We start from the raw sequence: 915,552 nt of genomic DNA, 5'->3' as shown, positions 1-915,552 counted from the left end.
GCCGCCTGGATCGAAATCGCCGTCCCCGGCAGTCCGTCGGCGCGGCAGGCCGAACAGACGATACGGCCCGACAGAGCGGACAGCGGCGTATTCCCCGTCACCCCGAACCGCTTCAGCTGATCGGGTCGCCACCACCTGTTGCGGCCGCAATCGGCGCACTCGACCGAGATCGAGGCGACATGCGCGATCGTTGGTTCCTTGCCCGGCAATGCCATCGCCCCTGCCTCGTCTTTGTTCCTGATTTGTTCGCATATTCCTGTGTTTTACGCCGGGAGTCGAGTCGCAGTTTTCAAACTTTCCCAGAAGTTTTTCTTCTAGCGTAAATTGAGTTATACTTTCATAAATGTATGAAAATGTGAGTCGGGCACGAACCTGCCCACTGCATCAGACTCGGGAGCGATAATGGACGCTTTTGCCGCCGATTTTGCCCGTTCCTGCGGCTACGCCGGCGACAGCCTGGCCTTGCTTGAAGCCTTCGAAGCGATCCGTCGCAGCGGCACCGCCCACGCCCGTCACGATCACGTCAGGCGCAAGGCGGTGATCGACGAGTTGAAACCGTCGGAGGCGCTGTTCCTGGCCGCTATCGGTCCGGCACTCTCGGCGCAGGAGGCAATCGAGGACGCCGCCCGCTTCATAGCCTGCTGGCGCAACATACCGCGCTGGCGCCAGGAGCGGCGCCTGCCCGACCTGATCAGGGCCAAGCAGCAGCGCCTGGTGGCGCGCTATTTCCGCCGCCATGGCCACAGGCTCTGGGCAAGGGAAGCGGTGTGAGGACTGGACCAGCCATTTGCGGGTTCCATCAGCCATTTTTTCTTTCTAGACTGCGCAGGGGTGGCTGACCGTTCGACGTGCATAGTTTGGAATGTTCAAGACTGCCCGCTCAAAATTTCAAACCTGGATAACGGCCGGCGCGGGAACCATCGCCGCCCTGCTCGTCGCCGGCCTGATGGGCGCGTTCGGCGCCCTGCCCGCCCACGCCCCGCCGCAATTGCCGCCCGATGCCGCCATCGATGCCGGGCGCTGGCGGGTCCAGCCCGCGCGCGCCTATGTCAGCCGCGCCAAGGTCTATGGCGTAGCGCTGAAACCAGGCCAGAAGGCGCTGGTGTTGGAGGCCGATCTGACCAATCGCACGGCGCAATCCGACAAGGCTTATTTCAACGTCTTCAAGCCGGACGGGATCGACCTGCCCGATTCCACGCCGATGATCGCGCTGGCCCGCGATTCGACGCTGACGCCGGAACTGCATCCCGGCATGACCGAACGCATGGCCTATGTCTGGCCGCTTGCCGGTAACGCCGCCGTGCCGGCAAATCTCAGCTTCGGCGTCACCGCCGAGATCTTCAAGCCGCGCGACAATCTTTACGGCACGCCGGGCTGGTTCAATTCCTATCGGCTCGGCACCGTCACCATGCCGGTCGCCGACCTGCCCGAGAGCGGCTCATGAGGATCCGCGCCATCGGCAATCTCCTGATCGTCGCCGCCACCGTGGTGCTCAGCTACGGCATGCAGGTGTCGAAGCCGCATTATGCCGAACTCACCGCGCCTATCCCCATTGATGGCGCCATGCACGACACGGTGCGGGCGCGCAGCTTCGATGTCCGCCTCGACAGAATGGTCTTTGCGCGCACGCTGAAGACCAACCAGTTCGGCCAGGAAAGGCTGCTGACCACCAGCGGCCTGTGGGCGGTGGCAGCGACCAATCTCACCGCCACCAGCACCTCCACCACGGTCGCCGACGGCACCTGGCAAGGCCCGACCGGCCTGCGCTACCGCCAGACGGAGCGGCTCAGCTATCGCCAGGATATGCCGCCACATGCCGTCGATCCAGGGCTGGAGAGAAGCGGCCTGTTCGTCTTCGAGTTGCCGGCCGACCAGATCCGAGGCGCCAGCCTGCTTATCGCCGCACGTCAGTTCGGCCCGCTCGACGCCCAGGCTCGCATCAGCCTCGATGCCGTTCCGACCGGTGCCGATGGTCAACCGGCGGATGTCTTGCCGCTATACGATCTCGACGCTCCTGCACCGCCGCAGGGCCAGACACGGCAGGGCCAGACACGGCAGGGCAAGACATGAGCGCGGTTTCAACCGACATCGACCCAGCCGGCGGTGGCGAGAAAAAATGGCGACGGCGCGGTCTTGCCGCGCTCGCTATCCTGCTGCCGCTGACGCTGGCCGAAACCAGCTATGAGAGCATCCGTGAATGGCTGCATGGCGAGGACCTCGTCGCCAGGGATGTCGAGTTTGGCCAAGGCGCGCCGTTAGGCGGCAGCGAATGGCGGCTGGCCGATTTGCGCGGCGGCAAGGCCGGCCGCTTGCCCGAGCATGCCTTGGCCGTCATCGCCACCTTCGCCGTCACGGTCGGCGATCCCGATCTGCAAAAGCAGTGGCTGGGCTGCAAGGTGATGCTGACCGACGCCGCCGGCCGCCGCTGGCTGCCCGACTTCATCTCCGGCGTCAGCCTGCCGGACGGCGTGATGAACTGCACCTCGGCGATCTTCTCCGGCGCCCAAAAGGGCGAAATCATCAGCGTCGGCGAGACCTTCATCGTGCCCGAGGATGCCATCGAGACCATCCGCCCGGCCGTTGGCCTGGGCAGCGAGCGCCCCTGGTTCCTGCGTTTTCAGCGGCCGCCGAAGTGACAGCATCCTTCTCCCCGTAAAGAAAGCTCACTTCCCCGCCCGCTTCGCCATCGAAAACGCCGTCTCCAGCACGGCGGCGAGAAAGCATATGCGCAGCGGCTCGATCAGGATGCCGGTGGAGGAATCCTGGAACGGGCTGCCGAAGAGTAGCGTCACGGCATGCGAAAAAATCTGCCAGATATCGAGCTCGTGTGGGCCGATCAGCCGCGTCGCGCCGAGCCACAGCCAGGCCGCGCCCCAGTCGAGCAACCGGTAGCCGACCACCAGCGTGCACAACAGCACCAGGCTGGCGCTGACCGTCAGCCGCACGCCGTTGGCGATCGGCAGATAGCGCGAGCGGTAGCCGGCGATGAAATGCTCGACGAAATCGCGCAGGAATTTCGGCAGGCCGGCATAGCGCCGGCCGGCACGCTCCAGCCGGCCGTGCACGCGCATCAGGGCAGCATCGTCGCGCACGTCATAGCCGTAGATCAGCGCCGCCATCACCAGCCAGATCAGCGGCAGGAGCATGAAGAAGAACAGGTTGATCGCAGCCGTCGACGGCGCGATCGAGGAGATCTCGACCGGCACCATGGGTGCGGCCGAGACCATCGGCACCGGGTTTGCCAGCCCGTCCACCGATGCCTGCAGGACCGACCAGAAATTGCGGCTCATCAGCCATTGCAGCGCCGAGTCCTTCCAGCGGCTGATCACGTAGAGACCGACGAAAATCCAGTTGGTCTCGCAGATCACCACCACGATCTGCCAGAACGACTCCGCACCTGTCTTAGCCTGCATGAATTTGGCCAGCCGGCGGATCAGCCAGGACACCGCCACGGAGACCAGCAGCCAGCGCGAGTCGAGCACGTCGAGCACATCAGCGCTCTGGCCGAAATCGGCCTGGTCGAGTGTTTCGCGCGAATACTGCCGCACGATGTCGCCCAGAAATCCCCAGGCGGCATAATAGGCGAAGAACGGCAGAAGCGCGATGGTGATCATCCGCACCAGCCGCGAGCCGCGCCGGTCAGCCTCGGCACCCGGCTTCGTTTGCGTCTCGGTGGTTGCGGCCTTGTCGGCGCCGCGCTGCGCGGCCACCACATGCGGCAGGCCGGGGCGCAGCACGTGGAACATTGCCACCGTCATCACCAGCTGCGCCAGCGCCACCAGCGTCAGCATCGCCAACCCGGCGAAGTGATTGGCCAGCGCCACCTTCGCCGCCAGCAGCATGAGGAGATCGCCGACCAGCACGCCGGCCAGCACGAGTGCCATGAGCTGCGGCCAGAACCGCCGCAGCAGCGAAAAACCCAGGGTGATCGGTCTGATGATATCGGCAAACATGAGGTTCTCTCACGATGCCACCCGCCAAAACCTTTCTAGCAAAGCATGATTGTTTTGCAAGGAATGGGGCTCCCTTCTCCCACAGTGGGAGAAGGGAGAACCGTCCCCCTCACCTTCTTACCCTCGACTTCAGCCACCGATCAAACGCCACCGCCAGGATCAGGATGAGCCCGATGACGATGCTTTGCGTGTAGGACGAGACATTGTTGAACTGCAGCCCGTTCTGCAGCACGCCGATCAGCGCCGCGCCCACCACCGTGCCGCCGACCGAGCCGATGCCGCCGAACAGCGAGGTCCCGCCGATGACGACGGCCGAAATGACGGTTAGTTCGTAGCCGATGCCCGCCACCGCTTCCGAGGAGTTCAGCCTGGCCGACAGCACGAAGGCCGCGAGCCCGGCGAAGAAGCCGACAATGACGTAGACCGAGACCAGGATGCGGTCGACGCGCAGGCCCGACAGCCGCGCTGCTTCCGCATTACCGCCGACGGCATAGACGGCGCGGCCATAGCGCGTGTAGCGCAGCACGATGTGGCACAGGATGGCGGCCGCCGCGAAGATCAGCGCCGGCACCGGCACCGGGCCGATCAGCCCGGTGCCGAACCAGCGCATCGAGGCGTCGAAGCCCGAGATCGGGCCGCCATTGGAGATGGTCAGCGTCAGCCCGCGAAACACCGTCAGCCCGCCCAGCGTGACGACGAAGGGCGGCACTTTCAGCCGGGTGATGACAAGCCCCTGCACGCCGCCGGCAGCGGCTCCGACGATGATGGCGGCCAGCAGCGCGGCGAACCAGCCGAACCCTTGCGTGCCGCTCGTCGACAGCGACAGCGTGTTGGCCGTGCCGCCCTTGGCGACCACGGCGGCGACCATGCCGCAGAAGGCGAGCAGCGAGCCGACCGACAGGTCGATGCCGGCGGTAAGGATGACGAAGGTCATGCCGAGCGCGATCAGCCCGGTGATCGAGATCTGCCTTGTGATGTTGAACAGGTTGATCGGGTCCATGAAGCTCGGCTTCAGCACCGTGAAGACGATGATCAGCGCCACCAGGAACAGCAGCGGCCCGAAGCTCATCAAAAGCCGCGCGAAGTTGATGCCGCCGCGCTGATCCTGCTCCCCCGCCACGCTCATAGTGTCTCCTTGCGGTCGAGTGCCATCAGTTCCATCAGTCTTTCCTCGTTTGCTTCGACGCCCGGCATCTGGCCGGTGATGCGTCCGCGGCGCATGGTGACGATGCGGTCCGACACCGCCAGCACCTCGGGCAGCTCGGACGAGATCATCATCACCGCAATGCCGCGCGCCGCAAGCTGCACCAGGATCTGGTGCACCTCGGTCTTGGCGCCGACATCGACGCCGCGCGTCGGCTCGTCGACGATCAGCACTTTCGGATCGCGCGCGAGCCAGCGCGCCAGGATCACCTTTTGCTGGTTGCCGCCCGACAGGCCCTCGATCGCCTGCTCGGCCGAAGCCATGCGGATCGACAGCATCTTTCGAAACCCGGACAGCGCATCGCGCTCGCGCCGCTCGGCCATGAAGCCGAAACCGTTGCTGAAGCTGCCCAGCGAAGCGATGGAGAAATTCGGCAGGATGCCCAGCGCGGCAAAGATCGCCTGGTGCTTGCGGTCCTCCGGCACCAGGCCGATGCCGAGCGCAATGGCGTCCGCGGGCGATGCCGGGGCGATCGGCTCGCCGTCGAGCGTGATGGTGCCGGCCGCGATGCGGTCGGCGCCGAAGATGGCGCGCGCCAATTCGGTGCGGCCTGAGCCGACAAGCCCGGCAACGCCGAGGATTTCACCGGCCTTGAGGTCTATGTCGACGCCGTCGAGCACGATGGCGTGCGGCGCCTCGGGGTCGCGCACGGTGCGCAGGCCGCGCACCGACAGCACGACATCGCCGGCCACCGCGCGTTGCGCCGGCCGGGCGTAGAGCTCGGACGCCGCGCGGCCGACCATCTTCTCGATGATTTTGGGCAGCGCGATCGGCCCGCCTTCACGGTTAAGGTGGCCGGCAAGCCTGCCGTCGCGCAGCACCGTCATGCGATCGCATATGGCGGACGCTTCCTCCAGCCGGTGGGTGACGAACATGATGGCGACCTTGTCCTTGCGCAGCCGGTCCATGATCGACAGCAGCCGCTGCACCTCGGTCTCGGTCAGCGCCGAGGTCGGCTCGTCCATGATGATCAGCCGGCTTTCCAGCGACAGCGCCCGAGCAATCTCGACCAGTTGCTGCTCGGCCACCGACAATGCCGAGACCGGCGTCATCGGGTCTATGGAGAGACCGACGCGGGCGATGATCGTGCGGGAATCTTCCTCCATCTTGCGCCAACTCACCAGCCCGAGCGGGCCGATCGGCGCGCGGCCGATGAAAATGTTCTCCGCCACAGTCAGCGTCGGGATCAGGCTCAGTTCCTGATAGATGGTGACGATGCCAAGCCGCTTGGCATCCTGCGGGCTGGAGGGATGATAATCGGCACCGTCGAAAGTGATGCGGCCGCCCGATGGCGGCATCACACCCGACAGGATTTTCAAGAGCGTCGATTTGCCGGCGCCGTTTTCGCCCAGCAGGCCGAGGATCTCGCCGGGGCGGATATCGAGCGAGACATCGCTGAGCGCCGTGACGCCCGAGAAATGCTTGGTGATGCCTTCGACGGCAAGCAGGATGGGTTCGGGCGAGGCGGCTTCAGCGGCTGGCGGCAAGGGTGGCTCCTTCCATGCAGTTGATGTCGCCTGTCAGCGCTTGAACGCCCCCCTCTGTCCTGCCGGACATCTCCCCCTCAAGGGAGATTGGCTGTGTCACCGGCGACACCTTTTCTTTCAACATTTGGGAACTGGCGAAAGCAGGAGGAACAGTCGATCTCCCCCCTTGAGGGGGAGATGTCCGGCAGGACAGAGGGGGGCGCTGTCCCGCCGGCTTTGCCAATCGGCCGATCCCCGCCAAACCCCTACTTCGTCTCGCCAATCCGCTCCGCCTTGTCGAGATTGTCCTTGCCGATGACGATTGGCGTCAGCAGCACCAGCTTCTCCTTCGGCTCGGTCTTGTCCTTGGCAAAGGCCACCGCGATGCGCACCGCAGTGCGCGACTGCTCGCCGGGGAATTGCTCGACGGTGCCCGCAAGCTTGCCGTCGCGCACGGCGACCAGCGCTTCGGGCAGTGCATCGAAGCCGTAGATCTTGACGTCGGTGAAGTTGCGCGCGGCACAAGCCTCCATGGCGCCCAGCGCCATGTCGTCATTGGCGCAGACGATGGCGTCGGGTTTGCCGTTGGCGGCAAGGCCAGCCTCGGTCACCGACAGCGCCTCGGCGCGGGCGAAGTTGGCGGTCTGCTCGAAGACGATCTGATACTTGTCCTTCAGAGGATCGAGCACATTGTGCACGCCCTTGTTGCGGTCGATCGCCGGGCCGGCGCCGGGCTGGCCCTGCAGATGGAACAGCTTGGCACCGTTGGGAAACGCCGCCACCACGGCGTTGGCTTCCGCCTCGCCGCCCTTCACATTGTCGGCGCCAACATGGGCGAGGATGCCCTCGACGCCGTCTACGCGGCGGTCGATCGTCACCACGGGAACGCCGGCCTTGACCGCTTCTTCGATGGCCGGCGCCAGGGCGTTGACGTCGAGCGGCGAGATGACGATGGCGTTGACCTTCTGCACCAGGGCGGCCTCGATGTCGGCGGTCTGCTTGGTGGCCGAGTTCTGGCCGTCGCTTTCGGTCAGATTGACGCCTTGCGTGGCGGCTTCCGCCTTGATCTCGTTCAGCATGTGCACGAAGAACGGAAAACCGAGACTGGGCACCGAGCCAAGGATAGTGAGCTTGTCCTGCGCAAACACAGAAGGCGCGGCAACCATCATGGCGCCGAAAGCCGCGGACGACAGCAGGAATTCACGTCTGTTCATGGGATCCTCCTCCACAAGAACGCACGACCCGAAAACCGGGATCGGTTTCAGGAAGGATCATGCGTCGGTTCAAAGTGTGGAGCATCCTCCCTGCGCCCGAAAACGCATGCCGCTCCAGCTGGCCGCCGCTGTAAAAAGAGCCTCCCACCGACGCCTGCGCAGGGATGCTAACCCAGGGCCAACCATTTGTGCAACATCGATATAACAGCGGTGCCAGGCAAATTATCGGAATTGTCGGATTTTGGATTTCCGGCGTGGGGCCGCTTTGTCGGAAGACCTCCAATGCAAGGCCGCCCCTCTGCTTCTCAATCCAGGAACGCCAGAACACGCTGCCAAAGCAGCGCCGCGGCTGTGTCGTTGTAGTCGGGCAGAGCTGGATCCGAGAAATAATGTCCCGAGTTTGGATAGCGGAAGATCCGCACATCGGTTTGCGCGGCCTCGGCGGCGTGCTGCCAGGCGCGGACATCCGGCTCGGGGAAGAACGGATCGGTGTCGGCGACATGCAATTGAACCGGCAGGCCGGGCCGGATGTTCGCAGGCACGGTTGCCAGCCCATGCAACAGCAGCACCTTGGCCGTCAGCGGCCGCAAGGCCCAGACTGACGCGACCACGCCTGCACCCATCGAAATCCCCGCCAGCACCGTATCGCCGGGCGTCGAGGCCAGGCCATCGCGCGCCCTTTGGCAAATGACCTCCCAGCCGATCCGCGCCTTGATCGCGAAGCCTTGCTCGAGATCGTCCGTCGCCACGCCCGCATAGAGGTCCGGCAGCGAAACGGCGTGACCGGCGGCGCCCAGCTTTCCCGCAAGATGCCGCTCGTGCTCGCGCAGCCCCAGAACCGAATGAAACAGGATTATGTTCGCGGACATCCGGTCATGATACCTGCCGGCACATGCCGTCTCAACGGCTGGGTACGTCATGAGGCGTGCGGCTTCCATTCTCCCCGCGTGGCACTACTTTGGACTGAACCCAAAGCACTCGACTGGAGAACAACATGAAGCCGCAAATCATCTGCCATATGCTGGCATCCCTTGACGGCAGCCTCCACCCCAGCCGCTATACCTCGAGCCCCGATGGCACCCGGGCCGAGTGGTCGAGCCTCTACGAGCATATCCATAATGATCTCGCGGCTGATGCCTGGATCGTCGGGCGCGTCACCATGGCCGAGATGAGCAAGGCCGGCGCGCATCCGCCGGCCAATGCCGGCAAGGTCGACCGGCCCTATCATTTCGCGCAAATAGGTGCGGGCAGTTATGCCGTGGCGCTCGATGCCTCGGGCAAGCTTCACTTTTCCAAACCCGACATCGGTGGCGACCATGTCGTGGTGCTGCTTGGGCGCGACGTTGCCGACAGCCATTTGGCAGAGCTTGCCGCCGACGGCGTGTCCTATATCGTCGCGGAAACCGCCGATGTCGATCTCGCCGCGATGCTTGAGGTCCTCGGACGCGAACTCGGCATAAGCCGGCTGCTGCTCGAGGGCGGCGCCAGCATCAACGGTTCCTTCCTCGCCGCCGGGCTCGTCGATGAATTGAGCCTTCTCGTTGCACCCGCGATCGACGGGCCGGCCGCCAATCAGGGTTTCGTCGAGTTCGGCGAGAGCGGCCTGGCGGGCAAGACGCAGCTGTCCCTGAAGAGCTGCGAGGCGCTGGCGCATGGGCTCGTCCATCTGCGCTACGCGGTCAGCCCTGGAGCATAATCCCGAAAGGTCGCGGCGTGGCCCAGGGTCTCCGCGACGGAGCTGCGCTCCTGCTTCGTCCAGGGATGACGAAGTCAGAGACTTCGGCTCACCTCGAGCGTTGCTAAGCGCATCAATACCGCATGGCGTCGAGATCGGCGATCAGCGTCGGGCCGGTGGGGTGCCAGCCGAGCCGTGCCTGGGTCAGAGCGCTGGAGGCCGGCAGATCCATCGGCGCGAACATCGCCATCCAGCCGAAATGCTCCGCCGCCTTTTCCGGCGCAATGGAAACCACCGGCAATTTCAAACCCCGGCCGAGCGCCTCGGCGATAGCGCGCACTTCGACACCTTCCTCGCCGACCGCGTGATAGCGCGCGCCCGGCTGCCGCTTTTCCACGGCGAGCCGGTAAAGCCGCGCCGCATCGAGGAGGTGGCCCGCGGAGTAGCGATTGCGGCCTTCGCCGACATAGGCCGAGACGCCCCTTTCACGCGCGATCTCGATGAGCGGCGTGATAAGGCCTTGCTTGACCGGATTGTGGACCTGCGGCAGCCGCACCACCGACACATTGATGCCGGCGTCCAGCAAGGCATTGCCGGCCAGCTCCGAGGCGATGCGCGGATTGGGATGGCTGGCGTTGAAGACGTCCTCGATCGCCAACTGGCCATGCCCGGGGCTGCCCATGCCGACGCCGGAGGTGATCACCAGCGGCCGGTCGGAGCCGGCGAGCGCGGTGCCCAGTGCCGCGATGACGCGTTTGTCCTTTTCGCAATTCTCGGCAAACCGCGAAAAGTCGTGGTCGAATGCCGTGTGGATCACGCCGTCCGCCTTGGCCGCGCCATCGCACAGCCCTTCGGGCTCCTCGAGCGTTCCGCGATGCACTTCAGCACCGGCGGCGGCCAGCGCCTCGGCGCCGGCGTCGGAGCGGGTCACGCCGACCACCTGGTGGCCTGCCTTGATGAGTTCGGGAACGATCGCCGAACCGATGAAACCGGTCGCGCCGGTGAGAAAGATACGCATGCAAAATCTCCTGTACAGTTGCCTGCGTAATATTGCCGGTCTATTATTCTATTAAAGTAGTGATCTTATCGTGGTATAATGGCTAACAGGATGCCTTCCAATTCCGGCTCACTAGCAGCGTTCCTCAAAGACCGGCGCACCCGGCTTGATCCCGCATCATTCGGGTTTTCCGGACGCAGACGCACGCCGGGGCTGCGCCGCGAAGAGGTCGCACAGCGCGCCAACATCAGCCCGACCTGGTACACATGGCTGGAACAGGGCCGCGGCGGCGCACCCTCGGCCGATGTCCTCAACCGCATCGCCAAGGGGCTGCTGCTGACCGAGGCGGAGCGCGAACATCTTTTCATGCTCGGGCTGGGGCGCCCGCCCGAGGTCCGCTACAGGGGCGTCGAAGGCGTCAGCCCCCGGCTGCAGCGCCTCATCGACACACTCGATGCCAGCCCCGCCATAGTCAGGACCGCTACCTGGGACGTCGTTGCCTGGAACCGTGCCGCGAGGGTCGTGCTGACCGACTACAGCACCCTGCCCGAGGGCGAGCGCAACATTCTGCGCTTCATGTTCCTCAGTCCCCATATCCGCGCTAGACAGCACGACTGGCAAAACCTCGCCCGTTTCGTGGTGGGCGCGTTCCGGGCCGATGCGGCACGCGCCGGTGCTGTCTCCGAGGTGCGTGAACTCGTCGACGAACTCTGCAGCGCCAGCCCCGAGTTTGCCGCCCTGTGGCGGGAAAACGGCGTGCTCAGCCATGGCGACGGGACAAAGCGCCTGAAGCACCCGGAACTTGGCGATATCGAACTGGAATATTCGGGCTTCGCGGTCGACGGCCGGCCGGATTTGAGCCTGACCGTCTACAACCCGGTCGACAGCGCCGTCGCCGACCGTATTCGCACGCTGGCCCTCACCCGACACCCCAAAGAGTAAGGGCGGGACGACCTATCCGCTGCGATGACTCCCGCCCGCTCTCAAGCGCGCTCGCAGACCGCCTTCAGGATCTGCAAGGTCGGTCCCCAGTAGAGATTGGCGTGCGGACGGATCGCCGGTTCGGCGAAGTCGCTGAGCGTCAGTGTCAACAGTGTTCCCCCATCCGCCGGCGCCAGGTCGAAGCTGACCACGGTGTGATTTTCGGGCACGTCCGCCAGACGCGAGGCCGACAGTGTGCTCCAATAGCTGTAGGCGAAGCTTATTCCCGGCTCAAAAGTGCGGATGGTGCCGTGGTTTTCGAACGGTATTCCGTGCAGCAGTCCGCGCATGACGATCGCGCCGCCGGCCTGCCCTTGCAGGCTGACGGTCAACGCCTCGTCGGACATCCATTGCGGGATCATTTCTGGCGTCGTTAGTATCCGCCAGACCTTGGCCGGCTCGGCACCGATGACGACGGTCTTGGTTATCGGCGCAGCGGACTCACTCATGGGGTGCAGATTATAGCGGATGCGGCGGCGACAATATCGCTGTTCCAGGCGGTACGGATGCCGCCATTGCCCCTTGCCCTGTATAGGGAGACAGCACCACGCTTGCGAAGCCATTGCAGCCCGTGGCATCTGTCGGCTCCACCAGCGCAGACGGCACCATGACACCACGGCAGACACGGCAGAGCGGCAGGCAGGGGGCGCCCGGCGTCAGTCTCAACCGGGCGCTGTCGAAGCTCGGCCTGTGCTCGCGCACACAGGCCGAGGTGCTGATCGCCGAAGGCCGCGTGCGTGTAGGCGGCAAGGTGGTGCGCGATGCGGCGCTGCGCGTCGACCTCGACCGCGACCGCATCGTCGTCGACGACAGGCCGGTGGTTGCCGAGCGCAAGGTCTACCTCATGCTCAACAAGCCGCGCGGGCTGGTCACCACCCGCGAGGACCCGCAGCAGCGCGACACCGTCTATGCCTGCCTGGAAGGGCTCGACCTGCCCTTCGTCTCCCCGGTCGGCCGCCTCGACAAGGCGAGCGAAGGCCTGCTGCTGATGACCAACGACACCCGGTTTGCCAACCGGCTGATGGACCCGGCTTCGCATCTGCCGAAAACCTATCACGTGCAGATCGGCACGGTACCGGATGCTCCGATGCTGGAGACGTTGCGCGCCGGCGTGATCGTCGACGGCGAGGTGCTCACCGCGAACGCGATCGAACTTTTGCGCAGTGGCGGCCGCACCGCCTGGCTGGAGATCATGCTCGACGAAGGCCGTAACCGCCACATCCGTCGCCTGCTCGCCGCGCACGGCGTCGAGGTCCTGCGCCTCATCCGCATCGCCATCGGCCGCCTGCCGCTCGGCGACCTCGCCAAGGGTACGGCACGGCATTTGACAGCAGAAGAGTTGTCGCTGCTGAGGGGGTAAGCAGGGCGTGCCGCTGGTGCAGGCGCACGGCGATCCCTCCTGACGGAAAGCTGTCAGCAGGCCTGGCCTATAGGTCGGATGGGAGCCGGCCACGGCTTCAACGATCAGGGAGCCAATGCAATGAATTTCGTCTCCGTCCGCATCATCACGTCGGACGTCCAGCGTCTCGTTCACTTCTACGGTGAGATCACCGGCATGCCCGTGACGGTGTACACGGAAGACTTCGCCGAACTGGCGACGCCGACCTGCACGCTGGCGATCGGCAGCACACGCACCTTGATGCTGTTCGGCGGCGACATCGCCCGCCCCGCCGACAACCACACCGCCATCATCGAGTTCCGCGTCGGCGACGTCGATGCTGAATTCGCCAGGCTCTCGGACCTCCTCAGGAATATCACTGTGCAGAAGCCGACCACCATGCCCTGGGGCAACCGCTCGCTGTTGTTTCGCGACCCTGACGGCAATCTGGTGAATTTCTTCACGCCGGTAACCGCTGAGGCGATCAGGAAATTCGACAGATAGGCGTAAGCGGCGCCGCTGGCCGAAGCTGCTCTATTTCTGGTTCCATTTCCGGATGACCGGCTCGCTCAAATCATGCTCGTAGCCGAGCACGCTGATGCTGGCCGTATCGAGCACCAGCAGCGCGCCGCCCTCCGGCGGCAGCCCGATCCAGCGCGCCGCCAGCACGCGCAGAAAATGTGCGCTGGAAAACACCAATATGCTGGCATTGGCCTCGCGCAGCCCAGCGATAATCCTGTCGGCCCGCGCGCCGACATCGGCCGCCATCTCGCCCTTTGGACACCCATCGCGAAACACATTCCAGCCGCGGCGCTCGGCCAGGATCTGTTTTGTCGTCAGCCCCTCATAGGCGCCATAGTCCCACTCCTGCAGATCGTCCTTCTTGACGCTCTGCGCGCCGAAGCCGGCCAGTACGCTGGTGTTGTAGGCGCGCTGCGACGGGCTCGACCATACGGCCGAAAAAGACAGGCCCTCGAGCCTGTCCGCGACACCCCGCGCGGCGGCCTCGCCAACCGGGGTCAACGGCATGTCGGTGCGGCCGGTATGCTGCCCCGAAAGGCTCCATGCCGTTTCACCATGCCGGACCAGATGGATTTGCGGATACGGGTTGCTCATGGACTGCCTTTCAATGTCACCGGCACCTTAGGCGACGATGCGGCAAAGGGGAATCCGCTTGGTACAAGACGGCGTGGTCGCCTGGCCTTGATCCGCGGCGGGGCCGGCCCGGTGATCGGCCCGAGGCCGCAACTATATCAAGGCCAGCCCTCCACAAGGCTCCCGCCACCTCAAGGGCATCGGCCCTTGCGCAACAGGTCATGTCATCATGTACAAACATTTGCTCATCGCCACGGACGGATCGGAACTGGCCGACAAGGGCGTTACCCACGGCCTGACATTGGCCAAGGGCCTCGGCGCCTCTGTTACTTTCATCACCGTCTCCGAACAATTCCCGATCTTCGCCTGGGGCGGCGCCATGGCCGGCTACGCCGCCGGCGATGAACTGGCCGCCTATCAGGAAGAGGCGCGCAAATACGCCAAGGAAGTTCTTGACAAGTGCAAGGCATCGGCCGACGCCGCCGGCGTCTCGGCGGAGGTCGTGCATGTCGAGGACAAGCGGCCCGCCGAAGCCATTCTGGAACTGTCGCAGGCCCTGGGCTGCGACCTGATCGTCATGGCTTCGCACGGCCGCCGCGGACTAGGCAAGCTGCTCCTCGGCAGCCAGACGGCGGAAGTGCTGTCCTACACGGAGATCCCGGTGCTGGTCGTGCGGTAGGGCTACTACGGATCGCATGCTCCATCGAACCGGGTAATGACAATGTCGTTACGCTGTGCTAGATATGCGCGACGAAGGAGCCGTCCATGCCAACGTCACATCATCCGGTGCCGAAGAGCGTTCCGCTCAACATCCGCGTCAAGCCGGAAGTTCGCAATCTGATCGACCGCGCAGCCGAATTGCTCGGTAAGAATCGCACCGACTTCATGCTTGAAGCCTCGCAACGCGCCGCTGAGGAAGCGTTGCTCAACCGTCTCGTGTTTACCGTCGAACCGGATGTCTACGCTGCGTTTCTGGCACGCCTCGACGCGCCGCCGCAGCCCAACGACCGATTGCGCCGCACGATGACGACAAAGGCTCCGTGGGAAGCTGCGTGACGCTGTCGGTCCCGGTTCCACTCGCGGATCATCACGAACTCGGGGAATTTTCGTCGGGCATTACAGCGCTCGACGATTGGTTGAAAAAACGTGCTCGCACCAATCAAGCGGGCGGTGCATCCCGGACCTATGTGACTTGCAAAGGCAACCGTGTGATTGGCTACTATGCCGTTGCCAGCGGCGCCGTGAAAATGGTCGAAGCTTCCAGCCGTTTCCGGCGCAACATGCCCGATCCGATCCCCGTCGCAGTGCTAGGCAGGTTAGCCGTAGACCAAGCCTATCACGGTCGGGGCATCGGTCGGGCGCTGGTAAGGGATGCCGGTCTACGAATTCTCCAGGCTGCTGAAATACTGGGCATCAAAGGCATAGTGGTGCATGCGATTTCCGACGATGCCCGAGCTTTCTACATCACCATCGGGTTCGAGCCCTCGCCGGTCGAGCCGTTGACACTCATGGTCACGCTCGCTGATCTCAGCGAAAGCATTGGCTGACGACTTCCTGCCAGTGCTCTGGGGAAGTCCGGCGCCTAGAACACCAACTCCCCCACGAGATAGAACCCAAGCGCCAGCAACCCCGCGAAGAACACTTTGCGGAAGGTCTCGACGCTCATCTTCTGGCGCAGCGCCTGGCCGGCGAACATGCCGGCCAGCGCCGGCACAAGGGCTGCGACCGACCCCACCAGTTGCGCACTCGGCGACGCCAGGGCGCCGGTCCTGAACAACCCGATGGCAAGAGCCGCCGTCGACACGGTGAAGGACAGGCCGAGCGCCTGGATCAGGTCTTCTTTCTCCAGCCGCAGCGACTGCAGATAGGGCACCGCCGGGATGACGAAGACGCCGGTGGCGCCGGTGACCAGCCCGGTCGCCACCCCGACCAGCGGTGACATCAAGGCTTCGCCGCGCGCCGGCGTGGTGAAGCCAAGCTTGAGCAGGCCGAGAATGGCGTAAAGCACCAGCGCCGCACCGAGCCCGGCCGAGGCAACGCCAGAGTGCGTGCCGGTCAGCAGGCCGGCGCCGGCAACGGTGCCGAGCATCACGCCGGCCATCATCGTCCACAGCCGCTTGCACAGCCGGCCGAAGGACGGGCCGGTCAGCAATTGCCAGAGGTTGGTAACCAGCGACGGGATCAGCAGCAGTGCCGCGGCCTGTGCTGGCGGCATCGTTACCGCCAGCAGCCCCATCGCCACGGTCGGCAGCCCCATGCCGACGACGCCCTTGACGAAGCCGGCGGCGAGGAACACGGCGCCGATCCAGGCGAGGATGCCGGCGCTCAGCATGATCGTATCTTCAGGGCCGGATCAGTCATGCAGCAGCATATCGGTTGCGTCGGCATCCGGGCTGGCGGCCTTTGCCGGCGCCGCATCGCGGCTGGTGGATACGACCGTCGCCGCGCATCCCCGCAGGCCTGATCCCGCTCGCGCCATGGCAAGGCCGGCCACGGCAATGGCCAGCACGATCGCCGTGCTTTCAAGAATGCCGAGCCGCCCTGATGTTCGTTCGTTCATCGCAATTCTCCTTCGAAACTGTTTGACGAAAATCCTGGCCGATCACAATGTGGAAGTTGCGCTGCCAGCCTTCGGCCACGACGAAGGCTGGTTGGCCGACCGACTTCCCGGCGCTGAATATTCGCAGGAGCAAGAGAATGCGCTTCGATCTGGTCGATCTCCGCCTGTTCCTGCTGGTGGCCGAACGCGGCAGCATCACCCATGGCGCCGAGCTTGCCGGACTGGCCCTGGCGTCGGCCAGCGCCCGCATCAAGGGCATGGAGGAGCGGCTCGGCGCGCCGCTGCTGGAGCGCCGGCGCCGTGGGGTGGTGCCGACGGCGGCCGGACAGGCGCTGCTGCATCATGCGCGCGCGGTGCAGAACCAGATCGAGGCGATGGCCGGCGACCTCGCCGCCTATGCCACCGGCCTGCGCGCCCGCGTCCGGCTGATGGCCAACACCGCCGCCACAGCCGAGTTGCTGCGCGAGATCCTGCCCACCTTCCTTGTCGCGCATCCCGGCATCGACATCGAGCTCGACGAGCGCCCCAGCCATGAGATCGCGCAAGCCGTGGCCAGTGGTGCGGCCGATCTCGGCATCGCCGCCACCTGGGCCGGCCTTGCGCACCTCGAGCAGAAACCGTTCTTCATCGACCGGCTGGTGGTGATCGCCGCGCGAAACCGGCCCGGCCTTGAAGGCCGCACCGTCAACCTCACTGAGCTTCTCGGCGAATCTTTCGTCGGCCTCAGCACCGGCCATGCGCTGCAGGAGCACATCGCCCGCCAGGCGGCCCGCCTTGGCGGCCATCTGCATGTCCGCATCCGCGTTCCCGGCCTCGACAATGTCTGCCGGCTGGTCGCGCAAGGTGCCGGCATCGCCATCGTGCCGGAAAGTGCCGCGCGCCGCTCGGCGCGGACGCTGCGCACACTGCGGCTGACCGACGACTGGGCGACGCGCCAGCTCAATCTCTGCGCCCGCCGCTTCGACGATTTGACACCGCAGGCAAAATTGCTGGCGGCAGCGCTGGCGTGAGCCGGACAGCGAGCACCTATCCCCATCAGCGCTGAATCATTGCCTTGCTTTTCAAATATTCGTGACGTAGCTTGTTTGCACATTGGCAAAAAAATCGCCAAACTTTTTTCCTTTTGTGAAAGACGGGGACTTTGCGGGAACATCTCGATCTGACCGATCGGCGGCTGGTCAAACAGCTGTCGCAGGACGCCCAGCCGGGCATCAACCGGATCGCCGAGATATTGGCGATTTCGGTGCCGACGGTGCGCTCGCGGCTGCGCAACCTGCTCGACCGCAACCTGCTCAAGATCGTCGGGCTGCTGAACCTGACCGAGCGCCCCGAGCTGATCTCCGCCATTGTCGGCATCAATGCCCAAGGGCGCGGCCGGGCCCGCGAACTGGCGCAGCGCATTGCCGAACTGCCCTTCGTCAACTCGGCTTCGGTGGTCACCGGGCGCTTCGATATCATCGTCGACGTGACGGTGGCCGGTGACGTCGCCGATCTCTACCGCGTCACCAGCGAGCTGATCCCCGGCGCCGGCGAGCCAGGCGAAGTCGTGCGCAGCGAGACATTCGTCGTCATGGCGTCCTGCAACAAATGGGTCAGCCTGCCGGAAGGCTGCTGGTCGGACGACCGCAAGGAGCCGGCATGAAGATCGCGGTTCTCGGCGGCCTCGGCCTGCAAGGCCGGGCGGCAATCGCCGACCTCGTCGCCAGCGACGGCGTCGAGGAAATCGTCTGCGTCGACACCGCGCCGGACGGCCCGGCCCGGCTTGCCGGCCTGACCGATCTTGCCCGCGTGCGCTTCGTGGTGCCTGAGGGCGCGATCGGCCAGGCCCTGGCCACTGTGCTTGATGATGTCGACGCCGTCATCGACCTGTTGCCGCAGCCGCTGATGCGCGAGGCGGTAAAGGCCGCGATTGCCACGCGCACGCCGCTGGTCACCACCAACTACGCCAAGTCGATCGCCGACCTGGCGCCGGCCGCCGAACAGGCCGGTGTCTCGATCATGACCGAATGCGGGCTCGACCCCGGCATCGACCTCGTGCTCTACGCGCGCGCCGCCAGGCAGTTCGACTCGATTTCTTCGATCGATTCCTATTGCGGCGGCATCCCCGAGCCGAAGGCGATGGCCAAGCCGCTGTGCTACAAGGTGAGCTGGAATTTCGACATGGTCCTGGTCAGCCAGAACCGCGACAGCGTGATGATCGAGGACGGGAACCGTGTCGCAGTGCCTGCCGGCCAGCAGCACGACAATCCGTTCATCCATGAAATCGAGGTTGCCGGCCTCGGCAGGCTCGAAGCCTTCCCCAATGGCGACGCGCTGCACTATGTCGAGATGCTGGACGCCGCAAAAGGGCTGCGCCGCTCCGGCCGCTACACACTGCGCTGGCCGGGATGGTCGGCCTTCTGGGCGCCGTTGAAGGAACTCGGTTTCCTCTCTGAGGACAAGGTGCCCGGCACCTCCAACAGCCCGCGCGAATTCCTTGGCCGGCTGCTCGGCCCGCAATTGCAATACGGCCCCGGCGAAAAGGATCTTTGCGTGATGCGCAATGTCTTTTCCGGCCTCGAAGGCGGCCGCGCCAAGACGGTGACGTCGGACCTGATCATCGAACGCGATCTCGTTTCCGGCCTGTTCGGCATGAGCCTCGGCGTCGGCTATCCCGCCAGCATCGTGGCGCAGATGCTGGCGAGGGGCGAGATCACCAGACCCGGCTTTTTGAACCCGCTGCTGGATGTGCCCGACATCAGGTTCTTCGATGAATTGGCCAGGCGTGGCATCACGGTTTCCGAGACGGTGGCACGGGACTGAGGCGAAAGATTTTCGAACGGTGGCTGCCGCCGGCAACGGCGCTGCCGCTCAAAAAGGGGCCCAAGGAGAACCGCGGGCACACATTAACGACAACAGGGAGGAATACCGAAATGAAGATTGCCAGACTTTTCATCGCCGGAAGACTTTTCATCGCCGGGCTTGCGCTCGCCGGGCTCACCGCTGCGGCCAGTGCGGGTACGCTCGACGACATCACCAAGCGCGGCGAATTGCGCGTCGCCGTGCAGACCCAGGGACCGCCCTTCTCGCTGGTCGGCGCCAATGGCGAACGCACCGGCAGTTCGGTCGAACTGGCCGAACTGATGGCCAAGGAAATGGGCGTGAAAATCACCTTCCTCGACTTCGACTGGGATGGTTTGATCCCGGCGCTGCTGTCGGGCAAGGCCGACCTGCTGGTTGCCGACATGACACCGACGCTGGCGCGCGGCATGAAGGTCGCCTTCACCACGCCTTACATGTACACGGGCAGCACCGTCTTCACCAAGGCCGACAGCAAGTTCAAGACCACCGAGGACTGCAAGGCCAAGGGCACCAAGATCGCCGTGCTGCTCGGCGCCACCGGCGAGAAGGAAGCCAAGAAAGCCTTCCCCGATGCCGACATCAAGAGCTACAAGGGTGGCGGTCCGCTGCTGCTTGACGCCGTCAACAACGGCCAGGCCGACTGCGGCGTCAACGACGTCTCGGCGGTCAAAGGCCAGTCGACCGCCTATCCGGCCGGCACCTTCACCATCATGCCGGACCTTCTGTCGAAGGAGCCGCTTGCCTTCGCCACCCGCTATGATGAGCCGGACCTGTTGATCTGGATGAACCTGTTCCTCAACCAGGTCACTATCGACGGCCGCCTGCAGAAGAACCTCGACTACTGGGTCAATTCCGACGCCTGGAAGAAGGATCACTAAGCAGCGATAAATCCAGGCGGTTTCGCGCGCATCTTAAACGCCGCGAAGCCGCCCGGAATTTCGTTTCATCTGTCGTTTCCTGCGCTCTGGGGATTTCACCCAACGATGCTCGAAAATTTCAGTTTCCGCACCATCGTCGAATACCTGCCGTTGTTCGGACAGGGCCTGGTCACGACCGTTTGGCTGTCGGCGCTGTCCTTTGTCGGCGCGCTCATCGTCGGCATCGTGCTGTGCGCCATGAATCTGCAGCGCGGCTGGCTGTTTCGCGCCCCAGCCAAGGCCTATATCGATGCGGTGCGTGCCACGCCCTTGCTGGCGCAGCTCTATTTTCTTTATTTCGGCCTGCCCCGGCTCGGCTTCGTTCTGCCGGAACTCGTCGTCGGCATCCTCGCGTTGTCGCTGAACAGCGGCGCCTATATCGCTGAAATCATTCGCGCCGGCATCCTGTCGATCCCGCGCGGCCAGGTCGAGGCCAGCGTCGCTTCGGGCATGACCTATGTCCAGCGCATGCGCCTTGTCGTCCTGCCGCAAGCCTTCAAGGTGACGATCCCGCCGCTGCTCGGCCAAGCGATCGTGCTGGTCAAGGATTCCGCCCTTTTGTCGCTGATCTCGGTTTCGGAACTGACGCGCGCCGGTCAATTGCTCGCCTCCGACCGCTTCATGCCGGCGGAAGGTTTCCTCACCATCGCCGCCTTCTATCTGCTGCTCTATTACGGCCTGAAAGGACTGGCTGGGCTCTCCAGCCGCTGGCTCGGCACAGCGGGGGCGCGGACATGATCTGGCAACAACTGCAAAGCCTCGCCGGCTCCTATCCACTGGCCCTGCGCGGCCTCGGCATGACCGTGTTGCTGTCGCTGATCAGCCTGGTGCTCGGCACCATGCTCGGCTTCGGCCTCGGCATCTTGCGCACCGGCGGCAACCGGCTGATCTCGGGCTTGATCGGCGCCTGGGTCGACCTGATCCGCGGCACGCCGTTCCTGGTGCAGATCTTCCTGATCTTCTTCATCCTGCCGGAGTTCGGCATCGAGCTCGACGCCTTCACCGCCGGCATCATCGCGCTGACCAATCTGGCTGCCTGCTTCATCTGCGAGATCGTCGTCGCCGGCATCCGCTCGGTGCCGACAGGCCAGGTCGAGGCGGCACTGGCGTCCGGCCTGTCGCGCTGGCAGCGCATGCGCCAGGTGGTGCTGCCGCAGGCGATGCGCATCGTGCTGCCGCCATTGGTCGGGCAATATGTGCTGCTGATCAAGGATTCTTCTGTCGTCTCGGCCATCGGATTAACCGACCTCACTCGCGTCGGCTGGCTGGTGGTGCAGCGTGTGCCCAACGGCCTGCTGGTGTTCTTCCTCGTCGGCGTCGGCTATTTCATCGTCTGCTATCCGCTGATCATGCTGGCCCGCCGGCTGGAGCAGCGCATGGGCGCGGCGCATGGCGAGGTGCAGTTGTGACTTCCAACCCCAAAGGTCCAGAAAACATGACCAAAACGGGCCTTGCCAAAACCGGCATGATCGACTTTCGCGGCGTCAACAAATGGTTCGGCTCGCTCAACGTGCTCAAGGACATCACGCTCAGCGTCGAACCGCGCGAAGTGGTCGTCGTCTGCGGCCCGAGCGGCTCGGGCAAAAGCACTCTGATCCGCTGCGTCAACGGCCTGGAGGCGATCAAGAACGGCGACCTCGTCGTCGACGGCCAGCGCCTGGGCGACCCCGCCACCAACATGACCCAGCTGCGCACCGAGATCGGCTTCGTCTTCCAGTCGTTCAACCTCTACCCGCATAAGACGGCACTCGAAAACGTCACGCTCGCCCCCATCCATGTCCGCAAGATCCCGCGTGCCGAAGCCGAAAAGGCCGGCCGCGAATTGCTGGCCAAGGTAGGCCTCGCCGACAAGGTCAATGCCTATCCAGCACAGCTCTCCGGCGGCCAGCAGCAGCGCGTGGCGATCGCGCGTTGCCTCGGCATGCGGCCCAAAATCATGCTGTTCGACGAGCCGACCTCGGCGCTCGATCCCGAGATGATTTCCGAAGTGCTCGACGTCATGGTCGCGGTCGCCGAGGAAGGCATGACCATGATGGTGGTGACGCACGAGATGGGCTTTGCCCGCAAGGTCGCCCAGCGCGTGGTGTTCATGGACGCCGGCGCCATCGTCGAAAGCGGCACGCCCGACGAGTTCTTCTCACACCCCAAGACCGACCGCAGCCGCGCTTTCCTGAGCAAGATTCTGCGGCACTGACGGCGGGCGGTCAGGTCGCCTCTTCCGCGCTGCCGCCAATCGCAAACGCCGCCGGGCCGCCGCGCCGCCTGAGCAGCGCGATGGCGAGGAAGGCGATGACCCCGCTCGCGGCGACGACTACCAGCACCCACAAGGAATTGGCGACGGATGTCCGCGCCATCATGAAGGCGAGCGCGAACGGCGCGAAGGCCGAAGTGAACTGGCGGGCAGCGCTCGCCCATCCCAGCCGCGCGCCATAGCCTTCGCGGCCGAAGAGTTCGAGCGGCAAGGTGCCGCCGACGATGCTGGTGAGGCCGGAGCCGAGGCCGAACAGGAACACGAACACGAAGGCGCCGGGCAGCCATGGCGTGGTCAGCAACAGCGCACACAGCCCGGCCGTGAGCAGTGACGCGGCAATGACGGCAAGGTGCGTCTGCTGCAGCCGCCCGCCAAACAGCATGTTGATCAACCGGCTGGCGACCTGCGCCGGCCCGAACAGGGTCGAGACGAACAGGCCTGCGGTGCCGAGCCCAAGGGCCGCCGTCAGCGGCACCATGTGGATGAGGATCGCCGACAGCACGAAACCCTCGGTGGCGAACCCCGCCAGCATCAGCAGGAATGCGGCCCGGCCGCGCCGCGCATCGAGCGGCATTCCCGCTTCATCGGGAGCGGAACCGCGCTCATGCGGCGTGACCGTTGCGTGGCGACGCGACAGGCGCATCAGCCAGGCGTGGATCGGCAGGCATAGGCCGAGATTGAGAGCGGCGAACAAAAGGTAGACCTCGCGCCATGTGAGATGCGCATGCAGCGCCGAGGTCAGCGGCCAGAACAGGGTAGAGGCAAACCCGGCGATCAGCGTCAGATGGGTGATGCTGCGTTGCGGCCGGGGAACCCCGACCTGCACGATCGCCACGAAGGCAGCGCTGTAGAGGACGAAGCTGGAGGCCAGTTCCATCGCCAGCAATCCCAGAACGAAGCTCACGCGGCCGGGTGCGACGGCGCACAGCGCCAGCGCCACAGCCGCCGCGACCGAGCCGACGGTCATGATGCGGCCGGCGCCGAAGCGGTCGGCCCACCGCCCGGCAGTCGGCGCGAACAGGCTGCCGGCAAACAGCGAGGCCGACAGGGCTGCGAATACCCAGCCTTCCGTGAGCCCGAACTCGCGTGCCATTGCCGGCGCCAGGATCGAGAAGCTGTAATAGAGCGTGCCGTAGCCGATGATCTGGGTCAGCCCAAGCGCCCAGATTGCCTTGCGCAGGACGGATCGTTCAGGCATCGACGCCGGCCGCCATATTCTCTCGCGTCTCGGTGGCCGGCGCGGTTGCGCAGCCGCAACCCGACGCGCCCGTTGCCTTGGCGGCCGCATCCCTGACGCAGCAGGCATCGACAGCGGCGGGAGCAGGCCCGCCACAGCAGCCGGCGCTTTCCGATACCGTCGCGACACCGACGGCACTGCACACGCCGGTCTCCGGCAGCACCAGCCGCACCTCGCGGGCCGCGGCATGGTCTCCGGCAATATCGGCCACCACCGAGCGGACCTGCTCGTAGCCGGTCGCCATCAGGAAAGTCGGGGCACGGCCGTAGGATTTCGAGCCGACGATGGTGAAACCGGGTTCGGGATGCGCGAGTTCCGCAATGCCATGCGCGGGAACCGTGCCGCATGAGTGGAAGTTCGGATCGATCAGCGGCGCCAGTGCCGGCGGCGCTTCGACGACGGGATCGAGCGCGATGCGGATTTCGCCGAGGAACGACAGGTCTGGCCTGAAGCCGGTGGTGACGACGATGCGGTCCACGGCCAGGCTGAACGGCTTGCCGGCGAGGTGGGCGTCGACGGCAAGCTTCTCGCCTTGCGTCTCGATGCGGTCGACGGCGAAGCCCGTCAGCATGTTCAGCCTGCCGTCCGCCATCGCCTGCCTAGCGGCCAGCCCGAGCGCGCCGCGTTCCGGCAACTGGTCGTTCAGCCCGCCGCCGAGCAATCTCTCGATGCTGGCGTGCCGCAGCGCCCAGAAGATCTCGGTGCCAGGCGCGCCATCCTGCAGTTCCATCAGCGCCAGGGCGACGTTGATGGCCGAGTGCCCGCCGCCGATGACCAGGACGCGCTTGCCCGCATAATCTTCTCTCGCCTTGCCGACCACGTCGGGAATGCCATAGGCGATGCGCGCCGACGCCGCGCCTTCGCCGGCAACCGGCAGCCCGTCGACGCCAATCGGATTTGGCCGCCACCATGTTCCGGACGCGTCGATGACGGCGCGGGCGAGAAAGCGGTGCTCGCCGCCGCCATCGCGATAGCGGATGACGAAGGGCGCATCCTTGCGGCCGTCATTGGCGACCTTGTCATGTCCCTGACGGGTGATCGCGGTGACTTCGGCGCCCAGCTTCAAATTGGCGGCGATCGCCGGAAGCCGGCCAAGCGGCGCCAGATAGTCGCGCACGATCTCGCCGCCGGTCGGTAGGCCCTGGCTGTCCGGCGCCGTCCAGCCGGAGCGGTCGAGCAGCGCCCGCCCCGCCGCGTCGATGTTGTATTCCCAAGGCGAGAACACCCGCACATGGCCCCATTCGAGCAGTGCGGCCCCAACACTTTCGCCGCGCTCCAGGATGAGTGGACGGATGCCGCGCTCGACCAGATGCGCCGCGGCGGCAAGGCCGACCGGGCCGGCGCCAATTACCGCGACGGGAAGATCTGTCATCATGTCCATAGGTTCGATCCTTCCGGTATCTTCGAATTATACGCGCAGAAAAATCAGGCCAGTGCTTTGCCGACGGCGGGCGCGCAGGCAGCATCCGCGCAGCACTCGTCGGCGAGATAGCCGATCAGCGCATTCATGCCGGGATAGTTGGCGCGGCAGATCAGCGTCGTCGCTTGCCGTTCCTGCGTGACAAGCCCGGTATCGACCAGCCGTTTGAGGTGATGCGACAGCGTGGAGGACGGAATGTCGAGCCTGCCCTGGACGCTGCCGACGGCAAGCCCGTCATCACCGGCCCGCACCAGGATGCGATAGAGCTGAAGCCGCGTCGGATTGCCGAGCGCTTCAAGCTGCGCGGCTGCTTTTTCGAGTTTCATAGAAATAAGCTACGCGGCACTTTTCGCGCCGTCAACCCAATTTCGAAAATTATGGAAATAGCATCAGCCGGCGCGCTTGCCCGAGGCGTAAATGACCACCTCACCATCCTCCTTGGTGAACGCGCCGATCTCCGGGTTGGGCAGGATGTCCAGCACCTTTTCCGACGGCCGCGCCAGCACGACGCCGAGCGGACTGACGACGATCGGCCGGTTGATCAGGATCGGATGTGCCAGCATGAAATCGAGGATCTGCTGGTCGGACCATTTCGGGTCGGCAAGGCCGAGTTCGGCATAGGGTGTGCCCTTCTCGCGCAGCAGGGCGCGCGGTGTAATGCCCATCGCCGCGATCAGTTCGACCAACCTTTCGCGCGATGGCGGCGTCTTCAGATATTCGATCACCTCCGGCTCCTCGCCCGACTGGCGGATCATGGCCAACGTGTTGCGCGACGTGCCGCAATCGGGATTGTGGTAGATGGTGATGGTCATTTCGAGGTCCTCTCAGCCGACATGGTATTCCGGACGGCGCCGCCCATCTCGTACCAGCCCTTGCTGCGGTTCACGATCCACACCACCGACAGCATGACCGGAACCTCGATGAGCACCCCGACCACGGTGGCAAGGGCCGCGCCAGAATTCAGCCCGAACAGCGCGATCGCGGCGGCCACCGCCAGCTCGAAGAAGTTCGACGCGCCGATCAGCGCCGATGGTCCAGCCACGCAGTGTCGTTCGCCGCTGAGGCGGTTGAGCAGATAGGCAAGACCGGAATTGAAATAGACCTGGATCAGGATCGGCACCGCCAGCAGCACGATCACCAATGGCTGCGCGATGATCTGCTCGCCCTGAAAGCCGAACAGCAGCACCAACGTCGCCAGCAAGGCAACCAGCGACAGGGGCTGCAGCGTGGCAAGCAGGGCCTCAAGCCCGGCCTGTCCCCTCGCTGCCAGCAGCCGGCCACGAACCAACTGCGCGACGATCACCGGCGCGACGATGTAGAGTGCGACCGACAGCATCAGCGCGCCCCATGGCACGGTGATCGCCGACAGGCCGAGCAGCAGGCCGACGATTGGCGCGAAAGCAACGATCATGATAGCGTCGTTGAGCGCTACCTGCGACAGCGTGAAATTCGGCTCGCCGCGCGTCAGGTTCGACCAGACGAAAACCATCGCCGTGCAGGGCGCCGCGGCAAGGATGATCAGCCCGGCAATGTAGGAATCGATCTGCACGGCGGGCAGCCACGGCCGGAACAACCAGCCGATGAAGAGCCAGCCCAGCAGCGCCATCGAGAACGGCTTCACCGCCCAGTTGATGAACAGCGTCACGCCGATGCCGCGCCAATAAGTGCCGACCTTGGCCAGCGAGGCGAAATCGACGCGCAAGAGCATCGGCACGATCATCAGCCAGATCAGCACCGCGATGGGAATGTTGACCCTAGCGATCTCGGCCGACGCGATGGCGCCGAACACGCCCGGCAGCAGATGGCCAAGCGCGATGCCCGCGACGATGCACAGTGCCACCCACACCGTCAGATATTTCTCGACGAAGCCGATGTCGGGCCGCACCGCCTCAGCTGCGTTCAGAGCATGATCGGTCATGATGGCTTCCTTGTTCGAACGGCGCGCGGCGGACAGTCACAAGCCCCTCAGCAGTCACAGGTCACGGCATTGATGACCGGGCGGCAGAGCTCCGGCGCGCCATTGCAGCAATCTTCCATCAGATAGGCCAGCAGGTCGCGCAAGCCGGTCATGTCGGCGACATAGCGCACGGTCCTTCCGTCGCGTTCGGGACGGATCAGCCCGGCATGGGCGAGCACCTTCAGATGCGCCGACATGGTGTTCTGGACCGTGTCCAGCCTCGTTGCGATCTCGCCGGCTGGAATGCCTTCCGGGCCGGCACGCACGAGCAGCCGGAAGACATCCAGCCGCGTCTCCTGGCCAAGTGCGGCCAGCGCGTTCAAAGTACCCTTCCTATTCATATATCCGAATCCTTGGATTTATGAATTCGTGAATACCGACTCCCCCACGATCTGTAAAGGGTCCGCCCACCATCACGTGACGGCCAGCACCTTTCCCGTATCGTGCTGGCGCACGAAGTCGACGCGGGCGCCGTCCCAGTGGTAGCTGTAGTGGCGGCCCTGCACTGGAATGGCAATGACATCGGGCCAGAAGATGCCGATGCAGCCGCCGCCCGGCATGCGCACGCTGTTCCACACCAGCCCGTCGCTGCCGGCTGCCCGCAGCGCCCGCCCTTCCGCCTGCGAGGCGGAATAGTCGTCCGGGTCGAGCACGCCGGGCACGGCGTTGACGTCATCGAGGTCGCGGTCGACGTTGCCGATCAGCACGCGGAAATCCGCCGTCCAGCCTGGCCCCTCGTTGGTGGCGCCCATGAATTTCTGATGGTGGTGGATGGTCTCGGCCAGCGCCACCTCCTCGCTGTCGCCGGCATAATAGATCCCGTAGCTGCCATCCGAGAAGCGGCCTGGTCTGAGCGTCGAGCAATGCACGAAGGGCGCCATCACGAAGCTGGCGCCGGGGCCGGAAACCCGCCTTGCGGCCGAAACCTTGCCGAGATCGCCAATCTCGAACCTTATGCGTGGGTTTGTCTTCGCCTCGACGGCGGCAAGCGCCTCCCAGTCGCGCGGGTCGGCAATGTCTTCGAACAGGTCGATCGGTGGGTGGATGGAACGGATGATGCGGAAGGTCTGGTGCCAGTCGACGCGGCGACGGACCGCAAGCCCACTCACCATGCACCACGCTCCGCATCGAGCCATTCGCGCATCGCCGAGAGATCGGAGATTTCGCCGCGCAGCATCAGGTCGAGCGCCGACTGGCCGCCAAAGGTGACATTGGGCTTGCGGATCCAGGCATAGCCGCGCGCCGGTTCCGTGAAGAGGTAACGCAGACCCTTGTGTATGCCCATCAGATGCGCCATGCGGGTGCGCAGGTCGCGGTCGATCCTGCCGATGCCACCTTCCTTCGCCCCAGTCTTCCAGCGTGCCCAGGTGCGCGCCGACATACCGCCAAGCAGGATGCAGGCCTCCAGGTCGGTGAGGTTCCAGGCCTTGAACAGATTTACCGTGGTGCGCGCCAGCGCGCCCGCTTCTTCATCCGAGATAGCGGCTCCGAACGTGGCCGGCGTGGTGACGATGGATTGAAGCTGCATTGCGTTCACCTTGCTGATTGGCAGATATATAGCATGTATTTGCCAATTGGCAAGAATGCGGAGATGGCAAGGCTTGGCTGCAAAATGAAAAGGCGCGGCCCACACCGCAGGCCGCGCCCTTTATTGCATCACACTGTACGGTGCCTACTCAGCCGCTTCATATCCCGCGATGCCCTTGATCTCGAGGAAATCCTCAAGTCCGTATTCGGCATATTCGCGGCCATTGCCCGACTGCTTGTAGCCGCCGAACGGCAGGCCGGCGTCCCACTGGGGATAGTTGATGTAGACATTGCCGGTGCGCATGCGCGCCGCGACTTCGCGCGCCTTCTTCATGTCCTTGGCCTGGATGTAGGAGGCGAGGCCATAGACGGTGTTGTTGGCGGTCTCGACCACCTCGTCGACGCTGTCATAGGGCATGATCGCCAGTACCGGCCCAAAGATCTCCTCGCGCGCGATGCGCATGTCGTGGGTAACGTCGGCGAACACTGTCGGCCTGACATAGTAGCCGCGGTTGAGTTCGGCCGGACGGCCGGGGCCGCCGGCGACCAACGTCGCACCCTCGTCGATGCCGGCCTGGATCAGGTCCTGGATCTTGTCGAACTGAACCTGGCTGACGACCGGGCCGAGCTTGGTGCCGGCAGCATCGGCCGGACCGACGGTGAATTTTTCCGCCGCAACCTTGGCATAGCCGGCCGCCTCGTCATGGCGCTCGCGCGGCACGAACATGCGCGTTGGCGCGTTGCAGGACTGGCCGCTGTTGCTGAAGCAACCGGCCACGCCCTTGCTGACCGCGCTTGCGAGGTCGACGTCGGGGAACAGAATGTTGGCCGACTTGCCACCAAGCTCCTGATGCACGCGCTTGACCGTGTCGGCGGCGGCCTTGGCCACCAGGATGCCGGCGCGGGTCGAACCGGTGAACGACATCATGTCGATGTCAGGATGGCTGGACAACGCCTGGCCGACGCCCGGTCCGTCGCCATTGACGAGGTTGAAGACGCCCTTCGGCACGCCGGCCTCGTCGAGGATCTCGGCGAAGATGATGGCGTCGAGCGGCGCGATCTCGGATGGCTTGAGCACCATGGTGCAGCCGGCGGCGAGCGCCGGACCCACCTTGCAGGTGATCTGGTTGAGCGGCCAGTTCCACGGCGTGATCAGCCCGACGACACCGATCGGCTCCTTGACCACGAGATGATTGCCCTTCACGTGGCGGAATTCGAAAGCCTTCAGTGTCTCGGCCATTTTGGTCAGATGCGCCAGCCCAATGCCGACCTGGCTGTCCAACGCCATCTGGCGCGGCGCGCCCATCTCGCGCGACACGGCAACCGCAAGATCGCCACTGCGCTTCTTGTAAACCGTGATGATGCGGTTCAACAGGTCGAGCCGCTCGCCGACCTCGGTGAAACCAAAGCTGTTGAAGGCGCGCTTGGCGGCAGCCACCGCCTTGTCGACATCGGCCTTTGAGCCGAGCGAAATCTGCGCAAAAGCGTCCTCATTCGAGGGATCGATGACGTCCAATGTGTTGGGCACAACAGGATCGACCCACGCGCCATCGATGTAGAACTGCAGATTGTGTGACATCGTTTTCTCCATGGCCGCATGGCCGCGCCGGGCCGTCATATCTGGCTGGAGATAACGATGCACAAACGCCGCTGTCAAACGCAACCCCCGAAGTGGTTGAGCCAGTGCGGCAGTGATTGAGCCAGAGCGGTTGGACAGCAACCGGCTTGGTGAGGATGGACTACAGCAAGGTATGCCCGGCCTCGACCAGAAACCGCCTCGCCGCGGCCTGATCCGTGGCTTTCACCAGGAGATGGTCGCCATCGAAAGTGGACACCACGAAGATGCCCAACCCGTTTTCCGACAACGGTCTGATGACCGACAGCACGATACCGGTTTCGTCGAAGGCGAACGGGCCCAGGAGCTTGAAGGCCACCCAGTCGATATCCTGCTTGATGGCATGCGGCACGCGGTCCTGCAGGCAAACGATCGAAAGCTCGTCGTCGGTCCTTGTGATGCTGACGAAGCCTGGTCCGTCCGCCCAACCGGGAATGGTTTCGCCCGCCGCCAGCCGGGAAACCGCGTAAGACCCCGGGAGTTGCTTAAGCCTGACCTTGGCAGCCATTATCGAAATCCTTCCTCAGATCGCCGGTGATCCCGCTAGCCTCTTGCTCATATAGACCGTCATGCCGCCCATGAACGGCTCGTCCCGATCCACTATGTAGCCCTGCCTCTTGTAGAGCGATACGTTCGCCTCGAACGCGCCATTGGTCAGCAGGCGAAGCTCGTCGCGGCCCGACTCGATCGCCTTGCGCTCGGCCCACTCCAGCAACAGCCGGCCAATCCCCCTGCCCTGCGCATCCGGTGCGACACAGACATTCTCGATCCACAGGTGATCCTCGGCCAGCATGGTTTCAATCATTCCCACGATCCGATCATCCTCGACGGCGAGATCGAACGGATGCTCGGCAACAGCCTTCTCGTAGTCGGCGCGCATCGGCAGAGGCTCGCGGCCGATCACCGCTACCCATTTGGCATAGGCGGCGCGCACGATATCCCGGATCGCGGCGGCGTCAGCGGGCGCGGCCGGCCGAAGCCGGATGGAAGAATTGTTTGTCATCAAACTGCTCCAGACATGAAAAATCCCGCCGGCGGTTTCGCGGGCGGGGCTGGAAACGAAAGAACCGGGTCTATCTTGCCGGTCTTTGTCGTCGCGCAGTCAGCTTGCCGCTCCGCACTGTGCAGGGGCGACGTCGCTTGGTGTTGGCAGGCGCGAAAACGAACATGGCGCCAAGTTGGAACAAGGAAGCGCAGCGATGTCAAGGCGACCGCTCGATCGACAGTGTCTCGCATGGCGACAAGGTTCTGGTCCTCGCGCCGCAGGGCATAGAATCGCTATATGCTTTGTGCCAACGGCAGCTAATCGATGGGCGAACTATGACCGGGACGCTGAACAAAGCGGTGCGGATGGTGGCCATCCTGAACCTGGCCTATTTCGGGATCGAATTTGCCGTAGCCGTTTGGATCGGATCGGTATCGCTGTTCGCGGACAGCATCGATTTTCTGGAGGACGCATCCGTCAATCTCCTGATCATGGTCGCGTTGGGCTGGACCGTCCGCAATCGAGCGCGGCTCGGAATGGCGCTGGCCGGGATACTTCTGATCCCCGCATTGGCGACCCTTTGGACAGCCTGGGAGAAATTCAACATTCCAATTCCGCCAGCTCCCGTTCCGCTAACGCTCACGGCGGCTGGCGCGATGCTCGTCAACCTGTCGTGCGCGCTCATGCTCGCTCGCTATCGCCATCACAGCGGCAGCCTCACCCGCGCCGCCTTCCTGTCGGCGCGCAACGACGTCCTGGCCAATGTGGCAATCATTGCCGCCGGCCTGGTCACGGCATTTGTGTGGAATTCGGCTTGGCCCGATATTGTCATTGGGCTGGCAATCGCCGTCATGAATGCGGATGCTGCCCGCGAGGTTTTCACGGCCGCAAGACGCGAGTTCGCAGAAGGCCAAATTTCAAACTGAAACGCTGCCGCCCGATCCGCGCACGATCCCCTCAACTCCTGCGCCGTCGGCCGGAACGGCTACCCGGTCGTCGAGTGCCCTCAGCCTGCGCCTGGCTCTAGCGATCGATCCTTGCTTCCTGTTGCGGAGAATAGCGCGCTCCCTGTACGGCGATCACCGAGACCGCGTCCTCGGTGTCGGCAAGATCGTTCGCCGTCAGCGCGACAGTGACCGATCCGATGTTCTCTTCGAGGCGATTGAGCTTGGTGGTGCCGGGATCGGAACGATCCAGGGCTGTATCTGCCAAGCGCGGGAGCGATATCGGAGAATGGGCTTTTCAGCCTTGGAACATCGGTCATGGTGGTCTCCTTCGTAGAGTTCGGGCGTTGAACTCGGCGCCACGCGCCGATACCTGGTCAAATCCCGTATTGTTCGTCGCTGACATGCTCCAACCAGTCGACGACCTTGCCGTCGAGCGCTTCGGCGATAGCGATGTGGCTCATCGCCGTGGTCGGCGCGGCGCCATGCCAATGCTTCTCTCCGGGCGCGAACCAGACGATGTCGCCGGGCTGGATCGATTCGATCGGGCCGCCCTCGCGCTGCGCCAGGCCGGCGCCCGACAGGACGATCAGCGTCTGGCCGAGCGGATGCGTGTGCCAGGCGGTGCGCGCGCCGGGCTCGAAAGTCACGGTGGCGCCGCCGACCCAGGCGGGCTCGCTGCCCTTGAACGGCGCGTCGATGCGCACCGCACCGGTGAAATAGTCGGCCGATCCCTTGGCCGAGGCCTGAGAGCCGTTTCGCGTGATGTCCATGGTTTTGTCCCTTCCTGGCAACAGCCATGACACGACCCGCCCGGCTTTAGAGACGGCCGGAGGTGCCCGGTGTGATAACGCCTATCTAGGGTCTGCGATTGGTGCCGATTAGGTGCTATATCCAGCATGATCTTATGAAGGGGGCTCATGAATGCCACGTGACAACCTGAACGAGCTAACCGCCTTCCTCGCTGTGGCGCGCGAGGAAAGCTTCACCAGGGCGGCGGCCAAGCTCGGGGTTTCCCAATCGGCGCTCAGCCACACGGTGCGGGCGCTGGAGGAGCGGCTGGGTGTACGGCTCCTGACCCGCACCACGCGCAGCGTGTCGCCCACCGAAGCCGGGGAGCGGCTGCTTCGCACCGTCGGGCCGCGGCTGGACGAGATCGAGACCGAGCTCATTGCCTTGAGCGCATTGCGGGAAAAACCCGCCGGCGCCATCCGCATCACCGCCGGTGAGCACGCCGCCGATGCGGTCCTGTGGCCGGCGATCGCCCCGCTGCTGCCCGACTATCCCGACATCAAGGTCGAGATCATCGTCGACTATGGACTGACCGACATCGTCGCCGAGCGCTTCGACGCCGGCGTGCGGCTGGGCGAACAGGTGGCGCGCGACATGATCGCGGTGCGCATCGGCCCCGACATGCGCATGGCGGTGGTCGGCTCGCCAGCCTATTTCGCTACCCGACCAAAGCCGCGCACGCCGCAGGACCTGACCACCCACAATTGCATCAATCTGCGGCTGCCCACCTATGGCGGGCTCTATGCCTGGGAGTTCGAGAAGGCCGGACGCGAGCTGAAGGTTCGGGTCGAAGGCCAGCTTGTGTTCAACACGGCCGCGCTGCGCATGAACGCGGTGCTCGCCGGCCTCGGCCTTGCCTATCTGCCTGAGGAGCAGGTGACGGCCCATCTGGCCAACGGCCGGCTGGTGCGTGTGCTCGCCGACTGGTGCGGGCCCTTCCCCGGCTACCATCTCTATTACCCCAGCCGCCGGCAAGCCACGCCGGCCTTCTCGCTGCTGGTCGAAGCGCTGCGCTACCGGGGCAAGGAGTAAGTCGGTGAGCAGCTTCCACCCGGCTTTGACTCGCCGCCGCCTGCGGTGACTATCCCCGGAAATGGTCGCGGAACCATTTCCGCGGCACCGCGTTCACTGCGGTTAACTGGAACTCCTATACGTGACGCAAGTGACGAAAACCTCGAGCTCGACCTTTGATCTGCCCCACCAAATCCTCGATAATCTTCCCGTAGCAATCTACACCACCGACACCGAAGGCAAGATCACCTATTTCAATCGGGCCGCGGCAGATTTCGCTGGGCGCGAACCCGAGCTCGGAAAAGACCAATGGTGTGTGACGCACAAGCTGTTCACGACCGACGGTGAAGTGTTGCCGCATGACCAATGCCCGATGGCTGTCGCGCTAAAGGAGAACCGGCCGGTCAGAAACCAGTCGGCTATCTCCCAACGGCCGGACGGCACGCGTGTGCCGTTCCTTCCCTATCCCACACCGCTTCATGACGAGCAGGGCAGACTGGTCGGCGCCGTCAATATGCTGTTCGATCTCACTGACCGCCATCATGCCGACGAGGCCAGGCATCATCTGTCAGCCATCGTGGAGTCTTCCTTCGATGCCATCGTCAGCAAGGATTTGAACGGGGTCATCAGGAGCTGGAACTCAGCCGCCCAACGTCTGTTCGGTTACACCGCCGACGAAGCAATCGGAAGGTCGGTAACTATGCTGATACCGGACGACCATTTGGACGAAGAGCCGCGCATACTGGAGCGCATCCGCAAAGGCGAGCAGGTCGAGACCTACGAAACCATCCGCCGCCGCAAGGACGGCAGCCTTGTGCCCGTATCCCTGACAATCTCGCCGGTGCGCAACGCCGTCGGGCAGATCGTCGGCGCCTCGAAGATCGCCCGCGACATATCAGTAGCCAAGGAGAACGAATATCGCATCCGCATGCTGATGCGCGAGGTCAACCACCGGGTGAAGAACCAGTATTCCGTCATCATCTCGATGATCCGGGAGACCAGCAAGCGGTCATCGACGCCGGCCCAGTTCGAACGTCAGGTGCGCGAGCGCATCATGGCGTTGTCGCTCTCCCATGACCTTCTGGTTTCCGGCGACTGGAAGGGCGCCACGATCTTCGAACTGCTGCTTGCGCAGGCCAAACCGTTCGGCAACGAGGAGCGGATCTCAATGTCGGGCCCTTCCCTGACGCTGAGCCCCAATGCCGTCCAGTACCTCGGTATAGCGTTTCATGAACTCGCGACCAATTCCGCTAAATACGGCGTCCTTTCGGCCGCAGAGGGAACGATAACGGTGCAATGGAAGGTAACCGGACTGGTCGGCCAGAAACAGTTCCAGCTGATCTGGAAAGAGAGAGATGGTCCTGAAGTACAGACGATCGGCCATGGTGGTTTCGGCAGCGTGGTGCTGCGGCGCGTCGCTCCAGCCGCGGTGAGCGGCACCGGTGTTCTCGAGCATGATAGCCACGGTGTCACCTGGACGCTGCAAGCACCGTTGACCCAACTTGAGGCTTCGGTTGACAGCGAGCACGTTGATCAGCGTGCATTGGACCAGGTGATGAGCGGACACGAATTCGGAATTGTTCCCTGAACTTGGGCACTGGCAACAGGACTACGGCCCGCTATGTGTTGCTTTTATTGTACGTCCTGGCCTTCAGCCCTGTCGCAATATGGCGGGCATCAGCACCGGAGCCATCGCCGTGACCGTGACCGACCTCTATCGAGGCTACATCGCCTGCCTCAACAATCAGGACTGGCAGAAGCTGCATCGTTTCGTTCATGACGAGGTGCACTACAATGGCGACCGCGTCGGACTGTCGGGTTACCAGGACATGCTGGAGCGCGATTTTCGGGAAATCCCAGACCTCTATTTCGATATCCAGTTGCTGATCGCCGAACCGCCGTTCCTAGCCAGCCGGCTTCAGTTCAACTGCACGCCGAAGGGAACCTTCTTCGGGCTCCCTATAAACGGCAGGAAGGTGTCCTTCAGCGAGAACGTCTTCTATGAATTCCTCGACGACCGGATCAGGAACGTCTGGTCGGTGATCGACAAGGCCGCGATCGAGGCGCAGCTTTAGTCAGGTCGCCCAGAAAGCGACGTCTGCGCGGCAGCGCCCGTGATCGTTCGTAAAAATCGATCATTCTAACGAAAATAATTCGTTGGAAAGATTGGTTTAGGAATGGCATTCTCCCGGCATACTCGCCTGGAGCATTGCATTGTCTTCCGTTTCCCACTTCGCGAACGATATTCCAAAAAACGCGTTTCCTGCCGATGTCGCGCAAGGGCGAAAATCCCTTAGCTGGAATGGCATCGTCCCCGGCATCGTGCTGGTCACGATGATCACTGCCGTCGCCTTCTCGGCGCGCAATGTTTCCGGCTTCGCGCTGTTCAGTCCAATGATCCTCGCCGTCGTCGCCGGCATGATCTACTCCAACGTGCTCGGCACGCCCGTGCACGCCAAAGCCGGTATCGCATTCTCGCAAAAGCGCCTGTTGCGCTTCGCCATCGTGCTGCTCGGCTTCCAGCTGACGCTCGGCCAGGTGGTCTCGATCGGCGCTGGCGGCGTCGGCATTGTCGCGGCGACGCTTGGCGCCACCTTCGTTTTCACCATCACGCTTGGCCGGCTGATCGGCGTCGACGCCAAGCTGGCGCAGTTGATCGCCGCCGGCACCTCGATCTGCGGCGCTTCGGCCATCGTCGCCACCAACATCGTCACCGATGCGCGCGACGAGGACGTCACCTACGCCGTCGCCTCGATCACCTTGTTCGGCACCGTCGCCATGCTCGGCTTCCCACTCATGGCGCCCATGCTCGGCCTCGACCAGCACGCTTTCGGCCTGTGGGCCGGCGCCTCGATCCACGAGGTGGCGCAAGTCATCGGCGCCGGCTTTCAGAACGGCACCCAGTCCGGCGAGATCGCCACCGTCGCCAAGCTGACCCGCGTCGCCATGCTGGCGCCGACGGTCGTCGCGCTCGGCCTGATGGCGCGCGGCAGGAGCAGCAGTGAGGTGGCGGCGCGGCCGCCCATGCCGTGGTTCGTCGCCGCCTTCGTCGCTGTCGTGGCGTTGAACAGCTTGGTCACGGTGCCCACCGAGGTGAAATCGGCAATGGCGCTCGCCACCACCATCATGCTGACCATGGGACTGGCCGCCATGGGCCTGCAGGCCGACATCTCTCAGTTGCGCTCGCGCGGCCTGCGCCCGCTGGCGCTCGCCTTCTCGGCCTTCCTGTTCATCGGCTGCTTCAGCCTGATGCTGGTGAAGTTCGCCTGAGCTTGATCGCCGGCACGCAGACGGCACAAGCGAGTTTGGGAATCAAATCACATCGGCTACGGTCTGCCGCGCATCAACACGCGAGCCCGCACCCGATCCATGCCGTTTGTTCCCTTACCCTTCGTCGTCGCCCTGTCGCTGTTCATCCTGCTTTGGGTCGTCGCCAGCCGCCAGGATGAGGCAGCACCGAACCTGCCGTTTCTCGCCCTGATCCTTGTTGCAGCGTTGCAATCGGTGCTCACCGGACTGCGCTGGGGCTATGGCATCAGCGAAGTCGGCTATATCGCCCCCGTATCCGCCGCGATCATGCCGTCTCTGCTCTACGCCGGCGTATCGAGCCTGGTTCGCACCAGCGACCGCCGGTGGCCGGCCCTGCTGGGGCTCCACGCGACACCCGCGGTCATCATCATCATGCTGATAATCTTTTGGCGCGAGGCGATCGACGTGGCGCTGACATCAATCGATTTCACCTACGCCGCCGCCATTCTCTGGCTGCTTCGCTCCGGCGCCGACGGGCTTCGCCTTGCGCCCTTCGACGGCGCGGTCCCGGTCTACAGGGCCATCCTTTTCGCGGCAGCTACGCTGTGCCTGTCGGGAGCCGTCGACATGCTGGTGTCCTTCGATCTGGCGTCGGGACATGGCGCTCGCGCGGCAACCGTGATCGGCATCGGCAATCTTTTCATGCTCGTCATTGTCGGCATGGCGGCGGCTGCGGCCAGCCAAAGCCATGTCCCGCTCAATGCCGCCGAGCCCGTCGAGACTCCGTCCCCACCCGACGCCGGCGAGAACGCCGATGCGATCGCCAGGGTCAACGAGTTGATGCAGGAGAAAAAACTATATCGCGACGCCAATCTCAACCTCAACCGGCTTGCCCGGCGCGCCGGAATTCCAGCACGGCAGATCTCAATGGCGATCAACCGGGCCACGGCCAGGAACGTCTCGCAATATGTCAACGGACACCGCATCACCGAGGCCTGCCGGCTGCTGAGCGAGACCGATCAGTCCGTGACGGAGATCATGTTTGCGGTCGGCTTCCAGACCAAGTCGAACTTCAACCGCGAATTCCGCCGCGTCACCGATATGACCCCGCTCGCCTGGCGGGACCGGAACGCGCCTGACGCGGCGCCCTCGCTTGCGAACCGGCGGGCGGCTGAAATCGGCAGCGCCGTTCCGCACTGAACGGTACTCAATCGCGATAAAGCACGTCCTTGATCGCGATCAAGGTCGCGGACTTCGCTCCGATCCGCTGACATTGGGTCGCTAACACTGCAATCGAACATGACCGCCAGCTTGCCCGGACGCTGTAGCCTCCGGCCTTGCCACCTATAGGGCGCGTTCGACAACGGAGATTTCAATGAAATTCTGGACTATGCTCTGCGCCGTCGCTGTTTCCACGGCGCTCATGCAACACCCCGCAGACGCCGGCGACAATGTCGGCGTTCGTCAGTTCCCTGCCCCATCCAAGGAGCGCGGCATCGATCTCGATGTGACGGTCTGGTATCCCGCGCAACCGGGCGGCGAGATGGTTATATCAGGCGACACCGCGCTTTTCGCCGGAACGGCCGCCATGCGCGATGCGCCTATCGCTGGCGGAAAATTCCCGCTTATCCTGCTTTCGCATGGCGCTGGCCTGGCGGGAACCCCACACGCCCTGAGCTGGATTGCAACGCCTCTGGCCAGGCAGGGATTCGTCGTCGCCGCTCCCACACACCCGGGAAATACGGGGAAAAACAGATCCGCCGCCGAGACGATGAAACTCTGGTTGCGGCCCGCCGATCTCACGGCTGCCCTGACCGCGACGGCGAAGGACGCTTTCTTCGCAGGGCACCTCGAACAAGGCAAAGTAGGCGTCCTCGGTCTTTCCATGGGCGGCAACACGGCGCTGGCGATAGCCGGTGCCCGCATCGATCCGAAATTGCTGGCGGCCTATTGCGATACGGACCTGCTCAATGCCTCGCTCTGCGACTGGGTCAGGCAAAGCGGCGTCGATCTTCACGCCATGGATTTGCAGGCCGCCGGTCGGGACAACCGGGATGAGCGCATTCATTTCGCCATGGCGATCGATCCTGCCCCATCCGATGTCTTCGATGTCAAAAGCTTTGCCGGTATCAAAATTCCGGTCGCTATCGTCAATCTTGGCCGACCAGGAAAGATTCCCGTGACCGCCGACGCATCCGAGATCGCAAAAGCAATTTCAAAGGCGAGCTATGCGACGATCGCGGATGCGAGCCACTACAGCATGTTCGGCGAATGTAAGCCCGGCGCTGCCGGCATCATTGCGGCCGAACAGATCGGCGACCCGGTTTGCGATGACGGTGGAGCACGATCGCGCGGTGATATTCACGCGCAACTGATCGACATGACGATTGCAGCTTTCAATCGCGCGCTGAAGACCGAGCCGTAGGACGCAGCTCAGTCCTCGAACGAACTCGCCGCGGCATAGATCGCCGCCAGCGTCTCGATGCCGGCCTGGTCGGCCTTGTCGAAGCGGCCGGGCAGCGGGCTGTCGAGATCGAGCACGCCGAAGACGCCTTCATCGTCCTCGAGCAGCACCACCAGTTCCGAGCGCGAATCGGCATCGCAGGCGATGTGGCCGGGAAAATCATGCACGTCCTTGATCAGCATCGAGGTGCCGAGTTCGACCGCCGTTCCGCACACGCCCTTGCCGACGGCGATGCGCACACAGGCCGGCTTGCCCTGGAACGGCCCGAGCACCATTTCCTCGTCCGACTGCAGGAAATAGAAACCGGCCCAGTTGAGGTCCGGCACCATCTGGAAGATGAGTGCTGCGGTGTTGGCGGCGTTGGCGATCGAATCGCGCTCACCCTCGAGCAGCGCCTTCAATTGGGTGGCGAGGTCGCGGTAGAACGTGGGCTTGTCTGAGGTGTCGATGGCCTTGGCCGCAAACATGAACGTGTCTCCGTGTCGGGGATGGCGGTTCGTCCGATCGCTTGCCAAAGTCCGGCGAGCTCCGCAACCAGACGGCCGCCTGGACAGTCTAGCGTGGATTGCGTCCCCTTCGAAAGCCGCAAGATCATGATTGCCTCCCGGCACTGAGCCGGGCGACTGCGTAACTTTGCGATGATCATCTTGAGAATCGTGGCGGCCCCGATCGGGGCCGCCATTCACATCTCCAACAGATCGGACAAGTCCTGGGTTTTAGTAGCCGCCCATGCCGCCACCGCCGCCACCCGCAGGTGCTGCATCCTTGGCCGGAATGTCGGTAATCATCGCTTCGGCGGTGATCAGAAGGGCTGCGATCGAACCGGCATCCTGGAGTGCGGTGCGCACCACTTTCGCCGGATCGACGATGCCTGCCTTGATCATGTCGACATAGACCTCGTTCTGGGCGTCAAAACCCTGATTGTGGTCCTTGCTGTCGGTGAGCTTGCCGACGACGATTGAGCCTTCGACGCCGGAATTCTCGGCGATCTGGCGGATCGGCGCTTCGAGCGCCCGCAGCACGATCGTGATGCCGGCCGTGACATCGGCATTGGCGCCGGTCAGGCCGCCAAGCGCCGAGCGGGCACGCAGCAGAGCCACGCCGCCGCCGGGCACGATGCCTTCCTCGACCGCCGCGCGGGTGGCGTTCAGCGCATCGTCGATGCGGTCCTTCTTTTCCTTGACTTCCGACTCGGTGACGCCGCCGACGCGGATGACGGCAACGCCGCCGGCGAGCTTGGCCAGCCGCTCCTGCAGCTTTTCCTTGTCGTAGTCTGACGTCGTCTCCTCGATCTGGCCCTTGATCTGAGCGACGCGCGCCTGGATGGTCGCCTTGGTGCCGGCACCGTCGATGATCGTGGTGGTGTCCTTCTCGATCAGCACGCGCTTGGCGCGGCCGAGCATCTCGATGGTGACGTTTTCAAGCTTGATGCCGAGATCTTCCGAGATCATCTGGCCTGATGTCAGCACGGCGATGTCTTCCAGCATCGCCTTGCGGCGATCGCCGAAGCCAGGCGCCTTGACGGCCGCGACCTTGAGGCCGCCGCGCAGCTTGTTGACGACCAGCGTCGCCAGAGCCTCGCCCTCGACGTCCTCGGAGATGATCAGCAGCGGCCTGCCGCTCTGCACCACCGCTTCGAGGATCGGCAGCATCGCCTGCAGATTGCCGAGCTTCTTCTCGTGGATGAGGATGTAGGGTTCTTCCAGCTCGACGCGCATCTTGTCGGCATTGGTGACGAAATAGGGCGAGAGATAGCCGCGGTCGAACTGCATGCCTTCGACGACGTCGAGTTCGGTCTCTGCGGTCTTGGCTTCCTCGACGGTGATGACGCCGTCATTGCCGACCTTGTCCATAGCCTTGGCGATCATCTCGCCGACGCTGGCATCGCCATTGGCGGCGATGGTGCCGACCTGCGCGATCTCGGCCGACGACTTGACCTTCTTGGCGCGCGCCTGGATTTCCTTGACCACGGCGGAAACCGCCTGGTCGATGCCGCGCTTCAAATCCATGGGATTCATGCCGGCGGCGACCAGCTTGGCGCCTTCGCGCAGGATCGAGGCGGCCAGCACCGTGGCGGTGGTGGTGCCGTCACCGGCGAGGTCGTTGGTCTTCGAGGCCACTTCGCGCACCATCTGGGCGCCCATGTTCTCGAACTTGTCGGCAAGCTCGATTTCCTTGGCGACGGTGACGCCGTCCTTGGTGATGCGCGGCGCGCCGTAGGCCTTGTCGATGATGACGTTGCGGCCCTTGGGGCCGAGCGTGACCTTCACCGCATTGGTGAGGATCTCGACGCCGCGCAGCATGCGGTCGCGCGCGTCGGTGGAGAATTTGATTTCCTTGGCAGACATGATTTTTATCCAGTTCGTTCGGAGAAAATGAGGTCAGGCAGCTTTCTTGACGGCCACGGTCTTGTCGGTTGCAGCGCCCTTGTCGATGATGCCAGTCTCGCTCTTGTCGATGACGCCCATGATATCGGCTTCCTTCATGATCAGAAGGTCCTCGCCGTCGATCTTGACCTCGGTGCCCGACCATTTGCCGAACAGGATGAAGTCGCCGGCCTTGACGTCGAGCGGAACAAGCGCGCCGTTTTCGTCGCGTGCGCCAGGGCCGACAGCGATGACTTCGCCCTCCTGCGGCTTTTCCTTGGCAGTGTCGGGGATGATGATCCCGCCCTTGGATTTGATATCGCCTTCGGCGCGACGAATGACGACGCGGTCGTGGAGTGGCCGAAATTTCATGGGAACTTTCTTTCTGGGGGCCGGCACAGGCGGCCACGCCCCTCCTCTATAGACGCGTTGGCACTCGATAGATAGGAGTGCCAAAAATTATTCGCGTACCAAATTAAATATTCAAAAGTATTATTTCAGCTGGCCGTTTCGTGATATCCGCAGAATGTCAAATAATTCAGAAGATTGAATTTTGCCGATCGAGTGCCTATTTATCGGACAAGTTCACTTTCACGATTTCAGGCGCAAGGGAGATTTCTTCGATGGCCGAAGGCAATCAGACGATCATGGAAAAAGCTGAAGCCCGCTTTGTCGACAAGCAGAAGAAGACAGCGGAGAAAAACAAGGCGACCGCCGAATATATGTCCGAGGCAAGAGCCAGGGAGATCAAGACGGCAAGGCTGAGGGAGCTTCGGCTGGCCAAGGAAGAGGCCGATCGTGTCGCCGAGGCCCTCAATCCGACGCCGAAGAAGAAGCGGGTGACCAAGAAAGTCACGGAGGCCAAGACATGAGCCTCACCTTCCCCAACCGCAGCCGCAGCTATGACGAGGCGGGCCAGCGCATTCGTTTCGTCGGCCATGACGGCATGTTCCAGATCTCGTTCTCCGTCGCCGCCGACGCCATGGCCAAGATGCGGCCGGGAACCGCGGCCGATGAAGCCGGTTATCTCCAGACATTCGACACCGAGAGCAGCGCCATCCGCGAAGTGGCGTCGAAGGCCTACGACCGCACCCACAAGAGCATGTATGTGCTGACGGCGTCCGATTTCGGCTGATCAGTCCATTGCATGTCGCTCAAAACGACGATTAAAGATCCATCTCCTCGACCATCGCGCGTATCTTCGCAGCCTTTTCGAAATGGTCGAGGCGGTGGGTTCTGATCCACCATTCGGCGGCTTCCATCAGGAGTTCGGGGTTGTCGTTTCTGTTGGCGAAAAACGCATAGAACGACACGCCGACGCCGGCCCCCTTCTCGGAGATCTTGCGGTCGCAAATCTCCAGTATCTTCTGCTTCAGGCTGGCTCTCACGGGAATCCCTTGATCTGCGGTGCGGCAGGCTTCCGCCGGCGGGCCGCTACGGATCAGGCCTTGCGCTCGGCCCGTTCGCGGCGTTTGACATCGCGGACATTCATCTGCACGACCATGTCCTCGGCCTCGCGCGGCCCCATCCCGACCATCACCTTTTGCCGGACCACCGCAGGCTGGCCGGTGAAGACATCGATGATGCTCCAGCTCTGGGGAAGCTCCATACGCAGCGTGTAGCGGTTGGCCATGCCGGTCAGCCTTGCATCGTGAAAAACACGGCGCCCAGGATCAGCACCGTCCAGGCGACGACCGACAGTTTCAGCACCATGCCGCCATGCACGGCCAGAAGCTTCCGCAGGTGCGACACACCTGCCGACGAGGCCGGTGCCGCCGCCAGGGCGGCAGGAGCCTTGAGGCCAAGTTTTCCAAAGACGGGCAGCAGCGACGGTTCACGCACGAAAGGCCTCGAATGTCAGGGAAAAGCGAAGCAAGAACGCTCGGCTCCCTTCCATACCACTCTTTTCGCGCGTGCCGGCATGCCAAATGCAAGACAGGACTGCTTTAACGTCCGGTCCGCACCGCCTTCGTAACGCACAAATCTATTCGTGGGGACTGACTGCCCTTGGGGCAGATTGGGACTGCTGTTCGACGCGAAATTTTGGAGGCCTCGCCTCGGAATCGAACCGAGGCTTCAGAGATTTGCCGTCTCCAGCGTAGCCGCTCCGCCACGAGGCCATGGCTGTTGAAGTAGCGGCCAAATATTTACGGAAAGGTTAATCCCGAGGGACTGTTCAGAATTTTCGGCACGATCTTCAGAACGTCCGCCAGCACATATTGCGGCCAGGTTTGCTGCCCGGCAGCGCCAACCCTTTGCCGGACCTCGCATCCCGCGCACGCTGCGATCCTTCACGCCTCAAGCGGCAGCCCGCTGCGTCTCGACCGAGGGACTCCAGCACTGCGACTGGCGCTCTTCCCCGGAGCTAAGTGCTGCCGGCGCTGCTTTAACCCGCGTTTGCATTCGAAGGAAGAGAGCCGAGGCCCAACCAGCTTTTCCCTTGAACGGCGATCCAATCTGGTCTAGTCTCAGCTGAGAAAAGGTTTTCTCAAACAATTTCAGTCGGGCTCGGCCACCTGCCGGGCCTCTTTCAGATCGGTAAGAGAAAACCTTTTTCCAACTAAGGACTCTCGGCGCGATGCCATCGGACGATCTGCCTGTTCCGGTCTTTTCCAAGCCAGTCACCTTGCGTGACGTGGCCGCGCAGGCCGGAGTCAGCGTCGCTACCGCATCCAAGGCGCTCAACAGCCAGGGCCGGATGACAGCCGAGACGCGCGAACGCATTCGCGAGACCGCCCGGCGGCTTGGCTTCCGGCCCAACAGCCTGGCGCAAAGCCTGCTCCGACGCCGCAGCTTCACCGTCGGCCTGCTCACCAACGATACCTATGGCCGCTTCTCGCTGCCGCTGATGTCGGGCATTTCGGACGCGCTGGTCGACAATGGCGTCTCGGTGTTCCTGTGCAATGTCGAGGAGGATCCGCGGCTGGGCCAGATGCATGTCGACGCCATGCTCGACAAGCGCGTTGACGGCATCATCGCCACTGGCAAGCGCATCGATCGCCATCTGCCCGTCGACCTCTCCAATCTGCGCGTCCCGGTGATCTATGCCTTCACGCAGCCTGACCCCGACGCCGTCGCCTTCGTCTCGGACGATGTTGGCGGCGCCCGGCTGGCCGTCGAGCATTTTTGCCGGCTTGGCCGCAAGCGCATCGCCCACGTCACCGGGCCGGCGAGCTTTGCCGTGGTACACGCGCGCGTTCAGGCTTACCGCGACGTGCTCGCCGAAAACGGCCTGACGGTCAGCGAGCCGCTGCTCGGCTCCTGGTCGGAAGCCTGGGGTCACCAGGCGGTTGCGCAACTGTTCGACGGCAAAAGCGAAAGGCCCGACGCGGTCTTCTGCGGCAACGACCAGATCGCGCGCGGCGTCATCGATGCTCTGCGCGAACGCGGCCTCGACGTACCCAGGGATGTCGGCGTCATCGGTTTCGACAATTGGGAGATCGTGGCCGAGGCGACGCGCCCGCCGCTGACCTCTGTCGACATGAACCTGGTCGCGCTCGGGCGTGAGGCCGGGTTGACCCTGCTTTCGCTGGTCGGCGGCAAGCCCGCCGCGCCCGGCATTCGAAAACTGCCGTGCCGGCTGGTGGTGCGGCAGTCATGCGGCCATCCGCCGGGTGGCTGAAAACGAAGCGCCGCGCAATCGGCGCCAAGCCGCGGACCGCGGCCAACCTTGGAGGAGGAGAACATGAGGAACCTGATTGCCAAACTGGCCCTGGCCGCTGCCGTTCTGGGCGGCGGTCTCGGCACTGCCGCCGCCGAGACGGCCAACATATGGGTGCGCGCCGACGGTTCGAATTTCATGCCGAGGATCGTCGATGCCTACAACAAGGCGCACACCAACCAGGTCAAGCTCGATATCATCCCCAATGCCGAGATCATCCCCAAATACGGTGCCGCGGCCGCCGGCGGCACAGCGCCCGACGCGCTGTCGCTCGACCTGATCTACACGCCCTCCTTCGCCGCAGCCGGCCAATTGGAGGACATCACCGACTGGGCAAAGTCCCTGCCCTATTTTGCCAGCCTGTCGCCGGCGCATGTGAAGACCGGCACCTACAAGGACCACATTTACGGCCTGCCCTTCTCCGCCGACGCCTCGGTGCTGATCTGGAACAAGAAGCTGTTCAAGCAGGCCGGCCTCGATCCCGAAAAAGGCCCGGCCAACTGGGCCGAGATCGCGGCCGATGCCGAGAAGGTCAACGCGCTCGGCGGCAACATCAAGGGCTTCTACTTCTCCGGCAATTGCGGCGGCTGCAACATCTTCACCTTCACGCCCCTGATCTGGGCGTCTGGTGGCGACATCCTGAGCGAAGACGGCTCGAAGGCGACGCTGGACAGCCCGCAGCTGCGCGGCGCCATCGATCTCTACCGCTCGATGGTCAAGAAGGATCTGGTACCGGCAGGCGCACAGACCGACACCGGCGCCAATTTCTTTGCCGCCTTCGCCGCCGGCAATATCGGCATCTCGCCGTCCGGCGCCTTTGCCATCGGCGCGCTCAACACCCAGTATCCCGACATCGATTACGGCGTCACCTTCCTGCCGGGCAAGGACAGCGGCTGGTCGTCCTTTGCGGGCGGCGACAATTTCGTCGTCACCAAGGGCACCACGAAACTGCCCGTGGTGAAGGAGTTCCTCGACTTCGCCTATTCCCTCGAGGGCCAGACCATCCTTGCCAAATACGGAAGCCTGCCGGTGCGCGGCGACATCGCCAAGGACGCGTTGAAGGATCTCGATCCGCGCTACCAGATCGCCGCCGAAGCCATGGCCAAGGGCAAGACGCCCTATTCGGTGGTGTTCAACGACCTGATCAACTCCGCCAACGGCCCGTGGACGCAGATGATCAACGAGGTCTTCTTCGGCGACGATGTCGATGGCGCGATAGCCAATGCGCAGGAAACGATGCAGTCGATCATCGACCAGGCGCCGCAGAAGTAGCGGACGCCTGCCGGCCGCCCGCCTGTCTCCCTGGGCGGGTGGCCGGATACCGCATCGCCAACGGCAGGGCTATCGCGTTGAGAAAAGACCCCCTTATCCGGCCGCTTCGCGGCCACCTTCTCCCCGCCGGGGAGAAGAGGCTGGCACCATCCCCGGCAACCTCCTCTCCCCTCGGGGAGAGGTCGGATTGCCCCGAATTGCTCTCTTCAATTGGTTTGGCAATCCGGGTGAGGGGGTTCTTTGCCAATGTCCCAATAGCATCGAGCGCGCAGCCATGACCGTCATCACCGCAGCAACCCCTGCCCCGCCCCGCGCCCGCAAGGTCGCCAGCCGCCACCAATGGATCGGCCTGCTCTATGTCGCGCCGGCTGTCGCGCTGGTCGTCGTCTTTTTCCTGATCCCGCTCGGCATGACGGCGTGGATGTCGCTGCACAACTGGCCCCTGATGGGCGAGCACAGCTTTATCGGCCTCGGCAACTATGTCGCCATCCTGCGCGACACCCGGTTCTGGAACGCGCTGCGCTTCACCGCCTACTACACCGTGATCGTCACCATCGCGATCTTCGTGGTGGCGTTTCCGCTGGCGCTGTTCGTCGAGCGGCCGCGGCCGCTGACCAATCTTTACCGGACGATGTTCTTCATGCCGGCGGTTGTCGGCTTTGCCTCGGCCAGCCTGCTCTGGTCATGGCTGTTGAACGTCGATTCCGGCCTGTTCAGCCCGGCCGCCTACGACCTTGGCCTGATCGACAGGAAGTTCAACCTTTTGGCCACCTTCCAGCCGGCCTTCTGGTCGATCATCGCCATGGTCGTCTGGAAGGTCGCCGGCTTCACCATGATCATTCTGATGGCCGGCCTGCAATCGATGCCGCAGGATCTGCAGGAGGCGGCCGTCATCGACGGCGCCGGTCCGTTCGCCAGGTTCAGGGCGATCACTTTGCCGCTGATGCGCCGCACGCTGGCGCTGGCCCTGATCCTGTCGGTCGCCGGCTCGATCCTCGCCTTCGACCAGTTCTACATCATCCTGCGCGGCGGCCCACGCAACCAGACGCTGACGGCGGTCTACTGGATCTTCAACCAGTCCTTCGTGTCGTTCAAGCTCGGCTACGGCGCGGCTTTGTCGATGGTGCTGCTGGTGATCCTGGTGGCGCTCAGCCTCGTCCAGCTGTGGCTGCTGCGCAAGCCGGAGGGGCTCGACTGATGGCGCAGGCCGCTTCCCGCAACCGCCGGCTCTTGAGCCGCATCGGCGAGCATTCGACCGGCATCGTCGCCTCGGTGCTGTTTGCCGCGCCGATCGTGTGGGCGGTGCTGTCGGCGTTCAAGCCGGCGGCCGAAGCGCGCCTGCCGCCGCTGCCGCCCTGGCCGACATCAGGCTTCTCGCTGGAGAACTACGCCACGCTCAACAGCTTCGGCGACGGGCTGTGGGTCTCGGCGCAAAACAGCATCTACGTCTCGGTGATGACCGTCGTGCTGTCGGTCGCCGTCAGCGTGCTGGCCGGCTACGGCTTTTCGCGGTTCCGGTTTCCGTTCAAGGACCTGTTCTTCATCCTCATCCTGTCGACGATCATGATCCCGTTCCAGTCGATCCTGACGCCGATCTTCCTGGTGCTGACCAAGCTTGGCCTGCACAACACGCTGACCGGCCTGGTCGGCGTTTATGTGACGCTGCAACTGCCGTTCTCGATCTTCATGATGCGCAACGCCTTCGACGCGGTGCCGCGCGAGATCGAGGAAGCCGCCCGCATGGACGGTGCCGGCAATCTCACCATGCTTTGGAAGGTGATGCTGCCGCTGGTCTGGCCGGGCGTCGTCACCATCGCCCTGTTTGCCTTCCTCGGCGCCTGGAACGAATTCCTCGCCGCCCTCGTGCTGATGACCGATCAATCCAAATTCACGCTGCCCGTGATGATGACCGCACTGCAGTCGGGCCGCTTCGGCGCCATCGACTGGGGCGCGGTGCAGGCGGGCGTCACCGTGATGATGGTGCCGTGCCTCATCCTGTTCCTGGCGCTGCAGCGCTTCTACATCCGCGGCCTGATGGCCGGGGCCGTCAAATAGAATGGAGTAAATTCATGACCGCATCGCCATCCGCAAAAACCGGGAAACCGAAGCTCGCCTTCCGCCCGCTGCCGGTGCCGCAGGTCGACGTGCACGGCTTCTGGGGCGATCGCGCCGACGCTGTCGCCGCCCGCACCGCCGATATCCTTTACGAGCGCTGCGTGGAGGCCCGCATGCTGGAGCAGATCGATCCGGACCGTCCCTCGCCCGGCATAGTCATCCCCTTCCACTCGCCCTCTCCCGACGAAGCCGACCGCCAGGGCGCGGAATTCACCGGATCGACGGTGACCACGCAGATGTTCTGGGATTCCGATCTCGGCAAGACGATCGAGACCGCGGCCTATTCGCTTTACCGGCGCAAGAATCCCGAACTGGAGAAGAAGATCGACGCCGTCATCGACATGTATGGCAGGCTGCAGCAGGAGGACGGCTATCTCTCCAGCTGGTACCAACGCATCCAGCCCGGCAAGCGCTGGACCAATCTGCGCGACTGCCACGAGCTCTATTGCGCCGGCCATCTGATCGAGGGCGCGGTCGCCTACTACCAGGCGACGGGAAAACGCAAGCTGCTCGATATCATGTGCCGCTATGCCGACCACATCGCGTCGGTACTCGGCCCGGAGCCCGGCAAGAAGAAGGGCTATTGCGGCCACGAGGAGATCGAGCTGGCGCTGGTCAAGCTGGCCCGGGTGACCGGCGAGCGGAAATATATGGAGTTGGCCAGATACTTCATCGACCAGCGCGGTCAGCAGCCGCATTATTTCGACGAGGAGGCCCGCGCCCGCGGCGCCGACCCGAAGGCCTATCATTTCAAGACCTATGAATACAGCCAGTCGCATATCCCGGTGCGAGAACAGAACAAGGTCGTCGGCCATGCTGTCAGGGCGATGTACCTCTATTCCGGCATGGCCGATATCGCGACTGAATATGGCGATGATACGCTGCGAGCAGCACTCGACCTTCTGTGGGACGATCTCACCACCAAGAGTCTCTACATCACTGGCGGACTGGGGCCGTCGGCGCACAATGAGGGCTTCACCAGCGACTACGACCTGCCCAACGAAAGCGCCTATGCCGAGACCTGTGCGGCGGTCGGCTTGGTGTTCTGGGCCAGCCGCATGCTCGGCATGGGGCCGAACGCGCGCTACGCCGACATGATGGAACGCGCCCTCTACAACGGTTCGATCTCGGGCCTGTCGCTCGACGGCTCGCTGTTTTTCTACGAGAATCCATTGGAAAGCCGGGGCAAGCACAACAGGTGGAAGTGGCACCGCTGCCCGTGCTGCCCGCCCAATATCGGACGCATGGTCGCCTCGATCGGCAGCTATTTCTACAGTCTGGCCGACGATGCGCTGGCCGTCCACCTCTATGGCGACTCGACCGCGCGCTTCGATATATCGGGCGTCCCGGTGAGCCTGACGCAGGTCAGCAGCTATCCCTGGGACGGCGCCGTCGACATCATGCTCGAACCGCGGGCGCCGGTCGAATTCACTTTGCACCTGCGCATTCCCGCCTGGAGCGCCAGTGCCGGGTTGAAGATAAACGGCGAAGCCATCAGGCTGGCGGATATCACCAGCGACGGCTACGCCGCGATCAAGCGGACATGGAAAAAGGGCGACAATGTCCGGCTCGATCTCGAAATGCCGATCGAGCGGCTTTATGCCAACCCGCAGGTGCGCCAGGATGCTGGCCGCGTCGCGCTGTCACGCGGCCCGCTGATCTATTGCGTCGAGGCATCAGACAATGACAGCCAGCCGCATCGCCTGACGCTGCCGCGGACGGCCACCATCGAAGCGCAGCACCGGCCGGAACTTCTCGGCGGCGTGGTGACGCTGTCGACCGCGGCACTTGCCGATGTCTCCGACGGCTGGCAGGACGGGCTCTACAGGCCCGAGCCGCCGGCCACCGCCGAGACGCGCCTGACCGCCATTCCCTATTTCGCCTGGGACAACCGCGAGCCCGGCGAGATGCTGGTATGGCTCAGGGACGGCTGAACGAGGTCGGTGTATCGGCGATGACCGATCCAAGTTCAGCCGCGGTCGATGCCGCGGTTTCGGACTTTTGGTCCATATAGCGCAGACGCAGGCGCAGGAATGGCGCCTCGACGCAGGTATAGCTGAGATAGCCGATCGGGATCGTCGCCACGAAGCACAATGCGGACCAGAGGCATGCGACGTAGAAATTGCTGATGCTCATGACATTCGTGTCTATGAACGCTGCCAATTGCATGACGAAGAACAGGTGCAGAAGATAGATCGAATAGCTGTAGGCCCCAGCCTTCTCCAGTACCCTGAATGGCGGGCTTGTTCGCTTTCTCGAAAAGCTCGTGTCGTAGTAGGCGATGCCGAATGAATAGGCTGCCGCCTCCAGGGTCGGCAGGATGATCCATATCCAATGAGGCGACGGATAGCGGCCCAGTTGGTAAAATCCGCCGGCTGCATCGAACCACCAGAAGAACCCCGAAAAAGCCATGAGAACGGCCAGCGCCAGCCAGTGTTGGTTCTTCGCGTGGGCACGCAGGTGAAAGGCAAGAATGCCGGCCAGGAACTGATCCGCATGGCCTATGATGGTTGCGGACGCCGCCGACTGCACTTCGCCGATCTGCACATACAGGACGGACCTCAGCACAATGGCTGCCGCGATGAACAGCAAGGCGCGAACACAAACCGCCTGGATACCATCAGCAAGAACGGCAGCAACAGGTAGAAGTGCGCTTCGATCGTTATCGACCAGCCGCCATTCGGGAGGGTGGGAAAAAGAAACCCAATCCGACGCCCGTGAAATACCCGTCGAGGGACTGGCCGGCCACGTACCTGCGGCAGGCCTCGATGCATAGCATGGCCAGGAGAAGCGGAAGCAGCCTGAGGGCCCTGTTGGCAAAGAAGGGCAGATAGTTGATCTGCTTTCCACCGAGCAGCTTGGCGAACAGGTAGCCGGAAAGCGCCATAAACAGGGAAACGCCAGTATGCCCTTCATCCAGAACGCTGAAGATAGGAAGAGCCGGCACGAAGTCATAAGGCACGGGGCCTTCAGGAGAAGCATGAAGGAAATGCCAGGTAAAGACAAGAAAGGCCGCCAGGCCACGAACATGATCCAGCGCTGGGTAGTGCTCTCCGGTCGAGGATTTCATGATTGGCCCACGCGCACCGTGTCCTGCGCCGGTGTTCAGGTCATCGTTGGCCCAGAACTGTTTTCAATTCATTAAACCTTCACTGCGGAGACTTTCGAAATCAGAGATTTGCTTCGCAAGGTGCTGTGGCCTGCAAGCATCCGGAGCCAAACACGACTGAAGCGTGCCGCGTCTGAGCGGATCACTTCTGGGCGGATCACTTCTGGGCGACGGTCAGCCCGATCTCTTCCGCCACCAATTCCTGCAGCCGCCACAGATTGCGGTCGCGGATGCCGCAGGCTTCGAGGTGGCGGATCGTCTCGAATAGATATTGCGCGCCCGAGCCCCAATGACCGACGGCTGTCACCAGCGTCGCCGCGATCGCCTGCTTGTCGAGCTTGCCGGCATAACGCGGATTGGCGGGATCGACGACGAAGCCAAGCGCGCGACATGGGCCGCCTTCGGTCCTGACCTGCAGCCAGCGCGGCACGTTGACGGCGGGCAGGATGGTCATTTCGCGGCGCAGCAGCGCTTCGAGGTTGGCCGCCACCGGTTCCGCGATCTCGAACACCACGCCCTGGCACTGGCCGCCGCGATCGAGCGCCATCATCAAGCCGGGCTGCTCGACCGTGCCGCGAAAACGCTGCACCGTGAAGCAGAACGAACGATGCCAGCCGCTGGCCACCGCGCGTTCTCCGCCCCTCACCTCGCCGGCGGGCTTCCACAGCAGCGAGCCATAGGCAAATAGTTTCAGCGGCCCGGCCGGAGCGCCGGCCAGCACCTCGTCGCGGATGCGCGCATAGTCGGCATCGGTCATGTGAACCATGCCCGGCGTCGGCCCGGCATCCTCGACAGCACGCATAGTGCGCGCGACCAACGCCTCGGTCAGCGCCATCGGCGTGTTGCGCGGCACGGACTTGCGCGGCGATATGGCAGAAATCGGCTGGTTCATTTCATACCCTCTACCGTCGCCGTCATGTTGCCGAAGGCAGAGGGATTCTCAAGGGTCCATGTGACCGGCGCAAAATTCAACGGCCGATGCCGGGCGGGTGACCCTCCCGCCCGGCATCCAATCATTCTAGTGCTTGGTGCTCTTGCCGCCGATGGGGATGCGCCTCATCTTGTTCTGTGCCTTCTCGGATTTCGGCAAGGTGACGAACAGCACGCCGTTGCGGAAATCGGCAGCGACCTTGTCTTCTTCGACTTCGAAGCCGATCGGAATGCGACGTTCGAAGCGGCCGTAGAATCGCTCGGAGAACTGACGTTCCTTGTCGTCGGTTTCGGCGTGTTTTTCACCGCGCAACGTCAGGACGCCGTCATCGAGCAACACCTCGATGTCCTTTTCCTCCATGCCGGGTATCTCGGCGGTCACGCGGATTTCCTTGTCCGTTTCCGAGATTTCCACGCTAGGCCAGCCACCGCCCGCCGAAGAGAGCCTGCCCAAGGATGGAAGACGTGAACCGAAACCGCGGAACATGTCGTCAACAAGGCGGTTCATCTCGCGATGCAGGCTCATGAATGGGTCCTGATCGCGGTCGCCTGAGAGGGTCTGAACCTGGTTCGGATCGCGACCCCATGGCATCAGATCACGAATGGTCATTGCATTTGCTCCTTTCTTGATCCTGTCTATCGTTCGTTTGCATGCTCTGGTTGCCATGCTCGGACGATGCGCGTCTGCGCCATTGGCGCTCCGGTCCAGTTGGAAACGCCTGGATCAGTGGCGGGGGCTCGCGCACCTGAGCCTGCCCGAGGGCCACCGCCCCTGACCCGCGCGGCGCCCGTGAAGCCGGCGCCTCGTCGGCACTGGTGCGGAGGATTTTGGACTCCGTCGCGGGTGGGTCAAGACCTCGTAATGTAATGTGATTGGTGCATGCAGGTGCCTGCGTCACCGGTGCTGTCCACATCAGTCGTGCCCTTCGATCGGCACTTCGCGAAACAGTGGTCAACCGCCAGCTTGATGTCTGCTGGACCGGAGCCGCCTCGGCCTCAACGCGCGGCTGGTCGGCTGGATCGGCGGTCTCGAGGACAGGGAACAATGCCGCTGGCCGGCCGTTCTGTTCCTTGCCGGAGGATGCCATGAACGACGCGTCGGCAAAGCCCGCTGGCCCCGTCCTTTCATCGGCGGAGCGCGTCAACACGCTGTCGCATTTTCACCGCGCCGAGATCGCTCGCATGGCGGGATGGCGCGACCGGCTGGACAGGACAACCAACTGGGCAATCACGGTGGTGGCGGCGCTGCTTTCGGTATCGCTGTCGACGGCCAGTGCGCATCACGGCGTGCTGCTTTTCGCCATGCTGCTGATCTTGCTGCTGCTATGGATCGAGGCGCGCCGCTATCGGTTCTTCGATTTCTATAGGGCGCGCGTACGCCAGTTCGAGCGCCACTATTTCGCGCAGATCTTTTCCCCACAGCCCGACTTTGCCTCGGACTGGCTGCTCATCGTCGGGGAAGGCCTACGCGCGCCGAAGTTCCTGCTGTCGCAGCGCGTCGCGCTAGCCCGTCGGCTGCGGCGAAATTACATCTACCTGTTCCTGATCCTCTTGCTGGCCTGGGTGCTCAAGATATCCACGCCCAGCCTTCAAACCGTGGGCGTCAGGACCGGCTTTGCCGGTTCGCTTCGCGAAGCCGTAGACAGCGCCGCCCTTGGCCCCGTTCCCGGTGTGGCGATCGTGGTTGTCGTGGCCGCATTCTATGTCGGGTTGCTTGCCATCGTCTTTTTCACGGCCGATAACGACGGCGAACTGTCCTTTGGCGACGTGCATGTTTGACGTTGATGCCCGGCAACACGCCGCTGCAACGCAAACGGCGGCCCGCGCGCTGAGATGGTCGGTCCGCCGAGACGTTTGAGGGAACGGAACTTCGCGCCTAGATGCCGAAGAACTGCTTGCCAACCATGTAACCCAGTGCCGCCACGACCAGCGGAAACAGCGCCGGCGCGGCTTTGCCTAGAAGGGAGACCTGCGGGTCCTTCGCCGGCGTATGACGTGCATTGCCGAGATTCTTGGTCATTGCTTGCCTCAGGTTCGAAAGACTCATTAGCAAATGCTGATTAACAGCATGGCCGCATTAACGGCTTGATAGGAAATCAACTCTGATCAGATGCAAATTCTAATGATCGGCACATGGACGGCAAAGACGCGCTGCCCTATTTGGCGGCGTTCGAAGCATTGACGGGGACGCGCGGCCGTTCGCGGCAATCGACAAAAACACGCCCGAACAACAAGATGGCTCAGGAACTCGATTTAGCAGGTGAGCGCCAGCTCCGAAGCCGGTGCAGTTCATCCGCCGCCTCGCCGAGCTTCGTGTTGATAGCTCGGGGTCGAACGCATGTCCGCGGCGTAGGCAGGCCGCCTCCCGTCAAAAAATTCGCAAACCAATGTCGGACTGGCTAGGCTTCGTCCGTCCTTGGGGTATCGAACAGGCATTCATGAAAGGATCCAGCAATGCCCGGCACCGTACGTTTGCACCGCGTTCTGACGACCAGCCCGGAAAAGGTCTATCGCGCCTTCGTTGAAGCGGACGCACTGGCCAAGTGGCTTCCGCCAAATGGCTTCACCTGCACGGTCCATAATTTCGAGGCAAAGGTCGGAGGCACGTTCAAGATGTCGTTCCGCAATTTCACCACCGGCGACAGCCACGCCTTCGGCGGCGAATACCTTGAACTCGTTCCGGGCGAGCGCCTCCTCTACACCGACAGGTTCGACGATCCCAACCTGCCCGGCGAGATCCGGGTGACCGTGGTCTTGAAAAAAGTGTCGGTCGGCACTGAAATCGACATTACCCAGGCCGGCATTCCGGACGTCATTCCGGTCGAGGCCTGCTATCTCGGCTGGCAGGAATCGCTCAGAAATCTGGCAAAGCTCGTCGAGCCCGAGATCAATCAATAGGCTGCGGATGGCCGGGAGAACGGCCGTTTCTGGCCTGCCGAAGCCTGAAACTTGGACTGTGGCGGGAACTGCCCTTTGTCGCTAGCAATTCATCATTGCGGCACCCCTGTGCCTGGACGTGTCGATGAAGAATGCAGCGGAGGTTGAAAAAGCATGACTCTGACCAACCGAGACATCGTCGAGTTGACGGCGTGGCGGCGCCAGCTGCACCAGTATCCGGAAATCTCGAATGAAGAGGAGAAGACGGCAAAGGAGGTCGTCGCCTTCCTCGCCGATACGGGGCCGGACAAGGTGCTGACACAGCTCGGCGGGCACGGCGTCGCGGTCACATATGACAGCGGCAAAGCAGGGCCGACGGTGCTGTTCCGTTCGGAACTCGATGCCTTGCCTATCGAAGAACTTTCAGGCGTGCCGCATGCGTCGCGCGTGCCGGGCAAGTCGCATATGTGCGGCCATGACGGACACACCGCCATCCTGGCATCCCTCGGCCGGCAGTTGGGGCGCGAGCGGCCTGCAAGTGGCCGCGTCGTGCTGATGTTCCAGCCGGCGGAGGAAACCGGCAATGGCGCAGCCGGCGTCGTTGCCGATCCCCGCTTCGGCGAGATCGCGCCGGATTTCGCTTTCTCGCTGCACAACCTGCCTGGCGTGCCGTTCGGCGAGGTGCGGCTCAAGCCCGGCGTGGTCAACTGTGCGTCACGCGGCATGCGCATCGTGCTGGAGGGCAAGACCGCCCATTCATCCATGCCGGAGACCGGCACCTCGCCGATGCTGGCGATCAGTGAGCTGATGCCGGCGCTGCCGGCGCTCGGGCGCGGAACCTTCGCCGACGACGACTTCTCCATGCTGACCGTCACCCATGCCGCGATGGGCGAAGCCGTGTTCGGCATCGCGCCTGCTCATGCGCAGGTGTGGGCAACGCTGCGCACCCGGCGTGACGAGCGCATGGCGAACCTTTGTGCTGCTGCCGAAGCACTGGTCGCCAGGATCGCGGGCGAGCATCGCCTTACCGCCCGCTGGGACTATCACGAGATCTTCGTCGCCAGCGTCAACGCGCCGGACGCGGTGGAGCATCTGCGGCGCGCGCTCGATGAAGAGGGCGTATCGCACGGCGAAGAGGCCCTGCCGATGCGCGCCTCGGAAGATTTCGGCCTGTTCGGCCATAGTGCCAAGTCGGCGATGTTCTTCCTCGGTGCGGGCGAGCGGCACCCCGCCTTGCACAATCCCGACTATGACTTTCCCGACGACCTGATCCCGATCGGGTCGAGGATCTTCATGCGCACGGCACGCAATCTCCTGGGTTGACCTCCGCCAACTCCAACGCCGAAAGGAACATGCAATGCCAAAGATACCGAAGAACACGATTTGCCTTTGGTTCGACAAGGACGCCGAGGCTGCGGCGCGCTTCTACGCAGAGACCTTTCCCGACACCAGCGTGGGCGCCGTTCACCGTGCGCCGAGCGATTTTCCGTCCGGCAAGAAAGGCGACGTGTTGACGGTCGAATTTACCGTCGCCGGCATTCCCTGCATCGGATTGAACGGCGGCTCCACATTCAAGCAGAACGAGGCCTTCTCGTTCCAGATCGCCACCGACGATCAGCAGGAAACCGACCGCTACTGGAATGCCATCGTCGGCAATGGCGGCCAGGAGAGCGTGTGCGGCTGGTGCAAGGACAAATGGGGCGTGTCTTGGCAAATCACGCCGCGCACGCTGACCGAGGCCATGGCGGCCGGCGGCGAGGAAGCCAAACGCGCCTTTGATGCGATGATGGAGATGACAAAGATCGACGTCGCGGCGATCGACGCAGCCCGGCGCGGCTGACCTCGATCGGGGCTGAGTTGCTATCTGACCTTGATGACGACCTTGCCCTTGGCGCGTCCTGTTTCGACATAGGCCAGCGCCTCATTGGTCGCCTCGAAGGGAAATATCCGGTCGACGACCGGGCGGATCGCGCCGGATTCGATGAGCGATGCGATCTTGCTCAGCTGCTCGCCCTGCGCCCACATGAAAAGGAACGAGAACGTCACGCCACGGCGCTTGGCTTTCGCTCGAATACCGCGGCTCAGCAGGCGAAGCACCAGCCTCAGCACCACGTTCAGTCCCTTTTCCCTGGCAAATTCCGGATCCGGTGGGCCGGAGATGGAGATGAGCTTGCCACCCGGTTTCAGCACATTCAGTGATTTTTCAAGTGTCTTGGCGTCCTGGCTGTTCAAGACGACGTCGTAGCCCGAAAGGACTTTCTCGAAATCGTCTTTCCTGTAGTCGACGACGATATCGGCGCCGAGCCCCTTGACCAGACCGGCACTCGCCGCGCTGGCGGTGGTCGCAATGGTCGCGCCGAGATGCTTTGCCAGTTGGATGGCGAATGTCCCCACGCCGCCGGAACCAGCTTGAATGAAGACCTTCTGTCCCTTCTTCAGCTTGGCCCTTTCGACGAGCGCCTGCCAGGCGGTCAGGCCGACCAGCGGGATCGAGGCCGCCTCCTCCATGCTGAGGTTCCCGGGTTTCAGGGCCACGTCGGCTTCATCCATGGCTATGAACTCGGCGAACGTCCCGATCCGGCCATCGCGCGGCCGCGCATAGACGTCGTCGCCCAGTTTGAATTTGCGGACTTTCGATCCCACGCGCACAACCCTCCCGGCCACGTCGTGACCCAGGATGAAGGGCCGACGATAGGGCAGGATCAGCTTGAACTCTCCGGTTTTGACCTTGGAATCGAGCAGGTTCACCGCCGCGGCGTGGACCTCGACCAGGACATCGCTGTCCCCGAGTTTCGGCTCCGGCATTTCGGCTAGCCGCAGAGTGCCGTTCTTGCTGTACTTGTCGACGACGAATGCCTTCATGGCAGTGACTTTCTGAGAGTGATTTTGGTGTGTCGCATGTGCGTGAAATCCTCTGCTCGCTGCGTTCAAACGGGCAGGCGGAATTGTTTCCGCAGGCTCTTGTCGAATATCCCCGCGGGAGCAAAGCGACGCAGCAGGCTGACCTGGCGCGCAGCCTTGCCGGCGGTGTAGCGCCGTTGCGGACGGGCATCGGTCGCTGCCTTGACGACCACTTGCGCCACCATTTCCGGCCGGTCGGCGACAGGCATCACGTCGCGAAGCAGCGCTTCCAGCGTAGCGCGGGCCTGATCGTATTCCTGCAACGGCGAATCCGGCTGGATCCCGTTCTGGTCGAAGACAGTACGAACGAATGCCGGCTCGATGACCGAAACGCGGATGTTGAAGGCGCGAACCTCGTGGTCGAGCGATTCCGAATAGCCCTCGAGCGCGTGCTTGACCGCCGAATAATGCGCTGAATACGGCGCCGGCACCAGTCCCAGCACAGAGCCGATATTGATGATGCGCCCCTCGCCACGCTGCCGCATCGACGGCAGCACCGCATTGGTCATGCGGATGACGCCGAACAGATTGACGTCGAACAGGGCCTGCACCTGGGCAATCGAGAATTCCTCGGCGCCTCCAAGCTGGCCGACGCCGGCATTGTTGACCAAGAGGTCGATCCGGCCGGTCTGCGAGAGCACCGTCGAAACGAGTGCGGCAACGGCCTCACTGTCGGTCACGTCGCAGATCAGCATGGTCACCCCGTCCGGATCGTTGCCGGCCTTGCGCCGGCTGGTTCCGAAGACGGTGAACCCGGCCCGCGCAAGGGCTTCGGCACTGGCGCGGCCGATGCCCGAAGAGGCCCCGGTCACAACGGCGGTTTTTCCGGCATTCGTTTTCATTTCGTGCTCCAAACTCATGGGGGGCTAGCTTTTTTTCATCCGTTAAATTACAGTCGTAATATCAGATTATGACCATAATGCAATAGCAGAAAGGAATAGCAGCCATGCGCTACGAAAAGGGCAGGAAGGACGCGTCGCGCGGCCGGATCCTGGAGGTCGCCGCGGAACGCTTTCGGAAAAACGGCATAGCGGCGTCCGGACTGGCAACCATCATGGGCGACGCCGGGCTGACGAACGGGGCTTTCTATCCCCACTTTCAATCAAAGGCGGCGCTTGTCCGTGAAACGGTCGCTGCAGCTCTCGAGGATCAGTCCGACGAGATACGGCAAGCATTGGCCTCCGGCGGCTTGGCAATGGCCATAGACACATATCTGTCGGCGGCGCATCGGGATAACCCCGGGAAGGGCTGCGCCTCTGCCGCCTTGCTGGCGGAAATCGCCCGTGAGCCACCCGAAACGCGTCAGCTTTATACCGAGCGTTTGCTGACCCAGGTGCACCAGGTGTCGGTAGAGCTGCCGCCGCAAACTCCTGATCCGGAGGGCGTTGCGTTCGCTATCTTTGCGACCCTCATTGGCACGCTTCAGCTGGCCCGTGCCGTGGAGGGAACGGAATTGTCGGATCGTATCCTTGCGGCAGGGAAAGCTGCGGCGCGCGCGCTGATCGAGCAGAGTTAAGGGCGTACCACGCGTGGGCACGTCAAAGTCATTCTCATGCGGTATGACGCCCAGCCCCGCATCGGCCCCTTGGCAGGAACAGCACCGCCCGTATGATGGTCAGATGCGCGCCCGCTCTTCAGTGCCCGGTGCCGCGACCGAAGGACCTGGCGTCCTTGGCCAGCACCAGCTCGGCATCGTCGGTAACATAGCTGACATAGCGATAGTCGCGGATGAAGCTGATCTGACCTTCTCGCCACTCCAGCCACATGAAATGACGCGGTTTCTGGTCGGCATGGCTTTCGAACACAGCGATCACCTCGCGGCCGTCGAGCCAGGCCGGCGTCAGCCACACGCGGTCGCTTTTGGCGTAGATCGTGAAGAACACGCCGACATCCGCCGCACCCGAGCGCGGCGCATGCAGGGACTGATGAAGCCTGACGTCGTCGGCAAGCAGGGCGCGCAAGCCGTCCCAATCGCGCTGGTTGAACAGGGTCGCATAACGGACCACGGCGGCCGACGCGATACGCGCATCGGGAGCCGAGCTGGCCTGCGCACTGACTTCCCTAAGCCGGGCGCGGCCGCGCGCCAAGTGCCCTTTCACCGCATCGACCGTGATGCCGAGCAAAGCAGCGATCTCGGCCAGCGGCTCGTCGAGCACATCTCTGAGGATGACGACGCTGCGCTGGAGCAGCGGAAGCTCCGCGAAGCGCGACACTGCGGTCTGTATAGCTTGCCTGCGCATCAGCGTCTCCACCGGGTCGGCTTTGGTGTCGTCGGCAATTTCAAGCGCCGCCTCGATAGGCTCCGCCGCGCGGATCGCGCGGCTGCGCAGCAGGTCAAGCGCACGGTTGTGGGCGACGCGGAACAGCCAGGGCCTGAGCTGCGGCACCTCGCCCAGCTCATTCAGCGCAACGAAGGCCCGCGCAAACGTGTCCTGCACGACATCCTCGCCGTCGATGACCGAGCCCATCAGGCGCGCGCAATAGCGGTGCAGCTCTGGCCGCATGGCGGCGGCAAGGGCAAGCAGCCCTTCCCGTCGGTCGCGGTCCACGGCAGGATCTCGTTCGCTCAAGCCGCAGCCCCCTCCATCACGGTTACGCCCGCGTCGCCATTGAGGCCGAAGACGATGCCCTCGGCATATTGCGGGTCTTCCAGCACGGAAACCACCCTGTCGCCGAAGGTTCGGGGCGGCATCGGCGCACCGAAGCGGGTGACGAATTGTTCGGGCGTGATGCCCATGGATCCGGAATAGGCGCCGGCCGCCGCATCGCCTGTTCCGGTGCCGAGGATCATCTGCCGCGGCACGATCGCCTGAAAGCGGATGCCGAGCTTCTTCTCCTGCGAAACGCCGTTGGCGTACTTCGCCATGAACCACAGCATGCGCTTGGCGCCGCCATAGCCCCCCGACATCTGCGACCCGGTGACGGCGGCACCGCTCGATCCCACCAGAACACGGCTGCCCGGCTTGAGCGGCAGGTTGAGCGCCGCCTGCAGCCAGTATAGCCCGGCCTTGACGTCGGTTTCCCAGGCGATTGAAAAATCTTCCCAGCTCAGTTGGTCCAACCGGCCCATCCGGGGCGTGGCACCAGCATTCAGGACCACGACGTCAGGACGAACCTCGCTAAGAATGCGATAGGCCGCGCCCTCCTCCGCAACGTCGGCGCGGATAGTGGCGACCCCAAGCCGCGCACCGACCGCATCCAGCGCCTCGACGCCACGGGCAACGACGGTCACGCTGGCGCCCTGTTCGACCAGCGCCTCGACCAATCCGAGGCCAAGCCCACAGCTGCCACCGGTGACCACGATTTTTTTATTCCTGAGGCTCATCGACCCTGCTCCTTAGCTTCACTGTAGCTAAGACGTTTGAGGGTCGGAAAAAGAGCCAAGGTCCGGCGAGGCGCGCTGTCGCGGCGACGATCCGCGACATGCCGGCAATGTTGGCGATAGGGCGGAAGAAGCATGATGCCGCGCCGCGTGGGCAGTGGAGCGATTAGGGGCTGCATTGCATTAAATGTGAAGCCCAATTGCGCTCATGTCACCCCCAGCCAAACAGCCGCGCCAGCCGCTTCTTGAGCGGTCGCAGGGACAGGCGCCGACGCCGGGAGAATCCCGCAATCCTCTGCCGCACCGCATGCATGGCATCGGCGTGGATGGCATCGACGCTCATGGTACCGTTGCCGAGTAAAAGGTCGGGGCCCGAGACCGGGCGCATGATGCCACGCAGAGCCCGCTCGTGCATCTCGGCGTAGCGGCTGTAATCCACCGCCGCGTCCCAGCCAGGCGGCCGCGTCAGAACGGACGGGTTATTATTGATTTCGAAGGTCTGGACCTGGCCGTCGACGATGCCGTAATCGATGCGCCCATAGTCGATGCCGGCCAGTGCGAAGACATGCCCGATCTGATCGGCATGCGGATTGTCGTCCACGTAGGCGCGGCTTTCGGCCCTGTCGGCCTCGGTGAAGCGGGTGCTCGGAAACTTGATGTACCAGTTCTCATTGATGAAGCAGTGCTGCGGATAGACGGTTGGACCGACCTTGTAAGCCGAGTATTTGCGGAACCGCCCATCGGCCGAGGGAGCCGCGCCATATTCGACGATCATCAGGTCCGGGTCTTGACGGACATGGCCCGGCAGACGGGCAATCGCTGCTTCCAGCGCATCCGTGCCGTCGATCAGCCCGGTCAGCGGCGGCTCATGCTGGCTTTCCCAGCGCACGAAAACCGGAAACCGGCGTACCGACTTGCGCTCACCCAGCCGATGCACATCGAAATGGTTGAGGCCCGCGGCCTCCAGGCGTTTCAGCAAGTCAAAGCGGCGTGGCACGATTGCCGGATCGTTGAGCAGCAACAGGCCTGGATTGAGCGAGGCGATGCGCTCATGGAGGGCGACCGCCGCCTGCAATTGAGCCGGCGCCAGCCTTTCAAAATCCGTAAAGATGAAGGTGCCGGGAGCGAGGGGGCCGAGCCTCGCGGCCAGCTCGTAGGGAATGATCCGGACAAGATCACCAAGCCCATGCTGGTAATAGCCAAGCAGTACGCCCATCGTGTAAGCGTGTTGGCGCGTGCAGAAATAATAGATCGGCCCCTGATTGTTGGTCATGGCCGGGTGTCGATATCCGGGCGTGCACGACACACGACTGTCTTAGCTGACAAGATTGGACTTTCCGCAAGGCAATGCATACCGAATCCCCCTCCAATGCTCTGTTCAAATCCGGCCGGCATCCCTGGCAAGGGATTCGCGCCGGTGCTTTCGCAGGTGCCGCGGACACCTATGCTATCCACGATGAAATGCGACGGCGCGCTCCGGTCTGGCAGGCGCCGTGGGGCGATGTCTATCTCACCGGCTACGATCTCGTTTCGGGCAGCCTCGCCACTCGCAAGCTTTCGCACGTGCCGCCGGCCGATGTAATGGCGGATTCGGATTCCGCGATCCGCGACTGGCTGATCTATCAGGAGGGCAGCGCTCACGCCGCCCTGCGCCAGGCCCTGCAGCAGCCCTTTGTCGGCAAGGGCATGCCGGCTTTGCGTCTCATTGTAGCTGAAACGATCGAAGACCTCATGGGCGATTCCGGCTTGTCCGGGACGACCGAAGTCGTGGCCGCCTTCACGCGCGCCGTGCCCGAACGTGTCATCTGCCGCCTGCTTGGCGTACCGGACCAGGACATGCCGATGGTCCGGGCATGGTCGGGTTCGATCCGCGCCCTTCTCGATACTGGTTTCGATGATGCCTTCGGCGGCGCCAACTCCGCCGACGAGATGTCCTGCTACTTCGTCGAGCATCTGCGCCATCTGCTTGCCGCTGGGCGAATGCCGCCGCTGCTGACCGGGCTGGCCGGCCTCGTCGATGCGTTGGGGCTGACGGCTGCCGGTCGCAACATCGCCTTCCTGGCCTTCGCCGGCCACGAGACCACGGTGCACCTCATCGGCAACATGCTGTTCCATCTTGCTCACCAGCCCGCCCAGTGGGCGGCCCTGCGGGCCGACCGCCGGCTTGCTGCCAGTGCCGTTGCCGAAACTCTGCGGCTGGAAAGCCCGGTGCAGAAGATCTGCCGCTGGCCGCTCGAGCCTGTAATCATCGGCGGCCAGGAAATCGAAAAGAACCGGCTGATGGTGCTGCTTGTCGGCGCTGCCAACCGCGACCCGGCCCAGTTTGCCGACGCATCGCGTTTCGACCTCGGCCGGGCCGGCAGGCAGAACCTGGCCTTCGGCCGGGGCGCGCATGTCTGCATCGGCAGGGCGCTGGCCGAAATGGAAGGTGTCGCGGTGCTGGAAGCCGCACTCACCCAATGGAGAACCATCGAGCCTGTTGCTGCACGTTGGATGGACAATTCCTCGATCCGCGGCCTGGATGCGCTGGCGTTGCGGCTGACAGCCTGACCGGATGGTCGCTTGTCCGGTTTTCATGCCTTTGCGCGACCCATTTCCGCGACACGGGATGCCGTATCATCCTAAGCGTCCTCCTTGTCCGCCCCGAGCGCCGCGAGAAGCGCTGCGTCCGATCGAGTGAGCAGAACCGGCGCCTTCATTCCGGCAATGCTCGTGCCGCCCTTCATGCGGTGGCGCTTCAGCCGGCCATAGAGGTCGTCCACGCCGGTCGTCCGCAGCGGCCCCAACTGGCCGATGCGGCGGGCATACTCATATTGCGGGTTGGCCTTGAGCGCATGGTCGAGGCCACCGCCAAGCACCTCAACGGCCGGCCCCGGACCGGTCTCGACGAAAAGCCGGTAGTGCGGGTGCGGCGTCGCGACCGCCACCAGCAGCGAATAGGTATGATGATCGAGACCGGCCTCGGCCAGCGACCGCACGACAAAGGCTTCCGTGAGCTTTTCGCCACAGAGATCGGACACCATGCCGATACGCCCGCTGAAACGCAGGCGCGGCGTGTCGCCGGTGAACCCGGTGACTTCGACCATGTCTTGCGTATCGTAGCGATAGAGGCCGGAGCCGGTGGTCACGATAAGCCGGTAGGTCAGGCCTGCCTCCAACTGCCACGCGAAATAGTTGGCACCGCTGTCATCGACAAATTCAAAAAACCCGCTTTGCGATGCCAGGATGCACCCGGACCCGTCGCCATAGGGAAATGAAACGGCAGCTTCGGTAGACATCAGCCCTTTGGACTGGATGAAGACATGCCGAAATTGCGCCTGCAATGCGGCGGCAAAGCCACTGCTGGAAGCGTCTGTCCAGCAGCTGATCGTGTCGAGGCGAGGCCAGATCGCCGACAGCTGCGAACTTCCAAGCGCGCCCTCCAGCGCAGCAATGCGGCGGCGCACCACGTCCGCCGGCCGCACGGCGCCCAGCCTGTCCGCGAGCTCCGGCAACAGGCTCTCGGCATCGCGCTGCATCGCGCGCAGGATTTCGGTGAGATAGGTCGGGCTCCAGACCCAGATCAGGCTCAGATCCTCGGCCGCCAGCAGGTGCAGGCAGGTCTGCCTTTGCCACTCGGCGAAATCGCTGAGCAGCCTCAAATCCATCGGCACCGCCGAAACTTGGATCAGGCTATCGCGCAAGGCGCCGAAATAAGCAAAAGGAACGGGACTGCCCAACCTGCGCGCACCGACGCGCTCGCTTGCGCCGCGGCCTACCGGGCTTAGCGCGAAATAGCTGTGCCCTTGCGCAACGCCCGGCCGGCGCCGTATCAGTTCCGACATCCAGGGATAGAGACAATCGGTGTAGGCCTGCAGGCCCGTGTCGGTATAAGGGATGTATTTCGCGCCACCGGAACTGCCGCCGGTTTGCTCGATAAACCGGACCGGCTCGGCAGTCAGCACATTCTCCTCCCCAGCGACGACACGATTGATGTATGGCGACAAGGCTTCGTAGTCACAGATCGGCACGAGATCGCGAAAGGACTCGGCCGAAGCGATGTTGGCGAAGTTGTGGTCACCACCAAACACAGTCGCAGGATTGGCTTCTACGAGCCGCCGCAAGAGGGAGCGCTGCGTGGCCTCGAGCTGATCGAGCCGCGCCCGAAAACCGGCGTCCCCGGCCGCGGTCGCGCCGGCAATCCGTGCCCAGGCTTCAGCGCCCATCTTGCAGCCCTTCGGCAAAACTCGCGGCGGCATAGCGCTTCAGATTGCCGAGTTCGAATTCCGCGAGGCAGGCAAGTTCGACGCCTCGGAAGTAGAAGGGATTGGCCCGGAGAAAGAAGGCGGCAAAACGGTTGCGGAATGCTGTTTCCTCGACGTCCGCCCACTGTTCCCGCAAGTGGCCTTGCGACAGGCCGAAGTCTATCAGTCCGGTCGACGGCTCGAATTGACGCCCGTATCGGGCAGTTGCGATGGCATCGCGGATCGTCTGCAGGCGGGCCGAAACCGGACCATCGACGGCCGGAACGAAGTCGCAGAAAAAATTGGGGAGAATGCGGAACGTCCTATGCCCTCCGATGATGGAGAACCAGAACAACCGGCTCGCCACCGCGGCCTTGGCGGCGCCGGCCGCGCGAAAGAAACCGCGCAGCAACACGGGGTCGCCCCAACGCGCGGAATGGAGAACAGTATCGCCGGAGAAGAGATAGTGAACAGTCTCCCCGCCGACGGTCTGTGGTCTGACAAGGTAAGTCGAAAAGCCGATTATCTCCCGGTCGCACCGGATGATCACGACAGCATCCTTTTCAGCGAGATCACGTTCGAAGACATTGCGATCGACTGCCTCGTAGTAGGTCTCATACAAGGCAAACATCCGGTCGCGCTCGGCAGGCGTCAATTCCCGCACCGGCGTCGTTGTCGAGCCAATGGAACCGATTTCATCCGCAGTACTTCGCACGCAATCTTGTCGCCCATGTCAGACCCCAACAATCGAATATCAGTCATGGGCTCAGTAGTTCAACCCGCACCAACCCGAATCTTTACGAGCGTTTGTCTCGGCATTCGGGGTGATGGTCCACCCGACCCTGTCGGTCAAAGCGGCCGCATTGGCCGCCATGGCATAGTGCATTGGACGGCGCACGGCGATCACACTGCCGGTCGCCCGCGAAATTGTTCGACCGCTACTCTCGGCTTTGGTCAGCTATCTTCATCGGAAGTCCAAAGCTGCCTGTCCGCTTTCGGCCTAAAATGCCCGATATTGGACGCAGCAAGGTTAGAGGCTGCCGGCGATGAAAGCGCTGCCGGTGCATGCAGCGGCATCCCAGCCGGATATGTTCAGAAGTCGAGAGCGACCATCATGCCGCGGACTTCGGCCATTTCCAGCAGCAGGTCTTGGAGTCTTTCGTCCAGTGCGGCACCGGTCAGCGCCAGAAGCTCGGTGACGCTCTCTCTCATCGATATGACGGCGGCGCCTGTCTTCTCGGCGAGCAGCCGTCCGATGGCAGCTCGGATCAGGTCGTCCTGATCAGACATTGCTTCACCTCCCAACGCACTGCAACCTCCCCTTGCTTTCCATGCCTCACCGCCGCTTTCGACAACAGGGCGTGATTTCCCATACCGTATGATTTTTGATGCGACATCGGGCAGCTTTGCTCATGCCAGCAGATCGTCTCGATGAGCCCGCCAGTCGTTCAACACCGACAATGAGGGCAGCAGCGAAAAATGGCCGGGCTGGACCGTTTCAACCGCTGCAAGCAGTGCCAGCGGCACTTCGTGCCGATAAAGCCCAATGCACACGCCCCCTTTGGCCGTTGCCGGCAATTCCGTGACGGTGTCGAAAATCGAAAACGTACCCGTTGGCTCTTCCACGATTTCGAAACGCCCCACCCCAAACCTCCCTCTGCACAAAAGTAGCGACCAACGCGGACATCCCCCTAGTGGTTCCCTAGGCCGGCAGTTTTTTCGCGCCTTGGTTGTAGCGCATGCCGGCAGGACAGTCATGCCCGCAGGGCGCGCAATCAAAAATCGCTATACACATTTTGAATCTTGACGCGTGTCAATTTTTTATAAACATGCGCAAATTCCGGCATGGGCGTGTACGACGTGTCGCCCAGCCTGGTGGCGCTGTGCACCTCGCAAGATTCGACGGCAAGAACCTTCGAGACGGCCGAGGCGCTAATAGCGTCACCCGACATCGACGCGGTGTTCGTGCTGTCATCCGACGACACCCACAGCCGCTTCGTGCACGCGGCGATTGCCGCCAACAAGCACATCCTGCTGGAAAAGCCCGCCTGTCTGACGGTGCGCGAGATCGACGATCTGCTGGCGCTGATGCCGGACTACGACAAGACCCTGTTCGTCGGCTATATGCGCCGCTACGCGCCGGCATATCTGGCCGCCAGGGACGAGCTGCCGGCCTTCGCCGACATCACCCATGTCCGCATCTTCGACCTGATCTCGGAGGGCCGGCATTTCCTCAAGAAGAGCCAGAACGTCCTCTATCCCAACGACATAGACCCGGCCCTGCTGGCGCGTGGCGCCAAGGAGCGCGACGCGCTGATCCGCGAAGTCGTCGGTGCCGACGCGCCGGCCGACCTGGTGCGCGCCTATCGCGGGCTGACGGCGCTTTCCTCGCACCACATTTCAGCGATGCGCGGGCTGATCGGCGAGCCGGCGCGCGTGCTGGCCGCGCACCGCACCAATGGCGGCGCCAACACATCGGTCACCTTCGACTACGGCCATTTCGCTTGTCTCTACGACGCGGTGGTCGACGATCTCGGCCTGTTCGACGCAATGATCGAGGTGCGCTCCAACACCAGGCGCGTGCGCATCATCTACGACACGCCCTACATCCGCAGCCTGCCGACGCGGCTGGAGGTCACCGATGCCGGCCCGCTCGGCCCGGTGACGAAGGCCTTCGGCCCTCTCTACGGCGATGCTTTCTCGAATGAACTCGAGATTTTCCACCGCCACATCACCGAAGGAACAAAGCCGCTGACCGACCTCGCCGATTCCCGCCGCGACCTGGCGCTGATGGCCGAAATCATCGAGCGTATGAAGGAGAGCGGCCAGCGTTGAGGCGCTCCCTACTGCCCTACTGCCCTACTGCCCTACTGCCCTACTGCCTTATTTCCCGCAGTGATGATCGTTGATCTTGTTCAATGCATTCGCGTCGGGTCCAACGCGATGGTAGGAGCACGCGCCAGCCGCCGTCGTCACCAACTGCTGATCGTAGTAGTGCGGGCCGCCGAACAGGATATCGATGAGATCGCCTTCGGCGGGAACGTAGCGTTCGGAGTGGACCCGGCGGTCGTAATGCCGGTCGCCAGCCAAGGCCGGGGCGCAAAGACTCGCGCCCGTAGCAACCGCGAGAGCTAGGATCGCAACGCATTTCGTGGTCATCGGCACACCCTTCTGGCCATTCCGGAATCGCACCATACATCCAAAACCGCCAGCCGGACAAAAGTTCCGAGAAGACCGCGATAGGCTCTTGCCGAAGCCTGCGGCCTCGCTCATCCATGGTGCGTGGAAATGTGGGATCCGTGATGACCGACGCCAGCCTTCACCTCGTCGAAGCGACGATCGACCAACTGCGCCGCGCGCTCGATGACGGCACCGTCACCAGCGTCGAACTGGTCGGGGCGTATCTCAGGCGCATCGCGCATTTCGACCGGCACGGCATCAGCCTCAATGCCGTCCCAGTGCTCAACCCTGACATGTTTGAGCAGGCGGCGGCCTCCGACCAGCGCCGCCGCAACGGCGCCGTGCTCGGACCGCTCGACGGCATCCCCTACACCGCCAAGGACAGCTACAAGGTTGCAGGCCTGACGGTGGCCGCCGGCTCGCCGGCCTTCGAGCATCTCATTGCCAATGAGGATGCCTTCACCATAGCCCGGCTGCGCGCCGGCGGCGCGGTGCTGATCGGGCTGACCAACATGCCGCCAATGGCCAATGGCGGCATGCAGCGCGGCGTCTATGGCCGCGCCGAAAGTCCGTACAATGGCGATTATCTCACCGCCGCCTTCGCATCGGGTTCGTCCAATGGCTCCGGCACGGCGACAGCGGCCAGCTTCTGCGCCTTCGGGCTTGGCGAGGAAACCTGGTCGTCCGGCCGCGCGCCGGCCACCAACAATGCGCTGGTCGCCTACACGCCGTCGCGCGGCGTCATTTCTGTGCGCGGCAACTGGCCCCTGGTGCCGACCATGGATGTCGTCGTGCCGCATACGCGCAGAGTGCCCGACATGCTCGAACTGCTCGATGTGATCGTCGCCGACGATCCCGAGGCGCGAGGCGATTTCTGGCGCGCGCAGCCCTGGGTCAAGCTGCCGAAAAGCTCCGATGTGCGGCCGCCCCGCTATACCGATCTCGCACTGGCGGGGTCGTTGAAAGGCAAGCGCCTGGGCGTGCCCAGAATGTATATCGGCCGCGACAGCGAGGCCGATGCGCCGATCGAAACCCGCGCCTCGGTGCTTGCCCTGTGGGAGCAGGCAGCGGCCGATCTCGCGCGGCTTGGCGCCGAGGTGATCGAGGTCGATTTCCCCGTCGTCTCCAACTACGAGCGCGACCGCCCCGGGGCGCGCACCATGGTCGAGCGCGGGCTGGTGCCGCAGGACTTCGCCGAGCGCGAACTCTGGGATCTCAGCATCTGGGGCTGGGACGACTTTTTGCGCGCCAATGCCGACCCGGCCGTGCCCGATCTCGTCTCCGTCGACGGCCCAAAGATCTTCCCGCAGCCGCCCGGCACGCTGCCCGACCGCTATGAGGGCGGCTTCGATCTGAGAGAATATGTGGAACGGGCGCGGTCCGGCGTCACGCCGTTCGCAGACATTCCAACGCTGGAAGACGGACTGAAGGGCCTCGAAGCAACAAGGCGGATCGATTTCGAGGCCTGGCTGGACGGCCAAGACATCGACGCCGTGGTGCTGCCCGCCGCCGCCGATGTCGGACCGGCCGATGCAGACATCGACGAGGCATCTGCCGCCCTTGCCTGGCGCAATGGCACCTGGGTCGCCAACGGCAATCTGGTCTGGCGCCATTTCGGCATCCCGACCGTCACCGTGCCGATGGGAACCATGGCCGATATCGGCATGCCGGTCGGCCTGACCTTCGCCGGTAAGGCCTATGACGACGAAAGGCTGCTGCGCATGGCCGGCGACTACGAACTGTCGACCCGGCGCCGCACCCTGCCCCCACGCACGCCGGAACTGACTGAAGATGTATTTTCCCGCCGGCCCACGCAAACCGGTAACGGCAAGGCACCTCCGCTCGTCATCGCGCTTGCCGCCGAGACGCGCACGACCGGCGATCAGGACGAGATCACCATCACCCTCGACCTGCCGATCGACGCCGAGGCGGAAAACGCCAGCGTCAAGGTGCATGTCAACGGCGAGCCTGTCGCCATGCAGCGAAGCGGAGCGCGCTGCTGTGGACAGGCATTGGTTCCGGCCGCAGAGCACCAGCGGTTCCACAGCGTCTGGCGTGGCTCGTATGGCTCGATCGTGACGGCTATTGTGCGGCTGGAGGATGGGCGCAGCGCCGGCGCCTATCTGGTTACGGGCGGGATTGGATGAACGCCAGCAGCTAGGAAGGCAGCGAAGTCAGCCATTCTTCCCAAAATTCCTGCTGCATATGGACGAAAACCGGAACCACGTCGACGCCATCATCAAATATGTCGACCAGATCGCTCTCTTGCGGAAATTGCCCCGTCTTCACCTTGCAGGCTATCAATCCGCGACTTTTCTCCATCACGGTATTTTCCGGATAAACATTGGCGCTTGCTCCGTAACAGAAGGGTAGCAGGCCATCGACTTCGAGTGCCTGACGGATTTGGAACAGAGCCTCGAAAAAGTCTTCCTCTTCTGCCTCGATCACCTTGTCCCGATAACTGCATTTCAGATTGCAGGCAGCGCCGTTCACGTGCAGCGTGAACACGGCTTGCTCGTCGTCACCAACGGAACCTGCTCCGATCAGAAAAACAGTACGCTGATGGTCCATCTCATCCCCCTCGCCATGTGACGGGATGGTAGTACGACAACGGCCGCTTTCCAGCATGGCAGGGATTGGGACGCGGCCGCACTCCCTGCCGTCGTCATCCGCTGGCCAGGCGTCCCGCCGCAAAGGCAAGGTCCCGCCGAATGACATCCCGCTTGTCTTGCGACAGACCGGCAAGCAGCTTTTCATCGAGGCAGCCTGCTCGGATGAGATGAGTGAAGACATAAAGGAGCTGCGAATAGCGGTAGTCGAACGTCCGATCGATATCCCGCCGCTGTTCACGCAAATAGGCTTCCAGCTCCCACATCTGGGAGGGAACCGTCACCGCACTGGCCTTGCTCTTGAATTCGGCCATCGTCTTTGCGAGGGCCGCCTCAAGAGCCTTATCGAAGGCGTGGCGGGCGAGCTTCTTTTCGGAAGCGGACCAACTGAAATCGTTCATTGGATATCTCCGTAGATGTCCTGTGAATTCCATCAGATTTTCACGAACTTCGCCTGCTTCTACCCCCGCGCCGCCCAAAGCAAACCCCGCTCCACCATCAGCGCCATTTCCGGCACCGCGAACTCATCCGCCGTGTGACCAAGGGAACTGTAGAAAACCTTCCCCGCCCCATAGCGCCGTTTCCAGACGACCGGCATGACAACGCCGCCTATCCCCGGAAAATGCGCGTCGGTGAAGGTGGTGGTCGCCAGCACCTCATTGCTTGGGTCGACATGCATGTAATATTGCTCCGACCGGTAGGCGAAATCGCTGATGCCTTTTGTGATCGGATCGTCCGGCCGGGTGATCGCGACGTGATAGTCGATGATGTTGCCGGGATGCGCCACCCATTGGCCGCCGGTCATGAACTGATAGTCGGGCTCGTTGCGAAAACTGTCCCCCATCGTCCCGTGGAAACCGCCGAGCCCGCTTCCCCCGCGAACCGCAAGCGTCAGGTTCTGCAACTCGGCCTTTTCGATCGTCGACATCGTGATGACGGGCACGATGAGATCGAAGGAAGCAAGCTCCGGACCAGCGAACATCGCCGTGCCCTCACCCAGCGTGACGTCGAAGCCGTTTCGCTCAAGCAAAGTGCGAACGATCTTCGCGCTCTGCTCCGGCGTATGGCCCTCCCAGCCGCCCCAGGCGATCAAGGCCTTCTTTGGCATTGTGTACCTCCCTGGAAAACTCGGCCCTGATCGATCCGGCGTCAGCGCCAGCCCAGCGCTGGAGCGACATGGGTCAGGATCGCCTCGATGACATGCGCGTTGTAGTCGACGCCGAGCTGGTTCGGAACGGTGAGCAACAGCGTATCCGCCTCGGCGATCGCCTCGTCCTGCGCCAATTCCTTGATCAGCACATCCGGCTCGGCCGCGTAGCTGCGCCCGAAAATCGCCTTGGTGTTCTCCTCGATGAAGCCGATCTGGTCGCGGCTCTCATTGCCGCGGCCGAAATAAGCACGGTCGCGATCGTCGACCAGCGCGAAGATGCTGCGGCTGACCGAGACGCGCGGCTCGCGCTTGTGGCCGGCTGCCTTCCAGGCCTCGCGATAGATGCGGATCTGCTCGGCCTGCTGGATGTGGAACGGCTTGCCGCTCTCGTCGAATTTGAGCGTCGAACTCTGCAGGTTCATGCCGAGCCTGGCCGCCCATTCCGAGGTGGCGTTGGTGGCCGCGCCCCACCAGATCCGCTCGTGCAAACCCTCCGAATGCGGCTCGAGGCGCAAGAGGCCGGGCGGATTGGGGAACATCGGCCGCGGATTGGGTTGGGCGAACCCCTCGCCCCGCAGCGTCTCGAGGAAGACCTCGGCATGATGCCGCGCCATGTCGGCGTCGCTTTTGCCTTCCGGCGGCGCGTAGCCGAAATGGCGCCAGCCATCGATCACCTGCTCGGGCGAGCCACGGCTGATGCCGAGCTGCAGGCGCCCGCCGGCGATGATGTCGGCAGCACCGGCATCCTCGGCCATGTAGAGCGGATTCTCATAGCGCATGTCGATGACGGCGGTGCCGATCTCGATACGGCTGGTCCTGGCGCCGACCGCCGCCAGCAGCGGGAACGGCGACGCGAGCTGGCGGGCGAAGTGATGCACGCGAAAATACGCGCCGTCCGCGCCCAGTTGCTCGGCGGCGACGGCGAGGTCGATGGATTGCAAAAGCGCGTCCGAAGCCGAGCGCACTTGCGATTGCGACGAGGGCGTCCAGTGCCCGAACGACAGGAAACCGATTTTCTTCATAGTCATGCGATATAAGGATGCGCGTCAGGCTTCAATGCAAAAGAGATTTTTGGCGCCCGGATCAAGGCTCATGCATCGCTATTCTCGAAGGCGCCAATGCCTTGTGCGATCAGGTTGGTCGCCATCACCAGCGAGACGATTGCCCCGGAATTGAAGACGACGACCCACCATTTTCCGCCGGTCAGGAAGCCATAGCCGTCGGCGACGGCCAGTCCCCAGTCGGCCGATGGCGGCTGGATGCCGAGGCCGAGAAAGCTCAGCGTCGCGATCGAGAAGAACGCGTAGCCCAGCCTTGTGACGAGCTCGATGAGGATCGTTTCCCTGATGTTGGGCAGTATCTCCAGGAACATGATGGCGAGCGCGCCCTCGCCGCCGAGGCGCGCGGCGCTGACATAGTCGCGCTGCTTCTGCTCACGCGCGGCGGCGCGAACGGTGCGCGCCACCAGCGGCGCGTAGGCGATGCCGATCACCAGGATGACGGTCAGGTTCGACGGGCCGATCGCCACCAGCGTCATGGTGACGAGAACGATGAACGGAAACGCCATCAGCGTATCGAGCAGCCGCGCGCCGATGGCATCGGTGAGGCCCTCGAAATAGCCGAGCACCAGGCCGATGATGCTGCCGGCGGCAACCCCGGCCAGCGTCGCCAGCGGCGCAACCAGCAGGATGTCGCGCGAACCGACGATGATGCGGGACAGCACATCGCGGCCGAGCTGATCGGTCCCGAACCAGTGCAGCGCATCGGGCGGCGTCAGCGTCGCCAGGAAATCCTCGGCATAGGGATCGTAGGGAACGAAGAGGTTGCCTGCTATGGCGCAAGCGACCCAGAACAAAAGCAGCAGCAATCCGACCACGACCGACGGCGGCAATCCGGCGAAAGCACTGCGAATCCGGCGCATTGTCGAAAAGCCCGCCACGGCGCGCTGCGGTGCGGGAAACTCGGCCAGATCCGTCATGGCGAGGTCCGGCGGCGTTGCCGCGGATCGAGCAGCGCCAGCAAGAGGTCGCCGGCCGCCGCCGACAGCACGAAGATGGCCGCCATCACCAATACGCCTGCCTCCAGCATCGGGAAATCACGGGCCTTGGCCGCGTTCAGGACCAGATTGCCAAGTCCCTGGATGCCGAACAACGCCTCGATCACCACCAGCCCACCCAGCATGTATCCGGTCTGCGTCGCCAGCACCGCGACGGTCGGCGTCAGCGCATTGCGCAGCACGTGCCGAAAGATGATCTCGCGCCGCTCGAGCCCTTTCAGGACGGCGGTGCGCGTGTAATCGGCGGCGATCGCCTCGATCACGCCTGCTCGCGTCATCCGGGCGATATAGCCGGAAAGGTTCAGCACCAGCGGCAGCGCCGGCAGGATCAGATAATAGCCATGCGTCCAGAAGCCCGCGCCATCGGGCGCAACGCCGGAGATCGGGAACCAGTTCAGCCACAGGCCGAAAACGATGAGCAGCATCAGGCCGGAAACGAAATCAGGCACAATGCCGAAGGAGACGCCCGCCATCACGATCAGCCGGTCGATGAGGCGGCCGGCATTGAGACCGGCGATGACGCCGGCACCAACGCCGAGCGGAACGAGGAAGAGCAAAATAATCCCGGCAAGCGCCGCGGAGCGCTTGAGGCTTTCCAGCACGAACGGCGCCACCGGCCCGCGCATCGACAGCGAGGTGCCGAAGTCACCGGTGACCGCTTTGCTGAACCAGAGCCAATACTGGACGAGAACCGGCTGGTCGGCGCCTACCCGCTTGTTCAGTTCCGCCACCGCTTGCGCGTCGGCAAAAGGCCCGAGCATGACACGGCCGACATCGCCGGGCAGGACCTGCCCGGCGAAGAACACCAGAATGCTGACCAGCCACAGCGTGAGGACAAGTGTGCCCACACGCGCTGACAGAATGCGACCGGTCAGCATGTCGCGATCATGCCTGGACGAAGGAAACGCGGTCGAGCAGGAGATGCGAAATCGCGGTGAAGCGCACGCCCTCGACCTTGGAGCTGACGATGCGGCTGTATTGCGAGAAGTAGCTGATGATCGCCGGCGTCTCGTCGAGCAGCAAGGTCTGGATCTTGCGGGCAACAAGGCGCTGTGCCTGCAGGTCGCGCGCCTTCGAGTAGTCAAGCAGCAGCGCGTCATAGGCCGGGTTGTTGAAATGTGCCGCGTTCCAGGCTCCCGAACTCTTTAGCGTGGCGTTGAGGAAGATGTCGGGCGTGCCGCGGTGGCCATAGTCGGTGATGCCGAGCACCGAATCCAGCCATGGCGAACTGCCGAACGTCGCCGAGCCGTAATAGGCGTCCTGCGGCAGGACATTGAGTTTGACGTCGATGCCGGCCTTCTTGGCGAAGTTCTGAATGATCACCGCATAGTCGGGAATGTCATAGGCGCGTTCGGTGGTCAGCGTCACCTCGAAGCCGTTGGGCACGCCCGCCTCGCCAAGCAGCCGCTTGGCCTCGGCAATGTCCTGCTTGCGCTGCGGCACCGATGGATCGGCCGAGGGGAAGATCGGCGCGAACGGCGTGTCGTTGCCGACGATGGCGCGGCCCTTGAGCAGGCCCTTGACCACAGCCTCTCGGTCGATCGTGAGCGCCAGCGCGCGGCGGATGCGCTTGTCGGTAAACGGCGCCTGGTCGGTCCTGAGATGCACCTGGTCGTGCGAGCTCGCCTGCACGCTCAGCAGCTTGAAGTTGGGATTGCCCTCGATCGCCAGCTCCAGCCGCGTCGTGCTCGGGATGACGTCGAGCTGGCCGGCCTGCAAAGCCAGCACCTGTGCCTGCTCGTCGTCGAAGAACTTGATCTCGATCCGGTCGGGCAGCGCCTTGTCGCCCCAGTAATTCTCATTGCGCACGAAGCTGGCGCCTTGCTTGGGGCGGAAGGATTCGAGCTTGAACGGACCGGTGCCGTTGAAAGTCTTCTCGAAATCACCGGCATAGTCGGCAGGCAGGATGACGGCATTGTAGACGTCGGAGGAGACATAGAACGGGAAGTTGCTGTTCGGACCGTCGAGATCGAAGGCGACGGTTTCGTCGTCGACCAGCTTGGCGCCGCCCTTGGACAGGATGCCCTTGTAGGCGGACAACGCCGACGAGCCGCTGGCCGGATCGACCAGCCGCTCGAAGCTCGCCACAACGTCTTTGGCGGTGACCGCGCGGCCATCGTGGAATTTTACCCCTTGCCGCAATTTGAAGGTCCAGCGGCTGGCCGTCTCGTTGGCCTCCCAGGACAGAGCCAGCTTCGGCTGCAGACCATCCTTCGGATCGTCGAGGATCAGATACTCGCCGACCTGGCTGATCACCCCGATGCTGGCCGGATCGGTGACCGAAACCGGATCGATCGCCTTGGTCGGCTGGCCGAGCCCGACGCGAACCGTGCCGCCGCCGGCAGCCGCGGCGCGCGCGCCCCCCAATCCCTGCGAGGCGGCAAAGCCGGTCAGGCCGAGCAGTGCGGCATATCTGAGGAGATCGCGGCGCTTGAGAAAGCCGCCCTGATGTTCGTCGACGGCGACATTCCAGATGTCCCCCGACAGATTGCGAACTGCGTCGATATCTCTGCGTCTGGTCATTTTGAAACCCCTGCTTTGAAATGAAGATTGAAAATCTATGCGACGGGCTCGCCGTCGAGATGGATGCGGTCGACGGCCTGCGGATAGAAGGCGATGAGGCCCTTGATCTTCGGCATTTCCTCAATGGGATCCCGGTAGCTCCAGGCGATATGAGGGCGCACCGAACCGTCGCTCAGCAGGCCGGACCAGTAAGAGGCGATGCCCTTGTAGGGACATCGCGTCGTGGTGACGGACGCCGTCAGCCGCTCCAGCCGGATGTCTTCCGCGGGCAGATAAAAACGCGTCGGCAGATGCGTCTCGAACAGCAGCACCGGGCGGTGGCTGTCGGCGATCGGCTCGCCGTCGAACCAGATCTGCAAATGGCTCGAGCTTTGCAGAACATCGATGCGTGCATAGGGATCGCGGGCGTGGACGAAGACTTCCTCTTCCTCCTCGAACCACTGGTCGACGGCCTTCCAGGTGAATGCAATGCGGCCGGCCAGCGGCGCCAGGTTTTCATCCGGCGGCGACACGAACGACCACGCCGCGTTGGCGCTGCGCCTGTCGCCGCTGTCGATATCCCAATAGGCGGTCTCGCCACCGACCGGATGCGGCTCGCGATGCAGCGAAGGTTTCAGCACCGATGGGTCGACCGCTGACGGCGGGAAGAAATAGATCGGCAGGAAATGGTTGGAGCGCAGCACCAGCACGTTGCGGCTGTCGGCGATGGTGCGGCCGCCGAATTTGACGCGCACACGCTTGGGGCTGTGCAGGACATTGACGAGCTGCGGCGCGGTCGCTTCGCGTGGCTGCAATCTTGGTGCGACGGTCATGATCGTTCTTCCGGTCAGGACACGGCACGCGCATTGTCGCGCTGCTCGGCGAAGCGGTTGGCGGGCCGCGCCAGGCCGAAACGGTCGCGCAGCGTTCCCGGCCCGTATTCGGTCGGGAAGACGCCGCGCCGCTGCAGCTCCGGCACCACCTGTTCGGCAAAATTCACCCAGTCTTCTGGCAGCAGCGGGAACATCAGGTTGAAGCCGTCAGCGGCACCCGAAACGAACCAGTCCTGCAACTGGTCCGCGATCTGTACCGGCGTGCCGGCAACCGTCGGCACCGAACCGCTGTTGGCGAGCTTGCGAGCGATCTCGCGCAGGCTGAGATTCTGCTTCGCCCACTGCTTGACCCGGTTGAGCGATGTGCGCCCGCCATTGAACGTGCTTTCGTCCGGCAGCGGCGGCAGCGGCCCGTCCGGCGGGAACAGCGACAGGTCCAACCCGCTCCAGCTCGACAGAAGGTCGATGCCGACCTGATCCGGCAGCAAGGTCTGCAGGTATTCCTGCTTTTCCCGACCTTCCGCTTCGGAGGCGGCGACGATCGGCAGGATGCCGGGCAGGATCTTGAAGCTCTCCGGCCGCCTGCCGTGGCGGGCCAGCCGCTCGTTGATGTCCTGACGGTATTTGATGCCATCCTCCTTGGTGCTGTAGATGGCGAAGTGCGCATCGGCCTGGGCGGTGGCGAAGTTCTTGCCATCTTCGGACGAGCCGGCCTGGACGATTAGCGGATGGCCTTGCGGCGGCCGCGAGACGTTGAGCGGCCCACGCACCTTGAAGTGCTTGCCCTTGTGATCGATAGGATGGACCTTGTCGGGGTCGGCGAAATGGCCTGACGCCTTGTCGATCAGCAGCGCCTCGTCTTCCCAGCTGTCCCACAGCGCCTTGACGATATCGAGGAATTCGGCCGCGCGCTCATAGCGGAAAGCATGTTCGATATTGCCGTCGCGGCCGAAATTGCGCGCCTCCTCATCCATGGCCGAGGTGACGACGTTCCACGACGCCCTGCCCTTGCTGATATGGTCGAGCGAGGCGAACATGCGCGCCACATTGTACGGCTCGCTGTAGGAACTCGACGCCGTGGTGATCAGGCCGATATGCTTGGTCACGCTAGCCAGCGCCGATAGCAGCGTCAGCGGTTCGAGGCGGGCATTGGCGTAATGGGCGACGCCGCTCTTGACTGAATCCCAGATCGACACGTGGTCGGCGACGAAGATGGTGTCGATCCTGGCGCGTTCGGCCGCCTGCACGAGATCGCGGTAGAATTCGAAATCCAGTACCTCCCGCCCCGGCGCCCTCGGGTGGCGCCACGACATCCGATGATCGCCCTGCGGGTTGAAGAAGAATGCGCTGAGGATCATGTGGTCTCGAGCCATGCCGGGCCTCCTTCCAGATCTGCTCCGGAGACCGTCGCGCTGCCTCGGCAGACGGCGACAATCTCTGCTGATGCGAGAAAGGTAGATTGCGCTCCGGCTTAATTCGAGTAATTTTATAAAGATAATGTATTGCGAAAGCGGAAGCGATTGCCCTCGATGGCGGCGCTGGAAGAAAGTGGTTTCAAGTCCCCATGTCCTCCTCGGTTCTGAACGTAGACCAGCTGTCCGTGGCCTATGACGGGCGCAAGGGATCGCATCCCGCCGTCAGCGGCGTGTCACTGCACATCGGCGAAGGCGAAGCGCTCGGCCTGGTTGGCGAGTCGGGATCGGGCAAAAGCTCGGTGGCGCTCGCCATATTGCGCTATCTGCCGAAAAACGCCCGCATCACTGCGTCGGCGCTGGAATTCCAGGGCCGCGAAATCCGCGACCTTTCCGCCGAGCAACTGCGCCGGCTCAGGGGAAATCATATCGCCGCCGTCTACCAGCATCCCGGTGCTGCCCTCAATCCAAGCATGACGATCGGCCGCCAGATCACCGAGACGGTCATGCGGCATCGCCCGGTTCGCCTCGAAGAGGCGCGCGGGCGCGCCGCCGAACTGCTCGGCCGCGTCCGGGTCAGCCATCCGGAGCGGGTGCTGGATCTCTATCCGCACGAACTCTCCGGCGGCATGCAGCAGCGCGCCAACATCGCCATTGCCATTGCGCTCGACCCGTCGCTGCTGGTGCTGGATGAGCCGACGACGGCGCTCGACGCCAGCGTCCAGTCCGAGATCATCGCCATCCTCTCCGACTTACGCAAGGATCACAAAACCAGCATCCTGCTGATCAGCCACGACATCAATATGATCCGCCGCTCCTGCGACCGGGTGGCGGTGATGCAGGCGGGAACCGTGGTCGAAAGCGGCGTTGCGAGCGATGTCTTCGACAACCCCTCTCACGCCTACACCAAGGCGCTCATCGCCTCGATCCCGGCGCTCAACTACACCAAGCGGGACGGAAGACTGGCGGAGACGGACGGCGTGCCAGCGCACCCAACAGCCCAAGGCGAAGACGCCGGCCTGCCAAAAGAACGCGGCATCGCGATCGCCTGCAAAGGCATCAGTCATGCCTTCGGCAGCCAGCCAGTGCTGCACCACGTCGATCTCGACATCGGCCAGGGCGAGACCTTCGGGCTGATCGGCGAGTCCGGTTCTGGCAAGTCGACCCTGGCACGGATCGTCACCGGCCTGCAGACGCCAAGCGCCGGATCGGTCGAACTGTTCGGCAGGACGGTCGCGCCGCGCGTCGAGAAGAGAAACCTTGCTGAACGCCGCGACGTGCAGATGGTCTTCCAGTCGCCGGATCGCACGCTCAATCCGCGCCAGCGGATCGGCACGATCCTCGGCCGCCCGCTGCGCAGGCTCGCCGGCCTGCGCCGCAGCGAAGTGAGAGCCCGCGTCGGCGACCTGCTGCAATCGGTTCGCCTCGCCGGCGCCACGGCCGAGCAGAAGTCGCGTTCGCTGTCCGGCGGCCAGCGGCAGCGGGCGGCAATCGCGCGCGCCTTCGCCGGCGTGCCGAAGGTCGTCGTGCTCGATGAACCGACCTCCGCGCTCGACGTCTCCGTCCAGGCGACCGTTCTCAACCTGCTCAACGACCTGCAGCGCGACAAGGACACGACCTATCTGTTCATCAGCCACGACCTCAGGGTGGTGCGCTACATGGCCGACAGGATCGGCGTGCTCTATCGCGGACGCCTGGTCGAAACCGGCTCCTCCGACCAGATTTTTCGCGGCCCCAACCACCCCTATACGGCCCTGCTTTTGGCTGCGTCCTCCGACGAAGCTGCGCCGAGACTATCCGCTCCAATCGAGATCGAGGCAGCCGGCGTCCCGAATACGGGGTGCTCCTTCGCCGACCGCTGCCCGCTGGTCCTGCCCGACTGCCGAAAGGCGGAGCCGCCGGCCCGAGAGACCGCGGCAGGGCATCTGATCGCCTGCTGGCGGCACGGCAAGGGTGTCTGAGCGCCCGAAGGTCCGCAGCAGTGGCAGGGTTTTAGCGGCAAGCAGATCGTCGATGTCTGGAACCTCTCCGACGGCTGCTGCGGAGTTCCTGCCGCCGTGGGCCGCTTCCTCGCATACAAGTACATTCATTTGTGCTAATATATAACTGTCATGCACATTCGTTCGTGACGAAGACGTGGGAGGATGCAATGAAAACCATGAATCGCAGGTCTGCAATTGCTCTCGGTGTGACGGCTGCCGCGATAACGCCTCTGTTCACCCTGGCGGCATCAGCGAAGAAATACGGCCCGAAGGAAGGCAAGGAGATTGCGCCCGGTGTCAGGGTGGTTGAGGTCAGCACCGGCAACTCCGACATTCCCGCCTACAAGAGCATCGCAATTGTCGACGTGGTATTTCAGCCCGGCGCACACGCGCCTCAGATGGTGATGGACAACGATATGGTCTGCACCATTGCTTCAGGTGCGTTCACGATCAAGAAGGCCGACAAGGAATTCAAGCTCAAGACGGGTGACATGTACACCTGCGCCAAAGGCAAGACCGACGAGGCGACAAATACAAGCAAGGAGGTCGGCGTGCATCGGATCGCCGTCCTGATACCTGCCTAGCAAACCGGATTCCGGCCGGATGGAAGGTCGCATGCCGTCCGGCCGGCGCTTGCGTACAGCCGGGCGCTGGCCTCGTCCGGCCAACGCCCTTCGGCAAGATCGGCAGGATTCCGCCGCTGGTGCCAGCCGGGTCACAGCCGCATGTTCGCTTTCCTTCAGGCACAGTGCGATGCCGGCATTGGCTCTTGAAGGGCCAAGCCAGACCCGCGTAACATAGCGCCAAGTCAACCGCTCACATTGAGTCTGCTTTATTAGTCCGGACTAACGTCCGGATTGGTTTGGATATTTTCCTTGAACACGCAAGCAACCAGCAGCGCGCCGGAGCGCGGCAAATCGTTTGCTCACGTTGCGGAAGCGTCCTGGGGCAAGGGCCTCAGCACCTTGCTTCGCATCGTGCGCATGACACTGCGCCATCCCTGGCAGGTCGCCATCACCATCGTCTCGACCTTCATTGCCGCGACGCTGCAGCTTTTCATTCCACGCCTGCTGGGACGCGCCATCGACCAGGCGCAAGGTGTGATGGCCGCGGGTGCCGGAGCTGCGGCGGAACAGGCGCTGTGGAACACGGCGCTGACGCTGCTCGTCGTCTCGATCCTGCGCGGCCTCTTCACCATGGCGCAGAACTACTATGGCGAGGCCGTAGGCCACCGCACCGGCTATGAACTGCGCCTGGCTTTCTACGAGAAGATCCAGCGCCTGAGCTTCGCCTACCACGACAGGGTCCACACCGGCGATTTGATCACGCTCGGCCTGCTCGATCTCGACGGCGTGCGCATGTTCTTTTCAACCGGCATCCTGCGCGTCGTCCTGCTCGGCGTGCTGATCGGCGTCGGCGCCTATCTCCTGATCAGCACCGATCTCATGCTCGGGCTGCTCAGCCTGAGCTTCGTGCCGTTCGTTGCCTGGCGGTCCTCGGTCACCCAGCTCAAACTGCGCAGCACCTGGCTGACGTTGCAGGAGCGGCTGTCTGTGCTGAGCCGGGTGATGGATGAGAACCTCGGCGGCATCCGCGTCGTGCGGGCCTTTGCGGCACAGCGGCATGAGCTGGAAAAATTCGACCGCGCCAAGCTGTCGGCGCTGGAGCTTGCCAATCAGCGCGTCGACATCCGCGTTTCGAACACCAGCGCCATGAATTTTTCCTTCCTCGCCGCCATGGGGCTGGTGCTCTGGTTCGGCGGCCAGAAGGTGATCGCGGGTCAGATCAGCGTCGGCACGCTGGCCCAGTTCCTCACCTTCATGACCATCCTGCAGATGCCGGTGCGTCAGCTCGGGCTGATGGTCAATTCCTTCGCGCGCGCCTCGACCTGCGGCAGCCGGCTATTCGAACTGCTCGACGCCGAACTCGACATCGAGGACGCGCCCGGCGCCAAGGATCTCGTCGTCACCGATGGCGTGCTGCGCTTCGACAATGTCGGCTTCCGCTACGAGGGCGCGGGCGACCGGCCGACTCTGTCGGGCATCTCCTTCGAGGCGAGGTCCGGCGAGACCATCGGCATCGTCGGCCCGCCAGGCAGCGGCAAGTCGACCATCGCGCACCTGATCCCGCGCTTCTACGACGTCACCTCAGGCGCGATAACCATCGACGGCCAGGACATCCGCAAGGTGGCGCTGCAATCGTTGCGCAAGGCGGTCGGCGTCGTGCAGCAGGACGCGTTCCTGTTCACCACCTCGATCGAGAACAACATCGCCTACGGCAATCCCTGGGCGCGCGAGACCCGCATCGGGCAGGCAGCCGAGTACGCCCAATTGCACAATTACATCATGGGCCTCCCAGCCGGTTACACCACAGTCGTCGGCGAGCGCGGCGCGTCGCTTTCCGGTGGCCAGCGGCAGCGCCTGACCATCGCCCGCAGCCTGATGCTGCGGCCGTCCGTGCTGGTCTTCGATGATTCCACCGCGGCCATCGACGCCGGCACCGAACAGCGTATCCGGGCAGCGATGAAACGCTTCGCCAAAGACCGCGTGACGCTCATCATCTCGCACCGGCTGAGTTCGCTGATGCATGCCGACCAGATCCTGTTCGTCGAGGGCGGCCGGATCGTCGAGCGCGGCACGCATGAGGAGTTGCTGGCGCTCGGTGGACGCTACCGCGCGCTCCATGACCTGCAGTTGCGGCCGGACGATGAGCGGCCCGTGGCGGGAGCCGCGTGATGCAGACACCGGCCGACGACGAGAAGGAAGACACCAGCGGGCCACCGACAAAGGCGGTCGTGGGCTCGCACCGCGACGACGAAGAGGTCTTCGGCAAAGCTTATGACCCGCGCATCGTGCGGCGTATCTGGAGCTTCGTGAGGCCTTATCAGAACCGGATTTTCATCTCAGTCGCCGCGGTGCTGGTGTTCACGCTGACGCAACTGGCGATCCCGCTGGTCATCCGCTACGCCATCGACCACGGCATGACGGCTGGCAAGCTCGACCAATCGGTGATGATCGCCGCGATCAGCGCTTTCGCCGTGATCATCCTGATCAACTATGCCGCCAGCTATGTGCAGGAAAGCGTCGTCGGCAAGGTGGCCGAAAACGTGCTGTCGGACCTGCGCCGCGCCATGTTCAGCCATCTGCAACGGGTCTCGCTGAGCTTCATGGACAAGACCGAGGTCGGGCGGCTGATGTCGCGCCTGCAGGGCGACGTCAATTCGATGCAGGAATTCCTCGAAACATCGGTGATGTCGGTAGGCGACATCGTGCTGTTGTTCGGCATTGTCAGCGTGCTTTTGTGGCTCGATTTCCGACTGGGCCTGCTGACGCTGTCGACCATGCCGGTGCTGTTCATCGTGCGCCTTTTCTGGCTGCCGCGCGCCAAGGTCGCCTTCATGGCCGCGCACGAAACCAACTCGATCGCCAACGGCGCACTGGCCGAAGGCATCCATGGCGTGCGCACGGTGCAGAGCCTCGAGCGCCAGCACGTCAATTTCGACCTCTACGACGAAAAGGTGCTGGCCAACCTCAATGCCCATTTGAGGTCGGCGAAATACGCGCAGGTAATGGTGCCGATCGTCGACACGCTGACCGGCATCGCCATGGCAACTGTCATCGTCGTCGGCGGGTCTATGGTGCTCTCGCACAGCCTCGACATCGGCGTCATGGTGGCGTTCCTGTTCTACATCCAGCGCTTCTTCGACCCGATCCGCTCGCTGACCATGCAATACAGCGTCATGCAGCGAGCCATGGCTTCGGGCCAGCGCATCTCCGAAGTGCTCGACGTGCCGGTCGACGTCAGCGACAGGCACGGTGCCGTGGCGCTGTCGCGCGACATGGACGGCTCGGTCGAGTTCAGGAACGTCACTTTCGGCTATAGGCCGAACCAGCCGGTGCTGAAGAACATCTCCTTCCGCGTCAACCCGGGCGAGACCGTAGCCCTTGTCGGCCCGACCGGGTCGGGCAAGTCGAGCTCGATGGCGCTGGTGCACCGCTTCTACGATGTCTGGTCGGGTGAGGTTCTGGTCGGCGGCCATGATGTGCGTGACCTGACCCAGGATTCGCTCGGCGATCAGGTGGCGATGGTGCTGCAGGAGCCGTTCCTGTTCTCCGGCTCGGTGCTGGAAAACATCCGCTACCACAAGACATCAGCCAGCCGCGAGGAGGTGGTCCGCGCCGCACAAGCCGTCGGCGCGCACGATTTCATCGAGAACCTGCCAGATGGCTACGATACCGAACTCGAGCAGCGCGGCGGCAATCTCTCGCTGGGCCAGCGCCAGCTGATCAGCTTCGCGCGCGCGCTGGTGGCGGATGCAAAGATCCTGGTGCTCGACGAAGCCACGGCCAGCATCGATTCCTACACCGAGATGCTGATCCAGAAGGCGCTGATCACGCTGCTGGAAGGCCGCACCGGGCTGGTCATCGCCCACCGTCTGGCCACTATCCGCGGCGCCGACCGCATCATCGTGCTGCAGAACGGCGAGATCGTCGAAAGCGGCAACCACGAACAGCTGATGGCAAGAAAAGGCCTCTACGCCCGCCTCTACAACATGAACTACGCCTCGTTCGACGACATTTCCGAAGGCGAGCTGGAACTGGACGCGGCAGTCGGCAAGGCGACGTGATTGGGCCTGCAAACGACCGCAGGCGCCTAGGCCATTTCCGGGCGTTTTGAACCCTCGCGGATGGCCTTGTGCACGCCGCGTTGCAGATCCATGAATGCAGGGCTTTCCATCACCTCTTCGCGGCGCGGGCGCTCGATATCCACGTTGAATGTCTGCGTGATACGTCCCGGGCCGATGCCCATGACGACGATGCGGTCCGACAGATAGACGGCCTCCTCCACATCATGGGTGACAAACAGGACGGTCAACCTGTGTTCCTCCCAGATCTGGGTCAGCAGTTCCTGCATCTGATGCCGGGTCAAGGCATCGAGCGCGCCGAAGGGCTCGTCCATCAACAGCATCTTGGGCCGGTAGGAAAGCGCGCGCGCAATGGCGACGCGTTGTTTCATGCCGCCCGAGAGTTCGGCCGGATAGCGGTCCGCACTACCAGACAGCTTGACGAGTTCGAGATGCTCCAGCGCGATCCTGCGGCAGGTCGGGCGATCGTAGCCAGCGGCCTTGAGGGCAAACTCGATGTTCTGCCGCGCCGTCAGCCAGGGAAGCAGCGTGTAGGACTGAAAGACGACGCCACGGTCGAGACCAGGCTGCAGGATCGGCGCGCCATCGATGCTGAGATCGCCCGCGTCGAAGTCCTGCAGTCCGGCCACGATCGACAGCAGCGTGCTCTTGCCGCAACCCGACGTGCCGACCAGGGAGACGAACTCGTTGTCGGCAAGATCGAGGTTGATACCGCGCAGCACTTCCGTGCGCCGCTCGCCCGTGCCGAAGCTCTTGTGGAGACCGGCGATCCGCAATTTGGGGCTCATCGGCTGGACCTCATTGCGAGCGGCCCTCTTGCTTGAACAGCACCTTTTCCAGCGCCTTCATCACCTGGTCGGTGATGAGGCCAAGCAGGCCGAGCAGCAGGATGTAGCCGATGATGGTGTTGGTCTGGAAATAGCGCTGCGACACGGTGATGCGATAACCGAGCCCCGAAGTGGCGGCGACGAGTTCGGCCAGCACCAGCCAGGTCCATGCCCAGCCCAAGCTGATGCGCAGCGTATCCCAGATCCCGGGCAAGGCGCTGGGCACGACGATGCGCGTCAGAATCTTGCGGTCCGGCAGGCCGAGCGTGCGCCCAAGACCGATGAAATCGGCGGGAACGCGTTTCACATTGTCCATGATCATCAGCACCTGCTGGAAGAAGGTGCCGATGAAGATGATCAGGAATTTCTGCGTATCGCCGGTGCCCGCCCACAGGATGGAGAGCGGCACGAAGGCGACGACCGGCATGTAGCGGATGAAATCCACCAGCGGCTCGATGGCCGCTTCCCAGGAGCGGAAACTGCCGATCAGCACACCGATCGGTATCGACAGCGCCGAGGCGATGAGGAAGCCGATGGAAATACGGTACATCGAGGCTTTGAGGTCCAGCCACAACGTGCCATCGGCCACGAGCTTGGCGATCTGCGTCGCGACGCTGCCCGGCGACGGCAGGAAGATCGGCTTTACCAACCCCAGTCCGGTCGCCGCCCACCAGGCAAGGCCGAGCCCGACGAACACGGCCACCGCGATCACCAGGAAGCGCGACTTGGCGATGGGCACGCCGATGCCGGAGGATCGGCGACGCCTCGCCTGTTTCGTGGGACGAGCCGGATCCGTTTGAGCGGGACGCTCCCCGGGCATCTGCGTCACCACCGCGATCCGGCCTTGGTCATTCCGCCGCCTTGACGAATGACGGGTCGATCATCTGCTCCGGCGTCACATCGGCCTGCAGCAGCTTGGCGTTCTTGGCGGCGGCTTCGACATCGGCGAAGGTCTTGGTGGTGAAATCACCGGTCAGCGCCGCCTTGTTTTCGGCGAGTGAGTAGTAACGCACGCCGTCAAAGGCGGTGTTGAGGTCCTTGACGTCCGAACCGACAGCCTTGGCGATGATGGCGCGCCCACCGGGCGTATCGGCATTGTAGTCCTTGAGCGCTGCGTCCCAGCTCTTGATCATGGCCAGCACTTGGCCGGGCCGCGATTTGATCACCTCGTCACGCACCACCAGCACGTCGCTGATCAGGCCGGGATCCTCGCCGGCGGTGAACAGCAGCTTGAGGTCCTTGTTCTGCGCCATGGCGACGGTGAGGTACGGTTCATAGGTCACCGCGACCGGCACCTGGCCGGCGATCAAGGCGCTGCCGGCGTCGGACGCAGGCATCGGAACCGGTTTCACATCGTCGATCGACATGCCGTTCCTGGTGAGCGCGTATTTGAGCAGGATGTCGCTCGTCGTGCCTTCCTCGAAGGCCACCTGCTTGCCCTTGAGGTCCGCGATGGAGGTGACGTCCTTGCCAGCGATGATCGCGTCGGCGGTCATGGAGACGTCGAGCAGCAGCACGATCTTCACCGGCAGGCCGGCCGCAACCATGCCCATCGCCGTGTGGGTGGCGATGTTGGCGGCGTCGAGCTGGCCGCTTGCAAGTGCTGCATTGATGTCCTTGTCCTCGGCGAAGTTGACGATCTGGACGTCGCTCAGCCCGTTCGTCTTGAACAGGCCCTTGGCCTCGGCGACATGCCACTGGCCATAGCCGAGCCAGGGCTCGATGCCGATCTTGAACGCTCCTGCCTCGGGCGTGGTGGGAATGGCCGCATCGGCCGCGTAGGCCGCCGGGGCGGCGGCGAGCCCGATGGCGGCGGCCATCACGAGCGCGCGAAATTGTCCTGTTAGGTTACGCATCATCCTTGTTCCCCTTGATGATCGGACCGCTTTTTCTGACTGAGGTAGCCAGTCCGGTGAGACTGCGGGTTTCTGCTCTTGCGGCACTGTGCCTCGGCGTCTTACCTGCCACTTCATGGTGAAGTGCGCGGATATTTCAGCGTCAGCGGGAGCGGATGTCAAGGCTAAAATACATACATGCATATACAAGTTGGAAAGACTCAATTTTTACGCTCTCCGGGATCGATCCGGTCTAGAAAATCGGTCACCCGATCGGTTCCGGCAACAGGTTCGCTGCCGACCATGACCGCCACCGAAAAGGCAATAAGGGAAGAAACCGGCGTGTGGCTGCGCACGCCGGTGCGCAGGTTCATGACCAGCGTCGGCGACAGGAAGAGACCGGCCCGGAGCACCGCGCGCCAATCGGCCGGCAGCATGCCGCGCCGTTTGAGCTCAAGCAGCAATGGCCGCCACAGCGCTGTGGCCTTGACCTCCAGCAGGTCGCGGCGGACGGGGCTCAGGTCCCAGTCCGTGTCGACATGGAGCAGGTTTCCTTCCAGCCGCGCATGGGCGCGAAAAGCCTCGGTCGCGGTCGCCGGATCATAGAGCCAGAACGGGTGGGCGAAGATGTTGTGGAACGTCGCCTTCACCTCCGCCAGCAGCGTGGGGATATGCGAGCCGGCAAAGGCGGGATCGAAGAAGGACAGCTCCGCCCTCCCCGCCTTCGCCGTGTACCAGACATTGGCGTTGTGGGCGTCACCATGCGCGACCACGCCGCCTGCATCGGCAAGCCGGTCCGGCCGCAAGCGCACTGCGGCGGCATCGAAAAGCTCACCGACGCTGTCGGTGTACTGCTCGCCATTGATGACGAATTTCAGCCGGGAAAACCGATCCCAATCCAGCTCGGCACCGGGAAAGACGAACGGCTTGCCGACATAGAAATCGGCCAGCCGGCCGCCTGGCGGCAAGCGCGTATCGGCATCGATCAGCCGCTCATGAAACAGCCTGTGGATCGGTTCCGCCGCCACGTCCTCGACGGTTACCGGATGCAGCGTTTCGAGATAGACCTTGAGCAGCCTGGCCGACAGATCGCGCTCGGCAAGAACGGCTTCTCGCCGTTTGCCGGCATCGTCCTGCGCATCCAGCGCGAACAGCACATCCGAAAACCTCGGATCCGTGCGCCGCCGATAGACAAGGATCTGCTCGCCCGGTTGGGCCGACATATGCACGGGTTGGTCGACCGGCAGGCCGGCGCGCGACAGAATCTCGGCGCGGTAATACTCGCCCGTCATCGCCTCTTCCCGCTCCTCCTGATGGAACTTGAAGAAGTAGGGCTTGCCGTCGTCCTCGAAGAAGCCGTTCAACGAATTGAGGCTGTATTTGTCGAAGTTGATGCGGACATTGCGGGGGCGCATCGCGAACAGGTCGCCCAGCAATGCCGCCAGCGCGCTTTGTGCTTCGGCAACATCATGCTGCGCGAGTGCCCGGATCCGCGCCGTGCGGCTCGGCGCCGGCGTCATCTGTCGCTCTTGCATTCGACCTGCTTCCGTCAGCTGCTTTTTGAAGGGGAATAGCGGCTGCCGAGCGAGTAGCGGCTGCCGGCATAAGTCAGCTTGCTGATCGTCGCCACCACCGCGCCCGTCCATGTCCGGCGGTGCAGGAAAAGGCAGCAGGCGCCGACATCGATGCCCAGATGCCGCGCCGTCTGGGCATCCGCCGGGATGGCGGAAATGATATGCTCGACCTCGGTCACCGGGGTTTTCTGCATGAGGTAGTCATAGGTCGCCGTCTTCGAAAAATCCTGCTTGTCATAGTCGGGGATGAGGCTCGGATTGACAAAGCGCTCTTCGAGCTGCACCGGCAGATCGTTCTCGAAATTGACGACGACGGAATGATAGATCGAGACGCGCTTTGGAAATTCGAACGACAGCGCCAGCTCTTTTGTCGGCATGATGGTTTCGAGGACGAGGACTTCGGAACGATGCCTGTTGCCGCGCTCGACGATCTCGGCTGCGATGTTGTTGATCTCGATCAGCGTCGATTGCGGCCGCGGTGGCGCGATGAAGGTTCCCACACCTTGCAGGCGGATCAGGAACCCCGCCGAGGTCAATTCTCTGAGCGCCCGGTGAACCGTCATCCGCGACACGCCGAGTGAAGCCACCAACTCGTTCTCCGACGGCAGCTTGCGATCTTTGCCCCACCGGCCCGTTCCGATGTTTGCCAGGATGTAGTCCTTCACCTTCTCGTAAAGAGGGCTGGCGGTGTCGGGCAAAGTGATCATTTCAAAAGTCCTTTCCGGCGATTCATCGGAAATCACGACTCGACAGGTTGCCGCATGCGAATGATTGTTTTCAAGCCGTCGCTGCGCCCCGCCAACAGCCGCTCATAGGCAGCCGGAATGTCATCCAGGCCGATCTCCTGGTCGATCAGCGCCAGCAGCGGTTCGCTCAATTCACCCAGCATCCGCACGGCCTCGGGCAGTTCGTCGGCAAAGGCATGGCATCCCAGCAACCCGATTTCGCGTTCGACCAGCGTATTGGGATCAATGTCGAGGCGGCCGTGGAAGATGCCGACCATGGCGATCGTACCGCCGGGATCGAGAACGCCGAGCAGCTGATTGAGCGCCGCGACGCTGCCGGTCGCCTCGATGGCCGCGAGCAGCGGGGCATTGGCAGTTGCGGCGGCAACGGCGTCCCGGCTCAGATCGACGATCCGGGCACCCGTCACCCGCGCCACCCGGGCGCAGCGGCTCTGGTTGCGGTCGGCGATCAGCACGGTGCCGGCGAAGGTCCGCGACAACAGCAGGGCGGCAAGACCGCCGATCGGTCCGCAACCGACGACCAGCACGGAGCCTGTCGTTTTCGGCAGGCGCCGCACCGCGTGCAGCGCCACCGCCAGCGGCTCGGCCATTGCCGCGACCCGCTCGTCGAGCCCGGCATCGATGATATGCAAAAGCCGTGCGGGCAGCACGGCCTGTTCGGCAAAACCGCCGTCGCAGACCTCTCCGACGAAGCCCAGTGACGCGCAGAGATGACGCCTGCCGGCTTGGCATTGCGCGCAGTCTCCGCACCAGAAGCGGGAATCGGCGACAACCCTGTCACCGATAGCGAAGGCGTCGACGCCCGCGCCGGTGGCGGTCACCGTGCCGGTGAGTTCATGGCCGGCCGTCGAAGGCGACCGGCTTATCCACTGTCCCGTGCGGAAATTGTGCAGGTCCGAACCGCAGATGCCGGCGGCATCGACCCTGAGCTTCACCCAGCCTGCATCCGGCGCGCCCGGCGTCGCGATGTCCTCGACGCGCAGATCGCCGGGCCCGTAAAGTCGTGCCGCCTTCATCGCGATCGGTTCCGCTCAGCCGGCAAGATAGCGGTCGCGGATCTCCGAGACCGCGTTCTCATGCGAGCTGAAGCCCTCGTAGCGGGCGAGCCTGCGGGCGTGCAGAGCGAGTTCCGGATAGGCCACCGAGGTGACATAGCCGACCGACGAGCGCTTGAGGAAATCCGTCACCGAAAGCGGCCCGTAGGTCCGCGCCCAACGGCTGGTCGGCAGCACCGCATTGGGTCCAAGCACGAAATTGGCCAGTGTCACCGGCGTGTGCGGCCCCATCAGGATTTCAGCCGCCTCGGTGATGCGCCCGAGATGCGCGAACGGCTCCTTCGACAGGATCTCGAGATGTTCGGGCGCATAGTCGTTGATGAAGCGGTAGCTGTCCTCCAGCGACGTCGTCAGCACGATGCCGCCGCGCTTGCCGGTCAGCACCGCGCGTGAAAACTCGACACGCTGCTCGGTCATCCGCGACCAGTGCTCCGGGATTGCAGCCAATGCGGCTTCGGCGATCTTGCGGCTGTGCGTCACCAGATAGGCCGAAGAATCCGGCCCGTGTTCGGCTTCGATCAACAGGTCGAGCGCAGCAAGCCCGCCGTCGACGCTGTCATCGGCAAAGATGATTGCTTCGGACGGCCCGGCCGGAAGGCCTGTGTTGATGACCGAAGACAGCACGCTCTTGGCCGCCACCACCCAGGGGCTGCCGGGGCCGACGATCTTGAGCGCGGGCTTCACCGTCTCCGTGCCGTAGGCGACGGCGGCAACTGCCTGAGCGCCGCCGCATTTGTAGACGGTTCCGACGCCGGCGAGGCGTGCGGCGACCAACGTTGCCGCGTCCACCGAACCATCCGATGTCGGCGGCGTCACGATGGCGATTTGCGGCACGCCGGCAATCACCGCCGGCACCGACGTCATCATCGTCACCGATGGGAAAGCACCCTTGCCGCGCGGCACGTAGAGCGCAACGGAAGCGATCGGCGTGTACCGGTCGCCGGCATAGGCGCCCGGCCGGACTTCCTTGAGCCACATCGTTTCCGGCTTCTGCTCCTCATGGAAATGCCTGATGTTGTCGATGCCGAACTGGATGCTCTCGACGACGTCCTTTTCCACCTTGTCGAACGCCGCGTCGAACTCGGCTTCCGACACCTGCAGCTCGCCCTCGGCGACATTGGCCTTGTCGAGTTCCCTGGCGAAGCGGATCAAGGCGGCGTCGCCTTCGTCCTTGACGGCCTGGATGATCGGCCGGACCTTTTCGACGAAGACCGTCAGATCGGCCTCGGCGCGCTTCAGCAGACTGGCGCGCTGGTCGGCATCGATGGATGACAAATCGTGGAAGCTGATGTCGGACATGGCTGCTCGTTCTCCTGGAACTCTTGGAACGCAATGACGGCTGGCGCAGGCCGGCCATATGCTGCGGGCCGACAGGTCGACCCTGGACAAGGATCAAAGCCGTCGAGAGGCTTCACTCGGGCAAAAGTATATACATGTCTATGTGACGGTCGCCAGCGATTTTTCCATCATCCTTCCCGTCGAAACTACCGAGATAAACCTGCCTCATCAGATCGAGGCGAGAAAGCCGCCATCGACCGGAATGGACTGGCCGGTTATGTAGGCCGCCGCATCCGAAGCGAGGAACACGGCGATGCCATGCAGGTCGGAGAGATCACCGAAACGCCGCTGCGGGATCTTGGCCAGCATGGAGTGCTGCCATGCCTCGTTGTTGTAAAAAACGTCCGTCATCGCCGTCCTGAAATAGCCCGGCGCGATGGCGTTGACCCTTATGCCAAGCTCCGCCCACTCGGCCGCAAGCGCCCGCGTCATGCCGAGCAGGCCGGACTTCGACGAGCCATACGGCACCGCGGTTGGGATTCCGACTTCCGACGTCAGCGAGCACAGGTTGATGATGGTGCCGGGACGGCCGGCGTCGCGCATCTGCCGCGCGGCGGCCTGGGCGCAGAAGAACGCTCCCTTCAGATTCGTGTCGACGATCCTGTCCCACAGCGCCTCGTCGACATCGAGCGAGGGCCGCACCTCCTCCATCCCGGCATTGTTGACGAGAATGTCGAGACCACCAAGCAGGCTGGCAGCCTCGTTGGTGGCTGCGCGGCAGCGGCCGACATCGGTGACGTCGAGAGCGACGGCATGCGCCACCCCACCGGCCGCGCGGATGGCGACCGTCGTGTGCTCCAGCGCGGCCAGGCTGCGCGCCGTGACCGCGACGTCGGCGCCGGCAGCGCTCAGCGCTTCGGCGATGCTGCGCCCGATGCCACGGCTGGCGCCGGTGACAAGCGCCTTCCTGCCGGAGAGATCGAAGAGAGAAGCGTTGCGCATGTGATCCTCCTGGTCGGTGTCGGTTTCCGCTTCGGCGTAGAGACTATCAGGTCAGCTTACATATACAAGCATATACAAAGCATTTCAGCTGCGGTACGGATGACGAAATCCACCGCAGAGGAGCCAGCCCGTGTCGAAAGCCTCGGATATGGTCCGCACCGAAGTCAACTGCCTGTCGCCCTACAATTCCGGACTGACCATTGACGAGGTGCGGAAACGATACGCACCGGCCAGAATCGCCAAACTGGGCTCGAACGAAAACCCGCTCGGGCCCAGCCCGACCCTCGCCGCGACGATGCATGCCGGCTCCGAGATGTTCCGCCTCTATCCGGACCCTGCCGGGCGCAAGCTGCGCCAGGCGATCGGCGACAAATATGCCGTCGCCGAGGACCAGATTATCCTCGGCAACGGTTCCGAAGATCTTCTCTCCGTCATCAGCCGCGCCGTGTTGCGGCCGGGCGACGCCGTCGTCACGCTCTATCCGTCGTTTCCGCTGCATGAGGACTACACGACGTTGATGGGCGCTACCGTCAAGCGCGTTGTCGTCAACGACGATCTGACCATCAATGTCGATGCGCTGGTCGAGGCGGTGCGCGAACGGCCGCGCATGCTGCTGTTCTCGAACCCGATGAACCCGGTCGGCAGCTGGCTCTCCGGCGGCGATCTGTCGAGGGTTCTGGATGCGACGAGCGACGAGACGCTGATCGTCATCGACGAAGCCTATGCCGAATATGCCAAGGGCGACGACTATGCGTCATCCCTGCCCTACCTGGGAAAGCTCGACCGGCCCTGGATCGTGCTTCGGACCTTTTCCAAGGCGTTCGGCCTGGCCGGATTGCGGATCGGCTTCGGCATCGTCGGCGACCCGGAGCTGCGCGCGCTGCTGGACCGCGTCCGCACGCCTTTCAACGCCAACGGCATGGCCCAGGCCGCAGCATTCGCGGCGCTGGCCGATGACGAACACCTCGCCAGGGTCGTAGCTCTGGCCAGGGCGGAGAGAAAACGCGTCGAGACTTTCCCGGCGAGCAAGGGCCTCGACGTCGCCGCCTCCAGAGGCAATTTCCTGTTCTTCAACTGCCGGCAAGATGCCTCCGTCTTCGTCGAAGGCCTGCTGCGGCAAGGGGTCATCGTCAAACCGTGGAAGCAGCAGGGCTTTGACACCTATGTGCGTGTCAGCATCGGCTCGACTTCGGAAAACGACCACTTCATGGCCGCTCTGTCGGCGCTGTTGTGAATGCACGTCTGGGCGGATCGCTCCGCGCTTGGGAGCCGATCGCTGCCGCCCTATTTCGCCCAAGGCCTTGACCGACGCTTGGCTTGGCTGCCGTGCGGATCGTCGATGACCACAGCGTATTTATTTGGCTTCGGACCAGCCGCAGGCCTTAACTTTCGCAGCGTGGGTTTTTACATCCGAGGGGTCTGCAAACGATCGACGCTTGAGGAGGCTCCCTTGCAGCAGCCAGATGACATAGCCGCCCGCCGATTGGGCATTCTCATCGAGCAATATGTGGAAGCGCGTAAAAAGCGCTATGACTATGTGTCGACCGAGCAGGCCTATCGGGCCATCCGGCAGGTCCTCAAACCCGCCATTCCCGATCGCGAGCTCGACGACATGGTCGCCTCACTTGCCGTCAAGAACGGCCTGGCGGTCGTCTTCGATCGTCAAACCAAAGCATCGGCCGATGATGTTCCGAGGCCAAGCCCCTAGATCGACGCACATCTGCCGGCGCCGGGCGCCATATCAATGCGGGGCCAAAAGCATCGTTCGGCCCCGCATCGATGTGCATCGCCGGAGGAACCTGCGACACACCTGCGCCGTGAGCCTGTGTGCCGCAAGCCGACGGGCGTGGCGGCTTCAAGCGGCGGTGCTGACCTGGCCCGGCTCGAGGATCGACTTGACCTTGTCGGCGACGGCGCGTCCCAGATCGGCGTTGTTTGCGGCGGTGAAATGAATTCCGTCGACACCGTCCGTGGTGAGGTAATCGCCGGCATTGAGGAAATCGATCTTCATGAAATCCGCCATCGCCTTATACTGCCTGGCCAGGTCCCTGGATTTTTCGTGCCCGCCGCCGAACATGCCCTCGAACCATGGATCGGGCATCGGGGTCAGCGGCGGCGGCGCAATGACCAGCGCCTTGGGGGCCGGATAAGGGGTGCCGATGCCGCCGGCACTGGTCAGGATTTGCCCGACCAGTTTCGCCATTCCATTGGCGATCTCATAAGGCGTCCGGCGGAAATAGGACTTGGTGTCGTTGGTGCCGAGCATGACGATGACCAGGTCCAGCGGCAGATGGCTGGCGATGGCCGAGGGCAGGTAATTGGCGCCGTTCAGGCGCGGATCGTTGGGGTCGTCGAGACATGTCGTGCGCGCGCTCAGGCCTTCCTCGATGATGTGGTAGCCCCCTCCCAGCGCCGCCGCCATCACACCGGTCCAGCGCTGGTCATAGGGGTAGCGGTAGGTCGGCGACCCCTCCTTGACCGGAACCCAGCCCCAGGTCAGCGAGTCGCCGTAGCACATGATGTTTTTTGGCGGTGACATCCATGTTTCTCCATCTGTTTGCAATTGTCTGAACGCGTGGATTTGTCGGTCCCGGCGAACACCGGTCGGCTTGCTTTCGCCGTCTCAGGTCAGGGGTTTCGCACGCGCACTCCGTAGAAGATCGCCGCGCCGAGAATGATGACGCCCTGCGCGATAAGCTTGCCGGGCTCGTCGATGCCGAGCACGGTCATCACCACGAACAGCAGCGCAAAGCACAACGCCCCGAAGAAAGGTCCCCAGACGCCACCGTCGCCGCGACCGAAGACGACGCCGCCGAGGATCGTCGCTGCGACCGCCAGGATCGGCAGGTCGAGGCCGACACGGACGCTGCCGACGGCGATCGAACCGGTCTGCACCAGGGCCGCGATCGCCGCGATCAGGCCGGCGAGCGTGTGCGCAAGGATCACCGTGCGCTGGACCGGCACGCCGGAAAAATGCGCGGCTTCGGCATTCTCCCCGACCGAGGCGACGTAGCGGCCAAAGACGGTCCGCGACAGCAGCAGCCACACCAAAGCGGTCAGCAGGACCCAGAACAGCACCGGCGTCGGAACCGACAGGAATTTCGTGTTGTAGAGGTCGTTGAACAGCTTCGGCACATCGCCGGGCGGATTGCCGCTCGACAGGAACTGCACCAGCCCGACCAGGATGATGCTGACCGCCAGCGTGACGATGACCGCCGACACCCGCCGGCTCCCTATCATGAAGCCGTTGAACAGGCCGATGACGAGGCCGGTACCGAGCGCCAGCACGACGAAGAAAGGCATCGACGCGCCGGGGAAAGTGCCTGACGAAATGAAATAGTTGATGAGCAGGATGATGCCGCCGCCGGAAAGGTCGATCGACTTCACCCGCATGACGACGAGCTGCCCCAGAACCAGGATGCCGAGCGGGACGATCTGCCTGACGAAGATACCCATGATGTTGAGGTTGAGCATGTTCGGTCGTGCGATCCACAGCGTGGCCAGCAGCACGAGGAAGACAAAATAGGACGGCGGTATGCGCAGCAGGCGCCGGGCGATCGGATTTGCGAGAACGGCAGCCATCTTTCAGAGCCCCATCTTCTTGCGGGATTGCAGCCCGACCACCGCCAGCAGGATGCCGCCCTTGATCGCGGTCTGGACGAACGGCGAGACGTTGGCGAGGTTCATGCCATTGGCCAGCAGCGCCATGACCAGCGCGCCGATCACGGTGCCGTGTAGGCTGCCTATGCCACCGGAAAGCTGGGTGCCTCCAAGCGCCACGGCGGTGACGGTATCGAGTTCGAAAAGCAGCCCGACATTCGGATCGCCCGACACGATGCGCCCGGCCAGGAAGACACCGGCAACGGCTGCGAAACAGGAACAGATCACATAGGCGAGGATGATGTTGCGGCGGTCGGAGACGCCGAAATTGCGGGCAGCACTCTCGGCGCCGGACGCGATGCCGCCGCCGATCGCAAACAGATGCAGCCCATACCGGGATCCGTAGAGCAGTTTCCACGCTGCCAGGATCACGACGATGCCCCAGAAAACCGGATAGGGAATGCCGAGGAAACTGCCCGAGACGGCATCGATGACGATCTCCGGCACCGTGCCGCCGGAGACGGGCCGCAGGATGCGCGTGATGCCGAGCACGATGTACTGCGTCGACAGCGTCGCGATGATCGGATGGACGTTGAAACGGGTGATCGCCAGACCGTTGATCAGCCCGATGACTGCCGCCAGCACGAAGACCGCCGGGATCAACACAATCGCTGGCTGGTCGAGCGCCAGCACCGCGGTGGTGAAGCTGATGACCGAGCCGACCGACAGGTCGAGCCCGCCGATGAGCACGACGACGAGCTGTCCGATCGCCGCGATGATCAGCGGCATCGCCTGGGCAACCAGGTTGAAGAGGTTTTCGGCAGTGGCGAACTGCGTCGTCTCGACGGTCAGCCACAGCGAAATGAGCAAGGCGACCAGCAGCGGCAGGCCCCACAGGCCCTGCCGCGTGTTCCGGCCATTCAGGATATTGAAAACCGAACGAACCATGGCAGGCCCCTAATGCTGGCGCGTGGAGCCGCCCATGAGGGCCGCGTCGAGAATCTTGTGTTCGCTCGCTTGCGCTGCCGGCATTTCGGCCACGATCGTGTCGTGATGGACGACGTAGATGCGGTCGCAGAGCCCGATTAGCTCGATCGTCTCGCGCGACAGCACCAGCACCGCGCCGCCCTTCGCGGTGAAGTCCCGCAGAAGATGGTAGATCTCGGACTTGGCGCCGATGTCGACGCCGCGCGTCGGCTCTTCGACCAGCAGAAGATCGAGATCGGCGGCAAGGTAGCGGCCGAGCAGAACCTTTTGCTGGTTGCCGCCCGACAGCGAACCGACCGCAGCCGACAGGCCCGCCGCCTTTATGTTCATGACCTCCATCATGCGGGCGATGACGTTTCGATATGGCCGCGCCGGCGCAAGTTCAGGGCGCCTCGAATGCAATCCGATGGCGATGTTGTGGGCGATCGGCAAAGCGAGGAAGAGCCCCTCTTCCTTGCGGTCCTCGGGAACGAAGCCGACCTTCAGCTGCTGCAAATACCGAACGCCCGCCGACGCCGGGAGCGGCATCTTCAGCGCCTTGCCGTTGATGGAAATCGTCCCGGCGAAGGGATGGTAGCGGCCAATCAGCGATCGCAGGAAGCGCTGCTGGCCCTGCCCTTCCAGCCCGGCCAGGGCGACGATCTCGCCCTTGTGCAAAGTCAGCGACAGCGGCTGCGATGTCTCGGTGATCTTGAGGTTTTCGACGCGCAGTATCTCATCGCCTACATCGCCCGTACGATCGGGAAAAAGGTCCTGGAGTTCGCGTCCGACCATCATGGCGATGAGTTCGTCGGTGGTGATCTCGGACACCGTCCTTGTGCCGACCAGTGCGCCATCCTTCAGCACCGTCACCGTGTCGCACAACTCGAAGATCTCCTCCATGCGATGCGAGATGTAGACGATGGCTTTTCCCTTGTCGCGCAGCCGGCGGATGTTGCGGTTGAGCACATCGACATCGGCCGCGTTGAGCGCCGCCGTCGGCTCATCGAGGATGAGCACGCTGGCGTCGGCCTGGATGCAATGCGCGATCTCGACGAATTGCCGCTCGGCGATCGTCAGGCTGGAAACGAGTTGCGACGGGTCGAGCGTGAGGCCGAGTTCGCCAAGCGCCCTGGCGGTCTGGCTTTTCATCGCGGGATAGTCGATCGAGCCGAACCGGGTCGTCGGCTCCCGGCCGAGGAACATGTTCTCGGCGATCGACAGATTGGGCAGCAGCGAATGCTCCTGGAAAACGGTCGAAATGCCGGCATCGAGCGCAGCGCGCGGCGACTTCAGATCGAGCTTCTCGCCGCTCATGAAGATCTCGCCGGAATCGGGCTGATGCACGCCCGCCAGAATCTTCATCAACGTCGATTTGCCGGCACCGTTCTCGCCCATCAGGGCGTGGACGCTGCCCGCCTTGAGGTCCAGGGAAACGGAGTGGAGCGCCTTGCTTCCTCCGAATGCCTTCGAAATGTGGGACATCTCGACAAGATTGGTCACGAAACCCTCGAACGAACCGGATTCAACACATGGAACGGCCTGCGGGGAATGTTTGTCCACTCCCCGCCAGCCACGGCGCCGTCACTTCTTGCCGTAGTATTCCTTGAGCTTGTCTTCCGGCAGTTCGCTTGGCCACCAGACATTGGCGGTCAGGTCGTCGCGATAGTATTTCTTGGCCTTGTCCTGGTCCCATCCGTCGGGATTGTAGACATAGCGCTTGTAGAGCTGCTTGCCTTCCAGAAGGGCAACGGCAGCGCGCACGCCGGCAGCGCCCTGGGCGGGACTGTATTCCGGAGAGATCGACTTGAACCCATCCGTAATCCACTGGCCGAAATAGCCATTGTTGCCCTCGCCCGAAATCGGCGGAATGGGTGTGCCGAACTGCTTGAAGACATCGACGCAGGCGCGCGTCATGTCGGCACCGGACGACCAGATGCCGTCGACCTGCGGATTGTTCAGATAGAGCGTCTCGCACAGCTTCTTGGCCTTGTCGTACTGCCAGTCGCCATGCTCCTCGGCAATGATCTGCACATGCGTGCCCTTGAGCGATTCCAGGAGGCCGTTGTAGCGGTTGGTGTCTTCCGGATGGCCGGCCAGGCCACGCAGGACCCAGATCTTGCCGTTGTCGCCGACGGTCTTCACCAGCCAGTCGCCCATGACCTTGCCGAAGTGCTCGGCGCCGCCCTGGATTTCGGTGGTGTAGGCGTCGGAATCGATACGCCCTGTGTGAAGGATGACCGGGATGCCGGCGGCGACCGCCTTGGCGATGCTGGCATTGGCCGACGTGCTGGTCACCGGTTGAACGATGATGGCGTCGACATGCTGTGCGATCAGGTCCTCGATATCGGCCACCTGCTTCTTCTGGTCGAAGCCGGCATCGAGCAGGATGAATTTCGAGATGCGCTTGTCCTTGGCCGCGGCGTTCTCCGCCTCATGCGCCACCTGCACCGTCCAGGTGTTTGCGTTGACACCGAAGTCGCTCATGCCGATGACCCAGGGCGGGTCCTTCTTGAACGCACCGGCGGCGGTCATGCGCGTGTCGTCGGGGCGCGGCGCCACGCCGTCCATCAGCTTGACGTCTTGCGCATGCGCCAGGGACGTCACGGCAAGCGTGGACGCAACGAGCATCCCCAGGCCGACGGTTTTCAGCAATCCTAACATTGAACACTCCTCCTTGTGGTTGCTCCGGCCTACAAATTCGTATGGCCACGAGACGCTCTCCCAATGCATGCCCCCGTCACAAACCGACCGATGCGCGCAATTCTCCCGCCCCCGAACACATGCGTGTCGAAGCCCAACTTCTGCTGGACGATGATGACGGTCGAGAACTCCTCCGGGCACTTTAGAAGCACAGCGGATTCGCCCTGTCAATAGTTAGTCAGGTTGAATGACTATTCCCTTGCTTGCCTTTCACCGCTCCACTATCCATCATGAATGGCGCTCGCCGGCTTCGGCGCGCAGTCTGTCCCGGCGGGAAAAACATGCGATCAGTCTTGTGCTACGGCGACTCCAACACGCACGGCCAGATCCCCGGCAGGGGGCCGCTCGAGCGCTATGGTCCGGGTGAACGCTGGCCGGGCATATTGCGTTCTCAGCTGGGCCCTGACTGGTATGTCATCGAGGAAGGATTGAGCGGCCGAACCACTGTCCATGACGACCCGATCGAGGGCGCCCACAAGAACGGCCGAACCTATCTTCGTCCTTGCCTGCAGAGCCATGCGACGCTCGACCTCGTCATCATCATGCTCGGCACCAACGATCTGAAGATCCGCTTCAACAAGCCGCCGTCGGAAGTGGCGATGGGCATCGGCTGCCTCGTCTACGACATCAAGGAGCTGGCGCCAGGTCCGGGCGGCTCGACGCCCGAGATCATGATCGTGGCGCCGCCGCCGATGCAGGACGACGTCAAGGAATGGAAGTCCATCTTCGCCGGCGCACCCGAGAAATCGCGCCTGCTGGCGCTCGAATTCGAAGTTCTGGCGGACTCGCTCGAACTGCACTTTTTCGATGCCGGCTCGGTGGTGTCGTGCAGCGAGGCGGACGGCTTTCACATCGATGCCGAGGCGCACAGATTGCTGGGCGCCGCGCTCGCCCGCGCGGTCGATGCCATCGGCTGGAGCCGCTCGACATGAGCAACCATACCGCCGCCAGGCAACGCGCTCTTACCGACGGGGCGACCTTTGCCTGACATGAGATTCGCACCACCCAATCCCTTGCGCATCGCCGATCGTGCGAGCGGGCTGAATGCATTGAGCGTCCGCAGCTACAACGAGCGGCTGGTGTTATCCCTGCTGCTTCAGAACGAAGGCATTTCGCGGATGGAAATCGGCGAGAAGACCGGCCTGTCGGCGCAGACGGCTTCGGTCATCGTTCGCTCGCTCGAGCAGGAAGGCCTGGTCTCGCAGGGCGAGGCGCAGCGCGGCCGCGTCGGGCCGCCGACGATCCCGCTTTCGCTCAACCCGGAGGGCGCCTATGCGGTTGGCGTCGGCTTCAGCCGGCGCAGGATCGACATCGCGCTTATCGACTTTATCGGCACGGTGCGCTTCCACACGCAGTTGCCGGCGGATGAAGCCAATCCGTTTCCGCAAAGCAGCGATCTGTTCGGCGCGATCGGGCAAGCCATGACCAGCCTGCCGGTCGAGGCGCGCAGCCGGGTTGCCGGCATCGGCCTGGCGGTTCCCGACGATGTCGACACGATGGCTGCAACCCGCAACGGATCGAGCACCTCGCTCAAGGCCTTGCAGGCTGAAATCGAGGAACAGATCAAGCTGCCGGTTTTCGTGCAGAACGACATCACCGCTGCGGCCGGCGGCGAGAGCATGTTCGGCGTCGCAAAGCCGCTCAACGATTATCTGTTCTTCTATCTCGGAGCACGGCTGCAGAGCAGGCTCATCCTCAACCACCAGATCTACAAGGGAAGCTCCAGCGCCAGCTTCGATCACGGCCTGATGCGCCTGGAGAGCGAATTGGCCATGCGCGGGCGCCCGTCCGAAATCATCTGGAGCAGCAGCCCTGAGTGGCCCGATCTGGGCGAGGCCTACAGCGCATGGCTGGGCGAGTGTTCCGACCGCCTGAAAGCGTCGATCTCCGCGCTGACCCAGTTTGTCGAGTTCAGGACGGTCGTCCTGTCCAGCTATGCGCCGCAAAAGATTGCCGAGGCCTTGTGCGACGACATCGGCCGGGAATTCCCCGGCATCGAAGCGCTGCCGGCGCGCGTCACCATCAGCCCGAAGGCCGTCGGCGCGGCAAGCCTGCCATTCAGTTCGCGCTTCATGATCCAGTGATCGAGCTGAACCGGGTTGCCGGTCGGCCGATCATGCCCTCTGCAGGTCCATCGATGATTTTCAGGTGACCAGGCGAATCCGCTTGCCAGGACGCCCCACTTAATAGCATGTTAAGTGAACCCTGAGATCGCCATGAAAATCGCTGCGGATCACGCACTCAACGACAATGCCGCGACCAGCGCCGAAGCGCGCCGCTCGACGGTATTGGGCGATCGGATCAAGGCCTATCGCACGACGCGGCGCCTGACGCTGCGCCAGCTCGGCGACATGATCGGCACCACCGCCAGTTTCCTAAGCCAGCTCGAGCGCGGCCTTTCCGGCGCCAACACCAGCACGCTGATGCTGATTGCCAATGCGCTCGGCATCAGCCTCGCCGATCTTTTCGACGAATGCGAAGTGTCGCCGCACGCGGTGCTGACACGCAGCGAGCGGCCGGCGCTGCCGACCAGCGAAGGCTACCGCAAGACGCTGCTGTCGCGCCGGCCGATCCGCGAGATGGAAGTCTATTGCGGCGAGTTCGCCGTCGGCGGCTCGACCGGCGACGTGCCCTACACGCACGGCAACGCGAGCGAGATGTTCCTCGTGCTGCGCGGACGCGTGCAACTGACGCTCGGCGAGGAGAGCTTCACCCTCGAAGAGGGCGATAGCATCGAATATTCGACCTCGACGCCCCACCGGACGATCAATGTCGGCGATACGGTGGCCGAAGTGCTGTGGATCATTGCGCCGCCGACCAGCGGCGCCGTCGACCTCGACCAATATGTAGCCCGGAAAACGCTCGCGCCCGGCCTACCAAAATCAAACAGCGAGCCATCGGAGGGTTAGAAAATGGGAAGCAGATCAAGATTGGCCGGGTTCGTCGGCGCCGCCGCACTGGCCTTGCTTGCGGCCGCCGCTCACGCGCAGAACGCGCCGCCGGCCGGGACCGTGGTGGACGGCTCGCTGAAGGGAAAGACGCTGACCTTCGTCTCCTATGGCGGCATCTACCAGGACGGCCAGGTCGCCGCCCTCAAGGAATTCGTCGACAAGAGCGGCGTCAAGCTTTTGAATGATGGGCCGACCGAAATCGCCAAGCTCCAGGCGCAGGTCGAATCAGGCAATGTGACCTGGGATGTCGTCGATACGGACGATTTTCCGCCCTTCGTGCATTGCGGAAAACTGTTCCAGAAGCTGGATTTGACCAAGCTCGACATCTCGCACATCCCGCCCGGACAGGTCGGCGAGTGCAGCGTGCCGGCGATGAACTACGGCATGGTCCTGATGTACAAGAACGACACGTACAAGGACAATCCGCCGAAGGACTGGAAGGACTTCTTCGACACCGCGAAATTTCCCGGCACCCGCGCCATCGACGGCAGCGGCAGCCCGCTCGGCGGCCTGATCGAACAGGCCATCCTGGCAGACGGCGGCAAGGTCGACGCCATGACGCCGGCCGACATCGACAAGGGCATCGCCAAGATCAAGGCGATCGGTCCCGACACCATCTTCTGGAAGACCGGCGCAGAATCCCAGCAGCTCGCCGAATCCGGCGAGGCCGACATGATCATCATGTGGACCGGCCGCGCCATGACGGCGGTCAAGAACGGCGCTGCCTACACGCCGGTGTGGAAGGACTGGCTGGTCGTCATGGACCAGCTGACCATCCCGGTCGGCGCCAAGGATACCGACGCTTCCTACGCGCTGATCAACGCCTATCTCGGCAAGAAGTCGCAGGAGATCCTGACCGAGCAGACCTCCTACTCGCCGATCAACAACGAGGCACAGCCGAAGGTCGACGCATCCGTCGCCGCCTTTCTGACCAACACGCCGGACCACGCCAAGCTCGGCTATCAGCAGAACATCAAGTTCTGGGTCGCCAACTTCGCCGCCGCGTCCGACAAGTGGACAGCGCTGATGGCCGGCAACTGAGCCGGCTACCGCTAAGGTGACGGCGTGAGCCAGACATCGCATACGCCGACGGCCGGGGGTGATCATCCTCGGCCGCCAGGTGCCGTGCGGGCGCCGCAGCGGCGCCCGCGCCTTGCTGCCTATCCTTCGCTGCTGGCGATGCCCGCCTTGGCTTTGCTCATCGCCGCGATGGGCTATCCCTTGCTGACCGTCACGCTGCGCAGCTTCTCGGACCCATCTTGGGGCTTGCAGAACTATGTCTGGTTCTTTTCCACCCCGGTGAACGTCACCGTCCTGTGGCGCACCTTTTCCATCGCAGCCTGGGTCACCATCGTTTGCGTCATCGCCGCCTACCCCTATGCCTATCTCATGACGGCGGTCGGACCGCGCCTGCGGCTGGTCCTCATCCTGTGCGTTTTGGTGCCGTTCTGGGTCAGCGGCGTGGTGCGCACCCTGGCCTGGGTCATCCTGCTGCAGGATTCCGGCATCATCAATTCGGTCATCAGGCTGCTCGGCTTTGACGGCGTGAAGCTGATCCGCACGCAGACCGGCGTCGTCATCGGCATGGCGCAGGTGCTGCTGCCGTTCATGATCCTGCCGCTCTATTCGGTCATGCGCGGCATCGATCTGCGCCTCGTGCAGGCGGCGCGCAGCCTTGGTGCGCGCCCGGCACGCGCCTTCCTGCAAATCTATCTGCCGCTGTCGCTGCCCGGCGTTTTCGCCGGCGCCATCATCGTCTTCATCCTGTCGCTCGGCTTCTACATCACGCCTGCCCTGCTCGGCGGCCCGCGCAGCACCATGCTGTCGACGCTGGTGCAGAGCCAGGTGCTCAGCCTGCTCAACTGGGGCCGCGGCGGCGCCATGGGCGTCGTGCTGCTGGTCGCGACCTTCGTGCTTCTGGCGCTCGCCGCCCCGCTGATGCGCCAGCGCCACAAGCAGGCGTCCAGATCATGAGACTGGCACCATCCCGCCTTCTGCTCGGTCTGTTCTGCCTGCTGGTCGCCGTCTGGCTGGTGATGCCGACGCTGGTCATCATCCCGATGTCATTCAACGAGAAGAAGTCGCTCGCTTTCCCGCCGTCCGGTTTCTCCTGGCAATGGTACGAGAATTTCTTCACCAACCCCGATTGGCTGTCGAGCTTCTTCAATTCGCTGAGGGTCGCGGGCCTCGTCGCCGTCGCCGCCACGCTGATCGGCACGCTGGCGTCGCTCGGCCTCAGCCGCATGAAACATTCCGGCGCCGGCCTGCTGCGCGCCATCCTGATCACGCCGATGATCGTGCCCGGCGTGGTGCTGGCCATCGGCATCTATGCCGTTTATCTTGATTACCAGCTCGTCGGCACCACCACCGGCTTCGTCATCGCACATACGATGCTGGCGATCCCCTTCGTCATCATCGCCGTGTCGGCAAGCCTCGAAGTCTTCGACGCGCGGCTGGAGACGGCGGCGGCAAGTCTCGGCGCCAACCGCTTCACCACATTCCGCACCGTGACCTTGCCGCTGATCGCGCCCGGCATCCTGTCCGGGCTTTTGTTTGCCTTCGTCACCTCCTTCGATGAGATCATCGTCGCGCTGTTCATCACCAGTCCCTACCTGAAGACCTTGCCGGTGCAGATCTTCACCAGCATCACCCGCGACGCCGATCCGACGGTGACGGCCGTCGGAACCATCATCTTCATTGCCACGACGCTGATCATCAGCGCCGGGCTGATCATCAGCTCGAAATCGACGAGGAGTTGAGATGACTGCGAGGAAACGCGGCGCGGCCATCGACATCAAGGGCGCAACCAAGCGCTACGGCAATTTCACCGCACTCGACGATGTCAGCCTGCATATCGAGCCGGGCGAGTTCATGACGCTGCTCGGCCCCAGCGGCTCGGGCAAGACCACGACGCTCAACGTCGTGGCGGGCTTCACCGACCTCACCTCCGGCGACCTCGCCGTTGGCGGCAAAAGCATCGTCGCCCTGCCGGCGCACAAGCGCAACATCGGCGTTGTCTTCCAGCACTACGCGCTGTTTCCGCATATGACGGTCGGCAAGAACGTCGCCTATCCCCTCACCTTGCGCGGCATGGACAAGCAGGCGCGCGACCGTCTCGTCGTGCGCGCGCTGGACATGGTCAAGATGTCCGACTTCGCGCATCGCTATCCCTCCGAACTTTCCGGCGGCCAGCAGCAGCGCGTGGCGCTGGCGCGCGCCATCGTCTTCGATCCGCCGCTGCTGTTGATGGACGAACCGCTCGGCGCGCTCGACAAGAAACTGCGCGAATGGCTGCAGCTGGAGATCAAGCGCATCCACCGCGAACTCGGCACCACCTTCGTCTATGTGACGCACGACCAGGAAGAGGCGCTGGTCCTGTCCGACCGCATCGCCGTCTTCAATCAGGGCCGCATCGAACAGGTCGGAACCGGCCGCCAGCTCTACGACGAGCCAACGACCCTGTTCGTGGCCAAGTTCATCGGCGAATCGACCAGTTTGCGTGGCACCGCCCAGACGTCCGGAAGCGAGACCAGCCTGACGATCGCCGGCCAGAAGATCGTGGCCAACGGCAAGCTCGCCAGCGGCCGCAAACCGGTGGTCCTGCTGCGGCCGGAGAAGCTTTTGCTTGCTGGCACCAACACGCCTCCCGCCGCCGGGCAGAACAGCCTCACCGGTCAAGTCAGCGAGGCGATCTATCTGGGCTCCGGCTCGAAATACCAGGTGACGTTGCGCGACGGCTCGGTCGCCATCGTACGCTCGTCGCTGGAAGCCACACCGTTCTCGATTGGTGACACGGTCGATCTGCGCTGGTCGGTCGTCGATGCAAAACTTCTTGCCGACGACGATCGCGCCGACATGACGATGACCTGATCGCTCTTTCCCCGCAGGATTTTTAGACATGGACGCCAAAGTCAACGGCAACGTCTCGTTCTGGTATGCCGACATCGGCCTGCCGGCCTATCGCGCGCCGCTTCCGGGCGATCTCGAAGCCGATGTCTGCATCGTCGGCGCCGGCTACACCGGCCTGTGGACGGCTTATTACCTGAAGAAGGCCGATCCATCGATCCGCATCGCCATCGTCGAGCGGGAGTTCGCCGGCTTCGGCGCGTCGGGCCGCAATGGCGGCTGGCTGTCCGGCGGCTTCAGCTGGTCGCGCGAGAAATATCTGCAGACCTCGACGCGCGGCGCTGTCATCGACATGGAAACGGCCATGCATGGCACGGTCGACGAAGTGATCAAGGTGACCGAAGCCGAAGGCATCGATGCCGACATCCGCCGCGTCGACAATCTGACGGTGGCGACCAACCCGCCGCAGCTCGAACGGATCAACGCCGCCTATGCCGATGCGATCGGCTGGAGCGTGCCGAGCGAGCGTGTCAGCCTGATCGGCCAGGCAGAGGCCAAGGCCCGCATCAACATCAGGAATGTGCTTGGCGGTTATATCCACCACGGCACCGCGCGTGTGCAGCCGGCCAAGCTGGTGCGCGGCCTGTCCGAAGCCGTCGAGCGGCTCGGTGTGCCGATCTACGAGCAGACCACCGTGACCGGCATCGAGAAGGGCAAGGTCACGACGAACCGCGGCACCGTGCGCGCGCCGATCATCATCCGTGCCACGGAAGGGTTCACGGCCGGCATACCAGGCAATGAACGGCTCTGGCTGCCGCTCAACAGCGCGCAGATCATCACCGAGCCGCTGCCGCAATCACTGTGGGACGAGATCGGCTGGGAGGGCCATGAGCTTCTGGGCGACTCCGCGCACGCCTATTGCTATGCGCAGCGCACCAGGGAAGGCCGCATCACCATGGGCGGACGCGGCGTACCCTATCGTTACGGCTCGCAAACGGATGTGCGCGGCCAAACGCAGCAGGCCACGATCGAAAGCCTGCACGCGATCCTCACACGGCTGCTGCCGCAGACTGCGAAGCTTCGCATCGACCACGCCTGGTGCGGCGTGCTGGGCGTGCCGCGCGACTGGTGCACGACGGCGGGGCTCGATCCGCAAACCGGCATCGGCTGGGCCGGCGGCTATGTCGGGCTCGGCGTCTCGAGTTCCAACCTTTCAGGCCGAACGCTGCGCGATCTCATCCTGCGCCGCGACACCGAACTGACCCGCCTGCCCTGGGTCAACCGAAAGGTCAGCAAATGGGAACCCGAGCCAATGCGCTGGCTCGGCGTCCATTCGATGTATCAGCTCTATCGCGTTGCCGACGAGCGCGAGGAAGCCGGCCTCCAGCACACGTCGAAACTGGCCGCGATCGCCGACCGCATCACAGGACATTGAGAGACTGCCATGACCGACTTCCAGACCTTCGCCCACCTCGCCTCCATCGACCTCGGCGAGGCTGAGCCCAAGCCGACCTCGATCAGCGGCGATCAGTTCGAAGCCTCGACGACGCTGTGGACCTCGCCGGATGGCGCACTGGAAGTCGGCGTCTGGGAGTGCACGCCGGGCCGCTTCACCGCCTCGCGCGAGACCAATTCCGAAACCTGCCACATCGTGTCAGGCCGGGTCTCGCTGCATGGTCCCGATGGCCGCAGCGAGGACGTTGGTCCGGGCGAAATGCTGGTGCTGCCGAAAGGCTGGAAAGGCGAATGGACGATCCACGAGAAGACGCGGAAGCTCTACATCCTGCACTTCGAAGCGTGAGCCGGCTGGAACAGCCGCTACTCGTCGTCTGAACGATCACCCCCGGTAACGATCGGCTTGCCTTCTATCACACGCCGCAAGGCGTCGTTGATGCGGTCCTGCCAGCCGGGTCCATCCTCCTGGAAATGGTCCAGCACGGCGCGGTCGATTCGGATCGAAACAAGCTCCCTGACGCCTGGAGCGGCCGTGGGCTCTCGGACCGGGGCAGCCGGCTTCTTCACCGGCTTGAAAGCCGCCTCGGCGGCCGCCATCGGATTTGTCGGTCGGCGCGGAGGATTTGCCATTGGATGACCCTGACTGAGGATGATTCGTGCGCGACGTAGCACGCCTGAGCCACCATAGCCCAACCAGCACCGTCGCGCAGGCCCCTTTGGTCAGGACGATCACTCGGCTGCTTGGAGGCTCTGTGCGTCGATGATGACCCTGATCTCGGCGCGGCAGGAGCCGCAATTCGTGCCGGCATTCAGGGCCGCGCCGATTGCCGCGACGCTGCCGCAGCCGCGGCGTACCGCTTCCGTGATCTGGTTGGCGCCAACGCCGAAGCAGGAGCAGACGATGGCGCCGCGATCGACGTCGATCCCGCCCGGCCGCCCGGCCACGATCGCCAGCCTGCTGCGCCGATCAACATGATCGGCGCTCAGTTGTTCCGCCGCCCAGCCGCGCGACACGGCGACCGGGCCGGGCGCGACGAACAAGGCGCCTGACAGTTGGTCGTCGTCGAAGGCGGCGATGCGGTGCTGGCCGGCGTCGCGGTCGTGATAAGCTGATATTTCGGCACCCAATGACGTACCGAACAGCGACCCGGCAAAGCCCGCCCAGTCGATGTCGTCATCGGCAAAGGCAAGCTCGACCCGCCAGCCGCCCTTGCACTTGGCCACGGCCCAGTAGGGCGCAGTATTAGGCTCCGGCCGCTGCCGGGCCACCGCAAAGCCAAAGGCCTTTGCCGCGAATTTCTCGATGCGGACGGCGACATGTTTCAGCGCCGGCTGACCGGAAATGGGATCGGTCAGCGGCGCGGTCAGCGTGTCGAGCCGGCCCTTTGCCGAGAACTGATCGGTCCAGTGCATCGGCGCAAACAGGCTGCCCTGGCGCTGGCGCGCCGTCACCAGCGCGCGCACCAGCACATCACCGCGCGGGCTGGAAACGCGCGCTATGTCGGCGTCACCGATGCCGAAGCGCTGCGCATCCGCCGGGTGGATCTCGACGAAGGGCTCGGCGATATGCTGCGACAAACGCGGGCTTTTCCCCGTCCGCGTCATGGTGTGCCAATGGTCGCGGATGCGGCCGGTGTTGAGGATCAGCGGATAATCGGGGCTGGTGCGGACTTCCGTGGCCGGGCGGATGGCGATGAAGCGCGCCTTGCGGTCGGGTGTGAAGAAGTTGCCGTTGGCGAAGAAGCGAGCCTGGAGCCCAGTCGTGCCGACCCCTTCTGGCCAACCTCCAGCTTGAGCGCCCCCCTCTGGCCTGCCGGCCATCTCCCCCTCAAGGGGGGAGATTGGCAGCTTCGCCGACTGCTTTCGCTTTGCGACGTTGTGAATTGGCGAAGACGGCCATGACAGCCGATCTCCCCCCTTGAGGGGGAGATGGCCGGCAGGCCAGAGGGGGGCGCCTTGGCTCGGCGCTGGCCATTGGAACGGCTCAAGCGCCTCATATCCCTCCCCATCAACCCCGGCATAAGCCCCGATGTCGAAATCCCGCGCACCATCATTCTCGAACCCCGACAGCGCGGCATGCTCGGCAAACACCTCCGCCGGCGACGCGTAGGAAAACGCCTCACCAAACCCCATCCGTTTGCCCACCTCGGCAACAATCCGCCAGTCAGGCAGCGCATCTCCGGGCACGCGCAAAAACGCGCGCTGGCGCGACACACGGCGTTCGGAATTGGTGACGGTGCCATCCTTCTCGCCCCAGGCGGCGGCGGGCAGCCGGACATGGGCGTGGCGGACGGTATCGGTCCGGGCCAGCACGTCCGACACCACCACGAACGGGCACGCCCTGATCGCCGCTTCGACGGCATCGGCGTCCGGCATCGAATCGACCGGGTTGGTGGCCATGATCCACAGCGCTTTGATGTGCCCGTCGGCAACCGCCTTGAACATCTCGACTGCCTTCAGGCCGGGCTTTCCGGCAACGGCCGGCGCGCTCCAGAAGCGCTGCACGCGGTCGCGATGATCGGGGTTTTCGATCTCCATATGGGCGGCCAGCATGTTGGCCATGCCGCCGACCTCGCGCCCGCCCATGGCATTGGGCTGGCCGGTCACCGAAAACGGCCCTGCGCCGGGTTTGCCGATGCGGCCGGTGGCGAGATGACAGTTGATGATGGCGTTGACCTTGTCGGTGCCTGAAGACGATTGGTTCACCCCCTGGCTGTAGACGGTTACCGTCTTGGAGGTCGCCGCGAACAGGCTGTAGAACCGGCCAAGCTCGTCCTCGCTCAGGCCCGTGGCAACGGCGAGGCCGGCCAGGTCCAGCGCGGAGGCGGCGAAAAGCGCTTGCCCGAAGCCCGTCGTGTGCGTCGTGATATAGGTGCGGTCGAGCGCGTTGTGCTGGCCGAGATAGGCGAGCAGGCCAGTGAACAAAGCGACGTCGCCATCGGGCGCGATCGCCAGATGCATATCGGCAATGTCAGCGGTCATGGTGCGACGCGGGTCGACCAGCACGATCTTCATCTCCGGCCGCTTTTCCCGGGCCGCGGCGATGCGCTGGTAGAGCACCGGATGGCACCAGGCGAGATTGGAGCCGACCAGCACGATCAGGTCGGCAAGCTCCAGATCGTCATAGGTTCCGGGCACGGTGTCGGAGCCGAAAGCGCGGCGGTGGCCGGCGACCGAAGAGGCCATGCACAGGCGCGAATTGGTGTCGATGTTGGCGGAGCCGACAAAGCCCTTCATCAGCTTGTTGGCGACGTAGTAGTCCTCGGTCAGCAACTGGCCGGAGACATAGAAGGCGACCGCATCGGGCCCGTGCTCGGCGATGGTTTGCGAGAAGGTCGAGGCGACGAGGTCGAGCGCCTCGTCCCAGCCGGCGCGGCGGCCGTGGATCTCCGGATGAAGCAGCCTGCCGTCGAGATCGATGGTCTCGGCCAGTGCCGAGCCCTTGGAGCAGAGCCGGCCGAAATTGGCCGGGTGGTCGGGGTCGCCGCGCACGGACACTTGCCCGTCCGCGGCGACCTTCGCCAGCACGCCGCAGCCCACCCCGCAATAGGGGCAGGTGGTCCTCACCTCGCGCGCTTCATCGATCTCCATGGGGTCAGGCCGCGCGGCTGGCCAGCGCTTCCAGCGCAATGAACAGACGTTCGCCTTCGATCCGCACCGGAATGGTGCGCACCGCGCCCTCGTCGGCGCCGAGCGCCTTGCCCGTTTCCAGCGAAATCACCCAATTGTGCAAGGGACAGGTCACCGCCGTGCCGTGCACGATGCCCTGGCTGAGCGGTCCGCCTCTGTGCGGGCAATGATCGTCGATAGCGTAGACCTGATCGTCCTGGGTGCGGAAGACCGCGATTTTTCCTTCCGGCGTGGCGACGCAGCGCGCGCCGCGGCGAGGGATGTCGGAGAGAGAGCCTATCGATATCCAGTTCATGACGCTCACTCCGCCGCCTGCGCAAAACCGACCGAGGCCATTGGCCGGAATTCGTGCTTGTCCTTGCCGGAAACGCGTTCCGACCACGGGTCGACCTGGGCGAATTTCTGGCTGAAGACGAAGCGCTCGTAATAGGCCTTGCGCTTGTCGCCATCGTCCATGATCTGGCGCTTGATCTCGGGGATGCCGATGCGCTTGGCCCATTTGTAGATGCGCTCGAGATAGCGGCCCTGCTCGCGGTACATCTGCGTCAGCGCCACGATATGCTCCAGCGCCTCGTCCTCGGTTCTGACCAGGCCGAGTACTTCGGTGCCCTTGATGTCGAGGCCGGCCGCGCCGGCAAAATGGATCTCGTAACCGGAGTCGACGCAGATCACGCCGACATCCTTGCAGGTCGCCTCGGCGCAATTCCTGGGGCAACCCGACACCGCCATCTTGACCTTGGCCGGCGTCCACGAGCCCCACATGAATTTTTCGATGCGGATGCCGAGGCCCGTCGAATCCTGCGTGCCGAAGCGGCACCAGTCCGAGCCGACGCAGGTCTTCACCGTGCGCAACCCCTTGGCATAGGCGTGGCCGGAGACGAAGCCGGCCTGGCCGAGATCGGCCCACACCGCCGGCAGGTCTTCCTTGCGGATGCCGAGCATGTCGATGCGCTGGCCGCCGGTGACCTTGACCATCGGGATTTCAAACTTGTCGACAACGTCGGCGATGGCGCGCAGTTCAGTGGCATTGGTCACCCCGCCCCACATGCGCGGCACCACCGAATAGGTGCCATCCTTCTGGATGTTGGCGTGGACGCGCTCGTTGATGAAGCGCGACTGGTAGTCGTCGGCGTAGTCGTCCGGCCAGTCGCAGACGAGATAGTAATTGAGCGCCGGCCGGCATTTGGCGCAGCCGCAGGAGGTCGTCCATTCCAGTTCCTGCATGACGGCGGGAATGGTCTTCAGGCGCTTGGCGATGATCAGCCGGCGGACCTCGTCATGACCGAGCGTCGTGCAGCCGCACATCGGCTGCACCGCCGCTGGATTGTATTTGTCGCCGATGGTCAGCACCATCAGCTTCTCGACCAGCCCGGTGCAGGAGCCGCAGGAGGCCGACGCCTTGGTGTGGGCGCGCACGTCGTCGAGCGAGGTCAGGCCCTTGGCCGTGATCGCGCCGGTGATCTTCCCCTTGCAAACGCCGTTGCAGCCGCAGATCTCCGCATCATCCGGCAAGGCTGCAACGGCCGCCATAGGGTCCAGCGGGGCACCCCCCTGGTAGGACTGGCCGAAGATGAGCGTATCGCGCATCTCGGATATGTCGGTCTGCTTTTTCTTGAGATCGTTGAACCAGGCGCCGTCCGCCGTCTCGCCATAGAGCACGGTGCCGATGATGCGGTCGTCCTTCAGCACAAGTCGCTTGTAGACGCCGGCCGCCGCATCGCGCAGCACGATCTCCTGGCGGTCCTCGCCCTCGGCGAAGTCGCCGAGCGAGAACAGGTCGATGCCGGTGACCTTGAGCTTGGTCGGCGTGTCCATATGGACGAAGGCCGCCGCTTCGTTGCCGGCAAGCTGGCTGGCTGTAACGCGCGCCATCTCGTAGAGCGGCGCGACGAGGCCATAGACCTGGCCGTTGACCTCGGCACATTCGCCGAGCGCGTAGATGTCGGGATCGTTGCTGCGCATGCCGGCGTCTACGACGATGCCCCTGTTGACGGCGATGCCGGCCTGTTTGGCCAGCGCCGAATTCGGCCGGATGCCGACGGCCATCACCACAAGCGTTGCTGGGATAATGGTGCCGTCAGCAAGTTCCACCTGCCCGACCTTGCCGTTGCCTGTGATCGCCTGGGTGTTGGCCTTGGTGATGACCTTGATGCCGCGCTGCTCCACCGCGCGCTGCAAGAGATAGCCGGCGGCCGGATCGAGCTGGCGCTCCATCAAAGTCGGCATGACATGCAGCACGGTGACGTCCATGCCTTGCGCGTTGAGGCCCGCCGCCGCCTCCAGACCCAGCAGGCCGCCGCCGATGACCACCGCCTTGGCCCGCGACTGGGCAGCGAGCATCATCGCCTGCACGTCGTCGAGATCGCGATAGGTCAGCACGCCCGGCAGGTCATGGCCCGGCACCGGAATGATGAACGGTACCGAGCCGGTGGCGATGACGAGCTTGTCGTAGGGCTCGGTGACGCCGTGATCCGAGGTGACGGTCTTCGCCGTCCGGTCGATGGCAACGATCTTATGGCCCTTGTAGAGGGTGATGTTGTTGGCGATGTACCAGCCGTCGCCATGGATGATGATCTCCTCATAGGCCTTCTCGCCCGACAGCACCGGCGACAGCATGATGCGGTCGTAATTGACGCGCGGCTCGGCGTTGAAGATGGTGACGGTGTAGCGGCCCGGAGCCTGTTCCAGCAGGTGCTCCAGCATGCGCCCTGGGGCCATGCCATTGCCGATGATGACAAGTCTCTCGCTCATGGTGCTACTCCGCGGCTTCGACGAAGCGGTGGCGTTCGTAGAGGAACTTCAGCACCGCCTCGCGGCAGCGCAGGAAGGTCCGGTCGGAAGAGAGTTCGACGCGCCGGCGCGGCCGCGCCAGCGGCACGGCAAGCACTTCGCCGATGGTTGCCGCCGGGCCATTGGTCATCATGACGATGCGGTCGGAGAGCAGCACCGCCTCGTCAACGTCATGGGTGATCATGATCGTCGTCGAGCCGAGCCTGGAATGGATGTCCATCACCGCGTCCTGCAGATGGGCCCGCGTCAGCGCATCGAGCGCGCCGAACGGCTCGTCGAGCAGCAGGATCTTCGGCTCCATCGCCAACGCCCGGGCGATGCCGACGCGCTGCTTCATGCCCCCGGAGATTTCCGCCGGGCGCTTGTCCTTGGCATGCGCCATCTGCACGAGGTCGAGATTGCGCATGATCCAGTCATGCCGCTCGACTTTGCTCTTCGAACGGCCGAAGACCTTCGACACCGCCAGGTTGATGTTTTCGTAGACGGTCAGCCACGGCAGCAGCGAGTGGTTCTGGAACACCACGGCGCGTTCCGGTCCAGGGCTGTCGACCTCCTTGTCCTCGAGCAGCACGGCGCCGGCCGACACCTTGGTCAGCCCGGCGATCAGATTGAGCAGGGTCGACTTGCCGCAGCCGGAATGGCCGATGATGGAGACGAATTCGCCCTTGTCGATGGTCAGCCTGATGTCCTTCAACACCTCGCTGACCTGGGCACCACGCGTGAAGGATTTGTCGATATGGTCGAGCTTCAGATAGGCCGTCATCGCCCCTCTCCTCACTTTGCCGTTGTGCCGCGGGTGACGAAGGCGCCGACCGCCGCGACCAGCCGGTCGAGGCAGAAGCCGGTGACGCCGATATAGGCGAGCGCGACGATGATGTCGGGCAGCCGCGACGAGTTCCACGCATCCCAGATGAAGAAGCCGATGCCGACGCCGCCAGTCAGCATTTCGGCGGCGACGATGGCGAGCCAGGACAGGCCGATGCCGATCCTCAAGCCGGTGAAGATGTAAGGCGCGGCGGCCGGCACCATGATCTTGACGAAGAATTCGAACTGGTTGAGCCGCAGGATGCGCGAGACGTTGCGGTAGTCCTCGGGAATGTTGCGCACGCCGACCGCGGTGTTGATGATGATTGGCCAGATCGAGGTGATGAAGATGACGAAGATCGCCGACGGGCTGGAATCACGGAACGCCGCCAGCGACAGCGGCAGCCAGGCCAGCGGCGGCACCGTGCGCAGGATCTGGAACACCGGGTCGAGGCCGCGCATCGCCCAGATCGACTGGCCGACCAGCGCACCGAGCGCGACGCCGACGACCGCCGCCAGGCCGAAGCCGACGGCGACGCGCTGCAGCGAGATCAGCACGCGCCAGGCCAGACCTATATCCTGCGGGCCATTGTCGAAGAACGGATGCGCTATCAGGTCGTAAGCCTCGTTCCACACCTGGGTCGGCGGCGGCAGGCTCGATGTCGGCGACGAACAGGCGATCTGCCAGACGACCAGCATCAGCGCGATGACGATGATGGGCGGCACCAGCGCGCTCGCCAGTTTGCCGGCGATGGCGAGCGGCTCGAAGCGGCGCCGTGCCTTGGCAGTGAAGGCGATGACCTCCGCCGGCTTGGCGGGAAAGGCCTTCACCTTGGTGTCCTCGATAGTCTGGATCGACATGTCTGGGGAAAACTCCTTGGGGCAGGTAGTGATCGCAAGCGGCGCATGCACCGCTTGCGATCAGGCTACGCCGATGCCTTGATCTTCAGGCTGTCGAGATAGGCGGACGGGTTGGCCGGATCGAAAATCTTGCCGTCGAAGAAGGTCTCGACGCCGCGCGACGACGACGCCGGAACGTCGGCTGCCGCGACGCCGAGATCCTTGGCCGCCTCGCGCCACAGATCCTCGCGGTTGACCTGGTCGACCAGCGCGTTGATGTCGGTGGTCGGCGCGAACTTGCCCCAGCGGATGTTCTCGGCAAGGAACCACGCATCATGGCTCTTGAACGGATAGGAGACGCCGCCCTTCCAGAACTTCATGGAGAGATCGGTGCCGTTGGCGACGCGGCCATTGCCATAGTTGATGTCGCCCTTGAGACGGCCGATGATGTCGGCGACGGGCACGTTCATCCATTGCCGCTTGCCGATGATGGCGGCCATCTCGTCCTTGTTCTCGGTGGCCTCGCACCATTGCTGGGCTTCCATGACGGCCATCAGGATCGCCTTGGTGGCCTTCGGATATTTCTCGATGAATTCGGCGCGCAGGCCGAGCGCCTTTTCGGGATGGCCCTTCCACAATTCGCCTGTCGTGGCGGCGGTGAAGCCGACGCCCTGATGGACGAGTTGCTCGTTCCACGGCTCGCCGACGCAGAACACGTCCATATTGCCGACCTTCATGTTGGCCACCATCTGCGGCGGCGGCACGACGATGGTCGAGACGTCCTTGTCGGGATCGATGCCGCCGGCGGCCAGCCAATAGCGCAGCCACAGATCATGCGTACCGCCCGGGAAGGTCATGGCGGCCTTGATTTCCTTGCCGGTCGCCTTCTTGGCAGCGAACGCGTCTTTCAGCTTCGAGGCGTCGAGGCCGACACCGGTGCCGGCATATTCCTGGGCGACCGAAATGCCCTGGCAGTCGTAGTTGAGCCGAGCCACGATCGCCATCGGCATCGGCTGGTTGTTCTGCGTCACCTTGCCGGTGTGCATGAGGTAAGGCAGCGGTGTCAGGATATGAGCGCCGTCGATGCCGTTGGCCGCGCCGCCGAGCATCAGATTGTCGCGTGTCGCACCCCAGGAGGCCTGCTTGAGCACCTCGACATCGGGCATGCCGAACTTGGCGAACAGCCCCTTCTCCTTGGCGATCATCAGCGGGGCCGCATCGGTGAGGGCAATGAAGCCGAGCTTGGCGCCGGTGACCTCCGGAGTGGCGGTCGCGGCATAGGCGCCGGAAGGGAAGAGCTTGCGGGCCGCCACGAACAGGCCGGCCGTCATCGCGCTGCTGACCAGAAAATCGCGGCGCGTCATGTCTTTGAGGGTCGTTCCAGTCCTGATCCGTTTCGTCATCGTCGTCTCCGGTTGGGCGCGGCTTGGGATCCGCGTCGTCGATTGCGTGTTGATCAAAACAAAAAAGCCGCCAGCCAGGTCTTCGCGTCCGGGTGACCGGGAGCGCGCTTTAACCTGAGCGGCAGCTTTGCCTGTGGCGCCCGCCATTGGACGCCTGTTCCGTGACCCGCGAAGGGCCTGTCTATTTCAAAGCAGGAACCGTGCCAGTTTTGAGAGAGGTGAAAAAGGCTAATGAAATCAGCATGCTGCGCTGATCGCCGGCGCATCGAACCCTATGGCCGGAAGGCCAAAGATTGTTCATTAGGGCAATCGCGCGCACAATTTTTGTGCAATGCACAAGGATGGCGCGGAAATGATCAGGCCTGAATCTCGGCAGATTTCTGGCCGGTAATGTACGCATCGATCTCGTCAGGATCGAAGATCTGACCGTCGAAGAAACCGTCCGGACCGAGCACAAGGCCGGCGCCTGTCGCGCCGACCGCGGTGGCAATTTGGAGCGCACCCTCGACTTTCGAATTGGCGCCGGGAAGCGCGACGCCGAGCGGCTTCAGCGCCGAACGGTAGAGGTCGGGACGGTAGCAGTCGCGGGCGATGGCAAGGCTTTCAGGCGTGTGCGCCACGTGCCCCCAGCGCACCATCTGCGTGTAGAACCACAGCGCATGGCTCTTCCACGGAAAGTTCGCCGCCTTATCGAAGGGGAGGAAGAAGTCGTCGATGGTCCGCTCCGCACCGCCGCCCAGTTGGAGATGGCCGGTCAGGATCGGCATCTGCACGGTCGGCGGCAGGCCGAGGAAGCCGGCCTGCGCCATCACCCCGGCCAGTTCGCCATGGTTGGCCGGATCCTGGCACCAGCGCGCCGAGTGATGCAGCGCGCGCAGCAGCGCCGCCAAGGCCTCGGGGTTTTCATCTGCCCAAGCCTTGCGCACGCCGATCACCTTCTCCGGGCTGTTGCGCCATATCCGCGCCTTGACGGTGACGATGTGGCCGGTGCCGGCGGCCACCGCAGCGCTGTTCCAGGGTTCGCCGACGCAGTAGCCGTCGATGCGGCCGGCGGCCAGCGCATCGGCCATGAAGGGCGGCGGCACGATGACGATCTCAATCTCTTGGCTCGGATCGATGCCGCAGGCGGCGAGCCAATAGCGCAATTCGTAATTGTGCCCGGAATGCGGATGCACCACGGCAAAGCGCAGCGGATCGCCACCGGCCGCAGCGCGCTCGCGAATGAGCGCGCCAAGTGCGGCACCGGCGCGCGCCGGGTCTAGGTCGGCCTCGGCGCCGTGTGCCGCCATACCGGCCCAAACGGCATTGGAGATGGTGACGCAATTGCCGCCGAGGCCGAGCGAGAACGGCACGATGGTTTCCGAGGCCAGCGGCGTCAGCCCGAGATTGCAGGCGAGCGGCATCGGTCCCAGCATATGCGCGAGATGGAAGTGGCCGATGGCGATGCGGTCGCGGATGTTGGCCCAGGATGTCTCGCGGTGCAGCTTCAGATCGATGCCTTCTTGCGCGGCGAAGCCAAGCTCGCCGGCCGCGACCAGCACGGCGCTGTCGAAAAGCGGCATGAAGCCGGCGGTGATCTGGTGCTCGGCAGTCATGCTCATTCGTCCTCCGCCGGTCCCAGCAGCCCCGCGGCAGTCACCAGGCTTTGGGCGATGTCGCCGATCTTGCGGTTCTGGTTCATCGCCGTCTTGCGCAGCAGCGTGTAGGCCGCCTCTTCGGAGAGGCCGCGCGATTTCATCAGGATGCCCTTGGCACGGTCGATCACCTTGCGGCTCTCGAGCTCGCCGCGAACCTCTTCCAGTTCGCGTGCCATGCGCGAAAAGGCGTTGAAGCGGCTGACCGCCATGTCGAGGATCGGCTTGACGCGCTCTTGCCGCAGACCGTCGACGACATAGGCCGAAACGCCGGCATCGACCGCCGCCTCGATCGAGGCCTGGTCGGAGCGGTCGACGAACATGGCGATCGGCCGTTTTACGGCACGCGACAGCTGGAACATGTTTTCCAGCATGTCGCGATTCGGGTTTTCGAGATCGATGACGATGATATCGGGTTCGATCTCGGCGATCCGCCGCGCAATGCCGGTCACATCATGGATGACGGTGACCCGCTCATGGCCGGCCTCGCGCAACCCCGCCTCGATGATCGCGGCGCGGATGCGGTTTTCATCGATCACCAGGACGGCGAGTGCGGTTCGAACCATGCCTGCATTGTGACCAAGCGAAGGAATTGTGCAATGCGGTATGGTTGAACAATCCGATATTCGCTGACCGCGCCGCAGGCGCCCTATTCCGCGGCCAACGCTGTGACCTCGCGGCGGAAGGGCAGTGCGTCGCCGATATCGGCTTCATCCAGCTCGCGCGCGAAGCGGTGGCCGGCATAGGTTGCCCAGGCGATCGGACCCGGCGCCTCGGCGTCGCCGATGATTTTGACCGAGCGGATGCCGCTATCGGCCCATTCGTCCCGCCGCGCCTTCAATTCCTGCCAGACACTATCGTCCTGCTGGCGCGATGTCACCAGCACCACCGCGTCGGCAATGATGTCGCTCCGGGCGCCCGTATAGGCGCACGCCGTGGCAACACCGCCCGGCACGATGCGCGTCACAGTCCGGTTCAGCACGATCTCGACGCCGAGCTCGGCCAGCCGGCGATGGACGGCGCCCTGCTCCAGCGTGTTGCGGGTCCAGTCGGATACATAGGCCGACGGCGTCACCAGCGTCACCTTCGCGCCCTGGCGCGCCATCAGCTCGGCCAGAACGCCACCCATGTAGTAGTGGTCGTCGTCGAACAGCACGACACTGCCGGTCGGCACAGTGCCGGCCATCAGATCGTCCGGCGTGTAGACCGGCATGGCCGGGTCGATCGGCATCGGCACGACATGCGCGCGCGCCACGCCGTCTCGGCGCCATGTCGAGCCGGTGGCAAGCGCAATGTTCTGAAAGCCGAAGTCCAGTATCTCCTGCGCCGACAATCGGCTTTCGAAATAGACGTCGACATTGGACATCTGGCTGATCTGGTACTGGCGGTAGTCGCGCACGCGCCCCCATGCCGAGAGACCAGGCAAGCGGCACTCGCGCGCCACGCGGCCACCAAGTTCGGTGCCGGCTTCGGCGATGGCCACCTGATAGCCGCGCAGGCCGAGCGCACGCGCCGCCTCCAGCCCGGCCGGGCCGGCGCCGACGATCAGCACGCTGTCGCTATCACCCTTGGCCTGCATGCGTTCGGGATGCCAGCCCTTGCGCCATTCCTCCATGAAGGTCGGGTTCTGCGTGCAGCGCGAGATCGACATGGTCATGTCGCCGGTGATGCAGATGTTGCAGCCGATGCATTCGCGAATGTCCTCGATGCGCCCCTCCTCCACCTTCTTCGGCAGGAAGGGATCGGCAATCGATGGGCGCGCGCAGCCGATGAAATCCAGCGTGCCGGACTTGATCATCTTCACCATCACATCCGGCGAGGTGAAGCGACCGACGCCTACGACCGGCTTCGAGGTCAGTTTCTTGATGCCGGACACCAGGCTCTCCTGCGCGCCCTCCTCCTTGAACCGCGACGGCCCGGAGCAGTCCTCCCAGGCGCCATGCGCCAGGTCCCAGAGGTCGGGCAGATCGGCATGCATCTCGATCATGTCGCGCACTTCGGAATTGGCAAAGCCGAGTTCACCGATCATCTCGTCCAGCGACAGCCGCAGCGTCAGGCCGCACGTGTCGCCGATAGCGTCCCTGCCCTCTTCGATCAGCTCACGCATCAGCCGGGAGCGGTTCTCCAGCGAGCCGCCATATTCGTCGCTGCGCTGGTTGGTGGCCGTGGACAGGAAGTGCTGGATGATGCCGAAGCCATGCGCGCCGTAGAGGCACACCAAATCGAAGCCCGCGAGCCTCGCCCGTTTGAAGGCATTGCGATGCCAGCGGCGCAGGTCGCGAATATCCTGCTTGTCCATGGCGCGCGCCTGCACCGGATCGTTGGTGAAGGTGCGGATCGGCAGGGCCGACGGCCCGCGCGGCACTTCCTTGGTGTAGAGGTTCGGCCCGTTGATGCCTGAGTAGGCCAGCTGGATGCCGGCCAGCGCGCCATGCTGGTGCATTGCCTTGGCCATCTTCGCCAGCGCCGGAATATCGGCATCGTCCCACAGCCTGAGCTCGATGAAGGGCGTGATCTCCGATGTGTGGTGCATCTCGGTTTGCTCGGTGAAGATGACGCCCCAGCCGCCTTCCGACTTGATGCGGCGCATCTCGGCCGCGGCCGAAGGGTCGCGATAGCCGCCGCCATTGCAATGCGGCACCTGATAGAAGCGGTTCTTGGCGGTCACCGGACCGATCTTCACGGGCTCAAACAGAATATCATAGCGCGGATTGCGCATGGAACGTGCCTTCCTGCCAGCGTCGCCCTGCAGCACGCCCGATCATGGTTTCGAGGCGTGACGCAAGCCGGCCAGCCCAGTGGGTTGATGCCGTGAGACCATTCATAAGTTGCGGCAAGCGCCGGAAAACAACAGATTTCTTCTGTGCCGGTTAGGCCGCGCCTAATCGCACACATCCGGATTAGCATCCGCTGAATCCCGACTGAGCCAAATGCGACTTCAAGGCCCCGGCCACGCGATGCTAGAAGTACCGACGGCCAATGAGGCACAAGACGCATGGACAGCACCCAGATCCTTGAAAAGCTGCTCGCATTCCCGACGGTGAGCCGCGACTCGAACCTCGCCCTCGTCAACTACGTGGCGGACCTGCTAGACGCGCACGGCACTGCCAGCCAGATCATCCACAGCGAGGACGGCCACAAGGCCAACCTCTTTGCCACCATCGGACCGACTGATGCTTCCGGCATCATGCTGTCCGGTCACACCGACGTCGTTCCCGTCGACGGCCAGGCCTGGACGCTGCCGCCCTTCGAGATGACGAACCGTGACGGCAAGCTTTACGGACGCGGCGCGGCCGACATGAAGGGTTTTGTGGCCTGCGCGCTCGCCGCGTGCCTCAAGGCCGCGAAAATGACGCTGAAGACGCCTCTGCACCTGGCACTCTCCTACGACGAGGAGATCGGCTGCATCGGTGTGCGCAGCCTGGTCGACATGCTGCAAGCGGCCCCGCATCGGCCGCTGCTATGCATTGTCGGCGAGCCGACCGATATGCAGGTGGCGACGGGGCACAAGGGCAAGCTTGCCGCACGCGCGCTTTGCAAGGGGCGCGAAGGCCATTCGGCGCTGGCCCCGCTGGCGCTCAACGCCATCCATCTCGGCTGCGACTTCGTCGCCGCCTTGCGCCGCGAACAGGACCGGCTGGTGCGCGATGGCGCCCGCGACGGCGACTACGACATATCATACACGACCGTCCATGTCGGCAAGATCAACGCCGGCGTGGCGCTGAACATCGTGCCGAACCTTTGCCAGGTCGACTTCGAGATCCGCAATGTCGCGGCCGACGACCCGCACGAGATTCTCGACCGCCTGCGCAAGGAGGCTGCTCATATTGCTTCCGAAGCCTCGACTATCGCGCCCGAGGCAGCAATCGACATCGACATCACCAACACCTATCCCGGCCTGGACACGCCAGCCAGTTCGCAAGCCGTCGCCTTCGTCAAATCGCTGACCGGCGCCAACAATACCATCAAGATGGCCTTCGGCACGGAAGGCGGCCTGTTCAGCCGCGATCTCGGCACGCCGACGGTCGTGTGCGGACCGGGGTCGATGGCGCAAGGGCACAAGCCGGACGAATTCGTCAGCGTCGAGCAGATGCGCCGCTGCGACGACATGCTGGAAAAATTGCTTAAGCGGCTTGCCGACCAGCAACTGCCGTAACCGGGCGCTACTTCTGCGGAAGCGCTGCCTGGCCGACGGCCCGCTCGGCGCCGAACACACCTTGCTCGACGACAAAATGCCGGCAGTGGTCGATGAACGCCTGGGCGGATTGCGTACGATGTTCGGAATTGGGCAAGGCGACGCCCATGGTCAGCGGCCGGAGGTCACCGTCCAACGGCACGAAGACCAGCGGCTTGCCGTCCGGCGCCAGCGTGTTGAGCGGCCGCATGTTGGCGATGCCGTAGCCGAAGCCGTTGGCCACCATGGAGCGCATGACCGCAATGTCGCCGGTGCGCTCGGCAATATTGGGCCGGATCCCTCGCTGGTGGAATGCCGACAGGAAATATTCGCGGCTGTACGGCAGGTCGAGCAGCACCATCGGCTCGTCGGCCAGTTCCTCCGTCGTGATCGACGCCTTGGCCGCGAAACGATGGCCCGCCGGCAGCATGACATAGGCCGGCACCAACATCAGCGGCTCGAAGGTCATATCCTGCGACAGTTCGAGATCGTAGGTCAGGGCGAGGTCGATTTCACCGCGCTGCAGCATCTCAAGCAATTGCCCCTGATTGCGCTCGAACTGGCGCACGCGCACATCGGGATAAGCGCGCTCGAACCGCATGCGCAGCGCCGGCAGCACGATCTGCGCAAAGGTCAGCAGGCATCCCACCGCCAGCGGGCCGCGCACCTTCTCGGCAAAATCGCCGGCGACGTCATGCAAGGCATCGGCATCGTTGAGCAGCCGGGCGGCTTCCTTGAGGAAGATGCGGCCACCGGCGGTGAGCGAGAGGCCGTGCGAATGCTTGCGGACAAAAAGCTGGACGCCGAACTCGGTTTCCAACTGCGCGATCGAGGCCGAAATCGATGGCGGCGACACATTGACCTGCTCGGCCGCCTTGGCGATGGAGCCGGCTTCGCCCACGGCAACGAAATATTCCAGCTGTCTGAGCGTGAAGCGTAGCGGCATGGCTGGCTATGTTGCCGGTTTGAGGGCTTCGATCAAGCCTAATGCATGTCGCGCAAAAGTGGCCCCGGTTTTGCGCAAACGACATGCATGGAGCAAAGGCCTAAAGCGCATCACTTGAATCCGTTCGATCGCGATGCGCTTTAGGCGCCCATCAATATTTGATCCATGTCGTTTTGAGCGCGCTGTACTTGTCGAGCGCATGCAGCGACAGGTCGCGGCCGAAGCCGGATTGCTTGAAACCACCGAACGGCGTCATCGGGCTCAGAGCGTCGACCTTGTTGACGGAAACTGTGCCGGCCTGCAGCCGCCCGGCGATGCGGTGCGCGCGCGACAGGCTGTCGGTCCACAGCGATGCGGCGAGCCCGTAGGGGCTGTCATTAGCGATGCGGATCGCGTCGGCCTCGTCATCGAAGGCAATGACCGAAAGCACCGGCCCGAAGATCTCGTCGCGGGCAATCGGATCGGCAGGCGTGACATCGTCGAAAATGGTGGGCTGGACAAAGCTGCCGCGCCCATTGACCGTGACCATGTCGCCGCCCGCGACCAGGCGCGCGGTCTTTTTACCGGCCTCGACGAAGCGCATGACATTGGCGGCGTGGCGACTATCGACCATCGCGCCCATTTTCGAAGTCGGATCGAGCGGATCGCCGGGCTGCGTGGCCGCCGCACGCTGCACCAGTTTCTCCACCAGGGCATCCTTGATGCCGCGCTGGACGAGCAGGCGTGAATTGGCGGAACAGACCTCGCCCTGGTTGAAGAAGATGCCGAAGGCCGCCATATCGGCCACCACATCGAGATCCCCGCAGTCGGCAAAGACGAGGTTGGGGCTCTTGCCGCCGGTCTCCAGCCAGACCTGCTTCATGTTCGACTGCCCGGAGTACTGCAGGAACATCTTGCCCACCGCGGTCGAACCGGTGAAGGCGAGGCAATCCACATCCATATGGCGGCCAAGCGCCTGGCCGGCGGTTTCGCCAAGGCCGGGCACAACATTGAGCACGCCGGCAGGCAGGCCCGCCTCCATCGCCAGCTCCGCCAGGAGCAGGGCCGACAGAGGTGACTGTTCGGCGGGTTTCAGCACCACCGAATTGCCCGCCGCCAGCGCCGGTGCGCATTTCCAGGTTGCCATGTCGAGCGGGAAGTTCCACGGCACCACCGCGCCGACCACGCCAAGCGGCTCGCGCCGCACCAGCACCAGATCGCCTTCGCCGGTCGGCGCCACCTCGCCATAGATCTTGTCGATGGCCTCGCCATACCATTGGAAGATCGCCGCCGAACCGGGGACGTCGACCGAGGCCGCATCCCTGACCAGTTTGCCCATGTCCAGCGATTCAAGCAGGGCCAGTTCATGCAGGTTGTCGCGCAGCAGCTGCGCCAGCCGCAGCAACACCTCCTTGCGGTGCGCCGGGCTGGTGCGCGACCAGACGCCGGCGTTGAAGCTGCGCCTAGCGGCGGCAACCGCCAGATCGATGTCTTCCTCGCCGCAGGACGCCACTTCGGCCAGCACCTCGCCCGTTGCCGGATTGACGCTGGCAAAGGTCCGGCCCGAACGCGCCGCGACCGTCTTGCCGTCGATGAACGCCTTGTCACGAAAACGGATCGCGGACGCCTTGCCGATCCAGTCCTTGTGGCTGAGTTCACTCATCGCAGGTGACCCCTGTCTTGACTATTCGTCGCCCGGCACGCCGTAGCTCGGCGCATCGGATGGGTTGATCGCGCGGGTCACATAGGCATCGAGCTGTGGCTTGTAGAGTTGCCACAGCGCCGCCAGTTGCTCGATAGGACAATCGTCGGTCCAGTCGCAGCGCAGGTCGGCGACCGGCCACGCCACCTCACGCACCAGCTTCATGCCGGCGGAATGGACAGGGCCAGCCTCGCCGCCGGCTGTCAGCGCCGCGCGCATAGTCGCGATGAGGCGGTCGCCGAGATGCCCCTCCGACGCCAGGAAGGCCTCGACCATCGCTTGCGGCACGCCATCATGGGCCAGCATGTTGCCGCCGCAGGCGACATTTTCCGCACGCGCCTCCGCCCAGATGCCAAGAGCTTTGGGACCCGAATGGATCGCGGTCGCTCCAGCGGCGTCGACAGCCAGCACCTGCCGGTATTCGGGATAAGCACCGGTGCGCTTCAATATGGCAATCGCCTCCGCCGCGGACGCGCCGCGCGCCAGCAATTCGAGACCGCGCAGTCCAAGCGTAGGATCGGTGACGTTCTGGCTGGCAATGGCCCCGGCGCCCGCCTGCGCATAGGCGCAGCGCGCCGCAACAGCAGGCGACGAGGAGGACACCGCGACCCCGAACATGCCGGTGCGGCCGCACCGCGCGACAATGGAAAAGGTCATCGCAATCAGTCCGGAATGACGGCGGTGCCGTCGATCTCGACCAGCCAGTCCGGCCGCGCCAGGGCCTGCACGACAAGGCCGGTCGAGACGGGATGCACGCCTCTGATATACTCGCCCATGGTACGGTAGACCGCCTCACGATGGCGCACATCGGTGATGTAGACCACCACCTTGACCAGGTGCTCCATGGTGCCGCCGCACTCCTCGATCAGCTGGCGGATGTTCTGCATGACCTTGTGCGTCTGCTCGACCGGATCATGGCTGTCGATGTTCTTGGCCGTGTCGAGGTCCTGCGGACACTGGCCGCGCAGATAGACGGTCCTGCCGCCCCGCGTAACGACCGCCTGGCACAGATCATTGTCGAGCTTCTGCTCGGGATAAGTGTCCTTGGTGTTGAACTTTCGAATTCTTGTATGCGCCATCTTGGTCTCCGTCGGATCAGGCTCGAGGTCGGGGCATCCCGTTTGAGGTGCCGTGTCTATGCCACCTTGGTCTCGCGCTTCGCGGACGCATGGTAGGCCAGGTATTTGCGCTGCGTGGAAATATGGTCGGCCACATGCTGCGCGTCGTGCCAGACGCCCCAGATGAAGCTCGACCCCCTGCGCGATTGCCAAGGCAGTCCGAGGAAATAGATGCCGGGCTCGGTCGACACACCGCGCTGGTGCTTCGGCTTGCCCCTTTCGTCGAACACATCGACCTTCAGCCAGTTGTAGTCGACGGTGAATCCCGTCGCCCAGATGATCGAACCTATCCCGGCTTCCGACAGGTTCAGCTCGAGAATGGGATCGGTCATGCATCGCGGGTCCGGGCCGATCTTGCGGGCCTCGGGCTCCGGGGGAAGGTCGAGGCCGTTGCGGGCGACATAGGCATCTGCCTCGTCCAGAACCGACATGTAATTCGCATCGCCGCGCGCGATATTCTTGGCCAGATCGGGTGCGAAAGTCATCACACCGTGCCTGTAGGATTCGGTCCGGCCAACCAGCGTCATCCCTTGCGCGGCAAGGCGCCGGAAGTCGATCGTCTGGCCGCCACGCGCGCCGCTGACCGCGATGGTGACATGTTCGGTGCCGGGCGCAGGCGCCTGCGCGTCCCACTTGCCCAAAACCCCCAGCCACCAGCAGAAGTCACGTTCGCGATAGGCCCGCGGCGGCCGATCGTGCGGCCCGACCGAGAGATAAACCCGCCGTCCCGCACGCTGGAGTTCGTCGGCGATCTGCACCCCCGAAGACCCGGAGCCGACCACCAGCACCGCGCCTGCGGGCAGTTGGCCGGGATTGCGATAGGCGCTGGAATGTATCTGCATAGGTCCGGCGTCCCCGGGAACGACGGCCGGGATGACCGGATGCTGGAAAGCGCCGGTGGCGGCAACCACGCTCCTGGCTTCGATCACGCCATCCGAGGTTTCGATCCGGAAGCCGGGACGGCCGACAAGCCTTTCCACTTTCCTGACCTCCACGCCGCAACGGATGGGGGCAGCGATCATGTCGGCGTAAGCGACAAAATAGTCGGCGACCTTCTCCTTGCCAATAAAGGCATCCGGACCGGCATTGGGAAATTCCATGCCGGGAAAACGGTCATGCCAGGCGGGACCATTGGCAACCAGCGAGTCCCATCTTTCGCTGCGCCAGCGTTCGGCGATGCGGTCCCGCTCCAGCACGAGATGGGGCACGCCGCACTTGCTCAGATGCTCGCTCATCGCCAGCCCCGCCTGGCCGCCGCCAACAACAAGCGTGTCTACTGTTTCGACTGGCATTCAGCGGCCCTTTCTGGCTCCCCCCGAGAGTTTCTGCGCATGCGGCGGAGGTCTGATCGTTGGTTTACTGGAGGGACCGGGCAGCGAAAATTACGATTTCATGTGGCAGTGGTTAGCTTGTTCCTAAATGCTGAATTGGCCGCGCGCAGACGGTTACGCCAGTATTGCCATAGCCGCCTTTTCGCCAATCATCATAGATGGCGCATTGGTGTTGCCACCGATCAATGTCGGCATGACGGAGGCATCAGCGACGCGCAGATTGTCGAAGCCGTGCACCTTGAGACCGGCGGGATCAACCACCGCCATGGCGTCGTTGCCCATCCTGGCCGTGCCAACCGGATGATAGACGGTAAGAGCCTCGGCACGCAGATAGGCGAGAATCTCGTCATCGGTGTTCACGTCGGGCCCAGGCAGGATTTCCGGTCCGCGGATGCCGCCGAAAACCGGCGAAGCCAGGATCGAACGCGCGACCTTTATGCCCTCGACGAGGGTCAGGGCATCCTGTTCGTCACTGAAGAAGCGATGGTCTATGAGCATATTGCGGCGGGTGCCGTCGCGTTGAAGCGTGATTTCGCCGACGCTCCCCGGTCTCAACACACAGGTGTGCACGGCATAGCCGTGGCCATATTCGACGAGCCGACCGCGATGGCTGCGATAGCCCGGCACGAAGTGGAACTGAATGTCGGGTATGCTCCCGGCATACTTCGTCCTGGCAAAGCCGCCGGCTTCGACATAGTTGGTCGTCAGCATGCCTTTGCGCCGGGCGAAATACTGGAACGGCGCCGCCAGCATCGCCGGAAGATTGGCAAGTGAAAGGCCGAGCGTCTTGCGGCTGTTCGATCGCACTGTGACCATGCCATCGACATGGTCGCGCAAGTTCTTACCGACGCCTGGCAGGTTCGCGACCGGTTCAATCCCCGCTGCTTTCAGCTCCCCGGCCGGGCCGACGCCGGAAGCAAGCAGAATGCGCGGCGATCCGATCGCACCCGCGCTGAGGACGACCTCCGCTCGGCACCCCAACCGTTGGGTTGCGCCTGCCCTGATCACGTTGACGCCGGTGACGCGCTCGCGTTCAATCGCCAGATCAAGAACCTCGACGCCTGACAATATCCGCAGATTCGATCGGCCGAGAATCGGCCGGACAAAGGCGCTGTAGGCCGAGAAGCGCTCGCCTCTGTTCTGGGTGACGTTGTAGATGCCGAGGCCGAGTTGGCCACCGGCATTGAAGTCGCGGTTCTCGGGCAGGCCTACGCCTCTGCCCGCCTCAACCCACAGGCTTGATACCACGTTGGGATCGCGCGGATTGTCGACCAGCAATTCGCCGTCGAATCCGTGATAGGCGGGGCTCTGCAACAAGCAGTTCCGCTCCAATTTCTTGAAGACCGGCAGGACATCGGCATAGGACCACCCGGTGCAGCCAAGCGCTGCCCATTCATCGTAGTCCTGCGCGGCGCCACGAATATAGACCATCGAGTTGATCGAACTCGACCCCCCAAGAACCTTGCCCCGGTTGACGGGTATGCGGCGGTTGTTGAGCAGCGGCTGCGGCACGCCCTTGTAGCCGTAGTCGAAGTTCGGATTGCCGTAGAGCGAGAGAATGCCGGCCGGCACGCGCACCCTGGTGCGGTCGTCGCTGCCGCCCGCCTCGATCAGGCAGACACGAACTGCCGGGTCTGCGCTCAGCCTGTTTGCCAAGACACAGCCGGCCGAGCCCGCGCCAATGACGATATAGTCAAATTCCGCCGCCTCGATGCCCATGCCTTACCCGTTTCGTCATCCACACCGAAGACTGCTGATGTCTGTTTCATGCATGTCGTCCGCCCAAAACCGAGGTCACTTTTGAGCGACATGCATTAGTGCTCGTCGTCTTCGTCATTCTTCAGGAGCTCGAGGATCTCCCGCTTCATGGCGATGAAGTTCGGCTCCATGACCAGATCCATGCTGCGTGGACGCGGGAGGCCTACGCGGATTTCCTTCTTGATCTGACCGGGCCGGCCGGACATGACGAGCACCCTGTCCGCCAGCAGGATCGCTTCGTCGATGTCATGGGTAACGAACAGGACCGTCTTCTTGGAATGATCCCAGATCCTCAGCAAAAGCTTCTGCATGCTGTGACGGGTTTGGCTGTCGAGCGCTCCAAAAGGCTCATCCATCAGCAGCACGTCCGGATCATTGGCGAGCGCGCGCGCAATCGCAACGCGCTGCTTCATGCCGCCCGACAGCTGAGACGGGTAATGGTTGGCGAACTTTGCCAGACCGACCTCGTGGAGAAAATGCTCGACAATGACCCTGCGCTCGGCCGGCGCAATGCCCTTCCGCTTCGGGCCATATTCGACGTTCTGCGCCACCGTAAGCCAGGGAAACAGCGTATATGCCTGAAACACCATGCCGCGATCCGGGCCCGGCTCGGTAACAGGCTTGCCGCCGACTACGATCATGCCGCCGGTGCGCTCCTCAAGACCGGCGACGAGATAAAGCAGGCTCGACTTGCCGCAGCCGGATGGGCCGACGATCACACAGAATTCGTTGGGCACGACGTGAAAGGAAATGCCATCCAGCGCCAGCACCGCATTGTCACCCTTGCCGTAGCGCAGGACCACATTGTCGATGCCTATGTCGGAACTCTTTGGTTTCGTCGTAAGATTCAGGGCGTCCATGTGTGCGTGTTCCTCAATTGGCCCAGGGAGCGACGAGGCGGCGGATGCCCCGGAACAATTGGTCGGTGCAAAGACCAAGGATGCCGATCATGGCGATGGCCATGAAGATCACGTCGACCTGAAAGCCGCGCATGGCTTTGAGCGAGATGTAGCCAAGTCCGCTGCGGGCGGCGACGAGTTCGGCCACGACGAGATAGGTCCAGGCCCAGCCCATGGTGACGCGCAGCACATCCAGCACGCTCGGAAGCGTGGCCGGAAAGACGATGTGGAAGACCGTGTCGCCTCGTTTCGTGCCGAGCGTATAGGCTGCGTTGACGAGGTCGCGCTGGACACTGCGAGCGCTGTCGGCGATCATGACGAGTTGCTGGAAGAAGACGCCGAAGACGATGACGGCAACGCGCTGCTCGATGCCGATGCCGATCCACAGGATGAAAAGCGGCACGAAGGACGTCACCGGCAGATAGCGTATGAAATTGACCAACGGTTCGAGAACGGCCTGGACGATGCGATAGGTGCCCATCGTCAATCCAAGCGGCACCGCAACGATGCTCGAAAGGACGAAGCCGATCAACACCACCTGGACGCTGGCGAAAACATGCTCCCACAACGACCCGTCAAGCGCCATGCTGATGGTGGTGGACAACACGGATTCGGGGCGAGGCAGGAACATTTCCTTGACCGCTCCGGAATAGGTCAGCGCGAACCAGCCGCCGATGACGGCGATCCAGACCATGAAGCCGAGCGTAATGGAGAGAGAGCGCGGCACAGCCCGAAACGGTGTGGCGATGACTTTCAGGACGGATCGACCGGCCTGACCTTCTTCAACTCTCGCGGTCACGCCATTGCTGACCAGAGAGCTCGTGTTCGGTGCTAGTGTCACGGGATACCCTTTTGGGCCGCTTGGACCGGAGGCGCGAGGTCCGCCTCCGGTTCAGCCAAATCACTTTGCAAGGTCAAATTACTTCGCAGGCCAAGCTACTTTGCAAGGCCAAGCTACTTCCAAGGCCAAGCTACTTTCCAAGGCCAAGCTACTTTCCAAGGCCAAGCTACTTTCCAAGGAAGGATGTATCGACGAGGTCGTCATACTTGACGTCCATTTTGAGCTTGCCGAAGCCGCCCCAGATATCGCCGCCCAGCTTGATCAGCTTGCCGGCTTCGCCAGTCTCGCCACCGGCGAAGAATTCGGCATTGCGCTGCTTACCGTAGAAGTTCACGCCAGCGGCCGAGGAAGCAAAGTCCTTCGGATCCTTCAGCCAGCCGCCGACGCCTTTGGCCATCACCTCATACGCCTTCTCAGGATTCTCCTTGATGAACTCGTTGGCCTTGTAGAGGCCCTTCACCAGCGCCTCGACATCTCCGGGGTTCTTCGTGATGTAGTCGCAGTTGAGCGCCACCACATCGACGATCAAGCCGGGTGTCTTGGAGGAGTCGATCAGCACCTGTCCCTTGTTTTCCTTCTTGGCCAGCGTCAGATGCGGTTCCCAGGTGACGGCAACGGGAATGCGGTCGGCCATGAAGGCGGCGGCGGCATCGTCTGCCGTCATGTTGGTGATCTTCACATCGGCCTGGGTGAGACCGGCCTGCTTGAGCAGGATATTGAACCAGAACTGCGACACTGAACCCTCGTTCAGCGCTACGTCCATGCCTTTGAGGTCGGCGATGCTCTTGACCCCGCTGGGCGCGAGCACGCCATCGCCGCCATGGCTGTCATCCAGCGCATAGACCGACTTGAAGCAAACATCCTTCGAACGATACTTCATGATCTCGTCGACGGTCGAGGCGCTGCCGTCGAGCTCGCCGGCGGCAACAGCCGCCATATACAGCGATGCTTCCTCGATGATTTCAAGCGAGACATCGAGCCCACCTTCCTTGAAGTAGCCCATGTCGCGGGCAAGGAAGAGCGGTCCGTACCCCACCCAGGTCGTCATGCCCAGTTTCAAGCTGCCAGCTTCGGCGTGGAGGCTCACCGATATGGCGCTGAGCGCAATGCCGGCCACCAGCGCGGCCCGGCGAAACTTCGAGATTATTGTCGTCATCACGTTCCCCTGTTTTTCTGAAGTCGGGCGTTATCCCGGCCCGAACGAAACCCGCTCCGGAGGCATCGCCGAAGCCTGTCGCCTGACGTTCTTTTCTTGTTTTCTTTCAGCCGATGGCGGAGCAAAGCACGTTGGGTGCGCTGCACAAATTATGATTTTCAGTAGTTCGGCTTAGGCTGGACCTAACCAGACTGCGTTGCGTCTGCGCCATCGCGATTTCGCCATCAGCAAGCTGCACCATTTCTTCCTTCCTCGGCCAGCCCGAGGCCACACCATTTTACGCGCCATCTATTGGCCGGGGCTGAGAGAGGGGGAACTGGAGCCGAGCCATTGCGGGCTGCGGCCTAAAACGAACGGGTTGCAGTTCGGCGATTTCGACATTCTGGCAGATCCGTCCGGACGGCTGATCCGTCTTTTCGGAATCGAGTCACCTGGCCTGACAAGTGCGCTGGCGCTGTCGGATTGGGTTGTCCAATTTGTCGGAAAGACGAACTTCTTCTTGCTTTAGCCCTTGACCGCCCCAGCGGTCATGGATCCCGATATCTGCCGATACATCACAAGACCCAGCAATGCCGGCGGCAAGGCGCCCAGCATCATGACGGCGGAAGCGGTTCCCCATTTTACGCCACCGCCGCTCGCGGCGAAGAAGAAGGATGCGCCGACCGCCATCGGCACGGCACGACTGGTTGTCAGCATGAGGCCGAAGAGGAATTCGTTCCAGGCGGTGATGAAGCCGAAGATGAAGGTTGTGACGAGCGCCGGTCGGATGACGGGCCGGACGATCATCATCATCACCTGCAAGGAACTTGCGCCATCGACTTTCGCCGCCTCGTCGAGTTCGACTGGTACATCTGAAATCGCGTTTACCAGGATGACGAGTGCAAGCGGCGCGTTGACGATGGTCAGGATGAGCCCGAGCCCGATCCGCGTATCGAGCAGGCCCAGCCACTGGTACATCATGTAAAGCGGGATCGCGAAGATGATCAGCGGCACGGCGCGAAGATTGATGACGATCGGCAGGACCAAGCGCTTTCCCGCCTCGCTGCGCGCGATCGCATAGGCAGCCGGGAACGCGAGCACGATCGCAAGGCCGGTTCCGATCAGCGCCGCCACGGTGCTGTTCAGCAGATAGGCATAGATGTTGAAGCGGCTGGTCTGCGTCAGGACCTCCAGATAGTTGTCGAGCGTCGGCTGGCTGATCCACAAACCGGGGTTCGTCGAAAGCTCGCGCTGGCTTTTGAGCGATGTGATCAGCGTCACGATAATGGGGAAATTCATCGCCAGCACGGCGATGGCAAAAACGATCCAGCGCAGTGCCCCGGCCATCGTCAACGCTTCCTGCGGCCGGCAAGCCGGTTAAGGCAGTGGAGAACGATGAACGACGCCATGAACAGGACAACCGAGGCGGCGACCGCCTTGCCAATAGCCCCTTCCTTGAAGAAGGCTTGGTAGATGTAGATCGACAAGGACGTCGTTGAACCTCCTGCACCACTGCCGGTCAATGCATAGACATTGTCGAACACCCGGAAACCGTCGATGAAACGGATGAAAAACGCGATGACCAGCGTCGGCTTCATCAATGGCAGGTCGATCCACCGGACGATCTCAAACGGCGATGCGCCATCGAGCGAGGAGGCTTCGCGCACGTCGAGCGGTATGGCCGAATAGGCCGTGTAGAAGAGCAGGAAGGCGAAAGGCGTCCATTGCAGCGTCTCCACGACGACAAGGGTGCGGAAGGCATTGTTGATGTCGAGGAAGGCCGGGCTGTCACCGAACCATTCGAAGAGATAGTAGGGGACGGGGCCCGCAAATTCATGCAGCACCAGCCGGTACATGAGACCGACCATGGCCGGCGCGACCATCAGCGGCAGCATCAACGGCGCCATCAGGACTGGTCGCTTGCTCAGAAGCGGTGCCAGGAAGATGGCAAGGAAAAGACCGATCAGACATTCCGCTGATGCGGTAAGAATACCGAAGCGCAGAGAGAACCAGGCCGAGCTCCAGAATTCGCGGTCGTTCAACACCGCGACATAGTTGCTGAAACCGCTCAACACCGGACTGCGCAGCGTCTCGAATGTGACGGCCGAAATGGAATAAATCAGATTGACGATCGCCGGAAAGCCGAGGAACAGCAGCAGGAAGCCGACCAGCGGCGTCAGATACATCCTGCCTTCGGCACGTGTCACAAGGGCCATGTCGATCCGCCAAACGCGCCGGACACCGAGCTCGACCCGGCGTCCGGCAAATGGTTCATTTCTTGAGAAGGTCCTGCATGCCCGCCTTGGTGTGGGCGAGCGCATCCTCGAGGCTCTGCTGGCCGGACCAGTAGCCGGTAAACTCCTTTGCCTGCAGCTCATAGACCGGGAGCGCACTCGCGGACGTCGCTCCGGTCATGACATAGCCGTACTTGCTGGCGAATTCGCCGAGCTTGACGAGATCGGGACGTTCCTTCGCAACCTTGGCGACGACATCGGGAGACAATGCCGGCGAACCGCCGCTGCGCGCATAGAGCAAGGCCGCATCCTCGGTGGCGAGCCACTTCAGGAACTTGACGGCGCCTTCCTTGTTCTTGGCGTTCTTGTTGAGGCCCAAACCAAGGCCGTGGATATGATCGGCGCGTCCGTCGGGACCTGCCGGCGGCGCGACGATCCCGGTCACCTCGGCGACCGCCGGAGATTTTTCGGTGCTGGTCAGATCCGCCGCCGCGGCATTCCACTGCAGTGCCGTCGCGGCCTGACCGGATGCGAAGGCCGCGTTGGTTTCCGCATATTCGTAGCTCAGCGAATCCTTGGGCGATGACCCGGCATCATAGAGTTTCTTGTAGAGCTCGAGGCCGGTCTTGTAGGCATCGGAATCCACCGTGACATTGCCGTTCTTGTCCATCCAGTCGCCGCCGTAGGAGCGCGGCAGGGACTGGAAGACCATCATGTTGAACAGCAGGTTCTTCATCTGCAGGACCGTGCCGTAGCGCACCGGGCTGTCGGGGTTCACCTGCTTGGTGAAATAGAGGGCGGTGGCCGCCCAGTCGTCCCAGGTCCAGCTGTCCGGGTCCTTCGGCTGCAGCGGCTTGCCGAGATATTTCTGGGCGATTTCACCATAGGTCTTCTTGGCGGCGTCATCCCTGCTCAAGGCGTCGACGAGATCCTTGCGGTAGTACATGAAGTGCAGCGAAAGGTCTGTCGGCACGCCGTATTGCTTGCCGTCGAACTGCATCGTCTTGAGAACGGATTCGCCGAAAACCTTGGCCGCATCCGCGCCAAGATCGACCGGCTCCATATAGGGCGCGTAGCGACCGAGCGAGTAGGTGGCGACGAGGTTCACGTCGAAGGCGTTGGATCCGGCCGCCATGTCGGCCTGCAGCTTGTCGTAAAAGCCTTCGCGGTTGAAGAACAGCAGCTCCACCTTGTCGGCATCGCTTGCCTGCTTGTTGTAGGTTTCCACGGTTGCCCGCAGTGCGGTTTCCTCGGACCCGCCAGGCCAGCCGAGCACGGTCACGGTTGCGTTGGCAAAGGTCGGCAAAGCTGTCCCCGCGAGGAGGGTGGCCATAAGCGCAAAAGACGTCCTGCTCAATTTCATGATCGTTCCCTTCTTTTTTGATGATTTTTGCATGGCATGACCGGCGGCGCCGCTACCTTGCCCATTCGGCAAGATCGGCAACACCGATGACGCCGGCGTGGCCCGCGAGCTTCGCCGCAACGAGATTGGAGGAAAGGCGCGGTGGAACCTCGCCCAGATGCGCGCGCACCCGGTCGAGATAGCCATCGGCAAGACCGATGCTGCCGCCGATGACGATCGATTTCGGATCGAACATCATCTGAATGTCCCGGCACAGCGTCGCGACCCGCGAGGCGCTCCGCGAGACGATGGCGTCGGCCCAGGCCTCGCCCTTCAGCGCAAGCCCGAACACATCGGCGGCATCGGCCTTGAAGCCGGCCTTGAGGGCCTGCGAAGCGATCCAGCGGCCGGAGGTGCTGTCTTCGAGCGGGGCCTGGTCTGCAGACAAACCACGGATCAGACCGAAGTGACCGGCAAGACCGGACAGCAATCGGCCGTTGCAAACGATGCCGCCGCCAATTCCGGTCGAGATGGTCAGAAAGACGATGTCGCGACCTTGCCCGGCGCCGAATTTGTATTCGCCCCAGGCGGCTGCCTGGGCATCGTTGAACGCACAGACGGGCTTGCCGAAAACAGCGGATGCCCTTTCGACCAGCGGGTAGCCGTCGGGAATGCCAAGCGTCGCCGGATTCAACGCCGACCAGCGTCCATCGTGCACCAGTCCCGTCACCGCAATACCGATACGACTGAAGCGGCTCGACCAGGCCGACGTGCTTTGCGCAAGGGATGCCAGCCAGGCGTCGGGTCCAGCCTCTCGCGCCGTCGGCACGATCATGTCCTCGATCACCTTGCCGCCGCTGACCAGCGCGGCCATGGTCTTGGTTCCGCCGATGTCGATGCCCAGCACGGTTGGGCCAAGCACGGTTTGCGTGCCCCTTGCCGCATAGGCCTCGGAAATCGCCTGGTGGAACCACGAGGTGACGTGCTCGGTACGGGTGATCGCCGATCCGACAACCACGGCACAGGCGCCGGCGCGCGCGGCGGCGGCCGCCTGCTCCGGCGACCGGATACGCCCTTCGGCGATGACGTAGGGGGTCAGGGTTCGCATTTGAGCGATGAGGGCGATGTCCGGATCCTCCGGCTCCGGCCCGCCGACATAGCCGGAAAGCGTCGTGCCGACGAAATCGACACCCGCGGCAAGGGCCCGGCGCGCATCGTCAAGGCAAGAGCAATCGGCCATGGTCAGCTTGTTCCTGGCCTTGACGGCTTTCACAAGCGCTTCGACAGGAACGGGACGGACACGATCCGTCGCATCGAAAGCGATGATATCGGCGCCCGCCTCGGCCAGCGCCTCGACATCGGCCAGATAGGGCGTGATGCGCACGGGGCTGTCGGTGAGATCGCGCTTGACGATACCGATGATCGGCACGCGGACTGCCAGGCGGGCGGCCGCGACATAAGGCACGGATTCGATGCGCAGGGCCTTGGCTCCGGCTTCAAGAGCGGCCCTGGCAAAGCCCGTAACGAATTGCGCACTGTCCATCGGGCCGCCGGGAACCGGCTGGCAGGACACGATGAGACAGTTGGCGATGTCTTCCCGCTGCACGTCGGCACTCCCCTGTCGCCATCACGATAAATGGAAAATACCAGATTACAACCAGTTCATGACTGGTATTATCTTTGCAGCTCGAAGACGAAGTCGTAGACGTCTCCCTTGTAGCGTGTCTCGCAGTATTCCACGATCTGTCCGTCCGCGAGAAAGCAGCGGCGCTCGGTCATCAGCAGCGGTGCGCCCATCTCGCAATGAAGGTGTCTTGCATCCTCCAGCGACGCGCCGCGCGAGCGCATGCGCTGGATTGCCCTCTGAGGCAGGAAGCCGCGTGCATCTAGCGCTTCATAGAGGGAGTCCTGAACCATCTCGGGCGAAGGAAGGAAGCGAACCGGCACGGCCGAGACCTCGACGGCGATCGGCGCGCCATCGGCCGTCCGCACACGGCGCATGCGGATTACATTGGTGTTTGCGGCAATACCAAGAGCCATCATTTCGGCTGGCGATGGACGGCTTATCTGCTTGGAAAGCCATAGACATCCAGGCCTCAGGCCGCGCGCCAGAATATCCTCCGAAAAGCTCGTCAGCGTCGAAAGCGATTTTTCGACCCGCGACCCGATCTCGGTTTTGGAACCATGCCGGCGATTGAGCTGCCCTTCCTCTTCGAGCAACGCCAGAGCTTTTCTCACAGTGACACGCGAGATCGACAGGGCTTCCGCCAGAACCCGCTCGCCCGGCAGAACCGCGCCGGCCTTCAACGCATTGGAGCGGATCGCTGCCTCGATCGCCGATTTCAACCGTCTGTAAAGCGGCACATCGGAGGCTGTCGCTTCCATCTCCCGACTGACAAGCCCGATCAGGTTCACGGTTGTCATTGCTCTTCCTCCCGCGCGAGAAGCACCCAGGATCAAAACATTCCTGACTGGACCCATACTGGTATTATCAATCCGGTGCAAACGTCCCGCGGGCGGTGCCTCGTCCGCGCCGTCAGCGCACCACGACCCCTCAGCGAACCTTCGGTGACAGCTTCATGGAGATGCGATCGCAGGCAGCACGCAGGACCTCCAGAGTAAAGGCATGGCGGCTTTCACGCGTATGGCGATTGATATAGGCGACGATAATGGAGGCGACGGCGCTGCCGTCCGGTCCGATGACCGGACAGCAGATATCGGTGATGCCGACGAAATCACGGCTCTCGCGCATCCAGTAACCGTCCGCGCGGATGGTACGAAGCTGCTTTTCCAGCGCCTCTCGATCCAGCGGCGCCGGCGAATGTGCCGCACATTCGTCGATCATCCGCGTCGCGACCTTTGGCGGTTGGAAGGCAAGGATCACATGGCCGGAGGTCGCGTCGGTGGCCAGGCGGCCGTAGCCGAGGCGCAGCGTGAACGCCATGTCCTCGCCGCCGGGAACGGCCGCGGTCACGACGGTCAAGCCATGATTGAAGACGACCAGGTGCGGCGACTGATTTGAGTCCCCGGCAATCCGCGTCAGCTCGGGCATTGCGGCGGACATGAGATCCTGAGCGCTCGGCGTGTGCAGCCCCAGCTTGAAAAGCTTGTCGGTCAACGAATAGGCGTCGGTCTCGGCGTTGCGCTCGATATATTGACGCTCCTGGAGCGCGATCAGCATCCGGAAAATCTCATTCTTCGAACGACCGAGGCCTTCCGCGATCTCCTTCATCGTCAAGGGCGCCCGCGCCTCCGCCAGCAGTTCCAGGACATCCAGACCCTTCGTCAGCGCCGGGGCCGAATAGGTCGGTTTGCCACTCTCTTTTGCGTCATCTGCCATTCGAAGAATCCCCGGTGGTCCACGCACGATAGAGACAAGAAATCGGAATTGCCATTGGTTTTATATCCAAACTTGACACCATATATAAAACTGACATGATGACGGGGACAATGAATTTCGAGGCCGAGCCGATGACCGTCCAGAGACCAGCAAACACTGTCCGCGCGACCATCACGCCCCGAAACAACAGTGTTTACACGTCGGTCGATTTCGATCGCGAGGGCAAGCAGATCGGCTTCTTCCATGTGCCCCAATCGCCACACGACGATGCCTGGGGCACGGTCCGCGTTCCGCTCGCCGTCATCAAGAACGGCGACGGTCCGACGGTCCTGATCGAGGGTGGCAACCACGGCGACGAATATGAGGGGCCGATCGCGCTCGGCGAACTTCTGCGCGAGATCGATCCACGGGATATTGCCGGTCGCATCATCGCGATTCCGGCCATCAACATTCGGGCTGTCGAGGCCGGTACCCGCACCTCCCCGGTCGACGGGTTGAATTTCAACCGCAGTTTTCCGGGCGATTTCAACGGCACGCTGACCAGCCAGATAGCGGCCTATGTGCATGACATCCTGTTTCCGAAGGCCGACTACTTCCTGGATCTCCACTCCGGCGGTTCGTCCCTGATGATCCTGCCGAGCGCGATCATCGAGCCCTCCCCGACCGCGCAGGGGCATCGCAAGAACATCAAGGCGACGCTCGCCTTCGGGGCGCCGACCGTTGTCATGGTCGACAATCTCGGCGAAACCCGGACCTCGACCGCGTCCGCCAATCACCAGGGGCTGATCGTCATCGGCAGCGAGATGGCCGGCGGCGGCCTTGTCAGTCCGGATGCGTTGGCCATCTGCCGCAGGGGCATCCGCAATGTGCTGAAACATGCAGGCGTCCTGAAGGGCGCGCCTGACATTGCCCCTGGCGCCAACGCACGCGTGCTCAAGGTGCCCGGAAGCGAAGGCTATCTGCTTTCCGAGGAGGACGGTGTCTTCGAACCCTTGAGCCCCCTCGGCAGTGCCGTCAGCAAAGGCGACCTTGCCGGACGCATTCACTTCCTCCACACGCCGTCGCGCGCGCCCATCGATCTCCTTCACCCCATCGACGGCATCGTTTTCGCCAAGCGTCAACCCGGCCGCGTGCGCCCGGGGAATTGCTGTTTCGTGCTGGCCAACGAATATCCGGAGGCACTGACCGATGAGCCATGAAGACATCATGGCGGCTGCCCGGCGCATTGCCCCCTTCATACGGCGCACCCCGGTCGTCAAGCTCGACCATGCCACGGGCGCGAACCTCCAAAATGATGTCTATTTGAAACTCGAATGCCTCCAGGTGAGCGGCTCCTTCAAGATCCGGGGCGCCACGAACCGGGTGAAAACGCTCGAGCCGGGCCGGATCGAAAACGGACTGGTCGCCGCATCCGGCGGCAATCACGGCCTGGCCACCGCCTATGTGGCTGCCCGGGCCGGCGCTCCCGCCACCATCTACCTGCCGAACAATGCAAGCCCGCTGAAGGCGGAAAAGCTGCGCAAATGGGGCGCTGACGTTCGCTTCGAAGGCAAGGTCTGGGATGAAGCGCATGAGGCTGCATTGGCCGAGGCAAAAGCGCGCGGCGCCTTCTACATGCATCCCTTCGCCGATGCGCAGATCGTGTCCGGCCAGGGAACCGTGGCGCTGGAGATGGTCGACCAGATTCCCGATGCCGACATCTACATCGTCGCGATCGGCGGAGGCGGCCTCATCAGTGGCATGTCCGAAGTCCTGAAGCACGTCAAACCCGACGCCAGGATCGTTGGTGTCGAGCCGACCGGTTCACCGACCCTTCACGCCTCCCTGACTGCCGGCCGTGTCGTTCGCTTGCCCGAGATAACGACGAAGGTTGCGACCATGGCCTGCGGCCGCACGGACGAAAGTATCTACGAGATCGTCGCCAAGCACGTCGACGACATCGTCCTTGTCGAGGATGCGGACATGCAGAAAGCCGCTGAATTGCTCTGGTTCGAATTCGGCATCGCCGCCGACCTCAGCGGCGCGGCATCGCTGGCCGCGTTGATGAGCGGAGCTTTCAAGCCACCGCGCGGCGCCCGCATCGCCGGGCTTGTCTGCGGCGCCGGTGTCGAAGGCCTGAACGGCTGAGGTCGAGAAAGGCCGGTCCACGCAGGACGCGGCCCGACATGGATACGGCACGAGTGCCGCGGAATACCGCCGGAATGCCTGTCGCTGGGACGGTCGTCGTGCGGGACATGAAAAAGAGGCGAAGAATCGTCCTGTCGCAACAAGAGGAGAACTGAAACATGCGCATTTCCCTGAAAGCATCCATTACTCTGCTTGCACTCGCCATCGCAACGCCCTCGCTTGCCGCGGAAAAGGTTCTTGGACTTGCGGCAATCGACTTGCAGAACTCCTTCTTTGTCCGCATGAAGGAAGCCGGCGACGTGGCTGCCGCCGACTATGGGGTGAAATCCACCTGGCAGAGCGCCGAGGGTAGCCTGGAAAAACAGGTCAGCATCATCGAGAATTTCATCAATCAGGGCGTCAGCGCGATCCTGATCGATCCGATCGACAAGAACGCGGTCATTCCGGTGATCCAGAAAGCCACCGCCGCCGGCATTCCGGTGATCACCATGGGCAACAAGGTCGAGGCAGGCTCGAACTATTCGACGCTCTATCCGGACTACGACAACATGTCGATGGTTGCCCGCGCGCTCGGCAAGTCGCTTGGCGGCAAGGGCGAAGTCGCCCTGCTCGTCGGTTCGCGTGGCAACTTCGTGTCCGACACGCGCGAAAAAGGCTTTGTCGAAACCCTGAAAAAGGAGTTTCCGGACATCAAGGTCGTCGGCATCGAGCCGACCGGCTGGGACGCAGCCAAGGCAACGAATGCCGCCCAGACATGGCTCACCACCTATCCGGACCTGAAGGCCATCGGCTGCATCTCAGACAGCCTTTGCCTGGCAGCCGATTCCGTTGCCAGTTCGATGGGAACCCAGCTGCTCTACGGCGGCTATGACGGCGACGCCGAGATGAAGCCGCTGATCGACGACGGCAAGATGGTGATGGACGTGCTGACCGGCGCCTATCGTGTCGGCTACTGGAACATCGCCGTTGCCGCTCGCCTGGCCAACGGCGAAAAGCTGCCGCAGGATCTCTACATGCCGACCTATTTCGTGACCTCGGATGCGACGGCGGCGAAGCTCAAGGCGGATGGCCTCACCTTCGAATACATCAACACCGACAAGGAGGCGGTGGAAGCCAAGAACTATACCGAGCAACTCGGTCCCAAGGTTCCGGCGACCGCCATGACCCTGGCAAAGTAACAGCCTAAAGCGGCTCAAGCGCCGGATGACATGTCATCCGGCGTCCCCTTTTCCTGACGATCGCCGTCGCCGCTCCGTGGTGACCGCGCATGATGCTCGATAAGAGGACCGACCCATGTTCCAGTCCTGGACCTCTCTGTTACTGCGGCGCAACGAACCGGTTCTCATCGCGGTGCTGCTGGTCGCCATCGCCGTCTTCGGCTGGATCGATCCGCGTTTTCTGTCGACCGGCAATCTTGTCAGCATCGCGCAGCAGAGTGCGGTCATCGCCCTCATCTCTTTTGCCATGACGGCCGTGATCATCGCGCGCGGCATTGATATTTCCGTCGGCAGCAATCTCGCCTGTTCCGGCATCGCCGCGGGTCTTGCCTACACGGCAACCGGGTCGGCGAGCCTGAGCCTTCTCGCCGCGATCGGTGGCGGTGCCGCGATAGGTCTGCTCAATGGAGCGCTGATCGGCTTTGCCGGCATCTCTCCCTTCATCGCAACGCTCGCCACCATGGCGTTCGCGCGCGGCCTGGCGCTCAGTCTCTCCGGCGCATCCAGCATCGCGGTCGCCGATCCGGTCCTGCTTTTCGCCGGACGCGAGACAATCGGCCTGCTGCCGGTCTCCGTCATCATCGCCGCCATCTGCCTGAGCCTCTGGTGGTTCGTGCTCAATCGAACGGTATACGGGCGCTGGATCTATGCGATCGGCGGCAATGCGGGGGCGGCGCGGGCCTCTCTGGTTCCCGTCGACCTCGTGCGCATCTCCGTCTACGTGATTGCCGGTGCGACAGCCGGGCTCGGCGCGATCCTCACCATCGGCCGCCTTGGTTCGGCACAGCCGCTTGCCGGCACCGGCCTTGAATTTACAGCCATCACAGCCGCGATCATCGGCGGCACGAAACTCTCCGGCGGCCAGGGCTCGATCTGGGGAACGGCGATCGGGGCGCTGCTGCTGGGCGTCATCAACACCGGCCTGTCCTTCCTGCAGGTGCCGCAGATCCTGATCTATTTCGTGACCGCGAGCCTCATTCTGGTGGCCGTTCTCACCAGCCAGCCGGAGAGTGTCGCCGCCTTGTTCAAGACCGGTGGCCGCAAGTCCACCCCGTCGCCCCGCAACACCGCCGCAACACCGGTCGGCAAACACAGCATCGCCTTGCGCGGGCTTGGCAAGTCTTTTCCGGGCGTCAAGGCACTCGACGGTGTCAGCTTTGCCGTCTCGGCTGGCGAGGTGGTGGGACTTGCCGGCGAGAACGGGGCCGGGAAATCGACGCTGGTGAAGTGCATTTCTGGTCTGCATCGCCCGAACGAGGGTGAGATCGTCATCGACGGCAACGCCGTCCAGTTCCACTCCCCCAGCGATGCCAAGGGCATCAGCGTCATCCATCAGCATTTCAGCCTTTCGCCGGACCTGACGGTGGCGGAGAATCTCTTCATCGGCCGCGAACCGCACACCCGCCTGGGATTTCTCGACCGGGCCCGGATGCGGCGCGATGCGAAGGCCATCATGGACGAGCTGTCGCTCGATATCGACATTGCCGCGGAGCTGCGAACGCTTTCCGTCGGGCACCGGCAGATGGTGGAAATTGCCCGTGCCGTTCTGTCCGATGCCTGGTTCTTCATCATGGACGAGCCGACCAGCGCGCTCTCCAACCGCGAGCGCGACCAGCTCTACGACCTGATCGACAGGCTGAGAGCTCGCGGCGCCGGCATCCTCTACATCTCGCACAAGATGGAAGAGATCTTCAGCCAGTGCGACCGCGTCGTCGTTCTGCGTGACGGACGCTTCATCGGCGAGCGCCAGACCAGCCAGACCAGCGAGGCCGAGATCGTCGCCATGATGGTCGGGCGCGATGTCGGCGACATCTTCCCCTATCTCGAAGCGCAAGTCGGCGAAACCGCGGTCGAGATCAGCAACATTTCCGATGGCAAGCTCTTGAAGTCGGCCACGCTCAGCGTGTGCAGGGGCGAAATCGTCGCGCTCGCCGGCCTGATGGGCAGCGGCCGCTCCGAAGTGCTCAGGCTGATTGCCGGCCTCGATCCCATGCATGGCGGCACCCTCAGAATTTTCGGCGGGCAGCAGACCGGCGGCGACACCAAGACCGCCAATCGCGCCGGCATCGTCTACATACCGGAAGACCGGCATCTGGAAGGCTTTGTCGGCACGATGTCGATCAGGGATAACCTGTCCCTCGCCTGGATTCGCGACAACAGTCACTTCGGCCTGCTGAGACCTCGCCACATCCTGGCTCTCGCGCGCGATCTCATCGGCTCACTCGGCGTGCGGCCGGCCCAGCCCGACAAGATGGCCATCGAACTCTCGGGCGGCAATCAGCAGAAGGTCGTCATCGGCAAATGGCTTGCCACCAAGCCGAAGATCATCCTGCTCGACGAGCCGACACGCGGCGTCGACGTCGGCGCAAAGTCCGAACTCCATCACCTGATCGCAAGATTGAAGGCCGAGGGCGCGGCGATCCTCATGGTGTCGAGCGAGTTGCCCGAGGTCCTCGGCGTTGCCGACCGCATCGTCGTCATGCGCGAAGGCCACTCTGTCGGCACGCTGGCGCGTGGGGCGACGGAAGAAGATGTGATGACGCTGGCCTTCGGTGATCGCACGATCACACCACCAGCCTGCGCACCCCGGCCAGCATCCAACCTTGCACCATGCCTGTAAGGAGGACCCTTTGAGCAAATTGAAGATCGCCATCGTCGGTGCCGGCTACATGGGTCTCCTGCATGCGCAGGTGGTTGCCGAGAGCCCTGTCGCGGAACTATCGGCATTCGTTGATCCGAACGCTGCCTCGGGAAGCAAGGCCGCGTCCGATTTCGGCGTCCGGCATTTCACCGATGCCGCCGCCGCGCTGACTGCCAATGCCGCCGACGCCTACATAGTGGCGGCACCCGATACGCTGCATGAAGACGTCTGCCGCACTCTGCTCGATGCCGGCAAGCCGGTGCTGCTCGAAAAACCGATGGCTCATGATCTTTCCGCTGCCAAGGCGATTGCGAAAGCGGCGGAGAGAAACGGCGCGCGTCTGTTGGTCGGCCACATCCTGCGGTTCGACCCGCGCTATTGCGAAGCCGCGGCAGCGGTGAAATCCGGGCGGATCGGCGAGCCGATCCACGGCAGCAGCGGCCGTTTCACCAATCGCGAAGTCGGTCTTCGCATGAACGGAAACTCGAGCGTCTGCTTCTACGTCGGCGTGCACGACGTGGATGCGCTGCAATGGATCTCAGGTTCAGACATCATCGCCGTCTACTCCCGATCGGTCGCCAAGCTCATGCCTTCGCTCGGAGTTCGCTCCGAAGACGCGATCTTCTCCACCGTCGAGCTGTCGAACGGAATGAGCGGACAGCTCTACTTCGGCTGGACGCTGCCACCGACCGTTCCGACCGGCATCTGGGCGCGCACCGAAATCATCGGCACTGAAGGCATGATCGACCTCGACGTGCGCGACCACGGTCTACGTATCCTATCGCATGGACAGTGGTCGCAGCCCGACGCCTTGCACTGGCCGACCGTCAATGGCCGCATCACGGGGGATCTCTTCGAGGAGGTCCACCATTTCATTTCCGCGGTTCGCGACGAAACCCCTTTCGTGATGCCGCTCGACGACGCCCTGCGCGCCGTCGCCGTCAATGATGCAATCCTGCGCAGCGTCAAATCAGGCCTGCGCGAACCGGTCGAAGATTGGCACATCCGATGAGAGAACCCTCATGACCCGCCAACAGAACATTTGGTGCAGGCGCTTTCTCGACCTCTCGCCGTTGATCCTGCTGGTCATCCTGCTGGCGATCTTCGCGCTCATCGACGCCCGCATCGTTTCAACCGCCAGCCTCATCAACATCGTCGCCCAGGCGACCCCGATCGCCATACTGGCGCTTGGCGCCCTGATCGTTCTGCTGACGGCAGGCATCGACCTGTCCGCCGGCGTCGGCGTCGCCTTCTGTGCCGTCTTCATCGCCAGCCTGATCGACGGCGGCGCCAGCCTGCCGCTTGCCTTGCTCGTCGGCTTTGCCGTGATGGTGGTGATCGGCCTCGCGAACGGCGCCGTTATCGCACTGTTGAAGATACCGCCCTTCGTGACGACATTGGCCACAATGGTCGCGCTGCAGGGCGCAACGCTTGCCGTTGCCTCCAAAGGCGTCCTGATGCTGAAGGATCCGACGCTTCGCGCGGTCGGCATCGAACGCAGCTTCGGCATTCCCAATGTCATTTTCGCAACGCTGCTGATCGTCGCCGTAGCAGCAATCCTGATGCGGCACAGCCGTTTCGGGCTGCGTACCTATGCGCTCGGATCGGATGCCGGAGCCGCGGAACTTGCCGGCATCCCGGTGACGAAACACACGATCCTCGTCTATTGCGCCTCCAGTATCTTCGTCTTCCTGACAGCCGTGATCATGATCAGCCGGGTGCCGGTCGTGACGCCCAACATCGGCGGGACCTCGCTGCTTCTGGACGCGATCGCCGCGGCCGTACTTGGCGGCACCAGTATTTTCGGCGGCAGGGGAACGGTGTGGGGCGCGGTCGTCGGCGCGCTGATCGTCAGCCTGCTGACGACGGCGCTTCGGGTGTTCGGCACGGACCCGTCCAGCCTCGAACTCTACAAGGGAGCAATCATCATGGTCGCTCTCCTGGCCGATTCCGGCATGACCTACGCCAAGGCCCGGCTTGTCGAGGCAGCACGATGAACGAGCCAGCTCCGGCCTTGCCGATCCCGCCTGGATCCAGCTTTGCGCTGATGACCTCCCCGGATACGGAAAGACACGCGACAGCCGGCGTGCATAAACCCGTCGTCATTCTACCGCTCGGCGCTGTCGAGCAACATGGCCCGCATCTGCCGCTCGGCGTCGATTGCTGGCTTTCGGAAGCGGTTGCGCTCGCCGCGGCGGAAGGACAGGCCTCCATCCGTGTCGCCGAACCTTTCGCCTATGGCTCGTCCGAGCATCATCGCTCCTTCTCCGGCACCATGAGCCTCAGCCCGCAGATCTTCATCGCCGTTCTCGTCGATCTCTGCACCTGCCTTGCCGAAGACGGCTTCCTGCCGGTCATGCTGAACGGCCATGGCGGAAACCGCGCCGCCATCCAGGTGGCGATCACCACCCTTGGCAAGCGTGGCATCGTCACCGCGGGTTTCTCGTATTTCGATCTCATCGCCGACGTGGCGGCGCAGGCCCTGCCCGATGCCGCCACAGGCACCGGTCACGCTTGCGCGCTTGAAACGTCGTTGATGATGCATGTGCTTGGCGACAGCGTTCGCCGCGATCTCATCCCGCCAGGCGGCACTCCGCCATCCTGGCCGGATCCTCACCTTTACGCCGCGCCGGCCGTCACCGTCTGGCGCCGTTTCGAAGCCATCCGCGACAACGGCGTCATCGGCACGCCATCGCAGGCAAGCGCGGAGGCCGGCAGCAGACTTTTCATCGCAGCCGTGGAACGCAGCCGCGCCGCCATTTTGAACATCCAATCCGAATTCGGCCAAAGGAACGCATGATGACAGTCCATTTCAAATCTTCTCTCGAAGGCCCCAACCTGCGTGGCATGGCGATCGTCTCGGAGCCGGAAGCAGCCGCCCGCATCGGCATCAACCGCATCGGCGGCGAGTGGATTGCCGGCAGCTCGGGCAAATTCCTGAAAATCGATAGTCCTTCGACGGGCGAGCATCTCGGCTATCTCTCCCTTTCCACCCGCGCCGATGTCGGTCGCGCGGTGAAAGCCGCCGAAGGCGCACGCGAGACCATGCGCAAGATGGGAACCTTCGCACGCGCTCAATTGTGCATGCGCATCGCCGACGCGATCGACAGGCGCGCCGAAGAGCTTGCCCACCTGCTCTGCCTGGAACAGGGTAAGCCCTTCCACAGCGAGGCAAAGGCCGAAGCATCGGCGGCAGCTCTCGGTTTCCGCAATGCGGCAGAGCAGATGAAGTGGCTGGAGACGGCGGCGTTTCCCCTGGCCGATGCCAACAAGCGCGCCTTCAGCTTCCTGCAGCCGAAGGGCATCTTTGCCATCATCACGCCGTGGAATTTCCCGCTCGCCCTGCCCTGCCTCTACTATCTCGGACCGGCCGTCGCAACGGGCAACACCGTTGTCTGGGTGCCGGCGCCGACGACATCGCTGATTGCCACGGCACTTGTCGAATGCTTCATCGAGGCGGGCTTGCCGGACGGCGCCATCAATCTCGTTCTGGGAGATGGTGCGGAGGTGGGCGACGAGGCCGTCGTTCATCCGGGCACCCATGCCATCGGCTTCACCGGCAGTTCCGCCACCGGCGCGTTGATCGCCCGGCGTGGCGCGGGCAAGCCGCTTCTGCTCGAAATGGGCGGCAACGGTCCGACCATCGTCCTGGCCGATGCCGATATCGACATGGCCGCCGCCCAGGTGGGGGCCGGCTGCTTTGCCAATGCCGGGCAGATCTGCACGGCCACCGAACGTGTGCTGGTGCATAAATCCATCCATGACCAGTTTATCGAAGGTCTGGTGAAAGCGGCCGCGAAGGTGAAAATGGGCGACCCTTTCGATCCCGCGACGACGATGGGGCCGATCAACAATGCGGTCGCCGTCGACAAGGTGCTCAGCCACATTGCGGACGCCCGCGCTCGTGGCGCCGAGATCGTCACCGGCGGCAATGTGGCGTCGGGTTTTGCTACCAATCTCTATTTCGAGCCGTCGATCGTCACAGGACTGACCCGGGAAAGCCTGCTCAACGTCGAGGAATCCTTCGGGCCGGTTGCACCCGTCCTGACCTTCGAGACCGACGAGGAGGCGATGGAACTTGCGGCGTCCAGCCCCTACGGCCTGTCGGCCGCGGTCTTCACCAGCACCATCAAGAACGCCTTTGCCTTTGCTGAAAGCCTGAGGGTCGGCATCGTCAACATCAATGAGATGAGCTGCTATTGGGAGCCGCATATTCCTGCCGGCGGCGCCGCCGGGACGCAGAGCGGCCTCGGCCGCACCGGGGGTCGGCACACGCTGATGGAAATGTGCGACCTGAAGACGATTACCGTGGACGTCACTCGCTGACATTCAAGGCCCGCGCCTTTAGCGCGGGCCTCCCGTGCGACCGTATGCCGTTCGGCAGCAAGCTGTCAGATGGACCGGCGCAGGCTGTCGGCCATTTTCTCGCCAATCATGATCGAGGTCAGGTTGGTGTTTGCCTGGCAATCGAGCGGCATGATCGACGCATCGATAACCCGCAGCCCTTCAAAACCGTAGACCCGGCATTCCGGATCGACCACGGCCTCGCCGGGCCTCCCCATGCAACAGCCGCCGATCCCATGCTGCGCATCGGAAGACTGCGCCAGCAGGAAATTGTCGACCTCCTCGTCGCTTGCCGTTTCGAGCCATGACAAAGGCAGATCGGAATCCCCCAGCAGGACGCGCTCGGCGATCGCCTGGATCGGCACCTGCCGGGCAATCTCGCCAAGGTGGCGATAGGCGATACGCATGCGCTGAAGATCCATTGGATCGTCCAGCATGTTCTCTTCCACGATCGGCTGGTCGAAGGGATTGGCGGAGCGCAACTGCACGGTGCCCCGGCTCTTGGCCTCCATCAGGATCAGATTGACCATGGCCTCGCCGAACTGGGCGCTGTCGGACTCCACGCCGATACCGCCATGGTTCATGGCGACGTAGAGGATGTCGTCGCGCTCGGCACCCGGCACGCCGGAACTCATCCGCACACAGCAGTTGGTATGCCGCGCGTCGACATCGGTCGCCTTGAATTCCGGCTTCAGCTTCAGTTCGATGCGGCAATAAGGGTGGTCGAAGAAACCTTCGCCGACCGGCAGGTCGGCAAGCACCTCGATGTCCTTTCGATTCAGGAGAGCCGCCGGACCGATGCCCGAGCGCTGCAGGATGACTGGAGAGTGGATGGCGCCGGCCGAGACGATGACCAGTGGCGCCTCGAATTTGCGAACCTGACCGGCCACGATGGCCAAAACGCCGATCGCTTTCTTGCCATCGAAAAGCACCTTGTCCACCGTCGCCTGCCCGATGATGGTGAGGTTCGGCCGGTCGCGGGCAGCTTCCAGATAGCCGTCATTGACCGACACGCGCTTGCCGGCTCGACTGTTGATGGGATAGGTGCAAGCCCCTTCGGCATCCGGAGCATTGAGATCGTCATGCCAGGGATGGCCGAGAGCCATCGCGCTTTGGCGCATGGCCTTGTCGACGCTTCCCCAGCTTTCGACAGGCGCGCGGTAGATCGGAATCGGACCATCGCTGCCGTGAAAATTGGCCGCGATCGGGTCATCCTCCAGGCGGCAGAAGAAGGGCAGCACGTCGGCTCCCGACCAGCCCTTGCATCCGATTTCCTCCCAGCGGTCGAAGGCATGGAGCACGCCGCGAATGGCAATCTGCCCATTGACGGCCGTCGAACCGCCAAGCCCCTTGCCGCGCCAGTAGACCCGATGCTCCTGCCGCTTGGTGCGGCGAGCCATCAGGTCGGGGTACATATATTGTTGCTGAAAATGATCGGGAAGCAGCAGGTTGAAGGGATTTGGACTCGCCATCTCGGCAGGTTGCTCGCCGCTCCGGTAGTCCGGCCCCGCTTCCAGCAAAAGCACGTTCGTGGCCGCATCTTCGGTGAGCCGGGCGGCAAGGACAGCCCCGGCTGCGCCGGCTCCGACAACGATGACATCAAAGGGCATGCCGCACTCCCTACATCCGACCAATGCACGGCTCACTCGACCGCGACATCATCTTTGATTTCATTGTGCACGATCATCTGCTGGCATTCAGGCTCGGCGACGGACGCCGGAACCGACCACCTTAGCCGCCGTTGCACGACAGCAAGATCATCATGATTTGTTTTATATGTAAATATGATTTCGTATATGAACCCATCGGAAGAATCTCTTTTCACCATCTACTCCATACGGCGCGACGAACCCCGGTGCTTTCCGTCCCCCCTGCCGGCGGTTCTCACACCGTCATCGTCCATCGCCTTTTGATGTCGATCGGCCCTCGATAAAAGCGGTGTTCGACGCGCTGCCCTTCCACGTCGCCCCCAGGGAACAACTGCTTCCATGGAAAGTTAGTCCATGGCTACACCGCCGGTGAGCTTTCACGACGATCCAAGGGAGACAAATCATGGCGACTGCAAAAAGAGCGACGACCAAGGGACTGGAGGCTTTGTTCCTCGATGGGCTGAAGGACATCTACTACGCTGAAAAGAAGATACTCAAGGCCTTGCCGAAGATGGCAAAGGGCGCCGAATCCGAGGAGGTGGCTGCGGCCTTCGAGAAACATCGCATGGAAACCGAAGGCCAGGTTGATCGGCTCGAGCAAGTGTTCGAACTTATGGACAAACCGGCTCGCGGCAAGACCTGTCCGGCGATCGACGGCATTCTTGAGGAAGGGTCGGAAATTCTCGACGAATACAAGGGCGACCCAGCCCTGGATGCTGGGCTGGTCGGCGCGGCACAGGCCGTCGAACATTATGAAATCGCGCGCTACGGCACGTTGGTCGCGTGGGCTGAACAGCTTGGCAAGAGCGACGTGGTCAAGCTCCTCAACGAGACATTGAAAGAGGAGGTCGCGACCGACGAAGCGCTTTCCGGGCTGGGCGAAGGCGGTGTCAATGAGCGCGCCCTGGAGCAAGCTGCCTGACTGAGCGTCCTGACTGATGTCGCCCCGGCGAAGCCGCCGGGGCGACTTCGCGACCCCAACCGCGGCGTCGTCGATAGCACCTCTTTCAGATGCAATCAGACCCACCCCGATACTTCGGGGTGGGTCTGCTGAAATCACCCGCGATCAGCGGTTTTTGTGACTTTGTTCGCCAGCTTTCACGTGCTGTTCGTGGGTTCCACCACGCATGCCGGATCCATCGCCCTGCTGCCGTTGACCACCACCAGCGGCCTGCTGTTGCTGACGGTTTTTATTGTCGGCATTCTTGTGGCTCTGCTGGCCTGCCTTCACATGCTGTTCGTGGCTACCACCTTGATTGGGCATTCTTCTTCTCCTTCACAATGCACGAGGCGACAACCGCCTCGATTGCCTAAGAAGAGTCAGGCGCGAACGTTCCCTTACGTAACATTTTGTGAAGACCCTCAGACAAGCCGGGCGTTCGAAGGAGCTTGAGATGGATGCCGACCCGGCGAGCATTGCGCCAACCTCGGGAGTAAGGTGCGTTGCACTGTCCCGCTGAATTGAAATGGGTGGTCTCGAAAGCTTGCTGGATAGCGAGATGCGCACCTTGCCACGCCGTTTATGCATTTGCGCGGAACGGTGGTGCTGTTCGCGTAGGCCGCATTGGGAGTCATCAGAGGTGCCATGAGAACCGCGATTGTCGAGATGGCGGTGAATGTTTTCGTCAAGCTGCGTAGCATGATCGAATTCCATCCTTGGATTCAGTTGAGGTTCAGGTTCGACCGCTCAGCCTTTTTGCGGATGTCAGTCTGGCGTTGCGGCTGTGATGTTGGGCAACTCAGCGTAATTCAGCGTGAAATAACGATCATCGTTCCCCGGTGTCTTCGCATGACCGTCGAGAGATGATTTCCGGTCTTCGCGGCCCGTGCATCCGGATGGCTGTCAATGGAGGCTCGGCAGGCGACCCGCTTAGACAATGTCGTCGGCCAGGGCTGCAAGGCCCCGCCGACACAGAAGCTCGCCGCGGGATAAGGCTGGCCGAGGCAATTGAGAGAAGTAGATCAACCGTCACCTTGCAGGGACCGCCAATGCGATCTGCCTGTTAGCCTGGACGGACCCATTCCAGCGCAATTCACGTTGAGATCACGCGGAGCACTGCAAAGCGTGCGTCATAAGGGAGGAACCCGACATGACGCTCAACATCAATAAGCCGCTGCGTGTAGCCCCAGTCGAGATTTCAGCTCGCGAAACAGCCTCATCCTTCACGGTCCGGTCTCCGCGCCTCCTTGCTTGGCGCAGCGCGTTAACGGCACGGATGTCTGGCCCTGGGGGAGCCTACAATGTCGGCAACCTCATTGGTCTTTGTCAGGGGATTACGGCGCAGATTCTCGTATCCGGCGATCTGAACCAACTCCTCTGGACAAGCGCGCCGGCCGCCATCAGCCATTATTTGACGGGCAATTTCGCTGCGATCGCAATGACCTCGGCGACGGCGATCTTCTTCGCCAGCGGCGAGATCTACCATCGCGCCTGGAACGGGCGTCTCAAGCCTAGGGAAAATCTCAACCGCCTGGGTGATTTCCTGTCCGGCGTTGGTGCCGTTTGCCTTGGCCTGGCCCTGTTTGAACTTGGCCATCCGTTGCTGGCGTTGACATCGGGCCTGCTTCATTCCGTTGGAAAATTCGGCAGTGCTTGCCACCGACCCGGTGTCCGGATCCTCAACTTGTCGGAATACGGCCCCGACCCGTTTCGCGTCATGGTCCTTCTCAGCCGGCTGCCGGCCCTCATCGCAGCCGAGACAGGACTCTGTGCATCGCTGTTCAAATTCGAAGTCGAACAGCCACAGCATTGGTCCACGCCCGCCAGCCTTCTCGTTTGTTACCTGCTCTGGTCCTGGGCTGACCTGCTTCTGTTCCGATCGAGCCAACCTCGCGCAGCCCGCGATCATTCCGCCGGCTGATCAAGCTTCGCTATTCCAACCTCATTTGGAGAGACACCATGTTTGGATCATCATCCGACAATTCCGCAGAACAGATCGGCCGCTCCTATCCCTTGCAGCGACGCATCCGCACGATCTGCGTTTTCGGCGGCGCCATGCTTGGCAACGATCCCGACCACGCCCGTTGCGCCACCATCCTTGGCGAGACGATAGCCGCAGCAGGTATTCGCCTGGTCTATGGCGGTGGCTGTGATGGCCTGATGGGCCAAGTGGCTATTGCCGCAGCAGAAGGGGGTGGAACCGTGATCGCGATCACCCCGCAGTTCCTGATCGAGCGGATGAGAATGCTATTATCGGGATGCCAGACGATTTCAGTTCCCGACATGAGTATCCGCAAACAGCTCATGTTTGACTACGCGGATGCATTTGTAGCCTTGCCTGGCGGCATCGGAACCGTTGAGGAACTGACCGAGGTCATGACGCTTCGCAAGCTGGAAAGGCACTGCAAGCCGCTGGTCCTGGCGAATTTCAAAGGCTTCTGGTCACCACTTCTCGGCGTCTTCGAGAGCATGTCCGAGGCTGGCTTCATGAACTCGTCAACCCGATGCACGCAAATGGTTTCGGCAACCCCGGAGGCCATCCTTCCGCTTCTTCAGCGCAGCGTCAGTTTCGAGCAGAACGAACCGCCAAAGCCCGTCCTGCTGCCCACCATCCCCGTCTTGCGCAGATCACATATATCGAGTGCTGGCCCCGGATAGATCGCGAACCAAAAGACGCGTTCTTCCGCGCAACACCAGCCACCTCGACAATGACGGGGTCCGTCGGCCCCGATCATCGCTTTCAAACCCGATCACAAACCGTTGGAGCCATTGCCCGCTGTGGTGATGCGATCAATCATGTCCAGATTCAAGGCAAATTCCTTGCTAATGCTTGCTGCGCTCATTTGGGGAGTGGGCAATGTGTCCCACAAGACCATACTGGCCCACCTCGATCCCATGGCGGTTGTTTTCCTGACCAGCGTGATCGCCGGACTGGTGACGTTGCCATTCGCGGTGCGGGAGCGCGACCCCGAAACCAACACCGGCTGGTTTCCAAGTGTGGCGAGAGTGGTTCTGCTTTTTGCCCTCGGCTGTGTGGTCCAGCAATTGTCCTATGTCAGCACGACGGTGACGAACTCGAGCCTCCTTATCAGCGCTTCCACTGTTATCACGCCGATCGCCGCGTGGCTGATCATGAGGGAGCGTCCAAGTGCACTGATCCTATTCGTCGCAATTCTGACGGTCGTCGGATCGGCTCTCCTGGCGGGCGGCTTCAATGGTTCGGCAACCGCCGGCGACGCTTTCGCCGTCCTGACTGCAATCTGTTTTGCAGTATGGACGGTCGAACTCGGGCGGCATGTGCAGGCACATGGCCATCCCTTCGCGACGGCGGCCGCACAGTTCATCGGCACGGCCGTTGCCACGCTACCTTTCGCCCTGCAGGGCACAATGACATTTCAGGCAATTATGGCAGCATGGCCAGAACTCATCATGCTTGGTGTGTTCTCGACCGCTGTCGGCTTTTGCCTGCAGACTTCTGCACAGCGCTACACCACTTCGTCCCATGCGGCGGTGATTTGCAGCGGAGAGGGTGTGTTCGCCGCCATTTCCGCTGCCGCTCTGCTTGGTGAACGGCTTTCGCCCGACGGGCTTCTGGGTGCGGGCGTCATCCTGTCCTGTGTGCTGTTCACCGCCGTCTCGGCGGGCCCGAAGCTCGATCCGTCAGTGTCATGATCGCCTCGGCAATGTCGCTCTGCTCTGGGGCCGCGCCATTCAGACCACCGACGGGCAAGTCTGTTTCTACTCCCGGATTCATGCCAAGCTACTCGCCTGGCCGCATTCATCCTTCTGGAAAACGAGGTCTACTTCGATGCTCCACGGCGAAACGTCCTCCTTCGAAGCCGCCAACATACCGAACCGGTCAAACCAGAATTCAGACGACGGCCTCAACGACAAGCCGACCTTGCGAGGCATCAGGCTCTTCCCGTCCCTGGCGGACGTGCCGATCGCCTTGTTTGACGCAACCGAAGACGAGAGCGCCATCGACCGCACCAAGGCGGGCTTGCTGGACATCACGGCGGAAATGGTCGGCCCGACCGATGGACTTGAAGGCAGTGATCTCAGCCCTACACCAGCCGGCTTTACCTATTTCGGTCAATTCGTGTTCCATGACATCGTCTTCAGCCAAATATTCGGATTGCCCAAGCCGACAGGCAAAACCCATCATTTGAAGAACGCGTCCTCGCAAGGCCTTGACCTTTCGGGGCTCTATGGGCGGGGGCCAATCGTCGACGCCCATCTCTACGATGTTGCGGATGGGGCGGACCTGTCGGCTTGCCGCTTTCCGATCGGCTTGCCTTGCATGAAAGGCAGTATGCTTCCGGTCGACGGTAAGACCATGCAAGGCCGTGATTTGCCGCGCATCGACTTCTCGGGCAAGTTTATCAGTGTCGAGGGTCGGCGATCGCCTTATCGGCCCTTGGTGGCGGATCCGCGAAACGACGACAATCTTGTCCTGTCGCAACTGCTCTGCACACTCATGGGCATCCACAACAGGATCGTGGATCTACTGCTTGGCATCGGCACCGACCCAGCAGAAGCTTACAAGCGTGCCAGGATCTATCTGACCTCGGTTTACCGCACTGTGATCATCAACGACTATCTGAGAAAAGTTCTGGCTCCGGAAATATGGGGCCATTTTTTCGCCAGTGACGATTTTCTTGGCGCCGGAGTCTCGGCACTTGAAACTTTCAATGCGCTGCCTTTGGAATTCACCTTCGGTGCGTCGCGCTTTGCCCACGCCATGGTCCGGCAGTTCTATGTCGTGAACGACAGGTCGGTCGAAGAACCAGCCAATCTGCGCAAAATGCTGTCCTTTTCCAGCCTGCGCCCGGGTGGGGAGATTCCAATACCCGAGAACTGGATTGTCGACTGGAACCGGTTTGCCTCAGCCGACACCCCGTCGAAAGCTCAAAGTGCCCGGCGCATAGGACCATTCCTGTCGAAAGAACTGACGATTGCCGGCCTGAGTGCGGAATTGAACGGGACAGTCCGGCCGGTTGCCTTCATGGATTGCTGGCGCTGTTACGACCTTGGTTTGCCATCCGGGCAGGACGTGGCCGGTGCGGTGAAGACCGCCCTGGGCGACAACAGTATCGATGTGCCGGTCCTGACGGGCAATGACATGCTTCCCACGGCCGCCTGCGCCAAACGTTACGTCTACAACGCCGGCCGACTTCGGGCCGCTTTGCAACGGTACCCGGAGTTCCTGAGGCAAACACCTCTCTCCTACTATATCATCCAGGAGGCGTCCGTTCTTGGTAATGACGGCAGCCATCTTGGCCCAGTTGGCTCCTATGTGGTGGCCGCCACGATCGCATCCGCACTGTTCAAGGCTGCCGATACGGATATCACCTCTCGCAGGCTCATTCCGGACGTAGAGCCAAAAACGCTGGCAGGACTGCTCGATCTCAATGATACTGCGAAGGTATCGGATGAAGTGCTTAGCGGCCTGATCAACAGCCAGGACTTTCAACAGCGTTGATAGCGGCAGCGCTACAGCATTCAATTTGGCTACAGGGGGAGATGAACATGGTAAAATTCAAGGACGTGCAGTTTGAGGCGCTTGGCGAATTCATCCAGGATCTGATCAAAGACCCGGGCAAACAGGCGGTCTTCAGGAACAAAGATCAGACGCAGATGAAAGAGCTGCTGCGTGGGTTCATGACCCCGAGGGACAAGACTTGGGAGGAGATCACCATCGTCGCGCATTTCGACCAAGACCTGATCGTGAACATCGCCTTTCCTTTCACCGGCGACGTCGAGCAAACGATCGCCACCATTGCACCGGCGGATGGACCCGGTGAGGACTATACATTTCCCGATCACTACAATCTCGACCCGAACGCCGGCCCGCCCGATCAAATAAAGAAAAACCGTTTGAGCGCATATCATAAGCGCCTCGGCGACTACGTGATGTCACGCTGCAAGTGAAACCCGGCGCAATTGCGAGCAACGGTTCGGCCGTGTCAGCCCGACTGGGCTGCCAATTCGATGCCACGGGCCAGCTTCTCCTGATCGACTGGTAACCGGATCGGAAAAGCGGTCTTGAACCACTCCACGGCGACAGCGCGGTCAAGCCTACCCGGCCCTTGCCACGCCGCCGTTAGGTTGCGTAGAAAACGTCTGAACTCATCCCCGGCCTCGCGGTTGCGTTTCAGCAACGCAAGTGCCGCCGCCGACCAGCCGTGGATGTCGGCGAACAGTTGATCGCTCTTGACCGCAGCGGCCACGCACCCCTCCAGATCATTGGCGAGAAAGGCAATGGTCGCCTGGTAGCCATGATAGTGAGCGTCGGGCATGGGATTGAGGTCGAAACTGCGCTTCGAAAGCTCCGATGCCCGTTGATGATCACCCATGAAGGAGCTGGCCAGCGCGTAGGCAATCAACGTCGCGGGGTTCCCGGCATTTTGCTCATGTGCAAGGCTGAAGTGAAAATCGGCCAGCTCCCAGCGTCGCGCCAGAAGGTGGCTCCAGGCCAGATTTACCTGGTTGCGGTGGTCGAATGGGTCGAGCAGGACCGAACGCTTGGCCAGTTCGAATGCGCGCTTTAGATCCTGCTCGATCGACGATGCACCCGGAACGACGATCCAACGCGAGTTGAGCACCGCAGCGAGGCTGGAATAGGCGCAGGACAGATCGGGATCAAGCCGGATGGCTTCCTCGTAGCGGGCGATGGCAGCTTCTTCGGTGTCCTTTCGCCACATGATCGAAAGCCGCTGTCCGTCCAGCCAGCAATCATAGGCCGAGAAATGGTTCGGGGAAGCTTGCGATATGCGATGCAGCCTGGCACTGGACAAGGCAATCTGCAGGCGCGCGGAAAAGCGTGCGCAAACTTCATTGAAGGCCGAGCGCCAGGAAGACGGATCCGACGGAACGGTGAGAACGAAGGCTTCTCCTTCTTGCAGGAAGTCATAGCAGGTAATTTGGAACACTGCTGGTCCATCCGTGTCGATCAGACGGATGAGGACGCCGATATCCACGTGTTCGCCTGCCGCCTGATGCATCTGATCCAGTGAGAATTCACCGGCTTGCAACTCCGTTGACACGGCTGTCCAATGCCTAAATCGGGAAATCGAAGCCAGAAGCTCTGTCGCCAAGGCAAATTGCAGGTGTTCGTTCTCTGCTTCGCGCCTGGCAATGATGATGGCGATTGTCGGCTTCCCTGGGATGCGGCTGTCGTGATCGCTTTGCGCAAGGTCGGGGTCAGCCGCCCGCTTTTCACCGTCGTTGCCCGGCTTGAGCGCCTCTAGAAGGTGGAGGATTTCTGCCGGTGGTCGCAGATCCATGTCCGCTTTGAGTTCGGCCGCGTAGCGGTCGAAGAACGCTAGGGCGCGGGCATAACCGCTTTCCTCACAGACCCTCCGAATGGTCTCCACCACGGCATCGTCGAAAAACGGATCAAGTTGCAGGATGCACGCAGCGATGGATTTGCGCTGTCTCGGGTCTGTCTCGGCCGCCAGCCAGGCTGCGAGCCGTGTCACCAGCCTGTCGGTTATCATCGTCGACTGCATTCTCAGCCAGTTGTCGAAGACAGGATCGCAATCGTCCAACCCGGCGCAAAGTCCATCCCTGGCTTTGGCCAGCAGGAGCAGCGCACCGTCATAATTGCGGTCGTCGAGCGCACGTTCAAGCTCATCGATGTCGGAACGGATTGCAGTCGGATCGATTCCCAGGACGAGCTTGTCGACCGCGAGGTAATTAAGCCTGGTCTCGCTTGCCAGGCGTCGGAGATCCCTTATACACTGGCGCAGTGATCCGCGCGCATGCTCCTCGTCCTGCTCGCTCCAAAGCAATGCCGCCAGTCGCCCGCGCGTCTCGCGTGACCTGCCGCTCAGTAACAGATAGGCGAGAATCGCGCAGGCCTTCCGCTTGCCCAACGAGAACGTCTCCGAGCCCTTGCGAAGCTCGAAACCGCCGATTAGCCTAATCGCCAGACCGTCTGTGGAAATTGTCAACTCCGCCGGCTATCGTCTCGGTCGCCAACGGGCGCCCACCGCTTACCCTACGTAAACAGCAGAAGCCAAGATATTGAAAGAGCCAACATGCTGTTGCGCGGGCCGCATTGGATAACGCTTGCTCTGCTGATGCATCACGACCGGCCGATGACGGTGAACCAAGACGACCCGACCTGGGACCGCCAGTCGAGTGAAGATGATTTGGATGTTTTGAAGAATCTGGCTGCGACCCTTGTCGCTGCGCCCGAGAATGGGCTGCCTCTTTTGCACTTCGCGACACGCTACGACATTGGCGTTGAAGTGTTCGATGTTCCGGGTGGTTTCCTGGCTATGTCCAACATTGCTCCATTCGAAGGGAATGAGAAACGATTCACGGCAAGTGGCAAAGGCTTTGATGCCGGCACGGCCGTGCTGTCTTGCCTCGGAGAGGCCGCGGAGATTTCCAGCTGGGCCTGCAGAGCCGAAGACGTCACGGCGTCAGCACGCATCGGCTCTCCAGGCGATGGAATGAGGATCGATGCGATTCAGGTATTGGGCTTTTCGCTGGAACAGATCCGACATCGCGATCGGCTCAACAGAGTGTGGCGTGGCTGGGACAGTATCCCTTCAACGGATCATCTGAACAATCCCCAGCTATGGGCGTCCGTTCGCAGCTTCCATGACGATAGGGTCGCGCTTTGTCCGGCGTTTCTCTGCTATGGCCGCTTTGGTGACGTCGCATATGGCGATTGCAGCTTGAACGTCGACACCAATGGTTGCGCCGCTGGCACAACGCGGGCCGATGCAAGAACCCGCGCCTTGCTTGAACTCGTCGAGCGAGACGCCACAGGGATATGGTGGCACCGAGGCTCCCTGAGAAAGCGGCTGGATATCGCGCGGCTTGATGACCAAGGCTTGGCGTCTCACATCCAGCAGCATCGCCAAGAAACGGGACGCAGGCTCTGGCTTCTCGATATCTCGTCCTTCCGCACGGCCATCGTGACGGCGGCGATCAGCTGCGAAGACAGTGGCGAGCATATGGCGGTGGGTTTCGGGTGCAGCTTCGATATGGTTGCTGCCGCCCGGTCCGCGTTTTTGGAATTGATACAATCCGAAGCTGCGATGCAGGCCCATGCCGAAAGGGCAGAACGGCCCCGTAATAAAACGATGAGCGATGACGATCGTCGGATGACCCGCTGGAAGCGTTTCGCTGACGTGCGCAACTTTCGTTTCGCCATCGGCAAGCCTGCCGACGGCCTGGAAAGCGCTGGCGAAAGCAACGTCACCGACCTGCTGAATGAAATCGGCGAAGTTTGTGGTTCGCAGGTCTGGTTCGCCGATCTTTCGCGATCCGAGATTGGTATCCCCGTTGCAAAGGCGATCTGCGAGGGATTATCCCATTTCAAAGCGCGCTGGGGCTGCCACCGAAACGCCGCACCTTCCATCGCAAGTGATTCGAGCAAAACAGCAGGCCGCCTCTCGCAGGCCAGAAAACTTTTGATCTAATTGTTACAGGCAATGACGACACGGGCACGTTGGAGACCCGTCGCCGGTTACAGGACGCTGATGAGGAAGCCGGCGTTACGATTGTGGGCGGGGCCAGGACTTCGTGTACGTCGGGATTTGCTCAAGCAGGGGCTCCGAGTTCGCCGGGATCTCGTACAGCAGGGAAGTTGAGTGAACCCCTGTTGACTTGAGGGCGCGAACGCTGCTGTTTTGGGTCGCAAAGCCGCCCGACGGCTAGCGGTGCAAGAAGGGCGAAAAAAGCGGACTTTTGTCGAGATATCTAGGGCAAACCGAAGCAATCCGTGGGACCGCACACCGCCGACCAATGTCTGGATCTCTTAAGACGCTGGTGCGCGCGAACTCGGCAGATGCAAACTTGTGTCTCCAGATCGGTGTTCGACTATCCGGCTAAGGTTGCGCCCAGTCGCTTGGAAATCGAAACAATCCAGGCTCGCAGCTCAGGACCAAAAGGCTTCTCAAGAATGGCCCGATCCCAAGCCAAAAAATAAGGTTCCGGCAGCCTGATCCGCTTGTCGAACGGGGCGACGAGCCTGCCCGACGCGATATCGTCGGCAGCCATCGACAGTTGCGCCAGCACAAAGCCCCTTCCGTTGGCCGCCGCATCGATCGCCGCGCTCGACAGGGAAAAGGCCACTTCGCCGGATGTTCTGCGGTGCACCACGCCGATGCTTGCGGCCCATTCCGCCCATGTCGGCGGCGAGCGGTGATCGCGGGCCCATTCGATGCTGAGAAGCGGCAGATCGAGAATATCGGCGGGCTTGCCGACCGGATGTTTCGCCAGCAGCGTCGGCGAGCAGGCCGGCACCACCCAGTCGGTGAACAGTTCGGTGTAGTGCTCGAAATCACGATATTTCGTGCCGTACGAAATACGGAAGTCAACTTGTTCCGCGCCCAGCCTTGGCTCCGTCTCGGCGCCCACCAGCCGCACGGTCGCGCCGGGGTGGTCGACCTGCCAATCCAGGAGCTGCGGGCCGATCCATTTGCTGGCCAACGACGGCAGGCAGGAGATGGTCAAAGTGTCCGCGGACCGGGCCTGTTCGATGAGATCCTGGGCGTCGCGAATGTGTTCGAAGCCGACGGCAACCGCTGCGTGGTAAACGCGGCCCAGCGCGGTGAGGGCGACACTCCTGCCGCGCCGTTCCAAAAGCCGCGCCTCCAGCGCGTCTTCGGCCTTGCGGATCTGCTGGCTGACCGCGCCGACGGAGACGCCGAGTTCGTTGGCGGCCGCCGTCACACTGCCACGCCTCCCGAAAGCCTCGAAGGCCTGTATCGCACGCAGTGGGGGCGTCTTCTTCACCTGGGCAACGATCCTGGGGGCAGCTTGATTTAGTTTTTCTAAAATAGAACGCAGATGCAAGCCCTATGTCGTCCCAGGCCCGCAAGATATTCGTTTAGGCGTCACAAGCTCGGGAGGACGCCATGTTTCTTCGAAACTGCTGGTACGTTGCCGCATGGGACCATGAGGTCGCCGACAGGCTGGTGCCGACCCGGATACTTGGCGAGGATATTGTCCTCTACCGCCGGACCGATGGCGTGGTGGCGGCGCTCGAGGATGCCTGTCCCCACCGCAAGCTGCCGCTGTCCATGGGCCGCATCAAGGGCGACACTGTCGAATGCGGCTATCACGGGCTGACCTTCGACAGCACCGGAACCTGTACGCGCGTGCCCGGTGCTGAAAAGATACCGCATGTGGCATGCGTTCGTTCCTATCCGATCGCCGAACGTTACGGGCTGCTGTGGATATGGATGGGCGAAGCGGCAAAGGCCGACCCCGCGCTGATTTTCGCGGTCGACCACTGGGGCGATCCGGCATGGGGCGTCAATCGCGGCGAGTCCATGGCGCTCGATTGCAACTACCTCTACATGACCGACAACCTGCTCGACCCCTCGCATGTGTCTTGGGTCCACCAGTCCTCCTTCGGCGGCGTTCAGGCGATGGAGGATGCGCCACTCGAAACCACCGTAGGCGCGGACGGCGTGACCGTGTGGCGCTGGGTGGTCGATGCCGCGCCGGCGCCCTTCTATGCGCCTTTCCTCAAATTCTCAGGCAATTGCGACCGCAAGCAGCACTATGAAGTGCGCTACCCCTCCAACGCCATCATCAAGGCGATCTTCGTGCCGGCCCGCACGGGCGGCGAGGGCAAGCCGCTGCACGAGGACGTGTTCCTCATGGACTCCTACAACTTCATGACGCCGGTCGATGAGAACCAGACGAAATATTACTGGTTCCAGATGCGCAATTTCGCCCCCGACGATTTGGAGGTTTCCCGCCAGTTCGCCACCTCTGTGCGCGGCGCCTTCGACGAGGACCGCACCGTGCTCAATGCCGTGCACAAGGGCATGGCAAACAAGCGCACGCCCAATCTCGATCTGAAGATAGATGTCGGACCGCTGCGCTTTCGCCGGAACCTGGCCAAGCTGATCGCCAGCGAGAGCCAGCAATTGGCAGCTGCCGAATGAATGCATTCACCGCTCGCGACACCATCGCAAGAAGCGGATTTCGCGACCTGAAAGTGGTCGCGAAGGTGCGCGAAAGCGCCCTCATCACTTCATTCCATATCGAGCCGGTCGATCCACAGGACTGGCGCGACTTCCAGCCGGGCCAGTTCCTGGTGTTCCGGATTCCGGTAGCGCGGGAGGCCGCCGGCGAAAGGGGATATGTGCTGCGCAACTACAGTATCTCCTGTTCCCCAGACAGCGCTTCCTATCGGATCAGCGTGAAGCGTGAGGCAGCACCCGGGCCGGGGCTTCCCGATGGGATAAGCTCGTGCTTCCTGCATGACCGTATCGACGTCGGTGATGTGCTTCAGGCGGAAGGGCCGCGCGGCGATTTCGTGCTCGACAAGGCCAGCAACCGTCCAGTCGTGCTGCTCAGCGGCGGCGTCGGGCTGACGCCGATGGTGTCGATGCTGCATGCGTTGGCTTCGTTGCCGGACCGCCGTGCCGTCTTCATTCACGCCTGCGACAACGGCGATGTGCATGCCTTGCGCGATGAGGTGACCGACCTGGTCTCGACCCGTCCCGGCCTGACCGCACACTTCTGCTACCGGCTCCCGTCCGAGCGCGACAAGGCCGAGCAGCGCTTTCATAGCGAAGGCATGATTTCGCGGGACGTGCTGCAGCGTTTGCTGCCGATCGATGACTATGATTTCTACCTCTGTGGCCCGCCGCCGTTCATGCAGGCGATCTACGTCATGCTGCGCGAGCTTGGCGCGCCAAGGTATCGCATTGCCTACGAATTCTTCGGCCCGGCGACGGTGCTTGAGCCCGATGCAGTGCGAGTTCCCGCGGTTCCAGCGCAGCCGGCAAGGATCGAGCCGGCCGGGGAAGCGACAACCGTGGAATTTCGGAAGTCGGGCCTGACGGCCGTCTGGGATGGCTCGGCCGTATCGTTGCTCGACTTCGCCGAGAACCAAGGTCTGTTGCCGGAATTCAGCTGCCGGGCCGGCATCTGCGGCACATGCAAGTCGCGGCTGATCTCGGGCGACATCGCCTATTTCGAAGAACCGCTGGACGAGCTTGGAAGCGGCGAAGTGCTGTTGTGCTGCTCCAAGCCGCGCGGATCAGTCGTCCTCGATATTTGACAAGATTGCCGCGCGTGGGCGCGGGGAAACGGAAGTCGGGATTTGGAACAGTCGGTCAAACCAGCGTCGAGCCTGCCGCTCAATCCGCATATCGCCGCATTGCCGCCCTACAATGCCGGCATGAACATCTCGATGGCGCGGGCGCTGAGTGGCCGCAACGATGTCGCCCGGCTGGCCAGCAACGAGAACCCGGACGGGTGTTCTCCCGCCGTCATGGCCGCATTGGCCTCCTCATCCTTCGAGCCATGGCGCTATGCCGATCCGGCCTGCACGGCGCTGCGGGCGGCGCTTGGCGAAAAACTGGCGATCGATCCTGGCATGATCGTTGCCGGCAATGGTTCCGAGGAGATGATCGCCGCCATCTCGCGCGCCGTCCTGGTGCCGGGCGCCTCGGTCGTCACCACGGTGCCGAGCTTCGGGCTGCATGAGATAGAGCCGCTGGCTGCCGGTGCCGATGTCGTCAAGATTGCGATGACACCCGAGATGGGGTTCGATCTTGCCGCGCTCGAAGCGGCGATCGCCGTCGGGCCACGGATCGTTTTCATATCCTCGCCGTGGAATCCGGTCGGGCCCGGTCTCGACCACGCTGGCCTGCGACGGCTGATCGGCGCCGTGCGGCCCGGCACGCTTCTTGTCCTGGACGAGGCCTATTTCGAATTCGCCGATCCCGGCGCGCCCGACGGCATCGAGGTCCTGCGCAACAGCAGCATCGACCATGTCGTGCTGCGCACATTTTCGAAGGCTTATGGCCTGGCGGGGCTGCGCGTTGGCTATGCCGTTTGTTCGGGCTTCGAACTGGCAAGAGTGATCGCGGCCGCCAAGACGCCGTTCAACGTCAATGCGGCAGCACAGGTCGCCGCTATTGCGGCACTGGCCGACGAAAGCTGGATGAAGGCGTCGGCGGGCCGCGTCAGAGCCGAGCGTGTGCGCACCGCCGCCGCACTTAAGGGCCTTGGTTTCCGGGTTGCCCAGTCGCAGACAAACTTCCTGTTCTTCGACTGCAAGGGCGACAGCTCCAGCGTTGCCGCCGGTCTCCTGAAGCAGGGGATCATCGTCAAGGCGTGGCGCGAAACCGGCTACGAGCACTATCTGCGCGCCACCATCGGCTTGCCGGCCGACAACGACCGGCTGATCACGGCGCTTCAGGGATTGGCGGGGCGATGAGCGGCCACGCGTCTCCCAGGCAAACGAACTGGATCGAGCAAGCGGTGCCATTGTCGGTTGTCGACGCGATCCGCCGTGTCGTTGGCGCCTCGAATGTGCGGACCAGTGATGATGCCGGGGCGATCGACCTTGGTTCGAACGGGACGGATTGCGCCGCCGGCATCGTCGTTGCGCCTTCATCGACCGGCGAGGTCGCCGCGGTGGTGCGCATCTGCAGTCAAAATGAGATTCCGATCGTGCCGCAGGGCGGGCGGACCGGCCTGGTCGGCGGAAGTGTCTCGCGGCCGGGCGAGATCGTTCTTTCCCTGGCACGCATGAACCGGATCGAGCGGCTCGATCCCGTCGAGCGCGTGGCGATCGTCGGTGCCGGTGTTACGCTCGAAGCTTTGCAGTCTGCCGCATTTGAGCACCGCCTGGAGCCCGGTATCGATCTTGCCGCGCGCGGTTCGGCGACGATCGGCGGCATGGTGTCCACGAATGCGGGTGGCGTGATGGCCTTTCGCAACGGGGTCATGCGCCACCGCGTCCTTGGCCTGGAGGCCGTGCTGGCCGACGGATCGGTCTATTCCGATCTGACGCGGGTGGTGAAGAATTCCGCCGGCTACGATCTGAAGCATCTCTTCATCGGTGCGGAGGGCACGCTTGGCATCGTGACCCGCGTGGTCGTCAAGCTCGACCCTTCGCCCCGAGCCACCGCCACCGCGCTTTTCGGGCTGCCGTCTGTCGAAGCGGCGCTGCAAGTCATTCATCTGGCGCTTGAATCGGATACCGGAGTTTTGCGCGCGGCGGAGGCGATGTGGACCTCGTATTTCAGCCTGGCCGCAGCCGCGCATGAATGGTCCGAACCGAGCGTGCCGCTCGACCAGACACTGTTCCTGCTGCTGTCGCTTGGCGGCGCGCGCGAAGAGGCGCTGCGCGAAGATTTCGAGCGTATCTATTCGGAAGTGATGGAGCGCTATCCTGAAGCCACCGCCATCATTGCCGGCTCGCGGCGGCAAGAGGAAGACTTGTGGCGGTTGCGCGAGGACACCGGCGTGCTCTATCGCGCCCATCCCCAAGCGCCTTCCTTCGACGTGTCGGTGCCTCTGTCGGAAATTCCGGCCTATCTCAACAGAATCCTGCCCCGGCTCGCAGCGATCGAACCGGGTCTGGCGCCCTATGTATTCGGTCACCTGGCCGATGGAAACCTGCATATCATCCTCAACCGTCAGGGTCCGCTGGCGCCTGACGTAGCGGAGGCTGCCGAGAGCGTCCTGTACCAACAACTGCGGGAGATTGGCGGTTCTTTTTCCGCCGAGCACGGTGTTGGGTCCAAGCGCATCCATTCGCTGCTGGCGACGGTTGACCCGACGAAGCTCGCCGCGATGGAGCGGGTGAAACGAGCGCTGGACGATCAGTCGATCATGAACCCCGACAAGGTGCTTCCCTCCGACGCCTGGTTTGTCCGGTCCTCCAGGCCGCTCCTTTCCGGCAATGAGCGCCGATTGCCACCTCAGAACACGAGCGATCACAACGATGAATAGCCCCACGGTGGAACGACAGGGAATGAACGGATTGACCGCAACCGCCAGCGATCCGGTGGGATCGACCATGCGCCATGATGAGCCAGCCCCCGCCTATGCCCGTGATTTCGCCGTCCTTCGCAGGAGATTTCGCGAAGCCGCCGAGCGGGCCGGCGCGGAACTGTCTGAATATGTTCATCCGCTGAACGGCCCGGATGGCGAGACGCTGGCGACGGATGTGGCGCTGCTTGGCCGCCGCGATGCGCGCAAACTGATCGTGCTCATCTCCGGTACGCATGGTGTCGAGGGCCCGTTCGGCTCGACTTGCCAGACCGCCTGGCTCGGCCAGAAGCACCTGCGGCGCCTGCCCGGCGACACAGCCATCCTTGCCATTCACCTCATCAATCCCTGGGGTACGGCTTGGTCGCGGCGCGTCAACGAGGACAATGTCGACCTCAACCGCAACTTCATCGACTGGTCTTCAAGTGCTCCCGTCAACAACGGTTATGCCGGCCTGCACGACGCCATGGCGTATCGCGAGTGGGAGGGACCGGACCGCATAGCGGCCGACGAGAAGCTCGCCGTGGCGCGCAAAAGGCTTGGGCATGCCGGGCTGGCGGCGATCGTCGAAGCCGGCCAGTATGAGTTCGCCGACGGCATGTTCTACGGCGGTGGCGGCCCGGTCTGGTCGAACCGCACCTTGAACGAAATTCTGAAGACCTTTGCCGGCGCGGCGCGCCAGGCCATCGTCTTCGACCTGCATACCGGCGCCGGGCCTTACGGTTATCCGGCTCTGCTTTCTGTGGCGAGTTCCGAGCATGACGGCCTTGCCTGGGGCAAATCCATCTTCGGGCCGGCGCTGGCGACAGTCCTGACAGGCCAGGGCGCCAAGACCGATACCGGCATCGCGGCGACGGCGACCGGCTATGTCTCCGATGCCGTCCGCAAGGCAATGCCGAACGCGCGCGTGCTGCCGCTTGTCGTTGAATGCGGCACGTTGGACGGGCCGGCTGTCATGGAAGCGGTCCAGGCCGACAACTGGCTGCATCTGTTCGGCAAGCTCGATTCGCCGTTGGGCAAGCGGATCCGCGACACCCTGCGTTGCGCCTTCATCCCGGATGACCCAGACTGGCAACGCACCTGCCTGTCCAGCAGCCTGCGCTATTTCGATCGTGCGCTGGCGGACCTGCGAACCGTCGAGATAACCCAGGACACCAGCAGCGAACAGACGCCGCCAACCCTTCCTGCCGTCGCGGCCGATCCGGCGCCCGCTGACAAGGCAAAGATCACCACGCCGGCCGTGCAGATCGACGAGCTTCACAAGAGCTTCGGCTCGCTTTTGGTGTTGAAGGGCGTCAATCTCACCGCCCATGCCGGTGAGGTCATTTCCATGATCGGCTCGTCGGGCTCGGGCAAGAGCACGTTCCTGCGTTGCATCAATCTTCTGGAGCAGCCGGATGGCGGCAAGGTCGCCATCGATGGCGAGGTGATCAAGATGAAGCCGCTGTCGAGCGGCCGTCTTGGGCCAGCCGACATGGCGCAGGTCGAACGCATCCGCGCCCGCGTCGGCATGGTGTTCCAGAACTTCAATTTGTGGCCGCACATGACTGTGGCGGAGAACATCATCGAAGCGCCCCGGCACGTCTTGAAGGAGCCCCGCGAGAAGGCCATCGAACATGCACACGCCTTGTTGAAGAAGGTCGGGCTCGCCGACAAGCACGCTCATTATCCGGGCCAGTTATCAGGCGGCCAGCAGCAACGCGCCGCGATCGCCCGAACGCTCGCGATGCGTCCCAAAGTCATCCTCTTCGACGAACCGACATCGGCGCTCGATCCCGAGTTGGTCGGCGAGGTGCTGCGCGTGATCCGTCAACTGGCGGAGGAAGGCAACACCATGATCCTCGTAACGCACGAGATGCAGTTCGCGCGCGAGGTCTCCCACAAGGTTCTGTTTCTCCACCAGGGAAAGGTGGAGGAAGAGGGTGCGCCCGCGGAGCTGTTCGGCAACCCGCGCTCGGAGCGTCTGCGCCAATTCCTGGCACGGACACTGTGAGGGAAGCATCCTCGAAGCGTCCGGTTCGCACCGGACAACGGCAATGAAGACCAACAACAAGGGGAACTGATATGAAGCTGAAAGTCTTGACGCTGCTCGCATGTCTCGCGGGAAGCATGGGAAACGCATTGGCGGCCGAAGGCGAGTTGTCCATCGGAACGGAAGGCGCCTACCCGCCATGGAGCATGTCCGACGCCAGTGGCAACGTCACCGGTTTCGACGCCGATGTCGGCGCGTTGCTGTGCACCAAACTCGCGGTGACCTGCCATTTTGTCGTGCAGGCGTTCGACGGGTTGATCCCGGCGCTGAAGGCCAAGCGCTTCGACGTCATCATCTCGGGCATGTCGATCACCGCCGATCGCAAGAAGGAGATCAATTTCAGCGTCGGCTATGCCGAACTGGCCAACATGTTCGTAGCGGCCAAGGGTTCTGATCTGGCCGCGATCACCGACGTCGACACGCTGCTGAAGTCGCTCGACGGCAAGAAGGTCGGCGTGCAGGCTGGCACGACCCACGCGCATTTCCTCGAGAAGCGTGCACCGAATGCCGACCTGAAAACCTACGACACGCTTGACCAGATGCAGATCGACCTGGCGAGCGGCCGTATCGACACGGCTTTCGCCGATCAATCCGCCTTGCAGGATTTTCTGGACAAGCCTGACGGCAAGAACTTCCAACTGGTCGGTGTTGAGATCAAGAGCACATACGACCCGACGCTTGGCGAAGGCATCGGCGTCGGTATCGCGCAGGACAACATCGAACTCAAGGCCAAGATCGACAAGGCGCTTTGCGAGCTGATCGCGGACGGCTCGGTCGGCAAGGCAAGCGAGAAATGGTTCAAGACGGACATTTCCCGGCCCTGCAAATAACGCCTTGGAACCCTCGCATGCGCCCGGAGCGCCGGGCGCATGCGCTTCGCTGGCACGACAAGACTAGGGCAACTCAGATGGAATTCGGTCTCTGGCAGGTTTGGGAAGCGGGTTGGGTGACCGCCATCCTGCGTGGCGCGTCGATAACGATCCTGGTGGGTCTCGTCAGCATGGCGGCCGGGCTGGTGATCGGCATTGTCTGCGGCTTGATCAAATGGGCCCGGATATTTCCGCTCTCGCTGCTCGTTGATGCCTATACCTCGCTGGTGCGCGGCGTGCCCGAGCTGCTCATCATCTACCTCCTGTTTTTCAGTTCGGTTGAATTCGTGACCAAGGTCGTGACCGCTTTCGGCTATGCCGGGGTCGCGGAGAGCGGCTATGCGTTCGTCATCGCGGTCATCGCCATCGGCGCGATCTCCGGCGCCTATTCGACCGAGGTCGTGCGCGGGGCCCTGGGGGCGATCCCCAATGGGCATATCGAGGCCGCTCGCGCGCTCGGGCTATCGGGCGGCCGGATCTTTCGCCGCATCATCGCGCCGCAGATGCTGCGCATCGCGGTTCCCGGAATCAACAACGTCTGGCAGACCACGATCAAGGACACGGCCCTGGTCTCGGTGGTCGGCCTTCAGGAGCTGATGCGCATTTCTTTCATTGGCGCCAATTCCACCCGCCACCCGTTCATCTTCTACCTGATCGCGGCTGTGGTTTATCTGGCCATTACGCTCGTCAGCCAGGCCGGGTTCGACGGCATCGAACGCCTGCTCAGGGTGAGGACGAGAAAGTAGTTATGATGGATCTCATCCAGCTAGCGGTTCCCGTCCTGCTCAAGGGCCTGTGGGTCACAGCGGCACTAACGTTCGTCTCGGTGCTGATCGGCTTCAATCTGGGCCTCGGTTTGGCGCTGATGCGGCTGTCGTCGAACCGCTTCCTGTCAGGCTTTGCCAAATATTATTCCAATGTCTTTCGCGGGACGCCACTGCTGGTGCAGATTTTCCTGTTCTATTACGGGCTTGGCCAACTTTCCCTGATCAAGGACAACGCAGCTTTGTGGTGGTTGATCAGCGACGGCGCGCGCTGCGCCGTGCTGGCGCTTGCGCTGAACACGGCTGCCTACACGTCGGAGATCCTGCGCGGCGGATTGATGTCGGTTCCGGTTGGCCTCGTCGAAGCGGCGCAGGCATGCGGCATGTCGCGCATGCTCCGGTTCCGGCGCATCGAGTTTCCGCTCGCCATCCGCCAGGCGCTGCCGGCCTATGGCAATGAGCTCATCCTGGTCGTCAAGGGGACCAGCCTTGCCTCGACGATCACGGTGCTCGAGATCACCGGCTACGCCAAGCGGCTGATGAGCCAGACCTTCGCAATCTTCGAGATCTTCGCCATTGCCGGCGTGCTCTATCTTGTGATCAATCTGCTGTTGATCGCGATCATCCGCGCCATAGAGCGTTTTCTCATGCGCCACGAGGCCTCCTCTGGCCGAGATCTGGCAGCGCCGCAACCAAATCGATCGACCGTGGGTTCGTGACGCTCCTGCTAAGATAGAGCGATCCGAGCGAGTAGTTTTCACGACGTCTCTGACTAAAATGCAATTTCATTGGACGCTGAATGCCCGAGATAAAATGGGTGACCGATCGTCTCGCTTTAGATCACTGCTTCCTCGAGAAACGGCTCGTTGCGATCTATGCGCTCGTAACAGAACGGCGAAAGATCGAGCGTCTGGAAAGCCCCGTGAACGATAAGTTCTGAAACGGCCCGACCCACGGCTGGCGACTGTTGCAGCCCGTGCCCCGAGAAACCGTTGGCAAACATGAAATTGGTCACCTGCGGGTGGAAGCCGACGATGCCGTTGTGGTCGAGCATGTTGTACTCGTAGTGGCCGGTCCAACTGGTCTGGACCTTGAGTGCGTCGAAAGACGGAATGCGGTGCCAGAGTGCCGGCCAGATGTAGTCGTCGAACTCTTCATGGTGCATTTCAAAGTCGTCGTAGCCGGCCGGTCCGTCGCCTTGCGGCGTGTTGCCGGTGAGAAAAAGCTCGCCTTCGGGACGCACGAATGTTCCGGAAAGGTCGATGACATTGGGCATCCGGCCGGGGATCGGGTTGGCGCTGGCGAAGACGAAGCTGTAGCGCTTGTAGGGCGCGACCGGGATCGACAGGCCGGCCATGGCGGCCACCTGCTGAGCGCGCGGGCCCGCGGCGTTGACCAATGTTCCGCAGGCAACCGTCTGGCCGGTCGCGAGGCGCACCGAGATGACCCGCCCATCGGCGATATCCAGCCCTGTCACGGCATTGTCGATATACTCGACGCCGCTGGCGCGGGCTGCGCGGCGGAAACCGTTCATCAGCCCCACGGAATCGAACCAGCCCTCTTCCCTGGCCCCCCAGGAACCGCCACCGAGATCCTCCACATTGAGCCAGGGGAAGCGATCCTTCAGCGGGCCCGGCTCAAGAAACACCGTGTGGGCCCCAAAACTGCGTTGCAGATCGACGCGCTCGCGGGCCGCTTTGACGCCGTCGGGTGAACAGCAGTAAAGATACCCATGCTCCTTGAAGCCGAGGTCGGGCGCCGGTTCGTCCTTGTAGAAAGGTGCCATACGCTCCTGAAATCCGCGGATGATCTCGATGCCGAACTGGCTGATCTTCACATTGATCGGATTGGAATATTGCTGCCGGATCGCACTGGTGGAGAGCGCCGTCGACGAGAATTCGTAGCTCGAGTCGCGTTCGACGACGAGGATCGAGGCGCCGCTGCCCAGCGCCTGGCTCAGCCAGTAGGCCGTGGACGAACCGATGACGGCGCCGCCGACGATGACGATGTCGTAGGCGGTGCGTGACGGCGCTTTGTACCGGGGGATCGGCATGGCTGTATCTCCGGTCTACTGAGTGAACGAAGCGACCAAGGCATCCGAGCCCCGCGCCAGCAGGCCGAGGTCGGAACCAACGGCAACCATGGTGAAGCCGTCGGCGATGTAGCGGTCGGCATCGGTCTTTGCGGGAGCCAGGATCCCGCTGGCCTTGCCTGCCGCCGTTGCTGCCTTGCGCACCGAGGCGATCGCTTCTTGAACGTGTGCGGCCCCGGGATTGCCCATCGCACCCATGTTGGTGGAAAGGTCGCCGGGCCCGACGAACAGAACGTCGACGCCGTCCACTGCCGCAATTTCCGCGGCATTGGCGACGCCCAATTCATCCTCGATCTGTACGGCGAGAAGCTGCTGCTCACGCGCCTTGGCGTGGTAACCGGCGATGCGACCGAAGCCGTTGGCACGGTGACCGACCGAGAAGCCGCGAAATCCACCAGGCGCATATGTCATGGCCGCGACAATGGCGCGGGCCTGATCGGCCGTCCGCACATTGGGGATCATCAGGCTGCGCGCACCGATATCCAGGGCCTGCTTGATCAGATTGGGATCGTCGGAAGGCAGCCTGACGACGGCCTCGCTGTCAAAGCCGCCCATGACCTGCAACTGGGCCATGATGCTGCGCAGATGATTGGGGCTATGCTCGCCATCGATCAGCAGCCAGCCGGCGCCGGAGCCCGCGACAATTTCCGTCGTCAGGGCCGAAGCCAGCGAGCACCAGATGCCGATATGGGCCCGGCCGGCCGACACGGCAGCCTTCAGCGTGTTGAGGCGCTCTTGCATTTTGCGGTCGGTCTCCGATGAGCGAAAGGACGTTGAAATTTGTATGATGTCCTATATCATACGGCAATAATTTGCTGCAAGATGCAATACGCACCAACCTTCGTACAGGGGTTCAAGAATGAAGATCGGGTTCATCGGGCTCGGTGTGATGGGAGCACCGATGGCGCACCATCTCGTCGACGCGGGACATGAGATCTTCACGGTCCTGAACCGCTCCCCTCTGCCGAAGGACCTTAGGGCATCGGTCGTCGCCTCTCCTGGCGATGTGGCGCGGATGTCCGAGATCATCGTGACCATGCTGCCCGACACGCCAGATGTGGAGCGTGTCCTGCTTGGAGGAAACGGCGTCCTGGAGGGGCTGTCGGCCGATAAGCTGGTCATCGACATGAGCTCGATCAGCCCTATCGCCACTGCGGAATTCGCAGCGAAACTGCGGCAAGCGGGAGCCGGCTACCTCGACGCCCCGGTCTCGGGCGGTGAGGTCGGCGCCAAGGCGGCGAGCCTCACCATCATGGTCGGCGGGCCGACCGCAGAGTTCGAGCGCGCGCTGCCGATCTTTCGGACGCTGGGCAAGAACATCACCTTGATCGGCGAGCACAATGGCGCCGGCCAGACCTGCAAGATCGCAAATCAGATCATCGTCGCGCTCAACATAGAGGCCGTGGCGGAAGCGCTCGTCTTTGCCAGCAAGGCCGGTTGCGACCCGGCAAAGGTGCGCGCCGCGCTGATGGGCGGCTTTGCCTCGTCCCGCGTGCTGGAGGTGCATGGCGAGCGCATGATCGCCCGGACCTTCGCCCCGGGCTTTCGCATGCGGCTTCACCAGAAGGATCTCAACCTCGCGCTCGAAAGCGCCCGCGCGCTTGGCGTCTCGCTGCCGAACACCGCGATGGCGCAACAACTGATGAGCGCCTGCTCAGCCCGACCAGGCGGCGCGGAGGCCGACCACTCGTCCCTCGTCCAGGCGCTGGAGATCCTCAGCGGCCACGAACTGTCAAAAGAAAAGGAGTAAAACCGATGCGCGGAACCGGCAAGGCCGAGATCTTCGTGATGCTGGCCCATCCCGTGGCCCATGCCAAGAGCCCCGGCATATTCAACGAGATCTTCGAGCAGAAGGGCCTCGACAGCCTCATGGTGCCCTTGAGCTGCCGCCCGGAGGATTTCGAGGCCTTCTGGGCCGGCATTACGGCAGCCGAGAATATCAGGGGCGTGATCATCTCGGTGCCGTACAAGGTTGCGGTCTATCACAAATGCACCGCCGCTCACGACCGCGCCGCGAGGGTGCAGAGCGCCAATTCCGTGCGCCGGCTGCCCGATGGCAGCTGGTACGCCGATAATTTCGACGGCGTCGGCTTTATCGATGGCCTCAAGGCAGGCGGACATGAGATTGCCGGCCGCCGCATCCTTCAGGTCGGCGCCGGCGGCGCCGGCGCGTCCCTGGCCTATTGTCTCGCCGAAGCCGGTGCCGAGGAAATCCGCTTGGCCGACATCGATACCGGTCGCGCCGAAAAACTGGCGGCGCTGGTCGCGCAGGTCTTCCCGAAATGCCGCATCCAGGTTGGAGAGGCCGAGCCTTCCGGCATGCATATGGCGATCAACGCCACGCCGGTTGGCATGCACGCCGGCGACCCGCTGCCGCTGGATGTGAGCCGGCTGACCCCGGACATGACGGTCGTCGACATCATCATGGAGCCCGCCGAGACCCCCCTGCTAAAGGCAGCGAAAGAGATTGGCTGCCGCATTCAGCCGGGGCGCCCGATGATGGATTTCCAGGTCCGGGCCATGTCCGAATTCTTCGACATCGAAGGCAAAGGTCGCGGCAATGGCTGAGACATTGACGGCCGTCGTCATCGGCGGCACTTCCGGCATCGGACGCGCGATAGCGCTGCGCTTCGCCGAGGACGGCTACCATCTGGTGGTCGCCGGCAGGGATGCGGCACGGGGCGATGAGGCGGTTGGCGCCTGCGCGGCGGTCGGCGCACCGCGCGCGCTGTTTGTCCAGACCGATGTCTCCGAATCCGGCTCGGTGGAAGCGCTGGCGCAGGCCGTCTGCGACGCGTTCGGTGCCCCGCACGTCGTCGTCAATTGCGCCGGCATCCTGCAGAGTGGCAAGCACGTCCTCGACCAGGATCTGGACGAAGACGAGAGGATGTGGCGAGTGAACTATCGCGGCACCTTGCTGGGTTGCCAGGTGTTCGGTCGGCTGATGTCGGCTGCCGGGCGAGGCGCGATCCTGAACGTCGGCTCGCTTGCCTCCTTCGCGCCGCTGTCCCTGCCCGCCTACACGCCCGGAAAGCATGCCGTCCTGGCCTTGACCCAGATCCTGGCCGCCGAGCTCGGTCCGCACGGCGTACGCGTCAATGCGGTGGCCCCCGGCTACACGCTTTCGGACGGGCTGAAAGCCAGGATCGCCAAGGGTGAGCGCAATCCCGAAGCCATCCAGGCGACCACCGCGCTGCGCCGCTTCGTCGAGCCGCGCGACGTTGCCGAGGCCGCACTGTTCCTCTGCTCCGACCGGGCCGCATCGATAACCGGCGTCACGCTGCCCGTCGACGCCGGCTGGCTCGTTCAGGCGCCCTACGCACAATATCTGCAGGGAAACCCCATCCGCCAGACGCCGGCAATCTGACCCCATCCGGCGGAGGCCGGAAATCTGACCCATCCGGCGGAGGCCGGAAATTTGACCCAAGGACAATCCAATGAGTGACATCAAGCGCTTCGACTTCGACACCCGCATCCACCACGGGGTCATCCACAATGGCACCCTCTACCTCACCGGCCAGGTCGCAAAGCCGGGTCAGTCCGCAGCCGACCAGATGCGCGAGGCGCTTGGCAAGGTCGACGTCCTGCTTGCCAAGGCCGGTACGGACAAGACACGTATCCTTCACGTGCAGATGTGGCTGGACGACGTCAGGGATTTCGACGAGGTCAACACGGTCTGGGACGGATGGATGCCGAAGGAGCATGCACCCGCGCGCTCTTCCGGCGAAGGACGGATGGCCAAGCCTGGAATGCTGGTCGAGCTGATCGTCACCGCGGCGGTTTGAATGGCCTTGCCGGTTCAGGCATCATCGCGAATCTGGCTAAGGGGAGACTGATGACGAAGCGCAAACCGCTTTCCACTGTCGTGGCGGAGAGTCTGTCCGAAAAGATCCGTTCCGGATCTCTGCTTCCCGGCGCGCAATTGCCGACCGAGGCGGAGCTTTGTGCCGAGTACGACGTCAGCCGGACGGTGGTGCGGGAAGCGGTGGCGCGATTGCGCTCCGAAGGGATGGTGGTGCCGCAGCAGGGCCGCGGCATGTTCGTCAGCGAAACGCCGGCGCCGCGCAATTTCTCGATACCGGACGAGGCGCTGAGGACCTTGCCGGAAACCATTGCCCTGCTCGAACTGAGATTGAGTGTCGAGGTGGAGTCCGCCGGGCTATGCGCGGAACGGCGCACCGATGCGGAGGCGAACGGAATCCGAGCCCTGATGGAAAAGGTCGACGCCCAGCAAGCGGATCCCGCTGTCGTCCAGATCCACTACGACTATGATTTCCATCTGGCGATCGCCAAAGCCGCGCGCAACGAATTCATCCACGGCTTCCTGAGCTATCTCAGGCCGATGATCGTTCCACGCTTTCAACTGGGCTACGTGGTCACGCCGGCGCTCAAGGACAGCTATTACGCACGCATTCACAACGAGCACAAAACCATCGTGGATGCCATCGAAAGGCAGGACGGTCGTGCTGCTCGCCAGGCCATGCGCAAGCATCTGCACAACAGCCTCGGGCGTGTGCGCGCTTTGGCACGGGCTTCGGGCGTCGCGGCGACAGAGGCAGAGCAGCAGGCGGCTGCGGCCTCGCTCTTTACCGATATGAAGAGGCCTGCTCCGACAGGCGGGTAAGGCCCCCGGCTTCGATCACCTAAGGCATTCGCACTCACCCAGATTAGCCACCGCATTGCGAAAGCCATGTTTTGGCTCCGCCAGCTGACCTGAACCGTTTCCCGCAGGTTGAGAACATCGTTTTCCCATCGTTTCCTTCGATTTTCAGCCTCGGCGCCGTGGTGACCACCTGCCCGGTTTTCGGGCGGGAAAAGAGAATTCGAAAGTTTATCTTTCCTTTTTGCTGGTTTTCTTGGTTTCGCGGCATCGGCCCAGGCCGCAGACTGAATCAGGCAATCAGGGAAGCCAACGTGACGACAGCCTTCATCACAGGTGCAACAAGCGGCATAGGGCGGGCCATGGCGATCGCACTGAGCGACGCCGGCTACAATGTCTATGCGGTCGGGCGCAGCCAAGCCGCGCTCAAGGCGTTGCAGGCCGAGCGATCCGGCATCGTGCCCATCGCCGTCGACGTGACCGATCGCGAGGCGCTGGAAGCTGTTCTGGCGGATCTGACCATCGACGTGCTGATCAATAATGCCGGGATCATGCCACCATTGGGCAATTTCGCCGACATGAAAATCTCCGACATCGACACCACGCTGGAGGTCAACCTCAGCGCGGCAATCCTGCTTACCCGCCTCGTCGTTCCGCAGATGCGCGAGCGGCAGGCTGGCCACATCCTGTTCACCGGCTCCACCGCGGGCCACGCGGCATATTCCAACATTGCCGTCTATTCGGCCACCAAGGCGGCGATATCAGGCTTTGCCGCCGCGTTGCGCGCCGACCTCTCCCCATCAGGCGTCCGTGTCACCGAGATCGTCGCCGGCCGTGTCGAGACGCAGCTCTACCAGGACATCCTCGACGCAAAGGCGCGCGCGGCCATGTACGCCAGCAAAGTGGTGCAGCCGGATGACGTGGCCAGAATGGTGGTCGCGGTACTCGGCCTGCCCGCATGGGCCGACGTTACCCGTTTCGACATCATGCCGACATGGCCAACCTCGCCAAGCGGCACCAAGTAAGGAAAAACTGGAATGAAGGATCTTTCCGTTCTGATCGTAGGCGGCGGCGCTGGCCTCGGCGCGCTTTTGGCCAGGATGGCTGTAGAGGCCGGGGCTGCAAAGATCGGCATCATCGACATCAACCAGGACGCCGCCGAAGCCGCTCTCGCACCGGCAAAGGCCAACGGCCTGCCGACCGCGGCCGCCCTGTGCGACATCCAGGTCGGCCCTCAGTGCCACGCCGCCTTCGACGCCATCGTTTCGAAGCTCGGGCGTATCGACACGCTGATCAATTGCGCCGCGATCTACCCTCGCCGCCCGCTCCTCGAGATCAGCGACGCCGATTGGGATGCCTCCAATGGCATCAACATCAAGGGCACTTATCACATGATGGTGGCAGCCGTTCGCCACATGCAATCGCAGGAGCCGAAGAGCCATGTGCGTGGCCGGATCGTCAACCTGACCTCTGTCGATGCCTTCAAGGCGCATCCGCAGAACGCCCACTATGCGGCAACCAAGGCCGCCGTGGTCAGCCTGACGCGCTCCTTTGCCCATGACGTCGCAAAACACGGGATCCTGGTCAATTCGGTGGCCCCCGCAGGGATGGCCACGGAGCGGGCCAAGGCCCTCGGCTTCCTCGAGGAACTGGCCAAGGCGAGCCCGCTGGGTCGTGGCGCCGAGCCTGCGGAGATTGCCGAGTGGGTTCTCATGACCGGCGGCCCCAAGAATACCTACATGACGGGAGAAAATGTAATTGTTTCAGGTGGTTATATATACGCCTGAGCTATTTTCGCGGCGCCGGCGGCGCTGAATTGTCCAACAGGAACGCAAGCGAAAGGAGGTGGAATAGACGATGACCGGCAAGCTTCGCCTTCCCTCGCTGAATGCGCTTCGCGTCTTCCACGCCGTCGCGCAGCACAAGAGCTTTCGGCAGGCGGCGGATGAATTGCTGGTCACGCCGCAGGCCGTCGGACAGCAGATCAAGCTACTGGAGGACACGCTTCAGGTGACACTGTTCGAACGCAAGGGGCGGTCGGTCGAATTGACCGAGTCTGCCATCCTTCTCTCGCACTATGTCAAAGCTGGGTTCGATGAATTTTCCGAAGGTGTTCGCCGCGTCACCAAGTCGAATTACCGGGACCGCATCAACCTGAATGCGAGCCCCTATTTCGCGACCCACTATTTGCTGCCTCGCCTATCTCTGTTCCGGGAGATATTGCCCGGTGCGGATCTGCGCCTGACGACGATGGTCGATCTGCCCGATTTCGGACGCGACGACATCGATATGACCGTCCAGTGGGGCTACGGCAATTGGCCGGACTACGAGACCATACTGCTGGTGCCTGATCCGAAGGTCATCTGCTGCACTCCGGCCATCGGCGAGAGCATCAAGTCGGCGCAGGACCTGACGTTGTTCACGTTGCTGGACACCGTCAAGTCGAAGCGCCTTTGGCCAGACATTTTACGCCACCTTGCCATCGAGCAGACGGACGGCAACCGAAGCATCAGCTTCGACGATGCCGCGACCATGCGCCGTGCAACCCTGCAAGGCATCGGCGTCGGTCTCGTCTCCGTCATCGACGCCGAGGAAGATTTGAGGTCGGGCGCGCTGGTCGCTCCGGTCGGGCGCGACGCCCTTGCCGATATGCGGCCGGAAGAAGTTCCTGGATTCTACCTGATCGTCCCGCGCGGGCACCTGCGCGTGAAGGCGGTCGCCGCCCTTCATCGATGGCTCGCCCAGCAGGACTGGGGCAGCGATCTGAAGATTTCCTCCGTGCCGAAACCGACCCCGCTTTCCGATTAGGAGCGGCTTTGAGACAGAGCTCCGAAAGAGAACTTTTGGGCCTCCAACAACAAGAAACCAAACAACCTCAACAGTGGAGACGGAACATGAAGACGATGAAATGGGGGGCCGCAGCCATGGCCCTTGGACTTGTGCATTTTGCAGCGCCGGCAGAAGCCGCCGGCGGCAAGACGCTGGAAGCCGTCAAGGCGCGCGGCGTGCTCAACTGCACCGGCCATGACGGGTCTTATCTCGGCTTCGCCGAAGTCGACGACAAGGGCAACTGGAAGGGCATGGACATCGATCTCTGCCGGGCGGTGGCCACGGCCGTGCTCGGCGACCCGGCAAAACTGAAGGTCGTTCCGATCAGCTGGGCGCAGCGCTGGCCGTCCCTGCAATCGGGCGATGTCGACATCATCATCAAGGCGTCGGGCGGCACGCTCAGCCGCGACACCGAGCTCGGGCTGCAATTTTCCATGTCCTATTACCTCGGAACGACCAAGGTGATGGCGCACAAGGAGCTAAACCTCAAGTCGCTCAAGGATGCGGCCGGCGGCACGATCTGCATTCCCGCCGGCACGTCGCAGGAACAGCAGGTCGCGGCCTATACGGCCAAGCTTGGCATCAAGCTCGAACCCGTGCTCATCGAAAAGACCGAGGAGCTCGAGCAGGCCTATTTCTCCGGACGCTGCGATCTCTATGCGCAGTGGGGCCCGACGCTCGCCATTGCGCGCATCGCCAAGAGCAAGGTCGACGACCATGTCATCCTGCCCGACGTGCTCGCCGTCGAGCCTGAAGTCATGATCATGCGCCAAGGCGACGACAATTGGGTTGACATCGCCAACTGGACGCTGAGCACGCTGATCTTCGCCGAGCAGGAAGGCATCACCTCCAAGAACGTCGACGAGGTCAAGGCCAAGCCGACCTCGCCGCAAGTCGCCAAGTTCCTCGGCGTCACGCCAGGCATGGGCAAGGGTCTCGGTCTCGATGATGACTGGGCCTACAAGGTGATCAAGAACGTCGGCAATTACGGCGAAATCTTCGAGCGCGACCTCGGCAAGGACTCGCCCTACAAGATGGACCGCGAGTTGACCAACCTTTGGAACAATGGCGGTGTCCTGTTCCCGCTGGTGATCGACTGATCCGTCCTTAACTCACCCGCTCCAGGCCCCGCCCGGCACAGCCGGGCGGGGTCGGCGACAATTCGGCAAGGATCTTTGGATGGTCAGCCTGCTGAGAAATCAAAAGGTCCGCAACGCGCTGTTGCAGGTCCTCTATGTCGGCTCGATCGCCGCGATGGTGCTTGCCGGCATCGTGATCGCCCGCCGCAACCTGGCTGATCAGGGGATCACCTCCGGATTCGACTTTCTGTTCAAGTCGACGGGTTGGGATGTGAATTTCTCGCTGCTGCCCGCCACGGCCAATGATCCCTATTGGTGGTACTTCCTCATCGGCATCATCAACACGCTGTTCCTGGGGAGCGTCGGCCTGATACTGGCGACGATCGTGGGAACGATCGTCGGTCTGGCGCGGACGTCTTCGAACGATTTGGCGCGGCTGCTCGGCCGTACCTATGTGGACATCTTCCGCAACATTCCGCTGATCCTCCAGGTTTTCTTCTGGTATGCGATCATCACGCACCTGCCGACGCCGCGCAGCGCGCACGAAGCCTGGGGCTTCCTGCTCACCAGCCGAGGACTCTACATCCCATTCCCGAACGTCGGCAGTGCCGCGTTTGCCGCAGCCACAGTGGCTGTGATCGCGGCCATCGTGCTGCCGGCCTGGCTGGGCAGGACGTCGCTCCTTGCCCAGCCGATCGGCCAGCGGCGCACCATCCAGTTTGCCGCCGCCGCAGCGGCACTGGCCTGCGCGACCATCATTCTGGCTCTCGGACGTCTGCCGGATACGCCGCTGCTGGACTTCCCTGCCCTGCAAGGCCTCAATCTGAGAGGCGGCCTGCGTATCCCTCCGGAGTTCGCCACCCTCGCCATCGCCATCGCCATCTATGGCGGCTCCTACATTGCGGAGATCGTGCGCGGAGGCTTCAAATCTGTCGGCACCGGCCAGGTCGAGGCAGCTCTTTCCTTGGGCCTTAGTCCCTGGCGGGTCTTCACGCTGGTGCGGCTGCCGCTGGCGCTGCGTGCCATGCTGCCGATCCTTGCCAATCAGTATGTCTGGCTGATGAAGGCGACGACGATGGGCATCGCCGTGGGCTTCACCGACTTCTTCATGATTGTGGCGCTGACGATCAACCATTCCGGGCAAACCCTCGAAGCGATCGGCATCCTGATGGCAGGCTTCCTCGCCATCAACCTCAGCCTTGCCGCCGTCTTCAACCGCATCAACAAGGCAATTGCCCTCAAGGGCAATCAACTGAGGGGCTGAGAGATGGAGATGGTCATTGTCGCTCCACCCGCTCCCGGCAGGCTTGAGGATCTGAGGCGACGCTTCTTCGCGACGCCGCTTCAGGCGGTGGTGTCGCTGGCCTGTCTGACGATCATGGTCTTCCTGGTCTGGAAGCTGCTGAATTGGGCGGTTTTCTCGGCTGTCTTCACCACCAGCGGCGGGCCGGAAGCCTGCCAGGCGGCAGCGGGAGCCTGCTGGTCGGTCATCGCAGCGAGATGGCGGATCATCTTCTTCGGCCTCTATCCCTACGAGGAACAATGGCGCTCGGCGCTGGCCTGCGTCGCCGTTGTGGTGATGACGGTGCTGAGCTGTATCCCGGCGTTCTGGACGGGCCGCCGGATCGCGCTGGTATGGGGAGCCGGAACAGGCCTTTTCTACGTATTGATGAAAGGCGGCGTGCTTGGCCTTGCCCATGTCGGCGAGGAAGCCTGGGGCGGGCTGGCGCTGACCCTGTTCATCTTCGTGACCACCTGCCTGATCGGTTTCCCCTTGGCGATCTGCCTGGCCTTGCTGCGCCGGTCGGAGCTGCCCTGGATTTCGCGGACCACCGGCCTCATCATCGACGGGGTCCGGTCGCTTCCGCTGATATCGATCCTCTTCACCTTTGCAGTGGTTCTGCCGTTCGCGCTGCCGCAATGGCTGCAGGGCGACAAGCTTTACCGCGTGATCCTAGGCTCCGCTCTGTTCTTCTCCGCCTATCAGGCTGAGATCGTGAGAGGCGGCATGCAGGGCGTTGCGACAGGACAGGAGGAGGCTGCCATGGCGCTCGGCATGCGCTACTGGCAACGCATCAGCCGCATCCTCCTGCCTCAGGCAATGCGCAACGCGATGCCGGCCACGATCAACCAGTTCGTCATCTCGTTCAAGGAGACCTCGCTGGTGGTCATCGTCGGTTTCTTCGAGATCCTGGCTTCCGGCAATGCCGCCTATGGCACCGGCGAATGGCGCTTCGCCTATGTCGAAGTCTATGCCTTCATCGCCTTCATCTACTTCATCTTCGTCTTCAGCCTATCCCGCTATGGCGCCTTTCTCGAGCGCCGCATGTCGGTCAGCGAACGGTAAGGAGGCGTGCAGGTGATCTCAACCAATTCGACCGGTGAGCCAGCGCTCCGCATCGAAAACCTCGACAAATACTACGGCACGTTCCAAGCACTGCGCGGGATAAACCTTTCCGTACAACGGGGCGAAAAAATCGTCGTCTGCGGACCCTCCGGCTCCGGCAAATCGACGATGATCCGCTGCATCAACCGCCTCGAACAGCACAATGGCGGCCGCATCGCGGTGCTCGGGACCGAGCTCAACGACGATGTCGGCAATATCGACGAGATCAGGCGTGAAGTCGGCATGGTGTTCCAGCACTTCAACCTGTTCCCGCACATGACGGTGCTGGAGAACTGCATGATCTCCCCGATGATCGTGCGCAAGCAGCCGCGGGCGCAAGCCGAGGCAACCGCCCGCCACTACCTGGAGAAGGTGCGCATTCCCGAGCAGGCCATGAAATATCCCAGCCAATTGTCCGGCGGTCAGCAGCAGCGCGTCGCCATTGCACGCGCTCTTTGCATGCAGCCGCAGATCATGCTGTTCGACGAACCGACCTCGGCGCTCGATCCGGAAATGGTTTCCGAAGTGCTTGACGTCATGGTCACGCTTGCCTCGGAAGGCATGACGATGATCTGCGTGACGCATGAGATGGGCTTTGCGCGTCGCGTGGCGGACCGGGTGCTTTTCATGGACGGCGGCGAGATCCTCGAAGAAGCGCCTCCGGACGAGTTCTTCACCTCTTCCCGCAACGAGCGCACTCGACAATTCCTGTCGCAGGTGCTGGGTCATTGATTGGAAGCAACGATCCGGGACGTGTCGGACGGCACGCCCTCAGCTAACTCGGGTAAATCAATGACCGATCCCGCCACCGCGCTGCACGAGGTTCTCGGGCCGAAAGGCTGGCTTTCGGGCCGGGATGCCGAGCCCTACCGGCGCGATTGGCTCAATCGCTACGGCGTCGCACCTCTGGGCGTTGCCAGGCCCGCGAATACGCCGGAGGTTGCCAGTGTCGTCAAGCTATGTCGCGAGGCAGGGCTGGCGGTGGTGCCACAGGGCGGGAACACCGGGCTTTGCGGCGCCGCCGTCGCCGAGCAGCCGAATGCGGTGATCGTCTCGCTGTCACGCATGACGGCGATCGGGAAGCCGGATCTGGACAGCGGATCGATCGTCGTCGAGGCGGGTGTCGTGCTGGCAACGCTGCACGAGGCGCTGGAACCGAATGGCCTGATGTTTCCAATGCGTCTGGGCGCAGAAGGCAGCGCCAGGATCGGCGGCCTGATCGGCACCAATGCGGGCGGCAGCCAGGCTTTCCGATACGGCATGATGCAGGATCTCGCCCTGGGTCTCGAAGTCGTGACGCCTGATGGCGGGATTTGGGACGGACTGCGCGCGGTGCAGAAGGACAATGCCGGCTATCAACTGCGCAAGCTGTTCTGTGGCGCTGAGGGCACGCTCGGCATCGTCACGCGCGCGATCCTGCGGCTCTACCCCAAGCCTCGGCAGCAAGCGAGCGCCCTTCTGGTCCTGCCCGGCTTTGCAGCCGCCGTTTCGTTCGGCGCCTTCCTGCGCGGCGAGGCCGGGGAATTCCTGACTGGCCTCGAGTTCTTCTCCGATGTGGGCCTGCGATTGGCGCTCAAGCACGTGCCCGACCTTGCCTACCAACTGGAGACACGGGGCGACGTCTATCTGCTGGTCGAACTGGCATCGGGGTCGTCACGCGTTCCCCTGGACGAGATCCTGGCTTCGGCTCTGGAATGGGGCATGGAACAGAGCCTGGTTAGCGACGGCGCGCTGGCGGCGACAGGTGCGCATCGGGCACAATTCTGGCGGCTGCGCGAGGAGCAACCGGAGGGACAAAGGCTGGAAGGCGAGCAACTCAAGCACGACATCTCCGTCCCTCCAGGTGCAATCGCCCGTTTCGTCGAGGCTGGCGCGAAGATCTGCGGCGGCATTCTTCCCGGTGTGCGGATAAACCCGTTCGGGCACCTCGGCGACGGAAACATCCATTACAATTTGTCTCCGCCGGAAGGTCGTGCCGATTTCGACGGCAAGGCCGAGCTGTTCGCAGAGGCGCTGTCATCTCTTGCCACTCAGATGGGCGGCAGCTTTGCCGCCGAGCATGGGCTTGGCCGGGCAAAGGTGGTCATGGCCGACCGCAATCGCGGCCTGGTGGAGCGAGAGCTCATGGCGCGGCTCAAAGGCGCGTTCGATCCGCTGGGCACGATGAACCCGGACGTCCTGGTGCGCGCCTCTCGGGAAAGAAAAACTTTCGAATAGACGGCATTTCTTGGTTTCGTCTCGATGCGCCAGCGTGCACGTATGAATCCGAAAGGCAGGCTCGATCCGCTTGCCGCCTGAATGAAGGATGTCGCAGCATGATCCGCAATGGCGGTCGCCTTCTTGTCGAATGCCTGATCGCGCTCGGCGCGACCAAGAGTTTCGGTGTGCCGGGCGAAAGCTATCTGGCCGTGCTGGACGCGCTGCACGACACTCGTGGAAAGCTGGACTACGTGCTGTGCCGCAACGAGGGCGGCGCGGCATTCATGGCCTCGGCCTATGGCAAGCTGACGGGTTCGCCGGGCATCTGCTTCGTGACGCGCGGACCGGGTGTCGCCAATGCGTCCATCGGCGTGCACACGGCGATGCAGGACAGTTCGCCGATGATCCTGTTCGTCGGCCAGGTCGGCACCGACATGCGCGGCCGCGAAGCGTTTCAGGAAATCGACTACCGCGCGGTGTTCGGCACGATGGCGAAATGGGCGGTGGAGATCGACGCTGTCGAGCGCCTGCCGGAAATCATTGCCCGGGCCTGGACCACGGCGCTCACCGGGCGGCCCGGCCCGGTGGTGATCGCCCTGCCCGAGAACATGCTGACCACGCCGACCGATGTCGCGGCGCTCAGCGGGCCTGCCAGGGTGTTCGAGGCCGCGGCCGATGCCGATGCGCTGGCCGAGGCCCGGTCCATGCTGGCCGCCTCCAGCAGACCGGTCATCCTGATCGGCGGTGCCAACTGGTCAGCTGACGGGCGTGCCGTGCTCCAGGCTTTCGCCGAAACCTCCGACATTCCGGTGGTCGCGGCGTTCCGTTTCCAGGATCAGTTCGACAATGGCTCACCGGTCTTCGTCGGCGAGGCCGGTGTCGGCATGGTCCCGCATGTCAAGAAGCTGATCCGGGACGCCGATGTGATCCTGGCGATCAATGTGCGCTTCGGCGAGATGACCACGGATGGCTACACGCTGCTGTCCGTGCCCGAGCCGAAGCAGAAGCTGATCCATGTCCATGCTTCGGATCGCGAGATCGGCAAGATCTATGTGCCGGCGCTTGGCATCCATGCCGGGCCGAACGCCTTCGCCAAGGCGCTCTCGCCGGTCAAGGGCGACTGGGCCGCGTGGCGGTCGCAGGCACGCCAAAGCTATGAGGGCACGTTCACCGCGCCTGCCCAGCCGGGCCCGGTCGACATGGTCGAAGTCAGCCACTGGCTGCGCGAAACGCTGCCCGACGACGTCATCCTGACCAACGGCGCCGGCAATTTCACCGTGTGGCCAAACAAGTTCTTCAGGTTCGGGCAGAAGGCGCGGCTGCTTGCACCGCAATCCGGCGCCATGGGCTACGGCCTGCCGGCGGCCATCGCGGCCAAAGTGGCCTTTCCCTCACGCACGGTGGTCTGCTTTGCCGGTGACGGCGATTTCCAGATGAACTGCCAGGAGTTGGGGACGGCGATGCAGGCCGGGGCGCAGCCGATCGTCCTCATCCTGAACAACGGCATCTACGGGACCATCCGCGCGCATCAGGAGCGGCACTATCCGGCGCGCGTGTCGGGAACGAACATCGAGAACCCGGATTTTGTCGGCATCGCCCGGGCCTATGGCTTCCACGCCGAGCGGGTCGGCGCGACGGGGGAGTTCGCCGGCGCTTTCGGCAGGGCGCTGGCATCCCCGACCGGCGCGGTCCTGGAGCTGGATATTTCCCCGGAGGCGATCACGCCGCGTCAAACCCTTTCCCAAATGCGCGACGCAGCGCTCGCTTCGCATAAGGCCAACGCATGACCAGTACGGCAAATGACATCCGTCTCGGCGCGGATATCGGCGGCACGTTCACCGATATTGTGGTCGATGTGCGCGGCACGATCTTTTCCACCAAGATCCTGACCAACTATGCCGCCCCCGAACAGGCTATCCTCGACGGGATCGAGATCGTCGTGCGCGACGCCGGCATTACGCTGGCGGACCTCGACATCGTCATTCACGGCACCACGCTGGCGACCAACGCGCTCATCGAACGGCGTGGCGCCAAGACGGCATTGGTCACCACCGAAGGGTTTCGCGATGTCATCGAGATGCGCACGGAAAACCGGTTCGAACAGTATGATCTGAACCTGAAGCTGCCGCCGCCGCTGATCCCGCGCGAGCATCGCTATACGGTCAAGGGGCGCATCGGCGCGGACGGAAAGGAATTGCAGCCGCTGGACGAAGCAGCGCTCGACGAGATCGCCGACAGCATCGCCGCGGGCGGCTTCGGCGCCGTCGCCATCGGCTTCATCCATTCCTACATGAACCCGGTGCATGAGCAGCGGGCACGCGCGATCCTCGCCAGAAAGCTGGACATACCGATTTCCATCAGCGCTGAGGTCTCGCCGCAGATGCGCGAGTTCGAACGCTTCAACACGGTTTGCGCCAATGCCTATGTCCGGCCGCAGATGGCCGACTATCTGGTGCGCCTCCAGGTGCGGCTGAAGGAGATGGGGGCGAACTGTCCGGTGTTCATGATCCACTCGGGCGGCGGACTGATCTCGGTGGAAACCGCGTCCGAATTTCCGGTGCGCCTGGTCGAGTCCGGTCCGGCCGGCGGTGCCATTTTTGCGGCCGACGTGGCGCGGCGCTTCGACCTGGACTCCGTCGTCTCCTACGACATGGGCGGAACGACCGCGAAGATCTGCCTGATCGAGGACTATTCGCCGCGCACGGCGCGGACCTTCGAGGTCGCCCGCACCTATCGCTTCTGCAAAGGCTCCGGCATGCCGATCTCGATCCCGGTCATCGAGATGATCGAGATCGGCGCCGGCGGCGGCTCGATCGCCTGGGTCGACGCCATGGGCCGCATCCAGACCGGCCCGGAAAGTGCCGGGTCCGAACCCGGTCCCGCCTGCTACGGGCGTGGCGGCAGCCGCCCAGCCATCACCGATGCCGACCTGGTGCTGGGCAAGCTCGATCCCGACAATTTCGCCGGCGGCGCCATCAGGCTCGACACGCAGGCTTCCGAGCAGGCGATCACCCGCGATGTCGGCACCCGGCTTTCGCTCAATTCCGTTTCCGCCGCTTTCGGCATCTGCGAGGTCGTCGACGAGAATATGGCCAATGCCGCCCGCGTCCACGCGGTGGAAAACGGCAAGAACATCTCCGACAATGTCATGATCGCCTTTGGCGGTGCAGCGCCCCTGCATGCGGCGCGGCTGTGCGAGAAGCTTGGCGTCGAACAGTGCCTTGTCCCGCAAGGCGCCGGCGTCGGCTCGGCCATCGGTTTCCTCAAGGCGCCGTTCGGCTACGAGGCGCTGGCTTCCAAGCTGATGCGGCTGTCGCGCTTCGATGCATGCGAGGTGAATGCGCTGCTCGACGGGCTGAAGACGACCGCCCAGAGCTTCGTGCGAGCCGGCACGAACAATGCCATCACCCGCGAGATCACCGCCTTCATGCGCTATGCCGGCCAGGGATGGGAAATCCCGGTGCCGCTGCCCGACAGGGCGTTCAAGCCCGGCGACGAGGTGAGCCTCAAGGACGCCTTCCGGGACAATTATGCGCGCTTCTTCGGCCGTGCCATTGATGGCCTCGACGGATTGGAAATCGAGATCGTCACCTGGTCGGTCAAGGCGCAGGACGTGCGGCCGGCGCCCGCAAGGCACGAGATCACCATGGGGACCAGGACCGTCGCCGCTTCGCAAACGCGCGAGGTTTTCGATCCGGCGACCGGAACCGTGCAGGTTTCAGCCATCATCGAACGCGCCGACCTTTCGCCAGGGGATCGCATCAGCGGTCCGGCGGTGATCGTCGAGCGTGAGACGTCGACGGTCGTCACCACTCTCTTCGATGCCGCGCTACAGAGCGACGGTTCGATCCTCCTGATCCGCAAAGGGGTCCAGGCATGAGCGACATCTTGGAAATCCGCATGCAGGTGATGTGGAATCGCCTGATTTCGGTGGTCGAGGAGCAGGCGCTGACCCTGTTGCGTACGGCCTTCTCCACGTCGGTGCGTGAATCGGGCGACCTGTCGGCCGGCGTGTTCAATCCGCGCGGCGAGATGCTGGCGCAGGCCGTGACCGGTACGCCCGGGCATGTGAACACCATGGCCGAGGCCGTGCTGCAGTTCATGAACGAGATCCCGCGCGAGGAGATGTACGAGGGCGACACCTATGTCACCAACGATCCCTGGAAAGGCACCGGCCATCTCCATGACATCACCATGGTCTCGCCCTCGTTCCTGAACGGCGAACTGGTGGCATTCTTCGCCTGCACCGCGCACGTGGTCGATGTTGGCGGACGTGGCTTCGGCGCCGATGGCAAGTCAGTCTACGAGGAAGGGATCCAGATCCCGATCATGAAGTTCGCCGAGCGCGGCAAGGTGAACCTCGATCTGGTGAAGATCCTGCGCGCCAATGTGCGCGAGCCGAACCAGGTCGTCGGCGACTTCTATTCGCTGGCCGCCTGCAACGAGGTCGGCCATCGCCGCCTGGTCGACATGATGAAGGAGATCGGCCTGGCATCGCTGGACAGGCTGGGAGAGTTCATCTTCACGCGCACGCATGACGCGACGCTGGAGCGCATCAAGGCGCTGCCGAAAGGCACCTGGTCGAACGAGTTGGTGACCGACGGCTACGATACGCCGGTCAAGCTGGTGGCAGCTGTCTCGATTGACGACGACCATTTGAATGTCGATTTCTCCGGCACCGATCCGACAAGCCGATGGGGCATCAACGTTCCGATCATCTACAGCAAGGCCTATGCCTGCTACGCCCTGAAATGCGTCGTGGCGCCGGAGATCCCGAACAATGCGGCCTCGCTTGCTCTGTTCACTATATCGTCGCCGACCAACATCCTGGACGCCCCGCGGCCGGCGCCGGTCTCCCTGCGGCACGTCATCGGCCATATGGTGCCCGATCTGGTGCTGGGCGCGCTGGCCAAGGCGCTGCCGGGCCAGATCCTTGCCGAAGGGGCGGCGGCACTGTGGAACATCCACATCTCGGTCAGGCCGGTCGCCGGGAGCGATGGACGCCGCGCCGAGGTGCTGATGTTCAATTCCGGCGGCATGGGGGCCCGCCCGACGTTGGACGGGCTGTCCGCCACCGCCTTTCCGTCCGGTGTCCATACCATGCCGATCGAGGCGACCGAGCACACCGGGCCGATCGTCATCTGGCGCAAGGAACTGCGTCCCGATTCCGGGGGCGACGGGGAATTTCGCGGCGGCCTCGGCCAGATCCTCGAAATCGCGGCCACTGAAGGCCACGAGTTCGATTTTTCCGCCATGTTCGACCGGGTCAGGCATCCAGCCAAGGGGCGCGATGGCGGCAAGGACGGGATAGCCGGCATCGTCAGGCTCGACGATGGCACGCTGATGCGCCCCAAGGGCTGGCAGCACGTTCCGGAAGGGCGTCGCCTGGTGCTGGAACTTCCTGGCGGTGGCGGCTATGGCGATCCCTCCAGGCGCAGTACGGAGGCGCGGGCACAGGACGTGTCCAGGGGCTATATTTCGGAGAAAAGCCGATGAGCTACATTTCCTCGCGCCTGTCCGTGGTCAAGCCGTCGGCTTCGATGGCCGCCTCGCAGGCGGCCAAGGCGCTACGGGCCAAAGGCGTCGACGTCATCGACCTTGGCCTTGGCGAACCTGATTTTCCGACGCCTGCCCACATCATCGAAGCGGCCTATGCAGCCGCCAAAGCGGGCCAGACCCTCTACACCGCCGCAGCCGGCTCGCCGGAAGTGCGCGAGGCCGTGGCCGGGAAGTTCAGGCGCGAGAACGGACTGGACTACACGGCCGACGACATCGTCGTGGCCAACGGCGCCAAGCAGATCATCTTCAACGCGCTGATGGCGACGCTGGAACCCGGTGACGAGGCCATCCTGCCCGCGCCCTATTTCGTCTCCTATCCTGAGATGGTGAAGCTGCTAGGCGGCACGCCCGTCACGGTCGAATGCAGGGAAAGCGGCGGCTTCAGGCTGACGCCCGAACTCTTGGAAAAGGCGATCGGGCCGAGAACCAAGTGGCTGTTCCTGAACATGCCCGGCAATCCATCCGGAGCGGTCTACTCGGCCGACGATCTCAAGGCGCTTGGCGCTGTCCTTGCCAGGCATCCGCAGGCGCTCATCCTGTCGGACGAGATCTATGAGCACATCATTTTCGATAACCGCGAATTCGTATCCTTCGGCAAGGCCTGCCCTGACCTCAAGGACCGAAGCCTCATCGTCAACGGCGTGGCCAAGGCCTATGCGATGACCGGCTGGCGTGTCGGTTATGCAGCCGGCCCGGCACCACTCGTCAAGGCGATGTCGATCATCCAGAGCCAGTCGGTCACTTCGGTCTGCTCGATTGCCCAGGCGGCGACGGTCGCCGCACTGAACGGCCCGCAGGACGAGGTGGCTCGTTTCCGCGATGCATTCGAGGCGCGCAGGAACCTGGTCGTCGATGGCATAAGGCGCATAAACGGCCTGACGCTGCCGCCGCCGGAAGGCGCATTCTATGCCTATATCGGTTGCGCCAGCCTGATCGGCCGCAGGACCCCAAAAGGCGTCATGCTGGAGGACGATACGGCGGTGGCGACCTATCTTCTGAACGAAGGCCGCGTGGCCTCGGTGCCGGGCACTGCCTACGGACTTTCACCCTATTTTCGTATCTCCACCGCCACCAGCGAGGAGGTGCTTGCCGAGGCTATCGCGCGGATCAACGCCGCCGTCGCGCAAGTGGAGTAGACCATGCCGCATTACGAACGCATCCTGATCACCGGCGCCGCCGGCCGGCTTGGCTCGGAACTGCGAAAGGGGCTGGTGCCGCTGGCAAAAACGATCCGCCTGGCAGGTCGCGAACCGTTCGGCGATCTTGCTCCTCACGAGGAAGAAGCGGTCTTCGATCTCGCCGACATGGAGGCTACACTTGCGGCCACCAAGGACTGCGACGCGATCGTGCATTTCGGCGGTGCGCCGCTTGAATGCGAATGGCAAACGATCCTGGATTCCAGCATTCGCGGATCCTACCACATCTACGAAGGCGCCCGGAAGCACGGCGTGAAGCGGGTTATCTATGCTTCCTCGGTGCATGCCATCGGCTATCATGAAGTCGAAGCCCATATCGGCGTCGATGCGCCGGTGCGCCCCGACAGCCTCTACGGCGTGTCGAAGAATTTCGTCGAAAGCCTGAGCCGGCTCTACTGGGACAAGTTCGGCATTGAGACGGCTTGCCTGCGTATCTTCTCGTCCTTTCCCGAACCGGCCGACCGACGCATGCTGTGGTCGTATCTTTCCTTCGCCGACTGCGTTCGTCTGGTCGAAGCAGCACTGACGGCGCCGCGCGTCGGGCACACAATCTCGTTCGGCATATCCGACAACAAGCTGAAAATGGTCGACAACAGCGGCGCCAACCATCTGGGGTTCATCCCGCAAGACAGCGCCGAGCCATTCCGCGCAGCGGTCGAGGCGAAGACGCAGATTCCGGATCCCAAGGCGCCATCGGTGAAGTATCTGGGCGGGTGGTTCTGCGAGCTTGGCCATCCGGACGACAAGCGGGCGTAACTATCAAAAACCAATCCGCTAGATGGCGAAGACGAAACATCCACCAACACCCCTACGGCTCCCTGCAATTCACGACCACAGCCGAATAATGATCATGAAGCGCTTCCGGGACGTTCAGGCCAGGGCGACACCGGCGATCGTGCAAGACCGTAGGCTCCGGCGATCACCCCCATGCCTCCGGTGTGCTTCTGGGGTTCGGTGCCGTCTGCCATGTATGTAGGCTTACGCGATCACCTGTTCTGGTGCAGGATCGTCTCGGCCGCAATGAAGCCCCAGGTTCCCGGCAGGGATTCGCATCTGGAAGAAGAATCCCGAGTCTTTGCGCCATAGATACGTCGCCCGCTCCAGGTGTGCGTTTCTGGATAAAGGGCGATAATTACACAATCTAATAAAAGACTTAGGTAATGGTGGGCCCGGAGGGTCAGCGTTTTCTATACAAAATCAATATGTTAGCGGTTGGTTCGCCAACCCATATCTCTCGTATGATCTCGTATGGTCTGGCGAACCGAAGGATCAAGTGGAGGACTAATTTTCCATGCACGCGGTGTTTCTTTCATTTCACAAAAGGGTCGAGAACCCGTGTTGACCATAGGGTGGGAGCGCGGCTGTTTTTGGGCCGGGAGCGGACTGTCCGGTGTCAGGGCGAAAGTTCCTGGAGCAGCCATCGCAAACAACCTCAAAGTTGGCTGGATGATGATCGTTGCTGTCGCAAGATCTGAACGGTGAAGACCTCCGCGATCTGCGGTGGAACGTCGCCACCCGCACCGTCCCCTCACAACCCAGCGCAAGGAGTGGCTTGGCTGGGTCAGACGCGATGGCGGAGCGCCTCGACGAGCACCGCCATCGCAGGCGAGAGCTGCCGTCTGCTCGGGTAATAAAGGTGATAGCCCGCAAATGGCGGACTCCAATCGTCAAGCACGAGCCTAAGCCGTCCCTTGGCAATGTGCTGGCTCACCAGATTTTCCGGAACATAGGCGATCCCGCAGCCGCGCATCGCAGCCTCGATCATGGGTATGGACGAATTGAAGGTGAGTTGTCCTTCCACCCGCACACGAAGGTCGCGGCCATCCCTGGCGAATTCCCAGGCATACAATCCGCCGAACGTCGTCTGCCGCATGTTTATGCAGTCGTGATCGACCAGATCCTGAGGCGCGGTCGGAACCGGATGGCGGGAAAAGTACTCCGGCGAAGCCACGGCCACGAGCCTCCAGTCCGGACCGATTCTCACTGCGATCATATCCCTGTCGATGCTCTCGCCGAGCCGCACGCCTGCGTCGAAGCGCTCCTCCACAATGTTCCTCATGCCGTTGTCGCTATAGAGCTCGACGCGCACGTCGGGATAGTCGCTGAGCACGGGCTGCAGCTTCGGCCAGACGGTTGTCTGAAGCGCATGGTCGGACAGCGTGATGCGGACCGTTCCGGAGGGTTTGTCGCGAAAGGCCACCAGGCTTGCAAGGTCGGCTTCGATTTCCTCGAAGCGAGGAACAAGGGATTGGAAAAGCCGCTCGCCGGCCTCCGTCGGGGCGACGCTCCGTGTCGTGCGAGTCAGCAGGCGGACGCCAAGACGAGCTTCCAGCTCCTTGATCGTCGAGCTCAGGGTCGACTGCGAGGTTCCGAGTTTGGCTGCCGCCTTGGTGAAGCTGCGCTCCCGGGCGACCGCCACGAACCATAGCAGATCCTTCATGCCATCGCGCTGCATAGGTCACCTCTCCTGACGAGCATTTATATCATGAATGGATAAGTTCATGCGAATTACTCAGTCTAATAGAATGGGTTCCGCATCGATATATTCCGGCATGGCGACGGGGGTGGCGGCTGATCCGCCCCGGTCGCCTTGCAAGGATGCCAATTATGGAAACGACCTACGACACGAGATTCGTCGAAGCCCGCTCCGCATGGGGCGCGGTGCTTTCGATGTCGCTGTGCGTCTTCGTGCTTATCGCGTCGGAATTCATGCCAGTCAGCCTGCTCTCCCCGATCGCGGCCGGTCTCGGTATCACCGCGGGCCGCGCCGGACAGGCGATCTCGATCTCGGGTGCTTTCGCCGTCGTGACCAGCTTGCTGGTCGCCGGCCTCACGCGCCGGACCGATCGCCGGCTAGAGCGGTTCGCATTTAGGTTGACTTATAGCCAGCGCTTTCGATGTAGTTGTTGCATTCGTTTGGGCTGACCTGGTCGAGGGTGTGGGCGATGGCGTTGTGTACGGCCTCGATGCTTCGTTTGGCGGCACGTCGCATGCAGTGCTTGAGCTTGGCGAACAGTTTCTCGATTGGGTTGAGATCTGGACTGTAGGGCGGCAGGAAGAAGAGCCGCGCCCCAGCAGCTCTGACGATGTCGCGGACGGCTTGGCCCTTGTGGGAACCGAGATTGTCGAGAATGACGATGTCCCCCGGCTTCAGGGTTTTGATGAGTTCGGTTTCGACATAGGCACGGAAGGCTTGCGCATTGATGGGACCGTCAATGACCCACGGCGCCTCTACCCGGTCATGGCGAAGTGCTGCGATGAAGGTCATCGTCTTCCAATGGCCATGTGGCGTGTGGGCCATCAGCCGCTTGCCACGCACACCCCAGCCGCGCGATGGCGCCATGTTGGTCTTGACCCATGTCTCATCCAGGAAGACCAGGCGCGTAGGGTCAATGCGGGTCTGGTAGCGCATCCATTGCGCTCGCCGGCGCATCAGCTTTGGCTTGAGCTGCTCGGCCGGCAGAATGGTTTTTTTTAAAACTCTTGCCCTCGCGATGCAGGAAGCGCCCGACGCTCGCAGGGTGGATGGTAAGACCACGTTCAGCCAGTGCCGCCGTCAATTGATGAAGCGTCACGTTGGCATCTCGCTCAACCTCGCCCAGAACGAAAGCACGGTGCTCCCCATCGATCAGATAGGGCCGGTGACCGCCCATCTTGCCGGGTGCCGCACTGCCAAGGCGACGCTTGCGCGCCGCCCACTTGATTACGCTCGACACCGCCACCTTCAGCGCCGCAGCCACCTCGCGGCTCGTTTCACCCTCTTCAAGGCGGGCAAGCGCCCGCTCCCGAAGATCCATCGAATAAGGCTTCGCCATATTTTCCGACCTCCAACGGTCAGAACATCGAATCTGATTTGCTCAACCTTGGGAATCCCGATTCAGCCATAACGCGAACCGCTCTAGTCGTCACCGGCTTTACCCTTCTCCTCATCATCTCAGGGCTAGCTGTCACCTTTGCGCCGAATTACGCGTTTCTCATGGTTGGCCGTGCGCTGCTCGGAATCGCGATCGGCGGCTTCTGGTCGATGTCGACCGCGATCGTCATGCGCCTGATGCCGCAAGACATGGTTCCAAAGGGCCTCGCCATGCTGAACGCTGGCAATGCCATTGCCGCCACGATTGCCGCACCGGTGGGTAGCTTTCTTGGAGCCTATATCGGCTGGCGCGGCGCTTTCTTTCTCGTCGTGCCGCTCGGGCTGCTGGCTTTGGTCTGGCAGTGGACCAGCCTGCCGGCGCTGCCCCCGCGCCGGAGGAAGCGTCCAGGCAATCCGCTGGCGCTGCTGGGACGTCTTCCAGTCGCCATCGGCATGGCGTCGATCATGATGCTGTTCATGGGCCAGTTCGCGCTTTTCACCTATCTGCGCCCCGTCCTCGAGAGCGTCACCCGACTCGACATCGCCTCGCTTTCGGCGATCCTGCTGGGGATGGGGCTGGCGGGGGTCCTCGGTACCTGGTGCGTCGGCCGGCTTTTGCGGACACGCCTGTTCGGCATTCTCATAGTCATCCCACTGGTCATGGCCGCGTTGGCAGTTGCGCTGATCGCGTTCGGCACGCTGCCGGTTCCTACAGGGCTGCTGCTCGTTGCCTGGGGCTTTTTCGGCACCGCCGCGCCCGTTGGCTGGGGCACGTGGCTCAGCCGCACGTTGCCGGACGACGCGGAGGCCGGCGGCGGGCTGCAGGTCGCCGTCATCCAGCTTGCCATCACCGGAGGCGCCGCCATCGGCGGCACGCTCTTCGATACGGTCGGCTGGTGGGGAGCGTTCACTTTTGGCTCGGTGTTGCTCTGTGGATCGGGGCTCGCCGCCTTCGCCGCTTCGCATACGGCCCGGAGATCCTCGCAATGACCATCGAGCATGCGACGCTCAGCCGCCGGACATTGCTCGGCGCCGCGCTCGCGGTGGCGGCCCTGCCGCGCGCAGCCGCCAGCCAAGAGGGCAAGGCCCCAGCCAGCCAGGAGCCCACCGACATGAAGATAAGGATGACTTTTAACGGCCGCACCATGACTGCCACGCTCTACGACAATCCGTCGGCGCGCGACTTCTTCTCCATGCTGCCGCTGGACCTCAACATTGAGGACTATGCGCATAACGAGAAGATCGCCTATCTGCCGCGCAAGCTGACGGAGGATGGCAGCGGTCCGTTCGCCAACGAGCAGCCCTATGACCTCTGCTATTTCATGCCCTGGGGCAACCTGGCCATGTTCTACGAGGACTACCGCCATCCAGGGCTGATCAGGCTCGGCCGCTTCGACGGGGGCGAGCAGGCCCTGCATGTGCGCGGCGAGTTCTCGCTCCACATCGAACGCATCTGAGGACACAAGGGAGATCAGTTATGGACATTCTTCGCGCAGGCACGAGGCCTTCCGGCAAAGGCCCGGAGGACTGGTTCACCGGCACGGTGCGGATCGATCCGCTCTTCAACCCCTTCGACGCCGCGCGAGTCCAAGGCGCTCAGGTGACCTTCGAGCCGGGCGCCCGCACGGCCTGGCACACGCATCCGCTGGGGCAGACGCTGATCGTCGCCTCCGGCCGAGGCCGCACTCAGCGCGAGGGAGGTCCGGTCGAGGAGATTAGGCCCGGCGACGTCGTCTGGTTCGCACCGGGAGAGAAGCACTGGCATGGGGCGGCGCCCGAGACAGCTATGAGCCATATCGCGCTCCAAGAGGTTAAGGACGGCAAGGTCGTCGACTGAATGGAGCATGTGACGGACGCACAATACGGCGCCTGAGAAACCAAACCCTCAACTTTGGAGAACTGCCATGATCAAGGACAAGGTCGTAATCATCACCGGAGCATCGTCAGGCATCGGCGAGGCAACCGCGAAGCTGCTCGCGAGCAAAGGCGCCAAGGTCGTCCTTGGCGCGCGGCGCGCCGATAGGCTGAAGCAGATCGCCGACGAGATCGCTAAGGACGGCGGTCAGGCGACCTACATGGAACTGGATGTTACGAAGCAGTCGGACAATGACGCTATCGTCGAGTTGGCCCGGGAGGCGTTCGGCCGCGTCGATGTCATGTTCCTCAACGCCGGCCTCATGCCGATCTCGCCACTATCGGCACTGAAGACAAAGGACTGGCACCAGATGGTCGACGTGAACGTCAAGGGCGTCCTGAACGGCGTCGCCGCGGTGCTGCCGGAGTTCCTCGCACGCAAATCCGGACACATCATCGCCACCTCTTCGGTCGCCGGGCTCAAGGCCTACCCGAACGGCGCGGTCTACGGAGGCACGAAATGGTTCGTGCGCGACTTCATGGAAGTGCTGCGCATGGAGTCCGCCATGGAAGGGACTAACATCCGCACCGCGACCATCTATCCGGCCGCGATCAACACGGAACTGCTTGAAACAATCAGCGACGAAGGCACGGCCACCGCGATGCAGAATACCTATGACAAATACGGAATCTCGCCCAATCGGATCGCTGACGTGGTTGCGTTCGCCATCGACGCACCGGAAGACACCACGATCAACGAGTTCACGGTCGGGCCCGCCAACCAACCTTGGTGATCCGAACCGAAGCCCCGCAAGTAACGGCATCAGATTGCTTCCGACGAATGACACACCTGCCGACATCGTCAACACCATCGCGTTCGGTCGCGGTTACCCTGCTGCCAACCATGGCGGCGGTGTTGGCCGGGTTTGTTGTCATCGGCGCAGCGTTGCCTGTGCTTCCACTGCACGTCAGCCACAATCTGGGTTTCGGTAGCGCCGTTGTCGGCATGGTGGCGGGAGCGCAGTTCGCGGCGTCCCTGGTTTCACGCGTGTGGTCGGGTTCCTTTGCGGACGGGAACGGAGGGAAACGAGCCGTTCTCGTGGGCCTGGTTACGGCAGCGGCTGCCGGGCTGCTCTATCTCCTGTCCGTTGCCGTCACGCGTTCGCCCGTTCTCTCCGTCTCGATCCTCCTCGTCGGACGCGCGGTGCTCGGCGGTGCCGAGAGCTTTATCATCACAGGTGGCGTGGCCTGGGGCCTGGCGCTCGTGGATGCCGGGCATTCGGGGAAAGTCATTGCTTGGGTCGGCACTGCGATGTTTGCGGCATTGGCCTTCAGCGGAGCTTTCGGAACCATGCTGTTCACCGCCTACGGTTTCGCGGCGATAGGGCTGCTGACCACATTATTGCCGTTGCTTGTATTGGGATCGCTGATGCGAGCGCCGAACCCTCGGATACAGTTGCGGCAGAGAAAATCCGATTTGAGAGCGGTTTTTGACGCGGTATGGCTGCCAGGACTTGGTGCGGCACTCGCCAGCGTCGGCTACTGCTCAATCCTTGCCTTCAGCTCCCTTCTCTATGCCGACAATCATTGGCGACCCGTCTGGGTTGGATTTACAGCGTTTGGAGCTGCGCTAATCGTAGCGCGTGTGGTCTGCGGTCATTTGCCTGACAGGTACGGCGGTGCAAAGATCGCCCTGCTGTTCGTGCTGGTGCAGTCAGCGGGGCTTCTGCTCATCGGGTTGGCACATAGCAGTGTGCTTGCTTCTTTTGGAGCCGCGCTGGCGGGGTTAGGTTACTCGCTGGTCTACCCCGGGCTTGGCGCGGAGGCGGTTGGTGGCACATTGCCGCAAAACCGCGGTTTGGCGATGGGCATCTACACTGGCCTTTCTGGATGTAGCGATGGCTCTAGGAAGCCCAGCATTGGGGTGGGCTGCCGATCGAGCAGGTTTGAGCGTCGTGTTCTTTATCAGCGCCGGTGTCACCTTTTGTACAACCGCCATTGCTTTGCATTTAGCCTACAACGCCCATCAGGCCATCAGGCGCACGGCTAACCACCTCCGCTGAACCGGCCAAAGTATCCACAATCGCAAGTATAATACCTGCTTGCGGCGTCGCCGCGACCTCCGGAGAGTTCGCCTGAACGTCGGCTTTCAGGACATGCAACGCTGATCTCTAAGGTCCGATTTGCGGCGCAATTGTTCACGGCTCCACTCGAAGTGGAGCCGCTCTTGATCAAACCTCAGTTGCCTCGGCGAGTTCGAGAGCATCCTCTACATCGACTCCCAGATAGCGGACCGTGTTCTCGATCTTCGTATGACCAAGCAAAATCTGGATCGCTCGCAGATTTCCCGTCGCTTTGTAGATAATCGAGGCCTTGGTGCGACGCAGGGAATGGGTTCCGTATTCCTCTGGTCGAAGCCCGATCGCCTTGACCCATTCGTCGACGAGTCGGGCATACTGCCTTGTGCTCATGTGAGCCCTCGGATAGATCCTGCTCGGAAACGCGTAATCATCGACTGTCCCGCCGCGTCTTTCCAGCCATGCAAGAAGGCTGGAGCGTACGTCGCTCATCAACTCGAACTGAACAGGTCGGCCGGTTTTCTGTTGGATGACCATCGCGCGAGTTCGGATTTCCGGCCCTACAACGAGGTTGCCGATTTTGATCTTGACGAGGTCGCAGCCGCGCAACTTGCTGTCGATCGCCAAATCGAAGAGCGCTCTGTCTCGTAGACGCCGTTCCCGATCTAGAAAGAAGCGTATCGCCCATATTTGTCGAGGTTTCAGTGGGCGTTTCGTTCCGACCTTCTTGCCAGCATTCCATGCCCGGCGATCCGAGGCGGTGAGGTCGTAGCACGAGTGTCCCATTTCGTTTCTCCTTCGGCCATGATTGGCCACCGGAGAAACGCCGGTAGACGGTTGTGGGCCGGAAGCGGACTTGCGGCTTCGAGGCCTGGAATGTGCGAAGCGGACATTCAGGCACCGCGACGTGAACTGCCAATGCTGACGTTTGCTTCCTGGGCCAGGGCTCTGGCAGGAGTTGACCGACAAAGATTCCTGGTTTTGCAACCAGCGTTTCACGCTGTCTTCCTAATGTAGGCCATGCTAATGATTTAGCCGGCTTGGGGATCAGATCGATTTCAAATTTGATCGCCGGAGCTGTGCGCCGAGCTACCAAACCTCCAGTAAATGGGGCGATCCTCGCCGCCTCGGGGCGACGACGAAGCAATTGAGGGATCGGTAACACCATTGGGCCACGATAGCGGCAGGGGCACAAATGACATTTCTGGTGCGCGTTTGGCTGGCGTTGACGGTTGTACTGGGAATTGTAGTTACCATCTTGGCGGTGCTGGTTAAGCTACAGCACGAGGCGGTGTATTCGCAGCTTGTGCGGCAACGACTTTCGGTCATTGCAGCGGCGACTGCCGCCCCCTTCCGGTCCGTCTCGGAACTCGGTCTCTCGGTGGAGACGGTGCGCAATGCCCAAGAACTGCTGAACCGGGCTTGGCAGACCGACCCCGCGATTTCCAACATAGTTCTACTTGATGGAGCCGGCGGAGTTATCCTTTCTGTGCCGGATGCTGCTATTCCATTTAGCGGCCGCCAAATGGACCGCGCAATGGAAGAAGGCTCCAACAGCCAGTGGGGTCTTGAGACTGCAACCGCGCTTATCAGCGGTGCCACCATAGTGGACGAGAACGACGAGCGGGCCGCTGCGTTGGCTGTTATCTACCCGATAAACGAATTGCGGAACCACAATCGCCTTATCAGTTCGCAAATTTGGCTGTCCGCTTTGGCGCTTCTGACCGGATTCTCGGCCCTAGCTTATGCCGCACTGCGCTACCGGCTGCGCCCGGCCATCCGCAGCCTCGATGACATTGCCAGCCACGCCGAAGACGTTGCCGAAGACGACAGCACTTGGACTGCCGGCGACTTTGTCGATTTTCGAGCGACGCTCGCCGCAGGTACCGCAAAGTATCGTTTGGCAATGACAAAACTTGCTGCGCTTATTGGGACAGATCGCGCGGTAGCTCCACCTGCGGGGCCTCAGGGTGCCGACGTCATCTCGGTCCCCGATAGTCCCATGGCTGTCACGGTGTCTCGACGGCTTACAGCGCTCATTGCCCTCCTCGTGCTGGGGATAACCGTGTCGCTCGGCGCTGTCGCCTACCGCAGCATCGATGAGTCCTTTGCTCCAGAACTCGACAAGCGCACAAGGCTTATTGGCAGCATTGCCAATGATGCTATCGCCCGAACGCTTAAGGCGGGTGTGCCGCTCGACATGATGGTCGGTGGACGGGATTTCTTCACGTCCCTCCTTCGCGACTTTCCGGAAATCTCCTACTTCGCCCTGGTTACCAACCGACCCATTCTGGAGATGGGCACCCGCCCGCCCATCACCACGTCGGCGATGCTTCAGGCAGGGACTGTCGTGCCGATCGTCGTCGATAACAAGCTGGTAGCCAATGTCGTCGTCATCAAGAACGCTGGCTACCTGTCGCGTGAATTTCGCGACCTCATCCTCGACCTTCTGGTCGTCACATTGGTCACAATCCTGTTGGCAGTCGAACTGGTCTCCGTAATGACCAATCATTCCTTAACGGGGCCGTTGACCCGCCTCGACTACATCCTAAAGCTTCAGGCGGCCGGCGATTTCTCCCACCGAATCCTGGTGAGCGGGATTAGCGCCGTCGACAGGCTGGGCCAGGCCCTTTCCTTGCGTGCCGAACGGCTTGGGGCAATGATGGCAGCCGCCCGGGAGCTGCCCAACAGGACCCGTGCTGCGCAACTGGAACCGGACTTTATTATCCCGGCCGGCCGACCGCTCATCATGAGATTTTGCAGCCTAAGCGATGTGCGACTTCCGCTTTTCCTCATCGCCGCGGCGGACTCATTTTCACTATCGTTCTTTTCGCTTTATGTCCGCGATGCCGACAATCCGCTGACCTGGGTCAACCCGGGCATCGTCATCAGTTTGCCGCTCGCCGCCTATCTTACAGCCATCGTCCTTGGTTCGCCGTATGCGCGGCCGCTGTCGAAACGCTTCGGGCACCGGAATCTGTTCTTGTTTGCTTCGATCCCAGCAGCCCTCTCCAATTTTGGGTTCTTCATTTCCACCAATGTGCTGCAAATCATCTTTTTTTGTGTGTTCAGCGGCATTGGCTATGCCTTTGCTTCGCTCTCCTGCCAGGACTACGTGATCGATGCTGCGCCAAAGGAACAGCGGGCCCAAGCGCTAGGGCTTTTCCACGTGGCTATGTTCGGGGGCTTCTACGCAGGAACCGCGCTTGGGGGCGTGGTTGCCGACCGTCTCGGCGAGCGCAGCGTATTTCTGGTTTGCGCCAGCCTGATCCTGATATCAGCGGCGATGATCTTACGCATGCTGCCTCGATCTACTCGCGTTTCGGCGGTTACCGATCAGGGCGCCCGCCCCAATCTGCGGCAACTGCTTAGAGCAATGGTTGATGGTCAGTTCGCAACCCTCTTGTTTGGTATCATTTTACCCCAAACGATCCTCGACCAGGTCTTTATCTCCTATCTGCTATCGCTGCAGATGAACGCGCTAGGCGCCTCCACCGCCGATACCGGACGTCTAATGATGATCTACTTTCTCATGGTGATCCTGTCGGGGTCACTTTATGGGCGACTGCCTGCGGGCAGGATTTCGGCGGTGAGCATCACTGTTATCGGAGCATTGCTTGGCGGAGTGACCCTGCTCGCAGCGGCGGCGGTTACCAACGGCTGGACCATGGTCGTTGCCGCGATCGGCACGGGCCTTGGCTACGGCCTGGTCAGCGGGCCACAGACAGCCACCGTCATGGAACTTGCGGAAGGAAGGCTGGCCCATATCGGTTCGGAACGGGTGCTTGGCACCGTCAGAGTTATGGACCGAATTGGCAGCGTTGTGGGCCTCATCGCGATTGCCGGCGTCGCTGGGAATTTTGGCTATTCCGCCGGAATGGGCTTCATCGCCATCTTGGTGCTGGCCGGTGTTGGCACGTATTTCATCTATCACATGGCAAGCCACCGCTTGCCGACCATCGCAGGGAGGAACGCATGAAATTGGCATATCTTATATTGGCGGGGGCCTGGCTGGCTTCTTGCCTCGTTCTTCAGCCTCGGGCCGAGGCGGCGGATAAGACCGTTGTGATGATAACGTGGCTGGGGTGCGAGGATGTCTGCAAGGGCCTCAAGGACTCGCTTGAGGAAAAGAAAATTGATGTCAACTTTGTCGTCGACGATGCGGCGCAGGACAAAAGCAAACTGCCCGGCTTCGTCAAGGACGCACGCGACCGCAAGGCTGACGCGGTGGTCACGTGGGGCACCAAGACTACTCTAGGCATGGTCGGCACGTTGAAAGATCAGCAGAACAGCGACCTTCTCAATGACATCCCCGTGGTGTTCACTGTGGTGGCCGATCCGATCGGAGCGGGTATCATCGAAAGCTACGAAATGACCGGCCGCGCCAATGTGACCGGAACCCGAAACCGAGTTCCCGAAAGCGTCAACATCAAGAGCATCAGGCGCTACCTACCGGGCTTCAATCATCTGGGTCTCCTGTTCGATCGCAGCGAGCCCAATTCGGTGAAAAAGATGGAGGAGCTAAAGGCGTTATCGGAAAAGATGAAGTTTAAGTTCGACGCCTTGCCGCTGCCAGCACTTGCCGACGGCACCCCGGATCCAGCCAAGATTGCCGAGGCCACCGTCCAACTGAAGGCGGCTGGCGTCCAGTTCGTCTACTTGGGATCGAGCACCTTCCTTGAGAAAAACGCGGACGTCTTTACTGGAGCTGCCGTGGCCAATGGTCTACCGGTGCTCAGCCCATATGAGCATCTGGTCAGCGAGTCCCATGCTCTGATGTCGGTGGCCGCCCGAGACTACGACGTCGGCAAGCTTGCCGGCGAGCAGGTGGCCAAAATCCTCACGGAGGGAGGGAAGCCTGGTGACATGCCGGTCGTTGCCATTGAAAAGTTCGCCTATCTGGTGAACATGAAGGTCGCTAAGGACCTCAATCTATTTCCACCTGTCGAGTTCCTGCAATTCGTGGAGAAGGTGGAGTAAACCTTACAAACGAAGGCAATCAGCGGGCGAAGGGAACTGGGTGGCTTTGGTAGGCGCGATTCTGTAGCACGATGAAACGTCGGCAATGGCGACCCGCGAGCCGAGCGCGGCACCGGTAATGTCCGCTTCAAAGACAGTGGCACAGTCAACTTAAATGGCCGGGATGAGGCGCATAGCTGTCGCTCGAAGCTCGCCCCTATACCTGGAGAGCCGCGTTGCACGCGTGCATCATGAGCAGTGTTTTTCTATTCAGATGCATATCCACGACGTTGCAGGTGCAGTACGGATCCAGCACCACGGCCCCCAAAATTTGTAGGGCCTTGGCTTTCGGTTGGAGCGGCTCAAACAGGGGCTGCGCGTTCTAAGGCAACCACTTGCCGGCCGTGCGGCCGTCTCAATCGAGGATGCCGGCCTTTCGCAGATTCGCCAGGAGTCTGGCAGCGGCATCGTTGCAGCTGATAGATGACTGCTCGGCCATGCTCAGCGAGCACCAGGCCGCTATTTCGGCAATCGAGGCCTCGCCTAGGTCAATGGGCGCCGACACTAGGTGTCCATCTTTGCCCATGGCAATTGCAACCGCGCCGTCCGCGCCATATCCGATCGCCGCTATTCTTTGAAATCGCCGGTCGCCATCGACACGGACGTCGAACAGCACCGAGCCGGCGGTCTTTTCGGCAGCGTCTTCCACCCGATCGGAAAACGGGCGATTCATACTGCCCAGATTTGAGAGCGAGTGTTCAAACAAGACGAGTTCAACGTACTGCGCATTCATGAAGCGACTATGAGCGCGCGGTAGCCGCCGGCAATCCTGCGGTCGCCATTTCACACAGGAAACCCAAGTTTGGAGGGCAACCGCATCTGACACCCGGCTGCTCGGCAACCGCGGCTATGGTATCCGAGCATGGGAACCTGCCAATATCACCGGAAACGAACCGAGTTGATCAGGTGGAACGGCACAGGCCGGCGCAGCAAGTCTGACGCCGTGGGGATCAGGTCGACTTTTCGAGGCGGGCTCCGTCCTGCAAAGGCATGAAGCTTTGCCACTCGGCGTGTGGTGAAGTGGCGCAGTTTGCCTGAGCTTTATTTCTCGCGAAAGGGAGATTGTCGGGATGGCCGAATCGAATCTCTACGTGCGCGCCAGTGAGTCATCCAATCATTCACGAGCACTGAAAGACAAGCTGCATCCCTACGCAGCCGAACATTCAGAAGAGGGAGCATATAGCGATTACCGCACGAGCCACCAGGATCCTGGCTATGGCACGCTATATTCCGAAACTTTCTCTTCGGGCTACTATGCCGCCCTTTGGTCGCGCATCGAAAAACCGCTGATCGAAAGCATGCTCCAGCCTCTCGGCGGGCCGGAGCGAAGCTGCCTCGACTTTGCACGCGGCACAGGCCGCATCACAAATGTCGCTGCTCCATTATTTGGACAAGTCGTGGGCGTCGACGTCTCTCAATCCATGCTTGCCTGCGCGCGGGTGCCAGAACACGTGAAGCTAATCAAAGCAGATCTGACCCTTGCCCCGCTTCCTCGAAAGTTCGACGCGGTGACCGCTTTTCGGTTTTTTCTGAATGCTGAAAACGCTCTCAGGCATGACGCGCTGTTGGCCATTCATGCGCATTTGAACGAAGGCGGGCTGCTGATCTCGAACATACAAATGAACGCAACCTCCCCAATGGGACGGGTCTGCCGCTTTTTGAACCGGCGAGCGGGGCGGACAATTCATAGCACCTTGAGCATCGACGCATATCGGCAAATGCTTGTTGCCAATGGTTTCGCCGTCGAGCGGATCATTGGTTATGGTTTTTTGCCTCGGCCTGGCTGGTTGCTGCCGAGGCTTTGTGAAATGTTAGTCGGACCCTTCGAGACGATGTGCAGGAGAGCGGGACTTCCGGCGAGTCTTGCGCAGAATTTCGTCGTGGTTGCCAGAAAGGCATGAGATGCCGCACCGCTGCAGCCGATCAACTTCGTCAGTGGGTCTCAGCTCATCCCAATGAAGGACGACGCGACCGAGCATCCGTAGGATACCTTGTCGCATGGAAAGAGCTGTAGGCCTTTACAGGTGCCCAGGAATTCCGCCGTTTGCCTGCATCATGGAGCGGGGCAAAGCCAGCTTCATCACGCGCGAGGCTTACCAAGCCGGCGGCTACAAGCCCAACTTTGACGCGTTGCCGTGGGATGCAGAATACAGAGCCGCCAAACAAACGGCCTAAAGGTTCGAAATTCGCCGCCGCTGTATGATACCGGTGGCCGCGCGGCATGGCACCGCGGATGAAAGTTCGGCCGGGGCTATGAACTCGTATCGGGTTGAAGAGATTGAAAACGATGTGGTCCAGGCGACGCATCAAGTCGATGCGCTCACCCCGTTTCAAGCAGCGGCCAAGGCAGTCCACCGAGCGATTACCTTGCGGAGCGGCGAAGCCAATTGGATCAGAGTCACACAAGTTGCGATGCGGAGTGGCCGCAACAAACGGCGGGATACGGTCTTCGAATATCGGGCGATCGGGCCGAGGCGCCGTTAGGGCAGCGTGTGGCGGGGAGTTCCTATTCCTGCTGCCAGAAAAATCCAGCAGCCTTTCATGGGCAGTTTTACCGCGCTCCCGTTTGCGAAGTAAAACGTCCCGCCGCCCGATGGTCTAGAAGGGCGGCGGGGCTACGACCGACGATGAGGGACGTCAATCGACGGTCGATATCAGTCCGTTAAAGCCGTTTGAATTGGGTAAGCCCCAAGCGCATTCGCTGGCCTTCCGCAAAGGAGAAGGCGAACCATTTCAGATCGAATGAGCGGGTAATTTCCTGGTCTGCCTCAATGACGCGAACGACCCATTCGTCATGGGTTTCGGCCACTTCAACCCGAGGCGAGGCCTTGCGGATCGGCACCACGTTATCCATCGCAACCCTTCTACGAAAGCAATGGGCGACACCCGATCTGATTCCCCCACGACTGAGCTTTCAATAGCTAATGCTTGTACGGAATCGTACGAAACATCTGATCCAAGGGTTCGGCAGCAAGTTCTTAGCGGCGCGCCAACTTCCATACGGTGCACTGAAGGCGATCCACGACAGGCCCGCACGATCAGAGTGAAACATATCTGATGGTTCGCGATTAGGGCCACATGGCCCGCTTCTTCTTCGACCTAGCCGACAAAGGGAACCACCGCAATCGTGCGAGGCCGGGTCACACCCGATCGCATCAGCGTGACGATCCCCTCCTACGCCCACTCCCGCATCCGGCGGTACAGACAAGCATTGAAACATGCCTGCCGTGCGGCAGACCTGTTCCGTCTGGCCGGCGCCTATTCAGGCAACCTCCAGCGAACGCGCCGCCAGCTTCTTCCGCGAGCGCATCGATGCTATTTCAGTGTCCGCTAAATTTCTCAACTATCTGAACGCCAGAGTTTGACGCATCCCGTGCATTGATGGCGACCGCCTCTGCCATCTTCCAAGGATGCGATTTTCACGCGAAATTCCAAGGCTTCCGTAGCCTTCGAGTTCCTAATTGAAATCCGGGCTAGCATATCCAACCTCACGCAGAAAAAACTTTAGGGGCAACTCAAATGCCAGCCGTGCGTGATGACCTCGCCCAAACCCGGATTAGCATCCCGTGACCGGCCCTTCGGACCTATAGCCGGCTCTCTCACCGCCGGTACTGCCTTCAGCTCGATCGCGAAATCCTCGACTACCCGCGCTTTGCTGAGCGGGTTGGGGTGGAACATTACGAGTCTCTGCAAATTAGGGAACACTAATGTTCTGGAGCGCGGGAATGAGGTTCGTGCTGATTATGGATCCAGCCGACCAATGGCTGGTCTATGACGAGGTCGCGGGACTGCCGGCCGAAAGAGATGGAGAAGTTCTCATCGGGCTTTCGCGGGAGGCTGCGGAACGTCTGGCTTTAAACGCCAACTACGACTGTTCGGAGAACGGTCCGCCAATCGGAAACCCTCAAAGTTCTAGGTTTTGAACGTTGATCAACGCGGCAGCGCGTGATGGTTTTGAAGTCATGTCTGCAGGGGTGCAGCGCATAGACAGTCCCGAGAAAACAGTGCTTCGCTCAAGGAGCTTACGGCCAATGGACGGTGCCTATCGTCGAAGCCGGCGTGGCGGTCCAGCACCTTGCGACATGGATGAAACGCTGGAAATTTGGCGCGGGTCAGTGGTTGAGGCTTAACACAAAACCGCTTCTTGCTAGGCGCCGGCCACGGCGCCAGTTCCAGCATCTGCGGAGTCTCCGGTGCTGGGCGGGGATGGCGGAACGGGTTGTCAGCAGCCGCGTTCCTCCAGCGTCAATTTGGAGAACACACATGGACGACGACCTGCGCCTGAAGTTGAAAGAACTTAGCCAAAGCATGCAAACGCGAGCGGCCGAACTTTCGGACCAAGGCGGCAACACAGACATATCCGCGCTGATGTCGGGGATCGCTGTGGCTCTGGAGGCGCTATTGGTGATTGCGGAAGAGACGAAAACGCCTCGTTCCGGCCCCTCGGCCCTGCCCGAAGCTCAATGAACATCCTCGGGCCGCGAAGCACGCGCGGCCTCAACCTGATGCGGTCGAATGCGGCTTCATTATCACGCTTGGTGAGTTTCGTAAACAGCGTGCGGCAACACCTCTCGCACGCCGAAACTTGGATTGGCATGGGCCGCGAAATCGGTTTCCGAACTGCGGATGAGTTGATGATTGTGCCCAACAAACTGGCACGCGCCGCCCATCCTAGGAAAACGGCAACCGGCCGAGGAGCGGGCGAACTTTACCCGTGCCCGAGCTGCGGGCAGTAGGTGGACATGGGCGACGCGCGGCAGGTATTTTACCATGAAAGACTTGGCCACGAGCCGCTAGCGCCAGAAGACGGCGACAACATCATCAAGGTCCCGGACCGCCGCCGGTCCTAATGCTGCCGTAGCTTCACCATCAAAAAAGCCCGCGCCTGTATGTCCGAAGGCCGACTAAGGCTGGTACGCAGGCCGGCAGTGCAATCCGCGGCTGGATCATTGGCGGACATCGCCGAAATGAGGCGTCGCGGCCTTCGCGGGGCGGTCCTCTACATCTGTCTCGTCGTGCTTGCTGTCGCGCCGAGGAGCTTCCGGTGTCGAAATCTTTTGTCGGCTGGAACACAGCACTCCGCAGGAAGTTCGGCGGATATCAAGGAACACCGCCATGAACAGTGTCATCTATCTCATAGGTCTCATCGTCGTCGTGCTCGCGGTGCTCTCCTTCCTCGGCTTGCACTAGGAGGATCCCATGCAGGGCAAGAATGATCAGGGCCGGGAGCCGGCCGACTTCGCTGAGGTTAAGGACGAAGTTGCCGATCGGCTCCAGCAAGAGAAGCAAAGCGCCGCCGAAGCACTCCACGACGCGCGTGACGAGGTCGCCCGAAGGACGTCCGACTATGCCTCGGAAGCACGGGAGGCCCTCTCCGAAAGGGCTGACGAAATGCAGCGCGACATCGGATCGAGTGCGGCGGCACTCGGCGGAGCCTTGCGAGCCGCAAGCGACCATCTGGCTGACAAAGAGCAAAGCGCCGCCGCGAAATTCATGCTGGACGCAGCGGGCGGCTTGGAAAGACTTTCGTCCTCGCTGAAGGAGAAACCGTTCGGCCAGGTGCTTGAGGAAGTCCAGTCCTTCGGCCGCCAGAACCCGGGCGTGCTGCTTGCCGGTTCGGTGTTGGCGGGACTGGCGCTCGGTCGGTTCATGAAGGCAGCCCCACCCGAGGCACACGGCTCGGCGCAGGCTCAAGTTGGGCACGGCGAAACCCAAAAAACCGGTGTGAAAAGAAGCCACTCCCGAGAGAAAGCGACATCCAGTTCGGGCTCTGATGGCGGGACTCCCGCGCGGGCAGAGGAGCTGAAAGGATGAGCACTCAGCATAATCCAGGCCTAGCTACTCTGGTCAGTGATTTGGCACAACAGGTGAGCGAGCTGGTGCAAACGGAAGCCCGGCTCCTGCGCGCGGAAATCTTCGAGAGCGCCAGCAAGGCCGGGGCCGGTGCCGTCGAGGTTCTGGGCGGTGCGATATGCCTGCTCGCCGGACTATTAGTTCTGTTGCAGGCACTCGTCATCGCGTTGGCGCGTTTGGGCCTTGGCGCCGGATGGTCCGCTTTGCTGGTCGGAGTGGTCGTGGCTGCGCTGGGTGTCATCTTGTTGCGCGCCGGGACGGCAAGCATGGCGCCCTCTGAACTGGCGCCGGACCGCACGCAGGAGCAGCTGAAGCGCGACGCCAATGTTATCAAGGAACAAGTGCGATGACCGACAAATCCGCAGCCGAACTCGAACGCGAGGCCGAAGCCACGCGGGCAAGGGTGGTCGCCACCGCCGAGTCCATTCGCGGCAAGATGACGCCTGGCCAGCTGTTCGACGAGTTCACCGGCCATTTCAGTGGCGGCACAGGCTCCGAGATGCTCAACAACCTGAAGGCTCAGGTGCGGGATAACCCTCTGCCATTGACTATGATCGGTGCCGGCTTTGCCTGGCTGATGCTGGGTCGCGGCGCTTCGCCAGGAACCGCTGATTTCGGCCATGCAACGCCTCGCGGTTGGGGCGAGCGTGACGGTGCATCCGGTACTGGGTTGGCGGCAATGACGTCGGACACAGCGGCCTCCGTTACAGAGGCAGCTGGCGGGGCAGCTGAAACTCTCTCCGAAATGGCAAGCAGGGTAGCCGGCACTGCGTCGGGCGTGGCGAGCAGCGCGGCCGCGACTGCGTCGGACATGGCAAACAGCGCGGCCGCTACTGCATCGGACATGGCAAATACCGCTTCCGACACACTAACGCAGTCGGCGGCAACCGCGGCGGACATAGCTACAAAAGCCCGCCGCTCCGCGCAGCAGCTGATGGAGGATCAGCCCTTTGTCTTGGCAGCTGTCGGCCTAGCTGTGGGGGCGGCGATCGGGGCGATGCTGCCTCACACGCAAATCGAAGACGAGCGGCTCGGCGGCTACGGCGAAAAGCTTCGCGACAAAGCCGAGGACGCGGTTGAAAAGGGTGTCGACCAAGCGAAGCAGGTTGCAGTTGAAGCCTACCATACAGCCACCGACGAAGCGGGGCGGCAGGCGTCGGGCGAAGGTACGCTGGCCGACAAAGTTAGCAAAGTCGTCAAGTCGGGGGCCGAAAGGACGGAAAATACGATCCGACAACGGCTCGCGCGCCCTGAAGAGTCCGGGGAAGCAGGCGTCGGGCAGAAATCTCGCGGCGGCAAGCCCAAAGCCTAGACTATGCCCTTCTGGCCTGTGAGGAGCGCTGGTCGAGGATCACGCATGAACTTGAGGCCGCTAGCGAGGAAATCCATGCTTCAGGTGTGGCGTATTACAAAGGCGAGTGTGGCCGGATTTATTGCTGACAGTGCACTCAGCCACGGCGCCGCTATGGCATTTTTTTCGGTCACGTCTCTCGGGCCGATCTTGTTGTTGGTCGTGGCTGTCGCTGGCCTGGTGTTTGGACATGACGCCGCACGCAATGCAGTAGCCGGTCAGCTTTCCGGATTGATGGGGCCAAAAAGCGCTGAAGTGTTACAAAGTGCGCTGCAAAGCGCCTCAAACCCGAAGTCGGGAATAATCGCGACCGTCGTTGGCGTAAGCGCTCTGCTTCTTACCGCATCAGGCGTATTTGGCGAAATGCAATCGTCCTTGAACATAATTTGGAAGGCCCAACCCGAAGGAAGCTCGATTGCTCGGCTGATCCGGGCGCGGACGGCCAGCTTGGGATTGGTCATTGCACTCGGCTTTTTGTTGATTGTCTCGCTGGCTGCGAGCGCGGCAATTAGCGCACTCGGCGGCTGGATAAACCAGCTGCTGCCGTTCGGATCAGTCGTCGTTCAAGGGCTGAACATCTTGTTCTCCTTCTTCCTCATCGCGCTGCTATTCGCAGCAATCTTCAAAGTCCTGCCGGATAGGGAGTTGCAGTGGCGCGACGTATGGTTCGGAGCATTCGTGACCTCTGCGCTGTTCACCATCGGCAAGAGTTTGATCGGACTTTACATTGGCAGCAGCGCCGTGGCGTCCTCGTTCGGCGCGGCCAGTGCGCTGATCGTTGTGTTGCTGTGGATCTACTACTCGTCATTGATATTTCTTCTGGGGGCCGAGTTCACTCGCGCATATTCCGTGGAACACGGCAGCCAACGCGGAGGCGAACTATCCTTCGAGGATAATAAATAGCCTCCTCCCTGCGGTCACGGATGCTGCCCCAAATGCCTTCACGGAGCCTTTCCGCGGCATCCTTCAATCGCAAAGTCGCCGCGCCTACGAAGACTCCCTGGCCGCAGTCTTGAGCCGGCGTTTGGTCAAGCGTCTGGTGTTCTGGGGCATTGCCGACTTCGATAATTGGGTTGTCCGCCGTCAGACCCGCGAGAAGCGCCGCTCCGGCAAGGCTCGCCCCCGCTCGAGAATGCAAGTTTATCGCATTTGAATGCTGAAACTGCCGACGGATGATAGCATCGACTGGCCCGGTCTCCAGAGCCATTTTTAAAGCTTGAGCTTCGCCCTTAGCGCATCAATTCGCTTCGAAGCCTCGGCTTTGTTGAGATCTCTTCCGCGTAGCTTTTATCGTCTCAGCCTCCTCGGATAAAGTTTTGAGGTAGGAAGCTTGGGACGGAGTCATTGGGTCCTCCCCGGTCGTCCAGTCGTCAGGATCCTTGTTGGTATTATCGCCTTTTGCACCCGTCGAAGGTTGCATGTCGCTCTCCATTGGCAGAACGCAACCGAACGCGTTTGATCTGCTTTTGTTCCCGTTTGTTCGGTGACTTCTGACAGGACCAGGAGGCGAGAGCAGCCCAAGAGAATTATGGATTGTCGGTTTCGTACCAAATCCTGCTTTGTACGTTCCTTACCTAACATCTCGAGCAGGTCTTTTGTAATCACGGCGGCGGGGGCTCGCCGTGCATCGAATCGCATTTTCCTATGATTGCCGCGCCATCAGGCGTAGGTTGCTTGCATCGTCTGCACGTTTTTACGGGCGCGGACGGCAGGGAGATTGGAAAGCTCTTGCCCCAAGTGGGATTGAGCTATGACCAATCCAGACAACGATTCCTACAAAAATGAATTGCTGCGTCGGCTTAACCGCGATGATCTAGCGCTTCTGCAGCCACATCTTGAGCCGTGTGTCCTCAATTTGAGAATGAATCTGGAGAAGGCCGGATCAGATGTCGCGATGGTTTACTTCCTACAGGACGGGATCGCGTCCGTAGTCGCCACAGCGTCAGAAAAGGAAGCTGAGGTTGGGCTCGTCGGATTTGAGGGTATGACTGGCGCTGCACTTGTGATGGGCGCTGACTATGCCGCGCATGAATGTTACGTGCAGTTGCCCGGCAACGCCTTCAGGATCGAAGCCGAGCGGTTCAAGGTTGCTCTCGCGAAGAGCCCGACGCTGCGCCTCTTCCTTTTGCGCTATGCGTACTATTTCCACATCCAGACCAGCTATACAGCGCTAATCAACGCACGGGCAAACCTTGAAGAGCGCTTGGCGCGATGGCTTCTCATGTGTGATGATCGGGTCGAGGGTCACCGCCTTGCGATCACCCACGAATTCCTTGCAATTATGCTGGGCACAAGGCGCCCAGGAGTCACCGTTGGGCTGCAGGTCCTGGAAGGACGCGGGCTGATCTATTCCCGGCGTGGCGAGGTGCATATCCGGGACCGCAGCGGCCTTAAGGCGTCTGCAAATGGCACCTACGGTCAGCTGGAGACGCACTACGCACGGCTGCTTGGAGACTCGCCTGCCTGACTTAGCCCGAGGGGGAGAACATGCTTTGCCCTCACGAGGTCATCTCAGGCCATCCGTCGTTCCAGCAGGCGAACACCCATCTGTACCTGCTTTGTACGTTTCCGGCTCTTGATTTCGCAAGAAGGTGATCGCCAGAATAGTTGATTGAGGTTCTATCTCTCTGGGAGGGCGGGATGGACATTCAATCACCTGTCTGGCCTGCGCAGCAATCAGCCAAGGAGCTGGTTCGCGAGGTCCTGTTGGGCTCTCAACCGGGCGACATAATTTCCGTGAAGACGACCATTGCAGCGGTGCGCGGGCGCGGCCGCCACCTGTTTGAGACTGACTGCCAGTTGGTCGGACTGATCGTTGATGCAGCCCCCATTTGGCAGCTTCTCATCGCCTTCGACGTTCGAGAGGTGTGATGCCCCAGCGTTGGTTCAACCCTCCGGTTTATGTCAAGACCGACCGCCCGGGGCTCCGCCTGATAGACCGCCGCCGAGGAGCTCCTGAGATGGCCCAATCGTGGCCCGAAGTGGCGGCTCGCAGCCGAGGCATGGCTGAATGCGATGGATGGCAAAATGCCCGGTGACGAGTTCCGGCTGCTGTTCGAAGCTGCGGCCGGTGAAGAGGAGATGCTGCTGCCAGATAACAACTGTTAAGGCGCTGAGCGCTCGCTGGGACCACATCATCGCAGTTTTCTCCGGGTTGTGAACGCGTTCATGGGGCCAGCGGGTGCGGCAGCGCTGCCGCGGGACATTTTACGCATCCATCACTCGGGACCGGCGACCACTTTTCGGGAGCGCACTGTTTTTGCCAGAGTCGAGATGGCACTATCATAGTTGATTGTGGCTGCCGGTGACCTTGCGTAAGGGACTGCTATCATAACTGTCCAACAAGGAAACGGTATGTTGTATCCGGGTAGGGTTTTGGAGCCGAGCGATGTTGAAATGCTGGCCCGAGTTTGTCGCACGGTCTGCAAAGAGCGCGGGGTACCTCTTGGTTCGCAGAACGGAGAGCGCATAGCTGCGCACGTACTCCGGCTGTTTATGAATGGCCTGACTGGGGCGAGTGAACTGCTCGACGCTCAGAGGAACTGGGCTACGCGGCCTTCGGTCCACAACCACATTAGTGGCCACTACGCAGACGTGAGAGAGGCCGCGTGATCCAGTTTGGTCGTTGCAGCCGAACACCGCCACCTGAGGCTTTGCCGCGAGTGATTCGATGCAGAATTATCGCAAGCTCGTTCGCAACGCTTGCGACCGCGTGAACGGGAACAAAGTTCACTTTTGGGCGTTCGTAGAGCCGATTCATCGGGCGACTAACCGAAATGCTTCTTGCCGTGAATGATGCAATATCGACAGCCGTTTTGGCTGGCAGGAGCGCCAATGCAGAAGTGTTTGGTGTGGTCGACCTCACCAACAAAGCTGAGGTCGAACTTGGTGCCACCAGCTTGGGACGAGCCATCCAATTCGTGGCCAACGCCTCGGTGCTTGGATACGACATTCGCGGCGCCATGGTGTTCTATGGCGAGCCCGGTACCCCGAGCCTGAGGCCGAGAGAGTGCGAACGCTTGTGGGCGCTGTTTGGCGGCGCGCTTCTACAACCGTAGGCCCATCAGTCGCATCGAACGTCCGCAATCTTCAAACGCTAAAAGCCGGCGTCGGCCTCCAAGTCCCCCGATCAGCGAGGCACGCACGCGGCGGGTGCCGCGCCCTTGTCCGTCAAATTGGCAGGCGGCTATTGCCCTTCGGTTTCGATCCGTCCATGTTCCGTCGTCACCGTGACGAAATTGTCGCCCGCGATCTGCTTAGCGTATTCGAAGCGCTCTAACTTCTCTTCTGCCGACATGCCTTTGAACATCGCGATGGCCGAGTTCGTGATTTTGAAGTCGCCGCAACTCGGACAGCGAAACTCCCGGATGTCGCCAACTGTCTCCGAATTCGCCAGTGCGTGCTCATCTGTAATCGGGCATGTCGCGGCATTCCAAGACATCTGTCCTCCGTCCTAGCCGCAGCCCTCGTTCGTCAGAGTGTTTTCGGCTCACTTTAGGCGCGGTCTCGCTCTCGAAGCTCTAAAATCTTGACCACTTTTTGTTGCTTCGTTTGGGTTGCGGTCCCTTGGTGTGAGTAACCGTCACCGGTCTCATTGGTTCCTGCCGATTAGTTTGTCGCACCGTGCGACGACAAGCACCTGCAAGCGGCTAATGTTCTCCGTGCCGGCAGCCCCAACTTGGCGCCCAATCGACGGGTTGAAGCTCCAATGCCTCGTGCTACTTGAGTTTGCTCGGCCCGTCCGGCCACTGCGGCCCACGCCAAAGCAGGACCGTTCAGAGCGTTGCGCACAACGCGCCCTGGTCGCGGATGCCAATGCTCCTGGGATGACCGAAGCGGTAAACGTGTCGAACGGGATCAGATCGGCTGCCGGCACTAGTGGCCTCCTCCGGAAGTCACTTCACGGGCGTCAGCCGAACCAGCCCGCCCTGCGAGCTGTCCTCGATCACCCAAACCGCTCCGTCAGGCGCTACCGCGACATCACGGATACGCGCGCCCATGTCCCAGCGTTCGACCTCATCGGGCTGTCCACCAGCGCGAAACCCCACGCGCACCAAGGACTGAACGCGCAGACCCCCTATCAGGGCCGATCCGCGCCACTCCGGGAACAGCGCGCCTTCGTAGAAGGCGAGCCCAGCCGGCGCGATCACCGGCGTCCAATAGACAGCGGGCGCCGCAAATTCCGGCCGTGTAGCGTGACGCGGAATCGCAGTGCCATTGTAGTTGTCGCCGTTAGAAACGACGGGCCAGCCATAGTTGCGATCCGGCTCGATCAGGTTGAACTCGTCGCCCCCGCGTGGGCCCATCTCGTGGAGCCATAGCCGGCCGTCCGGCGCGAAGGCCAGTCCATATGGATTACGGTGGCCGGTAGTCCAGGTTTGCGCGCGAACGCCACCCTCGGTCGCATGCGGGTTGTCTGATGGGGTCGAGCCGTCGAGATTCAGCCGCAACAGCTTGCCGCGCGCCTGGCCAGGGTCCTGCGCACCGGTAGGCTGCATTCTGTCCCCGACCGTCAGGAACAGATGGTTTCCCGCCGGATCGAAGGCGATGATCCCACCGGGCTGCCCACCGCCACCGGCTGGCATCTGCCGCCAGATTGCGGTGCAATCCACGAGGGTCGCGCCGCTGGCTGATGCGGACAGCGTCGCCCGGGACAGCACAAGGCGGCCGCCGGCACCGGGTTCGACATAGGTGAAATAGACGTGCGAACTCGTCGCGAAATCCGGCTCGACGGCGATGTCAAGAAGGCCGTTCTGGCCAGAGGCAAGCACTTCGGGCACATTGGCCACCGGCATCTTTTGGCCGCTCTGGGTCACGAGAAAGATCTGACCTGGCTTCTCGGTAATTAGCATTCTGCCATCTGGAAGAAAGGCAAGCGCCCATGGTGTATTAAACTCGGCGATGTGCTGCGTGCGGAAGGGCTGCGAGGATGTCGCAATACGGTCGCCGGCGTTGATGCTCTCGGAATGAGCCGCGACGTTAGCGACAAAGGCGACTGCCGCCAATGCGAGGAGCGTCTTGGACTGGAACGTCTTGAATCGCACCATTTGCGTATCCGATGGATAGGCCCCCCTCAGCCCGGGGCAGGATGTCACCAATGACTTTCCGGTCGGTCGGTCCGTGCGCTCGGTTTCTGCGTCTTGCCGAGGTTCTTAGAAAACCGGTCGCCGCTCCGAGAGTGCGGGCTATTCGAGGAGTATTGGCCGCCTGGCGTACTGCCGAGCGAAGAGATGGTCAACGGGCTTTATGGCCCGGGATTGGTTCACGAGGCGGAAGCGCTGGCGACGGCGATCATAGCCACCATCGATAAGGTTCAGTTGCAAGCCATAGCTAAACCGCCCTCGCCGAGCATAAAGTCTTAGCCCCAGTGAGAACGCAAAGCTTCGGTCTTCTTTTGCCGCCCTGATGCTCGCCAGCGGTCTGCCGCTTCGAGCGCGAAATGGTGGGCACTGGCCGCTTGCCTTTGATGGCTGCCCTTGCCGCCGTGGCCCTATTGCTTCGAGGGACGGGTGGGGTGAAAAAAAGCGAGGTCCATCAGAAGTCACCTCGGGCGACCCTACGTTTCAGGTCTTCCGCATTCATGATCGCTACCAAATCCTCGGCGTAAGGCTGGTCGAGGTGTTCAGCCGGCCACCCCCATGCATCAGCAGGCTGCCCGGTGAACACGTCGTACACCGTCCATCCCCCCTCTGGGTCTGGCTTTAACTCGTACCTCAAAGGCTCATGAGAGGTAATTTAGGGTTCCCTTATAGGCCCCTTCAATGGCGTCGAACAGTAAGGCCAGAGTAGGTGGCAGCTCAGGTTGGCGTGAGAGAATGAAGCAGTGCTATCCCTCGCAGCCCACCCCTGTAATGGGCAATCAGCCTTTGAGCGGTCGCTTCAGCTTCTTGGCTTTGGCGGTTGATCCCGCGAATTGAACAGAGTTGATCCAACATCGCCTGGAGATGGGATAATTCTTCAGGCTCAAAGACGCTGTCTCCAGCGAGGCGTGCTATCGGCATAGTGATCCCCAACCCAACTCGGCCGGATCATTCGAGCGGGTGTGGTAAATGTCAATTCGGACCAAAGCCCCATGCGTTCGTGAGCCCAGTGGGCTAATCGTGCAGGTCGAAGAGGACGGCCTTGCCAGTCCGGGCAGCCATTCGGACCACCATTTCACACAGTGGGTTGTCCTGGCCCAATTCGTCCAGCTCGTCCTTTAGGTCAGGGCGCTTGGTTCGGATAAACGCGACAGCTTTTTTAAGGGAGACGACGTTGCCCTGAATGGCCTCGTCTATCGCTTTTTGAATAAGGTCGGTGGATTTCAGCAGGCGTTCCATGCCGGGTGGGCTCCCACGTCCCTCTCCGGGCATCTTGGGAGAAGCTCGGAAAAAAGCAAATCAACATTAGGGGGGCGGAATATTTGTGACAGGAGTGCCGTCTGCAAGGTCACTGGCAGCGTCGGTCGGACCGCGAGCGCTCATTCGGCAGTCAGGATGATAGTGGACGGTGGCATCGAGGATCGTGCGATGGAGGCTGTCGGCCTCCTCATCAATTTCGCTGCGCTTGATCCCGATCGACCTAGCATCTGCGATGAGCTTGTGCGTTAGTTCGTCAACGGAGATGGCGCCGGCTCTCGCCGTCTTCGGAACGTTGTTCCTAATCCATCGATCAAGGAAGTTCAGACCGCGCGTGCTCATGCAAACACCTAAAATGGACACTTTAAACACGCCCGTCTCACTCGCATTTCCGAGCCAGGAGACGGGCTGCGTACGATGCCTCCGTCCACCAACCTAGGGCGCTTAAGATTGTTCCATTAGTCCATGCTGAAATGACGGCAGGATCGAACCCTGCCCGGAACATTTTAGAGGAATTGAAAGTTGGATAGCCATGACAAAGCTATCCGACCTCGGTCCGCCCATCCTCGCCAAACGGCACGGCGACGAACCGGCCGATGAACGGCCGAACTTTTACCCCTGCCCGACCTGCGGGCAGTTGGTGGACATGCGCGACGCGCGGCAGGTATTTTACCATGAAAGACCTGGCCATGAGCCGTTAGAGCCGGAAGACGGCGACAACATCATCAAGTTTCCGGACCGCCGCCGGTCCTAATGCAGCAGCTGAACCACCGTAGGAAGTCGAGTTTTCCGGTGGAATACCACAGGGCCGGTGCTGCCGCGCGGGAGAAGCCTTCAAGCTAAATCAGACCCGCCGGCACGGTGCTGCATGGCATCGAAGATCACGTCGAACACACTGCCGACTTCTTCGCTCATTTCTTCGAGGCTGATGCCTGCTTGCTCCGCCGCCCTAATAGCCTGATCGGCAAGATCCGTGATCGCAGCCGGGTCATCGGTAAAGGCGTTTGGCAGATGTTCCGCCATCCATTTTTCGAGGAAATCGACGCCGCGCTTGCTCATGAACCAATAAGCGCGCGGCGTATATTAGGTTCCGCTTATCTTGACACTGCAGCCGCCCGCGCCAGACTCTTGGGAATGGCTAGGGGTATCAAAGTAGGCGATGAGGTCGCCGTCACCGCAATCGTGCGCGGTCGCGTCACACCAGATCGCATCAGCGTGACGATCCCAAGCTACGACTTCCCACATTCGGTCGTCGATTCGACGTCAAAGGTCGTGGCCGGACAACACATGGATCTGATCGGCCCGGTCGCACGCATCGACGGCGACAAGGTGACCGTCAGCCTCCGGCCGTTGGTCACTCTCGATATCGAGCATGTCCACCTAGTGGAGAGCTACGTGGCGCCAAAGCGAAAGAAGCCGCTTACCGACGAGGCTTAGCTCATCGCGCCAGATCCCGGAACATTTCCGACCCCGCTAGGTTTGTTCCTGATGCCGCGCTACTTTTTCGATTTCTGGGAAGATGGAAACCTGATCGCAGACAAAGAGGGCACGGACTTGCCAGACTTTGAGGCCGCAAGAGACGAGGGTTTTCTTGATCTGATGGAACTTGCAAATGACATCCTGCCACGCAACGGCGCCCATGAGTTGAAGCTTGTGGTGCGCGACGAAGCTGGCCGCGACGTCATTGCTCTTTCATTGAACTATCGCGAGGAAGGGCTATGACGAGAATCGCGGACCTCGGGCCACCTAAGCCCGGCAAGCCACACGAGCCGAACGGCCATGACCGTTTCCACGAATGCCCACTCTGCGGCCAGCAGGTCGACCGTCGAGACTTCCGCCAGGTCATGTGGCACGAGCAGCCTGATCATGAGCCGCTGGAGTTCGATCGATAGACGGCAGCACCCTCGACAAGCGCTGGCCAACTAGGTGGCCGTAAACCTAGGTCCGATTTTCCTTCTCCCGCAGCTTCAAGAGAAGGACGAGCAGCACGGTACGCATCGCCTCATGCTGGCGGCTGTCAGTCTCCACTGTCCAGTCATCAGGAGGCTCGTGCCACGGGAAATCTGAATCGCGCAAACCCTCGCGAAACGTCTCCGGATCAATGCCCACGGCGTTCGCCATTTCTGCGGCGTTAGTCAGTTCTGCCATGCCAACCCCAATGCCTCCTCGCCAGCGCCTACGGCTACTAGAGAAGGGGCAAACGGGCGGCCTTAAAGGCGGTTCCGCGAAGGTTGTCGAGATGCGGTAGGTGCTGCATATTAGCAACACGGGGTCGAAAGGCTGGAGCGATGCGGGCCTGGCCGAGGCTTGGCGGGTGACCAATTAGGTGATCGCGATCTAGACGTGCTACATGGGGGATGCAAATGCCCCCCCCAGTGGCTTCGATGAAATCACACGTGCGATTTTCCTACGTGGCTGCGTAGCGCACCAGCGGGCGCGAATGGGTGCCCTGCTTGCCGAACTCGCTCAAGTCCGAATGGAAGTTAGAGACGCCTCTGCAATCCGCTACCATGTGCGGGCTACCTTTCTCGGCAGCTTAGCTACTCGGATTTAGGCGCTACCCAGCGGCAGGTTTCCGAGCGACCCGTTATAAGTTGCCGATGCGGCCCGGGGCTTCATCGGGGGTACAGGCCGCATCGGCACTGCGGGTTTTGCTTGGGTTCCCTCCCCGCATGCGCAAAGTATGAGCATATTAGGGAACGCGCAACTACGCATTTGGGGGCTACGTAGGGAAGCTACTCCGGATTGTCCGGGATAGCTGGCCGCGCATTTAGCAGCGTGGCCAGAGCCGTTATGATCTGAGGCAGGAAGAAAGGCTTCGTTATCATCACCCTTCGGGGACGCCCTCTGAGCCCCGCTGATAGCGCTAGCGCCACTCATGTAGACCACGGGCAGAGTAAATGCTTCGCGACTTCCCACCCAGTCTGCCCTTCGCCTACGGGTAACACGATGCCGTCGACCTCGATAAGCAAGTTCGACTATGACCAAAAACCAGAGTTCTCTCGGTCTGGTTTGTGGCCAGTGGGAAGCACTACGAGTTCCTGGAGGTACCATCAGAGGCCTTGACGCCTTTCGATCTGCATTTGCCAAGGGCCGCTAGTTCAACACCCACATCCGCGATCAGTACGAATTCCGGCTCGCGCAGGGCAGTTCCGAAGCCTCCTCGCGTGATTGAAATGCCTCCCACGGAAACCAGAATGCGCGGGCCTGACCATTGCCGACGGTCGACAGCGTCCCCGCATTGCGAGCACTACCGGCAGACACGAATCCTGACGAGGAGGTGCTGCTGCAGACCGTGCGGCAAGTCACCGGCAAGGAAGTTGGATTCATCCAGTGGAACGGAACAGGACCGGCGCAGCCGCGAGAGAAGCCTTCAGACTAAATCCTGGCAGCCGCCTTCGCGGTGCTGCATCGCATCGAAGATCACGTAGAACACGCTGCCGACTTCTTCGCTGATCTCTTCCAGGCTGATGCCTGCTTGTCCCGCCGCCCTAATAGCCTGATCGGCAAGATCCGCGATCGCAGCCGGGTCATCGGTAAAGGCGTTTGGCAGATGCTCCGCCATCCATTTTTCTAGGAAATCGATGCCGCGCTTGCTCATATCGCCTTAAGCACTGCAGACGAAATAAGTTCCGATCAGGGCTCGATCGTGGGGAACATGTTGCCTTCCAGCGCCAGGGCGCGGGCCTCAGCAGCGTCTTCCTCCGTCAAGGTAATCTGCTCAGCGACGGACTTTTCGTCTTCGACCAGAAACTCGGTAGGGGAGATATCGTGCATCAGGCTGTGGGGTCGCATGGCAGCCTGCTTTGCGTCATTAGCTCGACGAACGTGGATACGCGGTAATGGGTCATGGTGCGTTCTCCGGCTTGTTCACCGCGGAGTCGTTCAGCTCCGCCTCGATGTTGTCGCTGACTGTCGGCAGTGGTTCGCCCACCCGCACGTCGTCAAGCCATGAAGCCACGCATCGGCGTGTTCCTGCCAGTAAGGCGGCACCACACGCTCTTCACCATCCTTCTGGGCTTGGGCGCCGCACATCCACGCATCGCTGACGCGCTCCTGGTCTTTTTTAGCTACGGCCATCCGTCTCATCCTCGCGAAAATCCTGTAGCGAAGCGTGCCGCAAATCCTCTTCTCCACGCAAGTGCTTCACGCGAGATCAGGCCGGGCTTGAGCCATTGCGTCGCCTGATCAAACCCTTGGTTCCCGAGAAGAAGGGTCGGCAACCAACCTAGACTCACGTTGGCCCGCTCGCGGCGGGAGCCGGAGCGGGCCAAGGCACTACATCGTACCTAAAACTGCAGGACTACCGATGGACCACGCCTGCGATAGCACCTGACGCGACGGCGCCCATGTCGCCAATATCTACGGCACACCCTTCTCCAGCCCCGTCGGCGATGGTGGCGGCGGCGATGCCAGTCCCGATGATTGACTGGCTGCACATCTGCCTGCGCATCTTCGTCAAAGGGTTCCGCTTGTGGCGTCTCAAGTTCGTCGAGAATGCCGTTTCGGGCACTTGGAACACCGGCCACTGCTTCGAATGGGCGGACAGTGCCCGCAAGGGCCGCAGCCCCGGCAATACCAAACATTGCGGTTAAGAATGATCGCCGATCCATAGTAAACCTCCCAAGGTTGCATGAGCTAAAAGCGAACTCCCGCCTGCCGATGATCTGGCCAGCGAGCGCGAATTAGAGGATTGGCAAGCTGTCGAGGCAGCTCGCAGATCCTATTAGCGCAGGAGGGACTTTGCTGCGCCAATCGACGATATGTCAGCCGAAGACGACCGCCATCGCCAGCAAGGTGACGGCTGTTGCAAAAATCGGCGCGAGCAGCCATCGAGCCTGCCCAACACTTCTATCCATCTGGCTTTCTCCCAACACTCCGGGAGACAATGACTGTAGCCGTCGGGTGTTCCGCCGACTGAGGCCGATAGGACTATTGCCTGCTGCATAGGACTTTGGTCCCTTTCATTTCGGACTGAAGCCCCCGATGAAGAAGCAGCCATGGGAGACCGCCGCCACCTCGCGAAATATTAGGGGAACATAATGTATATATCCGTGTTTGGTGCGCGATTCGGAGGCGCGCAGTGCTGCAACAAGAAATGGCTATTGCTTCGGGCGGAGGGGGCGAACCTCTAGCTACCTTTGGCGCAACCTCTCCTAGACATCTGCTCCCTTCCAATGACAATGCTCCGACCGCCGCGTGCGTTCCGTGGTCTGGAACCGAAGCCGTCGTAAGTCCCGCCGCCACCAAGGTTGTGGCCGCAACGCCCTATCCTCGACTCATTGTGATCCTGTTCGCGATCTATGTGTCGATGGTCTTGGCCGCAACGTTGCTTTAGCGGTTGCGGTTGCAGCCTGATGTCGCTCTCCAAAGCCCTATCTTCGACCGAGATGGCACCCGAATGCCCGGTATGCGGAAGCGGTCCGTCGAGGCGATGCTGGCCCGGCCGCGGTTGGGCACTCGACCAGCAGCGAGGCGCCCGCTCCCTGCCAGCGAAACAGGACCAGAACCTTCCGCTTAGCGGTCAGGACAGCAGAAGCCGACCCTTCTAAGGACGTTTTCCTTTGGAACCAAACCCGGTTGAAACCGTAAGGATGCAAACTGAGGGCATTAACATATGTTAGTTGGGGTGGTGTTGGTCGTCGAGGACGAACCGCTGATCCTGCTGGACGTCGAGACGGCGTTGCAGGAGGCTGGTTTCGAAGTGGTCGCGGCTACAAGCGCGGAAGAAGCGATTGCTGCTTTCGACGCTGAGCCTGAAAAGGTCAAGGGTCTCGTCACAGACATTCGCCTAGGGGAAGAGAAAACCGGATGGGAAGTCGCGAAGCATTTGCGGCAGGCCAACCCAACCCTGCCAGTGGTTTACATGAGCGGCGACAGCGCTATCGATTGGGGCTTTGAGGGTGTCCCCGAAAGCGTGATGGTAACCAAACCCTTTTTCCTGCCACAGATCATAACGGCTTTATCCACGCTGCTGAATGCGCAGCCGGTGAACCAAGACCCTTTGGGGGTGGCAACCAAGCATGGAGATGCGCCGGATTGAACCGTAGCTCAACGAGCGGCCGAACGGTTGGTTGGTTTCGGTGGCGCCGCGCGCAAATCGAAACCGGTGGGCAGATTGGGCGTTGCCGCCTTGATGGACGCGGTGGTCATCTGGGCGGGCGGGAAGATAGTCATTCGCACGTGCTGTTCCGGCCATAGTGGCTTTCCGAAAAGCAGGAGGATGATCGCCAACAAGCAGATCGCGAAGCAAGCCGCGAGCGCATCAGCTATTATCTCACCCGGTTCCATGCACTCTCCGTGAACGACCACCCGCCACGCTGGCTTGGCGCCGCGGGTGGTACTCAAACCGACGATGAGGGACTGAATCGGCGGTCGTTTCAAAATGCATGACGACCCCGGATGTTTCTGACATAAGACTGTTGAGCACCGCAAAGGGACTTAAGCCGGAGTTGCGAGGCACGTCGTAGGTAGTAGTTTGCCGAATCCGCCCCCAAAATCGGGCACTCCATGTGTCGCATCGCTGCCAAAGCTGGCCGGGCTACCGCAATCTGTGTGCCTTTGCCGCCTTGCAATGCACGTCGAAAAGCAGGCGGACGTTGCACGCAACAGCGCGGGTCTCTCCCCCAGTGGCCGGCGTGGGTTTCACTGTCGTCCCGCCCGCAGCATTGCGCCGGCCATTTCGGGTTTGAGAAGCATCAGATGATGGATACGATTGAATTAGTCGGCTCGCCCAAGCCGTTTAGGCCCGACGGTCAACCCTCCCCCAACGTACTGTCGGATCGCCTGGACTCTCAACGCGCCGAGGGGTTCATGCTTTTCATTTTTTGCTCGAAAAGTGCCACCTTTGCCAAATAGCCAATTCTGACCCTCGAACCGCATCGTTCGCAGGTGAAGTTCGATGTTGTCTTCACCCACGAGCCTTTTTTAAGAGTCACCGTGGAACAGTTCGGGCACATAATTTCCAGGTACTCGTCTCTCAACGCATTCGAAATTGCCATTTAAGACACTCCCCCACAACGCCAACAGCACCGAACGTGGCTATTTGGCGAATGTTCCGTGATCCGACCTCTGCACGACGGGGTCGTATGGTTGAGGAAAGGAGTGGGGCACAAAAATGCCGGCCACCTTTCCGCAGCCGGCACGGGGAATGCACTGGATTGGGCAGTGCAGCCTTCGAAGCTCGTGAGAGTCGCATTGTTCCAGAGTGCTTCGGAAAAATAATCGAAACGTCAATTGGGAGAATGCCGGCAGGCCGTGCTATAGGGGGATGCAATTCCCCCCCACTGGCTTCGATGAAATCACGCTGGCTCGCCCTACGTTCCAGCGTAGCGCACCAGCGAGTACGGATGCGCGCCTTGCATCAGGAGCTAGCTCAAGTCCGCATGGAAGTTAGAGACGCCTCTGCAATCCGCTATCATCTGCGGGCAGGATTTCTCATAGACTTGGCTTCGACCCAGGGACGACCAATTGAACCCAAGGAACGATATTAGTTCGCGGGCTTAATTCTCGGCAATCCCGGTCTCTTTGACCAGCCGCTCAATCAATGCAATCTCCGGGCTGGTTGCCGGCTTCTTCTCAGTCACTTCCATATAAGCTATCCCCGTGGGCCTACCTAACCATAGAAGGTCAAGGACGTTCCGCCGTTCCCATTCACGGTCTGAAAGCGCACTGAAGCAGGCGACTACCCAGTCGTAGGGGCGGTTGGCTAAACGAGTCCCATTGCTAATGACGATGATGGCGCCAAGCTATCAATAGAAAGACGGCGAGCGCCACGACGTCGAAAGGGCTTCCGCCGTTGCCGATGGTGTGGTGGGACACTGCTATGGCCGTCTTATAAGTTGCCGATGCGGCCCGGGGCTTCATCGGGGGTACAGGCCGCATCGGCACTGCGGGTCCTGCTTGGGTTTCCCCTCGCAAGCCCAAGTATGGTGGTGAAGCCCCGGCATCGCATTTGAGACCCAGGACTGGTGCACAAGGATCATGACAATGAATTCCGCTCTATAGAGGAACAAGTGCTTTTCCGCGGGATTAGGGGGCGACGCCACAAGGGCGCCGCCCACTAATGGAGACTCACATGAAACGTAAGATTTTGACAGCTACAGCGATCTCTCTCTGTCTCGCCACCGCGGCCTTCGCGCAGTCCTCGGGAACTTCCAGCGGCACGAACGGAACTTCCGGCTCATCGACCGGGTCGGGTATGAGTTCCGGCTCCGGCCAAAGCGGTATCCCGAGCGGTTGGGATAGCAAGCTCTCCGGCTCATTCTTCAGCGACACCAATTCGGGAAGACTTCTGTCGCAGGATGAGATCCGCCGGAACTGGTCCTCCCTGACCTCTGAACAGCAGGCGCAGGTTCGCTCCGACTGCTCGAGAATGACGGCCAGCAACGGCACTGGCTCTGGCACAACGACCGGCACATCAGGCAGCTCTGGTTCGACCAGCAGCAATACCACGGCCAGTACCGGCACCGGCTCTGGCACAGCGACCGGCACGTCAGGCAGTTCGGGTTCGACCGGCAGTGATGCCACCGCTAGCAACAGCACTGGTACGGGTACAACCACCGGGACGTCGGGATCTTCGGACACAGCTGGTGATAAGACTGCCAGCACCAGCACGGGTTCGGGCGCGAACTCGGCTGCTCAAATGGCCTCGATGCAGCAGCTCTGCACCCAAGTCCAAGGGATGTGACTGAATGCGGCTCCGGGCCGGCTTGGCTGAACAGGCTTTGAAGGCCCGGACATCCACTCGTTGGTAGCCGTTTCGGCGCTGAAGTCAGCCCGGTGGCGGGCTCAGAGATTTGCCTTATCCCTGCCGTTGATGCTGGTTGCGGCATGGAGGGATCCGGGCTGGGCTCGGACGGAACGCTTGCCCTCGGTGCCAGCTCGAAATTGGCGTTCCGCGTCATCGTCGCGCCCCTCAGTCGCAGCAGTTCCACCCGTTGCGTCGAGAGCTTGGCGTTGCGGTCGCAGGTCCGTCGCCCTGTTCGATTCGGATCAGCATGCGCGTCCGGGTCGATGTCGTCGAGTTGAGGCGCGTGGCCCTCGCAGACAGGCAGAGCACTCCTATTCCTGGCCCCTGCTTTGTACGTTTCCGGCACTTGCCAATCTCCGGAAGTGCACCACAGAATAGCTGATTGAGGTTCTATCTCTCTGGGAGGATGGGATGGACATTCAAGCACCTGTCTGGCCTGCGCAGCAAACGGCCAAGGAACTGGTTCGCGAGGTCCTGCAGGGCTCTCAACCGGGCGACATAATTTCCGTGAAGACGACCATTGCAGCGGTGCGCGGGCGCGGCCGCCACCTGTTTGAGACTGACTGCCAATTGGTCGGACTGATCGTTGATGCAGCCCCCATTTGGCAGCTTCTCATCGCCTTCGTCGTTCGAGAGGTGTGATGCCCCAGGGTTGGTTCAACCCTCCGGTTTATGTCAAGACCGACCGCCCGCGGCTCCGCCTTGGTATACCGCCGGCGAGGAGCTCCTGAGATGGCCCAATCGTGGCCCGAAGTGGCGGCTCGCAGCCGAGGCATGCCTGAATGCGATGGATGGCAAAATGCCCGGTGACGAGTTCCGGCTGCTGTTCGAAGCTGCGGCCGGTGAAGAGGAGATGCTGCTGCCTGACTAACAACGTCATACAGACCGGAACATTCGGGTCTGGTAGCGTTGGCAGTCGGCGAATTCACCAACGCAGCGGGCATCTATCATCCGCACCGTTGAGGCAGGTTTTGGTGACCTCAATGGTTCTTGACCACAGCGGCCTTTGATCGTGACCTGGAGTGCATTGCCCGAAGCTATGGTCGTTCGAGAACAGTGTTGGGCAGATCCTGCCCCGTTGGCGATGTCCGCTTTTGGTGAATGGACCCGTGGGAATGAATGTCATGGCGTGCGTTGCAGACTGGCGGCTATGGGGCCGGATTCGGAAGGTCGGCTTATGGCGTCCGAAGTACGATAGCGGACTTTCGGCGCGTGCGACCGAGTTGGGAAATCTAGCCCAATAGCGGTCTAGAGGCGTGATAGACTCCACACCCGAGGGCCCATACAATCCCCACGATTTCCTTCGCTCTAGGTTGCCGCATTGCCAATGGCCGAAGAACGCAATCAGCGTCGCCTTGCCGCCATCCTCGCGGCCGACGTGGTCGGCTACTCCAGGCTCATGGGTCGCGACGAGAGCGGAACCCTGTCGGCGTTCAAGGCGCATCGCCACGAACTGGTGGACGCTAAGATCGCCGAGCATCAGGGCAGGATCGTCAAGCTGACCGGCGATGGCTTGCTGGCAGAGTTCGCCAGTGTGGTAAATGCCGTTGCCTGCGCCACCGACATCCAGCACAAGATGCGTGAGCGCAATGCCGACGTGCCGGCGGACAGGCGCATCGAGTTCCGCATTGGGATCAACCTCGGAGATATCATTATAGAGGACGACGACATCTTCGGCGACGGCGTCAACATCGCGGCGCGGATCGAGAGCATCGCCAGGCCGGGCGGCGTTGCCGTATCCGGCTCTGTCCGGGACAGTCTCGGCAACAGGCTCGCACTCACCTTTGAAGATACGGGCGAGCAGGCGCTCAAGAACATCGAACGGCCGGTGCGCGTCTACAACGTCAACCCCTTTCCCGACGTGCCGTTGCTGCAACCGGTTCGAGTAGTTCCGGTCGCCAATGAGAAACCGTCGATTGCCGTGCTCCCCTTCAACAATATGAGTGGCGATGCGGAACAGGAGTATTTCTCGGACGGCATCACCGAGGACATCATCACGGAACTGGCGCGCAATCATGGCCTGTTCGTCATCGCACGGAACTCGTCCTTCACGTTCAAGGGAACCGCCATCGACATCGCAGAGGCGGGGCGAAAGCTTGGCGTGCATTACTTGGTGGAGGGCAGCGTTCGCAAGGTCGGCAAACGCGTGCGCATCACCGCGCAGCTGGTTGAGGCAGCGACCGGAAGTCACGTCTGGGCGGAACGCTATGATCGTGACCTAGAAGATATCTTCGCAGTTCAGGACGAAGTGACTCGAAGCATCGTGGCCGCAGTTCCGGGGTATGTTGAATCCGACGTCGTGAAAGCATCGCGGCGCAAACCGACTGAGAGTTTGGGCGCCTATGACCATTATTTGCGCGGTATGGAGATCGTCAATCGCTGGCGCAACGACGATATTCCGGATGCCATGGCGGAATTTGAAAGTGCGGTGAAGCTTGATCCAAAGTTTGCTCGCGCTCATGCGGCGATGGGCCATATGCACGTTCGCGTCTATTGGCAAACGCTTGCCCCACGTGCGTTGAAAAAAGCAAACACAGAAACAGAACTCGCCGTGCGGCTCGACGGGGAGGACAGCAGGTGCTTGGGTGTTCGTGGGATGTGCCTTATGCTCGACAAGAACTTCGACGCAGCGTCAGAAACGTTCCAGCGCGCCCTCAAGCTGACACCTGATGACGCCGATCTCAATGACATGATGGCGTACTACCTGCTTTGCACGGGACAGGCGAGCGACGCTATTGAGAGATCGCTCAAAACTATCCGCGCCAGTCCACTGTTCCTTCCCGCCTCTCTTCGTGAGACTATGGGCATGGCTTTCATGATGACGCGACAGTACGAGGAGGCGATAAAGTGTTTCGCCACTATCAGCAGCCCTTATTACTATATCCACGTTTATTCGGCCGGATGTCTGGCGAAGCTCGGACGTCTCGATGACGCGCGGGCGCAAGCCCGTTTGGCAAACAAGATCAAACCAGATTGGCCTAGCGTGGATTGGGGCTATCAGTACACAAAAGAAGAATATAGGGAGCACGAGCGCGAACTGGCCCATCTGGCTATGGATGCTTTTGCGGACGAACGTTGAGCGTCGGTCTGACTCTCGATCGGGCCAATCCTTGTTTTGCGCCGGCCTTCCTTTCGGACTTCTTGAGGTTGCCCACATCAGCGTGCCGCTGCTGGTGCTGCGGCCGACAAGCTCGGCTTCGACCTTCTGGTTCGGCGTGCTGCTCGGCGTCAGCATGCAGAGCAATTTCATGCATCCGCCCTTCCGCTTTGCGATTTTCTGTCTTAGCTCGGTCGCTGCCCTCGCGCCTTATTTCGACCGCCTCATCGGGAGCCAGATCGCGCCGGTAACCACGTGCGCCACTTCCGGACACCGAGAATAGCTCGTACAGTCTAACATTCCTCAGCCCATCGACTCTGGGACCGGTATGGTGGAACAGCAGACGACGCGCCGGCTTTCAGCTATTCTTGCAGCCGACGTTGTCGGTTACTCCAGCATGATGGGAATCGACGAGGCAGGTACTGTTGCGGCGCTGCGGGACGTTTGGCAGGAGACCTTCAACCCTGCTGTCGCCGCGCGTCATGGCCGCATCGTAAAGATGATGGGCGACGGAGCGCTGGTCGAATTTCCAAGTGTTGTAGGCGCTGTGGAATGCGCAGCGGCGATCCAGCGTGCGATGGGGCAGCGCAATCTCGTCGCTGGCGCCCTAATTCAGTTCCGCATGGGTATCAATCTTGGCGACATCATCGTTGAGGGCGATGACATTTTCGGTGAGGGGGTGAACATCGCAGCGCGAATCGAGGCCATCGCCAAGCCCGGTGGCGTGTCGGTATCCGCTTCTGTTCGTGAAAATGTCGGCAACAAGCTCGAGCTGGCTTTCGACGATACCGGCGAGCACAACCTTAAGAACATCGAGCAGCCGATACGGGTGTACAATGTCCTTTTGGACGCGATACCCAAGACTGCCATGGCGCGCGCTTCGGGGACGCCGACCAAGGGCAGCGTAGCTGTACTGCCCTTCGCCAACATGGGAGGAGATCCGGAGCAGGATTATTTCGCTGAAGGCATCGCGGAAGACATTCTTACTGAGCTCTCGCGCTTCCGAAGCCTGTTCGTGATTGCCCGAAATTCATCTTTCTCATTCAAAGGGAAGGGCCTTGGTACGCAGGAAATCGCAAAGGCACTGAATGTCGAATATATCGTAGCTGGTGGCGTGAGGCGCATCGGCAAACGCGTCCGCGTGGCGGCACAACTTATCCATAGCTCTACTGGTCAGGAACTCTGGGCCGAACGCTATGATCGCGAACTTGAAGATATCTTCGTCGTCCAAGACGAAGTTGTCCGGACCATCGTTGTCACGCTCGAATCGCGCCTTCAATTGGCCATTGCCAATGATGCGAGCAAGCGGAACCTCCCGAGCCTGGCGGCCTATGAATGCGTTCAATTGGCAAAAAAGTATGTTGCCCTGCATGATGCTGCACGAGCAATGCCATTTGTAGAGAGGGCTCTCCAGCTAGATGCTGAATACGCCGTTGCTTATGCTATGCGAGCCGCGACGTACTACGTGCAGTACCTCGAAAACGCGCAAGCGAATACGCTCGACGAAATGGCGGCGGCTTCTCGAACCGCCATCGCTTTGGATGAAGGTGATTCCATAGGGCATGCGCTACTCGGAATGGCCCTGATTCTCAAAGGGCAATACGAGTTGGCAGCGTCTCATCTGGAACGGGCCATCAGCCTAAATCCGGCCAATTCTGTCGCCGTCGCGTATCAGGCAGAGTTGCTCTTGCGAAACGGTGACTTCGCCATAGCGCTCAAGACGATGGATGAGTTGCTTCAGCGCGATCCAATTCCGGCTACATGGCATTGGGAAATCAGGGGCATGGCTCTGCTAATGCTGCGACGATATCAAGAAGCGATCTTGGCATTTTCTCGCCAGATCCATCCATTTTGGTACATTCATGGCGACCTAGCGATGTGCCATGCGCGACTTGGTCACCTAGGTGAGGCGAAGGCGGAGATTGAGAAGCTCATATCGGCAATGCCCGATATAACGATCAGCCGCTATGTCGAAATCGACCCATATAGAAATCAGCAGGATCGCGACTTCATCGTAGAGAGCCTTCGGCTGGCTGGGCTGCCCGAGTAGCGATGCCAGATTAGCGCTCACGACGTCGTCCAGGGGTCAAGTTTACCGATGCTCTGGCCTCGGGAAAGGTCTGCGTATGGGTGTCTCTTTTTGGCTTCTAGGGCATCCCTTGCTGATCGGCAGATTGGGCCGAAAGAGAAGTGTCCGCTCCGAGGATTTCGACCTTGTTTAACCGACGTTCCAACCCTCGAACCCGCTTCTGCTATGTGTGGGAGGCCGTCGCTTCGTCCTTACAAACAATATGATCGCGAGGACCGACTCAAACTTATCCGTGAAGCACAGGCGTTCCCGCCGACCCGCGCTCCTGACCGCCATGATAGGGACGATGCTAAAACACCTAATCACGACAGCGTTTTTCTTTATGTGGCGTTGCCCAAGCTGAGCGGCCATCATCGGTTGCCGTTACCTTTTGGAAGAAGAGCCCAACGCGACTCCAGCAGGGTGGCTCCGTCGAGAGTCATTCCGGAAAGCCAGCCTTACGAAGGCCTTCGAGGTACATGTCTCGCAAGGCCAGGTCGCGATAGGGCTGGGATTCGACCCAATGGCTAATCCTGAAATGGGGGGTTGTTGCCAGATATAGCGTGGCCTCTTCACGCGCTTCTTCTAACTGGCCGAGCAGCGCGAGGATCGACGCCAATTTAACCCTGGATTCGGTTCGATATGTTGCATCATTCCTCAGAGTCTTCACTGCTTCCTCATAATTTCCGGCCGCGGATTGGGCACCTCCGAGTAACCAGAAATACCAGCTCGGCGGGCGCGGATTCAGGCGCAATGCCTTCTCCATGCAGGCGATGGCCTCTACTCCGCGACCTTCATAGATCTTCAGATTCCCGAAGTTTGCCCAAGCATCGGCATCGTTCGGATTGAGGCGGAGCGAAATCTCGCACTCCTTAGCAGACTCATCCCATTGGCGCTCGATGAGGAGTATGAACGCAAGCACCCAATGCGTGCCAGAATTTTCGGGATCGAGTTCAACCGCCTTTCTTGCCGACGCCATAGACTGTTGACGAAGAGGGTTCATCGGATAGTTCCTAAAGACCCAGGCCTCGCACTGACTGATCGCCAACCACCGATAAGCATCCGCGTAGTTAGGATCTAGCGCGATGGCCCGCTCGAACAATGGAATGGCCCCAACGCCCGCCTCCGTGGAGTGTGCCCATTCAGCCCGCCCCCGTAGGTAGAGATCATGGGCCTTCAGGTTCGTTGGCCGATAGTGCTCCTTCAGGTTTGCCGTGGCCAACTTGCCGGCGAGCGCCTCCACAATTTTGCCGACGACTTCGTCTTGTGCCGCGAAGATATCGGCAAGGTCCCTGTCGAAGCGATCCGCCCAGATGTGCCCACCGGCGGGTGCATCGATGAGCTGGGCATTGATCCGAACGCGGTCCGCCACCCGTCGGGCGCTACCCTCCAGTACATATTTCACGCCCAGTTCGCGAGCGATCTGGCGGGTGTCTACCGATCTGCCCTTATACGCAAAGGATGAGTTCCGGGCGATGACGAAGAGCTCGGGCACTTTGGAGAGGTCGGTAATCAGATCCTCCGTCAATCCATCGACGAAATACGCCTGCTCGGCGTCAGCGCTCATATTCACAAAGGGGAGGACGACTATTGACGGCTTGTCGGGCAGCGCGAGCTGCGGCGAAGGCTTCTCCGGAATGAGGGCCTCCTCCGGTGGCGCGCGTCCGGCCTTCGCGGGAATGCCGACCTGCAGCGAATAAACCCGGACCGGATCGGCGATGTTCTTCAACTGGACCGCGCCGCGATCGTAGATTGCGATATCGAGCCTTGACTTTACCTGCCAATAGGCCTGCTCGGAAAGACAGATATTGCCAGGTTCGCAGATGCCTTCTAGGCGTGCGGCGATATTGACGCCGTCTCCCATCAGGTCGCCGTCGTTCTCTTGCACGACGTCGCCCAGGTGAATGCCTATCCGGAACTCGATGCGGCGATCATCCGGCACCCCGGCATTGCGCTCAAGCATGGCGTTCTGCACTTCGATCGCGCATCGCACTGCTTCTACCACGCTGCTGAACTCGACGAGGCTCCCGTCGCCTGTGCGCTTGACGACGCGACCACGATGAACAGCGATGGTGGGATCGATGAGATCGCTGCGCAGCGCGCGCAGCCGTGCCAAGATGCGATCTTCATCTGCGCCGGCTAGCCTGCTGTAACCGACCACATCCGAGACCAGGATCGCTGCTATTTTGCGGGTCTCACTCATGTCGTGCTCCCTCCATCCACTCTGGCACTACTGCCGAGCCAAAGGAAGATAGCTCCGAGCCATTGGTCGGATGGTCCGCGTAGGATCGACTCCAGTCGTTCGAGACAAATGTCGGGTGCACAACTGCCTGTGGCCTGTCCATTGGCGATGTCCGCTCTTGGTGAACGGACGGTACCGCAGGAATGACTGCCATTGGGCGCAAAGCTGCCATTCGGTAGAAGATGAATGCGGTCAGCGAGTGGCTGGATCAGCTTCATGAATCAATTTGGGCGAACCGCTTCGTAACCCATTGACAAATAACGATTATGTTAGTCGCTGAGGGACACCGTCTTCTCAACAAAATCAACCAGTTAGCGGGTGGTTCGCCCGGCCATATCCTTCGTATGTTCTCGTATTCGGTGGCGAACCGGGTAAGAGTTCCAAATGAGCACCCTCACCCTCTGCCGCTACGACAACGAGCGGCAGCCTCGACGCCTTTTGGGAAATCGATCTGTTCGGCAAGACGCGCTGGCTGCCTGGCTGGCGGGGGATCTCAGCGCGTAAGCCGCGCCAACAGGAGAAGGCTGACATGCTCAGGACGATCTATCACGTCAAGGACGGCGCCAAGGAGATGTATGACATCGACGCGCGCGCCGCCGTCGCGCAGTTCCCGAAGGAGTGGTCCGAGACCGCATGGCCGGAAAAGGGCTCGAAGCCCTCGAAAGCCGACCAGGAACTGCAGGCCGCGTCCGACGCGCTCGCCGACGCCGAAAAGGCACTGGCCGACGCCAAGTCGGACGACGACAAGAAGGCGGCGACCGCAGCGCGCGACAGGCCAAGGCCGATCTCGACGCGCTGCAGGCCAAGGCCAAGAGCTGACGCACGCCGCTCACCATCGCGACCGGCGCTGCTGATGGAAGCCCAGGGCCTCGGTCCCGGGCTTTTTGCTATTGTGGCGCTAGCACCCGCCTTCGTAACCACCGGGTTTATAACCCTGTGCCCATCCTCCTTCTATCAGGTCTATGTTATTGTTCGGGGTGGGAAATTCGAAGCGGAAAGGCTCTTCCCCACGGTAGCTACAATGTCCGCGCGTCAAATAGAATTGGAAGCGATCAAGTTCGACTCCTTGGGCATTCCGAAGCGAGATAGTCCAAGTAGTTGACGAGTAGTGCTTATCGTCCTCTGTCTGATTAAAATAGGTACCTGTTGCAATATAGCGCGTCGATATGTGCGGCGAAGTTTGCTCAACGATCGTAACGATAAGGTTAGAGACTCTGGTGGAAAACTTCCAAGGGCCGCCGATTCCTGGCGGTATAGCGATTGGGTCCCAGTACAAGGACTTTTCGCGAGCGGTGTCTGTTGCTGCAACTTTGGGCTCGGCAAGTGATTGAGCCCTGTCGGTTTCTGCACTGCCGGTTCGAACAGACTCCATTTCTTCCTCCTCTAGCGAGATGACTCTATCAGCACTTTCTAACGTAGCATGACTTTGTATTGCGAAATAGAGACAAAGTTTTTGGGCGAATACCTATTTGGCGAGACATGACCAGCGCTAGGTCGTGGATCTCTAATTTGCAGAGCCTGAGCGGTGTGATCCCTTAAGGGTCTCAAGGATCTGTCCGCACTGAAGGACTGGATTGGCAGTCGCCGTGCTTTGTCGGGTTTCACGAGGCGGGACGTTGCATTGACTCGAAGCGGGCTTATTGGCCCATCTGCCTATTTTTTTATGGTTCATTGTGCTCGACCTCTCCAGGCCGTACGCGAAACCGGCCAAGCCACGCAAAAAGACAAGACGCAAATCTGGCTCCGCTTAGCTACCCATCCGCGCGCTAAACGGGCTTTGAACAGATCGGAAGCGCAACGCGGTCCTGCGACACGTGAGCGAACTGTCAGGGAGGCGCGCAGGAGGCCTCGTATTGCCTACTTTTCGAATTTCCCGCCGGCAACGTAACCTCTGGACCAAATCTGAAATTCGTGCGCATTGTAGGAGTGAACGGGGGGACGTTCGTGACAATACTCAGGTTTACTTCACTCAGGTTTACTTCGCTGTCCGCGCTGACGGTTCTTTTCGGATGCGGATCCGTACCAAAACCACACTCTGACTACCTCGTTAGCGTCAGAGACATCGTGAACAACATAAGCTGTGAGCTCCAAACAGCAGCAAAAGGCGTTCCATTTATCAAGAAGAGCCCGAATGGCTGGCTTGCCGGCGTTGATATGACACTGCAGGTTATTAACGAGGCTGGTGCTACTGCCGACGCCAATCTTGGCGTGCCTCTGATGCCACAGGCATTACTTGTTACCGCGTCTAGCACTCACTCTGGTAAAGCCGATCGCCAAAGCACCTTTTCATTCAATGTTGACCTCGGGCATCCCGACAAAATTCAGTGTGACAGCGCAGCCGCTGAAGCCTTGCATGGGCAACGTTTGCGAGGGAACCTCGGCATTCAATCGTGGCTCACAAACATGGATAGTACGATCGCCAGCACAGGCATCAAGCCTGACAAGGTCGGATACGTTTTGGAATTCACAATAGTCGATAGCGGGACAGGCGGCCCGGCGATTTCTCTGGTTCCGGTCGGTGAGTCTGTGCTTGGTTCAGGCCTTTCCCTGACGGCCAGCCGCAACGATGTTCAGACTATGACAATAGCTTACACAGAGAATTCGCCGCCAACGAAACCGCCGAGCGGGGAGAAGCCTAGGAGAGCTGGCCCCACCCCCCAAGACAAAGCGAAGAACGATCTGTATTTAGATAACCTGATCAACAGAGGGAAGGTGATTCAGAAATTCTAGCCTTATCGGAGCTGCATCACGGCCCATTCCGGAAGCCGATTGGCGATCTCATCTTCCTTCGTCGATACGTTGTGTAATAAATATAAGTCGTCTGCGGAGCGCTCGTCGACGTGCAGCCTCGGAGGTCCGGATCATGAGCAATAACTCCAGAATTTTTGGCCTGACTGCAGGAGATCTAGGCGTCCAGTTGTTCGAGGTTGCACCAGGCGAGCTTGATCCGAAGCTAGCTTCCGAACGAGAGGCTCCGCGACTTGGTTGGTTTCCGCCAGCAGGGCCCGAAGTATCGGCAGAATATCGGGCGTTCTGGACCGACAGTCTCTCCTTCGGGTCGACCTATGTCACCCCTCGTTTCTCCAGCCGAAGCGCCGGGACTGCAATCGCTGTTCAGCGCCGCAAAGCGCCTTCCGTTCAATATGACAATTGGGCAGGGATAGGGGCGTCCAGCGGTGACGCGCGCTACGCGCTGCACAATTTAGGACGGGCGTACCGCCGCCTGGGAGATAGACCGCGCGCCGTGGCCTATTATCGGCAGGCGCTTGAGGTCCGCGAGTTGCGATGCGGACAGCGGCATCCTCTCTATGAACTAACGCTGGCTCATCTCGCGGGACAGACGCAGACGATATGATCGCATCATGAATTTGGTCTTCGCGCAGTTGCTAAGGCCGTCGAGATGCGATTCTTGCAAATTGATGCGCCAAGCCATCCGCCGTTGACTCGGCAAAGACGCCAGCGATCGAGGATTCATTCACGCAGCGCTAGCGACGAATTAAGGCAGAAAAGGCACGGACAGATCGTCTTCTTGGTGAGGCAGCCGCCCTCAGGCAAGCCAATAATATCCGGGGCTATGTTCAATCCGGACGCGAGGCCAATGCCGCTTCCTGCAATGCCTCTCCGATACCGACTTGGGAACCCGGGCCTTGCGGGCTCTGGCCCAGGCAGACAGAATTGACCCGGGTTTGTCGAAACGTTTTTTGAAGGACGATCCAGAAAAGGCAGTTACTGATCAGGAGCATCTCTCGACTGCTGAACATCATCGATCGGCATAGACGGCAATTGCGCACTATGTTCGCTTTCGGTCGTAGCATTCAAGGGACGTATCAGTGTCTCGTTCTACCGCGAGCTGGACAATGACAGTATTCGGGAGAATGATGCGTTTCGACAATTGTGCGCAGTGGATATCGCTGAAACCTGATGGAATGCGAGGAAATCATGCGTATTTGTGTAGCAGCTGCAATTCTTGGATCTCTCCTGCCGGCACCCGCGGCAGCACGTGACATAACCGTTGCCACTTGGAATCTGGGTTGGCACGTAGACAAGGCCACGGCGGCGACGTGGATCGCCAAATGCGATGGTCTGTTTGAAAAGGACACCACCACCGGTGTCTGGAAGCCTTCGACTGGCGGAACGGGCATCCCTGGCTGGCAGGTCAATTTTCGTGAGAAGGTCGAATGGGACTGGACTAAATTCCCGGTGTGCGATGTCTACAAGGATCGCTCCTTCGATACTGTGCCAGTGACTGTTGGCGCGTATGACAAGCGGCTGCAGCAGCTCAATGATTTCATACAGAACACCATCCCCGCCGACATCTACGCTTTTGAAGAGGTAAGTGGCGAGCAGGCCGTTCGAGAGGCCCTGCCTGACGGGGGGAACGGTTACAACGTCTGCACTTTCTCCGACTTCAAAATTCAGCGCCTTGCCGTCGCGTGGAAGGCGGAGCTTGGTGAGGCGGTTGCCTGCACGGTCGAACCGCAGCTGAGCCTTCCTGATAATCCGGAAGAAGACCAGCCCCGTCCCGGATTGTCTGTTGATCTGAAGATCGACGGAGAGCTGCTTCGTGTACTGGTCGTGCACCTGAAATCGTCCTGCGTATCACCGCTCGAGGCCAGCGGGGACCTGACGGACGGCAACGACCGCGACTGCAGGATCCTGCAGCAGCAGATCGTTCCAATTGAAAACTGGGTTGAGGACCGGTTCAGCAGTACGGATAAAGTCATTCTGCTTGGGGACTTCAACCGGAACTTCTGGCACGAAGTGCACGAAACAGGTCCGGTCCGGACGGATGGCAGCTCACCGTACACGCCTCTGCCGGCCGGTGTACTGGTAAAGGACCTGTTCGGAGAAGTGTTCGATGATGACCCGGCTGCGACAACGGTGACTCTGCTTCCTGAAGAATGTGCGGAAAACGCGACGACAATGGCGCTTTGCCACAAGGGCGAAACGGAAATTCTGAGCTCAGACGAGAGGAAGCAGCTCAGTCAATCCGCGAACCTTGGATGTCGAAACCCGCTGGGGCTCGATCATATCCTGATCAGCCGTGGCATAGCGAGCGCTCAGGCAGCCGAACATGTCGCGATAGGCGTTTTTGGTGGAACCAAGCCTGCCAGCGACGCGCATCCGGACCCCCTGCTCGCAATCTCCGACCATTGTCCCATGGTGGCGAGACTCTCACTGTGAGTGCATGAACCCTGCCGGGCCGGTAATTGGATCATTTAGGGAGACTGCGCAGCATTTTCGCATCATCGGCGCTCAGATCAGGCAACAAGGGATGGAAGCCGTATTTGTCGAAGTACGCGAACGTGCATTTTGTTTGGCCCGGCCACCCTGTTGCCAGAAGCTAGAACGTTGGCCGGTGCACAAACATTCCAGCGGTGGCAGGCAATAGTGTCAACGGTCATAATATGGAGGGTCTCGTGGTCGAAGACGGTGGTCGCAAAATCATTCCGCCCGAACCTTCCGATGGTCGAGCTTTGGGGCGAACACTCGCCGAAAGCGCGGCCGAGCTCGTTCCAGGAGGGAGCCTCCTTACCGGCTTGCTGCGGGTGACGCACCCGCCCAAGGCGGAGCAGGAGCAGGGCCGCTGGCGACGGGATGTTTCAAGTCGCACAAACGAGAATTCAGCTCAGCTAGCCAGCCTGACCAATCAGATGAAGCTCGTGATCAGCGCCTTCGTTAAAATGAAGACATATCACAAGCATGCCAGTGATGCCGGAGAACTCACGTTCTTTCGGTCGGGAATGCTGGCAACACTGGCAAAAATTGCTTCCGGCCAAGGAACCCCAGAAGATCAGCAGCGGCTTCGGGATCAGCTTGCCGAGACCAGGGCGGAAGTCGACGACATTATCAACGGCCTGAACATTGCCCTGCAGAGCCTTGAATGTGACGATGTGTTCGCAATGCACCTTCACGCGGTCATCTATGGCCGTGTCGGGAAGCTGACCGTTCGTCAGAGCATTCAGGAAATTATCGACGGGGACTTGGCGAACCCGGCGCTGCCCGGGATCGCCGACCAGGTCTGCAATGATATCGACGAATTCAACCGAGCGGTGATCGACCTTGGGCGTGCCGCTTCGGGAGCATGGGCGGCATAAGGTTTCCAGCCAGCCACCAGGGTCCGGATCGGCACTTCATCATATGTTCCAGTTGAACACGCATTCCAGAAGACGGCCCCCGGCATGCGAGGCTGCCCGCCGGCGCAATCCAGATCTCGATGACCAGTATGTGGCCCGCCTACCGCCCCTAACATCATGTGCGGCTTGGGTATCGGCAGGTGCTGCCAACACTGGTGACAGGCCTGATGTCGGCCGCCTGGGAAGACGGCTCTAGCCGTCAACCAGAGGCTGAGCCAGTACCCTTCAAGACTGCCCTGAGTGTGCAGCAGGCCGCCCTTCTGGCTGGATTCTGCTGAAGGTGTCGAGGGGTTGATCGTGGCACTTTTTTGAATCATCAGCAAACGGAGTGTGCATAATGGCAATAAAGTTCTATGAATTCTCCTTTACCAATGAGTCCAATCGGAGCGGGAGGCTCTCTCTGGAAGCACCAGCGGGTCAAAGTGTTCTGGATTTACCCTTTAATCCTGGATCCTTGTTGAAATTGGATCCTTTTGTTGAGGACGCCGATTCCGCTCGATTAATTTTCTCTGTCAGAAACGGAGATAATTTCTCCGAACTGACTTTCGATACACAAATCAACGCAACACACGACAGCAACCCACTTCTAAACTACCTAACCGCGCTGAGGTTTCAGTTCGTCGACGATAAAGGAATAATGTCCGTAGATACCGAATGCGAACCTAAGTAGCGCCGCGCGCCCATGCTAGCGCTGCACAGAGAGCCGGACCCACAGGATCGGGCCGTTGGTGCTTCTGGCCGTCAAAGTTTTGGGGCACGATTGATCCTGCAGACACGTTCGGCTTCAGCCTGCCTCGGCAGGTCTTTTTCGGACATCATGCAAATGAGAAACTAAAGATCGTCAAGGGTGACCATATAGCCGGGGCTGAGGTTGCTCCTCCAGCTACGAAGTCGCTATCGCGTGCCACAGATTAGGGCAACGTACGTCAAGGGAATAATTCCCAAAGATTTAAAGCCGATCGGCGGTCGTGATAGGTTAGAAGCCTATTTCGGGCAGAACACTGCAAGTTTGCCAAAAATCGACCTGGTCTCTAGGTTCGCTGGTTCCCCCTTACACACCGGGGCAACAAAAAAACCGGTGCACCTGTGCTGCTTTAGCTCTTTTCTGGTAGCTACAGCAGTTGCCTTAACGTAACATTTGTACTTGTTCTTGCAAGTCTTTTCGACATATCTGTAGAAATTTCCGATGTTACTGTCAGACGATTCGCAATATATCCCCGCATCTCCAAAATCTTTCATACGCTCCTTTGCATTCACCTCTCCTCCGGATAGAAAAACAAACGCTACGGCTATGACGACGTTTGCGACGCCTTTACAATATTCTTTCGTCAGCATGGATTCTCTCCGCAAATAGCTTCATAAGCATTTCATCTATACTTATTTAACTACCTCCCGCCAGTCCCATTCGCGCAAGAGACCCACTGCCGACGAGGCGCTGCGCCCGCTCTGGCATAAAAAAGGCCTCTATCTAATTTGATCGCCATTTGTGTCTTGACACACCGTGGCTCCAGACAAGGCGCATTGCCGTGGTGCAATGGCACCATCCTTGCAAGATACGACGGCCGCTGCCTGAGCTCTTTTTTTGGTAGGTCCGATGGCATAACCGAAGTCACCATTACGCCCCTGTGCGGCGGCCAGACATGTCGCCTTTCGATAACCCGACGGGGCCTTAATTACGATGGCGTACAGTTCGCATCCCTGCTGCCCGCCGGCCTTCCTGCAAGCTGCTATTGCAGCAGCGCTGGCGTCTGCAGCCGACTTTGCATATGCAACGCCAACGTGCGGAGACTCCTCCAATGAATTTGCTACTGCCATCGCAGCATTCGCTGGGACTGGCTGTATCAACCCGAAAGCGAATGGAATTGACATAATAAACGCGGTCGCGAGTTTCATCGAGAACCTCCACGTGTGAGTAGTTGTCCTGGTCGAAATTTTTGCAAATGACCAACTGTGAAGCTAAATCGAGTGTGAGGCCAGATGGAGCCAATATCAAGACCCGGTGAGTAATATGGCAGGCGCAGGCCCCGCATGAGGTGGACAAGTATGCGTCAAGGCGGATTTCGAGTCTCTTGAAATTCGATCTCGCGTGACCTTACGGCGGCAATATACTGGAGCAACACTCGATGCGCCTCGCCGTCATCAACCAAAGCGCTTGAGTGGGGAGAATCCTGTCGGGTGAGTACGGCCTGGACCGGGAGTAGCCTGGCCTCGAATTCGGATGTAATCAGCGGAGCCTTGTGGATCCGCTCAGCGATGTACCAATCCAGATCCACCGCTATCTGAGCAGTTCCCAGAACATTGCCGCTCGGCGATCCTTCGGCTGAAATCTCTTCCAGACTGGGAGGGCGTGCGTCAAACTGCGGTGCCATCACCTCGGGCAATTCTACAGAAAGGGCTCTTGGCTTCTCCAGCAACACCTGGTTCCAGTCCGGCGACGCCAGATCACGTAAAGTAAGTTCTGCTCCCAGACTGAATGTCGATCTTAGGGCCCGAACGACTGACGAATGATCGAATGCGGTGTTTGGACCAAAGACACGAGATCCGAGTCCAGCCGGGAGCCAGGGCGAAATCAGCAACGTCGGGACACGCACGCCGAAACGGTCGAACCTGCAATTGCGAGGCTTCTTCGCTCTCAAATGATTTAGCGGCGAGTCACCGGGCGGCGTCGCCGGGGGCGGGACTACATGGTCAAAGAACCCGCCATGTTCGTCCCAAGTGACAACCAGAACACTACTTTTTCCGGCATTTTGCTTGAAAATCGCGTTGTAAATGTATGCAATAAATGTTTCGCCCGTGCTTATTTTTCCTAGCGGGTGATGAGAGTTTCCATAACGGTAACTTCTAAAAAGGTCATAGTCTGGTTCGATGAATGTGTAAGCGACTGTGTCACCCCGCGCCATATCGGAAGCAAAATCAGACGCGGGACGAAAGAACGTGGCATCGCTTTTCTTGGCAACCATACCTTTGAGTGAAAGTACCTGTGGGAAGCTGTCCCCATGATAAATTCTCCAAGGTACTCCTCGCCCAGACAGCCGATCAAAGACATGACCATACTGAAATCGCAGGCAAAAACCAGGATTGGTGACAGCCTTTATAACATCGAACGTGCCCATGCTGTTGTCCAGCCCCCCGGAGGAAGCCGCGTGAACAAAAAAACGATTGGGCCAAGTAGGGCCGGGCATGGAAGAGAACCAGTTGTCCATCAACAGACTGTCATTCGCAAGCTTGACCAGGACCGGAATGTCAGCTTGGCTAAATCCTTTCAGCACGTCCGGTCCGCCACTTTTGCCAAATCCATCCATGGCGCCGCTGTCGATCTGTACGGCGACATCATCGAATTCGTGCGGAGGATCACTTGTCAGCTGATCAGGCGCTCCTGGTTTGAAGCCAAACTTTGCTGGAGGCTTCGGTACTCCGGGCAGTCCAGAGAGTCCAAATAGATGGTCGAAAGATCGATTCTCGAGCATCAACACAAAGACATGGTTGATTTTCGCCATGAGCTTATTCCTCCGGAAAATGTTCGATCAAGCGCTTGCCGGCCCAGTCAGATTCGGCCGGGGAAATCATCCGCAAGCCTATTTCGAAACAGCTCTGCAAATTTTTTGAAGGTCGCCTCCGTGGGGTGCAGTTCATTTGCCCACTCCGATGCCTTCTTTATCGTTCCCTGTGTATCGATCAGGTGAAACCTGTTCCTGGCCTCGCGGGCCAGTTCCTTCAGAAGATCCTTGAGAAGAGTCAGCGCTTTGACGACAGCTTTCTTGTTTGCGGCGAAATTCGTCTGTCCGCTGAAGTAAAGCGAGGGCTGCAGCCAGGGTCCGACACCCGGAAGCGGCGGGTGCCTGCCGTCCGGAATGGCGAAATCATAACAATGGCCATAGATCGGAACATTGGGCGCATATTTGTCGCGGAAGTCGAAAAGCTCCTGATAGGAAGCCTCGATGCCGCCCATCGCGAGCTTGAGCCGCGCCTCGTTCAGGGGCTTTCCCATCGACGCGTCATTGACGAAGATCACGAACTGATCGCCGGCAATGTCGTTACCGCCGCCCGAGAAGAGCATTGCATCCGGCTTGCCCTGCGCTCCCCAGTTCGCCCCGTTCTTGAGCAGATTGATCATCCGTTGCTGCTTTGGCAGAACGAGTTCGTCGACCGATGTCTCCCCGTGATGCGCAACCGAGTGGATGATCGGTCGCGGATTTCCCATGCGGCGCAGCTGGACGATTATGTCGGTTGCCACGCAGACCGCGGTGTTGTTTGTCAGCGGATAGTCGAACCAGGAGTCGCCATCGGCGAGAAGCCGCAGCGGCGACGGTGGCCCGGCCTTGCCCGAGGTGATCGCCCTTGCCCTCTTGGTTTCGAACGCCGCGATCTTTGCCCGGTTGCGTTTGGCCTCGGCCTCCGTTTCTTCGTCTATCGCTTCTCTGAGCCGTTGCTGAAGCTCCAGAACTCGAAGCGCAAGCGCATTGCTCCGTTTCATATGGTCCCCCCTTTGCCTATTCGTCCTGTCCGATGCTCGTCATCCCACTTTGCCTTTCAGCCGACCCTGCCGACGAGGTGCCGCGATGATTGCATTGCCATGCGGCCTCCTCTCACAGCTCCGGCGGAAGCGAGCGCGACTGCACGATCGCGTGAATCAACGACGGACCGCCAGCATACGCCTTTGCCCTTGCCAGGGCGGCTCGCAGTGACGCCACCGAATCGACTTTTGCGGTCATCCCGACCCCCATTGCTGAGGCGAGATCGCCGTAGGCCCAGCGTGAAAGCTCGGCGTAGGGCAGCGGCGGCTTGGTCGCTCCGGATCGATAGTAGCTCTTGTCGAGAAGCCATTGCTCATATCCGTAGAGACCGTTGTCGACCACGATGACGATGGCGTTCATGTTCATCCTTGCCATGGTCGACAGTGCCTGCGCCGTCATCTGGAAACCGCCGTCGCCGCAGATGACCAGTGGTCGTTTTTCCTTGGGGATGGCAGCGCCGACGGCAGCGCCCACCGAATGCCCGATCGACGCCCAGAGTGCGCTGCTGATGAAGCAGTTCTGGCTCGGCATGCGTAGGGCGGCAGAGGCGGCAGAATAGATTCCGAGGAACGTGTCCGGAATTATGGTGAACGATGGGTCGAGGAACGCCACTTCATTGATGGTGTCGAAGAGTTCCTTGTAGGTCAGCCCCACAGGAACCGGCGTCGGCACAGTTTTCGGCGTCGGGGAAACCGCCAGTTGCACGATCGCGGTTCCGCGGTCGCCGTCCCACGCACTCTCGCCATCTTCCTCGACACGGACGCTGTCGTCCTGTTCGTCTCGCGCTTGGCCGTCGTCAGCCTGAGAGGAAGGCCTCTGAAAAGCCTGCTGGTCGAGCGCGCGGACATATTGCGGGAAACCAGCCGGCTGCTCTGGCATCTTGGGGAAGACGACTTTCCCATCCCAGGTTCTGATGGTCTGGTCGAACTTGCTCAGCATGATGCGCGCGTGGCCGGACCCGAACACGGCGCCCAGCGCAACCACCAGGTCGGCGTCCTCGATCGCTTTCGTGACGGATGGGGGCGCTTTGTCCCCGTTGAACACGCCGAGAAAACGCGGGAGTTGCTCCGAAAGGGTCGAACGCGCGAGCAGCGTCGTGGTCCATGGCAGCTGGAGCTTGTTTATGATCGAACTCACCTGCGCAGCCAGCCCGTAACGTTGCACTTCGACGCCGACGATCAGCACCGGATTGCGTGCGGCCTTGATGCGGGCGACCGTACTCTGCGCCGCTTGGGCCGCCGTGCCGGGGGGAATGAAAGGGGCGAGCGTTCCGACCGGTTTCGGGCAATTGGGATCCCCGAGTAGGTCCTGCGGCATTTCAAGATAGACCGGGTGTTGCCGGCTCAAGGCGGTGACGATTGCCTGGTCGACCTTGGCCGGTACGTTCGCCAGTTCGGTCACTCTTTCGCAGAATGCCGTGAAAGGGGCAAACGCCTCGAGGTCGCTGTGCGGCCGGCCCATGGAATGGGAAAACAGGATGCCCTTTTCGGTCTGGGTCTTTATGTTGCCGTTCGAAGGACCGCCATTGATCACGACGACCGGGCTACGCTCGATATAGGCGCCGGCCATAGCGTTGATCAGGCTCAGCGTGCCGACGCCATAGGCGACGGATACGATCGACAGCCCGCGCACGCGCGCATAGGCGTCGGCGGCATATCCCGCCTCGAGATCGCTGCTGGTGACGACTGTACGGAAATCAGGCCGGCCGGGCATTCTAGGTGCTTGCTCCGCCGCCTGGAACAACGGCGCGCAATAGACCGCGGGCACACCGAACAGGGCTTCGACCTTGTGCTGGCGCAGCCGCTCGATGATGTAGTCCGAACTGGTTGCCATACCCGTCCCTATTTGTCTCTGAGCATCCAGGCTTTGTGCACAAGCGGCCGCACCTGGCGGCCGCTGAACAGGTCATCCGCCGTCTTGAGGATTTCGAGGCAGCGCTTGGGAACGGGCGTTGGATCGGAGCTGTTCTCCTGCGAGCCGCCCACCACCACGTGATCGGCACGCGGAAACACATAGGTGGTGCCCGTGCTGTAGAGATAATCCAGTCCCGGCTGCGGCTTGAGCAGGACAAGCTGGCCCTTGACGGCCTTCAGCTTTGAATCCTTGAACAGCTTTTTCGAGCCGAGCCCAGTGCAGTTGATCACGATCGGCTCGGCAAGCCCCCAAACCTGCTGCTGTGATTTGAATGTCTTCTGGATGAAGGGAACATGCTGCTGCTGGAGTTCGTAGCGCAGTCTGCCCAGGAAGATCGGGGGCTCTACCAGCAGCGTCTCATAGGCCAGCCCGGGCTTGCTGAGATGCTCGAAAGGCAGGTCGAGTCCCTTTGGTGGGGGAATGACCCCTGCCTTCACGGCCTTTTCGAGCCCCGGCGCCGGCTCGAGGCAATAGTTCAGCCGTTCCGAAACGCCATACACGCTGCCGAGTCTCGTCTTGTGCATGTCGAACGCCCTTTTCAACAGGGCAAAGAACTGCGCCTCCTTGCTCGATTCATGCATGACGATGGAGGGTGCCCACTGCCCGCCTGCCACGTCGGAGGTCGTGCGTGAAAACTTCTCCGCATAGATTTTCACCTGGAACCCTGCTTCGTGGAGCAGTGTCGCCGCTGTGAGTCCCATCACCCCTGCACCGAGCACGGCCACTGGAGATGCCGGCCCTGGCGCGTGGGCCTGCAGCACGATCGTGCGCACCGCGTCGGCGCACCCCCAGCTCATGCTGATGCCGGCGCCGCCGTGCCCGTAATTATGGACCAGCAGCTTGCCGTTCATCTGCACCGGCTCGAGCCGATAGGTGTCCTGCCGCCACGGGCGCAGGCCTGCGTCGTATAAGCATCCGTCGTGCAGGTCACAGGTGAAATCTGGGCTCGGCTTGAATGCCGGTGCTACGCTAGTCATGCCACGCTCTCCTCCACTGCCGGACCGAATCAAGCCGGCCGCACGCTCTGGCCGTGCCGAAACAGATTGCCAGGATCGTATTTGCGCTTGATCTGTTTCAGCCGCGCCAAATTGGCTCCCCAGTAGGCATGCTGGTAGTCGGCCAGATCCGCATCGCAATAGTTGACGTAGGCGCCGCCGCTCACATGCGGCCGCATCGGCGCGAAGACCGAGGCGCTTTCGCGCAACCGCGAGCTCGTGTACCGTTTCAATTCCCATTCGGAATAATAGTGGATGCAGAAACCCGTGCCTTTGCGATGAGCAAACGCAGTGTCGCCGGCGGCAACGTCATTGATGGCTCCGCCATAGGCATTGAGGAGCGCAACCACATGGCCTGTCGGAATGCCCATGAGGCGATCAAGCAGCATGTCTATGCCTGCGTCGGAAAGCGATGCGACATAGTCGGACCGCTCCTTGCTGTATTTGCTCATGTAGGCCCAGCCGCCACTGAACCCGTCAACGGCCGCAAAGAAAGTCTTGTGCTGGATGACGACCCCGGTCGGCTCGACCGCTGTGAGCACGGCAAGCTCCCGCCGCAATTGCGCTTCCGTGCCGATGCTCTGGCCGATGCAGCGCATACCATACACGCCGGTGTCCGTCTTTCCGACCTTGAGCAGCGGGGTGATGGCGCTGTGTGTCGCCGGCGCCCAGGCCTGCCAGGCCTTGATCAGGCGTTTCGCCCGCGCCTTTGGCAAAGACCAGACGAGTTTAAAGACGTAGACGCCGTCGACCCGGCGGGTCTGGAAGGTGAAATCGGTGGCGATGCCGAACGATCCGCCTCCCCCGCCCCGGCAAGCCCAGAACAGATCCGCGTTTGCCGTCGCGCTGGCCTGGATGCGCAGCCCATTTGCGTCCACCAGGCCGACCGACAGGAGGTTGTCGCAGGCAAGGCCGTAGGCGCGCGCCAGAAATCCATATCCGCCCCCCAGCACATGCCCGGCGACGCCGACAGTGGGACACGTGCCGGCGACGAAGCCAATGTTGTCTCCCCTGTCGCGCAGCGCCTTGTAGATCGCGCCGAGCGTGACGCCGGCGCCGACCGAGACTGTCTTCTCCCGGGGATCGAAATCAATGCTGTCCAAGCCCTGCACGTCAATCACGACGTCCGGGCTGCAACAATAACCCTCATAGGAATGCCCGCCGCTCCTGGTGGCGAAGGGCACGCCGTTGCGCCTCGCCCAGTCGACTACCCCAGCGACGGCCTCCGGCGTGCTGCACAGAGCGCGAAGCGCCGGGCGGGCCTCTGTACGCCGGTTGTAGACCGGCAGCCCTTTCTCATATGCCTCGTTGTCGGTCGGCCGAAGCGCACTACAGCCAGGAATGTCCTGCATCGGCGGCAGGACACCAGGCAACACGCCGCCGGGTGCCCTGCCCGTGGGCGTGCTACGGTTTCGGGTGCGGCCACGCACGGGAAAGTAATACGGACTTTCCATTGAAGCACAATTTCCCAACGTCAGCCGGCGGCCCTAACACGTTACCGGTATCACTTGTCCCTTGCCGTTCGGAGAGATCCGCGGTTCTTCACTTCACCCCCGCATGTCGACGCAATGCCTCGACGGAGTCCGGCCGATAGCCCTTGTCCGGCGGACAGCTATCGTCCGCACACAGGCTCATACGCCTCGATCGTAGCCAAGTCTTATCGAAAGCCGCAGACCAATCCGCCGCCGACGCAAAATTTCAGGTTTACTGAGCGGCACAAAATAGTGCCCAGTATTCATATCGCGGGCACATTACCTGCGCACTTCGAGGACCTGCGCACTTCGAAGATTCGCGATGTAAGCCGCATCCCGTCAGGCAATGCCTGACCCCATGCGTAGCACGCATGGTCTATCGTCATGAATACTGATCCCCACCTAGTCCCACCGGAGATGCAAATTTGCATATATTACTACGGCGCGCAAGTATCTCAGGGAAAATTGTTTAAGTGACAGCTAATACGACTTGCGTTCGAATTTTGAACGCCGCATGATGCCTGCCGACCTGGGGGAGCGGGACGCATGGACGAAGATAGGATTCCGGGGGAAGAGCATCCGGTCGACAAACCCGAAGTCGATTCTCACCATTCAGGTTCCATAAAGTTTACGCGCCGGGCTGTACTGATTGGCGCTGCATCAACACTGGCCGTCAGCCAGGTCACCGCAGCAGAAAACGGGCACCTGGACGTCTATTACGGGGACGCCAAGCGAAAAAGCCTGGTGATCGTCTGGGTCGACGGGCAGAAGCAGTCCTACGAGTGGCGACTGCAGGCCTCGACCTTCACGGAAGAGACGGGGGGTAGCGGCGGTCGGTTCACGCTACGGCGCCTGTCCGACGGCTGGCGTGCCGATCTGCCAGGATGCTCGTTTCCCGGAGGTTACGCCTTCGATCTCGGCATCAATGCGCTTTGGCAGCCGGGCAACAACCAACAACCCAAGCTCATCCTCACGCTGACTGTCAGCGGCAAGAGCATCGTGCTCAGGCAGGACGAGCTGGCCACCTTCCTCAAGACCGGCACGCCCAAAGAAGTGGCTCAAGTCGACGAGATCGCCGGCCGGCTCGACAAGGACCAGCTCGCCAGACTGGCCGACCGCCTCTTCGGCGCCAGCTTCGATGTTAGCAAGGCGAAGGATGTAGCACTCGTCTTCCACCACGGCGGCTACTGGATCCTGCGGGCAGGCCCCCGGCCCATTCCGAAGACCCCGATGGTGGCCAGCACCAGTGGTTTCTCGGCGCTCTCTTCCGAGGGAGTAAATCTGCCTTTCAGGCTGATGGCCTTCAATATTTTCTCCGGCATCGCCGGTGGCGGCACTGCTTTCACGCTCAGGACGGACCTCGACAAGGACGATGTCAGATCGCTGTTTTCAGGTGACGGTGCGCCGGTCGGCCAGTCCGATGCGAACGTGGAGACCATACGCGTCCTCTACGGCCTGGCCATTCATGGCAAGGCTGCACCCGAGCCGACCGACGATCTCTGGTCCGGGTCAGTCGCGCTGGGAACGGCACCAGCCGGCGAGACCGCCGCGCTGGATCTCATCGACCCCCGGCAGGCTGGCAAAGATCAATCTGCCTACCTTGCCTGGCGGAACGAAGGCGACGCCAATCCGATCCTCGCTCTCGACATTCCGGCGACACTTGTCATCCAGCGCGGAGGCGGCGCTCCACGCAGCGAATTTTCGGATACACGGGCACGCCTCTGGCGTCTGCTGGATAGCAAGAAGGCGCCAAAAATCGTCGCGTCGCTGACGCCGCAGAGGGCACCGATGCGGATAAGGACGCGCTGGGGGGAGTTCTCCACCGCGCCATTGCCGAGCCTGCCGCCGCGTCCCGGCGTGAAGGCGCATGGTGCGACGGTTCGCGTCGGCGGCGTCGGTGCGAAGGCCAAGCGCAAGCTGAGCCATTTCGCGGCGTCGGTGGCGCTCGAATCTGCGCCGGTCAATGTCGGCAGCCAGAGCCTTGACCGTATGCTGCTGGATAAAACGAAGCTCGATCCACAGCAGACGGCGCTGAGAAACGCGTCATACCTGTTCAGCCAGATGCTGTTCAACGAGGCCGAATGCCTGTTCGTCATCAAGGATGTGCCGCGCGTCCACGCCTGGCACGGACTGCCGCCGCCGGTCACCGAACCGCCACAGGCAGAAGCCGTGATCCATCTGGGCGAAATCGGGGGCGTGCCCTATCCGGTGCGGATCTCGCTGAACCGGGCGACACTGATGGTGCGGCGCCCGGTCGACTTGCTGGCGCTGACTTACCGGTTCCAGGATCTCGTGCTCGAGCGCGAAGCAACCGGCTGGTTCGTCAAGCCCGACCGAAGGCTTGCCGCTTTCCTGCCGGCCGGCGAACCGACGCCGCCGCCCAGCGCTCCGTTGATCTGCGGCGACAAATCGCCCGAGGCCGATGAACCGCAACGTTACCAGGAACGTACCGACCCGCGCCCGCTTCTGGCGGTGGATTTTCCGGCTCAGCATGTCGCCGAACAGGCGTTCTTCCGGCGCCTGAAGCCTGAACCGAAGCTTGCCGTTCCGCCAGCCGGTTTTGAGCCCAGCCCCGAACAGGTGGAAATACTGCGAACCGGCAGCACCGTTAAGGAGCGTAGCGCGGTGCGGGTTACAGTCAGCTCCGAGCAGGACAAGGTTGCACCAAAAGCACCGAACATGGGAGAACGTGAAACACAAGAATTCAAGGACTGGACGCGGTTCGTCCAACTACGGCTTAAGATGAAGGACATCCCCGGTCCGGACGACCAGAAGATCTATATCGGGCCGGCCTTCCTCGACCTCGAGACAGCCAGGTGGGCGCGGAAGTTCCAGCGCGACATTGACGCCGGAGTTTCGGTCGCGAGCGTCGAGGACGAAATCGCGCGCCTGCTGGAAGATGTGCCCGAGGTCGAATTGCAGCCGAGCGTTGTCATGGACCTCCGCAAGAAATTCGGGATAGCGGACAGTGTCAACGAGGACTACCCGGCGCTTGCCACGTCACCTGCCGAGATTATCGCCTGGCTGGATGCCCGCAACGAGATCAAGGCCAGTCGCGATTTTACATACGCGGCATTTGCGGAATACTACAAGCCTGACAAGAAAAAAGTCGGCCCATTCTATGGTCGCCGTACTGTCCTCGCTCAGGTGTTAAGGCTCGGCGGGCAGGCGCTGGACGAGGCCAAGAAGATTGCCGCGACATTCGCGGCTTTCGATCTCGAGCAAAACCAGGAGCCGCTGCAGATTCCCGCGGAGGCACGCGTCTCCGGCGGTTCCCGCCTGGTGTTTCGCATTCCGGCCGACGACTTCGAAGGCGGTCGTCCCGACAATCTGGACGGGGCCCCGGCAGGGGCGTTTCCGCTCACAATCGAGGCACTGACCAACTGGGGCGCGTTCGACCTTGCCGTGGTACGCCGCGCCGAGAAGGTTTTCGAACCGCTGGCTGGATGGGAATCGACAGATCCCGACGTGGCCAAGGACTGGTCAGCTCGGCCACTCGGAGGCCAGCGACCGCGCTGGGCCCGAGACGAGACGCGCGACGAAGCAGCAAAGCTTCTGCATCAGGGCATCACGCGCGGTGATGCCTGGACGGTACGGCACGACGAGCAGCGCAATCTCGGCGGCATGAGCGGCTGCCCGGTTCCTCCGCCGTTGCGCGAAGGCGGCATCACGGCGGTGCAGCGCATGAGCGAAGTTGTCGCGGGTGTTCACGAGCCCACCTCGTTCGAGACCTCGATCGAGATTCCGTTCCGGTTGATGCTATCACCCGCCCAGGACGCGAACTGGCGGACGCAGCTGGTGCTCCCGCCGGAACTGAACCTGCTTCCTCCTGTCCGGCGCATCGCGCCCTTGTGGTTTGCGCAGCTTGACGAGACACCGGGCACGTCGAGCGTCCGCGCAGTCTGGTCTCCGGATTTCCGGCCCGAGGCGCTCCTTGATCCTGACGTGGGCGGGCCTCCGCACGGCCCCTGGGCGCCATGGGCGCTCTCGCGCGACGTCACTTCGCGCTTTCCCTATGACGAGTACGACAAGGACATTTTCGGCAAGGAAAAGGAGACACAGCCTGAAAGGTTCCGCACCGGGCTCGATGCGGCGGACCGGCATGAACTGGTGGCGCTGACCTCCCTGCACGGTCTTCCCGCACGCGGTCGCCGCAAGACAGACGGCACGCTCGCCGACGGAAGCCAGATTGACCCACCTCCCGGTTTCCGGTTGCGGCATGCGGAGAACGAACATCTCGATCAGGAAGGCAAGGACACCGCGAAAGACTACTCGGCGATCTACCGGCCGCAGGCGCTCGGCGTCAGCGAGTTGACACTGACGGCGCTCGGCGGTTCCTTCGATGCCGACACGAATTTTGTACCGCCGGCGTCCGCGAGAATCGTTCCCACCAGACTGTGGAAACGCGACTACAACGATACCGAGCCTGGCCAGCCATTGTTCGACGCCTTCTCTATCGAGCGCTGGCGCCAGTCCACACGGCTCGGCCGCGATATCCGCAGCGAGGTGGTCTACAAGGGTTTTCTGTTTCCGCTCGGGCATCGCTGTTCCCTGGTCAAGCTGACAGAGCGGCTTTTCGTTTCCGCACCGACCTCCGATGGCCTCGTAGGTCCCCCGGTGGCGTTTTTGATCCAGAGGATGTTCCTGCGGATCGGCATCCCCGTCAAAAAATACCCGGCGGTCGGCCAGCCCAATGGGGGCCGCCGTTGGCCGACGCAACAACTGGAGATCCTCACCCGCGTCACACCGGACATTCTCGATCCCGCGGACATTGACAGTTCCGGCAGCGAGACGGAGGCTCCGACCGGGCGCCTGCTGCTGAGAACGGAAACGGGTGCGCTGCGACCGGGCCTGGTTTTCTGGCCGCGCGTCCGGCCACGTAAAGGCGGCGAGATCAAGTTCGAGATGCAGATCGACGGGCGCGGCGCACGCACCCGCATGCCCCTTGTCTTTGTCGACAACACCGCCGCCAACGACGAGAACACGATGAAGGCGCTGAACAACTACTATAACGCGCTCTTCGAAACCTCCGATGGAACGCCCGACGTGCGGCGCGTTCTGCAACTCGGCGGCGACAAGCGCCGCTACGCCCAGGAAACGGAGCCGGACGGCACGAGTTTCGAGACGCGATACTGGACGGTCGAGGCCGAGGGGCAGGAAAAAGGCATTGCAAAGGTCAACGACGACCGGAGCTTCACGTTCGACAACACAAAATTCGAGTTCGGTTCGCTGCTGCAAGGCGTGGATCAGCCGCCTTTCTTCCCGGTGATGGCGCAGGCCAAGGTGCGGATAGCGCAGGTCGACCGGCTGGTCGGAAAGCGATCGGACGATATCGACGTCCATTTCGATGACGAATATCAGGCCTTCGGCTTCCCGGTTGACGACAGCCTGGTCACCTACAAGAACGACGGCAATGCCGCCCGGCGGGCCAAGACGGACGTCTATCTCGATTTCAAGCCTCTAGTGCTGGACCCCGGCAGCGATGGCGACAGGACAGGCGGCCCTGCCCGACCGAACACCCAGCTCGTCGCCATGTCGCGCTCGCGCGGCCCTGTGGGAAACAACAATGTTCCAAAGAGTGCTGATGGCAAGGTCTTGTCCCTTGCTGGAGGCGTTCCGCATTCGACGGGCCTCGACAAACTGAAGCCCGGGGATTTTTTCGACGGCGCAAAGCTCCTTGGTATCGTCGATTTCAAGGATGTGTTGGTGTTTGTCGGCGACGGGATTTCCAGAACGCCGCAGTTTCGCGAGGTTACACAGTATACTTCGGCACTGCTGGCGGAGCCCGGGCAGGACACCGCCGAGACGGTCGCCAAGGTCCGTGATCAGCTGCTGGTGCCGCTACGCAGCGCATTGTCGGATCTCGCCAGGCAATTTTTTGCGAAGGTCGCGAACACCGAATTCAGCGAAGACGAAGCCCTGAACCGGCTGGCACGTCTCTATCCGGATGTGGCGAGCGCCTATCGCGAGATGCGCGACGCTCTCGACGAGGCGATCCAGCTCACCGCGACAGTGAAGGAAGTCGATGCGCTGATCGAGTACTTTGCCGCTATCTACGCGGCCGGTCGCCGCTTCATCGCGGCCATCGATCGGGTTGCCAACGATCCGCTGGCGCCGGTGCGCGAAGCCTTGCGGGAGGCATTCAATACCCAGATCGCCGATCTCATCAGCGCGGCCGAGAAGCTGATCGGCCTGCCCACTCTGGACAATGATATCAAGGCCGGCGTGACAGCGATCGTGGCGGATATCCGCAAGCTGTTTACCGAGGCGCTCACCAGTGCGGCCTTGCGAGCCTGGAAGCACCTGGTGCTGGCATTGCCCGGTGCGCATTCGCTCCCAACCGGACTGGTTCAATATGCAAAGTTCGTTGAAGACGCCGTGGACGCGGCGCTGGCAGCGGTTCCGAAGGACAAATTTGTCCTCTGGCTCGAAAACGACGAGCTGGACGTGCTGGCAACAGACCTGGAAACCGCTTTTTACAAGGAGTTCACGAACCAGATCGGCGCCGCACCCGGGGTTGCAGAAAAAAATGCCCTCATGGCCGCCGAGGCGGCTTGGAGAGTGGGCACCGGAGGGATAGCTGGAGCGGCCATCCGGGGCCTCCAGTTCGACAGTGATGTCACGCTCGGCAAGGTCCGTGCGTTGCTTGTTTCCGCTACCGATCTGAGCAAAGCCGCCGACATTGCCGGCTTCTCCGGCGCGCTTAAGGCAATGGTCGATGCGGTCGCGGCGATGGTCCTGCCGGTCATCGAACTCGGCCAGGACGCCACCAAGCTGTGCGACGGTGCGGTGCAGCCATTCGTAACGATTTTCAATGAAACCCTGTATCCCCCTGCCGACTTCCCGCAGCTGAAGAGGGCCAGAGACACGATCCTTCCCGCTATGGACGTGGCAATCGGGGAAATCAGGAATCTCGGCCTCGGGCTGGAAGGCATCGCGGAGTCCATCAGGGATGATATCGACACACTTTTCACCACGCTGGAGGGCCTTCGCCAGGTACTGAAGGATGGCGCCGGCAATCTGGCAACCCTGACAGCCGATATCTGTACCGCCAGCCCGACGCGCCTGCAGCTCGACGCCCTGTCGATGGTGAAGCGGACGCGCAGGGCTTTCATCGATGCTGTCAACAGGTTCCAGAAATCGATCAAAGATACCGGCTCGGCCGATATCGGCGGCAAGCTTGTCATGTTGATGGAACAGCTCGTCGCAACCGGCAGCGGCGGCGCGACCGCGCGTGCGACGCTCGTGGACGCCGTGAAGACGATGGTCGCGGCAGAGGCGGCCTTCTGCGAACTGACAGTTGACGCCACGTCATTGCACGGCGTGGCAGGCGGGCAGAAGGCACTCAATCTAACCCTCTCAGCGCTTTTTTCGCTCAGGACCAATCTGCCGCCAAAAACCCAGGCGCGGATCGATCAGTTGATCGCCATGATTGTGGGTGCGACTGGCACTGCAGCCACTCTCTATCAAGAGATCCATACGGTTGAGCAGGCCCTGGATAAGAAGGCCATGGAGACCGTGGCTGATTTGGCCGAATTGCAATATTTCCAGAGTGTTCGCGATCTCGCCCAACTGATGTCGGACAAGGTCGATAAAATCGTAAACGACCTGGTTGAGGCTATTGAGCAGAAGCTGATCGGCAAGATTGCCGAATTTCTGCTCGGGGGTGGCCCATATCTGGACGCACTTATCTCGGCGGGTATCGCCTCCCTTAAGCCGGTGTTCGAAGTACTGGCAAAGGTTCAGGGCGGCCTGGTCGTAACCCGAAATAAGGTCTGGGGCGATCTCGGATGTCAGCCGATCAGCGCGAATGTTGCGCTTGGCACGAAAACCGATAGCTCTTTCGGCGACGACCTGAGCAACATCACACTGAAGAAGGTGTGCGATCTGCTTCTGGTTCCGATGCCAGATGACCTAAGGTATGGCCTCGTAAAGCCAGCCGATGACGAGCCTGAAAACGATTATCTCGCTGCGGAACGCAACCAACTGCAAAACATCAGGGACGCATTCGGCACAAAGCCGACTGAAGTCCTGGCCCAGTTGCCAGATCTGTTCAAGGAGTGGGGCGAAGGGAAATCTTCTGTCAGGGAGCTTGCCGACCGGCTTATCGCCGCCGCCACGGCCGTGCTCGCTGGCGACCTCAAGCGGATCGTCGACCTCGAAGGGATACGCCGCCGGATAGAAGAGAAGCTGCGGGAACTCGTACCCTCGCGTATTGCTCTCAACTACGACATGCATTGCGACCTGACGAAGGTATCCGACTTTTTCCAGCCTGACCCGGGCAGTCAGATCACGCTCGCCGCTCGTGCCACATACGATCTGCTGAAAAACGAGGCGCCGCAATTCTCGGCAACCTGCAAGGTCGATGCGTTCAGCATCAATCTGTTCAACGTCGTAAACCTGGCCTTCGACGGAGCCTCTTTCGTCAATGACAGTGCCAAGGGCTCCGACTTCCACGTCGCCTACCGGGATTTCACGCTCGGCCCCAGCGCCGAATTTCTGAAGCCGCTCGAAAGCCTGATGAATCCGGGGGTCGGCGGTCCATTCGTCCGTCCGGCCAGCGGCTCGCCCGGCATAGAAGTCGGCTATGTCCTCGATCTCGGCATCATCTCGATAGGTGTAATGGCGTTCATCAACGTCTCGATCACCGCATCATGCCTGCTGCCGTTCGACAACAAGCAGGCCGTGTTCACCGCCTCCATCGGCCGGGAAGACCGTCCCGTGCTGCTGTCGTGCCTGCCTTATGTGGGCGGCGGCTTCCTGACACTCTACGCCACCGCCGAAAAGATGATCGGGTTCGCCGCGTCGTTCGAATTCGGCGGAGGCGGCGCTTTCGCTTTCGGGCCGCTGTCCGGACAGGGGCGGATCAGCACCGGCATTTACCTGCGCAAGCTGGACAGGGACGTCCTTATCGAAGGCTTCTTTTATGTCGGCGGCGAAGCGCGCATCGCCTGCTTCGCAATCGCAGCGTCGCTGGTCGTCCGGGTCTCGCACCAGTCCGGCGGCAAGATGCAGGGGTCCGCAGTCTTCACCTATTCCTTCAAGATCGGGTTTGCGAAGCTGCGTTATTCGGTCGGCGTGCACCGCACGATCGGCAAAGGCTTCTCGGGCAGCGCGATGATCGCGGCAGACCTTGTTGCTGCAAGCAAAACGGTCAGTTCGGCGACGATCGAAACACTTGCCTACGGCCTCGAGCAGGATTGGCGCGCCTACCAGACATATTTCTCCGACATCAACGGGTTTCCGCAATGGCCTCATTGACTTACATCGAAGTGGCCGCTCACGTGGTGGCTGCGGGCATCTTCGACGACAAGGTCCGCCTCACGGTTGTCTTCACGCCCGTCATACCCGAAGTAGCTCCGGACCAAAACCCGAAATATCTGGAGAACTGGCCAGAGGTGATTGATGGTCTGCTGAGCTCCGACAGCGCACCGCGACTGCTTATCCAGCCACTTCAGGACGGGGAAAGCTGGCGCAAGTATGCCGCCAACCCAAAATTTCTGAAGCTGACAAGGGTCGGCAATTCCGGCAACACCGCCGCCATCGCTGATTATTGGCGCAAGATCATGGGTATCTCTGACGGCACAGCCAAACTGAAAGAAGCTCTCGATCCCGAGGACGATCCGCTGGACCAGATGATGCGCCCGTCGGAGACCAAAGAAATCAGCACGAAAACCCCAGACATTCACGGGACCGCGCGCAGCAAAACCGCCATCGAGCATTCTTTTGAGCGCATCCGCTCCCTTATCGGGCGTCTCAACAACAAGGTTGAGAAGACTCGCGAGCCGACGGACGCCGGTGAATCTCTGTCGGTCAAGGTGGCGGCACTTCTGTCCCAATATCCCGAGTTGAAGACTGGCGACAGCGGGGGGATCAAAGACGGCGCCGACATGCTGGAGGATCTGAAGGCCTGGGATGCCTTGAAGGGCAGTCGCCAGCGTGCCGATTACTTCGCCGAAGCGCGCCGGGTCTTCGCAGATGTGAATACCACGCCTGAGGACGCTCTCAAGGCGTTGAAGGCTGGGGCAATGCACAACGTATGGCGACCTCCCTTGGAAGCGGCAATGCGTGCCGGCGCCCTGGAACGCGTTACCGACGAAAAGGGCAATGTGCAGGAAAAAGCGCTTGGGATCGAATTCGCAGAAGCTTCCGCGGCTTATCGGCTGGCATCGAGAACACCTCCCCACGCAGATGCTGCTCCATTGCGCCTGGCGGATGAAGATCCTGGGGTCGAATATACGCGCCGGCGCCTGTTCACGATCCAGAGCAACCCCTCACTCGCACGCCTTTTTCGCTTCGTCGTAGACTTCACGTGCGAGTTGAATGGCAAGACCGTGAACGGCACGGAGGTTCCCGGCCTCAGTGACGTGGTCAAAGGCGGGAACGCCTACATGGAGGAGAGCAAGGTCCTCGACCGGGACGAAAGCGAGGATGTCCTGATAGACGGACACGCGAAGGCTCTTGTCGACGGTGCTCAGCTTACTTCGTATTTCCTGCTCCTGTCGCTCGCCGACACCTTCGATGGGCGGCGCATCCTGACCACGGCCAAGTGCCGCCTGCCTGGAGATTCGGAGGACCGGAAGGGACACTTTTATCCATGCACGCGCGAGGAAATCGACGCATATGCCACAAAGTGCCCGGAAGAACAAACCGAACCGGCTGCATGCTCGGAATACTTCCGCGACGTTGCACTTGCCGAGCAGATCGACACCATTGTTGATCTCGGCCAGAAGATCGAAAGCGAAGGCATCGTCGAGCGCCGTTACGATGTCATGACGCTCGACCCGGTCACCGCGACCGGCGCTGAATACAGTCGGCAATATTCGTTGAAGGAGATTCATAAATCCGTCGATGAATACACCGGCCAGTTGCCGCCAGGGTCTATGGCAAACCTCGAGAGCCTCAGCGCCCCCGCCAATGCAACGCAGCGTGGCGGCGGGCTTGCGGTTGGTGACCGGTGGCGCCAATGGTATAATGTCCTGCGCCACATCGATTCAGCCGACCAGCGCGATACGTACAAAACATCCGGCGAAACTATCCTCGACGCGTCCGACCTGACGACGGGATACAAGCTGGATGTTGGTGTGCGCCTGCAGGGCGACAGTGCCAACCGGAACCGCTGGCACACCCTGATGCATCGCTATGTCGCCTATTCGCCCGTCGGCGGGACGCTGTCGTTCGCACCTTCTGGCCTCGATCGATATCTGGACGGTCTCTATCCCGACGCCTCGGCTCGCCGCGAGGCTGACGATGGCCAGGTGCAGTTGCCAACGGCAATGCGCAACTGGGAAGAGCAGTCGCGGAAGATTCATTTTGCCGAACTGCCCTACGACCTGACCAGCGGCTTCGCGGAGGAAATCGTCGGCGCATGGCAAGGGGATCCTATCGGGCTGTCTGCGGGTATCGAGAAGCAGACCCTGGATCCTAAAGCGGCCCTGCAGATCAACATGAGCTACCGTCTGCCGTCGCTCAACGATCCCGGGAAGGACCCGGGCGCTCTGACGCCCCCATCCCTCCGCTTCGGATGGCGCTATCATTTTGGAGCGCGGTCGGTCTACAGCGGCGGCGTGTCGATGCCACTGAACCGCGCCTTCGGTCACTATGAAAAGCGCTACGGAGGCGACCTGATCCTGCCCGCCGCCCCGCTGGCGGGACACGCCTTCCGACGGCATGAGCGCATCGACGCCCCCGCGATCACCGTGCCCGACTGGCTGTTCGGCAAGTCCATCAAGGACACGTTCTACACCAGGGTGCAACTGCAGGGCCGGTTTGCTGTACCTCAATCGGGGCGGATGATGGTCCGCAGCTACGACTACCTTGAAAACCTCGAGCTTGTGAAACTGCCGAAGGAGTCTGGCAAACAGGTTGTGATGCCCGGCGTCGGCTTTGACCGGCGTATCCTGGTCGCGCCGGCGGTCTCGCTTGAATTCGCCACCATGCACGACGCATTCCGGACCAAGAAGGGCGACTCGGATTTTGATCTGAACGTCAAGATGTGCGAGCCGCGCGTTCCGGACGAAGGGTCAGCCCAAGGCGACGACGAAGCAGCCTTGTCGGAACTGGTGCCGACATCGCAGGGTGGCGAGGGTAGACAGGTCTGGAAATCGATCAAGGTCTTCTGGCGATCATTCAAGATACGGTCGCGGCCGAAGGGAGGTCTTCGGAATATCGATTACCGAGCCAGTTGGGGTGGGTTCCCCATCTATCGGCCTGCCTCGTCGGCGGGCGCTGCCGAACCCAGGGTAGACACAGACGTGCAGGCCACCCCCGCGCCGGTCGACGATGCCGGCCAGATTCTACACCGTACCAAGAGCTCCGGCCTGTTCATTTTCAGGGACAACGCGAATATGCGCCGGGAAATCCTGTTCGGCGCGGTTGGCGTCCTGGCCAACGAAAAGGAACTGCCGGAACGCAGCGGGACAGCGGTTTTTCGGCCGTTGCCCCCGGACCGGGCGAATGATCCCGAACGCATCCCGTACTATCCGGATCCGGCAGCCATATCGATGATGGTGTCGGTAGAGGTCCGCGGCGATCCGGAAGCGGCCCAGCTGAAAGAGGTCAAGCTCTACGAGGGGACGACAGAATGGATACCCGCAGCGGCCGGGTACCCCAATGTCAAGCCGGTGGTAATTGATATCGTTCGCGGCGATCGCAAGAAAAACCCTGTGCAGATTGTCTACAAGACGTATGCCCAGCTGCCGTACACGCCAGCTGAATACAAGGGATCGCAGCAGATAAAGGTCGCGCACGTGACCATCACGCTGTTGCCGGGCGAGGAAGCCGACATCCGATGCTGGTGTGTGCCCAGCGTCGCTCACCTGGCGTTCATGTCGGCCCTGATCGAGACATTCGGTATCGCGGCGATCGCCAAGGCGCGCGACAAGGAGAAGGGTTTGGCATTGACCGATGCCTTCATGGCGGGCGCTGCAGAATTGGTGCCGGCCTTCGCGCAAGAGCTCCAGCGAGGCGTCGCGTCAAGCAGGAGTGACGACGCAAGGCCGCCGGTTGTCGGGCTTGGTGGTCTCCCGGCTCCGGGCGACGCGACCAATGTCTGGCTCGCCACGCTCATTCGGGCGGTGCTGTTGAAATGGCCGCTTCCCGAGATTGCCGCTGTCACCGAAATCGAAGCTGTACACGCTGTCGACCGTCCGCAAGAGGACGCGAAGGGTGCACAGTCTGGCAAGCCATGGGCGCTTCTGCGTGCGAGCGCTGATCGGATCGATGAAGTCCTCAAGCGTCCGCCGGACGAACCTGTCAACTGGCCCCTTCAGGACCAGATGGCCGGCGCCGTCGACGTGCTGATCGATGGCTCGATCACAATCCACGGACCTAGCACAGGAGCAGTCGAGATCCGTGCCTACGGTGCCGCCGCCGCCCGTGGCAGTTTCGATGATCCCGATCGCGGCCGCACACGCGACGAGCAGGCGCGCGGCCTCTGGCCAAGGCCTGATGATGTCAACTACATGAACCCGAAGCGGTTGTTCGGCTTTGACGTCCAGGCTGATGGTTCGGTAGCGTTTGACCAGGAATCGGTCACGCTGCTGAGGATCGAAGGCTTCTCACCACTGACCCGGCAGATAGACCTACTGAAAACTCAGCGCGAAGCCGCGACACCGGCCGCGCTTCCGCTACGAGCCCAGAGACCAGCTGCGTTTCCCGATGCCAGGTCACGCTACATCAGGCTGTTTGCAGTCGCCGTTTCGCGTCATGCGGGATCGCTGCGTACCCGCTATGACGAGGTGCCGGAAAAGTTGGATCGCATCGCTACGGAGGACAACAAGCCGTCGGGCAAACCCATTGCTCTGAAGGAATTCTGGCTGCCGGCGACGATTGGTCCGCCGCGCATCGTGCCAAGGAGCGCAATTCCCTCATTCGTATGGCAGGACCACACTCTCATTGCCACCGGCGAAGCCGCACCGGCAGCGAAAGTGCCTCTGGTCTACGCAACGCGATCGACCCGTGTCCGGATACGATTGAAGCGGCCCTGGTTCGTGACTGGCCAAGGCGAGCGTCTCGGTATCGTAATCTGGCCGCCGAACCTGTTTGACCTGGACAGCGCCAGGGTCCGGAATGATCTCATCAAGCCACCCCCACAGGATCGCGAGGAGATCGATCTACGCAAACTGCCTGACGATGGTTCAGGACTGCGCTATCTCCAGGACGCCGATCTGGGGCCAGGCGGGCAATGGGTGACGCGCTGGGGCGCCGATCCCATCCGCAGTCTCAGCCAGGTCGACGGCTGGTTTCTGTCGAAGGACAATTTTCCAGTCGAAAAGGTCGACGGCACGCAAGACTACTTTGCCCAGGCTCCGGACAAGATTTCCCCTGATGCGGTGCTGGTAACCAACGTCCTGATGCCGGTTCCCCTCGATGACGATGCCCGCAATACCGCCGATGCAACCCCCGCTGGCGGCTTCATGGCAGTGTCACTTATCACCTTCGCGCCGCGCTTCGATCCCGAGCAGGAAGAGTGGTACGTCGATGTCGAAATCGATCCATGCGACGCAATCTTTCCATTCGTGCGGCTTGGACTGGTGCGCTATCAGCCTAACGCGCCCCGCCCGCTGCAGGTTTCCGAACCGGTGGTCGAGTGGATTCAGCTCATGCCGGATCGCAAGGTCAGCGCCAGGGCAATACGCAAGAGAATCCACGGCGTGGACAAGGTATTCATCACGGCCACTGTCGAGGGCGCTTTTTCACAACCGGATCCGAAAGGCCAGAATACCGACAAGTCGACGGAGCGTGCGCCGCTGATGCGCCTGGCACTCCTGCGGCGGCAAGCCCCCCTGTCAGGCGAATTGCTTGGGTCGGAGGTCAGGTTTGGAGAGGAGCAAACCCCCACCCCGACCTGCTCAGGCGCGTGTATGTCATGGACTGCTCCATTTGTCGTTCCGCTTGCGGACTACGGTCAGAAGGGAGAGGCCTGGACGGTCTATGCCGAGGAGGTCGATCGCCTGCGTCCGGCACGCTACGGCGACGAGCCTCGCTACCAGACGCGTCTGGACGACGCGTTTGCCGAGACTGGACCGCGCTTTACGGCCCGGCTGCCGCTCGAGAGCCTGGAGGTCGTCAAGGGATAGGAGGTCGGTCATTGCCGCGGCGCCTGTCGTCTCGGTAACCACCAGTCGCCCTCACACGTCCGGTTCTGCGATCAGATTTGCAGCCGGACGGTTCGCTACAGCACGATGATGCTACGCGTCGGCATTTCACGAACGGTCGCAGAGACCTTGCGCGCTCGCCTCCGGGTTTCTGGGGCCGCGCCACGCCAAGGCCGCCGGCAAAGCTTCGCATCGCCGATGCAGTTGGCAGCCTCGGCAGACAGGATTCAATGGAACGTATCTCCTTGAGAGATGCGGGCGAGCTCCTCCTCGACACCCTGTCAGTCAATATTCATCGAACGCCGCAATACTTGATGACGTAGATATTCTCTCGTTTCAGCTCTGGGACCCTATAGGGACCCCAGCTGCCCTTGATCTTGTCGGCCTGCTCGTAGGGCCATTTGCCCTCGATCTCCTTCGGCGATTTCGAGGGTGTTTTGCCTTTGTCGTCCGAATACCAGATGACGAAGTGCCTGCAGTTTCCCACGTCGTCGTCGAGGGCATCCTTCGCGGCCTGCTCGCAGCGATCCCATGCTCTCTTGATAAATGGCTGTTTGAGTTCCTCCGGAGTCGGATATCTGGGCTTGGCGACCCCCTCTCCGTCACGCTTGTAAGCGACCCCGGCGATGAAACGCCGCGCCTGGGTGAGGCTCTCGAGATCGCCTTGATCAATAAGTTCGATGGTTGCAGTCTCGGCGAAGACTATGGCCTGGCACTTCGACTGGTCGATCCGCTCGATGCTGGTCTGTTTGTCCAGGAGCCGCCGGTCTGCTACCCTCTGCAATCCGGCGAGAGAGTGAATGACCCCTTCGGAATTGGGGAAATCCAGCTCAATCATGCCAATCGGGCCGGAATACCAACCCGCGTTGAAAGACTGGTCCGGATTAATCACCGGGATGACCGCCTGAAGAAGGCCGCCCTTGGGATCGATGAAACGGACCGTGGGAGCGTTTGCGCCCGCTCCGCCACGCAGTTCGACGCTTTCCAGCGGGACCTTGGGCACGAGCCACACCTTTGTCTCGATCCTTACGCCGAGACCCGATTGGGCAAGCACCAGCACGGAAGGTGCGGGCAAGACCACCTGCAGCCCCTGTATGGTGAAGACGGGAGGCACGACTGTCCCAGGTGCAGAAAACCCGAAGTCAACGAGAACAAGAGTCGCCATCCAGATCCCCCCTGCAACTAGCCGTGTCTTGTCTTCAGCTTGAACTTTAAAGGACACTATTGGCGCAAAAAATGCAAGTCGCCTCGGCTCCACTTATGCCCGTTGCGAATGACTGCAGAGCGTCAAAAGCAACCAAAAATTGCGGCAGGCGGGTGCCTCTCTCGCAAAACGCGCCTCCTCGGCAGGATGCACTCGTCTACCACCCCCCGCGGCGAGAAATGCATACCTATGGCGGGTGATGAACCGACCTAATTCCCTCGGATGCCCTCACCGCCTGCCAAACCAGAAGAAACAATGGAGAATCGATACTATTATCGAAGCGCTGAGGCAGCGCCTAAGGCGCCAGGCTGGATCAAAATGACCTCAAAGCCAAGTAGTTAGGCAATTTAGATACTGATCGTCGCAAGTTATTAATTCACGAGAACAAACGCATCGCGAGCATGACCCGCATCCGAACAATTTGCGCTATGGCGAATCCGAATTTGTATCATCAGGAGATTTTGTCGCAGTCTGTTTCAACTCACGCTTGAATGCACCCAAGCCTTTTCCTAAATCGCCCATGAGGCCTGAAATGCGCCCCTTGCCAAACAGTATCACCACAATGGCAAGGACAATCACCCAGTGCCAAACGCTTATCGCTCCCATGTCCCCCTCCCCTCTCGGCCTTCGCTCGCTTTGTTGGCTTCACCAGATTTCCGCCGGACGTTCCCAGCGCGGGACGGACTCTACTACACGCTCATTCGCATGGATATCTGCCAAGAGCTGTGCTGGTCCAACAGAATTGGTTCGACCGTTTCGACCTCAGCACCCTCGGACAAAGGTATCGGACATAGCCCCACTATTGGGCCAGCTCTGTTGTTCGTGCCCGCACGCCGGGAAAGCCTGCTCCGGCATTCCCGCCTTTTTATACGCCGCATCATCCCATTTTTACGATGGCAAACCTGGATGGCTTTTCAAGGCATGCTTCCTTTGCATTCATGCTTCCCACGCCCGGATCACAATTTTCCCCTGAAGCAACATCGGAGACCGCGATGAATATCGCCCACTTACTGGATATGGATGGTGTTCTCGTGCGCGGTGGAGAGCCTATCGAAGGTTCCGTCGACTTTGTCAGGATCCTGGTTGAGGATATGCGAGCCTTTCAGATCTTTACAAACAATTCCAGGTACACCCCGGAGGATCATGCGCACCGTCTCCGCCGGATGGGATTTCCTGTTGAGCCTCACCACATATACACCTCCGCCCAGGCAACCGGGCGGTTCGTCAGCAAGCAGCTTCCCGGGGCCTCAGCCTATGCCATCGGCGACCAGGGGCTGCTTTCGGCCCTGCAGGCAGCGGGCTGCCGCTTTACGGTATTTTCCCCCGACTTTGTCGTGCTCGGTGACGCTGACTCGTATCACTATGAGGAGATCGTGACAGGCGCGCAGCTCGTTTCTGCAGGATCGCGGTTCCTCGCGACCAGTCCGGACCCCGCCGTGCCAGCCGAAAAGGGACTGCTTCCAGCCTGCGGAGCGGTTGCTGCCCTGATCGCTGAAGCAACCGGCATGAAACCCTACTTCATCGGCAAGCCGAATTCCTTCATGACCAGATGCGCCCTTGAAAAACTGGGCGTCAAGGCAGAGCAGACAGTGCTGGTAGGTGACAGAATGGACACCGATGTCCTGGCCGGCCTCGAATCCGGGATGCGATCCGCACTTGTCCTTACCGGTGCGACGGCACCGGCAGACGTGGCTCGTTTTCCTTACAAGCCCGACGTGATCGTCGCTCGCCTGTCCGATCTTGCCGACCATACATGGTCCTGACGCACCGATCCTTGGCCTGCGCATTGACCCACCTCGTGTCGGCCTGTTCTTGATGCATCATCCGCTTGCCGCAACGAGGAAATGTGGCGAGCGCGGTCCTCTACTTCTGCTGCGACGAACCTCCCACGATGACCCTCCGAACGGACAAACCATTGGTCTGTGTGTTGTTGCCGACGTTCACTAGGGCCCAGCTAGTCAGTCCCCAAGATCCCCAGGATCGCTGATTCCCATGGGGCAAGCTGAACTTCCGAAGACAAGACCTTGCCTTGACGTCCCGACAGGTTGGTGAGGAGGAGATCCCATGAGGCACCCATGGCAGGAAGTTCAAGCAATTGTGGTTCCCGGCTGAAATTAATGGCTACAAGCAACCGGTCGGCTCCGAGCGTACGCATATAGACAAACAGCTTTTTATGCGCAGGATCCAGATCAACGTAGTCGCCATAGGTCAAGGCGAGCTTCGATCGACGGAGCGCAATCAGTCTCTGGAAATAGCGATAGATCGAATTCTCATTGGCAAGATCAGCCTCGGCATTGATTTCGGTATAATTCGGATTGACGGCGAACCACGGTTTCTCAGCCGCGGTGAAGCCTGCGTTGGTGTTGCCATTCCACTGCATTGGAGTACGCGCATGATCGCGGCTCGTTTGTCTGAGATGCGCTATGAAGCACTCGGGGGAAACTTTGCCGCCGAGGACATGCTCCGCCCACTGCCCTTTGACCTCGATGTCATCGAACTCCTCGACATGCTGGAAAGGAAAGTTGGTCATACCGAGCTCTTCGCCCTGATAGATGAAAGGAGTACCGCGCAGGGTGAGGACCAATGTTGCAAGAGCTTTGGCTGACGCTACGCGGAACTCCGGTGTGTCGTCGCCGAAATGGCTTACTGCCCGTGGATTGTCGTGATTGCTCAGGAATATTGCGTTCCAGCCGGACGCGCCGATTGTTCTGTCGAGCCTGGAGTAAACAGCCTTGAAGGCTGGTAAGCTCCAGTCAGTTTTTCGCCAGCCATTCCGGTCGAGGCGAACGACGTCGAAACTTATCAGCATGTCAAGTTCATGTCGGTCCTCATCAACAAACAGCGGCGCCTTAACGTCCGTCACGCCATATGCCTCGCCTACGGTCATGGCATCATAGTGCGCCAGTACCTCGCGGTTCATTTCCTGCAGATAGTCGTGCACAAGCGGGCCGTCGCTGTAGGCGAACTGTGGAGCTTCCAGCTGTTCCGGAGTCAGATCGGGGAACGTCTGATCCTTTGATATGAACGGAATGACGTCCAGCCGAAAGCCGGCGACACCCTTGTCGAGCCAAAAGCGCATTATGTCGAAAACGTCAGCGCGTACGTGCGGGTTGTCCCAGTTGAGATCCGGCTGTTCCTTGGCAAAATAGTGGAGGTAGTAGTCTCCCGAGGCATCGTCCTTCTGCCATGCGGAACCGCCGAAGAATGAAGGAAAATTGTTGGGCACACCCCCGCTTCCGTCCCGCCAGACGTAGTAATTTCGTTTCGGACTGTCTCGCCCGCTCCTGCTTTCTACGAACCACTCGTGCTGGTCACTCGTGTGGTTGAGAACAAGATCGATTATCAGGCGAATGTTTCTTGATCGGGCTGCCTCGAGCAGGCGATCAAAGTCGTCCATCGTGCCGAACTCTCGAAGAACCTTGCGATAGTCGCGAATGTCGTAGCCGTTGTCGACATTGGGCGAATCGAAATGAGGGCAAAGCCAGATAGCGTCAACACCCAGGCCGGCGATGTAGTCGAGTTTTCCGATGATACCTGGAAGATCACCGATGCCGTCGGCGTCCGAGTCAGCGAAAGAAAGCGGGTAGATCTGGTAGACTACGGCTTCTTTCCACCAATGCCGCTCTAAACTGTTCTGCCTGTCGAAATCCAGTTCGGTGCCCTTCGACATGTGTCCTCCTGTCAGGCTTTGGCCTGGTCAAAAACGCCTGCATGTGCCCTGGTGCAGATTTGACGCGTTTGCCGCGTCGACCATCCCATCAGACAACGCGCCGTTCGACGTCATCGGCCGGATATTTTGATCAATGAAATGCGGCTGGCCGGCCAGTCGTCGGCCAGCCAGCCGCGTGCCGAGCATGAGGGAGGCCACACATCGGCAAGACGATATACAAACAGGAGTACGCTTATGTCTACAAGATTTTTTTCATAATGTCGACATTCTCCCTTGAAGGCATTCCATCGATGCTGCATTCTTGGCGACATCGAATGCCCGCAGGCCACAATCCGAGGATGGAAGATGAACGACAGGACCGCACCCGTTTCAAAGCCTTCGCTTTGCCTCAGGATTGTCGAGATCGCTGCCGTCCCCCTGTTCGGAGAAAGTCCAAAGGGAGGCTGGTCGGTTGAAATTCGGCCTGAGGACTCAATCCATGCGCTGATCGCGGTCCATACAGACGCTGGCATTACCGGATACGGCAGTGTCTTCACCGACGGCCGTCTGGCGAAGGCAGGACTGGAGGTGCTCAGACCTCTGCTCATCGGCGAAAATGCGCTGGAGCCCGAGCGCATCTGCGAGAGGCTGCATCAGAACACCTTCTGGATGGGACGGGGCGGAACGCTGACCCATGTGGCCGGCGGCGTGGACATCGCGCTGTGGGACATTCTGGGCAAGGCATTGGGGCAGCCAGTAGGCCGCCTGCTGGGCGGCACTTACCGGAACAGGGTCCAGCCCTATTGCTCGCTGCTCATGGAAGAGCCTTCCCGCATGCGCGACGCAATTGCTCGGCACAAGGAGCGGGGATTCCGCGCGTTCAAGATCGGCTGGGGTCCATTCGGCAGGGCACTCGATCACCATCTCGACGAGACAATCGTGGCTGCCGCCCGCGACGCGATCGGTCCAGGGTCGAAACTGTTCGTCGACGCCGGGGCGAGTGACGCCCACTGGCCCCATGGCCTGAAATGGGCAATGCGGACGGCGCAGATGCTGGCCGCCTACAACGTCGGCTGGTTTGAGGAGCCACTCAGGCCGGATGCAATCGAGGACTATATCGCGCTGCGCAAGACGAGCCCCGTTCCGGTTGCCGGTGGCGAGGTGCTCACGCGCCGGCAGACATTCCTGCCCTGGCTGGCTGGCGGTGCGCTGGACATTGTCCAGCCGGACGTCACCAAGGTCGGCGGCTTGAGTGAACAGCGCCGGATCGCCTGGATGGCAGATGATTTCGGGGTCAGGTATGTGGGACACGGCTGGAACACGGCGCTCGGACTTGCAGCCGACCTGCAGCTGGCGTCGGCCCTGCCGCTGTGCGATCTGGTCGAATTCATCGGCGGCAGCGCGTATGTCGACGGGCTTCTCGAAGAACCGTTTTCGGTGGATGCTGACGGCTATGTGACCATTTCCGACAGACCCGGACTGGGCATCACATTGAGCCGCGAAAAGATCGCACGCTACACGCCAGACCCGGAACCACTGTTTCGCATTTGCTGAGCACCGCATGGTGGCGCGAGATACAGCTCGTACAGACAGTCCCGATCAGGGGAGCAGCCCGTCAATGGAAGCACAACGTCTTGTTGCACGCAGCGCCATCGTAACGGGCGCTGCCCGGGGGATCGGTGAAGCCATCGCCCGCCGTCTGGCCATGGAGGGGGCGAACGTTGTCATTGCCGACATAGACATGGACGAGGCGGAGAACGTCGCCGCATCCCTGCGTGCATCGGGCTTTGGCGCGAGAGCATGCAGGGTGGATATCGGGCAGACATCCGCAATGGAAGAGTTCGCCCGCGCCATTGTGGACGAAGTCGGATCCTGCGACATCCTCGTCAACAATGCGGCTGTCCTCGATGCAACCAGGACCGACGAACTGACCATCGAGCGCTACCGCGACGTGATGCGCGTCAATCTGGACGGCGCGCTCGATCTGACGCTGAAACTTCTGCCACTGCTGAAGCAGTCGTCCTGTGCCCGCGTGCTCAACGTTGCCTCGATCATGGGGGTGCGCGGCAGCCGGGATTCCGTCGCCTATTCGACCGCCAAAGGGGGGTTGATAAACCTCACACGATGCCTCGCCTGCGATCTTGCCGACCATGGAATCCTGGTCAACGCCATTGCGCCCGGCTTCGTCGATACGAGAATGGCCCTGCTTCCGGATGGTTCGGGCCATGAGCATGAGACCGACTGGTTCAGGGATGTCTACATCAGGCACGGCCGCATTCCCATGCGGCGCGCGGGAACCGCAACCGAGATCGCGAATGCGGCCTATTTCCTGTGCTCCGACGACGCAAGCTACGTCACGGGCCAGGTGCTGCTCGTGGATGGCGGCGCGTCGGCAACGTTCTGAAATGACCAACCCCGCTGGAACAGATCCCTGGCAGCTCGACTGGAAGCATGGATCGCTGACAGTCCTTCCAGTCGGCGCCATTCTCTGGAACTGCCACTTCCGCCTGCCGGACGGAAGCGATTTCGCGCCGTTCGCAGCCGCGTTCTGGGCCGGCGATCGGACCTATGAGAACCTGCCAGGCCACATGCAATGGCTCGGCGGAGAATTCGTCTGCGCGCCGTTCGGCGTCGGCGGCGCTGTCGAGGGACAGGCCGAAACCGGATGGCGTGACCTTCTCGGGGGCTCAACCAATTCGCCACCCCATGGGTTCGCGGCAAACGGGCGCTGGTCCGTTCTTGCCAGGGACGAAAGCAGACTGATGCTGGCCCAGGATTATCCTGCATCCTCTCCGGTGGCGCGCGTCATGCGATCGATCGAGGCGGACCCGGATGCTCCCGCGCTCGATCTCACCTTCACCGTCGAGAGCCGGCGAGCCTGTCGCATCCCGCTCGGCCTGCATCCCATTTTCGATCTCGATCGCCCCGCGGGACAACTCAGGCTGGCTGCCGATTTCGATTTCGGGCTCACTTACCCTGCGACAGTGCCACCGGACGCCATGCTGACGATGCCGGGACACGAATTCAGTCAGCTGAGCAGTGTTCCGGCGCGCGCCGGCGGATTGGTCGACCTCACCCGGCTGCCGAAGGCACAGCCGGTGGAGGACGTCGTGCAGCTGTGCGGCGTTCGAGCGCCGGTCTGCGTCGACTTTCTTGATACCGGAGCGCGGCTCACGATAGACTGGGACACCAGCGTCCTGCCGTCCTGCCTGATCTGGATAGGAGATCGTGCCCTCCAGGACGCGCCCTGGAATGGCCGGTTCCGCGGCCTCGGGATCGAACCGGTTGCTGCGGCGTTCGACTTCGCGGAAGACGTATCGCTGGCCGACAACCCGATCGCCCGGCGCGGCATCAGGACGGCGGTGGATATTTCACCCGGTGCGCCCTGCGTCATCCGCTATCGCATCGAGGCCAGCCTGATCCAGCCGTAGATCCGTTGGTCAGTTCCTGTCGCGCGCGGCGCGACGGGCGGAAATGATGCCCTCATAGTCGACACTGACGTTGTCGGTCACGATGTGGTCCCTGAGAGCCAGATTGAGCTTTTTCGATGGTGTGCCGCTGAGCGCCTCAAGCAGTTGCCTGTGCTCCTCGCACAGGCCGCCGAGGTCGCGTTCCAGGCACGCAATGGAGAAGATGATCTCCAGCCGCGGCCGCAGTGTGGTCCACAGACTTTGCAGGATCCGGTTGTTGGAAGCGAATATGATGGCGGTATGGAACTGCGCGTCGAGCCTGGCCGCCTCGCGCCTCAGGCCCTGCCGGGCAGCACCCTCCATCGCCCGCACGACCTCCGCCAGCTCCGGGATCAGCCGTTTCATTGTGCCGTTCGAAACGGCCTCGGTGATCGCCAGCGCTTCAAGCTCGCGCCGCACCACATTGAGCTCGCGCACGAGGCTCGCCGTTACGTCAAAGATACGCATCCCGCGATAGGGAATGCTCTCGATCAGACCCTGCGTCTCAAGGATGCGCAGGGCTTCGCGAATTGGCGCCCGGCTTACCCCGAGCTGGGCCGCCAGTTCAACCTCCAGGACGCGGTCTCCCGGAAGAAGAATGCCCGAGGCAGCCTGTTCGAACACTGCATCGACGACCTGATCGGCAAAGGTCTTGGCCTGGAAATTCGGATCCCGCTTGCTCAAATCCTGCGCTGACATAAGGACCTTTCGACTATACCGCCGCGGAGCACTACCATTGGCGCCCGGCATCGACTCCTGTTCTAATTCTGATTGTCGACAGGCACAACGTCTGACGAAAGACTGTGACCAGGCAGTGCTCGACCGTCTCCCCCGAAAAGGTGACAGTGCTCCGGGTCAAAGACCATCTGGACCGGGTTCCCAAGCCGCCATTTCGCCTTGCCTTCGCCGCGAACCGTCAGGGCCTGATCGCCGAAGCGGACATAGATGTGATGACAGTCGCCGAGTTCCTCGACGAATTCGACTGCACCGTCCTGCGCTGCCGGGCCTGGTCTCAGCAAAATGTGCTCGGGCCGGATTCCGAGTGTCACCTTTTCGTTCGGTGACAGGGTGGACTTCCCTGCCTGCAGGACGATCTGCTTCCCGCCAGGCAGGCGCAGCCCAACCGAGGCGTCCCCACGTTCAATGACCTCCGCATCAATGAAGTTCATCTTCGGGGAGCCGATGAAGGCTGCAACAAACATGTTGGCCGGCGAGTCATAAAGCTCGAGCGGCGCCCCCACCTGCTCGACCCGTCCGCCGTTGAGGACGACTATCTTGGAGGCAAGCGTCATCGCCTCGACCTGATCGTGCGTAACATAGATGGTTGTGGCGCCAAGGCGCGCATGAAGCTTGGCGATCTCGATGCGCATCTGGACGCGCAGGGCCGCGTCGAGATTGGACAGGGGTTCGTCGAAAAGAAAGACCTTTGGTTCGCGCACGATCGCCCTGCCGATCGCCACGCGCTGGCGCTGCCCACCCGACAGCTGTTTGGGTAGCCGGTCCATGAGCGGCGCAAGATCGAGGATCCCGGCGGCCCTGTTCACGCGCGCCTCGATCGTTGCCTTGTCGGTCCCGGCGAGCTCCAGTCCAAACGCCATGTTCTTCGATACGGTCATGTGGGGGTAGAGCGCATAGGACTGGAACACCATCGCGATCCCCCGCTCGCGCGGCAGCCTGTCGTTCACTCGATCTCCCGCAATGAGAATATCACCGCCGGATGGATCATCGAGGCCGGCGATGAGGCGCAGCAGTGTCGACTTGCCACAGCCGGAGGGCCCGACAAAGACGACGAACTCACCGTCCTCGACCGTAAAACTCACATCGTCGATGACGCGCGCGGCTCCATAGGCTTTTCCGATGTTGTTCAGCTCAACCCTGGCCATCAGTCAGATCTCCTTGTCGACCAACGCGCAGATAGGTCGCGTCATACCCGTCGAGCTGTACCCGACCCTGCTCGAAATGCCCTGAAAAGCCGTGTCCCGCCGCCGCCTTCGCGCCAGCCAGACCGGCCAGCGTCAGTTCGACCCCCGCAGGACCGAGATTGAATATGCCGATCAGCGAACCGTGCTCGGTCTCGCGTGCCACCGCCAACAGCGGAGCCGGAACATCCAGGAACCTCATTGATCCCACATGAAATTCCGGTTGCGCCTGCCGCCAGGACAGGAAACGCCGCAACCTGTTCAGGCTCGAACCTGCAGATTCTCCCTGGCGCTCGACCGAGCGGGCGATATGGCGCGGATCGACGGGCAGCCAGGGACTATGCTTCGAGAAGCCTCCGAATGGCGCCTGCGAAGTCCAGGCCATCGGGGTCCGGCAGCCGTCCCGTCCCGTGTAGACCGGCCAGAATTCCAGACCGTACGCATCCTGCAGATCCTCGAATGCAACGGGTGCATCCTCGAAACCGAGTTCCTCGCCCTGATACAGGCAGGTCGTGCCCCGGAAGGTGGCAAGAAGCGCGATGAAGAGCGGCGCGGCCCGGTCGGGACAGTCTTCGGCATGCCAGCGCGAAACAACGCGCGGATTGTCGAGATTGGAGAGCGACCATGCTGTCCAGCCATCACCCATGCCGCGATCCATCGCCGAGACCACCTGGCGGATATGGACGGGATCGGCCTCCTTCGCTGCCAGAAGTTCAAAGGTATAGGCCGTGTGGAGCCGCTCGCCGGCTTGCGTGTAGCGCCGCGTCCATTCGGGAACATCCTCGTCCACGCCGAGTTCGCCGAGCAGGAACGCGTCACCGTAGCGACGCATCAGTGCCCGCAGCCGCGACAGGAAAACCAGGTTTTCGGGCTGGTTCTTGTCGTGGAGATGAAGCTGGTGGCCATAGGGATTGCTGACCGGAACCGTCGAGAGATCGGCATCGGCCGGAACCGGCGGATTGTCCCGCAGATGACGGTCATGAACATAGAAATTCACGACATCGAGGCGGAAGCCGTCGACGCCACGCCTGAGCCAGAACTCGAAGACATCCAGCACCGCCTGCTGGACGTCTTCTGTGTGGTAGTTAAGGTCGGGCTGCGAGCGCAGGAAATTGTGCAGATAGTACTGTCCGCGCTGTGGCTCCCACTGCCAGGCCGAGCCGCCGAAAAGCGACAACCAGTTCGAGGGTGGCGATCCGTCGGGCCTGGGGTCGGCCCACACATACCAGTCCGCCCTCGGGCTGGAACGGCTGACGCGGCTTTCCCGGAACCAGTCATGCTGGTCCGACGTATGGCTGACGACAAGATCAAGCAGAACCCTGATGTTGCGCGCATGAAACGCGGCCAGCACTGCGTCGAAGTCGGCCATGGTTCCGAAGATCGGATCGACGTCGCGATAGTCTGCGACGTCGTAGCCAAAATCCTTCATCGGAGATCTGAAGAAGGGCGAGATCCAGACCGCGTCGACACCCAGTGACGCGATGTAGTCGACCCCCCCGAGAAGGCCCGGCAGATCGCCTATGCCGTCGCCGTTGCCGTCCCTGAAGCTGCGGATATAGACCATGTAGATGACGGCCGAACGCCACCATTCATCATCGTGAACTGTCATTTGCACTGCCTTCCTTGCAGGGGTCTGGACGGGCGCCGCGAGCTCGCGGCCTATGCCTGGGCGGCGGGAGCGAGGCTCAGGAACACGGCGTCAAGTGCACCCAGACGGATTCGTCCCCTGTTGGCAGAGCCGGTGAAACCGTGGCCGGCAAGGAGACTGGAAACCGCCAGTTCCGGAGCATCGAACTCGACTGGTTCACTGCCGAGATTGAACACCGCGGCCACGACATCGTCGCCGGCCTCCCGGATCAGTGAGAGCACAGCCTGTGGTGCGTCGAGGAAGCGGACACTTCCCCATCGCAGAGCCGGGTGTTCTTTCCTCCAGGCAAGAAACTGCCTCACCCGGTTGAGACTCGACTCCGGATCGCCTTCCTGGCTTTCCACCGAACGCGCGACCTGCGCCGCGTCGACAGGCAGCCATGGCCTGACCTCCGAGAAGCCTCCGAACTGTCCCCTGGACGTCCAGGCAATCGGCGTCCGGCAGCCGTCACGTCCCTTGAAAGTCGGCCAGAACTCGATGCCATAAGGATCCTGCAGCTGGTCGAAGGCGATTTCCGATTCAGAAAACCCGAGCTCCTCGCCCTGATAGTAGAGAGCGGTCCCGCGCAGGCAGGCCAGCAATGCCATCAGCAGTGGCGCTGCACGGTCGGGGTCACCGATCTGCCAGCGCGAGAGAACACGCCTGACATCGAGGCTCGAAAGAGCCCACGCGTGCCAGCCGTCGCCGATACCCTCTTCCATCTTCGAGACAATGTTCCGGACCTCATCGGGCGAGGTCGTGGCAACCAGCCTGAACGTATAGGCGGTGTGAAGCCGGTCCTGGCTCGTATAGGACCGGGTCCACTGGGGTTCATCCTGATCGACAGGCAGTTCACCGATCAGGACTGCGTCCCCGTACAGCTTCATCAGCGCACGCAGCTGTTCCAGAAAACCAAGGTTTTCCGGCCGCATTTTCTGATAGCTGTGAAGCTGCATCGCATAGGGATTGCTGCGCGGTGCGGTCGAACCGGAAAACCCGTCCGGAATCGCCGGATTGTCCCGCAGCTCCCTGTCATGAAAATAGTAGTCGGCCGTGTCGAGGCGAAACCCGTCGACACCGCGCCTGAGCCAGAACTCGAAAGCGGCGAGCGTTGCCTTGGGGACGCTCGGGTTGTGGTAGTTCAGATCGGGCTGCGAGCGCAGGAAGTTGTGCAGGTAGTATTGCCCCCGACGGGGATCCCACTGCCACGCCGAACCCCCGAAAACGGACAGCCAGTTGTTCGGTGGCGAGCCATCCGGCTTCGCGTCGGCCCAGACATACCAGTCCGCTCTCGGGTTGGTTCGATCGGCCCTGCTCTCGCCGAACCAGGGATGCTGGTCCGAGGTGTGGCTGACGACCATATCGAGCAGGACCTTCACGCCGAGCCTGTGGAAGCGGGCGACGACGGCGTCAAAATCAGCCAGCGTCCCGAAGACAGGATCCACATCGGTGAAGTGCGCGACGTCGTAGCCAAAATCCTTCATCGGAGAGACGAAGAAGGGGGAAATCCAGACCGCGTCCACACCCAGCGACGCGATGTAGTCCGCCTGTTCCAGCAGCCCCGGCAGGTCGCCAACGCCGTCGCCGTTTCCATCCATGAAGCTGCGGATATAGACCATGTAGATGGTGGCGCCCCTCCACCAGTCCCGGACGACTACGTCACGCCCCGGAGCCAAGCCGTTCTTTGTCATTTCAGATTTCCTTTCAGATCAGCCTTTTACGGCGCCCGCCACGAGGCCGGACACGATGCGCCTTTGAAAAACGAGCACGAGGAGGACCACCGGAGCCGTCACCACCACCGAAGCCGCCATGATTTTCCCCCATGGCAGTTCGTAGTGGCTGTTGGCGTTCATGGTGGCGATTGCGACAGGCACGGTGCGGACATCGTCCGTCAGCGTGAATGTCAGTGCGAACAGGAATTCATTCCAGGACGCAATGAAGGTCAGCAGGCCCGTCGTCACCAGCGCCGGCGTCATTAACGGCAGCAGGACGCGCGTGAGAACGATGAACGGCGTAGCGCCGTCGACATAGGCTGCTTCTTCGAGCTCAACCGGCAGTTCGCGCATGAAGGACGTCAGGACCCAGACCGTGAACGGGAGGGTCAGGATGAGGTTCGACATCACAAGCCCGCCCAGAGAATTGTAGAGGCCGAGCCCTCGGATGAGCTCGAACAGACCGGCCAGCACCGCGACCTGCGGGAACATTGATACAGACAGGATTGCCAGCATCACCGTATCGCGCCCGCGGAACCGGATGCGGCCCAGAGCGAAGGCCGCGCCGAGTGCGACAAAGAGGGACACCGCAGTCACAGCAGATGCTACGATGAACGAATTCAGGATGTTGCGCAGGAACTGGCCATCCGCGAGCACTGCGACAAAGTTCGACAGTCCAACATGGCTCGGCCAGAGCTCGGCTACGAACAGGTCGGCGCCGGATTTCAGCGACGACACGATCGCGTAGTAGAACGGGAACAGTACATAGAATGCCGCGAGGAGCACGAGCGCATAGAGGCCTGTCTTGCGTAGAACCGCCCTCATGACAGTCTCCCCACAGTGCTCGACCTGGTCGCGGTCAGGAACATGACCGTCATTGCCGCAATCGTCAGGAACAGGAGGGTTGCAGCAGCCGAACCGTAGCCTGCCAGCTGAAAATCAATCAGCTCGCGGCGTGCGAACATCGACATCGACATGACGCGCTTGTTGTTTGAGGTGAGGACGTAGATGACGTCGAACACGCGCAATGCATCGAGTGCCCGAAACGTGACGGCGACGATCAGGGCTGGCCAGATCAATGGAAGGGTGATCCGCGTGAAGATTGTCCACGGCCCGGCGCCGTCGATGCGTGCTGCCTCAAAGCAGTCCCTCGGCAGCATCTGCAGTCCTGCCAGTATGAGCAGCGTCATGTAAGGCGTTTCCTTCCAGACATCGGCGATGATCACGGTCCAGTAGGCGATGGCGGGATTGGCAATCCAGGCGACAGGTTCATGAATGGCGCCGGACATCAGAAGCACGTGATTGACGACGCCGTACTGGTCGTTGAGCATCCAGCCCCACAGCCTGGCCGCGACAATCGTCGGGATTGCCCACGGGATCAGGATCGCGGCCCTCAGCAGTCCGCGTCCCGGAAACTCGCGATCGATGAGCAGCGCCAGCGCGAATCCGATAACGGTCTCAAGCACAACCGAAATGCCCGCAAAGGTCACCGTGTTGTACACGGCGCGCCACCAGTCACGATCCACAAGCAGTCCCGACCAGCCGCTCCCGTCATGCGCAAGAAAGTTCGAGAAGCCGACAAACTGGCCGCTTGTTTCCGCTCCAAGGCCGGCGTCCGTCAGGCCGAGCCAGATCGTGCGGAACAGCGGCCACGCTGCTACCGCCGCAAAGACGGCGATAGCAGGCGACAGGAATATCCACGCGGTCCGGACACGTCGTCTCTCCAGCGAGACTGCGCCTGCCGACATCACCACCCTCCCCGGCCTATCTTCGAAAGCGTTGCCTCCAGTTCCGGCAGCGCGTCCTCGGGAGTCTCGCTTCCCTCCAGGACTGCATGGACGCTCTCCCAGAAAGCCGCCGACACCTGGTTGTACTTCGCGCCTGTAACAGTCGAGGGCAACGCCACACCGTTCTGGACGATCGGGCCAATGCTCGCGAACAGGGGAACGGCCTTCAGGATATCCGCATCCTCGAACAGGGCAGGTCGCGTAGGCAGGAAGGAATTGGAGATCGCGCGGCGTTTCTGCTCGGCGGCGCCGGTCAGATAGAGGACGAGATCGACCGCGAGTTCCCTGTTGCCGGAGTACTCGGACACACCGAGGCCCCAGCCTCCGATATTGCCAGTGGGCTTGCCACCCTCGACGTCTCCACGCGGCAGAGCTGCAACCCCGAACTTGCCCTTGACCGGACTGTCATCGCTGCTGGCCAGCGCCCAGACGTAGGGCCAGTTGCGCAGGAACACGGCGTTGCCAGTCTGGAAGATGCCGCGCGTCTCCTCCTCCGCGTAGCCAAGCACACCTTCGGGCGAGATCTTGCCGACCCAGCTCGCAGCGAGCGAAAGCGCCTTTGCGGCGTTCGCGTTGTTGATGGTGATCTTTCCCTTGCGGTCGATGACGGTGCCGCCGCCGAAAGCATCGATCCATTCGATCGCGTTGCAGGAGAGGCCTTCATATGCCTTGGCCTGGAAAACGAAACCCCAGAGCTTGTCATTGCCGGCGGCATGTTCGGCATCCATGATGGACTGCGCCGTCTGCGTCAGCTCCTCCCAGGTTTTTGGAACCTCTTTGCCGTATTTTTCGAGCAGATCCTTGCGGTAGTAGAGGACGCCCACATCATTATACCAGGGAAGCCCGACGAGTTTGCCGCCGACCAGATAGTCGGCCAGGACATTGGGATAGTGCTCGGCCTCGCTTCCCTTCGTGTATGGCTTCAGGTCGATGAAGTGTCTGGCCAGCGCTCCCGGCCATATGTTGTTGAGCATATACACATCGACCTCGCCTGACCGGGAGGTCAGCTGCTGCTGAAAAAGCCCGTACAGTTCGCTGGCATCCTCGACGTTTCGAAGTGCGCGGATTGTATTGCCGGTTTTCTTTGCCCATGCCTCGGCGCCGCTCTTGCACAGGTCAAATTCCGTCCCGGCCACGCCGCACGTAATCGTGATTTCCGCTGCCGCTGCACCCCCGGTTCCAGCCATCATCAAGGCACCGAGTATCAGGCCGACCAAACTGCGCTTCTCCATGGCATTCCCCTTTTCCTGAATGAACCGTCGCTCTTGTGGCGTCGGTGTATGAAAATCATAATGTCGACATTTGTCAATCATGAATCGACCTATTCGAATGTCGACATTCATAATATCCTACACTACACTCGATCGTCGGGGAGCGTTTTGACGCCTGTGAGGGATGGGACAATGCTGCCAAGCCGCTCGAGACCAGCCTGGTCGAACGGCACAACAAGAAACTGGCGGCGCACGCTCGATGAAACCTATGCTTTCATGCTGGACATCCAGCGCAGCAAGACGGCGAAGGACGTCGGCGCGGCGCTTCTCTCGTTCGCCGGACGTTTCGGCACGACCAGTATCCTTGCCGGCATCATCCCGCCCCCCAGCGCCTCACGCCGTGAGCAGCTGTCCCATGTGCTGCTGGATCACTGGCCGGCTGAATGGACGGATCGCTACTTCTCGAAAGGCTATCTCTATCGTGATCCGACCATCCGGCTCGTCGCGCAGGGAAGTCAGCCATTTTCGTGGCGCGAAATCGGCAGCCTTGGCGACTGGCCCGGCGGCCGCCGCATCATGGACGAGGCAGCCGAATTCGGACTGCGTGAAGGTCTGACGTTTTCTTTCCTGACTCTCGAGCGGCAGCGGGTCGGGCTATCCATTGCCGGCGAAAGACTTGAACTGCCGCCCGGCGAACAGGACGCGTTCCTCCTCATCGCTGCATATGCTTTTGGAAAAGCAGTAATTCTGGCCGAAGAAAACGGGCAGACAAGGAGGATCGGCCTTTCACCTCGCCAGAACGACGTCCTGCAATGGGCTTCCCTGGGACTGTCTGTCGAGGCCATTGCCGATCGCCTCGGGATCAGCAGCCATACCGCCGACAGTCATCTGCGCGCCGCACGAGAGAGACTGGGCGTACAGAACACCGTGCACGCCGTGGCCGAAGCATTCAGGCTCGGTCTCATAGCCTGACCCACGGAATCGCGTGATGCCCGAACGGGAATGAGGCCGGCAGACTGCAGGTTGACCTCAATCCCGAAGGACAACCGATGCTGCACATCGTGACAAACGAAAATGTCGACCTCTATCGCGAGGAAATGCAACAGGCCTTCCGCCTTCGCCACAAGGTGTTTGTGGAGGAGAGAGGCTGGTCGGAACTGCGACGTGAGGACGGTCAGGAGATCGACCGGTTCGACAACGAATACGCCGTTCACATGCTCTTCATCGAGGACGATAATCATGTCATCGGCTACCAGCGGCTGCTGCCGTCGACACGGCCACATCTGCTGTCCGAGGTGCTCTCCTCCCTCTGCGAAGGTGAGCGGCCGGTTGGTCCGAATATCTGGGAGTGGACACGCTACTGCGTCGAGGCCGGCCATCGCGAGCGCGGCCGCATGCTGAGCCCGGTGGCGAACGCGCTGCTTGGTGGTATCGTCGAGTGGGGCCTCCACAACGGCGTGGATACAATCATCATCGAGATGAATCCGCTCTGGCTCCTTCGGCTTGTGCAGTTTCATTTCAGGGTGACGCCCCTTGGGCTGCCTCAGGTAATCAGCGGCGAAGAGGCGGTCGCAGTCACCGCGAAGTTCGACGAGCGGACGCTCGCCAGATTATACGAAATGCGGAAAGCGACTCCCTAGGGGAAGCGTGATGCGGCGACGCGTCCAGCTCGTCACGCTTGACTGCGCACTTGTCATCGCTGAGGAAGGCAGCTTTCTCGCCGCTTCCCGACGCTTGGGGATCCACCATTCCGCTCTCAGCCGACGCATCCGAGACCTTGAGCACTCGCTTGGCACCGCTCTTTTCGAACGTCATTCCGGCGGTGTCCGGCCAACCCTGGCCGGCGCGGGACTCCTGCGCAACCTCCGTCGCGTTCTGGCCGACCTCGACGGGACACTCACCATGGTCCGGACGGCCCGGGACGTGCAAGGCGGCAGCCCGGCGACCGGTCTGGAGGCGCCCCTGCATGCCACCGAGATTCTGGATGCAGTTACTGATGTCATTCGAAGCAGGCCGGATGTCAGCCTCCGCCTTGTGGAGACGAAACGCGGCGCGGCGCGCTCACCTTGACCTGGTATTGCGCCGGGCCGTGCTGAACGCCCTGTCCGTCATCATGAACCGGGCCAGCATCGGAGCGATCAGTTTTGCCGGATCGGCGACCGTCTGTCCCGTCTCGCGGCCCAGCACTTCGGCGTAGGCGACAAGATCGCGATGAACGGCGGCGGGAAGTTCGACCGTGATCTTGACTGGCCGATCATCGGGAATTGCAGAGAGCTTCAGCTTCGTCACGACGGGTCCCTTCCGTACGGCGCCAGCACAAGGTCGCGATTGACGATCACGCGAACCGGAAATCCAGGGCGTATCGTCAGCGTTGGCTGGACATCGAGCTGGCGGCCGACGATCTGCTGGCCAACATTGCCCATCGAATTCTGTGTGCTTTCGCGGATCGCCTTGGCGATGTCACTCTCGCCGTCGCTGGAACCGAGGCTGCTGCCGACACCCAGCAACGTCGAAAGCGCAGCGGCGCGAAACAGCTGACCCCAGTGATGGTCGACCTCGTCTTCAAGTCCGGAAAAACCCTGGGAATCTGCGCCCTGCTGGCGCTCGAGCACGATGGAGGTGCCATCAGGCAAGATCAGCCTGTTCCAGACCAGCAGCACACGGGACTGGCCGAAGGCGACCTGGCTGTCGTACTGGCCGATGAGCTTCGCGCCCTGCGGTATCAGGAGGTACGATCCTGTCGGGCTATCGTAGACATTTTCGGTGACCTGAGCGGTGATCTGACCGGGAAGGTCGGAACGGATCCCGGTGATGAGAGCAGCCGGAATGACCGTGCCGGCCTGCACGACATAGGGCGAGGCCTTTTCGGCGAGCCGATCGGGGCTGACGGTGCGGCGATCCGGTTCGGCACTGACGAAGGCGAGCTTGTGGTCCACGGCCGACGGAAGCCCGGACGGCGAAGTCAGGCCGGACGCAGGGCCCGCCGCGCTGTCGCCTGCGGCGACACCCTGTCGCCCCGGATCTGTCCGCGCACTGGTGTCGGCAAAGAGTTTTGCCATGCGCGCAGCCTCGATCTCTGCGAGGCGGCGCTGTTCTTCCGGATCAGCGCGGGGCGAGCTGATCGCGGGAGCAATGACAGGCCTGCCCTGCTCCTGCGCACGCAGGATCGGCCGGCCGAGATCGCCAGGCAGCGCGGGCCCGAGTTTCGGAACGCCGGTGTAGTCCTTCGGCAGTGTCTGCAGCCCGTCGGCGGTCGAGCGGTTTTCAGTGGTGAAGAGTTCGGACGGCTGCCCGTTGCCGCGCCGGCTGGTATCGAGTGCCCACACCAGTGTGCCGAGGATGGCGACACCAGCGACCCCGCCAAGACCGATCAGCACCTTGCGCGAAAGGCGCGTCACTCTGGCAGGCTCCGGGCGCAGACGCAGTTCAGCCCGGATGTCCCGGCTCGAGCCAGTCACAGCGTCGCTCATCGAAACAGTCCCGCGCTACGCTGCGGCCGGGTCCCGTCGGTGCGCACGATGCGGACGCGCTTCTCGCTCGTCCTGTCGCCGAGCCTCAGCTCGGCCGCAGCGAACAGGCGGTCGACGACATAATAGTTCTGCCGGGCGCGGTAGTTGACCAGTTCGGAGCCCCCTGACGGGCTGATGACGAACAGCGGCGGCATGTCTCCCTGGCCAATGCCCGACGGGAACTCGATATAGACCTTTGCGCCATCGTCGAACGCACGCAGCGGCTTCCAGGGTGCCGCGTCACCCTCGATGCGATAGCGGAAGTTGAGCTTCTGGATGTCGACGCCGGCAGCGACCGGCTGCGCTGCGGAAGCCTGCGCGTTCTGGCGCCGCAGCGCGATGAGCTGGTCCTGCGGATACTGCCAGGACACCGACGCCATGTAGGTTTTTTCGGTCGACCGCAGCTCCAGATGATAGGTGCGCCGGTCGCTGTTGATGACAAGGTTGGTCTGAAGGTCGGGCCGTGTCGGCTTGACGAGGATGTGGACCTGCAGCCGTTCCCCTGACCCGCTCTGCGTGTCGCCGATGATCCAGCGCACGGTGTCGCCGGCGGCAACTGGTCCGGAGCCGACGAGCTGTTCACCCGGCTGCAGCGCGATGTCGGTGACCTGACCGGGCGCGGTATAGATCTGGTAGAGCGCGCCATCGCTCCAGGGATAGAGCTGGATCGCGTTGATAAAGCCGTCGCGGACCGGCTGCATGCGTGCGGCCTCATTGGCCTGGCTGATCCGCTGTCTGGGATCGGCCGGCTCGGGCTTGGCCCTGCTGATCCCGACCGGCTTCAGCTGACCCGGGAGCGGAAGCGGTTTCGGCAGTTCCACCACCTTCACCGGACCGGGCGGGTCGAGTTTCTGCACGGCGGGGACCGCATCGTCATACCGGATCTCTGGCGGGATGTATTTTTTCGAGGCACAGCCGGGGAGCGCCGTCGCCGACAGCAATACCAGCCCAAGCAAACGTACCCTTGTGATGCCGCGGGTGGTCTGTCTCGTCGTCTTGCGCGTTCGTGCCGCAGACATCATGAAAGCTCCTTCGACCAGTTGATGGCATTGACGTAGACGCCGAGCGGATTGGCCTTCAGCCGGTCGGCGTCGCGGGGCTGCTGAATGACGATGGTGAGGATGGCGGTCCAGCGCTCGGTGCTGGCCAGGCTGCCGTTCTCGTAACGGCGCTCGGTCCAGGCAACACGGAACGAGTCCGGCGAAGCCCGGATGACGCTGGAGACCTCGACCGCGATCTGGATCTTCCCGACCCTGGCAAAAGGGTCATTCAGCCGGGCGTAGTCGTTCAGGGAGACGGCGCCGCGGTCGGTCGTGTAGTCGTAGGCGCGCAGCCAGTTCTGGCGGACGATGACCGGATCGTCCGGGATGCTTCTCACCTGCTCGATGAAGCGGGCGAGATGCCATGCGATCTGCGGATCTGTCGGCCTGTAACCGGCCACGGCGGAGGCGACAACCTGCGCTTCGCCGAGCCTGTCAACCTGAACGACCCATGGAACCACGGAGCCACGCGTCGACTGCCAGACCAAAGCGGATGCGAAACCGCCTGCCAGCATGAGGGAACCGAAGGCCATCAGCCGCCAGTTTTTCGCCTGGACGCGCGCCGAGCCGATGCGCTCGTCCCAGACCTGCGCAGCACGCTGGTAGGGCGTTTCTGGCTGCGGTGCCTTGCCATAACGGACGGAAGGACGTCTGAAGAGGTTCATCGGCGATCATCCTGACTGAGGGAAACATTCATCGAGCCGCCGCCATGGTCGCCGGAGCGGACGGAATGCGCGGCCATGCTGGCGCCATGGCTCATGGTCTGGCCGCGCTTCATGCGGTTGGCCCATTCCGGCGGAGATCCCGCACTGGCTTCGCCGCCAGAACTACGCCCTGAAGCAGCCACTCCCGATGGCTGCTCCCCACCGGTCGCAGTCCATGCGGCCGAGCGGCCGGCCTGCTGGCTGGAAGACAGGGCTGACGCCGCCCGCGACATCGCCTGCTTCACCGGCTGGACAGCGGCACCAGCGCCGGCCCTTGCAACACCCGCCATGCCGGCGGCAATCGAGCCTGCGCCGCTCTGTCCGGATGTTGCAGCGGCAAGTCCCCAGGCGGTCGAGGTACTGCTGGCAAGATGCGCGCCGCCACGGGCAGCGGCTGCTGACATGCGCCCTCCGGCACTGATCGCACTCGCGCCGCCACCCAATCCGGCGCGGACGCCCATGGCACCGGCAGCACCCAGGCCGATGGCTCCAAGACTGGTGCCCACGGCAGCGCCTGCACCGAGCTGCGGTGCTCCGGAAACGAGGCCCGTCGCGATGCCGGGACCGAAGATCGACAGGCCCATCAGCGAGAGGGCGCCCAGCACAAGCGACAGCGCATCCGTGATCGTGGGCTGTTCGGCGCCGAAGCCGCGGGTGAACTCGCCAAACAGACCCGAGCCGATGCCGACGATGACGGCGAGCACGAGGATCTTCACGCCGGAGGCGACGATGTTGCCGAGCACTTTCTCGGCGAGGAAGGCAGTCCTGCTGAACAGTGCGAAGGGGATCAGCACGAAGCCGGCAAGTGTCGTCAGCTTGAACTCGATCAATGTGACGAAGATCTGGACGGCGAGGATGAAGAAGGCGATCAGCACGATTGCCCAGGCGATCATCAGCACTGCGATCTGGACAAAATTCTCGAAGAAGGAGACGTAGCCCATCAGCTGGCTGGCGGCTTCGAGGATCGGATTGCCGGCGTCGATGCCGACCTGCGCAACACGTCCCGGCTGCAGGAGTGCCGAGCCCGAAAGTGCGGATCCTCCTGCCTTCAGGCCCAGCCCCGAGAAACTCTCGAAGATAATGCCCGCGAGACGGTTGAAGTTGCCGATGATGAAGGCGAAGAAGCCGATATAGAGGGTTTTCTTCACCAGCCTGTGCAGCAGGTCCTCGTCCGCCCCCCAGGCCCAGAACAGTCCGGCGAGCGTGATGTCGATGACGATCAGGGTGGAGGTGAGGAACGCGACTTCCCCACCAAGCAGGCCAAAGCCGGAATCGATGTAGCGGGTAAAGGTCTCCAGGAAGCGGTCGATGACGCCGGTGTCGTTCATGGCGCCACCGTGCTCTGTCGGTGTTGGTCTTCCGTACCCGGTGAGGTCGATGGCTGAACAGGCAGAAGCCGGCTCTGGTCCTTGCCAACCGGGGGATCCGCATAAACGTGCTGTGGCGACTGCAGGAAACGCCGGCGGCTTTCCGCCCAGGCCTTCCTGCAGGCCTCGTCAGCAATCGCGGCCACTCCGATGTCCCGGCATCGCGCAAGTTCGACCGTTGCCGGCTCGCCGCCCGGATGTGCGGAGCGCGGGGGGGACGCGTCCTGCGAGCCGTCGCCGCGCAGCACCATGAAGGCGGCGGTCATGGCGGCGCCAAGGGCGAGAACGGCTGTCATCCGGGCGGCGATTCTAAAATCCATGATGACCAGCCTCAGTCGTGAAACATCTTCACGGATGACGGGCTGTAGCCACTGCCCGTCATGAAGCGGCTGAACTGTTCACGCGCCTGCTCCTGTGCGGCGGCCGTCCTTGCCTGTTCCAGAGCGGCAGCCCGTCCCTGCGCCGCCAGCATTGCGGTGAGATCGGCGACCTGTTTTGCCTGCACCGCGAGAAGCTGGTTGCCGGCCTGAGTCGCCTGCAGCACACCGACGGCCGACTGGCTGACGCCGACCAGCGCGCTCGTCTGTTGTTGCGTCCCCTCGATATTGTCGACAGCGACGGCTCCTGCTTTCACCGAATGCTCGAACGCCGACACCGAGGTCTGCCAGCGTTCACGCGCGCCATCGACAAGCTGCTGGCTGGAAAGGTCCGAACCAATATTCTCGTAGGTCGAAGTGAATTGGCTCTCGATATCCTGGACGCTGTAGGCGAGCCTGTCGGCCTCGCCGAGCAGGGTTTTCATCTGCGAGAAATTCCCTTCGATCTGGCCAAGCAGCGAGGTTGGCAGCGAGGTCAGGTTTTTCGCCTGGTTGATCAGCATCTGGGCCTCGTTCTGAAGCGAGGTGATCTGGTTCCGGATCTGCTCCAGCGCGCGTGCTGCCTGCAGCAGATTCTGGCTGTAGTTGGTCGGGTCAAAAACGATGAACGCCGATGCCGGCTGCGACGACAGGCTGACTGCCATGGCGATGACGCTCGCAGCTGTCATGTGGCGGAGGCGAAGATTCTTTGGGAGGCAATTCATGACAAGATCTCCTTGGCGGATTGGTCGATGATATTGGTGAGATCGGGAATGAGATCGGCCGCCCAGGAGAGACCGCGGTTCGCAAGCCAGGACTCCAGGAAATGTTCTCGGCCGGACTCAGCAACAATCCGGTCGATCGCTGTCTGATCGGACCTCGACGACGCGGCGCACAGTGCCAGCGCAACCGGACCGAGCCCCAGCTCAAACAGGCGGTTGCCGCGGCGCGACTGACAGTAATAGTCGCGCTTCGGCGTCGCGCGGGCGACGATCTCGATCTGGCGGTCGTTGAGCCCGAACCGGCGATAGATCGCTGTGATCTGTGGCTCGATCGCGCGCTCGTTGGGCAGGAACAGCCGTGTCGGGCAGCTTTCAACGATGGCCGGCGCGATCCTGCTGCCGTCGATGTCGGAGAGCGACTGCGTGGCGAAGATGACGGAAGCGTTCTTCTTCCTCAGCGTCTTCAGCCATTCACGCAACTGATCGGCAAAGCCGCCGTCATCGAGCGCCAGCCAGCCCTCGTCGATGATCAGCAGTGTCGGCCGGCCATCCATTCGCTGTTCGATGCGGTGAAAGAGATAGGCAAGCACGGCCGGTGCCGCACCGGTGCCGATCAGCCCTTCGGTCTCGAACGCCTGTACGGATGTGTCACCAAGACGTTCGTGCTCGGCATCGAGGAGCCGTCCATAGGGACCGCCGATGCAGTAGGGCCGCAGCGCCTGCTTCAGCGGCGAGGACTGGAGCAGCACGGTCAGGCCGGTCAGCGTCCGCTCCTGAACCGGAGCGCTGGCCAGTGATGTCAGTGCTGACCAGAGATGTTCCTTCACCTCCGGCGTCACGGGGACGCCTTCGCGCAGAAGAATGTCGACAAGCCAGTCGGCTGCCCAGGCACGCTCCGGAACGTGGTGGATGCGGCCAAGCGGCTGCAGCGAAATTGCGTCGATGTCGTCCGGCAGATCCGCCAGGGTCAAAAGGGCAAGCGGATCGTCCGCTCCGTGCCCGTTCGGCGCACTGCTGCCGAGATTGTGCCAGTCGCCCTCCATAGCGAGCATAGCCGCGCGGATCGAGCCACCAAAGTCGAATGCAAAAATCTGGCTGTTCCCGTAGCGCCGGAACTGCAGGGCCATAAGTGCCAGCAGGACCGACTTGCCCGCACCCGTCGGACCCACGACAAGGGTGTGACCGACATCGCCGACATGCAGGCTGAAGCGGAACGGCGTCGCGCCTTCTGTCCTGGCGAAGAACAGCGGCGGTGCACGAAAATGGTCATCCTCGACGGGTCCCGCCCAGACTGCCGATAGCGGGATCATATGAGCCAGATTCAGCGTCGATAGTGGCGGCTGGCGGACATTCGCATAGACGTGACCGGGAATGCTGCCGAGCCAGGCTTCGATGGCGTTGACCCTCTCGGCGATGCACGTGAAATCGCGCCCCTGGATCACTTTCTCGACCAGCCGAAGTTTCTCGTCTGCGATCGACGGATCGGCATCCCACACCGTCAGTGTCGCCGTGACGTAAGCCTGGCCGATCTGGTCGGAGCCGAGGTCCTGCAGGGCCGCGTCCGCATCGGCTGCCTTGTTGGCCGCGTCGGTGTCGACGAGCAGGGATGCCTCATTGGTCATCACCTCCTTGAGGATCGCGGCGACGGACTTCCGTTTTGCGAACCACTGGCGGCGGATCTTCGTCAGCAGCCTGGTCGCATCGGTCTTGTCGAGCAGGATCGCCCGCGTCGACCAGCGGTAGGGGAAAGCAAGCGGATTGAGATCGTCGAGGATCCCCGGAAAGGTTGTGGTCGGAAACCCGATGATGGTCAGCGTGCGCAGATGGATGTCGCCCAGTCGCGGCTCCAGTCCACCGGCAAGCGGCTGGTCGACCAGAAGTGCATCGAGATGCATCGGTGTTTCCGGAACACGGACACGATGACGCCTGGTCGAGACTGTCGAGTGCAGGTAGGTCAGTGTCTCGCCGTCATCGAGCCATGCAGCTTCCGGAACAAAGCCTTCGAACAGATCCAGCACACGATCGGTACGGTCGACGAAGCTTTTCAGCAGTTCCCGGGGATCGACGCCGCTCTTTTCCCGGCCTTCGTAAAGCCAGTTCTCCATCCGCGAGACGTCCTCTGCCGGCGGCAGCCAGACGAAGGTGAGAAAATAGCTGCTCTCGAACAGCTCTCCGTCCGGCTGGCGACCGCTCCACTGCAACGATCCCTGACCGACCTCATTCTCGAACTGCTCGCGCCGCTCGATGTCGAGAAGCGCAGATGCAGAATCCGGGAACCGGCTGTCGGGATAGCTGGTGGCGGGATTGCGCTGCGCTTCGACGAAGATCGCCCAGCCCGAGCCGAGACGGCGGAGCGCGCCGTTCAGCCGGGCGGTTGTGCCGACCAGTTCCGCCGGCGTGGCGGAATCCAGATCGGGACCGCGGAAGCGGGCAGTTCTCTGGAAGCTGCCATCCTTGTTGAGCACCACGCCCGGTGCAACAAGGGCTGCCCAGGGCAGGTAGTCGGCGAGGCTGGACGGTCGTTTGCGATATTCGGCGAGGTTCATCATCCACAAACCCTCAGCAGCCGAAATGCGCGGGATAGCGAAGGTGCCGGCGAGCGACGTCGACGAACTGTGCATCGCGTTTCGCCGCCCAGACGGCGGCGAAATGCCCGATCGCCCAGATGACAAGGCCGACGATCCAGAGCCTCAAGCCCAGACCGACCGCGCCAGCCAGCGTGCCATTGGCGATGGCGACCGCGCGTGGCGCGCCGCCGAGCAGGATTGGTTCGGTCAGGGCACGATGCACGGGTGCGAAAAAGCCGCGGACTTCCTCCTCCATCAGATCAGCGCTCCGCCGCCGAAAGAGAAAAACGACAGGAAGAACGAGCTCGCCGCGAAAGCGATCGACAGTCCGAACACGATCTGGATCAGGCGCCTGAAGCCTCCGGACGTATCGCCGAAGGCGAGCGACAGCCCGGTGACAATGATGATGATCACCGCGACGATCTTGGCGACCGGTCCCTCGACAGATTCGAGGATCTGCTGAAGAGGTTCTTCCCACGGCATGGACGAGCCTGCGGCGCGGGCAGGCACAATCATCATGGCCACGACTGCAGCAGTCACTGCGGCACGCATGACCAGAGCATCAGGGCTGGGGATAGACGAAGAAGTGAAGCGGATCGGATTCATTCTTGGGGCTCCATGGAGGACTGGGGATCTGTGGCTGGGGCAGTCTCGAGCCTGGCTTCGAGCGTGCGGTAATCACCGGTGGCGGGATCGAGCCCTTCGACCCATGCGATCTCGGCGAGACGGCGCGCGGCACCCCTGCCGGCGAGAACTACGATGAGGTCGATGGTATCGGCAATGAGCGCGCGCGGGACCGTGACGACGGCCTCCTGCACGAGCTGCTCGAGCCGCAGCAGTGCGCCAGCGGCGGAACCTGCGTGGATGGTGCCGATGCCGCCTGGATGACCGGTGCCCCAGGCCTTCAGGAGATCGAGCGCTTCGGCGCCTCGCACTTCACCGATCGGGATGCGGTCGGGGCGAAGCCGCAGTGAAGACTTCACCAGATCGGAAAGCGAGGCGACGCCGTCCCTGGTGCGCAGTGCCACGAGGTTCGGTGCAGCACATTGCAGTTCACGCGTGTCCTCGATCAGCACGACGCGGTCGGCGGTTCTGGCGACCTCGGCCAGCAGCGCATTGACCAGCGTCGTCTTGCCAGTCGACGTACCGCCGGCAACCAGAACGTTTTTCCTTCTTTCGACGGCAAGCCGCAGCACGTCGGCCTGGCCAGCGGTCATGATGCCGGCGCTGACGTAATCCTCGAGGGTAAATACTGCGACCGCCGGCTTCCTGATGGCGAAGGCTGGTGCCATGACGACAGGCGGCAGCAGGCCCTCGAAACGTTCGCCTGTCTCCGGTAGTTCGGCCGAGACGCGCGGCGAGGCCAGATGCACTTCCGCGCCGACGTGGTGGGCGACCAGGCGGATGATGCGCTCGCCGTCGGCCGGGACCAGCATTTCATCGGTGGCGCAGAGCCCTTCCCTCAGCCGGTCGACCCAGAGGCGCCCGTCCGGGTTGAGCATCACCTCGACGATATCAGGATCTTCAAGGAAGCGGGCTATGGCCGGCCCAAGCGCCGTGCGCAGCATGCGCGCGCCGCGCGACACCGCTTCCCTGCCAGAATGATGATTGCCTGCCACGATGATCCCCATTCACTGCGGCGAGCCTGTTCGTGCCGCGGTCGGGGATAATTAGAAGAGGCATGAATAGCAGCCTTGCAACAGGCAAAACGGGCGATCGCAACGCGGCGTGCAGAGACCTGCAAAATGCGGTGCGACGATCTTGCCGGCTTGCCGACGCCCGTCATCGCGACGGGGAATCATCCGCGTCGGCTGGCAACGCCGGCGGGACGTCATCAGCGATTTCCTGTCTGAGCTTTGGTCCTTTGCTCAGCCTGCGGCCAAGCGCGTCAACGAACGCGTCATACCGCTGCAGACCTTTTGCGCGGGCTTCGGCTTGCGCGGATTCCGGCAATGCCGGGGTCGAGTTGAGCCAGAAGCGGACGAACAGCGCCAGTGTCTCGATGGCGATACCGACATCACGCTCGACACGCTGCACGCGCCGGTCGATCTGGTCGAGGCGCCTTGTGATCGCCGCCTCCTTCCGCTCCTCGGCGTCCGGCGACAGGAACGAGGCAATCGCGGCCTCGGCTATCAGCGACAGCGACACGTCGCGCCGTGCCGAATAGTCGGCAAGCGCGTTCATGACGTCAGGATCGAGATAGGCCGAGAGCCGTCTTTTCTTCGCGTTCTTCACGGGTCAGAGCCCGATGCCGTCGTCGGGATCGAGGGTGGCCTGCCGTGCAGCGCGCCGCATGGCCTGATCGACCGCGCGTCGACGCAGCGCATGATCGTCGGATTCGTCCCGGTCCAGATCGAACTCGTCGCTGCGCTGCACCGCCCGTTCCGGCGCGACATCCTCGTGTTCCAGGAGCTCAGGCTGGCGGCGGATGCCGCCATTTGCAGAATCCTCGTTCTGCGCATCCTCAGAAGTCCTGGATTGCAGAGAATTGCCTTCCGGCACCGCAGGGACTGTAGCGCCGGTCCAGTCATCCGGGCGCAATGGTCCTGAGGCCGTTTCAGGCTTCGGTGGCAGAAGGACGCGCGCGGCAAGGCGTGGATCGGAAAAATAGCGTGCCTTCCTGGCCCGAATTGGGAACAGGCCCGAAACCATGACGATTGCATCGGTCGGTGGTAGCTGCATGATCTCGCCAGGCGTCATCAGCGCACGCGCTGTTTCCTGCCGTGAGACCATCAGATGGCCGAGCCAGGGCGACAGTCTGTGGCCGGCATAGTTTTTCATGGCGCGCATCTCGGTTCCGGTTCCAAGCGAGTCGGACACGCGCCTGGCTGTGCGCTCGTCATTGGTGGCAAAGCTCACCCGCACATGACAGTTGTCGAGGATGGAATTGTTCGGCCCGTAGGCCTTCTCAATCTGGTTGAGCGACTGGGCAATCAGGAAAGACTTGATGCCGTAGCCCGCCATGAAAGCCAGCGCCGACTCGAAGAAATCGAGCCGGCCGAGAGCCGGAAACTCGTCGAGCATCATAAGCAGACGATGTCGGTGATCCTTTGCATGGAGATCCTCCGTTAATCTACGGCCTATCTGGTTGAGGACGAGCCGGATCAGCGGCTTGGTACGGCTGATGTCGGAGGGCGGCACGACAAGATAGAGTGTCGCTGGCCGCCCGTCCTCGACCAGATCGGCGATCCGCCAGTCGCAGCGGGACGTCACCTTGGCCACCACCGGATCGCGGTAGAGGCCCAGAAAACTCATGGCCGTCGAAAGCACGCCTGACCGCTCGTTCTCCGATTTGTTGAGCAGTTCGCGCGCGGCCGACGCCACGACCGGATGCGGTCCGCCATCGCCGAGATGGCGCGTCAGCATCATGGTGCGCAATGTCGTCTCGATCGGCCTTTGCGGGTCGGAAAGGAAATTCGCAACTCCGGCAAGCGTCTTGTCCGTTTCGGAATGAAGGACATGCAGGATGGCGCCGACCAGCAGAGCGTGGCTGGTCTTCTCCCAGTGGTTCCTGCGTTCCAGCGAGCCCTCGGGATCAACCAGCACGTCGGCGACGTTCTGCACGTCGCGGACCTCCCATTCGCCACGTCTCACTTCCAGCAGAGGGTTGTAGGCGGCAGATGACGCATTGGTTGGATCGAAGAGCAGGATGCGGCCAAAGCGCGCGCGCCATCCGGCCGTCAGTTCCCAGTTCTCACCCTTGATGTCGTGGACAATCGCCGAACCCGGCCAGGTAAGCAGCGACGGAATGACAAGGCCAACGCCCTTGCCGCTTCGCGTCGGCGCGAAACACAGCACGTGTTCGGGACCATCATGGCGCAGATATTCCCGCTCGAGCCTGCCGAGTACCACGCCGTCCGGGCCAATCAGGCCTCCCGCCACGATTTCGTCCCGCGTTGCCCAGCGTGCCGAACCATACGTGGCCGCGTTCTTCGCCTCGCGTGCCCGCCATACCGACATGCCGATTGCCACAGCGATCGCCACGAAGCTGCCGCTTGCCGCTATTAGCGCACCCTCGAGAAAAACCTCTGGTGCATAGGCATCGTAAAAGAACCACCACCAGAACAGAGCGGGCGGTGAATAGAACGGGTAGCCCGCGAGTTCGAACCAGGGCGGACCCAGCTGCGCCTGGAAACCCAGTCGCCACGCCGTCCATTGCGTTCCACACCAGGTGGTGGCGAGTACGATCAGAAGGACCGACAGAACTTGGCCCCACAGTATTCTGGTTGCCGGCACGTTTCGTCTCATTTGGCTAATCGATCGGAGCGATCAGAAAATGTCGAATTCACAGGTACGCAAGGACGCAGGTCCCGCCAGGTCAGCCCGACGTGCAAAGACTTGCCTGGTGCGACTGACTGTTAACAAGATAGGTAGAGGTGGTAAGCAAGGAATATTCTTGCAAAGCAGTTGGACCTTTGAAGAAGTACCAGCGATTTTCCAGCGAGGTGACATGCCCGAAATCACGATCAAGAATTTTGACAGGTCATTGCCTGACCACTTCGTTGTGAAGCTGGAGGAAGCAGCAGAGAAGGGCTGGTGGCGTGACGTCCTCGAAGACCGCGAACTCGTGATCGCGCTTCGCGGCAAATCCCTGAATGTCTACTGGAAAGGTCAGTCAATCTTCAAGGTCGAGGCAGGGCCTCTCGCACTAAGGGCAAGCACGCACGAGAAATTCCTGCTCGACCCGAAGCTCAGCGGTCAGATCGCCTTCGATGGTGAAAGATTCGATGTCACCGCGCTCGGGACCAAGGCCTTCCTCAAAAGCTACGAAGGACCCAAGTCGATTGCCCTGATGAAGCGGGCAGCGGGCATCTATTCCGGCAAGGAAAAAAGCGGTTGCCACTCAATCGCGATCGCAAATCCGCAAGTGGTCGACGTAGAGATCGCGTTGCCTGGAACGGTCGAGCGGAATGAACCAGGCGACGAAATCACTTCGCCACGTATCGACCTGCTCGCACTGGAGCCGCAGGGAACGGACAAAGCCCGCCTTGTGTTCTGGGAGGCCAAAGACTTCAAGAATCCGGAACTCGGCAGCATCCGATCCAGACTTCCGGCGCCGGTTCTGGCGCAGATCGCAACATATCGCGCCATCCTGGAAGCCTATAGGCCCGACCTGGAGAAAAGCTACACGAGGTTGTGCAGCAATCTGCGCAGGATCCGTGGTGCGGGCGGTCAAGCTGTTCACCCGCTGGTCGACGAGGTCGCTATCGGCGCCCGGAAAATCACTCTGGGAGATACGCCGCAGGTCAACCTTGTTGTCTTTGGCTTCGACGCCGGTCAGAAGCAATATGCGAATTGGCAGGCGCACCGGGCCGCTCTCGAGCAGGCACTCGCTTCAGATGGCGGTCGCCTTCATGCGGTAGGCGATCCCAAAGGCATACGACTTTGACACCGCCCCAATGTCCACGAGTCAAAGAAAGGAATCGCTCGATATCGAGGACGCGCGATGATGGTTTGAAGCTGCAGCGGTTCGTACGACAGGTACAGTATGCAAGCAGCGCTATTGCTGCAGTTGTTCGGCATCTTTTTCAGTGGCCTTCAGCTCTGCAACAATTTGTAGTGCGCGTGGAGCAACACGGTGGTCGTCGACAGCTTCCGTCAGAAGTCGCCTGTCTGATACCGCATAAAGGTTCTCGATCAGCCCGTCTGGCGGCATCTTCATGTAGGGGTAGTTGGCCTTTGCACCCTTTAGTGCCCATTTTTGTAGCTGTATGCCATGGCTCCGGTCATGAGCCGTTCCGTCCCGGTTGACTGCGGCGATCTTCTTCCCGTTTACGACGAAATGCAGGTGATCCTGCCCGTCCGGAATATGAGCGGTATGGTACATAATGCGCCTGCCCTTTCCGAGATCGACGTAGGGCTTGGCTTCCATCAACAGTAGTATAGTCTGCTGAGCCTCCAAATCGTCTTCGCTGAGATGGTAGAAGACGTAGCCAATTTTTCCTCCGGACGGCCTTTTGAGCGACCTGAGAAAATCCCTGAATGATATGACCAACCTTTCCTCCATGCCTGAGAGCAATACATTGCAAACGTTCCCGCAATTAGCTCGGGAAAGGGCTTCACCTTATTTGGTTCCGGATGTCAGCCGGGCCCCCATCAGGGGTGTAACAGCCAGTGGCCTTTGTGTAATCTGACAGCGCCATTCGCCACCCTTGAAGGCGAAGATGTGAAGGCGTCCGCCTTCCTCGAGGGCACTTGTCACGACGCCAATCCGGTATTTCGAAGCCCACGATATTTCAGCTTCCGCTTTCAGCATCGCGAGGTACTCGTTTGGCGTCATTTCAACGAGCAATTCATTTGCCCGCCGACCCTTGACCTCGATCTTTAGGCCGTCATCGGTCTCCAGATCCCAACCTTTGTTCTCGGTTTCGACAGATCTCACGACGCAGCCACGGCACTCGTAGTAGTTCCAGACTGCGTCGATCGCGGCGTCTTCGATCTCGCGACGCAGGATCGGGTCGACGTTTCGCAATCGGCCACGCTTCCGGCGTTCTTCAGGCGCCCTTTCCCGCACAATCCCGACCGGCCGCAGTCCACTGCGCTTCAGCCGATCGAGATACCGGCAGATCTCGGCGTCGAAAGACGGGTTCAATCGCGAAATGTAGCAAACCGGGCTCTGCCCCTGGTGGCTTTTGGCCCCCTTGTACATGTCAAAGGTCCGCTCGGCAGGCGGGATCAGATAGCATAGGTCGGCTGGTGCTTCGGCAGAAAATGTGGGACGCGACCGCTTCAATCCTTTCCGTCGATATCGATGGAGACTCGCATCTTCGTACCAGCCGATCATACGCGTCCGCTTGGTTGCCGGCGTAGCCGTGAAGATCACTGTTACTCCGTCGATCACGTCCTTGTCCTCCGCGCCCGGATCCAGCACGGCGAGATCTATATGATCGGAGTGAACCTGTACGTAGCCGCGGCATCTGTCGTTCTCAACGAGAAAGTTCTCACGTTCACCACCTATGTCGCCGTCGTTCTCACGCAGCCAACGGAAATGAGGACGGGGAAGATTGTCCTCGGGACCGGCATATTCGCTCATCCAGCGCGTGTTGAAGATGATCGTCTTTCCGCTTCTTGGCATGTCGTATCCCATTGAAGTTTTCCTCGGCGATCCAAACTCCGAACGATACTTAAAATACATCTCGCTTATATCCGTAGACGAATATTTTCGCTAGTTATATTCAATCTTCAAGCTAAAAGTATAATTTCAAAATCCGGTCTGCCAATGGCGCCGAGTTGTATTCCGCCAACGTCCGATTCTGATCCCGGCAGTCGTCCTCCGCAATAGACCGGAAAGCCTTGAAAAGATCGAGGACCGGTAGCTGAATTGGCTCTGCTCGTTTCTTCTGAATCTGTACCAGCAGTCTGTCGAAAACCTGCAGATCCTAATCAAAGGCGTCCTTGCTATCAGCATAGTCCACCACGCCCCGCAATTTGCGCGGCTCGGGTTTTTCAGCGATCGAAAATTCGCTGGGAAGGCCTATCTCAGGTCCTTCGCCGAACGGGAACGACAAGCCGTAACCGATGGCGAACCGGTTGAAGTCGCTGCTGACGGCTCCGTCCATCGAGAAGTCTTTGGGGACGGGAACCTGCAGCAACTTGTAGGGAGGAATACCTGCCCGGTCATGCTGGAAGGCTTTGTAGGTAGACGAGATGGCTTCCGTGTACCAGCTCGATCTTGAGCCGCCACCGCCGAGAAACGCGATCAAGGGTTTCATGCGGGATGGTGCGAGCTGGCCAATGAACTTGCGCTCGTAGTCGCGGTTCTGGATTGCGTCGACCTGCCAGTCTCGCCCGTCTTTGAACTTGGCAGTCATAATCACTTCCGCCACCAGCCGCCGAACCTTGAGGGTCGCGTCAGATCCCTTTTCAGGGCCGCATGAGGTCATGAGACGCTCGAAACTCGTGGCGTCGATCGGACCGTCGGCTCCTCCTATCGCGGCGGCGATCGCCGCGAGTCCCAACGACGCGACCTTGCCCGAGTAGAAATTGATCCGCCGTTCACCCTTCCGATTGATGTAGTTGAAGGCCACTCCATCAACGGTGCCCCCTCCGATATCGAAGTAGACGTAGATACCTTCCAGTGCTTCGCGAGACATTACAAACGACTGAACCGCCGCAGCGATTTCAGGCACAGCGTGAAAGTCGCTCACTTCGGCATCGAGACGGGGAAGCGTGGCGGCGTAGGCCGCAAGGGCCTCGCGCAGGGTTGCCGGGATCGCGCCGCCCCTGACCCACAGCCAGGCGACGCCAAGCACCTCCTGGAATGTTTTCAGCACGATAGAGTCGTAGTGTTCGACAGGAACACCGACGTTTGCGGACCACACGGCAGAACGGCCTTTCAGCCGATCGGCTTGGTTCCCGGCTATCCATGACTGGCTCCTCGCGATAACCGAGGCAAGGAACCAGGATGAAAGGGCTTTCACTGACTCAGGCGCGTTTGGATCGACGCCCTTGACCTCGGGAAGCAAGTCCCCGATCGGCACGCCGGCGAGACGCATTTTCAGGTAGGGGATGTGAACCGGCGATCTGACAGACCTTGCGGCATCACCAAGGTACAGGCGGCCCGTCTGCGAGATGACAACGACAGACGGCACCAGAGCTTCGGCAGCGCCGGCCGATACGACACCGGATTCCTCGGTCCCCACATCGCGATAACACACCTTCGTGAAGCTCGTGCCGAAATCGATGCCCAGGTTGATTGCCACGGGACGCAAGGCCCGCGGCGGCGCCGGCTTTTCCACCTTCGCAGGCGAACGGCTGGCCCTGGATGTCGGTGAAAGTCTGGCGGTCTTCGGCGCCTTGGTTTCTGTTCTGGCGGTGGCCGGCGCCAGCCTTGCCGGGCGCACGGGTGACGGTGCAGCGAGAGGTAGGGGAGCGGCCTGCTGATGCGGCGGTTCCGGCGCCCGCGCGCCTTCCGTACCGGCAGCCGCGCTGTCGTCCTTTCGGTCCTTCACTGGCGTCATCGGCGCTTCGCGGGTAGCTGATGTCCGCATGCCGCCCAGGACGCGCTCGCGCAGGACCTTCAATCTTTCGCGCCAGCCGGTCATCGCGCCACCACGCGGATCACCCCGGCGGCCAGAGGTATCATGGTCGGATCGACGACGCGTCTTTTGCTTACCCGGTCAAGCTTGGTCTTGAGCTGTTCCTCTTCCTTTCGGATCAGGCCTTCGGTCATGGCGACGGGCCGAAGGTTTCCCTCGTTTCTGAAGCGCTGGATGCGCGCCTTCAGTCCTTCCAGGCGCCGGCTTGCCAGCTTCTCGGCGCTTGTCCTCTGCTGATCGCAGCGAACGGCGTTTTCCGCCTCGAAATCGGCCAGCCTCTCTCCGAAAACCTCGCCCAAAGCGTCCTCGCAGGCGAGCGCAGCTTCGGAAATGACGTGCATGTCGGGCAGAACGTTGACGGCGTTTGGGAGTGACTGCCCTATACGGGCGGCAATGGATACAAGTTGTTCCGACTGGGCTGTGCTCAGCGCATCGCCGGCACCGACCCGGATCGCCCGGAATGTCAGCGACTGTTCCGATCTCAGCCCGACAAAAGACCAGCGATGTGCGCAGAATACATAGTCGCCCGGCGGCACGCCGACCTCGTCGGCGACGACTTTCATGGCGCTAACCGGGTGGAGCTGATCGAGCTCGGATTCATACTGCGCCCTGATCCAACGAACCAGCGGGTGGCTTGGCTCGATGAACTCCGCATCGGCGGGCGTCTCGTCAGACTTACGGGGGTCGAAGACGCACAGAACCGGCCGGTTGCTTCTGTGGAGGGCCGTCCGCGTGGACGGTCGCCGCTCGGAGATGAAATAGCCAAGCGAAGCGCGCGCTTCCTCGGAAAGAACGATTCTCGCCCCGTGTTCGATCGCGTCGACAGGCTCGATTTTCGTGCGTGGGAATTTGCGGGCGAAGAAATCCTCGACAAGGGAACGAAGTTCCTCGGCGCTAAGCCATCGCCCTTTTTCGCGACTATCTTTCACATGGTCCAGAATGTAGTCCGAAAAGCCGACGAGGTTTACAGCTTCCTCCTCGAGTCTCTCCTGTTCCTTTCGTGTATTGCGGATGGCGAGCTCTGCCTGTGCCGACCGGCCTTCGCGTTCGGCGTCCGTGAGGTTCGGATTGAACAGAGCGACGACCAGTTGCTCGGTCACTTGGCCAAGAATGTCTTCAAGGTCACCGATGCTTTCGCGAAACACATTGATCCGCTCGTAGAGCCGCAGCAGGATTCGATCCTCGATCGTGTTCTCGACCGAGAGGTTGACGATCGAAATCCTCTCCGCTTTTTGCCCCAGACGATCCAGGCGGCCTATGCGCTGCTCAACTTTCATAGGGTTCCACGGCAGATCATAGTTTACGAGAAACCGACAAAACTGAAGATCGATGCCTTCGCTGCCCACTTCGGAGGACAGAAGAACCGACGGCCCGGTCGCAGTCGCAAAATTGCGAATGATATCGTCCTTGGCCGCGCCCATGTCACCCATGATTAGCCCAATCCTGATCCCGTCGGCTGCGAGACGGCGCCGCAGGTATTTGAGCGTTCCGCGGAAGAAGGCAAAGATGACGAATTTCTCCGCCTGGTTCTTTGCCAGCTCCGCCGTGAGGAAGGCCTTCAGAGCGCTGTACTTCTGATCGCCTTCTTCGAGCGCCGCGAGGTCGCAGACCACAGCAAACGGCTCGCTTCCGGCATCAGGCCCACGGCCTGTGTCATCAACAATACCCGCCGCGTCGGCCATTAGTTCGGGCGACAGCCCGAAATCTTCCCAGAGGAGATCGGCAAGCTGCCCGCTGTCGCGCCAGCTTTCCAGCGCCCCGACGATGGAGCTTGCCATCTGCCGCTGGCGCGCAACGAGCGAGAACAGAGAAACACCGCTTCTACCCACCGCCTCGTCGCGGATCCGTTGCGTGACGTGGTTGTACAACGACAGCTCCGGCTCGCTGAACCGGACGCTAAGCGTCTGCGGAGCACGCTCGACGTGCCTCTCCAGCACTTCGCGTTTGCGACTGCGTGTCATGTATTGCGAAAGCAGGGAACGGCTTTCGAGGAGACGCAGAATCTCCACCCGGCGCTCCGTGTCGAGCTGGCCGTCATGGAGCGATTGCTGGATACGGATGAGAACCGGATCGGTCCTGAAATAATCGGATTCTCGTGCGTCCACCAGGGCTTCAAGGGCTCCGCCCAGATCGGCGGGCTGCTGCCATAGGCAGCGTTGCGCGCGTACGATGCAGGAATTGGCGCTCAAGATCTCCTGGAAAAGGAACGAGTCATAGAACTGGTCGGGATCGATGAGCCGGAGCAGCTGGAAAAGGTTGTCGCTCCCAATCTGTATGGGGGTCGCGGTAAGCAGAATGAGGTGGTGACCGGCCTCGCGCAGAAGCCGGGCAAGCCGGTTGTTGCCCGTTGACGGATTGCGAAGGTAATGCGCCTCGTCAATGATGACGAGATCGAAGATGGCGAAGTCTTCGGTCGCAGTGTTCTCATCGAGCAGTCGAGCGAAGCGGGCTTTCACACCGCCGGACTTCTCATCTTCGTAGTTCGCCGGCGGACGAAGGCCTTCCAGACTCGTGATGTAGACGAAGGAGTCAGATGTCCTGTGATCGGCGACGTCCTTCACGCGATCGAGCAGATCGTGGGCAGAGATTATTTCGCCGGTAATGTTGAAACGCTTCCGAAGATCGCTGCGCCATTTTTCGCGTAGCATCGCTGGACAGACGATCAGCAACCTGCGCGCCGATTCCCGCGCCTGTAGTTCTTTCCAGATGTAAGTCGCCTCAATCGTCTTGCCGAGGCCGACCTCGTCGGCGATCAGCATCCGGCCGACTGGCGACTCGATGAACCGCATAACGGGCTTGAACTGGTGGGGATAGAAGTCGGTATTGCTCGCTTCCATCGAGTAGAAGATGTTTGTCAGCTCGCCTTTGATTTTCTCGAAAGTTAGAACGCGGCGAAGGTCGCTAGGGCCACCGAAGACGCCGCGCTCGAGCAGGTCGATGAAATCTTTCGTCTCGTTGACCGGTTCCAGCAGGTCGTAGCGCTTGAACTGCTTCTCATTGGGGCCGAAATCCACTTCCACCATGAGAAAGCTGCCGGCGCGTTTGATCCTGCCGGTGGTCGTCCCCTGACGACCGGGATTGTCTCGGAGCCGCACACGGGTTCCTGAGGACTCCGCGTCCCAGTCAGATTCAATGTTTTCGGGATTCACCCCCGCCATGCCCCCCCTCCCTTGGGCCAGCCGTTTACGCCAATGAAAATCTACGGACGCAGGGGCGGCTATACAAGGAATTTGTTCTGCCGGCGCGGACCACACACGAAGAGTGTCTGGAGGGCGGTGGCGGGTGGCTCCGATCGGGGTGCTCAAATCTGGTTGGTGAATGGTGCACCGGCGGGACCGGAACCGCGTGCCCGGGAGTCCCGTTGACGCCAGTTTTCGTCTATCGAGCCAGAGATTTATGCTCGATCACAACAGTCAAATGACCGTTTCTGGCGCGTTGCGAGCATCCGCCGCAGATTCTCGAGGCTCGGGCCTGGCTATAGCCGGTGCAGGCAAGCGTCTGGTTTGCGCCACTTCCACGACGTTTAGGCAGCCGCCAGCCGATCCCACAAGCGGACAATTGTTCAGCTAGCTCGGCACCGCTTACCGCCCGGGATGGAACGGCTGGATATGGCCCGGCCCACGCCTGCTCGCTCCCCGAGCGATCGACCTGTGATGCGCGCGACGGCATTCCGCCCATACATCGATCTTGTCTTTCCGTCCATGAAGCTGATGACCGGCGGCCGGCGGCCGAACTGCGTCAATCGTCATCCTCTTCGCCGGCCTCCAACTCTCGGACGGAAGTGGCGAAGATGCTCGGAACCGATCTTGCTGGCGCGACTAGCACGGGCCACCAGAACGGCGCACCGCGCCAGCCGTCCTCCTCGCTGCCTTCCTGTTGCAACAAGGCCAGTATGGGTAATGACCCTGGCAGCGAGCGGAACGCAGTGCGCTCTTGGTAGGATAGCGGAGAGTCTGAAAATCTGCCTCCCGTACGCTTGCGGCTCATTGTGCGGCCCGTGACGGCATAAAGCCAGCATCCACCGCGAGACGCAGGCGGTGACGCGATCTTGGAATAATACTCAATCGCCGCTCGTGCTGCTTCCCAATCGAAATTGTAGCCGCCCTCGAACGTCACTGAGGGTTCTATCCCGCTTAGGAGGGCGACAGCTTCCTCGCATGTGACCTCCACAGGATCACCCGACTCCAAAGCCGCTGTAGGGATCAGTTTCGATAGATTTGCGCCGATACGGCTAAGCTCTGTGCGTGACTTCGTTTGAAAGCCGAAGGGCACTAGCGCCGCGTTGGGCCTCAACGATACTATATTGGAAACAAGTATCTTGCTCGGCGCGCACGGTACGACACGGTTGCTTTCATCCTTCATCACAAACGCCACCCCTCGGTCATGTGCGCCCGTTAGGAACGCATGGCGCAGCGCTGAGTCAAACTCATGAATGCGCTTTAAGGTACCGTAGTTAGACGGGGTCGTGTAGAAACGGCTTACAGCCAAATCGGCCCTCGGCCTCGCGCCGTACATCCGCGCGTGTTGCAACACCGTATCCTGCTGCATCTTCTTCGGGGAACGTCCGTAGAAGAAGGCGAGCAAATTTGGAACCGTTATGCCGCGATCAAGAATCTGGCCGCCAATAAAAACATTGAACGGCGTTCTTAGACGAAGCTCCGCGTTTTCGTCAAGCAGTGCTTGAACGTCGTTATCCGAGTTAACGCGTTCGGTGACAACACCGCCCTTCACAAAGGCTTCGCGAACTTCCCGCAACAGCTGAGCACGGTCCGGCATGTTCCATCCGCCCGCCGTTACCGATCGCGCCAGGTCGTCGATCGACCTTTCGACAAGTTGGTCGAAAATTACGTCGTTCGCCCGTGCTGCGGCGGCCATGCCGTCGATAATTTCCTTTGCCACGGTATGCTGCCAAGCGTGCGATGCTCGTGCCGTTTCTACATGGACGATCATCGAATAGCGCTTAGGCGGGGCGCCTTCCATTTTCTGTTGCAGGCGTCGGAGTGCAGCGGCAGTCACGAATGTCACCAGAGCATGGCGCAATGCCTCGGTGCGAGGCGATGAGAGCGCCTCGTCGGTGCGGACGCGGCGGCGATCTTCCTTCTTGAGCGCAGTTAGCTCGTCTTCCGACACAGGATGCCAAAGATAGTACTCGGGCGCCTCCTCGTCGTGTTCGCCGAAATACTCATCGCCACCGACGTAGCCCCCGTGGATCGGCACAATCTGTGTAAAGACCGGCCGCTTCGGCTCGAACGTGAAGTTCTCACCTTCAGGCCGCTCATACTCGTCGGGCTGTAAGTAAAGCGAGTACGGCGTTGCCGTCACCTGTAACACCGCTGGATTACTCAGCTCGCGCCGCAATTCGTCAATTCGGTCGGCAATCCGACCTTGTTCGATGTCGTCAGAGCCCTTCTTCTTAGTGAAGCGGATTGACGCAAAATCGGCCTCGTCATCGACGATCAGAACGCGTTTGGCCCGCAGCCGCGGATGCGTCTCGGCAAACAGCTTAACTAGCCGCCGCATATTGTTCGCTTCCTTCTTCGCGACGAAGATCAACTTGTGGCCGTCGATTTCCCAATCGGTCAGGTTGGGTACGTTCATGATATCGAATACCGCGAGTTCCTCGGCATCGCGGAATACGCTGTACTCTCTGGAAATGCGGTTGACAGTTTGCTGGGCGAGCGTCTTCGTGCCCTTAGTCAGGACGACTGCAACATCGAAACCATTGTCAAATGCGGACGCGATTATCCCGAGGAACGCGCGCGTCTTGCCCGATTGGATTTTGCCAAGCAACATTCCGGGACGTCGCGCGTCGGTCTCGGATGACAGCAGCGCCTCGACGGTAGCTTCGACGCAGGCCTCCAGCTCTGCTCCTTCCGCCGAACCGCCTTCTGCTCGATATGCTTTAAGCCGGTCGTAAAATCCCCCCAGTATCATACCTAACCCCTTGGTTTTGCGACGCTATAGACCTTCATCACCTCGTCACCGTAGTGATTGATAACCTTCACAGCAATCTTGCCCGTTGAAGGCGCTGGGAAGGGCCGTGAGACGGTGCTGTTGAGCACGCGCCAGGCGTCCTCATCGAGCTCGGCCTTGAGCGCGGCCTTGAGCTTTTCGTATGGATCTTTGCCGCCAAGAAAATAGGCCTGCCTGACAAAGAAGCTGGTCTCGTCGTAATCGTCGTCGAGGAACCAACAGGCCACATCATCCTCGACCTTCCCCGACGATTTCTGCTCGCCGGTGTTGGGGTTGAAGATGTCGACCCCCTTGATCTCAACCTCGTATTCCCCGTCCGCCCGCGCGCGAAAATTGACGTCGGGTTCGCCGAAGACGACGAACAGATTGCCTTGGTCAGCAGTCTTGAGCCGATCGCCCATCCGCAGGTCCTGGTTCATGTTGACCTTGAGCACGGTCAGCCGGCCAAGCGTCATCGTCTCGGCCGACGCGTGCGCCTCGAACGCGAAGCCGCAAACGATCAGCGTGTCGAACGTATCGACCGCTTCGCGCGCGGCGGCGACGATCATGGCGCGGGTTACCGTGTCATATTCGGGCCCGATGAAAATCGCCGCGCGACGCTCTGGGGCGCCCTCGCTTTCTCCTTCGGTGTAACGCCCCTCGGCGTTGAGGTAGCGTCCGGCGAAGGGGCGGATCGCGGTGAAACGCAGCCGTTCGCCTTTCTTGGTGTTGCCGACGCCCGCGACCTTCAGGTTGTCGAGCACGACGCGCATAAAATCGTCGCTGGTCTCGCCCGAGCGCTGGCGGATTGCGAGTCGGTTGGGCGTCGGAGCATCCTCGTCCAGCGCCGCGAGCAACATCGGATCGTCTTCGTCGGCCGGAAGAACCCGGTGCGGGGAGAGGCTGTCGACGGTGAATGGTCCCGCGACGCGCACCGTGCCTTTCAGCTCGACGGGCTTGTCGACCAGATATTCTGTCTCGGCGTTGGCGGCGATCGAATCGTCGATTTCCTTCTGGCGGTAGATGCGCGCTTCCCACCAATCCGCATGGGGGCCGAGCGCGGCGGCGGGAAGCGGATCGCCGGCATGGTCGGGAATGTTGTCGACGGTGAAGTTTCGGCCGAGCAACTTGTTCAGTTCCCCGATAGCCTTGCCGATCTTCTTGTCATGCCTGGCGATGTCGGTTTCGTCGATCTCGTTGTCGCCGCGATCGAAATTGCTTCGCATTCGCTCGCATTCGGCGAGCAGCGCCTTCGCCTTGGCGTGCGCCTTTACCGGCTTTTCATCCCAAGGGTAAATCGGCGAGCGGGGGATCTCCCATTCCTCCCACGCGGTATCGGCAGCGTTGTTGAGCGCGGCGCGCAACGGCTCGAGTCGCTCCTGCCATTGGTCCCAAATGATGTCGATCGCCTTATTGTTGGCGATTGATTTCAGCGTGATGTGCGGCACGCGGTTGAGAACGATGCCGTGGGCGATGTCGCCCGTGAACGGTCCGCCATTTCGTGCCTCAGCGGACTCCGCCTCGGTCGGCTTGCGCGCCAGCCGCAGCGCCAGTTCCTCCACCGCGCCAGCCTCGCTATCCTTGAGCGCGTACCAGGGATAACGCGCGCCCATCAGCCGTGTGCGCGCCAGGGTCAGTGCTACCCGGCTGGTATCGATAGTGATCCAGCGGCGGCCCCATTGCTCGGAGACGTAGGCAGTGGTGCCGGAGCCGCAGGTAGGATCAAGCACAAGGTCGCCTGGGTCGGTTGCCATGAGAATGCAACGCTCAATAACGCGTGGAGAGGTCTGAACGACGTAAAGCTTGTCGCCTGCGCCGGCCACGTCGGTCCAAACGTTATTGATTTGATAGGCGGCGAAATCCTGAAGGTATCGGATAAATCTTACAGTCTTTGGCCCGGCCTCTATGCGCGCAGCCATTTTGAGCCGCAACATCCCCGTCTCCCCAGTCGTCCAAAAGCGTTGACCCGGACCAAAGGTTCTACCTTGAAAATTAAATGCAGCGCTGCCAGGAGGTTTAGCCGAAGTTAGGCTAGTGGTCTGAAAAAATCGGCCGTTCTCGTCGACTCTATCATATCTCTCACCGGTTCCGCCTCCCTCACCAGCGGATTTCGTATAATATGTCTGTCGAAATTTGACCACCGACGCATCTTTTGCAAACCACAAAATAAAATCTGAGGTGTTTGACAGTAGATCACTTGGCTGACCACCGGTCTTCTGAATTGTGATCTGGGAGATCAGATTTCTACTGCCGAATACCTCATCCATCACCGCTCTAACTCGATGAACGTTTTCATCACCAATTTGGAAAAATATTGAGCCGCTTTCGGTCAGCAGGTCACGCATAACCGTTAGACGATCGCGCAAATAGCTCAGATAGGAGTGGATACCGTCAGCCCATGTGTCTCGAAAAGCCCGTACCTGCTCGGGTTCGCGGCTGACCTCATGCTTCTTCCCGTCTTCAACCTTCCTAGAGCGCGTTGAAACCTGCCAATTCGAACCAAATTTGATCCCATACGGCGGGTCGAAGTAAATGCATTGAACCTTGCCGCGCAGGTCTTCCTTCTGTGCCAGGCTGGCCATCACCTGAAGGCTGTCACCGAGAATCAGGCGATTGGTCCATTTCTGCGTGTGCTGGTAGAAGTCGAGCCGATCCTCGTCGTCGATGCCGTTGAAGTCGGCGAAGAGGTCCGGCGCATTCGGCTCCGGTACGCTTGCCGCCGCGCGGCGGCGGATGTCGTCGATGATCGCTTTCGGATGTATCTTCTCCGCCGTGTAGATCGGCACCGCGTCCACGCTCAGCGGTTCCGCGTCCTGCTCGTCCTTGCCCCGCCACACCAATTGCACCGCCCCTTGTCCATCTTCGCTGTCCGCCCACACCAGTTGCGGGTCGAGCGCCGTGTTCCTGTCGTATAGCTCCGGCTGCGCCGTCGGGCTGAACGCCCGTGCGAGCGTAACCTTCTCGGGCGCGGCTTCCGCGTCGGTGAGGAAGCTTTGCAGTTCCATCGTCGGGTTGTTGCGCCGCCGCTCACGCCGGTGCTGTACCGTCGCGATCGCCAGCGGATTCTTCGACCCCCGCGCCACCGTTAAGCCGCCATCGCCGCTGAGGGCGGCAAGGCCGCCTCGAACGCAGTCACGATCGTCTCGAATGCATGTTCCATGTCGAACGGCCTAACAATCTCGATGGGCGGCCCCCATCGCCCGAAGCGCCCGTCATTGTTTACAGCCTCGAGCCAATAGGACCTTAGGGTATCGGCCTTTGCCTCATCCTCGGCGTCACGCCGACCTTTGATCTCAACGACGAGTTGCAGCGGATCGAGCCGGCCATCATCCCAATGGACGACAAAGTCAGGCCGGTAGCTTCGCTCCGTACCCATGAAGAGGTAGGGCACTTCGAAGCCAAGCCCGTGGTTCTTCACATAGCCGCGCACTCGTGGGATGCGCTCCAGTCGTTCAGCAAAGGCGGCTTCCCAGTCGCTGTCGTACACGACGTAGTTGACTTGGCATTTCGCTGGATCGGTCGCGAGCAAAGTGGTCTTGGCGGTGTGAAGATCGACGAAGCGGCTCGATCCTTCCGGTTCAAACGGCTGCATGACGGGCAAGATTTCCTCCTTGCCCGCGCGGTCGAGCGCCTTGGCACAGGCGCGCACGATCCGATCGACCGCCTCATCGCGATAGCCGGCAAGGCTCAGCCAACCCGCCGTGCGACCATCGGCCAAGTGTAGGCATTCATTTAGCCAGCGCCGAGCGACGCTCAGGAATTGCGGGAACAGAAACAGGGGCTCGCCACCCATATTTTCGGCCATCAACGCCCAGCGCTCCAACGCGCGCTTGGCCAGCATGTAAGCCACGGTCTGCGGCCGGATCGCATCAAGCTCGCCCAAGTCGAGCTTGATGCCTGCGCCGACCAGCGGGTCGATCTCGGTTTCCTTAGGGATCGGGGTGTCTGCGCCAATCCGCATCCGGCTTTCATCGACAAATGTGGCGTTGACCCGTCCCTTCGGAAACTGGACGCGATAGCCGACCACGCGCGGAAATCGGATTTCCGGTGCGGCGCGGCTCTCGTCCGCGAACACTCGCGTCCGTGGCTTGGGCGGCGAAAAGTCCTTCGCCGAATTGGCGGGCATGAAGTCAAATGGGACGCCGAGCACTTCGGCATATTCGGGCCGGAACATGCCTTGGTCGTCGGGTTCATAGGACACGCGGCGCAGCGCGCGGCCGACGACCTGCTCGCACAGCAGGCGCGTTCCGAACGCGCGGCAGCCCAAGATATGGGTGACGGTGTTCGCGTCCCAGCCCTCGGTCAACATCGACACCGAAACCACGCAGCGAACCAATGCGCCTAGCTTGCCCTTCTGCCCCACGGTGTTCATCACCTCGCGGAGCAAGTCGGCATCGGTCATCGCGTCGGCATCGCGTCCGGTAGTGCGGCGTACCTCGCGCCGGAACGCTTCAATTTCGTCAGCCGCGACCTCCTTGAAGGCGTCCGAAATGGCGTCGCCGCTGTCCAGCTCGTGGCTATCGATCAGGATCGTGCGTCGCCGGTTGAGCTGTTTGCTGTCTTGAACGTTGTTGAACAGAGGCAGATTGCCGGCCCGCCAGCGACGCTTGGTCACGTCCTCCTCGTCGGGATTCTCGCACCAGCCGGCGATCCAGTCGTGGATCAGCTTGGACGTGGACGTGTTGTTCGCGACGACGATGAACACAGGCGGCGTCTCGGCACCCTTCGTGGTCCATTCCTCATATCGCGCGGCGTAATCGCGGTAGAGCGCCTTCAACGCCGCTTCGAGCTGCGCCGGCAACTCGTCGGGCGAAAAGGCCGTAGATTTGCGACGACCCTTTCGCGGCAGGCTGTCGCGAACGTGCTTGTAGATGTGGCGAAAAATCGGCTCGTCGCGCTTCACAACGTCGTCGTGTGTTGGCACCCGTGGCACCTTGACAATTCCAGCCTCGATTGCGTCCATCAGCGAGAAGTCTGACGCGACCCAAGGGAATAGCTTGCCTTCTTCCTGTCCCGAACCGCGCAGGAAGAACGGCGTCGCCGAAAGATCGTAAACCGTTTTCACACCGATCACGCGATCGATGGCGCGAATGCCGTTGATCCAGACGCGCGCCTCATTGCGCGCCTGTTCAGCTTCCGCCTCCGCCTCGGCCTGGCTCTCTTCCTCCGACCGCGCCACCGGCCCCGACGCGCTCGCCGGCGGCGCTTCGTAGCAATGATGCGCCTCGTCATTTATCACGACGATCCCGCGCCTTCCCATAAGCGGGGCCATGACACGCTTGACCATGTCCGCCTCGGTTTCGCGAAAGCGGACGTCGAACTCGTCGGGGTCTTCGCGCGCGCGGAGGACGCCAAGAGTGCCCTTGCTGATCTCGGTCTTCACCTTGAGCTGGAAGGCGTGGAAGTTAGTGACGACAATCCGGGCCTTCTTCAAATCGTCCATCATGTCGCGCGGAACGATCGACAGCCTCTCGTAGATTGAATTGGTCGACTCGGGCATCAGTACCCGCAATCGGTCTTTGATGGTGATGCCGGGCGCAACGAGAAGAAAGGCGTCGGTAAACGTCTTCGATTGCGGTCGGCGGGCTTTGTTGATGGCTTGCCACGCGATCAGCATCGCCATAACCGTTGTTTTGCCAGCACCGGTCGCCAGTTTCATCGCCAGCCGGGATAGGCCGGGATTGGCGGCTTCGCTCATGCCGCGAAAATATTCGACGTGCTTGGCGTGTACAGGGCTGCGCGGGGCGACCTCGGTCAACCAGATCATCGTTTCGGCCGCCTCGGCCTGGCAGAAAAATAGTGGACGCTCTCGATCGGTCGCGCGCCAATGCTTAAGAAGCCGCGCCGTCTCGTAGGTAACGCCCCAGCTGGCTTCGGGCGAAATACGCCACTGATCAACTTCCGCGCGGATCGCGTTTATGCGGTCGTTCGCTAGCCTCTCGGTTGTTGTCTCCTCGTCGAAGATAAGCTCTTCTTGCCCGCCGCGTTTGCGTTTAGGCGTGGCGACGGCGACGATATATTCGGAACGTCGCCTTTCCTCGACAGTCTCTCCGGTCGGCTTGCCGGTATTGTCCAACAGCCAGTGTTTTGCGGGTGCGGCGAAGGGCGTATTGAGGATCGGATTGTCGAGGACGGCCATGCGCCAAGCTTGTGCATGCGAAAGACCGGACCGGCAATAGCGAGAAGGTCAGTGTGAAGAACTATTTCGGTTGACAAGACAGTCTTTTCGAAGCGCGGAGTATTCGGCCCATCGGTGCATGCGTCGGTTACGCGTGCCACGTTCCAGCGGCGGCTCTCGTTTCCGCGCGCGCTGAGGGCATACACCAGCGATTCTCTGGCCCAAAACGGCGGGTGCTGGGTCCAACATTAAATGGCAGCTAGGAGGCCTTTCAATCCTAAAGCTGCCGGGCGGCAATCCGCCTCATTAGGCCCGTTTGCACCGCATTGATCTTCGCCTGGAACCGGTCGTTCGATCTGCGGGCGGAGATCAACAGCTCCGCACTCCATTTGAGATGTACAGCTGGACGCTGAATGCACCCGAAAGCCGCCCGTTGTGGCAGGTGGATCAACGTCGTCTCATTGTGAAACCATCCGATTTCGGCCGAGCCCACACTCAGATCGGGGCCGCCCGGCGTCAAAACCCAAGCCTACGAAATCCTTGCGTCATCACCTTGTGATGAAGGCCCGCAACTTGCTGAGCAGGCGGAGCACCGCCGTTTTGGCCCTTTGCCACCGTGAGGCTGGCTTAGCGTCGCGCGCAACATGCCGAGCGATCTGCGAATGCATGATCTTGGCCGCCTGGGCGCCGGTAAAGGCGGGGAGCCAATGAACGTGGCCAGCGCTGATAACGTAGTGCGACTTGCACGGCGCATCGAAGACGCCAATGGACGGCCGAATTGTCGCGTAACCGCCTTCGTCCCATACCTCGTGACTATCGGGCACCAGGAGGGTGATGCGATGGCCGCAGCCGCAGGCGCACAGCAGCCCGGCGAGTTCAAATTCCTCGGTGTGGTAGACGACGCCCTCCCTCATGTCAGGGGGGATGCGGTCCACCAGTTGATAGCGATAGCTCATTTCGCAATCACCGGCCGGTCGATCTCGAAGGATGATGTCTCGAAAATGATCGACGCAGCGTCATCCAGACGGTCATAGATCGCAAAGTGCTGCTTGAACCGAACCACCGCCAAAGCAGCGTTGAGAGCGTTCAATTCTGCAATCTGGCCCTGCCGGCGATATTCGCCTCCCTCCGGATCGCCGCCAGGCAGGAAGACCGTTCGCGCGGTTGCTTCATAAGCCGCCCGATCTACACCGGTGACCCTGACGACGCCATTCAAACCAACCGGTGCCCGGTTAAGCCCCATTCCGCAGTCTACGAAGGGAATCCCATTGGCGCTCAGCCAATCAGCGATGAAGATGCGGGAGGGACCGTGGTCGATTGCTAGGAACACAAAATCAAAGCCTCGAAGCCGCTCTATATTTGCCTCGGTCACCCGCTCCGGGACAGCTGTGATGTTGGCGTGCCATTGTCCGTATTGCTGCCCAAGGGCCTCGACCTTTCGCGACCCGATCGCTCGCGGAATAAACCCTGGAAAGCGGAAGATGGTGTGCACGTGCACCTTGTCATCGTCGAACAAGGCAATTTCGGCCAGATGCGTGCGGGCGATGAAGTCCAAAATATACGAGCCCGTACCGCCGAGCCCGACGATGGCGGCTCTCTTGCCCTCAAGCAGCCTCGACACGTCGTTCATATGATACCTTGAAGACAGGGTATCAGGGAAACGCAGCGGTGTGCCCTGCTCTGCCGCCTTGACCTCGATGGCTCGCAACGGGGTCGCGTCCGGAAAAACTGCCAATGCGGGGCCCGTGATCGTATCGATATATGTGTGCACCTTCTCTTCGAACGAGTTGTAGGAACGCATCTGACCCGCCGAGTCGAGGAGCTTGTACGAGAACGAACTGTCCGTCTCAAAGCCCTCGGCAACCTTGACCTTGTCTGCCCCTCCGCCAAGGCGAAGTTGGCGACCGTTCTGATCGTGCGGACGCGCGCCTCGGAACCAAGCCTGGTGATTGCTTGGTGGATCAAGAACTCCTTCCGCCGACAGATCGACAGGACTTGCCAAATCTCCATGCGCAAGCTCGCCCCGCTCATTCAAATAGGGCAGGCCGTAAATGAGAAAGTAGCCGCCCACGAAATCGAGTAGGTAACCTTGCTCTTCAAGGTCTTGGACGAACCGATTACGATTCGCCAGTTCCCGAAACTCTGAACCGCATGCCATCTTTTACCATCACCTCGTTGCCTGGCGCGAGCGTCCCGCTCACATTGTTGGAGTGGCCGCGCGAGTACTTGATCAGGTATTCGTTGGAGCCAGCCCCTCCATCCGAAAGATAGAGTGCGACGACCTCGTCGTACGAGATCTTCTCCTTCGCCACCTCATGATCGTCTTGATTGACGGTGATGGTGACAGTCTTCTCGGGTTTTCCGGCCATACCTTGGTACCTCGCAGAGAATGTTAGGCTTGTGAGCCTGGCCCGCGAACCTGCTTGGCTCGCGTCCCAGTTGGTGCTACTCGTTCCACTACTGGGAACGATGAGTCTTGGTATGCCATAGCTGAAGGCTCGGCGCAAGTGATCGTTCCATATTTGGGAACCGTTTGGATCGTCAAATGCGGCTGATGGGTATCGCGAAGCTGGAGGGCCTCGCCAGATGCGGGATCGACGGCATGGCCGGCGCCGTTTCGGCGCTGCTTTCGGAGCTTGCTGTCATGCAGTGGCGAACCGAAGCGGAGTTCGTAGCCCGGTTTCCTTTCGCGAGCTGCGGCACGGAAGGGGTGCGCATTCCCATAGGGGAGGCTCACTGTGTCGAGCTCATCATCAAATACGACACCGGTATGGTTCTGGTTGCCTTTGCGGGGGCGACGGCTGGGCGCAAGACCGGCACAACAGGGAGACGAGAGTCATGACGATACGACCGATCAGGACGAAGGGCGACTACGACAAGGCTATGGCGCGCGCGCGCGTACTCATAGTGCGCGACGACCAGAATTCCATCGACGAGCTCGATGTGCTCCAGGTGCTCGTCGAAAACTGGGAGAGGACACATAATGCTATCGTGGCCGTCACACCGGCCGATGCCATTCGCTTCCGCATGGGGCAGACGGGGCTTAAGCCACGCGACCTCGTTGCCTATCTGGGGACAAAATCGCGTGTCTCCGAGGTCCTGAACGGCCAGAGGCAACTGACCGTCGACCAGATACGGGCATTGAGCCAGCATCTGTCGATTCCAGTGGAGTCACTGATCGGGCCGACACGCCATGAGCCGAAGTCTCGACCTTCCGCTACCTCGGTTGCGGCGGTCGAAAAGCTTCGGAAACTCGGGGTGATGAAGGCGAGGGAGGAACTCTCGGCCTTTCTTTCGCGCGCCGGTAATCTCGGGCCGACTGTTGCTATGCTTCGGAAGACACGTACCGAGCGCACAAACGCCAAAACCGATTTTGGTGCGGTCGAAGCGTGGTGTGCCGCTGTACTGGTGATGGCAGACAAGGTGTCGGTGAAGCCCCGCAAGACACTCAACGCTGCAGCTGCCCGCCAGTTGGCTAAGGTGAGCGCCGAGCACAACTGGCCGTCGCTAGTGAGAAGCAAGCTAGCGGGTCTGGGGGTTGCCTTCGTCGTTCTCGAACATCTACCTGGAACCTATCTTGACGGGGCTGCCATGTGTCGCCGCGACGGAACGCCTGTCATTGCAGTTACCCTACGCCACGATAGGATCGACAATTTCTGGTTCACCCTGCTGCACGAGTTCGCCCATGTCTGCTGCCATTTGAGTGAAGATCGAAAAGTCATTCTGGACGACCTTGAAGTCAGCGCTGTCGATGGGATCGAAGCGCAGGCTGACGCCTTTGCTAGCAACGCTCTAATTCCGGAAAAGTACTGGAACAAGCATATCTCGGAGCATAGCACTGCGGACGATCTGCAGCTGGTAGCCAACAGGGCAGGCGTACATCCCGCCATTGCAGCCGGCCGCTGGCAGTATCGCTATGGCGACTACCGGCGCTTTAGCAAATTACTCGGACGGAGCGAAGTGCGGGAAGCGTTGAGTGAGCAGCAGCCGGTGTAACCAGGCGCCATCGCCGCCGGGTCCCTGCTTAACTCCGATTCAGTACTCAAGATGGTGATTGCCAGGTTCATCGTCGGCTTTTGGCGCGAAGCAGCCGCTCGCTAAAGGCAGCTTATGGCCCGAAGCGGTTCTCGACACGCGAGCAGTGGCTTTGAGCACCTTTTGCCTCCGGCGGGCTTTTACGTGACAATACCGAAATGCGATAAGCCGCCGTGGTCGCCGACATGACTTTCGTCGCTTAGCTTCTGCCGGGCCAGTTCGGCGAGTTCAATCACTAGGACTTCAAGGACAATGGCCACCGCCGGCGACGCACATGGCAGCCCAATAGGCCGTCGACCGACCTGAAACTGAGTGCGCTTCATTCGCGAGAGCGGCGCTATGACCCCTTCTTGACGTCTGGAAGGCTCGTCACGCCATCCGCGAGCGCGCGCGCAAACGCCCGCAGTGTTGCCGTGTAATTGGTGAAGCGCTTCTTATCGAGCTTGATCGGATCGGCTTCCTTGAGCGCGATATTGCGCCCTGCCGCCCCCGCTATTCGGTTGATCGCCTTGCGGTTGAACACCGGGATACCGTGGGCGCAGAGATTACGTACCGTCACTGCTTCGACGACCGCGCGCTTGCCGCCTTTAATCCCCGACCAGTCGCGACCGCCTGCTTTCAAGATGGCATCGCCCCAGACTTCCGTTGCTACGTCGCTTATATAGCGCTCGGCCGCCTCGGTGACGTTGCCAGCCTTCATGCCTGCGAAGCTGGTACGAGCGATCCCCTTGTCGATCACGAGCCGTTCTACGAGTTCGCGCGCGAGGTCCTCCGTCAGCGCGACATACGTGGGATAGAGTGTCCGGTACAGCACCTCCCCGTCGTTGAGCACCTGCTTGAAATCGTCAAGAACGCATTTGAAGCCGGAATCACCGGAGGGATCATGCACGATAAGCGGCGATGGAGACGATACCGGAAAGCCGTTCACATAGGTCTTGTAAGAATCGAGCGCCATCTCGCAGGCTAGCCGGAACCGCGTTAGATCGCGCCAGCGATCCCACATCGAATATCGCACCCAGCCGGCCATGCTTGCCCCAAATCCCGCTGGAACAATGTGACGCTCGATTCGGACGCGCACAAGGGGGCGCCGCTGCCTCGCGATCGGTCAAAGCGGCCGCACTCCAGCGTCGAAACCGCGCCTGCTTCTATACTGGATGTCGCGTTCTTGGGATCGAAAGACTGTCGCCCGGGTGTCGGCACCAAGCAACCCAGTGTCATCTGGATCAGAGCTGACGCGACCACTGTGCGCCGCATGTCAATCGCTGAGCGGGCGCCAACCGCATTCCGATCGCGGACACCCAAGCTAGCTGGCGGGGCTCCATGTTCACTTCGAAGTGTGGGGCATATGTCGGCGGCTCTCCACTTACCCGCCAAACAGACGGGCGAAGTAGCCGGGCCTTGGCTGGTTCCTCTGCTACATGCTCTGGTGGGACCTAGCTGTTTTGCGTGACCGGAAATGACGCCAAGGATCATGCCGTTGGTTCACCTCCTGCTTTCGGGTTGACGGAGGCGGTCGTGCGAGGGTGTTCAGGTTCAATGCGGGGGCAGGACAGGCACGATTTCACCGGTGGTCATATATACAATCGCGCCGCGTGGCGCCGAGGTTGCTCGTAGGTAGCGCTGCAACTGGTGGACATACGCAGTGCGATGCCGGGTTGTGTCGCGATCGCTCTTCCAGTCCAGGACTTCCGCGACTTTGCCATCCTCTACAGCGATTGCATCGACGCGGCCGGCGAGAAGAGTGCCGGCCTCCATCTCGCCCCAGATAGACAGTTCCGGCACAAGCACAGGCAAGAGACCTTGCACATACGGCAGCCGGTAGGTCTGCAGTGCGGTCGCCGCGAGTTCGCCTGGAGCCGGGAGCGGTCCCTCCGCGGGGTCGATGGCAAGAAGCTCGTTGAGAAGACGTCCAGCGCGCGCGGCAACGTCATCCTGGGGTGAGAGTTCGCCCGTCAGAAGTTCCTCCATAAGCTTATGAAGAACCAGCCCGCGTGTCCTGCCGGCGCCAATGGGCTCTACGTATTCGAACGCGCCGCTCGGTCCGGCCGCCGTGGCCGGTGCCAGGATTTCGGCTCGATCCGCATCGTGGGCGCTGGGATTGACCCAGCGCAAAGTCGGTGAGGCTGCCTGAACAATGGCGGCTTGCCGCACGAACGTATCTGCGTCCTGAGGTAGCGCGGCTGTGTCGAGATCGACGGTCGTGGGTGGCTCGAGCTGGTTGAACCGCAATTCCTCAAGCAGGTCGAATCTGAGATTGAGCAGTTTCGACCACGCACCTGGCTTCGCTGACGAAAGGTTGGGAACGACCAGCAGGTCGCGCGCGCGCGTGGACGCAACATACCACATGCGTTGATTTTCCAGGCCCTGACGCTGTGCTTGCTCCTCGCGTGCACGCTTGAGCGCAGAGGAACACACGCCGCCGATGATCCAGTGCAGCGTGTTGTCGGATTGACGATGCACGAAACGTTCTGAGGGTCTTGGAAGCGTGCCCATGTTGATGGGGATCACCACAGGCCACTCAAGCCCTTTGGCGCTGTGAATGGTCACGATTTCCACCGCGTCCTTCGTCGCATCGATCCGGCCCTCCTGCCGGGAGGCGCGACGATCCCAATCGAACTGGAGATGGCGGACGAAAGACCGAAGCCCCCGGACATCAAATGGCCGCGCCAGTTCGACGATCCGGTCAAGATTGGCAAGTGAGCGCGCGGCCCGGTTGTTGCCGCTGCGCGAAGACAGTACGACGCGCAGTTGAAGCTGCTCGATGGCCTCAGCCAACAGAATGCGCGGCGTCGTGACGTTCACCCGCGCGCGAAGCTTTTGCAGGATCCCGAGGATGGAGGCGGCGATGCGATGGGACACCAGAGCCGGTGGTGTTGTGATGTCAAAAAGGCCCGTCGGTGAAGCGTCTGGTCCTGCCTGATGGACCTCTTCGGCGATGTCGAGCAGCTCTTCATCGGTTAGGCCGACCATGGGTCCGCGCATGAAGGCACCGAAGGCAAGCCGGTCGCGCGAATCCGCCAGCGTACGCAGCAGCGCTAGTACGTCCTGAGTCTCCTGCTGGAGTATCAGAGTCTTGCCGGCCTGCGACGCAACGGCAAGCCCGAGTGTCTCGAGCGCCCGTTCGTAGCGCCATAGGTCAGTGCCGGTTGGAGCAAGCAGGGCGATGTCACCCGCCCGAAGGAGGCGGCGCTTGCCATCGTGCTCGTCTTCGATTTCGATTGCGCCAACCAGTTTGTAACATACCCGCGCAATGTCAGCCGCCTCGACGTCGCGCTGCTCGGCCATGCTAGCCGTTCGACCGTCGCCAATGGTGACATGGGACGCGGAAGGCAGCCCATGGAAGGCACCCTCGCGTGTGGCGGTGAGCGCGCCATAGTTTGGCTGCCCGCTGGCATCAAGAACCGGTTGGAACACGGCGTTCACGTAGTCAATGATGCCTGGCTGGCAGCGAAAGTTGGCGCCGATGTGGACAACGCGGTCGCCCCCCAGGCGTGCAATCGTACGCTTCGCCTGATTGTAGCTGTCGATGTCGGCACCACGGAAGGCATAGATAGATTGCTTTGGATCGCCGACCACGAACAGCGCCCCGTCGCGAAGATCGGCATCCTGCCAGCGGTCGGGCATGGTGCGCGCGGCGATACAAAACAGGATGCTGGCCTGGATGGGATCGGTGTCCTGAAATTCATCGACCAGGATATGCGCAAAGCGTCGACCGACAGCCTCGCGCACGACATCGTTCTTGGTCACAAGGGCATGGGCGCGCAGCAGAAGATCGTCGAAATCAAGGACAGCAGCGTCGCCCTTGCGCTCAACATAGAGGTCGGTGACGGGGTCGAGGGCACGTGACATCCGATCGACCATGGCATCACCGATCTGGCCGAGGAGCTCTGCGAATTGCGTCTCACAGTTATGGGAATGCGCCTCGGCCTGCTGATCGAGCTCTGGTCCTTTGTCCTTGCCATACGCCGATTTCCAAAGGCCAAGATTGCGCTGCTTCTTGAAAGCGAGCTCGTTCCATTTCATCGAGGCAGTGCGCGGTGGGTCGGCAAGCTCCCATAGCCGAGCAAAGGTCGGCTGTGCCTCGAAGCAGTTTTCGTAGAATGCGGCGAGAGTTTCGAACTCCTCGATCAGCGACCCGGTGCTGCGTTCCTCGGGATAGTCCGTTTGCCAGCGCCGGTACGCACGGACGCTCTCCACAAATTCGATATCCTTGCGCAGCGAGAAGTCGACCGAAACCGTGCCGGCCCCGGGGTGCTCAAGCTTGAGCTTGGCTAGGTCGAAGCTATCCTTGACGACCTTCAGGGGCTCGAACTTGGAGAGGACCGCGACCGGATCCTCGCCCGCCCTTGCTTGAAGGGAAAGAAGCTCGAACAGCCATTTGGAGATGACGCTCTCGAACATCGCATCGGCCGCCGGCCCATCCATCATTCGCGATCCGGGATCGAGCCCCGTTTCGACGGCATAGGCCATGATAATCTGCTGACAGAACGCGTGAATCGTGCATGCGGTTATCTCGTCGAAGGCATCGATTGCCGACTTGAGGGCAGCCTTCCTTTCGTTGAGCAGCTCAAGGGTTATAGCGCCGCGCAGGACCTTCGGGATTTCTCCTGCCAGCAGCTGAGTTGCGTATTCGCGAATGCGCAGCGACAGCTCGCTCGCAGCCAGTTCCGTAAACGTAATCGCGGCTATGTTGCGGGGCGGGGCACCGTGCAACATCAGCATGACGACGCGGCCGGCAATCAGTGACGTCTTGCCCGTGCCCGCGGCCGCTTCGACCAGCAATGTTCTGTCGAGTTCGGTGAGAACGCGACTGCGCTCAAGGGCATCGCTCAGCATCACGGCTCCCTCCAAAGGGGCGCGAGCTTGTGCTGCGCGGCATTGAAACCTTCGTCCTTGCGCCGCTGATAGCGGTCGAGCGTTGCCGGCAGCGCGATCCTGAGTTGGTTGTAACCAGCGAACGCATCTGGTCCCGGATGGGCGATCCCAGCTCTGAGCCCGTCGACCGCGATATCGATGTAGCCTAGCAGCGTCTCTTCCGCTCGCTCCAGCACGTCCCCTTCAAGACGCGCCGGAGGTTCCTTGGTGTCGAGGTAGACGAGGCGGGAGATGATCGTACTTGCCTCGGGGATGAGTTGCTTGATGGCGGCGGCGTAGAGTGCTCGCTGAACTTCAGCTCCACCGCCTAGGATGACATCGCGCAGATTGCGCGGCGACTTGCCGGTCTTGTAGTCGGACATTCGCACGCCACGGCGGTCGGGCTTCACGTCCACGCGGTCGATGCGGCCCTTCAAGGGGATTCTGAAACGGCCGATCAGGACCGGTTGGTCTTCGCGCCAGGGATCGGAACGCTTTGCCTGCGATTCGGGCGTGCCGAACGGCACCTCGCTGAAGCTGAGGGTACCAGGACCGAAGCGGTCATCGACCGTCAATCCGCGGCGGGCCCGTCGCCGTGCCTCTTCGATCGTGTCGAGCCAGAGCAACCGCGGCGGCACTGCCCGCGTCAGCGGCCAGTGCTCCGCGATGCTGTTGGCAGCTGCCTCAAGCGCGCTATCGATTTCTACTGATGTTGCGCTGACAAGGTTAGGCATGCGCTCGACCGCGAGACGCAGCAATTCATGCACCAGTTCACCGAAGGTCATTGCATCGAGCTGTAGAGGCTGGACCGCGAGTTCAGGTGAGGTCATCCCCAACACTCTTAGCCACACATAGCCCAAGGGATCCCGCAACAGCCGCCGGAGCGAGGTGGCGGATTGCGGCGAGCTCAGAGCGCGCAGAACAGCTGGATGGTCCTCCCGGAACCCGCCGTCATGTGGGGTTATCTCAAGTCTGCGCGTCCAGTTGGCCCAGCAGGAAATGACGCTCTGTATGCGCGGCAAAGCGAGCGCATCCTTGGAACGAGCCAGCAGACGATCACCCTCGCTGAATGCATGCTCCGGCGTTCTGGTCCGGGAAAAGAAACGCTCGGCAACCCGATGCTGCAGCAATCCGCTCTTGGCGAGGAAAGCGCCTTCGGCCGATCGCCTGCTGCGCGACAGCGTAACCTTCGAATCGGGGTGGCTGGTCAGGATCTCGAAGGCCAGCCGATCGCGCTCAAGCCTGGGCAAGTCCACCAACGCGCGCTCGTTAAGCACATGCTCGGGCAGGAGCGGGTCCGCATTTTCGCCACGTGGCCAGCTTCGACTCGAAAGGCCAAGCAGACGCATATGCTTGCGTGGCGCACCAACCAGGTCCCCCGCCCGTGCCCAAACCACATTGTTGGCAGGGTCACTCTCATCCGCGACGCGCAACGACGTCAGTGTCATCTCCATTGCTGCCGCCGGTGCCAAACGAAGGGCCTCCTGCCAGAGCCCAAGGCTGCTGCCGCGCAGGAGCAACTTTCCAAGTTTGACCGCAGCTTTTGCGCCGTCCACGAGGTCATAAAGCACCGGCATCACGATCGTTGCGATCGGGGGACCATCGGTACGGGAGAGTTTTTCCAGACTACGCGCCCAATGTTCCGGCTCAAAGAGGCCCGCCTCGGTAGGGATTCCTTTCATCCAATCAGCTGGAAGTGCCTCCGACAGGTAAGGAGAGAGCAGGGACAGACGGCGAATGCGATCCTGCGAAAGTCCGCTGATCATCACATCGGCGAGCGCCGCACAGGTCTGGCCGGCGCGCGTGCTAAGGGCCGAAACGCCGCTGGCGAAATGGATCGGGAGATCAGCGTCCGCCGCCAGGACCAGCATGTGATCATCCCACACCGTCAAGTCAGCACTGGCGATTGCGATGTCGCAGGCCTGTGTCACACCGTCGCTCAACAACGCGCGCGCCCAGCGAAGCGCTTCAACTACCTCCGTGCGTGGGTCGGCGCAAACCTCACAGATCAAATGTTCAGGGCGTTGCAGGGTCCTCGCCAGAATCGTACCAGGGAACCAACTCCGGTCGCGCGTGCCTGGCGCGTCCCACGTGATTTCAACGACCGAGGCAAGGGCTTTGATGAGCGGCCGCCAGAGCGGGTCGACGGAAACAAGCCGATGAAGATGAAGAGGGCCGACGACAGCGGGGGCATGAGCGATACGCGCAAGCGCCCGATCGCTCAGATCCCCGGGCAACAGCGCGCCGATTGGAAGATGCACGCGCAGAAAGGCTTCGATGTGACCAAGGTCGCTCAGCCGGGCACTCGCATTGAGCGGATCGTCGAGACGAAGGTCAGCGGCCCACACACGCTCCAGGCTTGAGAGAACAGCGCGCGCCATACCAGGCCTTGCCTTGACCTTTTCGAGCTCTTCAAAAGTAATCTCTGCAAGTGCTCGAGCAACGATTGGCACAAGGGTTGCGTGATCCGCTGGTCGGCTGAAACCACCCGCAAGGCGCGCCGCGAGCAGTGGAACCGTGGCGACATCGAGACCGTGGTCACCCGTTCGCGCGGCGGCGACAAGCTGCATGCGAAAGGCTAACGTGCCCTCAACGACGACGGTGTGACGTTTCATGATAACAAGGACATTTGTTGCGGTGCTGCAAGCCGCTCATGCGAGCGAAGATCCGACGTAGCGTAGAGAAGGGATCATGAACTGCAAGGCCGCCGCAATAAAAACACTGACAGCCCTTTTGAGATTGCTTGCGCGGGACCATTGCTCGGCAACGCTGCCAATTAAGGCGCGGGTTTGCCAAGCTCGGTCGCCATCGGCGTACTGATGATTGGCGGCATCCAGCGGCGATTGGAGGCTCCTCCACCGGGCACCTATCTCACCTTTCGGCTCTGGCATGCGAGCAGAGACGGTTGACGTCTGGATGATCATCCTAAGGGCGGCAGCTTAGTAATGGTTCTGACTCAATAGCGGACTAGTGGCTTTTGGCCCAATTCCATTGCTGCCCCGGCGGTGGTTCAGTCAACGGGGCCAAGTCCGTCTGCCTCGGCCATTTTCTGCAGTTCGTTCATCGAATACCTCTCGATGCGATTCTCGTTGTGGCGACGAGGATGACGATCGGTTCGTGCAGTCCGGGCGTGTCCTTTGGCAGTTCGCCCAACGCGAAGGTCTCGAAGGGACCTTGGTAGAGGCTTGCCATCACGGAGAGGAGCCTGGTGCCGTCATCGCGAGACTTCGCTGGCGCGATGCAGAAGATGTGGATGTCGGGTAGTCCTCCGGCCGGCAGCAGCCGGTTGGACGGATGTTTCTCGGCGTTGATTTTGAGAATGTGTCCCCTGCCAGTGCGCATAATTTCCTTGTCGCCGCAAACTCCGGCCGCCGCACGAAGTCGGCTCCAAACAGCTTGGCGGCCAGATTGATTCCGATCTTCGTCATGACTCGGTCGTGCATGTCGATCCCCATTTCGAACCCTATGTGCACATCGTTGGCGAGGAGGATTTCGGCGGGCGCGGCATCGTCGGATATGGCGAAGACGTCGCGTTCTGTCGCAGCAGCGTCAGGAAGCGTGGAGCATGAATGGCTTGGCCTCAGCGCAGTAGATGCAGGTTCCCATGAGCCATGTAGGTGATGGAAAATCCTTGCTCTTTCAAGTATCGGGCGATGGAACGCTCAGTCGATCGACCCCGGATTTCTGTCGATTTTGGCGACATCGGCTAGCTCCACAAGCGGATTATCGGAAAGTCCGCGACGTGTCAGAAGCGGAGTGGCCGCCTATCAACTCTGATTTCCGAAAGCGGGCCGTCAGCTTACGGCCCCCCTGCCGTCAATCGAGAACTGGTGGCAGGTAACCGCTTTGGCGAAATCAGACCAAGTGATTTTTCCAAGCTTACGATCAAACTCCGAGTGATCGTTTTCGCCCGACGCTCCACTCAATACCCTTGGTGCCCCGCACCACTCCAGAAACATGCCTGCTGAGCTCCCTATCGAGCGACGGCGACCAAGGCACGAGCCGAAAGCCGAGCCCGTCATCGATCATCGCGAAGCGGCCGGACGCGAGGGAGAACCGTTGCCGATAGATGCCAGCCACATGACTTCCAGCTTCGGCCTTCGTGAACACAAGGCCAGTCTCAGCGGCGAGTTGCGTGCCGAGGGCCTCGACCTCCCGGCTGCGTAGAGTGTCGACAAGGTTGCGCGCGAGGATGATTTGCTGTCCCTCGCGTCGTGCGAAGCCCTGCTCGACAAGACGATCGGTGCGGTCCTGTAGCGCCTGCTTCACTTCCCTGCCGAAACCACCCTCCCCGACTTCGACGGGTTCACGCGCGACGAGCTGACGGTCGAGCCAAGTCGCGCCGGCAGCTTGGACCTGATCCTCGATGGAAAGATCCGAGCGGACGGCGAGTGCGACGCGGGCACGTCCCTTCGCATTCTCGTAGCGGCGCAACTCGACGGTCGAACCGGGCAAGGAATCGCCCGTGGCGTCGATATCTTGAAACCGGATGTGATGGACACGACCGTCTATGCCATCCACGATGGCATAAGCCGAGCCCCGTAACTCATCGTCCAGGCCGCGCTCCAACAGCCGACCGATGATAGGTTTGTCCATCTGCTCAGCTGCAAAGACAAAATCGGCCGCGCTTCTGTCGATGCCATGACCAGTTAGGCTGCGATGCATGCGTTTGATGATGTCGCCGCGCTCGGCGAGCGCACGCAAGGTCGTCTCAGCCTCCTCGGCCATGGTCCACTGGCCAGGACGGATCTCGTTTGCGAGGCTGAGGCTTTCCAACTTGCGGAGCCGTCCGACCTTCTGCGTCAGAAACTCGTCCGGCTGGCCATCAGGATGTGGCGCGAGATCGATAGTGCCATGGCGATCGGCATCACGAACAAGCTGGCGGTCGAGCTGTGTCCAACGTTCGCTGTCAATCTGCCTCTCGATTGTTTGGCGAATGTCGTGATCGGTGCGTAGCCCAAGTGTCTGGGTGAGGATGTCGCTCGCCCGGTCGCGCATGCCCTGGCTGATGTAGTCTCGTGAAATGACGAGGTTCTCGCCGTCATCGGCGACACCGCGAACGAGAATATGGACGTGCGGATGTTCGGTGTTCCAATGGTCAACGCCCACCCAATCGAGTTTGGTGCCGAGATCGCGCCGCATATCGACCATCAGGTCTCGGGCGAAGCCTTTGAGGTCGCCCAACTCGTGAGCATCGTCCGGTGAGACGATGAAGCGGAAATGATGCCGGTCCTCCTTGCAGCGCTCGGCAAAGACGCCGTGATCGGCCTCGTCGGTGTCCGGTCCAAACATCTTCGCCTTCTCGCCGTCACGGGTTACCCCCTCGCGGCGGAGATACTTGAGATGGGCGGCGAGCGGCGTCGATCCATTGAACTGACGAACGACGCGCGCCTTTACGACGGCACCGCGAGAGCGGCCGGTGATGAGGCGATTTGCGCGGATGCTTGCCGATCTGCCGCGACCGAACGTCGAGGCGCTTGGGGATGTGATGCGGCCTTTTCGCGAGATATGACCGCCCGCACGCTGTGCCGCTGCGAGCGCCTGGAATATGAACGGGCGAGCGCGCTGGCCGGCGCGGGAGCGGATACGGCCAGGGCGCACTCGAAAACTATTGTCACGATTCATAGGCGCTGAGCCCGCGAGGTGCGATTTCCATTGTAAATCTTGCGAAAACAGCGAGCGTGCACATCGCCAACTACGCGAGCACATCGCAAAGCGAGACAAAAACCACAAGAAAAACAACCAACCGACCGAGCCGCACATCGCGGCCCTTTATCCTGCCATCCCTCTTCGTCCTCTCTCACCGCCAACCCTCCTGCCGCAATTTCCGCGACGGAACAGGTCGGGATGCGGTTGACCAGGAATGCTCAGATCGTTGTGGAGTCGCGGCGTAGGTCTGCACAAACGGACTACGAATAGCAGGGTTCGGAACTGATACGCCTAAACTGCGCGCCCCGTCCGGTGGGGTTACGAGCGCGGTAAGATCGGTGACCGCTTTAACCTCTGGTGATCGCACGCTGGATGAGCGGATCGCCGTGAACACAGTCTCGACGGGAACATTGGTCTCGCGATCGTTTTGCGAAGCCGAGCTATTCCGTGTGTTCCCGACGCGCGCGAAAATCGCCCCTTCGAGTGCGCTCGCCCTGCCCGCTCCTTGACGTGCGCTCATCGGTATGGGAACCGAACTATTGATAAGAGGCGCCAGTTTCCTGACGTAGTCGATCGTCTCGCGCGGCAGCGGCCGGCCGGTAACGAGATGCTCTTCGTATCGCCCAGGACCGGCATTGTAAGCAGCGAGGAAACCGTTGCGGCCGAAGCGGTCGAGCATCTCGCGGAGATAGGCTGCACCCGCAAAAATGTTGTCGCGCGGCTGATAAGGATCATCACCGAGGTGGTACCTGGTGCACAGTTCTTCCCACGTCGGCGGCATGATCTGCATCAAGCCCATCGCGCCCTTGCTCGATATCGCATGAACGTTACCAACGCTCTCGACATGCATCACAGCGCGAAGCAGCCGCTCGGGAATGGCAAAGCGTCTGGCAGCCTCCCGGATATGCGCCGACCAGGGATCAGCAGACGAGATGGTGCTGCTGGAGTGCGCCAGCCGCTCACGATTGGCGGAAGGCTCTGCACAGACAATAGACGCTGGAAGAGCGAGCATGACGCTTGCAGACAGTACTGCAATCCACCGGCAGACAAAAGCACATGCGCCACCATCCCGACGCGCCTGCAGCGTGCCACCGTGCTCGCTTGCCGCAAACTGCAGCGCCATGAACGACCTGCACGACGGGCAAGCGTCCGGCCGCCCTTGACCTTCGCTGCGCGCGGTGGCCGCCTGACAGGCGATCGGGTCGAAGGGTTTGACCGGCGCCCAATTGATCAAAGGGTTTGACGCAGAAAGGCCGCTGCAGCGCAATCGGAGCATCCGATCAGCCTCGCTCGTCGCGCTTCGACTGCCGGCTCCAGTGTAAGGTCCAGACACTTTGCTCGGCATCGGACTGGAATAGATTGGCGCGGATCGGCTGCGTGAAGGACGGATCATCGATGGAGACCGAGAGATAGTTGCCGGCCTTCTCGCCGGTGCGATCCCATGCCGCGCCGATCTCCATGCCTTCGCAGAAGACGCGATGGTCTGGTGCGTTTTCGGCGTCCGATTTCTCGGCGGGGAGGATGGCGAGTTTCGCGTCGAGCGTCAGCGTAGAGACGTTGCCGAAGAAGCCATCATCGTTGCAGGTGAAGGTGCCGATCTGGGCCATTGCGTTGCTCCTTTCATGAGCCTTGACGAAGGTTGGTCCGACCCGTCACGGCTCGTCGCGATCCGCTTCCCAGAATCATCCGGTACCGGCGAAATGCGGTCGTTGGTCCAGACCGGGACTCCGCGACCGATGATCGAAGCCAGCGGGAGTGGGCCGAAATACCTGCCGTCGAAACTGTCAGCCACGAGCCAGTTCATGAGAAAGACTTCGTCACTGGCGACGACGTGGCAGCCCTGCCAGACGGGCAGTGGCCGGCCGCGACTGTCACGCTCACGCGCATGTCCAAAGGTCGCGCCGCGAACGATGATGGCGTAGCCTTGCCGACAGACAGTCGCGCCTCCGAGTGCCAACACGTGCTTCAGCAGCGGCACGCCGTTCGGCAGATATCCGCGTTCAGCCAGGAAGTCCGCCAGCCATTCGGGCGGCATGACGACGGCGATATCGGAAACGCCGATCCGGTCGACCGGCTCGACGCGGTAGAGCCCGACCGGGACGCTCACTGACGCGTTCCAGATCAACTTCGGTCGATGGTCGATCCATGCCGGCTCGGCGACGAGGGCCGCGGCTCCGAACATCGCGACGATGATCGTTGCGCGCATGCTCATGGCTTAACTCGGCGACGGAGGAGCCATGCCTCATGGCGCTGGCGAGTGTAGGGCCTGGGCGTCTCGCGCGCGGCGAGCCGGCTTTGGGCATGCCGCCAGTAGTCTGGCGAAACGTCGGCAGGATCGATGTCGATCGCTTCGATAGCGTCGATGATCTTCAGCACCTTTTCGACGTCCGGCCATCCGATTGCTGTAAGCAGGATGTCGGCGCCAGGCCGCACATAGGCGACAGTCGAGCAGCGCTCGCCGGTGGCAACAACGCGTAGGATATCGATGCGGGAAGCGACAGTGCCGAAGTCGTTGGCGGTCCAGCGAACGAAGGCGAAGATGCTGCCTGGCGTAAAGGATACGACACGACGGCTACTGTCGATGTTACTGTTGGAAGCAACCTTGCCGAACCGGATGTAGTTCTCGATCCGCTTCTTCAGCCACACCAGTTCCACGTGAGTAAGATTGCTCATTCTGGCCCTCGTAACCGGAGGTCAGCCGTCAGCGTGGCGAAACGAGGGGCGACGAAAACAGTCGTGCTCCACGAGGAACAACGGACATCAATTATTCTCGGCCTGGCCGAAAGATCATGGCTCCGTCTACAGCGTCGTGGATGAGCGCTTTCCGTTAGAAACAATCCGAAGGATTCACAGTTAGAAACGTTAGAGGAGCGAGTTCGGCATTCGCCGCAATGACTTAAGCCCGATTCCGGTTCCTGATAGCACGGGAATCCGGTTCCCGATGGCACGGGAATTGCGGTTCCTGATAGCACGGGCCTGTCCACAGTCATTTCACAACCTTGGTGGTGCGGCCACGTGGCGAGCGCGGCGTTGCGCTGGCGCTCGCGAATGGATCGGCCGGGTGGAGTTGGAAGTTCAGGCGTGACCGACCGTCGGGATCGACGGAGAGTGCCAGCCGGTAGCCAGGCAGCGGCTGGCGACGGACGATCTCGCGCAGGTCGAAGGTAAAGCGCTTGAAGGGTGACAGGCTGCCGGACTTCGTATGGAGATGGCGGAGATCAAAACTCCAGCCATGGGTCTGGCGGCCACCGTGCTTGCGAACGAGACGATAGAGCCAGCGCTCCAGGCCGCCCGTCAACCCGAAATACTGGCGGTCAATGGTGAGGATCAGGGCATCGTCGAGAACGCCCGCATAGAACCAGTCGGGCAGGATGAGCTCGATACCGAGCGGGCGCCCGCTGGCGTCCATCCGCTCCTTCCATTCGTTGATCCAGGAGAAGCGATGCCGCCGCCGTTCCGAAGACTGGCGGATGGATGTGGCAACCGTCGTCGATTGCAGGCGGTCAAGCGCGGCTTTCAGCCTGTCGTAGGAGTGAGCGGAGTCGCCCCGCTCGATGAACGCAAGGATCTCGTACGGCGTGGCCGCCATCAGACGCGACGTACGAAGGCCTTTGTCACGTGCATCGACAATCTGACTGGCTGCCCAGATTAGGATGTCGGCGTCCCAGATCGTCGCCATGCCATGTTCGATCGTCGCCTCGACCCGGATCGAAACCTCGCCCATGCGAAAGTCGATCGGTGTCACGCGGCGGGATTTGGCAAGCGAGAAGAACGGCCACGACATCAGGTCTTGGGCATCGCGTGGCGTGATCACACTGGCGCGCGCGTGGAACAGATCAAGGTGTCCCTGATCGGTCGAGCGAAGCTGCATTTTCTTTGCACCGCAGAATCAGGAGACGCGATCGCGCCGGCCGGCATAGGCCGGCGCGCGGGCGGCATGCGGCTTGGCAGGCGGAACAAATGTCGCGTTGGCATCGCTGGTGGAAGTGCGCGCACCAAGCTCGATCCAGGCGTGCAGATCGTCGATGTCATAGAGGACGCGACCGCCGACCTTTCGGTATTTTGGGCCTGTGCCATAGGTCCGGTGCTTTTCCAAGGTGCGAGCGCAGAGACCGACAATGGGCGCTGCTTCCTTCGTTCGCAGGTATTTTTGGGGCGCGTCCGCGGGACCCTTCGACATCGCTCGATCTCCATTCGGTTCTGCTGTCGCCCTGGCCTGCCGGGACGCGCGAAACGGACGATGGTCGAATTGAGGAGAAGCGAGGGAGGGCAAACATCGGGGGATGTGTTTTCGCTACCCATGCGAAAAGGGCTTCAGCGATGGGATTTTCGGCTGCGGCTGTGAGGATAGAAGAGAAGGTCGCGGTAGCCGCCGGCCACGAGGCGATCTGCCCTTCGCAGGATCGCCCGAACCTTGTGCCGGAGATGATGATCGCGCCAGTCTCGAGGCGCGATCGACTCTCGTGACAACAGCACCTCCGCGATCTCGCGGTAGGTGGCCCCTGCGCGACGGGCGTCATGTACGCGCAGATTGAGAATGTGCCTCGCCTTCGTTTGCTTCGGCAGCGCGCCGTAGACCGGGCCAGATGGTCGGCGGTCGAGCTCGCGCCAGAACTGGCGCGCTGCGTCGAGCCGTGTCTCGAATGCCGCATCGATTGGCAGGACGATCGCGTTGAATTCGGTCGCACCGCCGCGGATGTCAGCCACGAGATTATTTGTTCCGGTCGATGCCGGCCAAAGAATATGAAGCTCGTCGGCTTTCCAAACGGCGGCGCCGCCAAGTCTGGAAAGTTGGGCAGGCTGATGCGAAGGGCTGACTGACGATCGTATTTGCGTGACTCGCAACACACGCGGCGAAGCCTGTTCCGTCCAGACGATATTCCGGGCTAACGGAAGTCCGTCACCGGTGGCTGTGAAATCGCGCGCCCCAACGGATGATGAAGTCGGGCGGACCAACTGGTTCTGCGAAACCTGGGAGATGTGACGACAGCTGGCGGCACTCAGCGACAAAGTCGTCGTTCCGGATCAGATACTCGGCAGCGAACTCTTCAGGCATGTAGCCTTGCATGTGCGCGTAGGCTGCCGCATCGGTCCAATCGCCTCGCAATGTGCCAAGTCCTCTCCCGGTACCCGCATCAGGCTGCGGGCTTTGGAATGAGCATCCCGGCCGTTACGCAAATCGGGTAGTTGGAGAGTCGGCAAACCGCTGTGCTGATTCAGCAAACCATGGGCTGGGGCGCTCAGTGTGGCGCACCGCCTGCCAGGAGATATCGATAGCCGTTGGTCGTCATCCAGCGGGCGCGGGCAAGATGCGTCTCCCATGACCGGAACGCCCGCTCTGGTTCCTCAGCCGGGTCTATGTGCAGGACGATCCTGGCCACCTCGCGCCAGTCCGCATCTTCAGCCGCCGCGTCGAGGAGGCGAATGTAGGTGAGCAGCCGCTCCTCGTCATAGCCGGTCAGGATTTCGGCATCCGGCGCAACGTCGGCGACATCGGGATCGAGGAGTGGTTTAAGCACGGCACACCAAAAGTCGTGGAAGCACAAGTGGCTGCATTCACCAGATAACCAGATTTTCTGGTTATCTGGATTTCCATTTAATTGATCTGCCGGCTTCGTCAAGGGACCGGCAGCGAATGCAAAAGACACTTCGGTCGCCGAGACATTTGCGACTTATCCAATTGATCGTGGACAAGCGCAAAGCTGCAGGCTTGAGCCAAGCCGACTTGGCAAAAGCAATCGATCGATACCAATCAGTAGTCGCAGCTATCGAGTCGGGAGGGCGGCGCTTGGACGTGATCGAATTCCTCGATCTGGCTGAAACGATCGGATTCGATCCCCATGATGTTCTAGATGAGGTGACAACAGTTCCGAGTATGCCCGTCAGAAAGCGTTAGCAGTCGGTCTGCCCAAGGGCGAATTCAGAGCTCTGAAATCAAAACGAATTTCTTGTGGCTGGGCTCAAAATGGCAGCAGTCGCATCGCGAGCCGGGCGGGGCCCGGCGAGCGGCCGCCGTGTTCAAAAAACCGCCGCACGCGCCGACCCCGATGATCTGGTCGCTAGATATTCTTATGATATGACAACCCGGTTGATACGGCGGACCTGATAGGCCGCGCGGCGAGACGTTCGCTGCGCGGCCTTTCGTTTGCTCATGCCGCCCGTTCCAACAGAGCCTTCGCCCTGCCTTCAAGTTCCAGTCGGCTATCCTGATGCACCTTGGTGCGGGCACGCGCGGTCATGCCTTGTACGAAATCGAAGATGCTTTCCGGCCGCCGGCCCTCTTCTTGGAACACCGCTTCGATAATCTTGCCCGTTTCGCCTTTGGAGAAACCGCGCTTGCGCAGGAAGGTTTCGCGGTCTTCGTCGCTACGGGCGACGATCTTCTCGCGCGCGGCCTTGATGCCGGCGATGAACGGCGCGGGACTTGAGTTCGCAAAGCTCGTCAACGCGGGCGCTGCCTCATGAGCAAAACGAAGTGCTGCAAACTTCGAATGCCGGATGCTGATTTCTTCAAAGCCTTCCACGCCCCACAGATTGCGGTTCATGCAAACGGCGCGGAGATAGAAACTCGCAATGCCCAGCGTCTTGCTGCCGACTTCCGAATTCCAGCAAAAGAAGCCGCGAAAATACAAATCCGGGTCTCCATTCGGAAGGCGCCCGGCTTCGATCGGATGCGTGTCATCCACCAGAAACAGGAACACGTCGCGGTCGCTGGCGTAAAGCGTGGTGGTATTCTTGCTGATGTCCACGAACGGATTGTGCCTCATGGTCGCCCAATCAAGAACGCCCGGCACCTTCCACATGGTGTCGCCGGTTCCATTACGCGCGATCTTCATGACGGCTGCGACGAGCTCGTGATCCCAGATGCGGCCATAATCCGGGCCGGTCACCGCGCGAAGTTCAACGCGTCCGTCTTCCGTCTCAAGGGTCTTCATCAATTCCGCTCGATGGCTCAAAAGGCCGTGCTGCAGATTGATACCGGCGAGCGGTGCGGGAAGCTGGCGCATGTAGTTGGCCGGTGCGCTGGCAAGACTGCAAAGCTGGCCAAAACTCCAATGCGTGGGCGCAATCGGTTGCTCCTGTCCGGGGACGATAAGCGAAAGCCGCTCTGCATTGTCGCGGGTAGCTTCGACGCGAACCGCACGGGTCTCGACAGTGCGGGCTGTAGCGCGGTCCGCTCTCTGCTTCACGGCATCAAAAAGCTGGGTGAGACTCAGAAAACGCTCGTCATCGGGGCGCGAAAACCATTCCGAGGAAACCCGCCCGATCCGCTCGCCACGCGAGATGTCCACTCGAAAGCCACTTGAAGCCCGCTGGTGCTGGCGGTTGCTCTCGCCGTCGATGATGTTGGTCATGTTCATTGTGCTCACTCCTTTTCGCTTCAATGCGGAAGGCATGTCCCCCGGCATGCCTTCCGGGGGCGCGTGAGCGCGCGGGAGTGATGGGGGCCAATGCCGGCGCGCGGAGCCGGGTTGCGTGGTCGAGCGGAGCGGAATGGAAGTTGATGACCACTGTTGCTGCAGTCGGCCGCTTTGCTAGCCAGCGGCCCTGCTCTGCACAGGCGGCACTGGCGGGGAAGCGAGGGGAAGTTCCTCGCTTCCTGACGACCCGACAAGGGTCTCCGCAGTCGAATAGAACGATGAAGGCGAAGCTTACTCTTATAATGTTGGGCAAGAGATTTGGATTTTACAAAGAAACGCACTATTTGCTCGTTGGCAGACGGGGAAATCAAATTCGTCAATCCATCCGATACAATAAGAGGAAAACTGTATGACCACTGCTCCCGGGCAAGACGACCAATTGGATACCGTGTCGATAGCGGCCGACATTGTCGCCGCCTATGTGTCGAACAATCCAGTGCCGGTCAGCGAGTTACCGAAGCTGATCGGCGATATCCATGCCGCACTGAGAGGGATCGGCACGCCGGCGACGGAACCTGTGGTCAAGCAGGAACCGGCAGTATCGATTAAGAAGTCAGTGACGGCGGACTTCATTATCTGCCTAGAAGACGGAAAACCATTCAAATCGCTAAAACGGCATATCGGAGTCCACTACAATCTGAGCCCAGACGAATACCGGCAGAAATGGAAACTGCCCTCCGACTATCCGATGGTGGCCCCGAATTACGCGGCCACCCGTTCGGCCCTGGCGAAATCAATAGGGCTCGGGCGCAAAGCGGCTGCACCCACTCCTGCCGCATCGGAAAAACCAAAACGTGCTGCTCGTGCGGCAGCAGCAACGACGACCGCGACAGCCATCCAGTCGCCGCTGAAGAAGACGCGCAAGGCGTCCACAAAAGGCTAGTGGGCGGTGCCTGACAAAGGCGCCAGGCCGCGACGGCCGTGAGAACATGACGAAGCCCCGCCTTGCGGCGGGGCTTCGTGTTTTTTGGGATCACTCTGCGGTGCGGCGAGACCAGATGAGCGAGAAGTCGCCTTCGGTCTCGGTCTCGACCAGGCTCGCATAGATCGGAGCGGGGAAGCTTGGATCGTCGAGCTTGACGGAGTGGTAGTCGCGGCCCTCGCGCGAGGTCTTCTTCCATGCCGCCCCGAACTCGGTGTCGCCGGCGAAGATGCGGTAGTCGGGGCCCTTTTCATTTTCGCCATCGGCCGGAGAGAACGTCACCGTCTTCACGTTGAGGTTGAGGGTCTTGACCGAACCGGAGAAGCCGTTCGCGGTGCGGGAGAAAGTGCCGATCGTAGCCATTGTGGTGGTTCCTTCTGTTTTTCTCGAGCCGCGCCCATCGCGGCCTCGATGGTGGTCGTGAGACCTGAGACGATCGGTCCGCACCCCGAAGGGGCTGAACAAAGTGGAGGACGATGGCGCGAGGCTTTCTTGAACCGCGAGGAATGGACGCGCAGCGGCCAAGGGAAGAAAACGCAGCGACGTCGTTGCGGGAAGACGATCGAGACTGAGTGCAGCGAAGACGGTCTTCGGTCAGACCCAATCCATTCGAGGACGAGGTGGACGTGGCCTGGAACGAACGAAAGATCACAGCCACAGCGGCGACGAGTATCATTGGCCACGCGTATCGGCATAGGAAACGTTTTTATGAGCCTACATTTGACGGCGAGAGCAACATCCACTGCCTGCACAGGCGCCGGGTAAATGAGCTCTTCGCAACCATTTGCCAACGGCATCACTGCAGTTTGAGCGACCATGCCTTATCGGGCCGGCACCCGCGGACCACATTCGGCGCTTGCTCGGGAAACACCAATTGACCGGAAGGTTGACTCCACCGGGGAACACGGTCCGGGCATTTCCCTGGAGCATGATGTGTTCTGGTGCAGAATTCCAACAAGGCTGTGCGCCCTGAAAGTGACCTGCCCTGCGGGACACGATCCGGCATGTAAACGCAAAATCTGTGTGGCCTTCGACACCGTCCATTCGTGTGTTCAATTCTTCCCATTTCCAGGAATGCTCCATACAGGAAGAGCAGCGCATAAAGTGAAGCTGCTGAGATGTCCGGAACGGGGACAATGCCAGATCAGCAGCGGAGCAAATTCGCGGCCGCGAACTCGGTTCAACAAGGTGGCCATAGGAGGTTCAGCATCGCGGCGACGAAGGCGCGAACCGGGACTGACCACCTCCGATGAGCGGTCAATTTTCAGGAAAGTTGGGCGTTGCCCAACAATTGCGTTTGGGCCGTTTTCGGTTTTGTGCGCTAGTTCGTGCCGCCGGAGGCCCAAAAAGCAGCATTTGTGCCTTGCCACCTGACATCATGGGGTATTAGCGAAGATCACGCTATCTACACATCGTTGCATGAATCAAATACAGCTCCTCCAGTCAACCTGAAGGGACTGCATGGACTGTCACCATCCACATTGCCCGATGCGGCCATCGCCGGGCCAATGGCTCGATGTCGTGAATCTCCCATCCATGAAGGTCCGACCCAAGGACAAGGTGCCACTGCTTGCCGCCCTGAATGCGAATTTCAACAGGGGACCGGTCAACCCGGCCGTTGATCTGGGCGTCCCCACATTGAACGGTGGACTGCTCAAGCGCCTACTGAGGCATTGTCCGTGCCTCCACAACCAGATTGCTATCGGTTCGACGGCCCGGGCCGTGGTCCATTTCTGCGAGCTGACGCTCGGGTGCCGTATCGATGCAACGAATGTTCATCAGGCATTCCTCATTCAGCACCCCAAGAAGGGCCCTCCCCTTGATCCGCCTCCCCTGAAACGGCGCGGTGACGGAGGCACCATAATGGAGTTTCTTTGCAGCGAGGTACTGCGATCGGCCGGAATACCTCCGATGGATCTGGATTCACAGAACTGGCCCGAGTGGAAAATGCCGGGCCACATGCTGCTCAATGAAGGTAAAATGAATGCGCTGCGCGCTTTCGGCGACATTCTGATCCCGTGTGCTCCCACCAATCTGGTCATATCGGTGAAGAGCGAAGCGGCGCGGGAACGCCTGTTGTACTCGTCCAACGCGATCGAAGGAATTGGATTCGGGTTCTTCAGGGAGCCGGACGAGTTCTGGACCGAAAGCCGCATGGCGCTGTACAAACGGATGGGTTTCACGGCCATCTACATGCCCGACCACACCCATGAAGAGGTCATCCGGCACATAAGGACAGAAGGCACCGAGCGACATGCGGTGAACATCAACGGAACCGACCTGTACCGACCGCTCAGCATTTTCGGCACGGATATGCGAACTGTCGTAGGACGCTCCAGCATGCTCCTCTAGCTGGTTATTCCCCTTGCCTTCCGGCTACCAGCCCGATGAAGCCGGAGACATCCATCAACCATTCCTGCTGGTTTGGCCTGTAGGTCTGGTGGAGTTTGCGGGGGATGACCAGCTGAAGCAGCTTTGTCCGCATCTCGTCCGTCTGGTTTTCGGAGATACCAGGTTCCAGCGTCAGAAGGTGTTTCTGGTCGATCCTCGTAGCCTCCGACAAGACCTGGCGCCAACGGTCTTTGAGAGTGGACTTTGACCCAAGCATGGTCAGCCTGGCAGTAGGGAAAGCTGCGTCCCGGTATTCCGCCTGACCCGGGAACAGGAAGTCCGGCCTGTTTCTGTTTTCCGTCTCGACACCGTGAGCGAACCTGATCCTGTGGGCGTCGAAGACCGCAGCCAAGTGGTTCTCCAATGCGGCGCCGGCGCGCGCCTTCCGGCGGTTCTGGACGCTCAGTGAAAAGGCGAGGAAGCCGTCCACGTCAGCCCCATCATCCAATGCGAAGCCCCCTCCGATCCGCTCGGCGACAATGCGCCGTTCCAGTCGACGGAAGAGCTGCTCCTCACGCTCCATCCACAGGAGCAATGCCTCGTCCGGAGCGTCCTGCGCGTTCACTTCCGGAAGCGAGGATCGGGCAAGCCCTGAGAATACGACGGTGGTCGGGAACTTCAGCCCGAACTTCTCTATCAGGCGGTCCAGCTTGTCCGCTTCCCGTTCCTCCGGCTCGATCCCCAACTCGTCCAGGACATAGCGGGCAGCGAAGTCGAGCTCGGCATCATTGTTCCCGCCAATCTCCTGCGACTCAAATTTCATGCCGATCTGCTCGTCCAGTCCGAACAGCCACAGCAACTGGTTCCGGATCGTGCCTCCGTCAGGCGTAACGATAAAGAGAAGATGACCATCCAGCTTCCTGGCAAGGAACAGGATGTCACCCGGTTTCATCATCTGCGTGACGGCGTTGCCCTGATAATACAGCCGCCATTCTGCGCTACGCTTCGGCCGGTTCCGGCGCGAGTCATACCAGGAGAGCCAGCCCTCTTCAGAAAGCGCCTCCTGTTCTCCGCCCAGCCAGATGTAGGTCGCCGGGAAGCGGTGGTCCGCGCCGCCTTTCGGGAACTTCCGGTCGTCGTGACCGAGAATTCTGACCAAAGGTTCCGATCCCGTGACCTCGTGCTGATTTGACGACTCAGGATTTGCATCGACCAGAGCGAGGCACTTGACCGCTACGCCTTCGAAGTGATCGGAAAGCAGCCCCCGTCGGATCGTCATTTCCTCCCCCTGACCTCCAGCCTTGGTGTATCTGACCGCAGCCACGCCGCGCAGTTGCCGATAACCTCATCAAGGCTGCGGCGACTGCGGCCTTTAAGGCTGCATTCCCAAACGATGCCTTGTCGCCAACCGAGACGGGACAGCGCTTCGTCTGTCCTCGCATCAACGTCGCGGTTCCTCGCAATCTTCGCCGACCAGAATTCGGGTCGGGTCGACGGAAAACGAAACAGCGGGCAGTCGTGGCCGTGCCAGAAGCAGCCATGGGCAAATAGAACCGCCCGATACCGGGGAAAGACCATGTCGGGCTTTCCGGGCAGCGAGCGATCGTGCAGCCGAAAGCGGAATCCGATGGCGTGGAGCCCGCGGCGTAGTGTCAGCTCCGGCTTCGTGTCGGTCCCCCGTATGCCAGACATCATGCGGCTGCGGACTTCGGGGGCGACGATGTCAGCCATAAGCAGCTATCGGTTTTGTGTCAGGCCGGGTGATGACGGGCACAATATGCGGTTTCGCAGGGGTCTGTTCAGCCCTGGCAATTGCCTTTCGGATATGAGGTTCGATCGCCCTGGCTACAAACTCGACGACTGGAACAACGACGGCATTGCCGAATTGCCGGTATGCCTGCGTGTCGGAAACCTCGATCCGCCAGCGGCGGTCACCACGATCAAAGCCCATCAGCCGCGCGCATTCGAGCGGCGTAAGACGGCGTGGCCTCTTGCCGGGCTGGTCGATCAAAACCTCTGACCCATCCTTGTAGTACCGGGCGGAAAGAGTGCGCGACACATCCTCTGGTCCGAACAGACTGTAGCCGAAGCCATTGCCCTTGGCCTGATGCTTGGCCTTGTAGTCCTGAAGGTACTGCCAGAGACGCGGTGTCAGCGTGTACTTCGGGTCAACCTCGTCATGCGGCTGGAGGATGCTCTTCAGCTTGGGACCCGCCTTGGCATCCGGAAGTTTCAGTGCCTGGAAATCGAAATCTGTCGGCTCGCGGAAACCGACAATGAATATGCGCTCCCGCTTCTGCGGCACCCAGGGCTCCGAGCTGATGACGCGGTGCTGGACATGGTACTTCAGCTCGTTCTTCAGGACGTTCATGATCGTCCCGAAGGTCTGCCCACCGTTGTGGCCCTCGAGATTCTTGACATTCTCAAGCACGAAAGCGGCCGGACGGTGATGGGCTATGATCTGCGCGGTATCGAAGAACAGTGTTCCTTGGGTGTCGCACAAAAACCCATGCGGACGATTCAGAGAATTCTTCTTGGATACGCCCGCGATCGAGAAGGGCTGGCAGGGAAATCCGGCTAAAAGCAGATCATGTTCCGGCACCTTTCCGGGGTTAGCGGAATACTCGCAGATGTCGCCGCCGATCGGGTGATTGTCCCGGAAGTTCAACGCGTAGGTGGTTTGCGCGCCGGGATCCCATTCGGAAGTAAACACGCAGTGGCCGCCGACCGCCTGAAAACCAAGACGGAGTCCGCCGATACCGGCGAACAGGTCAATAAAACGGAACTTTGCATCAACGGAGCTGTCTACCTGCTTTTCGGTGTGTTCGCGCAAAGTCCTGAGTGCCAATCTGGGAATCCTTCCGCCGTCCTCATACCGATATGCGCTACGGCTGGAGACTTCTAGGAAGTCGGCTGTCTCATCTATGGTCATCCCGGCTTTCTGCCGAAGACTGGAGAATTCCGATTGTTTTCTGCTGCGCATGCGTTCCTGCCGAATCATCCACTGTGTCGATTTGTGCCAAACTGACATCAAATGTCCTAAGGGGCAATAAATGTTCTGCTTCCGTTCCATGTCTGCTGACAGGGATTCACAAGATAATGGCAGGCCCAGAATCAGGAGACCTGGCCACTCTGGCCAGGATGTAAGGCGAAGCACGGCAAGGGGCCGGTCGCTGATGCGACCATCAAGGCCAATCGCGGCCGCCCAACCTGAGGGTGGCAACCACCAAACCGGTCATTCCAGACGGACACCCACGCCAAGCGCTTAAAGCGAATCTGGGTCGGCCCCACAGACAGTGCGCCCGCTTTGAAGTGCCGTCATGCAGCCTGAAGGTGCTTTGTCTTCGTGAAACTGGCCCAGCGCGGAGCAAGCGCCGCCAATGATGGTCGTGCCTTGAGCGTCAGCACACGACCTTCCAGGGCCTCATATTCGCTTCCCCCAAGCTCTGCTGACACACTGACCCGAAGGTTTTCGTCGATACCGATGAGATCAAGATCATAGAGCGTGTGAAGATCGGCGCGCAGCAAAAAGGCCGTTTTCGGGGTGATTATCCTCCTGGCCTCGATACGGCCAAACGTGGGCCGCCTCAACGATCGCCATCACGGTGCAACCGGAAATTGCACAGGCAGCGCCATAACGGCGGATCAGATCGCGCCGGAATTTTGCCTGACCACGCCGGGCGCAAATTGCCGCCAGAACCCGGTCGCGCCGATCCGCCATTCGCGGCTGATATCCATCTCCGGGGCCACTATCGTTGTCGACACTGTCAGGCAGACGGCGCTGGAAAAACGGCTCGAGCAGGCTGCGCGTAGCCGGTACAGCCTTCACCACCACGTCAGCGATGCTACCAGCGTTGATTCCTTCGATCGACATCTGATCATTGGTCTTCACCGCGGCCCTCCGTAGTTCCGCTCGTGTGAGTACGCCCTCCGCGCTCACGAATGTACCACCGTAGCGTGCCTCATATTAGGTTACGGCATTTACCTGACGGACGGGTTCATCAAACTCGTGACCGTCATTGCACCGGTAAAGCGGCAGACGCATCTGCCGCGGGTGTATGCCGGTTGTAGAGCAGACCGGACCCCGCAAGAGTTCTTTGGTGCCCTCACTCGAATGGATCTCTTCAATCAGCGCGACGCCGACAAGACCATCGCGGTTACGAATGAACGCGATATCACCCGCATTCACATGCCGACCATTTGCAACGCCGCTGTCGAAGCGGTATGCCGACGTGGGGGAGTCTTCGTAGCCAGCATTTCCGCCGTACTGACGCCTGCCTTCAACGGAGAGCAGCGTCCACGAGCGACTGGATGTGTCCGGCATGATCTTCCCCCCAAGAAAACCGCCTTCGGTTGTCAAAGCGATATACTTCGAATAGCAAATACAGCATACATCATTTTCAACAATGCTATTCGACGCTGTATTTATTGGATTGCCGAGGGGCTTCGGTGCAGTCGACGTTTCCCGGGGGGTATCAGTGGAGTCAACGTTCGCGGGGGAGATAGAGGTTATTGTCCTCAAGTCGGGTCGTGAAGTCACGCGCGTGACCAGGCCGCTTCGCAATACCCCGCTCGGACCCGTCATCAAGTTCAAGCGTCGTCTGTGGCGTCTCTCCGGGTTGACGATTGACCTAGATCACCAGCCTGTCGAAGACGAAGAACAGCAGATCGAAGAGGCCGCCGAGGAGCCCTCAGAAATGGTCGCAGACGCAGACGACGGTCTTCAGGATGCGGTCATTCATGCAGGCAGGGACGAGCGCCTCTTCGTGGATGCCGGGCCCGGCACAGGCAAGACCTTTGTAGCGTGTTCCCGCGTCGCAGGATTGATCAACGACGGACTGCCCGCCAGCCGCATCTGGATCATCAGCTTTACCCGCACTGCGGTGCAGGAAATCCGTAACCGCATCGCGACCTACCTCAACGATCCCTCTGATGCCTCGGCCGTGCGGATCGCTACTCTCGATTCGCACGCATGGGCGATCCAGTCGGGCTTTTCTGCCGATGCCAAACTGACCGGCAGTCACGAAGACAGTATCGAAGCGACCCTCAGGCAGGTCTCCAGCGACGAGGGAGTGCTGGAATACCTGCAGCGGGTCCGCCATCTGATCGTCGATGAAGGGCAGGACATTGTAGGCAAACGGGCGACCCTTGTTCTGGCAATCATCGATCGCCTCGACGACGAATGCGGCGTCACGGTCTTCGCTGACGAGGCTCAGGCCATCTACGGATTTACCGAGGATTCCGACGTTATCGAGGGTGCCGGCACTGTCTTTATCGATGAACTTCGCTCACGCAGCTTCGCCGAGCGGCAACTCAAACAGATCCACCGCACCTCTGATCCTGGCCTGCTTGAGATTTTCACCAAGGTCCGAAGGCGCGTTCTCGACCGCAGAGTGGCGACCGCCAAGCGCAGCAGCGACGTACGCAGCGAAATTCAACGTCTCGCGTCGGCGCAGATCGGACCGACGAAGAACCTCGACCTTGGTGCCCTTCCGGATGGCTCCCTGGTTCTTCTCCGGCAGCGCTTCGATGTCCTGCAGACCTCGAGTTTCAACACGGGAGTCCCACACAGACTTCGCATGTCGGGTCTTCCACCACGTATCTATCCCTGGATTGGCAGGCTGCTCTGGGATCATGTCGATCGTCGCCTGGTGCGAAGCGCTTTCAACCAACTCTGGAGCGAACGCCTGGTGCCCCTGTCGCCGATCATTTCCGCAGATGCGGCATGGGAACTGCTTTTTGAAGCCGCCGGAGACAGCCAGAACGTCATCGACCTGCACCGCCTCCGGTCAGTCCTCGGGCGCTCCAGTCCGCCAACGCTGTTCACATCGCCGGAATACGGTGATGCGGGCCCCATCATCGGCACCATCCACGCCAGCAAAGGACGGGAAGCAGAGGACGTCTGCCTGTTCCTGCCGCCGGTGCCCGAAGAGACCAATGGCCAGAGCGACGAGGAAATCCGCGTGATGTTTGTCGGCGCCACGCGCGCAAAACGCAGCCTCTCTGTCGGGGACTCCCCTTCGAGGCAGTCCGGAAACTCTGACGGCCGCGCATGGAAACGCCTTGCTGGAGGGAAACTCCAGGTCGAGATCGGACGGACCGGTGATCTGGAGCCTGAGGGTCTGGTCGGCACTGCCGCTTTTTCCGAGGCGGGCGCACTTGCAGCCCAGAACATCATCCTGACGAGCCCCGTCATGACGGGGATGTTCGCAGCCGCAATTGGCGATCTTGACTGGAAGCTGGCTCTCAGAACAGAGGAGAAGGTTCGCATCGCAGTCTTCAGCGAGAAAGTGAAATCCGACCTCGGTGACATCGCGACCCGCTGCCAGAGCTTCCCGCCACCAAATTATCTATCCCATGTGAGGTCGACCGGCCTGCGTACAATGGTCATCAGGCCCGACGACCCTGATCTGGACGGACTTCACGAGCCATGGCGAAGCAGCGGTATTCTTTTCGCACCCATGCTGACGGGATTTGGCTGGACCAAGTTCAGGGGGGCCGCAAATGACTGAAACCATTCAGCCGCGGGAATCCGTCCTTTTGCGGCTGCGCGAGGATCTGATAGGTCCGCGTGCCGCGGACGAGACGCTCCTCTCCAAACCTTCGGACGTCTATCTCACCGGCATTCTCTGGCCAAAAAATACGGCTCTCGCGCCCGAAGAGGACGAGCATCTTTCCGTAGCGCCCGGTGGTGAAGAACAGGGGGAGGACTCTCCCGAACAGGCACAGGCCCAGTCCGTTGCAATGCGCCGGCCTTCGGCTGCAGGCCTTTCCTTTGCGGCCTCGACGACACACAAGGGCGCGAATGCTCGGGTCATCGTCAATGTCCGCTTCGCAACCTACGAGCCTGTTGAATCCGGGCGATCCAGTCACTGGAAACGCGTCCAGCATGACAGCGGGCCGCTTGAGTTTGAGCTGAAGCCAGGCAACTCGGATGTTCCTGTCCTCACCGGAACGGCAAAAGGTATTAGGCTGAATCTCCGCACGGTTCCTTTTGAACGCGGCACACTTTCAACCGTTACCCTAGTCAACGATGCAACACCCGCCGAACCCACGAGGCCAGCGGTCGAGCAAGTCACCATCTTCCAGGTGGGTCTCGAAATCGGAGCCGCAGCCGGTACCTCGCTTATATCGCGACCGAGCCGCAGACGGCCTGTGGACCTTGAGGACTGGTCATCCGAACTTCTGTACCGCCACGCGCGGGAATTTGCCTCCGGACATACATGTTCGGCTGACTGGACCGCTGCGGATTCAAACGAAACAGCGACACTTCTGCGCATGGAGTGGATTCCGGAAGCCATTGTGCCGGCCGTCAGCCCGGATGGACATGGTGTTTTTGCTACACTCGCCGACGGGCCGCTGAAAACCCTCTCGGCCACGTGGCTTTCCCGGGCTTCCGACGCGGACCTCGCAGCAGCGCTGAGCCGACTGTGTGATGCCTATTCCGACTGGATCGATCTGCAGAGCGCTCCAGGCGGTGATCTCAAGGGCGACTTTCGCGACGCCGCCGATCGGCATCTGGAGGAAGCGAAAACCGTTCTCGGGCGGATGCGGGGCGGGATCGCGCTGTTGAAAAGCGACCCGGTGGCCGCGCGCGCCTTCCGGCTTTCAAACCTTGCGATGACAACGCAGCGCGAATGGTCGGGCAAAGGTTCGCTAATATGGCGTCCCTTCCAGCTGGGCTTTCTTCTGCTAACGCTGGAAAGTGCGGCAAAGGGAGACCACCCGCATCGTGAGACCATGGACCTGCTCTGGTTCCCCACGGGCGGCGGCAAAACCGAAGCCTATCTCGGCCTGATAGCGTTCGTTGCTTTTCATCGGCGTATGTCGCGCTCTACTCCCGACAACGGCGCTGGTGTAGCCGTCATCATGCGATACACGCTGCGCCTCCTGACCACGCAGCAGTTTGTGCGGGCAGCCGCCATGATCTGCGCATGTGAAGTCATACGGCGCGGGTCGATCGCATCGAAAGACGCGACCGGGCTTGGTGTGGTACCCTTCTCGATCGGTCTATGGGTCGGAGACAAGGCGACTCCCAACACAAGGCAGGCTGCCTTTGACAGCCGGACGGATTCTTCCCGCTCCTCGCCAAAGCAGCTGCTGTCATGTCCGTGCTGCCGGCGGCCGCCAGCCTATCGCCAGCCACGCCCGTCCGACTCCGTTCAGATCTTCTGTACCTCGGAAGGTTGCCTGCTTTCGGGATCGAATCCGCTTCCGGTCTGGACAGTGGACGAGGATGTTTATGCCGCACGCCCGACGCTCCTGATCGGTACGGTCGACAAGTTTGCGCAGATTGTTCGAAACCCCGATACCGCAATCCTCTTTGGCGTTGGCTCCGACGCCCAGCCGCAGCTCATCCTCCAGGATGAACTTCATCTGATATCGGGCCCGTTGGGAACACTGGCCGGCCTTTATGAATCCGCGCTGGACCTCATCCTCTCGGCTGACGGGTCACGCCCGAAAATCATCGGTTCAACCGCAACAATCCGGCGCGCACCCGAGCAGGTCCTTGCCCTGTTCGATCGCAAGACCTGCCAGTTTCCTCCGCCGGGACTTTCTGCGAATGACTCCGGATTCACTGTCGTCGATCAGGAACTGCCCGGACGTCGTTATGTCGGCATCACCACTGCCGGCCGCTCCGCAAAATTCACCCTGCAGGCAGTCGCCGCTTCCCTGCTGCAGACGGCAGCCGAGGGGCTTCCACCTGCGCAGCGCGATCACTACTGGACCCTCGTCGCGTATTTCAACTCCCTACGTGAACTGGGCGGCGCCCTTGTCCTGATGCAGGACGACGTTCATGACAGCATCCGTCTGTTCGCTGACGCGCGGAGTGAAACCGCCCGCGATCTGCACTCGGTCGAGGAACTGACCTCACGCCGCTCCCAGGCAGAAATCACCGGGATGCTTGACCTGCTCGAACACCCGGCCGGGCATGAGGCTGCTGTCGACGTCGTGCTGGCAACCAACATGGTCAGTGTTGGCGTGGATATCGCTCGCCTTGGTCTCATGCTGGTCAACGGTCAGCCAAAAACAATGGCCGAATACATCCAGGCAACCAGCCGTGTTGGCCGCGGGGATATCTCTGGCCTTGTGGTGCCGGTCCTCAATAATGCGAAGCCCCGCGACCGCTCGCATTTCGAGACGTTCCGCACATGGCATGCGACGCTCTATCGCGAAGTCGAGGCCACCAGCGTCACACCATTCGCATCCCGCGCACGGGATCGCGCGCTTCATGCTGTCCTCGTGGCCATTGTCCGCCACCTCGTGCCGGGCATGCTTCAGCTGCCCGTAATGAACGACCCCGCCATCGACAAAGCGCGCGACCTCATAGCGCTTGTCGCCGCCCGGGCTGCCCGCGTTGATCCGCTGGAGACCGATGTCGGGAAAGAATTGAACGACCGCCTGTCGCGCTGGCTCCGGCGTGATCCGCAGCAGTACTGGAATCGTTTCTCGCGTGACTCCCTGCTGCAGAGTGCCGAAGAAGCCGCCGCCAAGCGTGCTGCCGGAAGAATCATCGGTCAGGCTTGGCCTACACCAAACTCAATGCGCGGGGTTGAGCCAGCGACGCACTACCGCCTCGCCGAAGTCCTCAAGAGGAGGGATGATGCCAAAACTCCCGGCGAATGAACTCGGCGAGCTGCGGCGCAGCGCAGCTGTTGCCACCTTTGGACCGGGCGCTATCATCGACTTCAGGGCCGGTGATGCGACCATCTCTGCCGTAGCTGCAGGACTCGAAGAATGGGATTCCAGCTTCCCGCCGGCAGGCATGCTCAATGAGCAGGCGATCCGCGAAGAACGGCTTCAGAAAAAACTCGGGGTCAAAGGCTTCCGCCTTCCGCCCGTGCGCGATCCAACGCGTGAAAGCGATGCTGCACGCGCCCTTCCCGCGGTTCGCTTTCCCCAATGGCTTCAGTGCCCAAGCTGCGACCGGGTTGGTCGCGAGGATCTGTGGGGCGAGGAGCCGGGACGAGCAGGGCGCATCTGCCAGGAATGCACCCGCAAGGCGCCCGGCAAACGTAATGTGTTCGTCATCCCTGTCCGCTTTGTTCTGGCGTGTGAGTCTGGACATCTCGACGAGTTCCCGTGGCATTGGTGGGTCGGTCACCGGGAGGATTGCAAGAACAGGAAATTCCTCCACCTCAAGTCGGAGCAGGCGGGCCTTGCCGGCCTCATTCTGACCTGCCCCGAGTGCAAGGCGTCCCACTCCATGGATGGTATCTTTGCGGCCGACACATGGAAGAAATTCTCCGTCTGCCGCGGCCGGCGCCCCTGGCTTGCCTGTCCGGACGAGCAATGCCAGCATCACCCGCGCGCGGTGCAGCGTGGTGCATCCAACCTCTACTTCCCCGTCATAGAATCGGCGCTCAGCATTCCTCCATGGTCCGACCGGCTGCAGGAAGCGCTCGGCGTCTACTGGGAACCCATCGTCAACACGTTCCCCGAGGACCGGACGAAGCAGATCGAATTCCTCGCACACGGTCCCCTTGCAGCTGTCCTCGCTGAACTCGGCATGACACCCGCGCAGCTGGCGGCGGAAGTTGAACGACGTGTCGGTCAGCAGGAGAAAATCAACGTCAGCAACCTCCGGCTGGAAGAATACCGGCAGTTCACGGGTGGAACCCATGTGCACGGCCTTGATCGCGAGTTCGAAATCCGCCCGCAGACGGTTCCTCCGGTGTTAAAGCCGTGGTTCTCCCGTCTGGTAAAGGCCACCCGCCTCCGTGAAGTCCGGGCGATGACCGGATTCACCCGTATCCAGCCTCCGGGCGATGGTGCAACCAACATTGCCCGGCTCTCGGTTGCTGATAATCTCGGCTGGCTACCGGCGATCGAAGTACGCGGCGAAGGTATATTCCTCGAAATGGATGCCGGCCGTCTCGCAGCGTGGGAGATGCTACCGTCGGTCATAGCGCGCGCGGCTCACATCAACGGCCACTGGATCGAGGAATGGCGACTGCGCAATGCCGGCACTTCCATGCCGCCAAGGTCGATTACGCCGCGATCCCTTCTGATCCACACATTTGCCCATGCGCTCATGCGCCAGCTCACGCTCGAATGCGGATATTCGTCGACCGCCCTGCGCGAGAGACTGTACGTCGCCGACGAGAACGAGCCCATGGCAGGCGTGCTTGTCTACACGGCAACCACTGATGATGACGGCACGCTGGGAGGCTTGCAGCGTCAGGGTGACCCGCAGCGAATTGAACGGACAGTCATCGCAGCAATTCAGGCGCAGATGTGGTGTTCGTCCGACCCGCTTTGTATCGAAGACATGCTGGCGCCTGGCGATGGACTCTCCCTGGCGGCATGCCATTCGTGTGTTTTGGCGCCCGAGACCTCCTGCGAAGAGTTCAATCGCTTCCTCGACCGCGCCATGCTGGTAGGCACGCCAAAGACTCCAGAAGCTGGATTCTTCCGCGGTATCGCCGAAAGCGAAGGATCATGACCGGCGCAAAAATGTGGCCGCATACGCTGCCCCAACAGGTCCGCGATGATCCCCTGAGATCGGCCGAAGTCAAAGTCTTCGATCTTCTGGAAAATCAGCTGGGCGACGACTGGACGGTTTTCTACAGCCGTCCCTGGCTTGGCATCACGCCGTACGGCGAGGAAAAAGATGGCGAAGCCGACTTCGTGGTCGTCCATCCCGACCGCGGACTTCTGACAATTGAAGTCAAGGGCGGAGAAATCACTCGGGATCCGGCTGCGATGAAATGGGTGAGCCGGGACCGGCATGGCGTCCGGCACTACATCAAGGATCCCGTCAGGCAAGCGACATCTGCCGAGCATAACCTGTTCAAAAAAGTGCAGGTGATGCCTGGCTGGCCAGGCAACGCTTTCCTTCGCACGCGCCACGGAATCGTGTTTACCGACACCGAAGACCCACCAGGCAACCTCGGCGCCGAAATGCCACGTGAGATTTTCTGTTGCCGCCGCGAGCTGCCCAGGATCGGGGGGTGGGTTCGAGCCAGACTATCTGGCGGCAAGGGGGATCCGATCGGTGCAGCCGGCATAAAGTTGTTTGAGGACCTGCTGGCTCTTCCGTTCACACTCCGCGTTCCACTCGGAAACTACCTCAGTGATGACGATCAGACGATCGAGAGTCTCACGCCACAGCAGTTCTATGTCCTGGATGCGGTCGCCCATATGAGCCGCGTTGCAGCTGGTGGTGGAGCCGGGACCGGCAAGACCATCGTGGCGCTTGAGGATGCCCGCCGTCTTGCTGAGGCGGGACTTAAAACGGTGCTCCTCTGTCTTGGCGACCGGTTGGCGGTTCACCTGCGGGAGCGGTTGAAGGGCACTCCCGTTCAGGTGTGGACCTTTGCCGAGCTATGCCGCCACTACGCGGCAAGCGCAGGTCTGGTCGCCGATCTGCCGGCATCGGACGCTATTGAAAAGGGTCCCGATCTGCTGATCCGCGCGGTGAAGAAGGACAAGACGCTTCGCCTCGATGCCATCGTTGTCGACGAAGCGCAGGACTTCCGGACTCAGTGGTGGATCGCGCTGGAAGACATTCTGGTCGACCCGAAATCCTCTCGCCTTCACGCCTTCTACGACACGAACCAGAGTGTCTACGGCGACCTCACAGGAGAACTCGCCGCATTTGCCATCGTCCCCATACGCCTGACACGCAACCTTCGGAACACGAAGGCTATCCACACGGCCGCGTCACGGTTTTACCGAGGAAATCCCATCACCGCCGATGGACCGCAGGGTTACGCCGTTGCATGGAAAACCTGCACGCCGGCCACGATGGATAAGCAGGTAGTCGATACCGTGCGCGAGCTGACCATTGAAGGAGAAGTCGCTCCTGAAAATATCGTCGTTCTCGCCATGAGCGAGAAGGTGATTCTGCTTTTGCAGCAGCGCCTGGCTGCCTTCGAGGGCGTCACGATAACACATGTCCGGGACTTCAAGGGGCTGGAACGGCAAGCGGTGGTTCTGGTAGCCACTCGCGAAATCGCGGATGAGCGCGAACTGGCCTATGTCGCGCTATCCCGCCCCCGCGCACATCTGACCGTGGTCGGTGAAGCAGATATCCTGTCATGGCTTGAGGGCAGGTGAGTGCAGATGCCGAAGCCATACCGACCCGCGGACTCCTCAAGTTCTGCGGTCCAACATCTTACGCGCTCGAGAACCTGAGGAACGGGGTTCTCTATTGCCAGCACTACGAAGGTTTCAATGATCCCTTCGAATTCTGGGCGGATATTGAAACGGGCATCCCCGATCCCGTGACCGCACGGGATCGGTTCATTGCAGCCGCGACCGCCTGGGGGTTTGAGCGGTTTGAGGATGCCGTGTCGGAGAATGCCACGGAATATTTTGAGGGACTGGACGGATCGGAACCGCCATTCGAGCGGATGCTCGACAAGATGAGAATCGCGTGTTTCGCATCCGAAACCGACAACCTGCCTATGTGGTCTCACTATGCAGATGGTTTGCGCGGTTTCTGCATTGTGTTCGATGAAGCAGCCGTCATCAACGTCAAGCCGGAAGCCTTCATTCTCGACGTAGCGTACCAGGATGTCCCGCCGCGTGTTGATACGTTTGTTTATGCAGTCGCCTATGATCAGGAGGACTATCACGCCATGGCGATTGAGGAGACCGAAAGCGAAATCAAACGTGGCGATACGTCAAGTGAAGTGTGGCTAGAACCCTACAAGGGCGCGCTCGAAGAGGCTCTCGTGACCATGAGAGGTATGTGGAAGGATGTGTTCGCCACAAAGCCTTCCGAATGGAAATACGAGAACGAGCGGCGCCTCCTCACGGACGCTCTGCGTGAAGGCAAGGAACCGGTTCTTCGCCCCTATCCCCCCGAGGCCGTAAAAGAAATCATCATCGGCGAAAGAATGCCTGCAGGCTACCGCGACCGGCTTCTTGAGATTATTCGTGCAAGGCTTGGTGACAGACCGGTCCGGACGGCGCGCCGCTCAACCGATCGATACGCCATCTTCATAGACGACCCCATCGTGAAGTGACGTCAGATCGCGTCCCGATCGAGCAAGATATCGCATAAATCCTCACAGCGCGCGTTCACCTCGTCCTTGGTGCGACGCGATCAGCGTGACCGGTGGATGGCATACCCTTTGGCGATACCAATTTGTCCCGCCTGCAGCGGGTTCTTGTCAATCGTGATAGGTCCAGTCGTTGATCTCTCCGATCCGCCTGAAGATACCGTCGACGCCCTCGGTTGTGGGATCAGCGCGTGTAAGCCAATCCTCAGCCCACGCTATCCATTCTTCAATGCTCCGTCCGTCAATTTCGACAGACGGGTCAACATTCATTGAGCGAAGCGCCACGAGAAAATCGCGGACTGTGGCAAGCTCGTGCCAGTCTTGTGCCATCTCCTTGAAGCGGCGCCAGCGGTTCGCGTCGCGCTTGCGCCGTCGCTGCTCTTCATATCGGCGTTGTTCCGCGATCTGACGCTCGCGCTCTGCGGCTTCCCGATCCTTTCGCTGTTGAACCAGCAACGGCCCAGCGGCCACGAAGGTGGTGAGGATGTCAGGCAACATAGCTTCCATTGCCTGTTTGTCGCTCTCGACCCATTGGCGCCGTAAACCGCCAGGCCACTGCCACGTCTTGATCTCGAAGACGAGACGTCCGGTTGCAACCAGCTCCTGCTTCCAGTGATTGTCGTCGGGCGACCGCCATCGCTTCTCATCTGCCGTTAGCGGTCGACGTTCCTGCTTTTGCTTCTCACGAACCTGGAACTCGACCTTTTCTCCCGAGACCTCCGCAAAGAGTTCGCGCCGGTCTCCCTGTTTGATCCTACCGCCATGACGTTCGATGGCCTTGAACAGAGCGTCCAGAATCCGGTGCTTCCGGCGATTGTTTTGTGTGAACTCGCCCGGATCGTACAGACTGCGACTCCACGGATCTCGCTCCCTGCGCGCTCGCTGCTTCTTCTCCTCGTGCTCGGCGAGCCAGGCCGCGATAACCGCATGAGGTCGCAGAAGACGCTCGCTCACGGCTATTGCAGGTTCGCTGGCGCGAGCCTTGTCTACCTGCTGTTGCACCTCCGGCGGCAGGTCAATTGGCGGTGGCGGCAACGGTGTCGGGCGAATGGTGATCGCATGGGAACCACCAGATTCCGGCAACGGAGACTGTGCCGGCGCCCTGCCCACGGCCAGCATCGCCCAATAGCCGCGCGGCGGACATGGGATATTTTCCCGATCACAAATCTTGGCGAGACCATTGCCGCTGATGCCAAACTGCTCCGCCAGTCGAATCATCGGCGTTGTCCAGACCGATCTATATAGCTCGTCGCGCGTTATCGTCGTCGGCTGTGTCGGACGTGGCTTGATCGGCGCCGGCACGGGCACTTCGACCGGTTGTGCCTGGATGTCGGGCTCTGGAACCGGATCCACTTTTGGTGTTGCAGTCCCTTCTGTCAGCCTAGGCCGGCGCGTTGCGCGCGACCTCCCGGTATCCAGAAGCAGGGGCTCCGTGCAGGCTGCTGGCGCCGGCGGCAACGGCTGCTGAACGACAGGTTTCCCGAAGTCCTTTCGCATCCAATGGCCAGCAGGCGGAGTGGGTATGTCCGCACGACGCAACAGGGTGCCCAATACTCCCGTGGTCGTCCCAAGCTCTGAAACAAGGTGCGACATCGGCTTTGACCAAACCCGGTCATAGAGTTCTTGGCGGGTGAAGCGGTGTTCCATAGGCCAGGCAGGTCTTCGAGAGAGGTCTGAAATACAGTGACTGCGGGCATTCCCTCACAGAACATAACGGAGCACACCAGATCTGGGGAAGCTTGCGACTGAGATTGGGTCGCGAAATTGGACAAAAGGCTTGTCGGGCTACAGATCCCCAATCACCATGTCCGGCCGGAAGTGGCAGGACAGATCGTTGGACCACGACCCGCTTCCGCTTCGGGCGCATGTGAGCGCTCTCTTCGCTCAGCCGCGACAACGAAGCCTGAACCGGCGGTTCGATGGGTGTGGGGAAGGTGGTAGCGCTCGAGCGCTGCCATCATGAACCGGATGAGCCGATGCATCCTGTCTACAGGCCGCGACCGCAATTTGCCGCACAGCCCAATCACACCTCTTCCCCCCGGGATAACGCCAGTTTACGGCATTTCTGATTTCTCAACTGGGGACCGGAGGTGAAGCCGTGAGAAGCGACCCGCTCTCTTATCCTCCACGAGGCCTGTCACGCGAGGAAGCTGCGAGATACGTCGGCGTCGGGATCACCAAGTTCGACCAGATGGTTTCGGACCGCCGCATGCCGAAGCCAAAAAAGGTGGACGGTCGAGTGATCTGGGACCGTATCAGACTTGAGGCGGCGTTTGCCGACCTGCCTGGCGACGATGAAGAGAATATCGTCGACTTCCTGTTGCAGGGGAATCATCGAAAGGAATAGATTCGTTTGCGATGACGGAAAAATATCCTGGCCTCTCCTCTTACACCGATCGCCACGGCAAGGTTCGCTGGCGCTATCGGACGAAGGAGCGTGTGGTTAGTCTGCCAGCCCCCAATCAACCCGGATTCAAGGACGCGTACCAAGCAGCTGTCGAGGGTCGGAAAGCCCCCAAGGCTCCTGTCGTCCGGATGCCTGGAGCTGCCCTGCCCGGCACGTTCGGCGCAGCCACCCAGAGGCTAAAAGTATCGGTCAAATGGCTGGCCCACGACGAAGCGACAAGACGAAAGAACACTCGCCTGATCGATGAGTTCCTAGACCTGCGGGTAGTGCCTGACCATTCGCTTACCTGGCGCGACGTGCCAGTCAAGAATCTCAGGCGTGCCCATGTCGAAGAGCTTCTGGGCCGTTTCATTGCCACGCCTCACAAGGCGAAGCACCTGTTGGTCGCAATTCGCAAACTGGTCTATGTCGGGCTGCGCCAGGATTGGATCGAGACAGACCCCACCGCCTCGGTTGAATGGCGGCCTGCCTATACCGGCTGGAAGGCGTGGCCTCGCGAGGCAATGGAGCAATTTGAACGGCGCTGGCCAGTCGGTACTTCCGCGCGCACGTGCTACGGGCTTGCTCTTTGGCTTGGCAATCGTCGAGGCGATGTCGCCGGCCTGCGATGGGACCAGCGCGTAACCCACCGCGTCCTGATCGATGGTGTCGAGCGTCAATTCGACGGATTTGATATTATTCAGGCCAAGAACAAGGGAAGGACCGGCGGCAAGCGGCTTTTCGTTCCGGTAACTCCCATGCTCGCCGAGATCCTCGACGCCGCGGACCGGCGCGGCGAAACCGTTCTGGTAACCGGATATGGCCAGCCTTTCTCGGCGAAATCGCTGACCGGTGCCATGGCACACTGGTGCGCCCTCGCCGGATTGCCGAAGGGCCTTACGCTGCACGGTCTTAGGAAGTCACTCGGGGTCTATCTCGCCGAAGCGGAAGCATCCACCAGACAGATGATGGATGTTCTCGGCCACGACGACATCGACCATGCCGAGCTCTATTCCCGGGAAGCGTCGCAGGTGCGTTTGGCTGTGCAGGGCATGGACCGAGTCGTCCGGCTGGTAACGCGCAAGCCGCTGCTTGGCGAACCTGTTGGCGAACCTCATGGCGAACCGGTCAATAAACCATTGATAAATAACGATAATGGTGGGCCCGGAGGGCGTCTTAAGATCGTTGATTGTATTGAGTTTTTCGTGGGCCAGAAACGGAAAGCTTCCCATATCGTTCCGTATGCTCCCGTGACGCCATTTGGTCCGTTCCAACTAAGTTTGCGAAAGTTTCAGAGCCATGCTTCAGAATCAGCACATTAGGCGTGAAAGCAGCTCTTCTGGAGAATCGCTCGCAGAAGAGCTGCAGTGCCTACCCCTCTCCTGGAACCATGGGGTCTTGTCGAACACGGAGTGCAGTATGCATGGGCTTATCGAAACTCGCGATGGCGCCTCCATGGTTAGATAGAGGCCCGTCACCATGCGAGAAGAGATGTCCAACGCCAATTTCAGCCAAGGCCAAGGCCGTCCGAGCGGTAGACGCGTTTCTTCGTCGACAACGAATACGTCAACTATGATCGGTTGCACAAGTTCAAGCCGCCGCGGCACCGAAAGGGCACCTGGCGTGGTTGTAGCTTTGATGACCTCGCTCTCGCGCTTACACCCCTCACCCGTAGATCGACATCTTCAACCCGGGATTTGATGGAGAGCCAGTTTGGTGGAGCAAGGCCGGCCGCTTGCGCAAGCGATTTGGACTTGGCGAACCAACTGCGCGAAAGGGGGGGTGTCGGCTTGAGATAAAAGCCTTCCATCGTTCGACGCACGAGGGCTTCTCGATCTTTGTCGAGGGCGCGATGTCCCTGGCGTCGACCGCGCTTGCGGTGACCGGGCTGAGGTCCAGTTCCTGACCGCCCAAACTTTGTAGATACCGCTCCAGGAATTCGCGGATTGCCTCTTCGCGCCGGCACGCCTCGGTCCACCGCCCTCGCTCCCCGTAATCATTGCTGTCGTCGCCCATGCTGCCTGCGAAGAATTCAAGCTAACCGAGTGCATCCGCTTTGTTGTCGGCCTTCAGACATGAACGTCTTCAACCGGACACTTTTGAACGCCACGGCGGATGGTCCCATAAGAAACCGCGATCCCGCAATCCAGCAGCATTTCTCCGACCACACGCCTGAAGCGACCGATGGCGCATGTGGCCGACAATCGCGGTGTTAATGCCGCAAACCCACCGATTCTGCGACAAGTCCTAAGCTGGCGTCTGACGAGGACAGCGAATCGCAAGTCCCACCATCCGGATCAGGGCCGCTTGACGACATCCCGATCGTCGGGCGCGTAGACGATGTGGCGCATCGTCAGGCGTGCCTTCAAGACCTTGGCACGAGCCTTGCGTAAGTGGAAACAAACCACGAGCTCGCGCTGAGCCGCATTGAAGGAAAAGTCGGATGTCCGGTATTGCGGGCGCATTTGTGTTGCCTTCAAGTCATTCACAGCAGACGGTTTATAATCGGCTCAAGCACATGGTTCCGAAGCTTGACAATCGTGGACAAGCTGGGTTCGGTCTTGCAGCGTTCATGCACGCAAAAGGAATTCGACATATAAGGTCGTGTCGGCCACCACGCGAATTGGTAACCATCGATTGCGATGGGCAGGACGCGAATTTCAGGCCTCATGTAGCGATTGCACATATTCGAAGTCCATCTTCCCTGGAAAACGATGGCAACGTCGCCCAGCCTGTTGATAACCATAAAGCAGGCTGCCGCCATTTGGCCCTTTCGTTGAATGGGGCTTTAGTCAACGCTAATGAACTTCGGAAAGAATTGCACGCGCGAGGGCATAGCTTCGACGGCCAAACGGATGCAGAGCTTCTGCTCAAGCTTATTGAGCACATTTGCCAAAGAGCTTTTTGGCAGCATGCTCTCCCGGTCAACTACGAAAATGTCTTTCGTGATATCGATGATCGGATTGATGGAGCCGTGAGTGCACTTGTATTAGATGGCGAAGGAAATCTGATCGCTTTCCGCAATAGTAGCGGTTTACGTCCGCTGGAATTTATGCAAACGGAAGATGGTGATATACTTTTTGCTTCTGAAAATTCAGCTTTTGCCGGATTACAAGGCACCACGGAGGAAGTTTCGCCAGGCCACATCAAGTATTTGGATGGAAAAACAGGAGAATGCATTGACAGCTTCGTTGGCCATACCCGATACAGCCCTAAGCTTTGCGTCTACGAAACGCTTTACATCGGAAATCTCGAAACGTCCATACGAGGTCAATCTCACCTGGCCACGCGGCACAATATAGGCGCGAGTCTCGGTGGAACTATTTCGCCGAAAGTGGCGGCACAGATGGGCTCTGCCCCTATTGTCGTTTCCTCCATGCCGCATACCGGGGGCCCGTACGCCGACGGCTTGTTCGCGTCTCTGGCCGAGAAACACGGCGCTTTCGTCCAGCGACGTGAAGTAATCGCAACACAACTTCAGCAGCGGACGCTTATAGGTATCGTTGGCACTCGCAACTCGCTTATCGCGCAGAAATACTGTGTCAATGCAGAGAGCGATGTTAGGGGCAGAGTTGTCATGATGGTGGACGAAGCACTAATTCGGGGGGATACAAGCCGGGCTGTAACAGCAATGCTCCATGCTGCCGGAGCGAAGGCTGTGCATTGGGCGATCGGTTCGCCGCCTATCGTCGCACCGAATTACTACGGCATGGGCATCGAGACGATCGACGAGCTGGCGTTCTGGAAGGTATGGAAAACACTGCCATCCAAAAAGCGGAAAGAAAGCCTTAGCTTTCATAAAACCGAACCGCAAATCCTCAGGATGATCGAAAGCAAAATAGCCCTATCAATCAACGCTGCGTCCATCACCTTTCTGCCCTTTAAGGCTCTGATATCGTTGCTGCCTGGAGGGTCCGATGGGATTGATCTATCTCCGTTTACGTTCGACATGCCAACTCCAGAAGGAGAAAAACGCGCGAATAAGAATTTGAATAGATCGACTATCAATCTCGCCTTAACCTGACTATGCCTGCCTGAGGTCACATAATGAAACCTACTCTTGTATTCGATTGGAACGGGACCCTGCTTGACGATGCCGAGGCATTTCTACAAACAACCAACGCTATTCTGAGCCGCTTCGGTCGCGCTGCCATCGATATGCATACTCTTCGGGAACAGTGCGAGGTTCCACTTTCTATCCTTTACCGCAATCTTGGAATGTCGGAGCGCGAGGTCGCAGAAGTGGAAAACGATGACAGCGCTTTTTTTCACGACATGTACGAACCGCTGGCGAGCAAAGCCGATCTACGCGAAGGCGCGCGCCTCATTTTGGAAACGGCGCGTCAACAAGCTGTCTCAACCATCATTCTCAGCAACCATATAGTCGAGCCCCTTCGTACCCAACTGCGAAGGCTCCGAATCGACGATTGTGTTACCGAGGTTCTGGCATTTGAAAGCCGCGCCACTCAATATAAATCTATGAGTAAGGGCGACCGGCTTGGCGTGTACATGCAAACGAACAATCTGAGTGCCGAGTCGACCTTCATCATTGGCGACATGCCGATCGAAACTGATATTGCACGTAACCTCGGGCTGATCAGCATATCTATTACAGGCGGATTTGTTTCCGAATCACGTTTGCAGGCGGCGCAGCCAGACTACATCATCGATGACCATCACAAGCTGCTGCCCATTCTGAGAAAGTACGGCTTCTTTCGGAATGCGTAAATGAGTTATGCAATAGACCTGACCGGAGATCCGGCATCACCCGCAACGCGTACGACACAGGACAAAAGATCGGCCTGGTCGGCGCAGGAGACATGGGGAACTGGTATGACCCAGTCTTTTACGTCCTGGTACCGAACTGCATATCAAAGCCCGCGCAATGCGCTGTCGCGGATGAACTTGATCGCGCGGAATGCGAACACAATCCCAGGGCCGATTGTGATGCCCGCGCCGGGATAGACCCCTCGCATGACTGAAGTCGCGTCATTGCCGCAGGCGTATAACCCATCGATCGGCTTTCCCCACTGGTCGAGCACCCGGCTATAGGTGTCTGTCGCAAGACCGGTAGCCGTCCCCAAGGTGGCTGGAACGATCCGCAAGGCAACAAAAGGACGGGTCTTGATTTGACCGAGGTTTGAATTCGGCTTGCCAACGGAAGGATCACCGAGCGTTTGGTTGAACGCGGATTCACCTCGCTGGAAATACGGGTCGACACCCGTTCGGGCATGCTCGTTATGCTCCTGAATCGTCTGTGCGAGCGCCTTGGGATCGAGGCCGATCTTCACGGCCAGCGCCGCGAGGGTATCCGCCACCTGGATGTACCCGGCACGCTCATAGGATTTCGTGCTGAGGGTCCACGGCCACGGAAGAACTTGGCCCATTCCGCGCTTTTTGAGAAATTCATGATCGCAGATGAAGTAGAAGTGCTTATCCTTCGGGTAGCCGTTCTCGAACATCGCCATGCAGATGTCGTGATACGGGTTCGACTCGTTGACGAAACGCCGCGCGTCCGGGCCGACGGCGATCACGCCAGGGCGGCCGCGGTCCAGCCAGCCGTAAGGAACCGTCTGCATTCGCCCGCCTTTCTCGCGCAGCAGCGACACGGGTGTCCAGAAGCCGGCACTCGCGACCTCGTTGTCGATCTTGCCGCCCGCTTGCAGTCCAATCTTGATGCCGTCGCCCGTGGCGTCCGCATGGGCCAGGCTTTGGTCATGCTGGTGATCGCCGCTGAGAGCACTGCGAAGTCCGGCATCATGGGGGAACCCCCCGGTTGCGAGCACAACGCCGTGAGTTGCCCGCACGCGCATGTCCCTGCCGTCCTTGCGTATGACCGCCCCAACCACCTTGCCCTGATCTATGATCAGTCCGGTGGCTGGCGCGCTGGTCCAGATATCCACCTGCAGCTGTCTCAGGCTCTTGATGAACCTCGCAATCAATGCGTTTCCGCCGCTGAACTCGGTGCCGCGCCTGTAGCGCATCCGGTCGCCGATGTAGCGCCCCAGGCGCCTCAGGACATGCTTCGTGGAATCCCCCGACTTGAAGGGATTGAGGAATCTTCCAACCTCGCCGGAAGAGATCATCATGCCTCCGAGAACCACGCGAATGGGATCGCCAACCAGATCGAAGTCCTTGTCCAGCAGGCGGCCATCGTACGGAGCGGGGCTCAACGCGCGGCCTGAGTTCATCCCGCCGGGCCGGCTTGAGTGGTAATCGGGAGCCGCGGCGAGCGTGAACCTGACCTCGGAGTGCTTCTGGATCTCGATGAGTGCCTCGGGTCCATCCGCCAGATAGGCTTCGACGAACTCCTTCCGGTAGTAATTCCCGAGTTCTCCCTTCAGATACGTGCGAGCATTGTCGATGCTGTCTTCGACCTTCGCAGCTAAGGCCTGCGGCGAGCAGGGTACCCATATCATTCCGTTCGACAGGGCGGTCGTGCCGCCCAGCTTTGGGGATTTTTCGGTCACCAGCACACTTAGTCCCGACTGGGAAGCATAAAGGGCCGCAGACAAGCCCGCCGCGCCGCTTCCAATCGCGACCATGTCGTAGGCCGCGTCCCAGTGTGTGGGGTCCTCCTGCTTGGTCACGAGTGGGGTTACAGTGTCGGCCATGGATTCCTCGGCAGTCGTGCTTAGGGTTTCTTGCGGTTCAGGGGGACGGCCTTGAAGGCTTCGGCAGCCGATTTCACGGCCCGCTCGATCGGAATGCGCTCGATCGAGGACGCGCCGACAAAGCCGATGCAATCGGTGGACCTGTAGACTTCTTCGGTGTCCTGCGGTTCGGCTATCGCGCCGCCATGGGCAAGAAGGATGACGTCGCCGCGGACAGTGCGCGCCGCGTTGTTGATCCGGTTAATCCGTTCGATCGCCTCGCCGATCGCCTGACCCTCGTCATGGCCGACCAGTCCGCCACGTGTGGCGCCGACATGAGGAACGATGCAGTCCGCGCCTGCTTTGGCCATGTCCGCCGCGTCGTTCGCTGAGGCGACATAGGCCATTGAGAAAATGTCCTTCTTCCGCGCCGTGGCGATCATCTCGACTTCGCGCGCGAAGCCAAGGCCTACGCGGCCACGGCGGTCGCGCCACTTGTCGCCCATCGTCGAAATCGTCGGGTAGTTGATCACGCCGGAGTAGCCAGCGGCCCAAAACTTGTCGAGAAGCCTGTCGAGATCGAGCCGGACCGGGTCCCACGCTTCAACGCCACCAATCACCGGAACGTCGGAGATGACATTGCGGATCTCGTCGGCCATTTCTATGGTCCGCGCGTTCGAATCCCCAATCCGGCTGGTCGGCAGGCCCATGAGCCGCGAGAGGCCCGTGCTGTAGACGACAAGCATGTCCGCACCGCCAAGCGCGGCACATTTGGCGACAAGGCCGCAGCTGCTACCGGCAGCCAGGATCGCGGCGCCTTTTACGGACTGCTCGGCGATCCGGGCCAGGATTTCGTTGCGGTCAAACATTCTCATCGGCGGTCTCCGTATCAATGTGGTCAAGTACCCATTCGACCGCGGCACTTGCGAATTCGGGATCGTTGATGTGGCAATTGAGTTCCCGGACGGGGATGTTCCCGGGAAGCGCGGCGCGCAGGCCTGAGAGCCATGCGCGGTTCGCCTCGGGGTCGTGAAACGGCCCGCCTTCGCGGTCGTAATCCGATACACCTTTCGAGGGCCACAGGACTTGCGCGGGTCCTCTCGACGCCGACAGCTTTTGCGCCGTAAGACGTCCGATCGCGTTCGTCTCTTCAGGCGTCGTGCGCAGCAGGGTCGTATACGGTGTGTGCGCGTACAGCCTGCGCTCGGCGAACTCGGGCGGCACCGAGGAGAGGACACCGAAGTTTACCATGTCCACGGCGCCGGGAGCGATCAATTGCGGAATCCCGCACCGCCCGGCTGCAGTCAGCCGATCCGGTCCGGCGCTGGCGGTGCCGCCCAGGAGCTCGTCGGCCAGCTCGGTCGTGGTGAGATCTATTACGGCATCGAATTCACCCGCGTCGACCAGCGATTCCATCTTTCGACCGCCAGCGCCATTCGCCGGAAAAACGATCGCCTCCATCTTCTTGTCCCCAAGAAGCCGGACGCATGCATTGGCCGCGGGGGTCGTCACGCCAAACGACGTGATGGCTACGATCTTTCGCCGTGATTTCGCTTTGGGAAGGTAATGCATGGCGGCGATTGCCCGCGCCGCGTTTTCAAGCACCCGCGAAGTGAACCCGTTCACGCCGAAGAGATCGACCAGCGTGGGATAGAGCAGGACATCCAGCTTCCCGGCCAGTTCGGCAAGCAGGGCCGGGCGTGCGCTGGAGACTAGCAGCTTGGGAAAACCGTATGGCAGGTCGGCGACGACTTCGCCGAACACGCCGCTCCCCTTGCCGCCGCCGATGCCAATCACGGCGGAGACCTTGCCGGTCTCGAAAAGTCCGTTCACCGACTTGCGGGCCTCGCGCGCGATTCCCGCAAGCAGAACCGCCGGATCATTGGACCGGAACCTTCCGTCCTTTGAGGTGCCCACATCGACGAATAAGACGCTGCGTCCCGCGCCCCTGACGATGTCGGCCACGAACGAAGCCTCGACTTGCTTCGTGTCCATCGTCGCGACAATGGCCACGGAGTTATCAACGGTTGTCTCTGCGATCACGATGTTCCGTACCTTCCTGCAGGGGATGGAGGGGACGTCGAACCTTGAGCTCCCATGTCTTCGCCCTCCAAGGCACCGCTCTTGCTTTGTTGCCCAGGACTAGTAAACGCTTCGGGCAGGCTGGATAATCGGCTGCCGAAGGAGAGATGGGTAAATATGGGTAGGTGGGTAATCGTAGACCGACCGATCTGGACCGATGCCCCGAGCGCCGATGACGCCTACGTGTTTGCGCCGAGCCTTCGCGCCTTGCCCGCTGGGTTTCCCCTTGTAATCGCGACGCTTCCCGTTTGCGACTGGAATGGCGAGTTGCTGCGCGGCCTCAACGAGATCGAGCCCGTTGCAGGCGCTCGTTGCTACGCAGCGATCTTGATGATCGACCCGTTCGCGCTTTGGGAGGACGTCGCGGATGCTCTGACGGAGAAAGGTTTCTGCGGCGTGGTGAACCTTCCGCCAGCCTCTCTCATACAAACCAGCTCGGAGGCGGGGGCCGAAGACCATCTGAATTCAATTGAGCTGGAGCGCATGAGATGGTTCGCGGAGAATGGCTTGGGCTTAGCTCTGACATCGACTAATCGAGACGCAGCCGCGGCAGGGAACCTGTTCGAGAAACAGCCGGAAGCCATGCTCTATCTACCGGCGACGGCCCTTTCCTGTCCGATAGCGCCGATCACGTCGCTTGTGCGTCTGGGCGAAACGGGTAGTGAACTGCCTGTTTGGTCGCTGCCGGCGCCCTCGCTCGCCAAGGCTGAGACGTCATTCTAGGATGCGGTGCTTCTTGATCTTGTTGTATAAGGTTTTGCGGGTAATGCCGAGCGCGGCGGCAGCTTTGCCGCGGTGAAGCTTGTTCCGGCGCAAGGCGTCGATGATCCATTCTCTCTCCGAAAGGGTAGTGGTCGCTTTGGTTGCCGGTTTGGCTCCAAGGACCGGAAGGACCCGTTCCGCCGTGATCGACGTGTTCGAGGGCAAGGTGGCCAGCTGTTCGACGACATGGCGAAGCTCCCTGACATTGCCTGGCCAGGCATGGCTGGCCAGCGCCAAAAAGGCGGAGTTTTCGATCGTCAGCGCCTTTGCATCCGCATCGCCCTTGGTCTCCACTGTGAAATGATGGATGAGCGCAGGAAGGTCTTCCAGACGGTCCCGCATGGGAGGAAGGATAATTTCCAGTCCGGCGAAGACGCTTCTCAATCGTGGCGATAGGGGCAGCGCTTCCAGGCTTGCTCCGGCCGGCACGGTGCAGGTGGCGATGATCTTTGCTTCCGATCGCGTCGCAACCGCGCCGTTTACGGCGCTGAAGGTGCCGCGCTCCAGATAATCGGCAAGCTGCTCCTGGCCGTCTTCAGAAAGTGTGTTGAGGTGAAGAATGACCAGGGAGGTCTCCGTTGACATCTCCAGCAGCGACAGCCGGCGCCGTGCGTCCTTTTCCGCTTCCATGCCGAAGAGCGCCATCTCGTTCTGGTTGCCGGGCGCCTTGCGGCAGGGGAAGGTAACCGGCTTGCGGTGCTTTCTCGCGCCGAAGGCATGCACCAGGGACGCGACGCGACGCTTCCCCGTGCCCGGTTCGCCGACGATCAGAACCGGGTTCGTGCCCGTCGAAAGACGCTTTGCCGCGTCAAGCGCCTGATTCATCAACGCCGATTGCGCGATCACGCCATGGCGGTAGCCGTTCAGCTGGAGCTGCCGCTCCATAAGATCGACCTTTTCCCGCAGAACGTTGATGGTCTTGAACCCCGAGGTCATCTCCAGCACCGACATTTCGAGCGGCACCCGGTCGAGGGAAGAACCGCCTATGAACCCCTGCGTTCCTGTCTCGCGGCAGACGTCCATCAACTCCTGGGGCTTCGTGATCGGGCCGCCTCCGAGCAGACAGACGACATTCCTGTTGATACCGTGAGCCGCCCGGGCGATGTCTCCCGTTCGGGCGGCGAGTTCCGCCAGGCCGATGGACGACGACGACACGGCAGTTTCAGCAGGGTTGAGATTAAAATTCATGCAGATCGCGCCCACGCCCGCTTCGACCATTCGGCGGGCCTCAGCCTGCGTGCGGGTGTAGGCGATCGTCATCAGCCCCCGCGCCGCGGCGTTGATGAGTAGTTCGACCTCGCGCGCATATCCGAGGCCGCAGCCCTCGAGAATCGACCTGCGCGCCTCGTCCACATGGATCACGGACGGAAAATTCGTGATCCCTGCAAACCCCCATCGGGTGATGTTGTCGAGGAAGCGATCGAGGTCGAGCCGAGGGTCGAACGTACAGGCGCCGAAGAACACCGGGAGTTTTGTGCTCCTGAGGATTTCGGAGCGGGCGAAACCGGCAACGAATTCGTTGCTGTTGCGGATGGGAAAGATCGACGCCGGAGACGACCCCCCCATCGCACGGAACCGGCCGGCGTTGAGCGCTAGCACGAAGTCCGCCCCCGCGCGCTCGGCGGCCCGCGCTGTCATGCCGGAGCCGATCGCGGCTCCCAGGATAAATGAACGCGAGTTGCCGAGGATTTGCTTGAAGTCCGTTATCTCAGGCTTTCCCATTGGAATGCCGCGATCCTAGCACGTTTGCGGATCCAATGTTCAATTCCAGCTCCCGGGCGCCTCCAGCCTCGTCAGTGCCTTCCCTTCGGGGTCGAAGAGGTGACAGTCGGCAGCGGAGACGGCGAGCGATACCCGCCCGGCGTTGCCGGCGGGAAAGTGGTGGTTGGGCGATCGGGCGACGACATGGTCGCCGAGAGCGGTCCCATAGAGATATGTCGCACTTCCCAGATGTTCAACGAAGTCGACGTCGATCTCGATGACGAGCTCGCCCGGCATGCCGGTTGGCGCCACGAAATCGTCGGGGCGGATGCCGAGTGTCAGCGCGCGGCCGCCTTTCGACGATGTCGTCTGTATCGGCAGCCAACGGGACATCTTATCGCTCAAGGTAATCTCGGTCCTTGCCTGGTCGGAGCCTTTCTCCTTGCAGGGCAGAAAGTTCATTCTTGGCGACCCTATGAAACCCGCCACGAACTTTGAGGCGGGCCGATGGTAGAGATCGTGCGGCGACCCGACCTGTTCTATGCGCCCGTCCTTTAGGATCACGATCTTGTCGGCCATGGTCATCGCCTCGACCTGATCATGCGTCACATAAATCATGGTGTTGCCCAGCTGCTTATGAAGCTTGGCTATCTGCACTCGCATCTGGACACGCAGCTCGGTATCCAGATTGGATAGCGGCTCGTCGAACAGGAACACCTTGGGCTCTCGGACGATTGCCCTTCCGATCGCCACGCGCTGACGTTGTCCGCCGGACAGCTGCCTTGGTTTTCGGTCGAGAAGGTGCTCGATCTGGAGCAGTGCGGCGGCGGCTTGGACGCGGTCGGCGATCTCGTCCTTCTTCATCTTTGCCATCTTAAGCGGGAACGCGAGATTGTTGCGGACGGACAGATGCGGGTAGAGCGCATAGGACTGGAAGACCATGCCTAGATTGCGGTCCGCGGCATCAATCTTGTTTACCACCTTGTCGTCGATCCTGAGCGTTCCACCGGTGATCTTCTCCAGTCCGCCGATCATGCGCAGCAATGTCGACTTGCCGGATCCGGAGGGACCCACAAAAACCACGAACTCGCCATGCCGAATGTCGAGGTCGATATCGCGCAGGATCTCAAGGTTGCCATAGGCCTTCCTGATCCCTTCGAGGCGAACCTCAGCCATGATTTCCTCCCAAGGTGCCGGCGCGCATCAGCGCTTCAAAAATATTTGTTTCAGGCTCGATACGGTAAAATCCGGCGCCAGCAGCGACGGATCGTCGATCGGCGGAACGCCCGTGGTCACCAGGACTGAGCATAGCCCGGCGCGTTTCCCGGCCTGTATGTCGGTTGGTATCTGGTCGCCGATCATCAGCGTCGAGGCTCGATCTGTGCCGAGCTGCGATAGTGCAGCTTCGATCATGTGCACTTCCGGCTTTCCCACGATGATGGGCTTCACACGTGCGGCAGCCGAGACTGCGGTCAGACAGGCACCTGCCCCGGGCTCGAAACCGGTCTGGGTGGGCAGCAGGAGGTCCGGATTGGTTCCAATCAGCACCGCGCCTTTGAGGATCGCGTCGACTGCGATCGTGAGCTTCTCGTACGTGATTTCCCGGTCGAGCCCCATGACCACGACGCACGGTTGCTTGTCGGTGATCTCGAGCTCCGCATCGGTGATGGCCTTCTTCAGCGAAGGCGCTCCGATGACATAGGTCCGCGTCCCCGCGGGATAGGTTTGCCGGATCATCTTCGCGGCGGTGACTGCGGATGTGACGACGTTCTCCTCCCCCGCCTCCAGGCCAAAGCCGCGCAGCTTCGAGACGACGTCGCCGGCCGTGTGGGTCGAGTTGTTGGTGACGAAGCAGAATGGGATCCGCTCGGCCTGCCAGGCCTTGAATGCCTCGACAGCATCTTCGATCGCATTCTTGCCACGATAGACGACGCCGTCGAGGTCGGAGACGATCCCCGTTATGCGCGGCCACGCAAGCGTTGAAACCATATCAGCCATTCATCAACATCCCGCCGTTTACATGAACGATCTGACCGGTAATGTAGGCGGCCGCGGGGCTCGCCAGGAACACCGCCAGTCCGGCGACGTCTTCCGGCGATCCGACCCGTCCCAGCGGGATGCGACCCGCATGCCTTGCTTCGGTCTCCTCCTTTGGGCGGCCATGCATGGGCGTATCAATTATGCCCGGCGCGACGGCATTCACGTTGACGCCCATGGGTGCGCATTCATAGGCGAGAAGTTTTGTGAGATCGTGGACTACGGCCTTGGAGAAACAGTAGTCGGCTCCGCCTGCCTGATAGTTGAATACGGCGCCCTGCGACGACAGGGATGATCCGATGTTGACGATGCGTCCGCCGCCGTCACGAAGAAATCGTTGCACGACCGACTTGGAGCAGAGGAGCACCGCGTCAGAATTAATCAGCATCGTGCGGTCGATCTTGGCCTTGTCGCCGCAAAGAAGCGACTCCGCCGATTTGATCCCGGCGTTGTTGACGAGAACATCCAGTCGTCCGAAGCGCTCGGCGACGATGTCGAGGACGCGGACGATGTCCTGTTCGCTCGTCACGTCCATGGCGAGCGTGAGCGGTTGGCCGTTGGCTTCAACCATGCCGTAGGTCCGGGTGAGCGCCTCACTGCTCGCATCGGTCGCCACGACATTGGCACCGCTCGCCAGAAAGGCGTTGACGATGGCGGCACCGATACCGCCGCCCGCGCCGGTGACGAGAACCGTCTTGCCGGACATCGTGAAAATTGGTGATGTCATCGTATCTCCAGTAATGTTCTGTGGTTCAGGAACTCGTCGACAGCTGCGGCGGTGGGCATTGACGGCTGTGCGCCCCTTCTCGTGACGCAGAGCGCCGCAACGGCCATGGCCTGGCGGACCGCTTCGCGGACAGGCACATTCCTGGCGAGCGCTGCCGCGAACCCTCCGTTGAAAGCATCGCCTGCCGCCGTGGCATCCACCACGACCACAGGGAACGAAGGAAGGAGAAAGCTTTCCTCGCCGTTCGAATAGAACGCCCCGCGCTCTCCCAGGGTAATGAGGGCTGCCCTGGCCCCCAGTTCGAGTAGAATCGTCGCAGCTCGGGCTGCGCTCTGTGGATCGACGACTTCCACTCCTGTGAGTTCGAAGGTCTCTGACTCGTTGGGGGTGACGAAATCGACCTGGGACCAGGCCTTGCGAGAGAGCCCGGTGCGCACGGGGGCCGGATTGAAGATAAGGCGAAAGCCGAGCCTGGGCTTCAGCGCGAAAAGCCGCTCCAGCGCATTCACGGGGAGGCCCATTTCGGCGACCACGATGGACCTGGGCTCTATGTGATGCGCGACTTCGTCGATCACGGCCGCGGTGACATTCGCGTTTGCGCCAGGATCGATGATGATCATGTTGCTACCGTCGTCTGCCACCATGACGAGCGCTGACCCCGAGGCCTCGCCCGACGCGATCTGGACCGCCTCGGTCAGGACCCCGGCGTCTGACAGGGCGCGCATTAAGACGTCTCCCGCCTCATCATCGCCGAGGCGCGTGAAGAACTTTGGCCGCATGCCAAGCTTCGCCGCGGCCACGGCTTGATTGGCACCCTTGCCTCCGGGGTGACGGACAAGAGAGCCGATCAAGCTTTCACCTATCGTGGGTAGCCGTTCCACATTGAAGCACAAGTCGAGATTCGTGGTGCCAAAGAAGATCAGGGGGCAAGGGTTCATTTAACAGCTCCGAAGGTCAGCCCGCGCTCAAGATGGCGCTGTCCTATGACGATCAGGATAACCGGCACGATCATGGTAACGACCAGCCCGGCGGCCATGACGGGATAGAATTGGATACCGGGATTGAGGAGTTTCAGCAGCGCGACGGTGACAGGCGCCTTGGTTGAACTCAGCATCAGTCCGAGCGCGAAGTTGTGCCAGGCAAGGAGGAATACCAGCAGGGACGCGCCGATGAGGCCGGGCTTCAGCAACGGAAGGACTATGTGCAGGACGACACGAAACGGTTTCGCGCCGTCGATTGCCGCAGCCTCCTCGATGTCTTTCGGGATGTCCTCGACATAGGATCGTGTCAGCCAGACGATCATCGGCAGCGTCACGACCTGGTAGACCCAGATCATGCCTATATAGGTGTCATAAAGGCCCAGGGACTGAAACAAGCTAAAGAGCGGGATCACCACCAAGAGAACGGGAGCGAAGCGAAACCCAAGGATGAAGAACGCGATGTCTTCCTTGTAGGGGATGTCGCGTCTGGCCAATACATAGCCGGCAGGGACTCCCGCGATCAGCGAAACCACAACTGCGCCGAGGGCGATGACGACGCTGTTTATCACGGGTTTGAGGAAGTCGACCTTGATGGTTCCATAGCTCGTGGCGCCCGCCTGGGCCGCATCGAACAGGACGCGGAAATTGTCCATTGTGGGAGTGAAGACGAAGCTCGGAGGCCAGGCCATGACGTCGCTCTGCTGCTTCAACGCCATCATGACGATCCACACGAGCGGAAATGCGAGCACGGCGACGCAGATCAGAACCATTGCGTTGAGCACGATCCTGGTCGTGAGGGAGCGCGTGAAATCCATGGGTCTGGCTCCTATTGCACGCGGCGGCGAACCGCCCGCCAGAGTTTCACGGTAAAGAACGCGCCGATCAACACGATGAGCCAGTTGACGACCATCAAGGCCGCGCCGCGGCCGAATGTAAGGTTCTGAAAAGCCGTGATGTAGGCTTGCACGGAAAGCGCCGAGGTCGAGTTTCCCGGACCGCCCTGCGTGGTTCCGAAGATGATGTCAAACTGGTTCAGGGACTCGATAAGCCGAAAGATCGCGGCGATCAGGATGTGGGGCGCGACCAGCGGCAGCTCGATGTTGACAAATGTGGCCCATGCCTTCCCGCCGTTGATGCGGGCGGCCTCGCGAATATCGTCCGTGATGCCCTGGAGCCCTGCGAAGATGATGAGCGCGAAGAATGGGGTGTAGGTCCAGACATCAATCATTATCACCGAAAGCAGTGCGGTCCTGGTATCCGAAATCCAGGCGAAAGGCGCCAGCCCGATCAGGGACAAAAGATAGTTCATGATGCCGCTCTGCGGGTTCATCATCGTCGTCCACATCAACGCGACACTCATGGGTGGAAGGACGAGGGGAAGTAGGATGACCGGACGCAAAGCCCTGGCCATGAACACGCCGGAGGCGAACAGTTTCGCGACTGCTAGGCCCAGCAGAGCCTCCATCACGACCGACGAGAGCGCGTAAGTTACGGTGACGCGAACACTGTTCCAGAAATCAGCCGTCCTGCCGAGCGCTATAAAGTTGGCGAAGCCGACGAACTTAGCGATCGGCCTGCCCAGGCGAAGGTCAGTCAGAGATTGGTAGACACCATAGAAGAACAGAAGAAGGAAGCCGAACAGGATAAGGACGGCAGGAAGAATGATTGCAAGGCTGAACCAGTCGATGGAACGCCCCTCCAGCGAATCCGAACCGGACGAAGCGCACGCGCCAGGTCCTTCGGCTGCCACCGGCACGATGGGTTTAAGTGCTTGGGATGACACGGCGTGGTCTCCGTCGTTGGCGGGAACAGGGCAGTGCAATAATACTGCCCTGTTCCTTTTGATCAGAGACCAGCGCGGATTTCTTCGGCAAGCGCCCTCAACGTTGTCTCGACGTCATCGCCGTTTACCATCTTCTGCATCGCCACAGCCCATGCGTTCATAGCTTCGCCGAAGCCGACACGCGGTGTGAAAGCCAGCGCGGCGTGGTCCTGTGTCTTTTTGAAGCTGTCAACGAAATTGTTGAACTCGGGCTGCGAAGCGTACTTAGTCCAGGTCTCGTCCTGCCAGGTCGACGTGCGCGGCGGATTGACGAGCTGGCCGGCAACGGCACCCTTGAGGGCCACCTGCTTGGAGGTGGCCCACTGCATGAACAGCCAGGCCGCGCCCTTCTTTTCGGAAGCCGCGTTCATGGCGAGAGCCCAGATCCAGATGTTGGAATCGAAGCTCGTGGCGTTCGGTGCGCGAAGCGGCGGAGCGAAGGCGATCTTGCCGGATGCCGGCTTTCCCGCAACATCGTTCCAGAAGCCGAACATGTTTGAGTCGATCGCCATCGCGGTGCGGCCAGACGAGATGCCGTCCACGACCTGGTACCAGTTATCATTGGCGAAGGAAGGAGCCGCGCACTTTTTGATCATGTCCACGTAATCCTTGTGGAACGCGATCGATTCCGGCGAATCCAGTCCCGTGTCGAGCTTGCCGTCCTTGACGACGAAATCGTGGACACCGTAAGAGCGGGCGATCGAGACTGCGGCGGTGTGGATACTGCTCCAGAAACGCACGCCTCGGACGCCCAACGGCGTGATGGAAGGATCGGCGGCTTTGAGTTCTTCGCACGCGTTTGCCATTTCCGGCGGAGTCGTCGGAACCGCGATGTTGTATTTGTCCAAGATATCCTTGCGGTAGAACAGCTGGATGTTCTCAAATGCGTGCGGGATTGCCCAGATTTGGCCACCATCCCCCGTTGCGACTTGGCCATCTTCCAGCTTCCAGGTAAGCGCCGAGCGTAGGCTCGGGAAGAAGTCGTTGAAGTCATATCCAGCATCGGTAAGCTTCGGATCGCCGAGGTATTTGTCCAGCGGCTCCAGAGCGCCACTCGGAGCGAGGTCCCACGCGGGCTGAATGCCAGTGCCGAACACATCCCATGCTGGCGACTTCGTCGTCAGTTGGATCGTCATCTTGCTCCAGTAGGAGTCGTCCGGGTACAGTTCCGGCGTGACCTTGATGCCGGTCAGCTTCTCAAACTCGGGAAGTTGCGCGGCCAGAGCATCGGCATACGGGTGGATGTCGTAGGCCCAAGTTATGCTGGTCCCTTCGAATTGGCGCCAGTTCATGGTTTCGGCAGCGGCCGAATTGGAGAGCGATGCCGAGACGGCAAAAAACGCTGAAGTCAAAAGCAAGCTGTTTGCGTAGCGACGGGCACCTGTAAAGAGTACGGCGAATGAGCGACCCATGTAATCCTCCCTGGGGCATTTTGCCAATTTCTGGGTCCACTCCTCCATCCCGAGTTCGCCCAAAGCCACCATAAGCGATTTCCAAATACCTCGCTCTGAATGCACCAGGCGAACTGGGTAAAAACGGGTAACCGGAATCTAAAGGTGTTGCAGTATCCCCATCAGGAATACTGCCTCCGTGGTGCTGGTCTTTGCCCGCGCCCTTCCGTGCGATCGGGACGCTGCCCGGTGACGACAACTACCAGCAGGCCGTAGGGAGGTACCCCATTGCCGCCGTTCATTCTTGCGGATCGGCGCGTAATAAACTGTCATTGAGGCTCGCGAAGTGGGTGTGCTCCTGAGCAAGACCTAGGCTTTTCGACCATCGCAAAGCTCGCCGGTTGGTCAAACGAGACGATGCGATCGTAGTTGAGAGCTATACTCAGATTGAAGCAGATGCGCGATCATTGGCCCGAAGGAGCCCTTGGTATGCAAATGGTCAAACGGGAGAAGCAAACTCAACACGAAAGCTGCCAAGGCATAGAGGCCGCGCCAGCGGATCGCTCCCTTCCGGTTCTACCTCACATTGCGGCGCGACAGGTCGTGCGAACTGTTCGCCGATCACAGTTGCGAGAAATCGTCCCGCTATCGGACACGACCATTTATGAAATGGAACAACGAGGCGAGTTCCCACGACGGTTCAATCTGACCCCCCGCTGCGTCGTTTGGGACCTGGGAGAAGTCGAAGCCTGGATTCAGGAACGGCGGAACGCGTCCTCTGCCGGTTCAATCGAACTGGCCCCAGGACCAGACGTGCGGTCACGGAAGAGAAGGCCCGTCAAATCGGATCGAGGATGACGGCTGCCCCGGAAATCGGCTGCAGTGTGGGTGCGTGTTTATTGCCAGCCGCCCACGCTTCAATCATGTCGGCCCATTCCTGCAGCATGTGGCGCCGCTGCGGTTCGTATTCAGCCTTGTTATAGACGCCCCGGGAGGAGCGACTGTCTTCGTGGGCAAGGCATTTTTCGATCCAATCGCGATTGAATCCGATCTCGTTTAGGAGCGTGGACCCGGTCCGCCGTAGATCGTGCACGGTAAAGGGAGCTAGCGGCAGATTTTGTTGTTTTGCGCGTTCCACAATCGCCATCGTAATCCGATTGAAGGTCGCGCGCGACATGGGTTCGTCGGCGTCGTAGCGAGATGGAAGCACGTATCGAGAGTTCGCGGCGCAAGTCTTAAGCGCAATCATGATGTCGAGGGATTGGCGGGACAGGTAGACGTTATGTGGCTTCTTCCGTTTCATTCGCTCTTTGGGAATGCTCCATAGCGCGTTCTCGAAGTCAACCTCATCCCACGTCGCGTCCAGAAGCTCACTTTTCCGAACCATCGTGAGCAGGATCAGCTTTACGCCCAGCCGAATGGTCGACAACGTCGGCACATTTTCCAACTCTTTCAGCATGAGTCGAATTTCTGCGGGTGACAACGCCCGGTCTTTCGCCTCGAAGGTGGCTATGGAAGCTGGCCCTACCTCGTCCGCCGGATTGGCGATCTTCTCGCCGTGCAGAATGGCATAACCATAGACCTGCTTAACGATATCCCGGACATGAATGGCCGTTGCCGGTGCGCCACGGTCCCTCACCTTTGCGCACAGCGCCCGCAAATCGTCCGATGTTATTTCTGCGAGGACCCTTTTGTCCCAAATCGGCAAGATGTCGCGATCAAAGACGGCTTTGCGCATCGAGCGCGTGCTGTCCGCCATCTTCGCCTCTTTAAACCATCTTCTGCCAGCATCGCCGAACGTGGCCGTCCCAGACAGGCGCCGCTTGTCACGCTGCTTTTCCTGGGCTGGCGATTTTCCGGCTGCAACCATTTTTCGTGCGGCAAGACAGCGGTCACGCGCCTCTGCAAGCGAGATGCCTCCCTCCCCATAGCGGCCAAGCGTCACTGTCTCTCGCCGACCATTTACTCGGTAGTCGTATCGGAATGATATCTGCCCTGTGGGAGCCACGGTCGCGTACATACCGTCACGATCAGTGACTTTGTATATTTTATCTTTTGGTTTCAGCTTCTTAAGTGCGATATCTGTGAGCATAGGAGGAGACGGACGGGCGCATCTAGGATTGTGAAACGCCTAATTTTACCGTCATTCGTTTTACCGTCAAGGCTCTGCGAGAGCCCATTGGATTCAATGCCTTACCTCGAAAGATGCCAACATGCTTGAGTCCGGCGCACTGACGGCATCAGTCTGCAGCGAAGATGACGCGAAAAGGAATGCCGTCAGATATACCGTCAAATGATTCCGCTTAGGGGCGATAGTCAGCGATAGACCTAGAGAGAAAAGAAGATAAGATTCAGAGGTTTAATGAAGTTTCTTCGATAGTCGCCGAATGCTGGCGAACGACCGACCTTTATTCCCACTCGATTGTTCCAGGCGGCTTCGACGTCACGTCGTAGACGACGCGGTTGATGCCGCGGACTTCGTTGATGATGCGGGTGGCAGCAGCCCCCAGGAAGGCCATGTCGTAGTGGTAGAAATCCGCCGTCATGCCGTCGACCGAGGTGACGGCGCGCAGCGCGCAGACGAACTCGTAGGTGCGGCCGTCGCCCATCACGCCGACCGTCTGCACCGGCAGCAGCACGGCGAATGCCTGCCAGATGGCATCGTAGAGGCCGGCCTTGCGGATCTCGTCGAGATAGATGGCGTCGGCTTCGCGCAGGATCTCCAGCTTTTCGCGGGTGATGCCGCCGGGGCAGCGGATGGCAAGACCCGGACCTGGGAACGGGTGCCGGCCGATGAAGCTTTCGGGCAGGCCAAGCTCCTTGCCCAGCGCCCTGACCTCGTCCTTGAACAGTTCGCGCAGCGGCTCGACCAGTTGCATGTTCATGCGCGCCGGCAGGCCGCCGACATTGTGGTGCGACTTGATCGTCACCGAGGGGCCGCCGGTGAAGGAGACACTTTCGATCACGTCGGGGTAGAGCGTGCCTTGCGCCAGGAATTCGGCGCCGCCGAGTTTCTTGGCCTCTTCCTCGAACACCTCGATGAACAGCCGGCCTATGGTCTTGCGTTTTTTCTCCGGGTCCGACTCGCCCTCGAGGGCGTCGATGAAACGGTCCGACGCGTTGACCAGAATGAGCGGCAGATTGTAGTGCTCGCGGAACATCGCCACCACGCCCGCGGCCTCGTCCTTGCGCATCAGGCCGTGGTCGACAAGGATGCAGGTCAGTTGGTCGCCGACCGCTTCGTGGATCAACAGCGCGGCAACGGAGGAATCGACGCCGCCCGACAGCGCGCAGATGACCTTGCCCTTGCCGACCTGCTTGCGGATCGCCTCGACCGCGTGCTCGCGGTAGGCGCGCATGGTCCAGTCGCCCTCGATGCCGGCGATGTTGTGGACGAAGTTCCTGAGCAGCCGGGCACCGTCGGGCGTATGCACCACCTCGGGGTGGAACATGATGCCGTACATCTTGCGCTCGATGTTGCCGAAGATGGCGAAGGGCGAGCCCTCCGATTTGCCGAACACCTCGAAGCCGTTGGGCAAGGAGATGACGCGGTCGCCATGGCTCATCCACACCTGGTGGCGCTGGCCGGGCGCCCACAGGCCCTCAAACAGCGGGCTGTCCTTCTGGATCTCGACGAAGGCGCGGCCGAATTCGCGATGGTCGGAGCTTTCGGCGACGCCGCCCATCTGCACGCACATGGCCATCTGGCCGTAACAGATGCCGAGCACCGGCACGCCGGCGTCGAAGACGATCTGCGGCGCGCGCGGACTGCCTATATCGCCGGTCGAAGCCGGGCCGCCGGACAGGATCACGGCTTTCGGATTGATGCGCTTGAATGCCGCTTCGGCCGACTGGAACGGCACGATCTCGGAAAACACGCCGGCCTCGCGGATGCGGCGGGCGATGAGCTGGGTGAACTGGCTGCCGAAATCGACAATCAGGACGGTATCGGGATGATTGGCTGTTTTCATGGCGAGCGTTTAGAGAAAGAAATGAGTCGACGCAATGGGTTGCGAGTTTCAGAGCGGTCTGGCGTCTTCATGCGGCGAATCTTTCAGAAGCGTGCCCAAACCGATGGCCTGTTCGAGCCGCATGACGGCCTCCGCCAGCTTCTCATCGATGACTTCAAGATATTCGGTCCAGTCGCCGACATGCCTGAGATCCGCCGCCCCGTCGGAAATGCCGCGCAGCCCGATCAGCGGAATGTCGAACAACTGGCAGGCGCGCAGGCAGGCGAAGGTCTCCATGTCGACCATGTCGGCGTTAACAGCATCATAGGCCGCACCGGTGATGATCGCGCCGCCGGTCGATAGCGTCGCCTGCTTGATATCAGGTATCTTGAAGGGCAATGGCACGATCACCGGCAGTTCGAGGAAGGGTGTGGCACCCTTCTCGAAGCCGAGCGGCGAAGCGTCGATGTCACGGTAGCTGACCGAAACCGCCTGGTAGATTCCCGTCTGCTCCAGCGTCCGGCTGCCGGCTGAGCCGAGCGACACGACGAGGTCGGGCAGGGTTTTTTGCGACTTCAGCCAGGAGAGTTCAGCGCCTAGCCTGACGCCGGCCTCGACCGGACCGACACCTGTCATCAATGGCGTGAACAGCTGCTTGAGATGCGGACCGTATTCGGCCTGCGCCGCCATGACGAAGAGGACGTCCTTGCCCGACAGGCGGCGAATTTTATCGGTCATGATGATTTGCTCCTCTCCGCCCGATCACCTGCTTATCTGCGCCGCCGCTCGCCGGGACCCGCTGCCTGCGGCAGCTCCCGGCGTCCGTGGCCTTTCATCGTGCCACTGGCACGATGAATTCGCCTGCGGCGAACCGGCCACTCACCCTTCTATGCCATCACGCCCGACCACCGTCATCATCGTTCCGGTCATGGTGGCGATCAGCTTGGCCTCGCCGTCGGCGGCAAAGGCGTAGGCCTGGCCGTCGGCGACGATGATGGTGCGGCCTGGCTTGGTCACCGAGCCGCGGAACAGGAAGCGCTCGCCCCTGCCCGGCGCCAGCAGGTTGACCTTGAACTCGATGGTCAGCACGCCGGAATTTTCCGGCATCAGCGAAAAGGCGGCATAGCCGCAGGCCGAGTCCAGCGCCGTCGAAATGACGCCGGCATGGAGGAAGCCGTGCTGCTGGGTGAGTGCCGCCGAATAGGGCATCTCGATCTCGATGATGCCGGGCGTCACCAGCGTCAGTTCGGCGCCGATCGTGGCCATCGCCTTCTGGCGCGCGAAGGAGGTCCTGACGCGATCCTCATAGTCCGGGGCGGGTACGATCTTTGCTGCCATGGCCGCTGCCTTCCTTTATGCGGATAAGCTTATTGCAGAGGCATGAACGGCAGGCAAATGCTTTTGCTGCACTGCACAATCGACCTGGCCTGCCGGCTGGCGCCACGCATCCGTCAGGAATTGGCGACATCCGATCGGATTCAGGCCGACCTGCGCAACGCACAGAAGTAAAACCCGTCGGTGCCGCTCAGCGCCGGCGACAGCGAGATGTCGCCTTTGGCGCCGATGCGCGCGGCTGCCGGATGGCCGGGAAAACGGCTGTCCCAGAGCTGGCGGTGGTCGACGGGAACAAAGCCGCTGTTACGGTCCCGAAAGGCTGCGATCTGCTCGCCATTCTCCTCATCAAACACCGAGCAGGTGATGTAGACCAGCAGGCCGCCCGGTTTGACATAGGCTTTGGCCGCATCGAGGATCGCCGACTGTTCGCCCTTGCGGGTATCGAGCTGCCTCTGCGTCAGCCGCCACTTGGCGTCGGGGCGGCGCCGCCACGTGCCGCTGCCGGTGCAGGGCGCGTCGACCAGCACGATGTCCATGTGGTTGCCGAGCGGCGCGAGTTCCGTGGGCTTGGTGACCACCTGCACATTGCGGTTTTCCGAACGACGGATGCGGTCGAAGATCGGCGCCAGCCGTGCTTTCTCCGCATCATGGGCAAAGATCTGGCCACGATTTTCCATCGAAGCCGACAGTGCCAGCGTCTTGCCACCGGCGCCGGCGCAGAAATCCAGCACCTGCATGCCGGCTTCGGCCCCGGCAAGGGCGGCCGCGATCTGCGAGCCTTCGTCCTGGACCTCGAACCAGCCCTTCTGGAAGGCCGGTTCGGCCTGCACATTCGGGTGCCGGCCATCGCCGTCGATCGGTGGAATGCGGATGCCGTGCGGGGCGATTGCCGCGGGTTTGGCGCCGGTTCCCGTCAGTTCGGCCAGCACCTTGTCGCGGTTGGCCTGCAAGGTGTTGACCCTGAGGTCGAGCGGCGGGCGCGTTGCCAGCGCGGCGCCCTCGTCGGCCCAGCTCGGGCCGAAGGCTCGCTCGAAAAGCGGCGCGCACCAGTCGGGAACATCCGCCCGCACCGCGTCCGGCGCATCGGCGAGCCGACCGTCGGCGATGGCCTGAAGCTCGGCGGCGGTCAGCAGCGGCGGTGCGAACTTGTCACCATCCAGCGCCTCGTTGAGCGACTGGGCCGTCTGCCCCCATTCGAGCAGCAGGGCGCCGAAGCCAATGGCGCGCGGCGTGTCCTGCCCCAGCAGCCAGCCCGCGGAACGCTTGTGGCGCAAGGCGTCATAGACGATGTTGCCGATGGCCGCACGGTCGCCGCCGCCGGCGAAGCGATGCGACAGGCCCCAATCCTTCAGCGCGTCCGCCACCGGCCGGTGGCGCCGGCCGATGTCTTCCAGCACTTCGATGGCCGCAGCCAGCCTTCCGCCCAGTCGCATTGTCTTGTTCCGTCACGCAGAAAATTATTCCGGCCCTGCTCTAGAGCGCGCAACCGGCGCGCACAAGCAGGTCGGCCGGCACAACCGCTCTGCTTTCCAACTTTTCTGGTTGCGAATACTCTTCCGATTGTGATTCGCGGCGCGAAAAGGTGAACCGGCGGATCGACACGAGGAGAGGGCAATGAAGACTTATCTGGCGGAAGTTCTAGGCACATTTCTATTGGTGTTCATCGGTACGGCTTCTGTGGTGACGGGCGGCTTCGGCGGCGCGCTGCCGCTTGGCCAGGAAGGCATCGGTCTGGCGTTCGGCATCGGCCTCATCGCCGCGGCCTATGCGATCGGCCCCATTTCGGGCGCGCATCTCAACCCGGCGGTGACGCTCGGCGTCTTCCTTGCCGGCCGCCTGCCGGCCAAGGACGTCATCCCCTACTGGATCGCGCAGGTCATCGGCGGCGTCCTTGCTTCACTGGCGTTGTGGATCATCGTCTCCGGCCAGGTTGGCGGACACACCACCGGCTTCGGCGCCAATGGCTGGGATGTGACGAAATGGGGTGTCAGTTCGGCCTTCCTGTGGGAAGTGATCGGCACCTTCACCTTCGTCACCGTGATCCTTGGCGTCACGGCCGAAAAGCACTCGACGGCGTTCGCCGGACTGGTCATCGGCCTGACGCTGGCAGGGCTGCACTTCGCCATCATCCCGGTGACCGGCACGTCGCTCAACCCGGCCCGCTCGATCGGTCCGGCGCTGTTTTCGGGAACTGCGGCGATCGGCCAGCTCTGGCTGTTCATCGTGGCACCGTTGATCGGCGGCGCCATTGCCGGCGTCGTCGCCAAGGCGCGCATCTTCGAGAAGGACTGAGCTCTTTGGAAGGCTGAATATGCGAAGGCGCGGGCCATGGCCCGCGCTTTTTTTGTGGATCTTCTCTTGGGTGGATTCTCTTGCCGTCAAAGCACCCGCGACAGGAACTCGCGGGTTCGGGGCGATACCGGATTGGCAATCATCTCGCGCGGAGCGCCGCGTTCGATGATCACACCGCCATCCATGAAAACCAGCTGATCGCCGATCTCGCGGGCGAAGCCTACCTCGTGGGTGACCACGACCATCGTCATGCCGCTTTCGGCCAGATCGCGCATGACCTGCAGCACCTCGCCAACGAGTTCGGGGTCGAGCGCCGATGTCGGCTCATCGAAGAGCAGGACTTTCGGCTTCATCGCCATCGCGCGCGCGATGGCGACACGCTGCTGCTGGCCGCCGGACAGTTCCCTCGGATACCGGTCGACCTTGTCCAGGAGACCGACGCGCCGAAGCAGAATCTCCGCTTCGGCCTTTGCCTCGTCCGGGGGGATGCGCCGAACCTGCGTCGGCGCCTCAATCAAATTCTCCATCACGGTCATGTGGGAGAACAGGTTGAACGACTGAAACAGCATGCCGGTCTCGGCGCGCCGCCGGCAAAGCAGGTCGTCCTTGACCTCGTAGAGCTTGTCGTCCCTAAGGTCGTAGCCGACGAACTGACTGTCGACGAGCAGGATGCCGGCGCTGAGCTTCTCGAGATGGTTGATGCAGCGCAGGAATGTGCTCTTGCCGGAACCCGAAGGGCCGATGATGCAGGCGACCGATCCGACGGGTACGTCGAGATCGACACCCTTGAGAACCTCGAGCGGCCCATAGGATTTGCGCACGCCGCGCGCGAAAACCATGGAGTCGGCTGGGACGCCGAAGCGGGCGCGATTTTCGTCCTTCACGTCACTCATCGGGAAATGCCACGCAGGCTGATGATTTTGCGCAGGAAGCGCATCGTCACGGCATCGCGGCGCGTATCGCTGCGACCGAAATGTCGCTCGAGGAAATGCTGTCCCACCGACATGATGCTGACTACCGCGAGATACCAGAAGGCGACCACGATCAGAAGCGGGATCGTCTCGAAGGTGCGCGCATAGATGCTCTGCGCCGAATAGAACAGGTCGTCGACGGCGATGAATGTCACCAGCGACGTCATCTTCAGGAGGTTAATGGCCTCATTGCCGGTTGGCGGCAGTACGAAGCGCATCGCCTGCGGCAGCGTGATGCGCTTCAGGATCATGCGGTACGGCATGCCAAGCGCGCTCGCCGCCTCAGCCTGGCCCGACGGCACCGACTTGATGCCGGCCCGGATGATCTCGGCCATGTAGCCCGCCTCGCACAGGGAAAGGGCGACGACGGCAGAGAAGAACGGAGTCATGAAATCATTGGTGCGCACGGAAAACAGCGTGCCGACAAAGGGGATGGTCAACGAGACTTCGCGCACCAGCAGCGACAGGTTGAACCAGAAGATCAGCTGTATCAGGGCCGGTACGCCACGGAAAAACCAGACGTACAGACCCGCGAAGGCACGCAGCACCGGGCTTGGCGACACGCGCATGATGGCGATGACCGTGCCGACAACGATCGCCAATATCATGATCACCGCGGTGAGCATCAAGGTGTTGCCAAGGCCGCGCATGACAGAGGGATGCAGGAGGTAACTCACCACCGTAGGCCAGGCAAAGGCAGGGTTGCTGGCGAAGGCCCGGATGATCAGGAATGCCACCAGCAGGGCCAGCGCCGTGCCGACCCAGATGCCGTAGCGGCGCTGCGGCATGACGGTCAGGCGCGAAACCGCCTCGGCGACGCCCGGCTCGATGCGTATCTCGTTTGGGTGGGCCGCGCCCATCGCTGCTTCTCCTGGTCTTGATCCGGAAGCGGCGCCCGGCACGAGACCGGACGCCGACAACCGCTATCGCATCAGCCCCAAATGATTTCGGAAAGCATGATCAAAGTTTTAGAACAAAGTGCGTCCGACTGGACAAAACTTTGTCAGTCGGCGCGCAACGCCTCCATGCTGCCGACGAAATAGGGCTCCTTGATCGCGTAGGCGCCCATGCCGTATTTGTCGAGAATAGCCTTGTAGGTGCCGTTCTTGAACAGCTCGGAGAGTGCGCCCACCATCATATCGGCGGTCTCCTTGTCGTCCTTGGCGATCGCCATGCCGAGCGGCGCGACTTCATAGAGGGTCGGCAGCACCACGAGCTGGCCCTTGCTGGTGACCTCGAAATAGCTCGAGGCGGTCGCATCGTCCATGCGGGCGTCGACGCGGTCGGACAGCACCGCCTGGACGATATCCGTCGACGAGTTGAAGACCGATTTTTCGATGGCTGCCTGGCCCTTGCCGGTGCAATCCGTGCTCAGCTTGTCGACCAGGAAATCCGATGCGCTGCCTGCCGAAACGCCGATCCGCTTGCCGCAGAGCGGGGTGTCGCCGCTGAAACTCGCCTTCTTGTCCGGCGACGTCGAAACAGCCAGGCCGGCCTTCAGGAACATGACGAAATCGACCTGCTTGAGCCGCTCCGGCGTGGCGGAGAAAGTCTCCCAAGCGACCTTGAAACGGCCGGCCGCCAGGCCCGGTATCATCGAGGGGAAAGGTGTGCGCGCCACGTCCAGCTTGGCGCCGACCAGCTTGGCCACCTCACCGGCCAGTTCTATGATAATCCCGGTCTGTTTGCCGTCGGCGTCGAGATACTCGAAAGGCGCATAGTCCAGCGTGTTGGCGACGGTCAGCATGCCGGTCTGCTGAACCTCGGCCGATTTCGTCACCTTGGCGGCGCCTGAAGGTCCGCTCCAGGCTATGGCAAGTGCGGCCAGCGCCAAACCTGCCATCTGTAAATGTGCTCTCATTTTCGTTCCCCTTTTTTGATTACAACGGTTCCTGCAGTCTGCTCTCCAATCAGGGCCTCGCGTCCTCATCGCCGCAGCCAAGCATTGATCCGTCTATGTACCGGCTGCTTCCGCAGCCTTTTTCTTGCGGTAATGGTAGTTCTTGTCGATGCGCTCCATCAGATAGTCGCCGTAGAGCACCGGCTCATATTTCGGCTGGCTACCGGCCGGCACGCAGACCGGCAGCGCCTCGATCGTTTCATCCATGGACGGGTCGAAGAAGAAGGGCTGGGAATAGCGCTCGCGCCCCGACCGGTTGATGACGCGATGCGGCGTCGAGACGAACTGGTCGTTCGACCAGCGCGCCAGGATGTCGCCGACATTCATCACGAAGGAGTCCGGGACCGGAGGCGCGGGAACCCATTCGCCCGCCTTGTTCTTGACTTCCAGGCCGCCGACATTGTCCTGCGCCAGCAGTGTAATGAAGCCGTAATCGGTGTGAGGGGCCGAACCGAATAGCCCCTCCTCATGCGGCTGCGTCGGGTAGTGCAGCAACCGCAGGAAGGTTGTCGGCTGATCGAAATAACGGTCGAGACTGTCGGTCGGAAGTCCAAGCGAAAGAGCGATGGCGCCGACCATTTTGCGGGCCAGTGTGCTCATCTCATCGACATAGCGTTCAATCGTTGGCCTGAAGCCAGCAAGCGTTGCCTCGTCCGGCCACTGGTTGGCACCCTGCAGCGGCTTGTCGGCCAATGTCCTGGGGTCGTCGGCCTCGACCTCGTGCATGAAGAAGATCGATTCGCTCTGGTTCGGCTTGCTTACTGTCGCCACCGACGACGTCACGATCGTCGAGCCGGCAAAGGGCAGGTAGCCGCGGAAATTCCTGTCGATCTTCAGCGCCAGTTTCTGCTCCTCGGGCAGAGCGAAGAAGCGCTTGCTGGCTTCGCGAACCGCTTCGACGTCGGCACGCGGGATCGGATGCCCGACGACATAGAGGAAGCCGATCGTCTCGAGATGGCGGCGCAGTGTCGCCGCCGTCGCGGCGATCGCTTCCTGGTCATCGCCATAGAGCGCCGACACATCGATGATCGGAATTTCGGAAAAGTCGCCGCGTGCGTCCATTCGAACACCTTCTCTTGAACATAAGATACAGTACTGTATTTCTACACATCCAAATCGCCTCAGCAATAGGCTTTCGAGCGCAACGGGAAAAACGCGGCACAATGGCACCACGCAAGATAATCATCGACACCGACCCAGGTCAGGATGACGCGTTCGCGATCCTTTTCGCGCTAGGCTCGCCAGCCGAACTCGAGGTAGTCGGCATCACGACAGTCGGCGGCAACGTGCCGCTTGCCCTAACGTCGAAGAATGCGCTCAAGGTCGTGGAACTTGCCGGACGACCCGATGTGCCGGTCTATGCCGGCTGCCCGGCGCCGATGGTGCGCAAGCTGATCACGGCCGAGTATGTTCACGGCGAAACGGGCCTCGACGGCGCCGATCTGCCCGAACCCGTCACACCGCTGCAGAGCGAGCACGCAGTCAATTACCTGGTGCGCACGATCATGGATGCGCCGGAAGGCGCGTTGACCGTCTGCACGCTCGGGCCGATGACCAACCTGGCCATGGCCATGACCATGGAACCGAAAATCGTCCCTCGGCTGCGCGAAGTCGTGCTGATGGGCGGGGGCTTTTTTCAAGGCGGCAATGCCACGCCTGCCGCGGAGTTCAACATCTTTGTCGATCCGCATGCCGCGCACAAAGTGTTCGACAGCGGCGTCCCGGTGACGATGGCCGGCATCGACTGCACCTACACTGCCCTGATGACGCCTGAATGGCTCGACGCCCTGCGCGCCACCGGCAGTCGCGCGGCGATCGAGGCCGCCAACATGGCCGACTTCTATCGCCAATACGGCACCCACAAATTCGCGACGGCGGCGCGTCCCATCCACGATGCGTGCGTCACCGGTTACCTTCTGGCCCCGGGGATCTACGAGCAGCGCCAGTGCGCCGTGACGGTCGATATCGTCTCGCCCGAAACCATAGGCATGACCGTCGTCGACTGGTGGCACGTCACCGGCCGCCGCAAGAACTGCAATGTCCTGCGCCGGATCGATCCGGCGCCGTTCTTCACGCTGATGCTGGAGCGAATCAGTGCACTGCCCTGAAAATGCGTATCCGGCGATAGACGGTGACACGGAGAATTGCGAAGCAGTCACGGGGCGGTTCGATAGGCGAATCGGCCATGCGCGTTGCGCGCGGCGACGAAGGTCTCGAATTTCATGAACGGGAAAGGCGTGCTGGCGAAAACGAAACGACCGCCTCGACCGGCGGTGCGATCAAAAGCGGCGCGGCAGACGCTCAGCCGTGAGGCCTGGATTGCGGCGGCGCGCAAGGTGCTGGAAAAGCGCGGCATCGGCGAGGTCAAGATCGACCGCCTGGCGCAGCAGTTGAAGGTCACGCGGGGCAGCTTCTATTTCCATTTTGCCAGCCTGGCGGACCTTCGCGGCGGCCTCTTGCAGGAATGGCGAAACAGCAATTGCGCGCCGTTCTGGGCGATGCGCGAGATCCACGACATAGACGGCCTGCAGTTCTTCACCGACATCGTGCATGTCTGGGTGGATGAAGCCCCTTTCAGCCCGCTGCTTGACCTGGCTGTTCGCGATTGGTCACGGACATCGAAAAAGCTCGCTCAGGAAGTCAAGGACATCGACGATCTGCGCATCGCGCTGCTCATCCGGGCGTTCCGCGCCATGGGCTATTCGGAAGACGAGAGCATCGTGCGGGCGCGCATCACCTATTTCCACCAGATCGGCCAGTACGCACTGTCCTTCAAGGAAGACCCGGCCGTGCGCCGCCGCTACCAGCCACTGTTCGGAGAAGTGCTGCTCGGACCGCTCGTTCAAGAACCCGGCACGGCGCCGAAGTCGACGGAGATGCGGGCCGATCGTCGTTAGGACCTCTGGCTGGAAACAGTCGTGCCATCTGGAACGGTCGGGCCGCGTTGTGGCGAGGAGCAGCACCTGTCGCAAAATCGCCATAGGCGGCAGTAAACTTCGAAGCCATTGTCCTTCAATCTCCGGAACCGTGCTAGAGAGCGCTACCGATTGAATAGCGCCTGCTGGTTCGAGGTCCCATTGACAAAACGGCTATCGGATTTCGACGTTGGCTTGCTGCTGACACTCGATGCGCTGTTGAAGCACCAGAACGTCACCCATGCGGCGTCGAGATTGAACATTACCCAATCGGCCTTGTCGGCCCGCCTGACGCGGCTGCGTCAATTGCTGAACGACCCTGGCACTTGAGCCCGAACTCGTCCGGCTGCTCGGTTGAGCGATTTCGTGAATACTGCTCATCTGTTCGACCCCGCCACAAGCAAACGTGTCTATCGCATTGCCGCAACGGACAATCCGGCAGCGATCCTGGCTCCGGACCTCATTCCGCGGTTCAAATCCCAAGCTCCCAACGCAAAGGTCGCCTTTACGGTGCCCGACAAGCCGAGGATCGTCGAGCACCTGGAGCAGGGCGACATCGATCTCTTCATCGGAGCCGCGGAAGACGTTCGAGTGGCCTGATCAGGCAGAAACTGTTCGAAGAGGAATTCGTCACCGCCCATGGGCACGGCCATCCGCGCGGCAAGGGACCGATCACCCTGGACGAATTCTGTGCCCTCGACCATCTGCTCATTTCGACGATGCAGCGCCATGGCGGCGTGGACGCCCCACCGATGTTGGATGCCAATCGGGGTTTACAGCCGACGTCGGCCATTGCCCAGCCGCAGCGCGAGCCAGCCCTCAAGCGCCAACCTGAGCCAGAGTTCATGGCACAAATATAAGAAATATATATGTAAGAAATACCACGATATGGACAGCGCCCGTCAAGAATGTTGTTCTTTCAGTACTAAAGCTCACATTGCATATGAAGAGCGCTAAAATCAAAAGCACTGTGTCAGTCGCTGGAAGCCCCAGGGTTAACCCTCTGCCCGTCAGCAGGCTGGCGGCTGCGACCGCCGGTATTGTCAAACCGATTGTGGCGCAAGCGGAACCCATCGCGACATTCAAACCGCGTTGCAGCTCATTGTTGAGTGAAGCGCGAACCGCCGAAATGGCCTCCGGCATCAACACCAGCCCGGCGATCATTGCCCCCACAATGCTGTCAGCCTGGGTCACCTGGTAGGCAACGAGCGTATCTTCGACGCTTGCCGCGACCTGCTCGGCGAGCATGACAATGCCGATCAGGCCGGCCATCAGCAACAGAGCGCTGGCAAAGACGCTTTCGTGCGGAGCAGTCCGCAGCGAAACGCCGTGGGCCTGCCCTTCGACAAAGTCTTCCCGGTGGCGGACGGTCTGCGCGAACACAAAACTTGCATAAAGCAGCACCGAAAGCACGCTCACAAAACCAAGTTGAGCTGCCGAAAATGTGCCCGGCCCCGTAGCTTGTGTGTAGGTTGGCAGAATAAGCGTCATGATGGTCAGCGCGATCAGAACCGCCAAATATGCGCTGGTCCCTTGTCGAACAATTGCCTGCTTGCGATGGCGCCAGCCGCCAAGCGCAAGACACGTGCCGACGACGCCGGTAGATGCAATCATCACCGTTGAAAAGACGGACTCACGCGCAAGCGTAGGGTTGTTCTCTCCATGCAGCATCATGGAAACGATGATCGACACCTCGATTGCCGTCACGGCAAAAGTCAGCACCAATGTGCCGTAGGGCTCTCCTACACGCCGAGCCACCGCCTCGGCGTGGTCGAGCACCACGAAAATGGTGGTGAACATGATCGCACTCGAAAGCGCTCCGACGAGTATCCTGACGCCCAGCGAACCTTCGTCCGCCGACACCCCGCCTGCCCTGACGGCGACAGCCATGACCAAGGCGGCCAGCGGCATCGCATATGAAGTCACCGAACGTCCGAAACCGCTCATGCAAGCCCCTGCGCGCTGCTGCGAACCGTGGCTGCATTCGCGCACCGACAGATCGAAGCGTTCACCCGTTCACGCCGTCTTCTGCGTCACCAAGCCCAGCTCCTCCACCATCGCCTCGCGCATCAAGAACTTCTGCGGCTTGCCGGTCACCGTCATCGGCAATTCGGTGCGGAAGCGGATGTGGCGGGGGATCTTGTAATGGGCGATCTGGCCGGCGCAGAAGTTTCTGACCTCCTGCTCGGTGGCGATCTGGCCGGGCTTGAGCACGATCCAGGCGCACAGCTCCTCGCCATATTTGGCGTCGGGAATGCCGAACACCTGCACCTCCTTGACCTTTGGATGGCGGTAGAGGAATTCCTCGACCTCCCTGGGATAGACGTTCTCGCCACCGCGGATGACCATGTCCTTCACCCGGCCGACGATGTTGCAATAGCCCTCGGCGTCGATGGTGGCGAGGTCGCCGGTGTGCATCCAGCCGTCGCTGTCGATCGCCTCGCGGGTCTTGTCGTCGTCGTCCCAGTAGCCCTTCATCACCGAATAGCCGCGCGTGCAAAGCTCGCCCGGTACGCCGACCGCAACTGTAGCGCCATCGGCAGCGACCGCCTTGACCTCGACATGGGGGTGGATGCGCCCGACGGTCGAGACGCGCTTTTCCAGGGGGTCGTCGACGCCGCTCTGGAACGACACCGGGCTGGTCTCGGTCATGCCGTAGGCGATGGTCACCTGTTCCATATGCATCAGCGACACCACCTTTTTCATCACCTCGATCGGGCATGGCGAACCGGCCATGATGCCGGTGCGCAGGCTGGAGAGATCGAAGGCGGAAAAATCCGGATGATCCAGCAGAGCAACGAACATGGTCGGTACGCCATAGAGCCCGGTGCAGCGTTCCTGAGCCACAGCCTTCAGCGTGGCGCCGGCGTCGAACCCTTCTCCCGGGAAAACCATGGTGGCGCCTTTCGAGACGCAACCCATCGTGCCCATCGACATGCCGAAGCAGTGGTAGAGCGGCACTGGTATGCAGAGCCGGTCGTCGGCGGTCAGCTTGATCGCCGAAGTGACGAAGTTGCCGTTGTTGACGATGTTGCCGTGGGTCAGCGTCGCGCCCTTGGGGGCTCCCGTGGTGCCTGAGGTGAACTGGATGTTGATGGCTTCGCCCGGCTTCAGCTTCTCCGAGATGCGGTCGAGGCTGTCATGCTCGTCACGCCCGGCCATGGCCAGCACATCACCGAAATTGAACATGCCGGGCGAGTTCTCGTCACCCATGCGGATGACGATCTTCAACGCCGGCAGTTTTTGTGCCTTGAGCTTGCCCGGCGTGGCCTTGGCGATCTCGGGTGCCAGCGTCTCGATCATGCCGAGATAATCTGACGTCTTGAACCTGGCAGCGGTGACCAGCGCCTTGCAGCCGACCTTGTTCAGCGCATAGTCGAGCTCGGTCAACCGATAGGCCGGGTTGATGTTGACCAGGATCAGGCCGATGCGGGCGGTGGCGAACTGCGTCACCAGCCATTCCCAGCGGTTGGGCGACCAGATGCCGACACGATCGCCCTTTGCCAGGCCCAGCGCCAGGAAGCCGGCAGCCAGCGCATCCACCGTGTCCGAAAGTTCGCTCCAGGTGAAGCGCTTGTTCTGGTCGACGAAGACGGCGGCGTCGAACGTGCCGTATTTGCTGACCGTCTCGGAAAACAGCGCGGGGATGGTCTTGTCGAGCAGCGGCACGCTGCGTTCGCCAGAGACATGCGCCCTACCATCGACGGGTTCGACGAAGACACCGCCCGCTCGCGCTCCGCGTCCACGCAGATTGCTGGCATTCTTCAGCTCGTCGAGATTGACCGGCATCGCTCTCTCCTCCCGGGATTGGCCGAGCCTATCAGCCTGAGGGGGTGGTGAAAATCCCGCCGATAGTCGTGGCAAGGCAACGATCCGGCCCACGACGCTTCGGGGCCTTCGTTGGTTGATGAACATCAACGCAAAAACCCGCCTGGGGCGGCGGGTCACTGGCGCAAATCAGCACCATGGGCAAAAATGTAGCATAGCTGCCCTCACCAGTCAAGGAAATAATTCCTATACAGGAAAACCCCGGCGCAAAGCTACCGACGCCGCGGGACGGCCGCCGTCAGGGTTTTCAAGCCGGGTTCGGAGCCCTGAGGGGCAGCGGGCGAAGGCCCGCCGCTATCCGACCGCAGTCGCCATCTTCGCCGCGATGTCGCGCAGGACCGCTTCATCGGCCGCCGCCCGTGTCTTCCTGGACGCCACGAGACAAGCCTGCGAGCGCAGGACGAGGCCATCGCCCAGCACCTTGAGATGATTGGCGCGTAGCGTCGAGCCGGTGGTTGTGATGTCGACGATGACATCGGCCAGACCCGCCGCCGGCGCACCTTCGGTGGCCCCCAGGCTCTCGACGATGCGGTAGACCTGGATGCCGTGCTTCTGCGAGAAGAATTGCTGGGTCAGCCGCCAGTATTTGGTGGCGATGCGCAGCCGCCGGCCATGGCGCTGGCGAAAATCGGCAGCGACGTCGTCGAGATCGGCCATGGTGTCGACGTCGAGCCAGATGTCCGGCACGGCCACCACGACATCGGCATGGCCAAAACCGAGACGGGCGACGATTTCGGCGCGGCTCTCCCAGTCGGCAAGGTTTTCACGCACCAGGTCCTCGCCGGTGATGCCGAGATCGACGGCACCCTGGCCGATCTCGCCTGATATCTCGGAAGCCGACAGGAACACCACTTCGACATCGTCCAGGCCCTCGACGCGGGCGTGGTATTTGCGCTCGTCGCCGGGCAGGCTGACGGCTAACCCGGCTTTGGCCAGCACGTCCAGCGCCTGCTCTTTCAGGCGGCCTTTCGACGGGATCGCCAGCGTGATCATGGCGCCGTCTCCCGCAATGCCTCGATGCGGTCGAGCCAGACCGAAAAGCCGACGCCGGGGATAGGCGTCTTGGCGCCAAGCAAGGTCAGCAGCCGGTCATAGCGGCCGCCGCCGACCAGCGGCCGGTCGCCATTGTCGGCCGCGATTTCGAAAACCAGGCCGGTGTAGTAGTCGAGCGGGCGGCCGAAGGCGGCGTCGTAGCGGATTTTATCAGCCGGCAAGCCATGCGCTTCGATCGCCTTGGCGCGGGCAGCGAACTTTTCCAGCGCGACATCGAGCGACAGACCGGCGTCGGTGGCGAAGGTCTCCAGCGCCTGGGCCGCGCGATCTAGCGGAACGTCGATCGCCAGAAAATCCTTCAGCGCGGAAAACGCCTCGCTCGACAGCCGAACGCTGCGCAATTCGGCTTTCTCGATCAGCCGCCGGGCAATGTCGGATGGCGAGCGTCCGGCGGACGCCGACAGGCCGGCCTCTTCCATGCCGCTGGCGATATGGGCGGAAAGACCGTCCAGATCACCGTCGAGGACCAGAGCGGCGACCGGACCTGAGAGCTGGCTGTTGCGCGGCGGGTTGGCGAGATCGGCGAGTGCCGCCTCAAGCATCGGCGACGAGCCGAACGCGCGGGCAAGACGCATGCGCCAGCCGCGCGGCAGGCCAAGGGCGGCCAGCACCGCCTCGAAAATGGTCTGGTCGCCAAGCGTGATCGCCAATGCCTGGCTAGGCAGCACCAGCGACAGCAGCGCATGCGCGTCGGCCACCGAGCGGGCATCCGCTTGCGCGGTATCGCGGTCGCCGAGATCCTCGATGCCGGCCTGGAAGAACTCGTTGCCGCCTTCGCGGCGCTGGCGAAACACCTCGCCCAGATAGGAATAACGGCGCGGCGTGCCGGCCTGCGAGCTGATGTGGTCGAGACAGACCGGGATGGTGAATTCCGGCCGCAGGCACAATGTCTGGCCGGTCTCGCTTTCAGTCAGGAAAATCCGGCGGCGCAGATCCTCGCCGGCCATGTCGAGGAACGGGTCGGCGGGTTGTAGTATGGCGACCTCGACCGCATGCGTGTTGCGCGTGGCGAAAAGGTTGGTGATGTCGGTGGAGATGGCGGGGGTGCGGGAGGTCAACTTGCTGACCTCAGTGCTGCACGACCCTCTGGTCCCAAACCAGAGGCGCCAACGCGGCCTCTACTTGCCACGCGCCCTCTCCTCAGCCTGCGCCGCCAATATCTTCCTCACCTCGACGACCAGCTCGCCCTCCGCCACCGTCACCTGCGCCGGGCGCGCCGCGCGCCATTCGGCGTTGTCTGATATTTCGGCAGACATGCGCGCGCCTTCGATCAAATCCTTGATCTGCAGCTCGCCCTTGGCGCGCTCGTCGCCGCCCTGGATGATGGCGACCGGACAGCCGCGGCGGTCGGCATATTTGAGCTGCGCCTTCATGCCGGCGCCGCCGAGATACATTTCGGACCGAATGCCGGCGGCGCGCAGCTCCGCCACCATCTTCTGGTAGCGGCCGAGGCTGTCGGTGTCCTTGTCCATCACCAGCACGACGACCGGCGCAATCACGTCCGAGGCATCAAGCTTGCCGAGGTTCTTCAGCGCGGTCATCAGCCTGGAGACGCCGATGGAAAAACCGGTCGCCGGCACCGGCTCGCCACGGAAGCGCGAGACGAGGCCATCATAGCGCCCGCCGCCACCGACCGAACCGAAGCGAACGATCTGGCCGTCTTCGTTGGGGATTTCGGCCAGAAGCTCGGCCTCGAAGACAGGGCCGGTGTAGTATTCGAGGCCGCGCACGACCGAGCGGTCCATGGCAATCCGGTCTTCGCCATATCCGGCCGCCCTGACCAGCGCTTCAATCGTGGCGAGTTCGCCGACGCCTTCCTGGTAGATCGCGTTCGAACTGACCATGGAATCCTGGCCGGCCTGTATAGTCCTCGCAGTCGCGAGAAGAACCGCCTCGGCTTGCCCGTTGTTCAATCCGGCGCCCTTGGCGAAGTCGCCTTCGCCCTCCTTGCCGCCGTCCCAGCGGCCCGGGCCAAGCAAAAGCTTCACGCCTTCCGGCCCGAGCTTGTCGAGCTTGTCGATCGCACGCAGCACCGTCAGCCGGCGGCCGGCATTCTCCTCGCCGCCAAGGCCGATCGCCTCCAGCACGCCATCCAGCACCTTGCGGTTGTTGACGCGGATGACGTAGTCGCCGCGCTTGATGCCCAGCGCTTCCATGACGTCGGCCATCATCATCGCCATTTCGGCGTCGGCGGCCACACCCGGCGTGCCGATCGTGTCGGCATCGAACTGCATGAACTGGCGGAAGCGGCCGGGGCCGGGCTTCTCGTTGCGGAACACCCAGCCTGAGCGATAGCTGCGGTAAGGTTTTGGCAGCCGCTCGTAATTCTCGGCGACATAACGCGCCGTCGGCGCGGTCAGGTCGTAGCGCAGCGACAGCCACTGATCGTCGTCATCCTGGAAGGAGAACACGCCTTCGTTCGGCCGGTCCTGGTCGGGGAGGAATTTTCCGAGCGCATCGGTGTATTCGATCAGTGGCTGGTCTGCCGGTTCGAAGCCGTAAAGCTCATAGACCGAGCGGATCGTCGCCATCATCTTCTCGACGGCGCGGATGTCCTCGGCGCTGCGGTCGGCAAAGCCGCGCGGCAGTCGCGCTTTCGTCTTTTCCGATTTATCGGCCATGGGGTGTTTGCTCGGCGTTTTATGATGCTTGCAGGTCGGCAATGTTGCGATTTTCGCAACGCGGGTGTCCTAACCGAAGAGGTCGGATGCGGCAAGGGTCAGACCTCTGGCGCTGCCGAGGAGAGAAGGCGACGCCGCACCTCCTTGAAACCAATCCGGACCGCAAATGAAACAATCCCGCCATGCGTGCGGCATCGTGCCGACACAATCGCCGCCGATAAAGCGCGGGAAATGAGGGGTTCGCGGCCATGACCAGCACAGCAAGATTCCATGCCATCGACAGCGATGCCGGATTGTCCGCACGCTTGCGCCCGGCCGACATCAACGTCCCGAAAATGGTCAGCCAGGCTGCCGGACCGTTCGAAGTACCCGCCGACACCGGCAAGGGACCATCCATGCGCGACGCGTTGATGACCGGCCTGCTGGTGATCTATCCGACCCTGGCCACGGTGGTGGCGATCGTCGCCGGCCTGGTGCTGGCCAGCGCCAACGGCACCTGAGCCTATTTCGGCCGCCTGAAAGCCTTCCGCTGCTTCTCGACCTCTTGGCGGCAGGCGCAGCCCTCGAGGTGGTCGTTGACCAGGCCCATGGCCTGCATGAAAGCGTAGACCGTGGTCGGGCCGACAAAGCTCCAGCCGCGCTTCTTCAGCTCCTTCGAGATCCGCACCGAGACGGCCGTTGTCGGGTTCGCGCGCAGATGGGCGAGGTCGACGATTTGCGGCCGCTCGTCCTTGCCGGGTTCGAACTTCCAGAACCAGGCGGCCAGTGAGCCGAATTCGTCCACCATTTCGCGGGCGCGCCTGGCGTTGTTGATGGTCGAGACGATCTTGCCGCGATGGCGGATGATGCCGGCATTGCCGAGCAGGCGCTCGACATCCTTGTCGGTGAAGCTTGCTACCTTGTCGAATTCGAAATTGGCGAAGGCTTCGCGAAAATTCTCCCGCTTGCGCAGTATGGTCAGCCACGACAGGCCCGACTGAAAGCCTTCCAGGCAGATCTTTTCGAACAGCCTGCGGTCGTCGGCCACAGGCCGGCCCCATTCATGATCGTGATAGTGCAGATAGTCGGGCAGATTGCCGTGCCAGAAGCAGCGCGCGACACCGTCGGGGCCGGCGAGCAGGCCGGTGTGTTCCTTGTCCATAGGCCAAAATCCGTTCGTTAACGCGCTTTGCGCGGCATTTACTGCGGCTTTACCAGATTCCTGAACCCGGCGGTAACCACACCAAAAGGTTTACTGACAAAGCCGCATTTTACGCATTCCGATTCATGTTTCGGTTGCTGCTTGCGCGCCAATGATCGCCGAACCGGGAGGACGTTTCCACCCGTTTGTATCAGACGATCAAGGTGCGTTACGATGAAGACAGTGTTGTTTCCCGTGCTCGGCGCCGTGGCTGTGTTTGCCGCCGGCGTCACACCCTCAACCGCCGGCGACCGCTATGCCGACAGGCCGCCGGTGATGGTGAGCCCCGACCTTTCCGCACCCTGGGTGCTGCAGCTTGGCCACGCGCCCGGCATCGTGCGCCAGAACCGGCAGGTGGTGCAGCAGCAGCGACGCCTGCGCCCGGCGCAGCCCGACCGGGTGCAGACGGCGGCGGTGCAGCCGCCGGCCAAGCGCATGGTCGCGCGTCCCCAGATCAACCCGATCTACCTGCCGCAGGAAGTCGACTATGACGGAGGCCAGAAGCCGGGCACGATCGTCATCGACACCACGCAGAATTTCCTCTTCCTGGTCGAGAAGAACGGCAAGGCAAGGCGCTATGGCGTCGGCACCGGCAAGCCGGGTTTCGAATGGTCGGGTACGCACAAGATCACCAACAAGCGCGAGTGGCCGGACTGGCGCCCGCCGGCGCAGATGATCAAGCGCGAAGCCGCCAAGGGCCGCTATTTGCCGACCTATCTTGCCGGCGGCATGGAGAACCCGCTTGGTGCCCGTGCGCTCTACCTCGGCACCACCGAATACCGCATCCATGGCACCAACCAGCCGTGGACGATCGGCGGCGCGGTGTCGTCGGGCTGCATCCGCATGCGCAACGAGGACGTCGTCGATCTCTATGAGCGGGTCAATGTCGGAACCACGGTCGAGGTGATATAATAGTCCTTGCGAATCACCTGGCCGGCAAAGCAGTCCGCGTTTCGAGGCCAGTTTAGGGATACGGGGGACGGGCCGTATGGGGATGCGGCCGGTCAGGAAGGGCAGCACGGGAAACCGCGCTGCCCTTTCCGTTTTGAGCAGAAATCGAGGGCAAAAGGCCACCCACGCGTCGCGCAACGGGCATAGCGGTTCGCTTTCATGCTGCCCTTTGCCGCGTTCTTTTGCTATCTGGGTGGCAAGTTCCACAAAAGAGTTCACCCATGCCTCTGTCCGAAGACAGCCGTTATCTCAAGGGCGGCCCGGTCGCCCAGCGCATCATCGCCGCCGTTGCCGAGGACGCAGCGATCGCCAAAGCCGAGGGTTTTCCGCCCAAGCTGATCTCGATCACCGTCGGCGACACCGATGCGGTGGACGTCTATGTGCGCAACCAGCGCGCCAAGGCTGAGCTCGCCGGCATCGATTTCGAGGAACGGCGCTTTCCCGCCACCATCACAGCAGGCGAGTTGGAAGCTGCGATCCACGGCCTGAATGCCGATCCGCGCGTTACCGGCATCATCATCCAGCGGCCCGTGCCAGCGCATATCCCCATCAAGACGCTGCAAGCGGCGGTGCATCCGCTGAAGGATGTCGAAGGCATGCATCCGGCCTCGATCGGCAACATCGTCTACAACCAGCTCGATCTCGCGCCTTGCACGGCGGCCGCCTCGGTCGAGCTGCTGAAGGAGACCGGCCTCGACCTCAAGGGACTGGAAGTCGTCATCGTCGGCCATTCGGAAATCGTCGGCAAGCCGATCGCCTTCCTGTTGATGAGCGAAGGCGCGACGGTGACGGTCTGCCACCACATGACGCGATCGGTCGCCGCCCATGCAAGGCGCGCCGATGCGCTGTTCGTCGCCGTCGGCAAGCCGCGGCTGATCAAGGCCGACATGGTCAAGCCGGGCGCTGCCGTCATCGACATCGGCATCAATTCCGAAATCGGCCCCGACGGCTCAAGCCGCATCGTCGGCGACGTCGACACTGAAAGCGTGCGCGAGGTCGCCTCCTGGATCACCCCGGTGCCGGGCGGCGTCGGCCCGATCACGGTCGCCATCCTGCTGCGCAACACCATGGTCGCGCTCAGCCGCCAGCGCGCGCTCTACGAGGCGACTTACGGCACGGCGGACAGGCTCGCGGCGGAGTAAGCGCCCGCCAAGGTCGTCCTATTCCGCCGCGATCAGGGTCTCTTCCAGAACACCTTCCGGCCTCGGCCCGCCATAAGCCCAGTCGAGTAGCTTGATCGTGTGCACCACCGGCATCTTCGCGGCGGAAGCGATTTGCGTGATGCAGCCTATGTTGCCGGTGGCAACGATCGAAGCCCCCGTCGCCTCGATGTTTTTCACCTTGCGGTCGCGCAGTTTGGCCGAGATCTCGGGCTGCAGGATGTTGTAGGTGCCGGCAGAGCCGCAGCAGAGATGCCCTTCGCGCGGCTCGCGCACGATGAAGCCGGCCTTGGCCAGCAGTTCTTTCGGCTGGCGGGTGATCTTCTGGCCGTGCTGCATCGAGCAGGCCGAGTGATAGGCAACGACAGTGCCCGACTTGCGAACCGGTTCGGGCAGGTCGAGGGTCGAGAGATATTCGGTAACGTCCTTGGCCAGTGCCGAGACGCGCGCGGCCTTGTCGGCATAGGCCGGGTCGAGCCGCAGCATGAAACCGTAGTCCTTGATCGTCGTGCCGCAGCCCGAGGCGGTGATGACGATGGCATCGAGCCCGCCCTGGTCGAGGGCGCGTGTCCATGCGTCGACATTCTGCCTCGCCGAGGCAAGCGCGGCCTGTTCGCGCCCCATATGATGGACCAGCGCACCGCAACAGCCTTCGCCCGGCGGCACCAAGACCTCGACGCCGAGCCGTGTCAGCAGCGAAATCGTCGCCTCCTTGATGGCGGGATCGAGCACCGATTGCGCACAGCCGGTGAGGATGGCGATGCGACCTCTTTTGGTCCCCTCCCCGGCATGGATGCCCGGCGAGCCTATCGGCGACGCTGCCGGGATCGACGCCGGCGCGAGCTTGAGCATCGCACTGAGCGGCTTCAGCGCCGGAACCTTGTCGAACAAGCCTATGAACGGCTTGCCCAGCTTCGCCAGCTTGAGCGCGGCGCGAAAGCGCTGGGGATAGGGCAGCACGAAGGCCAGCATGGCGCGGGTCAGGCGGTCGAGCAGTGGCCGCTTGTAGGTCTCCTGGATATGGGCGCGGGCATGGTCGACCAGATGCATGTAGTTGACGCCCGACGGGCAGGTGGTCATGCAGGCAAGGCACGACAGGCAGCGATCGATATGGGTGACGATCTGCTTGTCGGCCGGACGGCCGTTTTCCAGCATGTCCTTGATCAGGTAGATGCGCCCGCGCGGTGAATCGAGCTCGTTGCCGAGCGTCACATAGGTCGGGCACGTCGCAGTGCAGAAGCCGCAATGCACGCATTTGCGCAGGATCTTTTCCGATTCCGCGACATGCGGATCGGCAAGCTGGGCAAGCGAAAAATTGGTCTGCATCGCTGATGTCCTAGGCCATGCGGCCGGGATTGAAGATATTCTTGGGGTCGAATTCCTGTTTCAGGCGGACCGATAGTGCAGCAAGAGCGGGCGGCTGCGGCTCGAACACCGGTAGAGCGGCGCGATGCGAGGGTGCGGCGCGCACCAGCGTCGCATGGCCGCCGCCATGTTTCCTCAACAGCCCGCGCAGCAGAGCGGCTTCCGGATCGCCCTGTTCCATGCGCAGCCAAACCAGTCCGCCCTGCCAGTCATAAAAGGCGCTGACGGCGGCCTGCATGCGCAGCGTCAGGACCATCTGGTGGCTCTGAGAAGGCGTCATCGAGATGCGCCAGACCGGCTTCTCGCTGCCGTCGGCGAAAGGCCTGCAATCGCGAACGTCGCGCCAGATCAGCCGCGAAACCTCGCCGCCAATCTCCTGCAGCGGGCCGGCATTGCCGAGCAGCGTTTTCAGCGCGGCGATGCGGTAGGCGACCGACGGGCCGAAACCCTCGACGCGCAGCAGCGTGGCGGCCTCGCTGCCGAGACTGCCGCTGGCGACGCGCGCGGCGATCCGCTCCGGCAGGTGGGCGGCACTCGATACTTCAGCACTCGAGCCAAGCGCCAGGGCCATGGCGGCGGCCGCGGCATCGTCGAGCAGGCTACGGATGGCGAGCGTGACTTCGGTCTCGGCTGCCGGCAGCACCTTGAAGGTGACGTCGGTGAAGACGGCCAGCGTGCCCCAGCTGTTGGCCATCAGCTTCGACATGTCATAGCCGGTGACGTTCTTGACCACGCGACCGCCCGACTTGAAGGCCTCGCCACGACCGGACACCACATTGATGCCCAGGACATGGTCGCGCGCGGCCCCCGCCTTGAGCCGGCGCGGACCGGAGAGGTTAGCGCCGAGCACACCGCCGATCGTACCTTTGCCCGGTTCGCCACCAAGCAGCGGGCCGTAATCCATCGGCTCGAAAGCGAGCTGCTGGCCGTTTTCCGCCAGCAGTTTTTCGATCTCGGCCAACGGTGTGCCTGCCTTGGCCGACAGCACCAGTTCAGCCGGTTCATAGAGCGTGACGTCAGATAATTTCGACAGGTCGAGCGTGTGTTCGGTTTGCAGCGGCCGGCCGATGCCACGCTTGGAGCCATGGCCAAGGAGTTCGAGCGGCGCCTCTTCCGCCACGGCCCAGGCTATGGTGGAGAGGACTTCGGATGGGGTGGTCGGGGTGAAGGTGGTCATGAAGAGACCGCGCCAGATGCGAGTTCGGATATGCCGAGTTCCCTGGCGCCCCCCTCTGTCCTGCCGGACATCTCCCCCTCAAGGGGGGAGATCAGATGTCGCATATGGCTTCGCCAATCTTCAATGATGACGGAAGGGCGAGGCGCGCAAGCTGCCAATCTCCCCCCTTGAGGGGGAGATGTCCGGCAGGACAGAGGGGGGTGTTCACGCGCCGTCATCACCCTCAAAACCTCGGAATGTCCGGAAACGCCACCTGCCCGCGGTGCACATGCATCCGCCCAAGCTCGGCGCATCGCCGCAGCTGCGGGAACACCTTTCCCGGGTTGAGCAGATGGTTGGGATCGAAGGCGCATTTGACCCGCATCTGCTGGTCGAGATCGATCTGGGTGAACATCTCCGGCATCAGGTCGCGTTTCTCCACGCCCACACCGTGTTCGCCGGTCAAGACGCCGCCGACCTTGACGCAGAGCCGCAATATATCGGCGCCGAAGCTTTCGGCCTTGTCGAGTTCGCCCGGTACGTTGGCATCGTAGAGGATCAGCGGATGCAGATTGCCGTCACCGGCATGAAAGACATTGGCGACCCCGAGACCGTATTTTTCCGACAGCTCGCGCATGCCGGCGAGCACGCGCGGCAACTCCTTGCGCGGGATGGTGCCGTCCATGCAGTAGTAGTCGGGCGAGATGCGGCCGACGGCCGGAAACGCCGCCTTGCGGCCGGCCCAGAAGCTCAGCCGTTCCTGTTCGGACTGCGAAATGCGGCAGGTGGTCGAGCCGTTCTTGTAGGCGATCGCCTCGACAAGGCCGATCAGATGATCGACCTCGACGCCCGGCCCGTCGAGCTCGACGATCAGCAGCGCCTCGACATCGAGGGGATAGCCGGCATGAACGAAATCTTCCGCCGCATGGATCGCCGGCCGGTCCATCATCTCCATGCCGCCCGGGATGATGCCGGCGCCGATGATGTCGGCAACGCACTGGCCGCCCTGCTCGCTGGTCGGGAAGCCGATCAGCAGTGCACGTGCCGTCTCCGGCTTCTTCAGGATGCGCACGGTGACCTCGGTGACGACGCCGAGCAGCCCTTCGGACCCGGTCATGACGCCGAGCAGGTCGTAGCCTTCCGCATCGAGGTGACTGCCGCCCAGCCGCACCACCTCGCCATTCATCAGCACCATCTCGATGCCGAGCACATTGTTGGCTGTGAGGCCGTATTTCAGGCAGTGCACGCCGCCGGAATTCTCCGCGACATTGCCGCCGATCGAGCAGGCGATCTGGGAGGATGGATCGGGGGCGTAGTAAAAGCCCTCCTGCTCGACGGCGGTGGTGATGCCGAGATTGGTGACGCCCGGCTGGGCAACGACGACGCGATTGGGAAAATCGATCCCGAGGATACGGTTGAAACGGCTCATGACCAGCAGCACCGCGTCCTCGAGCGGCAGCGCCCCGCCCGACAGCGAGGTGCCGGAGCCGCGCGGCACGACGCGGATGTTGCGGTCGTTGCAGTATCTCAACACGCGCGAAACCTGCGCCACCGTTTGCGGCAGCACGACAACCAGCGGCAGCTGCCGATAGGCGGTCAGGCCGTCGCTCTCGAAAGCGCGCATGGAATTGGCGGCGTCGACAACGCCCTCACCCGGCACGATGATGCGCATGTCGGCGACGATCTCGTCGCGCCGGCGCATCGTGGCATCGTCTGGTTTCGGCATGGCCAGGCCGGACATCAGCAGCCTCATTTCGCTTGACTGGTCAAAATCTTTTACCAGTGAAGCGCGTTGGGTGCAAATCCTGTAATGGCGGCGAATCCAACTTCAAGGCGGAGACAGGCTTACGCAGCGGCAATCTGCCGCTGCTATTCGCCGGGCGGCTTGCCGGGTTCGGAGTGCATCCGACGCACGCGGCGCACGCCCCACCAGACCAGCAGGATGGCGACAGGCACCGAAGCAGCGGTAATGATCTCCGGCGCGAAGGCATGGCCGAAGATCGAGGCGCCCTTGGCGACATAGCCGACAAGGCCGACCACATAATAGGAGACGGCGGCGACCGAGAGCCCCTCGACGGTCTGCTGCAGGCGCAATTGCAGGCGGGCGCGGTTGTTCATCGAGGCAAGCAGGTCGCGGTTCTGCTTCTCGACCTCGACATCGACCCAGGTGCGCAGCAGCGTCGTGGCGCGGGTCAGTTTTCGCGATAGATTTTCCTGCCGCTCCTCGACCGAGCGGCAGGTGCGCATTGCGGGCGCCACACGGCGCTGCAGGAACCCGCGCCATGTGTCATAGCCGGGCACAGCCTCTTCCTCGAGTGCGTCCAGCCGTTCGCCGACGATGCCGTCATAGGCGCGGCTGGCGCCGAAACGGTAAAGGCTCGACGCCGCGTCCGCCTCCAGCTCCGCCGCAAGTTCGGTCAGATCGGCCAGCAAGGTCTGGCTGTCCCGTGTCCCGGCGACCTTCATCTCCAGCGTGGTCTGCGCCAGCCGGTCTTCGATGCGGCGGGCGCGGCCGGACAAGGTCAACGCCAGCGGCAGGCCGAGCATGGCCAGCGTCCGATAGGTTTCGATGTCGATAAGCCGCTGCGACAACGCGCCGGTGCGCGCCGGGGTCAAGCCGCGATCGAGCAGCAGCATGCGCGTCAAGCCATCGCCATCCTGGCGAAAATCGGTAACGATGGCGGCGTTTCCGCGCTCGACCAGCGAGTAGCACAGGCTGGTCGGATCGAAACCGGCTATCAGTTGCTCGCTTGCTTGCGTCCATTTGCGGATTTCGAGCCTGATGCCGGAGATGCAGGTTCCCGGCGGGGAAAACCCGTTGCCGAAGGGTGAGTCCTCCTGCGTCCTGCCGCTTTCGGAAGGCGGCCCTTCCCACAAATAGGTCGAGAATTCGGTGTGCCGCTCCCAGCGCAGCGAGCCCTTGCCCCATTTCATGGCATGGTGGCGGGCCTGGCGATCGGGCGCGGCGATGCCGAGGCGCCGCGACAGTTCGGAAAGCACCGCGTGGTCGACGCCGGAGCCGCCCTCCGTCATGAAGGCGAGTTGCATCAGGACGCGTGGCTTTTCGATCAGCGGATGCGGCCGGGCATGAACCTCGCCGAGTGCGCCGGGCCGGCCCTCATGCGCGGGAAAGCCCATGACGCTGCCCTTGGCGCGCGGCTGGAATTCGAGATCGGACGGGTCGTCTGACACGGCTTGTTCCCCGGGGGTTTCCTTGAACCCGCTTGCACTCGCGTCCCTCTAGTGCCAATGGCCTGACGACGCAAACGGCAAAGTTAGCCGAAGATCACGGGATCGGGCGGGAAATCGGCCTGCTTTTTGTCAATTGGATAAATAATTTGACCAGTTGGCGAGGCAGGCTCTATTCTGCGGCATCGGTTCACCTTCCAGGCATTCTGTTGAGCGACATTTTTTCCAGGATCGAGCATTCGCGCACCGCCGACGAGGTGGTGCAGCAGATCGAGAGCCTCATCCTCGAAGGCGTGCTGCGCACCGGCGACCGGCTGCCGGGCGAGCGCGAGCTTGCACGCCAGTTCGACGTATCCCGGCCGATCCTGCGTGACGCCCTGAAGGCACTGGAAGGACGCGGCCTTTTGACGACAAGGCCCGGCGGCGGCACGCATGTCGCCGATGTCATCGGCCAGCTCTTCACCAAACCGGTGACGGACCTGATCTCGATGCACCGCAAGGCAGTGACCGACTATCTGGAATACCGCCGCGAGATCGAAGGGGTTGCGGCTGAATATGCGGCACGGCGCGCCACCCCAGACGACATGGCGCTGCTCGATAAGATCATGGCACGCATGGACGATGCGCACCGGACCGGCGACTTCGACGACGAGGCCGAGATCGACGTCGAGTTCCACCACGCGATCTGCGAATGCGCGCACAACATCATCCTTTTGCACACGCTGCGCTCCTGTTATCGGCTGCTGTCGGAGGGCGTGTTCCAGAACCGGCTGCTGGTGTTCACCGTGCCCGGCGCGCGCGACGCCCTGCTCGCGCAGCACCGGGCGATCCATGCGGCGGTGAAGGCCGGCGACCCGGCCACCGCCCGCCAGGCGGCGATGGACCACATCACCTATGTCGAACGGTCGATGGCGGAGGCCGAGCGCAGCGGCGACTGGCAGCGCGTCTCGCGGCTGAGGTTGAAACAGCGCGTTGACGCCACCGATACAGAACCAGCACGCAAACGCTCCTAGCTATCGAAACGGGAAGCCCATGAGCCAGATCCTGACCATCGCCGACCTCAAGGACCTCGCACGCCGGCGTGTGCCGAAGATGTTCTTCGACTATGCCGATTCCGGTTCGTGGACCGAAAGCACGTACCGGGCCAACGAAGAGGATTTCCAGAAGATCAAGTTCCGCCAGCGCGTCCTCGTCGACATGGACAACCGTTCGCTGGCATCGACGATGATCGGCGAGAAAGTGTCTATGCCGGTGGCATTGGCGCCAACCGGCATGACCGGCATGCAGCACGCCAATGGCGAGATGCTGGCAGCGCAGGCGGCGGAGGAATTCGGCGTGCCGTTTACCTTGTCGACGATGAGCATCTGCTCGATCGAGGATGTCGCCTCGGTTACCACGAAGCCGTTCTGGTTTCAGCTCTATGTGCTGCGTGACAAGGATTTCGTGCTCAACCTGATCGACAGGGCAAAGGCGGCGAAATGCTCGGCGCTCGTGCTGACGCTCGACCTGCAGATTCTCGGTCAGCGCCACAAGGACATCCGTAACGGGCTTTCGGCGCCACCCAAGCTGACGCTGACGAACATCTTCGACATGGCCATCCGCCCGCGCTGGTGCGCCGCCATGGCCGGCACCAAGCGGCGGACCTTCCGCAACATTGTCGGCCACGCCAAGGGCGTCGGCAACATGGCCTCGCTGGCATCGTGGACGACGGAGCAGTTCGACCTGCATCTGTCGTGGAAGGACGTCGCCTGGATCAAGGAGCGCTGGGGCGGCAAGCTGATCCTCAAGGGCATTCTCGACAAGGAGGACGCGCTGATGGCGGCCAAGACCGGCGCCGACGCGATCATCGTTTCCAACCATGGCGGGCGCCAGCTCGATGGTGCGTCGTCGTCGATCGGCGTGCTGGAAGAGATTGCCGACGCGGTCGGCGACACGATCGAAGTGCATATGGATGGCGGCATCCGCTCCGGCCAGGATGTCCTGAAGGCGCTTTGCCTCGGTGCCAAGGGAACCTATATAGGCCGGCCGTTTCTTTACGGCCTGGGGGCGCTTGGCAAGGAAGGGGTTACCAAGGCGTTGGAAATCATCCGCAAGGAGATGGACATCACGCTGGCGCTGTGCGGAAAGCGTCTTGTCACCGACATGGGCAAGGACCAGCTCCGGCGCCAGGTCCCGTGACCGCCTGACCACGGAGACACCGAAAAGTTGGCAGAACCCGGCATCCATTTTCTCGACGCGCATGGGCCGGACGGCATGCGTCTCTATGCGATCGGCGACGTCCACGGCCGGCTCGACCTGCTGGCCGCCATGCATCTGCGCATCAGGGCCGAGATCGAGCAGGAGGCGCCTGCCGACTGGCGCGTCATCCATCTTGGCGACTATGTCGACCGCGGGCCGGACTCGAAGGGCGTCATCGACTTCCTGATCGAAGCGCAAGAGCGAGACCCTCGTCACCTGATGCTGGCTGGCAACCACGACATCGGCTTTCTCGATTTTCTCAAGACCCCTGACCCGGAAGGACTTTTCATCCGGTTCGGCGGCATCCAGACGGCACAGTCTTACGGCGTAACGATCAGTGAAGGCACAAGCGTGTGGTTCGGCAAGGCCGAATCGGCCGTGCGCAGAGGACATCAGGCACTGGTCGAGGCCGTGCCGCAAAGCCACATCGGTTTCCTGCGATCGCTGCCGTTTTCCGTGACTTTCGGGGACTTCTTCTTCTGCCATGCCGGCATCAGGCCGGGCATTCCTCTGGAGAAGCAAAACCCGCAGGATCTGATCTGGATCCGCGACGTCTTCCACAACCACCCCGACCTCTATCCGAAGATCGTGGTGCACGGCCACACGCCGGTGCCGGAGGCGGAAGTGATGGCCAACCGCGTCAATGTCGACACGCTTGCCTGGCAATCAGGCATGCTGAGCGCGCTCGTCGTCGACGGCGCGGACAAACGCATCCTGACAATGACGATCAAGGAAGCTTGAGCGCCGCGCGTCGGAGGACGCGAAAGACGCTTCCCGCTTTAGCGCAGCGAGGCGGTGACGCCGTAACCGTCGACGGCGTTGTGGTTGTTGGCTGCGTCGGCGGCATAGATGCCGAGACCGCACAGCACGATGGCGGACAACATGGCAAAGGACAGAAGCGCTGCTTTCACGGAGGTCATCTCTTGTTGAGCTTTCTGCATCTGTGCACCAGGCGGTTACCAATGCGTTGAAACGGAGAATTCGCTTCAAAGTTTCGACGATTTTGCGCTTCTAGGCATGTTCTGTATCAACGGTGTGTCGCGCGGGTCACACAAAAGGTTCATAGCCGTTGCACAGAAGATGCAGAGCGCGCGCCTTCTAGGATGGCGGGCGGACACAAGCCAAGAATGAAACCGTTTTCCCCAGGCGGTTTCACCGCCGCGTGCCAATTATGTCACGCTGGAGGGTACGGAGAGACCAACGCTCAGATGGTCGCTACCCAGGCCCGGGCAATGGCGAGGCCAGCGGCATCCGCATCGGGCCCGTTGCGGGCCATTTCGCCATCGAGCTTGCCGGCCCAGTCGGGATGGCGCGCAGCGATGGTCGGGGCAAAGGACGCGCTCCAGTCCTTGACCATCGGCCGGTCGGCCTCGAAGTGAAACTGGAAACCGTACACGGCGCGGCCGACGCGAAATGCCTGGTTCTCGGCGACATCGTTGCCGGCAAGCCGCACGGCGTTTTCGGGCAACACGAAGGTGTCGTCGTGCCATTGGAAGATCGGGAACTTTGCCGGCAGAGCGCCCAGCACCGGATCGGCCTTGGCGTCAGGCGTCAGCGACACGCCGTGCCAACCGAACTCATTGGCGCCGCCGATACGGTTCTCGCCACCAAAGGCACGAGCGACGAGCTGGCTGCCCAGGCAGATGCCGAGCACGGCGCGATCCTTGTCGGCAAAGTCGCGGGTCAGTTCGAGCAGTGCCGGGAAATAGGGGTACTCATCGTCGGCCAGCGCATTCTGGCCCCCGCCGAGCACCACCATGGCATCATGCCCGGCCGCGTCATCCGGCAGGGGATCGCCCCTGTAAGGGAGACGCAGGTCGAGATCGGCGCCCGCTTCCGCAAGTGCTGCGCCGACCTGGCCGAGGCCGGTATTGTCGTAGTTCTGGACCACCAGCACCCGCATCGCAAAACCCTGCTGACATGAAAAAGCTGCGACGAGCGATATCATGCCGCTCGCATTGCAGCCAAGATGCGTGTCCGGAGAGAAAACTATGCCACTGCAGAACCGGGTCGATCCGTTCGGTATCATCCACGCGGTGCCCGATCGCGGCATGTTCACCGGCAATCGCGGCATCATCCACGACCCAGAGACGAAGACGCTCAAGAAAAAGCGCTGGGCGCTTCAAGCCTGGATCGTCTGCGTCTGCCAATTCCGAAATGTGCGGCGCGAACCGATGGGCCGCAACAGGAAGGGCGGTAAAGCGGGCTGGACCGAGCTGTTCTTCCTCGACGAGGTGACCGCACTGGCGGCCGGGCATCGCCCCTGCTTCTTTTGCCAGCGCGAACGGGCCAGGGATTTCGTCGGCCGCTTCGGCGAAGCCTTCGGCATCGCCGAACCGCGCGCGCCGATGGTCGACAAGCGGCTGCACAAGGAGCGGCTGGCGTCAGGCGGCAAGCCGCCAGTGATTGCGGTTGAAGACCTTGCCGGCCTGCCGGACGGCGTCGTGGTTGCGGATGGCGGCACTGTTTATGCCTTGCGTGGCGGCAAGGCACTGCGCTGGTCCTTTGCGGGATATGAGCACCCCAACGATTTCGACATGCTCAAAAGCAAGACACTCTCGCTACTGACGCCGGCCACGACGCTCTGCGTGCTGCGGCACGGCTTTCGGCCGGTGTGGCATCCGACCGCCGAGGCTTGACGCCGGCGGCCGGCTCGCTCATTCCTCGGCGATGCGCGCCAATTACAAAATGCAACGTCTGTTCGTGACCGACGATCTCGCGCCGGACATCGAATTCGAGGCCGGCCAACAGCAGAGCCACTATCTCCTGCATGTGCTGCGGCTTGGCGAAGGCGCCGAAATCCTGGTGTTCAATGGCCGCGACGGCGAGTGGTCGGCGGCCATATCGGCGAAGACGAAAAGGGCGGTGCGGCTGAAGGTGTCGGCGCTGCAGCGGCCGCAGCCGCCTCTGCCCGATCTCGTCTACTGCTTTGCGCCGCTGAAGCAGGGCCGGCTCGATTATCTCGTGCAGAAGGCGGTCGAGATGGGCGCCGGTATCCTGCAGCCGGTCATTACCCAGCACACGCAAGTGGCCAAGCCGTCGATCGATCGCCTGCGCGCCAATGTCGTCGAAGCTGCCGAGCAATGCGGCATCCTGGCGGTGCCTCAGGTGCGCGAAGCCGAAAAATTCGACCGCCTGTTGACCGGCTGGGACACAGAGCGACGGCTGATCTTCTGCGACGAGGATGCTTCGACCAACAATCCGCTGGCCGCGCTGCAGGCGGTCAAGGACAAGAAGCTTGGGCTGCTGGTCGGGCCGGAGGGTGGCTTTTCCGACGATGAGCGTAAGATGCTGCGCGCCCTGCCCTTCGTCACCGCCATTCCGCTCGGCCCGCGTATCCTGCGCGCCGATACGGCGGCGGTGGCCGCGCTCGCGGTGATGCAGGCAACGGTCGGAGACTGGTGAGACGTCATCCCTTGCAAGGGACGCAGAGTTCCAGCAACGTTCAATTCCTGTTGACCTGTGGCTCAGGATTTTTCGCTTGATCGTCTGCTGACATTTCGTCCATTTACCGCCGGCGGTCATCCGGCCGCCTCTGAGGGTACCATCATGGCGCGCGATACGACCGATTTCCGCCCGATCGAAGGTGTCGACGAACTCGTCGAGCACCTGGCCGAAGGCAACAAGCCGCGCGACAAATGGCGCATCGGCACCGAGCACGAGAAATTCCCCTTCTATGTCGACGGCAATGCACCGGTCCCCTATGGCGGCGAGCGCGGCATCCGCGCCATCCTCGAAGGCATGCAGGAAAAGCTCGGCTGGGATCCGATCGTCGATGATGGCCGCATCATCGGCCTGGTCGAACCGACCGGCCAGGGTGCGATTTCGCTGGAACCCGGCGGCCAGTTCGAGCTTTCCGGCGCACCGCTGGAGACGATCCACCAGACCTGTCGCGAGGGCAATGCCCATCTGGCGCAGGTGCGCGAGATCGCCGAACCGATGGGCATCCGCTTCCTCGGCCTCGGCGGCAGCCCGAAATGGTCGCTTGCCGAGACGCCGAAAATGCCGAAATCGCGCTACGAGATCATGACGCGCTACATGCCCAAGGTCGGCACCAAGGGCCTCGACATGATGTACCGCACCTGCACGATCCAGGTGAATCTCGACTTCGAGAGCGAGGCCGACATGCGCCGCAAGATGCAGGTGTCGTTGAAGCTGCAGCCGCTTTCGACGGCCTTGTTCGCCAATTCGCCTTTCACCGAAAGCCATCCGAACGGCTTGCAGAGCTGGCGCGGCGACATATGGCGTGACACCGACAACCAGCGCTCGGGCCTGCTCGAATTCTGCTTCTCGCCCGATTTCGGTTTCGCCGACTATGTCGAATGGGCGCTCGACGTACCGATGTATTTCGTCATCCGCGACGACCGCTATCACGACATGACCCACATCACCTTCCGCCAGTTCATGGCCGGGGCCGCGCGCAATGAAGTGCCGGACGGGCTGCCGACAATGGGCGACTGGGCGAACCATCTGTCAACGCTGTTCCCGGATGTGCGGCTGAAGCGCTTCCTCGAGATGCGCGGCGCCGATGGCGGGCCATGGCGGCGCATCTGCGCGCTGCCGGCCTTCTGGGTCGGATTGCTTTATGATGAGGCCGCACTCGATGCCGCCGAGGCGCTGACCTCGAGCTGGACGTATGAAGAAACGCTGGCGATGCGCAATGCCGTGCCGGAACAAGGCATCTCCGCACCGTTCCGCAACACCACGCTGCGCGAGATCGCGCGTGACGTGATGGTCATTTCCCGCATGGGACTGAAGAACCGTGGCAAGAAGAACCGCGACGGCTACGACGAGACCTCCTTCCTCAACACGTTGGACGAAGTGGTGGCGCGGGGCACCACCAGCGCCGAGGAGATGCTGTCGGCCTACCACACGCGCTGGGGCGGCTCGATCGAGCCGGTTTTCATGGAATACGCCTATTAACCCTCGGATTTGGCAAAGCTGACCGGCCGGCAAAAGTCGCTTCAATCGGAAGTGGAAACAAACTAGGCTTCTTCGGCGAGGATTTCCGGAGGAGACGCCGATGCCCACCTTGTTCGACATGCTGACGCAGGCCCAGAACGGCAATGGCATGCAGGCCCTTGCCCAGCAATACGGGCTTTCAATGCAGCAGACGCAAGCGGCGGTTGCCGCATTGCTGCCGGCCTTTTCGCAGGGGCTGCAACGCAACACCGCCGACCCCTATGGGCTCGGCGCCTTCATGACGGCGATGGCCAGCGGCCAGCACGCCAAGTATTTCGAGGACGCAACCCGGGCCTTCTCGCCGCAAGGCGTCGATGAGGGCAACGGCATTCTCGGGCACCTGTTCGGTTCGAAGGATCTGTCTCGCGCCGTGGCCAGCCAGGCGGCGCAAGCCAGCGGCGTCAATCAGCAGATCCTGCAGCAGATGCTGCCGGCGATCGCCTCGATGGTCATGGGCGGGCTGTTCAAGCAGACGGCAAACCAGATGCAGGCCGCCGGTGGTTTTGGCGGCGGCGGCAACAATCCGCTCGGCGAGATCATCGAGCAGATGATGCGGCAAGGCGGCGGCATGCAGGCCCCGGCGCCGCAGCCGCGCCAGGCGCCGCCGCCCCAGAACCCGATGGACAACCCGCTCGGCAAGGTGTTGCAGGACATGTTCGGCGGCGGCGCGGCTCAGCCACAGCCGCAAAGCCAGACGCAGCCGGCACCCAATCCCTACGGCGACAATCCGCTCGGCAAGGTGCTGCAGGACATGTTCGGCGGTGGCGCGCCTCAGCCGCAGCCGCAGGGGCGGGCGCAGCCGCAGCCCCAGCAGACGCACAGCCCCTACGGAGACAATCCGCTGGGGAAAATCTTCGAGGAGATGCTGCGGCAAGGTGGCGGTGGCTTAGGCGGCATCCCCGGCGGACAGCCGGCGCCGCAACAGCCTCAAGCGCCCCCGCAACGTCAGGCACCGCAGCCACAGGCCAATCCGAGCGGCCGTCCGAAAAACCCGTTCGACGACCTGTTCGGCAAGATGTTCGAAACCGGCGCCCAGCAGCGTGATGACTACCAGAAGGGCGTGGAGACAATCTTCGACCAGTTTAAGCGGGACATGGACCGGCGGTAGGCGGTCTTCGCTGAGGTAGAAAGAGAAAAGCCCGGTCCTGGGAGGACCGGGCAGAGTGCAGGCGGGCCGGGGGGATCCGGCAGGGAGTGGGAGCCTGCATACTCGTCAGTCGCGTCGAACCCTGAAAAGGTTCACGGCAACCTAAACAACAAGCAACCGATCAGGCCACCTTGCGAGCGAAATCCTCGATCGTTTCGATGCGATCACTGGCGATCTCGCGCAGCATCGCCGTCGGGTCGCGGCCAAACGGCACGTCGATGGCGACATGCAGGTCGGCGCGCGTCAGGCCGATATCGGCGAGTTCGGCGTCCGACATCTCGCCAAGGCGATAGAAGGCGCGGCGGTTTTTCCAGGCGCGGTAGATGTTGGAGACGGTGTTGGCCACGCGCGTCGCAACGGCCGGACGCGAGGTGATGCGCGAGGTCTCGGTGGCGAAATCAAACGTGGTCATTGTCGGTCTCCTTCAGACTCGAACGGGCGAGACCAAGCAATCGGCGCTGGCGTCAGCGGCCGTTCCGGTCCCAATTCACATGCCTTCATGTGGACAATGCCAATTTGCCATCGGCCGATTGATTAATCCAACGAATGTTTCTAATCTTTACCATCAACACCAGTGATGGATCATGTCGATGAAATCGCCGCTCGATCTCGATCAATTGCAGACCTTCATCTCGATCGCCGATACCGGCAGCTTCACGCGGGCAGCCGAGGAGGTGCACCGGACCCAGTCGGCGGTGTCGATGCAGATGCGCCGGCTGGAGGAGCGGATCGGCAAACCGCTGTTCGAAAAGGACGGGCGCACCAACAGGCTGACCGAGGAAGGCGACAAGCTGCTCTCCTATGCGCGGCGGCTGCTCTATCTCAACCGCGAGACCCTGGCGGCCTTCGACGACCGGCGGCTCGAAGGCACGATCCGCATCGGCACGCCCGACGACTACGCCGATCGTTTCCTGCCCGAGATCATGGCACGGTTCACCCGCTCCAATCCGCGCGTCGAACTCACCGTCATCTGCGAGCCGACGCCGGGGCTGGTCGAGCATATCAAGCGCGGCAATCTCGACCTCGCGCTGGTGACGCACAACGACGTACGCGGCCAGTCGGAGGTGGTGCGGCGCGAACCGCTGCTGTGGGTCACCTCGGCCAATCATGCCACGCATGAGCAGGAAACGCTGCCGATGGCCTTCGGCCGGCCGAACTGCATCTGGCGGCGCGCCGCGGTCGATGTGCTCGACCAGCAGAACCGCGACTATCGCATCCTGTTCACCAGTTTCTCGGCCACCGTCATCACCGCAGCGGTGCTTTCCGGGCTGGCAATCTCGGTGCTGCCGGAATGCGCGCTCAGGCCCGGCATGCGGGTGCTGGGCGAAGCCGACGGCTTCGGCGCCCTGCCCGATTGCCGCATCGGCATCATGCGCGGCCAGACGTCGCGGCCGGAGATCGTCGATGCGCTCGCCCGCCATATTTCGGAAAGCCTGGACAATATCTCCGTGCCGGTCGGCGAAGACCCCGGAACGTTCGATTTCGCAGCGCTCGCCTTCACCAAGCTGCGGCGAACCAAGCCGAACCAGATCCTGCCCGGCTGGTAGGCAGGGCCAGGTGTGCGGGTTATGAACGGCTGGCCCGACGCAACCGCCTTGACGCGGGCGCCCAACCGTTCCCCAATCGGCCGATGAGCGAAGCAGCATCCGAATCACGCACCAACGCCGCCGAATATACGGTGAGCGAGATTTCCGGCGCGCTGAAGCGCACGGTCGAGGACGTTTTCGGCAATGTGCGGGTGCGTGGCGAGATATCAGGCTATCGCGGGCCGCATTCCTCAGGTCATGCCTATTTCGCGCTGAAGGACGACCGCGCGCGGCTCGACGCCGTGGTGTGGAAAGGCACGATGAGCCGGCTGAAGTTCCGTCCCGAAGAGGGCATGGAGGTGATCGCCACCGGCAAGCTCACCACCTATCCCGGCAAATCCAACTACCAGATCGTCATCGACAATCTGGAGCCTGCCGGCGCCGGCGCCCTGATGGCGCTGCTGGAAGAGCGCAAGCGGCGGCTACAGGCCGAGGGTCTGTTCGACACCGGCCGCAAGCGATTGCTGCCGTTCATGCCGCGCGTCATCGGCGTCGTCACCTCGCCGACAGGGTCCGTCATCCGCGACATCATCCACCGCATCAAGGACCGCTTTCCGCTGCACATCCTGGTCTGGCCGGTGCGTGTTCAGGGCGAGACGTCAGGCGCGGAAGTGACTGCCGCGGTCAACGGCTTCAACGCGCTGGCATGGGATGGCGCCATCCAGCGGCCCGATCTGCTGATCGTGGCGCGTGGCGGCGGCAGCCTCGAAGACCTCTGGGGGTTCAACGACGAGGCGCTCGCCCGCGCGGTTGCCGCTTCCGGCATTCCGGTGATCTCGGCTGTCGGCCACGAGACCGACTGGACGCTGATCGACCTCGTCGCCGACGTGCGGGCGCCGACACCGACAGGCGCGGCCGAAATCGCCGTGCCGGTGAAGGCCGACCTCGAAGCAACGCTTGCCAGCCTCGGTGCGCGGCTGAAAGCGGCGGTGCTGCGCAATTTCGAGCGCAAGCGGCAGGCCGCCCGTGCCGCCGCCCGGGCTCTGCCCTCGCCCGATCAATTGCTGGCGCTGCCGCGCCGGCGCCTCGATGAGGCGACATCCAGGCTCGGCCGGGGCCTGTTGGTCTCCACCGAACGCAAGCGTGCAAGGTTTTTTGCCGTGAAACTGACACCGGCAATGCTGTCGCAGCGCATTGCAGAGGCCCGGCGCACCAACGAACGCAATCTTTTGCGAGCACAAGGCGCGCTGCGTGCGATGGCAAGAGCCCGGCGTGCGGAGCTTAACCGGGCGGCGGATCAATTGCCAAAATGTGCCAGGGCATCGCTGCAGCGGCACAAGCAGCAATTGGCCATGCTGCAAGGCCGCATCACGATCGAGCCGACGGCACGGCGGCAACGCGTGCAGAGGGATTTGCTGACAGCTTTGACAAGACGCGGCACGCAAGCAGTGGTGCTCAGGCTGGAGCGCCTGCGCGGCCGCGTCGTCCAGGCCGACAGGTTGATGGCGTCGCTGTCGCACAAGGCCGTCCTGGCCCGCGGCTTTGCGCTGGTGAGAGATGCGGACGGCGCCGTCGTCAAGCAGGCTGCCGACGTGGCGTCGGGAATGGCGCTTTCGCTCGAGTTCGCCGACGGGACCGCTGATGCGGTGGCAATCAGCGGCACGGCAAAACCGAAAGCCGTAGCCAAGCCGGCGGCCAAGGCCAAAGAGCCTGGCAATCAGGGATCCCTATTCTGACACCATGACCGACAATCCGCATCATCTGGCAACGCCCTCAGGCAAACCGCGCGCGCGAAATTTCGGCATCGGCTTCGACGGACGGCCTGGACCGTTCAACGCGATCACCGATGTGCCCGGCGTCGCGGTCGGCTATGCGACGCTGATCTCGGGCGATGGCACACTTGTCGTCGGCGAGGGACCGGTTCGCACCGGCGTGACCGCGATCCTGCCCAGGCCGCTTGCCGACCTCGCCAACCCGGTCTTCGCCGGGATCTTCAGCCAGAACGGAAACGGCGAACTGACCGGCTCGCACATCGTCGAGGAAACCGGCGCTTTCAACTTCCCGATCACCATCACGAACACGCATTCCTGCGGTGTTTCCCGCGACGGCACGCTGCGCTGGATGCAAAGCGTGCTGCCGGCGGCGCTTGACAGCGGCTGGGGACTGCCGGTGGCGGCGGAGACCTATGACGGCTTCCTCAACGACATCAACGGCCACCATTTGACCTCGGAGCATGTTGCGCAGGCCCTCGACGGTGCCGCCGGCGGACCGATCGAGGAAGGCAGCGTCGGCGGCGGCACCGGCATGATCACGTTCGGCTTCAAGGCCGGCTCCGGCACGGCATCGCGCATCGTCGAATGGCACGGCCGTGCCTATACGGTCGGCGCCTTCGTGCAGTCCAATTTTGGCAAACGGCGCAACATAACCATTCGCGGCCTGCGCGCCGGGCCGCAACTCGTCGAACCGGCTGTCCGCGAAGGCACACCGCGCGCCGAAAAGGGTTCGATCATCGCCGTCATCGCCACCGACGCACCGTTCCTGCCGCATCAGATGAAGCGGCTGGCCCGACGGGTGCCGCTTGGCGTCGCCATGACCGGAGGCTTCGGGTATCACAGTTCAGGCGACATTTTCATCGCCTTCTCGACCGCCAATGCGAGCGCCGCGCGGGCGCCATCCGGCCGCATCGCCAGTGCCGATTTTATTCCCGATACCGACATCGATCCGTTTTTCGATGCGGTGATCCAGACCGTAGAGGAAGCAATCCTCAACGCGCTGGTTGCCAATGACGATATGACCGGACGCGACGGGAATTTCGTGCCGGCGCTGCCGAAGACGTGGCTGAAGGAGACGTTTGGCTGAAGACAAAAACGCGGGCCAGAAGCCCGCGCTGCAACAACGTCGCCGCTATGCGATCATTCGGCGGCTTTGATCATTCCGCGGCTTTTCTGGGGGCCTGCTGGTTTTCCTCGGCCTCGGCCGCTTCCTCAAGCCGGGATGCGATAAGTTCCTGGATATCGCCGACTTCTTCCTGGATATCCTCCAGCGGAATGCCGACCTCGGCCGCCTCGGCGGCGCACTCCTTGGCCAAGGTTTCGGCCTGCTTGTCGATCCTTGCCTGGGAGGACTGGCAATGGACCTTTTCGCCGATCCATCCCCGCAAGAATTCGATGGCGTGTTCGCTCATACTGCTGTTCCCTGGCGGCAAAGCCGGTTGGTAATCATAAACGTCGACATCCCGCAAAGGATGCATGTCCCCATTCCAGCCGAGTCGCGGTCAGCCGGCAAGCCAATGCCGTCCAAGGTCCACAGAGCCATAGGAAATCGAGGGGTCAAGGGCATTTTCTGATTCTGGAGGGGTCGGTACCATTGGCTGGGTCATACCCAGCGCTGCGCCACTGTTTCTATTTGCTTTTTTCCGGTTTCCGAGCCGATTTCCGTCACAATAGATGGCGCAAAACACTACACATTCACAGTTGCTTCGAGGTGCTGCCCTCGGGCGCGCGGGTCGAAGCCGCCGCTATATAGTGACATCCTCCTGCAATGTCGACTCCGCCCGCTATCCTGCTTCTTTCCGCCGCGCCGAAGGGCTCCGCGACGGACGCAGAACAAGTGACGATGAACCCGAACCGGGTGGAGCAGGCCCGGCGGAGCCGCTCAGACGTGCACAGCCACCACCGCCGCGCAGTCGCCGGCCTTAACCAGCCCGGGGAAATGCCGCGCCGCAAGCATGCCCGACATTTTTGCCCGGATCTCCTGCGGAGCGACGCCGGTGCGGCCGGTGGAATGAATGCGCGCCAGCACCGAGCCTTCTTTGACGGGCTCACCGAGATCGACCATGGTTTCGATCATGCCGTCGTCTTCGGCGAACGAGAAACAATCGCCCGACGGCATGTCGAGCCACTGGGTTCGAGTCTTCTCGACCGCACCATCTACAATGCCGGCATGACGCAGCACGTTGAGAATGCCGCGCCTCGCGATCCGCACGGTTTGCGCGCGCGACGTGCCGCCGCCGCCAAGTTCGGTGCTGACGAAGACCTTGCCCATCTCCTCGGCTGCCGTGTCGTACATGCCAACGGCGTCGATCTCGATCATGCGCATCGAGAACGGAGCGGCAAAGGCCGCGACCGCGTCAAAGGCTTTCTGTTCCAGCGCCTTGTCGGGCAAAGTGTGCGCCGCGCAGAACGGCACGAAGTCCAGCGTCTTGCCGCCGGAGTGGAAGTCGAACACGATGTCGGCGCGAGGCAGCAGTTCACGTTGAAAGTAATCGGCGATCTTTTCGGTCACCGTTCCGTCCGGCCGGCCGGGAAAGCTGCGGTTCATGTTGCCCTTGTCGATCGGCGAGGTGCGCGTGCCGGCGCGGAAGGCCGGATAGTTCATTGCCGGCACGATGATCACCGTGCCGCTGACTTGCCTGGGATCGAGGGTCCTGGCGAGATCGTAGAGGGCCAGCGGCCCCTCATATTCGTCGCCATGGTTGGCGCCGGACAGCAGAGCTGCCGGTCCGTTGCCGTTGCGGATGACGCAGATCGGTATCATCACCGAGCCCCACGCGGAATCGTCGCGGCTGTAGGGCAAGCGCAGGAAGCCGTGCTGGACGCCGTCGCGGTCGAAATCGACGGTCGGCGCGACCGGTGATGAGCGTAGATTCGACATCGGGCTCAATCCTTCACCACCAGCTTACGCGGCACATTGGCCAGGCACTCCACACCGGTTTCGGTGATCAGGATGGACTCGGTGATCTCCAGTCCCATCGTTTCCAGCCACAGGCCGGTCATGAAATGGAACGTCATGCCGGGCTTGAGTTCGGTGCGGTCGCCGGGACGCAAGCTCATCGTGCGCTCGCCCCAGTCCGGCGGATAGGACAGTCCGATCGAATAGCCGGTGCGGTTGTCCTTGACGATGCCATACTTCTTCAGCACGGCGAAGAAGGCGTTGGCGATGTCCTCACAGGCGTTGCCGGGTTTGGCCGCGGCCAGCCCCGCTTCCATACCTTCCAGCGTCGCCTTCTCGGCATCGAGGAATTCCTGCGTCGGCTTGCCGAGGAAGACGGTGCGCGACAGCGGGCAGTGATAGCGGTTGTAGCAGCCGGCGATCTCGAAGAAGGTGCCCTCGTCCCGCTTCATCGGTCTGTCGTCCCAAGTCAGATGCGGCGCCGAGGCATCGGCACCCGACGGCAGCAGCGGCACGATCGCCGGATAATCGCCGCCGATGCCGTCGACGCCGCGCGTGCCGGCATCATAGATTTCGGCAACGAGATCGCATTTGCGCATGCCGACCTCGATCTTGTCGAAGATGCGCTGGTGCATCGCCTCGACGATGCGAGCCGCCTTGCGCATATAGTCGATCTCGGTCGAGCTCTTCACCGCGCGCTGCCAGTTGACCAGCGCGGTGGCATCGACAAAGCGGGCATTGGGCAAATGCTTCTGCAGCGATGCGAAGGCGGCGGCCGAGAACCAGTAATTGTCCATCTCAACGCCGACTGTCAGCTTGCCCCAGCCGCGATCCGCAAGCACGCTGGCCAAAAAATCCATCGGGTGGCGCTCGGTCGACTGCACATAGTGATCGGCATAGCCGACGATGTTATCATGCGCGAGATAGGCAGTGCGCTTGGCACCGTTGGCGTCCTGGCCGCGGCCGTACCAGACCGGCTCGCCCGATGGCGGCACGATAACCGCCTGATGCACGTAGAACGACCAGCCGTCATAGCCGGTCAGCCAGGCCATGTTGGACGGGTCGCTGATAACAAGAAGATCGACGCCCTTCACCTCCATGGCTTTGCGTGTCTTGGCGAGGCGATCCGCATATTCGCCGCGCGAGAATCTCAGGTTCGGTTGCATTGTTCTTGGTCCTCGTTTGTTGGGCCTTGAGCCTGTTTCAACTTCGTTGAAACCGGCCCGTCGTTCTTGTTTGGGCGTGATCTTTCGGAAAACCGGTTCCCATTTTTCCGGATCACGCCTTGGCCAGCATCAGCTTTCGAAAATGGCCCCGGAACCGGCCACCCGCGCCCGATCGCGGGCGAACGTAGCTATCGCCGTATCCTGAACGCCGGTGCCGGTCAGATCGGCGATGGTGATGTCGCTGGCCGAGCGCCGACCATGCCGTTTACCGGCGATGATCTGGCCAAGTTCGGTCACCTCTTCCTCAGCGGCCATCACGCCCGCCGCGATGGCGTGATGCAGCTCACCCAGCCGCCGCGTCTGACGGGCGCTGTCGGCGACATAGAGGTCGGCCATGCGCAGGATTGCCGGCGCGATCTCGTTCTTGTGCTCGGCGTCGGAGCCCATCGCCGTGATGTGCTGGCCGGCGGAAACGAAACCCGCCTTGATCAGCGGCTCGGTCGAAGGCGTGGTGGTGACGATGATGTCGGCGCCGACAACTGCGTTTGCCGCGTCGGGCTCGGCATGCACGAGAATGCCGAGCTTTTCGCGCAGGGCTCCGGCGGTTGCCTCGGCCTTTGCCACATCGCGCGCCCAGATGCGCGCCTCGGAAATCGGCCGCACCAGCATCAGGGCTTCCAATTGCAACCCGGCCTGGACGCCGGCGCCGAAGATCGCGGCAACTGACGAGTCCTGCCGCGACAGATGTTTGGCGGCGACGGCGCCGGCAGCAGCGGTTCGGATATCCGTGAGATAGCCGTTGTCGAGCAGCAGTGCTTCGACCAGCCCGGTTTTGGACGACAGCAGCACCATCATGCCGTTGACGCTGGGCAGGCCGAGCTTCGGATTGTCGAAGAAGCCGGGGCTGATCTTGATGGCGAAACCGTCGATATCAGGCACGTAGGCGGTCTTCACGTCGACCTCGCCGCGATGCTCGGGAATGTCGAGCCGCAGGATCGGCGGCATCGCCACCGGCAGGGTGGCAAGCGCACGGAAGGCGTTTTCGACGCAGGCGACTGCATCGAGATCGAGTGTCACGATCGCGCGCAATTCTTGCTCGGTGAGGATCGTCATCCGGCTCATGCGGCGTGCTCCTTGAGCGATGGCGCCTCGCCGCAGACGATCCTGCGGTGCGCGTCCATATCGATGTTGCGGCCGGAGAGAAGCACGACCACCGGCCCGTCCGACCTGACCTTGCCGGCGAGCAGCGCGGCGATGCCGACCGCGCCGGCGCCCTCGACGATTTCGCGTTCGCGCGCATAGGCGTGACGGATGCCGGCGGCGATCTCGTCCTCGCTAAGCAGGACGATACCATCGAGCAGGTCGCGGCACATGGCGAAGGTCAGCCGGTTGTCGAGGCCGATGCCGCCGCCGAGCGAATCCGCCAGCGTCGGCAATTCTTCCACCAGCACCGGGCGGCCGGCATCGAGGCTGGCCTTCATCGCCGCGCCACGAGCCATCGAGACACCGATGATCTTTGTGCCGGGGCTGACGCCTTTGATGGCCGCGGCAACGCCTGAGGCGAGCCCGCCACCCGACAACTGCACCAGGACGAGGGCAGCATCCGGAGCCTGTTCGATCATCTCAAGCCCGAGCGTGCCTTGCCCGGCGACAATGTCGGGATGGTCGAAGGGCGGCAGCATAACCAGCCCCTCTTGCGCCACCAGCCGATCGACCTCCTGCTGGGCATCGTCCTGACTGTTGCCGATAATGCGAACCTCCGCGCCCAGCCGGCGGATCTCGTCGAGCTTGTTTTCAGGCACCAGCCGCGACATGCAGATCACCGCGCGCATGCCCTCAAGCTTCGCCGCATGCGCCAGCGCGCGGCCGTGGTTGCCGGTCGAGGCCGCGACCACGCCACGCGTCTTCTCCGCGGTGCTGAGCGAAGCGACGGCATTCGAGGCGCCGCGCAGCTTGAAGCTGCCGGTGGTCTGCCGGTGTTCGAGCTTGAGGTGGACGGGGACGCCCAGCTCTTCGGAAAGACTTTGGGACAGCACGGTCGGCGTGCGCTCGACCTTGCCGGCAATGCGCTCACGCGCGGCGCGAATGTGCTCAAGAGTGACCTGTGTCATGATCATCAATCAGGCGGCAAATGGCTGCGTCATCAGACGGCCGAATTCGGGATGCGGCGTGTCATCTCCGCACAGCCGCAGACAATTCCAGGCGGTCGCCTGGTTGCTGGTCACCACGGGACGTCCAATAGTTTTTTCCATGCCGGTGACGGCGAGGGCGCTACGCAGCGCCGTGCAGGAGACGAACAGCGCATCGGCGCTGGCGTCGGTCGCCTCACGCGCCAGTTCGACGAGGGCCGCCGGTGCGATGCGCGCCATCTCGCGGTCGTCCTCGAAACCGAGGCAGGTGAAGCTGGCGATCTCGAAGCCGTGCGCCGCGAAATAGGCGGCCATCGGCCTGGATGTCTCGACCGTGTAGGGAGTGAGGATGCTGATCTTGCTTGCGCCCAGCGCACGCAGCCCGCGCACGCCCGCCATCGGCGGGGTGATTACCGGCACGCCGGGCTTTGCGACCTGGATCGCCGCCTCGATCTCGGCATCGCCGATCACCACCGAGGCCGAAGTGCAGGAATAGCAGACGGCATCGAGTGGCTCATCCGGCAGGATCAGGGCCGCGCCCGCCGTCAGCGCCGGCTGCATCTTGCGCAGGTTTTCGGGCGTCGTCGGGTTGGCATAGGGAATGCGCGCGACATAGACGCCGACGCGTTCGCTCGCCACCATGCGGCGGAAATCCGGTTCGCTGGTGTGGTCGGTGGCCAGGATGATCAGGCCGACGCGCCGCTCCAGAGGACGCGCATCCAGTGCCGGCCGTTTCGGATACACCTTGATCTCGGGCAAGGGTTTCATCGGCTACCTCTCGATCTTGCCGTAGCGGCGTTCCAGCCAGCGCAGCAACACGACCGAAAACAGACTGATGACCAGGAAGAAAGCACCGACCAGGGTGATCGGCTCGATATAGCGATAGTAGGTGTTGGCGACGCTTTTGGCCTGGTTCATCAGTTCCAGCACGGTGATTGCCGACAGCAGCGGCGTTTCCTTGAACATGGCGATGAAGTAATTGGCGAGCGCCGGAATCATCGGTGGGATGGCCTGCGGAACGATGATGTGGGTCCAGGTCTGACTGGCGCTCAGATTGCACGCCTTGGCGGCCTCCCATTGGCCGCGCGGCACATTGTCGATGCCGGCACGATACACCTCAGCCGTGTAGGTGCCGTAGTGCAGCCCGAGCCCGATGACACCGGCGACCAGCGGCGGCAGCAGGATGCCGATGTCGGGCAGCACGTAGAAGATGAAATAGAGCTGCACCAGCAGCGGCGTGCCGCGGATGAATTCAGCCGCCCAGCCGACCGTGCGCGACAACGCCTTGTTGGGCGAGCGGCGCGCCAGCGCAATGCCCAGCCCGACGATCGCCGCCAGCACCGAGCCGAGCAGCGTCGCCAGGATGGTGATCTTCACGCCCTGGATCAGCGTTGGCATGATTTCCCAGACGAAATTCCAATCCCATTCCATCAGTAGGCCCAATTTATCAGAAGGGAGTTGGCCATCAGGCACGCACCCCGTCGAGGCCGCGCGCCATGCGTCGTTCCAGCGAGCGCACGCCCCACGAGATGAGCAGGGCGAGGATGAAATAGATGATCAGGATGGTGGTGAACGGCACCAGGGTGTTGCCGGTCTGGGCGCGCACCACCTGCGCCTGGAAGGTCAGGTCGGTGAGCGAGATCAGCGACACCACGGCGGTCGCCTTGAGCAATTCGATGGCATTGTTGCCAAAGGTCGGCAGCATCACCAGCAGCGCCTGTGGCAGGATGATGTGGCGCATGCCTTGCCAGCGGCCGAGATTGAGCGCTGTGCAGGCCTCATACTGTTCGCGGCCGATCGACTGGATGGCACCGCGCACCACTTCGGCGGCGTAGGCGCCGACATTGAGGCCGAGCGCCAGCACGCCGGCCTGCAACGGGGTCAGCGAAATGCCGATGAAGGGCAGCACGAAATAGGCCCAGAACAACTGCACGAAGATCGAGGTGCCGCGGAAGAACTCGATGTAGGCGGTGGCCAACCAACGCAGCGCAAAGAAGCGCGACACGCGCCCCATGCCGGCGAGGAAGGCCATGATCAGCGCCAGCACCGACCCCATCAGCGTCAGCTCGATGGTGACAAGCGCTCCCTGCAATATCAGGCCGAAATAGCCGGACCACTGGGTCATTCGGTTTCCAACGTTGGGTTTAGCATCTTCTCCCCGTTTACGGGGAGAAGATGCCGGCAGGCAGATGAGGGGCGGCGCGAACTTGCGAAGGTTTGGCGCCGCCCCTCATCCGTCACTTCGTGACACCTTCTCCGCGTTGAACGGGGAGAAGGAAGGATCACTTCGCCGCGCAGAGCTTGTCGCGGCTGGTCGACATCGCGGCTGCCGCCGAGAAGCCGTAGGGCTCGATGATCTTGGCGAACTCGCCCGATTTCTTCATCTTGGCCAGTTCCACATCGAAGGCGTCGCGCAGTGCCTCGTCGCCCTTCTTGAAAGCGGCGCCGTCGCAATAGACCGGTGCGCCCTGCACCGGAGCGATGACTTCGAGGTTCGGATCGTTGGCCTTCTTGACCAGATCATTGATCGACAGGACGGGTAGCGAATAAGCGTCGATGCGGCCATCCTGGAGCATCTTCACGCCACTCTGGCCATCCGGCACGACGATGACGCGATCGCGTGGCACGCCGGCATTGAGCGCGAGCTTCTCCTCGGTGCCGCCGCCCGGCGCGCCGATGGTCGCAGTCGTATCCTTGGCGACATCCTCATAGCTCTTGAAGCCCTTTGGATTGCCTTTCTTCACCAGCATCGCCTCGGCGTCGCACAGCACGGGTTCCGAATAGGCGACCGCAGCACAGCGCTCCGGCTTCATGAACAGGCCGGCGGTGACGACATCGAAGCGACCGGCCTGCAGGCCGGGGATCATGGCGCCATATTCGGAGATCGAAGCGGCAACGTCGGCGACGCCGAGCCGCTTGAATATCTCGCGGGCCACATCAGGCGCGGCACCCGAAACCTTGCCGTCGGCGGCGACCGCCGTATAGGGCGGCTCGTTGGCGATAGCGAGGCGGGCGAAACCTTGCGCCTTGAGCTGCTCGAGCTTGCTGTCATCGGCCGAACCGGGGATCGAGGCGGCCAGCACCGCCGTCAGTGCAAGACCGGCAACGCCGGCCAGAATGCCAAGTTTGTTCATTGTTCCCAACTCCTTGTTTCTTGTCTTGCTTTGTTGCATGGCGGCCCTCGCCGCCTCGGGACGACTTCGTCGCCCTGGGCATTGCGGTCAGACCCGATGTCCGGCCGCGATGATCTTCTTCAGGAAACCTTGCGTGCGCTCCTGCTTGGGATTGCGGAAAATCTCGTCCGGTTTGCCTTCTTCGACGATCCTGCCGCGATCGAAGAACAGCACCCGGTCGGCGAAATCATGGGCAAAGCCCATCTCGTGGGTGACCAGCAGCATGGTCATGTCGGTCTCGGCGGCGAGCTTGCGCATGACGTTCATCACCTCCTCGACCAGCTCTGGATCGAGCGCCGACGTCACCTCGTCGAACAGCATGATCTTCGGCGACAGCGCCAGCGCCCGAGCGATCGCCACGCGTTGCTTCTGTCCACCGGACAGCTGCGCCGGCATGTTCTTGGCCTTGTCGGCCATGCCGACCATTTCGAGCAGTTCCATCGCCCGCTTTTCGGCGGCGGCACGCGGCGTGCCCTTGGTCAGCATCGGCGCCAGCGTGACATTGTCCATGACGCACTTGTGCGGAAACAGGTTGAACAGCTGGAACACCATGCCGATCTTCTGGCGCATCCTTGTCAGATGCCGCTCATCGGCGGACAACAGCTGGCCATTGCGCTCCATGTGATAGAGCTGCTCGCCGTCGATCTGGATATGACCGCCATCGATGCGCTCCAGCGTCATCAGGATGCGCAGGATCGTCGTCTTGCCCGAACCCGATGGGCCAATCAGTGCCAGCTTCTCGCCGGGCATGACTTGCATCGACAGGCCGTCCAGCACCTTGAAGCTGCCGAAGCTTTTCGAGATGCTGTCGATCTTGATGATGGGCGCTGATGCGGACAAATGTATTTCCTCGTGCTGGAGAAGCCTGTGCCCCTTAACGATGCGGAACGCGCCAAATCATGTCAATTGGGAAAATAATATCATGACAATTATTCTGATTCCGCACAATTTCCGGGCAAACCGGGCTAGATTGCGAGCAGCAGATGCTCCGGATCGCCAAGCAGCAGCTTGGTGACAACGCCGAGGCCGGCGCGCAGTTCCCCCTCGGTGGTCGAACCCAGCGAGATACGCACCGCCGGATGCCAGGGCGCACCCGAAATACGGAAGGATGTTCCGGGCGCGATAGCCACGCCTTGCAGGCGGGCCTGGGCGACAAAGCTTTCCTCGGCACGGTCCGCGGGCAGTTGAAGCCAGACATGCAGCCCGTCTCGCCGGGCGCGATAGTCGACCCCCGCCAGCACCTGCGCTGCAATATCCTGCCGGCGCCGCAAAGCCGCGCGCTGCCAGTGGACAAGCTCCATCGCCGTGCCGTCGGTCACCCATTTGGTGGCGATCTCGGCCACCAGCGGCGTCGCCATCCAGTTCGAAACCAGATGCCGGTTGGCGACGGCGGCGACGTAGCGGTCGGGTGCGGCCAGATAGCCGATGCGCAGGCCGGGCACGGTGATCTTGGTGAAGGAGGTGACGTAGAGCGTGCGCTCCGGCGCGAACGCGGCAACCGGCGGCGGCCGGTCTTCGACCAGCGGACCCAGCACATCGTTCTCGATGATGGCGATATCGTGCTTGCGCGCGACCGCCGCGATCTCTTCTCGCCGCCGCGCATCCATCAGCGTCGCCGTCGGATTGATGACCGAGGGCTGAACGAAGACCGCGCGGATGTCGGAAAGCCGGCAGGCCTCGTCCAGCGCTTCCGGAATCAGGCCGTTGTCGTCGATCGGCAGGCCTTCCAGGTTGAAGCCGAGATAGCGTGCCAACGGCACCAGCGTATGGTGGCCGATCGCCTCCGTGGCGACCGTAGAGCCCGGCGGCGCGACGCTCATCAGCGCCACTGTCATGCCGGCGGTGGCGCCGTTAGTCAGGCTGACGTTCTGCGGCGAAGCATCGAGGCCGCACAGTCTCAACCATTCGACCGCCACCGCGCGGTGGCGGGGAAACACCATGTTGGGCCGGAACGAAAGTGCAGAACTCGACGGCAGGTTCTCAGCCAGCCATCCCAGTGCCTGCTTCAGCCGCTCAAGATGCATCGGCTCGCAGACCGGTTTCAGGATCGAAAGGTCGATGACTTCACCGAGCCGCTCCGGCAGATAGGGCGGCTCGGGCTCGCGGCGCTGCGTCTGGACGAAGCTGCCGCGGCCGATCTCGCCCGAAATCAGGCCGCGGCGGATCAGTTCCTCATAGGCGCGGCTAACCGTCTGCACCGAAAGCTTGAGGTCGTCGGCCAGCCTGCGATGGGTCGGCAACCGCGCGCCATTGGCAAGGCGTCCGTCATGGATGGCGCGCGCGAACTGGTCGGCCAGCGACTGATAGGCCGGCCGTCGGATAAGCGCGGGATCGGGTTGCCACAATGTCATGACTTATTAGAGATCGAAATCAGTGCAATTGACAATCGAAATAATGCGCCGTCATGGTATTCGGACGAAAAAGTGAGCCCTGATGACATCAGCGAAACTCGACCCGATCGACCTGAAAATCCTCGACGCCATCCAGCGCGACGGACGCATCACCAAGCTGGCGCTGGCCGAGCAGGTCGGCCTGTCTCCGACGCCGTGCTGGATGCGGTTGCGCAAGCTGGAAAAGGCCGGCATCGTCTCGGGCTATCACGCCAGGATCGCCATGCGCGTCGTGGCACCCGTTGCCACCGTGCTGATGGAGGTGACGCTGGCAAACCACCGCCAGGCCGATTTCGACCGCTTCGAGCGCGTTATACGCGATGTTCCCGAGATCGTCGCCTGCTGGTCTGTCGGCGGCGGCGTCGACTATCTGTTGAAGGTAATTGCGCGCGACATCGACGCCTATCAGCGGCTGGTCGATGGCTTGCTGGACCGCGAGATCGGCATCGATCGTTACTTCACCTACATCGTCATCAAGACCGTGAAGGACCAGGTGGCGCTGCCCATCGCAGAGCTTTTGCCGGCGTCGTCGTAGGAGCGGAGAGATTCTCTCGCCGGGCAACCCGATAGAGAGAGTCTCTCTACATCAGGACTTCCAAACAGCCTCTCTATCTGCATCGGGCGGATAGTCTTCCCTTATCAGTCCGAACCGGGAGGCTTTGACCATGTCCGCGCATTTCGCCCGCTCGCATCGCCATGAAGCGCTCGACGGCCTCGCCGACCGCCGGCTGCTGCGCGAACTCGCCTATGTCGATGGCCACTGGACCGCAAGCGAGGCTGCCGAAAGCTTCGAGGTCACCGATCCGGCCACCGGCACGACCGTCGCTTTCGTCGCCGCGCTCGATGGCCGGCAGACGACAAAGGCGATCGATGCCGCGGCGCGCGCCTTCCCGGCCTGGCGGGCGCTGTTGCCGCAGGAGCGCTCGACAATTTTACGAAAATGGTTCGAGCTGATCGTCGGCGCCAAGGATGATCTGGCTCTGCTGATGACGCTTGAACAGGGCAAGCCACTGCAGGAATCGCTGGGCGAGATCGACTACGCCGCCTCCTTCGTCGAATGGTATGCCGAAGAAGCAAAACGCCTGAACGCCGAGAGCGTCACCAGCCATCTGCCGAACGCCGAGATGATGGTGCGGCGCGAGCCGCTCGGCGTCGTCGGCGTCGTCACGCCGTGGAATTTTCCGGCGGCCATGCTGACCCGTAAGGCGGCCGCCGCCCTTGCCGCCGGCTGCACCATCGTCGCGCATCCGTCCTCGGAAACGCCGCTGTCGGCGCTGGCGCTGGCCGAACTCGGCGAACGCGCCGGCCTGCCCGTGGGCGTCTTCAACATCGTCACCGGCAAGGCTTCGACGATCGTCGGCCGGATGTGCGAAGATCCGCGCGTGCGTGCCATGAGCTTCACCGGCTCGACCGAGATCGGCCGGCTGATCGCCGCCCAGAGCGCGCCGACCATGAAGCGGCTGGTGATGGAGCTTGGCGGTCATGCCCCGCTGATCGTCTTTGCCGATGCAGATCTGGACAAAGCGGTTGATATCGCCATCGACGCCAAATTCGCCACGTCGGGCCAGGACTGCCTCGCCGCCAACCGCATCTACGTCCAGCGTCCGATCTACGATCGGTTCTGCGCCGCCTTCGCCAAGCGCATCGAGACGCTGCGGACCGGCAATGGCCTAGCCGAGAAGATCGACATCGGGCCGCTGATGCATGAGCGCGCCATCAAGAAGGTGGAGGAACAGGTCGCCGATGCCATCGCTCACGGCGCGCGCTGCCTCACCGGCGGCAAGCGGCACCAGGCCGGCCCGCTGTTCTACCAGCCGACGCTGCTGGCCGATGTCAGTGACGAAGCGCTGATCATGCGCGAGGAGACGTTTGGCCCGGTTGCCGCCGTGACGCCGTTCGACAGCGAGGATGACGTGATTGCCCGCGCCAACGCCACCGAGTATGGCCTCGTCGCCTATGTCGTGACCGAGAATGGTGGCCGGCAGCAGCGCATGGGCCGCGCGCTCGACTACGGCATGGTCGCCATCAACCGCGTCAAGATCACCGGCGCGCCGATCCCGTTCGGCGGCGTCAAGCAATCGGGCATCGGGCGCGAAGGCTCGCGCCACGGGCTCGAAGCCTTCACCGATCTGAAGTATCTCTGTCTGGACGTCGCCTAGGTTCGTCCTGCCATCCCTCAAGGAGTTAAAAAATGCTCGACCAGTCCAACGAACTCGCCGCCTGGGATCGCGACCACTTCTTCCATCCCTCGACCCATATGGGCACGCATGCGCGGGGCGAAAGCCCGACACGCATCATGGCCGGCGGTGAAGGCGTCACCGTGTGGGACAACAATGGCAGGAAGAGCCTCGATGCCTTCGCCGGGCTCTATTGCGTCAATGTCGGCTACGGCCGCCAGAAGATCGCTGACGCCATCGCCGCCCAGGCGAAGAACCTCGCCTATTACCACGCCTATGTCGGCCACGGTACCGAGGCCTCGATCACGCTGGCCAAGATGATCATCGATCGCGCGCCGCAGGGCATGTCGCGGGTCTATTTCGGCCTCTCCGGTTCGGATGCCAACGAAACCAACATCAAGCTGATCTGGTACTACAACAACGTGCTCGGCCGGCCGGAGAAGAAGAAGATCATTTCGCGCTGGCGCGGCTATCACGGCTCGGGCGTGATGACGGGATCGCTGACCGGGCTCGACCTGTTCCACAACGCCTTCGACCTGCCGCGCGCGCCGATCCTGCACACCGAGGCACCCTACTACTTCCGCCGCGCCGACCGCTCGATGAGCGAGGAGCAGTTTTCGCAGCATTGTGCCGACAAGCTCGAGGAGATGATCCTGGCCGAAGGCCCGGAAACCGTCGCTGCCTTCATCGGCGAGCCGATCCTCGGCACCGGCGGCATCGTGCCGCCGCCGGCCGGCTATTGGGAAAAGATCCAGGCGGTGTTGAAGAAGTACGACGTGCTTCTGGTCGCCGACGAAGTGGTGACGGGCTTCGGCCGACTGGGCACCATGTTCGGCTCCGACCATTACGGCATCAAGCCGGACCTGATCACCATCGCCAAGGGCCTGAGCTCGGCCTATGCGCCGCTGTCGGGCGTCATCGTCGCCGACAAGATGTGGCAGGTGCTGGTTGAGGGCTCCGACAAGCTCGGTTCGCTCGGCCATGGCTGGACCTATTCGGCACATCCGATCTGCGTTGCCGCCGGCGTCGCCAATCTCGAGCTGATCGACGAGATGGATCTTGTGACAAATGCCAAGGAGACCGGCGCCTATTTCCGCGCCGAGCTGGCCAAGGCGGTCGGCGGCCACAAGAATGTCGGTGACGTCCGCGGCGACGGCATGCTGGCAGCGGTGGAATTCGTTGCCGACAAGGACGACCGGGTGTTCTTCGACGCTTCGCAGAAGATCGGACCGCAGGTGGCGACAGCGCTTGCCGCAAGCGGCGTCATCGGCCGCGCCATGCCGCAGGGCGACATTCTTGGCTTCGCGCCGCCGCTCTGCCTGACCCGCGAGGAAGCCGACATCGTCGTGTCGAAGACCGCCGATGCGGTCAAGAGCGTGTTTGCCAATCTCTGAGATCGACTATGAATGCCATGACCAGAACCCTCCCCGCCACCATGGCCGCCGTGCTGCTTGTCGGGCACGGCGGGCCGGAAAAACTCGTCTACCGCAGCGATGTGAAAGTGCCCGCGCCTGCGCCAGGTGAAGTGCTGGTCAAGGTCAGCGCTTGCGGCATGAACAACACCGATGTCTGGGTGCGCCAGGGCGCCTATGGCACGGAGGAGGACGCTGCCGCCGTGTCGACATGGCGGCGCCAGGGCAACACGCTTGTTTTCCCGCGCATCCAGGGCACCGACACCGTCGGTACCATCGCCGCCGTCGGCGAAGGCGTGTCGCCGGAGCGTATCGGCGAACGGGTGATGGTCGATTTCTCCATCTACAATCGCGACGACGATTCGCTCGCCGACATCGACTATATGGGCCATGGCCGCGACGGCGGCTACGCCGAATACCAGGCCGTGCCGGCCGAGAATGCGCATGTCGTCGATACCGACATGAGCGACGTCGAACTCGCCACCTTCTGCTGCGCTTACCTGACCGGCGAACAGATGCTGGAGCGCGCCGGCTTGAAGGCCGGCGAGCGCGTGCTGGTCACCGGCGCCTCGGGCGGCGTCGGTTCCGGCATCGTGCAACTGGCACGGGCGCGCGGCGCCATTCCCTATGCCGTCGTCGGCAAGGGCAAGGAACAGGCGGTGCTGGACATCGGCGCCGAGGCGGTCATCACCCGTGGCGTCGCAGACCTGCCGCAAGCCGTGATTGAAGCGACCGGCGGCCAACCGATCGACGTGGTGGCCGACCTGGTCGGCGGCGCGATCTTCAACGACCTCTTGCGTATTCTCAGGCCCGAAGGCCGCTACACGACCGCGGGCGCGATTGCCGGTCCGGTCGTGCAACTCGATCTCAGGACCATGTATCTCAAGCAGTTGCAGTTGCATGGTTCGAGCCAGGGCACGCGCGCGGATTTCCGTCGCATCGTTGGTTACATCGAGGCGAAGAAAATCCGGCCGCTGGTCGGTGGCGTCTACAAGCTCTCCGATTTCCACCATGCGCAGGCGGATTTCATTGCCAAGGATTTCGTCGGCAAGCTGGTGGTGGTGCCGGATGCCATGTGGGGTTCGGCTGGCTGAACACTCTATGCCTCAACCCTGCTGGGCCGCCCTCAACAGCATGCCGAACAGGTCGCGCGGTTCGTCGGGGTCGGCCAGCATGTCGAGTTCCTGGTAGAGGCCGGTCGAGCGCAGCTGATCCCTGACATAGCGCAGCGCCGAAAAATCCTCGATGGCGAAGCCGACCGAATCGAACAGCGTGATCTGGCCGGAATCGCGCCGGCCTTGCACGGCGCCTGACATCACCTGCCACAGCTCGATCACCTCATGATCCGGCGCAAGCTGCTGGATCTCGCCCTCGATGCGGGTCTGCGGCGGATATTCGACGAAGATGTCGGAGCGCAGCAGGATATCACGGTGCAATTCGGTCTTGCCGGGACAGTCGCCGCCGACCGCGTTGATGTGCACGCCGGAGCCGACCATGTTGTCGGTGAGGATGGTGGCGTACTGCTTGTCGGCGGTGACGGTGGTGATGATGTCAGCCCCCTCGACCGCCTCCTGCGCGGTGCCGCAGGCGACCATGTCGAAGCCGAGACCGGCGAGATTGCGGATGCATTTTTCGGTGGCCGTGCGGTCGATATCGTAAAGCCTCAGCCTGTCGACGCCGAGCAGCGCCTTGAAGGCCACCGCCTGGAATTCGGCCTGGGCGCCGTTGCCGATCAGCGCCATGCAGCTGGAGCCGGCCGGCGCCAGATACTTGGCGGCCAGAGCCGACATCGCCGCCGTGCGCAGCGCCGTCAGGATGGTCATTTCGGACAGCAATACCGGGTAGCCATTGTGGACGTCGGCGAGCATGCCGAAGGCGGTCACGGTCTGGCGTCCCTCGCGCATGTTCTTGGGATGGCCGTTGACATATTTGAAGCCGTAGACCTCGCCGTCGCTGGTCGGCATCAGTTCGATGACACCCTCGGCGCTGTGCGAGGCGACGCGCGGCGTCTTGTCGAACAGCTCCCAGCGGCGGAAATCATCCTCGATGTAGCCGGCGAGTTCGACGAGGAAGCGTTCGACGCCGATCTTCAGCACCAGCTTCATCATATGGTCGACGCTGACGAAGGGCACGATGTTGAGATTGGGGATCATTTTTCTTTTCCTTGCCGCATGCAGGCGGTCAGTCCTGGCGATGCGCGTTGTGTGCCTTCATCATCGTTGCCAGCGCCGGATCGTTTTGCTCCAGCACCCTGATGGCTCCGCCTGTGTCGTAGTGGCACTCATCCTGGCCCATCTTGAACTTGGCTTCGAGCCGCCCGATCGGCAGGTCAAACCCTATGATACCAGGTATGCGCCGCTCCATGCCGCCTGGTCCGAGCTCACGCATGCGCCAGCGATCGTCGCGATCCTTCTCCAGCACATCGACAAGCTGCAGGAGATGCCGGGTGGTGCCGTGATCGTCGAGCGGCACCGGATGTCCATGACAATGCACGACGGCAAAGTTCCAGGTCGGCGCGCTGTCGCGCACCGGATTGCGCGGATACCAGGACGGCGAGATTGTCCAGGGCAAAGCCCGGTGCGGCATCGGCAAAGGCCTGCGGCGACAATGTCTCGATGCGCGCGCCCTCGCCGCGGATGCGTTCGGCTGCCGACGTCCAGCTCGCCTTGTTGTCGTTGCCGCAGACCCACATCATGCCGATTTCGGTGACAAAGGATCCTTCGCCCGCGATTTCGGGCAGCGACACCAGGATCTCTCGGCCACGGATGGATACCTGCGACAGTTCCGGCATCAGGTAGAAGGCGTGCAGCAGCGCCGACGATCTGCCCGACGGGCCGCCGGCGGGATGGGTCTGCTCGACCAGCGTGACCTTCACACCGGCTTTGGCCAGATCATAGGCCGCGCTCGATCCGACAATACCGGCACCGACGACGATGACGTCGCTTCCATTTCGCATGGCTGTTCCCCACAGTCTCTTGGCTGCTTTTCGACAAGGTAGGGCCAGCGATCGCGCAATGTCAACATCTCTTCATTATTGACCGAGATTTAAATCTCTGTAATAAACTCGACAAAACAAGAGAACACGGATTCCGGGGAGGCCCATGGCGATACGCGATGTTCTGATGCGCGGGGATCTTGCGCTGACGCCGTCGGAGGAGAAGATCGTCCGACTGCTGTTGACGGACTATCCGACCTCCGGCCTCGGCACTGCCTCATCGCTCGCCCGGCGCGCTGGCGTCAGCGATCCAACCGTGGTGCGGCTGGTGATGAAGCTCGGCTATGAAGGGTTTCCGGATTTCCAGGCGAGGCTTCTGGCCGAAGTCGAGGCAAGACTGCACTCGCCGCTGCTGATGATGGAGGCCAAGCGGCAGAGCGGTTCCAACGACAGCGCCGTGCTAGCCTATCTCGATAGCGTCACCACGGCCTTGCAGAAAGCCACCGCCGCGACACCCGTCCAGACTTACGAGCGGGCGGCCCGCTTGCTGATGGAGGCCAAGGGCGAGATCGTGATGGTTGGCGGCCGGTTCAGCCGCCACATCGCCGGCATGCTGGCCGGCTATCTCGTGCAGTTCCGCTCCGGGGTTCGCGATCTCGGCGTGCTCTCTCCGCAGATCTTCGACACGCTGGCCGACCTCGGCCGGCGCGACGTGCTCGTCGTCTTCGACTACCGCCGCTACCAACTCGATGTGATGGCCTATGCAAAACAGGCGGCGGCGCTCGATGTGCGCATCCTCCTGTTCACCGACCAATGGCTGTCGCCGATATCAGATCTCGCCGAAGTCACCATCGTCAGCCCGCTCGAAGTCGCCTCACCTTACGACACGCTGGCGCCGGCGATCGCACAGATGGAAGCGTTGGTCGCCCATATCGTTTCGACGCTGGGCGACGAGGCCCGCGCCCGCATCGAGCGACTCGAAAAGGTGCGGCATGCCAATGCCGTGACGCTCGACAGCGAACCGCAAGAGAACGGCGCGCGCAAGACACCCGGCCCCCGCAAGATACCGGGACCCAAATCAGCAAAGCAGGACGACAAAGCATGACCCAGGCCCTACCCAAACGAGACGAAGCCTTCCGTGCCGGCGAAACGGCACTGCTGCTCGTCGACATGCAGCGCATCTGGCTGGAGCCGGGCGCCGATCCGTCGCATCCGGAACGTGGCCCCGATCATTATTTTTACCGGCAGACATCCTCGCAGACGATCCCCAACCAGGAGCGCCTGCTGGCGGCGGCGCGGGCCAATGGCGTCGAGGTGCTGCACACCATCATTCAGAGCCTGACCGAAGACGGCCGTGAGCGCTCGCTCGACCACAAGCTGACACCGATCCATGTTGCGCCCAGTCTCCCCGAAGGACTGCCGGTGGGATCGCTGGCGCCGGTTGGCGACGAGATCATGCTGCCGAAGACGTCGTCGGGCATCTTCAATTCGACCAATGTCGACTATCTCCTCAAGAACCTCGGCATCCGCTATCTCGTCGTGGTCGGCGTGCTGACCGATCAATGCGTCGACATGGCGGTGCGCGACGGCGCCGACCGCGGCTATCTTGTCACCTGCGTATCGGATGCCTGCGCCACCATCACCCAGGAACGCCACGACATCGCGCTCAAGGCCTTCGGCGGCTACTGCTGGGTGGCTGACACCGACACGGTCGTCGACCGCTTCAACGCTTTGGGAAAACCGGCATGACGTCGACTGTCGAGCCTCTGGTTGCCGTCGTCACCACGGATCTCTCCGCCGTCACGCGGGGCCGTTTCGTTGCCGAAAGCAAGTTGCAGAAGACCGCCACGACCGGCGTCGGTTGGCTGCAGGCCAATCTGTCGCTGACACCGTTCAACTCGATCGTCGATCCCAACCCCTGGGGCTCGTCGGGCGACCTGCGGCTGATCCCCGATCTCGAGGCGCGCTTTCGCACGACACGCACCGGATCGGCAACGCCATTCGATATGGTCGCCGGCGACATCGTCGAGCTCGACGGCAGCCCATGGCTCGGCTGCACCCGCACGATGCTCAAAGACGCGCTGGCCGATTTGAAAGCCGCAACCGGCCTGTCGGTCATCGCCGCCTTCGAGCATGAATTCAACGTCGCCGACGGCGGCTTCGCACAGGCGCATTCAATGTCTTTCGCCGCACTGCGCCGCGCCGATCCTTTCGCGCCGAATCTGATGGCGGCGCTCGAGGAAGCCGGCGTCGTGCCCGAGGTGGTCATCGCCGAATTCGGCGACGAGCAGTTCGAGGTGACGCACGAGCCGGCGGACGCGCTGACGGCGGCCGACCGCGCCGTCGCCATCCGCGAAATCACGCGCGAGTTGGCGCGCAATGCCGGCTGGCGTGCGAGCTTCGCCCCCAAGACAGCGCCAACCGCCGTTGGCAACGGCGTCCACATCCATTTCAGCTTCGTCGACGAGGCCGGCAAGCCGATGACTTACGATCCGGCACTGGCGGGCGGCCTTTCCGCCAAAGCGGGCGCCTTCTGTGCCGGCGTGCTGCGCCATCTGCCTGGGATGACCGCCATGACGGCGTCGAGCGTGTCGTCCTTCTACCGGCTGAAGCCGCACAGCTGGAGTTCTTCCTACACCTGGCTTGCCGACCGCGACCGCGAGGCGTCGCTGCGCATCTGCCCGACGGTGACGATCGGCGGACGGGATCCGGCGCGGCAATACAACATCGAATACCGGGCCGCCGACGCCACCGGCAATCCCTATCTGTCGCTGGCGGCGATCATCCGCGCCGGGCTGGAAGGGCTGAAGGCGGGCCTGCCGTCGCCACCTTTGGTCACCGGCGACCCGACACTGATGAGCGAGGCGGAGCGGGCAAGTCTTGGTCTGGTGCGCCTGCCCGAAACCCTGCCCGCGGCACTGGACGCGCTGCTGGCCGACGGCACCGTGACGGGATGGTTCGCGCCTGTCTTCATCGAAACCTTCGTCGGCCTCAAGCGACATGAAGCCGAGCGTCTTGCCGGTCTCGATCCGGCCTCCATCTGCGATCTCTACCGGACGCTCTATTGATGACCGCAGTGACAAAAAAAGATTGGCCCGAGGCCGTGGAGGCCCTTAACGAGCACGGCCGTTCCGATATCGTGCTGTTGTGCGAGCATGCGTCCAACCACATGCCGGTCGAGTATCGACAGCTTGGCCTCGATGCCCACCATCTGCAGCGCCACATCGCCTGGGATATCGGCGCCGCCGAAGTGACCCGCCTGCTGTCGTCGAAGCTCGATGCTCCGGCCTTCCTCAGCGGCTATTCGCGGCTGCTGATCGACCTCAACCGGCCACTGGGCACGCCAGGCAGCATTCCGGTACTGTCGGAAGACACCGACATTCCCGGGAATGTCGGCATCGATGCGGCGGAGCGGACCCGGCGCGCCGAGATCATCTTTTCGCCGTTCCATGACCGGGTGACCGCTTATCTCGACCGCCGGGCACAAGCAGGCCGGCAGACGCGGATCGTGACGATCCATTCTTTCACGCCGGTCTTCCTCGGCGTCAGCAGGCCCTGGCATGCCGGCGTGCTGCATGACCAAGCAAGAGGTCTCGCCGAAGCGATCCTTTCGGGCCTGCGCACCGATGCGGCGCTCAATGTCGCGGCCAACGTGCCCTATGTAATCAGCCGCGACGCCGACTACGCCGTGCCCATTCATGGCGACGATCGCGGCATCGCCGCCGTCCTCGTCGAGATCCGGCAGGATCTTTTGTCGACACGGTCCGGCATCGAGGAATGGGCGGACCGGCTGGCGGCGGCACTGCCGGCACTCGAGACAGAAACCGTGCCGTGAGCAATCCAAGCCTGCGCGAGCGCGACGCCGCGACCATCGCCCAGATCGGCAAGTTGCGTTTCTCGCCGCTCAGCGTCATCGGCAGCCGGGGCAACCGGCTGATCGGCGGCTGCTGGCAATCACGCCCCGCGGCCACGGCTGCGGCAGAAATTACCCAAGCAGCCCCGCCTGATCGTTGCGCGGCATTTATTCCGCGATACGCACGATCAGCTTGCCGAAATTCTTGCCATCGAGAAGGCCGAGAAAGGCCTGTGGTGCATTTTCGATGCCATCGACGATATCTTCCCTGTAGCGGACGCGGCCGGACGATATCCATTCGGCCATCTCACGATAGAAGGCCGGGCGCTGGTCGACAAATTCACGCTGGATAAACCCCCTGATCGTCAGGCTGCGGTGCAGCACTTGCTGCATCAATACCGGCAACCGGTCGACGCCGGCATCCGCGATGACGTTGTACTGCGCGATCAGCCCGCAGACCGGCACACGCGCAAATTCGTTCAGCAGCGGAAACACCGCGTCCCAGACAGGACCACCGACATTCTCGAAATAGATGTCGATGCCACCGGGGCAGGCTGCCTTCAACTGCTCGGCAAAATCATCGGCACGGTGATCGACGACCGCATCGAAGCCGAGTTCGTCTCGCACGAAGGCGCACTTGTCGGCACCGCCGGCAATGCCGACGGCACGCGCGCCCTTGATGCGCGCGATCTGGCCAACGGCCGACCCGACCGCGCCGCTGGCGGCCGCCACGACGACCGTCTCGCCAGGCTTCGGCTGCCCGATGGTGAGCAGACCGGCATAGGCCGTGAAGCCCGGCATGCCGAGCACGCCAAGCGCCGTAGTGATGGGTGCCGCAGCGGGATCCAGCTTGCGCAGCCCCACACCGTCGGACAAGGCAAAACTCTGCCAGCCGGAATGGGACAGCACGATATCCCCTTCGGTAAATTCCGGGTGGCGAGAGATCACGACGCGCGCAACGGTACCGCCTTCCATCACGCCGTCGACATCGACGGGCCTGGCATAGGATTTCGTAGCGTTCATGCGCCCGCGCATATAGGGATCGAGCGACAGATAGAGGATCTGCAGCAGCAGTTCGCCCTCTCCCGGCTGGACGACATCAACCGTCTCGATGCGGAAATCATCCGGCTTCGGCCGGCCTTGTGGCCGCGCCGCGAGCACGATGCGGGTGTTGGACTGGATCGACATCGAAAATCTCCCTGCGAAGAAGGCTCTACTCGAAAAACCGGTTGGGCGGACGCTTCAGCCCGAGATTCTCGCGCAGTGTCGACCCTTCATATTGCCGCCTGAAGATCCCTCGCCTTTGCAATTCCGGCACCACCTTCTCGGCAAAATCATCGAGCCCGGCGGGCAGGTATGGAAACATGATGTTGAACCCGTCGGAACCCTCGCCGATCAGCCATTCCTCCATCTCGTCGGCGATTGTTTCAGGCGTGCCGACAAAAGCAAGGCCGGAATAGCCGCCCAGCCTTTGCGCAAGCTGCCTGACGGTCAGGTTCTCCTCGCGTGCCAGTTCGATGACGCGCTCGCGGCCACTCTTCGAGGCATTGGTCTCGCGGATTTCGGGCAAGGGCGCGTCGGGATCAAAACCGGACGCGTCATGTCCGATGGCGATCGACAGCGAGGCGATGCCGCTCTCGTAGTAGACGAGACTGTCGAGCTTCGCCCGCCTGGCCTGCGCGTCCTCGACGCTGTCACCGACAACGACAAAGGCGCCGGGCAGGATCTTGATGTCGTCACGCGACCGGCCAAGCCTTTCCGCACGGCCTTTGACGTCGGCGAAGAAGCGCTGCCCCGCCGCGAGATCGGCATGGGCGGCGAAAATGACCTCCGCTGTCTCCGCCGCCAGTTGGCGTCCTGCCTCCGAGGCGCCGGCCTGCACGATGACCGGCCAGCCCTGGATTGGCCGCGCGATGTTGAGTGGGCCGCGCACCGAGAGATGCTCACCCTTGTGGTCGAGCACATGCAGCCTGGCCGGGTCGAAATAGAACCCGCTTTCGGCGTCGCGGATGAAGGCATCGTCGGCAAAGCTGTCCCACAGGCCGGTGACGACATCGTAGAATTCCCGGGCCCGCCGGTAGCGCTCGTCATGCTCGACATGCTCGTCGAGGCCGAAATTGAGCGCCGCATCCGGATTGGACGTGGTGACGATGTTCCAGCCGGCGCGTCCGCCGCTGATATGGTCGAGCGAGGCGAAGCGGCGGGCAACATGATAGGGCGCGTCGAACGTCGTCGATGCGGTGGCGACCAGCCCGATATGGTCGGTGACGGCGGCGAGCGCCGACAAAAGCGTGAACGGCTCGAACGAGGTGACCGTGTGGCTGCGCCGCAGCGCCTCGATCGGCATGTTGAGAACGGCCAGATGGTCGGCCATGAAGAAGGCGTCGAACTTCGCCGCCTCCAAGGTCTGGGCGAAGCGCTTCAGATGCGCGAAATTGAAATTGGCGTCGGCATAGGCGCCCGGATAGCGCCAGGCGCCCGTATGCAGGCTGACGGGGCGCATGAAGGCGCCGAGGTGCAATTGTTTTTGTGTCATGAAAGTCGTTTCGACCGATCGATACAGTCGAGCACTAGCGCTCGAATCCTAAACTCAGGATCGGACGGTCCGCGCAACTCGGGAAGATATCCTGTTCCTCCACGCCGGCCTTTTGCAGCATAGGTTTTGCGCTGTCCGGGACCAGGACAAAAAATGGCCGGGCTCGAATGCGGCCCGGCCAAAAGAAGGTTTGAACCTTCAGAGGGGAACACCGTCCAGCGGAATGGGAGGAAACCGCTAAACGATTTTACCTTTTTGCGCCTATCTCGAAGCCTTGGCGACGAATGGCATTCCAAAAAACATATGAAACGGAAAAAATTCGTGCAGAGCTGAGCTCACGAGCCCGCCGCTCCGGCCTGGAGAAGATCGGCATAATGGCGGCGTGCCACGTCGGGATGGGAACGCAGTCGGCTTTTGAGCACATTGGTGCCGACATCGCGGAACAAGGGGTTGTCCGGATCGCTTGCCGGCCCGCGCGCTTCGGCCGCCAATTCCTCGGGTAGGGTCAGAAGCGGTATGGTCGCGTCCAGCCGCGCACTGAAGAAGAAGGGAACGGAGATCCGCTCGACGCCGGCAGGCGGCGTCACGACGCGGTGAACGGTGGCACGCAAATACCCATTCGATGCCAGTTCGAGCAGTTCGCCAATGTTGACGACCAGCGTTCCAGGCAGCGGATCCACATTCACCCAGCTTCCGTCATATTTGACCTGCAGGCCCTTGTTGTCGTCCTGCAGCAGCAGGGTGAGGAAACCGCCATCCTTGTGCGCGCCGACGCCCTGGTCGCCTTCGGTCGCGTCACGGCCGGGATAACGGACGATCTTCATGCGATGGTTGGGCGAGTCCAGATAGATCGCGTCGAAGGCGTCCTCGGGCTGATCGAGCGATAGTGCGAAGGCTTTCAGCAGCCGAATGGCCACCGCGGTCGCCTGGGCCTGCCATGCAAGCAGTGCCGGCTTGAGCTCCGGCAGTGCAGACGGCCACTGGTTCGGCCCCTGCAGCCGTGTCCACGGTGCAATTCCAGGTCCCTGCGCTATGGGCTGGCGCTCGACGCCGATGTCGAGTTGCTCACGCCAGTCGGCCGCGCCCTTGGTCAGTTCGCCGCCGGCGCGGGTGTAGCCGCGAAACTGCTGGGATTTGACCATTTCGATGGCCAGCTTGTCGGCCTCCGGCAACGCGAAGAACCGTCGCGAGGCATCGAGCACGTCGTCGATCTCCGGGGCGGAAATTCCGTGGCCGCTGAGATAGAAGAAGCCAACGTCCCGGGCTGCCGTACGCAGGTCCAGGAGAAAGGTACGATACTCGGACGCACCTTGTTCGAGGCGGCTCAGGTCAAGCACCGGCACAATTCTGGGCATGGTCAGCTTCCTTCTTTTCTCTGCCCTGGCTTAGGAGAAGTAGAAGCGACCACCGGCAAGAGCTTCGAGCATGAATGCATCTCAAAGTGACACGCAAGGCGTGCCGATCAAAGCAACAGGAAGTCCAATCCGGGCCGGATGGAAGAACGTCAGCGCTGCATATTATGACCTGTCGGCAAATAATTTCCCGACAAGTGCTTTACCCGCCATGCCTCTCGTGGACCGCACTTTCCAGTGCGACAGCGTATAAGTCGCAGCGGAAGCGCAATCGCGCGTGATCGTCTGTAAATCCCGCCAGCCGACCGGCAGGACGGCTTCAAGCCAGCTCGAACCGCTCGATGGCGCGCATGATGCCGCGCAGCTCGGCGAGGCCCTTCAGCCGGCCGATCAGCGAATAGCCGGGGTTGATCCTGGTCTTGCCGATGTCGTCGGCAAGCAGATGGCCATGGTCTGGTCGCATCGGAATGCGCCAGTCGGCACGGCCTTCCCTGCGACGGCGCGCCTCTTCCTGCATCAGAGCGAGGATAACATGCGCCATGTCGGTGCCGCCTTCGAGATGCTCGGCTTCGTAGAACGAGCCGTCATCCTCGATGGTGATGTTGCGGAGGTGGACAAAGTGGATGCGGTCGGCGAATTCCTTGACCATGGCGACGATGTCATTGTCGGCGCGCGTGCCATAAGAGCCGGTGCAGAACGTCAGGCCGTTGGCGGGGCTGTCGACGGCGTTAAGGATGAAACGCGCATCCTCGGCTGTCGAAACGATGCGTGGCAAGCCATAGAGCGAGAAGGGCGGGTCGTCGGGATGGATGCACATGCGCACCCCCTCCTCTTCGGCCACCGGAATGATCTCGCGCAGGAACCAGGCAAGGTTTTGGCGCAGCTCCTTTGGTCCGATCGCATCGTAGTCCGCCAGGGCCTCGCGAAAACTGTCCCTGTCATAGCTGCGCTCGGTCGCCGGCAGGCCGGCGATCAGGTTGCGTTCGATCCTGTCGATCGCTTCGCTGCTCAATTCCTTCAGCCGCGCTTCCGCTTCGGCGATACGGGCAGCGGTATAGCCGGCTTCGGCATTGACGCGCTTCAGCACGAACAGGTCGTAGGCTGCGAAATCGATGGCGTCGAAACGCAGCGCATAGCCCGTCGTCGGCAGCCGATAGGCGAGATCCGTGCGGGTCCAGTCGACCACCGGCATGAAATTGTAGCAGACCGTCGCAATGCCGGCCTTGGCGAGCGCGCGGATTGAGTCGCGATAGTAGCCGGCGTAGCGCTCGCGTTCCGGCGCGCCGATCTTGAAGGAGTTGTGGACCGGAATGCTCTCGACCACCGACCATGTCAGGCCGGCAGCCTCGATGACACGCTTGCGCTCCAGAATGCTCTCGAGCGGCCAGGCGCGCCCGTCATAGATATCGTGCAAGGCGCTCACCACGCCGGTCGCACCGGCCTGCCTGACATGATCGAGCGTTACCGGGTCGTTTGGTCCATACCAGCGCCAGCACTGTTCCATTGCCGCTTCCTTCTGCGAGAGGATGGCAACCTATTGTTGGACCACAATGGGTGTCAAACTAGGAACCGGTTTCGGACAGCGAATGAAGGAGTTTTCCCAATGAAGGATTTCGACGGCAAGGTTGCCTTGGTGACGGGGACGACCGGGATTGGCCTCGCAACCGCCAGACGCCTCGCTGCAGGGGGCGCTGCGATCATCGCCTGCGGCATCGACCGCGCGGCCAACGCTCTACTGAAAGCGGAACTGGAAAGCTCCGGAGCCGGGGCGCTGGTCATAGGCGCCGACGTCTCCGTGCCCGATCAGGTTCGCGACGCGGTCGCGGCCGGCGTGGAGCGGTTCGGCGGCCTCGATATCGTCGTCAATTCGGCGGCGGTGCATCCGTACGGAACCGCCGTCAGCACCGATTTCGAGACCTGGAACAAGGCGATGTCGATCAATGTCGGGTCGATCTATCTGACCGCGCATTTCGGCATCCCGGAAATGGTCCGCAGGGGCGGCGGCGCCATCGTCAACGTCGCTTCGGTGCAGGGCTTTGCCTGCCAGCAAAACGTCGCCGCCTATGCCACCACCAAGGGCGCCATCCACGCGCTGACGCGTGCCCTGGCCCTGGACCATGCGCGCTCCGGCATCCGCGTCAATTCCGTCAGCCCCGGCTCGATCCGCACCCCGATCCTGGAGCAGGCCGCCCGCGGCGAGGACGGCACGGACGCCGATGTCGAGGCCGCCTACAAGCGCTTCGGCGAAGCGCACCCCATCGGGCGCATCGGCGAGCCGGAGGAGGTGGCCGAACTTATCGCTTTCCTGTGTTCGTCGAAGGCCGGCTTCTGCACTGGCGCGGATTACAAGATCGATGGCGGCCTGACCGCCGGCATCGGCGTGAAGTAGATCGCGAATGGGGCTTGGCCTTTAGCGGGAGCGGCCGGCATCCGACAATTGGTTTGCCGAATTCTTGCAGATCAATGCTCAAGCAAATCGAACACCGCACGGGCCACGCCGAACACGAAAGGGGGCGGTGCGATCGATGAAATAATAGGCATTCTTGCCGATTGACAAAAACATCAACAGGCGACCAAGATCATATGACCATCAACGATATTGGTCCCGAGGTTGCCCCTCGGCATTGGCGTAAAGGAGAGCCAGATGCCCCTTCAGCAGAGAGTGACCCATCGTCCGAAACAACGTCCCGCCGCTCCCATCCTTGCCGCCGCACTGCTAGGCCTCGGCCTGATTACAGTGCCCGGCATCGGCCACGCCGAAGGGATCACGCTCAAGATTTTCGGCGGCTCGGCGCTCGACGAACTCGCGCCGCGTCAGCCGCCGGACGAGCAGAAGAAAATCCAGCAGCAGGTTATCGACGGCTTCCTCAAGGCCAACCCCGACGTCGCCGCGATCGAGTGGGATGCCCAGGGGCCACAAACCGATTCCATTCAGCGCGTGATGACCGCAAAACTTGCAAATCAGGAAATGGATCTGATCGCCTGCCCGGCCTTCTACACCAATGGTGCCTATGTCAGGCGCAAACTGGTGATGCCGATTACCGACAAGATCAAGCCGTTCCAGGACAGGATCGACGCCGCTGCACTTGGCGCCTTCACGGTCAACGGGCAAGTCTATGGCGTGCCGATCTCGACGCTGTCGACATCGACGATCTTCTACAATGTCGATCTCTTTCAGAAGCTCGCCATTCCTGTCCCGCCAACCTATGACGACCTGAAGGCAGCCGTGCCGAAGTTCAAGACCGCGGGCGTGATCCCTTTGCTGCATCAGGGCTCGAACACCGTGATGTGGCCGATGTGGTACTTCGAGACCTTTTCGCAGGCATCGGGCGACCCGGTCGGCAAGACGCAGAAGAACCTCGAGGGCACGGCGAAGTTCACCGACGCGCCCGATGTCGAGGGGTTCAAGCTGATCAAGCAATGGGTCGATGATGGCATCCTTTCCAAGGATTCGCTTTCCGTCGACCAGGACGGCATGCGTGCGGCCTTCGCCGCCGGCAAGAGCGCCATGTATTATGGCGGCACCTGGGAAATCCCGTCGCTCCAGTCGAGCGTCAAGGACTTCAAATGGGGCGTCTTCGCCTTTCCGAAAATGGACGGAACGCCGGGCGCGCCTGGCCATGGCGGCGGTGCCGACAACGGCATGTGCGTCGCCTCCTCGATCCCGCCCGAGAAGCTCGATGCCGCGGTCAAATTCATCGAATATCTGACACGGCCTGAAGTCGCGACGCTCTACCTCGCGCCGGAACAGCCGATCGCGGCCTCGATCAAGGGCGTGCCGCAGGTCGACGATGCCTATGCCGTCGAACTGCGCAAGCAGGCCTTCCCGAACACGATCAAGTTCCTCGACTGGATCTGGCCATCGGAGGTCGCGAGCGCCACGGCTTCGGCAATCGCCGGCATCGTCGGCGGCACCACGACGCCCGAAGACGCCGCCGCATCGATCCAGACCATCTTCGACGACCTCAAGGCCCAGGGCAGCTGGCCGCCCAAATGAGGCCCTGAAGTAGCGCCTGCAAGCGAGCACCCATCCAGCCGGGCTGATGCGCCAGGAAAGAAGAACAGAGGCTGCCTGCTTCGGGCAGCCTCGCCCATCGGAGAGAACACATGACGACACATCGCGCCGAACGGCAGCGCTTCTCGATCGGTTACCATCTGAACAGCTGGGACCTGACCGGCCTTCCGCTCAGGCCAGCCATCAAGTTTCTCGCCGACCAGGGCTTCGGCTGGTTCGAGATCCTCGCCTTCACCAGCCTGTCGGACCAGTACGCCCGCAAATACATGCAGCTCGGCAATCAGGCGCCGATGGGGGTGACCACCGACACCGACATCTTGCGGCGCTATGCGCTGCTGTCGGAAGGCCAGAGCGAATATGGCATCAAGCTCTCCTCCTTCTACGTCAATGCGATCTTCACCAACCCCGTCGCCTGGCCTTATGAGCGTGACGTGCTCGTCGCGCTGACCAGGATGTTGAAGGGCTTTGGCTCACCGGTGCTGGTTCTCGGCGGCGGTCCCTCGGAAGCCGCTGCCGGGGCGCACACGGCCGACGACTACCGCGCCTTCTGCCGGGCGCTCGAGGATATCGGCAGGCGGACGAAGGACCTTGGCATCGAGACGGTCTATCACCCGCACCTCGACACCTTCATCGAGCGCCGCGACCAGCTCGATCGCATGATGGATGAATTGGATACCAACCTCGCCGGCCTGTGCATCGATCCGGCGCATCTCGCCCACACCAATTCCGATCCGGTCGACGCGGTCAAGACCTACATTTCGGCTGTGCGCTATATGCATTTCAAGGACACCAGGGTCGATCCGGCGCTGAAGGGCTATGACCGCTATGGCGCCTTTTGCGAGCTCGGCGCCGGGGTCGTCGATCTTGCCGGCATCGCCGACGCCCTGCTGGAGGCAAACTACGATGGCCTCGCCATCATCGAGCTGGATGCGTCCAAGAAGACAGCAGAGCAAAGCACGCTCGAGAGCATCGCCTATATCAGGGACACGCTCGGGCTGGTGCTGACCCCGCAAGGCGCGAAGGCCACATGAGCACGCGACCGCAAGAGGCGGCTCCTGTTTCGAGCCGATCCGGCACCTGGCGCTTCGACGCCGGGGACGGGGCTACGGCCTTCGTCATGATCCTGCCCGCCGCGATCCTCTTCGGTCTTTTCTACCTCTGGCCGTTCGTCAACGGCTTCTGGCTCAGCCTGCACAATTGGGACGGGTTTTCCGACCCGACATGGGCGGGCTTTTCCAACTACATGCGGCTGGCGCATGATCGCACCTTCCTCGGCGCGCTGCGCAACAATTTGATTTTCGTCGTTGCCGTCGTGGTCCTGAAAAACGCGCTCGGCCTCGGGCTGGCGCTGCTTCTGAACCGGGCGCTGCTTGGCCGCGCCTTCTTCCGCGCCGCCGCCTTCGTCCCGGTGACGATGTCCTTCGTCGCCGTCGGCCTGCTCTGGTCCTGGATCTACAATCCCGTCTTCGGCCTGCTCAACAGCGGGCTCGATCTCATCGGCCTCGCCGGACTGAAACGATCATGGCTCGGCGACGCCGACATCGCGCTCTACTCGATCATCGTCGTCGATGTCTGGAAATGGCTCGGCTTCCATGCCGTCATCTATCTGGCCGGGCTGCAGACGATGCCCTCGGAGCTTTATGAATCGGCGAAGATGGACGGCGCCGGCCCCTTGCAGCGCTTCCGGCACGTCACCGTTCCGATGATGATGCCGATCATCTTCATCAACACCATCCTCGGCCTTTCCGGCGCCTTCGTGCGCAATTTCGACATCGTCTATGTCTTGACCAAGGGCGGCCCGAACCACGCCACCGAAGTGGTGCTCACCTACATGATGAGCAAGGCCTTCCAGGACGGCGCCATGAGCTACGCCGCTGCGATCGGCTATGTTCTCTTCATGATCGTCGGGCTGGCCAGCGTCGGCCTGCTGGCCCTGATGCGGCGGCAAAGGCTCGACGTCTGATGAGAGCCGCCAACCTTTCGCTGAACGATGGCGCCGCCGGCTCTCGCCGTCGCGGGCTCATGCAGCGCCTCGGCATGCGCGGCATCCTCGAACTTGGCGGCATCTATGCCGCGCTCATTCTCGTGCTCTTCGAGACCCTTTATCCGCTGCTTTGGGTGCTGTTCGGTTCGCTCAAGACCAAGCAGGAAATGCTCAGCAATGTCTGGGGTCCGCCATCGAGCCTGGTGCTGCAGAACTATGCCGATGCCTGGCGGATCGCCGGCATGGGATCGCGCATCGTCAACAGCATCTTCGTCACCGGCTCGGCATTGATCATCCTGGTGGCCGTCGCGACGCCGTGCGCCTATGCGGTGGCGCGTCTTCGTTTCCCCGGACGCGGTCTTGTGGTTGCAGTCGCGGTTGCGGCCATGCTGGTGCCGCCGCAGGTGATGGCCATTCCGCTGTTCCTGGTGGCGCGCGATCTCGGCCTGATAAACAGCCGGCTCGGCATTGCCTTCATCTATGCCGCGACCTCGCTGCCGCTTTCGGTCTTCATTCTGCGCAGCTTCTTCATCACGTTGCCGGCCGACCTCGAAGATGCCGCGCGCATCGATGGCGCCAGCCGGCTCGAGATCCTGATCCACATCATGCTGCCCCTGGTGCGGCCGGGCGTGGCGCTGATCCTCATCTTCGGCTTCATCGAGATCTGGAACGATTTCTTCCTGGCCTTCCTGCTGTTGCGCGACCCTTTGGTGCAGACCATCCCGCTTGGGCTGGTCAGCTTCTTCCAGCAATACGACTCGCTCTGGACGCTCTATTTCGCCGCGTTGACGATCACGACACTGCCGGTGATCGTCGTCTTCGTCGCCATGCAACGGCAGTTCATCGCCGGCCTGACAGCCGGCGCCGTGAAGGGTTGACATGCAGGATCGCGTTATTGGCGTCGGCGTCATCGGCTGCGGCGAGATCGCCCAGCTGATGCACTTGCCTTATCTCATGGAGTTGCCGGCGTTTCGCATCGCCGCCTTGTGCGACATCTCTCCCGGCACGGTCGACAAGGTCGCGGAACATTATGGCGTCACTGCCAGATATACGGACCATCGCGCGCTGCTTGCCGATCCGAATGTCGATGCGGTCGTGATCTGCACCTACGATCATGGCGAGATGGTTGCCGATGCAATCCGCGCCGGCAAGCACCTGATCGTCGAGAAGCCGCTTGCCTTCACGCTCGAGGAGGCGCGCCCGCTGGTCGAGCAGGCCGAGCGGAGCGGCCTCGTCGCCCTTGTCGGCTACATGAAATTCTATGATCCCGGCTATGAGATCGGGCTGGAGCGCATCGCCGCCATCGGCCGGCCGAAATCGATCCATGTCCACGATTTCGCGGGCCGCTTCGACCGTTATGGCCAACTCTACACGCAAACCAGGGTCACCGACGTGCCGGCCGATGTGTTGGCGGCGGGACGCGAAACGGTCGCTCGGCGCATCGAGGCGGCGCTCGGTGTGGACCATGCCGGCTATCGCGATCTCTATCTTGTACTGCTCAGCCTCGCCAGCCACGACCTTGCCGTCATGCGCGGCGCTTTCGGCACGCCGGACTGCGTCGTGCATGCACAGCAGACCGGTCCCAACCAGCTGCTGGCCGTGCTCGATTATGGCGGCGTCCCTTGCCTCTTCGACATGGCACTTGCCCAGTATGAATGGTGGGACGAGTGGATCCACGTGCATGGCGAGCGCGACGAGGTGCGGATCGAATTCCAGAACCCCTATTTCCGCAATGCCTCGGCGACTGTCCGGCTACGTGAAACGACAGGCGAGGCTGCATCCGAACGCGTTCTGCCTGGCGTTCCGGATACGTCGTTCCGCCGCGAATGGCTGCATTTCGCTGATTGCATTCTTGCCGGCGTTAAGCCGCGCACGCCGCTTTCGGGCGGGCTCGCCGATCTCGATCTTGCCGTTCGGATCATCCAGGCAATGCCGCCGAAAGACTTTAGCGAAATTTCGGAAACGCACCGCCATCAGGGGCGTTGGCCCAGCTCTGCAAGGTCTGGCCGCCGTCGATCAGCCAATCCACGCCCGTGACGTGCCTCGCCTCGTCGGAGGCGAGGAAAGCCACGGCGGCCGCGACATCGTCCGGCTGGCCGATGCGGCGCAATGGAATGCGGTCGGCGAAATGCTGGACGCTGCTCTTGAATTCGCCGTCACCGGAAGCCGGCACGCCAAGCGTCGTCTCGATCACGCCGGGGCAAATGGCATTGACGCGTATGCCGTAGGGCGCGGCATCGAGCGCCGCAACCCGCGTCAGGCCGACCACGCCGTGTTTGGAAGCGACATAGCCGGCACCGCCCGAAAGGACGTCCCAACCGGCCATGGATGAGCCCATGTTGACGATCGAGCCACCGGTCCCCGCCTTGATCATTGCCCGAAGCGATGCCTGCAGGACGAGGAAGATACCGCGCAGATTGATACGGATGGTCGTATCCCAGTCCTCGACCGGCAGGTCGTGAACGGGAGCGACGACGCCGGAAATGCCGGCATTGTTGAACACCACGTCGAGGCCGCCGAACGTCTCGACGGTCACCTCGACGGCGCGCCGCACATCCGCTTCATCGGTGACGTCGGCTTCGATGGCAATGGCGTTTTCACCCAGTGAGCGAGCCAGTTGCTGCGCCGCCGCGCCATTGCGATCGACAATGGCGACGCGCGCGCCTTCGTCAAGGAAACGCCGCACCGCCGCGCCGCCGATCGCGCCGGCGCCGCCAGTGACAAGGATCTTCTTCTGGTCGAATCGTTTCATCCCCCGGTCTCCGGCTTTGGATAGGAACGCCATGAATATTGTGGTTCGAAGCCGATCGTTTCGCGCGCATGGACCGTGTCGAGCACGGCGCCAAAGCCGGCGATCGGCCGCGATAGAGCGACATCGGGATAGACCCGGCACACGAGCGCTTCGGTTTCCTCTTCCATGAAGGTGTCGGCGGCGCTGAGCAGGACGCGCAGATGGCCGTCGCCTTGCCATTCAAGCGCCCGCAGGAAGCCCTGCCCGGCGTCGCGCGCGTCGAGATAGGCCCACAGGTCGCGGGCACTGTCGGCCGTGGCGCGGCGCGGCCCGACGCCCTCGAAAAATGAACCCGGCGTCTGGATCCACGGCATGCGGATACTGACCGCCGAAAAGGCGCCGCGGCGCACCGCCGCGTCGACGATTTCCTCGCCCAGCCATTTCGACAGGCCGTACGGGTCCTGCGCGCCGACCGGGTGGTCCAGGTCGACCGGCAGATAGGGCGGCCGCACAGGTTTTTCGAAAAAGGGATAGCCGAAGACGCTGAAGGATGAGGCATAGATGAAGCGCCTAGCGCCGGCCATGGCGGCTGCCTCGACCACATTGTAGGCGGTCGCGATGTTGGTCTTGAACACCTCGCCGCCGGCCCGGCCGGTCGGCCGCGGAATGGCCGCGACATGCACAACGGCATCGCAATCGCGCACCAGCTGCAGTGTCGATCCCAGATCAGTCAAATCGGCGGTTGCGTGGCGCCATGCGACCTCACCCGGCACCACGGCATCGACACCAAGCACATCGTGGCCGGCCGCAACCAGAGCCTCGGCCACATGGCGGCCAAGCAGGCCGCTGGCTCCGGTGACGATGGTTTTCATATCTCGGCCTCGGCTCCGCAATTCAGCGGCTTGAATATCATTGATGGTCATACAAATCGAGCACATGCCTGACAAGCGTTGTCAAGGCCATTTCGCGATGGGCAAATAGCGCATACGCTTGTCGGAGCGCGGTGCGCAAGGCCGACCAGCACGCTTTGCGTCGAACGGGATTGACTTGGCATCCACTAGGGTTTTTTGTATGAGCATCAACGATCGGTCAAAGGAGCTCGCCATGTCCGTGGACAGTTTTTCCTCACATCGGCACGATGATGCGGTGCGCCTCGATCCACGCCGTGCGGCCATTATCGTCATCGATATGGTCAATGAGTTCTGCAAGCCCGGCGGGGCCATGGTCCTGCCTGGATACGAGACGCTGGTCGCGCCGCAACTGGCCGTGATCGAGGCCGCGCGCGCCGCCGGCGTGCCGGTGATCTGGGTCCATGACAGCCACCGGCCGGGCATGCGACGCGAGCGCGAATGGCTGAAGCGCACACCGCATTGCCTGGATGGAAGCTGGGGGCCGGAGATCATCGAGGATCTCGGCGCCCGCGCTGATGAGATCCATGTCATCAAGCGGCGCTACTCGGCCTTCTTTCAAACCGACCTCGACCTGACGCTGAAAGACATGCAGGTCGACCAGTTGGTCATTTTCGGCGTGGTCACCAACATCTGCGTGCGCTCGACCGTCCATGATGCCTTTTTTCAGGGCTATGAGGTGGTGGTGCCAAGCGATTGCTGCGCGGCAACGGGACCACGCGAGCAGGAAAGCTCGCTCTACGACATAGCGACCCATTTCGGCGTGGTCAGCGATTCGGCTGATGTCGTCGCAGCCCTCCGCGACGGGACGTCGCTTCAACCAGCGGAGGTCGCGGCTTGAGCTTTTCCAAACCGGCGACATCCGAGACAGCGGCGATAGGAGTCCGGTGTGACGACTGAAAAGAAACCGCAATCCGAAAAAGGCGCGACCTCGAAAACGCCGAGCGGCGATGCACCCCCGAGCCGCGAGCAAGTGCTGCAGCAATACGCCGAGACCGGCTATGAACTGGACCGTCACCCGGCGCACGTCATCCGCCGGGCGCATCAGCGCGCGACACTGCGCTTCCAGCAGGTCATGGCCGGTGAAGACCTTTCGCCAACGCAATTCGCGGCGCTCGCCACGATCCTCAAGCATGGCGAAGTCTCGCAGAACCATCTCGGCCGGCTGACGGCGATGGACCCGTCGACCATCAGCATCGTCATGCGCAAACTGCTCAAACACGGGCTGATCACGCGCAGCGCCTCCGAAACCGACCAACGCCTGACGATGATCGCGCTGACCAGCAAAGGGACCGACTATACGCTGGAACGGCTCGAACGCAGCGTCGAGGTCGGGCGGCGGTTCCTGTCGCCGCTCTCCCCGGCTGAGCAGGCGACGCTGCTTCGCCTGCTCCAGCGCATCAATGACGACGACCCAACGAATGGCGACGGCGGCAAATAAGCCGCGTCCAGTCCTTTTTTCCATAACAGCAAAAGTGAGAACCGATGTCGTCCGACCTCCAGTCGTCTGCCAACACGCTCGTCGTCCGCAATATCGGTCTCATGCTGAGCGGCGATCTCGCACAACCGATCATCGACGCCGACACCATCGTCGTGAGCGATGGACGCATATCAGGCATTGGCAAGGCAGGCGACATTGATGGCGGCAGCGCGGCGACGATCATCGATGCGATGGGCTGTGCGGTCGCGCCGGGTCTTATCGACAACCACGCCCATCCGGTGGCCGGCGACTGGACGCCCCGGCAGAACCAGATCGGCTGGATGGATTCGACCGTGCATGGCGGCGTCACCACGATCATTTCGGCTGGCGAGGTCCACACACCGGGCCGACCGCGCGATCTTGTCGGGCTGAAGGCGTTGGCGATCGCGGCGCAGCGCACCTTCTCCAACTTCCGTCCGAACGGCATGAAGATCCTGGCCGGGGCACCGATCCTGGAACCCGGCCTTACCGAGGAAGACTTCCGCAGTCTCGCCGAGGCCGGCGTGACGCTTGTCGGCGAAGTCGGGCTTGGCGGCGTCAAGGATGGGCCGACCGGCCGGAAGATGATCGCCTGGGCGCGCAAATACGGCATGACCTCGATGACCCACACAGGCGGCCCGTCGCTGCCCGGCTCCGGCCGCATCGGCGCGGATGTCGTGCTGGAGGTCGACGCCGACATCGTCGCCCACGTCAATGGCGGGCCAACCGCCCTGCCCGACGCTGAAATACGGCAGATCTGCGAGAAGGGCTCGAGGGCGCTTGAGATCGTCCATAACGGCAATCTGCGCACCGGACTGTTCGTGCTCGACCTGGCAAGGCAGCGCGGCGAACTTTCGCGCGTCATCCTGGGCACGGACAGCCCGGCCGGATCCGGCGTGCAGCCGCTCGGTATCCTGCGGACCCTGACCATGCTGGCTTCGCTTGGTGGTATCGCGCCGGAAGTGGCGTTCTGTTTTGCCAGCGGCAACACGGTGCGCGTGCGCGGACTGGATGATCGCGGCATCATCGAGGTCGGTCGCGCCGCCGACCTGATCTTCATGGATCAGGCGATCGGCGGCGCCGGCGACGGGCTGCTCGACAGCGTGGCGCTCGGCAATCTTCCAGGCATTGGAATGGTCGTCATCGACGGCGTGGTTCGGACCGGCCGGAGCCGCAACACCCCGCCGGCGATGCGGGTGCCGGAAGTCCTGGCGGCCTGACGGTCAGCCGACGCCGTCAATCCCGACAATCTTGTCCTTGGTCAGCCCGCCGACGCGCGGGTGCGGCCTGCCGGAATCGGTGACGGCGATAGCGACGACGATCTCGTCGGCACGCGGTGCATCGGGAACACGAACCTCCATGCCGTCGAAATGGCTGCGCACCCGCGCTGCATCCTTGTGACCGAGCGGAATATCGAGCGGCACGCCGAGGCCGCCGCGCTTCTTCGATGAAGGAATGAGCGCGGCGCCCTTGCCGAGCACATCGCGGAACGGGGCGCCGAGCTTTGGATGAAGGATGGCGGCGGCATGTTCGAGCTCGCCATCGGCGCCGACGGCGGCCGCCTTGCCGAAGCTCTCGACCCGGTCGCCGGCAATACCCAGAGCAGCGACGGCGCGCCTGGGCAAGATTTCGCCCAACGCTTCGCCGATGGCGCTGAGTGCCGACAGATCCTCGACGTAGGTACCCGCATAGGGGTTGCGGATGACCGCAATGGCTGCGGCACGCCGCGTCGGCGGATCGACGGGCCGCCCGCCTTCGATCCGGGTTTCCTCGACGATGGTGATGATACGGCGGATTTCCGGGTTCATCGCAGTCCGTCCTCACCCTTGATGTCGGCGGCGGCAAGGCCGCCGACCCGTGCATGGACGCGTGCGCCGGTGGTCATCGCCAGGATGACCGCCATTTCGTCGCTGCGCGGCGCATCGGCAATGCCGATCTCGATTGCATCGAAATGGCTGCGCACATAGGAGGCGTTTATGTGCGTGATCGGGATGTCGATGCGCGTTCCGGGGCCGCCGACTTTCTTGGTCGAAGGCACGATCGCCTTGGCATTGCCGAGCAGTTCGCGCATCGCGTAGCCGCCCGGATTGTGCCAGAGCGCGCCATGTTCAAGCTCGCCGGCGGCGCCGACTATGGCACCCTTGCCATAACCTTCGATGGCCTGGCCGCCCTCACCAATGGAGTCGATCAGGCGCCGAGCCATATCGAGACCGAGCGGCTTCAGGTCTTCCATGAAGCCGGTGATCTCTTCGACATAGCGTCCGGCAAAAGGGTTGGCGATGACCGCGACGATCGCGCCTCGCTTGAGCGGGCGTGCCGCGTGCGGTCCGCCCTCATGGAATATCTCTTCGATCTGAACCAGAAATTTCCTGACCACCACAGCCGGCATTGTTCGCTTCCTTCATCCCGTCGTTCATAAAACTCGTTAGAGTATCAACAATTATGCCTATCGACATTTGTCAAGCACAGACGTCGAGCAAGCGGGCGAAGGGCCAAGAAAACTGCATCGGATGACGATTGACAGCCTGTTAAGCCGCTCCTAAACTCATATGACCATCAACGAACTCGCCGTTGTCCCGGCGATGTGTGGGGGATGGTCAAAGCGTGGCTTCAAAAGCTGAAAAAAGCTGAAGGGGAATGACATGAAAAGGGCGCTCAAGAGTTTATTCCTGGCCGGCACGATGCTTGCCATTTCGTTCGGACCGGCCGCCGCACAGGCCAAGGTTTCCGTGGCCGCCATCTCGGGATACTTTGCACAGGGTTTTGGCGTTTCGATCGTCAACGGCCTCAACAAGGCCAAGACCGATTTCGGCATCGATCTCAAGCTGGTCGACACCGGCAATCGCGCGCTCGACTACCAGCAGCAGTTCGAGAATCTTGCCAAGGGCAAACAGTACGACCTGATCTTCGTGATGGGCTGGGAGCTGGTGGACTCGCTGCAAAAGGTCAGCGCCGAATATCCTGACCAACGCTTCGTGTTCATCGATGGCGTCCTCGACAACCCCAAGATGATCTACGCCAATTTCGCCGAGGAGCAGGGATCCTTCGTCGCCGGCGCGCTTGCCGGCATGATCGAAGCCAAGGGCACCGCCTTCGACAAGATCGGCGACGGCAAGGCCATCGGCTTTGTCGGCGGCCGCGATATCCCGGTGATCCGCAACTTCCTGGGCGGCTACGAGCAAGGCGCCAAATATGCAGCGCCCGACGTCAAGGTGAACTCCGTCTTCGCCGGAACCTTCGACGACCCGGCCAAGGGAAGCGAACTTGCCCAGGCGCTTTACGGCCAAGGCTCCGACATTGTCTACAACGTCGCCGGCCCGACGGGTGAAGGCGTGATGCAGGCAAGTGCCGCGGTCGACAAATATTCGATCGGCGTCGACATCGACATGTGCGGCTCGGCCCCCGGAAATGTGCTCGCCAGCATGCTGAAGCGCGGCGACATCGCCGTCTATACGTTGATCAAGGACGAGGTCGAGGGCCGCAAGATCACCGCCGGCACCCGCACTTTCGACCTCGCCTCGGGCGGTGTCGAGGTCAAGGTCTGCGATGACATCGCCGCCAAGATCCCGGCAGAGATGACCGCCAAGCTCGACGAGATCAAAAAGGGCATCGTCGACGGCAAGATCGTGATCGCCAAGGCGAAATAAGCCAACACCAGCGCCTCCCTCCCAAGAAAGCGCTAGACTGATCCGCCGCGGCTTGCCGCGGCGGATCAGTGTCCAATCTGCGAGAGCCATGTTGTCGAACACGCCGGGGTCGCCGACCCTCCACAGCAATGCCGCGATGGCCGTCGAGTTGACTGGCATCACCAAGCGTTTTGGCGCATTCGTCGCCAATGACGGCATCGATCTTGCGGTCCGCCGCGGCGAGATCCACGCCATCATCGGCGAGAACGGTGCCGGCAAGACGACGCTGATGAACATCCTGTTCGGCCTCTTGCAGCCGGACGAAGGCTCGATCCGGCTGAACGGTGAAGAGATCGTGATCGCCGACCCGTCCGTGGCGATAAAGGCCGGCCTCGGCATGGTTCACCAGCATTTCAAGCTGGTTCCCTCGCTCTCGGTTGCCGACAACGTCTTTCTCGGCATGGAAATCCGTCGCCATGGACTTATCGACCACGCTGCGCAGGTGGCGCGAACGCGCGACCTGTCGAAGCGCTTCGGCCTGCAGGTCGATCCGACCGAGCGCGTCGGGCTGCTCTCGGTCGGCATAGAGCAACGCATCGAAATCCTGAAGGTCCTGGTGCGCGGCGCGCGCACCATCATCCTCGACGAACCGACCGCGGTGCTGACGCCGCAGGAAAGCCGCGAACTATTCCAGACGCTGCGCAGCTTCGTGGCCGAGGGCATGACGGTGATCTTCATTTCGCATCACCTGGAAGAGGTGATGGAAGTGTCCGACACGGTGACGGTGCTGCGCAACGGCAGGAAGGTGGCGACCCGGCCGACGGCCGAGCTCAGCAAGGACGAGTTGGTGCACATGATGGTCGGCCGCGAGGTCAGCTTCGACCGCCGGCCGCGCGCTTCGCTGCACGGCGACGTAGTGCTCGAAGTGAAGGATCTGTGGGCGCGCGACGATCGCCTGCTGCCGGCCCTTCGCGATGCCAGTTTCACGGTCCGCTCCGGCGAGGTGGTGGGGATCGCGGGTGTGGCCGGCAATGGACAGACGGAGCTGGCGGAAGTGCTTTCGGGCCTGCGGCCGGCAAGCCATGGCGGGGCCTGGCTGAAGGGCCAGAATCTCACCGATCTCTCGCCCGCCGCGATCCGCCAGGCCGGCCTCGCCCATGTTCCAGGCGACCGCATGGTACGCGGGGTCGATCGCAACGCTTCGATAGCGGCCAACACCCTGATGGGCCGCCAGCATCGCGCACCATGGAGTCGTGGCGGCATGCTCAACTGGAATGCCATAAATCAAAACGCCGAAACGCTGATCAAGAGCTTCGATATTCGCGCGCGCGGACCGAGCGATGCGGTCAAGCGGCTTTCGGGCGGAAACATCCAGAAGGTCGTTCTGGCACGCGAATTCACCAATGGCGCCGATTTCCTGCTGATCGACCAGCCGACGCGCGGCGTCGACATCGGCGCCCAGGAGGCCATTCATGACGAGATCATGCGCCAGCGCGCCGCCGGCCGCGCGATCCTGCTGATTTCCGTGCAACTCGACGAACTGGCCGCCCTTGCCGACCGCATCCTGGTGATGTTCAACGGACGGATCATGGGCGAGGTCTCTGGCGATGATGCCGACGAGGAGCGCATCGGCATGATGATGGCAGGCGTGGCCGCGCCGGAATTCGCCGCGGAGACCGCATCATGAGAGACCATTTGCATGCCGTTTCCGGCCAGGTCATCGCCATCGGCGTGGCACTGCTGATGGGCGCGATCATCATCCTCATGGTCGGCGAAAGCCCGGTGCGTGTGTTCATGACACTGTTGCGCGGCGCCTTCGGCGATCAGGAGAAGATTGCCGGGACCTTGCTGCAGACGACGCCGATCCTGATCTGCGGTGTCGCTGCCTGCATCGGCTTGCGCGGCGGCATGTTCAACGTCGGCATCGAGGGCCAGCTGTTCCTCGGCGGCTTCGCCGCCGCCTGGGTCGGCTTTGCCATGCCCCTGCCCGCGGGCATCCACACGCTGGCAGCATTGGCGCTGGCGGTCGTGGCAGGCGCGGCCTGGGTCGCCATCCCCGCCTATTTCCGCGCCCGCTACAACACCAACGAGGTCGTCTCGACGATCCTGTCGAACTACGTGGCGGTGCTGCTCACATCCTACTTCACCATCTTCCTGTTCAAGCGGCCGGGCGGCTGGTCGGAGACGCCGCCGATCCTGGCGACATCCTATCTGCCGGAGATCTTCGCCTTCTCGCGGTTGAACTGGGGCCTGGTCATTGGCCTGGTGCTGGCGGTCGGCGCGGCCTTTGTCTTCCGCTACACCAAATGGGGTTACGGCGTCACGATGGTCGGCTCGGCGCCGAAATTCGCCGAATATGGCGGCATCAACGTGAAACGGCAGGGCTTCCTGGTCCTGCTGCTTTCGGGGGCCGTCGGCGGGCTGGCCGGCGGTGTCGAGACGCTCGGCGTCCACCACCGCTTCATGGAAGGATTTGCTCCCGGTTTCGGCTTCGACGGGCTGATCGCCGCCCTGCTCGCCAATGGCTCGCCGGTCGCCACCATCTTCACCGCACTGTTCTTCGGTGCCCTGCGCAACGGATCGCTGCTGCTCGAGGTCGACACCAGCGCGTCGCGCGAAATCATCACCGTGATCCAGGCGCTGATCATCCTCAGCGTGTCGGCCCAGGTGCTGGTGAGAAAGCGCGGCGACAGCCAGGCAGGGGAGCGGCGATGGAAATTCTAGACAAGCTCATCAACGTCGCGCTGATCGCTGCGACGCTTCGCACCACCGCGCCCATCCTTCTGGTCGCGCTTGGCGGCTCGTTCACCACCAAGGCCGGCATCTTCAACATCGGCCTCGAGGGGCAGATGCTGGTCGGCGCCTTCTTCGCCGTCCTCGGTTCGATCTGGACCGGTTCCGCACTGGCGGGCGTCGCCTGCGGCGTTGCGGCGGCGCTCGTCTTCGCCCTGGTTTTTGCTGTCCTGGTGGTGAGCTTCAAGGCCAATGAAGTTGTCGTCGGGCTGGCGCTCAACATCCTGGCCGGCGGCATGACGATCTCGCTGATGAAAGCGATCTTCGGCACGCGCGGTTCGATCGTCGGTCACGGCATCGTCGGCCTGCCGAAAGTCCAGCTGCCCGGCGCCCGCGACCTTCTCGGCTCCTGGGCGCCGCTGATCTCCGGCTTCACGCCGCTCGTCTATGCCGCCTTCATCGCCGTGCCGCTGCTGGTCGTCTGCTACAACCGGACGCGGCTCGGCCTCTATATCCGCGTCGTCGGCGAAAAGCCGGAAGCCGCCGAGGCGCTTGGCATCTCGATCACCCGCGTCCGCTACATCGCATCCCTGCTGTGCGGATTGCTGGCGGGCCTCGCCGGCGCGCATCTGTCCCTCGGCTACATCACCATGTTCACCGAAAACATGTCGTCGGGCCGTGGTTTCATGGCGGTGGCGATCCTGATCTTTTCCAACGGCGATCCGCTGAAGGTGCTGGCCGGCTGCCTGCTGTTCGGCTTCGCCGATGCCTTTTCGTTGCGCCTGCAGACGTTTGGCTATCCGTCCTACCTGGTTCTCACCGTCCCCTATGTCGTCGCGCTGATCGCATTGTTCGCGCTGTCCTACCGGGCGCGTCCAAGGATCATCGCGGAGACGCTGGAATCGATGCGGAAACTGCTGTCGGTAGACAGGAACACTGAACCCGGCGGCAAAAATCCCCAGTGAAGGAAGCCTTTATGGAACGCATAATCCTCGACGTGGATTCAGCCGGCGACGATATTCTCGCCGTGCTGTTTGCAGCGGTCAATCCCAAGCTCCGGCTCGAGGGCGTGACCACCGTGACCGGTGCGGCCGGCCCGATCGAACAGGTCACCAACGTCGTCCTCAACACGCTGACGCTCGCCGGGCGTGACGACATCCCGGTTCACGCCGGCGCGTGGCGGCCGATCGTCGGCAACGCCAAGGCCGACATGGAGGCGCCGGTGCATTTCGAAAAACGGCTTGTCGCCCGTTTCGGCGATCGCCTGAAGAAGTTCAACCCGCCGGCGCCGACGCCGGTGCGGCAGGCCACGTCGAGACATGCGGTCGATTTCATCATCGAGACGGTCATGGCCAATCCGGGCGAGATCACGCTGGTGACGACCGGCCCGCTGACCAACACGGCGATGGCGCTGTTGCAGGAGCCGGGACTGACCGGTGCACTCAAGCGGCTGATCGTGCTCGGCGGCAATTTCCAGACGCCGGGCAACATCACACCCCTGTCGGAGTACAACATCTGGGCCGATCCGGAGGCTTCGCGCATCGTGCTCAACGCCGATGTCGAGAAGATCCTCGTCCCCCTCGACATCTGCGAGGACAACCGCGTCGCCGACTCGATGCTGACGCGCGACGACATCGCCGACATGCAGGCCGTCGCCAGGGACAATCCCGTCCTTGAGATGATCGCCGACAGCTTCCCGATCTACATCGACATCTGGCGCGAATTCTTCGACCTCGTCGGGTTCCCGATGGATGACGTGATCACCGTGGCGCTGGCTTTCGATCCCGGCCTGGCGACGATGACCGAGCCGCTGTTCGCCGACGTCGTGCTCGACGGCAGGCTGGCGCGCGGCCAGACCGTCGCCTATCGCGGCCGGCAATTGCTGCCCGGCGGCGGGCCCAAGACCACCCGCATCTGCACCGGCCTGGACGGCCGGCGTTTCCTCGACGGCTTCAAGAAAACCATAGCGCGCTACGAGCGGGCGGCGTGAAAAACGACATGATGACCAAGCCAACTCCTATCCTGTTCGACTGCGACCCCGGCCACGACGACGCCATCGCGCTGGTCATGGCGCATCGCTCGCCGGCCATCGAACTCATCGGCGTCACCACGACCTGCGGCAATGCGGAAGTCGAGAAGACGACCGCCAATGCCTTGCGCATCCTGGAGTATATCGGCGCCGGCGACGTGCCTGTCGCACAGGGCTGCCACCGTCCGCTGGCGCGCCCGCTGGTGCTCGGCACCGCCGATGGCCCGAGCGGGCTCGAGGGCTCGCCCTACCTGCCGCAGGCGACGATCAAGCCGGTTGACCAGCATGCCGTCGATTTCCTGGCCGACAGGCTGCGCGCCGCGCCCGAACCGATCCTGGTCGTCGCCACCGGCCCGCTCAGCAATATCGGCCTGATGATCCTCAAGCATCGCGACGTGCTGCCCAAGATCAAGGAACTGATCTGGATGGGCGGCGTGTTCTACCGCAAGAGCGAGATCATCACGCCGACCGAATTCAACGCGTTCTGCGATCCCGAAGCGCTGAAGATCGTGCTGGACAGCGGCGTGCCGATCCTGATGGTCGGCCTCGACGTCACCATGCAGGTGCTGATCGAGGCGCCGCAATATGCCGAACTCGCCACCATCGACACGCCGCTCGGCCGGCTCGTCAACGACTGGCTGCTGTTCTACGAGAAGCTGCACCGCAACTCGATGGGCGTCGGCGGCGCCATGCACGATCCGCTGGCGCTGGCGCTGGCCATCGACCCGACATTGGTGCGCACGCGCCCTGCCCATATCGGCGTCGATCTGTCCGGCACCTACGCCTTCGGCGCGACCATCGCCGACTACTGGGGCGAGCGCGGTGAAAAGGACAATGCCCGCATCGCCCATGAGGTCGACGCGGACCGCTTCTTCAAGCTGATGTTCGATCTCCTGCGGGACTGAACATCCAACAGACTGAGGGTTAGCGGAACAGATATTTCGAGACTTCCGGGTTGCCGCGACGCCACATCACATTGTCCAGGAAGTAATGGTGCACGTTGATGAATATCCACGCGATGAAGAGGAAAAGCGACGAGCCGAGCACCTGTTTGTCGTAGGGAACCAGGGCACTCAGCGCCATCGGCACCAGCCAGAAACCGAGAGCACCGAGAATTGTGCCGGCGATGATGAATATCAGCACCCGCAGCCTGTACATCGGCCCAAGAATGGACAGCACCCTGAATTCCGGATCCTTGACGGCATCCGCGCGGTCGCGCTCGACATTGGTCTGGTAACGCCAGACGACTGCCAAATACTGCAACGAATGGAGCGCCGGCACCACGAGCAGCCAAAGCGGATTTAGGGCCACGAACAGAATCCAGGCATAGAGCGACACGACGTAAGCGACGACGCCGTTATACGGCAGCGCGCCGCCATGTTTGCGCCAGCGATTGACGAACATCACGGCGGTGGCCGCCGAGGAGGCAGCGGCGACCGCGAGCGCGATGTTGAGGAGCCAGGGCGGGACAGCGAATGTGTAGTAGTCCAGGCCCCAGTACTGCCTTTCGGTGATCACCACGTTTGTCTGGAGCCAGGCGAACAGCCACACGGCATATCCGTTGAACAGCAGCGCTTTCTTGTCCTGGTCGCTGAAAAATTTGCGCTTCAGCACCGCGTCCACCATCAGCATGCCATAGCCTTGCTTGACGTAGTGCCAGCCGACGAAAAAGCCCATCGCGTTGGTGGCATATCCCAGCAGGCGGGCGTTGCCGGTTACGGAGCCATAGGCGAAGAAAGCGACCATGATCATTGGGACGGCAATGCCCGCGATGATGTAGCGGATCTGGAGACTTCTGTCGTATCCGTCACCGCGCACCTTGCGTGCGAAATTGCGATAGAAAATCTGGTAGGAATGGGCAAAGTGCGGCTGGTTGATGAGATGCGACAGCAAGAACGCCGCCAGCGCCACGACGCCCTCATATTTGAGCGGCACGAAATACAGGACCGGCAGGATCAGGAACGCGCTCCCGCCGAGCATGAAAAAATCGATGAACGGACCAAACAGGTATTTCTGTGGAGGCGCCGCGACCGAGACCGGAGCATCCGCCGAAAGGTGAAGTGCCATGCTGCCTTCTCCCTGTGATTGTTTATCTAGCCATCGACCCGGCTTCTCGACAAGCTCTCCGTGACCGGACCCACGGCTCCGAACTTCGACGAAAGGCCTGGCGGGAGCCAGTTCGGCAGTGTCGTCGTTTTTGTGCAGGGCAGCGCGACAGGAATTTTTTCTTGACTCCCTGCACTCAGCTATGGTACATTTTTGCCCATGGTGCTGATTTGCGCCAGCGACCCGCCGCACAGGCGGGTTTTCGTTTGTTCCGTCAGCCAACGCGCCGGCGAAGGCTTCGGGGAAGTGTCGATCGCAGCGCGTTCGCCGCGCGAGCTGTCGAGGTCAGTTGAGCTGATTGAGGATCCCAGAACTGCTCGCCAGGATCAAGCTCTTGTAGATCAGGAACGCCAGCGTACAGATCGCGGCCAGCGAGATCGGCACGCCGAACGGCACCATGCCCTTGCGATCCAGATGCTGGACGATGAGCCGAAAAGCACCCGCGGGCAGCAGGAAGGGGTTTTTCACGATCGCCGCAGTGGCCAAGGCGAAAACCAGGAGCAGCGCCGAAAACACCGCGAGACCGCTGCCGCCAACCAGGAAGGGTACGACTGCCATCAGCTTGACATCGCCGGCGCCGATCTTGCGCAGGGCCCAGAAGGGCAAGAACGCGACGAACAACAGAAGCCCTGCACCGGCGCTCAGTCCCATGTCCCACCACGACCCGGACTGGAGCGAGAGCAGCAACAAGCCCCCGGCGCCCAGGCAGAGCAGCAGCAGCACGTCGCGATTGGAAATCTTCTGGGTGGTGAAATCGAGCCAGGCAATCCTTGCCAGCAGAGGGATAGCGAGCGCCTTCAGCAGCAGTGCTTCGACGAGCAGCATGCTAGCGCTCGACGTTCTGCACGCTTGACGACAAAAGCTTCAGATTGTTGGCGACGGTCGGGTCGTTGGGCGCCAGCTCATAAGCCTTGAGGAAATTGGAGCGGGCGTCCTGCAGTTTGCCGCGCAGCAGATAGGAATAGCCGACATTGTTGTAATATTCGGGCGTTGCGCCGACCAACTTGAAAGCCCTGGCATAGGCCTTGTCGGACAGGTCGAAGCGGTGGATCCGGTCGGTGCAGGCGGCCAGCCCCATCCAGGCGTTGCCGTCATTGGGCGCCAGTTGCGTCGCCTTGAAGAACAGCGCGCCGGCATTGCCGTAATTTTCGGCGCGGAACTGGTTCTTGGCCTCCGCGACGGCCTGGTCGGAGGCGTAATACTCGACGTCGCTGACCGTTTTCAGCCCGTCGAAAGCATCGCCAAAAGACGTCACGTCGCCCTTCGACGGCTCGTTCGTGCGCACGACACCGTCGGTTGTGTCCGCCGTCTGGCAACCGGCAAGCACCGCCATGAGCAGACAGGCCGCGGCCGCGATAACCCTCTTCATCAATGTGTCCCCTTGGGGTCCCCGACTCACATTAGGACCAAATCATATACCAAACTAGAAGATAATGCCCCTCATGCGAATGATGACCGGCAACATGATCACCATCATCACGACCGGGAAGATGCAAAGGCCCAGCGGAATCATCATCTTCACCGGCAGAGAGTTGGCGCGTTCCTCTGCACTCAGGATTCGTTGCCCGCGCATCTCCGCGCTATAAACACGCAAGGCGTCGGTGAGACTGGTGCCGAGTTCTTCCGACTGCCGGAACAGGACAGCTAGTGCCCGCGCCTCGTCAAGTCCGATGCGATCGGCGAGTTCACGTAGCGCTTCCCGCAACGGTTTGCCGGCGCGCAACTGCAAGTTCATGATCGACAGCTGTATTCCCAACCATTTGTGGGTAGCGGCCATTTCATGGCTGACGCGTTCGACCGCCCCCTCCAGGCTCATGCCGGCATCGGCGCAGGTGATCATCATGTCCATGAAATCGGGGAAGGCCCGGCGATAGATCTGTTTCTGGCTGTTCTCGAAACGGTCGAGCAGAATGGAAGGAATTACCATGCAGGCGAGACCGAACAGGGCAGAACCGGCAAGGGTGATGAAACCGGGCAGGTGCGGCGGCAGAACCCGCGACAGGAGTGCATACATTGCCAGAAAACCGAGGCAGACCGCGACAAGGCGGGACAGCGTATAAATCAGCGGTGCGGTTGATTGATAAAAGCCGGCGCGAAACAGCTTCGCTTCCAAGGCGTTTGGCTCTTCCCGCTCCTTCTCGATCGACTTGAAGTAGGCATCGACCGGCCGTTGCGCCGCAAGCTTGGCAAGCTGGTCTTGTCCCAGCATCGATCGGCGGTCGGTAATTCCTTCGCCCATCAGGCTCTGCGCGACCAGCTTTCGTGTCTGCAGAGCCGGCAGGAAGACAAGCGCACCGAACAGGAAGAAGGACACCGCCGCCACAAAGACGGCAATGGACACCAAGAAGCCCAGGTCCTGAATGTTCGAAAACAATTTCTTTCGTCGCTCCCAGTCAAAAATCGAAAGTAACCATCCGGTACATGATGAAGTCGCCAAGCAGCGCCCACAACCCGAAAATCAGGAACACCGGGAAGACGAGCGGGTTGCTCCAGACGGCGCCGTAATAGGTTGGCGCAAGGATTTGAAGTGTGAAGAACATCACAATAGGAAACAAGGAGATGATCCACGCAGAGACGCGACCTTCCGCCGAAAGAGCCCTGATCTTCATTCGCAATTTCTGACGTTCACGCATAACAGAGGAAAGATTGGCCAGAATTTCCGTAAGATTGCCGCCAGTCTTGGACTGGATCGACAGCGATACCGACAGCAGCTGAAGGCCCTCGAAGCCGACACGCTGCGAAAGCTTGCGCACGGCCTGCTCGATGCTGAGCCCAAAGGTGATCTCATCGGAGACGATGCCGAACTCGGTGCCGAGTGGATCAGGCATTTCGCGCGCGACCAGACCGATGGCGACCGAAGCCGGATGCCCGGCGCGCAGGGAACGAACGATCATGTCGAGCGCATCCGGCAGCTGTTTGGCAAATTTCCGGATTCGTTTGTTGCGGGCGCGCCGGAGGACGAGAAGCGGCAGAACAAGCCCTACGACCAGAAAGATAATAAGTGACGCCAAAGCCGAAAAATTGAAGAATACCAGCAGCAACGCCATCGCCAGCCCTGCGAGCAGAAATGTTGCGGCGAAGGTCAGGGGATTCCCGGTGATGCCGGACTGGGTATAGAGCCTGTTCAACCAGACCATACCGAAAAGAAAATCGCCGGAGTCCGTGAGGCCACGCTCCCGCAGCAATCCCTGTAACGTCTGTTCGGCCGGGACGTCGCCAGCGAGCCGTTTCAATCGGCGATTGACTGCCATTGACCGGGAGCGGCGGCCGGCAAAGGAAAGATAAAGAGCTTCGCCTGCCAGAATGACCGAAGCTGCCGCCAGCATGTAGATGAAGTAGAGTAGAGCTTGACCCGTCAGCATCAGAGGGCAACCTGCGGGTTGAAGGCGTCCTTGGCGAAATGGTGGCCAAGCGTCGCGGCCTCCGGAGCGAAGCGTGGGCGGACCCCGGTGGCGCGAAAATCTCCGATGACCTTGCCCTCGGCCGTCACCTCACGGCGGACGAAATGATAGATTTCCTGGAGCTGGACGACATTGCCCTCCATGCCAGTCAGTTCCGATATGGAGGTGACGCGCCGGCCGCCGTCCGAAAGACGCTGTGTTTGCACGATAATATCGATGGCGGAGGCAATCTGCGCCCGGATCGAATCATGCGTCATCGGCATACCGGCCATGCCGACCATCTGCTCCAGCCGCGAGATCGCATCGCGCGGCGTGTTGGCATGGATTGTGGTCATCGAGCCTTCATGGCCGGTATTCATCGCCTGCAGCATGTCGAAGGCTTCCTCGCCGCGCACCTCGCCGACGATGATGCGGTCCGGCCGCATGCGTAGCGCGTTCTTCAGCAATTCACGCTGGCGCACCTCGCCCCGACCTTCGACATTGGGCGGGCGCGTCTCAAGCCGGCCGACATGCGGCTGCTGCAATTGCAGTTCGGCCGCATCCTCGATGGTGATCAGCCGCTCTTTCGAGGGAATGTAGCTCGACAGGGCATTGAGCAAGGTGGTCTTGCCACTGCCGGTGCCGCCCGAAACCAGGATCGATTTGCGCGCCTGGACGGCGATCCGCAGCAGCTCGATCATCGGCGGACGGATCGAATTGAATGCCATCAGACGTTCGAGCGAATAGGGATTTTTCGAGAATTTGCGGATCGACACCAGCGGACCGTCGACGGAGATCGGCCGCACCGCGATGTTAACGCGGGAACCGTCCTCCAGCCGCGCGTCAACCATGGGCGACGATTCATCGACACGCCTGCCGATGGCCGAAACGATCTTGTTGATGACGCGCAACAGATGCGCCTCGTCGCGGAAACGGATTGCCGTCTCCTCGATCATGCCACGCCGCTCTATGAAGACGCGCCTGTGGGTGTTGATCATGATGTCGGTAATCGAATCGTCCTTGAGCAGCGGTTCGATCGGCCCGAGACCCAGCATCTCGTCGGCGGTGTCGCTGGTCAGTTGGTCGAGTTCGCGCGCGTTAAGGGGAACGGTGCGACCGCGCACGAACTCCCTCACGATCGGACGGATCTCATTCAGGATCTCGTCCTTGGAAGCGCTTTCGAGAGCGGTCAGGTTGAACCGATCGATCAGATGGCGATGAAGCTCGACCTTGAGCGTCAGAAAATCATTGCCATGCGATTCGACATCAGCGGCTGACGAAAGGGCCGGAGCAACAGGCTGCACCGCCAGCTGCTCGGTCTTTGGCGCTGCCTGCTGTTCGCCTGGCCCCTTAATGAACCGCCCCAGCATAATTGCTTATACTCCCCTCGGACACGCATTAGCGGAAACTAAACGTTAACCAACGAGCGCACAAGCGCCCGGATGCCCGGCGCACAGCCATTACTTTCAGCATAGTTAAGATCAAAGCCTGAAAATCCCTTGTTTATTTGATGCAGAGGGTATGCGGGGTTCTCCAAATATATCCGGGGATCTCGGACTCATCCGACCGCGCTGCATAAACGAGCAAAACTGCCGCTTAAGTCCTTAGATATAAAGGAATATGCATTACAGCTAATGCTTCCATGGTTTCGCCACATGAGGGGCCAAATTGTGAACGAATGGTTAAGGACGTCCGAAAAATGAAAAGAATCAATCCCTTGATAAGATTTGACTTTGCAATCTTCTTGCCGAATCACGTATATGAAAGTTAAGGAACCCTTAATGTCGTTTGACTCCGCGTTTTCTCGGGACCTAGGATCGAGATGACGGGGGATGCTTGGGTATGGATTTCATCCTTTGCTCTGTCTCGTCGGGTTCCAACCTCCAAAGGGAGAAATTGACATGAACAAGCTCATGACGATGACCCGGCAGTTCCGCGACGATGAAAACGGCGCTGCCATGGTCGAATATTCCATCCTTATCGGCATTATCGCTGTTGCATCGATCATGACTGTCCTCGCCATCGGCGGCTGGGTGAACGGTCGTTTTACGGGACTCTGCGCCGCGCTCGAAGCAGCGACAGTTGGTACGTGTAACGCCACCACCGGCATCGGCACCTGATGTCACTACATTCAGGCCCGGATCGTTCGAACCGGGCCTGAATCCGATCGCAGCGGGCGAATCCCGCATTGGGGCTTGGGGCTTGGGACATGCGCGCCAATACGCTTATCATGATCGTTCTCGCCGGCGTGTTCGGCGTTCTGGCAGTTGTGCTGGTCAATATCTGGTTGGCCGGCCAACGTAGCGCCATGGCGCAAACGGGAATCGTTCAAGGCAGCACAGTCGTCGTAGCGGCATTACCCCTGAAGTTCGGCGATACGCTAAGCGCGGACAAATTGCGCGAAGTCGCATGGCCGGCGGGTTCCATTCCAACGGGCGCCTTCAAAACAACGAAAGAGGCCTTGGCCGGCGAAGGCACCAGGCAGGCGCTGCAGACCATTAGCGCCAACGAACCAGTCCTCGCCAGCAAGATCACCGGGCCCGGCCAACGCGCCACGCTTTCGGCGGTGCTTGGCGAAGGCATGAAAGCTGTTTCCATCAGGGTGAACGACGTGCTCGGCGTCGCCGGCTTCGTCTTCCCAGGCGACCGGGTCGATGTGCTGCTGACGAGGACGGTGCGCGGCGACGATGGCGCGGACAAGAGTTTCGTCGACGTGCTGCTGCAGAGCATGAAGGTGCTCGCCATCGACCAGGTGGCCGATGTGAGCAAGGACAGCCCGACTGTCGTCAAATCGGTGACACTTGAGGCAAGCACCAAGGACGCGCAGAAGCTGACACTAGCGGCCGGCGCCGGCCAATTGTCGCTGGCGCTGCGCCAGGCCGCAGCCAGCAAAGGCGAGACCACGGAACGGGTGACGCTTTCCGACCTGACCGGCGAAACGCCGGCAGACGTCGCCGCAAGGCAGGCGGAGCTCGACAAGAAGGCAGCAGCGGAAGCGGAGGCTGCCGCCGAGCGCAAGCGCGCCGAGGACAAGATTGCCGGGTTGACCCAGGCCGTGGAAAAAGTGGGAAGCCGTCTCGACGAACTGGGCCGGGCTAAACCGGTTCCTGTCGCGGCACCGGAGACGAAGGAAGTCGTCAAGGAAGTGGTCAGGTACGTGCAGCCGGAACCTCCGGCACGGGCGACAATAGGCGTTTTTCGGGGCGTGAAGCTCGAGACATATGACGTGCCGCGACAACCATGATAAGGTGCGGCTAATAAAACGGTGCTGTCACCGGCAGTAAATTGGGGAGACGGGGATGCGGGGTTCTTGGTTAGGGATAGCGACGACCGCGTTGTCGTGTCTGGCGGCGCTGTTGCTGTCGAGCCTGGCGGTTGATGCGGCCGACCGTTTCATCGACGTCTCGACCCCTGCAGTCCATCGTATTTTCCTGCCCATGTCGCAATCGGTGACGATCCAGGTGAGTGCCAATCTGGGTGACATCGTCGTCGGCGACGAGAAGATCGCCGATGCCCAGCCGATGACCGACCGGACGCTCTATGTCATCGGCAAGGGCGCCGGCACCACCACGGTCAATCTGTTCTCCACCGATAAGCGCTCGCTCGGCGCCCTCCAGATCGAGGTCGGCGTCGATGTCAGCGATATGGCGCAGGCGATCCGCCAGGTGGCGCCGAAGTCGCGCATCGAAGTGGGCTCGGTCAACGGCAGGGTCAGGCTTGGCGGCCATGTCAAAGACGGCGCCACGCTGGCGGCGATCATGGCCGTTGCGCAGCAATATGGACCCGATGCTGTTATCAACTCGGTCATCGTAGACGACAGCCAGCAGGTCAATCTGGAAGTGCGCGTGCTGGAAGCCAAGCGCAACACCGGCCGCGATCTCGGCGTATCGATCAAGAGCAGGAACGGCGATGGCACAACCCGTACCGGTACCGGTGTTGCTGCGGTCGACGAGGACGGCGTCGTGCTCGGACCGGGCGGTCTGCTCAGCGGCCTCCTGTCCAACTCGGCGCCCTTCGGAGCGCTGATCACGCGCGTCATCGACAGCAACATCAAGGTCGACCTGATCATAGAGGCGCTCGAGTCCAAAGGCGCGGTGCGCACGCTCGCGAACCCCAACCTCACCACGCTTTCCGGCGAGCAGGCCAGCTTCAACGCCGGCGGGGAAGTGCCTATCCGCACTCTCGACAAAGATGGCGAGATAAGCATCGTGTACAAGCAATTCGGCGTCAATCTACTGTTCACGCCGGTCGTACTCGACGACGGCAAGATTCATATGAACCTGGCGCCGGAAGTCAGCGACCTGACGGGCTTCACCACCGCCGGCGACCCGATCTTCACCAACCGCAAGCTGGCGACCGTCGTTGAATTGCGCGATGGCCAGAGCTTCGCCGTCGGCGGGCTTCTGTCCAGCAAGACCACCAAGCTCCAGGACCAGGTGCCATGGCTCGGCCAGGTGCCTGTGATCGGGACGCTCTTTCGCAGTTCGAGCAACCAGAAGGAAGAAACCGAGTTGGTCGTCATCGTCACGCCGCATATCGTGCGGCCGGTGAAGCCTGGGGAGCAGTTGGCGACACCGTTCGACAAGACACGGCCCGCCAACGATCCGGAATTCTTCGTGCTCGGCCAGTTGGAAGTGACCAAGGACATGGTCCGCAAATATGAAACCGGCGAAGGCGTCACCGGCCCCTATGGCCACATGCTCGACTTCAAATCGAAGGACAAGATGCTCTATGTCAAGAAATAGCGCCTTGATCCTCATTCTGTGCGCCAGCGCGTTGTCGGGCTGCGCCGCGGACTATCTGAACCACTATGATTCGGTGACCCTGGCCGCCGGCGACACGCAGAAGTTCAATTCGCTGCTGCAGACGGTCGATCCGCTCAATCCGGCGTCCCGAAACACACATATCGAAGGCGACGGCGCACGCGCCGCAGCCGTTGCCCAAGGGTACAAATATCCACCGCCACCGCCGCCGCCGCCGGCGATCACGGTCAATGTCGGTGGGTCGGGTGTGACGCCGTGAACTGAACGGAAGGATGCGCAGGGCGCCGGGCATGCGAGGGGCTCTGGCGCAAGAAAGCAGAGAGTAAGGTCATGTTGGGGACCATTCGTGCCTTCTGGAACGATCAACGCGGCGTAGCGATGATCCTCGTGGCTATCATGCTGCCGGTGCTTATCGGCTTCGCCTTGCTGGCAATCGACATGAGTCGGGCCAACGGACTTCACAACGATCTGCAGAAAGGTGTCGATGCGCTTGCGCTTGCGACGGCTGCGGAACTTGATGGCAGATCGGATTCGATCACCCGAGCCGAACTGGCAAAGACGACACTTCTCACCAACAAAACAAAGTTTTCAACATCTGGCAATCATACGCTCGCTTTGGCTGATGTGACCATTAAATATTTAACCGGGATACCTGCCGACGACAGCATCGGGTTGAATGCCGCTGGTGTCGACGCTAATGGCCATGACTGGTCAAGCACCGATCCCAAAGCCGTGTCGTTTTCCTTGGTGACCGTGAATCCGTCCGTCGCAGCGGCAGATGGTGCCGGGGCCTTTGAGGCGATCTTTCCAGCAAGCTTTCTTGGCGGCAATAACACCTTCGACATCAGACCGCAGGCTGTGGCCGGATTTGTCCAGTCGATCTGCGAAACGGTGCCAATCTTCATGTGCAATCCGTTCGAGACGACCGACCCGCTGACCAGCAAGACCATCCAGCAGGCATTCGCCGCCGGACTCACCTATAGCCGCGAATACCGCATCCTCAAGGTTGACTCGAACCCCGGCCCAGGCAATTTCGGATTGATCGACAACAATCTCGCATCACTGCGCGACGCCCTCGCTATCGGAACGGCTGGCACCTGCTATCAACGCGATAAGCTCACCACCAAGACCGGCGTCACCTTGGGCCAGGTCAATGCCGGTCTCAATGTACGCTTCGACATCTACAGCACTTCGCTGAAGAGCCATGACTCCGATTGGCAGTATCGGCCGGCGAGCAATGTGCGCAAGGGCGTCGATAAGACCGCGAACTGCAATAAATACACACCCAATACTGATGGCACGGCCATAGCGCTACCGCCTGGTGATAGCTTCGATTCCGCCACCGGCATGACGAATTCGACGTGGGATCGCAGCAATTATTGGCTGATCAACCATGGTGCCGCATATCCCTCCATCCCGAGCACCACCAATCCGACCGGCGCCACTGTGCCGGCTTCCAGATATGACGTCTACAAATATGAGATTGCGAACGGGCTCGTCGGGGACAAGTCCAAGGCGCCGACAAAGGAAACCGGCGTTCCAGCCTGTTTCAAAGGCACAACGCCAACCTCGGATCCCGATCGCCGTCTGCTCAACATGGCGATCGTCGACTGCATCGCCAACCAGGCAAAGCTCAATGGCCATATCCAGCTCAAACCCGATGGCTATGCGAGCGTCTTCATAAACAGCCCCATCCAGAAGCAGGACAATAGCAAGAACGACGAAGATTCCACGGCCGGGGAGAAGCCTATCAGCCTGGAGATCGTCGATGTCGATGGAGGGTTTGCCAACAACACCCTTCTAGACAAAGCATTCCGCAACGAAGCCCAGTTGTATCGGTAGAGTCGACATGACCAGGTTCGGCAAAAGCATCCGGCGGTTCCAAGGCGACGAAAATGGCGCCGCTTTGGTGGAAGCCGCGATCACCATACCGCTCGTGTTGCTGTTATCGGCTGGTGTGTTCGAGTTCTCCAACATCCTGAACACGCGCCTGCTTCTCGAAGCCGGCGTTGAGGATGCGGGTCGCTACATGGCACGATGCAGTAGCGATTGGGCGACTTGCAAGGGCCGGGCTCAAAACCTTGCTGCCAATGGGGTGGTCGCCAACGGCAGCGCCAGGGTGACCGGATGGCTGCCGGCGGCAGTTGCGATCACCACGGCGGTCTCCCTGCAAGCGGTTGACGTGGCCACGGGCACGCAGCTTTATCTTAGCAGCAAGAGCACTGTCGATGTCGTGGACGTCACTACCACCTATTCTTATTCAGGCTCCGGATTCCTGTCATATCTTGGCTTTAGTCCACTGACCCTCACGGTGTCCCATCAGGAGCGAGTCATTGGATGGTGACGGAGCGCACCAAGTTTTGGGCTAGCCAGTCCGGAACGGCCATGGTCGAAATGGCCATAGTGATCTCGCTGCTATTGACGCTTCTGCTTGGCTTCGTCGATTTCGGCTACGCCTTTTATCAATGGAATGCAGGGAATAAGGCAGTGCAAGCCGGCGCAAGGCTGGCGCAGATTTCTACACCTGTCGCCAGCGGGCTCTTGGTGGAGACGATAACGCAGAGCGATGTAACCAAAGTCGGCACTGCGGTACCCGCAAACACTTACAACTATATCTGCACCGCCAACACCGCTGGAAGCGTCTCTTGCGTTTGCGGCACAGGCGCTACATGTCAGAACCTCAATGTAAGCCAAGCCGCTTTTGATTTTATTTTCAGCGGCAACAGCAGCCGGGCCGGAATGCAGACATTCCTGCCGCTGCTGGCCAAGTCCGAAGTCAGGATTCAATACCAGGCCTCCGGCCTCGGCTACTGGACGCGACCCAGCGGACCGGTGCCGACCATCACCGTCAGCATCACCAATCATCCCTTCCAGTTCTTCTTCCTGGGCGGACTGCTCGGATTCGGAAACATCACCATGCCCTCCATGCTGAGCACGGTCACGGGCGAAGACATGAAGAGTACCTGGCCATGAACGCCATCAACACCAAGGTTACGCCGACCAAGCGCAAGCAGGTGGCGCTGTTTTCGTCGGATCCGAATTTCAGGCGCGATGTGGCGACGCGGCTCGATGCACTGGCGATCTATGATGTCAGGGTTTCCGAGACGAGCGACTTCCTCAAGGGGCCGCCGGCCGACACGCGCCCGGGCATCGTCATCCTCGATCTCGGCAATGGCGAGCTGCTCGGCAGGCCGGGCATCGTCGAGGCGCGCGCGCTGTGGGCCAGCGTGCCGTTGATCGCGGTTTCCGACGAGCTGAGCTCGGAGCAGACGCGCGTTTTGGTGCGCATGAACGCCTCGGACTGGCTGCACAAGCCGCTCGACGGCAAGGAGCTGCTCAATGCGGTGACCTTCCACGACACCGGCAACCAGGGAACGAAAAGCCGGATCATCACCTTCATCAGCGCCAGCGGCGGCGCCGGCGCCACGACGCTGGCGCTGTCGGCGGCCGAATTCCTGGCGTCGAAATCGGGCGAGCGCGCGGCGTCCACCTGTCTCGTGGACCTGGATTTCCAGAGCGCCAATTGCGGCGCCTATCTCAATCTGTTCAACCAGTTCGACCTTGCCGGCATCATCGGCCAGCCGGAGCGGCTCGATGTCGAGCTGATGGACGTCATCAAGCTGTCGCGCCCGTCCGGCCTCACCCTCTACGCATTCGAGCGGCCGCAACTGCCGTTCGAGCCGCATGGCAGCGATTTCGTCTTCCGGCTGCTCGACCTCGTCGCCTACCGCTTCGACGACATCGTCATCGACCTGCCCAATCTGGAAACGCCCTGGCACAATTCCGTGCTGTCGACGAGCGACGAGATCTTCATCGTGTTCGAACTCAATGTCGCTTCGCTGCGGCAAGGCAAGCGGCTCTACAAGAAGATCCGCGAGCTGCGCGGCAATGCGGTCAGCATCACGCTGGTCGCCAACAAGCACAAGCGCAAATGGTTCGGGAACCATTTTTCGCGCAGCGAGCTCGAAAAGATCTTCAAGGCGCCGCACATCAAGTCGGTCGCGCTCGACAACGCGCTTCTGACCGATGCGCTGAACAGGGCCATCCCGCCTTCCGAAGTGGATGGGCGGGCGCGCTTCAACAAGGATCTGAAGCGGATGTTCAAAGAGCGGCTCGATGACGCTGCCCGATAGATACCGGATCGCCCCAAAGCTCGCCGGCGCCTGCGTGCTCGGCATGGCGCTGGCGCTGTCCGTCCACGGCTTCGCCGAGGCGCGATCAGCACTTTCGGAGCGGCCGCCGCTGCCGGCGATGGGGCCCAGCCTGCGCAAGGCCGTCGCCTTTAGAACGGCCGAGCAGCCGGGAACGATCATCATCCGCAAGGACGAGAAGGCGCTTTACCTGGTGACCCGCCAGGGCCAGGCACTGCGCTACCAGATCAGCGTCGGGCGCGACGGGTTCGGCTGGACCGGCATCGTCAAGGTGGGGGCGAAGACCGAATGGCCGGAGTGGCGCCCGCCGCAGGAAATGCGCGCGCGCCAGCCGGAGCTGCCGAAAATGGTGCCCGCCGGCCCCTACAACCCGCTCGGCGCAAGGGCGCTCTACCTGTCGCGGGACGGGCGCGACACGCTCTACCGCATACACGGCACCAACGACCCGTCGGGTGTCGGCTTCGACGGGACATCGGGCTGTTTTCGCCTCACCAACACGGATGTGATCGATCTTTTCAAACGCGTCGCGGTCGGCGCAAAGGTGGTGGTCCAATGACGATGATCAGCGAACCGGACATGCCGGCGATCGATATCGGAAACCAGGAACAGCGCGAACCGGCTGCCGCCGGGAAACCCAGCAAGGCAAAGACGATCGCCGTCATCGTCGCCGGCGGCGCGCTTCTGATCACCGCAGTCAACATGGCGGCCGCGGTCTATCTCTATCGGGGCATGAGCGACCTGCGTTTCGTCGAGGCGCGGCTGGAGCAACTCGGCGCGTTCGAGCAGCGGATCGCAGCCCGGCTCGACACGGTCAACAACGGTTTTCAGAGCCGGTTCGAGAAACTGGACAGCCAGTTGCAAGGCAGCTTCAACGAGATCGATGCCAGCATTGCCCGGCTTGGGCAGACTATGCCGGTCGCCGGCGGCGAGGCCATGCCGGGTGCGCAAGAACCCTCCGAGATCGCTACCAGCACGCTGGCGCAAGCGCCCGAAGCCCTCGGCGGCGAGAGCGCGAGCGAACCCGGCGTCATCGAAGCGCCCGCACCCAGGAGGAGAATCGCATCGGCGTCGCCCCCTGCTCCCAGCTCCAACTACCAGCGCATCCAGCAGCCCGACGGCAAGGTCTATTACCGCCGGATCAACTAGACCCGGCAGAGCCCGGATCGTGCAAGGTGTAAGTGGCGAATGATCTAGAGATCGCGCTGCAGCGCCAGGATGCGGATGGCCCGGACGGACCGCTCCCGCACCTCGGTGAGGAAGGCGATGTGGCAGTAGGCACAGGCCACGAAGCCCAAAAGCAGCACCAGGCTGTTCTTCAAGGTGAAGTCGACGGCCAGGGAATAGGGAAGACCCTTGGGCGACGTGAATTCGGCAATCGTGCTTGCCGTTTCCGAATGGCTGCCGACCGCGATCATCAGCCCGGCGAAAATCAGGGCGATATGGTTGGCGAGGAACGAGAAAGCCGACCGCTTGGCGTGGCACGCCATCCAGCAGACGATCGATGCGGCGGCAAGGATAGCGGCTTCGAAAGCCATGGAACCGCCCAGCCAGACATCCACCTGCTGCCAAAGCACCGTCGACAGAGGGCGCAGTTCAAGCCATAGCCACCATGCGGTGGGGCTGGCTGGATAGATGCCCAGCAACAAGGTCGCCATGCGCTCCCCTGCCAGGACCGCCAGAATGAGAAACGGAAAGGCGAAAAGCAGAAGCGGCTGGCGTTTCATGTTCCCTCGACAATCTGCAAACCAGGATAGACCGCATAGATTGCTCAAGGCTTAACAGCCCTACTTCCGGCCCTCTCCCGATTGCGAGCGTTCGAGGACGGCGAAGAAGATCACGGTGAGCAGAAGGACGATCAGCAGCAGCACGAACGCGGCTGCCGCGCCTTCGTTGAGCGAAAGGCCGAGAAAGGCACGGCGATAGGCAAAGAAGCTCAGCACTTCGGTCGCGTTGCCTGGCCCGCCCTTGGTCAGGACATAGGGCAGATCGTAGGTCCGGAATTCGTTGATCAGCTGGATGATGATGGTGATCGCCGCGACCGGCCGAAGCATCGGCAGCGTGATGTAGAAGAATTGCTGCCAGCCGCGCGCGCCGTCCACTTCAGCAGCCTCATAGGGATCGCGCGGCAAAGCGGCGAGCCCCGCGGCGAGGATCAGCACGACGAAGGACATTTGCTGCCAGATGTCGATCGCCGCCATCGTCCAGAGTGCCATGCCTGGCGTGCCTAGCCAGTCGAGGCGCGGCAGGCCTGATATCTCCATGAGATGATTGGCGATGCCGAGATTGGGCTGGAGCAGCATGCGCCAGATCAGGGCGACGCTGATCGGCGACATCGCCATGGGAATGGTCAGAACCGCGAAATAGACCGGCTTCATCCGGACCGTCCGGTTGAGCATCAGGGCAATGCCGAGCCCGATCACGAATTCGCCGACCACGGTCACCGCCGAATAGCGCACGGTGAGCCAGAGCGCGTTCCAGAACAGCTCATCGCCGATCATCGAAGCGAAATTCTTGAACCCGACAAGCGGCAGGAGCTGCGGCTTGATCAAGGTCATCGAGGAGATCGAGAGGATGCAGGCATAGGCCAGGGGAAAGCCCATCACGATCGCCAGCAGCAGCAGGCCGGGCAAGGCGAAGGCCCAGCCGGTCCGCCACTCGCGGCCACGGGCAGCCCATCCTTTTTTGATCGCATTGTGCATCGTGGCCGAGCCTTGGTCGGGGTGGCGTTGCTGATCTCGTCAAGATCCGGGGTCTGGAAGATCCGGCGCGGCTGACACCGCCGCGCCGGGTCTCCTTGCCGAGCCGGACCGCTATTTGTCGAGGAGCCCCTGCAGGCCGTCGGAAGCTGCCTTCAGCGCCGCGTCCGATGTCGCCTGGCCACCAGCCGCCAGCGAAAGCTGGGTACCGAGCAGATCCTCGTATTGCGCCGAATAGGTGAAGATCGGGAACGACTTGCCGGTCGCCACCACATCCTGGGCGGTCTTGTAGAAGGGATATTTCGCCAGCACCGCCGCATCGGCATAGACATCGCTGCGCACGGGCGCGTGGCCCTCGAGCGCGCGCTTCACCGAAACATCCTTGCTCTGCACCCACTGGATGAAGGTCCAGGCGGCTTCCTGCTCTTCCGGCGACGTGTTCTTGGGAATGCCCCAGCCCCAACCGCCGCTCTCGCCATGGCCGCCCGGCATCACCGACAGGCCGACCTTGCCGGCGACCGTCGGACACTTCACGGCATCGTCCATCTGCGGCAGCATCCACCAATAGGTGACCATGCTGAAGGCGGAACCGCTGCACATCAGGCGCATGGTGTCGTCGAGCGTCGCCGACACGGCACCTTGCTGGGCGCCGTGCTGGATATTGTCGACATAGAGATCGAGCGCCTTCTTGGCCTCTGCCGTGTCGAGGCTCGCCTTGCCGTCGGCATTGAGATAGCTGCCGCCGGCGGAGAACAGGTAGTTGGAGAATTCCATGCTGTTGGGATCGCCGCGCTGGCCCTGCATCGCGGCTCCGGCGACGCCGGCATTGGCCTTCATGAATTTGGAAATCGCCACATAATCTTCGAGCGTCGTCGGCAAAGCGAGCTCCTTGCCGGTTGCCGTCTTGTAGGCGGCCTTGAGCTTCTCATCGCCGATCAGGTCCTTCCGGTAGAGGAGGCCCATCGAGTAGTTGTACATGGGCACCAGGAAAAGCTGGTCCTCGGTTCGGCCGAGCAGATCAAGCGTCGAGGGAATGAAGGGGCTCAGATCGTATTTGGATTTCTCGACGAAGGGTTTCAGGTCGGCCAGCCAGCCGGCCGCCGGAAATTCGCCGGCCCACAGGAAGTCGACCTCGAGCACATTGTAGTAGCTCTGCGGCGCGGTCAACTGCGACACCAGCTTGTCGTGCATGTCAGGATAGCCGATCTTCTCAAACTCGACCTTGATGCCGGTCTGCTTCTCGAATTCGGGCAACAGCGCTTCAATGATCTTGGTTTCCGGCACGTCCTCCATCAAGGCGTGCAAGGTGATGGGCTCAGCCGCCCTGGCCGGAAGCGATGCGCCGACAACAGCTGCCCCGCTCACGGCCGTCATCAGCATTTTGATCAAGGTCTGCTTGTTCCAAGTCATAACTCTCTACTCCTCTTTCCCTCTGGACGCGGCGGTGATCCCGCCACGATTTCATAACCGGCTAGCGAGCCATGTCGGCTCTCGGAGCGGCCGGCCTATTTCACGCTGCCGAACGTCAAGCCCTGGACGATGAAACGCTGGATGAAGCGGGAAGCCACGACCAGCGGCAGGATGGCAAGGACGACGCCGGCAGAAACCTTGGCGATCTGGACGCCGTTCGAGGTCTGCAACGCCGCAAGCGCAACCGGTATGGTTGCCGTCTTCGGCCCGCTCAAAACCAGGGCAAACAAAAACTCATTCCACGCCAGGATGAAGCCGAGCACGCCGGCGGCCGCGATACCGGGCATCGACACCGGCAGGACAATACGCCAGAAGGCGCCCCAGGCGGTCGCGCCGTCGGTCATCGCCGCCCATTCCAGATCGACTGGAATGCCCTCGAAGAAGCCCATCAGGATCCAGGTCAGGAAAGGCAGGTTGAGCGCGGCATAGACGATGATCAGCCCCGTCAGCGAATTGCTGAGCTCCAGGCTTCGGAACAGCGTGAAGGTCGGCAGCACCAGCGCCACGGGCGGCAACATCTGCGTCGCCAGAACGGCAAAACGCGCCCAACGACCGCCCGTGCGGAAGCGGGCGAAGGCATAGCCGGTGGTGGCGGCAAAAGGCAATGCGAGCAGAACCGAGCCGAGCGCGACGATCAGGCTGTTGAGGTAGGACTGACCGAAGCGGCTCGACAGCAGCGCCGAATAATTGTCCGTCGTAAAGGCCGGCATCAGCTCGTTGCTGTAGGACAACTGCTCGGGGACGAAGCTTGTCCGCAGCACCCAGAGCGGTGGCAGCAGCACGATGGCGCAGACGACAATCAGCCCGAAATGCAAGCCGAAGCGGCGACGAAAGGCCGGCCGTTCGTTTCTGTCCATGCTGGTCATCGCGTGGCCCCCATGAGGCTCGGCCGCGCGATGACCAGTTCGGTTTCGGGATCAAAGAGGTGCATCGGCAGCGGGTCGATGTAGAGTTCGACCATCGAGCCGACGGGCGCCGTGAAATAACGGCTGAGGCGGGCGGCGATCTCCAACGGCTTGTCGCCCCCCGCGGGGTGAGCATCATCCCTGCCGGTGGCGTGACCGGCAATCTGGCCGATCAGGACGTTCTCGGCGCCGAGAGCCTCGACGGCCACGACCCGTACGGCAATCTTCTGCCAGTCCGGCTTGTCGGGGCTTTCGTGGAAATCCTCGGCTCGCACGCCCAGAATGACGCGGCGCCCGGCACGCTCGCCATAAGCGTTGCGGTGGCGGGCGGGGACGGCAAGCACGGCACCGCTGTCGGTCAGGACGGAGAGCCCTTCGCCAGGTGCGGCCTGAAGCGTGGCCGGAATGAGGTTCATCGGCGGCGTCGCCAGGAAGCGTGCGACGAAGGTGTTGACCGGGTCGGCATAGACTTCAAGCGGCCGGCCGGCCTGAATCAGGCGACCATCGCGCATGATGCATATGCGATCGCCCATGGTCATCGCCTCGACCTGGTCGTGGGTGACATGGACGATGGTGCGGCCGAGGCGCCGGTGCAGCTTCACGAGTTCGAGCCGCATCTCGGCACGCAGTTGCGCATCGAGATTGGACAGCGGTTCGTCAAGCAGGAAGGCCGCCGGTTCGCGAACGATCGCCCGGCCGAGCGCGACACGCTGCCGCTGGCCACCCGAAAGCGCTGCCGGCTTGCGGCCGAGAAGGTTCTGCAGACCGAGCAGGTTAGCGGCGTCTGCAATCTTGGCATCGATGACCGCCGCGTCGGTGCCGCGCATCTTCAGCCCGAAGGCCATATTCTGCCGCACCGACATGTGCGGATAGAGCGCGTAGCTCTGGAACACCACGGCGACGTTTCGGTCGCGCGGCGCGACATTGGCGACGCTCTTGCCACCGATGCGAAGATCGCCGGAGGAGATACTCTCCAGGCCGGCAATCATCCGCAGCGTCGTCGACTTGCCGCATCCCGACGGACCGAGAAAGATCACGAATTCACCATCGGGAATGGTGAGATCGACCTCATGCACCCCGTAATTGCCATTGCCGTAGAGCTTGGAAACGCGATCGAGCTCGATAGACGCCATAGACTTTCCTCATGAACCCGTCTGACCCGGCTGACGCCGAAGGCCGAAGTCGAGCGAACGGTCATCTTAGAGAACAAAATATAACATTAAAAGCCTAACTTCTGATCATATGTGTTCACTTTTTTGGATAGGCGCGTGCCCGCATCAGCATCCGGCTACAGCCGCCGAAAGCCGTCAGGTCATGTAGACGCCGCCGGTCACGTTGACGCCCTGGCCGGTCATGAAGCGGGCTTGATCCGAGCAGAGGAACACGACGACGTCGGCGACATCCTCCGGCAGCTCGAGCCGGCCGAGCGGCGTCTGCGCGATATAGTCGGCGACCACCCGTTCGGGCGTGACTTGCCGCAGATGCGCCTCCCATTCGACTTCGCGCGACTGCATGCCGGTCTTGACGAACCCGGGACAGACGGCATTGACGCGTATCCCCTTGGGCGCGAGCTCGCGGGCAAAGGCCTGCGTCCAGCCGAGCACGGCGAACTTGGATGCCGAATAATGCGCCAGGAGCGGCGCACCGACCTTCGCGGCAAGCGAGGCGGTGTTGACAATGCAACCCGTGCCTTGCTTGACAAAATGCCGTCCAGCGATCTGATTTGCCAGGAATACACCGCGGGCATTGACCGAAAAGTTGAAGTCCCACTCCTCATCGGTCAGATCGAGCGCGTGCTGCATGGTGGACACGCCGGCATTGGCGATCAGGATGTCGCAGCCGCCAAGCGCTTCCAGTACGGTGGAGAAGGCCGCCTCGACGGAATCGCGGCGGCGGACATCGACCGTGACGGCGGCGGCACCGCCACCAATTTCCTCAGCCGCCTGACGTGCCGCCTTGGGATCCAGATCGCCGATCGCCACGGCGACGCCCTGCCGCGTCAGGGCGGTCGCGATCGCCCGGCCGATCCCCGCGCCACCGCCCGTCACGAAGGCTCGCTTGCCCGCGAGTTCGGCAAGCACGGGAGGCGTGACGGAGACAGCCGGCATGGTCGTATTCTCTCTGCTTGATGGCGGAACGCATTTTGTTGATATCGAGATGCATACCAATAAAATCGAACACTGCAAACATATTTTTGTTTGAAAATGTTTGATCATGCGGTAGTGTGAAGATCAGCAGACCGCTTCGTCGGCGGCTTACCCACCGGATACATCGATGGCAGACGACACCACCCTTCCTGAGACATCGCCGCATGGCGCACCGCGCGACGCCGATCGTCAGCGCCTTCTCGCGCACGACCGGCAGGCACGCATCCTGGCTTTGCTGCGCCGGACGGGGTCGCTCACCGTCGCCGCGGCAGCGGCCGAACTTGCCGTTTCCGACATGACGATCCGCCGCGATCTCGTCGAACTGGAACGCGAGGGTAGGCTGGTCCGAATCCATGGCGGCGCGATCGAGGCCGACAACCCGCCGCTGGTCGCCATGGACAGCGAAGAGCCGAGTTTCGATTCGCGCTTGCGCCAGCGCCGCGACCCGAAGGCCGCGATTGCCGCGGCCGCGGCCGCGCTGGTTTCGGGATACCGCACGATCGCATTGGATGTCGGCACCACCACCTATCTGATGGCCGAGCACCTCAGGGACCTTCCGCACGCCAAGGTGTTCACCAACAGCCTCAGGATCGCGGCGGCGCTGAATGGCGGTGTGCCCGAAGTCTATGTTGCCGGCGGCCGCGTACGGGCCGACGAGATGTCGACCGGCGGGCCTGCGGCCATCGCCCAGTTCGAGGCGCTGTGGTTCGATGTCGCCGTGATCGGCGTCTCCGGTATCACAGCGGACGGCCTCTTCGATTATTCCTTCGATGATACCGATATGAAGCGCGCCTATCTGAGGCGGTCAGGCACCAAGATCGTGTTGTGCGATTCCGCCAAATTCCTGCGCATGTCGCTGGTGCGGATAGCGCCACTGTCGGACATCGACATCCTCATCACCGATGCCGAGCCGCCGGCCAAGATCGCCGCGGCGCTCGCCGCGGCCAAGGTCGACCTGCGCATCGCGCCGCCACTGACGCGCGACTGAGGCGCGCCATTTTCACTTTATCCCCAAGGAGAAGACTCGATGGTATTTGAATTTTTCGGCGACAAGAAGAAGGCTGTCATCTCGATGGCACATATCGGTGCCCTGCCGGGAACGCCCCTCTATGATGCCGATGGCGGCCTCGACAAGCTGATCGATGGCGTACTCTCCGACATCCGCAAGCTGCAGAACGGCGGCGTCGATGCCATCATGTTCGGCAACGAGAACGACCGCCCCTATGTCTTCAAGGCGCCGCCCGAGGGCATTGCCGCCATGACTGCCATCGTCCAGGCGGTGAAGCCCGAGCTGAAAGTGCCGTTTGGCGTCAACTATCTCTGGGATCCGACTGCCAGCGTCGCGATCGGAGCCGCCACCGGAGCCCGTTTCGTGCGCGAGATCTTCACCGGCCTGTTCGCTTCCGATATGGGCTTGTGGGAGCCCGATTGCGCCGCCGCCTCGCGCCTGCGGCACAACCTTGGTCGCGACGACATGAAGCTTCTCTTCAACATCAATGCCGAGTTCGCACACTCGCTCGACCAGCGCCCGATTGAATTGCGTGCCAAGAGCGCGGTGTTCTCGTCGATGGCAGACGCGATCCTCGTCTCCGGTCCGATCACCGGCCAGCCGGCCGACCAGTCCCACCTGCGCAGCGTCTGCGAGACGATCAAGGACGTGCCGGTCTTCGCCAACACCGGCGTGAACATCGACAATGTCCGCGACGTCCTTTCGCTGGCGAGCGGCGTCGTGATCGGGACCCATTTCAAGATCGATGGCAATACCTGGAACGCCGTCGACGGCGATCGGGTCAAGCGCTTCATGGATGTTGTCGCCACTTTGCGCTGAGGACGGCTTCCACGGCGATGCCGGCCATCGCGCCGGCTCGCGGTGATCATATCGATCGTTGCAGGCCGGCGTCCGGAATGATCGACTGGTATCGAGCAGTGCGACACAACGAGGCAGACAGGTTTCGCCCGCCTGCCCTTCCCAGCATTTCAATGGATTCGACATGGCGTTCGTTCTCGGTCTCGATATCGGCACCACCTCGACGATCGGCATCCTGATCCGGCTTCCCGATCAGGTGCTGGGCCTCGCCTCGCGCCCCGTCACGCTGCATTCCGAGCATGCGGGCTGGGCCGAGGAAGATCCCGCGCAATGGTGGACCAATGTCCGCGGCATCGTGCAGGAGTTGCTCAGGACCAGCGGCATCAAGGCCGAGGAAATCGTGGCGGTCGGCACCACCGGCATGCTGCCGGCGGTCGTTCTTCTGAACGAGAAGGGCGAAGTGCTGCGGCCGAGCATCCAGCAGAGCGACGGCCGCTGTGGCGCCGAAGTGGCCGAACTGCGGACCGAATGCGATGAGACGGCTTTCATCGCCAAGGCCGGCAACGGCATCAACCAACAGCTCGTCACCGCAAAGCTGCGCTGGATTGAGCGTCACGAGCCGGAGGTGTTCAGCCGCATCGCCACCGTTTTCGGCTCCTACGATTATATCAACTGGCGCCTCACCGGCGAACGTGCGGTCGAGCAGAACTGGGCGCTGGAGGCCGGCTTCGTCGACGTTTCGACGCACCGGATCGACGACGATCTGGTGGCGCTCGCGCACATACCGCGCTCGGCCGTGCCACGAAAGATCGCCTCGCATGAGATCCTCGGTTCCGTCTCGGCGAAGGCCGCCGATGAGACCGGCCTGATGGCGGGGACACCGGTCGTCGGCGGTGCAGCCGACATGATCGCCTCCGCGCTTGGCGCCGGCGTCGCCAAGCCGGGCGATGTCCTCCTGAAATTCGGCGGCTCGGTCGATATCCTGATCGCTACCGATCAGATCAAGCCCGATCCGCGCATGTATCTCGATTATCATCTGGTGCCGGGCCTGTTCATGCCCAATGGCTGCATGTCGACAGGCGGCTCCGCCCTCAACTGGTTCGTACGCAATTTCGCCGGCGGCGAGATGGCCGCGGCACAGGCCGAGGGTATTTCCGTACACCAGCGGCTCGATGCACTGGCGGCAGAGCGTCCCGCCGGTGCCGAGGGCCTCATCATCCTGCCCTATTTCCTTGGCGAGAAGACGCCGATCCATGATCCAGCGGCCCGCGGCGTGATCGACGGCCTGACGCTTTCGCACGATACCGGCCATGTCTGGCGCGCTTTGCTCGAGGCCTATGCCTTTGCCATCGCGCATCATGTCGAGGTGCTCAACGACATGGGCCATCGGACCGAGCGCTATCTCGCCTCCGACGGCGGCTCAAGCAGCAAGGTCTGGATGCAGATTGTCGCGGATGTCTTGCAAAAGCCGGTCCAACGCCTGACCGGGCACCCCGGCTCTTGCATCGGCGCTGCCTGGACGGCGGCGATCGGCACCGGCCTGACCGACGACTGGTCGGGCGTTTCCGGTTTCGTCAGCTTCGCCGACCGGCTCGATCCCGACCCGCGCAAGGCCGACATCTACCGCGACGGTTATCGCCGCTATCGCGATCTCTATACACGCCTATCGGCTCCTGGCGCGACCAAAGCGGGATCGCCATCGTGATGTATCGCGCCGTCGCCTGGGACATCGACGGAACGCTGATCGACAGCGAGCCGTTGCATCATCAATCTCTCCTCGCCGGCTGCCGCAACTGGAACGTCGATCTTGACGACCTGCCCGACCAAGCCTTTCGCGGCATCCATATGGGCGACGTCTGGACAATGCTGCGTCCGCGCCTCCCAGTCGGGCTTGACCAGGCGGAGTGGCTCGCCGCCATCAATGCCCACTACGTCGCCAACCGGGCGGACGCCATCCCGATCCCCGAGGCGGTCGAGACGATCCGGACCCTGGCTGACCGCGGCGTCCCGCAGGTCTGCGTGTCAAATTCCGGCCGGCAAGTCGTCAATGCCAATCTCGATGCGCTCGGCGTGCTCGACCATATGAGGCTCACAATCAGCCTCGACGACGTTTCGGTCGGCAAACCCGACCCAACGCCCTATCGCGAGGCCTGCCGGCAGCTCGCCATAGCTCCGGGATCCGTCGTCGCTGTGGAAGACAGCCGCACCGGCACCAAGGCCGCACGGGCCGCCGGTCTGTTCGTGGTTGGCTATCTCCCCAGCGGCGGCCCGCTCAGCGACATCGATCTCAGTGCCAACCGTCTGTCGTCGATCCTGGACCTGTTTCCCGGCTGAGGGTTTTCGCGTCGCCGCGTCCGGGTGCGCGCTTGGGCAAGCCGGAGGATCGGGCGTCCGCCGGCTGGTCCCAAGCGAATGCCTTGGCAGGAACTGACGAACGTTGGACCGGGTTCCGCTCGTTCCGCATTCGCCTTGCGTCTCGCAGACCGAGCGGTCCATGCCGCTCGGTCTGCGCAAGTGACGGGATATTTGTTGTTAAAAGCTGCATATCCCGTTTCTCGCGTGGGTCCAGAGAAAATTTTCTCGCATCTCCATGATGCCTCTCAACTATTTGTTTTCCAGCATTTTTTCAATCCGGCATGATTGGCTCGCGACCAATGCCAGAATTCCTCTTGCGCCGAAGCTGAATTTTAGGCATTCAGGATCAAGTTTGTATCTTTAGCATGCAAACCTAATTATCGGAGGATCTGAATGCGGCGTCTTGGTATCCATTCATTTGTCTGGACAAACGGCCTGACCCAGGAGGGCCTGGAAACGGCGCTCGCCAAGTCGGCGGAGCATGGTTACCGGCTGATCGAGTTCGCTTATCTGCGGCCCGAGAAATTCGACCTCGACCGCCTGGCGAAGCAAGCCAAGGAACTGGACATCGAGATCGTGGTCACGATGGGCCTGTCGGCGGATGCGGACGTCTCGAGCGAGGACAAGGCCGTGGTCACCAAGGGAAAGGCGCTCTTGTCCGACGCGGTCAAGGCGGTCCGCGACATCGGCGGCATCCGATTGGGCGGCATTCTCTATTCGATGCACGGCAAGTATGACGGGCTGCCCACGCGAACCGGCTGGATGAACAGCGCCGACGCTATCGCCGCGACCGCCGAGGTGGCCAGGGATAGCGGCGTGCAGATCGTTCTGGAAGTGGTGAACCGCTTCGAGTCCAACCTCTTGAACACGACCGCGCAAGGCCTGAAGTTCATCAAGGACACCGGCCGCGACGACGTCTTCCTGCATCTCGACACGTTCCACATGAACATAGAAGAGGCGAGCCAGGCCGAAGCGATCCGTCTGGCTGGGGACAAGCTCGGTTATTTCCACTTCAACGAGAACTACCGCGGCTATCTCGGCACCGGTACGATCGATTTCGCGAGCATCTTTTCCGCGCTGGTGGACATTGGCTTCCACAATCGCGACGTCACCTTCGAGAGCTTCTCCAGCGCCATCGTCGATGAAGCCCTGTCGCGTGTGTGCGGCATCTGGCGCGACACCTGGACCGACAACAATCCGCTCGCCGCGCATGCCAAGGCTTTCATCGAAAGCCGTTGGGAAGAAGCCGTGCGCCGGGCCGAGATCAACAAGGCTGCCTGAAGACGAAAGGGCTGCGGGCCGACAAGCGCCCGCGCCATCTCATCCCGAGGAGGACGGGAAGATGACGCAGAACGAAGCTATCACCAACGAGAACGGCGCCACCGCGCCGCTTCTCCTCGGCGCCGAAAATGTCGCGAAGAGCTTTGCAGGCGTTCCCGCCCTGGTCGACGGGCGGATTCGGTTGCGCGCCGGGACGGTCAATGCCTTGTGCGGTGGCAACGGTGCCGGCAAGTCGACCTTCCTCGGCGTGTTGATGGGGATGCTGCGGCGCGACGCCGGATCCGTCACGGTGAAAGGCCGGGAGGTGAATTTCTCCTCCCCCGCCGAGGCGCTCGATGCCGGTATCGCCATCATCACCCAGGAGCTTAGCCCCTTCCTGGACATGACCGTCGCCGAGAACCTCTATCTCGGCCGCGAACAGCGGCGCGGCCGCTTCTTCGTCGACGACAAGTGCATGCTAAGCGACGCGGAGGCGATCCTGGCGCGGTTGAAATTCAACATCCCCGCTGGTGCGCGGTTGCGCGATCTTTCGATCGCGCAGGCCCAACTCGTCGAGATCACCAAGGCAATCAGCCGCCGCAGCGACATCCTGATCATGGACGAACCCACCTCGGCCATTGGCGAGCGCGAGGCGCAGATGCTGTTCGACGCGATCCGCACTCTGACCGCGGAGGGCGTAGGCATCATTTATGTCTCGCACCGCCTGACCGAGATCTTCGAGATCGCCGACGATTATACGGTCTTCCGCGACGGCCGTTTCGTAGGCGGCGGATCGATTTCCGAAATCGACCGCAAGGGCCTGATCCGGTCGATCGTCGGCCGCGACCTGTTGGACCATCATCGCGAACCGAAGGATACCGGCCCGCAGAAACCCCTGCTCGAAGCCCGCGGCTTTGCATCGAAGGGAAAGTTCGCCGACATCGACATGACCGTTCATGCGGGAGAGATCGTCGGCATATACGGGCTTCTCGGCTCCGGTCGCAGCGAGTTCGTGAATGCGCTCTACGGAAACGAGCCGCGGGATTCCGGCCAGGTGCTGATCGAGGGCAAGCCCATCGATCTCAAGACGCCCGCCGATTCCATCGGCGCCGGCATTTCGCTGGTCACGGAGGACCGCAAGCAGACGGGCCTGTCACTGACCGCGTCGGTCGCCCACAACATCACCGTGGCCAACCTGCCGCATTATGCGCGCAAGGGCTTCATGAACGGATCGGCGGAAGCCAGGAGCGTGGTCGAGCACATCAAGCGCTTCTCCATCAAGACGGCGTCGCCGGACCTGCCCGTCCAATCCCTGAGCGGCGGCAACCAGCAGAAGGTTGTCCTTGCGCGCTGTGTCGATACCAACCCCAGGATCCTGATCTGCGACGAGCCGACACGCGGCGTCGACGAAGGCGCCAAGCGCGAGATCTACGCCTTCCTCGGCAATTTCGTGAAGGCGGGAAACGCCGTGCTGATGATCTCGTCCGAGGTGCCCGAAATCCTCGCCAATGCGGATCGCATCGTTGTTTTTCGCCGGGGCCGCATCGCAGGCGAGGTCGCCGGACCCGAGGCCACCCAGGAAACCCTCGTTCATCTGGCTTCCTAGCCAGACGATCCATTTCGTGGAGAAGAATCCAATGGTATCCGCCAGTCAAAGCATGAGCGGCATGAGCCTGGGAAAGTTCATCGCCCGTTATGGCATCGTCATCTCGTTTATCCTGCTGTTCGTCATGTTGTCGCTGGCGTCGCCGAACTTCCTGTCCACCAACAATCTGCTGAACGTTCTGCGGCAGGTCTCCATGAACGGTGTGCTGGCTGTCGGCATGACCTTCGTGATCCTGACGGCCGGCATCGATCTCTCCATCGGTTCGCTCCTGGCGCTGGCCGGCGCCGTGGCGGCCAGCCTGGTCACCGGCGCGGATGCGTTCAATCCGCTCCTAGCAGTCGCGGCCGGCGTCGCCGTGGGCGCGCTTTGCGGCGCCGTCAATGGCGGGCTGATCGCCTACTTCAAGGTGCCGGCCTTCGTCGCCACGCTCGGAATGCTGAGCGTGGCGCGCGGCGCGACGCTGCTTTACAGCGGCGGCCGCCCGATTCCCAATCTCAGCCTCGAATTCCGCTGGCTCGGCCAGGGTCTCGTGCTCGGCATACCGGTACCGGTGATCATTTTCGCCGTCGTCTTCGCTGTCGCGGCGATCGTCCTGCGCTACTCCATTTACGGAAGACGGGTCTATGCGGTGGGCGGAAACCCGCGCAGTGCAAAGACGAGCGGCATCAACACCACCGGCATCATCTTTTCGGTTTACGTCATCATGGGCGCGCTGGCCGGTCTCGCGGGTGTCATGCTGACGGCCCGCACCACGTCCGCCCTGCCACAGGCGGGCATCGGCTACGAACTCGATGCCATCGCGGCGGTGGTCATCGGCGGAACAAGCCTCACCGGAGGTATCGGCCGCATCGGCTATACGCTGGTGGGCGTGCTGATCATCGGCATGATCAGCAACGGTCTCGATCTGATGGGGGTGTCCTCATACTACCAGCAGATCATCAAGGGTTCGATCATCGTCCTCGCGGTGCTGATCGACCGCTCCCGAGCCGGGAGAGAGTAACAGGCGCAAGCGGCGCGGCCGCACGCAACATGGAGGAAATGCACATGAAAACGACAAGACGCTTCCTGATGGGAGCAGCGGCCGGCCTTGCCCTTGCAGGCATGGTGTTCGGGGGGAGTTCGGCCGACGCCAAGACGTTGAAGATCGCGGCGATCGTCCAGAGCCTCAACACCGAGTACAATGTTCTGTGGGCCGATGCCGCCAAGGCGCACCCCGCGCTTGCGGACGGTACCGCCACGCTGACAGTTCTCGACGGTCGCCAGGACGTGCTGACGCAGTCGAACTTGTTCGACACAGCCATCACCGAAAAATATGACGCGATCATCTTCATCCCGGTCGACATCGACGCCGGCAATGAACCGATCGAGCGCGCGAAGGCAGCCGGCATCCCGGTGTTCGGCTCCAACACGATGGTTTCCAACACCGCACTCTACGACGCCTACATCAATTCCAACGATGTCGAGGCCGGCGAAATGCTGGCCAAGGCGGTGATCGACAAGGCCGGCCCACAGGCCAAGGTCGTGATCCTGGAAGGGATGCTGGGCCAGTCGGCCCAGGTACAGCGGCTTGAAGGGATCCAGAAGGTGCTGAAGGAAAATCCCGGAGTGACCATCCTGGAGCAGAACACCGCCAACTGGTCACGCGCCGAGGCCATCACGCTGATGGAGAATTTCCTGACCTCGCATGGCGATGCGATCCAGGGCGTCCTGGCCGAAAACGACGAGATGGCCGTCGGCGCCATCGAGGGCATCCGCAACCACGGCCTGGATCCCAAGACGGTTCCGGTCGCCGGCGTGGACGGCATCAAGGACGCGCTTGAAGCCGTCAAGCGTGGCGAACAGTCGATGTCCATCCTCCAGGATGCCAACGGACAGGCGCAAGGGGCGATCGACCTCGCGCTGCACAAGATCGTCGGCGACAGCTACAAGCCGCGCGCGGCTGTCTGGGACGTAAACGGCGGCAAGCTCGCCTGGAACGACGGCAAGGACCAGCATTACTCCGTGCCGTGGCTGGCGGTGACCTCCGAGAATGTCGACAAGGTGCTTGTCGGCAATTGACGCTCCAACAGGAGGATGCCGCTCGCTCGCGGCATTCTCCTTCGCGTCCGGCGCAACGGGAATTGCTTGCTTCCGACATCAGGCGGTTCATTCTTTTGAGGACTTTGCGTTGCCGGAGGAAAAACAAGCTCGGGTGAAGTATAGGCTGGGAACGAACATGCGGAGTCCGCCATGAACCATGTAACCTTCGCCAGCAGCTCGCCTCGCAGGATCCGCCAGAGCAATTCGGTAGCGACGCTGAACGCGCTCCACCGCTTCGGCCCTTTGAGCCGGGCCGATCTCGCCAGGCATATGGGGGTCAACCGCTCGTCCGCCGGCAATATCGTCCTGGAGTTGGTCGAGGCCGGACTCGTTCGCGAAGTGGCGGAGAACGATATCGCGAATCCGGCGGGCCAGCCCAGGGCCGGAAGACCGGGTATCCTCGTGGAAATCGTGCCTGAAGCCGTTTTCTTCGCCGGCATAGAGATCGGTGTCGAACATATGACATGCGTCGAGATCGATCTCGCGGGCAAGATCGTTCGCAGCGCCATGACGCGCTTCGAAGGACATGACAGCGATCCGGAGGCCGCGGTCCACATGGCGATCGAACAGGTGTTTCTCGAGATGCGGAAGGATAGCCTGGCGCGATGTCAGGGCATCGGCATCGCGGTGCCCGGACAAATGAACCAGGACGGTTTCATCCACGTCGCACCGATCCTGGGGTGGCGCAATGTCGATCTCACAGGCCTTGCCCGCAGCCTTCTTCCGGCCGAGATTCCGGTATCCGCGGAAAATGACGGCAACGCATTCGGCATCGGCATCACATACAGCCAGCCGGAAGCGGCGAGCGGCGTCACCTTCTTCATGGTCATCGAGAACGGCGTCGGTGGCGGAATTGTGATCGATGGCAAGTTGTTCCGCGGCGGCAATGGCCTGGCCGGAGAAGTCGGCCACCTCAAGACACGGAACCCGACATACCGGAATCTGGAGCAGGCCTTCGGGCGCGACCGCATCCTGTCATCCTATCGCCAGTACAGGCCGGACGCCGACTTGGACTTGTTCCTGCGTGACGTCCGCGATCGTGTTCCTCAAGCGGTGCAGCTCGCCGAAGAATGGGCTGTCTTGTTCGCATTTGCAGTCGTGCAGATCTCGCGGCTGATCGACCCGAACCGCATCGTGCTGGGCGGGTCCGTCGCGGAATTGTATCCATTGGTCGCCGCACGGGTCGACGCGCATATCCGCGAGCTCCAGGCCGCGACCTTTCCTATCCCCGAGATCGTTTTCAACGAGAGCGCCATCTATGGAGCTGCCTTCGGAGCCGCTTGCATGATGCATCAGCGCTTCATGTCGCTCGACAACCAGATGCTCAACAAGGACGCGGTTTCCGGTCCAGACGCCTCGGCGTCGTGAAACCGCAAACGACACCACACCCAGGATCGGACGCTTGATGAACGACCTCCCCCAAACGCTTGCACCGGACTCGCTCGGGCCAACCGTGACGATTGGAGAAATCCTGGTAGAGATCGTCGCGAGGCAGACAGGCACCGGTTTCCGGGAACCGATCGACCTCATTGGCCCCTTTCCGAGCGGCGCGCCCGCCATCTTCATCGATCAATGCGCGCGTATGGGCGGAGCGGCGGCAATGGTGGGCGTGGTGGGCGACGACGATTTCGGCGCGGTCAACATGGAGCGCCTGAAGCGAGACGGCGTAGACACTTCCGCCATCGCTGTTTCCGCGGATTATCCGACGGGCAGCGCCTTTGTCCGCTACCGCACGGACGGAAGCCGCGATTTCGTCTACAACATCGCCAAATCCGCCGCCGCTCGACTGGAATGGACCCCGCAGGTCGAGGCGCTGATCGCACGTTGCGGGCATATCCACGTCATGGGAACGGTGTTCGCAAGCCCCGCAGCCTGGGCGATCACCGAACGCGCGATCCCGCTGATCAAGGCACGCGGCGGCACCATGTCGCTCGATCCGAACCTGCGCAAGGAATTGCTGGCGCACGGCCAGACCGAGGAGAAATTCGCGAGCCTGGTGGACAAAGCGGACCTGCTGCTGCCGTCGGGCAACGAATTGTTCCTGGCCGCCGGCATGGATGGCGAGGAACGCGCAATCGAGGCGCTGTTCAAACGAGGGGTCAAGGAGATCGCCGTGAAGCGTGGCGAACATGGCGCGTCAGCCCGTCAAAGCACGGGCGCCAGTGCCGATTGTCCCGGCCTCATCGTCGAGGAAACGGACCCCACCGGCGCCGGCGACTGTTTCGGCGGAGCCTATGTCGCATGCCGGCGGTTGGGGATGCCGCTGCGGACTTCGCTCGAATTCGCCAATGCGGCAGGGGCGCGCAACGTCACACGCCTCGGTCCCATGGAGGGAGCCGGCACGCGGGCCGAACTGAAAGATTTCATGGCAAGAACGGCGAGAAGAAGCTGATGCGTGTGGCGATCGAAGATGTGCCGGCCCTGCACAGGGAAGGCAAGAAAATCGGGGTGACCTCGGTGTGTTCGGCACACCCCCTGGTGCTGAAAGCCGCACTGCGGCACGGCCGGGACACGGGCACCACCGTCCTGATCGAAGCGACGTGCAACCAGGTCAATCATCTGGGCGGCTATACGGGCATGACGCCGTCCGATTTCGCGGCGATGGTGAAAGCGCTAGCGGCAGTCGAGCAGTGCCCGACAGAGCTGATCGTGCTTGGCGGGGATCATCTCGGTCCCAATCCCTGGAAAGACCGGCCCGCCGAGGAGGCGATGGCGCAGGCCGGGACAATGGTCGATGCTTATGTCCGCGCCGGCTTCCGCAAGATCCATCTCGATGCATCGATGGGCTGCGCGGGTGAACCGGCGACGCTAGACGACCATACGGTGGCCGAGCGCGCAGCCAGAATGGCGGGCGTCGCGGAACAGGCGGCCGCGCAGAGCGGCGGGGCAAGCCCGGTCTACATCATCGGGACGGAGGTGCCGCCTCCCGGTGGCGCCGATCACGCTTTGGATGCGATCACCCCGACCAGTCCGGAGGCGGCTCGCCAGACACATGCCATTCACGCCAAAGCATTCCAGGCCGCCGGGCTTGAAAGCGCGTTTTCCCGCGTCATCGGGCTTGTCGTGCAGCCGGGCGTGGAGTTCGGCAACCAGAATGTGATTTTTTACGATCGGACCAAGGCCAGCGATCTGGCGGCAACTCTGAACACATTGCCGTCGCTCATTTTCGAAGCGCATTCGACGGACTATCAGGGCGAGAGGCCGCTGCGTGAACTCGTCGAAGATGGCTTCGCCATCCTCAAGGTCGGCCCCGAGCTGACCTTCAAACTGCGCGAGGCGCTGTACGCGCTCGACCTGATCGCTTCCGATCTGGTGCCTTTCTATGGCCAGCGGCCGCTTTATCAGGCCATGGAAGAGCTGATGCAAGCCGCGCCCAAGAACTGGGCAAGCCACTATCATGGCAGCGATGCCGACAAGCGGACGCTGCGCCACTACTCCTATTCCGATCGCATCCGATATTATTGGGCGACCCCGCAAGCCCGTGCCGCCTGCGACCGGCTCTTCGACGCGTTGAAGGGCCGCAAGGTGCCGGTGACGCTGTTTCTCCAGCACCTGCCTTCGGCGCTCGCTTGGGCCGCCCGCGGCTGCGACGTCGAGGAGATCGCGATCGATCACGTCCAGCGAAGCATCGAGATCTACGCCCGGGCATGCGGCACCTGAGCCCTCGTCCGGTTCTTCAAGGCCAGAGCGGATGGGCTGGCGGGCGGCAGAAATACTTACAGCGATGGTCCCAATCGGATCGGGCTGCCGTCGCTGAAACGGGATTGACGGAACCTGTGGAGATTGTGCCCGGTCTCGTTGCCGTGGATCAAATCGGACAGGATGCGGCCCATTCCGGGTCCTATGCCGAAGCCGTGGCCGCTCATCCCGGTCGCGACAACGAGGCCTGGGAACGCAGCGGCGCGATCGACGATGGGCACGACATCAGGCATCGCATCGATCATGCCCGCCCAGCTCGCCTTGAGCGGTACGGTCGTGAACTGAGGGAAAAGCTCCCTGAACCCGCCGTCGATGGCGCGGAGCGCCGACGTCTCGGGAGCTGGATTGAGGACGCGCATCCGTTCGAAAGGGCTTTCTTCATCCGCGTTCCATCTGCGCGGGGTCGACCAGCCGTCCGGGTAGCCTCGCGGCGCGGCCGGCAGGTAGCGTGTGCCGAACGGATTGGCCATCAGGGCGCTGACATATTTGCCTGCATGGCGAAATGCGTCCGGCCCTATGTAGAGTTGGCTGCTGCCTCCCGATGCGAGCGTGTACCCGCCATCCTGCCTGCGCCGGAAAGCGATGCGTTCGTCCGCGGCGGCACCGGCGTGGATTTCCGCCATCGGCGCTGTCGCAGCGACGGTCGCCCTGACGCTGAGCTGCGGAATCGAGATGCCGTGGGCGCGCAGGAACAGCGACGTCCACGCGCCGCTGGCGACGAGGACGCTCGAGGCCGCGATGAGCCCTTTCTCGGTCCAGACGCCACTGATGCGTCCCGCGGAGATGTCGAGCATACGTGCCGCGCAATTCTCGATGATCGTCGCGCCTTCGCGGGCCGCCAGGCGAGCAAGCGCGGGCACGGCGACCCAAGGTTCTGCCCGCATGTCCGATGGAGTGATCATTGCGCCTTTGAACAGTCGCGACATGGCCGGGATCAGGCTTGCCAGCTCACCCTGGTCGAGGAGACGCGTGTCGACGCCATGAGCCTGGGCGATCTTCAGGAATTTCGCGAAACCGGCCATCTCCTTGTCTGTTCGCGCAAGATAGGTAACGCCCGTCTGCTTCAGTCCTATGTCCTCGCCACATTCCTGTGCCAGTTGCCGCCAGAGGCGCTGCGCTTCGATGACGATCGGCAGTTCGTCGGCATCGCGGCCCTGCTGCCGGATCCAGCCCCAGTTGCGCGAGGATTGCTCGGCGGCGATGCGTCCCTTTTCCAGCAGCGTCACCGAGACGTTCCGCCGCGCCAGGAACAGTGCCGTGGTCACGCCAATGACCCCGCCGCCGATGATCACGACGTCCGAGGTCCTCGGCAGGGGCTGCTGGAACTGGATCGGGGTGGCTTCAGTGAAGGGGAAGATTGTCAAAGAGCACTATCCTTTGGCATTCCGCAGCGGCGTCCGGTCTACGCACTTGATATCAGGGCAGCGATATCTGGCCGCCGTGAGATGTCGATACCACGCGAGGAGATTGATCGTCAGCTGCTGCTTGCCGGGAACGACGAGGCCAGATCGCGGCGCCGGCAAATCCACGCTTCTGAAATCAATTTCCGGGCCATGGCGCCGACCGGGGGCACGCTTGCCTTCAACAGCGAGTCGATCGCCGGCCAGGCGCCGGAAAAGCTATGCCGGAAGGGCCTGGCACCGGTGCCGGAAGGCCGCAGTATCTTCCGGACACTGACGGTGCGGGAAAACCTGCTGCTCGGCGGCATGATCCGCAAGGACAAGGCCGAAGCGGCCGCCGATCTGGGAACGGGTTCTGGGAATCTTCCGATCCTCAGGACCCGCTACCGCGGCGTTGCCGGCCACCTTTCCGGCGGCGAGCAGCAGCAGCTTGCCATCGCCCGCGCCATCCTGCAGCGCCCGTCGCTGATGATGATCGATGAACCGTCGCTTGGCCTTGCGCCGCTGGTGATCGACCAGGTCTACGAAAGCCTCCGCCAGCTTAACGCCAGCGGGCTGACCCTGCTCGTCGTCGAACGGTCCACCGCTCGCATTCTCGACCTCGCTTCCCGCGTCTACGTGCCGCGCAACGGCCATAACGCGCTGGAGGGTTCGGCAAGCGAGCTTGCCGACGGGCATGCGCTGGAAAAGGCCTATTTCGGCTATGGCGATCGTCAGACGGCGCACGCATAATCGGGCAGGCAAGGACTACAACAATGATTTTCGACTACTGCGTCATCGGCGGCGGCATCGTCGGCCTGGCGACGGCCATGCGGCTGCTGGAAACATATCCCGGCTGCAGCCTGATCCTGTTGGAGAAAGAGGAGGCTCTCGGCAAGCACCAGACCGGCCACAACAGTGGTGTCATCCATGCCGGCATCTACTATCCGCCAGGCAGCCTGAAGGCCGAGCTCTGCCGCAAGGGCGCGGATGCCACCAAGGCCTTCTGCCAGGAGAACGGCATCCGCTTTGATGTCTGCGGCAAACTGCTCGTCGCCACCTCCGCACTCGAAGTGCAGCGCATGGAGGCGCTCCACGAACGCTCGAAGCAGAACACGATCGAAGTCCGGCGCGTCAGCGAGGGGGAATTGAAGGAGCGGGAACCGAACATCCGCGGTCTCGGCGCGCTTTTCGTGGCCTCGACCGGCATCGTCAGCTATGCCGATGTCTGCCAAGCCATGGGGCGGCGCATCAGGGCGCTTGGCGGCGAGATCCGCCTGTCGACGCGCGTCACCGGCATTCGCGAAGTCATCGATTCCGTCGATATCGCGTCGGCCGGCGAAAACTGGCAGGCGAAAAAACTGGTGGTCTGCGGCGGTCTCCAATCGGACCGGCTGGCCGTGCTCGCCGGGCTTTCGATCGAGCATCGCATCGTTCCCTTCCGCGGCGAATACTATCGCCTTCCCGCATCGAAGAACGACATTGTCCGCCATCTGATCTATCCCGTCCCGGATCCAGCCCTGCCCTTCCTTGGCGTGCACCTGACGCGGATGATCGACGGCAGCGTCACGGTCGGGCCGAATGCCGTTATCGGTTTTGCCCGCGAAGGCTATCCACGGCTTTCGTTCAACGTTTCGGACATGGCCGACTACGCGCTGTTTCCCGGCTTCTGGAAAACCGTGTTCGCCAACCGCGGATCTGCGGTAACGGAACTCCGCAACTCGCTCTGGAAGCCAGGCTATCTGGAGGAGTGCCGGAAATACTGTCCGAGCCTCGAGCTCGCCGACCTGCTCCCGCACGAAGCAGGCATCCGCGCGCAAGCCGTGCGCAAGGACGGTGCCCTCATCCATGATTTCCTGTTCGCACAAACGGACCGCATGCTGCACGTCTGCAACGCGCCTTCCCCCGCCGCCACCTCGGCGATCCCGATTGCAGAGATGATTCGAGATCGCCTCATACAGGGCTGCTGAAAATGAGGCGGTACGCACTGGAGCCCAACTGAACGCTGGAGTATCTGTCTTGGCCAAGAAGGGAATTAGGGCACCGGCCGCGGCCAACGCAGCTTTTGCGTCGGAACCAGATCGGCGCACCACCAGGCCAGCAATGCCGCTCCCGGCGAGAGGGTAGCAACTTGGCCTGCGGTTTCCGCAAGCAAAGGTTCCGTGTGGACGACGGCTTTTTTGGCTGCGCAAAGATCTCAGGCGAAACGACGGCTGACGTCATTGGCAGGGTTCGCTCCGGGCTAACCGCCATTTTGTTGACCGTCATAGCTGGACGGCCTCCCTATGGCACCAGAATGGTACACGTCCATAGGACGCACCGACACCCAAGCCAGCCTAGCTAACCAGAAGCCTTTAAGTCTTTGAAATTATGTCGCTATTTATGGTACCCTGTGGCCAAAAATTCCGCAACAAATTCAACGAGTTATGAGGGTAAGCCGATGGTACCGTTGGCTGGGATCGAACCAGCGACCTCCGGATCCACAATCCGGCGCTCTAACCATCTGAGCTACAACGGCACGTTGCCTGAGCGGATCGAAACAGAAACTCATCCGCCACTCTGTCGTTCGGCGATGCGTCCTTACGGGCTTATGGATTCTAATTCAAGGCTTTTGGAAAGCAAAGGTCACTTCCCCACATCGGCGCGGCATTCGCCCAGCAAGAAGGCGCAGGCAAGGACCAGGCGACGGACAAAGAAAAAGGCCGGCGGGAGGAGGTGCCGGCCTTTTCCTGTTACGAGCCAGCGGGAGGAGGTGCTGGCTGGTCACCCCGGGGAGCAGAGGGAGGAGGTTCCACTCACCGGGTATTCCTTGATGGCTGCCATCATACACCTGATCGTTTTTAAGAAAATGCGACCTTTTGTTGCATCTTCAGATCATGCGCAAATGTTAGGCAACCTTGATTTCCTTCATCGCCTTCTCGAAGGCGGTCTTGATCGGCTTGGAGACGTCCTCGGCGGCCTTGGAGGCAACGGCCTGGAAGTCCTTGGCCTGCTCGACGGTCGATTCGACGCGCTTGCGCAGGAAGGCGGTCTGCAGCTCGACGACTTCCGACAGCGACTTGGCGCCGATCAGGGCTTCGAGGTGGGAAAAACCGGCCTCGGCATTGGCACGCAAAGCGGAGATGGTCTTGAGCGACAGGTCGTTGGAAACGGTCTTGGCGGTCTCGTAGGTCGACTCCAGAGCCTTCTGGGTCTCCTCGGCGCCGGTCTTCAGCTTGGCATAAGCCTCTTTCGACTGCTCAACGCCCTTTTCGGCGAAAGCGCGGATCTGGTCAGTCGCCTTGGAAGCGTCGAAGCTCGGGAATTCAACGTTTTCGATCGTCTCGGCGGTTTTGGTCCTGGACATTTTCCATCCTTTTCAGCGGCAGCGGCTTTGACAGAAAGCCGTCTCGTTCATGTATGATGGCAATATAAAGGCAAATTTTGTGCATTGCAATATCTTTGTTGCAGTGCACCATAAATTTCTTTTGGGCCGTTAACCAAGAGCCCAGATTCCAGCCTTTGCACGTTCTGGCTTGTGGACCTTCGCGCCTCCGGCTTTTATTAACAAAGCGTTAACTGCAAAATCGCCGCTCCGTGAGGTCCGCCAAGCGCATGCCGTCCGAATATTCCTTCCTTGATGTCGCCGTGCTCGACGCGGTCCGCCAGCGCTTTGCCGCAGGCGACGCGATCGCGATCCTGTCGGCGGATCTGGAGCAGGTGATCTGGGCCAATGGGCCAGGAGCCGCGATGTTCGGTTATCCCGACATCGAGGCGATCATAGGCGCCTCGGCGCAGTTGCCCGTGATCGCCAGGCGCCAGATCATGGCGACCAGCGGATTTCCCGAGATTGGCAGCGACCGCGCCATCATGGTGCGGCTGGCGACCGGCATGACCAGCCGCGCCGTCGGCTTCCTGGCCAGTGCGGTGACCATGCCGGACGCCGAGAAGGCGATCATGCTGGCAGTGCCGGCGGCTCAGACAGGGTCACGCAGTGCCGGCGAAATCGCCGCGCGCGCCATTAGCGGCTTCACCGAGGATGGTCATTTCATCGCCTTTGTCGATGCCAGGGGCAACGTTGAGGCGGCCTCGGAAGGATTTTCGGCACTGGGCATCCTGCCGGAGACGCTGGCAGCACTGGTTGCCGACGTCGCAGCCGAGAGCGACCGCATTGTCAAGCGCCTTGTCCCGGGCGGCACGGCCTCCTACCCGGCAGGTCTGGCAAGATTGACCGAGGAGCGGCATCTGCTGGTGGTGATCGACGAGGACCAGCTCGACGACACAGCCCCTGCGGGCGAACACCTCACGCAAACCATTGCCGAGGCGGCACCAGCTGGCGATGCGGCTTCGCAGCCGGAACAGGGTGGCGAGACGCCGACCGAGGAACCAGGCGCCGCACTGCCGACCGAGGACGTCGCCGCATCGCAGCCGCATGCGATCACCGACGCGATCGGGCAGGCGCCGACGGCTGCCAATAGCGATCAGGCGGCAGCAGAGCCCACACCGGCGCAACACGACCATTGGTACTTCAACGCCGACGAGGACGGAGGGGAACAGGCGCCGCGACCAGCTGCGTCCGGACCTGAAGCGCCTCAAGAACCGGCGGCCCTGGAAGTCCAGTCCACCTCCGCGGCCACGCCGACGACCGTCTCGGCGATAGACCGCGCAGCGGCGCCGGTGCGCTTCGTCTGGCGCACCGATGCCGAAGGCAAGTTCAGCGCGCTGTCGCCGGAATTCGCCGACATCGTCGGCAAGCCGGCGGCCGACGTGATTGGCCGACGCTTCAGGGATGTCGCCGCCACATTCGGCCTCGACCCCTCGGGCGAGATATCGGGGCTCCTCGAACGGCGCGATACCTGGTCCGGACGCTCGGTGCTGTGGCCGGTCGTCGGCACCGATCTGAAGATACCCGTCGACCTGGCGGCGCTGCCTGTCTATGGCCGCAGCCGCGCCTTCGAGGGTTTCCGCGGCTTCGGCGTCGCCCGCGCCAGCGACGCGGTCGTCGATCCGGAGGCCATCGGCATGGCGCTGGTGCCCAATGGCCGGGCGCCGGCAACGCCGGAACCGCAAGTCATCCAACCCGCGCCCGAACAGCCGAACGCTGAGGAGCCCAGGGCCGAGGACGCTCAGGCATCGGATCCGTTCAAGGGCGAGGTGCCGGCGCTGATCATCGTGCCGAAACAGGAGCGGCGCTTTGCCGACAAGGTGATCCGGCTCGCCGAACATCGCCAGCCAGCCAACGACAAGGGCCTCTCGACCCTGGAACGCAGCGCCTTCCGCGAAATCGGCGAGCGGCTGAAGAAGGAGAGTGCTCCGGTCGAGCCACCAGAGACTGAGACTGCTGAGGCGTCGGCAGCGGAGACCGAGGCTCCGGTCAAGGCGTCCGACGACCCGATGCGCACCGGCGGCATCCCTGCGTCAGGGCCAGAGAACGAACCGGTCGAGCCATCCGAGACCGATGTCGATGCCGAAGACGAGCAGGATCTGGCACGGCTTGACGGTCACCCGGACGAAGCGGCTCGTGAAGCCCCCCTTGGGATGAATGTGACGGGCTCGTTGCTGGACTATGCCGGCCAAGATGACGAACGTGGCCCCGTGGCGGCGGAACCAGAGAACACCGCTGCGGTTTCGCCCGGCGAAGAGCCTGAAGCCACTGACGCGACACATGACGTCCTCGATGACGACAGCATGACGTCAGCAGATTTTCGCGATGCCGAAGACAGCGAGGATTGGGCGCAGCCCGACGAGGAAGCCGCATCGCCTGACGAGCAGGCGGTTGCCGAGCAAGCCGTCAATGCAGGCGACGCTGCGGAAATACGCGTCGAGCGCCCTCGCCTGCAGGTTCCGCCGCTCAAGGCCGAAGGGTTCGTGCCGTCGGCGTTTTCCGCGGGAGATGAACACAAGGCCCCGGACACGTCGCTGCTCGGTAAGCTGCCCGTGCCGCTGCTCATCCATTCCGGAGACCAGTTGCACTATGCGAACGAGGAATTCCTCAGCCTGACCGGCTACGAGGCGCTCGACGATCTGGCGGATGCCGGCGGCCTCGGCGCGTTGTTTGCCGACCCCTATGCCGACGACGGCGTTTCCGACGGCACCGATCGCGCGCTGCGGTTGAAGACGCGTGATGGACAGGAATTCCCGATCGAGGCCATTTTGCGCTCTGTCCCCTGGCGCGACGGCAAGGCGCTGATGCTGGTCGTGCGACGCTCCGGCGAGGATGATGCGCCGGCGAGCCTGCATGTGGTTGGCGACGAGCAGACGCAGCCGGATATTTCCGAGCTCAAGGCGCGCATCGCCGAGATGCGCACCATTATCGACACCGCCACCGACGGCGTCGTGCTGATCGGCCGTGACGGCACCATCCGATCGATCAGCCGGCCGGCCGAAGCACTGTTCGGCTTCGACAGCGACGATGTGACCGGCAAGCCGTTCGCCTCGCTGTTTGCCATCGAAAGTCAGCGCGCGGCACGCGACTATCTCAACGGACTGTCCGAGCCCGGCGTGGCGAGTGTCATGAACGACGGCCGCGAGGTTATCGGGCGCGAATCGCAAGGCCGCTTCATTCCGCTGTTCATGACCATCGGCCGGCTGCCCAACGACAGCGGCTTCTGCGCCGTCGTTCGCGATATCACGCAGTGGAAGCGGGCCGAAGAGGACTTGACGCAGGCACGTGCGGTGGCCGAGCGCGCGTCCTCGCAGAAGACCGATTTCCTCGCCCGCATCAGCCACGAGATCCGCACCCCGCTCAACGCCATCATCGGCTTTTCCGAACTGATGGTCGACGAGAAGTTCGGACCTGTCGCCAACGACCGCTACCGCGACTATCTGCGCGATATCAACCGCTCGGGCAATCATGTGCTCGACCTGGTCAACGACCTGCTCGACATCTCCAAGATCGAGGCTGGCCAGCAGGAGATGGCCTATGAGGCGGTGTCGCTCAACGACACGCTGGCCGAGACGGTGGCGATGATGCAGCCGCAGGCCAATCGCGAACGGGTCATCATCCGCTCCAGCTTCGCTTCGCGGCTGCCGGAAGTGGTGGCGGACCTGCGCAGCGTGCGCCAGATCGCGCTCAACATCCTGTCGAATGCCATCCGCTACACCCAGGCCGGCGGCCAGGTGATCGTCTCGACCGCCTATGAGACGTCGGGCGACGTCGTCATGCGGGTGCGCGACACCGGCATCGGCATGAGCCATGCCGAGATCGAGCAGGCGCTGAAGCCGTTCAAGCAGATCAACGCGCTGAAGCGCGGACGCGGCGACGGCACCGGGCTTGGACTGCCTTTGACCAAAGCGATGGTGGAAGCCAACCGTGCCCGGTTCACCATCAATTCGACACCGGGCGAAGGCACCTTGGTCGAGGTCGCTTTTCCATCGACCCGTGTGCTCGCGGAATAGATCAGCCCTCCACGCTTCGATCCCGATAAAAAGAAAAAGGCGCCCAAAGGCGCCTTAAGAGATGGGATTGCTGTCACAACGGGGGCTTGAGCGAATTCGGATCCTCGGGGCTGAGGAACGGGATTTCTCCCTCAAGTTACCTGCGACTATCGAGGCCGGACCTTAACAACTCCTTACCGGAGCGCCGGAAAATTTACGAATGTGTACCACTCATGAAATCTAGGTAAATTCTAGCGAGATATTTCGTTAACCATGCCGGAACGTCTTTTTTCATGCATGTCGTTGTCTCAAAACCGGGCCACTTTTGAGCGACATGCATTAGCAGCTACTCGGCCAATTGCGGCAGGTTCTTGAACAGCTCAAGCGCCTCTGGATTGGCGAGCGCCTCCTTGTTCTTGATGGCGCGGCCATGCACCACGTCGCGCACCGCAAGCTCGGTGATCTTGCCCGATTTGGTGCGAGGGATGTCGGTGACGGCGACGATCCTTGCCGGCACGTGACGCGGGCTCGCGCCGCCACGGATTTTTGCCCGTATGCGTTTTTCCAGATCCTCGTCGAGCTGCACGCCGGCGGCCAGGCGCACGAACAGGATGACGCGCACGTCGTTGTCGAAGTCCTGTCCGATGCACAAAGCTTCCAGGATCTCAGGCATCTGCTCGACCTGATTGTAGATCTCCGCCGTGCCGATCCTCACCCCGCCCGGGTTGAGCGTGGCGTCGGAGCGGCCATGGATGATGAGGCCGCCATGCTCGGTCCATTCGGCGAAATCGCCATGACACCAGACATTGTCGAAGCGCTCGAAATAGGCCGCCCGATACTTCTTGCCATCGGGGTCGTTCCAGAAGCCGATCGGCATCGCCGGAAAGGCTTTTGCGCAGACCAACTCGCCCTTCTCCTGTCGGACCGGCCTGCCGTCGTCGTCCCAGACATCGACGGCCAGGCCGAGGCCGGGTCCCTGGATCTCGCCGGTCCAGACCGGCTGCGTCGGCACGCCGAGCACGAAGCAGGAGACGATGTCGGTGCCGCCGGAGACCGAGGCCAGATGTACGTCCTTCTTGATGCCGTCATAAACAAAGCGGAAATCTTCCGGCGACAGCGGCGAGCCGGTGGAGGAGATTGCCCGCACAGTGGACAGATCATGCGTGCGGATCGGCTTGAGGCCGGCCTTGCGCACGGAATCGATGAACTTGGCCGAGGTGCCGAGGAAAGTCATCTTCTCGGCATCGGCGAAATCGAACAGCACATTGCCGTCGGGGTAGAAGGGCGAACCGTCATAGAGCAGCAGCGTCGCACCCGAAGCGAGCCCCGACACCAGCCAGTTCCACATCATCCAGCCGCAGGTGGTGAAGTAGAAAAAGCGGTCGCCGTCGGTGAGACCGGCATGCAGCCGGTGTTCCTTGACATGCTGGATCAGCGTGCCGCCGGCCGAATGGACGATGCATTTGGGAATGCCGGTCGTTCCCGACGAAAACAGGATGTAAAGCGGATGCGAAAACGGCAGCGGCTCGAAGGCGACGGGCTTGTCGGCGAAGGGCGACAGCGCCTCTTCCAGCGCCACCGCCTTGTCGATGGTCCCGGCAACATCGCTCGATGTGCCGAGATAGTCGACGACCAGGATCTTGTGGACAGTGCCGAGCTTGGCCGCGACCGCGGCGATCTTGTCGGCGACTTCGATCGCCTTGCCATTGTACCAATAGCCATCCGGCGCGATGAAGACGACGGGCTCGATCTGGCCGAACCTGTCGAGCACGCCCTGCTCGCCGAAATCGGGAGAGCAGGACGACCAGACGGCGCCGATCGAGGCGGCGGCCAGCATGGCGGCGACGGTCTCCGGCATGTTGGGCATCATGGCGGCAATGCGGTCGCCCTTCTTCACCTTGAGCGACAGGAAAAGCTGCTGCAGCCGCGAGGTCAGCGCGTGCAACTCGTTCCAGGACAGCCGGCGCTCGACCTTGTCTTCGCCGCGAAACACGATTGCGTCGCCTGAGCCGGTCTTCTTCAGCAGATTCCCGGCGAAATTCAGTGTCGCATCGGGAAAGAAAGAAGCGCCGGGCATCTTGTCGCCGTCGACGAGCAGCTTGTCGCCCTTGCCGCCGACGATGCCGCAGAAATCCCAGACCAGGCTCCAGAACCCTTCACGGTCCTCGACCGACCAGGCGTGAAGCTGCGAATACGAGGAAAACGCTACGCCGGCTTTGACTCCGGCGGCCTTGGTGAAGGCGGTCAAGGGTGCTGCGTCAATCTGGTCTTGCGTCGGGGTCCAGAGCGGTTGTTCGGCAGCCATGATCGTTCCTCCACGGTCGCCATCGCTTATGCATATCGCAGCGCAGCAGAGCAAGATTTTGTTCGGCTGATGCGACCAGATGTGCGCAAATGCCATCGCCGGGCCATAAAGACTTGAAATGCCTCAGCCCTAAGTCGTAGTGACAACTTGAAGTCGTAGTGACGGCCGGAAGTCCTGGTCACGACTGGAGTCGTGGTGACGACCGGGGCCGTGGTGACGACCGGGGTCGTGGTGACACCTGGGGTTACACCCGTCGGGCGATTGTCGGAATGGAAGCATACGGGGCCATATGCCATCATCTATGATCCGGCGCGGAATATGGGCGATCGGCGCTGCCGTGATCGTCGTCGCGCTGGTCGTTGCCGCCCTGCCGCTGATTGCCTCCACCCGTATCGTGCGCGACCGCATCGCCTGGGAAATGAGTGCGTGGAGCGGCTTCCGTGTCGCCATCGACGGTTCGCCGCGTATCGAGGTCTGGCCGACATTCCGCGCCATCCTGACCGATGTGACGCTGTCACAATGGACCGACACCGAGGCGCCGCCGGTGGTCGAGGCAGAACGGGTCGAGGTCGACCTTTCCGCCATGGCGGCCTTGCGCGGCGACGTGGTGTTTTCGACGGCGCGGCTGGTGCGGCCGACGATCCGGGTCCAGCGCACGCCTGCCGGCCTTTTCCTGCCCGCTGTCCCGACCGGCGGGCGCATCACGCGCTCCATCGACACGGCGCGCGGCCTGGTCAACGCCGACCCCGCCAAACCGGACCTCGACAAGCTGCCTACCGACACCTTCGGCACGGTCGAGTTTCGTGACGGCCGCATGGTAGCCTCCATCGGCGGCAAGGACGTCGAGATCCTGAGCAGTTTGAACGGTCAGGCAAATTGGGCGGCGATGAACAGCAATGCGACGCTGTCGGCAACCGGCATCTGGCGGGGCGAAAGCGTCGCGCTGGACGTCGCCTCGGCCAAACCGCTTGTGCTGTTTGCCGGCGGCACGGCGCCGCTGACACTGTCCTTCAAGGCGGCGCCCGCCACCTTCTCGTTCGACGGCACGGCCAGCATGTCTGAAAATACCTATTTCGACGGTCAAGCGAAGTTCTCGGCACCCTCGCTGCGGCGTGTCCTGGAATGGTCGCAGGCCGGCATCGCTCCGGGTGCGGCGATCGGCTCGGTCAGCATTTCGAGCAAGATCACCGCGACCGGCGGGCGCGTCAAGTTCGACAACACGGCGATTGCACTCGACAACAATCCGGGGATGGGTGCGCTGGACCTCTCGCTTGGTGAAGCACAACCTGTGATCTCCGGCACGCTCGCCTTCGACACGCTCGACCTCAGATCGTTTCTGTCGGCCTTCACCCCGCTGGTGCCGACCGGAGGAGCGGGGCCTGGCGAAATCGACACAAGTTTCGCCGACAAGATCAATCTCGATCTCAGGCTGTCGGCGGCGCACGCCACGGCGGGGCCGATCCAGCTCGCCGACGTCGCCGCCACCGCACAGGTCAAGGATGGTCTGTCCGTCTTCGACATCTCCGATGCCTCGGCCTTCGGCGGCAACATCCAGACCAGCCTTCGCTTCGATCGCAAGCCGGAAGGCTCGCAGGTCGAAATCCGCCTTCTGGCGTCCGACATCGACGGCGGTGCTTTCGGCACGGCGGCGGGGATGACGCGGCTGGTGCCGGTCGGCACGGGCACCGTCTCGGTGATCCTCAAGGGGCCGGGCAGAACCTGGGATTCCATCTTCGACAATGCCGACGGCTCGGTCTCGGCGACCTTCGGGCCGGGTGCGTTGAGCAAGCTCAACCTGCCGGCCTTCCTCAAACATACCGAACAGGGCGGCTTCTTCGCGCTCGACGATGTCTCCGACGCAACATTGCCGATCGACGGTGCCGAGATCAAGGCCACCATTTCGAAGGGCGTGGCGCGAATCGACAAGGCCGAGGCCAATTCAGCGAAGTACAAGATCTGGCTGTCCGGCATCGCGTCCTACGCCGGGCGCGGACTGGCCTTGTCCGGCGGCGTCATTCAGCCGGATCAGGCGGCAACGCAGGCCAACGGCCAGCAAGGCCCCAACCAGTCGTCGTTCTTCGTCGGCGGAACCTGGAGCACGCCGTTCATTTCCCCGATCAGCCGCGGCGTTTCGGGGGAATAAGCGGTCGCGTTTTCGTCTTCAGCCGCGTTGCGCGGCCTGCTCGTCGAGCTGGCGCTGCACCTCACGCCGCTTGTTGGCAAGCGAGGCGATGATGACGCCGATCGCCACGACGGCGATCAGGATGGTGCAGGCGGCGTTGATTTCCGGCGTCACGCCGAGGCGAACCTGGCTGTAGATCTTCATCGGCAGCGTCGTCGCGCCCGGCCCCGAGGTGAAGCTGGCAATGACCAGATCGTCGAGCGAAAGGGTGAAAGCCAGCATCCAGCCGGAGACGATCGCCGGCATGATGACCGGCAATGTGATCTGGAAGAAGGTCTTCACCGGCGTGGCGCCAAGATCCATCGCGGCTTCCTCCAGCGAGCGGTCGAAAGTCATGAGCCGCGACTGCACGACCACGGCGACGAAGCACATGGTCAGCGTGATGTGGGCGAGCGTCACGGTGAGGAAGCCGCGGTCGAGCCCGACGGCGACGAAGAGCAGCAGCAGCGACAGGCCGGTGATGACTTCCGGCATGACCAGCGGCGCAAAGACCATGCCGGAAAACAGCACCCTGCCCTTGAAGCGCGTGTAGCGGGTCAAGGTGAGTGCCGCCAGGGTGCCCAGCACCGTCGCAACCGTGGCCGAGATCAGGCCAACACGCGCAGTCACCCAGGTCGCGTCCATGAGACCCTGGTTGTGGAACAGCGAGACGTACCATTTGGTCGAGAAACCGCCCCAGACCGTGACCAGTTTCGATTCGTTGAACGAGAAGACGATGAGCAGCACGATCGGCAGGTAGAGAAAGGCAAAGCCAAGCACGATCGAGGTGATGTTGAAGCGGCTCCAGGTGGCGTTCATGAGGTCACCTGTCCATTTCCTGAGCGCGCGCCTGAGCCCGCTGGAAGAGCATGATCGGCACGATCAGCAGCAACAGCAGGATGACGGCCACGGCCGACGATACCGGCCAGTCGCGATTGGCGAAGAACTCGTTCCACAACGTCTTGCCGATCATCAGCGTCTGCGATCCGCCGAGCAGATCGGGAATGACGAATTCGCCGACAGCCGGAATGAACACCAGCAGACAACCGGCGATGACGCCGGGCAGCGACAGCGGGAAGGTGATTTTCCAGAACGCATTGGTCGGCGGGCAACCGAGATCCTTGGCCGCCTCGATCAGCGAATAGTCCATCTTCTCGAGAGCGGAATAGAGCGGCAGCACCATGAACGGCAGGTAGGAATAGACGATGCCGATGAAGATCGCCGTATAGGTGTTGAGGATGATCAGCGGCTGGTGGATGACGCCGGTGGCGAGCAGCAGCTGATTGAGCAGCCCTTCGGGCTTGAGAATGCCGATCCAGGCGTAGACGCGGATCAGGAACGAGGTCCAGAACGGCAGGATGACCAGCATCAGCAAGGTCGGGCGGATCGTCGCCGGCGCGCGCGCCATGCCGTAGGCGATGGGGTAGCCGACGAGCAATGTCAGGACCGTCGAGACCGCGGCGATGATGACGCTGGTCACATAGGCGTTGAAGTAGAGCGCGTCCTGCGTCAGCCAGGTGTAGTTGTCGAGGCTGAGCTGTTTCAGCTGAGCCAGGAACCCTGAGATACCGCCGCTGAAATCGAGCGCCGGCGTATAGGGCGGAATGGCGATCGCCGTCTGCGACAGCGAAATCTTGAAGACGATGACGAACGGAATGAGGAAGAAGAACAGCAGCCAGATATACGGGATGATGATGACCAGTCGGCCAACGAAGGCAGCACCCAGCCTGGCAAGGATGGATCTGCCGGCATTGGATGCCGGCGAGGCTGATGAGGTGGTGACGGCGGCGCTCGACATGGTCGCCCCCTACCGCGTCAGCACGACGCCGGCGTCGGGCCGGAAGGAAACCCAAGCGCGGTCGTTCCAGCTCAACGGATCCTCGGTGATGCGGGCCGCGTTCATGGTGCTGGCGCGCACCACCTGGCCGTCGTCCAGCCTGACATGATAGACGGTCATGTCGCCGAGATAGGCGATGTCGTAGACCTCGCCCTCGATGGCGTTGACGGCCTCGGCCGGCTTCTTCGACGACACCTTGATCTTTTCGGGCCTGATGGCGAAGGTGACGGCCGTCCCGGCCCCGGCGGTGCCGGCATTGTCGGTGCGGATGGTGATGCCGTTGCCGGCGTCTATGCTGGCGCTGCCCGCCTCGCCACGCGCGATCTTGCCCTCGAACATGTTCACGTTGCCCACGAAGCCAGCGACGAAACGCGATCCCGGCGCCTCGTAAACTTCGGCCGGCGTTGCCACCTGCATCACCTCGCCCTTGTCGATGATGGCGATGCGATCGGCCATGGTCATCGCCTCTTCCTGGTCGTGGGTGACGACGACGAAGGTCAGGCCGAGATTCTGCTGCAGGTCCATCAGTTCGAACTGCGTCTCTTCGCGCAGCTTCTTGTCCAACGCGCCGAGCGGCTCGTCGAGCAGCAGCACCTTGGGCCGCTTGGCGACCGAGCGGGCGAGCGCGACGCGCTGGCGCTGGCCGCCGGACAGTTGATGCGGCTTGCGCTTGGCGAACTGCTCGAGCTTGACCAGCTTCAGCATCTCGGCGACGCGCGATGCGATTTCGGGCTTCGGCATGCCGTCCTGCTTGAGGCCGAAGGCGATGTTGTTCTCGACCGTCATATGCGGGAACAGCGCATAGGACTGGAACATCATGTTGACCGGCCGCCGGTAGGGCGGGATGCCGCGCAGATCCTGGCCATCGAGCAGAATGCGGCCGGCTGTCGGCTCCTCGAAGCCGGCGAGCATCCTGAGCAGCGTCGACTTTCCACAACCGGAAGCACCGAGCAGCGCGAAGAACTCGCGCTCGAAGATGGTCAGAGACAGATTGTTGACGGCGGTGAAGTCACCGAACTTCTTGGTGACGTTGTCGAACTGGATGTACGGCTTGGCGTTCGGGTCGTTCCACGGTGCAAAATCCCTGCGGATGCTGCCAAGCGATTTCATGTCCCACTCCGTCCTGATTTTCTTGCTTCTTGCCCCAGGTAAAAACGGTCCCGGCAGGTGACTGCCGGGACCGTGTCGGATTGCTTACTGGCCGGTGACGATCTTGGTCCAGGTGCGCGTGATGACGCGCTGGGTCTTGGGATCGTACGGCGAGACGGTGTAGAGCTTCTTTATGGTCTCGGCATCGGGATAAACCGAAGGATCCTCCAACAGTGCCTTGTCGACGAATTGCTGCGAAGCCTTGTTGCCGTTTGCGTAGAGCACGTAGTTCGACGACTTGGCGATAACTTCCGGCTTCATCATGTAGTTGATGAACTCGAGCGCCTCCGCGACATGCGGCGCGTCGGCAGGGATCGCCATCTGGTCGAACCACATCTGCGCACCCTCCTTCGGCACGGAATAGCCGATCTCGACGCCCTGCTTGGCCTCGACCGCGCGGTTGCGGGCCTGGAACACGTCACCCGACCAGCCGACGGCCAGGCAGATATCGCCGTTGGCGAGTGCGTTGATGTATTCGGAGGAATGGAACTTCCTGATATAAGGTCGGACCTTGAGTAAGGTCTCCTCGGCCTTGGCGATATCGTCGGGCGATGTGCTGTTCGGGTCGAGGCCGAGATATTTCAGTGCAGCCGGAATGATGTCGGCCGGCGAGTCCAGCACATAGACGCCGCAGTCCTTCAGTTTGGCCAGGCTGTCGGGATTGAAGAAGACATCCCAGCTGTCGATCTTGTCGGTGCCGAGCGCCGCCTGCACCTTCTTGATGTTGTAGCCGATGCCAACCGTGCCCCACATGTAGTTGACCGAGTATTCGTTGCCGGGGTCGTACTTGGCCGTGCGTTCCGAAACCGTATCCCACATGTTGGAAATGTTGGGCAGCTTCGACTTGTCGAGCTTCTGGAACACGCCGGCCTGGATCTGGCGCGCAAGGAAATTGCCGCTGGGCACGACGACGTCATAGCCGCTGCCGCCGGCAAGCAGCTTGGTCTCAAGGATTTCGTTGGAATCGAAGGTATCATAGACGACCTTGATGCCGGTTTCCTTGGTGAAATCGTCGATGATCGAACTGTCGATGTAGTCCGACCAGTTGAAGACGTTGACAACACGATCTTCGGCGTGACCGCCGACGGTGAAAAATATCAGGAATGCCGACGTTGCCGAAAGCCAGAGCGCTTTGCGGATCATGCTATTCTCCTTTGATGAGTGTTCCTTCACCGGCTCGTCGCGACATCAGCGCGACCGGCATTTTCTTCAGACTATTGAGCTTTCCAAGGGGCGACAAGCGCGAACTGCCGAGACCATGCAGGCGGTTCGATGAGATGGCTGGATGCCCCTGAGGCGGCCTGGGAGGCGTGCCAATACCGTCAGAGGCTTTCGCCATGGCGCGGGCAGAGATACGACGATATGGTCCGGTCCCGATCGGACCGGCTGGGAGACTTGGCAAGATACGCCTGTCTTGTTGTTGCCGTATTCCCAGCCTGCCCGTGCCGCAGCGACGTTGTCAATGGCAAAGCTGCAGGCCGCTTCAATTAGGTGACGGCACCCCGGTGACCCCTGCGCGTTCGGGCCTTGCCTGGCGCTTGAATTCGAGCCCGATATGGACGAGCAGCGCCGTGACCACAACCGCGCCGCCGATGATGGTGCGCCCCGACGGCACCTCGGAATGAATGAGCCAGACCCATATCGGGCCGAGGATCGGCTCGAACGTGCCGAGCAGCGCCGCGATGGCCGCCGGGATCAGTCGCGCGCCGGTGGCGAAGAAGGCCAGGCCGAGGCCGAGATTGACCACGCCGAAGGCAAACAGAAAGCCCATGTCACTGACAGATACGGCGAGGGTCGATGCCTGCGAGACGGCAAAGCCGGCCGCGAGCATGGTGCCGAGGCACGTCGCCGGCGTCATGCGCACGCCGGAGAACCGCCGGGTGATGACGGTGGCGACCGAAAACATGACCGCGATCAACAGCGCCAGCCCATCGCCCATGGGCGAGACGGCGCCATCGAGCGATTCCGACACCATGATGGCGACGCCGGTGATGACGGCGGCGATTGCCACCCAGGTCGCGACACCAACCCTTTCGCGAAACAATGCCCAGGCAAACAGCGCCGCCAGCAACGGCACGCCTGCCTGCATCAAAAGGATGTTAGCGACGGTGGTGTAGGCGAGCGCCACGACGAAGGCGGTCGATGCCGTGGCAAAGCAGATCCCGACGGCAAGGCCGGGCAACCCCATGTCACGGAACAGCTTCAGCATGCCACGCCAGCCGTCACGCCAAACCATGAAGCAGACCAGGAAGGCGGCTGCCCACACGGATCGCCAGAAAATGACCGTCCAGCTGTCACCGACAGTGATGAAGCGGGCGATGGCGCCGCCGAAACTCCACATCAGCGCCGAGAGGAAGACCAAAAGCATGCCGACGCGCTCCTCGCGCGGCGAGACGGCTGGCGATGCGACGATCGGCGATGCGGTATCGATCATGGCTGCCACTGTCGGGCTCTTGTGGACGGGACGATGCGCAAGGGACGACAAAAAGATGCTCTGTTGGCGTAACGCAAAGGCGCAGGCCGGAACTGAGCCAGCGGCCGCCGACAATTGTGGCACCTTGCTCCATTTCAGAAGAACACGGCGTCACTGAAAATCGAAAGCACTCAGGCCCGTCACCATCTCGTCGAGGCCGAGCGGGCGCGTCACCGGCGGTTCTGCCCGTGCCAGGCAGCCGACGCGTTCGCAAAGCCGGCAAGCAGGCCCGACCGGCGTCGCCGCGACGGTGCCGGCCTTTGCGGTGATTGCCGCACCGGGCAATGCCGCGCCATAGACGATGTCGTCACGAAAGCCGATGTCGCAACCGAGCAGCAGCGCGGTGCGGCGCGGGCGTTCCGAGAATGCGCCTTGCGGCCCTTCCAGCGTGCGGGCGATGCACAGGAACTCGGCGCCGTCGGGCATTTCCACTGCCTCGACGAAGACCTGGCCGGGCTGGGTGAAGGCGACATGCACGGGCAGCTTGGGACAGCCGCCGCCAAAGCGGCTTTGAGGAAAGCCCTGGCTGCCGGCCTTGCGGAAGCGGTTGCCGGCATTGTCGACCTCCAGCATGAAAAACGGCACGCCCGAGGCACCCTGCCGCTGCAGCATGGTCAGCCGGTTGGCCGCCTGTTCGAAGGAGACCCCGAAGCGCGAACGCAGGACATCGATGTCATAGCGGGCGCGCACGGCAGCCGCGTGAAAGGCCTGATAGGGCATCATCAGCGCATGCGCCGCATAACGGCCAAGTTCGAAGCGGGCCAGGCGGCGCGCCTCGTCGGTGCTCAGCTTGAGCGCCTGGATCTCGCCGGCGACCGCGACCGTCATGCGGATCAGGCAGGCCTCCATCGCGACTTCGCGCAACTGGTCGAACGGCGACAGGCGTTCGGACAGGAACAGGCGCTGCGAATGACGATCATAACGGCGGCGCCAGTTCGGCATGGTCGCGACCGGCAGCACCTTGACCACGATGCCACATTCGCGCTTCAGCCAGGCCTTCAGCGCGCCGAACAGATCGTCGCCGGGATCGAGCACCGAGGTGAACGCCGCGGCCTCCTCCTCGAGGGCAGCGAAATGGTTCGGCCGGCGCTCGAAAATCTCGTGCACCTCGTCGATCGGCAGGCGGGCGCCGGAAAGCGCCGTCGCCCGACCCTCGCGTGCCAGCAATTCGTTGAGGTCGGACAGGCGCTCGGCCTGCTCGCGATAGGCGCGGAACAGCTTTATCACGGCCGCGGACGCATTGGGCGCCGCCTCGGCAAGCTCGATCAGTTCCTGATCACCCGGCAACTCGCCGATCAGCAGGGGATCGGTGAACACTTCCTTCAACGCAGCGACAGATCCCCTCGCCTCGCCCTGCAGCTCGTGCGGATCGACCTTGTAGACGGAGGCCAGCCTGAGGATCAGCTGCACCGTCAGCGGCCGCTGGTTGCGCTCGATCAGATTGAGGTAGGACGGCGAAATGCCGAGACCCTCGGCCATCGCCGTCTGAGTCAGGCCCTTGGCGTTACGAATGCGGCGGATGCGCGGCCCGGCGAAGATCTTCTGGTCAGCCACGGACTGTCCTTTACAGCAATTTACACGAATTTCCTGGGCACGGGCCTTTTACAATAATGACAAATTTACAACGCACTTCTGTCAAACGCAACACAGGTTTTCTCTTATATCCTCTCAGTTTACCTGTTTTTTGTGGCTGATTTCACGCAAAAATGTAAATCCAGTCATACCCAAATACCCCCAAATGATTGACGCCTTGACACAGATCAGCAATTCCTCGGAGTGACCAATGACTGATTTTTACAACCTCGTCCCATCGGCGCCGGAAGGTCGCTTCGACGGTATCGAACGACCCTACTCGGCGGCGGATGTGAAGCGTCTGCGCGGTTCGGTGCAGATCCGTCAGAGCCTTGCCGAAATGGGCGCCAATCGGCTGTGGAAGCTCATCCACGAGGAGGACTTCGTCAACGCGCTCGGCGCCATGTCCGGCAATCAGGCGATGCAGCAGGTGCGCGCCGGGCTGAAAGCGATCTACCTGTCGGGCTGGCAGGTTGCCGCCGACGCCAACACGGCTGGCGCGATGTATCCGGATCAGTCGCTCTACCCGGCCAATGCGGCGCCTGAACTGGTCAAGCGCATCAACCGGACGCTGCAGCGCGCCGACCAGATCGAGACCTCCGAAGGCAATGGGCTTTCGGTCGAAACCTGGTTCGCGCCGATCGTTGCCGACGCCGAAGCCGGCTTCGGCGGGCCGCTCAACGCCTTCGAAATCATGAAAGCCTTCATCGAGGCGGGCGCCGCCGGCGTCCACTATGAGGACCAGTTGGCGTCGGAAAAGAAATGCGGCCATCTCGGCGGCAAGGTGCTGATCCCAACTGCGGCGCACATCCGCAACCTCAACGCCGCGCGCCTGGCGGCGGACGTGATGGGCACGCCGACCCTGGTCGTCGCGCGCACCGACGCGGAAGCCGCCAAGCTGCTCACCTCCGACATCGATGAGCGCGACCAGCCTTTCGTCGACCACGACGCCGGGCGCACGGTTGAGGGTTTCTATCATGTCAGGAACGGCATCGAGCCCTGCATTGCCCGCGCCATCGCCTATGCGCCTTACGCGGATCTGATCTGGTGCGAGACCTCGAAACCCGACCTGGCGCAGGCCAGGAAATTCGCCGAGGGCGTGCGCAAGCACCATCCCGACAAGCTGCTCGCCTACAATTGCTCGCCGTCGTTCAACTGGAAGAAGAACCTCGACGACGCGACGATTGCCAAGTTCCAGAAGGAGCTCGGCGCCATGGGCTACAAGTTCCAGTTCATCACGCTCGCCGGCTTCCACCAGCTCAACTACGGCATGTTCGAACTGGCGCGCGGCTACAAGGCGCGGCAGATGGCGGCCTATTCCGAGTTGCAGGAAGCGGAGTTCGCGGCCGAGGCCGATGGCTACACCGCGACCAAGCATCAGCGCGAGGTCGGCACCGGCTATTTCGACGCCGTGTCGATGGCGATCACCGGCGGCCAGTCGTCGACCACCGCCATGCATGAATCGACGGAGCACGCGCAGTTCAAACCGGCCGCCGAATAGCGAACAGAAAAACTCAGAGGAAACGCCCGACAGGGCTTGGGACACAAGGAGAAAACCAATGGCATCGATAAGCCGCGTCAAGGAACGCGCCGAGGAACAGTCGACAACGATGAGCGTCGACCAGCAGGCGACGATCCGCATGCTGGCCAACGACCTGCACCGCCTCAACCAGTCGGTTATGAAGGCGGTCGAGGCGGGCGTCTCGGTGGAACTCGTGCGCTCGGCACGACATCACGGCGGCGACGGCAACTGGGGCGATCTGCTGATCCCGGTGATCGTCACGCAGCAGAGCCACGGCTGACTGAAATTCATGCAACCGACCCTTCACCTGCGCAGCCCCTGCGCAGGTGAATTTTCTTTTTATGAAATGCACGTGTGGACAGTCGAGTACAGTAGCGTTGCTTGAAATTCACTGTCCCGGCGATGATTTCGGGCACTTTTATTTCAACTTGACATAGGCTGCGATCTCACGCCAATTGCGCTCCGGATTCAACTCTGCATTGAAATAGGGGCGAGCTTCTTGGCTGACTTGTGTGCCCAGTGAATCGCGAAGGCGAGACTCCAAGACATCCGAATCTGGTGACCCGCGGCTCAACCGCCGAGGCGATCCGTGATCCGTCGCAGGTGCTTGTCGTCGGCAGGTCGCCAATCAATCGCGTGGTGATTTCGAAGATCGTCGAGCGATCCGGGCTCAAGCCGATTTCGGAATCTCCCGACACGGCGGCAAGGATCTTGCGGTCGCTCATTCCCGGCGCGGTTGTCCTTGACGGCGGCGCCGACAACAAGGACTGCGACAATCTGATGTCCAGCATCGACGCGTTGCGCCGCGCCTCGGGCAAATCGCTGCCACCGGTAATCCTGCTGTCAACCAAGAATGGCACCACGGAAAGCCTGGGCCTGTCTGGTGTCATCGATGTGGTCATCGCCAAGCCGATCACGCCCGAACGGTTGCAACCGGTGATCGATCGCCTGATCGGCCGCTGAGGCAATTGCGGGAAAGTGTGTAGCGGTTTTTCCGTCCGGAATCGAAACCAGGTAAGGCCGGGCGACCACGGATCGCCCGGCGATCAGGGATCGATGATGCTTTCGATCAGTCCGGGCAGTTGTCCGAGATCGGATATCTGGCGGAACCTCGATTCGGTTACCGGCGCTTCGACATGCTCCAGCACCCAGGTCAGTTCATGCGGCACATGAACACCCCAGCCCCCGGCCTCGATGGCCGGCACCACATCCGACTTCAGCGAGTTGCCGACCATCATGCTTTTCGCCGGACCATCGCCGTGGCGCTTGAAGAGCCTGCTATAGGTGGCGGCATTCTTGTCGCTGACGATCTCGACCGCGTCGAACAGATCGCCCAGGCCTGAGCCAGCCAGCTTGCGCTCCTGGTCGAAGAGGTCGCCCTTGGTGATCAGCACGAGGCGGAATGCGCCGGCAAGCTTTTCGACCGTCTCGCGGGCGTGCGGCAAGGCCTCGATCGGATGGCTCAGCATCTCGCGGCCGGCATCGAGAATCTCCGCTATGACCGAGCCCGGCACGCGGCCTTGCGTGACCTCGATCGCCGTCTCGATCATCGACAGGGTAAATCCCTTGATGCCGAAGCCATAGACGGCGAGGTTGCGCCTTTCGGCCTCCAGCAATCGTGCCGAGATGTGCTCCGCTTCGCCATGGTCGACGAGCATGGCGGCAAAGCGCTTTTCCGTCAGCCGGAAGAACTGCTCGTTCTGCCACAACGTGTCGTCGGCGTCGAAGCCGATCGTCGTCAGTTTGTCATTGCGCCGCATTGAACGCCTCGATTGGAATTGGGCCGGCCGAAACTAAGCCGATTGGCGTGATTTTCAACCGCACCGGGCAATGCCCGACGCGGCTCCCCTTCCCTTCCATAGGAGGGCACGGCTATACTCCACAATCCGCAACCCAATCTGGTGAATGATGCCGCCTGCAAAAAAGGAAGTCCGTCCGTCGAGCCGCGGAGGACGCGCCCGCACGCCTGCCTTCGTGAAAAACCAACGAGGCGTCAAGAACTGGAAGGAAGTCAGCGCCTGGCTGGAATGGCGCGGCATCGAGGACATCGAGTGCATCACGCCCGATCAGGCAGGCGTCGCGCGTGGCAAGATGATGCCATCGAAGAAATTCACCTCCAACACCTCGCTGGCGCTGCCGTCGGCAGTCTTCATGACGACGATATCCGGCGGCTACCCCGAGGATGGCAACGGCTTCCACTACCCCGAAGACGACGGCGACCTCAAACTGATGCCCGACCTGTCGACGCTGACGGTGGTGCCCTGGGAAGAAGACCCGACGGCAGCGGTCATCTGCGACCTCGTCCACCAGGACGGACGCTCGGTCGAGTTCACGCCGCGCAACGTGTTGAAGCGTGTGGTGGCCGCCTATGACAAGCTCGGCCTGAAGCCTGTGGTGGCGCCCGAGATCGAGTTCTACCTGGTGCGCAAGAATCCCGACCCGGACTATCCGCTGACCCCGCCGGTTGGCCGGTCGGGACGCGCGATCGGCGGCGGCGCCGGCTATTCGATCGCCGGCGTCAACGAATTCGACGAACTGATCGACGACATCTACCATTTCTCCGAAAGCCAGGGCCTGGAGATCGATACGCTGATCCACGAGGAAGGTGCCGGCCAGTTGGAGATCAATCTGCGCCATGGCGACCCGATCGAACTGGCCGACCAGGTGTTCATGTTCAAGCGCACCATTCGCGAGGCGGCGCTGAAGCACGAGATCTACGCCACCTTCATGGCCAAGCCGATCCAGGGGCAACCCGGCTCCGCCATGCACATCCATCAGTCGATCATCGACAAGAAGACCGGACAGAACATCTTTTCGGCCGCTGACGGCTCGGAAACCGACGATTTTTTCCACTTTATCGGCGGCATGCAGAAGCATGTGCCGAACGCGCTGGTGATGTTCGCGCCCTATGTCAATTCCTACCGCCGGCTGACACAGGCGGCGTCGGCGCCGGTCAACAACAAATGGGGCTATGACAACCGCACCACGGCGTTTCGCGTGCCACGCTCGGATCCGGCGGCACGGCGCGTCGAAAACCGCATCCCGTCCTCCGATGCCAACCCCTATCTGGCGCTGGCGGCATCGCTTGCCTGCGGGCTGATCGGCATCACCAACAAGATCAAGGCCGAGCCCCCGGTCCTGACCACGGCCAATGCCGACGAGATCGACCTGCCGCGCGGCCTGCTCGAAGCCGTCGACCTGTTCGAGGGCGACGAGGAACTCTGCGCGCATCTGGGCAAGTCGTTCGCCGCGACCTATGCGGCGATCAAGCGCGCGGAATTCGAGACCTTCATGGAAGTGATCAGTCCGTGGGAGCGGGAGTATTTGTTGCTGAATGTGTAGGGGAGTGGGGGAGTGGGGGAGTAGGGCAGTAGGGCAGTAGGGCAGTAGGGCAGTAGGGCAGTAGGGCAGTAGGGCAGTAGGGCAGTAGGGCAGTAGGGCAAGGATGACGGCCAAGATTGAATCGTACAGGGATTTAATTGTCTGGCAGCAAGCTATGGATCTGGCGGTATCGATCTACGAAACAACCAGAGCTTGGCCAAGGGATGAGCTCTACGGCCTGACGACTCAGGTACGCCGTGCAGCCACCTCCGTTCCCGCCAACATTGCCGAAGGTTACGGGCGAGAAAGCCGAGCTTCCTATCAGCAATTTCTCAGGATCGCCCAGGGATCACTCAAGGAACTGGAGACCCATCTGCTGATCGCGCAACGCGTCGGAATCGCCTCGCACGAGACGATCGAATCATTGATGGCCCGCAGTGAGAGCGTCGGAACGCTCTTGCGGCTTCTGATCCGTAAATTGTCCCCAGAATAGTCCCCACCTACTGCCCTACTGCCCTACTGCCCTACTGCCCTACTGCCCTACTGCCCTACTGCCCTACTCCCCTACTCCCCTACTCCCCTACTCCCCTACTCCCCTACTCCCTGCGAGCATCATGCCCTACCAATCCCCGATCTCCCCCGGCCGTTCCTGGTATGAGGACACGGCCGGCCCGCGGCCTGAATACCCGGCGCTGGATGGCGACCGGACATGCGACGTCGTTGTCATCGGCGGCGGCTTTACCGGCCTGTCGGCGGCAGCGCATCTGGCCAGGGCGGGCGCCAATGTCGTTTTGATCGAGGCGTATCGCTTCGGTGATGGCGCCTCCGGGCGCAATGGTGGCCAACTTGGCACCGGCCAGCGCGCCTGGGCCGAGGACCTGGAAGCCGAGTACGGCTTGTCCCGCGCCAAGGCTCTGTTTGATCTTGCCGAAGAGGCGAAGGCGCATCTCCTCGAATTCACTGCCGCCAACCAGATCGATATCGACTATATGCCGGGCCAGCTCTCGGTGGCGCACAAGCCGCGCTATGTCGATGACTACAAGGCGCATGCCGAGATCATGGCGAGCCGTTTTTCCTACCCGCATATCTCGTTCATGGATGCCAGGGAGACGGCGGAGCGGCTGGGCTCGACCGCCTATTTCGGCGGCACGCGCGACACCGGCACAGGGCACATCCATCCGATGAAGCTGGTGATCGGCACGGCGCGGGTGGCAGCGCTTGCAGGCGCGCAGCTGTTCGAGGGGACTCAATCAACCGGCATCATGTCCAGTGGCGGCAAGGTCAAGGTTTCGACACCGAGAGGTACGGTGACGGCGCAGAAATGCCTGATCGCGGTCAACGCCTATGGCGGCACGCTCGAGCCGGTGAGTGCCGCGCACGTCATGCCGATCGGTTCCTTCATCGGCGCGACGGTGCCTCTGGGAGCGGACTCGAACGTTTTGCCGGGCGGCGAGGCGGTCGACGATTCCCGCTTCGTCGTGCGCTATTTCCGCAGGTCGAAGGACGGACGGCTGCTGTTTGGCGGACGCGAGGTCTATGGCGTCAACGATCCCCGGGATATCCACATCCACATCCGCCGCCAGATCGCGGAACTCTATCCGGCGCTCGGGGATGTCGAGATCACGCATGGCTGGGGCGGCTATGTCGGCATCACGGTGCCAAGAAAGCCTTTCGTGCGCGAAGTGATGCCCAATGTGATCTCGGCCGGCGGCTATTCCGGCCACGGTGTCATGCTGTCGAACTACTTCGGCAAACTCTATGCCGAAACCGTTGCCGGCAACCGCGACCGGCTGAAGCTGATCGAGGATCTGAAAATCCCGCCTTTCCCTGGCGGCCGGCGTTTCCGTACGCCGCTGCTGTTCCTGGCGCTCAACTGGTTTGCGCTGCGCGACAGGATCTAGCCGGCCGGCCTGATGTAATATTGTAATATTTGTTGTAACATTTGTTGCCCGTGCGACGCATTGCGCAATTTCCCGCAAAGGCGCAGAATCCCCTATGTTGGCGTACTGATGCCACAATCGCAGGCGAAAGCTGCCGGTTCTGGGCGATTGTTCGGGGATTGTTGCGGGCCTGCCCGCGTTGTTTTTGGGACCGATGCGGATCAGACGCCGGACTTCCGGCACCGATCGAAAGAACGTCGGCCCGCTTATGGAGGTGGCAAGAGTGAGAGAGCCCTTCAGTTTCGGTACGCCGGAACGTCGGCGCTTTGCCATGCAGTTCGGATACGACATGCGGCCTTCCTTCTGGCAGGAAGTCCGCTCGAACTCGCATCTGGTGATCGCCGCGATCGGCACCGCCGCGCTGCTTGGGGTCGCCGCCGTGGCGCTGTGGCTGGCGCTGCCGGCCAGCGACAGGCAAGCGGCAGCGAGCCCCGAACAGACCATTCCAACGGTTCCGGTGAAGACGACGAAAATAACCCCGGTTGGGGCCGCGGTCGCTGCGGCAGCCGTACCGCAGGCGCGCAAGTCCGACGCAATTCCAACAACTGTGGCGGCCGCGCAAGACAACATTCCCGCACTCGCCGCCAATGACCCGCGCTGGACCGGTTCCCAGCTGAAGGCCGCATCCGCGTCCGATTCGACTGCTCCCAGCCAGGTGGCGGACAAGGCACCCGACAAGCAAACGGCGGCATTCGCGCAGCCGGCAGCCGATACCGATGCCGCCACCGAACTTGCCAAGGTAGCCGCGCCCGGCGCAACCGCGGGCAACCATCCCGACGGCGCACAAACCGCCGCCATTCCCGAGGTGCAACCGCAAGTGCCGGCTCAAGAGCCAGCGGCAGAAGGTGATGACAGCCAGGCCAAGGCGAAGCCAAGGAAAGCCGCAGCCGCCGGAACAGGACGCATCCTGAGGGCCGTGACCATGCGAAGCGGCCCGAAGAAAAATGCCGCCGCCATCGGTACGGTGCCAGCCAAAACCTCGGTGCAGGTGATGAGCTGCAAGAAATGGTGCCAGATCACCTACAACGGCAAGACCGGCTGGATCTACAAGAGCTACATCAAGACCGGCGCCTGACGCCCGCCGCTCAACGACAGGTCCGTCTCCCTTTCCGATGCATGCCGTCGCTCCAAGATCGCTGTGCGCTTTTGGACGACATGCACCAGGCGTTCAGATGCAGCGGCCGCCGTCGACCTCCAGCGCCACGCCGGTGATGAAGGCGGCTTCGTCCGAAGCCAGCCAGAGTGCGGCGTTGGCGATGTCTAGCGGTGTCGAAAGCCGGCCGAGCGGGATCGATGCGCGGAACTTCTCGCGGATCTCGGGTGTGTCGGCGCCCATGAATTTCTCCAGCATGCCGGTCTCGCCGGCAACCGGGCAGAGGCAGTTGACGCGGATGTTCTTCGGCGCCAGTTCCACCGCCATCGATTTGGTGGCGGTGATCGCCCAGCCTTTCGACGCATTGTACCAGGTGAGGCCGGGGCGCGGCCGCAGACCCGCGGTGGAGGCCGTGGTCAGGATGACGCCGCCGCCCTGCCGCTCCATGATCGGCACCACGGCGAGTGCCGCGTGATAGATCGCCTTCATGTTGACGGCGGTTATCAGGTCGAAGGTCTCCTCGTCGACATTGAGCATGTCGCCGTTGCGATGGGTGTAGCCGGCATTGTTGACCATGATGTCGATGCGGCCGAATGCGCTTTTGGCGGCATAGATCATCTCGTCGAATTCGGAGCGCAGCGAGACATCGGTCTGGGTCCAGATCGCCGCGTCGCCGATCCCGCCGGCGACGCGCTCAGCGCCCCTGGCGTTGAGATCGGCGACAACGACCCTGGCACCCTCCTGCGCAAAGCGCCTGGCGATGCCCTCGCCAAAACCGGACGCAGCACCGGTGATGACGGCAACCTTGTTTTCCAGACGCATGTTTTTCCCGCTCATGATTGATGACGATCAACCGGCGCGCCGATAGCGCACATCCGCGCGAACCCGTGGCTTCTGGCCGGATTGCTCGAAAGATGTGCGGCCATCGCCGATTTCTCCTTTGGCTTTCGCGTCGATCCCGCTCTATGCTGCAAGTGCGAAGGCTTCCGGTGCCGCGCCTGTCGACAAGCCTCCGGGTCATCGGACTGTCAAGGGGCAGGCGCATGCACCCAGATGTGACACCATGGCACTGGAAAATTTAAATCGATTAGATTATATCAGCCGCGTCACAGCGACCGGCGTCAGAGCGGACAGACCATGACCAGCCAGATCATCCCCGTCGATCCTTTCGACTTCATCATTTTCGGCGGCACCGGCGATCTGTCGGAGCGCAAGCTTCTGCCGTCGCTCTATTATCGCCAGCGCGACCATCAGTTTTCCGAGCCGACACGCATCATCGGCACCTCGCGCTCGAAGATGAGCGACGAAGAATTCCAGGCCTTCGCCAAGCAGGCGATCTCGGACCACGTCAAACCGGCCGACATCGACGCCAAGGAACTGAAGACTTTCCTGGCGCGGCTGTCCTACGTCTCCGCTGATGCGACGAGCGGCGCCGGCTTCGACAAGCTCAAGAAGGCGATCGGCGACAGCGACCGCATCCGCGCCTTCTACCTGGCGGTGGCGCCGGCGCTGTTCGGCGACATCTCGCACAAGCTGAAAGAGCACAATCTGATCACGCCGAACTCGCGCATCGTGCTGGAAAAGCCGATCGGCCGCGATCTCGATTCGGCACGCAAGCTCAACGACCTGGTCGGCGACGACTTCCACGAAAGCCAGATCTTCCGCATCGACCATTATCTCGGCAAGGAGACGGTGCAGAACCTGATGGCGCTGCGCTTTGCCAACGCGCTCTACGAACCGTTGTGGAATTCAGCCCATATCGACCATGTCCAGATCACCGTGGCCGAGACCGTCGGCCTGGAGGACCGCGTCACCTATTACGACAAGGCCGGCGCGCTGCGCGACATGGTGCAGAACCATATGCTGCAGCTCTTGTGCCTCGTCGCCATGGAAGCGCCGTCGTCGATGGATGCCGACGCCGTTCGCGACGAAAAGCTGAAGGTGCTGCGGGCACTGAAGCGCATCAACGGCAATGAAGCGCCGAAGCACACCGTGCGCGGGCAGTATCGCGCCGGGGCTTCGGCCGGCGGACCGGTGAAAGGCTATGTCGAGGAACTCGGCAAGGACAGCAACACCGAGACCTTCGTCGCCATCAAGGCCGAGATCGGCAATTGGCGCTGGTCGGGCGTTCCGTTCTATCTGCGTACCGGCAAACGGCTGGCGACGCGGGTTTCGGAAATCGTCATCGAATTCAAGCCGATCCCGCATTCGATCTTCGGCGACAGCGCCGGACCGATCTTCGCCAACCAGCTTGTCATCCGGCTGCAGCCGGACGAAGGCGTCAAGCAGTTCATCATGATCAAGGATCCGGGCCCGGGCGGCATGCGGCTGCGCCAGATTTCGCTCGACATGAGTTTCGCGCAGTCCTTCGACGGCCGCGCACCGGACGCCTATGAGCGGCTGATCATGGACGTCATCCGTGGCAACCAGACCCTGTTCATGCGCCGTGACGAAGTCGAGGCGGCGTGGAAATGGATCGACCCGATCCAGAATGCCTGGGAAAGTGCCAGGCAGGAGGCGCAGGGCTACACGGCGGGCACCTGGGGCCCATCGGCCTCGATAGCGCTGATCGAACGTGACGGGCGGACATGGCACGAGAGCAATTGAACAGCGCCGCCTACAGCTGGAACGGCTTCACCGGGCGCCAGGAACTGGCGGCAGCCCTGGCCGGCCATGTTGCAGGCAGACTGACCAAGGCGATCGCCGAGCGCGGCACGGGGTTGCTCGCCGTCTCCGGCGGCACCACGCCGGCAAAATTCTTCGCCGCCCTTTCAGCGATACCCATCGCCTGGGACAAGGTGATCGTGACGCTGGTCGACGAGCGTTTCGTGCCGGCCTCCTCGCCACGCTCCAATGCCGGGCTGGTGGCCGCCAATCTGTTGCAGAACGCGGCCAAGGCGGCTCGTTTCGTGCCGCTCTATCACGAAGCCACCAGCATCGAGGATGCGGCCTCGTCCGACGATGCAGCGCTCCGGTCCTTGCCCTGGCCGCTCGATGTCGTCGTGCTCGGCATGGGGCCGGACGGCCACACCGCCTCGTTCTTTCCCGATGCCGCCGACCTGGCAACGCTGCTCGACCCGTCTTCCGACAGGATCGTGCTGCCGGTTCATGCGGCAAGTGCGGGCGAGCCGCGGCTGACCCTGTCGCTGGCCCGCATCGTCGAAGCCGGCTTCATCGCGCTGCACATCGAGGGTGAGGACAAGCGTATCGCCTTCGACGGCGCGGTGGCGCCCGGGCCGCGAAAGCCAATCCGCGCCGTGCTCGACGCAGCGCAAAAGCCCGTAGAGGTTTTCTGGGCACCCTGATTCTCGATTTACACCGGTCCCGGCAAACGGCGGGAGGATGTTTCCGGGACCTCGCCTGAAAGGACCGACACCATGACCGCCAGACGCGACATCGAAGCCATTACCGAACGCATCCGCCAGCGCTCTAAGCCCGGCCGCGAGCGTTATCTCGGCCGCATCGCCGAGGCGTCGAACCGCACCGCCAACCGGGCCGTTTTGTCGTGCGGCAATCTCGCTCACGGCTTTGCGGTGTGCAGCCCCTCGGAAAAGCTCGCGCTGGGCGCCGACAAGGTGCCGAACCTCGGCATCATCACCTCCTATAACGACATGCTGTCGGCGCATCAGCCGTTCGAGAGCTTCCCCGCGCTGATCAAGGATGCAGCCCGCGAAGCCGGCGGCATCGCCCAGGTGGCAGGCGGCGTGCCGGCGATGTGCGACGGCGTCACCCAGGGCCAGCCCGGCATGGAGCTGTCGCTGTTTTCGCGCGATGTCATCGCCATGGCCGCCGCGATCGGCCTGTCGCACAACATGTTCGACGCCGCCGTCTATCTCGGCGTCTGTGACAAGATCGTGCCGGGGCTGGTGATCGCCGCCCTCACCTTCGGCCATCTGCCGGCGGTGTTCATTCCGGCCGGACCGATGACATCAGGCCTGCCCAATGACGAAAAGGCCAAGGTCCGCCAGCTCTACGCCGAGGGCAAGGCCGGACGCGCCGAACTGCTGGAGGCCGAGTCCAAATCTTACCATGGACCGGGCACCTGCACCTTCTACGGCACGGCGAATTCCAACCAGATGCTGATGGAGATCATGGGCCTGCACACGCCGGGCGCGTCCTTCGTCAATCCAGGCACGCCGCTGCGCGAGGCTTTGACCCGCGAGGCGACCAAGCGGGCGCTGGCGATTACTGCGCTTGGCAACGCCTATACGCCCGTCGGGCGGATGATCGACGAGCGCTCGATCGTCAACGGCGTCGTCGGCCTGCATGCCACCGGCGGCTCGACCAATCACACCATCCACCTGATCGCCATGGCGGCGGCGGCCGGCATCGCCATCACATGGCAGGATATTTCCGACCTGTCGGAAGCGGTGCCGCTGCTGGCGCGGGTCTATCCGAACGGCCTCGCCGACGTGAACCATTTCCACGCCGCCGGCGGGCTCGGCTTCCTGATCCGCGAACTGCTCGACGAAGGCATCCTGCATGAGGATGTGCAGACGGTGTGGGGCGAAGGCCTGCGGCCCTATGCGGTCGAGGCAAAGCTCGGCGCCGACGGAGGCGTGGTGCGCGAAGCCTCGCCGCGGACAAGCGGCGACGAAAAGGTGCTGGCGCCTTTCAACAAGGCGTTCCAGGCGACCGGCGGCCTGAAGGTGCTGTCAGGCAATCTCGGCCACGCCGTCATCAAGACTTCCGCGGTGAAGCCGGAGCGGCGTATCATCGAGGCGCCGGCCAGGGTCTTCGACAGCCAGCAAGGGCTGAACGATGCGTTCAAGGCAGGCACGCTGACCGGCGATTTCATCGCCGTCATCCGCTTCCAGGGGCCGAAGGCCAACGGCATGCCGGAACTGCACAAGCTGACCACCGTGCTCGGCATCCTGCAGGATCGCGGCCAGCGCGTGGCGCTGGTCACCGACGGGCGCATGTCGGGCGCCTCCGGCAAGGTGCCGGCGGCGATCCATGTCACACCGGAAGCGGTCGAGGAGGGTCCTATCGCCAGGATCCACGAAGGCGACATCATCCGGCTCGACGCCGATGCCGGCACGCTGGAAGTGCTGGTGCCGGCCGGCGATTTCGCGCTGCGCCGGACGGCGGATGCCGATCTCATCGGCAACGAGTTCGGGTTCGGCCGCGAGCTGTTTGCCGGCTTCCGGCAATTGGTCGGCCGCGCCGATCATGGCGCCAGCGCCTTCGGCACGGCCTGACGGCAGTTCTGCGCAACCCATGAAAAGGGGCGGCACTTGGCCGCCCTCTTGCGGTTGTGCATACGATTCTATTGCACGGTTAGCTCGGCTCGCTCGCCGGCCTTGACCGTCACGTTGCCTTCTTTCGAACTGTTGTCGGATTTCTCCGAGACGACGGCATAGTCGCCCGCCGGGATCGCTGCCTGGTACTTCTGGTCGAATGCATAGCCAAGCGACTTGCGGTTGCCGTTGATGTCCTTTTTGGCCTCGAAAATCTCGATCTTCGAGGCTCCCGGCGCGGTGATCGCCAGCACGCCGGCATTCATTGCGATTTTCAGATCCTGAAATTCGCCGACCTTGACGGTGAACGGCTGCTCGACAACGGCGAGATCAACCGTCGCAATCAAGACATAGTCATCGGCCGGCAGATCGAATTTGCTGTCGGGTCCGTAGGCATAGGTCACCTCGTCCCTGGTTCCATCGATCTTCTTTTTTGCCTTGAGCACCTTGAAGCCGATGCCTGAACCGTCCGCCTTGTCGCCGCCGGCAGCATAATAAGCATTGGCAACGACATGGCCGACACCGACAATCATGTCCTTTTCCACGGTCTTGCCGGCAGCCAGCGGAATCGTTTCGGTAGCCACGCCCTGGCCGATCGTGACCGTCACTTTCTCGTCGCCGGCCGGCAACACGGCTTTCGTGGTCCCATAGAAGGTGGCGGGCATGTCAGCACCCGGATAATCGATGACGATAGCCGCGCCATCGACGACATCTGCCCCCTCGCTCGGTCGCGGATGGATGATGAGCGTGCCGGCATTCAAGTTGAAGAGAGGCTCGTAGACTTGGCCCGCCTCGATCCTGACTTTCTGCTCGGTCTTGGCCTGGCCGTCGCTGGCCACGACGATATAGTCGCCCGGTTCCAGATTGGCCTTGTAGGCGCCGTATTCGGTACTGACGTAGTCGCCGCGCGTGCCGTCGGGTTTCGCCTTGTAGATCTCCCAGGCATTGCCGTCAGTGACGGGATCGCCGCCCTCGGCAAGCACCGCTATCGGCAGGAAATTGAAGTCCGGTTTGGCCGGCTCGGGCGCGGGTGCCGGCGCAGGTGCCGGAGCCGGTTCAGGAGCAGGTGCCGGCGCCGCCACGGTCTCGGCAAGCGCCTCCTGCAGCGCCTTCTCGTCGGAGGCCTGGATGTATTTGCCGCCGGTGTTGTCGGCGAGGCAGGCGATCTGCTTGCCCTCGTCGGCCGTCAGGCCGAAGCCGACGACATCGGCGGTGAAGTCGACGCCGGATGCCTCGAGCTCCTTGCCAAGCGCGCAGGGGTCGCCGCCGCATGTTTCGAGCCCGTCGGTGATGAGCACGACCGTCGCCTTGTCCTCGGTGTATCTCAGCGCCTCGGCCGCCTGTTTGACCGCCGCCGTCAGCGGCGTCTTGCCGAGGAATTTCAGGCTGTCGGCGGCGGCCGAAATGGCGCTGCCCGAACCTGCCTGCGGCGGCACGATCAGTTGGATGTCGTCGCAGCTGCCCTTTTCACGGTGGCCATAGGCCATGAAGCCGATCTCGTCGTCGGTGGGGACCGATTGAAGCACGGTTCGAAGCGACTCGCGGGCGATTTCGAGCTTGGGCTTACCGTCGATCTGCGCCCACATCGAGCCGGACGCATCGAGAATGATGATGACCTTGTTTGCGGCGAAGCCGAACGTCGTCATCGACAAAAGGAGGATCGCCGCAGCGACGCCCCGTGCAAGTCCCGCCATCGAAATCTCCTAAATCCGCCGCTGATCCGGGCGGCAAGCTATTTGACGCGGCGCCGGGACACAAGTCCGGGCGCCCGGTGCGCAGGGCTGCGGACCCAGCTTAACAAAAGTCCTGACGGCGGCCAGTTCGGCGGGGTCGGCAGCCTTTTCCCCGGCAATAGGAATTTTTTCTTGACACCATGACCTCAGCTAAGGTACATATTTGGCTATGGTGCTGATTTGCGCCGGTGACCCGCCGCAATAGGCGGGTTTTTCGTTTGATGCACCCGTCAACCTACGCGCGGCGAAGGCTCCGAAAGAACCCATTAACCCGAATTCATAGCCCTGGCCCGATGCGCGGGGCCGAATGCCGAACTCTCAACGAAAACGAAAACCAGCTTAGTAAGTCGTGCGGCGTTCTTCCGAAGGCGGCCTGCCGAATTGCAGCCGATAGCTCTGGGCGAAGTAGGAATGCGAGGTGAAGCCCGTCGCGATCGCCACGTCGAGGATCGGCATGTTGGTCTGGCGCAGCAGTTCGCGCGCCCGCTCCAGCCGCAGCCGCATGTAATAGCGGCCGGGCGTGACGCTGAGATGGCGCAGGAACAGGCGCTCGACCTGGCGCACCGAAAGGCCGGCGGATTTGGCCAGCTGTACCGCCGAAAGCGGCTCGTCGAGGTGGTCGGCCATCAGTTCGACGATGCGCCTGAGCTTCTCCGACTTGCCGGTCAGGTCGCGTTCGGGTCCGACGCGCTGACGGTCGCCGGCCGAGCGGATGCGTTCGTGCTGGAACTGGTTGGCGACGCCATTGGCGAGGTTCGAGCCGAAATCGCCGCGCACGATCTCCAGCATCAGGTCGATCGAAGTGGTGCCGCCGGCACAGGTGTAGCGCTTGCGATCGATCTCGAAGACGTTGCCAGTGCAGTTGATGTCGGGGAATCGCTCGACGAAGCCGGCACGGTTTTCCCAATGGATGGTGCAGCGATAGCCTTCGAGCTGGCCGGCCTCGGCCAGCAGGTAGGACCCGACCGACAGGGCACCCAGCGCATTGCCGCGCCGGCCCCAGCTTCGCAAAGCCGCCAGCACCTTGCTCTTGCCGGGGAATTCGGTCGTCAGCCCGACCGAGACGAAAAGGATATCGACCGGCGGCAGGTCGGCAACGGCGTAGTCGATCTTGAGCGGCAGGCCATTGGAAGCCATCACCGGATCGCCATCGGCCGACACCGTGGTCCAACCGTAGAAGTCGCGGCCAAGCAACCGGTTCGCCGACCGGAACGTATCGATCGCGGCAGCCAGCGAGAACATGGAGAACTTGTCTACCAGCAGGAATGCGAACTGCCGGCCGCCTTGAACGGGGTCAGTCATGACCGGCCGTTCTGAGGGAACACTGGGGTTCGGCAAAGCTGCAGCTTTCTGGCGGGTCAGAAGGACGGCCGTTTCAATCCGGCCGCAAGGTAGGCGGAGGCTAACGTATTGGCCATCAGCATGGCAATGGTCATGGGGCCGACACCGCCGGGCACCGGTGTGATGGCGCTGGCGGCCCTGGCCGCTTCGGCATAGGCGACATCGCCGACGAGGCGGGACTTGCCCTCGCCCTTTTCCGGCGCCGGGATGCGGTTGATGCCGACATCGATGACGGTGGCGCCTGGCTTCACCCAATCACCCCTGATCATCTCCGGCCTGCCGACGGCCGCGACAAGGATATCGGCGGTGCGGGCCAAGGCCGGCAGATCCCTGGTGCGGCTGTGGGCGATGGTGACGGTGCAGTTGGCGGCAAGCAGCAGGTTGGCCATCGGCTTGCCGACGATGTTGGAGCGGCCGACGACGACGGCGTTGAGGCCGGACAGGTCCTTGCCGCGCACCCGCTCGATCAGAAGCATCGAGCCGGCCGGCGTGCAAGGCACGAACGCTGTTTCGAGTTCACCGGTGCCGAGCTTGCCGACATTGATGAAGTGGAAGCCGTCGACATCCTTTTCCGGCGCGATGGACTGGATGATCTTGCCGGCGTCAATGTGGGCCGGCAGAGGAAGCTGCACGAGGATGCCATTGATGGCCGGATCGGCGTTGAGGTCGCCGATGATCTTCAGCAATGCCTCTTCGGAGGTTTCGGCCGGCAGCGTATGCTGGACGGAATGAAAGCCGCATTCCTTGGCGGTGCGCGACTTGGACGCGACATAGACCTGACTGGCCGGATCCTCGCCGACGATGACCACGGCAAGACCGGGCTTGGCCTTGCCCTTGGCGACAAGTTCAGCCGTCAGGGTCTTGACCGTCCCCACAACGTCCCCGGCAACGCTCTTGCCATCAATCACTTCAGCCATGGACCACCCTCAACACCAGAATGCCCAAGCGCGTCGCTTCCGGAAGCGACGCGCTTTTCGATCTTTCACAGCGTGGCATCTTCACGAAAAATCCAACATGCAATCCCGCCAAAGCGCCGTCCCATGCCGTTTACGCGAAACCGGCATGTTTTTGTACGGCACCGCGCAGATTTTTGTGGCTCAGAAGTAGCGGCGGCGCGTGCGGCTCTCGGTCAGTTCGCGAACCGCTTCGCGGAATTCGCGCAGGCTGGCGCGGATTTCCTCGATTGGCGCTTGCTGCTCGGCATCCTCCACGGCCTGCGACGGCTCCGCCGAGCGCTGATGAGGCTGAGGCGCCTGCTGCTGCGCGACGGGCGGCTGTGGATAGGACTCGGAAGCGGGCTGAGCCGGATCGGGCTGCTGCCCGGCATTGGCGGCCGGCATCGATTGCGGATAGGGATAGCCCGGCTGCTGCGCGTAGCCCAATGGCTGCGCGTAGGGATAGAGCTGCGGCCCGGAATATGGCCGCTGCGTCATCATGGGAGGCGGCAGTGGCGGCTGCGCCGTCTGCTGCGGATGGCCGCCGGGCTGGAAAGGTGGTGCCGGGTATGCTGTCGCGACCGCCTGCCGGGGCTCGAAGGCCGGCGCCGGCCGGGGATAGGCGCGGTATTGCGGATCCTGCGTTGGCTCCCCGTTTTCGGCAGAGGCCCATTCGACGGTATCGAACGGCTCCTCCCGGGATGGCCTGCGGGAGACGGACTTCTGCAGCCTCGACAGCAAGGCACCGATCCGGCCGGGACTTTCTGCCGGCGAGGCCTCGGCTTGCTGGACAGGCGGTGGCACGGCCGGCGGTGGTGATGCAGGCGGGGGTGTCGATGGCTGCGGCGCTGGTGGTAATGGCGGCGCCGGCGGCGGCGCTGCCCGATATGCCTTGTCTTCGTAAGGCGTCCGGCGTTCGTCCGTGCCATGGTCGCGACGCGAGCGCGAATTGGCGGTGTCACGCAGGCTCTCATAGGCGCCACGCATGGCTCCGAGGCCAATGCCGGAGGCGAAACCTAGCAACAGGCCGGCAAGCGCGACCACGACCCGCGACGGCCCGTTCGGCTCGAGCGGCGCGAAGGCCTTCGAGATCACATTGATGTTGGCTGTGTTGATGTCCTTCTGCTCGCCGGTCTCCTTGGCGCGCAGCAGGTACTGTTCGTAGACGGAACGCTTGGCGGTCGCCTCGCGCTCCAGTTCGCGCATCGACACGAGGTCGCTGTTGACGTCGCCGCTGCGGACCTTCAGCTGCGCCAGGCGAGAGGCAAGATCCTGTTCGAGTTGGACGGCGCGCTTGAGGTCGACCTGCAGCGACGAGCCGATGCGGCGCAGCTCCGAGGCGATGCGGTCGCGTGCGCCGGCAATCTGGGCATTGATCGCCTGGAGTTCGGGGTGACGCGGGCCGAGCCGGATGGCGGCGCGGTCAGCTTCCTGCTTGAGCGAAGCATATTGCGAACGCAGATCGCTCATCGTGTTGGAGTTGATCTCCTCCGGCAAGGTGCCGGTGAGAACCGAATTGACGTCGACCGAACGCGCCGAGGCCGCCCGGGCGTTGAGTTCCAGGGTCCGGGCGCGCGCGACCGACAGCTGCTCGTTGAGTTTCAGCATCTCATCGTCGCTGATGAGATGGCCCTGCGCGTCAACGAGATCGTGCGTGGCCCTGAAATCCTCGACCTTGCGCTCGGCTGCCTCGACGCCCTTGCGCAACTCGTCGAGCCTGGCCGTCAGTTCGTCGGTGGCGCGGCCTGCGGTGTCCGACTGTATCTGGCCGAAAGTCTGCAGGAAGACATCCGTCATCGTGTTGGCGATGAGGGCCGATTTCTCGCCATTCTGCGTGGTGGCGCTGACGGTGATGACGAAGGTCTTGCCGCCGCGCTCGACCGAAAGGCTCTCAGCCAGGTTGCCGACAGCAAGCGCGCGGCGACGGCTGTCGTCGACACCCCCCGGCCCATCATTGCGGGACAGGATGGAGCGAATGAGCGACATGACGCTGAGGCCGCCGCCGCCTTGCCCATTGAATTCCGGGTCGTTGACCAGATTGAGCTTGTCGACGACCTTGTTGAGAACAGTGCCTGATGTCAGCACCCGAACCTGGTTCTCGACGATGGCCAGCGTGGCGTCGGAAGCGACGACCGACTGGGTGAGATCGCGGTCGGTGAGCTTCAGGTCGCGCGGGTCGACGATCAGTTCGGTGGTGGCCTCATATTTCTTCGGCGTCGACAGCGCAATGGTGATGCCGAGCGCGGCGCCCAGCAGTGTCGTCGTCACGATCAGCAGCTTCGACTTGCCGACACCGCGCACCACCTGCATCGGATCGATCAGCGGCTTCCACTGCTGGCTGTCCGTGCCGTCGTTTCGGGATAACGACGCGTCGCCTGCAGCGTAAGGTTCCGATGTATGATCGGCGCGACGTGCGCCAGCGGTTTCGGCGGCACCGGGCTGTGTCCGTGGCGTGGTTTGCGCGCGGTACGATGTTGAAGCTTGCTCATGATCCCCGTCGGTTGCGACCGGATCCCCCGACAGTTTCGGGTTGCGCGCCTCGCGCTGCGAGCGGGCGAGGCGATGACGCGTGGCGGCATCCTCGCGCCATGACGGGTCTGCCCGGTCGCCGATCGAGACCAGCGACGCGTCGGGTTCGTCGCCACGCACAGCCTGGCCCAGCGCCAGCAATGAGCGCTCGCGCTTCCAGTCTTCGCGGTTTTCCCTGTCGACCATCGTCTGGAACTTTACCCTTGGCGACCTGCGAACGGAGATTGGCCATTCGTTAAGCCACGCTAAACAGGCATGGAAAACAAAAGGTTAATTTTCCCGCGCCGAAGCGTCGGTTTCTCGTTTCGGTTGCATCTATTTTCGACACAAGCCCAGCCGCCAGAACGGCACGTTAAGTTTTCCGGCCTAGGCTCTCCTTGAGACATGACGCAGGCCAGTGACATACCGCAAAGGCGGCCCCTCGCCCGGATCGGCAGCTTTTTGGCCGAACGACGGGGGCTGCTTCGCGACTATTTCTCAGCGATCAGCGGTGCCGGTGGGCGACTGGTGTTTTCGCTGGCCTATTTCATCGCGCTGGCCAACACGCTGTCGATATCCGAATTCGGCATGTTCGCCACGGCGTCGGCGGCCGGCGTCATGCTGTCGCGCATCCTCGCTTTCGGGTTCATCTCGGCGCTTTACCGCACCGCCACCATCCGTCCCAATCTGATCGGCACCTTTTCCGCCGGCTTCCTGCTGCTCGGCGTGCTGTCGCTGCCGCTGCTGGCCGCGGCCTCGTTCGGCGTCTATCTGCTTTTCTTTGCCGACACCGTGCCGCTGTCGGTGTTTGCGGCAATCGTCTTTGCCGAAGCGCTGTTGTGGCGGCCGGTGGAGGTGGCGCTGATCGTCAACAACGGCCTGGGCAAGTTCGGCCGCGCCGCGCTGCTGGCCATCCTGGCGACCGCGCTGCGGGCGCTCGGCGCGGTGCTGTTCATGTTCTCAGCGCAACACAGCGTCTGGATATGGTCCTGGTTCTATATCGGCGCCAATGCCGCCTCGCTGCTGATCGCCTTCGGCTTCTTCTACCCGCGCCAGAGGCTGCGGCTGCGCGTCGAGCTTTATCTCAGGCGATTGGCCGATTCCATCTATGTGGCCGGCGCCGAAGTGCTGTTCTACCTGCAGATGGAGTTCGACAAGCTGCTCGTGCTGGCGATCGGCGGCCCGCATCTGGCCGGCATCTACGCCATCATCATGCGGCTGGTCGACCTGACGGCGATTCCGATCCGCACCTTCTCGATGATGCTGGTGCAGCGCATGATGCGCGCGCCGGAACTGTTGTCGCGTCTGGCGGTCAAGAGCGGCATCGAAGGCGGTGTGTTCGCGGTTTCGACGCTGGCGCTGCTGACACTTGGCATCGTGCTGCATTTCTTCCCCAATGCACTCGGCAAGAATGTCGCCGAGGCTGCCCCGCTGGTGGTGCTGGCAATCTGCGTGCCGGGATTGCGCAATCTTGTCGAATACCAGGCCGAGCTTTTGTTCGCACGCGGCCAAACGCTGGTGCGGGCGCTCAATCTCGGCCTGCTCGCCGGATTGAAGGCGCTGTTGCTGACTTATGTGCTGACGACCATCCTCGACACGCCGAAGCTGGTGCTGTCGCTCAATGTCGTCTTCCTGCTTCTGTATCTCGCCTCGACGCTGCTCACCTATTCGGCGATGCGCAAGCCGGCAAAGCCCGTATAGGGCTTTCTCATTTGTGCATGACTTCTGGACAAACGGAAATCGTTTGTCCGAGAAAACCGGTTTCCGCTTTTCGGGATGATCTAATCCAACCCAATCAGACGGCGGATGCGGCCGATATCGGTGCCGATGAAGGATTGCATGCCGATCGCCACCTGCTCCGGCGCCATGGCGGCAACGAAGCGGCGGAACTCGTCATCCGAAAGCGCTTCGCCGGTCCAGTGCACGCGGCAGAACTCTTCGGAACCGTGGAAGTGGCCGGCTCCGTCCAGCAGATCGTCGACATAGCGGCCGTAGATCATGCATTCGGAGAATTTGCGTGCCGAGCCGACGACCTCGACCCAGTTGCGACCATGGACCCTTTCGATCGCACCGCACATCGCCAGCACGGTGTCGCGCCGCCACGCGATCAGCGTCGAGATGTAGTCATGGTTCGACGTCCGGGACGGGTCGATGCCGAGTGCCGAGCCGGCGTTGCGCGACCAGATGCGATGCTCCTCATGACCTTCGTCCGCCAGCACACCGTCGCGGCGGAACAGGCGCACCTTGCCGTCGCGCCAGAAGGCGCCGCAGTCAAAAGGTTTCAGGAAGGCAACATCGGAATCGCAGAAGATGAGCACGTCTTGAGATGCATGCGCTGATATGGCGATGCGGCGCAACTGCTGCACATGCCAGCCGCGCAGCGGCTGGGTCTTCAGGCTGAGCCAGACGCGCCGGCGAAACAGGCTGAGCGGGTCGTCGAAGGCGTGCAGCCAGCGCGGCAGCAATTCCCGCTCGTCGACCACCGTGCGGCGGCCGGTCTCCAATTGGCGAAACAGACTGACATCGCGATGCTCGACCAGGATGTAATGGTGCGCCGCGCCAGAAACGTGGCGATCAAGTGTCTCGCACAGCAGGCGACAGCGCTCGAAATCGGGCGCATAGCTTGCCGTCACGATGGCCGCCGTCGGTGTCTGCCGGAGCGGGCTTGGCTCGACAGCGGCACCTGGCACGAACCTGCTGTTCATTTGGTATCTCCCGCGGCTTCGGGCGCAAGCGAGAATTTCTGCCTGACGACGCGCAGCAGGAACAGCGGGTTGCCGACCACATAGCGGCGCCACAGGCGGCCCGGCTCGACAGCCAACCGGAACAGCCATTCGAGCCGCAGCCGGCGCATCCACAAGGGCGCGCGGGGCACCGCGCCGCTCAGGAAATCAAGCAACGCGCCGACGGCGATCGGCAGCGTGCAATGGCGCGCGTCGATATGGCGTTCGATCCACAATTCCTGGCGCGGCACGCCCATGGCCACGAGCAGCACGTCGGGCCGAAGCGCGGCAATCCGGTCGACGATTTCCTGCTCCTGCGAAGGGGGGAAATAGCCGTCATGGATCACCACGAACCGGTGCTGCACGGCCAGTGCCGCCAGCTTGACCGACGCCGCTTCGGCGTTGACGCGCGTCGCGCCGAGCAGCCCGACGGTCAGCGGCGTCGTCGAGGCCTGCAGGAAGGCCGGGACGAAATCGGTACCATTGAGATTGTCGGGAAACGGCGCCCCGTAGAGGAGCCTCGCCGCCAGATCGATGCCGATGCCGTCGGGCAGGATGAGGAAATCATCGAGTGCTTCGGCGAACACCGGGTCGGTATAGGCGATGTTGGCGTTGTGGGCGTTGAGGAAACTGACCTTGGTGAAGCGCCGCTCGGCAATCAACCGGTTCAGCAGGGCGATGGCATCGTTCCAGCGGACCGCAACCACCGGGATGCCAAGGATCGTCTTCAGCGTGTCGAGCCCGAAAGCGGCGCGGGCGGAATGCATGTTCATGCAAACGCCTCCTGCCTGAGAGGGGCGAGCTTTTCGAAGCCGAGCCGGATGGCAGCGTCGAGCGCCTTGACCTGCGAGCCCCGGAACGCGCTGCCGTCAACGTCGCGGATGTCGGCCGCCGCAGCCTCGAGCGCCCTGGCGAAGGCAACGGGATCGTCGGTGACGACGCAATTGGCCGGACGGTGGTCGATGCCGCGCAGCGAACGGCTGGTGGCGACCGAAGGCAGGCCGAGCTCGAAGGTTTCGATGGTCTTCAATTGGACGCCGCTGCCGGCGGTGCTGATCAGCGGGATGACGGCAGCACCGCGCACGAAAGCTTGCGCGTCGGGCACGCGGCCGACAAATTCGACACCCGGGTGCTTCGACGCGACGCCCGAAGGCATGTGGCCCGCAATGCGGATGCGGAAATCGGGCCGCAGATGCGGCACGACCTTGCCCAGGAACCAGTCGAGGCCGATGCGGTTCGGCTGCCAGGTCCAGGTGCCGATCAGGGCGGCGTCGCAATCGGTGCGGCGCGGGCTTTTCAGGGTTGGCGCCTGGGCACCGGTCACCAGCGGCAGCACCGCCGAGCGGTTGTCGGAGGCGACACCGAGTGCGGCGCGGTCTTCCTCGGCCAGGGTGAAGACGAAGCGCGCCCGGCGGCAGAGACGCTCTTCGACGGTCTTGAGCAGCCTCGCCTCGCGGCGAAACAGCAGGCGCTGGAAGAGACCGTCGGCGGCAGCGGCATTCTCCCGCGCCGAAAGATGCTCGACATTGTGGGCAACGAAGATCGAAGGCCGCTCAGCGAACAGCTTTTCGAAGGCGCCAGCGAACTGCACGGAATTCAAGACATAGCCGTCAAACGGTCCGGCACGCTCAATGGCAGCGAGAACATCGCTGTCGGACACGGCGCGCAGCTTGACCGACGCGAAGGTGAGGCCCGAAAGCAGCGCCTTGCCGACCCAGGCCAGCTTTTGCCGCGCGGAGGCATTTTCCGTGCGCACGTCGATCGCACCCAGCACCACGGTGTTTTCGGGGTCGTCCGCGGGTTTTCCCGGCCAGGTAAAGCCGATGACGGTGACGCGCGCGCCAGCGCGCCGCAAGGCAGCGATGATCGCAGCGTTGGCGATCTCGTAGCCCGAGGCGAGAGCGCCGTCGGGCACGATCGATGTGGCGAACAGCAGATGCATCTTACCTATCCAGTGGTGTAGCCGGTAGCAAAGTGCGGTGAACCCTTGATTAAGCCTGCACATTCGACGACCGAAAGCCGCTGCCTGGCGGGCTTCTCCGTACAAGGTGATTAACGAAACCTTATCAACCGTGGTGCTACCAGAGCCCAACTCACCATGTGGCTGGACACGGATGATCCCTTTGCCATCGGACGGCTCGGTAACGGTCGCGGGACGCACGCCGCGGCTTGACGTCGAGGCCGTCGAAGCCGTCGTCACCTTGCCGACCTTCAAGCGTCCCGAGCAAGTGCTGGAAACGCTGGCGTCGCTGCGCGCGCAGCAAACCGGCAGACGCTTTGCCGTGATCGTCATGGAGAACGAAGCCGAGGCGCGGGCCGGCGCCAAGGCGGCGCTGCCGCTGTTCGAGCGGGGCGAAATGCCGGGCCTGGTGATCATCGCGCACGAGCGCGGCAATTGCAGCGCCTACAATGCCGGCTGGCAGACAGCCATCCTGCAATTCCCGAACTTCAGGCATCTGCTGGTCATCGACGACGACGAGATCGCCGATCCGCAGTGGCTGGAACGGATGTGCCTGGCTGCCGAAACGCTCGGCGCCGACATTGTCGGCGGCCCGCAGGTGCCCGTGTTTGCCGACCCCGCCCATGCGCGATGGGCAGACCATCCGGTGTTCGCGCCGCCTTACCGGGAAACCGGACGCGTGCCGGCGCTCTATTCGTCGGGCAATCTTCTGGTCGGGCGCAACGTGCTGATCGCCATGGGTCCGCCCTTTCTCGATCTCAGATTCAATTTCATGGGCGGCGGCGATTCCGACTTTCTCAGCCGGTCGGTGCAAAAGGGCTTTGTGCTGGGCTGGTGCGCCGAGGCCAAGGTGCTGGAAACCGTTCCGGCGCGGCGTATCGAAGCCGACTGGATCCGCGCCCGCAGCCTGCGCAACGGCGTCATCTCGACACTGGTCGAAAAGAAGAAGCGCGCCGGCACGCCAATGGCCGGCGCCAAAGTGTTGCTGAAGAGCCTGGCACTGCTTGCCGCCTCGCCGTTTCGCGGCATGATCCGGCTGGCGCGGACCCGATCGCCGGCGATCGCCATCTACCCCGTCCATGTGGCGCTGGGCCGCGTGCTGGCCGAATTCGGATATGCCAATGAGCAGTACCGCCAGCCTGAGAAAAACTGAGCGCGCGCCGCTCGGCGACGCGTTCACGCGCGAAGGCGTGGCCACCGCCATTGCCGCGCTGCTGTTCACCGTCATCATGGTGTCGTTCCGGCCGTTCCAGCCGGGCGGCGCCGAACTCACCGGTCAAGGCGGCGACATCGTCAACCAGCTTGGCTTCGGTTCGCTCGGCGCCATGTCGATCTTCTCGCTGATGGCCTTTGCCGATCCGCGCGTGGTGCGCTCGCTGCTGAGCCCATCCTGGGTGTTGATGCTGGGCTTCTTTTTCCTCTCGGTGATCCTGTCGACCGATCCGCCTTCGGCCATGCGCGCCGCCTCCTTCACGCTGATCGGCATTCTGACGATGGCGACGATCCTGGTGCTGCCGCGCGACGCCGAAGCCTTCTCGAAGGTGATCATCTTCACCGCCGTCGTGGTCATGGGCCTTTCCTATCTCGGCCTCATCGTGTTTCCGCACGAGGCGATGCACACAGCCGACTCGCAGGAGCCCGAACATGCCGGACTGTGGCGCGGCGTGTTCACCCACAAGAACATTGCCGGCCCGGTCATGGCCTGCCTCAGCTTCGCAGGCCTCTATCTCTACCGGCGCGGGCAGCGCTACTGGGGCGCCGGGATCTTCTTCGCGGCGATGATCTTCATGCTGCACACCGGCTCCAAGACGACAGCCGGCCTGGTGCCGTTCTCGATCCTGATCGTCATGTTCCCGAGCCTGATAGGCATGCGGCTCGGCACGCCGATCCTGTTTGCGCTGGCCATCATCGCCACGGCTGTCGGCACGCTGGGCATCGTCTTCCTGCCGCCTGTAAAACATCTGGCGGCGATCTATTTCCCCGGCATGACCTATACCGGCCGCACGACGCTGTGGGAGTTCGCCGGCAGCATGCTGGCGAAGAAGCCATGGACCGGCTACGGCTATGAGAGCTTCTGGGGCACGCCGCTCTTGCTCAACCAGGACCAGCCATTCGACCGGCCCTGGGACATCAGGACCATCGTGCACGGCCATGACGGCTATCTCGACATCGCCGTGCTGATGGGCATTCCGGCACTATGCGTGGCGGTCTACACCTTCCTCATCGCGCCGCTGCGCGACTACATGCGCATTCCGTTGCGCAGGGAAAACATCTTTCTCGGCGACTTCTTCATGATGGTGGTGCTGTTCACGGCGCTTAACGCTTTCCTCGAAAGCTTCTTCTTCCATCGCGGCGACCCGGTCTGGCTGTTCTTCGTGCTCGGCGTGCTTGGCCTCAGGCAAGTGTCGCTGCGGCCGATAGCAGTGCGCGATCCCGATCGTGGCTCGCGATCCTGATGGGGCTTCCCCAGGGAAGCGCCAGCGTCTATGTGAAGGCCTTGCTCTGGAGGGCTTTCGATGACGATCAGGCTTGTTCTCGCCGGCTGCGGCAATATGGGCTACGCCATGCTCTCGGGCTGGCTGAAATCCGGCAAGCTCGCGCCGTCGGCGGTTTTCGTGGTCGAGCCCAATGCCGATCTGCGCAATCGCGCGGCAACGCTGGGCTGCGCGACATCAGCCGATGCCGGTAGCATACCGGCCGATGCCGTGCCCGATCTCGTGGTCATCGCGGTGAAGCCGCAGGTGATCCGCGACGTCACCGCTGGTTACAAGCGTTTCGGCGACGGCCGCACCACCTTCGTCAGCATCGCCGCCGGCACGCCTGCCGCCACCTTCGAGGAAATTCTCGGCAATCGCGCGCCGATCGTGCGCTGCATGCCCAACACGCCCGCGGCGATCGGCAAGGGCATGATGGTGGTGTTCTCCAACAAGCTCGTGTCCGATGACACCAAGCGTTTCGTCGCCGACCTTTTGTCGGCGAGCGGCGAAGTGGCCACCATCGACGATGAGGGCCTGATGGATGCGGTGACCGCCGTGTCCGGATCGGGACCGGCCTATATCTTCCATTTCATCGAAGCGCTGACGGTTGCCGCCGAGAAGGCCGGTCTGCCGACGGCGACCGCCAAGCTGCTCGCCATGCAGACCGTCTATGGCGCCGCCTCGCTCGCCGCCGAAAGCGGCGAGGAACCGGGCGTGCTGCGCCAGCAGGTCACCAGCCCCAACGGCACGACGGCCGCGGCGCTGGCCGTTCTGATGGGCGAGGACCGGCTGACCAATCTGCTGACGCAAGCGGTGGAGGCTGCGCGGCTGCGGTCGGTCGAACTGGGGAGATAAATCCTCAGTTTGTCCCGTACAGCATCTCATCCTGCAGCCGGCGCAAGGCGAACAGCCTCGTCGTCTGGTCGGGCGACGCATTATCCGCCGTCAGCAATTCGCCTTTCGTGACCGGTTTCAGCACCTTGCCGCCCTCGAGCAGGCCGACCGGCACGGCGCGCTGGGCGCGGGCTTCGCCGACGGTCATCGTCCAGGAGCGGTAACAAGTCTCGCCGATCGCATCGAAGGTCTCGCCGGCGACTAGGTCGCGCTTGGCAACGGCGCAGACTTCGGCCACGGGCCGCGGCAACGGCACCATGTCGGGCTTGCCGAAAAGCACGATGCGGGCTGCGGTCAGCGGCACTTCCAGCGATGTCAGATGATAAGGCCGGAACAGGCTGTAATAGGGGCCGTGCCCGATATGTAGATCGTCCATGCGCTCGATGATGCGCGGATGCGTCGCCTCGACGATGACGAAGACGCCGGGCGCGACGCCCTTGCCGACCGTGTAGTCGACGACGCCTTTCTTCGTGAGCAGACCGCCATCCTCGCGCGGGATCAGCACCTTGGCGAGGTCGTCGCGATCGGCCTTGGGGCCGTGCATGCCGGGGACGTCCGGCACCAGCCCGGTGGCGTTGGCGATGGCGCACATCTCGACCATGGTCTTGGAGCCGTCGACGAACTCGACCAGCATGCGCGGGTTCATGTTGCGGCGGATCGCTTCGGCGCGATAGTCGTCCGGTACGGCATCGTGGTTGAGCGGGTTGTTCTTGCCCTTGCCGGCCGACACGATGGTCAGCCCGAGCGCCGACGCAAACTCGATCAGTTCCATGCAGCTCGACGGCTCGTCGCCCGCACCCACCGAATAGACGACGCCAAGCCGGTCGGCCTGCTGCTTGAGATAGCAGCCGATGGTGACGTCGGCCTCGACGTTCATCATCACCAGATGCTTGCCGTGCTCCATCGCCATGAGGTCGAAATCGGCGGCGACGCCCGGCTTGCCGGTGGCGTCGATGACGACGTCGATCAGCGGATTGGTGACCAGCATCTCGTTGGATGTGATGGCGATCTTGCCACTTTCGATGGCGCCGGTGACTTTCGACGCGGTGTCGGCTTCGACCGCCATGGCTTCGTCGCCATAGGCGATGCGGATAGCGTCGCGCGCGGTGTGCGGGCGGCGCGTCGAGACGGCGCAGACCGAAATGCCCGGCATCAGCATGCCCTGCGTGACCAGATCGGTGCCCATTTCGCCCGAGCCGATGACACCGATGCGCACCGGGCGGTTCTCGGCGGCACGCTTGGCGAGATCACGGGCAAGCCCGGTCAGGGCGACGTTGGTCATGCAGGAATGTCCACAGCTTCGTGATTTGGGGTCGGATAGCAGGGAATGGGTTCTATTTGCCAACGAAACCCGGTCGCGACCGGCAATTTCCCACGAAATCGTCTCGGAAGGCACGTCCGCCGGGGCTCGATTCGCCGAAACCCAACCAATTGACATTGTAGCGGACAACCCCAATAAAACATTCGTTTGTCAACAAAGGCAAATGTTCACCGACGCGACAGTCGGGAAGCATTCGCCTCTGCGGCAAGTTGGGGAGTGTCTTTGCGCCACGGCGTCAAAGGCTGGATGGAGCATCATTGCGAGGCGTCGAGCGAAGGCTCGCGGCTCCAGGGGAGGAAAAATGGATACTGTTCTCGCGGGCCTAAAAGGGGCCATCGATACGCTTGGCCCGACGATCCTGCTGCCAATTGTCATTTTCGTCATCGCCGTGGTTCTGGGCGCCAAGGTCAGCAAGGCTTTTCGCGCCGCCGTCACCATCGGCGTCGCCTTCATCGGCATCAATCTGGTGCTTGGCCTCATGTTCACGTCGATTGGCGACGTCGCCAAGGCCATCGTCACCAACACCGGCATCCATCGCGACATCATCGATGTCGGCTGGCCCTCCGCGGCCGCGATCGCCTTCGGCTCATCGGTCGGCCTTTGGGTCATTCCGGTCGGCATCCTCGTCAACATCGTGCTGTTGCTGACACGCATGACGCGCACGCTCAATGTCGACGTCTGGAACTTCTGGCACTTCGCCTTTGTCGGCTCGCTGGTGGTCGCCGCAACCGACAATCTGGCCTATGGCATCGCGGTCGCAGCACTTGTCGCAGCACTCTCGCTGCTGTTCGCCGACTGGTCGGCGCGCGCGGTGCAGCAGTTCTACGGGGTACCCGGCATTTCCGTGCCGCATCTCGCCTCGGCGCAGATCCTGCCGATCGCCATTGTGCTCAACTGGATCGTGGACCGCATTCCCGGGATCAACCGCATCAACATCAACACCGATACGATCGAGCGCAGGTTCGGCGTGTTCGGCGAACCTGTCGTGATGGGCCTCATTATCGGCCTCGTGCTTGGTGCGATCGCCTTCTACAATGCGGGTGATCTCAGCGTGGTGCTGGCCAAGGTTCTGGGCACCGGCATGACGCTGGCCGCGGTCATGCTGCTGCTGCCGCGCATGGTCAAGATCCTGATGGAAGGCCTGCTGCCGGTTTCCGACGCAGCCCAGGCATTCGTGCGCAAGCGCACGGGCGATCGCGAGCTTCTTGTTGGCCTCGATTCCGCGATCCTGATCGGCCATCCGGCCGCGATCTCGTCGTCGCTGATCCTGGTGCCGATCGCGATCATCCTGTCCATCATCCTGCCGGGCAACCGCGTCATCCTGTTCGCCGACCTTGCGGTCATTCCCTTCATCGTCGCCATGACCGCGCCGCTGGTCAAAGGCAACGTGTTCCGCATGGTGGTGATCGGCACTGTGACGCTGGCCATCGGCTTCTACGTCGCCAACGCGCTGGCGCCGCTGTTCACAAGTGCTGCCGTCGCATCGGGCTTCAAGCTGCCGGCGGATGCGCTGCAGATCACCTCGGTGGTCGACGGCTTCCTGTGGGTGCCTTACGTGGTCATCGAGGCGATCCAGGGGCTTGGACTTGTCGGCATCATCGTGATCGCGGTGGTCATCGCGGCATTGTTTGTCCTCTACCGCCGCAATCCGCTCGGCTGGGAGCGGGCCGCGGGCGCCGAGGACGAGCCGGCCGAAGAGACGGCCTGAACCTGATAGGGTCCACCCTTCAAACCGATCGTGCGCCCTCCTCGGGGCGCACGATTTCATCGACGGAGCAAAGAATGTCCGACGGCCTCATGCAGCTTCTGGATCCCGACGCGATCGTGCTCGGATCCGATGCCTCGACCAATGAGGAGATCATCCGCATCCTGGCGGGCCGGCTGGAGACACTTGGCTATGTCAAAAGCTCCTATGCCGACGCGGTCGTGCGCCGCGAATTGACCATCCCGACAGGACTGCCGCTGGAACGCTCCGACAATGTCGCGGTGCCGCACACCGATCCGGAGCATGTGCTGAAGCCTGGCATCGCGATGGGCACATTGAAGCAACCAGTGACCTTCGCCAACATGGAGGATCCCGACGAGATGCTGCCGGTCGGCTTCGTCTTCCTGCTTGCCATCAACGACAAGGACAAGCAGATTGAGGCGCTGCAGGCCGTCATGGCCACCATCCAGAACCCGCAAGCCTTGGATGATTTGAGGTCGGCCAGAACCCTCGAAGACGTGCGAGCCGTACTCGGCTGATAACCAAGGAGAAGCAGAGATGTCCAGACAGAAAACCATTCTCTTCGCCTGCGGCACGGGCATCGCCACCTCGACCGCGGTCAACGTCGCCGTCACCGAGGAAATGAAGAAACGCGGCCTCACCTTCAATGCCCAGCAGGCAAAGGCCACCGAAGTGCCCGGACTGGCCGACAATGTCGACTTCATCGTCGCAACCACCCCGATCTCCGCTTCGGTGACCAAGCCGGTCATCAAGGGCCTCGCCTTCCTCACCGGCATCGGCAAGGACAAAGTGCTCGACGAGATCGAGGCTCAATTGCGCAAGTGACGGTCCAGACGCCACGCGCAGGCTGACGCGGCTTCACACCACCCTGACGTAGCTCGTCATTCCCGATTTCTGGTGCTCGATGATGTGGCAGTGCAGCAGCCAGTCGCCGGGATTATCGGCGACGAAACCGAGCTGAACCTTCTCGTTGGGCTGGATGAGATAGGTGTCGGAAATCACGGGCTGAACCTGGCGCGTCGAGGACGACAGCACCTTGAAGCTCATGCCGTGCAGATGCATCGGATGGGATTGCGGCGTCAGGTTCTCCATGTCGATGACGTAGCTTTGGCCAAGCTTCAGTTCGGCCAGAGGCGCGGTCGGATCCTTGGTGTCGCCGGGCCACGGCACCTTGTTGATGGCCCAGAAACTGTAGCCCAGCGAGCCGCAGATGCCATCGCTCGGGACATTTTCCGCCGTTGCGCTGAGCGCCAGGGAAATATGCCTGGCACTGGCGAGATCCACTTCCGCCACCGGATTGAGCTCCAGTGGAGCAACATCGCGAATGTCCCGTTTGAGGGAGTTTCCTGTCGCGCGCAGGGTTGCCAGGATTTTTGGCTTGGTGCCTCTGACGTCCCTCAAGCTGACGATCGCGCCTTCCTCGTCGGGCATGCGTATGGCCAGCTCCATGCGCTGGCCGGGTCCAAGCAGCAAGGCATCGGGGGAAAAACGCTCAGGCACCGGATTGCCGTCGAGCGCCATGACAGTCGCCTGTGCACCGTCGACGTGAAAAGCGTAGATTCGCGTCACGTCGGTGATGGCGACGCGCAGCCGCGCCAGTCCGCCGGCCGGCGCATCATATTGCGGCTGGTCGAGCCAATTGGCGGTGCGCACCGTGCCGTAAGTGCCGGTTCTCGCGGCATCGCGCGGCCGGAACTGGTCGATGAACTGACCGTCGTCGCCGAGGCGCCAGTCGCGCAAATTGAGGACGATTTCGGCATCGAATTTCGGATCGTTGGGATTCTCGACCACGATCACGCCGGTCAGGCCATGGCCCATCTGCTCCAGCGTGTTGCAATGCGGGTGGTACCAGAAGGTGCCGGCATCGGGCGGCGTGAAGGCGTAGTCGAAATGATCGCCGGTGTAGACGTAGGGCTGGACCAGGAACGGCACGCCGTCCATCTTGTTTGGAACGCGAATACCGTGCCAGTGGATCGTCGTCGGATCGTCGATCGCGTTGACAAGGCGTGCAGCGAAGGGCTGGCCTTTTTTCATTCTGAGCACGGGCGGCATTCCGGCGTTGCCATAGGTCAGCACATCCCTGGTCTGGCCGATATCCATCAGCTTCGCCTGGATCTTTGCCGTCTGCAAAACCACCGGCTCAGGCGTGGCAGCGGCCCAGCCACCAAGCCGGCCCATGGCCGAAAGCCCGACCCCGCCTGCGCCGGCAATCGCTGCCGTTTTCAAAAGCCGGCGTCGGGTGAGTATGGTCATTTGACGCTCCAGCTGCAAAGACGGCTGCCCTGGGTTTATCGCAGCCTTGGATCGTAAGCGAGCATCCTGTGCCTAAACCGACTCCGCCACCGGCCTTAAGCAAAAGACGCTGGCGTGGACGGACAATCGACCACAATAAGCATCGCTGGCGGAGCGGCGCGCGACTATTTCGGCCGCGCCCCATAGGCGGCAAGGAATGCTTCGACCGAAGCATCGGCGTGCCGCTCGAGGTCCGCCTTCGAACGCGGGTTGCTTCCGGTGAACATGGCTTCGTTCATTGGGATCCAGAGAAGCATTCCGAAGAGATGGCTGGCCGCCAGACGGGGATCGCTGGTCTGCAACAGGCCTCGACTGGTAAGCTTTTGAAAGCATGATGCCACCGAGGCAAGCATGCGTTCAAAACCTTTTTCATACCAGCTCCGGCCAAGCTGCGGCATCCGATCCGCGTTGGCGATAATCAGACGCCGCAGCTTCAGCAGCTCTTCGTCCATCAGCGTCGTTGTCATGCGTCGGGCAAGCTGCTGTAGCCCACCCTCCATGAATTTCGCCTCGGAAAGCAGCATCGTCACGGACTCGACGACATCGTTGGTCTGGCTGGCGGTGGACTCGACGACTTCGCCGAAAAGCGTCTCCTTGTCCGTGAAATGCTTGTAGACAGTCTGCTTGGATGCGCCTGCTTTGGTGGCGATCTCTTCCATGCTGGTTCCATCATAGCCCTTGGCGATGAAGGCGGCCGTAGCCGCTTCAATGATTTCACGATCCTTGCGAGCCGACCTGGTCTCACCATCAATTTTCATAGCGCCTCTCAACCGGTACTAGACGGTACCGTTCCCGCATGGTAGCCATAGTTACAGTACTAGACTGGCTAGTACCCATCAACGGCAGCAAGGCTTAGACCGATGACCAAAATGATCTTCCTCAATCTACCGGTACGCGATCTGCAGGCGGCGACCAAGTTCTATCTCGCGATCGGGGGCACGCTGAACCCGCAGTTCTCGAGCGACCAGTCCAGCTCGATCATGTTCTCAGACTCGATCGGGGTCATGTTGCTGACGCACCAGCATTACAGCCAGTTCACAGCGCGCCCGATCGGCGACCCCAAGCGGGACAGCCAGATGTTGATCGCACTCACCGTCGACAGCAAGGACGAGGTCAATGTCGTAATCGAGAAGGGCGTGGCGGCAGGCGGTCGCGCCGATCCCAACCCGGCGCAGGATCTTGGTTTCATGTTCAACCGCCACATCGAAGATCCGGACGGCAACGTCTGGGAGCTGCTGTGGATGAACCCGTCGGCCATGCAATAGCCCACAGGAATCGAAGCGGGCCAGGATGACACTGGAGAAGCGATCGGCATTCGCCTGTCGCTTCCGTCAGGCGCGCCGGCATCGGCTATTCAGCCGCCTCGGCATAGTGTGCCGGCACGTAGTTGAGGATGGGGCCAAGCCAGCGCTCGGCCTCGGTCAACGGCATCGCCTTGCGGCGCGCATAATCCTCGACCTGGTCGCGTTCGACCTTGGCGACGCCGAAATAATAGCTTTCGGGATGCGCCAGATAGATCCCCGAGACGGATGAACCCGGCCACATCGCATAGCTTTCGGTCAGTCTCACGCCGGCATTGCCTTCGCCATCGAGCAGCCGGAACAAAGTCGCCTTCTCCGTATGGTCGGGCTGAGCCGGATAGCCGGGCGCCGGTCGGATGCCGCGATAGGGTTCGCCGATCAGCTCGTCCGGCGCCAACGATTCGTCTGGCACGTAGCCCCAGAATTCCTTGCGCACCTTCTCATGCATGCGCTCGGCAAAGGCTTCGGCGAAGCGGTCGGCCAGCGCCTTGACCATGATCGAGGAATAGTCGTCGTTGGCGCGTTCGAAGCGTTCGGCGATCGCCACCTCCTCGATGCCGGCGGTGACGATGAAGCCGCCGATGTAATCGGCTTTGCCGCACTCCGCCGGCGCGACGAAATCCGACAGGGCAACATTGGCCTTGCCGTCGCGCTTGGTCAGTTGCTGGCGCAAGGTGAAGAACGTCGCCAGTTCCTGCGACCGCTTCTCGTCCGTAAACAGCCTGATGTCGTCGCCGACGGCGTTGGCCGGCCAGAAGCCGATGACGCCGCGCGGCGCGAACCATTTCTCGGCGATGATCTTGTTCAGCATCGCCTGCGCATCCTCGAACAGCTGTCGCGCGGCGGCGCCTTGCGCCTCATCCTCTAATATCTTGGGATAGCGGCCCTTCAGCTCCCAGGTCTGGAAGAACGGCGTCCAATCGATGTAGCGCGCGAGCTCGGTCAGGTCCCAGTTCTCGAACACCTTGACGCCTGTGAAGGACGGCTTCGGCGGCTCATATTCGGACCAGTCTATCCGATGCGCATTGGCCCTCGCCTTGGCCAGCGGCAAACGCTGCTTGTCGGCTTCCGAGCGGGCATGCGCATCGGCGACCTTCTTGTATTCGGCGCGCACCGTATCGACAAAGCCGCCCTTGCTCTCGTTGGACAGCAAGGATGAGACCACGCCGACCGCCCGGCTGGCGTCGGTGACATAGACCGTCTGCCCCTTGCTGTAGCGCGGGTGGATCTTCACCGCCGTGTGCACGCGGCTGGTCGTCGCGCCGCCGATCAGCAGCGGAATTTCGAAGCCTTCACGCTCCATCTCGGCGGCCATGTGCGCCATCTCGTCCAGCGACGGCGTAATCAGGCCGGACAGGCCGATGATATCGACATTTTGCTCGCGCGCCGTCTGCAGGATCCTGGCCGCCGGCACCATGACGCCGAGATCGATGATCTCGTAATTGTTGCAGGCGAGAACCACGCCGACGATGTTCTTGCCGATGTCATGGACATCGCCCTTGACCGTCGCCATCAGGATTTTTCCGGCCGTTTTGCGTTCGCCATTGTCGATGCCGTTGGCGGCGTTTGCCAGCTTCTCGGCTTCCATGTGCGGCAGCAGTCCAGCCACCGCCTGCTTCATGACCCGCGCCGACTTCACCACTTGCGGCAGGAACATCTTTCCCGCGCCGAACAGATCGCCGACGACGTTCATGCCGGCCATCAGCGGGCCTTCGATGACATGCAGCGGCCGCTCGGCGGCAAGCCGCGCTTCCTCGGTGTCGGCGTCGATGAATTCGGTGATGCCGTTGACCAGCGCGTGGCTGATCCGCTGTTCGACAGTCCATTCGCGCCAGGCGAGATCGCGCTCCTGCGCTTCCTTGCCGGCCGTGCCCTTGAAGCGTTCGGCGATCTCCAGCATGCGTTCGGTGGCGGTGCCGCCGGCCTTCGGCGCGCGGTTGAGCACGACATCCTCGCAGGCCTCGCGCAGATCAGGCTCGATCGTATCGTAGACGGCGAGCTGGCCGGCATTGACGATGCCCATGTCCATGCCGCGCTGGATGGCATGGTAAAGGAATACGGCATGCATGGCCTCGCGCACCGGCTCGTTGCCACGGAACGAGAAAGACAGGTTCGACACGCCGCCGGAAATGTGGACATGCGGCAGCGTCGCGGTGATCTCGCCGGCCGCCTCGATGAAGTCGACGCCGTAATTGTCGTGCTCCTCGATGCCGGTGGCGATGGCGAAGACATTGGGATCGAAGACGATGTCCTCGGGCGGGAAGCCGGCCTGCTCGGTCAGGAGCTTGTAGGCGCGGGTGCAGATCTCGACCTTGCGCGCCTTGGTGTCGGCCTGGCCGTCCTCGTCGAAGGCCATAACGACGACGGCGGCGCCATAGGCGCGGACCAGCCTGGCATGATGCAGGAAGGCTTCTTCGCCCTCCTTCATCGAGATGGAGTTGACCAGCGGCTTGCCCTGCACGCATTTCAAGCCGGCTTCGATGATCTCCCATTTCGAACTGTCGACCATGACAGGAACGCGGGCGATGTCCGGCTCGGCGGCGATCAGGTTGAGGTATTCGACCATGGCCTTCTTCGAATCGATCAGACCCTCGTCCATGTTGATGTCGATGATCTGCGCGCCGTTGGCGACCTGGTCGCGGGCGACGCCGAGCGCGGCGACATAGTCGCCCGCCGTGATCAGTTTCCGGAACTTGGCCGAGCCGGTGACATTGGTTCGCTCGCCGACATTGATGAAGGGGATCTCGTCGGTGAGCGTGAATGGCTCCAGCCCGGACAGGCGCATCCTGGGCTCAATGTCCGGAATGGCGCGCGGCGGATACTTCCGCACCGCCTCGGCGATGGCGCGGATGTGCTCCGGCGTCGAGCCGCAGCAGCCGCCGACGACATTGACCAGTCCCTCACGCGCGAAATCCTCGATCTGGGCGGCCATGAAGTCCGGGCTTTCGTCATACCGGCCGAATTCGTTGGGCAGGCCGGCATTCGGATAAGCGCAGACAAAGGTGTCGGCGACACCGGATATTTCGGCCAGATGCGCTCGCATGGCGTTGGCGCCGAGCGCGCAGTTGAGGCCGATGGTGAAGGGGTTGGCATGGCGCACCGAATGCCAGAAGGCGGTCGGCGTCTGGCCCGACAGCGTGCGGCCGGAGAGGTCCGTGATGGTGCCCGATATCATCACGGGCAGGCGCACGCCCTTCTCGATGAAGATCTCTTCCGCCGCGAAGATCGCCGCCTTGGCGTTCAGCGTGTCGAAGATGGTCTCGATCAGGATGATGTCGGCGCCGCCATCGATCAACCCGCGCAGCTGCTCGCCATAGGCGAGGCGCAAATCGTCGAAGGTCACGGCGCGATAGCCGGGATTGTTGACGTCGGGCGACATCGAGGCGGTGCGGTTGGTCGGCCCGAGCGCTCCGGCGACAAACCTTCGCTTGCCGTCCTGCTGCTCGGCCCGAACAGCGGCGCGCCTGACCAGCCGCGCGCCATCGCGGTTCAGCGCATAGACGGCATCTTCCATGCCGTAGTCGGCCTGGGCGATCGAGGTCGAGGAGAAAGTATTGGTCTCCAGGATGTCGGCGCCTGCGATGGCGTATTGATAATGGATCTCCTCGATCGCCCCGGGCTGGGTCAGAATCAGGAGGTCGTTGTTGCCCTGCTGATGGCAGGCGCAGCCGGCGAAAGCCTCGCCGCGGAATTGGTCCTCGTTAAACCCGAGGCCCTGGATCTGCGTGCCCATGGCGCCGTCGAGGATGAGAATGCGCTCGCGTGCCGCCGCTGTCAGCGCGGCAAGCACTTCCGAGCCGTCCGGTTTTGCCGCGACGGGGCCGAACAATGCGTCCAGCGAGGCAGAATTCTGCGACATTTTTTATCCCTTTGGCGACAGGCCTTTTCATGTCACATAAGGATATCTTTATGTCAATATACGACAGATGCGCGTGATTGTCACCCACCCAACGCGAAGGCGGGTCCGTGGCGCCGGTTTCCGACGGACCTACGCTCTGTCGACGCTTGCCAGGAAGCGGGCGAGGACCGGATCGAAGCGATCCGGCGAATCCCAGAACGGCGCGTGGCCGGATTTGTCGAGCAGATGCGCCTTGCCTTCCCATAGATTGGAGAATTTCACAGCCGAGACGAAATCGGTGTTGACGAATGGCTCGTCGATGCCGTTCAGAACGGCGATCGGCGGCGTCTTGCCGGCCACGATCTCGCGCTGGTTCCGGCCGGTGCCGGCCGCGAACTTTTCGAACATCAGGCGCCGCGCCCGTCCATCGGTGCGCGCCACCGTGTCGATGAGAAACGGCTCGAACGGCTCGCCGCAAGTGCTGCGCGCATAGGCCTCCACGTCGGCGCCGGTGAAGGTCTCCTGCCCGGCGAGATGCATATGCGGGCTCGGCTTGAATCCGCTGCCGACCTCCTCGGGCGAGACAGGCGGCGTGCCGGTGATCATCAAGCCAAGCAGGCCGGGAAAGCGGTCGATCATCTCAAGCCCGATATGGCCGCCGAGCGACCAGCCGAAGACGATGGCCTTGTCGATGCCGAGCAGCCCGAGCACTTCGGTCATGGCATCGGCATAACCTTCCATGCTGTAGGAACGCTCTGGATCGATCGCATCGCCGGACGCTCCATGGCCGGGCAGGTCGGGAGCGATGAGGTGATATCGCTCGCCCAACGGGCCGTCCAACTGGTTGCGGAAAACGGCACTGGAAGATGAATTGCCGTGGATCAGCATGACAGCGGTTCCCTGGCCGCTGGTCTCACGCACCGCGATCTTGCCATGGCTGGTTTCAAGGGTCTTCTGCGAGATCGTCATTGTCCGCTCCGTCGGGAATTGCCCTGTTTTAATGCAGTTGCGCAGCAAAGCGCCACGGCTTCCATACCTTTGCGGGAACCTTGTTCCCGGCCAGGTTGCGTTGAAAAATCCTTTTCAAATAAGAACAATTATGCGTAGATTGTCAATTATCCAACTCCCGATGAACGGGAGGAAAACAGGGAACAGCACGATGAAGCCCAAATCCGCCGCAAGTCGAATCCGCCATATGCTGATGAGCACGACGTTGATCGGCATGTTTGCCGCATCAGCCGCCCCCGCCTTTGCCGACGTCGTCAAGATCGGCCTACTTGCGCCGCTCACCGGCCCTGCCGCGGCGGACGGCCAGGAATTCCAGCGCGGCGTGCAGATGGCCATCGACGAAGCGAACGCAGCCGGCGGCGTTGCCGGGGATACGTTCGAACTGGTGGTCGGCGACGTCAAGGATCAGTCCGCCGGCAACGTCACCAGCGCCGTCGAACGCCTGCTTGGCGATCCGGGCGTGCACTTCATGCTGACCGGCTATGCCAGCCTGACCAATTTCGAGATCGACAACATGGCCGAGGCGGAAATGCCCTACATGCTGGCGGCCACCTCGCAGCAGACCAGGGACATCATCGCGCCGAGCCCCGACAAATACATGTGCTGCTGGTCACTGACGCCTTCCTTCGACGCCTACAACACCGACGTCACCCTGTTCGTCGAGAAGCTCGCGGCCGACGGCAAGATCACCCTGCCGACCAAGAAGGTCGCCATCATCTCGTCCGACAATGCCTATTCGAAGACCATCTCCGAAGGCATGAAGAAGACGTTCAAGGAGAAGGGCTGGACCATCACCGTCGACGAGATCGTACCCTTCGGCGAAGTGACCGACTGGCGTTCGATCCTCGCCAAGGTGCGCGAGAACGTTCCCGATGTCGTCATCAACACCGACTATCTGCCGGGCAATTCGGCGTCGTTCCTCAACCAGTTCCTCGAGCAGCCGACCAAGAGCCTCGTCTTCCTGCAATACGCGCCGAGCGTTCCGGAATTCGTCGAGCTGACCGGCAAGAAATCGGATGGCGTCATCTACAACCTGCTCGGCGGCGCGCTGACGACGCCGAAGAACCCGCGCGCCGATGAGGTGGCAGCCAAGTTCAAGGCAAAATACGGCGTCGAGAGCGGCACCTACGGCGTCGGCCTCTACGAAATGACCAATGTCTATTTCGACGCGGTCAAGAAGGTCGGCGGCGCATCCGACCATGCGGCGATCATGAAGGCGCTGTCGGAGACCGACAAGCAGGTCGCGGAAGGGCGGCTGAAATTCGATCCCGCCACCCACCTTGCCACGCAGGGCGACGACTATATTCCGATCACCTTCTTCCAGATCTGGGATGGCCAGCGCACGCTGATCTCGCCGGAGAAATATGCCACCGGCGCCTTCAAGCTCCAGCCCTGGATGAAGTAGGGAATGGCCCTGCTTGAACTGGACGGCGTGTCGAAGGCCTTCGGTTCGCTGAAGGCCGTCGATGGCGTGTCGTTCAAGGTCGAGGCCGGCGAGATCTTCGGTATCGCCGGCCCGAACGGCAGCGGCAAGAGCACGCTGTTCAACATCATCACCGGCATCCCGTTCGGGCCCGACCGGGGCCAGATCCGCTTTGACGGCATTGCCATAAACGGCAAATCGGGACACGCCATCGCGCGCCTCGGCCTTGCCCGGACCTTTCAGCGCGAGACCAGCTTCGACGGGCTGACCGTGTTCGAGAACGCGCTGATCGGCGCCAGCTACGGCAAGCAGGAAAAGACAGCGGCCACGGCCCGCAATGCCGCCGCCGAGGCGCTGGAGTTCGTCGGCCTTGGATCCCAGTCGTTCGGCCGGCTTGCCGGCGAATTGTCCGTGTTCGAGCGCAAATGCCTGATGCTTGCCACGGCGATCGCCATGCAGCCACGCATGCTCTTGCTCGACGAGCCGGCATCGAGCCTGACCAAACCCGAGATCGAGACGTCGATCGGCCTGATCCGCCGCACCGCCGAACGCGGCATCACCATCCTGTTGATCGAGCACGTGCTGACTTTCCTGATGAGCCTTTCGCAGCATCTGCTGGTGCTCAACAATGGCCGCGTCCTGGCCGCCGGCGATCCGGCAGGCGTGATCGCCGATCCGCACGTCATCGAGGCCTATCTCGGCACGAGGAGGTCGGCGGCGTGAATCCCATTCTCAGCGTCGAAGGCGTCACCGCCGGCTATGGCCGCGTCACCGTGCTGCACGATATCTCGCTGGAGGCCGGCCGTTTCGGCAATGTCGGCCTGTTCGGCCCCAACGGCCATGGCAAGACGACGCTGCTGCGTGCGATCTCCGGGCTTCTGCAGCCGAAGAGCGGCCGCATCCTGTTCGACGGGCAAGACATTGTCGGCCACAGCGCACGCGCCATCGTCAGCGCCGGCCTGATCCATGTGCCGCAAGGCAACCGGCTGTTTCCCGATCTCTCGATCGCCGACTGCATGGCGCTCGGCGCCTATTCGCCGCGGGCCCGGCCGCATGAGGCGGAAAACCGCGAAAAGGTGGTCAAGCTGTTCCCGAAACTGGCGGAACGCTGGCGCCAGCGCGTGCGCACGCTGTCGGGCGGCGAGCGCCAGATGGTGTCGATCGGCACGGCGCTGATGAGCCATCCGCGCCTGCTGATCCTCGACGAGCCGACGCTGGGGCTGGCGCCCAAGATCAAGGACGAGCTCTGCGCCTCCGTCATGGACATTTCGCGCGGCGGCGTACCGCTCATCGTCGTCGAGCAGGACATCGAATTCCTGCTGGAACTGACGCAGCAACTCTACCTCGTCAACCATGGCGCCGTTGCGACCGAGATCAAGCCGGGCGAAAGCCTCGACCACGGCGAAATCATGTCGATGTATTTTGGCCATTAGGAAAATCCGAAGATGAGCGCATTGGCGGAAATCCTGTTCGGCGGCCTGTTCCAGGGCTCGCTCTACGCCATGATGGCGGTCGGGCTGGCTCTGGTCTGGACGACGATCGGCGTGTTCAATTTCAGCCATGGCGTGTTCATGATGCTGGGCGCCTACATCGCCTGGCAGCTGGTCGAACTCGGCCTGCCGGCGGCGGTCGCCTTTCCCATCGCCGTCGTCGTCATGGCCGGCGTCGGCTGGATCCTGCAGGCGAGTGTCGTGCGGCCGCTGATCGGCCGACCCAACATCGTACTGGTCGTCGTCATCACCACGCTGGCAGCCGGGTCGCTGATCGAGAACGGCGCGCTGACCATCTGGGGACCGCGCTCGAAGCAGATCCCGGCGCTGATCACCGGCAACACCACCGTCGGCGGCGTCGGCGTCTCCCTGCACCAGATCGCCATCATCGTCATCACGCCGCTGATCCTGGCCGCACTTTGGATGTTCCTCAACCGCACGCGGCTCGGGCTGGCGCTGCGCGCCGTGGCGCAGAACGAAGATGCCAGCCATCTGGTCGGGCTGAACGTCACCGCGCTCTATGGGCTGGCCTTCGCCATTGCCGCGTCGCTTGCAGGCCTCGCCGGCATCTTCATGGGCGGCTATCGTTTCATGTCGCCGGTGATGGGCAGCGACCCGCTGCTCAAGGCGCTGATCGTCGTCGTCTTCGGCGGCATATCGAGCATCTCGGGACCGATCTTCGCCGCCTATCTGATCGGCTTCTTCGAGGCCGCCTGCAGCTATTATTTCGGCCTGTACTGGACGCCGGCGCTGCTGTTCGGCGTGCTGATCCTGACCCTGATGATGCGCCCCGAGGGCATCTTTGCCAGCCGCTCCCGAGGCCTAGCATGACCGACACGACATCGCCGATCACCCTTAGCCACACAGCGGCGGCAACCCCGATCGCTCCCGGCCGTACGCCGTGGAAGCGGGAGGCCATCGGCTTCGTGCTCGGCTTCGCGCTCCTGGCCCTGCTGCCGCTGATCTTCGGCGACACCTATGCCCGCCACATCCTGATCATGGCCTTCATCTATGCGATCGTCGCCTCGAACTGGGACCTCAGCCTCGGCTATGGCGGCGTCTTCAATTTCGGCCATCTGGCGCTGTTCGGCATCGGCGTCTATGCCTACAGCCTGCTCACCAAGCTGGCCGAATTCGATCCGTGGATCGCGCTGTTTGCCAGCGGTGTCATCGCCACCCTGGCGGCGATCCTGGTGACCATCCCGATCCTGCGGCTGAAGGGCATCTACATCATCCTGGTCACTTTCGGCTTCGCGCAGCTGGTGATGCAGGTGATCATCAGCCAGTCCGCCATCACCGGCGGCACGCAAGGGTTGGTGCGCATTCCCGGGCTATACGTGTTCGACCACAACATGGTCCGTGACGGCAAATCAGCCTATTTCTACATCGCGCTGGCGCTGCTGGTGGCGAGTACCCTGTTCCTGCGCGTGTTCGTGCGCTCGCGCACCGGGGCCAGCATCGTCGCCTTGCGCGACAATGAGGAATACGCCATCAGCCGCGGCGTCTCGATCGTGCGCCAGCGCATGCTGACGCTTGCCGCGAGCGCCTTCTTCACCGGCATCGCCGGCGCCTTCTACGCCGCCTACCAGCGCAATGCCTCGATCGACGTCTTCGGCATGAGCCTTGCGACCATCATCCTGTCGATGGTGCTGCTTGGCGGCACCAGCACTATTTACGGCGCCATCATCGCCTCTTTCGTGCTGACGATCTTCGCCGAATGGATGGCCGATTTCGGCGCGTGGCGGCCGATGATCACGGCGGTGCTGATCATCGGCGTGATGCTGGCCTACCCGAGCGGCCTGGTCGGCATGATCAAGGCTTCATGGGGCGCCGTCGCCGGACGCCTGAAGCGCCCGGCCTGACCGTTTCGGACTGGCGGCTCCGCCTCAGCGGATGCCGCACCAGTCGATGACCGAAGCGGCGATCACCTTGGCGGTCTCGACCACCGATTCGACTTCGACATACTCGTCGGAACCGTGAAATCCGTCGCCTGACGGGCCGAAGATGACACCGTCGACGCCGGCGCCGGCATAGTGCGCGGCATCGCACACGGCGACGAAGCCCCGCGCCTGCGGCGCCTTGCCGACCATGGCCTTGCGCTTCATCAGCGATCTCACCAGCGGATGGTCGACCGGCGTGTTCATCGGCGGAAAATGCAGCCCGCCGAGCTCCCATTGGATCGCAGGCGGGTTGTCGCGCAGCCACGCATCGGTCTGCGCGAAATGGTGGACGAACGCCTCGAAATCGCGGCGGTAGTCGGCCGAATTCTCGTCGGGCAGGAATTTCATGTCGAGATCGAGCACCGCGACATCGGGAATGATGGCCGGGTTGGTCATCACGGTCGGCAGGCCGTGCTCGCCAAGGCCGGTGCCGCCATGCATGACGCCGATGTTGATGGTGTTCATGCCGAGCGGCAGCAGCGGATGGGATTTTGCTCGCGTCCGGTCCAGCTCATACTGGCGCACGGCGGCAATGAAGCGGGCGGCGATCTCGATCGCATTGACGCCCGGCTCCAGCCGGTCCTTGTCGTGGCGCTGCGGATAGATCTCGTTGTAGCGCAGCGCCGAATGGGCGTTGCGGCCACGGATCGTCACCCGCGCCCATTCCAGCCCGCCTTCGACCGGCAGGACATCGCCCCAGGTCGGTTCGGCGACCAGCACCGCCTTGGCGAGCTTGCCCTTCTTCACCGCGTCCATGGCGCCGAAGCCGCCGGCTTCCTCATCGACGACCGAGTGGATGGCGAGCCGGCCCTGCAGCGTGACGCCCGCCTTGCGGATCGCGCGCGCGGCGGCGATGCAAGCGGCGACGCCGCCCTTCATGTCGACGGCACCGCGGCCATAGAGCCGGCCATTGGTGATTTCGCCGCCGAACGGATCGACAGACCAGTCCTTCATCGCGCCGACCGGCACGACGTCGATATGGCCGCACAGGATCAGGCTGCGGCTCTCGTCTCCCGCCCATTCGCCGACCAGATTGGGCCGCCCGGGCAAGGCATCCCATTGCTCTGTCCTGAACCCGTCCTGCTTGAGGATCGGTTCGAGCAGCGCCTGGACATCCGCCTCGCGGTTGATCGCCGGATTGGGCTCGAATTTGGGGTTGACCGAAGGGATGCGGACCATGTCGCGGGTCAGGCCGATCAACCAGTCGCCATCGGTCTCGATCTCAGCCTGCACGGCGTCGATGATGGTCTGGTTGTCGGGCATTGTCGCTTCCTTTTCTGCGTCGCGGCGCTTTGCATCGCTGCACTGGGCGCAACGACACTATTTCCTTGTGGCTTTGGATTTGGCGGCGTCGTCGGCCGATGACGATAGGACGGTATCGAGCGTGACCGCGTTGGCGCTGCGGATCTTCTCGATGTCCTCGATGCGCTTGCGCACCCCGGCGCCATGGCCCTCCAACGCGTGGGCAAAGACGGTTTCCATCTGGGCAACGGCCGTCGCCAGCGTGTCGAACGGCGAGTTGGCGTCGATCGCCGCGACCATGGTCAGGTCCGCGATGTCAGATATCGGCGACAGCCAGACATCGGTGAACAGCAGGATGGAGACGCCGCGCTCCTTGGCCTGCTGGGCAAAGCTCACCACGTCCGACTGGTAGCGCCGGTAATCGAACACGACGAGGAGGTCGCGCTTGCCAAGGTCGATCAACAGGTCGAAATCGGCGGGACTCAACGAACCGATGTCGCGCACGCCGGAGCGGAACTGCAGGAGATAGCCGGCCAGCATGGAGGCGATATGCCGGCTGAACCGGCCGCCCAGCAGCACGACCTGGCCCTTGCTCTCGAGCAGCATGTTGACGGCGCGCGTGTAGGCCTGCACCGGCACAGCCGTGCGCGTACGCTCCAGGCTGTCGGAAACCGAATGGAAATAGGCAAGTGCGGTGCCTTCGCTGGAGCCGCCCGGACGCTTGGCCTCCATCATCAAAAGCGGCGAATGCAGCCTGGATTCGACTTCGGTGAGCAGGCGTGCCTGGAAATCGGCAAAGCCGACATAGCCAAGCTTGGTCATCAGCCGCGTCACGCTCGGGTCGCTGACGCCGGCGCGCCGTGCCAGCCGGGTTGCGGTGCCCAGCCCCGACATTGGGTAATCGGCGAGCAGGACCTGGACGATCTTCTCTTCCGCGGAGGTGAACGCCACGGTCGTGTTGGCCAGTTCTTCGCGGATCGACATGGTCATCGCCTATCGCTGACGGAAGATGATTATCTTACAATTTTGTGAAATGGTGTCAAATCTGGAAAAAGTTTTACAGGATTGAATCTAGCCGCGTAGATCGCCCGCATCCGCCAGAATCCAATCCTTGCTCACTGCCATATGCACTTTCGATCTCGCTTGAGTATCTTGGCGGCGAGCCTGGTTCTCACGGACCCCGTTTCGGGGCCGGTTGTTACGGACGTGAAGTGAGGGTCATAACCTCAATCCAAAACCCCATCAAAGCGTCATTGGTGAACTGGTGCCCGCCGAACACGGATCGTGACGAAGCTGAACTGGCATTCGAACTTTTTCGCCAGTTGATGCATCTTAAGCCCATGGGCTACGAAACTCATATCGTGCCGAGTGATGCCGAACTGGCCCTTGCCGCTCGGGGCGGCGATTGTGGTTGCCTCGGCCTGCTGCTGGAACGTCATCGCGCACGGCTCTATGCGATAGCGCTGAACATGCTCGGCTATGGGTCGGACGCCGAAGATGCTGTGCATGAGACTTTCCTGATCGCGCTGAGGCGCATCGGCGAACTCAAGGATCCGCAAGCCGTCGGTGGCTGGCTTCGCACTGTGTTGCACCGCTGTTGCCTGCAACAATTGCGTCGAAGACGACGCGAGATCTTGACCGCCGACATTCCAGACCGCCCAGACGAAGGCGCAAGCATTGAGGAGCGGCTGGAGAAAGTCGCGCTTCGCGAATGGGTTTGGGACGCGCTACGCAAGCTTCCCGAGCCGCTGCAGGCTACCGCCATGTTGCGCTATTTCGGAAGCTATCAGTCTTACGAGGAACTGGCCGCCATTCTGGGTGTCCCGATTGGGACGGTTCGCAGTCGTTTGTCGCAAGCCAAACGCAAGCTTGCCGAGATGCTGCTGGAAACGGCGGGCCTTGCCGACGCAGAGGCTCGCTCGCAGTCTCGCGAGCGCCAGCGATTCTACTCCGAAATTTTCAATGGGCTCAACCAGCATGGCGAGCGTGACCGCTTCCTTGGGCACTTTGCAGAGGACCTGCATCTTGTCCGCGGGACGAGCAAACCAGTGCTGGGTCGCTCATTCCTTGCCTGGGAAGTCGACGCCGACACGGAAGCCGGCGTCCGCCTGGAACCGCAGCGCATTCTCAGCGCCAGCCAGGTCACTGTGATCGAGGGACTATTCGTCAATCCGCCGGAAGACCCTTTCCACTGCCCGCCGGGTGTCGTCCTGGTGATCTTTCAGCGAGACGGCAAGGCCCGACGCTTGCATCTGCATCTTTCGCCGCGTCCGCCTAGAATCGACGACGACTGATCGAACTTTTTCTCCCGTCCGTGACTCCTTACAGCACGCGGGCATCATCTGGCCCGGATGCAAATGGTTCCAAAGAGGAGAGAGATCATGTTCGCCTTCGCAGTTTCCCATGTTGCTTCCATCGCACACCACGGCGAGCTCGGGCCCAGCCGCTCGCGCCGCCTCCTTCACACGGCGTTCGCATCGACTGTCGTCTGCGCCACATTGTTGTCATCAGGCTTAGGCTGGGCCGGTCAGGCTGAGGTCGACGCCACCTATAAGGACGTCGAGCGGACGCTCGGCTCGGTGCCGACCTTTCTCCATCAGGTTTCAAAGGCAGCGCTGCCGGGCGCCTGGGCAGAGGTGAAGGCTCTGCAGTTCTCCAGCGAAACCGCCCTGCCGCCGAAGGTCAAGGCTCTGATCTCGCTCGCCGTCTCCGCACAAATTCCCTGCCAGTATTGCATCTGGGAAGACACCGAGAGCGCAAAACAGGCGGGCGCAACGGAGGACGAGATCGAAGAGGCCGTCGCTATCGCCGCTCTGTCACGGCACTGGAGCACGATCTTCAACGGCATGCAGGTCGACTTTGAGACCTTCAAGAAGGATCTCGGCGGCGACGCTCAGGCTGCCGCGCCTGCCAAGTAGCGCGAGCCTTGTCGGCACATTGTCGGGATTGGGGCCAGGCCGCGGCAACCGTCGTCGGCATCCGCGGACCGGAATAGGGAGTGGAATTCTCATTTTATAGGGAGGTAAAGATGCCAGTAGTCTTCGGAGAAACCGTCAGCACAGTCAAAGATATCGTGTCCGTGCTAAAGAAACACGGTGACGCGGTGCGTGGCACCTATCGTGCCCGCTACCGCTTCGACCCGCAATCAGGCGATCCTTACACAACACCGCTACTGGAGCGACCGGCGAGCCTCAAGGACAATTCGCCGACCGCCGTCTTTCCCTGGGAGCAGATCTTTGCCGCGGCGGCTGTGTGCGCCGGCTCGGATTATCCGATGCTGGCAGCGCATGCGGGAGTCGATCTTCGTTCGGTCGATTTCATCGCGGAAGGCGTGTTCGACCCGCGTGGCGAGTTCGACGGACTTGATGGGCTCACGGCGCCCGTGGACGCCCGGCATTGCTACGTGTCCCTGCACCTCAGCGCGACCGTGTGTTCTTCGGCGCCCCGCGCCGATCTGGAGAAAATTCATGAGCGCGCGATCTCGCACAACATGGTGCTTGGCGCCCTTAGAGGAATTCCCATGACCAGCGAATTGGTGATTCACCAGGCGTGATCCTTGTCGCAGAACTCGCCCGCTGGGCGGTCTGTGGCTTAGTCCCGCCGGTTGCGGCCGGCGGGGCCAAATATGCCTCGTGCACGTTTGCGCCGCCACCACGATCCTGGCAAGTTCGCGGGGCGATCTGCTCGAAAGGCAACGGATGGCGGCCGACAGCAACGAGCCGACTGCCCGCTGCAGTAGCGCGCTGCTCGCCAAGTGTTATAGCGCGGAAGGGTTCGGCATTGCGAATCCCGTGACCGCCCCGGCCATCGATATGGCGCAACACATTTCGATACTGGATCGAACGGTGCTTTCGCCCTCTATTTGAAACTGGCGATGGGCAGGAATTTCACCGCGGAGCCGGTGAAGCGGCGGTGATCGGACGTCCGTCCCCGCGGTTGGAATCCATCGAGATAGACATGCTCCGGCGCCGAGCGGATGAAATTGGCGGCAATCATGGGCGCCCCTGTTGATGCGGCCCCACCGGCAATAGCGCGATCTGCCTCGGAATCGGGGCGCCGCTGGACACGGTCGGCCTTGGGGTTCGTCCTGACGCGATCTTCTGGCTTTGACGCAGGCGCCGCGATCCGCTCGCCGGCCAGCCCGTCGTCGGGGTGATGCATGGCCAGCAAGACACCGATGGCATCGCCAGATTTGGCTGCTTCCAGCTGGCGCGTCGGGCTTGACTGGCTTTCCGGCCGCCATGTCGGCAATGGGACGTTGAGCGCCATCATCTCCGGCGCGACGCTCGTGGCAGCGGCATCGGCATTCGCGGCGTCCGGCTTGGCAACGGCCAGCTCGGCCTGCGCCGTGGACGCGCCGGCGATTGCCAACGGTGCGGTTTCCGGGGTGGGAACGGGTGCCGTGAACTCGGCGCGCGGTGCGAAGGCCGGCAGCGGCACTGAGCCCGGCGCCATCGCCATGACGATCGCTTCAGGCGTCTTCCCCTTCTGCCCGGCAAGCGGTTCTTCGCCTGGATCGCTGGCAGCAATCTGGATGTCCGCCCGCTGGGCATCCTGCGGCGGCACGATAGCGATACCCTGTCCGGCCGGTCTGGGTTCGACGGACCTCGCCGGTTTGCGTGGCGCCGGCACCGCTTCGGCGACATCATCGGACTCGTCTGCGCCGCCCCCGCCCAAGAGCGTCGCCAGCAGGCCACGCGGCCTGCGTTGGCCGCCGTCGACGCTTGCCAGCTCGATGTTGGGCGTGCCGGCGCCCTTGCGCGATTTATAGGCGGCAAACGCCTGCTCATAGCCGGGCAGCGGTTTGCCGTCGCTCGGCACATGCAGTGTGTTGCCGTTCGGAAATACCCTGGCGAGTTCCTGGCGGCTGATGCCCGGCCAATGCCGCACATTGCCGACATCCATGTGTATGAAAGGCGAACCGGAGGTGGGATAATAACCCACGCCGCCGCCCTGCATTTTGAGGCCGATGTCGCGCAGTTTCTTCAGCGGCACATCCGGCAGGAAGAAGTCCATCGCGCGGCCAACCATGTGTTGGCTCTCCCGGGCCACACCCTTCGAGCGGCTGCGCAGCATGGCGTTCGTCGCCGGCGAACGATAGGCGCTGACCACATGGATATAGGCTGTCGAGCCGCTGGCGCGATAGGCCTGCCAGACAAGATCGAGCAGGCGCGGATCCATCTTCGTCGGTTCGTTGCGACGCCAGTCGCGCAGCATGAGATTGATCTTCTTCAATCCCGCCGGATCATAGCGCCCATTGCGCTTGAAGACGATTTCAGCCTTCTCTCCCGTATGGAGATGTTGAATCCTCAAAGCACGCGTCTCCGCGAACGCGCCGGTAGCGCACAGGCAAAGGAACGCTGCGATGATGGCAGGCAGGGTCCAAAGACGGGAAGCACCGGGGGCGTTTTGCACGTTTTCGCTCACGTTCATGCCTTGCACGTTCTTTTGTTTCGGGCGATTTAGATTTCCGCCCAGATCAGGAGCCTTTCGGCCCTCTTCCTGACAAGCATGGATCTGACCGGCGAAGACGGGCATCCATGCCACAATACGTCATGTCGATGAATAGCATCTTGGTTAATGAATCGTGTCTTGCCGGAATGCGCTTCGGCTGGATTTGCCTGTGGCAGCCATTTTCTGAAGCAATGAACCGCTGATCGGGTCTGCCGGCACGAGGGCCGCGCCATCCCATGTACCCGCCTCGCCCTCGCAAATGCAGAGGACGATCGTGCGGCAACAGGGATGTTGGAAACTGGTGCTGCGAGAGAGGATTGAACTCTCGACCTCTCCCTTACCAAGGGAGTGCTCTACCACTGAGCTACCGCAGCCGCTGATGGCGGGGCTTCTGCCATATCGAACCGGCAAGCGCAAGGCCAAGTGCAACGCTTCTGTGAAAGGCTTTGCCGGATGGCTTTTAATGACATGGCAGTGCCACAATGTTGGCTATCCCTGAACAGCAAGCTGGTGGGTCGCCGGCGGGATGGGGCGATGGACGACAAGACAATTCCAGTGAAAAAGGATGGTCCACCGAAAAGCAGCGCAACAATCCGCAAGGATCGGCTGGCCGAGCAATTGCGCGCCAATCTGCAGAAGCGCAAGGCGCAGTCGCGCTCGCGGCGGACCGGCGAGGCCGACCTGCGCCCGGACGGTCTCGCTGCATCGAAGAAAATACAAAAAGATTAACTCAAATAGGTCACTCTTAGCCTGGGGTGGGCGAAATCCTATTTCTTGAACCAGATTGGCCAATGGTCTAGACGGGCCGCTACTCAAACGATTGAACCGGCCCTTTTTTGGCCGAGAGGGACGTTCTTCCATGGATCGCATCAGAATTGTCGGGGGCAACAAGCTCTCCGGAAGCATTCCGATCTCGGGCGCGAAAAACGCGGCGCTGCCTTTGATGATCGCCTCGCTTTTGACCGACGACACGCTGACGCTGGAAAACGTGCCGCATCTGGCCGATGTCGAGCAGCTGATCCGCATCCTGGGCAATCACGGCGTCGATTATTCGGTCAATGGCCGCCGCGAGAAGCAGAATGAGGGCTATTCGCGCACCATCAACTTCTCCGCCCGCAACATCGTCGACACCACAGCGCCCTACGAGCTGGTGTCGAAGATGCGCGCCTCGTTCTGGGTGATCGGCCCGCTGCTGGCCCGCATGGGCGAAGCAAAAGTGTCGCTGCCGGGCGGTTGCGCCATCGGCACGCGGCCGGTCGATCTGTTCCTCGAGGGCCTCCAGGCGCTGGGCGCTGATATCGACGTCGACACCGGCTATGTCATCGCCAAGACCCGGAATGGCCGCCTTGTCGGCAACCGCTATATCTTCCCGAAGGTCTCGGTCGGCGCCACCCATGTGCTGATGATGGCCGCGGCACTCGCCAAGGGCGAGACGGTGCTGGAAAATGCCGCCTGCGAGCCCGAGATCGTCAACCTGGCCGAGTGCCTCAACGCCATGGGCGCGAAGATTTCCGGCGCCGGCACGCCAACCATTGCCATCGACGGCGTCGAATCGCTCTCCGGTGCGCGCGTGCGTGTTATTCCCGACCGCATCGAGACCGGCACCTATGCGATGGCCGTCGCCATGACCGGCGGCGACGTCGTGCTCGAAGGCGCGCGTGCGGACCTGCTGCAGACCGCACTGGACGTGATCGCCCAGACGGGTGCGGAGATCACGCCGACCAATTCCGGCATCCGGGTGAGGCGCAACGGCGCCGGCATTTCGCCGGTCGACGTGACGACAGCACCCTTCCCGGCCTTCCCGACCGATTTGCAGGCGCAGTTCATGGGCCTGATGACCATGGCCAAGGGTAAGTCGCGCATCACCGAGACGATCTTCGAGAACCGCTTCATGCATGTGCAGGAACTGGCGCGGCTCGGCGCTCACATCACGCTTTCGGGCCAGACGGCGATCGTCGACGGCGTGCCGAAACTGAAGGGCGCGCCGGTCATGGCGACCGATCTTCGCGCCTCTGTCTCGCTGGTCATCGCCGGCCTGGCGGCGGAAGGCGAGACCACGGTCAACCGCGTCTACCACCTCGATCGCGGCTTCGAGCGGCTGGAAGAAAAGCTGTCCAACTGCGGCGCGGTGATCGAACGGATTTCGGCGTAGTCCGCGACCTCGGCTCCTCTCTAGCAACGCAGGAGATTGGCGAAATCCTTCGCGGCAGCGTCCTTCTCCCCGTCACTATCCGGGGAGAAGTGCCCGGCAGGGCGATGAGGGGCAGCGCAGAGCTGCAGCTGTTGGTGCGGTTGCACCGATCGCCAAGACCGCCTAACAGAAGGCTGAACAATCAACCTTCAGGTGCGAAATCCGTATGACCGCCCTTAAGCTTATCGCGCTCGACGACCAGGATCTGAGCATCGTTTCGGCTCATGTCCAGGATGCCGTGCTGAAAGTCAGCGACCTCGAATTCCTCCCTGCGGCCAAGCGTTTCCTGCTGACCATGAACCGTTTCGTCTGGGAGGCAAAATCCGGCCTGTTTCGCCAGCATAATGAGCGACGGCAGGCCGTGCTGCATTTCGACCGCGTGCTCGGCGCCAAGACCAGCGGTATTGACCGCGACAAGCCTGCCGAAGTCCTGTCGCTGCTGGCGATCAGCTTCATCGAGATCAGCAAGCCGGCCGGCATCGTCGAGCTGATCTTCTCGGGCGGCGGTGCGATCATGCTCGACGTCGAGTGCATCGAGGCCCGTCTTGCCGACATCGGCGGCGCGTGGGAAGCCACCTCGCGCCCCATCCACAAGGCCTGAGCGTCCGATGGCCATCACGCTTCGTCAGTCCGATGCCGATTTCGAGCAACGTTTCGCCGCCTTCCTCACGACCAAGCGGGAGGTCTCCGCCGATGTCGATGCCGCGGTGCGCGACATCATCGCGCGCGTGCGCGCCGAGGGCGACGCGGCACTGATCGACTATACGCGGAAATTCGATCGCGCCGATTTGACCGGCCTCGGCATTGCCGTGTCTAAGGAAGACATCGCAACCGCCTACGAAACGGCCGACCCAAAGACGATCGAGGCGCTGGAGTTCGCGCGCGACCGCATCCGCTCGCATCATGAACGGCAGCGACCGAAGGACGATCGCTATACGGATGCCGCCGGCGTCGAGCTCGGCTGGCGTTGGACGGCGATCGAGGCCGTCGGGCTCTATGTGCCGGGCGGTACGGCGAGCTATCCGAGCTCGGTGCTGATGAACGCCGTGCCGGCCAGAGTGGCCGGCGTCGAGCGCATCGTCATGGTCGTGCCTGCGCCGGGCGGCATCATCAATCCGCTGGTGCTGGTGGCAGCGGACATATCAGGCGTTTCCGAAATCTACCGCGTCGGCGGCGCGCAGGCGATCGCCGCCCTCGCCTATGGCACCGAGACAATCCGGCCGGTCGCCAAGATCGTCGGCCCGGGCAATGCCTTTGTCGCGGCAGCCAAGCGCCAGGTTTTCGGCACCGTCGGCATCGACATGATCGCCGGGCCGTCGGAAGTGCTTGTCGTGGCCGACGGCAGCAACGATCCGAACTGGATCGCTGCCGACCTGCTGGCCCAGGCCGAACACGACGCTTCGGCACAGTCGATCCTGGTCACCGACGATCCGGCTTTCGGCATCGCGGTCGAACAGGCGGTCGAGCGCCAGTTGCAGAGCCTGCCACGCGCTGAAACGGCAGCGGCGAGCTGGCGCGATTTTGGTGCCGTGATCCAGGTGTCGGCCATCGACGCCGCGCTGCCGCTGGTCGATCGCATCGCCGCCGAACATGTCGAACTGGCCATCGACGACGCCGAGGGCTTCCTATCGCGGATGCGCAATGCCGGTGCGGTCTTTCTCGGCCGCCACACGCCGGAAGCCATCGGCGACTATGTCGGCGGCTCCAACCATGTGCTGCCGACGGCGCGCTCGGCGCGTTTCTCGTCCGGCCTGTCCGTGCTCGATTTCGTCAAGCGCACGTCGATCCTCAAGCTTGGACCGGAGCAGTTGCGTATCTTGGCGCCGGCGGCGATTGCGCTGGCCAAGGCGGAGGGTCTTGACGCGCATGGACGCTCCGTCGCCATACGGTTGAACATGTAGGCGGCGATGTCTGGCCCCGATCAAACCCGCGCCAGGCTGATCGATGTCGAACTCGATGAATCGATCGGCCGGTCAACGCCGGATGTCGAGCATGAACGCGCGGTGGCGATCTTCGACCTGATCGAGGAGAACAGTTTCCAGCCCGTCAATGACAGCGGCGACGGCCCTTACCGGCTGAAACTGTCGCTGGCCGAGCAGCGCCTGGTGTTTGCCGTGGCGCGCGAGGATGGCACCGCCGTCGTCACCCATATCCTGTCGCTGACGCCGCTCCGGCGCATCGTCAAGGATTACTACATGATCTGCGAAAGCTACTACGACGCCATCCGCTCCTCGACGCCGAGCCATATCGAGGCGATCGACATGGGCCGCCGCGGCCTGCACAATGAAGGTTCGCAGACGCTGATGGACCGGCTGTCCGGCAAGATCGACATCGACTTCGATACGGCGCGCCGGCTGTTCACGCTGGTCTGCGTGCTGCACTGGCGGGGCTAGCCCTGTCGCCCGGCGCCCTGCCCCGTTCGATCCTGTTCCTGTGCGGCATGAATGCCGTGCGCTCGCCAATGGCGGAGCAGCTGGCGCGCCGGATGCTGCCCGCCACCGTCTTTGTCGCTTCGGCCGGCGTTCGCGCCGGCGAGCGCGATCCGTTCGTCGATGCGGTGCTGGCCGAAGAAGATCTCACGCTGGGCGAGCGCCACCCAAGGACGATGGACGATCTCGAGGACGACTATTTCGACCTGATCGTCACGCTGGCACCCGAAGCGCACCACGCCGCACTCGAACTCACCCGCTCGCTCGCCGTCGAGGTCGAATATTGGCCGACGCCGGACCCGACCGACGCCGGTGGCACGCGCGAACAGATCATGGCAGCGTACCGGGACGTCCGCGAGCGGCTGAAGGTGCGCATAGGCCGACGTTTCTTGCTTCCAGAGGCAAAAAACGCGACGGATTAAGCGTGTTCACAAGCGGACGATTATCATATAGGTTCCGCCGAAATTCCGGCCAGGGTGCTGGAACTACCATCCAAGCAAAGGTATCGAATGCCGAAGGAAGAAGTCCTCGAGTTTCCGGGTGTCGTGACGGAATTGTTGCCGAACGCGATGTTCCGGGTAAAGCTCGAAAACGAACACGAAATCATCGCCCATACGGCCGGCCGCATGCGCAAGAACCGCATCCGCGTGCTGACCGGCGACAAGGTTCTGGTCGAGATGACGCCATACGACCTGACCAAGGGCCGCATCACCTATCGTTTCAAGTAAGCAAAGCCCGACTGGTCCGCGATGAGCATTTTGCAGAAGCTGGTGCTTGCCTCGGGTTCGCCGCGCCGAATCGAGCTCTTGCAGCAGGCCGGCATCGAGCCGGACCGCGTGCTGCCGGCCGATATCGACGAAACGCCGCTGCGTGCCGAGCATCCGCGCTCGCTGGCCAAGCGGCTGTCGAAGGAAAAGGCCGAAAAGGCGTTTGCCTCACTGAAGACCGAAGCCGACTATGCGCCGGGTTTCGTGCTGGCCGCCGACACGGTGGTTGCCGTCGGGCGGCGCATCCTGCCCAAGGCAGAAACCCTCGACGACGCTGCCAACTGTCTCGGGCTGTTGTCGGGCCGTTCGCATCGGGTCTATTCCGGCATCTGCCTTATCACCCCGGGTGGCAAGCTGCGCCAGCGCCTGGTCGAGACGCGGGTGCGTTTCAAGCGGCTGCCGCGCGAAGAGATCGACGCCTATATCGCCTCGGGCGAATGGCGCGGCAAGGCGGGCGGCTACGCCGTCCAGGGCCTCGCCGGCGCCTTCGTCGTCAAGCTGGTCGGCTCCTACACCAACATCGTCGGGCTGCCGCTCTATGAGACCATCGCGCTGCTGAGCGGCGAAGGCTTCAAGGTGCATGGCGGCTGGCTGGCGGGAACCCGGCTGTGAATTCCGCTCCCAAAGTCACGCCCTTGCGCCCAAAGCGCCCCTGTCCCGAATGCGGCAAGCCCTCGGCGCGCGACAGCTTTCCGTTCTGCTCGACGCGCTGCAAGGACATCGACCTCAACCGCTGGCTGAAGGGCGCCTATGTCATCAAGGCCCGCGATGACGAGGAAGAGACGGATCCCGACGCTCCGAAATGAGGTCGTCAGGCGGCCTCGGTCTTGCGCGCCACCCGCGCCCAGCCCGGCAGCCAGTCGCCGTGAGCGGCCAAGAGATCATCGACCAGTGACCAGATCTGGTCGAGATCGAGTTCGGCCGCGGTGTGCGGATCCATCATCGCCGCGTGGTAGATGTGCTCGCGGTTCTCGGTCATCAGAGCCCGCACCGTCAGTTCCTGCACGTTGATGTTGGTGCGGATCAGCGCGGTCAGTTGCGGCGGCAGGTCGCCTATATAGGTCGGCTGGATGCCGGAGGCATCGACCAGGCACGGCACTTCGGCGGCGCAATCACGGGGCAGCGAGGTGATGCATCCATTGTTGCGGACATTGCCGTAGATCACCGACGGCTCGCCGGTCCAGACTGAATTCATGATCGAGGAGGCATATTCCCGGGACTGCTCTACCTCGATGCGATCGGCCGAGCGATAGGCTTCAGCCTGCCCCTTCCAGCGCTCGATCTGTTCGATGCAGCGCTTGGGATATTCATCAAGCGGGATGCCGTACTTCTCAATCAGGTCCGGGCGGCCCTCCTTGATGAAATAGGGCGTGTATTCGGCGAAATGTTCCGAGCTCTCGGTGACGAAATAGCCGAGCCTGGTCAGCATCTCGTAGCGCACCTTGTTGGGACAGCGCGGGTTCCAACCGGGCTTGGGCGCGCGGCCTTCGCGATAGGCGCGCACGAGATCTGGGTAGAGGTCGCGGTAGGAACCGTCCGGCTGGCGATGCTCGAACTTCAGATAGAACGCCATGTGGTTGATGCCGGCCGAGCGATAGCGGATCTCTTCGTAGGGAAGGTCGAGGTCTTCAGCCAGTTCCATTGCCGTGCCCTGCACCGAATGGCAGAGGCCGACCTGCCTGATCGCAGGGTATTTCTCTGCTATCGCCCAGGTGTTGATCGCCATCGGGTTGACATATTGCAGCATGATCGCCTGCGGGCAGACGGCGAGCATGTCTTCGCACACCTTCCACAGATGCGGCACGGTCCTTAAGCCCCGCATGATGCCGCCGACGCCGAGCGTGTCGGCGATCGTCTGGCGCAGGCCGTATTTCTTCGGCACCTCGAAGTCAGTGACGGTGCAGGGCTCGTAGCCGCCGATCTGGAAGGCGACGACGACGAAATCCGCGCCGGCCAGCGCCTTGCGCTGATCCGAATGGGTCTCGGTCTTCGCCTTGACGCCAAGCGTCGCGATCAGCTTGTTGACGACAATGGCGCTCTCTTCCAGCCGCTGCGGATTGATGTCCATCAGCGCGATCGTTGCGCCGGACAGCGACGGGCGCTGCAGCACGTCGCCGACAATGTTCTTCATGAACACCGTCGAGCCGGCGCCGATGAACGTGATCTTGGGATTTCTTGCCATGCTAACCTCCGGCATATGTTCAGGCCACATCGAAAGCGGCCCTGACGAGCCGTTCGGTGTAAGCGGTCTTGGGATTGGACAGGATGTCGTCGACGGGGCCCTGCTCGACGATCTTGCCGTTCTGCATGACGATCACGCGATGGCACAGCGCACGCACCACCTTGAGGTCGTGCGAGATGAAGAGGTAGCTGAGGCCGCGCTCGTCCTGCAGCTTGCGCAGGAGGTCGATGATCTGCGCCTGGACGGAGAGGTCCAGCGCCGATGTCGGCTCGTCGAGCAGGATGAATTCTGGTTCGAGCGCTATGGCGCGGGCGATCGCGATCCGTTGTCGCTGGCCGCCGGAGAATTCGTGCGGAAACCGCGACAGAATATCGCCCGGCATGCCGGCGCTGACCAGCGCGTCGCGCACCCGTTCGACCCGCTCGCGCCGCGTCGCCCCTATGCTGTTGACGATCAGCCCTTCCTCGATGATCTGGCCGATCGTCATGCGCGGGTTGAGCGAGGAGAACGGATCCTGGAAGACGATCTGCATGCGCGAGCGCAACGGCCGCATCTCGGCCCGCGACAGGCCGTGGATCGGCTTGCCGTCGAAACGGATCTCGCCGCGCTTGGCGTCGATCAACCGGAGCAGGGCCTGGCCGAAGGTGGTCTTGCCGGAGCCGGACTCGCCGACCAGCCCCAGCGTCTCATGACGAAAGAGTTTCAGGCTGAGATCGTCGACGGCGACCAATTCGCGCCAGTCGGGTTTCAGAAAAGTGCCGTGGCGCAGCATGAATGAGACGCGCACGCCGCTGGCCTCGAGAATGGTGCCACAGCCCTCCGGCAGCGGCTTCGGCTGCCCGTGCGGCTCTGAAGCCAGCAGCCGCCTCGTATAGGGATGCCGCGGATCGCCGAACAGCCGTTCGGTGGCGTTGTGCTCGCACATTTCGCCATGCTGCATGACATAGACGTAGTCGGAGAACTGGCGCACCACGGTGAGGTCGTGGGTGATCAGGATCACCGCCATGCGCAGCTCTTTCTGCAGGCTGCGGATCAGGTTCAGGATCTGCGCCTGGACGGTGACATCGAGCGCCGTGGTCGGCTCATCGGCGATCAGCACGTCGGGATTGTTGGCCAGCGCCATGGCGATCATCACCCGCTGGCGTTGCCCGCCCGAGAGCTGATGCGGGTATTGTCTGAGCCGCGCGGCAGGATCGGGAATCTGCACGTGCTGCAGAAGTTCGAGCGCTCGCGCCCAAGCCTGTTTGCGGCTGACCTTACGATGCACCCGGATCGCCTCGACGATCTGGCTGCCGACCGTATAGATCGGGTTGAGCGAACTCATCGGCTCCTGGAAGATCATCGAGATGCGGTTGCCGCGCAGCTTGCGCCGGGCGCTCTCGGGAAATTTCAGGATGTTTTGCCCGTCATAACAGACGCTCGAGCCGGGCGACACCGTGGCGCGCCGCGACAGCAGGCCCATGACGGTGCGCGCCGTCACCGACTTGCCCGAACCGGATTCGCCGACGATGGCGATCGTCTCGCCGCGATAGAGCTGGAACGAGATGTCCTTGACCGCTTCGACGACGCCATGCTCCACCTTGAAGGCCACGGCGACGTTGCGGGCATCGATGATCGGCTGGTCCTGGCGTCCGTCATGGTCGTGACGGACGATCGGTGCGAAGGATTCGGCGAGCGCGACGGACATCTCAGCACCTCAATAAGGGTCGACGGCGTCGCGCAGGCCGTCGCCCAGCGCGTTGAAGGCAAAGACGGTGACCAGCACAAAACCGACCGGCGACAGGATCCAGGGATAGGTGCCGATGACGGAATAGGTCGCGGTGTCCTGCAGCATCAGACCCCACGAGATCAGCGGCGGCTTGACGGCGAAGCCGAGGAAACCGAGGAAGGATTCGAGCAGCACCACGGTCGGGATCGCCAGCGTCACGGCGACGATCACATGGCTCATCACATTGGGGAAGATGTGCTGCATGATGATGCGCCGGTCGGTGGCGCCGACCGCCATGGCGGCGCGCACATACTCGATCCGCGCCAACGCTAGAGTCTTGCCGCGAACCTCGCGCGACATCTGCGCCCAGCCCAAGGCCGACATGACGATGATGACGAAAGCGAGGAAGACGTTGGTGGGAGCGGTGACCGGGATCAGCGTCGTCAGCGCCAGATAGAGCGGCAGTTGCGGGAAGGCGAGCACCAGTTCGACGAAGCGCTGCATCCAGACATCGAACCTGCCGCCGAAATAGCCGGAAACCATGCCGACGGTGGTGCCGATGACGGTGATGATGAAGACGACCGTCAGGGCGATCATCAGCGAGACGCGCGAGCCGTGGATGGCGCGCGACAGCACGTCACGGCCGAACTTGTCGGTGCCCAGGAAATGCACCGGCTGGCCGTCCAGCGAGCCGAACAGATGCCGGTCCGCCGGCAGCAGCCCAAACAGCTTGTAGGGCGCGCCATGCACGAAGAAACCGAGCAGCCTAGGATGATCATAGTCGGGGCCGACGACGGGCTGGAAAGTGACCGGATCGAGGTCCGCCGAATCGGCCAGCGCATAGACCCTCGGCCGTGCGGTGAAACCGCCGTCTCTGTCATGGAAGCTTGGCACCTGCGGCGGAGCGAAGCCGACATCCGTGACCTTCGGGTCCATTGGCGCGATGAATTCGGCTAATACGGCCATCACCAGCAGCAGCACGACGAGCCAGAGCCCGGCCATGCCGGTCCAGGAGCGCTTCAGCCGGCGCCAGACAAGCGCCATGTAGCTTTCGTTGCCATGCGCCGGTTTGGCGACGATGGGCCCTTCGGCAGGCAGCGGTGGAGGGGATGGATCGCGCGCCAGCATCTCAACGCTCCCCGAACTGGCGCACGCGCGGATCGAGCAGCACGAGCAGCATGTCGGCGATGATGTTGCCGACGATGAGCGTCGCCGACAGGACCATCATGAAGGTGGCAGTGACATAGACGTCGCCGACAGCCATGGAGCCGACGATCGCCGGGCCGACGGTCGGCAGTGCGAAGATGATCGCCGTCTCGATCTCGCCGGTCAGCATATAGGGCAGCACCACGCCCTGATACATGATGAGCGGATGCAGCGCGTTGGGCACGGCGTGGCGCATGACGACAGCAGCACCCGTCAGCCCCTTGGCCCTTGCCGTCTCGACATATTGCGCGTTCAGCGTATCGAGCAGATTGCCGCGCATGACGCGCATATTGTAGGCGAGGCCGCCGAAAGTGGCGATCGCCACCACCGGCCAGACATGTTTGACGAGGTCGACGAATTTGGCCCACGACCACGGCGCACCACCATATTGCGGCGAGAAGAATGAGCCGATCTCAGACACGTTGAACTGGAAGACCAGGAGATAGACGATGATCAGCGCCATCAGGAAGCGCGGCACCGTCATACCGAGGAAGGAGATGGCCGACAGTGTCGAGTCGATCCAGGTGTATTGCCTTGTCGCCGCCCATATGCCGAATGTGATGCCCAGCACCGAGGCCAGCAGATGGCAGACCAGCGCCAGAAGGAGCGTGCGCGGCAGGCGCTCTCCGACCACATCGGCGACCGGTTTGTTGTAGTACAGGCTGTAGCCGAAATCGCCTCGAGTGACGATGCCGACGATCCAGTTGAGATACTGCACGGGCAGCGGCTTATCGAGGCCATGCTCGATGCGATAGGCCTTTGCCTGCGCGTCGGCCTCGGCAAAGGAAGCTCCACCCTGGTTGATCGCCTGCGAGCGGATGTAGTCGGCATAGTCACCCGGCGGCGCCTGGATGATGGCAAAGGTGGCCAGGCTCAAAATGGCGAGGACCGGGATTGCCGACGCTATGCGCGTGAGCAGGAATCGCAGCATGGACGGTTCGTTTCCTTGTCTCGCCGATCGCGCCCTTGGTTGCGTCCGGAGGTTGGTTTGTCCGGCCGCGCCAGCGGCGCGGCCGGAGGTCTCTCAGTCAGGGAGGTAAACCTAATTCATCAGCCCCTTCTCTCCGGGTTTGCCGGGCAGCTCATCGGGGAACAATTCATATTTCGCCTGCTTGTCTGCGGCGACAAATACCCGTTCGCGGATGATCGAATCCTCGGCCCAGTTGAACATGAAGATCGGCGTGCCCTGCGGAATGTTCGAGAAGCGCTTGTTGACGATCAGCGCGCCGGGATATTCCGTCAGGCCGACATTGTAGACGTGTTCCGTCGAGATCTTCTGGAATTGTTTCATCAAGCTGGCGCGCTGGTCATTGTCCTGCGTGGAGACGAACTTGTTGACGATGTCGACGAGGTCCTTTTCGAACGGCATCACATCGACCTCGCCATTTTCCGGCGCACGATGGTCCCAGCTGGTGCGCGGGCCGACAGGGGCAAGCTGCACGGTGTTCTGCACCACCGAGGTCAGTTCCTGTTCGTTGCGCCGGACCAGCCAATCGAAGCGGCCGGAGTATTGCGAAGCGTCCCGCTGGGTGCCGTTGAGGCCGTTGAGCACGACCCGCAGCCCGAGCTTTTCCATCTGGGCGACGACGCCTTCGGCAAGGCTTTTGTCGGTCGTGTAGTCGTTGTTGACCAGCATCACGATCTCGACATTCTTGCCGCCGGCGGTGCCGGAAGGGAAATTCACGAAGCCGTCGCCGTCCGTATCCTTGAGGCCGGCCTTGGCGAGTTCAGCCTTGGCGCCATCGAGGTCGAAGGGGTAGTAGACCGTCGAATTGCGGTCGTAGAAGCTGGTTCCTGACGACAAGCCGCCGGGATAGATGGCGGTGAACGGCCCCTTGACCAGCGAGTCGCCGAGCGCCTTGCGGTCGAGCGCCATGGTGACGGCCTTGCGGAAATCCTCGTTGCGGTTCAGCTCGCGGATCGCCTGGCCGCGTTCGTCCGGATTGCCCCAGCCATTGGCGGAAAAATTAAAGCGCAGATTGTAGCCGATGAGCCGCGGGCCGAAAGCAAGACGGGCAGGCGCGTTCGCCTCCGCCGCACGCTTCAGCGAGGCGACGAAGTTTTCCGGCTGCTCCAGATTGGAAAAATCAGCCGCGCCGGCCACCGCCTGGACGTCGCGATCGGCCCAGGTCGACAGCTTGTAGTGCAGTTCGTTGAGATAGGGCAGTTGATTGCCCTTTTCGTCGACCTTCCAGTAATAGGGATTTCGGCGCATGACGATGATATCGTCCGGCCGGTATTCGACCGGGACCCAGCCGCCCATCACCGGCATGTTCATGAATTCCGGCGGGAAGGCATTTTTGAACTGGTCATAGGTGTTCTTCGAATATTTCGGATGCTGCGGCTTCAGGATGTGCGCGGGGCCAGGACAGAAGGTGCCGTAGGCCATGGCATACAGGTACTGCTTCGGGAAGGCGTCCTTGAAGGTCCATTCGACGGTGTAGTCGTCGATCTTCTTCAACGTCGTGCCGACGCCGAAGGTTTCCGGCGTGGCGCCGTTCAGCGGCGAGACGTTGGGATCGACGACCTCGTCGTCCCAGTAGAACATGACGTCGTCGGCATTGAACGGCACGCCGTCCGACCACTTCGCGCCTTCGATGAGGTGCATGGTCAGCTTGTGGCCATCGCTCGACCAATCCCAGCTGCTGGCCAGGTTCGGCAGCGGCTCGGTGTCCTTGGCCTCGACTTGGAACAGCGGGGCGGTGCGCGTCAGGCATTCGGAGAGGCCGATGTCGATGCCGCCCCAGCCTTGCGTCTGACCGGCGCCGTAGTTCCAGCCTTCCGGCCGCCCTCCGATGACGTGGCGCATCGTATCGCCATAGACGCCGATGCCGTCTTGCATATTGCCCGTCTTGAAGACCAGCGGCTCCTTCGGCAGCCTGTCTTTCACCGGCGGAAGCTTGCCGGTCTTGACGTATTTCTCGGTGACCCAGTCGGGCTCTTGATATTCGGGAAGCGCCTTGAACTCCAGAATGGAGTCGCGCGCGACATAATTGATCTTGCCTTCGGCGGGAAACGGTGTCGGCGCCGGCGGAACCGTCGGCTCGGAAGCGTATGCACTGAGTGCCGAGACCGAGACGCTCAGCGCCAGTCCGGCAGCAAGGCCGATATTGCGTAAATTCCTCACTGTCTCTCTCCCTCTTGTTGGTCCGGAGCGTTTGCACCCGCTCCGCCTCTCCTCGAATTCAAACGGCTTCGTGGCAGTGGATCCGCCTCCCATGGATCCACCATCACCGCATGAATTTCCAGCCGGCCCGTTTCAGCCGGCCCGTTTCAGCCGGCTTGCTTCAGCGCGGCTTTTTCGGCGCGCAATTCCTCGATCGAGCGAACACTGCGCCGTGCGGCGCCCGCCCACTCGCGGGTCTTCACCTTGGATGTCGACAGCCGCTCCCTGGCGGCCGGAACCGCATGGGCGTATTGCGGCAGCCAGGCTGCCTGGGCGACGACCATTTCGTCGACCATCTGCCAAACCTCCTCCGGCGTCGAAACCGCGCCGACCAACGGGTCATGCAGCACGGCGAGCTTCAGAAGATCGATGTCGCCTGATATCGCGGCATGCACCGACATGCGCTGGACGTTGATCGAAGCGATGCAGGTGGCGGCGCAAGCCTCCGGCAACGTGATGCCGGCGGCCATGTTGATGCCGAAACGGTCGACGAAGCCCGGCGACTCGATGATGGCATCGTGCGGCAGGTTGGTGATCACCCCATTGTTCTTGACGTTGAAGTGGCCGCGATAGACGCGGTTGGTCTCCAGCGCCTCCAATATGTGGCTGGCATGCTCGTTGGAGCGTTTCTCGCGGTCGATCGGCTTGGACGCCGCTTCGAGGAACTGCGGATATTCCGTCTCGAACCAGTTGCGGGTTTCGGTGGAGTAGCGGAGATAGCCGCCGGTCTCGCCGTGAATCCAGTCGGACATATCGATCCAGCGCGTAATCTCGTCGGGACGTTTGCGGTACCAGGGCAGATATTCGGAAAGATGACCGTTGCTTTCGGTCGAATAGACGCCGAAGCGCTTCAGGACGTCGATGCGCAGCTTCTCCTGCCTGGAATAGACCGGATGCGCCTCGAAAGCGGCCACCAGTTCATCCTTGCCAATGGGGCGGCCGTTGAGGCGCAGATCGATGAACCAGGTCTGGTGGTTGATGCCGGAACAGACATAGTCGAGCTCCTGCGTGGACTTCGCGCCAAGCACCTCGGCGATCTGCTCGGCGCCGTGCTGGACGCCGTGACAGAGCCCGACAGTGTCGACCTTGCCGTATTCGATCGCCGCCCAGGTGTTCATCGCCATCGGGTTGGCGTAGTTCAGGAATTTGACGTTCGTCTCGGCGACCTCGCGTATATCCTTGCAGAAATCCAGGATCACCGGAATGTTGCGCTGGCCATAGAGAATGCCGCCGGCACAGATCGTATCGCCGACGCACTGGTCGATGCCGTATTTCAAGGGAATGCGGATATCGTCGGCATAGGCTTCGAGGCCGCCGACCCGCACGCAGCTGATGACGTAGCGAGCGCCTTCGAGCGCCTTGCGGCGGTCGGTGGTCGCCGTCACCCTGGTCGGCAACCTGTTTGCCTGGACGATCCTGTCGAGGATCGCCTTGATCATCTGAAGATTGTGCTCGCTGACGTCGGTCAGCGCGAATTCGATGTCCTTGAATTCGGGCACGCACAGGATGTCGGTGAACAATTTCTTGGTGAAGCCGACGCTGCCGGCACCGATGATAGCGATTTTGAAACTCATCAGCCGCACCTCATTCCATTTTAAATTGCAGGCAAGGAATGACAATGGGAGGCTCTAGCCACATGCCGCGACATGTATGCAGGACAAGCCGGAATCCGGCTCGCCAACCTCCCTGTCCGCTCCTTGACTGCGGATCTCTCTCGCTTTTCGATGGGGATTATGCGCTTATTCGCGAGCGCGACCAGAGAAGGATTATGCTTTCAGGGGTAATTTTGTGCTGCATAATTTGATAGAACACGGACAGTCCATGCGCACGATCTCGCTGCCGCGCGGCCGCCAGCGCCTGCACGCCATGCCGACGAGCACGGGCTACGAAGTGCGCGAGGACGAAATCTACGACTGGGACGGCCGCAAGCGCGGTCAGACACCGTTCACCGTGCTCCAGCACACGATCAGCGGGACTGGCCGGCTGCGCTACGAAAACCGCAACTACCGCTTGCAGAAGAACGACACATTGCTGGTGCTGGTGCCGCACAACCACCGCTACTGGCTGGCTGGAGATGAGCGCTGGGAATATTTCTGGATTTCGATGAACGGCGAGGAAGCGCTGCGCATCCACAAGTCGATCCTCAGCGTCTCGGGTCCTGTATTTCGGCTGCAGCCGGCGACAATCGATCATCTTGCCGATTGCAGCCTGCGCCTGATCAAAGGCGCCGCTTCGCCGGGTGCTGCTTCCGCGATAGCCTACGAGGCTGCGATGGCGCTCTATGACGATGTCTTCGGTTCCCATGCCTTCGCCGAAAAACTAAGCGCCATGCAGCCGGTCATCGATCACATCAACGCCAATCTCGACAAGCCGCTGCCGGTGGCGGACCTGGTCCAGATCAGCGGCCTCAGCCGAGCCCATTTCTCACGCTGTTTCGCCGAGAGCGAAGGCCTGCCTCCGGCCGAGTTCGTGCTGCAGCAGCGCCTGCAACGCGCGGCGAAGCTGCTGACCAAAGCGGATTTTTTGCCGGTGAAGGAGGTCGCCATCCTATGCGGCTTCGAGGAAGCGAACTATTTTTCAAAGGTCTTCCGCCGCTGCTACGGCATCACACCGAGCCAGTTCCGCACCACAGGCATGTACGCGAATTTGCGGACTCCGGCCAGGCGCGGCGTCAGGGCGTTCGATGACGAGGCCTGACGCCGCCACGGTTAAACAGGCAGCCAACTAGGCAGCGCGCAGGCTGCCGCCGTCCAGCCATTCGAGATCGGCTTGCGAAAGCGTGATGTCGAGAGCGCGCAGGCTGTCGTCCAGTTCATCCAACGTGCGTGGCCCGATCAGCGGGATGGAGGGGAAGGGCTGAGCGAGCACATAGGCCAGCGCAATATGGATCGGGCTCTTGCCCAGTCTCGCGGCAAGTTCGATCGCCCGGTCGCGGCGGCCGAAATTCCGCTCGGAGTACCAGACCCGCACCAGCTCCTCATTGTCTTGCTTGTCGCGACCCGCCCGATCGGTGAAGAAGCCGCGCCCCTGGCTCGACCAGGCGAAATTCGGCATCTGCCTGGATGTCAGCCAGGCCTTCCACGCGTCCGTGGAGGACGTGACGCAGCCAGCCCAGATCGGCTCCAGCATTTCGGCCAGCGAGAAATTGTTGGACAGCGCACCGGGCTTTTGCTTGCCGGTGCGTTCGGCGTAGGCAATTGCCTCATCCAGGCGTTCCATCGTCCAGTTCGAACCGCCGAACGGGCCGCGGATGCGGCCGGCCTTGACCTCGCGATCCATCGCATCGACGAATTCGCCGACCGGCACATCCGGATTGTCGCGGTGCATGAAGTAGACATCGACATGATCGGTCTGCAGGCGTTCGAGCGTCTGGTCGAGCTGCTTGCCGATCACATCAGGATAGCACAGCGGCGAGTGCGCGCCCTTGGCGATGACTACCGATTGCGCGCGCACGCCACGGTTTTTCAACCATTCGCCAAGCAGCTTCTCGGTATAGCCGCCGCCATAGACATAGCCGGTATCGAAGAGATTGCCGCCGGCCTCGAAAAAGGCATCGAGCAGGATCGAACCTGAGGAAAACGTACGGAAATCCTCGAAGCCGAGCGCCACCACCGATGCCGGCTTCGACAGGCCAGGAATGGTGCGCTTGGCGACCGCCGTGCCGCCGGACCGCAAAGGCCGGCCGGAGATGGTGTTGGTGCGCTGCTCGGCCTTCTCGATCCCGTATTCGAGGCCGGCTGCCGTCCGCCATTTGTCCAGCACACGCAAGGTGCCGAGGCTTTCCGCCCACGCCATGCCCGGCCAGGCGAATTCTTGGCCGCCGGCGAGGATCGCCTCGCCGGCTGCGTCGACCTCGAAGGAATAGACATGGCGCTTCTCGTCGACGCTGATGGTCTGGCGCGTACCATCGGAGGCGATGACGTCTATCCGGCCGAGACCGACATCGCGGTTGCCGCCGGCGAACCAGAAGTCCGGCACTTCGATGCGGCCCTTAGTGCCCAGGATGCGCAGGACATTGTCCTGGCTGAGCGAGATGCTGCAGGAGACTTCAGCGACAATGCCACCGGGGAAATGCAGCAGCGCGGAGGCCCATTCGTCGACGCCGGACTGGCCCAGATGGGCGGTGCCGACCACCTTGTCTGGCTCGCTGAAGGGCTTTCCGACGGCCGCACCGGCAATCAGCCGGACCATCGAGACGGGATAGCCGCCGACATCGAGAATACCGCCGCCGGCGAGATCGTTGGCATAGAGCCGGTGCTGCGGCATGAAGCCCGGCATGGCGAAACCGAAGCTCGACTTGATCATCCTGATCTCGCCGATGACGCCGGACCTGATCAGCTCCACCAGCTTCTTGGTCTGCGGGTGCAACCGGTACATGAAGGCTTCGCCGAGGAATGTGCCGGCCTTGCGCGCGGCATGCATCATGGCGTCGGCCTCGAAGGCGGTCAGCGCCAGCGGCTTTTCGCACAGCACATGCTTTCCGGCCTCGGCCGCCTTGATCGCCCATTGCGCATGGCCTGGATGCGGTATCGAAATGTAGACGGCGTCGATGTCGGGGTCGGCGAGCAGCGCGTCGTAGCCGTCGAGGATACGGGCACCGGGAAAACGCTCGGCAAGCCCCGGCTTGGCGGGATTGCGTGCGCCGATGGCGACCAGCTTGCCGGTGTCCGAAGCGGCCACGCCACCGGCAAAGGACTGGGCGATGCTGCCCGGGCCGAGAATGCCCCAGCGAATGGGCGTGGTTGCGGTCATTGTCATTCTCCTTGAAGGCTGGAAAGGGCTGGCGGTCAGCGCAGCCGCAGTCCTTTTTCGTCGAACAGGTAGGATTTGCGGATGGAAACGGTGATCTCGGACGTGTCGGGGACCTTTGCCGCGTCACGCTGGATCACCACGTCGTCACCGTTGGCCGTTCTGGCATAGAGGAAACTTGTGCCGCCCAGGTGCTCGATCACGTCGATGGCAACCACAAGGTCGGCGTCGCCTTCTCCGGCATTGCCGAAATGTTCGGGCCGCACACCGACAATGACCTTGCTGCCGACTTTTGGGCTGCCTATTTCGGGCGCAGTGCCAGTCAGCGGTTGCGTGATGCGGGTCTTCTCCTGGCCCGCCAGTTCGACCACGACGCCACGTACATCGTGCCCGACAACCCGGCCTTTGATGAAATTCATCTTCGGCGAGCCGACAAAGCCGGCGACGAACTGATTGTCGGGGTTGTCGTAGAGATCGAGTGGCCGGCCGATCTGCTCGATATGGCCGGCGCGCATCACGACGATCCTGTCGGCGAGCGTCATCGCCTCGGTCTGGTCGTGGGTGACATAGATCATTGTCGTGCCCAGTTCCTTGTGAAGCCGGGAGATCTCGACGCGCATCTGGACGCGCAATTCGGCGTCGAGATTGGAGAGCGGCTCATCGAACAGAAACACCTGCGGTTCGCGTACGATGGCGCGGCCGATGGCGACGCGCTGGCGCTGGCCGCCTGAGAGTTTTTTCGGGCGCCTGTCCATCAATTCGCTGATGCGCAGGATCTCGGACGCCCGCTTCACCCGCCGTTCGGTGTCGGCTTTTGGATTGCCGGTCATGCGCAGGCCGAAAGAGAGGTTCTGTTCGACGCTCATATGCGGATACAGCGCGTAGGACTGGAACACCATGGCGATGCCGCGGTCGGCCGCCTCGACATCATTGACCACCTTGCCGCCGATGGCGATTTCGCCGCCGCTGATGTCCTCGAGCCCGGCGATCATCCTGAGCAGCGTCGATTTTCCGCAGCCGGAGGGGCCGACGAAGACGACGAACTCGCCGTCCTTGATGTCCATGCTGGCGCCATGGACGACCTCGAAGACGCCGAAGCGCTTGACGACATTGGTGAGCGTGACCGTTGCCATGCTGCCCCTTACTTGACCGCGCCGGCGGCAATGCCGGCGATGAAATGGCGCTGCAGCAGCACGAAGACGACCAGCATCGGCACCGTCAGCATTACGGCGCCCGCCATGATGCCGCCCCATGACACCTTGGTGAGGCCGATCAGCGTACCGAGCGCCACCGGCGCCGTCATCGAACCAGGCTGGCTGTTGATCAAAAGCGGCCACAGATAATTGTTCCAGGAGGCGAGGAACAGGATGATGGCGAGTGCGGCCAGCATCGGCCGCGCCAAAGGCAGCGCGACAAAGAGGAAGATGCGCCACTCCTTCACGCCCTCGACGCGCGCCGCATCGAAGAGGTCGTCCGGCATCATCGAAAAACTCTGCCGCATGAACAGCACGCCGAGCGAATTGAACAGCGGCGGAACGATCAGCGCCACCCAGGTGTTGGCGAGCTTGAAGTCGCGCGCCACCATGATGAACTGCGGGATCAGCACGACCGCATAGGGCAGCGTTATGGTGCCCAGTATGATGGCGACAACCGCGCCCTTGCCGAAGAACTGGTATCGGGCCAGCGCCCAGCCGGCCATCGACGTCAGCAGCACCGACAGGATGGTGTAGGTCACCGCCACCGAGACCGAAATGCCGATGGCGCCGACGAAGTTCGTGTCACGCTGCAGATTGTTGAAATTGTCGATGAAATTGCCGTGCGGCAAAAGCTCGATGCCGGGGCTGAAGATGCCGTTGTCGGGCATGGTCGAGAACACCACCATCATCCACAGGGGAAACAGCCAGATCAGCGCCAGCGGCGTCAGGAACAGATGCAGAGCGATGCTGCGTCCCAGCCTGGCGGAGGAGCGCGAACTCATTTCGGTTCCCTCGTCAGCCACAGCTGCGCCAGCGTGATGGCGATCGCCAGCCCGGCCATGGTGTAGGCGACGGCCGAGGCGTAGCCGAAGTTGAGCGACCGAAAGCCCTGGCGGTAAAGCAGCAGGCCAAGCGTCTCCGTGCCGCCGCCCGGCCCGCCGCGCTCGGTGATCAGGAAGGGCTCGGTGAACAGCTGCATGGTGCCGATGATCGACAGCACGAGACAGAACACGATGACCGGCTTCAGCAGCGGCAGGGTGATGTAGAAGAACTGCTTGAGCTTGCTGACGCGGTCGAGCGTCGCCGCCTCGTAGACGTCTTCGGGAATGGACTGCATGCCGGCGAGCAGGATGATGGCGTTGTAACCGGCCCAGCGCCAGGTCACCGCGATCATGATCAGCGCCATCGCCGGCGCGACGTTGGAGAACCAGTCGATCTTGGGCAGGCCGACGCTGTTCAGGAGCTTGTTGATGATGCCGAAATCGAGGTTGAACATCAGCCGGAACACCGCCGAATAGGCAACCTCGCCGACCACGACCGGGGCGAAGAAGGCGAAGCGGTAGAGGCCACGCGCCTTCAAGAGCGGCGAGTTCAAAAGCACCGCCATGACGAGCGCCAGCGAGATCATCACCGGCACCTGGATGACCAGGATGAGCAGCGTGTTCTTCAGGGCGTTGAAGAAGGCCGGATCGCCGATCAACCGGCCCCAGTTGAAGCTCGGCGCGAACCGCCACGGCACGGTGCGCGTCGCCTGGAAGGAGATCATGAAGGAGCTGATGATCGGCCACACCCAGAAGATCGCGAAGATCAGCAGATAGGGCGTGAGGAAGCGATAGGCCGTGGCGTTACGATTGCGCATCTTGCTCCTCCTTCTACCGCTTGTTGTTTCACGCCGTCGCCTGGGTCTTCCCTTCTCCCCTTGTGGGAGAAGGTGTCGCCGAAGGCGACGGATGAGGGGGTGTTCCAGGGAATGCCAACGTCTCACTCCGCTGGAGCACCCGTCATCCGTCTCGGTGCTATCGCGCCGATCCACCTTCTCCCACAAGGGGAGAAGGAGAAGCGGTAATCAAGATTTGACGGGCAGTCCGGTCGCCGCCGCGATCTGGCTTGCGGCATCGTCGAGCGCCGCCTTGGCGTCAGGATAGCCGCCGGCCAGATACTTGGTCTGCACGGCGCGGACGATGATTTCGGCGTCGCTCTGGAACTGCGTGCCGCGGCTCGGAACAACCTTCGGCAAGGTGCCGAGAATGTCCTTCCATACCGCCTGGCCGCCCCAGTAAGACAGGCCTTGCGCGACATAGGGATCGTCGAGCGCCGAGACCAGGGACGGTACCAGGCCGAACTCCTTCAGCATCGTGATCTGGCCTTCATTGGTTCCGAGCGTGTATTTCAGATAGGCGTAGGCAGCCTCCTTGTTCTTGGAAGCCGAGGTGATGGCCAGCGAGGACCCGCCGAGATTGGCGGCGCGCGGCCCGTCGGCGGTGAGGCTCGGCATCAGATAGACGCCCCATTTGCCGTTTTCGCCGGCAGATTCGGTGCGAATGGTGCCCTCATACCAGCCGCCATAGATCTGGGTGGCGACGGTGCCGGCGGTGTTGTTGGTGATCTTGGTGCCCCAGTCGGCCGACGAGATGATGCCGGCGTCCTTCATCTCCTTGACCTTGGTCATGGCATCGATGCATTTGGGCTGGTTGACCGTGATCGACTGTCCGTCCTCGGAGAAATAGGCGCAGCCCTGTTCGTTGGAGATCATGCGGAACAATTCCGAGTCGCCGTTGAAATCGGCATTGGTCATCGAGACGCCAGGATTGGCGGCCTGGATTTTCTTGCCGGCGGCGATGAAATCGTCCCAGGTCTTGATCGAAGCCGGATCGACGCCGGCCTTTTCGTAGAAGTCGCGGCGATAAAAGGCGGCCACCGGGCCGGAATCCCACGGCATCGCGTAGGCCTTGTCGCCCACTTCCAACTCGGTGCGCTTGAAATCGGGGAATTTTTTCTGGTCGTCGGCTGTGTAACCGAGCGTATGCAGGTCGACGAAGCAGTCGGGGAACTGGCTCCAGTAATTCTCGGCCTCGCCGTTCTCGATGGTGACGACATCAGGCAGCCCGACGCCGCCGGCGGCGCAGCCGGCGATCGACTTGTCGTAAGTCGGCTGGTTGCCGAGATCCTGGACCGTGACCTTGACGTCGGGAAATTGCTTGTTGAAGCCGGCAATGGTCGCTTTCAGCGATGAAGCCGCGACATTCCAGCTCCAGATGGTGATTTCGCCGGATTGCGCGAAGGCCGGGGCTGAGCCCAGGGCAAGCGCGAGCGCGGCGCAGGTCATTGTGATGCGCATTGAAATCCTCCCATTTCATTTGCTCTCTCACTGTGAGCGTGGCTAGACTATGCACCGGGCAAGGCCTGTCGCCGTCAAAGGGAATATGAAATTGGCGGAAAGTAAGATGCCTGAACGGCCGTTCTACCAGCCTGGGGCCAGCAGCGTGGAAGGCCTGCCGCTGCTCCTGCAGATGTTTCACACCAATCCGTTGGTGATGCTCAAGCCGCATTGGCACGCCCAAGTCGAGGTTAATTTCATCGTGCGCGGCAGCGTGCATTACCGCATGAACGACCACGAGATTTCGCTTTCGGCCGGCGAGATGTGCCTGTTCTGGGGTGGCCTGCCGCACCAGATGGACGATTTGTCCGACGACGCCATCTATGCCGGAGCGCATCTGCCGCTGGTGCATTTCTTCCGGCTGCACCTGCCCACGGATATAAGGCACCGGCTGATGACGGGCGCAACACTGGTGACATCAGCCACCGACCAGTCCGACAACCATAATTTCGAGCGCTGGAACCGCTACGCCCGGTCCGGCGACCAGGCCAAGGCCGAACATGCCGTCAACGAATTGCTGCTGCGGCTGGAGCGAGTGCGGTTCGAGCCCTATCGGCTGGTATCCGCAACTCCGACCGACCAGGAAACAGGCAGCCCCTTTGACCAGCAATCGTCGCGGAATGTCGGACGCATGTGCGATTTCATCGCCGAAAACTTCCTCTATGACATCGATTGCGTGAACATCGCCGCGGCCGCCGACATCCATCCCAAATACGCCATGAGCCTGTTCAAGAAATCCACCGGCATGACGCTCAACGAGTATGTGAACCTGTTGCGGCTGAGCTATGCGCAGGCGCTTTTGATGCATCAGGACGCCAATGTGCTGCGCGTCGCCATGGATTCGGGTTTCGGCTCGCTCAGCGCCTTCAACAAGTCGTTCCGCAAGCTCGCCGGCATGTCGCCTTCCGATTTTCGGCGCGGCGTGACCGGCGCCAGATAGGCGATGGCGACTTGCGGGCGCCTAGTGCCGCGAGCATTGCTGCGCCTCGACCGCCGGCTAAAAGACATGTCACGGCGTTTCAGCCTGCAATAGCGGCACGGACAAGAATGGCGAAGGCCGGATCGTGCCATGCCGTGCGCGATTCCGGCCCGCAAGCGGCATGGAAACCCGGGCGCCGCACGGCATCGCTTTTCCTGCCTGAAATCGCCACCTAGGCGCTGGACAGGCCGAATTCCCGTGCTATAACCCACGCGCTTTCAAGGGGCGCCCACGGCGCCTCGATGAATTCCGGCCTGCGAGTTTTCGTTTGCCGGAACAGGCCCAGATAGCTCAGTTGGTAGAGCAGCGGACTGAAAATCCGCGTGTCGGTGGTTCGAATCCGCCTCTGGGCACCATCCCCTCTTCTCCCGACAGTCTCTTTCGCCGAAGCATCTACGCTTTTGTCTCGGCAAATGTCTGAAATCCTTGGTAATTTTTGTGACGCAAGGCGCGGTTGGCCGTGTTTTGTGGAATTTCGGCGTAGTTGGTCCAACGAGGCGGAGGGCTGGTATTTTCGGTGGTATTGGAGATCCTGATGGTATCGATGCAGCCAAATGGAGCTCCCGGAAATGGCGCTTTCCGACGTAAAATGCCGAAATGCCCGACCCGCTTCAAAGCTCGTGAAATTGTCTGACGGTGGCGGGCTCCAGCTTTGGGTTCAGCCTACCGGATCTCGCCTATGGCGCCTCGCCTATCGTTTTGGCGGCAAGCAGAAGCTTCTGGCGTTGGGCAGCTATCCGCTCATCTCCCTGGCTGAGGCACGCGAGGCGCGCGATACCGCCAAACGTCTCCTCCTACGTGGCATCGACCCCGCCCAGGAGCGTAAGTCACAAAAGGCTTCGGCAGAGGACACCTTTCGCTCAATCGCGGAGGACTATGTCGACAAGCTGAAGAAGGAGGGTCGTGCCGACCGGACCATCACCAAGGTCAAATGGTTGCTCGACTTTGCCCATCCAACGTTGGGGGACAAAAGCGTTCGGGAGATTGATCCGGCCACAATTCTTGCCGCTCTCCGCAGCGTGGAGGTTCGCGGTCGATACGAGTCGGCCAGGCGACTGCGCTCCACTATCGGCAGCGTGTTTCGATATGCAATCGCAACCGCACGCGCCGATACAGATCCGACGATCGCCCTGCGGGGAGCACTCGTCGGTCCAACGGTCACGCCGCGCGCCGCCGTTACCGATCCTAAGGCCTTGGGAGGCTTGCTGAGGGCGATCAATGCATTTGACGGGCAGCCGACAACCCGAGCCGCCCTAAGGCTGATGGCCCTGCTGTTTCCCCGCCCCGGCGAGCTGCGCGCGGCCGGATGGGACGAGTTCGATTTCGAAAGCTCGGTGTGGAGCATCCCTGAAGGGCGCATGAAAATGAGACGGCCGCACCGCGTACCTCTCTCCAGGCAGGCCGTCGGGGTCCTGACCTCACTTAGAGAAACCTCTGGTGGGGGCACGCTGTTGTTTCCTAGTATTCGATCGGGCTCGCGTCCGATTTCCGACAACACGCTTAACGCTGCCCTTCGCCGTATTGGGTACGGCAAGGAAGAAGCCACCGCGCACGGTTTTCGAGCAACGGCATCAACTTTGCTAAACGAATGCGGAAGATGGCATCCGGACGCCATAGAGCGGCAGCTGGCCCATGTTGAGAACAACGACGTACGTCGCGCCTACGCCCGGGCAGAGTACTGGGAAGAGCGCGTAAAGATGATGCAATGGTGGGCCGATTATCTGGATGAACTCGAGAGCAAAAACGCGCGGGTGAAAACGGCGGTTGAAGATCGCTAAAACTGGGCCACCTTTGGTCTGGCGAATCTAATGACCAAGACATGGAGATTTGCAGCGCTGTACCATTGTACCGAATTAAACTCTGCGAGAGTGATCCCTCCCGCTTCGGGGCACATTAACACTGCCCGATTTTCTAGTGAAGCCAAGCATTCTGACTCGATTCGGCCCACACATGGCTGGAAGTGAAAGAGAGCTTTGCGCCCGATTTCGGTCGTTGAGACGCCCTTTACACTGTCCGAAAGGCCGCCGTTCGTTTATTTACCTAGCCTGCTGGCGGGACCGACCGGCGCTTGACTAAGCCCTGCTCGACCGCCTTAACGTGGTGGGCAGCATATCGTCGATTTCCTTGTCGGAGAACATAAGCTCCTCGTTGTCCTTCAAGGAATTCTGTGCCTTCTTGTAGGCCTTCCCGTCCGTGAAGGGTGCCGCCCGATAGATTTCGTGAAGGTTGGTCTGCAACTCGTCGCGCTGAGTCCGAAGGTCGTCAATTGGCACTGCCGTATTGAGCGCGTCGGTTATCAGGCTGAGGTAAGATTCTCGCACATTCCAGATGTCGGACGCGGTTTCCCTGTGTCGCTGCGCGAGAGCACCGGGGTCTAGGTCCTTCTGGTAGGCGTTGTAGATCAGGCTGAGAATGGCAAGCACGACGGTCGCGTATTCCGCATATTGCAGAAGCCCCGTCTCCGCCCTGAAAACGGTCGTCACCGCGCCGCCGGCGATGAGCGCGGACAGGATGATGTTGAACCACTTTGCATACCATTGATGGTCGGCAAGCCGCTCGGCCATCTTCTCGTGGATCTTGTGGGTGTAGGCGCAACGGCCGTAACACTCGCGCACTTGGCTCTCGAGTTGGTACCGCGGATCAAATTGGGAAGGTTGTGCCAAAGACGATCCTCCATTTCGCGCGGCGCTGTGCGGCTTTGTCGTCGGTCTGCATGTTGCAGGCCTCGACGGCGATATTGTAGTCACTGAGCGCCTTCAACCAGAACACCCCCGTCTTGTAGACGTAGGAACCGCTTCCCGGCATCCGCCAGTAAGTTTTCTCTCGGTCGAGGTCGTAGAGATACTTCAGGAAGTCCCGCGCCATGTAGTCATGATAGCCGTAGGATTTATCCCGATACTCCCACGTTTCGATGAACTGATAGGCAAGCGCGTCAATCAGCGCTCCAGTCATCGGAACGCTATTATGGTCTTTCCACACCCTCATCATGCGGCCGAGCGCTTTCAGGTTGCCGTTAACGGCCGTATTGCGTGTCTGGACGGCATTTATCTCTGCCCGGGGGTTGCACTGTCGCCAGGTACCTCCCCCGTTTGAATCGGCAAACGTCCAGGAACCGTCCGTGTTGTCGAAATAGGGGAGGATTTCGAATGTGATTCCGTCCGTGAAGGAGATGACGACAACCTGACCGTTGCCGCCGACGTTGCTGGAGCCGTAGGTTTTGAGGAGGGAGTTTTTCACGGCCTGAAGAAGTGCGGACTGACCGTTGCCCTGATACGCGCTGTATTTGACGTATTCCGCATAGGGGAGCTGGAAGCCGATATCCAGGTCGCTGATTCCGCGTGCGGCGGTGTCGCGACCGTAAGAGCCAACATAGAGACTGTGGGCGGAGCTGGAATCAGTGTTCCAGAAGTCTGTGTTAAGGCGCGTGGTGATACGCCGGTACCGCTGTCCTATCGAGCTGATCAGGTCGGTGCCGATATTGTAGTTATTCCGGAAGTTGTAGAACTCGTCAGATACGCCCATTCCCATCCCCACCAGCGGTAACTTCGTCGGGAGATGGCAATTTTATGCTTTCAGCGCAATAGCTTCGGTGTGCGTTCAACGGGAATATTACGCGGCGGACATGAACTATGCTCGCGGGCTGTGGCGAGGGCTGATGTCAGTTTCTTCCTCATTTGGATATCAACTCGCGCCCATGGGATTGCGCTCCTGCCGGAATGCCCCCCGTTCACACGTTGCTGCCAGTTTACGCCGAACGAACTAGTCAGGCCGCTTCCGCTTAACGAGGCTCTTCTTATTTTAGCCAAACATGATCTCCTCGCTGCGGAATGGCAACTAAGATGTGGCTTTTGTGCTTCGATACCCACACGCCGGGAATACCAGGACCGAGGCAGCGTCCATGAAGAGTGACGCAATCTCGTATGCCCCACGAGGGCTATCTCGTGAGGAAGCGGCTCGCTACATCGGTGTAGGATCGACGCTCTTTGACGAGATGGTTGCCGATGGGCGAATGCCGAAGCCCAAGCGCATCAACAGCCGCGCTGTCTGGGATCGTGTAGCCCTGGATATTGCTTTCACCTCGTTGCCGGACAAAGATAGCCGCCTTCAAGAGCTGTTGGAACGAAGTAGGCGGGAGGTAGAAAAGCGATAGAAAATACGTTTATTGCGTATACGCTGCGGACGTAGTACGATGAAAGCCCGTGTGCGGAAGGCATGACGTGAGCGAGAACGACAAACTTGCGCAAGACGTGAAAGCATGGCGGGCCAAGGAAGGGTTCACTGCCGCAGCCGCGGCCAAGGTGCTTGGAATACCGAAGCGCACCTTTGAAGGCATAGAGCAAGGAAGAGGCTTTCCTTACCCGGTGCTCCTGCGGGTTGCCATCGAAAGCAAAACCCGTTCGGTACGGGCAGATCTGAAAGGGTCCTGAAAGGAGCATTTGATGGCTCGCCCATTTAAGGACCCCAGTTACCCTGGGGTATCTTCGCGCCTCAAGAACGGCAAGCGAATCTATCGCTACCGCGCAAAAGGCGTGCCCGAGATGCACCTTCCTGGCAAACCTGGCGATCCCGAGTTCGAGGCGGCTTACGAGAAGGCCACGCAGGGCCAACACAAGAATGCAGGGATCATCGATTTGCCCGGTCGGGCACTGCCTGAAACTTTTGGCCATGCCGGGCGCCGGCTTGAAACGACAATGGAGTGGCTCGATTTTGATGAAGCGACGCAGCGGAAGAATGCGCGACTGATTGAGCGTTTTCTTAATCTGCGGGTCGATCCAAATTACCCACTCACTTGGCGCGATACTCCGGTGCAACATCTCGACGCGGATCGGCTTCGCGCCATCATCGAAAGCATCTTCAGGAGCAACCGCACAGTCGCCAAACATATGCTGGTTGCCATCAAGAAGCTTTTATGGGTCGCGACCGATGTCGAGAAATGGATAAAGCCGCAGGATGATCCTTCACTGTCAATTCGCGTACGCGTGCCCAAATCGACCAAGAACCCGGCTTGGCCAATTGCGATCCGAGAAAAGTACGAGGAGCGGCATCCGATCGGGACGCCGGCTCGGACGTGCTACGCGCTTGGTTTCTGGCTCGGCAACCGACGAGGCGACATCGCTGACCTTGAATGGGATGATCTCGTGACCGAGGAGATCGAACTGTTCGACGGTTCCTTGGCATTGATCGAGGCGTTCGCCTTCCGACAGAAGAAGAACCGAAACCGTCATGGCGGACGGGAGATGTTTATCCCGGTGGTGGACAAACTGGCGGCTGCGCTAGACCCGCTTGACCGCTCGAAGGGTGGAACCGTCTTGAAGAATGGCTATGGCAACCCGTTTTCAGAAAAGAGCCTGACAGGCATGATGCAGCATTGGGCACGACAGGCCGATATTCCTGACGGCTATACGCTTCACGGCCTGCGCCGTACCTTCGGCACCTACCTCGCTGAATGCAACATCCAGGCCCGGGCCATCATGGACGCCATGGGGCATTCCTCCATGACGGTGACGGATGACTACGTGCGTGAGGCCAACAAGAAGCGGATCGCGGTTGATATTGCTCGCGCGATCAACGAGCGCGAGGCCAAACGCGACGCCATGAAGCGACGGGCAAACCTCCGCATCGTCAGATAATCACACCGAGTCGGAACAAACCGGGACCACGGTCCTTGTTTTGGCCCATAATGGACCCAAAACGTTTTGGGCCGAGGGCACTTTTCCGAAATAAAATCAATGGTCATGGTGGGCCCGGAGGGACTCGAACCCCCAACCAAGCGGTTATGAGCCGCCGGCTCTAACCATTGAGCTACAGGCCCCACGCGGGCTGGATTAATGTTTTTCGCATCGCGGCACAAGGCTTTCCCGACGGGCTTCCCCAGATCGCCCAAATCAACCCATAATCGCGCTCTACGCGACGTCTGCGACTTGATCGCAGACCAAGGAGATTTTCATGACCAGACATCTTTTGCCTCTCGCGCTCGCCGCTGCAATCGCTTTTCCGGCGATGGCTGGAGCCACCGATCTGCCGACGCCGCCCCGCATCATCGTGTCGGGCGAAGGCGAAGCAACCGTGGCCCCCGATCTGGCGGTCCTGACGCTGAGCGTCATGCGCGAGGCCAAGACCGCGCGCGCCGCGCTCGACGCCAACAATGACGCCATGGCCGCCGTGATCGCGGCGATGAAGTCCGCCGGCATCAAGGACCGGGACCTGCAGACCGCCGGCATCCAGATCAACCCGCGCTACAACTACACCAACAAGCCGGACGGCAGCCAGGAAGCCGAACTCGTCGCCTATCAGGTGACCAACACGCTTTCGGTGCGGGTGCGCGATGTCGACAAGACCGGCGAGATCCTCGACAAGGCGGTGTCGCTCGGCGTCAACCAGGGTGGCGGCATCGCCTTCACCAATGACAACCCGGCAGCCACGGTCACCGAGGCGCGCAAGAAGGCGGTCGCCAACGCCATGGCCAAGGCCAAGACGCTGGCCGAGGCCGCAGGCGCCAGCCTCGGCCGGGTGCTCGAGATATCAGATCAGAACATTGCGCCGGCGCCGATGCCGATCAACGCCAAGGCTTTCGATGCCGCGGCGGGTGGCGCGGCTCCCGTGCAGGCCGGCGAGAATTCCTACAATGTCCAGGTGACCGTCACCTTCGAACTGAAGTAAGCGGCTCTGAGGATCCGTGGCTGGGTCTTGCCCAGCCACCGATGCATCACCAGCCAATAGCGCGCATGAAAAACCCCGCGGGATTGCTCCCGCGGGGTTTTTTCGAGCCACACCCTTCAAACGGAAAGGGGCTCCGCTAGTCCCAGCTGATCTTGCTAAAGATCATGCTGCCAGGCTGACCCTCAAAGAGGGGTCGGCCTTGATTGTCGAACCTCAGCGATAGATAACCGGGCAGCCGCGCTCATTGGCGAACACCACCACGACACGGTCTCCGTCCTGACGGCCCGCCACCTTCACCGTGCGCCGGTTGACGTCGACGATGCGGACCCGGTGGAGGCCCATGCGTTCGGCCTTGTCGAGGGCGCGGTCCGGCGAGCAGCCACGGCGCCAGTCGCCGCGGCGTTCATCACGGCGATGGCGATAACCGTCGTCACCGGTATAGACGCCGAAACGCGGGTCGTTGTTGTTGCCGAAGCCGAGATAGAGGCTGTCGGCGTGGGCGGGAACGGCCGCCAGCGTGCCGAGACCGACCAGGGCCGAAAGGGCTGCCGTCTTGATCGTGTTGAACATCGTCTTCTCTCCTTTTTGCGGGCCTTCGCCCGTCCTCGTGAACCAATGGGGGGAGAATGCGCTTGCCTGTCTGAACTCTTTACGAACCTGCCGTTCATCTCCGGTTCACATGGCGGGAAGAAGGAAGTTCCGGCCATTCGCCATCCTCCCCAGCCCTTGGTGAAGGCCGGAATGCCTGACTCGGCGCCCGATTCCGAGCCCGCGGATTGGCCGGAAGTCGTGGAACGTAAGGCTGTTGCTCGCCGCCGCTGGTCCTACGGCTCCTCGTCCAGCACATAGTCAAAATAGTCTTCCGGCTCGGCAAGATCGGTTTCACTCGCTTTGACCCGGCCGCGCATCGAGATGCCGGCTTCATGCACGGTCTCGGCGCTGCCAGACACCAGCCGGTGCCACCAGTAGAGGTCGCGGCCCTCGGCAACCAGCCGATAGGCACAGGTACTGGGCAGCCAACTGATGGTTCGCACATTCTGCGGCGTCAGCCCGACGCAGTCGGGAACGCGCGCCAGCCGGTTGGCGTAGTCCGAACAGCGGCAGGTCTCGGCGTCGAACAGCCGACAGCCGACGCTGGTCCAGTAGATCTCGCCGGTGTCCTCGTCCTCAAGCTTTGACAGGCAGCATTTACCGCAGCCGTCGCACAGCGATTCCCACTCGGCCGGGCTCATCGCCTCCAGCGCCTTGGTTTTCCAGAATGGCGTTTCCATTTCCCGGATGTGGCCCCGGCCGCGGGCAAGGTCAAGCGCGGCAATGGTCGCAATTGCGGCTATCGCCAGGTGAATGACATGAAGTTGCCTTCAAAAGGTCGGTCAATCGCCCCGTACGGCCTCTATCCGTGCCAGACTGGAACCAATCGGCACAAGATCGGTTTCGGCAAGGATGGGACCCCACAAGGAGAATTTCGATGAAACGCCAACCACGGATTCTGGCAGGCACCGCACTTGGCCTGTTGATGGCATCCGCGCCGTTGGGCGCGTTCCCGCTTCAGGGAAGTGTCGCGTCCGGTCTTGCCCAGCGCACGGCAACCCCATTCATCCTGGCGCAAGCAGCATGCGCCGAGGGCGAATCGGCCGAGGCCTGCGCGCAGAAGCAGCAGGCGGAACCCGAACAGAAACACGAGCGCAAGAAGGCCGAGCCTGAACAGCAGGCCGCGCCTGCCCAGAGCGAGCAGCCCGCCGAGGAGCAGCAGCCACGCCGGAAGAAGCGCGACCAGCAGCAGCAGGCCGAACAGGCGCCGGCCGAACAGGCCGCTCCCGCCGAAGAACAGCAGCCGCGCAGGAAGAAGCGTGATCAGCAGCAGCAGACCGAGCAGGCGCCGGCCGAACAGGCAGCACCCGCAGAGGAACAGCAGCCGCGCAAAAAGAAGCGTGACCAGCAGCAGCAGACCGAGCAGGCGCCGGCCGAACAGGCAGCACCCGCAGAGGAACAGCAGCCGCGCAGAAAGAAGCGTGACCAGCAGCAGCAGACCGAGCAGGCGCCGGCCGAACAGGCAGCACCCGCAGGGGAACAGCAGCCGCGCAGAAAGAAGCGTGACCAGCAGCAGCAGACCGAGCAGGCGCCGGCCGAACAGGCAGCACCCGCAGGGGAACAGCAGCCGCGCAGGAAGAAGCGTGATCAGCAGCAGCAGACCGAGCAGACGCCGGCCGAACAGGTCGCGCCGGCCAACGACAATCAGCCCGGCGAACAGGCCCAGCCGCGCAAGAAGAACAAGCAGGATCAGCAAGCCCAACCTGAAGTCGCCCCGGCGCCGAAGGAAGCTCCCGCTGGAGAGGCGACGGCCCCTGCCGGCGAGCAGCCGGCGGCCCAAGGCGAGCAGCCCCAGGACACGACGAAGAAGCACGGCAGGAAACCTGCTGGCGAGCAGCCGGCGACGGCCGAACAACCCGCCACCGGCGAACAACCGGCCAATGGTCAGACGGCAGCACCGGCACAGGGCGAAAACCCGGTGCAGGGCGAAGCACCGGCCGATCCAAACGCCGCCCCCATCCTGGACAGCCAGAAGGACGCCGAGCGCAGAGGCGGACGCAAGCAGGGCGACAAGATCGTCCCGCAGGATGGCGAGCAGCAGAATGGCGGGCAAAATGCCCAGCAAGGTGGCGATCAGGGCCGCAAGCCGGTGGCTGCTCCCGTCGACCAGGGTCCGCCGCCCACCGACGACAGGGCCGCACAGCAGGAGATCAAGCCCGAGAAGATCGTCCCGGTGACCGAGGAGAAGGGCACGCGCGTAGAGCGTGCGCCCGATGAGATCGCCCGCGATCGTCGGCGTCCGAAAGGCGTCGACGTCGTCAGGAAACTCGGCGATCGCGTCATCCTGCAGTTCAACAACCAGACATTTGTCCAGAGCAATGATGCCCCGCGCGTCACCCGCGGTGCCAAAGAAGTCTACTATGAGGATCTGTCGGGCGATCGCACCCGGGAAATCGTCGAGCGTGACAACGGTGTCCGGATCGTCACCATCCGCAACCGCTATGGCGACGTTATCCAGCGTTCGCGCATTGCGCCGGATGGACGCGAATATGTGCTGAGCTATGTCGACGAGCGGCACTATCAAGATGACAGCGACTGGCGTGATCCCGGCGACGACCTGCCGCCGATGCGGCTGACCATCCCGCGCCGGGAATACATTCTCGATTCCGAGGACGTCGAGAGCCCCGATGACTACTACGAGTTCCTCGAACAGCCCCCGGTCGAGAAGGTCCAGCGCCTCTATTCGATCGACGAGGTCAAGCGTTCGGCCCGCGTGCGCGACATCGCACGTCGCGTCGATCTCGACACGCTCAACTTCGAATTCGGTTCGGCCTCCATCTCCGACACCGAGGTGCAGAAGCTCGAGGGCGTAGCGACGGCCATGGAGAAGCTGTTGAAGAAGAACCCGGCCGAGACCTTCCTGATCGAAGGTCACACCGACGCGGTCGGCACACCGGAGGCTAACCTCGCTCTTTCCGATCGCCGTGCGGAAGCGGTGGCGGAGGCTCTGACCAATGCCTTCGGCATCCCGCCGGAAAACCTGACGACACAGGGCTATGGCGAGGAGTATCTGAAGGTCAACACGGCGGCGCCCAACCGCGAGAACCGCCGCGTCGCCATCCGCCGCATCACCTCGCTGGTGGCACCGGTCGCCAGCAACAATTAGGTCATGATTTCAAAATCATGACCCGGTTTGTGGAATCGGCAAGAGAAGCATCCACCCCCGGCACAGCCGGGGGTGGATGGATGTGCGGGGTTCAACAAGAATTGTACGGGCGTTAGACACGGCTCATTGAATCGCGAGCGCAGCCACCCCAGATTCGGTGCTGGGCGTTCCCTGCCCCGTCCCGACTCCAGCGGGACGCATTGAGCCCCGCCGGATCTTGTTCGGCGGGGTTTTTTGTCTTGCAAACGGTGGCGGCCTCGTCGAATACGGCCATTGCTGAGAGATAACCCGCCGGAATCATCCCATGAAGCGTCTCGAACTCGCCATCGAATCGATCATTCTCGCTTCACGCTGGCTGCTCGTCGTTTTCTATATAGGCCTGGCCCTGGCATTGGCCGTCTATGCGCTGTCCTTCGGCAAGAAGCTCTATGAGTTCATTAGCCTGGCGTTCACGCTCGGTGACACCGACACCATCCTGAAGATGCTCGGCTTGATCGATGCCGCGCTGGTTGCCTCGCTGGTGGTGATGGTCATCATCTCGGGCTACGAGAATTTCGTCAGCCGCTTCGACGACCAGGACGGCGGTGTGCACTGGCTGGGCACCATCGATGTCGGTTCGCTGAAGGTCAAGGTTGCCTCGACCATCGTCGCCATCTCGTCGATCCACCTCTTGCAGGTGTTCTTGAACTCATCGTCCTACACGACCGACCAGTTGATGTGGCTGACCATCATCCATCTCGCCTTCGTCGTCTCGGCGCTCATGCTCGCCTATATCGACCGGCTGATGGGCCTGAGCAAAGGCAAGAAGGACGAGGCGTGAGCCTGCGCCTGCCGGACGTTGAATCAATCCCGCAGGAACGATGCCCTACCGCCTTGTTCGAGCAGGGCTTTCCCATGACTCTGCTGGTGGCGAAGGTCTTGGCTCGACGCCCGTCGCGTCAAAACGAACAGCTCTAGTAAATATTCCTGATCTTGCTGTCCGTGCGGGCAAACACCTCGTCGGGGACAAAAAAGTCGCCGGCCAGCGGCCCGGTCGCATCAGGCGCATAGATCGAGAAATCGCTGACGCCCTCGGCGCGCAGCACCTCTTCGTCGATGTAGAAATTGCCGGTCGCTTCGCGCGCCGGCCGCATGAAGATGGCATGCGCAGCATCGGCCATGATGTCGGGCAAACGGCTCATTGCCGCCACCGTCGCGCCGCCCAGCAGATTGCGCACGGCTGCCGTGTCGATGGTCGAAATCGGCCACAGTGAATTGACGGCGATGCCGTCCTTGGCGAACTCGGCGCTCATGCCCAGCGTGCACATCGACATGCCGAACTTGGCCATCGTGTAGGCGACATGGTTCTTGAACCACTTGGCCTTCATGTCGAGCGGCGGTGCCAGATTCAGGATGTGAGGATTGCTGGCCAACTTCAGGTGCGGAATGCACATTTTGGACACCAGGAAGGTGCCGCGCGTGTTGATCTGATGCATCAGGTCGTAGCGCTTCATGTCGGTTTCCAGCGTGCCGGTGAGCTGGATGGCGCTGGCATTGTTGACGCAGATATCGATGCCGCCGAACTTTTCCACGGTCCTGGCGACCGCCTCGGCCACCTGTGCCTCTTCACGGATGTCGCACAGCACGGGCAGCGCCTTGCCGCCGGCCTGCTCGATCTCTTCTGCCGCGCTATAGATTGTGCCGGGCAGCTTCGGATGCGGTTCGGCGGTTTTGGCCGCGATCGTCACATTGGCGCCGTCGCGCGCCGCGCGCAGCGCGATCGCCAGCCCGATGCCGCGCGATCCGCCGGAGATGAACAGCGTCTTTCCCTTGAGCGACATTTCCTTGCGCCTCCCTTGCAACACGTCAGACGCGAAGCTTTGCGCGGCGGGCGACCACAGCGCAAGACCCGACACGCCGGACACCGCGTTACGCAGCGTAGGGTTTATGACTAAACCAGCACCAGCCCCTGCCGCATCGCAGTGGCAATCGCGTCGGTGCGGTTGGCGGCACCGAGCTTGATCAGGATTGCGGCGACATGGAACTTCGCGGTGTGCACGGAAATGTTCAGCCGCCGCGCGATCACCTTGTTGGGTGCGCCCTCGGCCAGCAGCGCCAGCACTTCCGCCTCGCGCGGCGACAGCGAAGGACGGACGGCATGCTCGTCGGAGGCTTCATCTTCGAACGGCTCGCCATCGCCAGTATGGAAATCCTCATGGCGTCCGGTTCTGCGCTCGCCCGATACCCGATAGCCGGCCGCCGCCAGCCGCGCCGCCGCAGCGATCAACAAATCGTCCGCGCCCGTTTGGAGGACGGCCAACACCTCGCCCGCGGGCCGTTCGCCAGCGCGTCCCGATAGCAGAACCCGGGGAATGGCGGCCGGCACGGCACCGCCGCTGCTGTCGTCAACGATGGCGACGTCAGCCCTGCCGGCCACCACCGGCAGCAGGTCATCGCTCGCGGCCAGCGAGGCCGCCAGGCGCTCGGCGCGCGACGCATCGCCAAGCGCAATCAGCACCACCAGCCGCCGCGAGACGGCACCGTCATGCATGATCCGGTCGCTGGTGAGCGTGTCCATGGATGCCCTCAGCTCAGCGGCTTTTCGCCGATGGTCAGCCCGACATCGCGCTTTTCGCCGCCGCGCACCACGCCGAGCGTCACCGAAGCGCCCGCACTGTCTGGTCCGAGCCTGCGGATCAGGTCGCGCGGGCCATGCACCGCCTCACCGTTCCACGCCACGATGATATCGCCGAGAGAGAGACCGGCGGCCTTGGCGGGACCATCGTCATCGAGGCTCATCACCATTGCGCCATGCGCGTCGCGGTCGCGTACCGGATGCAGGCCGGCGCCGAGATAACCGCGCGCGACATGGCCCTTTTCGCGCAGCGTCGCAACCGCCCGCTCGATCGTCTCGTAAGGCATGACCAGCGCCCGGTGGCGCGGCCCGAACAGCAGCATGCCGATCAGCGCACCCTTGGCGTCGAGAACCGGGCCGCCCTCGAAACGGCCGCCGGCACCGACGGCCAGATTGATGCGCCGGTCGATGGTGCCGCCGCGCATCGAGCGCCAGGCCGGACCGACTTCGCCGACCGAGCCCGAAACGGCCAGAGCCGACCCGTTGCTATTGCCGATGGCGATGGCAATGTTGCCTGGCCGCACCGCGTCAGCCTTGGCCAACGGCACGGCGTTGATGGCCGTAGCCGGCTTCAGCAGGGCAACGCCAGTCGACGGATCGCGGCCGACCAGTTCTGCCTTCACCGCCTCACCCGAGGCCAGCGTCAGTTCGATCTCCTCGCCGGCCTCGACAGCCTCCTCGGCGGTGACGAAATAACCGTCACGCCAGTGGAAGGCGCTTGCCGTGCGGTGATGATGCGTGGCGAAGCCAGCCGTTGCCGGTGCCGCCTGGGCGGCGAGATCGGCGATGGCTTGCGAAAACGCACTCAGATTGAAATCGCTCATATTGGTCTCCTGGGTTCATCCATGCCCCAGATATCGCTCGACAGCGCGTTCAGAGGTACTCGCCTGAAGGCTAGTTGCCGGTTTGACTGGCCATCTGGTCAGGTCGCGGCGGTTCCAGCCGCTCCGCACATATAGTGCGTGTCGCCCAAAAGTGCTCAGCGGTTTTGGGACAACGACACGCACAGGAAAAAAATCATCCTTTCGCCCGAAAATACGGAGCCCTTCCATGGCCCTCGCCGCAGCCAAATTCGAACCTGACGATACATTGCTCGACGCATATTCGACGACCGTTGCGGACGCCGTCGACCGCATCGGCCCGGCCGTCTGCCGCATCGAACGCGTCGGCGGCCAGGGCGGCCACGGCTCCGGCTTCGTCATCGCGCCGGACGGACTGGTCGTCACCAATTTCCACGTCGTCGGCGATGCCAGGACAGTGCGCGTCTCGATGCCGGACGGCGCCTCCCGCGAAGGCCGCGTGCTTGGCCGCGATCCCGACACCGACATCGCGCTGGTGCGCGCCGACGGCAGCTTTGCCGATGTCGCACCGCTCGCCGATTCCAAGCGGCTGCGGCGCGGCCAGATCGCCATCGCCATCGGCAATCCGCTCGGCTTTGAATGGACCGTCACCTCCGGCGTCGTTTCGGCGCTCGGCCGCTCCATGCGCGCCTCGACCGGCCGGCTGATCGACGACGTCATCCAGACCGACGCAGCGCTCAACCCCGGCAATTCCGGCGGGCCGCTGGTTTCGTCGGTCGGCGAGGTGATCGGCGTCAACACCGCCATGATCCACGGCGCGCAGGGCATCGCCTTCGCGGTCGCCTCCAACACCGCCAATTTCGTCATTTCGGAGATCATCCGCTTCGGCCGTGTCCGCCGCGCCTTCATCGGCGTCTCGGCCGACACTGCCAGTTTGCCGCGCCGCGCCGCCTTGTTGTCGCAAGTCTCGACCAGCACGGCGGTTCGCCTGCGCAGCGTCGAGAAGGACGGCCCGGCGGCCAAGGCCGGCCTGAAAGAAGGCGACATCATCGCCGCCATCGACGGCCGTCCTGTCACCGGCGTCGACGACCTGGTGCGCATGCTCGACGCCGAACGCATCGGCCGCGAGACGCTGTGCACCGTCGTGCGCCGCACCGGTGTCAGCCAGGTGACGGTGACGCCGGTGGCAAGGGCCAGTTGAGGCGGGCGCTCAGGCTCCCGCCACCCCTTCCGCATACTGCGCCAGAAACGCCTCGCTCGGCGGGATCGGCTTGATGACGTCGATCAGCACGCCATTGGGGTCCTTGGTGATGAAATGGCGCTGGCCGAAGGGCTCGTCGCGCAGCGAGCGCAGGATCGGCAGGCCGGCGGCGACGACGCGCTCATAGACAGCGTCCGGGTCGCGAACCTCGAAATTGATCAGCAGGCCCGAAGCGCGGCCCCGCCCCTCTTCCGGGATGGTCTCATGGTCGCCCTGGACGATGCCGAGATTGACTCTTCTGTCCTCCCCCGATTGCAGATGCACATACCAGTCGCTTTCGAACAGGGGCTGGAAGCGGAAATGCTTCACATAAAAGGCCGCCGTGCCGGCGACGTCGCCGGTCATCAGCACCGGGTAATAGCTCGTGGTCTTCATCTTTCCTTCTCCCGTCAATTAACATACAGTCTGCATGTAAACCGAATTAACATACAGGCTGCATGTATGCAACACGATTTCGCGCGTCGTTCCAACCGCGACCGCACCGAAGCCACGCGCGCCCACCTGATTGCCGCGGCGCGAAAGCTGTTCACGGAGAAATCCTATTCCGAGACCTGCACGCCGGAGATCGTCGCCGCCGCCGGCGTGACGCGCGGCGCGCTCTACCATCATTTTGCTGACAAGCAGGCACTGTTTGCTGCCGTGGTCGAGCAGGAGGCGGCAGCGGTCGCCGAGGAGATCGAGCGCGCCTCGCCGCCATCGCTGTTTGCCCATGACGCGCTGATTGCCGGCTCCGACGCCTATCTCGCCGCCATGCGCGCGCCCGGACGCACGCGGCTGCTGCTGCTCGACGGCCCGGCCGTGCTTGGCCGCGCCGCCATGGACGCGATCGACAATCGCCACGGCAACCGCTCTCTGCACGAAGGGCTGGTCGCGGCGATGCGGGCGCAGACGATGACGAGATTGCCGGCCGAAGCGCTGACCGCACTGCTCGGCTCCGCCTTCGACCGTGCCGCCCTGGCCATCGAGGCCGGCGCCTCGGCCGAGGACTACCGTGCCGTGCTCATGGCGCTGATCGATGGACTGTCTCGTGCTCCTCATCCGGCACCTCGCCCGGTTCGAACTCGTTGAAGCAGCCGAGCTGGCGCTTGAACTGGTCGATCAGCCAGGCCGCCGCTGGCTTCGGGCTGCGATCGCTGCGATGCATGGCAAACAGCGGCGAGCTCACCTCCCTGAAGGATTCGAGGTCGATCTCGACCAGCCGGCCGCTCGCCAGGTCGTCTGATATCAGCCAGCGCGGCAGCCCGCCCCAGCCCAGCCCCTCGCGCATCAGCATATGCTTGGTGCGCACATCCGTCAGCCGCCAGGTACGGTAGGCATAGACGCCGAAGTCGCGCCCCTTGGTGCGCTCCGACTGGTCGGTGACGACAAGTTGGGTGTGTTCGCGCGCATCCTCGATCGCCACCGGTTTCGACAGCAAGGCCAGCGGGTGGGTGGGCGCGGCGGCCAGCACGATCGACATGAAGCCGATGCGCACAAGGTTCACGTCGACATCGCCCAGCAGGCCGCCAATGCCAAGGTCGGCCTGCCCGCTGACGACATGGTCGGGGATCAGGCCGAGCGTGCCGATGTGCAGCCGCAGCATCACGGTCGGAAACTGCGCCTCGAATGCCTTCAGCACCCGAACCAGCACCGGTGACGGCAGCGTCGCGTCGACCGACAGCGCGACCTCGGCCTCGAGCCCCTGGTGGTGGCCGTCGACGCGCGAGCGGATGCGCTGCAGCACGCCGATCATGCGCCGTGCGTCCTCCAGCATCGCCCGGCCGATCTCCGTCAATTGCGGCTCGCGCGTGCCCTCGCGCTCGAACAGTTTCAGCCCAAGCTGCGCCTCGAGATTGGCGATGCCGTAGCTGATGACGGACTGTGCCCGGTTGAGCTTGCGGCCGGCGGCCGAGAAGCTGCCGGCTTCGGCGACTGTCACAAAGATCTGAAGTTGATCGAGCGTCGGGTTGGGCTGCATCGTTATATCCAATTTATGGATGGATCGTATAGAAAATATACCAGTTTATTGAATGGATCGAAAGCCCCATATCTGGCGGGACAAATCATTCCAACCGCTGGAGAGAGCCCAAAATGTCCATTCTTCTTGTCACTTCGAGCCCGCGCGGCGCTGCCTCGCATTCGACCCGCATCGCCACCGAATTCGCCGAAAAGCTCGTCGCCGCCGATCCGTCGAACACGCTCGTCGTGCGCGACCTCGTCGCCAATCCGTTGCCGCACATCGATGCCGACTATGCGACGGGCATCTATACCCCGACCGAAGCGCGCACTGCGCGCCAGGCTGAAGTCGTCGGCGTCTCCGATGTGGTGCTCGACGAGCTATTCGCCGCCGATACCGTGATCCTGGCCACAGGCTTCATCAACTTCAACATCTCCTCGACCCTGAAGTCCTGGGTCGATCACATTTCTCGTTCCGGCAAGAGCTTTGCCTATGGCGAGAACGGCCCCAAGGGTCTGGTCACCGGCAAGAAGGTCTATATCGTGCTGGCTTCCGGCGGCATCTATTCGGAAGGTGCGGCCGTGCAGTTCGATCACGCCATTCCCTACCTGCGTGGCGTGCTCGGCTTCCTCGGCATGACCGATGTCGATGTCATCCGCATCGAAGGTGTCGGCATGGGCCCTGACGCGGTGACCGCAGCGCTCGCCAAGGCGACCGCCAAGGTCGACGCCGTTGTGGCCGCCAGCCGGGACGTCGCGGCTGCCGCATAAGGCGCTGCGGCCACCCACCCGAAATTGAAAAAAGGCAGGCGCGTACGCGCCTGCCTTTTTCTTGGCGGCGCGACAAAGTTACGTGTGGAAAATGGATGTATTGCGTTGGATAAATTGCAGCGCAACGCCATTGGTTATTCTGCTGTTCTGCGTTATCGGTCGCCGATGTTCCTTTCCGTCGCTACAACGCAACGTCCGGCCACAGATCTCGGCTTCTTGCTGCACAAGCACCCCGAACGTCTGCACGAGACTGACCTATCCTTCGGCAAGGCTTGGCTGTTCTATCCGGAAGCGACCGACGAGCGTTGCGAGGCCGTACTTCTGCTAGACGTCGACCCTATAGGGCTAGTGCGAGGCAAGGGGCAGGCAGAAGGCTTGTTGGACCAGTATGTGAACGACCGCCCGTATGCGGCATCGTCCTTCCTGTCAGTGGCATTGAATAAGGCGCTGCGAACCGCGATGACCGGCATATCAAAGGAACGCCAGCAACTGGCCGACAGCGACCTGCCGCTCGAAACCGTGGTGACCCCGCTGCCGATGCGCGGCGGCGAGGCTCTCGTGCGGGGTCTGTTCGAACCCTTGGGATGGTCCGTTGACCTGACGCCGATCGAAACTATTGGATCCAACACAGGCGGCCCCCGATACGGTCATCTTAGGCTGACCGGCACCGGCCGGCTAAGCAGCCTGCTCAATCACCTCTATGTCCTGATCCCGGTGATGGACGACGCCAAGCACTACTGGGTTGGCGAGGCCGAGATCGACAAGCTGCTGTCCAAAGGCGAAGGCTGGCTGGAAAACCACCCAGCCAAAGACCTAATCGTGCGCCGTTATCTGCGCAACCGGGGTGCGTTGGCCCGCATCGCCCTAGAGCGACTGGCTCCCGAGACGGCTGGTGAGGCCCTGCCTCCCGAAGCCCGGATTGCGCCCGAGGAAGCGCTCGAGGCGCCCATCCGACTGAATGACCTGCGCATGGACGCTGTGGTCCGAGCCATCCGCGCGACCGGCGCGACCAGTATTGCAGATCTGGGATGCGGCGAAGGCAAGCTTCTCTATCGGCTCGTGCGCGAACGATGGGTCCACAAGATGTTCGGACTCGACCCTGCCGTTCGTGAGCTGGAACGGGCTGCCAAGCGTCTCAAGCTGAACGAGTTCGGCGGACCGCCCGAAGGCCGTGTCACGCTGATGCATGGATCGCTGACATATCGCGACAGCCGCTGGGCAGAAGCTGATGTTGCCGTGTTGGTGGAGGTCATCGAGCATCTCGACGAAGACAGATTGCCCCTGATCGAACGTGTTGTCTTCGGCGAGACGGCGCCCAAAACCGTGATCGTGACCACGCCCAACGCCGATTATAACGCCTTGTTTCCCAATCTGGCTCCCGGCGCCTTTCGCCATCCGGATCACCGTTTCGAATGGAGCCGCGTTCGGTTTGAAGCCTGGGCGGCCCGGATCGGCAAGGCCTATGGCTACAGCGCCGCATTCAGCGACATCGGAGCCGTGCACCCAGTCCTGGGGGCGCCGACACAGATGGCGGTGTTCACCCGATGAGAGAGCCCGACAAGACCGATCTCGCCATCCCTGACTTCGCCCTGGTCGTGCTGATCGGATCGACGGGATCAGGCAAGTCGACCTTCGCCGCCAGGCACTTCCTGCCGACAGAAATCATCTCCTCGGATCGCTGCCGCGCGCTAGTCAGCGACAACGAGACTGATCAGGATGTCTCGGCAGATGCCTTCGATTTGGCGCGCGAGATTGCCAGCAAACGGCTCAAGTATCGCAAGCTGGCCGTCATCGATGCCACCAACGTGCGAGCCGCTGACCGCAAGGCCTGGATCGAACTTGCGCGCAAGTGGCACACCTTGCCGGTCGCCGTGGTCATCGATCCAGGTGTCGACGTCTGCGTCGCTCGCAACGCGTTGCGACCCGACCGGCCGTTCGGCGCCGGCGTGGTCCAGCGCATGACCACCGAAATTCGCAAGGGCCTCGGCGGGCTGCAACGCGAAGGTTTCCGCCAGGTCTGGAAGCTTACCAGCGAGGCCAGTATCGACACCGCCAGGGTCACGCGCCAGCCATTGTGGACCGACAAGCGCGACCACCACGGTCCGTTCGATATCATAGGCGACATCCACGGTTGCGCCGATGAACTTCAGGCCTTGCTCGCTCAACTCGGTTACAGCGTCGCCTGGTCCGAGGATCATGGCGAACGAATCGTCGCTGTGACACCGCCGGAAGGCCGCAAGATCGTCTTTGTCGGCGACCTCGTCGATCGCGGTCCCAACGTGCCCGACACCTTGCGCATCGCCATGAGCATGGTCGCGGCCGGAGCCGCCTACTGTGTCCAGGGCAATCACGAACGCAAGCTCAGCCGCTGGCTGGAGGGCCGCAAGGTGACGATTGCCCACGGCCTGCAACAAACCATCGATCAGCTGGACGCTCAGGATCGCGGCCTGCGAGAGGCTTTGCCGGCCTTCCTCGACAGCCTGCGCAGCCACGTCTGGCTGGATGACGGACGCCTCGCCGTCGCCCATGCCGGCCTCAAGGAAGAGATGATCGGACGTGGCTCCGGCGCTGTGCGCGAGTTCGCCCTCTATGGCGAAACCACTGGCGAAATCGACGAATTCGGCCTGCCCGTCCGTGCCGATTGGACTGCCGCCTATCGCGGCAAGACCGCCGTGGTCTACGGGCACACGCCGGTGCTGTCGGCCGAATGGGTCAACAACACGCTGTGTATCGACACCGGTTGCGTGTTCGGCGGCAAACTGACGGCCTTGCGCTGGCCGGAACGCGAACTGGTCGAGGTGCCGGCAATCCAGACTTGGTCCGAACCGGTGCGCCCACTAGGTGGGTCCTCCGGTCTGGGCAGATCGGCACAGGCCGACGCCGACGGGGTGCTCGACTATGAGGATGTCTCCGGTCGACGTTGGATCGAGACCGAACTGAGGGGCCGGGTCGTTGTGGCCGAGGAGAACGCGTCGGCAGCACTTGAGGTGATGAGCCGTTTCGCATTGTCGCCGCAGTGGTTGATGTATCTGCCACCGACGATGTCGCCATCGGAGACCAGCAGCCAAAGCGGCTGGCTGGAGCGCCCCGAGGAGGCCTTCGCCCATTTCCGCGAGCGTGGCGTCACCCAAATCGTTTGCGAGGAGAAGCACATGGGTTCGCGGGCAGTCATCGCGCTGTGCCGAGACGCACAGGCGGCGCGCGACCGGTTCGGGGTCCCTGGCGACGAGACCGGCGCGATCTGGACCCGGACCGGACGCTCCTTTTTCAACGGCACTGGCATGACGGAGGGCCTGCTCGCCCGCCTCCGCGCCAGAGTCGAGGCTGTGGACCTATGGAAGGAATTGAACAGCGATTGGCTGCTGCTGGACGCCGAGATCATGCCCTGGTCGGCCAAGGCCAGCAGCCTGATTGAAAGCCAGTATGCACCAGTAGCGACGTCTGCGGCCGCAGGCCTCCAAGCCAGTCGCGAGGCGCTGGCCCGTGCGATGGCGCGTGGCATCGATGCGGCCTCGCTGGACGCTCGCCTTGAGGACCGGGCCGCGCGCGCGGCCAGATACGCTACCGCTTGGGCGCCTTACGTGTGGCCTGTCTCGGGCATCGAGGACCTGAAGGTCGCACCATTCCACCTGCTCGCCAGCGAGGGACGTGTCTGGTTCGATCATGACCACGTTTGGCACATGACACTTGCAGAGCGCCTGGCTGCCGGCGTGGTAACGCGAACACAATGGCGGGTGGTAGATCTGGCCGACGCCGGCGCTTGTGCCGAGGCTGTTGCCTGGTGGGAGACGCTGACCGGCTCGGGAAGCGAAGGCATGGTGGTGAAGCCGCGCGACTTCGTCAGCCGGAACAAGAAGGGGGTTATCCAGCCGGCGCTGAAGGTGCGCGGCCGGGAGTATCTGCGCATCATATATGGCCCTGAATACGACGCACCGGACAATCTCGTGCGCCTGCGGGAACGAGGCTTAGGTGGCAAGCGTAGTCTGGCGCTCCGGGAGTTCGCGCTCGGTCACGAGGCGCTGAAGCGGTTTGTCGCCAGGCAGCCCCTACGGCGTGTCCACGAGTGTGTTTTCGGCGTCCTGGCGCTGGAGAGCGAGCCAATAGATCCAAGGCTGTAGTCTAGACTACCCAATGAAATGCCTGAGCAACCCCGCCGAAGCGACCCCGATCAGCACGGTCGGCAGCATGGAAAACCGCGTGGCGGCTGCCAGAGTAACAGCCAGCGCCAGAAGATCCGCCGGGGACTTCGATACGAAGGCCGGTGCGATGACAGAGATCAGCACGCAGCCGGGCGCAGCTTCCATCACAGCCGTGGCACGGGCGCCCAGCGTGCGGTTGCGCAGGACGACATAGCCGCCGATCCGCGTCAGATAAGTGACGCCGGCCATCAGCACGATGGTGAAAAGGGTCGTTGCATCGATCATGCATCACCTGCCATCAGCCAGGCCGCGACCAGACCCGACATGGCGCCGGCGGCGACATACCAGGCACCGGGAACGAAGAGATAGACCAGTGCTGCAACGACCAGGCTGACCAGCCAGGGCCGCGCCGCCGCCATACCCGTCCACATGCCGCGCATCAGCACCAGGAAGACAGCCGGGAACGCCATGTCAAAACCATAGGTCTCGACATGGCCGAGCATCGGACCGAGCAAGGCACCCAGCGTGGTGAAGGCCACCCAGGTGAGATACATCGCCAGCGCCGCGCCCATATAGTAGCGCGGGCTAAAGGCCGGCGTAATGCCGGCAGCAGTACGCTGTTTGGCATCGGCCAAGCCCAGCGCCCAGCTTTCATCGCACATAAGGAAAAGCGCCGGAAACACCTTGCGCCGTGGCAGGTCGCGCAGGAACGGCGCCAGTGCCGCACCCATCAGCAGGTGACGGCTGTTGACCAGGAAGGTGATGGCGACGATGAGCACGATGTTCGGCGGCGACGTCCACAACTGGATCGCCGCGAATTCCGAACCGCCGGCGAAGTTCAGCCCTGTCATGGCAGACAGTTCGACCGTGCTCAAGCCTTTCTGCGTGGCCTGGGCGCCAAGCACCAGCGCATAAGGGATGGTGCCGAACAGCACCGGCGCGCAGGACGCCACGCCACGGCGGAATTCGGATTTCGAACCATCTGCCACCGTCTCGACTGCCTGTAAAATGCTCATGTGTCTTCATCGGCTGACCTCGCGGCCGCCGCTTCCCTGCGTTTGAAATCAACTGATGTCGGCAGCAAACATACCGAAATCGGTCCGCAATTTGGTTGCGGAGATTGTTGTATTTCGCCCAATTCTGGCATTTTATGTTACAAATTTTCGAATAGATGGAATCTGTAGCCATGAAGCTGGATGAGATCGACAAGCGGATTCTGCGGGCGCTGCAGCGCGACGGCCGCATGGCCAACAATGATCTGGCCAATGAGGTCGGGCTGTCGCCATCGCCTTGCCTGCGTCGCGTGAAGCTGCTGGAGGAAGCCGGTGTCATCGACCGCTACGTCGCCGTGCTCAACCCGGCCAGCATCGGCAAAGGCCTAACCTTCTTCACCCGCATCTGGCTGAAAACGCAGGACGAGGACACGATCGAGCATTTCGCCACCGAAGTCGCCAAGCTGCCGCAGGTGATGGAGTGCTACCTGATGCTCGGCGATTGCGACGCCATGGTGCGCGTGGTGGCGGCCGGCATCGACGACTACCGCCGCTTCCAGTCGGAGCATCTGAGCCGCATCAAGGGCGTGCAGAACGTCAAAACCGACGTCCCCAGCCAGACGATCAAATACACGTCGGAACTGCCGGTCTGATCTGCTGAAAACGGCGTCGGGCCAGACTGGATAAAAAATGCAACCGGATTGTAGGATCAGCCTCGCTGCCGGCGTCCTTCGGATGCAAGCAGCGCTGAGCGCTGCCCTCTGGCATGGGAGATTTGAATGAGCTTTTCCTATCGTTGGGTCATCGTCGCGGCTGGCGCGCTGATGTCCTGTGTCGCCATCGGGACGATGTTTTCGCTGGCGATCTTTCTCGAGCCGATGGCGATCGACACCAACTGGTCGCGCGCCGGCATTTCGAGCGCCATGACGCTCAACTTCCTGGTGATGGGCCTCGGCGGCTTCGCCTGGGGCGCGATATCGGACCGTTTTGGCGCCCGCATCGTCGTGATGACCGGCGCGGTTCTGCTCGGGCTGGCGCTGGTGCTGGCCAGCCGGGCCGGTTCGCTGCTGAGCTTCCAGATTACCTATGGCGTGCTGGTCGGCCTCGCGGCAAGCGCCTTTTTCGCGCCGATGATCGCGCTGACCACAGGCTGGTTCGACACCAACCGCAGCCTCGCCGTCTCGCTGGTCTCGGCCGGCATGGGCGTGGCGCCGATGACGATTTCGCCCTTCGCCCGCTGGCTGATCTCCGCCTATGGCTGGCGCACCGCCATGTTCGACATCGGCATTACCGCCTGGCTATTGCTGTTGCCGGCGGTGCTGCTGGTGCGCCAACCACCGAAGCCCGTCATGGCCGATACCGGCTCCGCGCCGGTTGCCGAAGGCGCCGGCCTGACGGTCGGCAAGGCGCTGCGCTCACCGCAGTTCATCGTGCTGGGGCTGACCTTCTTTGCCTGCTGTGCGGCGCATTCCGGCCCGATCTTCCATATGGTCAGCTATGCCATGCTGTGTGGCGTCGCCCCCATGGCAGCGGTCTCGATCTACAGTGTCGAAGGCCTGGCAGGCCTCGGCGGCCGGCTCTTCTACGGCGTGCTGGCCGACCGGCTGGGCGTCAAGCCGGTGCTGATCGCGGGCCTGGCGATCCAGGCGATCGTCATTGCCGCCTATCTCTCGATCAGCCGGCTTGAGCAGTTCTACATGCTGGCCGTTATCTTCGGTGCCACCTATGGCGGCGTCATGCCGCTCTATGCGGTGCTGGCGCGCGAATATTTCGGCCAGCGCATCCTCGGCACCGTGTTCGGCGCCGCCACCATGCTGTCCAGCCTCGGCATGGCGCTGGGCCCGCTTGCCGGCGGCATGGTGTTCGACGCCTACGCCAACTATTCCTGGCTGTTCATCGGCTCGGCTCTTATCGGGCTCGGGGCGGTCGGCATCGCCATCGCGTTCCCGCCACTGCCGCGCAGGGAGTTGCAGCCGGCTTAGTCCGCGTCGATTTCCCAAACCTTGCTGGCCAGGCGCGCAATCAGCCTGGCCCGTTCGGTTCACTGCGGATCCTGTCCCCTGTTTCACCTGTTCCCCCTTTGCGCGAGGCAGCTTACGGCCAACGTTTGCACCAAGCGATCTCGACTGAGCTCGCGCATCCAGTCCACGCCAGAGAGGACATCCTGATGGTCGAACATCCGAGTGGAAGCGAAAGCAACAGAATTGCCGCAAGCGCTGTTACCGACGACGATCCGCGTCTTGCATTCATTTATCAGGAAGCAGTGAGAGGTCTCACGCAACAGCAAACCCTTGTGGAGAACATGAGCAGCCGCGCCGGCAGCCTTGTCTTCGCCACCGCCTTCGCAAACTCGTTGCTTGGCGGTGCGGCCCTTTCCAACGGGCTTGGGCCTTGGGACTGGATTGCGGTGGCCCTGCTGTTCGGCATTGGCGGGCTGATCGTCTTCATGCTTTGGCCCTACCACCAATACACATTCCGCTTCGATCCCGAAGAGTTGCTTGATCAATATGTCGACGGCGACAGGCCGACGACGATGTCGGCCATGCGCCGCGCGCTTGCGCTTCGCATCAAGGCGGACATGGCCGGCAACTGGCGAATTATCCAGCGGCTGCGGGTGGCGCTGCAGATTGCGCTGCTGTTTCTGCTGCTCGATATCCTGGCCTGGCTTTTGGCGATTGCAGGCGTTTGAGCCGGAGGGCACACGGGTCCGCCACGGCCCGGCGCTTGCAGGACAGGCAACCCACGATGGATCGAAAAGCTTTCTTGAGCATTTAAGCTTTGGCTAATAGTAGCCCAGGAGAGAACCAATGAAAAAGACGCTGCTCATTTTGAGCCTGCTCATTCCGCTCTCGGCGTGCTCCCGTACCGAACAAGGCGCTGCCGTCGGCGGCTTGGGTGGCGCAGCGGTAGGCGCCGCGGTGGCCGGCGATCCTGTGCAAGGGGCGGTTGTTGGCGGTGCGGTTGGCGCGATAGCCGGGGCCGTCATCGGGCACGCCAGCGAAGCCGGCCAGTGCAGATATCGCGATCAGTATGGCCGGGTTTACGTTGCACGATGCCCGGAGGGTTACTGACCTGGAGGCGCGTGATCTCTTTCGATCACGCGCCTGCTCCGGAGGTGGGATAAGCGATGGGCTATCGGATCAAAGTACTGCTGGGTTGCTGGTTCGCCGTTGCCAGCGCTGCCGCGATGTATGCGGCATCCACCGCCGCGATCTCCGCCGCGCCTGTTGATGCCAAGACGATTGCCGATCACCTCTCATCGGTAAAGTCCATGTCCGGGGACTTCGTCCAGTCGGGTCCAAATGCGGAAAGGACCCGTGGCAGGTTTTTTCTACAACGCCCCGGCAAGATCCGATTCAACTATGCAGGCCAATCAGGAATCAGCGTGATTGCAGATGGCAAATCCCTGGTGGTTTATAACAGAAAGCTGAAGACATCGCGGCTTTATGCTCTCTCGAAGACGCCGCTTAAGCTGCTGCTCGACAATAAGGTCGACTTCTCCGGCAATCGCGTGAAAAGCGTCAGGAACGATGGCGCCCAAGTTACCGTCAAGCTGGCCGACAGATCGACCTTCGGCAATTCGAGCATCTCCATGGTGTTCGACAGTAAATCTCTCGATCTGCGCAGATGGAGCCTCACCGACGAGAAGGGACTTACCACAACGGTGACTATATCAAATGTGAAGCAGGGCGTTCGCGCTCCCGAGGGCACCTTCGTGATCGACTACACGGCAAACCGTGAATTCAACACGACAACGAAATAGCCGAAGCCGCGGGCATATTCCCTGGCCGGAACCAATGCGATTGCCAGCGGTTTAGTCCATGAAGGGACCGGAACCGCAAAGGACGCGGCGCAATGATTGAAATTCACAGCATGGAAGCGGCCAAAGCCAGACTGCGTATAAGGAGAGCTGAGCACTCTTTGAAGTGCGCGAACGACTTGCTGGATGAGGAAGGTGGCGTCGCCCTCAATTTGGCATTGTGCAGCCGGATAAGGGCCGCGCAAAGGCACCTGATCGAGGCAAGGGCACGCCTGATGACGATCGATCCCGCCAGGACGAATTGACCCGCTGGCGGTCGCGATCTGCGACCTCCAGCGGAGAGGTGGTCCTGCCTACCCAAAAATCCGATCGCCCTGCTCGTCGACCAACTGGATGCCCTCCTTGATCGAGATGTCGACGGCGTCGTCGAGCGGAGAGTTAAAGAAGGTTGTATCAGACAGACCTAAGGCGATAGTAGTTATTCGTCGGTAAGTGGGGCTTTTCATCGTGACAACTCGCCTGGGTCCGCTGGTAACCTTTTGCTTGATCGCCTTTGTCGCCTTGACTGCAACTGCATCGGCCGTCGCAAAGCAGAAAGCGCCCGAAGAATGGCCGATGAACTTCATTCTGGTTCGGAACGGCGATTGCAACGTCAACTGCGTCCAATGGATATCTGCCGAGGGCATAATAAAACCTGATACCGCCAGGCAATTTGAGAAATTTCTGCGGAAACTGAAGGGAGAAAGGCTTCCTGTCGTGTTTCAGTCTGGCGGCGGGAACGTGGATGCGGCGCTCGAAATGGGACACATGATCCGCGCCGCCGGCCTCGAAACTGCGATAGGCAGGACGCAGTTGAACGGCTGCCCGATGCTGGTGCCACGCTGTCCGCAAAAGATGGTCAGGAACGGCTGGTCGGAAGGGGAAGTTCATTCTGGTGGGGCGTACTGTTTCTCGGCCTGCCCATGGGCCTTGGCTGGGGGCAAGGTCCGCGCCGCAGCTGCCAATGCCCGGATCGCCGTCCATCAGATAACGAACGGCCGGAAGACACCCCGAATGCACAACGGCAGAAGAAGCCTTGATGAGATTTCGACGGTGCCTGATCCGGCGCTGAAGCAGTTGCTGTCCGACTATTTCGACGAAATGGGCGTCAACAGCGCCGATGTGTTCGCCATGATGGGGCTGGCAACGCCGCAGGGCCTTTATAACGTCTGGGACGCTGAAGCGCTCAAATCAGGCATCATAACGAAAGTCTACTCGTACTCGGAAGAACCGGGCTACGTCATCGGTGGAACGAATGTTGCCGATCCGGCCGATCCCACGCCGGCGGCTACTCCAGTGCCGGCGGTTACCACAATGCCGGACGAACTCATGCATTTACTGCCATAGCAAGGCGGCCTGTAGAGTGAGCCGGCTTTGATGGCATTGCGGAGACCAGGCCTTGTTTGGCGTTCCCAACACGCTTGACAGCATCTTCACGCTGATCGGTTGGGCTCATTGCGAGATGCCGAAGACTTTCGCTCCGACCGGTCCTGCCTATCCAAAAACCCGATCGCCCTGCTCGTCGACCAGTTGGATGCCCTTCTTGATCGAGATGTCGACGGCGTCGTCGAGCCCGGCAAAGCGGTCGGCGCGGATGAATTTGTGTTCCTTCACCACGCCGTCGATCTCCTTGGAGACGACGCCGCAGGTCTGGTACTGGCCATCGGCCTTGTAGGGCGTGGCGCTGATCAGAAAGCCCTTGTGCTCGACCTGCTTGGCTGGCGCTGCACTCGTCGGCTCAGCCGTCTGGGTTCCGCCGCCGCCACCGCCGAAAAGACGCTTCAGAAAAGACATCGGACTTCCTCCAACAGCATTCATCCCGCACCATGTAGAGTGACGCGGGATGAATTTCACTATCGGTCCTTGGGCCAGCGGGCAAGGGCTGCGTCCGGTCGGCTGGACGAGCTTACTTGTGCGACAGCGCTTCCAGCGCCTCGGCGGCGGCTTCGAGGATGGCGATGGCCTCGGCCTGCTTGTCGGCCGGGGCGTCGACGAAGTCGCCCAGAGCCGCGCGCAGCCGGTGACGGACTGCGCGGAATTCGTCGCGCGCTTCCGAACGATCCCCGCGGCCACCGCGGCCGCCACGACGCCCGCCCTCTTCGCTCTCGTCGTTCCAGCCGAACCAGTCGCGCGCCTTGGCCATTTTGCGGCCGAAGCGCTCGAGATGGTCGAGCACGCCGTCGATCATCTCGCGGTTGTCGGCGAGATGCGCCTGGCCCGCCTCGGTGATCGAAAACACCTTCTTGTTGCCGTCGGCGGCGGAGGCGGCATAGCCGGCCTCTTCCAGGAAGGTCAGCGTCGGGTAGACCACGCCCGGGCTCGGGCTGTAGATGCCGCTGGTGCGCTCTTCCAGGGCCTTGATGATGTCGTAGCCGTGACGCGGCGCTTCGGCCAGCAGCGACAGCGTGATCAGCTTGAGGTCGCCGTCGGCCAGCATGCGTCCGGCGCGGAACATGTCGCCCGGACCGCCGCGCCCGCCACCACGGCCGCCGTGGCCGAACGGGCCAAAGCCGCCGCCCCCTCTGCCACCGAATTTGCCGGCCATGTGCATGAACATGCGCTCGCCGAAATGACCGCGCCCGAAATGATTGTGTTTGTGCATTGATTGCTCCTTGAGTTGTATCTTACGATATATCTTAATTAGGCAAGTCAATCGATGGAGTCAAGATATATCTTACGATGTATCTGAATGCAGCACCAGCGGGCTCGATTTTCCAGTCTCGGCCGCTTCGTTGCGAACGGCGGCCACCGATAAATTCGGCTACCAGCGCCCCATGCGCCGGTTCCAGGCATAGAGAAGATCGGCAAAGCGATCGTAGGCAAAGCGTGTCAGCGGCAAGGCAACCGGATTGCCGAACAGCGTCGCCAACCAGCCCTCGCCCGGCGTGACCTTCCATACCGCGATGGCGACATCGGCGCCGACCAGCAGTCGGCCCTCGGCATCGGTGGCGTGCAGCCGGCGGCGGATATCCTCAAGCGACGCGCCAAATCCGGCTAGCGCTGCCGGTTCAAGATTGATGTCTCGGAACTCGATCCGCCCAGCCTTGATCGCTTCGATCAGCCGCCGCTTCTGCCTGCTGATCCCGGCATCGCAGACCGGGCAGCGCGTGTTGTACCAGACGGTCAGCATAGTTCCGGCATTTGGTTGGTAGCGCAAACTTGAAGGACCACGAACGATCGGGCGCCGTCAAGACGTCGCTCGGTCGCTCGCGCGAAGGAGAATGTATCGGGCCAGCCGGTCCGGCCCTTCCGCTACGGGCTTTATCCGAGCGAGGTGACGATCTCGCGGTAGGCTAATTCGGGAAAGGCCTTCAGCGTCCGCGTCCTGACATTGCCGGCTGCCGCCAGCATCAGCGAGAAGCGCGCCAGCACCGCGTCGTCGGGCGCTTCGACCACCGCCACCATGTCGTATTCGCCCATGGTCAGGTAGAACGCCTTGAACGATCCGCCCATGTCTCCCAGCTGCTTTCTGGCGGCGTCGAGCCGCTTCGGTGACTCGCGCACGTTTCTGGCACCCTGCTCCGTCCAGTTCATCAGCACGATGTAGCTTGTCATGGCACACCTCCCTCCGGGGCCACGGAGCACGGCGGCTTCGCCGGGGCGGGCATCCGGCTTATCGCCCAGAAATGCATCCGACAGCGAAATTATCCTCCCGAAGGGCCTGGCCCGCAAGAGTGCGCCCCACAAACAAAAAAGGGCGCCATCGGCGCCCTTGAACTCTTTGCATCGGTAAGTCTCAGCTATCCAGGAAACTGCGCAGCTTGCGCGACCTGCTCGGGTGCTTGAGCTTGCGCAGCGCCTTGGCTTCGATCTGGCGGATACGCTCGCGGGTAACCGAGAACTGCTGGCCGACTTCTTCCAGCGTGTGGTCGGTGTTCATGCCGATACCGAAGCGCATTCTGAGCACGCGCTCCTCGCGCGGCGTCAGCGAGGCCAGCACGCGCGTGGTGGTCTCGCGCAGATTGGCCTGGATCGCCGCGTCGATCGGCAGGATCGCCATCTTGTCCTCGATGAAATCGCCCAGGTGCGAATCCTCCTCGTCGCCGACCGGCGTTTCGAGCGAGATCGGCTCCTTGGCGATCTTCAAGACCTTGCGCACCTTTTCGAGCGGCATGGCAAGCTTTTCGGCCAGTTCTTCCGGCGTCGGCTCGCGGCCGATCTCGTGCAGCATCTGGCGCGAGGTGCGCACGATCTTGTTGATCGTTTCGATCATGTGCACCGGAATGCGGATGGTGCGCGCCTGATCGGCGATCGAACGCGTGATCGCCTGCCGGATCCACCACGTCGCGTAGGTCGAGAACTTGTAACCACGGCGGTATTCGAATTTGTCGACCGCCTTCATCAGGCCGATATTGCCTTCCTGGATCAGGTCGAGGAACTGCAGGCCGCGATTGGTGTATTTCTTGGCGATTGAGATGACGAGGCGCAGATTGGCCTCGACCATTTCCTTCTTCGCGATCGCCGCTTCGCGCTCGCCCTTCTGCACCTGGTTGACGATCTTGCGGAATTCCAGGATCGAGATCGCCGTTTCGGTGGCGAGGTTCTGGATCTCGGCGCGCAGGTCCTTGATCGCATCCTTCTCGTTCTTGGTGAATTCCTTCCAGCCGCGCGAGGTCAGGTTGCCGATCGAGCGCGTCCAGTTCGGGTCGAGCTCGGAGCCCTGATACTCCTTCAGGAACTCCTCGCGGCGTACGCCGTAGCTTTCGGCGAGCCTGAGCAGCTTGCCTTCGTTCTGCACCAGGCGCTTGTTGATGTCGTAGAGCTGCTCGACCAGCGCCTCGATGCGCGCCGTGTTGAGCGACAGCGACTTCACCGCCTTGATCAGTTGGTCCTTCAGTTCCTTCAGCCGGCGGTCCTGGCTGGGCGACAGCGTGCCGGCGGCGGCCAGACGGTTCTCGACCTGCTGGTCCTGCAGCTTGCGCAGCTTTTTGTAGGTGTCGGCGATAACGTCGAGCGTTTCCATCACCTGCGGGCGGAGTTCCGCTTCCATCGCGGCCAGCGACAGGCTCGCTTCGTCCTCGTCTTCGTCGTCGTCATCCGTCAGCCCACGCGTATCGGCGCCGACATTGGTGATGTCGTCTTCGTCGTCGCGCGAACGGCGCGGCTTGTCCTCGACCTTGGCTTCCTCGACGCGCTCGACCACCGGCGCCTGCTTGGCCTCGGGGCCGGCATAGGTGGCTTCGAGATCGATGATCTCACGCAGCAGGATCTTGGATTCGTTGAGTTCGTCGCGCCAGATGATGATGGCCTGGAAGGTCAGCGGGCTTTCGCACAGACCCGCGATCATCGTCTCGCGGCCGGCCTCGATGCGTTTGGCGATGGCAATTTCGCCCTCGCGCGACAAAAGCTCCACCGAGCCCATCTCGCGCAGATACATGCGCACCGGATCGTCGGTGCGATCGGTCGGTTCTTTCTTGGTGGTGGTGGCGGCGACCGCGGTGCCGGTCTGCTCAGCCAGCTCGTTGGCGTCTTCCTCGGCATCGGCCGCGGTGTCGGCGGCCTCGGGCTCCTCGCCCTGCTCGTCGTCCTCGACCACGTTGATGCCCATGTCGGACAGCATCGCCATCGTGTCCTCGATCTGCTCGGAGGTCACTTCCTCTGAGGGCAGCACCGAATTCAGCTCGTCCATGGTGACATAGCCGCGCTTCTTGGCGGCCTTGATCATCTTCTTGACAGCATCATCGGAAAGGTCGAGCAGAGGGCCATCGGTGGCGCCTTCGCGTTCGGTTTCGACCTCTTCCTTTTCCTTTGTCGCCATAGTCTTTATCTTCTCCTAGCGGCCGAACTTCAAAGCCGCGTAAGCTGTCGGACCAGTCAAATCGGATGCGCTCGCTTATGAAACGCGCTTCACCGGGCCAGTAACTGCATCAACTCGTTTCGTTTGGTGTATGTCGTTGCCCCAAAACCGGGTTTCCCCTTTTTGGGCGACATCCATTAAGTCCAGATTAACCCTGATATCTGTGGCAGGCGGGCTGCCTGTCCAGTGACCAGTACCTCACATCGCTTATTTCCCGTCGACGCGGGTTCGGGTTAACGTTTCGAATCGTCCTGATTCCGCCAATCTGCCAGAAGGTCAAGCGCCTCTCGCATGATTCGCATGAAAAAAGCGAATCAATTACCCGACTTAGCCCGTTACGCGCCATTTCGACGCGCAACGACGCTTTCTCAATTCACTCGCTTCCAACTAAGCTCGCCCTGCCCTGCCCGAGGAGACGCCAAACCCTTCGATCAGCGCTTCCGTGGCTTGCACATCCTGGAATTGCGCCTGAATTTCGATCAGGTGCCGGTAGTTTTCGTCTGTGGGATCGGTGGCGAGCGCCGCTTCCGCCTGTTTCAGTTCCTTATGTAAGGTGCGCGCGCTGCGCTGCAAGTGCAGCGCCTGGCTGAAAGCATCGCGGGCATCTTCGAGGGCGGCGGTCTCCAGCGCCGGCCATTGCCGCATTCGCCGGATCAGGCCGACGGCCCGCTCCCAGATCTCGGCGCAGCCGGCGCGTTCGATCGTCGCAATCACCGCCTGCCGATCATTGGCCATGTCATGCGCCATTGCATCGAGGATTGCCGCATGCAGCCGCCTTAGATCGGAGTTGGCAAGATCGAGAAACTCGATATGGGCGAAATTCTCGTCGATCAGTGCCGGATGGTTGACCAATGCGACGATGATCGTCGCCTCGCGCACCGACATCCCCTCGCCGCCGCGTTTGACCAAAGCCGACTGGCCGAGACTTTCGGTGATCGCAATGCGGCCGCCACCGCTCTTGGCGAACTGCCCGCCGGGAGCGGCTGCCTTGCCCTGGCCGCGCTGACCTGGCCGGCCGCCATCCTGACGCCCACTGCGCTGCGAGCCGAAGAAGCTCAACACGCGCTCGCGCATCTCCTGTTGATAATGGTAGCGGAGACTTTCATCGCGGATGCGGCTGGTCAGTTCGCGCAGCGTCTTCTCGAGCTCGGCCCGCCGCTCCGGTGTATCGAAGACGCCGCCCGCCGTCTCACGCATCCACAAAAGGTCGACCAGCGGCCGCGCCTCGGCCAGCACGCTACGAAACGCATCCGGTCCTTCGGCCTTGACGAGGTCGTCGGGATCCTTGCCTTCCGGCAGCAGCGCGAAACGCGCCGAGCGCCCGGCCTGCACCGACGGTAGCGCCATGTCGGCGGCCCGCCACGCGGCCTTCAACCCGGCCTTGTCGCCGTCGAAGCACAACATCGGCTCCGGCGCCATGCGCCACAGCAGCTCGAGCTGGTTCTCGGTGAGCGCGGTGCCGAGCGGCGCCACGACATTCTCGAAGCCGGCCTGCGCCAGCGCGATGACATCCATATAGCCTTCGACGGCGATGACCGTGCCGCCCTTGGCCAAGGCCTTGCGAGCGCGGGCGAAATTATAAAGCACGTTGCCCTTGTGGAAGAGCTCGGTGTCGGGCGAGTTCATGTATTTGGCCAGCGCATCGGGCTGCAGCGCGCGGCCGCCAAAGGCGATGATCTTCCCCCTGGAATCCGGGATCGGAAACATGATGCGGTCGCGGAACCAGTCATAGGAAACCGGGATGTCGTCGCCGTGGCGCACCAGTCCGCAGGCCTCGATATCGGCTTTCGGCACGCCCCTGGCGGCGAGATGCTCCTTCAGCGCATTGCGGCTGTCCGGCGCAAAACCGAGCCGGAACGATTGCTGCGTCGCCGGCGTCAGGCCGCGGTCGCGCAGATAGGCACGCGCCTTGGCGCCTTCCGGTCCCTGCAGCCGTTCCTGGAAGAAGGCGGTCGCCATCTCCATGACGTCGGTCAGGCTGGCGCGTTCCTTTTCGCGCCGCTCCTCCTGCGCGTCGCGGACCGGCATCGGCACCCCGGCCATGTCGGCGATCTTCTCGACCGCCTCGGGAAAGCTCATCCCGTCCAGTTCGGTGAGGAACTTGAAATGATCGCCCGAGACCGAACAGCCGAAACAGTGGTAGCGGCCCTTCTTGTCCTCGCAGTGGAAGGAAGGGCTCTTCTCGCCGTGGAACGGGCAGCAGGCCCAATAGTCGCCGCGCGGTGCGTTGGTCTTCTTGCGGTCCCACGCGACGCGCTGGCCGATCACCGATGAAATCGGCACGCGGTCGCGTATCTCGTCGAGGAAGGCGGGTGGAAAGCGCATCGGGGAACTCGTTTCCCGATTATATAATCACGCCCGCGAAATCCGACGACCCTTAATGCGGGCCATACCCGGTTTCCACAGGCAAAAAGAAAGGCGGCCGTTGCGGGCCGCCTCCCTTTTCAATGTCCGGCAGGTGCCGATTAATGCGCGGCAAGCGCGCCGAAGATGACGCCGGAGAGGATGCCGACCAGCACATAGTCGTTGCCGACGCGGATCCATTCCTGGCCGCGGCCGGGGCGATGCAGGCCGTAGCGGCCATAGTCGCGGATCGGCTGATGGCGCTTCCAGCCGGAATATTTCTGGCCATGCCGCCAGTTGTTGCGCTTCACGACGACGACCTTCTTCTTGTAAACGCGCTTTCTCACATCGCTGTGGTGGCCGGGCTTCTGCCAGTCGACCTGGCTGTAGTTCGACTGCGGCGCGTTCGGCGCATTCAGCGGTGCGGCCTGGCCGGTGAGCGACGTGGCGGCCAGCATCGAGAAAGCGAGTGCGGAAAGGACGATGCGTTTCATGAGAAGTCTCCTTGGTTGTCGATATCGAAGCAGTAGCTGCCCATCGATGAACCGAAACTGAACGCACGCATTACAATTATGTAATGGATTCCTTGATTTACCCAAGGAAGCTGAACATGATCGCAAAGGCAGGAGCCAGTCGCACCGCAAACTCGGCCTATCCGCCGCTTCGCGCCCGCCCAGCAATGCAACCATTTGCGCGTCCGTCCATTTTCCGACACCGCCTGTCGCGCGGCAACGGCCCTTGAAATCGACAAGATTTTATTATCCGGCTAAAATATTCGAGCTATTATAAGTCACCGCCATGAACATGATTCGTTCCCTCGTTTTTCCTTCTGATCGCCATGCAAAACAGGGCGGGCGCCCTGTTTGCATGCGGGGGACGAAATGAGCGGGTCCGTCGTCCTTCTGCATCTGGCCGGCGCCGTGGCGCTGATGCTGTTTGCCACCCGCATGGTGAAGACCGGCGTTGAACGCGCCTATGGCGACGTGCTGCGCCATCGCCTCCGCGCCACCATGCGCAATCCGATCATGGCGGTGCTGGCCGGCACCGGCCTTGCCATCGCCCTGCAGAGCTCCACCGCCGTCACGCTGCTGGTCGGCTCCTTCGCCGGCTCTGGCATCGTCTCTGGCGCCGCGGGCCAATTGGCGGTGCGCGGCGCCGAGATCGGCTCGGCGCTGGTGGTCAAGCTGCTGACCTTCGACCTCACCTTGCTGGTGCCGCTGTGCCTGATCACCGGCACGGTCATGTTCATGGCCACCGAGCGGCGCGACTGGCGCCAGTCCGGCCGCATCCTGGTCGGCATCGGCCTTCTGATCCTGTCGCTGGAGATGATCGGCCAGGCATCGGAGCCCCTGCGCAACAGCCAGCTCATGCCGGTCATCATCAACTACTTCTCGACCGATTCCATCACCGCCTATCTGCTGGCGGCACTGATCACCTGGCTGTTCCAGTCGAGCATCGCGGCGGTGCTGTTGATGGCGACGCTGGCAGGCCGTGGCCTGATCACGCCCGAACTTGGCGTCGTTCTCATCCTTGGCGTCAACCTCGGCTCCTCGATCATCGCGCCGATGCTGACCCGCTCGTCGAGCCCCGAAGTGCGCGTCGTGCCGATCGGCAATCTCCTGATGCGCGGGCTTGGCTCGCTGGTCATGCTGATCCTGGTCATGATCTTCAGGCCGCACTTCGCCTTTCTCGGTTCGACGGCGGCGGACCAGATCGTCAATGCCCACATCCTGTTCAATGTGCTGATCCTGCTCGCCGGCCTGCCGCTGGCAGGCTTCGTCTACCGCGCTTCGGAGAAGATCGTCGCACTTGGCACCAAGCCCGTGCCGGCCGCCTCGCTTGACGTCGTCGAGCTGTCCGCGCTCAACGAAAGCGCGCTCGACGTGCCGAGCCAGGCGCTGGCCAATGCCACCCGCGAGGTGGTGCGGGTCTGCGAGACGATCGAGATCATGCTCAAGCGTATCATCGAACTCTATGAAAGTGCCGACGCCGACAAGATCAAGGCGCTGGCCGCACTCGACGACCGCGTCGACCGCAAGCACGCCGCGATCAAGCTCTACCTCGCCAAACTGACCAGGAACCCGCTGACCGAGGACGAGGCGCTGCGCTGCCAGGAACTGATCGGCGCCTGCGTCAAGCTCGAGCAGGTCGGCGACATCATCGTGCGCAACATGCTGGTGCATGTGAAGAAGAAGTTCGAGCGCGGACTGGAATTCACCGACGAGGGCTGGGCCGAGTTGTGCGCCTTCCATGGCTCGGTTCTGGCCAATGCGCGGCTTGCCTTCAACGTTCTGGTGTCGCGCGATCCCGAGACCGCCCGCCAGCTGGTGCTGGAAAAGGACCGGCTGCGCGACCGCGAAAAGGAAACCAGCGCCAGCCATTTCGTGCGGCTGCGCGACGGCACCGCCAAGAGCGTCGAAACCAGCTCGATCCATCTCGACACCATCCGCGACCTGAAACAGATCAATTCGCTGCTGGCCTCGATGGCCTATCCGGTGCTTGAAGAGCGCGGCCTGCTGACGGGGTCGCGGTTGAAAGCGAGCTGAGAAGCGCCACTTTCCCTTCTCCCCTGGGGAGAAGGGAAGCGGCTGCTCGCATCCAATTCAAGAAAACCTAAACTCGCGACAAAAATTTCTGGATTGCCCGCAAAGCCCATCCGTGGTTTGAGGCGCTTCCAGCTAAGGCTTCCCCATGTCGCTTCCGCTCATCGCCCTGTTCATCGCCGCCTTTGCCTTCGGCACCACCGAATTCGTCATTGCCGGCGTGCTGCCGCAGGTGGCGCAAGGCCTGGGCGTCTCGGTTCCCTCCGCCGGCTATCTCGTCTCCGGCTATGCCGGCGGCATCGCCATCGGCGGTCCGCTGCTGGCGCTCGCCACCAAGTCATTGTCGCGCAAGACCTTGCTGCTCGGCCTCGCCATCGCCTTCACCATTGGCCAGGCGGCTTGCGCGCTGGCGCCCGATTTCACCTCGATGCTTCTGTTGCGCATTGCCGTGGCGGTCGCGCATGGCGCCTATTTCGGCGTCGCCATGGTCGTCGCCGTCGGTCTCGTGCGCGAGGACCAGCGCGGCATGGCTGTCGCCGTCATCCTGTCCGGCCTCACCGTCTCCAACGTCATCGGCGTGCCGGCCGGCACCGCGATCGGCAACATCTGGGGCTGGCGTGCGACTTTCTGGGTGATGTGCGCGCTGGGTGTCGCGGCAACGCTTGCCATGGCAGCCCTTTTGCCGCGCACCACCGGCTCATCGGCCAAGCCCGCCGGTTTCGCCCGCGAGGTCCGCGTGCTGGCCCGCCAGCAGGTCTGGACATCGCTGATCCTGATGCTGATGCTGATGATCGGCCAGTTCGGCCTGTTCACCTACATCACGCCGACACTGCTCGAAGTCACCGGTCTCGACGAGAACCTGGTGCCGTGGGTGCTGCTGCTCAACGGCGTCGGCGCAACCCTTGGAGTCTTCCTCGGCGGCAAGCTCTCCGACTGGAAGCTGATGCCGTCATTGATCACCATGCTGGCCCTGCAGGCGGTGACGCTTGGCGTGATCTATGCCGTCAGCCCCTATCCCCTGCCGATGGTTGTGGCGATCGTCATCTGGGGCGGTCTCAACTTCGCCATCGGCACGCCGATCCAGACCCGCATCCTGGCCTGGACGGCAGATGCTTCCAACCTCGCTTCGTCGCTCATTCCGTCCGGCTTCAATGTCGGCATCGCGCTGGCCGCTTCGTTGGGCGCCGCGATGCTGAACAGCGGCTATGGCTACCGCAGCCTGCCGCTGCTGGGCGCCATCGCCATGCTGGTCGCCGTGGCAGTGGCGCTCGCCTCTTATGTCTGGGAAGGGCGCAGCAACGCCACGCCGCCGCTGACAGCCCCAGCCGAGTAGATCACGATCCGGAAAAGTGGACGCCGGTTTTCCGAAAAGATCGTGATCAACCAAAAACACTTCACCCGCGCCAGCGCAGCAGGCGCATGGCGTTGGCGGTGACCAGCACGGTCGCGCCGATATCGGCCGCCGCGAGCGCCGGCGCGTCGTTGATGCCGTCGCCGACCTTGGCGACCTTGAAACCCTCGCGCTGCAATTCGCCGACGATGCGCTGCTTGTCCTGTGGCAACAGCTCCGCCCGCGCCTCGATGCCGAGCGAAGCGGCGATGGCTTGCGCCGTGCGACTGTTGTCGCCGGTCAACATCACCGCGCGGATGCTCTCGGCCTCCAGCGCCGCGATCCCGGCCGCAGCATCCGGCCGCGGCTCGTCGCGCATGGCAATCAGCCCGGCCACCACGCCATCGGCGACGAGCACTGACACCGTCTTGCCCTGGCCGTTGAAGCTGTCGACGGCGAGGCGCTGCGCTTGCGTCATGTCGGCGCGTTCGCCCGCCGCCTGGCCGGAGCCGAGGAAGACGGCGACGCCGCCGACGCTGCCCTCGACACCCTTGCCCGAGATTGCCTTCGCTGCGAGAGCCGGCGGCACCGGCGCCTTGTCGGCCTTGGCCCGGTCCAGGATCGCCATCGCCAACGGATGGCTGGAGCCCTGCTCCAGTGCTGCCGCCAGCGCCAGCACGGTGCGTTCATCCCTTCCATACGCCGCGATGTCGGTGACGACAGGCTTGCCTGCGGTCAGCGTACCGGTCTTGTCGAAGGCGACCGCCGTGAGCCGGCGAAAGCCTTCCAGCACCGCACCGCCTTTCATCAACAGGCCACGCCGCGCGCCGGTCGCCAGGCCCGCGGCGATTGCCGCCGGGGTTCGAGATGACCAGCGCGCAGGGGCAGCCGATCAGCAGGATCGCAAGGCCCTTGTAGATCCATTCGTTCCAGTCGCCGCCGGCAAGCAGCGGCGGCAACAATGCCACCAGCGCACCGACCGCCAGCACCGCCGGCGTGTAGGTGCGCGAGAAGCGATCGATGAAGCGCTCTGTCGGCGCCTTGGCCTCCTGCGCCTCCTCCACCAGCCGCGCGATTCGGGCGATGGTGTTGTCGGAAGCGGCCGCCGTCACCCGCACCTTGAGCACGCCGTCGGTGCTGATCGTGCCGGCAAAGACGGCGTCCGTAGCGCCCTTGCGCTTCGGGGTGCTCTCGCCGGTCACCGGCGCCTCGTCGATTTCGCTCGCGCCCTCGATGATCTCGCCATCGGCCGGGATGCGGTCGCCCGGCCGCACCAGGATGATGTCGCCGACCGCAAGGTCTTCGGCGGGACACTCCGATGTGCCGCCTGCGCGCTCGACCAAGGCCGTCTTCGGCACCAGATCGGCAAGTCCCTGGATGCTCGCCCGCGCCCGGCCGGCGGCGACACCCTCCAGAAGCTCGCCGATCAGGAAGAGCACCACCACGGCGGCGGCCTCTTCAGTGGCACCGATCATCACGGCGCCTATCGCCGCGATGGTCATCAGCATCTCGATCGAAAACGGCGTGCCGGCCAATGCCGCCATCAGCGCGCGCCGTGCGATCGGCACCAGGCCGACCAACAGCGCGGCCAGGAACACCCCGCGTTCCGCCATCGGGAACAGATGGCCGATGCCGTATGCGGCGAGAAGCGCTGCCGCGCAGGCGAGCGTCAGCACCGCCCGGCGGGAACGCCACCACGCCTGCCCCGTCTCGGAATGGCCATGATCGGGATCGGGATCGTGGCTCGCATGATCGTGGCCTTCATGGTCATTGTGGACGTGATCGGCGTGCGCCTTGTCTGACATCGGCGATACATGTGCCTCGGCCCTGACGATGCCGTAGCCGAGCCGAGCAACCTGCTGCAGCACCCTGCCTTCCGGCAACGCGCCGCCATGGCTGACCGTCATGCTGGCACCGGTCACCGAAACCGAGACATCGGCGACGCCGTCTAGGCGACGCACCGCCGTATCGATCTTGGTTGCGCAAGAGGCGCAATCCATGCCGCCGATCTTGAACCGCGTCTGCCTGATTTTTACCTGGTCGAGGGGCGCCGTCATCACATCACCTGTCTGTCTTGCCCGCGCGGCGTCGCCGCATGGGTCTTGAACGCTGATGTCAGGCACTGTAATTGCTCTAGTCACTAGAGCTTCAAGAGGCAATTCATGTTTTCGATCGGTGATCTCTCGCGCCGCACCGGGGTCAAGGTGCCGACCATCCGCTACTACGAGCAGATGGGCCTTGTTGCCGCACCCGAGCGCTCGGAAGGCAACCAGCGCCGCTATTCCAGGCAGGAGCTGGAGCGGTTGGCCTTCATCCGCCACGCCCGCGATCTCGGTTTCGCCGTCGAGGACATCCGCTCTCTGATCGATTTGAGCGGCCACCCCGAGCAACCCTGCGGCCACGCCGACAAGATCGCCGAGGAGCAACTGATCTCGGTGCGGGAAAAGATTGCCCAGTTGAAGCGGCTCGAGGCCGAGCTCGAACGCATCGCCACGTGCTGCAATGGCCAGACGGTCGGCGACTGCTACGTCATCCGCGCGCTGTCGGATCATGCGCTGTGCGCCGATGAGCATGGTTGAGATACATCCTACAGCTCGATCCGGAACCGCAAGCTTTCTGCTCCGCCATAGGCGGCGTCCTCGAAAAAGCGTTCGACGAGCTTGCCGCCATTGGCCAGGATCACCTTGTGCGAGGCCGGATTGCCCGGTTTGGCGGTGATCTCGACGTGAGCCAGGCCGACCGCCCTCGCCTCCTCCAGCATCAGGCGCAGCGCCTGTGTAGCGTAGCCGCGCCGCCGCTTCCACGGCACCACCGCATAGCCGATATGGCCGAGCACATGCGGCGGCAGGTCCGACGTGCCCTTCTGCCAGCGAAAGCCGATCGAGCCCGACGCCTCGCCGTCCCAGATCCAGCGGCGGAAGCCTGGCAGGCGCGGCACCTTTTTGCCGTCGGGCAAGGTGATCGGACCGCCCCTGGCCTGGGGATCATCGAGGTCGGCGAGAAAAGCCACGGGATCCCTTTCGATTGCCGCAAGCTGCTCGCGCGTCGCTTCCAGCAATCGCACATTGTCCGGCGACCAGCCGCGTTCGAGTGCCGCCTTGTAGGACGGCAGATGTTCGAACGCGGGTTTGACGATTTCGATCATGGTGCACCGGTGCAGACGCGATGCCCACAAAATAGCATGCTTGACCAGGGAGGCACGGTCCACCAAAGCGCGGCCCTATACGACAGAGGCCGCGCTCCCATCACTGGAAACGCGGCCCTGGCGTTGTGTCCTTGGGAGGACCGGCGATCCGGCGCGGCCGCGCCGGAGCACCTTTAGCGATCTCAGGCGATGTCGAAGCGGTCGGCGTTCATCACCTTGGTCCATGCCGCAACGAAATCCCTGGTGAATTTCGCCTTGGCGTCCGCCGACCCGTAGACCTCGGCAAGCGCGCGCAATTGGGCGTGCGAGCCGAAGATCAGGTCGGCACGGGTGCCGGTCCACTTGACCGCCTTGGTCTTGCGGTCACGCGCCTCGTAGACTTCGTCGGAGCCGGCGGCCGGATCCCAGATCGTGTTCATGCTGAGCAGGTTGACGAAGAAGTCGTTGGTCAACGTACCCGGCCGGTCGGTGAACACGCCGTGCTTCGAGTTGGCCGTGTTGGCGCCGAGCACACGAAGACCGCCGACCAGCACCGTCATTTCGGGTGCGGTCAGCGACAGCAATTGCGCCCGGTCGACCAGCATGGCTTCGACCGACATCGGCTGCTTGCCCCTGACATAGTTGCGGAAGCCATCGACTTTCGGCTCGAGCGCGGCAAAGGAATGGACATCCGTCTGTTCCTGTGAAGCATCCATGCGACCCGGCGTGAACGGCACCTTGGCCTCGTGGCCGCCATCCTTCGCCGCCTTCTCGACAGCGGCGACACCGCCGAGAACGATGAGGTCGGCCAGCGAGATCTTTTTCCCGCCGGTCTGTGCCGCGTTGAACTCCTTCTGGATGGCTTCCAGCCTAGCCAGCACCTTCGACAGTTCCGCCGGCTGGTTGACCTCCCAATCCTTCTGCGGCGCCAGCCGAATGCGTGCACCATTGGCACCACCGCGCTTGTCGGAATTGCGGAACGTCGAGGCCGAGGCCCACGCCGTCGAGACCAATTCGGAAACCGACAGGCCCGATGCCAGGATCTTCGCCTTCAGCGACGCAATGTCCTGCTCGCCGACCAGTTCGTGGTCGACCGCGGGGATCGGATCCTGCCAGATCAGCTCTTCCTTCGGCACGAGCGGGCCAAGATAGCGAACGACCGGCCCCATGTCGCGATGGGTCAGCTTGAACCAGGCGCGGGCAAAAGCGTCGGCGAACTGGTCCGGATGCTCATGGAAGCGCCGCGAGATCTTCTCGTAGGCCGGATCGACCCGCAGCGCGAGATCGGTCGTCAGCATGGCAGGCGCGCGGCGCTTGGACGGATCGTGGGCATCCGGCACGGTGCCGGCGCCGGCGCCGCCCTTCGGCGTCCACTGATGCGCGCCCGCCGGGCTCGTGGTCAGCTCCCATTCGAAGTTGAACAGATTGTCGAAGAAGTTGTTGCTCCACTTGGTCGGCGTCGTGGTCCAGGTCACCTCGAGGCCCGAGGTGATGGCATCGCCGGCGATGCCCGTGGCATGCTTGCTCGACCAGCCGAGGCCCTGCGCTTCGATGCCGGCGCCTTCCGGCTCCGCACCCACAAGCGAAGCATCGCCGGCGCCGTGGGTTTTGCCGAAGGTGTGGCCGCCGGCGATCAGCGCCACGGTCTCCTCGTCGTTCATGGCCATGCGGCCGAACGTCTCGCGAATATCGCGTGCCGAGGCCAGCGGATCCGGCTTGCCGTTCGGCCCTTCCGGATTGACATAGATCAGACCCATCTGGACGGCGCCGAGATGGCCCTGGAGTTCGCGGTCGCCGGAGTAGCGCTTGTCGTCGAGCCACTTGGTTTCCGAACCCCAATCGACGTCCTGTTCGGGTTCCCAGACGTCGGCGCGGCCGCCAGCAAAACCGAAGGTCTTGAAGCCCATCGATTCCAGCGCGACGTTGCCGGTGAGGATCAGCAGGTCGGCCCAGGAGATCTTGCGCCCATATTTCTGCTTGACCGGCCACAGCAGCCGGCGCGCCTTGTCGAGATTGGCATTGTCCGGCCAGCTGTTGAGCGGAGCAAAACGCTGCTGGCCGGCCCCGGCGCCGCCACGGCCGTCGCCGATGCGGTAGGTGCCGGCACTGTGCCAGGCCATGCGGATGAACAGCGGCCCGTAATGGCCGAAGTCGGCCGGCCACCAATCCTGCGAATCCGTCATCACCTGGTGCAGGTCCTTGATCACCGCATCGAGATCGAGCGACTTGAATTCCTCGGCATAGTCGAACTCTTCGCCCATCGGGTCCGAAAGGTTCGACTGCTGATGCAGAACGCCAAGGTCCAGTTGGTTCGGCCACCAGTCACGGTTCGTCCTGCTGGAAGATCCGTGCGCAACGGGGCATTTGCCGGCACTGGGATCATCGGTCTGTGCGTCCATGTTCTTCTCTCCGATCGTGGCTGTGTTGAGCTGTTCAACTGCTGCGTGAACAGGGACACAAGAATGTCCCTGTAGGCGGTCCGTTTCATGGCTGGCGCGATGACCTGAGCCCGATACGCGACCGAATATATTGGATGTCCTGTTGCTGCGGGCATGCGCCTCACCAGGCGGTCCCGGCTGCTCCTCATCTTCGTTACGACTCCTATAGCAAAGCCGCTTGATTAATTTAAGTTGGATTTCCTGATTGCAGCGATAAGATGACATTATGACAAACCTGACGCTGAAGCAGCTGCGTTATTTCGAGGCGCTGGCCCGGCACAATCATTTCGGCCGCGCCGCCGATGCCTGCTCGATCTCCCAGCCCGCCATCTCGGTGCAGATCCGGGAGTTGGAGGAAACGCTGGGCACGGAGCTTTTCCAAAGAGGCCCACGCCAGGTCCGGCTGACCAATTTCGGCGAGGAATTCGCCTTGCGCGTCCGCGACATCCTGCGCTCGGTGGATGAGCTGACGGATCTGGCCCGCGCCTCGCGCGACCGGCTGGTGGGACGGTTGCGCATCGGCGTGATCCCGACGATCGCACCCTACCTCCTGCCTGCCATCATCGGCAACCTCGCCCGCATGCATGACGGGCTCGATATCCACGTGCGCGAAACGCAAACGCAGAAGCTGATCCAGGAACTGGCCGACGGCCGGCTTGACGCGGCCATCGTCGCCTTGCCGGTGTCGGAACCCTCGCTGACGGAAATCGTGCTGTTTGCCGAGAACTTCGTGCTGGTCCGGCCCGGCGAGGACGAGGGAAAGCCGGTCCCCAACCGCGAAATGCTGCGCGAGATGCGGCTGCTCCTGCTGGAGGAAGGCCATTGTTTTCGCGATCAGGCGCTGTCGTTCTGCAACATGCATTCGGCGCGGCCAAGGGAGTTGCTGGACGGCAGCTCGCTGTCGACCCTGGTGCAGATGGTCGGCGCCGGTGTCGGCGTCACCTTGATTCCCGAAATGGCCGTGCCGGTGGAGACGCGCTCGGCGGCGGTGTCTGTCGCCCACTTTGCCAACCCCCAACCGTCGCGGACGATCGGCATGATCTGGCGCAAGACAAGCCCGATCGCCAAACAGCTGATGCTTATATCCGAAGTGGTTCGCCAGGCGGCCGAAACGTTGCGCGCGCAGCACAATCCGGCATCGGTTGAGCTGAACCTGGTAGCAGCCGCCCAATGAAGGCTTGGCTGACCCGATCGTCAGCCTGCCGCGTGGAACCGGATTTCGCCCTTGTTCAGGAAGCAGGTCTTGTTGAACAGCGACAGATCCAGAGGGTTCGGCAACCGCACATCGCCGATATCGGGAACCGGCTTCTGCGCCGGGTCGTAGGACCGGTCGATCTGCGAGATGAAGACGAGGATCAATCCCCTGTCGCCGGCAAACGCTTTCAGCGTGCGAACCTGCGCCATCAGCTCCGGATTTTGCCGCTTCTGGTCGAGCAGTTGCAGATAGTCGATCACCACCAGCGTGCCGCGCGGCGCCGAGCCCAATGCCTTGACGATATAGTCGGCGCTGATGGCGTCGGAATTGTCGAACACGAACCGGTCGTTGAACTGCACCGGGTCTGCCCCGATGGCTCGAAACCGGTCGAGCACATCCCGCTGCGTATACTCCAGCGTGAAGAACACGCCCCGACTGCCGGACTTCATGGCTTCGATTGCCAGTTCGAGACTCATCAGCGTCTTGCCGTGGCCAGGTCGTGCACCGACCAGGACCAGATCGCCGGGCGCAAGTTGCGCAAACAGTGTGCCGGCAGGCGCCGACCCGGCTGCCTTGGCCGCAAGCAGGCTCCAACTGGCGAAGCCTTCCCGTACTGCAACGCGGTCAAGCGCTTCGTGGAGCGGAATTTTGGCCTCGCGGGACAAAAGCCTGGCTTGACGCTTCAGATGATAGATGGGCGCGGACAGCTTCATGACAAACCTCCTGGTGCGAGCCGTTTTCGCAACCCCTCCTTATGCCAAGCGCTCGAACAGTTGGTTCGGTGATGAGAGAGCCCTGCATGGATGATGCTTTCCCGGCGGAGGGAGGAGGCGTGGGCCACGCCAGAATCAGATGATAGCTCAATCCCAGCGTATCGAAAATCGCGGACCTCTAGAGATCAGGCTCCGAACTCGCGGCTTTCGCGATAGGAATTTTTTCTTGACCCCCTGCCCTCAGCTATGGTACATATTTGTCCATGGTGCTGATCTGCGCCAGTGACCCGCCGCGGGCGGGTTTTTCGTTTGATGCTCCGTCAGCCAACGCGCCGACGAGCTCGAAGGAACCCGCCAACCCGAGTTCGTTGCCCTGCTTCAAGGATACGAAGACGTCCGCCGCAAGCCTGGAGCCAGCATGTCGGCGTAGGGCCGTTGCATGCGTCGACCTGCTTTGCGGATCTTCATGCGGGTACGCTAAACAAGATGTGTTTCGCCTGATAATGCGAGGCCATCTATGATCGATTCTCGCGGCAATACCGCAAGAAATCGCCATTCGCTTCGACAGGAGAATTGATCCGTGCGGTTGAGATCTGTTTGTCTGGGCGTCGTCGCCAGCTTTTTCGTCGCCGTCATCGCCGTGACGGTGTCGGCTCGATCCTTTGCCGCATCATCTGACGTTCCGGCCTGGTTGCAGGCTCATGTCGGCAACAGCGACGGCCAGATCTCACAAATTGTCCTCGAACGAGCCCGCGCGCTTTATCGGAAGAAGGTCGCCCAAGGGGCCGTCAAGAACCCCTGCTACTTCGCCATGGATGCGACACGCCCCAGCGATCTGGGCAATGGCGTGCTCGGCCGCCGCTACTACGTCATCTGCGAGGCCAGCGAGTCCTTCCGCGCGATTTCGTCGGGTCATGGCAGCGGGCGGAATCTGAAGGGCGTCGTCGATTTTTCGAATGACAAGCGGTGCGCTAGGAACTTCGGCAATGCGATGGATTCATCGTTGACGGCCGGCGGCGCCTATATGACCCGCGAGGCGAAAACCTCGTTCAAGGGTTATTACCGCACTGGTGCGAAACGGGACGTGGCTTTCCAGCGCACCTTCATCCAGTTCGACGGCGAAGGCGAAGCCGCGAACGCCAGGCAGCGGGTGATCGGCGGCCACGCGGCCCAGGTGCTGCACGGCCTGTGCCTGCGCAAAAATCCGAACAGCTCGCATGCCGACCATGACGGCTTCGTACCGTTCGGCAAGCTGGTGGATTATGCCGGCGGTCGCAGCAATGGCTGCACCAGTTGGTCGCCGGCGGATGCGCAGCAGATTATCCCGATGGTCAAGGACAATCCGACGACGCTCTACATCTACCCGGAATCGCGCGACATCGCCGCGGTCGCAGCCAACCATTCACAGCCGGGCACCTATTGGAACGCGTCCTGCCTGAAGGAAATCGGCACACCGAAATTCTGGCCGCGAAAGACCCTCGAGCCGATCATCGCCCAATACAGGAAGGATCATCCGGCACCGCCGCCGCAGCCAGTGCCGATTTGCACGCAGCCGTGACGTCCGCTTCGGCATGCGAACCATGCGCATTGATCAGCAACCCGTCGTGAACCGGTATCGATCCCGATCTCCGAGGTTTGCCAGCGTCTGACTCCCCGCGCGTCGTCGATGTCGGCAAGCCAAAGGCTGGATCGGATCATTTGCGACCTCGGCGCGTTGGTCCCCAGAGACAACGCGCGCCCATGGCGCGGGCCGCCGCCGAGAAGGCCGCCGAAACGAAAGGCGCATCCGGTCGTTCCGCCGCCGCGCGCAAGGCAGTGCGGACCAAGCGTACCCGCGGCAGGAAGGAAGCGGCACAGAAGGCTGCCAGAACGCGAACACATCACGCTTACATTGAACGTCTTCTTCGAGGACTGGCGCTCCGGGTGACGACTATGATCGAGACATGGGTAATCGCCTGCGCCTCGCACCTTCCCGCCGCGTTGTATGTCGCGAACGGATCGGGAGTGGCTGAATGCTCCCGGCGAGGAGAGTTCCCGGTGCCGTGTCCAGGCCGATTGGTTGGAACCAACGGCCTGCTACCCAGTTAGAAAGCCAGCAAGTCTGGTTGTAGCCTTGCCGCCATGTGACCGACGGTTTCAAGGCCGCCGATTGAGCTTCGGAAGCGTGGAGAGCACGCTTGATGGAGAAAATCATGAACCAATGGTCAAACGCCAAGCTCTGTAACGTAGCAAATCTGGTCCTCGGAGCAATTCTCTTCTTCTCTCCATGGATATTCGCCTTCGCGGCGGGGACACAGTCCCAGAATGCCATGGGCAGCGGCATCGTGATTGTCGTGCTTTCGGTTGCCGCCCTCTTCGCCTTTGCTGTCTGGGAGGAATGGCTGAACCTCGTTGTGGGTCTTTGGGTAGTTGTGTCTCCCTGGGTGCTTGGATTCCAGGCAACCACAGCCATGGGCGTGCATGTTGTAATCGGCGTTCTGGTCGCGGTTCTGGCTGCGATCGAGCTGTGGATGATGAACCAGAACCCGCCGACGCAGTCTACGGCCTAGCAGGCCTGGGCGTCCTTGCGGCGGCCTGATCGTGACGGATTGGCCGCCGACAAATTGGCGTCCCGCTGGGTCGCCGATGATGGTGGAAAATCATCTGACGGTGGCCCCCCGGGAGGCCAGCGTGCCTGCCGCCGCAACCCCGGCTGCACAGCCGCTGACGACAGCCCTGCAGACAGCGTCGCCGAAAGCCAGACAACAGGAGGTATGCCGACATGAAAGCAATCCGCATCCACGCTTTTGGCGGACCTGAGGTCCTTTCGATCGATCAGGTCCCCTCGCCTCAGCCGCTTGACGACGAGGTTGTGCTCAGGGTCCGCGCCGCAAGCGTCAATCCGATCGACTACAAGACCCGCGAAGGGTCGGTGAGCGAGACCCTGCCGGTCACGCTCGGGCGCGACGTATCCGGCACGGTGGAAATATGCGGTACGCGGGCGCATACGTTGAAGAAGGGCGACCCGTTGTTTGCGATGCTTGGTCATGACCGGGGCGGCAATGCCGAATATGTCGTGGTCAAGGCGACGGAGGCGGCTGCCAAACCGGATCGTCTAAGCCATGTCGAAGCCGCGGCGGTGCCGCTTGCCGGCATCACCGCATGGCAAGGCCTTTTCGATCATGGCGGCCTCAAATCCGGACAACGGGTTCTCATCCATGGCGGCGCCGGCGGCGTCGGTCATCTGGCGATCCAGCTGGCCAAGGCCGCGGGCGCGTTCGTCGCGACAACCGTTTCCGCCGAGGACGTCGTTTTCGTGCGTGAGCTTGGCGCCGATCAGACGGTCGACTACAAGAATCAGCGTTTCGAAGAGGTCGTCGATGCGGTCGACCTGGTGTTCGATCTTGTCGCGGGCGACACGCAGGAGCGCTCCTGGGAGGTGCTCAAGCCTGGCGGGACGCTCGTTTCCACGCTTTCCCAACCGTCGCAGGAAAAGGCAAACTTGCGTCGGGCGCGTGGCGTCTCCTACCTGGCCGAGCCGAATGCGGCGCATCTTGCCGAGATCGGCCGCCTCATCGAGGCCGGCAAGGTCACCCCCTTCGTGCAAGCCACCTACCCTCTTGGAGAGGTCGCCAAAGCGGAAGAACGGCTGGAAAATGAGCATGTGCGTGGCAAGATCGTGCTTGAGGTTTCCGCCTAGCGCGAGTTGATGCTCCTGCCCTCTCGAACGGGTTATCCGATCCGCGCCTTGCCGTCGCTGTCCGGCACGTTTGGAAACAGCACCTTCAGCTTGTGTTCCGCGCTTGCCCAACTGCGCCTGTGATGTTGCCACAGGCACCAGTTGCTCACCGCAAAAGCTAGAATGCCGACGGTCACGGCGAGACTGGCCGTCGAGCCAACGACAACCTTGAGCATCACGCCGGCAAAGACACCGGCGATGGCACCGTTGACGACATTCACCATCCCTGCGGTTCCGGCGAACGCTTGCCAGGGCCTTGGCTTGAGGCCGACATCGGCCAGCAGAGCCGTTTGGTTGTCATGGGTGGAGTGAACCAGATAGCGCGCCATCGAAGGGGTGAGCTCGGTGTAGCAGTGCCTGATGCGTGCCATGCCGCGGGCGTGGACCATGTCTTCGATGGCCACCTGCACAGCCCTGACGAATGTCACCAGCCCAATGAAGTAGAGGCACGGCAACAGGATCAGGCTGAACAGCATGAAAGGAAGCCCCATCCTCGTCACCTGGGCCACGAAAGCAAGGGCGATCGTGGCGCTGGATACCGAAGTCAGGAACAAATTTGCGCGCTGATTCGCCTCCTGAATAGTCGCCGCCCTGGCGGTCCCCAGCACCAAATGCTCCGTCGTCATCATCTGCAGGAGTTGCTGTCGGTTCTCGCCTTCAGTGGTTTTTGTCTTCCTTGCAGGCATCGCAAAAAACCCGTTGCAGGACGCGCTCCCCCCAACCAGCTCCTCAAAGCCGCCCACCCAGGAACGAACTGCTTCGGAAGGGGTTCCGGCGCAACCAAGACCGCTACCGTGGATCCCGGGGCAGAGCCGGATCACAGGCCGAGCCAATTTTGTCGACAGATAGCGAAACGATTGTCCCTGAGCATCGTTTCGAAACCAGACATGAATTTGATGAGGAGGCGATGATGAGTGCTACCGGTTTGGATGTCTTTGACAGGACGCTGCAGACAACCAACATCTGGCTCGACGAGATCATGGACGATCATGGTCCGGATCGGCGAATTGCATGGCACATATTGGGCGCGGTCCTGCGGACCGTAAGGGACAGGCTGCAGATCGGGCTTGCGGCCAAACTTGGGGCGGAACTGCCGCTCCTGGTGCGCGGCGCCTATTACGACCACTACCGGCCCGCAGCCGAGCCGGACAAAACGCGCTCCCTGGAAAACTTCTCGCAGCACATCGGCGAGGAATTGAAATCGATCCGCCCCGTCGATCCCGAGGATGCAGCACGCTCGGTATTCCGAGTTCTTGCACGGCATGTTGATCTTGGCCAATCGGCTAAGGTGCGCGATGCGCTGCCGAAGGAAATCCAGGCGCTCTGGCCCGAAAGCCTCGGTGTCAAATAGAGATGGTACGAATCTGACGGCTCCCCGGACAGCCAGGCCGAGGCTGGCGCCCCTGTCGGGCGTCAGTCCCGCAAACGGTTGGCGGCATGATCCTGATGCTGCTCGGTCGCGACCTGCCTGGAGTCCAAACCGCGTTCTTTGGAATGCTGTGCCTTGTCGCGATTGGATAGAACCTTGTTTTCTTCGAGCTTGTCTTTTGGCGTCACGGTCATGGCGCCTGTGCCGGAACCCTTTCCTTGTGAACCTGCTCCGATGTGCTTCTTGCTGCCGCGTGCCATGGGCTGCCTCCAATCTATGACGAATGTTCCAGGAGCGTTGCTGGTCCGTGACGCGCTTTAGTCGTCGGCACGGTTCTTGTGATGGGCGCTTTCCTGATTCTTGCCGCGAAGCATGTTGCGGTCGTCTGGATCGACGAGGTCCGGTGTATCGGTCCTCATGTCCGCTCCCTTGCGCAGTGCTTCGCGTTCCGCCGCTGATCGTTTCAGATCCGCCTCGGCATCAAAATCCTTGCCGGCGTTCTTTGTGTTTTCCCGCTCTTCAATGATGCGAATTTGTTGATCGTGGGTTTTGCGTCCAGTCATCGCTTTCCTCCGGCGTGTTCGTGTCGGCGCCCGAAAGTGGTGCGTCGCCGACCGTCTCTAAGGTCGGTTACGGCGTTTGCCTGGCCGAGCCTGCCTTCGTGCTGATAATGGCAAGGTGACGGGATCGTTCCGAAAGGCGTTGAAAAGCTTCTCGCCAGATGGCTCGGCTCGGCCCGGCGCTCACATTGACGCAGGCTCCGGCTGGCGCCCGCCCTTGTGAACCGCAGCGTCCTTTGAACGCTCGGCAACCGCCGGGCTGGTGCCGGATGCCTTTGCCGTCGCGGCACTCGGCTCCGCGCAGAAATCGATGACAGCCTGGATGAACTCTGCCGGATATTCGATGTTCGACAGATGGACCGCAGGCAGCACAACCAGCTTCGCGCCGGGCACCGTCGCGGCGATCAGCTCGCTGTGGCTGGCTGCCGTCACCGTGTCGTGCCGACCGGCGATCACCAGCGTCGGCCGGGGTATCAGTGCCACGGTGCGGCGAAGGTCCGCGTCGCGAACCGCCGCGAACAGACCCGCCAGGCCCTGCCGGTCGATAGCCAGCAGCATGGCGCGAAAGTCTTCGACCACAGGCTCGTTGGCGGCAACCAGCGACGCGGGGAACCAGTTGCTCAGGAACGTCTCAGCGGTTTCCGACATGTCCGGCGCCTGGCGCACCGCAGCGATCCGCTCGTCGAAATAGCTTGCCGGCGCCAGATGCGACGAGGTGTTGCTCAGGATCAGCCGGTCGATCCGCTCGGGCGCGTGGATGCCGAGCCACTGCGCGACGAACCCGCCGAGCGACAGGCCAAGGAAATGTACGCGTTGCAGGTCGAGCGCATCGAGCAACTCGATGACGTCGCGGCCAAGCCGGTCCAGCGAATAGGCGCCGACCGGAACGCTCGATCCGCCATGGCCGCGAAAATCGTAGCGCAGGACACGAAAATGCTTCGACAATTCGCCGACCTGCCCATCCCACATGTGCAGCGTGGTGCCGATGGAATTCGACAGCACCAGCACCGGCTTGCTTGCCTCGCCGTCGAAGCGGTAGGCGATGCGCGTGCCATCGCCCGTTGTGACGAAATTCAGCTCATTCATGATGAAGATTCCTTCTGGAACGTTGAACGAGACAGAGCCTAGCTGTGGAGCGATTTTGTTGATATTACAAAGATAAGACAATCTCTGTAACAAAAACTGACATGGCCGAATTCACCCTGCACGATCTGCAATGCTTCGATGCGGTGGTCCGCACCGGCGGTTTTCAGCCTGCGGCGGCCATGCTGTATCGCTCGCACCCCGCGGTGTTCGCCGCCGTCGCCAAGCTGGAGCGACAGCTCGGCCTCGTCCTTTTGGATCGCAGCGGCTATCGCGTGCGTCCGACCGAGGCCGGGCTGTCGTTCCACCGCCGAGCGCTATCGCTGCTGCGCGAGATGGACGGTTTGCGCGTCCATGCCGCCCAGTTGGCGATGGGTGAGGAAAGCGAGATCCATGTGGTGATCGGCGACCTGTGCCCGCGCCCGCAGGTGCTGGGCATGCTCGGGCGATTCTTCGCACAGTTGCCCGGCACGCGCCTGCATCTGCATTTCGAAGCGGTGGGCGGCCCATGGGAGCGTCTCTTCGACGACGAAGCCGACCTGATCCTGCACTGGGTCGACAAGGGCGATGCGCGGGTGGAATGGGTCGATTTGTGCAAGGTGTCCTTCATTCCCGTGGTGGCGCCGGGCTTTCTGCCTCAGCGTATCGAGCAGCCGATCACCCCGGACCAGATGCAGGCACTCACCCAATGCGTCATGCGCGACAGCGCCCGCCATTCGCCACAACAAAACTATTCGCTGATCGAAGGCGCGCCGCAATGCCTCGTCGCCGACCAGGGCATGAAGAAGGAGATCATCCTGCAGGGCCTTGGCTGGGGCCACCTGCCCCGCTTCCTGATCGAGGAAGAACTGCAGGACGGACGCCTGCACTCCATTGCCGGCCGTCATCTGCCGGGCCGCACCGACGAACTGGTGGTGGCGCGCCGCCGCGACCGGCCGCATGGGCCGATCGCGAACCGGCTGTGGGATCATATCCAGCAGGAAGCGCCGGCATTGCGCCGTGCCTTGGAGCCGAGGAGGCCCGACGGACAGGTACCGACCAACCAGTCGCGAAAGGCGCAAGTGGAAATCGGCCATTAATGACCGGCCGTGCAATGCCAGGACCTCTCGGGTCCCGTCCAGCGATCATTCCTTGACATACGCTCCAGGCTGGCGGCCGCTCTTCGGAGCCTTGGCGTCCTTTGAACGCTCCGCGATAGCGGGGCCGGCCCCGGACGTCTTTTCGGTTGCGGCGCTCGGCGTGACTTGTCTTGGCGGGTTTTGTCCCTCCGACTGGCGGGTGCGGTCTTCCACTTCGCCCATCCGGCGGGTGAGCCCTATTCCGCCGGCAGGCTTCTCGTTGGCGGCCGCATCCTGGGAGAATTCATCGGAAGCGTCGGCATCGGTCTTTGCCGGATATTTCGTCGCACCGGTTTCATAGCGGGTTTCGTTCTCAGTCATGGCATCTCTCCAGTTGCATGACGGATAAACATCTCGGCGCTATCCGGGTTCCAATTCCTGGACTTGGATTCCGGACGGATCTGGATTCCGCCCAGTCGGCCACCCAAGCGACGAGATGAGCAGCACCCTACTGCAGCAGACCCTTGACGATGCCGCTCGCCTTGCCGAAATCCATCTGGCCGGCATATTTCTGTTTCAGCGCGGCAATCACCTTGCCCATGTCCTTCTGGCTGGCCGCACCGGTCGCGGCGATCGCCTCGCGCGCCGCCGCGGTTACCGCCGCATCGTCCAGTTGCGTCGGCAGGAAGGTGCGGATGATCTCCATCTCGCCGCGCTCCTGCGCGGCCAGTTCCGGCCGCTTGCCGTCATCGAAGGCTTTGGCCGATTCCTCGCGCTGCTTCACCATCTTGGCCAGGATCTGCAGGATCTCCTCGTCGCTGGCCGGCTCCTTGCCTGACCCGCGATTGGCAATGTCGCGGTCGTGAATGGCGGCCTGGATCAGCCGCAATGTCGGCAGCCGGTGCTTGTCCTGCGCCTTCATCGCGCTCTTCAGGGATTCGGCGATTTTGCCGCGCATGGTGCATTCTCCTTCGATCGGCGCGGACAATAGCGCCGCGGGCGAGCCAAGGCAAACTCTGATGTGCCGAGGCAAGCCACTGATTTTGCTAGGCGAAATAAAATATGGCGGCATTTCGCATGATCATTGACCGCCCTGCCCCCTTCCCCTATGTACTGGGCCTTGCATGAACGGAAATTTGACTGCGTGGAAGCCGCGAAATCGCCGCTTCGCGCCGTTTGCCGCGCAGATGGCCCGCCGGGCCGGTTGCAGCGCGCGGCCTGACAGGAGTGCCGCATGGCCGAGATGACGCCCGCCTTGACCCCCGCTTGGGCCACGGAAAAGCCGACCGCCCTTCTGGTGCTGGCCGACGGCACCGTCATCGAAGGTCGCGGTCTCGGCGCCACCGGCTCCGCTGTCGCCGAAGTCTGCTTCAACACGGCGCTGACCGGCTATCAGGAAATCCTCACCGATCCGTCCTATGCCGGCCAGATCGTCACCTTCACCTTCCCGCATATCGGCAACATCGGCACCAATGACGAGGACATCGAGGATCTCAATCCGGTCGCCCGCGCCGGCGCCGTCGGCGCCGTGTTCAAGGCCGATGTCACCAACCCGTCCAACTACCGTGCCGGCACTGGTCTCGACCAGTGGCTGAAGAAGCGCGGCATCGTCGCTTTGTCGGGCATCGACACCCGTGCGCTCACCGCGCTGATCCGTGAAAAGGGCATGCCCAACGCCGTCATCGCGCATGCGCTCGATGGCGTGTTCGACATCGACGATCTCAAGCGCCGCGCCGCCGCATGGTCGGGGTTGATCGGGCTTGATCTCGCCAAGGAGGTCACCTCGGGCCAGTCCTCGGTCTGGCGCGAGACGCCCTGGGTGTGGAACGAAGGCTTTGGCGAACAGATCGAACCGACAATGCACGTCGTCGCCATCGACTACGGCGTCAAACGCAACATCTTGCGCCTGCTCGCCGGCCTCGGCGCCAAGGTCACCGTGGTGCCGGCCAAGTCCGGCGCCGAGGAAATCCTCGCCATGCAGCCGGACGGCATTTTTCTCTCCAACGGCCCCGGCGACCCGGAAGCCACCGGCGACTATGCCGTTCCGGTCATCCGGGATCTGCTGAAGACCGACATCCCGGTGTTCGGCATCTGCCTTGGCCACCAGATGCTGGCGCTGGCGCTGGGCGGCAAGACCGCCAAGATGCACCAGGGCCATCACGGCGCCAACCATCCGGTCAAGGACCACACCACCGGCAAGGTCGAGATCGTCTCGATGAACCACGGCTTTGCCGTGGATGCCGACTCGCTGCCATCAGGCGTCGAGGAAACCCACGTCTCGCTGTTCGACGGTTCGAATTGCGGCATCACGCTGACCGGCCGGCCGGTGTTCTCGGTCCAGCATCACCCCGAGGCTTCGCCCGGCCCGCAGGATTCGCACTACCTGTTCCGCCGCTTCGTCAATTTGATCCGCGAAAAGCGCGGTGAGGAATTGCTGGCCGAACGGGCTTAGCGGACCGCCGCGACGGCGCGGCGCAGTTTTGGGGGCAAAGACATGCGTAAGAATACGGACCTGCATGCCGCTGAAGAAGCCCTTGAAGACGCCGCAGATGTGGCGATCTACGACGAACGCAAGGCTCAGCTGAAAACCGAAAAAGCACTGCCCGCTGACGCGACTATGGAGATTTTGCGGGGCCGGCTCACGCACGCCGAACTGGCGCAGATCAATATTCGGCATTCCGAGTGAAATGGATTGAATTGAGCATTAAATCCTCGACGAGGAAGCTTTGATCATTCGAAGGCAAATCGCGTGACTTCGACATTTGGCTGAGACCTGCCTCCCGTCGTCATTCACGGCGGACTCCGCAAAGCGAATGGTCGATAGCGCCGCAGGCAGATCTCCAAGCGGCACAAGCCTCGCCCTCACGCCACCGGCCGACCTTCGCTGGCCTCCAAGATGGCGAACCATTGCTGGCGGTCGAGCACGATGTCCAGCGCCCTGACCATGGCCGCCAGCCTTTCCGGCTTCATCGAACCCAGCACCGGCACCAATCGGGCCGGATGGCGCAGTAGCCAGGCGATCGCGACGGCAGCCAGATCGCCGGCACCGATTTCCGCTGCCACCTCGGCAAGCGCTGTCCGCACCCGCGCCTCGCGCCCTTCCTTGCAGGTGAACAGCGAGCCGCCCCCGAGCGGCGACCAGATCATCGGCGCATAGGCAAGGCGCTGCGCGTGGTCGAGGCTGCCATCGGTCAGCGCTGATGTCTTCAGCACCGACATCTCGATCTGGTTGGTGGCGAGCGCGAACGGCATCCGCGAGGCCAGCAAATCGAACTGCGACGGCGTGAAATTGGAGACGCCGATCGTCCGCACTCTGCCCGATGTGACCAGCCCGGCAAGGGTTGCCGCCGTCTCGTCGGCATCCATCAGCGGGTCTGGCCGGTGCAGCAGCAACAGGTCGAGATAGTCGGTGCCGAGATTGGCGAGCGAGCGGTCGACGGAGGCTGCGATATGGGTGGCACTGGTATCGTAATGCTTCAGCCGGTTGTCCGGCCGGCTTGGCGCTTTCTTCATGATATCGCACTTCGAGATCAACTCGATGCCGTCGCGCTTGCCTTTCCAGCGCGCCAGCCCGACGCCGAAGGCCGCTTCAACCTCATAGTGCCCATAGATGTCGGCATGGTCAAAGCTGGTCAGTCCGAAATCGACGGCGGTGCCGATCAGCCGTGCGACCTGATCGGCATCCGGGCGGGCGGCGCTGCCGAGCAGCCGCGAGGCGCCGAAGACCAGTCGCGACAGCGATGGTCCATCCCTGGTGAGCGCAATGCGGTTGTGACTCACACCTGTGCTCCATCCTCAGCGACATCGGTGGCGACATTCGTGCGCGCTGCCGGCCTCGCAACTTTCGTCACAAAGACGATGACCGCCAGCGTCAGGAAGCACGCTCCCAGCAGATAGGGCGCGCCGCCGAAGGTCACCGGCGCGCTTGGCCCGGTGAACCAGGAAAAGATCGCCGTGTAGAGCAGCGGCGTGATGATCGAGGTGATCGAGAAGATCGAGGTCATCGCGCCCTGCAGTTCGCCTTGCGCCGAAGGCGGCACCTTGGCGGCGGCGAGGCTCCTCAGCGGCGGGTCGGCCAGCGCTTCCAGGCAGCCGACGACGATCACCGCATAGATCATCCAGCCTTGCGACGCGAAGGCGTAGCCGAAGGCGCTGGCTGCCGTGAATGTCAGGCCGATGACTGCGGTCTTCCACTCGCCAAGCCTAGGGATGACGCGCGGCAGCACCGTCGCCATGACGATCGCGCCGCACAGGCCGAAGGCGCCGAGCGAGAAGCCGATCTGCTGCTCGCTCCAGCCATAGCGGTAGCTGGAGACGAACGACCAGACCGCCGGATACATCATATGCCCGAGCGTCATCAGGAAGAAGACAAGCCCGATCCAGCCGATGCCTTGATATTGGCGCATCTGCAGAAGCGTGCCGACAGGGTTGGCGCGTTTCCACTCGAAGCGGCGGCGGTGCTTGTCATCGAGCGTTTCCGGCAGGAAAAACAAAGCGATGAGGAAATTCACGAAGGCGAGCCCGGCGGCGAAATAGAACGGCACGCGCGGCCCGAACGTGCCGAGCAGCCCGCCCAGAACCGGCCCGATGACGAAGCCGACGCCAAATGCGATGCCGAGCAGGCCGAAATTCTTAGCCCGATTGTCATCGTTCGAGATGTCGGCGATGAAGGCCGATGTCGTCGAATAGCTGGCGCCCGAAATGCCGGCCAGCACGCGCCCGATGAACAGCATCGGGTAGGACCAGGCGACGGCGCAGATCAGATTGTCGATGGAGAAGGTCAGCACCGATGCGAGCAGGATCGGCCGCCGCCCGAACCGGTCGCTCAAGCCGCCCATGATCGGCGCGAAGAAGAACTGCATCGCCGCATAGACGAAGAACAGCCAGCCGCCTTCGATCGCCGCGCCGCTGATGCTGACCCCGGTCAATTCCCGGAGATAGGCCGGCAGCACCGGCATGATCATGCCGAAGCCGATAATGTCGAGCAGCAGCGTGGTGAAGACGAGCGCAAGGCCCCGTCTGGCGGTTTTGGGGTCGATCATGCAGGATCAAGCTCCTCTGCTCGCCCTCAGGCGCAGGCGGACGCACCTTATAGGCGAGCTCGCGGAAAGGAACAATGCAGGAACAGGCCGAATCTATTCATCCTGACACCACCTGACGGCAGCATCGCCGGCAGGTGAAGCTCGACAACGGTCTGGTCAGATCGGCCCACTCAGCGTGTTGCAATCCGACAGCTTGCCGCTCTTGTAACCACGCGCCAGCCAGGTCTGCCGCTGCTGCGAGGTGCCGTGGTTGAAGCTTTCCGGCACGACATAGCCCTGCATCTTCTTCTGCAGCGTGTCGTCGCCGATCTGCTTGGCGGCGTTCAGCGCGCTTTCGATGTCGCCCTGCTCCAATATGCCTTTCTGTCCGGTGTAGTGGGCCCACACACCGGCAAAGCAGTCGGCCTGAAGCTCGATTCGCACCGACATCTGGTTGGCCTCGACCTCGCCCATGCTCTGCCGCATCTGGTTGAACTTGGACATGATGCCGGTCAGGTTCTGCACATGATGGCCGATTTCATGCGCGATCACATAGGCGCGGGCAAATTCGCCCGAAGCGCCGAACTGCTGGTCGAGTTGCTGGAAGAAGGTCATGTCCAGATAGACCTTGTGGTCACCGGGACAATAGAACGGTCCGGCCGCCGCGGAGGCAAAGCCGCAGGCCGAACGGACCTGGCCGGAAAACAGCACCAGCTTGGGATCCTCGTAGGTCAATCCCTGCGACTTGAAGATGCCGGTCCAGGTGTCCTCGGTCTCGGCCAGCACGGTCGCCACGAACTGCTTCATCTCGTCATTGGCGGGGGCGGTGCCGCTGTCCTGGCCGCTATTGTCGGTGATCTGGCCGCCGCCGCCCGGCAGCAGGCCGCCGTCGCCGCCACCCAGGATCGTCGAAGGATCGAAGCCGAAATACCATCCGGCCAGCACCACCAGGATGACGAGGAAGATGCTGCCGCCGCCACCGGTACGGCCGCCGATCGGAATGCGGAACTGGCCACCGCCGCCGCCGAGTCCGCCGCCGCCGCTGTCGCTGCGGTCGTCCTCGATATTGTCACTCTGACGACGGCCCTTCCAGAGCATGGCAACTCCTCGTGCAGCAAACCTCCCCGTTGCTCCGGGGCACCAGACAATTATCCCAATGGTTGCGCCAAGTCACAGCATTTTTCGATGGCCTTTTTGGCCACACGGGTCGCCTTGCGGCCAAGTTCGTTGTGGCGAGCGGCTCGGCGTTGCAATCGTCCCCATGGCCTACAGCCGATCACGTAAGCCCGACAGAGAGCTAATCTTCCTGCTTGGCGCCGGCGCTCTTGCCGTCGGAGCTCTTCGAACGCTCCTCGAAACGCGCCGCGCCCTTTTTCAGCGGATGGCCGGTTTCGGCTTCGGTCTTGCGCTCATCCCTGGCCGCCGCCTGTTTCAGTCCCTCGGCTGCCTGCTTGCCCTTTGCCGCCGGCGTTTGTTCGATGCCCATCGTTTCCTCCCTTTCGCGCGCCAATCGCACGGATCTGGTGCAAACGTGTCTGGCGTGCGACGGTTCCGGCGACGCGGGAACTCTGGCGCTCAGCGCGCCGTCATCGCCTTGCGGAAGGCTTCCAGCGTCTCGGCGCTGACATGGTGCTCGATGCCCTCGGCATCGATGCGCGCTGTCTCCGCACTGACACCGAGCGAGCGCAAGAAAGCTTCCACCGTCTGGTGGCGGATGCGGCTTTCCTCCGCGACTTTGCGGCCGGCTTCGGTCAGGAACACGCCACGATAGGGCTTTCTCGACACCAGACCGTCGGCGCACAGCCTGGTCAGCATCTTGGCCACCGTCGGCTGCGCGACACCGAGCCGTGCGGCGATGTCGACCTGACGCGCCTCGTTGCCGTCTTCGATCAGGTCGGCGATCAGTTCGACATAATCCTCGACCAACGCACTGCGGCGCGCTTCGCGCTGCTGCCGGAAGCCCTCCGAATGAATTTCGGCGTCGAGCAGCGGCTCGCGCGGAACTGGTCTGTTCTTCAGCACCAATACGCGCTCCTCCCAGGACTATTTGCCATCCATGCTTTCATAGCACGGGCTCTGATTCTTCAGGCCGTTTATTTGCATTCCGCAACAGGTGCAACCGGGGCTTCCGATCGCCGTTTCACCCGATGGCCGCCAGCCGGATAAAAAGCAACGACAATGAAATATAGCATATTGCATAATGTTGAGCCATGGCATAGCTTAAGGCAACATCGTCCAGTCTCGCGGAAAGCCCTCCTTCATGTCCGAAGCCGAAGCCACAGCCTCCCGTTCCTCATGGCGGTTCGCCAGGCCCGACGAGGACGAGCAGCCCAGCCTGCGCGAAGTCAATTCCTCTATCGCCGTGCCGAACTCGGGCGTCTGGTTCCGTCGCCTGTTCGCCTTCATGGGTCCCGGCTACATGGTCTCGGTCGGCTATATGGACCCCGGCAACTGGGCGACCGACCTCGCCGGCGGCGCCCAGTTCGGTTACACGCTGCTGTTCATCATCATGCTGTCCAACCTGATGGCGATCCTTTTGCAGGCGCTGGCGGCACGGCTCGGCATCGCCACCGGCCGCGATCTCGCCCAAGCCTGCCGGGCCTATTATCCCCGGCCGGTGAACTTCGTGCTGTGGATCGCCTGCGAGCTGGCCATCATCGCCTGCGACCTGGCCGAAGTCATCGGCACCGCGATCGCATTGCAGCTTTTGTTCGGCATTCCGCTGATCGGCGGCGCCATGCTGACGGCGCTCGATGCCTTCCTCGTGCTGCTCCTGATGAACAAGGGGTTTCGCTATCTCGAAGCCTTCGTCATCGCGCTTTTGATCATCATCTTCAGCTGCTTCGCCATCCAGATCTTCGTCGCCGCCCCGCCGGCCGGTTCGATCCTGCATGCCATGTTCGTGCCGTCGTCGGAAATCGTCACCAATCCGGCGATGCTCTACATCGCCATCGGCATCATCGGCGCCACCGTCATGCCGCATAATCTCTATCTGCACTCCTCGATCGTGCAGACCCGCGCCTATGAACGCACCGACAAGGGCAAGCGCGACGCCATCAAATGGGCAACGACGGACTCGACCATCGCCCTGATGCTGGCTTTGTTCGTCAACGCCTCGATCCTGATCGTGTCCGCGGTCGCCTTTCACAACACCGGCCACCAGGACGTCGCAGAGATCGGCCAGGCCTTCGAGCTGCTGTCGCCGCTGCTCGGCCTCGGCATCGCCTCGATCCTGTTCGCGGTGGCGCTGCTGGCTTCCGGCCTGAACTCGACGGTGACGGCCACGCTCGCCGGCCAGATTGTTATGGAAGGCTTCCTGCGCCTGCGCATCCCCAACTGGGCACGCCGGCTGCTGACGCGCGGCCTCGCCATTATCCCGGTGGTGGTCGTCACCGCGCTCTATGGCGAAAAGGGCACCGGCCAGTTGCTGGTGTTCAGCCAGGTCATCCTGTCGATGCAACTGCCCTTCGCGGTCGTCCCGCTGGTGCAGTTCGTCTCCGACAAGAAGAAGATGGGCAATCTCGCCATTCCGCGCGGCGTCGCAGCCCTTGCTTGGGTGGTCGCCGCGATCATCCTGGTGCTCAACTTCAAGCTGCTCTACGACACCATGTTCGGGGTCGGCTGAGTTCCGCTTCGCCTGGAAACCGGCTGCCCTCTGCGCAGGGGGCAGCCTCGCGACAAATCGGCAATCCGCGCTATGTTTTCCGGCATCATGACCCGGATCGAAGACATCAGGAAATTCTACGCGCGGCTGCTGGCCGCCAATGCCGGCTCGCCCGACCCACGTCTGGAAGCGGCTTTCGCCGACGTGCCGCGCGAAGCGTTTCTCGGTCCCGGGCCGTGGACGGTCGTCGCCGGCAACGGCAAGGTCAGAACACCGAGCGCCGATCCGGCTCATATCTATCAGAACGTGCTGGTGGCGCTCGACGACGACAAGGGCATCAACAATGGCGAGCCATTCCTGCACGCCATGTGGATTGGAAAGCTTGAACCGAAACCCGGTGAGGCGGTTTGCCATATCGGCGCCGGCACCGGCTACTACACCGCCGTGCTGGCCCGGCTGGTTTCGCCAGGCGGCATCGTCACCGCTTTCGAACTCGACGAGAAGCTGGCCGATCTGGCGCGGCAAAATCTCGAAGCCTATGGCAATGCGACGGTGGTCCATGGCGATGCCGTGACGACGCCCCTGCCGCCATCCGACATCATCTATGTCAATGCCGGCGTCGCAGCGCCCCCGGCCGGATGGCTGAAGGCGCTGCGGCCAGGCGGCCGCATGATCTTTCCCTGGCGGCCGGCCGCGCGCGTCCCGCTGGCGGTGATGGTGACACGCACGCAAAAAGGCTTCGCCTGCGATCCGTTCATGCGGTCGTGGTTCATTCCCTGTGTCGGCGCCTCGGTCGCGGACCCCGCGGCGATGATCCCCACCGGCGAGCAGGCCGCGCGCAGCCGCTCGATCTGGCTGGCGCAGGACAGGGCGCCGGACGACACCGCCACCGCCATATCAGGCGATGTCTGGTTCTCGTCGGAAAATCTCCACACCGAGCCTCGCAAGCAACGGTGATTTTCCAAAATTTCGTCCTGTCCTGTCGGACCGGTGGCTCGTCGCCCGTCCTTGGGCTGAAGTCCGCCACGACGGCGTGGACCGAAGAACGGGAGCATTGGAATGAGAAAGATTATCTCTGCGACATTCATCAGCCTCGACGGCGTCATGCAGGCGCCCGGCGGCCCGCAAGAGGATCCGGTCGGCGGCTTCAAGTTCGGCGGCTGGACCTTCCATTACTTCGACGAGGCGGGGGGCGCGGCGATGGATGAACTGTTCTCCAAGCCTTTCGCCCTGCTTCTCGGCCGCAGGACCTACGATATCTTCGCCGCCTACTGGCCATATCAGAAAGATCCGATCGCGGATGCCTTCAACCCTGCGACCAAATATGTCGCGACGCATCGGCCCGACACCCTCACCTGGCAGAACACGCAATCGCTCGGGCCTGATATCGTTGCGGAGTTGCGCCGCCTCAAGCAGGAGGATGGACCCGACCTGCTCATCCAGGGATCGGGCAACCTGATCCAAACGCCGCTCGCCAACGGGCTGATCGACGAGATCCGGCTGATGGTCTTTCCGCTGTTGCTGGGTAACGGCAAGCGGCTGTTCGGCGACAGCGCGATCCCGGCCGCCTTCAAGCTCATTAAGTCGCAGGCAACCGGCACCGGCGTCATCATGGCGACCTACGAACGCGCGGGCGAGGTCAAGGTCGGGTCGTTTGTCACGGGAGAGCCGTCGGAAGCCGAGCTCGAGCGGCGCAGGAATTGGAAGTAGCGGGACGGCCTTGGCACCTTTCCTCTCCCTCCGGAGGGGGGAGAGGAACCCCAGTTCTGAGAAGCTTCAAGCAGCGACTGGTCGCCGCGCCAGCCCTTCCCGTATATGCCGTGCGAATTCCTGCGCCGCGGGCCCTACCCCATGCCTCGGCAGATGCAGGTTGATGGCAAAATTCGGCAGCGGCGGCAGGCCGGACTCCGATGGCAATATGTCGAGATCGGCTGGCACCGTGGAGGCCAGCCAGGTGGTGACGGCGAGGTCGGAGCGCACCGTCGCGGTCGTCGCGTCGATGTTGCCGTTCTCGAACACGGTGCGCCACTCCAGCCCATGCTCACCGAGCGCCGCCAGCACAGCCGGCCGGAAAGCGCAGGTGTCGGCGACGATCGAGACCGGCAGCGGCCGCTTGGCGCGGGCAACGCCGCCCTTGGCACCGACCCAGACCAGCCGGTCAACGACGAGGCATTCGCCGGCCGACGGGCCGGCGCATTCCTCGATCACGGCAAGGTCGATGGTCCCGGCCGCAAGGGCAGCAGTCAATTCTGGCGACGAGGCGCAGACCAGCGATATCTCGACCTGCGGATAGGTCTCGGCATAGGTCTTCAGCACCGGCGCCAGCAAGGTGCCGACAAGGTCGTAGGGCACGCCGAGCCGCACCTGGCCGGCCACCGGGCTCCCAGCCATTTCGGCCCAGATCTCGTCATTCAAGGCCAGCAGCCGCTTGCCCCTGCCGAACAGCTGTTCACCGGCGCGCGTCAGCCGCAAGCCGCGCCGGTCGCGCTCGAAGAGGCTCGAGCCGAACGCCTCCTCCAGCCGTTTGACCTGCTGGCTGACAGCACCTTGCGTCAGGTGCAGTGCATTGGCCGCCGCTGTCATGCTGGCCTTGTCGGCGACGGTGATAAAGGTGCGGATCAGCGCCGTGTCGAGATTTCGGATCATGGTTGGCATTATGCTTGCTAATGTCAACCATAGCAAACATTGCATTTACTGAAGTTCGTGCGCAGCTACGATGGCAGCCCTCCCACCGAGGACGCCGCATGCTCGAGCCCATTTTCCCGCTCATCCTGTTTGCCATCGTCGCCACCACCACGCCCGGCATCGCCACGACCCTGTCGACGGCATCGGGCGCACAGTTCGGCTTTCGCCGTTCCGTACCCCTGCTGATCGGCAGCGCCGCCGGCCTCGCCACGGTGACGAGCGCCGCCGCCGCCGGGCTCGCCGGCCTGCTGCTCGCCGTGCCCTCGCTGCAACTGGCGATGAAGGTCACCGGCTCACTTTATCTCGTCTGGCTGGCGATCAAGATCGGCCGCAGCGGACCGCCTAATCTGGATGTGAACATGACCAGGCCGAACAGCTTTCTCGGCGGCGCCGGCATTCAATGGATGAACCCGAAGGGATGGGCGATGGGACTGGGCGCCGCGGCGTCGTTCGCGGCATTGGCCAGCGGACCGATGCAGCTCGCGCTGCTGCTCGGCGCCACTTTCGGCCTCGCGGCCGCCGCCTCGCTTTCACTGTGGTGCGTGGCCGGCATGGTGCTGGCGCGGCTGCTCAAGACCGAATGGCAATGGCGCGCGCTCAACATCGTGCTGGCGCTGGTGCTGGCCGCCTCGATCATTCCGATGTGGCGGTCGGCGTAAAGCGCTCAGGCCAAAACCCGCGCCAGCCCCCCACCCTGACCTTCGGTCCGACCTCCCCACAAGGGGGAGGTGGGGAGTCCAGCTTTTCGCACCCCACAAGACCATTGTCGCATGGGCGGACAAGCCGCGTCCCCAACCTTCCCCCTTATGGGGGTCCGAAGGACGGGCGAGACCCGTGGCTCGCCCCGGCAAGTCGCTGCGAAGCAGCGGGGGGGGGGTCCTGGTTCGCAAAGCGAACCAGCCTCTCAAACGTCAAACCCCGTAACGCGCCGCCGGCTTGTCGGCGTGCAGGCTGCCGTAGAAGGCTTGCCGGGCGCCGAGGAATGTGTCGAGCTTGGCCGCATCGGCAAGCGCGGGCACGGTGACCGCCTCGCCTTTGGCCAAGCCGACAAGTGCGGCATCGACCATGTCGTCGGCGGTCATGATGATCTCCTTCGGAACGTTGGCGATATCGGTGCCGGCAAGTTCCCAGAAATCGGTCCGGGTCGCGCCCGGCAGCACCACCTGCACCTTCACATTGGTGCCCTCGACCTCACGGTGCAGGGCTTCGGTGAAGTTGACCACATAAGCTTTGGTGCCGCTGTAGATGCCGCCGAAGGAGGTGTCGAAGGCGAGCACCGAGGCGATGTTGACGATGCCGCCGCGGTTGCGTGCCAAAAGCCCCGGCAGCACGGCGCGGGTTAGACGCGTCAAGGCGATGGTGTTGACCTTGATCATGCGCTCGGCCGCGTCGACATCGGCGGTGGCCACGACGGCCTGGCCGCCGATGCCGGCATTGTTGACCAGCAGTGTGATGCTCTCGTCGGCTGTTACAGCTTGCTCGACGCGGCGCACATCATCGTCGTTTGCAAGATCGGCGCTGATCACGCCGACCTTGCGGCTATAGGTCTGGCGCAGCTTCCCGGCCAGTTCCTCCAGCCGGTCGGCGCGCCGCGCCACCAGCACCAGATCGTAGCCCTGCCCCGCCAGCCGGTCGGCATAGACCGCGCCGATGCCCGACGAAGCACCGGTGACGACCGCCGTGCCCTTTTTGCCCTGTCCACTCATTGTCCTGTTCCTTCTTCAACTGATCTTGTTCGTTTCGAATGACCCCCGGCGCCGTGGCATCTGCCGCGCTGCCGAAAGCCGCTTGATCTGATTTAGTGGCATATACCACTAATCGTGAAGTAGGCATATGCCACTATCTTGTCAATGAGACGGGCGGGGATTATTTGAGGGGAGCAGCCGGGCCTCATTCCCCGGCGCCAGGGACCATCATGTCAAAGGACAGCCTGCCCGGCCTCACGCTCTGCAACAACGCCGCGCTGCGCCGCGCGGCGCGCAAGCTCGGCAAGTTTTATGATGATGTGGTGGAGCCGTCAGGCCTCAAGGCGACGCAGCAGGGCCTGCTCTACCAGATCCATATGGGCGATGAGCCGGCGATGGGCGCCATCGCCACGTCGCTGATCATGGACCTGTCGGCGCTCGGCCATACGCTGAAACCGCTGATCCGCGACGGCTATGTCGAGACCTTCGCCGACCCGGAGGACCGCCGCGTCAAGCGTGTACGACTGACGCCAAAGGGCCTGGACAAGCTCGAGGAAGCGATGAAACTGTGGCAAATCGCCCAGCAGCGTTTCGAGGATGTCGTCGGCAAGGACAAGGCCGAAGATTTGCGCGCGGCTCTGGATGAGATCGCCGCGCTGGATTTTGATCTGCCGCCGGCCACGCCCTAAGGCCAGCGTTTGCCAAAGACTCTACTCGGCAGGCATTTCTACAGGCCGAGCCGCCCAGCGGCCGGCGACCACGACGCCAAGCCCGACGATCGGGAAGATCGCGGCGACCAGGCCGAGATCGGCCGGCGCGCCGTAGCGCAGCACGGCACCACCGACCACGGCACCCAGCGCCACGCCGAGATAGAGCGCCGAGGCGTTGAGCGACAGCACGATCGGGGCGGCATCGGGCGCCAGCTTGATGATGCGGCTCGCCTGTGCCGGCGGGAACGCCCAGCCGACGATGCCCCACGGCACCATCATCGCCATCAGCGCCGGCCCGGCAATATGGTGCGGCAGGAAGGTCGGGATAACCGACAATAAGACCAGCATGGCTGCACTCAGCGCCAGCGACCAGCCGACGGTGCGGGTCGCGCCGAACCGGTCGGCGGCCTGGCCGCCGCCAATGTTGCCGATGACGGCGCCGACGCCGAAGGCGAGCAGCATGCCGGGCAGCGCGATCTGGCTGAGACCGCCGCCCTCGATGGCAAGCGGCGCGACATAGGCAAAGACTGTGAAGGCGCCGATCAGCGCCAGCACTGTCGTCAACAGGATCGGCATCACGCCGGGACGCAGCGCTGCCGCCAGCCTGCGCTTCAAGGGCAGCCTGGTGCCAACGATGCCCTGCGGCAGCCGGTACCACAGGATCGCGCCCGCAAGCGCGCCAAGGCCGGCGATGGCAAAGAAGGTGCCGCGCCAGCCGGCGACGGTGGCAACGAGCGCGCCCAGCGGCGCACCGAGCGCAACGGCCACAGTGGTGCCGCCGACGACGACGGCGATGGCACGCGCCCGGTGATGATCATCGACCAGCGCCACCGCCGTGCCTTGCGCGGTTGCGGCGAACAGGCCCGACGACAGCGCCATGACGATGCGCGCGACCAGAAGCAGTTCGAAGGAGGAACTCAAGGCGGCGGCGATGTTGCCGATGACGAAGAACACCAGCGTCCACAGGATGACGCGGCGCCGGTCCCATTCGCCGGTCAGCGTCGCCAGGATCGGCGTGCCGACCGCATAGGCGAGCGCGAAGGCGGTGATCAGCGTGCCGGCCAGCGGAATGGAGATGCCGGCATCCGCCGCGATGTCGGGCAGAAGGCTGGAGATGACGAAGCCTTCGGTCGAGATCGTGAACGATCCGAGCGCGAGCCAGAAGAGGCGCTTGTCCATGGCGGGATGTCCTTAGTTCAAAAGTTATTGAACAATTGGACATAATGGGGCATCATGTCAATGAAGCCAGGGAAAAATAGCTGAACCTTCCTGACAGCCCTGTGTCAGCACAGGTCGGGCGGGGTTCGCGCGAGACGGAGAAAGGCCATGTGGAGCCAACAATGATGGATGCGTTGAAATCGGACCCGACTGTGCTTAGTTTCGAGCCATGACCTTGCCACACCCCAATACGGACCAGATCAGCCTGCCGATCGTGCTTGGCGTGCTCGGCGACCCGACGCGGCTTGCCATCGTGCGCTATCTCGCCAGCAAGCAGGGCGTGCCGCTGAACTGCAGCCAGTTCCTCGATTTCGGCTCGAAGACCAATCTGAGCTACCACCTCGCCAAATTGCGCGAGGCCGGCGTCACCCGCGCCGAGGTGGTCGGCACCAACCGCATGATCACACTGCGCCGGGCCGATCTCGACGCCCGCTTCCCCGGCCTGCTCGACAGCGTCATCGCCGCCGCCGGCGACGATCCCGCACTGCCGGCGGTTGGCGGCCACGATATCGAAGTGCACGCCCGACCCTGAAGGACTTGGGTTCTTCGCCCACGAACGTGGGGAAAAGGAAAAGCGGCGTCACACAGGAGCTTCCCGAAATGCGCATCGCCGTCCTCGCCGACATCCACGGCAATGTGCTGGCGCTCGACGCCGTGCTTGACGACCTGCGCCGGCGCGGCGGCGCCGACCTGACCGTCAATCTCGGCGACAGCGTTTCCGGCCCGCTATGGCCGCGCGAAACGATGGAACGGCTGCAGGCGCTGAACCTGCCGACGGTGCGCGGCAACCACGACCGCCGTGTTGCCGCCGACCCCGCTGATGACACCATGTGGCCCTCCGACGTCTATGCGCAGGAGCGGCTGACCGAGGCACAGCGCCAGGTGCTGTTCGCCCAGCCGTTGACGCTGGAGATCGCACCCGGAATCATCGCTTTCCACGCCCGTCCCGACCATGACGAGAAATATCTCACTGATACGATCGCCAATGGCCAGCTGGTGCGCGCGCCGCTGACGGCGATCCGTCGGCGGCTGAAGGCGCTCGACCCGGCTGGCCGCATCGCGCTGTGCGGCCACAGCCACCGCGCGGAACTGATCCGCGTCCCCGACGGTCCCGTCATCTTCAATCCGGGCAGCATCGGCTGCCCTGCCTATGACGATTCCACGCCGCCGGCGCATGTCTCCGAGCAGGGCTCGCCGCATGCGCGCTACGGCATTGTCACCCTGGGCAGCAACGGCCAGCCCGACGGCTTCGAGGCCATCGCCGTCGACTACGACCACGAGGCGGCCGCCAGGCAGGCCGAACAAGCGGGCCGGCCGGAATGGGCTCACGCGCTCAGAACCGGGTTCATGCCCCTGCCCGGCTGAAGGCTGGCGAAACGGCGGCCCGAATTTTCGGGCTTACATGGCGCCGCGTCGTCCCTTATAAAACCGGCCGGGCTTGCGGCGGGCTCGATCCGCCGCGGCACGGTATCAGCGCACGGCCAAACGATGAGGCGCACAGTTACGCTCCGAACAAACCTCAATGCGCTGATTGCTGCTCCGCTGCTGATGACGGCGTGGCCGGTGATTGCCCCCGCTATGGCTGAAGAGATGGCCCAAGAGGCGCCGGAGCTCGTCATCTCCGTCGTCACCGGCCTGGCGCCGGACGACCTTCTCAAGGTCCGCACCACCGCATCGCCGGTCGCCACGGTCGAGGCGCGGCTGAGCAGTGGCGACATGGTCACCAATCTCGGCTGCAACGACATCAACGGCTACAAATGGTGCAAGGTCGAGAGCACGGGCAAGGAGAAGCTGAGCGGCTGGGCGCCGGCGCGCTATCTCATCCCCCTCAATCCGACCCCCTATGTCGAAGGTGAGCCAAGACCGGCCGGTGCGCCGGTGGTTGCCTCCACCGGCAGTGGGGCCGAGCAGGCCTCGGCGCCAGATCAATCGCAGGCCATCGGCTCGGCCGACAGCCCTCAGGTCGCACCGCCCGACCTGACGGCCCGGCTTGGCGGCGCCGGTCCGGCAGCCGAAAGCACGCCGAAATCGCCTGAGGAAATCGGCCACGCCGCCATGCAGGACGCGTACCTACTGGCGCTGGCGGCGCCTGACGTCCCGCTTGATTCCGCTCCGACGCCGGCTTCTGGCCCCGAGATTCCCTGCGCCCGCTATGTCGGCCAGCCGATGGAGCGCTGCAAGGTCAGCGTGGTGCACAGCGCCGACAAGGCGAACATCACTGTGACCTGGCCCGATGGCGGCACGCGCATCATCTCCTTCCGTGCCGGCCAGCCGGCCGGTTCCGACGCGCCCGGCGACTTCCGCTTCACCAGGGAAGGCAGCCTCAACATGATCCGTGTCGGCGTCTCGGAGCGGTTTGAGATCACGGATCAGTTGGCGCTGGGGAATTAGAATTTAGGGGAGTAAGGGAGTAGGGGAATAAGGGAGTATGTTTGGAATGCCCTCGAACCCAACCTACTCCCCTACTCCCCTACTCCCCTACTCCCCTACTCCCCTACTCCCCTACTCCCCTACTCCCCTACCTCGCATTTTCGGGGTTACATCAGTCAAAACTCTTCCCTATAAGGCCCTCCTAGCCTGATACCAGAATCGCGAGCACAACCGGCCGGGTCTTCCCGTCCCGGTTTTTTGTGCAAGCCGCCCGCCGAACGGACCTTTGACATGCCAAGACGCACTGACATCAAGTCGATCCTGATCATCGGGGCCGGCCCCATCGTCATCGGCCAGGCCTGCGAATTCGACTATTCCGGCACGCAGGCCTGCAAGGCGCTGAAGGAGGAAGGCTTCCGCGTCATCCTGGTCAATTCCAACCCGGCCACCATCATGACCGACCCGGAACTGGCCGACGCCACCTATATCGAGCCGATCACGCCTGAAGTGGTGGCCAAGATCATCGCCAAGGAGCGGCCCGACGCGCTGCTGCCGACCATGGGCGGCCAGACCGCGCTCAACACCGCTCTGTCGCTGCGCCGCATGGGCGTGCTCGAGCGCTACAATGTCGAGATGATCGGCGCCGATGCTACCGCCATCGACAAGGCCGAGGACCGCGCGCTGTTTCGCGAGGCGATGAAGAAGATCGGCCTGGAAACGCCGAAGTCGATGCTGGCCAACGCCACCGACGTCAAGAACACCGACCGCAAGACGCATGAGGCCGAGCGCGCCGCGCTCAAGGCCGAGAAGCCGGCCGATCTCGACGCTGCGCTCGACGCCTTGGAAACCCGCTGGAACCTCGGCGAAGGCGACCGCAAGCAGCGCTATATCAGCCATGGCATGGCGATCGCCGCCCAGGCGCTCGACCATGTCGGCCTGCCGGCCATCATCCGCCCCTCCTTCACCATGGGCGGCACCGGCGGCGGCATCGCCTACAACCGCGCCGAATTCTACGAGATCGTCCAGTCCGGCCTCGACGCCTCGCCGACCACCGAAGTGCTGATCGAGGAGAGCGTGCTCGGCTGGAAGGAGTATGAGATGGAGGTCGTCCGCGACAGAGCGGACAATTGCATCATCGTCTGCTCGATCGAGAACATCGACCCGATGGGCGTGCATACCGGCGACTCGATCACCGTCGCCCCTGCCCTGACGCTGACCGACAAAGAATACCAGATGATGCGCAACGCCTCGATCGCCGTGCTGCGCGAGATCGGCGTCGAGACCGGCGGCTCCAACGTGCAGTTCGCCGTCAACCCGGCCGATGGCCGCCTCGTCGTCATCGAGATGAACCCGCGCGTCTCGCGCTCTTCAGCTCTGGCTTCAAAGGCGACCGGTTTCCCGATCGCCAAGATCGCGGCGAAACTCGCCGTTGGCTACACGCTGGACGAGCTGGAGAACGACATCACCGGCGGCGCGACGCCAGCCTCGTTCGAACCGAGCATCGATTACGTCGTCACGAAGATCCCGCGTTTCGCCTTCGAGAAATTCCCCGGCGCCGAGCCGGTGCTGACCACCGCCATGAAGTCGGTGGGCGAAGTCATGGCCATCGGCCGCACCTTCCAGGAATCGCTGCAGAAGGCGCTGCGTGGACTGGAAACCGGCCTGACTGGTCTGGACGAGATCGAAATCCCCGGTCTCAGCCATGGGGGCCTCGGTTCCGCCAATCATGCCGACGACCGCAACGCCATTCGTGCGGCGCTCGGCACGCCGACGCCCGACCGGCTGCGCATGGTGGCGCAGGCGATCCGCATGGGCACCTCGCTGGAAGACGTGCACGCCATGTGCAAGATCGACCCGTGGTTCCTCGAACAGATCGCCGGCATCGTCGCCATGGAAGCCCGCATCCGCGAGCACGGCATTCCCGAGGACGCCGTCAACCTGCGCATGCTGAAGGCCATGGGTTTCTCCGATGCCCGCCTCGCGTCGCTGACGAAGACCGACGCCGAAGTGATTCAGAAAGCTCGCGAAAAGCTCGACGTTCATCCGGTTTATAAACGCATCGACACTTGTGCGGCCGAGTTCGCCTCGCCCACCGCCTACATGTACTCGTCCTATGAAGTGCCGTTCGCCGGCGCGCTGGCCAACGAGGCGCAGGTGTCATCGCGCAAAAAGGTCGTCATCCTCGGCGGCGGGCCGAACCGCATCGGCCAGGGCATCGAGTTCGATTATTGCTGCTGCCACGCCGCGTTTGCGCTGCGCGACGCCGGCTATGAAGCAATCATGATCAACTGCAACCCCGAGACCGTGTCGACCGACTATGACACGTCAGACCGGCTCTATTTCGAGCCGCTGACGGCGGAAGACGTGCTGGAGATCCTGCGCGCCGAACAGGCCTCGGGCGAACTGGTCGGCGTCATCGTCCAGTTCGGCGGCCAGACGCCGCTGAAGCTGGCGGATGCGCTGGAGAAGGCCGGCATTCCGATCCTCGGCACCTCGCCCGACATGATCGATCTCGCCGAAGACCGCGACCGCTTCCAGAAGCTGCTGCACAAGCTCAACCTCAGCCAGCCGAAGAACGGCATCGCCTATTCGGTCGAGCAGGCCCGCCTGGTTGCCGGCGAGCTCGGCTTCCCGCTGGTGGTGCGCCCGTCCTATGTGCTGGGCGGCCGTGCCATGCAGATCATCCATGACGAGGGCATGCTGCAGACCTATCTGCTCGACACCGTGCCCGGCCTGGTGCCGGAGGACATCAAGCAGAAATACCCCAACGACAAGACCGGCCAGATCAACACGCTGCTGGGCAAGAACCCGCTGCTGTTCGACACCTATCTCAGTGGTGCCATCGAGGTCGATGTCGACTGCCTCTGCGACGGCAAGGCGACCTTCGTCTCCGGCATTCTGGAACACATCGAGGAAGCCGGCATCCATTCGGGCGACAGCGCCTGCTCGCTGCCGGTGCATTCGCTGCCTTCCGAACTGGTCGACGAGCTGGAGCGCCAGACGGCAGCCCTTGCCCGCGCGCTCAATGTCGGCGGGCTGATGAACGTGCAGTATGCGATCAAGGACGGCACGGTCTATGTGCTGGAGGTTAACCCGCGCGCATCGCGCACCGTGCCCTTCGTCGCCAAGACCATCGGCCGGCCAATTGCCAAGATTGCCGCCCGCATCATGGCCGGCGAGAAGTTGGAAGACGCCTTCGCCCATTACGGCGCCATGCCCGACCCCAGGAACCCCGGCCACATCGCGGTCAAGGAAGCCGTGTTCCCCTTCGCCCGCTTCCCCGGCGTCGACATATTGCTCGGCCCGGAAATGCGCTCGACCGGCGAGGTCATGGGCCTCGACCGCGATTTCGCGCTCGCCTTCGCCAAGAGCCAGTTGGGCGCCGGCGTCGACCTGCCGCGCTCCGGCACGCTGTTCGTCTCGGTGCGCGACGAGGATAAGAAGGGCATCTTGCCGGCGGTGAAGCGCCTCGCCGGCCTCGGCTTCAAGGTGCTGGCCACCTCCGGCACCCAACGCTTCCTCGCCGAAAACGGCGTGGTAGCCGAAAAGATCAACAAGGTCCTGGAAGGCCGCCCCCACATCGAAGACGCCATCCGCAACCGCCAGGTCCAGATCGTCTTCAACACCACGGATGGCCAGAAGGCGGTGTCGGACTCGAAGTCGCTGCGGCGGGCTACGCTGATGCAGAAGGTGCCGTATTACACGACGCTGTCGGGTGCGGCGGCGGTTGCGGAGGCGATTGCGGCGCTGAAGGCGGGGAGTTTGGAGGTTCGGCCGCTGCAGGAGTATTTTGCGTGACGACGCACTCAACTTGCTCTTGTATTTAGATGAGATGGTAGCGATCCAACAACCACCTGCTGAGTATCGTCGTCCCAGAAATAGTAGATACGCAAGCACCTCGCAGGATCCCTCGTATTTCCTCCATTCTGTAGATGCATATCCAACAATCTCTTTCTATTGTTTGCGCCCCACTGAATCTCGAAGGTGCCGCCCTGCTCCTTAAGAAGGTGCTCCGCCCCACTGGACTCATTGTGCACCCCTAGACCCGCAAGAGTATCGGCGTTTTTCTGCAGCAGATCGTTGCCGCCTTCCGTCTTCATTTCCCAAAATTCAGTCGCGAGGTACTCAAGGCAACGATAGACAAGTTGAATATCAAGAAACGCCGCATCCTTTGCGTCTCGCTGCGCCCGTGGCGTGATTTTCAATCTTCCCAAAAAATATTCATCTGCCCAATCTTCGATACTTTCTAGATCCCTCGGGTATGTGATCTTTACTGTTGGCAAGTCCGATATTATCTTTTTCTCCAACCCTACCAACCTTCCCCTTAGGAATAGGTTGGTGGATTCCAGATCACTGGCTCGAGCGTCCGACACACTCCGCTTTTTTTCCTCCTCCGTGACCATCGATTCTAAGGCTTCGATTTCACGCTGCTTTTCTTTTAATTCTTGGTCTGCAAGAGCCAGAAGGGCTGGATAATCTTGATCATGAAGAGCAACTTCGCGTTGCTGCTGAAGCTCAATCTGCTTAGCCTTCGTAAAGAGCGGCAAATCGACGGTGTCATCGATTGAGGTTGCTGAATTACGAGTCGCCATCGATATCAGCGTATTAGCAAAAGCGTCTGGACCTTTCCCTTGCCAATCAGCAATTTGTGAAGCCAGCGCCAAGGGATGTCGATAAGGATCATCATCAACCGACACTGCGGGAAGGTAAGTTCGGACGGCGCGGCGAAAAACCGATAGTCTTTTGCCAATCACATCGGAGAGGCGAAATGCCTGCGGCCCTGAAATTACCACTACGTGAGCAGTGCCTAGGCTCCTTTGAGCTAAGTTGTATGGGTTAACTGCAGCCGTTTTAGGGTCCAATTCTGTTTCATCCAAAGAAATAGCAAAAACCGGATTGCGGCGATTCCGATCAAATAGCAGGCCTACTCTAGCTTTTGATTGTCATCGACAATTAATGGATCGACCGTAAGTTTCCTACCGTTTCTGAAGAGCCCAGGAAAATCCGCCAATTGACGGACAATCCCTGGAATAGACGGCATATAATTTGGTTCAGCCTCATTCGTTGCAACGACCAGTCGGACTCCAAAACTGGCGGCATCAGCTTGTCTGGCAATAGATAATTCGGTTGTCCAAGTTCTACCTGGGACATTTTTGTCGGGATCGTCACAGCGAACTGCCCAATATTCACCATTGGGGATCTCGATCCGAACGCCCGCCGTAAATCGACCCGGCGTCATATGTTCGAACGTTTTGCCCTCCCAAGCTTCAGCTGGCAGCGTCCCCACGCGGAGCTGCAACCAGTTTAGGATGAGCTGTCTCGACTCCTCAAAAGACTGCTTCTTATCCACCCCTCCAAGCTTTGCCGTGACAGAAACAACGTGCTTGATGAGCGGGCTACTAATTCTTTGGCGGTCTCGAAGTGGCTTTAATTGCTCAGACAACAACAATGACATGGCCACTCCACAGTTCTGAAAATTGGTATAAGTGAGATAGGATTTGTTTTACATTTTGCCGAACGATCGAAATCGAAATTAGCTCACGACCCCGGTAAGCGCTACTTTCGCTGTTTTGGCTTTAGCCCTCTCCAGCTTGTTCATAGCTTTCCGCATTCTGGCGACTGCTTCCTTCGCCTTGTCCCCTTCGATCGTGTCTCGCTTGATCACTTCATTTTCGATCAACTGCGACAGGTTCTCGTTGCCGACCTTGATGTCGGGAAACAGCTTTCGGATTTCGCGACGCACCACCGAAATTACCGCTTCGGACCGAATGATCGCCGAGACCGTAAACTTGTTGAACAACTGGGCCTGCTGGTGAAAGGCATCCATCGCATCGGTTGTCAGCCCTTCCTTGGCGTATAGGAAAAGGCACTGCAGATGATCCTCGTTCTTGGGATTCATATCCGCGAGTACGATGCGGCAAACTTCTTCGTGGCTGATCTGGTTTGCCACATAGATACGGACCAGTCGCCACTCGACCGCATTGGTCAGGATCACCCAATGAATGCCCTGATGAGCTCCATAGTCGATAACTTGCCTCAGGTGATTATCGGCCAAGCTGCTGCCGGTCGATTTCACTTCGACAAGCAATCGTAGTTTTCCTGCGATCTTGATGGCGAGATCACAATATGTCGCCTTGATCTGGTGTTCGGAGGTCAGTTCGTCATACTTATCGTAACCAAATACATCAGCCAGGATGTCCTTGACCAAGGTAACCGTGTCAGCCTCCGCGACATCCGATTTTTGCTGAGCCAGCGTAATCCGCTGATACTTCTTGAGATTCGACGCAACCCGTTCGACAAATTTCTTCGGTAATTTGTTCAATGACTCACCCTCCCTATCCCCGACGGGAGTTGAGAACGAGTTTACTTGAAAGACAAGTAAAAACTTATGTTCCGCGACTACTCACGCCACCGCCACACACTCGATCTCGATATCAAACTCCATCGGCCAAGACGCCACAGGCACAAAACTCCGCGCCGGCGGGTTGACGCTGAAATACCTGGCATAGACCCGGTTGATGGCGTTGTAGAAGCCGGAATTGACGGCGTAGATGCGCACCATCACCACATTGTCGAGCGAGGTGCCGGCCGCTTCCAGGCAATGTTTCAGCGCCTTCAGCGACGCCTCGGTCTGCACCTCGATGTCGCCGCGCACCATCTCGCCGGTCACCATGTCCACCGGCGGCGTTGCCGAGATGAACACGAAGCCGTTGGCCTTCACCGCTGTCGAGCAGGGAAGGCCGAGCGCCCGCACCTTGGCGGACATGACGGGGACTTCGATGATTTCTTTCTTCATGGCAAATCTCCCTTGTTTGCAGGGAGCTTATCCCCGCACTGGCGGAACGCCAGCGCCGTTCTTCCCTTCTCCCCTTGTGGGAGAAGGTGGATCGGCGCGATAGCGCCGAGACGGATGAGGGGTGTTCCAGCGGAGTGAGACGTCGGCGTTTCCTGGAACACCCCTCATCCGACCTCGCTTCGCGAGGCCACCTTCTCCCACAGGGGGAGAAGGAAGATGCGGCGCTAAAGAAAACCAATGAACCGTCCGGCGAAAAGCACTGATGTCCACAGCAGTATCGAGAGCACAGCCAGGATGGTGCTGCCGGCCAGCTCGTCACCGCCTCTGGCGAAGCGCAGGAAGGTGAAAAAATTGACGCCGGCGAGAAGGATGAGTGCCATCTTGGCGAGGAAAACCGGCATCGCCGCATAGGTGCTCGCCTTGACCGAAAACAGCAGCGAGCCTGTGACGAGCGCACCCGCGAATGCACTTAATGCAATGCGGCGCAGCAGCGCGACGAATGCGGCTTGCGGCAGCGAACGGAAAGCGCCGCAGATCCTGAGGTCCATGAGAACGACGCTGGTCAGCAGCGCACCGATCGACATGATGTGGAGCGCATTGACTATGGGATAGGCGACGAAGGAAGCCTTCAGCCACCGCGCCAACGCAAGCTGCTCGATGCCAGCGAGGAGCTCGGCCATTTACGCCGGCGGCACGCGGTCGGGATAGACATCATAGGTTTTCCCGCCGACGATGACGCGGACAGCTTTCATGCGCTTTTCGCTCGCCTCGAGCGAGCGGTTGCCGATCGCGGTCACCTCGTCGCCGACCTTGGCCACCTCCTCCGTGAAGCCGGCCGCGATGGTGCGTGATGGCGGCGCCATCTCCACCCGCCAGGCCTCACCCTCCGCGTCGACATCCAGCGTGGCGTGCGGATTGCCGATATAGATGGCCGTGATCTTGCCCTTGAGTTCGAAAAACCCATCTTGTGTCCACGACCAGCCGTGATGGGCATAGGCCGCGGTGCCGGCGGCAAGCATCACGGCCGCCGTCAGCGCGACGCTGCGAATTGCCTTGAACTGCATCGCTCGTCTCCTCGGTTCATCCCGCAGGCACTTGAGAGTAGGACACGGCGCGGCAACGTCAAATCATATCGAGCGAAAGACTGGACCGCCAAGCGCCCGCCCAATCGCCGGCATGACGCCTTGTTAATGACACCCATGCGCGCCACTCTCTCTTTCCTGGCCGTTCTTCCCCTGGGCTGAAGATCGGACTCCCATCGGAAACGAGGCGAACCATGAGCAGCATGAGAGACCGTCAGGAAGGCTTCGAAAAGAAGTTTGCGATGGACGAGGAAACGAAGTTCAGGGCCATGGCGCGCCGCAACAAGCTGCTCGGCCTGTGGGCCGCCGAAAAGCTCGGCAAATCCGGTGCTGACGCCGACGCCTATGCCAAGGAGGTCGTGCACGCGGATTTCGAAGAGGCAGGCGACGACGATGTGTTCCGCAAGGTCCGCGCCGACTTCGACGCGGCGGGCATCGCCCAGTCGGATGGCCAGATACGCACCGCCATGGAAGAGCTGCTGGTGACCGCGGTCGAGCAGATCAGGTCGACCTGAGCGCCGCTCAGCCTTGATCGGTATAGGGCGTGCCGTGCTTAAGGCACAGGGCCATATTGTGGTGTTGGTTGGCCAAGCGGGCTGGCTTCCATCGTAGCGCTCTACGGCGCCCCCCTCTGTCCTGCCGGGCAGGACAGAGGGGGGCGCCATAGTGAACCGCCCTCACCCCTGATGCGCGGCGGCCAGTTCCTTCACGTGTTTTTCGTGCATCTGCAGCGTCGGCAGGGTTTTCTTGGCGAATTCCTTCATTGCCGGGTCGTCGCCGGATTTCGCATAGCCGCTGAACAGCGCGACGGCTTCCTTGTGAGCGTTGGTCTGCATCTCGATGTATTTGGCCTGGAATTGATCGCCGCTGGCGCTCTTCAGCTCATCGAGCATCTTTTGCTCCTTGGGCTGCAGGGCCGGACCGGACGGTGCGGTGGCCGAGGTTGTCTGGCCCTGGGCAAGCGCCGCCTTGAATTCCTCGCCGGCCTTGGTGTGATCGGCGATCATCTGTTTGGCGAACGCCTTGACGTCGGCGTCGGTCGCCTGTTGCTCGGCGAGCTTGCTGGACTGGATCTCGAACTCATTGGCGCTCGGCACCGTCTTGATGAAGGTCGAAGTGTCGACCTTCGTCGTGGCGGCGAGCGGCGTGGTCGTGGCGGTCGTGTTCGACTGGGCAAAGGCCGGCGCGCCGGCAAGCAATGCTGCTGCGGTCAGAATGGTAAGCGTCTTCATGGCATGTCTCCGGTTGGAATTGTCCCTCGGACAATCCAACGTCGCTTGGGCACTCCGGTTGCAGGTCATGAGGAAGAAGCCTGCGCGTGTCGCCTCGATTACCCGAGCCGCGGCGGCTGACCAGAGCTACCTTTCAGTGGCAGCAAGCCTCGCCATATTGCAGCTGCTCGTTCCAGTTCGGGCGGCCTTCCGGCGTGAAATCCATCAGGTTCCAAAGCGTTTCGCAGGTGCCGAGGCCACGCGGATCCTGACCGGGCTCCGTCGGTGCGAAATCCAGTTCCGAACTCCAGAAATGGCGTATGCCGTCGGGGTCGCGGTGAAACACCGACAGCAGCGGGATCTGTGAGCCGTCGGCCGCCTCCGCATTGTAGTCGCGCTTGAAGCTGTTGGAAGCCGAAGACACCAGCCGCATGTTGCGCCAACCCCGATCGCGGCCGAGCGTGACCAGGTTTTCGAGCGCGGTCTTGCCCACCACCGCGAAATTGAAGCCGGCCGCCTGGAGATGCCCGACCGCGCCGTCGAACTGATCGAGCAATGCCGTGCAGGACGGACATGGCTGGTCCGGTCGGGCGAGCTTCGCCGTGCCGCCGCTGGTCGCCACATCGCGCTTCTCCTGCGGGTGGCGCGGGAACATCATGTTGTAGAGGATCAGGCTGTCCTTGCCGGGCGCGAACAGCTCCGACAGCCTTGTCTTCGCGGGCTTGCCGTGGGCATCCAGTGCGTCGAATTCATAGTCCTGGCGGATCAGCCCGCCCGGCGGCAGCGCGCGCCGGGCCTCGGCGACCTCTTCCATGACCCTGCGCAGCTCGATTTCCTTCTTCAGCAATTTTTCGCGCGCGGTGCGGTATTTCGCGGATTCGTTGGGAAAGGTGATCATGATCGGCTCCTTCAAGTCGCGGCGCCGGCGTCCCGGCGCGGTTGCTCTGCGACCCAAGGACGTTTGGCGGCGATCGGCTCCGACATTTTTTGCGCATGGTGAGATGTCGTAATACCTGTCCGGGCAGCGTGATCCGGGGGACGAAATGCACGACGACGAGATCGATCTGCGCTGCCCGCAAGTGGTGACCGACAATGCCGCCAAGGGCCTCAGGCTGCGCGGCGAGTTCGGCCGCGGCGGCACCGAGATCGGCGTCGCCTGCGCCACCGAACTAAAGAACCGGGAAAAGCTCGCGCCCTCCACCATTCGCCGCGTGGTCAGCTATTTCGCCCGCCACGAGGTCGACAAGCGCGGCAGAAATTACGGCAATGAGCAGAACCCTTCGGCCGGCTACATCGCCTGGCTGCTGTGGGGCGGCGATGAAGGCCGCACCTGGGCGCTTGATCTCAAGCAGAAGATCGGCAACGCGCCGGACATCTGACAACGGTCCGCACTAGCTGACCGCTCCTCACCCCTTGACCCCGCCGGCGGTCAGGCCGGAGACGATCTTGCGCTGGAAGATCAGCACCAGCACCACCAGCGGCACCGTGACGATCACCGAGGCGGCCATGATGTTGCCCCACGGGATCTCGAACTGCGAGTTGCCGGAGAGCAGCGCGATCGCCACCGGCACGGTCCGCTGTACGTTGTTGGAGGTGAAGGTCAGGGCAAACAGGAACTCGTTCCACGCACCGATGAAGGCCAGCAGTCCGGTGGTCGCCAGCGCCGGCCACATCAGCGGCAGGAAGACCCGGGTGACGATGATCCACGGCGTCGCGCCGTCGAGGATCGCCGCCTCCTCGACCTCGACCGGCAGGTCGCGGACGAAGGTGGTGAGCACCCAGACGGTGAACGGCAAGGTGAAGATCATGTAGGAGAAGATCAGCGCGAACAGCGAATTGTAGAGGCCGAACATGCGGACCAGTTCGAACAGCCCGGCCAGCAGCGCCACCTGCGGGAACATCGACACCGACAGGATGATGAACAGCAGGGCCGAGCGGCCGCGGAATCGAATGCGCGCCAGCGCGTAGGCTGATGTGACGCCGAGCAACAGCGACAGCGCGACGACTGCGCCGGAGACGAAGAGCGAGTTCGCGAGGTTGCGCACGAAGGCGCCCTCGATCAGCACGTTTCTGTAATTGGCGAAACTGATCGTCGTTGGCCACAGATCAGCCCGGAACAGATCGGTCCCGGATTTCAGGCTGGTGACGATGGCGTAATAGAACGGGAACACCGCGACGAAGACGATTGCCCCGACCAGCAGGTAAAAGGCCGTGCGCTTCACGATCCACATCTCAGCGGTCCCCGTCCAGGCTGATCCGGCCGATCCGGATGGTGACGATGGTAAGCAGAGCGAGGATGAGGAAGAGCAGGGTCGAGGCGGCGGAGCCATAGGCGAATTTGTCGAACTCGAACAGGTTCTCGCGCGCGAACACCGACATCGACTTGGTGTGCACATTGTTGGGTGTCAGCACATAGACCAGGTCGAAGATACGCAGCGCATCGAGCGCGCGGAAGATCACCGCCACCAACAGCGCCGGGCGGATCAGCGGCAAGGTCACCCGCCAGAAGATCTGCCAGGGGTTGGCGCCGTCGAGCCTGGCGACCTCGATGATCTCCCTCGGCAGCATCTGCAGCGCGGCCAGGATGAGCAGCGTCATGAATGGCGTCGCCTTCCAGATATCGACGATGAGGACCGCCGCCATCGCGGTGTCGGCGTTGGCCGTCCAGGCGATCTTGGTGCTGATCAGGCCAAGATTGAGCAGCACCACATTGATGATGCCGAACTGGTCGTTGAGCATCCATTGCCACATCTTCGCCGAGACGATCGTCGGGATCGCCCAGGGGATCAGGATCGCCGCCCTGACGATGCCGCGGCCTCTGAATTCGGCGTTGAGAACCAGGGCAACGATGGTGCCGAGGATGGTCTCACAGGTCACCGAAATGAGGGTGAACCGCACCGTGTTCCAGACGGCACGCCACCAGACAGGGTCGACCAGCAACCCGTCATAGAGGGTCCGGCCGCTTGGCATGTGAAGTACCGAAAAGTAATTGGCGAAGCCGACCCATTGGCGCGCGTCGAGATCGGCCAGCGAGGCGTCGGTGAAGCTGAAATAGACCGTGCGGGCAAGCGGCCAGCCGGCCGCCGCGGCGAGCACCAGAAGCATTGGCGCCAGGAAAAGCCACGCCGAGCGAACGCGCTGTGCCCTCAACGGCGCGTGCGCGGCCTTGGCTGTTTCCGGTTTCATCCCTGTCATCTCGCTCCACTCGCTGCGGTCCCGCCGGCCGGCTGTCCCAGTATCGTCACCAGCCTCGGCCCTTCAGCTTGGTCAGCGTCGCTTCGAGGTCGGCTAGATTGTCGGCGGCAGTGCCGTCGCCCGAGAGAGTGCTGTGAACGGCGTTCCAGAACTGGCTCGACGCCTCGTTGTATTTGATCCTGGTGGCGGCCGAGGGGCGCGGCACCGCATTGAGAAAGATCTGCTTCCAGCGCGGAATAATCGGGTGTTGCCTGGCGATGTCGGCATCGTCATACAGCGCCTGGATGGTCGGCAGATTGGACGTCTTCAGCGCGCGGTATTTCTGCATCGCGGGCGAAGCGATGAACTTGACCAGTTCGATCGCGGCATCCGGATGCTTCGAATATTTGGAGACCGCGAGGTTCCAGCCACCCAACGTCGCGACCGGTCGGGCGCCTTCGCCGGTGCCGGCCGGCAGCGGCGCCACGTCGAACTTGCCCTTGATCGGCGAGCCCTCGCCGTTGCCGAGCGCATAGGCATAGGGCCAGTTGCGCATGAACACCGCGTTGCCGGTCTGCCAGACGCCGCGCGATTCCTCTTCCTGGTAGGCGAGCACGCCGGGCGGCGCGATGGTCCCAACCCAGCCCTTGACCATATCGAGCACCGCCGCCGCTTTTGGATTGCTGATGGAGATGGAGCCGTCCGGCTCGATGATCTGGCCGCCACCATTCGACATCACCCATTCGAGCGCGTCGCAGGTCAGCCCCTCATAGGCGTTGCCCTGAAAGACGAAGCCCCAGATATCCCGATTGCCGGCTGCACGTTCCTTGTCCATGACCAGCCTGGCGGTGTCCGCCAGTTCCTTCCAGGTGGCCGGCACCTTGGCGCCATATTTGTCGAGGAGATCCTTGCGGTAGTAGAGCGCCGGCGCATCGGTGAAGATCGGCAAGGCGACGAGCTTGCCATTGACGGTCTGCGACCGGATGATCGACGGGAAATGCTCGGCCACGATGTCCCTGGTCGCTGCGGTCAAATCGACGAGCTGGCTGGCGAGCTGCGGCGCCCAGATCACGTCCGTCTGGTAGACGTCGATGTCGCTGTTTCCGGCGGCAAGCCACAGCCGGTACTGGCCGAACTGGTCGGTCCCGGACGTCGGCATGACGACGATGTTGACCTTGTTGCCGCTGTCTTTCTGGTAACGGTCGAGGATCTCGCGCAGCACCTTGATGCCGTCGCCGGTATCGCCCGACACCATCGACAGCTCGACGGCCCGCGCCGGCGTACCAACCAGCATGGCGGCGACGCCGAGCGCCAGGAATGCGTGAGAAAACTTCATGGTGATGGACGTCCCTCCGCGGCCGGCCACGGAAAATCCTCCCACGCGCCGGCAGCTTGTCAGGCCCTCACCTCCCATTGAATGCGAAGCGGCGCTTTGGGTTCCCAAATCGCGCCGTTCCTGCGTGAGGCGACACCCATCAGGGGGTGTTGAGATTCAGGTCAGGCCGAGTCGAAAATGGTGGTTTCCGAGAACCGGAGCGGAGCGTACTTTTGGGTACGTGAGCACCGGAAGCGCAGGAAGCCATCATTTGCAGGCCGGCATCACCTGAATATCAGCACACCCTAGCCTTCCCAGGCGACAGGCATCATACCCAGCCGCTCATAGAGCCGGACGGCGGCGGGATTCTCGACCGTGTTGGTCTTGAGGTCGACATGGTCGGCGCCGCGTTCGCGAAAAACGGCGAAGGCGTGCCACATCAGCGCTTCGGCAACACCCTTGCCGCGCGCCTCGGGATGAACGGCAAGATCCTTGACGAAGGCGCGGGTCCAGCACAGCGCCGCCGCCGCCAGCCGGCCCTTGGCGTCGATGACGAGGAAGCACAGCGCCGGGTCGAATTCGGGATCGTCCGCGATACGCGGCCACCACTCGTCGAACGGACCATCGGCGCCGTCATCGAACACTTCCGTCAAAAGCGCATGCAGGGCGGGCGCGTCACCAGGCTCGAAACTGCGCATGACAAAGCCGTCGGGCCAGTGCGGCGGAACCAGCGTCTCGTCGAGGATCTTGCGCAGCCGGATGTCGTTCAGGGCCGGCGGGCGCGGTTCAGGCATCGCGCTCAGGCGTCGGGTTGCAGGCGACGGCGCTGGCGGTCGCGGCCAAGGCCGGTCGCCTCGAGCAGGCCCTTGCGCTTGGCGTCGTAATAATAGCCGGTCTGATAGAGCCAGTCGGCCTTCTTGGCGTTGCCGCCGGCCACCAGCCAGGCGCCGCGCAGATATTTGACCGCGTATTTTAGATTGGTTTCGGCGTCGAACAGGCCCTTGGCCGGTCCGTCATAGCCCATGCCGCGTGCCGTCGCGTGCTTGATCTGCATCAGTCCCCAATGGCCGTTGTTGTAGGCTTTCGGGTTGAAGGTGCTCTCGCGGTTGACGACATGGCGCACCAGGTCCACCGGCACCTGGTAGATCGCCGCATATTTCTCGATCAGCCGCTCGACATCGCCACGCACGCCCGTCGCGTGTTCTTCTTGCACGGGCCCTGCCGGAAACTGGACCAGGGCCGCCGGGTTCTGCGGCACGACATAGGCGACCTGCTGGACGCCGGGCATGCGGTCGCCCTTGGCGGTTGCCGGCACGATCAGCCCCGCGGTCGTATAAGTCTCGGCCGCCTTGCCCGGTTCGTTCGCATTTGCCGGCGGCGGCGCCTGCCAGGCATTGGCGGTCATCACCGCGGGCACGGCTGGTGCCGCCGGTGTCGATCCGGCAAAAGCGGCGGTCGCCGCAGCCGGCTGTGCGGCGGAATCGGGCGGCAGCTCGGCCGTCTGAACGGGGGCGATCCCCGATGATTCCGGCAGCACCGAAACCGTCTCCGGCAGAGGCACGGTGAAGCCGGCATCAGCGCCGGCGGCGGTCGCTGTTTCGGTGAGAGCAGGCGCGGACTTCATCTGCGAGGTCGACGTGCAGCCGCTGATGCCGGCGGCGGCCAGGATCACGCCGATCGCGATAAGGTTGAGTTTTGCTGGCAAGCCGCGCTCGGGTCCGGTTTGTCGGGTTGTTAAGAAATCCCTTACACCAGCGATTCAGGCCGGGCAATCGGGGCGATCAGGTGGTTTTCGGGTGGCGAGACGCGGGCGGCGATGCCATATTGTTCTGGATATGTACTGGGACGAATCCCGGATTTCGCCACTTTGCGGGAAGGAACGCATCATGGTCACGACAGCTTCGATCACGGCCGGCCACGCAGTGTTAGAAACAGTGATCGGTTTCATGGGCATTGCCTGGAGCGAAAAGGGCCTGATCCGGCTCTGCCTGCCCGAACGCAGCCGCGAAGCGGTGGAACGGCGGCTGCTGCGCCATGGCGGCGTTTCCAGCGCCACGGCGCAGCCGCCATGGGTGGTCGAGCTGATCGCAGCGATCAAGGCCTATGCGGCGGGCGAGGATGTCGATTTCTCCGCCGTACCGGTCGATCTCGACGGCGTCGACGATTTCCACCTCGCCATTTACGACGCGGCGCGAAAACTCTCCTTCGGCGAAACCACCACCTATGGCGAGCTGGCCAAGACCGCCGGCCATGCCGGGCTCGCCCGCGAAACCGGGGCCGCCCTTGGCGCCAATCCGGTGCCGCTGGTCATCCCTTGCCATCGCATCCTTGCCGCCGGCGGCAAGATCGGCGGCTTCTCGGCGCCGGGCGGCTCTGTCACCAAGGAGAAGATGCTGGCCATGGAAGGCGTGCGCGTCGGCCCGCCGCCCCCGGCGCAGGTATCGTTCGGGTTTTGAGCGGCGGCCGGCGTTGGCAGAAGGCCTGGATCAGTACATCGGTCGCTTATTGACCGGGTTGGCGGGCACCGGCTGCATCACGTCCCAATGCTCGGCGATCTTGCCGTTTTCAACGCGAAAAATGTCCACGATGACGGTCTCCGGCATGTTGCCTGCCTTCGGTTGAACGACCTGGGTCATGACGAGGTCGCCTTCGGCGATCACCCGCTTGAAGTCGACTTTTTGTTTTGGCCAATTGGCGACACCCATGCTTTCGAGAAGCTTTTTGACCGAGTCTCGGCCATCCGTCATCGTCGGGTTATGCTGAATGTAAGCCTCGGCCCAATAGCGGTCCAGCGCGGCAAGGTCATGGTCGCCGAACAGCGCCTGATAGGCTTTCAGGACAAGCGTCCTGTTTTTTTGAGTCAATTCATGCTGTTGCAGCACCTGCTTGACCGGCTTGGTGTTTCCCGCATGCGCCGCGGCGGTGAGCGCCGCGACCGCGAAAGCGGCCGCCGCGAAGGATTTAAGTTGCAGCACGGATGTCTCCCTCGGTTGCTTCGGTGTCAGGCCAATGCGCGCGCAACGAGCACCGTATCGACATACTGCCGCATGCGGATGATCTTGCCGTCCCGCAGTTCGTAGAGATGAGCGAAGGGGGCCGTCATGGATTTTCCCGTCGCCTTATATGTACCGGAATACACGCCGAAGGCCGCCACCCGGTCGCCATCGGCAATGAAGCTGTGCACGTCGGCGTGGTATCCGATCCACTCCGAGCCGAGCCGCTTGAAGACCCCCTGCATCAGGGCCTCGATGCCGACATAGGTGCCGGCATAGGGGAATCCTTCCGCCTCGGTCCATTCGATGTCGGCGGAAAGAACGGCCAGCAGATTGCGGCCGTTCTCCTCGGAAGTTCCCTCGTAGGTTCCACGGATCAAATCGAGGTTCGTCGCCATGTCAGCCCCACTTCATCTCGCCCTTGGCGACCTTGGATCCGACATCGAGGGCGACGCCCATACCGAGGCCGGGGAAGCGGGTCTCCATGGCGGCCTTCAACGCGGCGCTGTCTGCCGCCTTGTCCAGTTCTTCCTCGAAGGTGAGGAGATAGGACTTGGTGAACTCCACCGCCGAAGGACCGATCGCGGCATCGGGGGCCATGTGGCCGGGCACCACGACAGCGGGCCTGCGGGCGGCAATCGCGTCCAGCGTCTTGATCCAGGCGGCACGGCTTTCCCTGGTCTGCGTGTCGGCGGTCCAGACGTGAACGCCCGAGAAGATCATCACCCCGCCGAAAACGGCATTGAGCGACGGCACGAACAGATAGCGGCGGTTGGCCAATCCTTCTTCCGCATTGACGATCTCTACAGTCTCGCCATCGACCGTCAGCGTTGCGCCGTCGAATGCCTCGGGGAGGACGATGTCGGAAAGCGCCTGCGGGCCATTTTCCTTCAGTTGCGGACCCCAGACGGCGAGCTTCTTCTCCACATTGCCCTTGATGGCTTCCAGCGTGGCGGAGGCAGCGATGACTTTTGCCTCCGGGAAGGCGTCCCTCACCGGCTTCAGGCCGAAGTAGTAATCGGGATCGGACTGAGTGACATAGATGGTGGTCAGCTTCTTGCCGGTGGCCTTGAGGGCATCGGCGAGCGCCTTGCCGTCCGGATAGGTGAAGCCGCCGTCGATCAACAGGGCTTCGCTCGGCCCCGACAGTAGCACCGGCGCACGGAAGAAACCGTTTGGACCCGCCGGGAAGTGTTTCCAGCCAAGCTTGGCGCCGGCGGCCTGGCCGCTGTCGATGGGCGCGAAAACGGCGGTTGCGCCGAGGGCCAATGAGGTCTTCATGATCTGTCTCCTCGTGAACATGGAATATCTCCGTTGAATGAAAGGGGATCGGGTGCGGCTACGGGCCCGCAGGGCGGACGGTAGACGGCACGGTAAGCCCTCTGGATTAATCAATAAATTGGCCGTAATAATACAAACTGTATGTTGAAAGCTTACAATGAGCCTTCGTGGTGGAATCGATAAACCTCAATCGCCTCGCCTATTTTGCCACCGTGGTCGACGCAGGTTCCTTTACCCGCGCGGCCGAGCGGCTTGGCATCACGAAAACAGTCGTCAGCCAACAAGTCGCTCGCCTCGAGGCTGAGCTGCGGACCACGCTTCTCGTGCGCACGACGCGAAGGGTCGAGCCGACGGAAGCAGGCCGTCTTCTGCATGCACGCTGCGTTCTGATCCTGCGGGATGTCGAAGAAGCGGTCGCCGAGGTTGGCGAGGCCAACGCCGAGGTGGCCGGTGTGCTGCGTGTTTCCGCGTCCAATGACTATGGCGCGATCGTGCTGGCCCCGATCGCCGCCCGCTTTCGCCAGAGATTTCCGGCCTGCGGCGTCGAACTGGTCATTTCCGATGCCATAATTGACTTGATCGGCAACAAGATCGACCTGTCCATCCGGGTTGGCTGGCTGGATGACTCCAGCCAGCAGGCGCGACGCATCGGCACCTTCCGGCAAATCCTGGTCGCGTCGCGGGATTTCGCGGCCGGGATCAGGGTGAACAAGCCGGAAGATCTTTCTTCCTTGCCGCTCGTTGCCAATGCCGTGCTTCGCAAGCCGTTCACCTGGAACTTCACCCGAGGCGATTCCGAGCCGCGCACCATCACCCTGCGCGAGGCGTTCTCCATCAACTCGACGCCCGCCGTACTGGAAGCGACGCTCGCCGGCGGCGGACTGGCAGTTCTGCCGGACTATCTGGTCGTCGACTATCTATCGCAAGGCCGCCTCGTCCACGTGCTCCCCGACTGGGCGCTGCCCTCCGGCGGCATTCACGTGGTCTATCCGGCGGCGCGCTTTCGCCCGCAAAAGGTGACGCAATTCGTGTCCATGCTCACGGAACATATCCGGGATTGAGAGCAATGGCTGCCGGTCGACAAGCGCTAGTTGTTATGGAAGAACCGCCGGCGGAAATGCCGGTCGTTGTCCGGCCGCTTGCAGTTGTAGACCGGGCAGGACTTTGTGTCGGCGCTCGGCACGTAGGCTCGTGTCCTCACCTCGCCCATGCTGCAGAATCGCTGGCTCTGCACATAGCGGTCGTAGAGCGGCAGTCCCGGCACTCGCTTCGACTGGTAGCGCAGGATGACCGCCCCCTGCCGGGCGATCGTCGCCTGAACCTTGCCGCAGCTCATACGCGTCGGGTCGTAGCGCGAGATCGCCTGAGCCTGAGCGGCGACAAGCGTCAGGCAGGCGGCAAGCAGAATGGTTTTCATGGTCCTCTCCCTGATCCGCCGCCCAGGGACGTCGCGATCCGTCGTGACGCTCTCACGCGATTGGGGCGGCCATTGGGCAGCGCCCTGATCACGGCTTTCTCACACAGTCTTGTTTTTTGTGCGAAAGCAGCCTATATGCCTTCCATTGATATTTCGGCCGATCGATCCGGGCCTCGCGATAATCGCGTTTGCTGACGTCTATCTCCAAAATCTCGATGCACACCGGCTGGACCTCGGTCCGGTCAATCTAAAGCAAATGTGAAGGACTATCTAAATGGCAACTGGAACGGTCAAGTGGTTCAACGCCACCAAGGGCTTCGGCTTCATTCAGCCTGACGCGGGCGGCGCGGACGTATTCGTCCACATCTCCGCTGTCGAGCGTGCTGGACTGTCGACCCTGGTCGAAGGCCAGAAGATCAACTTCGAGATCGAGCAGGACCGCCGCACTGGCAAGTCGTCCGCTGGATCTCTGAGCAAGGCAGCCTGATTTTGCGATAGCGCGCGCCGGGCGAGAGTTCGGGGCGCGCGGCAAGTCACGGATGTACTGACAGTCGCGCGAGAAGCGCGCTGGAGCGGAAAGACCCGACAAGCTGGATCAGCAGATAGCTGCCAGCCCGGACCGGACGCTCCCGATCAGGCTACCAAGCATGGGAAGGCGGGATTTATCCCGCCTTTTTTGCTATCTGGGTTAGGTGGCGCAGCCCGCACTATGGTTCCAACTTGTGGTACTTTTAGCCCAGTAGTGGTACCATTCGGCCATGACCAAACTTGAGCAGATCGAAAAATCCGTCGCCGAACTGAGCCCCGAGGAACTGAAGGCGTTTGCCGCCTGGTTCGAGGCGCTCCAGGCGGATATGTGGGACCGGCAGATGGAAGCCGACGCGAAGGCGGGCCGTTTGGACAGGCTTGCCGAACAGGCGCTGGCTGACCATCGCGCTGGTCGGACGCGGCCTCTGTGAACCACGTCGCCTCTCCATCGTTCTGGGAGGTTTATGAAAAACTGCCATCGTCAATCAGAGCAAAGGCGGACAGGCGTTTTGCCCGACTGCGTTCGATCCTTTTCATCCCTCACTGCATTTCAAACAGGTCGGTCGCTATTGGTCGGCGCGAGTTGACGAAAACTATCGGGCTGTTGCCATACGCAACAATGAAGATGTGATCTGGTTCTGGGTCGGCACCCACGCCGACTACGACCATTTGTTGAAATAGCCCCTCCTTCAGGAGGAGAAGGCTACCCCACCCACTCGATCGGCACATGCCCCGGATCCGCTTCCACGCGGCCAAGCCATGCCGACACCGCCGGATAGGCGTCGAGCTGGAAACCGCCCTGCTCCGCCGTATGCGTATAGGCATAGAGCGCGATGTCGGCGACGCTGAGCGCGCTGCCGGCGAAGAAGGCATTGTTTTCCAGATGCCTGTTCATCACGCCGAGCGCCTTGTTGCCGCGCTCCAGCGTCACCGCCAGCCGCTCCGGGGTCGCATCCCCAGCACGTTCGGGAAAGGTCAGCAGCGCCTTGCGCACGGCGATGTAGGGCTCGTGGCTGTATTGTTCGAAGAACAGCCATTGATACGCGAGCCCACGCTCATACCTGTCCGCCGGCAGGAAGCGTGTGCCTTCCGCGAGATAGAGCAGGATGGCGTTGGATTCGGCCAGCCGCCGGCCATCGTCGAACTCGAGCAGCGGCACCATGGCGTTCGGGTTCTTGGCGACAAAGTCGGCTTTGCGTGTGTCGCCTGTGTGCGAACTCACCTCGACGTTGGTGAAGGCCAGGCCAAGCTTCGCCATCAGCAGGCGCGGCTTGTAGCAATTGCCGCTGTCTATCATGCCGTAAAGTATCATGGCTGTTCCCCCGAGCACTGTCTCCGCGCGATTATCGCAGCGGCGGCGGACTCAACCAATGATTTGTTTTGTCGCGACGATCAGCGCCGCTGATGTGTGAATAGTGGCGCCCCTAGCCGAACAGCGGGACGACATTGCCGCCGGTACCCAGCAGCGTGTCGATGTTCAGTGGCTCTTCCTCGAAAACGGTCCCCGCCAAGGCTGGGCGGGCGAGGAGAAAACCCTGCAGCAGGTCGACGCCGCCTTCGAGCGCGACGCGCAGATGGGTGGGCTGCTCGATGCCTTCGACCAGCACCTTGGCGCCGCGGTCATGCAAGCTGGAAACCAGCGGGCGGAAGAACCGTTCAGCGGCAGCGTGGCGACAGAACTCCGCGAACCAGGTGCCATCGATCTTGACGATGTCGGGCTTGAGCAGGCTCACCCGCTCCTCGGTCGAGTGCCCGGTGCCGAAATCATCGATGGCGATGCGGATGCCGTCGCGCCGCATTTCGCGCACCAGCCGCGCGAGAAGCGCGTCGTCCGCCGCCTGTTCGGTGATTTCGCAGACCAGCATGGCCGGCGCCAGGCCGAACTCGCCGAGATGCCTGGTCATCAGGCGAATCTCGGCCAGTGCCCGCCCGGCATGGTCGTTGATCAACGGATTGTAGTTGAAGAACAGGTCGAGCCCGTCGACGCCGATATTGCGAAAATTCCTGAGATGCAGCGCCCGGCACGTGGTTTCCACAAACAGCCGGTCCGAGACGGCAACGCTTTCGAAGAACATCTTTGGCGCGCCGGGGCGGCCCGCACGGTGCGGCTCGATCAGGGCTTCGGCCGCGACCGCGTGAAGGAACCGGCCGCGCGGCGCGAAAATCGGCTGATAGGCGCTGCGCAGCCGGAACTCGCCATACATGCCGTATTCGATGCCGACTTCGTCGACCCGGATCGCATCGCCGACATTGCGCCGCCGATCACCTCTCATGTCGCCACGCGGCGCCCAAAGGCCTTGACCGGCCGCGCCGAAGGCGTTGCCACGGCAGCAGCCGACGTGTCGACGGCGGCAGCGACAGGCGCCTGCCCGGCCTTGTCGAAGACGCCAAAGCTGGTCGGCGCCAATTCGGGTCGCGCCAGCACGAAACCCTGCACCATCGACGCACCCGATTTCTCGGCGAGCTCCAGTTGCCAGCCCTCCTCGATGCCTTCGAACACCGTATGGATGCCTTGCTCCTCGAAGTTCTTCACCATGGTGGTCAGCAACGCGAAGCCGGCGCCGGACTCCATCAGTTGCGTGATCCAGTAGGCATCGAACTTGACGATATCCGGCCTCAACTCCTTGACCCGGTTGATGTCGGAATCGTCGGCGCCATAATCGTCGACGGCGATGCGGAAACCGTTGGCTCTCAGTGCCGCGACGAAACCGTGCAAGGCTTCCTGCGACGCCGATCGCTGCTCGGTCACCTCGCAGACGACGCGGCGCGGGTCGATGCCGGCCTCGTGCAGCACGAGCCGCATTTCGCGCAAGGCAGCGTCGGCAACAGTGCGTTCGGTGAACACCGACGGGTCGAAATTAACAAAGATCGACGCTTCCCGCGGCAGGCAGGCACCGGCGTTGAGAAGATGCAGCGTCCTGGTCAGCGCCTCGATATGCAGCCGGTCGGCGGCCGGACAGGTCGAGAAGAAATTCATCGGCGATTGTGGCTCGCCGTCGCGGAACGGTCGGATCAGCCCTTCGAACGCGACCACCGACAGCTTGCCTTCCTTGAAGGCGAAGATCGGCTGGAAAGCGCTTTGCAACGTGTAGATGCCCCAGACACCGGTGGAGGTGCCGTCGTCCTGACGGATGATGTGGGCAAGCCCGACGCTGCGCGACACGGTTCCTCGCTCCGCAATTGGTCTGCGATCCTGCCACTCAAGCCTCTACCGCTCGTTAATGAATTTATTGTTGCCGACCCCGGGTCCGATCACAGCTCCTTGAGACCTGGATCAGCCGACAATGCTTGCGTTGCGCGAAATCATGCGACATGAGAAGCGCCGCGGTCGCTCCTGGCCGCGCCGATCTTCCATGGAGACGTCAAGCTCATGGCCTTTCTTGCCGACACCCTTTCGCGCGTGAAGCCTTCCGCCACCATCGCGGTCACGCAGAAAGCGCGCGAGCTGAAAAATGCCGGCCGTGACATTATTGGCCTCGGCGCCGGCGAGCCGGATTTCGACACGCCCGACAACATCAAGAATGCGGCAATCGAGGCGATCCGCCGCGGCGAAACCAAGTATCCGCCGGTTTCGGGCATCGTGCCGCTGCGCGAGGCGATCGCAAAAAAGTTTAAGCGCGAGAACAATCTCGACTACAAGCCCGAGCAGACCATCGTCGGTACGGGCGGCAAGCAGATCCTGTTCAATGCCTTCATGGCGACGCTGAACCCCGGCGACGAGGTCATCATTCCTCGCCCCTACTGGGTCAGCTACCCCGAGATGGTGGCGATCTGCGGCGGCACCTCCGTGTTTGCCGACACCTCGATCGACAACGGCTTCAAACTGACCGCTTCCGTGCTGGAAAAGGCGATCACGCCGAAGACCAAATGGCTGCTGATGAACTCGCCGTCGAACCCGTCGGGTGCCGCCTATACCGAGGCCGAACTGCGCGCTCTGGCCGACGTGCTGTTGAAGCATCCGCATGTCTGGACGCTGACCGACGACATGTACGAGCACCTGACCTATGGCGATTTCGTCTTCAAGACCATCGCCGAGGTCGAGCCTAAGCTCTACGAGCGCACGCTGACCATGAACGGCGTGTCGAAAGCCTATGCAATGACCGGCTGGCGCATCGGTTATGCGGCGGGCCCGGTCCAACTGATCAAGGCGATGGACATGATCCAGGGCCAGCAGACATCGGGCGCCTGCACCATCGCGCAATGGGCATCCGTCGAGGCGCTGAATGGCCCGCAGGATTTCATCGCCAAAAACAAGGCGATCTTTCAAGGCCGTCGCGACCTCGTCGTCTCGATGCTCAACCAGGCGCGCGGTATCACCTGTCCGTCGCCGGAAGGGGCCTTCTATGTCTATCCCTCCTGCGCCCAGCTGATCGGCAAGAAGACCAAGGCCGGCAAGCCGATCGACACCGACGAAACCTTCTGCTCGGAATTGCTCGAAGCCGAGGGCGTCGCGGTGGTGTTCGGCTCGGCCTTCGGCCTCGGCCCCAACTTCCGCATCTCCTACGCCACCTCGGAGACGCTTCTGGAGGAAGCCTGCACGCGCATCCAGCGCTTTACGGCTTCGCTGACCTGAGCGGCGCACTTTGAACGCAGAACCCGGCTTCACTGCCGGGTTTTCAATGGGCCGTCAGCCTCACGCCTCGTGCTTGGTCTCTTTGGCCGAGCGCGCCTCGGCCGGCGCCAGCACGGCAACCAGCAGTGCGGCGGTGAGGAACGCGCCTATCGCCGCCGTCAGCATCGCGGCATGGAAGCCGCCGGCATAGGCGGCAGCATAGAGTTCATGCACGCCGCTTTCGCCCATCGCCGCATCGGTTGCGAAATCATGCCGCGAAATTGCAGCACGGGCGACCGCTTCCGCCTTGGCGACACCGGCATCGCCGAGATACCCGGTCAAAAGGTTGGTTGCCCGCATGCTCATCAAGGCGCCGAGCAAGGCGATGCCGATGGCAAGACCGCTCTGGCGGGTGGCATTGATGACCGCCGACACCATGCCCGAGCGTTCGCGCGGCGCATAGGACATGGCGGCAGCGCTGCCGGTCGGGATTGCAAGCGCATTGCCAAGGCCGCCGATGGCGAACAGAAGGCACAGCGTCGCGTAGGACGTCGAAGGACCGGCCCAGCACATGCCGAGCATGGACAAGCCGATAGCAACATAGCCGATGGTCATCAGCGCGGAGTGACCATAGCGCGCGCTCAGCCTGCCGATCCACGGCGACACCACGATCTGGACGATGAAGGTCGGCGCCATGCGCAGGCCGGTCTGCGTCGGCGACCAGCCCTGCACCTGCTGCAGGAACATCGAGAAGAAGAAGACGCTGGAATAGGAGGTGAAGCCGAGCGCGAACGAAGCGACATTGGCGACGGCAAAGCGGACGTCACGGAACAGGCCAAGCGGCAGCATCGGCCGTGCCGTGCGCGCCTCGAAGCCGAGGAAAGCAGCCAGGCCGACGACACCTGCGATGAGCGCCGTGACCGTCCTTGGCTCGCCCCAACCATTAGAGATCAGGCCAAAGGTCAGCGCCCCCAGCCACAGGATGCTGAGAGCCAGGCCGACGAGATCGAGATGGGCATGTTCGGGATGCGCCGTCTCGTTGATCGAAGCAGCACCGAGCGCGATCGTGATCAGACCAAGCGGCAGGTTGATCAGGAAGATGCTTTGCCAGCCGACGGTCTCGACCAGGATGCCACCGAGGACGGGACCAACGAGCAGAGAGATGGCGGCGAACGACGCCCAGCCGCCAATGACGCCGGCGCGCTGGCGCGCATCGGGAAAGGCTTGCGTCAGGATCGACAGCGCGCCTGGAATGAGCAGCGAGCCGGCGATGCCCTGTACGACCCGGCCAGCCAGCAGCACCGGCAAATTGGGCGCGACGGCGCAGATCAGCGAGCCGGCCACGAAGATGCCGACGCCGGCCAGCCATGAGCGCTTGCGGCCATAGCGGTCGCCGATCAGGCCGGACGACAGCATGAAGGCCGACAGGCACAGCGTGTAGGCGTCGACCACCCATTGCAGGCCGCCGAAATCGGTTTGCAACGCCTGCTGGATGGTCGGCAGCGCGACATTGACGATGCTGACGTCGAGCAGAGCCACGAACGAACCAAGATAGACAGCGGCGACCAGGGGCAAACGGTGCTTTGACATGGCTAGTCCGGACGTGAGTTTCGCAAATTACTGACCGACGGTCAGTTGAACGGGCGGCATGGCGCTGTCGATCCGGCGATTGAGTATGGCCTGCGCCATGGTACGGGACTCGCCGCGAGTCGCCCTCTTCTAATAATATCGCGGCTGAATAGAAGCCGGGTTCCTGCGGACTGAGCATTCAGCCGTCATATTGTTCCGATGTCACCGCTTCCAGCCAGTCGGCATGGACGCCGTCGAGCGCCTCCTGCATGGCGATATGCGTCATCGCCGATTTCGGCGCCGCGCCATGCCAGTGTTTTTCGCCAGGCGCGAACGAGATGACGTCGCCCGCCCTGATCTGCTGGACCGGGCCGCCCCACGTCTGGGCAAGCCCGGCGCCCACCGTCACGTAGAGCGTCTGGCCAAGCGGATGCGTATGCCAGTGGGTGCGCGCGCCCGGCTCGAAGCTGACCAGCGTGGCTCGCAGCCGCGCCGGCGCCTCTTTCTCGATGATCGGCGTCTGCAGCACCCGGCCGGTGAAGTATTTTTCCGGCGCGATGACGGTCGGCACGCTGCCGCAGGCAATGATCTTCATGGGTCGATGGTCCTTCAAAACAGCGGGCGACGGGTCGCCTGCTTCAGTTTCCGCCGATATCGGCCGACGTGCAACAGCTTCCGGCTGCCAGCCCCCTATATGGCCAGCACGGGTCCACGGCCGAGCAAAGGATTTCTATTTTCCTTGCCCTGCCGGCAAACAAGTGGGACGATGGCTTTGGGCAGGTGGACTTGAAAAGAACCCCGCCCGCGACGGTCGAACAGGCCGGCCGCCGCTCAGGACCGATTGACCACGCCTGAACCATGCATGCCAGTCGGTCCTGCGGGAAACGCCTGAGTGGAGGTCAGTCATGGGTACTCGCGCCGGAGGACGACGCACGGGACCGAAATGCATTGCCATAGTCGGTCCCTTCGCAAGCGGTAAGACGACACTTCTCGAAGCCATATTGGCCCGTACGGGCTCAATTCCCCGACAAAATCCCGTTTCATCAGGCAACACCGTTTCAGATCATTCGCCCGAGGCGCGCGCCCACGCCATGAGCGTCGAGGCGACGATCGCCACCACCGAATTCATGGGCGAGCAGATCACCTTCGTCGACTGTCCCGGCTCCATCGAATTCTCTTTCGAAGCCGAACCGGTGCTGGCCGCCTGCGACCTCGCGGTGGTCGTGGCCGAGGCCGATGAAAAGAAGATCCCTGCCCTGCAACTGATCATGCGCAAGCTCGACGATCTCGGCGTGCCGCGCATCCTGTTTCTCAACAAGGTCGACAAGGCAATCACCGGCGTGCGCGACACGCTGAAGATGCTGCAGCCGGCCAGTGCCGTGCCATTGCTGCTGCGCCAGATTCCGCTGCGCAAGGACGGCGTCGTCATTGGTTCGATCGACCTGGCGCTGGAGCGCGCCTACATCTATCGCGAATATGCCGAAAGCGAGGTGGCGCAGATTCCCGGCGACGAGAAGGCGCGCGAGCTCGAAGCGCGTTTCTCGATGCTGGAGACGCTGGCCGACCATGATGACCAGTTGATGGAACAGCTGCTCGAGGAGATCGAACCGCCAAAGGACGCGATCTTCGACGATCTCGCCGCCGACCTGCGCGACGGCGCGGTGACCCCGGTGCTGATCGGCACCGCCGAGAAAGGCAACGGCGTGCTGCGTCTCCTGAAGGCGATCCGCCACGACGCGCCCGACATCGAGGCGACCCGCAAGCGGCTCGGTGCACCCGACGGCGCGGCTACCCTGGTCCAGGTGATGAAGACCATCCACACCTCGCATGGCGGCAAGCTGTCGGTGTCGCGCATCCTCTCCGGCCAGGTCGTCGACGGTTCCGAACTCTGGCTGCCCGGCGGCGACACGGCCAAGGTTTCCGGCATCTACCGGATGCTCGGCAAGGACCAGTCCAAGCTCTCCATCGCCAAGGCCGGCGATACGGTCGCGCTGGGCAAGCTGGACGAGGTCAAGACCGGCCAGACGTTGAGTTCGGCCAAGGGCGGCATCAAGCCGCTCGTCCAGTTCGAGCCGCCGCAGCCGGTCTTCGCCTTCGCGCTCCGCCCCAAGGAGCGCAAGGACGAAGTGAAGATGTCGGCTGCCATCCAGCGGCTGGCCGAGGAGGACCCCTCGCTCAGCCTGCGCCACAACCAGGACTCGGCTGAAACCGTGCTGTCGGGCCATGGCGAGATGCATCTGCGCGTGGTGCGCGAGCGGCTGGAAGGCAAGAACCAGATACCGGTCGAAGGCCATCCGCCGGCGGTGCCCTATCGCGAGACGATCCGCAAATCGGCGCAACAGCGCGGCCGTCACAAGAAACAGTCCGGCGGACATGGCCAGTTCGGTGACGTGGTGATCGAGATCAAGCCGCTGCCGCGCGGCTCCGGCTTCCAGTTCACCGACACCATCACCGGCGGCGTCGTGCCCAAGACCTACATCCAGTCGGTCGAGACCGGGGTGCGCGACTATCTGAAATCCGGGCCGCTGGGCTTTCCGGTCGTGGATGTCGCAGTCAACCTGTCGGACGGCTCCTACCATGCGGTCGATTCCTCCGACATGGCCTTCCAAATGGCGGCCAGGCTGGCAATGAAGGAAGGCATGGCCGCGTGCTTGCCGGTGCTCCTGGAGCCTGTGATGAAGGTCGAGATCGTCACACCCTCCGACGCCACCTCGAAGATCATCGCTCTCATCCCGCAACGGCGCGGCCAGATACTCGGCTACGACGCGCGGCCTGGCTGGCCAGGATGGGATGTCGTCGAGGCAACCATGCCGCAAGCCGAGATCGGCGACCTGATCATCGAGTTGCGCTCGGCGACCGCGGGCGTTGCCAGCTACCGTGCCGTCTTCGACCACATGGCCGAACTCACCGGCCGTCTGGCCGACGAGGCGATGAACACCAACGGCAAGGCTGCCTGATGGCGTAGCGTTCCTCTCGACCTGATTCGAGGGGACAAAAGAAAACGACGTCCGGCGGGGACCGGACGCCGTTTTGTTCGCGGACCGTTTCCTTGGGAGGTAAAACGGCAGGTCCGCCGCATTTGGTGCCGCCGAGTTCGGCGGAAAAAACAGTTCGGACGCGGTAGCCGCCTGAGCCCGGGCCGTACGAGTGATGCCCCCATCTCCCGTCCGAACCACACCGCGTCCTATGATCCACATAGCAGGTCGCGGGCGTCCGGGCTATGTTACCAGAGGTTACATGTCACCGTTACGTGGCAATTGTGATGGAATTTTTTGCCGGCCCAGCAGAGCACAGGCAACAAAAAAGCCGGATCAATGAAGATCCGGCTGAGTTTGATTGGAGTGCCTGTTAAGGCTAACCTCCAGAGGGGAACACTCGAGGGCGCTAATGGGAGGAGAACGCGCCCAGGAGATGATCTATATATGTGCTCATCATGCCCAAGAAACAAGCATCTATTTTGCAACACACGCATGCAAAAAGACGCAGGCTGTGGTCTAACCCATTCCAGAAGCCAATAGGACCAGCAGAATCGTCGAAATGGGCCGCCGAATCGGGCAATTGCAACTACAGAATCGCCGATCTCGGCTGGCTTTCGGCTCAAAATGCCAAAACCGGGCAATGATGTGGAAGCAGGCAGCAGGCGTGCATTTCTAAGGCAATCGGGGAGGAAGCAGCCAATGCGGACGTTTTCGGCGATCGCCGGCAGTGCGGCCTTCTTCATCGCGGCGCCCTGCGTGGTTGCCGGGCTGGTGCCCTGGCTGTTGACCGATCGCTGGGGCTTGCCGTGGTCTGGTCTGCCGGGCTTTGTCCCTGTCGGCGGGCTTCTGATCGCCGTCGCGATCGCAGCACTGCTGCATGCCTTCGGTCGATTCGCGCTTGAGGGCCTCGGCACGCCCGCTCCGGTCGCGCCAACCGAGAGGCTGGTGATCGGCGGCATCTACCGTCATGTCCGCAACCCGATGTATGTCGCCGTGCTGTCGATCGTCCTCGGCCAGGCATTGCTGTTCTCGAGCTGGACGCTGGCCGCTTATGCGGTCATCGGCGCGATCGCCATGGGCTCTTTCGTGCGGTTCTACGAGGAGCCGACTTTGGCTCATCGGTACGGCGCCGAATACGACGCCTACCGCCGCAACGTACCGGGCTGGTTGCCTCGACTGTCGCCCTGGCGGGGGTAGGTGAAACCGGCAGCGCCGTCTCAGGGCATGTTGAGGCTCAGGTCGGGCCAGGCAATCGACATGTCCTTAGAATGACCAGCTTCTCGCCTTGGCGATGATAAAGTCCCGGAACACGTGCAGCTTGGCCTGGTTCTTCATCGCGTCCGGATAGGCAAAATAGGTGTCGAAAGACGGCACCTCGGTCTCCGGCAGCAGCTGCACGAGGTCGGAGTCCTTGCTGATCACATAGTCGGGCAGCATGGCGATACCGGCACCGCCCTGCACCGCCCGCTTGATCGACAATATGTCGTTGATCTGCAGCGTCGGCACCCTTTGCCCGCCTTCGAAATCACCGACCGTTTCCAGCCAGTTCAGCTCCGACAGATGCGACGGCACCGGCACGCCGAAGGTGACGATGCGATGGGCCTTCAGCTCGGCGACGGAAGACGGCCTGCCATGCTTGGCGACATAGGATGGGGCCGCGTAGAGGTGGAAATGCACTGTGAACAGGCGGCGCTGGATCAGGTCCGGCTGCTGCGGCTGGCGCAGCCGAATGGCGCAATCGGCCTGGCGCATGGTGAGATCGAGCTCCTCGTTGGCGAGGATCAACTGCAGGCTGATTTCAGGATAGAGTTCGATGAATTCCTGCACCCGCTCGGTTAGCCAGCCGGCGCCCAGCCCCACCGTCGTCGTTACCCGCAGCACGCCCGACGGGCGATCCTTGGTCTCGGTCAGCCGGGACTTGATGGTCTCCAGCTTCATCAGCACGTCATGCGCCGTGCGAAACAGCATCTCACCCTGCTCGGTCAACACCAGCCCGCGGGCGTGGCGGTTGAACAGCGGCACGCCGACATCATGCTCGAGCGCGCTGACCTGCCGCGAGATCGCCGATTGTGACAGATGCAATGTCTCGGCCGCATGGGTAAACGACCCCGCCTCCGCCGCAGCGTGAAACACGCGTAGCTTGTCCCAGTCCAACGCCATGATGCCCCTCGTTCTGTTTTGGCGTCTGAATGAAAAATCAGGCTTTTACACGGCGTTTCTAAGCCGCTCTCTGAACTCTCTACTCGGCCGCTTCGCGATGCACTTCGATGCCGGCCAGATACTTCTCCGCCTCGAGTGCGGCCATGCAGCCAAGCCCCGCTGCCGTCACCGCCTGGCGGTAGATATCGTCGGTCACATCGCCGGCCGCGAACACGCCCGGCACATCGGTGCGGGTCGAATCCGGCGCCGTCCACAGATAGCCGTTCGGCTTCTGCTTGAGCTTGCCGGCGAACAGTTCAACCGCCGGCGCATGGCCGATGGCCACGAACACGCCGTCGATCTTGAGGTGCGACACCTCGCCGGTCACCGCATGCTTGAGCTTCAGCCCCTCGACCGAGGGCGGCAGCGGCGTCTTGCCGGGCCGACCGGTGATCTCGTCGACGATCGTGTCCCAGATGACGCGGACATTGTCCTTCTTCAGAAGCCGCTCGCGCAGGATACGTTCGGCGCGAAAATCGCTGCGCCTGTGGATCACCGTCACGCTCTTGGCGAGATTGGCCAGATAGAGCGCCTCTTCCACCGCCGAATTGCCGCCGCCGATCACCGCGACATCCTTGCCCCGGTAGAAGAAGCCGTCGCAGGTGGCGCAGGCCGAGACTCCAAAACCCATAAAGTCCTGCTCGGTCGGGATGCCCAGCCATTTCGCTTGCGCGCCGGTCGCGATGATCAGCGCGTCGGCGGTGTAGGTGGTGCCGGAATCGCCCTTGGCACGGAACGGTCGCACGTTGAGGTCGACCTCGGTGATGATGTCGTTGATGATGTCGGTGCCGACATGCTCGGCCTGTTTCAGCATCTGCTCCATCAGCCACGGACCCTGGATCGGGTCGGCGAAGCCGGGATAGTTCTCGACATCGGTGGTGATCATCAACTGCCCGCCCTGCTGCAGGCCGGCGACCAGCATCGGCTTCAGCATGGCGCGGGCGGCGTAGACCGCCGCCGTATAGCCGGCCGGGCCGGAACCGATGATGAGAACGGGCGCGTGCTTGGTGGTCATCTAAAGCCTCTGCGGAGGGCTGCCGGCAATTGCGGCATGGAAAACTCGATCATTGTCGCGCGTAATGTAAGTGTTGCCCACGACGCCAGCAAGGCAAGTTGGAGTTCGTCCCCGGAAAGCTTTGTCACACCCTGTCGCCCGCGGATCCCGCGAAATATTCCGGCGAAGGATGGAATGGACAGCGAAGTCGTTTAATTACAAAATCACGCAAGATTCTTGCGTGTTGCCCCTCATGATCGAGAGCCCTCATGCCGCTCAAGGCCGACCTCGACGCCATCGACTGGAAGATCCTGCGCGAATTGCAGGGCGACGGCCGCATGACCAATGTCGAACTGTCGAACCGCGTCGGCATTTCGGCACCGCCATGCCTGCGCCGCGTCAAGCGCCTGGAGGAAGCCGGCATCATCCGTGGCTACCGCGCTCTGCTCAACGCACCAGCGCTCGGCCTTGATGTCGTTGCCTTCTGCCTGGTCGGCCTGCATCATCAAGCCGATGCCGAGCTGCGCATCTTTGCCGAGCGCACCCGCGGCTGGCCGATCGTACGCGACGCCTGGATGGTGTCGGGCGAATCCGATTTCCTCCTGCATTGCGTGGCGAGCGACCTTGGCGCCTTCCAGACCTTCGTCATCGAGGAACTGACCTCGACCCCGAATGTCGACACGGTGCGAACCGCGCTCACCATCCGCCGGGTCAAGGACGAAGGGTTGGTCTCGTTCACACAGCCTTGAGCCGGTTGAACCGCAACCGGCTTTCGCCGATGCGGCTTGAACGCCTCGCCATATCAGCGCCGCTTTAGCGTTCGATAGGCACTTCTGTGAGGCCGGATGTCCTGCCGTAGCCGCCTTGCTGGTTTCCTAGAGCAATTCCAGAAAAAGTGTGTAACGGTTTTCCTGGGAAAAGCGCATAGCGCTTTCGGGATTGCATAATACAGGTGGCGCAGGGCAGCCCAATTCCGAGAACAGTGTGCCGTGGGGTGGGACGATGACTCGATTTTCTAGCCCGGTTTCGGCGCTGGTCATCTGTATGAACGAGGCCGACATGATCGGCGAATGCCTGGAAAGCGTCGACTTCTGCGCCGAGATCATCGTCGTCGATTCAGGCTCGACGGACAGCACTCTGGACGTCGTCAATGGGTTCATCGCCAAGGGCTACCCGATAAGGCTGTTTCACAATGATTGGCCGGGCTTTCCTCGTCAGCGGCAATTCGCGCTCGATCAGGCCACCCAACCGTGGTGCCTTTCGATTGAAGCCGACGAGGCCATCGATGACGTTCTCAGGCAGTCGATCACGAATGTGACGCAGCTTGGGAACGATGCTTTCGACGGATGGTACATCAGGCGCCGCGACAAGCTGAAGGGTTATGGTTATGCGCACCGCTGGGTGCTTCACAACAGGCTGCTGCGTCTTTTCCGGCGCGACAAGGCGACCATGGACCTCAATCTGCGGGTCCATGAGTCGTTCGAGGTGCCGGGCGAAACCGGCACCATAGAAAATGGCGTGCTGCTGCATCGCCGCGAAATGACTATTGCCGAGGATCTGGCGAGAGCCAACACCTACTCCAGCCTCAAGGTCGCCACGCTGGTCGAACGAGCCAAGAAGCCTGGCCTGATAAGACTGGTGCTGTCGCCGCTTGGCAACTTCCTGAAGTTTTACCTGGCCAAGCGCTACTTCCTGTGCGGCCGGCACGGGTTCGTCTATTCGATGCTGGTGATGGTGTATTCGTTCGCCACCGAGGCCAAGCTCTATGAAGCCTGGCGAGACAACGATCGGGTATAGACCGCTAGGGCGCGCCCGAGGCGGCCCCAAGTCCAGCTATTGCGGCGAGCAGGCCGTCGAAGTCCGCGCGGTCGCACCAAGGCCGAATTGTGAAGCCCCGTCGGACAGCCGCTTGCCCGTCTACCAGCCAGCCCTGCGAGAGGCCGGCGCGTTGTCCCGCCTCCATGTCGGCCTCCTTGTCGCCGACGATCAGCGAACGCCGCAGATCGAGCCCGAGGCGCCTGGCCGCCTCCAGCAGCATGCCCGGATTGGGCTTGCGCATCGGATGATCTGCGGCCGCGAGCGGGCCGGAGCCCGCCTCGTGATAGGCGCAGGCAAGGACCATGTCGACGAACGCATTGTCGGCGCGTAGCAGTTCGAGCACGCGGCCATTGACGGCGGCGAAATCGCTCCAGCCGAAATAGCCGCGCGCGATGCCGGACTGGTTGGTGACGACGATGACGGGAATGCCGGCCCCGTTGGCGGCGGCTATCACCGCGGCTATATTCGCGCGCAGCACCATTTCGGCAGGATCATCCGGATAGCCCGTATCGATATTGATGGTGCCGTCGCGATCGAGGAACAGCGCCGGCGAGCCGGCGGCGAACACCTTTGAGCCGACCTGCTCGACCCACAGGCCCGGCTCAGCCAGCGGATAGCGGCCAGAGGTCGTGGGATCAGCCATTGCTGAGGCGCGCTTCGACCACCTCGCACAGATGATGATAAAGGCACAGATGCCCCTGCTGGATGATCGGCGTCGAGGTCGACGGCACGTTGAGCAGGATATCGGACAGAGGCTTCAGCTTGCCGCCGGTATCGCCGGTCATGCCGATCACCGTCATGTCCATCCTCCGTGCCTGTTCGGCGGCGGCGAGGATGCTCGGCGAATTGCCGCTGGTCGAGATTGCCAGAAGCACGCCGCCGGCCGCGCCATGTGCCTCGACCTGGCGCGAAAACACCGTGTCGAAGCCATAGTCGTTGCCCCAGGCGGTCAGCACCGCCGCATTGGCCGGCAGCGCGATGACATTGTAGGCCTTGCGCTCCTTGAGAAAGCGGCCGACCAGTTCGCCGGCAATGTGGATGGCGTCGCTGGCCGAGCCGCCATTGCCGGCGATGAGCAAGGCCTTCCCCAACGAAAGCGCCGTCACCACCGCGCTCGCCGCCCGCTCCATCTCACCGGTCAGGTCCCGTTCGACCATGGCTGATATGGCAGCCGCCGAGCGGACAAGGTAATCGTTCAAGTCGGACATGAAACCCTCAGTTTGTGGTGCCGCCGGCGCGCAATTTGCCAATGGTGTTGGTGGTGCTTTTTCCAGCGACGAGATCGACCAGCACGACGCGTCCGCCGGCCTTCTGCACCACATCGGCGCCGACCACGGTATCGACCGTGTAATCAGCGCCCTTGACCAGTATGTCGGGCAGCAGCGCTTCGATCAGCGCCAGCGGCGTATCTTCCTCAAACACCACGACCGCGTCGACCGAGGCGAGTGCTGCCAGCACGCAGGCGCGGTCGTGCTGGTTGTTGACCGGCCGGCCGGCGCCCTTCAGGCGCCGCACCGAGGCATCGCTGTTGAGGCCGAGCACCAGCCGGTCGCACTGGCTTCGCGCCGCGTGCAGCAAGCTGACATGGCCGGCATGCAGGATGTCGAAGCAACCATTGGTGAAGCCGACGCTCAGGCCCTCTTCCTTCCACGCCGCCACCATGCGGGCGGCCGATGTGGCGTCGAGGATGGCGTCCTTGTGGGCGGTCGGCCCATGTGAACGGAACAGCGCACCGGTGAGTTCCTCGACCGTCAGCCGCGCTGTGCCGCGTTTTCCCACAACGACGCCACCAGCGGCATTGGCGATCGAAGCGGCCATGACCGTATCGGCGCCTACGGCCAGCGCCAGCGCGAAGCTCGCGATCACCGTATCGCCGGCGCCCGAAACGTCGAACACTTCGCGCGCCTGGGTGGCGATGTGGCGCGCCTCGTCGGGGCCGACCACGCTCATGCCCTTTTCGCTGCGCGTCGCAACGACGAAATCGAAACCATGTGCCGAAATCAGCTGGCGCGCGGCAGCCACGATTTCGTCATCGGCGAACACCGCATGGCCGACGGCCTCGCCGAGTTCCTTGCGGTTGGGGGTGATGGCGGTCGCCCCGGCATAGCGCGCGTAATCGCGGCCCTTCGGGTCGACCAGCACCGGCTTTCCAGCCTCGCGGCAGATGGCGATCAAGTCGCTGGCGACGCCATCGAGCAGGATGCCTTTTCCGTAATCGGACAGGATGACGATGTCGGCGTGCGCCAGCGCGGCGCGAAAATGCCGGATCAGGCCGGCTCGCTCCGCGGCGCCGAGCGGCTTGATCTCCTCTTCATCGAAACGCAGCACCTGCTGGTTGAGCGCGCTGAAGCGGCTTTTGGATGATGTCATGCGACCACGCTCCTGCGCGAGGCCCGCCGTATCGGCGCCAAGTTCCCGCAGCATCCGCACCAGACTGTCGCCCGCCAGATCGGCGCCGATTACGGAAACGGGGACAGCGGCAGCGCCGAGCGAAACGATGTTGGCCACGACATTGCCGGCGCCCCCCATGGTCGAGGTCTCGCCGCGCCCATGCAGCACCGGGATCGGCGCTTCCGGCGAGATCCGCTCGATGACGCCGTTGACGAAACGATCGAGGATGAAGTCGCCGACCACCAGCACGGTGGCTTGGCCGAACCGCGCAATGGCGCGGTGCAATGGTTCTGGAGAAGGCGGATTGTGCTTGATCATGTCACTGGCAACGCGAGGGTAAGGCAAATCTCAATCGTGATGAAAATTGTCAATTTACGGGCCGGATCGTTCATGCCTGCCGATATACCGCAAATCCACGCAGCGCAACGTCAGGACATGACCCGCGAGTGTCCGATGCGTCAGCTCTTCTGCAGGGCAACATGGATGCCCAGCCCGACCAGCACCGCCCCTCCCGCCCGCTGCATCAGCCGCTGGGCGCGGCTCGAACGCCGCAGGCGGCCGATCACGGCGCCCGCCAGGAACACGCAGACGATATCGGCCGAGGAGAACATCAGATTGACTATCGTGCCGAGCACGACGAACTGCAGCCAGACCGGAAACGCCGCCGAGGCGTCGATGAATTGCGGCAGGAACGCCATGAAGAAGATCGCTGTCTTCGGATTGAGCACCTCGACGGTGATGCTCTCGAAAAAGGCGCGCCGCGCCGATTTGCGCTCGATCGCGGGCAGCGCCGCATCGCCGTCCGCGCGCTTGCGAAACAGCGAGATGCCAAGCCAGATCAGATAGAGCGCACCGACCAGCTTGACCGCCAGGTAGAGCGTCGGCACGGCATGAAACAGCACCGACAGCCCGGCGGCCGCGGCGAAAACATGCACGTAGCCGCCCAGATGAATGCCCAGCGCCGCCGTCAGGCCGGACCAGCGGCCGCGCGCCATCGTCTGCGCGGCGGCATAGAGCATGGCCGGGCCTGGAATGTAGGCGAAGATCGCCGTGGTGGCGAAAAACGCGATGAGCAGTTCGGTCGATGGCATTTTGGGTCCCTCACGATCGTGCTCTGCCCTGTCGATTCAGTCCGCGCGCGGGATTGCTTTGGACTGACCCGTGCGGACAACCGCAGTAAAAGCGAACATAATTTTCTTGTGAAATGACGGGCTGAACGCGCCAATTCGCGCACCCGGCTCGAAATAGGCCGACGCTTCCAGGATATTATGATTGTACTCGTCGACCATGACCCAAAGGGGCATAGGATCGAGGCCCGCACGGTGGCGTTCAATTTCCGGGATGCTGACTGCAACGCGATCACGACCCGGCTGTGTGGAAGTGATTGCAAGTAGGAAGAGGTTGGTACCCCCGGCTTTCCCAGGAAGGACAGCCACAAAGGCCACAGGCCGTGACTTCCGGCCTTCGGTCTCGCCGTCTCCGTGTTGGCGATGCCAAAGATATGGATATCGCCAGACGTCCGCAGCAGCGGGTTTAATCACGGTCCAATTCCGCGGCGTACTCCTCGAGCATCTCGACATGTTCGGTCGGGGCGTCCTTCGCAGCGTAGACGCGGCGGCTGTCGTTGCCGAAGCGCGCTTCGTAGGCCTCGATGCTCATCAGGACGTATCTCGGCTTGTTGTGGCGAGTGATGGAGACCGGCTGCTGGCTGGCAGCTGCAAGCACATCTCCAAGATTCTGTTTCAGATCGGTCGACGGATAGTTTTTCATGGGATACCCTGTTTTGTCCATAATAGACAAAATGGACAAAACAGACAAGCGCATAAAATGGCAGGACAGGCGCATGCACCTGGCTTTGTCGACAGCCCGGCTAGCCTCCCCTATAAGGACCGGAATCGCAAGCAACCAGAGGTCCTTCATGATCATCGTCACGGGCGGCGCCGGCATGATCGGCTCCAACATCGTCGCCGCGCTGAATGCCGAAGGGCATGACGACATCCTCGTCGTCGACGACCTTACCGACGGTCACAAGATCGTCAATCTTGCCGATCTCAAGATCGCCGACTATCTCGACAAGGACGATTTCCTGCCCCGCATGGAGGCCGGCTCGCTCGGCCGCATCGAGGCCGTGTTCCACCAGGGCGCCTGCTCGACCACCACCGAGTGGAACGGCAAATTCATGATGGAGGTGAATTACGCCTTCTCGAAACGGTTGCTGCATGCAAGCCAGACTTTGCGCGTGCCTTTCCTTTATGCCTCCTCGGCTTCCGTCTATGGCGGCGGCTCGGAGTTCCTCGAGGATCCCGCGCTGGAACGGCCGCTCAACGTATACGCCTATTCCAAGAAGCTGTTCGACGACTATGTCAGGCGAACCGTGTTCGCCGGGCAGGCCGACCATTCACAGGTCGTGGGCTTGCGCTACTTCAACGTCTATGGCCCGCGCGAAGCGCACAAGGGCGCCATGGCTTCCGTCGCCTTCCATCTGTTCAACCAGGTCGAGCGAGGCGAGAACCCGAAACTGTTCGGCGCCTATGACGGGTTCGGGCCCGGCGAACAAAGCCGTGACTTCATCCATGTCGGTGATGTCGCCGACGTCAATCTGTGGCTGTGGAAACGGGGCTCAAGCGGCATCTTCAATTGCGGCACCGGCCGTGCCCAGCCCTTCCGCGCCATCGCCGAAACGGTGATCGACACGTTGGGTAAAGGGGAGATTGAATTCATCCCCTTTCCCGACCATCTCAAGGGCAGCTACCAGAGCTTTACGCAAGCTGATATGTCCCGTTTGCGCGCGGCCGGTTACAATGGCCAATTCCGGACAGTGGAAACCGGTGTCAGAGACTATGTCGAATGGCTGAAAGCCCAACGATCCTCGTGATCGGCCCACGCTGGGTGGGCGACATGGTGATGGCGCAGTGCCTGTTTTCGGCGCTGAAGGAGTTGCATCCCAACGCCGCCATCGATGTGCTGGCGCCGGCCTGGGCAGCACCCCTGGTCAAGCGCATGCCCGAAATCCGCCAGCAGATCGATTTTCCGCTCAAACCCGGCGCGCTCGAATTCACCCATCGCCGCCGCTTCGGCCGCCTGCTGCGCGGCCGCTACGACATGGCCTATATCCTGCCGGGCAGCTGGAAGTCGGCGCTGATTCCGTTCTTTGCCCGGATTCCGCGCCGTGTCGGCAATCTGCGCGAGATGCGCTATGGCCTGCTGACCGACATCGTGCCATTGCCCGACAGCATCAAACGACGCACTGCGCAGGCCTATTTCGGCCTTGCCCAGGGCGGCAGTTTCCGGGCGCCCCGGCTTAGCGTGGACACGAAAAACCAGGTCGACCTGCTCGGCCGTTTCGGGCTGGCGCCGCAGAAATTCGTGGCCCTGATGCCCGGCGCGGAATTCGGCCCTGCCAAGCGCTGGCCCAGCGAAAGCTATGCCGGGCTTGCCAGCGGTTTCATGGGCAAAGGCTTGAAGGTTGCGCTGTTCGGCTCGAAGAACGACCGCGACGTGACGGCGGAGATCGCAGCCCTGGCCCCCGGCGTCGTCGACCTCGCCGGACAGACGCGGCTGGAGGACGCCATCGACCTGATATCCGCCGCCAGGCTGGCTGTGTCCAACGACAGCGGACTGATGCATGTCGCGGCCGCCGTCGGCACGCCGATCGTCGCCATCTACGGCTCGACCTCGCCCGAAAACACGCCACCGCTGGCGGAGCGCCGCGAGCTGGTCTGGCTCGGCCTGTCGTGCTCGCCCTGCCACCAGAAGGTCTGTCCGCTCGGCCACCTCAACTGCCTGAAGACGCTGGAAGTCGGCCAGGTCGCGGCAGCGGCGGACCGGCTGCTGGAAATTCCGGCCGCGGCATGAAGGTGCTGATCGTCAAGACGTCGTCGATGGGCGATGTCATCCACACCTTTCCGGCGGTCGAGGATGCCCGTCGCCACCGCCCGGACCTGACCTTCGACTGGTGCGTCGAAGAGGCATTCGCCGGAATCGTCGCGCTTCACCCGGCGATCGACAAGATTCATACGGTGGCGATCCGGCGCTGGCGCAAGGCGCTGCTTGACGGCGCCACCTGGCGCGAGGCGGCCGCCCTGCGCCGCACCTTGCGCAATTGCCGCTACGATCTGGTCATCGACGCGCAAGGCCTGCTGAAATCGGCCCTGGTGGCAAGACAGGCGGGCTCACCCATTGCCGGCTTCGACCGTTCGAGCGCGCGCGAACCCTCGGCGACGCTGTTCTACGATGCCACGTATGCCGTCCCGCGCGATCTCCACGCCATCGAACGGACGCGGCGGTTGTTTGGCCTGGCGCTCGCCTATCAACCCGATCTTTCGACGCTGGACTCCGGCATCGTGCCGCCCGCCGGCACCCTGGCGGGCACTTCTGGAAAAACCGCCTTCCTGCTGCACGGAACCAGCCGCGAAGACAAGAAATGGCCGGCCGAAGACTGGATCGGAACCGCCCGCCTCCTGATTGAGCGGGGGATGACGCCGGTCACGACCTGGTCGAACGAGCGTGAGAAAACCGTGGCCGAGGCAATCGCAGGCGCCGTGCCGTCAACGATCGTGGTACCGAAATCGCCGCTGTCCGAAATCGCCGCGACTATCGGCGGCTCGACGCTGGTTATCGGCGCCGACACCGGGCTGACCCATCTTGCCAGTGCCTTCGGCCTGCCGACGGTCGCAATTTTCCTGGCAACAGAGCCGGGTCTGACCGGCCCGCGCGGACGCTACGCATCGACACTGCTGGCCTCGCATGGGGGGCGTGTTGTGCCGGTGGAGGTAGTGGCGGAAGCAGAAAAGCTATTGGCACTTAAACTACAAGCGCCGGCATAGGACCTTTCAGAATTCGCTCTGGCGAGTCGAATAGCGTGGTTCTTCGAGAACCGGAGCGGCGCGTACTTAAAGTACGTGAGCACCGGAAGCGCAGAAAACCGCCCGCGCATGACCCCGAAAATCGTAATTGATTTTCGGAAAGGGATCATGCGCTAACTGAAAATCCTACAGCGTCCTTTGCGCGTCCGAGAGGACGCGCGGCGCTGTAGTCGGCCGCCAGAGTAGAATTATCAAAGGTCCTAGATGAACTGCACCTGGACGATCTCATACCCCCTGGCGCCGCCAGGCGCGTTGACCTCGATGGCATCGCCGACTTCCTTGCCGATGAGCGCACGCGCGATCGGCGAGGAGATCGAGATGCGGCCGGACTTCACGTCCGCCTCCTGATCGCCGACGATCCGGTAGGTCTTCTTTTCCTCGGTGTCCTCGTCGACCAGCACCACGGTGGCGCCGAACTTGATCTTGTCGCCGCTGAGCTTGCTGACGTCGATCACCTCGGCGCGCGCAATATAATCTTCAAGCTCGTTGACGCGGCCCTCGTTGAGGCTCTGGGCCTCTTTGGCGGCATGATATTCGGCATTTTCGGACAGGTCGCCATGCGAGCGCGCTTCGGAGATCGCCTCGATGATGCGCGGCCGCTCTTCCTGCTGGCGCCAGCGCAGTTCTTCCTTCAATGACGCGAACCCCTCGCCTGTCATCGGGACCTTGTTCATGATGCCTGCCTTTCCTGCTGCCACCCCCGCGTATCGGGGAAAGCCTTGTCGATGGGTACAAAAAGAAAACGGGTCCGGCAGCCTCGAGCTTACGGAACCGTTTCACCGCAATTTCCCTGAATATAGCAATGTCAGCGGGTTTTTCACGCCCAAAAATCGGTTTTGCTAAAATCATCCCCGTTTTCATCAGTCGGGGGCGATGAATGAGACCGGGGGCAACAAAAAACGGCCGCGATCGCTCGCGGCCGCTTGGAAGAGCCCTGGGATCTTTTCAGCTTCTCATGAAATGGTCGATCTGCTCGGCCAGCATGCCATATTCACGCGAACCCTTGCCGGTCCGCTTCTCGATTTCCATCAACTGCTGCTGGGCGCCGGCCAGATCGCCGATCTGCAGATGCGCTTCGCCGAGATATTCGCGCACCAGCGTGTAGTTCGGATCGATGCGCAGCGCTTCCTCGTAATAGCCGAGGCCGACGGTGACGCGGCCGGAATGGCGGTGCGAATAGCCGAGATAGTTGAGGATGCGCGGATCCTGCTTGTTGGCGGCGAGGCTGAGCACGGCAATCGCCTCGTCATAGCGCCCGGCCATCGCCAGCGCGTGGCCTGCATCATAGATGCTGTCGTCGTCGAGCATGCCTTCCTGGGGCGCGACGCACTTTTTCTTCTTCTTGTCCCAGACCTGGCCCTTCTTGCACTGGGTGACGGTTTCGTCACCGCCGCTGCCGCCACTGCCGGCGGCGTACACGGGAACAGCGAGGAACTGCAGCGCGAGAAGCGCGGTCGCAGCCTGGATCAGCATTCTTTTATGCATCGAAACCTCCTGGAGGGGTGAGAATGCAATACTAACGCCGGTCGGCTTGCGTTTCATCCCGGAAAAATGCGGGCGGGAGAACATCAGGTGACGGATGCCGCAAATCCGCTATCATCCGGCAAACGACCTGAGGGAGACGGCCCTTGCAGCGGCGGCTTGAAAAGGACTGGGAGCTTTCGATCGGCCCCGACACGGTGCGCCTGTTCATCCTCAAGGCCAAGGCACTGAGTGCGGCCGTCAATGAAGACTATGCCGATGGCGCCGAGCACGAGGTCGAACTCGACGGCGAGTCCCATGTCAACCATCACCATGACGGCCTTGCCGAGGAAAGCTCCGAGAACCTGACCGAAGAAGAGCTGCGCGAGCTGATCAACGACCTCAATGTCGATGAAGCAGCCGAGCTGATCGCGTTGGCCTGGGTCGGTCGCGGCGACTACGACGCCACCGAATGGGCGGACGCGCTGGCCGCCGCGCGCGAACGCGCCAACAAGCGCACCGCGAAATACCTGCTTGGCATGCCGCTGCTCGCCGACTGGCTGGAGGAAGGGCTGGAAGCGATCGGTGCGTAACGGAGCGGTTACCGTTCGTGATGCGGCCAAGGCAACCACCTTGCGTCGGCGCCGTTGAGGGCGATGGGGTCGATCGTCTTTTCCCGAATATGCAGGATTGCGTTGACCGTGGCCGTCACGGCCTTGCTGGTGATGCCGGTCGAGGCGAGACATCGCCATCGGCATCATAAGCCCCCGACGCCGCGGGTCGAGCAGCCGCTGACACCACGAGCCGACCAGCCCCTGAAACCAAGGGGCGGAAAGCGTTTGAAACCACGGCGCCACCGGCAGGTCACGCCAAAGCAGACACAGCAGAAAACGCAGGCATCGCTGCCCTCGCCTGCCGATGTTCCCGTGCCCGAACCCGGCACTCCGATAACCCAACCCGGCATTCCGGTGCCCGAACCACGCCCGGCGGACGCACCAAAGGCTGAAGCTGCAAAGATCGAGGAGCAAAAGCGCGTAGGGCCGAAGGCCGCGGAAGCGCCCGACCGTTTCAAGGAAGAAAAATCCCACCAGGAAAAGCAGGCACGTCCCGAGCCATTGGCTCCGGAGCCATCAACCGGGGAAAACGAGCCGGAGCCGCCGGACGTCGCGCCAACGCCGACACGAAAGCCTGACATTGCAGAACCCGAGGCCCAGCCGCCAACCGTCGCCCCGCAGCCACCGCAAAAGCCGGCGGACGCGGACGAGGAGAAGATGCTGCCCGATCCGCGCTCGGCCGACGTGCCAGATGAAAAAATGCCGGCCGAGGAAGTCGCATGCCGCGAACGGCTAAAGACGCTCGGCGTCGAATTCGAAGAGCACAAGGCGGAAAGCCAGCCCGAAATCGGCTGTTCGATTCCCTACCCCATCGTGCTGAAGACCCTTGGAAAGTCGATCGCGATTGCCCCCGGAACCGAGCTCAACTGCAAGATGGCCGAGGCAACGGCGCATTTTGCCGCCGGTGTCATTCAGCCGGCGGCGAAAGCCGAATTCGGTGCGGACCTGAAATCGATCGGCCAGGCATCGGCTTTTGTCTGCCGGCCACGCAACGGCACACGAAAACTGTCGGAACACGCGTTCGGCAACGCGCTCGACATCGCCAGCTTCACGCTGTCGGACGGCAAGAGGATCGAGGTCGGCCCGGCGCCGCCGGAGAAAGACGCCAAATTCCTCAACAATGTTCGCAAGGCCGCCTGCGGACCCTTCAAGACGGTGCTCGGCCCAGGCGCCGACGCCGATCATTCCCTGCATTTCCATCTCGATCTCGAACCGCGCCGTCATGGCGGAACGTTCTGCCAGTGATCATGGCTGATCCAGGCCGCGTGCCGCAATTCGGCCGCAGGCATGAACGCGGACGCTGAGTTTTCCTTTACCCTTGATCGTTAAAATGCCGGATATCCATCAACGGGATTCCGCCAATGGCCGGCAAATTTCGGGCCGTGTTTTTCGCCACCGCGCGCCAGTCAAAATATGCAGCAATGCTGACCGCCGGTCTGGCGCTGGCGGCGCTTTCCGCCTGCAACACCGGCAGTGTGCTGTCGCTGCAGCCGGCCGTCGACGTCGGCGCGCAGACGGCTGCCGTGCCGCAATATGCCGGGATGCAGAAGCTTGTCCCTTCCAATCCGTACATGACGCAGGCCGCTTATCCGCGCATGGACGAGCCGATGTCGCCCGTCGAGCAGATGCCGGCCAGCGAAACCGACTGCCGTCAGCAATTGAAGCGCCTCGATGTCGCCTACACCGACCTGGCGCCGATCCATGAAGGCCAGTGCGGCATCGATTATCCGGTCAAGGTCTCGGCCATCGGCAACATCCAGATGAAACCCGCCGCAACCCTGACCTGCGACATGGCAGCTACCTTTGCCGGCTGGACGAAGAACGAACTCGTTCCCTCCGCCCGCTGGCGTTATTTCTCCGGCGTCAGGACCATACACCAGGGCTCCAGCTATTCCTGCCGCCGGATTGCCGGCGAAGGCGTCCTGTCCGAACACGGCAAGGGCAATGCGCTCGACGTCATGAGCATCGAGCTCAACAATGGCGACGACATCGACGTGCGCAAGCCCGGCCTGTTCGCCTTCCGCACCCGCGGCTTCCTCAACAATGTGCGCGCCGACGGCTGCCAGTACTTCACCACCGTGCTCGGCCCCGGCTACAATTACGACCACCGCAACCATTTTCATTTCGACATCAAGAACCGCAAGAACGGTTATCGCGCCTGCCGTTAGATCGGTGCCGGGTATCCTTTGCCTGAATGCCATGACAACGCCTAATGTGATGCCGGAACATTTGAGCGGCATTCATGAGTCAACGAAGCGTTCGGCGACGCATTATGATCTGGGCGGCGACCTTGTTGGCCGCGTATCTGGCGCTCGCCTATTTCGCCGCACCGGAATTCTGGACGTTCCGCGATCGAGGTTTTCGCACGCATCGCTTCGAGATGCTGACGCACACGCCGCAAGGCATTCCGGGCGACCCGATCAATGTCGGCCTTGTCGGCACGCAGAAGGAGGTGGTCCACGCCTTTGCCGTCGCCGGCTGGGACACCGCCGACGCCGTCACCCTGAAGACCGCGATCGAGATCGGTGAAAGCGTGCTGTTCGACCACCCCTATCCCGATGCGCCGGTCAGCAAGCTGCTGTTCGATGGCCGTGCCCAGGATCTCGCCTTCGAAAAGCCGGAGGGCATCAGCGCCGACCGACGGCATCATGTCCGCTTCTGGCAGACCGATGCAAGCGGCGACGATGGCCGGCCGCTGTGGCTGGGCTCGGCCAGCTTCGATCGCGGCGTCGGCTTCAGCCACGACACCGGCGCCGTCACCCACCATATCGGCCCCGACATCGACGCCGAGCGCGATTTCCTGATGCGCGACCTGGCCACTGCCGGCATGCTGCTCTCGACCAGCGACATATCGGGCGTCGGCGCCACCAAGGCGGGACGCAATGGCGGCGGCGATCCCTATTTCACGGACGGCGAGGCAATTGTCGGCGTGTTGAAGCAGTTGCCATGACATCGCAAAAGTCAGGTCGTCGTGATCACGATCTTGCCGAACGGCCCTTTCTCCAGATGTTGCAAGGCCTGCGGCACCTCATCGAAGCCAAAGACCTTGTCGATGACCGGCTTGATCGCCAGCGCCTCGATCGCCTGATTCATACGCTCGAAAGCACGGCGATGGCCGATCGACAGGCCCTGCACGGTGATGCGGTTGCGCATGAAGGGCAGGATGGGAAAGCTGAGCTCCATCGCGCCCAGCAGGCCGATGATCGACAGCCGGCCGTCGGCGGCCAGCGCGTTCAGAGATCGCCGTGCATTGTCGCCGCCGACCATTTCCAGCACGTGGTTCACGCCCAGCCCGTTCGTCAGCTCACGCGCGGCATCGTCCCAGGCCGGTTGCGTGCGGTAGTTGATCCCTCGCCAGGCGCCAAGCTTTCTCGCCCGCTCAAGCTTTTCATCGCTGCTTGAGGTGACGATGGCGCGCAGGCCGAACGCAGTGGCGAACTGCAGCGCAAACAGCGACACGCCGCCGGTGCCCTGGATCAGAATGGTCTGACCCGGCACCGGTTTGGTCGCCTCGGCCATGGCGAACCAGGCCGTCAGCGCCGCGATCGGCAATGTCGCGGCCTCGATGTCGCCGAGCGACAGCGGCGCCAGCACCGCGGCGTCCTCGCCGAAGATGACATGATCGGAAAGCATACCCGACAGCGACGACCCCAGCGTGTGCTTATGCAGCACCGGCGGTGCGTCGCCATCCGGCCAATCGGCGATCACCTGGCCAAGCACGCGCTGGCCGACCTGAAAGCGGCTGACCGCACTGCCGACGGCCACCACTTCGCCCACCGCGTCGGATGTCGGCACGAAGGGAAAGGCAAGGTCGGGGATCAGCACGCCGTCCACGATCATCTTGTCCTTGTAGTTGAGCGATACGGCCTTGGTCCGCACCAGCAAATCGTGCGGCCCTGGCTCGGGCACCTTGCCTTCCACCTGGCTTAGCCTCGACAGGCCAAAACCGCTCATCTGCCAGGATCTGTTGATTGGGGTGCTCATGTCGTCTCGCGCTCCGTGCATTGATGCCAGGCGGGACATTTATGCCTTTCGACTATAGAAAATAGTGCTTCCGTGCGGTATAATTTGCCACTGATTGCGGACTAAAAGTCGACAATAGGAAATTGCCATGGAAACGGCCGACCTGCAAGGCACCGTTGCGTTTGTTCAGGCGGTGGAGGCCGGCAGCTTCACTAGCGCCGGCGAGCGGCTGCATGTGACGAAGTCGGCGATCGGCAAATCGATCGCGCAGCTGGAGCAGAGGCTCGGCGTTCGCTTGCTGAACCGCACCACCCGCAGTCTCAGTCCGACCAGCGAAGGCATCAGCTACTATGAAGCCTGCGTCCGGGCCCTGGCCGAGATCGAAGCCGCACAGTCGCTGCTCGCCTCGCGTCGGCAGGTCCCGTCTGGCCGGCTTCGGGTCGACGTGCCGCTGGCCTTCGGCCGACGCTGCGTCGCCCCCGTGCTGTTCGAGATTTCGAGGAAATTTCCGGACCTGACGGTTGAAGTCTCCTTCAATGACCGCCGCGTCGACCTGATCGAGGAGGGCATCGACCTGGCGATCCGCATGGGCGAACTCGACGACAGCCTGTCGCTAGCGGCCAGGCGCCTCTACGCTCAGCGCTCGGCCATATGCGCGGCTCGCGACTATCTCGACAGGCATGGCCGGCCGCAATCGGTCGAGGATCTCGCCGATCACAGCGTCATTGGCTACGGTCGCGAGGGCATCGTCCGCCCCTGGGTGATCAGACATTCCGACGGCCATCTCGCAACCTTCGTGCCCAAGGCGCGGCTCGTTCTCGGCCATGGCGAACCGATGCTGGATGCGGCGCTCGCCGGCTGCGGCATCGCCTTCCTGCCGACATGGCTGGCCGCCGACAGCCTCAAAAGCGGCGATCTCGAAATGGTGCTGTCGGAATGCCTGGTCGAGAACATCGTCGTGCATGCCGTCTGGCCGGTGACGCGCGCGCTCACGCCAAAGGTGCGGGTTGTCGTCGACGCCCTCGTCGAACATTTTTCGGCGCCGCCCTGGGATGCCGCGTGAGCGAAATACCGGTCATTTCTCAAAAATCACGCCGGACTATTTTCGAAGACCGCGCCACAATGCTATTGACCGCTCATGTTATACGTCGAAATCGCTATCGTGGTCGTCCTCATCTGCGTGAACGGCCTTTTGTCGATGTCCGAGCTCGCCATCGTCTCGTCGCGCCCGGCCAGGCTGAAAGCGATGATCGACCGCGGCACCAATGGCGCCGGCCGCGCCCTTGATCTTGGCTCAAATCCCGGCAAGTTCCTGTCCTCGGTGCAGATCGGCATCACCTTGGTCGGCGTCCTCTCCGGCGCCTTTTCCGGCGCCACGCTCGGCGAACGGCTGGCGCAGTTCCTGGCTTCGACCGGCATCCGCGAGACTGTCGCCGACCCGCTCGGCGTCGGCATCGTCGTTGCTATCATCACCTATTTCTCGCTGATCGTCGGCGAGCTGGTGCCCAAGCAGATCGCGTTGCGTGATCCCGAGCGGGTCGCCGCCAGGGTCGCTCCGGCGATGACCATCCTCGCCACGGTGTCGGCGCCGCTGGTCTTCCTGCTCGACTTCTCCGGCCGCACCATATTGTGGCTGCTCGGTCAGCGCGGCGAAAGCGAGGAAAAGGTCACCGACGAGGAGATCAAGATGCTGGTCGCCGAGGCCGAGCATCACGGCACCATCGAATCCGACGAGCGGCGCATGATCGCCGGCGTCATGCGGCTTGGCGACCGCGCCGTGCGCGCGGTGATGACGCCGCGCACCGAAGTCGACTGGATCAATCTGCAATCCGACGAGGCGGCCATCCGCAAGCTGCTCATGGAAACCCAGCATTCGCGCCTGCCGGCAGGCGACGGCGGCGTCGACGTCATGGTCGGCGTCGTCCAGACGCGTGATGTGCTGGCCGCACTGCTTGCCGGCCGCGTGCTCGATCCGCGCAGGCATGTGCGCGCAGCCCCCATCGTCTACGACCAGGCCGACGCGCTCGATGTGCTGCAGAAGCTAAAGGAATCCGACGTGCCGATGGCGCTGGTGCATGACGAATACGGCCATTTCGAAGGCATCGTCACCCCGGCCGACATTCTGGAAGCCATCACCGGCGTGTTCCGCGCCGACACCGACGCCGGCGACGAGGAAAACGCGGTCAAGCGCGAGGACGGCTCGTGGCTGCTCGCCGGCTACATGCAGGCCGACGAGATGGCCGACATTCTCGGCATCGACCTGCCGGAAAACCGCGATTACGAAACCGTCGCCGGCTATGTGCTGTCGCATATGCACCATCTGCCGGCGACTGGCGAATGCGTCGACGCGCAGGGCTGGCGCTTCGAGGTGGTCGATCTCGACGGCCGCCGCATCGACAAGCTGATCGCCACCCGCCTGGCCGGCGCCCATCGCGAGGCGGTGCGCTGACGGTCGACGCGATTTGCGGCATTTCGCTCTATCGTTCCCAGAAGGACTTGGCGATCTCTCCCTCGACCTGCTGTATCGTCAGGCCGATATCGTCGATCAGATGCGGATTGTCCTTCGACATTTGCCTGAGCTGCCAGCGAAAGCGTATCCGCTCGCGCCAGGTCCGATCGTGCCAGCTCGCGATGATGCTTCGCAGGGTCTTCAGGAGCCGGCGCGATGCCGCCCGCACGGGCGTTCCCGGCCGCGCTGCACAAGTGTGGGTATTGGTCATGGCAACCTCCATATGGTTTGAGGGCCTGGGGCTCTCGATGAGGTTGAATTCTGCGCGATACGGACGGCGCCGTAATTAAGCCCTCCCAAATAGTTCCCAAAACTTCCAAACGAGCTAGAGCGGCCCTATAGATGCGCCTATGCAGGGATCGCGTTTTGCCTTTGGTCCGTTCGTGCTTGATCCGCGTGCGGGAACGCTGCTTCGGAACGATGTCCCCGTTGCCGTCGGCTATCGCGGGCTGAGCCTGCTTGCGGCACTCGTCGGGCGGCCCGGCGAAATCCTCGGAAAAGCCGAACTGATGGACGCCGCGTGGCCGGGCACGGCCGTCGAGGAAGGCAATCTCACCGTCCAGATCGCGCAGCTGCGCAAGCTGCTTGGCCCCGTCGGCGACAACGGCGAATGGATATCCACCGTTCCGCGCGTCGGCTACCGTTTCACGGGGGCCGTCGAACAGCTGGGCGAGGCCAGGCGAAAACCCTTGCCGCTGCCCGACAAACCGTCGATAGCCGTGCTGCCCTTCGTCAATTTCAGCAACGATCCCGAGCAGGATCCCTTCGTGGATGGGTTGACGGAAGACCTGATCACCGACCTGTCCAGAATCTCCGGCCTGTTCGTCATCGCCCGCAACTCGACCTTTGCCTACAAGGGAAAAGCGATGGACGTGCGCGAGATCGCCGGGGATCTTGGCGTGCGCTACCTGTTGGAAGGCAGTGCAAGACGCGCCGCGGGGCGCGTGCGCATCAACGCACAGCTGGTCGACGCGATGAGTGGCGATCATCTGTGGGCGGAACGCTTCGATCGCGGCCTGGAGGATATCTTTGCCGTTCAAGACGAGGTGACAGCCAAGATCGTGGAAGCGCTGCTTGGCCGGCTGCGCGCGCCGCCGCCGCGCAATCGGCCGCGAAATCTGGAGGCCTACGACCTCTGCGTGCGGGCGCGAAAGCTGATCGACGACTCGCCGCAGATGGCGCAGGAAGCGCATCTGATGCTGACGCGCGCGGTGTCGCTCGATCCTGATTATGCCGAGCCCTATCGTTGGCTTGCCATGAACCACTGGATGGGACAGGTGCATTGGGGCGGACCAACCGAGGCTGCCCGCAGCGTTGCCCTGGAGCTGGCGCGCAAGGCGGTGGCGATCGATCCCAACGACGCCGGTTGTCGCTGGATCCTGGCTTATCTGCTTGCTTATGAGCGCAGCTTCACTGAAGCGGATGCGGAATTCGCCAAAGCGATCGAGCTCGACCCGAACGAGGCCGACACCTGGGCGGCATTGTCCGACATCGCGGTCCTGGCCGGACGGGTCGAAGAGGGCCTCGAGCACATCGGCAAGGCGTTCCGGCTGAACCCGTTTCCGGCGAGCTGGTACTATCTGACGCTCGGCCAGGCGCAATATGCGGCGCGCGACTACCAAGCCGCTATCGAGACGTTGCGCCGTGACGAGACCTATCGCACAAGCTCACGCCGTTTCCTGGCGGCAAGCATGGCCCAACTCGGCCGGCTCGACGAGGCGCGCGCAGAGGCTGAACTGTTCCTCGTCGGCAACCCGCATTTCACAACCCATCACTGGGCGAGGACCGAGCCATTCCGCGACGCCGCTACGCTCGAGCATTTCGTCGATGGCTTTCGCAAGGCCGGTCTTCCGGAGTGACGCGCCGGCATCCGGCCCACCCGCAGCAAAGGCGACGTGGTGCGCTAACCCAGTCTAGACGTCGGTATGATCTCGGTGGCGCGACGCCTTCTCGCGGTTGCCGCAGGTGCGCATGCTGCACCAGCGCCGCTTGCCACTTCGCGACGTATCGAGGAAAAGCCAGCCACAGCGAGGGCAGGAATGCAGCCTGTCGCGCGGCAGGGTGAAGAACGCTTGGATGGACAGCATGGCCAGCAACGCGGTGACGGCGTCCGGATCGCGCCACCGGCCAAGGGCAAGCTCCGGCCTGGTGCCATCCAGCTCGATAGACCCGGCGGCAAGCGAGCTTGCCGTGCGCGAGAACAACACGCCGAGCGGTTCGACCGCAGACGGTTTGCCCGCGGCGATTGGATCGAAAACCTGAAATGACGCCTCCCGCATTTCGCGGACCCCTTCCACGAACCGCCCATCCGCTATCTCGGCAACGGCCTGCGCCTGGCGATCGTCGGCAAGCCCTGAGGCGCTGAACCAGTTCGCAACATCCCGGACGGACTTGAAGAGTTCATTGTCTGCTGCCGGCGCCCGCCGGTCGAACACGGCGTTCGACAGGTCCAAAGCGGGATGCCCGCCTATGAAGTGATCCGGTACCCATTCGGTGTATGCATCGCCCATGGAACATAACCTCATTAACCGGATTATACGGTTACATGATGTAACCACTATCATACGGATACGTGGTGTCAAAGCCAGCGCGTCGCCAGATCGGCGCGGAACCCCTGGGAGGGAGAGGATGTGCAGCAATCGTTACAAGACCCGCCACGAAACCATCAATGTCGACGGCCTCGACATCTTCTACCGTCATGCCGGCGATCCCGGCAGACCGGCAATCCTGCTGCTGCACGGATATCCGACTTCGTCGCACGTCTATCGCAATGTCATCGAACCGCTGGCGGAGACAGCCTATGTGGTGGCGCCGGACCTGCCCGGTTTCGGCTTTTCGTCCGCCCCTTCCATCGATGCCTATGACTACACGTTCGACAACCTGGCCAGCACGATCGAAGCCTTCATCGAGGCCCTCGGCCTCCAGCGATTCTTCCTCCACATCACTGACTTCGGCACGCCCGTCGGCTATCATCTCGCCACACGGCGGCCGGATCGCATCCTCGGCCTGATCGCCCAGGACAGCAACGCTCATGACGAGGGGCTGGGACCGGAATGGGACGCGCCGAAGGCGTTCTTCGCCGAACCGACTGAAGAAAACCGCGCCAAACTGCCGGACTGGATGAATTTCGAGGGGACCCGAAACCAATATATCGGCGGTCTCCCCGAGCGTCTGAAAGTGTTGTTTCCGCCCGAGGGTTGGTATCTCGATACGGAGCGCCTGGCGAGGCCCGGCAACACCGACATTCAGTTCGAACTCTTCACCGATTATGGCTCGCACATCGCGCGCTTCCCGGCCATCCAGGCCTATCTCCGCGATCAACAGCCAGCATGCCTGGTGCTGTGGGGGCGCCACGACGCCTTCTTCGCGCTGGACGAGATCATGGCCTACAGCCGCGATCTCGACGCCGTCGAAATCCATGTCTTTGAGAGCGGGCACATGCTTCTCGAAACGCATCATCGCCAATGCGCGGCTCTCATCGCTCACTTCATGCACGAGGTGGAGACTGGGGTATTTCGCGATCCTGCGGGGCGTTGAACGTCGACGTTCAAACCGCCACTTCGATGGGCTCGGCAAGCCTGGGATTGGCCCGCGCGGCGATCAGGCAGCCGGCGACGATCAGGCACGCTCCCGTCAGCGTGGTCCAGGTCGCCTCCTCGCCGAAGAAGAACCAGCCAAGCGCGACCGCCCAGATGAAGGCCGAGTATTCCGTCGGGATCAGATATTGCGCTTCGGCGCGGGCGTAGGACCAGCTCATCAGGAATTGCCCGGCGAGCGACAGCACCGTCACCCCGGCCAAAGGAAGCCAAAGATCGCTCGGCAGGGCGACGGCGAGCCAGGGTGCCGCGAGGCCGAGCAGGATGGCAACGCAAAGGTTCTGGAACAGCATGATCTCGATCGGCTTGGCCAACTGCGCCTGTTGCCGGGCGAGGATCAGATTGTATCCGTAGAACACCGTCGACACGAGCACCGCTGCCGTGCCGAGCATGGCGTCCTGCGAATAGTCTGCCTGCCCGAACTGGCCGGCCATGATGATGGCGACGCCGGCGATGCCGGCCAACGATGCCCAGACAGCCTGGCGTCGGATCCGTTCGCCCAGCAGCAGCGCGGCGAGAAACAGCGCAAACAAGGGCGCCACGAAGCTGAGCCCGATCGCCTCCGCGAGCGGCAGCCTGGCCAAGCCCCAGAAGAAGGATATCAGCACGACGCCGACAATTGCGGCACGCAGCGCATGCAGCCTCAGCACCGGAATGGTCGGCTTTAAGCGTGGTCCCGCCAACCAGGCTGCGCCCGCGACCACGGCCGCGACCATGCTGCGCCACAGCAAGGTGTTGTAGACCCCGACCGCGATGACCAGGATCTTCATCGCCGCATCCATCCCGGACAGCAGGAAGATCGCAAGCGCGCATACGAGCACCGGGATCATCGGGGAAACGGCGCCGGTCGGGCTGGATGTCTTCACGGCTTCACTCATGTGACGGATCGCAGCCGGATATACCAGGGCAAAGGGCGCGACCAGATGGCAGCCCGGTCGATGTAGCAGTCCAACCCCGATTGGGCCGAGGCTATCGTGACATCAGGGTATCAGCACCATGCCGGCGAGTTGAACGAAACGGACCGCCTCGCCGACTGCATCATCCGGCCACGGCAGGCGACGCACGCACACATGGCACAGATCGAATTGACGGGGCGGGTTGCCGACGCAGCTGGCCCGTCGCATGTTGCCGGTTGTCTGCAGAACGGATCGGAAAAAATGCACCGCATGGCTTCGGGCGACCTTTATCAGACCTACGATCTTGGTGACTTGCGCATCACCTCCTTGCGCGATGGCTATGTCGACATGCCGATCGGACGGCTTCGGCAACCCGGCGACAAGCCATTTGGCGATGAATTGCCGCAACAAGTCGCATTGGTTGATGGTCAACTCAGACTGTCCGTCAATGCCTTCGCGATTGACGATGGAGACGGAATCATCCTGATCGATACCGGTACCTCGAACGCCTGGCATCCCACCATGGGCCGACTTCCCGAGGCGCTGGACGAAGCTGGCATCGATGCCGGACGAGTTCGTGCCGTCTGTTTCACCCACACCCATCTCGACCACATCCACGGTCTTGTGCTTGCCGACGGCCGCGACGCTTTCCCGCGCCTGGCGCGCTTGCTCGTTCCCGGGGAAGAACTCGGCTTTTTTCGCGCCGAAGCGCGGCTCGAACGATTTCACGGCATGGCGGAACCCTTCGAAGCCGGAGACCCGTATCGGGACAGATGTCGACATTGTCGAAGCCCATGGCCATGAAGCGGGACACAGCTGCTTTCGTGTTTCGAGCGGTGGCGAACGCATTCTGATTTGGGGCGACACCGTTCACGTCCCATCGCTTCAGTTCGATCGACCTGAGGTGACGTGGGAATTCGATGCCGATCAGGACCAGGCGCGCGAAAGCCGGTTGCGGTTGCTGGCGCTTGCTGCCGACGATCATTGTTTCGTTGCCGGCGCGCATCTGGATTCGCCCGGTGTCGGCCGCGTCGTCCGATCCGGCGCCAGCTTTCGGTTTGAGCCGTTATAATTGAAAAAGGGCGGCGCAAGCGCCGCCCCGGATCCTTGGGAGGATAATTCGAACCGGCGGTCAGGCCGCCTTGACTTCCTCGGCGACGGCGTCGGCCTGACGCGCTGCCTTGAGCACCTTGGCCCACCAGGCAACGTCGTTGACCAGAGCTGTGGCGGCCTGGTTCAGATGCTCGAGGTCTTCCAGCTTCTTCTCGCCCTGGCGGACGGCGAGGAAATCGCCCCAGGCGATATGGACGGCCGACTTGACCGGCGCCATCTGCAATTCGACGGCATGAAGGCGGAGCTGTTCGACGGCGCGAGCGCCACCGACGCTGCCATAGCCGACGAAGCCGGCCGGCTTCTTGTTCCATTCATTGGCGGCGTAGTCGATGGCATTCTTCAGCACGGCGGTCGGGCCATGATTGTATTCGGCGGCGGTGAAGATGAAGCCGTCGAATTCGGCGACCTTCTTCTGCCAGCGCTGTGCCACTTCGTTCTGCGACGGCGCCCATGCGGAGGATGCGACCTCGTCGAAGAACGGCAGCGGGAAGTCGCGAAGGTCGACGATCTCGACATCGATGTCGGCATGCGACTTGGCGATCTTGGCGATCCACTGGGTTGGCACATCGGCGAAACGAGCGGCGCGCGTCGATCCGACGACGATGGCAATTCTGGGTTTGGACATAAAGGCTCTCCTTGCACGAAGTACTGGTATCATTTGGATACCTGCGCTATATGAGATACTGCAAACGCGATGCACAAGAAGGCACTTTTTTGTTACCGAGGCACCCACACCGCTCTGAAGACTGCCGCGCCATCTCGGAAATCCTGCAGCGCGTCGGCGACAAATGGACCGTTCTGGTCGTCGGCAAGCTGGGCGACGGACCGCTGCGTTTCAACGAATTGCGCGCAGCCGTCGGCGGCATCTCGCAGAAGATGCTGACCACCACCTTGCGCGGACTGGAGCGTGACGGCTTCGTCACCCGCACCGTGTTTCCTACCATTCCGCCGCGCGTCGATTATGAGCTGACCGAGCTCGGCCACGAGCTGCTGATCCCCGTCAGCGCACTGAGCGAATGGGCGCGCGCCAACACCATGCGCGTCAAGGCGGCGCGCGAAAAATTCGACGGCGCCCGCGTCTGAAACCCTTTCGCCGCAAGGGATTCAACCCCGCACGCACTTCCGGCTTGCCTGATCGGAGATTCTATCTCGGCTGCGCGGATCGTTGAACCGAATGCACGCGCCGGTTTGGCTGGCGGATTGCCGCTCATGCGGTCCCCTGACGGCTGCCGCTCAGGCTCCTGATGCGCGCACATCACATCGCGCGGCGGCACAGGTATCACACCGTGCGCCCCGCTCGCCAGGAGCCTGTCCTCCACGCGTGCAGGCGACGCGCGAGATGTCTTCCTTCACCTCCGCGTAAGCGGTCACGCCGAGCAGACAGGTCGTCGCGACCAGGGCCGCCACGAGCCAACCGTTCAGCAGATGTTGACGCATTGTCTCTCCTCCGATTGCAGCAGGATCGGGCATGGAGGCAACCGTTGGATGTCACGAAAAGCGCCTCCCGCACGGGCGCTGTTACAAATGACCAAGCCTGGGAGAAACGGCTTGCGTCAGCCTTCGGCGGGAACCGCTTTCGGCTTGCCCTCGCCGTCCAGCGCCACCATGACGAAATCGGCATGGGTGACCTTCTCCATCAGGTCGGAGAGGTAGCGCTGCGCCCAGGCTTCGACCTTGAGCGTCATCGAGGTGCGGCCGACGCGCTCGACATGCGTGTAGATGCACAGCGTGTCGCCGATCTTCATCGGCTTGGCGAAGGACATTTCCTTGACCGCCGCCGTCACCACGCGGCCCTTGGCGCGCTCGGCGGCGCGGATGCCGCAGGCCAGATCCATCTGCGCCATCACCCAGCCGCCGAAGATGTCGCCCGCCGCATTGGCGTCCGAAGGCATGGCCAGGGTGCGCAGCGTCAGATCGCCAAGCGGCCGTCCTTCAGCGTGGTGCACCATGCGAGAAATCCTTCGAGACTGGCTGCCCTCGATCCGTATCGTCACGGCGCCAGAAGGTCAACGAGCCACGGCATGGCCACAGGCTCGGACTGGCAAAGACCTGCGACAGCCGGCGCGCGGTGTCGGCAGCCTTTTTGCCGGGCACCTTTTTCACGATAGGAATTTTTTCTTGACTGGGTGCCCTCAGCTATGGTACATTTTTGCCTATGGTGCTGATTTGCGCCAGTGACCCGCCGCACAGGCGGGTTTTCGTTTGCTCCGTCAGCCAACACACCGGCGAAGGTTCCGAGGACCGGTTAACCCGAGTTCGTAGACCCTGGGCATGGCCATGGGACGGCAGTTCGCATCACCCGGCGAAGATCGATCAGAAATAGCGCCTGAGGTTCGTGCGAATACGATCGAGCACGCTGTTCCCGGAAAGGTCCGGCGAGAACTCCTTGCCGGTGATCGCCTCATAGGCCTGCGCATAGACATGCGAGGCCTGTTCGACGATCTCGGCCGGTATCTCAGGTATCGGGTCGCTGTAGGGGTTGCAGCGCGCCGAGACCCACGACCGGACGAAATCCTTGTCAAAACTCTCCGGCCGGCTGCCGTCGGCGAGCGCCTGTTCGTAGCTCGATGCGATCCAGTACCGGCTGCTGTCCGGGGTGTGGATTTCATCGGCAAGAATGATGGTCCCGTTCCTGTCGGTGCCGAATTCGTACTTCGTGTCCGCCAGGATCAGGCCGCGCTCGGTGGCGCGCTGCTGGCCGCGGGCGAACAGCCGCAAAGCGTAGCCGGACACGGTGTCCCACTGCGCCTGCGTGAGAAGACCCTGTTCGAGGATCTCGGCTTTCGACAGCGGCTCGTCATGGCCGCCATGCGCGGCCTTGCTGGTCGGCGTGATGATCGGCTCGGCCAGTCTTTCATTGTCGCGCAGGCCGTCCGGCAGGCGGATACCGTACATGTCGCGGTCGCCGCGCTTGTAGCGCGTCAGGATCGAGGTGCTGGTGGTTCCCGCCAGATAGCCGCGCACGACGATCTCGACCGGCAGGATGTCGAGCCTCGTGCCGACGACGACGTTCGGGTCGGGGTATTCGAGAACATGGTTCGGACAGATATCGGCGGTTTCCTCGAACCAGTAGCGCGCCGTCTGGGTCAGTATCTCTCCCTTGTAGGGGATCGAGGTCAGGATGATGTCGAAGGCACTGAGCCGGTCGGTGGCGATGATGATGCGCCGGCCATCCGCCAGATCGTAGTTTTCGCGGACCTTGCCGCTGTAGTGGCCCGGCAGTTCGGGAATGAACGCGTCAGGGAGGGTCCGCATATGATTTCCTGCCTTCCGCAGAGTGGGCCAGAGCATAATTCCGAAAAGTTATGCGCCAAGATAGTGCCATCGCATAGGCTGTCGGGACGATAGATATCAAGCGCGATTGTCGGGAATCCCCGCAAACCTGATCGGTTCGACGGTCGCTTTTTTCACAACTGATGCCGGATGGCGCGGCGACTTCGGAATGCCGTCGCGTCTAGGCTGCAGCCAATTTTTCGGAGCCTCCCATTTCCATCATGCAGACCTATGATTTCATCATCGTCGGCTCCGGCTCGGCCGGCTCGGTCCTGGCTGAAAAACTGTCGGCCTCGGGGCGCTTCTCGGTGCTGGTGCTGGAGGCCGGCGGCAGCGACCGCCGCTTCTACGTGCAGATGCCGCTCGGCTACGGCAAGACCTTCTTCGATCCCGACGTCAACTGGAACTACAAGGCCGAGCCGGACCCGGGGCTCGCCGGCAATGCCGACCACTGGCCGCGCGGCAAGCTGCTCGGCGGTTCGAGCTCGATCAACGCCATGGTCTGGATCAGGGGCGCGCGCGAGGATTTCGATGCCTGGGCCGCCGCCGGCAATCCCGGCTGGGGCTATGACGATCTGCTGCCCGCCTTCAAGGCGCTCGAGGACAACCAGGCCGGCGCGGACCAATGGCGCGGCGTCGGCGGCCCGCTGCATGTCACAGACTGTTCGGGCGCCGTCCACCCGCTGACCAAACGCTATCTCGCCGCCGGCCAGCAGGCCGGCCTGCCCCTCAACCCGGATTTCAACGGCGCTGCCCAGGAAGGCGTCGGCGTCTACCAGATCTCGACCCGCAACGGCCGCCGCATGTCGGCGGCGCGCGCTTTCCTGCGCCCGGCGATGAAGCGCGCCAACGTCCGCGTCGAGATGAAGGCGCTGGCGACCAGGGTGCTGTTCGAGGGCAAGCGCGCCGTCGGTGTCGAATACCAGCAGAACGGCGAGACGAAGTCGGCGCGTGCCGGTCGCGAAGTCATCCTGTCGGGCGGCTCGGTCAACTCGCCGCAATTGCTGCAGCTGTCCGGCGTCGGGCCTTCCGCGCTGCTGAAAGGCCTGGGCATCCGGATGGTCCACGCCAACGAGAATGTCGGCGCGCATCTGCAGGATCATGTCGGCATCAACTACACCTTCAAGGGCAAGCTGCCGACGCTCAACCAGACGCTGCGTCCCTGGTGGGGCAAGCTGCTGGTCGGCATGCAATATATCCTGACCCGTTCGGGCCCGCTGTCGCTGTCGATGAACAATGCCGGTGGCTTCTTCCGCACCGACCCGGCGGCGACGCGGCCCAACATGCAGCTCTATTTCCAGGCATTCTCGACCGTCATTCCCAAGAGCGGCGAGCGTCCCATCCTGACGCCCGACCCATGGCCGGGCTTTTCCATCGGCCTGTCCAACTGCCGCCCGTCGAGCCGTGGCGAGATCATGATCCGCTCGGCCAATCCGCGCGAGTACCCCAGGATAACGGCCAATGCCTACTCCACCAATGCCGATGTCGAGGAGATGCTGGCGGCGGTGAAATTCGTCCGCAAGATCGCCTCGATGCCTGCCATGGCCGAGATCATCGAGGAAGAGGTTTTGCCAGGCCCGTCAATCACTTCCGATGCAGACCTGATTCAGGATTTCAGGAAGCGCTCGGGCACCGTCTATCATCCGGTCTCGACCTGCCGCATGGGGCCCGATCCGGCGCGCGCCGTCGTCGACCCGCGTCTCAAGGTGCACGGCATCGACGGCCTGCGCGTCATCGACGCCTCGATCTTCCCCGACAACATCACCGGCAACACCAACGCCGCCTCGATCATGACCGGTTGGAAGGGCGCCGAACTGGTTCTGGAGGACCAAAAATGAAGATCACCGACGTCAAGACCTGGGTTGTCGACAATCCGCCGCCCGGCATCGGCGGCAAGTATTTCATCTTCGTCAAGTTGACCACCGATGGCGGCGTCGTCGGCTATGGCGAAGCCTACAACGCCACCTTCTCCGCCCATGTTACCGCCCGGATGGTCGAGGACATGGCCGAGCGCTATCTCGTCGGCCGCGATCCGCACGACATCGAGAACTTCTTCCGCCGCGCCTATTCGTCCGGCTTCACCCAGCGGCCCGACGTGTCAGGCATGGGCTGCTTCTCGGCGCTGGAAATGGCCTGCTGGGACATCATCGGCAAGGAGGCCGACAAGCCGGTCTACAAACTGCTCGGCGGCCAGGTGCACGAAACGCTGCGTTCCTACACCTATCTTTATCCGCACACCGGCAGCGTCCACTCCGAGGATGCGCACGGCAAGAACGTCTACAACGACCCCGATCTCGCCGCCGCCTGCGCGCTCGAATATGTCGAACAGGGGTTCAACGCCGTCAAACTGGACCCGGCCGGCCCCTACACCGCCTTCGACGGCCACCAGCCGCGTCTTGTCGATATCGACCTGTCCACCCGCATGATCAAGGCGATCCGCGAGGCGGTCGGCACCCGCGCCGACATCCTGTTCGGCACGCACGGCCAGTTCACAGCGTCCGGCGCGCTGCGCATGGCGCGCGCCATCGAACCCTATGATCCCTTGTGGTTCGAGGAGCCGGTGCCGCCTGACATGCCTGAGGTCATGGCGCAAGTGGCCCGCGCGACCTCGATCCCGATCGCCACCGGCGAACGGCTGACCACCAAGTTCGAGTTCGCCCGCGTCATCGAGAACCGCGCCGCGACCATCCTGCAGCCGGACCTCGGCCGCTCCGGCGGCATTCTCGAAACCAAGAAGATCGCGGCGATGGCCGAGGCCTACCACATCCAGATCGCCCCTCACTGCTATTGCGGGCCGATCGTCGGTGCGGCCAACATCCAGCTGGCGGTGACGCTGCCCAATTTCCTCATCCTGGAATCGCTGAAGCAGTGGGACGGTTTCCACGCCACGCTCTTGAAGAAGAAGATCGAGTGGCAGGACGGCAATGTCATCCCCTCGAAGGAGCCCGGCCTCGGCGTCGAGTTGAACGAAGCGGTCTGCGACGCGCACCCCTATACGGGCAAGGACCTGCATCTGCAGATGATGCAGACGCCGCTGATGCCGTGAGCAAGAGCTACGCCTTCATCGGGCTTGGCCATCTCGGCGGCAACCTTGCCGCCAGCCTGATCCGCAACGGCTTTGCCGTCACCGTCTTCGACCGCGATCCGGCCGCCGCCGAGCGCCTGGTGGCGCTCGGCGCCACTACCGCGAGCAGCCCGGCCGAGGCCGCCGCCCGGGCCGGCAATGCCATCACGTGCCTGCCTTCGCCCAAGGTCAGCGAAGCGGTGCTGGCCGGACCCGGCGGATTGCTGGAGGGCCTTCCCAAGGGCGGTACCTGGATCGAGATGTCCACCAACGGCCGCGACGAGATTCTTCGCCTTGCGGCCCTCGCCTCGGCCAGGGGCGTCGAGACGCTGGAATGCCCGGTCACCGGTGGCGTGCATCTGGCGGCGGCTGGCAAGATCACCGCGCTGGTCGGCGGCGATCCAGCGCTCTACGAACGTCATCGGCCGGCCATCGAGGCGATGTGCGCAAAGTCGTTCCTGATGGGTCCGGTCGGCTCGGCGGCGGTGATCAAGGTGATCACCAACATGCTCGCCTTCATCCATCTCGTCGCCGCCGGCGAGGCGCTGATGCTGGCGAAACAGGGCGGGCTCGACCTCGCCCAGTCCTACCATGCCATCTCAGCCTCCTCCGGCAACAGCTTCGTCCACGAGACCGAAAGCCAGCTCATCCTCAACGGCTCCTACGACATCGGCTTCACCATGGACCTGGCGCTGAAGGACCTCGGCTTCGCGCTGGCGATGGGCAGGGAATTCAGACTGCCGCTCCAACTGGCGCCGCTTGTGAGTGAGATTTTCCAGATGGGCAAACAGGAATATGGCGGCAGCGCCTGGTCCACCCAGATCGTCAAATTGCTCGAGGATGCCGTCGATACCGACCTGCGCGCGCCCGGTTTTCCGGCCAAGCTGGAACTCTGACATCAGCCAGTTATCAAGCGATTTCAGGATGTTGGATTGATGGGCGGATTCATCTGAATCAATCTGTCAACGGCTTGATTCAGTATCTGAGCGTCAATGCACCCGGCAGGATCTCGAAGGTCGCGGGTATGCGTCCCGGCGACTCGCCGTCTATATCGACCAGGGCGCCATTCTCTGACGCATCGCCGAGCGGCTCGACCACCACTTTCCTGCCGCGCAGGATGGTGATCGCCGGATGGTTGCGGTGCCGGCCGCCATAGAGCAGCCGGATGTCCCAGATCAGCTTCAGCTTGCCGGCGGCGCGCAGGATGACGATGTCGAACTGCCCGTCGGTCAGGTCGGCATCCGGCGCGATCATCATGCCGCCGCCAAAGAACTTTCCATTGGCGACCGCCACCAGCGCCATGCGCGCTTCGACGGGTGCGCCGTCGTCGACCGTGATCCTGACGTCCTGAAAACGGTAGCGGATGAACTCCACCACGGTGCGCCACAGGAACAGTGCCTTGGCCGACATCCTGCCCTTGCGCTTGTCGGCATTGACGGCGCGGTCGGTGGCGCCGGAAAGTCCCAGACTGGCGATGTTGATGAAGTGCCGGCTGGCCAGCGCGCCGTGATCGTCGATGTAGCCGATGCGCCCGGCATCGACCTTGCGACCCTTGGCTTCGGCCAACCGCTTCAGCACGGCATCCACCTCTTTCGGCAGGCCGAGCCCGCGCGCGAAATCGATGCCGGTGCCGCACGGCAACAGGCCAAGTTCAGTGATCCGGCCGCTCTCCTGGGCCGCCTGCAGAAGCCCGTCGGCCACTTCGCTGGCGGTGCCGTCACCGCCGGCCGCAATCACCAGATCGAAGCCAATCATTGCGAGATCGATTGCCAGCCTTTCGGCATCGCCTTCGGCCTGCGTTTCGCGCAGCTCGAATTCGCCGAAATGCTTTTTCAGCGACACGGCAACATCAGGCCAATGCCGTTTCAGCCGGCCGCCACCGGCAATCGGGTTGAGAACCACTCCGACTTTCAAAATACCCGCCCTCCCCGGCGCCGGACATGCAGGTCCGATCCTTTGCCGGCATTGAAGCCCGCGACCACCGGCGGAGCAAGGGGCGCTGTCGGCTCGTACGCAAAAAAGCGGGCGGGCTGTCTAAAGCAGCCGGCGCTCGAATTCCCCGGTTTGTGGCTAACGATCCCCGGTAATCCCGCTATCCACAGGGCAGCGGCCATTCCCCAGGACCCTTACTCGGCGTACGTTAAACCCATCTCAGGCGGCTACCGATCATCAAGCCGAAAGGCGAAGTGAAAGGCGGATTTCCTGAGGCCCGTACGGCCCGAAGCGAGAGCAGGCTTGCCTGTTTCGAGGGACGGAGCCGAGACCTACGGGGCCGCGGAAAGCGTGCCAACGCCGACGGCGGACCGATGCTGCCATGAAGGACGGCAAAAACCTTCGATGGTGCGCAGGGCAAAGCTCGCAAGGGTGGAGACCGGCGTGGTCCCGAACGGACGCTGCTCTCGGGCGGCGGACTGGCAGGACCGTCAAAATCAAGGCCGGCAAGGCGCGACGACTTTACGGAAGTTGCTGCCGCGACCGTGTCCTGATCTGACAGGGAGGCGCTGGGAGAAATCCCGGCGCCGACTGTCTTTTTGGCCCCCCGATGCCCTTTGGCGGCGATCTTGCGAGCGCCGCTTCTCCACGCGCTAAAATCGGTTAGTATCGCCTGGTCAGAGCCCGTTTGAAAACGCGCTCTGCCGAGTCGGATGGCGTGGTTTTCGAGAACCGAAGCGTAGCGGACCTTTGAGTCCGTGAGCATCGGAAGCGCAGAAAACCGCGTCAGGCGGCCGGCAGAGTAGCGTTTACAAATGGGCTTGTAGAAGGGGGATACTTCATGACGCTCGTCCAGAAGCTTGCCGTTGCCTATGCCTTCCTGTTCTTCGGCGTCGTCGCCATCGGCTACATACCGGCCTTCAACGATGCCGACGGCAATCTGTTCGGCCTGTTCTCGCTGCAATGGTACGATGATCTGCTGCACGCCTTCTCCGGCGTCTGGGCGCTGGCCGCCGCCTTCATCTCGCACCGCCAGGCAGTGTTCTATTTCAAGCTGTTCGGCTCGGTCTACCTTTTCGACGGCGTGCTCGGGCTGGTCACCGGTTCCGGCTGCCTCGATGCCGGTATCTTCATCAACGGCTTCCGCTCTCTCAACGATATCGAATTCCCGGCCCGCTTCTTCGCCAACCTGCCGCACATCGTCATTGGCGGCTTCGCCGTCTATGTCGGCTTCCGGCTGGCCAGGCGCGTACACGACCACTTCGCCACGGCCTGATCGGGCATGTTCCTGTTCCGCTGGCTGAAGCGCCTCATCAAGACGATCCTCTGGCTGATCGTCGTCGTCATCCTCATCCCGATCGCCGGGCTGAGCTACGGCTTCCTGACGACGTCGTCGCTCGACAAGACGCCGCTGCCCGGCATTGCCGACGGCGCCCCGCCCAAGGCGCTGGCCGACAAGGTCCGCGCCGAGATCCCCGGCTACCAGCGGCCGGAGGAATCGACCTTCCTCACCTATCCGGAATGGGCGATCGTCTACGCCGCGCGCGAATATGCCGGCTTCGTCGACAAGGACCAGCCGAGCGGCTTCCCCTACTGGTCCTATATCGGCCGCTTCTGGCAGGACTACGCCATGGTCATCCGCGCCAGCGCTCCCTACAAGTTCAACTATGCCAACCACCAGATGCTGGTCATCATCGGCACCAGCCACTCGATCGAGCATATATTGCAGTGGGCCTATGAGAACACGGTCGGCCGCATCACCGAGGCGACAACGGCCAAGCGCACCGCCGCCGACATTTATCAGGCCAAGGTCGCGGCGGACTATGCCGCGTTTCTCGACCAGGTGCCCTGGTATCAGTTCCCGTATGCCGACAAGCGTGCCGGCCTGTTTGCCGTGCAGCCGGCGCCGGGCGACAGCTCGATCCGCACCAGCGAACGCAAGCTGGCGTTCGGCCTCGCCGACACCATCAAGCAGGGCTATGCCGACCTGATAAAAAAAGCCCTCGCTGCCACGATGGACCCCGCCTTGCTCGACATCCATGTCTGGGCCAAGGGGCCCGTCGGCGAAGCCACGCGCAACGAGCCCGACACCTGGCTCGAACGCGATCTGGGCGCTGATGGCACCGTCTTCGTCACCAGGCGCTATCAGGTCTTCACCGAAATGATCCCGCGGCTGATCGACAAGGGCGTGTCCTTCGTTGAGATCGGCGGCAATGACGAGATCATGGTCACCGTGCTTTCCACCGATTCGATCGCCATCCCCGAAGGCATGCGCATCCTGTTCAGCTATCCGCTGCCGGCAGATCCGGCAACGCGCCGCACGGGAATGACCGTCGCCGTGCGCAAGCTGCATGTCGTGCTGCCGGCGCTGATCAAGTCAGGCGCCAGGCTCGAACACGTCTACGATTACTGAGGCCTTTCGGTCACGCCCGGCCAAGATTACGCATTTCCTGGGCTCCGTCACGCCCATTCCACAATCGCGGCCAAATCCCGCCTTGTTCGCGCGCGAAGGAATGGGAAGAAATGGAAGGGCTGCCGGGGGGCATCTCGAAGGGACAAGACCGTGATCAAGACCGCCCTTGTCGCCATGACCATTGTCGGCTGCGACTGCGACGCCAAGCTTTGCGAATATATCGGCGAGACGCCGGCCAAATGGTCGACCGTCGCCGAGTGCGAAGCGGCGATGAAGAGCCAGATGCTGCACGAGCGCAATTTCAACTATCCGCTCGTCTCCGGCATTTGCCGCACGAAGGGTTCGTCGTCCTCCTCGCAGCTGGCCGCGACCGCATCGCGCCCGGAATTGAAGCCCGCCAGCCGGGTCGTCAGAACCGAAAGCCCGCTGCCGCCGGAACTCAGCCACCGGCCGAGCGTCTCGGTCGGTTCGCCGACGACCGCGATGGAAGCCGACGCCGCCCGGCCCGTTGCCTATGAACAGGTGGTCGATGGCGGAACCGGTGTGCTCTATCGCACCAAGAGCGGCTACGCCGTGGTCAAGACCGATCTCGGCCGCGCCGCCTCGGCAACCGCCGACGCCGCGAAGCGCTCTGTGAACTGGCTGGCTGGCCTGATGCCGAAGGGGCTGTAGGCCCGCTGGCGTCTCGGTTCGACGACCGCGTGATCAGGCAGGCACATAGGTCAACCTGATCACGTCGTCGCCAATCAAATCGCTGGCCACAAAGCGAAGCGGCGGCCGGGGGCCGGCGAAGAATGGCTTGCCATGACCAAGCACGAACGGATGGAGGTAGAGTTGGTACGCATCTACAAGACCAAGGTCGGTCAGGCTTCGTGCCAGGCCTGGTCCAGAAACTGAAATCTCCCCGACGAGCTTAGCCTTAAGCCCGCGTATCACCGCCTCGACGTCATCCGCGACAAGTGTGGCATTGGGGCCGGCCGACTTCGGAGAGCGCGACACAACCCACTTCGGTTGGCTCCGCCACGCCGCCGCGAATTCATGCGCCTCCGCACTCCACTCAGCATGGTCTTCGTCCCAATAGCGCATGACCTCGTACATGCCGCGACCGTACACACTGCCGCTCAAATTGCGCACTTGCTCTATCCAGTGACGAAAGATCGTCGGGCCCGACGGCATTTTCTGGTGGTCGACATAGCCGTCGAGTGACTGGTTCATTCTGAAAATGAGCTTCGCCATGCTGCAGGATCTCCAACCCAGGGTCTTCAGAATAACTTGAGCCGCCGTTACGCAAAACCCCAGCCGAAATCCAAACTGAGACACGATCCTAGTCCGGCCTGAACCTGACTTTCAGGCTCTGCCAGAACTTGTCGACAAGCGGCTTTTCGGTCGCTGCATCCTCGCCGGCAATGCGGGTGATGAACAGCAGCCCCCGATCGGCCAGGCCGAAGCCGACGATCTCGAAATCGGCGGTGTCGGTGCGTGTCTTCACCTCGGCCCGGATCCCGGTCAATTCCTTGCCGTCGGCGAGTTTGCGCGTGGTCGGCCCCTGCGTCAGCTTGGCGCCGGCCTGCACCGATTGCCTGGTCATCTCCTGCAGCATCAATTGGTTGAGCGACACCGGATTCATGGCGCCATATTCCTGCACGACGACGATCGTGCCCAGCGCCGACGCCATCAGATACTGCGTGATGTCATCGCCGAGATCGGTCTTGGTCACCGAAATGCCGCTGGGATGGACGAAGGAGAAGTCGCTGCCTGAAAAGGTGGCGAAGTCGTTGCGCGCGAGCGTCACCTTGCTCTGCTTGCCGCCGGGCAGCGTCACATCGGCGCTCTCGCCGGGATCGATATCGACCGTCACGCCGTCGATGGTCAGCTTGAAGGCCTTGAGATCCTCGCCTCCGGCCGGTCCGGCGCACAGCGCGATGAGGGTGAGTGCCGCCGCCGATACCATCCGCATGGCTGTTCTCCTGCTTCTTACGACACCCCGCTCAGCGCCTTGATGGCACGGTAGAAGGTCGAGGAAAACAGTTCCGTTGGGTCATACTGCCGCTTCGCCGCCAGGAAGGCCGGCAGTTCGGGATAGGAGGCCAGCAATTCCCTGGCCGTATAATGCAGCTGGTAAGGCAGGAAGAAGCGCCCGCCATGCTTGATCGTCACGTCGATCAGCGCCCGCGTCAGCGCCCGCATCCTGGCATTGCCGTCGGCATCGGTCGGCTGATTGACGTAGAGCACCAGCGAATAGGCCGGCTCCGGCGCGTAGGTCAGCGCCACATCTTCTTTGTGGACGATGCGCACCGAAGCATTGAGCACCGGCAGCGTCTGCTTGCGCAGGATCTCGCGCGCTTCCGCGATGAATTCGACATAGGCGGCACGCGGAATAAAATATTCGTGCAGGATGTCGGTCTCTTCCATCTGATCGTTGAACAGATAGGGCACCGAATCGTGCATCGGGTTGTTGCGGGTGACGAGACAGGCCTCGCCCTCGGCCATGGCCGACGTGCGCGCCACCGTGCAGCTTTCGAATTTCGGCTCCAGCGTCTTTTCGGTGAACCACTTCAATTCCTGGAACAGGCTGCCCCATTTCGCCAGGTTGATGATCACCCGCTTCAACCCGACCGATCCCGGCTCGCCGATCTTGGGCTGATCGGCCGGCGGCCGCTCGGCCACCTTGTCGTAACGGTAGACGATCATGTCCTCGAGGAAATTGCCGGGCGCCGTCGACAGATGGCCGTAGAACAGGCCGATATCCTTGTTCGGCTCCAGCACCTTGGCGAAGAATTCCGGAAAATCGTCCGATTTGATGATTTCGCGCGAGGTGCGGTAGACGGCGTTGTCGACGATATCGAGCGTCGCCTCCAGCACCACGCCGAACAGGCCGTAACCGCCGACGACGTGGCGGAACAGATCGGTGTTCTCGGTCGGCGAGCAGGTCGTCACCGAACCGTCGGCCAGCATCACCCGCATCGAGCGGATCGAGCCCGCCACCGAACCCGCCTGGTGGTCCATGCCATGCGCATTGACCGACAGCGAACCGCCGACCGAGAAGATGTCGGTCGACTGCATCGCCTTCACCGCGAAGTGCGGATGCAGAAGGTTCTGGATGTCATGCCAGCGCGCGCCCGGCTGCAAGGTCATGGTCTTGGCCGCCGCATCGACGGTGACCCTGTTGAACTTTCTGAGGTCGAGCACCAGCGCGTTGTCGTCGAAGGCATGCCCGCCCATGGAATGGCGGATGGCGGCCAGCGATATTTTCAGCCCATTGGCACGGGCGAAGGCCAGGGCCTTGGCGATGTGCTCGTCCCCGCTGACCTCGACTACGCCGTAGACCGGGGTCATCGACAGGCCGCTGGCATCGTTGATGTCACCACCCTTTGCCGACCAGGGCAGTGACGCATCGAAGGCCGGCGCATTGTCCAGCGGCTTCAGAGGCAGCGCGAAGCCGTCTATATCGGCTATCCGTCCTGCGTTCTTCGGCCCCGAAGGTCCGCGTGCCAGCCGCGCCACCGTGTTGCCGCCCCACAGCACCGCGCCGCCGACGACAGCCGCACCCAGCAGCAATCGCCGCGACAGGCGAAACCCTTTTTGCTCGTCGGCCATGACTATCCCCCGCTGGCCAAGGGATAGCGCGGCTCTTTGGCAAAAACCATAGCGGCGCCGCCGGGACGGCGGTTTGCCTGGCGTCGAGGGTGAAGGGCACGAAATGGCCGGTCCCCGGAGGACCGGCCAGAATGGAACAGGGTCTGAAATTGCGTCAGCAGGTCTGCCGACGCACGATGCCCTCGCCTTACGAGGCCTTCTTGATCGACGTCACGATGCCGGTCTTGTCATCGACGGTCACCGCCACCTTGGCGCCGACCTTCAGTTTCCCGATCGTCGCTTCGGGCGACAGCTGGTAGATCTTGCCGTCGTCGAGGGTGATCGACTTGGTCGTCGGATCGACGGCCTGGATGGTGCCCTGAACGGTCGCGGCATAAGCGGTGCCGAGGAAGGCGAGCAGAGCAGCGGTGGTTGCGAGGGTCTTCTTCATTGGTAAGCACTCCGTGCTGTTTCACTTTTCCGGACCGCCGCCTTGGGAAACGACAGCACCGGACGGCCTGAAACTGGACGGAAAGCGCACCCTCCGCAAATCACATTGGGTGAATTTTCGCAAACAATATCATAGGCTTAATTCCGACACATTATCTGCGACCTAGATCATTTCAGGCCGCTTCGGCTCCCCCAATGAACGCACTTCTGTCCGCGAAAAGAGTCACTTGGCCGATTGTGACGGGCGGCTTTCGATCACCACGCAGCCGCCGCAATCCATCTCGGGCGGCATCACGAAACAGAGCGCTGACCGATCGTCGATACACATTTTGTTTCGCGGATCAGTTCAAAAACCGCCACGCCAACGCTGATCAAACTCGCGCTACGGTTGCAAACCGACGTCGAATGCGGGATGGTGTCGACCGTTGACATGAAGGGGGCCTTCCATGAAGCTTGCAGTCCGGACAGCGATGTCCCTGATGCTGGCGCTTGCTCCAGGATTAGCCGGCGCACAAGCCACGGATCCGGGCGACGACAAAACAATTATCTTCACTCCCGGCGACCCAGAGATGGCAGCGGCGACCGCGCAGGCGCTCGCCAGCCTGGACGACTTCCTGGCACTGTCCGAGGCGCCTCCCGCCGACACAGAGAGGTTCAAATTGAAGGTCAAGGTACGGGACGGCAACGTCACCGAACACTTCTGGGTCATACCGTTCCGCCGCACCGAAACCGGATTTGTCGGCATATTGGCAAACCAGCCGGAGGAAGTGCACAACGTCGTCCTCGGCCAGAACATAGAATTCACCAGGGACGATATTTCCGACTGGGGATACACACGCGGCGGACGTCAGGTCGGCAGCTTCACCGTGTGCGTCATGTTCAACAAAATGTCGAAAGAAGAGGCGGACTACATGCGTGACAAATACGGCTTCGAGTGCTGAAAGCGCAGCCCGATCAACCCGCTTCGTCCTTCGCGCCGATCTTGCGCACAAGTGCCGCCGTCGCCAGCATCGCGCCCATGTCCGATATCATCGGCGCGACATGCCTGCTGTAGTCGAGCGGCACCGAAATATCCGGCAGCTCGAAGAAGTTCTTCGTCTGCGGCAACAGTAGGAAACCATCGCTGCCGTTGAGCGCGACGCGGGCTGGGTCGTCCGGCCAGGTTTCGCCAAGCCATTTCAGCGCCTGCGCCAGCCGGCCGCTCACCAATGGCTGTGCCGCCCCGAGATTGTCGGTGCGGAACTCGTAGGCGGCATCGAGCAAAGCATCGCCGCTGGACAGCTCTTGCAGCTTGCTGGCAAATATGCCGCGAAAGAAGCTGATCACCGCGTTGGTCCGCCGCGTCGCCACCAATATGCCGGGAAACGGCGCGATGGTCTCGAAAGCGACGATGACGCCCTGGAAGGCGGTCGAGGAGCCCTTGCCCGACCCTTCCCGCAGATGCGCCTCGTACAGTTCGAACGGAAACCCCTCATAGCGGCCCGCCACGATGTCGTCGAACGCCTGCCGGTTGAACGGACCAACCGCCGTGCGCGGCAACCGGTCGAAGGAATTCGGCGTCACGCCATGCTGGTAGCGCATGTCGGCGATGAAGCCGAATATGATCGGCAGCAGCGTCTCGCGGAACGATTGCTGCAGCCGCGTCGCCGGTTTCCTGGCCTGGAAATAGAGCAGGATCGAAGCCGCGAAGCCGATCACATAGAGAAATACATGCGGCGTCGAGACCCATTGCTCGTTGGGGTCGGCGACCTTGTTGAACAGCCAGGCGACCAGCACCACGGCCACCAGCACCAGCCCCACGAACACCGGCACCCGCCAGCGCACCTGCCGGACCGCCGAAGCCCTCGCCGCTTCATAGGCCTCGATGTCTTTCCGGATGCCGGCGATGACCGTTTCACTCGGCATGAAATCCGCTGATTCCACCGCTACCCCCGCAATCCTGCCTCTGCGGGAGCATGATAGTTGGTTTTGCAAGGGCCGCCAGATGGTTAAGCGGGAACGCCTTCATCGGTTGGTGGAGAAGGGAAGACCGCTTTCAGTCGCTCCGCGACCCTGTCACGCATTCGGCCCTCCAAAGCCTCCACCAACACCAGCCGCTCGTGGTCGCCAGCGCGCAGGCGCATGAAGGGATGCATCCGGTAAGACGCGATCCTGCCGCGCGTACCGGCATCGGCACTGACATCGACAATGAGGATAGAGCCGATGCGGCCCGGCCATGGCTGCCGGGCAAAGGCGGTACCGAGGAAATCGCCGAGCCCATAGGCGACGATCGTCCCGTCAATCTTTTCCACCGGCTGCACGACATGGGCATGATGGCCGGCGATCAGCCTGACGCCCTGCCCGGCCAGCCGCCTGGCCAGCGCTCGCGTCCCGTCGCGCGGAAAATGTCGGAACTCCCAGTCCCAATGCGGCACGGCGCAGAGAAGGTCCAAGCCAGCGGGTGGCCAGCTCGCCGGATCGCTGTCCATCGAAACGCGCCCGGCAAACAGTTTTTCATCGGCGTTCCGCCACAGCGTGAAGGCGGCGAAGCCGATATCAAGCGATCCAACCTGAATCGGCACAACCGGACCGTCGGCCAGGCCGATCGTGCGGATGCCGAGCCGCAGCAACGCCGCGATTGTCCCGTCGAAACCGGCGATGCCCTGATCCAGCACATGGTTGTTGGCCAGCGACAGCACGAGTTTTTCGCGCGCAACACCAACCGCCGTCAGCGCCTCGGCCAGGAATGGCTCGCTCATCGCATGATGCGTGCCGAGCCTTGTGCCCAGCACCGCGCTTGGCCTGTCCACAACAGGGCTTTCGCAATTGCCGATCACCAGATCGGCAGCGCCGAGCAGCGCCTTGATCGCCGGATCGCAATCCGGCGCGCTGCGGTTGGCCACCGCCGAGATGTCGCCGACAAAGGCAAGCCGCACCGCTTGCTTCGGCGGTGGATCCATCAGCGTCCCGGCCATCGGCGCAAAGTCTTGAGCGTCGCCGGCCAATGACGGCTTCAGGAAACGCGGCAGCCAGGACAGCTTGTAGGAAAACGGATAATTCGACACGCGATGCCCAATTGTTTGCCCTGTGTAGACCGTCCGCCGGGCGGGTTGAAGCGCGGCGCTGCAAATGGTGTATGTTTGCACTGCGCGACAAACATTGGGGGGAAAAGATGACACGACTGGCAGGCCTGCTGACATCCGCTTTCATTCTGCTCCTGCCGCTGTCTTCCGTGTCGGCGGCAATGCCAGAAGCGGCAACCACATTGTTTGAGGCGAAGACCGTGGCCGCGCGCGACACCGCTCTCTCGACGCTGGAGGCTGCCGCGCCAAAAGACCCGGCATCCGCCTATGCGGCCGGGGCGGGCGAGTTCTTTACCGCACTGGAGATCCTGGCCACCGGCCTGCACCGTCATGGTTTCGAAAGCCCGCAATCCTTCATGCTGCCGCTGATGCGGTTGCCGGTGCCCGACAATCCCAATCCCGAGCCGCTCACTTACGAGCAGTTCCGCGCCATCCTGGTCGGCTTCCGTGACCGGCTGGAGAAATCCGCAGCCACGTTTGCCTCGGTGCCGCCCGATGCCGATATCGGCATGGTCATCGATCTCACCCATGCCGGCATCGACCTCAACGAGGACGGCAACATCGCGCCGGACGAGAGCATGGCGGCGATCATCGCCTCACTCTCGCGCGGCGGTATCTCGTCGGACGCCGCCGCCCCCACGCTCACCTTCCGCTTCGACCGCGCCGACGGCTACTGGCTGCAGGGCTATGCCGAGTTCCTGATGGCGCAGGCCGATTTCTGGCTGGCGCATGATTTCAGGAGCACCTTCGACGGCTCGTTTCACATGCTGTTCCCGCGCGCCAAATTGCCGCTGCAGGATATTCTGGTGCCGCCGGCCGGCGACATGGGCTCGAGCATCTTCTCCTCGGAATGGCGCATCGCCGATTTCATCTCGATGGTGCATCTCGTCAACTGGCCGGTGATCGAACCGGAGCGCCGGCAAGCGGCGCGCCGCCACCTGCTGGAAATGATCCGGCTGTCGCGCGAGGACTGGAAGGCGATCCGCGCCGAGACCGACAATGACCGCGAATGGCTGCCTGGACCGCAGCAGAAGGGCGAGAACCCGCTCACCGGCCTCGAAGTCGGCGAGGAGCAGGTCCAGGCCTGGCTCGCCGCCTTGACCATGGCCGAGGATCTCCTGGAAGGCCGCAAGCTGCTGCCGCATTTCCGCGTCACCGCCAGTACTGGGCTTGGCATCAACATGAAGCGCTTCTTCGACGAGCCAAAAAACTTCGATCTCGTGCTGTCGATCACCGGCCCGGCCATCGCGCCCTACCTCGAAAGCGGCGAGCTCGCGACCAGCGACGATTTCGACCAGATCCAGCGCCAGTTCGGCGGCGGCGGGTTTTTGACGTTTGCGCTTTGGTTCAACTGAGGGTGGGCCGTTTGAGGCCGCCTTCCCGCGAGAAATCTAGCATGGCAGGCGACAGTTTTACCGGAAACACGCGCGCCTTTTGTAGGCAGGTCTGCCGGCAGTCGGTTCGCTGCATACACCGCGCGGAGGCGCTGCGTAAAAATTAGCAGTGGCTGTTTTGCTTGACTCGGCCGCCAAAAACAGGCAGCAAAACCAGGTCGGAAGGGCGACAACACCACTTTCCTGGCCGTGGACGAAGGCTGATTTGGCCAAAATCCACATCTCGTCGTTGGTTTTGAGAGGAATTGATTAACCAACTTTGTCCATATTTTGAAGCAATCGGCAACCAACTACAGACGCGGCAAACGCGTCGGGGACCACCTGGGATCACTCACAGAATGGTCGTCGCGGCTCTCAAGGCCACGTACGGGGAAACCGATTGAGCGAGATTGGTTGCATGGCGTTGTTGAGTACACACAAAAAAAACCGGGGACAGCGTGAGGGCGGCGAGTTCGTCGATGCTCCACGTTCCCCTTCCTTCAACGCTGGCCGGGTGGCCCGCTGGGTCGCGCTGCCTTGCGTCAGCACCGCCATCGGCCTTTGGTTGATCGGCACCATGGCTGGCCTCAGTTCCGTCGGCGCCTCTCTATCGGCAACTTCGGTTGGCCTGCCCCAGACACTGTCGACACCGGGATCGCTCGCACTTGCCGATCCGCTGAAACAGCATTTTTTGAAAGCACCCTTCGTGCTGGCCAACGCCAATGGCGGCACTCAGGCCCTGCATGATCATTCGGTGCAGTGCGGCGCCAGCTGTTTCAAGCTGGCCAGGGTAAGCGCTGGGGCGGAAAAATCCGGACGCCTTGTAGCGCAGGCAAAGCCGATGCCCGCCGCCGTGAAGTCGAAGGCGCAGGAGCGCTTCGAACGCATGGAAGCGTCGCTTTCGCCGATGAAGCTGGCCGCTGCCTTTGCCGACGCCGGAAAGTCTGCCGCCAGTGCCAACACCCGCCCGGTGATCTCCACAGTCGCACCGCGAATTGCCGAGGCGTCGTTGGTGCCCTCCGTCCAGCTCACAGCCAGCCTGTCCGATAACATGCCAGTTCCGGCGGCCGAACGTTTCGCCCGGCTGGATACCGACTCGGTGGTCGTTCAGACCGCACCGCCGCCGATGGGCTTTGCCCAATCCGGTACGCCGGACAATTCGCAGTTGGCGCTTGCTCTGGTGCAGTCCCTGCCGGCCGACGACGAGGCGTTCGCCTCACCGCTGCCGATCGAGGAATCGTCAGCCGATGTCGTGGTCTCACCCGTCGAAACCCAGCAGGATCAACCCGGCGATGCCGCCTCCCTGCCGGACGCTCTGACCGACGACGTGCCGTTGCCGACCCGGCGTCCGCAATTCGACGCGCCGCAGCCCAAAGTGGTCCAGCAGGAGCCTAAGTCCGTCCAGCAGCCGAAATCCGTTCAGCAGCCGAAGCCGGCACGCGAGACGGTCCAGCAGGCCCAGCCGGCAAAACCGACGCGGCAAGGCCGGCCGGCCGATGGCGGCGATGTGCTGGCCTATGCCAAGCCCGACACGCCCTCGGGCGGCCTTGGCAAGGCGTTCAGGAACCTCTTCAACTCGCCAGCCGCCAGGAGCGGAGCCGGCAATGGCGTCGCCGTGTACGACATCAGCAGCGCGACCGTCTACATGCCTGACGGCTCGAGGCTGGAGGCGCATTCAGGCATCGGCGCCATGGCGGACCAGCCGCGTTATGCCGACCAGAAGAATCGCGGACCCACGCCGCCCAACACCTACAATCTGTCGATGCGCGAGTCGCGCTTCCACGGAGTGGAGGCCTTGCGCCTGACACCGGTCGATGGCCGCAACAAATACAATCGCAACGGCCTGCTGGCCCATACCTACCTGCTCCGGGGCCGCTACGCCCAGTCGAGCGGCTGCGTCGCCTTCAAGGACTATGCGCGCTTCCTCGCCGCTTTCAAGAAGGGCAAAATCAAACGCCTCGTCGTGGTGCCGCGCCTGAACGGGTCGGCGACGCAGGTCGCATCAGCCGCCAGGGGCGTGTAACGACAAGAGGCTTTCGGGCGCCTTCCCACTGCTCCTGACAGCCTGCTGTCAGGAGCAGCGCTGTCCGGCACGCCTCTCCCCACCGCGCTCTTTCCATTTTGGCCAGGAAATCCCATATTCGGGACATGGCCAAATCTCCCGATCAGAAAACGCCGCCGACGGCGAATGACGACCGCGCCGCGCCGAAGCGGCGCAGCCCGCTGACCGATTTCCTCGACGCCTCCGAGCCGCTGCACAAAGGCGGCTTCGCCGAGATGCCGCAGCCGGAGCTCTCTGGCACGCCGCTGACCGGTTCGATCGCGGATTGGGCCGAGCAGATCGAGCAGGAAGCCGAAAACGAAGGACGTCTTGTCGCCAAGGGTGACGGCGGCAAATCGCCGAAGCCGTCGAAGAAGATACCCGAGCGCTCAAGCTCGCCGGGGCGCAGTTCGCGCGGCACCTCGATGGGTGGCGCGGCGTCAGCCAGGGAGCGCACGGCAGCCGGCCTCAATCCGGTCGCCGGCCTCGACATCTCGCTGGAGGACGCCGAGACCATGGCCTCGGGCAGCGTCACCGCGACGGTGGCGGCACTGTCGGCGCTGATCGAATCCGGCAATCCGCTGCACAAGGACGGCGTGCTGTGGACGCCGCACCGCCCTGCCCGCCCCGAAAAATCCGAAGGCGGCATCGCCATCAGGATGGTGTCGGAGTTCGAGCCGGCCGGCGACCAGCCGACCGCCATCAAGGATCTGGTCGAAGGCGTCGATAACCACGACCGCACCCAGGTGCTGCTCGGCGTCACCGGCTCAGGAAAAACCTTCACCATGGCCAAGGTGATCGAGGAGACGCAGCGGCCTGCCTTGATCTTGGCGCCGAACAAGACGCTTGCCGCGCAGCTCTATTCCGAGTTCAAGAAATTCTTCCCGGAAAACGCCGTCGAGTATTTCGTCTCCTACTACGATTATTACCAGCCGGAAGCCTACGTCCCGCGCACCGACACTTTCATCGAGAAGGAATCCTCGATCAACGAGCAGATCGACCGCATGCGCCACTCGGCGACGCGTTCGCTGCTTGAGCGCGACGACGTCATCATCGTCGCCTCTGTGTCCTGCATCTACGGTATCGGCTCGGTCGAAACCTATACGGCGATGACCTTCCAGATGCAGATCGGCGACCGGCTCGACCAGCGCGCGCTGCTCGCCGATCTCGTCGCCCAGCAGTACAAGCGGCAGGACATCAACTTTGTCCGCGGCTCGTTCCGCGTGCGCGGCGACACCATCGAAATCTTCCCGGCCCACCTGGAAGACCGCGCCTGGCGCATCTCGATGTTCGGCGACGAGATCGAGCAGATCACCGAATTCGACCCGCTGACCGGCCAGAAGACCGGCGAGCTGAAAAGCGTCAAGATCTACGCCAATTCGCACTATGTGACGCCGCGCCCGACGCTGAACCAGGCGATCAAGTCGATCAAGGAAGAGCTCAAGCACCGGCTTGTCGAACTGGAGCGGGCCGGCCGCCTGCTTGAGGCACAGCGGCTGGAACAGCGCTGCCGCTTCGACCTCGAAATGCTGGAAGCCACCGGCTCGTGCGCCGGCATCGAGAACTATTCGCGCTATCTCACCGGCCGCCAGCCGGGCGATCCGCCGCCGACGCTGTTTGAGTACATTCCCGACAACGCACTGGTCTTCATCGACGAAAGCCATGTCACCGTGCCGCAGATCGGCGGCATGTATCGCGGCGACTTTCGCCGCAAGGCGACGCTGGCCGAATACGGCTTCCGTCTGCCGTCCTGCATGGACAACCGGCCGCTGCGCTTCGAGGAGTGGGATGCCATGCGTCCGCTTTCGGTCGCGGTCTCGGCGACCCCTGGCGCCTGGGAGATGGAACAGGCCGGCGGCGTCTTCGCCGAGCAGGTCATCCGTCCGACCGGCCTGATCGATCCGCCGGTCGAGGTCCGCCCGGCCAAGAGCCAGGTCGACGATGTCGTCGGCGAGATTCGCGATACCACCAAGGCCGGCTACCGCACCTTGGTCACCGTGCTGACCAAGCGCATGGCCGAGGATTTGACCGAGTATCTGCATGAGCAGGGCATCCGCGTCCGCTACATGCACTCCGACATCGATACGCTGGAGCGCATCGAGATCCTGCGCGATCTGCGCCTCGGCGCCTTCGACGTGCTGGTCGGGATCAATCTTCTGCGCGAAGGCCTCGACATTCCCGAATGCGGCTTCGTCGCCATTCTCGACGCCGACAAGGAAGGTTTCCTGCGATCGGAAACCTCGCTGATCCAGACCATCGGGCGCGCCGCCAGAAACGTCGACGGCAAGGTCATCCTCTATGCCGACCAGGTGACCGGCTCGATGGAACGGGCGATGGCCGAAACCAACCGTCGCCGCGAAAAGCAGATGGAGTGGAACGCGGCCAACGGCATCACACCGGAATCGGTCAAGTCGCGCATCTCCGACATTCTCGATTCGGTCTACGAGAAGGACCACGTCCGCGCCGATATCTCGCAGTTCACCGACGGTGCCGGCGCCATGATGGGCAACAACCTCAAGGCCCATCTCGACGCGATGGAAAAGCAGATGCGCGATGCCGCGGCCAATCTCGACTTCGAGAAGGCGGCCCGCATCCGCGACGAGATCAAGCGCCTGCGTGAGATGGAACTGTCCATCTCCGAAGACCCGCTGGCCAAATACGCCGACATGGAAAGCCCGGCCTCCGGCCGCGAAAAGGGCAAGCACAACAAGGGCGTGGCCAAACATCGTACAGCAGAGGAACAGGAGCGTTTTCGCAAGCTCGACGCAGCGCGTGCCGCCGAAGAGGCAGCCAAGGCTGCCCGGCCCAACCTCTTCCGCAAGCCTGATCTCGACGAGATGGGCGCCGATGGCACTGTGCCGGTGAAAAAGCCGCTGTTTTCGAAACCCTCGATCGACGACATGGGTCCAGGTACCGACATGCCGACGCCGGCCGGCGCGGTGTCGCGCTCGCTGTTCAAGAAACAGTCGGCATCCGAGGCACATGGTTCCGATTTCGGCATTCCCGGGGACGCCACAAAGCCGCTGTTCAAGAAGAACTCGCTGGACGAGATGACGGTGCGGCGGACGGAAAAACCGATCGAAGGAAAAGTTCCGGCCAAGCCGCAGCCAATCTCCCCCCTCGTGGGGGACGAATCCGCCAAGCCAGTTGTTCGCCAGCGAACAGGCATTGGCTCCTACGAAGACCCCGCCGACGCCCGTCGGGAAAAGCGCCGGCCGGGCAAGACGGGTAGGCCGGGAAAGTAGCGCCTTCCCCTTCTCCCAGAAGGGGAAGGGAAGCGCTCCGCCGCCGCCGCATTCCGCCGACCCACTTGCCACCAGCCCCGCCTTTGGTGTAATCGCTCCCCACACTCGAACGTCTTGAAAGGAGGGCTCACGTGTTTACGTTTCATCGTCACCATCGTCAGCGTGGCCCGATTTCTGCCCTGCGAGCTTGCTTGCAGGGCTGACCAGGGACGGTCCGGGTTTTTCCCGCTTCGATTTTTTGGTCTGCCCTTCGTGGTGCGTAATGCCGAGCCTGATGGCCGGAAAGCGCACCGTCAAAGTGGACCGGAGTAGCTCCGGCAAGACCAGAGAAATCAAAATGGCCCTGATCAGCCTCAAATCCCTCGGCGTCACCATGAGTGCGCCGCTGTTTGCCAATCTCGACCTCACCATCGGCACCGGCGACCGGCTCGGCATTGTCGCCGCCAATGGCCGCGGCAAGTCGACTTTGCTGAAATGTCTGACCGGCGAGATTGAGCCGACCTCCGGTGACATCATCCGCACGCGCGGCCTGCGCGTCGGTCATGTCGAACAGTCGGTTGCCCAGGCCCTTCTCACCCGTACGTTCCGGCAGGTGGTGGCGGATGCCTTGCCGTCCGAGCGGGCCGAAAGCGAGATGTGGCGTGTCGACGTGGTTCTGGATTCACTCGACGTGCCCGAGCCGATGCGCGAGCGGCCAATGCAGGCGCTGAGTGGCGGCTGGCAGAGGCTTGCGCTAATCGCACGCGTCTGGGTCACCGATCCGGACGTGCTGTTGCTCGACGAGCCGACCAACCATCTCGACCTTGTCCGCATCAGCCAGCTCGAAACCTGGCTGAACACGCTGCCGCGCGAGGTGCCCGTCCTCATCGCCAGCCACGACCGCGCCTTCCTCGACGCCACCACCAACCGGACCCTATTCCTGCGCCCGGAACAGTCGCCGGTGTTTGCCCTGCCCTACTCCCGCGCCAGGCAGGCGCTCGACGACGTCGACGCCTCGACCGAGCGCAAGTTCCAGCGCGACATGAAGGCGGCGCAGCAATTGCGCCGGCAGGCGGCCAAGCTCAACAACATCGGCATCAATTCGGGCAGCGACCTTTTGACGGTGAAGACCAAGCAGCTCAACCTGCGGGCCGAAAAACTGGAAGAAGCGGCCGCACCGGCGCACCGCGAAAAGTCGGCGGGTGCCATAAAACTGGCCAATCGCGGCACCCACGCCAAGGTGCTGATCACGCTCGACGACGCGGCTGTGGAAACACCCGACGGCACCCCGCTGTTTCGAACCGGCAAGCGCCATATCTGCCAGGGCGACCGCATCGTGCTGCTCGGCCGCAACGGCGTCGGCAAGTCGCGCTTCGTCACCCTGATCCGCAATGCCATTGTCGAACCGGACACGGTGCCGAATGTGAAGGTGACGCCGTCGACGGTGCTAGGCTACAGCGACCAGGCGCTGTCGGGCATCAGCGGCGACGACACGCCGCTGATGCTGGTCTCGCGCCGCTACGATGTCGGCGAGCAGCGTGCCCGCTCGCTGCTGGCAGGCGCCGGCGTGGTCATCGAGATGCAGGAGAAAAAGATCGGTGCGCTGTCCGGCGGCCAGAAGGCGCGGCTGATGATGCTGGCGCTGAGGCTCGCCAATCCCAACTTCTATCTGCTGGACGAGCCGACCAACCATCTCGACATCGACGGCCAGGAAGCCCTGGAAGCGGAACTGCTGGCACATCAGGCAAGCTGTGTGCTCGCCTCGCACGACCGCTCCTTCATCCGCGCCATCGGCAACCGCTTCTGGCTGATCGAGAAACGGCGGCTGACCGAAGTCGAAGACCCAGAGGATTTCTTCCGCTCGGTGGCGGAGGGCGCTGGCTAATCGGCGAACAAAACTGCCAATGAAGTTCCGGCCTGTCGAGCGCAGGCCGGAGTTTCGTATCATGTTACGAGACGTCTTTTTGACTTCCGAAGCGTATCATGCCATGGTACGCCACTCGGGTCGGCAAGATGATACGCTCCTTCAAAGACAAGACCAGCGAAGCCGTTTCGAACGGCAAGGCTCCGAAGGGCTTCCCATCGGACCTTGTCCGCTCAGCCCAGCGGAAGCTGTTCATGATCGACAACGCCGCCGAACTGTCGGATCTGAAGACCTCCCGGCAACAGGCTTGAGCCGCTGAAAGGTAACCGTGCGGGCCAGCATTCGATCCGCATCAACGATCAATTCCGCGTCTGCTTTCGGTGGGTGGAAGGGCAAGCGGAGGATGTTGAAATCACCGACTATCATTGAAGAGGGTTCAAAATGCTGAACATCAACCCACCTATCCATCCCGGAGAAATTCTCCGTGAGGAATATCTCGTGCCGCTCAATCTGAAGCCTTACACGCTGGCCAAAAAGCTGCATGTGCCCCGCACACGCATCGAGCGCCTGGCCAGCGAGACGACACCGGTAACGCCCGACACCGCTTTGCGCCTTGCGAAGTTCTTCGGAACCACGCCGCAGTTCTGGATGAATATGCAGGCGAGCTACGACCTCGCCGTAGAGGGAGAGGCGAAGAAGGCCGATCTTGAAACAATCGAACGTCTACAAACCGCGGCCTGAAGTAATCGCGTTAGCAACAACCCGCTTCAAGCAGGCTGCGGAGCTAGCGATAGAAAAATCTCGGCGGTCTGTCGGATAGCCTCAGCCCGTCGCGTCCTTGGGATGCCGACACGATGATGCCGGCCCAACCCAGGGAGAATTATCATGTCGGTTCTTTCGTCCATCGGTCGCATCGCAACCCGGTATGCGGCAGCGCGCGCTCGTCACCGCAGCGAACGCGTCCTGCGTTCACTGCCTGCCTCGCTGCGCAAGGATATCGGGTTTCCGGACGTCTTCGATGCGCAAAACGGCCGCCGCCTCTGACCTCGCGGGGCGCCAGTCAGTCATGCGTATCGCCCGAAAGCGGCGTCGCCTGCATCGATACGCGTTTTTCGAAAGCCTCGAACCAGCGCGTCAGCAGTGCCCGTGAGCGAAAAGGCGGAAGGTGACGGAACGCCATCCAGGACAGCGTGGTGGCCAAGGCGATGTGGCCGATATGGAGCGGCGCCTCGTCGTCCAGCGTGCTCTCGATCCAGTCGTAGCTCGCCTCGATCTTTTCCCGGTATCCGTCGGCGAGAGCACCATAGCGCAACTTTTCGGGTCTCCTTTCCGTCTCCCAGCGCAAGGCTATACCCGTCTGCGCCAGGCCCTGGGCGACCGCCTGCAACCGCAATGCCTGCCAGCGCGCCTCGCCGTCGTGCGGCAGCAGCTTGCGACCGTCATGCAGCGTGTCGAGATAGGCGCAGATGACATCGGAATCGAAGATCGGCGACGCGTCGGGCCGCAACAGCACCGGCACTTTGCCGAGCGGGTTTTCGGCGTAGACGCGGGCATTGCGCAAGGTCGGACTGGTCTCGTGATGAATGACCTCCAGCCGATCGGCAATGCCAACCTCGTGGGCGAAGACGAGCGCCTTGCGCGCGAAGGGTGAGTGGGTCTGATAGTAGAGGATCATTGTCGTCCCAGGATTTGAAGAGGCGTTCGCCTGATCCATCTGTTCTAGCCTGCGAGCCGAGAGAATTGCGCTCTGATTGGGCGCGGTCGACGCAAGTTCGTTTCACGCCTCTCGTCCAACTGCGGCTGCGTGGACTGTCCAGGGCCGGTCGGCCAAAAAAATCTGCCGGCCATGTAGGAACGCCGGCACCTCATCCGTCCTTTGGCTCGCAAGGCCAAACGCAAAGAGGAACAACAGATGACCGATCAGACCCCCGTTCAGCCCGCGGCCAAAGTGCTCGGCGGATTGACCCCCTATCTGCAGCTGGATGGCGCCTTCAAGGCTGCCGAATTCTACAAGAAGGCCTTTGGTGCCGAGCAGGTCTTTGCCTATCCGGCGGACGAAAAAGGGCGCACCATGCACATCCACCTCCACATCAACGGCTCGACGCTGATGCTCTCCGACTTCTATCCCGAAAACGGCATGCCTGCCGTCAAGCCGCAGGGTTACACCATGCAGCTTCACCTCGGCAGCGACGACATCGAAGCCTGGTGGAAGCGCGCCGTCGATGCCGGCTGCGAAGTCGCCGTGCCGCTCCAGATCATGTTCTGGGGTGACCAGTGGGGCAATATGCGCGACCCGTTCGGCGTCGAATGGGCGATGAACGCGCCGGTCAAGAAAGCCTGATCTATCGCAAATGGCGAAGTCCCTCACCGGCTGGCGTCGGTGAGGGATTGTGAACTTCCAGGAGGAGACCCACAATGTCCTATGTCGATGGCTTCGTGCTTGTCGTGCCCAAGGTAAATCTCGATGACTACAAGAGGCTGGCCAACCTCGCAGGCCCTATATGGATGGAACACGGCGCGCTCGGCTATGTCGAATGCATCGGCGACGACGTGCCCTATGGCGAGGTCACTTCGTTCCCGCGCGCCGTGCAGGCCAAGGACGACGAGATCGTCGTCTTCGCCTGGGCCGTCTATGAGTCGCGGGAGAGCCGCGATGCCGTCATGGCCAAAGTGATGGCAGATCCGCGCCTGAAGGCCGATTGGGCGGACATGCCGTTCGACGGGAAGCGCATGATCTTCGGTGGCTTCAAGCCATTCATAGAGCTTTGAGCAGCCGGTAGCAGATTGGCAGAAGCCCCTCAGCTTCGTCATCCTAGGACGAAGCAGGAGCGAAGCTCCGTCGTGAAGACCCTAGGGTGACGACGCGGGTGCTTAGGCCAATCTCTAAGGCCACGATCAGCTAGAGAGCGTTGCGCTAATCCAGCCTGTCCAGAAGCGGCTTCAGCCGGTCACCATAGCGCTTCCATAGATCGACCGACCCCTGATACATCGGCTGGCGCACCTGTGCGGCTGAAGCCGTGCGCACCGGTCGGTCGGTCTCGTGGAACGATAGTGCCGCGTCGTCCCAGGGCAGGCCGAGATGGGCGATCAATGCCCGCGTCTGGCCTTCCTGGTCGGCGACAAAATCCTCGTAGCGTACATCGTGCACGACGCCTGGCAGCACCGTGTGCCAATGCTTCATGATGTCGGTGTAGAGATTGTGGAAGTCGGCGAGCTCGCCGAGATCGTAGCCATAGCGATGGCTGTCACCGCGGAAATGCACCTTGTAGATCGACAGGCAGGTGGCCGCCGCATCGCGCGCGCAGTGGATGATCCTGGCCTTCGGCATCATCATGTGGATGAAGCCGACAAGCAGGAAGTTGCCCGGCATTTTGTCGGTGACGTGGCGCATGTTCGGATAGCGGGCATGGAGCATGTCGAGATAGGCTTGGCCTGCCTCGGCAAAATCCGAATCGCCCGTATCCGATACGCCCCATGGGAAGCCACCCGGCATGGTCGCCGGGAACTGCCTGCCGACCGCCTTCTTCAAGATGCTGAGCTCGCCTGCGCCATAGACCTGCGGATGGCTGGCGATGATCTGCTCGACCAGCGTCGTGCCCGAACGCGGCATGCCGACGATGAAGATCGGCGTGTCGTCGCTGATTGAGCTGGGCCTGTGCTTCTCGAAGAAGCCGGCATCGAAGGTGGCCTTCATCGCCTCGAACTCGGCCCGCGTCCTGGCCTGGTCGTAGTCGATGCCTTTGCGGCGGATCGCATTGCCCTCGGCGAAATAGTCGAAGGCCCGGCCATAATCCCTGAGATCGTCATTCGCCTTGCCGAGTCCGAAGGACAGCTGCATGCGCGCCAGGCTGTCCTGCGGCGCCTTGGCATGCTGGGCTTCCATGCCCCCAAGTTCGCTGTCGCGCTCCTTCTGGCGCTTGACCTGCGTCAGCATCAGCCAGGCTGTGGCCATGGCGGGGTTGATCGCCAACGCCTGCCGGAACAGGTCGGCCGCCTCGTCGAGCTTGCCCTTTTCCATCAACCCGACGCCGAGCCCGTGCAGCAGGTCGGCATCCTTGGGTCGGATCGCCAGCGCTTCGCGGAAGGCAGCCAGCGCCTCATCCAGCCGCCCGGCTTCCTGCAGGGTTTCGGCAAGCCCGATGCGGGCGCGCACATGAAATGGGTTGCGTGCAACCGTGCCGCGATAAATCTCTTCGGCCTCTTCGAACTGGCCGACCTGTTTCAGCGATGAGCCGAGATTGTCGCGCGCCGCGAGTTGGTCCGGCCGCAGATCCACTGCGCCGCGGAAGAAATCGATGGCCGCAGCAGGGCGGCCGAGGTCGCGCATCACCGTACCGAAATTGTTGAGGAAATCGGGATTCGTCGGCTGCAGGCTCACCGACCGTTCGATGAGATCCAGCCCTTCTTCGCTGCGCCCGGTCTGGTGGAGCAGCAGTCCCAGGAAATGCGCCGCGGCCGCGTGCTTGGGCTGACGCGCCAGCACCTGCCGGTAGATCGTCTCAGCCTCTTGCCGGCGCCCGGCCTGATGCAGTTGCAACGCCTGCTGCACATACTGGTCGAGGCCCAGCGGCGGCTGTCCGCCTGCGCCAGACCTGGCTCCCGCACCCGCCGCTCGTCTTTGATCTCTGTTGATGGGAAACCTACCGTGTTTTATCCGCCTGTGGCGATCTAGGCCATCGGCGCCGCAGGTTCAAGGCTTCGCTTGCTGTCTCGTCCTTTCGTCGGTGCGGAAAGATCAAATCAGCACACCGCGATCCGGCCCCAGCAAATCTGGCTCGAGGCCACGGAGCGCGCGTTCATCGATATCAACTCGGCCCGCTCAACGCTCGTTCGTGCCCGCGAACTTGGCCACGCAGTGGCAATCGACGACTTCGGCACCGGCTACTCCAGCCTGTCCTATCTCGAGGGGCTGCCGCTCGATGCGCTCCTAATCGACAAATCGTTCATCGATACGATCAGCACGAATTCCGCCACCAATTCCGTCACCGCGCATATCATCGACATAGCCAAGACACTAAAGCTGAAGATCGTTGCCGAAGGCGGGGAAACGCAGGCGCTGGCCGACTACCTCGCGGCGCGCGACGTCGACTACGGCCAGGGCCGGCTGTTTGCCAGACCCATGCCCGCGTCCGAGTTCATCGCCGACTGTGTTCATCGCCGACTGTCGCCAGGTGAGCCGACGGCTTGATGCTTGTCGTCCTCAACGAGGCGCAGCGTTCTCAGCACGGCCCGTCGCCAACGACGCGATAGTCCGCGGCACGGGCTTCGCAGGAATTGGGGAAGGTGCGCATCTCGCCATGCCGGCGCGCGCACACCGGCGCATATTCGCGGGTGCAGAACGTCTGCTCTTCACCACCGCCACCGCCACCGCCACCGCCGCCACCGCCACCGCCGCCACCGTCGCGGCACGGACCGTCGCGCACGATGCGGTAGCCGGCCCGGTCGGCAAGACAGGCATTGGCGAAGGTCTGGCGATCGCCGCCGCGCCGGGCACAGACCGGCTCGTACTGCTTGCTGCAATATTGCGGTTCCGGCCGGGGCGGACGCGGACGCGGCCCTGGTCCGTCATCGACGACGACCGTGCAGGCGGCAAGAAGTGCCGACAGCAACAGGATGACAAAACCCTGCCGCGAAAAGATTGCCGCCAGATATTTCATGATGATCTCCCACGATCGCGTCCCCGGTTGCCGATCCTCGCCATTCCCTTGCCAAATGCAACCCCCGTTTGCAGCCCTTTCAGTCGGAAACGCGCTGGGGCTGTAGGCGGCGTCGACTTCCTCGGCCACCTCGACATCTGGCCCATTCGTGGCCCGATTCTGGCCGATGACCCGGCAGGCAAGCAAGCCTATGCCGAGCCCATCGATGCTCAGGTCAGTCGATTGATGCGTCGGGACGCGCCAGTACGGCGGCCCGCGGCGGTATCTTGCAACCATCACGTTTCCGTGCGATAAATTCCGTGTTCGGGCATTTGCGACCCGGAGAGCGGAACGTTTTGGACGACCTTTCCCCGATACTGTGAATCTCTGACGGCCCCGTTTTCGGCGGGGGGTTTGACCATGCGCCAATGCATGACTGCCGAAGCAACCACCGGGAACTGCCCTTTGCGCCAGGCGGCGGGCGGGACCACCAAAGACTGAACGGGTGAAGGAGTTTCCCCAATGGCCCAGACCGGCACCGTTAAATTCTTCAACGCGACCAAAGGCTTCGGTTTCATCACGCCCGATGGTGGCGCCAAGGATGTGTTCGTCCATATCTCCGCGATCGAAGCCTCGGGCTTGCGCACGCTCGTTGACGGCCAGAAGGTCACCTTCGACGTCGAGCCGGACCGCATGGGCAAGGGCCCCAAGGCCGTCAACCTCCGCGCAGCCTGAGCCATCGGCGCGCCGCATGTCACTTAGACGTGCGACGGAGGCTCCATGCCTGCACCTGGCCTGGAGAGGGATCTGAATTTTGAAAGGCGCGGCGATCTTCGTCGCGCCTTTTCCTTATCGAAGGCGCGGGCCAGTGATGTCGCCCAAGCGGCCGGGTTCTGGGCAACGACTTGCATAAAAACAAAGACCCGAAGCATGCCGCAACGTGCTTTAGACGCCCGCAAAACTTTCTCTTGCCGATGACGCTAAAATAAAGGACAAATTTCCACTCGGGCATTTGCCGGCCCGAGACTGGAGTTTATGGGACAAAGGAGCTTCCCATGCCGCAGACCGGCACCGTCAAATTCTTCAATCATGCCAAGGGCTTCGGCTTCATCACGCCCGATGATGGCGCGAAGGATGTTTTCGTCCATATTTCAGCTGTGCAGGCGTCCGGTCTTCCCGGCCTCGAGGATGGGCAGAAAGTGTCGTTCGATACCGAGCCGGATAAGCGCGGCAAGGGTCCCAAGGCCGTCAACCTGTCGGTCGGCTGAGCCGGCTTCGAACCGGCGCTCCCGGGCAGATCGCTCCCTTGAGAGCCTGTGATTTTTGACGTCCGTTTTGAATAAACACGTTAAAATCCGTTCAGCCCCCGTTCAGCCACGGTCGCATATTAGTCTTCGGTAAAGCCGGACCGCATCCCCGAAACTGCACGGGCCGGAACGAAGGAGACCGACATGAACCGAATTTTCAAAACCGCCGTCCTGGCCGCTGCCGTGGCCGCCACCACGCTCACGGCCTTGCCCGCCGCCAATGCGCGCGACTGGCGCCGTCATCATGGCCATCATGGCAATGGCGATGCCATTGCCGCCGGCGTGCTCGGCCTCGCGGCCGGGGCGCTGATCGGTGGCGCATTGGCCAATGACCGCCCGCCGCCCGACGCTGACCGCTACTATGATGACGGTTACTACGATCGTGACGTCGTGGTGCGCCCGGCCCCGGTCCGCCGCTATTATGCGGAGCCGCGGGTGGTCTACGCCAATCGTTATGCCGAACCGTGGACGCGTGACTGGTACGAATATTGCTCGGACCGCTACCGCAGCTTCAATTCCCGTACCGGCACGTTCACCGGCAATGACGGCGAACAGCATTTCTGCACTGCCAACTAACCAAGGGCTTCCCTGCCCCAAAACAGAAAAGCGCTGACCGCAAGGCCAGCGCTTTTTTGTTGTGGTCTCTACAATGTCAACGGTCTGCTTGAGGCTGATGAAAAACAGCTACGGTTCCGAGCCTGGTTCAAGTCAAAAAAGGATTGGTCCGCCTCTCCTCGCCAAAACGTCCGCCGGCACCGTGGCCACAGATGAAGCCGATGTCGTCGCCGAGCGGCAGGAGCTTGTCCTTGATCGAAGCGATCAGCGCCGTGTGGTCGCCGCCCGGCAGGTCGGTGCGGCCGACCGAGCCGCGGAACAGCACGTCGCCGACATGGGCGAACTTGGCTGCGCGGTTGTAGTAGACGACGTGACCGGGCGCATGGCCGGGGCAGTGCAGCACCTCGAACACATGGCCGCCGAACGACACGGTCTCGCCTTCGGCCAGGAACCGGTCGGGCACGCAGTTGCGCGCCCCGGCGATGCCGTAGCGCTTGCCCTGGTTTTCCAGATTGTCGAGCAGCGACTTGTCGGCCTCATGCGGACCGATGATCTCGATGCCGAGCGCCTCCTTCAACTCCATTGCACCGCCGGCATGGTCGATGTGGCCATGCGTTATCCAGATAGCTCCGGCTGAGATCGCATTGTCCTTCAGCACCGCCAGCACCTTGTCGATATCGCCGCCCGGATCGACGACGACGCCATGCTTGTCATCCATGTCGAACAGGATGGTGCAATTCTGCTGGAACGGTGTGACCGGCACGATGCCGGCATTGAGCTGACCCATGATCGTCCTTTCGATGTTCACGGGTGATGTAGAGGCGCGGACAAAGGGCGTCCACCCTCGAAAGACGAACAGTCAGTAGCCCCAAAACGGAAATGGGCGGCCGAAGCCGCCCATTTGAAAAGACCGAAACGGCCTGCTTACTTCTTCATGGCGCCCATGACCGCACCGAGAATGGCGGTCAGGATCGCGCCGCCGCCGGCGCCGCCGACGATGTTCTGCAGGTTCAGCGCGCTGCCGAGACCGCTCGTTGCTGCTGCCGCAGCCGCCGGATCGACCGCACCGCCACCCAGCAGGCTGCCGAGGATCGCCGCACCACCGACGCCGCCAATGGCTCCGCCCAGGATTTTGGGAAGCTGACCCATCGCCGCCGTCTTGAGCGCCGCACCGACCGCCTGACCACCGATGATGCCAGTAATCACCTGTATGATGATCGGAAGAAGCGTGTTCATGTCCATATGATTAGTCCCTCCATAGCTGTCAGCCTCCCGGGCCGACACCATCATGAGACGCCGAATTGGACGAAAGTCAAATGCAGAAACGCTGAAATAAAAGGGGCGGCCCGAAAACCGCCCCTACTTCCTAAAAAAGCTGTGACTTTCGTTATTCTGCGGCGATCGCGTGCTTGGGCTGAACGGCCGCAGAATAGTCATTCATAAGATTCTTGGCTATTTCGCCGACCTCGAATCGGTAAGGCCCGATCTCCGAAACCGGCGTCACTTCCGCTGCCGTCCCGGTCAGGAAGCACTGCTCGAAGCTTTCCAGCTCTTCCGGCAGGATGGCGCGTTCAATTACCTCCAGGCCGCGATCCTTGGCCAACCCGATGACCGTGCGGCGGGTGATGCCGTCGAGGAAGCAGTCGGGCTTGGGTGTGTGGATCTTGCCGTCCTTGACGAAGAAGATGTTGGCTCCGGTCGCTTCGGCGACCTGGCCACGCCAGTCGAGCATCATGGCGTCGGCATAGCCCTTGGCCTCGGCGGCGTGCTTGGACATGGTGCAGATCATGTAGAGCCCGGCGGCCTTCGACTTGGAAGGCGCGGTGCGCGGGTCGGGCCGGCGCCATTCCGCCACATCGAGACGGATGCCTTTCAGCTTCTGCGCAGGATCGAAATAGCTTGGCCATTGCCAGATGGCGATGGCGCAGTTGATGCGGTTGTTCTGCGCCGAGACGCCCATCTGCTCACTGCCGCGCCAGGCGATCGGCCGGACATAGGCGTCCTGGAAACCCTGCTTCTTGAGAAGCGTGGAAGAGGCGTCGTTGAGTTCGGCCACCGAATACGGGATCTTGAAACCGAGCAGGCGTGCCGATTCATGCAGGCGCTCGGTGTGTTCGTTGAGCTTGAAGATCTCGCCGCCATAGGCGCGCGCTCCCTCGAAAACAGCGCTGGCGTAATGCAGCCCGTGCGTCAGCACATGGATCTTGGCGTCACCCCATTGGACGAATTCGCCGTTCATCCAGATGAAGCCATCGAGTTGATCGAAGGGAACGGATGCCATGGTAACCTCCCACGGGCGGCAGCCCGGATAGTTGTATCGTTGTGTGTTTCGTGTCGGCCGCCCAAAGCGGCTTTTATGGTGGAGCGTAGGCGGATAATTGCGCTCTGGCAAACTTAGGAAATTCCGGAAAAACCGGCTTCCCTTGCCTTTTCGTTCGCAATCCGCCCAAAAGCTTGTCAAAAATTACCATTGCAGGGAAATTACGTCAATAGTACTGACATAATCTCTCTTTCCCACGGAGAAATAATGACGGATCGAAGCCCAGCCGCCGGAAAACCGATCAGGACCGCAATGTCGGTCGAGGACGGCATCGACTTCGCCATCATCGAGCTGCTCTTCTTTGCCTATCGCGACTTCACCTCCGATCCGGACCAGATCCTGGCCGATTACGGCTTCGGCCGGGCCCACCACCGGGTGCTGCATTTCGTCAACCGCAGGCCGGGCCTGACGGTCGCCGAACTGCTCGACGTGCTGAAGATCACCAAGCAGAGCCTGGCCCGTGTGCTCAAGCAACTGATCGACACCGACCATATCGTGCAGTTGCAAGGTCCGCGCGACCGCCGCCAGCGCGAACTTTATCCGACAGCCAAGGGCCGTGCGCTGGCGCTGGCGCTGGCGCGGCCACAGTCGCGCCGCATCCATGCTGCATTGGGGGATTCCGGAGTAACCGAACGGACCTTGGTGGAACGGTTCCTCGAAGCGATGGTCAATCCGGAACTGAGGGCGCAGATCGACGTTGGGTCCGCAAAAATGTCAGGGAAAAGCCATGGAGAGCACTGAACGGGTCGATCACGCGGCCGCGCCGGACGACGACGCGCCGCATCTGCTTGTCGTCGACGACGACACCCGCATCCGCAATCTTCTCAAGCAGTATCTGACCGAAAATGGCTTTCGCGTCACCGTTGCCGGCAATGCCGGCGAAGCCAGGCGCAAGCTTGCCGGCCTCGACTTCGACCTTCTGGTGCTGGACGTCATGATGCCCGGCGAGACGGGCGTCGACCTGACCAAGTCGCTGCGGGCCGAAAAGAACGTACCGATCCTGATGCTCACAGCGCTGTCGGAGACCGACAGCCGCATCTCAGGGCTGGAGGCTGGCGCCGACGACTATCTGCCAAAGCCGTTCGATCCGCGCGAGCTGATCCTGCGCATCAACAACATCCTGCGCCGCGGTGGCCCGGCGACCACGCCCAAGGTCGAGCAGTTGGTCTTCGGCCCCTATACCTTCCAGATCGCCCGGCGCGAATTGAAGCGTGGCGGCGAGGCGTTGAAGCTGACCGATCGCGAGCAGGAGATCCTGGCGATCTTCGCCGCGCGGGCGGGCGAGACGATACCCCGCCACGAGCTTGTCGGCGACGATTCGGAAGTCGGCGAGCGCACCATCGACGTCCAGATCAACCGGCTGCGCCGCAAGATCGAGCGCGATCCGTCCAATCCGGTCTGGCTGCAGACCGTACGCGGTATTGGGTATCGGCTCAGCGTGGAATAGAATGCCGCCTGCGGCCGGCTGAACGGCTGCGGGCAAGCGAAAAGAGCGAATGGCAACCACGGAACTGGAACAGCCGGGCAATGGCGGCTTGAGCGCACGCGCCGCGCGGACGCTGAAGGCGGTGCCGCGCGCCTGGAACCGCTTCTGGCGCCTCGTCTCGCTCTATATGCCCAAGCGGCTCTATGCCCGCTCGCTGATCATCGTCATCGCGCCGATGATCCTGCTGCAATCGGTCGTCGCCTTCGTCTTCATGGAACGTCACTGGGCAACCGTGACGCAGCGCCTGTCGCAGGCCACCGTGCGCGACATCGCCGCCATCATCGACCTGATCGAGACCTATCCGCGCGATGCCGACTACACCAACATAATCCGCATCGCCCAGGACCGCATGCAGCTGAAGGTCGACCTCTTGCCGCCCGACCCACTCCCCGCGCCCGGTCCAAAGCCGTTTTTCTCGATTTTGGATGATGTTCTCTCGTCCGAGATCACCCGCCAGATCAACCGCCCGTTCTGGATCGACACGGTCGGCAACTCCAACATCGTCGAGGTGCGCGTGCAGCTCGAGGGCAAGGTGCTGCGCGTCTTCGTGCGCCGCAGCCAGGCCTATGCCTCGAACACCCACATCTTCCTGATCTGGATGGTCGGCACCTCGCTGGTGCTGCTGATGATCGCCATTCCCTTCCTGCGCAACCAGATCCGGCCGATCCTGATGCTTGCCGAAGCCGCCGAAAGCTTTGGCAAGGGCCGGCCGATGCCGCGCGATTTCCGGCCGCGCGGCGCCGAGGAGGTTCGCCGCGCCGGCTTTGCCTTCATGCAGATGCGCGAGCGCATCGAACGCCAGATCGAACAGCGCACCGCCATGCTGACCGGCGTCAGCCATGACCTCAGAACCATCCTCACTCGCTTCAAGCTGCAGCTGGCGCTTTCCGGCGGCAAGGCCGAGACCAAGGCAGCGCTCGACCAGGACATCGACGACATGCAGTCGATGCTCGAAGGCTATCTGTCCTTTGCCCGCGGCGAAGCTTCGGAAGACGCCGGACGGTTCGATCTCGAGGCCTATTTCGAAAAGCTCGACGAGGAAGCCAGGCTGCGCAAGCGTAAGCTGTCGACGACGCTTGCCGGCGATCACGATGTGCATGTGCGGCCCAATGCCTTTGCCCGGCTGATGTCCAACGTCATCGGCAACGCCTTCCGCTATGCCAAGACGGTGGAGGTCAACGCCACCCATGGCCGCGGCTCGCTGCTGGTCACCATCGACGACGATGGTCCGGGCATTCCCGCCGATCGACGCGAAGACGTGTTCAAGCCTTTCGTGCGGCTCGACGAGGCCCGCAACCTCGATGCCAGCGGCACCGGGCTCGGCCTGTCGATCGCCCGCGACATCGCCCGCTCCCATGGCGGCGACATCACTCTTGAAGACAGCCCGCTCGGCGGACTGCGCGCCATCATCAAGGTTCCGGCATAACCGGGCACGATTCCGAAAAGTGGAAACCGCTTCATCCGCCCGTCATGAAACCATGATCAAGAGCGCGCATGAAGCGCGCGACCTCAATTGATTCGGCCTTGCCGCCTCACTTCGACCCCGTACCTGTCCGGGTGCGCTGGAGCGAAGCGAGAGCAGCAGGCTGGTCGCCGTTCCGGCATCGTCTCAAGGCAACCGTCGACCTTTCAAGCAAAGGGCCGCCATGCGCATACTGATGGTCACCGATGCCTGGCGCCCGCAGGTCAACGGCGTCGTCCACACGCTGGAGCGGCTCACCGAGACGCTGAAGTCCTTCGACGTCGCGGTGGATTTCCTGACGCCCAATATCTTTCGCACCCTGCCCTTGCCGACCTATCCCGACATCAGGCTGGCGCTGACCACGCCCGGCCATGTCGCGCGCCTGATCGACGCCGGCAAGGCCGACCACATCCACATCGTCACCGAAGGACCGCTGGGCCTCATGGCGCGGCGCTATTGCCGCAATGCCGGCCGTCCATTCACCACCAGCTATCACACGCGCTTTCCCGAATATCTCAGCGCCCGCCTGCCGGTGCCGGAAAGCTGGGCCTATCGCTGGCTGCGCGATTTCCATAATTCCGGCCAGGGCACGCTGGTGGCCACCCAGTCGCTCGCCGACGACCTTTCCGCGCGCGGCTTCACCAAGCTGCGGCCATGGACGCGCGGCGTCGACACCGACCATTTCCGCCCGGACAGGAAGAAGGACCTCGGCTTCCCCGGCCCGATCTTCCTCTGCGTCGGCCGCGTCGCCATCGAAAAGAACCTGGGTGCTTTCCTCGACCTCGACCTGCCCGGCAGCAAGGTGATCGTCGGCGAAGGCCCCGAGCTTGCCAGGCTGAAGGCGAAATATCCGCAAGCGCATTTCCTCGGCCATCGCCCCAACGACGAACTGGCCGAGATCTATGCCTCGGCCGACGTCTTCGTCTTCCCGAGCCGCACCGACACGTTCGGCAACGTCATCATCGAGGCACTGGCCAGCGGCACGCCGGTTGCCGCCTATCCGGTGACCGGGCCGATCGACATTGTCGGCGATGGTTTTGGCGGCGCGGTCTCCAACGATTTGCGCGAGGCCTCACTCGCCGCGCTCAACGTCGACCGTGCCGAAGCCCGCGAACGCGCCATGCGCTACAGCTGGAAGGCCTGTGCGGAAATGTTCCTCGATACGGTCGAGGAAGCACTGGGCACACCGCGAAAGCTGGCGGCCTGATCGTGCTTTTCGTTATCCAAGGGCGAAGCTGACACACCGCCACGGATGACAAAGCGCGGCGACGCACAATCAACCGTTAGTCTGCCACGGCACCTTGTTTCAAAGAGATGTTCGGCATGACGTATTGTGCGACTTCGAAGCCATGACCAAGTCAGATTGACAACGCAGTTCAGGGCTGCGTAGTCATCCATACTTGAGCCGCGCCGTCATCTCGCCCTCCCAAAGACATGGAGAATCCTTGGCAATTGTCGGCGACTCAAAATTTACCATTTCTACCTACATTGCGGCATGCTCGAAGCAACAGTCAGCAACAAAATCAACAGTTACACGAGCCATTTCATCAGGCCCGAAGGTACCTTGCTGATAGTTCTGCTGGTGGTGGCTTTCTTGCCCGTACTGCTCGTCGACATACCCGCTATGGCAGACTATCCAAATCATCTCGCAAGAATGTCGATCCTGATGCGCGCCGGTACGCCCGAAGCCCATCCCTACTATGAAGCCGCGTGGGCACCCTACCCTAATCTAGCCATGGATCTCGTCGTCCCGTTCGCTGGGCGCTTGATCGGGATCGAGCTGGCATCAAAGCTTTTCTATCTAGTCTCGCAAATGCTGGTCGTCAGCGGGGCAATGGCCGTCGGAGCGGCCGCACAGGGGCGTGTGATCCTCAGCGGCTTCGTCGCTTCGCTCTTCCTCTACGCCATGCCTTTCGCTTTCGGATTCGTGAATTTTGAATTTGGACTGGGGATCGTTCTTTGGTCCATCGCGGTTTGGATTTGGCTTGCGGAAAGACCTTTGCCGCTGCGCCTTGCGATCCACGCCGTCTTCGTCGTGGTTCTGTATATCTCTCACCTATTTGCCCTCGGCCTGTATGGCATTGTGGTGGGGCTGTACGAACTCTCCCGCTGGCCAGACCATATTGAGAATTGGAAACGCACGATCTTGCTGGTTGCCGGAATGGCTGCTCCGGTCGTCGCAGTTGGCGCCCTGGCGCTCGCCTACGGCGGCAAAGTGGGTGGCGAAGGAACCGAATGGGCCCTGTCGGCGAAATTGTTGGCGCTGGTTCAAGTCAACGGCTTCAGCAGATACACTTCCTCAGCCGTGACCGTGGTGCTGGTCATTCTCAGTTACCTTGCGGTGAAGCACAGGATGGTGGCGGTCTCTCGCGTCGGCTGCTGGATAGGCTTTGGGCTCTTGTGCCTGTTCATTGTCATGCCGTTTCGCGTTGCGGACACGGCCTTTGTCGACGGGCGCGTCCTTCTGGCGCTTATTCTGATCCTGCCAGCCTTCGTCACGATCAAGCGTCCGCAAGACTCGCGTGGAACATTTCTCGTCGCGCTGGCGTTTGGCGCCGGGCTTGCAAACAGTGGCATCGCGATCTGGGCCCAATTGTCGTGCCGCAGCGAATATCGTGCCCTTATGACCGCGTTCGACGCCATTCCAATGGGTTCGCGAATCCTTACCGGCCAGAATGGCCTTCCAGACGACCCGCCAACGAATCTGCTCCTTTATCCAATGTACAATGCTGCCGCGTTGGCCGTAGTCACACGCAATGCACTGATGCCAACGCTGTTCACCTATCCGGGAAAACAGCCGGTGAGGCCCCGGCCGGAAGTGGCAAACCTGACCGTACCGCAAGGCGGGCCTATCCCGATGTCTGAGCTGGAGGCCTACGCCGCCGGTGCTTCCCCACCGGTCGAGGCGGCGTATGCAGCGCATTGGACCCGTGACTTTGACTATCTGCTGGTAATCGCGCCGGAGCGCAGCCCGCCACGACACGGCAACCTTGAATTAATCGCCGAAGGCAAACAGTTCAAATTTTACAGAATAAGGAAATTGGTCGACGCGGACAGGAAAAGCGGATGATGTCCGCGCGCGACACTCCTGTCACCTCATCGGCATTCATGCTGAAGCATCTGCCGAAAGGATTATCAATCCATCCCGGTTCGCGGGGGATTCCGATCCCCAGTTGAGACCCTAAAACAACCGCCCGCCATCCGGCACCTTACGCTCGATCGCGCCGAGCACCACGGCGCCCTCTTCGTCGGGAAAGCCGAGAGTGAGCACTTCCGACATGAATGGACCGATCTGGCGCGGCGGGAAATTGACCACCGCGAACACCTGCCGGCCGATCAGCGTCTCCGGTGTATAGTATTTGGTGATCTGCGCCGACGATTTCTTGATACCGATGCCGGCGCCGAAATCGATCTTCAGCTTGAACGCGGGCTTGCGCGCCTCGGGAAACGGTTCGGCCTCGACGATCGTGCCGGCGCGGATGTCGACACGATCGAAATCGGCAAAACTGATCTCGGGCTTGCGCTCGGTGTTCGAACTCATCTTGGTCTTGTCTGCCTTAACGGGGACTCAGGCGTTGCCGTAAGTCTCGAACAGCACGCCGGCCAGGGCATCCTTGGCCGAGGTTCCCGACCAGACGACGAACTGGAATGCCTGGAAATAGCATTCGCAGGCTTCCAGCGCCGACGACAGCAACACTTCGACCTGCTGGCTCGACGGCTCGACCCCGCCGGCCAGCAGCAGCGACTGGCGGAACATGATCGCGCCCTCCTGCTCCCAGAGGTCGAAATGGCCAAACAGCATCTGCTCGTTGATCAGCGACAAGAGCCGCATCACTTCCAGCGTGCGGGTCTCCGGCACCTTGATATCGAAGGCGCAGGCCAGGTGCAGCGCCTCGAAATCCTCCATCCACGAAAAGGAGACGTGATAGTCGGTCCAGCTTCCGGCAACCGAGATCGAAATCTCGTCGTCGCCGGCCCGCTCGAAGGACCAGTCGTTGTTGTGGGCCACCTGCTCGATAACATCCACCGGATGGATTTCGCGGGAGAATTCGAGTTCGAGAAGTTCCATGGAATGCTTCCTGTCGTTCTGTACGAGCGCCGCCACACGCTCCGCGGGAGGGCACACACAACGAACAATCTTGTCTAGAACTCGGACGGCCAGGACTTTCTTCGCGCAAAGACGACTTCTCGACGCAAAGACCCCAGACCGGACCCCACCGCCCGGTCGCATGATCCTGCTCCGAATCATGCAACAAATTCAGTCTATTGATCGGGAGTCGCGTGAACAGCCCAATTTTTCGCACTGCGTCATTCGCATGTGGAAAGCCGCTGTCACAAAGATTCATGCAATGCCGTTAAGCGATTCACGGCAAAGCGCTTTTCAGGATCGGGCTATGTGGAAAAGTTTAACGATTATTTTTTTGTGCGCGGCTTGGCGGCCGTCGCTGGTGTGGCGTCACCGGCCAGTTCGGCAAGCTTCGCCTCGAGCGCCTCGATGCGGGCGGCAAGGCGGGTGTTTTCTTCCCGCGCCTTGGCGGCCATCTCGCGCGCGGCTTCGAACTCTTCGCGCTGCACCACGTCCATCGTGTTGAGAATGCGCTCGGCCTGACCCTTGAAGGCGGTCTCCACCTCACGGCGCACGCCCTGGGCGGCGCCGGCGGCGTCGGTCATCAGCTTGGCGAATTCATCGAGAATGCGGTTCGGTCCGGTCGACATGGCAAATCCTCGCGCTTGCACAAAATTGACGTAGTGGCGCCGCGCGTCGAATGCAAGCTTGTTGCACCTTGCTGCGGCATCAAGTCGAGTGCGCCCACCTTGCCTTGACCCTGCCAAAACCCTGCCGCATGGTCCGCGCCCAAACACGCTCGCAATCGAGAGTTCCCCGTTGAACGAATATTTCCTGCTGCCGCTGGCCTCCCTGCCCTTCCCCAACATCAACCCGATCCTCATCCAGATCGGGCCGCTGGCGGTGCACTGGTATGGCGTCGGCTATATCGTCGGCATCCTGTTCGCCTGGTGGTATGCCAAGCGGCTCGCCGCCAATGCCAGGCTGTGGCCGAACGGCGTCCTGCCGATGAAGCCGGAGGATCTCGACGATTTCATCGTCTGGGCGGCCATCGGCGTCGTGCTCGGAGGCCGCACCGGCTATGTGCTCTTCTATGATCTGGCGCGCTACATCGCGCACCCGCTCGATATCTTCGCCGTGTGGCAGGGCGGGATGTCGTTCCATGGCGGCCTGCTCGGCGTCATCCTCGCCATGACGCTGTTTTCCATCAAGCGCGGCATCCGCACCTGGTCGCTGTTCGATGTCGTGGCGGCCGGCGTGCCGGTCGGCCTTGGCCTGGTGCGCGTCGCCAACTTCATCAATTCCGAGCTGTGGGGCCGGCCAACCGACGTGCCCTGGGCGTTCGAATTCCCCAATGGCGGGCCGTTTGCCCGTCATCCGAGCCAGCTTTACGAGGCGCTTCTGGAGGGCGTGGTGCTGTTCCTCGTGCTGCGCATCCTCACCCATTCGCGCCTTAAGCTGAAGACGCCGCGCTTCGTCGGCGGCGCCTTCATCTGCGGCTACGGCCTGTCGCGTATCTTCGTCGAGTTCTTCCGCGAACCCGACCAGCAGCTCGGCTATCTCCTCGGCACCAACTGGTTGACCATGGGCATGATCCTGTCGTCGCCGATGGTGTTGGCCGGCATCTGGGCGATGCTGACCGCCAAGCCGGTGGCACAGCCGCAGCCGGCATGACACGGCTGAAGACCCGCATCGTCGACCTGATCGAGGCCCTGGGGCCGCTTCCCGTCAACGAGTACATGGCGCTCTGCCTGTTCGACCCGGCGGACGGCTACTACACGACGCGCGAGCCCTTTGGTGCGGGCGGCGACTTCATCACCGCGCCGGAAATCAGCCAGATGTTCGGCGAACTGGTCGCCGTGTGGCTTTATCAAGCCTGGCTGGCGGGCGGCCGGTCGCGGTCGGCCACCATCGCCGAGATCGGACCCGGCCGCGGCACGCTGATGAAGGACATGCTGCGCACGCTGTCGCGGCTCGATCCTGACCTGGCCAACGGCGCCACCTTCGCCATGATCGAGACAAGCCCGCGCCTGACCGAGGTGCAAAAAAAGACGCTTGGCGTCACACCCTTCGCGGTTGGCTGGCACGAAACCATCGAGACCTTGCCGCAACAATCGCTGTTCATCGTCGGCAACGAACTGTTCGACGCCGTTCCCATCCGCCAGTTCATCCGCGCCGGCGCCGGCTGGCGCGAGCGCATGGTCGGCCTCGACGAGACCAACGACCTTTGCTTCTTCGCCGGCGCCGGCTCGGTCGACCCGACGCTGCTGCCCGCCGATGCCGCTCACGCGCCGCAAGGCGCGATCGCCGAAGTGGCACCTGCCCGCACCGCGCTGATGGCAACAATCGCCGAGCGCATATCCAGGCATGGCGGCGCCGGCCTGTTTCTCGATTACGGCCATTTCCAGCCGGGTGTCGGGGACACGCTGCAGGCCTTGCGCAGCCACGATCACGAAGATGTGCTGGCCAATCCCGGTGAGGCCGACCTCACGTCCCACGTCGATTTCGCCGCCCTTGCCGCGATCGCGCGTGCACATGGCCTCGAAGCCCATCTGACGACACAGGGCGACTTCCTGCTCGGCATGGGCATCCTCGAGCGCGCCGGCCGCCTTGGCGCCGATGCCGGTCAGGCGGCGCGCGAAAGGATCGCCGGCGACGTCGAGCGCCTCGCCGGGCCGCAAGCCATGGGCGAGCTGTTCAAGGTGCTTGCGGTGCTGCCTCGCGGCGTGGCGGTTCGGCCCTTTGCCGAGGCGGATTGACTTTTTACCGCCGCCCCTCCCAATCTCCCGTCCGCGCTTTGCAGCCTGTTCTCGACCAAGCACCTTCTTCTTGACGAAACCGCCCACACGGACAACAACGCCCGCATGCTGAATCAGACCAAACCGGATCCCGTTCGGTCGCCGCTGCTGGACGAGGCGCAGGCACAAGGCATCCGCCACGGCTATTTCACCCGCGTCGGCGGTGTTTCCGGCGGCATCTATCAGGGCCTCAACATCGGCACCGGATCGAATGACGACCAGACGCTGGTTGCCGAGAACCGCGCCCGTGTCGCTGCCTGGATGGGCGTGCCGGCAAGCCATCTGTTGACCGCCTGGCAAATCCATTCGCCCGATGTCGTCATTGCCAGGGAGCCCTTTGCCGGCGAGCGCCCCAAGGCGGACGCCATCGTCACCGATCGGCCGGGCATCGCCATCGGCGCCTCGACCGCCGATTGCGGTCCCGTGCTGTTCGCTGATGCGCAGGCGCGCATCATCGGCGCTGCGCATGCCGGCTGGAAAGGCGCGTTCACCGGCGTGCTCGAAAACACCATCCTGGCGATGGAAAGCCTCGGCGCCCGGCGCCAAAACATCGTCGCCGTGCTAGGCCCCTCCATCGGCCCGCGAAACTACGAGGTCGGCCCGGAATTCGTCGCCCGCTTTGTCGAATCCGACGCCGAAAACATCCTCTATTTCGCTCCGTCCGCCAATGCCGGCCATGCGATGTTCGACCTCAACCGCTACACGGTTGACCGGCTGGCCAAGGCAGGCGTGACGGCTGAGGGCCTCGACCGCTGCACTTACGCTGAGGAAGGCCTGTTCTACTCCTATCGGCGCACCACGCATCGCAAGGAGCCCGATTACGGCCGGCAGGTTTCGGCAATTGTCTTGGAGAGGGAATAATGGCGCTGCATTTTGAACGATCTGAATTTGACGCGCGGCGCGACCGGCTGATCATCGAGATGGCCGAAAAGAAGCTCGACGCCATCCTGCTGTTCGCGCAGGAAAGCATGTATTGGCTGACCGGCTACGACACGTTCGGCTTCTGCTTCTTCCAGTGCCTGGTGGTCAAGGCCGACGGTTCGATGGTGCTTCTGACCCGCTCGGCCGACCTGCGCCAGGCACGTCAGACCTCGATTATCGACAACATCGTCTTGTGGACCGACCGCAACGGCGCCAATCCCGCGGTCGACCTGCGCAATCTGCTCAACGAACTCGACCTGCTCGGCGCCCGCATCGGTGTCGAATATGACACCCACGGCCTGACCGCCTTCAACGGCCGCCGCCTGGACGAGCAGTTGCAGACCTTCGGCCAGATCGCCGATGCGTCCGGCATTGTCGGCCGGCTGCGCCTGTTCAAGAGCCCGGCCGAGATCGCCAAGGCCGAGAAGGCCGCCAATCTCTCCGACGATGCGCTCGACGCGGCACTGCCGCTGATCAAGCAAGGCGGCGACGAAGCTCTGATCCTGGCCGCCATGCAGGGCGCGATCTTCGCCGGCGGCGGCGACTATCCGGCCAACGAGTTCATCATCGGCTCCGGCGTCGATGCGCTGCTGTGCCGCTACAAGGCCGGCCGCCGCAAGCTCACCAAGAACGACCAGCTGACGCTCGAATGGGCCGGCGTCTTCAACCACTACCATGCGCCGATGATGCGCACGGTGCTGACCGGCAAGGTGTCGAAGCGCCATCAGGAACTGTTCGACGCCGCCCGCGCAGCACTCCTGGCTGTCGAGAAGGCGATGATGCCGGGCAACAGCTTCGGCGACGTCTTCGATGCGCATGCCCGCACCATGGAGGCACACGGCCTGACCAAGCACCGGCTGAACGCCTGCGGCTATTCGGTCGGCGCCCGCTTCACCCCGTCCTGGATGGACATGCCGATGTTCTACCAGGGCAATCCCGAACCGATCGCGCCCAACATGACGCTGTTCGCCCATATGATCATCATGGACTCCGACACCGAGACGGCGATGACGCTTGGCCGCACCTACCTGACCACCGAATCCCAGCCCAGGCCGCTGTCCCGCCATGATCTCGACTTGATCGTAAAGTGAATCCACAGTGGGAGGCGTTCTTCGCCAAGGAGTTAGAAGGCAAATGAGACGATCGCATGTGACGACCGTGTCATTGCTTGTGGCATTGGCTCTTGCCGCCTGCACCAACGCAAAGGACGTGCTCGAACCGTCGGCGATCACCCCGCCGGCGACGTCGACCCAGACGCTGCCCGCAACGTCAGGCAACACGGCGGCAACGGTTCCGGCCGGGCCCGCCACCAGCACGTCTGGCGCTCCCGCAACCGCCGCCGCACCGGTCACATCAGCCCAAAGCGCTGCCATCCTGTCGAAGACCCGCTTGCAGATCGCGCCGATCGTCGGCGCTTCGGTGGAAGCTGCGACACCTCTGACGGCGGAGTTGCAGACCCGTGCCAGGCAGCGCGGCATCACTCTCGCCGGCAGCGCCGACCAGACCGTGACACATGTGCTGAAAGGCTATTTCTCGACGATGTCGGAAGGCGCCGACACCACCGTCATCTATGTCTGGGACGTCTATGACCCCGCTGGCAACCGGCTGCACCGCATCAATGGCCAGCAGAAGGCTCCGTCGGTCAATTCCGGCGCCAGCGCGGGCGGCGACAGCTGGAAGGGGATCTCGCCGGCCACCATGCAGGCGATCGCCGACCAGACCATCGACCAGTTCGCCGCCTGGCTCGGCGGCAAGGCGGGCTAGAGGCATCGGACCCCAAAGTGGAGACGGTTTTGGGAAAATCCGATGCCCAATGAGAAGAAGAACCAGCACAAGTCCCCTGCTCCCTGTTGCAGTCCGGCGATGGCGCGGAGCTTTCTTGAGTTTAGCCGGCGGATTCCCGATCTCGGCGCTTGCAATACCAGCGCGGGCCGCTAAAAGCCCGGTTAAAGGGCGCAAGCGAGTCCGTCAGGCCTCATCATCCTCCACCAGGAACCGTGCATGAAACTCTTCGCGGGCAATTCCAACAGGGTGCTGGCCGAAGCAGTCGCCCGGTACCTCAACGTCCCGCTGGGCAAAGCCACGGTCAGGCGCTTCGCCGACCAGGAAATCTTCGTCGAAATCCAGGAAAACGTGCGCGGCGAGGATGTCTTCATCCTGCAGTCGACCTCGTTCCCGACCAACGATCATTTGATGGAATTGCTTATCATGATCGATGCCTTCATGCGCTCCTCGGCCAAGCGCATCACGGCGGTCATCCCTTATTTCGGCTACGCCAGGCAGGACCGCCGCGCCTCCGGCCGCACGCCGATCTCGGCCAAGCTGGTCGCCAACATGATCACCCGCGCCGGCGTCGACCGCGTTCTGACGCTCGACCTGCATGCCGGCCAGATCCAGGGCTTCTTCGACATCCCGACCGACAATCTGTTTTCCGTGCCGGTGATGGCCCGCGACGTGAAGGCCAAATACAAGCAACTCGGCAACGTCGTGGTGGTTTCGCCCGACATTGGCGGCGTGGTCCGCGCCCGTGCGCTGGCCAAGCGCTTCGATGCGCAACTGGCCATCGTCGACAAGCGCCGCGAACGGCCGGGCGAATCGGAAGTCATGAACATCATCGGCGCGGTCGCCGGCAAGGATTGCCTGCTGATCGACGACATCGTCGATTCCGGCGGCACGCTGTGCAACGCCGCCGATGCGCTGCTGGCCAACGGCGCCACCAGCGTCACCGCCTATATCACCCACGGCGTGCTGTCGGGCGGTGCCGTTGCCCGCATCAGCGGCTCGAAGCTGCAGGAACTGGTGATCACCGATTCCATCCAGCCGACCCAGGGCGTGCTCGACGCGCCCAACATCCGCGTCATCTCGATCGCCGACCTGATGGGCGAAGCCATCTCGCGCACGGCGACTGAGGAATCGGTGTCCAGCCTGTTCGACTAAACCCGCCTGCCCTTAAGGCGCGGAGCTTTCCAACCGAACCGGGCCGATCAGGCGACGAGCGACCTCGACGTTCTCGCGTGCGCCGCGCATATAGCCGCGCGGCGAGGTCCCCAGCATGCGCTTGAACATGGTGATGAAGGCCGGCACGCTGTCATAGCCGAGATCAAGCGCCACCCTGGTGATCGGCTCGCCGTCCGCCAGCCTGGGCAGCGCCGCGAACAGGCAGGCCTGCTGGCGCCATGTCGACAGCGACAGGCCGGTCTGGCGCTGGAAGGCGCGCGTGAAGGAACGGCGGCTCATGCCGGCTGCATCGGCCCACTCGTCGATGGTCGCATGCGGCGACGGTGCTGCGACGAAGCGTCGGCACAGCGCCGACAATCTTGGATCGGACGGAAATGGCAGCCCGAGAGGCCGTTCCGGCAAGGTCGGGATTTCGTGCAGCAGAAGGTTCATGATCAGCCCACCGCGTCCTTCCAGAACGCCGCCTTGCGGGAGCTTCTCCGATTCCACGATCAGGCTGTGCATCAGGTCGGTGACGCCGACGACGCGCAAGCCTTCGGGCAGCCCGGGGATCGCCTGTGGCATGACATAAACCGAACGCATCGAGACGTCGCCCAGCATCTCGACGGAATGCTCGGTGCCGGCTGGAATCCACATCGCGTGGTCGGGCGGCACCATCCAGCGCCCGTAGCGTGTCGTCACCAGCACCACACCGACAAGCGCATGCAAGAGCTGGCTGCGGCTGTGGCGGTGCTGTGGCACGCGGTAGCCGTCAGGATATTCGGTCGGCAATGCCACCGCCGGCCCGGCCACTTGCTCAAGCCACTGCCAGCGGCTCTCGTGCAACTGGCCGAGATTGGCATTGCCAGCGTGAAAGACTTCTTTGCCGTGCGGCATCTAGTTATGGCCCACTTGCGAAACTATTGGACCAAACCACGAAAGAAGTCGTCTCGCAAGCGGCTTATAAGGCACCGTCCCTAGGGTGGCCGCAAGGAGCGTCCGCCAGTTGCCTGCGGGCGTGCCCGCCAAAAAGACCACGGAGCCTACCTTGACCGATACGACAGCAGCCAGCGTCGCCCCACCGGCGAGCGCCAGTCACGCCTCAGCCCAGGCGACGGCCTTCACCGTCATCCTGGCGGTGAGCTTCTGCCACTGCATCAACGACATCATGCAGTCGCTGCTATCGGCCATTTACCCGCTCCTGAAAGAGAATTATGGCCTCGATTTCTGGCAGATCGGCTTGTTGACCTTCACTTTCCAGGTGACCGCATCCTTGCTGCAGCCGCTGATCGGCATGATCACCGACAAGCGGCCGATGCCCTATTCGCTGCCCTACGGCATGGCGTCGTCGCTGATCGGCCTGATCGTGCTCGCCTATGCCGGGCATTATTCGCTGCTGCTGATCGGCGCCTCGCTGATCGGCATCGGCTCGGCGATCTTCCACCCGGAATCCTCGCGCATCGCCCGCTTCGCTTCCGGCGGCCGCTTCGGCCTGGCGCAGTCGCTGTTCCAGGTGGGCGGCAATTTCGGCCAGTCCATGGGGCCGCTGCTGGCGGCCTTCATCGTCGTGCCGTTCGGCCAGACCAGCATTTCCTGGTTCGCCGTCGGCTCGCTGATCGGCATCATCGTTTTGTGGCAGGTCGGCGGCTGGTACAGCCGGCTGCGTGCCGCGCAGGGCACCCGCAAGGCGGCGAGCTTCGTTTCGCCCTTCCCGCGCCGCAAGGTGATGAATGCATTGATCGTGCTGACACTGCTGGTGCTGAGCAAGAATGCCTACATCGCCAGCCTCGCCAGCTACTACACCTTCTATTCCATGCATAAGTTCGGCGTTTCTGTGCAGATGAGCCAGGTCATGCTGTTCCTGTTCCTCGGTGCCTCGGCGCTGGGCATCCTGCTCGGCGGCCCGTTCGGCGACCGCTACGGGCAAAAGGCGATGATCTGGTTCTCCATCGTCGGCGTGCTGCCCTTCACGCTCGCCCTGCCCTACGCCAATCTGGAATGGACGATGGTGCTGACGGTGCTTATCGGCCTGATCCTCTCCTCGGCGTTCTCCAACATTGTCGTCTTTGCGCAGGAGCTCGTGCCGGGTCGCGTCGGCATGATCGCCGGCATCTTCTTCGGCTTCGCCTTCGGCATGGGCGGCATCGCGGCGGCCGTGCTCGGCGTGGTCGCCGACATGAAGGGCATCGATTTCGTCTTCCAGATCTGCTCCTATTTGCCGTTCCTTGGATTGCTGACCGTGTTCCTGCCCAACATGAAGGAAGCGCGCAAGGCGCAGGCGGCCGCCTAGATCAGGCCTGAAACCCACGCAAGGAAAAGCACCCGCCGGACGGCGGGTGCTTTTTTCGTTCCAACGGCCTATGCTTTGAAGAAGGCCAGCAGGTCGGCGTTGACGATGTCTGCATGGGTCGTGGCCATGCCGTGCGGGAAGCCCTTGTAGACCTTGAGCTCGCCCTTCTTGAGCAGCTTGATCGTCAGCAGCGCCGAGTCCGCGATGGGAACGATCTGGTCGTCGTCGCCGTGCATGACCAGCACAGGCACGTCGATCGCCTTCAGATCCTCGGTGAAGTCGGTTTCCGAAAAGGCCTTGATGCAATCATAATGCGCCTTGGTGCCGCCCATCATGCCCTGGCGCCACCAATTGTCGATGACGCCCTGCGATACCTCTGCGCCCGGGCGGTTGAAGCCGTAGAACGGACCTGATGGAACGTCGCGGAAGAACTGGGCGCGATTGGCTGCCTGCGCGGAGCGGAAGCCGTCGAACACTTCGATCGGCAGGCCGCCGGGATTGGCGGCAGTCTTGAGCATGATTGGCGGCACCGCGCCGATCAGCACCGCCTTGGCGACACGGCCGCCGGCGCCATACTTGGCGACATAACGCGCCACTTCGCCGCCGCCGGTCGAATGGCCGACATGGATGGCGTTCTTGAGTTCCAGATGGGCTGCGAGTTCCGCGACGTCGGCGGCATAGGTGTCCATCTCGTTGCCGATATCCGTCTGGGTCGAGCGGCCATGGCCTCGGCGATCATGGGCAATGACACGGTAGCCCTGTGACACGAAGAACAGCATCTGGGCGTCCCAATCGTCGCTGCTCAACGGCCAGCCGTGATGGAAGACGACAGGCTGCCCGGTCCCCCAGTCCTTGTAGTAAATCTGCGTTCCGTCCCTGGTGGTGATCATGCCGCTGCCGGAGCTGGGTTTGGTTTGCGAGGTCATCTCAATCTCCTTCTGGTTATTTTCGCGATAAACAATATCGCGATATCGATATAGCTAACGCGGCCTAAAACCCTTGTCCACAAAAATATGTATCGCGATATCATTTTTCGTGGTATCGATTTGATGCCCACATTGGCAAAAGGAATGCGCCGTGCCTCTCCCGTTGGACAATCAGCTCTGTTTCACGCTCTATGCCACCAGCATGGCCATCAACCGCACCTACAAGCCGATGCTGGACGAGATGGGCATCACCTATCCCCAGTACCTGGTGTTGAACGCTCTTGGAGAGGCCGACGGCATGTCGGTCGGCACCATCGCCCATCGGCTCGCTTTGGAATCGAGCACCGTCACGCCGCTGGTGAAGCGAATGGAGCAGGCCGGGCTGGTGACCCGCCAGCGCAGCCAGACCGACGAACGCCAGGTGCAGGTTGATCTGACATCAGCCGGGCGCGCACTGCTTGTCCAATGCAACTGCCTGAACGAAGCCTTGGTCGAACGCTCGGGCATGACGCTGACTGAGCTCGATGCGCTGAACCGGCAGATCCAGGCGTTACGCGCCGCGTTGACCGGCGACCGCTAGCACGGCTTTTGACGACGGCTAAGCCAAACGTCGGAAGAGGCCACCATCATGCGGACTTAAGCACGGCAAATGGCCGTTTGCGCATGGCCCGCTTTGCCTGGAAACTGACGGCGGGAGCGGGACGGCCGACATGGAAGCCCTGGATCTTGTCTATGCCGAATTCGCGCATAAGGGCCATCTGCTCGTCTGTCTCCACCCCTTCGACCAGGATTTTGTGGCCGCGATTTCGAACCAGGGTGATAATGTCCTGCAGCATCGCCTTGCCGCTCGGGGAGCTGCAGTCATGCAGAAACGAGCGATCGATCTTCACCGTATCGAAATCGATCAGGCGAAGCCACGAAAGGCCCGCAAAGCCGGTCCCGAAATCATCAAGCCAGATCTTGATCCCGAGCAGCTTCAGGTCGCTGATGCAGCGCAGGATGTCGGAGTGCATCTCCATCTCCAGCCCTTCGGTGATCTCGAAGGCCAGCCTGCTGCCTGCGACACCCGTCTCGCCCAGAATGGTCGCGACCGACGTCGCGAAGCCCGGTGTCTTGAGCTGGATCGGGGAGACGTTGACACTGACGACACGGACGTGGTCGTCCGCCAGCAGTTCGGCGCACACTGTCCTTATCGCCCAGCGCCCGAGTTCCAGGATCGCACCGGTCCGTTCGGCGACCGGAATGAACAGGCTCGGCGGAACCGATGTGCCGTCGAGCATCTTGAGGCGCATCAGAGCCTCCACCGCTTCAACCCGGTCCGATTTGACATCCTGGATAGGCTGGTAAACGAGTGAAACGAGATTCTGGCCGATCGCGATCTTCAGCAAAGCCGCAATGTTCTCGCTCTCGTCACTGCTTTGCGGGTCGGTTGGATCGAACAGCCGGGCACAATTTCGGCCGCCGGCTTTTGCCAGATAGAGAGCGCGATCGGCCTCGTGAATGATTTTCTCCAGCTTGGCCCCGGTCTGCGTCCGGGTGAATGCGGCGCCAACGCTTACCGTTACGATCGAGACGCCGTCGCGCCGCAGTTCGTGCGTCAGAGCCAGGTTCTCCACCGTGCTGCAAATGGCTTCCGCAATGTCCAGGATCTGCTCCTTTTTCTCCATGCGAGCCAGGACGATGAACTCTTCGCCGCCATAGCGGCCGATGGAGCCATTATACTGTTTGATCATATCGCTAAGGGCATTGGCGACATGGATCAGGCAGCGGTCGCCTTCCTGATGGCCGTAGCAGTCATTGAACTTCTTGAAGAAGTCCACGTCGATGAGGATCGCCCCAAAGCTGGTGCCGACCTTTTGCCAATCGTTCCAGTAGTCTCGCAGCTTCTCGTCGATCGCGCGCCGGTTCTCCAGACCCGTGAGCGGATCGGTCCGCGACAACCTCAGCAGGGCCTTGCCGCGTTCGGTCGCCTCATTGTGCTGGATCTTGGCTTCCAGGGCGTTCAGGAAGACGTTGTAGCGTTCCTCATTCAGTTTCCAGTTCACATATGAGGTGAACGTGAAACAAGAAACATAGAAAGCCCCAAATACCATTTTGTATATGAGAGTTGAGGGAACAAAGTAATTTACGATATAAAGTATACATAAGATTATTGTCGAGGTTACGATAGAAAGCTTGAAATTGAATGTAAAGAAAAGATTGGCGCTCATCATGAATATGGTCCCAAAGACCATATAGTAAGAGACGCTTTCCTTGTCCGCGCCCATAATCGCCGGACACAGCCAACCAACATAGCCAAAGATGATGGCCCCGGCGCAGGTCACGTCGAGCCATTCCGTCCCGACGCCGTGGCGAAGCTGCGCTTCCAGGATCAAAAGCGCGCTCAAGCCGACCGCGAAGCGCGCCGTGATCGTATAGGCGGCCACATCCGGGATCAGCAGCAGATCCGTTGCCGAAAACAAGAGATAGATCGCAACTGCGATCCAAAGCCCTGGCCTGGCTTCCCCTCTTCGCGTCGCCCGGGCTTCGGTGCGGTAGAGGGCGCGAAGTTCGTCGGCCCCCAGTTCGTAGCGCGGCTCGTACGGCTCCGCATCAACCGTATCGGCCAATGCGGATGACACGTGTTCGTTCATCACAATCGACCCCTTTTGAAAGGGATTTTGTTTTCCGAACTCATTTCCAGCTTCTGCCCCCACGCGGGCCGGCTCCTTGGGACGCGACGGCGATTGCGAACGCCGGGCAAACAAATGCAATCGCGCAAGACAAGTTTCCGTTAACTCGAACCCGGAATCCGGCTCGGAAGCTGATTAACCAACGAACATGGTTGGCGGGAAATTAATCATAAACCTAAAATGCCGTCGGCCCGACATTGGCAAAGGGAGCATTCTACGCAATAAGTTAACCGACTGTTAACTATGGAGTGATGGCGTGCAGACCGTTCTTGATGGCAAAAGCTTGATTACTGCCGAGATGCTCGCCGGCACGCTGCCTCGGGGAAAGATCGAGCATCATGGCGAAGCGTTCGAAACCGCGCGCGCGGAGCTTGCCCTCATTCTCCACGCGACACAGCAGCAGGTCGAACAGGACAAGAACCCGGCCGAGATCGTCGGCCGCTTGCTGTCCTTCCTCAATGGCCTGCATTCCAAGGTTCATCCCGACGTCTGGCATGCGTTGATACCGGTCGCGCAGAACCATCCGATCCTAAAGTATTTTCTCGAGGATCCACTGACGCACTGGTCCTTCACCAAACCCAGGGGCTATTCCGGCGACGCGCAGTTGCTCGACTACATCTATTGTGATCCGCACGTGGCAGAGAGCGTGGCGAACGCCTCGGAGGTCGGCAAAGCACTCTATAGCCATACCCAGAACGTACCGTCATGCGTCGCGGCCCGGGAACGACGCGACCTCCTGACCCGATATGTCGACGAGATCGCGGCCAAGAACGGACCGGAAACCGAGGTTCTGGCGATCGCGGCCGGCCATTTGCGGGAAGCCAATCGTTCGGTCGCCCTGACGGAGGGCCGTCTCAAGCGCTGGGTTGCGCTCGACCAGGATCCCCAGAGCGTTGGGCTGATCTCGCGCGACTTCCAGGGCACCGCCGTCGAAGCCATCGACGGCTCGGTGCGAACCGTGCTCACGCGGGGCCACAAGCTCGGCAAATTCGACTTCATCTACGCCTCCGGCCTTTACGACTACCTCGCCCACAACGTCGCGGTGAAACTCACGAAGACCTGCCTGCAGATGTTGAAGCCGAACGGAACATTCCTGTTCGCCAACTACGCCGAGGGCACCCCCGACGCGGGGTATCGGGAGACGTTCATGGACTGGGTGTTGCTGCTGCGATCGGAGGTCGATATGTGGAACATCGTCAATGCCAGCGTCGACCGCAACACCGTCGAGGCGCAGGTATTCTTCGGCGAGAACCGCAACGTGCTCTATGCCGTCATCGAAAAGCGCGGATAGCGGCCGTCTGGGCTGCACCAGGCCGGTCGTGCCTTTGGCTTGCACCTCCGGCCGCCTTCCGCTATAGAGCCGCCACCCGCGTAGACACCCTTGGAGGCAACGCGGCGGAAGGCCGCCTTCCCGCATGATCCCGAAAAGTGGATTCCGGTTTTCGGACCAGATCATGCATGGGTATGTCGGCTTTCGACGTTTACGGTCCAGGCACTCTGCCCACCGTGAGCGCTCCAGAACAAACCGAAAGGAAATGCCATGAGCCACGACACTTACGAGCTCAAGGCCGAAGCACGCGAACAGGTCGGTAAGGGGTCCGCCCGTGCAGTTCGCCGCAACGGTAAAGTGCCTGCAGTAATTTATGGTGACAAGCAGCCTCCCCTGGCTATCGCGCTCACCTACAAGGACATCTACTACAAGATCCATGGCGGCGGGTTCCTGACCACGATCGCCACGATCGATGTCGATGGCAAGAAGATCCAGGTCCTGCCGAAGGACTTCCAGCTCGACCCGGTCAAGGATTTCCCTGTCCATGTCGACTTCCTGCGCATCGGCAAGGACACCGAAGTCAATGTCGACGTGCCTGTCCACTTCATCAACGAGGACAAGTCGCCCGGCATCAAGCGCGGCGGCGTGCTCAACATCGTGCGTCACGAAGTCGAGTTCCACTGCCCGGCCAATGCGATCCCGGAATTCATCACCGTCGATCTCACCGGCGCCAACATTGGCGATTCGATCCACATCTCGGCGGTCAAGCTGCCCGCTGGGGTCAAGCCTGTGATCTCCGACCGCGACTTCACCATCGCGACCATTGCCGGTTCGTCGGCGATGAAGCCGGAGACGGAAGAGACGGCTGAAGCGGCTGCACCTGAAGCGGCTCCTGCCGCCGAAGAGAAGTAACTCTTTCACGCCCGGAGCAGGCGATGCTGCTGTTTGCAGGTCTCGGCAATCCGGGCGCGAAATACGCCGGCAATCGGCACAATGTCGGTTTCATGGCGGCGGACGCAATCGCCCGCCGCCATTCCTTTTCGCCCTGGTCGAAGAAATTTCAGGGCCTGATCGCCGAGGGCTCGCTCGGCGGCGAAAAAGTCGTCCTGATCAAGCCGCAGACCTTCATGAACCTGTCCGGCCAGTCGGTCGGCGAAGCGCTGCGCTTCTACAAGCTCGAGCTTTCCGCGCTCACCGTCTTCTATGACGAGATCGATCTTGCCGAAGGCAAGCTGCGCATAAAGACCGGCGGCGGCGCCGGCGGCCATAACGGCATCCGTTCGATCGATGGCCATGTCGGCAACGCCTATCGCCGCGTACGCATCGGCGTCGGCCATCCAGGCGTCAAGGAAATGGTCCAGCACCATGTGCTCGGCGATTTCGACAAGGCCGACCGCGAATGGCTTGACCCGCTGCTCGACGCGATCGCCGACAACGCCGCCATGATCGCCAAAGGCGACGAATCCGGCTTCATGAACAAAGCCAGTCTCGCCGTCCAGGGCAAGGCCGGGCCGGAGCCCGAAAAATCGGCACCTAAGCAGCCGGCGCAGAAGCAGCAAAGTCACGTCCGCCAGGCACGGCCCCAACAGCCCCTGGCCAAGCTGCCGGAAAGCGGTCCGATGGCCGCCATGCTGAAGAAGCTGTTCGGCGGCAAGGACTGAGCATCAAGGGAACCGAAGGGCTTGACGTTGATCACCCCTATCGCCCATAGCCCTGATCAAATTTCTATTTCCCGATAGGACCGGACAAAATGGGTTTCAAATGCGGCATCGTTGGCTTGCCCAACGTCGGCAAGTCGACGCTTTTCAACGCGTTGACCAGAACGGCTGCGGCGCAGGCCGCCAACTATCCGTTCTGCACCATCGAACCGAATACCGGCGAGGTCGCGGTGCCCGATCCGCGCCTGCAGAAGATCGCGGCGATTGGCAAGTCAAAGGAGATCATCCCGACCCGCATCTCCTTCGTCGACATTGCCGGTCTGGTGCGCGGCGCCTCGAAGGGCGAAGGGCTGGGCAACCAGTTCCTCGCCAACATCCGCGAGGTCGACGCCATCGTGCATGTGCTGCGCTGCTTCGAGGATGACGACATTACCCATGTCGAGGGCCGCATCGACCCGGTGGCCGATGCCGAGACGGTCGAAACCGAGCTGATGCTCGCCGACCTCGACAGCCTCGAGCGCCGCATCGTGCAATTCCGCAAGCGCGCCGGCAGCAAGGACAAGGAAGCGACGTCAGTGCTGCCGATGATGGAGGCAGCGCTAGAACTGCTGCAGGCCGGCAAGCCGACCCGCATCCTGCTCAAGGATATTTCGGCCGAAGATTTGCGCATCCTGCAGGGCCTGAACCTTCTGACCTCGCATCCCGTGCTCTATGTCTGCAACGTCGCCGAGGCCGACGCAGCCACCGGCAACGAGCACACCAGGGCCGTGGAAAAGATGGCGACCGCCCAGGGCGCCGGCACCGTGGTGATCTCGGCCGCCATCGAAGCCGAGGTCGCACAGCTCTCCGATGAGGAAGAGATGGAATTCCTGTCCTCGCTCGGCCTCGACGAGCCCGGCCTCAACAAGGTCATCCGCGCCGGCTACGATCTGTTGCACCTCATCACCTACTTCACCGTCGGGCCGAAGGAGACGCGCGCCTGGACCATCCATAAGGGTGACAAGGCCCCCCAGGCCGCCGGCGTCATCCACACCGATTTCGAGCGCGGCTTCATCCGCGCCCAGACCATCGCCTACAATGACTTCGTCACACTGGGCGGCGAAGTGGCGGCCAAGGAAGCCGGCAAGGCCCGCGACGAAGGCAAGGAATATGTCGTCCAGGACGGCGACATCCTGCTGTTCAAGTTCAACACCTGAGGCTGGTCTATCGAGCATCCAGACATCCGACGGGGTAACCGACGAAACTTTTCAGGCGTGATTTTCCGACTCGGCCGGCGGCCATCCGCCGGGCCGCCCGGGACAGCCACTTGTCTTGATTTTGTCACGTCACAGGTCTAAGCGGCAGACGCACGGTCGGCGCTGGCGCCGGGAACCGTGCAATCCAACACGACGCGTCAATCCGAACGCACCCTTTGGCCCCAGCAAGGGAATCAGGCGATGATCAAGGCCTTCGTCGTGGACAATGATCGCCTGCGCGTCGTCGACGATCTCCTGGCAAACAGCGAGACCATCGTCTGGGCGGACCTGTTCAACCCGACAAAGGAAGAGGAAGCGACGATCGAGAGCTGGCTCGGCGTGGCCATTCCGACGCGCGAGGAGATGGAGGAGATCGAGATTTCGAGCCGCCTCTATGTCGAGGACGGCGCCTACTTCATGACCGCAACCCTGCCCGCGCAGACCGAGGTCGACGATCCCTTGATGTCGCCGGTCACCTTCGTGCTCGCCGGCACAAGGTTGATCACTGTGCGCTACCATGAGCCGAAGGCCTTCAAGACCTTTCCGCAGCGCGCCGAGAAGGTGGCGACCGGCTGCACCAGCGGCGACACCATCCTGATCGGCTTGCTGGAGGCGATCGTTGACCGTCTCGCCGACATTCTGGAGCGTGCCGGCCGTGACATCGAGGCGATCTCGCGCGATATCTTCGAGGCGCGATCGACCAAGGTTTCCAAGCGCAATCGCGACTTCCAGGAATTGTTGAAAGCCATCGGCCGCAAGGAGGACATCGCGTCTTCGATCCGCGACAGCCTGATCTCGCTGCAGCGCCTGGCGGGCTTTTTCGCCCATGCCTCGACCCGCACCAAGATGAGCAAGGACACCAAGGCGCGCATCAAGACGCTGTCTCGCGACGTGCTGTCACTCGCCGACCACGCCACCTTCCTGTCGCAGAAGATCTCCTTCCTGCTCGACGCGACGCTCGGCATGATCTCGATCGAGCAGAACGCCATCATCAAGATCTTTTCGGTCGCCGCCGTCATCTTCCTGCCGCCGACTTTGGTCGCCTCGATCTACGGCATGAATTTCGACGTCATCCCCGAGTTGAAATGGGAACTTGGCTATCCCTTCGCCATCGCCATGATGGTGCTGTCGGCGATCCTGCCCTTCTGGTATTTCCGCCGCCGCGGCTGGCTCTGAGTGGGCCTGTCGATCGGCTGCCACAGGCTGGCGCAGTAGAAATCGCTTGACCAAATGAACGCCGGCCTGCATCCGGAAACCCCGATCCTGAGGATCGTGGGTCGACAAGCCGGATTCCAGACCATGACCGCAGAGATAAAAACATGGGCCTATGAGGACTTCATCGAGGGTGCATCGATCGACCTCGGCTCGAAGCTCGTGAGTGCCGCCGAGATCGTCGAATTCGCCGGAGAATTCGACCCGCAGCCGATGCATCTCGACGAGGAAGCCGGCAAGGCCAGCATCCTCGGTGGGCTGGCGGCGTCGGGCTGGCACACCTGCGCCATGTTCATGCGCATGCTGTGCGATGCCTTCCTGTTGGACTCGACCTGCCAGGGCGCGCCCGGCGTCGATCAGGTCAAATGGAAGAAGCCGGTCCTGGCCGGCGATCAACTGACCGGCACCCTGGTGGTCGTTGCCAAGCGCCTGTCCAAATCGAAGCCGCAACTCGGCTTCGTTACAATGCGCAGCGAACTGTTCAACCAGCGCGGCGAAAGCGTCTTCGAGCTCGAGAACTCCGCCATGTTCCTCACGCGCGATGCCGCGGGGAGCCAAGCATGACACTGGACGAGTTCTTTCGTATCGGCACCACGGTGACGCTCGGCTCGCACACATTCGAGCCCGAGGCGATCAAGGCCTTCGCCCGCAAATACGACCCGCAGATCTTCCATACCGACGAGGAGGCCGCGAAGAAAAGCGTGCTCGGCGGGCTCTGCGCATCCGGCTGGCACACCGCCGCCACCTGGATGAAACTCAATCTCGAAAACCGCATGGACGCCGAGATCGCTGCGTGGAGCGGCCCCGGTCCGGTGCCGGAATTCGGCCCCTCGCCTGGCTTCAAGAACCTGAAATGGCTGAAGCCGGTCTATGCCGGGCAAACCATCACCTTTACGCGCACCGCGCTGTCGCACCGCCCGATTGCCTCACGCCCCGGCTGGCGGCTGCTGGCGCTGCGTTCGGAAGCTTTCGATTCGACCGGCGCCAAGGTGCTCGAGTTCGAAAGCGCCGTGCTGGTGAAGGCCGAGTAGAGGCGGCGCTTCTTCCTTCTCCCATGTGGGAGAAGGGAAGAACACTCAATGCCCCTCGAACCCGATCAGCGTCCGCACCGGCACGCCAAGCGCCTCCAGCTTGGCACGCCCGCCGAGGTCCGGCAGGTCGATGACGAAACAGGCGGCGAGGATGTCGGCACCTATCTGGCGCAGCAGCTTGACCGCCGCTTCAGCCGTGCCGCCGGTGGCGATCAGATCGTCGACCAGGATCACTTTCTCGCCCGGAGCAACACCGTCCTTGTGCATCTCCATTTCGTCCAGCCCGTATTCCAGGCTATAGGCGACGCGCACCGTCTCGTAGGGCAGCTTGCCTTTCTTGCGGATCGGCACGAAACCGGCCGAGAGCTGATGGGCGACGGCGCCGCCAAGGATGAAGCCGCGCGCCTCGATGCCGGCGATCTTGTCGATCTTCTGGCCGGCATAGGGATGCACCAGTTCGTCGATGGCGCGGCGGAAGGCGCGCGCATTGCCAAGCAGCGTGGTGATGTCGCGAAACAGGATGCCGGGCTTGGGATAGTCCGGAATGGTGCGGATCGCGGCAAGCAGCGTGTCTTCGAGCGAGGATTTCATGGGTCGAGATTACCTGAAACGGAGATTGTTGCGCGACAATTGTTCGATCGAGCTGCAGCCCATCAGCTTCATGCCGCGTTCGATCTCGACCCGCATCTGTTCGAGCGCCCGTTCCACGCCGGGCTGGCCGGCCGCCGCGAGCGGAAACAGATAGTAGCGTCCGACGCCGACGGCCTTGGCGCCGAGCGACAGCGCTTTCAGCACGTGTGTGCCGCGCTGCACGCCGCCATCCATGATGACGTCGATCCTGTCGCCAACGGCATCGACGATCTCGGCAAGCTGGTCGAACGCCGCCCGTGAGCCATCCAACTGCCGCCCGCCATGGTTCGACAGCACGATGCCGCTGCAGCCGATGTCGACAGCGCGTTTGGCATCCTCCACCGACATGACGCCCTTGAGGCAGAACGGACCCGACCAGAGCTTGACCATCTCGGCGACGTCGTCCCATGTCATCGACGGATCGAGCATCTCGGTGAAGTAACGGCTGATCGACATCGTGCCGCCGCCCATGTCGACATGCTCGTCGAGCTGCGGCAGCTTGAAGCCCTCATGGGTGAAATAGTTGATCGCCCAGGCCGGCTTGAGCGCGAACTGCGCCATTCCGGTAAGGTTGAGCTTGAAGGGAATGGCAAAGCCGGTTCGTTTGTCGCGCTCGCGGTTTCCCCCGGTGATGCTGTCGACGGTCAGCATCATCACCTCGACCCCGACCGCCTTTGCCCGCTGCATCATCGCCCGGTTAAGACCGCGATCCCGGTGGAAATAGAACTGGTAGACCTGCGGGCTGCTGCTGATGCTGCGCGCCTCCTCAAGGCTGACGGTGCCCAGCGACGACACGCCGAACATCGTGCCGTATTTGGCGGCGGCGTTGGCGACCGCGCGCTCGCCCTGGTGATGGAACAGGCGCTGCAAGGCGGTCGGCGAGCAATAGAACGGCATCGCCAGCTTCTGGCCCATGACCGTCACCGACATGTCGACCTCGCTCACCCCGCGCAGCACGTTGGGAACGAGGTCGCAGGTCTCGAAGCTTTCGGTGTTGCGGCGATAGGTGACCTCGTCGTCCGCCGCGCCGTCGATGTAGTTGAAGATCGGTCCCGGCAGCCGCTGCTGCGCCATGCGGCGGAAATCGGAAAAGTTGTGACAGTCGCTGAGCCGCATCATCGAATTCCAAAGGCCATGGCGGGACAAGTTTCTCGCCACCGTTCGATGCATCGAATATCAACCTGTTGTCGGCGTGCCAACGGACTATTTTTCGAGCTGCCCTCCGGACATGGCCATGAGCAAAAAAGGGGCGCCGCAGCGCCCCTTTCTGGTCTGATCCGATTGACGAAGATTACATGCCGAGATCCGAACGAAGCTCGGCCCTGGCCACTTCATATTCGGCCTTGAAGTCGTCCCGGTTGAGCAGGACCGCGGCGATGACGCTGCCGGAAATCCTGCCCATCTCGACGTCGGACGCATAGTGGATGCCGCCGACCTCGCGATTGTGGGCGTATTCGGCCGCACGCGCCATGATCTCGGCGCGCTTTTCCGGAACCATATCGGATAGGATGATGCCCATCATGGTGCCGACGGTGGCGTGGCCGGACGGCCAGGAACCCGAACTCGACAGCTTGACCGCCGGCTTGACGAGGTCGCTGAGCTGGTGCGGACGCGGGCGCTTCCAGAAATCCTTGGCCGGATCGACGACGGCGCCTTCGGTGGCCACGACGCGATCGAAGAAGGCGCTGAATTTGGGCAGCGTTTCCTTGTTGAATTTCGGCCCCATGACGTTGGCGAAGCGCCAGACATTCTCGTCGGCATCGGCGACGGCGCTGGCTACCATCTCGGGCGTGCGTGTCACCTGCAGCATCAGCACCTCGCCGAGTTCGGCCTTGGTCTGCGCCGAATCGTTTGCCGGCGGCGGCGGCAGGATCATCGTCAGGTCGACATCCTTGTTGGTGACGAAAGGCTGGGCGTCTTCCGCTTGCGCGGCCGAGCCGACGATGAGCAGCAACAGGCCTGCCGCGAGCGATGCGTATCTTTTCATGGGTGCGATCCTTTGATGAGAGCAGCACAGGATCGCCGGATGCGGTGACGGCCATGTGACATGGCCGGCTTCTGGAAATGCAAAAGGGCGCCTCTCGGCGCCCTTCGTGATCACTTGATCGTGTGGCTTAATGCGCCACGCCTTCCCACACCTTGCGCTTGGTGAGATAGACCAGCGCGCCGAACAAAAGCAGGAACACCAGAACGCGAAAACCGGTCTTCTTGCGGTCTTCCATATGCGGCTCGGCCGCCCATGCCAGGAAGGCGGAGACGTCGCGGGAATACTGGTCGATGGTCTGCGGCGCACCGTCATCATAGGTCACCTGGCCGTCGGAGAGCGGCTTGGGCATCTTCAGCGACACGCCGGACATGAAGTACGGATTGTAGTGGGTGCCTTCCGGGATGACCATGCCGGCCGGCGGCGTCTGGTCGTAGCCGGTCAGCAGCGAGTGGATATAGTCGGGGCCGCCCGCGTCGTACTGGGTAAAGATATCGAAGACGAACTGCGGAAAACCGCGTTCGACACCGCGAGCCTTGGCCAGCAGGGACATGTCGGGCGGAGCAGCACCGCCATTGGAGGCAGCGGCGGCTTCCTCATTGGCGAAGGGCGGCGGGAAGTGGTCGGACGGCTTGCCGGGACGGTCGAACATGTCGCCGGCATCGTTGGGACCGTCGTGGATGGTGTACTCGGCCGACAGCGTCTTGATCTGCGCATCGGAATAGCCGAGGTCCGACAGCGTGCGGAACGCCACCAGGTTCATCGAATGGCAGGCCGAGCAGACTTCCTTGTAGACCTTGAGGCCGCGCTGCAGCTGCGCCTTGTCATAGGTGCCGAATGGGCCAGTGAAACTCCAGTCCATTTCCTTCGGCTCGTCGATCGGGAAATGCGTCGGATTGGCCACATTGTGTGCCTCTTCGGCGGCGATCGCCCGAGTGCCCGCGGCCCCAGCGGCGACGGCCACAAGGCCGATCAGCGCCAGCGAGGTGAGAATCTTTTTCATGCCAAATCCCCTTAGATTCTCTACCCGCTCAGCCTTTGGTTTCCGGAGCCGCCGTAGCGCCCGCCGGATGTCCGCTGCCGCCCTTGTTCTTCTCGAGCACCGCCTCGGTGATCGAGTTCGGCAACCGTCGCGGCGTCTCAATCAGGCCGAGCACCGGCAGCGCGATCAGGAAGAAGGCGAAGTAGAACAATGTCGCCATCTGCGCCATGAACACATAGCTGCCTTCTGCCGGCTGCGAGCCCAGCCAGCCAAGCAGGATGGCATCGGCCACGAACAGCCAGAAGAACAGCTTGTACCAGGGCCGGTAAACCGCCGAGCGCACCTTCGAAGTGTCGAGCCACGGCACCAGGAACAACATGACGATGGCGCCGAACATGCATAGCACGCCGCCGAGCTTGGAGTTGATCGGCCCGACATTGAAGGTGATGGCGCGCAGGATCGCGTAGAACGGCAGGAAGTACCATTCGGGCACGATGTGGGCCGGCGTCTTCAGCGGGTTGGCGACGATGTAGTTGTCGGGATGACCGAGATAGTTCGGCAGGTAGAAGACGAAATAGGCGAAGAAGAACAGGAACACGATCATGCCGAACGCGTCCTTGATGGTCGCGTAGGGGGTGAAGGCCACGGTGTCGGTCTTCGACTTGACCTCGATGCCCGTCGGGTTCGACTGGCCGACGACATGCAGCGCCCAGATGTGCAGCACGACAACGCCGGCGATCATGAACGGCAACAGATAGTGCAGCGCAAAGAAACGGTTCAGCGTCGGGTTGTCGACGGCAAAGCCGCCGAGCAGCAGCTGCTGGATCCAGTCGCCGACCAGCGGAATGGCGCTGAAGAAGCCGGTGATGACGGTGGCGCCCCAGAAGCTCATCTGGCCCCATGGCAGCACGTAGCCCATGAAGCCGGTCGCCATCATCAGGAGATAGATGATGCAGCCGAGGATCCACAGCAGTTCGCGCGGCGCCTTGTAGGAGCCGTAATAGAGGCCACGGAAGATGTGGATGTAGACGGCGACGAAGAAAAACGAGGCGCCGTTCGAATGCATGTAGCGCAGCAGCCAGCCCGAATTCACGTCGCGCATGATCTTCTCGACCGAGCCGAAGGCCAGATTGGTGTCGGCCGTGTAATGCATGGCCAGCACGATGCCGGTCAGGATCTGCGCCACCAGCATGATCGACAGGATGCCGCCAAAGGTCCATGCATAGTTGAGGTTGCGCGGCACCGGATAGGCAACGAAGCTGTCATAGACCAGCCGCGGCAGCGGCATGCGGGCGTCGAACCAGCGTCCGAGACCGGTTTTGGGCGTATAGGTCGAGTGTCCCTCGCTCATCGAAATATCCCCCTGCCTCAACCGATAAGGATCTTGGTATCGGAAATGAACTTGAATACCGGAACCGCCATGTTCTCCGGCGCCGGGCCTTTGCGGATGCGGCCGGCGGTGTCGTATTGCGAACCGTGGCACGGGCAGAACCAGCCGCCGAAATCGCCTTCCTGGCCAAGCGGAATGCAGCCGAGATGCGTGCAGACCTGAACCATCACCATCCAGGCTTCCTTGCCGGGCGTGGTGCGATTGGCGTCGGTCGCCGGTGCGTCGGCCGGCAGATTGGCGTTGCGGGCGATCGGATCCTTGAGATCGGCCAGCTTGACCGCCTCGCCGTCCTTCATTTCCTGTTCGGTGCGGTTGCGGACCACGACCGGCTTGCCGCGCCATTTGACGATCAGCGACATGCCCGGCGTCAGCGAGGCGACGTCGACTTCGACCGAGGCGAGCGCCAGCGTCGAGGCGTCAGGGCGCATCTGGTCGATGAACGGCCACGCGAAAGCACCCGCGCCGACCACTGCGGCCATGCCGGTGGCGACGTAGAGAAAATCACGACGGTTGGGATCCTGGGTGTCGGTTGCGCTCACGGGTGCCTGATCCTTTCGCCTCTTCCGTGCCGGTGGTTGAGCCTTGTTCCCCGCTCAATTACGCCAACCCGACAGCGCATGGCGAACAGGCTTGCGAATTCCTCCGGCATTTGGACTTCGGTTTATGCGTGAAGCCCGTTTTTGTCCAGACGGGTGAAGGCACAAGGGCAGATTGTCGCGGGGACAAAATCCGCCGCCGGTCAACACGACGCCGGATAGCCGCCAACCATCACTAAACAACCGGGAAACAACCGCAAATCCGACGCCCTTGTTCGGCTCGACACAAGGCCCCAGCCGGGTCTATCCTTGTCATCATGGCACACGTCATAGACCGCGACACCTGGGCCGTTCGCTCGGACCATTGGAAGGGCGAGTTGCAATGTGGCGCCTACGGCTCCAACTCCTGCCTGATCTTCAACTATCTGCCTGATGTCGGCGGCGGCCCGCGCCTGCACACACATCCCTACGCGGAGATCTTCATCATCCGCCAGGGCACCGGCCTGTTCACTGTCGGCGACCAGGAAATCGAGGCATCCGCCGGCCAGATCCTGATCGTGCCACCCAATACGCCGCACAAATTCACCAATCTCGGCCCAGGCCCACTGGAAACGACCGACATCCACGAGAATGGCAGCTTCATCACCGAATGGCTGGAGTGATCCCTATTTCGCGCCGAGCCTGGCCAGCACCGCTTTCGGGATGTTGTATTCACGAATGACGGCATCGTGCTTGCGCAAGCCGCACAGCTCGCGCTGGATGAAATAGCCATGCACCGCCTCGGCGGCATCCTTGAGCAGAAGGGGGCGCAGTTGCTCGTCGGCATTGTCGCGCAGCCTGGCCAGCGTTTCCTCTACCCGCTGGCCGGCGCGGCCGAGTGCTGCCGCCTTTTCCGCCAATATTTCATGGCCGAGCGCGTCGAAGGCGGCTTCGGCGGCCGAGGCGCCGGCAAGATGAGATGGCGGACGCAAGGACATTTCAGCCTCCTTTCCCGAAAACCATGCGGTGTGTGACGAACTCTTCGCCCGCCACGCGCTGAAAGCCAAGCCGTTCATAGAAACCGAAGGCTTCTTGCGGCGCGCGGGTGTTCAGCATGGCGAAATGGTGACGTGCCCTGTCGACAACGGTTTCGACCAGCATCCGGCCAAGGCCGGCGCGACGGTGGCGCGCGCTCACAAACAGGTGCCGGACCCGGCCGTGGCCCCTGCCCTCGAAATAGGGATCGATGTTCAACCCGCACACGCCGGCGAGTTCCCTTCCATACCAGGCTCCGTACAGCGCCTCCCCCCGTTTCAGGAACTTGCTGCGGCCACTTGCCCAGCCATCCGCAAGGCGTACCAGCATCCAGTAGCCCTCCAGCCGGCTCTCTTCCTTCAGCGTATCGAAGGCCGGCATGGTCGGCCGGAGCCGCTTGAGCACGTAGCCGACCTCTGGGATGGCGCCTGTCGATCCACCCATGGAGCTACTCCGCCGGGCGCGTCTCTTCGAGCACGCTGTCTTCGTGATAGAGAAAACCGCCGGACTGCCGCTTCCACAGCCGCGCATAGAGCCCGTCGAGCGCCACCAATTGGTCATGCGTGCCTTGCTCGACAATGCGGCCGCCGTCGAGCACCACCAGACGATCGAGTGCTGCGATCGTCGACAGCCGGTGGGCGATGGCGATGACCGTCTTGTTTTCCATCAGCCGTGTCAGATTCTCCTGGATCGCCGCCTCGATGTCGGAATCGAGTGCCGAGGTCGCCTCATCGAGAATCAGGATCGGCGCATCCTTGAGGAAGACGCGGGCGATCGCCACGCGCTGGCGCTGGCCTCCCGACAGCTTGACGCCGCGCTCGCCGACAAACGCCTCGTAGCCGGCGCGGTCCCTGTTGTCGCGCAAGGTCAGGATGAACTCGTGCGCCTCAGCCTTTTTCGCCGCCGCGATCACCTCCGCATCGGTCGCGTCAGGCATGCCGAGCTTGATGTTGTCGCGCAGCGAACGGTGGAACAGCGCCGTGTCCTGGCTGACGACGCCGATATTGGCGCGCAGCGAATTCTGCGTAACTTTGGCGACATCCTGGCCATCGATGGTGATCGACCCGCTCTCGAGATCGTAGAGGCGCAGGATCAGATTGGCGAGGGTCGTCTTGCCGGCGCCGGACGGTCCGACCAGCCCTACCTTCTCGCCTGGCCTGACGACAAGGTCGATGCCGTTCAGCACGCCGAAACCTTTGCCGTAATGGAACTCGACGTTCTTCACCGCGATACGGCCGCCTGCCACGACGAGTTCCTTGGCGTCGGGCGCATCGGTGAGGCCGAGCGGCTGCGAGATCAGCGCCTTGGAATTTTCCAGCACGCCGAGGTTTCGCAAGATGCTGTTGAGCTGCATCATCAGCCGGCCGAGCAGCATGTTGAGGCGCAGCACCAGCGACAGGGTGAAGGCGACCGCGCCGACGGTGATCGAGCCCTCGACCCAGAGATAGACGGCAAAGCAGCCGATCGCCGTGATCATGATGCCCGACAGCGTGGTCAGCGCCATGCGCACGCCGGTCAGCCGGCGGGTGAACGGGCGCAATGCGTCGAGATAGATGTCGAAACCGTTCCTGATGTAGCGGTCGTCGCCATCGGCCGAGAACAGTTTCAGCGTCTGCACGTTGGAATAGGAATCGACGATGCGGCCGGTGATCATCGAGCCGGCCTCAGCTGTTTCCTCGGCATGCTTGCGGATTGCCGGCAAATAGAGCTTGGCCAGCCAGCCGAAGGCGGAAATCCAGATCACCACCAGAACCGCCAGCCTGAGATCGAGGCCTGCGACCAGCGCCAGCGTCGTCACCGTATAGACGATCATAAACCAGACGACCTCGATGAAGCTTTCCATCAAGTCGCCGGTCGCCTGGCCCGCCTGCCAGACCTTTGTCGCGATGCGGCCGGCGAAATCGTTCTGGAAAAAAGCGTAGGACTGGCGCGAGACATGCCGGTGCGCCTGCCAGCGCACCAGATTGTAGAAGCCCGGCGTGATCGTCTGTTCGTCGACCAGCGCCGACAAGCCGACGACGACGGTGCGGATGACCAGCACCACCACGGCCATGAAAACCAGTTCAGGGCCGGCAGCGGCCCACAGTGCGTGCCAGCTGCGCTCGGCGGGAAGCTGGTCGAGAATATCGACCAGCCGCCCGACGAAGTAGAACAGGCCGGCCTCGACCAGCGGCGCGATGCCGCCGATGACCAGCATGGCGAAGAAGGCGAACTTCGCCTGGCCGACATAGTGCCAGAGAAAGCCGCCGACACTGATCGGTGGCCGAAGATTCGCCGGCTCCCTGAACGGATAGACCCAGTTCTCGAACCAGCGATAGACGGCTGTCATCATGCGGCGGCCATCATTCTGCGGCTTGCCCCTTTGCAAGTGCGTCGTTGGCGGCGTCGGCGGGACCGTCCTCAAGCAGGAACCCGCCCGACTGGCGCTGCCAGAGCTGCGCGTAGAGCCCGCCCTTGGCGACGAGTTCTTCGTGCGAACCTTCCTCGATGACACGGCCCTTGTCCATCACCACCAGCCTGTCCATCGCCGCGATGGTCGACAGCCGGTGCGCGATGGCGATGACGGTCTTGCCTTGCATGAGCTTGTAGAGATTCTCCTGGATCGCCGCCTCGGCTTCGGAATCAAGCGCCGAGGTCGCTTCGTCAAGGATAAGTATAGGTGCATCCTTCAACATAACGCGAGCAATGGCGACGCGTTGCCGCTGGCCACCGGACAATTTGACGCCGCGGTCACCGACATGGGCGTCGAAGCCCTTGCGGCCGCTGGCATCCGAAAGCCCTGATATGAAGTCCAGCGCCTCGGCGCGCCGCGCCGCCTCGACAAGCATCTCGTCGGTTGCATCGGGCCGGCCATAAAGGATGTTCTCGCGCACCGAACGATGCAGCAGCGAGGTGTCCTGCGTGACCATGCCTATCTGCGCACGAAGCGAATCCTGCTTCACAGCGGCGATTTCCTGGCCATCGACCAATATCTGCCCGGCTTCGAGGTCGTAGAAGCGCAGCAACAGGTTGACCAGCGTCGACTTGCCGGCGCCGGAACGGCCGACGATGCCGACCTTCTCGCCCGGCTTCACCGCCAGCGACAGGCCCTCGATCACACCCTTCTGCTTGCCGTAGTGGAAGCGGATGTCCTCGAAGCGGATCTCACCCCTGGAGACGCTGATCTCCTTCGCGTCCGGCCTGTCCTCGACAAGGCGCGGCAGCGAGATCGAGGCGATACCGTCCTGCACCGTGCCGATGTTCTCGAACAGGCCCGACATTTCCCACATGATCCATTGCGACATGCCCCACAACCTGAGCACAAGGCCGATGACCACGGCGACCGCGCCGATCGTCACTGCTTGCCCCAGCCACAGCCACAGCGCCATCGCGGTCACCGAGAACAAGAGCAGCGCGTTCAGTATGTAGAGCGAGCCGAAAAGCACTGTCACCAGGCGCATCGACCGGTAGACCGTTTCGAGAAAGCCGGACATACCGTCTTTGGCGAATGACGCTTCGCGGCGTGCATGGCTGAACAGCTTGACCGTCTGGATGTTGGAGTAGCTGTCGACGACCCGGCCCGTCATGATCGAGCGCGCATTGGCCTGTTCCTCGCCGACCTTGCCCAGCCGGGGAATGAAAAACCGCAGCAAAAGGATATAGCCGACCAGCCAAACGCCGAGCGGCGCGGCCAGCCGCCAGTCGGCCGAGCCGACGATGAGCAGCATGCCGAGGAAGTAGACGATAACGTAATTAAGGACGTCGATCACCTTGATGACGCATTCGCGCACGGCGAGAGCCGTCTGCATCAGCTTGGTCGCGATGCGGCCGGCGAACTCGTCCTGGTAGAAACTCATCGACTGCTTGAGCAGATAGCGGTGCACCTGCCAGCGGATGCGCATGGGATAGTTGCCCATCAGCGTTTGCTGGTTGAGGAGCGAATGCAGCCATACGGTGCCCGGCAGTGCGAACAGCACGATGAAGGCCATGCCGGCAAGCTTCCAGGCTTCCGTCTGCAGGAAGGTTTCGCGATTCTGCCCCGACAGCCAGTCGACGATGCGGCCGAGGAAGCCGAACATCCACACTTCCGCGATCGCGATGGCCGTCACCAGCACTGCGTCGAAAAGGATATAGGGCCAGGCGCCGCGCGTATAATGCACGCAGAAGGCAACCAGCGTCTTGGGCGGCTCGACCGGTTCCGCCGCGGGGAACGGATCGAGCCTTTTTTCAAACCAGCTAAACAACAACATAGGTCATGCCTGTGAAATGTGTTTGCCGCTTACGCGGCACGTGAGCGTACGAAGTCCCCGGAACCCATGGCGTCGAGTGCCGACGGTCCGGAATCACCCGGACCGTCGGCAATGCTTCGCGCAATATAGGGGCTCGCGGGCTTTTCGCCGACAGCTGCGCCAGACGATCCTGACGACACGGTGCCGCCAGCCCGGTTTTTCGCGCCAGGCCGGATCAGCCGGATGATCCGGCGCACCAGCGACGGCCGCCCGGGATCGGGAACCGCGCGCGAAAAATCGACATCCGGCAGCATGCCGCGATGCGGCCGGCGGCGAACCTCGGCGTGAACCGCCGACGAATAGGTGTCGCCGATCAGCAGCGCCCAGGTCGGCAGTCGGTGGATATGCAGGCTCCTCGAGCCCGGTATTCTGTAGGGATCGAACATCGGTCCGTCCTCCGTGTGAAAATCGAGATAAAAAGGCGAAGCAATATCGTCCGCCGGCATTCGCCCGGAGGCACGCATTGCATCGGTCCGGACATGACGAGTGTCGGTCCGGACAGCTTCAGTTGGGGCGTTCAGCCCTTTTGACTTTTTGAAAAACATCGCAGGATTCCTTCGGAAGCCGAAAAATCGTTTCGGCGGGAATCGGTGCGATCAAGTCTTAGAGAGTCAGGAGAATCGTCGTACCGAAACCGCCGGCAGGCAGGTAAGCCCACGAGAGGGGCGCTGGATGTGCATGGTCATCATGAATTACCCCTCCATCGGTTCGGGTTGACAATGCTGGTTGTATACCCGACTTCGCAGAAAATGGCCACCCGCAGGTCCAGCAATTTCCAAAACCGCCAAGCCGCTGTGGCCGATCCGCCACTTATTAGAAGGACGCGGAAATGAACCGTCGTCTCCGCATCGCGCTCTACCAGCCTGACATTGCCGGCAACACCGGAACAATCCTGCGCTTCGCCGCGTGCCTCGGACTTGGCGTCGACATCATCGAACCGGCCGGATTTTCGCTCTCCGACAAGGCGCTCAAGCGAGCCGGCATGGACTACCTCGAAATGGCTGCCCTGACCCGGCACGTCGACTGGCACGCCTTCGAGGAATGGCGCAAGGCTGATTCGCACCGGCTGGTGCTGCTGTCGACCAAAGCCACGACGGCCTACACCAGCTTCAGCTTCGCGGACGGTGACGTCCTCCTGTTCGGCCGCGAATCCGCAGGCGTGCCGGATCCTGTCCATCAGGCGGCGGATGCGCGCCTGACCATCCCCATGCAGGATACGGCGCGCAGCATCAACGTGGCGCTCTCCGTCGCCATGGTGGTGGGCGAAGCCATCCGGCAACTCGGATAACGGCACTCCGTCTCCCGACATCTCGACCCAGGCGCACATCGCCTTCTCCTTCGTTTGCACATCCAGGGTTTCTTCGCTACAAGCTCAACTTAACTTGAGGTCAAGCAGAAAAATCGGGACGGAAAATCAGACATGGCGCCTGTAACGGAATTAACGGTTGGCCAGGTGGCCATGCGCAGCGGGGTGGCGGTGTCGGCGCTGCATTTCTACGAGGCCCGCGGCTTGATCCGCAGCCACCGCACGTCGGGCAACCAGCGCCGCTACGGCCGCGACGTGCTGCGGCGCGTGGCGATCATCAAGGTCGCACAGGAGGTCGGCATCTCGCTGGCCGAAATTGGTGCCGCACTTGAATCACTGCCCGAAAGCCGCACGCCGACGCGCGACGACTGGAACCTTTTGTCGACCGCCTGGCGCGACGGGCTCGATCACAAGATCGCCCAGTTGAAGAAACTGCGCGACGGGCTGACCGACTGCATCGGCTGCGGCTGCATGTCGATCGACAAATGCCCGCTGCGCAACAAGGGTGACCGGCTGGCACGCGAGGGAACGGGGGCAAGGAGGCTGGTCGCTCTTCCTTCTCCCCGTTCACGGGGAGAAGGTGCCTGAACGCAGTGAAGGCGGATGAGGGGCGGCGCCAGCATTGAGAGGTTCGCGCCGCCCCTCAACCTGCCTGCCGGCACCCTCTCCCCGTAAACGGGGCGACGAAATCCTAGTCGGCCGCAGGCAACCGCCTGATGGTGAACTCGATCAGGTCGCCCGGCCGCTCGAACCAGCTTTCGATCTCGGTCCAGTAGGCCTGCTTGGGAAAGCGCTCGAACCATTCCTTGGCCTTGAGCCGGGCATCGGAGCGTGGCAGCACGAAGGTCTCGCGCAGGAAACCGTCGCGCGGCATACGCACACGCTCGGCACGGCTTTGGTCGAGCCTTTTCTTTAGGCCATCCAGCGGCGGTCTTGCCGGGGTGCGCACGAAACAACTCCTTGCACCGTAATGACACTTGACCCTGTCACCTAAGAGATTAGGGATCGCGCCGGCAAAAGACGAGTCATTTGTGGGACTCGCCGCCCCAACCGGAGACGGCATTTGGAACGACCAGAAATACCGGCGGGCCTGCCCGCCGACATCGAACAGAAGAAGATGAAGGCGCGCCTCTGGTTCGAGGCGCTGCGCGAACGCATCTGCGCCACCTTCGAGCAGATCGAGCAGGATCTTGGCGGGCCGCTGGCCTCGTGGTCGCCCGGCCGCTTCGAAAAGACGCCATGGGAACGTGACGAGGGGCGCGGCGGCGGCGGCACCATGTCGATGATGCACGGTCGCGTCTTCGAAAAGGTCGGCGTCCACACATCGACCGTCCATGGCGAGTTCTCACCCGAATTCAGGAAGCAGATGCCCGGTGCCGAGGAAGACCCGCGCTTCTGGGCATCCGGCATTTCGCTGATCGCGCACCCATGGAATCCCAACGTTCCGGCCGTGCACATGAACACGCGCATGGTGGTCACATCCAGCCAATGGTTCGGCGGCGGTGCCGATCTGACACCGGTGCTCGATCGCCGCCGCACCCAGGACGACCCCGACACGGTCGCCTTCCACCGCGCCATGCAATTCGCTTGCGAGAAGAATGTCGCGGTGGCCGATTACCCAAAATTCAAGGCCTGGTGCGACGAGTACTTCTATCTGTCGCACCGCAACGAGCCGCGCGGCACCGGTGGCATCTTCTTCGACTGGCTGCATTCGGGTGAGGACAAGGGCGGCTGGAATGCCGATTTCAACTTCGTCCAGGATGTCGGCCGCGCTTTTCTCGTCGTCTACGGCCACCTTGTGCGCGCCAACTTCAACGAGAACTGGACCGATGGCGACCGTGACGAACAGCTCATCCGCCGCGGCCGCTACGTCGAATTCAATCTGCTTCACGATCGCGGCACCATATTCGGACTGAAGACCGGCGGCAATGTCGCCGCCATCCTCTCCAGCCTGCCGCCCGAGGTCCGCTGGCCGTAACAAAATGGTGAGCCCGACGTGAGCCGCATTGATGTCCCATTCGCTCGAAATGGGCATGGAATGTGGCACACGGTGCGGCGAAAAATTTCTTTTTCGTCTAATAGGTTCTTGAAAAGACTGGTCTATTTGTGGCGCGGGGTCGGGAAGCGCCGGCGGTTCGCCTGCGCGCAATTTCAGGAAAGTGCGAAACGGCTTTCCGACCGGAATTGCGTCAAGACAAAGCGAGCCGCGACCCGACGCGACCGGACGGCCCAAGACGACGCGGGACATCTTCGTCAAAAAGATACCCGCCTTTCCAGGAGTACTTCGCAATGCGCAAGATCATTGTTTCGGCGGCCGCCGCTGCCCTTCTCGCTTCCGGTTCGGTGGCGTTCGCCGCCGTCAAGCACACCACCGGGACGATCAAGACCTTTGACACGACGGCCATGAGCCTGGTCCTCGACGATGGATCGTCTTTTACGCTTCCCAAGACCTTCAAGGATCCTGGCCTGCAGGTCGGTGAAAAGGTCCGTGTCTCATGGGACATGAGCGGCAAGAAAAAGATTGCCGAGGCTGTCAAGATCGCCAAGTGAAGGCCTGCCCGCCAAAACGGGACGAGACGATGTCTGGCCCTGTTTCGGGGTAGTGTTTAGAGGGCGGAGCGATGCTGCTCCGCCCTTTTGCCGTTGACGGCAACCAATACCACCCCATCTGTGTTATGCTTCTCACCCGTTCGCGGTCCGCGGTTTCAACCCTGGAACCGGACATGAGCCAAAAAAAGTGCCGGAGCCTCGACCAGGCTCCACGGAGGAAAAGGAGAAATCTCATGAAGGAATTTCACTGCGGGTCGCTCGTGCCCGGCTGTGACTGGCACACACGTGCCGACGAGGAAGCCGAGGTCATGCGCCGTGCCGTCGAGCACATGCGCGAGACACATGGCGAGACGGTCATCCGCGAGACGATGATCGAGGCGATCCGTTCGCGCATCGAAAAGACCCGCGACGCGGCCTGATCTACCCGGCCTGCAAGGCTTCGGCGGCGCGCTTGAGGAGCGCGTCGCGATCAGGGGCAAACCCGGCTTCGACCCATTCCGCTTCGAGATTCCTCAGGATTTCGCCGAGTTTCGGGCCTGGAGTTGCGCCGAGCGCCGTCAGATCGGCACCTTTCAGCGGAAACAACGGCTTTTCCCATTTGGTGGCGAAGCCAAGCAGGCGCGAAAAGCCACCGGCTTCGAGCAGCGCCTCATTGTCCTCGACGGCGCGCATCCTGGCTGCCGCAAGCGACAGCCGCAGACGGTCGACAAACCCCTGCCGGTCGCCGCGATAGAGCCTTTTTGCCAGTTCGCCCTCGGTCGTCTTCGGCTCGACGGCGGTGGCGAGCGCCCAGTGGCGCAGGCGATCCGCTTCGGCGGTCGAGAGTTTGAGCCGCTCGGCGAGCGTCTTCATGCGAGCGGCATCGGGCGGCACGATCGCTTCCAGTCTGAGCAGCGGGTCGGGTGCCCAGCCCAGATCCTTGCCGGCCTTGGCCAACCCATGGATGGCATCGATGCCCCATTTCTCGCTTTCCGGCAGCGCCGCGGTCAAGACACCTGCCTGCCGCATCCAAAGCAGCGCCCGTGACGGATCGGGCGCCGACAAAAGTTTCTTCAGTTCCGACCAGATTCGCTCGGACGAAAGCTGGGCCAGCCCTTCCTTCAGACGGGCGCAGGCTTTCAGCCCCTCGGCGTCCGGCCGTCCGTCGCCGTACCAGGCGAAGAAGCGGAAGAAGCGCAGGATGCGCAGGTAGTCTTCGCGAATGCGCGCTTCCGGGTCGCCGATGAATCGCAGCCGGCGCGCCTCGATGTCGGCAATGCCGCCGACCAGGTCGACCACCTTGCCATCGGCCTCGGCATAGAGCGCGTTGATGGTGAAGTCGCGCCGCTCGGCATCGAGCTTCCAGTCGCGCCCGAACGACACTTTCGCGCGCCGCCCGTCGGTTTCGATATCGGCGCGCAAGGTGGTGATTTCATAGGGCTTTCCACCGGCAACCACGGTGATTGTCCCATGCTCGATACCGGTTGGCACCGCCTTGAACCCTTCCGCTTCGGCGCGGCGGAGGGTTTCCTGCGGCAAGCAGGTGGTGGCGATGTCGATGTCGGCGACCGGCTGGCCCATCAGTGTGTTGCGCACCGCGCCGCCGGCGACTCGCGCCTCTTCACCGCCTTCGGCCAGTGCGAACAGCAGGCGCTGCAGATGCTTGTCGGTGAGCCAATCGGCCCTGCCCGCGATCGAGACACTCACGCATAGAGCCTTTCATAGAGAGTACGAATGATGCCGGCGGTGACGCCCCAGATGCGCCGGTCGCCGTAAGGCATGTCGTAGAAGAACCATTCGAGATCGTTCCACATACGGCTGTCGCGCTTGTGGTTGGCCGGGTCCATCAGGAAGTGCAGCGGCACTTCGAAAGCGGCATCGACCTCGTCTGCGTTGAGCGTCAGTTGGAAACCGGGCCGCACGATGCCAAGCACCGGGGCGATGCGGTAGCCGCTGCCGGCGACATAGTCGGGCATGCGGCCGATGATCTCGATGCGATCTCGGCCAAGCCCGATCTCCTCGAAGGTCTCGCGCAGCGCCGCCGCCTCAGGGCTCGGATCGGTCGGATCGATAGTGCCGCCGGGAAAGGCCACCTGCCCCGAATGGCTGCGCAGCTTTTCGGCCCGTTTGGTCAGAAGAACCGTCGCATCGCCCTCATGATCGACCACCGGGATCAGCACCGCGGCATTGCGCAGCGCCTTGCCCTGGTTGAGGCGCGGATGGCCGGGGTTGAAGCGATGGTCGCCATAGTCGTCGTCGCCTGCATGCGCATCGGGCTGCACGGCAAAGCGCGCGCGAAAATCCGCGGATGAAAACGGCGCCGGCGTCGCCTGGTCCATCACGCGCTCAACCGCTTCAACTGGTCCGCCGGCATGATCGGGAACACGGCGCCCTTGGAGCGCACCGCGAACATCGTCTCGCCGTCGATTTCGATCTCCTCGCCATGCCCGACCAGTTCATACATCACCGGCCGCGCCACCAGCGCCTCCAGACGGCCACGCACCAGCACATAGGGCTTCAACCCGCCGGTCTCGTTCTCGTCGACAAACCGCAGCGGCCGTTGCGGCCCGGCTTCGACGACGTCGCCGACATTGGTGCGGAAGGTGATTGTCTGCGCCTCGCCGCTGCCCGAAACGTCCATTTCGACGGCGATGAACGGCGCATCGGCGACGCGGATGCCGACCTTTTCCACCGGTGTCACCAGATAGGTCCTGCCATCGGCGTCCTTGCGCAGCACCGAGGAGAAAAGCTGCACCAGCGGCATGCGCCCGATCGGCGTGCCCAGATAGAACCAGGTGCCGTCGGCCTTGATCTCCATGTCCAGATCGCCGCAGAAGTCGGGATTCCAGCGTTCGACAGGTGCCGCGCCCTTGCCGGCACGGGCGGCGCGCGAGATCAGCGCCTCGAGACCACGCGCCTCGGTGGCATCAGTCAGGCTTTCTTCACGATGTCCCAAGGGTCCCGTCATGGTCACGAAATAGTCACTGTTGTTCCGCTTGTCAGCCTAAGTCTGTGATTTAAGTTTCGATGTAGGCGCCACGCGAGGCCGAATCGCGGCAACTTATGGTATGGTGCAGCCGTTGTTCCAGCCATGGTATTCCAACCACAAGGATCGATGCGGCATGAGCGTGATGGTCAAGGAAAGCCCGATCAGCGAAAAGGACATGATCGCCGAGGCCGAAAAGGCGCTTGCCGACATCTCCCGGATCCGCGACGGGGTCGGCCGGGTCATCTTCGGACAGGAAAGCGTCGTCGAGCGCACGCTGGTGGCGCTGCTGGCCGGTGGCCATGCGCTGCTGGTCGGGGTGCCGGGTCTCGCCAAAACCAAGCTGGTCGAAACACTTGGCATCGTGCTCGGCCTCGATTCGCGTCGCATCCAGTTCACGCCGGATCTGATGCCGTCCGATATCCTCGGCTCCGAAGTGATGGAGCAGGACGAGACCGGAAAACGCTCCTTCCGCTTCATCTCCGGGCCGATCTTCGCCCAGCTGCTGATGGCCGACGAGATCAATCGCGCGTCGCCGCGCACCCAGTCGGCGCTGCTGCAGGCCATGCAGGAATACCACGTCACCATTGCCGGCGCCCGCCATGACCTGCCGGCGCCCTTCCACGTGCTGGCAACCCAGAACCCGCTGGAGCAGGAGGGCACCTATCCGCTGCCCGAGGCACAGCTTGACCGCTTCCTGATGCAGGTGGACATCCTCTATCCCGAAATCGAGGCGGAGCGCCGCATCCTTCTGGAAACCACCGGCATCGAGGACGCGAAAGCGCAAAACGTGCTGCAGCCGGTGCGGCTGAAGGAGATCCAGACGCTGATCCGCCGCATGCCGGTGCCTGAAAGCGTCGTCGAGGCGATCCTGACGCTGGTGCGCTCGGCGCGTCCCGGCCAAGGCAATGCCGAGACCGACAAGAACGTCGCCTGGGGTCCCGGCCCGCGCGCCAGCCAGGCGCTGATGCTGTGCACAAGGGCGCGCGCGCTTTACGACGGACGGCTGGCGCCCTCGGTCGACGACGTCCGTGCGCTGGCCGAGCCGGTGCTGCAGCATCGTATGGCGCTGACCTTCGCCGCCCGCGCCGAAGGCACCAGCGTGCGTGACGTGGTGGCGAAACTCGTGAAAGGGATTTGATGCCGCGCATCGGCGAGGTCCAGGCTCCGGCAGCGACGCGCGACGCGCTCGCCCGTGGCCGGTTGCGGGCCTCGCTTGTGCCAGACCTGCTGGTCGAGGCGCGGCGCATCGTCAACACCGTGATCGCCGGCTGGCACGGCCGCCGCAAGCGCGGCATCGGCGAGAATTTCTGGCAGTTCCGCCCCTACGTCGAGGGTGATTCCTCGCGCATCGACTGGCGCCGCTCGGCCCGCGACGACCACACCTATGTGCGCGACCGCGAATGGGAAGCCGCCCATACCGTCTGGCTGTGGGCCGACCCCTCGCCGTCGATGCTCTACAAATCGACAGGCGCCAGCGTTTCCAAGCAATCGCGCGCGCTGGTGCTGGCGCTGGCCATGGCCGAGCTGTTGTCGCGCAGCGGCGAACGCATCGCCTGGCCGGGCCTCACCGACCCGTTCACCGCCCGCAACGGCGCCGAACGCATTGCCGCCCAGTTGATGCATGCCGGCGAGCTGCCGGCAAAACCCGACCTGTCCGACATCAGGCGCTTCTGCGACATCGTCATCGTCAGCGACTTCCTCGATCCTGTCGAGGAGACGATGGCCTGGCTCGACGTGCTGGCCCGCCACGGCGTGCGTGCCCACCTGATCGAGGTCGCCGACCCGGCCGAGGAGACCTTCCCCTATGCCGGCCGCACCGAATTCACCGATCCCGAGACCGGCGACAAGCTGACCGCCGGCCGCGCCGAAATGCTGGGTGATGAGTATCGCCTGCTCTACACCGCCCGCCGCCACGAACTGGCCGCCTGGTGCAAGCGGCTTGGCTGGAGCTTTACCGTCAACCACACCGATCGGCTGGCCTCCGACGCGCTGGTGCGGCTGCACATGGCGATGACCACTGATGGCCCCTCGGTCAGGCCGACCGCTGGCGGTCGTGCCGGCATCGCTGGTGGCGATCGGCCAGGAAAGGCTGTCGCATGAGTTGGCTGCCGCTCTCCTTTGGCGCCCCCATGGTGCTGTGGGGCCTGCTGGCACTGCCGGTGATCTGGTGGCTGCTCAGGCTGACGCCGCCCAAGCCGCAGACCGAGATCTTCCCGCCGCTGAAGATCCTGGCGCGCGTACTGAAGCGCGAGGAGACGCCGCAGCAGAGTCCGTGGTGGCTGACGCTGCTCAGGCTCTTGATGGCGGCCCTCATCGTCGCGGCATTGGCCGACCCGGTCTTCAATCCGCGTGAAAAGCTGCCGGCCGAAGGAGCCGCCCTTGCCCTGGTCATCGACAATGACTGGGCAAGTGCCGCCGACTGGGGCAAACGCGTCGCCACCGCCGAGCGGCTGATCAACGACGCCGGCTCCAACGGCGTGCCGGTCGTCATCGCCTTCACCGCCGAAAAAGCCAATGCCGAGATCGGCCCGTTCGATGCCGCCACCGCCCTTGACCGGCTGCGCGCCGCCAAGCCGCGGCCGATCCCGACCGACCGGCCCGCCGTCTATGCCCGCGTCGCCGGCGTGCTGGAGACCTTGCCCGGGGCCAGTGTCGCCGTGCTTGCCGACGGCCTGGCGGCAAAAGGCGATGAAGCCGCCTTCAACACGCTTTTGTCGAAAAATGCCGCCCGTGTCGTCTGGGCAACCGCCGACAGGCTGTCGCTGACGGGCCTGACCGCTGCCGATAACCAGGTCGACGGCTTTGCGCTGACCGCCATCCGCGCGCCGGGCGACCCTGCCCCGGCGCAGGTCACCGCCGGCGCCTTCGACGACAAGGGCCGCCGCATCGCCGATGCGACGCTGACCTTTTCGCCTGGCGAAACCACCGCCACCGGCACCATGGCGGTGCCGTTCGAATTGCGCAACGACTTCGCTTCGATCGCGCTCGACGGCGAGCGGCAGGCCGGTGCGGTGCGCGTGCTCGACGAAAGCTCCAAGCGTCGCCGCGTCGGGCTGCTGTCGCAGGCCGAGGCCGACCAGGCGCAGCCGCTTTTGTCGCCGCTCTACTACATCAGGCGGGCGCTGCAGCCCTTCGCCGATCTGGTCGAACCCTCCAGCGCCGACCTCGCCGACGCCATCCCGCAGATCCTCGACCAGAAGCCCGCGATGATTGTCATGGCCGATATCGGCACCATTCCCGGACAGGTCCGGCAGAGACTTGTCGATTGGGTCGACAATGGCGGCACGCTGGTGCGTTTCGCCGGTTCGCGGCTGGCCACGGCGGGCGATGACGACGATTTGCTGCCGGTCCGCCTGCGCACCGGCGAGCGTTCGCTCGGCGGCGCGCTGTCATGGACGTCGCCGCAGCCTGTCACCGAATTCCCCAAGGCCGGCCCGTTCGCCGATCTGGCGCCGCCGACCGAGGTCACTGTCAGCAGACAGGTGCTGGCCGAGCCGACACCCGATATCGTCGAGCGCACCTGGGCGGCCCTTGCCGACGGCACGCCGCTGGTCACCGGACTGAAGAAAGGCAAGGGCACGCTGGTGCTGTTCCACGTCACCCCTGAGGCAACCTGGTCGAACCTGCCGATCTCCGGCAGCTTCGTCGAGATGCTGCGCCGCATCGTGCAGCTGTCGCGCAACCAGGGCGCTGCCATCGCCAATGCCGAAGCCGCCGCGGCGTCGCTGGCGCCCTATCGCATGATTGCAGCCGACGGCTCGCTGGTGCCGCCGACGCCGGATGCACGGCCGCTTGTACCGGGCGCCGGCGCGCTGCCGGTGACTTTTGAAAACCCGCCCGGCCTTTATGGTTCCGAGACGGGTGTGTTTGCCCATAATCTGCTTGAAGCCGACAGCACGCTGGCCCCGCTGGCGCGCCCGCAAATCACTGTTCCCGTCACCTCGATCCAGTATGCCTTTGACGAATCGCGCAATTTGAAGGGCGCGCTGGTCGCGGCCGCCCTGGTGCTGATGCTGCTCGATACGCTGGCGGTATTCTGGATGGGCGGCCTGTTCTCACGCCGACCGCGCCGCGCCGGTGCCATGGCAACCACCGCCGCGGTCCTGATTGCGCTGGGTAGCTTGTTCGGTCATGCCGACCTTGCCCGCGCCGACGACGCCAAGCCGGGTGACGAAATTGCCATCGAGGCGATTTCGAAGACCCGCATCGCCTATGTGCTGACCGGTGTGCCGGGCGACGATTCGATCAGCCGTGCCGGGCTCGAGGGCCTGACCCGCTTCCTGGTCGAAAAGACGGCCCTTGAACCGGGCGCACCAGCCGGTGTCGACATTTCGAAGGACGAGCTGTCGTTCTATCCTTTGATCTACTGGCCGATCGATCCGGCCGCCCCGATGCCGAGCCAGGCCGCCATCGCCCGCATCGACGCCTATATGCAGCAGGGCGGCACGGTGCTGTTCGACACCCGCGACCAGTTCGCCAACGGCATCGGCGCCGATTCGACCAGCCCGGCGACGGAGCGGCTGCGCGACATCCTCGGCAACCTCAACGTGCCGCCGCTGGAGCCGGTGCCGTCCGACCACGTGCTGACCAAATCCTTCTTCATCCTGCCCGAATTCCCCGGCCGCTTCGCCGGCAGCCCACTGTGGGTCGAGGCGTCGCTCGACGCCAGCAATGCCGAGAACCGGCCGGTGCGCACCGGCGACGGCGTCTCGCCTATCATGATCACCGCCAATGATTTTGCCGGCGCCTGGGCGGTCGACGAGAATGGCGATCCGCTGCTGCCGACCGTACCGGCGGACCCGATGCAGCGCGTCTACGCGCTGCGCGCCGGCGTCAACATCATGATGTACATGCTGACCGGCAACTACAAATCCGACCAGGTGCACGTGCCCATACTGCTCGAACGGCTGGGGCAGTAAGATGAGTTTGTTTGGTGCCCTCCGGTCGCGGATAAACCCTCCCCAAAAAGAGGAGGGTAAGGAATGAACTGGTCGATTTCCTTCGAACCGCTGATCTCCTGGCCCCTGTTGGCCTTGGCGCTGGTGCCGCTGGCGCTGCTGGCGCTTGTCGGCCTGTGGTTTCGCCAGCGCGGCTCGGTCTTCCGCTTCATCGCCCTTTTGGCGCTCGCCGCCGCTTTGTTCAACCCGGTGTTCCTCAACGAGGAGCGCGAGCCGCTGAAAAGCGTTGTCGCCCTCGTCGTCGACCGCAGCCAGAGCCAGGATATCGGCGATCGCACCAAGCAGACCGACGAGGCGCTGGCCGGGCTGCAGCAGCGGCTTGGCCGCTTCAAGCAGTTCGACGTGCGGGTCGTCGAGGCCGGCAAATCCGAGGCCGCCGAAGAGCGCACCGAGACACGGCTGTTCGGCGCGCTTGAAGGCGCCTTCCGCGACGTGCCGCCGTCACGCATCGGCGGCGCGATCATGATCACCGATGGCGAGGTCCATGACGCGCCGCCGGGCGCGCCCGATTTCAACGCCCCGCTGCATGCGCTGATCACCGGCAATGACCACGAAAAGGACCGCCGCATCCGCTTCGAGAACGCGCCGCGCTTCGGTCTTGTTGGCAAGCCGCTCGACATGACCTACCGCGTCATCTCGACCGAAAACGAGACTGGCCCGGTCGATGTGCGCGTCTCGGTCAATGGCGAGCAGGTCGCCGTCGAGCACGCCACCGTTGGCCAGGCCATGCCGCTGCAGGTCACCATTCCGGGCGCCGGCCGCAACATCGTCGAACTCGCCATCGATCGCGAGCCAGGCGAACTGACCGACACCAACAACCGCGCCATCGCACTCATCGACGGCATTCGCGAGAACCTGCGTGTGCTGCTCGTCTCCGGCGAGCCGCATGCCGGCGAGCGCACCTGGCGCAACCTGCTGAAATCCGACGCCTCGGTCGATCTTGTCCATTTCACCATCCTGCGGCCGCCGGAAAAGCAGGATGGCACGCCGATCAACGAATTGTCGCTTATCGCCTTCCCGACCCGCGAACTGTTCGTCGAGAAGATCAAGGATTTCGACCTCATCATCTTCGACCGCTACCAGCATCGCGACGTGCTGCCGATCCTCTATTACGACTACATCTCCGAATATGTCGAAAAGGGCGGCGCGCTGCTGATCGCGGCCGGCCCCGAATATGCCGGCGAAAGCTCGATCGCGCGCACGCCGCTGATGGCCGCCCTGCCGGCGATGCCGACCGGCGAAGTTGTCGACAAGGCCTTCTATCCGCGCCTCACCGAACTCGGCCAGCGCCACCCGGTGACGCGTGGGCTCGATGGCTCGGCCACCGAGCCGCCGCACTGGAGCCGCTGGTTCCGCACCATAGGCGTGCAGAACTCGGAAGGCGAAGTGGTCATGAAGGGCGCCGACAACCGGCCGCTGCTGCTGCTCGACCGCAAGGGAGAAGGCCGCGTCGGCATGCTGCTGTCCGATCAGGGCTGGCTGTGGGCGCGCGGCTTCGAGGGCGGCGGCCCGCATGTCCAGCTTTATCGGCGCATCGCGCACTGGCTGATGAAGGAGCCGGAGCTCGAGGAGGAGCGGCTGACCGCCGATGGTCGTGGCATGGTGCTGGAAATCCGCCGCCAGACGATGGCCGACGATCCCGGCGCCGCGCAGATCATCACTCCGTCCGGCAAAACCTTGACGGTCAAGCTCGACAAAGCCGAGCCCGGGGTCTTCCTCGGCAGCGTCGAGACCAGCGAGATCGGGCTCTACCAGGTCGCCAATGGCGACCTCACCGCGCTCGCCCATGTCGGGCCGGTCAACGCACCGGAATTCGCCGACGTCATTTCCACCGAAAACCGGCTGAAGGCGCCGGCGGAAGCCACCGGCGGCAGCGTGCGCCGGCTGGCGTCTTCCACAGCCCTTGGCAGCGACGTGACGCTGCCTTCCATCGTGCCGGTGCGCTCGGCTGGTGCCGCATCCGGCAGCGACTGGATCGGCCTGCGCACGACAGACGACAGCGTGCTCAAAGCCGTCTCGCGCGTGCCGCTGTTCGGCGGCTTCCTCGGCCTCGGCCTGCTGCTTCTGGCAATGGGTTCGATGTGGTACCGCGAGGGACGGTAGCGCGGCGCTCTTTTTCCTTCTCCCCTTGTTGTGGGAGAAGGGAAAGCCCCCTGCTCTACTCCTCCGGCTCCGTCGTGAACATCAGCGGATAGCCCTTGGCCTTGCCGGCATCGGTGGCGCGCGTCGCCTTGGTCTCGGCGACATCCTTGGTGAACACGGCGACGACGCAGACGCCACGCCGATGCGCAGTGATCATCACCCGGTGCGCTTGGTCCTCGCTGAGTTTGAACTCGCCCTTCAGCACCGTCACCACGAATTCGCGCGGCGTGAAATCGTCGTTGATGAGGATGACCTTGTAGAGTTTTGGCCGTTCGACTTGCGGCTTGATCTGGGTACGCGGTTTTGTGGTGATTTCAGGCATCGGAACCGACAGTTTTGCGTAAGCGACGTGACCGCCATTCTGGCACCGGTGAAAACGGTCGTCCATTTTGATCGACGCGCGAAACCGGTGTCCGCCGACGCGGCCATTCACAATCATGTGGGAAAGTGTCGGTTGCCGTTCAACGGCCCTGGCGGCCGAATATGCGACGGCCGGGAATCTGCCGCACGGCCGCAGCGGGCGGTATATCGGACCGAAAACGGTTTCCGCCGGCATCCGCCCGGCGTTCCAGCCAGGTCGCGATCGGCCACGCGGCGACGCAGATCAACGTCGCGCCGGTCAGCACGACCAGCAGCCAGGTCTGTGCCGGCGTTATGTAGTCCCAGTTGGTGGAAATCGCCGGCGCGAACAGCGAAGGCTCGGTGCGTCCGCTGGCCGGATCGGGGACCGGGCTGGCGGTGAACAGGATAAGCACTCTGGCGAGGCCGGTGGCAACCAGACCGCCGATCACCATCGAGCGCAAAATGGACGAAAGCCGCTTCTTCATGCGGATTGTCCTACACGGCCGGCGTTGCAAACGGGTTAAGTGTCAGTCGAGGCGGAAGCTGCCGGTGCCAGACTTCGCCAAAGATCAGTTGAACCCATCGACCCGCTTCATCGCCAATGTCAGGGCTTCAGCGGCTCGGACAGGAAGAAGGCCGCTCCAACCGAAACCAGCTGGAGCGGCCTTGGTCAACAGGCCGGCATTTTATGCCGGACCTTATCAGGTCTTCGGGGCGTCCTTCTTGACGGCCTTCTCAGCAGCCTTCTTGTGCTTCTTGACGGTCTTCTTGACGACCTTCTTCGGAGCAGCCTTGGCCGGAGCGGCAGTCGCCGGAGCGGTGGTCGTCGAAGCAGCCGGAGCAGCGGTCGTGGTGGCGGCGGCGTTGCCGAGAGCCGGCATCGCGAAAGCGAGAGCGACGGCGAGACCGGTTGCGGAGAGGATGGACTTTTTCATGGCTTCGTTTCCTTTTTATGCGGGTCAAGTTTCGGAGCGTTACTGAACCGGGTCGTTCGGCGTCACTCCAAGCAGCTTCAAAGCATTGGCGAGCATCCGGATGCCCTGTGCCTGTTTCTTGGCGGCGCAGTACCGGTTGCCCTTTCTCTGAAGTGCCTTTGCCGCGGTGACCTGCGTTGCCGTGGCATGGGTTTCGAGGGCTTCATCAAATTGGTGGCTGAGATTGGCGCACCGTTCGCTCCGGGTTGTGAGCGTCGCCTTTGCGTCCGATTGTCCGACAGCGGCAGTGACCAGGCAGAAGCCCAGCAACGCACCCAACAAACTGATCGACAACCTTGGCATCGGTTTATCCGTAAACCCGGAGACTAGCGTCGCAGCCGATGACCTGACCGCCACGAGATCAGTTATGCCTTTGAAATTTTTCAGGAGTTTTTCTGAACTGTAGAATTTTGTTTCTGGAGTGTGTCTGAGAAAGCCGGTGTGAACCCCATCATAGCCACTGGCCAACATATGGCCTGAATTCTATCGTGTGGGTTGCGACCGAAGGGCTTGGCAATCAAAGACAGAAGGGCTTGGCAACAATGACAGGGCTGCTGTGAAATCCGATGCACACATACTGATCGTCGACGACGACAAGGGCATCCGCGACCTGCTGCAGGAATTCTTCCAGAAGCGGGGCCTGCACACCTCGGTTGCGGCCGACGGCATCGAGATGGAGACCATCCTGCGGCGCGTCCAGGTGGACCTCATCGTCCTCGACGTGATGCTGCCCGGCAAAAGCGGGCTGGAGCTGTGCCGCGACCTGCGCGCCCAGTATTCGACGCCGATCATCATGCTGACCGCCGTCACCGAGACGACCGACCGCGTCGTCGGCCTGGAAATGGGCGCCGACGACTATGTGCCCAAGCCCTTCGACCCGCGCGAGCTTTTGGCGCGCATCCGGGCCGTGCTCAGGCGCAATGGCGCCGCCGAGCCGAAGCGCGCCACCACCAAGCAGATCTACCGCTTCGCCGGCTGGACGATGGACTGTGCCCGGCGCCGGCTGATCGCACCCGACGATGTCAGGGTCGAGCTGACCATGGCCGAATTCAACCTGCTGCAGACCTTCGTCAAGAGTGCGCAGCGTGTGCTGACCCGCGACCAGCTCATCGAACTGTCCGGCGGCGACAGCGACTATTCCTTCGACCGCAGCATCGACATCCTGGTCAGCCGGTTGCGGCGCAAGATGGAGGACGACCCGAAGACGCCCAAGCTGATCCTGACCGTACGCAGCGGCGGCTACCAGTTCCTGCCCGAGACGACCTCCGAATGAGACGTTTCCTGCCGCAGACCTTGCCTGTCTGGGTGCTGCTGATCGTCATTGCCGGCCTGCTGATCAGCCAGGTCGCGACCCTCTACATCGTCTCGCGCGACCGCGCTGCCGCCAACGACGTCGTCGACCTCTACCGGCTCAACGACCGTGCCTTCTCGCTGGTGCAGCTCATGCATGACGCCAGTCCGGACGAGCGCAAGGCGACGGCGACCGGCCTGTTCAACTCCACCTACGCGCTCACCGTTTCGGACACGCCGGCGGTCACTTCGTCGATCGCCGGCGATGACGAATTGGCCGAACTCGAAGACATCCTCGTCGGCCGGCTGTCCAAATTCGGCATCACCGATGCACGCGTGCGCCGCGATCCGGCGACGCGCGAGGCCGACGACGCGGACGGCACGACGCCAGGACCCGACATCGGCCAGGTCGAGCGCGACCTTCTGGTGCTGGCCGCCGACTTCGCCCAGAGCGACAAGCTGACGGCATCGCTGCGCTTCGCCGACGGCCAATGGCTGAATTTCACCGAACCGATCACGCCCGTCGGCCCGATCCTGAGCTTCGACAGCCTGCCGCTCTATTCGCTGATCGCAGGGCTGGTGGTGATCATGTCGATCTGGTCGCTGCGCCGGCTGACGGCGCCCTACCGGATGATGGAAACCGCCGTGAACCGGATCGGCAAGGATCTGAAGAGCCCGCCGATCGCCGAGAGCGGCAGCCGCGAGGTGCGTGCCGCCGCCAAGGCGATCAATGCCATGCAGGCGAGATTGCGCGAATATGTCGAGGACCGCGAACATCTGGCGGCGGCACTGGCGCATGACCTGCGCACGCCGATGACCAGGATGCGCCTGCGCCTGGAGCTGTTGCGCAAATCGGCGGTCCGCGAGGCGCTGGCGCACGACCTCGCCGATGTCGAGAGCATCGCCAGCTCGGTGATCGACTTCGCCACCTTCGAAGTGACCGAGGAAAAGAACGAACGCATCGACTTCTGGTCGCTCGTGGAATCGATCGCCGACGGCTATGACGACGTCTCGTTCGACGACGAGACCCGTTCGCGCGGGCTGATCTGCATGGCGCGGCCGGTCGCGCTCAAGCGCTGCGTCACCAATCTGGTGCAGAACGCGGTCACCTACGGCAAGAAGGCGCATCTTTCGCTGCGCCGGTCGGAGGACATGATCCTGCTCACCATCCGCGATGAAGGGCCTGGCATACCGCAGGCGCAGATCGACGCCGTGTTCGGCTCGTTCGTGCGCCTCGAACAATCGCGCAACCGCCAGACCGGCGGTCTTGGTCTCGGCCTGACCATTGCCCGCAACATCGCGCGCGCCGCAGGTGGCGAGATCCGCCTGTCCAACAATCCCGGCGGCGGCCTGCTGACGCAACTGCGCCTGCCGCTGGCGGCATAAAAACAAGGCGCGCCCGGTCGCCGCGCCTCGCCGCCGTTGGATTCCGGAGAAACTACCGCCGCAACACCGCGCTCAGCACGTCGCGAATGCCGATGGCGCCGACGAAGCGCGACTGGTCGTCAAACAGCGCTACCGGAGCGGTCTGCGAACGGTGCATGGCCAGCATGACGGTTTTCAGCGAGGTGCCCGGGTTGGCCCAGAACACTTGCGCGGCTTCCTCGGATTGGCCTTCGACGTCGGCGCACGACACCCAGACCGCCGGCTTGCCGTCGCGTTCGGCCGCCGCAACCAGCCCGTGATCGTCGATCTTGAAGCGCGTCGTCTTGCGGCGGTCGAGCCAGACCCAGCCGTCCTTGCCGTGCTCCAGATCGCGACGGTCGCGCATCACGTTCCAGGCGGTCAGCACCGACAGCGGGTTCACATTGGCGATGAAGTCTCGGACATAGTCGTTGGCGGGCCGCAGCACGATGTCTTCGGGCGCGCCGGTTTGCACGATGCGCCCACCCTCCATGATGGTGATGTGGGAGCCGATCTTCAGCGCCTCCTCGAGGTCGTGGCTGACGAAGATGATGGTCTTCTTCAATTCAGTCTGCAGCTGCAGCAATTCGTCCTGCAGCTTGGTGCGGATGAGCGGGTCGAGCGCCGAGAACGGCTCATCCATCAACAGGATCGGCGCCTCGGTGGCGAAGGCCCGCGCCAGGCCGACGCGCTGCTGCATGCCGCCCGAAAGCTCATGCGCATATTTCTTCGACCACTGGTCGAGATTGACCAGCTTGAGCTGGCGTTGGACGCGCTCCTTGCGTTCGGCTTCCGGGACGCCGGCCAGTTCGAGGCCGAGACCGACATTCTCCTCCACCGTGCGCCAGGGCAAAAGGCCGAACTGCTGGAACACCATCGCCACCTGTTTCTGGCGCAGGCGCCGCAAGGTCGCCTCGTCGCAGGTGACGACATCGACGGTCTTGTCGCCATCCTTGACCAGCACCTGGCCGCGCGACACCACGTTGAGCCGGTTGACCGCCCGCAGCAATGTCGACTTGCCCGAACCGGAGAGGCCCATCAGAACGGAGATCTCGCCCTCGTTCACGGTCAGGCTGGCGCCGGCGCAGCCCAGTACATTGCCGGTCTTTTCGAGGATCTCGGCGCGGCTGGCGCCGGCGTCGATCATCTTCAGCGATCCGGCCTGGTCGGCCCCGAAGACGATATCGACGTTCCTGAAATCGACGGCGACGGTCATTTCTTGCCTCCAACGGCGATGCGGGTCATCCGGTCGAGCACGATGGCCAAAACGACGATGGCAAGCCCCGCCTCAAGCCCGAGGTCGATGCGGCGCGAGCCGAGCGCCCGGTTGATCTCGGTGCCGAGCCCGCCGGCGCCGATCAGTGCGGCAAACACCACCATCGACAGCGACAGCATGATCGATTGCGTCAGGCCGGCCATGATGGTGGGCAGTGCCGACGGCAGTTCCACCTTCCACAGCAGCTGGCTCTTGGTGGCGCCGAAAGCCTCGCCGGCCTCGACGATCGACTTCGGCACCGAGACGACGCCCAGATGCGTGAGCCGGACCGCGGTCGGAATGACGAAGATGATGGTGACGATGAGGCCGGGCGCGTTGCCGAGGCCGAACAGCGTCAGCACCGGGATCAGGTAGACGAAGGTCGGCAGCGTCTGCATCAGGTCGAGCACCGGCAGCATGACGCGGTAGACCTTCGGCTTGTGCGCTGCCCAGATGCCGAGCGGCACGCCGATGGCCATGGCCATGGCAGCGGCCGCGACGACCAGCACCAGCGTCTGCACCGTCTGCTTCCAAAGGTTCTGGTTGATGATGAAGATCAGGCCGAGAAAGACGCCGATGGCAAGTGGCCGCGAGCGTTGCAGCAGCCAGGCGACAACGGCGATGACCAGCGCCAGCAGCACCGGCGGCACCATCAAGAGGATGCCGACCAGCCCATCCAGCAGGAAATTGAGGCCATTCGAAAAGGCCCTGAACACAGTGTCGAAATTGTCGGTGAGGAAACCGAAGAAGGCCTTTCCCCAGGCGCCGATCGGAATCTTGTGATCGACCATGAATTTCGAAATCGGATCCATATCGCCCCTCTCGTGCAGGAGACCGCCCTGCCCCTCGGCCTCGGCCGTCGTCATCTTGTCACAGGATATGAAAAAGGGCAGCCTTTTCTAAGATGGCTGCCCTTCCTGGTTCGGCTTTGCCGAATTCAGTCGGCTCAGCTTCCGAGCGCGGTCTTGATGGCGGCGGCAGCGTCACCGCCGTCGAAGGTAGTCACGCCGGCTATCCACGGGGCAACGGCATCCGGGTGCTTCTTCAGCCAGTCGGTTGCAACCGTATTGGCGTCGCCGCCCTTGAGGATCGCGTCCATCATCTCGCCTTCCATGTCCAGGTTGAACTTCAGGTTGGCGATGAACTTGCCGGCGTTCGGGCATTCGGTGGTGTAGCCCTTGCGCACATTGGTGTAGACGGTGGCGGCGCCGAAGCCGCTGTCGCCCATGCCGTCGAGATAGGTGATCTTCATGGCGCCCATCACCGGATGCGGCGTCCAGCCGAGGAAGGCGATCCATTCATTGTTCTTCATCGACTGCTCGGCCTGCGTCAGCATGCCGGCTTCCGAGGATTCGACCAGCTCGAAGCCTTCGAGATTGTCCTTCGGGTTCTTGATCATGTCGAGGATGATGCGGTTGCCGTCATTGCCGGCCTCGATGCCATAGATCTTGCCGTTGAACTTGTCCTTGAACTTGCCGATATCGGTCAGCGATTTGACGCCGGCGTCGGCGACATAGGTCGGCACGACGATGCCGTAGCCGGCGCCGGTCAGGTTGGTGCTGATCGTCTCGACCGAACCGTCGGCTGTATAGTCCTTGATGTCGTTGGTCATCGACGGCATCCAGTTGCCGAGGAACACGTCGAGATCCTTGTTCTTCAGCGACGCCATGGTCACCGGCACCGACAGCTGGATCGTTTGCGGCTCATAGCCGAGCGCGGTCAGCAGCACGGAGGCGACGCCGGTCGTCGCCTGGATGTCGGTCCAGCCGACATCGGAAAGGCGCACCGCCTTGCAGCTTGCCGGATCACCGGCGTAGGCAGCGCTGGTTGACAAAAAAGCCGCCAGGCCGAGGCCGGCGACGAAAGAGTTCATACGCGACATAGACAGTCTCCCATTGTGATTCTTTGGCGAAGCGTAGCTACGGTTTCTATGCCCGCCTTGTTTCGTCAGCCAAACACCATTCTGGTGTGGTTTCAAGCATTAAGACAATCACGATCAACGGCGCGGGCTGGCCAATCAGCGACACATCAGGCGCTTTTGTCTGGCCAGCCGGCTTTTTCAGGGGAATGCCGCTCTGGCCCCTCCCCGTGTCAGGCCAAGTCGGCTTAAAAGAGCGGCATGGCCAAGCTTTACTTCCACTACGCGACGATGAACGCCGGCAAGACGACGATGCTCTTGCAGGCCTCTTACAATTACCGCGAGCGCGGCATGGGCACGATGCTGTTCGTCGCCGGCCACTACCGCAAGGGCGATACAGGCCTGATCTCGTCGCGCATAGGCCTGGAGACGGAAGCCGAGATGTTTCGCGACGGCGACGATCTGTTCGCCCGCGTCGCCGATCATCACGCGCATACGTCGGTGCATTGCGTCTTCGTCGACGAGGCGCAGTTCCTCGAGGAAGAGCAGGTCTGGCAGCTCGCCCGCATCGCCGACCGGCTGAACATCCCGGTCATGTGCTACGGCCTGCGCACCGATTTCCAGGGCAAGCTGTTTTCCGGCTCGCGCGCGCTGCTGGCCATCGCCGACGATTTGCGCGAAGTGCGCACCATCTGCCGATGCGGCCGCAAGGCGACGATGGTCGTGCGCCTCGGCCCCGATGGCAAGGTGGCGCGCCAGGGCGAGCAGGTGGCGATCGGCAAGGATGTCTATGTCTCGCTCTGCCGCCGCCACTGGGAGGAAGAGATGGGCCGCGCCGCGCCAGACGACTTCATCGGCTTTATCAAGGGCTGACGGTCGGCGGCCTTGACCCCGGCCCGATGCAGCGTTTCTTAAGGCTTCGGTACTATAACGCAGCCAGCCAGAGCTCCCCGGGGTCAGCCATGCTTCGAGCCGCTTCGTTCGCCAGTATCCTTCTCCTTGCCAGCTCGCTCGTAGCCCATGCCGGCGGTGATCCTGCCCTGGGCAAGAAGGTCTTCAACCGATGCATGGCCTGCCATGACGCAGCCACCGACCGCGACAAGGTCGGTCCGCATCTGTTGGGCGTCGTTGGCCGCACTGCCGGCAGTGCCGAGAGCTTTCTTGGCCACTATTCCGAGGCGATGAAGAGTGCCGGCGCCGCCGGCCTGATCTGGGATGAAGCCAATCTCGCCGAGTATCTCAAGGCCCCAAAGCTGAAGGTGCCGAGCAACAAGATGGCGTTCGGCGGCCTGACCAATGACGACGACATCGCCAATGTCATCGCCTATCTGAAGGCCGATCCCAAGCCCTGATCCGCTGTTCGTCAGCTCTGTAAAACCGGCTTTCCCCTCGCATATCGCGGCCGCGATTGCTTCAGTGATTTGCCGAATACAAAGGCATCCGTGCGCCATCGGCTTGCCGCATGAAAGTTCAATGACAGCTGAACTACGGCTGGCAGGCAAGCTAATCACGCCAGGCCCCCGCCTTCACTGGTTTTCAAGACCCTGATGGATTCTTTTGTTTTCACGCCGCCCTTGTCTTCACGTCTTTCAATCCCCCGATGCCCCACATATATTCGCCGCTGTTCGCGACCAGCGACGTCATGCCGAAGCGGGAGGCCCCAATGGCGACATTGCAGAATTTCGACGCCGAAATTGCCAAGACCAAGCAGGTCGTACAGGACATGCGCTCCAAGATCGAGCAGTCCGGCACCATGCTTGATACGCTCGCCACATCGGACAAGAAGATCGGCGACGCCAATTTCGACCTCGAGAACGCCCGCATCGAGGATGTGCTGAAGCAGCAAAAGGTGATGGAAGGCAACATTGCCGACCTGATCATCGGCCTGGAGGACGCCACCAACGTCTTCGGCTCCGAGTTCGAGAGCATGAAGAACTACACCGGCTGGGAAAAATTCATCGGTATCTTCTCCAGCCAGAGCAAGCAGCGCATGCGCACCGACCGCGTCCGCAACATGTCGCTGGCGGGCAATCTGCAGGAATTGCTGGTCAAATCCGACACCATCGTCGGCATATTGAAGGCGCAGAAAGAGGTCCTCGACCAGCGCTACAAGACCTCGGAAACCAGCCTGTCGCAGGTGATCGAGCGCCGCAAGACCACCATGACCAACCTCGAAGCCGTGCAGAAGCGCATCGAGGAGCTCAACCCGATGCTGCTCGACATCGAAAACAAGATCGCCGCTTCGACCAGCCAGAAGGACCGCACGCAGCTCGAAGGCGAACGCTCCAAGCTGGCGACGGAATACAACGAAAAACAGGCCAAGGAGCAGGAGCTGCTGGCCGAGAGCCAGACGCTCGAGCGCTACACCTCGATGTTCCAGACCTTCGTCGATTCGCTCAACAACCAGATCGCCGCGCAATCGACGCTGATCAACAAGCTGACCATCGATACCGAGCAGCGCATCGTGCTCTACAAGGCGCTGGAAGATTCGCTGAAGACCGCCGCCCAGCAGGACGTCGCCCACAAGATCAACACGCTGGGCAGCCAGGTCGACAACACCGCCGAGGAAACCATGGCCGGCATCGGTGCTGCTTCGCAAAAACACATCGGCGACCTACTCGAGATGCACGAGAAGAACATGGTCGCCACCGCCGACATCCAGCGCCGCAAGAAGCTGGCCGACGATGCCTTTGCCCGCCGCTTCGACGAGGTGCTGAAGAAGCACAATTCGGCAAACTACGTGCAGTCTTAGGGGTGACAGGACTGCCCGCGAGCGCACAGGCATGACCCCCGAAAACGAAGCGGCGGCACGATATTTCTCCGCCATCACGGCCGCGCTGAGCGGCCTTGAAGTGTTCATGCGCGACGATCGCTCGCCGCTTTACCGGCACGGCATCGTCGCCAAGATCGTCGCCGAATACATCGCCCGGCTCGACAAGTCGTTTTCCTGCTGGCGCAACCGGCTGGGCTTCATGGATACGTTCCGCATTTCGCGGGCCGAAAGCGGATTCCCGGTGTTCCAGAACCTGCTCGAACTGGAAAACGACCGCCGCCAGGCCGACGCGCGGCTTGCCAACATCCCGCTCGCCGGCGAATTGCGCGAGGAAATGGCCGACTTCATCCTGCGCCACAAGGAATTCCCCGAGGCGCTGCAGAAGTCGATGGCCGAGCGGCTCTATCTCGAGGACGTGAAGAGCGAGAACACGTTCGGTCCCTTCACGCTGGCGCAAACCGCCAAGGTCTCGGTCAATCCGAAGACGGGACGGCCCTATTATCTCGTCCATTGGGCGACGTTCGACGGCAGCGCCAACCTGCCCCTGGTCTACATGGTGACGGTGGAGGATTCTTCCGACGCGATGATCCGCCAGCTTGTCGACAGAAACGGCAAACTCAACGAGACGGTCGACATTCCGCTGCCGGTCGATGGCCTGCTCAATCCCGAGCTTGCCCATCGTTTCGACGATTTCACCGAGAAGAACTCCGCCTATACGCTGTCGCCGGCGACCATCGCGGTCAACCTCGACAAGGATTTCGAACCGCTGCACCCCAAGCAGCTGCGCCGCGTCGTGCTCGGCCCGTTCTATTCGGTGGGGATTACCGACAACAATTCGACGGTGACCGAGGTTCTGGCCAAGGTGCGCAAACCGGAAAATGCCTGGCTTTTGACCTGGACGATCCAGGAGGTCTATTCCAAGAGCGAGAAACCCGGCCGCAAGGGCCTGTTTTCGAGTGAGAAGACAACGCAGGAATTCTTCATCAACACTGATGATCTGGAAGCCGCGCGTCAGGGCGTGTCGAGCTATGAAAACCATGCGCTGATTCCGCACGAGGCCTATCAGGCACTCTACGCCGCCGGCGAAGCACAGAAGATTTTTGCCGGCTACAAGGTTCATATCCTGTCCAACGGACAGGTCATCTCAGACGTCTGACCGTCACACCACGGAGTACCCTTCATGGATACCGGCCTGACCACCATTCCGGAAGCCGCCATCGAGAAGCACCGCGCCACCGCGCAGAGCTTCATCACCCGCATCGTCGTGCTGGAGGACCCGTCACGGGAGTCCGGCACCGCGCTTGCCGGCACCAACCGCCGCTTCGTCTCGACCGTCTCGGTCGGCTCGGTGCGTCGCACGCGCGAGGTCGAGCTGGCCAAGACCGTCGGCGCCGTTCATCCCGACGACCAGCTGCTGACCATCCCGCAGCACACGCTCCTGTTTCGCGCCCGGCGCGGCACGGCGATCGCGCTGGCCATATCGGACGTCTTTGCCGAAGGCTCCGACCTCGAAAGCCTGCAGGCCAGGAATACCCGCGCGCCGCTCGAAGGCGACGAAGCGGCCACCTTCAAGAAGCTTCTGTCGGCCTCGGCTTACATCTCCGCCTTCAGCCTCGCCTCCTACCTGTTCCAGCTGATCGACAGCGACGGCGAGGCACCCAACGACATCCCCGAGCCGGACTTCCTGTTCGACACGCCGCAGGATGCGGTGAAGTCGATCCTCGCTGGCCTCGACAAGGCGATCTCGGGATCGTCCGATGATGCCGATTTGATGACAAGGGCACGCGCCTTCGCCCGCGTCGCCATCGACGGGCTTCTGGCCCGCAAGGGCCGCTTCGACGGCATCGGCCCGTTCGAGAACGCCCATATCCGCATCGATGCCGACGATTTCACTCTCGATGGTTTCGACGTCGCGCCGGGCAAGCGCTCAAAACCGCTGGTGATGACCTTCAAGAAGCCGGAAGAGGTCGTCGGCAACCACATCGCCAAATACCAGTCGGTCAAGCTCGCCAAGATGCTGATGGCCTATGATTTCGAGCGCGAACTCAATCCGTTCGTCGAGCTCGGCGGCTTCCTGTTCACCTTCATCGGCGACGGCGCCCCCGGCACTGGCAAGACGACGCTGATCCAGATGATCGCCGGCCTCGTCAACGGCTATTGCCAGGTCGCCGGCTATCCCTTCGCCTACGAGAATTTCGGCGTCGACCAGATCTCGTCCTATCAGGGCAAGTCGGGCCAGAACTGCCGCCAGTTCATCAACAATGTCTTGAACCCGCGCGTCATCGGCTTCGGCACCATCGACGACATCGACCAGGTGGCGGCGCGCCGCTCCGACGACCGCGCCTCGGCCGGCCAGCAGGAAATAACAGGCGTCTTGATGGACGCCTTCGCCGGCGCCGCCACCGTGGTGCGCGGCAACTGCTCGTTCGGCATGTTCTCCAACTACCCCGAAAATGTCGACGACGCGCTGCGTCAGCGCGCCGGCGCCCGCTGGCTGGTCGACGGGCCGCAGAGCCGCGACGACTACATCGATATTTTTGTCCTGCTGGCGGGGAAAAACCACAAGATCCCGCTCGGCGACCACGATCTCTACGCCGCGCAGGAAATCCAGCGCGCCGTGACCGAAGCCTATGAGGAGCACGAGAAGCCGCAGGAAGATGGGCTGATGAAGGTCTACGAGCGCTACATGAAGGAGAACGGCGCGCCGAAATCGATGGCCGATATCGGCACCTATCTGCACCTGATCAAGGATGCCGAGCCCCGCTTCACCGGTCGCGCCATCAAGAATGTCACCGACGCCATCAAGATGCGCGCCATGGACATCGAGCTTCCCGACGATTGGTTCGAGAAGCCGGAAGTCTTCATGCACAAGGGCTACGACGAGAAGAAAGCCATGATCGAGGAACTGCGCGGGCCGTTCTCGATGGACATGGTCATGCAGGAGATCAACCGCTACGCCGACTCGGAGTTCCGCTATTCCGACAAGTCCGACGACTCCGCCGTGGAAAAACTGCTGCGCGACGCCCGCCTGCGCGAACGGGCTGCGCGCGAGATGGAGGAGATGAAGAAGAAGGGGCTATGGAATGCGTGAGCTGCGCCGGCCTTCCCTTCACCCCTTGTGGGAGAAGGCAAGATGAGCCCCGCCAAAAAACCCGATCTCCTGCGCGACAATGAGCTGATCTATGGCCGGCTGCTGACGGTCGACGAGCCGCATCTGATCCAGCGCTACAACAAGGCGCTCGCCGCATTCGGCTTGAAGCCGACCAAGCTGAAGACCTTCCAGATCGATCGCACCGGCTTTTCGCCCGAAGTGGCCGAGGAATGCGACGACTACGACTATCTCGATCCCAACGAGGTCAACCGCCGTTTCATCATCCTGACGCCGTCGCAGATCGACCTGCCGGTGGTGCACACCGCCTTCTCCAACACCTCGCAGCTGATGTTCGAGTTCATGTCCAAGAACCAGCGCGCCATCGATGCGCTGACGATCAAGGATGTCATCTACGGCGAGATCGAGGATTCCGTTCCCAAGGTCAACGATATCGAGGACCTGCTGTCGATCAGCCAGGTCGAGTTCAAGGTGCTGTCGGCTGAGGATGTGCTGGGCAAGGCCGCCGAGCTCGGCAAGCTCGTCGACCGGTTGAAGCAGGAGCCCGACGCCTGGCGCGACAGCGCCATGCTGAACCGCATGGTCGAGCTCGCCAAGATCTGCGGCGACATCCGCGAGAACGCGCTGGTGCCCGACCAGGTGATCTTCCGCCACAACGCCTACTGGACCAGCCATTTCGGTGGCCTTTACGTCTTCGTCGACCCGGATGTGACGACGGTGATCAGCGATCCTGCGGCGCCAGGCTTCCGCCGTTCGCGGCCGTGGCAGGTCAGCTATCTCTCCATTAACGACGCCGACAAGGTGTTCAAGTTCCTCGCCACCACCGGCCGCATCGAGTTGCCGCGCGCCTCCTGGGTCGAGGCCTCGGGCTACCTCGAGCACCGCGCCGAGATGGTGGTGCGCGCGCTGATCCGCGATGCCGAGCCGAACCGCAACTTGACCAATGTCGACAAGGTCTGGCTGCAGACCTGGATCCAGAGCCATGCCGACCTGATCACCAGGGACGGCAATTTCCCTTTCCTCAACGCCGCCAAGCGCGAGATCGCCCAGCTCGGCCACCTGAAGATCGAGGATGTCTTCCCGCAGCAGCGCTTCCTGGTGATCCGCGCCAAGCCTGACCATCCTGACGCCTGGCTGACCAACCGGCTGATCTCGGATTTCGTGCCGTCGGACTTCGTCTCGCGCTACATCTTCAACAAGGACGGCTTCTACAAGGACTATGGCGGCTTCAGCGACGCCTGGCGATCGCATGTTGTGGACGTTCTCAAAACCACATATTTGAAGGACAAGGTGGCGTTTCGCACGCGCCTCTACGACCTGACTGACTAGAACGAAATGAACCGTTATTTCGTTCTAACTTCTTGTTTTGGCGCATAATGTTATCCAAAAAGTCTGCAACTTTTTGGCATCATGCTTGAGGGGGGTGACACAGCCATGCTCGATCCGATCGTGAACTTCTTCACCCGCATTTTCCAGTGGATCGGCCGCGGTATCGGGCTTTTGATCGGCGTCATCCTTTGGCCGTTCCTGTGGGCCGGACGCTGGTACACGCAACGCGGCTGGATCCTCAAGGCGGCGGTCGGCCTTGCTCTGCTGGTGCTGATCGGCCTCTATGCCAATTTCTTCTACGCCACCCAGTGGTGGAACAATTTCAACCCGAACTATCCAGACACCTACACGTTCGAGAAGCGCAATGTCTCCGCTGGCGAACAGGTCTCCGCCGGCGCCGGCACCGACACGGCCAAGACCTGCGGCAACTCCGGCATTGCCCAGATCGCCGCCGACCTGACCGACTTCAACGTCAACCAGAATGCCTGGATCTCGTCGATGATCCTCTACAAGCTCGGCCTGTTCGGCATCGACTGGGACAACACGCCGTGGATGGACAACAAGGCCTCCTTCCAGCGCGGCATCAACCAGGCGGTGCGGCGCACGGCGACCGAACTCGCCGACAATCTCGGCCGCGTCCGCACCACCTCGCAGATCGACAGCGATCTGCAGAATGCCCGCGGCAACCTGCAGTTCGACGAGGAGACCTGGTATTTCGGCCTGAACCCGTTCGGCCCCAAGACACCGACGCCGAGCTACTATCGCGACGCCGTGCGCATGCTGCGTTCCTTCAACGCTCGCCTTGCCACCTGCCAGGCGACATTCGACGCCCGCGCCGACAATCTGAAACAGTATATCGACCGCATCTCGTCCGACATCGGCTCGACCTCGGCGATCCTCAAGGAACGCGCCGAGAACCACAACAATGGCTGGTTCGACTTCCGCGCCGACGACCGCTACTGGTTCGCCTATGGCCAGCTCTATGGCTATTACGGCCTGATGAAGGGCGCCCAGGCCGACTTCGAGGACGTCATCAAGGAAAAGCATCTGCAGAACCTGTGGGACACGATGGACTCGCAGTTCGTTTCGGCGCTGAAGATCCAGCCTTTCATCATCGCCAATGGCCGCGAGGATGGCTGGCTGTTGCCGACGCATCTGACGACGATGGGCTTCTATGTGCTCAGGGTGCGCTCCAACATGGTCGAAATCAGCAACGTTCTGACGCAGTAGCGCTGTTCCATTAGGGACCAGGCGATGGTGAATTTGCGCCGTCGCCTCTGTCGCATTCCGTGCATTGTGCGGCTGTTTTGAGACGGCGGAACGACGCGTCCTCTGGCTTCTATACGGCGCGGCAACGGAGCCAGGAAGAACCGACGACAGGTCGGCCGGTCCGCAGAAGAATTTTCTCAAGAGGAAACATAGTTGCATACAAGTTGACGCCGCGGCAGCGACAGGGTTAGAACATGCCCGCGCCCGGTTCCAACCTGCTTGCCAGTAAGACCAAACCCGTCCCCTCCACCGTCCAATCCAGAGGAAAGCCGTCATGGCCGAAGTGAAGTCCGACATCGAGATCGCGCGCGGCGCCAGGAAAAAGCAGATCCAGGAGATCGGCCAGAAGATCGGCATCCCGACCGAACACCTGCTGCCCTACGGCCACGACAAGGCCAAGATATCAGCCGAATTCATCAAATCGGTGAAGGGCAACAAGGACGGCAAGCTGATCCTCGTAACCGCCATCAACCCGACGCCGGCCGGCGAAGGCAAGACCACGACCACGGTTGGTCTCGGCGACGGCCTGAACCGCATCGGCAAGAAGGCGATCGTCTGCATCCGCGAGGCTTCGCTCGGCCCGAACTTCGGCGTCAAGGGCGGTGCCGCCGGCGGCGGCTATGCGCAGGTCGTGCCGATGGAGGACATGAACCTCCACTTCACCGGCGACTTCCACGCCATCACCACCGCACACAACCTGCTTTCGGCGCTGATCGACAACCACATCTACTGGGGCAATGAGCTCGGCATCGACACCCGCCGGGTCGTCTGGCGCCGCGTCATGGACATGAACGACCGCGCGCTGCGCGAGATCATCTGCTCGCTCGGCGGCGTCGCCAACGGCTTCCCGCGCGAGGGCGGTTTCGACATCACCGTCGCCTCGGAAGTCATGGCGATCCTCTGCCTGTCGACCGACCTGAAGGACCTGGAAAAGCGCCTCGGCGATATCATCGTCGCCTATCGCCGCGACAAGTCAGCCGTCTATGCCCGCGACCTCAAGGCCGACGGCGCCATGGCTGTGCTGCTGAAGGACGCCATGCAGCCGAACCTGGTGCAGACGCTGGAGAACAACCCGGCCTTCGTGCATGGCGGGCCGTTCGCCAACATCGCGCATGGCTGCAACTCGGTCGTCGCCACCACGACGGCGCTCAAGCTCGCCGACTATGTCGTCACCGAAGCCGGCTTCGGCGCCGATTTGGGTGCTGAAAAGTTCTTCGACATCAAGTGCCGCAAGGCGGGCCTGAAGCCGGCAGCGGCGGTCATCGTCGCCACCGTGCGCGCCATGAAGATGAATGGCGGCGTCAAGAAGGAAGACCTCGGCACGGAAAACGTCGAAGCGGTGAAGAAGGGCTGCGCCAATCTTGGCCGCCACATCGAGAACATCAGGCAGTTCGGCGTGCCGGCGGTGGTTGCCATCAACCATTTCTATTCCGACACCGACGCCGAGATCCAGGCGATGAAGGACTATGTCGCCTCGATGGGCGAAGAAGCGATCCTGTGCAAGCACTGGGCACACGGCTCGGCCGGGATCGAGGATCTCGCCAACAAGGTGGTGGCACTGGCCGAATCCGGCGCCTCGCAGTTCGCGCCGCTCTATCCCGACGCCATGCCGCTGTTCGAGAAGATCAACACCATCGTCCAGCGCATCTATCGCGGCTCGGAAGCGATCGCCGACAAGTCGGTGCGCGACCAGCTCAAGGCGTGGGAAGACGCCGGCTACGGCCATTTGCCGGTGTGCATGGCCAAGACCCAGTATTCCTTCTCGACCGACCCGAACCTGCGCGGCGCGCCGACCGGCCACACCGTGCCGGTGCGCGAGGTCAGGCTTTCGGCCGGTGCCGGCTTCGTCGTCATCATCTGCGGCGAGGTCATGACCATGCCGGGCCTGCCGAGGGCGCCGTCCTCGGAAAAGATCTTCCTCAATGAGGCCGGCAATATCGAAGGCCTGTTCTAAAATCCTTCAATTCAAACAGAAAGGGCGCCGCAGCGATGCGGCGCCCTTCTGTTTTTTCGGATAGCCCTAAGCTGCGCTGCGCGACAGGGCCCGCTGGTTGGAGCCGAAGATCGTGTCGCGCTCCGGCAGCGCGCCGGTCTGCAGGCACTCCACCCATTCGGCGGTCTTGAGCACGGCGGCGAAGCGCGACTGCAGGATGATCGTGACCACGCGATGGATCTCCTCGGCCGAGGCGTAGCCGGCGCTGTTGGCGTAAGGCACCGAGCCGGTCGCATCCGACAGGAACTCGACGGCAAAGCCCATATGCACGGCGTGGATAATGGTCGACAGGTCACAATTATGCGTCATGTAGCCGACCACCGTAATCGTATCGATGGCATTGGCGCGAAGCCAGTCTTCCAGATCAGTGCCGGTGAAGGCGGAGGGCAGGTTCTTTTCGACATAATGGTCGCGCTTGCGCCTGACGATTTCGGGATGCAGTTCGCCGCCGTGACTGCCCTTGGCGAAGATCGGCGAGGTCTCGGGCGCCATCTGCTTGACGACCACCACCTTGATGCCGGCAGCAGTCGCTGCATCCATGGCGCGTGCCACATTGACGACGCTGTCGCGGAACGGCGGATGCTGGATGGCGAGATTGCCGCCGTCGTAATCGTTCTGCACATCGACGACGATCAGCGCCCGGCGGGGCGCGGTGTTGGCTGGGTCAGACATGGTGTTTCCTTTCCGGCTTGAATTCGATGGATGGAAGATAGGCGGGCTGCCAGACAGCCGAAAGTGGCCCGATTGACATCATTCGAAAGAATTGGGACAATCCGCATTCAACCGCTGGAAGCACCCATGAACGACCCGATCATTGCCGTCCTCGCCTTCGACGGCATCAGCCCGTTCCATCTTTCCGTACCGTGCCTGGTCTTCGGCGAGGACAGGACGGCGCTTGGCCTGCCGCGCTTCGACTTCCGCATCTGCGCGGTCAAGGCCGGCCCGATCCATACCGAAGCCGGGCTGACAATTGCCGCGCCGCATGGGCTCGAAGGGCTCGACGGCGCCGATATCGTCATCATCCCGAGCTGGCATCATCTGAGCGAACCGGTATCGCCGCTGCTGATGGAAGCGCTGCGCCATGCGCACCAACGCGGCGCCTTGATTGTCGGCCTGTGCCTCGGCACCTTCGCCATTGCAGCGGCCGGGCTGCTTTCGGGCCGACGTGCCGCGACGCACTGGGCCTATTGCGAACAATTGCAAACACTCCATCCCGACATCGCTGTCGATGCCGCGGTGCTCTACGTCGACAATGGCGATGTCGTGACCTCGGCCGGCGTCGCCGCCGGCCTCGACTGCTGTCTCCACATCGTGCGCGCCCGCTATGGCGCGGAAGCAGCACTGCGGCTCGCCCGCCAGATCGTGCTTTCTCCGCACCGGCAGGGTGGGCAGGCACAGTTCATCGAGCATCCGGTGGCAAGAAGCGCGGACGCCGACCGCTTCACCCAGGCCCTCGACGCGGTTCGCGCGACGCTTGGCGAGGCGCATAGCCTGGACCGCGTCGCCGAGGCCGCCGGCCTGACCCGCCGCACCTTTACCCGTCGCTTTCAGAAATCGATCGGCGCCAGCTTTGGCGATTGGCTGACCAGCCAGCGGATCGAACTGGCGCAGCGTTTGCTGGAAGCGACGGAGAAATCGATGGACATGATCGCCTTCGAAGCCGGCTTCGGCAGCGCCACCTCGTTGCGTCAGCATTTTGCCGCGAGACTGAGGACATCGCCGGCGCAATACCGGCGCGAGTTTTCCAGGCGAGGCGATCAGGAAGAGCGCATGACGTATGTCCTGTCGTCCTGACCTGTTCAGCCCCGCTTGACCGGCCGCGCCGGATTGCCGATCACCGTGGCGTTCGCCGCCACGTCGCGCGTCACCACCGCACCGGCGCCGACGGTGGCGCCTTCACCGATGCTGACGCCGCCAAGGATGACGGCTGAGCCGCCGATCCAGGCATTGGCGCCGATCTCAATCGGTCGGGCGATCTCCAGTCCGGCCTGCCGCCCACTGGCCTCCTTGTGGTGCTCGGCGCAGTAGATCTGCACGTTCGGGCCGAGCAGCGTTGCCTTGCCGATGCGCACGCTCGCCGTGTCGAGGATGGTGCAGCCGGCATTGAGAAACACGCCGTCGCCGAGAAAGATGTTGAAGCCATAGGCGCAGTGGAACGGCGCCTCGATACGGGCGCCCTCGCCGGCTCTTCCCAGCAGTGCCTTCAGAGCCGGCCCGAGATTGCCGCGTTGACGAGGCGGCAGCAAGTTGTGCTCGAACACCGCATCGCGCGCTATCATCCGCAACGACTCCAGTTCGTCATCGAGGCAGGTATACCATTCGCCGGCCACCATCTTCACGCGCTCGCTCTCAGCCATGATGCGGTCTCCAGTTCACGTCCTTGCAAAGCACAAGTGCAGCCAAAAGCGCCGATGCCAGTACTGGTCAAATATTGGACCTATGGTAGCCTGTGACTCAAGGCCGTCTTGGCCCGTGATCCAGGGGGATCGACCATGCTCTACATTCTGGCACTTCTGATCGGCGTCATTGCCGGTCTTCGCGCCATGACGGCGCCGGCCGCCATTGCCTGGGGCGCTTATCTCGGCTGGCTGACGGTTGCCGGCACTTGGGCGAGCTTCATGAGCCATTGGGCGGCTGTCGGCATCTTCACCATCCTGGCCATCGTCGAGCTGGTCACCGACCAGTTGCCGTCGACGCCGAGCCGTAAAGTACCCCAGCAGTTCGGCGCCCGTATCGTTACGGGCGCTTTCACCGGCGCGGTGATCGGCGCCACCGGTGGCGCCACCATCGGCGGCCTGATCGCGGGGGCCATCGGCGCTGTCATCGGCACGCTGGGCGGCGCCGAAGCTCGCGGCCGGCTCGCGGCCGCCTTCGGCAAGGATCCGCCCGCCGCCTTTATCGAGGACGCGGTGGCGATCATCGGCGGCCTGCTGATCGTAGCGGCGGTGGCATGACGACGAAAATCTTCGACGCCATCATCATCGGTGCCGGACAGGCTGGCCCTCCGCTGGCCGGGCGGCTGACGGCCGCCGGCATGAGCGTCGCGCTGATCGAGCGCAAGCTGGTCGGCGGCACCTGCGTCAACACCGGCTGCATGCCGACCAAGACCATGGTCGCCAGCGCCTATGCCGCGCATCTGGCGCGCCGCGCCGCCGACTACGGCGTGACGCTCAGTGGCCCCGTCGGCGTCGACTACGCCGTGATCAAGGCGCGCAAGGACAAGGTGACGATCGACGCCCGCACCAATCTTGAGACCTGGATTGCCGGCATGGACAAGTGCACCCTCTATCGCGGCCATGCGCGTTTCGAATCCGCCAACACGGTGCGCGTCGGCGACGATCTTTTGACCGCCGAAAAGATCTTCCTCAACACCGGCGGCCGCGCCTCGGTGCCCGACCTTCCCGGCATCCACGACATCGACTATCTGACCAACTCGTCGATGATGGATCTCGACGTGCTGCCGCGCCATCTCGTCGTCGTCGGCGGCAGCTACATCTCGCTCGAATTCGCTCAGATGTTCCGCCGCTTCGGCGCGGAAGTCACCGTCGTCGAGAAGAGCCCGCGCCTGACCGGCCGCGAGGACGAGGATGTCTCCGCCGCCATCCTGTCGATCCTCGAAAACGAAGGCATCGCGGTCCATGTCGGCGCCGACGACATTGCCTTCGCCAGACAGGGTGACGACATCGCCGTGACCTTCTCCGCCGGCAAGCCACCGGCGGTCGGCTCGCATGTGCTGCTGGCGCTGGGGCGCACGCCCAACACCGACGATCTCGGCCTGGAAAGGGCCGGCGTCGAGGTCGACAAGCGCGGTTTTGTCACCGTCGACGACCAGCTGCGCACCAGCGTGCCCGGCATCTGGGCGATGGGCGACTGCAACGGCAGGGGCGCCTTCACTCACACGTCCTACAACGACTACGAGATCGTCGCCGCCAATTTGCTCGACAACGATCCGCGGAGGGTCAGCGACCGGATCGAAGCCTATGCGCTCTACATCGACCCGCCGCTTGGCCGCTGCGGCATGACCGAGGCCGCGGTGAAGAAATCCGGCCGTCGCGCACTGGTCGGCCAGCGGCCGATGACCCGCGTCGGCCGCGCTATCGAAAAGGGCGAGACGCAGGGTTTCATGAGAATCCTGGTCGATGCCGACACCAGGGAGATCCTCGGCTGCTCGGTGCTCGGCCCCGGCGGCGACGAGGCTATCCATTGTGTGCTCGACCTGATGTACGCCAAGGCGCCCGTCGACACGCTGGCGCGTGCCGTGCACATCCATCCCAATGTTTCGGAGTTGCTGCCCACCATTGCCCAGGAGCTGAAGCCGCTGGCGTGACAGCCCGTTGAAGACCCATTTTAAAGCTCTTCCTTTTCTGCATCGCTGCAATGCAGCAATGCAGCTTGCGCACGGTGGCGTGCTTCGCGCAGTCTGGAATTGAACCGATTCAGTCTGGACGCACCATGCCCTTGCCGATCCTTGCGCTTGCCATTGCGTCCTTCTGCATCGGCACCACCGAATTCGTCATCATGGGCTTGCTGCCTGAGGTCGCCGCCGACCTCGGCGTGTCGATCCCCGCGGCGGGCCTGCTGGTTACCGGATATGCGCTGGGCGTCGTCTTCGGCGCCCCGATCGTCGCCATGGCCACTGCGCATTTGCCGCGCAAGCCGGTGCTGGTCGGGCTGGCCGTGCTGTTCGTCGTCGGCAATCTGTTTTGCGCCATCTCGCCCAACTACTGGACGCTGATGGCCGCGCGCGTCTTCACCGCTTTCGGCCACGGCGCCTTCTTCGGCATCGGCTCGGTCGTTGCCGCCAGCCTGGTGCCGCGCAACAAGCGCGCCAGCGCTATCGCGCTGATGTTCGCCGGGCTGACGCTGTCCAACATCCTGGGTGTTCCCGCCGGAACCGCACTTGGCGAAGCGTTCGGCTGGCGCTCCACCTTCGTTGCCGTGGTCGGTATCGGCCTGATCTCGGTGGCAGCGATCGCCTGGTTGGTGCCGTCCGATGTCGCCGAGCCAAGCGGTGGCGGCCTGCGCGGCGAGCTGCGCGTGCTGGGCAAGCTGCAGGTCTGGCTGGCCATGCTGATCGCGGCGCTGACCTCCGCAAGCCTGTTCACCGTCTTCACCTACATCAAACCCTACCTCACCGAGGTATCGGGCTTGTCGACCTCGGCAGTCACGTGGGTTCTGCTGCTGTTCGGCGCGGGCATGACCATCGGCAACATCATCGGCGGCAGACTGGCCGACTGGAAACTGATGCCGACAGTGATCGGCACCCTGCTGCTGATGGCCCTGCTTTTCGTTGGATTCAGGCAGTTCGGCGCAATCGCCAGCGTTGCCATCGGCATCGTCTTCCTGTGGGGCCTGCTCATCTTCGTCGTCGTGCCGCCGTTGCAGATCCGGGTCGTCGAGGCGGCCTCCGAGGGACCGAACCTCGCCGCCACGCTGAACCAGGGCGCCTTCAATATCGGCAATGCCAGCGGCGCCTGGATAGGCGGCGTGGCCCTGTCCGCCGGTGTTTCCTATGCCAATTTGCCGCTGGTCGGCGCAGCACTCGCTGTTTTGGCGGTCACCGTCGCTGTGCTGTCGCAGGCGCTGGACCGGCGCGCGCCGGTCATCCCGCTTCCGGCTGAATAGTCTCTTGCGCCCATAGCGCGGCAGGCTGGACCAATCGACATCGGCGCCTTCAAATCGCATGTCTCTCGCTCCTGATGGAGGAAGTCATGCAGAAATCGATCGAACGCATCGCCGGCGAAAGCGAAGGGGTTTCCTACGAATTCCCGCTGTTCCGCTTCACTGGTTCCGACAAGGCTGCTCCTTCGGCCTATCTGCAGGCGGCACTCCATGCCGGCGAATTGCCGGGTGTCGTCGCCATCGACGCGCTGATGCCGATGCTTGCCAGGGCGGAGGCCGAAGGCCGCATCGAGGGCAACCTCACCATCGTGCCCTGGGCCAACCCGATCGGCCGGGCGCAATATCATTTCGGCGAGCATCAGGGCCGCTTCCATCTCGGCACGCGCACCAATTTCAACCGCGGCTTTCCGCTGCTAACGGCGCCCGACACAGCGCTCTTGCCCGACACCACCCTTGGCAGCGTCGACCAGCGGCTGAAGACGCGGCTGGTGCAGCTGTCGCTCGGCCACGACATCATGCTCGACCTGCACTGCGATGACGAGGGCCTCGCCTATCTCTACGTCCACACCAGCCTGTGGCCTGCCATGGCCGATTGCGCCGCCGCCATGGGCGTCGACGCGGTCGTGCTGTGGAGCGAAGACACTGACGGCACCTTCGAGGGCGCCTCGATCATGCCCTATCAGAACGTCCCCGCCGATGTGGCCAAGCTCGACCGTCGCGTCGCCACCACCGTCGAATATCGCGGCATCCTCGATGTCGACGGTGCCTTGGCCGCCGCCGACGCCGACGGCCTCTACCGGCTGCTGGTGGCGCGCGGCGTGATCGCCGACAGCGCCCTGCCCGCGCCGGGTCCTTTCACCGGCTTCGTGGCGCCATTGGAAAACATCGACATGATGCCGGCGCCACGGGCCGGTGCCGTGCTCTACGACGTGAAGCCCGGCGACCGCGTCGCCAAGGGCGCGCGCCTCGCCACCATCGTCCATGCACCGGGTGAAACCGATGGCCGCACCGAAGTGTTCGCGCCGCAGGACGGCATCATCCTGACCCGCCGCTCGCGCCGCATCATCCGCGCCGGCGAAGATCTTCTGAAGCTGGTCGGCGACAGGAAGAGCACTGATGCCCGGTCGGGAACGCTGGAGGACTGACTTAGCCCGAAATAGCCAGTCGCGCTTTCGCCTCCAGCCATTCGGACATCTGCCGGTAAGGCATCGGGCCGTGACTGATGCGGGCGACACCCAGTTCCGCCAGCCGCTGGCGCGGCGGCACATGCGCCAGCGCAATGATGTTGACCGGCAACGCAATTGCCTTGCAGAGCGTCTCGATCAGGCCTTCGTCGCCAAGGCCCGGCGCAAAGAAGCCGTGCGCGCCGGCTTTTTCGAAGGCCTGTGCGCGCTCGATGGCCTGGTCGAGCAGAACGTCATCATGCGCATCCGGTTTCGCCTTGAGGAAGATGTCGGTTCGAGCGTTGATGAACGCCGGTATGCCGGAAGCCTTGACGGCCGCCGCCGCGGCTTCGATGCGCTTTGCCTGCACGGAAATGTCATGCAGGCCGCTGCCACCGACAATCTGATCCTCGAAATTGAAACCGATAGCGCCGGCCCGCAGCGCCAACGCCACCGTGCGAGCGACGATTTCCGGGTCAACGCCGTAGCCGCCCTCGAGGTCCATGGTCACCGGCAGATCGACCGACCCGACGATGCGCTTGATGTTGTCGAGCGCCAGTTCCAGCGGGATTTTCTCGCCATCGGCGTAGCCGAACGCGGCCGCGACCGGCCAGCTTCCGGTGGCGATCGCCTTGGCACCCGCTTTCTCGATGATCTTGGCCGAACCCGGATCCCAGGCATTGTAGAGGACGACCGGGTTGCCCTTGACGTGGAGGGAATGAAACGTCCGCGCGCGCTCGATCTGCTCGGTCATGGTTGTTTTCCCGTCTTCCTGCTGTTGGATGAGCACTCTAAGCGGCACTGTCGGCTCTGGCGATGTGCCATGAGCCTGAGAAGCGGCGGCCAACGAACAGACTTTCAAACCTGTTGCGCATCCTTCTTTTCGCAGCTATGGATTTCGCCATGAATATGCGTTCGATCAAGACCATTTGGTGGTGGGCCTGCTGACAGCGGCCTGTTCGAACACGTGCGCGTGAATAGAGAGGGTGGCCGCAACGGAAAGTCCGGGCGGCCATTTGTTTTTTCCAAGCCATTCCCGGGTCCGTTGCCCCAAGAAGCTGATGGAGACGGCAATGACGATGAAGGTTCTGGAAAACGGCGCGGAAAGTTTCGTGACCGCGGGTGGCATCACCATCACCCGCGCGCGCCACGACCGGCCGTATGCGGGCGCGATCGACGCTTACGTCGACGGCCTGAATTCGCGCCGCGGCGCGGTGTTTTCCTCCAACTATGAATATCCCGGCCGCTACACGCGCTGGGACACCGCCATCATCGACCCGCCTCTGGTTGTCTCCGCGCGCGGCCGCGCCATGCGTATCGAGGCGCTCAACGGCCGTGGCGAGGTGTTGTTGCCGGTCATCGGCAAGGCGCTGGATAGCTTGGCCGATATCACCATCGCCGAGACATCGAAAAGGCTCATCCGTCTCGACGTCGCCAAGCCCGGCCGTGTCTTCACGGAAGAAGAGCGCAGCCGTGTTCCTTCGGTGTTCACCGTACTGCGCGCCATCACCGCTCTGTTCAAGACCGAGGAAGACGCCAATCTTGGTCTCTACGGCGCTTTCGGCTACGACCTCGCCTTCCAGTTCGACCCGGTCGACTACAAGCTCGAACGCAAGCCAAGCCAGCGCGACCTGGTGCTGTTCCTGCCTGACGAGATCCTGGTCGTCGACCATTATTCGGCCAAGGCATGGACCGACCGCTACGACTATGCCGGCGAGGGTTTTTCGACCGAAGGGCTGCCGCGCGACGAAATCTCCGAGCCGTTCAAGAGCCCCGACCGCATCCCGCCGCGCGGCGACCATGAACCCGGCGAGTATGCCGACCTGGTGCGCAAGGCGATGGATTCGTTCAAGCGCGGCGACCTGTTCGAGGTCGTGCCGGGCCAGATGTTCTACGAGCGCTGCGAGACGCAGCCGTCCGAGATTTCGCGCAAGCTGAAGGCCATCAATCCGTCGCCCTATTCCTTCTTCATCAATCTGGGCGAAGGTGAATATCTGATCGGCGCCTCGCCGGAAATGTTCGTGCGCGTCAACGGCCGCCGCGTCGAGACCTGCCCGATCTCGGGCACCATCAAGCGCGGCGACGACGCAATTTCCGACTCAGAGCAGATCCTGAAACTGCTCAACTCGAAGAAAGATGAATCCGAGCTGACCATGTGCTCGGATGTCGACCGCAACGACAAGTCGCGGGTCTGCGAGCCGGGTTCGGTGCGCGTCATCGGCCGGCGCCAGATCGAGATGTATTCGCGCCTGATCCATACGGTCGACCACATCGAAGGCAGGCTGCGCGAAGGCATGGATGCCTTCGATGCCTTCCTGTCGCATGCCTGGGCGGTCACCGTCACCGGCGCGCCGAAGCTATGGGCCATGCGCTTTATCGAGCAGAACGAGAAGAGCCCGCGCGCCTGGTATGGCGGCGCGATCGGCATGGTCAATTTCAACGGCGACATGAACACCGGCCTGACGCTCCGCACCATCCGTATCAAGGACGGCATTGCCGAAGTGCGCGCCGGCGCCACATTGCTGTTCGACAGCATTCCCGAGGAAGAAGAAGCCGAAACCGAACTGAAGGCATCCGCCATGCTCTCCGCCATCCGCGACGCCAAGACAGGCAATTCCGCCAGCACCGAGCGCACCACCGCGCGCGTCGGCGACGGCGTCAACATCCTGCTGGTCGACCACGAGGACAGTTTCGTCCACACGCTGGCCAATTATTTTCGCCAGACCGGCGCCAACGTCTCGACCGTTCGCTCGCCGGTGCCTGAGGAAGTCTTCGACCGGCTGAAACCCGACCTCGTCGTGCTGTCGCCCGGCCCCGGCACGCCGAAGGACTTCGATTGCGCCGCAACCATCAAGAAGGCGCGCGCCCGCGAACTGCCGATCTTCGGCGTCTGCCTTGGCCTGCAGGCATTGGCCGAGGCCTATGGCGGCGAACTGCGGCAGCTGCACATACCGATGCACGGCAAGCCGTCGCGCATCCGCGTCTCCAAGCCCGGCATCATCTTCTCCGGCCTGCCCAAGGAAGTCACCGTCGGCCGCTACCACTCGATCTTTGCCGATCCGGTGCGGCTGCCCGACGATTTCATCGTCACGGCCGAGACCGAGGACGGCGTCATCATGGCCTTCGAGCACCGCAAGGAGCCGATCGCCGCAGTGCAATTCCACCCGGAATCGATCATGACGCTCGGGCACAATGCCGGCATGCGCATCATCGAGAACATCGTCGCCCACCTGCCGCGCAAGGCCAAGGAAAAGGCCGCCTGACGATCATGGCCGAAGCCGAGAACACGATGGCGATCGCGGCCAAGGCGGCCGCGAAGCGCAAGGTCGCGAACCTCGCCTTCTGGTCGATTATCGTCGCCTTTGTCGTGCTCGCGCTGAAAGCTGCCGCCTGGTACGTCACCGGCTCAGTCGCGCTCTATTCGGATGCACTGGAATCGATCGTCAACGTCATCGCCTCGGTCGCCGCCTTCTGGGCGATCCAGATCAGCCACAAGCCGGCCGACCAGGATCATCCCTTCGGCCATCACAAGGCCGAGTATTTCTCGGCAGTGCTGGAAGGCGTGTTGATCGTGCTTGCCGCGCTATTGATCCTCAACGAGGTCTGGCGCTCCTGGCAGACTCCGTCACCCTTGGAACAGCCTTGGGAAGGTCTTGCGGTCAACGGCGTTGCCACGGTCATCAACGCCTTCTGGGCCTGGACGCTGATCCGCGCCGGCAGGGCGGAGAAATCACCGGCACTGGTCGCCGACGGCAACCACATCATGACCGACGTGGTGACCTCGATCGGGGTCTTCGGCGGCCTGGTCGGGGCGATCCTGACCGGCTGGCAGATCCTCGACCCCACACTTGCCGTCCTCGTGGCGCTGAACATTCTGTGGCAGGGCTGGCATGTCATCGGCTCGTCGATGAACGGGCTGATGGACCGCGCCGTCGACACCCAGGAGCACATGCGCATCCGCGACGTCATCTCGGCCAACTGCAAGGGCGCACTTGAAGTGCACGACCTCAAGACGCGCATCGCCGGCCGCGCCACCTTCATCGAGTTTCATCTGGTCGTCGACGCACACATGTCGGTCGGCGCCAGCCATGTCATCTGCGACCGCATCGAGGATGCGCTGAAGGCCGAAATCCCCTCGGTGCGCGTCACCATCCATGTCGAGCCCGACGACGAGGCCAAGCTGCCCAAGGGCACCACGGCCGTGCCGTTCGCATGAGGCGATTTCCTGTAGCGACTTGGGAAAATTAACCGAAGCTTCTCGACTTCGTCATCCACGGGCGAAGCAGGAGCGAAGCTCCGTCGCGGAGACCCGAAGATCCATGCCGCGACCTTGTCCGTAGAGTGCAGCGGAACAGAATTCTGCACCGCAGCAGCGCTCAGATGTCACGCATGAATCCTATGGTCTGCGCCGCCAGTCTCTATCGGCCTTCCAAAGCTGCCTCAACAAAATCGTCGTCAAGTGGCCCGGTCAAACTGTCGAGCCAGACCCAATCCTGCGCAAGCGGTTCGAGAACGACCGCTCGGCCCTCGCGACGGATTGAAATCTCGCCGGTATCGAAACGGTATTTCTTCGGCATGCGTACTGCTTGCGATCCGCCAGACCAAAACACTTTTGCCTTATCCATTCGCGCCCTCCATTGAAGCTCAAGGCGAGCAGGCCGATTGCGGCATCGGCTGCAGCCGATAGACCTTGTCGTCGGATTTCGTCTTTCCGGCGTCCGCCTTCGAACACAGGTCGACGATTGCAAGCGCGCTGTTTGGGTTGGCCAGCATCATCGTGCCGTTGGCGCCACGCTTGAGGAAAATCTCCTTCTGCGCGATGTCGCAGGAGAAATCGCTCATCTTCGTGCCGGCCGCGCAGCGCCACTGGTCGGCTTCGCCCTGGCAGGAATAGGTCTGCGTCACCTTAGCCGATTTCTGCCGTGTGGTGACGGTAACGGCAATGTCGGCGCCGTCTGGCCAATTGGCGGTGTCACCGCCCGAGGCGAAGGACGCCAGTTCTACCTTGCCGCGGAAAACCCGGATCGACTGGGTGAGTTGATCGGGGTGCGAGCCGAGATGCGCTGCATCGTAGTCGCGCCCGTAGCAGAACGCCTGGTCCGGCTTCAGCCGCTCGCGCAACGGAGCTCCGAGCGCAGCGGCGACTGGATCGATGCGCGCGAACTCCGCCTGGCAGGTCGCTGCCGGCATCGGGTCGAGGCGGAAATTGTCATCCTCCGAGCCGAGCGCCTGCCTGTCATATTCCGCTGCGCCAAGCTCCTCTTCTGATCCGGCATCGAGATAGATGTCGGGCTGCAGATCCGAGAGGAACAGCCGACCCTTGTCATCGACCTTCAGCGACGCAAGCGTCCGGTCGCATTCCATGCCGCAATGGACCGGGCCCGTCTTGCCGTCCTCGGAAGCATGATTGCACCAGCCGCCGGCCCATTCAGGCGACTTGGCGCCGCGCACGGTGGTGGCGATGAAGGCATTGTAGGACGTGTCGGAATTCCCGGTCGGCTCCTCGTTCGGCCGGCTGACCGGATCATGGCCGTAGTAGAAGAAGATCCGCGCCACCTTCTGCTTCGGGTGCGCCTTGAGATGCGCCGCATCATAGACGCGGCCGAAACAGGCATCAGCGCCGTTCGGACTGAGTTCGGTAAGCTTCAGCGCATCGTCGGCGGAGGCCGATCCGGCAAGCGCGCCGAGCAGCACGGCGCAAAACCCGGCGCCGGCAACCGTCTTCCATTCCCCCAACCCAAACGCCCATTCCTTCAACGCCATGTGACCTCTCCTCCGCATCGAAAGGACGCAACGGCAATTTATGCTAGTATTGCGGCTGGAGTCACGCAATTCGCGGTCAGCCGCCAAGCGGAGGAGGATGCCATGCGCCGGCGCGATATGTTCCGCGCGGTTCTTGCCGGAACCGGAACGCTTCTCGGTCTACGGGCAGCACAGGCAGCCGCCACCGAGCCCACAAGGCAAAAAGTCGCCTACCACTTGAGCGACACCGACAAGGTCAATTTCGTGCTCGGCAACATCAAGAACCATTATGAAGGCACCGGCGGCAAGGTCGACATCGTGCTGGTCGTGCATGGTCCCGCGCTCGCGGCCTTCAAGTCGAAAGGCATATCGGCCGCGATTTCCGGGCGCTTCGCCGGCCTGGTGCAGCAGGGATTGGAACCCCACGCCTGCGCCAACACGATGCACGGCATGGACATCACACTCCCCGACCTGCTCGCCGGATTTCATGCCGCCGACAAGGGCGGCGTCGTCAAACTCGCCGAACTGCAAGGCCAGGGTTACGCCTATCTGCGTCCGTAGAGCGGTTTGTTTGACGCAAATCCCCCGGGGAAAGCGCTCACACTTTTCCTTGAATTGCTCCAAGGCTTGAACACCGGGGTGGCAAGGGCCTACGAAGGGCAGGCAGACATCCCGGAGGAAGAACCGTGCCAGCCACCACACTCAGCATACCCGATCTTGCCGGCAAGGCAGTGCTGGTTACCGGTGCATCGACCGGCATCGGGGCGGCGCTCGCGCTGGCCTATGCAGCGCAGAAATGCAAGGTGGCGCTGCATTATAACTCGAGCCGCGACGCCGCCGAGAAGCTCGGCCTGACGATTGCCGACAAGGGCGGCGAGGTGTTTCTCGTCCAGGGCGATTTCTCCGTTGCCGCCGATGTCGAGCGCGTCGTCGAGGACAGTGCGCAATATTTCGGCCGCCTCGACGGGCTGGTCAACAATGCCGGCGGCATGCTCGGCCGCATCCCCTATGCCGAGCAGACCGAGGCGCATTACGATGCGGTGATGGACCTCAACGCCCGTTCGGTGCTGACTGCTTCGCGCAAGGCGATCCCGTGGCTGAAGAAACAGGGCGGCTTCATCGTCAACACCTCCTCGATCGCCGCCCGCAATGGTGCCGGCGGCGGCGCCGGGCTTTACGGCTCGGCCAAGGCTTTCGTCTCCAATGTGACGCGCGGCATGGCAAAGGAGCTGATCGGCTTCGGCATCCGCGTCAACGCGGTGGCGCCCGGCACCATTCTCACCCCGTTCCACGAGCGCTATTCGACCGACGAGCAGATCAAGGGCATGGTCGCCACCATTCCGCAGGGACGCGCCGGCACGGCGCAGGATTGCGTCGGCGCCTATCTGTTCCTCTCTTCCGACCTTCTCAGCGGCTACATCACCGGCCAGGTGATCGAGGTGAATGGCGGCCAGTTGATGCCTTGAACGGCTATCGGCATACTGGCGATCTGCACGCTCTTGGCGAAAACTTCAAAGGGAGACAACGGAATGTACGGACTGATCGGCAAGATGCGGGCGTCGCGCGGCCAGCGCGACGCGGTCATGGATCTCCTGCGCGCCAGCACCGGCGCCCTGCCGGGGTGCCTGAGCTATATCATTGCCCGCGACCCCGCCGATGCCGACGCGATCTGGGTCACCGAAGTGTGGACCGACGCCGAAAGCCACAAGGCCTCGCTGCAGCTTCCCGAAGTCCAGGCGGCGATCGCCAAGGCGCGGCCGTTCATCGCCGGCTTTGAATTCCAAGTCGAGACCCACCCCGTCGGCGGCTTCGGCCTAGCCGACAGCAAGACGGGGTGAGTTCGATGCCAATTTTGAGGAGCAATCTTTGACGCAGACAGTAAACATTCGCGATGCGAAAGCTCATCTGTCGCGCCTTGTGAGACGTGCAGCCCAAGGCGAGTCGTCTGTTATTGCCAAAGCCGGCAAGCCGTTGGCCAGAATCGTGCCGATCGAACAGCCGGCGCTGCAGGCGCGACGGGTCGGTTTTATGGCCGGCCAGTTTTCCGTCCCCGACGATTTCGACCGCATGGGTCGCAATGAGATCGAGCAACGGTTCAACGCCGGCTTGTGAGACCTGTTACTCGACACCTGGGCGGGTGAAACAATCATTTTTCTGTGAATCGCGGTTCGCATTTTTCGCCCTGCGGGTCTAAGAGCGAAACATGGATTCCTCGGCCGAGCAGCCCTCCCCGGACCTGCCCACACTCGAGCGCATGGCGCGGATGCGCAAGCTCTGGCAGTGGCTTGCCCTGCTGGTTGTTTCCTTGCTGTTTGCCGGCGCGCTGGAACTCGCCGCCCTGCCGGCGGCGCTGCTGATCGGGCCGATGCTGGCCGCCATCGTCGCCGGCACCAATGGCGCCACGGTGCGCGTGCCGCGTCTTCTGTTCGGCGCCGCCCAGGCGATCGTCGGCTGCCTCGTCGCGGCGTCGATCTCGGCCGACATCTTTCCGGTCTTCTACAAGGAATGGCCGCTGTTTCTTGGCGTCGTGGTGGCGACCGTCACAGCCTCCAGCCTGCTCGGCTGGCTGATCAGCCGCTGGCGCATCCTGCCCGGCACCACCGCCGTCTGGGGCTCGTCGCCGGGTGCGGCCACCGCCATGGTGCTGATGGCAGGTGCCTTCGGCGCCGATCAGCGGCTCGTCGCTTTCATGCAATATCTGCGCGTCATCTTCGTCTCGATGACGGCGGCACTCGTTGCCAAGATGTGGGTCGACACGTCTGAGGTCGAAATCCCCGCCATCGTCTGGTTTCCGCCGGTCGATGCCCAAGCCTTCGCCGCCACCATCGGCATCGCGGTCGTAGGCGGCCTGGCGGGAAAGTTGTGCCGACTGCCCTCGCCCTTCTTCCTCGGCACCTTCATCTTCGGCACCGTCGTCCATCTCGGCTTGGGCGTGGAAATGCAATTGCCGCAATGGCTGCTAGCCGTCAGCTACGCCATGGTCGGCTGGTCGATCGGCCTGAACTTCACAAGGGCGATCCTGCGCCATGCGGCGCGCGCCTTGCCGCAGATCATCGCCTCGATCGTGGCCTTGATCGCCTTTTGCGGCGGCCTTGCCTTCATGATCAGCCATCTCCTGGGCATCGATCCGCTGACCGCCTATCTGGCGACCAGCCCCGGCGGCATGGACAGCATCGCCATCATCGCTGCAGCAGCGCAGAACGTCGACATCTCTTTCGTCATGGCCCTGCAATCAGCACGCTTCCTGATCGTGCTGCTGATCGGCCCGAGCGTCGCGCGGCTGGTGGCGAGAAGCGTCAGGCAATAGGCAGCGACTAGTCCTCGCCGCCCTCGCCCACGCTGTGCGCGTCCCGGCGCCAGTAGGCCGTAACCAGGTGGCGGTCGCGCGGCAGGCCCCACTGTTTACGCACGATCTTGCGGATCTCCCGGAAATCGCCAAATTCGCAACCGGCCCAGACGTACAGGCCGTCGGCAAGCGCCATCTGATTGCGCTCACGCAAGGCGGTCGACAACAGGCCCGCGGTGCCGGCCTCGAGGCCGCGCCGGTAAAGCCAGGTGATGTCGATATTATCCCCTTGCGCCAGCGCCATCCGGTCGTCCGGCCCATCGATCTCGATCAGCGCCTCAGCGCGTGTTGACGGCGGCAGATCTTCCAGAATCCTGCCTATGGCGGGAAGTGCTGTGTCGTCGCCGAGCAGAAGCAAGGTCTGCGCCACCGGAGCGTCGCCGCCACCGGGTCCGATCATGCCGATGACATCTCCCGCCCGTGCATTTTGCGCGAAGCTGGCGGCGGGCGTCTCCTGGCCGGGGTGCAGCACGAAATCGACATCGAGCCAGCCGCTTGCGGCATCCAGCGCCCGGATCGTGTAGACCCGCACGGCAAGAGCATCGTCGCCCGAAGGCCAGACAATCAGGCCGTCGGCGCCCATCGTCGGCCAGAGCGGCTGGCGGCCAGCCGGCGGCAGCAGCAGCCGCATGTGCAGGCCGCCATGGCTGAACCGGCCGAGATCCTTGCCGGCGAAGCGCAGACGCTGCATATGCGCCGAAATCCGCGTCGACGACATCACCGTGATCTCGCGGAAGAAGACCGGCGTGCCGGCGTCAACGCCGTCGCCTTGCCAATGAATGCCCCTGGTCGTGCCGAGATGTTCGGCGACATGGCCGGCAACCGTCATCTTCATGTAGGACAGGCAGGTTTCGTCGGACGCCGCGACGCGGATCAGTACGCTTTCATCATCGAGCGTGGCGCTCAACGAACCATAATAGAGGCGAAGCTCCCATTGGTCGGCGACGCCGGTGTCGATCTCGAATTCGCTGTGCTCGGCGCGCAGCCGGTCCATCACCGACCTGATCGCCGCGTCGCTGATCCGGGTTTGCGCGCTCAATTGGTCCATCATTCAAGTCCTTTGCAACAGTTCGGGGCAAGCGCCGCAGCGCCACCGCGGTCAGCGGCATGCCACAGCCGCTCAAGCGCTTCCACACAAACATGACTATCACAGTCATATTATGCGATGAACGCCTAGCGCGCCGCAAGGCGATCGGGAAGGAAATCGACGAACACGCGCACCTTCGGCGACAAATGGCGGTTGGAAGGCCACAGCATCCGGAACTGGCCACGGCCGTCGACATGACCGTCGAGAACGGTACGCAGCCTGTCTTCGTGCAGCGCCTCACGCACCAGGAAATCCGGCATGCAGGCGATGCCGAGGCCGGCGATCGTGGCGCCCTTCAATGCTTCCATGTTGTTGCAGGTCAGCATCGAGCGGATCTGCGGTTCAGCGCTTCCGGTTATGAACGGCCACTCCAGCAGCCTGCCGCTGTTGAGGAAGCGGAAGTTTATGCCGAAATGCCTGATGAGATCCGCCGGCTCGCCGGGTGTGCCATGGCGCTCGAGGTAGGAGGGCGCCGCGCACAGCAGCATGCGGAAGGGCGCAACGGGTCTCGACACGAGGCGCGAATCAGGCAGCTCGCCGCTGCGGATCGCGACATCGATGCCCTCGTCGATGACGTCGACGATCCGGTCGTTGAAATCGATGTCGAGTTCGATCTCGGGATAGCGGGCCATGAACTCCGACAACACCGGCAGCAACAGATGATAGGTGACGATCGGGGTGGATATGCGCAGCCGCCCACGCGGTGTTTCCCGTGTCCGCGACAGCATCGCCTCGGCATCGTCAATGTCGTCGAGGATGCGGCGCACCCGCTCGTTGAACAGCTTGCCCTCTTCCGTCAGGCCAATGCGCCGCGTGCTGCGCTGCAGGAGCCGCACGCCGAGTTCCTGCTCGAGCCGGGCGACACTTTTGCCGACAGCGGAAGCCGAGATGCCAAGCGCCCGTCCGGCAGCGACGAAACTGCCGAATTCAGCGGTGCGGGCAAAGGCCAGGAGCCCGTTGAGACGATCCATCGTGTCATTCCATTCGAGCGTTTCAGTCCGATATACCAGGAGATATAACACTATTCTTCCTGAAATGCCGACGACCTATCTTGTCATCACGACCGGCTCCGCAATCGCGGCCCACCGGCGAGTGCTGTTTCAGATAGGAAAATCCATGACTTCCAGGACCACAACCGGCTCTGCCGAGAGATGGCTCGTGCTCTTGTCCGTGTGCCTTGCCGCCATGACGATGCCATTGACCTTCACCGGTCCGGCCGTCGCTCTGTCGCGCATCGCGGCCGATCTCGGCGGCAGTCCCATCGAGCTCAACTGGGTGACCAACGCCTTCATGCTGACCTTCGGCGCCACCCTGATGGCGTCGGGCGCCCTGGCCGACAACCACGGCCGCAAGCGCCTCTTCCTCGTCGGCCTCTCCCTCTATATCCTGGCATCACTGGGCGCGATGCTGGCGCCGGACATCATCTGGTTCGACATCTTCCGGGCCGTGCAGGGGATCGGCAGTGCGGCCGCCTTCGCTGGCGGCGCCTCGGCACTCGCCCAGGAATTCGAAGGGCCATTGCGGCTGCGCGCCTTCAGCTTCCTCGGCACCAGTTTCGGCATCGGCCTCGCCTTCGGCCCGATCGCGTCGGGCCTGCTCATCTCCGCATTCGGCTGGCGGTCGATCTTTCTTCTGGTTGCGGCACTCGCGATTGCCGCCGCCATGCTCGGCCTGCGCACCATCAGGGAATCGCGCGACCCGGATGCGACGGGCCTCGACTGGGCGGGAGCCGGCACCTTCACGATCGCGCTGGCGTCGCTGACCTATGGCGTGCTCCAGGCGCCGCAGAGCGGCTGGGCTGATCCCCTCGTCGTCACGCTTCTAGCCGCTTCTATCATCTGTTTTGTCGCCTTCGTCGTTGTCGAGCGGCAAGCACAACGGCCGATGCTCGATCTCACGCTGTTTGCCTACCCCCGCTTCGTCGGCGTCCAGTTCCTGGCTGCGGCACCCGCTTACGCCTTCGTCGTCCTGCTCGTCCTGTTGCCGATCCGTTTCATCGGCATCGAAGGGATGAACGAGATCAAGGCCGGGCAATTGATGATCTGCCTCTCAGGTCCGCTGCTGATCCTGCCGATGCTCGCCGGCCAGCTGGCGCGCTGGATCGCACCTGCCACCATCTGCGGCGTCGGCCTGCTCGTCGCTGCCGCCGGGCTTGTCTGGCTGAGCCTGACACCACCGGTCGATAGTGCGCTGATGGCGCCGCTGATGCTGATCGGCGTCGGCATCGCTCTGCCCTGGGGATTGATGGACGGGCTTGCGGTCAGCGTCGTGCCGAGGGAGCGCGCCGGCATGGCGGTCGGCATCTTCAACACCACCCGCGTCGCCTGCGAGGGTGTGGCGCTGGCGATCGTCATGGCGACGCTTTCCGGCTTTGCCGCCGCGCAGCTCGCCGCACAAGGAATGGCATCTTCGACGGACGCAGCGGCGGCAGCCCAGTTGCTGGTGACCGGCAATCTCGGCGAAGCAGCACAACATCTGCCCCAAGCCGGAGCCATTGTTCTGGTCCAGGCCTACGAGACGGCGTTCGACAGGCTGCTGATCGTGTTGGCGGCGATCACCGTCGTCACCGCCCTTGTCGTCTTCCTTGGCCTGCGTCGCGTATCGGCTTCGGAGCGAGAAACCGCCGCCCTGCCGGCATGCCAGGAAGGGTAGCCGTCAGCGGACGGGCCTCGCTATCAATCCAGCCTGTGCATCAGGTCCTCATCCAGCCAACGGCCGAAGAAATAGACCAGTTGCTTGTGCCACCACGGCCAGTCGTGGCTGACATCGCCGCCCCAGTAATCGACCCAGACGGGAATGGATTTGTCGCGCAGGATCTGTTCCAACCTGCGCGTCTCGACCAGCATCCGCTCTTCCCACGCGCCCTGCCCGCAGCAGAAGATCAGCCTGAGCGTCTTCAGCCGGGCCAGCAGTTTGGGATCGACGATGCCGGGCAGATAGTCGAGTGGCGAGTTGTAGAAGATGTCGCCCTCGAGCGCCCTGCCGAAAAAATCGCGCGCCGAATAGACGCCCGACAGCGCGATGACGCCGCTGGCGAGTTCGGGAAAGCGGAAGACGAAGTTCGAGGAGTGATAGCCGCCCATCGAACAGCCCGAGAACAGCGGCTTCAGCTTGCGCCCGCCATTGGCCTGCTCGGCCGTGGTCAGGAAGTCCGGCAGCGCTTCCTCGCGCACATAGCGGAAATAGGCCTCGTGGCGGGCAATGCGATGGGCCGCGTCGGCATGCTTGTCGAAGAAGGATTCCGAATCGACGCCGTCGACCGTGAACAGCTGGATGCGGCCGGTGTCGATGAATTCGGCCAGTGCGCCCACCCCGCCGGAATCCTCGAACTGGTAGAACCGGCCCTGCGAGGTCGGAAACACCACCACCGGCCGGCCGGCATGGCCGTAGCGCTTGTATTCCATGTCGCGGCCGAGTTGGCTCGAGAAATTCTTGTGATAGGAAATGTCCATCGCCTCACGCCTTTTCCGCGTGGATGTACGCGACCGCTTCGCGCAGCGTTGCTTCGTCTTTCGAGCGCATCTGGTAGGCGTAATTTCCCATGGCGCGGCTGAAAACCTCTTCGATGGCCTGATGGTGGACGATCTTGTCGCGGTGCGCGGCTAGCACGTCCTCATGGCTGTGCAAATAGTGGAGGCGTCGCTTGCGGCTGGCATAGGCGGTGAAATATTTGCCCTCGTAAGGGCCGCCGGCGGCATCCCTGACCACCATGTCGGCCCACGCCGCATAGACATCGATGTCGAACGTATAGTTGATCGCATCGGTCATCCACGCGCCGGGCGGGCGCATGTTGACCTCCAGCGCGATGACACGGTCGTCCTTGGTCTCGAACAGCTCGATGTGGAAGAAGCGTTCCCGCACGTCGAATGCTTTCAGGATCTTTCGACCGGCCTCCTCGACCGCCGGGTTGATCCTGGGAAAGCAGGTATAGCTCATGTGGCGGTCCTTGTTGACCACCTCCATGACGCTCTGGTCGTAGCGGTGGCTGGCCGCCAGCACCACCTCGCCGTCGCGGTTGACCAGCCCGTCATAGGTCACCACCAGCCCCTCGATGAACTGCTCCATGACGAAGGTCACGTCCTCGGGCTTGTCCCGGAAGAACTGGTCGAGCTCCTTGGCGTTGGAGATCTTGAAGGTGTTCGATGCGCCGGAACCGCTGTCGGGCTTGACCACCACCGGATAGCCAACGCGCCGGATGAAGGTCATGGCCCCGGCGCGGTCCGAACATTTGCGCTGCGCGATGGTGTCGACGCCGCTCTTGCGGAAGAAGGCACGCATGCGGCTCTTGCGCTTCAGGTTCTTCACGAAATCGAGCTTGGTGCCGTAGATGTTGAAATCGGTGCGGATGTTGGCTTCCAGCTCCAGCCAGTGTTCGTTGAGCGATTCAAAGCGGTCGATGCGGCCCCACTTGTGGATGAAATGCCCCATTGCCCGGAACACCGGATCATAGTCCTCCATGTCGGCGACACGGTAGTACTCGCTGAGCGCCGCCTTCAGCTTGGCGTCGAGCGCGTCATAGGGCGCGTCGCCGATACCGAGCACCCTGGCCCCGGCCTTCTTCAAGCGGTCGCAGAAATCCGCGCCATTGGCGGGAAAATGCGGCGAGAAGAACACGAAATTCATGGACGACCCCTCCCGGCGACTGGACATCGCAACCCCTCGCCCAAGTCTGGCCCATTTGCCGCGCCTGGGGAAGAGCACGCGCGTCGGGGTGCCGCCCGTCTCAACCAGCCGGCAGACAGATCGGACAACTCATCTGCTGCCTAATCCGGACGACTGCTTACGACACGGCCTGCCGAACTCAGCTGAACAAAGGCCTGGCGGCGGCAGTCAGTTCGGCGGTGTTGGCAGCTTTTGTGCCGAAAGTTTTTTGATGATAGGAACTTTTTCTTGACTCCCTGCCCTCAGCTAAGGTACATTTTCATCCATGGTGCTGATTTGCGCCAGTGACCCGCCGCACAGGCGGCTTTTTCGTTTGACGCTTCGTCGGCCAACGCGCCGGCAAAGGCTCCGAAGCCCGTTAACCCGGATTCGTTGTCCTGCACGGCCTGCGGCCCGCTTCATCCCCAGCCTCCATTCGCTGGCGATAAAACCGGACAACTCACGTGCTACCTAATCCGGACAACTCATGTGCTTACGACACGGCCCGCGGCCCACTTGCCTCCCACAAGCCGCTCCTGTAAGACAACCGCCATGAACACGCGCGCCAGCAACGCTTCCCGTCCGACCGGTTTTTCCGGCGAGACCGTGCGCGCGCTGGCTTCGACCCTGCTTCTTCTCGGCCTTATCGGCGATCGCCGGGTTCGCTGAAGGAGCGCCCGGCGGTCGAACCGCCGCGCAAGCGCATGCTCCTTGGCAATCACATCAAGCGAACGAAATTCTGGTAAAGGCGCCGCTCGCCATCAATCCACCTGAAGGTGGATCCATGAGCCGCCGGGAGAAACGACGATGAACGCACGAGAAGAGATCCGCTCCGATGCCGCGGTAGCCGACACGGATTCGGCCAAAGGCATGCCCGACGCGGCTCGCAAATATCAGCCCTATCCGACCGTCGGTCTCACCGATCGCACCTGGCCCTCGAAGGTTATCGACAAGGCGCCGATCTGGTGCTCGGTCGACCTGCGCGACGGAAACCAGGCGCTGATCGATCCTATGGGCCATGAGCGCAAGGCACGCATGTTCGGCCTGCTGCTCGACATGGGCTTCAAGGAGATCGAGATCGGCTTCCCGTCGGCCTCCCAGACCGATTTCGACTTTGCCCGCTGGTGCATCGAGGAAGGCAACGTACCCGCCGATGTCTCGCTGCAGGTGCTGGTGCAGTGCCGGCCGGAGCTGATCACCCGCACCTTCGAGGCGCTGAAGGGCGCCACCAACCCGATCGTCCATTTCTACAATTCGACCAGCGAATTGCAGCGTCGCGTCGTCTTCGAGAAGGACGTCGGCGGCATCAAGCGGATCGCCACCGACGCGGCCAAGATGATCACCGACATGGCGGCCAAGGCCGGCGGAGGCTTTCGTTTCGAGTATTCGCCGGAAAGCTTTACCGGCACCGAGCTGGAAGTGGCGCTGGAGATCTGCAACGCCGTCACCGACATCGTCAGGCCGACCGCTGACAACAAGCTGATCATCAACCTGCCCTCGACGGTCGAGATGTCGACACCCAACATCTATGCCGATCGCATCGAGTGGATGTGCCGCAACCTCGACAACCGGGAGAACCTGCTGGTCTCGCTGCATCCGCACAATGACCGCGGCACCGGCATCGCCACCACCGAGCTCGGCCTGATGGCCGGCGCCGACCGTGTCGAAGGCACGCTGTTCGGCAATGGCGAGCGCACCGGCAATGTCGACATCGTCACGTTGGCGCTGAACATGTACACGCAAGGTGTCGATCCGTTGATCGACTGCTCCGACATCAACCGGATGAAGGACGTCTATGAATATTCGAACCAGTTGAAGATCCCCGAGCGCCACCCCTATGTCGGCGAACTCGTCTACACCGCCTTTTCCGGTTCGCACCAGGATGCCATCAACAAGGGCATGAAGGCGCTGAAGAAGGCCAATACGAGCCTGTGGGAAGTGCCCTATCTGCCGATCGACCCGGCCGATGTCGGACGCAGCTACGAAGCCATCATCCGCATCAATTCGCAGTCCGGCAAGGGCGGCATCGCCTATGTGCTGCAGGCCGATTACGGCCTCAATTTGCCGCGCAACCTGCAGATCGAGTTCAGCCAAGAAATCCAGGCGATCACCGATGCCGAGGGCAAGGAAGTGCCGGCCAGGCGCATCTACGAGCGCTTTCTCGAGACCTATGTCGACCAGCCCGGCGCGCGGCTGAAATTCCTCGATCACCACACCTATCCCAGCACCGAGATCAAGGGCCGGCGCGTCGTCGAGGCGGTCATCCTCGACAACGGCAAGGAACTGACGATATCGGGCACAGGCACCGGCCCGATCGACGGCTTCGTCGATGCGCTGTCACGTCATCTCGGTGTCGAGATGTCGGTGCTCGACTATTCCGAGCACTCGATGCAGCGCGGCTCGAACGCGTCGGCCATTTCCTATGTCGAGATGGAATATCCCGGCGGCAAGCTGTTCGGCGCAGGCATCAACACCAACATCGTCGCCGCCTCGCTGGAAGCAGTGATGTCCGCCGCCAACCGTATCGTCGGCAAAAAAGCCGGCTGACGCCCGACGGGAACAAAGATCGGAACCGTCCAATCTGGTGATCGGTTCCGACCTTTCGGGCCGTTAACCACCGCGGAATTATCCGGTGGGTACGTGATCGCATAATGGGGTGTATACTTGTGTGGTGGTGCGGGACCTATATGATCGCGCCTCAACCTGTGCCGACTTCGAGAGGATCGACACTTGCAGCATGCCACGCCTGCCGCCCCCGCAGTGCGCGAGACACTGGAGCGACTGCTTGCCAGCCAAACGTTCGGCCGATCCGAACGCGCGCGCAAGCTGCTACGCTATCTTGTCGAACGTGAACAGGCCGGCGAAGCCGACAGGCTCAAGGGCTTTTCCATTGCCATGGATGTTTTCGGCAAGGACGGCGATTTCGACCCGTCCACCGATGCCGTGGTGCGGGTGCAGGCAGGCAGGCTGCGCGAGCTTCTGCAGCACTATTTCGCCAATGAGGGAATTGCCGAACCGGTCCGCATCGCCATTCCGCGCGGCGGCTATGTTCCTGCCTATGAATCGAATGCGATCCGCCTGCCGGATATTGCCGAGGCTGTTCCCGAACTCAGGCTGGACGGCGCCGCATCCGCCGATCGGTCAAACGAAGCCGGCACGGGCACGCCGGAGGCGATGTCTCTGACTTCCGTACCGACTTCGCCTGCCCCCTCGGTGGCGCGCCATCTCCGCTTTTTCTGGATGGCGATCGCCCTGGTCATCGCCATGCTGGGCGTACTGATCCTTCGCCAGGGCAGCACTGCCTTGCTGGCAGGCGGCGACATCTCGGCAACGCCGGAGACCGCTGGCGCAACCGCAAGCATCACATCGTCGGCAAGGGCTGACGCCCTGCCGCAAGTCTATATCGGACTCAAGGCTGACGGCTCCGACGCCAGCCGTGTCGCCGCATCGCTGCGCGCCGGCCTGAGTGGCTTCGATACGATCGACTTCATCGGCCGCGACACCGTCAACGATCCAGCCGACGACGCTGCGAGCTTCATATTCGACATCCTGCCCGGACCGGACGCGGGCGATATCACGATAGAACTGCAAAGCATGGCGTCCGGACGGGTGCTTCTATCGCGCAATCTCACCCCTGCCGACAGCGCACCTGCGGCGGTCGAAGACCGTATTGCCGACATGCTGAGCTCGGCACTCCCCGCCTCCGGCACCATCTACAACTATATCGAGCAGACCGGCACGCCAAACGGTCTGACGCAGTGCCTGCTGCTCAACGGCAAATATTACCTCGACCAGAACGCCAGGACCCATGAGGCGGCCTATCGTTGCCTCGAGAAGCTGGCCAATGGTGGAACCAAGTCCTCGCTCGTCTATTCGGAACTTGCTTCCCTGCATCTCGAGGCGGTGTCCGATCATTACGCCTATCCGCCCAACGCGACGATTGAAACAGCCGTCGAGTTTGCCCATCGCGGCGTGCAGATGGGTCCGACCAGCCCTTATGCGCATCGCGCCTACGGCTATGTCAGTTCGCGCCTCGGCAATACGGACGAATCAATCCGCTGGATGCGCAAGGCCTATGAACTCAACCCCTACGATCTCGGCATGGCCGCCGCTTACGGCTACGGGCTGATCTTCGCTGGACGATACGCCGAGGGAACGCCGATCCTCGATCATGCGGCGGAGACCTTCAGCGGACACCCGACATGGTGGGACTATGGGCTGTTCGTCGGTGAGCTCATGCTCGGCGACACGAACAAGGCAGTCGCGGCCAGCATGGCACTGAGAACGACGGCAACGAAATCACACTATCTGGCGGCACGGCTGATCGGCGCCAAGGCTGCCGGACAGGACCATCTGGTGAGCGCGCTGCTGAAACAGTTGACCACCGAGTTCCCCAAATTTGCCGCCGATCCGCGGGCGACTTTCGTCGAGCGGAAATATCCGGCCGGCCTGACCGACCGGCTGGTTCAGGCACTGCGCGCTGCCGGGCTCGGCAGCCCGAGCTGACACCATCGACGTCCGCGCGCTGGCTGCGCCGTGTCCCGATGGATTTACTGCGCTCCGATCGCCGAATGCCGGTTGATCCCCAAGTTCTGTACACAACCGTACAAATCGCGAAAATTTTACTGGTCATCATGTCGGACTAGGAGCAATTCAGCCACGATTGGTGTCGCGCATTCTGCAATAACAAAAAATCAGCTTTCATGACCGCATCACTTTTTGCCGCCGAAGAGGGTGTTGGCTCGAAGGCCATCGTCCTGCTGCACGGTTTCGGCGGCTGCCACGATGTATGGCGGGAGGTGATTTCCGCCCTGACGCCTTCCACGCATACGCTGGCCTATGATCTGCCTGGGCATGGGATGTCGCTCGACTTTCCCGCCGCCGGTCCGGCCAGGGTGGCGGCCAAGGCCGTGCTGACCGACCTCTCGGAGCGTCGGCTGAAGCGCGTTCATCTCGTGGGCCACTCGATGGGTGGTGCCGTGGCGGCGCTGATGGCGCTGGCCGAGCCCGAAAAGATAGCCTCGCTGACGCTTCTGGCGCCGGGCGGCCTTGGCCCCGAAATCAACGGGCCGCTGTTGCGCCGCTATGCCGAAGCCGCGGATCGGTCCGAGATCCGCTCCTGCCTCTCCGTGATGTCGGGACCTTCAGCCCTGCCGCTCGAACATACGGTGGACATCCTTTGGGAAATGCGCAGGCGACCCGGCCAACTCGAAAAGCTGGTCGGGATCGCGGCCGCCATGACCGTGGACGATCGGCAAGGCGTCATCCCGCACGATCGCCTCGATCGGCTGAACATGCCGGTAATGGTGGCATGGGGAACCAGCGATGCGGTGCTGCCCTTTACCCAGGCGGATGACCTGCCGGCGCATTTTCACGTGCACCACGTGCTGGAGGCGGGCCATATGCTGGCCGAGGAAGCACCCGACCTCGTTGCCGAGATCATTCGCCGCAACACCAGCCGCCGCGCCAGGCCGCACCGCCAGAAATTCGCCGCCGCAGCAAGCTGACCTTTTCGCGCACGACGACCCTCCTGAGCATCCCGACGCCGTCGATCTCGCCAGTGCATTTTGCCGGCGGCTGTGTTAACCCAGTGTTAACCAAACCCACGAGGCAGACGCCGATGAAGGAAGCAGGCGAGAAGACCATCGACCAGTCGAAGAAACTGTCCGATGCCATCCGTGATGTCAAAAATGCCTTCGCCGACCGCGACGATGTCGTCGTCGACATGCGCGAGGCGCATCGCATGCGCCTCGATCTGCTTGCCGCCGAGCTGGCGCCGGTTTTTGCCGATGTTCCGGCCGACATGGACAATTTCGACTTTGTCGTCTCGTCCGGCTTGCAGCCGCGCCTGTGGATCGACGCCATCAGCCATGTCGCCATGGGGCGCGACCGCCGCACCTATCGCTTCCTCAAGGACACCCGCATCGGCCGGGTGGTGCTTGCCGAATCCACTGAGATGAAATCGGTTGCCGATTCCGTGACGCGCTATGTCGCTGAGCGCATCGTCGAGCGTCAGAGGATGCTGGAAGGCGGCGTCGAACCCGCCGTCGCCGGCCTGAAACGTGCGTATGTGCCAGAAGCCGAACCGCCGCTGCGCGCGACGGAGCGCGGCAAACGCTGGTCGGCCCTTCTGTCCGGGCTTGGCCTGGTCGCTGCCGGCGCACTGGTCGGCCTTGTGGTGTCGGTCGTCCTGTTCTGGGACCGCATCGTGGCCATGGTTGTCAATTTGCGGCCATAGCGGCCTCGGCGCCAAGCTCCACCGTCTGCAGATCGGATGGCGGTATGGACGGCCCGGTCAGGCCGCGCCGTGTCAGCCGGATCCGCCAGTTTCCCTTTTCACCGTCGATGTCGAACAGATTATACTGCGCCGCCGGGTGCTTGCCACCCGGCGCCTGGCCGGCGGCAGCGACACCGACCGCCGGGATCCTGACGCCTCGACCGCCGATGAAGAACAGCGACGGCAGATGCGAATGGCCGTGCAGCACAAGGTCGGCGCCATGGCGGCGAATGATCTTGTTGAAGCGGGCGATGCCGAACAGCCGCTTGTGCTGCGGGACCGCGCCGCGCACCGGTGGATGGTGGATCATGATGACGCGGAACAGCCCCTGTCCGGCAGTGTCCTGGAGGATTTTGCCGAGCCTATCCCCCTGGCCTTCCATGAAAAACCCATTGGCCATGAAGGGTGCCGTGGCGCGCGCCGTCGAGACGCCGATCAGCGCGACATTGCCGCGTACACGCAGATAGGGGAAGGCGTTGCGGTCGACCGGCGTGTTGACGCCGTCGCCGCTCATCCACGCCGCCCAGGACCGGCAGACCTTGTCGAAGGCGCCTGGCACATAGGCGTCGTGATTGCCCGGAACGACCGAAACATCATGCGGCGGCCCCAGCGTCTCCAGCCAGTGCCTGGCCATCTCGATCTCGCCGTCGAGCGCCAGATTGACCAGGTCGCCGGTGACGGCGAGGTGATCAGGCGTGTTCGCCTTGATGTCGGCGACGATCGTGTCAATGACCGCATCATGCATATGGCGGCGGCGGTTGCGCTGCCAGTTGACATAGCCGAGCACGCGCTTGGAGGCGAGATCGCGATAGGATACATCGGGGAGCGGCCCCAGATGGACATCGGAAATATGCGCGAGCCTGAACATACAACCTTCATAGGCGACCCGCGCGCGGCTTTCCACCCACGGTTTCGCTATCAATGACGAGCCCTGAAGATGCCTTCCGCCAGACCGGCTGGCCAGGGTTGAGGGCCAGGCTGTTCCATCTCTATTTCGTGCTGCGGAGGCCGATGACGCTTGGCGTGCGCGGCCTGATCCACGACACAGCGTCCAGATCCGTCTTCCTTATTCGCCATACCTATGTACCGGGTTGGCAGCTTCCCGGCGGCGGCGTCGAAGTCGGCGAGACGATGAACGAGGCGCTGGCCCGTGAACTGGCCGAGGAAGGCAACATCGCTCTGACCGCCCCGCCGGTGCTCAAATCGATGCATTTCAACCGCCGCTCCAGCCACCGCGACCATGTCGGCTTTTATCTGCTCGAGCATTTCAGCCAGACGGCGCCGAAGCTGCCGGACCACGAGATCGCCGAAGCCGGCTTCTTCCCGCTCGACCGCTTGCCGCAGGGCACGACGCCGGCGACGCTGCGCCGGATCGCCGAGGTTTTTGACGGCGAGCAGCCCTCGCCCTACTGGTAGATCAGGCCGCCGCTTTCTCGAAGCGCGCCCGGTCATGCCGTGCGCCATAATCGAGATCCGGTCCGACAGGCACGATCCGCGTCGGATTGATCGTCTGGTGGCTGCCGTAATAATGCGCCTTGATGTGATGCATGTTCACCGTCCCGCCCACGCCAGGGACCTGATAGAGATCGCGCAGATAGTTGGACAGGTTCGGGTAGTCGGCGATGCGGCGCAGATTGCATTTGAAATGGCCGACATAAACCGGATCGAAGCGCACCAGCGTGGTGAACAGCCGCCAGTCGGCCTCGGTGATACGACCACCGACGAGATAGCGCTGTTTTGCCAGCCGCTCCTCCAACGTATCCAGCGCCGAGAACAGCTCGCCGAAAGCCTCTTCATAGGCGCGTTGCGTGGTGGCGAAGCCGGCGCGATAGACGCCGTTGTTGATGGCGGGATAGACCAGCGCATTGATGCGGTCGATCTCGCCGCGCAACGCCTTCGGATAGAAATCCAAGCTGGCGTCGCCCCATTCATCGAAGGCTGAATTCAGCATGCGGATGATTTCGGAAGACTCGTTGGAGACGATGGTCTGCTCCTTTTTGTCCCACAGCACCGGCACAGTCACCCTGCCCGAATAGGCGGGATCGGCCTTGGCATAGATCTGGTGCAGGAAGTCGAGGCCGTAGAGCGTGTCGCCCGTGGCGCCGTCCTCAGCTACGAACGTCCAGCCGTTGGCGCCCATGAAATGATGCACCACGGACACCGATATGATGCCCTCCAGCTTCTTCAGCGCGCGAAAGATCAACGTCCGGTGGGCCCACGGACAGGCAAGCGAGACATAGAGGTGATAGCGGCCGGGCTCGGCCTTGAAACCGCGCGTCCGGCCTTCGGCGGGCGCCCCGTCAACGGTGATCCAGTCGCGCCATTGCGACTGCGCCCGCACGAACCTGCCACCATTGTCCGCCGTATCGTACCAGCGGTCCTGCCATCTTCCTTCGACCAGCAATCCCATGCGAATCTCCTTGCGTCCTGTTGGTTGATGTAGGCGCAAGGCTGCCCTGTCGAAGACGTCAGGTGCTGAACAGACCGTCACTTGGCAGAAATGACGGACAGAAACGGCCGATTGCAGCGGCGGGAAATTGATGCTAGCGGACAATCCGCATGTTCGACTTTGCTTTGATCCGGTTTGACCGACGACGAAAGGGCGCCCGCGCTTGATGAAGCGCTGACTGGCGAATGCTGCCGTTTGCAGCAACCTTTCCTCCTTGTACCGGACCGCAAAGACCATGAGCCTTGCCGACGTGAAATACCTGCCGGAAACCCCGGCGCACGACCCCGAGATCGAAGCCATCAACGACGAAGCCTTCGGGCCCGGCCGCTTTGTGCTGGCCGCCTACAAGATTCGTGAGGCCGGAGGGCACGAGCGCTCGCTGTCCTTTGTCGCCGTCAATGGCGACATCGTCGTCGCCTCGGTGCGCATGACCCGCATCGCCGCCGGTGCCGGCCGCGCATTGATGCTCGGGCCGCTCGCCGTGCGGCCGGCCTTCAAGAATCTCGGCATCGGCCGCCGGCTGGTGGCGATCGCGCTGGAGGCCGCTGCCCGGGCCGGCGCACCTGCCGTCATGCTGGTCGGTGACGAGCCCTATTACGGGCCGCTCGGTTTCAAGCGGATTCCGCGCGGCCAGATTTCGATGCCGCGCCCCGTCGACCTCGACCGGCTGCTGTCGCACGAGATCGCGCCGGGCGCGGTCGCCAGGCTCTTGGGCGAGGTCTGCCACGCCGATCAGGCCAGGGTGACCGATCCTACCGCGGCGATGGCTTGACCTTTCCCATCGATCTGGCGCCTGATCCGTCCACTGTTCCTGAGATCAAAGGATGACGTCATGAACCCGAACGGCCAGATCGCGATCGTCACCGGCGGCGGCTCCGGCCTTGGCGAGGCAACGGCGCGCGCGCTGGCCACCAAGGGAGCCCGCGTCGCCATCTTCGATGTCGGTATTGACCGCGCGGCCAAGGTCGCGGCCGAGATCGGCGGTATTGCCGTCCAATGCGACGTCAGCAGCGCCGACAGTGGGACTGCTGCCCTCGCCGACGTCGCCGCCAAGCTTGGCGAGCCGCGTATCCTGATCAATTGCGCCGGCATCGCCATCGGCGTGAAGACGATCGGCAAGGATGGTCCCCATCCGCTTGATCAGTACCGCAAGGTGATCGAGATCAATCTGATCGGCACGTTCAACATGATCCGCCTCGTCGCCGAACGCGCGTCGAAGCTCGAGCCGCTGCCGGGCGGCGAGCGCGGCGTCATTGTCAACACCGCTTCGGTTGCCGCCTATGATGGCCAGATCGGCCAGGCCGCCTATGCGGCGTCCAAGGGCGGCGTCGTCGGCATGACGCTGCCGGTGGCGCGCGACCTTGCCCGTTCCGGCATCCGCGTCTGCACCATCGCTCCCGGCATCTTCAAGACGCCGATGATGGCCGGCATGCCGCAAGAGGTGCAGGATTCACTGGGCGCCGCCGTGCCCTTCCCGTCGCGCCTGGGCGAACCGTCCGAATATGCCGCTCTCGCCCTGCACATCATCGAGAACCAGATGCTGAACGGCGAGACCATTCGCCTCGACGGCGCCATTCGCATGGCGCCGAAATAAACCGGTCATGAGCGCCGGCCTGTCCGCTGCCGCTAAAACCGGTCCGCTGACCGGGCTGAAGGTGATCGAGATGGCCGGGCTCGGCCCCGTGCCGCTGGCCGGCCTGATGCTGTCGGAGATGGGCGCGCAACTGTTGCGCATCGAACGGGCGGGGACGAGCCAGCTCCTGCCGCTGCCGGATGAGTATAACATCGACCGCCATGGCCGCGCCGTGCTGCGCCTCGACCTGAAGCGCCGTGAAGGCACCGATCTGTTGCTGCGCCTTGCCGAAAAGGCGGACATGTTGCTCGAAGGCTTTCGCCCGGGCGTCATGGAGCGGCTCGGCCTCGGCCCGGAAACGGTGCTGGTGCGTAACCCGGCGCTGATCTACGGCCGTATGACCGGCTTCGGCCAGGGCGGTCCGCTCGCCGGCCGCGCCGGCCATGACATAACCTACCTCGCCTATAGCGGCGTGCTGCACGCCATCGGCCATGCCGGCGGCCGTCCCGTCCCGCCGCTCAACCTCGTTGCAGACTATGGCGGTGGCGCCATGATGCTGGTTGCCGGCGTGCTGGCCGCCCTTTTCCAACGTTCGCGCACAGGCAAGGGTGAAGTCATCGACGCAGCGATGGTCGATGGCGCCTCGATGCTGGCGGTGCCCCTGCACGCCTTGATGGCGGCCGGCTTGTGGAGCGACAAGCGCGGCGCGAACCTGCTCGATTCCGGCGCCCCGTTCTACGACACCTATGAGACGTCGGACGGACGCCATATCGCCATCGGCTGTCTCGAGCCGCAATTCTTCGCCGAATTCGCCAGGCTGCTGCCGCTCGACGAGCGCTTTGCATCCGGCCAGTACGACAAGGCCCTGTGGCCGCCGATGCGCGCCGCCATTGCCGATCGGATCCGGCAGAAACCACGCGACGACTGGGACCGGTTGTTCGCGCAAACCGATGCCTGCGTTGCACCCGTTCTGTCGCTGCAAGAGGCAAAGCACCACCCGCACAATCGGGCACGCAACGCCTCTGTGACGGCAGGTGCATTTGAGCGCCCGGCCCCGGCCCCGCGTTTCTCGAGTTCGCAACCGACATTGGCCACTATGCCCGGCGATGAGGATTTGTTGCCGTCGACAACGCTGGCACGTTTCGGCTTTGCGAAAGCCGAGATCGACGACCTTGTCAAATCCGGCTTGCTGACCGATAACTAGAGAACAAAAATCAACTTACTGCGGTGCTGCCTTGGACGAGCCGAAGAAGGACGTGATCCGTGAGACGGACGCCGAAGCGATCCGGCTGGCGAAGACGCTTCTGCGCAGCGCCCGCTTTGGCGCCCTGGCGGTGATCGAACCGCAAACCGGCTCGCCGCTGGCCAGCAGGGTTGGCGTGGCCACCGACATCGACGGCGCACCGCTGATCCTGGTGTCGATGCTTTCGGCGCACACCGGCGCGCTGCTTGCCGACCCGCGCTGTTCCCTGTTGCTCGGCGAACCAGGCAAGGGCGACCCGCTGGCGCACCCGCGCCTGACACTGGTCTGCCAGGCGGTAAGGATCGAGCGCGGATCGGCCGAACACGCCCGCACCGAGCGCCGTTACCTCAATCACAATGCCAGGGCGAAACTTTACGCCGGTCTCGGTGACTTTTCGATCTTTCGCCTCGATCCGCAACGCGCCAGCCTCAACGGCGGCTTCGGCAAGGCCTATCAGCTCGACCGATCGGATCTGCTCGCCAGCGGACCGGTCGTCGAGGAACTCGCGGCGCGCGAACAATCGGCCATCGACCACATGAACGCCGACCATCTCGACGCGATCGCCGTTTACGCACAGCATTTCGCCAAAGTATCCGGCAACGGCTGGCGTATTGCCGGATTCGATGCCGATGGCATGGATCTGGTGTCGGGCGACGATGCTTGCCGGGTCTTTTACCCGCAACCTCTGGGCGCAGCAGGTGAATTGCGGCACGTTCTGGTCGATATGGCGAGGGCTGGCCGAGCCATTGTCGACGCCGGGACTGAGACTTAATTATGCTGGATCAAAAGCAACACTTGAGATTTAGGTGAAATGCTCTACCTTTTAGTGACGCTGAATCGCCAGCGCCGATCGATAAGTGAATTTATGGAATCAGACGCCATTGCCCCCATGGCGTCGGGATGAACAGGAAGCATGGGGGATCGATGGTCTCGACAAAGCTAATCGTGAACGCCGAATCGGCGGCAGAGTTTCTCATGCTGATGGGCAATGAGAAGCGACTGTTGATCATGAGCTACCTCGCCGAAGGTGAAATGTCGGTGGGAGCCATAGCCGAGAAGGTGATGCTCAGCCAATCCGCCCTGTCCCAGCATCTCGCCAAGTTGCGGGCGCTCGACCTTGTCGACACCCGCCGCGACCGCCAGATGATTTACTACTCCTGCAAATCCGACGCCGTGCGAGAACTGCTTGTCATGCTGGACGGCATTTTCGGCAGCGGCAAGGATGACCTGTCCCAGATGGCGCACCGCTTGCGCCGTGCTGGAACCTGACCACACAGCCGCCGATCTCGCCGGCGATTCAGAGCGACATGCGCCGATTTGGGGCGCACAAAGCTGGCTGATTGTCCCGAATTGTCGCATCGTGCTTTCCAAACAAGGTGAGCGCCGGGAAGCGGTCCGGATTTTCGGGCCGATGCGACGGTCGCGAGGAATGCATGGATCCCATTCGCATCGACGACCCGCAAGATCCGCGCGTCGCTGCCTATCTCGACATTCGCGAGCGTGACCTCGCCGGCCGGCAAGGCCGCTTCGTCGCCGAAGGCAAGGTGGTGCTCGACCTGCTGCTCACAACTGGACGCTTTGCCGCCGAATCGGCCCTCGTCCTGGAAAACCGGCTGGCGGGTCTCGACAAGATCCTGAGCAAGGCGCCCGCCGACCTCCCGGTCTATGTGGCCACCAGCACGGTGATGGACGCAATCGCCGGATTTCACATGCATCGCGGCATCCTAGCCATGGGCCGCAAGGGAGCGCCGCAGCCGGCCGAAGCCCTGCTCGATGGCTTGCCGCCTCGTGCGCTGGTCGTGGTGCTCGTCGGCATCGCCAACCATGACAATGTGGGCTCGATCTTCCGCAACGCCGCCGCCTTTGGCGCTGACGCGGTTTTGCTGGATGCGACGTGCTGCGACCCGCTCTATCGCAAGGCGATCCGCGTTTCGGTCGGCGCCGCGCTCAAGATCCCGTTCGCATCGTTCACCGACACCGCCGGCTTCACAACGATGCTCGCCCGACGTGGCTTCGAACAATTCGCGCTCTCGCCACGCGGGAAGACCGACATCCGCGATGCGCAGCGCAGCGAGCGCCTGGCGCTCTATCTCGGCACCGAGGGCGAAGGCTTGCCGGACGACCTGCTCGCAAGCCTGCACGACGTGCGGATCACCATGGCGGAAGGCTTCGACAGCCTGAATGTCGCCGCGGCTTCAGCCATCGCGCTGCACCATTTTTCGGCTAGAGCAATTCTAGGAAAAGTGTGAAGCGGTTTTCCGTCCAGAATTGCGTCAAAGCAAAGAGTTAGGGCATTTCGCCGTTTCCGTGAAACGGTGAAATGCTCTAAGGAGACCTGATCTCAGCTTGTCGCGTCAGCCTTCTGCAGCGCGCGCACGCGGTCGGCAAGACTGCGGTCACCGTTGCCGGAGCGTGCGTCCGACGGTACCGCCAATGCCATGGCGATCGGCGAACCAGGCCCCTCGAGCTTGGCCGTCAGATGGACGACCTCCGCCGCCAGCTCGTTCATCTGCTCGCGCAAGGCGGAGCTGCTGTCAGTGGCCTTGGAGGCGGCCAGTGCGGTGAGATCCGCCTTCAGCCGTTTGTTCTCGCGCGCCAGCGCCGTCAGCCTCGCCTCGAGCTGCTCACGGTCGCTGTCGAGCTTGGCGATTGCCTTGTCGAAATCATCGCTCCTCGCGACATCGCCGCCCTTGCCGACCAGCCGCAAGGCTGGCGCACTGTCCTCGGATTTCGATCTTTCGCGCATGCGTGCCAGTTCCTTTTCGCGGCGGTCGAGTTTGTCTTCTCGATCGGCAAGTGTGGCCAGCAGCCGTTCGACCTTCTTGTCGAGCTCGGCGGTCTTTTTCTTCTCGGCTTTCAGGGCGTCCCGCGCGGCCTTGCTTTCGGCCGCGATTTCCTGGCCGCGCCTGTCGGCTTCCTTGCGCTGGCCGCGCAGCATCGCAATGTCACTGGCGAGTTTCTGCATTTCGGACTCTCGCGCCACGAGCTCGATCTGCCGGCTGCTCGAGGAAAAACTGGCGTCGTCATACATGCGCTCCAGCTTTTCCAGCTCAAGGGCGCGCTTTTCCAGCTTGCGTTCGGTTTCCTTCAGACGCTCCGAAAGCTGCTGCAACTCGCCCTCTCGCTGACGCAGCGCTTCGTTCTTCGCGCCCAGCTCGGTCAGCGCCTGGTTCTTGTCCGTCCGCTCGACCGCCAGGCCCTTCATGGCCTCGCGACCGCGATTGATCTCGACCAGTTGTTCGGCCGCCTTCTCACGCAACGCCTTGACGCTGATTTCCAGGCGGCGCGTCGTCATGGCGTATTCGGCGCGGATGCGATCCTTGTCCGCCTGGATTTCGGTCTGCGTCAGAGGGATCGAGGATTCGATGCGTTTGCGTGTAAGCGCGACCGCACGACGCCATATGGCCGGAGCCACCATGAGCGCCAGAAAGCCAGCGCAGAGAAAGCCGAGGACGAAGAACAGGACCGACTGGACCAAGTGACTACCCGTTGTGGCCGGCAAGCATCAAAAGCGCATAGAGCGCTTTGACTGTGCCACGTTGACATGGCGGAAATCCAGCGTTGCGGCAAGGGTTTGCCGCAACGCTACGAGTTTAATGCATGTCGACCCAAAAGCGGTCCCGGATTTGGACAACGACAGTCAAGGACTTCAGCCTAGAACGGATTCCAGGTGGCCCGCTCGGTAAGCTTCAGATAGCCGAGATTGACGCCGAGCCGAGCACCGACGCCGGTGCGGATCGGCACCAGGAGAACATTGTTGTTCTTCAGCACGTTGAAGCCGACGCCCGCCACCACATAGGCTGAACCGGCAACGCCGCCATAGCGGTTGTAGAGGCTGCCCACATCATCGAGATTGTAGACCAGCATCATCACCCGCGACCCCTCGCCGCCGAAATCCCAGCCGAGCGACGGGCCTTGCCAGAACACTTTGTGGTCGCCGGCATTCTTGGTGTAGAGCGTGCCTTCGCCATAGGTCAGGCCACCGATCAGCGCACCAGAGCCCTCTTCGCCCAGCAGATAGCCGTTGGGCAGGCCGTAGGAGGCAAAAATCTTCTCGATCACCGTGGCGAGTCCGCCCGATGTGGCGCCAAAAAATTTGTGACCGGAATCGACAATCTCCTGAGCGGTGTATTCCTGGGCCCGCAGGGCTGAAGTCGAGAAGACGAGAACGCCCAGGAGCGTGACCGCCATTGAGAAGACACGGAGAAAGCTCCGGTCGTAGTATCGGGAAAACATGCTTCCAATCTCCGTCAGGGAGCACCTTCGCCGACGCCTCGCACCCCGTACGGCTCTTTTAGCCGGCCGTTAAGGGTAACTGTTAGGGGCAAATTATGCCGTAATCCTTTTTCAACCATTAAGCTCCCACATGAACATGGCGGTTCGAAGGCTGTTTGGGGTCGCTCAATTGGGGTCGGCAGCCTGCGTGAACACGCCATTTGCCACAACCACAATTTGGATTTGTTGCTGCACGCACGGGCGCTGTGTATTCAGAAAGCCTGAGGAGAGAGTGCGTGATTCGTGTGGCAGGCGACGATCGATCGCCCGGCCATGAGTTGTGAGATTTTGCAGGGATTTTTCGCCGATGGCCGATCTGTTCACCCTTTCCGCACCCGATCTGGCAGCGCTTTTGTGCAGCCGGGTCTGCCACGATATCATCTCGCCGGTCGGCGCGATCAACAACGGGCTCGAATTGCTTGATGAAGGCGGCGCCGATGAGGACGCCATGAAGCTGATCCGTCAGAGCGCCCGCAACGCTTCGGCCCGCCTTCAGTTCGCCCGCATCGCCTTCGGTGCCGCCGGTTCGGCCGGTATGTTGATCGATACCGGCGATGCCGAAGCGGTCGCCATCGCCTTCCTCAAGAACGAAAAGCCGGAACTGACCTGGAACGGGCCCCGCGCGTTGCTGCCCAAGAACAAGGTCAAGCTGCTGCTCAACCTGATCCTCGTCGCCAATGCCGCCATTCCGCGCGGCGGCAAGCTTTCCGTGACGCTGGAAAACCTTGAGACCGAACCGCGTTTCGCGCTTGCGTCGGCTGGCCCGATGCTGCGGGTGCCGCCGAAATTCCTCGAACTGCATTCCGGCCACAAGCCGGAGGAGCCGATCGACGCGCATTCCGTGCAGCCCTATTACACGCTGCTTCTGGCGCGCGAGGCCGGCATGACGATATCGATCCACGCGACGCCGGAAGAAATCGTGCTTTCGGCGGCCTGATGCGCAGCCGATAAAGCGAAGTATTTTTTCATTTAAAGCTGTAATTCCAGCTCATCGACTTGAGATGCGTCTGGTCGTTCAGGCGGCGCCAAAGCATTCGTGAATAAAAGTAGGCACCTGCCCATCTTTATAAAAATTTTACCTAACGCCTTTTCGGCTTCTTTACCAGATTGGCCTATGGTGCGTCCTGGATGCCCCCGACGCTACCGGACTGCCAGAAGGCAAAGAGGACCCGGAAATGAAACGCTGCATGTTCGTCGACGATTCAAGCGTTATCAGGAAGGTTGCAAAACGCATCCTGGGCGGCTCCGAAATGATTGTCATCGAGGCCGCCAGCGGACTTGACGCGCTGGAGATGTGCGCCGCCGACATGCCCGACATCATCGTCGTCGATGGCGCCTTGCCCGACGTACCGGCGGTCGATCTCATCCGTCGCGTCCGCGCCATGGAGAGCCCGATAAGGCCGCAGATCCTGATTTCCCTGGTCGAGCTCGATATTGCTTCGATCATGCGGGCCAAGCGAGCCGGCGCCCAGGGCTATCTCTTGAAGCCGTTCAACCGCCCGCAGTTGCTCGAGCGCTTTCGCACCTTGAAGAGCGCACCTGATTCGGCATCCTTGAGCAACTCCAGAAAAAGTGCGTGACGGTCTTCTGCTCGGAAGCCCAAAAGCAGACCGTTACCAGCCCATCATGCAAAAACCCGGCCGAAGCCGGGTTTTTTATTGAAAAGATTCGAACGATTCGTCGCTCAGGCGCTGACGCGAATGTCTTCCGGTTCGCGCAGCACATAGCCGCGACCCCAGACCGTTTCGATGTAGTTCTGACCGCCCGATGCCGCGTCGAGCTTTTTGCGCAGCTTGCAGATGAAGACGTCGATGATTTTCAGCTCAGGCTCGTCCATGCCGCCATAGAGGTGGTTGAGGAACATTTCCTTGGTCAACGTGGTGCCCTTGCGTAGCGAGAGCAACTCCAGCATCTGGTATTCCTTGCCGGTCAGGTGCACGCGCTGGCCGCCCACTTCGACTGTCTTGGCATCGAGGTTGACCACCAGGTCGCCGGTGGTGATGACCGACTGGGCGTGGCCCTTGGAACGCCGCACGATGGCATGAATGCGGGCAACCAGCTCGTCCTTGTGGAATGGCTTGGTCATGTAGTCGTCTGCGCCGAAGCCGAGGCCGCGCACCTTGTCCTCGATGCCGGCCATGCCGGAGAGGATGAGAATAGGTGTTTTGACCTTGGAAAGGCGAAGCGTTCTCAAGACCTCGTAGCCTGACATGTCAGGCAGGTTGAGGTCGAGAAGAATGATATCGTAGTCGTAGAGCTTGCCTAGATCGACGCCCTCTTCACCGAGATCGGTCGTGTAGACGTTGAAACTTTCCGATTTCAGCATCAGTTCGATGCTTTGTGCGGTTGCACTGTCATCTTCTATCAGCAGAACACGCATTTTATTCCCCTTTTCTGCTGCCGGACCATTTCACGACCCGTCCGGACCCGGAGCAGTGGTTGCCTTGTGCAGAGGCTGCCATTGAATGGTTAACAAATCCTAATTTCCCGTCCATGACGGTACCAGATTTTTTAACCTCTTTCTACACCCTCTTGAATCTAATAACGAATCTCAGAGCCAAATTCCTAATGCAACACATTAACAACCTGGACTAAGCGACTCCAGGGACTCATCGACGTCGCTTCCGCATCGGTGGCCGGAATTTTTACCCGGCCTTAAGTCCTGACCCGTATGATTAACAATGCCCGTAAACGAATGGTTACCGCCGGCAAAAAACTTTAGGGTTTTGTTTCCCATAGTTGGGGGAAAGCCGGTGGACACGGGTGCGGCCTGGGCGTTTCCAGGTGGTTTGGACGATAAGTGCGGGTGTGCGTTTCCGGGAGTACCGAATCATGAAGTCACGTGAAAACCTCGTTCGGCTGAAACAGTTTCAGGTGAATGAGAAGCGGCGGCAGCTGCTGCAGCTCGACATGATGATCGCCGAGTTCGAACGCATGGCCGTCGAGCTGGAGCTTCAGATTACCGCCGAGGAAAAGAAGGCCGGCATCACCGACATCAACCATTTCGCCTATCCGACCTTCGCCAAGGCGGCTCGCCTGCGCCGCGACAATCTCAGGAATTCCCAAAGCGACCTCGCCCAGCAGCGAAGCGCCGCCGAATCATTACTCGGCGAAGCTGAAGCGGAGCTTTCCAAAGCGGAAATGCTGGAATCGCGCGACACGAAGATCCGCGAAGCCGAAGTCGGTGGCCGCAGCGCCATGATCGGCTAAAACCCTGCCCCTGGCGACGTCAACGCTCGCCATCGGACTGGCGCATTGTCGCGGCTTGCGGCCCGGCGGAATACGCCCAGAAGAATGAAAACCGCCCTACGCGGCCCAATCCCCTTCATTCTCGGCAATTGCCCTTGCACGGGCATCCTTGATATCCGGCGCATGCTGCTCCGCCCATGACCTGATCTGGGTAAGCAGTCCCGCCAGGTTCTGACCGAGCTCGGTCAATTCATATTCGACGCGCGGCGGAATGACCGGAAAGATCTCGCGCCGTACCAATCCGTCGCGCTCGAGCACGCGCAGCGTCTGGGTCAGCATCTTCGGCGTGATGCCGTCAAGCTTCCGGGCAAGCTCGCCATTGCGCAGCCGGCCTTTGCGCAGCGCGCAAACCACCAGATAGACCCATTTGCTGGCCAGCATCTCCAGCACCGTGTGCGAAGGACACGTTCGCCGGAACGCGTCATAGCCGAAACCGCAATCATCTTCACTATCCATGAGGTGCGTATGTATCAGAAAGGTACATACTGGACAAGGGACTATTACTATCCAAATGATAGTGGCATCAACCGAGCAGGAGATATCTCAATGCGTGCCGCTATCCAGAATTCCGTCGGCGGACCCGACGTCCTTGTCATCGCCGATCAGCCCGATCCCACGCCAGAGGCCGGCGAAGTGCTGGTCGGTGTCAAGGCCGCGGGCATCAATCCGGTCGATGGCGCCGTCCGTGCCGGCTACTACCCCTTGCTCGGCGAGCCGCCCTTCATCCTGGGGTGGGATATCTCGGGAACTGTCGAAGCACTCGGCGCCGGCGTCACCGGCTTCAAGATCGGCGACGAGGTGTTCGGGATGCCGCGCTTTCCCAAGCAGGCCGCCGCCTATGCCGAGTTGGTTGCCGTACCTGCCGATCAAATCACACTGAAGCCGAAGGGCGCGGGCCACCTCGAGGCAGGCGCCTTGCCGCTGGCCGGCCTCACCGCCTGGCAAGGGCTTGTTCGCCACGGCGGGCTGAAATCGGGGCAGCGCGTATTGGTGCATGCGGGAGCCGGCGGCGTCGGTCATCTGGCGGTGCAGATCGCCAAGGCGCGCGGCGCCTACGTCGTCGCCACGGCCAGCCCGGGCAAGCTCGATTTCGTCCGCAACCTCGGCGCCGACGAGGTCATCGACTACACCAAGGGCGATTTCACCGATCAGGTTCGCGACATCGATCTGGTGCTGGATCCAATGGGCGGCGACCACGCCCAACGCTCGCTGAAGGTGCTCAAGCGTGGCGGCGTGCTGGTGTCACTGCTCGATGTCAGCGACGACACCAGGGCGCAGGCCAGTGCGCGCGATATTCGGGTCGAGCGTATGTCGGTCGTGCCCGACAGGGAGGGCCTGCTGGAACTGGCTCGGTTGATCGATGCCAACAAGATCACCGTCCATGTGGCGAAGAGCTTCCCACTGGACCAGGCGGGGGCCGCTCACGCCTTCCTTGCCACCAAGCCGATCGGCAAGGTTGTGCTGTCGCTCTGAGCGGAACGGTGACCGTGAAAACAGAAGGGCGCGGAGTTAGCCGCGCCCTTCATCTAAATTCGCAATGGTCAGTGCCGGTATTGCTGGATGCGTGTCGTGCGCAGCCCGGCAAGGCCGTATTCGTCGATCGACGCCTGCCAGGACAGGAATTCCTCGGTGGTGAGCTTGTAGCGTTGGCATGCCTCGTCCAGGCTCAAAAGCCCGCCGCGCACGGCCGCAACCACTTCCGCCTTACGCCGGATAACCCAGCGACGTGTATTGGTCGGCGGCAGATCGGCAATCGTAAGAGGGCTGCCGTCAGGCCCGATAACATATTTGACTCTCGGTCTAACCAGATCGGTCATCGTACTCTCTACAAAAAACTCAAAGACCCAATCCCCGCCACGTTACCGCCACAGCTTTAAAAATTGCCTAAGCAGACCCTAATGACTAGGTAAGGATCATGAACGCCGCGTTAGTCTTTTCGCCGGCATTTGAAACATCTGCCCGCAAACCCTGATTTGCCGGGGGAAAATGCATCCATTGGCGAAGATCGGCCACAAACGGTGAATCGCCCTGCACGCTGGCGCGCCGGTAAAGCTTGACCTATATTCTCGACATTGGCATTGAGGCGCCGCGCAGAACGAAAGCATCATGAACAGTCTCGATCTTCCCGGACGTCCCGAAAACACCCGCATCGTCGTCGCCATGTCGGGCGGTGTCGATTCATCGGTCGTCGCCGGCCTGCTGAAACGCGAGGGCTACGACGTCGTCGGCGTCACCTTGCAGCTCTACGACCACGGCGCGGCGACGCACCGGGCCGGCTCATGCTGCGCGGGGCAGGACATCGACGATGCCCGCCGTGTCTCCGAGACGCTCGGCATCCCCCATTATGTGCTCGACTACGAGGAACGCTTCCGCAAGGCGGTCATCGATCCCTTCGCCGAAAGCTACGTCGCCGGCGAGACGCCGATCCCGTGCGTTTCCTGCAACCAGACGGTGAAGTTCGCCGACCTCCTGGCCACCGCCAAGGAGCTCGGCGCCGACGCGCTGGCCACCGGCCACTACATCCGTTCCGGCGCCAATGGCGCCCAGCGCGCGCTCTACCGTCCGGTCGACGCCGACCGTGACCAGAGCTACTTCCTGTTCGCCACCACGCAGGCGCAGATCGATTATCTGCGCTTTCCCCTCGGCGGCCTGTCGAAGCCTCAGGTTCGCGCCATCGCCGAGGAGATGGGGCTGGCGGTTGCCGCCAAGCAGGACAGCCAGGACATCTGCTTCGTGCCGCAGGGCAAGTATTCCGACATCATCGCCAAGCTGAAGCCAACTGCGGCCAATCCGGGCGACATCGTCCACATCGACGGTCGCGTGCTCGGCCGCCATGAGGGCATCCTGCGCTACACGATCGGCCAGCGCCGTGGCATCGGCATCGCTTCCGGCGAGCCGCTTTACGTCGTCCATCTCGATGCCGACCGGGCTCGCGTCGTGGTTGGCCCGCGCGAGGCGCTGGAGACGCACAAGATCTATCTGCGCAATATGAACTGGCTGGGCGACGGACCGCTCACAGACGTCCCTGCCGGCGGCCTGGAACTGTTCGCCAAGGTCCGCTCGACGCGGCCGCCGCGCCCGGCCGTGCTGCATCATCGTGCCGGTGCCACATGGGTGGAGCTGGTCGACGGCGAGTCCGGCATCGCGCCGGGCCAGGCCTGCGTGCTCTACTCCGATGACGGCAACGAGGCCCGCGTGTTCGGCGGCGGCTTCATCGAGCGTTCGGAGCGTGGCGCCGAGGCCGAGGCCATGCTGACCCGGCTTGCCGCCCGGCCGGCCCAGATTCCCGCGGAATAAGATTCCCGCGGAATAAGATTCTTGCCGAATAAGTTTCCTGCCGAATAATCCGCGCTTCAGGAATTCGACTTGGTGTGGGTGACCGTGCCGGCGGTCAGGATGCGCAGCACCCTGATCGCTTCCTCGCCGCTGGTACGCGGTTCGGCACGCGTCTCGATGCACTGGATGAAATGCTCCAGCTCGCGCGTCAGCGGCATGCCCTGGGCAACCGCGACATAGGACGGCTCATTGGTGGTGAAGGCCCATTGGCCGCTGTCCTGCCACACCGCGTGGCGGTAGACGGCCAGCTTGCGTTCCCATGGCTCGACGTCGTCGAACACCGCCATTGCCTTGGTGCCGACCACGGTCAGCCGCCGCTCGCGATAGGGATTGAGACGCGAGGTGAAGAGATGGCTGCGCAGGCCGTTGGGGAAGCGCATGTGCAGATGCGCGAAGTCGCTGAGATTATCGAGCAGGGCGGCCCCCTCGCCGCGCACCTCGATCGGCTCCGTGCCGGTGATCGCCAGGATCATCGACAGATCGTGCGGCGCCAGGTCCCACAGCGCGTCGTTCTCTGTGTGGAACTTGCCGAGGCCGAGCCGATGAGAGTGGATGTAGCGGACCTCCCCGAGTTCGCCCTTGTCGATCAGCCCCTTCAGCGTCTCGAAGGCGGGGTGGAACCGCAGGACATGGCCGACCATGAAGACGCGGCCATTGTCCTTGGCCGCCTGCACCGCACGCTCGGCATCCGCCACCGTCAGCGCGATCGGCTTTTCCACCAGCACGTCCTTGCCGCTCTCGACGGCACGTACCGCAAGGTCGGCATGGAATTGCGGCGGCAGCGCCATGACGATGGCGTCGATATCGTCACGGACGAACAACTGGTCCGGCTCGATCGCCAGGCAGTCCTGCTCGCTGGCAAAGCCTTCCGCGCGGGCCCGGTTGGTATCGGAGACCGCGTGCAGCGCGCCGAGCGCCTTGAGAGTGCGGATGTGGTTGCTGCCCCAGTATCCGCAACCGAGGACTGCTATGCGCGGCTTCATCTGTTTCAAACTCTAAAAACTCGTGGCCGAGACATAGCGACGTGCCCCTTCGAACTCAACCCCGGCGGCGACAACCAAATGTCGCCGCGGCAAAGCTTTTCGATAATGACGATAAGCCGGCAAGCCGGTTGCTTCGAAGCTTGACAGGCTCACCCTCCCAACCTTATATCCGCGCGACCTTGGCGAACGCCCCCGACATGCCCTTCGATTTGAGGCGGATTTCGGGCCTTTCGCCGCCCTGGCGGGGTAGCTCAGTTGGTTAGAGCACGGGAATCATAATCCTGGGGTCGGGGGTTCAAGTCCCTCTCCCGCTACCACCATTCCCCCCACTCCTTTGACGCCGTGGGGGAAGGCACGCTCGCCCAAGAGTGCCGTCAACCGACCAGCGATTTCGACGTCAACCCCGCCGGTTCTCGACGGATCTCGAAACACCGTGACTGTTTCGACCAAGTCGCGCATTGCCTCTGCACATTCGGAATCGCCGGAAGCAATACCGTTGGCGAGCCCGGTCTGAAGTTGATTCAGTTGTTCCTCGTAGCGGGCCAGCACCGCAGGGTGCAGCGCGATCACTCCTGTCGCGGCCGGCACCTGATCCAACTCAGCCAGAATGCACTTGCGCTCTTCGTTCAGCGTTGTTGATTGCGGTCCGAGTACGGCTGGGTCGCAATGGCCTTTGGCAATGGCGTTGACCAGCCGCTCGATCTCCCGAGATAATTCTCCAAGCCGTCGCTCCAAACGGGTGCGCCTGGCATCGGTATCCGCTGCCAAGCGCTTCCGTTCTTCGTGGTAGGTCTGGACGTACTGGGCAATCACTTCGGGATGGCGCAACTCGGCAGTAAGCCCATTCAAAACTGCAGTTTCGACCGTATCCAAATAGAAGGTCTTCGGATCAGCGCAAATTCCGCTTTCTGTCGCGGCCGAACAGCGGATGCGAATGCGCCTGGACTTGTCGATGCCTTTTGACGACATCCCCGCACCACAGGCACCGCACTTCAGCAGCCCAGTCAGCATATGCCGTGGTCGGCGTTGATGGCTTGGATGGGTCGTTGCGCGCGCCCTCTTGCGTGCTTGTGCTGCGTCGAACAGGTCGGATGAAACAATGGCGAGGTCCGGTACTGCGACTACTCGCCATTCACCCTTGGGATTTGGACGCGATACACGTTTCCCCGTATCAGGGTCCTTGATCATTCTGACCCTGTTCCAGATCAGACGGCCAGCATAAAGCTCATTGTGAAGCAGCCCCGTCCCTCTCTGCACATTTCCATTGATAGTAGAGGCATTCCAGGCTCGACCCCGAGGCGGCGGTATGCGGTCTCTGTTTAGATTGTGAGCGATATCACGCGGGGTCTGCCCTCCGACATACTCTCGAAAGACACGACGCACGATGTCCGCTTGGTCCTCTGCGATCATCCGCTTCCCGGGGTCTCCCAGCACGTACGAATATCCATAGGTCAATCCCCCGGCATGAAGCCCCTTGTTAACTCGGCCAGCTTGACCCCTGCGGACTTTGTGAGCGATGTCCTCTCGATAGAGTTGGCCGACAAGACCGCGTAGGCCGACCAATACCGTGTTCACCACGCCTTCGTGAACCGCACGAATTTCGATGCCGAGAAATGATAGGCGCTTGTGAATGCCCGCAAGATCTTCCATGTCGCGCGAGAGCCGATCCAGTGCCTCCACCACGAGCACGTCGAATTCGTGCTCACGCGCTTTATCCATAAGCTGAAGCAAACCGTCACGGCCCAGGACGGAGCCGCCGGAGCGGGCTCTGTCATCGAACGTCGCTACAACATTCAATCCCGCACGATCTGCATATGCTCGGCACAAAGCGAGCTGATCGTCGATTGATCGCTCATTTTGGAGGTCGGTTGAGAAGCGTGCATAGATCGCGGTTCGATTCATGATGAGTTTTCTCGGCCTGTTCACGCTCGTGATCTTCGCGAGCCGCTTGGCGCGCAAGTGCTTTTGCAAGGCGCAGAATCGCTCTATCAGGCGCTCGGAACAAGGCCCTTTTTTGAGATCTCACAACCATTGCGAGTAGCGCTCGCTACGGATCGGCTGGGCTTCTGCTGAAAATAGCAGTGCGCAGAATGCGCGGCTCGGTTCAATCCTGCCGAGATCATGATCTTGGTCCATGTCTCCCAGATGTGCACATGCAGGAGATGAGAAAAGCCGTCAAATTGGTCGGTCGCAGAATTGGATAGCAAGGCGTGCTTTTCGGAAATCCGCAAGTCCACCTCAAGCCGCAAGCTATTCCGCGGCTCTGGAGAAGCTCTTAGGCATTCTGGCGGGATCGCCTGACTACGCCCATCGCCGTCTTTCCCAGGTTGCAAAAGGCGCGGGCCTGACGGCCTGCTCAACCTCGTTCTAATCCTCGTCCTGGCATTGCACAGGATCGATTTCCTTTCCCAATTCAAAGAGCAGGGACGACACGCGGTTGCGCACACGCGGGGGAAGTCGCAACAGCCTTTCGATCAAGCGTCTGCCTTCCGCGCTGGCGATGAATTCCAGGCGTTCGTCGACGGGCAGGAGCGGAGCGGTTGCCTCGCCATTGCCCGGCAGACCATCGAAGAAGCGGCTGACAGGAACATCCAGAGAGCGGGCGATTTCGTAAAGCGTGGAAGCGCTGACGCGGTTGCGCGCACTTTCGTATTTCTGGAGCTGTTGAAAGCTGATGCGGATCGCACGGGCCAGTTGCGCTTGCGAGACGTCCGACTGGACTCGCAGAGTCGCGATCTGCGTGCCGACGTGACGGTCGGCCGGATGGGGACGGACCTCACCGTTAGGTGCCACACCGCTTTGAAAACGATCCAAGATTTTCATCAAGGCTTCACCTGCTCTGTGAGTTTTGCTGCTTTTCTGAGCTTGGGTTCGTCTCACCGTCTAAGCCATGAAGGCGGATGAGGTCATTCAGTACCGAGCGGATGTGCGGCCAGGGGAAATCGTCTGGATGTTCCCAGTGCTCACCGTCACGCAGGATGACCTTGAGCTTGGCCAAAATGCCTTCGATGGACGTGGCCGCTGTCTGCGGTAGATCATCGAGAAGTGCCCCTTCGACTGTTTCCGATTGCCGGATCAGTTCGTCTGTTCTCGAATAGCCAATCTCAGCATCAGCAGCGTCCCAGCGCGCGTGGTGTGCCACGAAATCCGCAAGCGCCCTGCCCCATTCGACTTCATTTTCAGGAGAGTGGGCATCGTTCAGGCTCTCGATGGAATGGAGCGTCACGTCCGTACCATCGGCAAGCCGCATCTTGGCGCAGGGAAAGCCAACTATCCTGGCGAGGTGTGTCTCCAACCGCTGCTGTTCGCGGCACAGCGCCAGTGTCTCATCGTGGATCTTTTGCCAACTCCCACACAGACGAAGAGCAGGATCGGCCGCGCTGCCGTCCGTCAGTTCGCCAGCCAGCGATTTCGCCTGGAAGGGCCATGCCGCCGCGCCCGTGGCCGTGCCCGTCAGCAAGCGCCGCCGGGTGATGAAAAACAAACTCATGCTATTGTCGGAATCAGCCATGATCCGAGCTCCAAACAGCTTTGCATGGTTGGTGATACAGCCAAACGCTTTGGCGGCCTCAGCTAAATATCTGAATTTAAGATAACTGAAAATCAGATATAAAGGAAGCCCCCATCTGAGTTCAGATGAGGTGATAAGTGGTCGATACACTCGGTACGAATCGGCACAAAGCTTTGATCGCGCTGCTGATCAAAAACCGTGAAGCGGCAGGCCTTACGCAAGTTGAGTTGGCAACCAGGCTCGGCCAATACCAATCGTTCGTAGCTCGACTAGAAAGCGGACAGAGACGTGTTGATGTCGTGGAGTTTATAAACCTAGCCGAGATTCTCGGTTTTAGCGCTCCGTCAGCCATCAAGAAGCTATCGGAAGTAACAGGTTGAGCGATGGGAGCGTGTGACCGCGCTAGTGCAAATTGACAATTTGCAGAACCGGCAAGAAAGCCCCAGGTTGTTGCACCTACCCGTTCAATCGGACCTCTTCACCTCAGCCTTCGACCCCCATCGAATGGGATCCTCAACCCAGCGGTTGATCTCGGATTCATGCCACCCGGCGCCATTGGTGCTGATCCTCAGTTGAGCCGGGAACGTGCCGTCGGCGATCTTGCGATAGATTGTCGAGCGGGACAGGCCGGTCCTGGCGAGAACTGTTTTGAGACGAACGATACGATCCGGCTCGGCCATAGCTTGCCTCCACCTGAATGGTTGTTGCTGATTTCTGTTGGGACAGACAGGACGAACCCATGCCGGAGGCAATCCGATTTTTCGCTTCATCCGCCTGTAGCGTGGAAACGGCCGCAAATCGGAGGGGTTCAAATACCGATTCCGCGACCCTTACCGATGCCATGGCTGAAGGCGAGTTCCGCGCCCAGGCGACGACCCAAATCCACGTTGATGCCAAGCTCGCGTTTGCGGTTTGCCAGCAGGGATTCAAGTTGAGGATCGCGTTCGAGGGTCTTGGCCATGTCGGACATGGCCGAGCGCGTTGACTTATAGCCGGACATGTCGCCGGCCTGATATTGGTCCCGTCCCGTACGGTCGAGCTTTTGCCAACGTTCCACGAACCGGTCGGCGCGCCGGCCGGGATCGATGTCCATCCCGGTGCGGATTTCCGTTTCAAGCTGGAGAGCAATAACGATGCGATTGACCCGGCCGGCCCCCGCTTCACGAACCAACTCGGGGCTCTTGACATAGGCCGCTTCGGCATCGCGCCAGCCATGAGGCCTAACCTCCTCGAACGCGTTGCGCGCATCTCTCAGTTCGCGCATCTGGTCGGGACTTCCCTGCCCATCCGCAATTCCGGTGCTGAGGATCGCGTCGAGCGCTCGCGCGTGACGCACAAGCGCTTTCGTGCGATCGGTGCGCAACGCCGCTTCCGGGTCCGCCGAAACATCCGTATCACGCTGCATTCCCCTGACCAGAGCTTGTCTTTCAGGCCTGGCGCCGCCATCTCCGATTTGCGCCCCGACCTTCTCCCTTCCCGGACTACGCCCACGGTCCTGGCCAGGCTCGGCGTCCGCGGGCGAGCGCAACCCGTCCAGCAATCCGCCGATCCTGTCGCGCAGCTTCTCCGGAACGATCCGACGCACGATCTCGACCACGCGCTCGCGGAACGTGATGCCGCGCCGTTCGGCATAGCTCCGCGCCGGGTCGACCTGCTCGTAATCCAACGCCATGTCCTTGGCGCGGTCCAGTGACAGCGTACGGTCCAATCGTTCCCGCGTACTGAAGTCATGGCTGCCGTAATGCAGGTCCATCCGTTCGCGATGCCGCGACAGTGCGACATAGCTGCTGTGTGCCTCCATGCCCGGCGTTGCCAGGACGTGAATGCGGTCGACGGTCATGCCCTGCGCCTTGTGAATGGTCGCGGCATAGCCGTGGTCGATGTGCGCGTAGTCTTTCAGGTCGAAGCGCACCGACCTGTCGTCATCGGTGCGCACAGTCATGCTCTGTGTGCTGACTTCCTCCACGCTGCCGAGCGTGCCGTTCTTGACGCCAAGTCCGCGCTCGTTGCGCAGGAACATGACACGGTCGCCGCTGGCGAAGGCCCTTGCACCGCGTTCCACATCCACCTGAACATCTTCGCCGAGATCTCCCGCAGCGCGCATACGCTCGCGCGCTGCCTGGTTCAGGGCGCGCACCTCGTCGTTTGTGTGGGTGAGAATGATCCGGCTTGCCTCTGGATGCGCCTGCCTGTCGCGGTCCCAGCGCGCGACGAGTTCACCTCGCGCTTCGTGGCGCGTCGAAGCCTGATGCACCATGCCTTGCTCGTCATAGGCGCTGATCGCAGCGCCGATCCTGCCGGTTGCCAGATCGCGCGTGGCATCGCGCTGCCAGTCCTCGCGCTGCCGGCGCACCTGACCGATTTCGACGCCGCCATGACGCTCATGGATGGAGCGGAATGCAGCGCCGGCTTCGATCGCCTGCAACTGCTGCGGATCGCCGACGAGGACGACTTTTGCGCCAGCGTCCGCCGCATGGGAAAGCACGCGCTCCAACTGGCGCGTGCCGACCATGCCGGCCTCATCGATCACCAGCACATCGCGGGCGGTGAGCAGATCGCGGCCCTGCCCCCAGCTATGCTCCATACTGGCGATGGTGCGTGATGGGATGCCTGATCCGCCTTCGAGATTCTCGGCGGCAATGCCGGAGAGTGCCGCGCCTCGAACTTCATAACCCGCAGCTGCCCATGCCTGGCGCGCAACGCCCAGCATGGCGCTCTTGCCTGTTCCGGCAAAGCCGACAACGACACCAAGACCGCGGCTTTTCGTGATGTGATCCAGTGCGCCGCTCTGCTCGCCCGAAAGGATGAGCCCGCGTTGCGCAGCCCGCGCCAGCGCTGCCTCGCGATGTACGTTGCTCACAGCGTGGCGCTCGTCCAAATCGATACGCTCCGCAGCGCGGTGCAGGCGCTGTTCGGTCTCGATCATCTGCCTTGTGGTGAAACGGTCTTCGCCGCGTCCGTCCTTGCCGAGCTCGACCAGATCGGGTGCGTTGCTGATGGCTCCCAGCACCTCGTTGAACTGCTCCACCCCGTCGCTGTGGCGATGCGAGAACTTCGCAATGTCCTTTCGGGTGAAGGTCGATTGCTGATGCGTGATGGCATCGAGCGCCACGGTTGGATCGGCAATGATGCGCGCACCATTGTTGCGCGCGATCTCGCGATGCAGTTCTGCGCGATCTGCTTCACTGTCGCCAGCAGCAAGGCCACTGCCCTCGATGCGTTGAGCCGGTGCACCAATCTGGGTTTGCGGCTCCAGGGCAATGCCCTGCGCTTCCAGACTGCGATGATCGATGCGCGAGTCGATGTCGAGTTCGGCCAGGCGCTCATTGGCCAGCTCCGCCCATCGCTCGCGCCAGCGCTCGACCAGCTGGGTAGAATTCCAGTCTCGAACCTTGGCATCAAAACCATTCTCGTCCACGGACCGCATGGTGAGCATGACATGGGCGTGTGGCTTGGGGCTGCCATCCTCCGCCCTGTCCCAGTGCACATTGAGATCGGCGACCATGCCCTTGCTGACAAACTCGGCCTGTACAAAGTCGCGCGCCAGTTCGACGCCTTGCGCCTGGCTCAGCTCGCGTGGAAGGGCGAACTCGACTTCGCGGGCGAGCTGGGCATCCTTGCGGACCTCGGAAGCCTCGACATCGTTCCACAGCCGTTCGCGGTCGCGCCAGACCTCCGGTGCATTCGCAGGCAGCATCACCTCGGAATGGACGACACCGCGCTTGGCGGAGAAATCATGCGTGCGTTCGATCCGCTCATCGCGCAACCGCGAAGCCGAACGGTACGCGGCGGACGCCACGGCACTGCTCCCAGCCTTGCGGCCAATGACCTTGACGTGAAGATGATAGATCGCCATCGCGACCAGATCATTTGCACGTCAAAGCGCACGTCGGCACGACGTATAAGCGCGCCCTCCCTCGAAAAAAATCTCGGGATGGACCAGCCCGTCCCGGGCTGTCTCGGCAACCCTGAAGCCTTCCGGCAGCCGCTCCCCTATCATCCAGAGATCGACAATCAATGGAGGCAGACATGCGCAAACCACGTGACTTCGATACCGAACTGAAGGCACTGGAAGACAAGGCGCGAGAGCTCAAAACGAGAAAGGTGCAGCAGCTTGGCGAACTGGTGATCGCCACCGGCGCCGATCAGCTCAGCAGCGACGAACTGGCGGGCGCACTTGTGGCAATCACTGAGACGAAAGACACCGCAAAGCGTGAGGCATGGGCCAAGCGTGGGGTGATGTTTTTCGAGAGCGGGTCCCGGCGAACTGCTTCGGCATCTGAGCGCAACGTTCGAAGCGCTCCAGCGCAACCGGGCAGCGCACAATCGCCGGCAGGCGGCACGGGCTCGCAATGACATGCGCTCGTGGCAGGTCGAGCGCCGCAAACGCACCCGACATTTGATTGAACTCGGCGGTCTCGTCGTCAAGGCAGGCATTGTCGAGCTCACCAATGACGATCGCGCTGCCATCTACGGCGCGCTGCTTTGGATCGCCGCCAAGCTGCAAAGCCATGAACGCGAGAATGCGCGTAACCTATGGTCTGCGAAGGGTAGGCAGGCGTTCGATGGTGAACGGCGTGAAGAGCAGATGGACCGGCGAACATAGCGATGGCTGTAACGGCGGGCGGCCGCAACAACGCAACAGATCGTGATCCATTCGCGATGCACCAACTTTCGACGCGCATTGAAAGTCATCGAATGTTTCGACCGGGGCCGTTTGCCATAAGCTAGCGTCAAGAATTCGGTTCGCAGGCCACCGGTGTAAAATCGTATTTTACATCGATGAGCACATCGACCTTTAGGCAACCGAACTCACACGGCGCAAGGATAGCTAGGCAGGCGTTACCTTGCCTTGCCTCAAGGGCTAGCTAAGCCTTCTTGCAATAGAATGATTCCTGCCTTTGGAATTGTGGCAAAGAAAGCCTTCGGCGATCCATTTCCATCAGAGGCTCAACCATCCCATCACCATTGAACCAGTAGATGAAATCCACTGAGTTGCGATCTGGATTGTCATCGCTGAACGCCGTGAACCCCTCTACCAACAGCTCGCGGCCGTCGTCATCCCCGTCGAAACTGAACCATTCTTGCGCATACCAGTAGCGCGCAAACCCAGCGTGTAGTCGCCGCTCATGATGGGAAGCTCCCCAGATGGGCTTCAGTCCAATCAATGTCATATCGGGCAGCCAAGTCTTCGCGGCCCTTAGACGGTCCTGGGTCCGCCTAGTCTTCCCTATCTTGTACCGGCCATGCCTCTCAATGACATAGATGAACCCGGGATTAACACGGGTAATCTGCCAAACAGGCATAATGGTTCCGACTTGCTTGAAGATCATTCCAGGCCGTTCCTCCTTTAGGCGAGCGTATCCGCCTTGAGCTTAGGAAGGGTCAAACTGACGTGTCGAGCTCAAAAACTTCGACAGAAGATTTCAGAGGGACTCTCGACCGAAGCGCCTTAGGGGTTTCAGTCACGACCGATAACGTAAATCGGTAATGGGGAATTGCCACACTCTATAGGTCATGGCAGGTTTTGACCGAAACACAAACAGGATGTTTGCTCGCGCCGTATCCTTGCCATTCACAGGAGGCGGCCGTTGATTGTCCGCGTTACCCCGTTGTCCATAACAATCGCACTCGGGCTCGGCCGCCAGCGGCCTATAACGATTGATCAACGTCTTTAGCCCCTCTATCAAGGCTGAATGTCCCAAGAACTCGCCCATTCGCAGGAAAGTGTCGAACCGTGCCGGAAGCCGGACTGGGTTCGATTGCCTGGACGAATCGGCAATGCACTGGTCGCGATCGTCACCATCGTCGAAGAGGAGCACAAGGCAGTTCGCGAAAGGAGTGACTTCAATGACTTGGTGGGGAACACGCCTTATTTACGCAGGAAGGAAATCTGCCCCAACGTATACGATGTCATCCTCGCGAAAAGCACTGATCGCAGCAATACGCCGTGCAGCGAATTGGTTCGTAACGTGGCCGAGCTTTTCAGGCCGGAGTTCATTATCCTGTCGGGGATAGCCGGCGGCGTCAGCGGGCGCGACGGCATTGGGCTGGGCGACGTCATCGTCGCGGACCATGTCGATTGGTATGAAATGCGAAAGATCGCTGGCGGTAAGGACGTCATCCGCAAGCAGGCGTTCGACCACCCGTCGATGTATCTGCGCGAAACGATCACACAGCGCGTCAAGATTGCGGGGCGATGGCTTGGCAATGTCAGGGAGGATCGACCCGTCGAGGGACAGCCAAAGGTGCTGGAAGGCAATCTTATCGCAGGGGATAAGATCCTCGGCGATGGCGAAAATGAGTATCAGCGTAAGATCCTTGAGGAATTCGACAAGGCGCTAGCCGTCGATATGGAATCTTATGGCCTCGCCCGCGGCGTCTATAACGCTAGGAGCGCAAGGCACTACAACCTGAACTACCTGGTGGTACGCGGGATTTCTGACCTTGTCGATGACGTGGGCAACGACGACCAACGCAAGAAGTGGCGTGATTATGCCGCGGCGACGGCTGCAGCCTTCGCGCTCGGCGTGGCCGACGAAATCGTTGCGATATGCGCATGACGCCCTATAAGAACAAACCGAGCGCCCAGTAAGCGCTTGCTTCAGCAGCAGGTGGCCTCATGAGCGCCGACGTCCAACTAGCGGCAGAACATCTAAAAGCGCTCGGAGAGCCGATTTGCTTGTCGGTCGCGCTTTGCGAAGACTACTCCGCTCTCCTGCGCGGCGAACATAGCGCGCCGCTTTCGCATGGGGACCTCCTGCCCTTGGCCTCCGAGCGTGGACGCATCCTGCTTTCGGGTCGTGGAGGATCTGGCAAGAGTACGATCATGCGCCGGTTAGTGGTGGAGGGTGCCGCGGGCGGTAAGATTACCACACTAATCGATCTCTCACGCTGGGACCATGACGCCAGCGAATGCTGGAAGCAACGCCGTGAGGGCGCGCGTGAAGCAATCGACTTCCTGCTTCGGCGGTTCGGCTCGGGCGAAACAGACGTGGCAGACCTTGATTTTTTACCCGCCAGCCAAGAAAAGGTGCTGATTGTCGACGGTTTGAACGAAACGCCCGGTTCGGTAGCCGACGACATCCTAACCGCCTGCGACCAGGTCGCATCGCTCATCATCAACTGTTCTGTCATCGTTTCCGACAGACTGGTCCGACGACGTACGAATGGCGACGATCGCTGGTACTTCGCGATGCCGCTCGATGTCGACATCGAAGAAGCACGGAAACACTTCGACGTGGATGCCTTAGCACCTGCGGCAAGGCGCCTGCTAGACAGTCCATATTTCGTGGACAAGGGTATCAAGGGCGCATTGAAAAGCTCGTCTCTTGCCACGATCCGAGACTTTGTTGAGAGCCGGGGCAAGTTGGATGCCGCTGGCATGGAACTTGCCGCAGAAGGTGCGTTCGCCGCCTATCGCCAAGATGAATCCCGCTCCTTCGATCCCGTCCGATTCCCAGGCGAAGCGGGTGCCGCTGTAGTTCAGACGCTTCGGGAGGGCGGGGTTTTGATTGAGCTGCCAAATGGGCGGGTGGCGTTCAATCATCATTGGGTGCATGACTATCTCGCTGCCAAGTACCTAGCTGCGCACGCGGAACTCTGGAGCTTCGAGCACCGGCATGCATCCCTGGACAGTTTGACGTTTAAGGCCAACTCCTTCGATGCTGTCGCGTTCGCGCTGGAAGAGTTGAACGGCGATGCCAAGGACGGATTCCTTCAGGCCGTTTTTGACTGGAATCCCTATGCGGCTGGTTACGCATTGGCCGAAGTCGAAGCGATTTCGCAGGCGAAAGTATCGCCCTCTCTTAGGACAATCATTCTCGCCATGCTGGCCGAAAAGAGGTTTGACCGACACTACCTTTCAGCGCGTAGAGCGCTCGACGCGCTCGAACTGTTCAAGGACGATGCCGCTCTGGCGATGAAGGACGCACACGACCGCGAGGCGTTAATAGCCCTTGTCTCGGCCCAGCCAGACCATTCCGATCTGTTCGCCCGCTGGAAGGCGTTGTTCACGCTCCCAGGCGGGGAGGTCGCATCCGAAAACACGGTTGATGCCGTCCAAGAAGACGACTCCATCATTGGCTGGACTGCCGCGAATGTGTTGAAGCGGTTGGCGATGACGGAAGGTCAGGCGGATCGGATCTTGCAGATGACCAAGCACGAAAGGCCTGTCATCCGGTGGCGCGCGTGCCATGTGATGGGCAGCGCCATAGATCAGAGGTTCCGCGAGGCGCTGCTGAAATTGGTGACTAACGACTCCGACGAAAATGTCCGATACGGCGCGATTCGGTCGCTCGTCGAAATCGGTTCACGCTCGTCGGAACAGGCCGCGCGCTTGGTCGAGGACCTGGGGCCGCGTCTCAACAAAATCGCCGAATCCCCGCGAGTCTTGATCGAGCTCAAACGTGCAGTGTTCCTTTCGAAGGGCTGCGTACCCGAAGGGTGGTCGACTGAAATTTCACGACTTTTTTATGCGCGTGCAGACCTCGCCACCGATCCAATCGACATGGAGGCTTGGTTTAAACTTTCCTCAGACTTGCGCGTGCATGATCGGCTCGCGGCATGACCAACCCGAGCAGGCAGGAAAGATGGGACCGGAGATTCCTCGAACTCGCTAAGGTGTTCGGAACGTGGAGCAAGGATCGCTCGGCAGGGACTGGGTGCGTCATCGTAGGCCCGGATCGGTTGCTTCGCGCGTCTGGCTACAATGGATTCGCTCGCGGGATCGACGATGAGGTACCTGAAAGACACGAACGCCCGGCAAAGTATTCGTGGACAGAGCACGCTGAGCGCAATGCGATCTACAATGCCGCTAAGCTGGGTATCTCGCTCGATGGCTGCACCGCATATGTTAACTGGTTTCCATGCATCGACTGTGCCCGGGCGATCGTGCAGGCGGGTATAGTTCGCCTCGTCGGCCTGCATCCCGACCATGCCGACCAGCGATGGGGATCGGAGTTCAAGTTTGCCACGGAAATGCTGCGAGAAAGCGGTATTGAGATCATCCTATACGACATCCCCGAACTCGCGGCCCGAAAGTGACCTGGGCTCCCCGGAGAGCTGTGGACGCATAGCACCAGCCAGTTTGCGGTGAATTGAACCACTCAGTCTCTATTGTTTCTGGCGGCTGTCCACGAGATCGACGAATTTCATAAGAGTCATGAGCCAAGGCCGCTGGCTCTCACGAAAGGTTTCATGGAGTTTTGCCGGCAGTACGAGCTGAAGTTGTTCCGCCTTCATCTGGTCGGTCTGGTTTTCGGAAATAGCTGGCTCCAGCGTGAGAAGGTGCTTGGCGGGGATTCTCGCCGCCTCCGGTAACACCTGACGCCAGCGGTCCTTCAATGTTGATTTCGACCCTAGCATGGTCAGCAGGGCGGGAGAGAAGCCGGGATCGTGGTACTCGGCATGGCCAGGAAACAGAAAATCCGGCCTGTTGCGGTTTTCGGTCTCAGCCCCCCGCGAAAAACGGATCGAGCGCGCCTGAAACAGTGCCTCCAGATGATGCTCCAGCGACTGCCCCGCACGGGATTTCCTGCGATTCTGCACGCTCAGGGAGAATGCCAGAAAACCATCGACGTCTGCGGTATTATCGCCGCCGACAAATCCATTGCGCAGCCGCTCCGCAACAATGTGGCGCTCCAGCCGCCGGAACAGAAGCTCTTCCCGTTCCAGCCACGCCATGAGAACCGCGTCCGGGTTGTCCAGCGCCGAAACGCCCGTGAGGGAAGTCCGCGCAAGTTGCGAGAATTCCCGCGTACCAGGGAACTTCATGCCAAATCTTTCAATGAGCATGTCAAGTTCGCCGGCCTCCGGCTCTTCGAAATCGATGCCAAGCTCGTCAAGGATATAACGCGCCGCAAAGTCGACGGTAGCGGCCTGGTCCTCGGTAATTTCGCGGCCGGTGAACTGGAGTTCGGGCTGATCCTCCAGACCGAAAAGCCACAGCAGCTGGTTCTGGACGGTGCTGTCGGCGGGCGTGACGATCGTCATCGCCGAACCGTCGCGAAGCAGGGCGACAAACAGCGTATCGCCTTCCTTCATCCGGTCGGTAACGTCATTGGTGTAGTAATAGAGGTGGTATTCGGTCCGCGTCGCGTGCTTTCTGCGCGCATCGTACCAGCTCAGCATGCCGTCGGCTGCGAAACCTTCCTGTTCCTCCCCGAGCCATATGAACCGGGTCGGGATCTTTTTCCGGTCGGCATCGCCCATCATTGCGCGGAGGGTGCGGGAACTGTTGAACTCATGCTGGTTTGAACCGCCCGGTGTGGTTTCGACCATGCTAAGCCGCTTGACGGCCACACCTTCGAAGTAATCAGAGAGTAGGCCGCGTTTGATCATTCCCGCCCTCTCACGGTGAGCTGTAGCTCACCGGACTCAAGCCAGGCGGCGCACCGGGCGATTACATCGTCCAGGGCAAGGGCAGTTCTTCCACGTATGGCGCACTCCCAGACGACCCCGCAGCGCCATCCAAGCCCGGCTAGGGCGCGTTCGGCTGCGTCATCCCGCTCCCGGTTGCGGGCGATTTTTTCGCGCCAGAATTCGGGCCGTGTTCCTGGCAGCCGGAAGAGATGGCAGTCGTGCCCATGCCAGAAACAGCCGTGCGCGAACAGGACCGCGCGGCGGCGCGGAAATACCATGTCGGGCCGGCCAGGCAGGCGCCGGTCATGGAGCCGGTAGCGGAATCCGCCCGCATGAAGGGCGAACCGCAGGATCATTTCGGGCCTGGTATTGACGCCCCTGATGCCGGCCATCATCCGGCTGCGCACCTCGGGCGAAACGATGTCAGCCATTGGCCGCCAGGGCCCTGTCTGCATCGGGCCGTGTAACCCTGCGAACAAGTGGAGACGGTCCGGCGGTGGGCGTGCGCCCCAGCGCAACCTCCAGGTAGGGCCGGATGGCCTGCGCGACAAACTCGACCACAGGCACCACCACGGCGTTGCCGAACTGCCTGTAGGCCTGTGTGTCAGAAACATTGATGCGGAAAGGACGGTCGGGACGCTCGAAGCCCATGAGCCTTGCGCATTCCAGAGGTGTCAGCCGCCGCGGCCGTCGACCGGGCTGGTCAATCAGGACTTCGGATCCGTCCTTGTAGTAGCGGGCCGACAGGGTCCGGGAGACGTCGTCGGGACCAAACAGGCTGAAACCGAAACCGTTGCCTGCGGCACGGTGCTTTTCCCTGTATCCCTGCAGGTATTCCCACAGGCGTGGCGTCAGGGTGTATTTCGGGTCGACCTCGTCATGATCCTGGAGGATGGTCCGCAGCTTCGGCCCCGAGCCTGGTTTCGGCAGTACCAGCGCCTCAAAGTCAAAATCGGTCGGGTCCCTGAAACCGACGATGAATATCCGTTCCCGTTTCTGGGGGACCCATGGCTCCGAGCTGATGACCCGGTGCTGGACGTGGTATCCCAGCTCGTTGCGCAGCACGTTGATGATGGTGGCGAAGGTGCGCCCTTGGTCGTGACTTTCAAGATTCTTCACGTTCTCCAGGACAAACGCGGCTGGCCTGTGATGTGCAATGATCTGCGCCGTGTCGAAAAACAGGGTGCCCTGCGTGTCGCACAGGAAGCCGTGCGGCCTGCCCAAGGCATTTTTCTTGGATACGCCGGCGATCGAGAACGGCTGGCACGGAAACCCCGCCAGAAGCACATCGTGATCTGGCACCTTCTCCGGGCTCTTGGAATACTCCCGCACATCACCGCCGATCGGGTGGTTGTCCGGGAAGTTCAGCGCGTAGGTCTTCTGGCAGCCAGGATCCCATTCTGACGTAAACACGCAGCGTCCGCCGATGCTTTCGAAACCCATCCTGAGGCCGCCGATGCCGGCGAAGAGATCAATGAACCGGAAGCCGGCCGAAGACTGTTCCACCGGCGCAAGCCGCTGGCGGGCAGCTTCCCTGAGCGTGCGCATGGCGAGCCTGCTTGGCTCGCTCCTGCCCTCCTCGTAACGGTAGACGGTGCGCATGGCCACCTCCAGAAGGCTGGCCGCCTGTTCCAGCGTCAGACCGGCCTGGTCCCGAAGTCTGGTGAATTCTGTACGTCTGGCGCGCATCGAATGCTCCGAATCATTGCTGTGTCATTTTTTGACAGCCTGACACTGGATGTCCTAACGGGCAATGAACTTTGTTCTCTTTTTGTTCATTGGCGGGCCTGCATCCACATGTTTAGTTCTGAAAGCTCCCGATCCCCGCTTTGCCGTCAAAGCACTGCCCTCAAGCAGGCCCGATTGCGGCGCTGCCGGTGCGGCGCCAGCGGCCGCAGGAGAAAGGGCGCACAAAGCGGAGGCGATAAAATGTCCGCAAGACGGACAAATCCATTTCGTTGCCGGAGCCAGTTCGTGACCTCGAGACCGGGTAACGGGGTGCCGAAGGAGCGTCAGCATGGCGACGCCGCAGGCGGGACGCGGGACCGCCGCCCCCGGCGAGAGGTGCCTTATGAAGCGGCTGGTCCGCCTTGGTCGTAGCGGCTGAAGGGATCCGTTGAGCCGGAGGCTGGCGTGGCAAATGGACCAGACGACGAGGTCCCTTGCGAAGCGCTCCTGCGACCCGAACGGTCCGGACGGCGTACAGTCTGCCCCGGCAGGCCCTGACTTGCAGATGCTGTGGAATTTCTTACGCTGGCAGGTGAACGGCAAGTCCGGGAAAAGTAGACGACACGCTTCCCATGCGCTTTTTCTTGCTATAAATCCGGTGTGGGAAATATTGGGGGGATTTTGACATGATGCTGCCGACATGCGGCAGGCGGTTCCGTGCTTGACTCGGTCGGGACGGTAGCGGTTTCGCCGCTGTTCAGGCTCGCGCTTTCGAAAGGCCCCGAGAGCTCCATCCTTTTGCACCTCAGGCGCGGAGCGGCTGTCAATGGACGTGACGCGTCAGGGCGAACGCCGTTGATGATCGCGGCCGCGCTTGGACGTGAAGACATCTGTGCCCTTCTGCTGGACGAAGGGGCGGAAGCATCGCTCAGGGATCCTGGGGGCCTGAGTGCTGCCGAGCTTGCAACAAGGGGAGGATTCCGGGAGGTCGGGCATTATCTTGCGCAGGTGGCTCTGGCGGATACTGTGCTTGACCGGCGGGCCATTGAAGAGTTCCGCGCCCCCGAGCCAGAAACCGGCGCCACGGGATGGGAGCCCGAGCAGGATTTCCAGCCGCCAGAGAGCAGACAGTTGCCCGACGAGAGCGTTCTGGCTCTCCAGGCAGCCATTTCGTCGCATCGGGCAAGGGTCGATGACGACGACTGGTCGTCTGCCGAAATCTCCCTGCCCGCTACATCCTCCGCCGGCCGGACCCTGGTCCTGCCTGAGCAGGCGGTCATGATTCTGGCCGATGCGATTGCCAGTGGATGGATCTCGGGCCGCAGCCTGCGGCAGGCCTGGCCGGAGGCCACGGTCGATCAGCGGCTCCTGTTCAGACTGATTGTCCAGCAGACCGGCGTCAGAATTGTCCCGGGCAGACTCGCAGCCACGTTCCTGAGCCGGGGCGCGGTGTTTGCTGACCGGCATGACAGGGCGCTTGCCAGGGCAGCAATCAGCCAGCTTGAGGACGAGCTGAACAGCCTTGCCGCTGCCGAACGATACATTGCCGACATCCGTTCGTGTTCTGCCTTTAGCCCCGAACGCGAACAGCGGATATTCATGAAGCTGGAGCAGTCACGCAAGGAAGTGACTGACGCAGTGAAACGCTGCCTCCATCTGCTCGGTGGTATCGAGACTGCCATCACACCTGATGAAAGCGTCGATGAGCCGGAAGATCCGGATAATGTAACACCCGTGCCCGGTGCAGACGTTCTCCGGGATGACACAGAACTGCCTGAAGTAGATGCTGGCGTAGGGACCCTGCCCTATGAAGCCCTTTTCAGGGCGGTGGAACAGGCCGGCATCTACCGGCACGATCCGGCCGTTGTAGCGCTGTCGGACGCGCTCGAAAAATACTGCGCGGCACGCAACCGGGCGATGGAAGGCGGTCTGAAACTCGTCCCGTGGATCGCGCGAAAGTACAGCAGGAGGGGGCTGCCACTGGACGATCTTGTCCAAGAAGGGAATCTCGGCCTGATGCGCGCTGTCGAAAAATTCGATCCGCTCAAGGGTGCGCGATTTGGAACATATGCGTCCTTCTGGATCCGCCAGCGGATGCTCCGGGCTGTCGATGACCAGTCGCGCGTGATCCGCCTCCCGGTGCACCTCGGCGAGCGGCTGAAGAAAATCATGCGACTGCGTGAACGTTCACGCGCCGAGTTCAACCGGGACGCGACCGTCGCTGAAGTGGCACAGAAGATAGAGGGAACGCCAGACATCGCAAAACGCCTTCTCAACATCCCGGCGACCGTAAGCCGGAAGACTTCTGACAGAGTTGCTGATGAAACCGTTTCTCCGCCGGATCGCCGCCACGATGCGGCATGCCTTCGCAGACTGATCGCGGGTGTCCTCGCGCAACTTTCGCCCCGCAGCGAGCGAGTAATCCGGCTGCGGTTCGGGCTGGCGAATGTTGATGAACATACGCTTGAAGAGGTCGGGGATCTTTTTGAGGTCACCCGGGAGCGGATCCGCCAGATCGAGGCCAAGGCAATCAAGATCCTGAGACATCCAAATCGCTCAAGTGTGCTGCAGCCATTCCTGTGACAGCAACTGTTCCGCCACGTTCGAGAAACGCCCCACCCCGTGCCAGTGCCATGGTCGAGGCCCTGCGCGGGTTGGGCTATTCACCTGCCGCCGCCATTGCAGACCTTGTCGACAACAGCATTGCTGCCCGGGCCTCCGCTGTCGACATCCGGTTCGTCTGGAATGGGCCGGACAGCAGCATCTCGATAACCGACAATGGCGCAGGCATGGACGACCAGATGCTGGATTCAGCGATGCGTCTTGGCGAAAGAAGCCCGCTCGAGCAGAGGGAGAAAGGCGATCTTGGCCGGTTCGGCCTCGGACTTAAGACGGCGTCATTTTCGCAGGCGCGGCGCCTGACTGTAGCATCAAGACGAGATGGCGCGACCTGCTCGCTGCGCTGGGATCTCGATGTTCTGCGTGACGACCCGACGGGGAGCTGGTCACTTCTGGAAGGACCCTCGCCCGGTTCTGAATCGCTGCTGATGCCTCTGGACGACATGCCTAGTGGAACAATGGTTCTGTGGGAGATCATGGACAGGATCGTGCCCGCCGGCTCCAGGGACCAGGATTTTCTGGCTGTGATAGACCGTATCGAACGGCACCTTTCGATGGTCTTTCATCGTTATCTTGAAGGCCGCCGGCTGGTTATCCGGATCAATGGCACGGCCATCCGCCCGTGGGACCCGTTTCTGCGCAGCCGCCCGGACACCTGGCGGTCGGGATTGGAATCGTTCCGGGTCAACGGCCATGGCATTGAGATGGAAGGCTTTGTCCTTCCCCACAAGGACCGGCTGTCACCAAAGGAATACGGCGAGGCGGCCGGACCGGACGGATGGACATCCCAGCAGGGCTTTTACGTATACCGCAACGAGCGCCTTCTCGTTGCCGGGCACTGGCTTGGTCTCGGACAGGGGAGATCCTGGACCAAGGAAGAACCGTTCAGGCTTGCGCGCATCCGCCTCGACATTCCGAACAGTGCCGACGAGGACTGGAAGATCGACATCAGGAAATCGACAGCGCGACCGCCACTTGAGGCAAGAGCGCGCCTGTCGCTGTTTGCAGAAGACGTGCGCCAGCGTGCGCGCAAGGTCTTTGCGTTCCGGGGCAGACCGGAACGGTCTTCAGGTGCTGGACCGGTCTCGCCCGCCTGGCATGCGACGCATCTGACAGGCGGCCTGCGCTACCGGGTCGACCGCAATCATCCGGCTGTTGCCGCCGTAATCGAGAATGCAGGTTCACTGCGGGACGACGTCATCGCAATGCTGAGGGTTATCGAGGAGACGGTGCCGGTACAGCAGATCTGGCTCGATACGGCAGAGGCTAAAGAAACGCCGCGCATGGGTTTCCAGGGCGTACCGCCGGAAGAGGTCCAATCTGTCATGCAGACCGTCTTCAACAACCTTGTGAACCGGAAGGGGCTGACGCAAGAGCAGGCAAGACGCCAGCTCGCCGCCACCGAACCCTTCGACAGCTGGCCCGGCTTTGTCGAAACGCTGCAATCCGTCACCAGAGGATAGGCCATTGAGCAACCAGAGTGTCATCAAGTTTGCGCAGGAGCTTCTGGTCAACGAGGATCCCGGCACGATCAGCCCGGCGATGATCAGCGCCAAGATCGATCAGGTGCTTGCGTTCCAGCCAGCCTGGCGTGAGGGATTCGACCAGGATGCAGCGATAGCCGAGCTCGTCAGACGCTTCAGCGTATGGGTCGGAACAGATTCCACCATACGCAACGATGAAGGCCACCGGGCGTGGCTCGAAGCTTCGCGCAAGAGCGACTGGCGATACTGGCAGCGGTATCGCGAGTATCTCGAGGCGCGAATGTCCCTTGCTGCAGTCGATGGCCTTGACCGCTCCACCGACATGATCCTCGGGATGCTGGAGGATCCGCTGCGTGACGGAGCATGGGATCGACGGGGGCTGGTCGTGGGCCATGTCCAGTCGGGCAAGACCGGAAACTATACCGGCCTGATCTGCAAGGCAGCCGATGCGGGCTACAAGATCATCATCGTGCTGGCCGGTCTCCACAACAATCTGCGCTCGCAGACGCAGATGCGTCTCGACGAGGGGTTCCTTGGATATGAGACAAGGCCGATCGCTGACGATATCCGCGAGATTGGCGTCGGCCTCGTGGACCGCGATCCCTCGATCCGTCCCAACTACGTCACTAACCGCACCAACAACGGTGATTTCAGCACAGCCCGTGCCAATACGCTCGGCATCACGCCCGAGCAGCGGCCGTGGCTTTTCGTGGTCAAGAAGAACAAGACAGTGCTCGAGCGTCTGCTCGGCTGGGTGCGCCACCACGTTGCCGACGCGCAGGACGAGAACGGGCGCAAGATCGTCAAGCGGCTGCCGCTGCTGCTCATCGATGACGAGGCTGACCATGCCTCTGTAGATACAGGCGAGCAGATCTTTGACGAGGATGGCAACCCTGACCCCGAGCATCAGCCGACCGCCATAAACAGCCTTACCCGCAAGATCGTGCACACCTTCAGCCGGTCCGCATATGTTGGATACACTGCGACGCCATTTGCCAACATCTTCATTCACGAGCGGGGAGAAACCAAAGAGGAAGGTCCAGACCTTTTTCCCTCCGCCTTCATCGTGAATCTGGCTGCTCCGTCGAGCTATGTCGGTCCGGCACAGATCTTCGGGCTCCGGTCTACAGCAGGACGCACGCCTGGCCTCCCACTTTACCGGGAGGTGGACGATCACATGTCAGAGGATGGCAGAAACGGATGGATGCCGCACACGCACAAAAACGGTTACGTGCCACGCAGCGACCGCGAGACAGGCATTCCCGCAACGCTGGAGGCGGCAATCGACTCCTTCCTGATCGCCTGCGCGGTGCGGCGGCTGCGCGGCCAGGGGGATGCACACTCCTCAATGCTGGTACATGTCACACGATTCACCTCCGTGCAGAAGGTCGTGCACCAGAAGGTCGAGGAGTACGTCCTGTCGCTGCGCCAGCGCCTTGGCCGCAAGATCGGACATGAAGACGCCGAGGCCCGTCTGGGGCAGCTGTGGTTCTCCGATTTCGTCCCGACATGCGAGGCTTCAGCTGAGAGTTTCAGAGCCTTGGCCGGTGATGCAGCACTTCCAGCTTGGCCGGACGTACTCGAGGCAATCCGGCTCATCATCGCCGACATCGACGTCCGCATGATCAACGGCACGGCAAAAGATGCGCTTGACTATGCAGACCAGACAGGCCCCGGCCTGAAGGTGATCGCGATTGGCGGCGACAAGCTTTCGCGTGGACTTACCCTTGAGGGCCTGTGTGTCAGCTATTTCCTGCGGACATCGAAAATGTACGACACGCTCATGCAGATGGGCCGCTGGTTTGGATACCGCCCCGGTTACATTGACCTTTGCCGGCTCTACACCACAGCTGAGCTGGCGGGCTGGTTCGGCCACATCGCAGACGCTGCCGAGGAGCTTCGCGAGGAATTCGATCTGATGGCCGCTTCTGGCGGCACCCCGCGGGAATACGGGCTGAAGGTCCAGTCACATCCTGTGCTGCTTGTCACGTCACGGCTGAAGATGAGATCGGCCAAAAGCCTCATGCTTTCGTTCAGCGGGCAGGTTTCGGAAACGATCACCCTCTTCACCGACAAAACGGTGCTGCAGCGCAATCTGGATGCTGCGACGGATCTCGTCCGCAGGCTCGGAGGAGGCAAGGACAATCCCGAACGGCAGCGGGGCGATGGCATGCAGCGCTGGCAGGGGCGGCTCTGGGAAAAAGTCGCCGCCACCGACGTCATTGCCTTCCTGAATTCGTACAGGACGCATCCGGACGCATACAAGGTCAACAGCGTCCTGCTCGCCGAGTTCATCACGAAAATGAATCTCGTCGACGAACTGACCAGCTGGACTGTCGTCGTCGTCGGCGGCGGGCGCGGCGTATCGCATCCACTTGCCGAAGGTTTTGAGGTGGCAATGCTGAAACGGTCTTCCGATGGCGTGGAGGGGCGTTATTCGATTGGACGGCTGCTGTCACCGCGCGACGAGGCTCTCGATCTGGACGAAGATGAATGGAAAGAGGCGATGGCGATCACCAGGAGCGGCTGGAAGCCTGATCCTGCGCGTTCCCGATCTGCCGAGGGTCCCTCCGATCCTTCGGGACCGGCGATAAGGCGGGTCAGGGGTGAGGGCATCAACGGGCAAGACGGACATCCTGAGCGCGGCCTGCTTCTGATCTATCTCCTTGACCCGGCCGAAGCAGGCGGGAACGTGCCCGCGGACCTTCCGCCGGTGGTTGCCTTCGGCATCAGCTTCCCTGCCAGCGAGTCCGGAACAAAGGTCGAGTACAAGGTGAACAACGTCGCATGGATGCAGGAGTATGGTGGTGCTGACTGATACCGGCGAACTGGAGGCCGCATGGAGTGCGCTCGCGGGTCAGAAAGCGGAGAAAGGCTTTCTGACGGTTGCACTTGGCCATTCACAACCCCGCTTCAGGGGCGGGATCGTTTTTCCTGAAGGAGGCGAGACGCTCCTTGTGGGCTTCAATGTCGATACCGCCCCCGCGAAAGCCGAGCTGCCCGAAGGGAGCGGTTTCCGCGTCGAGACCGCAGGAGAGGCGCTGGCGCCGGGCTTCGGAGTATGGGTCTGCCTGATCCGTCAGGCGGGAGCCGGCCGCGATCTTTTTGTCCAGATGTCGGCCGACATTGTCGCTGCGCTTTCTGCTACCTCAACGAAGTCGGACAGCTGGCTGCTTGCGCTGATGCTTGCCCGCATCAGGGCGTGGCAGGATTTCATGCGCCGGCCAAAGCAGGACCGTCTTTCGCCCGAAGAAGAGATCGGTCTGTATGGCGAACTGGTCTTTCTTCGTGAATCGCTTGATGCAGGGGCCGTGCCCGACATCATGGTCCATTCATGGGCAGGCCCCCGAGGCGGACTTCAGGACTTCCAGAGCGACACCATAGGGATCGAGGTCAAGTCGACAACTTCGGTCAACGGCTTCCCAGCCCAGATCAGCTCGCTTGAACAACTGGACGGTCTTTCCGGTCGGCCGGTTCTGCTTGCCGGTCTACGGCTCTGCCAGCAGCAGACCGGCCAGACGCTGCCCGAGCTGGCTGATGCCCTGAGAGCCCGGGTCGCATCATCCCGGGATCTCGCTGCTTCCATGGACCGCGCACTGCTTCTCGCCGGTTATGACGGTTCCGCTGCAGACCTTTACTCCCGCCGGTTCGATCTGGTGGACGTACGCGTTTTCGAAGTCAATGACAGTTTTCCCTGCCTCCTCAGAAGCTTAACTGATCCGGCAATCAGGGCAGCAGCCTATGAAGTCGATCTTGACCTGGTGAATGCGAATGTCATTTCACTGCCCGAAGCTCTGACTCGTTACGGAGTGCTTTCCGCATGACCCTTCAGGAATTTCTGGTCCAGACCCAGAGCGAGGTAAATGCCCTCGTCAGTGACCGCATGACGGAAGGCGGATATCTGAAGGCGGAGGCTGCTTTCACCGACGTCGTCATGCAACACATGGCCGAATGCGGCATGACATTTGACCCCCGCGTCCTTCATATTGAACGCAAGGTCGGTGCTGCAACGCTCAAGCTGAATGGTTACGCCGTGTCGGACGAGGCTGACCAGGTCGACCTGTTTGTCACGCTGTACTCGGGGACAGATACCGTTCAGACCATATCGGACAGTGAGGTTGTCAAGGCAGCCGAGCAGTGCCTCAAATTCCTGGGCAGCTCCGCGGATGGCAAACTGGTGAAGGCAATAGATCCTTCGGACGACGCCTACGAGTTCAGTCTGACAATCCGGGACTGCTACGCCGATCTCGAGCAGGTCCGTGTCTACGTGCTGACTGATCGCCAAGCTAGGACCAGGACGTTCAAGCCGCGTGATGTCGCCGGAAAATCGGTTCGGCTGGAGGTCATGGATATCGAACGCCTTCACCGGCACTGGTCGGAAGGAAAACCGCGTGACGAACTCGTCGCCAGTTTTGAGGAGATCTGCGGCTCCCCGCTGCCGTGTGTCTATGTGCCCGGTGAAAACGAAGAATATGACTACGCGCTGACGGCCATTCCGGCGAATGCCTTGCGGATGCTCTACGACCGCTATGGAGCCCGGCTTCTCGAGGCAAATGTGAGGTCGTTCCTGAGCCAGACCGGGAAGGTGAACAAGGGAATTCGGGACACGCTGCGAGACACTCCCGAGCGGTTCATGGCCTACAACAACGGTATCGTGCTGATTGCAGACGAAGCAGGCCTTGCGCGCGCGGGTGACAGTTCGACCGGCCTTGCCTGGCTCAAGGGAATGCAGATCGTGAATGGTGGCCAGACCACCGCGTCAATCTATTTTACAAAGCGGAAGTACCCTGAAACGGATCTTAGCCGGGTCAGGGTTCCGGCAAAGGTGATAATCCTGCACCGGCACGACCCCGAGGCCGAGGAAATCCTGATTGGTGACATCTCAAGGTATGCCAACAGCCAGAACGCGGTGAAGGTTTCCGATCTCTCCGCCAACAAGCCGTTCCACGTCGAACTCGAGAAACTTGCCCTGTCGACCTACTGTCCGGATGGCGTTGGCCGCTGGTTCTATGAACGGGCAGCCGGCAGCTACAACGTCATGCTTGCGAGAGAAGGAACGACTCCGGCGAGACTGCGGCAGATCAGGGATGCGGTGCCACCAGCCAGAAAGATTACCAAGACCGATCTCGCCAAGTATATCCAAGCCTGGTCCGGCAGGCCGCATATCGTTTCGCTCGGCAGCCAGAAAAATTTTGAAAGGTTTATGGCTGAACCCGAAAGCACGGCGGCCGGGTCTCTGGATGTGGCGGGCTACAAGAAGCTGATTGCACAGGCGATCCTGTTCAAGGCAGCCCAGAAAGTGGTTCGAAATGGTGGCTTCAGCCAAGCCCAGGCAAACATAACCGCGTACACAGTGGCCTATCTTGCCGAGAAATGGCGCAACCGCCTTTCCCTGGAATCGATCTGGCAGCGCCAGGCAGTTTCGCCGCAGCTGTCGAGCTTCATTTCGGAACTCGCTTCGAGAATGAACGAGGTGCTCCTTCAGACAGCCCGCGGCGCCCAAGTTTCCGAATGGGCAAAAAAAGAAGAATGCTGGGATAAAGTGAAGCTTGCGTCGCTGCCGGCAATTCCTGATGGAGTGCCCGAACTGGCGCGTTAGGAGAAATCTTTTGGCAACCGGCACAGGCGTGCTTTCGGACCTTTTCAAGGGGATCGTCTTCAAGCGGCTGAGCCCTGTGGAGGTCGATGCCGTCAGATCCAACCAGCATGAGTTTAACGGCTCCAGACCTCTGATCGAGCTGTTCGGCCGTGAACAGCCGCAGCGTCTGGACACCGATTTCTACTGGATGTCCAACGCCGGGCAGCTTGTGTCTGAAAGGGGAATGCTGACGTGGTATGATGCGAGAGCACGTCATCCGACGCGGACGGAGTACCGGCTCTACTACTACGACAATTCCGTAACCCGGAAGGCAACGGCGGGAGATACCCTCCTTATTGGCCGAAAGCCCGATAAATCGACATTTCTCCTCATAGCGCCTTCCACGGGCGCGGCAGCAACGCGCATTGCCTGGCTCTTCGGCATTGAGGTCGAGCCGGGCGCGGCTTTCGCAGCGCTCGATCTCGATGCAGCAGAGCGTTCAGGACTCAGTATCGCATTCGGCATGGATAATCCGGAAGAGATGGCAACTTGGGAGACAGACGAAAGCGTGCGATTGTCCGACGAGCCTCCCGAACTGCGAAATTCCATCAGGATTCTGCAGAAAAAACTTGGAGAACATGCCAGCAGGACAGAGGCCACGGCATTGCCCACTTTTCAGCCAGAAGAGTAAGTGAGCATATTGCTTCGGGCCGGATCGCACTCCATTCACTCTCCCGAAGTCGATCTTCGATCTGCGCTGAAAACTGCTCAAAGGGCACGTTCGCCCTTGATGGTCCTTAAGCGGCCTGCCACACTCGGTTCAAAATCCGAGCGGCGAGCGCAGCTTTGTCTTGTGGCAAGAAACGACCGTAGTGGTGCGCCACCATATCGGGCGTGTCTTGGATCGCGTAGCTTGCCTGCTCATATGAGCCGGTCTGTTTCAGTATGTGCGTCGCCAGCACGTCACGAACATTGTGCGGGCCATGAGGGAGTAGACCAGGGATCGCGCCGCGCTTAGTATATGGATTGTAAATGCCATATCGCTGGATAGTCAGGCGCCACGCCTCATAAAATGTGTTTCGATCGTATGCGGCGTCCTTGCTGGTCACCTTCACCGTCTTGATGAAGAAGGTGCCGGGGTCTTCCGCGCTTCCAAGCAGCACTCGGCGGTGCCGATCGATATACGCTTCGATGTGCTCGTATAAACCACCCAGGTTCGGCAGGACGAGCCTAAATGGCTTACTCCCGAAAAGGACGAGTTCGCGTTCTTGAATGCGACAGAAGGAATGAGCACCTCCCAGCCCTTTTCGCGCTCGCTCCAACGCAGTTCCCCGCGCTTCATGTCGGCAAGCTGACGCTCAGACCGCGGCAGTCTCCCGCGTTCACTGACCATCAGCTGACGCAGGTTTTTCTGCCGCAACCCAAGATGCAGCCCGAACCTAAGCATCAGGAACGAGCGGACTGCTTCGGCGGCAGAACGGCGATGGATACGCTCATCAGGCATGAGCCGAAGAATCTCTTCCGTGATCTTTCGATACTCACCCACTGGGCTATCGGCCTCCAGCACAGGCATGATTGGTTCAAAAGGATCACGATGCACACGTGCGATCCGCTGAATCTCCTTCACGCGGGAGGAGGCATGCTTGAAGTAGACATCGCACGCGTCCTCCCAATCGCTGCGGGCGCGATCAATGTCGGTCTGTGAAACTAGCCCGTTGATCGGGCGGATTTGCGACGACAGGTGGGGTTGCTGCCTCAGCCAGCCCGTCTCCTTGCGGGTGAGCGCGAGCGAAATTCGCAGCATGTCCACCTCCCATGCAGTGTAGAACCCGCGCCGTCTCTCGCGCCACTGGACATACCAATCCCAGACCGAGGGGAAGACGAGCAGGCCGAAAGACAAATGCTGCGTCGGCACGCCGTAGCCGCGTACCGGGCCGTGTGGATGCGCGGCCAAAGCGCCGAACATCAAGCCGAGATGCTCAACCTTCTGCGATGCCGTTTCCTCGCCCCAGACACCGTTGCGCTGTAGACCGAACGCAGTGAGTGTCGCGGTCTTGAAGCGGATCAGATCCGCCATTTCCATCGCAAGCACAGGCGGGGCGTCTATGACGCCGGACATCAAGTCGGGGTCAGTTAAAAGAGCACCGTCATCGTCATGGAGTTCGCGCCGAACTCGATAGGCGTCGTTTGCGGCATCCGACTGACCATAGGCGATACCCGGGAAACGGATGGCGTAACGCTGCTTCAACGCGGCCGCCTGGAATTTCCGGTAATCAGTTGACCCGCTGATAATCACGCGCCGAACCCATTCCAGAATCTCTTCCTGCTCCTCGGGACCACGCGTGTTGAAGTCATCAGGCAAATGCCACGCGAGCCTACGGCGTTCAGCCGTGCCGATGTCATCAAGGAAATGCCCAGAGGCGGAACGCGTCTGAAGCGGGAGTTTCGCTTTGAAATACCCTTCCGAAAGACGATAACGACGCTCGATTCGAGCTAGCACTTCCATGCTCGCTACGCTGCGCGGCGATTTCGATCCCTGCAGCCAATGCCGAATTGTAGAGCGATCAAAGGTCTCGTCGTCCCGAACAACAGCTCGATGAAGATGCCAATAGCTGTCGCCATGGCGGCGCATCTGGAAATCCAGCGCCATCTGAAAGGTTGGTAAATCACATGCATCCTCGAAAAGAGGTTCTGGGAACTCCTCGATCTCGCGTGGTTTGATGCCGGGCTTCTGCGGGTTTTCTGCCGCTGCGCGCTGCGACCGGTCGAGCTTTCGTTTGCGGCTTTCTGGGGACGCCTTAGCAGGTGGCCTCTGCGGACAGACCCGCCTAGGATGCTCCGGTTCGGCGCTGTGGAGACCGCCGATCGTCGCCCGCTTCTGCGAAGATTTTGTGTTACGAACGATCGCATCCAGTGCCGGCTCGATTGTGGCCCGGGCAGATCGCATCACTTTGTCGTCGAGGCCGCACTGAATGGCGATCTCTTGCCAATCATAGCCGCGGAGTTTTCGCGGCGGGGTTTGAGCGCGGGAGATGAGGTTGAGCAAGAACTCTCTGATGCTTGCGCTTTCTTGGGGCGGGAGCACAGGATCAAGACGGAGGCGGCAGAAATCGGCGATTTTTCGGCAAAGCAGTCTGGTATGCGAATTTTCAGTCATGCGGGTAGGCTATGTCGTTTGTCAGCAACGGCGGTTACGAAGTGCGCGGACATACCCGATTCTAATGGTTTGGCAGCCCCAAAGCGCATGACGCCTAACAATTATGTTGCAGACGGTTGAAACCAGTTGGAGCCAGCCAGCTCACGCAGGCAGTCGAAGGCGTCGACTATGATCGTCCCATGGCAAATTCTGACATCCCAGCGTCCCTCGCGAGCGAGCGCAATTCGCCTGAAGGCGTCAGACAGAAAGTTCGAAAAGCTTCCAGGAACCCCAGGCCTCCGGGAAGCATTTCCCTGGTTATTTTTGCCGGCGCTATCACCTCAGCCTTGGACTGAAAAAATATCGTTCGCTGCAGGAGCAGCCCCCAGGATTAGGAAGTCCATGCCACGCGATCGAACCGTCAACGCCACCATCGCCAGTGGTTTGGTTCCCTCCTACTGCGATGGCTGAGAGCGCAATACTTCTGGCTCGCGCCTCGGCTTCCAGCAATCGGCGAAGCAGTTGACGCAACTGTTCGTCCTCGAGGCGTCCAATCATCTCCTTGGTAATTTCGAATACGGTCATACTCCGCTCAGAATCAGCTTCTTGATGCAGTGAGCAATATAGTAGCACCACCGAACGGTTTCGCGTTTCGACTGCCACGCAACTGTGTCAAAATGCTCTCATGGACATTGAGGAAATCAAAATCCGTTTCGAAAAGGCCGTCACATTGTTCATGGACGACCAGAAACAGCTGCTCGAGCTTGATGTGAACGAGCGTGCAATCGGGGCCACGCTTGCACATGTTTTTGTGCGCGAGCTCTTTCCCGATCACAAAGTTGATGCGGAATACAATCGTGTCGGACTTGATGGCAGCCCGAAGCGGTTAAATTTGCCCTTGGAATGCGGCGGAGAAAACACACCCGTTTATCCCGATATCGTTGTGCATTTTCGCGGAGTCAACGAAGAGAATATCTTAGTCGTCGAAATCAAGAAGACCACCAACAAACAGTCACGTCGCTGCGACCTTGTAAAGCTCGCAGCTTACCGCGAGCAGTTGCACTACCAAATCGGCGCGTTTCTGGAACTGCCAGCAGGTGATGACTTGGGAAGCATCGATCCTCGTATCCTTTGGTTTGATTAGCGGCACGTAGGCCCAAATGCCAGGGCAGTTGAGGCGGACCGCGCGGGACCGGTCAGATTCGGCGACCCGAACTGGCCCGGAACAGAATCCGTGGCGAAATTCACCTATCACGATGCGTCGGAGTGCAGAACTGCCTCAACTTAACGAGCAGAAGAGGGCCGCCTCGCTTTACATCTGCTGGCTCTCGCATCAGCCTCATTCGACTAATGGATTCGTTCCCTCCCGCAACAAAACGGAAATTCGATGTCGGCGTCGGCAAACACGCAGGTTCACGTCCCGAGGCCGAAGGTCTGGCAGGCTTTCGAGAAGGGCTCCGCGCACCTATGGCGTCGGATATTGAACGACGCCTCTCTCCACCGTTTTGGCAAGAATGGTCAGGCCCAACATGGAATGGACATGTTCGGATACCGCAACGGCGACGCTGGTAAAGTCGTTGGTGTCCAATGCAAATGTAAGGGATTGGGAGAGAAAGCCACCGAGAAAGAGTTTAGGGGGGATTTCGCGAAGGCCCTAAAATACGAGCCAGAGCTGACCGAGTACTTTTTCACTACGACGGCCGACGACGATGCGGTGCTGCATACCGTGGCAGCTGCATTGACTGAAGAACAGCGGGTGCTGGGACGCAGCATTATCGTACGGGCTTGGGGGTGGGGGACTCTTGAGGACGAGATCTCCGCCCATCCGGACGTCGCGCTCGTGTTCGATCCCAACCATAGTCCCACTGCAGAGATTCAAACGAAGCGCCATGAAGAATTGGTGGGGCTGCAGACCAGTGCCACACAGGAGATACTGGCAGAGATAAGGGCCATGAACGCCACTCTGCTGGGACAAGTGGGCGCGGATGCCACATCGGGTGCGGCCGATCCCGCCGAGGCTGCGCTCGACGCGGAGATCGATCGGTATAGAGATCGAGCCAACAATGGAAAGCCAAGATCCGCTCTCGACCTGTTGCTCGATCTGATTAAGACGCTCACGGACAAGAACTCCGGGCACATCTGGTTCAGGGTGAAAGCCAACATCGCTCATTGTTACCTTCAACTCGGCGACGAATCCTCATCGGCGGAAATGCTGGAAGAGGCTGTGAAGCATGCACCGGATGATCCTAAAGCAGCTGTGAACGTCATCTTGGCGATGATGCTTCGCGGTCGCTATCATGAAGCCATGGAAAGGGGGCTTGCCGAATTGAGCAAGTCTCCTGACAACGAGGCCCTCGCCGGCTACGTCGTCCAGGCAGGTGGATTTGCCGGCGCTACCGACATTATGGACCGCATTCCCGAAGGGCTGAAATTTTCGGAGGCGGTCCAGAAATATCAGCTCCTGAACTTGCGCAATTCTAACGACCGGGCGTGGATCGATTTGGCCCGGCGGGGGAGAGAAAATGACGAGAACGACGAATTCTACAAGCGCCAGGCAGCAGAGGCAGAGATCACTGAGATCGTGGAAGGCGATCATAAGACCACTTGGAAACTGACCAAGGAAGCCAGGGCGCGGCTGCAGCAGGCTGGGAAGGACCTCACCGATCTTTGGGAGCAGGCAAAGCAGCAGGAGGTTACCAAACGTCCGGAAACTCTCGCTCTATGCATAAATGGATCCTTAGCGCTGCTGGCGGCAGGGGACGACAAGTCCGCTAAAGACTTGTTGCTTGAAGGGCTGGCCATCTCTGAAGGAAAAGATCCCGACCTGCTGGTCCGCGTGGCGGCGATGGCGCTGGAGTTGGGCGACAGGACGCTGGCAGAACAAACTTTCCCTAAGTTGGGAGAGGAGGGTCCTGCCCTTCTAATGCGCACCCAGATCGCGGCGCGCTATGGCAACTGGGACTATCTCGAAGGGCTCCACGGAACCGAGGCCCTGAACACGGTCCCGGAGACCGAACGCGACTTGATAAAGGCCCTGGCGTCAAGTGCGAGTGTCAGGAAGCGTGCTAAGGATGACCCAGGCTCGGCTTCTTCAGCGCTGGACGAGTTGGTCCCAAAGTACGCATCAACCGGCCGAGCCTCGGTGCTTATTGCCCAGTTGGCAGACGAGCTCGACTTGCCCGAAGCATCGTCTAAAGCCTACGCCAATGCATTGGTTACCGTCACCGACAAGTCGCACATCGCGACCCGAACGATGATTGCTGCGTATGCGGCGCGGCGCCATGATCACGGCGCGATCATTAAATTGATGGATGGTTTCGTTGACGACACCGTCGACTCCGAGGAACTGTTCGACCTGGCTAGTGCCTTTGCCTATGAGTTCCCTCCTAGAGCGCGGGCGGTCGAGTTCTTCACTGGGCTGCAGGATGTGGTCAGGGACCTAGAGCGCTACGTGATGCTGGAAGGCATCATGCACTATCATAGGGGCGAACTCGGCTTGGCTGAGGATTGCTTCGTGAAGTCGCGAGAGCTGGCGCCAAATCGTGTCCGACCCATTTTGATGCACATTCAGACGCTGTTCAGGCTAAAGCGCAAATCAGAGCTATCGGCTTTGGTAGCTTCGCTGGATGTGGCTTCCCTACATGGCACTGCACAGGACCAGGTAGACTTCGCACAGGCCCTTGCCGCTGGCGGTCGACCGGATGATGCCCTGGCATTGGGATACAAGGTCCTGGAGGCCAACCGCAATGATCCGAAAGTTGCCCTCAAATGGCTAGGTCTGTGCCTCGGCCAGTTGAGGCGTCTGCATGAGCTCAGCGATGACGTCATCGGCGTGGAGATGTGGGCCAGGCTAACTTCGGATGACGAGCAGACCAACGAGTTCATGGTGGTCGATGGGCCGGGTGATCCAGCTGCCAAAAAATATGGATCCGGCCACTCAATCGCCAAGGCAGCCATGGGGCACCGGACCGGCGATTCGTTCGAGGTGGAAGACCGGATCGGACGGACCATTCGCTGGACCGTGCAGCAGGTGAGGCACAAATACCTGCATGCCTACGAAGATCTGACCGAGAACTTTAACATTAGGTTTCCCGCGGAAGACGGTTTCTTCGTCATCAAGACGATCGGTGACGATATCGAGCCGTTCCTCGATTTGATGAAGCGGCAGAGCGAGAGGCAACAGAAGGTCCTGGGCCTCTACGCTGAGGGTCCGTTGCCGATCTCGGTGCTGGTAGAGTTCTCAGGCGGTGCTAGCGTCGTCCATTTCACCGATACCCTCAGAATGCAGGGGCTCAGCATCGAGACTTGCGAGGGCAACCTACCGGAAAGAGTCGGGGCGACTCACACTACGAGGAAGCACTTCGGTAGGGGCATCGTTCTTGACACGCTAACCTTTTGGGCGGTGGTCGGTATCGATGGATTGGATGTGCTGAAGCAACTTTTCGGTACTATCCTCCTTGCAAGATCTACAGCGGACGAAATTAACCACCTGCATGACGACGATGTAATTCCTGAGACCGAGCGGGCAGGCACCGGCTACTTCTATAACGGGCGTTATTATTTTGAAGAATTCACGACTGAACGTGCCAAGCAGATCGCCGATGCGATCGAGAAGCGCGAAAAAGCCATGCAGTCGGATTGTGAGCTGGTGCCAGTACACGCGCCGGACGGCATTGATCCGAAGCTACTCGATCATATTCGCAGCGGCGCGCTGGATCCAATGTTTGTCGCTCAGGAACGAGCCATGCTGCTGGTCACCGATGACAAGCGGTACAGGAACTGGGCAGCGGGCCTGAAGGTTCCTTCAGTGTGGCTCCAAGCGATTTTTCTTGCAGCTAGGGACGATGGGCGAATTGGAGCCGGGGAATATGCGCGCTTGGTGGCTCAACTGGCCTTGTTGCGACATACATTTATCACCTGTAATGCAGGCGATATCATCGAAGTTGTCGCGCAAGCAACACCTGAGACCATGTATACAATCGATGCCATTGCGGAAGCCATCGGCGTCGAGAAGGCCGAGATTGCATCGCATTTCAGCGTGGTGAAGGACGCTATTTTAGCCCTGTGGGAAACCAGACCTTCGGTCAAAGCCGACTACGCGATCGGCCTATTGATGCGAAACTTAATCAGACACCGGACGGTTGATCGGAACCAAATCCTCGGCCACATGAAGAGACTGCTGTCAAACAGAACTGGCGGAAAGAGATACTTTGACCGCTGGGAGGCTGAGATCTCCCTCACAGGCAATGACGCCGTCGGTGCCAATCGCGTTACGGCGCCAACTGATCGGCCTGAGAAGAGTAAGTCAAAAAGAAATGCAGCAGTGAAAGCCCAGGCGAAGAAGCTCCATCGACGCGCTTTTGGTAAGCGCTGAGTTGTCGTGGTCCTATCTTGAATGCCACGTGCCTCGGTTAGTGAGAGTGCGCCGGCGGTGAGAACTTGGCGGCGTCCATGTCCTGCTGCGCGTCCTACCGATCTTTTGCGCCACCTAGACAGAGGCGCATCACGCCCGACATTGTAGAAAATATCGCGGGGTTTCCGAGCGGGGGGAAAGACGGTAGCGCTCTCCCGCTACCAAAATCCAGTTAAACCATTGAAATGGCTAAAAATTTATACGCGTTGGTAGCGCTTCCGGTTGAAATTGTTCAATAATTTCAATGCGGCGCCATCGTGTTCCTCGCCCCGGTAGAGACGAGAAAGAGTAACGCGGTCCTCGCTTGGACGAGGATTAATCCGATTGCATCGCTCGGACCTCGACCTATGCAAGCCGTTCCGCATGCCATCTCAAATGGTCGTCCATGAATGTCGAAATGAAGAAATACGAATGGTCGTATCCGTCCTGCATGCGCAACGTCAGCGGAATGCCGGCTTTGGCGCAGGCCGCCTCCAAAAGCCAGGGTCTCAGCCCGTCATTCAGGAACCCGTCCGATGTTCCCTGATCGACGAGAAATTCCGGGAAGCGGCGCCCGTCTTCAACAAGCGAAGTAGCGTCGTAGGCCCGCCACGAGGCCTCATCCGTGCCGAGATATTTTTCGAAAGCCGGCCTTGACCAGCCGGCAGCGCTTGGCTGCACGATCGGCGCAAATGCCGAGCAACTCCTGAACCGCTGCGGGTTTTTCAAAGCAATCGTCAGCGCGCCGTGTCCGCCCATCGAATGGCCCGTTATGGCTTGGCGCGACATGTCTGCCGGAAAATTAGCGGCGATCAGCGTGGGTAGTTCCTCGACGAGGTAGGAATACATCCGGTAGTTCTTCGCATAAGGCTCCTGCGTTGCATCAAGATAAAAGCCGGCGCCGCCGCCAAACTGCCAATTGTCCTTGTCATCAGGGATGTCGGCACCGCGCGGACTGGTGTCTGGACAGACGACGATCAGGCCAAGTTCGGCGGCCATGCGCCTGTATTCGCCTTTGTCCATGACATTTTGATGGGTGCAGGTCAGTCCCGACAAATACCACACCACGGGGCAAGGCATTTCCCGGGCCTGTGGAGGCACGAAAACGGCAAATGTCATGTCGCAGCAGCAACTCGTCGACAGGTGCGAATAGATGCCCTGCACTCCGCCAAGGGATTTTGCCTGGGAGATGGTCTTCATGGGTTCCGGCATATTCCCTCTCCACGGATTTCAAACGCCAATCGGCCGGTGTCTACGGCATCGACCATGATCGCGGCAACCCGGGCGGATCAGGTGGGGTCGAACCGACCGGCGGCGCGGACATCCGGAATGTCAGTCGCGCCGCCGGCCTAACGCCCGATGTCGGGGAGGCACGGTATTTTGGGAACACAGAGCCTTCGACGCGGGCGTGTCGTGTGAGCCGGTCAGTAAACCACGACGCTGCGAATGCTCTCCCCGGCATGCATGAGATCGAAACCCTTGTTGATGTCCTCGAGCTTGAGCGTGTGGGTGATCATAGGGTCGATCTGGATCTTGCCGTCCATGTACCAGTCGACGATCTTCGGCACATCGGTGCGGCCGCGCGCGCCGCCGAAGGCGGTGCCCATCCAGGTGCGGCCGGTGACCAGCTGGAACGGCCGCGTCGAGATCTCCTGGCCGGCGCCGGCAACGCCGATGACCACCGACTTGCCCCAGCCGCGATGCGAGGCTTCGAGCGCCTGACGCATCACCTTGGTGCTGCCGGTGCAGTCGAATGTGTAGTCGGCGCCGCCGATCTGGTCGGCGCCACGCTTGGTCATGTTGACGAGGTAGGGCACGACATCGCCGTCGATCTCCTTCGGATTGACGAAATGCGTCATGCCGAAGCGCTCGCCCCACTCCTTCTTGTCGTTGTTCAAATCGACGCCGATGATCATGTCGGCGCCGGCAAGCTTCAGGCCCTGGATGACATTGAGGCCGATGCCGCCGAGGCCGAAGACGACCGCGGTGGCGCCGATCTCGACCTTGGCGGTGTTGATCACGGCACCGATGCCGGTGGTGACGCCGCAGCCGATGTAGCAGATCTTGTCGAAGGGCGCGTCGGGGTTGACCTTGGCCAGTGCGATCTCGGGCAGCACGGTGAAGTTGGAGAAGGTCGAGCAGCCCATATAGTGAAAGATCTTGTCCTTGCCGATCGAGAAGCGCGATGAACCATCGGGCATGAGGCCCTGGCCCTGCGTGGCGCGGATCGCCGTGCAGAGGTTCGTCTTTCTCGACAGGCAGGACGGGCACTGGCGGCATTCGGGCGTATAGAGCGGGATGACGTGGTCGCCCTTCTTGAGCGAGGTGACACCCTTGCCGACATCGACGACGACGCCGGCGCCTTCATGGCCGAGGATGGCCGGAAACAGACCTTCCGGATCGGCGCCCGACAGTGTGAATTCGTCGGTGTGGCAAATGCCTGTCGCCTTGATCTCGACCAGCACTTCGCCCTCGCGCGGGCCCCCGAGGTCGACCTCCATGATCTCCAGCGGCTTTCCGGCGGCGACAGCGACAGCGGCGCGGGTTTTCATTCTTTTTCTCTCCCAAATCTCTATTTTGCCGGGCCAGAACGCGGCGCTTATGATCAGACTATGCGGCGATCTTGCCGGGGCCGGCGGGAAACACACCCGACATGACGGTGAACCCCTTGATGCGCTTGACACGGTCGCACCAGCGCCGAATTGCCGGATAGTCCTGGCGCGGAATACCGCCTTCCTCCGACAGAATGATGTAAGGAAAACAGGCGATGTCGGCGATGGTCGGGTGACTGGCCGAACAGATCCAGTTGCGGCCCTGCTGTTCGCCGAACCACAGATGCTCGTCGAGGATACGGAAAAGGCGATGCGCGCCGGCACGCGCGGCGTCGATATCGAAGTCATAAAACAGCGCATCGTGCAGGCGGGCGGCCGACGCCGTCGAAGTGATACCGTCTGCAAAGGCCAGCCACTGGCTGATCTCGCCCAGCAGAGCGGGATTGTCCCGCGGATACCAGGTGCCCGACGGATCGTATTTCGAGGCGAAATAGACAAGGATCGCTTGGGCGTCGCGCAAGATCAGCCCTTCATCCTCGATGACCGGCAGCTGGCCAAGCGGATTGAGTTTCAGGAACCATTCCGACTTGTGTTCGCGGCCGGGGTAGAAGTCGACCGGCACGGTCTTGTAGTCGATGCCGAGAAAACTCATCAGCAGCCGCAGCTTGTAGCAATTGCCCGACAGTTCGTAGTCGTAAAGCGTGATCATCGGCAGCTCCTAAAGCAATTCCAGGAAACGTGTGTAACGGTTTTCCGTCCGGAATGCGTAAAACAAACAGTTAGATGTCCAGAACCAGGCGTGCCGATTTGGCGCGCGAAACGCAGGTCATGATCTTGGTTCCGGCCTTCCTCTCGGCATCGTTGAGGTAGACGTCCTGATGGTCCGGTTCGCCCTCGATCACCGTCGCCACGCAAGTGCCGCAGGCGCCTTGCTCGCAAGACGACGGAACATCGATGCCGCTTTCGCGCATGACCTGCATGATCGTCTTGCCCGCCGGCACCTGAAGCGTGACGCAGGAGCGCGCCAGCGCGACCTCGAAGCTCGAGCTGTCGTCGATCTTGTTGGTGTTCTTGAAGTACTCGAAATGGACGGCGCTATCCGGCCAGCCCTGCTCGGCCGCGATCTTGCGCGCGGCTTCCAGCATCGGTCCCGGGCCGCAGATGTAGAGATGCATGCCATTGCGATAACCGGCGAGGAGTTGTCGAAGCTCGGCGCCGGTCGCGTCGGGCGAGAGGCCGAGATGCGGCTTCAGCGCATCGCCGAGATGCTTCAGCCGATCGGCAAAGGCGAGGTGTTCCTCGCCTTGCGCGAAATAATGCAGCTCGTGCGCAAGCTCCTGGTTCTTCAGCGCCTGCGCCATGGCGAGCAGCGGCGTGATGCCGATGCCGCCGGCGACGAACAGCGTCTTGATCGCATCGCGGCGCAGCGGGAAGTTGTTGCGTGGCTCGGAAATCGCCAACACGTCGCCCTCTCGCACCGTCTCATGCATGCATTTCGAGCCACCCTTGGAGTCCCGTTCCAGCTTGACGCCGATGGTGAAGCTGTCGGTTTCACCGGGACCGTTGGTGATCGAATACTGCCTGATCTCGCCATTGGGCATGTGGACGTCGATATGGGCTCCAGGCTGGAACGTCGGCAGGATGCCCTTGATCGGACGAAGCTCGAAGCCTGCGATCCCGTCAGCGGTCTGCCATTTTCTGGCCACGCTGACACGCAGCGCAGCCTTGCGGCCATGCGTGGTCACCTCAGGCATTTCCGCGAGTTCGGCCGAGACCCGTTCGTAGACCGGCTCGAGCGGCGCCGGCGCCGGCGCGTTCGCCACGTCGCGCTCGACCTCGTCGCGCAGCTTGGAAAGCCGCTCATTGTGGTGACGCAGAATGGCAATGCGCGCGGCGCCCTCGGCCTCCTGATCGAGCACGCCGCGGATCACCGAACGGTTGGAATCGACCGGCTGCACGAAGAAAACGCCCTGCGTCTCGGCGCTGCTGGCTCGCGAGCGAAGCGCCACAGCGAAATCCTGGGCGGCTTCGACGAGAATGTCGGCGCCCTCGCCATCGATCGCTCCGTTGGGTTGAAAGCGATAGGCTCTCAGCCTCTCGACGACTTTGTCGGCCGGCGCGTTGACCGCGATGCCGCGCAAGGCGAGGAGCTTGCCTTCGGCGAGGCCGGCAATCTCAGGCACCTCCCCGCGCGGCTCTTCCGAGGACCAGACCAAGCCATAACGTTCGACCGCCGGAAAAGTGCGGTTGGTGATGGTGCGGGCGGGTGCATCGGCCGGATGAGCCGGGATATAGGTGCAGCCAGCGGTGCGGTTCGAATAACGCCAGCCGTGATACTGGCATTTCAGTTCGCGCCCGTCATTGATGCCGATCGACAGCCTGACGCCGCGATGCAGGCAGCGGTTCTCCCAGATGTTGACGTAACCGTCATCGGCCCGCCACACGGCGAATTCCCGGCCGAGCAACTGGCCGTGGAAAACGTGGCGAAACGGCAAATCATGGGCAGCGGCGATCGGATGCCACCGGCTTCTGGCTTCTTCCAACATCAATCGTCTCCAAAATGTCTGTCAGGCTGCAGCCGGGATGACCCCGTAGGTCACGCCCTTCTGGCTGAGCCAGCGCCGGTAGGCGATGGCCGACTTGTCAGCGCGGATCGGCGTCTCGGCGCGCGGATCGAGCGGCAGGCGCTTCGGCACCTGGTTTTCCAGGATCGGCTTGTCCTGGCCGAAGATCGTCTGCTGGAAACGCTTGATCACCTTGTCTTCATTGTCTTCGTCGAGCACGCAAAGCAGCATGTGGGCGCGCACATGCTCCTGGTCGACCGGCTGCAGGAAGACGGCGATGACATCGCGCCGGGTCTCGTCGATCGGGCTCGATTTATAGAGCACCGAGCAATAGGGATGCGGCACGCGATAGACGTAGTCGACGTCGGCGCCGCCATCGGACGCCGTCGACGCCATCGGCTGGAAGAAGCGGCAGCGCGTGGCCAGGATCTCGTCACGATCGACGGAGATCTCGACGTCGTATTCCTTGACTTCGGTATGCGGCTCGACGCCGAGTATGTCGGTATGCACATAGGGGAAGTGGCCCATGTCGAGAAAGTTCTCGATGGCGCGCGGCGCCGAAACGTTGACGCCGAACGTTGCCGCATTGAGCTTACGGCGGTCCGGCTCTTGATATTCGGGGATCGGGAACAGCTCGGCCGGCGGCGACCCGAGCGAAGTCCAGACATAGCCATAGGCGCTTATTGCAGGCAGCCTGTCGGCGGGTGGAATATGGTCAGCCCTTTGCACATCGGGACGCGAGCGCCAGACGACGGGCTCGCCATCCGCGTCCACCGCAAAGCTGAGGCGCTCCTCGAGCAGAACGGTCTCCTGGACGGCGCCGGGAGCAGCTTCCGCGATGGCGCCCACGGGATGCCAGAGATTGAGGATCACGGGATCAGCGCATTTCGTCATCATGTTATCCCTTCAAATACCCTCGGACGTCATCAGATCTGTGCCGGTATCGCACCATAGGTGACCGCCCTGTCACGCAGCCAGCGCCGATAGGAAACCGAGACGGCATCGGCGCGGATCGGCGTCTCGGCGCGCGGATCGAGGGGCAGGCGCTTGGGGACCTGGTTTTCCAGGATCGGCTTGTCCTGCGCGAAGATCAATTGCATGAAACTGCGCACCGTCGCCGCATCCATGCCCTCCTTGAGGTAGCAGAGATAGGGATGCGCGACGCAGTTCTCCTCGTCGACCGGCTGCACGAACAGCGTGATGACATCCAGCCTCCCCTTCTGGATCGGATTGCTCTTGTAGAGCGCCACCGTATAGGGCCGGATCACCTTGTAGATGTACTCGACGACGAACCCTTCCTTCGCGGTCGGCGACGCGATGGGCTGGTAGAATTTGCATTCGGTCGCCAGCACCTCGTCCTGGGGCGTGATTTCCACCTTGTAAGGCACGACCTCGGTATGCGGCTCCTCGCCGAGCCAGCCTGTGTGGATGAAGGGGAAATGCCCCATGTCGAGAAAATTCTCGACGGCGCGAAGGCCCGACACCTTGACCGCGATCGAGCCGCCGCTGACCAGATGTCGATCCGCCTCGTTGGCCTCGGGGATGTAGATGATGTCGCGCCAGGGTTTGTCCAGACAGGTCCAGACGAAACCATAGCGCTCGGCGCTCTTCAACACGTCACCGGTATCGTTGCGAACGACTTCGATCTTGTTTGAATGTTTGCGAACGACGAGATCGACCCCAAGCAGGCGGGTCGAAAAGGGCATATCCTGGCTGAGCGATTCCTGGTCAGCGACGATATGCCAGTCGTTCAGAAGCTCGCGGTCGACGCAACGGGTTGCCATCGGCATCCCTCCCAACTCGGCTAGCCCTTCACCACGAACCTAGCCTGACGTTTCGCAATGACGAAATCACAAGATTGGATACCAATCAATGATTTTTTGTCAGCCAAAATCATTTTTTGTGTTGACAGACTATGATGATTGAATTCCGATATGGAAAACCTGAACCTGGGATATGGCACATCCCGAAGCGTCATGTCTTCATCATGGAAAGCCTGCTGATCATGTCGTCGCAAAGGCGGAGAACCGTGCCTTGAGCAGCCGCTCCCAGACGATCGCGGACACGCTGACCCGCGCCATCATCGACCATCGGCTGGTGCCCGGCTGCAAGCTCGGCGAGCGCGAGCTTGCCGAGATATTCGATGTCAGCCGCATCGTGGTGCGTCAGGCCCTGATACGGCTCGCCGATGACGGGCTGGCGCAGATCGAGCGCAACCGCGGCGCCTTCGTCGCCAGGCCTAGCATGCAGGAGGCAATGGAGATTTACGACGCGCTGACCCTTGTCGAACAGGGGGTGGCGGCCCAGCTCAGCGATCGCCTTGGCCCCGCCGGATGGGCCGAGCTGCGCCAGCATGTCGAACGCCAGCGCCAGGCAGTCGCCGCCGGCAACGATGCGCTGGCCGACGTGCTCGGCCAGGAATTCCACACGGTGTTCGTGCGCCTTAGCCGCAACAAGGTGATGCAGGAAATCCATGCCCAGCTGGTGCGCCGCACGACGCTGCTGCGCTCGCTCATTTCAGCCGATTTCGACTATTGCAATCTGCTCGACGATCATTCGAGGGTCGTAGACCTCCTGGAAAAGGGCCGCCTGAAACAGGCCATGGACCTGATCGACACGCATCACCGCACCGTGGTGCGCGGCTATATCATGGATCGCGAGGTGTTTCCGGAGATGACGCCTGCCGAAGCGCTCGCACCCTATCTCGACGGCAAGGCCGACGGAGCGACGATATCGGCTGGATTGAGGCAGGCAAAACCATCCGGGAATGGCGACGGCGCGGCGCACGCGCACGTCCATCTCCCTAACAAAGACCGGGCATCGACAAGCCGGGCATCAACCAAAAAAACCAACAGAGGGTTACCGACATGAACGACCTGACAAGACGCGGATTCCTGAAATACAGCGGTGCGCTGGGTGCTGCGCTCGGTGCTGGAGGGCTGAGCACGGTCGCCAAGGCTCAAGAGGTGCTCAAGATCGGCGTCGTCTACGTCTCGCCGATCGCCGAAATCGGCTGGACCAAGCAGCACAGCCTTGGCGTCGAGGCGATCAAAGCCGCGTTCGGCGACAAGGCCGAACTCACCGTCATCGACAACATCTTCATGCCGCAGGATGCGGAGCGCATTTTCCGCGAGCTGGCCAGCGCCGGCAACAAACTGATCTTCGGCACCAGCTTTTCGCACGGAACGCCCATGCAGAAAGTGGCGCCGCGGTTCCCCAAGGTGGCTTTCGAACATTGCTCCGGCATCGTCCACCTTGCCAATCTGGGTACCTTTGAAGCCAAATATTACGAGGGCACTTTCGTCGCCGGCGCGGCCGGCGGCTACATGTCGAAATCCGGCAAGATTGGTTTCATCGGCGGCTTTCCGATTCCGGATATCGTCGGCCCGGCCAACGCGCTGCTGCTCGGTGCGCAAAGCGTCAATCCGAACGCCACCTGCAACGCCATCTTCCTCAATTCCTGGTTCGATCCGGGCAAGGAGAAGGAGGCCGCCAAGACGCTGCTTTCGCAAGGCTGCGATGTCATCTGCTCGATGACCGACACGGCGACGGGCGTCCAGGTCGCGGGTGAAGGCGGCGCCTGGTCGATCGGCTACGCCAGCGACATGGCCAAGTTCGCTTCGGGCAAACAGCTGACGTCCTTTGTCCTCGACTGGACCAGCGACTATGTCGGCGCCGCCAAGGCCGTCGCCGCCGGCACCTGGAAGCCGGAAGTGCGCTGGGATGGACTGGCAGCGGGCGTCGTGAAGATGGCGCCCTACAATGACGGCATACCGGCCGACACCAAGGCCAAGCTGAAGCAGCTCGAGGCCGACATCGGCAGCGGCAAGGTGCACCCCTATGGCGGCGAGTTGAAGGACCAGGCCGGCAACCTCAAGGTCGCTGCAGGCTCCGTCCTGGCCGATGACGATGTTCGCGGCATGAACTGGTTCGTCAAAGGCATGATCGGCAAGCTGAGCTGAACGCCATCAAGAACCAGGGAGGCGCCGAGACCGACCTTCGGCGTCTCCCTGCCTGGTTCCCGTCCAACCTCGCTTCACGCCACGGCAGGACCCGCCATGCATCCGCGTCTAGAACTGCGCAACATCTGCAAGCGCTATCCCGGCGTCGTCGCCAATGACGACGTCTCGCTGGCTATCCAGCCCGGCGAAATCCACGCCGTGCTGGGCGAAAACGGCGCCGGCAAATCGACCCTGATGAAGATCATCTATGGCGCGGCGCAGGCCGATTCCGGCGAGATCTTCTGCGACGGCAATCCGATCGCGGCGCACAACCCGGCGACGTCGCGCGCGCTCGGCATCGAGATGGTCTACCAGCACTTCGCGCTGTTCGAATCCGTTTCAGTGGTCGAGAACATTGCGCTCTCGGCAAGCAGCGCCTTCGATCTGCCCTCGCTTGCCGCCAAGATCCGCGAGCTTTCGCTTCGCTACGGCATGCCGATCGATCCGCATCGCCAGGTGCATGACCTCTCTGTCGGCGAGCGGCAGCGCGTCGAGATCGTGCGCTGCCTGCTGCAGGCGCCCAAGCTTCTGATCCTCGACGAGCCGACTTCCGTGCTGACGCCACAGGCGGTGGTCAAGCTGTTCGAGACGCTTCGACAACTCGCCGCTGAAGGCTGCAGCATCGTCTACATCAGCCACAAGCTCGACGAGGTGCAGGAGCTCTGTGACACCGCAACCGTGCTGCGCAACGGCAAGGTCACCGGCACCGCTCGGCCGAAAGAGACGACCTCGCTCGAGCTCGCCCGCATGATGGTCGGCTCGAAGCTGCCGGAAATGCATGTCAGCCCGCCGACCCCGAGCGAGAAGCCAGTGCTCGAGGTCAACAACCTTTCGGTCAAGGCAAGAGACCATTTCGGCGTGGATCTGAAGGACGTCTCCTTCAACGTTCATGGCGGGGAAATCGTCGGCCTGGCGGGAGTGTCCGGAAACGGCCAGGCGGAGCTTATCGCCCTGCTCAGCGGCGAACGCACGCATCACAACAACGACGCGATCAGGATTTGCGGTACCGCTGCCGCTCGCCTTCGTGCCGACGAGCGCCGTAAGCTCGGTCTCGCCTTCGTTCCCGAGGAACGGCTGGGCCGTGGCGCGGTACCGTCGCATACGCTGTGGGAGAACGCGGTTCTGACCGCCCATCGCTTCGGCACCGTCCGCAACGGCCTGGTCGACCGGCGCAAAGCCAGCGCCTTCGCAGCTGGCATCATCGACAGGTTCAAGGTCAAGGCCAACGGTCCGGCTTCGACGGCGCAAAGCCTGTCGGGCGGCAATCTGCAGAAATTCATCGTCGGCCGTGAGATCGCGCTCGAGCCGAAGCTTCTGCTTGTCTCCCAGCCGACCTGGGGCGTCGATGTCGGCGCCAGCGCCTTCATCCGCCAGACCATCGTCGACCTCAGCCGCGCCGGCGCGGCGGTGCTCGTCGTCTCCGAAGAACTCGACGAGCTGTTCGAGATTTGTGACCGGCTTCTGGTGATCTGCCAGGGGCGCGTGTCACCGCCGCTGGTACGCAAGACGACCGACCGCGAAGAGGTCGGGCTGCTGATGACCGGTCGAACGATGAGCACGGATCAAATGGCAATTGGGAGTGGCGACGTTGCGCTTCAGGATTGAACAAAGGCCGGAGCCTTCGGCAACAATGCGCGTCGCGGCGCCGGTGCTGGCGTCGGTTTTGACGCTGGTCGTCGGCTCGATCTTTTTTGCCTCGCTCGGACACGATCCGCTGCCGACGCTCTACGCCTTCTTTGTCGAGCCGTTGAATTCCCTCAACGGTTTGTCGGAATGGCTGCTCAAGGCCTCGCCGCTGATCCTCATTGCGTGTGGGCTGGCTATCGGCTTCCGCGCCAATGTCTGGAACATCGGCGCCGAGGGCCAGTTCACCATGGGCGCGATTGCGGCGAGCGGCGTCGGTCTTTTCTGGCCGAACCCGGACAGCGTGCTGCTGTTGCCGTTGATGTTCGTTGCCGGCATGGGCGCCGGCATGGCATGGGCGGCGATCCCTGCCTTCCTGCGCGCCCGCATGAACACCAACGAGATCCTGGTCACGCTGATGATGACCTACATCGCGACGCTGTTCCTGTCCTATCTCGTGCATGGACCGTGGCGCGATCCGGCCGGTTTCAACTACCCGCAGACGGCACTTCTGCCGACAGCCGCCCTGTTCGAATCCTTCGACCCGGCCTATCGGCTCAACCCTTCGATCTTCATCACCGTCGTCGTCGTGTTCGTGATGTGGCTGTTCACTGACCGCAGCTTCCTTGGCTACAAGATGTCGGTGAGCGGAGCGGCACCGCTTGCCGCCCGCTATGCCGGCTTTCGCGAATCTGCCGCCGTCTGGATCGGGCTGATGGCGGGTGGTGCGGCCGCCGGCATCGCCGGCATGGCGGAAGCCGCCGGGCCGCTCGGCCAGCTCTCGCCGCAGATTTCGCCCGGCTACGGTTTCGCGGCCATCATCGTTGCCTTCATCGGCCGGCTGA

The 915,552-nt window shown here is 62.2% G+C and carries 853 protein-coding genes, 6 tRNA genes and 10 pseudogenes (2 of these 869 only partly in view); 434 read left to right on the top strand and 435 right to left on the bottom strand.

What is annotated here, in order from left to right; translation table 11 throughout:
• On the bottom strand, positions 1-215 hold the 5' portion of the coding sequence (locus A9K65_RS15110) for a hypothetical protein (RefSeq protein WP_024501757.1). Its footprint begins 88 nt before the window's first position; 215 of the gene's 303 nt are visible here — the first part of the coding sequence; its start codon is at positions 213-215; its stop codon lies beyond the left edge, outside the window.
• Positions 216-402: 187 nt separating this feature from the next.
• Here A9K65_RS15110 and A9K65_RS15105 point away from each other — a divergent pair, with 187 nt between their 5' ends.
• From A9K65_RS15105 to A9K65_RS15090, 4 genes are all read left to right on the top strand, one after another.
• The gene (locus tag A9K65_RS15105; RefSeq protein WP_084015846.1) at positions 403-771 is read left to right on the top strand and encodes a hypothetical protein; all 369 of its coding nucleotides are present in this window, start codon (positions 403-405) and stop codon (positions 769-771) included.
• A gap of 91 nt (positions 772-862) precedes the next feature.
• The gene (locus A9K65_RS15100) at positions 863-1,444 is read left to right on the top strand and encodes a hypothetical protein (protein ID WP_064993997.1); all 582 of its coding nucleotides are present in this window, start codon (positions 863-865) and stop codon (positions 1,442-1,444) included.
• Complete coding sequence (locus tag A9K65_RS15095) at positions 1,441-2,070, top strand: hypothetical protein (protein ID WP_063168643.1); 630 nt, start codon at positions 1,441-1,443, stop codon at positions 2,068-2,070. The genes A9K65_RS15100 and A9K65_RS15095 overlap by 4 nt, the downstream gene beginning before the upstream one ends.
• Positions 2,067-2,636, top strand: a complete 570-nt coding sequence (locus A9K65_RS15090; protein WP_064993998.1) for a hypothetical protein — start codon at positions 2,067-2,069, stop codon at positions 2,634-2,636. The genes A9K65_RS15095 and A9K65_RS15090 overlap by 4 nt, the downstream gene beginning before the upstream one ends.
• A 27-nt stretch (positions 2,637-2,663) precedes the next feature.
• Here A9K65_RS15090 and A9K65_RS15085 read toward each other — a convergent pair whose 3' ends face one another.
• The 5 genes from A9K65_RS15085 to A9K65_RS15065 all read right to left on the bottom strand — a co-directional run bounded on the left by A9K65_RS15085 (position 2,664) and on the right by A9K65_RS15065 (position 8,706).
• Complete coding sequence (locus tag A9K65_RS15085) at positions 2,664-3,953, bottom strand: hypothetical protein (RefSeq protein ID WP_064993999.1); 1,290 nt, start codon at positions 3,951-3,953, stop codon at positions 2,664-2,666.
• A 109-nt stretch (positions 3,954-4,062) separates the two neighbouring features.
• Positions 4,063-5,079 (bottom strand): ABC transporter permease, encoded by a 1,017-nt coding sequence (locus A9K65_RS15080; protein ID WP_013530576.1) that lies wholly within the window; start codon positions 5,077-5,079, stop codon positions 4,063-4,065.
• Positions 5,076-6,644, bottom strand: a complete 1,569-nt coding sequence (locus tag A9K65_RS15075; RefSeq protein ID WP_064994000.1) for a sugar ABC transporter ATP-binding protein — start codon at positions 6,642-6,644, stop codon at positions 5,076-5,078. Before A9K65_RS15075 ends, A9K65_RS15080 begins: the two co-directional genes overlap by 4 nt.
• Before the next feature lie 245 nt (positions 6,645-6,889).
• Entirely contained in the window at positions 6,890-7,837 is a 948-nt protein-coding gene (locus tag A9K65_RS15070) for a substrate-binding domain-containing protein (RefSeq protein WP_013530574.1), read from the bottom strand.
• A gap of 305 nt (positions 7,838-8,142) precedes the next feature.
• On the bottom strand, positions 8,143-8,706 hold the full coding sequence (locus A9K65_RS15065) for a dienelactone hydrolase family protein (RefSeq protein WP_064994001.1): 564 nt from the start codon (positions 8,704-8,706) through the stop codon (positions 8,143-8,145).
• 125 nt (positions 8,707-8,831) lie between these two features.
• Between A9K65_RS15065 and A9K65_RS15060 the strand changes: the two genes are divergently transcribed.
• A complete protein-coding gene (locus A9K65_RS15060) occupies positions 8,832-9,533 on the top strand; it encodes a RibD family protein (RefSeq protein ID WP_064994002.1) in 702 nt (233 codons plus the stop codon).
• Between the two features lie 112 nt (positions 9,534-9,645).
• Here the strand turns inward: A9K65_RS15060 and A9K65_RS15055 are convergent, their stop codons facing one another.
• On the bottom strand, positions 9,646-10,530 hold the full coding sequence (locus A9K65_RS15055; protein WP_064994003.1) for an SDR family oxidoreductase: 885 nt from the start codon (positions 10,528-10,530) through the stop codon (positions 9,646-9,648).
• Between the two features lie 78 nt (positions 10,531-10,608).
• Here A9K65_RS15055 and A9K65_RS15050 point away from each other — a divergent pair, with 78 nt between their 5' ends.
• The gene (locus tag A9K65_RS15050) at positions 10,609-11,451 is read left to right on the top strand and encodes a helix-turn-helix transcriptional regulator (protein WP_063168648.1); all 843 of its coding nucleotides are present in this window, start codon (positions 10,609-10,611) and stop codon (positions 11,449-11,451) included.
• Between the two features lie 41 nt (positions 11,452-11,492).
• Here the strand turns inward: A9K65_RS15050 and A9K65_RS15045 are convergent, their stop codons facing one another.
• Positions 11,493-11,939 carry an SRPBCC domain-containing protein gene (locus A9K65_RS15045; RefSeq protein WP_064994004.1) on the bottom strand — a complete coding sequence of 149 codons (447 nt, stop codon included), beginning with the start codon at positions 11,937-11,939 and terminating at the stop codon, positions 11,493-11,495.
• A 158-nt stretch (positions 11,940-12,097) separates the two neighbouring features.
• On the opposite strand from A9K65_RS15045, the gene A9K65_RS15040 reads away from it, so the two are divergent.
• Positions 12,098-12,850: a pseudouridine synthase gene (locus tag A9K65_RS15040; RefSeq protein ID WP_064994005.1), complete on the top strand. Its 753-nt coding sequence runs from the start codon at positions 12,098-12,100 to the stop codon at positions 12,848-12,850.
• A gap of 120 nt (positions 12,851-12,970) precedes the next feature.
• Entirely contained in the window at positions 12,971-13,372 is a 402-nt protein-coding gene (locus tag A9K65_RS15035) for a VOC family protein (RefSeq protein WP_013530567.1), read from the top strand.
• 30 nt (positions 13,373-13,402) lie between these two features.
• Here A9K65_RS15035 and A9K65_RS15030 read toward each other — a convergent pair whose 3' ends face one another.
• Positions 13,403-13,984 (bottom strand): histidine phosphatase family protein, encoded by a 582-nt coding sequence (locus A9K65_RS15030; RefSeq protein WP_024501770.1) that lies wholly within the window; start codon positions 13,982-13,984, stop codon positions 13,403-13,405.
• Positions 13,985-14,192: 208 nt separating this feature from the next.
• Here A9K65_RS15030 and A9K65_RS15025 point away from each other — a divergent pair, with 208 nt between their 5' ends.
• The 3 genes from A9K65_RS15025 (at position 14,193) to A9K65_RS15015 (ending at position 15,510) form a co-directional block, all read left to right on the top strand.
• Positions 14,193-14,642 carry a universal stress protein gene (locus A9K65_RS15025; protein WP_027160859.1) on the top strand — a complete coding sequence of 150 codons (450 nt, stop codon included), beginning with the start codon at positions 14,193-14,195 and terminating at the stop codon, positions 14,640-14,642.
• A gap of 86 nt (positions 14,643-14,728) precedes the next feature.
• Positions 14,729-15,019 carry a DUF1778 domain-containing protein gene (locus A9K65_RS15020; protein WP_013530564.1) on the top strand — a complete coding sequence of 97 codons (291 nt, stop codon included), beginning with the start codon at positions 14,729-14,731 and terminating at the stop codon, positions 15,017-15,019.
• Positions 15,016-15,510, top strand: coding sequence for a GNAT family N-acetyltransferase (locus A9K65_RS15015; protein WP_063168651.1), 495 nt, complete (start codon positions 15,016-15,018; stop codon positions 15,508-15,510). The genes A9K65_RS15020 and A9K65_RS15015 overlap by 4 nt, the downstream gene beginning before the upstream one ends.
• A gap of 35 nt (positions 15,511-15,545) precedes the next feature.
• On the opposite strand, the gene A9K65_RS15010 is transcribed toward A9K65_RS15015, so the two are convergent.
• Both A9K65_RS15010 and A9K65_RS15005 read right to left on the bottom strand, forming a co-directional pair.
• Entirely contained in the window at positions 15,546-16,295 is a 750-nt protein-coding gene (locus A9K65_RS15010) for a sulfite exporter TauE/SafE family protein (RefSeq protein ID WP_064994006.1), read from the bottom strand.
• Between the two features lie 21 nt (positions 16,296-16,316).
• On the bottom strand, positions 16,317-16,523 hold the full coding sequence (locus tag A9K65_RS15005; protein ID WP_063168653.1) for a hypothetical protein: 207 nt from the start codon (positions 16,521-16,523) through the stop codon (positions 16,317-16,319).
• 137 nt (positions 16,524-16,660) lie between these two features.
• Here A9K65_RS15005 and A9K65_RS15000 point away from each other — a divergent pair, with 137 nt between their 5' ends.
• The 7 genes from A9K65_RS15000 (at position 16,661) to A9K65_RS14970 (ending at position 22,475) form a co-directional block, all read left to right on the top strand.
• Positions 16,661-17,533 (top strand): LysR substrate-binding domain-containing protein, encoded by an 873-nt coding sequence (locus A9K65_RS15000; protein WP_064994079.1) that lies wholly within the window; start codon positions 16,661-16,663, stop codon positions 17,531-17,533.
• A gap of 131 nt (positions 17,534-17,664) precedes the next feature.
• Positions 17,665-18,165, top strand: a complete 501-nt coding sequence (locus tag A9K65_RS14995) for an Lrp/AsnC family transcriptional regulator (RefSeq protein WP_024501775.1) — start codon at positions 17,665-17,667, stop codon at positions 18,163-18,165.
• The gene (locus tag A9K65_RS14990) at positions 18,162-19,325 is read left to right on the top strand and encodes a saccharopine dehydrogenase family protein (RefSeq protein ID WP_064994080.1); all 1,164 of its coding nucleotides are present in this window, start codon (positions 18,162-18,164) and stop codon (positions 19,323-19,325) included. The genes A9K65_RS14995 and A9K65_RS14990 overlap by 4 nt, the downstream gene beginning before the upstream one ends.
• 110 nt (positions 19,326-19,435) lie before the next feature.
• Positions 19,436-20,242, top strand: coding sequence for an ABC transporter substrate-binding protein (locus A9K65_RS14985; RefSeq protein ID WP_064994007.1), 807 nt, complete (start codon positions 19,436-19,438; stop codon positions 20,240-20,242).
• Positions 20,243-20,347: 105 nt separating this feature from the next.
• Entirely contained in the window at positions 20,348-21,019 is a 672-nt protein-coding gene (locus tag A9K65_RS14980; protein WP_013530557.1) for an amino acid ABC transporter permease, read from the top strand.
• A complete protein-coding gene (locus A9K65_RS14975; RefSeq protein WP_064994008.1) occupies positions 21,016-21,690 on the top strand; it encodes an amino acid ABC transporter permease in 675 nt (224 codons plus the stop codon). Before A9K65_RS14980 ends, A9K65_RS14975 begins: the two co-directional genes overlap by 4 nt.
• Positions 21,691-21,746: 56 nt before the next feature.
• Positions 21,747-22,475 carry an amino acid ABC transporter ATP-binding protein gene (locus tag A9K65_RS14970; protein ID WP_031213610.1) on the top strand — a complete coding sequence of 243 codons (729 nt, stop codon included), beginning with the start codon at positions 21,747-21,749 and terminating at the stop codon, positions 22,473-22,475.
• A gap of 10 nt (positions 22,476-22,485) precedes the next feature.
• Here A9K65_RS14970 and arsK read toward each other — a convergent pair whose 3' ends face one another.
• The 11 genes from arsK to A9K65_RS14915 all read right to left on the bottom strand — a co-directional run bounded on the left by arsK (position 22,486) and on the right by A9K65_RS14915 (position 31,291).
• Positions 22,486-23,730 (bottom strand): arsenite efflux MFS transporter ArsK, encoded by a 1,245-nt coding sequence (gene arsK, locus A9K65_RS14965; RefSeq protein WP_024501779.1) that lies wholly within the window; start codon positions 23,728-23,730, stop codon positions 22,486-22,488.
• Positions 23,723-25,150: an NAD(P)-binding domain-containing protein gene (locus tag A9K65_RS14960; RefSeq protein WP_064994009.1), complete on the bottom strand. Its 1,428-nt coding sequence runs from the start codon at positions 25,148-25,150 to the stop codon at positions 23,723-23,725. Before A9K65_RS14960 ends, arsK begins: the two co-directional genes overlap by 8 nt.
• 44 nt (positions 25,151-25,194) lie before the next feature.
• Positions 25,195-25,515, bottom strand: coding sequence for a metalloregulator ArsR/SmtB family transcription factor (locus A9K65_RS14955; protein WP_064994010.1), 321 nt, complete (start codon positions 25,513-25,515; stop codon positions 25,195-25,197).
• A gap of 63 nt (positions 25,516-25,578) precedes the next feature.
• Complete coding sequence (gene arsC, locus A9K65_RS14950) at positions 25,579-26,001, bottom strand: arsenate reductase (glutaredoxin) (RefSeq protein WP_064994011.1); 423 nt, start codon at positions 25,999-26,001, stop codon at positions 25,579-25,581.
• Positions 25,998-27,062, bottom strand: coding sequence for an ACR3 family arsenite efflux transporter (gene arsB, locus A9K65_RS14945; protein ID WP_198327637.1), 1,065 nt, complete (start codon positions 27,060-27,062; stop codon positions 25,998-26,000). Before arsB ends, arsC begins: the two co-directional genes overlap by 4 nt.
• Before the next feature lie 92 nt (positions 27,063-27,154).
• Positions 27,155-27,487 (bottom strand): metalloregulator ArsR/SmtB family transcription factor, encoded by a 333-nt coding sequence (locus tag A9K65_RS14940; protein ID WP_013530549.1) that lies wholly within the window; start codon positions 27,485-27,487, stop codon positions 27,155-27,157.
• Between the two features lie 72 nt (positions 27,488-27,559).
• Positions 27,560-28,258, bottom strand: a complete 699-nt coding sequence (locus tag A9K65_RS14935) for an RES family NAD+ phosphorylase (RefSeq protein ID WP_064994013.1) — start codon at positions 28,256-28,258, stop codon at positions 27,560-27,562.
• Positions 28,252-28,674 carry an MbcA/ParS/Xre antitoxin family protein gene (locus tag A9K65_RS14930; protein ID WP_064994014.1) on the bottom strand — a complete coding sequence of 141 codons (423 nt, stop codon included), beginning with the start codon at positions 28,672-28,674 and terminating at the stop codon, positions 28,252-28,254. Before A9K65_RS14930 ends, A9K65_RS14935 begins: the two co-directional genes overlap by 7 nt.
• Before the next feature lie 144 nt (positions 28,675-28,818).
• A complete protein-coding gene (locus A9K65_RS14925; RefSeq protein ID WP_064994081.1) occupies positions 28,819-30,252 on the bottom strand; it encodes an aldehyde dehydrogenase family protein in 1,434 nt (477 codons plus the stop codon).
• A 160-nt stretch (positions 30,253-30,412) separates the two neighbouring features.
• A complete protein-coding gene (locus A9K65_RS14920; RefSeq protein WP_064994015.1) occupies positions 30,413-30,796 on the bottom strand; it encodes an ACT domain-containing protein in 384 nt (127 codons plus the stop codon).
• 15 nt (positions 30,797-30,811) lie between these two features.
• The gene (locus A9K65_RS14915) at positions 30,812-31,291 is read right to left on the bottom strand and encodes a GNAT family N-acetyltransferase (RefSeq protein ID WP_024501788.1); all 480 of its coding nucleotides are present in this window, start codon (positions 31,289-31,291) and stop codon (positions 30,812-30,814) included.
• 317 nt (positions 31,292-31,608) lie between these two features.
• Between A9K65_RS14915 and A9K65_RS14910 the strand changes: the two genes are divergently transcribed.
• The gene (locus tag A9K65_RS14910) at positions 31,609-32,199 is read left to right on the top strand and encodes a cation diffusion facilitator family transporter (protein ID WP_064994082.1); all 591 of its coding nucleotides are present in this window, start codon (positions 31,609-31,611) and stop codon (positions 32,197-32,199) included.
• A 97-nt stretch (positions 32,200-32,296) separates the two neighbouring features.
• Here A9K65_RS14910 and A9K65_RS14905 read toward each other — a convergent pair whose 3' ends face one another.
• Both A9K65_RS14905 and A9K65_RS14900 read right to left on the bottom strand, forming a co-directional pair.
• Positions 32,297-32,485 carry a hypothetical protein gene (locus tag A9K65_RS14905; RefSeq protein ID WP_064994016.1) on the bottom strand — a complete coding sequence of 63 codons (189 nt, stop codon included), beginning with the start codon at positions 32,483-32,485 and terminating at the stop codon, positions 32,297-32,299.
• Between the two features lie 109 nt (positions 32,486-32,594).
• Positions 32,595-32,990, bottom strand: a complete 396-nt coding sequence (locus tag A9K65_RS14900; RefSeq protein WP_064994017.1) for a cupin domain-containing protein — start codon at positions 32,988-32,990, stop codon at positions 32,595-32,597.
• A gap of 151 nt (positions 32,991-33,141) precedes the next feature.
• Between A9K65_RS14900 and A9K65_RS14895 the strand changes: the two genes are divergently transcribed.
• The 6 genes from A9K65_RS14895 to A9K65_RS14870 all read left to right on the top strand — a co-directional run bounded on the left by A9K65_RS14895 (position 33,142) and on the right by A9K65_RS14870 (position 39,694).
• Complete coding sequence (locus tag A9K65_RS14895; RefSeq protein WP_064994018.1) at positions 33,142-34,041, top strand: LysR family transcriptional regulator; 900 nt, start codon at positions 33,142-33,144, stop codon at positions 34,039-34,041.
• A 121-nt stretch (positions 34,042-34,162) separates the two neighbouring features.
• Positions 34,163-35,608 (top strand): PAS domain S-box protein, encoded by a 1,446-nt coding sequence (locus A9K65_RS14890; protein WP_064994019.1) that lies wholly within the window; start codon positions 34,163-34,165, stop codon positions 35,606-35,608.
• 109 nt (positions 35,609-35,717) lie between these two features.
• Positions 35,718-36,095: an ester cyclase gene (locus A9K65_RS14885; protein WP_024501791.1), complete on the top strand. Its 378-nt coding sequence runs from the start codon at positions 35,718-35,720 to the stop codon at positions 36,093-36,095.
• 139 nt (positions 36,096-36,234) lie between these two features.
• Positions 36,235-37,290, top strand: a complete 1,056-nt coding sequence (locus A9K65_RS14880) for a YeiH family protein (RefSeq protein WP_064994020.1) — start codon at positions 36,235-36,237, stop codon at positions 37,288-37,290.
• 99 nt (positions 37,291-37,389) lie between these two features.
• Positions 37,390-38,469, top strand: coding sequence for an AraC family transcriptional regulator (locus A9K65_RS14875; protein ID WP_064994021.1), 1,080 nt, complete (start codon positions 37,390-37,392; stop codon positions 38,467-38,469).
• Positions 38,470-38,644: 175 nt separating this feature from the next.
• Positions 38,645-39,694, top strand: a complete 1,050-nt coding sequence (locus A9K65_RS14870) for a dienelactone hydrolase (protein WP_063168666.1) — start codon at positions 38,645-38,647, stop codon at positions 39,692-39,694.
• A gap of 8 nt (positions 39,695-39,702) precedes the next feature.
• On the opposite strand, the gene A9K65_RS14865 is transcribed toward A9K65_RS14870, so the two are convergent.
• The 3 genes from A9K65_RS14865 to A9K65_RS14855 all read right to left on the bottom strand — a co-directional run bounded on the left by A9K65_RS14865 (position 39,703) and on the right by A9K65_RS14855 (position 42,471).
• Complete coding sequence (locus tag A9K65_RS14865) at positions 39,703-40,200, bottom strand: GAF domain-containing protein (protein ID WP_013530535.1); 498 nt, start codon at positions 40,198-40,200, stop codon at positions 39,703-39,705.
• A gap of 249 nt (positions 40,201-40,449) precedes the next feature.
• On the bottom strand, positions 40,450-42,081 hold the full coding sequence (groL, locus tag A9K65_RS14860) for a chaperonin GroEL (protein WP_086081317.1): 1,632 nt from the start codon (positions 42,079-42,081) through the stop codon (positions 40,450-40,452).
• Positions 42,082-42,114: 33 nt separating this feature from the next.
• Complete coding sequence (locus A9K65_RS14855; RefSeq protein ID WP_084015453.1) at positions 42,115-42,471, bottom strand: co-chaperone GroES; 357 nt, start codon at positions 42,469-42,471, stop codon at positions 42,115-42,117.
• Between the two features lie 251 nt (positions 42,472-42,722).
• Here A9K65_RS14855 and A9K65_RS14850 point away from each other — a divergent pair, with 251 nt between their 5' ends.
• Complete coding sequence (locus A9K65_RS14850; RefSeq protein WP_013530532.1) at positions 42,723-42,971, top strand: hypothetical protein; 249 nt, start codon at positions 42,723-42,725, stop codon at positions 42,969-42,971.
• Positions 42,968-43,234 (top strand): DUF1488 domain-containing protein, encoded by a 267-nt coding sequence (locus A9K65_RS14845; protein ID WP_013530531.1) that lies wholly within the window; start codon positions 42,968-42,970, stop codon positions 43,232-43,234. The genes A9K65_RS14850 and A9K65_RS14845 overlap by 4 nt, the downstream gene beginning before the upstream one ends.
• A 31-nt stretch (positions 43,235-43,265) precedes the next feature.
• Here A9K65_RS14845 and A9K65_RS14840 read toward each other — a convergent pair whose 3' ends face one another.
• The 4 genes from A9K65_RS14840 to A9K65_RS14825 form a co-directional block, all read right to left on the bottom strand.
• On the bottom strand, positions 43,266-43,487 hold the full coding sequence (locus tag A9K65_RS14840; protein ID WP_013530530.1) for a DUF6500 family protein: 222 nt from the start codon (positions 43,485-43,487) through the stop codon (positions 43,266-43,268).
• A gap of 53 nt (positions 43,488-43,540) precedes the next feature.
• Entirely contained in the window at positions 43,541-43,732 is a 192-nt protein-coding gene (locus A9K65_RS14835) for a hypothetical protein (RefSeq protein ID WP_027160878.1), read from the bottom strand.
• A gap of 5 nt (positions 43,733-43,737) precedes the next feature.
• Positions 43,738-43,941 (bottom strand): hypothetical protein, encoded by a 204-nt coding sequence (locus A9K65_RS14830; protein ID WP_027160879.1) that lies wholly within the window; start codon positions 43,939-43,941, stop codon positions 43,738-43,740.
• A 202-nt stretch (positions 43,942-44,143) separates the two neighbouring features.
• Positions 44,144-44,219, bottom strand: a tRNA-Cys gene (locus tag A9K65_RS14825).
• A 458-nt stretch (positions 44,220-44,677) separates the two neighbouring features.
• Here A9K65_RS14825 and A9K65_RS14820 point away from each other — a divergent pair.
• The 5 genes from A9K65_RS14820 to A9K65_RS14800 all read left to right on the top strand — a co-directional run bounded on the left by A9K65_RS14820 (position 44,678) and on the right by A9K65_RS14800 (position 51,081).
• Positions 44,678-45,721, top strand: coding sequence for a LacI family DNA-binding transcriptional regulator (locus A9K65_RS14820; RefSeq protein WP_013530527.1), 1,044 nt, complete (start codon positions 44,678-44,680; stop codon positions 45,719-45,721).
• Between the two features lie 63 nt (positions 45,722-45,784).
• Positions 45,785-47,032, top strand: coding sequence for a sugar ABC transporter substrate-binding protein (locus A9K65_RS14815; RefSeq protein WP_013530526.1), 1,248 nt, complete (start codon positions 45,785-45,787; stop codon positions 47,030-47,032).
• Between the two features lie 274 nt (positions 47,033-47,306).
• Complete coding sequence (locus tag A9K65_RS14810) at positions 47,307-48,230, top strand: sugar ABC transporter permease (RefSeq protein WP_064992515.1); 924 nt, start codon at positions 47,307-47,309, stop codon at positions 48,228-48,230.
• Entirely contained in the window at positions 48,230-49,087 is an 858-nt protein-coding gene (locus A9K65_RS14805; RefSeq protein WP_013530524.1) for a carbohydrate ABC transporter permease, read from the top strand. Before A9K65_RS14810 ends, A9K65_RS14805 begins: the two co-directional genes overlap by 1 nt.
• A gap of 14 nt (positions 49,088-49,101) precedes the next feature.
• Positions 49,102-51,081: a glycoside hydrolase family 127 protein gene (locus A9K65_RS14800; protein ID WP_013530523.1), complete on the top strand. Its 1,980-nt coding sequence runs from the start codon at positions 49,102-49,104 to the stop codon at positions 51,079-51,081.
• Here the strand turns inward: A9K65_RS14800 and A9K65_RS35980 are convergent.
• From A9K65_RS35980 to A9K65_RS14785, 4 genes are all read right to left on the bottom strand, one after another.
• A complete protein-coding gene (locus tag A9K65_RS35980) occupies positions 51,068-51,715 on the bottom strand; it encodes an acyltransferase (protein ID WP_245322063.1) in 648 nt (215 codons plus the stop codon). The two genes, A9K65_RS14800 and A9K65_RS35980, sit on opposite strands and share 14 nt — an antisense overlap.
• Before the next feature lie 94 nt (positions 51,716-51,809).
• Positions 51,810-52,217, bottom strand: coding sequence for an acyltransferase family protein (locus tag A9K65_RS35975; RefSeq protein ID WP_245322061.1), 408 nt, complete (start codon positions 52,215-52,217; stop codon positions 51,810-51,812).
• Positions 52,218-52,413: 196 nt separating this feature from the next.
• Positions 52,414-53,148 (bottom strand): gamma-glutamylcyclotransferase, encoded by a 735-nt coding sequence (locus A9K65_RS14790; RefSeq protein ID WP_063172682.1) that lies wholly within the window; start codon positions 53,146-53,148, stop codon positions 52,414-52,416.
• A 126-nt stretch (positions 53,149-53,274) separates the two neighbouring features.
• On the bottom strand, positions 53,275-53,796 hold the full coding sequence (locus A9K65_RS14785; RefSeq protein ID WP_013530520.1) for an Hsp20/alpha crystallin family protein: 522 nt from the start codon (positions 53,794-53,796) through the stop codon (positions 53,275-53,277).
• A gap of 476 nt (positions 53,797-54,272) precedes the next feature.
• Between A9K65_RS14785 and A9K65_RS14780 the strand changes: the two genes are divergently transcribed.
• Complete coding sequence (locus A9K65_RS14780; RefSeq protein WP_063168672.1) at positions 54,273-54,965, top strand: DUF2270 domain-containing protein; 693 nt, start codon at positions 54,273-54,275, stop codon at positions 54,963-54,965.
• Between the two features lie 97 nt (positions 54,966-55,062).
• Here A9K65_RS14780 and A9K65_RS14775 read toward each other — a convergent pair whose 3' ends face one another.
• Positions 55,063-55,206 (bottom strand): hypothetical protein, encoded by a 144-nt coding sequence (locus A9K65_RS14775; RefSeq protein ID WP_013530518.1) that lies wholly within the window; start codon positions 55,204-55,206, stop codon positions 55,063-55,065.
• A gap of 434 nt (positions 55,207-55,640) precedes the next feature.
• Between A9K65_RS14775 and A9K65_RS14770 the strand changes: the two genes are divergently transcribed.
• The 3 genes from A9K65_RS14770 to A9K65_RS14760 all read left to right on the top strand — a co-directional run bounded on the left by A9K65_RS14770 (position 55,641) and on the right by A9K65_RS14760 (position 57,903).
• Complete coding sequence (locus A9K65_RS14770) at positions 55,641-56,084, top strand: SRPBCC family protein (RefSeq protein WP_013530517.1); 444 nt, start codon at positions 55,641-55,643, stop codon at positions 56,082-56,084.
• Between the two features lie 153 nt (positions 56,085-56,237).
• Positions 56,238-57,386 carry an amidohydrolase gene (locus A9K65_RS14765; protein WP_013530516.1) on the top strand — a complete coding sequence of 383 codons (1,149 nt, stop codon included), beginning with the start codon at positions 56,238-56,240 and terminating at the stop codon, positions 57,384-57,386.
• 43 nt (positions 57,387-57,429) lie between these two features.
• On the top strand, positions 57,430-57,903 hold the full coding sequence (locus A9K65_RS14760) for a VOC family protein (RefSeq protein WP_027160885.1): 474 nt from the start codon (positions 57,430-57,432) through the stop codon (positions 57,901-57,903).
• A gap of 20 nt (positions 57,904-57,923) precedes the next feature.
• Here A9K65_RS14760 and A9K65_RS14755 read toward each other — a convergent pair whose 3' ends face one another.
• Positions 57,924-58,925 (bottom strand): NADP-dependent oxidoreductase, encoded by a 1,002-nt coding sequence (locus A9K65_RS14755; protein WP_024503923.1) that lies wholly within the window; start codon positions 58,923-58,925, stop codon positions 57,924-57,926.
• Between the two features lie 65 nt (positions 58,926-58,990).
• On the bottom strand, positions 58,991-59,806 hold the full coding sequence (locus A9K65_RS14750; protein WP_064992516.1) for an oxidoreductase: 816 nt from the start codon (positions 59,804-59,806) through the stop codon (positions 58,991-58,993).
• Between the two features lie 104 nt (positions 59,807-59,910).
• On the opposite strand from A9K65_RS14750, the gene A9K65_RS14745 reads away from it, so the two are divergent.
• On the top strand, positions 59,911-60,480 hold the full coding sequence (locus A9K65_RS14745) for a TetR/AcrR family transcriptional regulator (protein WP_013530512.1): 570 nt from the start codon (positions 59,911-59,913) through the stop codon (positions 60,478-60,480).
• A 118-nt stretch (positions 60,481-60,598) separates the two neighbouring features.
• On the opposite strand, the gene A9K65_RS14740 is transcribed toward A9K65_RS14745, so the two are convergent.
• The 3 genes from A9K65_RS14740 to A9K65_RS14730 form a co-directional block, all read right to left on the bottom strand.
• The gene (locus A9K65_RS14740; protein ID WP_064992517.1) at positions 60,599-61,534 is read right to left on the bottom strand and encodes a sigma-70 family RNA polymerase sigma factor; all 936 of its coding nucleotides are present in this window, start codon (positions 61,532-61,534) and stop codon (positions 60,599-60,601) included.
• A complete protein-coding gene (locus tag A9K65_RS14735; RefSeq protein WP_064992518.1) occupies positions 61,531-62,289 on the bottom strand; it encodes an SDR family oxidoreductase in 759 nt (252 codons plus the stop codon). The genes A9K65_RS14740 and A9K65_RS14735 overlap by 4 nt, the downstream gene beginning before the upstream one ends.
• Before the next feature lie 208 nt (positions 62,290-62,497).
• Complete coding sequence (locus tag A9K65_RS14730; RefSeq protein ID WP_064992519.1) at positions 62,498-63,559, bottom strand: hypothetical protein; 1,062 nt, start codon at positions 63,557-63,559, stop codon at positions 62,498-62,500.
• A gap of 74 nt (positions 63,560-63,633) precedes the next feature.
• Between A9K65_RS14730 and A9K65_RS14725 the strand changes: the two genes are divergently transcribed.
• A complete protein-coding gene (locus tag A9K65_RS14725; RefSeq protein ID WP_064992520.1) occupies positions 63,634-64,836 on the top strand; it encodes a cytochrome P450 in 1,203 nt (400 codons plus the stop codon).
• Positions 64,837-64,907: 71 nt separating this feature from the next.
• Here the strand turns inward: A9K65_RS14725 and A9K65_RS14720 are convergent, their stop codons facing one another.
• The 4 genes from A9K65_RS14720 to A9K65_RS14705 form a co-directional block, all read right to left on the bottom strand.
• Positions 64,908-66,491 carry a GH3 auxin-responsive promoter family protein gene (locus tag A9K65_RS14720; protein ID WP_064992521.1) on the bottom strand — a complete coding sequence of 528 codons (1,584 nt, stop codon included), beginning with the start codon at positions 66,489-66,491 and terminating at the stop codon, positions 64,908-64,910.
• Positions 66,481-67,224 (bottom strand): hypothetical protein, encoded by a 744-nt coding sequence (locus A9K65_RS14715; RefSeq protein WP_157678501.1) that lies wholly within the window; start codon positions 67,222-67,224, stop codon positions 66,481-66,483. The genes A9K65_RS14720 and A9K65_RS14715 overlap by 11 nt, the downstream gene beginning before the upstream one ends.
• 377 nt (positions 67,225-67,601) lie before the next feature.
• The gene (locus A9K65_RS14710; protein WP_013530509.1) at positions 67,602-67,799 is read right to left on the bottom strand and encodes a hypothetical protein; all 198 of its coding nucleotides are present in this window, start codon (positions 67,797-67,799) and stop codon (positions 67,602-67,604) included.
• A gap of 120 nt (positions 67,800-67,919) precedes the next feature.
• Positions 67,920-68,153 carry a hypothetical protein gene (locus A9K65_RS14705; RefSeq protein WP_013530508.1) on the bottom strand — a complete coding sequence of 78 codons (234 nt, stop codon included), beginning with the start codon at positions 68,151-68,153 and terminating at the stop codon, positions 67,920-67,922.
• Positions 68,154-68,354: 201 nt separating this feature from the next.
• Between A9K65_RS14705 and A9K65_RS14700 the strand changes: the two genes are divergently transcribed.
• Positions 68,355-69,344 carry a Gfo/Idh/MocA family oxidoreductase gene (locus tag A9K65_RS14700; protein WP_064992523.1) on the top strand — a complete coding sequence of 330 codons (990 nt, stop codon included), beginning with the start codon at positions 68,355-68,357 and terminating at the stop codon, positions 69,342-69,344.
• Between the two features lie 48 nt (positions 69,345-69,392).
• On the opposite strand, the gene A9K65_RS14695 is transcribed toward A9K65_RS14700, so the two are convergent.
• Positions 69,393-69,668 carry a hypothetical protein gene (locus tag A9K65_RS14695; RefSeq protein WP_024503933.1) on the bottom strand — a complete coding sequence of 92 codons (276 nt, stop codon included), beginning with the start codon at positions 69,666-69,668 and terminating at the stop codon, positions 69,393-69,395.
• Positions 69,669-69,811: 143 nt separating this feature from the next.
• Here A9K65_RS14695 and A9K65_RS14690 point away from each other — a divergent pair, with 143 nt between their 5' ends.
• Complete coding sequence (locus A9K65_RS14690) at positions 69,812-71,836, top strand: amidase (RefSeq protein WP_064992524.1); 2,025 nt, start codon at positions 69,812-69,814, stop codon at positions 71,834-71,836.
• A gap of 10 nt (positions 71,837-71,846) precedes the next feature.
• On the opposite strand, the gene A9K65_RS14685 is transcribed toward A9K65_RS14690, so the two are convergent.
• The 9 genes from A9K65_RS14685 to A9K65_RS14645 form a co-directional block, all read right to left on the bottom strand.
• Positions 71,847-72,260: a hypothetical protein gene (locus A9K65_RS14685; protein WP_063168681.1), complete on the bottom strand. Its 414-nt coding sequence runs from the start codon at positions 72,258-72,260 to the stop codon at positions 71,847-71,849.
• Positions 72,261-72,354: 94 nt separating this feature from the next.
• Positions 72,355-72,732 (bottom strand): hypothetical protein, encoded by a 378-nt coding sequence (locus tag A9K65_RS14680; protein ID WP_245322059.1) that lies wholly within the window; start codon positions 72,730-72,732, stop codon positions 72,355-72,357.
• Positions 72,733-72,758: 26 nt separating this feature from the next.
• The gene (locus A9K65_RS14675; protein WP_064992526.1) at positions 72,759-73,406 is read right to left on the bottom strand and encodes a ThuA domain-containing protein; all 648 of its coding nucleotides are present in this window, start codon (positions 73,404-73,406) and stop codon (positions 72,759-72,761) included.
• 41 nt (positions 73,407-73,447) lie between these two features.
• Positions 73,448-74,470 carry an LLM class flavin-dependent oxidoreductase gene (locus A9K65_RS14670; RefSeq protein WP_064992527.1) on the bottom strand — a complete coding sequence of 341 codons (1,023 nt, stop codon included), beginning with the start codon at positions 74,468-74,470 and terminating at the stop codon, positions 73,448-73,450.
• Between the two features lie 68 nt (positions 74,471-74,538).
• Positions 74,539-75,426 carry an ABC transporter permease gene (locus A9K65_RS14665; protein WP_064992528.1) on the bottom strand — a complete coding sequence of 296 codons (888 nt, stop codon included), beginning with the start codon at positions 75,424-75,426 and terminating at the stop codon, positions 74,539-74,541.
• Positions 75,423-76,382 (bottom strand): ABC transporter permease, encoded by a 960-nt coding sequence (locus A9K65_RS14660; RefSeq protein ID WP_064992529.1) that lies wholly within the window; start codon positions 76,380-76,382, stop codon positions 75,423-75,425. Before A9K65_RS14660 ends, A9K65_RS14665 begins: the two co-directional genes overlap by 4 nt.
• A 7-nt stretch (positions 76,383-76,389) precedes the next feature.
• Positions 76,390-78,027, bottom strand: coding sequence for an ABC transporter substrate-binding protein (locus A9K65_RS14655; RefSeq protein ID WP_024503938.1), 1,638 nt, complete (start codon positions 78,025-78,027; stop codon positions 76,390-76,392).
• A gap of 35 nt (positions 78,028-78,062) precedes the next feature.
• Complete coding sequence (locus A9K65_RS14650; RefSeq protein ID WP_064992530.1) at positions 78,063-78,839, bottom strand: DUF427 domain-containing protein; 777 nt, start codon at positions 78,837-78,839, stop codon at positions 78,063-78,065.
• Between the two features lie 14 nt (positions 78,840-78,853).
• Positions 78,854-80,212 carry an LLM class flavin-dependent oxidoreductase gene (locus A9K65_RS14645; RefSeq protein WP_024503940.1) on the bottom strand — a complete coding sequence of 453 codons (1,359 nt, stop codon included), beginning with the start codon at positions 80,210-80,212 and terminating at the stop codon, positions 78,854-78,856.
• Between the two features lie 191 nt (positions 80,213-80,403).
• Between A9K65_RS14645 and A9K65_RS14640 the strand changes: the two genes are divergently transcribed.
• From A9K65_RS14640 to A9K65_RS14625, 4 genes are all read left to right on the top strand, one after another.
• Entirely contained in the window at positions 80,404-82,212 is a 1,809-nt protein-coding gene (locus tag A9K65_RS14640) for an ABC transporter ATP-binding protein (protein ID WP_064992531.1), read from the top strand.
• A 164-nt stretch (positions 82,213-82,376) separates the two neighbouring features.
• Positions 82,377-82,817 carry a hypothetical protein gene (locus tag A9K65_RS14635; RefSeq protein ID WP_245267540.1) on the top strand — a complete coding sequence of 147 codons (441 nt, stop codon included), beginning with the start codon at positions 82,377-82,379 and terminating at the stop codon, positions 82,815-82,817.
• Between the two features lie 291 nt (positions 82,818-83,108).
• Positions 83,109-84,968 carry an ABC transporter ATP-binding protein gene (locus tag A9K65_RS14630; protein ID WP_064992532.1) on the top strand — a complete coding sequence of 620 codons (1,860 nt, stop codon included), beginning with the start codon at positions 83,109-83,111 and terminating at the stop codon, positions 84,966-84,968.
• Positions 84,968-86,860, top strand: a complete 1,893-nt coding sequence (locus A9K65_RS14625) for an ABC transporter ATP-binding protein (protein WP_064992533.1) — start codon at positions 84,968-84,970, stop codon at positions 86,858-86,860. The genes A9K65_RS14630 and A9K65_RS14625 overlap by 1 nt, the downstream gene beginning before the upstream one ends.
• Positions 86,861-86,886: 26 nt before the next feature.
• On the opposite strand, the gene A9K65_RS14620 is transcribed toward A9K65_RS14625, so the two are convergent.
• The 8 genes from A9K65_RS14620 to A9K65_RS14580 form a co-directional block, all read right to left on the bottom strand.
• Complete coding sequence (locus A9K65_RS14620; RefSeq protein ID WP_064992534.1) at positions 86,887-87,666, bottom strand: ABC transporter ATP-binding protein; 780 nt, start codon at positions 87,664-87,666, stop codon at positions 86,887-86,889.
• Between the two features lie 10 nt (positions 87,667-87,676).
• Positions 87,677-88,444, bottom strand: a complete 768-nt coding sequence (locus A9K65_RS14615) for an ABC transporter permease (protein WP_198327605.1) — start codon at positions 88,442-88,444, stop codon at positions 87,677-87,679.
• A 109-nt stretch (positions 88,445-88,553) separates the two neighbouring features.
• On the bottom strand, positions 88,554-89,564 hold the full coding sequence (locus A9K65_RS14610; protein ID WP_164745972.1) for an ABC transporter substrate-binding protein: 1,011 nt from the start codon (positions 89,562-89,564) through the stop codon (positions 88,554-88,556).
• A gap of 197 nt (positions 89,565-89,761) precedes the next feature.
• Positions 89,762-91,060, bottom strand: a complete 1,299-nt coding sequence (locus A9K65_RS14605) for a hypothetical protein (protein WP_064992986.1) — start codon at positions 91,058-91,060, stop codon at positions 89,762-89,764.
• Between the two features lie 29 nt (positions 91,061-91,089).
• Complete coding sequence (gene hutC, locus A9K65_RS14600) at positions 91,090-91,821, bottom strand: histidine utilization repressor (protein ID WP_064992985.1); 732 nt, start codon at positions 91,819-91,821, stop codon at positions 91,090-91,092.
• A 32-nt stretch (positions 91,822-91,853) separates the two neighbouring features.
• A complete protein-coding gene (locus A9K65_RS14595; RefSeq protein WP_064992535.1) occupies positions 91,854-92,876 on the bottom strand; it encodes a zinc-binding dehydrogenase in 1,023 nt (340 codons plus the stop codon).
• A 15-nt stretch (positions 92,877-92,891) separates the two neighbouring features.
• Positions 92,892-94,214 carry a histidinol dehydrogenase gene (gene hisD / locus A9K65_RS14590; RefSeq protein ID WP_064992536.1) on the bottom strand — a complete coding sequence of 441 codons (1,323 nt, stop codon included), beginning with the start codon at positions 94,212-94,214 and terminating at the stop codon, positions 92,892-92,894.
• 207 nt (positions 94,215-94,421) lie between these two features.
• Positions 94,422-95,195 (bottom strand): glucose 1-dehydrogenase, encoded by a 774-nt coding sequence (locus tag A9K65_RS14580; RefSeq protein WP_013530480.1) that lies wholly within the window; start codon positions 95,193-95,195, stop codon positions 94,422-94,424.
• A 130-nt stretch (positions 95,196-95,325) separates the two neighbouring features.
• Here A9K65_RS14580 and A9K65_RS14575 point away from each other — a divergent pair, with 130 nt between their 5' ends.
• Positions 95,326-96,429, top strand: a complete 1,104-nt coding sequence (locus tag A9K65_RS14575; protein ID WP_084015461.1) for a histidinol-phosphate transaminase — start codon at positions 95,326-95,328, stop codon at positions 96,427-96,429.
• Positions 96,430-96,534: 105 nt separating this feature from the next.
• On the top strand, positions 96,535-96,903 hold the full coding sequence (locus A9K65_RS14570; RefSeq protein WP_224620654.1) for a hypothetical protein: 369 nt from the start codon (positions 96,535-96,537) through the stop codon (positions 96,901-96,903).
• 147 nt (positions 96,904-97,050) lie between these two features.
• Here A9K65_RS14570 and A9K65_RS14565 read toward each other — a convergent pair whose 3' ends face one another.
• The 5 genes from A9K65_RS14565 to A9K65_RS14545 all read right to left on the bottom strand — a co-directional run bounded on the left by A9K65_RS14565 (position 97,051) and on the right by A9K65_RS14545 (position 102,425).
• Positions 97,051-97,734 (bottom strand): SGNH/GDSL hydrolase family protein, encoded by a 684-nt coding sequence (locus A9K65_RS14565; RefSeq protein WP_013530477.1) that lies wholly within the window; start codon positions 97,732-97,734, stop codon positions 97,051-97,053.
• 89 nt (positions 97,735-97,823) lie between these two features.
• Positions 97,824-98,777 (bottom strand): ABC transporter permease, encoded by a 954-nt coding sequence (locus tag A9K65_RS14560; protein ID WP_063168693.1) that lies wholly within the window; start codon positions 98,775-98,777, stop codon positions 97,824-97,826.
• Positions 98,778-98,780: 3 nt separating this feature from the next.
• Positions 98,781-99,743, bottom strand: coding sequence for an ABC transporter permease (locus A9K65_RS14555; protein ID WP_013530475.1), 963 nt, complete (start codon positions 99,741-99,743; stop codon positions 98,781-98,783).
• A 9-nt stretch (positions 99,744-99,752) separates the two neighbouring features.
• A complete protein-coding gene (locus A9K65_RS14550) occupies positions 99,753-101,264 on the bottom strand; it encodes a sugar ABC transporter ATP-binding protein (protein WP_064992537.1) in 1,512 nt (503 codons plus the stop codon).
• Positions 101,265-101,345: 81 nt separating this feature from the next.
• Entirely contained in the window at positions 101,346-102,425 is a 1,080-nt protein-coding gene (locus A9K65_RS14545; RefSeq protein ID WP_013530473.1) for a substrate-binding domain-containing protein, read from the bottom strand.
• 320 nt (positions 102,426-102,745) lie between these two features.
• Here A9K65_RS14545 and A9K65_RS14540 point away from each other — a divergent pair, with 320 nt between their 5' ends.
• The 9 genes from A9K65_RS14540 (at position 102,746) to A9K65_RS14500 (ending at position 111,062) form a co-directional block, all read left to right on the top strand.
• Positions 102,746-103,396 (top strand): SGNH/GDSL hydrolase family protein, encoded by a 651-nt coding sequence (locus A9K65_RS14540; protein WP_064992538.1) that lies wholly within the window; start codon positions 102,746-102,748, stop codon positions 103,394-103,396.
• A 57-nt stretch (positions 103,397-103,453) separates the two neighbouring features.
• Positions 103,454-104,548 carry an ROK family transcriptional regulator gene (locus A9K65_RS14535; protein WP_064992539.1) on the top strand — a complete coding sequence of 365 codons (1,095 nt, stop codon included), beginning with the start codon at positions 103,454-103,456 and terminating at the stop codon, positions 104,546-104,548.
• Between the two features lie 132 nt (positions 104,549-104,680).
• The gene (locus A9K65_RS14530; protein ID WP_024503956.1) at positions 104,681-105,373 is read left to right on the top strand and encodes an XRE family transcriptional regulator; all 693 of its coding nucleotides are present in this window, start codon (positions 104,681-104,683) and stop codon (positions 105,371-105,373) included.
• Positions 105,374-105,376: 3 nt separating this feature from the next.
• Entirely contained in the window at positions 105,377-106,456 is a 1,080-nt protein-coding gene (locus A9K65_RS14525) for an extracellular solute-binding protein (protein ID WP_023809407.1), read from the top strand.
• A 24-nt stretch (positions 106,457-106,480) separates the two neighbouring features.
• On the top strand, positions 106,481-107,389 hold the full coding sequence (locus A9K65_RS14520; protein ID WP_027160916.1) for an ABC transporter permease: 909 nt from the start codon (positions 106,481-106,483) through the stop codon (positions 107,387-107,389).
• Positions 107,386-108,174, top strand: coding sequence for an ABC transporter permease (locus A9K65_RS14515; RefSeq protein ID WP_027160917.1), 789 nt, complete (start codon positions 107,386-107,388; stop codon positions 108,172-108,174). The genes A9K65_RS14520 and A9K65_RS14515 overlap by 4 nt, the downstream gene beginning before the upstream one ends.
• Position 108,175: 1 nt before the next feature.
• The gene (locus A9K65_RS14510; RefSeq protein ID WP_064992540.1) at positions 108,176-109,285 is read left to right on the top strand and encodes an ABC transporter ATP-binding protein; all 1,110 of its coding nucleotides are present in this window, start codon (positions 108,176-108,178) and stop codon (positions 109,283-109,285) included.
• A gap of 28 nt (positions 109,286-109,313) precedes the next feature.
• On the top strand, positions 109,314-110,696 hold the full coding sequence (locus A9K65_RS14505) for an FAD-binding oxidoreductase (RefSeq protein WP_064992541.1): 1,383 nt from the start codon (positions 109,314-109,316) through the stop codon (positions 110,694-110,696).
• 9 nt (positions 110,697-110,705) lie between these two features.
• Positions 110,706-111,062, top strand: a complete 357-nt coding sequence (locus A9K65_RS14500) for a cupin domain-containing protein (protein ID WP_024503961.1) — start codon at positions 110,706-110,708, stop codon at positions 111,060-111,062.
• Between the two features lie 17 nt (positions 111,063-111,079).
• Here A9K65_RS14500 and A9K65_RS14495 read toward each other — a convergent pair whose 3' ends face one another.
• From A9K65_RS14495 to A9K65_RS14450, 10 genes are all read right to left on the bottom strand, one after another.
• Entirely contained in the window at positions 111,080-111,346 is a 267-nt protein-coding gene (locus A9K65_RS14495; RefSeq protein ID WP_024503962.1) for a BrnA antitoxin family protein, read from the bottom strand.
• Positions 111,347-111,445: 99 nt separating this feature from the next.
• Positions 111,446-114,307: a nitrate reductase gene (locus A9K65_RS14490; RefSeq protein ID WP_064992542.1), complete on the bottom strand. Its 2,862-nt coding sequence runs from the start codon at positions 114,305-114,307 to the stop codon at positions 111,446-111,448.
• 4 nt (positions 114,308-114,311) lie between these two features.
• Positions 114,312-114,641 carry a nitrite reductase small subunit NirD gene (nirD, locus tag A9K65_RS14485; RefSeq protein WP_064992543.1) on the bottom strand — a complete coding sequence of 110 codons (330 nt, stop codon included), beginning with the start codon at positions 114,639-114,641 and terminating at the stop codon, positions 114,312-114,314.
• 5 nt (positions 114,642-114,646) lie between these two features.
• Positions 114,647-117,097 carry a nitrite reductase large subunit NirB gene (gene nirB, locus A9K65_RS14480; protein WP_064992544.1) on the bottom strand — a complete coding sequence of 817 codons (2,451 nt, stop codon included), beginning with the start codon at positions 117,095-117,097 and terminating at the stop codon, positions 114,647-114,649.
• A gap of 4 nt (positions 117,098-117,101) precedes the next feature.
• Positions 117,102-117,899, bottom strand: a complete 798-nt coding sequence (locus A9K65_RS14475; protein ID WP_013530459.1) for an ABC transporter ATP-binding protein — start codon at positions 117,897-117,899, stop codon at positions 117,102-117,104.
• Positions 117,900-117,910: 11 nt separating this feature from the next.
• Positions 117,911-118,801, bottom strand: a complete 891-nt coding sequence (gene ntrB / locus A9K65_RS14470; protein WP_013530458.1) for a nitrate ABC transporter permease — start codon at positions 118,799-118,801, stop codon at positions 117,911-117,913.
• 65 nt (positions 118,802-118,866) lie between these two features.
• The gene (locus A9K65_RS14465; protein ID WP_064992988.1) at positions 118,867-120,183 is read right to left on the bottom strand and encodes a CmpA/NrtA family ABC transporter substrate-binding protein; all 1,317 of its coding nucleotides are present in this window, start codon (positions 120,181-120,183) and stop codon (positions 118,867-118,869) included.
• 356 nt (positions 120,184-120,539) lie between these two features.
• Complete coding sequence (locus A9K65_RS14460) at positions 120,540-121,778, bottom strand: CmpA/NrtA family ABC transporter substrate-binding protein (protein WP_064992545.1); 1,239 nt, start codon at positions 121,776-121,778, stop codon at positions 120,540-120,542.
• Between the two features lie 2 nt (positions 121,779-121,780).
• Positions 121,781-122,383 carry an ANTAR domain-containing response regulator gene (locus tag A9K65_RS14455; protein ID WP_064992546.1) on the bottom strand — a complete coding sequence of 201 codons (603 nt, stop codon included), beginning with the start codon at positions 122,381-122,383 and terminating at the stop codon, positions 121,781-121,783.
• An 83-nt stretch (positions 122,384-122,466) separates the two neighbouring features.
• Positions 122,467-124,536: an NAD(P)-binding protein gene (locus A9K65_RS14450; RefSeq protein ID WP_064992989.1), complete on the bottom strand. Its 2,070-nt coding sequence runs from the start codon at positions 124,534-124,536 to the stop codon at positions 122,467-122,469.
• Positions 124,537-124,812: 276 nt separating this feature from the next.
• Between A9K65_RS14450 and argE the strand changes: the two genes are divergently transcribed.
• Positions 124,813-125,973: an acetylornithine deacetylase gene (gene argE / locus A9K65_RS14445; RefSeq protein WP_013530453.1), complete on the top strand. Its 1,161-nt coding sequence runs from the start codon at positions 124,813-124,815 to the stop codon at positions 125,971-125,973.
• A gap of 7 nt (positions 125,974-125,980) precedes the next feature.
• On the opposite strand, the gene A9K65_RS14440 is transcribed toward argE, so the two are convergent.
• The 9 genes from A9K65_RS14440 to A9K65_RS14400 all read right to left on the bottom strand — a co-directional run bounded on the left by A9K65_RS14440 (position 125,981) and on the right by A9K65_RS14400 (position 135,721).
• Positions 125,981-126,937, bottom strand: a complete 957-nt coding sequence (locus A9K65_RS14440) for a LysR family transcriptional regulator (RefSeq protein WP_063168703.1) — start codon at positions 126,935-126,937, stop codon at positions 125,981-125,983.
• A 151-nt stretch (positions 126,938-127,088) separates the two neighbouring features.
• On the bottom strand, positions 127,089-128,579 hold the full coding sequence (locus tag A9K65_RS14435) for an aldehyde dehydrogenase (protein ID WP_064992547.1): 1,491 nt from the start codon (positions 128,577-128,579) through the stop codon (positions 127,089-127,091).
• A gap of 21 nt (positions 128,580-128,600) precedes the next feature.
• The gene (locus tag A9K65_RS14430; RefSeq protein WP_064992548.1) at positions 128,601-129,275 is read right to left on the bottom strand and encodes a DUF1028 domain-containing protein; all 675 of its coding nucleotides are present in this window, start codon (positions 129,273-129,275) and stop codon (positions 128,601-128,603) included.
• Between the two features lie 5 nt (positions 129,276-129,280).
• Positions 129,281-129,697, bottom strand: a complete 417-nt coding sequence (locus A9K65_RS14425) for a RidA family protein (RefSeq protein ID WP_013530449.1) — start codon at positions 129,695-129,697, stop codon at positions 129,281-129,283.
• 56 nt (positions 129,698-129,753) lie between these two features.
• Complete coding sequence (locus tag A9K65_RS14420) at positions 129,754-131,028, bottom strand: NAD(P)/FAD-dependent oxidoreductase (RefSeq protein ID WP_024503972.1); 1,275 nt, start codon at positions 131,026-131,028, stop codon at positions 129,754-129,756.
• Positions 131,029-131,181: 153 nt separating this feature from the next.
• Positions 131,182-132,786 (bottom strand): GMC family oxidoreductase N-terminal domain-containing protein, encoded by a 1,605-nt coding sequence (locus A9K65_RS14415; protein WP_064992549.1) that lies wholly within the window; start codon positions 132,784-132,786, stop codon positions 131,182-131,184.
• Positions 132,787-132,881: 95 nt separating this feature from the next.
• Complete coding sequence (locus A9K65_RS14410; RefSeq protein ID WP_013530446.1) at positions 132,882-133,685, bottom strand: ABC transporter ATP-binding protein; 804 nt, start codon at positions 133,683-133,685, stop codon at positions 132,882-132,884.
• Positions 133,686-133,698: 13 nt separating this feature from the next.
• Positions 133,699-134,523: an ABC transporter permease gene (locus tag A9K65_RS14405; protein WP_245322057.1), complete on the bottom strand. Its 825-nt coding sequence runs from the start codon at positions 134,521-134,523 to the stop codon at positions 133,699-133,701.
• Between the two features lie 208 nt (positions 134,524-134,731).
• Positions 134,732-135,721: an ABC transporter substrate-binding protein gene (locus A9K65_RS14400; protein ID WP_013530444.1), complete on the bottom strand. Its 990-nt coding sequence runs from the start codon at positions 135,719-135,721 to the stop codon at positions 134,732-134,734.
• Positions 135,722-135,917: 196 nt separating this feature from the next.
• Here A9K65_RS14400 and A9K65_RS35180 point away from each other — a divergent pair, with 196 nt between their 5' ends.
• A complete protein-coding gene (locus A9K65_RS35180; RefSeq protein ID WP_157678497.1) occupies positions 135,918-136,229 on the top strand; it encodes a hypothetical protein in 312 nt (103 codons plus the stop codon).
• Here the strand turns inward: A9K65_RS35180 and A9K65_RS14395 are convergent.
• The 6 genes from A9K65_RS14395 to A9K65_RS14370 all read right to left on the bottom strand — a co-directional run bounded on the left by A9K65_RS14395 (position 136,226) and on the right by A9K65_RS14370 (position 142,616).
• A complete protein-coding gene (locus A9K65_RS14395; RefSeq protein ID WP_064992550.1) occupies positions 136,226-137,047 on the bottom strand; it encodes a carbohydrate ABC transporter permease in 822 nt (273 codons plus the stop codon). The two genes, A9K65_RS35180 and A9K65_RS14395, sit on opposite strands and share 4 nt — an antisense overlap.
• A gap of 2 nt (positions 137,048-137,049) precedes the next feature.
• Complete coding sequence (locus A9K65_RS14390) at positions 137,050-137,916, bottom strand: sugar ABC transporter permease (RefSeq protein ID WP_064992551.1); 867 nt, start codon at positions 137,914-137,916, stop codon at positions 137,050-137,052.
• Positions 137,917-137,971: 55 nt separating this feature from the next.
• Positions 137,972-139,267: a sugar ABC transporter substrate-binding protein gene (locus A9K65_RS14385; RefSeq protein WP_244514326.1), complete on the bottom strand. Its 1,296-nt coding sequence runs from the start codon at positions 139,265-139,267 to the stop codon at positions 137,972-137,974.
• An 82-nt stretch (positions 139,268-139,349) separates the two neighbouring features.
• Positions 139,350-140,882, bottom strand: coding sequence for a putative N-acetylmannosamine-6-phosphate 2-epimerase (locus A9K65_RS14380; protein WP_084015465.1), 1,533 nt, complete (start codon positions 140,880-140,882; stop codon positions 139,350-139,352).
• Between the two features lie 68 nt (positions 140,883-140,950).
• The gene (locus A9K65_RS14375; RefSeq protein WP_084015467.1) at positions 140,951-141,700 is read right to left on the bottom strand and encodes a GntR family transcriptional regulator; all 750 of its coding nucleotides are present in this window, start codon (positions 141,698-141,700) and stop codon (positions 140,951-140,953) included.
• 130 nt (positions 141,701-141,830) lie between these two features.
• A complete protein-coding gene (locus A9K65_RS14370) occupies positions 141,831-142,616 on the bottom strand; it encodes an IclR family transcriptional regulator (protein ID WP_024503981.1) in 786 nt (261 codons plus the stop codon).
• 95 nt (positions 142,617-142,711) lie between these two features.
• On the opposite strand from A9K65_RS14370, the gene A9K65_RS14365 reads away from it, so the two are divergent.
• The 8 genes from A9K65_RS14365 (at position 142,712) to A9K65_RS14330 (ending at position 152,927) form a co-directional block, all read left to right on the top strand.
• Complete coding sequence (locus tag A9K65_RS14365) at positions 142,712-143,815, top strand: succinylglutamate desuccinylase/aspartoacylase family protein (protein WP_224620669.1); 1,104 nt, start codon at positions 142,712-142,714, stop codon at positions 143,813-143,815.
• On the top strand, positions 143,805-144,743 hold the full coding sequence (locus A9K65_RS14360; protein ID WP_013530436.1) for a threonine/serine dehydratase: 939 nt from the start codon (positions 143,805-143,807) through the stop codon (positions 144,741-144,743). Before A9K65_RS14365 ends, A9K65_RS14360 begins: the two co-directional genes overlap by 11 nt.
• 158 nt (positions 144,744-144,901) lie before the next feature.
• On the top strand, positions 144,902-145,921 hold the full coding sequence (locus A9K65_RS14355) for a sugar ABC transporter substrate-binding protein (protein ID WP_063172720.1): 1,020 nt from the start codon (positions 144,902-144,904) through the stop codon (positions 145,919-145,921).
• A 115-nt stretch (positions 145,922-146,036) separates the two neighbouring features.
• Positions 146,037-148,580: an ATP-binding cassette domain-containing protein gene (locus tag A9K65_RS14350; protein WP_084015469.1), complete on the top strand. Its 2,544-nt coding sequence runs from the start codon at positions 146,037-146,039 to the stop codon at positions 148,578-148,580.
• A 10-nt stretch (positions 148,581-148,590) separates the two neighbouring features.
• Positions 148,591-149,613, top strand: coding sequence for a Gfo/Idh/MocA family oxidoreductase (locus tag A9K65_RS14345; RefSeq protein WP_064992552.1), 1,023 nt, complete (start codon positions 148,591-148,593; stop codon positions 149,611-149,613).
• A gap of 10 nt (positions 149,614-149,623) precedes the next feature.
• Positions 149,624-150,598 carry an ABC transporter permease gene (locus A9K65_RS14340; RefSeq protein ID WP_024503985.1) on the top strand — a complete coding sequence of 325 codons (975 nt, stop codon included), beginning with the start codon at positions 149,624-149,626 and terminating at the stop codon, positions 150,596-150,598.
• Entirely contained in the window at positions 150,595-151,401 is an 807-nt protein-coding gene (locus A9K65_RS14335) for a creatininase family protein (protein ID WP_064992553.1), read from the top strand. Before A9K65_RS14340 ends, A9K65_RS14335 begins: the two co-directional genes overlap by 4 nt.
• Entirely contained in the window at positions 151,401-152,927 is a 1,527-nt protein-coding gene (locus A9K65_RS14330; protein WP_063173762.1) for an aldehyde dehydrogenase family protein, read from the top strand. The genes A9K65_RS14335 and A9K65_RS14330 overlap by 1 nt, the downstream gene beginning before the upstream one ends.
• 65 nt (positions 152,928-152,992) lie before the next feature.
• On the opposite strand, the gene A9K65_RS14325 is transcribed toward A9K65_RS14330, so the two are convergent.
• Entirely contained in the window at positions 152,993-154,555 is a 1,563-nt protein-coding gene (locus A9K65_RS14325; protein ID WP_064992554.1) for a GMC family oxidoreductase N-terminal domain-containing protein, read from the bottom strand.
• 442 nt (positions 154,556-154,997) lie between these two features.
• Between A9K65_RS14325 and A9K65_RS14315 the strand changes: the two genes are divergently transcribed.
• A complete protein-coding gene (locus A9K65_RS14315; protein ID WP_013530428.1) occupies positions 154,998-155,516 on the top strand; it encodes a ferritin-like domain-containing protein in 519 nt (172 codons plus the stop codon).
• Positions 155,517-155,660: 144 nt separating this feature from the next.
• Here A9K65_RS14315 and A9K65_RS14310 read toward each other — a convergent pair whose 3' ends face one another.
• Positions 155,661-155,858 carry a hypothetical protein gene (locus A9K65_RS14310; RefSeq protein ID WP_013530427.1) on the bottom strand — a complete coding sequence of 66 codons (198 nt, stop codon included), beginning with the start codon at positions 155,856-155,858 and terminating at the stop codon, positions 155,661-155,663.
• 826 nt (positions 155,859-156,684) lie between these two features.
• On the opposite strand from A9K65_RS14310, the gene A9K65_RS14300 reads away from it, so the two are divergent.
• From A9K65_RS14300 to A9K65_RS14280, 5 genes are all read left to right on the top strand, one after another.
• Positions 156,685-157,455, top strand: a complete 771-nt coding sequence (locus tag A9K65_RS14300) for a hypothetical protein (protein WP_084015471.1) — start codon at positions 156,685-156,687, stop codon at positions 157,453-157,455.
• A gap of 38 nt (positions 157,456-157,493) precedes the next feature.
• The gene (locus tag A9K65_RS14295; protein WP_064992557.1) at positions 157,494-158,192 is read left to right on the top strand and encodes a TIGR00730 family Rossman fold protein; all 699 of its coding nucleotides are present in this window, start codon (positions 157,494-157,496) and stop codon (positions 158,190-158,192) included.
• 138 nt (positions 158,193-158,330) lie between these two features.
• A complete protein-coding gene (locus A9K65_RS14290) occupies positions 158,331-159,206 on the top strand; it encodes a DMT family transporter (protein WP_164755109.1) in 876 nt (291 codons plus the stop codon).
• A gap of 136 nt (positions 159,207-159,342) precedes the next feature.
• A complete protein-coding gene (locus A9K65_RS14285) occupies positions 159,343-161,016 on the top strand; it encodes a peroxidase family protein (protein ID WP_064992558.1) in 1,674 nt (557 codons plus the stop codon).
• A 47-nt stretch (positions 161,017-161,063) separates the two neighbouring features.
• The gene (locus tag A9K65_RS14280) at positions 161,064-161,465 is read left to right on the top strand and encodes a hypothetical protein (RefSeq protein ID WP_084015567.1); all 402 of its coding nucleotides are present in this window, start codon (positions 161,064-161,066) and stop codon (positions 161,463-161,465) included.
• A gap of 35 nt (positions 161,466-161,500) precedes the next feature.
• On the opposite strand, the gene A9K65_RS14275 is transcribed toward A9K65_RS14280, so the two are convergent.
• Positions 161,501-163,411 carry a hypothetical protein gene (locus A9K65_RS14275; RefSeq protein WP_064992560.1) on the bottom strand — a complete coding sequence of 637 codons (1,911 nt, stop codon included), beginning with the start codon at positions 163,409-163,411 and terminating at the stop codon, positions 161,501-161,503.
• Between the two features lie 165 nt (positions 163,412-163,576).
• Here A9K65_RS14275 and A9K65_RS14270 point away from each other — a divergent pair, with 165 nt between their 5' ends.
• Positions 163,577-164,974, top strand: coding sequence for a YcaO-like family protein (locus tag A9K65_RS14270; RefSeq protein WP_064992561.1), 1,398 nt, complete (start codon positions 163,577-163,579; stop codon positions 164,972-164,974).
• 400 nt (positions 164,975-165,374) lie between these two features.
• Here A9K65_RS14270 and A9K65_RS14265 read toward each other — a convergent pair whose 3' ends face one another.
• Positions 165,375-166,292 carry a LysR substrate-binding domain-containing protein gene (locus A9K65_RS14265; RefSeq protein WP_084015473.1) on the bottom strand — a complete coding sequence of 306 codons (918 nt, stop codon included), beginning with the start codon at positions 166,290-166,292 and terminating at the stop codon, positions 165,375-165,377.
• Positions 166,293-166,414: 122 nt separating this feature from the next.
• Between A9K65_RS14265 and A9K65_RS14260 the strand changes: the two genes are divergently transcribed.
• The 8 genes from A9K65_RS14260 (at position 166,415) to A9K65_RS14225 (ending at position 175,689) form a co-directional block, all read left to right on the top strand.
• The gene (locus A9K65_RS14260; protein WP_013530418.1) at positions 166,415-167,455 is read left to right on the top strand and encodes an aromatic ring-hydroxylating dioxygenase subunit alpha; all 1,041 of its coding nucleotides are present in this window, start codon (positions 166,415-166,417) and stop codon (positions 167,453-167,455) included.
• Positions 167,452-168,579 carry a 2Fe-2S iron-sulfur cluster-binding protein gene (locus A9K65_RS14255; protein WP_064992562.1) on the top strand — a complete coding sequence of 376 codons (1,128 nt, stop codon included), beginning with the start codon at positions 167,452-167,454 and terminating at the stop codon, positions 168,577-168,579. Before A9K65_RS14260 ends, A9K65_RS14255 begins: the two co-directional genes overlap by 4 nt.
• Positions 168,580-168,621: 42 nt before the next feature.
• A complete protein-coding gene (locus A9K65_RS14250) occupies positions 168,622-169,743 on the top strand; it encodes an aminotransferase class I/II-fold pyridoxal phosphate-dependent enzyme (protein WP_013530416.1) in 1,122 nt (373 codons plus the stop codon).
• On the top strand, positions 169,740-171,266 hold the full coding sequence (locus tag A9K65_RS14245; protein ID WP_064992563.1) for an FAD-binding oxidoreductase: 1,527 nt from the start codon (positions 169,740-169,742) through the stop codon (positions 171,264-171,266). The genes A9K65_RS14250 and A9K65_RS14245 overlap by 4 nt, the downstream gene beginning before the upstream one ends.
• A gap of 22 nt (positions 171,267-171,288) precedes the next feature.
• Positions 171,289-173,298, top strand: coding sequence for a DUF2817 domain-containing protein (locus A9K65_RS36485; protein WP_084015475.1), 2,010 nt, complete (start codon positions 171,289-171,291; stop codon positions 173,296-173,298).
• A gap of 71 nt (positions 173,299-173,369) precedes the next feature.
• Entirely contained in the window at positions 173,370-174,167 is a 798-nt protein-coding gene (locus A9K65_RS14235) for a transporter substrate-binding domain-containing protein (protein WP_064992564.1), read from the top strand.
• Positions 174,168-174,244: 77 nt separating this feature from the next.
• A complete protein-coding gene (locus A9K65_RS14230; RefSeq protein WP_063168719.1) occupies positions 174,245-174,952 on the top strand; it encodes an ABC transporter permease subunit in 708 nt (235 codons plus the stop codon).
• Positions 174,953-174,957: 5 nt separating this feature from the next.
• Complete coding sequence (locus tag A9K65_RS14225; RefSeq protein WP_063173765.1) at positions 174,958-175,689, top strand: ABC transporter permease; 732 nt, start codon at positions 174,958-174,960, stop codon at positions 175,687-175,689.
• A gap of 116 nt (positions 175,690-175,805) precedes the next feature.
• Here A9K65_RS14225 and A9K65_RS14220 read toward each other — a convergent pair whose 3' ends face one another.
• Positions 175,806-177,023 (bottom strand): FAD-dependent oxidoreductase, encoded by a 1,218-nt coding sequence (locus A9K65_RS14220; protein WP_013530410.1) that lies wholly within the window; start codon positions 177,021-177,023, stop codon positions 175,806-175,808.
• Positions 177,024-177,038: 15 nt separating this feature from the next.
• Positions 177,039-177,803 carry an HpcH/HpaI aldolase/citrate lyase family protein gene (locus tag A9K65_RS14215; protein WP_064992565.1) on the bottom strand — a complete coding sequence of 255 codons (765 nt, stop codon included), beginning with the start codon at positions 177,801-177,803 and terminating at the stop codon, positions 177,039-177,041.
• Between the two features lie 118 nt (positions 177,804-177,921).
• Between A9K65_RS14215 and A9K65_RS14210 the strand changes: the two genes are divergently transcribed.
• From A9K65_RS14210 to A9K65_RS14125, 18 genes are all read left to right on the top strand, one after another.
• Positions 177,922-178,812, top strand: coding sequence for a 2-hydroxy-3-oxopropionate reductase (locus tag A9K65_RS14210; protein ID WP_064992566.1), 891 nt, complete (start codon positions 177,922-177,924; stop codon positions 178,810-178,812).
• Positions 178,813-178,817: 5 nt separating this feature from the next.
• Positions 178,818-179,630 (top strand): shikimate dehydrogenase, encoded by an 813-nt coding sequence (locus A9K65_RS14205; RefSeq protein ID WP_013530407.1) that lies wholly within the window; start codon positions 178,818-178,820, stop codon positions 179,628-179,630.
• On the top strand, positions 179,623-180,429 hold the full coding sequence (locus A9K65_RS14200) for an SDR family oxidoreductase (RefSeq protein ID WP_027161627.1): 807 nt from the start codon (positions 179,623-179,625) through the stop codon (positions 180,427-180,429). Before A9K65_RS14205 ends, A9K65_RS14200 begins: the two co-directional genes overlap by 8 nt.
• A gap of 70 nt (positions 180,430-180,499) precedes the next feature.
• The gene (locus tag A9K65_RS14195) at positions 180,500-180,847 is read left to right on the top strand and encodes a RidA family protein (protein WP_027161626.1); all 348 of its coding nucleotides are present in this window, start codon (positions 180,500-180,502) and stop codon (positions 180,845-180,847) included.
• A gap of 50 nt (positions 180,848-180,897) precedes the next feature.
• The gene (locus A9K65_RS14190; RefSeq protein WP_064992997.1) at positions 180,898-181,686 is read left to right on the top strand and encodes a FadR/GntR family transcriptional regulator; all 789 of its coding nucleotides are present in this window, start codon (positions 180,898-180,900) and stop codon (positions 181,684-181,686) included.
• Positions 181,687-181,976: 290 nt separating this feature from the next.
• The gene (locus A9K65_RS14185; protein WP_064992998.1) at positions 181,977-182,687 is read left to right on the top strand and encodes an SDR family oxidoreductase; all 711 of its coding nucleotides are present in this window, start codon (positions 181,977-181,979) and stop codon (positions 182,685-182,687) included.
• Between the two features lie 12 nt (positions 182,688-182,699).
• The gene (locus A9K65_RS14180; protein ID WP_063168723.1) at positions 182,700-183,449 is read left to right on the top strand and encodes an SDR family oxidoreductase; all 750 of its coding nucleotides are present in this window, start codon (positions 182,700-182,702) and stop codon (positions 183,447-183,449) included.
• 70 nt (positions 183,450-183,519) lie between these two features.
• Complete coding sequence (locus A9K65_RS14175) at positions 183,520-184,470, top strand: LysR substrate-binding domain-containing protein (RefSeq protein ID WP_013530401.1); 951 nt, start codon at positions 183,520-183,522, stop codon at positions 184,468-184,470.
• 86 nt (positions 184,471-184,556) lie between these two features.
• Positions 184,557-185,591 (top strand): amino acid ABC transporter substrate-binding protein, encoded by a 1,035-nt coding sequence (locus A9K65_RS14170; RefSeq protein ID WP_013530400.1) that lies wholly within the window; start codon positions 184,557-184,559, stop codon positions 185,589-185,591.
• A gap of 79 nt (positions 185,592-185,670) precedes the next feature.
• Positions 185,671-186,834, top strand: coding sequence for an ABC transporter permease subunit (locus A9K65_RS14165; RefSeq protein WP_013530399.1), 1,164 nt, complete (start codon positions 185,671-185,673; stop codon positions 186,832-186,834).
• Between the two features lie 3 nt (positions 186,835-186,837).
• Positions 186,838-187,917, top strand: a complete 1,080-nt coding sequence (locus A9K65_RS14160; RefSeq protein WP_064992567.1) for an amino acid ABC transporter permease — start codon at positions 186,838-186,840, stop codon at positions 187,915-187,917.
• Between the two features lie 12 nt (positions 187,918-187,929).
• On the top strand, positions 187,930-188,688 hold the full coding sequence (locus A9K65_RS14155; protein WP_027161621.1) for an amino acid ABC transporter ATP-binding protein: 759 nt from the start codon (positions 187,930-187,932) through the stop codon (positions 188,686-188,688).
• A gap of 60 nt (positions 188,689-188,748) precedes the next feature.
• On the top strand, positions 188,749-190,173 hold the full coding sequence (locus A9K65_RS14150) for an FAD-binding oxidoreductase (RefSeq protein WP_064992568.1): 1,425 nt from the start codon (positions 188,749-188,751) through the stop codon (positions 190,171-190,173).
• Between the two features lie 98 nt (positions 190,174-190,271).
• Positions 190,272-191,942, top strand: a complete 1,671-nt coding sequence (locus A9K65_RS14145) for a thiamine pyrophosphate-binding protein (protein WP_064992569.1) — start codon at positions 190,272-190,274, stop codon at positions 191,940-191,942.
• Complete coding sequence (locus tag A9K65_RS14140) at positions 191,939-194,035, top strand: hydantoinase/oxoprolinase family protein (protein ID WP_064992570.1); 2,097 nt, start codon at positions 191,939-191,941, stop codon at positions 194,033-194,035. Before A9K65_RS14145 ends, A9K65_RS14140 begins: the two co-directional genes overlap by 4 nt.
• Positions 194,032-195,651: a hydantoinase B/oxoprolinase family protein gene (locus A9K65_RS14135; protein ID WP_064992571.1), complete on the top strand. Its 1,620-nt coding sequence runs from the start codon at positions 194,032-194,034 to the stop codon at positions 195,649-195,651. Before A9K65_RS14140 ends, A9K65_RS14135 begins: the two co-directional genes overlap by 4 nt.
• On the top strand, positions 195,648-196,850 hold the full coding sequence (locus A9K65_RS14130; protein ID WP_064992572.1) for a pyridoxal phosphate-dependent aminotransferase: 1,203 nt from the start codon (positions 195,648-195,650) through the stop codon (positions 196,848-196,850). The genes A9K65_RS14135 and A9K65_RS14130 overlap by 4 nt, the downstream gene beginning before the upstream one ends.
• Positions 196,851-196,853: 3 nt before the next feature.
• Entirely contained in the window at positions 196,854-197,666 is an 813-nt protein-coding gene (locus A9K65_RS14125) for an NAD(P)-dependent oxidoreductase (RefSeq protein ID WP_063168731.1), read from the top strand.
• Positions 197,667-198,471: 805 nt separating this feature from the next.
• Here the strand turns inward: A9K65_RS14125 and A9K65_RS14115 are convergent.
• Positions 198,472-199,365, bottom strand: a complete 894-nt coding sequence (locus tag A9K65_RS14115) for a LysR family transcriptional regulator (RefSeq protein ID WP_064992573.1) — start codon at positions 199,363-199,365, stop codon at positions 198,472-198,474.
• Positions 199,366-199,517: 152 nt separating this feature from the next.
• Between A9K65_RS14115 and A9K65_RS14110 the strand changes: the two are divergent.
• A pseudogene (locus tag A9K65_RS14110) lies at positions 199,518-199,766 on the top strand (MFS transporter); the annotation flags it as partial.
• Positions 199,767-199,779: 13 nt separating this feature from the next.
• Here A9K65_RS14110 and A9K65_RS14105 read toward each other — a convergent pair.
• A protein-coding gene (locus A9K65_RS14105) for an IS630 family transposase (RefSeq protein WP_198327564.1) occupies positions 199,780-200,725 on the bottom strand; the annotation gives its coding sequence in 2 pieces (ribosomal slippage) (positions 199,780-200,385 and positions 200,387-200,725; 945 coding nt in all).
• Positions 200,726-200,808: 83 nt separating this feature from the next.
• Here A9K65_RS14105 and A9K65_RS14100 point away from each other — a divergent pair.
• The 5 genes and pseudogenes from A9K65_RS14100 to A9K65_RS14080 all read left to right on the top strand — a co-directional run.
• Positions 200,809-201,753 (top strand): annotated as a pseudogene (locus A9K65_RS14100) (MFS transporter); the annotation flags it as partial.
• A complete protein-coding gene (locus A9K65_RS14095) occupies positions 201,750-202,220 on the top strand; it encodes a cyclophilin-like fold protein (RefSeq protein WP_064995511.1) in 471 nt (156 codons plus the stop codon). The pseudogene A9K65_RS14100 and the gene A9K65_RS14095, both read left to right, overlap by 4 nt.
• A gap of 20 nt (positions 202,221-202,240) precedes the next feature.
• Positions 202,241-202,600, top strand: a complete 360-nt coding sequence (locus A9K65_RS14090; RefSeq protein WP_064995512.1) for a cupin domain-containing protein — start codon at positions 202,241-202,243, stop codon at positions 202,598-202,600.
• A 67-nt stretch (positions 202,601-202,667) separates the two neighbouring features.
• The gene (locus tag A9K65_RS14085) at positions 202,668-203,411 is read left to right on the top strand and encodes an SDR family oxidoreductase (protein WP_064995513.1); all 744 of its coding nucleotides are present in this window, start codon (positions 202,668-202,670) and stop codon (positions 203,409-203,411) included.
• A gap of 47 nt (positions 203,412-203,458) precedes the next feature.
• Positions 203,459-204,667: an arabinose transporter gene (locus A9K65_RS14080; protein WP_245322055.1), complete on the top strand. Its 1,209-nt coding sequence runs from the start codon at positions 203,459-203,461 to the stop codon at positions 204,665-204,667.
• A gap of 181 nt (positions 204,668-204,848) precedes the next feature.
• Here the strand turns inward: A9K65_RS14080 and A9K65_RS14075 are convergent, their stop codons facing one another.
• Positions 204,849-205,481 carry a tyrosine-type recombinase/integrase gene (locus A9K65_RS14075; protein ID WP_064995227.1) on the bottom strand — a complete coding sequence of 211 codons (633 nt, stop codon included), beginning with the start codon at positions 205,479-205,481 and terminating at the stop codon, positions 204,849-204,851.
• A 409-nt stretch (positions 205,482-205,890) separates the two neighbouring features.
• Here A9K65_RS14075 and A9K65_RS14070 point away from each other — a divergent pair, with 409 nt between their 5' ends.
• Together A9K65_RS14070 and A9K65_RS14065 are read left to right on the top strand one after the other, a co-directional pair.
• Positions 205,891-208,674: an MFS transporter gene (locus tag A9K65_RS14070; RefSeq protein ID WP_064995228.1), complete on the top strand. Its 2,784-nt coding sequence runs from the start codon at positions 205,891-205,893 to the stop codon at positions 208,672-208,674.
• On the top strand, positions 208,671-209,675 hold the full coding sequence (locus tag A9K65_RS14065) for an ABC transporter substrate-binding protein (RefSeq protein WP_064995229.1): 1,005 nt from the start codon (positions 208,671-208,673) through the stop codon (positions 209,673-209,675). The genes A9K65_RS14070 and A9K65_RS14065 overlap by 4 nt, the downstream gene beginning before the upstream one ends.
• Before the next feature lie 394 nt (positions 209,676-210,069).
• On the opposite strand, the gene A9K65_RS14060 is transcribed toward A9K65_RS14065, so the two are convergent.
• A complete protein-coding gene (locus A9K65_RS14060) occupies positions 210,070-210,447 on the bottom strand; it encodes a hypothetical protein (protein WP_064995230.1) in 378 nt (125 codons plus the stop codon).
• A gap of 337 nt (positions 210,448-210,784) precedes the next feature.
• Between A9K65_RS14060 and A9K65_RS14055 the strand changes: the two genes are divergently transcribed.
• Positions 210,785-211,615, top strand: coding sequence for a class I SAM-dependent methyltransferase (locus A9K65_RS14055; RefSeq protein WP_084016174.1), 831 nt, complete (start codon positions 210,785-210,787; stop codon positions 211,613-211,615).
• Positions 211,616-212,376: 761 nt separating this feature from the next.
• On the opposite strand, the gene A9K65_RS14045 is transcribed toward A9K65_RS14055, so the two are convergent.
• Positions 212,377-212,568, bottom strand: coding sequence for a hypothetical protein (locus A9K65_RS14045; protein WP_064995232.1), 192 nt, complete (start codon positions 212,566-212,568; stop codon positions 212,377-212,379).
• A 1,409-nt stretch (positions 212,569-213,977) separates the two neighbouring features.
• On the opposite strand from A9K65_RS14045, the gene A9K65_RS14035 reads away from it, so the two are divergent.
• From A9K65_RS14035 to A9K65_RS14015, 5 genes are all read left to right on the top strand, one after another.
• Positions 213,978-214,181, top strand: coding sequence for a hypothetical protein (locus tag A9K65_RS14035; protein WP_064995234.1), 204 nt, complete (start codon positions 213,978-213,980; stop codon positions 214,179-214,181).
• A gap of 732 nt (positions 214,182-214,913) precedes the next feature.
• Positions 214,914-215,528 (top strand): hypothetical protein, encoded by a 615-nt coding sequence (locus A9K65_RS14030; protein ID WP_198327603.1) that lies wholly within the window; start codon positions 214,914-214,916, stop codon positions 215,526-215,528.
• Entirely contained in the window at positions 215,525-215,917 is a 393-nt protein-coding gene (locus tag A9K65_RS14025) for a phage holin family protein (RefSeq protein WP_064995235.1), read from the top strand. The genes A9K65_RS14030 and A9K65_RS14025 overlap by 4 nt, the downstream gene beginning before the upstream one ends.
• Positions 215,914-216,879, top strand: a complete 966-nt coding sequence (locus A9K65_RS14020) for a DUF3618 domain-containing protein (RefSeq protein ID WP_064995236.1) — start codon at positions 215,914-215,916, stop codon at positions 216,877-216,879. Before A9K65_RS14025 ends, A9K65_RS14020 begins: the two co-directional genes overlap by 4 nt.
• A gap of 75 nt (positions 216,880-216,954) precedes the next feature.
• Positions 216,955-217,821, top strand: coding sequence for a YihY/virulence factor BrkB family protein (locus tag A9K65_RS14015; RefSeq protein WP_064995237.1), 867 nt, complete (start codon positions 216,955-216,957; stop codon positions 217,819-217,821).
• 306 nt (positions 217,822-218,127) lie between these two features.
• On the opposite strand, the pseudogene A9K65_RS14010 reads toward A9K65_RS14015, so the two are convergent.
• Positions 218,128-218,350: pseudogene (locus A9K65_RS14010) on the bottom strand (DUF3072 domain-containing protein).
• A 318-nt stretch (positions 218,351-218,668) separates the two neighbouring features.
• Between A9K65_RS14010 and A9K65_RS14005 the strand changes: the two are divergent.
• From A9K65_RS14005 to A9K65_RS13985, 4 genes are all read left to right on the top strand, one after another.
• Complete coding sequence (locus A9K65_RS14005; protein WP_064995238.1) at positions 218,669-219,385, top strand: Crp/Fnr family transcriptional regulator; 717 nt, start codon at positions 218,669-218,671, stop codon at positions 219,383-219,385.
• 173 nt (positions 219,386-219,558) lie between these two features.
• A complete protein-coding gene (locus tag A9K65_RS14000; protein WP_086081314.1) occupies positions 219,559-219,789 on the top strand; it encodes a hypothetical protein in 231 nt (76 codons plus the stop codon).
• A gap of 84 nt (positions 219,790-219,873) precedes the next feature.
• Positions 219,874-220,026: a hypothetical protein gene (locus tag A9K65_RS35960; RefSeq protein WP_348629604.1), complete on the top strand. Its 153-nt coding sequence runs from the start codon at positions 219,874-219,876 to the stop codon at positions 220,024-220,026.
• Positions 220,027-220,694: 668 nt separating this feature from the next.
• The gene (locus A9K65_RS13985; protein ID WP_064995279.1) at positions 220,695-220,976 is read left to right on the top strand and encodes a hypothetical protein; all 282 of its coding nucleotides are present in this window, start codon (positions 220,695-220,697) and stop codon (positions 220,974-220,976) included.
• 128 nt (positions 220,977-221,104) lie between these two features.
• On the opposite strand, the gene A9K65_RS13980 is transcribed toward A9K65_RS13985, so the two are convergent.
• From A9K65_RS13980 to A9K65_RS13955, 4 genes and pseudogenes are all read right to left on the bottom strand, one after another.
• Positions 221,105-221,359, bottom strand: a complete 255-nt coding sequence (locus tag A9K65_RS13980) for a hypothetical protein (RefSeq protein ID WP_086081313.1) — start codon at positions 221,357-221,359, stop codon at positions 221,105-221,107.
• Between the two features lie 454 nt (positions 221,360-221,813).
• A complete protein-coding gene (locus A9K65_RS13975) occupies positions 221,814-222,965 on the bottom strand; it encodes a PQQ-dependent sugar dehydrogenase (protein ID WP_064995278.1) in 1,152 nt (383 codons plus the stop codon).
• Positions 222,966-224,012: 1,047 nt separating this feature from the next.
• A complete protein-coding gene (locus A9K65_RS13960) occupies positions 224,013-224,237 on the bottom strand; it encodes a hypothetical protein (protein ID WP_064995275.1) in 225 nt (74 codons plus the stop codon).
• Positions 224,238-224,390: 153 nt separating this feature from the next.
• Positions 224,391-224,597 (bottom strand): annotated as a pseudogene (locus tag A9K65_RS13955) (hypothetical protein); the annotation flags it as partial.
• Positions 224,598-224,787: 190 nt separating this feature from the next.
• On the opposite strand from A9K65_RS13955, the gene A9K65_RS13950 reads away from it, so the two are divergent.
• Positions 224,788-225,009 (top strand): hypothetical protein, encoded by a 222-nt coding sequence (locus A9K65_RS13950; protein WP_064995274.1) that lies wholly within the window; start codon positions 224,788-224,790, stop codon positions 225,007-225,009.
• 80 nt (positions 225,010-225,089) lie between these two features.
• Here the strand turns inward: A9K65_RS13950 and A9K65_RS13945 are convergent, their stop codons facing one another.
• On the bottom strand, positions 225,090-225,314 hold the full coding sequence (locus tag A9K65_RS13945; protein WP_064995273.1) for a DUF768 domain-containing protein: 225 nt from the start codon (positions 225,312-225,314) through the stop codon (positions 225,090-225,092).
• A gap of 75 nt (positions 225,315-225,389) precedes the next feature.
• On the opposite strand from A9K65_RS13945, the gene A9K65_RS13940 reads away from it, so the two are divergent.
• Genes A9K65_RS13940 through A9K65_RS35645 form a run of 3 tightly spaced genes read left to right on the top strand, consistent with a single transcriptional unit; the run spans position 225,390 to position 226,147 of the window.
• Positions 225,390-225,692, top strand: a complete 303-nt coding sequence (locus A9K65_RS13940) for a hypothetical protein (protein WP_064995272.1) — start codon at positions 225,390-225,392, stop codon at positions 225,690-225,692.
• A 51-nt stretch (positions 225,693-225,743) separates the two neighbouring features.
• Complete coding sequence (locus tag A9K65_RS13935; RefSeq protein ID WP_064995282.1) at positions 225,744-225,977, top strand: hypothetical protein; 234 nt, start codon at positions 225,744-225,746, stop codon at positions 225,975-225,977.
• A complete protein-coding gene (locus A9K65_RS35645; RefSeq protein WP_084016200.1) occupies positions 225,974-226,147 on the top strand; it encodes a hypothetical protein in 174 nt (57 codons plus the stop codon). Before A9K65_RS13935 ends, A9K65_RS35645 begins: the two co-directional genes overlap by 4 nt.
• 46 nt (positions 226,148-226,193) lie before the next feature.
• Here the strand turns inward: A9K65_RS35645 and A9K65_RS13925 are convergent, their stop codons facing one another.
• From A9K65_RS13925 to A9K65_RS13905, 4 genes are all read right to left on the bottom strand, one after another.
• Complete coding sequence (locus A9K65_RS13925) at positions 226,194-226,403, bottom strand: hypothetical protein (RefSeq protein WP_064995271.1); 210 nt, start codon at positions 226,401-226,403, stop codon at positions 226,194-226,196.
• Positions 226,404-227,628: 1,225 nt separating this feature from the next.
• Positions 227,629-227,856 (bottom strand): DUF768 domain-containing protein, encoded by a 228-nt coding sequence (locus tag A9K65_RS13915; protein ID WP_064995270.1) that lies wholly within the window; start codon positions 227,854-227,856, stop codon positions 227,629-227,631.
• Positions 227,857-227,891: 35 nt separating this feature from the next.
• Complete coding sequence (locus tag A9K65_RS35175) at positions 227,892-228,050, bottom strand: hypothetical protein (RefSeq protein ID WP_157678494.1); 159 nt, start codon at positions 228,048-228,050, stop codon at positions 227,892-227,894.
• Positions 228,051-228,544: 494 nt separating this feature from the next.
• Complete coding sequence (locus A9K65_RS13905; protein ID WP_245322114.1) at positions 228,545-228,841, bottom strand: protamine-2 (modular protein); 297 nt, start codon at positions 228,839-228,841, stop codon at positions 228,545-228,547.
• Between the two features lie 1,031 nt (positions 228,842-229,872).
• Here A9K65_RS13905 and A9K65_RS13900 point away from each other — a divergent pair.
• Positions 229,873-230,298 (top strand): response regulator, encoded by a 426-nt coding sequence (locus A9K65_RS13900; protein ID WP_064995268.1) that lies wholly within the window; start codon positions 229,873-229,875, stop codon positions 230,296-230,298.
• An 8-nt stretch (positions 230,299-230,306) separates the two neighbouring features.
• Here A9K65_RS13900 and A9K65_RS13895 read toward each other — a convergent pair whose 3' ends face one another.
• Positions 230,307-230,546 carry a hypothetical protein gene (locus tag A9K65_RS13895; RefSeq protein WP_064995281.1) on the bottom strand — a complete coding sequence of 80 codons (240 nt, stop codon included), beginning with the start codon at positions 230,544-230,546 and terminating at the stop codon, positions 230,307-230,309.
• 1,782 nt (positions 230,547-232,328) lie between these two features.
• Positions 232,329-232,871 (bottom strand): protein TonB, encoded by a 543-nt coding sequence (locus A9K65_RS13880; protein WP_245322053.1) that lies wholly within the window; start codon positions 232,869-232,871, stop codon positions 232,329-232,331.
• 547 nt (positions 232,872-233,418) lie between these two features.
• Between A9K65_RS13880 and A9K65_RS13875 the strand changes: the two genes are divergently transcribed.
• The 5 genes from A9K65_RS13875 to A9K65_RS13855 all read left to right on the top strand — a co-directional run bounded on the left by A9K65_RS13875 (position 233,419) and on the right by A9K65_RS13855 (position 238,154).
• The gene (locus A9K65_RS13875; RefSeq protein ID WP_086081312.1) at positions 233,419-233,649 is read left to right on the top strand and encodes a hypothetical protein; all 231 of its coding nucleotides are present in this window, start codon (positions 233,419-233,421) and stop codon (positions 233,647-233,649) included.
• The gene (locus A9K65_RS13870) at positions 233,597-233,878 is read left to right on the top strand and encodes a DUF982 domain-containing protein (protein WP_245322052.1); all 282 of its coding nucleotides are present in this window, start codon (positions 233,597-233,599) and stop codon (positions 233,876-233,878) included. The genes A9K65_RS13875 and A9K65_RS13870 overlap by 53 nt, the downstream gene beginning before the upstream one ends.
• A gap of 456 nt (positions 233,879-234,334) precedes the next feature.
• A complete protein-coding gene (locus tag A9K65_RS13865) occupies positions 234,335-236,086 on the top strand; it encodes an adenylate/guanylate cyclase domain-containing protein (RefSeq protein ID WP_064994761.1) in 1,752 nt (583 codons plus the stop codon).
• An 82-nt stretch (positions 236,087-236,168) separates the two neighbouring features.
• Positions 236,169-236,387: a hypothetical protein gene (locus A9K65_RS35165; protein ID WP_245322145.1), complete on the top strand. Its 219-nt coding sequence runs from the start codon at positions 236,169-236,171 to the stop codon at positions 236,385-236,387.
• Between the two features lie 48 nt (positions 236,388-236,435).
• Positions 236,436-238,154, top strand: a complete 1,719-nt coding sequence (locus A9K65_RS13855; protein WP_210192531.1) for a tetratricopeptide repeat protein — start codon at positions 236,436-236,438, stop codon at positions 238,152-238,154.
• A gap of 457 nt (positions 238,155-238,611) precedes the next feature.
• On the opposite strand, the gene A9K65_RS13845 is transcribed toward A9K65_RS13855, so the two are convergent.
• Positions 238,612-240,375, bottom strand: a complete 1,764-nt coding sequence (locus tag A9K65_RS13845; protein WP_064994757.1) for an adenylate/guanylate cyclase domain-containing protein — start codon at positions 240,373-240,375, stop codon at positions 238,612-238,614.
• A gap of 568 nt (positions 240,376-240,943) precedes the next feature.
• Here A9K65_RS13845 and A9K65_RS13840 point away from each other — a divergent pair.
• From A9K65_RS13840 to A9K65_RS13820, 4 genes are all read left to right on the top strand, one after another.
• Entirely contained in the window at positions 240,944-241,516 is a 573-nt protein-coding gene (locus A9K65_RS13840; RefSeq protein WP_064994756.1) for a hypothetical protein, read from the top strand.
• 962 nt (positions 241,517-242,478) lie between these two features.
• Positions 242,479-243,144 (top strand): hypothetical protein, encoded by a 666-nt coding sequence (locus A9K65_RS13835; RefSeq protein ID WP_157678488.1) that lies wholly within the window; start codon positions 242,479-242,481, stop codon positions 243,142-243,144.
• Positions 243,145-244,335: 1,191 nt separating this feature from the next.
• Positions 244,336-245,598 (top strand): endonuclease/exonuclease/phosphatase family protein, encoded by a 1,263-nt coding sequence (locus tag A9K65_RS13825; RefSeq protein ID WP_084016052.1) that lies wholly within the window; start codon positions 244,336-244,338, stop codon positions 245,596-245,598.
• A 236-nt stretch (positions 245,599-245,834) separates the two neighbouring features.
• Complete coding sequence (locus A9K65_RS13820) at positions 245,835-246,512, top strand: hypothetical protein (RefSeq protein WP_157678485.1); 678 nt, start codon at positions 245,835-245,837, stop codon at positions 246,510-246,512.
• 1,023 nt (positions 246,513-247,535) lie between these two features.
• On the opposite strand, the gene A9K65_RS13815 is transcribed toward A9K65_RS13820, so the two are convergent.
• From A9K65_RS13815 to A9K65_RS13790, 6 genes are all read right to left on the bottom strand, one after another.
• The gene (locus A9K65_RS13815; RefSeq protein ID WP_086081310.1) at positions 247,536-247,886 is read right to left on the bottom strand and encodes a hypothetical protein; all 351 of its coding nucleotides are present in this window, start codon (positions 247,884-247,886) and stop codon (positions 247,536-247,538) included.
• 713 nt (positions 247,887-248,599) lie between these two features.
• Positions 248,600-250,048 carry an alkaline phosphatase family protein gene (locus A9K65_RS13810; protein ID WP_064994752.1) on the bottom strand — a complete coding sequence of 483 codons (1,449 nt, stop codon included), beginning with the start codon at positions 250,046-250,048 and terminating at the stop codon, positions 248,600-248,602.
• Positions 250,049-250,095: 47 nt separating this feature from the next.
• Complete coding sequence (locus tag A9K65_RS35160) at positions 250,096-250,665, bottom strand: hypothetical protein (RefSeq protein ID WP_157678482.1); 570 nt, start codon at positions 250,663-250,665, stop codon at positions 250,096-250,098.
• A 472-nt stretch (positions 250,666-251,137) separates the two neighbouring features.
• Positions 251,138-252,898 (bottom strand): thiamine pyrophosphate-dependent enzyme, encoded by a 1,761-nt coding sequence (locus A9K65_RS13800; RefSeq protein WP_064994750.1) that lies wholly within the window; start codon positions 252,896-252,898, stop codon positions 251,138-251,140.
• A gap of 8 nt (positions 252,899-252,906) precedes the next feature.
• Complete coding sequence (locus tag A9K65_RS13795) at positions 252,907-253,956, bottom strand: FAD-dependent oxidoreductase (RefSeq protein WP_084016050.1); 1,050 nt, start codon at positions 253,954-253,956, stop codon at positions 252,907-252,909.
• Between the two features lie 29 nt (positions 253,957-253,985).
• Positions 253,986-255,326, bottom strand: a complete 1,341-nt coding sequence (locus tag A9K65_RS13790) for an FAD-binding oxidoreductase (protein WP_064994748.1) — start codon at positions 255,324-255,326, stop codon at positions 253,986-253,988.
• A 666-nt stretch (positions 255,327-255,992) separates the two neighbouring features.
• Between A9K65_RS13790 and A9K65_RS13785 the strand changes: the two genes are divergently transcribed.
• The gene (locus A9K65_RS13785; protein ID WP_064994747.1) at positions 255,993-264,707 is read left to right on the top strand and encodes a hypothetical protein; all 8,715 of its coding nucleotides are present in this window, start codon (positions 255,993-255,995) and stop codon (positions 264,705-264,707) included.
• On the top strand, positions 264,695-270,526 hold the full coding sequence (locus A9K65_RS13780; RefSeq protein WP_064994746.1) for a hypothetical protein: 5,832 nt from the start codon (positions 264,695-264,697) through the stop codon (positions 270,524-270,526). The genes A9K65_RS13785 and A9K65_RS13780 overlap by 13 nt, the downstream gene beginning before the upstream one ends.
• A gap of 310 nt (positions 270,527-270,836) precedes the next feature.
• On the opposite strand, the gene A9K65_RS13775 is transcribed toward A9K65_RS13780, so the two are convergent.
• Both A9K65_RS13775 and tatA read right to left on the bottom strand, forming a co-directional pair.
• On the bottom strand, positions 270,837-271,709 hold the full coding sequence (locus tag A9K65_RS13775; protein WP_064994745.1) for a hypothetical protein: 873 nt from the start codon (positions 271,707-271,709) through the stop codon (positions 270,837-270,839).
• Positions 271,710-272,174: 465 nt separating this feature from the next.
• The gene (gene tatA, locus A9K65_RS13770; protein WP_084016046.1) at positions 272,175-272,354 is read right to left on the bottom strand and encodes a twin-arginine translocase TatA/TatE family subunit; all 180 of its coding nucleotides are present in this window, start codon (positions 272,352-272,354) and stop codon (positions 272,175-272,177) included.
• 386 nt (positions 272,355-272,740) lie between these two features.
• Between tatA and A9K65_RS13765 the strand changes: the two genes are divergently transcribed.
• Positions 272,741-273,511 (top strand): HAD-IIA family hydrolase, encoded by a 771-nt coding sequence (locus A9K65_RS13765; protein WP_064994744.1) that lies wholly within the window; start codon positions 272,741-272,743, stop codon positions 273,509-273,511.
• A gap of 191 nt (positions 273,512-273,702) precedes the next feature.
• Here the strand turns inward: A9K65_RS13765 and A9K65_RS13760 are convergent, their stop codons facing one another.
• A complete protein-coding gene (locus tag A9K65_RS13760; protein WP_064994743.1) occupies positions 273,703-275,418 on the bottom strand; it encodes an alpha-glucosidase in 1,716 nt (571 codons plus the stop codon).
• 345 nt (positions 275,419-275,763) lie between these two features.
• Between A9K65_RS13760 and A9K65_RS13755 the strand changes: the two genes are divergently transcribed.
• The 3 genes from A9K65_RS13755 to A9K65_RS13745 all read left to right on the top strand — a co-directional run bounded on the left by A9K65_RS13755 (position 275,764) and on the right by A9K65_RS13745 (position 278,828).
• Entirely contained in the window at positions 275,764-276,951 is a 1,188-nt protein-coding gene (locus tag A9K65_RS13755) for a mandelate racemase/muconate lactonizing enzyme family protein (protein WP_064994742.1), read from the top strand.
• Between the two features lie 64 nt (positions 276,952-277,015).
• Complete coding sequence (locus tag A9K65_RS13750; protein ID WP_245322050.1) at positions 277,016-277,801, top strand: SDR family NAD(P)-dependent oxidoreductase; 786 nt, start codon at positions 277,016-277,018, stop codon at positions 277,799-277,801.
• A gap of 1 nt (position 277,802) precedes the next feature.
• Positions 277,803-278,828 (top strand): hypothetical protein, encoded by a 1,026-nt coding sequence (locus tag A9K65_RS13745; RefSeq protein ID WP_064994740.1) that lies wholly within the window; start codon positions 277,803-277,805, stop codon positions 278,826-278,828.
• A 9-nt stretch (positions 278,829-278,837) separates the two neighbouring features.
• Here the strand turns inward: A9K65_RS13745 and A9K65_RS13740 are convergent, their stop codons facing one another.
• From A9K65_RS13740 to A9K65_RS13710, 7 genes are all read right to left on the bottom strand, one after another.
• Complete coding sequence (locus A9K65_RS13740; RefSeq protein ID WP_064994739.1) at positions 278,838-279,545, bottom strand: GntR family transcriptional regulator; 708 nt, start codon at positions 279,543-279,545, stop codon at positions 278,838-278,840.
• 62 nt (positions 279,546-279,607) lie between these two features.
• Complete coding sequence (gene ugpC, locus A9K65_RS13735; RefSeq protein WP_064994738.1) at positions 279,608-280,729, bottom strand: sn-glycerol-3-phosphate ABC transporter ATP-binding protein UgpC; 1,122 nt, start codon at positions 280,727-280,729, stop codon at positions 279,608-279,610.
• Positions 280,716-282,374 carry an alpha-amylase family glycosyl hydrolase gene (locus A9K65_RS13730; protein WP_064994737.1) on the bottom strand — a complete coding sequence of 553 codons (1,659 nt, stop codon included), beginning with the start codon at positions 282,372-282,374 and terminating at the stop codon, positions 280,716-280,718. Before A9K65_RS13730 ends, ugpC (A9K65_RS13735) begins: the two co-directional genes overlap by 14 nt.
• 50 nt (positions 282,375-282,424) lie before the next feature.
• Entirely contained in the window at positions 282,425-284,083 is a 1,659-nt protein-coding gene (locus A9K65_RS13725) for an alpha-glucosidase (protein ID WP_064994736.1), read from the bottom strand.
• Between the two features lie 18 nt (positions 284,084-284,101).
• Positions 284,102-284,929, bottom strand: a complete 828-nt coding sequence (locus A9K65_RS13720; protein WP_064994735.1) for a carbohydrate ABC transporter permease — start codon at positions 284,927-284,929, stop codon at positions 284,102-284,104.
• Positions 284,926-285,852, bottom strand: a complete 927-nt coding sequence (locus tag A9K65_RS13715) for a sugar ABC transporter permease (protein ID WP_064994734.1) — start codon at positions 285,850-285,852, stop codon at positions 284,926-284,928. The genes A9K65_RS13720 and A9K65_RS13715 overlap by 4 nt, the downstream gene beginning before the upstream one ends.
• Entirely contained in the window at positions 285,852-287,234 is a 1,383-nt protein-coding gene (locus tag A9K65_RS13710) for an ABC transporter substrate-binding protein (RefSeq protein ID WP_198327599.1), read from the bottom strand. The genes A9K65_RS13715 and A9K65_RS13710 overlap by 1 nt, the downstream gene beginning before the upstream one ends.
• 60 nt (positions 287,235-287,294) lie before the next feature.
• On the opposite strand from A9K65_RS13710, the gene A9K65_RS13705 reads away from it, so the two are divergent.
• The 3 genes from A9K65_RS13705 to A9K65_RS13695 all read left to right on the top strand — a co-directional run bounded on the left by A9K65_RS13705 (position 287,295) and on the right by A9K65_RS13695 (position 289,172).
• A complete protein-coding gene (locus tag A9K65_RS13705) occupies positions 287,295-288,074 on the top strand; it encodes a LuxR family transcriptional regulator (protein WP_198327597.1) in 780 nt (259 codons plus the stop codon).
• A 77-nt stretch (positions 288,075-288,151) separates the two neighbouring features.
• Positions 288,152-288,742 carry an acyl-homoserine-lactone synthase gene (locus A9K65_RS13700; RefSeq protein WP_064994732.1) on the top strand — a complete coding sequence of 197 codons (591 nt, stop codon included), beginning with the start codon at positions 288,152-288,154 and terminating at the stop codon, positions 288,740-288,742.
• 10 nt (positions 288,743-288,752) lie between these two features.
• Complete coding sequence (locus A9K65_RS13695) at positions 288,753-289,172, top strand: LysR family transcriptional regulator (protein WP_064994731.1); 420 nt, start codon at positions 288,753-288,755, stop codon at positions 289,170-289,172.
• On the opposite strand, the gene A9K65_RS13690 is transcribed toward A9K65_RS13695, so the two are convergent.
• The 13 genes from A9K65_RS13690 to A9K65_RS13630 form a co-directional block, all read right to left on the bottom strand.
• Positions 289,164-289,391, bottom strand: a complete 228-nt coding sequence (locus tag A9K65_RS13690; protein ID WP_064994730.1) for a DUF2274 domain-containing protein — start codon at positions 289,389-289,391, stop codon at positions 289,164-289,166. The two genes, A9K65_RS13695 and A9K65_RS13690, sit on opposite strands and share 9 nt — an antisense overlap.
• The gene (locus A9K65_RS13685) at positions 289,388-290,572 is read right to left on the bottom strand and encodes a TrbI/VirB10 family protein (protein WP_064994729.1); all 1,185 of its coding nucleotides are present in this window, start codon (positions 290,570-290,572) and stop codon (positions 289,388-289,390) included. Before A9K65_RS13685 ends, A9K65_RS13690 begins: the two co-directional genes overlap by 4 nt.
• A complete protein-coding gene (gene trbG / locus A9K65_RS13680; protein WP_064994800.1) occupies positions 290,569-291,630 on the bottom strand; it encodes a P-type conjugative transfer protein TrbG in 1,062 nt (353 codons plus the stop codon). Before trbG ends, A9K65_RS13685 begins: the two co-directional genes overlap by 4 nt.
• Positions 291,630-292,316, bottom strand: a complete 687-nt coding sequence (gene trbF / locus A9K65_RS13675; protein ID WP_064994728.1) for a conjugal transfer protein TrbF — start codon at positions 292,314-292,316, stop codon at positions 291,630-291,632. The genes trbG and trbF overlap by 1 nt, the downstream gene beginning before the upstream one ends.
• Positions 292,313-293,683, bottom strand: coding sequence for a P-type conjugative transfer protein TrbL (gene trbL / locus A9K65_RS13670; RefSeq protein WP_064994727.1), 1,371 nt, complete (start codon positions 293,681-293,683; stop codon positions 292,313-292,315). Before trbL ends, trbF begins: the two co-directional genes overlap by 4 nt.
• The gene (gene trbK-alt / locus A9K65_RS13665) at positions 293,680-294,042 is read right to left on the bottom strand and encodes a putative entry exclusion protein TrbK-alt (RefSeq protein WP_084016040.1); all 363 of its coding nucleotides are present in this window, start codon (positions 294,040-294,042) and stop codon (positions 293,680-293,682) included. The genes trbL and trbK-alt overlap by 4 nt, the downstream gene beginning before the upstream one ends.
• Positions 294,043-294,053: 11 nt before the next feature.
• Positions 294,054-294,767, bottom strand: coding sequence for a P-type conjugative transfer protein TrbJ (gene trbJ, locus A9K65_RS13660; RefSeq protein WP_245322112.1), 714 nt, complete (start codon positions 294,765-294,767; stop codon positions 294,054-294,056).
• Between the two features lie 32 nt (positions 294,768-294,799).
• Positions 294,800-297,349, bottom strand: a complete 2,550-nt coding sequence (gene trbE / locus A9K65_RS13655) for a conjugal transfer protein TrbE (protein ID WP_064994724.1) — start codon at positions 297,347-297,349, stop codon at positions 294,800-294,802.
• 10 nt (positions 297,350-297,359) lie between these two features.
• Positions 297,360-297,623: a VirB3 family type IV secretion system protein gene (locus tag A9K65_RS13650; RefSeq protein WP_064994723.1), complete on the bottom strand. Its 264-nt coding sequence runs from the start codon at positions 297,621-297,623 to the stop codon at positions 297,360-297,362.
• Positions 297,623-297,919, bottom strand: a complete 297-nt coding sequence (locus A9K65_RS13645; RefSeq protein WP_064994722.1) for a TrbC/VirB2 family protein — start codon at positions 297,917-297,919, stop codon at positions 297,623-297,625. Before A9K65_RS13645 ends, A9K65_RS13650 begins: the two co-directional genes overlap by 1 nt.
• A gap of 50 nt (positions 297,920-297,969) precedes the next feature.
• A complete protein-coding gene (gene trbB, locus A9K65_RS13640) occupies positions 297,970-298,935 on the bottom strand; it encodes a P-type conjugative transfer ATPase TrbB (RefSeq protein WP_198327633.1) in 966 nt (321 codons plus the stop codon).
• A 214-nt stretch (positions 298,936-299,149) separates the two neighbouring features.
• The gene (locus tag A9K65_RS13635) at positions 299,150-299,551 is read right to left on the bottom strand and encodes a CopG family transcriptional regulator (RefSeq protein ID WP_064994798.1); all 402 of its coding nucleotides are present in this window, start codon (positions 299,549-299,551) and stop codon (positions 299,150-299,152) included.
• 54 nt (positions 299,552-299,605) lie between these two features.
• Entirely contained in the window at positions 299,606-301,603 is a 1,998-nt protein-coding gene (locus tag A9K65_RS13630) for a conjugal transfer protein TraG (protein WP_064994797.1), read from the bottom strand.
• A gap of 214 nt (positions 301,604-301,817) precedes the next feature.
• Between A9K65_RS13630 and A9K65_RS13625 the strand changes: the two genes are divergently transcribed.
• Positions 301,818-302,756 carry a hypothetical protein gene (locus A9K65_RS13625; protein WP_064994721.1) on the top strand — a complete coding sequence of 313 codons (939 nt, stop codon included), beginning with the start codon at positions 301,818-301,820 and terminating at the stop codon, positions 302,754-302,756.
• Positions 302,757-302,867: 111 nt separating this feature from the next.
• Here A9K65_RS13625 and A9K65_RS13620 read toward each other — a convergent pair whose 3' ends face one another.
• The 10 genes from A9K65_RS13620 to A9K65_RS13570 form a co-directional block, all read right to left on the bottom strand.
• Entirely contained in the window at positions 302,868-303,362 is a 495-nt protein-coding gene (locus A9K65_RS13620; protein ID WP_157678479.1) for a hypothetical protein, read from the bottom strand.
• 69 nt (positions 303,363-303,431) lie between these two features.
• Complete coding sequence (locus A9K65_RS13615) at positions 303,432-304,454, bottom strand: DUF3883 domain-containing protein (protein WP_064994719.1); 1,023 nt, start codon at positions 304,452-304,454, stop codon at positions 303,432-303,434.
• A gap of 292 nt (positions 304,455-304,746) precedes the next feature.
• Positions 304,747-306,411, bottom strand: a complete 1,665-nt coding sequence (locus A9K65_RS13610) for a hypothetical protein (RefSeq protein WP_064994718.1) — start codon at positions 306,409-306,411, stop codon at positions 304,747-304,749.
• A complete protein-coding gene (locus tag A9K65_RS13605) occupies positions 306,408-309,563 on the bottom strand; it encodes an SNF2-related protein (protein ID WP_064994717.1) in 3,156 nt (1,051 codons plus the stop codon). The genes A9K65_RS13610 and A9K65_RS13605 overlap by 4 nt, the downstream gene beginning before the upstream one ends.
• 580 nt (positions 309,564-310,143) lie before the next feature.
• Complete coding sequence (locus tag A9K65_RS13600) at positions 310,144-312,339, bottom strand: Z1 domain-containing protein (RefSeq protein WP_064994716.1); 2,196 nt, start codon at positions 312,337-312,339, stop codon at positions 310,144-310,146.
• Between the two features lie 2 nt (positions 312,340-312,341).
• Positions 312,342-315,440 carry a site-specific DNA-methyltransferase gene (locus A9K65_RS13595; RefSeq protein ID WP_064994715.1) on the bottom strand — a complete coding sequence of 1,033 codons (3,099 nt, stop codon included), beginning with the start codon at positions 315,438-315,440 and terminating at the stop codon, positions 312,342-312,344.
• A gap of 2 nt (positions 315,441-315,442) precedes the next feature.
• Positions 315,443-318,496 carry a DEAD/DEAH box helicase family protein gene (locus A9K65_RS13590; RefSeq protein WP_064994714.1) on the bottom strand — a complete coding sequence of 1,018 codons (3,054 nt, stop codon included), beginning with the start codon at positions 318,494-318,496 and terminating at the stop codon, positions 315,443-315,445.
• A 527-nt stretch (positions 318,497-319,023) separates the two neighbouring features.
• Positions 319,024-319,431: a DUF6527 family protein gene (locus A9K65_RS13580; RefSeq protein WP_023723763.1), complete on the bottom strand. Its 408-nt coding sequence runs from the start codon at positions 319,429-319,431 to the stop codon at positions 319,024-319,026.
• A complete protein-coding gene (locus tag A9K65_RS13575; protein WP_084016036.1) occupies positions 319,428-320,633 on the bottom strand; it encodes a ThiF family adenylyltransferase in 1,206 nt (401 codons plus the stop codon). The genes A9K65_RS13580 and A9K65_RS13575 overlap by 4 nt, the downstream gene beginning before the upstream one ends.
• Positions 320,593-320,844 (bottom strand): multiubiquitin domain-containing protein, encoded by a 252-nt coding sequence (locus A9K65_RS13570; RefSeq protein WP_023723761.1) that lies wholly within the window; start codon positions 320,842-320,844, stop codon positions 320,593-320,595. Before A9K65_RS13570 ends, A9K65_RS13575 begins: the two co-directional genes overlap by 41 nt.
• Before the next feature lie 176 nt (positions 320,845-321,020).
• On the opposite strand from A9K65_RS13570, the gene A9K65_RS35155 reads away from it, so the two are divergent.
• Complete coding sequence (locus A9K65_RS35155) at positions 321,021-321,317, top strand: hypothetical protein (protein ID WP_064994711.1); 297 nt, start codon at positions 321,021-321,023, stop codon at positions 321,315-321,317.
• Entirely contained in the window at positions 321,314-322,471 is a 1,158-nt protein-coding gene (locus A9K65_RS13565; protein WP_064994710.1) for an ImmA/IrrE family metallo-endopeptidase, read from the top strand. Before A9K65_RS35155 ends, A9K65_RS13565 begins: the two co-directional genes overlap by 4 nt.
• A 376-nt stretch (positions 322,472-322,847) precedes the next feature.
• Here the strand turns inward: A9K65_RS13565 and A9K65_RS13560 are convergent, their stop codons facing one another.
• The 4 genes from A9K65_RS13560 to A9K65_RS13540 form a co-directional block, all read right to left on the bottom strand.
• Positions 322,848-323,537 (bottom strand): hypothetical protein, encoded by a 690-nt coding sequence (locus A9K65_RS13560; protein WP_023723757.1) that lies wholly within the window; start codon positions 323,535-323,537, stop codon positions 322,848-322,850.
• A gap of 506 nt (positions 323,538-324,043) precedes the next feature.
• The gene (locus A9K65_RS13555) at positions 324,044-327,346 is read right to left on the bottom strand and encodes a UvrD-helicase domain-containing protein (protein WP_064994709.1); all 3,303 of its coding nucleotides are present in this window, start codon (positions 327,344-327,346) and stop codon (positions 324,044-324,046) included.
• Positions 327,346-329,979 carry a PD-(D/E)XK nuclease family protein gene (locus A9K65_RS13550; RefSeq protein WP_064994708.1) on the bottom strand — a complete coding sequence of 878 codons (2,634 nt, stop codon included), beginning with the start codon at positions 329,977-329,979 and terminating at the stop codon, positions 327,346-327,348. Before A9K65_RS13550 ends, A9K65_RS13555 begins: the two co-directional genes overlap by 1 nt.
• A gap of 445 nt (positions 329,980-330,424) precedes the next feature.
• Positions 330,425-330,706: a hypothetical protein gene (locus A9K65_RS13540; RefSeq protein WP_064994706.1), complete on the bottom strand. Its 282-nt coding sequence runs from the start codon at positions 330,704-330,706 to the stop codon at positions 330,425-330,427.
• Between the two features lie 95 nt (positions 330,707-330,801).
• Between A9K65_RS13540 and A9K65_RS36480 the strand changes: the two genes are divergently transcribed.
• Positions 330,802-330,933 (top strand): hypothetical protein, encoded by a 132-nt coding sequence (locus A9K65_RS36480; RefSeq protein WP_280953816.1) that lies wholly within the window; start codon positions 330,802-330,804, stop codon positions 330,931-330,933.
• A gap of 316 nt (positions 330,934-331,249) precedes the next feature.
• Here A9K65_RS36480 and A9K65_RS13535 read toward each other — a convergent pair whose 3' ends face one another.
• The 9 genes from A9K65_RS13535 to A9K65_RS13495 all read right to left on the bottom strand — a co-directional run bounded on the left by A9K65_RS13535 (position 331,250) and on the right by A9K65_RS13495 (position 338,532).
• Entirely contained in the window at positions 331,250-332,989 is a 1,740-nt protein-coding gene (locus A9K65_RS13535; protein ID WP_064994705.1) for a VirD2 family relaxase/mobilization nuclease, read from the bottom strand.
• 175 nt (positions 332,990-333,164) lie between these two features.
• Positions 333,165-334,136, bottom strand: coding sequence for a lytic transglycosylase domain-containing protein (locus A9K65_RS13530; RefSeq protein WP_084016067.1), 972 nt, complete (start codon positions 334,134-334,136; stop codon positions 333,165-333,167).
• 157 nt (positions 334,137-334,293) lie between these two features.
• Positions 334,294-334,620, bottom strand: a complete 327-nt coding sequence (locus A9K65_RS13525; protein WP_064994703.1) for a DUF736 domain-containing protein — start codon at positions 334,618-334,620, stop codon at positions 334,294-334,296.
• Entirely contained in the window at positions 334,557-335,225 is a 669-nt protein-coding gene (locus A9K65_RS13520; protein ID WP_064994702.1) for a S26 family signal peptidase, read from the bottom strand. The genes A9K65_RS13525 and A9K65_RS13520 overlap by 64 nt, the downstream gene beginning before the upstream one ends.
• Entirely contained in the window at positions 335,222-335,686 is a 465-nt protein-coding gene (locus tag A9K65_RS13515; RefSeq protein ID WP_064994701.1) for a DUF2840 domain-containing protein, read from the bottom strand. The genes A9K65_RS13520 and A9K65_RS13515 overlap by 4 nt, the downstream gene beginning before the upstream one ends.
• Positions 335,687-335,999: 313 nt before the next feature.
• Complete coding sequence (locus A9K65_RS13510; protein ID WP_064994700.1) at positions 336,000-336,884, bottom strand: replication initiator protein A; 885 nt, start codon at positions 336,882-336,884, stop codon at positions 336,000-336,002.
• Positions 336,885-336,902: 18 nt separating this feature from the next.
• Complete coding sequence (locus A9K65_RS13505) at positions 336,903-337,193, bottom strand: helix-turn-helix domain-containing protein (RefSeq protein ID WP_064994699.1); 291 nt, start codon at positions 337,191-337,193, stop codon at positions 336,903-336,905.
• Between the two features lie 134 nt (positions 337,194-337,327).
• On the bottom strand, positions 337,328-338,023 hold the full coding sequence (locus A9K65_RS13500) for a DUF2285 domain-containing protein (RefSeq protein WP_084016032.1): 696 nt from the start codon (positions 338,021-338,023) through the stop codon (positions 337,328-337,330).
• 230 nt (positions 338,024-338,253) lie between these two features.
• The gene (locus A9K65_RS13495) at positions 338,254-338,532 is read right to left on the bottom strand and encodes a DUF2285 domain-containing protein (RefSeq protein WP_023723745.1); all 279 of its coding nucleotides are present in this window, start codon (positions 338,530-338,532) and stop codon (positions 338,254-338,256) included.
• A 116-nt stretch (positions 338,533-338,648) separates the two neighbouring features.
• Here A9K65_RS13495 and A9K65_RS13490 point away from each other — a divergent pair, with 116 nt between their 5' ends.
• A complete protein-coding gene (locus tag A9K65_RS13490; protein WP_064994697.1) occupies positions 338,649-338,909 on the top strand; it encodes a helix-turn-helix transcriptional regulator in 261 nt (86 codons plus the stop codon).
• 253 nt (positions 338,910-339,162) lie between these two features.
• Here the strand turns inward: A9K65_RS13490 and A9K65_RS13485 are convergent, their stop codons facing one another.
• Complete coding sequence (locus A9K65_RS13485) at positions 339,163-340,368, bottom strand: DUF932 domain-containing protein (RefSeq protein WP_064994796.1); 1,206 nt, start codon at positions 340,366-340,368, stop codon at positions 339,163-339,165.
• A gap of 415 nt (positions 340,369-340,783) precedes the next feature.
• Here A9K65_RS13485 and A9K65_RS13480 point away from each other — a divergent pair, with 415 nt between their 5' ends.
• A complete protein-coding gene (locus A9K65_RS13480) occupies positions 340,784-341,317 on the top strand; it encodes a MucR family transcriptional regulator (RefSeq protein ID WP_064994696.1) in 534 nt (177 codons plus the stop codon).
• Between the two features lie 90 nt (positions 341,318-341,407).
• Here the strand turns inward: A9K65_RS13480 and A9K65_RS13475 are convergent, their stop codons facing one another.
• Positions 341,408-341,719, bottom strand: a complete 312-nt coding sequence (locus A9K65_RS13475; RefSeq protein ID WP_064994695.1) for a DUF736 domain-containing protein — start codon at positions 341,717-341,719, stop codon at positions 341,408-341,410.
• 1,173 nt (positions 341,720-342,892) lie between these two features.
• Here A9K65_RS13475 and A9K65_RS13470 point away from each other — a divergent pair.
• On the top strand, positions 342,893-343,708 hold the full coding sequence (locus A9K65_RS13470) for a hypothetical protein (protein WP_031200141.1): 816 nt from the start codon (positions 342,893-342,895) through the stop codon (positions 343,706-343,708).
• Positions 343,709-343,712: 4 nt separating this feature from the next.
• Here the strand turns inward: A9K65_RS13470 and A9K65_RS13465 are convergent, their stop codons facing one another.
• From A9K65_RS13465 to A9K65_RS13440, 6 genes are all read right to left on the bottom strand, one after another.
• Positions 343,713-344,966 (bottom strand): type II restriction endonuclease, encoded by a 1,254-nt coding sequence (locus A9K65_RS13465; protein WP_198327595.1) that lies wholly within the window; start codon positions 344,964-344,966, stop codon positions 343,713-343,715.
• Positions 344,963-345,418: a very short patch repair endonuclease gene (locus A9K65_RS13460; RefSeq protein ID WP_064994694.1), complete on the bottom strand. Its 456-nt coding sequence runs from the start codon at positions 345,416-345,418 to the stop codon at positions 344,963-344,965. The genes A9K65_RS13465 and A9K65_RS13460 overlap by 4 nt, the downstream gene beginning before the upstream one ends.
• The gene (dcm, locus tag A9K65_RS13455) at positions 345,411-346,718 is read right to left on the bottom strand and encodes a DNA (cytosine-5-)-methyltransferase (protein WP_245322048.1); all 1,308 of its coding nucleotides are present in this window, start codon (positions 346,716-346,718) and stop codon (positions 345,411-345,413) included. The genes A9K65_RS13460 and dcm (A9K65_RS13455) overlap by 8 nt, the downstream gene beginning before the upstream one ends.
• Positions 346,719-347,005: 287 nt before the next feature.
• Complete coding sequence (locus A9K65_RS13450; RefSeq protein WP_064994693.1) at positions 347,006-347,215, bottom strand: hypothetical protein; 210 nt, start codon at positions 347,213-347,215, stop codon at positions 347,006-347,008.
• Positions 347,184-347,579: a hypothetical protein gene (locus A9K65_RS35150; RefSeq protein ID WP_157678474.1), complete on the bottom strand. Its 396-nt coding sequence runs from the start codon at positions 347,577-347,579 to the stop codon at positions 347,184-347,186. Before A9K65_RS35150 ends, A9K65_RS13450 begins: the two co-directional genes overlap by 32 nt.
• A 75-nt stretch (positions 347,580-347,654) precedes the next feature.
• On the bottom strand, positions 347,655-348,011 hold the full coding sequence (locus tag A9K65_RS13440; RefSeq protein ID WP_086081307.1) for a hypothetical protein: 357 nt from the start codon (positions 348,009-348,011) through the stop codon (positions 347,655-347,657).
• 154 nt (positions 348,012-348,165) lie between these two features.
• Between A9K65_RS13440 and A9K65_RS13435 the strand changes: the two genes are divergently transcribed.
• From A9K65_RS13435 to A9K65_RS13415, 5 genes are read left to right on the top strand one after another with little or no spacing between them, the layout of a single operon-like run.
• On the top strand, positions 348,166-350,199 hold the full coding sequence (locus tag A9K65_RS13435) for a UvrD-helicase domain-containing protein (RefSeq protein WP_198327593.1): 2,034 nt from the start codon (positions 348,166-348,168) through the stop codon (positions 350,197-350,199).
• Complete coding sequence (locus tag A9K65_RS13430; RefSeq protein ID WP_064994689.1) at positions 350,192-353,314, top strand: helicase-related protein; 3,123 nt, start codon at positions 350,192-350,194, stop codon at positions 353,312-353,314. The genes A9K65_RS13435 and A9K65_RS13430 overlap by 8 nt, the downstream gene beginning before the upstream one ends.
• Complete coding sequence (locus A9K65_RS13425; protein ID WP_064994688.1) at positions 353,292-355,133, top strand: DUF1998 domain-containing protein; 1,842 nt, start codon at positions 353,292-353,294, stop codon at positions 355,131-355,133. The genes A9K65_RS13430 and A9K65_RS13425 overlap by 23 nt, the downstream gene beginning before the upstream one ends.
• On the top strand, positions 355,130-356,749 hold the full coding sequence (locus A9K65_RS13420; protein WP_064994687.1) for an AAA family ATPase: 1,620 nt from the start codon (positions 355,130-355,132) through the stop codon (positions 356,747-356,749). The genes A9K65_RS13425 and A9K65_RS13420 overlap by 4 nt, the downstream gene beginning before the upstream one ends.
• Entirely contained in the window at positions 356,746-357,663 is a 918-nt protein-coding gene (locus tag A9K65_RS13415) for a DUF2971 domain-containing protein (RefSeq protein WP_064994686.1), read from the top strand. The genes A9K65_RS13420 and A9K65_RS13415 overlap by 4 nt, the downstream gene beginning before the upstream one ends.
• A 147-nt stretch (positions 357,664-357,810) precedes the next feature.
• Here the strand turns inward: A9K65_RS13415 and A9K65_RS13410 are convergent, their stop codons facing one another.
• Positions 357,811-358,917, bottom strand: a complete 1,107-nt coding sequence (locus A9K65_RS13410) for a hypothetical protein (RefSeq protein WP_064994685.1) — start codon at positions 358,915-358,917, stop codon at positions 357,811-357,813.
• An 880-nt stretch (positions 358,918-359,797) separates the two neighbouring features.
• On the opposite strand from A9K65_RS13410, the gene A9K65_RS13405 reads away from it, so the two are divergent.
• The 4 genes from A9K65_RS13405 to A9K65_RS13390 all read left to right on the top strand — a co-directional run bounded on the left by A9K65_RS13405 (position 359,798) and on the right by A9K65_RS13390 (position 364,813).
• The gene (locus A9K65_RS13405; RefSeq protein ID WP_064994684.1) at positions 359,798-360,046 is read left to right on the top strand and encodes a hypothetical protein; all 249 of its coding nucleotides are present in this window, start codon (positions 359,798-359,800) and stop codon (positions 360,044-360,046) included.
• Positions 360,047-360,057: 11 nt separating this feature from the next.
• Complete coding sequence (locus A9K65_RS13400) at positions 360,058-361,407, top strand: tyrosine-type recombinase/integrase (RefSeq protein WP_084016028.1); 1,350 nt, start codon at positions 360,058-360,060, stop codon at positions 361,405-361,407.
• Between the two features lie 1,121 nt (positions 361,408-362,528).
• The gene (locus A9K65_RS13395; protein WP_224655860.1) at positions 362,529-364,109 is read left to right on the top strand and encodes a hypothetical protein; all 1,581 of its coding nucleotides are present in this window, start codon (positions 362,529-362,531) and stop codon (positions 364,107-364,109) included.
• 23 nt (positions 364,110-364,132) lie between these two features.
• Positions 364,133-364,813, top strand: coding sequence for an HAD hydrolase-like protein (locus tag A9K65_RS13390; protein WP_064994679.1), 681 nt, complete (start codon positions 364,133-364,135; stop codon positions 364,811-364,813).
• Positions 364,814-364,956: 143 nt separating this feature from the next.
• Here the strand turns inward: A9K65_RS13390 and A9K65_RS13385 are convergent, their stop codons facing one another.
• Genes A9K65_RS13385 through A9K65_RS13375 form a run of 3 tightly spaced genes read right to left on the bottom strand, consistent with a single transcriptional unit; the run spans position 364,957 to position 368,691 of the window.
• Entirely contained in the window at positions 364,957-366,699 is a 1,743-nt protein-coding gene (locus tag A9K65_RS13385) for an FAD-dependent oxidoreductase (protein ID WP_064994678.1), read from the bottom strand.
• 20 nt (positions 366,700-366,719) lie between these two features.
• Positions 366,720-367,553 carry a phosphoenolpyruvate hydrolase family protein gene (locus A9K65_RS13380; protein ID WP_064994677.1) on the bottom strand — a complete coding sequence of 278 codons (834 nt, stop codon included), beginning with the start codon at positions 367,551-367,553 and terminating at the stop codon, positions 366,720-366,722.
• Positions 367,540-368,691 carry a Tm-1-like ATP-binding domain-containing protein gene (locus tag A9K65_RS13375; RefSeq protein WP_245322047.1) on the bottom strand — a complete coding sequence of 384 codons (1,152 nt, stop codon included), beginning with the start codon at positions 368,689-368,691 and terminating at the stop codon, positions 367,540-367,542. Before A9K65_RS13375 ends, A9K65_RS13380 begins: the two co-directional genes overlap by 14 nt.
• Positions 368,692-369,027: 336 nt before the next feature.
• On the opposite strand from A9K65_RS13375, the gene A9K65_RS13370 reads away from it, so the two are divergent.
• On the top strand, positions 369,028-369,483 hold the full coding sequence (locus A9K65_RS13370) for a hypothetical protein (protein ID WP_140692109.1): 456 nt from the start codon (positions 369,028-369,030) through the stop codon (positions 369,481-369,483).
• Here A9K65_RS13370 and A9K65_RS13365 read toward each other — a convergent pair.
• From A9K65_RS13365 to A9K65_RS13330, 8 genes are all read right to left on the bottom strand, one after another.
• The gene (locus A9K65_RS13365; RefSeq protein WP_064994676.1) at positions 369,475-371,244 is read right to left on the bottom strand and encodes a phosphoenolpyruvate hydrolase family protein; all 1,770 of its coding nucleotides are present in this window, start codon (positions 371,242-371,244) and stop codon (positions 369,475-369,477) included. The genes A9K65_RS13370 and A9K65_RS13365 overlap by 9 nt on opposite strands.
• A 39-nt stretch (positions 371,245-371,283) precedes the next feature.
• A complete protein-coding gene (ugpC, locus tag A9K65_RS13360; protein WP_064994675.1) occupies positions 371,284-372,399 on the bottom strand; it encodes a sn-glycerol-3-phosphate ABC transporter ATP-binding protein UgpC in 1,116 nt (371 codons plus the stop codon).
• A gap of 27 nt (positions 372,400-372,426) precedes the next feature.
• Positions 372,427-373,221, bottom strand: a complete 795-nt coding sequence (locus A9K65_RS13355) for an HAD-IIA family hydrolase (RefSeq protein WP_064994674.1) — start codon at positions 373,219-373,221, stop codon at positions 372,427-372,429.
• On the bottom strand, positions 373,214-373,987 hold the full coding sequence (locus tag A9K65_RS13350) for a glucose 1-dehydrogenase (protein WP_064994673.1): 774 nt from the start codon (positions 373,985-373,987) through the stop codon (positions 373,214-373,216). The genes A9K65_RS13355 and A9K65_RS13350 overlap by 8 nt, the downstream gene beginning before the upstream one ends.
• Positions 373,984-374,925, bottom strand: coding sequence for a ribokinase (locus tag A9K65_RS13345; protein ID WP_064994672.1), 942 nt, complete (start codon positions 374,923-374,925; stop codon positions 373,984-373,986). The genes A9K65_RS13350 and A9K65_RS13345 overlap by 4 nt, the downstream gene beginning before the upstream one ends.
• Complete coding sequence (locus tag A9K65_RS13340) at positions 374,922-375,782, bottom strand: carbohydrate ABC transporter permease (protein WP_064994671.1); 861 nt, start codon at positions 375,780-375,782, stop codon at positions 374,922-374,924. Before A9K65_RS13340 ends, A9K65_RS13345 begins: the two co-directional genes overlap by 4 nt.
• Positions 375,783-375,793: 11 nt before the next feature.
• Complete coding sequence (locus A9K65_RS13335; RefSeq protein ID WP_084016024.1) at positions 375,794-376,750, bottom strand: sugar ABC transporter permease; 957 nt, start codon at positions 376,748-376,750, stop codon at positions 375,794-375,796.
• Between the two features lie 62 nt (positions 376,751-376,812).
• Entirely contained in the window at positions 376,813-378,273 is a 1,461-nt protein-coding gene (locus tag A9K65_RS13330) for a sugar ABC transporter substrate-binding protein (protein WP_224655862.1), read from the bottom strand.
• Positions 378,274-378,783: 510 nt separating this feature from the next.
• On the opposite strand from A9K65_RS13330, the gene A9K65_RS13325 reads away from it, so the two are divergent.
• Positions 378,784-379,038 (top strand): AlpA family phage regulatory protein, encoded by a 255-nt coding sequence (locus tag A9K65_RS13325; RefSeq protein WP_084016063.1) that lies wholly within the window; start codon positions 378,784-378,786, stop codon positions 379,036-379,038.
• Here A9K65_RS13325 and A9K65_RS13320 read toward each other — a convergent pair.
• From A9K65_RS13320 to A9K65_RS13300, 5 genes are all read right to left on the bottom strand, one after another.
• The gene (locus A9K65_RS13320) at positions 379,019-380,272 is read right to left on the bottom strand and encodes a tyrosine-type recombinase/integrase (RefSeq protein ID WP_064994668.1); all 1,254 of its coding nucleotides are present in this window, start codon (positions 380,270-380,272) and stop codon (positions 379,019-379,021) included. The two genes, A9K65_RS13325 and A9K65_RS13320, sit on opposite strands and share 20 nt — an antisense overlap.
• A gap of 316 nt (positions 380,273-380,588) precedes the next feature.
• Complete coding sequence (guaA, locus tag A9K65_RS13315) at positions 380,589-382,151, bottom strand: glutamine-hydrolyzing GMP synthase (RefSeq protein ID WP_024502342.1); 1,563 nt, start codon at positions 382,149-382,151, stop codon at positions 380,589-380,591.
• A 48-nt stretch (positions 382,152-382,199) separates the two neighbouring features.
• Positions 382,200-382,868 (bottom strand): 5'-methylthioadenosine/S-adenosylhomocysteine nucleosidase, encoded by a 669-nt coding sequence (locus A9K65_RS13310; RefSeq protein ID WP_064994667.1) that lies wholly within the window; start codon positions 382,866-382,868, stop codon positions 382,200-382,202.
• A gap of 141 nt (positions 382,869-383,009) precedes the next feature.
• On the bottom strand, positions 383,010-383,468 hold the full coding sequence (locus A9K65_RS13305; RefSeq protein ID WP_013530371.1) for a PaaI family thioesterase: 459 nt from the start codon (positions 383,466-383,468) through the stop codon (positions 383,010-383,012).
• 140 nt (positions 383,469-383,608) lie between these two features.
• Positions 383,609-384,898 (bottom strand): RsmB/NOP family class I SAM-dependent RNA methyltransferase, encoded by a 1,290-nt coding sequence (locus A9K65_RS13300; RefSeq protein ID WP_063170136.1) that lies wholly within the window; start codon positions 384,896-384,898, stop codon positions 383,609-383,611.
• A gap of 181 nt (positions 384,899-385,079) precedes the next feature.
• Here A9K65_RS13300 and A9K65_RS13295 point away from each other — a divergent pair, with 181 nt between their 5' ends.
• Complete coding sequence (locus tag A9K65_RS13295; RefSeq protein ID WP_013530368.1) at positions 385,080-385,757, top strand: MIP family channel protein; 678 nt, start codon at positions 385,080-385,082, stop codon at positions 385,755-385,757.
• A gap of 86 nt (positions 385,758-385,843) precedes the next feature.
• On the opposite strand, the gene A9K65_RS13290 is transcribed toward A9K65_RS13295, so the two are convergent.
• From A9K65_RS13290 to A9K65_RS13275, 4 genes are all read right to left on the bottom strand, one after another.
• Entirely contained in the window at positions 385,844-386,650 is an 807-nt protein-coding gene (locus A9K65_RS13290) for an amino acid ABC transporter ATP-binding protein (protein WP_013530367.1), read from the bottom strand.
• Positions 386,647-387,588: an amino acid ABC transporter permease gene (locus tag A9K65_RS13285; protein ID WP_064994666.1), complete on the bottom strand. Its 942-nt coding sequence runs from the start codon at positions 387,586-387,588 to the stop codon at positions 386,647-386,649. The genes A9K65_RS13290 and A9K65_RS13285 overlap by 4 nt, the downstream gene beginning before the upstream one ends.
• 143 nt (positions 387,589-387,731) lie before the next feature.
• Positions 387,732-388,589 (bottom strand): ABC transporter substrate-binding protein, encoded by an 858-nt coding sequence (locus A9K65_RS13280; RefSeq protein WP_013530365.1) that lies wholly within the window; start codon positions 388,587-388,589, stop codon positions 387,732-387,734.
• A gap of 93 nt (positions 388,590-388,682) precedes the next feature.
• On the bottom strand, positions 388,683-389,690 hold the full coding sequence (locus tag A9K65_RS13275) for a 2-oxoglutarate and iron-dependent oxygenase domain-containing protein (protein WP_064994665.1): 1,008 nt from the start codon (positions 389,688-389,690) through the stop codon (positions 388,683-388,685).
• A 101-nt stretch (positions 389,691-389,791) separates the two neighbouring features.
• Here A9K65_RS13275 and A9K65_RS13270 point away from each other — a divergent pair, with 101 nt between their 5' ends.
• From A9K65_RS13270 to A9K65_RS35950, 4 genes are all read left to right on the top strand, one after another.
• Positions 389,792-390,736 (top strand): nucleoside hydrolase, encoded by a 945-nt coding sequence (locus tag A9K65_RS13270; RefSeq protein WP_013530363.1) that lies wholly within the window; start codon positions 389,792-389,794, stop codon positions 390,734-390,736.
• Positions 390,737-390,850: 114 nt separating this feature from the next.
• Entirely contained in the window at positions 390,851-391,525 is a 675-nt protein-coding gene (locus A9K65_RS13265; protein WP_013530362.1) for a TetR/AcrR family transcriptional regulator, read from the top strand.
• A gap of 180 nt (positions 391,526-391,705) precedes the next feature.
• Positions 391,706-391,873 (top strand): LysR family transcriptional regulator, encoded by a 168-nt coding sequence (locus A9K65_RS35955; protein ID WP_224621640.1) that lies wholly within the window; start codon positions 391,706-391,708, stop codon positions 391,871-391,873.
• A gap of 36 nt (positions 391,874-391,909) precedes the next feature.
• Positions 391,910-392,143: a LysR substrate-binding domain-containing protein gene (locus A9K65_RS35950; RefSeq protein ID WP_224621641.1), complete on the top strand. Its 234-nt coding sequence runs from the start codon at positions 391,910-391,912 to the stop codon at positions 392,141-392,143.
• A gap of 243 nt (positions 392,144-392,386) precedes the next feature.
• On the opposite strand, the gene A9K65_RS13255 is transcribed toward A9K65_RS35950, so the two are convergent.
• From A9K65_RS13255 to hisS, 5 genes are all read right to left on the bottom strand, one after another.
• Positions 392,387-393,490: a calcium:proton antiporter gene (locus A9K65_RS13255; RefSeq protein WP_064994664.1), complete on the bottom strand. Its 1,104-nt coding sequence runs from the start codon at positions 393,488-393,490 to the stop codon at positions 392,387-392,389.
• 69 nt (positions 393,491-393,559) lie between these two features.
• Positions 393,560-395,332 (bottom strand): AMP-binding protein, encoded by a 1,773-nt coding sequence (locus tag A9K65_RS13250; RefSeq protein ID WP_064994663.1) that lies wholly within the window; start codon positions 395,330-395,332, stop codon positions 393,560-393,562.
• Between the two features lie 333 nt (positions 395,333-395,665).
• Positions 395,666-396,364 carry an ATP phosphoribosyltransferase gene (gene hisG, locus A9K65_RS13245; protein WP_064994662.1) on the bottom strand — a complete coding sequence of 233 codons (699 nt, stop codon included), beginning with the start codon at positions 396,362-396,364 and terminating at the stop codon, positions 395,666-395,668.
• The gene (locus A9K65_RS13240) at positions 396,361-397,482 is read right to left on the bottom strand and encodes an ATP phosphoribosyltransferase regulatory subunit (protein ID WP_064994661.1); all 1,122 of its coding nucleotides are present in this window, start codon (positions 397,480-397,482) and stop codon (positions 396,361-396,363) included. Before A9K65_RS13240 ends, hisG begins: the two co-directional genes overlap by 4 nt.
• Before the next feature lie 60 nt (positions 397,483-397,542).
• Positions 397,543-399,045 (bottom strand): histidine--tRNA ligase, encoded by a 1,503-nt coding sequence (gene hisS, locus A9K65_RS13235; RefSeq protein ID WP_064994660.1) that lies wholly within the window; start codon positions 399,043-399,045, stop codon positions 397,543-397,545.
• A gap of 248 nt (positions 399,046-399,293) precedes the next feature.
• Between hisS and A9K65_RS13230 the strand changes: the two genes are divergently transcribed.
• A complete protein-coding gene (locus A9K65_RS13230) occupies positions 399,294-399,545 on the top strand; it encodes a hypothetical protein (RefSeq protein ID WP_024502332.1) in 252 nt (83 codons plus the stop codon).
• 2 nt (positions 399,546-399,547) lie between these two features.
• Here the strand turns inward: A9K65_RS13230 and A9K65_RS13225 are convergent, their stop codons facing one another.
• Positions 399,548-400,186 carry a DNA-3-methyladenine glycosylase I gene (locus A9K65_RS13225; protein WP_013530355.1) on the bottom strand — a complete coding sequence of 213 codons (639 nt, stop codon included), beginning with the start codon at positions 400,184-400,186 and terminating at the stop codon, positions 399,548-399,550.
• Between the two features lie 213 nt (positions 400,187-400,399).
• Here A9K65_RS13225 and A9K65_RS13220 point away from each other — a divergent pair, with 213 nt between their 5' ends.
• Both A9K65_RS13220 and A9K65_RS13215 read left to right on the top strand, forming a co-directional pair.
• Complete coding sequence (locus A9K65_RS13220) at positions 400,400-401,137, top strand: L,D-transpeptidase (protein WP_032808011.1); 738 nt, start codon at positions 400,400-400,402, stop codon at positions 401,135-401,137.
• A gap of 260 nt (positions 401,138-401,397) precedes the next feature.
• Positions 401,398-402,318: a bifunctional 5,10-methylenetetrahydrofolate dehydrogenase/5,10-methenyltetrahydrofolate cyclohydrolase gene (locus A9K65_RS13215; RefSeq protein WP_064994659.1), complete on the top strand. Its 921-nt coding sequence runs from the start codon at positions 401,398-401,400 to the stop codon at positions 402,316-402,318.
• Between the two features lie 18 nt (positions 402,319-402,336).
• On the opposite strand, the gene glcF is transcribed toward A9K65_RS13215, so the two are convergent.
• The 4 genes from glcF to A9K65_RS13190 form a co-directional block, all read right to left on the bottom strand.
• Positions 402,337-403,662: a glycolate oxidase subunit GlcF gene (glcF, locus tag A9K65_RS13210; protein ID WP_064994658.1), complete on the bottom strand. Its 1,326-nt coding sequence runs from the start codon at positions 403,660-403,662 to the stop codon at positions 402,337-402,339.
• A 10-nt stretch (positions 403,663-403,672) separates the two neighbouring features.
• Positions 403,673-404,878, bottom strand: a complete 1,206-nt coding sequence (locus tag A9K65_RS13205) for an FAD-binding protein (RefSeq protein ID WP_064994657.1) — start codon at positions 404,876-404,878, stop codon at positions 403,673-403,675.
• 223 nt (positions 404,879-405,101) lie between these two features.
• Entirely contained in the window at positions 405,102-406,598 is a 1,497-nt protein-coding gene (locus A9K65_RS13195) for an FAD-linked oxidase C-terminal domain-containing protein (RefSeq protein ID WP_064994790.1), read from the bottom strand.
• 128 nt (positions 406,599-406,726) lie between these two features.
• Positions 406,727-408,049 carry a DUF3422 family protein gene (locus A9K65_RS13190; RefSeq protein WP_064994656.1) on the bottom strand — a complete coding sequence of 441 codons (1,323 nt, stop codon included), beginning with the start codon at positions 408,047-408,049 and terminating at the stop codon, positions 406,727-406,729.
• A gap of 206 nt (positions 408,050-408,255) precedes the next feature.
• On the opposite strand from A9K65_RS13190, the gene A9K65_RS13185 reads away from it, so the two are divergent.
• The 3 genes from A9K65_RS13185 to A9K65_RS13175 are packed head-to-tail and all read left to right on the top strand — an operon-like array spanning position 408,256 to position 411,025.
• Positions 408,256-409,059, top strand: a complete 804-nt coding sequence (locus A9K65_RS13185; RefSeq protein WP_032808722.1) for an FCD domain-containing protein — start codon at positions 408,256-408,258, stop codon at positions 409,057-409,059.
• 19 nt (positions 409,060-409,078) lie between these two features.
• Entirely contained in the window at positions 409,079-410,224 is a 1,146-nt protein-coding gene (locus tag A9K65_RS13180; RefSeq protein ID WP_064994655.1) for an alpha-hydroxy acid oxidase, read from the top strand.
• Positions 410,225-410,251: 27 nt separating this feature from the next.
• Positions 410,252-411,025 carry a metallophosphoesterase gene (locus A9K65_RS13175; RefSeq protein WP_064994654.1) on the top strand — a complete coding sequence of 258 codons (774 nt, stop codon included), beginning with the start codon at positions 410,252-410,254 and terminating at the stop codon, positions 411,023-411,025.
• A 38-nt stretch (positions 411,026-411,063) separates the two neighbouring features.
• On the opposite strand, the gene A9K65_RS36475 is transcribed toward A9K65_RS13175, so the two are convergent.
• Together A9K65_RS36475 and A9K65_RS13165 are read right to left on the bottom strand one after the other, a co-directional pair.
• On the bottom strand, positions 411,064-411,195 hold the full coding sequence (locus A9K65_RS36475) for a hypothetical protein (RefSeq protein WP_013893872.1): 132 nt from the start codon (positions 411,193-411,195) through the stop codon (positions 411,064-411,066).
• Positions 411,196-411,488: 293 nt separating this feature from the next.
• Positions 411,489-412,187 (bottom strand): type 1 glutamine amidotransferase, encoded by a 699-nt coding sequence (locus A9K65_RS13165; protein WP_027162214.1) that lies wholly within the window; start codon positions 412,185-412,187, stop codon positions 411,489-411,491.
• A gap of 88 nt (positions 412,188-412,275) precedes the next feature.
• Here A9K65_RS13165 and A9K65_RS13160 point away from each other — a divergent pair, with 88 nt between their 5' ends.
• The 4 genes from A9K65_RS13160 to A9K65_RS13145 all read left to right on the top strand — a co-directional run bounded on the left by A9K65_RS13160 (position 412,276) and on the right by A9K65_RS13145 (position 416,354).
• Positions 412,276-412,923, top strand: coding sequence for a hypothetical protein (locus A9K65_RS13160; protein WP_064994653.1), 648 nt, complete (start codon positions 412,276-412,278; stop codon positions 412,921-412,923).
• Positions 412,924-412,954: 31 nt separating this feature from the next.
• Positions 412,955-413,689: a 16S rRNA (uracil(1498)-N(3))-methyltransferase gene (locus A9K65_RS13155; protein ID WP_024502322.1), complete on the top strand. Its 735-nt coding sequence runs from the start codon at positions 412,955-412,957 to the stop codon at positions 413,687-413,689.
• 144 nt (positions 413,690-413,833) lie between these two features.
• Positions 413,834-415,207 (top strand): glutamate--cysteine ligase, encoded by a 1,374-nt coding sequence (locus A9K65_RS13150; RefSeq protein ID WP_013530341.1) that lies wholly within the window; start codon positions 413,834-413,836, stop codon positions 415,205-415,207.
• 100 nt (positions 415,208-415,307) lie between these two features.
• The gene (locus tag A9K65_RS13145) at positions 415,308-416,354 is read left to right on the top strand and encodes a DUF937 domain-containing protein (RefSeq protein WP_064994652.1); all 1,047 of its coding nucleotides are present in this window, start codon (positions 415,308-415,310) and stop codon (positions 416,352-416,354) included.
• 160 nt (positions 416,355-416,514) lie between these two features.
• On the opposite strand, the gene A9K65_RS13140 is transcribed toward A9K65_RS13145, so the two are convergent.
• Positions 416,515-416,805: a DUF1127 domain-containing protein gene (locus A9K65_RS13140; RefSeq protein ID WP_013530339.1), complete on the bottom strand. Its 291-nt coding sequence runs from the start codon at positions 416,803-416,805 to the stop codon at positions 416,515-416,517.
• Positions 416,806-416,983: 178 nt separating this feature from the next.
• Here A9K65_RS13140 and A9K65_RS13135 point away from each other — a divergent pair, with 178 nt between their 5' ends.
• The 3 genes from A9K65_RS13135 to A9K65_RS13125 all read left to right on the top strand — a co-directional run bounded on the left by A9K65_RS13135 (position 416,984) and on the right by A9K65_RS13125 (position 420,778).
• Positions 416,984-417,940 (top strand): LysR substrate-binding domain-containing protein, encoded by a 957-nt coding sequence (locus tag A9K65_RS13135; RefSeq protein WP_013530338.1) that lies wholly within the window; start codon positions 416,984-416,986, stop codon positions 417,938-417,940.
• An 83-nt stretch (positions 417,941-418,023) separates the two neighbouring features.
• Positions 418,024-419,655, top strand: coding sequence for an exodeoxyribonuclease VII large subunit (xseA, locus tag A9K65_RS13130; RefSeq protein ID WP_063172775.1), 1,632 nt, complete (start codon positions 418,024-418,026; stop codon positions 419,653-419,655).
• 4 nt (positions 419,656-419,659) lie between these two features.
• The gene (locus tag A9K65_RS13125) at positions 419,660-420,778 is read left to right on the top strand and encodes a P1 family peptidase (RefSeq protein WP_064994651.1); all 1,119 of its coding nucleotides are present in this window, start codon (positions 419,660-419,662) and stop codon (positions 420,776-420,778) included.
• A gap of 70 nt (positions 420,779-420,848) precedes the next feature.
• Here the strand turns inward: A9K65_RS13125 and A9K65_RS13120 are convergent, their stop codons facing one another.
• The 11 genes from A9K65_RS13120 to A9K65_RS13070 all read right to left on the bottom strand — a co-directional run bounded on the left by A9K65_RS13120 (position 420,849) and on the right by A9K65_RS13070 (position 431,409).
• Positions 420,849-421,103 (bottom strand): DUF768 domain-containing protein, encoded by a 255-nt coding sequence (locus A9K65_RS13120; protein WP_064994650.1) that lies wholly within the window; start codon positions 421,101-421,103, stop codon positions 420,849-420,851.
• Positions 421,104-421,573: 470 nt separating this feature from the next.
• Positions 421,574-422,572, bottom strand: coding sequence for a N(2)-acetyl-L-2,4-diaminobutanoate deacetylase DoeB (gene doeB / locus A9K65_RS13115; RefSeq protein ID WP_024502317.1), 999 nt, complete (start codon positions 422,570-422,572; stop codon positions 421,574-421,576).
• A gap of 5 nt (positions 422,573-422,577) precedes the next feature.
• Positions 422,578-423,756 (bottom strand): ectoine hydrolase DoeA, encoded by a 1,179-nt coding sequence (gene doeA, locus A9K65_RS13110; RefSeq protein WP_063170122.1) that lies wholly within the window; start codon positions 423,754-423,756, stop codon positions 422,578-422,580.
• A gap of 129 nt (positions 423,757-423,885) precedes the next feature.
• Positions 423,886-424,878: an ectoine utilization protein EutC gene (gene eutC / locus A9K65_RS13105; protein WP_064994649.1), complete on the bottom strand. Its 993-nt coding sequence runs from the start codon at positions 424,876-424,878 to the stop codon at positions 423,886-423,888.
• Complete coding sequence (gene eutB, locus A9K65_RS13100) at positions 424,875-425,873, bottom strand: hydroxyectoine utilization dehydratase EutB (protein WP_064994789.1); 999 nt, start codon at positions 425,871-425,873, stop codon at positions 424,875-424,877. Before eutB ends, eutC begins: the two co-directional genes overlap by 4 nt.
• Positions 425,874-425,876: 3 nt before the next feature.
• The gene (eutA, locus tag A9K65_RS13095) at positions 425,877-426,653 is read right to left on the bottom strand and encodes an ectoine utilization protein EutA (RefSeq protein WP_064994648.1); all 777 of its coding nucleotides are present in this window, start codon (positions 426,651-426,653) and stop codon (positions 425,877-425,879) included.
• Positions 426,654-426,656: 3 nt separating this feature from the next.
• The gene (ehuD, locus tag A9K65_RS13090; RefSeq protein WP_024502312.1) at positions 426,657-427,316 is read right to left on the bottom strand and encodes an ectoine/hydroxyectoine ABC transporter permease subunit EhuD; all 660 of its coding nucleotides are present in this window, start codon (positions 427,314-427,316) and stop codon (positions 426,657-426,659) included.
• Between the two features lie 34 nt (positions 427,317-427,350).
• Positions 427,351-428,010 carry an ectoine/hydroxyectoine ABC transporter permease subunit EhuC gene (ehuC, locus tag A9K65_RS13085; RefSeq protein WP_013530328.1) on the bottom strand — a complete coding sequence of 220 codons (660 nt, stop codon included), beginning with the start codon at positions 428,008-428,010 and terminating at the stop codon, positions 427,351-427,353.
• A gap of 157 nt (positions 428,011-428,167) precedes the next feature.
• A complete protein-coding gene (gene ehuB, locus A9K65_RS13080) occupies positions 428,168-429,019 on the bottom strand; it encodes an ectoine/hydroxyectoine ABC transporter substrate-binding protein EhuB (protein ID WP_013530327.1) in 852 nt (283 codons plus the stop codon).
• 87 nt (positions 429,020-429,106) lie between these two features.
• Positions 429,107-429,898 (bottom strand): ectoine/hydroxyectoine ABC transporter ATP-binding protein EhuA, encoded by a 792-nt coding sequence (ehuA, locus tag A9K65_RS13075; RefSeq protein WP_064994647.1) that lies wholly within the window; start codon positions 429,896-429,898, stop codon positions 429,107-429,109.
• Between the two features lie 125 nt (positions 429,899-430,023).
• Positions 430,024-431,409 carry a PLP-dependent aminotransferase family protein gene (locus A9K65_RS13070; protein WP_013530325.1) on the bottom strand — a complete coding sequence of 462 codons (1,386 nt, stop codon included), beginning with the start codon at positions 431,407-431,409 and terminating at the stop codon, positions 430,024-430,026.
• Positions 431,410-431,491: 82 nt separating this feature from the next.
• On the opposite strand from A9K65_RS13070, the gene A9K65_RS13065 reads away from it, so the two are divergent.
• The 4 genes from A9K65_RS13065 to A9K65_RS13050 all read left to right on the top strand — a co-directional run bounded on the left by A9K65_RS13065 (position 431,492) and on the right by A9K65_RS13050 (position 436,131).
• On the top strand, positions 431,492-431,983 hold the full coding sequence (locus tag A9K65_RS13065; RefSeq protein WP_064994646.1) for an Lrp/AsnC family transcriptional regulator: 492 nt from the start codon (positions 431,492-431,494) through the stop codon (positions 431,981-431,983).
• A gap of 130 nt (positions 431,984-432,113) precedes the next feature.
• Complete coding sequence (locus tag A9K65_RS13060) at positions 432,114-433,607, top strand: NAD-dependent succinate-semialdehyde dehydrogenase (protein WP_064994645.1); 1,494 nt, start codon at positions 432,114-432,116, stop codon at positions 433,605-433,607.
• Positions 433,608-433,639: 32 nt separating this feature from the next.
• Positions 433,640-435,019 carry an aspartate aminotransferase family protein gene (locus A9K65_RS13055; RefSeq protein ID WP_064994644.1) on the top strand — a complete coding sequence of 460 codons (1,380 nt, stop codon included), beginning with the start codon at positions 433,640-433,642 and terminating at the stop codon, positions 435,017-435,019.
• An 8-nt stretch (positions 435,020-435,027) separates the two neighbouring features.
• Positions 435,028-436,131 (top strand): alcohol dehydrogenase family protein, encoded by a 1,104-nt coding sequence (locus A9K65_RS13050; protein ID WP_013530321.1) that lies wholly within the window; start codon positions 435,028-435,030, stop codon positions 436,129-436,131.
• 12 nt (positions 436,132-436,143) lie between these two features.
• On the opposite strand, the gene A9K65_RS13045 is transcribed toward A9K65_RS13050, so the two are convergent.
• The 3 genes and pseudogenes from A9K65_RS13045 to A9K65_RS13035 all read right to left on the bottom strand — a co-directional run.
• Complete coding sequence (locus A9K65_RS13045; RefSeq protein ID WP_064994643.1) at positions 436,144-437,190, bottom strand: ornithine cyclodeaminase; 1,047 nt, start codon at positions 437,188-437,190, stop codon at positions 436,144-436,146.
• A 28-nt stretch (positions 437,191-437,218) separates the two neighbouring features.
• Entirely contained in the window at positions 437,219-437,623 is a 405-nt protein-coding gene (locus A9K65_RS13040) for an FMN-binding negative transcriptional regulator (RefSeq protein WP_245322046.1), read from the bottom strand.
• A gap of 1 nt (position 437,624) precedes the next feature.
• A pseudogene (locus tag A9K65_RS13035) lies at positions 437,625-437,993 on the bottom strand (FAD-dependent oxidoreductase); the annotation flags it as partial.
• Between the two features lie 145 nt (positions 437,994-438,138).
• Between A9K65_RS13035 and A9K65_RS13030 the strand changes: the two are divergent.
• From A9K65_RS13030 to A9K65_RS13015, 4 genes are read left to right on the top strand one after another with little or no spacing between them, the layout of a single operon-like run.
• Positions 438,139-439,077, top strand: a complete 939-nt coding sequence (locus A9K65_RS13030; RefSeq protein WP_064994642.1) for a MurR/RpiR family transcriptional regulator — start codon at positions 438,139-438,141, stop codon at positions 439,075-439,077.
• Positions 439,074-439,721, top strand: a complete 648-nt coding sequence (locus A9K65_RS13025) for an isochorismatase family cysteine hydrolase (RefSeq protein WP_064994641.1) — start codon at positions 439,074-439,076, stop codon at positions 439,719-439,721. The genes A9K65_RS13030 and A9K65_RS13025 overlap by 4 nt, the downstream gene beginning before the upstream one ends.
• Positions 439,718-441,040 carry a glutamine synthetase gene (locus tag A9K65_RS13020; protein WP_024502303.1) on the top strand — a complete coding sequence of 441 codons (1,323 nt, stop codon included), beginning with the start codon at positions 439,718-439,720 and terminating at the stop codon, positions 441,038-441,040. The genes A9K65_RS13025 and A9K65_RS13020 overlap by 4 nt, the downstream gene beginning before the upstream one ends.
• Complete coding sequence (locus A9K65_RS13015; RefSeq protein ID WP_024502302.1) at positions 441,040-441,807, top strand: N-formylglutamate amidohydrolase; 768 nt, start codon at positions 441,040-441,042, stop codon at positions 441,805-441,807. The genes A9K65_RS13020 and A9K65_RS13015 overlap by 1 nt, the downstream gene beginning before the upstream one ends.
• A 186-nt stretch (positions 441,808-441,993) precedes the next feature.
• On the opposite strand, the gene A9K65_RS13010 is transcribed toward A9K65_RS13015, so the two are convergent.
• The 4 genes from A9K65_RS13010 to uxuA all read right to left on the bottom strand — a co-directional run bounded on the left by A9K65_RS13010 (position 441,994) and on the right by uxuA (position 447,217).
• The gene (locus tag A9K65_RS13010; protein WP_024502301.1) at positions 441,994-443,013 is read right to left on the bottom strand and encodes an NADP-dependent oxidoreductase; all 1,020 of its coding nucleotides are present in this window, start codon (positions 443,011-443,013) and stop codon (positions 441,994-441,996) included.
• A gap of 25 nt (positions 443,014-443,038) precedes the next feature.
• The gene (locus A9K65_RS13005) at positions 443,039-444,361 is read right to left on the bottom strand and encodes an LLM class flavin-dependent oxidoreductase (protein WP_064994640.1); all 1,323 of its coding nucleotides are present in this window, start codon (positions 444,359-444,361) and stop codon (positions 443,039-443,041) included.
• 335 nt (positions 444,362-444,696) lie between these two features.
• A complete protein-coding gene (locus A9K65_RS13000) occupies positions 444,697-445,716 on the bottom strand; it encodes an isopenicillin N synthase family oxygenase (protein ID WP_064994639.1) in 1,020 nt (339 codons plus the stop codon).
• Between the two features lie 316 nt (positions 445,717-446,032).
• Positions 446,033-447,217, bottom strand: a complete 1,185-nt coding sequence (gene uxuA / locus A9K65_RS12995; RefSeq protein WP_013530312.1) for a mannonate dehydratase — start codon at positions 447,215-447,217, stop codon at positions 446,033-446,035.
• A gap of 99 nt (positions 447,218-447,316) precedes the next feature.
• Here uxuA and A9K65_RS12990 point away from each other — a divergent pair, with 99 nt between their 5' ends.
• The 6 genes from A9K65_RS12990 to A9K65_RS12965 all read left to right on the top strand — a co-directional run bounded on the left by A9K65_RS12990 (position 447,317) and on the right by A9K65_RS12965 (position 453,749).
• Positions 447,317-448,102, top strand: a complete 786-nt coding sequence (locus A9K65_RS12990) for an SDR family oxidoreductase (protein ID WP_064994638.1) — start codon at positions 447,317-447,319, stop codon at positions 448,100-448,102.
• A 255-nt stretch (positions 448,103-448,357) separates the two neighbouring features.
• Positions 448,358-449,710, top strand: a complete 1,353-nt coding sequence (locus tag A9K65_RS12985) for an extracellular solute-binding protein (protein WP_013530310.1) — start codon at positions 448,358-448,360, stop codon at positions 449,708-449,710.
• Between the two features lie 110 nt (positions 449,711-449,820).
• A complete protein-coding gene (locus A9K65_RS12980; protein WP_064994637.1) occupies positions 449,821-450,759 on the top strand; it encodes a sugar phosphate isomerase/epimerase in 939 nt (312 codons plus the stop codon).
• A complete protein-coding gene (locus A9K65_RS12975; RefSeq protein ID WP_064994636.1) occupies positions 450,756-451,691 on the top strand; it encodes a sugar ABC transporter permease in 936 nt (311 codons plus the stop codon). The genes A9K65_RS12980 and A9K65_RS12975 overlap by 4 nt, the downstream gene beginning before the upstream one ends.
• Positions 451,691-452,590: a carbohydrate ABC transporter permease gene (locus A9K65_RS12970; RefSeq protein ID WP_013530307.1), complete on the top strand. Its 900-nt coding sequence runs from the start codon at positions 451,691-451,693 to the stop codon at positions 452,588-452,590. Before A9K65_RS12975 ends, A9K65_RS12970 begins: the two co-directional genes overlap by 1 nt.
• Before the next feature lies 1 nt (position 452,591).
• Positions 452,592-453,749 (top strand): Gfo/Idh/MocA family oxidoreductase, encoded by a 1,158-nt coding sequence (locus tag A9K65_RS12965; protein ID WP_245322045.1) that lies wholly within the window; start codon positions 452,592-452,594, stop codon positions 453,747-453,749.
• Here the strand turns inward: A9K65_RS12965 and A9K65_RS12960 are convergent.
• Positions 453,658-454,464 (bottom strand): SDR family NAD(P)-dependent oxidoreductase, encoded by an 807-nt coding sequence (locus tag A9K65_RS12960; protein WP_064994635.1) that lies wholly within the window; start codon positions 454,462-454,464, stop codon positions 453,658-453,660. The two genes, A9K65_RS12965 and A9K65_RS12960, sit on opposite strands and share 92 nt — an antisense overlap.
• On the bottom strand, positions 454,461-455,315 hold the full coding sequence (locus tag A9K65_RS12955) for an NAD(P)-dependent oxidoreductase (RefSeq protein ID WP_064994634.1): 855 nt from the start codon (positions 455,313-455,315) through the stop codon (positions 454,461-454,463). The genes A9K65_RS12960 and A9K65_RS12955 overlap by 4 nt, the downstream gene beginning before the upstream one ends.
• 232 nt (positions 455,316-455,547) lie before the next feature.
• On the opposite strand from A9K65_RS12955, the gene A9K65_RS12950 reads away from it, so the two are divergent.
• From A9K65_RS12950 to A9K65_RS12940, 3 genes are read left to right on the top strand one after another with little or no spacing between them, the layout of a single operon-like run.
• The gene (locus tag A9K65_RS12950) at positions 455,548-456,192 is read left to right on the top strand and encodes an isochorismatase family cysteine hydrolase (RefSeq protein ID WP_013530303.1); all 645 of its coding nucleotides are present in this window, start codon (positions 455,548-455,550) and stop codon (positions 456,190-456,192) included.
• A gap of 48 nt (positions 456,193-456,240) precedes the next feature.
• On the top strand, positions 456,241-456,792 hold the full coding sequence (locus A9K65_RS12945; RefSeq protein WP_024502291.1) for a MarR family winged helix-turn-helix transcriptional regulator: 552 nt from the start codon (positions 456,241-456,243) through the stop codon (positions 456,790-456,792).
• A gap of 44 nt (positions 456,793-456,836) precedes the next feature.
• Entirely contained in the window at positions 456,837-458,030 is a 1,194-nt protein-coding gene (locus A9K65_RS12940) for an amidohydrolase family protein (protein ID WP_064994633.1), read from the top strand.
• 3 nt (positions 458,031-458,033) lie between these two features.
• Here the strand turns inward: A9K65_RS12940 and A9K65_RS12935 are convergent, their stop codons facing one another.
• Together A9K65_RS12935 and A9K65_RS12930 are read right to left on the bottom strand one after the other, a co-directional pair.
• On the bottom strand, positions 458,034-458,618 hold the full coding sequence (locus tag A9K65_RS12935; protein ID WP_064994632.1) for an amino acid synthesis family protein: 585 nt from the start codon (positions 458,616-458,618) through the stop codon (positions 458,034-458,036).
• Positions 458,615-459,199 (bottom strand): amino acid synthesis family protein, encoded by a 585-nt coding sequence (locus tag A9K65_RS12930; protein WP_063172799.1) that lies wholly within the window; start codon positions 459,197-459,199, stop codon positions 458,615-458,617. Before A9K65_RS12930 ends, A9K65_RS12935 begins: the two co-directional genes overlap by 4 nt.
• Positions 459,200-459,452: 253 nt before the next feature.
• Between A9K65_RS12930 and A9K65_RS12925 the strand changes: the two genes are divergently transcribed.
• The 6 genes from A9K65_RS12925 (at position 459,453) to A9K65_RS12900 (ending at position 466,103) form a co-directional block, all read left to right on the top strand.
• A complete protein-coding gene (locus A9K65_RS12925) occupies positions 459,453-460,457 on the top strand; it encodes a BMP family ABC transporter substrate-binding protein (protein WP_013530296.1) in 1,005 nt (334 codons plus the stop codon).
• 88 nt (positions 460,458-460,545) lie between these two features.
• Positions 460,546-462,123, top strand: coding sequence for an ABC transporter ATP-binding protein (locus tag A9K65_RS12920; RefSeq protein WP_064994631.1), 1,578 nt, complete (start codon positions 460,546-460,548; stop codon positions 462,121-462,123).
• Complete coding sequence (locus tag A9K65_RS12915; protein WP_084016019.1) at positions 462,120-463,160, top strand: ABC transporter permease; 1,041 nt, start codon at positions 462,120-462,122, stop codon at positions 463,158-463,160. The genes A9K65_RS12920 and A9K65_RS12915 overlap by 4 nt, the downstream gene beginning before the upstream one ends.
• Positions 463,148-464,134: an ABC transporter permease gene (locus tag A9K65_RS12910; protein ID WP_013530293.1), complete on the top strand. Its 987-nt coding sequence runs from the start codon at positions 463,148-463,150 to the stop codon at positions 464,132-464,134. The genes A9K65_RS12915 and A9K65_RS12910 overlap by 13 nt, the downstream gene beginning before the upstream one ends.
• Positions 464,135-464,145: 11 nt before the next feature.
• The gene (locus A9K65_RS12905) at positions 464,146-465,159 is read left to right on the top strand and encodes a nucleoside hydrolase (RefSeq protein ID WP_084016017.1); all 1,014 of its coding nucleotides are present in this window, start codon (positions 464,146-464,148) and stop codon (positions 465,157-465,159) included.
• A complete protein-coding gene (locus tag A9K65_RS12900) occupies positions 465,156-466,103 on the top strand; it encodes a nucleoside hydrolase (protein WP_064994628.1) in 948 nt (315 codons plus the stop codon). The genes A9K65_RS12905 and A9K65_RS12900 overlap by 4 nt, the downstream gene beginning before the upstream one ends.
• A 19-nt stretch (positions 466,104-466,122) precedes the next feature.
• On the opposite strand, the gene A9K65_RS12895 is transcribed toward A9K65_RS12900, so the two are convergent.
• From A9K65_RS12895 to A9K65_RS12870, 6 genes are all read right to left on the bottom strand, one after another.
• Entirely contained in the window at positions 466,123-467,265 is a 1,143-nt protein-coding gene (locus A9K65_RS12895) for a hypothetical protein (protein ID WP_064994627.1), read from the bottom strand.
• A 324-nt stretch (positions 467,266-467,589) separates the two neighbouring features.
• Positions 467,590-468,129, bottom strand: a complete 540-nt coding sequence (locus tag A9K65_RS12890; protein ID WP_064994626.1) for a prepilin peptidase — start codon at positions 468,127-468,129, stop codon at positions 467,590-467,592.
• A 1-nt stretch (position 468,130) separates the two neighbouring features.
• Positions 468,131-468,673: a tetratricopeptide repeat protein gene (locus A9K65_RS12885; protein ID WP_064994625.1), complete on the bottom strand. Its 543-nt coding sequence runs from the start codon at positions 468,671-468,673 to the stop codon at positions 468,131-468,133.
• Positions 468,674-468,727: 54 nt separating this feature from the next.
• Positions 468,728-469,741 (bottom strand): type II secretion system F family protein, encoded by a 1,014-nt coding sequence (locus tag A9K65_RS12880; protein ID WP_245322044.1) that lies wholly within the window; start codon positions 469,739-469,741, stop codon positions 468,728-468,730.
• Positions 469,698-470,666, bottom strand: coding sequence for a type II secretion system F family protein (locus A9K65_RS12875; protein WP_064994624.1), 969 nt, complete (start codon positions 470,664-470,666; stop codon positions 469,698-469,700). The genes A9K65_RS12880 and A9K65_RS12875 overlap by 44 nt, the downstream gene beginning before the upstream one ends.
• The gene (locus A9K65_RS12870) at positions 470,666-472,054 is read right to left on the bottom strand and encodes a CpaF family protein (RefSeq protein WP_064994623.1); all 1,389 of its coding nucleotides are present in this window, start codon (positions 472,052-472,054) and stop codon (positions 470,666-470,668) included. Before A9K65_RS12870 ends, A9K65_RS12875 begins: the two co-directional genes overlap by 1 nt.
• 531 nt (positions 472,055-472,585) lie before the next feature.
• On the opposite strand from A9K65_RS12870, the gene A9K65_RS12865 reads away from it, so the two are divergent.
• From A9K65_RS12865 to A9K65_RS12820, 10 genes are all read left to right on the top strand, one after another.
• On the top strand, positions 472,586-472,804 hold the full coding sequence (locus A9K65_RS12865) for a Flp family type IVb pilin (protein ID WP_064994622.1): 219 nt from the start codon (positions 472,586-472,588) through the stop codon (positions 472,802-472,804).
• Between the two features lie 89 nt (positions 472,805-472,893).
• Positions 472,894-473,928, top strand: a complete 1,035-nt coding sequence (gene cpaB, locus A9K65_RS12860; protein ID WP_064994621.1) for a Flp pilus assembly protein CpaB — start codon at positions 472,894-472,896, stop codon at positions 473,926-473,928.
• 55 nt (positions 473,929-473,983) lie between these two features.
• Positions 473,984-475,429 (top strand): type II and III secretion system protein family protein, encoded by a 1,446-nt coding sequence (locus A9K65_RS12855; protein ID WP_064994620.1) that lies wholly within the window; start codon positions 473,984-473,986, stop codon positions 475,427-475,429.
• Entirely contained in the window at positions 475,416-475,706 is a 291-nt protein-coding gene (locus A9K65_RS12850; protein ID WP_064994619.1) for a hypothetical protein, read from the top strand. Before A9K65_RS12855 ends, A9K65_RS12850 begins: the two co-directional genes overlap by 14 nt.
• Before the next feature lie 71 nt (positions 475,707-475,777).
• The gene (locus A9K65_RS12845) at positions 475,778-477,289 is read left to right on the top strand and encodes a pilus assembly protein TadG-related protein (protein ID WP_084016015.1); all 1,512 of its coding nucleotides are present in this window, start codon (positions 475,778-475,780) and stop codon (positions 477,287-477,289) included.
• A 7-nt stretch (positions 477,290-477,296) separates the two neighbouring features.
• Entirely contained in the window at positions 477,297-477,791 is a 495-nt protein-coding gene (locus A9K65_RS12840; RefSeq protein ID WP_064994617.1) for a TadE/TadG family type IV pilus assembly protein, read from the top strand.
• A gap of 41 nt (positions 477,792-477,832) precedes the next feature.
• A complete protein-coding gene (locus tag A9K65_RS12835; RefSeq protein ID WP_245322043.1) occupies positions 477,833-478,420 on the top strand; it encodes a TadE/TadG family type IV pilus assembly protein in 588 nt (195 codons plus the stop codon).
• Positions 478,417-479,580 (top strand): AAA family ATPase, encoded by a 1,164-nt coding sequence (locus A9K65_RS12830; RefSeq protein ID WP_064994615.1) that lies wholly within the window; start codon positions 478,417-478,419, stop codon positions 479,578-479,580. Before A9K65_RS12835 ends, A9K65_RS12830 begins: the two co-directional genes overlap by 4 nt.
• Positions 479,564-480,154: a L,D-transpeptidase gene (locus A9K65_RS12825; protein ID WP_024502269.1), complete on the top strand. Its 591-nt coding sequence runs from the start codon at positions 479,564-479,566 to the stop codon at positions 480,152-480,154. Before A9K65_RS12830 ends, A9K65_RS12825 begins: the two co-directional genes overlap by 17 nt.
• Before the next feature lie 20 nt (positions 480,155-480,174).
• On the top strand, positions 480,175-480,744 hold the full coding sequence (locus tag A9K65_RS12820; protein WP_245322041.1) for a hypothetical protein: 570 nt from the start codon (positions 480,175-480,177) through the stop codon (positions 480,742-480,744).
• Between the two features lie 44 nt (positions 480,745-480,788).
• Here A9K65_RS12820 and A9K65_RS12815 read toward each other — a convergent pair whose 3' ends face one another.
• The 6 genes from A9K65_RS12815 to A9K65_RS12790 all read right to left on the bottom strand — a co-directional run bounded on the left by A9K65_RS12815 (position 480,789) and on the right by A9K65_RS12790 (position 486,777).
• A complete protein-coding gene (locus A9K65_RS12815; RefSeq protein WP_064994613.1) occupies positions 480,789-481,322 on the bottom strand; it encodes a hypothetical protein in 534 nt (177 codons plus the stop codon).
• Between the two features lie 60 nt (positions 481,323-481,382).
• Complete coding sequence (locus tag A9K65_RS12810) at positions 481,383-482,297, bottom strand: sugar ABC transporter permease (protein ID WP_064994612.1); 915 nt, start codon at positions 482,295-482,297, stop codon at positions 481,383-481,385.
• Between the two features lie 111 nt (positions 482,298-482,408).
• Positions 482,409-483,704, bottom strand: coding sequence for a sugar ABC transporter substrate-binding protein (locus A9K65_RS12805; RefSeq protein WP_013530272.1), 1,296 nt, complete (start codon positions 483,702-483,704; stop codon positions 482,409-482,411).
• A 95-nt stretch (positions 483,705-483,799) separates the two neighbouring features.
• The gene (locus A9K65_RS12800) at positions 483,800-484,630 is read right to left on the bottom strand and encodes a carbohydrate ABC transporter permease (RefSeq protein ID WP_013530271.1); all 831 of its coding nucleotides are present in this window, start codon (positions 484,628-484,630) and stop codon (positions 483,800-483,802) included.
• On the bottom strand, positions 484,627-485,802 hold the full coding sequence (locus tag A9K65_RS12795; RefSeq protein ID WP_013530270.1) for an ATP-binding cassette domain-containing protein: 1,176 nt from the start codon (positions 485,800-485,802) through the stop codon (positions 484,627-484,629). The genes A9K65_RS12800 and A9K65_RS12795 overlap by 4 nt, the downstream gene beginning before the upstream one ends.
• Before the next feature lie 174 nt (positions 485,803-485,976).
• Complete coding sequence (locus A9K65_RS12790; protein WP_024502263.1) at positions 485,977-486,777, bottom strand: SDR family NAD(P)-dependent oxidoreductase; 801 nt, start codon at positions 486,775-486,777, stop codon at positions 485,977-485,979.
• A 166-nt stretch (positions 486,778-486,943) separates the two neighbouring features.
• On the opposite strand from A9K65_RS12790, the gene A9K65_RS12785 reads away from it, so the two are divergent.
• The 11 genes from A9K65_RS12785 (at position 486,944) to A9K65_RS12735 (ending at position 499,583) form a co-directional block, all read left to right on the top strand.
• Positions 486,944-487,804, top strand: coding sequence for a DeoR/GlpR family DNA-binding transcription regulator (locus tag A9K65_RS12785; RefSeq protein WP_024502262.1), 861 nt, complete (start codon positions 486,944-486,946; stop codon positions 487,802-487,804).
• Between the two features lie 39 nt (positions 487,805-487,843).
• Positions 487,844-488,644 carry a BtpA/SgcQ family protein gene (locus tag A9K65_RS12780; RefSeq protein ID WP_064994611.1) on the top strand — a complete coding sequence of 267 codons (801 nt, stop codon included), beginning with the start codon at positions 487,844-487,846 and terminating at the stop codon, positions 488,642-488,644.
• Between the two features lie 163 nt (positions 488,645-488,807).
• On the top strand, positions 488,808-490,328 hold the full coding sequence (locus A9K65_RS12775) for an FGGY-family carbohydrate kinase (protein ID WP_064994610.1): 1,521 nt from the start codon (positions 488,808-488,810) through the stop codon (positions 490,326-490,328).
• On the top strand, positions 490,328-490,957 hold the full coding sequence (locus tag A9K65_RS12770) for an HAD family phosphatase (RefSeq protein WP_032898848.1): 630 nt from the start codon (positions 490,328-490,330) through the stop codon (positions 490,955-490,957). The genes A9K65_RS12775 and A9K65_RS12770 overlap by 1 nt, the downstream gene beginning before the upstream one ends.
• Positions 490,958-491,371: 414 nt before the next feature.
• Complete coding sequence (locus A9K65_RS12765; RefSeq protein WP_064994609.1) at positions 491,372-492,259, top strand: sugar phosphate isomerase/epimerase; 888 nt, start codon at positions 491,372-491,374, stop codon at positions 492,257-492,259.
• Between the two features lie 61 nt (positions 492,260-492,320).
• Positions 492,321-493,844, top strand: a complete 1,524-nt coding sequence (locus A9K65_RS12760) for a sugar ABC transporter ATP-binding protein (RefSeq protein WP_064994608.1) — start codon at positions 492,321-492,323, stop codon at positions 493,842-493,844.
• Positions 493,845-493,875: 31 nt separating this feature from the next.
• A complete protein-coding gene (locus A9K65_RS12755; protein ID WP_063172820.1) occupies positions 493,876-494,844 on the top strand; it encodes an ABC transporter permease in 969 nt (322 codons plus the stop codon).
• A gap of 44 nt (positions 494,845-494,888) precedes the next feature.
• The gene (locus A9K65_RS12750) at positions 494,889-495,902 is read left to right on the top strand and encodes a substrate-binding domain-containing protein (protein ID WP_064994607.1); all 1,014 of its coding nucleotides are present in this window, start codon (positions 494,889-494,891) and stop codon (positions 495,900-495,902) included.
• Between the two features lie 171 nt (positions 495,903-496,073).
• Positions 496,074-497,291, top strand: coding sequence for an ROK family transcriptional regulator (locus tag A9K65_RS12745; protein WP_063172821.1), 1,218 nt, complete (start codon positions 496,074-496,076; stop codon positions 497,289-497,291).
• Between the two features lie 37 nt (positions 497,292-497,328).
• Positions 497,329-498,315, top strand: a complete 987-nt coding sequence (locus A9K65_RS12740) for a sugar kinase (protein ID WP_064994606.1) — start codon at positions 497,329-497,331, stop codon at positions 498,313-498,315.
• Positions 498,315-499,583 (top strand): D-tagatose-bisphosphate aldolase, class II, non-catalytic subunit, encoded by a 1,269-nt coding sequence (locus A9K65_RS12735; protein WP_064994605.1) that lies wholly within the window; start codon positions 498,315-498,317, stop codon positions 499,581-499,583. Before A9K65_RS12740 ends, A9K65_RS12735 begins: the two co-directional genes overlap by 1 nt.
• Before the next feature lie 56 nt (positions 499,584-499,639).
• Here the strand turns inward: A9K65_RS12735 and A9K65_RS12730 are convergent, their stop codons facing one another.
• Positions 499,640-500,986, bottom strand: coding sequence for an FAD-binding oxidoreductase (locus tag A9K65_RS12730; RefSeq protein ID WP_064994604.1), 1,347 nt, complete (start codon positions 500,984-500,986; stop codon positions 499,640-499,642).
• An 81-nt stretch (positions 500,987-501,067) separates the two neighbouring features.
• Here A9K65_RS12730 and A9K65_RS12725 point away from each other — a divergent pair, with 81 nt between their 5' ends.
• Together A9K65_RS12725 and lhgO are read left to right on the top strand one after the other, a co-directional pair.
• Positions 501,068-501,754: an ATP-binding cassette domain-containing protein gene (locus A9K65_RS12725; protein ID WP_064994603.1), complete on the top strand. Its 687-nt coding sequence runs from the start codon at positions 501,068-501,070 to the stop codon at positions 501,752-501,754.
• Between the two features lie 26 nt (positions 501,755-501,780).
• Complete coding sequence (lhgO, locus tag A9K65_RS12720; RefSeq protein WP_198032110.1) at positions 501,781-502,971, top strand: L-2-hydroxyglutarate oxidase; 1,191 nt, start codon at positions 501,781-501,783, stop codon at positions 502,969-502,971.
• Positions 502,972-503,442: 471 nt separating this feature from the next.
• Here the strand turns inward: lhgO and A9K65_RS12715 are convergent.
• Both A9K65_RS12715 and A9K65_RS12710 read right to left on the bottom strand, forming a co-directional pair.
• Positions 503,443-503,519, bottom strand: a tRNA-His gene (locus A9K65_RS12715).
• 369 nt (positions 503,520-503,888) lie between these two features.
• On the bottom strand, positions 503,889-504,347 hold the full coding sequence (locus A9K65_RS12710) for a phasin (RefSeq protein ID WP_013530255.1): 459 nt from the start codon (positions 504,345-504,347) through the stop codon (positions 503,889-503,891).
• A 248-nt stretch (positions 504,348-504,595) separates the two neighbouring features.
• Between A9K65_RS12710 and A9K65_RS12705 the strand changes: the two genes are divergently transcribed.
• Complete coding sequence (locus A9K65_RS12705; protein ID WP_064994602.1) at positions 504,596-508,378, top strand: PAS domain S-box protein; 3,783 nt, start codon at positions 504,596-504,598, stop codon at positions 508,376-508,378.
• A gap of 325 nt (positions 508,379-508,703) precedes the next feature.
• Here the strand turns inward: A9K65_RS12705 and A9K65_RS12700 are convergent, their stop codons facing one another.
• Entirely contained in the window at positions 508,704-510,662 is a 1,959-nt protein-coding gene (locus tag A9K65_RS12700; RefSeq protein ID WP_064994786.1) for an acetoacetate--CoA ligase, read from the bottom strand.
• A gap of 289 nt (positions 510,663-510,951) precedes the next feature.
• Here A9K65_RS12700 and A9K65_RS12695 point away from each other — a divergent pair, with 289 nt between their 5' ends.
• The gene (locus tag A9K65_RS12695; protein ID WP_024505753.1) at positions 510,952-512,805 is read left to right on the top strand and encodes an AsmA family protein; all 1,854 of its coding nucleotides are present in this window, start codon (positions 510,952-510,954) and stop codon (positions 512,803-512,805) included.
• Between the two features lie 18 nt (positions 512,806-512,823).
• Here the strand turns inward: A9K65_RS12695 and A9K65_RS12690 are convergent, their stop codons facing one another.
• The 6 genes from A9K65_RS12690 to A9K65_RS12665 form a co-directional block, all read right to left on the bottom strand.
• The gene (locus A9K65_RS12690) at positions 512,824-513,642 is read right to left on the bottom strand and encodes an ABC transporter permease subunit (protein WP_013530251.1); all 819 of its coding nucleotides are present in this window, start codon (positions 513,640-513,642) and stop codon (positions 512,824-512,826) included.
• Between the two features lie 4 nt (positions 513,643-513,646).
• Positions 513,647-514,621 (bottom strand): ABC transporter permease subunit, encoded by a 975-nt coding sequence (locus A9K65_RS12685; protein ID WP_064994601.1) that lies wholly within the window; start codon positions 514,619-514,621, stop codon positions 513,647-513,649.
• A gap of 9 nt (positions 514,622-514,630) precedes the next feature.
• The gene (locus tag A9K65_RS12680; protein ID WP_013530249.1) at positions 514,631-515,770 is read right to left on the bottom strand and encodes an ABC transporter ATP-binding protein; all 1,140 of its coding nucleotides are present in this window, start codon (positions 515,768-515,770) and stop codon (positions 514,631-514,633) included.
• An 84-nt stretch (positions 515,771-515,854) separates the two neighbouring features.
• Entirely contained in the window at positions 515,855-516,952 is a 1,098-nt protein-coding gene (locus A9K65_RS12675; RefSeq protein WP_064994600.1) for a polyamine ABC transporter substrate-binding protein, read from the bottom strand.
• Between the two features lie 340 nt (positions 516,953-517,292).
• On the bottom strand, positions 517,293-518,243 hold the full coding sequence (locus A9K65_RS12670; protein WP_064994599.1) for a DMT family transporter: 951 nt from the start codon (positions 518,241-518,243) through the stop codon (positions 517,293-517,295).
• A gap of 150 nt (positions 518,244-518,393) precedes the next feature.
• Positions 518,394-519,836, bottom strand: coding sequence for an XRE family transcriptional regulator (locus tag A9K65_RS12665; protein ID WP_064994598.1), 1,443 nt, complete (start codon positions 519,834-519,836; stop codon positions 518,394-518,396).
• A 229-nt stretch (positions 519,837-520,065) separates the two neighbouring features.
• Here A9K65_RS12665 and aceA point away from each other — a divergent pair, with 229 nt between their 5' ends.
• The 3 genes from aceA (at position 520,066) to A9K65_RS12650 (ending at position 522,339) form a co-directional block, all read left to right on the top strand.
• A complete protein-coding gene (gene aceA, locus A9K65_RS12660; protein WP_063170072.1) occupies positions 520,066-521,355 on the top strand; it encodes an isocitrate lyase in 1,290 nt (429 codons plus the stop codon).
• A gap of 58 nt (positions 521,356-521,413) precedes the next feature.
• On the top strand, positions 521,414-521,656 hold the full coding sequence (locus A9K65_RS12655; RefSeq protein ID WP_006202762.1) for a hypothetical protein: 243 nt from the start codon (positions 521,414-521,416) through the stop codon (positions 521,654-521,656).
• Between the two features lie 278 nt (positions 521,657-521,934).
• Positions 521,935-522,339 carry a response regulator gene (locus tag A9K65_RS12650; protein ID WP_244506851.1) on the top strand — a complete coding sequence of 135 codons (405 nt, stop codon included), beginning with the start codon at positions 521,935-521,937 and terminating at the stop codon, positions 522,337-522,339.
• A gap of 83 nt (positions 522,340-522,422) precedes the next feature.
• Here the strand turns inward: A9K65_RS12650 and A9K65_RS12645 are convergent, their stop codons facing one another.
• A complete protein-coding gene (locus A9K65_RS12645; protein WP_013530243.1) occupies positions 522,423-523,136 on the bottom strand; it encodes an HAD family hydrolase in 714 nt (237 codons plus the stop codon).
• Between the two features lie 145 nt (positions 523,137-523,281).
• On the opposite strand from A9K65_RS12645, the gene A9K65_RS12640 reads away from it, so the two are divergent.
• The 4 genes from A9K65_RS12640 to A9K65_RS12625 all read left to right on the top strand — a co-directional run bounded on the left by A9K65_RS12640 (position 523,282) and on the right by A9K65_RS12625 (position 527,712).
• Positions 523,282-524,718 carry a glutamine synthetase family protein gene (locus A9K65_RS12640; RefSeq protein WP_027035719.1) on the top strand — a complete coding sequence of 479 codons (1,437 nt, stop codon included), beginning with the start codon at positions 523,282-523,284 and terminating at the stop codon, positions 524,716-524,718.
• A gap of 103 nt (positions 524,719-524,821) precedes the next feature.
• The gene (locus tag A9K65_RS12635) at positions 524,822-525,190 is read left to right on the top strand and encodes a four helix bundle protein (protein ID WP_064994597.1); all 369 of its coding nucleotides are present in this window, start codon (positions 524,822-524,824) and stop codon (positions 525,188-525,190) included.
• 121 nt (positions 525,191-525,311) lie between these two features.
• The gene (locus A9K65_RS12630) at positions 525,312-526,598 is read left to right on the top strand and encodes an FAD-binding oxidoreductase (RefSeq protein WP_064994596.1); all 1,287 of its coding nucleotides are present in this window, start codon (positions 525,312-525,314) and stop codon (positions 526,596-526,598) included.
• A 262-nt stretch (positions 526,599-526,860) separates the two neighbouring features.
• The gene (locus tag A9K65_RS12625) at positions 526,861-527,712 is read left to right on the top strand and encodes an SH3 domain-containing protein (RefSeq protein ID WP_027162286.1); all 852 of its coding nucleotides are present in this window, start codon (positions 526,861-526,863) and stop codon (positions 527,710-527,712) included.
• 93 nt (positions 527,713-527,805) lie between these two features.
• Here the strand turns inward: A9K65_RS12625 and A9K65_RS12620 are convergent, their stop codons facing one another.
• On the bottom strand, positions 527,806-528,552 hold the full coding sequence (locus tag A9K65_RS12620) for an SDR family oxidoreductase (protein WP_064994784.1): 747 nt from the start codon (positions 528,550-528,552) through the stop codon (positions 527,806-527,808).
• 315 nt (positions 528,553-528,867) lie between these two features.
• Between A9K65_RS12620 and zwf the strand changes: the two genes are divergently transcribed.
• The 3 genes from zwf (at position 528,868) to edd (ending at position 532,931) form a co-directional block, all read left to right on the top strand.
• Positions 528,868-530,337, top strand: coding sequence for a glucose-6-phosphate dehydrogenase (zwf, locus tag A9K65_RS12615; RefSeq protein WP_013530236.1), 1,470 nt, complete (start codon positions 528,868-528,870; stop codon positions 530,335-530,337).
• Entirely contained in the window at positions 530,319-531,035 is a 717-nt protein-coding gene (pgl, locus tag A9K65_RS12610; RefSeq protein ID WP_013530235.1) for a 6-phosphogluconolactonase, read from the top strand. Before zwf ends, pgl begins: the two co-directional genes overlap by 19 nt.
• A 72-nt stretch (positions 531,036-531,107) precedes the next feature.
• A complete protein-coding gene (gene edd, locus A9K65_RS12605; RefSeq protein ID WP_064994595.1) occupies positions 531,108-532,931 on the top strand; it encodes a phosphogluconate dehydratase in 1,824 nt (607 codons plus the stop codon).
• Positions 532,932-532,999: 68 nt separating this feature from the next.
• On the opposite strand, the gene A9K65_RS12600 is transcribed toward edd, so the two are convergent.
• From A9K65_RS12600 to A9K65_RS12585, 4 genes are all read right to left on the bottom strand, one after another.
• Positions 533,000-534,664 carry a VWA domain-containing protein gene (locus A9K65_RS12600; protein ID WP_064994594.1) on the bottom strand — a complete coding sequence of 555 codons (1,665 nt, stop codon included), beginning with the start codon at positions 534,662-534,664 and terminating at the stop codon, positions 533,000-533,002.
• Positions 534,665-535,042: 378 nt separating this feature from the next.
• Complete coding sequence (locus A9K65_RS12595; protein WP_013530232.1) at positions 535,043-536,005, bottom strand: GlxA family transcriptional regulator; 963 nt, start codon at positions 536,003-536,005, stop codon at positions 535,043-535,045.
• A gap of 56 nt (positions 536,006-536,061) precedes the next feature.
• Positions 536,062-536,961, bottom strand: a complete 900-nt coding sequence (gene folD / locus A9K65_RS12590; RefSeq protein WP_064994593.1) for a bifunctional methylenetetrahydrofolate dehydrogenase/methenyltetrahydrofolate cyclohydrolase FolD — start codon at positions 536,959-536,961, stop codon at positions 536,062-536,064.
• 180 nt (positions 536,962-537,141) lie between these two features.
• Entirely contained in the window at positions 537,142-539,694 is a 2,553-nt protein-coding gene (locus A9K65_RS12585) for a GumC family protein (protein WP_064994592.1), read from the bottom strand.
• Positions 539,695-539,892: 198 nt separating this feature from the next.
• On the opposite strand from A9K65_RS12585, the gene A9K65_RS12580 reads away from it, so the two are divergent.
• On the top strand, positions 539,893-541,188 hold the full coding sequence (locus A9K65_RS12580; RefSeq protein ID WP_013530229.1) for a lipopolysaccharide biosynthesis protein: 1,296 nt from the start codon (positions 539,893-539,895) through the stop codon (positions 541,186-541,188).
• Between the two features lie 80 nt (positions 541,189-541,268).
• On the opposite strand, the gene A9K65_RS12575 is transcribed toward A9K65_RS12580, so the two are convergent.
• Genes A9K65_RS12575 through A9K65_RS12565 form a run of 3 tightly spaced genes read right to left on the bottom strand, consistent with a single transcriptional unit; the run spans position 541,269 to position 544,152 of the window.
• The gene (locus A9K65_RS12575; protein ID WP_064994591.1) at positions 541,269-542,192 is read right to left on the bottom strand and encodes a DUF6492 family protein; all 924 of its coding nucleotides are present in this window, start codon (positions 542,190-542,192) and stop codon (positions 541,269-541,271) included.
• Positions 542,189-542,983, bottom strand: a complete 795-nt coding sequence (locus A9K65_RS12570) for a WecB/TagA/CpsF family glycosyltransferase (protein WP_063170060.1) — start codon at positions 542,981-542,983, stop codon at positions 542,189-542,191. Before A9K65_RS12570 ends, A9K65_RS12575 begins: the two co-directional genes overlap by 4 nt.
• Positions 542,980-544,152 (bottom strand): glycosyltransferase family 4 protein, encoded by a 1,173-nt coding sequence (locus A9K65_RS12565; RefSeq protein WP_064994590.1) that lies wholly within the window; start codon positions 544,150-544,152, stop codon positions 542,980-542,982. The genes A9K65_RS12570 and A9K65_RS12565 overlap by 4 nt, the downstream gene beginning before the upstream one ends.
• 172 nt (positions 544,153-544,324) lie before the next feature.
• Between A9K65_RS12565 and A9K65_RS12560 the strand changes: the two genes are divergently transcribed.
• The 3 genes from A9K65_RS12560 to proC are packed head-to-tail and all read left to right on the top strand — an operon-like array spanning position 544,325 to position 547,502.
• Positions 544,325-545,323: a glycosyltransferase gene (locus tag A9K65_RS12560; protein ID WP_064994589.1), complete on the top strand. Its 999-nt coding sequence runs from the start codon at positions 544,325-544,327 to the stop codon at positions 545,321-545,323.
• The gene (locus A9K65_RS12555) at positions 545,292-546,626 is read left to right on the top strand and encodes an O-antigen ligase (protein WP_027162296.1); all 1,335 of its coding nucleotides are present in this window, start codon (positions 545,292-545,294) and stop codon (positions 546,624-546,626) included. Before A9K65_RS12560 ends, A9K65_RS12555 begins: the two co-directional genes overlap by 32 nt.
• A gap of 60 nt (positions 546,627-546,686) precedes the next feature.
• Positions 546,687-547,502: a pyrroline-5-carboxylate reductase gene (proC, locus tag A9K65_RS12550; RefSeq protein ID WP_064994588.1), complete on the top strand. Its 816-nt coding sequence runs from the start codon at positions 546,687-546,689 to the stop codon at positions 547,500-547,502.
• A gap of 4 nt (positions 547,503-547,506) precedes the next feature.
• On the opposite strand, the gene A9K65_RS12545 is transcribed toward proC, so the two are convergent.
• On the bottom strand, positions 547,507-548,823 hold the full coding sequence (locus tag A9K65_RS12545) for an NAD(P)H-dependent oxidoreductase (protein ID WP_064994587.1): 1,317 nt from the start codon (positions 548,821-548,823) through the stop codon (positions 547,507-547,509).
• Positions 548,824-549,163: 340 nt separating this feature from the next.
• Between A9K65_RS12545 and A9K65_RS12540 the strand changes: the two genes are divergently transcribed.
• The 3 genes from A9K65_RS12540 to A9K65_RS12530 all read left to right on the top strand — a co-directional run bounded on the left by A9K65_RS12540 (position 549,164) and on the right by A9K65_RS12530 (position 551,413).
• The gene (locus A9K65_RS12540) at positions 549,164-550,570 is read left to right on the top strand and encodes a PTS transporter subunit IIC (RefSeq protein ID WP_064994586.1); all 1,407 of its coding nucleotides are present in this window, start codon (positions 549,164-549,166) and stop codon (positions 550,568-550,570) included.
• A gap of 74 nt (positions 550,571-550,644) precedes the next feature.
• Complete coding sequence (locus A9K65_RS12535) at positions 550,645-551,106, top strand: PTS sugar transporter subunit IIA (protein WP_063170054.1); 462 nt, start codon at positions 550,645-550,647, stop codon at positions 551,104-551,106.
• Between the two features lie 19 nt (positions 551,107-551,125).
• The gene (locus tag A9K65_RS12530) at positions 551,126-551,413 is read left to right on the top strand and encodes a PTS sugar transporter subunit IIB (protein WP_023809203.1); all 288 of its coding nucleotides are present in this window, start codon (positions 551,126-551,128) and stop codon (positions 551,411-551,413) included.
• 33 nt (positions 551,414-551,446) lie between these two features.
• Here A9K65_RS12530 and A9K65_RS12525 read toward each other — a convergent pair whose 3' ends face one another.
• Both A9K65_RS12525 and A9K65_RS12520 read right to left on the bottom strand, forming a co-directional pair.
• On the bottom strand, positions 551,447-552,841 hold the full coding sequence (locus tag A9K65_RS12525) for a multicopper oxidase family protein (RefSeq protein WP_064994585.1): 1,395 nt from the start codon (positions 552,839-552,841) through the stop codon (positions 551,447-551,449).
• Between the two features lie 164 nt (positions 552,842-553,005).
• Positions 553,006-553,638, bottom strand: coding sequence for a TetR/AcrR family transcriptional regulator (locus A9K65_RS12520; RefSeq protein WP_024504795.1), 633 nt, complete (start codon positions 553,636-553,638; stop codon positions 553,006-553,008).
• Positions 553,639-553,740: 102 nt separating this feature from the next.
• On the opposite strand from A9K65_RS12520, the gene A9K65_RS12515 reads away from it, so the two are divergent.
• The gene (locus A9K65_RS12515; protein ID WP_013530216.1) at positions 553,741-554,145 is read left to right on the top strand and encodes a VOC family protein; all 405 of its coding nucleotides are present in this window, start codon (positions 553,741-553,743) and stop codon (positions 554,143-554,145) included.
• Between the two features lie 85 nt (positions 554,146-554,230).
• Here A9K65_RS12515 and metH read toward each other — a convergent pair whose 3' ends face one another.
• The gene (gene metH, locus A9K65_RS12510; RefSeq protein ID WP_064994584.1) at positions 554,231-558,040 is read right to left on the bottom strand and encodes a methionine synthase; all 3,810 of its coding nucleotides are present in this window, start codon (positions 558,038-558,040) and stop codon (positions 554,231-554,233) included.
• A 129-nt stretch (positions 558,041-558,169) separates the two neighbouring features.
• Entirely contained in the window at positions 558,170-558,988 is an 819-nt protein-coding gene (locus tag A9K65_RS12505; RefSeq protein ID WP_084016011.1) for an alpha/beta hydrolase, read from the bottom strand.
• 190 nt (positions 558,989-559,178) lie between these two features.
• Here A9K65_RS12505 and A9K65_RS12500 point away from each other — a divergent pair, with 190 nt between their 5' ends.
• From A9K65_RS12500 to A9K65_RS12480, 5 genes are read left to right on the top strand one after another with little or no spacing between them, the layout of a single operon-like run.
• Complete coding sequence (locus A9K65_RS12500) at positions 559,179-560,432, top strand: ABC transporter substrate-binding protein (protein WP_027035742.1); 1,254 nt, start codon at positions 559,179-559,181, stop codon at positions 560,430-560,432.
• Positions 560,433-560,435: 3 nt separating this feature from the next.
• Positions 560,436-561,173 carry an ATP-binding cassette domain-containing protein gene (locus A9K65_RS12495; RefSeq protein WP_013530212.1) on the top strand — a complete coding sequence of 246 codons (738 nt, stop codon included), beginning with the start codon at positions 560,436-560,438 and terminating at the stop codon, positions 561,171-561,173.
• Positions 561,170-561,883, top strand: coding sequence for an ABC transporter ATP-binding protein (locus A9K65_RS12490; RefSeq protein WP_064994583.1), 714 nt, complete (start codon positions 561,170-561,172; stop codon positions 561,881-561,883). The genes A9K65_RS12495 and A9K65_RS12490 overlap by 4 nt, the downstream gene beginning before the upstream one ends.
• A gap of 12 nt (positions 561,884-561,895) precedes the next feature.
• Complete coding sequence (locus A9K65_RS12485; protein WP_024504788.1) at positions 561,896-562,771, top strand: branched-chain amino acid ABC transporter permease; 876 nt, start codon at positions 561,896-561,898, stop codon at positions 562,769-562,771.
• Positions 562,768-563,802, top strand: a complete 1,035-nt coding sequence (locus tag A9K65_RS12480; protein ID WP_024504787.1) for a branched-chain amino acid ABC transporter permease — start codon at positions 562,768-562,770, stop codon at positions 563,800-563,802. Before A9K65_RS12485 ends, A9K65_RS12480 begins: the two co-directional genes overlap by 4 nt.
• Positions 563,803-563,826: 24 nt before the next feature.
• Here A9K65_RS12480 and A9K65_RS12475 read toward each other — a convergent pair whose 3' ends face one another.
• Together A9K65_RS12475 and A9K65_RS12470 are read right to left on the bottom strand one after the other, a co-directional pair.
• The gene (locus A9K65_RS12475; protein WP_064994582.1) at positions 563,827-565,143 is read right to left on the bottom strand and encodes an ArgE/DapE family deacylase; all 1,317 of its coding nucleotides are present in this window, start codon (positions 565,141-565,143) and stop codon (positions 563,827-563,829) included.
• A gap of 57 nt (positions 565,144-565,200) precedes the next feature.
• On the bottom strand, positions 565,201-566,106 hold the full coding sequence (locus tag A9K65_RS12470; RefSeq protein ID WP_013530207.1) for a MurR/RpiR family transcriptional regulator: 906 nt from the start codon (positions 566,104-566,106) through the stop codon (positions 565,201-565,203).
• 227 nt (positions 566,107-566,333) lie between these two features.
• Between A9K65_RS12470 and A9K65_RS12465 the strand changes: the two genes are divergently transcribed.
• The 3 genes from A9K65_RS12465 to A9K65_RS12455 all read left to right on the top strand — a co-directional run bounded on the left by A9K65_RS12465 (position 566,334) and on the right by A9K65_RS12455 (position 568,675).
• Complete coding sequence (locus A9K65_RS12465) at positions 566,334-567,416, top strand: sigma-70 family RNA polymerase sigma factor (RefSeq protein WP_198327588.1); 1,083 nt, start codon at positions 566,334-566,336, stop codon at positions 567,414-567,416.
• Between the two features lie 87 nt (positions 567,417-567,503).
• Positions 567,504-568,040 carry a carboxymuconolactone decarboxylase family protein gene (locus A9K65_RS12460; RefSeq protein ID WP_024504783.1) on the top strand — a complete coding sequence of 179 codons (537 nt, stop codon included), beginning with the start codon at positions 567,504-567,506 and terminating at the stop codon, positions 568,038-568,040.
• Between the two features lie 110 nt (positions 568,041-568,150).
• Complete coding sequence (locus A9K65_RS12455) at positions 568,151-568,675, top strand: OsmC family protein (RefSeq protein WP_013530204.1); 525 nt, start codon at positions 568,151-568,153, stop codon at positions 568,673-568,675.
• 305 nt (positions 568,676-568,980) lie between these two features.
• Here A9K65_RS12455 and A9K65_RS12450 read toward each other — a convergent pair whose 3' ends face one another.
• Together A9K65_RS12450 and A9K65_RS12445 are read right to left on the bottom strand one after the other, a co-directional pair.
• The gene (locus A9K65_RS12450; protein ID WP_064994580.1) at positions 568,981-570,555 is read right to left on the bottom strand and encodes a DUF882 domain-containing protein; all 1,575 of its coding nucleotides are present in this window, start codon (positions 570,553-570,555) and stop codon (positions 568,981-568,983) included.
• 320 nt (positions 570,556-570,875) lie between these two features.
• Positions 570,876-570,950, bottom strand: a tRNA-Thr gene (locus A9K65_RS12445).
• A 160-nt stretch (positions 570,951-571,110) separates the two neighbouring features.
• Between A9K65_RS12445 and A9K65_RS12440 the strand changes: the two genes are divergently transcribed.
• The 9 genes from A9K65_RS12440 to yacG all read left to right on the top strand — a co-directional run bounded on the left by A9K65_RS12440 (position 571,111) and on the right by yacG (position 576,769).
• Positions 571,111-571,305, top strand: a complete 195-nt coding sequence (locus A9K65_RS12440) for a hypothetical protein (RefSeq protein WP_013530202.1) — start codon at positions 571,111-571,113, stop codon at positions 571,303-571,305.
• 130 nt (positions 571,306-571,435) lie between these two features.
• Positions 571,436-572,728 carry a UDP-N-acetylglucosamine 1-carboxyvinyltransferase gene (gene murA / locus A9K65_RS12435; RefSeq protein WP_013530201.1) on the top strand — a complete coding sequence of 431 codons (1,293 nt, stop codon included), beginning with the start codon at positions 571,436-571,438 and terminating at the stop codon, positions 572,726-572,728.
• A 205-nt stretch (positions 572,729-572,933) separates the two neighbouring features.
• The gene (locus tag A9K65_RS12430; protein ID WP_013530200.1) at positions 572,934-573,368 is read left to right on the top strand and encodes a DUF2948 family protein; all 435 of its coding nucleotides are present in this window, start codon (positions 572,934-572,936) and stop codon (positions 573,366-573,368) included.
• Positions 573,369-573,375: 7 nt separating this feature from the next.
• Positions 573,376-574,668, top strand: coding sequence for a histidinol dehydrogenase (gene hisD / locus A9K65_RS12425; protein ID WP_064994579.1), 1,293 nt, complete (start codon positions 573,376-573,378; stop codon positions 574,666-574,668).
• A 6-nt stretch (positions 574,669-574,674) separates the two neighbouring features.
• Positions 574,675-575,160, top strand: a complete 486-nt coding sequence (locus A9K65_RS12420; RefSeq protein WP_013530198.1) for a UPF0262 family protein — start codon at positions 574,675-574,677, stop codon at positions 575,158-575,160.
• Positions 575,148-575,618 (top strand): low molecular weight phosphatase family protein, encoded by a 471-nt coding sequence (locus tag A9K65_RS12415; RefSeq protein WP_013530197.1) that lies wholly within the window; start codon positions 575,148-575,150, stop codon positions 575,616-575,618. The genes A9K65_RS12420 and A9K65_RS12415 overlap by 13 nt, the downstream gene beginning before the upstream one ends.
• An 87-nt stretch (positions 575,619-575,705) precedes the next feature.
• Positions 575,706-575,924, top strand: a complete 219-nt coding sequence (infA, locus tag A9K65_RS12410) for a translation initiation factor IF-1 (RefSeq protein WP_006200926.1) — start codon at positions 575,706-575,708, stop codon at positions 575,922-575,924.
• A 21-nt stretch (positions 575,925-575,945) separates the two neighbouring features.
• On the top strand, positions 575,946-576,575 hold the full coding sequence (locus tag A9K65_RS12405) for a Maf-like protein (protein ID WP_013530196.1): 630 nt from the start codon (positions 575,946-575,948) through the stop codon (positions 576,573-576,575).
• Complete coding sequence (gene yacG / locus A9K65_RS12400) at positions 576,572-576,769, top strand: DNA gyrase inhibitor YacG (protein ID WP_064994578.1); 198 nt, start codon at positions 576,572-576,574, stop codon at positions 576,767-576,769. The genes A9K65_RS12405 and yacG overlap by 4 nt, the downstream gene beginning before the upstream one ends.
• Before the next feature lie 5 nt (positions 576,770-576,774).
• Here yacG and A9K65_RS12395 read toward each other — a convergent pair whose 3' ends face one another.
• The 6 genes from A9K65_RS12395 to A9K65_RS12370 form a co-directional block, all read right to left on the bottom strand.
• Positions 576,775-578,145: an alpha-glucosidase/alpha-galactosidase gene (locus A9K65_RS12395; RefSeq protein ID WP_013530194.1), complete on the bottom strand. Its 1,371-nt coding sequence runs from the start codon at positions 578,143-578,145 to the stop codon at positions 576,775-576,777.
• A gap of 19 nt (positions 578,146-578,164) precedes the next feature.
• Positions 578,165-579,832: an ABC transporter ATP-binding protein gene (locus tag A9K65_RS12390; protein ID WP_064994577.1), complete on the bottom strand. Its 1,668-nt coding sequence runs from the start codon at positions 579,830-579,832 to the stop codon at positions 578,165-578,167.
• 9 nt (positions 579,833-579,841) lie between these two features.
• Positions 579,842-580,981 carry an ABC transporter permease gene (locus A9K65_RS12385; RefSeq protein ID WP_064994576.1) on the bottom strand — a complete coding sequence of 380 codons (1,140 nt, stop codon included), beginning with the start codon at positions 580,979-580,981 and terminating at the stop codon, positions 579,842-579,844.
• Between the two features lies 1 nt (position 580,982).
• Entirely contained in the window at positions 580,983-581,990 is a 1,008-nt protein-coding gene (locus tag A9K65_RS12380) for an ABC transporter permease (protein ID WP_013530191.1), read from the bottom strand.
• 111 nt (positions 581,991-582,101) lie between these two features.
• Positions 582,102-584,186 carry an ABC transporter substrate-binding protein gene (locus A9K65_RS12375; protein ID WP_064994575.1) on the bottom strand — a complete coding sequence of 695 codons (2,085 nt, stop codon included), beginning with the start codon at positions 584,184-584,186 and terminating at the stop codon, positions 582,102-582,104.
• 146 nt (positions 584,187-584,332) lie between these two features.
• A complete protein-coding gene (locus A9K65_RS12370) occupies positions 584,333-585,799 on the bottom strand; it encodes an alpha-glucosidase/alpha-galactosidase (protein ID WP_063172851.1) in 1,467 nt (488 codons plus the stop codon).
• Positions 585,800-586,046: 247 nt separating this feature from the next.
• On the opposite strand from A9K65_RS12370, the gene A9K65_RS12365 reads away from it, so the two are divergent.
• Complete coding sequence (locus A9K65_RS12365; protein WP_013530188.1) at positions 586,047-586,922, top strand: AraC family transcriptional regulator; 876 nt, start codon at positions 586,047-586,049, stop codon at positions 586,920-586,922.
• Positions 586,923-586,949: 27 nt separating this feature from the next.
• Here A9K65_RS12365 and A9K65_RS12360 read toward each other — a convergent pair whose 3' ends face one another.
• The 5 genes from A9K65_RS12360 to A9K65_RS12340 form a co-directional block, all read right to left on the bottom strand.
• Positions 586,950-588,977, bottom strand: coding sequence for an aldo/keto reductase (locus tag A9K65_RS12360; RefSeq protein ID WP_064994573.1), 2,028 nt, complete (start codon positions 588,975-588,977; stop codon positions 586,950-586,952).
• Between the two features lie 35 nt (positions 588,978-589,012).
• A complete protein-coding gene (gene ugpC / locus A9K65_RS12355; RefSeq protein WP_064994572.1) occupies positions 589,013-590,107 on the bottom strand; it encodes a sn-glycerol-3-phosphate ABC transporter ATP-binding protein UgpC in 1,095 nt (364 codons plus the stop codon).
• An 8-nt stretch (positions 590,108-590,115) separates the two neighbouring features.
• Complete coding sequence (locus A9K65_RS12350; protein WP_013530185.1) at positions 590,116-590,952, bottom strand: carbohydrate ABC transporter permease; 837 nt, start codon at positions 590,950-590,952, stop codon at positions 590,116-590,118.
• Positions 590,949-591,809, bottom strand: a complete 861-nt coding sequence (locus tag A9K65_RS12345) for a sugar ABC transporter permease (protein WP_027163430.1) — start codon at positions 591,807-591,809, stop codon at positions 590,949-590,951. The genes A9K65_RS12350 and A9K65_RS12345 overlap by 4 nt, the downstream gene beginning before the upstream one ends.
• Before the next feature lie 207 nt (positions 591,810-592,016).
• A complete protein-coding gene (locus A9K65_RS12340; RefSeq protein WP_064994571.1) occupies positions 592,017-593,288 on the bottom strand; it encodes an extracellular solute-binding protein in 1,272 nt (423 codons plus the stop codon).
• Positions 593,289-593,373: 85 nt separating this feature from the next.
• On the opposite strand from A9K65_RS12340, the gene A9K65_RS12335 reads away from it, so the two are divergent.
• The 3 genes from A9K65_RS12335 to A9K65_RS12325 all read left to right on the top strand — a co-directional run bounded on the left by A9K65_RS12335 (position 593,374) and on the right by A9K65_RS12325 (position 596,084).
• Entirely contained in the window at positions 593,374-594,267 is an 894-nt protein-coding gene (locus A9K65_RS12335) for a helix-turn-helix domain-containing protein (RefSeq protein WP_024504770.1), read from the top strand.
• Between the two features lie 319 nt (positions 594,268-594,586).
• Positions 594,587-594,662, top strand: a tRNA-Phe gene (locus tag A9K65_RS12330).
• Between the two features lie 213 nt (positions 594,663-594,875).
• Positions 594,876-596,084, top strand: a complete 1,209-nt coding sequence (locus tag A9K65_RS12325; protein ID WP_064994782.1) for an integrase arm-type DNA-binding domain-containing protein — start codon at positions 594,876-594,878, stop codon at positions 596,082-596,084.
• Positions 596,085-596,378: 294 nt separating this feature from the next.
• On the opposite strand, the gene A9K65_RS12320 is transcribed toward A9K65_RS12325, so the two are convergent.
• Together A9K65_RS12320 and A9K65_RS12315 are read right to left on the bottom strand one after the other, a co-directional pair.
• Positions 596,379-596,921: an SLATT domain-containing protein gene (locus tag A9K65_RS12320; protein WP_224656008.1), complete on the bottom strand. Its 543-nt coding sequence runs from the start codon at positions 596,919-596,921 to the stop codon at positions 596,379-596,381.
• Between the two features lie 25 nt (positions 596,922-596,946).
• Positions 596,947-597,828, bottom strand: a complete 882-nt coding sequence (locus A9K65_RS12315) for a nucleotidyltransferase (RefSeq protein ID WP_064994781.1) — start codon at positions 597,826-597,828, stop codon at positions 596,947-596,949.
• 376 nt (positions 597,829-598,204) lie between these two features.
• On the opposite strand from A9K65_RS12315, the gene A9K65_RS35945 reads away from it, so the two are divergent.
• From A9K65_RS35945 to A9K65_RS12300, 3 genes are all read left to right on the top strand, one after another.
• Positions 598,205-598,456, top strand: a complete 252-nt coding sequence (locus A9K65_RS35945) for a hypothetical protein (protein ID WP_084016061.1) — start codon at positions 598,205-598,207, stop codon at positions 598,454-598,456.
• A gap of 67 nt (positions 598,457-598,523) precedes the next feature.
• A complete protein-coding gene (locus tag A9K65_RS12305) occupies positions 598,524-598,733 on the top strand; it encodes a helix-turn-helix domain-containing protein (RefSeq protein WP_084016009.1) in 210 nt (69 codons plus the stop codon).
• 12 nt (positions 598,734-598,745) lie between these two features.
• Positions 598,746-599,936, top strand: coding sequence for a site-specific integrase (locus tag A9K65_RS12300; RefSeq protein ID WP_064994569.1), 1,191 nt, complete (start codon positions 598,746-598,748; stop codon positions 599,934-599,936).
• 106 nt (positions 599,937-600,042) lie between these two features.
• On the opposite strand, the gene A9K65_RS12295 is transcribed toward A9K65_RS12300, so the two are convergent.
• A tRNA-Ile gene (locus A9K65_RS12295) sits at positions 600,043-600,118 on the bottom strand.
• Positions 600,119-600,252: 134 nt separating this feature from the next.
• On the opposite strand from A9K65_RS12295, the gene A9K65_RS12290 reads away from it, so the two are divergent.
• On the top strand, positions 600,253-600,966 hold the full coding sequence (locus A9K65_RS12290) for an SIMPL domain-containing protein (protein WP_013530175.1): 714 nt from the start codon (positions 600,253-600,255) through the stop codon (positions 600,964-600,966).
• Between the two features lie 213 nt (positions 600,967-601,179).
• Here the strand turns inward: A9K65_RS12290 and A9K65_RS12285 are convergent, their stop codons facing one another.
• Entirely contained in the window at positions 601,180-601,536 is a 357-nt protein-coding gene (locus A9K65_RS12285; protein WP_013530174.1) for a hypothetical protein, read from the bottom strand.
• A 254-nt stretch (positions 601,537-601,790) separates the two neighbouring features.
• The gene (locus A9K65_RS12280; protein ID WP_013530173.1) at positions 601,791-602,237 is read right to left on the bottom strand and encodes a YcgN family cysteine cluster protein; all 447 of its coding nucleotides are present in this window, start codon (positions 602,235-602,237) and stop codon (positions 601,791-601,793) included.
• A gap of 197 nt (positions 602,238-602,434) precedes the next feature.
• Between A9K65_RS12280 and A9K65_RS12275 the strand changes: the two genes are divergently transcribed.
• Positions 602,435-604,663 carry an OmpA family protein gene (locus A9K65_RS12275; protein ID WP_086081303.1) on the top strand — a complete coding sequence of 743 codons (2,229 nt, stop codon included), beginning with the start codon at positions 602,435-602,437 and terminating at the stop codon, positions 604,661-604,663.
• Between the two features lie 304 nt (positions 604,664-604,967).
• The gene (locus A9K65_RS12270; RefSeq protein ID WP_013530171.1) at positions 604,968-605,483 is read left to right on the top strand and encodes a TIGR00645 family protein; all 516 of its coding nucleotides are present in this window, start codon (positions 604,968-604,970) and stop codon (positions 605,481-605,483) included.
• Between the two features lie 133 nt (positions 605,484-605,616).
• On the opposite strand, the gene A9K65_RS12265 is transcribed toward A9K65_RS12270, so the two are convergent.
• The 3 genes from A9K65_RS12265 to A9K65_RS12255 form a co-directional block, all read right to left on the bottom strand.
• Entirely contained in the window at positions 605,617-606,483 is an 867-nt protein-coding gene (locus tag A9K65_RS12265) for an NAD(P)-dependent oxidoreductase (protein ID WP_013530170.1), read from the bottom strand.
• Between the two features lie 110 nt (positions 606,484-606,593).
• Entirely contained in the window at positions 606,594-607,220 is a 627-nt protein-coding gene (locus A9K65_RS12260; RefSeq protein ID WP_063168767.1) for a helix-turn-helix transcriptional regulator, read from the bottom strand.
• Positions 607,221-607,228: 8 nt separating this feature from the next.
• Entirely contained in the window at positions 607,229-608,101 is an 873-nt protein-coding gene (locus tag A9K65_RS12255; RefSeq protein WP_064994567.1) for a S1C family serine protease, read from the bottom strand.
• A gap of 226 nt (positions 608,102-608,327) precedes the next feature.
• Here A9K65_RS12255 and A9K65_RS12250 point away from each other — a divergent pair, with 226 nt between their 5' ends.
• The gene (locus A9K65_RS12250; RefSeq protein ID WP_024505495.1) at positions 608,328-609,278 is read left to right on the top strand and encodes a trypsin-like peptidase domain-containing protein; all 951 of its coding nucleotides are present in this window, start codon (positions 608,328-608,330) and stop codon (positions 609,276-609,278) included.
• A gap of 9 nt (positions 609,279-609,287) precedes the next feature.
• On the opposite strand, the gene A9K65_RS12245 is transcribed toward A9K65_RS12250, so the two are convergent.
• Positions 609,288-609,713: a VOC family protein gene (locus A9K65_RS12245; protein WP_013530166.1), complete on the bottom strand. Its 426-nt coding sequence runs from the start codon at positions 609,711-609,713 to the stop codon at positions 609,288-609,290.
• A 66-nt stretch (positions 609,714-609,779) separates the two neighbouring features.
• On the opposite strand from A9K65_RS12245, the gene A9K65_RS12240 reads away from it, so the two are divergent.
• Positions 609,780-610,406, top strand: coding sequence for a TetR/AcrR family transcriptional regulator (locus A9K65_RS12240; RefSeq protein WP_064994566.1), 627 nt, complete (start codon positions 609,780-609,782; stop codon positions 610,404-610,406).
• On the opposite strand, the gene A9K65_RS12235 is transcribed toward A9K65_RS12240, so the two are convergent.
• Positions 610,339-611,295 (bottom strand): LysR family transcriptional regulator, encoded by a 957-nt coding sequence (locus A9K65_RS12235; RefSeq protein WP_064994565.1) that lies wholly within the window; start codon positions 611,293-611,295, stop codon positions 610,339-610,341. The two genes, A9K65_RS12240 and A9K65_RS12235, sit on opposite strands and share 68 nt — an antisense overlap.
• Before the next feature lie 113 nt (positions 611,296-611,408).
• Between A9K65_RS12235 and A9K65_RS12230 the strand changes: the two genes are divergently transcribed.
• The 3 genes from A9K65_RS12230 (at position 611,409) to A9K65_RS12220 (ending at position 616,162) form a co-directional block, all read left to right on the top strand.
• Entirely contained in the window at positions 611,409-612,044 is a 636-nt protein-coding gene (locus tag A9K65_RS12230; RefSeq protein ID WP_064994564.1) for an FMN-dependent NADH-azoreductase, read from the top strand.
• A gap of 105 nt (positions 612,045-612,149) precedes the next feature.
• Positions 612,150-613,592, top strand: a complete 1,443-nt coding sequence (locus A9K65_RS12225; protein WP_244514334.1) for a 3' terminal RNA ribose 2'-O-methyltransferase Hen1 — start codon at positions 612,150-612,152, stop codon at positions 613,590-613,592.
• Positions 613,589-616,162, top strand: a complete 2,574-nt coding sequence (locus A9K65_RS12220) for a polynucleotide kinase-phosphatase (protein ID WP_064994563.1) — start codon at positions 613,589-613,591, stop codon at positions 616,160-616,162. Before A9K65_RS12225 ends, A9K65_RS12220 begins: the two co-directional genes overlap by 4 nt.
• A gap of 6 nt (positions 616,163-616,168) precedes the next feature.
• Here A9K65_RS12220 and A9K65_RS12215 read toward each other — a convergent pair whose 3' ends face one another.
• Positions 616,169-616,468 carry an AzlD family protein gene (locus A9K65_RS12215; RefSeq protein ID WP_064994562.1) on the bottom strand — a complete coding sequence of 100 codons (300 nt, stop codon included), beginning with the start codon at positions 616,466-616,468 and terminating at the stop codon, positions 616,169-616,171.
• Positions 616,465-617,199, bottom strand: a complete 735-nt coding sequence (locus tag A9K65_RS12210) for an AzlC family ABC transporter permease (RefSeq protein WP_064994561.1) — start codon at positions 617,197-617,199, stop codon at positions 616,465-616,467. Before A9K65_RS12210 ends, A9K65_RS12215 begins: the two co-directional genes overlap by 4 nt.
• A 170-nt stretch (positions 617,200-617,369) precedes the next feature.
• On the opposite strand from A9K65_RS12210, the gene A9K65_RS12205 reads away from it, so the two are divergent.
• From A9K65_RS12205 to A9K65_RS12180, 6 genes are all read left to right on the top strand, one after another.
• Positions 617,370-617,828 (top strand): Lrp/AsnC family transcriptional regulator, encoded by a 459-nt coding sequence (locus A9K65_RS12205; protein WP_063168771.1) that lies wholly within the window; start codon positions 617,370-617,372, stop codon positions 617,826-617,828.
• Between the two features lie 126 nt (positions 617,829-617,954).
• On the top strand, positions 617,955-619,157 hold the full coding sequence (locus A9K65_RS12200) for an MFS transporter (RefSeq protein WP_064994560.1): 1,203 nt from the start codon (positions 617,955-617,957) through the stop codon (positions 619,155-619,157).
• Between the two features lie 320 nt (positions 619,158-619,477).
• On the top strand, positions 619,478-619,864 hold the full coding sequence (locus tag A9K65_RS12195) for a hypothetical protein (protein ID WP_082826532.1): 387 nt from the start codon (positions 619,478-619,480) through the stop codon (positions 619,862-619,864).
• Between the two features lie 118 nt (positions 619,865-619,982).
• Entirely contained in the window at positions 619,983-620,246 is a 264-nt protein-coding gene (locus A9K65_RS12190) for a YMGG-like glycine zipper-containing protein (protein WP_013530156.1), read from the top strand.
• A gap of 56 nt (positions 620,247-620,302) precedes the next feature.
• Entirely contained in the window at positions 620,303-620,938 is a 636-nt protein-coding gene (locus tag A9K65_RS12185) for an outer membrane lipoprotein carrier protein LolA (protein ID WP_064994559.1), read from the top strand.
• A gap of 92 nt (positions 620,939-621,030) precedes the next feature.
• The gene (locus A9K65_RS12180) at positions 621,031-621,240 is read left to right on the top strand and encodes a hypothetical protein (protein ID WP_013530154.1); all 210 of its coding nucleotides are present in this window, start codon (positions 621,031-621,033) and stop codon (positions 621,238-621,240) included.
• A 48-nt stretch (positions 621,241-621,288) separates the two neighbouring features.
• Here A9K65_RS12180 and A9K65_RS35135 read toward each other — a convergent pair whose 3' ends face one another.
• Positions 621,289-621,561, bottom strand: a complete 273-nt coding sequence (locus tag A9K65_RS35135; protein ID WP_145923780.1) for a hypothetical protein — start codon at positions 621,559-621,561, stop codon at positions 621,289-621,291.
• Here A9K65_RS35135 and A9K65_RS12175 point away from each other — a divergent pair.
• Positions 621,551-622,321: a hypothetical protein gene (locus A9K65_RS12175; RefSeq protein WP_157678471.1), complete on the top strand. Its 771-nt coding sequence runs from the start codon at positions 621,551-621,553 to the stop codon at positions 622,319-622,321. The two genes, A9K65_RS35135 and A9K65_RS12175, sit on opposite strands and share 11 nt — an antisense overlap.
• Positions 622,322-622,468: 147 nt before the next feature.
• On the opposite strand, the gene A9K65_RS12170 is transcribed toward A9K65_RS12175, so the two are convergent.
• The 7 genes from A9K65_RS12170 to A9K65_RS12140 form a co-directional block, all read right to left on the bottom strand.
• Positions 622,469-622,768, bottom strand: coding sequence for an HlyU family transcriptional regulator (locus A9K65_RS12170; RefSeq protein WP_024505488.1), 300 nt, complete (start codon positions 622,766-622,768; stop codon positions 622,469-622,471).
• A 112-nt stretch (positions 622,769-622,880) separates the two neighbouring features.
• Positions 622,881-623,576: a PadR family transcriptional regulator gene (locus tag A9K65_RS12165; RefSeq protein ID WP_013530152.1), complete on the bottom strand. Its 696-nt coding sequence runs from the start codon at positions 623,574-623,576 to the stop codon at positions 622,881-622,883.
• A 159-nt stretch (positions 623,577-623,735) separates the two neighbouring features.
• Positions 623,736-624,104 carry a DCC1-like thiol-disulfide oxidoreductase family protein gene (locus A9K65_RS12160; protein ID WP_024505487.1) on the bottom strand — a complete coding sequence of 123 codons (369 nt, stop codon included), beginning with the start codon at positions 624,102-624,104 and terminating at the stop codon, positions 623,736-623,738.
• A gap of 131 nt (positions 624,105-624,235) precedes the next feature.
• Positions 624,236-624,529, bottom strand: a complete 294-nt coding sequence (locus tag A9K65_RS12155; protein WP_013530150.1) for a GYD domain-containing protein — start codon at positions 624,527-624,529, stop codon at positions 624,236-624,238.
• A gap of 181 nt (positions 624,530-624,710) precedes the next feature.
• Positions 624,711-626,732, bottom strand: coding sequence for an RNA polymerase sigma factor RpoD (rpoD, locus tag A9K65_RS12150; protein ID WP_013530149.1), 2,022 nt, complete (start codon positions 626,730-626,732; stop codon positions 624,711-624,713).
• 426 nt (positions 626,733-627,158) lie between these two features.
• A complete protein-coding gene (dnaG, locus tag A9K65_RS12145; protein ID WP_013530148.1) occupies positions 627,159-629,096 on the bottom strand; it encodes a DNA primase in 1,938 nt (645 codons plus the stop codon).
• A 140-nt stretch (positions 629,097-629,236) separates the two neighbouring features.
• Positions 629,237-629,608 carry an RcnB family protein gene (locus A9K65_RS12140; protein ID WP_013530147.1) on the bottom strand — a complete coding sequence of 124 codons (372 nt, stop codon included), beginning with the start codon at positions 629,606-629,608 and terminating at the stop codon, positions 629,237-629,239.
• Positions 629,609-629,995: 387 nt separating this feature from the next.
• Between A9K65_RS12140 and A9K65_RS12135 the strand changes: the two genes are divergently transcribed.
• Both A9K65_RS12135 and A9K65_RS12130 read left to right on the top strand, forming a co-directional pair.
• The gene (locus A9K65_RS12135) at positions 629,996-631,660 is read left to right on the top strand and encodes a Na/Pi cotransporter family protein (protein ID WP_013530146.1); all 1,665 of its coding nucleotides are present in this window, start codon (positions 629,996-629,998) and stop codon (positions 631,658-631,660) included.
• 145 nt (positions 631,661-631,805) lie between these two features.
• On the top strand, positions 631,806-632,990 hold the full coding sequence (locus tag A9K65_RS12130) for an MFS transporter (protein ID WP_013530145.1): 1,185 nt from the start codon (positions 631,806-631,808) through the stop codon (positions 632,988-632,990).
• 61 nt (positions 632,991-633,051) lie between these two features.
• On the opposite strand, the pseudogene A9K65_RS12125 reads toward A9K65_RS12130, so the two are convergent.
• Positions 633,052-635,044 (bottom strand): annotated as a pseudogene (locus A9K65_RS12125) (heavy metal translocating P-type ATPase).
• Between the two features lie 105 nt (positions 635,045-635,149).
• Between A9K65_RS12125 and A9K65_RS12120 the strand changes: the two are divergent.
• Positions 635,150-635,566, top strand: coding sequence for a helix-turn-helix domain-containing protein (locus A9K65_RS12120; RefSeq protein ID WP_013530143.1), 417 nt, complete (start codon positions 635,150-635,152; stop codon positions 635,564-635,566).
• A gap of 8 nt (positions 635,567-635,574) precedes the next feature.
• Here the strand turns inward: A9K65_RS12120 and A9K65_RS12115 are convergent, their stop codons facing one another.
• Positions 635,575-636,132, bottom strand: coding sequence for a GNAT family N-acetyltransferase (locus A9K65_RS12115; protein WP_013530142.1), 558 nt, complete (start codon positions 636,130-636,132; stop codon positions 635,575-635,577).
• Positions 636,133-636,314: 182 nt separating this feature from the next.
• The gene (gene katG, locus A9K65_RS12110) at positions 636,315-638,510 is read right to left on the bottom strand and encodes a catalase/peroxidase HPI (protein WP_064994557.1); all 2,196 of its coding nucleotides are present in this window, start codon (positions 638,508-638,510) and stop codon (positions 636,315-636,317) included.
• A 265-nt stretch (positions 638,511-638,775) separates the two neighbouring features.
• On the opposite strand from katG, the gene A9K65_RS12105 reads away from it, so the two are divergent.
• Positions 638,776-639,723 (top strand): hydrogen peroxide-inducible genes activator, encoded by a 948-nt coding sequence (locus A9K65_RS12105; protein WP_013530140.1) that lies wholly within the window; start codon positions 638,776-638,778, stop codon positions 639,721-639,723.
• A gap of 20 nt (positions 639,724-639,743) precedes the next feature.
• On the opposite strand, the gene A9K65_RS12100 is transcribed toward A9K65_RS12105, so the two are convergent.
• Positions 639,744-640,457: a DNA helicase gene (locus A9K65_RS12100; protein WP_064994556.1), complete on the bottom strand. Its 714-nt coding sequence runs from the start codon at positions 640,455-640,457 to the stop codon at positions 639,744-639,746.
• Between the two features lie 580 nt (positions 640,458-641,037).
• Here A9K65_RS12100 and A9K65_RS12095 point away from each other — a divergent pair.
• From A9K65_RS12095 to A9K65_RS12080, 3 genes are all read left to right on the top strand, one after another.
• Positions 641,038-642,015: a hypothetical protein gene (locus A9K65_RS12095; protein WP_064994555.1), complete on the top strand. Its 978-nt coding sequence runs from the start codon at positions 641,038-641,040 to the stop codon at positions 642,013-642,015.
• Positions 642,016-642,649: 634 nt separating this feature from the next.
• Positions 642,650-643,006, top strand: coding sequence for an SPW repeat protein (locus A9K65_RS12085; protein WP_064994780.1), 357 nt, complete (start codon positions 642,650-642,652; stop codon positions 643,004-643,006).
• Between the two features lie 212 nt (positions 643,007-643,218).
• On the top strand, positions 643,219-644,136 hold the full coding sequence (locus A9K65_RS12080) for an NADP-dependent oxidoreductase (RefSeq protein WP_013530136.1): 918 nt from the start codon (positions 643,219-643,221) through the stop codon (positions 644,134-644,136).
• A gap of 32 nt (positions 644,137-644,168) precedes the next feature.
• Here the strand turns inward: A9K65_RS12080 and A9K65_RS12075 are convergent, their stop codons facing one another.
• Entirely contained in the window at positions 644,169-644,861 is a 693-nt protein-coding gene (locus A9K65_RS12075; RefSeq protein WP_064994554.1) for a hypothetical protein, read from the bottom strand.
• 224 nt (positions 644,862-645,085) lie between these two features.
• Here A9K65_RS12075 and A9K65_RS12070 point away from each other — a divergent pair, with 224 nt between their 5' ends.
• Positions 645,086-645,526, top strand: coding sequence for a DUF2267 domain-containing protein (locus tag A9K65_RS12070; RefSeq protein ID WP_027162072.1), 441 nt, complete (start codon positions 645,086-645,088; stop codon positions 645,524-645,526).
• A gap of 62 nt (positions 645,527-645,588) precedes the next feature.
• Here A9K65_RS12070 and A9K65_RS12065 read toward each other — a convergent pair whose 3' ends face one another.
• The 3 genes from A9K65_RS12065 to A9K65_RS12055 all read right to left on the bottom strand — a co-directional run bounded on the left by A9K65_RS12065 (position 645,589) and on the right by A9K65_RS12055 (position 647,190).
• The gene (locus A9K65_RS12065) at positions 645,589-645,804 is read right to left on the bottom strand and encodes a hypothetical protein (protein ID WP_013530133.1); all 216 of its coding nucleotides are present in this window, start codon (positions 645,802-645,804) and stop codon (positions 645,589-645,591) included.
• Between the two features lie 57 nt (positions 645,805-645,861).
• The gene (locus A9K65_RS12060) at positions 645,862-646,107 is read right to left on the bottom strand and encodes a hypothetical protein (RefSeq protein WP_013530132.1); all 246 of its coding nucleotides are present in this window, start codon (positions 646,105-646,107) and stop codon (positions 645,862-645,864) included.
• Between the two features lie 180 nt (positions 646,108-646,287).
• Positions 646,288-647,190, bottom strand: coding sequence for an alpha/beta fold hydrolase (locus tag A9K65_RS12055; RefSeq protein WP_064994553.1), 903 nt, complete (start codon positions 647,188-647,190; stop codon positions 646,288-646,290).
• 101 nt (positions 647,191-647,291) lie between these two features.
• Here A9K65_RS12055 and A9K65_RS12050 point away from each other — a divergent pair, with 101 nt between their 5' ends.
• Positions 647,292-648,266, top strand: coding sequence for a LysR family transcriptional regulator (locus A9K65_RS12050; RefSeq protein WP_064994552.1), 975 nt, complete (start codon positions 647,292-647,294; stop codon positions 648,264-648,266).
• 45 nt (positions 648,267-648,311) lie between these two features.
• On the opposite strand, the gene A9K65_RS12045 is transcribed toward A9K65_RS12050, so the two are convergent.
• A complete protein-coding gene (locus tag A9K65_RS12045; protein ID WP_064994551.1) occupies positions 648,312-648,626 on the bottom strand; it encodes a hypothetical protein in 315 nt (104 codons plus the stop codon).
• Positions 648,627-648,753: 127 nt separating this feature from the next.
• Positions 648,754-649,203 carry a GatB/YqeY domain-containing protein gene (locus tag A9K65_RS12040; RefSeq protein WP_013530126.1) on the bottom strand — a complete coding sequence of 150 codons (450 nt, stop codon included), beginning with the start codon at positions 649,201-649,203 and terminating at the stop codon, positions 648,754-648,756.
• A gap of 276 nt (positions 649,204-649,479) precedes the next feature.
• On the opposite strand from A9K65_RS12040, the gene carA reads away from it, so the two are divergent.
• Together carA and A9K65_RS12030 are read left to right on the top strand one after the other, a co-directional pair.
• Positions 649,480-650,697 carry a glutamine-hydrolyzing carbamoyl-phosphate synthase small subunit gene (carA, locus tag A9K65_RS12035; protein ID WP_064994550.1) on the top strand — a complete coding sequence of 406 codons (1,218 nt, stop codon included), beginning with the start codon at positions 649,480-649,482 and terminating at the stop codon, positions 650,695-650,697.
• A gap of 42 nt (positions 650,698-650,739) precedes the next feature.
• Positions 650,740-650,931, top strand: coding sequence for a hypothetical protein (locus tag A9K65_RS12030; protein WP_063172882.1), 192 nt, complete (start codon positions 650,740-650,742; stop codon positions 650,929-650,931).
• Positions 650,932-651,107: 176 nt separating this feature from the next.
• On the opposite strand, the gene A9K65_RS12025 is transcribed toward A9K65_RS12030, so the two are convergent.
• The 5 genes from A9K65_RS12025 to mntR form a co-directional block, all read right to left on the bottom strand.
• Complete coding sequence (locus A9K65_RS12025; protein WP_064994549.1) at positions 651,108-652,025, bottom strand: aldo/keto reductase; 918 nt, start codon at positions 652,023-652,025, stop codon at positions 651,108-651,110.
• Positions 652,022-653,287 (bottom strand): tetracycline resistance MFS efflux pump, encoded by a 1,266-nt coding sequence (locus A9K65_RS12020; protein WP_027162079.1) that lies wholly within the window; start codon positions 653,285-653,287, stop codon positions 652,022-652,024. The genes A9K65_RS12025 and A9K65_RS12020 overlap by 4 nt, the downstream gene beginning before the upstream one ends.
• Before the next feature lie 156 nt (positions 653,288-653,443).
• The gene (locus tag A9K65_RS12015; protein WP_027162080.1) at positions 653,444-654,364 is read right to left on the bottom strand and encodes a neutral zinc metallopeptidase; all 921 of its coding nucleotides are present in this window, start codon (positions 654,362-654,364) and stop codon (positions 653,444-653,446) included.
• 199 nt (positions 654,365-654,563) lie between these two features.
• Positions 654,564-654,752, bottom strand: coding sequence for a hypothetical protein (locus A9K65_RS12010; RefSeq protein WP_013530122.1), 189 nt, complete (start codon positions 654,750-654,752; stop codon positions 654,564-654,566).
• Positions 654,753-654,841: 89 nt separating this feature from the next.
• Positions 654,842-655,291 carry a manganese-binding transcriptional regulator MntR gene (gene mntR, locus A9K65_RS12005; protein WP_024504117.1) on the bottom strand — a complete coding sequence of 150 codons (450 nt, stop codon included), beginning with the start codon at positions 655,289-655,291 and terminating at the stop codon, positions 654,842-654,844.
• A 235-nt stretch (positions 655,292-655,526) separates the two neighbouring features.
• On the opposite strand from mntR, the gene A9K65_RS12000 reads away from it, so the two are divergent.
• The 3 genes from A9K65_RS12000 to A9K65_RS11990 all read left to right on the top strand — a co-directional run bounded on the left by A9K65_RS12000 (position 655,527) and on the right by A9K65_RS11990 (position 658,580).
• Positions 655,527-656,891 carry an Nramp family divalent metal transporter gene (locus A9K65_RS12000; RefSeq protein ID WP_013530120.1) on the top strand — a complete coding sequence of 455 codons (1,365 nt, stop codon included), beginning with the start codon at positions 655,527-655,529 and terminating at the stop codon, positions 656,889-656,891.
• 87 nt (positions 656,892-656,978) lie between these two features.
• The gene (locus A9K65_RS11995; protein WP_064994779.1) at positions 656,979-657,827 is read left to right on the top strand and encodes a protein-L-isoaspartate O-methyltransferase; all 849 of its coding nucleotides are present in this window, start codon (positions 656,979-656,981) and stop codon (positions 657,825-657,827) included.
• Between the two features lie 102 nt (positions 657,828-657,929).
• The gene (locus A9K65_RS11990; protein ID WP_064994548.1) at positions 657,930-658,580 is read left to right on the top strand and encodes a dihydrofolate reductase family protein; all 651 of its coding nucleotides are present in this window, start codon (positions 657,930-657,932) and stop codon (positions 658,578-658,580) included.
• A gap of 66 nt (positions 658,581-658,646) precedes the next feature.
• Here the strand turns inward: A9K65_RS11990 and A9K65_RS11985 are convergent, their stop codons facing one another.
• Entirely contained in the window at positions 658,647-659,516 is an 870-nt protein-coding gene (locus tag A9K65_RS11985) for a LysR substrate-binding domain-containing protein (protein ID WP_084016003.1), read from the bottom strand.
• A 98-nt stretch (positions 659,517-659,614) separates the two neighbouring features.
• On the opposite strand from A9K65_RS11985, the gene A9K65_RS11980 reads away from it, so the two are divergent.
• Positions 659,615-660,214, top strand: a complete 600-nt coding sequence (locus A9K65_RS11980; protein WP_064994546.1) for a LysE family translocator — start codon at positions 659,615-659,617, stop codon at positions 660,212-660,214.
• 252 nt (positions 660,215-660,466) lie between these two features.
• Here A9K65_RS11980 and A9K65_RS11975 read toward each other — a convergent pair whose 3' ends face one another.
• Positions 660,467-661,261, bottom strand: coding sequence for an SDR family oxidoreductase (locus tag A9K65_RS11975; RefSeq protein ID WP_064994545.1), 795 nt, complete (start codon positions 661,259-661,261; stop codon positions 660,467-660,469).
• Between the two features lie 209 nt (positions 661,262-661,470).
• Here A9K65_RS11975 and A9K65_RS11970 point away from each other — a divergent pair, with 209 nt between their 5' ends.
• Entirely contained in the window at positions 661,471-661,929 is a 459-nt protein-coding gene (locus A9K65_RS11970; protein WP_013530114.1) for a MarR family winged helix-turn-helix transcriptional regulator, read from the top strand.
• Between the two features lie 21 nt (positions 661,930-661,950).
• Here A9K65_RS11970 and A9K65_RS11965 read toward each other — a convergent pair whose 3' ends face one another.
• Positions 661,951-663,129 carry an MFS transporter gene (locus tag A9K65_RS11965; protein ID WP_013530113.1) on the bottom strand — a complete coding sequence of 393 codons (1,179 nt, stop codon included), beginning with the start codon at positions 663,127-663,129 and terminating at the stop codon, positions 661,951-661,953.
• 208 nt (positions 663,130-663,337) lie between these two features.
• On the opposite strand from A9K65_RS11965, the gene A9K65_RS11960 reads away from it, so the two are divergent.
• The 4 genes from A9K65_RS11960 to carB all read left to right on the top strand — a co-directional run bounded on the left by A9K65_RS11960 (position 663,338) and on the right by carB (position 669,336).
• Entirely contained in the window at positions 663,338-663,700 is a 363-nt protein-coding gene (locus tag A9K65_RS11960) for a helix-turn-helix transcriptional regulator (protein WP_013530112.1), read from the top strand.
• Positions 663,701-663,768: 68 nt separating this feature from the next.
• The gene (locus tag A9K65_RS11955; RefSeq protein WP_064994544.1) at positions 663,769-664,533 is read left to right on the top strand and encodes a metallophosphoesterase family protein; all 765 of its coding nucleotides are present in this window, start codon (positions 663,769-663,771) and stop codon (positions 664,531-664,533) included.
• 123 nt (positions 664,534-664,656) lie between these two features.
• A complete protein-coding gene (locus A9K65_RS11950; protein WP_064994543.1) occupies positions 664,657-665,559 on the top strand; it encodes an SH3 domain-containing protein in 903 nt (300 codons plus the stop codon).
• 270 nt (positions 665,560-665,829) lie between these two features.
• Complete coding sequence (carB, locus tag A9K65_RS11945; RefSeq protein ID WP_064994778.1) at positions 665,830-669,336, top strand: carbamoyl-phosphate synthase large subunit; 3,507 nt, start codon at positions 665,830-665,832, stop codon at positions 669,334-669,336.
• A gap of 8 nt (positions 669,337-669,344) precedes the next feature.
• On the opposite strand, the gene A9K65_RS11940 is transcribed toward carB, so the two are convergent.
• The 6 genes from A9K65_RS11940 to A9K65_RS11915 form a co-directional block, all read right to left on the bottom strand.
• Entirely contained in the window at positions 669,345-670,400 is a 1,056-nt protein-coding gene (locus A9K65_RS11940) for a hypothetical protein (RefSeq protein WP_157678468.1), read from the bottom strand.
• 62 nt (positions 670,401-670,462) lie between these two features.
• A complete protein-coding gene (locus A9K65_RS11935) occupies positions 670,463-670,993 on the bottom strand; it encodes a hypothetical protein (RefSeq protein ID WP_064994541.1) in 531 nt (176 codons plus the stop codon).
• Between the two features lie 78 nt (positions 670,994-671,071).
• Positions 671,072-671,860, bottom strand: a complete 789-nt coding sequence (locus tag A9K65_RS11930) for a type I restriction enzyme HsdR N-terminal domain-containing protein (protein WP_064994540.1) — start codon at positions 671,858-671,860, stop codon at positions 671,072-671,074.
• 81 nt (positions 671,861-671,941) lie between these two features.
• Positions 671,942-672,334 carry a RidA family protein gene (locus A9K65_RS11925; protein WP_027039300.1) on the bottom strand — a complete coding sequence of 131 codons (393 nt, stop codon included), beginning with the start codon at positions 672,332-672,334 and terminating at the stop codon, positions 671,942-671,944.
• A gap of 224 nt (positions 672,335-672,558) precedes the next feature.
• The gene (locus tag A9K65_RS11920; RefSeq protein ID WP_064994539.1) at positions 672,559-673,014 is read right to left on the bottom strand and encodes a hypothetical protein; all 456 of its coding nucleotides are present in this window, start codon (positions 673,012-673,014) and stop codon (positions 672,559-672,561) included.
• The gene (locus tag A9K65_RS11915) at positions 673,015-673,398 is read right to left on the bottom strand and encodes a DUF6152 family protein (protein ID WP_027162092.1); all 384 of its coding nucleotides are present in this window, start codon (positions 673,396-673,398) and stop codon (positions 673,015-673,017) included.
• A 212-nt stretch (positions 673,399-673,610) separates the two neighbouring features.
• Here A9K65_RS11915 and A9K65_RS11910 point away from each other — a divergent pair, with 212 nt between their 5' ends.
• A complete protein-coding gene (locus tag A9K65_RS11910; RefSeq protein WP_064994538.1) occupies positions 673,611-673,931 on the top strand; it encodes a DUF1476 domain-containing protein in 321 nt (106 codons plus the stop codon).
• A 162-nt stretch (positions 673,932-674,093) separates the two neighbouring features.
• Here A9K65_RS11910 and A9K65_RS11905 read toward each other — a convergent pair whose 3' ends face one another.
• Together A9K65_RS11905 and A9K65_RS11900 are read right to left on the bottom strand one after the other, a co-directional pair.
• On the bottom strand, positions 674,094-674,648 hold the full coding sequence (locus A9K65_RS11905) for a DUF4142 domain-containing protein (RefSeq protein WP_027162094.1): 555 nt from the start codon (positions 674,646-674,648) through the stop codon (positions 674,094-674,096).
• 133 nt (positions 674,649-674,781) lie between these two features.
• Entirely contained in the window at positions 674,782-675,525 is a 744-nt protein-coding gene (locus A9K65_RS11900) for a DUF899 family protein (protein WP_064994537.1), read from the bottom strand.
• A 145-nt stretch (positions 675,526-675,670) separates the two neighbouring features.
• On the opposite strand from A9K65_RS11900, the gene A9K65_RS11895 reads away from it, so the two are divergent.
• Complete coding sequence (locus tag A9K65_RS11895) at positions 675,671-676,006, top strand: hypothetical protein (RefSeq protein ID WP_064994536.1); 336 nt, start codon at positions 675,671-675,673, stop codon at positions 676,004-676,006.
• 27 nt (positions 676,007-676,033) lie between these two features.
• Here A9K65_RS11895 and A9K65_RS11890 read toward each other — a convergent pair whose 3' ends face one another.
• The 5 genes from A9K65_RS11890 to A9K65_RS11870 all read right to left on the bottom strand — a co-directional run bounded on the left by A9K65_RS11890 (position 676,034) and on the right by A9K65_RS11870 (position 680,821).
• Entirely contained in the window at positions 676,034-676,858 is an 825-nt protein-coding gene (locus tag A9K65_RS11890) for a carbohydrate ABC transporter permease (protein ID WP_064994535.1), read from the bottom strand.
• Between the two features lies 1 nt (position 676,859).
• On the bottom strand, positions 676,860-677,822 hold the full coding sequence (locus A9K65_RS11885; protein ID WP_064994534.1) for a sugar ABC transporter permease: 963 nt from the start codon (positions 677,820-677,822) through the stop codon (positions 676,860-676,862).
• A 46-nt stretch (positions 677,823-677,868) separates the two neighbouring features.
• Positions 677,869-679,137 carry an ABC transporter substrate-binding protein gene (locus tag A9K65_RS11880; protein WP_064994533.1) on the bottom strand — a complete coding sequence of 423 codons (1,269 nt, stop codon included), beginning with the start codon at positions 679,135-679,137 and terminating at the stop codon, positions 677,869-677,871.
• Between the two features lie 284 nt (positions 679,138-679,421).
• Positions 679,422-679,910, bottom strand: a complete 489-nt coding sequence (locus A9K65_RS11875) for a GNAT family N-acetyltransferase (RefSeq protein WP_024504138.1) — start codon at positions 679,908-679,910, stop codon at positions 679,422-679,424.
• A gap of 5 nt (positions 679,911-679,915) precedes the next feature.
• On the bottom strand, positions 679,916-680,821 hold the full coding sequence (locus A9K65_RS11870; protein WP_064994532.1) for a lytic transglycosylase domain-containing protein: 906 nt from the start codon (positions 680,819-680,821) through the stop codon (positions 679,916-679,918).
• A 181-nt stretch (positions 680,822-681,002) separates the two neighbouring features.
• On the opposite strand from A9K65_RS11870, the gene A9K65_RS11865 reads away from it, so the two are divergent.
• Positions 681,003-681,572 carry a methylated-DNA--[protein]-cysteine S-methyltransferase gene (locus tag A9K65_RS11865; protein WP_064994531.1) on the top strand — a complete coding sequence of 190 codons (570 nt, stop codon included), beginning with the start codon at positions 681,003-681,005 and terminating at the stop codon, positions 681,570-681,572.
• A gap of 30 nt (positions 681,573-681,602) precedes the next feature.
• Here A9K65_RS11865 and A9K65_RS11860 read toward each other — a convergent pair whose 3' ends face one another.
• Genes A9K65_RS11860 through A9K65_RS11850 form a run of 3 tightly spaced genes read right to left on the bottom strand, consistent with a single transcriptional unit; the run spans position 681,603 to position 683,411 of the window.
• Entirely contained in the window at positions 681,603-682,091 is a 489-nt protein-coding gene (locus A9K65_RS11860; protein ID WP_013530094.1) for a nuclear transport factor 2 family protein, read from the bottom strand.
• 26 nt (positions 682,092-682,117) lie between these two features.
• On the bottom strand, positions 682,118-682,507 hold the full coding sequence (locus A9K65_RS11855; protein ID WP_013530093.1) for a nuclear transport factor 2 family protein: 390 nt from the start codon (positions 682,505-682,507) through the stop codon (positions 682,118-682,120).
• 1 nt (position 682,508) lies between these two features.
• Positions 682,509-683,411, bottom strand: coding sequence for an MBL fold metallo-hydrolase (locus A9K65_RS11850; RefSeq protein WP_064994530.1), 903 nt, complete (start codon positions 683,409-683,411; stop codon positions 682,509-682,511).
• A 149-nt stretch (positions 683,412-683,560) separates the two neighbouring features.
• On the opposite strand from A9K65_RS11850, the gene A9K65_RS11845 reads away from it, so the two are divergent.
• Positions 683,561-684,451: a LysR family transcriptional regulator gene (locus tag A9K65_RS11845; protein WP_064994529.1), complete on the top strand. Its 891-nt coding sequence runs from the start codon at positions 683,561-683,563 to the stop codon at positions 684,449-684,451.
• Positions 684,452-684,477: 26 nt separating this feature from the next.
• Here A9K65_RS11845 and A9K65_RS11840 read toward each other — a convergent pair whose 3' ends face one another.
• Positions 684,478-684,807 (bottom strand): hypothetical protein, encoded by a 330-nt coding sequence (locus A9K65_RS11840; RefSeq protein WP_027162103.1) that lies wholly within the window; start codon positions 684,805-684,807, stop codon positions 684,478-684,480.
• A 274-nt stretch (positions 684,808-685,081) separates the two neighbouring features.
• Between A9K65_RS11840 and A9K65_RS11835 the strand changes: the two genes are divergently transcribed.
• The 3 genes and pseudogenes from A9K65_RS11835 to A9K65_RS35940 all read left to right on the top strand — a co-directional run bounded on the left by A9K65_RS11835 (position 685,082) and on the right by A9K65_RS35940 (position 686,016).
• Positions 685,082-685,294, top strand: a complete 213-nt coding sequence (locus A9K65_RS11835) for a cold-shock protein (protein ID WP_010910991.1) — start codon at positions 685,082-685,084, stop codon at positions 685,292-685,294.
• Positions 685,295-685,565: 271 nt separating this feature from the next.
• Positions 685,566-685,766: a hypothetical protein gene (locus A9K65_RS11830; protein WP_013530089.1), complete on the top strand. Its 201-nt coding sequence runs from the start codon at positions 685,566-685,568 to the stop codon at positions 685,764-685,766.
• Positions 685,763-686,016 (top strand): annotated as a pseudogene (locus A9K65_RS35940) (hypothetical protein). Before A9K65_RS11830 ends, A9K65_RS35940 begins: the two are co-directional and overlap by 4 nt.
• 22 nt (positions 686,017-686,038) lie before the next feature.
• Here the strand turns inward: A9K65_RS35940 and A9K65_RS11820 are convergent.
• From A9K65_RS11820 to A9K65_RS11810, 3 genes are all read right to left on the bottom strand, one after another.
• Entirely contained in the window at positions 686,039-686,647 is a 609-nt protein-coding gene (locus tag A9K65_RS11820) for a glutathione S-transferase family protein (protein WP_013530087.1), read from the bottom strand.
• A gap of 112 nt (positions 686,648-686,759) precedes the next feature.
• Complete coding sequence (locus tag A9K65_RS11815; protein WP_064994528.1) at positions 686,760-687,608, bottom strand: EAL domain-containing protein; 849 nt, start codon at positions 687,606-687,608, stop codon at positions 686,760-686,762.
• The gene (locus tag A9K65_RS11810) at positions 687,605-688,498 is read right to left on the bottom strand and encodes an EAL domain-containing protein (protein ID WP_064994527.1); all 894 of its coding nucleotides are present in this window, start codon (positions 688,496-688,498) and stop codon (positions 687,605-687,607) included. The genes A9K65_RS11815 and A9K65_RS11810 overlap by 4 nt, the downstream gene beginning before the upstream one ends.
• A 207-nt stretch (positions 688,499-688,705) precedes the next feature.
• Here A9K65_RS11810 and A9K65_RS11805 point away from each other — a divergent pair, with 207 nt between their 5' ends.
• Positions 688,706-689,908 carry a pyridoxal phosphate-dependent aminotransferase gene (locus A9K65_RS11805; protein ID WP_064994526.1) on the top strand — a complete coding sequence of 401 codons (1,203 nt, stop codon included), beginning with the start codon at positions 688,706-688,708 and terminating at the stop codon, positions 689,906-689,908.
• A gap of 60 nt (positions 689,909-689,968) precedes the next feature.
• Here the strand turns inward: A9K65_RS11805 and A9K65_RS11800 are convergent, their stop codons facing one another.
• Positions 689,969-691,477 carry an MFS transporter gene (locus tag A9K65_RS11800; protein WP_084015995.1) on the bottom strand — a complete coding sequence of 503 codons (1,509 nt, stop codon included), beginning with the start codon at positions 691,475-691,477 and terminating at the stop codon, positions 689,969-689,971.
• 178 nt (positions 691,478-691,655) lie between these two features.
• Positions 691,656-692,051 carry a cupin domain-containing protein gene (locus A9K65_RS11795; RefSeq protein WP_064994525.1) on the bottom strand — a complete coding sequence of 132 codons (396 nt, stop codon included), beginning with the start codon at positions 692,049-692,051 and terminating at the stop codon, positions 691,656-691,658.
• Between the two features lie 310 nt (positions 692,052-692,361).
• Between A9K65_RS11795 and A9K65_RS11790 the strand changes: the two genes are divergently transcribed.
• On the top strand, positions 692,362-694,413 hold the full coding sequence (locus A9K65_RS11790) for an elongation factor G (protein ID WP_013530081.1): 2,052 nt from the start codon (positions 692,362-692,364) through the stop codon (positions 694,411-694,413).
• A gap of 720 nt (positions 694,414-695,133) precedes the next feature.
• A complete protein-coding gene (locus A9K65_RS11785) occupies positions 695,134-695,631 on the top strand; it encodes an isoprenylcysteine carboxylmethyltransferase family protein (RefSeq protein ID WP_064994524.1) in 498 nt (165 codons plus the stop codon).
• Positions 695,632-695,697: 66 nt separating this feature from the next.
• Here the strand turns inward: A9K65_RS11785 and A9K65_RS11780 are convergent, their stop codons facing one another.
• Together A9K65_RS11780 and trxB are read right to left on the bottom strand one after the other, a co-directional pair.
• A complete protein-coding gene (locus tag A9K65_RS11780) occupies positions 695,698-696,594 on the bottom strand; it encodes a LysR family transcriptional regulator (protein ID WP_013530079.1) in 897 nt (298 codons plus the stop codon).
• 79 nt (positions 696,595-696,673) lie between these two features.
• The gene (trxB, locus tag A9K65_RS11775; protein WP_064994523.1) at positions 696,674-697,648 is read right to left on the bottom strand and encodes a thioredoxin-disulfide reductase; all 975 of its coding nucleotides are present in this window, start codon (positions 697,646-697,648) and stop codon (positions 696,674-696,676) included.
• 248 nt (positions 697,649-697,896) lie between these two features.
• Between trxB and A9K65_RS11770 the strand changes: the two genes are divergently transcribed.
• Both A9K65_RS11770 and A9K65_RS11765 read left to right on the top strand, forming a co-directional pair.
• The gene (locus tag A9K65_RS11770; protein ID WP_064994522.1) at positions 697,897-698,376 is read left to right on the top strand and encodes an Lrp/AsnC family transcriptional regulator; all 480 of its coding nucleotides are present in this window, start codon (positions 697,897-697,899) and stop codon (positions 698,374-698,376) included.
• A gap of 253 nt (positions 698,377-698,629) precedes the next feature.
• The gene (locus A9K65_RS11765) at positions 698,630-699,424 is read left to right on the top strand and encodes a glycosyltransferase family 2 protein (RefSeq protein WP_064994521.1); all 795 of its coding nucleotides are present in this window, start codon (positions 698,630-698,632) and stop codon (positions 699,422-699,424) included.
• A gap of 4 nt (positions 699,425-699,428) precedes the next feature.
• Here the strand turns inward: A9K65_RS11765 and A9K65_RS11760 are convergent, their stop codons facing one another.
• The 6 genes from A9K65_RS11760 to A9K65_RS35935 all read right to left on the bottom strand — a co-directional run bounded on the left by A9K65_RS11760 (position 699,429) and on the right by A9K65_RS35935 (position 703,783).
• Positions 699,429-700,088: an HAD family hydrolase gene (locus tag A9K65_RS11760; protein WP_064994520.1), complete on the bottom strand. Its 660-nt coding sequence runs from the start codon at positions 700,086-700,088 to the stop codon at positions 699,429-699,431.
• Entirely contained in the window at positions 700,081-700,653 is a 573-nt protein-coding gene (locus A9K65_RS11755) for an SIS domain-containing protein (protein WP_064994519.1), read from the bottom strand. Before A9K65_RS11755 ends, A9K65_RS11760 begins: the two co-directional genes overlap by 8 nt.
• A 7-nt stretch (positions 700,654-700,660) precedes the next feature.
• The gene (rfaE1, locus tag A9K65_RS11750) at positions 700,661-702,154 is read right to left on the bottom strand and encodes a D-glycero-beta-D-manno-heptose-7-phosphate kinase (protein WP_064994518.1); all 1,494 of its coding nucleotides are present in this window, start codon (positions 702,152-702,154) and stop codon (positions 700,661-700,663) included.
• A 140-nt stretch (positions 702,155-702,294) separates the two neighbouring features.
• A complete protein-coding gene (locus tag A9K65_RS11745) occupies positions 702,295-702,927 on the bottom strand; it encodes a LysE family translocator (RefSeq protein WP_027162112.1) in 633 nt (210 codons plus the stop codon).
• A gap of 36 nt (positions 702,928-702,963) precedes the next feature.
• A complete protein-coding gene (locus A9K65_RS11740) occupies positions 702,964-703,377 on the bottom strand; it encodes a hypothetical protein (protein WP_064994517.1) in 414 nt (137 codons plus the stop codon).
• On the bottom strand, positions 703,370-703,783 hold the full coding sequence (locus A9K65_RS35935; RefSeq protein WP_224675156.1) for a type II toxin-antitoxin system Phd/YefM family antitoxin: 414 nt from the start codon (positions 703,781-703,783) through the stop codon (positions 703,370-703,372). Before A9K65_RS35935 ends, A9K65_RS11740 begins: the two co-directional genes overlap by 8 nt.
• On the opposite strand from A9K65_RS35935, the gene rfaD reads away from it, so the two are divergent.
• From rfaD to waaC, 3 genes are read left to right on the top strand one after another with little or no spacing between them, the layout of a single operon-like run.
• On the top strand, positions 703,755-704,711 hold the full coding sequence (gene rfaD, locus A9K65_RS11730; protein WP_064994516.1) for an ADP-glyceromanno-heptose 6-epimerase: 957 nt from the start codon (positions 703,755-703,757) through the stop codon (positions 704,709-704,711). The genes A9K65_RS35935 and rfaD overlap by 29 nt on opposite strands.
• A complete protein-coding gene (waaF, locus tag A9K65_RS11725) occupies positions 704,684-705,691 on the top strand; it encodes a lipopolysaccharide heptosyltransferase II (RefSeq protein WP_064994515.1) in 1,008 nt (335 codons plus the stop codon). Before rfaD ends, waaF begins: the two co-directional genes overlap by 28 nt.
• Complete coding sequence (gene waaC / locus A9K65_RS11720) at positions 705,688-706,662, top strand: lipopolysaccharide heptosyltransferase I (RefSeq protein WP_024504158.1); 975 nt, start codon at positions 705,688-705,690, stop codon at positions 706,660-706,662. Before waaF ends, waaC begins: the two co-directional genes overlap by 4 nt.
• A gap of 239 nt (positions 706,663-706,901) precedes the next feature.
• Here waaC and greA read toward each other — a convergent pair whose 3' ends face one another.
• Together greA and A9K65_RS11710 are read right to left on the bottom strand one after the other, a co-directional pair.
• Entirely contained in the window at positions 706,902-707,375 is a 474-nt protein-coding gene (greA, locus tag A9K65_RS11715) for a transcription elongation factor GreA (protein ID WP_013530066.1), read from the bottom strand.
• Between the two features lie 271 nt (positions 707,376-707,646).
• Entirely contained in the window at positions 707,647-708,186 is a 540-nt protein-coding gene (locus A9K65_RS11710) for a tetratricopeptide repeat protein (RefSeq protein ID WP_013530065.1), read from the bottom strand.
• Between the two features lie 143 nt (positions 708,187-708,329).
• Between A9K65_RS11710 and A9K65_RS11705 the strand changes: the two genes are divergently transcribed.
• From A9K65_RS11705 to A9K65_RS11690, 4 genes are all read left to right on the top strand, one after another.
• Positions 708,330-708,755, top strand: a complete 426-nt coding sequence (locus A9K65_RS11705; protein ID WP_013530064.1) for a DUF3775 domain-containing protein — start codon at positions 708,330-708,332, stop codon at positions 708,753-708,755.
• Positions 708,756-708,887: 132 nt separating this feature from the next.
• Positions 708,888-710,021: an extensin family protein gene (locus A9K65_RS11700; protein ID WP_064994777.1), complete on the top strand. Its 1,134-nt coding sequence runs from the start codon at positions 708,888-708,890 to the stop codon at positions 710,019-710,021.
• A 116-nt stretch (positions 710,022-710,137) separates the two neighbouring features.
• Positions 710,138-710,944, top strand: coding sequence for an extensin family protein (locus A9K65_RS11695; protein WP_027162117.1), 807 nt, complete (start codon positions 710,138-710,140; stop codon positions 710,942-710,944).
• A 74-nt stretch (positions 710,945-711,018) separates the two neighbouring features.
• Positions 711,019-711,726: an LssY C-terminal domain-containing protein gene (locus A9K65_RS11690; RefSeq protein WP_064994514.1), complete on the top strand. Its 708-nt coding sequence runs from the start codon at positions 711,019-711,021 to the stop codon at positions 711,724-711,726.
• Between the two features lie 11 nt (positions 711,727-711,737).
• Here the strand turns inward: A9K65_RS11690 and A9K65_RS11685 are convergent, their stop codons facing one another.
• The gene (locus tag A9K65_RS11685; RefSeq protein ID WP_064994513.1) at positions 711,738-712,760 is read right to left on the bottom strand and encodes an NAD(P)-dependent alcohol dehydrogenase; all 1,023 of its coding nucleotides are present in this window, start codon (positions 712,758-712,760) and stop codon (positions 711,738-711,740) included.
• Between the two features lie 127 nt (positions 712,761-712,887).
• Here A9K65_RS11685 and A9K65_RS11680 point away from each other — a divergent pair, with 127 nt between their 5' ends.
• Complete coding sequence (locus tag A9K65_RS11680) at positions 712,888-713,802, top strand: LysR family transcriptional regulator (RefSeq protein ID WP_027162120.1); 915 nt, start codon at positions 712,888-712,890, stop codon at positions 713,800-713,802.
• Between the two features lie 75 nt (positions 713,803-713,877).
• Positions 713,878-715,188, top strand: coding sequence for a hemolysin family protein (locus A9K65_RS11675; RefSeq protein WP_027162121.1), 1,311 nt, complete (start codon positions 713,878-713,880; stop codon positions 715,186-715,188).
• Positions 715,189-715,216: 28 nt separating this feature from the next.
• Here A9K65_RS11675 and A9K65_RS11670 read toward each other — a convergent pair whose 3' ends face one another.
• Positions 715,217-715,459, bottom strand: coding sequence for a hypothetical protein (locus A9K65_RS11670; RefSeq protein ID WP_084016058.1), 243 nt, complete (start codon positions 715,457-715,459; stop codon positions 715,217-715,219).
• A gap of 139 nt (positions 715,460-715,598) precedes the next feature.
• Here A9K65_RS11670 and A9K65_RS11665 point away from each other — a divergent pair, with 139 nt between their 5' ends.
• Positions 715,599-717,107 carry a winged helix-turn-helix domain-containing tetratricopeptide repeat protein gene (locus A9K65_RS11665; protein ID WP_064994512.1) on the top strand — a complete coding sequence of 503 codons (1,509 nt, stop codon included), beginning with the start codon at positions 715,599-715,601 and terminating at the stop codon, positions 717,105-717,107.
• A 54-nt stretch (positions 717,108-717,161) separates the two neighbouring features.
• Here A9K65_RS11665 and A9K65_RS11660 read toward each other — a convergent pair whose 3' ends face one another.
• Positions 717,162-717,758 (bottom strand): CGNR zinc finger domain-containing protein, encoded by a 597-nt coding sequence (locus tag A9K65_RS11660; RefSeq protein WP_064994511.1) that lies wholly within the window; start codon positions 717,756-717,758, stop codon positions 717,162-717,164.
• Here A9K65_RS11660 and A9K65_RS11655 point away from each other — a divergent pair.
• On the top strand, positions 717,757-718,785 hold the full coding sequence (locus tag A9K65_RS11655) for an alpha/beta hydrolase (protein ID WP_244506855.1): 1,029 nt from the start codon (positions 717,757-717,759) through the stop codon (positions 718,783-718,785). The genes A9K65_RS11660 and A9K65_RS11655 overlap by 2 nt on opposite strands.
• A gap of 10 nt (positions 718,786-718,795) precedes the next feature.
• Here the strand turns inward: A9K65_RS11655 and A9K65_RS11650 are convergent, their stop codons facing one another.
• Positions 718,796-719,722, bottom strand: coding sequence for a DMT family transporter (locus A9K65_RS11650; protein ID WP_024504166.1), 927 nt, complete (start codon positions 719,720-719,722; stop codon positions 718,796-718,798).
• 192 nt (positions 719,723-719,914) lie between these two features.
• Between A9K65_RS11650 and A9K65_RS35930 the strand changes: the two genes are divergently transcribed.
• A complete protein-coding gene (locus A9K65_RS35930; RefSeq protein WP_245322037.1) occupies positions 719,915-720,544 on the top strand; it encodes an MBL fold metallo-hydrolase in 630 nt (209 codons plus the stop codon).
• Complete coding sequence (locus A9K65_RS35925; protein WP_245322110.1) at positions 720,504-720,812, top strand: MBL fold metallo-hydrolase; 309 nt, start codon at positions 720,504-720,506, stop codon at positions 720,810-720,812. The genes A9K65_RS35930 and A9K65_RS35925 overlap by 41 nt, the downstream gene beginning before the upstream one ends.
• 60 nt (positions 720,813-720,872) lie before the next feature.
• On the opposite strand, the gene A9K65_RS11640 is transcribed toward A9K65_RS35925, so the two are convergent.
• Positions 720,873-721,478, bottom strand: coding sequence for an NADPH-dependent FMN reductase (locus A9K65_RS11640; protein ID WP_064994510.1), 606 nt, complete (start codon positions 721,476-721,478; stop codon positions 720,873-720,875).
• Positions 721,479-721,567: 89 nt separating this feature from the next.
• On the opposite strand from A9K65_RS11640, the gene A9K65_RS11635 reads away from it, so the two are divergent.
• Positions 721,568-721,936, top strand: coding sequence for a helix-turn-helix domain-containing protein (locus A9K65_RS11635; protein ID WP_024504168.1), 369 nt, complete (start codon positions 721,568-721,570; stop codon positions 721,934-721,936).
• A gap of 470 nt (positions 721,937-722,406) precedes the next feature.
• Here A9K65_RS11635 and A9K65_RS11625 read toward each other — a convergent pair whose 3' ends face one another.
• Complete coding sequence (locus A9K65_RS11625) at positions 722,407-722,802, bottom strand: acyl-CoA thioesterase (RefSeq protein WP_064994509.1); 396 nt, start codon at positions 722,800-722,802, stop codon at positions 722,407-722,409.
• A gap of 364 nt (positions 722,803-723,166) precedes the next feature.
• Positions 723,167-724,108 carry a phosphoribosylaminoimidazolesuccinocarboxamide synthase gene (locus tag A9K65_RS11620; RefSeq protein WP_064994508.1) on the bottom strand — a complete coding sequence of 314 codons (942 nt, stop codon included), beginning with the start codon at positions 724,106-724,108 and terminating at the stop codon, positions 723,167-723,169.
• A 239-nt stretch (positions 724,109-724,347) separates the two neighbouring features.
• Between A9K65_RS11620 and A9K65_RS11615 the strand changes: the two genes are divergently transcribed.
• The 3 genes from A9K65_RS11615 to A9K65_RS11605 are packed head-to-tail and all read left to right on the top strand — an operon-like array spanning position 724,348 to position 728,086.
• Positions 724,348-725,964, top strand: a complete 1,617-nt coding sequence (locus A9K65_RS11615) for a GMC family oxidoreductase N-terminal domain-containing protein (RefSeq protein ID WP_064994507.1) — start codon at positions 724,348-724,350, stop codon at positions 725,962-725,964.
• Entirely contained in the window at positions 725,961-727,172 is a 1,212-nt protein-coding gene (locus A9K65_RS11610) for a mandelate racemase/muconate lactonizing enzyme family protein (RefSeq protein ID WP_013530046.1), read from the top strand. Before A9K65_RS11615 ends, A9K65_RS11610 begins: the two co-directional genes overlap by 4 nt.
• Complete coding sequence (locus tag A9K65_RS11605; protein ID WP_064994506.1) at positions 727,169-728,086, top strand: NAD(P)-dependent oxidoreductase; 918 nt, start codon at positions 727,169-727,171, stop codon at positions 728,084-728,086. Before A9K65_RS11610 ends, A9K65_RS11605 begins: the two co-directional genes overlap by 4 nt.
• A gap of 79 nt (positions 728,087-728,165) precedes the next feature.
• Here A9K65_RS11605 and A9K65_RS11600 read toward each other — a convergent pair whose 3' ends face one another.
• Positions 728,166-729,104, bottom strand: a complete 939-nt coding sequence (locus tag A9K65_RS11600) for a diacylglycerol kinase family protein (RefSeq protein ID WP_063168825.1) — start codon at positions 729,102-729,104, stop codon at positions 728,166-728,168.
• A gap of 859 nt (positions 729,105-729,963) precedes the next feature.
• Between A9K65_RS11600 and A9K65_RS11595 the strand changes: the two genes are divergently transcribed.
• The 3 genes from A9K65_RS11595 (at position 729,964) to A9K65_RS11585 (ending at position 732,207) form a co-directional block, all read left to right on the top strand.
• Entirely contained in the window at positions 729,964-730,398 is a 435-nt protein-coding gene (locus tag A9K65_RS11595) for a DUF4383 domain-containing protein (protein WP_013530043.1), read from the top strand.
• A 6-nt stretch (positions 730,399-730,404) separates the two neighbouring features.
• Positions 730,405-731,535 carry a hypothetical protein gene (locus tag A9K65_RS11590; RefSeq protein ID WP_064994505.1) on the top strand — a complete coding sequence of 377 codons (1,131 nt, stop codon included), beginning with the start codon at positions 730,405-730,407 and terminating at the stop codon, positions 731,533-731,535.
• Between the two features lie 150 nt (positions 731,536-731,685).
• Positions 731,686-732,207, top strand: coding sequence for a hypothetical protein (locus A9K65_RS11585; RefSeq protein WP_064994504.1), 522 nt, complete (start codon positions 731,686-731,688; stop codon positions 732,205-732,207).
• Between the two features lie 33 nt (positions 732,208-732,240).
• Here A9K65_RS11585 and A9K65_RS11580 read toward each other — a convergent pair whose 3' ends face one another.
• The 4 genes from A9K65_RS11580 to A9K65_RS11565 all read right to left on the bottom strand — a co-directional run bounded on the left by A9K65_RS11580 (position 732,241) and on the right by A9K65_RS11565 (position 735,562).
• Complete coding sequence (locus A9K65_RS11580; RefSeq protein WP_064994503.1) at positions 732,241-732,771, bottom strand: dihydrofolate reductase family protein; 531 nt, start codon at positions 732,769-732,771, stop codon at positions 732,241-732,243.
• A gap of 88 nt (positions 732,772-732,859) precedes the next feature.
• The gene (locus A9K65_RS11575; protein ID WP_063168827.1) at positions 732,860-733,492 is read right to left on the bottom strand and encodes a hypothetical protein; all 633 of its coding nucleotides are present in this window, start codon (positions 733,490-733,492) and stop codon (positions 732,860-732,862) included.
• Positions 733,493-733,509: 17 nt separating this feature from the next.
• Positions 733,510-735,132, bottom strand: a complete 1,623-nt coding sequence (locus tag A9K65_RS11570; RefSeq protein WP_064994502.1) for an FAD-binding oxidoreductase — start codon at positions 735,130-735,132, stop codon at positions 733,510-733,512.
• A gap of 187 nt (positions 735,133-735,319) precedes the next feature.
• Positions 735,320-735,562 (bottom strand): DUF1344 domain-containing protein, encoded by a 243-nt coding sequence (locus A9K65_RS11565; RefSeq protein ID WP_013530037.1) that lies wholly within the window; start codon positions 735,560-735,562, stop codon positions 735,320-735,322.
• 469 nt (positions 735,563-736,031) lie between these two features.
• Here A9K65_RS11565 and A9K65_RS11560 point away from each other — a divergent pair, with 469 nt between their 5' ends.
• Positions 736,032-736,502, top strand: a complete 471-nt coding sequence (locus A9K65_RS11560; RefSeq protein ID WP_224621473.1) for a DUF2314 domain-containing protein — start codon at positions 736,032-736,034, stop codon at positions 736,500-736,502.
• Between the two features lie 13 nt (positions 736,503-736,515).
• On the opposite strand, the gene A9K65_RS11555 is transcribed toward A9K65_RS11560, so the two are convergent.
• Entirely contained in the window at positions 736,516-737,466 is a 951-nt protein-coding gene (locus A9K65_RS11555; protein ID WP_164747158.1) for a DUF3137 domain-containing protein, read from the bottom strand.
• An 83-nt stretch (positions 737,467-737,549) separates the two neighbouring features.
• The gene (locus A9K65_RS11550; RefSeq protein ID WP_064994501.1) at positions 737,550-738,605 is read right to left on the bottom strand and encodes a CapA family protein; all 1,056 of its coding nucleotides are present in this window, start codon (positions 738,603-738,605) and stop codon (positions 737,550-737,552) included.
• A gap of 107 nt (positions 738,606-738,712) precedes the next feature.
• Between A9K65_RS11550 and A9K65_RS11545 the strand changes: the two genes are divergently transcribed.
• The 7 genes and pseudogenes from A9K65_RS11545 (at position 738,713) to A9K65_RS11515 (ending at position 748,169) form a co-directional block, all read left to right on the top strand.
• Positions 738,713-739,978, top strand: a complete 1,266-nt coding sequence (locus A9K65_RS11545; protein WP_064994775.1) for a hypothetical protein — start codon at positions 738,713-738,715, stop codon at positions 739,976-739,978.
• A gap of 436 nt (positions 739,979-740,414) precedes the next feature.
• On the top strand, positions 740,415-742,019 hold the full coding sequence (locus A9K65_RS11540) for a tlde1 domain-containing protein (protein WP_064994500.1): 1,605 nt from the start codon (positions 740,415-740,417) through the stop codon (positions 742,017-742,019).
• Positions 742,020-742,144: 125 nt separating this feature from the next.
• Positions 742,145-745,282: an excinuclease ABC subunit UvrB gene (gene uvrB, locus A9K65_RS11535; protein ID WP_064994499.1), complete on the top strand. Its 3,138-nt coding sequence runs from the start codon at positions 742,145-742,147 to the stop codon at positions 745,280-745,282.
• Positions 745,283-745,619: 337 nt separating this feature from the next.
• Positions 745,620-747,146: an ABC-F family ATP-binding cassette domain-containing protein gene (locus A9K65_RS11530; protein WP_064994774.1), complete on the top strand. Its 1,527-nt coding sequence runs from the start codon at positions 745,620-745,622 to the stop codon at positions 747,144-747,146.
• Between the two features lie 128 nt (positions 747,147-747,274).
• A pseudogene (locus tag A9K65_RS11525) lies at positions 747,275-747,554 on the top strand (type II toxin-antitoxin system RelE/ParE family toxin).
• A 12-nt stretch (positions 747,555-747,566) separates the two neighbouring features.
• Positions 747,567-747,866, top strand: coding sequence for a HigA family addiction module antitoxin (locus tag A9K65_RS11520; protein ID WP_027039367.1), 300 nt, complete (start codon positions 747,567-747,569; stop codon positions 747,864-747,866).
• Between the two features lie 144 nt (positions 747,867-748,010).
• Positions 748,011-748,169 carry a hypothetical protein gene (locus tag A9K65_RS11515; protein WP_084015990.1) on the top strand — a complete coding sequence of 53 codons (159 nt, stop codon included), beginning with the start codon at positions 748,011-748,013 and terminating at the stop codon, positions 748,167-748,169.
• Between the two features lie 16 nt (positions 748,170-748,185).
• Here the strand turns inward: A9K65_RS11515 and A9K65_RS11510 are convergent, their stop codons facing one another.
• On the bottom strand, positions 748,186-748,800 hold the full coding sequence (locus tag A9K65_RS11510) for a glutathione S-transferase (RefSeq protein WP_064994498.1): 615 nt from the start codon (positions 748,798-748,800) through the stop codon (positions 748,186-748,188).
• Between the two features lie 237 nt (positions 748,801-749,037).
• Here A9K65_RS11510 and A9K65_RS11505 point away from each other — a divergent pair, with 237 nt between their 5' ends.
• Together A9K65_RS11505 and A9K65_RS11500 are read left to right on the top strand one after the other, a co-directional pair.
• Entirely contained in the window at positions 749,038-749,466 is a 429-nt protein-coding gene (locus A9K65_RS11505) for a glyoxalase/bleomycin resistance/extradiol dioxygenase family protein (RefSeq protein ID WP_013530024.1), read from the top strand.
• Positions 749,467-749,540: 74 nt separating this feature from the next.
• Complete coding sequence (locus A9K65_RS11500; protein WP_064994497.1) at positions 749,541-749,894, top strand: DUF1428 family protein; 354 nt, start codon at positions 749,541-749,543, stop codon at positions 749,892-749,894.
• A 145-nt stretch (positions 749,895-750,039) separates the two neighbouring features.
• Here A9K65_RS11500 and A9K65_RS11495 read toward each other — a convergent pair whose 3' ends face one another.
• On the bottom strand, positions 750,040-751,662 hold the full coding sequence (locus A9K65_RS11495) for a sulfotransferase (RefSeq protein ID WP_244514230.1): 1,623 nt from the start codon (positions 751,660-751,662) through the stop codon (positions 750,040-750,042).
• Between the two features lie 195 nt (positions 751,663-751,857).
• On the opposite strand from A9K65_RS11495, the pseudogene A9K65_RS11490 reads away from it, so the two are divergent.
• A pseudogene (locus tag A9K65_RS11490) lies at positions 751,858-752,313 on the top strand (EAL domain-containing protein); the annotation flags it as partial.
• Positions 752,314-752,344: 31 nt separating this feature from the next.
• On the opposite strand, the gene A9K65_RS11485 reads toward A9K65_RS11490, so the two are convergent.
• A complete protein-coding gene (locus A9K65_RS11485; protein ID WP_064994773.1) occupies positions 752,345-752,782 on the bottom strand; it encodes a Kazal-type serine protease inhibitor domain-containing protein in 438 nt (145 codons plus the stop codon).
• Positions 752,783-753,283: 501 nt separating this feature from the next.
• Here A9K65_RS11485 and A9K65_RS11480 point away from each other — a divergent pair.
• From A9K65_RS11480 to A9K65_RS11470, 3 genes are all read left to right on the top strand, one after another.
• The gene (locus A9K65_RS11480; protein WP_006202520.1) at positions 753,284-753,496 is read left to right on the top strand and encodes a cold-shock protein; all 213 of its coding nucleotides are present in this window, start codon (positions 753,284-753,286) and stop codon (positions 753,494-753,496) included.
• A 320-nt stretch (positions 753,497-753,816) separates the two neighbouring features.
• The gene (locus tag A9K65_RS11475) at positions 753,817-754,029 is read left to right on the top strand and encodes a cold-shock protein (protein WP_013530020.1); all 213 of its coding nucleotides are present in this window, start codon (positions 753,817-753,819) and stop codon (positions 754,027-754,029) included.
• Positions 754,030-754,212: 183 nt separating this feature from the next.
• Positions 754,213-754,644 carry a BA14K family protein gene (locus A9K65_RS11470; protein ID WP_013530019.1) on the top strand — a complete coding sequence of 144 codons (432 nt, stop codon included), beginning with the start codon at positions 754,213-754,215 and terminating at the stop codon, positions 754,642-754,644.
• A 127-nt stretch (positions 754,645-754,771) separates the two neighbouring features.
• Here the strand turns inward: A9K65_RS11470 and A9K65_RS11465 are convergent, their stop codons facing one another.
• From A9K65_RS11465 to A9K65_RS11455, 3 genes are all read right to left on the bottom strand, one after another.
• Positions 754,772-755,410 carry an MBL fold metallo-hydrolase gene (locus A9K65_RS11465; protein ID WP_064994772.1) on the bottom strand — a complete coding sequence of 213 codons (639 nt, stop codon included), beginning with the start codon at positions 755,408-755,410 and terminating at the stop codon, positions 754,772-754,774.
• A gap of 137 nt (positions 755,411-755,547) precedes the next feature.
• Positions 755,548-755,865, bottom strand: a complete 318-nt coding sequence (locus A9K65_RS11460) for a hypothetical protein (protein WP_013530017.1) — start codon at positions 755,863-755,865, stop codon at positions 755,548-755,550.
• 145 nt (positions 755,866-756,010) lie between these two features.
• Positions 756,011-756,904, bottom strand: coding sequence for a branched-chain amino acid aminotransferase (locus A9K65_RS11455; RefSeq protein ID WP_064994495.1), 894 nt, complete (start codon positions 756,902-756,904; stop codon positions 756,011-756,013).
• Between the two features lie 246 nt (positions 756,905-757,150).
• Here A9K65_RS11455 and A9K65_RS11450 point away from each other — a divergent pair, with 246 nt between their 5' ends.
• The 5 genes from A9K65_RS11450 to A9K65_RS11430 all read left to right on the top strand — a co-directional run bounded on the left by A9K65_RS11450 (position 757,151) and on the right by A9K65_RS11430 (position 762,961).
• Positions 757,151-757,684, top strand: coding sequence for a MarR family transcriptional regulator (locus A9K65_RS11450; protein ID WP_024505623.1), 534 nt, complete (start codon positions 757,151-757,153; stop codon positions 757,682-757,684).
• Positions 757,671-758,390, top strand: coding sequence for a response regulator transcription factor (locus A9K65_RS11445; RefSeq protein ID WP_013530014.1), 720 nt, complete (start codon positions 757,671-757,673; stop codon positions 758,388-758,390). Before A9K65_RS11450 ends, A9K65_RS11445 begins: the two co-directional genes overlap by 14 nt.
• 49 nt (positions 758,391-758,439) lie before the next feature.
• On the top strand, positions 758,440-759,855 hold the full coding sequence (locus tag A9K65_RS11440; RefSeq protein ID WP_013530013.1) for an ATP-binding protein: 1,416 nt from the start codon (positions 758,440-758,442) through the stop codon (positions 759,853-759,855).
• 220 nt (positions 759,856-760,075) lie between these two features.
• A complete protein-coding gene (locus A9K65_RS11435) occupies positions 760,076-761,098 on the top strand; it encodes a glycosyltransferase family 1 protein (protein WP_064994494.1) in 1,023 nt (340 codons plus the stop codon).
• 288 nt (positions 761,099-761,386) lie between these two features.
• Positions 761,387-762,961, top strand: coding sequence for a hypothetical protein (locus tag A9K65_RS11430; protein ID WP_084015988.1), 1,575 nt, complete (start codon positions 761,387-761,389; stop codon positions 762,959-762,961).
• Positions 762,962-763,072: 111 nt separating this feature from the next.
• Here A9K65_RS11430 and A9K65_RS11425 read toward each other — a convergent pair whose 3' ends face one another.
• The 3 genes from A9K65_RS11425 to A9K65_RS11415 form a co-directional block, all read right to left on the bottom strand.
• Entirely contained in the window at positions 763,073-763,432 is a 360-nt protein-coding gene (locus A9K65_RS11425; protein WP_013530010.1) for a tRNA-binding protein, read from the bottom strand.
• Between the two features lie 27 nt (positions 763,433-763,459).
• A complete protein-coding gene (locus A9K65_RS11420) occupies positions 763,460-763,960 on the bottom strand; it encodes a YbjN domain-containing protein (RefSeq protein ID WP_013530009.1) in 501 nt (166 codons plus the stop codon).
• 344 nt (positions 763,961-764,304) lie between these two features.
• Positions 764,305-764,607 (bottom strand): accessory factor UbiK family protein, encoded by a 303-nt coding sequence (locus A9K65_RS11415; protein ID WP_013530008.1) that lies wholly within the window; start codon positions 764,605-764,607, stop codon positions 764,305-764,307.
• A 169-nt stretch (positions 764,608-764,776) separates the two neighbouring features.
• Between A9K65_RS11415 and lgt the strand changes: the two genes are divergently transcribed.
• The 6 genes from lgt (at position 764,777) to A9K65_RS11385 (ending at position 770,613) form a co-directional block, all read left to right on the top strand.
• On the top strand, positions 764,777-765,631 hold the full coding sequence (gene lgt / locus A9K65_RS11410; protein WP_027162149.1) for a prolipoprotein diacylglyceryl transferase: 855 nt from the start codon (positions 764,777-764,779) through the stop codon (positions 765,629-765,631).
• Positions 765,628-766,716: a class I SAM-dependent methyltransferase gene (locus A9K65_RS11405; RefSeq protein ID WP_027162150.1), complete on the top strand. Its 1,089-nt coding sequence runs from the start codon at positions 765,628-765,630 to the stop codon at positions 766,714-766,716. Before lgt ends, A9K65_RS11405 begins: the two co-directional genes overlap by 4 nt.
• 105 nt (positions 766,717-766,821) lie before the next feature.
• Complete coding sequence (gene pgeF / locus A9K65_RS11400; protein WP_027162151.1) at positions 766,822-767,616, top strand: peptidoglycan editing factor PgeF; 795 nt, start codon at positions 766,822-766,824, stop codon at positions 767,614-767,616.
• Positions 767,616-768,767, top strand: a complete 1,152-nt coding sequence (locus A9K65_RS11395; RefSeq protein WP_013530004.1) for a Xaa-Pro peptidase family protein — start codon at positions 767,616-767,618, stop codon at positions 768,765-768,767. The genes pgeF and A9K65_RS11395 overlap by 1 nt, the downstream gene beginning before the upstream one ends.
• Positions 768,768-768,810: 43 nt before the next feature.
• Positions 768,811-769,440, top strand: a complete 630-nt coding sequence (locus A9K65_RS11390; RefSeq protein WP_063168841.1) for a hypothetical protein — start codon at positions 768,811-768,813, stop codon at positions 769,438-769,440.
• Between the two features lie 237 nt (positions 769,441-769,677).
• Positions 769,678-770,613 (top strand): ribose-phosphate pyrophosphokinase, encoded by a 936-nt coding sequence (locus A9K65_RS11385; RefSeq protein ID WP_013530002.1) that lies wholly within the window; start codon positions 769,678-769,680, stop codon positions 770,611-770,613.
• 12 nt (positions 770,614-770,625) lie between these two features.
• Here the strand turns inward: A9K65_RS11385 and A9K65_RS11380 are convergent, their stop codons facing one another.
• Positions 770,626-771,510, bottom strand: coding sequence for a helix-turn-helix transcriptional regulator (locus tag A9K65_RS11380; protein ID WP_013530001.1), 885 nt, complete (start codon positions 771,508-771,510; stop codon positions 770,626-770,628).
• A gap of 151 nt (positions 771,511-771,661) precedes the next feature.
• On the opposite strand from A9K65_RS11380, the gene A9K65_RS11375 reads away from it, so the two are divergent.
• The gene (locus tag A9K65_RS11375) at positions 771,662-772,903 is read left to right on the top strand and encodes an MFS transporter (protein ID WP_063170320.1); all 1,242 of its coding nucleotides are present in this window, start codon (positions 771,662-771,664) and stop codon (positions 772,901-772,903) included.
• Positions 772,904-772,971: 68 nt separating this feature from the next.
• Here the strand turns inward: A9K65_RS11375 and A9K65_RS11370 are convergent, their stop codons facing one another.
• Positions 772,972-773,829: an alpha/beta hydrolase gene (locus tag A9K65_RS11370; protein WP_064994493.1), complete on the bottom strand. Its 858-nt coding sequence runs from the start codon at positions 773,827-773,829 to the stop codon at positions 772,972-772,974.
• Positions 773,830-773,980: 151 nt separating this feature from the next.
• Between A9K65_RS11370 and A9K65_RS11365 the strand changes: the two genes are divergently transcribed.
• Complete coding sequence (locus A9K65_RS11365; RefSeq protein ID WP_013529998.1) at positions 773,981-774,409, top strand: MarR family transcriptional regulator; 429 nt, start codon at positions 773,981-773,983, stop codon at positions 774,407-774,409.
• A gap of 46 nt (positions 774,410-774,455) precedes the next feature.
• Here A9K65_RS11365 and A9K65_RS11360 read toward each other — a convergent pair whose 3' ends face one another.
• On the bottom strand, positions 774,456-776,462 hold the full coding sequence (locus A9K65_RS11360; RefSeq protein WP_032808605.1) for an EAL domain-containing protein: 2,007 nt from the start codon (positions 776,460-776,462) through the stop codon (positions 774,456-774,458).
• A 295-nt stretch (positions 776,463-776,757) separates the two neighbouring features.
• On the opposite strand from A9K65_RS11360, the gene A9K65_RS11355 reads away from it, so the two are divergent.
• The 7 genes from A9K65_RS11355 (at position 776,758) to A9K65_RS11325 (ending at position 782,907) form a co-directional block, all read left to right on the top strand.
• The gene (locus A9K65_RS11355; protein ID WP_013529996.1) at positions 776,758-777,792 is read left to right on the top strand and encodes a methyltransferase; all 1,035 of its coding nucleotides are present in this window, start codon (positions 776,758-776,760) and stop codon (positions 777,790-777,792) included.
• A gap of 249 nt (positions 777,793-778,041) precedes the next feature.
• Positions 778,042-778,683: a 50S ribosomal protein L25/general stress protein Ctc gene (locus tag A9K65_RS11350; protein WP_013529995.1), complete on the top strand. Its 642-nt coding sequence runs from the start codon at positions 778,042-778,044 to the stop codon at positions 778,681-778,683.
• 23 nt (positions 778,684-778,706) lie between these two features.
• Positions 778,707-779,432, top strand: coding sequence for an aminoacyl-tRNA hydrolase (gene pth, locus A9K65_RS11345; RefSeq protein ID WP_027162157.1), 726 nt, complete (start codon positions 778,707-778,709; stop codon positions 779,430-779,432).
• Positions 779,433-779,521: 89 nt separating this feature from the next.
• On the top strand, positions 779,522-780,625 hold the full coding sequence (gene ychF / locus A9K65_RS11340) for a redox-regulated ATPase YchF (protein WP_024505635.1): 1,104 nt from the start codon (positions 779,522-779,524) through the stop codon (positions 780,623-780,625).
• Between the two features lie 240 nt (positions 780,626-780,865).
• Positions 780,866-781,840, top strand: a complete 975-nt coding sequence (gene corA / locus A9K65_RS11335) for a magnesium/cobalt transporter CorA (protein ID WP_023809832.1) — start codon at positions 780,866-780,868, stop codon at positions 781,838-781,840.
• Between the two features lie 123 nt (positions 781,841-781,963).
• Positions 781,964-782,440, top strand: coding sequence for a MaoC family dehydratase (locus tag A9K65_RS11330; RefSeq protein ID WP_013529991.1), 477 nt, complete (start codon positions 781,964-781,966; stop codon positions 782,438-782,440).
• Positions 782,437-782,907 (top strand): MaoC family dehydratase, encoded by a 471-nt coding sequence (locus tag A9K65_RS11325; RefSeq protein ID WP_013529990.1) that lies wholly within the window; start codon positions 782,437-782,439, stop codon positions 782,905-782,907. Before A9K65_RS11330 ends, A9K65_RS11325 begins: the two co-directional genes overlap by 4 nt.
• 45 nt (positions 782,908-782,952) lie before the next feature.
• On the opposite strand, the gene A9K65_RS11320 is transcribed toward A9K65_RS11325, so the two are convergent.
• From A9K65_RS11320 to petA, 6 genes are all read right to left on the bottom strand, one after another.
• On the bottom strand, positions 782,953-783,498 hold the full coding sequence (locus tag A9K65_RS11320; protein ID WP_013529989.1) for an adenine phosphoribosyltransferase: 546 nt from the start codon (positions 783,496-783,498) through the stop codon (positions 782,953-782,955).
• Positions 783,499-783,507: 9 nt separating this feature from the next.
• Positions 783,508-784,653, bottom strand: coding sequence for an alpha-hydroxy acid oxidase (locus A9K65_RS11315; RefSeq protein ID WP_064994770.1), 1,146 nt, complete (start codon positions 784,651-784,653; stop codon positions 783,508-783,510).
• Between the two features lie 175 nt (positions 784,654-784,828).
• Positions 784,829-785,524: a phosphatase PAP2 family protein gene (locus A9K65_RS11310; RefSeq protein ID WP_027162161.1), complete on the bottom strand. Its 696-nt coding sequence runs from the start codon at positions 785,522-785,524 to the stop codon at positions 784,829-784,831.
• Positions 785,525-785,651: 127 nt separating this feature from the next.
• Positions 785,652-786,524 (bottom strand): cytochrome c1, encoded by an 873-nt coding sequence (locus A9K65_RS11305; protein ID WP_013529986.1) that lies wholly within the window; start codon positions 786,522-786,524, stop codon positions 785,652-785,654.
• 28 nt (positions 786,525-786,552) lie between these two features.
• Positions 786,553-787,854, bottom strand: coding sequence for a cytochrome b N-terminal domain-containing protein (locus tag A9K65_RS11300; RefSeq protein WP_013529985.1), 1,302 nt, complete (start codon positions 787,852-787,854; stop codon positions 786,553-786,555).
• Between the two features lie 17 nt (positions 787,855-787,871).
• On the bottom strand, positions 787,872-788,432 hold the full coding sequence (gene petA / locus A9K65_RS11295) for a ubiquinol-cytochrome c reductase iron-sulfur subunit (protein WP_013529984.1): 561 nt from the start codon (positions 788,430-788,432) through the stop codon (positions 787,872-787,874).
• 314 nt (positions 788,433-788,746) lie between these two features.
• On the opposite strand from petA, the gene A9K65_RS11290 reads away from it, so the two are divergent.
• Positions 788,747-789,091: a cupin domain-containing protein gene (locus tag A9K65_RS11290; protein WP_013529983.1), complete on the top strand. Its 345-nt coding sequence runs from the start codon at positions 788,747-788,749 to the stop codon at positions 789,089-789,091.
• Between the two features lie 3 nt (positions 789,092-789,094).
• Here the strand turns inward: A9K65_RS11290 and A9K65_RS11285 are convergent, their stop codons facing one another.
• From A9K65_RS11285 to A9K65_RS11265, 5 genes are read right to left on the bottom strand one after another with little or no spacing between them, the layout of a single operon-like run.
• Positions 789,095-789,406 carry a DUF6665 family protein gene (locus tag A9K65_RS11285; RefSeq protein ID WP_013529982.1) on the bottom strand — a complete coding sequence of 104 codons (312 nt, stop codon included), beginning with the start codon at positions 789,404-789,406 and terminating at the stop codon, positions 789,095-789,097.
• A 1-nt stretch (position 789,407) separates the two neighbouring features.
• Positions 789,408-789,887: a GNAT family N-acetyltransferase gene (locus A9K65_RS11280; protein ID WP_084015986.1), complete on the bottom strand. Its 480-nt coding sequence runs from the start codon at positions 789,885-789,887 to the stop codon at positions 789,408-789,410.
• A 4-nt stretch (positions 789,888-789,891) separates the two neighbouring features.
• Positions 789,892-791,775 (bottom strand): ABC transporter ATP-binding protein, encoded by a 1,884-nt coding sequence (locus A9K65_RS11275; protein ID WP_032808649.1) that lies wholly within the window; start codon positions 791,773-791,775, stop codon positions 789,892-789,894.
• 10 nt (positions 791,776-791,785) lie between these two features.
• Complete coding sequence (locus tag A9K65_RS11270; protein ID WP_064994492.1) at positions 791,786-793,672, bottom strand: ABC transporter ATP-binding protein; 1,887 nt, start codon at positions 793,670-793,672, stop codon at positions 791,786-791,788.
• Positions 793,673-793,701: 29 nt separating this feature from the next.
• Entirely contained in the window at positions 793,702-794,097 is a 396-nt protein-coding gene (locus A9K65_RS11265) for a hypothetical protein (RefSeq protein ID WP_013529978.1), read from the bottom strand.
• Between the two features lie 443 nt (positions 794,098-794,540).
• On the opposite strand from A9K65_RS11265, the gene A9K65_RS11260 reads away from it, so the two are divergent.
• Both A9K65_RS11260 and soxR read left to right on the top strand, forming a co-directional pair.
• Positions 794,541-794,999: a tRNA (cytidine(34)-2'-O)-methyltransferase gene (locus tag A9K65_RS11260; protein ID WP_064994491.1), complete on the top strand. Its 459-nt coding sequence runs from the start codon at positions 794,541-794,543 to the stop codon at positions 794,997-794,999.
• A gap of 132 nt (positions 795,000-795,131) precedes the next feature.
• Complete coding sequence (gene soxR, locus A9K65_RS11255) at positions 795,132-795,605, top strand: redox-sensitive transcriptional activator SoxR (protein WP_013529976.1); 474 nt, start codon at positions 795,132-795,134, stop codon at positions 795,603-795,605.
• A 103-nt stretch (positions 795,606-795,708) separates the two neighbouring features.
• Here soxR and A9K65_RS11250 read toward each other — a convergent pair whose 3' ends face one another.
• Positions 795,709-795,966, bottom strand: a complete 258-nt coding sequence (locus A9K65_RS11250; RefSeq protein WP_013529975.1) for a hypothetical protein — start codon at positions 795,964-795,966, stop codon at positions 795,709-795,711.
• Positions 795,967-796,080: 114 nt separating this feature from the next.
• Here A9K65_RS11250 and hemF point away from each other — a divergent pair, with 114 nt between their 5' ends.
• The 3 genes from hemF (at position 796,081) to A9K65_RS11235 (ending at position 797,986) form a co-directional block, all read left to right on the top strand.
• Positions 796,081-796,995 carry an oxygen-dependent coproporphyrinogen oxidase gene (gene hemF, locus A9K65_RS11245; protein ID WP_024504549.1) on the top strand — a complete coding sequence of 305 codons (915 nt, stop codon included), beginning with the start codon at positions 796,081-796,083 and terminating at the stop codon, positions 796,993-796,995.
• A 311-nt stretch (positions 796,996-797,306) separates the two neighbouring features.
• Positions 797,307-797,567: a DUF1344 domain-containing protein gene (locus A9K65_RS11240; RefSeq protein ID WP_013529973.1), complete on the top strand. Its 261-nt coding sequence runs from the start codon at positions 797,307-797,309 to the stop codon at positions 797,565-797,567.
• 233 nt (positions 797,568-797,800) lie between these two features.
• Entirely contained in the window at positions 797,801-797,986 is a 186-nt protein-coding gene (locus tag A9K65_RS11235; RefSeq protein WP_013529972.1) for a DUF1059 domain-containing protein, read from the top strand.
• Between the two features lies 1 nt (position 797,987).
• Here the strand turns inward: A9K65_RS11235 and A9K65_RS11230 are convergent, their stop codons facing one another.
• The 3 genes from A9K65_RS11230 to A9K65_RS11220 are packed head-to-tail and all read right to left on the bottom strand — an operon-like array spanning position 797,988 to position 800,514.
• A complete protein-coding gene (locus A9K65_RS11230; RefSeq protein WP_063172946.1) occupies positions 797,988-799,253 on the bottom strand; it encodes a CCA tRNA nucleotidyltransferase in 1,266 nt (421 codons plus the stop codon).
• Positions 799,250-799,885 (bottom strand): CoA pyrophosphatase, encoded by a 636-nt coding sequence (locus A9K65_RS11225; RefSeq protein ID WP_064994490.1) that lies wholly within the window; start codon positions 799,883-799,885, stop codon positions 799,250-799,252. The genes A9K65_RS11230 and A9K65_RS11225 overlap by 4 nt, the downstream gene beginning before the upstream one ends.
• The gene (locus tag A9K65_RS11220) at positions 799,885-800,514 is read right to left on the bottom strand and encodes a DUF1285 domain-containing protein (RefSeq protein ID WP_024504545.1); all 630 of its coding nucleotides are present in this window, start codon (positions 800,512-800,514) and stop codon (positions 799,885-799,887) included. Before A9K65_RS11220 ends, A9K65_RS11225 begins: the two co-directional genes overlap by 1 nt.
• Positions 800,515-800,668: 154 nt before the next feature.
• Here A9K65_RS11220 and A9K65_RS11215 point away from each other — a divergent pair, with 154 nt between their 5' ends.
• The 4 genes from A9K65_RS11215 (at position 800,669) to A9K65_RS11200 (ending at position 807,596) form a co-directional block, all read left to right on the top strand.
• On the top strand, positions 800,669-801,673 hold the full coding sequence (locus A9K65_RS11215; protein WP_013529968.1) for a MoxR family ATPase: 1,005 nt from the start codon (positions 800,669-800,671) through the stop codon (positions 801,671-801,673).
• Positions 801,673-802,635: a DUF58 domain-containing protein gene (locus tag A9K65_RS11210; RefSeq protein WP_013529967.1), complete on the top strand. Its 963-nt coding sequence runs from the start codon at positions 801,673-801,675 to the stop codon at positions 802,633-802,635. Before A9K65_RS11215 ends, A9K65_RS11210 begins: the two co-directional genes overlap by 1 nt.
• The gene (locus tag A9K65_RS11205; protein ID WP_064994489.1) at positions 802,632-805,454 is read left to right on the top strand and encodes a DUF4159 domain-containing protein; all 2,823 of its coding nucleotides are present in this window, start codon (positions 802,632-802,634) and stop codon (positions 805,452-805,454) included. The genes A9K65_RS11210 and A9K65_RS11205 overlap by 4 nt, the downstream gene beginning before the upstream one ends.
• A gap of 63 nt (positions 805,455-805,517) precedes the next feature.
• Complete coding sequence (locus A9K65_RS11200; RefSeq protein WP_064994488.1) at positions 805,518-807,596, top strand: hypothetical protein; 2,079 nt, start codon at positions 805,518-805,520, stop codon at positions 807,594-807,596.
• Positions 807,597-807,651: 55 nt separating this feature from the next.
• On the opposite strand, the gene clpS is transcribed toward A9K65_RS11200, so the two are convergent.
• The 4 genes from clpS to A9K65_RS35640 all read right to left on the bottom strand — a co-directional run bounded on the left by clpS (position 807,652) and on the right by A9K65_RS35640 (position 809,254).
• Entirely contained in the window at positions 807,652-807,957 is a 306-nt protein-coding gene (gene clpS, locus A9K65_RS11195) for an ATP-dependent Clp protease adapter ClpS (RefSeq protein ID WP_013529964.1), read from the bottom strand.
• Between the two features lie 139 nt (positions 807,958-808,096).
• Positions 808,097-808,462 carry a hypothetical protein gene (locus A9K65_RS11190; RefSeq protein ID WP_027162171.1) on the bottom strand — a complete coding sequence of 122 codons (366 nt, stop codon included), beginning with the start codon at positions 808,460-808,462 and terminating at the stop codon, positions 808,097-808,099.
• 216 nt (positions 808,463-808,678) lie between these two features.
• The gene (locus A9K65_RS11185) at positions 808,679-808,912 is read right to left on the bottom strand and encodes a hypothetical protein (RefSeq protein ID WP_013529962.1); all 234 of its coding nucleotides are present in this window, start codon (positions 808,910-808,912) and stop codon (positions 808,679-808,681) included.
• A 39-nt stretch (positions 808,913-808,951) separates the two neighbouring features.
• The gene (locus A9K65_RS35640; RefSeq protein WP_024504541.1) at positions 808,952-809,254 is read right to left on the bottom strand and encodes a hypothetical protein; all 303 of its coding nucleotides are present in this window, start codon (positions 809,252-809,254) and stop codon (positions 808,952-808,954) included.
• Between the two features lie 253 nt (positions 809,255-809,507).
• Between A9K65_RS35640 and A9K65_RS11175 the strand changes: the two genes are divergently transcribed.
• Both A9K65_RS11175 and A9K65_RS11170 read left to right on the top strand, forming a co-directional pair.
• Positions 809,508-810,224 (top strand): response regulator transcription factor, encoded by a 717-nt coding sequence (locus A9K65_RS11175; RefSeq protein WP_013529960.1) that lies wholly within the window; start codon positions 809,508-809,510, stop codon positions 810,222-810,224.
• Positions 810,221-811,627, top strand: coding sequence for an ATP-binding protein (locus A9K65_RS11170; protein WP_024504540.1), 1,407 nt, complete (start codon positions 810,221-810,223; stop codon positions 811,625-811,627). Before A9K65_RS11175 ends, A9K65_RS11170 begins: the two co-directional genes overlap by 4 nt.
• Positions 811,628-811,679: 52 nt before the next feature.
• On the opposite strand, the gene choV is transcribed toward A9K65_RS11170, so the two are convergent.
• The 3 genes from choV to A9K65_RS11155 form a co-directional block, all read right to left on the bottom strand.
• Positions 811,680-812,861, bottom strand: a complete 1,182-nt coding sequence (gene choV, locus A9K65_RS11165; RefSeq protein ID WP_013529958.1) for a choline ABC transporter ATP-binding protein — start codon at positions 812,859-812,861, stop codon at positions 811,680-811,682.
• On the bottom strand, positions 812,858-813,712 hold the full coding sequence (gene choW / locus A9K65_RS11160) for a choline ABC transporter permease subunit (RefSeq protein WP_024504538.1): 855 nt from the start codon (positions 813,710-813,712) through the stop codon (positions 812,858-812,860). Before choW ends, choV begins: the two co-directional genes overlap by 4 nt.
• Before the next feature lie 134 nt (positions 813,713-813,846).
• Positions 813,847-814,782 (bottom strand): choline ABC transporter substrate-binding protein, encoded by a 936-nt coding sequence (locus A9K65_RS11155; protein WP_013529956.1) that lies wholly within the window; start codon positions 814,780-814,782, stop codon positions 813,847-813,849.
• Between the two features lie 237 nt (positions 814,783-815,019).
• Between A9K65_RS11155 and A9K65_RS11150 the strand changes: the two genes are divergently transcribed.
• The 8 genes from A9K65_RS11150 to A9K65_RS11115 all read left to right on the top strand — a co-directional run bounded on the left by A9K65_RS11150 (position 815,020) and on the right by A9K65_RS11115 (position 825,192).
• Positions 815,020-815,631: a thymidine kinase gene (locus tag A9K65_RS11150; RefSeq protein WP_024504537.1), complete on the top strand. Its 612-nt coding sequence runs from the start codon at positions 815,020-815,022 to the stop codon at positions 815,629-815,631.
• An 89-nt stretch (positions 815,632-815,720) separates the two neighbouring features.
• On the top strand, positions 815,721-816,110 hold the full coding sequence (locus A9K65_RS11145; protein WP_024504536.1) for a cytochrome c family protein: 390 nt from the start codon (positions 815,721-815,723) through the stop codon (positions 816,108-816,110).
• A 311-nt stretch (positions 816,111-816,421) separates the two neighbouring features.
• A complete protein-coding gene (locus A9K65_RS11140) occupies positions 816,422-817,510 on the top strand; it encodes a hypothetical protein (RefSeq protein WP_024504535.1) in 1,089 nt (362 codons plus the stop codon).
• A gap of 31 nt (positions 817,511-817,541) precedes the next feature.
• Positions 817,542-818,687, top strand: a complete 1,146-nt coding sequence (locus A9K65_RS11135; protein ID WP_013529952.1) for a hypothetical protein — start codon at positions 817,542-817,544, stop codon at positions 818,685-818,687.
• A gap of 24 nt (positions 818,688-818,711) precedes the next feature.
• The gene (locus A9K65_RS11130; RefSeq protein WP_024504534.1) at positions 818,712-820,622 is read left to right on the top strand and encodes an ATP-binding protein; all 1,911 of its coding nucleotides are present in this window, start codon (positions 818,712-818,714) and stop codon (positions 820,620-820,622) included.
• Between the two features lie 42 nt (positions 820,623-820,664).
• Positions 820,665-821,969, top strand: coding sequence for a DUF6638 family protein (locus A9K65_RS11125; protein ID WP_024504533.1), 1,305 nt, complete (start codon positions 820,665-820,667; stop codon positions 821,967-821,969).
• A gap of 105 nt (positions 821,970-822,074) precedes the next feature.
• Positions 822,075-823,199: a DUF2333 family protein gene (locus A9K65_RS11120; RefSeq protein ID WP_013529949.1), complete on the top strand. Its 1,125-nt coding sequence runs from the start codon at positions 822,075-822,077 to the stop codon at positions 823,197-823,199.
• Positions 823,200-823,512: 313 nt separating this feature from the next.
• Positions 823,513-825,192: a formate--tetrahydrofolate ligase gene (locus A9K65_RS11115; RefSeq protein ID WP_024504532.1), complete on the top strand. Its 1,680-nt coding sequence runs from the start codon at positions 823,513-823,515 to the stop codon at positions 825,190-825,192.
• 66 nt (positions 825,193-825,258) lie between these two features.
• Here A9K65_RS11115 and A9K65_RS11110 read toward each other — a convergent pair whose 3' ends face one another.
• Positions 825,259-825,903, bottom strand: a complete 645-nt coding sequence (locus A9K65_RS11110; protein WP_024504531.1) for a cysteine hydrolase family protein — start codon at positions 825,901-825,903, stop codon at positions 825,259-825,261.
• A 126-nt stretch (positions 825,904-826,029) separates the two neighbouring features.
• On the opposite strand from A9K65_RS11110, the gene A9K65_RS11105 reads away from it, so the two are divergent.
• The gene (locus tag A9K65_RS11105; RefSeq protein ID WP_024504530.1) at positions 826,030-827,025 is read left to right on the top strand and encodes a helix-turn-helix domain-containing protein; all 996 of its coding nucleotides are present in this window, start codon (positions 826,030-826,032) and stop codon (positions 827,023-827,025) included.
• Between the two features lie 5 nt (positions 827,026-827,030).
• Here A9K65_RS11105 and A9K65_RS11100 read toward each other — a convergent pair whose 3' ends face one another.
• Positions 827,031-827,588, bottom strand: a complete 558-nt coding sequence (locus tag A9K65_RS11100) for a sugar O-acetyltransferase (protein ID WP_024504529.1) — start codon at positions 827,586-827,588, stop codon at positions 827,031-827,033.
• A gap of 135 nt (positions 827,589-827,723) precedes the next feature.
• On the opposite strand from A9K65_RS11100, the gene A9K65_RS11095 reads away from it, so the two are divergent.
• From A9K65_RS11095 to A9K65_RS11080, 4 genes are all read left to right on the top strand, one after another.
• Positions 827,724-828,185 (top strand): membrane protein, encoded by a 462-nt coding sequence (locus A9K65_RS11095; protein ID WP_013529944.1) that lies wholly within the window; start codon positions 827,724-827,726, stop codon positions 828,183-828,185.
• The gene (locus tag A9K65_RS11090) at positions 828,182-829,558 is read left to right on the top strand and encodes an FAD-containing oxidoreductase (RefSeq protein WP_064994487.1); all 1,377 of its coding nucleotides are present in this window, start codon (positions 828,182-828,184) and stop codon (positions 829,556-829,558) included. The genes A9K65_RS11095 and A9K65_RS11090 overlap by 4 nt, the downstream gene beginning before the upstream one ends.
• A 125-nt stretch (positions 829,559-829,683) precedes the next feature.
• Positions 829,684-830,856 (top strand): MFS transporter, encoded by a 1,173-nt coding sequence (locus A9K65_RS11085; protein WP_024504527.1) that lies wholly within the window; start codon positions 829,684-829,686, stop codon positions 830,854-830,856.
• An 86-nt stretch (positions 830,857-830,942) separates the two neighbouring features.
• Positions 830,943-831,998, top strand: coding sequence for a succinylglutamate desuccinylase/aspartoacylase family protein (locus tag A9K65_RS11080; RefSeq protein WP_064994768.1), 1,056 nt, complete (start codon positions 830,943-830,945; stop codon positions 831,996-831,998).
• Between the two features lies 1 nt (position 831,999).
• Here the strand turns inward: A9K65_RS11080 and A9K65_RS11075 are convergent, their stop codons facing one another.
• On the bottom strand, positions 832,000-832,770 hold the full coding sequence (locus A9K65_RS11075; RefSeq protein ID WP_064994767.1) for an isocitrate lyase/phosphoenolpyruvate mutase family protein: 771 nt from the start codon (positions 832,768-832,770) through the stop codon (positions 832,000-832,002).
• Positions 832,771-833,089: 319 nt separating this feature from the next.
• Between A9K65_RS11075 and A9K65_RS11070 the strand changes: the two genes are divergently transcribed.
• Positions 833,090-835,279 (top strand): anthranilate synthase, encoded by a 2,190-nt coding sequence (locus A9K65_RS11070; RefSeq protein ID WP_024504524.1) that lies wholly within the window; start codon positions 833,090-833,092, stop codon positions 835,277-835,279.
• Positions 835,280-835,284: 5 nt separating this feature from the next.
• Positions 835,285-836,232 (top strand): cation diffusion facilitator family transporter, encoded by a 948-nt coding sequence (locus A9K65_RS11065; RefSeq protein WP_064994486.1) that lies wholly within the window; start codon positions 835,285-835,287, stop codon positions 836,230-836,232.
• Between the two features lie 202 nt (positions 836,233-836,434).
• Here A9K65_RS11065 and A9K65_RS11060 read toward each other — a convergent pair whose 3' ends face one another.
• Together A9K65_RS11060 and A9K65_RS11055 are read right to left on the bottom strand one after the other, a co-directional pair.
• Positions 836,435-836,641: an AbrB/MazE/SpoVT family DNA-binding domain-containing protein gene (locus tag A9K65_RS11060; protein ID WP_032808618.1), complete on the bottom strand. Its 207-nt coding sequence runs from the start codon at positions 836,639-836,641 to the stop codon at positions 836,435-836,437.
• A gap of 19 nt (positions 836,642-836,660) precedes the next feature.
• Entirely contained in the window at positions 836,661-837,779 is a 1,119-nt protein-coding gene (locus A9K65_RS11055) for a hypothetical protein (RefSeq protein ID WP_064994485.1), read from the bottom strand.
• A 102-nt stretch (positions 837,780-837,881) separates the two neighbouring features.
• Here A9K65_RS11055 and A9K65_RS11050 point away from each other — a divergent pair, with 102 nt between their 5' ends.
• The 5 genes from A9K65_RS11050 (at position 837,882) to A9K65_RS11030 (ending at position 841,065) form a co-directional block, all read left to right on the top strand.
• Positions 837,882-838,319 (top strand): DsrE family protein, encoded by a 438-nt coding sequence (locus A9K65_RS11050; protein WP_064994484.1) that lies wholly within the window; start codon positions 837,882-837,884, stop codon positions 838,317-838,319.
• A gap of 125 nt (positions 838,320-838,444) precedes the next feature.
• Positions 838,445-839,224, top strand: coding sequence for an SDR family oxidoreductase (locus A9K65_RS11045; RefSeq protein ID WP_013529934.1), 780 nt, complete (start codon positions 838,445-838,447; stop codon positions 839,222-839,224).
• A 63-nt stretch (positions 839,225-839,287) separates the two neighbouring features.
• Positions 839,288-839,596 (top strand): putative quinol monooxygenase, encoded by a 309-nt coding sequence (locus A9K65_RS11040; protein ID WP_013529933.1) that lies wholly within the window; start codon positions 839,288-839,290, stop codon positions 839,594-839,596.
• A 28-nt stretch (positions 839,597-839,624) separates the two neighbouring features.
• The gene (locus tag A9K65_RS11035) at positions 839,625-839,870 is read left to right on the top strand and encodes a type II toxin-antitoxin system Phd/YefM family antitoxin (RefSeq protein ID WP_064994483.1); all 246 of its coding nucleotides are present in this window, start codon (positions 839,625-839,627) and stop codon (positions 839,868-839,870) included.
• A 91-nt stretch (positions 839,871-839,961) separates the two neighbouring features.
• Positions 839,962-841,065: an AbrB family transcriptional regulator gene (locus A9K65_RS11030; protein WP_064994482.1), complete on the top strand. Its 1,104-nt coding sequence runs from the start codon at positions 839,962-839,964 to the stop codon at positions 841,063-841,065.
• 7 nt (positions 841,066-841,072) lie between these two features.
• On the opposite strand, the gene A9K65_RS11025 is transcribed toward A9K65_RS11030, so the two are convergent.
• Positions 841,073-842,152: a siderophore-interacting protein gene (locus A9K65_RS11025; RefSeq protein WP_198327627.1), complete on the bottom strand. Its 1,080-nt coding sequence runs from the start codon at positions 842,150-842,152 to the stop codon at positions 841,073-841,075.
• Between the two features lie 125 nt (positions 842,153-842,277).
• On the bottom strand, positions 842,278-843,162 hold the full coding sequence (locus A9K65_RS11020) for a LysR family transcriptional regulator (RefSeq protein WP_064994481.1): 885 nt from the start codon (positions 843,160-843,162) through the stop codon (positions 842,278-842,280).
• A 145-nt stretch (positions 843,163-843,307) separates the two neighbouring features.
• Between A9K65_RS11020 and A9K65_RS11015 the strand changes: the two genes are divergently transcribed.
• On the top strand, positions 843,308-844,843 hold the full coding sequence (locus A9K65_RS11015) for an MFS transporter (protein ID WP_064994765.1): 1,536 nt from the start codon (positions 843,308-843,310) through the stop codon (positions 844,841-844,843).
• A 23-nt stretch (positions 844,844-844,866) separates the two neighbouring features.
• Here A9K65_RS11015 and A9K65_RS11010 read toward each other — a convergent pair whose 3' ends face one another.
• Both A9K65_RS11010 and A9K65_RS11005 read right to left on the bottom strand, forming a co-directional pair.
• Positions 844,867-845,643, bottom strand: a complete 777-nt coding sequence (locus A9K65_RS11010; protein ID WP_064994480.1) for an esterase family protein — start codon at positions 845,641-845,643, stop codon at positions 844,867-844,869.
• 4 nt (positions 845,644-845,647) lie between these two features.
• A complete protein-coding gene (locus A9K65_RS11005; RefSeq protein WP_064994479.1) occupies positions 845,648-846,814 on the bottom strand; it encodes an ATP-grasp domain-containing protein in 1,167 nt (388 codons plus the stop codon).
• An 825-nt stretch (positions 846,815-847,639) separates the two neighbouring features.
• Here A9K65_RS11005 and leuA point away from each other — a divergent pair.
• The 4 genes from leuA to A9K65_RS10980 all read left to right on the top strand — a co-directional run bounded on the left by leuA (position 847,640) and on the right by A9K65_RS10980 (position 853,070).
• On the top strand, positions 847,640-849,379 hold the full coding sequence (gene leuA / locus A9K65_RS10995) for a 2-isopropylmalate synthase (RefSeq protein WP_064994478.1): 1,740 nt from the start codon (positions 847,640-847,642) through the stop codon (positions 849,377-849,379).
• Between the two features lie 183 nt (positions 849,380-849,562).
• Entirely contained in the window at positions 849,563-851,338 is a 1,776-nt protein-coding gene (locus A9K65_RS10990) for a hypothetical protein (protein ID WP_064994477.1), read from the top strand.
• Between the two features lie 197 nt (positions 851,339-851,535).
• Positions 851,536-852,339 (top strand): alpha/beta fold hydrolase, encoded by an 804-nt coding sequence (locus A9K65_RS10985; RefSeq protein ID WP_027162195.1) that lies wholly within the window; start codon positions 851,536-851,538, stop codon positions 852,337-852,339.
• A gap of 113 nt (positions 852,340-852,452) precedes the next feature.
• Positions 852,453-853,070: a hypothetical protein gene (locus A9K65_RS10980; protein WP_013529921.1), complete on the top strand. Its 618-nt coding sequence runs from the start codon at positions 852,453-852,455 to the stop codon at positions 853,068-853,070.
• Here A9K65_RS10980 and A9K65_RS10975 read toward each other — a convergent pair.
• A complete protein-coding gene (locus A9K65_RS10975) occupies positions 853,054-853,977 on the bottom strand; it encodes a metallophosphoesterase (protein ID WP_013529920.1) in 924 nt (307 codons plus the stop codon). The two genes, A9K65_RS10980 and A9K65_RS10975, sit on opposite strands and share 17 nt — an antisense overlap.
• A 53-nt stretch (positions 853,978-854,030) precedes the next feature.
• Here A9K65_RS10975 and A9K65_RS10970 point away from each other — a divergent pair, with 53 nt between their 5' ends.
• On the top strand, positions 854,031-854,525 hold the full coding sequence (locus tag A9K65_RS10970) for an NUDIX domain-containing protein (protein WP_013529919.1): 495 nt from the start codon (positions 854,031-854,033) through the stop codon (positions 854,523-854,525).
• A 1-nt stretch (position 854,526) separates the two neighbouring features.
• Here the strand turns inward: A9K65_RS10970 and A9K65_RS10965 are convergent, their stop codons facing one another.
• Positions 854,527-855,519, bottom strand: coding sequence for a glutathione S-transferase family protein (locus A9K65_RS10965; RefSeq protein WP_064994476.1), 993 nt, complete (start codon positions 855,517-855,519; stop codon positions 854,527-854,529).
• 274 nt (positions 855,520-855,793) lie between these two features.
• Between A9K65_RS10965 and A9K65_RS10960 the strand changes: the two genes are divergently transcribed.
• From A9K65_RS10960 to A9K65_RS10935, 6 genes are all read left to right on the top strand, one after another.
• Positions 855,794-856,330 (top strand): N-acetyltransferase, encoded by a 537-nt coding sequence (locus tag A9K65_RS10960; RefSeq protein WP_013529917.1) that lies wholly within the window; start codon positions 855,794-855,796, stop codon positions 856,328-856,330.
• Between the two features lie 60 nt (positions 856,331-856,390).
• The gene (locus tag A9K65_RS10955; protein ID WP_064994475.1) at positions 856,391-857,152 is read left to right on the top strand and encodes a 3-hydroxyacyl-CoA dehydrogenase; all 762 of its coding nucleotides are present in this window, start codon (positions 856,391-856,393) and stop codon (positions 857,150-857,152) included.
• A gap of 7 nt (positions 857,153-857,159) precedes the next feature.
• Entirely contained in the window at positions 857,160-858,335 is a 1,176-nt protein-coding gene (locus A9K65_RS10950) for a CaiB/BaiF CoA-transferase family protein (protein WP_064994474.1), read from the top strand.
• A 31-nt stretch (positions 858,336-858,366) separates the two neighbouring features.
• On the top strand, positions 858,367-859,146 hold the full coding sequence (locus A9K65_RS10945; protein WP_064994473.1) for a HugZ family protein: 780 nt from the start codon (positions 858,367-858,369) through the stop codon (positions 859,144-859,146).
• Between the two features lie 152 nt (positions 859,147-859,298).
• Positions 859,299-859,643, top strand: coding sequence for a metalloregulator ArsR/SmtB family transcription factor (locus A9K65_RS10940; protein WP_013529913.1), 345 nt, complete (start codon positions 859,299-859,301; stop codon positions 859,641-859,643).
• Between the two features lie 164 nt (positions 859,644-859,807).
• The gene (locus A9K65_RS10935) at positions 859,808-860,623 is read left to right on the top strand and encodes an RNA methyltransferase (protein ID WP_064994472.1); all 816 of its coding nucleotides are present in this window, start codon (positions 859,808-859,810) and stop codon (positions 860,621-860,623) included.
• A gap of 92 nt (positions 860,624-860,715) precedes the next feature.
• Here the strand turns inward: A9K65_RS10935 and A9K65_RS10930 are convergent, their stop codons facing one another.
• Positions 860,716-861,852 carry a hypothetical protein gene (locus A9K65_RS10930; protein ID WP_024504506.1) on the bottom strand — a complete coding sequence of 379 codons (1,137 nt, stop codon included), beginning with the start codon at positions 861,850-861,852 and terminating at the stop codon, positions 860,716-860,718.
• A 176-nt stretch (positions 861,853-862,028) separates the two neighbouring features.
• A complete protein-coding gene (locus tag A9K65_RS10925) occupies positions 862,029-862,565 on the bottom strand; it encodes an EipA family protein (protein WP_224621527.1) in 537 nt (178 codons plus the stop codon).
• Between the two features lie 391 nt (positions 862,566-862,956).
• On the opposite strand from A9K65_RS10925, the gene A9K65_RS10920 reads away from it, so the two are divergent.
• Together A9K65_RS10920 and A9K65_RS10915 are read left to right on the top strand one after the other, a co-directional pair.
• Positions 862,957-863,586 (top strand): histidine phosphotransferase family protein, encoded by a 630-nt coding sequence (locus tag A9K65_RS10920; RefSeq protein WP_024504504.1) that lies wholly within the window; start codon positions 862,957-862,959, stop codon positions 863,584-863,586.
• 238 nt (positions 863,587-863,824) lie between these two features.
• On the top strand, positions 863,825-864,229 hold the full coding sequence (locus A9K65_RS10915) for a response regulator (protein ID WP_024504503.1): 405 nt from the start codon (positions 863,825-863,827) through the stop codon (positions 864,227-864,229).
• A 104-nt stretch (positions 864,230-864,333) separates the two neighbouring features.
• On the opposite strand, the gene ctrA is transcribed toward A9K65_RS10915, so the two are convergent.
• Positions 864,334-865,029, bottom strand: coding sequence for a cell cycle two-component system response regulator CtrA (gene ctrA / locus A9K65_RS10910; RefSeq protein WP_006203583.1), 696 nt, complete (start codon positions 865,027-865,029; stop codon positions 864,334-864,336).
• Between the two features lie 452 nt (positions 865,030-865,481).
• On the opposite strand from ctrA, the gene A9K65_RS10905 reads away from it, so the two are divergent.
• On the top strand, positions 865,482-865,859 hold the full coding sequence (locus A9K65_RS10905; protein ID WP_013529907.1) for a flagellar export protein FliJ: 378 nt from the start codon (positions 865,482-865,484) through the stop codon (positions 865,857-865,859).
• A gap of 96 nt (positions 865,860-865,955) precedes the next feature.
• On the opposite strand, the gene A9K65_RS10900 is transcribed toward A9K65_RS10905, so the two are convergent.
• Entirely contained in the window at positions 865,956-866,354 is a 399-nt protein-coding gene (locus A9K65_RS10900; RefSeq protein WP_013529906.1) for a helix-turn-helix domain-containing protein, read from the bottom strand.
• A gap of 90 nt (positions 866,355-866,444) precedes the next feature.
• Here A9K65_RS10900 and A9K65_RS10895 point away from each other — a divergent pair, with 90 nt between their 5' ends.
• On the top strand, positions 866,445-867,371 hold the full coding sequence (locus A9K65_RS10895; protein WP_064994471.1) for an NADP-dependent oxidoreductase: 927 nt from the start codon (positions 866,445-866,447) through the stop codon (positions 867,369-867,371).
• 68 nt (positions 867,372-867,439) lie between these two features.
• Here the strand turns inward: A9K65_RS10895 and A9K65_RS10890 are convergent, their stop codons facing one another.
• Positions 867,440-867,715 carry a DUF1153 domain-containing protein gene (locus A9K65_RS10890; protein WP_013529904.1) on the bottom strand — a complete coding sequence of 92 codons (276 nt, stop codon included), beginning with the start codon at positions 867,713-867,715 and terminating at the stop codon, positions 867,440-867,442.
• 289 nt (positions 867,716-868,004) lie between these two features.
• Here A9K65_RS10890 and mnmA point away from each other — a divergent pair, with 289 nt between their 5' ends.
• Complete coding sequence (gene mnmA / locus A9K65_RS10885; protein WP_013529903.1) at positions 868,005-869,195, top strand: tRNA 2-thiouridine(34) synthase MnmA; 1,191 nt, start codon at positions 868,005-868,007, stop codon at positions 869,193-869,195.
• 56 nt (positions 869,196-869,251) lie between these two features.
• Here the strand turns inward: mnmA and A9K65_RS10880 are convergent, their stop codons facing one another.
• Entirely contained in the window at positions 869,252-870,217 is a 966-nt protein-coding gene (locus A9K65_RS10880; RefSeq protein WP_024504501.1) for a Gfo/Idh/MocA family oxidoreductase, read from the bottom strand.
• 240 nt (positions 870,218-870,457) lie between these two features.
• Between A9K65_RS10880 and A9K65_RS10875 the strand changes: the two genes are divergently transcribed.
• Positions 870,458-870,534, top strand: a tRNA-Met gene (locus tag A9K65_RS10875).
• Here the strand turns inward: A9K65_RS10875 and A9K65_RS10870 are convergent.
• From A9K65_RS10870 to A9K65_RS10860, 3 genes are all read right to left on the bottom strand, one after another.
• Positions 870,491-872,119, bottom strand: coding sequence for a recombinase family protein (locus A9K65_RS10870; RefSeq protein ID WP_084016056.1), 1,629 nt, complete (start codon positions 872,117-872,119; stop codon positions 870,491-870,493). The two genes, A9K65_RS10875 and A9K65_RS10870, sit on opposite strands and share 44 nt — an antisense overlap.
• A 465-nt stretch (positions 872,120-872,584) precedes the next feature.
• Complete coding sequence (locus tag A9K65_RS10865; RefSeq protein WP_064994470.1) at positions 872,585-873,040, bottom strand: helix-turn-helix transcriptional regulator; 456 nt, start codon at positions 873,038-873,040, stop codon at positions 872,585-872,587.
• Between the two features lie 7 nt (positions 873,041-873,047).
• Positions 873,048-873,728 (bottom strand): hypothetical protein, encoded by a 681-nt coding sequence (locus tag A9K65_RS10860; RefSeq protein WP_064994469.1) that lies wholly within the window; start codon positions 873,726-873,728, stop codon positions 873,048-873,050.
• Between the two features lie 137 nt (positions 873,729-873,865).
• Here A9K65_RS10860 and A9K65_RS10855 point away from each other — a divergent pair, with 137 nt between their 5' ends.
• Positions 873,866-874,108, top strand: a complete 243-nt coding sequence (locus A9K65_RS10855) for a helix-turn-helix transcriptional regulator (RefSeq protein ID WP_023699715.1) — start codon at positions 873,866-873,868, stop codon at positions 874,106-874,108.
• 84 nt (positions 874,109-874,192) lie between these two features.
• Here A9K65_RS10855 and A9K65_RS10850 read toward each other — a convergent pair whose 3' ends face one another.
• Complete coding sequence (locus A9K65_RS10850; protein WP_064994468.1) at positions 874,193-874,408, bottom strand: AlpA family phage regulatory protein; 216 nt, start codon at positions 874,406-874,408, stop codon at positions 874,193-874,195.
• A gap of 128 nt (positions 874,409-874,536) precedes the next feature.
• Positions 874,537-877,584 carry a Ti-type conjugative transfer relaxase TraA gene (gene traA, locus A9K65_RS10845; protein WP_064994467.1) on the bottom strand — a complete coding sequence of 1,016 codons (3,048 nt, stop codon included), beginning with the start codon at positions 877,582-877,584 and terminating at the stop codon, positions 874,537-874,539.
• A gap of 173 nt (positions 877,585-877,757) precedes the next feature.
• On the opposite strand from traA, the gene A9K65_RS10840 reads away from it, so the two are divergent.
• Together A9K65_RS10840 and A9K65_RS10835 are read left to right on the top strand one after the other, a co-directional pair.
• Positions 877,758-878,084 (top strand): conjugal transfer protein TraD, encoded by a 327-nt coding sequence (locus A9K65_RS10840; RefSeq protein WP_198327624.1) that lies wholly within the window; start codon positions 877,758-877,760, stop codon positions 878,082-878,084.
• 1 nt (position 878,085) lies between these two features.
• Positions 878,086-878,334 (top strand): conjugal transfer protein TraD, encoded by a 249-nt coding sequence (locus tag A9K65_RS10835; protein WP_064994465.1) that lies wholly within the window; start codon positions 878,086-878,088, stop codon positions 878,332-878,334.
• Positions 878,335-878,596: 262 nt separating this feature from the next.
• Here A9K65_RS10835 and A9K65_RS10830 read toward each other — a convergent pair whose 3' ends face one another.
• A complete protein-coding gene (locus A9K65_RS10830; protein ID WP_064994464.1) occupies positions 878,597-879,061 on the bottom strand; it encodes a GIY-YIG nuclease family protein in 465 nt (154 codons plus the stop codon).
• Between the two features lie 363 nt (positions 879,062-879,424).
• Between A9K65_RS10830 and A9K65_RS10825 the strand changes: the two genes are divergently transcribed.
• From A9K65_RS10825 to A9K65_RS10815, 3 genes are read left to right on the top strand one after another with little or no spacing between them, the layout of a single operon-like run.
• Positions 879,425-880,291, top strand: a complete 867-nt coding sequence (locus tag A9K65_RS10825) for a hypothetical protein (protein WP_064994463.1) — start codon at positions 879,425-879,427, stop codon at positions 880,289-880,291.
• Between the two features lie 59 nt (positions 880,292-880,350).
• The gene (locus tag A9K65_RS10820) at positions 880,351-882,297 is read left to right on the top strand and encodes a HEAT repeat domain-containing protein (RefSeq protein ID WP_064994462.1); all 1,947 of its coding nucleotides are present in this window, start codon (positions 880,351-880,353) and stop codon (positions 882,295-882,297) included.
• Positions 882,294-882,773 (top strand): dCMP deaminase family protein, encoded by a 480-nt coding sequence (locus A9K65_RS10815; RefSeq protein ID WP_064994461.1) that lies wholly within the window; start codon positions 882,294-882,296, stop codon positions 882,771-882,773. The genes A9K65_RS10820 and A9K65_RS10815 overlap by 4 nt, the downstream gene beginning before the upstream one ends.
• A gap of 69 nt (positions 882,774-882,842) precedes the next feature.
• On the opposite strand, the gene A9K65_RS10810 is transcribed toward A9K65_RS10815, so the two are convergent.
• Genes A9K65_RS10810 through dcm (A9K65_RS10800) form a run of 3 tightly spaced genes read right to left on the bottom strand, consistent with a single transcriptional unit; the run spans position 882,843 to position 885,779 of the window.
• Positions 882,843-884,069, bottom strand: a complete 1,227-nt coding sequence (locus A9K65_RS10810) for a type II restriction endonuclease (protein ID WP_198327583.1) — start codon at positions 884,067-884,069, stop codon at positions 882,843-882,845.
• Complete coding sequence (locus A9K65_RS10805; protein WP_064994460.1) at positions 884,066-884,521, bottom strand: very short patch repair endonuclease; 456 nt, start codon at positions 884,519-884,521, stop codon at positions 884,066-884,068. Before A9K65_RS10805 ends, A9K65_RS10810 begins: the two co-directional genes overlap by 4 nt.
• Entirely contained in the window at positions 884,514-885,779 is a 1,266-nt protein-coding gene (gene dcm, locus A9K65_RS10800; protein ID WP_064994459.1) for a DNA (cytosine-5-)-methyltransferase, read from the bottom strand. The genes A9K65_RS10805 and dcm (A9K65_RS10800) overlap by 8 nt, the downstream gene beginning before the upstream one ends.
• Before the next feature lie 696 nt (positions 885,780-886,475).
• Between dcm (A9K65_RS10800) and A9K65_RS10795 the strand changes: the two genes are divergently transcribed.
• The 6 genes from A9K65_RS10795 to A9K65_RS35635 are packed head-to-tail and all read left to right on the top strand — an operon-like array spanning position 886,476 to position 896,130.
• Entirely contained in the window at positions 886,476-888,341 is a 1,866-nt protein-coding gene (locus A9K65_RS10795; RefSeq protein ID WP_064994458.1) for a sigma-70 family RNA polymerase sigma factor, read from the top strand.
• A 50-nt stretch (positions 888,342-888,391) separates the two neighbouring features.
• On the top strand, positions 888,392-889,840 hold the full coding sequence (locus A9K65_RS10790; RefSeq protein ID WP_064994457.1) for an ATP-binding protein: 1,449 nt from the start codon (positions 888,392-888,394) through the stop codon (positions 889,838-889,840).
• The gene (locus A9K65_RS10785; RefSeq protein ID WP_245322033.1) at positions 889,806-892,679 is read left to right on the top strand and encodes a Z1 domain-containing protein; all 2,874 of its coding nucleotides are present in this window, start codon (positions 889,806-889,808) and stop codon (positions 892,677-892,679) included. The genes A9K65_RS10790 and A9K65_RS10785 overlap by 35 nt, the downstream gene beginning before the upstream one ends.
• On the top strand, positions 892,663-893,685 hold the full coding sequence (locus tag A9K65_RS10780; protein ID WP_084015982.1) for a PD-(D/E)XK motif protein: 1,023 nt from the start codon (positions 892,663-892,665) through the stop codon (positions 893,683-893,685). The genes A9K65_RS10785 and A9K65_RS10780 overlap by 17 nt, the downstream gene beginning before the upstream one ends.
• On the top strand, positions 893,682-895,460 hold the full coding sequence (locus A9K65_RS10775; RefSeq protein WP_064994455.1) for an AIPR family protein: 1,779 nt from the start codon (positions 893,682-893,684) through the stop codon (positions 895,458-895,460). The genes A9K65_RS10780 and A9K65_RS10775 overlap by 4 nt, the downstream gene beginning before the upstream one ends.
• A 10-nt stretch (positions 895,461-895,470) precedes the next feature.
• Complete coding sequence (locus A9K65_RS35635; protein WP_086081299.1) at positions 895,471-896,130, top strand: hypothetical protein; 660 nt, start codon at positions 895,471-895,473, stop codon at positions 896,128-896,130.
• Positions 896,131-896,236: 106 nt separating this feature from the next.
• Here the strand turns inward: A9K65_RS35635 and A9K65_RS10765 are convergent.
• Positions 896,237-898,596 (bottom strand): annotated as a pseudogene (locus A9K65_RS10765) (hypothetical protein).
• A gap of 664 nt (positions 898,597-899,260) precedes the next feature.
• On the opposite strand from A9K65_RS10765, the gene A9K65_RS10760 reads away from it, so the two are divergent.
• Together A9K65_RS10760 and A9K65_RS10755 are read left to right on the top strand one after the other, a co-directional pair.
• On the top strand, positions 899,261-899,719 hold the full coding sequence (locus A9K65_RS10760) for a hypothetical protein (protein WP_084015980.1): 459 nt from the start codon (positions 899,261-899,263) through the stop codon (positions 899,717-899,719).
• Between the two features lie 336 nt (positions 899,720-900,055).
• Entirely contained in the window at positions 900,056-903,949 is a 3,894-nt protein-coding gene (locus tag A9K65_RS10755) for a hypothetical protein (protein WP_157678465.1), read from the top strand.
• Positions 903,950-904,333: 384 nt separating this feature from the next.
• On the opposite strand, the gene fghA is transcribed toward A9K65_RS10755, so the two are convergent.
• From fghA to A9K65_RS10725, 6 genes are all read right to left on the bottom strand, one after another.
• Positions 904,334-905,167: an S-formylglutathione hydrolase gene (gene fghA, locus A9K65_RS10750; RefSeq protein WP_245322031.1), complete on the bottom strand. Its 834-nt coding sequence runs from the start codon at positions 905,165-905,167 to the stop codon at positions 904,334-904,336.
• A 224-nt stretch (positions 905,168-905,391) separates the two neighbouring features.
• Positions 905,392-906,519: an S-(hydroxymethyl)glutathione dehydrogenase/class III alcohol dehydrogenase gene (locus A9K65_RS10745; protein WP_086081298.1), complete on the bottom strand. Its 1,128-nt coding sequence runs from the start codon at positions 906,517-906,519 to the stop codon at positions 905,392-905,394.
• A 58-nt stretch (positions 906,520-906,577) separates the two neighbouring features.
• Positions 906,578-907,228: a glutathione S-transferase gene (locus A9K65_RS10740; protein WP_064995322.1), complete on the bottom strand. Its 651-nt coding sequence runs from the start codon at positions 907,226-907,228 to the stop codon at positions 906,578-906,580.
• 70 nt (positions 907,229-907,298) lie between these two features.
• Positions 907,299-909,065 (bottom strand): Rieske 2Fe-2S domain-containing protein, encoded by a 1,767-nt coding sequence (locus A9K65_RS10735; protein ID WP_064995321.1) that lies wholly within the window; start codon positions 909,063-909,065, stop codon positions 907,299-907,301.
• A 21-nt stretch (positions 909,066-909,086) separates the two neighbouring features.
• Complete coding sequence (locus tag A9K65_RS10730) at positions 909,087-909,980, bottom strand: aromatic ring-hydroxylating dioxygenase subunit alpha (RefSeq protein ID WP_064995320.1); 894 nt, start codon at positions 909,978-909,980, stop codon at positions 909,087-909,089.
• 29 nt (positions 909,981-910,009) lie between these two features.
• Positions 910,010-910,867 (bottom strand): aromatic ring-hydroxylating dioxygenase subunit alpha, encoded by an 858-nt coding sequence (locus A9K65_RS10725; RefSeq protein ID WP_064995478.1) that lies wholly within the window; start codon positions 910,865-910,867, stop codon positions 910,010-910,012.
• A 250-nt stretch (positions 910,868-911,117) separates the two neighbouring features.
• Between A9K65_RS10725 and A9K65_RS10720 the strand changes: the two genes are divergently transcribed.
• The 4 genes from A9K65_RS10720 to A9K65_RS10705 form a co-directional block, all read left to right on the top strand.
• The gene (locus A9K65_RS10720) at positions 911,118-911,954 is read left to right on the top strand and encodes a GntR family transcriptional regulator (RefSeq protein ID WP_063173785.1); all 837 of its coding nucleotides are present in this window, start codon (positions 911,118-911,120) and stop codon (positions 911,952-911,954) included.
• Positions 911,951-913,045, top strand: coding sequence for a BMP family ABC transporter substrate-binding protein (locus tag A9K65_RS10715; RefSeq protein WP_013529894.1), 1,095 nt, complete (start codon positions 911,951-911,953; stop codon positions 913,043-913,045). The genes A9K65_RS10720 and A9K65_RS10715 overlap by 4 nt, the downstream gene beginning before the upstream one ends.
• Before the next feature lie 96 nt (positions 913,046-913,141).
• Positions 913,142-914,689: an ABC transporter ATP-binding protein gene (locus tag A9K65_RS10710; RefSeq protein WP_064995319.1), complete on the top strand. Its 1,548-nt coding sequence runs from the start codon at positions 913,142-913,144 to the stop codon at positions 914,687-914,689.
• A protein-coding gene (locus A9K65_RS10705; protein WP_064995477.1) for an ABC transporter permease crosses the window boundary here: on the top strand, positions 914,673-915,552 show its 5' portion. Its footprint extends 212 nt past the window's final position; only the first 880 of its 1,092 coding nucleotides appear in the window; it begins with the start codon at positions 914,673-914,675; its stop codon lies off the right edge, out of view. Before A9K65_RS10710 ends, A9K65_RS10705 begins: the two co-directional genes overlap by 17 nt.

Origin of the sequence: Mesorhizobium sp. WSM1497, from assembly GCF_001672455.2 — a bacterium.
Lineage (GTDB): Bacteria > Pseudomonadota > Alphaproteobacteria > Rhizobiales > Rhizobiaceae > Mesorhizobium > Mesorhizobium ciceri.
The sequence above is the reverse complement of the archived record's forward strand: the minus strand, read 5'-3'. Positions and strand labels throughout refer to the sequence as shown.

Coding starts and splice junctions, on each gene's coding strand:
- A9K65_RS15105 (WP_084015846.1), top strand. CDS start 403: ATGGACGCTTTTGCCGCCGATTTTGCCCGTTCCTGCGGCTACGCCGGC.
- A9K65_RS15100 (WP_064993997.1), top strand. CDS start 863: ATGTTCAAGACTGCCCGCTCAAAATTTCAAACCTGGATAACGGCCGGC.
- A9K65_RS15095 (WP_063168643.1), top strand. CDS start 1,441: ATGAGGATCCGCGCCATCGGCAATCTCCTGATCGTCGCCGCCACCGTG.
- A9K65_RS15090 (WP_064993998.1), top strand. CDS start 2,067: ATGAGCGCGGTTTCAACCGACATCGACCCAGCCGGCGGTGGCGAGAAA.
- A9K65_RS15085 (WP_064993999.1), bottom strand. CDS start 3,953: ATGTTTGCCGATATCATCAGACCGATCACCCTGGGTTTTTCGCTGCTG.
- A9K65_RS15080 (WP_013530576.1), bottom strand. CDS start 5,079: ATGAGCGTGGCGGGGGAGCAGGATCAGCGCGGCGGCATCAACTTCGCG.
- A9K65_RS15070 (WP_013530574.1), bottom strand. CDS start 7,837: ATGAACAGACGTGAATTCCTGCTGTCGTCCGCGGCTTTCGGCGCCATG.
- A9K65_RS15065 (WP_064994001.1), bottom strand. CDS start 8,706: ATGTCCGCGAACATAATCCTGTTTCATTCGGTTCTGGGGCTGCGCGAG.
- A9K65_RS15060 (WP_064994002.1), top strand. CDS start 8,832: ATGAAGCCGCAAATCATCTGCCATATGCTGGCATCCCTTGACGGCAGC.
- A9K65_RS15055 (WP_064994003.1), bottom strand. CDS start 10,530: ATGCGTATCTTTCTCACCGGCGCGACCGGTTTCATCGGTTCGGCGATC.
- A9K65_RS15050 (WP_063168648.1), top strand. CDS start 10,609: ATGGCTAACAGGATGCCTTCCAATTCCGGCTCACTAGCAGCGTTCCTC.
- A9K65_RS15045 (WP_064994004.1), bottom strand. CDS start 11,939: ATGAGTGAGTCCGCTGCGCCGATAACCAAGACCGTCGTCATCGGTGCC.
- A9K65_RS15040 (WP_064994005.1), top strand. CDS start 12,098: ATGACACCACGGCAGACACGGCAGAGCGGCAGGCAGGGGGCGCCCGGC.
- A9K65_RS15035 (WP_013530567.1), top strand. CDS start 12,971: ATGAATTTCGTCTCCGTCCGCATCATCACGTCGGACGTCCAGCGTCTC.
- A9K65_RS15030 (WP_024501770.1), bottom strand. CDS start 13,984: ATGAGCAACCCGTATCCGCAAATCCATCTGGTCCGGCATGGTGAAACG.
- A9K65_RS15025 (WP_027160859.1), top strand. CDS start 14,193: ATGTACAAACATTTGCTCATCGCCACGGACGGATCGGAACTGGCCGAC.
- A9K65_RS15020 (WP_013530564.1), top strand. CDS start 14,729: ATGCCAACGTCACATCATCCGGTGCCGAAGAGCGTTCCGCTCAACATC.
- A9K65_RS15010 (WP_064994006.1), bottom strand. CDS start 16,295: ATGCTGAGCGCCGGCATCCTCGCCTGGATCGGCGCCGTGTTCCTCGCC.
- A9K65_RS15005 (WP_063168653.1), bottom strand. CDS start 16,523: ATGAACGAACGAACATCAGGGCGGCTCGGCATTCTTGAAAGCACGGCG.
- A9K65_RS15000 (WP_064994079.1), top strand. CDS start 16,661: ATGCGCTTCGATCTGGTCGATCTCCGCCTGTTCCTGCTGGTGGCCGAA.
- A9K65_RS14990 (WP_064994080.1), top strand. CDS start 18,162: ATGAAGATCGCGGTTCTCGGCGGCCTCGGCCTGCAAGGCCGGGCGGCA.
- A9K65_RS14985 (WP_064994007.1), top strand. CDS start 19,436: ATGAAGATTGCCAGACTTTTCATCGCCGGAAGACTTTTCATCGCCGGG.
- A9K65_RS14980 (WP_013530557.1), top strand. CDS start 20,348: ATGCTCGAAAATTTCAGTTTCCGCACCATCGTCGAATACCTGCCGTTG.
- A9K65_RS14975 (WP_064994008.1), top strand. CDS start 21,016: ATGATCTGGCAACAACTGCAAAGCCTCGCCGGCTCCTATCCACTGGCC.
- A9K65_RS14970 (WP_031213610.1), top strand. CDS start 21,747: ATGATCGACTTTCGCGGCGTCAACAAATGGTTCGGCTCGCTCAACGTG.
- arsK (WP_024501779.1), bottom strand. CDS start 23,730: ATGCCTGAACGATCCGTCCTGCGCAAGGCAATCTGGGCGCTTGGGCTG.
- A9K65_RS14960 (WP_064994009.1), bottom strand. CDS start 25,150: ATGGACATGATGACAGATCTTCCCGTCGCGGTAATTGGCGCCGGCCCG.
- A9K65_RS14955 (WP_064994010.1), bottom strand. CDS start 25,515: ATGAAACTCGAAAAAGCAGCCGCGCAGCTTGAAGCGCTCGGCAATCCG.
- arsC (WP_064994011.1), bottom strand. CDS start 26,001: ATGACCATCACCATCTACCACAATCCCGATTGCGGCACGTCGCGCAAC.
- A9K65_RS14940 (WP_013530549.1), bottom strand. CDS start 27,487: ATGAATAGGAAGGGTACTTTGAACGCGCTGGCCGCACTTGGCCAGGAG.
- A9K65_RS14935 (WP_064994013.1), bottom strand. CDS start 28,258: ATGGTGAGTGGGCTTGCGGTCCGTCGCCGCGTCGACTGGCACCAGACC.
- A9K65_RS14930 (WP_064994014.1), bottom strand. CDS start 28,674: ATGCAGCTTCAATCCATCGTCACCACGCCGGCCACGTTCGGAGCCGCT.
- A9K65_RS14925 (WP_064994081.1), bottom strand. CDS start 30,252: ATGTCACACAATCTGCAGTTCTACATCGATGGCGCGTGGGTCGATCCT.
- A9K65_RS14920 (WP_064994015.1), bottom strand. CDS start 30,796: ATGGCTGCCAAGGTCAGGCTTAAGCAACTCCCGGGGTCTTACGCGGTT.
- A9K65_RS14915 (WP_024501788.1), bottom strand. CDS start 31,291: ATGACAAACAATTCTTCCATCCGGCTTCGGCCGGCCGCGCCCGCTGAC.
- A9K65_RS14910 (WP_064994082.1), top strand. CDS start 31,609: ATGACCGGGACGCTGAACAAAGCGGTGCGGATGGTGGCCATCCTGAAC.
- A9K65_RS14900 (WP_064994017.1), bottom strand. CDS start 32,990: ATGGACATCACGCGAAACGGCTCTCAGGCCTCGGCCAAGGGATCGGCC.
- A9K65_RS14895 (WP_064994018.1), top strand. CDS start 33,142: ATGCCACGTGACAACCTGAACGAGCTAACCGCCTTCCTCGCTGTGGCG.
- A9K65_RS14875 (WP_064994021.1), top strand. CDS start 37,390: ATGCCGTTTGTTCCCTTACCCTTCGTCGTCGCCCTGTCGCTGTTCATC.
- A9K65_RS14870 (WP_063168666.1), top strand. CDS start 38,645: ATGAAATTCTGGACTATGCTCTGCGCCGTCGCTGTTTCCACGGCGCTC.
- A9K65_RS14865 (WP_013530535.1), bottom strand. CDS start 40,200: ATGTTTGCGGCCAAGGCCATCGACACCTCAGACAAGCCCACGTTCTAC.
- groL (WP_086081317.1), bottom strand. CDS start 42,081: ATGTCTGCCAAGGAAATCAAATTCTCCACCGACGCGCGCGACCGCATG.
- A9K65_RS14855 (WP_084015453.1), bottom strand. CDS start 42,471: ATGAAATTTCGGCCACTCCACGACCGCGTCGTCATTCGTCGCGCCGAA.
- A9K65_RS14850 (WP_013530532.1), top strand. CDS start 42,723: ATGGCCGAAGGCAATCAGACGATCATGGAAAAAGCTGAAGCCCGCTTT.
- A9K65_RS14845 (WP_013530531.1), top strand. CDS start 42,968: ATGAGCCTCACCTTCCCCAACCGCAGCCGCAGCTATGACGAGGCGGGC.
- A9K65_RS14835 (WP_027160878.1), bottom strand. CDS start 43,732: ATGGCCAACCGCTACACGCTGCGTATGGAGCTTCCCCAGAGCTGGAGC.
- A9K65_RS14820 (WP_013530527.1), top strand. CDS start 44,678: ATGCCATCGGACGATCTGCCTGTTCCGGTCTTTTCCAAGCCAGTCACC.
- A9K65_RS14815 (WP_013530526.1), top strand. CDS start 45,785: ATGAGGAACCTGATTGCCAAACTGGCCCTGGCCGCTGCCGTTCTGGGC.
- A9K65_RS14810 (WP_064992515.1), top strand. CDS start 47,307: ATGACCGTCATCACCGCAGCAACCCCTGCCCCGCCCCGCGCCCGCAAG.
- A9K65_RS14805 (WP_013530524.1), top strand. CDS start 48,230: ATGGCGCAGGCCGCTTCCCGCAACCGCCGGCTCTTGAGCCGCATCGGC.
- A9K65_RS14800 (WP_013530523.1), top strand. CDS start 49,102: ATGACCGCATCGCCATCCGCAAAAACCGGGAAACCGAAGCTCGCCTTC.
- A9K65_RS35975 (WP_245322061.1), bottom strand. CDS start 52,217: ATGAAATCCTCGACCGGAGAGCACTACCCAGCGCTGGATCATGTTCGT.
- A9K65_RS14790 (WP_063172682.1), bottom strand. CDS start 53,148: ATGAACCAGCCGATTTCTGCCATATCGCCGCGCAAGTCCGTGCCGCGC.
- A9K65_RS14785 (WP_013530520.1), bottom strand. CDS start 53,796: ATGACCATTCGTGATCTGATGCCATGGGGTCGCGATCCGAACCAGGTT.
- A9K65_RS14780 (WP_063168672.1), top strand. CDS start 54,273: ATGAACGACGCGTCGGCAAAGCCCGCTGGCCCCGTCCTTTCATCGGCG.
- A9K65_RS14775 (WP_013530518.1), bottom strand. CDS start 55,206: ATGACCAAGAATCTCGGCAATGCACGTCATACGCCGGCGAAGGACCCG.
- A9K65_RS14770 (WP_013530517.1), top strand. CDS start 55,641: ATGCCCGGCACCGTACGTTTGCACCGCGTTCTGACGACCAGCCCGGAA.
- A9K65_RS14765 (WP_013530516.1), top strand. CDS start 56,238: ATGACTCTGACCAACCGAGACATCGTCGAGTTGACGGCGTGGCGGCGC.
- A9K65_RS14755 (WP_024503923.1), bottom strand. CDS start 58,925: ATGAAGGCATTCGTCGTCGACAAGTACAGCAAGAACGGCACTCTGCGG.
- A9K65_RS14750 (WP_064992516.1), bottom strand. CDS start 59,806: ATGAAAACGAATGCCGGAAAAACCGCCGTTGTGACCGGGGCCTCTTCG.
- A9K65_RS14745 (WP_013530512.1), top strand. CDS start 59,911: ATGCGCTACGAAAAGGGCAGGAAGGACGCGTCGCGCGGCCGGATCCTG.
- A9K65_RS14735 (WP_064992518.1), bottom strand. CDS start 62,289: ATGAGCCTCAGGAATAAAAAAATCGTGGTCACCGGTGGCAGCTGTGGG.
- A9K65_RS14730 (WP_064992519.1), bottom strand. CDS start 63,559: ATGACCAACAATCAGGGGCCGATCTATTATTTCTGCACGCGCCAACAC.
- A9K65_RS14725 (WP_064992520.1), top strand. CDS start 63,634: ATGCATACCGAATCCCCCTCCAATGCTCTGTTCAAATCCGGCCGGCAT.
- A9K65_RS14720 (WP_064992521.1), bottom strand. CDS start 66,491: ATGGGCGCTGAAGCCTGGGCACGGATTGCCGGCGCGACCGCGGCCGGG.
- A9K65_RS14710 (WP_013530509.1), bottom strand. CDS start 67,799: ATGTCTGATCAGGACGACCTGATCCGAGCTGCCATCGGACGGCTGCTC.
- A9K65_RS14700 (WP_064992523.1), top strand. CDS start 68,355: ATGGGCGTGTACGACGTGTCGCCCAGCCTGGTGGCGCTGTGCACCTCG.
- A9K65_RS14695 (WP_024503933.1), bottom strand. CDS start 69,668: ATGACCACGAAATGCGTTGCGATCCTAGCTCTCGCGGTTGCTACGGGC.
- A9K65_RS14690 (WP_064992524.1), top strand. CDS start 69,812: ATGACCGACGCCAGCCTTCACCTCGTCGAAGCGACGATCGACCAACTG.
- A9K65_RS14685 (WP_063168681.1), bottom strand. CDS start 72,260: ATGGACCATCAGCGTACTGTTTTTCTGATCGGAGCAGGTTCCGTTGGT.
- A9K65_RS14680 (WP_245322059.1), bottom strand. CDS start 72,732: ATGGAATTCACAGGACATCTACGGAGATATCCAATGAACGATTTCAGT.
- A9K65_RS14675 (WP_064992526.1), bottom strand. CDS start 73,406: ATGCCAAAGAAGGCCTTGATCGCCTGGGGCGGCTGGGAGGGCCATACG.
- A9K65_RS14670 (WP_064992527.1), bottom strand. CDS start 74,470: ATGAAGAAAATCGGTTTCCTGTCGTTCGGGCACTGGACGCCCTCGTCG.
- A9K65_RS14665 (WP_064992528.1), bottom strand. CDS start 75,426: ATGACGGATCTGGCCGAGTTTCCCGCACCGCAGCGCGCCGTGGCGGGC.
- A9K65_RS14660 (WP_064992529.1), bottom strand. CDS start 76,382: ATGCTGACCGGTCGCATTCTGTCAGCGCGTGTGGGCACACTTGTCCTC.
- A9K65_RS14655 (WP_024503938.1), bottom strand. CDS start 78,027: ATGACCAGACGCAGAGATATCGACGCAGTTCGCAATCTGTCGGGGGAC.
- A9K65_RS14650 (WP_064992530.1), bottom strand. CDS start 78,839: ATGACCGTCGCACCAAGATTGCAGCCACGCGAAGCGACCGCGCCGCAG.
- A9K65_RS14645 (WP_024503940.1), bottom strand. CDS start 80,212: ATGGCTCGAGACCACATGATCCTCAGCGCATTCTTCTTCAACCCGCAG.
- A9K65_RS14640 (WP_064992531.1), top strand. CDS start 80,404: ATGTCCTCCTCGGTTCTGAACGTAGACCAGCTGTCCGTGGCCTATGAC.
- A9K65_RS14625 (WP_064992533.1), top strand. CDS start 84,968: ATGCAGACACCGGCCGACGACGAGAAGGAAGACACCAGCGGGCCACCG.
- A9K65_RS14620 (WP_064992534.1), bottom strand. CDS start 87,666: ATGAGCCCCAAATTGCGGATCGCCGGTCTCCACAAGAGCTTCGGCACG.
- A9K65_RS14610 (WP_164745972.1), bottom strand. CDS start 89,564: ATGATGCGTAACCTAACAGGACAATTTCGCGCGCTCGTGATGGCCGCC.
- A9K65_RS14605 (WP_064992986.1), bottom strand. CDS start 91,060: ATGACGCCGGCGCCGAGCCGCACGGCGCGGATCCGGGCACTCGCGCAG.
- hutC (WP_064992985.1), bottom strand. CDS start 91,821: ATGATCACTTTGCCCGACACCGCCAGCCCTCTTTACGAGAAGGTGAAG.
- A9K65_RS14595 (WP_064992535.1), bottom strand. CDS start 92,876: ATGAAGGCGGCACGACTTTACGGGCCCGGCGATCTGCGCGTCGAGGAC.
- hisD (WP_064992536.1), bottom strand. CDS start 94,214: ATGTCCGACATCAGCTTCCACGATTTGTCATCCATCGATGCCGACCAG.
- A9K65_RS14580 (WP_013530480.1), bottom strand. CDS start 95,195: ATGCGCAACGCTTCTCTCTTCGATCTCTCCGGCAGGAAGGCGCTTGTC.
- A9K65_RS14570 (WP_224620654.1), top strand. CDS start 96,535: ATGACCACAGCGTATTTATTTGGCTTCGGACCAGCCGCAGGCCTTAAC.
- A9K65_RS14565 (WP_013530477.1), bottom strand. CDS start 97,734: ATGTCACCGCCAAAAAACATCATGTGCTACGGCGACTCGCTGACCTGG.
- A9K65_RS14560 (WP_063168693.1), bottom strand. CDS start 98,777: ATGGCTGCCGTTCTCGCAAATCCGATCGCCCGGCGCCTGCTGCGCATA.
- A9K65_RS14555 (WP_013530475.1), bottom strand. CDS start 99,743: ATGGTTCGTTCGGTTTTCAATATCCTGAATGGCCGGAACACGCGGCAG.
- A9K65_RS14545 (WP_013530473.1), bottom strand. CDS start 102,425: ATGTTAGGATTGCTGAAAACCGTCGGCCTGGGGATGCTCGTTGCGTCC.
- A9K65_RS14540 (WP_064992538.1), top strand. CDS start 102,746: ATGCGATCAGTCTTGTGCTACGGCGACTCCAACACGCACGGCCAGATC.
- A9K65_RS14535 (WP_064992539.1), top strand. CDS start 103,454: ATGAGATTCGCACCACCCAATCCCTTGCGCATCGCCGATCGTGCGAGC.
- A9K65_RS14530 (WP_024503956.1), top strand. CDS start 104,681: ATGAAAATCGCTGCGGATCACGCACTCAACGACAATGCCGCGACCAGC.
- A9K65_RS14525 (WP_023809407.1), top strand. CDS start 105,377: ATGGGAAGCAGATCAAGATTGGCCGGGTTCGTCGGCGCCGCCGCACTG.
- A9K65_RS14515 (WP_027160917.1), top strand. CDS start 107,386: ATGAGACTGGCACCATCCCGCCTTCTGCTCGGTCTGTTCTGCCTGCTG.
- A9K65_RS14510 (WP_064992540.1), top strand. CDS start 108,176: ATGACTGCGAGGAAACGCGGCGCGGCCATCGACATCAAGGGCGCAACC.
- A9K65_RS14505 (WP_064992541.1), top strand. CDS start 109,314: ATGGACGCCAAAGTCAACGGCAACGTCTCGTTCTGGTATGCCGACATC.
- A9K65_RS14500 (WP_024503961.1), top strand. CDS start 110,706: ATGACCGACTTCCAGACCTTCGCCCACCTCGCCTCCATCGACCTCGGC.
- A9K65_RS14495 (WP_024503962.1), bottom strand. CDS start 111,346: ATGGCAAATCCTCCGCGCCGACCGACAAATCCGATGGCGGCCGCCGAG.
- A9K65_RS14490 (WP_064992542.1), bottom strand. CDS start 114,307: ATGGAGATCGATGAAGCGCGCGAGGTGAGGACCACCTGCCCCTATTGC.
- nirD (WP_064992543.1), bottom strand. CDS start 114,641: ATGAACTGGATATCGATAGGCTCTCTCTCCGACATCCCTCGCCGCGGC.
- nirB (WP_064992544.1), bottom strand. CDS start 117,097: ATGAGCGAGAGACTTGTCATCATCGGCAATGGCATGGCCCCAGGGCGC.
- A9K65_RS14475 (WP_013530459.1), bottom strand. CDS start 117,899: ATGACGGCCTATCTGAAGCTCGACCATATCGACAAATCCTTCACGCGT.
- ntrB (WP_013530458.1), bottom strand. CDS start 118,801: ATGTCGATCCAGACTATCGAGGACACCAAGGTGAAGGCCTTTCCCGCC.
- A9K65_RS14465 (WP_064992988.1), bottom strand. CDS start 120,183: ATGACGAAACGGATCAGGACTGGAACGACCCTCAAAGACATGACGCGC.
- A9K65_RS14460 (WP_064992545.1), bottom strand. CDS start 121,778: ATGACTGCCGAGCACCAGATCACCGCCGGCTTCATGCCGCTTTTCGAC.
- A9K65_RS14455 (WP_064992546.1), bottom strand. CDS start 122,383: ATGGTTCGAACCGCACTCGCCGTCCTGGTGATCGATGAAAACCGCATC.
- A9K65_RS14450 (WP_064992989.1), bottom strand. CDS start 124,536: ATGCGCAATCCGCGCTATGATATTCTGTTTGAGCCCGTGAAGATCGGT.
- argE (WP_013530453.1), top strand. CDS start 124,813: ATGGACAGCACCCAGATCCTTGAAAAGCTGCTCGCATTCCCGACGGTG.
- A9K65_RS14440 (WP_063168703.1), bottom strand. CDS start 126,937: ATGCCGCTACGCTTCACGCTCAGACAGCTGGAATATTTCGTTGCCGTG.
- A9K65_RS14435 (WP_064992547.1), bottom strand. CDS start 128,579: ATGAGTGAACTCAGCCACAAGGACTGGATCGGCAAGGCGTCCGCGATC.
- A9K65_RS14430 (WP_064992548.1), bottom strand. CDS start 129,275: ATGACCTTTTCCATTGTCGCGCGGTGCGGCCGCACCGGCATGTTCGGG.
- A9K65_RS14425 (WP_013530449.1), bottom strand. CDS start 129,697: ATGGCGCATACAAGAATTCGAAAGTTCAACACCAAGGACACTTATCCC.
- A9K65_RS14420 (WP_024503972.1), bottom strand. CDS start 131,028: ATGCCAGTCGAAACAGTAGACACGCTTGTTGTTGGCGGCGGCCAGGCG.
- A9K65_RS14415 (WP_064992549.1), bottom strand. CDS start 132,786: ATGGGCATCGAGGCGGCGGAATTTGACTATATCGTCATTGGCGCGGGC.
- A9K65_RS14410 (WP_013530446.1), bottom strand. CDS start 133,685: ATGGACGCCCTGAATCTTACGACGAAACCAAAGAGTTCCGACATAGGC.
- A9K65_RS14400 (WP_013530444.1), bottom strand. CDS start 135,721: ATGACGACAATAATCTCGAAGTTTCGCCGGGCCGCGCTGGTGGCCGGC.
- A9K65_RS14395 (WP_064992550.1), bottom strand. CDS start 137,047: ATGGCCGGGGCACTGCGCTGGATCGTTTTTGCCATCGCCGTGCTGGCG.
- A9K65_RS14390 (WP_064992551.1), bottom strand. CDS start 137,916: ATGGCCCTTGTGACACGTGCCGAAGGCAGGATGTATCTGACGCCGCTG.
- A9K65_RS14385 (WP_244514326.1), bottom strand. CDS start 139,267: ATGGCCACCCTCCTCGCGGGGACAGCTTTGCCGACCTTTGCCAACGCA.
- A9K65_RS14375 (WP_084015467.1), bottom strand. CDS start 141,700: ATGACAACCGTGAACCTGATCGGGCTTGTCAGTCGGGAGATGGAAGCG.
- A9K65_RS14370 (WP_024503981.1), bottom strand. CDS start 142,616: ATGGCAGATGACGCAAAAGAGAGTGGCAAACCGACCTATTCGGCCCCG.
- A9K65_RS14365 (WP_224620669.1), top strand. CDS start 142,712: ATGATGACGGGGACAATGAATTTCGAGGCCGAGCCGATGACCGTCCAG.
- A9K65_RS14360 (WP_013530436.1), top strand. CDS start 143,805: ATGAGCCATGAAGACATCATGGCGGCTGCCCGGCGCATTGCCCCCTTC.
- A9K65_RS14355 (WP_063172720.1), top strand. CDS start 144,902: ATGCGCATTTCCCTGAAAGCATCCATTACTCTGCTTGCACTCGCCATC.
- A9K65_RS14350 (WP_084015469.1), top strand. CDS start 146,037: ATGTTCCAGTCCTGGACCTCTCTGTTACTGCGGCGCAACGAACCGGTT.
- A9K65_RS14340 (WP_024503985.1), top strand. CDS start 149,624: ATGACCCGCCAACAGAACATTTGGTGCAGGCGCTTTCTCGACCTCTCG.
- A9K65_RS14335 (WP_064992553.1), top strand. CDS start 150,595: ATGAACGAGCCAGCTCCGGCCTTGCCGATCCCGCCTGGATCCAGCTTT.
- A9K65_RS14330 (WP_063173762.1), top strand. CDS start 151,401: ATGACAGTCCATTTCAAATCTTCTCTCGAAGGCCCCAACCTGCGTGGC.
- A9K65_RS14325 (WP_064992554.1), bottom strand. CDS start 154,555: ATGCCCTTTGATGTCATCGTTGTCGGAGCCGGCGCAGCCGGGGCTGTC.
- A9K65_RS14315 (WP_013530428.1), top strand. CDS start 154,998: ATGGCGACTGCAAAAAGAGCGACGACCAAGGGACTGGAGGCTTTGTTC.
- A9K65_RS14310 (WP_013530427.1), bottom strand. CDS start 155,858: ATGCCCAATCAAGGTGGTAGCCACGAACAGCATGTGAAGGCAGGCCAG.
- A9K65_RS14300 (WP_084015471.1), top strand. CDS start 156,685: ATGACGCTCAACATCAATAAGCCGCTGCGTGTAGCCCCAGTCGAGATT.
- A9K65_RS14295 (WP_064992557.1), top strand. CDS start 157,494: ATGTTTGGATCATCATCCGACAATTCCGCAGAACAGATCGGCCGCTCC.
- A9K65_RS14290 (WP_164755109.1), top strand. CDS start 158,331: ATGTCCAGATTCAAGGCAAATTCCTTGCTAATGCTTGCTGCGCTCATT.
- A9K65_RS14285 (WP_064992558.1), top strand. CDS start 159,343: ATGCTCCACGGCGAAACGTCCTCCTTCGAAGCCGCCAACATACCGAAC.
- A9K65_RS14280 (WP_084015567.1), top strand. CDS start 161,064: ATGGTAAAATTCAAGGACGTGCAGTTTGAGGCGCTTGGCGAATTCATC.
- A9K65_RS14270 (WP_064992561.1), top strand. CDS start 163,577: ATGCTGTTGCGCGGGCCGCATTGGATAACGCTTGCTCTGCTGATGCAT.
- A9K65_RS14260 (WP_013530418.1), top strand. CDS start 166,415: ATGTTTCTTCGAAACTGCTGGTACGTTGCCGCATGGGACCATGAGGTC.
- A9K65_RS14255 (WP_064992562.1), top strand. CDS start 167,452: ATGAATGCATTCACCGCTCGCGACACCATCGCAAGAAGCGGATTTCGC.
- A9K65_RS14245 (WP_064992563.1), top strand. CDS start 169,740: ATGAGCGGCCACGCGTCTCCCAGGCAAACGAACTGGATCGAGCAAGCG.
- A9K65_RS36485 (WP_084015475.1), top strand. CDS start 171,289: ATGAACGGATTGACCGCAACCGCCAGCGATCCGGTGGGATCGACCATG.
- A9K65_RS14235 (WP_064992564.1), top strand. CDS start 173,370: ATGAAGCTGAAAGTCTTGACGCTGCTCGCATGTCTCGCGGGAAGCATG.
- A9K65_RS14230 (WP_063168719.1), top strand. CDS start 174,245: ATGGAATTCGGTCTCTGGCAGGTTTGGGAAGCGGGTTGGGTGACCGCC.
- A9K65_RS14225 (WP_063173765.1), top strand. CDS start 174,958: ATGGATCTCATCCAGCTAGCGGTTCCCGTCCTGCTCAAGGGCCTGTGG.
- A9K65_RS14220 (WP_013530410.1), bottom strand. CDS start 177,023: ATGCCGATCCCCCGGTACAAAGCGCCGTCACGCACCGCCTACGACATC.
- A9K65_RS14215 (WP_064992565.1), bottom strand. CDS start 177,803: ATGCAAGAGCGCCTCAACACGCTGAAGGCTGCCGTGTCGGCCGGCCGG.
- A9K65_RS14210 (WP_064992566.1), top strand. CDS start 177,922: ATGAAGATCGGGTTCATCGGGCTCGGTGTGATGGGAGCACCGATGGCG.
- A9K65_RS14205 (WP_013530407.1), top strand. CDS start 178,818: ATGCGCGGAACCGGCAAGGCCGAGATCTTCGTGATGCTGGCCCATCCC.
- A9K65_RS14200 (WP_027161627.1), top strand. CDS start 179,623: ATGGCTGAGACATTGACGGCCGTCGTCATCGGCGGCACTTCCGGCATC.
- A9K65_RS14195 (WP_027161626.1), top strand. CDS start 180,500: ATGAGTGACATCAAGCGCTTCGACTTCGACACCCGCATCCACCACGGG.
- A9K65_RS14190 (WP_064992997.1), top strand. CDS start 180,898: ATGACGAAGCGCAAACCGCTTTCCACTGTCGTGGCGGAGAGTCTGTCC.
- A9K65_RS14180 (WP_063168723.1), top strand. CDS start 182,700: ATGAAGGATCTTTCCGTTCTGATCGTAGGCGGCGGCGCTGGCCTCGGC.
- A9K65_RS14175 (WP_013530401.1), top strand. CDS start 183,520: ATGACCGGCAAGCTTCGCCTTCCCTCGCTGAATGCGCTTCGCGTCTTC.
- A9K65_RS14170 (WP_013530400.1), top strand. CDS start 184,557: ATGAAGACGATGAAATGGGGGGCCGCAGCCATGGCCCTTGGACTTGTG.
- A9K65_RS14165 (WP_013530399.1), top strand. CDS start 185,671: ATGGTCAGCCTGCTGAGAAATCAAAAGGTCCGCAACGCGCTGTTGCAG.
- A9K65_RS14160 (WP_064992567.1), top strand. CDS start 186,838: ATGGAGATGGTCATTGTCGCTCCACCCGCTCCCGGCAGGCTTGAGGAT.
- A9K65_RS14150 (WP_064992568.1), top strand. CDS start 188,749: ATGACCGATCCCGCCACCGCGCTGCACGAGGTTCTCGGGCCGAAAGGC.
- A9K65_RS14145 (WP_064992569.1), top strand. CDS start 190,272: ATGATCCGCAATGGCGGTCGCCTTCTTGTCGAATGCCTGATCGCGCTC.
- A9K65_RS14140 (WP_064992570.1), top strand. CDS start 191,939: ATGACCAGTACGGCAAATGACATCCGTCTCGGCGCGGATATCGGCGGC.
- A9K65_RS14135 (WP_064992571.1), top strand. CDS start 194,032: ATGAGCGACATCTTGGAAATCCGCATGCAGGTGATGTGGAATCGCCTG.
- A9K65_RS14130 (WP_064992572.1), top strand. CDS start 195,648: ATGAGCTACATTTCCTCGCGCCTGTCCGTGGTCAAGCCGTCGGCTTCG.
- A9K65_RS14125 (WP_063168731.1), top strand. CDS start 196,854: ATGCCGCATTACGAACGCATCCTGATCACCGGCGCCGCCGGCCGGCTT.
- A9K65_RS14115 (WP_064992573.1), bottom strand. CDS start 199,365: ATGCAGCGCGATGGCATGAAGGATCTGCTATGGTTCGTGGCGGTCGCC.
- A9K65_RS14095 (WP_064995511.1), top strand. CDS start 201,750: ATGACCATCGAGCATGCGACGCTCAGCCGCCGGACATTGCTCGGCGCC.
- A9K65_RS14090 (WP_064995512.1), top strand. CDS start 202,241: ATGGACATTCTTCGCGCAGGCACGAGGCCTTCCGGCAAAGGCCCGGAG.
- A9K65_RS14085 (WP_064995513.1), top strand. CDS start 202,668: ATGATCAAGGACAAGGTCGTAATCATCACCGGAGCATCGTCAGGCATC.
- A9K65_RS14080 (WP_245322055.1), top strand. CDS start 203,459: ATGACACACCTGCCGACATCGTCAACACCATCGCGTTCGGTCGCGGTT.
- A9K65_RS14075 (WP_064995227.1), bottom strand. CDS start 205,481: ATGGGACACTCGTGCTACGACCTCACCGCCTCGGATCGCCGGGCATGG.
- A9K65_RS14070 (WP_064995228.1), top strand. CDS start 205,891: ATGACATTTCTGGTGCGCGTTTGGCTGGCGTTGACGGTTGTACTGGGA.
- A9K65_RS14065 (WP_064995229.1), top strand. CDS start 208,671: ATGAAATTGGCATATCTTATATTGGCGGGGGCCTGGCTGGCTTCTTGC.
- A9K65_RS14060 (WP_064995230.1), bottom strand. CDS start 210,447: ATGAATGCGCAGTACGTTGAACTCGTCTTGTTTGAACACTCGCTCTCA.
- A9K65_RS14055 (WP_084016174.1), top strand. CDS start 210,785: ATGGCCGAATCGAATCTCTACGTGCGCGCCAGTGAGTCATCCAATCAT.
- A9K65_RS14045 (WP_064995232.1), bottom strand. CDS start 212,568: ATGGATAACGTGGTGCCGATCCGCAAGGCCTCGCCTCGGGTTGAAGTG.
- A9K65_RS14035 (WP_064995234.1), top strand. CDS start 213,978: ATGGACGACGACCTGCGCCTGAAGTTGAAAGAACTTAGCCAAAGCATG.
- A9K65_RS14030 (WP_198327603.1), top strand. CDS start 214,914: ATGCAGGGCAAGAATGATCAGGGCCGGGAGCCGGCCGACTTCGCTGAG.
- A9K65_RS14025 (WP_064995235.1), top strand. CDS start 215,525: ATGAGCACTCAGCATAATCCAGGCCTAGCTACTCTGGTCAGTGATTTG.
- A9K65_RS14020 (WP_064995236.1), top strand. CDS start 215,914: ATGACCGACAAATCCGCAGCCGAACTCGAACGCGAGGCCGAAGCCACG.
- A9K65_RS14015 (WP_064995237.1), top strand. CDS start 216,955: ATGCTTCAGGTGTGGCGTATTACAAAGGCGAGTGTGGCCGGATTTATT.
- A9K65_RS14005 (WP_064995238.1), top strand. CDS start 218,669: ATGACCAATCCAGACAACGATTCCTACAAAAATGAATTGCTGCGTCGG.
- A9K65_RS14000 (WP_086081314.1), top strand. CDS start 219,559: ATGGACATTCAATCACCTGTCTGGCCTGCGCAGCAATCAGCCAAGGAG.
- A9K65_RS13985 (WP_064995279.1), top strand. CDS start 220,695: ATGCTTCTTGCCGTGAATGATGCAATATCGACAGCCGTTTTGGCTGGC.
- A9K65_RS13980 (WP_086081313.1), bottom strand. CDS start 221,359: ATGTCTTGGAATGCCGCGACATGCCCGATTACAGATGAGCACGCACTG.
- A9K65_RS13975 (WP_064995278.1), bottom strand. CDS start 222,965: ATGGTGCGATTCAAGACGTTCCAGTCCAAGACGCTCCTCGCATTGGCG.
- A9K65_RS13960 (WP_064995275.1), bottom strand. CDS start 224,237: ATGGAACGCCTGCTGAAATCCACCGACCTTATTCAAAAAGCGATAGAC.
- A9K65_RS13950 (WP_064995274.1), top strand. CDS start 224,788: ATGACAAAGCTATCCGACCTCGGTCCGCCCATCCTCGCCAAACGGCAC.
- A9K65_RS13945 (WP_064995273.1), bottom strand. CDS start 225,314: ATGAGCAAGCGCGGCGTCGATTTCCTCGAAAAATGGATGGCGGAACAT.
- A9K65_RS13940 (WP_064995272.1), top strand. CDS start 225,390: ATGGCTAGGGGTATCAAAGTAGGCGATGAGGTCGCCGTCACCGCAATC.
- A9K65_RS13935 (WP_064995282.1), top strand. CDS start 225,744: ATGCCGCGCTACTTTTTCGATTTCTGGGAAGATGGAAACCTGATCGCA.
- A9K65_RS35645 (WP_084016200.1), top strand. CDS start 225,974: ATGACGAGAATCGCGGACCTCGGGCCACCTAAGCCCGGCAAGCCACAC.
- A9K65_RS13925 (WP_064995271.1), bottom strand. CDS start 226,403: ATGGCAGAACTGACTAACGCCGCAGAAATGGCGAACGCCGTGGGCATT.
- A9K65_RS13915 (WP_064995270.1), bottom strand. CDS start 227,856: ATGAGCAAGCGCGGCATCGATTTCCTAGAAAAATGGATGGCGGAGCAT.
- A9K65_RS35175 (WP_157678494.1), bottom strand. CDS start 228,050: ATGCGACCCCACAGCCTGATGCACGATATCTCCCCTACCGAGTTTCTG.
- A9K65_RS13905 (WP_245322114.1), bottom strand. CDS start 228,841: ATGTTTGGTATTGCCGGGGCTGCGGCCCTTGCGGGCACTGTCCGCCCA.
- A9K65_RS13900 (WP_064995268.1), top strand. CDS start 229,873: ATGTTAGTTGGGGTGGTGTTGGTCGTCGAGGACGAACCGCTGATCCTG.
- A9K65_RS13895 (WP_064995281.1), bottom strand. CDS start 230,546: ATGGAACCGGGTGAGATAATAGCTGATGCGCTCGCGGCTTGCTTCGCG.
- A9K65_RS13875 (WP_086081312.1), top strand. CDS start 233,419: ATGGACATTCAAGCACCTGTCTGGCCTGCGCAGCAAACGGCCAAGGAA.
- A9K65_RS13870 (WP_245322052.1), top strand. CDS start 233,597: ATGCAGCCCCCATTTGGCAGCTTCTCATCGCCTTCGTCGTTCGAGAGG.
- A9K65_RS13865 (WP_064994761.1), top strand. CDS start 234,335: ATGGCCGAAGAACGCAATCAGCGTCGCCTTGCCGCCATCCTCGCGGCC.
- A9K65_RS13845 (WP_064994757.1), bottom strand. CDS start 240,375: ATGAGTGAGACCCGCAAAATAGCAGCGATCCTGGTCTCGGATGTGGTC.
- A9K65_RS13840 (WP_064994756.1), top strand. CDS start 240,944: ATGCTCAGGACGATCTATCACGTCAAGGACGGCGCCAAGGAGATGTAT.
- A9K65_RS13825 (WP_084016052.1), top strand. CDS start 244,336: ATGGAATGCGAGGAAATCATGCGTATTTGTGTAGCAGCTGCAATTCTT.
- A9K65_RS13815 (WP_086081310.1), bottom strand. CDS start 247,886: ATGCTGACGAAAGAATATTGTAAAGGCGTCGCAAACGTCGTCATAGCC.
- A9K65_RS13810 (WP_064994752.1), bottom strand. CDS start 250,048: ATGGCGAAAATCAACCATGTCTTTGTGTTGATGCTCGAGAATCGATCT.
- A9K65_RS35160 (WP_157678482.1), bottom strand. CDS start 250,665: ATGATCAATCTGCTCAAGAACGGGGCGAACTGGGGAGCGCAGGGCAAG.
- A9K65_RS13800 (WP_064994750.1), bottom strand. CDS start 252,898: ATGGCAACCAGTTCGGACTACATCATCGAGCGGCTGCGCCAGCACAAG.
- A9K65_RS13795 (WP_084016050.1), bottom strand. CDS start 253,956: ATGACTAGCGTAGCACCGGCATTCAAGCCGAGCCCAGATTTCACCTGT.
- A9K65_RS13790 (WP_064994748.1), bottom strand. CDS start 255,326: ATGCAGGACATTCCTGGCTGTAGTGCGCTTCGGCCGACCGACAACGAG.
- A9K65_RS13785 (WP_064994747.1), top strand. CDS start 255,993: ATGGACGAAGATAGGATTCCGGGGGAAGAGCATCCGGTCGACAAACCC.
- A9K65_RS13780 (WP_064994746.1), top strand. CDS start 264,695: ATGGCCTCATTGACTTACATCGAAGTGGCCGCTCACGTGGTGGCTGCG.
- A9K65_RS13775 (WP_064994745.1), bottom strand. CDS start 271,709: ATGGCGACTCTTGTTCTCGTTGACTTCGGGTTTTCTGCACCTGGGACA.
- tatA (WP_084016046.1), bottom strand. CDS start 272,354: ATGGGAGCGATAAGCGTTTGGCACTGGGTGATTGTCCTTGCCATTGTG.
- A9K65_RS13765 (WP_064994744.1), top strand. CDS start 272,741: ATGAATATCGCCCACTTACTGGATATGGATGGTGTTCTCGTGCGCGGT.
- A9K65_RS13760 (WP_064994743.1), bottom strand. CDS start 275,418: ATGTCGAAGGGCACCGAACTGGATTTCGACAGGCAGAACAGTTTAGAG.
- A9K65_RS13755 (WP_064994742.1), top strand. CDS start 275,764: ATGAACGACAGGACCGCACCCGTTTCAAAGCCTTCGCTTTGCCTCAGG.
- A9K65_RS13750 (WP_245322050.1), top strand. CDS start 277,016: ATGGAAGCACAACGTCTTGTTGCACGCAGCGCCATCGTAACGGGCGCT.
- A9K65_RS13745 (WP_064994740.1), top strand. CDS start 277,803: ATGACCAACCCCGCTGGAACAGATCCCTGGCAGCTCGACTGGAAGCAT.
- A9K65_RS13740 (WP_064994739.1), bottom strand. CDS start 279,545: ATGTCAGCGCAGGATTTGAGCAAGCGGGATCCGAATTTCCAGGCCAAG.
- ugpC (WP_064994738.1), bottom strand. CDS start 280,729: ATGGCCAGGGTTGAGCTGAACAACATCGGAAAAGCCTATGGAGCCGCG.
- A9K65_RS13730 (WP_064994737.1), bottom strand. CDS start 282,374: ATGACAGTTCACGATGATGAATGGTGGCGTTCGGCCGTCATCTACATG.
- A9K65_RS13725 (WP_064994736.1), bottom strand. CDS start 284,083: ATGACAAAGAACGGCTTGGCTCCGGGGCGTGACGTAGTCGTCCGGGAC.
- A9K65_RS13720 (WP_064994735.1), bottom strand. CDS start 284,929: ATGAGGGCGGTTCTACGCAAGACAGGCCTCTATGCGCTCGTGCTCCTC.
- A9K65_RS13715 (WP_064994734.1), bottom strand. CDS start 285,852: ATGTCGGCAGGCGCAGTCTCGCTGGAGAGACGACGTGTCCGGACCGCG.
- A9K65_RS13710 (WP_198327599.1), bottom strand. CDS start 287,234: ATGAATGTCGACATTCGAATAGGTCGATTCATGATTGACAAATGTCGA.
- A9K65_RS13705 (WP_198327597.1), top strand. CDS start 287,295: ATGCTGCCAAGCCGCTCGAGACCAGCCTGGTCGAACGGCACAACAAGA.
- A9K65_RS13700 (WP_064994732.1), top strand. CDS start 288,152: ATGCTGCACATCGTGACAAACGAAAATGTCGACCTCTATCGCGAGGAA.
- A9K65_RS13695 (WP_064994731.1), top strand. CDS start 288,753: ATGCGGCGACGCGTCCAGCTCGTCACGCTTGACTGCGCACTTGTCATC.
- A9K65_RS13685 (WP_064994729.1), bottom strand. CDS start 290,572: ATGAGCGACGCTGTGACTGGCTCGAGCCGGGACATCCGGGCTGAACTG.
- trbG (WP_064994800.1), bottom strand. CDS start 291,630: ATGTCTGCGGCACGAACGCGCAAGACGACGAGACAGACCACCCGCGGC.
- trbF (WP_064994728.1), bottom strand. CDS start 292,316: ATGAACCTCTTCAGACGTCCTTCCGTCCGTTATGGCAAGGCACCGCAG.
- trbL (WP_064994727.1), bottom strand. CDS start 293,683: ATGAACGACACCGGCGTCATCGACCGCTTCCTGGAGACCTTTACCCGC.
- trbK-alt (WP_084016040.1), bottom strand. CDS start 294,042: ATGGATTTTAGAATCGCCGCCCGGATGACAGCCGTTCTCGCCCTTGGC.
- trbJ (WP_245322112.1), bottom strand. CDS start 294,767: ATGACAGCTGCGAGCGTCATCGCCATGGCAGTCAGCCTGTCGTCGCAG.
- trbE (WP_064994724.1), bottom strand. CDS start 297,349: ATGATGAACCTCGCCGAATATCGCAAACGACCGTCCAGCCTCGCCGAC.
- A9K65_RS13650 (WP_064994723.1), bottom strand. CDS start 297,623: ATGGAGGAGGAAGTCCGCGGCTTTTTCGCACCCGTGCATCGTGCCCTG.
- A9K65_RS13645 (WP_064994722.1), bottom strand. CDS start 297,919: ATGCGTGCCGCAGTGACTGCTGCAGTCGTGGCCATGATGATTGTGCCT.
- trbB (WP_198327633.1), bottom strand. CDS start 298,935: ATGCTGCGCACGGCGCTTGGGCCGGCCATAGCCCGCTTCCTTGAAGAT.
- A9K65_RS13635 (WP_064994798.1), bottom strand. CDS start 299,551: ATGAACGCGCTTGCCGACTATTCGGCACGGCGCGACGTGTCGCTGTCG.
- A9K65_RS13625 (WP_064994721.1), top strand. CDS start 301,818: ATGCCCGAAATCACGATCAAGAATTTTGACAGGTCATTGCCTGACCAC.
- A9K65_RS13615 (WP_064994719.1), bottom strand. CDS start 304,454: ATGGGATACGACATGCCAAGAAGCGGAAAGACGATCATCTTCAACACG.
- A9K65_RS13610 (WP_064994718.1), bottom strand. CDS start 306,411: ATGACCGGCTGGCGCGAAAGATTGAAGGTCCTGCGCGAGCGCGTCCTG.
- A9K65_RS13605 (WP_064994717.1), bottom strand. CDS start 309,563: ATGGCGGGGGTGAATCCCGAAAACATTGAATCTGACTGGGACGCGGAG.
- A9K65_RS13600 (WP_064994716.1), bottom strand. CDS start 312,339: ATGATACTGGGGGGATTTTACGACCGGCTTAAAGCATATCGAGCAGAA.
- A9K65_RS13590 (WP_064994714.1), bottom strand. CDS start 318,496: ATGGCCGTCCTCGACAATCCGATCCTCAATACGCCCTTCGCCGCACCC.
- A9K65_RS13580 (WP_023723763.1), bottom strand. CDS start 319,431: ATGAGCTATCGCTATCAACTGGTGGACCGCATCCCCCCTGACATGAGG.
- A9K65_RS13575 (WP_084016036.1), bottom strand. CDS start 320,633: ATGGCATGCGGTTCAGAGTTTCGGGAACTGGCGAATCGTAATCGGTTC.
- A9K65_RS13570 (WP_023723761.1), bottom strand. CDS start 320,844: ATGGCCGGAAAACCCGAGAAGACTGTCACCATCACCGTCAATCAAGAC.
- A9K65_RS35155 (WP_064994711.1), top strand. CDS start 321,021: ATGCGGCTGATGGGTATCGCGAAGCTGGAGGGCCTCGCCAGATGCGGG.
- A9K65_RS13565 (WP_064994710.1), top strand. CDS start 321,314: ATGACGATACGACCGATCAGGACGAAGGGCGACTACGACAAGGCTATG.
- A9K65_RS13560 (WP_023723757.1), bottom strand. CDS start 323,537: ATGGCCGGCTGGGTGCGATATTCGATGTGGGATCGCTGGCGCGATCTA.
- A9K65_RS13555 (WP_064994709.1), bottom strand. CDS start 327,346: ATGCTGAGCGATGCCCTTGAGCGCAGTCGCGTTCTCACCGAACTCGAC.
- A9K65_RS13550 (WP_064994708.1), bottom strand. CDS start 329,979: ATGAAACGTCACACCGTCGTCGTTGAGGGCACGTTAGCCTTTCGCATG.
- A9K65_RS13540 (WP_064994706.1), bottom strand. CDS start 330,706: ATGCGCACTGGCAGGGGACACATTCTCAAAATCAACGCCGAGAAACAT.
- A9K65_RS13535 (WP_064994705.1), bottom strand. CDS start 332,989: ATGAATCGTGACAATAGTTTTCGAGTGCGCCCTGGCCGTATCCGCTCC.
- A9K65_RS13530 (WP_084016067.1), bottom strand. CDS start 334,136: ATGGCGCTGCAGTTTGCGGCAAGCGAGCACGGTGGCACGCTGCAGGCG.
- A9K65_RS13525 (WP_064994703.1), bottom strand. CDS start 334,620: ATGGCCCAGATCGGCACCTTCACCTGCAACGATGATGGCTTCTTCGGC.
- A9K65_RS13520 (WP_064994702.1), bottom strand. CDS start 335,225: ATGAGCATGCGCGCAACGATCATCGTCGCGATGTTCGGAGCCGCGGCC.
- A9K65_RS13515 (WP_064994701.1), bottom strand. CDS start 335,686: ATGAGCAATCTTACTCACGTGGAACTGGTGTGGCTGAAGAAGCGGATC.
- A9K65_RS13510 (WP_064994700.1), bottom strand. CDS start 336,884: ATGCAGCTTCGCTCGACCGATCAGGGACACCTTGATCTGTTCCACGCG.
- A9K65_RS13505 (WP_064994699.1), bottom strand. CDS start 337,193: ATGTCGAAGGGTCCCGCGGACGCGCCCCAAAAATACCTGCGAACGAAG.
- A9K65_RS13490 (WP_064994697.1), top strand. CDS start 338,649: ATGCAAAAGACACTTCGGTCGCCGAGACATTTGCGACTTATCCAATTG.
- A9K65_RS13485 (WP_064994796.1), bottom strand. CDS start 340,368: ATGACCAACATCATCGACGGCGAGAGCAACCGCCAGCACCAGCGGGCT.
- A9K65_RS13480 (WP_064994696.1), top strand. CDS start 340,784: ATGACCACTGCTCCCGGGCAAGACGACCAATTGGATACCGTGTCGATA.
- A9K65_RS13475 (WP_064994695.1), bottom strand. CDS start 341,719: ATGGCTACGATCGGCACTTTCTCCCGCACCGCGAACGGCTTCTCCGGT.
- A9K65_RS13470 (WP_031200141.1), top strand. CDS start 342,893: ATGAAGGTCCGACCCAAGGACAAGGTGCCACTGCTTGCCGCCCTGAAT.
- A9K65_RS13465 (WP_198327595.1), bottom strand. CDS start 344,966: ATGACGATCCGACGGGGGCTGCTTTCCGATCACTTCGAAGGCGTAGCG.
- A9K65_RS13460 (WP_064994694.1), bottom strand. CDS start 345,418: ATGGCTGACATCGTCGCCCCCGAAGTCCGCAGCCGCATGATGTCTGGC.
- dcm (WP_245322048.1), bottom strand. CDS start 346,718: ATGTCAGTTTGGCACAAATCGACACAGTGGATGATTCGGCAGGAACGC.
- A9K65_RS13440 (WP_086081307.1), bottom strand. CDS start 348,011: ATGCCGGACACATCCAGTCGCTCGTGGACGCTGCTCTCCGTTGAAGGC.
- A9K65_RS13430 (WP_064994689.1), top strand. CDS start 350,192: ATGACTGAAACCATTCAGCCGCGGGAATCCGTCCTTTTGCGGCTGCGC.
- A9K65_RS13425 (WP_064994688.1), top strand. CDS start 353,292: ATGCCAAAACTCCCGGCGAATGAACTCGGCGAGCTGCGGCGCAGCGCA.
- A9K65_RS13420 (WP_064994687.1), top strand. CDS start 355,130: ATGACCGGCGCAAAAATGTGGCCGCATACGCTGCCCCAACAGGTCCGC.
- A9K65_RS13410 (WP_064994685.1), bottom strand. CDS start 358,917: ATGATTCGACTGGCGGAGCAGTTTGGCATCAGCGGCAATGGTCTCGCC.
- A9K65_RS13400 (WP_084016028.1), top strand. CDS start 360,058: ATGACGGAAAAATATCCTGGCCTCTCCTCTTACACCGATCGCCACGGC.
- A9K65_RS13395 (WP_224655860.1), top strand. CDS start 362,529: ATGTCCGGTATTGCGGGCGCATTTGTGTTGCCTTCAAGTCATTCACAG.
- A9K65_RS13390 (WP_064994679.1), top strand. CDS start 364,133: ATGAAACCTACTCTTGTATTCGATTGGAACGGGACCCTGCTTGACGAT.
- A9K65_RS13385 (WP_064994678.1), bottom strand. CDS start 366,699: ATGGCCGACACTGTAACCCCACTCGTGACCAAGCAGGAGGACCCCACA.
- A9K65_RS13380 (WP_064994677.1), bottom strand. CDS start 367,553: ATGAGAATGTTTGACCGCAACGAAATCCTGGCCCGGATCGCCGAGCAG.
- A9K65_RS13365 (WP_064994676.1), bottom strand. CDS start 371,244: ATGGGAAAGCCTGAGATAACGGACTTCAAGCAAATCCTCGGCAACTCG.
- ugpC (WP_064994675.1), bottom strand. CDS start 372,399: ATGGCTGAGGTTCGCCTCGAAGGGATCAGGAAGGCCTATGGCAACCTT.
- A9K65_RS13355 (WP_064994674.1), bottom strand. CDS start 373,221: ATGGCTGATATGGTTTCAACGCTTGCGTGGCCGCGCATAACGGGGATC.
- A9K65_RS13350 (WP_064994673.1), bottom strand. CDS start 373,987: ATGACATCACCAATTTTCACGATGTCCGGCAAGACGGTTCTCGTCACC.
- A9K65_RS13345 (WP_064994672.1), bottom strand. CDS start 374,925: ATGAACCCTTGCCCCCTGATCTTCTTTGGCACCACGAATCTCGACTTG.
- A9K65_RS13340 (WP_064994671.1), bottom strand. CDS start 375,782: ATGGATTTCACGCGCTCCCTCACGACCAGGATCGTGCTCAACGCAATG.
- A9K65_RS13330 (WP_224655862.1), bottom strand. CDS start 378,273: ATGGTGGCTTTGGGCGAACTCGGGATGGAGGAGTGGACCCAGAAATTG.
- A9K65_RS13320 (WP_064994668.1), bottom strand. CDS start 380,272: ATGCTCACAGATATCGCACTTAAGAAGCTGAAACCAAAAGATAAAATA.
- guaA (WP_024502342.1), bottom strand. CDS start 382,151: ATGAAAACAGCCAATCATCCCGATACCGTCCTGATTGTCGATTTCGGC.
- A9K65_RS13310 (WP_064994667.1), bottom strand. CDS start 382,868: ATGACCGATAAAATTCGCCGCCTGTCGGGCAAGGACGTCCTCTTCGTC.
- A9K65_RS13305 (WP_013530371.1), bottom strand. CDS start 383,468: ATGGCAGCAAAGATCGTACCCGCCCCGGACTATGAGGATCGCGTCAGG.
- A9K65_RS13300 (WP_063170136.1), bottom strand. CDS start 384,898: ATGCGACTGGGCGGAAGGCTGGCTGCGGCCATCGAAGTGCTGGAAGAC.
- A9K65_RS13295 (WP_013530368.1), top strand. CDS start 385,080: ATGAAGACTTATCTGGCGGAAGTTCTAGGCACATTTCTATTGGTGTTC.
- A9K65_RS13290 (WP_013530367.1), bottom strand. CDS start 386,650: ATGAGTGACGTGAAGGACGAAAATCGCGCCCGCTTCGGCGTCCCAGCC.
- A9K65_RS13285 (WP_064994666.1), bottom strand. CDS start 387,588: ATGGGCGCGGCCCACCCAAACGAGATACGCATCGAGCCGGGCGTCGCC.
- A9K65_RS13280 (WP_013530365.1), bottom strand. CDS start 388,589: ATGAGAGCACATTTACAGATGGCAGGTTTGGCGCTGGCCGCACTTGCC.
- A9K65_RS13275 (WP_064994665.1), bottom strand. CDS start 389,690: ATGGACGCACGCGGCGACTTTTCCGAAATTCCGATCATCGATGTGTCG.
- A9K65_RS13270 (WP_013530363.1), top strand. CDS start 389,792: ATGGCACCACGCAAGATAATCATCGACACCGACCCAGGTCAGGATGAC.
- A9K65_RS13265 (WP_013530362.1), top strand. CDS start 390,851: ATGAACGGGAAAGGCGTGCTGGCGAAAACGAAACGACCGCCTCGACCG.
- A9K65_RS13255 (WP_064994664.1), bottom strand. CDS start 393,490: ATGAGCGGTTTCGGACGTTCGGTGACTTCATATGCGATGCCGCTGGCC.
- A9K65_RS13250 (WP_064994663.1), bottom strand. CDS start 395,332: ATGCCGGTCAATCTCGACGAGCTGAAGAATGCCAGCAATCTGCGTGGA.
- hisG (WP_064994662.1), bottom strand. CDS start 396,364: ATGATCACGCTGGCGATCCCGTCGAAAGGCCGCCTGAAAGAGCAGGCG.
- hisS (WP_064994660.1), bottom strand. CDS start 399,045: ATGGCCGATAAATCGGAAAAGACGAAAGCGCGACTGCCGCGCGGCTTT.
- A9K65_RS13230 (WP_024502332.1), top strand. CDS start 399,294: ATGACCAGCACAGCAAGATTCCATGCCATCGACAGCGATGCCGGATTG.
- A9K65_RS13225 (WP_013530355.1), bottom strand. CDS start 400,186: ATGGACAAGGAACACACCGGCCTGCTCGCCGGCCCCGACGGTGTCGCG.
- A9K65_RS13220 (WP_032808011.1), top strand. CDS start 400,400: ATGAAGACAGTGTTGTTTCCCGTGCTCGGCGCCGTGGCTGTGTTTGCC.
- A9K65_RS13215 (WP_064994659.1), top strand. CDS start 401,398: ATGCCTCTGTCCGAAGACAGCCGTTATCTCAAGGGCGGCCCGGTCGCC.
- glcF (WP_064994658.1), bottom strand. CDS start 403,662: ATGCAGACCAATTTTTCGCTTGCCCAGCTTGCCGATCCGCATGTCGCG.
- A9K65_RS13205 (WP_064994657.1), bottom strand. CDS start 404,878: ATGACCACCTTCACCCCGACCACCCCATCCGAAGTCCTCTCCACCATA.
- A9K65_RS13195 (WP_064994790.1), bottom strand. CDS start 406,598: ATGTCCGGCCTGGCCATGCCGAAACCAGACGATGCCACGATGCGCCGG.
- A9K65_RS13180 (WP_064994655.1), top strand. CDS start 409,079: ATGAGCCAGATCCTGACCATCGCCGACCTCAAGGACCTCGCACGCCGG.
- A9K65_RS13165 (WP_027162214.1), bottom strand. CDS start 412,187: ATGCGGGTGCTGGTGGTCCAGAACTACGACAATACCGGCCTCGGCCAG.
- A9K65_RS13160 (WP_064994653.1), top strand. CDS start 412,276: ATGCCACTGCAGAACCGGGTCGATCCGTTCGGTATCATCCACGCGGTG.
- A9K65_RS13155 (WP_024502322.1), top strand. CDS start 412,955: ATGCGCGCCAATTACAAAATGCAACGTCTGTTCGTGACCGACGATCTC.
- A9K65_RS13150 (WP_013530341.1), top strand. CDS start 413,834: ATGGCGCGCGATACGACCGATTTCCGCCCGATCGAAGGTGTCGACGAA.
- A9K65_RS13145 (WP_064994652.1), top strand. CDS start 415,308: ATGCCCACCTTGTTCGACATGCTGACGCAGGCCCAGAACGGCAATGGC.
- A9K65_RS13140 (WP_013530339.1), bottom strand. CDS start 416,805: ATGACCACGTTTGATTTCGCCACCGAGACCTCGCGCATCACCTCGCGT.
- A9K65_RS13135 (WP_013530338.1), top strand. CDS start 416,984: ATGAAATCGCCGCTCGATCTCGATCAATTGCAGACCTTCATCTCGATC.
- xseA (WP_063172775.1), top strand. CDS start 418,024: ATGAGCGAAGCAGCATCCGAATCACGCACCAACGCCGCCGAATATACG.
- A9K65_RS13125 (WP_064994651.1), top strand. CDS start 419,660: ATGACCGACAATCCGCATCATCTGGCAACGCCCTCAGGCAAACCGCGC.
- A9K65_RS13120 (WP_064994650.1), bottom strand. CDS start 421,103: ATGAGCGAACACGCCATCGAATTCTTGCGGGGATGGATCGGCGAAAAG.
- doeB (WP_024502317.1), bottom strand. CDS start 422,572: ATGTCGAATCTACGCTCATCACCGGTCGCGCCGACCGTCGATTTCGAC.
- doeA (WP_063170122.1), bottom strand. CDS start 423,756: ATGCAACCGAACCTGAGATTCTCGCGCGGCGAATATGCGGATCGCCTC.
- eutC (WP_064994649.1), bottom strand. CDS start 424,878: ATGAGCCGGATGACGATCCTCACCGAGCAAGAATTGCGCGCGATCGTG.
- eutB (WP_064994789.1), bottom strand. CDS start 425,873: ATGATCATGACACAGGTCACTCTTGAGCACATTCGCGCCGCGCGTGAG.
- eutA (WP_064994648.1), bottom strand. CDS start 426,653: ATGAAACCCTTGCCCGAGATCAAGGTGTATCCGAAACGGCCGGCACTG.
- ehuD (WP_024502312.1), bottom strand. CDS start 427,316: ATGGAATGGGATTGGAATTTCGTCTGGGAAATCATGCCAACGCTGATC.
- ehuC (WP_013530328.1), bottom strand. CDS start 428,010: ATGACCCAGTGGTCCGGCTATTTCGGCCTGATATTGCAGGGAGCGCTT.
- ehuB (WP_013530327.1), bottom strand. CDS start 429,019: ATGAACAAACTTGGCATTCTGGCCGGCGTTGCCGGTCTTGCACTGACG.
- A9K65_RS13070 (WP_013530325.1), bottom strand. CDS start 431,409: ATGACATTGTGGCAACCCGATCCCGCGCTTATCCGACGGCCGGCCTAT.
- A9K65_RS13065 (WP_064994646.1), top strand. CDS start 431,492: ATGACATCAGCGAAACTCGACCCGATCGACCTGAAAATCCTCGACGCC.
- A9K65_RS13060 (WP_064994645.1), top strand. CDS start 432,114: ATGTCCGCGCATTTCGCCCGCTCGCATCGCCATGAAGCGCTCGACGGC.
- A9K65_RS13055 (WP_064994644.1), top strand. CDS start 433,640: ATGCTCGACCAGTCCAACGAACTCGCCGCCTGGGATCGCGACCACTTC.
- A9K65_RS13050 (WP_013530321.1), top strand. CDS start 435,028: ATGAATGCCATGACCAGAACCCTCCCCGCCACCATGGCCGCCGTGCTG.
- A9K65_RS13045 (WP_064994643.1), bottom strand. CDS start 437,190: ATGATCCCCAATCTCAACATCGTGCCCTTCGTCAGCGTCGACCATATG.
- A9K65_RS13040 (WP_245322046.1), bottom strand. CDS start 437,623: ATGCCGCACCGGGCTTTGCCCTGGACAATCTCGCCGTCCTGGTATCCG.
- A9K65_RS13030 (WP_064994642.1), top strand. CDS start 438,139: ATGGCGATACGCGATGTTCTGATGCGCGGGGATCTTGCGCTGACGCCG.
- A9K65_RS13025 (WP_064994641.1), top strand. CDS start 439,074: ATGACCCAGGCCCTACCCAAACGAGACGAAGCCTTCCGTGCCGGCGAA.
- A9K65_RS13020 (WP_024502303.1), top strand. CDS start 439,718: ATGACGTCGACTGTCGAGCCTCTGGTTGCCGTCGTCACCACGGATCTC.
- A9K65_RS13015 (WP_024502302.1), top strand. CDS start 441,040: ATGACCGCAGTGACAAAAAAAGATTGGCCCGAGGCCGTGGAGGCCCTT.
- A9K65_RS13010 (WP_024502301.1), bottom strand. CDS start 443,013: ATGTCGATCCAGTCCAACACCCGCATCGTGCTCGCGGCGCGGCCACAA.
- A9K65_RS13005 (WP_064994640.1), bottom strand. CDS start 444,361: ATGACACAAAAACAATTGCACCTCGGCGCCTTCATGCGCCCCGTCAGC.
- A9K65_RS13000 (WP_064994639.1), bottom strand. CDS start 445,716: ATGCCCAGAATTGTGCCGGTGCTTGACCTGAGCCGCCTCGAACAAGGT.
- uxuA (WP_013530312.1), bottom strand. CDS start 447,217: ATGGAACAGTGCTGGCGCTGGTATGGACCAAACGACCCGGTAACGCTC.
- A9K65_RS12990 (WP_064994638.1), top strand. CDS start 447,317: ATGAAGGATTTCGACGGCAAGGTTGCCTTGGTGACGGGGACGACCGGG.
- A9K65_RS12985 (WP_013530310.1), top strand. CDS start 448,358: ATGCCCCTTCAGCAGAGAGTGACCCATCGTCCGAAACAACGTCCCGCC.
- A9K65_RS12980 (WP_064994637.1), top strand. CDS start 449,821: ATGACGACACATCGCGCCGAACGGCAGCGCTTCTCGATCGGTTACCAT.
- A9K65_RS12975 (WP_064994636.1), top strand. CDS start 450,756: ATGAGCACGCGACCGCAAGAGGCGGCTCCTGTTTCGAGCCGATCCGGC.
- A9K65_RS12970 (WP_013530307.1), top strand. CDS start 451,691: ATGAGAGCCGCCAACCTTTCGCTGAACGATGGCGCCGCCGGCTCTCGC.
- A9K65_RS12965 (WP_245322045.1), top strand. CDS start 452,592: ATGCAGGATCGCGTTATTGGCGTCGGCGTCATCGGCTGCGGCGAGATC.
- A9K65_RS12960 (WP_064994635.1), bottom strand. CDS start 454,464: ATGAAACGATTCGACCAGAAGAAGATCCTTGTCACTGGCGGCGCCGGC.
- A9K65_RS12955 (WP_064994634.1), bottom strand. CDS start 455,315: ATGAAAACCATCGTCACCGGAGCCAGCGGCCTGCTTGGCCGCCATGTG.
- A9K65_RS12950 (WP_013530303.1), top strand. CDS start 455,548: ATGTCCGTGGACAGTTTTTCCTCACATCGGCACGATGATGCGGTGCGC.
- A9K65_RS12940 (WP_064994633.1), top strand. CDS start 456,837: ATGTCGTCCGACCTCCAGTCGTCTGCCAACACGCTCGTCGTCCGCAAT.
- A9K65_RS12935 (WP_064994632.1), bottom strand. CDS start 458,618: ATGAACCCGGAAATCCGCCGTATCATCACCATCGTCGAGGAAACCCGG.
- A9K65_RS12930 (WP_063172799.1), bottom strand. CDS start 459,199: ATGCCGGCTGTGGTGGTCAGGAAATTTCTGGTTCAGATCGAAGAGATA.
- A9K65_RS12925 (WP_013530296.1), top strand. CDS start 459,453: ATGAAAAGGGCGCTCAAGAGTTTATTCCTGGCCGGCACGATGCTTGCC.
- A9K65_RS12920 (WP_064994631.1), top strand. CDS start 460,546: ATGTTGTCGAACACGCCGGGGTCGCCGACCCTCCACAGCAATGCCGCG.
- A9K65_RS12915 (WP_084016019.1), top strand. CDS start 462,120: ATGAGAGACCATTTGCATGCCGTTTCCGGCCAGGTCATCGCCATCGGC.
- A9K65_RS12910 (WP_013530293.1), top strand. CDS start 463,148: ATGGAAATTCTAGACAAGCTCATCAACGTCGCGCTGATCGCTGCGACG.
- A9K65_RS12905 (WP_084016017.1), top strand. CDS start 464,146: ATGGAACGCATAATCCTCGACGTGGATTCAGCCGGCGACGATATTCTC.
- A9K65_RS12895 (WP_064994627.1), bottom strand. CDS start 467,265: ATGGCACTTCACCTTTCGGCGGATGCTCCGGTCTCGGTCGCGGCGCCT.
- A9K65_RS12890 (WP_064994626.1), bottom strand. CDS start 468,129: ATGCTGCTCGTCGAAGCACTGCTGCTGAAGGCGCTCGCTATCCCTCTG.
- A9K65_RS12885 (WP_064994625.1), bottom strand. CDS start 468,673: ATGAAGAGGGTTATCGCGGCCGCGGCCTGTCTGCTCATGGCGGTGCTT.
- A9K65_RS12875 (WP_064994624.1), bottom strand. CDS start 470,666: ATGCTGACGGGTCAAGCTCTACTCTACTTCATCTACATGCTGGCGGCA.
- A9K65_RS12870 (WP_064994623.1), bottom strand. CDS start 472,054: ATGCTGGGGCGGTTCATTAAGGGGCCAGGCGAACAGCAGGCAGCGCCA.
- A9K65_RS12865 (WP_064994622.1), top strand. CDS start 472,586: ATGAACAAGCTCATGACGATGACCCGGCAGTTCCGCGACGATGAAAAC.
- cpaB (WP_064994621.1), top strand. CDS start 472,894: ATGCGCGCCAATACGCTTATCATGATCGTTCTCGCCGGCGTGTTCGGC.
- A9K65_RS12855 (WP_064994620.1), top strand. CDS start 473,984: ATGCGGGGTTCTTGGTTAGGGATAGCGACGACCGCGTTGTCGTGTCTG.
- A9K65_RS12850 (WP_064994619.1), top strand. CDS start 475,416: ATGTCAAGAAATAGCGCCTTGATCCTCATTCTGTGCGCCAGCGCGTTG.
- A9K65_RS12845 (WP_084016015.1), top strand. CDS start 475,778: ATGTTGGGGACCATTCGTGCCTTCTGGAACGATCAACGCGGCGTAGCG.
- A9K65_RS12840 (WP_064994617.1), top strand. CDS start 477,297: ATGACCAGGTTCGGCAAAAGCATCCGGCGGTTCCAAGGCGACGAAAAT.
- A9K65_RS12835 (WP_245322043.1), top strand. CDS start 477,833: ATGGTCGAAATGGCCATAGTGATCTCGCTGCTATTGACGCTTCTGCTT.
- A9K65_RS12830 (WP_064994615.1), top strand. CDS start 478,417: ATGAACGCCATCAACACCAAGGTTACGCCGACCAAGCGCAAGCAGGTG.
- A9K65_RS12825 (WP_024502269.1), top strand. CDS start 479,564: ATGACGCTGCCCGATAGATACCGGATCGCCCCAAAGCTCGCCGGCGCC.
- A9K65_RS12820 (WP_245322041.1), top strand. CDS start 480,175: ATGCCGGCGATCGATATCGGAAACCAGGAACAGCGCGAACCGGCTGCC.
- A9K65_RS12815 (WP_064994613.1), bottom strand. CDS start 481,322: ATGAAACGCCAGCCGCTTCTGCTTTTCGCCTTTCCGTTTCTCATTCTG.
- A9K65_RS12810 (WP_064994612.1), bottom strand. CDS start 482,297: ATGCACAATGCGATCAAAAAAGGATGGGCTGCCCGTGGCCGCGAGTGG.
- A9K65_RS12805 (WP_013530272.1), bottom strand. CDS start 483,704: ATGACTTGGAACAAGCAGACCTTGATCAAAATGCTGATGACGGCCGTG.
- A9K65_RS12800 (WP_013530271.1), bottom strand. CDS start 484,630: ATGACCAGCATGGACAGAAACGAACGGCCGGCCTTTCGTCGCCGCTTC.
- A9K65_RS12795 (WP_013530270.1), bottom strand. CDS start 485,802: ATGGCGTCTATCGAGCTCGATCGCGTTTCCAAGCTCTACGGCAATGGC.
- A9K65_RS12790 (WP_024502263.1), bottom strand. CDS start 486,777: ATGCCGGCTGTCTCCGTCACGCCTCCCGTGCTTGCCGAACTCGCGGGC.
- A9K65_RS12785 (WP_024502262.1), top strand. CDS start 486,944: ATGGCAGACGACACCACCCTTCCTGAGACATCGCCGCATGGCGCACCG.
- A9K65_RS12780 (WP_064994611.1), top strand. CDS start 487,844: ATGGTATTTGAATTTTTCGGCGACAAGAAGAAGGCTGTCATCTCGATG.
- A9K65_RS12775 (WP_064994610.1), top strand. CDS start 488,808: ATGGCGTTCGTTCTCGGTCTCGATATCGGCACCACCTCGACGATCGGC.
- A9K65_RS12770 (WP_032898848.1), top strand. CDS start 490,328: ATGTATCGCGCCGTCGCCTGGGACATCGACGGAACGCTGATCGACAGC.
- A9K65_RS12765 (WP_064994609.1), top strand. CDS start 491,372: ATGCGGCGTCTTGGTATCCATTCATTTGTCTGGACAAACGGCCTGACC.
- A9K65_RS12760 (WP_064994608.1), top strand. CDS start 492,321: ATGACGCAGAACGAAGCTATCACCAACGAGAACGGCGCCACCGCGCCG.
- A9K65_RS12755 (WP_063172820.1), top strand. CDS start 493,876: ATGGTATCCGCCAGTCAAAGCATGAGCGGCATGAGCCTGGGAAAGTTC.
- A9K65_RS12750 (WP_064994607.1), top strand. CDS start 494,889: ATGAAAACGACAAGACGCTTCCTGATGGGAGCAGCGGCCGGCCTTGCC.
- A9K65_RS12745 (WP_063172821.1), top strand. CDS start 496,074: ATGAACCATGTAACCTTCGCCAGCAGCTCGCCTCGCAGGATCCGCCAG.
- A9K65_RS12740 (WP_064994606.1), top strand. CDS start 497,329: ATGAACGACCTCCCCCAAACGCTTGCACCGGACTCGCTCGGGCCAACC.
- A9K65_RS12735 (WP_064994605.1), top strand. CDS start 498,315: ATGCGTGTGGCGATCGAAGATGTGCCGGCCCTGCACAGGGAAGGCAAG.
- A9K65_RS12725 (WP_064994603.1), top strand. CDS start 501,068: ATGTCGATACCACGCGAGGAGATTGATCGTCAGCTGCTGCTTGCCGGG.
- A9K65_RS12710 (WP_013530255.1), bottom strand. CDS start 504,347: ATGTCCAGGACCAAAACCGCCGAGACGATCGAAAACGTTGAATTCCCG.
- A9K65_RS12705 (WP_064994602.1), top strand. CDS start 504,596: ATGCCGTCCGAATATTCCTTCCTTGATGTCGCCGTGCTCGACGCGGTC.
- A9K65_RS12700 (WP_064994786.1), bottom strand. CDS start 510,662: ATGGCTGCCGAACAACCGCTCTGGACCCCGACGCAAGACCAGATTGAC.
- A9K65_RS12695 (WP_024505753.1), top strand. CDS start 510,952: ATGCCATCATCTATGATCCGGCGCGGAATATGGGCGATCGGCGCTGCC.
- A9K65_RS12690 (WP_013530251.1), bottom strand. CDS start 513,642: ATGAACGCCACCTGGAGCCGCTTCAACATCACCTCGATCGTGCTTGGC.
- A9K65_RS12685 (WP_064994601.1), bottom strand. CDS start 514,621: ATGTCGAGCGCCGCCGTCACCACCTCATCAGCCTCGCCGGCATCCAAT.
- A9K65_RS12680 (WP_013530249.1), bottom strand. CDS start 515,770: ATGAAATCGCTTGGCAGCATCCGCAGGGATTTTGCACCGTGGAACGAC.
- A9K65_RS12675 (WP_064994600.1), bottom strand. CDS start 516,952: ATGATCCGCAAAGCGCTCTGGCTTTCGGCAACGTCGGCATTCCTGATA.
- A9K65_RS12670 (WP_064994599.1), bottom strand. CDS start 518,243: ATGATCGATACCGCATCGCCGATCGTCGCATCGCCAGCCGTCTCGCCG.
- aceA (WP_063170072.1), top strand. CDS start 520,066: ATGACTGATTTTTACAACCTCGTCCCATCGGCGCCGGAAGGTCGCTTC.
- A9K65_RS12655 (WP_006202762.1), top strand. CDS start 521,414: ATGGCATCGATAAGCCGCGTCAAGGAACGCGCCGAGGAACAGTCGACA.
- A9K65_RS12645 (WP_013530243.1), bottom strand. CDS start 523,136: ATGCGGCGCAATGACAAACTGACGACGATCGGCTTCGACGCCGACGAC.
- A9K65_RS12640 (WP_027035719.1), top strand. CDS start 523,282: ATGATGCCGCCTGCAAAAAAGGAAGTCCGTCCGTCGAGCCGCGGAGGA.
- A9K65_RS12635 (WP_064994597.1), top strand. CDS start 524,822: ATGACGGCCAAGATTGAATCGTACAGGGATTTAATTGTCTGGCAGCAA.
- A9K65_RS12630 (WP_064994596.1), top strand. CDS start 525,312: ATGCCCTACCAATCCCCGATCTCCCCCGGCCGTTCCTGGTATGAGGAC.
- A9K65_RS12620 (WP_064994784.1), bottom strand. CDS start 528,552: ATGCGTCTGGAAAACAAGGTTGCCGTCATCACCGGTGCTGCGTCCGGT.
- zwf (WP_013530236.1), top strand. CDS start 528,868: ATGACCAGCCAGATCATCCCCGTCGATCCTTTCGACTTCATCATTTTC.
- pgl (WP_013530235.1), top strand. CDS start 530,319: ATGGCACGAGAGCAATTGAACAGCGCCGCCTACAGCTGGAACGGCTTC.
- edd (WP_064994595.1), top strand. CDS start 531,108: ATGACCGCCAGACGCGACATCGAAGCCATTACCGAACGCATCCGCCAG.
- A9K65_RS12600 (WP_064994594.1), bottom strand. CDS start 534,664: ATGGCGGGACTTGCACGGGGCGTCGCTGCGGCGATCCTCCTTTTGTCG.
- A9K65_RS12595 (WP_013530232.1), bottom strand. CDS start 536,005: ATGACTGACCCCGTTCAAGGCGGCCGGCAGTTCGCATTCCTGCTGGTA.
- folD (WP_064994593.1), bottom strand. CDS start 536,961: ATGGCTGAAGTGATTGATGGCAAGAGCGTTGCCGGGGACGTTGTGGGG.
- A9K65_RS12585 (WP_064994592.1), bottom strand. CDS start 539,694: ATGGTCGACAGGGAAAACCGCGAAGACTGGAAGCGCGAGCGCTCATTG.
- A9K65_RS12580 (WP_013530229.1), top strand. CDS start 539,893: ATGACGCAGGCCAGTGACATACCGCAAAGGCGGCCCCTCGCCCGGATC.
- A9K65_RS12575 (WP_064994591.1), bottom strand. CDS start 542,192: ATGAACAGCAGGTTCGTGCCAGGTGCCGCTGTCGAGCCAAGCCCGCTC.
- A9K65_RS12570 (WP_063170060.1), bottom strand. CDS start 542,983: ATGAACATGCATTCCGCCCGCGCCGCTTTCGGGCTCGACACGCTGAAG.
- A9K65_RS12565 (WP_064994590.1), bottom strand. CDS start 544,152: ATGCATCTGCTGTTCGCCACATCGATCGTGCCCGACGGCGCTCTCGCC.
- A9K65_RS12560 (WP_064994589.1), top strand. CDS start 544,325: ATGATCCCTTTGCCATCGGACGGCTCGGTAACGGTCGCGGGACGCACG.
- A9K65_RS12555 (WP_027162296.1), top strand. CDS start 545,292: ATGAGCAGTACCGCCAGCCTGAGAAAAACTGAGCGCGCGCCGCTCGGC.
- proC (WP_064994588.1), top strand. CDS start 546,687: ATGACGATCAGGCTTGTTCTCGCCGGCTGCGGCAATATGGGCTACGCC.
- A9K65_RS12545 (WP_064994587.1), bottom strand. CDS start 548,823: ATGACCAACGTCGCCCTGACCGGGCTTGCCCGTGATCTCGCCAAGCGT.
- A9K65_RS12540 (WP_064994586.1), top strand. CDS start 549,164: ATGGATACTGTTCTCGCGGGCCTAAAAGGGGCCATCGATACGCTTGGC.
- A9K65_RS12535 (WP_063170054.1), top strand. CDS start 550,645: ATGTCCGACGGCCTCATGCAGCTTCTGGATCCCGACGCGATCGTGCTC.
- A9K65_RS12530 (WP_023809203.1), top strand. CDS start 551,126: ATGTCCAGACAGAAAACCATTCTCTTCGCCTGCGGCACGGGCATCGCC.
- A9K65_RS12525 (WP_064994585.1), bottom strand. CDS start 552,841: ATGACCATACTCACCCGACGCCGGCTTTTGAAAACGGCAGCGATTGCC.
- A9K65_RS12520 (WP_024504795.1), bottom strand. CDS start 553,638: ATGAAAATTGATGGTGAGACCAGGTCGGCTCGCAAGGATCGTGAAATC.
- A9K65_RS12515 (WP_013530216.1), top strand. CDS start 553,741: ATGACCAAAATGATCTTCCTCAATCTACCGGTACGCGATCTGCAGGCG.
- metH (WP_064994584.1), bottom strand. CDS start 558,040: ATGTCGCAGAATTCTGCCTCGCTGGACGCATTGTTCGGCCCCGTCGCG.
- A9K65_RS12505 (WP_084016011.1), bottom strand. CDS start 558,988: ATGACGATCTCGCAGAAGACCCTTGAAACCAGCCATGGCAAGATCGCG.
- A9K65_RS12500 (WP_027035742.1), top strand. CDS start 559,179: ATGAAGCCCAAATCCGCCGCAAGTCGAATCCGCCATATGCTGATGAGC.
- A9K65_RS12495 (WP_013530212.1), top strand. CDS start 560,436: ATGGCCCTGCTTGAACTGGACGGCGTGTCGAAGGCCTTCGGTTCGCTG.
- A9K65_RS12485 (WP_024504788.1), top strand. CDS start 561,896: ATGAGCGCATTGGCGGAAATCCTGTTCGGCGGCCTGTTCCAGGGCTCG.
- A9K65_RS12480 (WP_024504787.1), top strand. CDS start 562,768: ATGACCGACACGACATCGCCGATCACCCTTAGCCACACAGCGGCGGCA.
- A9K65_RS12475 (WP_064994582.1), bottom strand. CDS start 565,143: ATGCCCGACAACCAGACCATCATCGACGCCGTGCAGGCTGAGATCGAG.
- A9K65_RS12470 (WP_013530207.1), bottom strand. CDS start 566,106: ATGTCGATCCGCGAAGAACTGGCCAACACGACCGTGGCGTTCACCTCC.
- A9K65_RS12460 (WP_024504783.1), top strand. CDS start 567,504: ATGTTCGCCTTCGCAGTTTCCCATGTTGCTTCCATCGCACACCACGGC.
- A9K65_RS12455 (WP_013530204.1), top strand. CDS start 568,151: ATGCCAGTAGTCTTCGGAGAAACCGTCAGCACAGTCAAAGATATCGTG.
- A9K65_RS12450 (WP_064994580.1), bottom strand. CDS start 570,555: ATGAACGTGAGCGAAAACGTGCAAAACGCCCCCGGTGCTTCCCGTCTT.
- A9K65_RS12440 (WP_013530202.1), top strand. CDS start 571,111: ATGGACGACAAGACAATTCCAGTGAAAAAGGATGGTCCACCGAAAAGC.
- murA (WP_013530201.1), top strand. CDS start 571,436: ATGGATCGCATCAGAATTGTCGGGGGCAACAAGCTCTCCGGAAGCATT.
- A9K65_RS12430 (WP_013530200.1), top strand. CDS start 572,934: ATGACCGCCCTTAAGCTTATCGCGCTCGACGACCAGGATCTGAGCATC.
- hisD (WP_064994579.1), top strand. CDS start 573,376: ATGGCCATCACGCTTCGTCAGTCCGATGCCGATTTCGAGCAACGTTTC.
- A9K65_RS12420 (WP_013530198.1), top strand. CDS start 574,675: ATGTCTGGCCCCGATCAAACCCGCGCCAGGCTGATCGATGTCGAACTC.
- infA (WP_006200926.1), top strand. CDS start 575,706: ATGCCGAAGGAAGAAGTCCTCGAGTTTCCGGGTGTCGTGACGGAATTG.
- A9K65_RS12405 (WP_013530196.1), top strand. CDS start 575,946: ATGAGCATTTTGCAGAAGCTGGTGCTTGCCTCGGGTTCGCCGCGCCGA.
- A9K65_RS12395 (WP_013530194.1), bottom strand. CDS start 578,145: ATGGCAAGAAATCCCAAGATCACGTTCATCGGCGCCGGCTCGACGGTG.
- A9K65_RS12390 (WP_064994577.1), bottom strand. CDS start 579,832: ATGTCCGTCGCGCTCGCCGAATCCTTCGCACCGATCGTCCGTCACGAC.
- A9K65_RS12385 (WP_064994576.1), bottom strand. CDS start 580,981: ATGCTGGCGCGCGATCCATCCCCTCCACCGCTGCCTGCCGAAGGGCCC.
- A9K65_RS12380 (WP_013530191.1), bottom strand. CDS start 581,990: ATGCTGCGATTCCTGCTCACGCGCATAGCGTCGGCAATCCCGGTCCTC.
- A9K65_RS12370 (WP_063172851.1), bottom strand. CDS start 585,799: ATGAGTTTCAAAATCGCTATCATCGGTGCCGGCAGCGTCGGCTTCACC.
- A9K65_RS12365 (WP_013530188.1), top strand. CDS start 586,047: ATGCGCACGATCTCGCTGCCGCGCGGCCGCCAGCGCCTGCACGCCATG.
- A9K65_RS12360 (WP_064994573.1), bottom strand. CDS start 588,977: ATGACCGCAACCACGCCCATTCGCTGGGGCATTCTCGGCCCGGGCAGC.
- ugpC (WP_064994572.1), bottom strand. CDS start 590,107: ATGGCAACGGTCACGCTCACCAATGTCGTCAAGCGCTTCGGCGTCTTC.
- A9K65_RS12350 (WP_013530185.1), bottom strand. CDS start 590,952: ATGAGTTCGCGCTCCTCCGCCAGGCTGGGACGCAGCATCGCTCTGCAT.
- A9K65_RS12345 (WP_027163430.1), bottom strand. CDS start 591,809: ATGCGCAATCGTAACGCCACGGCCTATCGCTTCCTCACGCCCTATCTG.
- A9K65_RS12340 (WP_064994571.1), bottom strand. CDS start 593,288: ATGCGCATCACAATGACCTGCGCCGCGCTCGCGCTTGCCCTGGGCTCA.
- A9K65_RS12335 (WP_024504770.1), top strand. CDS start 593,374: ATGAAATTGGCGGAAAGTAAGATGCCTGAACGGCCGTTCTACCAGCCT.
- A9K65_RS12325 (WP_064994782.1), top strand. CDS start 594,876: ATGGCGCTTTCCGACGTAAAATGCCGAAATGCCCGACCCGCTTCAAAG.
- A9K65_RS12315 (WP_064994781.1), bottom strand. CDS start 597,828: ATGGGCGTATCTGACGAGTTCTACAACTTCCGGAATAACTACAATATC.
- A9K65_RS35945 (WP_084016061.1), top strand. CDS start 598,205: ATGAAGAGTGACGCAATCTCGTATGCCCCACGAGGGCTATCTCGTGAG.
- A9K65_RS12300 (WP_064994569.1), top strand. CDS start 598,746: ATGGCTCGCCCATTTAAGGACCCCAGTTACCCTGGGGTATCTTCGCGC.
- A9K65_RS12290 (WP_013530175.1), top strand. CDS start 600,253: ATGACCAGACATCTTTTGCCTCTCGCGCTCGCCGCTGCAATCGCTTTT.
- A9K65_RS12285 (WP_013530174.1), bottom strand. CDS start 601,536: ATGTTCAACACGATCAAGACGGCAGCCCTTTCGGCCCTGGTCGGTCTC.
- A9K65_RS12280 (WP_013530173.1), bottom strand. CDS start 602,237: ATGGAAACGCCATTCTGGAAAACCAAGGCGCTGGAGGCGATGAGCCCG.
- A9K65_RS12275 (WP_086081303.1), top strand. CDS start 602,435: ATGAAACGCCAACCACGGATTCTGGCAGGCACCGCACTTGGCCTGTTG.
- A9K65_RS12270 (WP_013530171.1), top strand. CDS start 604,968: ATGAAGCGTCTCGAACTCGCCATCGAATCGATCATTCTCGCTTCACGC.
- A9K65_RS12265 (WP_013530170.1), bottom strand. CDS start 606,483: ATGTCGCTCAAGGGAAAGACGCTGTTCATCTCCGGCGGATCGCGCGGC.
- A9K65_RS12260 (WP_063168767.1), bottom strand. CDS start 607,220: ATGGACACGCTCACCAGCGACCGGATCATGCATGACGGTGCCGTCTCG.
- A9K65_RS12255 (WP_064994567.1), bottom strand. CDS start 608,101: ATGAGCGATTTCAATCTGAGTGCGTTTTCGCAAGCCATCGCCGATCTC.
- A9K65_RS12250 (WP_024505495.1), top strand. CDS start 608,328: ATGGCCCTCGCCGCAGCCAAATTCGAACCTGACGATACATTGCTCGAC.
- A9K65_RS12245 (WP_013530166.1), bottom strand. CDS start 609,713: ATGAAGACCACGAGCTATTACCCGGTGCTGATGACCGGCGACGTCGCC.
- A9K65_RS12240 (WP_064994566.1), top strand. CDS start 609,780: ATGCAACACGATTTCGCGCGTCGTTCCAACCGCGACCGCACCGAAGCC.
- A9K65_RS12235 (WP_064994565.1), bottom strand. CDS start 611,295: ATGCAGCCCAACCCGACGCTCGATCAACTTCAGATCTTTGTGACAGTC.
- A9K65_RS12230 (WP_064994564.1), top strand. CDS start 611,409: ATGTCCATTCTTCTTGTCACTTCGAGCCCGCGCGGCGCTGCCTCGCAT.
- A9K65_RS12220 (WP_064994563.1), top strand. CDS start 613,589: ATGAGAGAGCCCGACAAGACCGATCTCGCCATCCCTGACTTCGCCCTG.
- A9K65_RS12215 (WP_064994562.1), bottom strand. CDS start 616,468: ATGATCGATGCAACGACCCTTTTCACCATCGTGCTGATGGCCGGCGTC.
- A9K65_RS12210 (WP_064994561.1), bottom strand. CDS start 617,199: ATGAGCATTTTACAGGCAGTCGAGACGGTGGCAGATGGTTCGAAATCC.
- A9K65_RS12205 (WP_063168771.1), top strand. CDS start 617,370: ATGAAGCTGGATGAGATCGACAAGCGGATTCTGCGGGCGCTGCAGCGC.
- A9K65_RS12200 (WP_064994560.1), top strand. CDS start 617,955: ATGAGCTTTTCCTATCGTTGGGTCATCGTCGCGGCTGGCGCGCTGATG.
- A9K65_RS12195 (WP_082826532.1), top strand. CDS start 619,478: ATGAGCAGCCGCGCCGGCAGCCTTGTCTTCGCCACCGCCTTCGCAAAC.
- A9K65_RS12190 (WP_013530156.1), top strand. CDS start 619,983: ATGAAAAAGACGCTGCTCATTTTGAGCCTGCTCATTCCGCTCTCGGCG.
- A9K65_RS12185 (WP_064994559.1), top strand. CDS start 620,303: ATGGGCTATCGGATCAAAGTACTGCTGGGTTGCTGGTTCGCCGTTGCC.
- A9K65_RS12180 (WP_013530154.1), top strand. CDS start 621,031: ATGATTGAAATTCACAGCATGGAAGCGGCCAAAGCCAGACTGCGTATA.
- A9K65_RS12175 (WP_157678471.1), top strand. CDS start 621,551: ATGAACTTCATTCTGGTTCGGAACGGCGATTGCAACGTCAACTGCGTC.
- A9K65_RS35135 (WP_145923780.1), bottom strand. CDS start 621,561: ATGAAGTTCATCGGCCATTCTTCGGGCGCTTTCTGCTTTGCGACGGCC.
- A9K65_RS12170 (WP_024505488.1), bottom strand. CDS start 622,768: ATGTCTTTTCTGAAGCGTCTTTTCGGCGGTGGCGGCGGCGGAACCCAG.
- A9K65_RS12165 (WP_013530152.1), bottom strand. CDS start 623,576: ATGCACAAACACAATCATTTCGGGCGCGGTCATTTCGGCGAGCGCATG.
- A9K65_RS12160 (WP_024505487.1), bottom strand. CDS start 624,104: ATGCTGACCGTCTGGTACAACACGCGCTGCCCGGTCTGCGATGCCGGG.
- A9K65_RS12155 (WP_013530150.1), bottom strand. CDS start 624,529: ATGACAAGCTACATCGTGCTGATGAACTGGACGGAGCAGGGTGCCAGA.
- rpoD (WP_013530149.1), bottom strand. CDS start 626,732: ATGGCGACAAAGGAAAAGGAAGAGGTCGAAACCGAACGCGAAGGCGCC.
- dnaG (WP_013530148.1), bottom strand. CDS start 629,096: ATGCGCTTTCCACCCGCCTTCCTCGACGAGATACGCGACCGCGTGCCG.
- A9K65_RS12140 (WP_013530147.1), bottom strand. CDS start 629,608: ATGAAACGCATCGTCCTTTCCGCACTCGCTTTCTCGATGCTGGCCGCC.
- A9K65_RS12135 (WP_013530146.1), top strand. CDS start 629,996: ATGAGCGGGTCCGTCGTCCTTCTGCATCTGGCCGGCGCCGTGGCGCTG.
- A9K65_RS12130 (WP_013530145.1), top strand. CDS start 631,806: ATGTCGCTTCCGCTCATCGCCCTGTTCATCGCCGCCTTTGCCTTCGGC.
- A9K65_RS12120 (WP_013530143.1), top strand. CDS start 635,150: ATGTTTTCGATCGGTGATCTCTCGCGCCGCACCGGGGTCAAGGTGCCG.
- A9K65_RS12115 (WP_013530142.1), bottom strand. CDS start 636,132: ATGATCGAAATCGTCAAACCCGCGTTCGAACATCTGCCGTCCTACAAG.
- katG (WP_064994557.1), bottom strand. CDS start 638,510: ATGGACGCACAGACCGATGATCCCAGTGCCGGCAAATGCCCCGTTGCG.
- A9K65_RS12105 (WP_013530140.1), top strand. CDS start 638,776: ATGACAAACCTGACGCTGAAGCAGCTGCGTTATTTCGAGGCGCTGGCC.
- A9K65_RS12100 (WP_064994556.1), bottom strand. CDS start 640,457: ATGAAGCTGTCCGCGCCCATCTATCATCTGAAGCGTCAAGCCAGGCTT.
- A9K65_RS12085 (WP_064994780.1), top strand. CDS start 642,650: ATGAACCAATGGTCAAACGCCAAGCTCTGTAACGTAGCAAATCTGGTC.
- A9K65_RS12080 (WP_013530136.1), top strand. CDS start 643,219: ATGAAAGCAATCCGCATCCACGCTTTTGGCGGACCTGAGGTCCTTTCG.
- A9K65_RS12075 (WP_064994554.1), bottom strand. CDS start 644,861: ATGCCTGCAAGGAAGACAAAAACCACTGAAGGCGAGAACCGACAGCAA.
- A9K65_RS12070 (WP_027162072.1), top strand. CDS start 645,086: ATGAGTGCTACCGGTTTGGATGTCTTTGACAGGACGCTGCAGACAACC.
- A9K65_RS12065 (WP_013530133.1), bottom strand. CDS start 645,804: ATGGCACGCGGCAGCAAGAAGCACATCGGAGCAGGTTCACAAGGAAAG.
- A9K65_RS12060 (WP_013530132.1), bottom strand. CDS start 646,107: ATGACTGGACGCAAAACCCACGATCAACAAATTCGCATCATTGAAGAG.
- A9K65_RS12055 (WP_064994553.1), bottom strand. CDS start 647,190: ATGAATGAGCTGAATTTCGTCACAACGGGCGATGGCACGCGCATCGCC.
- A9K65_RS12050 (WP_064994552.1), top strand. CDS start 647,292: ATGGCCGAATTCACCCTGCACGATCTGCAATGCTTCGATGCGGTGGTC.
- A9K65_RS12045 (WP_064994551.1), bottom strand. CDS start 648,626: ATGACTGAGAACGAAACCCGCTATGAAACCGGTGCGACGAAATATCCG.
- A9K65_RS12040 (WP_013530126.1), bottom strand. CDS start 649,203: ATGCGCGGCAAAATCGCCGAATCCCTGAAGAGCGCGATGAAGGCGCAG.
- carA (WP_064994550.1), top strand. CDS start 649,480: ATGGCCGAGATGACGCCCGCCTTGACCCCCGCTTGGGCCACGGAAAAG.
- A9K65_RS12030 (WP_063172882.1), top strand. CDS start 650,740: ATGCGTAAGAATACGGACCTGCATGCCGCTGAAGAAGCCCTTGAAGAC.
- A9K65_RS12020 (WP_027162079.1), bottom strand. CDS start 653,287: ATGATCGACCCCAAAACCGCCAGACGGGGCCTTGCGCTCGTCTTCACC.
- A9K65_RS12015 (WP_027162080.1), bottom strand. CDS start 654,364: ATGCTCTGGAAGGGCCGTCGTCAGAGTGACAATATCGAGGACGACCGC.
- A9K65_RS12010 (WP_013530122.1), bottom strand. CDS start 654,752: ATGGGCATCGAACAAACGCCGGCGGCAAAGGGCAAGCAGGCAGCCGAG.
- A9K65_RS12000 (WP_013530120.1), top strand. CDS start 655,527: ATGTCCGAAGCCGAAGCCACAGCCTCCCGTTCCTCATGGCGGTTCGCC.
- A9K65_RS11995 (WP_064994779.1), top strand. CDS start 656,979: ATGACCCGGATCGAAGACATCAGGAAATTCTACGCGCGGCTGCTGGCC.
- A9K65_RS11990 (WP_064994548.1), top strand. CDS start 657,930: ATGAGAAAGATTATCTCTGCGACATTCATCAGCCTCGACGGCGTCATG.
- A9K65_RS11985 (WP_084016003.1), bottom strand. CDS start 659,516: ATGATCCGAAATCTCGACACGGCGCTGATCCGCACCTTTATCACCGTC.
- A9K65_RS11980 (WP_064994546.1), top strand. CDS start 659,615: ATGCTCGAGCCCATTTTCCCGCTCATCCTGTTTGCCATCGTCGCCACC.
- A9K65_RS11975 (WP_064994545.1), bottom strand. CDS start 661,261: ATGAGTGGACAGGGCAAAAAGGGCACGGCGGTCGTCACCGGTGCTTCG.
- A9K65_RS11970 (WP_013530114.1), top strand. CDS start 661,471: ATGTCAAAGGACAGCCTGCCCGGCCTCACGCTCTGCAACAACGCCGCG.
- A9K65_RS11965 (WP_013530113.1), bottom strand. CDS start 663,129: ATGGACAAGCGCCTCTTCTGGCTCGCGCTCGGATCGTTCACGATCTCG.
- A9K65_RS11960 (WP_013530112.1), top strand. CDS start 663,338: ATGACCTTGCCACACCCCAATACGGACCAGATCAGCCTGCCGATCGTG.
- A9K65_RS11955 (WP_064994544.1), top strand. CDS start 663,769: ATGCGCATCGCCGTCCTCGCCGACATCCACGGCAATGTGCTGGCGCTC.
- A9K65_RS11950 (WP_064994543.1), top strand. CDS start 664,657: ATGAGGCGCACAGTTACGCTCCGAACAAACCTCAATGCGCTGATTGCT.
- carB (WP_064994778.1), top strand. CDS start 665,830: ATGCCAAGACGCACTGACATCAAGTCGATCCTGATCATCGGGGCCGGC.
- A9K65_RS11935 (WP_064994541.1), bottom strand. CDS start 670,993: ATGTCATTGTTGTTGTCTGAGCAATTAAAGCCACTTCGAGACCGCCAA.
- A9K65_RS11925 (WP_027039300.1), bottom strand. CDS start 672,334: ATGAAGAAAGAAATCATCGAAGTCCCCGTCATGTCCGCCAAGGTGCGG.
- A9K65_RS11920 (WP_064994539.1), bottom strand. CDS start 673,014: ATGGCCGAGCTCCTCGCTGGCATCGAGCAGCTTGCGTTGGCGCGGTGG.
- A9K65_RS11915 (WP_027162092.1), bottom strand. CDS start 673,398: ATGCAGTTCAAGGCAATTCGCAGCGTCGCGCTGACGGCGGCCGTGATG.
- A9K65_RS11910 (WP_064994538.1), top strand. CDS start 673,611: ATGAGCAGCATGAGAGACCGTCAGGAAGGCTTCGAAAAGAAGTTTGCG.
- A9K65_RS11905 (WP_027162094.1), bottom strand. CDS start 674,648: ATGAAGACGCTTACCATTCTGACCGCAGCAGCATTGCTTGCCGGCGCG.
- A9K65_RS11900 (WP_064994537.1), bottom strand. CDS start 675,525: ATGATCACCTTTCCCAACGAATCCGCGAAATACCGCACCGCGCGCGAA.
- A9K65_RS11895 (WP_064994536.1), top strand. CDS start 675,671: ATGCACGACGACGAGATCGATCTGCGCTGCCCGCAAGTGGTGACCGAC.
- A9K65_RS11890 (WP_064994535.1), bottom strand. CDS start 676,858: ATGTGGATCGTGAAGCGCACGGCCTTTTACCTGCTGGTCGGGGCAATC.
- A9K65_RS11885 (WP_064994534.1), bottom strand. CDS start 677,822: ATGACAGGGATGAAACCGGAAACAGCCAAGGCCGCGCACGCGCCGTTG.
- A9K65_RS11880 (WP_064994533.1), bottom strand. CDS start 679,137: ATGAAGTTTTCTCACGCATTCCTGGCGCTCGGCGTCGCCGCCATGCTG.
- A9K65_RS11875 (WP_024504138.1), bottom strand. CDS start 679,910: ATGCCTGAACCGCGCCCGCCGGCCCTGAACGACATCCGGCTGCGCAAG.
- A9K65_RS11865 (WP_064994531.1), top strand. CDS start 681,003: ATGGTCACGACAGCTTCGATCACGGCCGGCCACGCAGTGTTAGAAACA.
- A9K65_RS11855 (WP_013530093.1), bottom strand. CDS start 682,507: ATGGCGACGAACCTCGATTTGATCCGTGGAACCTACGAGGGAACTTCC.
- A9K65_RS11850 (WP_064994530.1), bottom strand. CDS start 683,411: ATGTTCACGAGGAGACAGATCATGAAGACCTCATTGGCCCTCGGCGCA.
- A9K65_RS11840 (WP_027162103.1), bottom strand. CDS start 684,807: ATGAAAACCATTCTGCTTGCCGCCTGCCTGACGCTTGTCGCCGCTCAG.
- A9K65_RS11835 (WP_010910991.1), top strand. CDS start 685,082: ATGGCAACTGGAACGGTCAAGTGGTTCAACGCCACCAAGGGCTTCGGC.
- A9K65_RS11830 (WP_013530089.1), top strand. CDS start 685,566: ATGACCAAACTTGAGCAGATCGAAAAATCCGTCGCCGAACTGAGCCCC.
- A9K65_RS11820 (WP_013530087.1), bottom strand. CDS start 686,647: ATGATACTTTACGGCATGATAGACAGCGGCAATTGCTACAAGCCGCGC.
- A9K65_RS11815 (WP_064994528.1), bottom strand. CDS start 687,608: ATGAGAGGTGATCGGCGGCGCAATGTCGGCGATGCGATCCGGGTCGAC.
- A9K65_RS11805 (WP_064994526.1), top strand. CDS start 688,706: ATGGCCTTTCTTGCCGACACCCTTTCGCGCGTGAAGCCTTCCGCCACC.
- A9K65_RS11800 (WP_084015995.1), bottom strand. CDS start 691,477: ATGTCAAAGCACCGTTTGCCCCTGGTCGCCGCTGTCTATCTTGGTTCG.
- A9K65_RS11795 (WP_064994525.1), bottom strand. CDS start 692,051: ATGAAGATCATTGCCTGCGGCAGCGTGCCGACCGTCATCGCGCCGGAA.
- A9K65_RS11790 (WP_013530081.1), top strand. CDS start 692,362: ATGGGTACTCGCGCCGGAGGACGACGCACGGGACCGAAATGCATTGCC.
- A9K65_RS11785 (WP_064994524.1), top strand. CDS start 695,134: ATGCGGACGTTTTCGGCGATCGCCGGCAGTGCGGCCTTCTTCATCGCG.
- A9K65_RS11780 (WP_013530079.1), bottom strand. CDS start 696,594: ATGGCGTTGGACTGGGACAAGCTACGCGTGTTTCACGCTGCGGCGGAG.
- trxB (WP_064994523.1), bottom strand. CDS start 697,648: ATGACCACCAAGCACGCGCCCGTTCTCATCATCGGTTCCGGCCCGGCC.
- A9K65_RS11770 (WP_064994522.1), top strand. CDS start 697,897: ATGCCGCTCAAGGCCGACCTCGACGCCATCGACTGGAAGATCCTGCGC.
- A9K65_RS11765 (WP_064994521.1), top strand. CDS start 698,630: ATGACTCGATTTTCTAGCCCGGTTTCGGCGCTGGTCATCTGTATGAAC.
- A9K65_RS11760 (WP_064994520.1), bottom strand. CDS start 700,088: ATGGCTGATCCCACGACCTCTGGCCGCTATCCGCTGGCTGAGCCGGGC.
- A9K65_RS11755 (WP_064994519.1), bottom strand. CDS start 700,653: ATGTCCGACTTGAACGATTACCTTGTCCGCTCGGCGGCTGCCATATCA.
- rfaE1 (WP_064994518.1), bottom strand. CDS start 702,154: ATGATCAAGCACAATCCGCCTTCTCCAGAACCATTGCACCGCGCCATT.
- A9K65_RS11745 (WP_027162112.1), bottom strand. CDS start 702,927: ATGCCATCGACCGAACTGCTCATCGCGTTTTTCGCCACCACGGCGATC.
- rfaD (WP_064994516.1), top strand. CDS start 703,755: ATGATCATCGTCACGGGCGGCGCCGGCATGATCGGCTCCAACATCGTC.
- A9K65_RS35935 (WP_224675156.1), bottom strand. CDS start 703,783: ATGCCGGCGCCGCCCGTGACGATGATCATGAAGGACCTCTGGTTGCTT.
- waaF (WP_064994515.1), top strand. CDS start 704,684: ATGGCTGAAAGCCCAACGATCCTCGTGATCGGCCCACGCTGGGTGGGC.
- waaC (WP_024504158.1), top strand. CDS start 705,688: ATGAAGGTGCTGATCGTCAAGACGTCGTCGATGGGCGATGTCATCCAC.
- greA (WP_013530066.1), bottom strand. CDS start 707,375: ATGAACAAGGTCCCGATGACAGGCGAGGGGTTCGCGTCATTGAAGGAA.
- A9K65_RS11710 (WP_013530065.1), bottom strand. CDS start 708,186: ATGCATAAAAGAATGCTGATCCAGGCTGCGACCGCGCTTCTCGCGCTG.
- A9K65_RS11700 (WP_064994777.1), top strand. CDS start 708,888: ATGCCGGTCGAGGCGAGACATCGCCATCGGCATCATAAGCCCCCGACG.
- A9K65_RS11695 (WP_027162117.1), top strand. CDS start 710,138: ATGGCCGGCAAATTTCGGGCCGTGTTTTTCGCCACCGCGCGCCAGTCA.
- A9K65_RS11690 (WP_064994514.1), top strand. CDS start 711,019: ATGAGTCAACGAAGCGTTCGGCGACGCATTATGATCTGGGCGGCGACC.
- A9K65_RS11685 (WP_064994513.1), bottom strand. CDS start 712,760: ATGAGCACCCCAATCAACAGATCCTGGCAGATGAGCGGTTTTGGCCTG.
- A9K65_RS11680 (WP_027162120.1), top strand. CDS start 712,888: ATGGAAACGGCCGACCTGCAAGGCACCGTTGCGTTTGTTCAGGCGGTG.
- A9K65_RS11675 (WP_027162121.1), top strand. CDS start 713,878: ATGTTATACGTCGAAATCGCTATCGTGGTCGTCCTCATCTGCGTGAAC.
- A9K65_RS11670 (WP_084016058.1), bottom strand. CDS start 715,459: ATGACCAATACCCACACTTGTGCAGCGCGGCCGGGAACGCCCGTGCGG.
- A9K65_RS11665 (WP_064994512.1), top strand. CDS start 715,599: ATGCAGGGATCGCGTTTTGCCTTTGGTCCGTTCGTGCTTGATCCGCGT.
- A9K65_RS11655 (WP_244506855.1), top strand. CDS start 717,757: ATGGAACATAACCTCATTAACCGGATTATACGGTTACATGATGTAACC.
- A9K65_RS11660 (WP_064994511.1), bottom strand. CDS start 717,758: ATGGGCGATGCATACACCGAATGGGTACCGGATCACTTCATAGGCGGG.
- A9K65_RS11650 (WP_024504166.1), bottom strand. CDS start 719,722: ATGAGTGAAGCCGTGAAGACATCCAGCCCGACCGGCGCCGTTTCCCCG.
- A9K65_RS35930 (WP_245322037.1), top strand. CDS start 719,915: ATGGCACAGATCGAATTGACGGGGCGGGTTGCCGACGCAGCTGGCCCG.
- A9K65_RS11640 (WP_064994510.1), bottom strand. CDS start 721,478: ATGTCCAAACCCAGAATTGCCATCGTCGTCGGATCGACGCGCGCCGCT.
- A9K65_RS11625 (WP_064994509.1), bottom strand. CDS start 722,802: ATGGTGCACCACGCTGAAGGACGGCCGCTTGGCGATCTGACGCTGCGC.
- A9K65_RS11620 (WP_064994508.1), bottom strand. CDS start 724,108: ATGCGGACCCTCCCTGACGCGTTCATTCCCGAACTGCCGGGCCACTAC.
- A9K65_RS11615 (WP_064994507.1), top strand. CDS start 724,348: ATGCAGACCTATGATTTCATCATCGTCGGCTCCGGCTCGGCCGGCTCG.
- A9K65_RS11610 (WP_013530046.1), top strand. CDS start 725,961: ATGAAGATCACCGACGTCAAGACCTGGGTTGTCGACAATCCGCCGCCC.
- A9K65_RS11595 (WP_013530043.1), top strand. CDS start 729,964: ATGACGCTCGTCCAGAAGCTTGCCGTTGCCTATGCCTTCCTGTTCTTC.
- A9K65_RS11590 (WP_064994505.1), top strand. CDS start 730,405: ATGTTCCTGTTCCGCTGGCTGAAGCGCCTCATCAAGACGATCCTCTGG.
- A9K65_RS11580 (WP_064994503.1), bottom strand. CDS start 732,771: ATGGCGAAGCTCATTTTCAGAATGAACCAGTCACTCGACGGCTATGTC.
- A9K65_RS11575 (WP_063168827.1), bottom strand. CDS start 733,492: ATGCGGATGGTATCGGCGGCGGCACTCACCCTCATCGCGCTGTGCGCC.
- A9K65_RS11570 (WP_064994502.1), bottom strand. CDS start 735,132: ATGGCCGACGAGCAAAAAGGGTTTCGCCTGTCGCGGCGATTGCTGCTG.
- A9K65_RS11565 (WP_013530037.1), bottom strand. CDS start 735,562: ATGAAGAAGACCCTCGCAACCACCGCTGCTCTGCTCGCCTTCCTCGGC.
- A9K65_RS11560 (WP_224621473.1), top strand. CDS start 736,032: ATGTCCCTGATGCTGGCGCTTGCTCCAGGATTAGCCGGCGCACAAGCC.
- A9K65_RS11555 (WP_164747158.1), bottom strand. CDS start 737,466: ATGCCGAGTGAAACGGTCATCGCCGGCATCCGGAAAGACATCGAGGCC.
- A9K65_RS11545 (WP_064994775.1), top strand. CDS start 738,713: ATGACACGACTGGCAGGCCTGCTGACATCCGCTTTCATTCTGCTCCTG.
- A9K65_RS11540 (WP_064994500.1), top strand. CDS start 740,415: ATGGCGTTGTTGAGTACACACAAAAAAAACCGGGGACAGCGTGAGGGC.
- uvrB (WP_064994499.1), top strand. CDS start 742,145: ATGGCCAAATCTCCCGATCAGAAAACGCCGCCGACGGCGAATGACGAC.
- A9K65_RS11530 (WP_064994774.1), top strand. CDS start 745,620: ATGGCCCTGATCAGCCTCAAATCCCTCGGCGTCACCATGAGTGCGCCG.
- A9K65_RS11520 (WP_027039367.1), top strand. CDS start 747,567: ATGCTGAACATCAACCCACCTATCCATCCCGGAGAAATTCTCCGTGAG.
- A9K65_RS11515 (WP_084015990.1), top strand. CDS start 748,011: ATGTCGGTTCTTTCGTCCATCGGTCGCATCGCAACCCGGTATGCGGCA.
- A9K65_RS11510 (WP_064994498.1), bottom strand. CDS start 748,800: ATGATCCTCTACTATCAGACCCACTCACCCTTCGCGCGCAAGGCGCTC.
- A9K65_RS11505 (WP_013530024.1), top strand. CDS start 749,038: ATGACCGATCAGACCCCCGTTCAGCCCGCGGCCAAAGTGCTCGGCGGA.
- A9K65_RS11500 (WP_064994497.1), top strand. CDS start 749,541: ATGTCCTATGTCGATGGCTTCGTGCTTGTCGTGCCCAAGGTAAATCTC.
- A9K65_RS11485 (WP_064994773.1), bottom strand. CDS start 752,782: ATGAAATATCTGGCGGCAATCTTTTCGCGGCAGGGTTTTGTCATCCTG.
- A9K65_RS11480 (WP_006202520.1), top strand. CDS start 753,284: ATGGCCCAGACCGGCACCGTTAAATTCTTCAACGCGACCAAAGGCTTC.
- A9K65_RS11475 (WP_013530020.1), top strand. CDS start 753,817: ATGCCGCAGACCGGCACCGTCAAATTCTTCAATCATGCCAAGGGCTTC.
- A9K65_RS11470 (WP_013530019.1), top strand. CDS start 754,213: ATGAACCGAATTTTCAAAACCGCCGTCCTGGCCGCTGCCGTGGCCGCC.
- A9K65_RS11465 (WP_064994772.1), bottom strand. CDS start 755,410: ATGGGTCAGCTCAATGCCGGCATCGTGCCGGTCACACCGTTCCAGCAG.
- A9K65_RS11460 (WP_013530017.1), bottom strand. CDS start 755,865: ATGGACATGAACACGCTTCTTCCGATCATCATACAGGTGATTACTGGC.
- A9K65_RS11455 (WP_064994495.1), bottom strand. CDS start 756,904: ATGGCATCCGTTCCCTTCGATCAACTCGATGGCTTCATCTGGATGAAC.
- A9K65_RS11450 (WP_024505623.1), top strand. CDS start 757,151: ATGACGGATCGAAGCCCAGCCGCCGGAAAACCGATCAGGACCGCAATG.
- A9K65_RS11445 (WP_013530014.1), top strand. CDS start 757,671: ATGGAGAGCACTGAACGGGTCGATCACGCGGCCGCGCCGGACGACGAC.
- A9K65_RS11440 (WP_013530013.1), top strand. CDS start 758,440: ATGGCAACCACGGAACTGGAACAGCCGGGCAATGGCGGCTTGAGCGCA.
- A9K65_RS11435 (WP_064994494.1), top strand. CDS start 760,076: ATGCGCATACTGATGGTCACCGATGCCTGGCGCCCGCAGGTCAACGGC.
- A9K65_RS11430 (WP_084015988.1), top strand. CDS start 761,387: ATGCTCGAAGCAACAGTCAGCAACAAAATCAACAGTTACACGAGCCAT.
- A9K65_RS11425 (WP_013530010.1), bottom strand. CDS start 763,432: ATGAGTTCGAACACCGAGCGCAAGCCCGAGATCAGTTTTGCCGATTTC.
- A9K65_RS11420 (WP_013530009.1), bottom strand. CDS start 763,960: ATGGAACTTCTCGAACTCGAATTCTCCCGCGAAATCCATCCGGTGGAT.
- A9K65_RS11415 (WP_013530008.1), bottom strand. CDS start 764,607: ATGTCGACCGGACCGAACCGCATTCTCGATGAATTCGCCAAGCTGATG.
- A9K65_RS11405 (WP_027162150.1), top strand. CDS start 765,628: ATGACACGGCTGAAGACCCGCATCGTCGACCTGATCGAGGCCCTGGGG.
- pgeF (WP_027162151.1), top strand. CDS start 766,822: ATGCTGAATCAGACCAAACCGGATCCCGTTCGGTCGCCGCTGCTGGAC.
- A9K65_RS11395 (WP_013530004.1), top strand. CDS start 767,616: ATGGCGCTGCATTTTGAACGATCTGAATTTGACGCGCGGCGCGACCGG.
- A9K65_RS11390 (WP_063168841.1), top strand. CDS start 768,811: ATGAGACGATCGCATGTGACGACCGTGTCATTGCTTGTGGCATTGGCT.
- A9K65_RS11385 (WP_013530002.1), top strand. CDS start 769,678: ATGAAACTCTTCGCGGGCAATTCCAACAGGGTGCTGGCCGAAGCAGTC.
- A9K65_RS11380 (WP_013530001.1), bottom strand. CDS start 771,510: ATGCCGCACGGCAAAGAAGTCTTTCACGCTGGCAATGCCAATCTCGGC.
- A9K65_RS11370 (WP_064994493.1), bottom strand. CDS start 773,829: ATGACCTCGCAAACCAAACCCAGCTCCGGCAGCGGCATGATCACCACC.
- A9K65_RS11360 (WP_032808605.1), bottom strand. CDS start 776,462: ATGAACGAACACGTGTCATCCGCATTGGCCGATACGGTTGATGCGGAG.
- A9K65_RS11350 (WP_013529995.1), top strand. CDS start 778,042: ATGAGCCACGACACTTACGAGCTCAAGGCCGAAGCACGCGAACAGGTC.
- pth (WP_027162157.1), top strand. CDS start 778,707: ATGCTGCTGTTTGCAGGTCTCGGCAATCCGGGCGCGAAATACGCCGGC.
- ychF (WP_024505635.1), top strand. CDS start 779,522: ATGGGTTTCAAATGCGGCATCGTTGGCTTGCCCAACGTCGGCAAGTCG.
- corA (WP_023809832.1), top strand. CDS start 780,866: ATGATCAAGGCCTTCGTCGTGGACAATGATCGCCTGCGCGTCGTCGAC.
- A9K65_RS11330 (WP_013529991.1), top strand. CDS start 781,964: ATGACCGCAGAGATAAAAACATGGGCCTATGAGGACTTCATCGAGGGT.
- A9K65_RS11325 (WP_013529990.1), top strand. CDS start 782,437: ATGACACTGGACGAGTTCTTTCGTATCGGCACCACGGTGACGCTCGGC.
- A9K65_RS11320 (WP_013529989.1), bottom strand. CDS start 783,498: ATGAAATCCTCGCTCGAAGACACGCTGCTTGCCGCGATCCGCACCATT.
- A9K65_RS11315 (WP_064994770.1), bottom strand. CDS start 784,653: ATGCGGCTCAGCGACTGTCACAACTTTTCCGATTTCCGCCGCATGGCG.
- A9K65_RS11310 (WP_027162161.1), bottom strand. CDS start 785,524: ATGAAAAGATACGCATCGCTCGCGGCAGGCCTGTTGCTGCTCATCGTC.
- A9K65_RS11305 (WP_013529986.1), bottom strand. CDS start 786,524: ATGAAAAAGATTCTCACCTCGCTGGCGCTGATCGGCCTTGTGGCCGTC.
- A9K65_RS11300 (WP_013529985.1), bottom strand. CDS start 787,854: ATGAGCGAGGGACACTCGACCTATACGCCCAAAACCGGTCTCGGACGC.
- A9K65_RS11290 (WP_013529983.1), top strand. CDS start 788,747: ATGGCACACGTCATAGACCGCGACACCTGGGCCGTTCGCTCGGACCAT.
- A9K65_RS11285 (WP_013529982.1), bottom strand. CDS start 789,406: ATGTCCTTGCGTCCGCCATCTCATCTTGCCGGCGCCTCGGCCGCCGAA.
- A9K65_RS11280 (WP_084015986.1), bottom strand. CDS start 789,887: ATGGGTGGATCGACAGGCGCCATCCCAGAGGTCGGCTACGTGCTCAAG.
- A9K65_RS11275 (WP_032808649.1), bottom strand. CDS start 791,775: ATGATGACAGCCGTCTATCGCTGGTTCGAGAACTGGGTCTATCCGTTC.
- A9K65_RS11270 (WP_064994492.1), bottom strand. CDS start 793,672: ATGTTGTTGTTTAGCTGGTTTGAAAAAAGGCTCGATCCGTTCCCCGCG.
- A9K65_RS11265 (WP_013529978.1), bottom strand. CDS start 794,097: ATGTTCGATCCCTACAGAATACCGGGCTCGAGGAGCCTGCATATCCAC.
- A9K65_RS11260 (WP_064994491.1), top strand. CDS start 794,541: ATGAACCGTCGTCTCCGCATCGCGCTCTACCAGCCTGACATTGCCGGC.
- soxR (WP_013529976.1), top strand. CDS start 795,132: ATGGCGCCTGTAACGGAATTAACGGTTGGCCAGGTGGCCATGCGCAGC.
- A9K65_RS11240 (WP_013529973.1), top strand. CDS start 797,307: ATGCGCAAGATCATTGTTTCGGCGGCCGCCGCTGCCCTTCTCGCTTCC.
- A9K65_RS11235 (WP_013529972.1), top strand. CDS start 797,801: ATGAAGGAATTTCACTGCGGGTCGCTCGTGCCCGGCTGTGACTGGCAC.
- A9K65_RS11225 (WP_064994490.1), bottom strand. CDS start 799,885: ATGGACCAGGCGACGCCGGCGCCGTTTTCATCCGCGGATTTTCGCGCG.
- A9K65_RS11220 (WP_024504545.1), bottom strand. CDS start 800,514: ATGACGGGACCCTTGGGACATCGTGAAGAAAGCCTGACTGATGCCACC.
- A9K65_RS11215 (WP_013529968.1), top strand. CDS start 800,669: ATGAGCGTGATGGTCAAGGAAAGCCCGATCAGCGAAAAGGACATGATC.
- A9K65_RS11210 (WP_013529967.1), top strand. CDS start 801,673: ATGCCGCGCATCGGCGAGGTCCAGGCTCCGGCAGCGACGCGCGACGCG.
- A9K65_RS11205 (WP_064994489.1), top strand. CDS start 802,632: ATGAGTTGGCTGCCGCTCTCCTTTGGCGCCCCCATGGTGCTGTGGGGC.
- A9K65_RS11200 (WP_064994488.1), top strand. CDS start 805,518: ATGAACTGGTCGATTTCCTTCGAACCGCTGATCTCCTGGCCCCTGTTG.
- clpS (WP_013529964.1), bottom strand. CDS start 807,957: ATGCCTGAAATCACCACAAAACCGCGTACCCAGATCAAGCCGCAAGTC.
- A9K65_RS11190 (WP_027162171.1), bottom strand. CDS start 808,462: ATGAAGAAGCGGCTTTCGTCCATTTTGCGCTCGATGGTGATCGGCGGT.
- A9K65_RS11185 (WP_013529962.1), bottom strand. CDS start 808,912: ATGAAAAAGTCCATCCTCTCCGCAACCGGTCTCGCCGTCGCTCTCGCT.
- A9K65_RS35640 (WP_024504541.1), bottom strand. CDS start 809,254: ATGCCAAGGTTGTCGATCAGTTTGTTGGGTGCGTTGCTGGGCTTCTGC.
- A9K65_RS11170 (WP_024504540.1), top strand. CDS start 810,221: ATGAGACGTTTCCTGCCGCAGACCTTGCCTGTCTGGGTGCTGCTGATC.
- choV (WP_013529958.1), bottom strand. CDS start 812,861: ATGACCGTCGCCGTCGATTTCAGGAACGTCGATATCGTCTTCGGGGCC.
- choW (WP_024504538.1), bottom strand. CDS start 813,712: ATGGATCCGATTTCGAAATTCATGGTCGATCACAAGATTCCGATCGGC.
- A9K65_RS11155 (WP_013529956.1), bottom strand. CDS start 814,782: ATGTCGCGTATGAACTCTTTCGTCGCCGGCCTCGGCCTGGCGGCTTTT.
- A9K65_RS11150 (WP_024504537.1), top strand. CDS start 815,020: ATGGCCAAGCTTTACTTCCACTACGCGACGATGAACGCCGGCAAGACG.
- A9K65_RS11145 (WP_024504536.1), top strand. CDS start 815,721: ATGCTTCGAGCCGCTTCGTTCGCCAGTATCCTTCTCCTTGCCAGCTCG.
- A9K65_RS11140 (WP_024504535.1), top strand. CDS start 816,422: ATGGCGACATTGCAGAATTTCGACGCCGAAATTGCCAAGACCAAGCAG.
- A9K65_RS11135 (WP_013529952.1), top strand. CDS start 817,542: ATGACCCCCGAAAACGAAGCGGCGGCACGATATTTCTCCGCCATCACG.
- A9K65_RS11130 (WP_024504534.1), top strand. CDS start 818,712: ATGGATACCGGCCTGACCACCATTCCGGAAGCCGCCATCGAGAAGCAC.
- A9K65_RS11125 (WP_024504533.1), top strand. CDS start 820,665: ATGAGCCCCGCCAAAAAACCCGATCTCCTGCGCGACAATGAGCTGATC.
- A9K65_RS11120 (WP_013529949.1), top strand. CDS start 822,075: ATGCTCGATCCGATCGTGAACTTCTTCACCCGCATTTTCCAGTGGATC.
- A9K65_RS11115 (WP_024504532.1), top strand. CDS start 823,513: ATGGCCGAAGTGAAGTCCGACATCGAGATCGCGCGCGGCGCCAGGAAA.
- A9K65_RS11110 (WP_024504531.1), bottom strand. CDS start 825,903: ATGTCTGACCCAGCCAACACCGCGCCCCGCCGGGCGCTGATCGTCGTC.
- A9K65_RS11105 (WP_024504530.1), top strand. CDS start 826,030: ATGAACGACCCGATCATTGCCGTCCTCGCCTTCGACGGCATCAGCCCG.
- A9K65_RS11100 (WP_024504529.1), bottom strand. CDS start 827,588: ATGGCTGAGAGCGAGCGCGTGAAGATGGTGGCCGGCGAATGGTATACC.
- A9K65_RS11095 (WP_013529944.1), top strand. CDS start 827,724: ATGCTCTACATTCTGGCACTTCTGATCGGCGTCATTGCCGGTCTTCGC.
- A9K65_RS11090 (WP_064994487.1), top strand. CDS start 828,182: ATGACGACGAAAATCTTCGACGCCATCATCATCGGTGCCGGACAGGCT.
- A9K65_RS11085 (WP_024504527.1), top strand. CDS start 829,684: ATGCCCTTGCCGATCCTTGCGCTTGCCATTGCGTCCTTCTGCATCGGC.
- A9K65_RS11080 (WP_064994768.1), top strand. CDS start 830,943: ATGCAGAAATCGATCGAACGCATCGCCGGCGAAAGCGAAGGGGTTTCC.
- A9K65_RS11075 (WP_064994767.1), bottom strand. CDS start 832,770: ATGACCGAGCAGATCGAGCGCGCGCGGACGTTTCATTCCCTCCACGTC.
- A9K65_RS11070 (WP_024504524.1), top strand. CDS start 833,090: ATGACGATGAAGGTTCTGGAAAACGGCGCGGAAAGTTTCGTGACCGCG.
- A9K65_RS11065 (WP_064994486.1), top strand. CDS start 835,285: ATGGCCGAAGCCGAGAACACGATGGCGATCGCGGCCAAGGCGGCCGCG.
- A9K65_RS11060 (WP_032808618.1), bottom strand. CDS start 836,641: ATGGATAAGGCAAAAGTGTTTTGGTCTGGCGGATCGCAAGCAGTACGC.
- A9K65_RS11055 (WP_064994485.1), bottom strand. CDS start 837,779: ATGGCGTTGAAGGAATGGGCGTTTGGGTTGGGGGAATGGAAGACGGTT.
- A9K65_RS11050 (WP_064994484.1), top strand. CDS start 837,882: ATGCGCCGGCGCGATATGTTCCGCGCGGTTCTTGCCGGAACCGGAACG.
- A9K65_RS11040 (WP_013529933.1), top strand. CDS start 839,288: ATGTACGGACTGATCGGCAAGATGCGGGCGTCGCGCGGCCAGCGCGAC.
- A9K65_RS11030 (WP_064994482.1), top strand. CDS start 839,962: ATGGATTCCTCGGCCGAGCAGCCCTCCCCGGACCTGCCCACACTCGAG.
- A9K65_RS11025 (WP_198327627.1), bottom strand. CDS start 842,152: ATGGACCAATTGAGCGCGCAAACCCGGATCAGCGACGCGGCGATCAGG.
- A9K65_RS11020 (WP_064994481.1), bottom strand. CDS start 843,162: ATGGATCGTCTCAACGGGCTCCTGGCCTTTGCCCGCACCGCTGAATTC.
- A9K65_RS11015 (WP_064994765.1), top strand. CDS start 843,308: ATGACTTCCAGGACCACAACCGGCTCTGCCGAGAGATGGCTCGTGCTC.
- A9K65_RS11010 (WP_064994480.1), bottom strand. CDS start 845,643: ATGGACATTTCCTATCACAAGAATTTCTCGAGCCAACTCGGCCGCGAC.
- A9K65_RS11005 (WP_064994479.1), bottom strand. CDS start 846,814: ATGAATTTCGTGTTCTTCTCGCCGCATTTTCCCGCCAATGGCGCGGAT.
- leuA (WP_064994478.1), top strand. CDS start 847,640: ATGAACGCACGAGAAGAGATCCGCTCCGATGCCGCGGTAGCCGACACG.
- A9K65_RS10985 (WP_027162195.1), top strand. CDS start 851,536: ATGACCGCATCACTTTTTGCCGCCGAAGAGGGTGTTGGCTCGAAGGCC.
- A9K65_RS10980 (WP_013529921.1), top strand. CDS start 852,453: ATGAAGGAAGCAGGCGAGAAGACCATCGACCAGTCGAAGAAACTGTCC.
- A9K65_RS10975 (WP_013529920.1), bottom strand. CDS start 853,977: ATGTTCAGGCTCGCGCATATTTCCGATGTCCATCTGGGGCCGCTCCCC.
- A9K65_RS10970 (WP_013529919.1), top strand. CDS start 854,031: ATGACGAGCCCTGAAGATGCCTTCCGCCAGACCGGCTGGCCAGGGTTG.
- A9K65_RS10965 (WP_064994476.1), bottom strand. CDS start 855,519: ATGGGATTGCTGGTCGAAGGAAGATGGCAGGACCGCTGGTACGATACG.
- A9K65_RS10960 (WP_013529917.1), top strand. CDS start 855,794: ATGAGCCTTGCCGACGTGAAATACCTGCCGGAAACCCCGGCGCACGAC.
- A9K65_RS10955 (WP_064994475.1), top strand. CDS start 856,391: ATGAACCCGAACGGCCAGATCGCGATCGTCACCGGCGGCGGCTCCGGC.
- A9K65_RS10950 (WP_064994474.1), top strand. CDS start 857,160: ATGAGCGCCGGCCTGTCCGCTGCCGCTAAAACCGGTCCGCTGACCGGG.
- A9K65_RS10940 (WP_013529913.1), top strand. CDS start 859,299: ATGGTCTCGACAAAGCTAATCGTGAACGCCGAATCGGCGGCAGAGTTT.
- A9K65_RS10935 (WP_064994472.1), top strand. CDS start 859,808: ATGGATCCCATTCGCATCGACGACCCGCAAGATCCGCGCGTCGCTGCC.
- A9K65_RS10925 (WP_224621527.1), bottom strand. CDS start 862,565: ATGGCGGTCACGCTCCTGGGCGTTCTCGTCTTCTCGACTTCAGCCCTG.
- A9K65_RS10920 (WP_024504504.1), top strand. CDS start 862,957: ATGGCCGATCTGTTCACCCTTTCCGCACCCGATCTGGCAGCGCTTTTG.
- A9K65_RS10915 (WP_024504503.1), top strand. CDS start 863,825: ATGAAACGCTGCATGTTCGTCGACGATTCAAGCGTTATCAGGAAGGTT.
- ctrA (WP_006203583.1), bottom strand. CDS start 865,029: ATGCGTGTTCTGCTGATAGAAGATGACAGTGCAACCGCACAAAGCATC.
- A9K65_RS10905 (WP_013529907.1), top strand. CDS start 865,482: ATGAAGTCACGTGAAAACCTCGTTCGGCTGAAACAGTTTCAGGTGAAT.
- A9K65_RS10900 (WP_013529906.1), bottom strand. CDS start 866,354: ATGGATAGTGAAGATGATTGCGGTTTCGGCTATGACGCGTTCCGGCGA.
- A9K65_RS10895 (WP_064994471.1), top strand. CDS start 866,445: ATGCGTGCCGCTATCCAGAATTCCGTCGGCGGACCCGACGTCCTTGTC.
- A9K65_RS10890 (WP_013529904.1), bottom strand. CDS start 867,715: ATGACCGATCTGGTTAGACCGAGAGTCAAATATGTTATCGGGCCTGAC.
- mnmA (WP_013529903.1), top strand. CDS start 868,005: ATGAACAGTCTCGATCTTCCCGGACGTCCCGAAAACACCCGCATCGTC.
- A9K65_RS10880 (WP_024504501.1), bottom strand. CDS start 870,217: ATGAAGCCGCGCATAGCAGTCCTCGGTTGCGGATACTGGGGCAGCAAC.
- A9K65_RS10870 (WP_084016056.1), bottom strand. CDS start 872,119: ATGAATCGAACCGCGATCTATGCACGCTTCTCAACCGACCTCCAAAAT.
- A9K65_RS10865 (WP_064994470.1), bottom strand. CDS start 873,040: ATGAAAATCTTGGATCGTTTTCAAAGCGGTGTGGCACCTAACGGTGAG.
- A9K65_RS10860 (WP_064994469.1), bottom strand. CDS start 873,728: ATGGCTGATTCCGACAATAGCATGAGTTTGTTTTTCATCACCCGGCGG.
- A9K65_RS10850 (WP_064994468.1), bottom strand. CDS start 874,408: ATGGCCGAGCCGGATCGTATCGTTCGTCTCAAAACAGTTCTCGCCAGG.
- traA (WP_064994467.1), bottom strand. CDS start 877,584: ATGGCGATCTATCATCTTCACGTCAAGGTCATTGGCCGCAAGGCTGGG.
- A9K65_RS10840 (WP_198327624.1), top strand. CDS start 877,758: ATGCGCAAACCACGTGACTTCGATACCGAACTGAAGGCACTGGAAGAC.
- A9K65_RS10835 (WP_064994465.1), top strand. CDS start 878,086: ATGCGCTCGTGGCAGGTCGAGCGCCGCAAACGCACCCGACATTTGATT.
- A9K65_RS10830 (WP_064994464.1), bottom strand. CDS start 879,061: ATGATCTTCAAGCAAGTCGGAACCATTATGCCTGTTTGGCAGATTACC.
- A9K65_RS10825 (WP_064994463.1), top strand. CDS start 879,425: ATGTCCCAAGAACTCGCCCATTCGCAGGAAAGTGTCGAACCGTGCCGG.
- A9K65_RS10820 (WP_064994462.1), top strand. CDS start 880,351: ATGAGCGCCGACGTCCAACTAGCGGCAGAACATCTAAAAGCGCTCGGA.
- A9K65_RS10815 (WP_064994461.1), top strand. CDS start 882,294: ATGACCAACCCGAGCAGGCAGGAAAGATGGGACCGGAGATTCCTCGAA.
- A9K65_RS10810 (WP_198327583.1), bottom strand. CDS start 884,069: ATGATCAAACGCGGCCTACTCTCTGATTACTTCGAAGGTGTGGCCGTC.
- A9K65_RS10805 (WP_064994460.1), bottom strand. CDS start 884,521: ATGGCTGACATCGTTTCGCCCGAGGTGCGCAGCCGGATGATGGCCGGC.
- dcm (WP_064994459.1), bottom strand. CDS start 885,779: ATGCGCGCCAGACGTACAGAATTCACCAGACTTCGGGACCAGGCCGGT.
- A9K65_RS10790 (WP_064994457.1), top strand. CDS start 888,392: ATGGTCGAGGCCCTGCGCGGGTTGGGCTATTCACCTGCCGCCGCCATT.
- A9K65_RS10780 (WP_084015982.1), top strand. CDS start 892,663: ATGGTGGTGCTGACTGATACCGGCGAACTGGAGGCCGCATGGAGTGCG.
- A9K65_RS10775 (WP_064994455.1), top strand. CDS start 893,682: ATGACCCTTCAGGAATTTCTGGTCCAGACCCAGAGCGAGGTAAATGCC.
- A9K65_RS10760 (WP_084015980.1), top strand. CDS start 899,261: ATGGACATTGAGGAAATCAAAATCCGTTTCGAAAAGGCCGTCACATTG.
- fghA (WP_245322031.1), bottom strand. CDS start 905,167: ATGAAGACCATCTCCCAGGCAAAATCCCTTGGCGGAGTGCAGGGCATC.
- A9K65_RS10745 (WP_086081298.1), bottom strand. CDS start 906,519: ATGAAAACCCGCGCCGCTGTCGCTGTCGCCGCCGGAAAGCCGCTGGAG.
- A9K65_RS10740 (WP_064995322.1), bottom strand. CDS start 907,228: ATGATCACGCTTTACGACTACGAACTGTCGGGCAATTGCTACAAGCTG.
- A9K65_RS10735 (WP_064995321.1), bottom strand. CDS start 909,065: ATGTTGGAAGAAGCCAGAAGCCGGTGGCATCCGATCGCCGCTGCCCAT.
- A9K65_RS10730 (WP_064995320.1), bottom strand. CDS start 909,980: ATGATGACGAAATGCGCTGATCCCGTGATCCTCAATCTCTGGCATCCC.
- A9K65_RS10725 (WP_064995478.1), bottom strand. CDS start 910,867: ATGGCAACCCGTTGCGTCGACCGCGAGCTTCTGAACGACTGGCATATC.
- A9K65_RS10715 (WP_013529894.1), top strand. CDS start 911,951: ATGAACGACCTGACAAGACGCGGATTCCTGAAATACAGCGGTGCGCTG.
- A9K65_RS10710 (WP_064995319.1), top strand. CDS start 913,142: ATGCATCCGCGTCTAGAACTGCGCAACATCTGCAAGCGCTATCCCGGC.